General features: G+C 38.1%; 813 protein-coding genes, 5 tRNA genes, 1 other RNA gene, 2 pseudogenes and 3 riboswitches (2 of these 824 running past the window's edge). Of the genes and pseudogenes, 356 read left to right on the top strand and 465 right to left on the bottom strand.

The features are described from left to right. From P0Y49_09015 to tviB, 4 genes are all read right to left on the bottom strand, one after another. Nucleotides 1–475: the 5' portion of a sugar transferase gene (locus P0Y49_09015; protein ID WEK21281.1), read on the bottom strand. The gene continues 128 nt to the left of window position 1, outside the view; 475 of the gene's 603 nt are visible here — the first part of the coding sequence; its start codon is at nt 473–475; the stop codon falls past the left edge of the window. A 69-nt stretch (nt 476–544) separates the two neighbouring features. Next, nucleotides 545–1,402 carry a glycosyltransferase gene (locus P0Y49_09010; GenBank protein WEK21280.1) on the bottom strand — a complete coding sequence of 286 codons (858 nt, stop codon included), beginning with the start codon at nt 1,400–1,402 and terminating at the stop codon, nt 545–547. Nucleotides 1,403–1,508: 106 nt separating this feature from the next. Further along, nucleotides 1,509–2,951, bottom strand: a complete 1,443-nt coding sequence (locus P0Y49_09005; protein WEK21279.1) for a lipopolysaccharide biosynthesis protein — start codon at nt 2,949–2,951, stop codon at nt 1,509–1,511. A 30-nt stretch (nt 2,952–2,981) separates the two neighbouring features. After that, nucleotides 2,982–4,274 (bottom strand): Vi polysaccharide biosynthesis UDP-N-acetylglucosamine C-6 dehydrogenase TviB, encoded by a 1,293-nt coding sequence (gene tviB, locus P0Y49_09000; protein ID WEK21781.1) that lies wholly within the window; start codon nt 4,272–4,274, stop codon nt 2,982–2,984. Between the two features lie 479 nt (nt 4,275–4,753). Here tviB and P0Y49_08995 point away from each other — a divergent pair, with 479 nt between their 5' ends. Further along, on the top strand, nt 4,754–5,203 hold the full coding sequence (locus P0Y49_08995) for a hypothetical protein (GenBank protein ID WEK21278.1): 450 nt from the start codon (nt 4,754–4,756) through the stop codon (nt 5,201–5,203). A 2-nt stretch (nt 5,204–5,205) separates the two neighbouring features. On the opposite strand, the gene P0Y49_08990 is transcribed toward P0Y49_08995, so the two are convergent. The 3 genes from P0Y49_08990 to P0Y49_08980 form a co-directional block, all read right to left on the bottom strand. Continuing rightward, entirely contained in the window at nt 5,206–5,856 is a 651-nt protein-coding gene (locus P0Y49_08990) for a YceH family protein (GenBank protein WEK21277.1), read from the bottom strand. A gap of 40 nt (nt 5,857–5,896) precedes the next feature. Further along, on the bottom strand, nt 5,897–6,892 hold the full coding sequence (gene mgrA / locus P0Y49_08985) for an L-glyceraldehyde 3-phosphate reductase (GenBank protein ID WEK21276.1): 996 nt from the start codon (nt 6,890–6,892) through the stop codon (nt 5,897–5,899). 63 nt (nt 6,893–6,955) lie between these two features. Further along, a complete protein-coding gene (locus P0Y49_08980) occupies nt 6,956–7,135 on the bottom strand; it encodes a histone H1 (protein WEK21275.1) in 180 nt (59 codons plus the stop codon). 217 nt (nt 7,136–7,352) lie between these two features. Here P0Y49_08980 and P0Y49_08975 point away from each other — a divergent pair, with 217 nt between their 5' ends. The 8 genes from P0Y49_08975 (at nt 7,353) to P0Y49_08940 (ending at nt 14,264) form a co-directional block, all read left to right on the top strand. Beyond that, nucleotides 7,353–7,715, top strand: coding sequence for a response regulator (locus P0Y49_08975; GenBank protein WEK21274.1), 363 nt, complete (start codon nt 7,353–7,355; stop codon nt 7,713–7,715). 63 nt (nt 7,716–7,778) lie between these two features. Beyond that, the gene (locus P0Y49_08970) at nt 7,779–8,237 is read left to right on the top strand and encodes a DUF2384 domain-containing protein (GenBank protein ID WEK21273.1); all 459 of its coding nucleotides are present in this window, start codon (nt 7,779–7,781) and stop codon (nt 8,235–8,237) included. 2 nt (nt 8,238–8,239) lie between these two features. After that, nucleotides 8,240–8,692, top strand: coding sequence for an RES family NAD+ phosphorylase (locus P0Y49_08965; GenBank protein ID WEK21272.1), 453 nt, complete (start codon nt 8,240–8,242; stop codon nt 8,690–8,692). A gap of 364 nt (nt 8,693–9,056) precedes the next feature. Beyond that, entirely contained in the window at nt 9,057–9,434 is a 378-nt protein-coding gene (locus P0Y49_08960; protein ID WEK21271.1) for a GreA/GreB family elongation factor, read from the top strand. Between the two features lie 102 nt (nt 9,435–9,536). Then, nucleotides 9,537–10,682: a methionine aminotransferase gene (locus tag P0Y49_08955; protein WEK21270.1), complete on the top strand. Its 1,146-nt coding sequence runs from the start codon at nt 9,537–9,539 to the stop codon at nt 10,680–10,682. Between the two features lie 24 nt (nt 10,683–10,706). After that, on the top strand, nt 10,707–11,510 hold the full coding sequence (locus P0Y49_08950) for a nitrilase family protein (GenBank protein WEK21269.1): 804 nt from the start codon (nt 10,707–10,709) through the stop codon (nt 11,508–11,510). Nucleotides 11,511–11,540: 30 nt separating this feature from the next. After that, entirely contained in the window at nt 11,541–13,328 is a 1,788-nt protein-coding gene (gene lepA / locus P0Y49_08945; GenBank protein ID WEK21268.1) for a translation elongation factor 4, read from the top strand. A gap of 54 nt (nt 13,329–13,382) precedes the next feature. Then, entirely contained in the window at nt 13,383–14,264 is an 882-nt protein-coding gene (locus P0Y49_08940) for a tetrahydrofolate dehydrogenase/cyclohydrolase catalytic domain-containing protein (GenBank protein ID WEK21267.1), read from the top strand. A gap of 10 nt (nt 14,265–14,274) precedes the next feature. Here the strand turns inward: P0Y49_08940 and P0Y49_08935 are convergent, their stop codons facing one another. Next, complete coding sequence (locus P0Y49_08935; protein ID WEK21266.1) at nt 14,275–14,616, bottom strand: Rieske (2Fe-2S) protein; 342 nt, start codon at nt 14,614–14,616, stop codon at nt 14,275–14,277. A gap of 78 nt (nt 14,617–14,694) precedes the next feature. On the opposite strand from P0Y49_08935, the gene P0Y49_08930 reads away from it, so the two are divergent. After that, a complete protein-coding gene (locus tag P0Y49_08930; protein WEK21265.1) occupies nt 14,695–15,318 on the top strand; it encodes a 7-carboxy-7-deazaguanine synthase QueE in 624 nt (207 codons plus the stop codon). A 59-nt stretch (nt 15,319–15,377) separates the two neighbouring features. Beyond that, nucleotides 15,378–17,273, top strand: a complete 1,896-nt coding sequence (locus P0Y49_08925) for an OmpA family protein (GenBank protein WEK21264.1) — start codon at nt 15,378–15,380, stop codon at nt 17,271–17,273. Between the two features lie 8 nt (nt 17,274–17,281). Here P0Y49_08925 and kdsA read toward each other — a convergent pair whose 3' ends face one another. Both kdsA and recQ read right to left on the bottom strand, forming a co-directional pair. Further along, entirely contained in the window at nt 17,282–18,097 is an 816-nt protein-coding gene (gene kdsA, locus P0Y49_08920) for a 3-deoxy-8-phosphooctulonate synthase (protein ID WEK21263.1), read from the bottom strand. Between the two features lie 14 nt (nt 18,098–18,111). After that, nucleotides 18,112–20,301 (bottom strand): DNA helicase RecQ, encoded by a 2,190-nt coding sequence (recQ, locus tag P0Y49_08915; protein ID WEK21262.1) that lies wholly within the window; start codon nt 20,299–20,301, stop codon nt 18,112–18,114. An 89-nt stretch (nt 20,302–20,390) separates the two neighbouring features. Between recQ and P0Y49_08910 the strand changes: the two genes are divergently transcribed. From P0Y49_08910 to P0Y49_08900, 3 genes are all read left to right on the top strand, one after another. Further along, the gene (locus P0Y49_08910) at nt 20,391–21,356 is read left to right on the top strand and encodes a KpsF/GutQ family sugar-phosphate isomerase (GenBank protein WEK21261.1); all 966 of its coding nucleotides are present in this window, start codon (nt 20,391–20,393) and stop codon (nt 21,354–21,356) included. Nucleotides 21,357–21,372: 16 nt separating this feature from the next. Further along, nucleotides 21,373–22,464, top strand: a complete 1,092-nt coding sequence (locus P0Y49_08905) for a mannose-1-phosphate guanylyltransferase (GenBank protein WEK21260.1) — start codon at nt 21,373–21,375, stop codon at nt 22,462–22,464. Nucleotides 22,465–22,555: 91 nt separating this feature from the next. Next, nucleotides 22,556–23,827, top strand: a complete 1,272-nt coding sequence (locus P0Y49_08900) for an Hsp70 family protein (GenBank protein WEK21259.1) — start codon at nt 22,556–22,558, stop codon at nt 23,825–23,827. Between the two features lie 25 nt (nt 23,828–23,852). On the opposite strand, the gene rlmB is transcribed toward P0Y49_08900, so the two are convergent. After that, nucleotides 23,853–24,617: a 23S rRNA (guanosine(2251)-2'-O)-methyltransferase RlmB gene (gene rlmB / locus P0Y49_08895; protein WEK21258.1), complete on the bottom strand. Its 765-nt coding sequence runs from the start codon at nt 24,615–24,617 to the stop codon at nt 23,853–23,855. A 164-nt stretch (nt 24,618–24,781) separates the two neighbouring features. Between rlmB and dnaB the strand changes: the two genes are divergently transcribed. Then, entirely contained in the window at nt 24,782–26,353 is a 1,572-nt protein-coding gene (dnaB, locus tag P0Y49_08890; protein ID WEK21257.1) for a replicative DNA helicase, read from the top strand. Nucleotides 26,354–26,358: 5 nt separating this feature from the next. Here the strand turns inward: dnaB and chrA are convergent, their stop codons facing one another. After that, nucleotides 26,359–27,558, bottom strand: coding sequence for a chromate efflux transporter (chrA, locus tag P0Y49_08885; GenBank protein WEK21256.1), 1,200 nt, complete (start codon nt 27,556–27,558; stop codon nt 26,359–26,361). A gap of 9 nt (nt 27,559–27,567) precedes the next feature. Beyond that, complete coding sequence (locus tag P0Y49_08880; protein ID WEK21255.1) at nt 27,568–27,903, bottom strand: tetratricopeptide repeat protein; 336 nt, start codon at nt 27,901–27,903, stop codon at nt 27,568–27,570. Nucleotides 27,904–27,993: 90 nt separating this feature from the next. Between P0Y49_08880 and P0Y49_08875 the strand changes: the two genes are divergently transcribed. The 4 genes from P0Y49_08875 (at nt 27,994) to P0Y49_08860 (ending at nt 31,810) form a co-directional block, all read left to right on the top strand. Beyond that, nucleotides 27,994–28,731 carry an electron transfer flavoprotein subunit beta/FixA family protein gene (locus P0Y49_08875; GenBank protein ID WEK21254.1) on the top strand — a complete coding sequence of 246 codons (738 nt, stop codon included), beginning with the start codon at nt 27,994–27,996 and terminating at the stop codon, nt 28,729–28,731. Nucleotides 28,732–28,775: 44 nt separating this feature from the next. Beyond that, complete coding sequence (locus P0Y49_08870) at nt 28,776–29,747, top strand: electron transfer flavoprotein subunit alpha/FixB family protein (GenBank protein ID WEK21253.1); 972 nt, start codon at nt 28,776–28,778, stop codon at nt 29,745–29,747. A gap of 73 nt (nt 29,748–29,820) precedes the next feature. After that, the gene (locus tag P0Y49_08865; protein ID WEK21252.1) at nt 29,821–30,435 is read left to right on the top strand and encodes a bifunctional nuclease family protein; all 615 of its coding nucleotides are present in this window, start codon (nt 29,821–29,823) and stop codon (nt 30,433–30,435) included. Beyond that, a complete protein-coding gene (locus tag P0Y49_08860) occupies nt 30,425–31,810 on the top strand; it encodes a nucleoside permease (GenBank protein WEK21251.1) in 1,386 nt (461 codons plus the stop codon). Before P0Y49_08865 ends, P0Y49_08860 begins: the two co-directional genes overlap by 11 nt. A gap of 65 nt (nt 31,811–31,875) precedes the next feature. On the opposite strand, the gene P0Y49_08855 is transcribed toward P0Y49_08860, so the two are convergent. From P0Y49_08855 to P0Y49_08800, 12 genes are all read right to left on the bottom strand, one after another. Continuing rightward, nucleotides 31,876–33,162: a citrate synthase gene (locus P0Y49_08855; GenBank protein ID WEK21250.1), complete on the bottom strand. Its 1,287-nt coding sequence runs from the start codon at nt 33,160–33,162 to the stop codon at nt 31,876–31,878. A gap of 123 nt (nt 33,163–33,285) precedes the next feature. Continuing rightward, nucleotides 33,286–33,816 (bottom strand): DUF3347 domain-containing protein, encoded by a 531-nt coding sequence (locus tag P0Y49_08850; GenBank protein ID WEK21249.1) that lies wholly within the window; start codon nt 33,814–33,816, stop codon nt 33,286–33,288. 310 nt (nt 33,817–34,126) lie between these two features. Next, nucleotides 34,127–35,062: a tRNA (adenosine(37)-N6)-dimethylallyltransferase MiaA gene (gene miaA, locus P0Y49_08845; protein ID WEK21248.1), complete on the bottom strand. Its 936-nt coding sequence runs from the start codon at nt 35,060–35,062 to the stop codon at nt 34,127–34,129. A gap of 66 nt (nt 35,063–35,128) precedes the next feature. Further along, nucleotides 35,129–35,968, bottom strand: coding sequence for a hypothetical protein (locus tag P0Y49_08840; protein WEK21247.1), 840 nt, complete (start codon nt 35,966–35,968; stop codon nt 35,129–35,131). Further along, nucleotides 35,959–36,336: a hypothetical protein gene (locus tag P0Y49_08835; protein WEK21246.1), complete on the bottom strand. Its 378-nt coding sequence runs from the start codon at nt 36,334–36,336 to the stop codon at nt 35,959–35,961. The genes P0Y49_08840 and P0Y49_08835 overlap by 10 nt, the downstream gene beginning before the upstream one ends. Before the next feature lie 61 nt (nt 36,337–36,397). Next, nucleotides 36,398–37,483 carry an MBL fold metallo-hydrolase gene (locus P0Y49_08830; protein ID WEK21245.1) on the bottom strand — a complete coding sequence of 362 codons (1,086 nt, stop codon included), beginning with the start codon at nt 37,481–37,483 and terminating at the stop codon, nt 36,398–36,400. An 18-nt stretch (nt 37,484–37,501) separates the two neighbouring features. After that, nucleotides 37,502–39,361 (bottom strand): DNA topoisomerase 3, encoded by a 1,860-nt coding sequence (locus P0Y49_08825; GenBank protein WEK21244.1) that lies wholly within the window; start codon nt 39,359–39,361, stop codon nt 37,502–37,504. Nucleotides 39,362–39,363: 2 nt separating this feature from the next. Beyond that, the gene (locus tag P0Y49_08820; protein ID WEK21243.1) at nt 39,364–40,263 is read right to left on the bottom strand and encodes a histone deacetylase; all 900 of its coding nucleotides are present in this window, start codon (nt 40,261–40,263) and stop codon (nt 39,364–39,366) included. 1 nt (nt 40,264) lies between these two features. Then, nucleotides 40,265–41,125 carry a bestrophin family ion channel gene (locus tag P0Y49_08815; GenBank protein ID WEK21242.1) on the bottom strand — a complete coding sequence of 287 codons (861 nt, stop codon included), beginning with the start codon at nt 41,123–41,125 and terminating at the stop codon, nt 40,265–40,267. Nucleotides 41,126–41,169: 44 nt separating this feature from the next. Next, nucleotides 41,170–42,459 carry a kynureninase gene (kynU, locus tag P0Y49_08810; GenBank protein WEK21241.1) on the bottom strand — a complete coding sequence of 430 codons (1,290 nt, stop codon included), beginning with the start codon at nt 42,457–42,459 and terminating at the stop codon, nt 41,170–41,172. Nucleotides 42,460–42,532: 73 nt separating this feature from the next. Then, entirely contained in the window at nt 42,533–43,138 is a 606-nt protein-coding gene (locus tag P0Y49_08805; GenBank protein WEK21240.1) for a DNA-3-methyladenine glycosylase, read from the bottom strand. After that, nucleotides 43,131–43,607, bottom strand: a complete 477-nt coding sequence (locus tag P0Y49_08800) for a GAF domain-containing protein (protein WEK21239.1) — start codon at nt 43,605–43,607, stop codon at nt 43,131–43,133. Before P0Y49_08800 ends, P0Y49_08805 begins: the two co-directional genes overlap by 8 nt. Nucleotides 43,608–43,822: 215 nt before the next feature. On the opposite strand from P0Y49_08800, the gene P0Y49_08795 reads away from it, so the two are divergent. The 9 genes from P0Y49_08795 (at nt 43,823) to P0Y49_08755 (ending at nt 60,969) form a co-directional block, all read left to right on the top strand. Further along, nucleotides 43,823–46,003 (top strand): S46 family peptidase, encoded by a 2,181-nt coding sequence (locus tag P0Y49_08795; protein ID WEK21238.1) that lies wholly within the window; start codon nt 43,823–43,825, stop codon nt 46,001–46,003. Nucleotides 46,004–46,070: 67 nt separating this feature from the next. Then, nucleotides 46,071–46,322, top strand: coding sequence for a hypothetical protein (locus P0Y49_08790; GenBank protein ID WEK21237.1), 252 nt, complete (start codon nt 46,071–46,073; stop codon nt 46,320–46,322). Nucleotides 46,323–46,647: 325 nt separating this feature from the next. Next, nucleotides 46,648–47,211: a hypothetical protein gene (locus tag P0Y49_08785; protein ID WEK21236.1), complete on the top strand. Its 564-nt coding sequence runs from the start codon at nt 46,648–46,650 to the stop codon at nt 47,209–47,211. A 261-nt stretch (nt 47,212–47,472) separates the two neighbouring features. Further along, the gene (locus P0Y49_08780; protein WEK21235.1) at nt 47,473–47,634 is read left to right on the top strand and encodes a hypothetical protein; all 162 of its coding nucleotides are present in this window, start codon (nt 47,473–47,475) and stop codon (nt 47,632–47,634) included. A gap of 272 nt (nt 47,635–47,906) precedes the next feature. Further along, nucleotides 47,907–54,530 (top strand): amino acid adenylation domain-containing protein, encoded by a 6,624-nt coding sequence (locus P0Y49_08775; protein WEK21234.1) that lies wholly within the window; start codon nt 47,907–47,909, stop codon nt 54,528–54,530. Between the two features lie 5 nt (nt 54,531–54,535). Next, on the top strand, nt 54,536–58,570 hold the full coding sequence (locus tag P0Y49_08770) for an amino acid adenylation domain-containing protein (protein WEK21233.1): 4,035 nt from the start codon (nt 54,536–54,538) through the stop codon (nt 58,568–58,570). Between the two features lie 24 nt (nt 58,571–58,594). Next, entirely contained in the window at nt 58,595–59,275 is a 681-nt protein-coding gene (locus P0Y49_08765) for a 4'-phosphopantetheinyl transferase superfamily protein (protein WEK21232.1), read from the top strand. A gap of 71 nt (nt 59,276–59,346) precedes the next feature. Further along, nucleotides 59,347–60,180, top strand: a complete 834-nt coding sequence (locus tag P0Y49_08760; GenBank protein ID WEK21231.1) for a cupin-like domain-containing protein — start codon at nt 59,347–59,349, stop codon at nt 60,178–60,180. A gap of 3 nt (nt 60,181–60,183) precedes the next feature. Next, nucleotides 60,184–60,969 (top strand): FkbM family methyltransferase, encoded by a 786-nt coding sequence (locus tag P0Y49_08755; protein ID WEK21230.1) that lies wholly within the window; start codon nt 60,184–60,186, stop codon nt 60,967–60,969. Here the strand turns inward: P0Y49_08755 and P0Y49_08750 are convergent, their stop codons facing one another. Together P0Y49_08750 and P0Y49_08745 are read right to left on the bottom strand one after the other, a co-directional pair. After that, the gene (locus P0Y49_08750) at nt 60,970–62,145 is read right to left on the bottom strand and encodes a glycosyltransferase family 2 protein (protein ID WEK21229.1); all 1,176 of its coding nucleotides are present in this window, start codon (nt 62,143–62,145) and stop codon (nt 60,970–60,972) included. Between the two features lie 7 nt (nt 62,146–62,152). Beyond that, a complete protein-coding gene (locus P0Y49_08745) occupies nt 62,153–63,064 on the bottom strand; it encodes a glycosyltransferase family 2 protein (protein WEK21228.1) in 912 nt (303 codons plus the stop codon). A gap of 115 nt (nt 63,065–63,179) precedes the next feature. Here P0Y49_08745 and P0Y49_08740 point away from each other — a divergent pair, with 115 nt between their 5' ends. Then, nucleotides 63,180–63,554, top strand: a complete 375-nt coding sequence (locus P0Y49_08740; GenBank protein ID WEK21227.1) for an FdtA/QdtA family cupin domain-containing protein — start codon at nt 63,180–63,182, stop codon at nt 63,552–63,554. Beyond that, entirely contained in the window at nt 63,529–64,626 is a 1,098-nt protein-coding gene (locus P0Y49_08735) for a DegT/DnrJ/EryC1/StrS family aminotransferase (protein WEK21226.1), read from the top strand. Before P0Y49_08740 ends, P0Y49_08735 begins: the two co-directional genes overlap by 26 nt. Here the strand turns inward: P0Y49_08735 and P0Y49_08730 are convergent. The 3 genes from P0Y49_08730 to P0Y49_08720 all read right to left on the bottom strand — a co-directional run bounded on the left by P0Y49_08730 (nt 64,609) and on the right by P0Y49_08720 (nt 68,647). Continuing rightward, the gene (locus P0Y49_08730; protein ID WEK21225.1) at nt 64,609–65,571 is read right to left on the bottom strand and encodes a UbiA family prenyltransferase; all 963 of its coding nucleotides are present in this window, start codon (nt 65,569–65,571) and stop codon (nt 64,609–64,611) included. The genes P0Y49_08735 and P0Y49_08730 overlap by 18 nt on opposite strands. 61 nt (nt 65,572–65,632) lie before the next feature. After that, the gene (locus P0Y49_08725) at nt 65,633–66,826 is read right to left on the bottom strand and encodes a glycosyltransferase (GenBank protein WEK21224.1); all 1,194 of its coding nucleotides are present in this window, start codon (nt 66,824–66,826) and stop codon (nt 65,633–65,635) included. Next, nucleotides 66,827–68,647, bottom strand: a complete 1,821-nt coding sequence (locus P0Y49_08720) for an ABC transporter ATP-binding protein (protein ID WEK21223.1) — start codon at nt 68,645–68,647, stop codon at nt 66,827–66,829. A 180-nt stretch (nt 68,648–68,827) separates the two neighbouring features. Between P0Y49_08720 and P0Y49_08715 the strand changes: the two genes are divergently transcribed. Next, nucleotides 68,828–69,793: a glycosyltransferase family 2 protein gene (locus tag P0Y49_08715; GenBank protein WEK21222.1), complete on the top strand. Its 966-nt coding sequence runs from the start codon at nt 68,828–68,830 to the stop codon at nt 69,791–69,793. A gap of 33 nt (nt 69,794–69,826) precedes the next feature. On the opposite strand, the gene P0Y49_08710 is transcribed toward P0Y49_08715, so the two are convergent. From P0Y49_08710 to P0Y49_08695, 4 genes are read right to left on the bottom strand one after another with little or no spacing between them, the layout of a single operon-like run. Beyond that, a complete protein-coding gene (locus P0Y49_08710; GenBank protein ID WEK21221.1) occupies nt 69,827–70,261 on the bottom strand; it encodes a hypothetical protein in 435 nt (144 codons plus the stop codon). Nucleotides 70,262–70,264: 3 nt separating this feature from the next. Continuing rightward, nucleotides 70,265–71,707, bottom strand: coding sequence for a GMC oxidoreductase (locus tag P0Y49_08705; GenBank protein WEK21220.1), 1,443 nt, complete (start codon nt 71,705–71,707; stop codon nt 70,265–70,267). A gap of 38 nt (nt 71,708–71,745) precedes the next feature. Continuing rightward, nucleotides 71,746–72,783, bottom strand: a complete 1,038-nt coding sequence (locus P0Y49_08700; GenBank protein WEK21219.1) for a UbiA prenyltransferase family protein — start codon at nt 72,781–72,783, stop codon at nt 71,746–71,748. Between the two features lie 15 nt (nt 72,784–72,798). Then, on the bottom strand, nt 72,799–73,482 hold the full coding sequence (locus P0Y49_08695) for an HAD family hydrolase (GenBank protein WEK21218.1): 684 nt from the start codon (nt 73,480–73,482) through the stop codon (nt 72,799–72,801). Nucleotides 73,483–73,551: 69 nt separating this feature from the next. Here P0Y49_08695 and P0Y49_08690 point away from each other — a divergent pair, with 69 nt between their 5' ends. Beyond that, on the top strand, nt 73,552–75,168 hold the full coding sequence (locus P0Y49_08690; GenBank protein ID WEK21217.1) for a glycosyltransferase family 39 protein: 1,617 nt from the start codon (nt 73,552–73,554) through the stop codon (nt 75,166–75,168). An 8-nt stretch (nt 75,169–75,176) separates the two neighbouring features. On the opposite strand, the gene P0Y49_08685 is transcribed toward P0Y49_08690, so the two are convergent. Continuing rightward, the gene (locus P0Y49_08685; GenBank protein WEK21216.1) at nt 75,177–76,034 is read right to left on the bottom strand and encodes a beta-1,6-N-acetylglucosaminyltransferase; all 858 of its coding nucleotides are present in this window, start codon (nt 76,032–76,034) and stop codon (nt 75,177–75,179) included. Between the two features lie 43 nt (nt 76,035–76,077). Continuing rightward, on the bottom strand, nt 76,078–76,983 hold the full coding sequence (locus tag P0Y49_08680) for a hypothetical protein (GenBank protein WEK21215.1): 906 nt from the start codon (nt 76,981–76,983) through the stop codon (nt 76,078–76,080). Between the two features lie 661 nt (nt 76,984–77,644). Here P0Y49_08680 and P0Y49_08675 point away from each other — a divergent pair. The 3 genes from P0Y49_08675 to P0Y49_08665 all read left to right on the top strand — a co-directional run bounded on the left by P0Y49_08675 (nt 77,645) and on the right by P0Y49_08665 (nt 81,680). Then, the gene (locus P0Y49_08675) at nt 77,645–79,048 is read left to right on the top strand and encodes a hypothetical protein (GenBank protein ID WEK21214.1); all 1,404 of its coding nucleotides are present in this window, start codon (nt 77,645–77,647) and stop codon (nt 79,046–79,048) included. 231 nt (nt 79,049–79,279) lie between these two features. After that, nucleotides 79,280–80,713, top strand: coding sequence for an MOP flippase family protein (locus P0Y49_08670; protein WEK21213.1), 1,434 nt, complete (start codon nt 79,280–79,282; stop codon nt 80,711–80,713). 79 nt (nt 80,714–80,792) lie between these two features. Next, entirely contained in the window at nt 80,793–81,680 is an 888-nt protein-coding gene (locus P0Y49_08665; GenBank protein ID WEK21212.1) for a glycosyltransferase family 8 protein, read from the top strand. A 12-nt stretch (nt 81,681–81,692) separates the two neighbouring features. On the opposite strand, the gene P0Y49_08660 is transcribed toward P0Y49_08665, so the two are convergent. The 4 genes from P0Y49_08660 to P0Y49_08645 form a co-directional block, all read right to left on the bottom strand. Beyond that, on the bottom strand, nt 81,693–83,384 hold the full coding sequence (locus P0Y49_08660; protein ID WEK21211.1) for a GMC family oxidoreductase: 1,692 nt from the start codon (nt 83,382–83,384) through the stop codon (nt 81,693–81,695). Between the two features lie 10 nt (nt 83,385–83,394). Next, nucleotides 83,395–83,970 carry a gluconate 2-dehydrogenase subunit 3 family protein gene (locus P0Y49_08655; protein WEK21210.1) on the bottom strand — a complete coding sequence of 192 codons (576 nt, stop codon included), beginning with the start codon at nt 83,968–83,970 and terminating at the stop codon, nt 83,395–83,397. Between the two features lie 113 nt (nt 83,971–84,083). After that, the gene (locus P0Y49_08650; GenBank protein ID WEK21209.1) at nt 84,084–84,935 is read right to left on the bottom strand and encodes an IS3 family transposase; all 852 of its coding nucleotides are present in this window, start codon (nt 84,933–84,935) and stop codon (nt 84,084–84,086) included. Continuing rightward, a complete protein-coding gene (locus P0Y49_08645) occupies nt 84,932–85,210 on the bottom strand; it encodes a transposase (GenBank protein WEK21208.1) in 279 nt (92 codons plus the stop codon). Before P0Y49_08645 ends, P0Y49_08650 begins: the two co-directional genes overlap by 4 nt. A gap of 216 nt (nt 85,211–85,426) precedes the next feature. Here P0Y49_08645 and P0Y49_08640 point away from each other — a divergent pair, with 216 nt between their 5' ends. Next, nucleotides 85,427–86,299 (top strand): glycosyltransferase family 2 protein, encoded by an 873-nt coding sequence (locus P0Y49_08640; protein ID WEK21207.1) that lies wholly within the window; start codon nt 85,427–85,429, stop codon nt 86,297–86,299. Nucleotides 86,300–86,321: 22 nt separating this feature from the next. Here P0Y49_08640 and P0Y49_08635 read toward each other — a convergent pair whose 3' ends face one another. The 14 genes from P0Y49_08635 to P0Y49_08570 form a co-directional block, all read right to left on the bottom strand. Then, a complete protein-coding gene (locus tag P0Y49_08635; protein WEK21206.1) occupies nt 86,322–87,332 on the bottom strand; it encodes a hypothetical protein in 1,011 nt (336 codons plus the stop codon). Nucleotides 87,333–87,335: 3 nt separating this feature from the next. Continuing rightward, nucleotides 87,336–88,772 carry an MBOAT family protein gene (locus P0Y49_08630; GenBank protein ID WEK21205.1) on the bottom strand — a complete coding sequence of 479 codons (1,437 nt, stop codon included), beginning with the start codon at nt 88,770–88,772 and terminating at the stop codon, nt 87,336–87,338. Further along, a complete protein-coding gene (locus tag P0Y49_08625; GenBank protein ID WEK21204.1) occupies nt 88,762–89,895 on the bottom strand; it encodes a glycosyltransferase family 4 protein in 1,134 nt (377 codons plus the stop codon). Before P0Y49_08625 ends, P0Y49_08630 begins: the two co-directional genes overlap by 11 nt. 18 nt (nt 89,896–89,913) lie before the next feature. Next, nucleotides 89,914–91,116 (bottom strand): glycosyltransferase, encoded by a 1,203-nt coding sequence (locus P0Y49_08620; GenBank protein ID WEK21203.1) that lies wholly within the window; start codon nt 91,114–91,116, stop codon nt 89,914–89,916. Nucleotides 91,117–91,124: 8 nt separating this feature from the next. Next, on the bottom strand, nt 91,125–92,321 hold the full coding sequence (locus P0Y49_08615; GenBank protein WEK21202.1) for a glycosyltransferase: 1,197 nt from the start codon (nt 92,319–92,321) through the stop codon (nt 91,125–91,127). A 29-nt stretch (nt 92,322–92,350) separates the two neighbouring features. Then, on the bottom strand, nt 92,351–93,136 hold the full coding sequence (locus tag P0Y49_08610; protein ID WEK21201.1) for a glycosyltransferase: 786 nt from the start codon (nt 93,134–93,136) through the stop codon (nt 92,351–92,353). Nucleotides 93,137–93,146: 10 nt separating this feature from the next. Next, nucleotides 93,147–93,761 carry an acyltransferase gene (locus P0Y49_08605; protein ID WEK21200.1) on the bottom strand — a complete coding sequence of 205 codons (615 nt, stop codon included), beginning with the start codon at nt 93,759–93,761 and terminating at the stop codon, nt 93,147–93,149. A gap of 154 nt (nt 93,762–93,915) precedes the next feature. Then, nucleotides 93,916–95,196 carry an O-antigen ligase family protein gene (locus P0Y49_08600; protein ID WEK21199.1) on the bottom strand — a complete coding sequence of 427 codons (1,281 nt, stop codon included), beginning with the start codon at nt 95,194–95,196 and terminating at the stop codon, nt 93,916–93,918. 9 nt (nt 95,197–95,205) lie between these two features. Then, nucleotides 95,206–97,365 (bottom strand): lipopolysaccharide biosynthesis protein, encoded by a 2,160-nt coding sequence (locus tag P0Y49_08595; GenBank protein WEK21198.1) that lies wholly within the window; start codon nt 97,363–97,365, stop codon nt 95,206–95,208. 2 nt (nt 97,366–97,367) lie between these two features. Continuing rightward, nucleotides 97,368–98,045, bottom strand: coding sequence for a TolC family protein (locus tag P0Y49_08590; GenBank protein WEK21197.1), 678 nt, complete (start codon nt 98,043–98,045; stop codon nt 97,368–97,370). Between the two features lie 172 nt (nt 98,046–98,217). Next, complete coding sequence (locus tag P0Y49_08585) at nt 98,218–99,951, bottom strand: sulfatase-like hydrolase/transferase (GenBank protein WEK21196.1); 1,734 nt, start codon at nt 99,949–99,951, stop codon at nt 98,218–98,220. Between the two features lie 20 nt (nt 99,952–99,971). Further along, on the bottom strand, nt 99,972–101,057 hold the full coding sequence (locus P0Y49_08580; GenBank protein ID WEK21195.1) for a sugar transferase: 1,086 nt from the start codon (nt 101,055–101,057) through the stop codon (nt 99,972–99,974). Further along, nucleotides 101,054–101,437 carry a response regulator gene (locus P0Y49_08575; GenBank protein ID WEK21194.1) on the bottom strand — a complete coding sequence of 128 codons (384 nt, stop codon included), beginning with the start codon at nt 101,435–101,437 and terminating at the stop codon, nt 101,054–101,056. The genes P0Y49_08580 and P0Y49_08575 overlap by 4 nt, the downstream gene beginning before the upstream one ends. Before the next feature lie 327 nt (nt 101,438–101,764). Continuing rightward, nucleotides 101,765–101,983 carry a hypothetical protein gene (locus P0Y49_08570; GenBank protein WEK21193.1) on the bottom strand — a complete coding sequence of 73 codons (219 nt, stop codon included), beginning with the start codon at nt 101,981–101,983 and terminating at the stop codon, nt 101,765–101,767. A gap of 592 nt (nt 101,984–102,575) precedes the next feature. Here P0Y49_08570 and P0Y49_08565 point away from each other — a divergent pair. After that, a complete protein-coding gene (locus tag P0Y49_08565) occupies nt 102,576–106,115 on the top strand; it encodes a response regulator (GenBank protein WEK21192.1) in 3,540 nt (1,179 codons plus the stop codon). 59 nt (nt 106,116–106,174) lie between these two features. On the opposite strand, the gene P0Y49_08560 is transcribed toward P0Y49_08565, so the two are convergent. Continuing rightward, nucleotides 106,175–106,642 carry a YMGG-like glycine zipper-containing protein gene (locus P0Y49_08560; protein ID WEK21191.1) on the bottom strand — a complete coding sequence of 156 codons (468 nt, stop codon included), beginning with the start codon at nt 106,640–106,642 and terminating at the stop codon, nt 106,175–106,177. A gap of 166 nt (nt 106,643–106,808) precedes the next feature. On the opposite strand from P0Y49_08560, the gene P0Y49_08555 reads away from it, so the two are divergent. From P0Y49_08555 to P0Y49_08540, 4 genes are all read left to right on the top strand, one after another. Next, nucleotides 106,809–107,015: a cold-shock protein gene (locus P0Y49_08555; protein WEK21190.1), complete on the top strand. Its 207-nt coding sequence runs from the start codon at nt 106,809–106,811 to the stop codon at nt 107,013–107,015. 79 nt (nt 107,016–107,094) lie between these two features. After that, nucleotides 107,095–107,937, top strand: a complete 843-nt coding sequence (locus P0Y49_08550) for an SDR family oxidoreductase (GenBank protein WEK21189.1) — start codon at nt 107,095–107,097, stop codon at nt 107,935–107,937. Between the two features lie 63 nt (nt 107,938–108,000). Further along, nucleotides 108,001–109,386 carry an MBL fold metallo-hydrolase gene (locus P0Y49_08545; protein WEK21188.1) on the top strand — a complete coding sequence of 462 codons (1,386 nt, stop codon included), beginning with the start codon at nt 108,001–108,003 and terminating at the stop codon, nt 109,384–109,386. Nucleotides 109,387–109,608: 222 nt separating this feature from the next. Next, nucleotides 109,609–110,937 (top strand): OmpA family protein, encoded by a 1,329-nt coding sequence (locus P0Y49_08540; protein ID WEK21187.1) that lies wholly within the window; start codon nt 109,609–109,611, stop codon nt 110,935–110,937. A gap of 81 nt (nt 110,938–111,018) precedes the next feature. On the opposite strand, the gene P0Y49_08535 is transcribed toward P0Y49_08540, so the two are convergent. After that, complete coding sequence (locus P0Y49_08535; protein ID WEK21186.1) at nt 111,019–112,011, bottom strand: TerC/Alx family metal homeostasis membrane protein; 993 nt, start codon at nt 112,009–112,011, stop codon at nt 111,019–111,021. A 16-nt stretch (nt 112,012–112,027) separates the two neighbouring features. Beyond that, nucleotides 112,028–112,594: an AraC family transcriptional regulator gene (locus tag P0Y49_08530; GenBank protein ID WEK21185.1), complete on the bottom strand. Its 567-nt coding sequence runs from the start codon at nt 112,592–112,594 to the stop codon at nt 112,028–112,030. 254 nt (nt 112,595–112,848) lie between these two features. Between P0Y49_08530 and P0Y49_08525 the strand changes: the two genes are divergently transcribed. From P0Y49_08525 to P0Y49_08495, 7 genes are all read left to right on the top strand, one after another. Then, nucleotides 112,849–114,042, top strand: a complete 1,194-nt coding sequence (locus P0Y49_08525; protein WEK21184.1) for a multidrug effflux MFS transporter — start codon at nt 112,849–112,851, stop codon at nt 114,040–114,042. A gap of 71 nt (nt 114,043–114,113) precedes the next feature. Beyond that, nucleotides 114,114–115,181: a hypothetical protein gene (locus P0Y49_08520; protein WEK21183.1), complete on the top strand. Its 1,068-nt coding sequence runs from the start codon at nt 114,114–114,116 to the stop codon at nt 115,179–115,181. 40 nt (nt 115,182–115,221) lie between these two features. Further along, entirely contained in the window at nt 115,222–115,872 is a 651-nt protein-coding gene (locus P0Y49_08515) for a DUF2807 domain-containing protein (protein ID WEK21182.1), read from the top strand. Between the two features lie 55 nt (nt 115,873–115,927). Next, on the top strand, nt 115,928–116,515 hold the full coding sequence (locus tag P0Y49_08510) for an RNA polymerase sigma-70 factor (GenBank protein ID WEK21181.1): 588 nt from the start codon (nt 115,928–115,930) through the stop codon (nt 116,513–116,515). Between the two features lie 8 nt (nt 116,516–116,523). Next, nucleotides 116,524–117,480, top strand: a complete 957-nt coding sequence (locus tag P0Y49_08505; protein WEK21180.1) for a FecR domain-containing protein — start codon at nt 116,524–116,526, stop codon at nt 117,478–117,480. After that, a complete protein-coding gene (locus P0Y49_08500) occupies nt 117,480–119,222 on the top strand; it encodes a hypothetical protein (protein WEK21179.1) in 1,743 nt (580 codons plus the stop codon). The genes P0Y49_08505 and P0Y49_08500 overlap by 1 nt, the downstream gene beginning before the upstream one ends. 51 nt (nt 119,223–119,273) lie before the next feature. Further along, complete coding sequence (locus P0Y49_08495) at nt 119,274–119,558, top strand: hypothetical protein (GenBank protein ID WEK21178.1); 285 nt, start codon at nt 119,274–119,276, stop codon at nt 119,556–119,558. Here the strand turns inward: P0Y49_08495 and P0Y49_08490 are convergent. Genes P0Y49_08490 through P0Y49_08475 form a run of 4 tightly spaced genes read right to left on the bottom strand, consistent with a single transcriptional unit; the run spans nt 119,544 to nt 124,278 of the window. Beyond that, a complete protein-coding gene (locus tag P0Y49_08490; protein WEK21177.1) occupies nt 119,544–120,698 on the bottom strand; it encodes an ABC transporter permease in 1,155 nt (384 codons plus the stop codon). The genes P0Y49_08495 and P0Y49_08490 overlap by 15 nt on opposite strands. Next, nucleotides 120,667–121,851 (bottom strand): ABC transporter permease, encoded by a 1,185-nt coding sequence (locus P0Y49_08485; protein ID WEK21176.1) that lies wholly within the window; start codon nt 121,849–121,851, stop codon nt 120,667–120,669. The genes P0Y49_08490 and P0Y49_08485 overlap by 32 nt, the downstream gene beginning before the upstream one ends. Continuing rightward, nucleotides 121,851–122,837 carry an efflux RND transporter periplasmic adaptor subunit gene (locus P0Y49_08480; GenBank protein ID WEK21175.1) on the bottom strand — a complete coding sequence of 329 codons (987 nt, stop codon included), beginning with the start codon at nt 122,835–122,837 and terminating at the stop codon, nt 121,851–121,853. Before P0Y49_08480 ends, P0Y49_08485 begins: the two co-directional genes overlap by 1 nt. A gap of 46 nt (nt 122,838–122,883) precedes the next feature. Then, nucleotides 122,884–124,278: a TolC family protein gene (locus tag P0Y49_08475; GenBank protein WEK21174.1), complete on the bottom strand. Its 1,395-nt coding sequence runs from the start codon at nt 124,276–124,278 to the stop codon at nt 122,884–122,886. 775 nt (nt 124,279–125,053) lie between these two features. Here P0Y49_08475 and P0Y49_08470 point away from each other — a divergent pair. Next, nucleotides 125,054–125,329, top strand: a complete 276-nt coding sequence (locus tag P0Y49_08470) for a hypothetical protein (protein WEK21173.1) — start codon at nt 125,054–125,056, stop codon at nt 125,327–125,329. A 207-nt stretch (nt 125,330–125,536) separates the two neighbouring features. Beyond that, nucleotides 125,537–126,436 carry an Rpn family recombination-promoting nuclease/putative transposase gene (locus P0Y49_08465; protein WEK21172.1) on the top strand — a complete coding sequence of 300 codons (900 nt, stop codon included), beginning with the start codon at nt 125,537–125,539 and terminating at the stop codon, nt 126,434–126,436. A 77-nt stretch (nt 126,437–126,513) separates the two neighbouring features. Here the strand turns inward: P0Y49_08465 and P0Y49_08460 are convergent, their stop codons facing one another. From P0Y49_08460 to P0Y49_08435, 6 genes are all read right to left on the bottom strand, one after another. Further along, nucleotides 126,514–127,083, bottom strand: coding sequence for a hypothetical protein (locus P0Y49_08460; protein ID WEK21171.1), 570 nt, complete (start codon nt 127,081–127,083; stop codon nt 126,514–126,516). Nucleotides 127,084–127,129: 46 nt separating this feature from the next. After that, nucleotides 127,130–128,227, bottom strand: coding sequence for a DUF5074 domain-containing protein (locus P0Y49_08455; protein WEK21170.1), 1,098 nt, complete (start codon nt 128,225–128,227; stop codon nt 127,130–127,132). Between the two features lie 22 nt (nt 128,228–128,249). Beyond that, nucleotides 128,250–129,227, bottom strand: a complete 978-nt coding sequence (locus P0Y49_08450) for a PKD domain-containing protein (GenBank protein WEK21169.1) — start codon at nt 129,225–129,227, stop codon at nt 128,250–128,252. Between the two features lie 19 nt (nt 129,228–129,246). After that, nucleotides 129,247–130,386 carry a YncE family protein gene (locus P0Y49_08445; protein ID WEK21168.1) on the bottom strand — a complete coding sequence of 380 codons (1,140 nt, stop codon included), beginning with the start codon at nt 130,384–130,386 and terminating at the stop codon, nt 129,247–129,249. After that, complete coding sequence (locus tag P0Y49_08440; protein WEK21167.1) at nt 130,386–132,446, bottom strand: TonB-dependent receptor plug domain-containing protein; 2,061 nt, start codon at nt 132,444–132,446, stop codon at nt 130,386–130,388. Before P0Y49_08440 ends, P0Y49_08445 begins: the two co-directional genes overlap by 1 nt. Before the next feature lie 94 nt (nt 132,447–132,540). Continuing rightward, nucleotides 132,541–132,746: riboswitch (cobalamin riboswitch) on the bottom strand. 100 nt (nt 132,747–132,846) lie between these two features. Continuing rightward, complete coding sequence (locus P0Y49_08435) at nt 132,847–134,718, bottom strand: TonB-dependent receptor (GenBank protein WEK21166.1); 1,872 nt, start codon at nt 134,716–134,718, stop codon at nt 132,847–132,849. A gap of 108 nt (nt 134,719–134,826) precedes the next feature. Then, nucleotides 134,827–135,034: riboswitch (cobalamin riboswitch) on the bottom strand. A 45-nt stretch (nt 135,035–135,079) separates the two neighbouring features. On the opposite strand from P0Y49_08435, the gene P0Y49_08430 reads away from it, so the two are divergent. Continuing rightward, nucleotides 135,080–136,291, top strand: a complete 1,212-nt coding sequence (locus P0Y49_08430) for a serine hydrolase (GenBank protein WEK21165.1) — start codon at nt 135,080–135,082, stop codon at nt 136,289–136,291. 20 nt (nt 136,292–136,311) lie between these two features. On the opposite strand, the gene P0Y49_08425 is transcribed toward P0Y49_08430, so the two are convergent. Then, nucleotides 136,312–137,193 carry a polyphosphate kinase 2 family protein gene (locus P0Y49_08425; protein WEK21164.1) on the bottom strand — a complete coding sequence of 294 codons (882 nt, stop codon included), beginning with the start codon at nt 137,191–137,193 and terminating at the stop codon, nt 136,312–136,314. Between the two features lie 126 nt (nt 137,194–137,319). On the opposite strand from P0Y49_08425, the gene P0Y49_08420 reads away from it, so the two are divergent. From P0Y49_08420 to P0Y49_08345, 16 genes are all read left to right on the top strand, one after another. Next, nucleotides 137,320–137,760 (top strand): CBS domain-containing protein, encoded by a 441-nt coding sequence (locus tag P0Y49_08420; GenBank protein WEK21163.1) that lies wholly within the window; start codon nt 137,320–137,322, stop codon nt 137,758–137,760. Nucleotides 137,761–137,762: 2 nt separating this feature from the next. Continuing rightward, nucleotides 137,763–138,191 carry an NADH-quinone oxidoreductase subunit A gene (locus P0Y49_08415; GenBank protein WEK21162.1) on the top strand — a complete coding sequence of 143 codons (429 nt, stop codon included), beginning with the start codon at nt 137,763–137,765 and terminating at the stop codon, nt 138,189–138,191. 1 nt (nt 138,192) lies between these two features. Continuing rightward, nucleotides 138,193–138,831 (top strand): NADH-quinone oxidoreductase subunit NuoB, encoded by a 639-nt coding sequence (gene nuoB, locus P0Y49_08410; GenBank protein ID WEK21161.1) that lies wholly within the window; start codon nt 138,193–138,195, stop codon nt 138,829–138,831. 54 nt (nt 138,832–138,885) lie between these two features. After that, nucleotides 138,886–140,631, top strand: coding sequence for an NADH-quinone oxidoreductase subunit C/D (gene nuoC / locus P0Y49_08405; GenBank protein WEK21160.1), 1,746 nt, complete (start codon nt 138,886–138,888; stop codon nt 140,629–140,631). A gap of 9 nt (nt 140,632–140,640) precedes the next feature. Next, complete coding sequence (gene nuoE / locus P0Y49_08400; protein ID WEK21159.1) at nt 140,641–141,105, top strand: NADH-quinone oxidoreductase subunit NuoE; 465 nt, start codon at nt 140,641–140,643, stop codon at nt 141,103–141,105. Between the two features lie 8 nt (nt 141,106–141,113). Then, the gene (gene nuoF / locus P0Y49_08395; GenBank protein ID WEK21158.1) at nt 141,114–142,385 is read left to right on the top strand and encodes an NADH-quinone oxidoreductase subunit NuoF; all 1,272 of its coding nucleotides are present in this window, start codon (nt 141,114–141,116) and stop codon (nt 142,383–142,385) included. Between the two features lie 6 nt (nt 142,386–142,391). After that, nucleotides 142,392–145,022: an NADH-quinone oxidoreductase subunit NuoG gene (gene nuoG / locus P0Y49_08390; protein WEK21157.1), complete on the top strand. Its 2,631-nt coding sequence runs from the start codon at nt 142,392–142,394 to the stop codon at nt 145,020–145,022. Next, nucleotides 145,019–145,978, top strand: coding sequence for an NADH-quinone oxidoreductase subunit NuoH (gene nuoH / locus P0Y49_08385; protein ID WEK21156.1), 960 nt, complete (start codon nt 145,019–145,021; stop codon nt 145,976–145,978). Before nuoG ends, nuoH begins: the two co-directional genes overlap by 4 nt. Before the next feature lie 23 nt (nt 145,979–146,001). Beyond that, nucleotides 146,002–146,517, top strand: a complete 516-nt coding sequence (gene nuoI, locus P0Y49_08380) for an NADH-quinone oxidoreductase subunit NuoI (protein ID WEK21155.1) — start codon at nt 146,002–146,004, stop codon at nt 146,515–146,517. Nucleotides 146,518–146,519: 2 nt separating this feature from the next. Then, nucleotides 146,520–147,050, top strand: coding sequence for an NADH-quinone oxidoreductase subunit J (gene nuoJ / locus P0Y49_08375; protein WEK21154.1), 531 nt, complete (start codon nt 146,520–146,522; stop codon nt 147,048–147,050). After that, entirely contained in the window at nt 147,047–147,358 is a 312-nt protein-coding gene (nuoK, locus tag P0Y49_08370) for an NADH-quinone oxidoreductase subunit NuoK (GenBank protein WEK21153.1), read from the top strand. The genes nuoJ and nuoK overlap by 4 nt, the downstream gene beginning before the upstream one ends. A gap of 5 nt (nt 147,359–147,363) precedes the next feature. Further along, complete coding sequence (gene nuoL, locus P0Y49_08365; protein ID WEK21152.1) at nt 147,364–149,253, top strand: NADH-quinone oxidoreductase subunit L; 1,890 nt, start codon at nt 147,364–147,366, stop codon at nt 149,251–149,253. Then, nucleotides 149,250–150,794, top strand: coding sequence for an NADH-quinone oxidoreductase subunit M (gene nuoM, locus P0Y49_08360; protein ID WEK21151.1), 1,545 nt, complete (start codon nt 149,250–149,252; stop codon nt 150,792–150,794). Before nuoL ends, nuoM begins: the two co-directional genes overlap by 4 nt. After that, nucleotides 150,784–152,223 carry an NADH-quinone oxidoreductase subunit N gene (locus tag P0Y49_08355; GenBank protein WEK21150.1) on the top strand — a complete coding sequence of 480 codons (1,440 nt, stop codon included), beginning with the start codon at nt 150,784–150,786 and terminating at the stop codon, nt 152,221–152,223. The genes nuoM and P0Y49_08355 overlap by 11 nt, the downstream gene beginning before the upstream one ends. A 79-nt stretch (nt 152,224–152,302) precedes the next feature. Continuing rightward, nucleotides 152,303–154,750, top strand: a complete 2,448-nt coding sequence (locus P0Y49_08350) for a transglycosylase domain-containing protein (GenBank protein ID WEK21149.1) — start codon at nt 152,303–152,305, stop codon at nt 154,748–154,750. Next, nucleotides 154,747–157,929 (top strand): basic secretory protein-like protein, encoded by a 3,183-nt coding sequence (locus P0Y49_08345; GenBank protein ID WEK21148.1) that lies wholly within the window; start codon nt 154,747–154,749, stop codon nt 157,927–157,929. Before P0Y49_08350 ends, P0Y49_08345 begins: the two co-directional genes overlap by 4 nt. 70 nt (nt 157,930–157,999) lie before the next feature. Here the strand turns inward: P0Y49_08345 and P0Y49_08340 are convergent, their stop codons facing one another. Continuing rightward, complete coding sequence (locus tag P0Y49_08340) at nt 158,000–158,350, bottom strand: GIY-YIG nuclease family protein (protein WEK21147.1); 351 nt, start codon at nt 158,348–158,350, stop codon at nt 158,000–158,002. A 134-nt stretch (nt 158,351–158,484) separates the two neighbouring features. On the opposite strand from P0Y49_08340, the gene P0Y49_08335 reads away from it, so the two are divergent. The 3 genes from P0Y49_08335 (at nt 158,485) to bioD (ending at nt 161,095) form a co-directional block, all read left to right on the top strand. Further along, nucleotides 158,485–159,261, top strand: coding sequence for a LexA family transcriptional regulator (locus P0Y49_08335; GenBank protein WEK21146.1), 777 nt, complete (start codon nt 158,485–158,487; stop codon nt 159,259–159,261). A 102-nt stretch (nt 159,262–159,363) separates the two neighbouring features. After that, nucleotides 159,364–160,494 carry a pyridoxal phosphate-dependent aminotransferase family protein gene (locus P0Y49_08330; GenBank protein ID WEK21145.1) on the top strand — a complete coding sequence of 377 codons (1,131 nt, stop codon included), beginning with the start codon at nt 159,364–159,366 and terminating at the stop codon, nt 160,492–160,494. Further along, a complete protein-coding gene (gene bioD / locus P0Y49_08325) occupies nt 160,487–161,095 on the top strand; it encodes a dethiobiotin synthase (GenBank protein WEK21144.1) in 609 nt (202 codons plus the stop codon). The genes P0Y49_08330 and bioD overlap by 8 nt, the downstream gene beginning before the upstream one ends. A gap of 73 nt (nt 161,096–161,168) precedes the next feature. Here the strand turns inward: bioD and rplT are convergent, their stop codons facing one another. The 8 genes from rplT to P0Y49_08285 form a co-directional block, all read right to left on the bottom strand. After that, on the bottom strand, nt 161,169–161,513 hold the full coding sequence (gene rplT / locus P0Y49_08320) for a 50S ribosomal protein L20 (protein ID WEK21143.1): 345 nt from the start codon (nt 161,511–161,513) through the stop codon (nt 161,169–161,171). Between the two features lie 73 nt (nt 161,514–161,586). Next, nucleotides 161,587–161,787 carry a 50S ribosomal protein L35 gene (gene rpmI / locus P0Y49_08315; GenBank protein ID WEK21142.1) on the bottom strand — a complete coding sequence of 67 codons (201 nt, stop codon included), beginning with the start codon at nt 161,785–161,787 and terminating at the stop codon, nt 161,587–161,589. A gap of 26 nt (nt 161,788–161,813) precedes the next feature. Then, nucleotides 161,814–162,383, bottom strand: coding sequence for a translation initiation factor IF-3 (infC, locus tag P0Y49_08310; protein WEK21141.1), 570 nt, complete (start codon nt 162,381–162,383; stop codon nt 161,814–161,816). A 13-nt stretch (nt 162,384–162,396) separates the two neighbouring features. Then, nucleotides 162,397–164,322 (bottom strand): threonine--tRNA ligase, encoded by a 1,926-nt coding sequence (thrS, locus tag P0Y49_08305; protein WEK21140.1) that lies wholly within the window; start codon nt 164,320–164,322, stop codon nt 162,397–162,399. Between the two features lie 81 nt (nt 164,323–164,403). Then, the gene (locus P0Y49_08300; protein WEK21139.1) at nt 164,404–165,141 is read right to left on the bottom strand and encodes a (Fe-S)-binding protein; all 738 of its coding nucleotides are present in this window, start codon (nt 165,139–165,141) and stop codon (nt 164,404–164,406) included. A gap of 10 nt (nt 165,142–165,151) precedes the next feature. Then, a complete protein-coding gene (locus P0Y49_08295) occupies nt 165,152–166,465 on the bottom strand; it encodes an MFS transporter (GenBank protein WEK21138.1) in 1,314 nt (437 codons plus the stop codon). Between the two features lie 45 nt (nt 166,466–166,510). Then, entirely contained in the window at nt 166,511–167,221 is a 711-nt protein-coding gene (locus P0Y49_08290; GenBank protein WEK21137.1) for a DUF2807 domain-containing protein, read from the bottom strand. A gap of 4 nt (nt 167,222–167,225) precedes the next feature. After that, entirely contained in the window at nt 167,226–169,118 is a 1,893-nt protein-coding gene (locus P0Y49_08285) for a RecQ family ATP-dependent DNA helicase (protein ID WEK21136.1), read from the bottom strand. A 76-nt stretch (nt 169,119–169,194) separates the two neighbouring features. Here P0Y49_08285 and P0Y49_08280 point away from each other — a divergent pair, with 76 nt between their 5' ends. Together P0Y49_08280 and P0Y49_08275 are read left to right on the top strand one after the other, a co-directional pair. Further along, nucleotides 169,195–172,428: an amidohydrolase family protein gene (locus P0Y49_08280; protein ID WEK21135.1), complete on the top strand. Its 3,234-nt coding sequence runs from the start codon at nt 169,195–169,197 to the stop codon at nt 172,426–172,428. A gap of 345 nt (nt 172,429–172,773) precedes the next feature. Continuing rightward, a complete protein-coding gene (locus P0Y49_08275) occupies nt 172,774–173,631 on the top strand; it encodes a cupin-like domain-containing protein (protein ID WEK21134.1) in 858 nt (285 codons plus the stop codon). Nucleotides 173,632–173,639: 8 nt separating this feature from the next. On the opposite strand, the gene P0Y49_08270 is transcribed toward P0Y49_08275, so the two are convergent. Next, nucleotides 173,640–174,830 carry an aminoacetone oxidase family FAD-binding enzyme gene (locus P0Y49_08270; protein ID WEK21780.1) on the bottom strand — a complete coding sequence of 397 codons (1,191 nt, stop codon included), beginning with the start codon at nt 174,828–174,830 and terminating at the stop codon, nt 173,640–173,642. A gap of 57 nt (nt 174,831–174,887) precedes the next feature. Here P0Y49_08270 and P0Y49_08265 point away from each other — a divergent pair, with 57 nt between their 5' ends. Both P0Y49_08265 and purE read left to right on the top strand, forming a co-directional pair. Beyond that, nucleotides 174,888–176,027: a 5-(carboxyamino)imidazole ribonucleotide synthase gene (locus P0Y49_08265; GenBank protein WEK21133.1), complete on the top strand. Its 1,140-nt coding sequence runs from the start codon at nt 174,888–174,890 to the stop codon at nt 176,025–176,027. Continuing rightward, complete coding sequence (gene purE, locus P0Y49_08260; GenBank protein ID WEK21132.1) at nt 176,028–176,510, top strand: 5-(carboxyamino)imidazole ribonucleotide mutase; 483 nt, start codon at nt 176,028–176,030, stop codon at nt 176,508–176,510. A gap of 32 nt (nt 176,511–176,542) precedes the next feature. On the opposite strand, the gene P0Y49_08255 is transcribed toward purE, so the two are convergent. Further along, entirely contained in the window at nt 176,543–177,106 is a 564-nt protein-coding gene (locus P0Y49_08255) for a YqgE/AlgH family protein (GenBank protein ID WEK21131.1), read from the bottom strand. Nucleotides 177,107–177,155: 49 nt separating this feature from the next. On the opposite strand from P0Y49_08255, the gene pdxH reads away from it, so the two are divergent. From pdxH to P0Y49_08235, 4 genes are read left to right on the top strand one after another with little or no spacing between them, the layout of a single operon-like run. After that, nucleotides 177,156–177,806: a pyridoxamine 5'-phosphate oxidase gene (pdxH, locus tag P0Y49_08250; protein WEK21130.1), complete on the top strand. Its 651-nt coding sequence runs from the start codon at nt 177,156–177,158 to the stop codon at nt 177,804–177,806. Between the two features lie 33 nt (nt 177,807–177,839). After that, entirely contained in the window at nt 177,840–178,727 is an 888-nt protein-coding gene (locus tag P0Y49_08245; GenBank protein ID WEK21129.1) for a 3-hydroxybutyryl-CoA dehydrogenase, read from the top strand. 40 nt (nt 178,728–178,767) lie between these two features. Further along, nucleotides 178,768–179,790 (top strand): Holliday junction branch migration DNA helicase RuvB, encoded by a 1,023-nt coding sequence (gene ruvB, locus P0Y49_08240; GenBank protein ID WEK21128.1) that lies wholly within the window; start codon nt 178,768–178,770, stop codon nt 179,788–179,790. Nucleotides 179,791–179,844: 54 nt separating this feature from the next. After that, on the top strand, nt 179,845–181,350 hold the full coding sequence (locus P0Y49_08235) for a bifunctional GNAT family N-acetyltransferase/carbon-nitrogen hydrolase family protein (GenBank protein WEK21127.1): 1,506 nt from the start codon (nt 179,845–179,847) through the stop codon (nt 181,348–181,350). Nucleotides 181,351–181,354: 4 nt separating this feature from the next. Here the strand turns inward: P0Y49_08235 and P0Y49_08230 are convergent, their stop codons facing one another. Next, entirely contained in the window at nt 181,355–181,567 is a 213-nt protein-coding gene (locus P0Y49_08230; GenBank protein ID WEK21126.1) for a hypothetical protein, read from the bottom strand. A gap of 81 nt (nt 181,568–181,648) precedes the next feature. Here P0Y49_08230 and queG point away from each other — a divergent pair, with 81 nt between their 5' ends. Then, nucleotides 181,649–182,587: a tRNA epoxyqueuosine(34) reductase QueG gene (gene queG / locus P0Y49_08225; protein WEK21125.1), complete on the top strand. Its 939-nt coding sequence runs from the start codon at nt 181,649–181,651 to the stop codon at nt 182,585–182,587. Nucleotides 182,588–182,617: 30 nt separating this feature from the next. Here queG and P0Y49_08220 read toward each other — a convergent pair whose 3' ends face one another. Further along, complete coding sequence (locus P0Y49_08220) at nt 182,618–183,601, bottom strand: exonuclease domain-containing protein (protein WEK21124.1); 984 nt, start codon at nt 183,599–183,601, stop codon at nt 182,618–182,620. A 163-nt stretch (nt 183,602–183,764) separates the two neighbouring features. Here P0Y49_08220 and P0Y49_08215 point away from each other — a divergent pair, with 163 nt between their 5' ends. Beyond that, on the top strand, nt 183,765–185,738 hold the full coding sequence (locus P0Y49_08215) for a DUF3857 domain-containing protein (GenBank protein ID WEK21123.1): 1,974 nt from the start codon (nt 183,765–183,767) through the stop codon (nt 185,736–185,738). After that, a complete protein-coding gene (locus tag P0Y49_08210; protein ID WEK21122.1) occupies nt 185,735–187,651 on the top strand; it encodes a DUF3857 domain-containing protein in 1,917 nt (638 codons plus the stop codon). Before P0Y49_08215 ends, P0Y49_08210 begins: the two co-directional genes overlap by 4 nt. Here P0Y49_08210 and P0Y49_08205 read toward each other — a convergent pair. From P0Y49_08205 to mqnE, 6 genes are all read right to left on the bottom strand, one after another. Further along, nucleotides 187,637–187,759 (bottom strand): hypothetical protein, encoded by a 123-nt coding sequence (locus tag P0Y49_08205; protein ID WEK21121.1) that lies wholly within the window; start codon nt 187,757–187,759, stop codon nt 187,637–187,639. The genes P0Y49_08210 and P0Y49_08205 overlap by 15 nt on opposite strands. Before the next feature lie 2 nt (nt 187,760–187,761). After that, nucleotides 187,762–188,283: an NlpC/P60 family protein gene (locus tag P0Y49_08200; GenBank protein ID WEK21120.1), complete on the bottom strand. Its 522-nt coding sequence runs from the start codon at nt 188,281–188,283 to the stop codon at nt 187,762–187,764. 1 nt (nt 188,284) lies between these two features. Beyond that, complete coding sequence (gene mutS, locus P0Y49_08195; GenBank protein ID WEK21119.1) at nt 188,285–190,894, bottom strand: DNA mismatch repair protein MutS; 2,610 nt, start codon at nt 190,892–190,894, stop codon at nt 188,285–188,287. An 86-nt stretch (nt 190,895–190,980) separates the two neighbouring features. Then, nucleotides 190,981–191,706 carry a menaquinone biosynthesis protein gene (locus P0Y49_08190; protein WEK21118.1) on the bottom strand — a complete coding sequence of 242 codons (726 nt, stop codon included), beginning with the start codon at nt 191,704–191,706 and terminating at the stop codon, nt 190,981–190,983. Nucleotides 191,707–191,715: 9 nt separating this feature from the next. Beyond that, nucleotides 191,716–192,327, bottom strand: a complete 612-nt coding sequence (locus P0Y49_08185; protein WEK21117.1) for a histidine phosphatase family protein — start codon at nt 192,325–192,327, stop codon at nt 191,716–191,718. A gap of 1 nt (nt 192,328) precedes the next feature. After that, the gene (mqnE, locus tag P0Y49_08180; GenBank protein WEK21116.1) at nt 192,329–193,522 is read right to left on the bottom strand and encodes an aminofutalosine synthase MqnE; all 1,194 of its coding nucleotides are present in this window, start codon (nt 193,520–193,522) and stop codon (nt 192,329–192,331) included. Between the two features lie 145 nt (nt 193,523–193,667). Here mqnE and P0Y49_08175 point away from each other — a divergent pair, with 145 nt between their 5' ends. From P0Y49_08175 to P0Y49_08165, 3 genes are read left to right on the top strand one after another with little or no spacing between them, the layout of a single operon-like run. Then, on the top strand, nt 193,668–194,276 hold the full coding sequence (locus P0Y49_08175) for a YdeI/OmpD-associated family protein (GenBank protein WEK21115.1): 609 nt from the start codon (nt 193,668–193,670) through the stop codon (nt 194,274–194,276). Between the two features lie 30 nt (nt 194,277–194,306). Continuing rightward, nucleotides 194,307–194,516 carry a hypothetical protein gene (locus P0Y49_08170; GenBank protein ID WEK21114.1) on the top strand — a complete coding sequence of 70 codons (210 nt, stop codon included), beginning with the start codon at nt 194,307–194,309 and terminating at the stop codon, nt 194,514–194,516. Then, nucleotides 194,509–195,303 carry an NIPSNAP family protein gene (locus tag P0Y49_08165; protein ID WEK21113.1) on the top strand — a complete coding sequence of 265 codons (795 nt, stop codon included), beginning with the start codon at nt 194,509–194,511 and terminating at the stop codon, nt 195,301–195,303. The genes P0Y49_08170 and P0Y49_08165 overlap by 8 nt, the downstream gene beginning before the upstream one ends. Before the next feature lie 176 nt (nt 195,304–195,479). On the opposite strand, the gene P0Y49_08160 is transcribed toward P0Y49_08165, so the two are convergent. Next, complete coding sequence (locus P0Y49_08160) at nt 195,480–195,965, bottom strand: lipocalin family protein (protein ID WEK21112.1); 486 nt, start codon at nt 195,963–195,965, stop codon at nt 195,480–195,482. 115 nt (nt 195,966–196,080) lie between these two features. On the opposite strand from P0Y49_08160, the gene P0Y49_08155 reads away from it, so the two are divergent. From P0Y49_08155 to P0Y49_08140, 4 genes are all read left to right on the top strand, one after another. Continuing rightward, nucleotides 196,081–197,202, top strand: a complete 1,122-nt coding sequence (locus P0Y49_08155) for an aminotransferase class I/II-fold pyridoxal phosphate-dependent enzyme (GenBank protein ID WEK21111.1) — start codon at nt 196,081–196,083, stop codon at nt 197,200–197,202. 155 nt (nt 197,203–197,357) lie between these two features. Further along, nucleotides 197,358–197,471: riboswitch (SAM riboswitch) on the top strand. 231 nt (nt 197,472–197,702) lie between these two features. Then, complete coding sequence (locus P0Y49_08150) at nt 197,703–199,010, top strand: O-acetylhomoserine aminocarboxypropyltransferase/cysteine synthase (protein WEK21110.1); 1,308 nt, start codon at nt 197,703–197,705, stop codon at nt 199,008–199,010. A 29-nt stretch (nt 199,011–199,039) separates the two neighbouring features. Beyond that, nucleotides 199,040–200,098, top strand: coding sequence for a homoserine O-acetyltransferase (gene metX / locus P0Y49_08145; GenBank protein ID WEK21109.1), 1,059 nt, complete (start codon nt 199,040–199,042; stop codon nt 200,096–200,098). 7 nt (nt 200,099–200,105) lie between these two features. Next, complete coding sequence (locus P0Y49_08140; GenBank protein ID WEK21108.1) at nt 200,106–201,347, top strand: homoserine dehydrogenase; 1,242 nt, start codon at nt 200,106–200,108, stop codon at nt 201,345–201,347. A gap of 63 nt (nt 201,348–201,410) precedes the next feature. Here the strand turns inward: P0Y49_08140 and P0Y49_08135 are convergent, their stop codons facing one another. From P0Y49_08135 to P0Y49_08125, 3 genes are read right to left on the bottom strand one after another with little or no spacing between them, the layout of a single operon-like run. Then, nucleotides 201,411–202,736, bottom strand: a complete 1,326-nt coding sequence (locus P0Y49_08135) for a dihydrolipoamide acetyltransferase family protein (protein WEK21107.1) — start codon at nt 202,734–202,736, stop codon at nt 201,411–201,413. A gap of 50 nt (nt 202,737–202,786) precedes the next feature. Continuing rightward, complete coding sequence (locus P0Y49_08130; GenBank protein ID WEK21106.1) at nt 202,787–204,034, bottom strand: competence/damage-inducible protein A; 1,248 nt, start codon at nt 204,032–204,034, stop codon at nt 202,787–202,789. A gap of 12 nt (nt 204,035–204,046) precedes the next feature. Continuing rightward, nucleotides 204,047–206,743, bottom strand: coding sequence for a putative LPS assembly protein LptD (locus tag P0Y49_08125; GenBank protein ID WEK21105.1), 2,697 nt, complete (start codon nt 206,741–206,743; stop codon nt 204,047–204,049). 29 nt (nt 206,744–206,772) lie between these two features. Between P0Y49_08125 and P0Y49_08120 the strand changes: the two genes are divergently transcribed. Genes P0Y49_08120 through P0Y49_08110 form a run of 3 tightly spaced genes read left to right on the top strand, consistent with a single transcriptional unit; the run spans nt 206,773 to nt 209,534 of the window. Then, complete coding sequence (locus P0Y49_08120) at nt 206,773–207,678, top strand: N-acetylmuramoyl-L-alanine amidase (protein ID WEK21104.1); 906 nt, start codon at nt 206,773–206,775, stop codon at nt 207,676–207,678. 45 nt (nt 207,679–207,723) lie between these two features. Further along, nucleotides 207,724–208,569 (top strand): N-acetylmuramoyl-L-alanine amidase, encoded by an 846-nt coding sequence (locus P0Y49_08115; GenBank protein WEK21103.1) that lies wholly within the window; start codon nt 207,724–207,726, stop codon nt 208,567–208,569. Nucleotides 208,570–208,589: 20 nt separating this feature from the next. Then, nucleotides 208,590–209,534, top strand: coding sequence for an MlaD family protein (locus tag P0Y49_08110; protein ID WEK21102.1), 945 nt, complete (start codon nt 208,590–208,592; stop codon nt 209,532–209,534). A gap of 55 nt (nt 209,535–209,589) precedes the next feature. Here the strand turns inward: P0Y49_08110 and P0Y49_08105 are convergent, their stop codons facing one another. The 4 genes from P0Y49_08105 to P0Y49_08090 form a co-directional block, all read right to left on the bottom strand. After that, nucleotides 209,590–210,501: a ribonuclease Z gene (locus tag P0Y49_08105; protein ID WEK21101.1), complete on the bottom strand. Its 912-nt coding sequence runs from the start codon at nt 210,499–210,501 to the stop codon at nt 209,590–209,592. Beyond that, nucleotides 210,501–210,887, bottom strand: coding sequence for an STAS domain-containing protein (locus P0Y49_08100; GenBank protein ID WEK21100.1), 387 nt, complete (start codon nt 210,885–210,887; stop codon nt 210,501–210,503). Before P0Y49_08100 ends, P0Y49_08105 begins: the two co-directional genes overlap by 1 nt. Before the next feature lie 140 nt (nt 210,888–211,027). Then, nucleotides 211,028–211,972, bottom strand: a complete 945-nt coding sequence (locus tag P0Y49_08095) for a phosphoribosylaminoimidazolesuccinocarboxamide synthase (GenBank protein WEK21099.1) — start codon at nt 211,970–211,972, stop codon at nt 211,028–211,030. 50 nt (nt 211,973–212,022) lie between these two features. Next, the gene (locus P0Y49_08090) at nt 212,023–212,991 is read right to left on the bottom strand and encodes a PhoH family protein (protein ID WEK21098.1); all 969 of its coding nucleotides are present in this window, start codon (nt 212,989–212,991) and stop codon (nt 212,023–212,025) included. 102 nt (nt 212,992–213,093) lie between these two features. On the opposite strand from P0Y49_08090, the gene P0Y49_08085 reads away from it, so the two are divergent. Next, nucleotides 213,094–213,873: an SAM-dependent chlorinase/fluorinase gene (locus tag P0Y49_08085; protein ID WEK21097.1), complete on the top strand. Its 780-nt coding sequence runs from the start codon at nt 213,094–213,096 to the stop codon at nt 213,871–213,873. A gap of 1 nt (nt 213,874) precedes the next feature. Here P0Y49_08085 and P0Y49_08080 read toward each other — a convergent pair whose 3' ends face one another. From P0Y49_08080 to rpsO, 7 genes are all read right to left on the bottom strand, one after another. Then, the gene (locus P0Y49_08080; GenBank protein WEK21096.1) at nt 213,875–215,119 is read right to left on the bottom strand and encodes a DUF1015 domain-containing protein; all 1,245 of its coding nucleotides are present in this window, start codon (nt 215,117–215,119) and stop codon (nt 213,875–213,877) included. A gap of 64 nt (nt 215,120–215,183) precedes the next feature. After that, complete coding sequence (locus tag P0Y49_08075) at nt 215,184–216,134, bottom strand: D-2-hydroxyacid dehydrogenase (protein WEK21095.1); 951 nt, start codon at nt 216,132–216,134, stop codon at nt 215,184–215,186. A gap of 9 nt (nt 216,135–216,143) precedes the next feature. Next, on the bottom strand, nt 216,144–217,208 hold the full coding sequence (gene serC, locus P0Y49_08070; GenBank protein ID WEK21094.1) for a 3-phosphoserine/phosphohydroxythreonine transaminase: 1,065 nt from the start codon (nt 217,206–217,208) through the stop codon (nt 216,144–216,146). A 50-nt stretch (nt 217,209–217,258) separates the two neighbouring features. Next, entirely contained in the window at nt 217,259–219,640 is a 2,382-nt protein-coding gene (locus tag P0Y49_08065) for a carboxypeptidase-like regulatory domain-containing protein (protein WEK21093.1), read from the bottom strand. Beyond that, entirely contained in the window at nt 219,640–220,311 is a 672-nt protein-coding gene (gene rpe / locus P0Y49_08060) for a ribulose-phosphate 3-epimerase (GenBank protein ID WEK21092.1), read from the bottom strand. Before rpe ends, P0Y49_08065 begins: the two co-directional genes overlap by 1 nt. Nucleotides 220,312–220,420: 109 nt before the next feature. Further along, a complete protein-coding gene (gene pnp, locus P0Y49_08055; GenBank protein ID WEK21091.1) occupies nt 220,421–222,571 on the bottom strand; it encodes a polyribonucleotide nucleotidyltransferase in 2,151 nt (716 codons plus the stop codon). 115 nt (nt 222,572–222,686) lie between these two features. Continuing rightward, nucleotides 222,687–222,965, bottom strand: coding sequence for a 30S ribosomal protein S15 (rpsO, locus tag P0Y49_08050; GenBank protein WEK21090.1), 279 nt, complete (start codon nt 222,963–222,965; stop codon nt 222,687–222,689). A 178-nt stretch (nt 222,966–223,143) separates the two neighbouring features. Between rpsO and P0Y49_08045 the strand changes: the two genes are divergently transcribed. Both P0Y49_08045 and P0Y49_08040 read left to right on the top strand, forming a co-directional pair. After that, nucleotides 223,144–223,563, top strand: a complete 420-nt coding sequence (locus P0Y49_08045) for an acyl-CoA thioesterase (protein ID WEK21089.1) — start codon at nt 223,144–223,146, stop codon at nt 223,561–223,563. Nucleotides 223,564–223,610: 47 nt separating this feature from the next. Further along, a complete protein-coding gene (locus tag P0Y49_08040) occupies nt 223,611–225,014 on the top strand; it encodes an MATE family efflux transporter (GenBank protein WEK21088.1) in 1,404 nt (467 codons plus the stop codon). Here the strand turns inward: P0Y49_08040 and P0Y49_08035 are convergent. Together P0Y49_08035 and P0Y49_08030 are read right to left on the bottom strand one after the other, a co-directional pair. Continuing rightward, on the bottom strand, nt 225,011–225,412 hold the full coding sequence (locus tag P0Y49_08035; GenBank protein ID WEK21087.1) for a DUF983 domain-containing protein: 402 nt from the start codon (nt 225,410–225,412) through the stop codon (nt 225,011–225,013). The genes P0Y49_08040 and P0Y49_08035 overlap by 4 nt on opposite strands. A 61-nt stretch (nt 225,413–225,473) precedes the next feature. Next, nucleotides 225,474–226,061 carry a Crp/Fnr family transcriptional regulator gene (locus P0Y49_08030; GenBank protein WEK21086.1) on the bottom strand — a complete coding sequence of 196 codons (588 nt, stop codon included), beginning with the start codon at nt 226,059–226,061 and terminating at the stop codon, nt 225,474–225,476. 128 nt (nt 226,062–226,189) lie between these two features. Between P0Y49_08030 and P0Y49_08025 the strand changes: the two genes are divergently transcribed. Next, nucleotides 226,190–226,981, top strand: a complete 792-nt coding sequence (locus P0Y49_08025) for a DUF3575 domain-containing protein (GenBank protein ID WEK21085.1) — start codon at nt 226,190–226,192, stop codon at nt 226,979–226,981. Nucleotides 226,982–227,060: 79 nt separating this feature from the next. Here the strand turns inward: P0Y49_08025 and P0Y49_08020 are convergent, their stop codons facing one another. Next, nucleotides 227,061–228,047 carry a D-alanine--D-alanine ligase gene (locus P0Y49_08020; protein ID WEK21084.1) on the bottom strand — a complete coding sequence of 329 codons (987 nt, stop codon included), beginning with the start codon at nt 228,045–228,047 and terminating at the stop codon, nt 227,061–227,063. A gap of 145 nt (nt 228,048–228,192) precedes the next feature. Here P0Y49_08020 and P0Y49_08015 point away from each other — a divergent pair, with 145 nt between their 5' ends. The 8 genes from P0Y49_08015 (at nt 228,193) to P0Y49_07980 (ending at nt 234,612) form a co-directional block, all read left to right on the top strand. Further along, the gene (locus P0Y49_08015) at nt 228,193–228,957 is read left to right on the top strand and encodes a PASTA domain-containing protein (GenBank protein WEK21083.1); all 765 of its coding nucleotides are present in this window, start codon (nt 228,193–228,195) and stop codon (nt 228,955–228,957) included. A gap of 17 nt (nt 228,958–228,974) precedes the next feature. Continuing rightward, nucleotides 228,975–230,027: an endolytic transglycosylase MltG gene (gene mltG, locus P0Y49_08010; GenBank protein ID WEK21082.1), complete on the top strand. Its 1,053-nt coding sequence runs from the start codon at nt 228,975–228,977 to the stop codon at nt 230,025–230,027. Continuing rightward, entirely contained in the window at nt 230,028–230,435 is a 408-nt protein-coding gene (locus tag P0Y49_08005; protein ID WEK21081.1) for a thioesterase family protein, read from the top strand. It abuts the gene before it with no gap. A gap of 9 nt (nt 230,436–230,444) precedes the next feature. Continuing rightward, entirely contained in the window at nt 230,445–231,434 is a 990-nt protein-coding gene (locus P0Y49_08000) for a YihY/virulence factor BrkB family protein (GenBank protein WEK21080.1), read from the top strand. A gap of 97 nt (nt 231,435–231,531) precedes the next feature. Continuing rightward, nucleotides 231,532–231,616, top strand: a tRNA-Ser gene (locus P0Y49_07995). Nucleotides 231,617–231,863: 247 nt separating this feature from the next. Then, on the top strand, nt 231,864–233,081 hold the full coding sequence (locus P0Y49_07990) for a site-specific integrase (protein WEK21079.1): 1,218 nt from the start codon (nt 231,864–231,866) through the stop codon (nt 233,079–233,081). Between the two features lie 63 nt (nt 233,082–233,144). After that, complete coding sequence (locus P0Y49_07985; protein WEK21078.1) at nt 233,145–233,690, top strand: ORF6N domain-containing protein; 546 nt, start codon at nt 233,145–233,147, stop codon at nt 233,688–233,690. Nucleotides 233,691–233,925: 235 nt separating this feature from the next. Continuing rightward, nucleotides 233,926–234,612, top strand: coding sequence for a hypothetical protein (locus tag P0Y49_07980; protein WEK21077.1), 687 nt, complete (start codon nt 233,926–233,928; stop codon nt 234,610–234,612). Nucleotides 234,613–234,665: 53 nt separating this feature from the next. On the opposite strand, the gene P0Y49_07975 is transcribed toward P0Y49_07980, so the two are convergent. Further along, nucleotides 234,666–234,917, bottom strand: a complete 252-nt coding sequence (locus P0Y49_07975) for a helix-turn-helix transcriptional regulator (GenBank protein ID WEK21076.1) — start codon at nt 234,915–234,917, stop codon at nt 234,666–234,668. A 377-nt stretch (nt 234,918–235,294) separates the two neighbouring features. On the opposite strand from P0Y49_07975, the gene P0Y49_07970 reads away from it, so the two are divergent. Both P0Y49_07970 and P0Y49_07965 read left to right on the top strand, forming a co-directional pair. Beyond that, nucleotides 235,295–236,188, top strand: a complete 894-nt coding sequence (locus P0Y49_07970; protein WEK21075.1) for a HEPN domain-containing protein — start codon at nt 235,295–235,297, stop codon at nt 236,186–236,188. Nucleotides 236,189–236,229: 41 nt separating this feature from the next. Next, complete coding sequence (locus tag P0Y49_07965; GenBank protein WEK21074.1) at nt 236,230–236,520, top strand: hypothetical protein; 291 nt, start codon at nt 236,230–236,232, stop codon at nt 236,518–236,520. 138 nt (nt 236,521–236,658) lie between these two features. On the opposite strand, the gene P0Y49_07960 is transcribed toward P0Y49_07965, so the two are convergent. The 9 genes from P0Y49_07960 to P0Y49_07920 all read right to left on the bottom strand — a co-directional run bounded on the left by P0Y49_07960 (nt 236,659) and on the right by P0Y49_07920 (nt 244,338). Then, nucleotides 236,659–237,648, bottom strand: coding sequence for a DUF5712 family protein (locus P0Y49_07960; GenBank protein ID WEK21073.1), 990 nt, complete (start codon nt 237,646–237,648; stop codon nt 236,659–236,661). 2 nt (nt 237,649–237,650) lie between these two features. Further along, nucleotides 237,651–238,223, bottom strand: a complete 573-nt coding sequence (locus P0Y49_07955) for a BfmA/BtgA family mobilization protein (protein WEK21072.1) — start codon at nt 238,221–238,223, stop codon at nt 237,651–237,653. A gap of 230 nt (nt 238,224–238,453) precedes the next feature. Continuing rightward, the gene (locus P0Y49_07950; GenBank protein WEK21071.1) at nt 238,454–238,762 is read right to left on the bottom strand and encodes a hypothetical protein; all 309 of its coding nucleotides are present in this window, start codon (nt 238,760–238,762) and stop codon (nt 238,454–238,456) included. Beyond that, nucleotides 238,759–239,025, bottom strand: a complete 267-nt coding sequence (locus P0Y49_07945; protein ID WEK21070.1) for a helix-turn-helix domain-containing protein — start codon at nt 239,023–239,025, stop codon at nt 238,759–238,761. Before P0Y49_07945 ends, P0Y49_07950 begins: the two co-directional genes overlap by 4 nt. Before the next feature lie 101 nt (nt 239,026–239,126). Continuing rightward, the gene (locus P0Y49_07940; GenBank protein ID WEK21069.1) at nt 239,127–239,885 is read right to left on the bottom strand and encodes a hypothetical protein; all 759 of its coding nucleotides are present in this window, start codon (nt 239,883–239,885) and stop codon (nt 239,127–239,129) included. A gap of 38 nt (nt 239,886–239,923) precedes the next feature. Next, nucleotides 239,924–240,607 (bottom strand): hypothetical protein, encoded by a 684-nt coding sequence (locus tag P0Y49_07935; protein WEK21068.1) that lies wholly within the window; start codon nt 240,605–240,607, stop codon nt 239,924–239,926. Nucleotides 240,608–240,762: 155 nt separating this feature from the next. After that, entirely contained in the window at nt 240,763–241,524 is a 762-nt protein-coding gene (locus P0Y49_07930) for a phage Gp37/Gp68 family protein (GenBank protein WEK21067.1), read from the bottom strand. Between the two features lie 63 nt (nt 241,525–241,587). Further along, a complete protein-coding gene (gene tcmP / locus P0Y49_07925; protein ID WEK21066.1) occupies nt 241,588–242,718 on the bottom strand; it encodes a three-Cys-motif partner protein TcmP in 1,131 nt (376 codons plus the stop codon). A 114-nt stretch (nt 242,719–242,832) separates the two neighbouring features. Next, the gene (locus P0Y49_07920; protein ID WEK21065.1) at nt 242,833–244,338 is read right to left on the bottom strand and encodes an ATP-binding protein; all 1,506 of its coding nucleotides are present in this window, start codon (nt 244,336–244,338) and stop codon (nt 242,833–242,835) included. Nucleotides 244,339–245,006: 668 nt separating this feature from the next. Between P0Y49_07920 and P0Y49_07915 the strand changes: the two genes are divergently transcribed. Further along, nucleotides 245,007–245,648: a DUF6266 family protein gene (locus tag P0Y49_07915; protein ID WEK21064.1), complete on the top strand. Its 642-nt coding sequence runs from the start codon at nt 245,007–245,009 to the stop codon at nt 245,646–245,648. A 100-nt stretch (nt 245,649–245,748) separates the two neighbouring features. Here P0Y49_07915 and P0Y49_07910 read toward each other — a convergent pair whose 3' ends face one another. Then, nucleotides 245,749–247,017 carry a M20 family metallopeptidase gene (locus P0Y49_07910; GenBank protein ID WEK21063.1) on the bottom strand — a complete coding sequence of 423 codons (1,269 nt, stop codon included), beginning with the start codon at nt 247,015–247,017 and terminating at the stop codon, nt 245,749–245,751. Between the two features lie 83 nt (nt 247,018–247,100). Further along, entirely contained in the window at nt 247,101–247,817 is a 717-nt protein-coding gene (locus tag P0Y49_07905; protein ID WEK21062.1) for an alpha/beta hydrolase, read from the bottom strand. A gap of 406 nt (nt 247,818–248,223) precedes the next feature. On the opposite strand from P0Y49_07905, the gene P0Y49_07900 reads away from it, so the two are divergent. Both P0Y49_07900 and P0Y49_07895 read left to right on the top strand, forming a co-directional pair. Continuing rightward, nucleotides 248,224–248,529, top strand: a complete 306-nt coding sequence (locus P0Y49_07900; protein ID WEK21061.1) for a YcxB family protein — start codon at nt 248,224–248,226, stop codon at nt 248,527–248,529. 333 nt (nt 248,530–248,862) lie between these two features. Next, the gene (locus P0Y49_07895) at nt 248,863–251,442 is read left to right on the top strand and encodes a TonB-dependent receptor (GenBank protein ID WEK21060.1); all 2,580 of its coding nucleotides are present in this window, start codon (nt 248,863–248,865) and stop codon (nt 251,440–251,442) included. Between the two features lie 84 nt (nt 251,443–251,526). Here the strand turns inward: P0Y49_07895 and P0Y49_07890 are convergent, their stop codons facing one another. After that, a complete protein-coding gene (locus P0Y49_07890) occupies nt 251,527–252,783 on the bottom strand; it encodes a hypothetical protein (GenBank protein ID WEK21059.1) in 1,257 nt (418 codons plus the stop codon). Between the two features lie 259 nt (nt 252,784–253,042). Between P0Y49_07890 and P0Y49_07885 the strand changes: the two genes are divergently transcribed. Further along, nucleotides 253,043–254,032 carry an FAD:protein FMN transferase gene (locus tag P0Y49_07885; protein ID WEK21058.1) on the top strand — a complete coding sequence of 330 codons (990 nt, stop codon included), beginning with the start codon at nt 253,043–253,045 and terminating at the stop codon, nt 254,030–254,032. Nucleotides 254,033–254,038: 6 nt separating this feature from the next. Here P0Y49_07885 and P0Y49_07880 read toward each other — a convergent pair whose 3' ends face one another. The 7 genes from P0Y49_07880 to P0Y49_07850 form a co-directional block, all read right to left on the bottom strand. Beyond that, nucleotides 254,039–256,234, bottom strand: a complete 2,196-nt coding sequence (locus tag P0Y49_07880) for a PepSY domain-containing protein (protein ID WEK21057.1) — start codon at nt 256,232–256,234, stop codon at nt 254,039–254,041. Between the two features lie 15 nt (nt 256,235–256,249). After that, nucleotides 256,250–256,741, bottom strand: coding sequence for a DUF2271 domain-containing protein (locus P0Y49_07875; protein ID WEK21056.1), 492 nt, complete (start codon nt 256,739–256,741; stop codon nt 256,250–256,252). A 2-nt stretch (nt 256,742–256,743) separates the two neighbouring features. Next, nucleotides 256,744–258,252: an ankyrin repeat domain-containing protein gene (locus P0Y49_07870; GenBank protein ID WEK21055.1), complete on the bottom strand. Its 1,509-nt coding sequence runs from the start codon at nt 258,250–258,252 to the stop codon at nt 256,744–256,746. A 91-nt stretch (nt 258,253–258,343) separates the two neighbouring features. After that, nucleotides 258,344–259,627 (bottom strand): TolC family protein, encoded by a 1,284-nt coding sequence (locus tag P0Y49_07865; protein WEK21054.1) that lies wholly within the window; start codon nt 259,625–259,627, stop codon nt 258,344–258,346. 14 nt (nt 259,628–259,641) lie between these two features. Continuing rightward, a complete protein-coding gene (locus tag P0Y49_07860; protein ID WEK21053.1) occupies nt 259,642–262,758 on the bottom strand; it encodes a CusA/CzcA family heavy metal efflux RND transporter in 3,117 nt (1,038 codons plus the stop codon). A 22-nt stretch (nt 262,759–262,780) separates the two neighbouring features. After that, on the bottom strand, nt 262,781–263,914 hold the full coding sequence (locus P0Y49_07855; protein WEK21052.1) for an efflux RND transporter periplasmic adaptor subunit: 1,134 nt from the start codon (nt 263,912–263,914) through the stop codon (nt 262,781–262,783). 554 nt (nt 263,915–264,468) lie between these two features. Next, nucleotides 264,469–266,907, bottom strand: coding sequence for a bifunctional YncE family protein/alkaline phosphatase family protein (locus P0Y49_07850; protein WEK21051.1), 2,439 nt, complete (start codon nt 266,905–266,907; stop codon nt 264,469–264,471). A 177-nt stretch (nt 266,908–267,084) separates the two neighbouring features. Here P0Y49_07850 and P0Y49_07845 point away from each other — a divergent pair, with 177 nt between their 5' ends. Beyond that, nucleotides 267,085–268,473, top strand: coding sequence for a serine hydrolase (locus tag P0Y49_07845; protein WEK21050.1), 1,389 nt, complete (start codon nt 267,085–267,087; stop codon nt 268,471–268,473). Between the two features lie 3 nt (nt 268,474–268,476). Here the strand turns inward: P0Y49_07845 and P0Y49_07840 are convergent, their stop codons facing one another. The 7 genes from P0Y49_07840 to P0Y49_07810 all read right to left on the bottom strand — a co-directional run bounded on the left by P0Y49_07840 (nt 268,477) and on the right by P0Y49_07810 (nt 279,013). Continuing rightward, entirely contained in the window at nt 268,477–269,505 is a 1,029-nt protein-coding gene (locus P0Y49_07840; GenBank protein ID WEK21049.1) for a zinc-dependent alcohol dehydrogenase family protein, read from the bottom strand. Next, the gene (locus P0Y49_07835) at nt 269,490–270,134 is read right to left on the bottom strand and encodes a phosphoribosyltransferase family protein (GenBank protein WEK21048.1); all 645 of its coding nucleotides are present in this window, start codon (nt 270,132–270,134) and stop codon (nt 269,490–269,492) included. The genes P0Y49_07840 and P0Y49_07835 overlap by 16 nt, the downstream gene beginning before the upstream one ends. A gap of 15 nt (nt 270,135–270,149) precedes the next feature. Beyond that, nucleotides 270,150–270,944, bottom strand: a complete 795-nt coding sequence (locus tag P0Y49_07830) for a CHAD domain-containing protein (protein ID WEK21047.1) — start codon at nt 270,942–270,944, stop codon at nt 270,150–270,152. Between the two features lie 66 nt (nt 270,945–271,010). After that, nucleotides 271,011–273,398, bottom strand: a complete 2,388-nt coding sequence (locus tag P0Y49_07825) for a plasma-membrane proton-efflux P-type ATPase (protein WEK21046.1) — start codon at nt 273,396–273,398, stop codon at nt 271,011–271,013. Between the two features lie 227 nt (nt 273,399–273,625). Further along, on the bottom strand, nt 273,626–274,810 hold the full coding sequence (locus tag P0Y49_07820; protein ID WEK21045.1) for a metallophosphoesterase: 1,185 nt from the start codon (nt 274,808–274,810) through the stop codon (nt 273,626–273,628). Nucleotides 274,811–274,815: 5 nt separating this feature from the next. Further along, the gene (locus tag P0Y49_07815; protein ID WEK21044.1) at nt 274,816–276,228 is read right to left on the bottom strand and encodes a hypothetical protein; all 1,413 of its coding nucleotides are present in this window, start codon (nt 276,226–276,228) and stop codon (nt 274,816–274,818) included. Nucleotides 276,229–276,232: 4 nt separating this feature from the next. Beyond that, on the bottom strand, nt 276,233–279,013 hold the full coding sequence (locus P0Y49_07810; GenBank protein ID WEK21043.1) for a TonB-dependent receptor: 2,781 nt from the start codon (nt 279,011–279,013) through the stop codon (nt 276,233–276,235). A 208-nt stretch (nt 279,014–279,221) separates the two neighbouring features. Between P0Y49_07810 and P0Y49_07805 the strand changes: the two genes are divergently transcribed. From P0Y49_07805 to P0Y49_07795, 3 genes are read left to right on the top strand one after another with little or no spacing between them, the layout of a single operon-like run. Next, nucleotides 279,222–280,352 (top strand): DEAD/DEAH box helicase, encoded by a 1,131-nt coding sequence (locus P0Y49_07805; protein WEK21042.1) that lies wholly within the window; start codon nt 279,222–279,224, stop codon nt 280,350–280,352. A gap of 12 nt (nt 280,353–280,364) precedes the next feature. Next, nucleotides 280,365–281,117, top strand: a complete 753-nt coding sequence (locus P0Y49_07800; GenBank protein WEK21041.1) for an AraC family transcriptional regulator — start codon at nt 280,365–280,367, stop codon at nt 281,115–281,117. Between the two features lie 28 nt (nt 281,118–281,145). Then, the gene (locus P0Y49_07795; protein WEK21040.1) at nt 281,146–282,312 is read left to right on the top strand and encodes an NAD(P)/FAD-dependent oxidoreductase; all 1,167 of its coding nucleotides are present in this window, start codon (nt 281,146–281,148) and stop codon (nt 282,310–282,312) included. On the opposite strand, the gene galA is transcribed toward P0Y49_07795, so the two are convergent. From galA to P0Y49_07765, 6 genes are read right to left on the bottom strand one after another with little or no spacing between them, the layout of a single operon-like run. Continuing rightward, the gene (gene galA / locus P0Y49_07790; GenBank protein ID WEK21039.1) at nt 282,307–284,736 is read right to left on the bottom strand and encodes a beta-galactosidase GalA; all 2,430 of its coding nucleotides are present in this window, start codon (nt 284,734–284,736) and stop codon (nt 282,307–282,309) included. The genes P0Y49_07795 and galA overlap by 6 nt on opposite strands. A gap of 17 nt (nt 284,737–284,753) precedes the next feature. After that, complete coding sequence (locus tag P0Y49_07785) at nt 284,754–286,979, bottom strand: cellulase family glycosylhydrolase (GenBank protein ID WEK21038.1); 2,226 nt, start codon at nt 286,977–286,979, stop codon at nt 284,754–284,756. Between the two features lie 8 nt (nt 286,980–286,987). Next, nucleotides 286,988–288,043 carry a glycosyl hydrolase 53 family protein gene (locus P0Y49_07780; protein ID WEK21037.1) on the bottom strand — a complete coding sequence of 352 codons (1,056 nt, stop codon included), beginning with the start codon at nt 288,041–288,043 and terminating at the stop codon, nt 286,988–286,990. A gap of 7 nt (nt 288,044–288,050) precedes the next feature. After that, nucleotides 288,051–289,163, bottom strand: coding sequence for a SusE domain-containing protein (locus tag P0Y49_07775; GenBank protein ID WEK21036.1), 1,113 nt, complete (start codon nt 289,161–289,163; stop codon nt 288,051–288,053). Nucleotides 289,164–289,174: 11 nt separating this feature from the next. Beyond that, a complete protein-coding gene (locus P0Y49_07770) occupies nt 289,175–290,806 on the bottom strand; it encodes a RagB/SusD family nutrient uptake outer membrane protein (GenBank protein ID WEK21035.1) in 1,632 nt (543 codons plus the stop codon). Nucleotides 290,807–290,826: 20 nt separating this feature from the next. Continuing rightward, a complete protein-coding gene (locus tag P0Y49_07765) occupies nt 290,827–293,805 on the bottom strand; it encodes a TonB-dependent receptor (protein ID WEK21034.1) in 2,979 nt (992 codons plus the stop codon). A 195-nt stretch (nt 293,806–294,000) separates the two neighbouring features. Here P0Y49_07765 and P0Y49_07760 point away from each other — a divergent pair, with 195 nt between their 5' ends. Then, nucleotides 294,001–298,110: a two-component regulator propeller domain-containing protein gene (locus P0Y49_07760; protein WEK21033.1), complete on the top strand. Its 4,110-nt coding sequence runs from the start codon at nt 294,001–294,003 to the stop codon at nt 298,108–298,110. A 7-nt stretch (nt 298,111–298,117) separates the two neighbouring features. Here the strand turns inward: P0Y49_07760 and P0Y49_07755 are convergent, their stop codons facing one another. Beyond that, a complete protein-coding gene (locus P0Y49_07755; GenBank protein WEK21032.1) occupies nt 298,118–298,657 on the bottom strand; it encodes a GNAT family N-acetyltransferase in 540 nt (179 codons plus the stop codon). Between the two features lie 142 nt (nt 298,658–298,799). Here P0Y49_07755 and P0Y49_07750 point away from each other — a divergent pair, with 142 nt between their 5' ends. From P0Y49_07750 to P0Y49_07730, 5 genes are all read left to right on the top strand, one after another. After that, nucleotides 298,800–300,416 carry a hypothetical protein gene (locus P0Y49_07750; protein ID WEK21031.1) on the top strand — a complete coding sequence of 539 codons (1,617 nt, stop codon included), beginning with the start codon at nt 298,800–298,802 and terminating at the stop codon, nt 300,414–300,416. An 8-nt stretch (nt 300,417–300,424) separates the two neighbouring features. Then, nucleotides 300,425–302,038 carry a putative Ig domain-containing protein gene (locus P0Y49_07745; GenBank protein WEK21030.1) on the top strand — a complete coding sequence of 538 codons (1,614 nt, stop codon included), beginning with the start codon at nt 300,425–300,427 and terminating at the stop codon, nt 302,036–302,038. A gap of 59 nt (nt 302,039–302,097) precedes the next feature. Further along, on the top strand, nt 302,098–302,811 hold the full coding sequence (locus tag P0Y49_07740) for a 2OG-Fe(II) oxygenase (protein ID WEK21029.1): 714 nt from the start codon (nt 302,098–302,100) through the stop codon (nt 302,809–302,811). 272 nt (nt 302,812–303,083) lie between these two features. Then, nucleotides 303,084–303,168, top strand: a tRNA-Ser gene (locus P0Y49_07735). Nucleotides 303,169–303,369: 201 nt separating this feature from the next. Beyond that, the gene (locus P0Y49_07730; protein WEK21028.1) at nt 303,370–305,463 is read left to right on the top strand and encodes a M48 family metalloprotease; all 2,094 of its coding nucleotides are present in this window, start codon (nt 303,370–303,372) and stop codon (nt 305,461–305,463) included. On the opposite strand, the gene P0Y49_07725 is transcribed toward P0Y49_07730, so the two are convergent. After that, nucleotides 305,460–305,939 carry a hypothetical protein gene (locus P0Y49_07725; GenBank protein WEK21027.1) on the bottom strand — a complete coding sequence of 160 codons (480 nt, stop codon included), beginning with the start codon at nt 305,937–305,939 and terminating at the stop codon, nt 305,460–305,462. The two genes, P0Y49_07730 and P0Y49_07725, sit on opposite strands and share 4 nt — an antisense overlap. A 502-nt stretch (nt 305,940–306,441) precedes the next feature. Here P0Y49_07725 and P0Y49_07720 point away from each other — a divergent pair. The 3 genes from P0Y49_07720 to P0Y49_07710 all read left to right on the top strand — a co-directional run bounded on the left by P0Y49_07720 (nt 306,442) and on the right by P0Y49_07710 (nt 309,683). After that, a complete protein-coding gene (locus P0Y49_07720) occupies nt 306,442–306,633 on the top strand; it encodes a hypothetical protein (protein WEK21026.1) in 192 nt (63 codons plus the stop codon). A 320-nt stretch (nt 306,634–306,953) separates the two neighbouring features. Then, nucleotides 306,954–308,162 (top strand): ATP-binding protein, encoded by a 1,209-nt coding sequence (locus P0Y49_07715; GenBank protein ID WEK21025.1) that lies wholly within the window; start codon nt 306,954–306,956, stop codon nt 308,160–308,162. Nucleotides 308,163–308,366: 204 nt separating this feature from the next. After that, the gene (locus tag P0Y49_07710) at nt 308,367–309,683 is read left to right on the top strand and encodes a HAMP domain-containing sensor histidine kinase (protein WEK21024.1); all 1,317 of its coding nucleotides are present in this window, start codon (nt 308,367–308,369) and stop codon (nt 309,681–309,683) included. A gap of 71 nt (nt 309,684–309,754) precedes the next feature. Here the strand turns inward: P0Y49_07710 and eptA are convergent, their stop codons facing one another. The 10 genes from eptA to P0Y49_07660 all read right to left on the bottom strand — a co-directional run bounded on the left by eptA (nt 309,755) and on the right by P0Y49_07660 (nt 319,994). Beyond that, entirely contained in the window at nt 309,755–311,275 is a 1,521-nt protein-coding gene (gene eptA, locus P0Y49_07705; protein ID WEK21023.1) for a phosphoethanolamine--lipid A transferase EptA, read from the bottom strand. Further along, the gene (locus tag P0Y49_07700; protein ID WEK21022.1) at nt 311,262–312,089 is read right to left on the bottom strand and encodes a phosphatase PAP2 family protein; all 828 of its coding nucleotides are present in this window, start codon (nt 312,087–312,089) and stop codon (nt 311,262–311,264) included. Before P0Y49_07700 ends, eptA begins: the two co-directional genes overlap by 14 nt. Before the next feature lie 154 nt (nt 312,090–312,243). Then, nucleotides 312,244–313,944 (bottom strand): hypothetical protein, encoded by a 1,701-nt coding sequence (locus P0Y49_07695; GenBank protein WEK21021.1) that lies wholly within the window; start codon nt 313,942–313,944, stop codon nt 312,244–312,246. A gap of 5 nt (nt 313,945–313,949) precedes the next feature. Further along, a complete protein-coding gene (locus P0Y49_07690; protein WEK21020.1) occupies nt 313,950–314,723 on the bottom strand; it encodes an ABC transporter ATP-binding protein in 774 nt (257 codons plus the stop codon). Nucleotides 314,724–314,854: 131 nt separating this feature from the next. Beyond that, nucleotides 314,855–315,277: a DUF1801 domain-containing protein gene (locus tag P0Y49_07685; protein WEK21019.1), complete on the bottom strand. Its 423-nt coding sequence runs from the start codon at nt 315,275–315,277 to the stop codon at nt 314,855–314,857. A gap of 65 nt (nt 315,278–315,342) precedes the next feature. Then, complete coding sequence (locus P0Y49_07680) at nt 315,343–316,176, bottom strand: AraC family transcriptional regulator (protein WEK21018.1); 834 nt, start codon at nt 316,174–316,176, stop codon at nt 315,343–315,345. Between the two features lie 299 nt (nt 316,177–316,475). After that, nucleotides 316,476–317,153: a hypothetical protein gene (locus P0Y49_07675; protein WEK21017.1), complete on the bottom strand. Its 678-nt coding sequence runs from the start codon at nt 317,151–317,153 to the stop codon at nt 316,476–316,478. Between the two features lie 59 nt (nt 317,154–317,212). Continuing rightward, on the bottom strand, nt 317,213–318,085 hold the full coding sequence (locus P0Y49_07670) for a LytTR family transcriptional regulator DNA-binding domain-containing protein (protein WEK21016.1): 873 nt from the start codon (nt 318,083–318,085) through the stop codon (nt 317,213–317,215). 33 nt (nt 318,086–318,118) lie between these two features. Then, nucleotides 318,119–319,549 carry a PLP-dependent aminotransferase family protein gene (locus tag P0Y49_07665; GenBank protein ID WEK21015.1) on the bottom strand — a complete coding sequence of 477 codons (1,431 nt, stop codon included), beginning with the start codon at nt 319,547–319,549 and terminating at the stop codon, nt 318,119–318,121. Between the two features lie 67 nt (nt 319,550–319,616). Beyond that, the gene (locus P0Y49_07660; protein ID WEK21014.1) at nt 319,617–319,994 is read right to left on the bottom strand and encodes a hypothetical protein; all 378 of its coding nucleotides are present in this window, start codon (nt 319,992–319,994) and stop codon (nt 319,617–319,619) included. A gap of 134 nt (nt 319,995–320,128) precedes the next feature. On the opposite strand from P0Y49_07660, the gene P0Y49_07655 reads away from it, so the two are divergent. The 3 genes from P0Y49_07655 (at nt 320,129) to P0Y49_07645 (ending at nt 321,933) form a co-directional block, all read left to right on the top strand. After that, complete coding sequence (locus P0Y49_07655; protein WEK21013.1) at nt 320,129–320,668, top strand: DUF4142 domain-containing protein; 540 nt, start codon at nt 320,129–320,131, stop codon at nt 320,666–320,668. A 62-nt stretch (nt 320,669–320,730) separates the two neighbouring features. Further along, complete coding sequence (locus tag P0Y49_07650) at nt 320,731–320,943, top strand: dodecin family protein (GenBank protein ID WEK21012.1); 213 nt, start codon at nt 320,731–320,733, stop codon at nt 320,941–320,943. A gap of 366 nt (nt 320,944–321,309) precedes the next feature. After that, nucleotides 321,310–321,933, top strand: coding sequence for a chloramphenicol acetyltransferase (locus tag P0Y49_07645; GenBank protein WEK21011.1), 624 nt, complete (start codon nt 321,310–321,312; stop codon nt 321,931–321,933). A gap of 98 nt (nt 321,934–322,031) precedes the next feature. On the opposite strand, the gene P0Y49_07640 is transcribed toward P0Y49_07645, so the two are convergent. The 12 genes from P0Y49_07640 to P0Y49_07585 form a co-directional block, all read right to left on the bottom strand. Continuing rightward, the gene (locus P0Y49_07640; GenBank protein ID WEK21010.1) at nt 322,032–322,409 is read right to left on the bottom strand and encodes a GreA/GreB family elongation factor; all 378 of its coding nucleotides are present in this window, start codon (nt 322,407–322,409) and stop codon (nt 322,032–322,034) included. Nucleotides 322,410–322,534: 125 nt separating this feature from the next. Then, entirely contained in the window at nt 322,535–322,660 is a 126-nt protein-coding gene (locus tag P0Y49_07635; GenBank protein WEK21009.1) for a hypothetical protein, read from the bottom strand. A 95-nt stretch (nt 322,661–322,755) separates the two neighbouring features. Next, nucleotides 322,756–323,610 (bottom strand): fumarylacetoacetate hydrolase family protein, encoded by an 855-nt coding sequence (locus P0Y49_07630; protein ID WEK21008.1) that lies wholly within the window; start codon nt 323,608–323,610, stop codon nt 322,756–322,758. Between the two features lie 37 nt (nt 323,611–323,647). After that, nucleotides 323,648–324,391 carry an SDR family NAD(P)-dependent oxidoreductase gene (locus P0Y49_07625; GenBank protein ID WEK21007.1) on the bottom strand — a complete coding sequence of 248 codons (744 nt, stop codon included), beginning with the start codon at nt 324,389–324,391 and terminating at the stop codon, nt 323,648–323,650. A 46-nt stretch (nt 324,392–324,437) separates the two neighbouring features. Next, nucleotides 324,438–325,181: an SDR family NAD(P)-dependent oxidoreductase gene (locus tag P0Y49_07620; protein ID WEK21006.1), complete on the bottom strand. Its 744-nt coding sequence runs from the start codon at nt 325,179–325,181 to the stop codon at nt 324,438–324,440. 1 nt (nt 325,182) lies between these two features. Further along, on the bottom strand, nt 325,183–325,860 hold the full coding sequence (locus P0Y49_07615) for an RraA family protein (protein WEK21005.1): 678 nt from the start codon (nt 325,858–325,860) through the stop codon (nt 325,183–325,185). Nucleotides 325,861–325,877: 17 nt separating this feature from the next. Continuing rightward, on the bottom strand, nt 325,878–326,795 hold the full coding sequence (locus P0Y49_07610; protein ID WEK21004.1) for a dihydrodipicolinate synthase family protein: 918 nt from the start codon (nt 326,793–326,795) through the stop codon (nt 325,878–325,880). After that, nucleotides 326,792–327,724 (bottom strand): DMT family transporter, encoded by a 933-nt coding sequence (locus tag P0Y49_07605; protein ID WEK21003.1) that lies wholly within the window; start codon nt 327,722–327,724, stop codon nt 326,792–326,794. The genes P0Y49_07610 and P0Y49_07605 overlap by 4 nt, the downstream gene beginning before the upstream one ends. Continuing rightward, nucleotides 327,721–328,860 (bottom strand): mandelate racemase/muconate lactonizing enzyme family protein, encoded by a 1,140-nt coding sequence (locus P0Y49_07600; GenBank protein WEK21002.1) that lies wholly within the window; start codon nt 328,858–328,860, stop codon nt 327,721–327,723. Before P0Y49_07600 ends, P0Y49_07605 begins: the two co-directional genes overlap by 4 nt. Before the next feature lie 4 nt (nt 328,861–328,864). Then, nucleotides 328,865–329,821, bottom strand: a complete 957-nt coding sequence (locus P0Y49_07595; protein WEK21001.1) for a 3-hydroxyacyl-CoA dehydrogenase family protein — start codon at nt 329,819–329,821, stop codon at nt 328,865–328,867. Between the two features lie 22 nt (nt 329,822–329,843). Next, the gene (locus P0Y49_07590) at nt 329,844–330,227 is read right to left on the bottom strand and encodes a RidA family protein (protein WEK21000.1); all 384 of its coding nucleotides are present in this window, start codon (nt 330,225–330,227) and stop codon (nt 329,844–329,846) included. 3 nt (nt 330,228–330,230) lie between these two features. After that, nucleotides 330,231–331,019, bottom strand: coding sequence for a creatininase family protein (locus P0Y49_07585; GenBank protein ID WEK20999.1), 789 nt, complete (start codon nt 331,017–331,019; stop codon nt 330,231–330,233). 241 nt (nt 331,020–331,260) lie between these two features. Here P0Y49_07585 and P0Y49_07580 point away from each other — a divergent pair, with 241 nt between their 5' ends. After that, a complete protein-coding gene (locus P0Y49_07580; GenBank protein ID WEK20998.1) occupies nt 331,261–332,133 on the top strand; it encodes an AraC family transcriptional regulator in 873 nt (290 codons plus the stop codon). Between the two features lie 93 nt (nt 332,134–332,226). Here P0Y49_07580 and P0Y49_07575 read toward each other — a convergent pair whose 3' ends face one another. The 14 genes from P0Y49_07575 to P0Y49_07510 form a co-directional block, all read right to left on the bottom strand. Beyond that, complete coding sequence (locus P0Y49_07575) at nt 332,227–333,654, bottom strand: acetylxylan esterase (protein WEK20997.1); 1,428 nt, start codon at nt 333,652–333,654, stop codon at nt 332,227–332,229. Between the two features lie 39 nt (nt 333,655–333,693). After that, a complete protein-coding gene (locus tag P0Y49_07570; protein ID WEK20996.1) occupies nt 333,694–335,079 on the bottom strand; it encodes a DUF839 domain-containing protein in 1,386 nt (461 codons plus the stop codon). A gap of 43 nt (nt 335,080–335,122) precedes the next feature. Beyond that, nucleotides 335,123–336,403: a glycoside hydrolase family 27 protein gene (locus P0Y49_07565; GenBank protein WEK20995.1), complete on the bottom strand. Its 1,281-nt coding sequence runs from the start codon at nt 336,401–336,403 to the stop codon at nt 335,123–335,125. Nucleotides 336,404–336,447: 44 nt separating this feature from the next. Then, nucleotides 336,448–338,271, bottom strand: coding sequence for a hypothetical protein (locus tag P0Y49_07560; GenBank protein ID WEK20994.1), 1,824 nt, complete (start codon nt 338,269–338,271; stop codon nt 336,448–336,450). Between the two features lie 162 nt (nt 338,272–338,433). Further along, entirely contained in the window at nt 338,434–339,387 is a 954-nt protein-coding gene (locus P0Y49_07555) for a hypothetical protein (GenBank protein WEK20993.1), read from the bottom strand. Between the two features lie 7 nt (nt 339,388–339,394). Then, nucleotides 339,395–340,294, bottom strand: a complete 900-nt coding sequence (locus tag P0Y49_07550) for a PIG-L family deacetylase (protein WEK20992.1) — start codon at nt 340,292–340,294, stop codon at nt 339,395–339,397. A 5-nt stretch (nt 340,295–340,299) separates the two neighbouring features. Then, the gene (locus P0Y49_07545; protein ID WEK20991.1) at nt 340,300–341,397 is read right to left on the bottom strand and encodes a DUF5009 domain-containing protein; all 1,098 of its coding nucleotides are present in this window, start codon (nt 341,395–341,397) and stop codon (nt 340,300–340,302) included. A 59-nt stretch (nt 341,398–341,456) separates the two neighbouring features. Continuing rightward, complete coding sequence (locus P0Y49_07540) at nt 341,457–343,352, bottom strand: glycoside hydrolase family 28 protein (protein ID WEK20990.1); 1,896 nt, start codon at nt 343,350–343,352, stop codon at nt 341,457–341,459. A gap of 34 nt (nt 343,353–343,386) precedes the next feature. Beyond that, nucleotides 343,387–345,162: a DUF6067 family protein gene (locus P0Y49_07535; protein WEK20989.1), complete on the bottom strand. Its 1,776-nt coding sequence runs from the start codon at nt 345,160–345,162 to the stop codon at nt 343,387–343,389. Between the two features lie 118 nt (nt 345,163–345,280). Continuing rightward, the gene (locus P0Y49_07530; GenBank protein WEK20988.1) at nt 345,281–347,101 is read right to left on the bottom strand and encodes a cytochrome c peroxidase; all 1,821 of its coding nucleotides are present in this window, start codon (nt 347,099–347,101) and stop codon (nt 345,281–345,283) included. A gap of 3 nt (nt 347,102–347,104) precedes the next feature. Further along, nucleotides 347,105–348,496, bottom strand: a complete 1,392-nt coding sequence (locus P0Y49_07525) for a metallophosphoesterase family protein (GenBank protein WEK20987.1) — start codon at nt 348,494–348,496, stop codon at nt 347,105–347,107. Nucleotides 348,497–348,501: 5 nt separating this feature from the next. Next, nucleotides 348,502–350,082: a metallophosphoesterase family protein gene (locus P0Y49_07520; protein WEK20986.1), complete on the bottom strand. Its 1,581-nt coding sequence runs from the start codon at nt 350,080–350,082 to the stop codon at nt 348,502–348,504. 91 nt (nt 350,083–350,173) lie between these two features. Next, on the bottom strand, nt 350,174–351,730 hold the full coding sequence (locus P0Y49_07515) for a SusD/RagB family nutrient-binding outer membrane lipoprotein (GenBank protein WEK20985.1): 1,557 nt from the start codon (nt 351,728–351,730) through the stop codon (nt 350,174–350,176). Nucleotides 351,731–351,779: 49 nt separating this feature from the next. Beyond that, entirely contained in the window at nt 351,780–354,917 is a 3,138-nt protein-coding gene (locus tag P0Y49_07510; protein ID WEK20984.1) for a SusC/RagA family TonB-linked outer membrane protein, read from the bottom strand. 363 nt (nt 354,918–355,280) lie between these two features. Between P0Y49_07510 and P0Y49_07505 the strand changes: the two genes are divergently transcribed. Beyond that, nucleotides 355,281–355,865: a DUF4142 domain-containing protein gene (locus tag P0Y49_07505; GenBank protein WEK20983.1), complete on the top strand. Its 585-nt coding sequence runs from the start codon at nt 355,281–355,283 to the stop codon at nt 355,863–355,865. Here P0Y49_07505 and ligD read toward each other — a convergent pair. Together ligD and P0Y49_07495 are read right to left on the bottom strand one after the other, a co-directional pair. After that, on the bottom strand, nt 355,857–358,355 hold the full coding sequence (gene ligD, locus P0Y49_07500) for a DNA ligase D (protein WEK20982.1): 2,499 nt from the start codon (nt 358,353–358,355) through the stop codon (nt 355,857–355,859). The two genes, P0Y49_07505 and ligD, sit on opposite strands and share 9 nt — an antisense overlap. A gap of 22 nt (nt 358,356–358,377) precedes the next feature. Then, nucleotides 358,378–359,142: a Ku protein gene (locus P0Y49_07495; protein WEK20981.1), complete on the bottom strand. Its 765-nt coding sequence runs from the start codon at nt 359,140–359,142 to the stop codon at nt 358,378–358,380. 143 nt (nt 359,143–359,285) lie between these two features. On the opposite strand from P0Y49_07495, the gene P0Y49_07490 reads away from it, so the two are divergent. Next, a complete protein-coding gene (locus P0Y49_07490; GenBank protein ID WEK20980.1) occupies nt 359,286–359,981 on the top strand; it encodes an ElyC/SanA/YdcF family protein in 696 nt (231 codons plus the stop codon). A 36-nt stretch (nt 359,982–360,017) separates the two neighbouring features. Here P0Y49_07490 and P0Y49_07485 read toward each other — a convergent pair whose 3' ends face one another. From P0Y49_07485 to P0Y49_07440, 10 genes are all read right to left on the bottom strand, one after another. After that, entirely contained in the window at nt 360,018–361,556 is a 1,539-nt protein-coding gene (locus P0Y49_07485; protein WEK20979.1) for a glycosyl hydrolase family 28 protein, read from the bottom strand. Nucleotides 361,557–361,591: 35 nt separating this feature from the next. Continuing rightward, entirely contained in the window at nt 361,592–363,835 is a 2,244-nt protein-coding gene (locus tag P0Y49_07480) for a hypothetical protein (protein ID WEK20978.1), read from the bottom strand. 3 nt (nt 363,836–363,838) lie between these two features. Continuing rightward, nucleotides 363,839–366,004 carry an alpha-galactosidase gene (locus tag P0Y49_07475; GenBank protein ID WEK20977.1) on the bottom strand — a complete coding sequence of 722 codons (2,166 nt, stop codon included), beginning with the start codon at nt 366,002–366,004 and terminating at the stop codon, nt 363,839–363,841. A 16-nt stretch (nt 366,005–366,020) separates the two neighbouring features. After that, nucleotides 366,021–368,084, bottom strand: a complete 2,064-nt coding sequence (locus tag P0Y49_07470) for a hypothetical protein (GenBank protein WEK20976.1) — start codon at nt 368,082–368,084, stop codon at nt 366,021–366,023. Between the two features lie 111 nt (nt 368,085–368,195). Next, nucleotides 368,196–368,705 carry an Lrp/AsnC family transcriptional regulator gene (locus tag P0Y49_07465; protein WEK20975.1) on the bottom strand — a complete coding sequence of 170 codons (510 nt, stop codon included), beginning with the start codon at nt 368,703–368,705 and terminating at the stop codon, nt 368,196–368,198. A 69-nt stretch (nt 368,706–368,774) separates the two neighbouring features. Next, entirely contained in the window at nt 368,775–369,488 is a 714-nt protein-coding gene (locus P0Y49_07460; protein WEK20974.1) for a hypothetical protein, read from the bottom strand. Between the two features lie 157 nt (nt 369,489–369,645). Next, nucleotides 369,646–370,254, bottom strand: a complete 609-nt coding sequence (locus tag P0Y49_07455; protein ID WEK20973.1) for a hypothetical protein — start codon at nt 370,252–370,254, stop codon at nt 369,646–369,648. Between the two features lie 2 nt (nt 370,255–370,256). After that, the gene (bioA, locus tag P0Y49_07450) at nt 370,257–371,525 is read right to left on the bottom strand and encodes an adenosylmethionine--8-amino-7-oxononanoate transaminase (protein WEK20972.1); all 1,269 of its coding nucleotides are present in this window, start codon (nt 371,523–371,525) and stop codon (nt 370,257–370,259) included. Then, on the bottom strand, nt 371,522–371,962 hold the full coding sequence (locus P0Y49_07445; GenBank protein WEK20971.1) for an NUDIX domain-containing protein: 441 nt from the start codon (nt 371,960–371,962) through the stop codon (nt 371,522–371,524). The genes bioA and P0Y49_07445 overlap by 4 nt, the downstream gene beginning before the upstream one ends. Then, nucleotides 371,962–372,960 (bottom strand): cation diffusion facilitator family transporter, encoded by a 999-nt coding sequence (locus P0Y49_07440; GenBank protein WEK20970.1) that lies wholly within the window; start codon nt 372,958–372,960, stop codon nt 371,962–371,964. The genes P0Y49_07445 and P0Y49_07440 overlap by 1 nt, the downstream gene beginning before the upstream one ends. A 114-nt stretch (nt 372,961–373,074) precedes the next feature. On the opposite strand from P0Y49_07440, the gene P0Y49_07435 reads away from it, so the two are divergent. Next, complete coding sequence (locus P0Y49_07435; GenBank protein ID WEK20969.1) at nt 373,075–374,268, top strand: pyridoxal phosphate-dependent aminotransferase; 1,194 nt, start codon at nt 373,075–373,077, stop codon at nt 374,266–374,268. A 254-nt stretch (nt 374,269–374,522) separates the two neighbouring features. On the opposite strand, the gene P0Y49_07430 is transcribed toward P0Y49_07435, so the two are convergent. Continuing rightward, the gene (locus P0Y49_07430; protein WEK20968.1) at nt 374,523–375,764 is read right to left on the bottom strand and encodes an ABC transporter permease; all 1,242 of its coding nucleotides are present in this window, start codon (nt 375,762–375,764) and stop codon (nt 374,523–374,525) included. Between the two features lie 94 nt (nt 375,765–375,858). Continuing rightward, nucleotides 375,859–376,563: a hypothetical protein gene (locus P0Y49_07425; protein ID WEK20967.1), complete on the bottom strand. Its 705-nt coding sequence runs from the start codon at nt 376,561–376,563 to the stop codon at nt 375,859–375,861. Nucleotides 376,564–376,790: 227 nt separating this feature from the next. Here P0Y49_07425 and queA point away from each other — a divergent pair, with 227 nt between their 5' ends. Together queA and P0Y49_07415 are read left to right on the top strand one after the other, a co-directional pair. Next, entirely contained in the window at nt 376,791–377,840 is a 1,050-nt protein-coding gene (queA, locus tag P0Y49_07420; protein ID WEK20966.1) for a tRNA preQ1(34) S-adenosylmethionine ribosyltransferase-isomerase QueA, read from the top strand. Nucleotides 377,841–377,932: 92 nt separating this feature from the next. Beyond that, entirely contained in the window at nt 377,933–378,616 is a 684-nt protein-coding gene (locus tag P0Y49_07415; protein ID WEK20965.1) for a 2-C-methyl-D-erythritol 4-phosphate cytidylyltransferase, read from the top strand. A gap of 7 nt (nt 378,617–378,623) precedes the next feature. On the opposite strand, the gene P0Y49_07410 is transcribed toward P0Y49_07415, so the two are convergent. From P0Y49_07410 to P0Y49_07385, 6 genes are all read right to left on the bottom strand, one after another. After that, a complete protein-coding gene (locus P0Y49_07410) occupies nt 378,624–378,785 on the bottom strand; it encodes a lmo0937 family membrane protein (GenBank protein WEK20964.1) in 162 nt (53 codons plus the stop codon). A gap of 93 nt (nt 378,786–378,878) precedes the next feature. Further along, complete coding sequence (locus tag P0Y49_07405) at nt 378,879–379,100, bottom strand: DUF2795 domain-containing protein (GenBank protein WEK20963.1); 222 nt, start codon at nt 379,098–379,100, stop codon at nt 378,879–378,881. Nucleotides 379,101–379,231: 131 nt separating this feature from the next. Further along, a complete protein-coding gene (locus P0Y49_07400; protein WEK20962.1) occupies nt 379,232–379,780 on the bottom strand; it encodes a cob(I)yrinic acid a,c-diamide adenosyltransferase in 549 nt (182 codons plus the stop codon). 3 nt (nt 379,781–379,783) lie between these two features. Next, the gene (locus tag P0Y49_07395) at nt 379,784–380,572 is read right to left on the bottom strand and encodes an ABC transporter ATP-binding protein (protein ID WEK20961.1); all 789 of its coding nucleotides are present in this window, start codon (nt 380,570–380,572) and stop codon (nt 379,784–379,786) included. A 53-nt stretch (nt 380,573–380,625) separates the two neighbouring features. Beyond that, on the bottom strand, nt 380,626–380,916 hold the full coding sequence (gatC, locus tag P0Y49_07390; protein WEK20960.1) for an Asp-tRNA(Asn)/Glu-tRNA(Gln) amidotransferase subunit GatC: 291 nt from the start codon (nt 380,914–380,916) through the stop codon (nt 380,626–380,628). After that, nucleotides 380,913–381,647, bottom strand: coding sequence for a lysophospholipid acyltransferase family protein (locus P0Y49_07385; protein ID WEK20959.1), 735 nt, complete (start codon nt 381,645–381,647; stop codon nt 380,913–380,915). Before P0Y49_07385 ends, gatC begins: the two co-directional genes overlap by 4 nt. A gap of 204 nt (nt 381,648–381,851) precedes the next feature. On the opposite strand from P0Y49_07385, the gene trpS reads away from it, so the two are divergent. From trpS to P0Y49_07335, 10 genes are all read left to right on the top strand, one after another. Beyond that, a complete protein-coding gene (trpS, locus tag P0Y49_07380; GenBank protein ID WEK20958.1) occupies nt 381,852–382,850 on the top strand; it encodes a tryptophan--tRNA ligase in 999 nt (332 codons plus the stop codon). A gap of 45 nt (nt 382,851–382,895) precedes the next feature. Continuing rightward, nucleotides 382,896–383,510: a deoxynucleoside kinase gene (locus P0Y49_07375; GenBank protein ID WEK20957.1), complete on the top strand. Its 615-nt coding sequence runs from the start codon at nt 382,896–382,898 to the stop codon at nt 383,508–383,510. Nucleotide 383,511: 1 nt separating this feature from the next. Further along, nucleotides 383,512–384,240: a 3-deoxy-manno-octulosonate cytidylyltransferase gene (gene kdsB, locus P0Y49_07370; protein WEK20956.1), complete on the top strand. Its 729-nt coding sequence runs from the start codon at nt 383,512–383,514 to the stop codon at nt 384,238–384,240. A 33-nt stretch (nt 384,241–384,273) separates the two neighbouring features. Next, nucleotides 384,274–384,804, top strand: coding sequence for a hypothetical protein (locus P0Y49_07365; GenBank protein WEK20955.1), 531 nt, complete (start codon nt 384,274–384,276; stop codon nt 384,802–384,804). Nucleotides 384,805–385,166: 362 nt separating this feature from the next. Continuing rightward, on the top strand, nt 385,167–387,941 hold the full coding sequence (locus P0Y49_07360; protein WEK20954.1) for an outer membrane beta-barrel protein: 2,775 nt from the start codon (nt 385,167–385,169) through the stop codon (nt 387,939–387,941). Nucleotides 387,942–387,949: 8 nt separating this feature from the next. Continuing rightward, nucleotides 387,950–388,714: a GLPGLI family protein gene (locus P0Y49_07355; GenBank protein ID WEK20953.1), complete on the top strand. Its 765-nt coding sequence runs from the start codon at nt 387,950–387,952 to the stop codon at nt 388,712–388,714. A 153-nt stretch (nt 388,715–388,867) separates the two neighbouring features. Further along, on the top strand, nt 388,868–390,484 hold the full coding sequence (locus P0Y49_07350) for a CTP synthase (GenBank protein WEK20952.1): 1,617 nt from the start codon (nt 388,868–388,870) through the stop codon (nt 390,482–390,484). A gap of 20 nt (nt 390,485–390,504) precedes the next feature. Next, entirely contained in the window at nt 390,505–392,304 is a 1,800-nt protein-coding gene (gene yidC, locus P0Y49_07345) for a membrane protein insertase YidC (GenBank protein ID WEK20951.1), read from the top strand. A gap of 152 nt (nt 392,305–392,456) precedes the next feature. Then, nucleotides 392,457–395,309: a prolyl oligopeptidase family serine peptidase gene (locus P0Y49_07340; protein ID WEK20950.1), complete on the top strand. Its 2,853-nt coding sequence runs from the start codon at nt 392,457–392,459 to the stop codon at nt 395,307–395,309. A 62-nt stretch (nt 395,310–395,371) separates the two neighbouring features. After that, nucleotides 395,372–396,643 carry a nucleoside recognition domain-containing protein gene (locus P0Y49_07335; protein WEK20949.1) on the top strand — a complete coding sequence of 424 codons (1,272 nt, stop codon included), beginning with the start codon at nt 395,372–395,374 and terminating at the stop codon, nt 396,641–396,643. A 52-nt stretch (nt 396,644–396,695) separates the two neighbouring features. Here P0Y49_07335 and P0Y49_07330 read toward each other — a convergent pair whose 3' ends face one another. From P0Y49_07330 to P0Y49_07315, 4 genes are all read right to left on the bottom strand, one after another. Then, a complete protein-coding gene (locus tag P0Y49_07330) occupies nt 396,696–397,526 on the bottom strand; it encodes a TonB family protein (protein WEK20948.1) in 831 nt (276 codons plus the stop codon). Between the two features lie 95 nt (nt 397,527–397,621). Continuing rightward, nucleotides 397,622–398,620 carry a type IX secretion system membrane protein PorP/SprF gene (locus P0Y49_07325; GenBank protein ID WEK20947.1) on the bottom strand — a complete coding sequence of 333 codons (999 nt, stop codon included), beginning with the start codon at nt 398,618–398,620 and terminating at the stop codon, nt 397,622–397,624. Nucleotides 398,621–398,623: 3 nt separating this feature from the next. Continuing rightward, the gene (locus P0Y49_07320) at nt 398,624–412,387 is read right to left on the bottom strand and encodes a gliding motility-associated C-terminal domain-containing protein (GenBank protein WEK20946.1); all 13,764 of its coding nucleotides are present in this window, start codon (nt 412,385–412,387) and stop codon (nt 398,624–398,626) included. A gap of 415 nt (nt 412,388–412,802) precedes the next feature. After that, nucleotides 412,803–414,257 carry a L,D-transpeptidase family protein gene (locus P0Y49_07315; protein ID WEK20945.1) on the bottom strand — a complete coding sequence of 485 codons (1,455 nt, stop codon included), beginning with the start codon at nt 414,255–414,257 and terminating at the stop codon, nt 412,803–412,805. Nucleotides 414,258–414,499: 242 nt separating this feature from the next. Here P0Y49_07315 and P0Y49_07310 point away from each other — a divergent pair, with 242 nt between their 5' ends. After that, complete coding sequence (locus P0Y49_07310) at nt 414,500–415,372, top strand: pirin family protein (protein WEK20944.1); 873 nt, start codon at nt 414,500–414,502, stop codon at nt 415,370–415,372. A 56-nt stretch (nt 415,373–415,428) separates the two neighbouring features. Next, the gene (locus tag P0Y49_07305; GenBank protein ID WEK20943.1) at nt 415,429–416,001 is read left to right on the top strand and encodes a YceI family protein; all 573 of its coding nucleotides are present in this window, start codon (nt 415,429–415,431) and stop codon (nt 415,999–416,001) included. Here P0Y49_07305 and P0Y49_07300 read toward each other — a convergent pair whose 3' ends face one another. From P0Y49_07300 to P0Y49_07290, 3 genes are all read right to left on the bottom strand, one after another. Further along, the gene (locus tag P0Y49_07300) at nt 416,002–417,156 is read right to left on the bottom strand and encodes a heparin lyase I family protein (GenBank protein ID WEK20942.1); all 1,155 of its coding nucleotides are present in this window, start codon (nt 417,154–417,156) and stop codon (nt 416,002–416,004) included. Between the two features lie 152 nt (nt 417,157–417,308). Further along, nucleotides 417,309–418,202 (bottom strand): FG-GAP repeat protein, encoded by an 894-nt coding sequence (locus tag P0Y49_07295; protein WEK20941.1) that lies wholly within the window; start codon nt 418,200–418,202, stop codon nt 417,309–417,311. Between the two features lie 33 nt (nt 418,203–418,235). Then, nucleotides 418,236–418,490, bottom strand: a complete 255-nt coding sequence (locus P0Y49_07290) for a hypothetical protein (GenBank protein ID WEK20940.1) — start codon at nt 418,488–418,490, stop codon at nt 418,236–418,238. Nucleotides 418,491–418,562: 72 nt separating this feature from the next. On the opposite strand from P0Y49_07290, the gene P0Y49_07285 reads away from it, so the two are divergent. Then, on the top strand, nt 418,563–419,120 hold the full coding sequence (locus tag P0Y49_07285) for a TetR/AcrR family transcriptional regulator (GenBank protein WEK20939.1): 558 nt from the start codon (nt 418,563–418,565) through the stop codon (nt 419,118–419,120). After that, the gene (locus P0Y49_07280) at nt 419,113–419,703 is read left to right on the top strand and encodes a pentapeptide repeat-containing protein (GenBank protein WEK20938.1); all 591 of its coding nucleotides are present in this window, start codon (nt 419,113–419,115) and stop codon (nt 419,701–419,703) included. The genes P0Y49_07285 and P0Y49_07280 overlap by 8 nt, the downstream gene beginning before the upstream one ends. 79 nt (nt 419,704–419,782) lie before the next feature. Here the strand turns inward: P0Y49_07280 and P0Y49_07275 are convergent, their stop codons facing one another. After that, nucleotides 419,783–420,121 (bottom strand): hypothetical protein, encoded by a 339-nt coding sequence (locus tag P0Y49_07275; GenBank protein ID WEK20937.1) that lies wholly within the window; start codon nt 420,119–420,121, stop codon nt 419,783–419,785. A gap of 235 nt (nt 420,122–420,356) precedes the next feature. Here P0Y49_07275 and P0Y49_07270 point away from each other — a divergent pair, with 235 nt between their 5' ends. Continuing rightward, a complete protein-coding gene (locus tag P0Y49_07270) occupies nt 420,357–421,568 on the top strand; it encodes a glycoside hydrolase family 88 protein (protein WEK20936.1) in 1,212 nt (403 codons plus the stop codon). A gap of 13 nt (nt 421,569–421,581) precedes the next feature. Next, nucleotides 421,582–423,570, top strand: coding sequence for a heparinase II/III family protein (locus tag P0Y49_07265; protein ID WEK20935.1), 1,989 nt, complete (start codon nt 421,582–421,584; stop codon nt 423,568–423,570). 25 nt (nt 423,571–423,595) lie between these two features. On the opposite strand, the gene P0Y49_07260 is transcribed toward P0Y49_07265, so the two are convergent. From P0Y49_07260 to P0Y49_07225, 8 genes are all read right to left on the bottom strand, one after another. Next, nucleotides 423,596–424,564: an L-histidine N(alpha)-methyltransferase gene (locus P0Y49_07260; GenBank protein ID WEK20934.1), complete on the bottom strand. Its 969-nt coding sequence runs from the start codon at nt 424,562–424,564 to the stop codon at nt 423,596–423,598. Between the two features lie 8 nt (nt 424,565–424,572). Next, nucleotides 424,573–425,724 (bottom strand): ergothioneine biosynthesis protein EgtB, encoded by a 1,152-nt coding sequence (egtB, locus tag P0Y49_07255; protein WEK20933.1) that lies wholly within the window; start codon nt 425,722–425,724, stop codon nt 424,573–424,575. A 128-nt stretch (nt 425,725–425,852) separates the two neighbouring features. Next, nucleotides 425,853–428,075: a glycoside hydrolase family 3 C-terminal domain-containing protein gene (locus P0Y49_07250; protein WEK20932.1), complete on the bottom strand. Its 2,223-nt coding sequence runs from the start codon at nt 428,073–428,075 to the stop codon at nt 425,853–425,855. A gap of 7 nt (nt 428,076–428,082) precedes the next feature. Further along, nucleotides 428,083–432,489 carry a two-component regulator propeller domain-containing protein gene (locus tag P0Y49_07245; GenBank protein ID WEK20931.1) on the bottom strand — a complete coding sequence of 1,469 codons (4,407 nt, stop codon included), beginning with the start codon at nt 432,487–432,489 and terminating at the stop codon, nt 428,083–428,085. A gap of 67 nt (nt 432,490–432,556) precedes the next feature. Beyond that, entirely contained in the window at nt 432,557–434,218 is a 1,662-nt protein-coding gene (locus tag P0Y49_07240; protein WEK20930.1) for a glycoside hydrolase family 28 protein, read from the bottom strand. 25 nt (nt 434,219–434,243) lie between these two features. Beyond that, complete coding sequence (locus tag P0Y49_07235) at nt 434,244–435,884, bottom strand: DUF4957 domain-containing protein (GenBank protein WEK20929.1); 1,641 nt, start codon at nt 435,882–435,884, stop codon at nt 434,244–434,246. Nucleotides 435,885–435,894: 10 nt separating this feature from the next. Beyond that, entirely contained in the window at nt 435,895–437,721 is a 1,827-nt protein-coding gene (locus P0Y49_07230) for a RagB/SusD family nutrient uptake outer membrane protein (protein WEK20928.1), read from the bottom strand. A gap of 18 nt (nt 437,722–437,739) precedes the next feature. Next, nucleotides 437,740–440,988 carry a TonB-dependent receptor gene (locus tag P0Y49_07225; protein WEK20927.1) on the bottom strand — a complete coding sequence of 1,083 codons (3,249 nt, stop codon included), beginning with the start codon at nt 440,986–440,988 and terminating at the stop codon, nt 437,740–437,742. Nucleotides 440,989–441,311: 323 nt separating this feature from the next. Between P0Y49_07225 and P0Y49_07220 the strand changes: the two genes are divergently transcribed. Continuing rightward, nucleotides 441,312–443,597 (top strand): TonB-dependent receptor, encoded by a 2,286-nt coding sequence (locus P0Y49_07220; protein WEK20926.1) that lies wholly within the window; start codon nt 441,312–441,314, stop codon nt 443,595–443,597. Nucleotides 443,598–443,646: 49 nt separating this feature from the next. On the opposite strand, the gene P0Y49_07215 is transcribed toward P0Y49_07220, so the two are convergent. The 5 genes from P0Y49_07215 to P0Y49_07195 form a co-directional block, all read right to left on the bottom strand. Further along, on the bottom strand, nt 443,647–444,165 hold the full coding sequence (locus P0Y49_07215; protein WEK20925.1) for a CHAP domain-containing protein: 519 nt from the start codon (nt 444,163–444,165) through the stop codon (nt 443,647–443,649). Continuing rightward, a complete protein-coding gene (locus P0Y49_07210; GenBank protein ID WEK20924.1) occupies nt 444,084–444,452 on the bottom strand; it encodes a hypothetical protein in 369 nt (122 codons plus the stop codon). The genes P0Y49_07215 and P0Y49_07210 overlap by 82 nt, the downstream gene beginning before the upstream one ends. 68 nt (nt 444,453–444,520) lie before the next feature. Further along, the gene (locus P0Y49_07205) at nt 444,521–445,168 is read right to left on the bottom strand and encodes a DUF6266 family protein (protein WEK20923.1); all 648 of its coding nucleotides are present in this window, start codon (nt 445,166–445,168) and stop codon (nt 444,521–444,523) included. A 213-nt stretch (nt 445,169–445,381) separates the two neighbouring features. After that, complete coding sequence (locus P0Y49_07200; GenBank protein ID WEK20922.1) at nt 445,382–446,038, bottom strand: hypothetical protein; 657 nt, start codon at nt 446,036–446,038, stop codon at nt 445,382–445,384. After that, complete coding sequence (locus P0Y49_07195) at nt 446,035–446,682, bottom strand: DUF6266 family protein (protein ID WEK20921.1); 648 nt, start codon at nt 446,680–446,682, stop codon at nt 446,035–446,037. Before P0Y49_07195 ends, P0Y49_07200 begins: the two co-directional genes overlap by 4 nt. A 510-nt stretch (nt 446,683–447,192) precedes the next feature. Between P0Y49_07195 and P0Y49_07190 the strand changes: the two genes are divergently transcribed. Continuing rightward, the gene (locus P0Y49_07190) at nt 447,193–447,375 is read left to right on the top strand and encodes a hypothetical protein (protein ID WEK20920.1); all 183 of its coding nucleotides are present in this window, start codon (nt 447,193–447,195) and stop codon (nt 447,373–447,375) included. A 116-nt stretch (nt 447,376–447,491) separates the two neighbouring features. Further along, entirely contained in the window at nt 447,492–448,475 is a 984-nt protein-coding gene (locus P0Y49_07185; protein ID WEK20919.1) for an AraC family transcriptional regulator, read from the top strand. Nucleotides 448,476–448,738: 263 nt separating this feature from the next. On the opposite strand, the gene P0Y49_07180 is transcribed toward P0Y49_07185, so the two are convergent. Further along, complete coding sequence (locus tag P0Y49_07180; protein ID WEK20918.1) at nt 448,739–450,133, bottom strand: hypothetical protein; 1,395 nt, start codon at nt 450,131–450,133, stop codon at nt 448,739–448,741. Nucleotides 450,134–450,305: 172 nt separating this feature from the next. After that, nucleotides 450,306–451,340 (bottom strand): WYL domain-containing protein, encoded by a 1,035-nt coding sequence (locus tag P0Y49_07175; protein WEK20917.1) that lies wholly within the window; start codon nt 451,338–451,340, stop codon nt 450,306–450,308. A 189-nt stretch (nt 451,341–451,529) separates the two neighbouring features. Here P0Y49_07175 and P0Y49_07170 point away from each other — a divergent pair, with 189 nt between their 5' ends. The 4 genes from P0Y49_07170 (at nt 451,530) to P0Y49_07155 (ending at nt 456,960) form a co-directional block, all read left to right on the top strand. Beyond that, on the top strand, nt 451,530–452,984 hold the full coding sequence (locus P0Y49_07170; GenBank protein WEK20916.1) for an RtcB family protein: 1,455 nt from the start codon (nt 451,530–451,532) through the stop codon (nt 452,982–452,984). A gap of 79 nt (nt 452,985–453,063) precedes the next feature. Continuing rightward, entirely contained in the window at nt 453,064–454,647 is a 1,584-nt protein-coding gene (locus P0Y49_07165) for a TROVE domain-containing protein (protein WEK20915.1), read from the top strand. A gap of 487 nt (nt 454,648–455,134) precedes the next feature. Further along, nucleotides 455,135–455,890: a nucleotidyltransferase domain-containing protein gene (locus tag P0Y49_07160; protein WEK20914.1), complete on the top strand. Its 756-nt coding sequence runs from the start codon at nt 455,135–455,137 to the stop codon at nt 455,888–455,890. Further along, nucleotides 455,887–456,960, top strand: a complete 1,074-nt coding sequence (locus tag P0Y49_07155; protein WEK20913.1) for a nucleotidyltransferase domain-containing protein — start codon at nt 455,887–455,889, stop codon at nt 456,958–456,960. Before P0Y49_07160 ends, P0Y49_07155 begins: the two co-directional genes overlap by 4 nt. A 67-nt stretch (nt 456,961–457,027) precedes the next feature. Here P0Y49_07155 and P0Y49_07150 read toward each other — a convergent pair whose 3' ends face one another. After that, a complete protein-coding gene (locus P0Y49_07150; protein WEK20912.1) occupies nt 457,028–457,882 on the bottom strand; it encodes an NAD(P)-dependent oxidoreductase in 855 nt (284 codons plus the stop codon). Between the two features lie 92 nt (nt 457,883–457,974). Here P0Y49_07150 and P0Y49_07145 point away from each other — a divergent pair, with 92 nt between their 5' ends. After that, nucleotides 457,975–458,805 (top strand): sulfurtransferase, encoded by an 831-nt coding sequence (locus tag P0Y49_07145; GenBank protein WEK20911.1) that lies wholly within the window; start codon nt 457,975–457,977, stop codon nt 458,803–458,805. 77 nt (nt 458,806–458,882) lie between these two features. Here P0Y49_07145 and P0Y49_07140 read toward each other — a convergent pair whose 3' ends face one another. The 4 genes from P0Y49_07140 to P0Y49_07125 form a co-directional block, all read right to left on the bottom strand. Continuing rightward, nucleotides 458,883–459,833, bottom strand: a complete 951-nt coding sequence (locus tag P0Y49_07140) for an aldo/keto reductase (GenBank protein ID WEK20910.1) — start codon at nt 459,831–459,833, stop codon at nt 458,883–458,885. Between the two features lie 20 nt (nt 459,834–459,853). Further along, nucleotides 459,854–461,644 (bottom strand): DUF885 domain-containing protein, encoded by a 1,791-nt coding sequence (locus P0Y49_07135; GenBank protein ID WEK20909.1) that lies wholly within the window; start codon nt 461,642–461,644, stop codon nt 459,854–459,856. Nucleotides 461,645–461,851: 207 nt separating this feature from the next. Beyond that, the gene (locus tag P0Y49_07130) at nt 461,852–463,201 is read right to left on the bottom strand and encodes a hypothetical protein (GenBank protein WEK20908.1); all 1,350 of its coding nucleotides are present in this window, start codon (nt 463,199–463,201) and stop codon (nt 461,852–461,854) included. Nucleotides 463,202–463,316: 115 nt separating this feature from the next. Further along, nucleotides 463,317–463,715: a hypothetical protein gene (locus P0Y49_07125; protein WEK20907.1), complete on the bottom strand. Its 399-nt coding sequence runs from the start codon at nt 463,713–463,715 to the stop codon at nt 463,317–463,319. A gap of 185 nt (nt 463,716–463,900) precedes the next feature. On the opposite strand from P0Y49_07125, the gene P0Y49_07120 reads away from it, so the two are divergent. Continuing rightward, the gene (locus P0Y49_07120; GenBank protein WEK20906.1) at nt 463,901–464,566 is read left to right on the top strand and encodes a GNAT family N-acetyltransferase; all 666 of its coding nucleotides are present in this window, start codon (nt 463,901–463,903) and stop codon (nt 464,564–464,566) included. Nucleotides 464,567–464,746: 180 nt separating this feature from the next. On the opposite strand, the gene P0Y49_07115 is transcribed toward P0Y49_07120, so the two are convergent. Continuing rightward, complete coding sequence (locus P0Y49_07115; protein WEK20905.1) at nt 464,747–465,508, bottom strand: hypothetical protein; 762 nt, start codon at nt 465,506–465,508, stop codon at nt 464,747–464,749. A gap of 317 nt (nt 465,509–465,825) precedes the next feature. Here P0Y49_07115 and P0Y49_07110 point away from each other — a divergent pair, with 317 nt between their 5' ends. Then, nucleotides 465,826–467,316: a putative DNA binding domain-containing protein gene (locus P0Y49_07110; GenBank protein WEK20904.1), complete on the top strand. Its 1,491-nt coding sequence runs from the start codon at nt 465,826–465,828 to the stop codon at nt 467,314–467,316. A gap of 120 nt (nt 467,317–467,436) precedes the next feature. Here P0Y49_07110 and P0Y49_07105 read toward each other — a convergent pair whose 3' ends face one another. Together P0Y49_07105 and P0Y49_07100 are read right to left on the bottom strand one after the other, a co-directional pair. Then, a complete protein-coding gene (locus P0Y49_07105) occupies nt 467,437–468,438 on the bottom strand; it encodes a carboxypeptidase-like regulatory domain-containing protein (protein WEK20903.1) in 1,002 nt (333 codons plus the stop codon). A 112-nt stretch (nt 468,439–468,550) separates the two neighbouring features. After that, nucleotides 468,551–469,858 (bottom strand): alpha/beta fold hydrolase, encoded by a 1,308-nt coding sequence (locus P0Y49_07100; protein WEK20902.1) that lies wholly within the window; start codon nt 469,856–469,858, stop codon nt 468,551–468,553. Nucleotides 469,859–470,467: 609 nt separating this feature from the next. On the opposite strand from P0Y49_07100, the gene P0Y49_07095 reads away from it, so the two are divergent. The 4 genes from P0Y49_07095 to P0Y49_07080 all read left to right on the top strand — a co-directional run bounded on the left by P0Y49_07095 (nt 470,468) and on the right by P0Y49_07080 (nt 473,388). Further along, nucleotides 470,468–471,016, top strand: coding sequence for a M50 family metallopeptidase (locus tag P0Y49_07095; GenBank protein WEK20901.1), 549 nt, complete (start codon nt 470,468–470,470; stop codon nt 471,014–471,016). Between the two features lie 92 nt (nt 471,017–471,108). Further along, nucleotides 471,109–471,597 carry a tetratricopeptide repeat protein gene (locus P0Y49_07090; GenBank protein ID WEK20900.1) on the top strand — a complete coding sequence of 163 codons (489 nt, stop codon included), beginning with the start codon at nt 471,109–471,111 and terminating at the stop codon, nt 471,595–471,597. A gap of 200 nt (nt 471,598–471,797) precedes the next feature. Beyond that, nucleotides 471,798–472,988, top strand: a complete 1,191-nt coding sequence (locus P0Y49_07085) for an alginate lyase family protein (GenBank protein ID WEK20899.1) — start codon at nt 471,798–471,800, stop codon at nt 472,986–472,988. A 142-nt stretch (nt 472,989–473,130) separates the two neighbouring features. Beyond that, nucleotides 473,131–473,388, top strand: a complete 258-nt coding sequence (locus tag P0Y49_07080) for a hypothetical protein (GenBank protein WEK20898.1) — start codon at nt 473,131–473,133, stop codon at nt 473,386–473,388. A gap of 10 nt (nt 473,389–473,398) precedes the next feature. On the opposite strand, the gene P0Y49_07075 is transcribed toward P0Y49_07080, so the two are convergent. Beyond that, a complete protein-coding gene (locus P0Y49_07075) occupies nt 473,399–473,815 on the bottom strand; it encodes a cupin domain-containing protein (protein ID WEK20897.1) in 417 nt (138 codons plus the stop codon). 245 nt (nt 473,816–474,060) lie between these two features. Between P0Y49_07075 and P0Y49_07070 the strand changes: the two genes are divergently transcribed. Further along, nucleotides 474,061–474,711 carry a CBS domain-containing protein gene (locus P0Y49_07070; protein WEK20896.1) on the top strand — a complete coding sequence of 217 codons (651 nt, stop codon included), beginning with the start codon at nt 474,061–474,063 and terminating at the stop codon, nt 474,709–474,711. A gap of 21 nt (nt 474,712–474,732) precedes the next feature. After that, nucleotides 474,733–475,137, top strand: a complete 405-nt coding sequence (locus P0Y49_07065) for a VOC family protein (GenBank protein WEK20895.1) — start codon at nt 474,733–474,735, stop codon at nt 475,135–475,137. 8 nt (nt 475,138–475,145) lie between these two features. Here the strand turns inward: P0Y49_07065 and P0Y49_07060 are convergent, their stop codons facing one another. Beyond that, entirely contained in the window at nt 475,146–476,348 is a 1,203-nt protein-coding gene (locus tag P0Y49_07060) for a DUF763 domain-containing protein (protein ID WEK20894.1), read from the bottom strand. Nucleotides 476,349–476,399: 51 nt separating this feature from the next. Beyond that, nucleotides 476,400–477,545 carry a pectate lyase gene (pelA, locus tag P0Y49_07055; protein WEK20893.1) on the bottom strand — a complete coding sequence of 382 codons (1,146 nt, stop codon included), beginning with the start codon at nt 477,543–477,545 and terminating at the stop codon, nt 476,400–476,402. Between the two features lie 158 nt (nt 477,546–477,703). Between pelA and P0Y49_07050 the strand changes: the two genes are divergently transcribed. The 4 genes from P0Y49_07050 to P0Y49_07035 all read left to right on the top strand — a co-directional run bounded on the left by P0Y49_07050 (nt 477,704) and on the right by P0Y49_07035 (nt 479,668). Beyond that, nucleotides 477,704–477,997, top strand: a complete 294-nt coding sequence (locus tag P0Y49_07050) for a hypothetical protein (protein WEK20892.1) — start codon at nt 477,704–477,706, stop codon at nt 477,995–477,997. 18 nt (nt 477,998–478,015) lie between these two features. Continuing rightward, entirely contained in the window at nt 478,016–478,480 is a 465-nt protein-coding gene (locus P0Y49_07045) for an SRPBCC family protein (GenBank protein WEK20891.1), read from the top strand. Beyond that, complete coding sequence (locus P0Y49_07040; GenBank protein ID WEK20890.1) at nt 478,477–479,037, top strand: NAD(P)H-dependent oxidoreductase; 561 nt, start codon at nt 478,477–478,479, stop codon at nt 479,035–479,037. Before P0Y49_07045 ends, P0Y49_07040 begins: the two co-directional genes overlap by 4 nt. 166 nt (nt 479,038–479,203) lie before the next feature. Continuing rightward, the gene (locus P0Y49_07035) at nt 479,204–479,668 is read left to right on the top strand and encodes a hypothetical protein (GenBank protein ID WEK20889.1); all 465 of its coding nucleotides are present in this window, start codon (nt 479,204–479,206) and stop codon (nt 479,666–479,668) included. Nucleotides 479,669–479,695: 27 nt separating this feature from the next. Here the strand turns inward: P0Y49_07035 and P0Y49_07030 are convergent, their stop codons facing one another. Then, complete coding sequence (locus tag P0Y49_07030) at nt 479,696–482,146, bottom strand: TonB-dependent receptor (GenBank protein ID WEK20888.1); 2,451 nt, start codon at nt 482,144–482,146, stop codon at nt 479,696–479,698. Between the two features lie 220 nt (nt 482,147–482,366). On the opposite strand from P0Y49_07030, the gene P0Y49_07025 reads away from it, so the two are divergent. The 3 genes from P0Y49_07025 to P0Y49_07015 all read left to right on the top strand — a co-directional run bounded on the left by P0Y49_07025 (nt 482,367) and on the right by P0Y49_07015 (nt 485,152). Continuing rightward, on the top strand, nt 482,367–483,449 hold the full coding sequence (locus tag P0Y49_07025; GenBank protein WEK20887.1) for a histidine kinase: 1,083 nt from the start codon (nt 482,367–482,369) through the stop codon (nt 483,447–483,449). After that, nucleotides 483,442–484,167 (top strand): LytTR family DNA-binding domain-containing protein, encoded by a 726-nt coding sequence (locus P0Y49_07020; GenBank protein WEK20886.1) that lies wholly within the window; start codon nt 483,442–483,444, stop codon nt 484,165–484,167. The genes P0Y49_07025 and P0Y49_07020 overlap by 8 nt, the downstream gene beginning before the upstream one ends. A gap of 433 nt (nt 484,168–484,600) precedes the next feature. After that, nucleotides 484,601–485,152, top strand: coding sequence for a dihydrofolate reductase family protein (locus P0Y49_07015; protein WEK20885.1), 552 nt, complete (start codon nt 484,601–484,603; stop codon nt 485,150–485,152). Nucleotides 485,153–485,237: 85 nt separating this feature from the next. Here P0Y49_07015 and P0Y49_07010 read toward each other — a convergent pair whose 3' ends face one another. The 6 genes from P0Y49_07010 to P0Y49_06985 all read right to left on the bottom strand — a co-directional run bounded on the left by P0Y49_07010 (nt 485,238) and on the right by P0Y49_06985 (nt 490,193). Continuing rightward, nucleotides 485,238–485,489 carry an SRPBCC domain-containing protein gene (locus tag P0Y49_07010; GenBank protein WEK20884.1) on the bottom strand — a complete coding sequence of 84 codons (252 nt, stop codon included), beginning with the start codon at nt 485,487–485,489 and terminating at the stop codon, nt 485,238–485,240. A 294-nt stretch (nt 485,490–485,783) separates the two neighbouring features. Beyond that, complete coding sequence (locus P0Y49_07005; GenBank protein ID WEK20883.1) at nt 485,784–486,068, bottom strand: hypothetical protein; 285 nt, start codon at nt 486,066–486,068, stop codon at nt 485,784–485,786. Nucleotides 486,069–486,329: 261 nt separating this feature from the next. After that, nucleotides 486,330–486,794, bottom strand: a complete 465-nt coding sequence (locus tag P0Y49_07000) for a hypothetical protein (GenBank protein ID WEK20882.1) — start codon at nt 486,792–486,794, stop codon at nt 486,330–486,332. A 206-nt stretch (nt 486,795–487,000) separates the two neighbouring features. Next, a complete protein-coding gene (locus tag P0Y49_06995; protein WEK20881.1) occupies nt 487,001–488,320 on the bottom strand; it encodes a transposase in 1,320 nt (439 codons plus the stop codon). A gap of 342 nt (nt 488,321–488,662) precedes the next feature. After that, nucleotides 488,663–488,736 (bottom strand) — tRNA-Arg (locus P0Y49_06990). 86 nt (nt 488,737–488,822) lie between these two features. Then, nucleotides 488,823–490,193: an exonuclease domain-containing protein gene (locus tag P0Y49_06985; protein ID WEK20880.1), complete on the bottom strand. Its 1,371-nt coding sequence runs from the start codon at nt 490,191–490,193 to the stop codon at nt 488,823–488,825. 149 nt (nt 490,194–490,342) lie between these two features. Between P0Y49_06985 and P0Y49_06980 the strand changes: the two genes are divergently transcribed. Continuing rightward, nucleotides 490,343–490,714, top strand: a complete 372-nt coding sequence (locus tag P0Y49_06980; protein ID WEK20879.1) for a response regulator — start codon at nt 490,343–490,345, stop codon at nt 490,712–490,714. Between the two features lie 57 nt (nt 490,715–490,771). On the opposite strand, the gene P0Y49_06975 is transcribed toward P0Y49_06980, so the two are convergent. The 10 genes from P0Y49_06975 to P0Y49_06930 all read right to left on the bottom strand — a co-directional run bounded on the left by P0Y49_06975 (nt 490,772) and on the right by P0Y49_06930 (nt 501,555). After that, nucleotides 490,772–491,173, bottom strand: coding sequence for an OsmC family protein (locus P0Y49_06975; protein WEK20878.1), 402 nt, complete (start codon nt 491,171–491,173; stop codon nt 490,772–490,774). Between the two features lie 81 nt (nt 491,174–491,254). Next, complete coding sequence (locus P0Y49_06970; protein ID WEK20877.1) at nt 491,255–491,848, bottom strand: hypothetical protein; 594 nt, start codon at nt 491,846–491,848, stop codon at nt 491,255–491,257. A 129-nt stretch (nt 491,849–491,977) separates the two neighbouring features. Then, on the bottom strand, nt 491,978–492,286 hold the full coding sequence (locus P0Y49_06965) for a hypothetical protein (GenBank protein ID WEK20876.1): 309 nt from the start codon (nt 492,284–492,286) through the stop codon (nt 491,978–491,980). After that, nucleotides 492,252–493,352, bottom strand: coding sequence for a DNA polymerase IV (dinB, locus tag P0Y49_06960; GenBank protein ID WEK20875.1), 1,101 nt, complete (start codon nt 493,350–493,352; stop codon nt 492,252–492,254). Before dinB (P0Y49_06960) ends, P0Y49_06965 begins: the two co-directional genes overlap by 35 nt. 58 nt (nt 493,353–493,410) lie before the next feature. After that, complete coding sequence (locus P0Y49_06955) at nt 493,411–493,587, bottom strand: histone H1 (GenBank protein ID WEK20874.1); 177 nt, start codon at nt 493,585–493,587, stop codon at nt 493,411–493,413. Between the two features lie 150 nt (nt 493,588–493,737). Next, nucleotides 493,738–494,598 (bottom strand): RNA polymerase sigma factor RpoD/SigA, encoded by an 861-nt coding sequence (locus P0Y49_06950; protein ID WEK20873.1) that lies wholly within the window; start codon nt 494,596–494,598, stop codon nt 493,738–493,740. 174 nt (nt 494,599–494,772) lie between these two features. Then, a complete protein-coding gene (locus tag P0Y49_06945; GenBank protein WEK20872.1) occupies nt 494,773–495,855 on the bottom strand; it encodes a Gfo/Idh/MocA family oxidoreductase in 1,083 nt (360 codons plus the stop codon). Between the two features lie 15 nt (nt 495,856–495,870). Then, nucleotides 495,871–497,316 (bottom strand): Gfo/Idh/MocA family oxidoreductase, encoded by a 1,446-nt coding sequence (locus P0Y49_06940; protein ID WEK20871.1) that lies wholly within the window; start codon nt 497,314–497,316, stop codon nt 495,871–495,873. Nucleotides 497,317–497,420: 104 nt separating this feature from the next. Beyond that, nucleotides 497,421–500,234, bottom strand: a complete 2,814-nt coding sequence (locus P0Y49_06935) for a DUF1080 domain-containing protein (GenBank protein WEK20870.1) — start codon at nt 500,232–500,234, stop codon at nt 497,421–497,423. 49 nt (nt 500,235–500,283) lie between these two features. Further along, nucleotides 500,284–501,555, bottom strand: a complete 1,272-nt coding sequence (locus tag P0Y49_06930) for a Gfo/Idh/MocA family oxidoreductase (GenBank protein WEK20869.1) — start codon at nt 501,553–501,555, stop codon at nt 500,284–500,286. Nucleotides 501,556–501,847: 292 nt separating this feature from the next. Between P0Y49_06930 and P0Y49_06925 the strand changes: the two genes are divergently transcribed. The 4 genes from P0Y49_06925 to P0Y49_06910 all read left to right on the top strand — a co-directional run bounded on the left by P0Y49_06925 (nt 501,848) and on the right by P0Y49_06910 (nt 504,171). Beyond that, the gene (locus P0Y49_06925; GenBank protein ID WEK20868.1) at nt 501,848–502,774 is read left to right on the top strand and encodes a J domain-containing protein; all 927 of its coding nucleotides are present in this window, start codon (nt 501,848–501,850) and stop codon (nt 502,772–502,774) included. 11 nt (nt 502,775–502,785) lie between these two features. Then, the gene (locus P0Y49_06920) at nt 502,786–503,076 is read left to right on the top strand and encodes a chaperone modulator CbpM (protein ID WEK20867.1); all 291 of its coding nucleotides are present in this window, start codon (nt 502,786–502,788) and stop codon (nt 503,074–503,076) included. Nucleotides 503,077–503,219: 143 nt separating this feature from the next. Further along, nucleotides 503,220–503,684 carry a sigma-70 family RNA polymerase sigma factor gene (locus P0Y49_06915; GenBank protein ID WEK20866.1) on the top strand — a complete coding sequence of 155 codons (465 nt, stop codon included), beginning with the start codon at nt 503,220–503,222 and terminating at the stop codon, nt 503,682–503,684. Next, entirely contained in the window at nt 503,674–504,171 is a 498-nt protein-coding gene (locus tag P0Y49_06910) for a hypothetical protein (protein ID WEK20865.1), read from the top strand. Before P0Y49_06915 ends, P0Y49_06910 begins: the two co-directional genes overlap by 11 nt. Before the next feature lie 38 nt (nt 504,172–504,209). Here the strand turns inward: P0Y49_06910 and P0Y49_06905 are convergent, their stop codons facing one another. Then, on the bottom strand, nt 504,210–504,569 hold the full coding sequence (locus P0Y49_06905; GenBank protein ID WEK20864.1) for a c-type cytochrome: 360 nt from the start codon (nt 504,567–504,569) through the stop codon (nt 504,210–504,212). 161 nt (nt 504,570–504,730) lie between these two features. Continuing rightward, nucleotides 504,731–505,345 (bottom strand): sterol desaturase family protein, encoded by a 615-nt coding sequence (locus P0Y49_06900; protein WEK20863.1) that lies wholly within the window; start codon nt 505,343–505,345, stop codon nt 504,731–504,733. Between the two features lie 252 nt (nt 505,346–505,597). On the opposite strand from P0Y49_06900, the gene P0Y49_06895 reads away from it, so the two are divergent. The 8 genes from P0Y49_06895 to pgl all read left to right on the top strand — a co-directional run bounded on the left by P0Y49_06895 (nt 505,598) and on the right by pgl (nt 512,526). Next, nucleotides 505,598–506,533: a ring-cleaving dioxygenase gene (locus P0Y49_06895; GenBank protein ID WEK20862.1), complete on the top strand. Its 936-nt coding sequence runs from the start codon at nt 505,598–505,600 to the stop codon at nt 506,531–506,533. A gap of 1 nt (nt 506,534) precedes the next feature. Continuing rightward, nucleotides 506,535–507,176, top strand: a complete 642-nt coding sequence (locus P0Y49_06890) for a dienelactone hydrolase family protein (protein ID WEK20861.1) — start codon at nt 506,535–506,537, stop codon at nt 507,174–507,176. A 4-nt stretch (nt 507,177–507,180) separates the two neighbouring features. Beyond that, a complete protein-coding gene (locus P0Y49_06885; GenBank protein ID WEK20860.1) occupies nt 507,181–507,609 on the top strand; it encodes a hypothetical protein in 429 nt (142 codons plus the stop codon). Between the two features lie 31 nt (nt 507,610–507,640). Beyond that, a complete protein-coding gene (locus tag P0Y49_06880; GenBank protein WEK20859.1) occupies nt 507,641–507,838 on the top strand; it encodes a hypothetical protein in 198 nt (65 codons plus the stop codon). Between the two features lie 208 nt (nt 507,839–508,046). After that, nucleotides 508,047–508,859, top strand: a complete 813-nt coding sequence (locus tag P0Y49_06875; GenBank protein WEK20858.1) for an ROK family protein — start codon at nt 508,047–508,049, stop codon at nt 508,857–508,859. A gap of 3 nt (nt 508,860–508,862) precedes the next feature. Beyond that, complete coding sequence (gene gndA, locus P0Y49_06870; protein ID WEK20857.1) at nt 508,863–510,278, top strand: NADP-dependent phosphogluconate dehydrogenase; 1,416 nt, start codon at nt 508,863–508,865, stop codon at nt 510,276–510,278. An 11-nt stretch (nt 510,279–510,289) separates the two neighbouring features. After that, complete coding sequence (gene zwf, locus P0Y49_06865; protein WEK20856.1) at nt 510,290–511,801, top strand: glucose-6-phosphate dehydrogenase; 1,512 nt, start codon at nt 510,290–510,292, stop codon at nt 511,799–511,801. After that, nucleotides 511,801–512,526 (top strand): 6-phosphogluconolactonase, encoded by a 726-nt coding sequence (pgl, locus tag P0Y49_06860; protein WEK20855.1) that lies wholly within the window; start codon nt 511,801–511,803, stop codon nt 512,524–512,526. The genes zwf and pgl overlap by 1 nt, the downstream gene beginning before the upstream one ends. 88 nt (nt 512,527–512,614) lie before the next feature. Here pgl and P0Y49_06855 read toward each other — a convergent pair whose 3' ends face one another. Beyond that, complete coding sequence (locus P0Y49_06855; protein ID WEK20854.1) at nt 512,615–512,791, bottom strand: hypothetical protein; 177 nt, start codon at nt 512,789–512,791, stop codon at nt 512,615–512,617. 216 nt (nt 512,792–513,007) lie between these two features. Between P0Y49_06855 and P0Y49_06850 the strand changes: the two genes are divergently transcribed. Further along, entirely contained in the window at nt 513,008–513,556 is a 549-nt protein-coding gene (locus P0Y49_06850; protein WEK20853.1) for a sigma-70 family RNA polymerase sigma factor, read from the top strand. Between the two features lie 42 nt (nt 513,557–513,598). Continuing rightward, nucleotides 513,599–514,837, top strand: coding sequence for a DUF4974 domain-containing protein (locus P0Y49_06845; GenBank protein WEK20852.1), 1,239 nt, complete (start codon nt 513,599–513,601; stop codon nt 514,835–514,837). Nucleotides 514,838–514,884: 47 nt separating this feature from the next. On the opposite strand, the gene P0Y49_06840 is transcribed toward P0Y49_06845, so the two are convergent. Next, the gene (locus P0Y49_06840; protein WEK20851.1) at nt 514,885–515,247 is read right to left on the bottom strand and encodes a hypothetical protein; all 363 of its coding nucleotides are present in this window, start codon (nt 515,245–515,247) and stop codon (nt 514,885–514,887) included. A gap of 669 nt (nt 515,248–515,916) precedes the next feature. Then, entirely contained in the window at nt 515,917–516,531 is a 615-nt protein-coding gene (locus tag P0Y49_06835) for a hypothetical protein (GenBank protein ID WEK20850.1), read from the bottom strand. A 312-nt stretch (nt 516,532–516,843) separates the two neighbouring features. Here P0Y49_06835 and P0Y49_06830 point away from each other — a divergent pair, with 312 nt between their 5' ends. The 5 genes from P0Y49_06830 (at nt 516,844) to P0Y49_06810 (ending at nt 523,039) form a co-directional block, all read left to right on the top strand. Further along, nucleotides 516,844–518,313, top strand: a complete 1,470-nt coding sequence (locus P0Y49_06830) for a PLP-dependent aminotransferase family protein (protein ID WEK20849.1) — start codon at nt 516,844–516,846, stop codon at nt 518,311–518,313. Nucleotides 518,314–518,764: 451 nt separating this feature from the next. After that, nucleotides 518,765–520,285: a hypothetical protein gene (locus tag P0Y49_06825; GenBank protein WEK20848.1), complete on the top strand. Its 1,521-nt coding sequence runs from the start codon at nt 518,765–518,767 to the stop codon at nt 520,283–520,285. A gap of 26 nt (nt 520,286–520,311) precedes the next feature. Next, the gene (locus P0Y49_06820; protein ID WEK20847.1) at nt 520,312–521,085 is read left to right on the top strand and encodes a hypothetical protein; all 774 of its coding nucleotides are present in this window, start codon (nt 520,312–520,314) and stop codon (nt 521,083–521,085) included. 18 nt (nt 521,086–521,103) lie between these two features. Then, nucleotides 521,104–522,054, top strand: a complete 951-nt coding sequence (locus P0Y49_06815) for a gliding motility-associated C-terminal domain-containing protein (protein WEK20846.1) — start codon at nt 521,104–521,106, stop codon at nt 522,052–522,054. 1 nt (nt 522,055) lies between these two features. Next, nucleotides 522,056–523,039, top strand: a complete 984-nt coding sequence (locus tag P0Y49_06810; GenBank protein WEK20845.1) for a type IX secretion system membrane protein PorP/SprF — start codon at nt 522,056–522,058, stop codon at nt 523,037–523,039. Here the strand turns inward: P0Y49_06810 and P0Y49_06805 are convergent. Further along, a complete protein-coding gene (locus P0Y49_06805; protein ID WEK20844.1) occupies nt 523,019–523,360 on the bottom strand; it encodes a hypothetical protein in 342 nt (113 codons plus the stop codon). The genes P0Y49_06810 and P0Y49_06805 overlap by 21 nt on opposite strands. A 122-nt stretch (nt 523,361–523,482) precedes the next feature. Between P0Y49_06805 and P0Y49_06800 the strand changes: the two genes are divergently transcribed. From P0Y49_06800 to P0Y49_06770, 7 genes are all read left to right on the top strand, one after another. Then, nucleotides 523,483–524,622, top strand: a complete 1,140-nt coding sequence (locus P0Y49_06800; GenBank protein ID WEK20843.1) for an NAD(P)/FAD-dependent oxidoreductase — start codon at nt 523,483–523,485, stop codon at nt 524,620–524,622. Then, on the top strand, nt 524,616–525,332 hold the full coding sequence (locus P0Y49_06795) for a methyltransferase domain-containing protein (protein WEK20842.1): 717 nt from the start codon (nt 524,616–524,618) through the stop codon (nt 525,330–525,332). The genes P0Y49_06800 and P0Y49_06795 overlap by 7 nt, the downstream gene beginning before the upstream one ends. Beyond that, on the top strand, nt 525,329–526,381 hold the full coding sequence (locus P0Y49_06790; GenBank protein ID WEK20841.1) for a type III polyketide synthase: 1,053 nt from the start codon (nt 525,329–525,331) through the stop codon (nt 526,379–526,381). Before P0Y49_06795 ends, P0Y49_06790 begins: the two co-directional genes overlap by 4 nt. A 76-nt stretch (nt 526,382–526,457) precedes the next feature. Then, nucleotides 526,458–526,904 (top strand): beta-hydroxyacyl-ACP dehydratase, encoded by a 447-nt coding sequence (locus P0Y49_06785; GenBank protein ID WEK20840.1) that lies wholly within the window; start codon nt 526,458–526,460, stop codon nt 526,902–526,904. Continuing rightward, nucleotides 526,897–528,165 carry a beta-ketoacyl-[acyl-carrier-protein] synthase family protein gene (locus P0Y49_06780; protein ID WEK20839.1) on the top strand — a complete coding sequence of 423 codons (1,269 nt, stop codon included), beginning with the start codon at nt 526,897–526,899 and terminating at the stop codon, nt 528,163–528,165. The genes P0Y49_06785 and P0Y49_06780 overlap by 8 nt, the downstream gene beginning before the upstream one ends. Nucleotide 528,166: 1 nt before the next feature. Further along, on the top strand, nt 528,167–528,430 hold the full coding sequence (locus P0Y49_06775) for a phosphopantetheine-binding protein (protein ID WEK20838.1): 264 nt from the start codon (nt 528,167–528,169) through the stop codon (nt 528,428–528,430). Continuing rightward, nucleotides 528,417–528,887 carry a 4'-phosphopantetheinyl transferase superfamily protein gene (locus tag P0Y49_06770; protein ID WEK20837.1) on the top strand — a complete coding sequence of 157 codons (471 nt, stop codon included), beginning with the start codon at nt 528,417–528,419 and terminating at the stop codon, nt 528,885–528,887. The genes P0Y49_06775 and P0Y49_06770 overlap by 14 nt, the downstream gene beginning before the upstream one ends. Here the strand turns inward: P0Y49_06770 and P0Y49_06765 are convergent. From P0Y49_06765 to P0Y49_06755, 3 genes are all read right to left on the bottom strand, one after another. Beyond that, nucleotides 528,874–529,761: an exopolyphosphatase gene (locus tag P0Y49_06765; protein WEK20836.1), complete on the bottom strand. Its 888-nt coding sequence runs from the start codon at nt 529,759–529,761 to the stop codon at nt 528,874–528,876. The genes P0Y49_06770 and P0Y49_06765 overlap by 14 nt on opposite strands. Before the next feature lie 5 nt (nt 529,762–529,766). After that, nucleotides 529,767–531,824 carry a polyphosphate kinase 1 gene (ppk1, locus tag P0Y49_06760; protein WEK20835.1) on the bottom strand — a complete coding sequence of 686 codons (2,058 nt, stop codon included), beginning with the start codon at nt 531,822–531,824 and terminating at the stop codon, nt 529,767–529,769. 111 nt (nt 531,825–531,935) lie between these two features. Further along, nucleotides 531,936–532,712 (bottom strand): hypothetical protein, encoded by a 777-nt coding sequence (locus P0Y49_06755; protein WEK20834.1) that lies wholly within the window; start codon nt 532,710–532,712, stop codon nt 531,936–531,938. Between the two features lie 100 nt (nt 532,713–532,812). Between P0Y49_06755 and P0Y49_06750 the strand changes: the two genes are divergently transcribed. Together P0Y49_06750 and P0Y49_06745 are read left to right on the top strand one after the other, a co-directional pair. Then, nucleotides 532,813–533,304 (top strand): YajQ family cyclic di-GMP-binding protein, encoded by a 492-nt coding sequence (locus tag P0Y49_06750; protein WEK20833.1) that lies wholly within the window; start codon nt 532,813–532,815, stop codon nt 533,302–533,304. Further along, a complete protein-coding gene (locus P0Y49_06745; GenBank protein ID WEK20832.1) occupies nt 533,304–533,747 on the top strand; it encodes a GNAT family N-acetyltransferase in 444 nt (147 codons plus the stop codon). Before P0Y49_06750 ends, P0Y49_06745 begins: the two co-directional genes overlap by 1 nt. Here the strand turns inward: P0Y49_06745 and P0Y49_06740 are convergent. After that, nucleotides 533,744–535,057 (bottom strand): nicotinamide mononucleotide adenylyltransferase, encoded by a 1,314-nt coding sequence (locus tag P0Y49_06740; protein ID WEK20831.1) that lies wholly within the window; start codon nt 535,055–535,057, stop codon nt 533,744–533,746. The two genes, P0Y49_06745 and P0Y49_06740, sit on opposite strands and share 4 nt — an antisense overlap. Nucleotides 535,058–535,213: 156 nt before the next feature. Here P0Y49_06740 and P0Y49_06735 point away from each other — a divergent pair, with 156 nt between their 5' ends. Then, entirely contained in the window at nt 535,214–536,914 is a 1,701-nt protein-coding gene (locus P0Y49_06735) for an ABC transporter ATP-binding protein (GenBank protein WEK20830.1), read from the top strand. 3 nt (nt 536,915–536,917) lie between these two features. Here the strand turns inward: P0Y49_06735 and P0Y49_06730 are convergent, their stop codons facing one another. Beyond that, nucleotides 536,918–537,058 (bottom strand): hypothetical protein, encoded by a 141-nt coding sequence (locus P0Y49_06730; GenBank protein ID WEK20829.1) that lies wholly within the window; start codon nt 537,056–537,058, stop codon nt 536,918–536,920. A 103-nt stretch (nt 537,059–537,161) separates the two neighbouring features. Here P0Y49_06730 and rnr point away from each other — a divergent pair, with 103 nt between their 5' ends. Then, nucleotides 537,162–539,294 carry a ribonuclease R gene (rnr, locus tag P0Y49_06725; protein ID WEK20828.1) on the top strand — a complete coding sequence of 711 codons (2,133 nt, stop codon included), beginning with the start codon at nt 537,162–537,164 and terminating at the stop codon, nt 539,292–539,294. 30 nt (nt 539,295–539,324) lie between these two features. After that, the gene (locus P0Y49_06720; GenBank protein WEK20827.1) at nt 539,325–540,293 is read left to right on the top strand and encodes a polyprenyl synthetase family protein; all 969 of its coding nucleotides are present in this window, start codon (nt 539,325–539,327) and stop codon (nt 540,291–540,293) included. A 9-nt stretch (nt 540,294–540,302) separates the two neighbouring features. On the opposite strand, the gene P0Y49_06715 is transcribed toward P0Y49_06720, so the two are convergent. Further along, on the bottom strand, nt 540,303–541,265 hold the full coding sequence (locus tag P0Y49_06715) for a response regulator (protein ID WEK20826.1): 963 nt from the start codon (nt 541,263–541,265) through the stop codon (nt 540,303–540,305). 206 nt (nt 541,266–541,471) lie between these two features. Here P0Y49_06715 and P0Y49_06710 point away from each other — a divergent pair, with 206 nt between their 5' ends. Next, nucleotides 541,472–541,837, top strand: coding sequence for a helix-turn-helix transcriptional regulator (locus P0Y49_06710; protein WEK20825.1), 366 nt, complete (start codon nt 541,472–541,474; stop codon nt 541,835–541,837). Between the two features lie 74 nt (nt 541,838–541,911). On the opposite strand, the gene rpmA is transcribed toward P0Y49_06710, so the two are convergent. The 4 genes from rpmA to P0Y49_06690 form a co-directional block, all read right to left on the bottom strand. Next, complete coding sequence (gene rpmA, locus P0Y49_06705) at nt 541,912–542,295, bottom strand: 50S ribosomal protein L27 (protein WEK20824.1); 384 nt, start codon at nt 542,293–542,295, stop codon at nt 541,912–541,914. Nucleotides 542,296–542,350: 55 nt separating this feature from the next. Continuing rightward, a complete protein-coding gene (gene rplU / locus P0Y49_06700) occupies nt 542,351–542,662 on the bottom strand; it encodes a 50S ribosomal protein L21 (GenBank protein WEK20823.1) in 312 nt (103 codons plus the stop codon). Nucleotides 542,663–542,744: 82 nt separating this feature from the next. Beyond that, nucleotides 542,745–543,269, bottom strand: a complete 525-nt coding sequence (locus P0Y49_06695; protein ID WEK20822.1) for a hypothetical protein — start codon at nt 543,267–543,269, stop codon at nt 542,745–542,747. Nucleotides 543,270–543,313: 44 nt separating this feature from the next. Next, entirely contained in the window at nt 543,314–544,699 is a 1,386-nt protein-coding gene (locus tag P0Y49_06690) for a dicarboxylate/amino acid:cation symporter (protein ID WEK20821.1), read from the bottom strand. A 146-nt stretch (nt 544,700–544,845) separates the two neighbouring features. Here P0Y49_06690 and P0Y49_06685 point away from each other — a divergent pair, with 146 nt between their 5' ends. Together P0Y49_06685 and P0Y49_06680 are read left to right on the top strand one after the other, a co-directional pair. Beyond that, nucleotides 544,846–545,343 (top strand): sigma-70 family RNA polymerase sigma factor, encoded by a 498-nt coding sequence (locus P0Y49_06685; GenBank protein WEK20820.1) that lies wholly within the window; start codon nt 544,846–544,848, stop codon nt 545,341–545,343. Further along, nucleotides 545,330–545,926, top strand: coding sequence for a hypothetical protein (locus P0Y49_06680; GenBank protein WEK20819.1), 597 nt, complete (start codon nt 545,330–545,332; stop codon nt 545,924–545,926). Before P0Y49_06685 ends, P0Y49_06680 begins: the two co-directional genes overlap by 14 nt. Before the next feature lie 149 nt (nt 545,927–546,075). Here the strand turns inward: P0Y49_06680 and P0Y49_06675 are convergent, their stop codons facing one another. After that, nucleotides 546,076–546,933, bottom strand: a complete 858-nt coding sequence (locus P0Y49_06675; GenBank protein ID WEK20818.1) for an AraC family transcriptional regulator — start codon at nt 546,931–546,933, stop codon at nt 546,076–546,078. Between the two features lie 19 nt (nt 546,934–546,952). Beyond that, nucleotides 546,953–547,315, bottom strand: a complete 363-nt coding sequence (locus tag P0Y49_06670) for a hypothetical protein (GenBank protein ID WEK20817.1) — start codon at nt 547,313–547,315, stop codon at nt 546,953–546,955. A 171-nt stretch (nt 547,316–547,486) separates the two neighbouring features. Here P0Y49_06670 and P0Y49_06665 point away from each other — a divergent pair, with 171 nt between their 5' ends. Beyond that, nucleotides 547,487–550,387, top strand: a complete 2,901-nt coding sequence (locus P0Y49_06665; GenBank protein ID WEK20816.1) for a two-component regulator propeller domain-containing protein — start codon at nt 547,487–547,489, stop codon at nt 550,385–550,387. A gap of 11 nt (nt 550,388–550,398) precedes the next feature. After that, complete coding sequence (locus P0Y49_06660; protein ID WEK20815.1) at nt 550,399–551,031, top strand: response regulator transcription factor; 633 nt, start codon at nt 550,399–550,401, stop codon at nt 551,029–551,031. A 12-nt stretch (nt 551,032–551,043) separates the two neighbouring features. Here P0Y49_06660 and P0Y49_06655 read toward each other — a convergent pair whose 3' ends face one another. The 6 genes from P0Y49_06655 to P0Y49_06630 all read right to left on the bottom strand — a co-directional run bounded on the left by P0Y49_06655 (nt 551,044) and on the right by P0Y49_06630 (nt 559,026). Continuing rightward, on the bottom strand, nt 551,044–551,694 hold the full coding sequence (locus P0Y49_06655) for a hypothetical protein (GenBank protein WEK20814.1): 651 nt from the start codon (nt 551,692–551,694) through the stop codon (nt 551,044–551,046). A gap of 115 nt (nt 551,695–551,809) precedes the next feature. Further along, nucleotides 551,810–552,775 carry a thioredoxin-disulfide reductase gene (gene trxB, locus P0Y49_06650; protein ID WEK20813.1) on the bottom strand — a complete coding sequence of 322 codons (966 nt, stop codon included), beginning with the start codon at nt 552,773–552,775 and terminating at the stop codon, nt 551,810–551,812. A gap of 102 nt (nt 552,776–552,877) precedes the next feature. Next, complete coding sequence (locus P0Y49_06645) at nt 552,878–554,506, bottom strand: carboxyl transferase domain-containing protein (GenBank protein ID WEK20812.1); 1,629 nt, start codon at nt 554,504–554,506, stop codon at nt 552,878–552,880. 135 nt (nt 554,507–554,641) lie between these two features. Further along, complete coding sequence (gene fabF, locus P0Y49_06640; GenBank protein WEK20811.1) at nt 554,642–555,895, bottom strand: beta-ketoacyl-ACP synthase II; 1,254 nt, start codon at nt 555,893–555,895, stop codon at nt 554,642–554,644. Nucleotides 555,896–556,243: 348 nt separating this feature from the next. Then, a complete protein-coding gene (locus tag P0Y49_06635; GenBank protein ID WEK20810.1) occupies nt 556,244–557,923 on the bottom strand; it encodes a cytochrome c biogenesis protein CcdA in 1,680 nt (559 codons plus the stop codon). Nucleotides 557,924–557,976: 53 nt separating this feature from the next. Continuing rightward, nucleotides 557,977–559,026: a PLP-dependent cysteine synthase family protein gene (locus tag P0Y49_06630; protein ID WEK20809.1), complete on the bottom strand. Its 1,050-nt coding sequence runs from the start codon at nt 559,024–559,026 to the stop codon at nt 557,977–557,979. Between the two features lie 171 nt (nt 559,027–559,197). Between P0Y49_06630 and P0Y49_06625 the strand changes: the two genes are divergently transcribed. After that, nucleotides 559,198–559,662, top strand: a complete 465-nt coding sequence (locus P0Y49_06625; GenBank protein ID WEK20808.1) for an Lrp/AsnC family transcriptional regulator — start codon at nt 559,198–559,200, stop codon at nt 559,660–559,662. Nucleotides 559,663–559,681: 19 nt separating this feature from the next. Here the strand turns inward: P0Y49_06625 and P0Y49_06620 are convergent, their stop codons facing one another. Continuing rightward, the gene (locus P0Y49_06620) at nt 559,682–560,905 is read right to left on the bottom strand and encodes an MFS transporter (GenBank protein WEK20807.1); all 1,224 of its coding nucleotides are present in this window, start codon (nt 560,903–560,905) and stop codon (nt 559,682–559,684) included. Nucleotides 560,906–560,908: 3 nt separating this feature from the next. After that, nucleotides 560,909–561,565, bottom strand: a complete 657-nt coding sequence (locus tag P0Y49_06615) for a FadR/GntR family transcriptional regulator (protein ID WEK20806.1) — start codon at nt 561,563–561,565, stop codon at nt 560,909–560,911. 160 nt (nt 561,566–561,725) lie between these two features. Here P0Y49_06615 and P0Y49_06610 point away from each other — a divergent pair, with 160 nt between their 5' ends. Further along, nucleotides 561,726–562,613, top strand: coding sequence for an aldo/keto reductase (locus P0Y49_06610; protein ID WEK20805.1), 888 nt, complete (start codon nt 561,726–561,728; stop codon nt 562,611–562,613). A gap of 143 nt (nt 562,614–562,756) precedes the next feature. Continuing rightward, nucleotides 562,757–563,530, top strand: a complete 774-nt coding sequence (locus P0Y49_06605; GenBank protein WEK20804.1) for an HAD-IIA family hydrolase — start codon at nt 562,757–562,759, stop codon at nt 563,528–563,530. Between the two features lie 23 nt (nt 563,531–563,553). Here the strand turns inward: P0Y49_06605 and P0Y49_06600 are convergent, their stop codons facing one another. Beyond that, the gene (locus P0Y49_06600) at nt 563,554–564,654 is read right to left on the bottom strand and encodes a metallophosphoesterase (GenBank protein WEK20803.1); all 1,101 of its coding nucleotides are present in this window, start codon (nt 564,652–564,654) and stop codon (nt 563,554–563,556) included. Between the two features lie 97 nt (nt 564,655–564,751). Here P0Y49_06600 and P0Y49_06595 point away from each other — a divergent pair, with 97 nt between their 5' ends. Both P0Y49_06595 and P0Y49_06590 read left to right on the top strand, forming a co-directional pair. Continuing rightward, on the top strand, nt 564,752–566,716 hold the full coding sequence (locus tag P0Y49_06595; GenBank protein WEK20802.1) for a sensor histidine kinase: 1,965 nt from the start codon (nt 564,752–564,754) through the stop codon (nt 566,714–566,716). A gap of 65 nt (nt 566,717–566,781) precedes the next feature. Beyond that, a complete protein-coding gene (locus P0Y49_06590; GenBank protein ID WEK20801.1) occupies nt 566,782–567,495 on the top strand; it encodes a hypothetical protein in 714 nt (237 codons plus the stop codon). A gap of 57 nt (nt 567,496–567,552) precedes the next feature. Here P0Y49_06590 and guaB read toward each other — a convergent pair whose 3' ends face one another. Further along, complete coding sequence (gene guaB / locus P0Y49_06585; GenBank protein ID WEK20800.1) at nt 567,553–569,022, bottom strand: IMP dehydrogenase; 1,470 nt, start codon at nt 569,020–569,022, stop codon at nt 567,553–567,555. Nucleotides 569,023–569,220: 198 nt separating this feature from the next. Here guaB and P0Y49_06580 point away from each other — a divergent pair, with 198 nt between their 5' ends. The 4 genes from P0Y49_06580 to P0Y49_06565 all read left to right on the top strand — a co-directional run bounded on the left by P0Y49_06580 (nt 569,221) and on the right by P0Y49_06565 (nt 575,304). Next, entirely contained in the window at nt 569,221–569,406 is a 186-nt protein-coding gene (locus P0Y49_06580; protein ID WEK20799.1) for a hypothetical protein, read from the top strand. Between the two features lie 105 nt (nt 569,407–569,511). Continuing rightward, the gene (locus P0Y49_06575; GenBank protein WEK20798.1) at nt 569,512–571,347 is read left to right on the top strand and encodes a PQQ-binding-like beta-propeller repeat protein; all 1,836 of its coding nucleotides are present in this window, start codon (nt 569,512–569,514) and stop codon (nt 571,345–571,347) included. 58 nt (nt 571,348–571,405) lie between these two features. Continuing rightward, nucleotides 571,406–573,409, top strand: coding sequence for a DUF3857 domain-containing protein (locus tag P0Y49_06570; GenBank protein ID WEK20797.1), 2,004 nt, complete (start codon nt 571,406–571,408; stop codon nt 573,407–573,409). Continuing rightward, entirely contained in the window at nt 573,409–575,304 is a 1,896-nt protein-coding gene (locus tag P0Y49_06565) for a DUF3857 domain-containing protein (GenBank protein WEK20796.1), read from the top strand. Before P0Y49_06570 ends, P0Y49_06565 begins: the two co-directional genes overlap by 1 nt. A gap of 12 nt (nt 575,305–575,316) precedes the next feature. Here the strand turns inward: P0Y49_06565 and P0Y49_06560 are convergent, their stop codons facing one another. Both P0Y49_06560 and P0Y49_06555 read right to left on the bottom strand, forming a co-directional pair. After that, a complete protein-coding gene (locus P0Y49_06560; GenBank protein ID WEK20795.1) occupies nt 575,317–576,591 on the bottom strand; it encodes a pitrilysin family protein in 1,275 nt (424 codons plus the stop codon). After that, the gene (locus P0Y49_06555) at nt 576,584–577,828 is read right to left on the bottom strand and encodes a pitrilysin family protein (protein WEK20794.1); all 1,245 of its coding nucleotides are present in this window, start codon (nt 577,826–577,828) and stop codon (nt 576,584–576,586) included. Before P0Y49_06555 ends, P0Y49_06560 begins: the two co-directional genes overlap by 8 nt. Nucleotides 577,829–577,943: 115 nt before the next feature. On the opposite strand from P0Y49_06555, the gene P0Y49_06550 reads away from it, so the two are divergent. From P0Y49_06550 to P0Y49_06530, 5 genes are all read left to right on the top strand, one after another. Then, nucleotides 577,944–579,068 (top strand): CofH family radical SAM protein, encoded by a 1,125-nt coding sequence (locus P0Y49_06550; GenBank protein ID WEK21779.1) that lies wholly within the window; start codon nt 577,944–577,946, stop codon nt 579,066–579,068. 126 nt (nt 579,069–579,194) lie between these two features. After that, nucleotides 579,195–579,974, top strand: coding sequence for a LytTR family DNA-binding domain-containing protein (locus tag P0Y49_06545; GenBank protein WEK20793.1), 780 nt, complete (start codon nt 579,195–579,197; stop codon nt 579,972–579,974). Beyond that, nucleotides 579,958–582,915, top strand: a complete 2,958-nt coding sequence (locus P0Y49_06540) for a two-component regulator propeller domain-containing protein (protein WEK20792.1) — start codon at nt 579,958–579,960, stop codon at nt 582,913–582,915. Before P0Y49_06545 ends, P0Y49_06540 begins: the two co-directional genes overlap by 17 nt. A gap of 399 nt (nt 582,916–583,314) precedes the next feature. Next, nucleotides 583,315–583,509 carry a hypothetical protein gene (locus P0Y49_06535; GenBank protein ID WEK20791.1) on the top strand — a complete coding sequence of 65 codons (195 nt, stop codon included), beginning with the start codon at nt 583,315–583,317 and terminating at the stop codon, nt 583,507–583,509. Between the two features lie 70 nt (nt 583,510–583,579). Then, on the top strand, nt 583,580–584,698 hold the full coding sequence (locus tag P0Y49_06530; protein ID WEK21778.1) for a GNAT family N-acetyltransferase: 1,119 nt from the start codon (nt 583,580–583,582) through the stop codon (nt 584,696–584,698). Nucleotides 584,699–584,700: 2 nt separating this feature from the next. On the opposite strand, the gene P0Y49_06525 is transcribed toward P0Y49_06530, so the two are convergent. From P0Y49_06525 to mce, 8 genes are all read right to left on the bottom strand, one after another. After that, entirely contained in the window at nt 584,701–585,030 is a 330-nt protein-coding gene (locus P0Y49_06525) for a helix-turn-helix transcriptional regulator (protein WEK20790.1), read from the bottom strand. A 32-nt stretch (nt 585,031–585,062) separates the two neighbouring features. Beyond that, nucleotides 585,063–586,430 (bottom strand): Mur ligase family protein, encoded by a 1,368-nt coding sequence (locus P0Y49_06520; protein ID WEK20789.1) that lies wholly within the window; start codon nt 586,428–586,430, stop codon nt 585,063–585,065. Between the two features lie 18 nt (nt 586,431–586,448). Next, nucleotides 586,449–587,288, bottom strand: coding sequence for a 50S ribosomal protein L11 methyltransferase (gene prmA, locus P0Y49_06515; GenBank protein ID WEK20788.1), 840 nt, complete (start codon nt 587,286–587,288; stop codon nt 586,449–586,451). Then, the gene (tpiA, locus tag P0Y49_06510; protein ID WEK20787.1) at nt 587,288–588,049 is read right to left on the bottom strand and encodes a triose-phosphate isomerase; all 762 of its coding nucleotides are present in this window, start codon (nt 588,047–588,049) and stop codon (nt 587,288–587,290) included. The genes prmA and tpiA overlap by 1 nt, the downstream gene beginning before the upstream one ends. A gap of 59 nt (nt 588,050–588,108) precedes the next feature. Continuing rightward, complete coding sequence (locus P0Y49_06505) at nt 588,109–589,284, bottom strand: putative sugar nucleotidyl transferase (protein ID WEK20786.1); 1,176 nt, start codon at nt 589,282–589,284, stop codon at nt 588,109–588,111. A gap of 71 nt (nt 589,285–589,355) precedes the next feature. After that, nucleotides 589,356–589,604 (bottom strand): type B 50S ribosomal protein L31, encoded by a 249-nt coding sequence (locus P0Y49_06500; protein WEK20785.1) that lies wholly within the window; start codon nt 589,602–589,604, stop codon nt 589,356–589,358. A gap of 95 nt (nt 589,605–589,699) precedes the next feature. Beyond that, nucleotides 589,700–589,987 carry a hypothetical protein gene (locus tag P0Y49_06495; GenBank protein ID WEK20784.1) on the bottom strand — a complete coding sequence of 96 codons (288 nt, stop codon included), beginning with the start codon at nt 589,985–589,987 and terminating at the stop codon, nt 589,700–589,702. 3 nt (nt 589,988–589,990) lie between these two features. Continuing rightward, nucleotides 589,991–590,395 carry a methylmalonyl-CoA epimerase gene (gene mce / locus P0Y49_06490; protein ID WEK20783.1) on the bottom strand — a complete coding sequence of 135 codons (405 nt, stop codon included), beginning with the start codon at nt 590,393–590,395 and terminating at the stop codon, nt 589,991–589,993. A 126-nt stretch (nt 590,396–590,521) separates the two neighbouring features. Here mce and P0Y49_06485 point away from each other — a divergent pair, with 126 nt between their 5' ends. From P0Y49_06485 to P0Y49_06460, 6 genes are all read left to right on the top strand, one after another. Next, on the top strand, nt 590,522–591,733 hold the full coding sequence (locus P0Y49_06485) for an IscS subfamily cysteine desulfurase (protein WEK20782.1): 1,212 nt from the start codon (nt 590,522–590,524) through the stop codon (nt 591,731–591,733). Between the two features lie 59 nt (nt 591,734–591,792). After that, nucleotides 591,793–592,206, top strand: a complete 414-nt coding sequence (iscU, locus tag P0Y49_06480; GenBank protein WEK20781.1) for a Fe-S cluster assembly scaffold IscU — start codon at nt 591,793–591,795, stop codon at nt 592,204–592,206. Between the two features lie 69 nt (nt 592,207–592,275). Further along, complete coding sequence (locus P0Y49_06475; protein WEK20780.1) at nt 592,276–592,602, top strand: iron-sulfur cluster assembly accessory protein; 327 nt, start codon at nt 592,276–592,278, stop codon at nt 592,600–592,602. Nucleotides 592,603–592,685: 83 nt separating this feature from the next. Continuing rightward, nucleotides 592,686–594,599 carry a long-chain fatty acid--CoA ligase gene (locus P0Y49_06470; GenBank protein ID WEK20779.1) on the top strand — a complete coding sequence of 638 codons (1,914 nt, stop codon included), beginning with the start codon at nt 592,686–592,688 and terminating at the stop codon, nt 594,597–594,599. 127 nt (nt 594,600–594,726) lie between these two features. Beyond that, entirely contained in the window at nt 594,727–596,448 is a 1,722-nt protein-coding gene (gene lysS / locus P0Y49_06465; protein WEK20778.1) for a lysine--tRNA ligase, read from the top strand. A gap of 85 nt (nt 596,449–596,533) precedes the next feature. Next, entirely contained in the window at nt 596,534–596,743 is a 210-nt protein-coding gene (locus P0Y49_06460) for a hypothetical protein (GenBank protein ID WEK20777.1), read from the top strand. A gap of 45 nt (nt 596,744–596,788) precedes the next feature. Here P0Y49_06460 and P0Y49_06455 read toward each other — a convergent pair whose 3' ends face one another. After that, nucleotides 596,789–597,328: a DUF2892 domain-containing protein gene (locus P0Y49_06455; protein ID WEK20776.1), complete on the bottom strand. Its 540-nt coding sequence runs from the start codon at nt 597,326–597,328 to the stop codon at nt 596,789–596,791. Between the two features lie 88 nt (nt 597,329–597,416). On the opposite strand from P0Y49_06455, the gene ung reads away from it, so the two are divergent. Then, a complete protein-coding gene (ung, locus tag P0Y49_06450; GenBank protein ID WEK20775.1) occupies nt 597,417–598,094 on the top strand; it encodes a uracil-DNA glycosylase in 678 nt (225 codons plus the stop codon). Between the two features lie 63 nt (nt 598,095–598,157). Here ung and P0Y49_06445 read toward each other — a convergent pair whose 3' ends face one another. Continuing rightward, nucleotides 598,158–598,628 carry an Lrp/AsnC family transcriptional regulator gene (locus tag P0Y49_06445; protein WEK20774.1) on the bottom strand — a complete coding sequence of 157 codons (471 nt, stop codon included), beginning with the start codon at nt 598,626–598,628 and terminating at the stop codon, nt 598,158–598,160. Between the two features lie 137 nt (nt 598,629–598,765). Here P0Y49_06445 and P0Y49_06440 point away from each other — a divergent pair, with 137 nt between their 5' ends. Genes P0Y49_06440 through smpB form a run of 3 tightly spaced genes read left to right on the top strand, consistent with a single transcriptional unit; the run spans nt 598,766 to nt 601,765 of the window. Beyond that, nucleotides 598,766–599,419: a metal-dependent transcriptional regulator gene (locus P0Y49_06440; GenBank protein ID WEK20773.1), complete on the top strand. Its 654-nt coding sequence runs from the start codon at nt 598,766–598,768 to the stop codon at nt 599,417–599,419. A 1-nt stretch (nt 599,420) separates the two neighbouring features. Then, on the top strand, nt 599,421–601,292 hold the full coding sequence (locus tag P0Y49_06435) for an Nramp family divalent metal transporter (GenBank protein ID WEK20772.1): 1,872 nt from the start codon (nt 599,421–599,423) through the stop codon (nt 601,290–601,292). A gap of 23 nt (nt 601,293–601,315) precedes the next feature. Then, complete coding sequence (gene smpB, locus P0Y49_06430; protein WEK20771.1) at nt 601,316–601,765, top strand: SsrA-binding protein SmpB; 450 nt, start codon at nt 601,316–601,318, stop codon at nt 601,763–601,765. Nucleotides 601,766–601,788: 23 nt separating this feature from the next. Here the strand turns inward: smpB and P0Y49_06425 are convergent, their stop codons facing one another. From P0Y49_06425 to P0Y49_06415, 3 genes are all read right to left on the bottom strand, one after another. Beyond that, a complete protein-coding gene (locus tag P0Y49_06425) occupies nt 601,789–602,445 on the bottom strand; it encodes a protein-L-isoaspartate(D-aspartate) O-methyltransferase (protein ID WEK20770.1) in 657 nt (218 codons plus the stop codon). Nucleotides 602,446–602,545: 100 nt separating this feature from the next. Continuing rightward, nucleotides 602,546–605,020: a primosomal protein N' gene (gene priA / locus P0Y49_06420; protein WEK20769.1), complete on the bottom strand. Its 2,475-nt coding sequence runs from the start codon at nt 605,018–605,020 to the stop codon at nt 602,546–602,548. 2 nt (nt 605,021–605,022) lie between these two features. Next, nucleotides 605,023–605,409 carry a DUF423 domain-containing protein gene (locus P0Y49_06415; protein WEK20768.1) on the bottom strand — a complete coding sequence of 129 codons (387 nt, stop codon included), beginning with the start codon at nt 605,407–605,409 and terminating at the stop codon, nt 605,023–605,025. Nucleotides 605,410–605,519: 110 nt separating this feature from the next. Between P0Y49_06415 and P0Y49_06410 the strand changes: the two genes are divergently transcribed. After that, nucleotides 605,520–607,094, top strand: coding sequence for a hypothetical protein (locus tag P0Y49_06410; GenBank protein WEK20767.1), 1,575 nt, complete (start codon nt 605,520–605,522; stop codon nt 607,092–607,094). A gap of 15 nt (nt 607,095–607,109) precedes the next feature. Continuing rightward, a complete protein-coding gene (locus P0Y49_06405; GenBank protein ID WEK20766.1) occupies nt 607,110–608,537 on the top strand; it encodes a DUF5723 family protein in 1,428 nt (475 codons plus the stop codon). Here P0Y49_06405 and tsaB read toward each other — a convergent pair whose 3' ends face one another. The 9 genes from tsaB to mscL form a co-directional block, all read right to left on the bottom strand. After that, nucleotides 608,538–609,224 (bottom strand): tRNA (adenosine(37)-N6)-threonylcarbamoyltransferase complex dimerization subunit type 1 TsaB, encoded by a 687-nt coding sequence (gene tsaB / locus P0Y49_06400; protein ID WEK20765.1) that lies wholly within the window; start codon nt 609,222–609,224, stop codon nt 608,538–608,540. It lies immediately after the preceding gene. Between the two features lie 35 nt (nt 609,225–609,259). Next, nucleotides 609,260–609,490 carry a membrane protein insertion efficiency factor YidD gene (gene yidD / locus P0Y49_06395; GenBank protein ID WEK20764.1) on the bottom strand — a complete coding sequence of 77 codons (231 nt, stop codon included), beginning with the start codon at nt 609,488–609,490 and terminating at the stop codon, nt 609,260–609,262. Further along, the gene (locus P0Y49_06390; protein WEK20763.1) at nt 609,477–609,890 is read right to left on the bottom strand and encodes a ribonuclease P protein component; all 414 of its coding nucleotides are present in this window, start codon (nt 609,888–609,890) and stop codon (nt 609,477–609,479) included. Before P0Y49_06390 ends, yidD begins: the two co-directional genes overlap by 14 nt. A gap of 63 nt (nt 609,891–609,953) precedes the next feature. After that, nucleotides 609,954–610,112, bottom strand: a complete 159-nt coding sequence (gene rpmH, locus P0Y49_06385; GenBank protein ID WEK20762.1) for a 50S ribosomal protein L34 — start codon at nt 610,110–610,112, stop codon at nt 609,954–609,956. Between the two features lie 113 nt (nt 610,113–610,225). Next, entirely contained in the window at nt 610,226–610,963 is a 738-nt protein-coding gene (locus tag P0Y49_06380) for a LytTR family transcriptional regulator DNA-binding domain-containing protein (GenBank protein WEK20761.1), read from the bottom strand. Next, the gene (locus P0Y49_06375) at nt 610,941–612,002 is read right to left on the bottom strand and encodes a histidine kinase (GenBank protein WEK20760.1); all 1,062 of its coding nucleotides are present in this window, start codon (nt 612,000–612,002) and stop codon (nt 610,941–610,943) included. Before P0Y49_06375 ends, P0Y49_06380 begins: the two co-directional genes overlap by 23 nt. Further along, a complete protein-coding gene (locus P0Y49_06370; GenBank protein WEK20759.1) occupies nt 611,999–612,367 on the bottom strand; it encodes a DUF4288 domain-containing protein in 369 nt (122 codons plus the stop codon). The genes P0Y49_06375 and P0Y49_06370 overlap by 4 nt, the downstream gene beginning before the upstream one ends. 8 nt (nt 612,368–612,375) lie before the next feature. Next, nucleotides 612,376–613,146, bottom strand: a complete 771-nt coding sequence (locus P0Y49_06365) for a DUF5668 domain-containing protein (protein ID WEK20758.1) — start codon at nt 613,144–613,146, stop codon at nt 612,376–612,378. 222 nt (nt 613,147–613,368) lie between these two features. Next, entirely contained in the window at nt 613,369–613,794 is a 426-nt protein-coding gene (gene mscL / locus P0Y49_06360) for a large conductance mechanosensitive channel protein MscL (GenBank protein ID WEK20757.1), read from the bottom strand. Between the two features lie 290 nt (nt 613,795–614,084). Between mscL and rpoN the strand changes: the two genes are divergently transcribed. Next, nucleotides 614,085–615,557: an RNA polymerase factor sigma-54 gene (gene rpoN / locus P0Y49_06355; protein ID WEK20756.1), complete on the top strand. Its 1,473-nt coding sequence runs from the start codon at nt 614,085–614,087 to the stop codon at nt 615,555–615,557. Between the two features lie 10 nt (nt 615,558–615,567). Here rpoN and P0Y49_06350 read toward each other — a convergent pair whose 3' ends face one another. From P0Y49_06350 to P0Y49_06340, 3 genes are read right to left on the bottom strand one after another with little or no spacing between them, the layout of a single operon-like run. After that, on the bottom strand, nt 615,568–616,581 hold the full coding sequence (locus P0Y49_06350; protein WEK20755.1) for a type IX secretion system membrane protein PorP/SprF: 1,014 nt from the start codon (nt 616,579–616,581) through the stop codon (nt 615,568–615,570). A gap of 1 nt (nt 616,582) precedes the next feature. Beyond that, nucleotides 616,583–620,200, bottom strand: coding sequence for a PKD domain-containing protein (locus P0Y49_06345; protein WEK20754.1), 3,618 nt, complete (start codon nt 620,198–620,200; stop codon nt 616,583–616,585). 26 nt (nt 620,201–620,226) lie between these two features. Then, entirely contained in the window at nt 620,227–620,682 is a 456-nt protein-coding gene (locus tag P0Y49_06340) for a response regulator (protein ID WEK20753.1), read from the bottom strand. Between the two features lie 118 nt (nt 620,683–620,800). On the opposite strand from P0Y49_06340, the gene P0Y49_06335 reads away from it, so the two are divergent. Genes P0Y49_06335 through P0Y49_06315 form a run of 5 tightly spaced genes read left to right on the top strand, consistent with a single transcriptional unit; the run spans nt 620,801 to nt 627,465 of the window. After that, nucleotides 620,801–623,116 (top strand): Rv1355c family protein, encoded by a 2,316-nt coding sequence (locus tag P0Y49_06335; GenBank protein WEK20752.1) that lies wholly within the window; start codon nt 620,801–620,803, stop codon nt 623,114–623,116. Next, the gene (locus P0Y49_06330; GenBank protein WEK20751.1) at nt 623,103–623,819 is read left to right on the top strand and encodes a hypothetical protein; all 717 of its coding nucleotides are present in this window, start codon (nt 623,103–623,105) and stop codon (nt 623,817–623,819) included. The genes P0Y49_06335 and P0Y49_06330 overlap by 14 nt, the downstream gene beginning before the upstream one ends. Continuing rightward, nucleotides 623,816–625,972: a 7TM diverse intracellular signaling domain-containing protein gene (locus P0Y49_06325; GenBank protein ID WEK20750.1), complete on the top strand. Its 2,157-nt coding sequence runs from the start codon at nt 623,816–623,818 to the stop codon at nt 625,970–625,972. The genes P0Y49_06330 and P0Y49_06325 overlap by 4 nt, the downstream gene beginning before the upstream one ends. A 13-nt stretch (nt 625,973–625,985) precedes the next feature. Beyond that, nucleotides 625,986–627,065 carry a hybrid sensor histidine kinase/response regulator gene (locus P0Y49_06320; GenBank protein WEK20749.1) on the top strand — a complete coding sequence of 360 codons (1,080 nt, stop codon included), beginning with the start codon at nt 625,986–625,988 and terminating at the stop codon, nt 627,063–627,065. Next, a complete protein-coding gene (locus P0Y49_06315; protein ID WEK20748.1) occupies nt 627,055–627,465 on the top strand; it encodes a response regulator in 411 nt (136 codons plus the stop codon). The genes P0Y49_06320 and P0Y49_06315 overlap by 11 nt, the downstream gene beginning before the upstream one ends. Here the strand turns inward: P0Y49_06315 and msrB are convergent, their stop codons facing one another. Next, on the bottom strand, nt 627,466–627,969 hold the full coding sequence (msrB, locus tag P0Y49_06310; protein WEK20747.1) for a peptide-methionine (R)-S-oxide reductase MsrB: 504 nt from the start codon (nt 627,967–627,969) through the stop codon (nt 627,466–627,468). A gap of 376 nt (nt 627,970–628,345) precedes the next feature. Between msrB and P0Y49_06305 the strand changes: the two genes are divergently transcribed. Both P0Y49_06305 and P0Y49_06300 read left to right on the top strand, forming a co-directional pair. Further along, nucleotides 628,346–629,020: an acetyltransferase gene (locus P0Y49_06305; GenBank protein ID WEK20746.1), complete on the top strand. Its 675-nt coding sequence runs from the start codon at nt 628,346–628,348 to the stop codon at nt 629,018–629,020. Between the two features lie 51 nt (nt 629,021–629,071). Then, nucleotides 629,072–629,344: a UBP-type zinc finger domain-containing protein gene (locus P0Y49_06300; GenBank protein WEK20745.1), complete on the top strand. Its 273-nt coding sequence runs from the start codon at nt 629,072–629,074 to the stop codon at nt 629,342–629,344. Nucleotide 629,345: 1 nt separating this feature from the next. On the opposite strand, the gene P0Y49_06295 is transcribed toward P0Y49_06300, so the two are convergent. The 5 genes from P0Y49_06295 to P0Y49_06275 all read right to left on the bottom strand — a co-directional run bounded on the left by P0Y49_06295 (nt 629,346) and on the right by P0Y49_06275 (nt 633,390). Next, entirely contained in the window at nt 629,346–630,248 is a 903-nt protein-coding gene (locus P0Y49_06295) for a DUF5996 family protein (protein ID WEK20744.1), read from the bottom strand. Nucleotides 630,249–630,318: 70 nt separating this feature from the next. Then, complete coding sequence (locus P0Y49_06290; protein ID WEK20743.1) at nt 630,319–631,329, bottom strand: lysylphosphatidylglycerol synthase transmembrane domain-containing protein; 1,011 nt, start codon at nt 631,327–631,329, stop codon at nt 630,319–630,321. Between the two features lie 103 nt (nt 631,330–631,432). Next, nucleotides 631,433–631,945 carry a hypothetical protein gene (locus P0Y49_06285; protein WEK20742.1) on the bottom strand — a complete coding sequence of 171 codons (513 nt, stop codon included), beginning with the start codon at nt 631,943–631,945 and terminating at the stop codon, nt 631,433–631,435. Nucleotides 631,946–631,973: 28 nt separating this feature from the next. Then, entirely contained in the window at nt 631,974–633,080 is a 1,107-nt protein-coding gene (locus tag P0Y49_06280) for an NADH:flavin oxidoreductase (GenBank protein ID WEK20741.1), read from the bottom strand. Between the two features lie 10 nt (nt 633,081–633,090). After that, nucleotides 633,091–633,390, bottom strand: a complete 300-nt coding sequence (locus P0Y49_06275; GenBank protein WEK21777.1) for a metalloregulator ArsR/SmtB family transcription factor — start codon at nt 633,388–633,390, stop codon at nt 633,091–633,093. Nucleotides 633,391–633,623: 233 nt separating this feature from the next. Between P0Y49_06275 and P0Y49_06270 the strand changes: the two genes are divergently transcribed. Genes P0Y49_06270 through P0Y49_06235 form a run of 8 tightly spaced genes read left to right on the top strand, consistent with a single transcriptional unit; the run spans nt 633,624 to nt 639,210 of the window. Next, complete coding sequence (locus tag P0Y49_06270) at nt 633,624–634,346, top strand: SDR family NAD(P)-dependent oxidoreductase (protein WEK20740.1); 723 nt, start codon at nt 633,624–633,626, stop codon at nt 634,344–634,346. A 15-nt stretch (nt 634,347–634,361) separates the two neighbouring features. Continuing rightward, nucleotides 634,362–634,907, top strand: a complete 546-nt coding sequence (locus P0Y49_06265; GenBank protein WEK20739.1) for a hypothetical protein — start codon at nt 634,362–634,364, stop codon at nt 634,905–634,907. A gap of 2 nt (nt 634,908–634,909) precedes the next feature. Further along, nucleotides 634,910–635,170: an acyl carrier protein gene (locus P0Y49_06260; GenBank protein WEK20738.1), complete on the top strand. Its 261-nt coding sequence runs from the start codon at nt 634,910–634,912 to the stop codon at nt 635,168–635,170. Between the two features lie 2 nt (nt 635,171–635,172). After that, on the top strand, nt 635,173–636,522 hold the full coding sequence (locus P0Y49_06255; GenBank protein ID WEK20737.1) for a beta-ketoacyl synthase N-terminal-like domain-containing protein: 1,350 nt from the start codon (nt 635,173–635,175) through the stop codon (nt 636,520–636,522). A gap of 1 nt (nt 636,523) precedes the next feature. Next, a complete protein-coding gene (locus tag P0Y49_06250) occupies nt 636,524–637,333 on the top strand; it encodes an SDR family oxidoreductase (protein ID WEK20736.1) in 810 nt (269 codons plus the stop codon). Beyond that, on the top strand, nt 637,326–637,727 hold the full coding sequence (locus P0Y49_06245) for a holo-ACP synthase (protein ID WEK20735.1): 402 nt from the start codon (nt 637,326–637,328) through the stop codon (nt 637,725–637,727). The genes P0Y49_06250 and P0Y49_06245 overlap by 8 nt, the downstream gene beginning before the upstream one ends. Then, nucleotides 637,724–638,545 carry an alpha/beta hydrolase gene (locus P0Y49_06240; GenBank protein WEK20734.1) on the top strand — a complete coding sequence of 274 codons (822 nt, stop codon included), beginning with the start codon at nt 637,724–637,726 and terminating at the stop codon, nt 638,543–638,545. Before P0Y49_06245 ends, P0Y49_06240 begins: the two co-directional genes overlap by 4 nt. Then, nucleotides 638,542–639,210, top strand: coding sequence for a 1-acyl-sn-glycerol-3-phosphate acyltransferase (locus tag P0Y49_06235; protein ID WEK20733.1), 669 nt, complete (start codon nt 638,542–638,544; stop codon nt 639,208–639,210). The genes P0Y49_06240 and P0Y49_06235 overlap by 4 nt, the downstream gene beginning before the upstream one ends. Here the strand turns inward: P0Y49_06235 and P0Y49_06230 are convergent. Then, nucleotides 639,203–640,678 (bottom strand): tetratricopeptide repeat protein, encoded by a 1,476-nt coding sequence (locus P0Y49_06230; protein ID WEK20732.1) that lies wholly within the window; start codon nt 640,676–640,678, stop codon nt 639,203–639,205. The genes P0Y49_06235 and P0Y49_06230 overlap by 8 nt on opposite strands. A 109-nt stretch (nt 640,679–640,787) precedes the next feature. On the opposite strand from P0Y49_06230, the gene P0Y49_06225 reads away from it, so the two are divergent. Together P0Y49_06225 and P0Y49_06220 are read left to right on the top strand one after the other, a co-directional pair. Then, nucleotides 640,788–642,293: a phage tail sheath C-terminal domain-containing protein gene (locus P0Y49_06225; GenBank protein WEK20731.1), complete on the top strand. Its 1,506-nt coding sequence runs from the start codon at nt 640,788–640,790 to the stop codon at nt 642,291–642,293. Between the two features lie 231 nt (nt 642,294–642,524). After that, nucleotides 642,525–642,845 carry a Dabb family protein gene (locus tag P0Y49_06220; GenBank protein ID WEK20730.1) on the top strand — a complete coding sequence of 107 codons (321 nt, stop codon included), beginning with the start codon at nt 642,525–642,527 and terminating at the stop codon, nt 642,843–642,845. 84 nt (nt 642,846–642,929) lie between these two features. Here the strand turns inward: P0Y49_06220 and P0Y49_06215 are convergent, their stop codons facing one another. Together P0Y49_06215 and P0Y49_06210 are read right to left on the bottom strand one after the other, a co-directional pair. After that, nucleotides 642,930–643,433, bottom strand: coding sequence for an SRPBCC domain-containing protein (locus tag P0Y49_06215; GenBank protein WEK20729.1), 504 nt, complete (start codon nt 643,431–643,433; stop codon nt 642,930–642,932). Next, nucleotides 643,430–643,750 carry a metalloregulator ArsR/SmtB family transcription factor gene (locus tag P0Y49_06210; protein ID WEK20728.1) on the bottom strand — a complete coding sequence of 107 codons (321 nt, stop codon included), beginning with the start codon at nt 643,748–643,750 and terminating at the stop codon, nt 643,430–643,432. The genes P0Y49_06215 and P0Y49_06210 overlap by 4 nt, the downstream gene beginning before the upstream one ends. Nucleotides 643,751–644,065: 315 nt before the next feature. On the opposite strand from P0Y49_06210, the gene P0Y49_06205 reads away from it, so the two are divergent. Then, nucleotides 644,066–644,515, top strand: coding sequence for a DUF1569 domain-containing protein (locus P0Y49_06205; protein ID WEK20727.1), 450 nt, complete (start codon nt 644,066–644,068; stop codon nt 644,513–644,515). A 28-nt stretch (nt 644,516–644,543) separates the two neighbouring features. Continuing rightward, nucleotides 644,544–645,185 carry a trimeric intracellular cation channel family protein gene (locus P0Y49_06200; protein ID WEK20726.1) on the top strand — a complete coding sequence of 214 codons (642 nt, stop codon included), beginning with the start codon at nt 644,544–644,546 and terminating at the stop codon, nt 645,183–645,185. Between the two features lie 11 nt (nt 645,186–645,196). Here the strand turns inward: P0Y49_06200 and P0Y49_06195 are convergent, their stop codons facing one another. The 3 genes from P0Y49_06195 to P0Y49_06185 all read right to left on the bottom strand — a co-directional run bounded on the left by P0Y49_06195 (nt 645,197) and on the right by P0Y49_06185 (nt 646,616). Further along, nucleotides 645,197–645,778 carry a YdeI/OmpD-associated family protein gene (locus P0Y49_06195; GenBank protein ID WEK20725.1) on the bottom strand — a complete coding sequence of 194 codons (582 nt, stop codon included), beginning with the start codon at nt 645,776–645,778 and terminating at the stop codon, nt 645,197–645,199. 69 nt (nt 645,779–645,847) lie between these two features. Beyond that, nucleotides 645,848–646,312, bottom strand: a complete 465-nt coding sequence (locus tag P0Y49_06190) for an SRPBCC domain-containing protein (protein WEK20724.1) — start codon at nt 646,310–646,312, stop codon at nt 645,848–645,850. A 4-nt stretch (nt 646,313–646,316) separates the two neighbouring features. Next, the gene (locus tag P0Y49_06185) at nt 646,317–646,616 is read right to left on the bottom strand and encodes a metalloregulator ArsR/SmtB family transcription factor (protein WEK21776.1); all 300 of its coding nucleotides are present in this window, start codon (nt 646,614–646,616) and stop codon (nt 646,317–646,319) included. Between P0Y49_06185 and P0Y49_06180 the strand changes: the two genes are divergently transcribed. The 4 genes from P0Y49_06180 (at nt 646,501) to P0Y49_06165 (ending at nt 649,700) form a co-directional block, all read left to right on the top strand. Further along, the gene (locus P0Y49_06180; protein WEK21825.1) at nt 646,501–646,854 is read left to right on the top strand and encodes a hypothetical protein; all 354 of its coding nucleotides are present in this window, start codon (nt 646,501–646,503) and stop codon (nt 646,852–646,854) included. The genes P0Y49_06185 and P0Y49_06180 overlap by 116 nt on opposite strands. A 147-nt stretch (nt 646,855–647,001) precedes the next feature. Next, a complete protein-coding gene (locus tag P0Y49_06175) occupies nt 647,002–647,970 on the top strand; it encodes a Fic family protein (GenBank protein ID WEK20723.1) in 969 nt (322 codons plus the stop codon). Nucleotides 647,971–648,249: 279 nt separating this feature from the next. Further along, nucleotides 648,250–649,062 (top strand): hypothetical protein, encoded by an 813-nt coding sequence (locus P0Y49_06170; protein ID WEK20722.1) that lies wholly within the window; start codon nt 648,250–648,252, stop codon nt 649,060–649,062. Nucleotides 649,063–649,202: 140 nt separating this feature from the next. Further along, nucleotides 649,203–649,700, top strand: a complete 498-nt coding sequence (locus P0Y49_06165) for a hypothetical protein (GenBank protein ID WEK20721.1) — start codon at nt 649,203–649,205, stop codon at nt 649,698–649,700. On the opposite strand, the gene P0Y49_06160 is transcribed toward P0Y49_06165, so the two are convergent. The 9 genes from P0Y49_06160 to P0Y49_06120 all read right to left on the bottom strand — a co-directional run bounded on the left by P0Y49_06160 (nt 649,681) and on the right by P0Y49_06120 (nt 655,968). After that, nucleotides 649,681–649,842 carry a hypothetical protein gene (locus P0Y49_06160; GenBank protein WEK20720.1) on the bottom strand — a complete coding sequence of 54 codons (162 nt, stop codon included), beginning with the start codon at nt 649,840–649,842 and terminating at the stop codon, nt 649,681–649,683. The genes P0Y49_06165 and P0Y49_06160 overlap by 20 nt on opposite strands. Before the next feature lie 96 nt (nt 649,843–649,938). Further along, nucleotides 649,939–650,406 (bottom strand): hypothetical protein, encoded by a 468-nt coding sequence (locus tag P0Y49_06155; protein ID WEK20719.1) that lies wholly within the window; start codon nt 650,404–650,406, stop codon nt 649,939–649,941. 86 nt (nt 650,407–650,492) lie between these two features. Then, nucleotides 650,493–651,152 (bottom strand): DUF3885 domain-containing protein, encoded by a 660-nt coding sequence (locus P0Y49_06150; GenBank protein ID WEK20718.1) that lies wholly within the window; start codon nt 651,150–651,152, stop codon nt 650,493–650,495. A gap of 87 nt (nt 651,153–651,239) precedes the next feature. Continuing rightward, nucleotides 651,240–651,773, bottom strand: coding sequence for a hypothetical protein (locus P0Y49_06145; GenBank protein ID WEK20717.1), 534 nt, complete (start codon nt 651,771–651,773; stop codon nt 651,240–651,242). Between the two features lie 510 nt (nt 651,774–652,283). Beyond that, entirely contained in the window at nt 652,284–652,649 is a 366-nt protein-coding gene (locus P0Y49_06140) for an NADAR family protein (GenBank protein WEK20716.1), read from the bottom strand. Nucleotides 652,650–652,665: 16 nt separating this feature from the next. Further along, nucleotides 652,666–652,824, bottom strand: coding sequence for a hypothetical protein (locus tag P0Y49_06135; protein WEK20715.1), 159 nt, complete (start codon nt 652,822–652,824; stop codon nt 652,666–652,668). 30 nt (nt 652,825–652,854) lie between these two features. Continuing rightward, nucleotides 652,855–654,306 carry a nicotinate phosphoribosyltransferase gene (locus P0Y49_06130; GenBank protein ID WEK20714.1) on the bottom strand — a complete coding sequence of 484 codons (1,452 nt, stop codon included), beginning with the start codon at nt 654,304–654,306 and terminating at the stop codon, nt 652,855–652,857. Nucleotides 654,307–654,335: 29 nt separating this feature from the next. Continuing rightward, nucleotides 654,336–655,175, bottom strand: a complete 840-nt coding sequence (prs, locus tag P0Y49_06125) for a ribose-phosphate diphosphokinase (GenBank protein ID WEK20713.1) — start codon at nt 655,173–655,175, stop codon at nt 654,336–654,338. Between the two features lie 85 nt (nt 655,176–655,260). Then, nucleotides 655,261–655,968 carry an NUDIX domain-containing protein gene (locus P0Y49_06120; GenBank protein WEK20712.1) on the bottom strand — a complete coding sequence of 236 codons (708 nt, stop codon included), beginning with the start codon at nt 655,966–655,968 and terminating at the stop codon, nt 655,261–655,263. Nucleotides 655,969–656,436: 468 nt separating this feature from the next. Between P0Y49_06120 and P0Y49_06115 the strand changes: the two genes are divergently transcribed. The 3 genes from P0Y49_06115 to P0Y49_06105 all read left to right on the top strand — a co-directional run bounded on the left by P0Y49_06115 (nt 656,437) and on the right by P0Y49_06105 (nt 659,305). Further along, on the top strand, nt 656,437–657,621 hold the full coding sequence (locus tag P0Y49_06115; protein WEK20711.1) for an ATP-binding protein: 1,185 nt from the start codon (nt 656,437–656,439) through the stop codon (nt 657,619–657,621). Between the two features lie 363 nt (nt 657,622–657,984). Beyond that, entirely contained in the window at nt 657,985–658,347 is a 363-nt protein-coding gene (locus P0Y49_06110; protein WEK20710.1) for a hypothetical protein, read from the top strand. Further along, nucleotides 658,310–659,305, top strand: a complete 996-nt coding sequence (locus P0Y49_06105) for a transposase (protein ID WEK20709.1) — start codon at nt 658,310–658,312, stop codon at nt 659,303–659,305. The genes P0Y49_06110 and P0Y49_06105 overlap by 38 nt, the downstream gene beginning before the upstream one ends. A gap of 357 nt (nt 659,306–659,662) precedes the next feature. Here the strand turns inward: P0Y49_06105 and P0Y49_06100 are convergent, their stop codons facing one another. Next, nucleotides 659,663–660,151 (bottom strand): hypothetical protein, encoded by a 489-nt coding sequence (locus tag P0Y49_06100; protein WEK20708.1) that lies wholly within the window; start codon nt 660,149–660,151, stop codon nt 659,663–659,665. Nucleotides 660,152–660,338: 187 nt separating this feature from the next. Between P0Y49_06100 and P0Y49_06095 the strand changes: the two genes are divergently transcribed. The 3 genes from P0Y49_06095 (at nt 660,339) to P0Y49_06085 (ending at nt 662,822) form a co-directional block, all read left to right on the top strand. Further along, nucleotides 660,339–661,160 (top strand): PDDEXK nuclease domain-containing protein, encoded by an 822-nt coding sequence (locus P0Y49_06095; GenBank protein WEK20707.1) that lies wholly within the window; start codon nt 660,339–660,341, stop codon nt 661,158–661,160. A 427-nt stretch (nt 661,161–661,587) separates the two neighbouring features. Beyond that, nucleotides 661,588–662,037 carry a DUF3805 domain-containing protein gene (locus tag P0Y49_06090; protein ID WEK20706.1) on the top strand — a complete coding sequence of 150 codons (450 nt, stop codon included), beginning with the start codon at nt 661,588–661,590 and terminating at the stop codon, nt 662,035–662,037. 143 nt (nt 662,038–662,180) lie between these two features. Further along, on the top strand, nt 662,181–662,822 hold the full coding sequence (locus tag P0Y49_06085) for a DUF4272 domain-containing protein (GenBank protein WEK20705.1): 642 nt from the start codon (nt 662,181–662,183) through the stop codon (nt 662,820–662,822). Between the two features lie 74 nt (nt 662,823–662,896). Here P0Y49_06085 and P0Y49_06080 read toward each other — a convergent pair. Continuing rightward, nucleotides 662,897–662,970: transfer RNA gene (locus P0Y49_06080), tRNA-Ile, on the bottom strand. 65 nt (nt 662,971–663,035) lie between these two features. Between P0Y49_06080 and P0Y49_06075 the strand changes: the two genes are divergently transcribed. Continuing rightward, a complete protein-coding gene (locus tag P0Y49_06075) occupies nt 663,036–663,671 on the top strand; it encodes an HAD family phosphatase (protein WEK20704.1) in 636 nt (211 codons plus the stop codon). A gap of 65 nt (nt 663,672–663,736) precedes the next feature. Here the strand turns inward: P0Y49_06075 and P0Y49_06070 are convergent, their stop codons facing one another. Further along, nucleotides 663,737–664,924: a proline dehydrogenase family protein gene (locus P0Y49_06070; GenBank protein ID WEK20703.1), complete on the bottom strand. Its 1,188-nt coding sequence runs from the start codon at nt 664,922–664,924 to the stop codon at nt 663,737–663,739. A 96-nt stretch (nt 664,925–665,020) separates the two neighbouring features. Between P0Y49_06070 and P0Y49_06065 the strand changes: the two genes are divergently transcribed. The 6 genes from P0Y49_06065 (at nt 665,021) to aroC (ending at nt 671,002) form a co-directional block, all read left to right on the top strand. Next, a complete protein-coding gene (locus P0Y49_06065; GenBank protein ID WEK20702.1) occupies nt 665,021–665,227 on the top strand; it encodes an RNA-binding S4 domain-containing protein in 207 nt (68 codons plus the stop codon). Beyond that, complete coding sequence (aroB, locus tag P0Y49_06060) at nt 665,227–666,291, top strand: 3-dehydroquinate synthase (GenBank protein ID WEK20701.1); 1,065 nt, start codon at nt 665,227–665,229, stop codon at nt 666,289–666,291. Before P0Y49_06065 ends, aroB begins: the two co-directional genes overlap by 1 nt. 299 nt (nt 666,292–666,590) lie before the next feature. Next, complete coding sequence (locus P0Y49_06055) at nt 666,591–667,424, top strand: prephenate dehydratase (GenBank protein WEK20700.1); 834 nt, start codon at nt 666,591–666,593, stop codon at nt 667,422–667,424. 56 nt (nt 667,425–667,480) lie between these two features. Beyond that, a complete protein-coding gene (locus P0Y49_06050) occupies nt 667,481–668,620 on the top strand; it encodes a chorismate mutase (protein WEK20699.1) in 1,140 nt (379 codons plus the stop codon). A gap of 2 nt (nt 668,621–668,622) precedes the next feature. Then, nucleotides 668,623–669,882 carry a 3-phosphoshikimate 1-carboxyvinyltransferase gene (gene aroA, locus P0Y49_06045; GenBank protein WEK20698.1) on the top strand — a complete coding sequence of 420 codons (1,260 nt, stop codon included), beginning with the start codon at nt 668,623–668,625 and terminating at the stop codon, nt 669,880–669,882. 28 nt (nt 669,883–669,910) lie between these two features. Next, nucleotides 669,911–671,002 carry a chorismate synthase gene (gene aroC, locus P0Y49_06040; GenBank protein ID WEK20697.1) on the top strand — a complete coding sequence of 364 codons (1,092 nt, stop codon included), beginning with the start codon at nt 669,911–669,913 and terminating at the stop codon, nt 671,000–671,002. 79 nt (nt 671,003–671,081) lie between these two features. On the opposite strand, the gene P0Y49_06035 is transcribed toward aroC, so the two are convergent. After that, nucleotides 671,082–673,505, bottom strand: a complete 2,424-nt coding sequence (locus P0Y49_06035) for a thiamine pyrophosphate-dependent enzyme (protein WEK20696.1) — start codon at nt 673,503–673,505, stop codon at nt 671,082–671,084. Nucleotides 673,506–673,636: 131 nt separating this feature from the next. Here P0Y49_06035 and P0Y49_06030 point away from each other — a divergent pair, with 131 nt between their 5' ends. The 6 genes from P0Y49_06030 to P0Y49_06005 all read left to right on the top strand — a co-directional run bounded on the left by P0Y49_06030 (nt 673,637) and on the right by P0Y49_06005 (nt 678,875). Then, nucleotides 673,637–674,029 carry a DUF1573 domain-containing protein gene (locus P0Y49_06030; GenBank protein WEK20695.1) on the top strand — a complete coding sequence of 131 codons (393 nt, stop codon included), beginning with the start codon at nt 673,637–673,639 and terminating at the stop codon, nt 674,027–674,029. 108 nt (nt 674,030–674,137) lie between these two features. After that, nucleotides 674,138–675,340, top strand: coding sequence for a pyridoxal phosphate-dependent aminotransferase (locus tag P0Y49_06025; GenBank protein WEK20694.1), 1,203 nt, complete (start codon nt 674,138–674,140; stop codon nt 675,338–675,340). A gap of 65 nt (nt 675,341–675,405) precedes the next feature. Next, nucleotides 675,406–675,771, top strand: a transfer-messenger RNA (tmRNA) gene (gene ssrA / locus P0Y49_06020). A 136-nt stretch (nt 675,772–675,907) separates the two neighbouring features. After that, nucleotides 675,908–676,564 (top strand): PIG-L family deacetylase, encoded by a 657-nt coding sequence (locus P0Y49_06015; GenBank protein ID WEK20693.1) that lies wholly within the window; start codon nt 675,908–675,910, stop codon nt 676,562–676,564. Further along, entirely contained in the window at nt 676,561–677,703 is a 1,143-nt protein-coding gene (locus P0Y49_06010) for a glycosyltransferase family 4 protein (protein ID WEK20692.1), read from the top strand. Before P0Y49_06015 ends, P0Y49_06010 begins: the two co-directional genes overlap by 4 nt. An 11-nt stretch (nt 677,704–677,714) precedes the next feature. Beyond that, the gene (locus tag P0Y49_06005) at nt 677,715–678,875 is read left to right on the top strand and encodes a glycoside hydrolase 100 family protein (protein WEK20691.1); all 1,161 of its coding nucleotides are present in this window, start codon (nt 677,715–677,717) and stop codon (nt 678,873–678,875) included. Here P0Y49_06005 and P0Y49_06000 read toward each other — a convergent pair whose 3' ends face one another. From P0Y49_06000 to P0Y49_05985, 4 genes are all read right to left on the bottom strand, one after another. Continuing rightward, nucleotides 678,876–679,655, bottom strand: a complete 780-nt coding sequence (locus P0Y49_06000) for a hypothetical protein (GenBank protein WEK20690.1) — start codon at nt 679,653–679,655, stop codon at nt 678,876–678,878. Nucleotides 679,656–679,661: 6 nt separating this feature from the next. Then, nucleotides 679,662–680,897 (bottom strand): OmpA family protein, encoded by a 1,236-nt coding sequence (locus P0Y49_05995; protein ID WEK20689.1) that lies wholly within the window; start codon nt 680,895–680,897, stop codon nt 679,662–679,664. Nucleotide 680,898: 1 nt separating this feature from the next. Continuing rightward, nucleotides 680,899–681,996 (bottom strand): hypothetical protein, encoded by a 1,098-nt coding sequence (locus P0Y49_05990; protein WEK20688.1) that lies wholly within the window; start codon nt 681,994–681,996, stop codon nt 680,899–680,901. A 102-nt stretch (nt 681,997–682,098) separates the two neighbouring features. Then, the gene (locus tag P0Y49_05985; protein ID WEK20687.1) at nt 682,099–682,566 is read right to left on the bottom strand and encodes an Lrp/AsnC family transcriptional regulator; all 468 of its coding nucleotides are present in this window, start codon (nt 682,564–682,566) and stop codon (nt 682,099–682,101) included. Between the two features lie 150 nt (nt 682,567–682,716). On the opposite strand from P0Y49_05985, the gene P0Y49_05980 reads away from it, so the two are divergent. Beyond that, nucleotides 682,717–683,847, top strand: coding sequence for a histidine decarboxylase (locus tag P0Y49_05980; GenBank protein ID WEK20686.1), 1,131 nt, complete (start codon nt 682,717–682,719; stop codon nt 683,845–683,847). Between the two features lie 41 nt (nt 683,848–683,888). Here the strand turns inward: P0Y49_05980 and P0Y49_05975 are convergent, their stop codons facing one another. Beyond that, complete coding sequence (locus P0Y49_05975; protein ID WEK20685.1) at nt 683,889–685,199, bottom strand: alpha-1,2-mannosidase; 1,311 nt, start codon at nt 685,197–685,199, stop codon at nt 683,889–683,891. A 167-nt stretch (nt 685,200–685,366) separates the two neighbouring features. Here P0Y49_05975 and P0Y49_05970 point away from each other — a divergent pair, with 167 nt between their 5' ends. After that, on the top strand, nt 685,367–686,293 hold the full coding sequence (locus tag P0Y49_05970) for an energy transducer TonB (GenBank protein ID WEK20684.1): 927 nt from the start codon (nt 685,367–685,369) through the stop codon (nt 686,291–686,293). A 17-nt stretch (nt 686,294–686,310) separates the two neighbouring features. Here P0Y49_05970 and P0Y49_05965 read toward each other — a convergent pair whose 3' ends face one another. Further along, the gene (locus tag P0Y49_05965) at nt 686,311–687,162 is read right to left on the bottom strand and encodes an IS3 family transposase (protein WEK20683.1); all 852 of its coding nucleotides are present in this window, start codon (nt 687,160–687,162) and stop codon (nt 686,311–686,313) included. Beyond that, nucleotides 687,159–687,437, bottom strand: coding sequence for a transposase (locus tag P0Y49_05960; GenBank protein ID WEK20682.1), 279 nt, complete (start codon nt 687,435–687,437; stop codon nt 687,159–687,161). The genes P0Y49_05965 and P0Y49_05960 overlap by 4 nt, the downstream gene beginning before the upstream one ends. A 173-nt stretch (nt 687,438–687,610) precedes the next feature. Between P0Y49_05960 and P0Y49_05955 the strand changes: the two genes are divergently transcribed. After that, nucleotides 687,611–688,582 carry a TonB family protein gene (locus P0Y49_05955; GenBank protein WEK20681.1) on the top strand — a complete coding sequence of 324 codons (972 nt, stop codon included), beginning with the start codon at nt 687,611–687,613 and terminating at the stop codon, nt 688,580–688,582. Between the two features lie 37 nt (nt 688,583–688,619). Here P0Y49_05955 and P0Y49_05950 read toward each other — a convergent pair whose 3' ends face one another. Next, complete coding sequence (locus tag P0Y49_05950) at nt 688,620–688,781, bottom strand: hypothetical protein (GenBank protein WEK20680.1); 162 nt, start codon at nt 688,779–688,781, stop codon at nt 688,620–688,622. Between the two features lie 98 nt (nt 688,782–688,879). Here P0Y49_05950 and P0Y49_05945 point away from each other — a divergent pair, with 98 nt between their 5' ends. The 7 genes from P0Y49_05945 to P0Y49_05915 all read left to right on the top strand — a co-directional run bounded on the left by P0Y49_05945 (nt 688,880) and on the right by P0Y49_05915 (nt 694,157). Beyond that, complete coding sequence (locus tag P0Y49_05945) at nt 688,880–689,428, top strand: hypothetical protein (GenBank protein WEK20679.1); 549 nt, start codon at nt 688,880–688,882, stop codon at nt 689,426–689,428. A gap of 117 nt (nt 689,429–689,545) precedes the next feature. Beyond that, a complete protein-coding gene (locus tag P0Y49_05940) occupies nt 689,546–690,004 on the top strand; it encodes an SRPBCC domain-containing protein (protein ID WEK20678.1) in 459 nt (152 codons plus the stop codon). A gap of 25 nt (nt 690,005–690,029) precedes the next feature. Next, entirely contained in the window at nt 690,030–690,581 is a 552-nt protein-coding gene (locus tag P0Y49_05935; GenBank protein ID WEK20677.1) for a GNAT family N-acetyltransferase, read from the top strand. 141 nt (nt 690,582–690,722) lie between these two features. Further along, the gene (locus P0Y49_05930; GenBank protein ID WEK20676.1) at nt 690,723–691,868 is read left to right on the top strand and encodes an aminotransferase class I/II-fold pyridoxal phosphate-dependent enzyme; all 1,146 of its coding nucleotides are present in this window, start codon (nt 690,723–690,725) and stop codon (nt 691,866–691,868) included. A gap of 33 nt (nt 691,869–691,901) precedes the next feature. Then, on the top strand, nt 691,902–692,750 hold the full coding sequence (locus P0Y49_05925) for a prephenate dehydrogenase (protein WEK20675.1): 849 nt from the start codon (nt 691,902–691,904) through the stop codon (nt 692,748–692,750). Between the two features lie 30 nt (nt 692,751–692,780). Continuing rightward, a complete protein-coding gene (locus P0Y49_05920) occupies nt 692,781–693,599 on the top strand; it encodes an NYN domain-containing protein (GenBank protein WEK20674.1) in 819 nt (272 codons plus the stop codon). A gap of 45 nt (nt 693,600–693,644) precedes the next feature. Then, complete coding sequence (locus P0Y49_05915; GenBank protein ID WEK20673.1) at nt 693,645–694,157, top strand: hypothetical protein; 513 nt, start codon at nt 693,645–693,647, stop codon at nt 694,155–694,157. On the opposite strand, the gene P0Y49_05910 is transcribed toward P0Y49_05915, so the two are convergent. The 11 genes from P0Y49_05910 to P0Y49_05860 form a co-directional block, all read right to left on the bottom strand. Beyond that, nucleotides 694,125–694,826: a DUF2461 domain-containing protein gene (locus tag P0Y49_05910; protein WEK20672.1), complete on the bottom strand. Its 702-nt coding sequence runs from the start codon at nt 694,824–694,826 to the stop codon at nt 694,125–694,127. The two genes, P0Y49_05915 and P0Y49_05910, sit on opposite strands and share 33 nt — an antisense overlap. A 22-nt stretch (nt 694,827–694,848) precedes the next feature. Next, a complete protein-coding gene (locus tag P0Y49_05905) occupies nt 694,849–695,481 on the bottom strand; it encodes a DUF4468 domain-containing protein (GenBank protein ID WEK20671.1) in 633 nt (210 codons plus the stop codon). A gap of 127 nt (nt 695,482–695,608) precedes the next feature. Then, a complete protein-coding gene (locus tag P0Y49_05900; protein WEK20670.1) occupies nt 695,609–696,400 on the bottom strand; it encodes a tetratricopeptide repeat protein in 792 nt (263 codons plus the stop codon). After that, nucleotides 696,378–698,186 (bottom strand): BatD family protein, encoded by a 1,809-nt coding sequence (locus P0Y49_05895; GenBank protein ID WEK20669.1) that lies wholly within the window; start codon nt 698,184–698,186, stop codon nt 696,378–696,380. Before P0Y49_05895 ends, P0Y49_05900 begins: the two co-directional genes overlap by 23 nt. A 22-nt stretch (nt 698,187–698,208) precedes the next feature. Then, nucleotides 698,209–698,973, bottom strand: coding sequence for a tetratricopeptide repeat protein (locus tag P0Y49_05890; protein ID WEK20668.1), 765 nt, complete (start codon nt 698,971–698,973; stop codon nt 698,209–698,211). Between the two features lie 2 nt (nt 698,974–698,975). Continuing rightward, the gene (locus P0Y49_05885; GenBank protein WEK20667.1) at nt 698,976–700,010 is read right to left on the bottom strand and encodes a VWA domain-containing protein; all 1,035 of its coding nucleotides are present in this window, start codon (nt 700,008–700,010) and stop codon (nt 698,976–698,978) included. Nucleotides 700,011–700,014: 4 nt separating this feature from the next. Then, a complete protein-coding gene (locus P0Y49_05880) occupies nt 700,015–701,019 on the bottom strand; it encodes a VWA domain-containing protein (GenBank protein WEK20666.1) in 1,005 nt (334 codons plus the stop codon). Beyond that, a complete protein-coding gene (locus tag P0Y49_05875; protein ID WEK20665.1) occupies nt 701,006–701,992 on the bottom strand; it encodes a hypothetical protein in 987 nt (328 codons plus the stop codon). Before P0Y49_05875 ends, P0Y49_05880 begins: the two co-directional genes overlap by 14 nt. A gap of 4 nt (nt 701,993–701,996) precedes the next feature. Then, a complete protein-coding gene (locus P0Y49_05870; protein WEK20664.1) occupies nt 701,997–702,872 on the bottom strand; it encodes a DUF58 domain-containing protein in 876 nt (291 codons plus the stop codon). 4 nt (nt 702,873–702,876) lie between these two features. Next, complete coding sequence (locus tag P0Y49_05865) at nt 702,877–703,905, bottom strand: MoxR family ATPase (GenBank protein WEK20663.1); 1,029 nt, start codon at nt 703,903–703,905, stop codon at nt 702,877–702,879. A 144-nt stretch (nt 703,906–704,049) separates the two neighbouring features. Further along, nucleotides 704,050–704,829 carry a DUF3050 domain-containing protein gene (locus P0Y49_05860; protein ID WEK20662.1) on the bottom strand — a complete coding sequence of 260 codons (780 nt, stop codon included), beginning with the start codon at nt 704,827–704,829 and terminating at the stop codon, nt 704,050–704,052. Between the two features lie 240 nt (nt 704,830–705,069). Here P0Y49_05860 and P0Y49_05855 point away from each other — a divergent pair, with 240 nt between their 5' ends. Then, a complete protein-coding gene (locus P0Y49_05855; GenBank protein ID WEK20661.1) occupies nt 705,070–706,200 on the top strand; it encodes a histidine decarboxylase in 1,131 nt (376 codons plus the stop codon). 153 nt (nt 706,201–706,353) lie between these two features. On the opposite strand, the gene P0Y49_05850 is transcribed toward P0Y49_05855, so the two are convergent. From P0Y49_05850 to P0Y49_05840, 3 genes are read right to left on the bottom strand one after another with little or no spacing between them, the layout of a single operon-like run. Continuing rightward, on the bottom strand, nt 706,354–709,737 hold the full coding sequence (locus tag P0Y49_05850) for an efflux RND transporter permease subunit (protein ID WEK20660.1): 3,384 nt from the start codon (nt 709,735–709,737) through the stop codon (nt 706,354–706,356). A gap of 21 nt (nt 709,738–709,758) precedes the next feature. Then, a complete protein-coding gene (locus tag P0Y49_05845) occupies nt 709,759–710,859 on the bottom strand; it encodes an efflux RND transporter periplasmic adaptor subunit (GenBank protein WEK20659.1) in 1,101 nt (366 codons plus the stop codon). Between the two features lie 20 nt (nt 710,860–710,879). Next, nucleotides 710,880–712,235: a TolC family protein gene (locus P0Y49_05840; protein WEK20658.1), complete on the bottom strand. Its 1,356-nt coding sequence runs from the start codon at nt 712,233–712,235 to the stop codon at nt 710,880–710,882. 85 nt (nt 712,236–712,320) lie between these two features. Here P0Y49_05840 and P0Y49_05835 point away from each other — a divergent pair, with 85 nt between their 5' ends. Then, the gene (locus P0Y49_05835; protein WEK20657.1) at nt 712,321–713,643 is read left to right on the top strand and encodes a HAMP domain-containing sensor histidine kinase; all 1,323 of its coding nucleotides are present in this window, start codon (nt 712,321–712,323) and stop codon (nt 713,641–713,643) included. Here P0Y49_05835 and P0Y49_05830 read toward each other — a convergent pair. Then, nucleotides 713,640–714,326: an MCP four helix bundle domain-containing protein gene (locus P0Y49_05830; GenBank protein ID WEK20656.1), complete on the bottom strand. Its 687-nt coding sequence runs from the start codon at nt 714,324–714,326 to the stop codon at nt 713,640–713,642. The genes P0Y49_05835 and P0Y49_05830 overlap by 4 nt on opposite strands. Before the next feature lie 18 nt (nt 714,327–714,344). Beyond that, a complete protein-coding gene (locus P0Y49_05825) occupies nt 714,345–715,787 on the bottom strand; it encodes an AAA family ATPase (protein WEK20655.1) in 1,443 nt (480 codons plus the stop codon). A gap of 52 nt (nt 715,788–715,839) precedes the next feature. Between P0Y49_05825 and P0Y49_05820 the strand changes: the two genes are divergently transcribed. The 3 genes from P0Y49_05820 to coaD are packed head-to-tail and all read left to right on the top strand — an operon-like array spanning nt 715,840 to nt 717,663. Then, on the top strand, nt 715,840–716,670 hold the full coding sequence (locus tag P0Y49_05820; GenBank protein ID WEK20654.1) for a DUF3822 family protein: 831 nt from the start codon (nt 715,840–715,842) through the stop codon (nt 716,668–716,670). Then, the gene (locus tag P0Y49_05815) at nt 716,661–717,197 is read left to right on the top strand and encodes an RsmD family RNA methyltransferase (protein ID WEK20653.1); all 537 of its coding nucleotides are present in this window, start codon (nt 716,661–716,663) and stop codon (nt 717,195–717,197) included. Before P0Y49_05820 ends, P0Y49_05815 begins: the two co-directional genes overlap by 10 nt. Before the next feature lie 4 nt (nt 717,198–717,201). Further along, the gene (coaD, locus tag P0Y49_05810; GenBank protein WEK20652.1) at nt 717,202–717,663 is read left to right on the top strand and encodes a pantetheine-phosphate adenylyltransferase; all 462 of its coding nucleotides are present in this window, start codon (nt 717,202–717,204) and stop codon (nt 717,661–717,663) included. Between the two features lie 32 nt (nt 717,664–717,695). Here coaD and P0Y49_05805 read toward each other — a convergent pair whose 3' ends face one another. Next, a complete protein-coding gene (locus P0Y49_05805; protein WEK20651.1) occupies nt 717,696–718,310 on the bottom strand; it encodes an NUDIX domain-containing protein in 615 nt (204 codons plus the stop codon). A 149-nt stretch (nt 718,311–718,459) separates the two neighbouring features. Beyond that, nucleotides 718,460–719,320: an RNA polymerase sigma factor RpoD/SigA gene (locus tag P0Y49_05800; protein WEK20650.1), complete on the bottom strand. Its 861-nt coding sequence runs from the start codon at nt 719,318–719,320 to the stop codon at nt 718,460–718,462. A 394-nt stretch (nt 719,321–719,714) separates the two neighbouring features. On the opposite strand from P0Y49_05800, the gene pyrE reads away from it, so the two are divergent. After that, nucleotides 719,715–720,374 carry an orotate phosphoribosyltransferase gene (gene pyrE / locus P0Y49_05795; protein WEK20649.1) on the top strand — a complete coding sequence of 220 codons (660 nt, stop codon included), beginning with the start codon at nt 719,715–719,717 and terminating at the stop codon, nt 720,372–720,374. Nucleotides 720,375–720,379: 5 nt separating this feature from the next. Beyond that, nucleotides 720,380–720,778, top strand: coding sequence for an SRPBCC family protein (locus tag P0Y49_05790; protein ID WEK20648.1), 399 nt, complete (start codon nt 720,380–720,382; stop codon nt 720,776–720,778). Nucleotides 720,779–720,828: 50 nt separating this feature from the next. Here the strand turns inward: P0Y49_05790 and P0Y49_05785 are convergent, their stop codons facing one another. Continuing rightward, nucleotides 720,829–722,049, bottom strand: a complete 1,221-nt coding sequence (locus P0Y49_05785) for an MFS transporter (GenBank protein WEK20647.1) — start codon at nt 722,047–722,049, stop codon at nt 720,829–720,831. Then, nucleotides 722,050–722,394: a DUF1801 domain-containing protein gene (locus P0Y49_05780; GenBank protein WEK20646.1), complete on the bottom strand. Its 345-nt coding sequence runs from the start codon at nt 722,392–722,394 to the stop codon at nt 722,050–722,052. It abuts the gene before it with no gap. Nucleotides 722,395–722,825: 431 nt separating this feature from the next. On the opposite strand from P0Y49_05780, the gene clpB reads away from it, so the two are divergent. Further along, the gene (clpB, locus tag P0Y49_05775) at nt 722,826–725,420 is read left to right on the top strand and encodes an ATP-dependent chaperone ClpB (GenBank protein ID WEK20645.1); all 2,595 of its coding nucleotides are present in this window, start codon (nt 722,826–722,828) and stop codon (nt 725,418–725,420) included. A gap of 152 nt (nt 725,421–725,572) precedes the next feature. Continuing rightward, nucleotides 725,573–727,852 carry a glycosyltransferase gene (locus P0Y49_05770; protein ID WEK20644.1) on the top strand — a complete coding sequence of 760 codons (2,280 nt, stop codon included), beginning with the start codon at nt 725,573–725,575 and terminating at the stop codon, nt 727,850–727,852. Here P0Y49_05770 and P0Y49_05765 read toward each other — a convergent pair. Continuing rightward, nucleotides 727,849–729,366, bottom strand: a complete 1,518-nt coding sequence (locus P0Y49_05765) for a glycoside hydrolase family 130 protein (GenBank protein WEK20643.1) — start codon at nt 729,364–729,366, stop codon at nt 727,849–727,851. The two genes, P0Y49_05770 and P0Y49_05765, sit on opposite strands and share 4 nt — an antisense overlap. A 374-nt stretch (nt 729,367–729,740) precedes the next feature. On the opposite strand from P0Y49_05765, the gene P0Y49_05760 reads away from it, so the two are divergent. Next, nucleotides 729,741–730,349 (top strand): outer membrane beta-barrel protein, encoded by a 609-nt coding sequence (locus tag P0Y49_05760; GenBank protein ID WEK20642.1) that lies wholly within the window; start codon nt 729,741–729,743, stop codon nt 730,347–730,349. A gap of 116 nt (nt 730,350–730,465) precedes the next feature. Then, nucleotides 730,466–731,572, top strand: a complete 1,107-nt coding sequence (locus tag P0Y49_05755) for a C1 family peptidase (protein ID WEK20641.1) — start codon at nt 730,466–730,468, stop codon at nt 731,570–731,572. Nucleotides 731,573–731,619: 47 nt separating this feature from the next. On the opposite strand, the gene P0Y49_05750 is transcribed toward P0Y49_05755, so the two are convergent. Beyond that, the gene (locus P0Y49_05750) at nt 731,620–734,133 is read right to left on the bottom strand and encodes a DPP IV N-terminal domain-containing protein (GenBank protein WEK20640.1); all 2,514 of its coding nucleotides are present in this window, start codon (nt 734,131–734,133) and stop codon (nt 731,620–731,622) included. 127 nt (nt 734,134–734,260) lie between these two features. Between P0Y49_05750 and P0Y49_05745 the strand changes: the two genes are divergently transcribed. Then, nucleotides 734,261–735,148 carry a polysaccharide deacetylase family protein gene (locus P0Y49_05745; GenBank protein ID WEK20639.1) on the top strand — a complete coding sequence of 296 codons (888 nt, stop codon included), beginning with the start codon at nt 734,261–734,263 and terminating at the stop codon, nt 735,146–735,148. Between the two features lie 26 nt (nt 735,149–735,174). Further along, entirely contained in the window at nt 735,175–736,032 is an 858-nt protein-coding gene (locus P0Y49_05740) for a polysaccharide deacetylase family protein (protein WEK20638.1), read from the top strand. A 2-nt stretch (nt 736,033–736,034) separates the two neighbouring features. On the opposite strand, the gene P0Y49_05735 is transcribed toward P0Y49_05740, so the two are convergent. The 4 genes from P0Y49_05735 to P0Y49_05720 form a co-directional block, all read right to left on the bottom strand. Continuing rightward, the gene (locus P0Y49_05735; GenBank protein ID WEK20637.1) at nt 736,035–736,481 is read right to left on the bottom strand and encodes a 3-oxoacyl-ACP synthase; all 447 of its coding nucleotides are present in this window, start codon (nt 736,479–736,481) and stop codon (nt 736,035–736,037) included. A gap of 3 nt (nt 736,482–736,484) precedes the next feature. Beyond that, complete coding sequence (locus tag P0Y49_05730; GenBank protein ID WEK20636.1) at nt 736,485–737,063, bottom strand: nitroreductase; 579 nt, start codon at nt 737,061–737,063, stop codon at nt 736,485–736,487. A 101-nt stretch (nt 737,064–737,164) separates the two neighbouring features. Continuing rightward, complete coding sequence (locus tag P0Y49_05725) at nt 737,165–737,731, bottom strand: hypothetical protein (GenBank protein ID WEK20635.1); 567 nt, start codon at nt 737,729–737,731, stop codon at nt 737,165–737,167. Beyond that, nucleotides 737,724–738,014, bottom strand: a complete 291-nt coding sequence (locus tag P0Y49_05720; GenBank protein WEK20634.1) for a hypothetical protein — start codon at nt 738,012–738,014, stop codon at nt 737,724–737,726. The genes P0Y49_05725 and P0Y49_05720 overlap by 8 nt, the downstream gene beginning before the upstream one ends. Nucleotides 738,015–738,123: 109 nt before the next feature. Between P0Y49_05720 and P0Y49_05715 the strand changes: the two genes are divergently transcribed. Beyond that, nucleotides 738,124–739,749 (top strand): ATP-binding cassette domain-containing protein, encoded by a 1,626-nt coding sequence (locus P0Y49_05715; protein WEK20633.1) that lies wholly within the window; start codon nt 738,124–738,126, stop codon nt 739,747–739,749. Nucleotides 739,750–739,790: 41 nt separating this feature from the next. Here P0Y49_05715 and P0Y49_05710 read toward each other — a convergent pair whose 3' ends face one another. After that, nucleotides 739,791–743,915 carry a hypothetical protein gene (locus P0Y49_05710; protein WEK20632.1) on the bottom strand — a complete coding sequence of 1,375 codons (4,125 nt, stop codon included), beginning with the start codon at nt 743,913–743,915 and terminating at the stop codon, nt 739,791–739,793. 41 nt (nt 743,916–743,956) lie between these two features. After that, nucleotides 743,957–749,230: a hypothetical protein gene (locus P0Y49_05705; protein ID WEK20631.1), complete on the bottom strand. Its 5,274-nt coding sequence runs from the start codon at nt 749,228–749,230 to the stop codon at nt 743,957–743,959. Between the two features lie 206 nt (nt 749,231–749,436). On the opposite strand from P0Y49_05705, the gene P0Y49_05700 reads away from it, so the two are divergent. From P0Y49_05700 to P0Y49_05685, 4 genes are read left to right on the top strand one after another with little or no spacing between them, the layout of a single operon-like run. Continuing rightward, nucleotides 749,437–750,066, top strand: coding sequence for an ATP-binding cassette domain-containing protein (locus P0Y49_05700; protein WEK20630.1), 630 nt, complete (start codon nt 749,437–749,439; stop codon nt 750,064–750,066). Further along, on the top strand, nt 750,063–751,286 hold the full coding sequence (locus P0Y49_05695; protein WEK20629.1) for an ABC transporter permease: 1,224 nt from the start codon (nt 750,063–750,065) through the stop codon (nt 751,284–751,286). The genes P0Y49_05700 and P0Y49_05695 overlap by 4 nt, the downstream gene beginning before the upstream one ends. A gap of 22 nt (nt 751,287–751,308) precedes the next feature. After that, nucleotides 751,309–751,752 (top strand): hypothetical protein, encoded by a 444-nt coding sequence (locus P0Y49_05690; protein ID WEK20628.1) that lies wholly within the window; start codon nt 751,309–751,311, stop codon nt 751,750–751,752. 2 nt (nt 751,753–751,754) lie between these two features. Continuing rightward, nucleotides 751,755–752,174, top strand: a complete 420-nt coding sequence (locus P0Y49_05685; GenBank protein ID WEK20627.1) for a transcriptional repressor — start codon at nt 751,755–751,757, stop codon at nt 752,172–752,174. Here the strand turns inward: P0Y49_05685 and P0Y49_05680 are convergent. Together P0Y49_05680 and P0Y49_05675 are read right to left on the bottom strand one after the other, a co-directional pair. Continuing rightward, complete coding sequence (locus P0Y49_05680; protein ID WEK20626.1) at nt 752,171–752,671, bottom strand: peptidylprolyl isomerase; 501 nt, start codon at nt 752,669–752,671, stop codon at nt 752,171–752,173. The genes P0Y49_05685 and P0Y49_05680 overlap by 4 nt on opposite strands. Nucleotides 752,672–752,678: 7 nt before the next feature. Continuing rightward, nucleotides 752,679–754,703: a thioredoxin domain-containing protein gene (locus P0Y49_05675; GenBank protein ID WEK20625.1), complete on the bottom strand. Its 2,025-nt coding sequence runs from the start codon at nt 754,701–754,703 to the stop codon at nt 752,679–752,681. An 81-nt stretch (nt 754,704–754,784) separates the two neighbouring features. Between P0Y49_05675 and P0Y49_05670 the strand changes: the two genes are divergently transcribed. Further along, nucleotides 754,785–755,882: a dipeptide epimerase gene (locus P0Y49_05670; protein ID WEK20624.1), complete on the top strand. Its 1,098-nt coding sequence runs from the start codon at nt 754,785–754,787 to the stop codon at nt 755,880–755,882. A gap of 149 nt (nt 755,883–756,031) precedes the next feature. Here P0Y49_05670 and P0Y49_05665 read toward each other — a convergent pair whose 3' ends face one another. Further along, nucleotides 756,032–756,214, bottom strand: coding sequence for a hypothetical protein (locus tag P0Y49_05665; protein WEK20623.1), 183 nt, complete (start codon nt 756,212–756,214; stop codon nt 756,032–756,034). Between the two features lie 174 nt (nt 756,215–756,388). Then, a tRNA-Leu gene (locus P0Y49_05660) sits at nt 756,389–756,472 on the bottom strand. Nucleotides 756,473–756,647: 175 nt separating this feature from the next. On the opposite strand from P0Y49_05660, the gene cls reads away from it, so the two are divergent. Then, the gene (cls, locus tag P0Y49_05655; GenBank protein ID WEK20622.1) at nt 756,648–758,099 is read left to right on the top strand and encodes a cardiolipin synthase; all 1,452 of its coding nucleotides are present in this window, start codon (nt 756,648–756,650) and stop codon (nt 758,097–758,099) included. Here the strand turns inward: cls and mgtA are convergent. From mgtA to P0Y49_05635, 4 genes are all read right to left on the bottom strand, one after another. Further along, complete coding sequence (mgtA, locus tag P0Y49_05650; GenBank protein ID WEK20621.1) at nt 758,096–760,630, bottom strand: magnesium-translocating P-type ATPase; 2,535 nt, start codon at nt 760,628–760,630, stop codon at nt 758,096–758,098. The genes cls and mgtA overlap by 4 nt on opposite strands. 87 nt (nt 760,631–760,717) lie before the next feature. Beyond that, nucleotides 760,718–761,422 (bottom strand): hypothetical protein, encoded by a 705-nt coding sequence (locus P0Y49_05645; GenBank protein WEK20620.1) that lies wholly within the window; start codon nt 761,420–761,422, stop codon nt 760,718–760,720. Nucleotides 761,423–761,515: 93 nt separating this feature from the next. Then, on the bottom strand, nt 761,516–762,436 hold the full coding sequence (locus tag P0Y49_05640; GenBank protein ID WEK20619.1) for a glycoside hydrolase family 25 protein: 921 nt from the start codon (nt 762,434–762,436) through the stop codon (nt 761,516–761,518). Between the two features lie 107 nt (nt 762,437–762,543). Next, complete coding sequence (locus P0Y49_05635; protein ID WEK20618.1) at nt 762,544–763,914, bottom strand: dipeptidase; 1,371 nt, start codon at nt 763,912–763,914, stop codon at nt 762,544–762,546. 166 nt (nt 763,915–764,080) lie between these two features. On the opposite strand from P0Y49_05635, the gene P0Y49_05630 reads away from it, so the two are divergent. From P0Y49_05630 to murA, 3 genes are all read left to right on the top strand, one after another. Next, a complete protein-coding gene (locus tag P0Y49_05630; GenBank protein WEK20617.1) occupies nt 764,081–766,393 on the top strand; it encodes an exodeoxyribonuclease V subunit gamma in 2,313 nt (770 codons plus the stop codon). A gap of 209 nt (nt 766,394–766,602) precedes the next feature. Continuing rightward, complete coding sequence (locus tag P0Y49_05625) at nt 766,603–767,268, top strand: DUF4290 domain-containing protein (GenBank protein WEK20616.1); 666 nt, start codon at nt 766,603–766,605, stop codon at nt 767,266–767,268. Nucleotides 767,269–767,304: 36 nt separating this feature from the next. Continuing rightward, on the top strand, nt 767,305–768,630 hold the full coding sequence (murA, locus tag P0Y49_05620) for a UDP-N-acetylglucosamine 1-carboxyvinyltransferase (protein ID WEK20615.1): 1,326 nt from the start codon (nt 767,305–767,307) through the stop codon (nt 768,628–768,630). 81 nt (nt 768,631–768,711) lie between these two features. Here murA and P0Y49_05615 read toward each other — a convergent pair whose 3' ends face one another. Beyond that, entirely contained in the window at nt 768,712–770,073 is a 1,362-nt protein-coding gene (locus P0Y49_05615; protein WEK20614.1) for a pyridoxal-phosphate dependent enzyme, read from the bottom strand. Between the two features lie 152 nt (nt 770,074–770,225). Beyond that, on the bottom strand, nt 770,226–771,317 hold the full coding sequence (dprA, locus tag P0Y49_05610) for a DNA-processing protein DprA (protein ID WEK20613.1): 1,092 nt from the start codon (nt 771,315–771,317) through the stop codon (nt 770,226–770,228). A gap of 147 nt (nt 771,318–771,464) precedes the next feature. Here dprA and P0Y49_05605 point away from each other — a divergent pair, with 147 nt between their 5' ends. Both P0Y49_05605 and P0Y49_05600 read left to right on the top strand, forming a co-directional pair. Continuing rightward, a complete protein-coding gene (locus P0Y49_05605) occupies nt 771,465–771,836 on the top strand; it encodes a BlaI/MecI/CopY family transcriptional regulator (protein ID WEK20612.1) in 372 nt (123 codons plus the stop codon). After that, on the top strand, nt 771,833–773,002 hold the full coding sequence (locus tag P0Y49_05600; protein ID WEK20611.1) for a M56 family metallopeptidase: 1,170 nt from the start codon (nt 771,833–771,835) through the stop codon (nt 773,000–773,002). Before P0Y49_05605 ends, P0Y49_05600 begins: the two co-directional genes overlap by 4 nt. Nucleotides 773,003–773,036: 34 nt before the next feature. Here the strand turns inward: P0Y49_05600 and rsmG are convergent, their stop codons facing one another. Further along, nucleotides 773,037–773,663: a 16S rRNA (guanine(527)-N(7))-methyltransferase RsmG gene (gene rsmG, locus P0Y49_05595; GenBank protein WEK20610.1), complete on the bottom strand. Its 627-nt coding sequence runs from the start codon at nt 773,661–773,663 to the stop codon at nt 773,037–773,039. Then, nucleotides 773,660–774,754: a glycosyltransferase gene (locus P0Y49_05590; GenBank protein WEK21775.1), complete on the bottom strand. Its 1,095-nt coding sequence runs from the start codon at nt 774,752–774,754 to the stop codon at nt 773,660–773,662. Before P0Y49_05590 ends, rsmG begins: the two co-directional genes overlap by 4 nt. A 183-nt stretch (nt 774,755–774,937) precedes the next feature. Here P0Y49_05590 and tgt point away from each other — a divergent pair, with 183 nt between their 5' ends. From tgt to P0Y49_05565, 5 genes are all read left to right on the top strand, one after another. Continuing rightward, nucleotides 774,938–776,068: a tRNA guanosine(34) transglycosylase Tgt gene (gene tgt / locus P0Y49_05585; GenBank protein ID WEK20609.1), complete on the top strand. Its 1,131-nt coding sequence runs from the start codon at nt 774,938–774,940 to the stop codon at nt 776,066–776,068. After that, complete coding sequence (locus P0Y49_05580) at nt 776,069–777,172, top strand: LptF/LptG family permease (GenBank protein WEK20608.1); 1,104 nt, start codon at nt 776,069–776,071, stop codon at nt 777,170–777,172. It begins immediately after the preceding gene. Then, nucleotides 777,172–778,062, top strand: coding sequence for a DMT family transporter (locus P0Y49_05575; protein ID WEK20607.1), 891 nt, complete (start codon nt 777,172–777,174; stop codon nt 778,060–778,062). Before P0Y49_05580 ends, P0Y49_05575 begins: the two co-directional genes overlap by 1 nt. A gap of 479 nt (nt 778,063–778,541) precedes the next feature. Continuing rightward, nucleotides 778,542–781,352, top strand: a complete 2,811-nt coding sequence (locus P0Y49_05570) for a hypothetical protein (GenBank protein ID WEK20606.1) — start codon at nt 778,542–778,544, stop codon at nt 781,350–781,352. Between the two features lie 60 nt (nt 781,353–781,412). Continuing rightward, nucleotides 781,413–781,634, top strand: coding sequence for a hypothetical protein (locus P0Y49_05565; protein ID WEK20605.1), 222 nt, complete (start codon nt 781,413–781,415; stop codon nt 781,632–781,634). An 85-nt stretch (nt 781,635–781,719) separates the two neighbouring features. Here the strand turns inward: P0Y49_05565 and P0Y49_05560 are convergent, their stop codons facing one another. From P0Y49_05560 to P0Y49_05540, 5 genes are read right to left on the bottom strand one after another with little or no spacing between them, the layout of a single operon-like run. Beyond that, nucleotides 781,720–782,886: an O-succinylhomoserine sulfhydrylase gene (locus P0Y49_05560; protein ID WEK20604.1), complete on the bottom strand. Its 1,167-nt coding sequence runs from the start codon at nt 782,884–782,886 to the stop codon at nt 781,720–781,722. Nucleotides 782,887–782,891: 5 nt separating this feature from the next. Next, the gene (locus tag P0Y49_05555) at nt 782,892–783,308 is read right to left on the bottom strand and encodes an OsmC family protein (protein WEK20603.1); all 417 of its coding nucleotides are present in this window, start codon (nt 783,306–783,308) and stop codon (nt 782,892–782,894) included. Nucleotides 783,309–783,316: 8 nt separating this feature from the next. Beyond that, complete coding sequence (gene ispE / locus P0Y49_05550) at nt 783,317–784,120, bottom strand: 4-(cytidine 5'-diphospho)-2-C-methyl-D-erythritol kinase (GenBank protein ID WEK20602.1); 804 nt, start codon at nt 784,118–784,120, stop codon at nt 783,317–783,319. Nucleotides 784,121–784,167: 47 nt separating this feature from the next. Beyond that, nucleotides 784,168–784,827: a Uma2 family endonuclease gene (locus tag P0Y49_05545; protein WEK20601.1), complete on the bottom strand. Its 660-nt coding sequence runs from the start codon at nt 784,825–784,827 to the stop codon at nt 784,168–784,170. Nucleotides 784,828–784,861: 34 nt separating this feature from the next. Then, on the bottom strand, nt 784,862–785,515 hold the full coding sequence (locus tag P0Y49_05540) for a Uma2 family endonuclease (GenBank protein ID WEK20600.1): 654 nt from the start codon (nt 785,513–785,515) through the stop codon (nt 784,862–784,864). Between the two features lie 423 nt (nt 785,516–785,938). Between P0Y49_05540 and P0Y49_05535 the strand changes: the two genes are divergently transcribed. The 6 genes from P0Y49_05535 to P0Y49_05510 all read left to right on the top strand — a co-directional run bounded on the left by P0Y49_05535 (nt 785,939) and on the right by P0Y49_05510 (nt 793,486). Continuing rightward, nucleotides 785,939–786,748: a hypothetical protein gene (locus P0Y49_05535; GenBank protein WEK20599.1), complete on the top strand. Its 810-nt coding sequence runs from the start codon at nt 785,939–785,941 to the stop codon at nt 786,746–786,748. A 90-nt stretch (nt 786,749–786,838) separates the two neighbouring features. Continuing rightward, complete coding sequence (locus P0Y49_05530; GenBank protein ID WEK20598.1) at nt 786,839–787,633, top strand: thymidylate synthase; 795 nt, start codon at nt 786,839–786,841, stop codon at nt 787,631–787,633. After that, the gene (locus tag P0Y49_05525) at nt 787,630–788,115 is read left to right on the top strand and encodes a dihydrofolate reductase (protein WEK20597.1); all 486 of its coding nucleotides are present in this window, start codon (nt 787,630–787,632) and stop codon (nt 788,113–788,115) included. The genes P0Y49_05530 and P0Y49_05525 overlap by 4 nt, the downstream gene beginning before the upstream one ends. 113 nt (nt 788,116–788,228) lie before the next feature. Further along, entirely contained in the window at nt 788,229–791,204 is a 2,976-nt protein-coding gene (secDF, locus tag P0Y49_05520; GenBank protein ID WEK20596.1) for a protein translocase subunit SecDF, read from the top strand. 97 nt (nt 791,205–791,301) lie between these two features. After that, a complete protein-coding gene (locus P0Y49_05515) occupies nt 791,302–792,627 on the top strand; it encodes an NAD(P)/FAD-dependent oxidoreductase (protein WEK20595.1) in 1,326 nt (441 codons plus the stop codon). Next, nucleotides 792,605–793,486 (top strand): hydroxymethylglutaryl-CoA lyase, encoded by an 882-nt coding sequence (locus P0Y49_05510; GenBank protein ID WEK20594.1) that lies wholly within the window; start codon nt 792,605–792,607, stop codon nt 793,484–793,486. Before P0Y49_05515 ends, P0Y49_05510 begins: the two co-directional genes overlap by 23 nt. 22 nt (nt 793,487–793,508) lie before the next feature. Here P0Y49_05510 and P0Y49_05505 read toward each other — a convergent pair whose 3' ends face one another. Then, a complete protein-coding gene (locus P0Y49_05505) occupies nt 793,509–793,937 on the bottom strand; it encodes a GNAT family N-acetyltransferase (GenBank protein WEK20593.1) in 429 nt (142 codons plus the stop codon). Nucleotides 793,938–794,006: 69 nt separating this feature from the next. Further along, nucleotides 794,007–795,086 carry a class II fructose-bisphosphate aldolase gene (fbaA, locus tag P0Y49_05500; GenBank protein WEK20592.1) on the bottom strand — a complete coding sequence of 360 codons (1,080 nt, stop codon included), beginning with the start codon at nt 795,084–795,086 and terminating at the stop codon, nt 794,007–794,009. Between the two features lie 166 nt (nt 795,087–795,252). Between fbaA and accD the strand changes: the two genes are divergently transcribed. Continuing rightward, complete coding sequence (accD, locus tag P0Y49_05495) at nt 795,253–796,098, top strand: acetyl-CoA carboxylase, carboxyltransferase subunit beta (GenBank protein ID WEK20591.1); 846 nt, start codon at nt 795,253–795,255, stop codon at nt 796,096–796,098. A gap of 63 nt (nt 796,099–796,161) precedes the next feature. Here accD and P0Y49_05490 read toward each other — a convergent pair whose 3' ends face one another. The 3 genes from P0Y49_05490 to glmM form a co-directional block, all read right to left on the bottom strand. After that, complete coding sequence (locus tag P0Y49_05490) at nt 796,162–796,425, bottom strand: hypothetical protein (protein ID WEK20590.1); 264 nt, start codon at nt 796,423–796,425, stop codon at nt 796,162–796,164. Between the two features lie 72 nt (nt 796,426–796,497). After that, nucleotides 796,498–797,646 carry a cysteine desulfurase family protein gene (locus P0Y49_05485; protein ID WEK20589.1) on the bottom strand — a complete coding sequence of 383 codons (1,149 nt, stop codon included), beginning with the start codon at nt 797,644–797,646 and terminating at the stop codon, nt 796,498–796,500. A 5-nt stretch (nt 797,647–797,651) separates the two neighbouring features. Beyond that, nucleotides 797,652–799,040, bottom strand: a complete 1,389-nt coding sequence (gene glmM, locus P0Y49_05480) for a phosphoglucosamine mutase (protein WEK20588.1) — start codon at nt 799,038–799,040, stop codon at nt 797,652–797,654. A 169-nt stretch (nt 799,041–799,209) separates the two neighbouring features. Here glmM and P0Y49_05475 point away from each other — a divergent pair, with 169 nt between their 5' ends. From P0Y49_05475 to P0Y49_05465, 3 genes are read left to right on the top strand one after another with little or no spacing between them, the layout of a single operon-like run. Beyond that, nucleotides 799,210–799,941, top strand: coding sequence for a class I SAM-dependent methyltransferase (locus P0Y49_05475; protein WEK20587.1), 732 nt, complete (start codon nt 799,210–799,212; stop codon nt 799,939–799,941). Further along, entirely contained in the window at nt 799,938–800,501 is a 564-nt protein-coding gene (locus P0Y49_05470; GenBank protein WEK20586.1) for a phosphatase PAP2 family protein, read from the top strand. The genes P0Y49_05475 and P0Y49_05470 overlap by 4 nt, the downstream gene beginning before the upstream one ends. Continuing rightward, nucleotides 800,501–801,235 (top strand): ZIP family metal transporter, encoded by a 735-nt coding sequence (locus tag P0Y49_05465; protein WEK20585.1) that lies wholly within the window; start codon nt 800,501–800,503, stop codon nt 801,233–801,235. The genes P0Y49_05470 and P0Y49_05465 overlap by 1 nt, the downstream gene beginning before the upstream one ends. Here P0Y49_05465 and P0Y49_05460 read toward each other — a convergent pair. The 9 genes from P0Y49_05460 to P0Y49_05420 form a co-directional block, all read right to left on the bottom strand. After that, on the bottom strand, nt 801,232–801,681 hold the full coding sequence (locus P0Y49_05460) for a MarR family transcriptional regulator (protein ID WEK20584.1): 450 nt from the start codon (nt 801,679–801,681) through the stop codon (nt 801,232–801,234). The genes P0Y49_05465 and P0Y49_05460 overlap by 4 nt on opposite strands. An 11-nt stretch (nt 801,682–801,692) precedes the next feature. Continuing rightward, nucleotides 801,693–801,851: a DUF5522 domain-containing protein gene (locus P0Y49_05455; GenBank protein WEK20583.1), complete on the bottom strand. Its 159-nt coding sequence runs from the start codon at nt 801,849–801,851 to the stop codon at nt 801,693–801,695. Further along, nucleotides 801,851–802,792, bottom strand: coding sequence for an exonuclease (locus tag P0Y49_05450; protein WEK20582.1), 942 nt, complete (start codon nt 802,790–802,792; stop codon nt 801,851–801,853). The genes P0Y49_05455 and P0Y49_05450 overlap by 1 nt, the downstream gene beginning before the upstream one ends. Further along, nucleotides 802,789–803,385: a dephospho-CoA kinase gene (gene coaE / locus P0Y49_05445; GenBank protein WEK20581.1), complete on the bottom strand. Its 597-nt coding sequence runs from the start codon at nt 803,383–803,385 to the stop codon at nt 802,789–802,791. Before coaE ends, P0Y49_05450 begins: the two co-directional genes overlap by 4 nt. Continuing rightward, the gene (locus P0Y49_05440) at nt 803,385–804,332 is read right to left on the bottom strand and encodes a YbbR-like domain-containing protein (protein ID WEK20580.1); all 948 of its coding nucleotides are present in this window, start codon (nt 804,330–804,332) and stop codon (nt 803,385–803,387) included. Before P0Y49_05440 ends, coaE begins: the two co-directional genes overlap by 1 nt. 138 nt (nt 804,333–804,470) lie before the next feature. Then, complete coding sequence (gene yajC / locus P0Y49_05435; GenBank protein WEK20579.1) at nt 804,471–804,800, bottom strand: preprotein translocase subunit YajC; 330 nt, start codon at nt 804,798–804,800, stop codon at nt 804,471–804,473. A gap of 21 nt (nt 804,801–804,821) precedes the next feature. Next, on the bottom strand, nt 804,822–805,253 hold the full coding sequence (locus P0Y49_05430; GenBank protein WEK20578.1) for a DUF1573 domain-containing protein: 432 nt from the start codon (nt 805,251–805,253) through the stop codon (nt 804,822–804,824). 6 nt (nt 805,254–805,259) lie between these two features. Continuing rightward, nucleotides 805,260–806,153: a transcription antitermination factor NusB gene (gene nusB / locus P0Y49_05425; GenBank protein WEK20577.1), complete on the bottom strand. Its 894-nt coding sequence runs from the start codon at nt 806,151–806,153 to the stop codon at nt 805,260–805,262. 90 nt (nt 806,154–806,243) lie between these two features. Further along, nucleotides 806,244–807,332, bottom strand: coding sequence for a Glu/Leu/Phe/Val dehydrogenase dimerization domain-containing protein (locus P0Y49_05420; protein ID WEK20576.1), 1,089 nt, complete (start codon nt 807,330–807,332; stop codon nt 806,244–806,246). A gap of 112 nt (nt 807,333–807,444) precedes the next feature. Between P0Y49_05420 and P0Y49_05415 the strand changes: the two genes are divergently transcribed. Both P0Y49_05415 and P0Y49_05410 read left to right on the top strand, forming a co-directional pair. Beyond that, nucleotides 807,445–809,235, top strand: a complete 1,791-nt coding sequence (locus tag P0Y49_05415; GenBank protein ID WEK20575.1) for an ABC transporter ATP-binding protein — start codon at nt 807,445–807,447, stop codon at nt 809,233–809,235. Between the two features lie 68 nt (nt 809,236–809,303). Then, on the top strand, nt 809,304–809,633 hold the full coding sequence (locus P0Y49_05410) for a DUF3276 family protein (protein ID WEK20574.1): 330 nt from the start codon (nt 809,304–809,306) through the stop codon (nt 809,631–809,633). Nucleotides 809,634–809,706: 73 nt separating this feature from the next. Here the strand turns inward: P0Y49_05410 and P0Y49_05405 are convergent, their stop codons facing one another. The 15 genes from P0Y49_05405 to P0Y49_05335 form a co-directional block, all read right to left on the bottom strand. Next, entirely contained in the window at nt 809,707–810,897 is a 1,191-nt protein-coding gene (locus tag P0Y49_05405; protein ID WEK20573.1) for a thioredoxin family protein, read from the bottom strand. 18 nt (nt 810,898–810,915) lie between these two features. Beyond that, nucleotides 810,916–812,367, bottom strand: coding sequence for a RagB/SusD family nutrient uptake outer membrane protein (locus P0Y49_05400; GenBank protein WEK20572.1), 1,452 nt, complete (start codon nt 812,365–812,367; stop codon nt 810,916–810,918). Between the two features lie 12 nt (nt 812,368–812,379). Continuing rightward, nucleotides 812,380–816,048: a SusC/RagA family TonB-linked outer membrane protein gene (locus P0Y49_05395; GenBank protein WEK20571.1), complete on the bottom strand. Its 3,669-nt coding sequence runs from the start codon at nt 816,046–816,048 to the stop codon at nt 812,380–812,382. A 249-nt stretch (nt 816,049–816,297) separates the two neighbouring features. Further along, nucleotides 816,298–817,470: a FecR domain-containing protein gene (locus tag P0Y49_05390; GenBank protein ID WEK20570.1), complete on the bottom strand. Its 1,173-nt coding sequence runs from the start codon at nt 817,468–817,470 to the stop codon at nt 816,298–816,300. Nucleotides 817,471–817,570: 100 nt separating this feature from the next. Next, entirely contained in the window at nt 817,571–818,143 is a 573-nt protein-coding gene (locus P0Y49_05385) for an RNA polymerase sigma-70 factor (GenBank protein WEK20569.1), read from the bottom strand. A 236-nt stretch (nt 818,144–818,379) separates the two neighbouring features. After that, entirely contained in the window at nt 818,380–819,378 is a 999-nt protein-coding gene (locus P0Y49_05380; GenBank protein ID WEK20568.1) for a TlpA disulfide reductase family protein, read from the bottom strand. 69 nt (nt 819,379–819,447) lie between these two features. After that, the gene (locus tag P0Y49_05375; protein WEK20567.1) at nt 819,448–820,368 is read right to left on the bottom strand and encodes a hypothetical protein; all 921 of its coding nucleotides are present in this window, start codon (nt 820,366–820,368) and stop codon (nt 819,448–819,450) included. A gap of 23 nt (nt 820,369–820,391) precedes the next feature. Then, nucleotides 820,392–821,849 (bottom strand): RagB/SusD family nutrient uptake outer membrane protein, encoded by a 1,458-nt coding sequence (locus P0Y49_05370; protein ID WEK20566.1) that lies wholly within the window; start codon nt 821,847–821,849, stop codon nt 820,392–820,394. A 12-nt stretch (nt 821,850–821,861) separates the two neighbouring features. Further along, nucleotides 821,862–825,371 (bottom strand): SusC/RagA family TonB-linked outer membrane protein, encoded by a 3,510-nt coding sequence (locus P0Y49_05365; GenBank protein WEK20565.1) that lies wholly within the window; start codon nt 825,369–825,371, stop codon nt 821,862–821,864. Between the two features lie 191 nt (nt 825,372–825,562). Then, complete coding sequence (locus tag P0Y49_05360) at nt 825,563–826,759, bottom strand: DUF4974 domain-containing protein (GenBank protein WEK20564.1); 1,197 nt, start codon at nt 826,757–826,759, stop codon at nt 825,563–825,565. A 64-nt stretch (nt 826,760–826,823) separates the two neighbouring features. Next, nucleotides 826,824–827,417 (bottom strand): RNA polymerase sigma-70 factor, encoded by a 594-nt coding sequence (locus P0Y49_05355; protein WEK20563.1) that lies wholly within the window; start codon nt 827,415–827,417, stop codon nt 826,824–826,826. Nucleotides 827,418–827,610: 193 nt separating this feature from the next. Further along, nucleotides 827,611–830,445: an outer membrane beta-barrel protein gene (locus tag P0Y49_05350; protein WEK20562.1), complete on the bottom strand. Its 2,835-nt coding sequence runs from the start codon at nt 830,443–830,445 to the stop codon at nt 827,611–827,613. Nucleotides 830,446–830,501: 56 nt separating this feature from the next. Further along, the gene (locus tag P0Y49_05345; GenBank protein WEK20561.1) at nt 830,502–831,377 is read right to left on the bottom strand and encodes a hypothetical protein; all 876 of its coding nucleotides are present in this window, start codon (nt 831,375–831,377) and stop codon (nt 830,502–830,504) included. A 199-nt stretch (nt 831,378–831,576) separates the two neighbouring features. Beyond that, nucleotides 831,577–832,596, bottom strand: coding sequence for a cytochrome d ubiquinol oxidase subunit II (locus P0Y49_05340; GenBank protein WEK20560.1), 1,020 nt, complete (start codon nt 832,594–832,596; stop codon nt 831,577–831,579). Continuing rightward, nucleotides 832,593–833,927, bottom strand: a complete 1,335-nt coding sequence (locus P0Y49_05335; protein ID WEK20559.1) for a cytochrome ubiquinol oxidase subunit I — start codon at nt 833,925–833,927, stop codon at nt 832,593–832,595. Before P0Y49_05335 ends, P0Y49_05340 begins: the two co-directional genes overlap by 4 nt. Nucleotides 833,928–834,162: 235 nt before the next feature. Between P0Y49_05335 and P0Y49_05330 the strand changes: the two genes are divergently transcribed. Then, the gene (locus tag P0Y49_05330) at nt 834,163–834,972 is read left to right on the top strand and encodes a hypothetical protein (protein WEK20558.1); all 810 of its coding nucleotides are present in this window, start codon (nt 834,163–834,165) and stop codon (nt 834,970–834,972) included. Here P0Y49_05330 and P0Y49_05325 read toward each other — a convergent pair whose 3' ends face one another. Next, on the bottom strand, nt 834,973–837,540 hold the full coding sequence (locus tag P0Y49_05325) for a M1 family aminopeptidase (GenBank protein WEK20557.1): 2,568 nt from the start codon (nt 837,538–837,540) through the stop codon (nt 834,973–834,975). Between the two features lie 152 nt (nt 837,541–837,692). On the opposite strand from P0Y49_05325, the gene P0Y49_05320 reads away from it, so the two are divergent. Then, a complete protein-coding gene (locus P0Y49_05320; protein WEK20556.1) occupies nt 837,693–838,541 on the top strand; it encodes a DUF2911 domain-containing protein in 849 nt (282 codons plus the stop codon). Nucleotides 838,542–838,682: 141 nt separating this feature from the next. On the opposite strand, the gene P0Y49_05315 is transcribed toward P0Y49_05320, so the two are convergent. From P0Y49_05315 to P0Y49_05285, 7 genes are all read right to left on the bottom strand, one after another. After that, nucleotides 838,683–840,413 carry a sodium:solute symporter gene (locus P0Y49_05315; GenBank protein WEK21774.1) on the bottom strand — a complete coding sequence of 577 codons (1,731 nt, stop codon included), beginning with the start codon at nt 840,411–840,413 and terminating at the stop codon, nt 838,683–838,685. A gap of 164 nt (nt 840,414–840,577) precedes the next feature. Next, nucleotides 840,578–843,016 carry a PIG-L family deacetylase gene (locus P0Y49_05310; protein ID WEK20555.1) on the bottom strand — a complete coding sequence of 813 codons (2,439 nt, stop codon included), beginning with the start codon at nt 843,014–843,016 and terminating at the stop codon, nt 840,578–840,580. Between the two features lie 142 nt (nt 843,017–843,158). Then, a complete protein-coding gene (locus P0Y49_05305; protein ID WEK20554.1) occupies nt 843,159–843,761 on the bottom strand; it encodes a hypothetical protein in 603 nt (200 codons plus the stop codon). A 48-nt stretch (nt 843,762–843,809) separates the two neighbouring features. Beyond that, on the bottom strand, nt 843,810–844,241 hold the full coding sequence (locus tag P0Y49_05300; protein WEK20553.1) for a DoxX family protein: 432 nt from the start codon (nt 844,239–844,241) through the stop codon (nt 843,810–843,812). A 65-nt stretch (nt 844,242–844,306) separates the two neighbouring features. Continuing rightward, nucleotides 844,307–844,909 (bottom strand): TetR/AcrR family transcriptional regulator, encoded by a 603-nt coding sequence (locus P0Y49_05295; GenBank protein ID WEK20552.1) that lies wholly within the window; start codon nt 844,907–844,909, stop codon nt 844,307–844,309. Between the two features lie 96 nt (nt 844,910–845,005). Next, nucleotides 845,006–845,608: an alpha-ketoglutarate-dependent dioxygenase AlkB gene (locus P0Y49_05290; protein WEK20551.1), complete on the bottom strand. Its 603-nt coding sequence runs from the start codon at nt 845,606–845,608 to the stop codon at nt 845,006–845,008. Between the two features lie 13 nt (nt 845,609–845,621). Continuing rightward, nucleotides 845,622–846,482: an RNA polymerase sigma factor RpoD/SigA gene (locus P0Y49_05285; GenBank protein WEK20550.1), complete on the bottom strand. Its 861-nt coding sequence runs from the start codon at nt 846,480–846,482 to the stop codon at nt 845,622–845,624. Between the two features lie 179 nt (nt 846,483–846,661). On the opposite strand from P0Y49_05285, the gene P0Y49_05280 reads away from it, so the two are divergent. Beyond that, the gene (locus P0Y49_05280; GenBank protein WEK20549.1) at nt 846,662–847,129 is read left to right on the top strand and encodes an Lrp/AsnC family transcriptional regulator; all 468 of its coding nucleotides are present in this window, start codon (nt 846,662–846,664) and stop codon (nt 847,127–847,129) included. Here P0Y49_05280 and dnaE read toward each other — a convergent pair. Continuing rightward, complete coding sequence (gene dnaE / locus P0Y49_05275; protein ID WEK20548.1) at nt 847,126–850,077, bottom strand: DNA polymerase III subunit alpha; 2,952 nt, start codon at nt 850,075–850,077, stop codon at nt 847,126–847,128. The genes P0Y49_05280 and dnaE overlap by 4 nt on opposite strands. Before the next feature lie 3 nt (nt 850,078–850,080). Beyond that, on the bottom strand, nt 850,081–851,238 hold the full coding sequence (gene dinB / locus P0Y49_05270; protein ID WEK20547.1) for a DNA polymerase IV: 1,158 nt from the start codon (nt 851,236–851,238) through the stop codon (nt 850,081–850,083). 235 nt (nt 851,239–851,473) lie between these two features. Here dinB (P0Y49_05270) and P0Y49_05265 point away from each other — a divergent pair, with 235 nt between their 5' ends. Then, a complete protein-coding gene (locus tag P0Y49_05265) occupies nt 851,474–851,704 on the top strand; it encodes a hypothetical protein (GenBank protein ID WEK20546.1) in 231 nt (76 codons plus the stop codon). Between the two features lie 73 nt (nt 851,705–851,777). Continuing rightward, entirely contained in the window at nt 851,778–852,080 is a 303-nt protein-coding gene (locus tag P0Y49_05260; protein ID WEK20545.1) for a HigA family addiction module antitoxin, read from the top strand. A gap of 7 nt (nt 852,081–852,087) precedes the next feature. Here the strand turns inward: P0Y49_05260 and P0Y49_05255 are convergent, their stop codons facing one another. The 3 genes from P0Y49_05255 to P0Y49_05245 form a co-directional block, all read right to left on the bottom strand. After that, entirely contained in the window at nt 852,088–853,359 is a 1,272-nt protein-coding gene (locus P0Y49_05255; GenBank protein WEK20544.1) for a hypothetical protein, read from the bottom strand. A gap of 122 nt (nt 853,360–853,481) precedes the next feature. Then, a complete protein-coding gene (locus P0Y49_05250; protein ID WEK20543.1) occupies nt 853,482–855,023 on the bottom strand; it encodes a family 10 glycosylhydrolase in 1,542 nt (513 codons plus the stop codon). Nucleotides 855,024–855,108: 85 nt separating this feature from the next. Further along, nucleotides 855,109–855,555: a KTSC domain-containing protein gene (locus tag P0Y49_05245; protein ID WEK20542.1), complete on the bottom strand. Its 447-nt coding sequence runs from the start codon at nt 855,553–855,555 to the stop codon at nt 855,109–855,111. A gap of 118 nt (nt 855,556–855,673) precedes the next feature. Between P0Y49_05245 and P0Y49_05240 the strand changes: the two genes are divergently transcribed. The 7 genes from P0Y49_05240 (at nt 855,674) to P0Y49_05210 (ending at nt 864,762) form a co-directional block, all read left to right on the top strand. Further along, a complete protein-coding gene (locus P0Y49_05240) occupies nt 855,674–856,012 on the top strand; it encodes a hypothetical protein (GenBank protein ID WEK20541.1) in 339 nt (112 codons plus the stop codon). A 111-nt stretch (nt 856,013–856,123) separates the two neighbouring features. Beyond that, nucleotides 856,124–857,029, top strand: a complete 906-nt coding sequence (locus P0Y49_05235; protein WEK20540.1) for a sugar phosphate isomerase/epimerase — start codon at nt 856,124–856,126, stop codon at nt 857,027–857,029. Nucleotides 857,030–857,089: 60 nt separating this feature from the next. After that, the gene (locus tag P0Y49_05230) at nt 857,090–857,770 is read left to right on the top strand and encodes a response regulator transcription factor (protein ID WEK20539.1); all 681 of its coding nucleotides are present in this window, start codon (nt 857,090–857,092) and stop codon (nt 857,768–857,770) included. Between the two features lie 5 nt (nt 857,771–857,775). Further along, nucleotides 857,776–859,134: an ATP-binding protein gene (locus P0Y49_05225; protein ID WEK20538.1), complete on the top strand. Its 1,359-nt coding sequence runs from the start codon at nt 857,776–857,778 to the stop codon at nt 859,132–859,134. A gap of 68 nt (nt 859,135–859,202) precedes the next feature. Next, entirely contained in the window at nt 859,203–860,492 is a 1,290-nt protein-coding gene (locus tag P0Y49_05220; protein ID WEK20537.1) for a TolC family protein, read from the top strand. An 8-nt stretch (nt 860,493–860,500) separates the two neighbouring features. Then, complete coding sequence (locus tag P0Y49_05215) at nt 860,501–861,598, top strand: efflux RND transporter periplasmic adaptor subunit (GenBank protein ID WEK20536.1); 1,098 nt, start codon at nt 860,501–860,503, stop codon at nt 861,596–861,598. A 29-nt stretch (nt 861,599–861,627) separates the two neighbouring features. Beyond that, nucleotides 861,628–864,762 (top strand): CusA/CzcA family heavy metal efflux RND transporter, encoded by a 3,135-nt coding sequence (locus tag P0Y49_05210; protein WEK20535.1) that lies wholly within the window; start codon nt 861,628–861,630, stop codon nt 864,760–864,762. Nucleotides 864,763–864,775: 13 nt separating this feature from the next. Here P0Y49_05210 and P0Y49_05205 read toward each other — a convergent pair whose 3' ends face one another. Beyond that, the gene (locus P0Y49_05205) at nt 864,776–865,297 is read right to left on the bottom strand and encodes a hypothetical protein (protein WEK20534.1); all 522 of its coding nucleotides are present in this window, start codon (nt 865,295–865,297) and stop codon (nt 864,776–864,778) included. Between the two features lie 421 nt (nt 865,298–865,718). Between P0Y49_05205 and P0Y49_05200 the strand changes: the two genes are divergently transcribed. Further along, complete coding sequence (locus P0Y49_05200; GenBank protein WEK20533.1) at nt 865,719–866,408, top strand: zinc metallopeptidase; 690 nt, start codon at nt 865,719–865,721, stop codon at nt 866,406–866,408. A 5-nt stretch (nt 866,409–866,413) separates the two neighbouring features. On the opposite strand, the gene P0Y49_05195 is transcribed toward P0Y49_05200, so the two are convergent. Together P0Y49_05195 and hutH are read right to left on the bottom strand one after the other, a co-directional pair. Further along, on the bottom strand, nt 866,414–868,414 hold the full coding sequence (locus tag P0Y49_05195) for a urocanate hydratase (protein ID WEK20532.1): 2,001 nt from the start codon (nt 868,412–868,414) through the stop codon (nt 866,414–866,416). A 39-nt stretch (nt 868,415–868,453) separates the two neighbouring features. After that, a complete protein-coding gene (gene hutH, locus P0Y49_05190) occupies nt 868,454–870,031 on the bottom strand; it encodes a histidine ammonia-lyase (protein WEK20531.1) in 1,578 nt (525 codons plus the stop codon). Nucleotides 870,032–870,107: 76 nt separating this feature from the next. Between hutH and P0Y49_05185 the strand changes: the two genes are divergently transcribed. Beyond that, nucleotides 870,108–870,992: a LysR substrate-binding domain-containing protein gene (locus P0Y49_05185; GenBank protein WEK20530.1), complete on the top strand. Its 885-nt coding sequence runs from the start codon at nt 870,108–870,110 to the stop codon at nt 870,990–870,992. Nucleotides 870,993–871,046: 54 nt separating this feature from the next. Next, the gene (locus tag P0Y49_05180) at nt 871,047–872,075 is read left to right on the top strand and encodes an LLM class flavin-dependent oxidoreductase (GenBank protein ID WEK20529.1); all 1,029 of its coding nucleotides are present in this window, start codon (nt 871,047–871,049) and stop codon (nt 872,073–872,075) included. Here P0Y49_05180 and P0Y49_05175 read toward each other — a convergent pair. Both P0Y49_05175 and P0Y49_05170 read right to left on the bottom strand, forming a co-directional pair. After that, nucleotides 872,072–872,578, bottom strand: coding sequence for a TlpA disulfide reductase family protein (locus tag P0Y49_05175; protein ID WEK20528.1), 507 nt, complete (start codon nt 872,576–872,578; stop codon nt 872,072–872,074). The two genes, P0Y49_05180 and P0Y49_05175, sit on opposite strands and share 4 nt — an antisense overlap. Before the next feature lie 21 nt (nt 872,579–872,599). Beyond that, nucleotides 872,600–873,055: a hypothetical protein gene (locus P0Y49_05170; GenBank protein WEK20527.1), complete on the bottom strand. Its 456-nt coding sequence runs from the start codon at nt 873,053–873,055 to the stop codon at nt 872,600–872,602. Between the two features lie 106 nt (nt 873,056–873,161). On the opposite strand from P0Y49_05170, the gene P0Y49_05165 reads away from it, so the two are divergent. Both P0Y49_05165 and P0Y49_05160 read left to right on the top strand, forming a co-directional pair. Next, nucleotides 873,162–873,404, top strand: a complete 243-nt coding sequence (locus P0Y49_05165; protein WEK20526.1) for a hypothetical protein — start codon at nt 873,162–873,164, stop codon at nt 873,402–873,404. 9 nt (nt 873,405–873,413) lie between these two features. Next, nucleotides 873,414–874,112, top strand: coding sequence for an SRPBCC family protein (locus P0Y49_05160; GenBank protein ID WEK20525.1), 699 nt, complete (start codon nt 873,414–873,416; stop codon nt 874,110–874,112). Here the strand turns inward: P0Y49_05160 and P0Y49_05155 are convergent. Continuing rightward, on the bottom strand, nt 874,093–874,572 hold the full coding sequence (locus tag P0Y49_05155; GenBank protein WEK20524.1) for a hypothetical protein: 480 nt from the start codon (nt 874,570–874,572) through the stop codon (nt 874,093–874,095). The two genes, P0Y49_05160 and P0Y49_05155, sit on opposite strands and share 20 nt — an antisense overlap. A 100-nt stretch (nt 874,573–874,672) precedes the next feature. Between P0Y49_05155 and ychF the strand changes: the two genes are divergently transcribed. After that, nucleotides 874,673–875,767: a redox-regulated ATPase YchF gene (gene ychF / locus P0Y49_05150; GenBank protein ID WEK20523.1), complete on the top strand. Its 1,095-nt coding sequence runs from the start codon at nt 874,673–874,675 to the stop codon at nt 875,765–875,767. A 46-nt stretch (nt 875,768–875,813) separates the two neighbouring features. Here ychF and P0Y49_05145 read toward each other — a convergent pair whose 3' ends face one another. From P0Y49_05145 to P0Y49_05105, 9 genes are all read right to left on the bottom strand, one after another. After that, nucleotides 875,814–878,039 carry a copper-translocating P-type ATPase gene (locus P0Y49_05145; GenBank protein WEK20522.1) on the bottom strand — a complete coding sequence of 742 codons (2,226 nt, stop codon included), beginning with the start codon at nt 878,037–878,039 and terminating at the stop codon, nt 875,814–875,816. Nucleotides 878,040–878,188: 149 nt separating this feature from the next. Beyond that, nucleotides 878,189–879,562 carry a magnesium transporter gene (gene mgtE / locus P0Y49_05140; protein ID WEK20521.1) on the bottom strand — a complete coding sequence of 458 codons (1,374 nt, stop codon included), beginning with the start codon at nt 879,560–879,562 and terminating at the stop codon, nt 878,189–878,191. Between the two features lie 127 nt (nt 879,563–879,689). Then, the gene (locus tag P0Y49_05135) at nt 879,690–880,085 is read right to left on the bottom strand and encodes a hypothetical protein (GenBank protein WEK20520.1); all 396 of its coding nucleotides are present in this window, start codon (nt 880,083–880,085) and stop codon (nt 879,690–879,692) included. 11 nt (nt 880,086–880,096) lie between these two features. Further along, complete coding sequence (locus P0Y49_05130) at nt 880,097–880,621, bottom strand: peptidoglycan-binding protein (GenBank protein ID WEK20519.1); 525 nt, start codon at nt 880,619–880,621, stop codon at nt 880,097–880,099. Beyond that, the gene (locus P0Y49_05125; GenBank protein ID WEK20518.1) at nt 880,540–880,914 is read right to left on the bottom strand and encodes a hypothetical protein; all 375 of its coding nucleotides are present in this window, start codon (nt 880,912–880,914) and stop codon (nt 880,540–880,542) included. Before P0Y49_05125 ends, P0Y49_05130 begins: the two co-directional genes overlap by 82 nt. Before the next feature lie 75 nt (nt 880,915–880,989). Further along, nucleotides 880,990–881,649, bottom strand: a complete 660-nt coding sequence (locus P0Y49_05120) for a DUF6266 family protein (GenBank protein WEK20517.1) — start codon at nt 881,647–881,649, stop codon at nt 880,990–880,992. Between the two features lie 454 nt (nt 881,650–882,103). After that, nucleotides 882,104–884,539, bottom strand: coding sequence for a WG repeat-containing protein (locus tag P0Y49_05115; protein ID WEK20516.1), 2,436 nt, complete (start codon nt 884,537–884,539; stop codon nt 882,104–882,106). Between the two features lie 739 nt (nt 884,540–885,278). Beyond that, nucleotides 885,279–885,617 (bottom strand): DUF86 domain-containing protein, encoded by a 339-nt coding sequence (locus tag P0Y49_05110; protein ID WEK20515.1) that lies wholly within the window; start codon nt 885,615–885,617, stop codon nt 885,279–885,281. Next, on the bottom strand, nt 885,604–885,876 hold the full coding sequence (locus P0Y49_05105; protein ID WEK20514.1) for a nucleotidyltransferase family protein: 273 nt from the start codon (nt 885,874–885,876) through the stop codon (nt 885,604–885,606). Before P0Y49_05105 ends, P0Y49_05110 begins: the two co-directional genes overlap by 14 nt. Nucleotides 885,877–886,077: 201 nt before the next feature. On the opposite strand from P0Y49_05105, the gene P0Y49_05100 reads away from it, so the two are divergent. Then, the gene (locus tag P0Y49_05100) at nt 886,078–886,722 is read left to right on the top strand and encodes a hypothetical protein (protein WEK20513.1); all 645 of its coding nucleotides are present in this window, start codon (nt 886,078–886,080) and stop codon (nt 886,720–886,722) included. A 374-nt stretch (nt 886,723–887,096) separates the two neighbouring features. Here P0Y49_05100 and P0Y49_05095 read toward each other — a convergent pair whose 3' ends face one another. The 11 genes from P0Y49_05095 to P0Y49_05045 all read right to left on the bottom strand — a co-directional run bounded on the left by P0Y49_05095 (nt 887,097) and on the right by P0Y49_05045 (nt 900,187). Further along, nucleotides 887,097–889,271, bottom strand: a complete 2,175-nt coding sequence (locus P0Y49_05095; GenBank protein WEK20512.1) for a hypothetical protein — start codon at nt 889,269–889,271, stop codon at nt 887,097–887,099. A 9-nt stretch (nt 889,272–889,280) separates the two neighbouring features. Continuing rightward, a complete protein-coding gene (locus P0Y49_05090) occupies nt 889,281–893,195 on the bottom strand; it encodes an SMEK domain-containing protein (protein WEK20511.1) in 3,915 nt (1,304 codons plus the stop codon). Between the two features lie 66 nt (nt 893,196–893,261). Next, nucleotides 893,262–894,884 carry a hypothetical protein gene (locus P0Y49_05085; protein ID WEK20510.1) on the bottom strand — a complete coding sequence of 541 codons (1,623 nt, stop codon included), beginning with the start codon at nt 894,882–894,884 and terminating at the stop codon, nt 893,262–893,264. 1 nt (nt 894,885) lies between these two features. Continuing rightward, on the bottom strand, nt 894,886–895,560 hold the full coding sequence (locus P0Y49_05080) for a hypothetical protein (GenBank protein WEK20509.1): 675 nt from the start codon (nt 895,558–895,560) through the stop codon (nt 894,886–894,888). Beyond that, nucleotides 895,550–896,239 carry a hypothetical protein gene (locus P0Y49_05075; GenBank protein ID WEK20508.1) on the bottom strand — a complete coding sequence of 230 codons (690 nt, stop codon included), beginning with the start codon at nt 896,237–896,239 and terminating at the stop codon, nt 895,550–895,552. The genes P0Y49_05080 and P0Y49_05075 overlap by 11 nt, the downstream gene beginning before the upstream one ends. A gap of 636 nt (nt 896,240–896,875) precedes the next feature. Next, nucleotides 896,876–897,370, bottom strand: a complete 495-nt coding sequence (locus tag P0Y49_05070) for a hypothetical protein (protein WEK20507.1) — start codon at nt 897,368–897,370, stop codon at nt 896,876–896,878. A 238-nt stretch (nt 897,371–897,608) separates the two neighbouring features. Beyond that, nucleotides 897,609–897,845 (bottom strand): hypothetical protein, encoded by a 237-nt coding sequence (locus P0Y49_05065; protein ID WEK20506.1) that lies wholly within the window; start codon nt 897,843–897,845, stop codon nt 897,609–897,611. Between the two features lie 238 nt (nt 897,846–898,083). Then, nucleotides 898,084–898,935 carry an IS3 family transposase gene (locus tag P0Y49_05060; protein ID WEK20505.1) on the bottom strand — a complete coding sequence of 284 codons (852 nt, stop codon included), beginning with the start codon at nt 898,933–898,935 and terminating at the stop codon, nt 898,084–898,086. After that, nucleotides 898,932–899,210: a transposase gene (locus tag P0Y49_05055; GenBank protein WEK20504.1), complete on the bottom strand. Its 279-nt coding sequence runs from the start codon at nt 899,208–899,210 to the stop codon at nt 898,932–898,934. Before P0Y49_05055 ends, P0Y49_05060 begins: the two co-directional genes overlap by 4 nt. Before the next feature lie 27 nt (nt 899,211–899,237). Next, on the bottom strand, nt 899,238–899,849 hold the full coding sequence (locus P0Y49_05050; protein ID WEK20503.1) for a hypothetical protein: 612 nt from the start codon (nt 899,847–899,849) through the stop codon (nt 899,238–899,240). A gap of 62 nt (nt 899,850–899,911) precedes the next feature. Further along, entirely contained in the window at nt 899,912–900,187 is a 276-nt protein-coding gene (locus P0Y49_05045; GenBank protein WEK20502.1) for a hypothetical protein, read from the bottom strand. 770 nt (nt 900,188–900,957) lie between these two features. Here P0Y49_05045 and P0Y49_05040 point away from each other — a divergent pair. Both P0Y49_05040 and P0Y49_05035 read left to right on the top strand, forming a co-directional pair. Beyond that, a complete protein-coding gene (locus P0Y49_05040; GenBank protein WEK20501.1) occupies nt 900,958–901,581 on the top strand; it encodes a DUF6266 family protein in 624 nt (207 codons plus the stop codon). Between the two features lie 204 nt (nt 901,582–901,785). Then, a complete protein-coding gene (locus P0Y49_05035; protein WEK20500.1) occupies nt 901,786–902,313 on the top strand; it encodes a hypothetical protein in 528 nt (175 codons plus the stop codon). Between the two features lie 73 nt (nt 902,314–902,386). Here the strand turns inward: P0Y49_05035 and selD are convergent, their stop codons facing one another. The 7 genes from selD to P0Y49_05000 form a co-directional block, all read right to left on the bottom strand. Beyond that, entirely contained in the window at nt 902,387–903,436 is a 1,050-nt protein-coding gene (gene selD, locus P0Y49_05030; GenBank protein ID WEK20499.1) for a selenide, water dikinase SelD, read from the bottom strand. 13 nt (nt 903,437–903,449) lie between these two features. Then, entirely contained in the window at nt 903,450–904,478 is a 1,029-nt protein-coding gene (gene mnmH / locus P0Y49_05025; GenBank protein WEK20498.1) for a tRNA 2-selenouridine(34) synthase MnmH, read from the bottom strand. 186 nt (nt 904,479–904,664) lie between these two features. Then, on the bottom strand, nt 904,665–904,895 hold the full coding sequence (locus P0Y49_05020) for a hypothetical protein (GenBank protein WEK20497.1): 231 nt from the start codon (nt 904,893–904,895) through the stop codon (nt 904,665–904,667). Between the two features lie 251 nt (nt 904,896–905,146). Then, the gene (locus P0Y49_05015) at nt 905,147–905,599 is read right to left on the bottom strand and encodes a hypothetical protein (GenBank protein WEK20496.1); all 453 of its coding nucleotides are present in this window, start codon (nt 905,597–905,599) and stop codon (nt 905,147–905,149) included. Between the two features lie 4 nt (nt 905,600–905,603). Beyond that, a complete protein-coding gene (locus P0Y49_05010; protein ID WEK20495.1) occupies nt 905,604–907,457 on the bottom strand; it encodes a hypothetical protein in 1,854 nt (617 codons plus the stop codon). A 120-nt stretch (nt 907,458–907,577) separates the two neighbouring features. Then, complete coding sequence (locus P0Y49_05005; GenBank protein WEK20494.1) at nt 907,578–908,429, bottom strand: IS3 family transposase; 852 nt, start codon at nt 908,427–908,429, stop codon at nt 907,578–907,580. Next, nucleotides 908,426–908,704 carry a transposase gene (locus P0Y49_05000; protein WEK20493.1) on the bottom strand — a complete coding sequence of 93 codons (279 nt, stop codon included), beginning with the start codon at nt 908,702–908,704 and terminating at the stop codon, nt 908,426–908,428. The genes P0Y49_05005 and P0Y49_05000 overlap by 4 nt, the downstream gene beginning before the upstream one ends. Nucleotides 908,705–908,894: 190 nt before the next feature. On the opposite strand from P0Y49_05000, the gene P0Y49_04995 reads away from it, so the two are divergent. The 7 genes from P0Y49_04995 to P0Y49_04965 all read left to right on the top strand — a co-directional run bounded on the left by P0Y49_04995 (nt 908,895) and on the right by P0Y49_04965 (nt 915,027). Further along, complete coding sequence (locus tag P0Y49_04995; protein ID WEK20492.1) at nt 908,895–909,518, top strand: Crp/Fnr family transcriptional regulator; 624 nt, start codon at nt 908,895–908,897, stop codon at nt 909,516–909,518. 61 nt (nt 909,519–909,579) lie between these two features. Continuing rightward, nucleotides 909,580–910,374, top strand: coding sequence for a sulfite exporter TauE/SafE family protein (locus P0Y49_04990; GenBank protein ID WEK20491.1), 795 nt, complete (start codon nt 909,580–909,582; stop codon nt 910,372–910,374). A gap of 120 nt (nt 910,375–910,494) precedes the next feature. Next, nucleotides 910,495–912,489 carry a rhodanese-like domain-containing protein gene (locus P0Y49_04985; protein WEK20490.1) on the top strand — a complete coding sequence of 665 codons (1,995 nt, stop codon included), beginning with the start codon at nt 910,495–910,497 and terminating at the stop codon, nt 912,487–912,489. A gap of 5 nt (nt 912,490–912,494) precedes the next feature. Continuing rightward, nucleotides 912,495–912,692: a hypothetical protein gene (locus P0Y49_04980; GenBank protein ID WEK20489.1), complete on the top strand. Its 198-nt coding sequence runs from the start codon at nt 912,495–912,497 to the stop codon at nt 912,690–912,692. A 14-nt stretch (nt 912,693–912,706) separates the two neighbouring features. Beyond that, nucleotides 912,707–913,960, top strand: coding sequence for an MFS transporter (locus tag P0Y49_04975; GenBank protein ID WEK20488.1), 1,254 nt, complete (start codon nt 912,707–912,709; stop codon nt 913,958–913,960). 62 nt (nt 913,961–914,022) lie between these two features. Continuing rightward, the gene (locus P0Y49_04970) at nt 914,023–914,586 is read left to right on the top strand and encodes a YeeE/YedE thiosulfate transporter family protein (GenBank protein WEK20487.1); all 564 of its coding nucleotides are present in this window, start codon (nt 914,023–914,025) and stop codon (nt 914,584–914,586) included. A 12-nt stretch (nt 914,587–914,598) separates the two neighbouring features. After that, nucleotides 914,599–915,027, top strand: coding sequence for a YeeE/YedE thiosulfate transporter family protein (locus tag P0Y49_04965; GenBank protein ID WEK20486.1), 429 nt, complete (start codon nt 914,599–914,601; stop codon nt 915,025–915,027). 556 nt (nt 915,028–915,583) lie between these two features. Here the strand turns inward: P0Y49_04965 and P0Y49_04960 are convergent. From P0Y49_04960 to P0Y49_04915, 10 genes and pseudogenes are all read right to left on the bottom strand, one after another. Beyond that, nucleotides 915,584–916,063: a hypothetical protein gene (locus P0Y49_04960; protein ID WEK20485.1), complete on the bottom strand. Its 480-nt coding sequence runs from the start codon at nt 916,061–916,063 to the stop codon at nt 915,584–915,586. Nucleotides 916,064–916,362: 299 nt separating this feature from the next. Next, a pseudogene (locus P0Y49_04955) lies at nt 916,363–916,551 on the bottom strand (hypothetical protein). A 56-nt stretch (nt 916,552–916,607) separates the two neighbouring features. Then, nucleotides 916,608–917,174, bottom strand: coding sequence for a hypothetical protein (locus tag P0Y49_04950; GenBank protein ID WEK20484.1), 567 nt, complete (start codon nt 917,172–917,174; stop codon nt 916,608–916,610). Nucleotides 917,175–917,176: 2 nt separating this feature from the next. Further along, nucleotides 917,177–917,554, bottom strand: a complete 378-nt coding sequence (locus P0Y49_04945) for a hypothetical protein (protein WEK20483.1) — start codon at nt 917,552–917,554, stop codon at nt 917,177–917,179. Continuing rightward, nucleotides 917,544–917,771 (bottom strand): annotated as a pseudogene (locus P0Y49_04940) (RHS repeat-associated core domain-containing protein). Before P0Y49_04940 ends, P0Y49_04945 begins: the two are co-directional and overlap by 11 nt. Before the next feature lie 31 nt (nt 917,772–917,802). Further along, nucleotides 917,803–918,618 carry a hypothetical protein gene (locus P0Y49_04935; GenBank protein ID WEK20482.1) on the bottom strand — a complete coding sequence of 272 codons (816 nt, stop codon included), beginning with the start codon at nt 918,616–918,618 and terminating at the stop codon, nt 917,803–917,805. 100 nt (nt 918,619–918,718) lie between these two features. Continuing rightward, a complete protein-coding gene (locus P0Y49_04930; GenBank protein ID WEK20481.1) occupies nt 918,719–919,288 on the bottom strand; it encodes a hypothetical protein in 570 nt (189 codons plus the stop codon). 394 nt (nt 919,289–919,682) lie between these two features. Further along, nucleotides 919,683–920,702: an NAD-dependent epimerase/dehydratase family protein gene (locus P0Y49_04925; GenBank protein WEK20480.1), complete on the bottom strand. Its 1,020-nt coding sequence runs from the start codon at nt 920,700–920,702 to the stop codon at nt 919,683–919,685. A gap of 81 nt (nt 920,703–920,783) precedes the next feature. Further along, nucleotides 920,784–921,359, bottom strand: coding sequence for a Crp/Fnr family transcriptional regulator (locus P0Y49_04920; GenBank protein WEK20479.1), 576 nt, complete (start codon nt 921,357–921,359; stop codon nt 920,784–920,786). A 66-nt stretch (nt 921,360–921,425) separates the two neighbouring features. Next, nucleotides 921,426–922,746, bottom strand: the 3' portion of a protein-coding gene (locus P0Y49_04915; GenBank protein WEK20478.1) for a DUF5686 family protein. It continues 1,427 nt past the right edge of the window; 1,321 of the gene's 2,748 nt are visible here — the last part of the coding sequence; its start codon lies beyond the right edge, outside the window; the stop codon is at nt 921,426–921,428.

The following is a 922,746-nucleotide window of genomic DNA, read 5'->3' as shown; positions in this document are numbered from 1 at the left end:
AAACTTCCGGGTTTTTTGAGCTTGCTAAAAGCTGTGGCTCGTTTACAAATTGTATAGAAGCCCAATCGGTAATCCCAGGTTTAACACTAAGCACCCTTTGCTGTATCGAATCGTAAAGCTCTACATATTTATTTACTTCTGGTCTGGGCCCCACAAAACTCATATCCCCTTTTAAAATATTAAATAATTGGGGCAGCTCATCAATTTTATACTTGCGGAGCCAAAAACCTATTCGCGTTATACGCTTATCATGGTCACCAATAGTTAAAAGACCAGAGCTTTCAGCACCGCAGAACATGGTTCTGAATTTTAACAATTTAAAGTCAACTTTATTTAGTCCAACACGTGTTTGTTTATAAAATATATCCCCCTTTGAATCCATCCAAATCAATAAAGAGATAATAAGAAGAATTGGCATTAATAGCATTATTCCAATTAGTGACACCATAAAATCAAATATTCTTTTAGCCCTCATAATGATTATAATTAGAGTTGGAAAGGTATTCTCTGGATTCTAAAATATTATTGATCAATTTGACAAACCTTACAATAAGGTTGCAATGGTTTTAAAAGCATTTTCAATTTTAAAACTTCTGAGATCAAAAAGAAAGTATTGCTTCATGTATATTTTCAATAACTCTCTTTTCTGGAATGACGAATAACTGAACTTTTTAATAACTAAATTGAAATCATTAATCATCCTTCGTTTCCTTATTCTTGGAAGTGCCATACTCCAAATACCCCCAGCGTGTATGCGGTAACAACCCATTACTTCAGGTAAAACATAAATTTTTTTTCTTGTGCTTAATGTTGCATGTAGTTTAAATATAACATCAGCACCATAGGTGTCAAAATACCAGTGTTCTTTACCTATACTTCTAACTTCTGCTGTGTTATTTACCATTAATGAACAGATCCTGGTTTCTTCTCGTTTACCAAAAAGTAAATCTTCATAAGTAAATTCTAAAGGCACTGGCGAAGGATGTACATATTTTGTATTATAATTGTCATCAATAACTTTTGTATAATGACAACAAATAACATAATCGGGATTGGCTTCTAAAAAGTCTACTTGCTTTTGCAATTTAAAGGGGTCTGTCCAAAAATCATCCCCATCACACATCGCAATATATTTCCCATTCGCTCTATTTACCAGGGCGATTTGATTCCTTATACCCCCTAAATTTCTTGACGGAGAAATTAATCTTATCCTTCCGGGATATCTTTCACAATACATCTCAATAATTTTTCTTGTATTATCTGTTGAACAATCATCTCCAATGAGAATTTCATATCGAAATTCTGTTTCTTGCATTAAGAAACTTTCGATTGCAGCAGCAATGTATTTTTCATGGTTATATGTTATACAACAAACACTTACAATAATTTCATCATTATACATTTCGAAGTAGTTATAAATTAATAAAAAAAAATCAGTTAGTGTACTTTTGAAATCTTTAAATAGCCATCATATTCCTTCATATTTTAAAGAAAAGGCTATACTGACATCATCTTCTTAGAATTAATTGTTTGAAATCATTTATTGCAGTAAGCTGTATCAAATTACTACAGCCCAAGTAAGTAGACGAGTATACAATACCGGCAATCATAATCCTGCCCAGATCTGGCAGTTTAAATGAATGAGCTAAAAAAGTATCAAAAAAATAACATATCAGACCGATGCAGGTAGACAGTCCTATAGTTGGGGATATATCTTCCAGTTGCTCTTTAATTGGATAATTAATCAGCTTCCCACTATAAATTGAATTGATGTAATACGCTATAAAATTAAAAAACACCTGAAAATATAACAGCCCGTAAATCCCGAACGGTATAACACACAATATGCCTATTATACTTATTGTTTTCTTTATTAATTCGAGTCTTAAAATCAGGTCACTTCTCCCTTTAACTTTCAAAATGTTTAAATTATATGAATGTAAAGGATACATAATACCTGCAATACATAAAATCTGAAAGTAAGGCACAGCGGGCAACCATTTTTCGGTTATTAAAAACCGAAATAAAGATTCAGCAATTACACATAGGAAAATTAATGCAGGTGCATTCCAAAAAATCACCTGCTGCATTAATTTTTTGTACACATCTTTCAATTTTCCATTATCATCTGAAATAGATGAAAACATGGGATAAGTAACCTTATTTAAAGCTGCTGAAATGTTTCCAATTGGTAACTGACTAATAGAATCAGCTCTGGAATAATAACCGAGCTGGTCCGCAGAATAGCTTTTGCCAATTATCAACACATAAATATTTTTATAGATAGTTTCCAACACTCCAGACAACGTCATTTTATAGCCAAAATGAAAGTGTTTTTTAAAACTTGCTTTATCAAATACAAAATCTGGTCGCCAACCGGAAAATATCCAATGCAGTGCGGTTATTAAAAAGGATTGGAATAAATTCATCCACACCAAGCTCCAAACCCCGAATCCCAGCCAAGCTAGCGTTACTCCCAAAATTCCACCAAATAGAACAGCAGGCATTTGAATGAGCATCTGTAGTTTGAAATTCATATCCTTTGTTAACCTTGCATTCTGAACTTCAAAAAAGGCATTCAAAATAAAGGACAGTGAATAAACCCGCAGTATATTAGTTAATATTTCCTGATGATAAAACAATGAAATAAATGGTGCAAGAAAATATACAATTGCATATATAACGACGCTTCCAATCAGATTAAAAAAAAATATAGTAGAATAATCTTTTTGGTCCGCATCTGTTGCTCTAATAAGCGAAGAAGTAAGTCCACTTTCCATTAAAGAACTGCCTATCGAAATAAAAACTGATAACATGGCAATCAAACCGAACTCCAAAGGAGCTAATATCCGTGCGAGTACAATAGTTATAAAAAAACTTATGAACTGAACGCCAAACTGTTGACTAAAGGTCCATATCAAACCTGCTATTGTTTTTCTTTTTAAACTCATAACTCCCCCTTAAAAGGTATGGACCATTGGTTATAAACGAGCGTTTACCATTTCATCAGGCAGAACAGATTTCACATCATATATTACTCCATTTTTTTTACACAAACCTCTCAAATCAATATTCTTAAACTCTAGATGAGCAACTGCTAATAATATTCCATCGTACTTTCTCGTTTTCGATTCCCCATTCTCACAAATAATACCGTATTCATGTTTCGCATTCTCCACATTTGCCCATGGGTCGTGAACTGTTACATCTACATTATATTCTTTTAAGCGGTTAATAATATCTATTACTTTGGTGTTACGTACGTCTGGGCAGTTCTCTTTAAATGTAAAGCCCAAAACCAGCACTTTAGCACCAATGATATGTGTATTATTTTGAATCATCTGTTTAATCAACTGATCAGCAACATAGGCCCCCATCCCGTCGTTTACCCTACGTCCAGCCAGAATAATTTCAGGATGATAACCAACCTCTTGCGCCTTTTGTGCTAAATAATAGGGATCTACTCCAATGCAATGCCCACCAACTAAACCAGGTCTAAAATTTAAAAAATTCCATTTTGTCCCTGCAGCGTTTAATACTTCGTCAGTATTAATTCCTAAACGATTAAAAATCATAGCCAACTCATTTACAAAGGCAATATTGATATCGCGTTGTGCATTTTCAATGATCTTAGCAGCCTCTGCAACTTTGATAGATGAAGCTTTGTGAGTACCAGCAATAATAATAGAATTGTAAAGCTGATCAACAATTTCAGCTATTTCTGGTGTAGAGCCAGAAGTTATTTTAAGAATATTGGCTACAGTATGGCTTTTATCACCAGGATTGATACGCTCTGGAGAATAGCCCGCAAAAAAATCAACATTAAACGCTAAGCCCGATGTTTTAGCTAAAACAGGCACACATTCGTCTTCTGTAACACCTGGATAAACAGTGGATTCATAAATTACAATATCTCCCTTTTTAAGCACCTGACCAACGGTTATACTTGCTTTAATTAAAGGTGTTAAATCGGGTCGGTTATTTTTATCTACTGGCGTAGGCACTGTAACAATAAATACGGTACAGCTTTTTATTTTTTCAAGATCATTGGTACAATATAAACCCAATGGCGATGTACAATCATATGTAAGCACATGATTTAAGTCGGCCGAACTGATTTCAAGTGTAAGATCAAATCCAGAATTGAGCTCAGCTATACGCTCTTCATTAATATCAAACCCTATTGTTTTATACTTTTTAGCAAATTCTACAGCTAATGGCAAGCCTACATACCCAAGGCCAATGATAGCGATTTTAGTGTGCGCGTCTAACATCATATTAGATTTATTAAATTTTGAACTTGATTAGATTTCAACTTCTATAGCAAAGAATCAATCCGTTTTAAGCTTGTATTTTATATAGCTTCGCTACATCAGTTACATACACTGATTTTTGAATGAAATAATAATTGATCCTGATAAGCAATTAATTTCATGAAATAAAGCTATGCAAAATATCATTAGGTGATAAAGGATTTTTAGAGTTGTTCGCACAATTGTATAATTTACACACATGGGTGTACACACCTTTACAATCCCCCGCCCCTTAAAAGTTTACAAAAAAACCATTTATGGCGAAAAAATCATTTTGGGTAATTGATACGCTTTGATATAAGTGGACATAATTTTTATAAAAAAAAATAACTCTTGTTTCATTGATAATATTTTTTATAACTTTAAGTAAGATTAGCTCATCCCTCTAATCTTGACATTTTTTATTGTATAGTAAGTTTCATCTAACCTATGAACTAATTATGACATCAAATCAAGGGGATGTGATAGAACGCATTGTCCGAACAAAAATCGGAATCAGTGAACTATCACGAATACTACATGTTAGTAGAACATCCATTTATAACTGGTTTCAACATGGACATTTAAATCATGAAACAATTTGCAAGATTGGGCAAGCAATAAATCATGACTTTGCAAATGAATTTCCGGAGGAGTTTGCAAATGCAAAACAGCAGGCTACAATGGATGTGGGGCATGAAAAAACAGATCAAAATGCCAATTGCTCTATCCAATACTGGATGAATAAGTACATTACACTTTTAGAAAAGTATACTGAGTTACTTAGTGAATATGCAAAGCCAGAAGCAAAAAGCAATTTTAGAAGTATTACAGCAAGAGGCTCTATCAGATATAACCATGATAAAGAATATCGGATAGATAAAAGAGATCATAGTTTATCTTGCATCTAAGCTCAATATAATTCTTTCATCAGCTTATCGAAAGCCACTTTCAGTTCGGCAAGCTCTTGCTCTACTTTAGTAAGTCTTGTTTCTAACTCAGAAGCTGGTCTGCTATAAGGTTCATCTTGTTGATCAATCTGGGTAAGATCTGGAGCACCTCCTAATAAATGGACGTATCTTACCTCTTTCTGGCCTGCACGTTTAGGCAGCTGCAGTACGTAAGGCATTTCAGGATCTGAAAGTCTTTCGAGTACGGATTGCACCTCATCAAGTGATTCAAACTCATACATCCTTCCGGAGTTTATGTTTAATTCACCAGGGGTTTGCGCCCCTCTTAATATCAACAAACAAATTACAGATACTTCGGGTGGGGTAACCGGAAATACTATAGCGAAATTATGTTTGTATTTTACACTACGGCTTGAGCCACCGGTAGCTGTAGAGACAAGGCTTTTTCTTTTTAAAGTATCCAATGCCAATATTACAGTTTGCTCATCATATTGAACCACAGGTTTTCGGGATGTTTTTTGGTTACAAGCAAGCGCAATTGCATTGATTGTCATAGGATAATACTCTGGGGTTGTTTTCGATTTCTCCATTAGTACGCCTAAAACGCGAAGTTCGACACCGTCAAGAATTGGTAAAGTTTGCGAAGATTCCATCTCTAAATATAGAAATAAATCATGTTATGCTACATTAATTTTAAACACCAGAAAGGATATGCTCTATTTGATCGAGTTCAGTTTTACTGAAAGTAATATTGTTTAAACAAGCTAAAGAATCTGATAATTGCTCAGGTTTGCTTGCGCCAACTAAAACAGAAGTAATGCGTTCATCTCGTAGTATCCAGGACAAAGCCATTTGAGCTAGTTTTTGTCCACGCCTTTCCGCAATTGCGTTCAATTGATTTAACTGTATTAACCGTTCTTCCGTAATTTGGTTTTGTTGGAGGGCTCCTTGTGCTTTTGCTGCCCTTGAATCAGCAGGAATTCCTTTTAGATACTTATCAGTTAGCATCCCCTGAGCCAGAGGTGAAAAGGGAATGCAACCTACACCTTCATTTCCTAGCATATCCAACAAGCCCTCTTCTATCCAGCGTTCGTACATGGAGTACTTTGGTTGGTGGATGATACACGGAGTTCCCAGTTCTTTCAGTATTTGAATAGCTCTGGCTGCTTCAATCGGTTTATAATTCGAAATCCCCACATATAAAGCCTTGCCCTGGCGAACGACCAGATCAAGCGCCGCCATGGTTTCTTCTAAAGGGGTTTCAGGATCAGGACGATGATGATAGAAAATGTCAACATAATCGAGTTTTAATCGTTTTAAGCTCTGATCAAGACTAGATACCAGGTATTTTTTAGAGCCCCAATCGCCGTAAGGACCATCCCACATGGTATAACCTGCCTTGGTAGAAATAATCATTTCGTCTCTATATCCTGAAAAATCTCGTTCTAGTAAACGTCCAAAATTTTCTTCGGCTGAACCCGGAGGAGGTCCATAATTATTAGCCAGATCAAAGTGAGTAATCCCTTGATCAAAAGCTAACTTTAAGATGTTACTGCAATTTTCTAACTGATCGACATGGCCGAAATTATGCCACAATCCTAAAGAAATTGCAGATAATTTTAATCCACTTTTGCCACATCGGCGATATTGCATCTGTGTGTACCTGGAACTGTTGGGAGTGTATGACATAATTTAAATAGAAAATATCAGTAGCCAACAAGCGCAGGCTACTGATATTTATAGTATCAGATATTATTTAGCACTATTTTTTTTCTCTGTAACTTCAGTGCGGATCTCCTGAGCTAATACTTTTAAATCTTGCATAGCTTTACGCACTCTTGTACCTGCAGCATTGTTTCCTGCACTATAAAATTTCTCTGCATCAGCCTCAACAGATGCTAATAATTCTTTAACTTTTGAAAATTTTTCCATGTTTTTTGTGTTTTTTCTTTAATAATATGGAAGCTGCTTATACCGATCCCATTTTAATTTAAGCCAAATATATATTTTTTTGTAAATAAACCTACAGAACCTGGCTTCTATTGCTGCCTGTGTTCGATCTTTATTATTTTTAAAAACCTTTTGAGTCATAAAATGGTTATTTCCTAAGTTATTCAATTAATAATTATCCGGAAGCGAAGTATTAATCATGGCTAATTTTATACATCTTGTTGAAGATGATGAAGATATTAGGTTTATTATTGAATATGTGCTTGTAGAAGAAGGCTATGAAGTAGAAGCTTTTGCTACTGCAGCGGCATTCTATAGTGGTTTGCTTGTACATAGACCAAATTTGATCATTTTAGATGTGATGCTACCTGATGGTAATGGTATTAGTATATGTCATAAGTTAAAATCAGAAGCGGCAACGTTAAATATTCCAATCATTATTATGTCGGCTCATGCGGCTGAAAAATCAGCATTAGATGAAGCTGGTGCAGATGATTTTATTAGTAAACCATTTGATCTTAATCACTTTATTCATCAGGTAAAAGAACAACTACCTATTTAAAGAAAAAATTCCAGTAATGCCAGAAATTTTTCTTACATTTGAATAACCTTAAATACGAAAATTATGGCAGCAACTTCAAAACCCTATAAAACAAAAACTAAAATATCTGTTGTTGCTGAGCTAATAGCCCCATATCAATCCTTGTATGAGAATTCAATAAGTCTACTTACAAATTCTAAAAAAGGCTTATCTGCAAAAGCAGCTCTTGATTTTTTAACTTTATCCGGATTCAGCAGAGAAGAATTCCAGGATACTTTCAAAACCAATGTTAAAACCATACAAAATTATATTTCCAGTTCTTCAAAACTGGATGCTCCTTTAAGCGAAAAGCTTTTAAAATCGTTCTCTTTATTCGACAAGGGTATAGCTGTGTTTGGTTCAGCAGATGCATTTCATCAATGGCTCAATATGCCTTCTTACGGCCTTGGCGATCAAATCCCCTTTGATTTGATGGATACCATTACTGGTATTTCTCTTATTGAAGAAGAATTAATCAGGATAGAATACGGTGATTTGGCCTAATTATGCAAGTATTTCGTATTGCATTAGCTAAATATGCAACTGCATTAAACGCCTCAGGAAGAGCTGCCCGCTGGAATCCCAATGATATTGAAATGATATATACTGCTGGCTCACGTTCATTAGCTTGTCTTGAAAATGTAGTTCACCGGAACCAGGTGGGACTGAACCATCTTTTTAAAGTGATGACCATTGTAATACCCGACGACCTTTGTATGCAAACGATCGAACAGAAAAAACTTCCGACAAACTGGACCGAATTTAATCAAATACCAATCACTCAAAAATTGGGAGAAGATTGGATAAAAGAAAGAAAATCGGCTATCCTAAAGGTACCTTCGTCCATCATCCAAGCTGAATATAATTACGTCATCAACCCATTGCATCCTGATTTTAAATCCATAAAACTATTAAAATTTGAAGATTTCATCTTTGACAAAAGGATAAAAATGTCATAATATTCATTTTACTTTGAATTTTAAAAAAAGCTCACGACATTAGCAAAAATGGAGCAAATAGGAATTCATAAAGCCTTAATGGTGACTTACAATAAAAGTCAGTTGCAGGCTTATGCCCTATTCAAAAAGTTTTTTAGAGAGAACTATCCATTAGGGTTCACCTTTCAAACCACAAGTAAGGACTTTATTATTTAAGCCCCGAATCATTCCTTTAACCTTCTTCGATTCAGGGGCTCAGAATTTTTCTGAAAAGCTATTCTATTACATTTTTTAACAGAACACTAAAGTAACCTGTAAATCAAGCTATCGTTCTGTTTATATTCAATATCTAGGATAATAACATTATTTAAATACATATAAAATCATGGAAACAAAATCATTATCACTGTCAAAAAGCGATTTCAAGCTTTTAAAAGAGCATCTTGAAAAATCAAATATGAGTGCTTACAATAAAGAGAAACTACAAGCCGAGTTAAAAGATGCGACAATTTATACTGAAGACGAGCTTCCATTGGATGTTGTTTGTCTAAAATCAGAAGCCAGAATAGCAAATGTAAAAACAGGAAAGGAATTCACATTTAAGTTAGTGATGCCGGAAGAAGCAAACATTAAAGTTCAAAAAGTATCAGTATTTGCACCAATAGGTATTGCATTATTTGGTTACAGAACAGGTGATAGCATCAACTGGGAAATGCCTGATGGTATTCAGGAGTTTAAAATACTTGAAGTCAATAGGTTGTAAACCATTTAAATATAAGCTCAGGAGATACCGGGATTCCGCCCTATCTCCTTCCAGTTATTTTAATGGAACGCGATAAAATATTATTTCTATTTTCGCTGTAACATGATAGCTATAAATTCAAAACTACCACATACCGGCACTACAATCTTTACTGTAATGTCAAAATTAGCAGAAGAACATAAAGCGATTAACTTATCTCAGGGTTTTCCTGATTACGATTGTGATCCTAAACTATTAGATTTGGTAACCGATGCAATGCAAAAAGGTTTTAATCAATATGCACCAATGCCAGGCTTACCGCTATTAAGAGAGCTGATAGCTGAGAAAGTGAGTAATTTATATGGAGCAAACTATCATCCGGATACCGAGGTAACCATTACTGCAGGAGGCACTCAGGCGATTTTTACCGCTTTAAGTTGTTGCATTAATTCCGGTGATGAAGTAATCATTTTTGAACCTGCCTATGATTGTTATGCTCCAGCAGTTAAATTACTAGGCGGCCTGGTTAAACCTTATGAGTTGGCCCCTCCTGTTTATGAAATAGATTGGGAAATGGTTAAGAAGCTATTTACAGCCAAAACCAAAATGATTATCCTTAATAGTCCGCAAAACCCCACTGGCTGCACTTTATCAGAGAAGGATATCAAAGCGTTGATTAAACTAACCAGGAACACAGATATTCTGATTTTAAGTGATGAAGTTTATGAGCACATTATATTTGATGGGCACAAACATCGAAGTATCGCCTTATATCCGGAGCTGAGAGAAAGAAGTTTTATAGTGGCTTCATTTGGAAAATTGCTACATGCTACGGGTTGGAAAATGGGGTATTGTCTAGCTCCCGAACGACTAATGAAAGAATTTAGAAAAGTACACCAATTTAATGTTTTTAGTGTCAACACACCTATGCAACTGGGAATTGCCAACTACCTTAAAGATCCGGAAACATACGAAAGTCTTTCGGGCTTCTTTCAGCAGAAACGAGATTTCTTCCGGTCTTTGCTCATGGAAACTAACTTTAAATTACTACCTTGTAACGGATCTTATTTTCAATGCGTTAGCTTTGCGCACTTAAATGAAGAAAAGGATACAGATATGGCCATAAGGCTGGTTAAAGAATATGGCGTAGCTAGTATCCCCGTTTCGGCCTTCTATATTAGAAATACTGATCACCAGGTGTTAAGATTTTGTTTTGCAAAAAAACAAGAAACACTGGAAAAAGCCGTTGAAAGACTAATGAAATTATAATTTAAATCCCTATAAATTAGAATAATGAACAGCCCAAACTACTTAAACATACCTAACCTTAAAGTCACTATTTTTCAGGCATATTTGTTCTGGGAAAACATTGATAAAAACCTGCAAAACCTTTCTTTAAGACTTTCATTAGGGGTGAAAGAAAAAACGGACTTAATTGTCTTACCTGAAATGTTCAACACGGGTTTTAGCATGAATGCTCCTGAGCTTGCAGAGGAAATGAATGGAAAAACAATGCAATGGATGCATTCAATTGCCGATAAATATGATTGTGTAGTTACCGGAAGTTTAATCATTAAGGAAAATGGGAACTATTATAACCGCCTGATCTGGATGTTACCAAATGGAAATTCCAGTTACTATGATAAAAGGCATTTATTTGGATTGGGCGACGAGGATAAGACCTACACTCCCGGAAAAGATAAAGTTATTGTGGAATTAAAAGGCTGGAAAATACGCCTGGCGATTTGTTACGACCTTCGTTTTCCAGTATGGCTTCGTAATCAAAATGAAGAATACGATATTTTATTATTAATAGCCAGCTGGCCTGATAAGCGATCAGCACACTGGAAAGCCTTAATTCCTGCCAGGGCAATTGAAAACCAAAGCTATGTAATAGCAGCCAATAGAATTGGTCACGATGGTAAAGAGGTCTATCATAGCGGACATTCAATGTGTATTGATCCAATGGGCAAAACAGTTTATTATAAGCCCGAAGATGAAGACCTTTATACTTTTAGTATTAGCTACGAAGAACTGGTAAAAACTCGTAGAAGTTTCCCTTTCTTAAAAGATGCCGATCAGTTTAATATCGTATAATCAAGGCAAAATACTATATTTGCGCCACTGATGAAGCACATACGTAATTTTTGCATAATTGCACATATTGATCACGGTAAAAGCACTTTAGCTGACCGTCTGTTAGAATACACTAAAACCATTTCACAACGCGAGTCGCAGGCTCAGTTGCTGGATAATATGGATTTGGAGCGTGAACGTGGGATCACCATAAAAAGTCACGCCATACAAATGAATTATAAGGTTGGTGAAATTGAATACAATTTCAACCTGATTGATACGCCTGGACACGTAGATTTTTCTTACGAAGTTTCTCGTTCTATTGCGGCTTGCGAAGGTGCATTGCTTATTGTTGATGCATCTCAAGGAATTCAGGCACAAACCATCTCAAACTTATATTTAGCTCTAGAGCACGACCTTGAAATTATCCCGATTTTAAATAAAATGGATTTACCTGGGGCAATGCCTGAGGAAGTGAAAGACCAGATTATTGATTTAATCGGATGTAAACGCGAAGACATTATTCCTGCATCAGGCAAAACTGGTATGGGTATTCCTGATATCATTCAAGCTATTGTAGATCGTGTCCCTGCTCCTGTTGGTGATCCTGATGCTCCTTTGCAGGCACTGATTTTTGACTCTGTTTTTAACCCATTCAGAGGGATCATCGCATACTATAAAGTAGTAAACGGCGAAATTAAAAAAGGTGATAAAGTAAAATTCATCAACACAGGTAAACAATATTTAGCTGACGAAGTTGGTATCCTGAAACTGGATATGTCTCCACGTAACGTAGTTAAAACCGGAGATGTAGGCTATATTATTTCAGGAATTAAAGAAGCTCGTGAAGTAAAAGTTGGTGATACAATTACTACCGTTGATAGACCATCTTTAAACTCCATTCAAGGTTTCGAAGAGGTTAAACCAATGGTTTTTGCCGGAATTTATCCTGTTGACACTGATGAGTTTGAAGAATTACGTGAGGCAATGCACAAATTGCAACTGAATGATGCTTCTATCGTATTCGAGCCGGAAAGTTCAGCAGCACTAGGTTTTGGTTTCCGTTGTGGATTCCTTGGAATGTTGCATATGGAAATTATTCAGGAGCGCCTGGAGCGTGAATTCAACATGACGGTTATTACAACTGTTCCCAACGTATCCTATATTGCACGAACCACCAAAGGTGATGAAGTTATTGTAAACAATCCATCAGATTTACCAGACCCTAGTAAACTGGACTCTGTGGAAGAGCCTTATATCAAAGCAAATATCATTACCAAAGCAGAATTTGTTGGTCCGGTAATGTCACTATGTATTCAGAAAAGAGGGATTATCGTAAATCAATCTTACCTGACTTCAGATCGTGTAGAGCTTGTTTTTGAGATGCCTATGGGAGAAATCGTTTTCGACTTCTATGATAAGCTAAAAACAATTTCTAAAGGTTATGCTTCTTTTGATTATCATCAGGTTGGTTACCGCAAATCGGATTTGGTAAGATTGGATATGCTGTTAAATGAAGAGCCTGTTGATGCATTATCTTCATTGATTCACCGGAGCAATGCTTACGACTTTGGAAAGAAAATTTGTGAGAAACTGAGAGAACTAATCCCGCGCCAGCAATTCGAGATCAAGATACAAGCATCTATTGGTGCAAAAGTAATTGCCCGCGAAACACTGAGTGCTTTACGTAAAGATGTTACTGCTAAATGTTATGGTGGTGATATTTCCCGTAAACGTAAGCTACTTGAAAAACAGAAACAAGGAAAGAAACGTATGCGCCAGGTTGGAAACGTAGAGATTCCTCAAACAGCATTTATGGCTGTATTAAAACTGGACTAAGTTTCCGCATTTAACTTCACCTAAACTTTTAACCAAAAACAACACGATTACTACATGCAATTACTCGACGGAAAATTCGCATCAGAAAAGATAAAACATGAAATAGCAGCTGAAGCCGCAGATTTTTTAGCTAAGAGTGGTAGGAAACCACATCTGGTGGCGATTTTAGTTGGTAACGATGGTGGTAGTGAAACTTATGTTGCCAGTAAAATGAAAAACTGTGAGAAGGTTGGATTTCAATCCTCTCTAATCAGATATGATGTTACAGTAACTGAAGAAGAATTACTTCAAAAAATCGAAGAAATTAACCAGGACGCTGGTGTTGATGGTTTAATTGTACAACTTCCACTTCCTAAACATATTGATCCGGAAAAAGTAACGGAAAAAATTGACTACCGTAAAGATGTGGATGGTTTTCATCCTGTAAATTTAGGTAGAATGATGCGTAACCTACCCTGCTTTATTCCTGCTACTCCTTATGGCATTTTATTAATGTTGCAAGCTTACGAAATAGATACTACCGGTAAACACTGTGTAGTGGTTGGCAGAAGCAACATTGTTGGAAGCCCAATGAGTATTTTAATGGCACGTAATGCCAATCCAGGTAACTGTACAGTAACACTTACCCATAGTAAAACCAGTAACTTAAAAGAACTGGCACTTCAGGCGGATATTATCGTTGCAGCAATTGGTAAAAAGAATTTTGTTACGGCTGATATGGTGAAGCCGGGAGCTATCATCATTGATGTTGGCATCAACCGGGAAACTTCAGATCAAACCAAATCCGGCTACAAACTATATGGTGATGTTGATTTCGAAAATGTGGCTCCTAAATCTTCCTGGATTACACCTGTTCCCGGAGGTGTGGGCTTAATGACCATCGTAGGTTTACTTAAAAATACACTGGCTTCAGCCAAAGGAGAAATTTATAGTTAAGGCGATTGATTTAACCTCCAAAAAGCCTTTTAATCCAACTTTTTTTAAACCCGACGTACAACCCGTCGGGTTTTATTTGTACAGGATACCGTTCAATATAATCTCCTTGTCCCTCCGCTCCCATACCGGTATGTAAATTATACTCCCAACGATGGATTGGACAGATCAGGTTTCCGTTTTTACACCAACCACCACTCAATACCCCTCCTGCATGAGGACAATAATTCTGTACAACGAAAAATTCATCATTGTGCCTCACCAGGCATAATTTTTTCCCGTCAACATTAATTTGCTTAACAAACTCTCCTTTCTCAATTTCTGTTTCGATTTTATGCCAGATCAATTTATTCATAGGTAGGTCATATCTTGAGCTCAAGATACATATATTCTCATTTTGATTGATATTTATTTACCTTTGCGCTTCTTAAATATGACACATCAAATACCAGAAGACGGCACACTACTTCCATTGATGGAAGAATTTTACACGATACAGGGAGAAGGATTTAATACCGGAAAAGCTGCTTATTTTATCCGTTTAGGCGGTTGCGATGTAGGCTGTCACTGGTGCGATGTTAAAGAAAGCTGGGATGCAGAATTGCACCCGCTTACCTTATCCGATGATATTGTAGCTAAAGCAGATAGCTTCCCTGGAAAGGCTGTAGTAATTACTGGTGGCGAACCTTTAATCTATAATCTGGATTACCTAACAAAAGAACTTCGTAAGAAGAAGATATTAACCTTTATTGAAACATCTGGCGCCTACCCCTTATCAGGTGAATGGGATTGGATTTGTTTATCGCCTAAAAAATTTAAAGCCCCCCGTCCTGATATCACTCTATTTGCAAATGAGTTGAAGGTAATCATATTTAATAAAAGTGATTTTGAATGGGCAGAAAAATATGCCGAGACAGTTTCAGCAAATTGCAAGCTGTATTTACAGCCAGAATGGTCTAAATCAAAAGAAATAACTCCTTTGATTATTGATTATGTCATGGCTAATCCTAAATGGGAAATTTCATTACAAACCCATAAGTTTTTAAACATCCCATAGCCTGCTTATTTATTTTTTCGCTACATTTAACTTCATAGTTAATCTATTTAGTAGCATTGATGAAGAAAATTACGCTTTTACTTTTCTTATGTTTTATCATTCAGACTGCGAGTGCTCAAAACTCTACAGTAAAAAAAGCGCAGGCTAATTTTGATAAAGCGCAAGATTTTCTAATGGCTGACAATTATGATCAGGCCATCATCTTACTTCAAGAAGCTGTTAAAGCTGATCCCGGTTTTCAGTTTGCCTTTGTACAACTTGCCGATATCAACCGAAGGCTTAAATCTTATGAATTAGCAAAACAAAACTATGCCAGCGCACTGGCACTGGGTGGCAATCCTGAACCTCGCGTTTATTACGGTTTTGCTGAGGCAGAAATTTTTACCGGTGATTATGAAAACGCCTTAAAAAATATCAACCAATTTATAAAAACTTATAAAGGTACAGATCCCGACTTTATGAAGAGGGCTAAAAAATATTTAAAGGATTGTGAATTTGCTATTGAAGCATTAAAGCACCCTGTAAAATATGAACCTATAAATATGGGTCCGGAAATTAACTCAAGTTACCGAGATTATTTCCCCGCTATCACTGCTGATGGAACTCAGCTTATTTTTAGTAGAAATATTGACGGCAATGAAGATTTCTTTACTTCAACGCTAAAGGATAAATCATGGAGCACACCTGTTCCATTAAGTGACAAAATCAATACATCAAAATATAATGAGGGAGCTCAGTCTATTACTCCGGATGGCTTATACTTATTTTTTACGGGTTGCAACAGACCTGATGGACTAGGCCGCTGCGATATTTATGTTAGTCATAAAAATGGAAAAGAATGGGGAGAGCCATTTAACCTGGGTGCTCCAATCAATACCCCCTATTGGGAATCACAACCTGCTATCAGCCCCGACGGAAATACTTTATATTTCGTAAGTAACAGACCAGGTGGCTATGGAGGTTACGATATATGGAAAAGCTCTTTAAAAGCAGATGGCTACTGGAGTGTTCCTGAAAACCTTGGCCCGGAAATCAATACTCCTTACGATGAGCAAACCCCCTTTCTTCATCCAGATGGAAAAACCTTATACTTTTCTTCAGATGGATGGCCAGGAATGGGAAATAAAGATATTTTTATAAGCCGTGCTGATGAAAACGGCAAATGGTCAAAACCGGAAAATCTGGGTTACCCGATTAATACTTTTAATGAAGAAACCGGTTTAATTGTTACGCCTGATGGTTCATCAGGATTATTCTCTTCTAATTTAAAGGGCGGTTATGGGGATATGGATATCTATCAGTTTAAAATGCCGGAAAGTAAAAAGCCACTCCCGATTACTTATGTAAAAGGAATTGTAACAGACAAAGAGAGCAAAGAATTTTTAGAAGCTAAGGTCCAGGTAGTCAATTTAAAAACCAGTAAGATAATGTATAATGATTTTACTTCTAAAGAGACTGGTGACTTTTTGGCTGTAATGCCTATTGGAGGTAACTATGCTTTTAATGTAACGGCAAATGGGTATCTTTTTTATTCCGAAAACTACCAGTTAGACAGTGCTTATGTGAACAATCCATTCCTGGTAAATATAAACTTAGAAAAGCTCACTGCCGGAAAAAACATGGTATTAAAGAATATATTCTTTAATACCAATGAGTATTCACTTTTGCCAACTTCTATAACAGAACTGAGCACACTCAAAGAGCTACTTAAAAATAATGCAAGTCTGCAGATAGAGATCCAGGGACATACTGATAATATGGGTAACGATCTCCAAAATGAAAAACTCTCATTGCAACGTGCTAAAGCTGTTTACAATTACCTTATCGAAGCAGAAATTGATCCGGAAAGATTAACATTTAAAGGGTATGGGAAAACGAGGCCTATTGCACCAAATGATACGGAAGCACAGCGAAAACAAAACAGAAGAACCTCTTTTGTAATTACTAAAATCTAAAAAAGCGGTTAAATAACCGCTTTTCTTATTCTAACTAGCTTAACTAGTAGTTGTTCCAATAAATCCAGATGAAGCATATTTGCACCGTCCGATTTCGCATTTGCAGGATCAGGATGTGTTTCAATAAACAACCCATCTGCTCCAACAGCTATGGCTGCTTTTGCAATAGTTTCAATCAATTCAGGCTTACCACCTGTAACACCCGAGCTTTGATTAGGCTGCTGTAAAGAGTGTGTACAATCCATTACTACAGGAACCCCAAAACTTTGCATTTCAGGAAGACCACGATAATCAACAATTAAATCCTGATAACCAAATGTATTGCCCCTGTCCGTCAGAATTACCTTATTATTACCGGATTCTACAATCTTTTCTACAGCAAACTTCATTGAGCCAGCAGAAAGAAATTGTCCCTTTTTTACATTGACTACTTTATTGGTCTTTGCAGCAGCAATCAGCAAATCTGTTTGGCGACATAAGAAAGCAGGTATCTGTAAAACATCAACATATGCAGCAGCCATTGCTGCTTCATCGCTTTCGTGAATATCAGTAACAGTAGGCACATTAAAGGTATAACCGATTTTCTCTAATATCTTAAGCGCTTTTTCATCCCCGATACCCGTAAATGACCCCCCTTTAGAGCGATTTGCTTTACGATAAGAACCTTTAAAAATAAAGGGAATTTCCAGCTTATCAGTTATGGTGATGATCTTCTCTGCAATTCGCATGGCAATGTCTTCTCCTTCTATTGCACATGGCCCAGCCATTAAAAAGAAGTTGCCAGAGTTTGTATGTTTTAATTTATCTAATGAAAGGTTGATCATTTATCTCTATACTATTAATTACCTAATTCGGACATGAACTTAATACGCATTAGCTGGATCTCTTCACGAGAATAATCTGTTTCGCCTAGTTCTTTTAATGCTTCATCAATAGAGTCATTTTCGGCTGATTGAAAATAATCAAATACCTCATCCTGTCGGTCCTCGTCAATTACTTCATCAACAAAGTAATTAAGATTTAATTTAGTACCAGAGTTTACAATTGCCTCAATCTCTTTTAAGATATCATCGTAAGTAATCCCTTTAGCCCTTGCAATATCCTCCAGTCCAATTTTTCTATCAATATTTTGAATGATGGAAACCTTTAATTGCGACTTATTGGCCTGAGTTTTAATGATCAAATCTATCGGACGCTCAATATCATTATCTTCTACGTACTTTTTAATGAGTTCAAGAAATGGTGCTCCGAACTTTAGTGCTTTACCATTACCTACACCAGAAATTTGCTTTAACTCATCCATGGCAATCGGATAATGCGTACACATTTCTTCTAAAGATGGATCTTGAAAAACAACAAACGGAGGTACATTTTTCTGCTTGGCTATTTTCTTACGCAGATCTTTCAATAATTGCAGTAACTGGGTATCTAAAGTCCCCGTACCATGCTTCACATCATCTTCATCGTCATCAGCCGCATTTTCAATAGGCTCGTTCAATATGAATTTAAGACTGTATGGATTTTCTATAAATCCACGGCCATTATTCGTTAAGCCTAGCAAACCATAATTGTCTATATCCTTTGAAAGGAAATTATTCAGCACAGCTTGTCTAACCAATGATTTCCAGTAATTTTCTCCTTCAACAACACCTAAGCCAAATTCAGGCAGCTTACTGTGTTCGTATGCGATGGTCTGTGCAGTTTCAGATCCCATTAAGACATTGATGATATGTGAATCATCGAATTTCTCACCTATTTTCTGGATTAGCTTTAAAAGCACTTGCAATGATTCCTCTGCCTCGAATAACTTTTTAGGCTTTTTACAGTTGTCACACATGCAATTACAACCGGTTTCGTTAAAGTTTTCCCCAAAATAATGAAGGATTTGCTTCCTTCGGCAAACGCCAGATTCAGCATAATCAATTACCTCTTTAAGTATTTGAGTACCTATCTCCCGCTCAGAAACAGGTTTATCTTTCATAAACTTGGCCAACTTATCTACGTCCTTCTGCGCGTAAAAGGCAATACAAACGCCTTCACCACCATCTCTTCCCGCTCTTCCAGTCTCCTGATAATAGCCTTCCATACTTTTCGGAATATCATGGTGAATAACAAAGCGAACATCGGGTTTATCAATTCCCATTCCAAAGGCAATAGTAGCTACAATAACTTCTACATCTTCCATGAGAAACTTATCCTGAGTTTCTGCCCTGACTTTTGGTTCAAGACCAGCATGATAAGGCAAAGCCTTTATCCCGTTAAGATTTAATGACTCAGCAACTTCCTCAACCTTTTTACGACTTAAACAATAGATAATACCGGATTTCCCAGTATTGTATTTAATGTACCTGATGATCTCCTTAAGTACATCACGCTTCGGGCGAATCTCATAAAACAAATTCGGCCTGTTAAATGAAGACTTGAACAAGGTTGCATCACTCATTTGAAGGTTTTTAATGATATCCTGCTGAACTTTAGGGGTTGCAGTTGCAGTTAATGCAACAATGGGAATACCTTCACCCAAACCACTAATTACCTGTCTGATCTTACGGTATTCAGGTCTGAAATCATGTCCCCACTCGGAAATACAATGGGCTTCATCTACCGCGACAAAAGATATTTTAATCAGTCTCAGAAAATCAATATTATCCTGCTTGGAAAGCGACTCCGGAGCTACATATAATAACTTAGTCTGTCCACTCAACAAATCACTTTTTACCTGAGCAATTTCTGTCTTGTTTAAAGACGAATTTAAAAAATGTGCTATACTATCACTCCCACCAAAGGCCCTCAATTGATCCACCTGATTTTTCATCAAAGCAATTAACGGGGATATAACAATTGCAGTCCCTTCATTCATCAATGCTGGTAACTGGTAACATATGGATTTCCCCCCACCTGTAGGCATGATCACAAAAGTGTTCTTCTTCTCAAGAACATTGGTGATTATTGACTCCTGATCACCCTTAAAATTGTCAAAACCAAAAAAGGTTTGTAAGTTGTCAAACAACGACTTTTTCACATCCATTTCGTGTATAAAATATTCAGTGCTATTTTTACTTCAAAATAACATAATTTTGCACAAATTCAAAGCATCAATATACTAATTAATTCTGTTTGAAAAGTAAAAAATCTATTATCGACGCTGGTGTCAGCACGTTACAGTTGGAAGCTGAAGCCATTTTAGGCTTAATTAAGAATATAAATGATGATTTTGTTAAGGCAGTTAACCTAATTATCGAAAGTCAGGGCCGTGTAATCATTACAGGAATTGGTAAAAGTGCTATTATTGCGCAAAAAATCGTTGCGACTTTTAACTCTACAGGCACTCCGGCCATCTTTATGCATGCGGCAGATGCTGTTCATGGTGACCTTGGTATGATCCAAAAAAATGACATCGTTATCTGCATTTCTAAAAGTGGCAACACACCAGAAATAAAAGTATTGGCTCCCTTACTTAAACAATCCGGCAACACGATGATTGGAATGATTGGCCAACTAAATTCTGAACTGGCCAGGCAAGCAGACCTTGTATTAAACACCTACGTTGAAAAAGAGGCTTGTCCACATAACCTTGCTCCTACGACCAGCACAACAGCTCAGCTTGCCATGGGTGATGCACTTGCAATATGCCTGCTACATTCAAGAGATTTCAATGAGCAAGATTTTGCAAAATATCATCCCGGAGGTTCCTTAGGAAAGAAACTATATTTAAAAACCGGTGATCTGGCTTTAAAAAACCAAAAACCATCTATTAGCCCCGATGCATCTGTAAATGATGTCATCATAGAAATTAGTCAAAACCGTTTAGGCGCAGTAGTTGTTGTTGATGAAAATGTTATCTTAGGCATAATTACAGATGGAGACATCCGAAGGATGCTTCAAAAACATTCTGATTTAACCAATATTAAAGCGAGCGACTTAATGAACCCTAATCCTAAAAGAATTGAGAAAGATCTCTTAGCGCTAAATGCGCTTGAAATTATAAAAGAGAACAATATCACTCAATTATTAGTTACCGATGCTGGAAATTACTTTGGTATCGTACATTTGCACGACCTTCTTCAGGAAGGCATAATTTGACACTTTCTAATTTAGCATGAATAAAAATAATTACGCATTAATAATGGCTGGTGGAGTTGGCAGTCGTTTTTGGCCAGTAAGCAGAACTGAATTTCCAAAACAATTTATTGATTTTTTTGGTGTTGGAAAAACATTAATTCAGAGCACTTACGAACGTTTTTTAAAGATATGTCCGCCAGAGAATATTTTTGTTGTTACCAATGACATATATACCAGCATCGTTAAGGAACAATTGCCTGATCTGAATGAAAATCAAATACTGGCAGAGCCGATCATGCGCAACACAGCGCCATGTATCTCTTACGGTTCCATGAAAATTGCCAGTCTTAATCCTGATGCAACCATTGTAGTTGCTCCATCAGATCATACCATAACTAACCAAAGTGCTTTTATAGCTGCAATTGAGCAATCTTTAAAAGCGGCATCCGAAAATGACTGTCTGATCACATTGGGTATCAAACCAAGCAGACCAGACACAGGATACGGTTATATTCAATATGTCGAAAACACTTTAAAAACTGATAACCAAATCCATAAAGTAAAGATTTTTACGGAGAAGCCTAATATTGACCTGGCAAAATCTTTTATACAAAGTGGAGATTTTTTATGGAACGCCGGGATCTTTATCTGGTCAGCGAAATCTATAAACGAAGCTTTCTCTAAACATCTGCCAGAAATGCATGAGATATTTTTGCAGGGAAATCCAATCTATAATACCGAAAGTGAAAAGAATTTCATCAGTGATGCTTATCAGCAATGCACCAATATCTCTATAGACTTTGGAATTATGGAAAAGGCAGATAATGTCTATGTATTACCTGCTGATTTCGGTTGGTCTGATTTAGGTACCTGGGCTTCGATATACGACATTGCAGAGCATGATTACGTTGGAAATGCAGTAATACCTGCAGAACAGGTGATGATGTTCAACTCATCTAATTGTATGGTCAATGTACCTAAAGATAAACTAGTCATTTTACAAGGCCTACATGATTATATTGTTGTAGAGTCGAACAACACCTTGCTGATTTGTCCAAGATCAGAAGAACAAAACATTAAACAAGTAGTAGCGGATGTAAAAGCTAAATTCGGAACAAAATTCATTTAGTTTTTCATCTTAATTTAATAAACATCCGGATCTGGAATAAAGCCAGTTCCGGATGTTTTTTTTAACCCCAACAACATTTTGCCTTTTTACAATGAGTAAGTTTTTATATGGAATTGATTTTGGAACAACCAATTCGGCCCTGTCTATCTATGATGAAGAGAAAAAAGAGATTGTAGACACTATTATTGTCCCCTCAATTCTATATTTCCAAAGTGATCAACCCACTGCTGAAGCTTTAAAATACGTTGTTGGAGAAGAAGCGATCGCCTCCTACATTAGCGATGGAATGAAAGGACGCTTTATGAAATCTATCAAGCGTATCCTACCAAGAAGCAGTTTTATTGAAACCCGGATCCACAATAAAAGATTCAACGCGTCCGACCTGGTGACACTTATCTTAAAGGAATTAAAAAATAGGGCTGATCTCATTACAGGATACGATTGTCGCAAAGCCATTATAGGCAGACCGGTGTTCTTTGATGACGAGAACTCATCTAAAGATGCACTGGCTCAAAAAAGGTTGAATAAAGCAGCAGAAAATGCAGGTTTCGACCAGGTAAGGTTTCAGTTTGAGCCAATAGGCGCAGCCTTTGCCTATGAAAAAACCATCAGCAAGCAAGAGAAAGTATTGGTTGCCGATTTAGGAGGAGGAACAACAGATTTTACCTATCTGGAACTAGACCCGGCTAAAATTGGCAGTAAAGATCGCAGAAAGGACATTATAGCTACCGGCGGTATATACATTGGTGGAGATAGCTTCGATTCTGCATTTATGTGGGATAAAGGCACCCCCTATTTTGGGAAACATACTATGTATGAAGCAGCCCCAGGAAAAATGCTAAAAGTACCGGTATCTCTATTTGCCAACATCTGTTCCTGGGAGCAAATGAATTTTTTTAATGGTCAAAAAGTAAAAAATGACCTGCAAACTTATTATCATTATGCAAAGCAGGACAAAAGCTTCAAAAATCTAATTACCCTAACCGATAATAACCTTGGTTATTCTGTATTCCAGTCCATAGAAAAAACAAAGATAGAATTGTCTAAACAGACCTCATCAACTTTTAAGTACGCTAAAATGGAAATAGAGATCAATGAAGAAGTCACGATTGATCAATATGAAACAATCATCGAAAAAGATATGGCAAAAATCAGTCGTTATCTGGAAGAGTTTTTGTCTGTTAATCAAATTAAACCAGAAGCCATAAACAGTCTGTTTTTAACTGGTGGAACCTCAATGGTTTGCGCAGTTAAAAACCTGTTTAAATCCAAATTCCCGAATATTCCAATTCATACGGGCGACAACTTTATGAGTGTTGCTAAAGGATTGGCATACAGTGGATATTTATTTGACGAAGAATAAAAAACCTTATAAGGTCATCAGTTAGCTATTGCCGCTGTCTGATGGCCTCATAAAGAATAACTCCAGCTGAAACAGACACATTAAGAGAGCTAATCTCTCCTACCATTGGAATCTTAGCGAGGTGATTAGCCATGCGCATGATCTCATTGGATATCCCCTCATCTTCAGCGCCCATTACAATTGCTGTTGGAGCTGTATAATCAGGTGCATAAATCAAATCGGTTGTTTTTTCCGTACAAGCTACAATCTGTAAGCCGCACTCCTGCAAATACAGTGCTACTTTATGTAAGTTTTGATGTCTGCATACCGGAATGCTAAACAAAGCTCCGGCCGAGGTCTTAATGGCATCAGCATTGATCTGTGCAGAATTTTTTGAAGGTACAACAAGTGCATGTACCCCTGCACAGGCTGCAGTTCTGGCAATAGCCCCCATATTCCTTACATCAGTAACCCCATCCAATATTAATATCAAAGGAGTCTCCCCTTTCTCATAAATCAAAGGAATAATATCTTCAATTTTTTGAAAGGTGATTGCTGAAATCACTGCTATTACCCCCTGATGATTCTTCTGTGTCATCCGGTTTAACTTTTCAATAGGCACATTATGTACCGGAATATCAGTATCTTTTAATAAAGCTTTTAGCTCTAAAATAATCCCGCCCGTAAGCCCACGCTGTACATATATACTTTCTACATCTTTTCCAGCTTTAATAGCCTCTATTACAGAACGTATACCAAATACAAATTCATTATTTTCTTTAGGTCTTGAAGGTCTTCTGGAATTTTCCATTAAATATTAAATTGAAGTGCAAAAATAGGTATTCTTTTCCACATAGTTTTGTTAGCAAAAATCAAAAATTTATCAAAGCAGTATTACAAAGAGCATATTCAGGAATGTCGAAATGTGTATAAAGAATTACAGAAACGACTTATTTTTTGTATAATTTTGTACCCATGAGTAACGATCACCCATCCCAAGGACAAGATAAGGCAAGCTTTAGTGCGCGGAAAAACAGATTAAGTAATACAATAGGCACTATGGGAAGAATACCTCCCCAGGCTATTGATCTTGAAGAAGCTGTTTTGGGAGCCTTAATGCTTGAAAAAGATGCGCTATCTACCGTTATTGATATTCTTAAGCCAGAAATGTTTTATCACGAAGGTCACAAAAAAATCTTCGAAGCCATCCAGGGACTTTTCCAAAAATCAAAACCTGTTGATATTTTAACGGTTACTTCAGAAATGCGTACACTGGGCTTATTGGAAATGATTGGTGGTGCATATTATATTACCAACCTGACAAACAGGGTTGCTTCGGCAGCGAATATTGAATTTCACGCGAGGATTGTCTCTCAAAAATATATCCAAAGGGAACTGATCAGAATCTCTTCAGAGATCATATCGAACGCCTATGAAGATACAACTGATATTTTCGACCTGTTGGATCAGGCTGAAAAGGGATTATTTGATATTGCTCAAAACAACTTAAGGAGAGATACACAGAAGATGGATGAGATTGTTAAACAATCTTTAGCTACTCTGGAAGAACTTCGAACCAAAAGTGATGGTTTAACAGGGGTGCCTTCAGGTTTTACTGATTTGGACCGTATTACCGGTGGATGGCAACCTTCAGATTTGGTGATCATTGCTGCCCGTCCCGCGATGGGTAAAACAGCTTTTGTGTTAACCTGTGCCAGAAATGCCTCTGTTCAATTTCACCGCCCAGCTGTAGTATTCTCTTTAGAGATGTCCTCCGTACAGTTGGTAAATCGTCTAATTTCCGGTGAAGCAGAAATTGAACAGGAAAAAATCAGAAAGGGAAATCTCGCTGAATGGGAATGGCAACAATTGCACAGTAAAATAGGCGGACTTACAGAGGCTCCGCTCCTTATAGATGATACCCCTGCTCTTAATATCTTTGAATTCAGAGCGAAATGCAGAAGGTTAAAAGCTCAGTATGACATCCAACTCATCATCATCGATTATTTACAGCTAATGCATGGTAAAGGTGAAGGACAAGGTGGCGGTGGAAACAGGGAACAAGAAATTGGTAGTATTTCAAGGGCCTTAAAATCAGTAGCTAAGGAGTTGAACGTACCAGTGCTTGCACTATCTCAGTTAAGTCGTGCCGTAGAGAGTAGACCAGGTGTAAATGGAAAAAGGCCAATGCTATCAGATTTGCGTGAATCTGGATCTATTGAGCAGGATGCGGATATGGTATTGTTCTTGTACAGACCGGAATATTATGGCATCACTGAAGATGAACAAGGACGCTCTCAGGCAGGTGTTGGTGAGGTTATTATTGCGAAGCACCGTAACGGTGAAACAGGTATCGTACCACTTCGCTTTATTGGTAAATATGTGAAATTTGCAGACTTAGAAGAAAGCTTTGCTGCACCGACTTCATTCTCAATGGATAGTCCAAGTGCCGGAATGCAACCTTCACAGGATTTTGATAGACCCGCAGGAAACGTAATCATTAAACCTTCACGCATGGATGACATGCATGATGATGCTCCTTTTTAGTATACTTATAAAAAGTAACCTAAAAGTATTCCGGCTAATACAATAAAAGGTGGGCTTATTTTGGTGTAATTAAGAATCAAAAAAGTAACCACCATTATTGTTATAGCCATTGCATTTAAAGCTACCGGTATCAGCAATAGCACAAAAGCTGCAATAATAAATCCAACACTCACCGCATTAATACCTGTTAAAGAGTATTTAATGCGAGTGATTTTTTTTAGATCTTCCCAAAATGGAACGATAAACAAAACAAGAATTAGCCCTGGCAAGTTAATTCCCAGCACCCCAACCAAACCACCTAAGATTTGACCGGTAACACCAAACCCGAAATTCCGCATAGTCAATGCACCAAGATAACTGGTAAATGAAAATGTTGGCCCCGGCAAAGCTTGTTGTAAGGCAAATCCTGACAAAAAACCAGAAGCACTTAGATACTGCTTCATTTGTACAAACTCAGTAAACATCAGTGGAACCAACACCTGTCCACCCCCAAAAATCACAATACCATTACGGTAAAAATTCTCAAATAGCCTGATTGGTAAACTAAATGGCGAAGTCCTATTGATAATAGCACCCATTAAAGCTAAAAACAGCAATACCCCAAAAAAATAGCTCAGTTTCTTCGGATTAATATTCGAAAATAGCTTCAACCTGATATTACTCTCTTCCGGAGGTGTACCAATGGCAGAAGAGACCATCCCTCCGATTAATATAGCAAGTGGAAATACATAAGCATTTCTTAAAACCAATGTTACAATGGCAGCAGAAATGGCTAAAAATATTGTAAGCTGTGATACCAACACCCTTTTCGCCAGATTAAATGCACCATAAGCTACAATCCCTAAGGCAATAGGTTGTATATATTTTAAAATTTCTACAAACTTTTCTTTATGATCAAACCGCGCAAAACTGATGGCTGCGAAAGTCATAATTGCTGCCGAGGGTATAATCCAGATTAAAAAAGTAATGATCGAAAGCTTTAACCCTCCTACCTTATAAGCTACACCAACAAGCGTTTGTGTAGACGCCGGACCAGGTAATACCTGAGCCAAAGCATTTAGTTCAAGTAGTTCTTCTTCAGATACGAACCGAACATTTTTCACAAAGTACTTTAGCAAAAGGGCTAAATGCGCCTGGGCACCTCCAAAAGCCGTGAAAGTAAAAAAGATTACATTTCTGATAAACAACAATTGTCTTTTGCCCACCTGCTTTAATTAGTCATCTTCGTAATCTAAACCTGCCGCTGAGTTATATGCTCCCTGAAGTTCAGAAAAGGCATGCATATCTCTTTTATTTCTTGCTGCAACCATACCTTTTTGATAGATGTTGAGCGCTTGTTCTGTTTGTCCTAATTTTTGGTAAAGTTTACCAAGATGATAGTAAGTACCTACATAATCCGGATGGTCTGTAATCAACTTCAAATAATATTCAAGTGCTTTTTCTGTATCATTTGAAGTATTATATTCTGTGGCTAATGCGTACAATACGAACGGATCATTAGGATCACTTTGTAAAAACTCCAATAACTTTGCTAATCGGGTACTTTGCATTTTAAATCCCTGCTTTTTTAATTAGATTTGCAAAAAGACAATTTGAAGTCTTACGACTTCCTGACCTTTAAGAATCAAATATATAAATCTATGAAAATATTAGTTTGTATCAGTAACGTGCCCGACACGACCACAAAAATAACTTTTACTAACGATAATACACAATTCAATACTTCAGGAGTACAGTTTATTGTAAACCCTTATGATGAGATTGCTTTATCAAGAGCAATTGAGCTTTGCGAAGGCGGAAAAGGCACCGTAACCGTAATCAATGTTGGTGAGGTTGCAACAGAACCAACGATAAGAAAAGCATTGGCTATTGGCGCTGATGATGCCGTAAGAATCAATGCTGCACCAAGAGACGCCTATTTCACTGCTTATCAGATCGCTGAATATGCCAAAAGCAATGACTTTGACATCATTCTATGCGGACGTGAATCAATTGATTACAATGGTTCTCAGGTAGCAGCAATGATTGGTGAATTTCTAGACATACCCTCTATTTCTATCATTAAAAAATTAGACTATGATGGAAGCACCGCAACTATAGAACGTGAAATTGAAGGTGGTAAAGAAATTATTTCTGTAAGTGGCAAGTTTATTGCTAGTTGTGCTGAAGGTACAGCAGAACCTAAAATACCTAATATGAGAGGTATTATGTCCGCACGTACCAAACCTTTGCAAGTGGTTGAAGCTAAAGAAATAGCGCAGCTTAGTAAAGTACAACAATTTGAAACCCCGCCTCCGCGTGGAGCAGTTAAATTAGTACCAGCAGAAGATCCTGCTAAATTAATTGACCTGTTGCACCAGGAAGCTAAAGTAATCTAACCCATTTCTGTTTCAAATTTTAAAATCATTTAATAAAAGATCTTATGTCAGTTTTAGTATATGTAGAGCAAGTAGATGGTAAATTTAAGAAATCTGTATTCGAAGCAGTTTCTTATGCAAAAGCCATTGCAGATAAACAAAGTGCCAATTTAACCGCTATTTCTATTGGTAATGTTGGTGAAAGCGAACTTAAAGAGTTGGGTAAATATGGGGCATCCAAAGTTTTAAATGTATCGAACGATCAGTTAAAAAACTTTGTAAACCAGGCATATGCCGCAGTAATTGCAGAAGCTGCAAAAAAAGAAAAATCGGATGTTATAGTTCTATCTAATTCCTTCTCAGGAAAAGGATTAGCGCCCCGGGTTGCAGTAAAACTTGAGGCTGGGTTGGTTGATGGTGCTGTTGAATTGCCACAGCTTGATGGTGGAAAATTCCAGGTCAAGAAAACTGCTTTCTCCGGAAAAGCATTTGCCATCATTGAATTAACTTCAGCCATAAAGGTAATCGCACTTAATCCCAATGCTTTTGGCACTAAAGAAAATGCTACCGATACCACAATTGAAGCTTTCAACCCGGAAGTAAAATCAACTGACCTTGCAGCTATTGTAAAAGAAGTGATCAGAGCTACCAATAAAATTTCGTTACCAGATGCTGAATTAGTTGTATCAGCAGGCAGAGGCTTAAAAGGACCTGAAAACTGGGGTATGATCGAAGAATTGGCATCTTTACTAGGTGCAGCAACAGCTTGCTCGAAACCGGTATCAGATGCAGATTGGAGACCACATGAAGAACACGTTGGTCAAACCGGTATCGCAATCAGTCCTAATTTGTATATTGCAATAGGTATTTCAGGAGCCATTCAGCATTTAGCTGGTGTTAGCTCGTCAAAAGTAATTGTAGTGATCAATAAAGATCCAGAGGCGCCTTTCTTTAAGGTCGCTGATTATGGGATCGTTGGAGATGCTTTTGAAGTAGTACCAAAATTAATAGAGGCATTAAAAGCACATAAAGGGTAAATATATTGTCATCCTTAAGCTTGTCGGACAATCCCACGATATTTCGACAAGCTGAACATGACATAGCTATAAAATGAAAAAAGTAAAACTAGACATCGTTGGTTTATCTTATAGCCAAACCCAGTCGGGCGCCTATGCCCTTGTACTGGGAGAAGTAAATGGCCGAAGACGCCTGCCAATTATAATTGGTGCGTTTGAAGCACAGGCTATCGCCATAGAAATAGAAAAGATGACCCCGAGCAGGCCTTTAACTCACGATTTGTTTAAAACCTTTGCTCAAATCTATAACATAGAAATCCAGGAGATTTTAATCTATAATTTAGTTGAAGGTGTTTTTTATGCCAAGCTAATTTGCACCGATGGCAAAACCATCCATGAAATTGATGCCCGAACCTCTGATGCCATCGCACTGGCAGTTCGTTTCAATGCAGAAATCTACACCTACGAGTTTATTCTGTCCTCAGCAGGTATAGTTATAGAAGGAAACGACTTTCTTTTCCTTGAAAACATGGACAACCTATCAAAAGAACAAGGAACCGAAGATATTTCATCCATCTCATCATCAAGTTACAAATCATTGAGCTTAGAAGAGCTAAATCAAAAACTTCAGGAAGCAATAGCCGAAGAAGCCTATGAAAAAGCAGCCCGTATTCGCGATGAAATAAATAAAAGAAATAATGAACGTTAAGTTTCGCTTAACCCTAATGAGCTTTTTACAATTCTTCGTTTGGGGTGCTTGGCTCATCACCATAGCAAATTATTGGTTTGGTACTAAACAATGGGACGGAACGCAGTTCGGTGCAATCTTTGCCACAATGGGATTTGCTTCCCTTGTAATGCCCACACTTACAGGAATTATTGCCGACAAGTGGGTAAATGCTGAAGTGCTTTATGGCATTCTTCATATTTTATATGCCGGAGTGTTATTTTACATTCCCCAGGTGAACCATCCGAATGATTTTTTCTGGGTAATGCTGCTGGCAATGTGTTTTTACATGCCAACCATTTCATTGAGCAATTCCATATCCTATACCACCTTAAAGTCGGGCTCTTTTGATGTGATCAAGGACTTCCCCCCTATACGGGTATGGGGTACAATAGGTTTTATTGTAGCTATGTGGACAACCAACCTAACCGGAAATAAGGCTACCGCTTATCAGTTTTACATTGCTGGTCTTGCCGCCCTGGGATTAGGATTATATGCGTTTACATTACCAAAATGCCGTCCACAAAAATTGATAGACGAGAAAAAATCTTATGCGCAAACCTTAGGTTTAGGTGCCTTTAAACTGTTTACTAATTATAAGATGGCACTATTCTTCATTTTTTCTATGTTTTTAGGTGGTGCCCTACAGCTGACAAATGCTTATGGTGACGTATTTCTGGATGAATTCAAATTGTTTCCATCCTATGCAGATTCATTTGTAATCCGCTATTCTACCATTATCATGTCTATTTCTCAAGTCTCTGAAACCTTGTTTATTTTGGCAATACCTTTCTTTTTGAAGCGTTTTGGTATTAAAAAAGTAATTGTTATTGCCATGTTAGCATGGGTGCTCCGTTTCGGTTTCTTTGCCTTTGGCGACCCCGCGGGCAACCTATGGATGATTATCCTCTCTTGTGTTGTATATGGAATGGCATTTGATTTCTTTAATATTTCCGGTTCTCTTTTCGTTGAGACATCTACAACTCCAAAGACCCGTTCTTCGGCGCAAGGAATGTTTATGATGATGACAAATGGATTTGGCGCTGTATTTGGCAGTCTTGTTTCAGGTTGGATGATAGATACATACTTCACTAAACACTACACCAATATCCAATCCCTGGCTGCTGTTGTAAATTCAGATCCTAAAAATGAACACTTACTTACATTTATAAAAAACAAGGGCATAAGCGTAATGGCTAACGGTGATTTAAGCCGCGCCTTAGATGTAAAAAACTGGCATCATATCTGGCTTTCTTTCACTATATATGCATTGGTCATTACTATTGCATTTGGAATTATGTTTAAGCATAAACATAATCCTGTAGAAGAAAAGGCTATTGAGGAAATGGTGCACTAAAACACAAACAAAAGGCCCCGTTCAGTAAAACTGAACGGGGCCTTTTAGTATAATTTAAGATAATGTTACCTATCCTTTATCGCTACAAATTTTCTATTGGTATGCCCAACATAGATCTGACGGGGACGACCAATTGGCTCCTTGTTTTCATGCATTTCTTTCCATTGTGCAATCCATCCCGGTAAACGGCCTAAAGCAAACAATACAGTAAACATATCAGTTGGGAAACCTAGTGCTCTGTAAATGATTCCTGAGTAAAAATCAACGTTTGGATAAAGTTTACGTTGAACAAAATACGGATCATTTAATGCAGCTTCTTCAAGTTTCTTGGCGATATCTAAAACCGGATCATCAATTCCTAATTTCTCTAAAATATCATCACAAGCTTTTTTAATGATCTTAGCTCTTGGATCAAAGTTTTTATAAACCCTATGACCAAAGCCCATCATGCGGAAAGGATCATTTTTATCTTTAGCTTTATTGATCCATTTTTCAGTATCACCGCCATCTTCTTTGATCAATTCAAGCATTTCAATTACAGCCTGGTTTGCACCGCCATGTAACGGGCCCCATAAGGCATCTATTCCTGCAGACACAGAAGCGTATAAATTACAATCTGACGAACCAACCATTCTTACTGTAGAAGCAGAACAATTCTGCTCATGATCAGCATGTAGAATCAATAAGGTATTCATTGCGTTAACCACTACCGGATCAATTTCAATTTCCTCAGTACGCTGACCAAAGATCATGTTCAAGAAATTACTAACGTAATCATATTTATTTTTAGGATAAATAAGTGGATGACCTAAAGATTTTTTATAAATGAAAGAAACAATAGTTGGGAACTTTGCCAATAATTTGATCATGGTCAGATCCATTGTTTCAGGAGATGAATTGGCATTTAATGACTCCGGATAGAATGTTGACAATGAACAAACCAATGAAGACAATTGAGCCATTGGATGTGATTTTGATGGATAACCATCTAAAAACTTTTTCATATCCTCATGGATCAGTGTATGCCTGCTAATCTGAGTTTGAAAGTTTTCCAACTGATCCTGAGTAGGCAAATCACCATATATCAGCAAATAAGCTACTTCCAGAAATGTAGATTTCTCCGCCAGTTCTTCAATTGGGTATCCACGGTACTTTAAAATACCCAGTTCACCATCCAAAAAAGTTATTGCACTCTTAGTAGAACCCGTATTCTTGTATCCAAAGTCTAAAGTGATATGACCGGTTAAATCTCTAAGTTTAGAAATATCAATAGCCTTCTCCCCTTCGGTACCTGTGATAACGGGGAATTCGTACACTTTTCCATCAATCTTAATTTCTGCAATATCTGACATATATATTCTTAAATTTATAAAAACAAACTTAACTAATCCATTCCGATTAGCTTTTAGCTTACTATAACAAAGCTGTTAAATTATTATTAAATGTGGGTCAAAACCAAGTAAGAATCTTAAAAATTACTTAGCTGATTTTATTTCTTCCAAAACACGACCACACTCCATCATTTCATCTCCATAATATGGGTTTTGTATTTTCCTTTCTCCAGAAAGCCAATCGCCACCATCACCATTATTAGCCATAGGGCAATGCTGAACAAAAATAGAACCTTTAACTACATCTGCATGCTTAAACAATGCAATTACATCTGCACTTAATGCTGTAAACTCTTTACGTTGCACTTTAATATCTTTTGCAGTAGCAATTTTATCAGCAATTAGTGACGTATTTTCACATCCCTTGTAATCAGCGAGGGATATTTTAAGTGCTGATGCCGCCTTTTGTGCATCTTCAAATTTTGAGCTTACCAACGCGTTTTTCAAAGTGATATAACCATTATATATGGCCTGAACTTTATTATCTTTTAATTCAACATCTGTGGCAACAACCTTCACATTTGAAGTGGTATCCGAATTCCCTGCTACTTTCTTCTCTGTATTTGTGCAAGAAACTACCCCTGTTATTAGCATTACTGCGAAGTATTTTCTCATATTTTGTATTTTTGGTTAAATTAGCATTTTAATTTTAAATAAATAAAAAAGCTCCAGAAAAAATCAGAAGCTTTACATTTTTCACAAAAACGATAGCCCTTTTTGGAGGCTTCCCGGATAGAAAGAGAACGTGTCTCAGGCGCCCTGATTGAGGGGGCCTTGCCGGGGCATTTCTGGGGTGTTGCCGGGGCGTTGATGGGGCCTTGGCCCTGTCAAAGCCGAATCAAATACTGCTTTACTACCCAGAAACGTCACAGTAACTATTCTGGCGTGATAAATTCTTAGAATTATTCTGCTTCAGCATTACAAATTAACTCTTTGTGCTCAAATATTTATCATACAATGATAAAGCCTGAGGCAAAAGATCACTTGAATGATCCGAGTCTATCCAGTTTATTTCAATTCCATCCTTCTCCATTTTTCTGAAAAAAGTCATTTGCCGCTTAGCAAACTGACATATAGCAATGCCTAATTTATCTTTCAGCATATCGAAATCTATCTCACCCGAGAGATAGGAAACAACAAACTTATATTCAAGACCATAGAATATAAGTTTTTCTTTAGAAACTCCTTCGTTAATCAACTGCTCTACTTCATTTATTAAGCCTTGCTTAAGTCTTAAATCCAATCTGTCGATGATTCTTTTTCTGCGCAAACCAACATCCAAAGTCAACCCTATAACAAAAGGATTAAAAGTCGGTCTTTCTATTTTTTTGAGTGTATTTTCTGTTAAATAAGAAGAAACTTCAATTGCTCTGATTAATCTTTTTCTTGAAGACAAATCCGCATGAGCAGTAAATTCGGGAGAATATGCTGACAAAATATTCCGCAATTCAACCACATCAAGCTCCTCTAACATGGATCTTAACGGGGCGTTTTGTGGAATTGCCGTGTACTCATGGTTCTGTAGAATGCTATGAATATACATACCAGTCCCCCCACATAATATGGGAAGTGCATTTTTTTCAGTTATTGTTTTAAAAGCACTATAGAAATCCTCCTTAAACTCATTTACATTATAACTTTCCCCTGCTTTTCTAATATCAATCAAATGGTAAGGAATTTTTCTGCCATTGATGATATATTCCTCAAGATCTTTTCCAGTTCCAATATCCATTCCTTCAAACACTTGCCTACTATCCGCACTAATAATTTCGCCGTTTAATGTATTTGCCAGGTTGACAGCTAACTTTGTCTTACCAGATGCAGTTGGCCCCAATATCACAAAGAGCGTTTTTTTATCCATTATCATCGTTTATCTATTTTAATAGTAGCTGAACTAATCGTAATACCACAATGTAATCCAAAGAAATCATTTCAAGTACAGTATATATTTAAGATTCCCGGTATTAAAAACGGATATATAATCATTCAAAATATCATTAGTGGCTTCTACTGAATGCTGATTTAAGACATTTTGTATGGTAATGGGTAATCGGTGTGTAAAGTATCGCTTAAGTTCCCCCTTATGCAACCATATTTGTGCCGGCGGTGTCACATTCACCAACTTAAAGCCTGACTGCACATAAGCATTACCTAACGACCAGTCACGATCAGCATAACTCATTACATCGTTAGGTTCTATCATTTTAACGAAATGCTTCAATAGTTTCGTAAATCCTCCGGTAACAGTAAATCCCATAAGCGTTGCAAAACGAATCAACTCTACTGACTTATAATCGGGAGCAATCCTTTTCATCAACCTTATATTACTGAAACAAGCAACAGCAACCATTTGCCCATCTATTTGTAAAGCGAACTTATATTTAGCCCTGGCAGTGCCCTGGATGTGATTGCTATTCAAAAAATCATCGGCTTGCTTTTGGTTGATCGCTATTATTTCACCCTTACGACCATGTAATCGCTTATTTAAACCCAAAACAGACTTAATTCTACCCAATACCTGCTCCTGTCTGGTCATCCAGACATCCTCCCACAATTGCAATAAAGTTATGTTTTTGAGCTCATAGGTAGATTGAAGCTCGATCATTTCTTCCGGCGTAAGCTCATTATCAAGAGCTATTAGGTGAATAATAACCTGATCATTGCATAGTAACAGCTCATATTTCTGATGTTCAACCAGCACTATACCAATACCAATATTCTTAAGTGCGATAAACACACTATTTTTCCAGCCCGAATTTATACCCAACCCTTTTCTTTATATAGTCTATATCCCTCTGCTAATGCATCCTCAATATGAGCCAAAAGTGATTCATCCAATTTTTCGATGTGAAAATATGATTTATCTTTTAACAGCTTCAAAAGTGCAGGATCAAAAACCTGCTTCATTTCAGACTCTGCAGACACCGGCATATAATAAAAGTCAACATAACCTTTGTGGATCTTAACAGCAGCAAAATACACTTCATTTTGTTTTTTGCCATCAATATTCACCTCGTTGTCACTCCATAAATCGTAAACGGTTTCACTATTGATCCTGTTATTAAAACCTAAAGCAGCATAAGGTTGCAATACCGCTCTGATGGTTTGAAATATTTCTATAAAATCTGTTTTCATAATTTTAAGATCAATCTGTTAAAACAACATCTTAACAGCCATTTTGTTTAATAACGAAGTCCTATATATCCAACCACCATTCTTTTGAAGGATAATTTTCATCTAAAATAACCGGTTCTCCCAATAAAGGTGTGGTTATTTTAAAATTCTCCGATTTAGCCTTATTTACTACCCTTATTGCAGGTTCATTCCAGCTATGCATGGCCAAAGTAAACTTACCCCAGTGTACAGGAAGTAAAACTTTTGCATTTAAATCGTTAGCCGCCTGAACCGTTTGTTCCGGAAACATGTGAATAAATGGCCAATAAGCATTGTACTGTCCACATTCCAATATAGCCAGATCAAAAGGTCCATATTGTTCACCGGCTTGTTTAAAATGCTTATCATAGCCCGAATCACCTCCCAAATACAATTTATGCTTTGCCCCCTGCAATACAAAAGCAGACCATAAAGTCTGGTTTCTTTTAAATTTTCTCCCTGTAAAATGACGTGCCGGTGTAGCTGTAAATTTTAAGCCATCAGCAACGGTTTCTTCACCCCAGGCTAGTTCTACGATTTTATCTACAGGTATTCCCCAATACTCCAGATGCGCCCCTACTCCTAAAGAAGTAATAAAAAGCCTGGCTTTATTTTTCAACTTTAATATACTTTGATAATCCAGGTGATCATAATGATCATGGGTAATCAGGATGATGTCCAAGTCAGGAAAATCTTCAGCCTTAATAAAATCTGTCCCTTTAAAATTCTTAGAACCAATAAATGAAATCGGAGAAGGCCGCTCGCTAAAAACAGGATCTACCAAAATTTTGACCCCATCAATCTGTAAATAATAAGAAGAATGGCCAAACCAAATTAACTTGGTTTGGATACTTTCTGTAAAATCAGGGTTAAGGTGAGGTAGCGCTTTTTTAGGTACACTATTTTCATTTCCTTTTATCATTCCCACAACCATATCCCAATAGCTTACATTATCCGGCTTCATAGGAGTAGGCGACAGATTATCCAATGTTCCGTCTGCCCTAAAATTAGGCAGCATTTTCAATCGTTCGAAACGAGCACCTTCAGGCGCTTTTCCGAATACAGGTAAATTTAATACCCATACAGTAACCAAGACTAAAACAATTATAACAACTAAGATGGAATACATAAATTTCATTTATAGTAATTAATCAACCTTTTGCTCTTGTGGTGCTGGTGGTGCAAGCTTCGCTGCCAGTGTATTTCCAGCGAGCAAAAGCTCATTAGTAATCGTTTTTGTATAATCTGCAATTTCTGCCTTAAAATCTACTACCGAAGCACCCGAACGTATTTCTTCCAAACGCTTCTCCCATTGACCTGTCAACTCGGCCTGCGCAATTTTCTGGTCTTTTACCACATCATATACAGCCAGCCCCTTCGACGTTGGCACCAGGTTACGTTTTTCCCTGGACACATACTCCCTGTTGATCAAAGTCTCTATGATTGCAGCCCTTGTAGCAGGTGTACCCAATCCACTATCCTTCATAGCATACCTCAACTCTTCATCCTCAATATCCTTACCTGAAGTTTCCAGTGCTTTTAATAGCGAAGCCTCATTATACATTGCTTTAGGCTTAGTTTGCTTTTCTAACAAAGCCTTATTGGTAATCGGTAGTTCATCGCCCTTCTTCACCTTAGGCAAAGCAGGGTTTTCCTCATCTTTTTTCTCCTCATCCGTTTCATTGAAAACTGAGCGCCATCCTGCAGAGCGAATTACTGTACCATTGGCAACAAACAAAGAGCCCGATTCAACAGATATTTTGGTGATTTCTTTCACACATTCCTGATGAAAAGCCTCAAGCATCCGTCCAACTACCATATCATAAACAGCCTGTTTATCACCACTTAATTGATGTGGAGATTCACCTGTTGGTAAAATAGCATGGTGATCTGTTACTTTTTTAGCATTTACACTTCGCTTATTCAATGTTACGGTCAACAAAAACTCTGCTTGCTTACCAAAATCCTTATGTACTTTTAATTTATCAATCAAATCAGGAACTCCGGCAAATATATCGTCTCCAATGTACCTGCTACCGGTACGCGGATATGTAACCAGTTTACTTTCATACAAGCCTTGTAACAAATTCAAAGTCTGATCAGCTGTAAAGCCTTTACGTTTATTAGCTTCTTGCTGTAAACTACTTAAATCATGCAGCAGTGGAGGTGGTTCCTTTCGAGGTTTAGCTTCAACACTTAAAATCTTACCACCATTACTAAATCCGGATGCAACATCCTCAATTTTAGCAAGTAACTCTTCGGCATCTTCCTTTTTGTCAAAATTATTTACCGACATAGCCCTAAACAACTGCCCATCTTTATCCAACTGTATTGCCAACTGGTAGTATAACTGAGGTACAAAGTTTTTAATTTCAAGGTAACGTGAGCAAATCATGGCTAATGTTGGTGTTTGAACCCTGCCCAGTGATAAGACAGATCTATTTCCTGCAGAGATACTCAATGCCTGTGTAGCATTCATTCCAACCAGCCAGTCAGACTCTGAACGACAATGTGCTGAATTAAACAGGGTATCATAATCAGTACCAGGTTTTAAATTCCTGAATCCCTCTTTAATTGCTTCGTCAGTTTGAGAAGAGATCCATAGCCTTTTAAAAGGTTTTTTACATTTCAGAAAATAATAAATATAACGGAAAATCAGCTCACCTTCCCGCCCGGCATCCGTTGCTACAATTATCTCTGTAGCTTCATCAAACAGCTTTTTAATGATATCGAGTTGCTTCCTTACCCCGGGATCTTCAACTAATCCATCTTTAGTCTTTATTTTACGAATAGCCAACTTAAACTTTTTAGGCAACATAGGCAAATGCTGTCTCCTCCAACCTATAAAGCCATATTCTTGTGGAGGCGCCAATTGCAACAAATGCCCGAATGCCCAGGTAAAAGAATAACCTTTCCCTTCAATATACCCATCTTTTTTAGTTGTAGCACCGAAAACCTTAGCCAATTCACGTCCCACCGAAGGTTTCTCTGCAATAACAATCTTCATAATTATTCAAAAATATCTAAACCAATTTTAAATGTGTTGCAATGTGCTTCAACAATATCCTTTATGTTTGGTGAATAACCTCCACCCATACTTACCTGAACAGGCAATTGATTGTCTTTGCAAAACTGCAATACCATCCTATCTCTTTCTTTACAGCCCGCTTTACTCAAAGCCAATTTTCCCAACTTATCAGTTTCCAATACATCAACTCCAGACAGATAGAATACAAAATCAGGATGATGTGCCAATAGCCCAGGAAGCGCTGCATCCAATTTCTCTAAAAACGAATGATCACCTATACCATCTTCCAATGCAATATCCAGGCTGGAAACTTCCTTTCTGAATGGAAAATTCTTATCCCCATGCATTGAAAAGGTAAACACCCTATCTTCATTATTAAAGATTTCAGCAGTTCCATTTCCCTGATGAACATCTAAATCTATAATTAATATACGTCTAGCCAACCCCTTACTAAGCAAATAGTTTGCGGCAATAGCCTGATCATTTAACAGACAAAATCCTTCGCCCCAATTACTGCCGGCATGATGTGTACCACCTGCTACATTAAATGCTATACCATATTGTTTTGCATATAATGCTGCTTCAACTGTCCCTTTAGCTATCCTGACTTCCCGTTCAACCAATTGGTTATTCAAAGGAAATCCTATTCTTCTTTGCTCCTTTGCAGGCAATGTCAAATCTTTTAACTGCTCCCAGTATTCCTTTTGATGTGATAATAGAACCACATCTTCTTCCAGAGGCTCAGGTGCAAATAGATTACTTTCTGTAATTACTCCCTCATGCAACAACTGCCCTGGAATCAATTCGTACTTAATCATAGGAAAACGATGCCCTTCAGGCAAAGGATGTGCATACAGTGGATGCCATGCTATCTTAACCATCTTACTTCAAGATCTCCCCTACATGCTTCTCTATATTGTTGCAAATTTCGTCAACCGGCAAATCGTTTGCGTCTTCTCCAAAGGGATTTTCTATTTCTTCAGCGATCAGCTCTAAACTAGCCAGCACGTACAATATAAAAGGAACGATAGGAACCACAAAATACCCCAGACTAAACACCCAGCCAAAAGGCAATGTAATCACATAAATAAAGATGAATTTCTTTATAAAGGCACTATAAGAATAAGGAATTGGTGTATTTTTAATGCGCTCACAACCACCACATAGTTCGGTAAACTGCTGCACATCTGCATTCAATATCATGAGCTGTTCGTTGGTGATTTTGCCATTAGCCTGCAATTCAAAAATTCTGGATGATATACTCGTTGCCACCTGATTAGGAATATGCTTACCTGCATCCACTTCAATTAAAAGACTGTTTTTACCAAAATATTGCTTCTCCCTTAAATGCTCTTTCAATGCAAAAGCATATTTAGGAATGGCATAATCAAAAAACTCTATATCACTTGAACTTAGCTTTAATGATTTTATTTTGATGGCAAAATTACGACTCACATTGGTTAATCCTCCTAAAAGTCTACGACCTTCCCACCATCTGTCATACGATGTGTTGGTTCTAAATACCAACAGCATAGAAATCACAAAGCCCAGTAGGTTATGCATCATACCAATATTTTTAACATAAACCGTCTCGGCCAACTTTAAATAGTTCAGCTCTAAAAAAGCAATAACACCTGAAAAAATTGCTACGCTAATCATCAATGGCCATAAAGTACGAATCGTATCCGCTTTATGTACATGGAATATAAAAGTTACCCAATCTTTTGGATTATAGTTTATCATATCAATTCTCCTTTTCTAATGCCAAAATACGCATGAGGCTTTAACTATTTTAGCAACTTTTTACTAATATCAAGCAACAAAGTACCTGTTGTAAAAACATCTTCATAAGAGTTGTACAAAGGAACCGGGCTTAATCTGATTACATTAGGTTCCCTCCAATCACCAAGCACGTTATTGGCGACTAACTGTTCAAAAACCTCTTTACCTTTTTGTTTTGCAATGATAGAAACCTGAGCACCACGGTCTGCCTGAGTTAATGGCGTAATGATTTTATATTGCTCTTCTCCTAAAACTTTATTTACTTCATTTATAACAACAAATAAATAACTAGTTAAAGTTTTACTTTTATTTCTTAAAGGAGTAATGAATCCTGCTTTTTTAAAAACCTGAAGGGACGCATAATACAATGCCATAGGCATTACCTGCGTGCAACTTACCTGCCAACCATCCGCCCCAGCCTCGGGTACAAACCCCTTTTCCATTTTAAAACGTTGCTGCTCCTGATAGCCCCACCAGCCAGCAAAACGGTTCAACGTAGTATCAAAAAAATGCTTTTTATGTACAAAAATACCACTTATACCGCCCGGTCCAGAATTCTGATATTTATAGGAACACCAACATGCAAAATCAACACCCCAATCATGCAATTGCAAAGGGACATTTCCAGCTGCATGCGCCAGGTCAAAACCCACAACAGCTCCTGCCGCATGTCCAGCTTTCGTTATCGCTTCCATATCGAACCATTGACCAGTAAAATAATTTACTCCTCCAAACAACACCAATGCAATTTCATCGCCGTTTTCGGCAATTGCATCCGTTATATCTTCTGTCCTTAATGTATACTCACCTACTCTTGGAGCCACTTCAATAATTGCAGTTGCCGGATCATAACCATGAAAACGAACTTGACTTTCTATAGCATATTGATCTGAGGGAAAAGCTCCGGCCTCCATAATGATCTTAAACCGACCTGCAATAGGCCTGTAAAAGCTAACCATCAACAAATGAAGATTTACTGTTAATGTATTCATCGGGCACACCTCAGCAGCACTTGCGCCAACTATAGGAGCCATCAACTTTTTTAATTCCTTATGATAAAACATCCAGGGTGTTTCACCTTCAAACCATCCCTCTACAGCAAAATTCTGCCAGTTGTTTAACTGTTCATCTAAAACCTTACGTGCCACTTTAGGTTGCAAACCTAAAGAGTTACCAGATAGATAAATAAATGGTTTACCATTTTGCTGAGGAAATAAAAAATCTTGTCTTAAATCGCGAAGTGGATCAGCCAGATCCAACGCCTGAGCGAATGCTAAATTGTTTTCAAAATTCATTTGTTTCAAATATCCGTAAAAAACAGGGATAAATAAATTGAGCAAATCATTTTGTTATCCACAAAATCACGCTTCAACTATTCGGCTTGCTCACAAACTTGTTCCCTTTTATGTAATATCGCCAGGGCAGCAAGGCATGGTCACCGGCATAATCTACTCCAACCCTGGATGAAGCTACAACCTGTTTATCATCAAACAAAACCCCATCACCCTCGATCCATATTTCATCACCACACAGATCTTTACCATTTAATTTTTTATCGATCCCCATGGCTTTAGCTAATGCGCCTGGACCAGCGGTAAGATTAGGTTTCAAAACCGACATATTCCTTCTCTTAAGCATCACCTCCAAACCAGTTACCGGCTCTACCCCTCTAATTAACACCGCATGAGGAGTACCTTGGGGTGCCGTAACTACATTAAACAAATGATGAATGCCATAACATAGATATACATAAGCTATTCCGCCATGCTCATACATAATTTTAGTCCGATCGGTAAAGCGACCACCATAAGCATGAGAAGCTTTATCTTCTATACCATTATAAGCCTCTGTTTCCACAATGATTCCGCTGGTAAGCACTCCATCAACAAAAGTACACAGTCGCTTCCCTAACAACTGCACAGCGAGTTGATTAACCCCTTTATCCTGGTAAAAAGAAAAAGGCAATTTAGGCATTCAACAAACTAATTATTTCCTTTAAATATTTAGCATCAACTTCATCAAAATGAGAAAGATGTTCACTATCCACATCTAAAACCCCAATCACTTCAGCTCCTTTATACAAAGGCAAAACAATTTCAGACCTCGAAGCTGATGCACAGGCGATATGTCCTGGAAACTGATCAACATCAGGAACAATTAATGTTTCATTTTGTTGCCATGAGGCACCACAAACACCCTTCCCTCTTTTTATCCTGGTACAGGCTACAGGCCCCTGAAATGGCCCAAGCACCAACTCATCTCCTTTAACCAAATAAAATCCTACCCAAAACCAACCGAACTGCTCTTTTAAAGCAGCTGCTATATTGGCTAAATTAGCAATCTGATCTTCTTCACCTGCCACCAATGCAGCTATCTGAGGGATAAGCGATAGGTACTGAACCTCTTTATCAATGTTTTTACTTATAATTAAATCTTCTGCCATTGTAAATTATACTTGAGCTACAAAAATACGAAAGTTAAATTGATGCAAAGTTATAGCAATAGAAAACAGCATAGACAGCTACCTTATTTAAGCTTATCAGGAGGAATTTTACCCACTAAACAAGTAAAATAATTAAATTTGATTTTTTTTACCATACCGTCAATTGTAAAAATGACATCCTATTCAAAATTAATTATTAACAAACACAACCATAAATGAACAAAAAAACCTTAATTACATCCTTGTTAACATGCTCTCTGCTTACTGTTGGCATCTTACAATCAGGTTACAAGCCCTGGGAAGAAGGCATGTTCCCCTTAAGTGAAATCCATAAACTTGATTTAAAAAAGGCAGGATTAAAAATTAGCCAGAATGAAATTTACAATCCTAACGGAACCAGTCTTGTTGATGCACTGGTTAATGTAGGTGGATGTACAGGTTCCTTTATTTCCAACCAGGGACTAATCATCACCAATCACCATTGTGCATTTAGCGCCGTACAGCTTGCCAGCACCCCTGAACATGATTATTTAACCAATGGTTTTGTAGCGGCAACACATGAACAAGAAATTCAGGCAAAAGGATTAACATGCCGTATAACTGACAGTTATGAAGACGTATCTGATCGTGTTTTAGGTGCGGTTGCTCAAATCACAGATCCATCATCAAGGCTAAAGCTTATTAACGATGCGATGAAAAACATCGTAATTGAAGCTGAGAAAAAAGATCCTAGCATAAAAGCCGAAGTATCGGAAATGTTTATCGGAAAAACCTATGTATTATTTAGATACAAAACTATACAGGATGTTAGACTGGTGTATGTTCCGAATCGTCAGATTGGCGAATATGGAGGCGAAACAGATAACTGGGTATGGCCACGTCATACTGGAGACTTCTCTTTCATGCGTGCTTATGTAGCACCAGATGGCAAACCAGCAAAATATGCTAAAAACAATATCCCCTATACACCTAAAAAATTCTTGAAGGTAAATCCCAATGGCACAAACGAAGAAGATTTTGTATTTATTTTAGGGTATCCGGGAAAAACCTTCCGACATCGTCCTGCTCAGTTTATTGAATATCAGCAACAATTTCTATTGCCTTACGTATCAAACTTGTATGATTTCCAAAATACAACTATGGAAAATGCTGGCAAGAAGGATAAGGCTACAGAAATTAAACTGGCTACCAGGATAAAAAGAAACGCCAATGTACTAAAAAACTATCGTGGCAAACTACAAGGACTTAAAGGAATAGATTTGATCTCGCAAAAGAAGACTGAAGATGCAGCGCTTGCTAAATTCATCAACAGCAATGTTGATGTTAAAGCGCGCTATGGCACTTTAATGAGCGATATAGACAACCTTTATAAACTCATCAACGGTGATGCCAAGCGTGATCTCTGGTTAACTCAAATTTATAGTTCAACGAGCTTACTAGGCGTATCCAAAAACATCAATACGTTTAAAGCCGCACTTGATGCACAACCAGAAAATCAGAAGGAAGCCTTCTTTAATAAAAATAAGTCCAACCTAAAGCAACTTTTAGCCGGCAATTATGAAGCTTATGATATAGATGCAGACAGAACTATTTTTAAAAAGATGCTTATGGATGCTTCAGAATTCTCGGCGACACAGCCTATAAACGGAGTTGTTAAAATCGCAGGCAGCTCTGCGGACAACGAAAAAGCTATTGATAATTTTGTCAACAATGTTTTTAATGCCACCAAGCTTAAGGATACAGCCTATGTGTTTAACACATTATTGGCATCCTCAAAATCAATAGCAGCTTACAAAGACCCTCTTTTATCTTTTGAAAAAGATATTGCCGTTCAAATCACTGAGCTAAAACCTGAAAAAGACCGTCGTGAAGGGGTGTTGAATAAATTAATGGGCGATTATGTAAATGTAAAGGAGAAATTCCTGAAAAAAGACTTTATCCCTGATGCAAACAGCACCTTGCGACTTACCTACGGTTACGTAAGGGGATATTGGCCAGCAGACGCATCATATATGCGTCCTTATACGACAATCAAGGGAATACTGGAAAAAGGAACATCAGGAAACCCTGAATTTGACTATCCGGCGCAAATAAGGGCACTTTGGGAAGCTAAAGACTTTGGTCCATTTGCTAAAAAAGATTTAAAAGATGTACCTGTAGCTTTCCTTTACAATATGGATACAACCGGTGGAAACTCTGGTTCTCCGGTTATGAACGCGCAAGGCGAGCTGATCGGTGTCAATTTTGATCGCTCTTACAGTGCTACAATTAATGACTATGCCTGGAATGAAAGTTATAGCAGATCTATTGGAGTAGACATTCGTTATGTACTTTGGGTAGCAGCTAAAATTGATAAAGCGAACTTCCTTTTAAAGGAAATAGGGGTTAAGATTTAGCACCATTAAAATTAATCGACACACGAAAGCCACCCTTTGAGGGTGGCTTTTTTAAAACAAAAAAAACATGAGAGTAATAGCAGAACTACCACATCCGGATTGCAAAATCACCTTGTTTAACATGAACCGAAAATACATCATCAAGTTTGAACAAGGCACACTTGAACAGAGCTACAAATTGTCAGAACTAGATTTAACCGGAGGCGGCGTAAACGAGATTTTTCAGATCCTGGACGAAGCATTTATAGCTACCGTTGTGGAGCGTTTTAAAAGCATGAGGTCCGATTTCTCAGAAGCATACAACAGACAACAGTATTAATTGACAAAAAACAACATAACTAACTGTAAAACAGAAAACTTAAAACACAAACAAAACTATATTCTGAATTTTAGGACATTATTTATTTCGAACAGAACAGTATAGTAAATTAAAAATTCAACTTAAATTACTCATAAATACTGAAATACAAATAGTTAAACAACACAACAAAATATAATTCCGAGGGCTTAAAGCACAAAATATTATATAAGTCTGATGTTTTTGTCTTTGGCTTCCTCTTCAAGCATTCAACTTTTAAATAGTTAGGAACCTGAATTTTATTTGGATTTTTTGTTTAAAAAAACATGACTACCTTGCAACAATCATGAAAAATAAAACCTTATATATCGCACTACTTTCCTTTGTCATTCTATATACTTCGTGTAGTAAAATATCTGAAAATATACGAGAAGACATCTTCGTTAATGATACCGTTTATTTTAACATACCGGTCCTGAGCGATAGCACAGCCTCTGCCACTATATCTGGAATAACATCAAACCTGAACCTGGCAGAAGAGATCAAAAAAAGTGCAAATAGTTTTACTATTGCTAATATAAAAACGACTAAAATCACCAGTTTAAATTTGGACCTGGGTACGATAAGTAAAGACTCTATTGATACCAAAAACAACTTTGCCAATCTGGGAACCTTAAAATTTGGCTTTTCAACTAATGGAACTATAACCAATATAGCGAATATCACTATTCCTTCAACTGCAACAATTAGTCATCTGACTTTATCACCAAGCATTCCTCCTGAAAGCTTAACTCCTATTCTAACTGCTCCTTCACCAACATACAATGTAATTGTTAAAGCGAAAGCACCAACCACTACACTAATGAGAGTGCGGGCCGCGGCAGCATACACCATTACATTATCTAAATAAGAGTCGTTTTTTAACATAAATTTCCTTATTTTTGCATAAAACGGGATATTCATTACACTATTCTCTTAACATTACTTGCCAATTAATCCTTTGATTGGGTTTCAATTTCTCCTGGTTGCTGATCCGTTGTCACCGAGAATTAAATTACATCCAGGCCCACGATGATCAGTGAATCATATTGCAGTCTACACAGGTAAAAGCAGAGAAAAGTTATTTTTTAACTAATACATTGAATTTATGGCTAAATCTCAGGCTACCTTCATGAAGAAGCAACTAGAAAAGAACAGACAAAAGAAAAAAGAAGATAAAGAGCAGCGCAAACTAGAGCGTCAACAAAACTCTACCGGTGGAGATCTGGAAAGCATGATGGCCTGGGTGAATGAATTTGGAGAAATTGTTAATACTCCTCCGGAGAAGAAATAGCCTCATTATATTACCTCATAAAACAAGCCAATCCGTATAGGATTGGCTTGTTGCTTTAAAAGCCTTTCCTAAAAGGAATTAAGAACAGTCTTTCAAAACAAAAAAGCAACCAAACAATAGATAAAACGCAATAATTGTTAATATAATTTTCATATCTTTAACAAGATATTTTCCTTTTAAAAATGTGCTGACGCCTATTTTTTTACCTAAACTTAATAAAGGGATTTGTTATTTAAACGTATAATTAGAATTAAACGCTCAACTTATTCTATATGCTTAACAAAAACACAATCGTTGATTTGTTCTCTGAGCAGGTAAAAAAAGTACCCGATCATATTGCTATTGTTTTTGAGGACGCTCAACTCACTTATGGAGAACTTAACCAAAAATCTAACCAGCTTGCACATTTTTTAATCCAGAAAAATGTATTACCTAACGATAGGGTTGCAATTTCAACAGATCGCTCTATTGATACTATAATTGCATTATTGGCCATTCTTAAAACCGGTAGTTCATATGTGCCAATAGAAATTAGCTACCCAAAAGACCGTATTCACTTTATAGTGGAGAATTCGGAGACAAAATACCTTATAGTTTCAAAAAAAAGTGCTGATATATATAGCGATTTTCAAGACAAAATGTTGGTGGTTGAGGATGCTTTGGATCAAGCAAAAAAAATATCAGATGAAGATTTAATTCTAAAAACTGAAAAAGATCGTTTAACCTATATTTTACATACCTCAGGTACCACAGGAACCCCTAAAGGAGTTTGCATGGGGCAAAATGCACTGGTTAATTTGATACAGTGGCAGAAAGAAAAGTCTGTTGCAGACGAAGAAACAAAAACTTTGCAGTTTTCCCCCCTTAGCTTTGATGTTTCTTTTCAGGAGATTTTTGCGACCTTAACTACGGGAGGTAGTTTGATACTTATTTCTGAAGATTTAAGACTCGATCCACTTAGACTATTGAATTTAATAGCTGAACAAAACATAAATCGCATTTTCCTACCATTTGTTGCCTTACAGTCTATCACAGAAAGCGCTGTTGCCAGTGAGGTATACCCGATTGCTTTAAAGGAGGTGATGACTGCCGGTGAGCAATTAAAAATCACTCCTCAAATTGTAAAGTTCTTCTCAAAATTGCCGAATGCCGTACTTTACAATCAATATGGTCCTACTGAAGCACATGTCGTAACTGAATTTAAATTATCAGGTAATCCTGAAAAATGGCCTGCCTTGCCTTGTATTGGTAAAGCCATTTACAATACTAAAATTTTCATCCTTGATGAAAACCTTAATGAAGTAGTTGATGGTGAAGTAGGCGAATTATGCATCAGTGGGTTATGTTTGGCTGATGGCTACTTGAATTTGCCCGAAATGACCACTGAAAAGTTCACTTTTTCACCAAAGTCAGGTATTCGAATTTACAGAACCGGTGATCATGCGCGTTTTCTACCTGATGGAAACATAGAATGCCTTGGAAGAGCTGATCATCAGGTTAAAATTAGAGGTCACAGGGTTGAATTAGGAGAAATTGAGGTTGTAATTACTCAACAACCTGATATCGCTCAGGTTGCTGTTATACTAAGAGAGGATTTTCCTGGCAGGAAAGTTTTAGTGGCCTATTTGATTGGCAAAGAACAAAATTATACAGGAAACAAACTAAGAACGGTTATTTCTAAGTCTTTACCCGATTATATGGTACCGACATCATTTGTTTGGCTACCAGAATTTCCTAAGACAACCAGTGGAAAGGTGGATAGAAAGGCGCTTCCAAAACCCGATACCAAAAGGCCGGAGACCAATATCATTTATAAAAAACCATCAACTGAAAAAGAAAAAAAGATTACCGAGATTTTGATAGCGATTTTTGGTTACGATAAGATCGGGGTAAATGATAGCTTTTTTGAAATTGGTGGAAATTCTTTACTGGCGCAAAAGACTGTTGCTGAATTAAAACAGCAATTTGGCTATAATTTACCTGTCACCAAGCTTTATCAATACCCCACCATTGCAGAAATGGCCACATATTTGGACAAGAACCCTGCTAGAGAAAAGATAAGCGCAGAGAAACCTAGCTATGACCATTCAAGGGATGTGGCTATTATCGGAATGGCAGGAAAGTTCCCTGGAGCAAATACCATTGAAGACTTTTGGAATCTATTGCTTGAAGGAAAAGAAACTACTACATTTTTTACACAGTCAGATATAGATCCAGGTATCCCCGATCACATTAAAAATGACCCTTCGTATGTTAAGGCCCGGGGAATTATCAAAGATGTAGATAAATTTGATCCTGCTTTTTTTGGGATAAATTCAAAACTAGCGGAATTAATGGACCCGCAGCAGAGAATTTTTCTTGAGATTTCCTGGGAAATTCTAGAAAAAACGGGGTATCTACCTTCAAAATATAATGGGAAAATTGGTGTATTTGCAGGCAGTGGTAACAATACCTATTATGAGAACAATGTGCTTTCTCATCCCGATTTAATTGAAAACCAAGGCAAAATACAGGTTTCCAGCGTAAATGAAAAGGATTATATCGCATCACGCACTGCTTATCATCTAAATCTTAAAGGGCCTGCCGTAAGTGTTAATTCTGCCTGCTCCACTTCCTTGCTGGCTATAGCGCAAGCTGTAAATAGTTTGAGAGCTAATCAATGTGAAATAGCCATTGCTGGCGGATCAAGCATTACATCTCCTGTAAATAGTGGCCATATTTACCAGGAAGGAAGTATGCTTAGTGCTAATGGGCACTGTACTCCTTTTGATGATGGCGCTACGGGCACTGTATTTAGTGATGGTGCAGGTGTTGTGCTTTTAAAAAATCTGGATTCGGCAATAAATGATCATGATAAAATTTATGCTGTTATAAAAGGGGTTGGAATAAATAATGATGGTTTTGGAAAAGGAAGTTTTACTGCTCCAAGTGCTGAGGGACAGGCTGACGCTATTGCTTCAGCTATTTCGGATGCAGGAGTTGAAGCTGCTGAAATCAGTTATATTGAGGCACACGGAACGGGGACCCCGATTGGAGATCCGATAGAGCTTGAAGGTCTTGTTGATGCATTCGGATATCAAAATAGAAAGCAATTTTGTGCAATAGGCTCTGTGAAAAGCAATTTTGGCCATTTAACACATGCCGCGGGGGTTGCAGGTTTAATAAAAACCAGCTTAGCTTTACATCATAAAAAAATACCGGCGTCTTTAGGATACAAAATACCCAACCACAATATAGATTTTAACAATAGTCCATTTTATGTAAACGACAAGCTTACTGATTGGAATACGAGCCATAAAAGAATAGCAGGGATCAGTTCTTTTGGTGTTGGAGGAACAAATGTCCACCTTGTAGTAGAGAGTTATGAAAATGTACCGGAAGAAGTATCTGAAAATAATGCTGTAGAATTAATTACCTGGTCGGCAAATTCGGAAACCAGTAGAGATACTTACGCTGCTGCTCTTCTTGATTATTTAACTACCAACCCTGATACTAACCTGAGTGATCTAGGTTATACGCTTCGAAAAACAAGAGACAATTTTAAATACCGTAGATTTTTAGTAGCAAATTCAATTGATGAGCTAAAGAAATTACTAGCTATAGAAAAAGTTAATGTATTAAATATAAATACACTACAGGAATTACCTGAAGAAATCGTGTTTACATTTCCTGGTCAGGGTGCTCAGTATTTAAATATGGGCTTAGACCTTTATTTAGGAGAGCCGGTTTATAGGGCTGCAATAGATACTTGTGCAGGAATACTTAGAACGTACATTCATGAAGATATAAGGTCAATTATTTATCCGGAAGTAATATCTGATGCAGCGAACGCAAAATTAAAAGATACAAGATATACGCAACCGGCATTATTTGTTACTGAATATGCATTAGCAAAGCTTTGGATCAGTTGGGGAATTCACCCAGCATTACTTTGTGGACATAGTATTGGCGAATATGTAGCAGGGCATCTATCAGGAATTTTCTCTCTGGAAGATGGTTTAAAAATGGTAACTACCAGAGGTAAATTGATTAGCGAACTACCTGCCGGAAGTATGCTTTCTATTGGGAAAGAAAGTGATAGTGTCACCAAATTTTTATCTGGCGATTTATCCATAGCAGCAATAAATAGTCCTAAAGCCTGTGTAGTAGCGGGACCAACGGATCAAATCTCAGCATTGAGCACACTATTAAATGAAAATGAAATTGCCAGTAAGCTTTTATTTACCAGCCATGCATTTCATTCATCAATGATGGATCCTATACTAGACGAATATAGATCTATTGTTGATCAAGTGACACTGTCTATTCCTAAAATCCCTATTGTTTCTACAGTTACAGGGAATTTGCTGACCGATGAAGAAGCTACTAATCCAGATTACTGGACATCACAGTTAAGGAAAACAGTTCAGTTTTCCAAAGCGGTCGAAACCATGCTAAATAAAGATTTACCTTTATTTTTGGAAGTCGGTCCAGGAACGGTTACATCAACCTTAATTAGGCAAATTGCCGCTTTTAATGCTTTATCTACTAAAACAATACCTAGTTTTAATCATAAAGATGCTGATCATTATTCTCTTTTGAGTGCTTTAGGGCAGTTATGGATCAATGGAATTGAACCTAATTGGAATGATTTTTATGCAAATCAAAAACGAAGTATTATTAATCTACCTTCCTATCAATTTGAAAGAAATCGTTATTGGGTAAACCCGATAGTTTTAAAATCAGATTTTTCGGAAAATCAAATACCAATAGAACAAATAAAGCATATCATACCAATTAATACAGCTCTAATGAGAAAAACTAACCTGACACATAAAGTTAAACAAGTACTTGAAGATGCCTCAGGTATTGAAATGAATGGTATTGAATCAAATAGAAATTTCCTTGAAATAGGATTAGATTCTTTATTGCTTACCCAAGTTGCAATTTCGTTGAAAAGAGAATTTAACCTGCCAATAACTTTTAGAAAACTAAATGAGGAATATCCATCAATTGAAACTCTGGTAGATTATTTAGATAAAAACACGCCCCAAGATTCTGTTAATAATAGCGAAAGCCTTGCTCCTCCTATAAACCATATACAACAACCTGCTTATGTTTCTCAAGCTGTAAATGATGTACAACAAAATGGAAATTCCGTTAGTGCCGGTGATAGTGCTTTAAGTTTGATTGCACAGCAGTTAGAAATATTATCAAAACAGGTGATGTTGATGCAGGGAAGTACCGTTTCAGTGCATCAAAATGCCACCCCTCAGCCCATTGCTGTAAATGGAAAAAAAATAGAATCAGCTGATACAACTACTAATTCTGAATTATCACAAGAAGAAAAGGCCGAAATACAGAAGCCATTTGGCGCAACTCCGAAAATAGAACGTCTATCTACGGACTTAGATGAAAAACAGTTAAACTTTATTAAAGAGCTAACCGATAGATACAATAAAAAAACACTTAAGAGTAAAACCTACGCTAGTAACAGCCGTTCTTTTATGGCTGATCCCAGGGTTGTATCTGGCTTTAGGCCGACCACAAAAGAGCTTGTTTACCCTATTGTAATCAACAAATCGAGTGGTAGCAAGCTGTGGGACATTGATGGCAATGAGTATATTGATGCATTAAATGGTTTTGGTTCTAATATGCTTGGTTATCAACCTGAAGTAATTAAGCATGCAATGCATGAGCAGATTGAAAAAGGCTATGAAGTTGGCCCGCAACACGAACTGGCTGCAGATGTAAGTAAATTGATTTGCGAATTTACGGGGTTTGACAGAGCTGCGCTTTGCAGTACTGGTTCTGAAGCTGTCTTGGGATGTATTCGTATTGCACGTACTGTTACTGGACGTCCTTTAATTGTGGCATTTTCAGGATCTTATCATGGCATTATAGATGAAGTTTTAGTAAGGGGGACAAAAAAACTAAAATCATTCCCGGCAGCAGCAGGTATTATGCCTGAAGCTGTTCATAATATTCTCGTTTTGGATTATGGTACAGATGAAACGCTTGCCATCATTAAAGAAAGAGCCGGAGAAATTGCAGCTGTTCTGGTTGAGCCTATCCAAAGTAGGAGGCCTGAATTTGTTCCCATAGATTTTTTAAAGAAAGTAAGAGAAATAACGACCGACGCCGGTACTGCTTTAATTTTTGATGAGGTGATTACCGGTTTTAGGATGCATCCGGGTGGAGCACAAGCATTATTCGGTATTAAAGCAGATTTGGCATCATATGGTAAGGTAATTGGTGGCGGAGTACCCATTGGTGTGATTGGAGGTAAAAGCTATCTCATGGATGCCTTAGATGGTGGAAATTGGAACTATGGAGATCATTCATATCCTGAAATAGGCGTAACTTATTTCGCAGGGACATTTGTTCGTCATCCTCTGGCCCTGGCATCTGCAAAAGCTTCCCTGACTTATATGAAGGAGAAAGGGCCTGCTTTACAACAAGGTTTAAGTGAAAAAGGTGTCTATTTAACTAAAGCGTTAAATTCGGAATTTGAGAAAAGACAACTTCCAATTTATGTAGCCAATTATGGTTCTCTTTGGAAAATCAAATACCATGAAGAATTGCCTTATAGTGAATTAATGTTTGTACTAATGAGAGAAAAAGGGATTCATATTTTAGATGGTTTCCCATGTTTTTTAACGGAAGCGATTACTTACCAGGAAATAGATAAAATCATTAGTTGCTTTATTGATAGTATGGAGGAAATGATTAATGCTGGTTTTTTCCCATCCCTGGATCAAACAATTGTTTCTCCTAAATCCGGTTCTGTAGTGATAGATGGGGATAATCCACCGGTTAAAGGTGCTAAACTTGGAAAAGACAAATCTGGAAACCCTGCATGGTTTGTAGAAGATCCAAATCACCAGGGAAAATACCTTCAAATTGAACTTAATTAGTGATCATGATAGATGCTTTAAAAAGTAATAATTTTATTGAAGTTGACTTTAATCCATTCGAGGAAGGGAAAGAGATTGAAAAAGTTATTGCCCTTAACGAATCCCAAAAAGAAATATGGTTATCTTGTATTATTGGTGGAACACCTGCCAGCTTAGCTTATAACGAGTCTATTTCACTTGAATTAAAAGGTGAATTTGATATAAATGCATTCCAAAAAGCAGTAAAATATACTGTTCTGCGTCATGAAGCTTTACGGGCTAATGTATCTCATAATGGTGAAAGCCTAATCATATATAAAGAAGTTAACTCTGATATCATCTTTAAAGATATCTCATCTATAGATTCTTCTAAAATTAATGATCATTTAAGTGATTTTGTTAATCACGAAATTAGTATCCCCTTTAACCTTTACAATGAGGTTCTTTTTAAAATTTTCCTTCACAAAGTAAGCAATGACAAGTACTATTTAACCATTATAATACATCATATCATTGGTGATGGCTGGTCGATCGGGATCATAATGGAAGATTTAAGTACTTTCTATAATGTTTATTTAAAGAATGAGATCCCGACACCTAATTTTCCCGCACAGATCAGTAAATACGCACTGGAACAGGCTGCTTTTAGCACTACAGAAGACTATGAGGCCACACAAAAATTTTGGTTGGATCTGTATAAGGACGATGTGCCTGTACTTAATATGCCATTGGATTATAACCGGCCACCAACAAGAACTTATGAAGGGAAAAGAAACGACTATAGGCTTGACAACGAACTTTTTGAGGCTATAAAAAAACTATCGGCTAAAGCCAACTGTAGTGTTGTGTCTACTTTAATTACTGCATTTGAAGTTTTTTTATATCATCAAACCAATCAGGAAGATATTGTTTTGGGATTACCGTCTGCCGGACAGTTAGCAACTGAAAATTTAGATCTGGTAGGTCATTGCGTAAATCTATTACCTTTAAGAAGTAAGGTAACACCAAACGTTGCATTTATTGACTATTTAAAAAAACGAAAAAACGAAATATACGATGCTTATGATCATCAAAAACTAACTTTCAGTGAGTTACTTAAAAAGTTGAACATTAAAAGAAATAAGGCTAATATTCCATTGGTACCTGTAGTTTTTAATGTTGACAGAGGAATGGATGATAATGTTGACTTTAAGGGTTTAACACATAAGATCATTTCTAACCCTAGAGTTTGTCAAACTTTTGAAATTTCGTTAAATGTTAACGGCTCAAAAGGTGCTATGATTTTTGAATGGGCATATAATACTCAGCTTTTTGCCTCTGAAACTATTAATAGAATGATGGAAGATTTTAGTGCATTACTAAAAACGCTAACATCAAACCCTGAAGTCCTGATTTCTGCTTCTCTTGTTAAAGACAATCCTTTCCCTGAGGTCAGTCCGGTACATTGTGATTTTCCAAGAGATCAAACAATCGTCGATTTATTTTTAGCACAAGTAAACAAGTATCCACAGCATAAGGCTGTTACATTTGAAGGAAAATCTTTATCCTACGATAAATTAAATGCGAAGTCGAACCAATTGGCTAATTATTTAATAAGTCTAGGCATTAAGAAAGGTTCTCTTATCCCCATATGCCTAAACCCCTCTTTAGAGATGATAGTTGCCATTTTTGGGGTTTTAAAAGCTGGCGCGGCATATGTACCTATAGATCCGGAATACCCCTTATTTCGCATTAATCATCTATATGAAGAATCAAAAAGTAACATCATCATCAGTGATAAACTCAATTATAAAAAATTACAGGAAGTAAACGCCATTGATATTTTGGTTATTGATGAGGATAAAGGTAAAATCTGGCGAGCTGAAACCACTACTCCCCCTGTCCTGATAACTCCGAATGATCTTATTTATATCATTTATACTTCAGGTTCCACAGGATTTCCAAAGGGTGTAATGATTGAACATTCTTCTATTATGGATTACCTTTTTGGTTTAAAGGCGAAATTACCTATTTTAAATGAGTGTAAAACTTTTGCTCTGGGATCTGCAATATCTACTGATTTAGGAAATACAACCCTATTTAGTGCATTAACTCTTGGGGCTGAGCTTCATATTTTTGCTAAAGACAGGTTTAATCACGTCTCTTATATCCATGATTATTTTAAGAAGACCAAAATTGATTTTCTTAAAATAGTTCCTTCGCACTGGAAATTTTTAACGCAGGATGATCGGGAACTATTTCCGGAAAAGCTTTTAATGTTTGGAGGAGAGTCTTTACCCGGAGAGTTTATTAAGAAGATTAACGAATCTGGTGTTGACTGCACTGTGGTAAACCACTATGGTCCTACTGAGACTACAATAGGAAAATTACTTCATGTTGTTAATAAAGACAAATTATACCTAACTAGTGTTCCAATCGGTAGACCTTTTTCCAATACCTCTATATATGTACTAAATAAAGACCTGAAATATTGTCCAATTGGTGTTCCCGGAGAACTCCATATTGGTGGTGCTGGGGTTGCAAGGGGGTACTTAGATAATCAAGAGCTAACTCAAAAATTCTTCATTTCGAATCCAACCCCACAAAATGGCGATCATCGCATGTACAAAACGGGCGATTTAGTAAAGTGGTTGCCTGATGGAAATATTCAATACCTCGGTCGCATTGACGATCAGATAAAGATAAGAGGAAATAGAATTGAAATCGGAGAGATACAGAATGTTTTACAAAAGCATCAAAATGTCAAGCAATCAGCTGTTTTAACCGAAGATGTTGTAAATAATGAAAAGCAACTTATTGCTTACCTTGTCACGGACACAGACATTGATAAGGAAAGTATCATTGCTTTTATGAGGGATCGGCTTCCTGACTATATGATTCCTCGTATTTTAATCAGGTTACCGGAAATTCCATTAACTTCAAATGGAAAAGTTGATAGAAATGCGCTGCCAAAACGTGATATACTTAACGTTATTGAAGAGAATACATTTATACCTGCTCAAAATAAAGATCAAGAATTAATTGCTAAAATATGGGCAGAAAGCCTGGGTTTAAAACAAGTGAGCATTACTGATGATTTCTTTGAACTTGGTGGACATTCGATGATCGCCATTAAGGTAATGGTTGAAATAGAAAAACAAACCGGTATACGCCTCCCTCTTGCTATCCTTTTTGATAATTCGACGGTAGAAAAGCTGGCTTTAAATTTAAGTAAACCGAAGCAAGGATTAAGTTGGGATTCACTGATTCCTATAAAGGGTACGGGGAATAAACCTCCCCTTTATATTATTCATGGACAGGGAATGAACATTATCATATTCAAAAGCCTTTTAAATGAAATTGATAAAGAGCAACCAATTTTGGGTATACAGCCCAAAGGATTGAATCCTGAAGATCTACCACATAATGCTGTAGAAAATATTGCTGGCAATTATGTTAGCGAAATTATTAAAAATGACCCTGAAGGGCCATATTTATTAATGGGCTATTCTTCTGGCGGAACAATTGCCCTTGAGATGGCTGAACAATTTAACAAAATGGGAAAAAAAGTATCTTTTTTAGCTCTACTTGATACCTATTATGATGGTGACAGTTATATAAGCCTTATAAAAGATGGTAAAATTCTTGAAGTTTTAGATCATGCTATCAAATCTGTGGGCTGCGCATTTTTATATTTTTCCAGGTATCCAAAGGCTTTTATTGAACACAAAATAAATTTCACCCTTGGAACATTATATAATTACTACAAAAAAATCAGACCTATCAAGGAAGACTTATCAAATCCCTTATATATTTTAGATAGACTTCAAAAAGCTCATCAAAAAGCTTTTAAAAAGTATAGGTTAAAGAAATATAATATTGATGTGACTCTTTTTAAAGCAAATGATAAAAAGATGAATTACATCTCTAATATGCAAAGTAACGGCCTGGCTCCTTACATTGGGGGAAAATTGACATACGTTGATATTCCATTAGAACATTTACAATTTTTCGATCCCAAGTATGTTCATATTTTTGCGGCAAAACTGCAAGAAGAATTAAACAAGATTACACCGCAGTAGTTTTATAATAAGCTCAATATTAGATTGAAAAGTTTTACAGATCACCCGATTATTTGGCAAAGCTATGATAATGAAAGCCTTATAGACAACACACACACACATCTTTTTAAAATATCAATTGATGATTATGACAAAATAGTAGATCTTTATCCGGCTATTCTACGGATGGATGAAATTGAAAAAGCTAGTCGTTTTAGACAAGTAGAGGATGCTAAAAGGTATATTATTGGAAAATTTTTTCTGAGAATGATTCTTTCAAAAACGCTGGTTGTGAAACCTTCCGATATTATTTTTTCATACACGCAAAATAAGAAACCCTACATTGCTTCACAACATTTTAACATTAGTCATAGTGGCAATTATACAATTATAGCAATAAGTCCACTACCTATAGGTATTGATATAGAATTTGTAAAAAGTGATTTTAATTATAGCCCGCTATTAAAGGAATGCTTTACTCCCCTGGAGTTAAGACACATTCATAATAAAATTGATTTCTACACCTTCTGGACTAGAAAAGAGGCTGTACTTAAGGCAAGTGGCGAAGGAATTATTGATAATCTTCATGCCATTGATTGTTCTGAGAGCACTGTATTCAGAGCCGGTTCCAACTATAAACTGATAAGTAATCAGCTAAATAGAGAGCATATAATTAGTCTCGCAATTAATATTTTATGCTTCGAAAATAAATATTGGGCTTTCTAATCTCCATTATTTCATGTATATTCATTTATATTTTAATAGGTACTTAAATTCTAAATTTAACAGTTTGATTCATGGATATTCAAAGGGTTGATGACATCTCTCATCACGAATTTATGAGTAATTTTTATGAACCTGGAATTCCAGTTGTTTTTAAAAACGCATCAAAGGTTTGGAAGGCGAATGGACTATTTAGTCCTGATTGGTTCAGAGAGAACTATGGCGAACGAACTACTAAAAAAAATGGTGAAACATATACGATGAATCAAATCATGGATTTGGTGGAAACCAGCAGTGAAAGCAATCCGGCTCCTTATCCATTAATATTTAATATACCTGAACAATTACCAGAACTACTGCCACTCATCAACCCGCTTAATCTCAATTATGCAAGTCCAAATTGGTTGGAGTCCAAATGGTTCAAAAAGGGATACTGGGGTAGTGCGACCGAACTTTTCATAGGTGGTCCCGGTGGGAAATTCCCTTATTTACACTTAGATTATTATCATCTTAATGCCTGGATAACCCAATTGCATGGTGAGAAGCGTTTTACTGTATTTCCGCGGGGACAGGAAGAATTGCTTTACCCTAATCCAAATGATCCGTGGCGCTCGGACGTAAATATCTTTGAACCGGATTACAGCAAATTTCCAAAATATAAAGATGCAACACCTATTCACTTTACCGTTGGGCCTGGAGAAACACTTTTTATTCCTTTTGGGACCTGGCACTCTGCCTACTCGCTAACCTCTACTATATCAGTAGCTTTTGATCAAATGAATAGCAAAAACCATAAGGATTTTTTAAAAGACGTTTGGTCATTTAAACGTAGAGAAGGAATTATGAAAGCAATAACCATGTACAGTTATGCCTGGCTTGGATGTAAAGTGGGCAATAACTTAAAATAATATATGAAGGCTATAAAAGAGCTTGCCAAGAAGGTAATAAAATTACATCCGCAAACGGATGTTAAACCACTTAAAAATCTGGTTCATGTCGGCTCAGACCATCATGGATACAAGGTCCCGCATGGCTTTTTAAATAAGGATTCTATATGTTATTGTATAGGAGCCGGTGAGGATATCACTTTTGATACTGAACTAAAAGTTTTGTATGATTCAAAAATTTTCATTTTTGATCCTATGCCAGAAGGCATAAATTATTTCATAAAATTGAAAGAAACAGTTGCCAGAGGAGAAACATTTGGTGTTTTTGATGACCCGGTTTTCCGTTACCGCATCAATTCCCAACAATTGGATGAAATTACCTATGTAAATAAGGGGGTTTGGAACGAAGATACGGTACTAAAATTTTATGCACCCAATCTTGACAACTACATATCCCATTCTGTATATCTTTTTAAAGACTCTGGAGAATATATTGAAGCACCAGTAGATCGTCTGTCTAACTTTATGAGGCAGTTTAATCATACTAGTGTTGATTTAGTAAAAATTGAAATCGAAGGCGCTGAATATACAGTTATAGATACCATCGTTAAAGACAAGCTTGATATTAAGGTAATAATGATAGAGTTTGATGAGGTTTACCATGCGAAAGGCTTAGGCCACAAGTTAAGGATAAAGAAGGCATGTGATCAGCTTAAAAAAGCAGGTTATGTTTTAGTGCATTCTACTTATATGCTAAAACGCACATTTGTCCGAAAGGATGTTTACCAGCAACTTAAGTTTATGGAATAATTATAGAGCTTTCCGCTTTGATTTTTCCCAGGCAGCGCTTTGATTATTTCTAAAATATTTGATTATCCCTGCTACAACCGCATAATTCATTATGCAAAAGTAGTACGGAATAAAAAATGCTTTAATGCGTATGTTTCTGCTTTCAAAAAATAAGCCGGCAAGGCTAAGCAAGTAAAACAGCACCTGGCCCGTAAACAATACCCCGTAAACCCCAGATGCCCCTTCTAACACAATCAAAGCATTCAATACAAACGCAACAATAAGTAAAATAGGGATGATTGTCCATCTCAATACTCTATGGCTAATGTATTGAAAAGTAAGAATCGGATAGTAAAACGGGTTAGCAGCTCTCTTTAATCTTAAAATAGATTGTATCCCCCCTGCTGCTATCCTTATTTTTCGTTTTAATTCCTCTTTGGTATTTGCCGAAGCAGTTTCCATGGCATATGCATTAGCCTCGTAAGCAATCACATAGCCGTTTTCAGCAATTCGCATAGCAATCATGTGATCATCGATTATGGTATCAGACTCTACAGGTTGGTAAAGCGCTGTCCGTATACTAAATAGTTCCCCCGCTGCTCCAACATTTGAGTAAAGTTCATAATCCAATTTTTTAAGTAGAGATTCATATTTCCAATAAAACCCTTCACCTGCCGAACTGGCATCGGCTTTATCCCCTACAAGGATTCTTTTTTCACCGGCAACAGCCCCCACCTTTGGATTTTGATAATGCTTTACCAACTCCAGAATTGCATCCTCATTAAGGAATGTGTTGGCATCTGTAAAAACAATTATTTCACTAGCTACAAATGGAATAGCTCTTTTAATTGCAGCCATTTTTCCTGCCCGCAAATCCTGATGTAATAAGATTATTCCAGGACACGCCCTCACCTTTTCAGGAGTTTTGTCATTAGAACCATCTGTAACAAACAAAATCTTAATCCTATCCTTAGGATAATTAAGCTGTAATGAATTTGTTATTTTTTCGCTGATAAGGTCTTCCTCATTGTAGGCTGCAATAACCAGGGTTACAGTTGGCAGCAGATCGATGTTGGTTATAAAATCAACTGCCTTTGTAAATAAACGCTTAATTTTTACAAGGATAAATAATATTAAGCCGTAACCAACAAAAGTATATACAATAAGCGAAAGACAGATCCAAAAAGCTACTACCATTTATTCCTTATATTTTAAAACCAAGTTTATCACTATTTTTTGAGTTTGTAAAATTCCACCATACTCCTTTGAAAACCCATTTAATCAAATCGGATCTTCTCTTTAAAAAGTAAACTAAGATCTGTTTGCTGCAGGCAAATGTGATATAATAGATGCTGAAAAGAATGATGTTTAGCATCCCTGTATTCCTTCTAATAAAAAGCATTCTGTTCCTCGTCATAAAGTAAGTTTTAATGTTGCTTTCCTTTCCTACACTTACAGATTCTTTATGAAAGATTCTTGCTTTACCTGTAAACCAGATTTTCTTCCCTGTTTTTTTAAATTTTTCGCACCAGTCCAATTCCTCGTAATACAAAAAGAACTGCTCGGCCATAAGCCCTACATTTTCTAAATCAGAACGACGACACATCATTGCAGCTCCATGACAGTAGCCAGTTTCTCTACTATCCAAATCGTACTGACCTTCGTTAATTTCCATGTTACCAATCCCCTCGTTTCTGCAGGTTAGATAATTCATTTGGGTAAAGCCTGCATACTGGATAAGTTCTGGCTGATCAAAATACAAGATTAAAGGAGATAAAATTCCTATTTCCGGATTGCTTTCAAACTCAGTGATTAAGGTATCCAAAAGGTTATTTGTTATTTCCGTATCATTATTTAGCAACAGTAAATAATCTCCTTTAGCGACCTTAATTCCTAAGTTATTTCCCCCTGCAAATCCTAGGTTTGTGGCCGATCTGATATAAATAAGGCTTGGATAAATTGCTCGATATGCTTCCTCATGATCTTCCCGACTTCCGTTATCTACTAAAATAACTTCTAATGTTACACCTGTAGTATTATCTTTCACAGATCTGAGAAAATCAAATGTTACTTGAGGTTGATTAAAATTTACTGTGATTATTGAGGTTAGGCTCATTAATGGCGTCGTAATTACAAATAAAAGAAACGGTAGTATGCAAATATATTACTTAGTTCTCTATTATAGATTTTATTTATACTATTTTGCACCCCAATATTATTAATGTTATAGCATGGCCAATATAATTAACCTTACCACATTTAAAGATACCAGAGGCATACTTACCGTGTTAGATCAGGTAGTTGATTTTGAAATCAAACGTTTGTTTTATATATATGCTGTTGACGATTCTGATCGTGGTGGTCATAGGCATCATAACACACATCAAGCAGCAATATGTATTAAAGGTTGCTGTAAAATAACCAGTAATGACAGCAAAAAAGTAGAGATATTTGAGCTGGATTCACCAGAAAAATGTTTGATTCTAAAACCTGAAGATTGGCATGTAATGCACGACTTCTCTGAAGATGCTATTTTACTAGTACTCGCTTCGACAGCATTTGACCCAAAAGATTATATATATGAGCCATACGACAATTCCCTATGAGAATTTGAAAATTCTAAATCAATCTTTTGAAGAGGAAATGAAATCTAAGTTTTGTGACTTTTTAAACAAAGGTTGGTATATTTTAGGTGAAGAGGTGTCTTTGTTTGAAAAGGAATTTGGTGAATTTCATAATGAAAAATATGTGGCTGGTGTTGCGAACGGACTGGATGCCTTAATATTATCACTAAGATGCCTTAATTTCAACAAAGGGGATGAAGTTATAGTACCATCAAACACTTATATAGCGAGTATTTTGGCGATACTGCAATGTGATCTCGTTCCGGTATTTGTTGAGCCTAATCTAGAAACATATAATATAGACCCAAACAAGATTGCTGATGCTATTACCAAAAGAACAGTAGCAATAATGGTTGTTCACTTATATGGGCAGTGTTGCGAAATGGATCCTATAATCACTATCGCTAAACAGCATGATTTAAAAATAATTGAAGATTGCGCACAGGCACATGGTGCAAAATACAAAGGTAAACTTGCTGGCACTTTTGGAGATTTTGGTGCTTTTAGCTTTTATCCTACGAAAAATTTGGGGGCTTTAGGTGATGCTGGAGCTGTGATTTGCAAATCTGAAGAAGATTATCTGAAAATCAGACAACTCAGAAATTATGGCTCAGAGAAAAAGTACTATAACAATATGGTCGGTTATAACTCAAGACTGGATGAAATTCAGGCCTCTTTTTTAAGAGTTAAATTACCTTATTTAAACGAAATCAATTCGCACAAGCAAAAGCTTGCTACTATTTATCATAATGGCTTGAGTGACGCGTTCATTAAACCTATTCTAACTGATAATTTCGAACATGTGTATCATATTTATAATATAAGACATCCTGAACGAGATCAGATAAAAATATACTTGCAAGAGCATAACATAAGTACAGAAATTCATTATCCAGTGCCTCCACATCAACAAAATGCATTAAAGGGAATGAATCATTTAAATTATCCGATTTCAACAAAAATACATCAAACAACTTTAAGCCTTCCATGTTCTTTTGTACATAGTGCAGAAGATATCATGTATATTGTGGATACTTTAAATAGTTTTAGATAAAAAAACACTTAAGTGTCTAACTATATTTTTCATAAGGCAGTAAACATCTTTACCTGTTGTAATTAAAGTTTTATGAAATAGTAAAATATGTATTACCAAAACTACCCAACCATAAGGTTGAGTCCAGGATGTATATACTAATAAGGATAATGGGAAAAAGATCGTATAAAAGTCCAACATTAGTATTTGAAAGTGCTGGCTCGTTGGGGATACAATAAAAATGATTTTTGATTTAAACTCAAACTGTCTTAATAGAATAAAGCAGGTGTATAAAATTAAAGAAATGTAGACAATCCATAAATTAATAAGGTAAAGTACAATGGCTAATGTGACTAGCTCTACCACCATGATTCCCCTTGCGTTCCATATAAATTGTTCTGGGCTGACTTTATTTGCGAAAGTATTGATTCCTGTTTTTTGATCATTATCCCTATCTAAAAATTGATGCCATAATATACTTCTTACCCCATACAAAAAGGATACTGCCCCTGCTACAATTAACCACCACCAATCGGTAGAGATCGAGGAAGCATAAAAAACAATAGTTATAGCGAATAATGTTGGAAACAAATGTTCTGCCGAAGCACAGGCTATTACTCCCCATATCCCTCTTTTTTTTAATCTGATCGGAGGAAAAGAATACAAACTGATAGATAATGTAATCAGCAAATAGAAAATTATGGCATATCGATTAGGATAAATGAAAATAGTTGTGGTAAAAACGAGTCCTAGCGAGCTTATTGCTAAAAGCCAGCGAACAGGCCCAGACAAGAGTTCCATCATATTTGCTTTATTACAGGCAATATCTATTTCTAAATCTGTGAGATCATTTATAATGCTTGCATATATAGCAATAAATATTAAACTCCCAAATATGGTTAAAAATGGTGGACTTAACAGATTGAAGAGCGGCACATCACCCATTAAGGCTGTTGCATAGGCCAATGAAAGCACCTGAGGTGTTTTATGATCCCACCATTCGTGGGCACGTGTAAGTTGCAAAAACTTACCCTTTTCCATGTAAAGAGGTCAACAAATGATCTACGAAATCTTTCTCTGGTGATTTAGGTATAAGTTGAGCTATATGACTTGCTGCTGTTTTCCCCATTTCCTCCCAGTCTTCACGTTGAGTCCAGGCAAGCTCCATTGCTTCTTCAAATGACTCTTCATTCGGATGTCCACTAAATGCTGTCATTCCCTCTTCGATAAGTTCTATATTACCTCCAGCCTTAGAAATAATAGCTATTCTACCCGCAGCCATTGCTTCTACCAATGATAATGGCAAACCTTCGCTTCGCGATGGCAATATCAATGCATGGTATTGCTTCCACATTTCATCTATATCTTTAACCTGACCAGCAAATTTTACATTCTCTACACCAAGTAATGCTGCCATTTCCTTTAACCCTTCATCATCTACGCCTGAACCTATAAAAGTTATGCTAATGTCTCTATTCTTCCATTTTTCAGTACTTAATATTCGGAGCAGTATATCCTGCCCTTTATCCAGCACAAAAAGGCGTCCAACACAAGCCAGTTTAAGGCCATTTTTGGTACTTGGGTAAGGCTGAATACCACCAATTTTAAGGGGATTAAATATGATGCGGCTATTTTTCAATCTTGCCCCAAACTGTTCTTCCGTTAACCTGAGGTTATGTTTAGATACAAAATAACATGCAACAGCACTCTTAATCACCTGATTCATCATAGGCCGATCACTTTTTCCAGGCCAATAAAAATCAACTGCTTTTTGAGCGACCAAAGCATACGGCAACTTCAACACATAACATGCATACCCATAGCCCAATCCATCAAAATTAATACCTTGAGAGATTAAAGCAAATACATGATTATTCTTATTCAAAAGGCTAATCAAATTATTTACCCATGGGTTATTTATAAAAGTAAAAGTATTATTCTTACCTCTAAGCTGTTCTAATTTATCCATTACCCTTTTGAAATTACGTTGAACAAACGAGCGATGAATATCTATTTCAACAAAAGAAACCTTCATATTAGCCAATTTAATAAACTCAGGATGCACTTTGTTTATTTTACTCTTGTATACAGTAACGGTATAACCTTCGGCTATTAACAAGGGAACACTTTTTCCCCATAATTCTTCACTTCCACCCCAATCTTCGGAGCAAGAAGAAATTATTGCAACATTACCTAATGATTTAGTATGTTCTAAGTTCATCTAATTAACTTTTTGTTCACTTTTATTTTTAAAAAGACGCGCATAATCACCTTCCATTTCCAAAAGTTCTTTGTCGGTACCCTCCTGCAATATTTGTGTGCCAGATAGCACATAAATATAATCAGCATGCTTAACTGCTGAATGTCTGTGGCTAATTACTAGTGCTGCACGATTCCCTATATGTTGCCTGAAAGAATCAAAAAGTTCCTTTTCAGCTACTGCGTCAAGTGCACTGGTAGCTTCATCAAGGATAAGAAATCGGGATGAGCTATACAAAGCCCTTGCAGTTGCAAGTTTTTGCCATTGTCCTATACTTATTTCACGTCCATCATCAAAAACCTTTCCCATCATTGTGTCATATTTATGTTCAAAGTCTTTGATGTAATTATGAGCTCCTGAATGCTTTGCTACATTGATTATATCTTCCATCTGATGCACAAGACGCTTGATATCCCCAAACTTAATATTATCTGCTGCTGAAAAATTATATTTACAAAAATCCTGAAACACGACACTAATCTGTTTACTATAATCAACTTTGGAAAAATCACGGATGTTTTGCCCTCCTAATGTAATTACCCCAGAAATAGGTTCATATAAGCGACAAAGCAATTTAATTAATGTTGTTTTGCCTGCCCCATTCAAACCTACAACGGCTATAATTTTCCCAGAAGGTATTTTCATATTTATCCCCCTCAATGTAAGTTTATTTGTGCCTGGATAAGCAAAATCTACATTTCTTAATTCAAGGTCTAACATCTCATTATTTGGGATAGGCCTTGTATCATCTTCTATTACAACATTCTCTTTCAAATCAAAGAGTTCAAAAATACTAGAAACAAAGATATTATTCTGGTACACTGTAGATATTCCCGAAGCAATATTTTGCAATACATTAAATGTTTGAGGGAATATAACGAGGAACAAGGTCGCATCTCCAAGAGTTGAGTAGCCTTTCGCAGTTCTAAGCATAATATAACCTATGCATACGAAAAAACCTACAGTTGATAATACAGAAGTTGCAACCTCGCCTAAAGTTCTATTAAAGCTAATTTTTAAACGTTCTTCAAGCAAGGACATCCTAATCTGAAAATACTGAGCTTTAAAATAACTACCAAGATTGTAACTTCTAACTTCTTTAGCAGTTGTATCAGAAGTAATCAATGTGCTTAAATAGGATGTCTTTCGTTCGGTTGGTGTATGCCTAATTCTCAGCACATTCTGTTTATCAGAGAAATAGATTCTAACCAATAATGTAGGTAAAACAAACAAAACCAACATAGGTAGTAGCAGCCAATTTATAGAAATCAAAATTAGCGCAACACCAAATAAATTTAGTAGATTTTTTGCAATGTCCAAAAGCGATAAAATGACCTGATTTGGCCTATATGAGCCTGCGTCCTTTGCTCTTTTTAAAACATCAAAATACTCAGGGCTCTCGTAAAAAGATAATTCAAGATTTGCAGCTATGTCATGTATTTTATCGTCAATATTTTCAGACACTCTTGCTGCTTGAATTTCTCCTGTATAGGCCGATAGCGCTCGTATAACATTATATAAAATACCTATCACTCCTGCAAATAACACATACTTTAATACGATGCCTCCATTGGCTAAATTATTCAAATCGGATTTTGAAACAATATCAACTAAAAGCTTTAACGAATAAAGCGATCCCAACATAAAAATGGTCTCCAGAAAAATCATTATTACCACCACTAAGGTCCAACCACGTGCAATAGACCACACAAGTTGAAGTGTTCGTTTGATGTTAAGGTTAGTTTTGAGCTTTTTGATTTTATCTGATATAGATTGATTCATCTGCAATGGGTTGCGTTTGTAAAACAAATATAGATGAATAGAATTTTAAATCTTCCATAATTAATCTGATATTTAAGGAAATTTAAAGGCCATATTATAATATAATATAGCAAGATAATCATTTGATTGATTCAACTTTTATTTTTTAATGTTATTTACACTCTACCAAACATTTACTAAATGACATTCAACAACTTAGTTACGATAATAATTCCAACATTTAATAGAGAGAATAAGCTTCGTGAAGCCATTGAAAGTGCGGTAAATCAATCGTACAAAAACATTCAGGTCATTGTTATAGATGATGGCTCTGTTGATCAAACTGCAAAACTTGTAAAAGAATACCCTCAAATCGAATACTATTACAAAAAAAATGGGGGACAAGCTTCCGCAAGAAATTTAGGACTTTCGTATGCAAAGGGTTCTATTATTGCCTCATTAGACTCTGATGACATCTGGTATATAGACTTTCTTAAAAATTGTGTTGAAAAATTAGAGAAAGATCAACTTGATTTTGTATTTACCAACTGGGATCAGGATACAAGAAACGGAGAAACCTGGGATTTTCTTAATAATGATCCATTTCTAGAACCATATTTATATAAAGAAAAGAACAATTGGGTTAATTTGAGCTATAACGAGGTTAGAGATTTATACATTAAATCATGCCCTTCGCCATCGTCTTCTCTTGTCATGCGCAGGTCTTCCATAGTATCCGGATGGAATGAAGATATGAATATTGGTGATGATTGGTGCCTTTATCTGGAAATGATACTAAACAAAGAATGCCGGGCAGCTTTTACATTAAATAAATTATGGCATAAAAGGATCGATGAGATCAATGTATATGATGGTAGAAAATGGAGTGAGGTCCTGGAATTTTTATATATCGCAGATGCAAAGGCAAAAATCATTAAATTTGACAAGCTACTCAGCCCAAGAGAGAGAAAAACGTTGGAACAAAGATATATGATTGGTCTGGTTGAGTTTGCCAAACACAATTTAATTCGTGAACTTAACTTCAAATACTCATTTATTTTACTTTTCAGAGCATTTGCCGTGAACATTCCTTTCACACTAAAAGAGATCCCTAAAGTTTTTATTAATGGCTTACAGAATAGAAAATTGAAAAAAACAATGTCTTAAGTGCGCATGCGAAAAAAATCCATTTGCTATCAGCTATACTGGGTCAGCGATATCGTTGGGTGGATAAAGAACAAAAGAATAAGGATTGGGTACTGGGCTTTTATAGGAATTAAATAAACCTAAATAATTCACAAGCTTACTTTCATCTGTTTTGTTGATAAAAAAATCGCTCGACAAAAGATAGTACTTAATCAGATTACCAATGCGGTCTGATTTCTTCCAGTTTGAATTTGAATAATACAAAATTTTCCACTTTAAAGTAGAAACCATATCATTTCTAGTGGCTTTAAAATAATCGTCTACATACCTTGATACACCTTCCGATTCCAGTTTTAAGTAGAACAATTCTCTCCTTAGAATGAGCGTGACATATTTTTTCAAACCCGATTCCATGAAATAAAGCGAAGCCGGTATGATACTCATGCCTACCCCAACGCCCGTTAATATTATAAATTTTCTTCTTTCCAATTTTTAAAATATTTTATCTGCCGCAAATAAAGATAAAGCTGATAAGGTGAGCGTAGGATTAGAAGGACCATAAGTTGTAAAAGCACCTGACCCTAAAACAAATAAGTTTCTGTATTGATGATGAATCATATGCTTATCTACAACCCCATCTGTTTTATTGTTACTCATTCTAGTTCCACCAATGATATGTCCTTCATTCGGTTCCGTCCCCTGATATATGATCTTTTCAACTGGTAAACAAGATAAAACATCTGGCAATTTCAACTTTATATTGTCTATAGCTTTTATAGTGTAGTCTGACCGATCATTAAAGTGAATTTCCGGAATCAATTTGTTTGACGAAACAGCAACATGGTTAGTATTTATTGGTAAGTCTTCAAAAACCAGTCTAAAATTTACTACATTTAAATGCTTTCCTCTTTCCAGTCTAATATAATAAGGCGCGTTATTTACCTCAATTAAGCATGCGGCAAAATCTTTTCTGTGGTCTCCATCATAAAACATATAACCATTTGCATTTACCCAGCTACTGCCACCAACATTTTGTATATCATCAAGATAAATCTGAACCTGCATACCTAATTGCTCTCCTATACCTCTACCTGTTAAAGGGTTTTTGTCCCCCGCGTTTAGTAAAATGTTAGAATTGAAAAACGGATTCGCACCAAGCACAACTACATCACTTCTGACTGACAACTCCTTTCCTTCATTCTGGAATAGTACCTTTTGTACTACATCATTCGTAATTTCCAGACTATAAACTGCGCAACCATATTTTATCTCAACACGTTCATCGTCATAAACACCTACATTTCCATTCTCTATAGTGAACTTCGCATTCACCGGACAGGTATGACATGTACTAAGAGCCATGCAGCCATTTCTATTCATCGTTTGCTTGCTAGCTCTTGCGGTAGGCTGGCTTATATATTGACTACCATATTTTTTATGCAGTATTTTATCGACCAAGGTAAAAGCATGCTGAGGTAGTGGATATTTTCCTTTTCTCGGAAAGGGTGTGTTTTCTGGTCCAGATACTAACATCATCTCTTCAGCCTCATAATAATAGAGATCCAACTCATCGTAACTCACAGGCCAGTCCTGCGCAATACCATACAAACTTTTTAACTTAAAATCATTAGGCATAAATCTTGGGGTACAGCCCCACCAGCAATTGGACGATCCTCCATAAGCAGTTGTAAACTGCCACACTTTTTTCTCGTTTAAGTTTACAATGTTATCTTGCCATGGCGATGCATATTTCTGGTACTTTGATGGCAGCCCCTTTTCGACTTTAAGACGCTCTGCATAGGGATAAAAATAACCCTTTTCTAAAACGAGTATTTTTTTATTTTTTGAACCAGGCTTAGACAAATATTTTTTCAAAAAAAAGCTAGACGCAAAACCTGTACCCACCACAACCAGATCATAATGATCATATTTCATGTATTCAACAATTTTGTAAAAAGTTCTGTCAATTAAAATCAATAATTATTTGCATTCTTAAGGAACCAATGCAGCCAAGGTATTTTTACAAACATCAAAACACATAGTAAAGTTGTAAATAATATCAAATATAACATAAACCATTTTCTTGTATAAAGCTTTTCTGAGCCCTGTACAGGAGAATCCTTTAATAAACCTATTCTCAAATACCAAGAAAACAATAAAGCAAAAAAGGGAAAGCTCACTAAAAGCTCAATCCTATCTTTTATTAAAAAAATACCTAAAAAAAAAGCAGAAGTAATTGCATAGAAAAACATCGAAACAAGTAAACTGTTTTCAGTATAATATTTAAACGATCGGCGGTACTGTCCCGCGATTTCCACATTTCCGATCAATCTAAATTCTGCAAATCTCTTTGTAGCCATTAAAAATGCTCCCCCCATCCAATAGGCAATAATTATACTTACTGGTGGAAATGTATTTATCCAATTTAAATCCCATTTACTACTTGGTATACCTAACGACGGAGTAAAAATAAACCATCCCGCAGCAAATCTGATTGGATTATTGACTGACTCACTCAAAACATCAAGGAATACCCTATCCTTACTTCTGAAAGGTTTTACATTGTAAATTACTCCCATAAAAAGAAGAAGCCCTGCCATTAAAAGAAATTTAATTGAAACAGTATAAGATACCCCCAACCCCAAACATCCTAGTATGGCATACTCAATATAAAGAATTCTAGGATTAATGATCGTAACAACCGAAGACCTTTTCTTTTTCAGGGGATGATATTTATCAAATCCCTTGTCTAGATACTCATTTATAACATAATTAGCAGATGCCACAAGGCATATGCTAGCTATGCCAATAACAATCTTAACAATTAGACCAAAGGTAATCGCGGTGTCAAAAATTGACAAAGCAAACAACATTCCAGGTAGCATGAAAATATTCTTAATCCAGTTATCCGGCCTGGCTATAGCTATATATTCAAATATTTTTGCCGGTTCCAAGATATTTTCTCCGTCATTTTTAGAAAGAGAGGAATCATTTACAATAATTTCATCCATTATTAATAATGTATTTTAATTTCTTACATTAATTAGTTCTTTAGAAAGTTTCTGATAAAAGTTCTTCGCAGCAATTCCTTTATCAACCAATAGAAATGAAATATTAGCATACTCGGCACATGAACCATCAAGCCCCTCTCTATCACCAATATATAAACAATTATTTTTATTTGTTATGTTCATTTCCGATAAAATAAATAACAATCCGTCAGGACAAGGCTTAAAACTATTAACTCTTTCGTCTGTCGAACTAATTTCTAAATCAACTTTAATTTGCATATTTTCCAATTTATTTACTGAATCATAATCTGAATAAATTGCAGTTCTTATCCCCTTGACTTTTAAGTCCACTATAAACTGTCTTACCCCTGGATACATACACCTTTTAAGATATCTATTTGGTTCATTAAAAATCCATTGATCAATTACTTTTCTTACTACTTCAACTTTTTCATTCACTTTTTGCGCACACCACTGGTATTGTTTATCTTTTAGATTCTTTCCTCTAAATCCAGCTCTTTTCTCACGCTCCTTCCTAAAATGGTATAAGATAAAAAGTTCATTATACCTATAAGGTCTTAAAATATAATATAAAATTAATCTAACAAACATGATCTTTCTTAACTTAGATTGGTCGTACAGAGTTCCATCTACATCAAAAACAATCAATTCTAATCTATTCCATAAAATATTTTCCACCCTATTTGTTAATTAAAAAATAAAAATATCAAAAATTAGACATTGCATATATAAAAAAATAGTTTAATAATGGATAATTTCATAAATAAAGACATAAACCAGAATGATAAAAAAATTAGTGTTATCATTTTAATTATTTTATTAATTGGAGTAGGATTAAGACTATTCCATTACCTATATAATCGATCATTATGGATGGATGAAGTGTATTTATGCTCAAGTTTTATTCACATGAATTATGTTGACCTTGCAACCAAAACACTTGACTATGGACAAAAGGCCCCCATAGGTTTCTTATGGCTAACTAAATTCGTTGTAAATTTAATTGGTTTTAATGAAATGGCTTTAAGGGCTATTCCCCTTATTGCTGGAATTACTTCACTCTTTATATTTAAAAGGGTATGCAAGGCATTCCTTAACATACAAGGTCAAGTTATAGCTATATGTATATTCTCAATTGCTCCGGCACTTATTTATCACAGTGTTGAAATTAAACAATACTCAACTGAGTGTTTAACTACGGTCATAGCACTTTATTTATATTGCATTTATGCAAATAACAATAAATGGGGCAACAATGTTTTGTGGGGTATTTGTGGTGGAATCCTAATCTGGTTCTCTTTTTCGGTTATTTTTATTTTGCTAGGTATTGCAGCAGGAATATGCTTAAACCACATATTAAAGAAAGACTTTAAATCATTATTCTTCAACGCTATACCGTTTACCATATGGATAATCAGTTTTATTTTAAACTATACATTATTTACCCACAAACAAGAATCAGCATGGGTAGTCTATTTTTTCAAGGTATATGATAATTTTATGCCAATGCCCCCACACACACTTCGGGAACTGAAATGGTTTCCTAGAAATTTTCTCAGCATGATGGATTACCCATTAGGGCTGATTTGGGTTTTTAATAAGGCTAAGATTTCTATGATCAGTCTGGCCTTATCTATCATTCCCATAATATTATTATCCATTGGTATGTTCTCAATTTTCAATACCAATAGAAGGAATTTTTATGTACTAATTTTCCCATTATTAATGGTGTTATTGGCTTCAGGTCTATTTTTATATCCACTTATTGAAAGATTTTGGATTTTTACGACCCCTATATTTATTTTGTTTGTAGCATTTGGATTTGAATATTATCAAAGGAAGATAAAATCACATAAGCTTATTTTACTCATATCTTTAGCAATTACTTCTTGTCCCTTTACTCAGTCTCTTTACTTTGTAATTCATCCTGATAGATTTTATAAACATAAAAATTCTGCTGAAAAAGAGAGTCTATTTTATATAAATAATCATTTTAGACAAGGTGATATTGTTTATAATTATTGGAATAATGCACCTGGTTACAAGGTTTACAAGCACATTTACAATTTTAAATACCTAGCCATACAAGGACATGATTTCAGAAAGACATCTGAAGATCTAACTGACTATAACCATCAGTTAAAACAAGATTTTAATGAGTTTTCAGGAAAGAAAAGAGTTTGGTTACTTTACAACAATCAATTTTTAACTGACATTGGCGATAAAATTGATGATCCGGTATGGTATTATAAGAATCATATTTCACCGACAGATAACCTAGTGGCACAACTAAGCAAAATAAAGAAGCCAATAAAAAAAGAGATATTCAAAGACATAACTATTTATTTGTTTGAAAAAGACTAAATAACAGCTCATTGGCTATCAATATCGATCTTATCTAAAATATTTGGATCGACTTCTATATCAAATTTTCTAGCGAAGAGCATATCTGATCTTAGTAGATCATTTATATCATCAGATACCAAAATCTTTGGATTTGCTTTTCCTTTTGGGAATTCTATGTAACGCAAATTGTCATTTACAATCTTATCTGTTAAATGCGAATTCATTAGCATTGTAGGAATTACAAATTCATCTGTCCCCCAGCAAAATTTAAGAAAACTATTAAACTTATTATTCTTTTTTAAAACCATTATAAGGTATGCTGCACATTCATTATTAATAGTCCACCAACATGCCTTTGCTCCCCCATAAAGTTTTAAAGGCAACGGAAATTTACGCTTAGGAAGTAACATATTTATGATTTTTTCAACCAAAAACTTCCCTGTAAAGTTAAAGTCAGTTAAATGATATTTTTGAAACCTTTGAACTGCGCTCTTCCACCAATCTGATTGACTTCCGTCAACTTCGTAATAAATAAATGACTTATCTTCATTTTTTAGTAGAAAATCATAGATCTTACTATTAGCCTTAAGGGGATAATCTTGAGCACTTAATAAATTATAACAACCATACTGCACATTGTTCTTATGAACTTCTTCTAGTGAATTCATAATAGCTTGTAATGTACTGTAACCACCCCAATTACAGACTATCCGATTTTCTATAAAAAAAACCCTGGTAATATCTTTTAAATGCAAAAAATTTTGAATATCAACTTTTTTATCTATATGAATGTAAAAATCAAATTTTGGATATTGCATCTTTCTTATCAACCGCTCCAGTTGGATAGGATTCTTATGTGCAATTATAATGTGAGCTATACGCATATCAAATCACAAGGATAAATTAAATAATAAAATCTTACCATCGCTAAACTTTTATTTTATTTTTATGAATTGTTAAAAACAATTCCTTATAGACACTATAATCGGAAGGAAAATATAATAGGACTTGCAAGCTCTTCTTTATACCATTAACCATATACCCTTTGGAAAATGAAATAACAGCTTGTTCAAGTACCAAATCTATTTCAATTTTTTTCTTCCATTTTTTTGTCATTGACCTTAAAAAAGATAAATCATTTAATTCGACAACTGATTTCGAATCAAATAAATTGTTAATCAGCTTATCCATGAGTTTCTTTTGTCGGCTACCCCAGTAATGTAAAATAAATTTTTCGGCAGGTCTTATTTCTGTTCTTTTTTGCAAGATTAATGAAAAGGCAAGTTGCTCACTAACAAACCATTGAGAATTAGCATAAAAAGCATCAGTCAATTCATAGACTTCAGGCATATAACTAGCAAAATCCCTAGTTAGGCCCAAAACCCCAGAATTCCAGCTATAATCATATTTATTAAATTTCTCAAGAACCCCTCCTATCATAAAACTGCGATCAGAGATATAATTAATAAACGCCTGCGGATAATGCCCCTGATTAAATGAATTAAAAAAGCTGAGTCCCTCTTCAAAATTATACTCTCTCTTATGCATAAAGCTCTTGCCAGTACAAAATCCGGTTAACAAACCATCAATCTCATGTATAAAAAAGGTATCCGAATCTACAAATAATAAGTCTTCGTCAGGAAAGCGTTGAAAAGTTAAATCTATTACATTAACCTTTCTCCTGTGAATATAACGAGCTTCTCCTGACATTTCTTCTAACATTTCCGTTGTTAAAACAATATACTCAATCTCGAATTTTTTCAAATAGAGATGAAAGAATCTAGTGCTATCAGTATAAATTAAAACTCTAATTCCCTTCTTTCTAGTTTCCATAGACCAGGAAAAATAACTTAGAACACAAAATATTGCCCTATAATATTCTGATTGCCGACCATACGAGAGTAATACTAAGTTCTTGTCTATCACATTAAAAACCTTTTAATGATCTTATCAGCAACTATTATTAACTCTGAAATTAATCGCTCGTTGGACTGTTGATCATATTTGAAAATATAATAGGGATTTATACCTTCTACAAAAAATAGTTTTTAAAAATAAGAAGAAATAGTCAGAATAATAAATTATAATTTTACTGCTCCCCCATTCTCCTTTTCCAAATGTACTCTAAAAAGATTCGTTCAGGATATCAAAGTCACGAACACGTGTGGAATATTTTACCCAATATTTTACCCAATACATTCCTCACCTCAAATAAACAGGCAATAACTTTAGTGATACACTAGGCTTTATTCGTGATAAAAACCCAAAATAAAGCTACTTATGTAATCGTAATGTCATAATAAAAATTAAGATACAAAATAAATACACGCACAAAATACGGGAAAAACATTCCCCATTTATTCAAAATCGCACTTTTCTTAAAATTTAAGATTAAAAATGGAGTATTGGCCATAAAATGCAACAGACTGATTTTATGCTACTTTTACATCATATTCGTTTTACAAGGGATAATAAGTAAAAAGAAAGTATATTTATGAAAAAAATAACAAAGATGCATTACATCTTGTGTATAGCTATTTTAGCTTTAGCTGCATGTAAAAAACAACCGCTCGTTGAACCTGAGCAAACAAAGCCGGGAATAGAGACCCCTGTAATACCTCCTACCCAACCAGATCCAAATCCCAATCCGGGTACCCCTTCGTTTAGTAAAACCTATGAGGTGGGCACAGGTTCTGGAAACTTGACAATTGATGGCAGTACATTTACAATTAGCGGAGCTACTCTTTTTAAAATTAAAGCAGGAAATTACTCAACAATAACCGTTAAAAATTTCGTACAAGATGACGCTAATCCTGTTTATGTTAAAAATAATGGACTAGTTGAAATCACTAGTGGTCAGTCTTTATTTTCAAATCTTAGAAATGTTGTGTTTTCTGGTGATGGAACTCCTGGAATAGATAAGGGATTTTTATTTAGAGACATTAGTTATCGAGCAATTAAGCTTGATGAAAATGCCCCGATAAATAAATTCACCATTCAATACGTTTCTTTTAGGAACATAGGGAATAACGTAATAAACCTAAGTAAAAATGATGTATATGATGGAACATCAAAATCATATGCAGAAAGTTTAAAATTTTTACACTTAGATTGCGACAATACAGGTGGACTACTTTCTGTAGATGGTTCAATCTCCTCTGGTCGACCAACAGGATTGGTTAAAAATATTGAAATAGCTTATGTTAATTTTAAAAACGCACCTAGTGTAGGAACTATTGTTTACATGGGTAATGCTGAAAATTATGATATCCATCATAATATAGTTACTAATATTAATACTCAAACTGACATCCATAATGGCATATTTATGATGAAGGGCAATGGAAGATTCCATGATAATCATGTGAGTAACCACCAAGGTAATAGCATTCGGGCATGGGGTTTTTCAATAGGTACAGTACCTAAAGATATTTTAATTTACAATAATATAATAGTAAACTCCCGCAAATATTCAGGCTTTGAAGTTCAATCATTTGATGATTATATCATTCCTGGAGTTAGCACCTATACTAATGCAAAAGTCTTCAACAATACATGCGGCAATTTAAACCTAAGTAGAGATTGGCAGGGTAATGTTGTAGATGTTTATAGCTTAAAAGGAGGAACTTGTGACGTATATAATAATTTAGCTTTCAATTTACTTAACTCACCTTCCGGGCCAGGAAACATTGCAGGACAAGAATCTGGTTTAACCCCTACAGTATCTAACAATCTCTACTTTAACACCTCAAAAGAGGCAGGGATTCTAGATGAGAATACTATGAAGCTTTCAAGTACTTCGCCTGCGAAAGGCAAAGGTAAACATGAAGCTTTGTCAACAGTTGATTTTTATGGAAATGTTAGAGCAAACTCACCTTCAATTGGTGCGGTTGAATAAAGTTTATATTTATATATAAAAAAACAGGGAGAAGTTAAATAAACTTTCTCCCTGTTTTTTTATATATACCATTTTATTTTTACGGATCTGGATAACAATAATAATTTCAAATTGATCTAATTCAAACTTTGTTAAGCTGTATAGTAATAAATGATCTATATTAGCCACAGCTTTGGAGTTCCTAACATAACCAGATTAACTCGAATAAAACATTAACGATAGATTTAAAGAATGAGTAACCAAAAAAATGCTATCAATGGCGCCAAATGGACCACAACGGCTACAATAATAACAGTTTTGTTTGCTTTTTTTCAGTTGGCAATTATTGCCCGAGTTTTAAAATCCTCAGCTTTTGGCTTAGTAGCCATGAGTACTATAACAATAAACTTCTTCCATATTTTTGCAAATCTTGGTTTTACAAATTCTATTATTTCCAAACAGGAAACAAATAAAAAAATACTTTCAACTATTTTTTATTCCAGTCTTAGTTTAGGTTTTATACTACTGATATTGGTTAATTTATTTTCACATCTGATAGCTGACTATTTTAATGAACCTAGGCTAATTCATATCATAAGAATATCCTCGATCAATTTCCCTCTGATATATGCAGGACAGATATATAACATTCTTTTACAAAAAGAACTTAGATTTAAGAGCCTGGCTATAATCGATGTTTCTTCTAGCTTGGTTGGCACTATTGTAACTACTTCCCTGGCCTACAATAATTATGAGGAGCTCTCATTAATATATGGTGAAGTATTTTATACTGCATTTAAGCTCATACTTTTTGTTACCATTGGTACCAAGCTTTTTAATCCAATTTTATATTTTAATTTAAAAGATATAAAAGATCACTTAAGATTCGGCGTGTATAATTTAGGAGAAGGAATATTATCTTATGCAGGAGGTAATTCAGAGAGCATAATTATTGGAAAAATAATCGGTGCAAAAGCTCTCGGATTATATACTATAGCTTATCAATTAGCTGTATATCCTATTGTAAGACTTAACCCAATAATTATGCAGGTAACCTATCCTATAATGGCAAAAATCAAAGATGTAGCAAGTTTAAAAAGGGCCTATATTAAAATTATTGACTTTATTACTTATTGCAATTTCCCATTATTAGCGGGGCTTTTTATCACTTCTACAAGCGTGGTACCATTGGTTTATGGGAAAGGCTGGATCGATACTATTCCACTAGTAAAAGTTATCGTATTCGTTAGCCTTCTTAAGTGTATAACAGCACCAATTTCATCATTAGCATTTACGAGAGGGAAACCAAATTTAATTTTTTATTTGAACCTTGTTATTTTAATTATTAAACTACCAATACTTTATTTCTTTTCAACTTCATTTGGTTTAATTGGTGTTGCTTATGCTAATTTGCTAACTACTACTATAGAAACTATTCTGACCTCCTTTTTAGCGAAATATTTGATTGGAAACTACTTCAAAGAATTTTTTACTAATATTTATAAACCTATTTTACTCTGCTTAATTATGGTTGTAGTAATTGCAGTTTATCAACATTTTATAATCAGCACCAATTTATTTCATACCATTATTCAAATAGCAATAGGCGGATCAATTTATTTAGGACTTACATTAAAGTATAAACTTTCATTAAGTGAAATTTTAGAACTTAAAAAATCACTTTAGTTTCGATATTACGTAAAAACTAATTTTCCTGTTCTATATTTGTTTATATTAGTTGAATAAAATCAAAAACTCCAAATTAATGCAAAAAATTGATCCCATTGTTATTGTTTGTGTTTGTGACGATCATTATGCCATTTTACTTACCGCTTTAATTAAATCTATTGAACTAAATCATCTTAGCAATGAGAAACTTGAGTTCTTCATTGTCGAGGACAAGATAACAGAAGCGAATAAAGTAAAAATCATCAACTCTATTAATACTCAAAACATTAGCATCCACTGGCTTCCTATGAAAGATTGTCTGCCAGAAAATACAAGGATCCCACTGGATAAAAGCAGTTTACCTCTCAATATATACACCAGACTGTTTATACCTTATTTTATTCCTAGTACCTTTAAAAAAGTAATCTTCCTAGACGTTGATATGATTGTATTGGAAGATATAAGTAAATTATGGCTAATTGACCTTGATTCAAATATTGTAGCAGCAGTTCAAGATCAATTTATTCAAATAGTTAGCAAATGGGGAGGAATTAGTAATTATGAGCAGTTAGGAATTGAGCCCGACAATAAATATTTTAATGCCGGATTGATGGTTATTGATATTAAGAAATGGCAAAAGTCAGATATTACAAATAAAGTAATTGATTGTATATTTGACAATAGCTCTTTAGCTCAATTTCAAGATCAGTATGGATTAAATGCAATTCTAGCTAAAGAATGGAAGGAACTAGATCCTTTATGGAATCGCTTTGCTTATTCTGAAGATAAAACCCCCTTTCTAATTCATTTTACGGGAAGAAAACCTATTTACAAATCTTATAAATACAGTGAGGCTTATAAAGCCATATTTTTTGAGTATTTAAATCAAACTGAATGGAAAGGTTTTAAACCAATTAGCGAGACAAAAAGATATCTTAAAAAGACAAGTAATATTCTAGAGAAATTTAGGAAAAAAATAAGCTAAGTAATCTATCAATCACAATTCACCTGATTTTAATTTTTCAAAAGCAAAATTACAAGCCCTAGCTGTTAAGGCCATATAAGTTAATGATGGGTTCTGACATCCAGAAGATGCCATAGAACTACCATCCGTAACAAAAACATTTTTCACGCTATGTATTTGATTGAATCGATTCAATATTGATGTTTTAACATCAAGTCCCATTCTAGCAGTGCCCATTTCATGGACTGTTGATCCACCAGGCTTATTATAGTTAAACGAACTCGCCTTAAACCCTGCATTTTCAAGCATTTCCAGAGATGTCTCTTGTATATCCTTCATCATTTTGTTTTCGTTATCTCTAAATGAGAAATCAATTTTAACAAGAGGTAGCCCCCACTGATCCTTTTGTTCACTATCAAGAGAGATTTGGTTGTCAAAATAAGGCAAACATTCTCCCCATCCGGCCATCCACACAGTCCAATTTCCTGGAGTGATTAGTTGTGTCTTAAAATCCTTACCAAAACCACCAATATTTATTCTATCCGAATATCCTTGACGTTCACCACCTCCTTGTATATTGTATCCTCTTTTAAAATCATTTTTTTCTTTTTCACTTAGATTTCTATATCTTGGAATTAAAAAACCACAAGGTCTTCTACCCTTATAATAACTATCCAAAAAACCTTCATGAACACCAGATGCTCCTGCAGAGGAATGATGATCCATTAAATTATGGCCTAGCTGTCCACTGTCATTACCTAACCCATTAGGAAAACGATCTGATTTTGAGTTCAAAAGGATTGATGTTGTAGGGATAGTTGAAGCATTTACAAAAATTATTTTGGAAAAAAACTCCACTGTTTCATGGGTGTTTGTATCAATGACACGCACTCCATCAGCTTTTTGTAGCTGATCATTATAAATAATCTCTGTTACAATAGAAAAAGGTCTTAATGTAAGACTTCCAGTTGCAAAAGCAGTTGGAATAGTTGAACTATTACTACTAAAATAACCACCAAAAGGGCAACCTCTGGTACATAAGTTCCGATTCATGCACGGTCCCCGATTATCCCAGCCCTTTGTTAAATTGGCCACTCTAGCTATAGTCAACAACCTGTTTTGTTCATTTTTTTTTATAGATGCAGCTAAATGGTTCTCAATACAGTTTAATTGCATTGGTGGTAAAAAAATGCCGTCTGGCAAATGTGGTAAATTTTCTTTTTGTCCGCTAACCCCTATATAAGATTCAACATAATCATACCAAGGTGCTAAATCTTTATAACGTATTGGCCAGTCTACACCTACATTCTCCTTGAAATTAGCTTCAAAATCTAAATCGCTTAAGCGATAACATTGCCTACCCCACAATAAGGATTTCCCCCCCACTTGATACCCCCTGAACCAATTAAACGGTTTCTCCTGTATATAAGGATGCTCTTTATCTCTTACATAAAAATGTTTATCTCCTGCATAATAAGCTTTACTTTGTACTGGATCTTCCTCCCCATCTTTTCTAGTATTTTGCATTCTAAATTCAAAATCCCAAGGATTAAGATTAGCTGTTGGATAATCTTTTATATGTTGAACATCTCTGCCACGCTCTAGTAATAGTGTTTTCAGTCCCTTTTTACATAATTCCATTGCAGCCCAACCTCCACTAATACCTGAACCAATTACAATTGCATCATACGTATTCTGCTTTTTTGATTTATTATTAATGTTCATAAAGTTCTGTTTATTTTGTAGCCCAGGATTTTTGATGAGGCTGGATTGAAATACAAGCTTCGTAATTCCCCGGTATGTAATCATACGCCAGTCCTTTTGTAGCACCTATTTCTGAGGTACAGTACCCCACGATTACGAATTCTTTTAATTGAGCAAAAAAAGATCTTCCAAACAGTCTATTTCTAACCTTATTTAAGATATGATAAGAATATACATCTCTATTTTCAAAATGCTTTAAAATTTTATTTTTATTCATAATACTACAATCTAAAAAGGAGGATTTATAATTTTCTATACTATAATCTTCTAAATCCTGAAGTCCAGAAATAAAATTATTTTGTTCATGAATATCCAAACAATACAAAACAGTTTGTAATATAAAATCTGCAACATTAGCATCTTTAGCCCCTGGCGCTTCTGTTCTGGGAATAATCATTTCGGATAACTCTTCGATTAATCTCCTTTGGGTTGTTAAAAAAAACAAATCCGTTCTTTTCCTAAAACTACTCCATTTAAAAATAGAAAATGTAGAAGTACCTAATATACCTACTGCCAAAATACTCTTTATAGTAGTTCTCCTATTCATTGTCTTTAATCAGAATTAAAGATAGGCAAGAATTTGGAATAATAATCAATTACAATGCATTTAGTGAAGTACTCCCGGTTTGCTGGACAGCTATAGGTCAAACTTAAGATTATTTAGGACACTTTTTTATTATTTTGATAGAATACCTCATTTGGCGTAAGATCGTCCATTGACCGATGCCTTCGTTCATTGTTATAAAATTCCACATACCGTTTTATACCCTGGAATAATTCCATACCACCGTTAGGTGGGTTAAGATAAATATACTCCTGTTTCAAAGATCTCCAGAATCGCTCAATGAACACATTATCCAAGGCTCTTCCCTTGCCATCCATAGATATACTTACATTACTGTCTTTAAGTGCTTTAGTGAAGATCGGACTGGTGAACTGTGAGCCTTGATCCGTATTAAATATACCAGGTGTACCATGTTCTTCAATGGTTTCAAGCAGTACATCTCTGCACCATTCTACGGTCATGGTATTTGAAATGCTCCATCCGACAATCTTTCGGCTGTACACATCAATAATGGCAAACATATACATGAAGCCTCTGAACATGGGAATATAAGTGATATCAGCCTGCCAAACCTGGCCCGGCCGATCTATTTTCAAGCCTTTCAGCAAATATGGATATTTATGGTGTGCCGCATTAGCCTTGCTCAGGTTCTTTTTAGGATAAATTGTCCGCAGGTTCATCACACGATAAAGACGACGTATACGCTTGTTATTCACATGACATCCCAAATCTTTGTTAAGATACGCAGTCATCCGGTCCACGCCGTAAAACGGGCAGTCAAGAAACTTACGGTCAATCAAATTCATTATCGACTGGTTGAACAGCGACTCGCCTTTAGGCTTGAAATAATAGCAGCTGCGCTGCAAGTTCAGTAGCTTGCACTGACTGGCAATACTCAGCGCCTGGTGCTCCGGGGAAATAAGGCTACGCCTTTCAATCATACTCATTTCCCCAAGACTTTTTTTAGGAAATCAACCTGGATCTGAAGTTCGCCAATCTTGGAGTACAGTTCCTTCTCTTTAGATTCTTCCTTTTCATCTGGTTTCTCTGAACCAAACACCGTATCGGCTTTCTCAAGAAATTCACGCTTCCACGCGGTGATCTGTGTGGGATGGAGACTGTATTTGGACGCAAGTTCTTGCATGGTACTACTTTCCTTAATTGCTTCAAGCACCACTTTGGTCTTGAAAACAGAACTGAATTTTCTACGCTCTTTTTTCATTTTCAACTGTTAAATTTATGAATTTAATCAGCTGTCCAATATTTGGGGAGTATTATATAGAATACTAATTAAGACATATTAAATTTACAAAAAAGTTTTCTCCAAAAACGAATTGACTTATATATTGATAATTTAATTCATGCATTATGAATATTAGCTAACTAGGATTTTTCAGTTTTTATTATGTAATTTGTACTTCTTTGATATATAAAATACATGAATTTATTTAGCAATCCAAAATGGATTAATAATTTTGATTTTAGTTATAATAAACTGGAAGAAGTACCTCAACAAGTATTCGATACAATAAACAGTGATTTAGATCGAATTATTGGGGAATCCCCTCTTGTAACGGTCTTAATATCTGCTTGGAATGAAGAAATTAATATTTTAAAGTGTATTGCGAGTCTTTCTAAAACAGAATTTGAGTTTCCGATAGAGATTATAGTTGTAAACAATAATTCAAAAGATAAAACTCAAGAAACAATCGATAAGCTACATATAAAAGGTCTTTTTGAAAAAAAACAAGGATGCGGTCCTGCTAGGCAATTTGGTCAAGAAAATGCAAGGGGAAAATATATTCTATTAGCGGATGCAGACTGCTTCTATCCATCTTGTTGGGTAAGTGAAATGACAAAAATTTTGCAAAAAAATGGTGTAGCATGTATTTATGGCCGCTATTCCTTTATTAGTGAGCCTCTTTTTCCAAGATGGAAACTTTTTATTCTAGAAAGAATGAAGGATATAATTTCTGAATTTAGACAATTAAATAGGCCCTATTTTAATGCTTATGGATTAAGTATGGGATACGTTAAAGAATTAGGTCTAAAAATTGGCTTTATTGAAACCAATTTTTGGGGTGACGATGGACAATTGTGCCTCGGCCTCATGAAATATGGAAAAATCAAGCAGGTACGTAGCAATAAGGCGAGAGTTTGGACAGGACCGAGAACATTACAAAGAGATGGAAGCCTATCAAATGCATTTTCCGTACGCATCAAAAAAGAATTAAAACGCTTTTTCAAAAATTTCAATTCTAAATTACCAGAAGATGCAATTCACGAGTCGAAAAAAACAACTATTCAATAACGTGCTGCTAAGTATTAGTCATTTAATGTTTCTTTTGATAAATTAATTTCAGAATGCTATCTCCAACTATAGGCCTATAGTGACTGTTTTCATAATAGTTAGTTTTTGATTCAGTAAATTGATTTTTCCCGGAAAAATCATATAAGTTTGTGCCAAATATTTTTGTTAGAATTCTTTTATCTACAGGGGAAAATTTTATTTGTTCATAAAGTGGGCTTAAAATTATTTTATAATTTGTTTTATGCTTTTTCAATATCATGGCAATTTCATTCAACATTAAAGTATGAACATTTTTAATTCTATTGACGGAATCTGTCTTTTCACCCGATCTAGTATAAAAAACATCTTTTTTATCTAAATAATAGTGCTTAGGATTATTATTGATTTCAATCTCACGATCTAAAAATATCAACTGATTGCTAATTGTATCATATTTTATCCTTTTATTCTCAATCACTCCGGCCATAAAAGGTCTATAAGTACCTGTAAGTTTATAAAAATAGAAATCAAAAATAAATTTGGGATTCACATAGGCTTTGAAAAACTCATTTTGAAAATCAAACCTACTTTCACGGGTTACAACTGGGTGTTTGATATAAAGATGGCCTGATGAGTTACCAGTTTCAATAAAAGTAGCATCCCTGCAAATGATTATTAAAGCATTGTCTATATTTACATGTACCGAATCTAAATATCTTAATTTAGTATAAATACCATAAATAGATTCTTTAGAGGCATCGAATAAAAATGGTACATCATCTTTAGAAAGATATTCTTTCCACGATGAAGGTTTATATCCTATTGTCCTTGAACTTCCAAAAATGAAAGAATTATAGTGATACTTCTTATAATTCTTTATAAACATTTCTGTGGAAACATAATCCCTATTAGGAATCACAAATGGATAGGAGTAATCATTATAAGTATTAATAACTTTAAATGGATCGAAATATAAATATCCACAAAACACTATTAAAAACGGGATGGAAGTAAATAGGATAAAGGCAAATAACTGCTTAATAAACTTTTCCATAAATTAAAATTGGAAGTAAATAAATTGTTGTTCTCCTCCTGAAAAAGAAAATATAATAATTATAAGCACCAAATAAAATGCCCACCTATATAATCTATTTCTCTTTATACCAAAAGAAGCAATTGCATATTGCTGTTCTCTCCCAAGCCACTCTATAATCATAAAAAGTAATATTAAAAGAAATAAAGAATAGGGCTCAACTTTTGGCGCTGAGAAAATAGTTGGAGAAAATATGCCATAAATATAACTTACTGCATGATTTAAATCCTGTGCTCTGAAAAATATCCATGCAATAAGCGTTAAACTAAAAGTAAAAAGCATAGTGATAGCTTCTTTCATGGATGGTAAATATTTTCCTTGTGCAACAATATCAAGATTCTTTCTATTTGTTTCAAATAGGATTGAAGGCATAATAAATAGTGCATTTAAAAAGCCCCATATAATAAATGTCCAATTAGCACCATGCCAGAACCCACTCACAAGAAATATAATAAATGTATTACGTACTTTCATCCACGTTCCCCCTTTGCTACCTCCCAATGGGATATACAAATAATCCCTAAACCATGTAGAAAGAGAAATATGCCATCGTCTCCAGAATTCTGCTATATCTCTTGAAAAATATGGAAAAGCAAAATTCCTTAATAATTCTATTCCGAATAATCGAGCAGTTCCCAAAGCAATGTCAGAATATCCAGAAAAATCACAATAAATTTGAAAAGCAAAAAATATGGCTCCTAATACTAAGGTACTCCCAGAAAACTCTGAAGAATTATTAAAAATCATATTCGCATAATTTGCACATCCATCTGCTATAACGATCTTTTTAAACAAGCCCCATAGGATTTGTCTTAAGCCATCCACAGCTTTTGAGTAATCAAATTTTCTTTCTTTCTGAATTTGAGGCAAAAGATGTGTTGCTCTTTCAATCGGACCAGCAACGAGTAAAGGAAAAAAACTGACAAATAAAGAATAGTCGATAAAATCCCTTTCTGGCTTGATCCTTTTTTTATAAATATCTATCACATAAGACAAACCATGAAATGTATAAAAAGAAATACCTATTGGCAAAATTACCTTTAATGTCCACGGATCAACATTAAAACCCAAATTCGAGACTCCTTCTGCAAAAGATCTAGCAAAAAAATTATAATATTTAAATAGCCCCAAAAAGCCCAAATTTATACCAATACTAATCCACAGCCATATTTTTTTCTGGATTTTATTTGAAGATCCAGAAATTTTCAGTCCGGTAAAATAGTCCAGAAAAGTTGAAAATAGAAGCAAAAACAAAAAGCGATAATCCCAACATGCATAAAAGAAATAGCTAGAAACCAGAAGTAATATATTTTGAGTCCTTAACTTCCCTCTGGCAACAAACCAATAAAGAGAAAATACAATGGGCAAAAAAATAGCAAAACTAATGGAATTAAAAAGCATTATTACTAATTATAGAATTATAAACTTGTTCTATTTGTTTTGTCATTTTTGATACATTGAAGTCATCCAATATGGTTTTACCAGCATTTTCACCGATCTTCATCCTAAAGCCTGCATCCTTTACCAATAAGATCAATGCCTCTGCTAACTCTTCAGGATTCTGAACAGGAACAAGTATTCCATTCTCCATACTTCTTATGACTTCTTTTGCACCATCAATCGCAGTAACAACTACCGCTTTATTCATTGCCATTGCTTCTAACATACCAATTGGCAGCCCTTCCCAAAGGGAAGGTAAACAATAGATATCTACTGCATTTAAAATATTAGGTACATCTTGACGAAAGTCCATAAATATTATCCTGGAATAAACATTCAATTGCTTTGCCAATTTTATTGCATCTATTTTCAACTCCCCATCACCAACAAATAAAAACTTGACATCTAAATTATCTGGTATTAATGCAATTGCCTTTATTAAAGTTAACGGATCCTTCTGCTTGGTCATTCTTACTACGTAACCTACCAAAACGGTCCCCTCATCTACACCTAATTCCTTCCTTATATCCTCGAAGGCATTTTCCGGATTAAATTTTTCAAGATTTATACCATATTTAATAACTTTTGTCCTATTCATTGTGAACTCCTTACGAGCATCATTCAGGTTATTATCCGATACGCATATAGTTAAGTTTGCTCTATTTACAAGATATTTTTCTCCTAGTATCCTTAGATTTCTTAAAAAAAATCCCTGATCCGGATGAAATGACCACCCATGAACTGTATAAACTACAGGGATACCTAATTGCTTAGCACTGTTATAGGTATTAGAATTTGCCCTGGTACCATGTGCATGAACAATATCGATATTTTCTGCTTCTAAAATTTCTTTTACCTTACACCATTTTGTAAAATCAAAAGGTCGTTCAGTTTCTATAACATATGTTTTTATCCCTATTGATTTCATCTTATCTACCATAGGACCATGTGTAAATGATAATACTATGCTTTCGTAACCATCTTTATTTAGTTCCTGAACAAGATCTATAACATGGGATTCACCTCCGCCGATTTTACCTTGCCGGATAGTTTGCAATATTTTGATTTTTTTATTTTTATCCATTTCTAGTGAGGTGTTCTACTAAGGTTTTATATCTTCAATTTTAGATTGGTATTCATGTTTTGTAGCTACTGATAGCATATTGGCTTTATTAGCTTTTAGTAAAGCTAATAACTGATAATATATAAATTTGGGTGCATTTTTTAATGATTTATAAATCCTTTCATCAGCCTGAAAATAATTCAAAGCATTAAAAAAAATAAAAACAAAAAGTCCGCTACCTGCGATCCATCCAATAAGCAGTTCTGGAAAAATAAAAATATCTAAAAGACAAAATATACCACATAACATTAGAAGCAAAAACAAGGGGGGACGCAAAAGCATCAAACTAAAAAGAAACTGATTTAAGTTTCTCTTGCCTAAAGATGTTAAATTCATTTTAAGACCAAGAACAAAAAATTTAAACCATGTATTGATCCATCTGGCCCTTTGTTTAACTAGCTGGTCTGATTTTGCCGTTTTTTCATCATAAACTATTGCCTTTTCAGCAAGAGCAATAGTCAATCTTCTCTTGAGGAGCTCATACTGTAAAATTTTATCAAAACCGGCGCCACTAATTTGCAAATCTGCTAAACATGCTTTATAAATAGCAGTAGTAAAAGCCATTCCAGAACCAGCTAAAGATGCAGAGGATCCAGCCTCAAATAATAGTTTTCTATCAATAAACCTATAATAAATATCGCCGGCTTCGTCAAGACAAGCATACTGAGTATTTAAATTTTTAGCTTTTCGTACCCCTTGAACAGCATAAAATCCTTGATCGAATAATTTATTTAGTTCGTTTAGATATTCTACACACACTAAATTATCGCTATCAATAATTGTAAGTCTTTCATGCGCTCTTTTAAAATTGTCTATTGCATAAAAATGAGACTTAACATTACTCGCTAGTGTAGTTTCGGGTCTTAACAGGATTACCCGTGGATCAGAGAACAATAGTGCAGATACATCACAATTATCAGCTACAACATAAATTAAGTAATTGGTATAATTAACACCAAGTAAAGAATTGACTACAGATTGAATCAGATCGGTTTGTTCATATGCTGTAACAATTACTGCATAATCAGCCTGATATCCAGAAGAAATACCAGTATCTTTCTTAAGACCTTTAAATAAGCAAATGAAATATAAAATAAAAGGATATACCAGATAAAAGCAGATTGCACATTGCAAAATGATAAATAAAAAAAGGAACCAATTTATAGAGACATAAATAATCATCGTATAATTTACAAAACTTTAAGCATTTTCTTGATTTCCATAGACATTACTTTCACACTTTCAGGCCAGGTATGAGTTAGGGCAAACGCTTTCCTTTTGTCTTTCAAAATTTCATCATCTTCTTCTAAGGCAACTTTAATTAACGAAATATAATCAAGTGACGTTTCGGCTAGGTATACAAAGTCAGCAAAAAAATCCATTGTTGTCGTCTTGGTTGCAACAACAGCCTTTCCCATAGCTAAATACTCGTCTATTTTCCTTGGGTAATTACCAATTGTAATTTGGTTTATTAATTGAGGGTTAATACACACGTCAAATGAATTAATATAAGCTGGCAGGTCATTAACCGGTTTTAGACCAATAAAAATAACATTTTCTGATTGATGTAATTTACTGGATTTAAATTGATCATCTTCCGGACCAACCAGCACTATATAACATTCAGGAAAACTATCTGAAATACGCTCGATAACCTGAATGTCCAATCGTTCACTATTGAGCGAACCTACATACCCTATTGTCTTTCTTTCAAGATTTTTTAAATCCTCAGGAACCTTAGTTCTAATATTAACAAAATCTTCAACATCACAGCCCTGCCCGACATTAAATGAATTTTGATTAAATTTCCTGCAATACTCAGCAAGATATTCTGAATTGCTAAAACATAAATCACTTTTCGCAATTAAACGTGCCTCTAGTTTTACGCCATGTTTTTTCCAGTAGTCAACACCTATCATATAATCTCTGGAATAATAAATACTTAGCTCAGGCTTCAAAAATTCCTTCAGATAAAATCCTTTAAACATCTCATTATCATTAAATAAAATGAAATTTTTAAAATTGAGTTGCTTAAGTGCCTTTTTTATCGATGAAGAAAATTTTAAATTATTAAATCGGTTTATCAGATTAAACAAAAAATGACTATTTAACCAATTAATAGATTCGACTATACAATCAGGGTAATAATTCCATAAATTATCTTTAATCTGAATCAAACCATTCTCCCTTCCATTAATTACATCGATTCTCCTTTTAATTTTTTGATCATTTCGATCTCTGACAAGTGTAATTCTATCTAATGGAGAATTTATATACAATACTCTATTGGTTTTACTTAACTCGAGGGCAATATCCTTACAATTACTACCAATTTCAGTATCCCATGGCTGTTGGCTAATAATTATTATATCATTTTCAAAATCCATTTATAAAATTCTAGACATCATATTCAAGATTAGTATCTTTTAAAATAGAGACTGTAATTAAAAAGTATATATCTGTATATATATCTAATAAAATTGATATATAAATTATCTCTTTTTCTCCATGAGGTTCTTTCATGGATCATTGTACTAGGCTCTGAAGAAGTATTAATCTGCTCAAAAACAGATTTAAACTCATCAAATAATAACCCTTTACCTTTCTTCTGTAAAAAAGATACCATCATATCAAACTCCGTTTTCTCTGGATTTTTCATCTCTGAGTACCGACCGAATTTTTGAAAAAAATTACTGCGCCTTAAATGTGGATGATCACTATATAATGGAAATTTATCTAAATTACCTGACAACTGATTAAAAATCATTTCTGAAAAACCATTCTTATATGCTTTTTTATTGGGATATTCCAAATAAGAATAGAATCTCACTGTATCATAATATTTATCTTCTTCCAGTATGTTAACTGCATCTCTTAAAGGAATTTCACAACCAGGTAATGGTATGAAATCTTCCTGAACGTACAAAGTATATGGAGACTTCACTATGCTCTGACCCTTATTAATGTTATTTCCTAACCCACAATTTTTCTGTGTAGTAATTAATGTAAATTTAAAACGCGTCTTTAAACTTTCAATAAATGCTAAATGTTCAGCTTTACTTCCATCATCGGACACCACAATTTCATAAAAGGAACAATTAACCTTATCAAAATTTTTCAGCAACCGTTCCAGCGATTTACTTCTGTTATAATGTGTTACCAATAAAGTGACATTCTCAAAATGATTAGCTTTAATTGTCATATATTTAAAATTATATCTTGTCCCATTTTTGAGAAATAGCGTTGTATTGCTTTATCACCTTAGCAGGATTTCCTACTGCAATCGAAAATTCCGGGATATTTTTAGTTACCACACTTCCTGCACCAATTATACAATGTTTACCAAGTGTAACACCAGCTGTAATGACACTATTTGCTCCTATCCATACGTCATCAGCAATTGTTATTTGTTTACAATTGATCTTTTGTTTAGATGGAGAAATAGTAACATCTTCATAACCATGATTTAAGCCTGAAATCACAATATTTTGGGCCAACATTACATCATTGCCGATCTGAACGGGTCCAATAATTACGTTTGATATCCCAATTATAGTTCTGCTGCCAATTAGAACGTTCCCTACCCCATTATTAACTATTGAAAAATCTTCAATTACCGAACGCTCCCCTAAAACAAATTCATTAAACGGAAAAACATCCAATCTAGCTCTTCTTCTAATTATGCACCCCTTTCCCCGCTTATGTTTAAATGGATTCAAAAAGACTCTAACCCATAACCTTGGCTTATGCTCATTTGAAGGGATTAAAAACGCTAGAGCTATTTTTTTTAATCTAGGATTGGACTTTATTTTTGAAATGATCGACATTCTATTGAATTACACTAATTAATTTTTAATATTTAGATCGAATTTATATTAGTTAATTCTAGTTTCGTCGCTCTTTTTCATAGCCTTTAATCCATTCATAAAACCTAAAATAAAACACAGTAAAGCAGGGATTCCAAATATTTCGTAAGGCATCTTAAGCAGTGATTAATTTATTATCTTTAATTTGACGATCTAGCTTTGGCATCTTGTATATCAGAACCCAAGACATATAGATAACAATTGAAGATGGTATAGTATTTATAACTTCATTTCCATAGCTACAGAATAAAATCCCTGCAATTCCCGAAGTTATGGCAATTGCTTTAACTCTTAGTGCCTCATCTTCAATTTCCCAAACTATACCACAACATTTACCAAGTATATACATCATCATCCCAAACCAAATTACAAAACCAACAATTCCCATCATAGCCCAAATCTTCACCCAATAACTATCTGGTTGTACAGTTGAAAGAAATTTATCAGAATTATATTTCATGCCATAATAACCAAGTACCCCTAAGCCTCCACCAAGAGGTCGTGAGCTCATATACTCACTTAAAATTCTTTGGGAATTAATTCTGACATTAAGAGACGGATCATTAGGGTTTAAGGCCGATCTAAATCTATAAATATTATAATTACCATTTCCTATATAAGTAAATTTAAGAAAACAGATAAAGCATATTGCTAAAATACCTCCAATAATCAGAACTTTAAATTTTTTACTCAATAATATTGCAAAAAAAGCTCCCATAATAAGCGCAAAGAATGCTCCCCTAGTTCCAGATATGAGCATACCATAAAACATTAATCCTGATGCTATCCATAAGAATATTTTCACTTTTTTACTGAATGGACCTAAAGCTAGAATTAATGCTAATAATCCAAAATGAGCCTGAGAAGCACCAAATTGGGCAGCTTCAGAATAAAATGAAAACACTCGTAAACGACCCCAAAGCATATGGGTAACAGCTCCACCATTATCCAAAAACCTTTGATCACCAGCTGAAAGTCCAAAATACAATTGTTTTATTCCATATAGTCCCGCGAGAGTAGATAAACCCACTGTAATGAAAAGAAACTTGTCAAGATCTTTATTATTTTTTAAAACCAGGAGAGAAAGTGTAACTACTAAAAATGGGATCAAAGCCACCGGCACTATTTCTCTCAACCAACCATCTATACTTGCTCCTGCAGGGTTAACTACTTCTAAAATACAAATAATCAGCCAAGCTAGAACTATATAAAACAAGTCACTTCTAAGCCCTTCCCAATCTTGCATTGTAGGTTTAAAAGCAGCAAGAATTAGCCCTAAAACCGGCAGCACCAAAATTATGATATCTACAGGTAAATCTAAGCCAAATTGTCTGGTAATTATCCTTACAATAAAGCCAAAAAAAAGTATCAAAAATAATATCGATCTAGAGTTCATAAATACTCACTAAACAATATCTCCATTCTTATATTCACTAAGCTTAATTTTATTTAATACCCATCCTATAAATCCAGGTTGTTTTCTAAGAATATTTATAAAATCCATTTTACTATCTGTTAATGATTTACCTGATTCAAAGACCGCTATATTTTTTTCAGTAAAGGACAACCACTCTTTGGCTATATTAATATCCCGTAAGCTATTAACATCTATAATAACCAAATCAAACTCATCCTTCAAAACTTTAAATCCAGTGTACAGACTTTTTTCATTCTGAATCTCCAATAAAGAGGCACTTTCATTATTTTTATTCAAAATTGTGATTAGATCTTCTGCTACTACTTCCCTCTTAACAAGAAATGATTCAAAATTTTGACTCATTGTTAATGCTTTTGAGTTAGATTTATCGCCTGTTATTGGTTCTTCTCCAATCAATAAAACCTTCTTTCCTATCATGGCAAAGGAATATGCCAAATTATATGCTACCATTGTTTTTCCTTCTCCATCAGACAAACTGGTTATGCCTAAAATTTTACTGGCATCCTCATTCATTTTATTACTGATTTCAAAACGGAGAGATCTTAATAGATTTTTATATGCGGCATAATCAGGATTCCCTTTATCTTTCCATATATTCCTAATACTTCTATCAGAACTAGCAATAAAACTTAAATTACCAACCACATTTAATTTAGTCATTGCTGCAAGCTGTGAGGCTGAATTTATAGATTGATCTAGTAAAGACATGCCCGCAATAACCATCAAACAAAGTAACAAGCTTCCAAAAGCCGAAATAATTAAATATAATATCTTTTTTGAAGGTAATGGGAAACCCGGCAAACCATACTCTTCGATGTTTAGCTTTAAGCCAATATTTTGATCAGTTTTGTTTTGATTATATCGCGTTAAAGCTTCAGTATATTCTTTCGTGGCCAAATCAGCATCACGCATATAATTCTGTATACCTGCATCAAAAGGAACCATAGCATAATACTTACTTTTAGCTTCTGCCAACTCTTTATCTATTGAGTTTACACTACCAGTCAATTGCGCTAAAGTTGTTTCCAATGTATACTTTTGTTGCAGCAAATTTTGTCTTGACACTTGAGGATCAACAATATACCTATCTGAATTTGATGTCGTTAAAGCGTCTTTGACGGCTACCAACGAATCCACTTTTTTCTTATCAGAAAGTTTAAATCCACCATCTACATACCTTCTATTAGCCAATTCAATCTGGCTATTGATTTTAACAATCTCACCATTGTCACGAACAACATTCCCGCCCATATCAGGATCTCTACTACTCAATTTATTATTTATCGCACCAATTGTATTCCGTGTTGATTGGATATCTCTAATAACCTGAGCCTTTCTATCTTCCGCCTGGGTAATCTGTTGATATACCAATTCTGATTGTTTATCAATATTCAGCACACCATTACGCATTTTAAAATCCTTTAAAGCAGCATTTTTTGCATTCATTGTGTCTTCCTTCTTCTTCAGATCGGCATTCAACATTTCAATAGAGTTATGTTGGTTGAAGCCAACTTCTGAACTAAAGTTCTTGATAAACTCAGTGGCTAATGTATTTACTAAAAAAGCAGACAAATATGGATTTTCCGAAGTATAACTGATATCAATAAAATCACTATTATCTACGTGTTTTACCTCAATATTTTCACCCAAAACATATTCACCATACCCCATTGAATTAACTATATCAAACAATCTATATTTACCACTTTTGTCGGCTAGTGTCAAAAGCGACTTACTCGCAAGTTTCTCTTGAAATAACTTGATAACCTCTAATCTGTCTGCATGATTCAATGAATCAACTTTTTTACTGTACTTTCTAAAACTTTTTGCTGGGTCGGAAAGATCATGAATAATCAAATTATAAGAAAGAATATTAAGCATCTTCTTCATCTTTAATTTTTCCATGATATTACTGAACTGCTGACTTATCTTAAAAAAGTCGGTATTTTGTTCCGTAATCACCTGCTTGGATTGATCTAATAATCCCGTTGATAGCTTTACTTGAGCATTATATTCATTAGGTAAATTTCTTACCAAAAAATATGTAATAGTAACAGCTATAACTGGAACAAGAATGACTAACCATTTATATTTGAATAAAAGTTTTAAGAACTTTTTAATATCCATGACTATTTAATTTCTTCTAATTTCTTTCCTATGATCTGCTCCAAAGCATCCTTCGCTTTTAAAAAATTCACTTCAGATTGAATTTGACCTGCACTAACCGCTGATTGGGCAACTCTTGATTGATTATACACATCTAAAGTAATCTCACCCTTCTCAAATTTATTTCTCAAACTCTCTCCCATGCTCTTATTATCCAACACTACCTGAGAGTTTAACTTCAACTCACTTAAAGCTCTGACATAATCGTAATATTTACTCTTAACTTCATTCACTAAAGCTTCATCATACTCTTTTGCTTCCAGCTGAGCAATTTTATAGTCAATTTTAGCTTTTTTAATTAAATAAGGCTTCTGCAATAACGTTCCAAGATTTACGCTTACTCCAAATTGAAAGCCATTTACAGTATATGGATTATTAATATCTATAGCAGCCTGATTATTAGGGCGGTAATAATATGATGCATTAAATATATCCAAATAGCCCAATGTTGTTATAGGTACATCAGCTTTTGCTTTAACAATTTGTAATCCCATAATCTCTCTTCGAGGATTAGCTTTAGCTGCCTGAATATATTTTCCTAAGAGATTAGTGTCAATTTGATTCAAGATTGATCCCTGGGCAAAGGATTTAGAACTACCTAAGCAAAGCAATGCTACGAGTGTTAACAATAAGTTTTTCATTTATTTAATATTTAGATGAGCAATTTTATTTACAATTAAGTTGATTTAAGGTTAGTATTGAACGTAATCTATTTTTATCACATTCATTTCATTTGAAGTATCTTCAAGTTAGTCATTAGATTTAAATTAGTCCATTGTCATTTAATTTAAAATTGCAAAAAATAGTTTTTATTTATTTATCAAAAGAGATTGTATTATCTATAACTTTTCTTTTCAAGATAATATAATTATCCGAAATAAATGACTCTTTTGGATCAAAAAAAGAGCTTTTAGTTCCTGTCACCTCTTGGATCACATTAAAAAAATTATCAGTCATACCCGGTGTATTTTTATTTTTAATTAAATCTTTAACAAGATCCGGATTCTTAAGGATATAATTTTGGGACAAATAAACCATAAAAGGAATTGTAGACATTCCTCTTTTATAATTACCTGAAGAATGCCCATAACCCAGCTCATCCCCGTGATCCGAAAAATAAAAAACAACATCTACGTTATTTTCCTTTGAAATTTTCATAAGATTGCTGACAACCCAATCATTATATAATATTGAATTCAAATACAAATTCCTGCTTAAAGGTTCTTTGGTTTTAAAAAAGTTAAAACGCTCCGGATATCTATCTTCATAATTAACATGATTCCCCATTAGATGCACAAAATAAATTTGTTTTTTACTATCGGAATTGCTGGAAATAAGACTCTTAAATGGTTCCAGTAATTCACCATCAAAAAAGGTACCTTGCGGCGCACCATCATCTCCTACATTCTTTTTAAAAGCGGTAAAATACACGCTATCGGCTGCTGAAGAAATCACTGAAATTGGGGTAGAAAACTTACCCAAAGGTGCTTGATTAGAAATCCAATAGGATTTATACCCTGCCTTATTGAAAAAATCGACAACACTGATACTCTTTTCAAATGGGATCGGATGTTGATTAGTAGAATTGGTCAGAACCTTTTTTAAAGATGGAACAGTAGTTACATCTGGAGAAATTACATCATTAAACACAAACAATCTATCTCTAGTAGAGTCGGAAGCTAGTTTAGACAGAGAAGGGGTGGTATTCCGCTCATACCCATACAACCCCATATAAGATCGATTTAACGATTCGCCAATGATAACTACAACTTTAGTAGCTTGGTTTGGTTCCGTTTGAATATTAAAATTGGTAGCTACCAATCCTTCTGCTCTAGCCTTTACTAACTTTTCCAATTTTCTCTTTTGATATAAGTACGACATAAATTCCGCAGAAAGAGCACCTGTAGGACCAGATAGGCTGGAGGTCAAAAAAGATATAATAAAAAGAAAAATTAAACTTCTACTTATTTTTATTGAATTATCAGGCTTTCTAAAGAAAAACAAAAAGAAAGTTCCTATTAGAAAAATGATTAAGATTAAAACATGTAAAAAAGAAAAATTGGCTACGATATATTCCTTTACTTCCTGAATATTTGAAATAAAAATGGTACTAATTAATTCCTGAGTTAATTTAGACTTTTGTGTGAGAAAAATAAGAATAGGTATAATATTAAAAGAACTAATTATAAAAGCAATAATAAAAACAATCCTGGCTCTAAGATATTTAGAGTTTAAAAAAATAATACCGGTATAAAGAAAGCATAGGGTGGAAAATAAAAAGGCACCAAATCTTAATACCTGAGGCACTAAAAACCAACTCACAAAATACATTAATAGAATAAAAACAAGGGAAACACTCTGTTTTCTGACAACAAACTCGTTATAAATTGCAGTTTTCAGGCTAAAAAAGACTAAAACCCCACAAAACATCCAATATATATATAGAAATTCTGAAGGATAATAATATTGATAAGTAGCTATTACTCCAAATAAGAAACAGAATAGAAAAATGATTATTGAAAGTAAATTTCGTTTTATGGCTATCATAAATAAGTATTTCGTTTCTTTTAAACTCTCTCCTTCTGTATTAAGGCTGGTATTGTTTTAATAATGATCTTCAAATCCAGCAAAATCGAATAATTTGCGGCGTAATAGTTATCTAACTCTTTCCGTTCCGTCTCCGACATATCTTTCTTTCCTCTTTTACTAATCTGCCATAAACCTGTTAACCCTGCTGGCCCCAGGAATCTGGTAGACCACTCATTAGTTGTCAATTGCTCTGCTTCATATAAGGGAAGAGGTCTATTGCCAACCAATGACATATCACCTATTAGAACATTGATCAATTGTGGTAATTCATCGATACTAGTTCTTCTTAAAAAGGTACCTAACTTTGTAATCCTCGGATCATCCTTAAATTTAACAAATGCGGCCTTACCATTTTTCTTATTTGACTCATTCGAGTATTGATTTAACTCTGCAATCGACGCAATCATTTGATCTGCATCACACCTCATAGATCTGAACTTATAAAAGTTAAAAATCTTATAACCAGCTCCAACCCTTTTACTTTTATAAATCACCTCACCTTTAGATTCCAATCTGATCAAAATAGCAACGACAATAAACAAAGGACTCAAACAAAATAAAGCACAACCTGAAGCGATCACATCAAAAACCCTTTTAGTTAAAGGCGTCTGATACTCCACATCCATTTGCTTGGAAAGTTCTAGAAGCTTTGGCTTAATCAACTTAAACTTTATCAGAAAATTGAGGCGTTCATAAAAATCCTCAATTGGAAATGGATAAGTGTAATAATCATTTACTTTTAATTTCAAGGCTTTACTACGCCATTCCTTATCCTCTTTAATTCCTAATAGAACTATAACCAGCCCATGAAGAAGTGGATTGTTCTTAATATAACTTACCTGACCAAAACAATCCTTATTGTCGTCTACCTCTATTAAAATTATATCAGGTAAACTTAATAACGATCTATTATCCAAATAGCTTCTAAAATCATCTGGGTCATCTAAATGCTCAATGTTAAAATTCGAATCAAAATCTTCGAAAATTACACTCTTGAGTAGTTTACCGAAATATACAATTTTCGCATTTATCTCAGGCCGATTAATAGTAGTTGTAATCATCATGTGAGAAGTTCTGTTATATGAGATTTCAAAATTGTAGGATTAAATGGTTTCTCCAGGAAACGATCGATTTTAAAATGCATATCTCTCACTTTATCCTCTAAATCATCTGCGCCAGATAATAATATAACCGGTGTGTTTCTATAAAAGCCACTTATTTTAAGGTTCTTAATCAATGACTCCCCATCAAAATAAGGCATCATTAAGTCAGATATGATCAAATCCGGATCATTCCCCTCTTCTAGCCAGGCAATCGCCTCTATACCACTTGTTCTTATAATCAATGTATATTCAGAAGATAAAATAAAATTCAACAATTTAAGTATGCTTGGTTCATCATCAACAACTAATATTATCTTTTTACTGCCGTCTTTACTCTCCATGGTATATTAAGCGATTTAATTTGTCTGCTTAGTAAAATTAATTCAAACTTAAACAAATAATTCCAACTACTTCTTTATTAAAATAACTTATTATCTGAATAAAAATCATTCAATTTCAGTAAATATAAATATAACAATTTGCTGTAAAAAAAACTAAGTTCATCAGCTTCTTTACAACAAACAACAAACTTGTCATCAAATCGTTGACGTTTTTTTTACTTTATACATCCTTTTCCAGAAAAAGCCATAAATATTATGCAAACAAATATTGATATAATAAGATGCTATGACACATAAATGTGTAGCAAAATAGCATAAATCAAAAAATTATCTTGCATTAATTCGGAAAGATCCTTCCCTTACCTCACCTTGCTGGCAAGAACTAAGTTCATTAGAAACCACACGACCAAAGGAATCAATAACCATTAATCGGATACCTTGATTTTCTAGTGATTTAACTTGAGTTTTCAAGTTGAAGTCCGTTGCATAAAAAAATGGAATATCTTCACTGCCATTTTTTATGTTAACATTATAATCTTTGCTCAATACCGAATAACTTATCTGACAATCGTTGCATTCAACTCTTAGGATACCCTTATTATTAAGTACAACATTTGACAGATCGTTTGTTAGAGCCTCCTTCTTGCAACTGCAAAAGGACAAAATGAGAAGAATCAATAGGGTTGAGATTTTCATTTTAATTACTTTTTCATCCAGTCAATAGAAAAAATCAAGCCATTTAACTATTTTCTTCAATTACAGCGCAAAATTAAGCAAATTAACAGGCTATTTTAGGTCTACTTAATTAAAAAACAATAATTTAATTTAATTAATGATACCACTTCCCGAACATCGACAAAACCAATATTCCCCAAAAATCCCCACAATGTAGATGCAACTCTTCATTCCTCACACCAAACAATCGACCTTTTCTAAAATGACGGCCTTTTCACCCCTTAATGATTTAAAAAAATCAATAAGAATAACCTTTAGAACAAACACCAAACACTTATAAATCAAATAGTTACAAATTACAAAAAGTAAAGAAGTGCTTTTTTATAGCTTTTACTCATGTAGTTTATGTATAAATAACTATTTTTACTCTGTTGTTAAAAGCGGTTTATCGGTAACCTTTCATATGAAATACACTCCTCTTCCCGAAAATGAAAAAGAACGATTAAAAGTGTTACATAATTCTCAAATATTTGATGCTGGATACGAAGCACATTTCGAACGCATCACAGAATTAACATCCTCATTGTGTGACACTAACATTGCATTCATTACTTTGATAGATAAAAACAAACAATGGTACAGATCTAACAAAATTTTCACACCAGAGGAAATTGCTATCGAGAATGATTTTTATAAGCAAACAGTAAAAGGTTCAGGCATCTTCGAAGTTTTAAATGCAGCAACAGATATAAGATTCAAAACAAATTCCAACCACCAGTACATTAAAATTGCCTATTATGCCGGCACACCTTTAATTGATTCCAATGGAGAAAATATAGGTACCTTATCTGTATTCGATACTAAACCTAGAAAAGAACTTACAACTAACCAAAAAAGGTTAATAGAACTGCTATCTCTCGAGATCATCTCATTGGTAAACGAAGTAAAAAACAAAAAGGAATTAAATCACTTCTTAAAATTATACAAGCTATCTCACGATTTAATCTGTGAAGTGGATATCTCTGGCACCTTAAAAAGGATAAATCCGGCATTTACAACTACTTTAGGATGGTCTGAACAGGATCTTTTGAATAATCCGTTTTACAATTTCATTCACCCGTACGACTTACAATCTACTAGCGATGAGTTTAAAAGATTAGGCTCCGGTAAAAACGCTGTAAATTTCACAAACCGTTTTAAAACAAAAAAAGGTGAATACAAAACGTTACAATGGAGTGCCACCTCAGAAACAGACTCTCATAAAATACTTGCAATTGCAAGAGATGTTACCAAAGAAAAAAACCTTCAGCAAAAAATTTTATTAAACGAAAATAAATTAAAATCTTTCGTTGAGAATGCTCAAGGCTTTATGTTCACCCATGATTTATCTGGTAATTTATTATTTATCAATAATAATGGGGCCCAGCATTTAGGTTTTACAAAGGCCGAACTGCAAAGCATGAATTTATATGATTTGACCCCCAAAGAACACCACACCTTAGTTACCGATTATCTGCAAGATATAAGAGTTAAAGGAAAGGCTGAGGGATTAATGACTACCAAACACAAAAAAGGCAAACATATTATCTGGATTTTTAATTGCACCCTTGAAAATACAATATCCAATAAGCCCTATGTCATATGTAACTCGATCGACATTACTGAAAGACATAATTTAACTAAGGAATTAAAAAGCAAAAATAAAAAGCTAGAAGAATCCAATAGTATAGCAAAATTGGGCAGCTGGGAGTTAGATTTAAATGAACAAAAACTTGCCTGGTCTGATATTACGAGGAAAATATTTGAAGTTGATGGTGATTTTGAACCTACCCCAGATAATGAACTACTATTTTACAAAGAAGGAAATAGCAGAGATAACCGCTTCAATGCCCTCAACGCTGCCGTACTTCGGGGAACTAAATGGGATCTTGAGTTAGAATTATCAACAGCTAAAGGCAACGACATTTGGATAAGATCAATTGGGATTCCGGATTTTCACGAAGGCAGGTGTTTCAAAATAAGAGGCACAGTACAGGATATTACCAAAATCAAAAATATGGAAGCTAGCTTGGTTTCCGCTAAAGAAGACGCCGAGCTTGCCAATAAAGCAAAATCTGAATTTTTAGCAAATATGAGTCACGAAATCCGTACTCCACTAAATGGTATTATAGGATTTACTGATCTATTGATTAAAACTCAGCTAAACGAAACTCAACAACAATACTTATCCATAGTTACACAATCTGGAAACGCCTTACTCAATACCATTAATGATATTTTAGATTTTTCTAAAATTGAAGCCGGCAAGCTTGAAATGAACCGGTCAAAATTCAATCTTTACGAAATGGCAGAAGAATCTGCTGATGTAATAAAATATCAGGTACAAAGTAAAGGTTTGGAAATGTTACTAAACATTTCCTCAGATTTACCTAAATATATCTGGGCCGATGAACTCAGACTCAAACAAATCCTAATCAATTTACTAGGTAATGCAGTCAAATTTACTGAAAAGGGAGAGATTGAACTTAAGGTCGAGGCACTCACTAATCCGGAATTAAGCGAAATCAACTATCGTTTTGCTGTACGAGATACAGGTATAGGAATTAATCCTGATAAAAAGCTCAAAATATTTGATGCCTTTTCGCAGGAAGATGCATCAACCACGAAAAGATATGGAGGTACCGGATTAGGACTAACTATTTCAAACAAATTACTGGGACTCATGAACAGTAAATTGCAAGTAGAAAGTACCCTTGGAAAAGGAAGTACATTTTACTTTGAAATACGCCTACAATCTGAACCAGGTGAATCAATCGAAATTCAAAATCTGAATACCATTAAAAAGGTCCTTATTGTTGACGACAACACAAACAATAGACTAATCATCAACAAAATGCTCTCTTTAAAGCAAATTAAACCAGTTGAAGCAAATAGCGGTATAGAAGCAATAAAGTTGATCACAAATGGAGAAAGATTCGATGTCATCTTAATGGATTACCACATGCCTGATTTAGATGGGCTAGAAACCATAAAAAAAATAAGAGAAATTTTAAAAGACACCGTTAAAGACCAACCGATTATTCTATTACATAGTTCTTCTGATGAAAAAATCATTAAAGCTTGCGAAAACCTAAATGTTAATCATCGCTTATTAAAGCCAATCAAGCTCAAGGATATGTACAGCTCTCTTTTTCAAGTTATTTCTAAAAAGCCTGAAAAACATAGTACATCATTTCAGGAGCCAGAACGAATGGAAGATCCTATTCAGGTTTTAATCGCAGAAGATAATGCTGTAAATATGCTTTTAGCAAAAACCATAGTTAGAAGAATTGCACCAAATGCAACCATATTCGAAGCTAAGAATGGTCTTGAAGCATTAGAACACTATAAAAATACAAAGATTGACATCATTTTAATGGATATTCAAATGCCTGAAATGAATGGATATGAGGCTACAAAAAAAATAAGATCAGTTAAACATAAAGCACATACCCCTATCATTGCACTCACTGCTGGGAATGTCAAGGGAGAAAAGGAAAAGTGCTTTGCTGCAGGAATGGATGATTTCATTTCAAAACCTGTCGTTGCGCATACCATTGCTCTCTCCTTAAAAAAATGGCTTAAAAACCCTAAAGAAGATCCGCACAGTGATCTATCATTATCACCTTCAGAAGACACCGATTATCACTTTAACATAGAGCTCCTAAAAGAGTATGTTGGGGATGATGCAGGTGTACTAACAAAAGTTCTTTCATTACTAAGAACTGAACTGATGAACTTCTCTAAAGAGTTTAAAGAACATGCGGCCAATAAAGACTTAAGTAAAATCCAAGAGTTGGGACATAAAATCTATGATACAGCTATCGTTTCAGGCTTAACAGCACTGGCAGTTATCGCTAAAAAAATTGGCTCAATCAGCACCTATAATGAACTAGAAGTTAACAACCTATTGTCCTCAACACGACAAGAGATAAAAACAGCAATAAGCCTAATAGTTAAGTAATCTTTCTAATTAATAGCTAAGGATCCTGCATTAAAAAATGCGGGATCCTTAGCTATTAATTAATTTTTGGGTTGTACCCTTCCCGACTTCCGGTCCTGACCTCTTCCAATCAAATAACCTGTACCGGCTCCTACTACACCACCAATTATAGCACCTCTACCTTTCTTCTTATCGATAAGTGCCCCTCCTACTGCTCCAGCTGCTCCGCCAATAACAGCACCTTTAGCACTTTGACTCCAGCCTTTCTTTTTTGCTGGTGCAATCTTCCCGTTGCTGCTTGTACTTACCGATCTTCCAGATGTAGCCTGTTTTACCGATAAAGGCGCCACTTTCTCTTCTTTAGCCTTGGCTAATTTTTGTTGCTCATCTTCTTTAGCTTTGGTTTCAGCTCGTTTAAAGCTATCCAGCCTTATGCTATCTTTAACTGCTACTATTGCTTTTTGCTTAATAAGCGCCTCTTCTTTAGCATTATTTGTACATGCTGATAACAGCATTCCCGTTATCATAACTAAAAGTATACTTCTCATAACTAAATTCTATATAAGGGATTAACGTAGCATAATGCAAAGTATGATGCCAAAGGGTATTTACCCTACAAAAAACTATGAATAGATGCTTTTTTGCCCTGAGTCTGTGATTTTGATATTAAAATTCAATTGATTATTTTCACATCTAAATATATATCAAAATAATATGCGCACAACAGGAAAAGTTAAATGGTTTAATTCTGCAAAAGGGTTTGGATTTATAACTCCGGAAAATGGAGGTAAAGATATTTTCGTACACTTTTCTGCAATCGCAGGTGATTCATTCAGAGAGTTGAATGAAGGAGACAGTGTTGAATTTGAATTAAATGATGGCAAAAAAGGTCCTGAAGCATCAAACGTAACAGTGCTATAGCTGCTAACTAACTTGATTTAAAAAGGGGGAATGTCCAAACATTTCCCCTTTCTTATTTAAAAACAAGGAAAACTATTAAATGAATAATACAACAGCAATTTTTGCTTCAAAAACAATAAGCATTTTAGGTTGCGGCTGGTATGGATTAGAGCTAGCAAAAGCATTAGTTGCAGAAGGTTATCCAGTTAAAGGTTCAAGCACAACAATTGAAAAACTTGAAACATTAGCCGACTTCCAAATTCAAGCATTCTTAATAAACTTTCAAAGAGGAGAAGAATACTACGATCCCATTTTTTTTCAAAGTGATATCCTATTTGTCTGCATCCCCCCAAAAAGAAGCACAGGAGAACAGGCAGATTACCAATACAAAGTAGAGCGGATCATTAATGCAGCAAAGCTCAACAATATTGCCCACCTGATTTTTATCAGCTCAACAGCTGTTTATGCAGATACAAATGTAGAAGTTACAGAATTAGATCCACCAAATCCTAAAACTGACTCCGGAAAAGCCATTTTTAATGTTGAAAATCTGCTTAAAAGTCAAACGGCCTTCACTACTACCATTCTTCGCTTTGCTGGTTTAGTTGGGCCAGGAAGGGATCCGGCAAGATTTTTCGCTGGAAAAACAGAGATACCAAATGGACAGGCACCTATTAATCTCATCCATTTAGATGATTGCATTGGGATAAGCTTAGGTCTGCTTAAAAATAACACATTTGGAGATACGCTAAATGCTTGTGCACCTGATCATCCAAGCAAACAGGAGTTTTATACCAACGCGGCTATAAAAGCCGGCTTACCCCTCCCTGTTTTTAAAAATGAATTGCTAAACTGGAAGCTAGTATCAAGCATTCAGCCCGCATTACTCAATTACAACTATCTTATATCCAACTGGATAGAATGGCTCAACAAAGAAAGTTAATACCTGGAGCATATATACATATTTAAAATTATAAATTGCCCCAATTAAGGATATAGCGTAATTATGAAATTAACAATCTTAGGTGCAGCTGAGCAGGTAACCGGAAGTATGCATCTTCTACAATTAAAGGACTACAACGTGCTAATTGACTGTGGCCTTGATTATGAGAAAGATACCTATCAAAAGGAAAACTTATACTTTCCATTCGATCCGGCAAGCATAGATGTTGTTATATTAACTCATGCCCATATTGATCACTCGGGAAATTTACCCACTTTGGTTAGAATGGGGTTCAATGGACAAATCCTATGCACGCCACCAACGGCCGATCTCACTCATATACTCTTATTAGATTCTGTAAACATCTTCTTAAGCAAACAAAATCGACAATCGAGATCCAAAAGACATAGATCGGGGCCGGAACCATTATACCTTCAAAAACATGTTCAGGAAACAGTAGAACGATTTATCACCATAGATTTTAATAAAGAATTTCATATCAATGATCATCTTTCATTAACCTTTATACCAATCGGGCACTTGCTCGGAGCCGCAGCAATAGTTTTAACCGTGAATGAGGACGGAACAACCAAAAAAATTGCATTTACCGGAGATATTGGCAGAAAAAACTATCCCCTCCTCGTAGATCCACAACCCATTCCGCAAGTAGATTACCTGGTATCCGAATCCACTTATGGAGGTAGGTTTCACAATACAGATACTACACTTGAGCAAAAATTAATAGAAACCATTACTGAATCCTGCATCAAATACCCAGGAAGGTTGATCATCCCAGCCTTTAGTATAGGGCGAACACAGGCACTAGCGTACGTATTAAATAAAATATTCAGCAAAAAACTGCTGCCCCCTGTAAAAGTATTCATCGATAGTCCACTAGCCAGTTCAGCAACTGAGATTTATCATCAACACATCCGTTACCTTAATAAAGAGGCTCAAGACTTTTATAAAAATCAGAATGATCAATCTGATTTTAAGGAACTTTCCTATGTACACGATAAGCGGGAAAGTACTTCTATAAGTAACTATCATGAGCCTTGTATCATTATATCTTCCGCTGGGATGCTAGAAGGCGGTAGAATACAAGATCATTTATATTATAACATTCAGAATTACTATTGTACCATATTATTTATTGGCTACTGTGCCAAAGGTACACTTGGAAATAGACTGTTAAGAGGCGATCCCATCATACGGTTACGAAACCGTGACCTTATGGTATATGCTAACATAAAGCAAACAGATCTCTTAAGTGGTCATGGAGATCATACTGATCTTGTAAGTACAGTCAAACAGCAAGACCCAAAAATTTTAAGGAAAGTCTTTTTAGTTCACGGTGAAATAAACAGCCTTCGAAGCCTATCAGCCGCACTTGAACAAGAAAATTACCATGTCAATATCCCCAAAAAGGGTGAAGTTTTCGAATTATAAATTTTCTAATAAAAGCTAAAAATGTAGCAAATACTATACATTTTTAGCTTTATTTAAACAAATAACGTTTTTTTTCAAAGTTATACTTCATTTCAAATAAAACACTGACTATTAACTCATTCAGAATTAATAATTAAGAAAAATAGCTTTGGCAAGGTTATTACAAGAAGATAATTTCCCGGTAATATTAAAACCGGTCAATTAACATCTAATTATAAGAAAATGAATTCGAAAATTACAAAAACAGCCTTAGTGCTGTCCCTAATAGGGCTATCGTCACAACTATTTGCGCAGGATCAACCGGCAAGTAGATTTTCAGAGAAAACTTTTCGCACCTGGTCAATCGGTGCGCACGCAGGAGTATTAAGCTCAAATACCATCTTCAATGGCAAAGCCCGCGATTTTGAGGCTTCCAAAGAGATGCTGGGATATGGTGCTTATATCAAAAAGCAAATCTTGCCTGCTTTAGGTTTACAAGCTGATTTTTTGGCTGGTAAAGTAGAAGGCTTAAGGGCTTTTAATGGTTTCGATGCAAATTTGAACCCTACCTATGCCAACAACACAGGTTTTAAAACAAAATTAGAGTGGTCTGCTGCTTTAACTGCAGTTTATAACTTAGCCAACATTAGCATCAACCGAGAGAATGCAATACTTATTCCTTATTTAAAAGCTGGAGCTGGTTATATGTCATCAAGTGCGGATGTCGGGAACGGAAGTACAATTAATAAACAACCTTACAAAGATGGATATTTCATTCCGGTAGGAGCTGGATTTAAATTAGGAGTAGCTAAAGGCATCAACTTAGACTTTGGTTATGACGTTAATTTTGTTAAAAGAGGTGATTTTGATGGCTACAACACCGGCAAATTCGATAAGTTCTCTTATGGACATGCAGGTTTAGAATTTGCGCTGGGTAGCAAGTCAAAACCACAACTACAAAACTACAGTTCGTTAGCCAACCTACGTAACCAATCTGCAGCTGAAAGCGCTGAATTAAGAAGAGCATTATCTACAGCTGAAGAAAATGCAGCAAGAGACAGAGCACAATATGCAAAAGATATGGGAGACGATGACAATGATGGTGTTGCAAATAAATTCGATAAATGTCCTGGTACACCTGCCGGCACAGTTGTAGACGGTTCAGGTTGCCCACTTAAAATTCAACGTGAAATTATTAAAGAAACTAAAGTTGTTGTAACCGAAGCTGATCGTAAAGTTGTAGACGAAGCTATCAGAAACTTAGAGTTTGATTTAGGTAAAGCCACCATTCGCCCTAAATCTCATGCAACGTTAAATAAAGTAGCTGAATTATTAGTTGAGAAAAACTTTAGCTTAAAATTAGCTGGACATACAGATAATACTGGCTCAATGGCATTAAACTTACGTTTATCTAAAGAAAGAGCAGAAGCTGTGAAAGCTTATCTAGTGTCACAAGGAGCAAATCCTTCACGTATAGAAGCAACTGGCTACGGTCCAAACCAACCAATTGCATCAAACAAAACTGCCGAAGGTCGTCAGAAAAACCGTCGCGTTGAGTTTACATTATATTAATTTGTAAAATCATTCAATAAAAAGAGGGAGGCTTTATCAATTGGATATGGTCTCCCTCTTTTTGTAATAATAAAATACTAGTTATTTAATAACAGCCTCCTCTTTAGGTGGAAAAATAAGTGAAGCAATAACAGAAAGAACCAATACAGCACCTACAATCGATAATGACAATGGCGACGAAATATGATAAAATGGTGAGATAACCATTTTAATACCAATAAATGCCAGAATAATTGCCAGACCATATTTCAGTAAGCTAAACATGTGAATAAAGTTAGCCAAAAGGAAATACAGCGCTCTTAAACCCAATATGGCAAATATATTAGAAGTATATAAAATTAAAGGATCATCAGGGGCAATAGCAAAAATTGCAGGTATCGAATCCACCGCAAATAATAAATCTGTAAACTCAATTACTGCTACAACAACCAATAAAGGCGTAGCCATTCTAATTCCATTTTCAACAGTAAAGAACTTAGCACCATCAAATTCTTTACTTACTTTAAAAAACTTATAAATCACACGTGCACCCGGGCTTTTACTAAAATCCTTATTTTCCTCATCCTCACTGTGACCACTCCATGATTTTATTCCCGCATAAATCAGAAATAAGCCAAACAAAAATAATACAACATTGATTTGGACAGTATATCCAAACAACACGGTTTCCGGCAAGTATGTTAAGTTGATCAGACCTACACCAGCAAAAATAAAGATTGCTCTAAACACTAAAGCGCCTATTATACCCCAAAACAATACCTTATGGTGCAGCTCTTTTGGTACTTTAAAAAAGCCGAACACCAAAATAAACACAAATAAATTATCTACAGATAAAGCTTTTTCTATCCAATAAGCCGATTGAAATTGTGTAAACTTCTCAAATCCTGAAGTCAAATAAATAACACCACTAAATACCATTGAAAGCGTTATCCAAACTACAGACCAAATTGCAGCCTCTTTGCTGGTTACTGCATGTACCTTTTTATTAAATACCCCCAAATCTAAAAGGAGCATTACTATCACCACTACTGCAAACCCAATAATAACACCGGGATGATTAATCATATTATTCATGCTAATATTTATAATTCTATTTGACTTTATCCAACGGCTTTCTATTGTTCAATTCAGATGATTTATATTTACTTGGAGTAAAACCTGTAATCGATTTAAATTGAGTAGACAAATGAGCACTACTGCTATACCCCATTTTATAAGCTATTTCGTTTAAATTTAGCTCACCATACTCCATTAGCTCCTTTACTTTCTCAATTTTTTGCTGAATGATATATTTTTCAATCGTTAAACCTTCAACCTCCGAGAACTGCCTACTCAAATAAGCATAATCCTTATTCAATCTATCAGCGATTATCTGTGTTAAACTTTGCCCCATCCTATTCAAATCAGAATAATGAACCAAATCAATAACCTGATTTTTTATCTGTTCTACCAATTGATCCTTTTCTTTATCAATCAGCTCAAACCCTAAAGCTTGCATTGCAGAAGCTATGTTTTTTAATTGATTCGCATTTGGTTCAGGCGCTACTTCAATCTTCCCTAAAGATATTTCATTCACCTTTAAACCAAAATTCTCCAACTGTTGTCTCACAATCATGATACAACGGTCACAAACCATATTCTTAACATATAACAACATACACAACCAAATTAATACTTTTCCAGAGCCATAACGCTCTATTTACAAAGATAAAGCAATAATTAATCTATTCAGGCTTTTCATGCTATCGTTACAAAAATCTAACCCAAGAACCCTTATCCAATGCTTATCCAAAACCCGTAAAATAATCAATGTAAATTTTATTTAGGAATAGACATTATATTTGCAAACCCTTCACAAAATCTTGCTCCCTTCTCTCATAGCATAAAATTGTGTTAACCCAATAAAAAACAATGACTCAAAAAAAATATTATAGCCTGATTTTAATACTAGGTTCACTAACTGCCCTTGGCCCTTTTTCAATTGACATGTACCTTCCCGGATTTCCGGCAATTGCAGCAGATCTTCAAACCAATACAGCTAGAGTAGCTTTATCCCTATCTAGCTTTTTTATCGGCATTTCTGCCGGACAATTACTCTACGGTCCACTATTAGATAGATTTGGAAGAAAAAAACCACTATACCTGGGTTTGTTAGTTTACATTCTTGCCTCTGCCGGATGTGCTTTTGTAACTACCATTGATACCTTAATCGCCTTAAGATTCATTCAAGCGCTGGGAAGCTGTGCAGCAACTGTAGCCTCTGTTGCTATGGTACGGGATCTATTTCCAGTTAAAGATAATGCTAAAGTTTTTGCCTTACTAATGCTGGTTTTAGGTGTTTCGCCAATGGTTGCCCCAACTTTAGGTGGATACGTGACAGTAGCTTTCGGTTGGCATACTATATTCTTAATCTTACTAGGTTTAGGCGCTTTTAATCTAATTGCAAGCTGGCTTTGGCTGCCCGAAAGCTATAAACCAGATACCAATCTTTCTTTAAAACCTAAGCCAATCATTAGCAATTTCTGGATCGTATTAAAAAATCCTCAATTTTATACCTATGCCTTTACAGGCGCATTGGCCTTTTCCGGGTTGTTCGCTTACATATCAGGGTCACCATTATTATTTATGGAGATATTTCATGTTAGCGAAGAAACCTATGGATGGATTTTCGCTTTGCTTTCTATAGGGTTTATTGGATCAAGCCAGGTAAATACATTAATGCTTAGACGGTATACCAGCGAACAATTGATTTATGCCGCATTAATCATTCAGGTAATCACAGCCCTTACCTTTCTAACAGGAAGTATCAATGGCTGGTACGGGCTAACTGAAACTACCGCATTGCTTTTTGTATTTTTATGTTGCTTGGGCTTTGTAAGCCCCAATGCCTCTGCACTTTCCCTACTCCCATTTACAAAAAATGCAGGCAGCGCATCCGCTCTAATGGGAGCTATTCAAATGGGAATAGGTTCTTTAGCATCCGTTGGTGTTAGCCTTTTTAGTGTCAAATCAGCAGTGCCAACAGTTAGCGTTATGGCCCTAAGTTCAATAGGTGCCCTTAGCATTTTGTATTTAGGAAAGAAAAAACTTAGCAAACACCCATAAGCAAAAAAATATTTGATCCCCACGTAGGGGTAAAGATTCATTTCGTTGTCCTATTTTAAAATAAGACAAAAATGAACTTTACACTTTTCAAAACAAACATTCAGTTACCGGCACTCAAGACTATATTGTGCAGCCTTTTATGCTTTATAGGAATAAAATCATTCGGTCAGCAAAATTCTACCGGAAAAATGCATTTTGGTATTATTTATCCCCTTAGTACCAATGGCACACATGCACCATTAGACACCAATACTTTATCTATCCACTTGTTGGCCGGTGTTTCTGCGGCCGAGAGAGGCGCTTCCTTTGCAGGCATTTCCAATATAGTGCGTAACGATACCAAAGGATTTCAGTTTGCAGGCATTTCAAACCATGTTGCCAAACAAACTAACGGTGGATTATTTTCTGGTTTTCTAAACACCTATGGTGGCGGAAATGTATGTGCTGTTGCCGGTTTTGCCAATATTACAAATGACGTAAAAGGTATACAAATTGCAGGATTTATAAATAAAGCAGCTAACATAACCGGCCCACAAATTGGTGGTTTCATCAACAAAGCCAAAGATATTAAGGGATCTCAAATAGCGGGCTTTATCAATATCGCCGGAAAGGTTAAAGGCGCACAAATTGCGGGCTTTATTAATGTAGCCGACAGCAGTGATTACCCTATAGGGATTATAAACATCATCAAGAACGGAGAAAAAAGCATCAGCTTAACCACAGACGAAACCTTTACTACCATGCTCTCTTTTCGATCTGGCGGAAAAGTACTATACGGAATTATTGGCTTGGGCTACAATTTCAAAAATTCTGATGAAGTATATGCATTTGAAGCTGGCTTAGGTGCACATCTCTTTCAATCCAACTCATTTAGATTAAACACAGAAATTTCAGGAATAGGATTAGAAAGCTTCAAGGCGGGCGAGTATTTTAAAACATCACTCCGACTAATGCCTGCAATCAAAATCACACGCAACCTTGAAATCTTTGGAGGTCCTTCCCTTAATTACCTAAATACAAATACAATCGAAGGACTAAAGTTACACAAAGATTATATCAGCACCTGGGAAAACAAGTGGGGAAGTAACTTCCAGGCATTGTACATAGGTTATCAGGGCGGAATCCAATATATCTTTTAAATCTTAAATATTAATGACACAATTACCTAACAAAATGAATATGAAAACTTTAACACTATCTACATTGATCATCATCCTATTTGCAAGCTGCAGCAAAGAGCGGATAACAGCAAATGGTGATAAAATAACCGAAGTTCGTACCCTGGGCCAGTTTATAGGAGTAAATACCAATGGCACAAACACAATACATATTAATTACGGAACAGAATTTAAAGTAGAGTTGAGCGGTTCCAACAATCTTCTCCCTTATTTCAAAACCAATGTTATGAGTAGTACATTGTATCTTGGCTACGAAAAAGCAAACGTCCAACATGATGATGTGGAGGTCTACATCACCCTACCTGTAATAAAAAAAGTAGCTATAGGCGGCGCAAGTCATGTAAACATAGAAGGGCCATTTCTAACTACAGATTATTTCAGATCATCCATTAGCGGCACAGGTGAGGTTATAATAAAAGATCTGTTCGAATCAGATGAAGTCTCAATAGATATATCTGGTGACGGAAAGGCTGATCTTCAGAAAATAAACTGTAAAAAAGCTGAGATTGAAATATCCGGAAAAGGTGAAGCGAGCGTAAAAGTCAAGGATAAATTAAAGGCCAGCATCAGTGGCAGTGGAAAAATCTATTACATTGGAGATCCTGAGGTTGATGCAAGCATAAGTGGATCTGGCAAAGTTATCAAGTTTTAATCCATTAGTTTTGAGCTTTTATGATTATAGAAATATCTTTGAATAAGATTAAGCATTGAAACTAAATTATAGCACTTCCGGAAACAAGCATCAGCAATATGATGACCAGGCTTTTGAACAATTGTTTAAAGCTCATTTTAAGGCATTACATACTTATGCTAATGTTATTTTAAAAGATGAAGATGATGCTGAAGAAATCGTACAAAATATGTTTTTAAAATTTTGGGAGAAGAGGGATTTACTAAGTGTTCAAACTTCACTAAAAGCTTACCTCTATAAATGTGTGTACCACGATAGTCTGAACTTTTTAAAACATCAAAAGATTAAAATCAAGTACCATGACTTTGCAAGTTATACCATGAACACAGAAAATGAACCTGCATCCTCAAAAGTAGAAATGACAGAATTAGCATATAACCTAAACCTGGCATTAAATAGGCTACCAGAGCAATGTCGTACCATATTTCAGATGAGCAGGTTTGAAGAATTAAAATATAAAGAAATTGCAGATCGACTCGGCTTATCCATAAAAACGATTGAAAATCAAATGGGTAAAGCACTTAGGATTTTACGTTTGGAACTTGCCGATTACCTTACGCTCATTTTGCTTGGCTTTATGTATTACAAGGATTTTTTTAATTAGGGAATAGCATGACCGATGAATTATTGATAAAGTTTCTTTTAAAAGAAACAAACGAAGAGGAAAGCGTCAGAGTGCAAAACTGGCTGGATACCACTCCATCCAATAAAGCCTATTTTTTACAATTCGAAAAAATATGGAACACTAGTAAAACACTTTCCAGTCAAAGCAAAATAAACGAAGATGATGCCTGGTTAAGGTTTCAACAAAAAGCTACCAGCAGTAATAGTATAACACGTCGATTAATGCCCGCATACAATTGGCTTAAAGTTGCAGCTGTATTTGTTATTATCGCTGCAGGGTGGTCATTATACAATTTACTTAAGCCCGTTTCCTATATAACCATCGCAGCGGGTAATACGGTAACTACGAAAGTGCTTCCAGATGGATCTGATCTTACGCTAAACAAAAACACCAGTATTAGTTATGCAAACAACTTTAAAAACAACAGAAGTATCCATCTGCAACATGGTGATGTGTTTTTTAATGTTGCGCATGATAAAACAAAGCCGTTTGTAATAGAGATAGATAAAGTATCAGTACTTGTTGTCGGAACCTCATTCAATATAAAACACTTAGACAATCAAACCGAAGTAATTGTTGAAACAGGAATCGTAAAAGTAACTTTGGGTAAAGATCAAATAAGTCTCCAAAAGGGAGAAAAAGTAATGATCAAAAACAATACAAGCAAATTAATCAAAGAACAAATTACAGATCATCTATATGATTACTACCGCAGCAAAGAATTTATAGTCAACAATACTCCACTATGGCGAATGGTAGAAGTGTTAAATGAAGCATACAATACTAACATTACCATTAACGACCCGGCGATAAAAAATCTAACCCTAAACACTACTTTAAGAGCTTCGGCAAGCCTGGATTACAACTTAAATCTTATTTGCAGGACTTTAGATATAACTATGGTGCGTAACCAAAACCAAATTCTATTGTCTAACCATCAATAATGAAAATCAAAATCACCCTGGTACTATTACTTTTTATAGGATATACAAAAGCCCAAATGCCGATACCTCCATCTAAATACAATTTAGAGAAAAGAGTAAGTATCGAAGCAAAAGACCAACGACTATCTGAAGTGCTAAATAAGATCAGTAAGGCCGGGGATTTCTATTTTTCTTACGGTGGCTCATTATTTAAGCAAGACAGCCTTATTAGTTTAAGCGGTAAAAACGCCCCTGTAAGAGTGCTATTGGACAAGCTATTTAACAACAAGGTTGATTATACAGAAAATGGGGAGTATATTATTTTACGTTATGCTGCAAACCACTTTACTATAGAGCCGGAAAATATTACTACCGCAGAGAAACTGTATTTAATTAGCGGCTATGTGATAGATACAGAAACAGGTCGCAGAGTTAAACAAGCCAGTATTTACGAAAAACGACTGTTACAGTCAACCCTCACAGACAATGAGGGATATTTTAAGTTAAAGTTTAAAGGCGAACACCAGGAGGTTATATTAACGGCCAGTAAGGAGACTTACCGTGATACGACCCTCATCTTTCTATCTGATATCAAAGTAAAGCCCGAAGGATACAATGATCCAGATGCGCACAAGGGAAATGCACGATTTAGTGATATTGAAAACACCGGACTTGCGAGATTTTTCATTTCTTCCCGACAAAGGATTCAGAGTTTAAACATTCCCAATTTCTTTGCTAACAGCCCTTTTCAAGCCTCCCTAACGCCCGGACTAAGCTCCCATGGCATCATGAGTGCTCAGGTTATTAATAAACTATCTATAAATGTATTGGGAGGCTACACCGCAGGCACTAACGGTTTTGAAATTGCAGGGCTATTCAATATCACAAAAGGCGATGTAAAGAAACTGCAATTTGCTGGACTTTTCAATCAAGTTGGCGGTTCTGTAAGTGGAATTCAGGTAGCCGGTTTAGTTAATGACGTAAGAGGAAATAAAAAAGGATTCCAGGCAGCCGGATTAGTCAACAATGTAAAAGCCGAAGTGGCAGGATTTCAGTTAGCAGGCGTGCTTAATCAAGCTTCCAAAAACATGAAAGGCTTACAATCGGCAGGCATCACTAACTTAGTCCGCAAAGATTTTGATGGTGTACAGATAGCGGGTATTGGCAACATCGCTTGCCAGCATTTAAGTGGGGTACAAATTGCAGGTATTTTTAATCATGCAAAAAAAATAGACGGTTTTCAATTCGGCTTAATCAATGTTGCAGATACTTCATCTGGCTATAGCCTGGGTTTAATCAATTTTATAAAAAACGGATACCACAAAGTAAGCTTATATACGAACGAAATTACCAACACCAACATTTCATTAAAAACAGGTAATGCAAAACTGTATACTGTATTGTTTGCAGGGTTAAACGTATCAAATGAGGAAAAAATAAAAACTGCAGGAATAGGTTTTGGTCACGATTTCATATTTAACAAACGCCTCGCCTTCGGTTTAGAATTGACCAGCCAATACCTATACCTTGGCAATTGGGATGGCGACAACCTACTTAACCGTGTTCAAAGCAATATTCAGTTTCAGCTGTTTAAGGACATAACTATATTTGGAGGTCCAACTTATGCAATTTATAGTGGCGATCAACAGGCAGGGACCAGTGCACCAAGGTATAAGCAAAATATAGTTCCTATCCACCATACGAGTTTTGGAAACTCAACAAAAGGATGGCTTGGTTTTAACGCTGGTATCACAATAATGTAGGGTTGGAATAAAAACAAAACCCTTTTATTGAATGTTGTATAATTCATGAAAATGTTCAATATAAGAGTCGGTTTTGGCGAACATGAAGTAACGTTAACCATATTACCTACCTCTAAAAAAGACTATTTAGTAATTTATTTTGGTGGGATTCTTGGAGCTGTTAGAATGGACCCGGATGGTGAACTATGGGAACAGGTTCCGGATGAAGAAATCTTACCCAGCGACCTCCCTCTATATAAACCTGATTTAGAAGCAGAATGGCTAGATATCGTTTTATGTGAAGATACAGTAGCTGATATCGGCGACGAGATCTCAGCGGTATTAAGAGGCATTTAGTTTTCCAAACCTGAGGTAGCAAACGCTGCTATAAAACAACCACAACAGCAATAAATGCAACATAGGTCCTATCTGAGTTGATAAGCTCGCCCCCGATTGCACAATAGCAGTATATATTTTAATAAATGGCGTTGTTGGCAACAGCATCGATACCCATTGTACAATTACGGGAAGTGATTCAAATGGCCAGGTATATCCAGTAATTAAGAATATTGGATAAGTTGAAAATGCCATCACCTGTAAACACAGTAGTTGGCTTTTAAACAATGAGCCAATAAATTGCGCCATTGGAATAAGTGTAAGCAAGAGCACAAATAACAATATTCCTAACTGAAAACCACTGCCGCGCATAGGCAAACCTAATAGTCTAAAATTTACATTTAGGAAAAAGAAACCATAGGATCCAAAAACAATAAGGTAAAACAAGCCCTTGCCCCATATCGCAGTAGATACGCCCCCACCAAGCCATTCCTTAATCGTTGTATGCTGCCGCTCCCCTGCCACACTTTCTGACAAACCAATCAGCAATGTTTGCTGGAGTATTAATGCCAGCAACGCCGGCAGTAAAAAAGCACCATAACTCGATCTTTCATTAAACAAAGGTCTGTAATCTAAATTAATAGGCATTACGTTTTGCATAGCCATGGCAGTGCTTAAACCTTCGCTCTTTTCAAAATATTGTAGCCTTACTCCAGCTCCAATAGTAAGGCATATTTGCTGAACGCTCATCAATAAATCACTGGAAGGCAAAAACCTTGCAGCATTTACTGCAAGTACTACATTACTTTGTTTAAGTGTCAACAAATTGCTTTCCGTTCCTTCAGGGATATAAAAATAACCTTGGCAATCACCTTGGTACATGTGTTCCTTTGCTTCTTCCAGATTCGAGAAATGGATCAACTCGACCATAGGTGAATTATTAATATTTTGTTGTAATAACCGGGATAACCGCGACTGGTCATCATCTACAACCGCCAGCTTTACATTCTCTTCTTCTTTATTGATGTAAATACTACCATAAAAAAAAGCATATAACAACGGGGCAATGAGCAGGGTAAGCAGCAGACTATGGTCCTTTGCTACCAGTGATGCTTCTCTTAGGAAAAGCTTAAATAGCGACGGTTTGGACTTCCTGCTCATTTTTACTCGTATTAAATTGACGCTGAAATAATATCACCGCTGTTGGAAACATAACGGCACAAAACAAAAGCAGTTTATAAATATCTGTCTGCGCATAACGTATAGGTAAATTCATGTAATAAACCTTAAAAAAGGCATCCAAAAAAGGTGTATAAGGCATAATGGTAGCATAATACTGATCGTACCATGGCATTGCCCATCTTGGGAAGGTAAACCCGCTAAAAACAAATGCCGGAGAAGTGTAAAATAAGGCTGTATCCCCCGACAACATCACATCCTTAAATAAGGCTGAAATAAACATGCCAATGCCCAGACAAGCAACAGACAACAAAGTATACATCACAAAGAATTTGCCGGTGGCCTCCGAAACCCCAATTCCAAATACCGGAAAAATGATAAAAGCAATTAAAAAGAAATTAACCCAGCTAGCCGCAAGATGAGCTATAGTTTTTCCAGTGATCACCAATAACGCCGACCCTTTGGATAGCTCAAATAATTCCTGCATGGTATTCGTTTTCCACTCATAATTTAGCGCCAACATGCTACTGATGATGATAATCATCTGAATACCCACAGTGATCAATCCAGGAACAAGATACTCCTGGTAATTGTAGTTAGAATTGTACAATTGATAAGAATTAAGCTTAATTGGATTTGCCAATGCCATTGCCCGGTCGGGTTTCATCCCGGTCTTCACTAACTTTTGCAGTACCACACCTGAGCTTCCCATAATAATTACTTCAGCAACGGCTTTATACACCAATTTTGCAGGCACTAATGATGCCGCATTCGTATAAAGCGTTACATTAGCCGGATGCCTGCTATAGATATCTTTCTGCATATTTATGGGAAAGTGCAGCGCCCCCAGTATCTCTCCCTTTTGAATCAAGTCCTTTACTTCTGCCTCGCTGTTTACGCTTCTGGTAATCCGAAGTGTTTCTCGCTGCTCCAACAAGAAAGTAAGCTGCCGGCTTATGGCCGACTTATCATCATCCCAAATCGCAAAAGCCAAATGTTTCGCATCCTTTTTCTGATAAATCAATGCATAAAATGAAAACAACAAACTGGGAATAACCAGCATAACCAGGTAAAAAACGGGCAATTTCAATATCCGTTTCCACTCCCTTAAAATGATATGACCTACAACCTGCATTAGGGCAGAATTAATGAAGCTGTCATACCCGAGCGCAAGCCCTTAATGCCCGAAAGATCTTCGGGTTTAAACGCTATTGTAAACGTTCTTAATTCAAATTGACCCTTATCTTTTGCAGGTACCCAATTTGCAAACTCGAGTGTAGGCGAAATGGACGATACCTTTACAGCAAAAGTTTCGGGCTCACATCCCGGTACAGTAACTTTTGCCACCGACCCGACTTTCAAATCCCTGGCCTTATCCTGACGGATATTGAATTTTAAAACCGAAGAATTTTTCTTTTCGATAGTCATCATAGGATATCCTATCGATACGATCTCGCCCTGATGGGTAACCAAACTAGATATTAGTCCATCTGCAGGTGCGTAAACCTTTGTATTATCGCCCAATGCTTTAGTCAGCTCATAGGCCTTCTCCGCTTGCTTTACTATTGCATTTGCCGTTTTAAGGATCTCAGGTCGCGTGCCATTTTTAAGCATTTGCAAGTTCAATTGAGCAGTTTCCATTTCTTTCTTTGCTGCCTGATACCTGAAATAAAATACATCCTTTTCCTGTCCCGAAATTACATCGGCATTATACAAACGTTCCATACGTTGATAAGTAGTATTAAACAATTTATATTGCTCCTCACTGATCTGATAAAGCTTTGAAGTTGCTTCAATAAGCTCAGGTCTTGCACCCTGTGTTAACAATTCTTGTTGACCTTTTGCTGCATCTATTGCCGCTAAAGCTTGCGATTTAATCGCGTCAATCTCATTCGATCGCAAAACAGCAAGTAATTGCCCTGCTTTAACTGTATCACCCTGATCAACTAATAAAGAATCCAGTCGACCTGGAAACTCTGCTGCAACATCTACACTCGAAGCGTCGACCATGCCTATTAAGTTATCTTCTTCTTTATTACCCGATAGGAAGAAGAATAAAGCAACTACCACCACCAAAATTGGTATTAGCAGTGCCCAATAGTTTTTTATAATTTTATTCATTTGCGTATCTTTTATATTCGTTTTTCTCGCCCTTACCATCGCCTATTTATTTTATAAACTGAGAGATTTGTTTAGGATTTCCTAAGCTGTTAAAATATTCAGCAAGTGCCAGATAATAACCCAAAACTGCTGCCTGATAGGCTTTATCAATTTCCTCCTCTATTAAAATCGCATCGTTTACATCCTTTGGCGAAGAAAGCTGATTCTCCATCCGTTTAGTGATTAAACCTGTTGTAGTTTGCGCCTCTTTTCTGGCGTTATCCATTACCATTACTTCATTCTGAAGAGAAGTCATTTTATTTCTTGAAACCTTCGACAATACCTGTAGTGCCAATGCAGCATTCTCTTCCCCTAATTTAGCTTCTTCAACCAACTGCTTTGTTGCCAACGTACGCTTATGAGTTTGTCCATTAAACAAACTCCACTGTAACTCAACCCCCACAAACCAATCAGGTATGGTTACAGGCAGGTCACGCTGATATAAATTATAATTACCAATAGCAAAAATATTAGGGAGCGCAAATGACTTGCTGATCTTTTCTGCTGTCTTAGCATACGAAATTTTACTTCCTGCAAGTTGATAAATGGGATTGTCAGTCCAAAAATTTCCTTGAGGCATAGCCGGGTTGACCGTTACATACTTTAAAGTATCAGTAATCACCACATTAGAATCCAAAGCAACTCCAAGCAGTTTATTTAGCTCAACATGAGCATTTTGCTTATCTAATTTAATACTGTTAAAGCGTGCATTTGCCTGCATCAGCACTACATGAGTCCAGCTCTTTTGATAAGGGGCCAATATTTGATTTTTAACCAGCTCATCTGCATAATTTTTATTCTTTTCTAATGCATTAAGGATAAGCTGTTGGTTATTTAAAACTGTATTCAGGTATAAAATGCGCAGGTATTGGAGAGAAATTAAAAAATCGACTTCCTTATTTACCACATTTACATTAATACTCGCAGTATTTACCAGAGACTGAGCCAGGTTAGTTGCAGCATCTAGCTTATTACCTAAAAAAATGGGCTGCCTTATCCCTAAACCCGCAACGAAATAAGATTGCTTACTCAATTCAGGATTGTAATTCGGATAAATGGAGCCGATGATATTCTTAGAAGCGTTAAAAATTTTATCTTGTGTAGCCTGAGAAAGGTCATTACCAGTAATCTCCTTAAACACCTCATTTGCCGCATTTACACTTTGTAATGAAGAGCCATTAACAACACCATCCTTAACAGCCTGCAGATTTATGGTAAGCGGACTACTCAGATAGCTATAACTTGACAATAAATCTACCTTAGGCAAGTAGCTCTTTTTCTCAGCCTGCAAATTATACTGACCAGATAATAAAGCCGAACGCGCTTGTCGTAAGGTAATATTGTGCTGAACGGCCAGGTTAAAACAATCCTGCAAGCTTGTTGATTGCGCGTTCAAATTCAAACAAAAAAGGGATAAACAGCAAAATAAGAAATAACCCAAAAGGTTATCTAGTTTCTTTGCGTTAAGACCAGTGGGTAAAGTTTTAATCATACAGAGCTATAAAAGATGCTAAGCAACGCTAACATTAAAAACAACAATAAAAACAATGAAAGGTTTTAAAATCAGTAGAGGACTTCTCCTCACATAATTCACACATTAGACACACTTCCTTCACAAAAAGGTACCCTTTTGTGGGTTTTGTGTGAAGGAGGTGTGAACAAGGTGTGAGGAAGTGTATTTTTTGGGAACAAAAACTATGGCTATAGATCTTTAGAACAGAACAATCAAAATCTTTTATTATAGAACAATATTTTCATTAAATAACACACAGATAATTTAATAGGAAAATGTTGTGTTTTTAAATTACATTGATTATATTACAATAGACTTTAGTTCCAGGTAGTAACCACATAAAAAAGATAGCCAATGAAATAAAAAAACAACAATGACGTAACTTACTTCTTAAATGAGGTATTAATTCAGAGTCTCGGTTTACAAATTCTGACAATGTTGCCAAAGAGACAATAGATTAATGCCCATAATAAATATTATTGTACATTTGAAGGTGCACTATAGTATTATGGGCTCTATTGTAAATCCGTTTGGCAAGGCCGTCAGAAGCCCGTAAACGCGGTATTTAGAGCTCGCTATAGGCATCTTCGTTTTACACAATAATGCTATAGTTTCTGTAAATCTCAATCGGGACTCATTTTTTGAAACTTAAAAAAATGAGCATATGTATCCTTACGAACATTACCTTCACAAAAGACCTTCGGGCACTAAAGCGGAGCTTTATGCTTTTGCTAACAATGTAATTAAGTCTTTTTTTGAAAATTTCACACTCGACGAAAGTCTTGATCAACTTAGACAAATGTCTTTGCACGGCTTTTTTAGGGAAAATGATGAGTTCACCAATCCCGAACGCTGTAATCATATCGCGTTCTATGAAAGCCTCCATATCTTGATCTTAGCAAGCAGTATTTTTAATGATGAACTAAAAAAACCAGTTTAAGATTGATCTAAAGCACAAGTTTGAAACAGCTCCCCTACAGGTTCACTCCCTCTTTAGCTCTAGTGAACCTATAGGGGGAATGTGGAGTGTCTACATAGCAAATTTACTTTGGCTAAATTCAATAAAACAGCATTTTCAACCAAATTTCATCTAACCAAGGTTTATCAGTAATTATCTAATTACGTTTGCTGAAATGGCCGCGGAAAAATGAGCGAAGAAACAGATAGCACAAGATTGATCGATTCACTAAACAAGGATAAATTTCCACGCTTTATTGATCCTTATTCTGACTTCGGATTTAAACACATTTTTGGCAAAGCTCCCAACAAGAGTTTTTTAATCAGTTTTCTAAATCAAGTGTTAAAAGGCAGGAAAGTAATCATTGATATTCAGTATAATGATACGCAATATAAAGGTTCAGGTAGCGCTTATAGAAAAACGGTGTTTGATCTATATTGTACCGGTGACAAGGGAGAACAGTTTATTGTAGAAATGCAGAAAGCAAAAGTTAAAAACTTTAAAGACCGAAGTATTTTCTATACGTCAAATTTGATTCAGGAACAAGGAGTTGGTGTAATTGCAAATTGGGATTACATGATTCCTGAAATATATTTTGTTGCGATCATGAATTTTAAATTCGATGACAGCCACCCGGATCATTTTATCCATGATGTTAGGCTAATGGAAATCAATACGAACCGAGAGTTTTATCCAAAATTGGCATATATTTTTATAGAGACGCCTAAATTTAAAAAACTAGAAGAGGAATTGGAAAATGAACTTGAAGAGTGGCTTTATATCTTAAATAACCTAAAAGAACTATCCGAAATTCCGCTATCTTTGATAGGCAAGGGAGAATATGACAAGGTATTTGAAATTGCAGAAGTTGGCAACTTAACCCCAGAAGAGATGAACGAATATCAGCAAAGATTGAAAATACATCGCGATAATTATAATGCGATGGAGTATGTGAAAGACGAAGGGCGCCAAGAGGGTCGCGAAGAGGGTTGCCGAGAAGTGGCACTCAAATTAAAAGCCGTAAATATTTCTTTAAGTATTATCTCTGAGACGACCGGGCTCACTATTGAGCAAATAGAGTCCTTGTAGTTGAAAATTATCCGCTCCTAAACAAAAAAGGCTACCTTAAAAGGTAGCCTATAAATACATTAAATGTTATATCTATTTTAAGCATTTACACTCTTTTTAAAACTAAAGCTGGGATACATAGCCATTACACCAAACATTACCGCTCCATAAACCAACGTTCCATATAAAAACTTCAATTCGAAAGGAATTGCCGCTATTAAACAAGCACCAAAACCTGCCAATGTAGGTGGGTACAATCCAGGTATGTACATTGCACTAATATCAGAAATAACCCAATGGATTAGCACTACCACAATTGTTGACAATACTAAATTTTGAACATTTACCTTGTTAAGCAATTGCTTACTGGCAAAAACCATCAAAATAAAAGCAATATATGTCCAATACCATCCCGGGTAAAAGAAACCATATCCCGATGTTTGAGCAATAAAAATATCGCTTAACAACAATACCAATAAAGGAAAACCAAATGCCTTGACAGAACTATTGAAGTACGCACCGCCAAACAAGGCAATAGCACCAACTGCCGAAAAATTGGCTATATCTTTAAAATTATCAGAGTAAGGCGCCGCTACGCGGAAGACACTTACAAGTACAACAATCAATAACAGAATTACCGTACTCGGATTAAATCTAGATCCAGACATATTCATTTAATTTTATAACACAAAGTTATATTATTTATATGGAATTTTAATGGAATACAAACATTGCAGGAAAATAATAACCACTATAAGGGATTTGCTTGATCAACTGCCCTGTTCCTGCATCATAAAAATAGATATTATTAACTGCATAATTTACACCATAACCATCCTGAACAGTAGTAGTAACAAGCTGATTGGTTTGCGGATTATAACCTAGGTTCTTTTTATAAAACGATTGTTTATCAGGAGTAGTAATAAAAGGCTTTTCTAAAGTCGTTTTGTTGCCTTCCGTATATTTATACAATTCTTTGCCACCACCAAAGCTTGGTGATTTCAATAAAAACACAGTATTATCTTTGGTTGATGCTATAATTGGTGAAGAGAACCAGGTAGACCACGTTGTTGCAGGTGTAAATGGAAGTTCAACACTATCTGTTTCTAACGTTAGTGGATTAGAGCTGTACAAGTATTTTGTCTTGGTATACCATACTTTTTGGTTAGGTGTTTGCGCAAATCCTAAAGTAACCCCAGCTATTTTCTTTACCACAGTAAGATCATCAGCATTATAAATAATCGCTCCGGCCGACTGATTAAGTACATAGATGTATTTACCGGCTTTTAGCATATCTCCCGTTTGCCCTGTAGCACCTAATAATTTAAATGAAGGTTTATAAGTTTTAAGATTAATCATATAAATACCGTCGCTAGCACTTAATAAGCCTCTATCTTCATCTAAACCAACAAAAGCACGCCAATCGTAATCAGTTGACCCGGGAATACGCCCCACTTCTTTAAGTGTCTTGGCATCAGCAATTACAACAGGCCCTTTAACCTTACTTATTACGTATAAGTTATTTTTAAACTCCGTGGCAAACTGAACGGTGGAACTGGCTGGCATAAACCCTTGACTATTTGGATTCTCTTTTTGAAATACACTGTCCTTTAGTGTTCCTGATGCATTATCAAAGAAACTTACTGACCCTGTGCCATGACCAAACCATCCTTCATTAATTACAAAAAAACCATTTTCATATTTCCCGGCAACTGGCAACTCTTCCTTAATACTACGGTCTTTTTTACACGAGGCTAAGGCACTTGCGATCACTAATGCAAGTCCTGCAATTTTTAAATTTCTAATATTCATTTATTTGTTTAGTTAAAGTAAATTATTTCTTTAGATATAAGCTAATGTCAATCGCTCCCCCAACCTCAGTCGAAACCTCTCCCAGATACCTTGCTCTTGGATTACTTCTATCCGGTTCGTATGGATTTCCATTCGAATTCTGTCCAGTGTATACTTTCACAAAGTCGATATGATCCAACACAACTGGCTTTCCTTTATCATCAACAGCCCAGGAAATGTCAAAGGAGTTATAAGCTTTCCCCGTACTTTCCATTAATGCCTTATAATCTTGAGACCCACTATCAGAATATCCCCATTCAAATGGTTTACTTGTAATAATAGGACCATCAAACAAGGTACTTTTTAACAGGGTTCCGGTAAAAGAGATCTGCTCCTGATCTTTAATCCAAAGCGGATAATATTGTTTACTATGGAACCTATTCCGTAACACATGGCCTTCCTTACCTTGATTATCAGTCCATCTGATATCATCAGTTGCATTTTTAGGATTATAATAAGTGATCTTGTAATTTTTAATGGTTTCAGCCTTATGGTATTCACTACCTGCCAGTTCAAACCAGGGACCGTCGTCAGGCAATCCATTGTTATTCAAATCTTGCATAACCATTACTATACCCGGCTCAGACCATTCTGCATTTACACCGGTTAAGGGATTACCAAAAATGCCTATATCTGCACCTTCCCCATTTTTAATTGAGTGATCAAAACCAAAAATCAAGTACCCACCAAATCCCCCTAATGAGACTAGACCTTCATTGGCTTTGCCCACAAGTGATTCAGCCGCTTCTGGATTACCCAGCCCTTCATTAATAAATTGACCAGGAGCTGGCACATACTCAAATATTTTACTAATAAACTTGCTGCTTGATGCAGTTACCGGTCTTGGTTGGTATCCGGTTTCTTCAAACCGATCCTTTTTACAGGAACTGGCGCACATTTGAAAGGCAATAAGCATTGCAAATGCCCATTTCAAATTTAGATTGTTGTTGTTAAAATTCATTTTTAAACTTTATATGTGATTAATAAATAAATGCGAAGTGTGCAGGAATATCTCCTGTTTTAACGGACCATTTCATTCGTCCATTGGCACCAAAACAATAAAGCCTACCCGGAGAAACATAGTCTTTAGCATCCGTAACAAATACATCTTTTGTAAAAGGGTTTACCGCAATACCATATGGAATAATGATGTTTTTATCGGTGCCATCAGTAATAAATTGCTTAGCAGTAATAACCTCGTCTTTTACATTCAAAATGCCATAGCTAATGGTATTACTTCCTGTTATATAGCTAAATTCTGTACTATAGAAATAAGCCTGATCATCATCAATAGTCAGGTTACTTACCGCAATATCAAAGGTTTTCTTGATCGTTTCTGTCTTGGTATCAATCACAAAAAGTTTAGAAGGGATATCATAATAATCCCCTCTTGAGGTCACATACAGATCTCCATACCGATCAGCCTTTAGACGATGTAGATTAATCCCTACATCAATATTTTTAACAACTTGAAAAGTATTCAGATCTATTACAGAAACCGTCCGCTCATAATTTGGCGGACTATATCCACCAGAATTAGCTACGTATAATTTGTCGCCTACAATAGCCATTTCTTCAGGTTGCCGCCCTACATCAACCCTTTTCTCTTCTTTTAAGGTAACAGTATCTATCTGCGCCACAATGCCACGAGGCGCATTAGGATCACCCACAGTCCCCAGATAAGCGCTTACATACGCTTTCCCATTACGAAATGTAATGTAACGGCAGTTGATCACCTCAATCTGCTTAATCTTCTTTCCGGTTTTAACATCCAACACCTCTACCTTATTAGATATGTTTACCACTACATATAGCTTAGAACCATATACAGCAATATCATTCCCTACATCGCCCAGACCCTTTACCACTTCCGGGTTCGCTTTCCCATAAATATTGCTGCGGTATATCCCCGTTCTAAAATCAAGGTAGTCCAACGAAGCTTTGTTCATATTCATATTCCCCTCATTAACCAGGTAAAAACCTTTTATAATACTAGATGGATCAGCTGGGATCTGTTGTACCTCCTCCTTTACAGGGTTCAAATCCTTTCTGCAGGCTGCAAATAAGACGACACTTAACAGAACTGAACATAAGCTATATAGCGTTCTTTTTTTCATCATTAATAGGAATAAGATAAGGTGAAACGATATGACCTGCCGGGCATTGGGAAATTGGTAATCACAGCATAATTCTGGTCAAACAGGTTATTTATTTCCGCAGCAAGCCTGATATTTTTATCGCCAATAGATTTATGGTAGTGACATGCAATATCATGTGTATACCAGGGTTGCACATAGTTGGCAGCAATATTTGCACTCTGATCGTACCTTTCTCCGGTATAAATATAACTGTAATTCATACCCAGGTTTCGCCAGTCAAGCCCTCCAATAACAGAACCACTGTGAACCGGTGTATAAGGAATTTGATTTCTATAGTTTAACGTTACATTAGTTACATTAAGTGCCTGTTGATAAGTGTAGGTGAGCCCTACATTTGCCCTTACGTCATCAGCAATTTTCCAGACAGATTGTGCATTCACATCCAATCCCTTTATTTCTACCCGGCCTAAATTCTGCATACTCCATCTAAACAGGTTTGCCCCTGGAACGGCTACAATCTTATCCTTTACCTTATTGTAGTAAACATCAGATTGGATACTGATCTGATTCAACCACCTATTTTCAAATAGCTTTATGTAGGTAAACCCAACATCATGCTGCTGAGTATATTCGGGCTTCAGAAAAGTGCTGCCAACAAATGTATAATACAGATCATTAAAAGTAGGCATCCTGAAAATGTGCTTGTAAAATGAACGTAAACGAAATTCCTTTGAACTAAAAGGTTGCCAGGAAGCCATTACAGTTGGGGTAAGCTCACTTTTATCACCCGCCGAGTAATATTGTTTTACTTCATCATTTACCAGGGTACCCAATAAATTGGCCTGAATATTTAATCGGTTTAAATGAATTTCGGTAGCCAATGCAATAAGAACAGTTTGTCTTGTAGGATATGGGAAACGATACAAATTGGCATCTAAAGTATTGCGCTGATAATCTGCGGACAAAACAACATCCCATAAAGAATTGATTTTATATCGGTTAGATAAGGTCACATAAAATTCCTGCTGTTTGTAAATATTGTTGGTTAACCCTTCATCCTTAACAATATTGGGGTCCAGATACCTGGAATAATCATTCGCATATTTTACGGATGCCATTAAATTATACCTGCCCGCTTCTTTTTTATAGTTACCCTGAACAAAAAAGTTCCGGTTCCATAACCGCTGGGTAAAGTCATATACATTATTAACTATTGCCCCCGGCAAGCCCTGCTCATCATGATAAAAATAAACCTTAGCACTCCATACACTGCTATCTGCCAATTTACCGTACACGCCCCCCTCCAAGCGCATGGTTTCTATATCTCCATTTTTCCTGACCAATGTAGTATCGTATGCACCATTTGTATCGTGGAATTTATATCTCCCATTTGCATTTTTATATTCAGCACTTATTGAACTGTAAACCTTATCGTTTACTTTCTTTTGCCAGCGTACAGAAGGATTAATTAAGCCAAACGAACCACTTTTAAGCGTTGCTGTTAAATGATCAGACTGCCCCTTTTCAAAAACAGGCTGCTTTGCATTAAGATATAATGAACTCCCCGATGCAAAACCTTTGGCCGATTGAAAGATTGAGCTCTTCTGGCCATTATAAAGTTCTATTTCTTCAATGTTATCCAAAGAAAACTTTCCAAGATCAACCTGCCCATTCTGGGCATTACCCAACTGTACGCCATCATAAAATACAGCAGTATGATTGGTTCCCATACTTCTTACGTTGATGGTCTTTAAGCCCCCAATGCCGCCATAATCCTTTAGCTGTACACCAGAGAAAAAACGAACTGCATCAGCAACAGACAAACTGTTTAACCGTTCCAGCTCTGTTCCTGATAAGATCTGCAAAGGCGTGGAGGAAGTCTGCCGTCGTGTAATCTTTATCCTGCTGATCTGTACTTCTTTAAGCTGGTTTACTTTATTTAACGAGTCTGACTTTAAAGCCCTGGTATCAACCGTTTGTGCCAGCAAATTTCCAGGCATAAAAAGGTAAGACCAAAAAACGGCCAAAAAAGTTAATAAAGCACAATTTACGCCCCTACAGGCACATCTGTTTCTTATCATTTTGATGTGAGTATTACCCACAGCAAACAGTTAGATTAAGGAAATGAATTACAATAAATAAGCACTCACTCCTAGCTTCAATCCCCGAAAGCTATGAAATCATAAAGCGAATGGCAGGTCTTCTGACTTACTCCCGGTATCCTGCCTTCCCATCCTTCCCCTGTTAAGGTTTAGAAAAGTGGCTTCGATTTGAATACCGTTATAGAGCTTACAGCTGCGGGACAGTTACGGAATTACACCGTATTCCCTTTTAATCCAGATAAGTTAATCCTATCTGGAACCAAAAGCGTTGCTAAGGTAATTAATATAAAGCTACCTGCCAACAATTATAACAAAAAGCCTCCTTCTGCTCTGAGGTAGAAGGAGGCTTTACAATAAATAAGCTATTAACGTAAATGTTCTATTTAATGGTAAAACTTACACCGGCGTTCATATTAAAGCCCATGCTGTTGTAGCCATAAAACTCAGTATATTTCTCATTCAAAACATTCTTCAAATCTGCAAATAACTTCACATGTCTTTTAATCAAAGTATATTCACCATAGAAGTTTAACAATTTGTAAGCTGGAAGATTTACAATTACATAATCGTTAAAATTAGCATCTGACCGACTACCATTATACTTAAAGAAAGAACTCAGGTAAAGGTTTTTAGTAGCCTGAATACCTGCATTAATACCAAAAATATGTTTTGGTCTACGCAATAGATAATCAGAAACCTCATTGGTAACAAAATTAAACTCTGTCCCTTCAACATAGGCATAATAACCATTGATATTAAAAGCGCCAAATTTAACCATTGGTTCGATCTCTATACCCTTCGCTGTCTGATGCGCCTGATTTACATAACCAACATTTCCGTATACAATTGCATCATTTAAATCTCTTTTAAAACCGGAAATACGCAAAGCATATTTATTATCAGCCAGGCTAAAATTAATACCTGCTTCATAGTTTTTAGAAGTCTCAGGTTTAAGATTTAAGTTAGCACCATATAGTCCAAATAAATTCTCCAAGGTAGGTGTCTTAAACGCAGTAGAAATGGTACCAAAAAGCTTAATTTGTTTAATTATATTGATAGATGGAGTAATGTTGTAAGTATAATTTTCACCATATTGTTTATGTTTATTGTAACGTCCACCAATTTCAATATTAAAAATGCTTAAATCATGTGCAAATACCGATGCATAAGTACTAAATAAGTTTGTGGATACACTTGCTCCTGAATTTGTTCTTGAACTTGTAGCTCTATTGTCGAGGCCCAATAAAACATCAACCTTATTGCCTAGCTTTTGATTATAAAACAAATCAATAAGATTTAACTTACCTTCACCAAGGCTTGATCCGTATTGATTGAGAGCCCATATTGAAGATGTTTCATAACTATAATTCAAATTCAGTTTACCGGTTCCAAAATTATATTTTGAACTTACCCCGCCATTAAAATGCTTGATCTTGGAATTATTGGTTGCATTATCTTCAAATGGTCCTGCATCAAAATCATAGTGTCCATAAAAATAACGCAAAAAGGGGCTAATACTAAAATTATCAGCTGCTTGTAAAGAGAAGTTTGCATTAACTGCAGCTGTTTTATTACCATCCTTTTCAAATGGAATTGTATTGCCAACAGGTTCAGCTGCTTCAGAGAAACCATCAGTTTTACCTTGCGTATATGCGATATTGTAAGAAAATTTATCCACATTAGCACTCATGCCAATTGTACCTTTATAGGTATTATAAGTACCATAACTAGCTACACCATACACACTATTTCCGGCATCCTTACCTTTTTTTGTTACTATATTAATCACACCAGCAACGGCATCGGAACCATAAATAGTAGATTGTCCACCTTTTAAAATCTCAATATGATCAATCTGATCTATAGCGACCATTCGTAGATCAAATGCACTTCCGGAACCTGCCGGATTACTTGCCAGAATACCATCGATCAAAACAACTGCATAAGAACTACCTGCTCCCCTAAAAAACAAGCTCTTATTTAAACCTGCATTAGCCGTTGCGCCTCCCACTATAAGGCCTGCTTGTTCGTTCAAAAGTTCAACCAGACTTTTACCCTGACTCCGATCCAATACATCCCTACCTATAATCGTAACGACCTTACCAGTCTGCGATTGCTTCTGATCATTTTTAGTTGCCGAAATAACTACATTGTTGAGGTCGATCGCTTCCTGAGCACGCAAGTTACCAGTAACACCAAGCAGGCTAAAACTGGCACTCATTGCAATTAATAGTTTATTATTAATTTTCATTTTATATTGTTTTTGTTTGTGCGCTTTTTACCCACAGCAAACAGATAGATTAAGGAAATGAAATACAATAAATAAGCACTCACCCCTAGCTTCAATCCCCGAAAGCTATGAAATATTATTACTTATGGCAGGTCTTCTGACTTACTCCCGGATATCCTGCCTTCCCATCCTTCCCCCGTTAAGGTTTAGAAAAGTGGCTTCGATTTGAACACCGTTATAGAGCTTACAGCTGCGGGACAGTTACGGAGTTACACCGTATTCCCTTTTAATCCAGATAAGTTAATTCCTATCGGGAACCAAAAGCGAGGCGAATGTAATCAATTTTTTATTACTTATATTTATCGGTATTAACACCACAACAATGAACAAAACAATTTTCGCTTTATTACTTATGATCAGCCTGAATACTATGGCTCAAAAAACCGATACCGTATTGATAAAACAGCTCATGAATCAACACCCTGAGCTGTTTTCAAGTGTTTTAAACCATCTACAAAAAAATCAGATACAAGTTTTGTACACTCAGGTAAACAGAGACTTAAAAAATAAGATTAGTTTTAAATCGTATAGCTATAATTTAGATGATCACCGTTATTTTTATCCTGCCAGCACAGTAAAGCTGGCAGCCGTAATCTTTGCGCTGGAGAAAATAAACGAACTTAAAATAAAAGGACTTACCGCTGCCAGTATCATGATTACCGATAGTGCAGAAACCGGTCAAACTAAAGTACTCGTTGATAAAACGGCTAAAAACGGACTACCATCCGTAGAACAATACGTAAAAAAAATATTGTTAACCAGTGATAACGATGCCTTTAACCGCTTATATGAATTCATCGGTCGCGCAGAGATCAATAGCAAACTTAAAAAATATGGCTATAATAACAGTAGGATACTCAATAGATTAGCCATTGGCGATTCAGGTGAACCCGCAAAACACACCAATCCAATAAAATTTTACAATGGCGAGCAACTCGTATACACACAAACTGTACAATATGATCCTAAAGAATATCCATTAAAATTATCCAATACACTGATGGGCATTGGATACATTGATAGCGCCGAAAAACTGGTAAACAAGCCCTTTAATCTGTCCAATAAGAATGCTTTCAGCATCACAGACCAGCAGGCCATGATGAAAAAGCTAATCTATCCTGAAGCATTTCCTGTTAAAGAACGCTTTAACTTAACTCCTGCCAATTACCAGCTTATTTATACTTATATGAGCAAACTGCCAACGGAAAGCGATTATCCGGCATATGACCCCAGGGAATTTTGGCCAACCTATGCCAAAATGCTGTATTACGGTCGGGAAAAAGATGCGGTATTGAACCCGGACCTGAAAATATTCAATAAATATGGAGACTCTTACGGTTTTATTATAGACAATGCCTATTTCAAAGACAGTAAACACAAAATAGAGTTCTTTTTAACAGCGGTAGTTCAATCCAATGAAGATGGAATTTATAACGACGGAAAATATGAGTATGATACGGTATGCTATCCTTTTATGAAGAATATAGGAAAACTGATATATGACCGCGAGCTCGAAACAAAGCATACAAAATAAGTGTAGGCCATAATAACGGCCTACTTTTCGTTTAGCAACTGCTGCTTAATTTCGCCCAACTTCTGCATCTCGGATTTAGGCAGTACCGGAAATTTAAGGTCTAAATCTTTAAATGTGTCCACCAAAATCTTACTTATAGCTAGACGTGCATACCATTTCTTATCAGCAGGTATAATATACCATGGAGCTCCCTTAGTAGAAGTTTCTGTTATGGCCTCTTCATAGGCTTTCATATAATCTTTCCATAAAGCCCGCTCAGCGATATCAGCCGAAGAAAACTTCCAGTTCTTAACCGGATCATCAATTCTATCCAGAAAACGTTGGCGCTGCTCTTCTTTGGAAAGATGTAGAAATATTTTCACAATAACAGTTCCATTGTCATGAATGTGCTGTTCAAAATTCCTAATGCTTTCGTACCGTTTCTTCCAAAAATCATTATCAATTTTTTTAACACTACTATAACCTGGAAGCTTTTCATTCAACACATATTCTGGATGTACTTTGCAAACTAATACATTTTCATAATGAGACCGATTATGAATACCTATCCGCCCCCTTTCCGGCAAAGCTTTATAATGACGCCATAAAAAATCGTGTTTATATTCTTCTGAGGTAGGCGTTTTAAAAGTGAATACCTGGCAACCCTGAGGATTTAAGCCCGACATCACATGCTGTATTGTACTGTCCTTCCCCGCTGCATCCATCGCCTGAAACAGAATCAAGACAGAATATGAATCTGCTGCATACAACTTTTCCTGAAGCGCATCGAGTTCTTCTTTAAGATCGACCAGCTCCAGCACAGCATTTTCTTTGTCTTTAGGCCCTTTATATTGTGTTGGATAATCACTTAGTGAAACCTTCTTTCCCGGACTAATTAAATATTCTTCTATCTCTTTCTTCATGGTATAATTTTCTGCTGAATAATAACACTTACCAACTAACAATTATAAGATTCGATTGTTTAAACGCTAATATGACAACAATTTATGGATTTGAGCATAAATCCATGATTAGAAAGGAGTTTAGTTATGGGTAAAGTTAGAAATGTCTTACAAGGGAAAACCAATCCCGTTATTTTTGTAAGCCCTGATACTACTGTTTTTGAGGCCCTGGAGTTAATGTTTGAGAAGAACATTGGAGCCCTCTTAGTAATGGAACAAGAGAAATTCATCGGAATTTTTACAGAAAGGGATTATGCCCGAAAGGTTATCTTAAAGGGAAAATCTTCCAAAGAAATTCCGGTTAAAGAAATTATGACCGAAAACCCGGTCGTTGTATCTTCTGATACAACCATAGAGGAATGTATGTGGCTAATGACTAACAAATTCACCCGGCATTTGCCCGTAATTGACAATAATAAATTAACTGGTATTGTTTCTATTGGTGACGTAGTGAAATTCATCATCGATGAGCAGAAATTCATCATCGGAAATCTCGAGCACTATATTACAGGTAGCGGCAGCGTATAATCATGAATAGTTCAAATATACCCGGTGTACCTTCATGGCCATTTGTGCTCTACGCGGCTCTTGTCTTGATCTTAATGACCCTTATTATTTCCATTTCTTATTTCCTGGGGCAGCGTCACAAGGACAAGTCCACCGGACAACCTTACGAATCCGGCATATTAGAAACTGGCTCGGCACGATTACACTTTTCTGCACAGTTCTATTTGGTGGCCATGATGTTTGTCATTTTTGATGTTGAAGCTGTATTTATCGTGTTATGGGCCTTAACTTTTAAAGAATTAGGATGGGCAGGCTACCTCAGCATTTGTGTTTTCATTGGTTTACTCTTTGCTGTATTAATATATGAATGGAGCTTAGGAGCTTTAGACTTTGGACCAAATGGCAAGAAAATTCTGAAAGCTTATAAAAAACAAATTCTAAAAAATCTGTAATATGAAATGGTGGCTGAGTAATCCGGATAAACCCGTAAACACCCTTAAAGGCACCGGTTCTTTTGAAGAATCCGTACAGCAAAGCGTGATGTTGACTACCGTTCAGGATTTGTTGGCATGGGGCAGAAAAAACTCTATATGGCCTTTCAACTTTGGCCTCTCCTGCTGTTTTGTAGAAATGGCGACTAGCCTTACCAGTAAATATGACATAGCCCGCTTTGGAGCTGAGGTAATCCGCGGAACTCCACGTGAAGCTGATGTAATGGTGATTGCCGGAACTGTTTTTATAAAAATGGCCCCCATTATTAAACGCCTACATGAACAAATGATGGAACCAAAATGGATAATCTCTATGGGGTCTTGCGCCAACTCGGGAGGCATGTATGATATTTACAGCGTTGTACAGGGGGTAGATAAGTTTTTGCCTGTGGATGTTTATGTACCGGGATGCCCACCACGACCAGATGCTTTTATGCAGGGACTAATGTTGCTTGCAGACTCGGTGGGAAAAGAACAAAGACCTTTAAGCTGGGCAATTGGTCCACAGGGTGTGATAAAACCCGAACAACGATCAATAAAGGAAGAAAAAAGGGAGGAGCGGAAAAAGATGACTGATTTTCGTACACCTGATCAAATTTAAAAATGATTTAAAGCAATGCAATAATAGTTAGTATAACCCATAAAGTTAAAAAGTATGGAAAATCATTCGGGCCTGGTAGAAGAACTTGCCGCCAGATTTGGAAACTCTACTTTTACCTCACAACACACAGTTGATGAGGTGGTAACTTTATGGATTGAAAAAAAAGACATTACCGACGTCCTAAATTACCTGAAAAACATCATCTCATATCCTTTTGAGCTACTGTACGACCTCAGTGCCAATGATGAAAGGAGCTTATCTAAAAACGGATCGCCAGCTGCTGATTTTGTCATTATATATCACCTGCTATCTTTTAAGCGAAACTGTTTTATCCGTATCAAAGTAGCCTTACATGGTGAACATCCTACCGTCCAATCCATTACATCTCTATGGAAAAATGCCAATTGGTATGAACGTGAAGTTTATGACATGTTTGGGATAACCTTTGAAGGACACCCCAATTTACGTAGGATCTTAATGCCACTAACATGGGAAGGACACCCTTTAAGAAAAGAACACCCAGCAAGAGCTACCGAAATGGGGCCATTTAAACTTGATGAGGAGCAACAAGACCATGAGCAAGAGGCTTTACAGTTCCACCCGGAAGAATGGGGTTTAAAAAGACATAGTAAGGACACTGATTTCATGTTCCTCAATCTAGGACCGCAGCACCCTGGGACACATGGCATTTTACGCATTATCCTTCAGCTAGATGGAGAAAACATTGTGGATGCTGTTCCTGATATTGGTTTTCATCACCGTGGGGCAGAAAAAATGGGTGAACGACAGTCATGGCATACCTACATACCTTATACCGACCGTATAGATTATCTGGGCGGTGTAATGAATAATCTGGCTTATTTAATAGCTGTAGAGAAATTAGCAGGTATTACTGTTCCCGAACGGGTAAAGGTAATTCGGGTAATGCTATGTGAATTTTTCCGAATTGCCAGTCACCTGGTATGGTATGGGACATTTGCGCAAGACTTGGGACAGCTTTCTCCGGTATTCTACATGTTTACCGACAGAGAAAAGATCTTTGATATTGTAGAAGCAATATGCGGTGCAAGAATGCACCCTAACTGGTTTCGAATTGGGGGAATTGCTCAAGATTTGCCAAAAGGTTGGGATAAATTGGTTAGTGACTTTATCGCTTACTTTCCAAAAAGACTAAAAGAATATCAACAGATGGTGATGCGAAACAACATTTTCAAAGCCAGAACAATAGGAATTGGGATTTATACCACACAAGAAGCCTTAGAATGGGGAGTAACCGGACCAGGATTGCGAGCTTGCGGACTGGAATGGGATTTCAGGAAAAAACAGCCTTATTCAGGTTATGAAAATTTTGAATTTGATATTCCATACGCACAAAATGGCGATTGCTATGACCGGGCAGTGGTAAGAATTGAAGAGATGTGGCAAAGCCTGCGTATTATAGATCAATGCTTGAAAAATATGCCTGAGGGGAACTATATGTCCGATCACGCCTTAGCCACTCCGCCACTCAAAAAAAACACCATAAAGGACATTGAAACCCTCATTACCCATTTCTTAAATGTAAGCTGGGGTCCTGTAATTCCTCCTGGAGAAGCTATGAGTTGTATCGAAGCGACTAAAGGAGCCAACAGCTATTACCTCACCAGTGATGGCAATACTTCACCTTACAGAATCAGGATACGAACGCCCTCGTTTCCTCACATGCAAATGTTACCCTATATCAGTAAGGGTTATACAATTGCCGACTTACTGTCCATTTTAGGAAGTATGGACTATGTACTGGCAGATATCGATAGGTAAAACAAAAAAATGCTAACAGCGGAAGAAATAAGGAAAATAGATCATGAAATTGCACTGGTTCCAGTACGAAAAGCTGCCTGTATAGAAGCTTTAAAAATCGTACAAGAGCATAGAGGCTGGATTTCCGATGAAAGTCTTCTGGCTATTGCAGCGCATATAGAAATGTCTGCCGAAGAATTGGATAGCGTAGCCACATTTTACAACCTCATTTTCCGTAAACCTGTGGGCCGAAACATCATTTTACTTTGCGACAGCATCAGCTGCTATGTAATGGGGTATGAACAAATTTATGATCACCTAAAGGCCCGGTTAAACATCAAATTTGGAGAAACCACCCCTGATGCCAGATTTACGTTACTACCTAATGCTTGCCTTGGGGCTTGTGACCATGCCCCCACACTAATGATCAATCATGATTTATATAAAGATTTAACAATCAATGAGCTTGATGAGATACTAAAAACCTATAAATAAACAACGTTATGGAAATGCCCCTGACACAACACATTAGCTTCAACCGTCCCCCGCTTAATCTTAATGATTACGCACATGTTGGTGGCTATCAAGGTGTCCATAGGGCAATTAAAGCCATGACTCCACAAGAAGTGATGACTGTAGTTCAGGAGTCAGATCTTAAAGGCCGCGGGGGTGCTGGCTTTAATACAGGAACCAAGTGGAGCTTCGTTCCAATGAATGATGCGAAACAAACCAAGTATCTAATTGCCAATGCTGATGAAATGGAACCTGGGGCATTCAAAGATCGCTTGCTATTAGAAGGCAATCCACACCAGTTAATTGAAGGCATGATCGTTTCCGCTTACGCGATACAAGCTAATACAGCCTATATTTTTCTGCGCTGGGCATATAAAAAAGCAGCAAGACTTTTAAGGCAGGCTATCGATGAAGCATACGCAGCAGGTTACCTCGGAAACAATATCTTAAGCTCCGGATTTAATCTCGAAATGCACTTGCATACAGGTGTTGGCAGATATATTTGCGGAGAAGAAACTGCCCTACTCAATGCATTAGAGGGCAAACGTGCCACCCCAAGAACCAAACCTCCCTTCCCTCAGGTTAGCGGTTTATTTGGTAAACCTACCATTGTTAACAATGTAGAAACACTTTCAAATATTCCCCATATTATTAACAAGGGAGCTGATTGGTTCAAAGACCTAAGTCCTGGAGCTGATGCTGGGACCAAATTATATGGCATCAGTGGCAAAGTCAATAAGCCGGGAATATGGGAATTGCCAATGCATACAACCATCCGTCAGCTTATTGAAGAACATGCAGGTGGAATGAAAGACGGTTTCAAATTCAGAGGAGTTCTTCCTGGAGGTGCTTCCACTGATTTCCTGATAGAAGAACACCTGGATGTTAAAATGGATTATAAATCAGTAGCCGCAGCAGGCAGCCGTCTGGGTACTGGTACAATGATCATCCTCGACGACCATACCTGTCCGGTTGGTTTTGTACATAACCTCGAACACTTTTTTGCCCAAGAATCCTGCGGTTGGTGTACCCCTTGCCGGGAGGGCTTACCCTGGACCGAGAAAATATTGCTATCCATTGAAAATGGACAAGGACGTATGGAGGATTTAGAACTATTAGAAATGCATACCAAATATATGGGCCCGGGGAGTACATTCTGCGCCCTGGCACCTGGAGCAATGGAACCCCTCCAAAGTAGCCTAAAATATTTCAAAGCAGATTTTGAGAAACACATCAACGAGAAAAAATGTCCCTGGAGGTGAAACACAATGGCAATCATTTATATTGATCATATAGCTTACGATGTAAAACCTGGCAAAAACTTGTTAGAAACTTGTCTATCCCTAGGTTTTAACCTACCCTATTTTTGCTGGCATCCTGCGATGGGCTCAGTGGGTGCTTGTCGCCAATGTGCCATCAAACTTTTTAAAGATGAAGAAGATACCAAAGGTCGCATAGTCATGTCATGCATGGAGACCGTGAAAGATAATATATATTTATCAATTAACGATCCTACCGCTACTGCTTTTAGAGCACAGATCATAGAATGGCTCATGACCAATCATCCGCATGATTGTGCAGTTTGCGATGAAGGTGGTTCCTGTCATTTACAGGATATGACTGTAATGACAGGCCATGCTTACCGTCGCTTCAACTATCAAAAGCGAACCTATAAAAATCAGGATCTTGGCCCCTTTATCAATCATGAGATGAACCGCTGCATACATTGCTACCGTTGCGTCCGGTTTTATAAAGACTATGCCGGAGGAAAAGATCTGGATGCATTTGCCACTCATAATCATGTTTATTTTGGAAGAACAACAGATGGGATACTAGAAAACGAATTTAGCGGAAACCTCGCTGAAGTATGCCCAACAGGTGTTTTTACTGACAAAACTTTAAAAGAACATTATACCCGAAAATGGGATCTGACCATGGCACCTTCTATTTGCCAGCATTGCAGTCTTGGCTGCAATATAATTGGTGGAGAACGATATGGAGAGCTCCGTCAAATCACAAATCGATATAACGCCGAAGTAAATGGCTATTTCATTTGTGATCGCGGCCGGTTTGGATATGAATTTGTAAATAACATTAACCGCATTCAACAACCTTTAATACGTTCCAATATTCCAGAAGCAATAGACAAACAAAGTTTACATCATCACTTAAAAGCGCTTTTATCCAACAATAAAGTAATCGGCATCGCTTCTCCCCGCGCATCCCTGGAATCAAACTTTGCCTTGATGCAGCTGGTCGGAAAAGAAAACTTTTACCAAGGAATTTCTGAAACCGAAGCGCAGCTTATGCGTACGACCCTCCATATTGTAAACTCAGGTCATATTCATACGCCAACTTTAAAAGAAACTGAAACCGCTGATGTTATTTTGATACTGGGAGAAGATTTAACCAATGCTGCCCCGATGCTAGCCTTAGCAATCCGCCAGGCAGCGCATAAAAAAGGATTGATTTTTACAGCTTACCCAACACAAACCAAATTGGACGAGCTCGCATCTAAAAACCATTACCTGGTCCCAGATGAGATTGCCCGTTTAGGGTTCGCTATTGCAAATGTCCTAAACGAAACTGCTCCGGCCCCAATAAAAATGAAGCGTGAAGGCTTAAAAGATGCGCAACACATTGCCAACATGCTAAAAAAAGCGGAAAGACCATTGATAATTTGTGGAACAAGTTTGTATAATGAAGCCATTCTTAAAGCCGCTGCTAATATTGCTTATGCCCTGGCTACCGAAGATAAAAAAGCCAGCCTGTGCTTTGTTGTACAAGAATGTAATTCGATGGGACTGGCAATGATGGAAGCCCCATCTTTAAATCAGGCCGCAGAAGTCCTGAAAAATGGTAAAGCGGATACGGTAATCATTCTGGAAAATGATTTGTATCGAAGAACCAATAAAAAGGACATTGATGATTTCTTCGATTCTTGCAAACAAGTTGTTGTGCTGGATCATTTACATAATGAAACCACCAACAAAGCCAACACCTTGATTCCAGTTGGCACCTTTGCCGAAGCAAACGGAACGATTATTAATAACGAAGGACGAGCGCAACATTTCTTTCAGGTATTTGTACCGAAAAATGAAAACCTAAGAGAAAGCTGGAGATGGCTGGACGAGTTCAGGCAATTTAAAATGGGGACCAATCTTGAAGCATTAACCGACCCTGGTAATCTTCTGGCTAAAATGGCGAAATTAATGCCACAGTTTAAAGGAGTAGAAACCGCTATGCCGGCAACCAATTTCCGTATTGATGGACAAAAGATTCCACGTGAACCGCATCGTTACAGTGGTCGTACAGCAATGCTGGCCAACATCAATGTAAGTGAACCGAAACCACCAGAAGATCCTGATTCGGCTTTATCTTTTACGATGGAAGGCTACAAAGGAATACCACCTGCTCCCCTAACCCCGTTCTTTTGGGCGCCGGGTTGGAATTCCGGACAATCTGTAAACAAATACCAGATTGAGATTGGCGGACCTTTAAAAGGAGAAGATCAGGGCAAAAGGTTGTTCCCGGAAATTTCTTCCAATAAAAACACCTTTCTAAATAATGTACCGCAGCCTTTTAAATCATTACCAGATGAATGGTTGATTGTTCCCTTGCAACATATTTTCGGTTCAGAAGAACTCAGCATTTACACTCAGGGGGTCTCAGAACGAACACCCCAGCCCTATATCGCCATCAACAAGCATGATGCAGAAAACTTAAACACCCGAGAAAATGAAATCCTACAAATACTCATCAACGATCAAAATTATAAGCTACGAGTAAATATAAAAGAGGAACTCCCCAATGGCCTGGCAGGTATCCCTTATCATATTCCGGGGCTGACCGGGATATCATGGCCAGCAAAAGGGATCATAAAAAAAACAACGAAATGAATACTACACTTCAATATATCCTGATGATTGTGGCCATACTATTTGTCTTAACTACAATTGCCGCATGGCTAATATGGGTAGAAAGGCGAATGTTAGCCCTTTGGCAAGATCGGTACGGGCCAAATCGTGCAGGTCCATTTGGCTTATTTATTGTGCTTGCCGACACCATAAAATTGTTTTTCAAGGAAGATTGGATTCCTCCATTTGCAGATAAAACCATCTTTGTGATTGCACCAGCCATTGTAGCAACTACAGTACTCATGAGCTTTTCGGTTATTCCATTTGCTCCTGGCATTCTTATTTCAGATCTCGATGTAGGCTTGCTTTTTTTCCTGGCCATGTCGTCTTTGGGTGTCTACAGCATAGTGCTGGGTGGCTGGGCCTCCAACAGTAAATATTCCTTGTTAGGTGCATTACGTGCTGCAGCTCAGATGATCAGCTACGAAGTATTTATGGGGCTTTCACTTATGGGAGTAGTCATGCTATCGGGCTCATTCAGACTCACGGATATTATACTCGCTCAAAAAGAACACTGGTTCATTATTACACAGCCAGTTGGTTTTGTCATTTTTATGATTGCCGGTATTGCCGAAACCCACCGTTTACCTTTTGATATCCCAGAAGCAGAAAACGAACTCGTAGCCGGTTTCCATTCAGAATATTCAGGGATGAAATTCGGAATGTTCTTTATTGGCGAATACCTTGGCATCACACTCATCTCTGCTATGGTGATAACGTTATTCTTTGGTGGATGGTTAGGCCCTGCTTTCCTCCCTCCTTTGGTTTGGTTTATGCTAAAAACATTTGCTTTCATTCTGTTTTTCATCCTGCTAAGGGCTTCACTTCCCAGACCACGATATGATCAGCTAATGGAATACGGTTGGAAAATATTATTACCTATAGCGCTATTAAACTTGTTAATCACAGGAGGAATTGTACTAATGCTGCATAAATAATGACATCATAAAAAAGAAAAATCATGATCAGTATATTAAGAACTATAGGACTCACTTTTCTGCACATGTTCAGAAAAAGAGAAACCATACAGTATCCGGAAGAAAAGGCTGAGCTGCATCCACGCTGGCGCGGACGAATTGTCCTGACACGTGATCCGGATATGGGCGAACGTTGCGTAGGTTGCTATTTATGCGCCGCAGCTTGTCCGGTAGACTGTATTTCACTACAAGCTACAGAAGATGAGCATGGCAGAAGATATCCTGAGTTTTTCCGCATCAATTTTTCACGCTGCATTTTCTGTGGATTCTGCGAAGAAGCCTGCCCAACCTATGCGATTCAGCTCATTCCAGACTTTGAAATGGCCGAATATAACCGGCAGAATCTGGTTTATGAGAAAGAGGATTTACTAATAGACAGTCAAGGAAAATATCCAGGATATAATTATTACAAAGTTGCCGGCCTGGCAGCGGGTGTTAAAGAAAAAGGTGAGGGAGACAATGAAGATCCTCCTATTGATATACACAGTTTATTACCTTAAATATGAATATTGCGTTCTATATAGCCGCTGCTGTGACCCTGATTTCTACCATCATGGTCATCACCAGACACAACCCGGTGCATGCATTACTGTATCTGGTCATTTCCTTGTTATCATTATCTGTCATCTTTTTCTTACTGGGAGCCCATTTTGCCACATTACTGGAGGTCATCATCTACGCAGGTGCAATTATGGTACTTTTTATCTTTGTGATTATGCTTTTAAACCTCGGTAAAGAGACAGCAAAGCAAGAGCAGCAATGGCTTAAACCGAAGATATGGATTGGTCCCACCATTTTATCTGCCATACTTTTTGCCGAGCTGTTTTACCTAATCATTATAGCTCAGCCCAGTCCCTACAATATGCAGGCAGTTGATGCCAAAGCTGTAGCCATTTCACTATTCAAGCCCTACTTTATCGGTGTAGAACTGGCTGCAATGCTATTAATGGCAGGTGTAGTAAGTGCTGCACATATTGGACAACATAAAAAAACAGAATTGCACCGTTTTCTAAAAGAGGAGGAACCATCATGACATCATCCATATCTATAGAAATGGTTATCCTGCTAGCCGCATTACTTTTCGCACTGGGAATTGTTGGAGTTATAATCCGAAAGAACATCATTTTCATGCTGATATCTGTTGAAATAATGCTAAATGCTTCAGGTTTAGCTTTTGTGGCAGCAGGTTCACGCTGGGTGCAGCCCGACGGGCAAGTAATGTTCATCTTTATTCTGGCTATGGCAGCAGCAGAGGTTTCGGTTGGACTAGCATTAATCCTCCAAATCTATCATCAGCATAAATCATTGGATATTGACAAATTAAAAGAAATGAAAGGATAATTAACATGAATAACCTACTGTGGCTCATTCCTGCTTTACCACTTGCCGGCTTTTTGACGCTGGCATTTGCCGGTAACCGCATGTCCCGTACCTGGATTGCCGCAATAGGTTCAGGAAGTGTAAGCCTCTCGGCCATCATCACACTCATTATCGGCATCAATTTCCTTATTCACCCTCCGGTAAGTGGTAACTATTCACAAACCTTGTGGACCTGGATGCAGGTTGGAAGCTTCAACCCTAAGGTTACTCTTTTCCTGGATGCACTATCTCTCGTTTTTACTTTTGTGATCACCTTTATTGGGGCACTCATACATATTTATTCGGTAGGCTTTATGGCCGATGACAAAGACTATTCCCGCTATTTTGCAGCTATGAATTTATTTGTCTTTTCTATGTTACTACTGGTTTTAGCTAATGATTTATTATTACTCTATTTGGGTTGGGAAGGTGTAGGATTGTGCAGTTACCTACTCATTGGATTTTGGTATGAGCATCCGGATAACGGATACGCTGCACGTAAGGCCTTTATCATGACCAGAATTGGCGATACTGCTATGGCTATCGGACTTTTTGTAATATTTTACCAGTTTGGCACATTGGTCATTCCTGATGTACTGGCTAAAGCACCAGCCTTATGGCATCAAGGAGCTGCTCTGGCAACAGTTACTGCACTTTTATTGCTTGCAGGTGGACTTGGAAAATCAGCTCAACTGCCTTTACAAACCTGGCTACCTGATGCAATGGCAGGACCATCGCCTGTAAGTGCACTAATCCATGCCGCTACCATGGTAACGGCCGGCGTCTACCTCATTGCCAGGGTGCACGTTATTTTTCAGCTTTCGCCAATAACGCAAATGACAATAGCTGTAATTGGAGCTGCGACATTGTTCATTGCCGGTTTTAGCGCACTTACACAATATGACATCAAAAAAGTTCTGGCCTATTCTACCATTAGCCAGATCGGATACATGTTTCTTGCCCTGGGTGTTGGCGCATGGACAACCGCCATTTTCCATTTCATGATTCATGCATTTTTTAAAGCACTATTATTCCTGGCAGCCGGCGCTGTGATAGCGGCACTGAATGAGGAGCATAACATGTTCAAAATGGGGGGGCTGAAAACTAAGCTTCCAGTTATTTTCTGGACCTTCCTCATAGGCTCAGCCTCTCTGGCAGCCTTGCCTTTAATAAGTGCCGGCTTCTATAGTAAAGATCAGATTCTTTGGTATGCCTGGGCCGGTCAGCGCGGAACTCCCCTATTGTGGCTCACTGCCTTGCTGGGAGCCTTCATTACAGCTGCCTATACCACAAGAATGATGATCCTTACTTTTTGGGGCAAAGCTAAAACCGAAATCAGTCACCAGCCAGGCAAACTAATGACTATACCAATGATCATACTGGCTTTCTTCTCTCTTTTTGCAGGCTTTATTGAACTACCAGACAACTTTGGTCATTTCACACTTTTTTCAGATCTACTACAGCATTCATTACCAAAAACTATTCTAAAATCTACCGTAAATAGTGAATTACTATTTCAGCTCCTCGCCTCCCTGGCAACTTTTACCGGTATTTATCTAGCCTATATTCTCTATTATAAACAACCCATATATATTCAAAAACTAAAACAAACAGCAGCTATCAGGGCGCTTTATCAATTCTGGCTGTCAGGTTGGGGTTTTGATAAATTATATGACGTATTAATAGTGAAACCTATAACAGTCATCGCTAACGTCAATAAAAATGATGTGATAGATAAACTTTATCAAGGCATTGAAAATATGACAACTAGTCTTTACCGATCCTTATCGTTTACACAATCAGGATCACTCAGGTGGTACATCATGGGTCTGGTTATAGGTGCAATCATCATATTGGGTATACAAATCATATTATGATACTAATCTATCTCATCGGCATATTAATTGGTGGAGGCATACTAAGTTTCCTTCTGGGACTATGGAATAAGCATTTCCCCCGATGGATTGCACTTTGTACTGTGACTGGCTGTTTTATTACTTTAGTATCATTTTGGGTCCACCATTACACCGAAATAAACGTTTCTGCTTCCAGCGACTGGTTGGTTGACTACCAGCGAGACTGGATACCTGCCTTTGGCATAAGCTTTCATTTGGCTATTGATGGATTAAGTCTCTTATTACTGGTGCTTACTCTTTTCATTGGAATTTTGGCTGTACTATGTTCCTGGAATGAGGTGAAAGAACGTGTGAGTTTTTATTATTTCAATTTGCTCTGGATACTAGCCGGAATTTCGGGCGTATTCCTGGCCGTGGATCTATTTTTATTTTACTTCTTTTGGGAACTTATGCTCATTCCCATGTATTTCCTGATTGGAATATGGGGGAGCGAAAAACGGGAATATGCAGCTTACAAGTTTTTCATTTTTACTCAAGCCAGCGGCTTGTTGATGCTCCTGGCCATACTAGGCTTATATTTTATTCATGGACGCAATACCGGTATTTATACCTTCAACTACTTTCAATTACTAGGCACCAGCATCCCTCCAAATACGGGCTTTTGGCTGATGCTGGGTTTTATGATTGCATTTGTGGTAAAATTACCCATTGTCCCTTTTCACTCCTGGTTACCGGATGCCCATAGCGAAGCTCCTACAGCGGGGAGTCTGATATTAGCAGCATTATTATTGAAAACAGGAGCCTATGGTATGCTAAGATTTGTGCTCCCCTTATTCCCGGAAGCAGCAAGAGAATTAGCTCCATGGGCAATGCTGCTGGGCGTGATAGGAATTATTTATGGAGCAATCCTGTCCTATGCACAAACCGATCTCAAACGCCTTGTGGCCTATACAAGTATCAGCCACATGGGATTTGTCATGTTGGGTATCTTTGCCTTCAACGAGTTGGCACTACAGGGTGTCGTAATGCAGTTAGTTACACATGCTATAAGCACTGGAGCCCTATTCATTATGGCTGGAATGCTTAAAGAACGCCTTCATACCCGAGATCTCAATCAGATGGGGGGACTTTGGAGTCAAATGCCACAAATGGGTGCTGTCTCGATATTACTTGCTATGGCCTCCCTGGGATTACCCGGATTGGGCAATTTCGTTGCTGAATTTCTCATTTTATTAGGTGCCTTTAAAGCTAATTTATTACTTACCATTATTGCTACTATTGGCCTTATTTTTTCAGCCATTTATGCCTTAAGAATTGTACAAAAAATATTCTTTGGCCCCGCAAAAACAACAGATCCAATTCATGATTTTTCATGGAGAGAAACCCTGATTATGGCATCCCTTGCATTTAGCCTTATATGGTTGGGTCTTTATCCGCAACCTATTATTAATACTGCCAAACCTATCGTTAATAAATTAGAGAAATTATTCCCGGCTCCTCCGATAACATCAACCACATACAGATCAGTCATCATAAAAAAAGAAGAACACAATGTCAAGTAACGATTTTTTCGCACTTACACCATTACTAGTACTTGCCGGTTCTTCCGTGCTAATTATGCTCCTTATTGCCCTAAAACTTAATCACCGAAGTATCCAGTTCAGTAGTCTGATATTATTTAGTATAGCTTTCGCTGCTCTTTTTAATATTCAAAAAGTACTTCCTTGTCCTATTCAACCCTTGTTTATCATTGATGGATTCTCTGTATTCGTTATGGGACTCATCATTTTTTCAAGCCTGGTGGTCAATATTCTTTCTTATGTATATTTCGAAGAAAAAGAAGAAAATCCTAAAGAATACTATATATTGTTGTTTCTATGTACCCTTGGGGCCTGTATTCTGGCGATCAGTAAGCATTTTATTTCTTTATTCCTGGGTCTCGAAATCCTGACTGTTGGTCTGTATGCACTCATTGCCTATTTGCGAACCAGGCATCACAATATAGAAGCAGGGATTAAATACCTTGTGCTAGCTGCCTTCTCTTCTGCCTTCCTTCTTTTTGGGATGGCACTAATTTACCTTGAAACCGGGAGCATGGATTTTTCTGCAATTGCCAGCAATATATCCATGCTTAAGTCTTTATCACCCCTATTTTTAACCGGTTTAGGAATGATGCTGGTAGGGATAGGATTTAAATTAGCGGTCGTCCCCTTTCATATGTGGGCTGCAGATATATATCAGGGATCACCCACACCTGTAACGGCCTTTATTAGCACAGCTTCTAAAGGTGGTGTGCTTGCTGTTCTTTTGCGTTTTTTTGTAATGATTGATGGTTACCGCTTCAAGGTGTTCCTGCTTACTTTAATCAGTATTGCCATTGCTACAATGATTATTGGTAATCTGCTTGCTTTACAGCAAAAGAATGTAAAACGTATTCTGGCTTATTCTTCAATTGCGCACCTTGGTTATATATTAGTTGCCCTCGTTCCTGGTAGTTCACTCGGCATTCAAGCACTCTGTTTTTATTTGATAACCTATTTTATAACAACCCTAATCGCTTTTGGAGTAATTACTATTTTGTCGAACAAAGAAACAGATGCAGAAGATATCGAAAGTTACCGGGCATTATTTTGGCGACACCCTGTTCTAGCCTGTATTTTTAGCATGGCTTTGCTCTCTCTGGCTGGAATACCATTAACTGCAGGTTTTGTAGGAAAATTTTACATACTAGCCGCTGGACTTCAGAACGGCTTTTTAATAGCGACATTAGTCCTTGTTATCAGTAGTGTAATTGGCTTGTACTATTACCTCCGTATTATAACAGCCATGTTCACAAAACAACAAAGTATTTTATCTGAAGAAAAAAATACCCACCCGGCTTTTTACATAACTGGCATTCTTATTTTATCTATGCTTACTTTTTTAATCGTTTGGCTTGGAGTTTATCCATCCGGTTTAATGAATTCTATTATAGATTTTAAAATCAAATGATAAATTACGTTAATTTGCATCATTACTTTTTAACACTATTTAACACAAACTGTTTTACGTTTTTTTGATCTTTACGACTATGTTTAAAGAAATTCGCAATAAATATCTCCGTTATTCAAGTATATTCCTTTTTTGTATCATCATCTTTTTTTGTGCGCTGCAACTCAACTTCTTATGGCTATTCGGCTACTCTCCTTCTTATGAAGATATCAAAACACCAACCCTTCGCGTAGGTTCAGAATTGTACACTTCAGATGGGAAGCTGATCGGCCGTTATTATAAAGAAAACCGTACGCCGGTAAATTTTAACGAAATATCACCCAGTGTAATCAATGCATTGGTAGCAACAGAAGACGTTCGCTTCTATAGCCATATGGGTATCGATTTCCGCTCCCTCCTTTCCAGCGGAATTTCTACGGCAACGGGCGACAAACGTGGAGCAAGTACCATTACACAACAGCTCGCGAAAAACCTGTACCAGACCAGATACAATAAATCACAAGGCTTTTTAAGTCATGTTCCAGTACTTCGTACCATTATTGCAAAACTAAAAGAATGGCTAACCGCAGTAAAATTAGAATCCAATTATTCTAAAAACGACATCATTACCATGTATTTAAATACCGTTTCATTTGGTAATAATGCTTATGGTATCAAAACAGCATCCCGCATCTATTTCGATAAAGAAGCCAACCAACTTGATGTGCCTGAATCAGCCTTGCTAGTAGGGATGCTAAAAGGCACGACAACTTACAATCCTATCAGAAATCCTCAAAAAGCATTGGAGCGTCGAAATGTTGCTTTGGCACAGATGAATAAATACAACTTTATATCTGCCGCTGAATTAAACACTTACAAAAACACACCTATAAAACTTAAAGAAGGAAGAGTAGATGAGGGAAGTGACGGCGATTCTTATTTAAGAGCCGCAGTAGATAAATACCTGGAGAAATGGTGTAATGACAATGGTTACGACCTATATGAAGATGGCTTAAAGATATATACAACTATAGATTCCAAGTTACAGCAATATGCTGAGGAAGCTGTAGCCGACCAAATGAAAACCTTGCAAAAAAGATTTTATAGTGTTTGGGGCAATCAAGATCCATGGCAAGATTCGGAAGGAAAAAAAGTAGATTATCCTGATCGTGCAATGCGTAACCTCCCTATCTACAAACTGCTGGAAAAGAAATACGCCAATACCCCTGATTCTGTAACAGCCTATTTTAACAAAAAGAAAAAGATGAAAATCTTTACCTGGAAAGGTGACCGCGATACGCTATTCTCCACTATGGATTCTATCCGTTACTATGGAAAAATGATGAATACAGGAATGATGACCCTTGATCCTTTTAATGGTAAAATAAAAGTTTGGGTGGGTGGTATCGATCATAAGTATTTCAAGTACGACCACGTAAATCAATCTAAAAGACAGGCAGGATCTACATTTAAGCCTTTCGCCTACTTAGCGGCTTTAGAAAGCGGTATGAGTCCTTGCGATAAATTCACCGATAAACCAGTTAAGATTGCGTTTCAGGAAAATGGAAAAACGGAGTATTGGGAACCTAAAAATGCCAGCTGGAGTAATACTTATAGCGAAATGTCACTCCGTTTAGCCATGGCAAGATCTGTAAACACCATTACCGCCCAGGTTACAGAAAAAGTGGGTTGGGACAATGTCGTAAAATGGGCAAAGGAATGTGGTATCGATAGCCACTTAGAATCGGTTCCATCTGTTAGCTTAGGTCCAAATGATGTCACCGTATTTGAAATGGTTAAAGCCTATGGTACCTTTTTAAATGGAGGACTAAAAACTGATCCTATTCTGGTTGAGAAGATTACTGACCTGGATGGCAACATCATTCAAGAATTTAAAGCCAAAACCAAAAGAGTTTTAACTGAAGAGCTATCCTGGTTAATGCTATATATGTTGAGAGGTGGTATGGAAGAACCGGGTGGAACATCACAGGCGCTATGGGAATGGGACCTTTGGAAAAAAGGAAATCAGATTGGTGGAAAAACGGGTACTTCAAGTGACTACGTAGATGCCTGGTACATGGGCGTTACCAAAGACCTGGTTACCGGCATTTGGGTAGGTTGCGATGAACGCACCGCACACTTTAAAAACGGAGAAACAGGTGAAGGCTCCAGAACAGCACTTCCAATTTTTGGTAAGTTCATGGAAAAAGTATACAAAGATCCAAGTACAGGATATACCATGGGCCCTTTCCCTAAAGCAAAAGTAAAAATCACAAGAGAAATCAACTGCCCTACACCTCGATATGAAAGAGATACTACTGCAACCGATAGTTTGGCTGTAGATTCTACAAATTTTGAAGTACCTCCAATACAAGATCCACAACCTGTTTCAACTGAACCTGTGGTACAGAAAACAGAAGAAAAGAAAACGACTGAACCCATCAAGCAACCTGCCGTAGAAGTTCCCTTAACAAAAAAGGAAGAAAGGATTCTAAGAAGACAACAACGCCAGGAAGAAAGAGAAAAAAAGAAAAATAACGATCTATGAACCAAACCTATACTTTCCTTCGAAGATTAATTGCTGTCCTATTTATCCTTACAATATCTTCTGCCGCGCTTCAAGCTCAGTATTTCGGACAAAACAAGGTGCGTTACAACAACGAGAAATTTAAAGTTTTACAAACCCCACATTTCGAAATCTATTATTACCTGCAGAATGAAAAATTGATTGAGAAGTTTGCTCAGGATGCAGAAACCTGGTACAAAATGCACCAGGAAATATTCAAAGATACTTTTGTAAAAAAGAATCCGATCATTCTGTATAATAACCATCCCGATTTTCAACAAACTACAGCTCTTCAGGGCGAAATAGGTATCGGAACTGGTGGTGTTACTGAAGCTTTCAAAAACAGGGTAATCATGCCTGTAATGGAGTTGAACAACCAAACAAGACACGTATTAGGTCACGAACTTGTTCACGCCTTCCAATATCATCTCCTGCTGGAAAAAGACTCTATAAATCTTGAAAATGTTAGCCAGATTCCTCTATGGATGATCGAAGGTATGGCTGAGTATTTATCAGTAGGTAAAACAGATGCTTTTACCTCTATGTGGATGCGCGACGCCCTGTTAAACAGAGATATCCCTTCATTAAAAGACCTCACCAACTCTAATAAATACTTCCCTTACCGCTATGGTCAGGCATTTTGGACTTTTGTTGGTTCAGTTTATGGAGACACCACCATTGTGCCTCTATTTAAAGCAACGGCAAAATATGGTTACGAAAATGGACTAAGATACACTTTTGGTTATGACGACAGAGCACTATCAGGCTTATGGAAAAATGCAATTGAGGCACATTACCGTCCAATGCTTAAAACCGATAGCTCTCAGATCAGAATTACAGGAACAAAAATCATAGACAACAAAAATGCAGGTAACATGAATGTTGCCCCATCCATTAGTCCTGATGGTAAATACCTTGCATTTTTATCAGAAAAGGATCTTTTCGGCATCGATCTCTTTCTCGCAGATGCTAAAACCGGAAAAATCCTCAGAAAGTTAAGCAGTCAGGTATCCAACTCTCATATTGATGACTTTAACTTCCTGGAATCAGCCGGCACATGGTCACCAGATGGTAAACAGTTTGCTTTTAGTATTTTCAGTAAAGGTAAAAACCAATTGATGATCATCAATGTAGACAATGGAAGTGTTGCATTGCGTGCACAAATGGGTGATGTGGCTCAATTTGGAAACCTATCCTGGTCTCCGAATGGCGAAGACATTGCTTTCTCAGGAATGATACAGGGCCAAAGTGACATTTTCTCTTATAATCTTAAAACGAAGATCGTTACTCAGATCACCAATGATGTATATTCCGACTATGCTCCTGCTTATTCACAAGATGGTAAGAAAATAGCATTCTCCTCTGATAGAGCTTCTTTAAAAAGTAATAGCATTGCCGCTGTTCACCCTATTAATTTGAGCATTTATGATGTAGAAAGTAAATCATTAACTGATGTTCCTGTTTTTCCAGGTGCCAATAACCTCAATGCACAATTCTCTGGTGATAGTAAAAGATTGTTTTTCCTATCCAACAGAGACGGATTTAGAAATCTTTACGAATATACCCTGGCAGATAACAGTGTAAAACAGCTTACAGACTATTTTACAGGCATCAGCGGGATTACCGAATTCTCGCCAGCCATTTCTGTATCCAGAAATGACGAGATCGTATACAGTTACTACCGCTCACAACGCTATACACTTTACAACGCCCGGGCAAGTGCATTCCATGCAAAACCAGTGGACGCCAATGCAGTAAACTTCGATGCTGCCATCCTACCTCCAATGGAAAGCACCGGCGTTGACATTGTCAATTCCAATCTGAATAACTTCGAACGCTTTGAACGAACAATTACGGACTCTATGCGGCTTGTTCCTTACAAACCTAAATTCAAATTGGATTACCTGGCCAATAGTGGTGTAGGTGTTTCTACCAGCCGATTTGGTACTGGCGTACAGGGTGGTATTGTGGGTTTGTTTAGCGATATCGTGGGCCGAAATCAAATCATCGCCAATCTATCTGTTAATGGAGAAATTTACGATATAGGCGGATTAGTTGGTTACATCAATCAAGAAAGCAGAATCAATTGGGGCGCAGCCTTATCTCATATCCCTTATTTAAGTGGTTTCCGGGAAATTGTTCCTGACAAACTAAAAGACCGCAACGGAAATGACATCAATGTATTTAATGATAGAACAAACCTAATCAGAACCTTTGAAGATCAAGCCCAACTGTTTGCCGCTTATCCTTTCAATAAAGTACATCGTTTTGAGGCTGGTGGGGCATTTTCTCGTTACAGCTACAGAATTGACCGCATCAGTAATTATTATGAAAATGTAGGCGGTCAAATCGGTTATTACATCACTTCTGATAAAACAAAAGTTCCTTTAAACCAGGCTACCAATGAATATGGAATGCCGTTCAAAAGCTTCAATATTTTCCAGGTAAATGCTTCTTTTGTGGGCGACAACTCTATAAATGGAATCACCTCTCCTTTAGATGGTTTTAGATATAGAGTAGGAATGGAGCAATATTTTGGCGATTACAAGTTCTCTGCAGTTAACGTTGACTTAAGAAAATACTGGCGTTTAAAGCCAGTTACGCTTGCTGCAAGAAGTTATAACTACCTAAGAATAGGTAAAGAAGGCGAAAACCTTTATCCATTGTTTATCGGATATCCGTATTTAATAAGAGGATATGAGGCAACCTCTCTTTACAACAACAGCTCGGGTATTTCCAATGGTTTTGATATCAATCAGCTATCCGGAAATAAAATTGCTGTATTCAACTTTGAGCTAAGACTTCCCTTTACCGGGCCTAAAAAACTAGCTGCAATTCCATCGAAATTCATGTTTACAGATCTAAACGTCTTCTTTGACGCTGGTTTAGCCTGGAATGAAGGATCTAAGGTTGTTTTCAAAAATCAACCGGAAAACAATATAGATCCTAAGCTTGATGTAAATGGAAATATCTTGCACGACAAAAATGGGAATCCGATTTATCAGAAAACGAATGAGCGTGTTCCGGCAATGAGTGTAGGTATATCACTTAGGGTTAATGTATTTGGTGCTTTTGTACTAGAACCTTACTATGCCTTCCCTTTCCAGCGTAAAGATATCTCTGGCGGTGTATTTGGATTAACCTTTGCACCCGGGTGGTAGTTACGCCAACCTGATTTTTAAGGCCGATCCTGATTGATCGGCCTTTTTTGTATAATTATATGGGCGTTAATTAGGAAAGCATATTAAAAGCCAGGTTCACCTGGTTGATCATTTTTCTCCCGGAAGTGATGTGTTCGAAATCTAAGCCAATAGTTAAATCAACCCAGTCCGGATTACAAGCCCTTACCAGGCGCTCCTTCTGCGTTCTGGTAAATCTGCTGATCAGTTTAAAGCGACTTAATGCCTGAGCCTCCGTTTTAAATTCCTCAAAATAAACAAGTCTTGTCAACTGCTGTCCACTGTCAAAGAATAAACAAGGCATTTGTTTATAGAAATCTAATGTTTTAATTAGATCAGAACTCATTCCTACATGTAAACTCGTTCTGTTTCTGTCTGTTACCACGTACACAAATTTTTTCATAACATTAAGCTTAAATAAAATAAACTAAATTAGTTAGCACACCTATTGGATATCCGAATTAATAATACTAACTTTATTGGCACAATAATACTAACAATATTAGTAAAAACAAATTTATTTTAACTTTTTATTTTATGTCAAACATTTCATCCAACCTTAAGTACTTAAGAAAGAAAAAAGGCCATACCCAGCAGCAATTCGCTGATGCTATGGAAATTAAAAGGTCACTTATTGGCGCTTATGAAGAAGATCGGGCTGAACCAAAATACGATTTACTAAAAAAAATAGCAGAATACTTTGACCTAACAATAGATGAGTTTATTAACGAAAACATCAATGAAGATTGGAAACCAAAGCCAAAAAGCCAGGGATCAAATCTTCGTATATTAAGTATATCTGTTGATAAAGATGACAACGAGAATATAGAGATGGTTCCCGTAAAGGCCAGTGCAGGATATTTAAACGGATTTGCCGATCCACAATACATTAAAGAACTACCCAAATTTCAACTACCGCTTCCCTTTTTAAAACATGGCACCTTTAGGGCTTTTGAAATTATGGGTGATTCTATGCTACCCATACAACCTGGAAGCATAATCGTTGCAGAATATATGGACAACTGGAATGATGTTAAAACCGGAGAAACCTATATCATAGTCAGCAAAAATGAAGGTGTTGTTTACAAAAGAGCCGGAAACCGTTTCAAGGAAAATAAAGATCTAAAACTTATTTCCGACAATAAGATCTACGATCCTTATACTGTTTCTGCTGATGACATCCTGGAGATCTGGAAGGCCAAAGCTTACATTTCAACTGCTTTACCTGATCCAACACCAGAACCGACTATAGAAACACTAAGCACCATGATGGCACAGATGCAGAAGTCCATCTCACAACTGAACAAAAACTAAAGGCCTATACTACCTGTTGAATTGACCACGGAGTAGCTGCGAAGCAAAATAAATTCAGCTCAACAGGTATACTTTAATCTGCTTTGTATATTTTTGAAGACCATGAACAAAGCAGAGCAATTCATTCAAAGTAGGTTACAGCAAAGAGCCGACAAAGGCATACTAAGAGCACTCTCATCTACAACCCTTCCTATAGACTTTTCTTCCAATGATTATCTTGGTTTCGCCAGATCGGCCGAATTAAAAATACGAACTGCAACTACGCTAGGTCAAATACAACATTATAAGAATGGTTCTACTGGCTCCCGATTGCTCAGTGGAAATCACCCATTTACGGAAAAGACTGAACAAACCATTGCAGATTTTCATCAGGCAGAGGCAGGACTTATCTTCAATTCCGGTTATGATGCTAATATAGGACTCATATCAAGCTTAGCGCAGCGAGGTGACACCATCATATCCGACGAACTCATACACGCCAGTCTGATAGATGGAGCCCGGCTCAGTCATGCCAACCGATACACCTTTAAACATAACAATCTGGATGAGCTGGAAGCCAAATTAAAAATAGCCAAAGGCAATGTTTATGTACTTACAGAAAGTGTATATTCTATGGATGGTGACATAGCCCCATTAGCAGAAATCAATAACCTTTGTCAGCAATACCAGGCACAGCTCATCGTAGATGAAGCTCATGCCCTTGGCATATTCGGAGATCATGGTAAAGGCCTGGTTCAAATGCTTGGACTAGAGAAGGAAGTCTTTGCGCGCATTGTAACTTTTGGCAAAGCATTGGGATGTCATGGTGCCATTGTACTTGGAAACACAAATCTGCGCACGTACCTCATCAACTTTGCCCGCTCATTTGTCTATACTACTGCTGCCCCTATCCACTCCATCGCCGCAATTCAATCGGCATACCAAATGCTGATCACAACAGATTACACCATACAGATCAAATCAAAAATAGCCTTATACCTTGATTTATTAAAAAACTCGAATATCCGTACTATCGAAAGTGTAAGTGCCATACAAACTGTTTTATTTAACGATAATATTGAAGCGAAAGCAGCTGCCCAAACATTACAAAATCAAGGGCTCGATGTAAGAGCCATACTAAGTCCTACCGTTGCCGAAGGAAAAGAAAGACTAAGAATTTGTCTTCATCTATTTAACAGCGAACAGGAAATTGAAAAATTAATTAATGAACTAAAGACCTTAAAACATGAATAATACTTATTTTATTACAGGTATCGGTACAGGTATTGGCAAAACGATTGTCAGTGCAGTACTCACAGAAAAGTTGAAAGCAGACTATTGGAAGCCTGTGCAATCTGGCGACCTCGACGTTAGCGATAGTCTGTTTGTTAAACATCTGGTTAGTCCCGATACCATCATACACCCAGAAAGCTACCGTCTTAGTCAGCCCTTATCTCCACACTTATCGGCAAGATTAGATGGGATCAACATTACACTAGAATCTATAAAAAAACCACAAACGAATAATCACCTGATCATTGAAGGTGCCGGAGGTCTCATGGTCCCCTTAAATGACCATGAGTTAATACTCGACCTGATCAAAGGTTTACAGACTAAAGTGATTGTTGTATCTCAAAACTATCTGGGTAGCATTAATCATACCTTACTTACATTGGAAACACTTAAAGCGAATCAGATCGATGTAGCTGGTTTGATCTTTAACGGTACTGAAAATCAAGAAAGCGAACAATACATTGCAAACTATAGCAAGATAAAAGTGCTCGGCAGAATTCCAAAAATGAGCGTAGTAGATAGCGAAAGTATTAAAAGAGCAGGTGAACACATTACATTATAGTCCTGCCAAAAAATTTAGTCCATAAAAAAGGGAAGTCAATCGACTTCCCTTTTTTATAACTTATTAGTTATATCTATTTTACTGCATCAATTACAGCTTTAAAAGCCTCTGGATGGTTCATAGCTAAATCTGCTAAAACTTTACGGTTTAAACCGATGTTTTTGCTAGCTAATTTACCAATTAACTGAGAGTAAGATATACCATGCTGACGTGCTCCAGCATTGATACGCTGAATCCACAATCCGCGGAATTCTCTTTTCTTAACTTTACGGTCACGGTAAGCATATTGCAAACCTTTTTCTACCGTATTTTTAGCAATGGTGAATACCTTGCTTCTTGATCCCCAATAACCTTTGGCTAAATTTAAGACCTTTTTCCTTCTTCTTCTCGAAGCTACTGCGTTTACCGAACGTGGCATGTTTTTGTTGTTTTTGATAAACGGCGTTGCGTATTACAGCAAACTTACTACCGGTTACCTGGTTAAAAATTAATTATTTACCGATTGCAAGCATACGTTTAACGTTGCCCATGTCAGCGTCTGACACCATTGAAGTGTGTCCTAAGTTACGCTTACGTTTAGTCGACATCTTTGTTAAGATGTGGCTTTTGTAGGCATTCTTCCTTGCGATTTTACCTGTTCCAGTAAGCGAAAAACGCTTTTTAGCACTGGAATTGGTTTTCATTTTTGGCATAACCTGTGTTTATTTATGTAATTTATTTATTTCTTAGCAACTTTTGGAGCAAGCGTTAAAAACATACGCTTACCTTCTAATTTAGGTAATAACTCAACCTTGCCTATATCTTCAAGTGCCTGAGCAAACTTCAGCAACAAGATCTCTCCCTGTTCTTTGTAAACAATTGCTCTACCCTTAAAGTGAACATAAGCCCTAACTTTCTCGCCATTTTCAAGAAAACTAATCGCATGCTTTAGTTTAAATTGAAAATCGTGATCGTTAGTGTTAGGTCCAAAACGGATCTCCTTAATTACAGTCTGTTTTGCATTTGCTTTAATCTCTTTCTGCTTTTTCTTCTGCTCGTAAACAAATTTACTGTAATCAATAATCCTACAAACCGGCGGCACTGCGTTTGGAGATATTTCTACCAAATCCAATTCCAATTCGTCGGCAAGGGCCAAAGCTTTTGCCAAAGGATAGATCCCCGGTTCAACATTATCTCCAGCCAATCGCACCTCTTGTGCTCTGATAAACTGATTAATATTATGTTCTGCTTCTTTTTTCTTAAAAGGAGGACGTGGTCCCCTGTTAAATCCTGGTCTGCCTAATGCCAAATTTGTATCTTATTTAAACTGTTATTTCTTTAATTAATAATTCACTAAACTCTTGCAGCGTCATTTCACCTAAATCTCCCTCTCCATGCTTTCTTACTGATGCCTTACCTTCCGCCATTTCCTTCTCACCAATAATCAACATATAAGGGATTTTTTTAACCTCTGCATCCCTGATTTTCCTTCCGATCTTCTCATCACGAAAGTCAATCAGCCCGCGAATATCGGAATTATTTAGTTCATCTGAAACTTTTTTTGCATATTCTTCATACTTTTCAGAGATAGGAAGAATAATAAATTGCTCCGGAGAAAGCCATAAAGGGAAATTCCCCGCACAATGTTCAATCAAAACAGCAATAAAACGTTCTAATGAACCAAACGGTGCCCTATGGATCATAACCGGTCTGTGCTTCTGGTTATCGCTTCCAGTGTATTCCAATTCAAAACGCTCCGGCAAATTATAATCTACCTGAATTGTTCCCAATTGCCACTTTCTACCCAAAGCATCCTTTACCATGAAATCTAATTTCGGACCGTAAAAAGCAGCCTCGCCATACTCCACTACTGTAGGTAAACCTTTTTCAGCAGCAGCCTCTATAATAGCAGTCTCTGCCAAATGCCAGTTCTCATCGCTTCCAATGTATTTAGCTTTATTTTCAGGATCTCTTAAGGAAACCTGTGCGATGTAGTTATCAAATCCTAAAGATTTAAATACATACAGCACCAAATCAATCACCTTCTTAAATTCATCCTTAACCTGGTCTGGTCTGCAAAATAAATGCGCATCATCCTGAGTAAAACCACGAACACGAGTTAAACCATGTAGCTCACCACTTTGCTCATAACGGTACACCGTTCCAAATTCAGCAAAACGTAAGGGAAGATCTTTATAAGAGCGAGGTTTAACCTTATAAATTTCGCAGTGATGCGGACAATTCATCGGCTTTAAGAAGAACTCCTCTCCCTCCTGCGGTGTTTTTATAGGCTGAAAAGCATCCTTACCATATTTCTCATAGTGGCCGGATGTAATGTATAAATTTTTATGTCCGATATGAGGTGTCGCCACCTGCTCATAACCGGCCTTACTTTGCGCCTTAGTTAAAAACTGAACCAGACGTTCACGCAAAGCAGCACCTTTTGGTAACCACAATGGCAATCCCATACCTACTTTTTCAGAAAAAGCAAATAATTCCAGTTCTTTACCCAATTTACGGTGATCCCTTTTCTTAGCCTCTTCAATCATGTGAAGATACTCAGTCAGTTCACTTGCTTTAGGGAAAGTAACCCCATATATACGTGTCAACTGTTTTCTGGTCTCATCACCGCGCCAATAAGCGCCGGCAACGTTCATCAGTTTTACAGCCTTCACAAAACCAGTATTAGGAATATGTGGACCACGACAAAGATCTGTAAACTCACCTTGTGTATAGAAAGTGATCTTACCATCTTCTAAGCCCTCTAAAAGGTCCAACTTATACTCATCACCTTTCTCCTTAAAGTAAGCGATGGCATCAGCCTTAGCAACAGCTTTACGTTCAAAAACTTCTTTCTGCTTTGCCAGTTCGATCATTTTAGCTTCAATAGCTTTAAAATCATCCGATGAGAATTCTCTGTCACCAAAATCAACATCATAATAAAAGCCGGTTTCAATAGCAGGACCAATACCAAATTTTGTTCCTGGATACAAAGTCTCTAAAGCCTCGGCCATAATGTGCGCCGATGAATGCCAAAAAGTGGCTTTACCAGCCTGATCATTCCAGGTCAACAGCTTTACAGAAGCATCAGCCTCAATAGGCCTTGATGAATCCCAAACTTCGCCATTTACTTCGGCGGCTAAAACATTACGGGCAAGTCCCTCTGAAATAGATAAAGCGATTTGATGGGCAGTTGTGCCCTTTTCATACTGTCGGTTAGAACCGTCAGGGAGTGTAATATTAATCATCTACAACTATGATTTAAAAATTAATAAAAAAAATAAATATGAATCACCTACAATGTGATCTTTTCTTAAAAACAAAGTTAATTAATATTCTGTACTTTCAAGCCAACCGCTTGTCAAAACATCTGCTAAATGCATGGTTTTTAAAGGAATATTATTTTTATCGATATACCCTTGCAAATGCATCAAACACGACAGATCAGTTGAAATGATATATTCAGCATTTTGTTCCAATGCATTATTAACCTTTTGTTGGGCCATCGCCGAAGAAATGGCATCAAATTTAACAGAAAAAGTACCGCCAAAGCCACAACACATATCCGTATCTTTCATTTCAACCAGCTCCAGTCCATGTACTTTAGACAGTAGTGCCCGAGGCTCCTTTTTAATCTTACATTCACGCAATCCGCTACAGGAATCATGGTAAACAGCCTTACCATCTAATTCCGCACCAAAGTAATCCCGCTTCAATACATTCACCAAAAAATCGGAAAGCTCAAATATATTACCCTGAATGTTCCTGCATTTATTGTGCACCATTGTATTGGTAAACAAATCATTAAAACCATTCTTCACCATACCTACACAAGAGGCTGATGGTGCAACAATATAATCCGTTTCCGAAAAATCATTTAAAAACTTAATGCCCGTTTCCTTGGCCTGTTCCCAGTACCCAGCATTATAAGCTGGTTGTCCGCAACAGGTTTGAGCAGAATTATAGAACACCTCACAACCACACTTTTCCAATAATTTAATGGTATTAAAAGCGGTTTCAGGATACAACTGATCAACAAAACAGGGCACAAATAACTCTATCTTCATGTAGTTCTTTTTAAGAATGACGATCGGCACTTGCCAATTTCACTTCTACTCTTCTAAGCAGCAGTAAAAATACCAAACCTATTATAAAAAATGATGCCAAAACAATAATAGAATTACGCATACTCCCCGTTGCTTCCTCAATGAAAGCAAAACTGAAAAGACCAATTACAATAGCCAACTTCTCTGTAACGTCGTAAAAGCTAAAATAAGATGCAGTATCAGGTGTATTAACAGGCAAAAATTTAGAATAAGTAGATCTGGATAAAGATTGAATCCCACCCATAATCAGACCAACAATTGCTGCCAAACCATAAAACTGATATTCATTACTTATAAAATAAGCACATAAACAAGTAGCTATCCAAATGATCACTACAAAAATGAGCACCCTAGTATTCCCTACTTTCTTAGCAAAATGCGACATTACCATCGCTCCTGCTATAGCCACCAGCTGAATAATTAAAATCACAGCAATCAGCTTTGCCGTTCCTAAATGCAGTGTTTTTTCTCCAAAACCTGCTGCTGCAAGCATAATGGTCTGCACTCCCATCGAATAAAAAAAGAAAGCCAGCAAAAATTTCTTCAGGAACTCCATATGCTTTAACTGCTTCCAAACTTTATTCAGCTCCTGAAAACCACTGTGAATTACCCTTTTATTAATCGCCTGATAATTTGGATTACCTGCAGGCAATCTCCTGAAAGTGATCTGAGCAAAGCCAATCCACCATAAACCAACCAGTAGAAATGACAATCGAGGTGGAAAAGAAAGGTCAATGATCCCAAAAAGCTCAGGTTTCAATACAAAAACAAAACAAATAAGTTGTAGCAGTACACTACCTATATACCCATAGGCAAAGCCTTTAGCACTTACCATATCCTGCTGATCAGGGGTGGCTATTTCTGGCAGATAAGAATTATTAAACATCACCCCACCCACATAGCCCATTGCTGCAATAGCAAAACAAATCACCCCAAATTCAAGTGTATCCAGCTTAAAAAAATACAAACCAAGACAGGCAAAACCGCCCATATAGGTAAACAATTTCATAAAAAATTTCTTATTGCCCCTATAATCAGCCATTGATGATAGAACGGGCAATAAAATGACCATAATCAAATAAGCAACGGAAAGCGCATAATTAGATAAAGCAGTATTGGTAAATGTCCTGCCAAAAAAAGTAACCTGATCACCATGCTCCCGGGTGGTAGTAATAATGGTATAATAAGCAGGAAATATAGTTGAAGTGATAACGAGATTGTATGCAGAATTGGCCCAGTCGAAAAATGCCCACGAACGGATAACCTTTTTATTATTTTTTTCCATGTATTAAATAAGGCCACTAAAGTAGCTAAAAAACCACAATAGGCACTAATTTACTTTCTCCAGCCTGGTCGCTCCTGATTTTTTTTCTTCCACTTTTTTAGGATTGCCCTTATAATAGATCTCACTCGATCCTGAAGTTTTAACCCTCAACTCATTCAATACATTAATATTAGCTTTTCCGGTACCTTCCGTTTCGATATTGTACACTCCTACTACAAAATCAAAAGCATTCACCTTTGCTGTTCCTTTAATTTTCAAATCATGCACCCCTGCCTGACCGGTCAAAGCAATTTTGCTAACTCCATCAACCCTCGTTGTTACCTTAGCTGCGCTTAAATCCAAACTCACATCCGATGCCCCTGAAAAAGTCAGATTCACATCACCAGCATAAATGCGCCCATTGCCCACAACTTTAACTGCACCGGCAAGCTTTAAATTTTTCAATTCACCTATTCCTGCATGAACCACAATAGAGTCAGTGCCACAGTATTTATCATAATCCAGTTTTATCTTTAGTTCAGAACCTGAAACATCTGCTTTAACATAGGAAATGATATTAGAGTCCGCACCAACCTGAACCTTATAACTACTATCCTGCGTCAAAATCAGCTTGATTGCCCCATCGACTTTTATTTCGTCAAAATTCTTTACCACTACCGATCTGCTAACGTGGTTACCGGAATCTTCGATGCATTTGTTTTCGCATCCCGCAAATAAAACAGGGATAAATAAGGCAATTAGGGATATGTTTTTCATAAGACTAAAGGTAATAATTTTTACCATCTGTTTTAATTTTTCCAGCATCCAACAAAACACGTATTCGTTCCAGCCGTGCATTTTCTGTCCCGGTAGCAATCGCATTCACTAAAGTGTCTACCGTATGCATTTCTACCTGCAAAAGCGTAGCAATCTCAAAGTCTATTTTATCTTCCAGCTGATCTTCTTCATCCGCCTTCTTCTCAGCCAAACAAACATCACATATCCCGCATTTATCCGATTCAGGCTCATCAAAATAAGTAAGCAGCTGTATACTTCTGCATTCCTTTTTAGTTGCATAAGCCACAACAGCATTGATCTGAGCCGTCTGTAATTGCTTTCGCTGTTCAATATATTTCACATCAATATCCATGTGGTTAAAATCCAATCGTGGAAGCAAGTACTGCAATTGAGGTTGATCCGATTGCGGCAAATAAGACAACAATCCCTGCTCCTGCAAAATAGTCAAATGCCGAACGACGTCCTTAAAAGAGGCTCTGATTTTTCCGGCAATATCGGCTTCATTGATTTTTACATACTGTTCAAAGGCACCTCCATAAGATCTTAATATAGCTTTTATAAGTGGATCATAACCAGCATTCTCTATCTGAAACCGATAAACATCTTCATTACCAACAGTAAACAATAGCCTTGAAGGCAAGAATATATTCTCTGATAAAGTCAAATACCCATCATGTTCCAAAAACTTTAGTGCTGCCATGGTTTTAATGACCCCAATATTAAATCTTTTGCAAAAATCAGCCAAATCAAAACCAAAGGTTAATCCTTCCCCGGCACCATAAGCCAGCTGGAAATAGTTTCCTAAATAGTGATAAACCTTTTTAATCTCTTCAACCGAAGGAAAGCTATCAGCATACCTGGCTTTTAAAGAATGTTCGTCCGACTTATTGGCCAACAAAACAGTATAAGCCTTTAGCTCATCCCGTCCTGCTCTTCCCGCCTCCTGGTAGTAAGCTTCTAAACTATCAGGTAAATCCAAATGCACTACAAATCGTACATCAGGCTTATCTATCCCCATTCCAAAAGCATTGGTAGCCACCATTACCCTTATTCGGTTACGCTTCCAATCCTCCTGTTTTCTAAAACGTTCTTCTTTTTCTATACCTGCATGATAAAAATCTGCTGCAATACCATTTCTATTCAAAAAAGCAGCTACTTCTGCCGTCTCCCTCCTGTTGCGCACATATACCAAGCCACTCCCCTTCACATTGGTTACAATACCAATCAGTTTTCTGTATTTATCTTCATCATCCAACACTACATAGCTCAGGTTTTTACGCGCAAAGCTTTGAACAAAAACCTTAGGATTTTTAAAATGTAGTTTTTCTACGATATCATTCCTAACAAAACGAGTAGCCGTAGCTGTAAGTGCAAGTACAGGCACATCAGAATGAATCTCTCTAATCTCGTTCAGTTTTAAATAAGGTGGCCTGAAATCATAACCCCATTGCGAAATACAATGTGCTTCATCAACGGCAATTAAATTAACGTTCATGTACGAAATGCGTATGCGCACCAATTCAGATAATAAACGTTCCGGTGATAAATACAGAAACTTAATCTTTCCGTAAATGCAGTTGTCGAGTAATATATCAATCTCCCGTTTACCCATCCCCGCATAAATAGCCACTGCTTCAATACCTTTTGCTTTCAATCCCTCCACCTGATCTTTCATTAAAGCCACCAAAGGGGAGATCACAATACATATACCCTCTTTAACCAGGGCCGGTACCTGAAAGCAAATAGACTTACCTCCGCCTGTAGGCAAAAGCGCCAAAGTATCATTCCCCTGTAAAACTGATCTGATGATTTCATCCTGTAATGGTCTGAAACTATCAAATCCCCAATATCGCTTTAGTATCTCTGCTTCGTTCATAAAAAGGTTGCATGCCAAAACTATAAAAATGAACTGATATTACTAAATTGCAGGCTTAATTTACACTTCCGGCTATATGAGAACATCGTTTTTACTACTATTTTTGGTATTGATATTTCAATCGTCATTCTCTCAGGAGAAAAAATGGGAGGTAGATAAATATAAGGGTCCGACAAAAACCTTCACTTTAAATACGGATGAAGGCACCTGGATGAACCTGGATGTCAGCCCGGACGGCAAAGATATTGTATTCGATATACTTGGTGATCTCTACATTATGCCCATTTCAGGTGGTTCTGCAGTATTGCTAAGTGGTGGCCCGGCTTGGGAAATTCAACCTCGTTTTAGTCCCAACGGTAAATACATTTCCTATACCAGTGATAAAAGTGGGGCTGACAACATCTGGATCATGAACCGCGATGGCTCCGGCAAAAGGCAGGTAACTAAAGAAACTTTCAGATTGTTGAATAATGCGACCTGGATGCCAAACAGCGAATATCTTATCGCACGCAAACATTTTACAGGCACTCGCTCCTTAGGTGCAGGAGAAATGTGGATGTACAGCATATATGGTGGCGAAGGGGTACAACTCACTAAAAGAAAAAACGATCAGCAGGATGCTGGAGAGCCCAATGTCTCACCCAATGGCAGATACCTGTATTACAGCGAAGATATGTCGCCCGGCCCTAACTTCGAGTATAGCAAGGATCCCAATGGAATGATCTACGCTATAAGACAGCTGGACCTCACCACGGGCAAAATAACCAGCCTTATTGCTCAACCAGGTGGTGCAGCGAGACCACAAATATCGCCAGATGGTAAAATGATGGCTTATGTAAAGCGAATCAGACTAAAATCGGTGCTGATGTTACAAAACCTTCAAACAGCTGAAGAATGGCCTATATACGAAGATCTCTCCCACGATCAGCAAGAAACCTGGGCCATTTTTGGCGTTTACCCCAACTATTCCTGGACTCCGGATGGTAAAAGCATTGTATTTTATGCCAGAGGAAAGATTAAAAGAATCGATCTGAATTCACTATTCGCCAACAATATCCCCTTTCATGTAACCACTTCCCAAACCGTACAAGAAGCTTTACACTTTCCGCAGCAGGTCTTTTCTAACGATTTTACAGTAAAAATGATCCGGCAGCTCACTACTTCTGCGGACGGGAAATTTGTAGTATTTAACGCTGCTGGTTTTCTTTATAAAAAAGACCTTCCTAATGGCACACCTGAAAGGTTAACTAAAGGCCTTGATTTTGAATTCGAACCTGAAATCAGTGCTGATGGGAAAGCTGTTATTTATACAACCTGGAGTGACGAATTTAAAGGGGCCATAAAAAAAACAGATCTAAAATCGGGCAAAACTATTACATTAACAGAAGAAAAAGGCTTCTATTACTCTCCTTCATTCTCTAAGAAGGGGGATAAAATTGTATTTAGAAAAGGCATAGGTAATGATGTTTTAGGCTATGCCTATGGTCGGGGAACAGGGATTTTCACCATGTCGGCCAACGGCGGTCCAAAAACGCTGGTCTCTGAAAACGGCATCAGACCAATGTTCAATAAAGATGACACCAGGATTTACTTTCAATCCACCGAGGCTGGTAAAAAGGCTTTTAAAAGTGTTGATCTAAACGGAGGTAACGAACGTACCCATTACACTTCAACCTATGCTACACAATTTGCCCCAAGCCCTGATGGCAAATGGATGGCTTTTACCGAACTGTTTAACATTTATGTAACCCCAATGGTTACTGCCGGCACCGCATTGGAGTTATCCTCAACCAATAAAGCAATTCCGCTTACGCGCATTACCAAAGATGCCGGAACATATCTACATTGGAGCCACGACAGTAATAAAATCTTCTGGACCTTAGGTGAACAATACTATAGCCGTGAAATAAAAACAGCCTTCAATTTCACAGAAGGATCTGCACAAAACACCAGTCAACCCGACAGTATTGGCCTTACTATAGGCTTAAAACTAAAAAGCGATGTACCAAGCGGATTAACAGCCTTAACCGGTGCAAGAATCATCACCATGAATGGTGATGAAGTGATTGAAAACGGTAGTATACTTATAGAAAATAATAAAATTGTATCTATTGGCAAAAACCTCCCTATTCCGGAACATACCAGAATCATTGATGTAGCCGGAAAAACCATAATGCCTGGCATGGTAGATGTACATGCACATTTACGCACCAGTCCGGATGGCATAAGTCCGCAACAAGACTGGTCGTACCTCGCCAACCTGGCCTTTGGTGTAACTACCTCCCACGACCCCTCTAGTAATACGGAAATGGTATTCAGTCAATCAGAAATGATTAAAGCAGGTCGTCTTGTAGGTCCGCGCTTATATTCTACAGGTTCCATTTTATATGGTGCCGATGGTGATTTCAAGGTAGTCATCAACAATCTTGAAGATGCCTTATCAAACCTCAGAAGGCTAAAGGCAGTAGGTGCGTTTTCCGTCAAATCTTATAACCAACCTCGCCGTGATCAACGCCAACAAATCATCGAAGCAGCCAGGCAATTAAAAATGATGGTTGTCCCTGAAGGAGGATCTACATTTTTCACCAATATGAACATGATTGCTGATGGTCATACAGGCATTGAGCACAGCATCCCGGTAGCGCCGGTTTATAAAGATATTACAGGATTCTGGAACAAAACCGAAGTAGCCTATACCCCAACATTAATCGTAAGTTATGGTAGTCAGTGGGGCGAAAACTATTGGTATGACAGAACCAATGTCTGGGAGAATGAACGTTTAATGAACTTTACTCCTCGTTCTATTATAGACCCTCGCGCCCGAAGAAGAACGACATCGGAGTATGGTGATTATGGTCATATTGAAGTAGCCAGAGCAGCAAAACAAATTGCCGATGGAAGTACAAAAGTAAATCTGGGGGCACATGGACAAATACAAGGCTTAGGCGCACATTGGGAACTATGGATGTTGGTACAGGGCGGAATGACCCCACTACAAGCCATTCGTTGCGCTACTTTAAACGGGGCAACCTACCTTGGTATGAATAAAGAAATAGGGTCTTTGGAGATTGGCAAACTTGCAGACCTTATTGTAATGGATGCTAACCCATTAGACGACATCAGGAACTCCGAAAAAATTAAGTATGTCATGATTAATGGCAGAATTTACGACAGTTTATCGATGAATGAAATAGGCAGCCGAGAAAAACTGCGTGGAAAATTATGGTTTGAAAACGGAAAAGGCATGGTTTATACCTTTCCAACAGGCGTTTCAGAAACATGGACCTTTACCACACCTAATTGTGAGTAAAAAACTTCCAGGGAATGACATCATGATGCTTCCATAGTGTGTGGATAGTGCATCAATACCCACGCCGGAGTTGCGACGTAGCACAGACGGGGTTGGTTCGGGTATTGGAATCGAGCCAACCCCGTGTCAACACCGGCTCAACATCGAGCCAGCACCCCGGAAGTGCTCCTAGCATATAGGAAGCACTATGGACTCATTCAGGAACCACTGGGATGTACCAGCGTTCCTTGTAAGTTCTGTGCAATAACAAACCACCTGGCAATGCTTTAATATTTTTTATTACTGAGATTTTTATAATTGAGAAAATAACTATAAATTAGTTAAGCTAATAATCTTCAATGATTTATGGAAACTATTGACAGAAGGGCCAATCTATCTTACGAAGAATTCATAAATGAGTATCAAAAACCAGGAATTCCAGTGGTCCTTGTAAATGCAACAAATGTTTGGAAATCCAATCTGATGTTTACCCCGGAGTATTTTAAAAAAAACTTTGGTGACCGGATCACATACCATTCGAATACAAAGTATACAATGTCTGAAATCTTAGATATTGCAGCCAATAGTACAAAGACAAATCCAGCGCCCTATCCTATAAAATTCGACTTATTAACACAACTCCCTGAGGTGCTTACTGAAATGGATCCAATAAACCTCAATCTTGCAAAACCCAATTGGTTACTTAATAAAGTATTTCCCGAAAAAAAGATGGATCATAGAATTGATTTATTCATTGGTGGGCCTGGAAACCATTACACTATCCACAAGGATGTTTATAATGTGCATGCCTGGCTGATTCAGCTTTATGGAGAAAAAGAAGTTATTCTCTTTCCAAGAGATCAAGAGGACTTAATGTATGCCGGAAAATTAGGGGTACAACGTTGTGTCTCGCCAATTGATATTTCCAATCCTGATTTCGAAAAGTATCCTAAATTTAAAGATGCCAGTCCAATAAAAACAACCTTAAAAGCAGGCGAGGTGATCTATATTCCAAGTGGAATTTGGCATACAACCATGGCAAATGTTCACAATATTTCTATAATAGTAGATCAGTTAAACAGCACAAACTATAAGGGTTGGAAAAAAGAAGTTTACTATTATAAGGCACACTACAATAAGTCTAAGGCCATTTTTGATTATTGCGCTGCAACTGTTATTGGAAAAGTCTGTTTAATAGGTGAATTTTTTGGGATAAATCTCTAATATGAGATTTATATATTTTGCGCGATAACAAAACCACTTGCCCAGGCCCATTGAAAATTATAACCACCTAACCATCCGGTTACATCCACACATTCGCCGCCAAAATAAAGACCCGGAATACGCTTACATTCCAAAGTTTTGGATGACAGCTCATTCGTATCAATTCCTCCCCGCATTACCTCTGCCTTATCGTAGCCCTTATCACCTGCAGGCTTCACCTTAAACCTGTGTATAGTCTCTTCAATCAGTTCCAATTCGGCCCTGGTTAAGCTAGCCACTTGTTTTTCAACCGGTAAGTACTTCCCCAAAGCATCTGTAAATTTCTTGGCATAAAACCGGTTAAACAGGGTCGACAATAGTAGTTTACCATTTTGTCTGCGTTCTGCTTCAATTAATTCCGTAATGTTTTGATGTGGCAGCAGGTCAATATTAAACACTTCACCTCTTCTCCAATACGATGATATTTGCAAAATTGCAGGTCCGCTCAAGCCCCAATGTGTAAAGAGGATATTCTCTTCAAATGCTATGCGATCGTTACTTACGCGACAGAAAACGCTATTTCCTGAAAGCTGTGCATACCATTCTTCATCTTTTCCTGTAATCGTTAGCGGCACTAATGCCGATACTGTTTCTACAATTTTTAATCCATGTTTGCGCGCAAAACGCAAAGCAAAATCAGTAGCTCCCATTTTTGGGATGGGTAGACCGCCGGTAGCAATAACCAATTTAGGGGAAGTTAGCGTACGAGATTTACCACCTTTTTCATATTTTACAGTAAACCCATCAGGTAGTATTTCTATATTACCAACCTCGGCATTGCAAATCAACTGTTGCCCAAAATCTTCACAAATTGAAGTAAACACCTCCACAACATCCCTCGCATTCTTTCCATCAGGAAACAGTTGGCCCAGAGTTTTTTCTTTCCCCTCAATGCCATAAGTTTCAAAAAAGCTGATGGTATCAGCCACCGTCCATTGTGTAAATGCCGATTTTACAAAATGCTTATTCTCTGATATAAACTGTTCATTGGTTGCGTGTATATTGGTATAATTACATCTTCCACCACCAGAAATCAGGATCTTAGCTCCAGGCTGATCATTTTTTTCCAGTAAAATAACCCGCTTACCCAGGTATCCTGCTTGTACCGCACACATCAAACCACAAGCTCCGGCTCCAATAATTATAGCATCTGCCTCCATCAATCCGTTTATAATTGTTATTTTTGTGCAAAATAAGCATAACTTTTTCATATAGATATGGCAAAACAAATAAGTGATTTAAAATTGGGAATATTAGGAGGTGGACAATTAGGCAGAATGCTGATACAAGAAGCCATCAATTATAACCTGACCACCTTAGTTTTAGATCCGGATACTGACGCTCCCTGTAAACATCTTGCAAATTACTTCGAATGTGGCTCAATTACAGATTTTGATACCGTTTATAACTTCGGGAAAAAGGCCGACATCATTACCATCGAAATAGAAAAGGTTAACATAGAAGCGCTTGAACAACTAGAGAAAGAAGGGAAACAGGTTTTTCCACAGTCCAGGGTAATACGTTTAATTCAAGATAAGGGTGTGCAGAAGCAATTTTTCAAGGAGAACAATATTCCTACTGCACCTTTTAAATTGGTGAATACCAGAGAAGACATTTTTAACTGCAACTTTGCTTTTCCTTATATTCTTAAACAACGCAAGGATGGCTACGATGGCAAGGGGGTTATGAAAATCAGTGATGTGGCTGATATTGATCATGCTTTTGATGCTCCGTGCTTAGTAGAGGAACTGATAGATTTTGAAAAGGAAGTAGCCATTATTGTAGCTCGTAACCCTAATGGTGACATGAAAACCTTCCCTATGGTGGAAATGGAGTTCAATGCCGAAGCCAATCTGGTAGAATTCCTGATCTCACCATCTACTTATCCTGAGTCTTTACAACAAAGGGCGGAAAAAATCGCTAAGAATATTGCCTCCTCACTAAATATTACGGGCATACTGGCCGTAGAAATGTTTGTGACTAAAAATGGCAACTTACTGGTAAATGAATTGGCTCCGAGACCACACAATAGTGGTCACCAGACCATTGAGGGGAACTACGTTTCGCAGTTTGCACAACACCTTCGTGCTATTTTTAATTTACCCTTGGGTGACACCCGTTGCATCAGTAATGCTGTAATGATTAACCTCCTGGGCGAAAAAAACCACAATGGGGTGGCCAAATATCAAGGTTTGGAAAAAATCATGGCTATAGATGGTGTTTACATACACCTTTATGGTAAAAGATATACCAAACCATTCAGAAAAATGGGCCACGTTACCGTGGTTGATCAAAATAGAGATGGCGCAATACAAAAAGCCAATTACATTAAAAACACACTAAAAGTTATTTCATAAATGAGCGTACAAGTAGGCATTATCATGGGCAGCAAATCAGATCTTCACATTATGCAAGATGCTGCTGATATTTTTAAAGAGTTTGGAGTTGAATTTGAAATGACTGTAGTATCGGCACATCGTACACCTGAAAGGATGTTTGATTATGCTAAAAATGCGGCTTCAAGAGGTCTAAAAGTTATTATTGCAGGTGCGGGTGGTGCAGCACACTTGCCCGGGATGGTAGCTTCTATTACGGTATTACCTGTAATTGGGGTTCCTGTTAAGTCTTCAAATTCCATTGACGGCTGGGATTCTATCCTTTCTATTTTACAAATGCCTAATGGTATTCCTGTAGCAACTGTAGCCTTAAACGCAGCAAAAAATGCAGGCTTACTCGCTGTTCAAATTCTTTCTACCGCTGATGTCTCTCTAGCAGATAAAATGCAATCGTATAAAGACGATTTAAGAAAGAAAGTTGAAGAAAGCGCCGCTGATATGTAGTAAATTGATCGTCATCCGGGATGACGAAATATTTAATTCAAATTCGGATCCTGAGGAAAGTTGCTTACATGAGCATATTTCGGTCCCAAATTAATAATCACTTCCCGCCAAAGGTTTTCTTCATTATTGGAGAAAACCACATCGGGATGAAATTCATCAGATACAATCCAGGTATTGGATTTCATTTCCATGTTAAGCTGCGATTCGCCCCAGCCTGAATAACCTATAAAAAACTTAATATCGTCTTCTTTAATACTTTGATTGTGTATCAGCGCTTTTAAGGTTTCGAAATTACCTCCCCAATATATTCCCTTTACAACCTCTTGTCCATCTGTAATCAAATCTGGGCATCTATGTATAAAATGTACAGTATCTGTTTCTACAGGGCCACCAAGGTATACCGGAAAGTTCGCCTCCGGCATATCCGGAACCACGTCTTTAAGCAACAACGTGCTTGAATGATTAAGAATAAAACCAACCGTTCCCTCCTCTTGATGCTCTGTAATAAGAATTACAGACCGCTTAAAATTAGGGTCCATTAAAAATGGTTCGGAGATTAGTAATCTGCCCAATGTTGGTTGTAACCTGCTTATCATTTTGGAAATTTAGGGATAAATTTGAATAAACTAAAACCTATTTTTGTACATGGAGCATAACAAAAAGAAATTACATGATTTAAGGCAGGAATATCGCAGTGCACAGCTTACAGAAAAGGATGTAGAAAGCGACCCTATCCTGCAATTCGGAAAATGGTTTTCTGCAGCTATAGAGGCTCAGTTATATGAGCCTAACGTAATGACACTGGCTACGGCCGACCGCTTCGGTAAACCCACTGCACGCATTGTATTGTTAAAGGAGTTTGATGCAAATGGATTTGTCTTTTATACAAATTACGAAAGTAAAAAAGGCCAGGATTTAATAGAAAACCCACAAGCTGCCCTGGTATTTTTTTGGCCGGAACTGGAACGACAGATACGTATTGAAGGTATAGTGAGTAAAGTCGATATCCAAACATCTGCCAATTATTTTCATTCACGCCCTGCTGGTAGTCAGATTGGTGCCTTGGCCTCTCCGCAAAGCAAAGTATTGAATAGCCGTGAATCTCTTGAAGAAAAAGTCGCTGAGCTGACAAAAGCATATGAAAATAAAGAAATTCCACTTCCACTACATTGGGGTGGATATCTTGTAGAGCCCATGCATATTGAATTTTGGCAGGGAAGACCAAGCAGACTACATGATAGAATTGTTTACGATTTAGTGGATGGCTCGTGGATTATAAATAGATTAGCACCCTAAAACATTTTAACTAACATCATAATAAAAAACTAAATGAAGAACATCGCAGTAATCGGCTCTGGCACGATGGGCAATGGAATAGCGCATACTTTTGCTCAGTTTGGCTACCAGGTAAATCTCATCGATATTAATGCTGAAGCATTAGAAAGGGCTATAAACACCATTGGTAAAAATCTTGACCGACAGGTTGCTAAAGGAACCATAACTGAGGCGAATAAATCAGCAACATTAAATAACATTTTAAGCTTTACAGACATGCAGGCTGGCGTAGCCAATGCAGATCTTGTTGTAGAGGCCGCAACGGAGAACCTTGATCTTAAACTAAAGATCTTTAAAGAACTGGATGCCTTTACTAAGCCTGATGCAATTCTTGCCAGTAATACTTCTTCCATTTCTATTACTAAAATAGCTTCAGTAACAAGTCGTGGTGATAAAGTAATCGGTATGCATTTTATGAACCCGGTACCGGTAATGAAATTGGTTGAGGTAATTCGCGGCTATGCAACCAGCAACGAGACAACGAAAATCGTGATGAACCTTTCCAAAAAACTGGACAAAGTACCGGTTGAGGTAAATGACTATCCGGGATTTGTGGCCAACAGAATACTAATGCCAATGATTAACGAAGCCATTTATACTTTATATGAAAATGTAGCTGGTGTAGAAGAGATTGATACCGTGATGAAGTTAGGAATGGCACATCCAATGGGGCCATTGCAACTGGCTGATTTTATTGGCTTAGATGTTTGTCTGGCTATACTTCGCGTATTACAGGATGGCTTTGGAAATCCTAAATATGCGCCATGTCCTTTATTGGTGAATATGGTTACTGCAGGTAACAAGGGGATTAAATCCGGTGAAGGATTTTACAACTATGCCAATGGTGTTAAAGAAGCTACTGTATCGGCCAAATTTAGCTAGTTTATACTACAATTCTAATTTTTAAGCGTATTTTTGAGCAATGAACGAAAATCTTGATCCATCATCTGAAAGCTTGTCACCGGTAGAACGTGATATTGAAAAAGTATTGCGGCCGCAGGCTTTTGATGATTTTACCGGACAGGAAAAGGTAATGGAAAACCTTAAAATCTTTGTACAAGCTGCAAAGTTACGTGGTGAACCATTGGATCATGTTTTACTACATGGGCCTCCGGGACTGGGTAAAACTACTCTCTCTTACATCATTGCCAATGAAATGAGTGTAGGCATAAAAGTTACTTCTGGGCCAGTATTAGATAAGCCAGGTGATCTGGCGGGCCTATTAACCGGACTTGAGGAAGGAGACATCCTCTTTATTGATGAGATACACCGCTTAAGCCCATTGGTTGAGGAATATCTATATTCTGCCATGGAAGACTTTAAAATAGATATTATGCTGGAGAGTGGGCCCAATGCCCGCTCTGTGCAGATTAGCTTAAACCCATTCACTCTTGTTGGTGCGACTACCCGTTCGGGTTTGTTAACAGCACCTTTAAGAGCGAGGTTCGGGATCAATTCCAGATTAGCATATTATGACGCAAAGTTACTCACCACCATTATCTTACGATCTTCAGAAATTTTAAAAACACCGATTACAGATGAAGGTGCTTATGAAATTGCACGTCGAAGTCGAGGTACTCCACGTATAGCGAATGCCTTATTAAGACGTACACGTGATTTTGCTCAGATCAAAGGTAGCGGCGAGATAGATACAAACATCGCCCGCTATGCCCTAAAAGCCTTAAATGTGGATGAGCATGGTTTAGACGAAATGGACAACAAAATACTAACGACCATCATTGATAAGTTTAAAGGTGGTCCCGTAGGTTTAAAAACCATTGCAACTGCAGTCGGCGAAGATGAAGGTACGATTGAAGAGGTATATGAGCCATTCCTGATCCAGGAAGGTTTCCTAATGCGTACATCCAGAGGCCGTGAAGTTACAGAAGCCGCTTACAAACACCTGCAAAGAAATTATCCAGGACAAACGGGAAGATTGTTTTAGAAAGCAAACATTTGGGCTGTTTTTTCTGTTCCCATATAAGACAAAACCGCTTATATGAACATAGAAACAAGAAAACTTACCCTCTCTGATTACAATGATTTAAGGGAATCTATGCAGCAGGCATACGAAACCCTTGGACAAATCTGGAGTAAAAGCAGCATTGAACGATTGCTCAAATTATTTCCTGAAGGCCAGCTATGTATCGCAGTGGATGATAAGGTCGTTGCTTGTTCTTTGTCTTTGATTGTAGATTACGACGAATATGGGGACAGGCACACTTATAAAAATATAACCGGCGATTATTCTTTCTCAACTCATGATCCGGAAGGTGATGTACTCTATGGAATTGAAATCTTTGTCCACCCCGACTATCGCGGGCTTAGATTGGGCAGAAGGTTATATGAAGCACGTAAGGAACTATGTGAAAGTCTGAACTTGAAGAGCATTATTGCCGGTGGCCGTATTCCAGGCTATCATGAATACGCGGATAAACTTACCCCAAGACAATATATTGACAAGGTAAAGTCAAAAGAAATTTATGACCCTACCCTTACCTTTCAACTTTCCAACGACTTCCATGTGCGGAAGGTTTTGAAAAACTACCTTCCTGGTGATCATGAATCCAAGGAGTTTGCAACTCTCCTGGAATGGAATAACATTTACTATCAGGGTATAGATGCCTCCGCGCGTTCGGCTAAAACCATTAGAATTGGTTTAGTACAATGGCAAATGCGCTTATTTCCTGATATAGAAGCTTTTTACGAGCAAGTGGAGTTTTTTGTGGATGCGGTTAGTGGCTATGGATCAGACTTTATTATGTTTCCTGAATTTTTTAATACTCCCCTGCTGCATCCCTACAATCACTTACCAGAAATGGAAGCCATGCGGAAACTGGCTGAGCATACCGCCGAGATTGTCGATCGGATACAACAATATGCTTTATCTTATAATGTAAATATTGTATCCGGCAGTATGCCGGTTGTTGAGAATAACAAACTATACAATGTCACTTACTTATGTCATAGAAGTGGTAAAACGGACGAATATAGAAAGATTCACATCACTCCAAATGAATTAAAATACTACGGAATGGTAGGTGGTGATAAAATCAAGGTATTTGATACAGATTGTGGTAAAGTAGGCATATTAATCTGCTATGATGTGGAATTCCCTGAGCTGAGCAGGATCTATGCCGATCAAGGAATGCAGATTCTGTTTGTACCGTTTTTAACTGACACTCAAAATGGATACACCAGAGTACGAAGATGCGCACAGGCCAGAGCCATAGAGAACGAATGTTATGTAGCCGTTGCCGGTTGTGTAGGTAACTTACCTAAGGTTAACAATATGGACATACAATTTGCTCAGTCGGCAGTGTTTACACCCTCAGATTTTGCTTTCCCTACCGATGCGGTAAAAGCTGAAACCACGCCTAATACAGAAATGATGCTCGTGGTTGACGTGGACTTACATTTGCTGGATGAAATACACCATTTTGGCACTGTAAGGATTCTAAAGGACCGACGGACAGATTTGTATGAGGTAAAGCTATTAAAGTAAGCATTTACTTAAAAAACAACCAATAAATCAGCAAGGCAATAACCAACAAGGGTATAATCCACCTTAAAACTATTGCTGCACCATTAATGTCCTTCTCCTTCACTGCCTGTGGAGAGGGTCCTGGATCAGCCTTATGTTTTGGATAATTATCCTCTATAGGTTTGTGTGCATGGGGATGGAGATGTTCTTCATGAGGTTTCTCCTCTTTGTTTTCCATAACTTTAAGCTTTGGTTTATTAAATCAACAACAAGTAAGCCCTTAAAAAGTTTACAATACAAAGCCTTATCTTTGCAGGCGATGATAAACAATGCCTCCAAATACAGTCAAATGATTAAAGCAGAAGCCTTAAGGCTTGGTTTTATGCAATGCGGTATTGCAAAAGCTGATTTTTTGGAGGAAGAAGCACCCAAATTAGAACGTTGGCTGCAAAATAACCACCATGGTCAAATGGCCTATATGGAGAATCATTTTGACAAGCGCCTGGATCCAAGATTGCTTGTTGATGACTCCAAATCGGTGATCTCACTTACGTTAAACTATTTTCCTGGGACCGAGCAAGCCGATCCTGATGCACCCAAGATCTCTAAATATGCTTATGGAATGGATTACCATCAGGTGATCAAAGATAAGCTATTTCAGTTGTTGAACTTTATTGGGGAAGAGATTGGAGAGGTTGCGGGTCGTGCATTTGTGGATTCAGCTCCGGTATTAGACCGTGCATGGGCAAAACGTGCGGGCATTGGATGGATTGGCAAAAACAGCAATCTCATCAATAAAAAGAGCGGATCGTTCTTTTTCTTAGCTGAGCTTATTGTAGATCTGGAACTGACATATGACCAACCATTTGAAACTGACCATTGCGGTACCTGCACAAAATGTATAGATGCTTGCCCTACTGATGCTATTTTATCACCTTATGTGATAGACGCTAAGAAATGTATCTCTTATTTAACTATCGAGCTGAGAGAAGAAATAGATCAGGGTTTTAAAGACAAAATGGACAACTGGATGTTTGGTTGCGACGTTTGTCAGGATGTATGCCCCTGGAACAGGTTTTCTGCTCCCCATACCGAACCCTTGTTTAAGCCTAACGAGCAATTGCTAACAATGAAGCGTGAGGATTGGCTAGACATTACGGAAGATGTTTTTAAGACTATCTTTAAAAACTCAGCAGTTAAACGCACCAAATTTAAAGGACTAACGAGAAATATTGATTTCATAAAAAAGACCCTCTAAAGGGTCTTTAATAATTCTATGGTGATATATCTATTTGCCAAATTTCATTTTTAGCTGTTCTAACATATCGTTAGTTACATCTACAGCAGGCTTTTCTTTCCTTACTGGAGCAGTTTGCGATTTCGATTGAGTTTGTTGCGGCTTAGCTTGAGGCTGTTTTGGCCTATTGGCTTCTGTTAGTTGTTGTCTCTCCTGCTTAAGCAAATCTTTCTTTTTGTTCCACCTTGCCCAGATTTCTTCCAGCTTTTTCTTGGTGTACAAAGGGAAATCACCCTGTTTCATCCAGGCATAATAGCTCGGTTCAATATCAAAAACCTGCTCTACAGTTTTGCCTTTGTGTTTACCAAAGTTGAATATTTCTTCTTCGTTTTCATTAAAAACCATCCTTCCGGCAAAATCAACCGGTTTGTTCATATTGGTAAATGTATGAAGTGCTTCTACATCATTTTGTACAGGTTTGGAGATCTTACCTTGTTTATCCTCAAAAGCAACGTCTTTATAGCGTTCAATTTGGGCTAATAATACGTGGTAAGTGGCAGTAATATCAGCTTCAGCAGAATGTGCGTTGATAATATCTTTACCACAGTAGAATTTATAAGCGGCGCGTAAGGTGCGTTGTTCCATCTGGTGAAATATATTCTGAACATCAACAAATTTCCGGTCAGACATGTCAAAATCTATTCCTGCCCTTAAAAACTCTTCCAGTAATACCGGAATATCAAATCTGTTAGAATTATAACCTGCAAGGTCGGCGTCGCCAATAAAATCAGCCAATTCAGTAGCAACAGCTTTAAAAGTTGGTGCTGTAGCAATATCCTCATCATAAATTCCATGTATCAATGATGAATGCAATGGAATTGGCATTTCTGGATTAATGCGCATGGATTTGATCAACTCAGATCCATCAGGCATAGCTTTTAATATAGCAATTTCAACAATACGATCTGCACCGACATTTACACCGGTAGTTTCCAGATCAAAAAATGCGAGTGGGCGTTTTAAATTTAATTTCATTTCAATCTTTTTGGTAGCGTTTCAAAAGTCGTAAAAATCATCCATTAATCCTTAAGTTATTTGATAACACATTAATTTCTATGTGAATAATTTACATTGCATTTTTTTATTCAGATTTCTCCATATATCTTGCAACATATTATTATACTTTAAACGCTCGCTAATGAGGAATCTTTTCTTTCTAATTGCCTTTTTCTCTTCTACTACTTTATTTGCTCAGGATTTCGAATATCTGAAAGTGAGTCAGGGCGACCTTAACTTTACCAAAACAAAACTGGACAGCAACGCTAATGCTGTAGTTTTACGTGAATTTGGTACAGCTGCAGTTAGACTTGATGATAATTATGGCAACTTATATATAGACTTTGAATACCATGTAAGGATAAAAATTCTTAATAAAAATGGTTTTGAAAATGCCAATATTATCATTCCACTACGAAAATATGGGGACAAGGAAGATACCATAGAGGAACTAAAGGCCAGCACTATCAATTATACAAACGGTGCAATCTCCCTTACGGCGCTGGATAAAAAGAAAATATTTACAGAAAAAAAAAATAAGTATGTTACGCTAACCAAGTTTACCATGCCTAACCTATCTGAAGGTAGCATCATTGAGTACAGTTATCATTTATATTCGCCAAGCATCTTTAATTTCAGGTCATGGGAATTCCAATCCAATATCCCAAAGTTGCATAGTGAATATATTGCTATGATCCCGGCATTGTATAATTATAATGTCTCCTTGCGCGGAGCGCAAAAGCTAACCTCACAAAATGCGGAGTTGAATAAAGAATGTCTCAGAATTGCAGGGAGGACTATTGACTGTTCAAAAATGACGTATATCATGAAAGACATCCCAGCATTGATTGAAGAGGATTATATGACTGCACCAAGTAACTTCAAATCGGCTATTAATTTTGAACTGTCTGAATATATTACCCCAACAGGTGCTAAAAAGAGTATCACTAAAGAATGGAAAGATGTAGACTATGAGCTAATTGATGACAAATCTTTTGGTAGCCAGATTAAAAGAAAGGATCTTTTTAAAGAACTGTTACCCGATATACTTAAAAACACCACCGATCCCCTAAGCAAAGCTAAAGCAATCTTTTATTATATAAAACGTAACATTAAACAAAATGGCTTTATTGGACTTTACAGTGAAAACACTATTAAAAAGGCTTTAGAAACACATTCTGGAAATACAGGAGATATCAATTTAGCATTGGTTGCTGCATTAAGTGCGGCAGATCTTGATGCAGAAGCTATGATTCTATCTACCCGCTCAAATGGTCTGGTTAACACACTTTTCCCGGTCATCAGCGATTTTAACTATGTCATTGCGAAAGTAAATATTGATGGTAAATCTTATTTACTTGATGCTTCAGAGCCCTTAATGCCATTTGGCTTGCTTCCTTTACATTGTATTAATGGCCAGGGACGCGTAATTCCTTTAAAAAAACCGTCCTATTGGTATGATCTTACGGCCAGCCAAAGAGAAACGACCCGATATAACTTAACCGGTGAACTTGGAAAAGATGGCAAAATAAAAGGAGTACTAACCAACTATTCAATCGGTTATGCTGCTTTAAATAAACGAAGAAGAATTATGGCTGCTAGTTCTATTGATGAATTCGTAGAAAAGCTTGATGAGAGTATGCCAAAGATCAGCATTCTTAAACATGAAATAAAGAATCTGGATAGTCTGGAAAACCCGCTTATCGAAGCTTATGATGTTGAAATATCCGCCTTTGAAAATGCCAATAGTGATCCTCTCTTTTTTAATCCATTTTTCCTTAATAGGATTAACAGAAATCCATTTAACTTAAATGAACGAACCTATCCTGTGGATTTGGGTAGTCAATCTGAAGATCGTATCTCAATATCAATTAAATTGCCGGATAACTATACCTTAGCTGATAAGCCTAAAGAATTAAATATAGGTCTTCCAAATGGAGGTGGCAGATTCTTATGCTCAAGTACCTTAGAAGACGGCGTGCTGGGCTTTAACCAATTACTGCAATTCAACAAACCTATATATGACCCTATAGAGTATTTAGCGCTTAAAGAGTTTTACAGTAGAATCATTCAAGTTCAAAAAACGGATATTATTCTTAAAAAACAAGGCAAATGATGCTTAAACAAATTGGCTTAATTGCCCTTCTTTTCTGTTCTTTCAACTGTTTTTCGCAAGATCAATATCCTGCAGATCAAATTTCTGCCGAATTAAAGAACCGAGCCAATGCTGTAATCAGGAAGACTGAAACCACTGTAGATATGCGTTCGGCCGACAATGTCATCATGAGCGTTAAAAAAGTAATTACCATACTTAATAAAAATGGGGACTCACAAGCAGAGATCGCCCTATTTTATAATAAAAATACAGTTATCAAATCTGCTAAAGGCTTAATTTTGGATGCGTTTGGCAAGGTTATCAGCAAATTTACGCTTAGTAATTTTTCTGACCATAGTGCTGTGAGTGCTATTTCTTTATTTGAAGATGACCGCGTGAAGCATTTTGAACCTACTGTGTTATCTTATCCTTATACAATATCATATGAGTACGAGATCCGATCAAAACAAAATCTGGCTATACCTGACTGGTATGCCAATCGTACGCCTGATGTAGCAGTTGAGAATAGTAGTTATACATTTATCTGCAAACCCAATGATAAAGTAAGGATAAAGGCTTTTAACTATAAGGGAGAACCGGAAATAGTGGTTAATGAGAAATTGAAAAGTCAGACCTGGGCTGTCAAAAATCTGCCTGCCTTTAAACCAGAGCCTTATGCCCCTGATCCTGAGAATTACCGCTGTCATGTTAAAATAGCACCCGAAGATTTTAATTACTATGGTTATAAAGGAAAATACCAAAACTGGGAGGAACTCGGCAAATGGATTTATACAGAACTGATAAAAGATAGGCAAACGCTAAGTCCTGAGACCATAGAAGAGGTTAAAACCTTAGTAGCAGGTATACAAAACGACAAAGACAAAGCCCGAAAGGTTTATGAATATGTACAGAAAAAGACCCGCTATATTAGTGTACAGATAGGTATAGGGGGCAATCAGCCCATGCTGGCTAGTGAGGTTCATCAATTGTCGTATGGAGATTGTAAAGCACTTGTTAATTATACCCAAAGTTTATTGAAAGCCATAAATATTCAATCCTGGTATTGTGTAGTAAATGCCGGCAGCTTTAAAAAGAACATGGAACCTGAATTTGCCAGTATGAACCAGGGAAACCACATCATACTTTGTCTTCCATTAAAAAATGACACCACCTGGCTTGAATGCACCAGTCAGGAAAGTCCTTTTGGTTTTTTGGGCGGCTTTACTGATGACCGTACCGTTCTGGCCTGTACCGAAGATGGCGGAAGAATACTCAAAACTCCAGCCCTATCTACACAAATGAATTTACAAAGTCGTAAAGCTGAACTTGTGCTTGATGCGGAAGGAAACATTAATGGAACAATGCAAACAACTTTCGGCGGTGCGCAATATGACAACTGCGACCAATTGATTAATCAGCCATTAAAGGAGCAACTAAAATTACTGAAGACAACCTATGATATAGACAATATTGATTTCGATACCTTTAAGCTGACTCAGGATAAAGGCGATACGCCGATCACTACAGAATCACTTCACCTCAGCATTCAGAAATATGCTCCCCAAACCAATAACCATATTTACCTTGTACTAAATGCATTCAATAAAAAGCGTACTATTCCTGAAGTAAGAAACAGAACCCTTCCTGTTTTTATCAATAGAGGCTATACAGATATTGATGAACTTACTTATACCCTTCCTGATCATGTTATTTTTGATTTTATTCCTACAGATACTGAAATTAAGAATGCCTTTGGCACTTATAGCATCAGCGTAAAAAAAGTAGATAAAAAACTGATATACCGTAGAAAATTTGTTTTGAATGATGGAACCTATCCAGCTGATAAATATGCTGACTTTGCAAATTTTATCAGTACAGTAAGTACAAACGACCAGCTAAAAGCAATTTTTAAAACCGATCTAGCTAAGAATTAAAATCCCTGCAGCTATTCCTATTACCATAATCAGATACATCAGGATCTCGGTAGTGGCAAACTTTTTATATTTGGTCCAGAATGAAATGTCGTGTTTTGGCTTATTCATGATTATTTTTTTAATGTACCGGCCTTTACAATAGCCTTTTGATAAGCCGGAATACTTAAATCATCTACAACAACACCTCGCGCAGTAGAGGCATGTACAAAAAAATTATTGTTCAGGTATACCCCAACGTGGTCTACAGTGCCACCACCAAAGGAAAAGAAAATCAAGTCACCCTCATTTAAACTGCTTAAATCCTTTTCTTTTACTGCATCAGCCTGATCTCTTGATCTTCTTGGCAGTTCATTTCCGTATATATATTTTTGCAGTAACAAGGCAAAACCGGAACAGTCAACCCCTTTCTTATCCAGTCCACCCAAAACATATTGCACACCTGTCCAATCACTTATAAAGCGATACAATTCCTTACTTTTTAAGTGCGACATGGCATCTGCCGCTTTAGCAGCGGCAGTTGGAAGGGCAACTGGTCTTGCAGTATATTTTCTTGAGCTACAGGCAGAAAAAACAAACATTACGGCTATTATCAACAATAGCCTGCTTTTGTTTATCGCCTTTAGTTCGTTCATATTACTGCTTAATTAAACGTTGTATTTCATCTAATTTCAACAATGCTTCTACCGGAGTCAATACGTTCACATCAAGGTTATTGAGCATATCCCTGATTTTAACTAAAATAGGATCATCAACAGCAAACATGTGCAACTGATAGGCCTGATTCTGAACTTTCTTGATGCTGTCTTTTATACTTTGGCCTTCCGTCCTGTCTATTTCCAGTTTCTTTAAAATCTCGTTAGCCCTATTGATCAGCTTTGGTGGCATACCAGCCATTTTTGCGACATGAATACCAAAACTATGTTCACTACCTCCTGGAATCAACTTCCTCAGGAAGATTACTTTATTGCCTACTTCCTTTATAGAAACATTAAAGTTTTTAACGCGGTTCATGGTTGTTGCCAACTCATTTAACTCATGATAATGCGTTGCAAAAAGCGTCTTTGGCTTTGCCGTTGGATGGGTATGCAGAAACTCTGCAATAGCCCAGGCAATAGATATTCCATCGTAAGTACTTGTACCACGACCTATCTCATCCAGTAAAATTAAGCTGTTATCAGAGATGTTGTTGAGGATACTGGCAGTTTCATTCATTTCTACCATGAATGTACTTTCTCCGGATGATAAGTTATCAGAAGCGCCTACACGGGTAAATATCTTATCCACCAAACCTATTGTAGCCGCTTTAGCAGGTACAAAGCATCCCATTTGCCCCATCAGTACAATTAAGCCTGTTTGGCGTAGTATGGCTGACTTACCAGACATATTGGGACCTGTAATGATGATGATCTGCTGGCTATCATTGTCGAGAAGTACATCATTAGTAATGTATTCTTCTCCTACAGGAAGGCGCTTTTCAATAACCGGATGTCTTCCACCCTTAATGTCCAACACCCTCTTCTTATTCAGTTCAGGTTTTACGTAGTGATTTTTAACCGCAAGCTGCGCAAAGCATAGTAATACATCTAATTGAGCAATTAAAAACGCATTAAGTTGTATTGGCCTGATATAAGCAGCCACCTGATGCATCAACTCTGTATAAAGCCTTACTTCTATTTGCTGAATCTTTTCTTCAGCGCCCAATATCTGCTCTTCATATTCTTTTAGCTCCGGAGTAATGTACCGTTCTGCACTAACCAAAGTTTGTTTCCTGATCCAGTCGGCAGGCACTTTATCTTTATGGGTATGGGTAACTTCCAGATAATAACCAAAAACATTGTTAAAAGCTACTTTTAAGGAAGGAATACCTGTTATTGCGGCTTCTCTTTTCTGAATTTCTACCAGATAATCTTTTCCACCAAATGAAATCTTACGCAAACGGTCAAGATCCTCATCCACGCCTTCCGCAATTACATTTCCTTTAATCAACAATGCCGGTGGGTCTTGCTGCAGCTCCCTTTCCAGCTTTTCTCTGACGCTTAAGCAAGGGTCTAACTGTCCGGCCAATGCCAACAGAAAAGGATTCTTTGTTTCCTCTGCAAGTGTTTTAACCGTTTCTATATGGTATAAAGCCTTTTTTAACTGACACAATTCCCGTGGACCAACTTTGTGAAGGCCAACTTTAGAAATTAACCGCTCCAGATCTCCAATCTGTTTGATATGAGTTAAAAACTCTTGTAAGAGTGGGTCGTTTTTCACCAGGAAATCGACCATTCCTAAGCGTTCTTCAATAGGTTTTAACTCCTTTAAAGGCATAATGATCCACTTGTGAAGCAAACGGGCACCCATTGGGGTACTGGTTTGATCTAGTACCTGGAAAAGGGTTACCGCATTATCATTGGCCGAATTGACCAGTTCCAGATTGCGAATGGTAAACCTGTCCAGCCACATATATTTATCTTCCTCCAAACGGGATATGGAAGTAATGTGTTTTAAGTTGCGATGCTCTGTTTCGTTTAAATAATGTAAAGCTACACCAGCTGCAACAATACCAATTTGCAACCTATCTACCCCAAAACCCTTTAAAGAATTAACTTCGAAGTGCTTAGTTAAGATTTCATTGGCATAATCGCTTGTAAAAGCCCAGTCATCTAAATGATAGGTATAAAACCGATCACCGAACAACTCTAAAAATTCCTTTCTTTTACTCTTTTGAAAAACAACCTCATTGGGTTTGAAACCTTGTAGAAGTTTATCAATATACTCTGCACTTCCTTGTGCTACATGAAATTCCCCTGTAGAAATATCTACAAAAGAAACGCCCAACTGTGTTTTATCAAAGTAAACGGCGGCTAAATAATTGTTAGACTTCTGACTAAGGATATTATCATTGTACGCTACCCCTGGCGTAATCAGTTCAGTAACTCCCCTTTTTACAATGGTTTTAGTTGTTTTAGGGTCTTCCAGCTGATCACATATTGCTACCCTTTGTCCTGCCCTAACCAGTTTTGAAAGGTAATTATCTAGTGAATGATGGGGGAAACCTGCCAATTCTAATGCTCCATTTGGTCCTGTACCTCTCCGGGTCAATACAATCCCAAGAATCTGGGCTGTCTTCACCGCATCCTCACCAAACGTTTCATAAAAATCGCCTACCCTAAACAGCAATAATGCTCCCGGATACTTTGCTTTAATAGCATTGTACTGTTGCATTAACGGGGTTTCCTTAGTATTATCTTTAGCCAAAATGATTTCAGTTTACAAAATCGTAAAGATACTATTTGAGACGTAGGCTTTACGTTTTGTTGAAAATTAAAAAAATGTGAATAGGTTTATAATTTTGCAATGTACGATAAAAACAAGGCCAGGGCTTCCCGTTTTTTATCGGTTAACTCAAAGTCAAGTTTATGCAACAGGTAATCTTCAAGATCAAAGTTTTCCAGTTTAGGTAAATCAAGCAGTAACGCTTTGCGTTTAGATAAACCAAAAGCCAGGGCTTGATTAAAATCATTGATAAATGCCTGCGGAATAACCTTATTGGCAACCCATGCAGCATAAACAAATGGTAAACCGGTAAAACTCATCCACTCCTCACCCATATCGTAAGCATAAGGAAAATCATCCTTTTTACCGAAGGTGCGATCGCCAATTAAAACAATAGCATCTGCATCTATAGGTTCATCTGTAACATAGCTTACCTCCTGCCCAAAATGAAACTTCAATAAAACCTTTGCCAAGTTGTTAGAAGTTCGTGAGTGGCTATCCAGTCTTACTGTCTTGATTTCGGCAACAGGCACTTTACTAAAGATAAATACAGAATTTACCGCTCCTACAGATCCAATACAATAATCGGCAACGATGTTAGCATTAGGCACATTAGGAATTGCAGCTACAGGAATCAGACCAATATCAACCTGACCATCAATCAATTTTGCTGCGCAATCTGTAGGGATATCTAAGCTCAAATCGATTTGATTCAACAAGGCTGAATGTTCAATTCCGTAAATAAAAGGTTTGGTATTGGTATAGGAAACGGCAGAAATTTTAATCTTATTCAACAGTAAAAGCTATTTTAAATGATCAGTATTGTTAAACTCCGTAATTACAAATTGATTACCGGTCAGTTTAACTTTATATAGGGTAGTGTTTTGATGTGGGAATTCGGTCATTTCGGAGATTGGCCGGTTTGTAAGCAAGCATAAAAACAAACGCATTGCGCGACCATGCATGCAAATCAAGATAGTTTTCTCGTCAGTAGCACTTTTTATAATCTCAAGTGCTTCTTTTTCTCGCTTCAACACATCATTCGGACTTTCGCCGCCTTCAAAATGTGCATCATAATCTCCACTCTCCCATTTCTCCATCAAGCCTTTAAAAGCGGCGATGGCGTTTTCATCATTGGGTTTACCTTCCCATATTCCCCAGGCAAGTTCATCCAACCCGGCAAGCTGGGCCCATGGCGTTCCAGCATCAATAAAACCTTTAACAGTTTGATGTGTACGCTTTAATTTAGAGGTATATACCTTATCGAAAGGAATATCTTTATATGCAGCATAAAACGCAGCAGCCTGTGCCCTTCCGGTATCGTTCAGATCGCTATCTATGCCTCTTCCCTGTACTATCCCTTGTTTGTTTAAATCGGTTTCACCATGCCTGATGATATATATTTCTTTATCCATCTTAATTGATTACGGGCAATTTATAATACTGGGGTTTCGCTTCATCTTCAAATACAACATTGGTATAATCGGTTACCACATTGTATAAAGTATCCCGTTCAATTGGCTTACGACCTACTTGTTTAATCAGGTTTACCAATTCCTGAGTATTCATAGCCGGATGTTGTTCTTCCGCACCCGCCATAGAGTAGATTTTAGTGGTATCATCTAAAGTACCATCTATATCATCCACACCAAAGTTTAAGGACAACTGTGCTGTTTGTCTGCTGATCATTGCCCAATAAGCCTTAATGTGATCAAAATTATCCATATAGATACGGGCAATGGCATAATTTCTTAAATCCTCAATCACAGAAACTTCCGGTACATTGTCCATCTGGTTGTTCTGATTTCTGAATTTAAGCGGTATAAATGCCTGAAAGCCTCCACTTTTATCTTGTTGCTGACGCAAGCGCTCCATATGATCTACCCTGTGCCAAAACTGTTCTATATGTCCATACAACATCGTTGCATTGGTTTTCATACCCAGTTTATGCGCTTGCTCATGTATATCCAGCCATTGTTCTGCATTACATTTATCATGTGCAATCTTCTCCCTTACTTCAGGATGGAAGATCTCAGCACCACCACCCGGCATGGAATCCAAGCCAGCTTCCTGCAAGTATTTCATACCATCATAATGGCTTAGCTTTGCCTTTTTGAAAATATAGTAATACTCTACCGGAGTCAGGGCTTTTATATGAAGATCAGGACGATGTGCTTTGGCTTTTCTAAAAAAATCACTGTAAAAATCCAGGTTCTGCTTAGGTACAACGCCACCTGTAATATGCACTTCGGTTACCGGCTCATTGTCATATTTCTTCAATACATCCATCATGCCATCCACACTCATTTCCCATCCCGATTCACGTTCTTTAATCATACGCGAATAAGAGCAAAACTTGCAGTCGTATACGCAAACATTTGTAGGTTCAATATGAAAATTACGATTGAAATAAGTATTGTCGCCGTGCTTCTGTTCCCGGATGTAATTTGCCAAAACACCAAGATAGCCAAGTTCACCATGTTCGTAAAGATAAACACCCTCATCAAATGAAATTCTTTCCTTATTTTGAACTTTGAGGGCTATTGATTTTAGTTCTGCTGAAAGATCAGCATCAGCTAAGATCAAAGCAAGTTTTGAAGTCGTATCCATTTATCATGTATAATGAGCAAAAATAGCATAAAATCATTAGATCCCTCTTTTTTTAACCGATTTTACCTGTCAACATTTTGTAAAAGCACATTACAGCACAAATACAATTCTTTCTTATCTTAGCTCATCACAAATTCTTGCTGTTATGGAAAAATATGATCCCCGGGTTGATGCTTATATTGCTAAGTCTGCTGACTTTGCTCAACCTATACTTAAACACCTACGAATGCTGGTACATCAGGCTTCGCATGAAATCACCGAAACCATTAAGTGGGGGTTTCCAGTTTTTGATTACAAGGGTATTGTTTGTAATATGGCTGCATTTAAAGCACATTGTGCTTTTGGATTTTGGAAAGGGGCCCTACTCCCGGATCCTGATCATATTCTGGGAAAAGAAAGAGAGCAAGCCATGGGACAACTTGGCAAAATTACTTGCTTAGCAGATATCCCTCAAGATCATATATTGATTTCTTATATCCAAAATGCGGTATTGCTTAATAAAGAAGGAAAAAAGGTGCCTAAAAAAACTACTGCTATAAAAACGGAAATACAGATCCCTGATTATTTTAAGGATTGCTTATCGGCATCCCCCCTGGCCCAGCAACACTTCGAAAAATTCAGTTACTCCCAAAAAAAAGAATACCTGGAATGGATCACCGAAGCGAAAACGGAACAGACAAGAGAGAAAAGACTAACAACAGCAATAGAATGGATCAGTGAAGGAAAATACAGGAACTGGAAATACATGCGCTAAAGGATATCAATATTTGGCTACATTTGCGCCATGACAATTGACGAATTAGAAGCACATTTTTCAGGAATAGATTTACCCCAGTCATTAGAACTTTATCCGGGCACTAAGCTAAACAATGTAGCCAAATGCATTGACACCCATATTACCTTATTAAAAATCCACGGAAACGTAAGACCTTTCGAATGCTTTTACGACCGCCTCATAAAAATCAAGGAAATCATAGAAAATCAGCATGAATAAATTATCCATCTTATTTCTCTCACTATTGATGATGCCTATTGGCTATCTTTATGCCAATAATGCCAACAGGGATTTCTACCAAATAAAAATCTATCATTTAAAGAATGGTGAACAGGAAAAAACAGTGGATGACTTTTTAAAAATGGCATACCTTCCTGCTTTACATCGTGCTGGGATCAACAATATTGGTGTTTTTAAACCTGTGCAAAATACTGACACAAAGGGAGCTGAGAATAGCGAAAAACTGGTATATGTTTTTATCCCTTTTACTTCCTACGCACATTTCACTAAAATTGAAAACACCCTTGAAAAGGACCTCAAATTCCAGAACGACGGAAAGAACTATCTCAACGCTTTACATACAGATGCACCCTACGAGAGAATTGAAAGCATCCTTCTCAATGCTTTTGAAGGAAATCCGAAGTTCAGCCTACCAAAATTAACAGCTCCAAAAAAAGACCGTGTATATGAACTGCGTAGCTATGAAGGTCCGACTGAAAAACGTTACAAAAACAAAGTGGAAATGTTCAATAAAGGCGGCGAAATCGAACTATTCAAAAGACTCGGCTTCAACGCTGTTTTTTATGCCGAAGTAATCTCCGGAAGTCGAATGCCAAACTTGATGTACCTGACAACCTTTGAGAATAAAGCTGACCGTGATGAACACTGGAAAGCATTTGGAAAAGACGAATACTGGTTAAAACTAAAATCTATGCCTGAATACCAGAACAACGTATCTAAAAATGACACACGTTTCTTAACCCCAACTGATTACTCTGATATTTAAAAAAAGAATAACACGTTAAAATACACATAACAAAAAAAAGGAACTTACTGATTATAAGTTCCTTTTTTTTGTTATGTACTATTTGACCAGAAAAATTACCTTCTCAGAGGAGGCCTCGGGCGCTGTTGCTTTTCGCAACAGATGCCAGACTCCGAAGAGAATGGTTATTTTTCCCATTACTTTTGTGCCTTATTAAAGTTCAGCACGATATAAGCTGTGCGATTGCCATAATCTACAGGTGTTTTAATCACCATAGTATCTCCATTAGCTGACGCGATTAACATCCTGTAGCCTTCAGTTACATTTTTAGCTTTATCACCTTCATATAATTTTTTAAATTGGAAAGTATCATCCTTAGGACTAGCCGACCAATAAATGGTTTGCATTTTAGAACCACATTCACTTCCTAGCGTATAGCTACCATTGCCACTATTGGTTAACCTCCAGGCACTACCCACAAAACATTTATATGATGATTCACCAAATAATGATTTAACAGAAGCTTGAGGAACTCCGTCAAATGTAATGTCATTTAAAATCCAATTACCGGTTATATCACCTCTTCTTACAGGTTGGGTAGTGGCTGCACCTTTTGGCGAACAACTCTGCAATACCACTATTGCACTGCAAAAAATGGCTGCTATCAGGAATATTTTTTTCATATCATGTATTTTTTCTTTTCAAATACATAAATCTTGCCAAAACTTCAGCATAATAATTTTTACCTTTAACCCTATTATCGCTTAGTATTATTTCTAAGCATTTAACCCCATCATAATGAGAGCAGAAACCTTAGCAATACATGCCGGAAATTTATATGAAATCAGTACACAAGATGTTACCCCACCAATAAATTTGTCTACAACTTTTTTAAGAAATGCAGATGGTGGATATTCTGGTGGACACATGTACAGCAGAGTTAGCAATCCAAATAGATCTGCCCTTGAAAACACTATTGCAGCGTTAGAAAAGGGAGCTGATGCCTGTGCATTCTCGTCAGGCAATGCAGCCGGGATGTCTATCTTTCAAGCGTTTAAACCCGGGAGTCATATTATTGCACCCGACGATATGTACTGGGGCTTTAAAAAGCAATTACAAACCATTTTTGCTAATACGCTGTCTATTGACTTTATCGACCTCACCGATATAGAACTCATTAAACAACACATCAAACCAAACACGGTGATGATCTGGACAGAAACACCATCTAACCCGTTGTTAAAAATCACAGATGTGGCCGCCATAGCTGAGATTAGCAAATCAAATGGCTTGATACTGGCCTGCGATAGCACCTTTGCCTCCCCTTGTCTACAAAACCCTATTTCTTTGGGGGCCGACATTGTGATGCATTCTTCAACCAAATACATCGGAGGCCATAGCGATGTACTTGGTGGTCTTTTGGTAACCGCTGAGCAAAATGAGTTCTGGGAAAAAATTAGAAATATACAACAGATTGGCGGCGCTGTTCCCTCACCTTTCGATTGCTTTTTACTGATACGAAGTATTAAGACCCTGTCATACAGAATGCGTGGGCATTGTGAAAATGGAATGGCCCTCGCCCTTTACCTCGAAAATCATCCTGCAGTTGAAACAGTATATTATCCCGGATTACCTGCTCACCCCGGACATGAGGTTGCAAAAAAACAAATGAGTGGCTTTGGAGGGATGTTATCTATCCTGGTTAAGGGTGGTGCTGTAGAAGCACGGAGAGTTGTCAATCAGGTAAAGTTATTTGCACAGGCAACCAGCCTTGGCGGCGTTGAGAGTTTAATAGAACATCGCGCATCTGTAGAAGGTCCTGACACGAAAACTCCACAAAATTTAATTCGGATCTCTGCAGGACTTGAGCACATAAACGACTTAATAGCCGATTTCGAGCAAGCTTTAGCCATAAAATAGTCCTAAACACAAGCAACAAAAACATTTTATACGACTAATCATCAACAACTTACAAAATATTCAGAATTTAATTTTGGTTATTTTGTAAGTTACCCCTACATTTGAATTATTATTTAGCGAAAGCTAATCAAGTCAACCTTCTTTATTCAAGGTTTGATTTATAAAGAAGTGGCGAGAGACAGGCTCTTTGACCCACTGGCAACCCTCCCAAAATGGAGAAGGTGCCAATTCCTGACCAGCCGGCATGGTGTCGTTTGGAAAGATAAATTTAAACGTATGAAAACTATTATTTCTAATCTTAGTCGTTATTGTTGCCCGAAACATACCATGTGTATGTGCTGCTGCATGCAATAATCTGTAAATCTTCCTTTTGTATTTCTTGTAATCCATTCGGAAGGCCCTATCAGGGTACGCAAAATAACTATATACTTTCATGCCTATTTGTGCCTGTCGGTATCCCCCAGGAAATTAATTACATCATATAAAATTAAACACATATTATGTCAGCTTCTCATAAATTTGAAACACTACAAGTACACGCAGGTCAGGTAATAGATCCGACAACCGGCTCCAGAGCTGTGCCTATATATCAAACCACTTCTTATGGATTTCAAAGCTCTGAACATGGTGCAAATTTGTTTGCATTGAAGGAATTTGGAAACATTTACACCCGTATCATGAATCCGACTACAGATGTATTTGAAAAACGTGTGGCAGCCCTTGAAGGCGGTGTAGCTGCATTGGCTGTTGCATCTGGACAAGCAGCGCAATTTATTGCATTAAACAACATATTAGAAGCTGGCGATAACTTCGTTTCCTCATCTCACCTGTATGGCGGTTCATACAACCAGTTTAAAGTTGGCTTTAAACGCTTAGGCATCGAAGTTAAATTTGCCAATGGCGATGACCCTTCAGATTTTGAAGCCCAAATTGATGCCAATACAAAAGCAATCTACCTGGAAAGTATTGGTAACCCTGCCTATAGTATCATCGATTTCGAAAAAATATCGGCTATTGCCAAAAAACACGATTTACCTTTAATTGTAGACAATACTTTTGGTTGCGCAGGATACCTGTTTAAGCCATTAGAACATGGCGCACACATTGTAGTTCAATCTGCAACTAAATGGATTGGTGGACATGGGACCAGCATTGGTGGTGTAATCGTAGACGGTGGAAACTACAACTGGGGAAATGGCAAATTCAGTCAATTCACCGAACCTTCCGAAGGTTACCATGGATTGGTATTTAATGATGTATTTGGAAATGATGGTCCTTTCGGAAATATCCAGTTTATCATTCGTGCCCGCGTAGAAGGCTTAAGAGATTTTGGCCCTGCCATCTCTCCTTTCAACTCTTTCCAGTTATTACAAGGCTTAGAAACACTATCCTTACGTGTACAACGTCATGTCGACAATGCGCTTGCTTTGGCCACCTGGCTTGAAGGCCATGAGGCTGTAAAAAGTGTAAACTACCCCGGTTTAGAAAGCAGTCCATATCATGCCAATGCAAAAAAATACTTGCAAAATGGTTTTGGAGCCGTATTGTCTTTCGAATTGCACGGTCCTAAAGAAAAAGCTACGCTTTTGGTCGACAACCTTAACCTGGTGAGTCACCTTGCTAATGTTGGAGACGCAAAAACGCTGATCATACAACCCTCAGCAACTACACATCAGCAATTAAGTGATGAAGAGCAGATCAGCGCTGGTGTTACCCCTAATCAATTGAGGGTATCTGTTGGTATTGAGCATATCGATGACATCAAGGCTGATTTTGAACAAGCTTTTGCTTCAATAAATAAAAAATAATCTTCTGCAATTTTTACCAAGATCTAGTAATGAGTACAATATCCAAATATAATCACACCAAAACCTTTAAGCTTGAAAATGGCAAGAAGCTGCGTAAGCTGGAAATAGCCTATCAGACTTATGGTAAACTAAATGCAAAAAAGGATAATGTAATTTGGGCTTGCCATGCACTTACAGCTAATTCTGATGTGTTGGATTGGTGGAAAGGATTATTTGGCAACAATGCCTTATTTAACCCTGATGAGCATTTTATCATCTGCGCCAATGTACTGGGTTCGCATTATGGCAGTACCAACCCTTTAAGTGTAAACCCGGCGACAGGTTTACCTTATTACCTTTCCTTCCCCGAACTTACGGTCAGGGATCAGGTTTCGGCACACCGCCTGCTTGCTTCACATTTAGGCATTCAGCAAATTAAAGTACTGATAGGTGGCTCTTTAGGCGGGCAGCAGGCTTCGGAGTGGGCAATTATTGATCCGGGAACTATTGAAAACCTTATCCTGATCGCAACAAACGCTGTTCATTCCCCATGGGGTATTGCCTTTAATGAAAGTCAACGTCTGGCCATTAGTGCCGATCGCAGTTTTTACGCTCAAAAGCCTGATGGCGGACTAAAAGGGTTAAAAGTAGCCAGAAGCATTGCTTTATTGTCATACAGAACCTATGATGCTTATACCGCAACACAATTGGAAAGTGTAAATGATAAAACGGCTAACTTCAGAGCGTCTTCTTACCAGAATTACCAGGGAGAAAAGCTTTGCAAACGTTTTAATGCCTATAGCTACTGGTACCTAAGCAAAGTAATGGACAGCCATAATGTTGGAAGAGGAAGAAACAGCATAACCGATGCATTGGCATTGATAAAAGCAAATACATTGGTTATAGGCATTGATAACGATGTACTTTTCCCGATATCAGAACAGGAATTTTTGGCAAAGAACATTCCGGGTGCCGAATTTCACAGCCTTAAATCCGCTTATGGACATGACGGGTTCCTTATTGAAACTGATGCACTTACAAACATCATTGGTAACTTCCTGAAAGAAAGCATCAACAAAAAAATAATTAAATTACATAAAACAGCATAATAATTAGATGAGCAAGAAACTTAAAATTGGTTTATTTGGTTTTGGGGTAGTTGGACAGGGACTACACGACATTATCCGTGGTCAGGATTTAAATCTTGAAATCATTAAGATCGCCATCAAAAACCCTGAGAAGAAACGTACTTTAGATGCGCACCTTTTTACAACGGATCACGACGAACTGTTAAACAACAGTGAGATCAATACAATTGTAGAATTGATAGATGATGCTGATGTTGCTTACAACATTGTTAAAAAAGCATTAATCAGTGGTAAAAATGTAGTTTCTGCCAATAAAAAAATGATTGCCTCGCACCTTGCAGAACTGGTTGAACTCCAGGAAAAACACGATGCATCTTTACTTTACGAAGGTGGAGTATGTGGCAGTATTCCGATTATCCGTAACCTGGAGGAATATTACGACAATGAGCTGCTTCATGGCATCAGTGGCATTTTTAATGGTTCATCTAACTATATTTTATCTAAAATATTTAATGAGAACCTGGAATATGGCGTAGCTCTAAAACAAGCGCAGGATCTTGGCTTTGCCGAAACCAACCCTATTCTTGATGTAGGTGGATATGACCCTAAATTCAAACTGGCTATTGCTACTGCACATGCATACGGCTTATTCATCAATCCTGATAAAATTCTTAATATTGGTATCCAACACCTTTCTGAGAACGACATCAGGTATGCCAGAGAAAAGAACTTTAAAATTAAATTAGTACCTACAGCACGTAAAATAAGTACCAAACAAGTGGTAACTTATGTATTGCCAAAGTTTGTGAAGTCGGATGATTTTCTTTTCAATGTAGAAAATGAGTACAATGGCGTAACCGTTCAAGCTGCCTTTGCCGATAAACAATTCTTTTTTGGAAAAGGGGCCGGTGGCCACCCTACAGGTGCAGCCGTATTATCAGATATTGCAGCTTTAAGATACGGCTACCGTTATGAATATAAAAAATACCATCAGCAAAATGGACTTATCCATACTGATAACGTAAATATTGAAGTTTACCTACGGTATGTTCATGAATATACCGTAGAGAAATTGAAGATTGAGAACATTGTTGAAAGATTTTCACGTGATGACTACAAATACGTTATTGGGAGTGTCAGCTTAAAAAGCCTGATCGCCAACCGTGATTTGTTGGAACAAAAAGATGTGTTCATTGCACACACAGGAAAATATACTTATACAGAGCAACAGATTAAAGCTGTGGCTGATGAAGAGGCATTAGTTAGTTAACTAGTATTTGTTTTGACCATTAAAAAAGGCCCCGTTTGGGGCCTTTTTGATTTATATAGGAACTTATATTTCTCTGTTTACATCCCAGTTCTCCAGGTAATCTGCTACCCGACGTACAAATGATCCACCTAGCGCACCATCTACTACCCTATGGTCGTACGATAAGGAAAGGAACATCATGTGCCTGATGGCAATTACATCACCAAATTCCGTTTCCAAAACTGCAGGTTTCTTTTTAATGGCACCAACAGCAAGAATAGCTACCTGTGGCTGGTTAATGATTGGTGTACCCATCACATTTCCAAAAGATCCCACATTGGTTAAAGTAAAAGTACCATTTTGTGTTTCATCCGGTTTTAACTTAGAATTACGGGCACGATTAGCCAGATCATTCACAGATTTAGTTAAACCTACAAGGTTCAATTGATCTGCATTTTTAATTACCGGTACAATCAGGTTTCCACTAGGCAAAGCAGCTGCCATACCTATATTAATATCTCTTTTCTTAACAATCTGAGTACCGTTTACGGATACATTGATCATTGGAAAATCTTTTATCGCCTTACTCACCGCCTCTACAAAGATTGGTGTGAAGGTAATCTTCTCATTCTCCCGTTTTTCGAAATTCTTTTTTACTTTTTCGCGCCACATCACCATATTGGTCACATCCGCTTCCACAAAAGAAGTTACATGTGGCGAGGTCTGCTTGCTCATGATCATGTGATCGGCAATCAGCTTACGCATCCTGTCCATCTCTATGATCTCATCGAAGCCGCTTACGCTTGCAGCCGCTTGTGGAGCTGACGCTTTTACGGGTTGAGCTACAGGTTTTGGTTCTGTAGCTATAGGAGCAGCATTTGCTACAACAGCAGGAGCCTTTCCGCCTTGTTTATTATTCTGAATATAATTTAACAGATCATCTTTGGTTAAACGACCATCAGATCCTGTCCCTGCAATGTTATCCAGCTCACTTAAACGAATACCTTCCTGAGCTGCGATGTTCTTTACTAAAGGAGAATAAAAGCGATCTGAGACACTTTCGGTAGAAAGCTGCTCTACCCCTGGTATATTTGCTATGACTGGCTCAGAAACCGTGTCTATTGCTGCAACAGGTGCCGAAACGGCTTCAGTGCTTACTGAGGCCTCCATATCTGTTTCTATGATTGCAATTACTGCACCCACTTGTACAATATCGTCTTCTTTAAATAATTGCTTTACTAATTTACCTGCTATTGGCGAAGGGACTTCAGAATCCACCTTATCGGTTGCAATCTCTAAAATGGTGTCATCCATTTCAATCTTATCCCCAGGCTGTTTAACCCACTTTATAATGGTTGCTTCTGCAACGCTCTCCCCCATTTTAGGTAACAATAATTCGTATTGAGCCATTTTTTATTTTATGATTTGTATCAGGTGCAAAAGTAAAGTATTTTACAGACTTAACCCACATCTTGTTTAACCTCATTCAAAACCATAGTCAATGCAGCTATGGCAGAACGCTCAATATTTTGTATCCTGCGGTTACTAAAATTAAATAACCTTGCAATTACATGGCGACTATTTGCCACTGCAACCCACACAGTACCAACAGGTTTATCGGCAGTACCACCGTCAGGTCCGGCAATTCCACTCACAGCAACAGCATAATCGGTTTTAAAATTAATTCTCGCACCGTAGGCCATTTCTTTTACAGTTTGTTCACTTACGGCACCGTAAGCCTCCAATGTTTCTGCTTTAACCCCTAAAACAGACATTTTAAGTGCATTAGAATAAGTTACAGCCCCTCCTGCAAATACCGCCGAACATCCTGGATGCTGTGTAATCAGATGCGATATATAACCACCTGTACAGCTCTCGGCAGTAGATAAAGTCAGTTTATGCTGCTCCATGATATCCAATATGGCTTTTTCCAGCGTAATATCTTTGTCAACAACTACATATTTTTTCACCTTACTGATGATCTGCTGCGCATAAGTTTCGACCTCTGTTTTTAGCAATTTCTCATCATCACCGGTACCACTTAACCTTAATCTGATTTGCCCTAGTTTCGGTAAATAGGCCAATTTAATATATGGTGGCAAGCTATTTTCTATTTCTTCCAGCTCTACCGCCAAAAAAGACTCTCCAATATTAGCAGTTAGTATAGTTCTATGAATGATTGCAGGTAGCTTAAATGCTTTCTTTAACCTTGGAAGAATCTCTTCCTCCATCAGGTACATCATTTCGAAAGGAACACCCGGCATAGAAACAAATATTTTGCCACGCTCCTCAAACCACATACAGGGTGCAGTACCATTTTTGTTTTTGATTACTGTACACCCATCAGGCACATCAGCCTGTTTACGATTAGACTCGATCATTGGCTTTTTAAAACGGGTAAAAATATCTGTCACATGCTCCAATGTTTCCTGATCCCGTCTAAAGCCCATGTTAAAATACCTGGCTAGTGTTATTTTAGTAATATCATCCTTAGTGGGACCTAAACCGCCGGTAATCAGAATAATATCTGCTCTTTTTTCTGCAAGCTGCAATGCTTCAATAATATGATTTGCATCGTCAGAAACGGAGCTGACCTGTTTAACTTTTATACCAATCAGATTTAGTTGCTCAGCCATCCAGGCTGAATTCGTATCTACAATCTGACCAATCAGTATTTCATCACCAATGGTTATAATTTCTGCTAGCATAAAAAAATAAGTTTAGAATCTGGTGTAGTATCCTTTTCTCTTGCTCAGTTTCAAATCCTGAAGGATCGAAGCCTTAACCTTAATATCAACTGAATAACTCTGGTAAAAACCAAATGGCACCCAGTTAAAGCTCATGTCCCAGCAATGCAAGTCCCTATAAATTGCGAAATTCGTTTGGGAAATTGTTTTATTCTTGAAATCCCAGCCCGAGCTAAAAGTGACTTTCCATTTAGGAGTGATATTCGCATCACCATTAAAGTTTAATGTATTGGTTACCGTGGGGAGTAGCCCAACATCAGTAGTACTATAGTTAAAGTTGTAAGAAAATGCAAAGTTCCATGGAATATTAAAATCAACAAAGGCATTTGGATCACGGCTAACTTTAGCCAATGCTTCAGCTTGTTCAGGTGTTAGTCCACCGGCATTCTTTTGTTCCTTTATCTTATCTTGAGTAGCATTTTTACGCTTAAGGGCTTCCGGATTCAGACTATAGCTAAAAGAGAAACCGAAATTGGTTAAACGAGGAAATTGACCACGTGTCCAGGTATATTTATCAATAAGCCTTCTGATTGGCAAATTAGTATTAGAATCAATCACATTTTCATATAAATATGGGTTCAACGTACCGTAATAGTTAATTCCAAGTTTATCGGTAAACTGTGAACGGCCACTAAAACCTAAAGTCGATAGCTTAAAATTTTCAGCCAGCAAGTTGTAGCTTCCACTTATTCCTAACCCTTGTATAATTGGAATTTTCTTTTCTCCTGTTCCTGTTGTATCTTTTGGAGTTAAAACCTTTGCTTCTACCGTATTGTCGATTGAAAAACCTATAGTGGCGCTACTCCCCAAACCAGGACCTCCAAAATAAGAACCTTCGTGAATTGAATACTTAACCTGTTCTGGTTGTCCTTTAAAATTAGTGAAGTATACAGGAGATCCATCCTGGTAATAGGCATACTTATAGTTTCCCTGGCTTATGGCAGAAAAATCAGGTGTATAACCAAAGTTAATACTTGGCGTCATCACATGACGTAAGGCTTTAAAATTACCTAAGTTCTTAAACTGAGCTGTTGAATATACTTTCGTAGATAATCCACCATTAATGGAATATTGACCCGACCTGTTAAAACCAGGTATAGTATCAATAAAAATGGCATCAGCTGCATTTGGCACCTTAGCATAAGTCTTTCTGATTGATTGAAAATGCCATCTTTCCAGGTAACTTATCCCAGCATTAAAGTTAAAATACTGTAACACATTAAAAGACATACTAATAGGGATATTGTGTTGAAACCCATTTCTGAACTGACTTAAGCTTCCTTTTTTAAATAACAAGGAATCTATAGTATTGATCTGATTGGTTGCCTGCATATTATATCCTACCGATATCTTTTGATACCACTTTTGTTCACCCACGCGGTCCTTTGAATCAAATGGATTAAATGTAGGGACCGACAACGTAATATCAGGTAATGTTAAGCTTATCGTCTTAGCTTGCGTTTCCTGGGAGTGACGAAATGCACCCGAAAAATTTATTCCTTTTCCAAAAATCTTGCTATAGGAAATACTGGATGACAAAGTATTATTTGCAGTTTGATAAGGATTATAAGTATTTCCCCCTGCAGTTTGCCTATCATAGCTGGATGTACCTGCATTTACACTTGCCGAAAAAGTTGTTCCTGGCTTTGCATTCGGGTTTTGCGAATGGCTCCAATTGATCCTAAAATCCTTACTTGTGTTATAGTCCGCCGTCCCCTTAGTACCATACTGATTAAAAGCATAATTCAGATCCACATTTCCATTAAACTTATATCTTTTGGTGTAAGTTGAAGCACCTCTCACACTAAATGATCCGTAGGAATATATTGTACCCGTTAGCTTTGCATCCCAATAATCACTTAAACCAATATAATAGCCCCCATCCTGTAAGAAAAAGCCCCTCGAAAAATCCTCACCTGGAGTTGGTAAAATAACTCCTGAGCTCTTCTTATTGGGCTTGGGAAAAAATGCAAAGGGCAAACCAAGCGGCAAGGGAACATCTTCAATTTCCAGATAAAGTGGCCCTGCTATAATCTGATTCTCCGTGACAATAGCTTTGGTAAAGTGTATCCCAAAATGGGGATGCGGCAAATTACAGGTACTGAAAGTCTGACCCTTACTATGTATCTCATCATCAGGCTGCTTTTTAGCCTTTCCACCCGTAAAAAAGCCTCCTTCCTGCTCGGTGTACACCCCGAATATATTACCTGCCTTAGTGATTGTATTGAATCTTAACGAATCGGCCATAGAAGTCCCCTGTCCTTCCATTTTAAAAATTGGCCGCCCAACATACTTACCTTTCTCATTTACAGTCCCCCTGGCATAAATAATATTGGTTTTATTATTATAACTGATATAATCGGCATCCAACTCCAGTCCCTGATAAATAACCCTGGCTTTACCATATAAATAAACAATACTACTGTCTTTATTAAAAGTAACAGAATCTTTGGCTGCGTATTGGATTTTTTCGGAAGCCGTTGTATCCTTTGGATTGCTCTTCACATTTCCCTTGATAAGGGGATTATTCTTTGTCGTATCCTTCTTGGTTGTATCTGTTTGCTTTACAACCTGGAAGGGCGAAAAAGAAGTAAATGCTAGCGCATAGTTACTAACAGAAGTTAATAAAACAATCGTTTTTAATAAAATGATGTAGCGTAAAAGTTTCAAATTCGTGTGTGAATGTTATTTTTGCATTAATGTTTAATCCAAAACGTTCAAAATTAATGAAAAATATACCATTGCTTAGACCAAATGTAATTTTGATTATATTTATTTCTATTATTCTCATCATCACATCTGGTAACCAGGCATTTACGCAAGAATATAAAATAAAAACTATAGTTATAGACGCCGGACACGGAGGCCGTGATGGTTCAACCCATGGTTTATATTCAACAGAAAAAGATGTAGCCTTAAAAACAGCATTGCACCTAGGTGCAGCTATAGAGGCCAATATGAAGGATGTAAAAGTGATTTATACCCGAACTACAGATGTATTTATCCCGCTTTATGAACGGATTGCTATAGCCAATAATGCCAAAGCAGATCTGTTTATTTCTATTCATTGTAATGATATGCCTGTATATCGAACAACTGTAGTTACCGGTTACAAAAAGGGCAAGCACGGCAAAAAAATCCCTATTACCGAAACTGTATCCCGCAAAAGTACCTCTACCAAAGGCGTAGAAACCTTTGTGTCGGGTATGGGAAGGTTAAATGAGCAGGACGAAGTGATCAAGAGAGAGAATGCCGCCATCTTTTTAGAGGACAATTACAAAGAAAACTACGAGGGTTTTGACCCCAACAACCCGGAAAATTATATTATTCTATCTTTGATGAAGAATACTTTCAGGACGCAAAGTTTAAAACTTGCCAAATTGGTTCAGGATCAATATGTTCGTGTAGGTCGCGTAGACCGCGGTGTTCAGGAAAAAAGCCTTGCGGTACTGGCCAGAGCCGGAATGCCTGCGATTTTAACTGAAATTGGCTTTATCAGTAATCCTGATGAAGAAAATTATATGAATTCTGAAGCCGGACAAAAAGAAATTACCGAGTGCTTATTAAAAGCAATTGAAAATTATAGAAAAGGTATCGAAGGGTAATTACTGATTAAATAGCAAAGAATAAAGATTAAAAGATAAAGAGAGATGAGATTAAAAAAAATTGTATTCCTATTAGCCATTCCATTATTCATAAGTGTACAAACTGCTTTTTCTCAGGGATATAAAGTTAAAACAATTGTTATTGATGCAGGGCATGGCGGCCCTAAATCCGGTGCTGCCGGAAGTTACTCACTAGAAAAGAATGTTGCTTTAAAGGTAGCCTTAAAACTAGGCAGGAAGTTTGAAGAAGAAATGCCTGATGTAAAAGTCCTTTATACCAGAAAAACAGATATTGATGTCGAATTTCATAAAAGAGCAGCATTAGCAAACGACAATAAAGCAGATATCTTTATTTCTATTCATTGTAATTCTATGCCCGACAGAAGAGTTATAACCAGTTATACAGAAACTAAAAATGGAAAAAAAATAGCCCAATACGGTTCAGTGAAAAATACTTCTACAAGTGGAACTGAAACATTTGTTGCCGGGTCACACCGCTTAGATGAGCAAGATGCGGCAATCAGAGAGAACGCGGATATCAAGCTCGAAAAAAACTACAAGCAAAATTATGATGGATACGACCCTAATGATCCCGAAACATTTATTATACTATCTTTGTTCAAAAATACATTTAGAGATAAAAGCCTGAAGTTAGCCCGATTAATTCAAAATGCCTATACAAACGATAGCAAAAGGGTAAACAGAGGTGTAAAAGAACAAGGCTTGCTAATCCTGCAAAGATGTGGGATGCCCGCAGTTTTAACGGAAATTGGATTTATCTCTAACCCCACTGAAGAAGATTACATGAATTCGTCTGATGGACAAGACGAAATTGTGAATTCCATTTATAAGGCTGTAAAAACATATAAAAAAGAAACTGAGATAAATTAAGAAACAAATACCCATACTGAATGAAGATCGCAAACGAAACTAAAGTAGGCATATTGGCAGCCTTTTCTATCGCCTTATTAATCATAGGTTATAATTTCTTAAAAGGTAATGCCATATTTTCGGATGAGACAGTCCTTTATGCCAAGTATCCCCGCGTTGATGGACTGGGTGTATCTAAGCCGGTTTTAATCAATGGTTTTCAGATTGGCCGTGTAGATAAGCTGCAATTGCAATCAGATGGATCCATTTTGGCTACATTAAAAATCAAGGGAAAGTACGAAATTCCAAAAAATAGTATTGCGAGATTGGAAGGAACAGATCTTTTAGGTAGTAAAGCTATCGTTCTGACTTTAGGCACAGGCACAGATTATGCGCAGGATGGTGATTTTCTAAATGCCAATGTTGCAAAAGGATTACTTGAAACCGTTCAGCCGGTTCAGAAAAAAACCGAGCTGATCATTGCAAAAATGGACTCGATATTGACCAGTGTAAACACTATTTTAAATCCTAATTTCCAGAAAAATGTAGACAAGAGCTTTAACAGCATTGCTGCTACCCTGTCCTCTTTAGAAAGTACTTCTAAAAAAGTAGACAATCTGGTAGGTTCTGAGAGTTCAAGAATCTCGGCAATCTTAGCCAATGCAGAGTCCATTTCAACGAACTTTAAAAAGAACAATGAAAAGATCAATAGTATTTTAGATAACATTCATACCATTTCAGATCAGGTAGCTGCCGCCAACTTTAAACAAACAATAGAGAATGCAAATAAAGCCGTAGCTGATTTACAAGGAATAGTAGGTAAAATTAATAGTGGACAAGGTACTTTAGGACTACTGGTTAATGATAAAAAAATGTATGAAAACTTAACCAATGCCTCAAAAAATCTGGATAGTTTAATGATAGATCTAAAACAACATCCTAAACGTTATGTTCACTTCTCGATATTTGGCAAAAAAGATAAATAAGCTTAATACCTCGATATAAACAAAAAAGCTTCAGCAAATGCTGAAGCTTTTTTGTTTATATCGAGTATGTATTTCCTTCTATAGCTAGTTCTGTATTTTCAAACACCGACCGCGCTTCTTCCAGTAAAGGTTGCAGCGTCTTATAGCGAGATGAAAAATGACCAATGAGCAATTTAACCGCCCCCGTATCTTTAGCAACCTGAGCAGCCTGTAATGCAGTGGTATGATGGGTTTGATTAGCCCTATCAATCATTTCATGTAAGAAGGTAGCTTCATGATACAATGTATCACAACCTTTTATAGTTTCAAAATAGCTTTCATCAAACAAGGTATCTGAACAGTAGCAATACTTTTTCGGACGCTCAGAGTCTGTAGTATATTCAACGTTCAATAAAACCCGGCCATCAGGTAAATCCAGATCTACCCCTCTTTTTAGCATTGGGTAATATTCGATTGGAATTTGTTCAGCTTCCAGTTTTTCCACGATCAGCTTGCGTAATCTTTTCTTTTGTACAAAAGAAAAGCCTGTACATGGAATTCTATGATTTAAAATAATAGTTTCGACTGTCAGATCTGCATTTTCGAAAATCTGCCTCGGTTCATCAGCCTGTACGGCTACAAATTCAATTGGGTATCTGATTACCGTTTCTGAGTGTTCAAATTGCAAAGCCAGGATATCTGCCAATGCAGCAGGAGCAAATATCACCATTGGCTTAATACGCCCGTTTAAATGCAGACTGGAAAGCAGCCCGATTAATCCGAAGTAATGATCACCATGTAAATGGCTGATAAAAATAAAATCAATTTTATTTGCTTTAAACCCATACCTGATAAGTTGTTGTTGGGTTCCTTCACCGCAATCTATCAAATAGAACTTTTCATTGCAGTTTAAAAGCTGAGCCGTAGGATTCCTATTGTATACAGGGGTAGCAGAACTACTGCCTAAAATAGTAACCTCAAACTTCATTAACCTTTATCTACGCTCCCCAACAGTTCTTTCTCTATTTCTTCCATAAAGATCAGGTCGGTAGCCTCATCAACTTTGGCAACTATAGTTAAGGATTGGTTAAGATTTGACATCTCTAAAATCTTTGCTACAACGTTATTCACACCTGTAACAACAAACAAGCCATTTGCCTTTTTACAAAGTCTGTCTCCAAAAAGTAAGCTGCTCAGATCCTGAGAATCATCACACTGTTTTACGGCTGATAGATCTAATACGATATTACAATATCCCTCTGTGTTCAATAAAATGAACTCAGATTTCAACTTCGGTGTATTGTCGTTTGTTAACTTCGATTCGTTGAGTTTTAAAACAACATACTTTTCATGCTTATCTACTGAAAATTTCATGCTATTGATTATTTAGTCTGATACGAAAGTAATTAATTTTATCTGTATATAAATGCCTATTTAAAACTTATCATTAAATTAAACAGGCATTTACAACAATTGTGTAATACTGTACAATGCAATAATAGCATTTTTAATGATTAAAGGCTATTTAAAAAGTCATTCACATTCTTTTCAATACGCGCTACGACATCAGATTGTTCATTTTTAATGAACTGATCGCCCGTAATTTGCTCGTAAAGTTCAATATAACGATCCGATATAGAGTTTACAATCTCAGGTGTCATTACTGGCACTGTTTGGCCATCTTTCCCTTGAAAACCATTCTCTATTAACCATTTGCGAACAAACTCTTTAGACAGTTGCTTCTGAGGCTCTACCTTATCCTGACGCTCGGCATAACCTTCTGCGTAAAAATAACGTGAAGAGTCCGGTGTATGGATCTCATCAATCAGAAATATCTCTTCACCAGCTTTACCAAACTCATATTTGGTGTCTACCAGGATCAATCCCCTATCTGCAGCCATTTGCGTACCACGCTCATACAAAGCGTAAGTATATTTTTCAAGCTGTACATAATCAGTTTCAGAAACAATGCCCTTCGCTAAAATATCTGCTCTCGATATATCTTCGTCGTGACCAACAGCCGCTTTGGTAGTTGGTGTAATGATCGGTTTTGGAAGCTTGTCATTTTCTTTCAATCCTTCAGGTAAAGCAACCCCGCAAACGCTGCGTCGACCAGCACTGTACTCTCTCCATGCATGTCCTGCCAGGTATCCCCGAACCACCATTTCAACTTTAAAAGGCTCGCAAATACGACCTACAGTTACCATTTCATCCGGCACACCAATTACCCAGTTAGGCACGATATCTTTTGTAGCATTTAAAAACTTAGCCGCAATCTGATTTAATACTTGTCCTTTAAAAGGTATTGCTTCAGGTAAAACCACATCAAATGCTGATATCCTATCTGTAACCACCATCGCCATAAACCGGTTATCGATGGTATACACGTCGCGCACTTTACCCTTATAAAAATTGGTCTGCTTCGGAAAGCTAAAATTTGTTTCTTTTATTGCTGTCATTGTAATCCTTACTCTTTAATCTTTGCTCTTTGATCCTTAATCCTTGCTCTTTACTGTATATCGCCGTAGGCTTTTAATATTCTTTTCACCAGCTTGTGTCTTACCACGTCATCACCATTCAGGTAAATGATATCAATGCCTGGTATATCATCAAGGATACGCAAGGCATTGTGTAGCCCTGACATCGTTTTCTTCGGTAAATCTATCTGCGTAACATCACCCGTTACAATAAATTTTGCAGATGGCCCCATACGTGTCAAAAACATTTTCAATTGCAAGTCCGTCGAATTCTGAGCCTCATCTAAAATCACAAAACAATTGTCCAATGTCCTTCCACGCATAAATGCCAATGGAGCAATCTCAATTGTTCTATTTTCTATATAAGTTTTCAATTTCTCTGCAGGGATCATATCATCCAATGCATCATATAATGGGCGAAGATATGGATCAACCTTTTCCTTTAAATCTCCGGGAAGGAAACCTAAATTTTCTCCCGCTTCAACAGCAGGACGAGTTAATATAATCCGTTTAATTTCTTTATTCTTCAGTGCTCTAACCGCTAAAGCAACAGCGGTATACGTCTTTCCCGTTCCGGCCGGACCAATCGCAAAAAGCACATCATTCTTTCCAATGCTTTCCACCATCTTGCGTTGATTGGCAGTCCTGGCTTTTACCATTAGACCATTCGTACCAAAAACGATCACCTCACCACCACCTCCACCACCGGCAGGTTTTTCAGCTCCAGGTTCAGCAGTTGCTGACGTTTTTTTTGATACCAAAATTGACTCCACATCGCTTGTACTTAAAGCGCTGTATTTCTCCAGATGTTCAAGCAACTGGTTATATTTTTTCTCAAACCCCTTAAGTTCCTGATCATCACCCAGTACCTTTACTTCATTTCCTCTTGCTACAAGTTTTAATTTGGGAAAAGCATTTTTTATAAGTTCATAATGCTCGTTATTCGTGCCCCAAAACTGTGCCGGATCTACCGATTCTAATGTTAATTTCAGTTCGTTCAAAATATTGTTTTTTAGATAGGAGTGTATATTTTGATATAAAAGTTGAATATTTGTACGCGATTTGCCGCTTACGCAAGATTAAGAATAAATATTCAATTTTTAATGGCCATTATTACTTTAACAACAGATTTAGGTTCAAAAGATTTCTATCAGGCTGCCCTTAAGGGAAGTATATTGAGTATCTTGCCTACTGCTACAATTGTTGATGTAACACATGAAGTGCCATCCTTTAATATTTCGCATGCAGCTTTTGTTTTAAAGAACGTTTATCCCTACTTCCCAAAAGGTACAGTTCACCTGATTGGGATCGATTCTGTGTTTAGTCAGCATACCAAATACATTGCTTTAAAACATAAAGATCATTTTTTTGTAGGTGCCGATAATGGTATTTTTTCTTTGCTATTTGAGGAAAAGCCCGATGAAATTGTGGAACTAAACATTATGCAGGACTTAAAATACCTGCACTTCCCACTTGTCGATATTTTTGTTAAAGCAGCTACCCAATTGGCAAAAGGAGCCAAACTACAAGATATCGGTGTTGCTACCGACAGCATAGAAGAAAGAATGTTACTCAATCCCGTTATCGAACGTGATATCATCAGGGGTAGTGTAATTTACATCGATACATTTAGCAATGTGATCACCAACATTACTAAAGAGTTGTTTACTAAAATTCAAAAGAACAGAGATTTCACCCTTTACTTCCGAAAAAGTGAAACCATTAACCAGCTAAGCTGGCATTACAATGAAGTTCCTGAAGGAGAAAAACTATGCTTGTTTGGTATTAGTAACCATCTCGAAATTGCCATTAATAAAGGCAAAGCTAGTGGCTTACTCGGCCTGCATCTCAATGACATCATCAGGGTCGAATTTCACGCTTAAACTAGTTGAAATAGCTGGTCAGCAAGCCCACCAAAAACTTAGGCTCCACCCAGGTTGATTTTGGCGGCATTACTCCTCCTGCATCGGCTACGGCGATCACTTGTGCAACAGAAGTAGGATACAATACAAAAGCTACCGCAAACAAGCTGTTATCTACCTTGGTTTGCAATTCTGCTATAGGGGTCCTTCCCCCCTCAAAAGTAATCCGCGCATCCGTTCTCGGGTCATTGATTTTTAAAATGGGTCCAAGTATAAGATTTTGCAAAATGCTGACATCAAGTACCTCAACAGGATCTTTTTCATCAAACATTCCGGGCTTTGGACTAAGTACATACCACTGATGATCAAAGTACATACTAATTTTATGTAAAGTATCAGGTTTCACCGGTACAGCTGATTTTTCAACAATAAATGAACTGTTCAAGGCCGAGATAAACTCAGCTGCACTTAAAGTTCCGATATCCCGTACCAACCGATTAAACTCCAGCACCTTTACCTCATTGGTATTCATGTAAACCGTACTGAAATAATTATAAGCTTCAGTGCCATTGTGCTTAGCTGCATTAAGCATTTTCTTTTGCAGGCCCATCTTTGCCATAGATGCAGCACGATGATGCCCATCTGCAATATAAACAGCAGGCATCCGGGCAAATGCGGCTACAAGAGCGGTCAGATCTTCCTCATCAGAAATGGCCCAGATTTTATGTTCAGTGCCATCCGCGAAAGTAAAATTAAGATTAGGGTTTAACTGTAAATATTGCTTCGTTATCCTATCAATAACTGCATCCGGATGATAAGTAACCAATACAGGATTGGCATCCAAACCTGTTTGCTGGAGATAATCGGCCAGTAGTTTTTCCCTGCGCTCAACCGTAGATTCGTGTTTTTTTATCCTGCCCTCCAGGTAATCATCAATATGGGTGAGCGTCCAGATTCCTGTCTGAACCAAACCATTGTGTTTTACCTGGTAAACATAAATGGAAGGGGTATCTTGTTGAACCAAATATTTTTGCTCTATAAAGCCTTCTAAGTTCTCACTAATCTTTTTAAAGATGAGTTCCTGCCTTGTGCCGCGCAAGTATGGATTATCCAGTTCCGGATCAATCAAATGAAGAAAACTACAAGCATTTTCGGAAGCAATTAATCTGGCTTCACCCGTACTGTAATTTTCAAGCGGACGCGTCACAACCAACGATTGTAAAGACACTGCGGGCATAAATGCGCAGAAAGGTTTAATACAGGGCATATTTGGTTTTAAACAACAAAAGGGCACCCAATTTATTCATCGGGTACCCTTCTTTAAACTTTACTTATTTATTAAAGTGCTCAATAATTAACGAAGCCAGTTCAGTACCTATACGTTCCTGAGCTTCATTGGTTGCAGCACCAATATGAGGCGTTAATGATATTTTTGCATGCTGTAAAATTGCGGCATCCGGAGTAGGTTCGTTATCAAACACGTCCAACCCAGCAAAAGCAAGTTTACCACTGTCCAAAGCAGCAATTAAAGCAGCCTCGTCAATAGTACCACCTCTGGAACAGTTTACCACACCAACACCTTGTTTCATCTTAGCAAACTCTTCAGCACCTAAAATAGGTTTATCTGCAAAAGGAGTATGTAAGCTAATGAAATCACTGTTTGCAATCACTTCATCCAACGATACTGTTTTGAAAGGAATCTCAACAGAAACACCGCCTTGGAAAGTTAAAGGTAAAGTACCTTCAGCAGGGTAAAGATCATAGGCCAATACATTCATCCCTAATCTAAGAGCTACTTTAGCAGTTTCACGACCAATACGACCGAAACCAATAATACCCATAGTTTTACCTTGTAGTTCAACACCACCAGCATATGCTTTTTTCAAAGCATTGAATTTAGTAGCACCTTCAACAGGCATTTTTCTGTTGGAATCCTGTAAAAAACGGATACCGGTAAACAAGTGTGCAAAAACAAGTTCAGCTACTGATAATGAAGAAGCAGCAGGTGTATTTACTACAGCAATACCTTTACTACGGGCATATTCTACGTCAATGTTATCCATTCCTACTCCACCTCTACCAATCAGTTTTAAGTTGGGTACCTGGTCTATCAAATCCTTACGTAATTTGGTCGCACTTCTAACGGTAATACCATCATAGTTCTTTAAAGCTTCAACCAATTGATCCTGAGGAACAGTTTCGGTATCCACCACAAAACCGGCTTCTTCTAATATTTTTTTACCGATAGGATCAATCCCATCGTTTGCAAGTATTTTAATCATTAATTTATTTTATTTGTGGTTCTCTGCAAAAATCTGCATTAATTCTATTAGGGCATGAACGCTAGTAATTGGCAATGCGTTGTACATTGATGCTCTAAAACCGCCAACGCTTCTGTGTCCTTTTATACCTTCAATACCATTCTCTTCAGCAAATTTCAAGAAAGGTTTTTCCAGTTCAGGGTTTTCCATTACAAAGCAAACATTCATTCTTGAACGGTCTTCAACTGCACAGGTACCTTTAAATAAAGGATTTCTGTCAATCTCTGCATATAAAGCATTTGCTTTTGCGATATTCTCCTTTTCAATTTCCGCAACACCCCCTTTAGATTTTAACCACCTAAGGTTCAACATCGCCACATAGATAGAAAATACCGGTGGTGTGTTGTACATAGATCCTCCATCAATATGAACTTTATAATCCAGCATTGAAGGAATTCCTCTACCTGTTTTACCTAAAATCTCATCTTTAACAATAACAATAGTTAAACCAGCCGGGCCAATGTTTTTTTGTGCACCTGCATAGATCAGATCATATTTCGAAACATCAATCACGCGGCTCATGATGTCAGATGACATATCACAAACTACAGGAACTTTAGTTTCAGGCAAATTGAACATTTCTGTTCCATAAATGGTATTGTTTGAAGTGCAATGAAAATAGGCACTGTCTTCAGGAATACTATAATCTTTTGGAATAAAGGTATAGTTCGCATCTTTTGAAGAAGCAACGATATTCGCTTTTCCGAAGAATTTTACTTCCTTAATGGCTTTATTAGCCCAAACACCTGTTTCCAGATAGCTTGCCGATTTACCTTCTGGTAGTAGGTTCATTGGTACCATGGCAAATTGTAAGCTAGCGCCTCCTTGTAGAAATAAAACGGAATAACCGGCTGGAACATTTAACAATTCTTTAACCAATTTTCCAGTTTCTTCAACAACACCTTCAAATTCTGATGTGCGATGAGAAATTTCTAGGATAGACAGGCCGTCTTTGAAATCTAAAACAGCCCTTGATGCTTGCTTGAATACTTCCTGAGGTAAAATACAGGGTCCTGCGCCGAAATTGTGTCTCATTTTTTATAGTAGTTTTATTGCTTGTAAATGTAACATTTTTAAGCCGTTTATCATTTCGATTTTTTAAACTTAACCACCAATTTCAGGTTAAGTCTCCTGCTTGTTAAGTAGTTAGGAACAGCATATTGTACGTTATCCATATCTCTCAACCATAAATAAGAAACCGTATTATTGATATTCAACAAATTAAATACTTCAACATATGCGGTAAACGAACTAAAATATTTATCTAAAAAGCTTGATTTTTTTACTGCGAAATCATCTAAAAAATCTTTTGAGAAACCAATATCTACCCGCTTGTAGGCTGGGATGTGAAAATCATCCGAATATCGCTGTATGAGCGGCGATCCAATAGGCAATTTAGATCCGTAAAGCAGACTTAAATGCACCTTATAAGTCGGACTATTCAATAAGCGGTCCTGAAAGTAAGCGGAGAAGTTTACCCGTTGGTCTGTAGGACGTTTCATAGAGCCGTAAGTATCATTCTTAATATCCTGACTAGCCTGCATTACCGAAAGTCTGAAATAGGATAGTAAGTCCTTCACAAATTCCCCTCCTATACCAAAATCAGCGCCATAAGTGTAACCATTTGCTTCTTCAGTAGCCAGGTATTTGATCCGTACATTATCGATCATATAAGGAATTAGCCTATCCAGATATTTAAAGTAAATTTCCGAGCTAAACTTTAAACGTGTACCAAGTCCATCAAATGCATAATCCAGTCCTGCAGAGGTATTGTAAGCACGCTGTGCTTTTTGATTTAAATTCAGTACCCCACTAAAATCTCTGATGCTTCTATAATCAGGAGCCTGCTGGTATACCCCGGCAGTAAAACGAAATATCTTATTGTTACTGGCAGGTCGGTAAGCCAGCAATAACCGCGGACTTAACAAAATCTCACTACTTAAATCGTTATAACTCCCTCTTAACCCCAACTGCAGATCTGTATTGGCCGATAAACGGTAGCTATCCTGTGCATATGCAGTATAATACCTGATGGTTAGCTTATTTTGTACATTAATGTTGTTATCCTGATAAAAATTCCGTGGCTGATTTGGTCCGGAACCGATCGACTCTGCCCAACTATACTCATTTAAATTATCATTGTAATTCTTCTGTTCAAACCTTATTCCCCACGAAAAAGTATGGCTTTTAAAGGTCTGATCTGCCTTTAACTCGGAGCTAAAATTCTGGGAAGTAAGCGCATTCATGGCCAAGTTGGTATAACCTCCTGTTCCCCAATGTCCGGCTTGGTTTCCGGCAACTAAACCTCCCTTATAAAAATCATAGGCCGCTTCCAGATCAATATGTTCTTTTTCATCAGTCTTGAAATAGCTGTTTATCCATTTCATTACATAATTTGGTTTGGGGATAAACCTTAAAGTTACTGCCCCTCCAGCAGTCTGATAATTATCTTTTTCATCACCGGAATAATCTACATTTAAACGCATAGTAGCATTTAAGGTACCAAACTCTGTGGTCCGACTTTCCGGGATCAGTTTAAATGTTCCACTGTTAAAATTACCCAATAAATTTAAGCTCAATTTATCAGATAAATCATAATTGTAGATCACCTGTGCATCTGTAAAATTTGGTGTATATACACCTTTACTATCCTGTTTACTTAATATCCCAGTGTTGTTCTTATACCTTATTCCAGCCAGCAGGTAACTATTTTTATTTACAATTTTTGAGCTAAAGGATACCCCAAGTAAACCGGCATTCAGAATGGCCGTGCTGCTATCAGGCCGATCATACCTTACATCCAATACAGAGGATAGCTTATCACCATACCTGGCCTCAAAACCACCAGCAGAAAACTTTGCTGAGCTCAACAGATCATTGTTTATGAAACTCAATCCTTCCTGCTGGGCATTTCTAACCAGAACCGGCCTGTTGATCTCTATATCATTCACATAGATTAGGTTCTCATCAAAATTACCTCCACGAACACTATATTGGGCACTCAGCTCATTATTGGGTGACACCCCTGGTAGCGTTTTCAGAATGCTCTCAAAATTCCCTGACACAGAAGGCAATGAGGTCACATCATTAATGTTTATGGTAATGCTATTGCTCAGCTGATTTTGTTTATTGGTAATGGTAACCTGCTCCAGCTCGTTTGGATTAATACCTAAGGTAACATTCTGCACAATCCGACCAGCCTTATCCTGTCTAACATTTACCAACACAGGATTGTAACCCAAAAGTGTGTATTTTAAGGTAAAGGTTTTACTTCTCGAATAGATATGATAAGCGCCATGAACATCAGTTACTGTGGATTGGCTTTGCCCTAATATAGTAACTGTCACCTGCTGCAAAGGATGTTTGGCTTCATCGACCACTAAACCCGATATTTTTATCAGCGGTTGCGCACTTAACTGCGTAACCCCTAGTAAAACAGCAAATAGCAACAGGCGGGCTCTGAGCATTAACTTTCTAGTATGCCGCCCTCAATTTGTTTCAATTCTGCAATCATTCGGGTTGGAGAATCCGCAGCAAAGATTGCATTTCCTGCTACCAGAACATTGGCCCCGGCTTGCAGCAACTGACTCGTATTATGAATACTGATGCCTCCGTCTACTTCTATCTTTAAATCCGGATTTACCTGGGCAGCCATCGACCTTAATTCAGCAATTTTACGAAGAGAATTGGGAATAAATTGCTGTCCACCAAAACCTGGGTTTACCGACATGATCAACACCATATCCAAATCTATTAATATGTCTTTAAGTAAAGCTACAGGGGTATGAGGATTTAATGCTACACTGGCTTTACAGCCCGCAGCATGAATCGCTTGCACTGTCCGGTGTAAATGTGTACATGCCTCATAGTGCACTGTAATTACAGCTGCACCTGCAGCAGCAAATCGTTCTATATACTGATCAGGATTAATGATCATCAAATGTACATCCAAAGGCTTCTTTGCATATTTTTTGATGGCTTCCATTACCGGAAATCCAAAAGAAATATTAGGCACAAATACCCCATCCATTACATCCACATGAAACCAATCAGCCTCACTTGAATTGATCATTTCAATATCACGCTGCAAGTTTGCAAAATCTGCTGAAAGTACGGAAGGAGCAATTAGATGTTTCATAATTTTCTAGGCCTTGTTTACGTTGTAAATATAAATAAATAACCCATGTAAATAAAAAACCCCGCAAATTGCGGGGTTTTAAGCATTTTATATTTTAAACCATGCTTAATTAAGCTGGTTTATTTTCTGCAGGTGCAGCTTCCGGTTTTGGAGGACGAGGCAATAATGCTTTTCTTGAAAGCTTCATCTTACCTTGTTTATCAATATCCAAAAGTTTAACCTGAACTTTATCGCCTTCTTTAAATACACCATCCATAGTCTCTAGACGCTCCCATGCAATCTCAGAGATGTGCAATAAACCATCTTTACCTGGCATGATTTCAACAAATGCACCGAAAGGCATGATTGATTTTACTTTACCATCATAAGTAGCACCTATTTCCGGTTTAGCAGCGATGGCGTTGATACGGCCAACAGCAGCATCAATTGCAGCTTTATTATCAGCAAAGATCTCAACAATACCTTTGTTACCAACCTCTTCGATAGAGATTGAAGCGCCGGTTTCACGTTGCATTTCCTGAATAATTTTACCACCTGGTCCAATTACGGCACCAATAAATTCTTTATCAATACTTAATGAAACGATACGTGGAGCATGATCTTTGTAATCCTCACGAGGTACAGAGATTGTTTTCTTCATCTCATTCAAGATGTGCAAACGAGCTTCTTTGGCTTGATTTAAAGCGTTAGTTAACACTTCCCATTTCAAACCATTGATTTTTAAGTCCATCTGACAAGCTACAATACCTTTTTCAGTACCAGTAACTTTAAAGTCCATATCTCCCAAGTGATCTTCATCACCTAAAATATCTGAAAGGATTGCATATTTACCAGATTTTTCATCAGTAATTAACCCCATTGCAATACCCGATACCGGAGCTTTGATTTTAATACCAGCGTCCATTAATGCTAAAGTACCAGCACAAACAGTTGCCATTGATGAAGAACCATTAGATTCTAAGATATCAGAAACGACACGAATGGTATATGGGTTTTCTTCCAATCCTGGCAATACTTTTTTCAATGAACGCATTGCTAAGTTACCGTGACCAATTTCACGACGACCAGCTCCTCTGTTCGGACGAACCTCGCCAGTAGAGAAACCAGGGAAATTATAGTGCAATAAGAATTTGTTGTATCCATTGATGAAAGCTCCATCAATCATTTGCTCATCATCTTTAGAACCTAGAGTAACCGTAGTTAATGATTGTGTTTCACCACGTGTAAATACAGCCGATCCGTGTGCAGCAGGTAAATAACCAACTTCACTCCAGATTGGACGTACTGTACGCACATCACGACCATCTAAACGAATTCCTTCGTCCAATACCAGATTACGGATAGCATCATACTGTACATCATGGAAATACTTTTTAGCCAGGAAGCTAGTTACCTCATCAACTTCTTCACCTAAAGTAAGTACGAATTCTGCTAAAATATTAGCAAATGCCTCACCACGCTCACCTTTGCTAGTATTGCTTTTTGCAACAGCATATACTTTATCGTAAGTAGCAGCAAATACCTGCTCTCTTAATTCAGGGTTACTGTTTTCATGAGAATAAGTACGTTTTACTGTTTTACCAACTAATTCAGCAAGTTCTTTCTGAGCCTGAACCTGAATAACGATAGCTTTGTGTGCAAATTCAATCGCTTCAACCATTTCAGTTTCAGAGATTTCATCGCATTCACCTTCCACCATTACGATATCTTTTTCAGTACCTGCAACAAGGAAATCCATTGTTGCACGCTCTAAATCGCTTACATAAGGGTTGATTACCAATTTACCATCAATTTTAGCTACACGTACTTCAGAGATAGGTCCGTTAAAAGGAATATCTGAAACCGCAAGAGCAGCAGAAGCCGCTAAACCAGCTAAACAATCAGGCATTATATTTTTATCAGAAGAGATCAAAGAGATCATTACTTGTGTATCTGAGTGATAATCTTCAGGGAACATCGGACGTAAAGCACGGTCAACCAAACGAGAAATTAAAACTTCATAATCTGATAATCTAGCCTCACGACGTAAGAAACCACCCGGGATACGCCCTGCAGCAGCATATTTCTCTTGATAATCTACCGATAAAGGTAAAAAATCTACCCCTGCTTTTGCACCAACTGTAGATACTACAGTGGCCAATAACATGGTATCACCCATTTTAACAACTACAGAACCATCAGCCTGTTTAGCTAATTTACCTGTTTCAATTTCAATTGTTCTTCCATCGCCCAGATCGAACGATTTTTTTATTACATTCATTTAATAATAGTTGTGGTGCATTTTCCTCTTTCGACGCACCTTGTTTATATATGTTTTTTACTTTTCAAAGTAAAAAAGCCATCCTGAAAGAATGGCTTTTTGTGATAAAAGCTAACTATTTAATGATATCCCTTAGACCTAAAGTCTTAATGATAGCACGATAGCGTGTAATATCTTTTTTAAATAGATAAGCCAAAATACCGCGGCGTTTACCTACTAATTTTTGTAGTGATAACTGAGTAGAGAAATCTTTACGATTTTTCTTTAAATGCTCTGTTAAGTGCGCAATACGATATGTAAATAACGCTACCTGACCTTCTGCAGAACCCGTGTTTGTTTCTACTTCGCCGTGTTTTTTGAAAATATCGGCTTTTACTTCTTTACTTAAATACATTCTTGAATGATACTAAAGTTGTGTATAAAATTAATTAATTGCTGCAAAGATACTGTATGTTTTAAAGATTAACAAGTATATATCATTACTGATCCAATGTCATCTTTTAATTATACTGGTAAGTACCAAACATAAGTAAATTCTAAATCATATTTTTGCTCCATCATAAAATTGTTCCATGGAAAAAAATCAATATAGCATATTCGAGAGTGAATTAAAAGTACGTCCGGATGATATAGACATGTTTAACCATGTGCACAATAGCAGATACTTTGATTATGTGCTAGCCGCCCGCTACGACCAAATGGCCGAATTTTATAAAATGCCAATGGAATCCTTTTTAAAAAGTGGTTTTGGTTGGGTAGTTCGTACTGCGCTGGTTGAATTTAAACGTCCCCTTGTTTTGGGTGATGTTATCCTTATCCGCACCGGAATTCTTACAATTAATGAAAAAGGCTGTCGTGTACAGTTTGAGATTCTGAACAAACGTACGGGTAAAGTGGCTTCTGATGGCTGGTTTGATTATGTAATGATCGATACTACAACAGGAAGAGGTTGCAAGGTGAATGAGGAAATGATTAAAGCCTATAGTATATAATCCTGTAAGGACTCCATTTTTTTATGCCACAAGAACAAACAGCTGCCATGGGCAAGCTATCTCAGATTTTCACTCTTTTAAAACAGGCACTTAAAGGCGAGGATCTCGACTTTACACAAGGGAACATACGCAAAGCAGTACTCCTACTGGCCATTCCAATGATGCTGGAAATGGCAATGGAGTCGGTTTTTGCATTGGTCGACCTCTACTTTGTTGGTCACTTACACAATAGCAGTCACGCCATACAAACCGTAGGTTTAACAGAATCTGTATTGACCATTATTTACTCACTGGCTATTGGCATGAGTATGGCTGCAACAGCAGTAGTAGCCCGCAGGGTTGGCGAAAAGAATCCTGAAGCTGCCGGAAAGGCAGGTATGCAAGCCATCTTTATCGCAGTAGCTTTCAATATCATTATTAGTGCAATAGGCTTAGTTTTCGCTACAGACATATTACTGCTGATGGGTGCTTCGGCAGAGACTGCCGTTCAGGGTACTCCTTTCATGCGTATCATGATGGGTGGAAGCGTAATTATCGTACTACTCTTCCTCATCAACGGGATATTCAGAGGAGCTGGAAATGCAGCCATAGCTATGAAAAGCTTATGGATAGCCAATATCGCCAATATCATCCTATGCCCTATTCTGATTAATGGAGTAGGACCAATACCTGCATTTGGCTTAACAGGTGCTGCAATGGCCACCTCTATGGGTCGTGGCATTGGTGTATGTTACCAATTGTACCATTTATTTAGTGGCAGGGGTGTTTTAAAAGTTAAGTTATCTTATTTAAAACCACATTTTGCGCAGATTAAGGCCTTACTAAAAATTGCTACCCCTGGTATTTTCCAATTTGTAATTGCTTCTTGCAGCTGGATATTTTTAGCACAACTTGTAGCCACCACCGGGGGCGACCATGGGTCGGCGGGTTATCAAACTGCCTTGAGGTTAATGATGTTCTTTATGCTTCCTGCCTGGGGCATGAGTAATGCCGCCGCTACACTGGTAGGACAAAATCTAGGCGCCAAACAGCTGCAAAGAGCAGAGCAATCTGTGATGAAAACAGCGAAATACATCGTTATTTACATGTTATCCGTGATGATATTCACTTTTATTGGCGGCCGGTTCTTTATTGCTTTCTTTACCAATGATGTATTGATTCAGGAAACGGCTATACAAGCGCTGCAAATCATGAGTGTGGGTTATATCTGCTACGGTATGGGAATGGTATTGATGAGTACCTTTAATGGCGCGGGCGACACCTGGACACCTACCTGGATTAACCTGTTTGGCTTCTGGATGTTCCAGATTCCCCTGGCTTATCTACTCGCAAAACATTTCGATTTAGGTCCTGTTGGCGTATTTATCGCCATCCCTGTAGCCGAAACAGCCATTGCTGTCGCGGCTTTCATCCTGTTTAGAAAAGGGAAATGGAAAACAGTTAAAGTTTAAGATTTTAATGCTTCAGGTTTAGGTTCATAGCCTAAACCTGGAGTTAACCAATGTAATAAGAAAATTCTTGAATATCTGTAATTAAATGGTGCAAATAGAAGCACTCCTAACGCAATAACACCTGCATAAACCCATAGATTTTCGTAAATCAGCGCAATTCCAAGGATATAAGTGGCTACACTTATGGTGATCATTTCGGCAACATTCATTGCATAGCTAATAAACATTGCTACATAAAAAAATCCGGGTTCACGCTCAAAGCGTAGGTTACAAACAGGACAATACTCATTTGTACCTTGTCCCTTAAAAGAATAGATCTTGCCTGAAAAAATAGCGCCCTCGCGACATCTTGGACATTTACATTCTACAACTGCCTGTAATTTTGAGATCGGTTTCATATCTATTATATTATGTTAGTACAAAGATAAGCAACCTCCTATTTTCAATTTATGATGTAGATCATATTTCCATTTTGATGATCTTTCCTCTCTGTAGTTTCAACACCTTTTCATCGGCTAATTTCTTTACAATACGGATCACCGTTTCCACCCTTAAACCACTCATATCGGCCAATTGCTGCCTTGTAATGTCTAATGAAGCCCCTTTTTCCAGATTTTTAAGCAGGTAAGCAACCAATGTTTTCACACGATGTTCGGCCTGTTCATTGGCCAATTCTTCGAGCATCATAGATTTGTAAAATAACCTATTGCTTAAAGTTTTGATGAGCTCCATGCTAAAAGAGCGGTCTTCTTCTATCAGATTAAAAAAATCTTTTTTGTTTACCATAATAATTTCAGCATCTCTGGTCACAATGGTAAAAGCCAGATATGGTTTACCTAAAAGTAAAGCCGGTTCACCAAAATATTGGTTTGCTTTAAAAATACCCTGAATAAATTCTTTTCCATCATCATTTACGGTAACCATCCGCACTTCACCACTTTTAATGAAGTAAACAGCTTTAGGTTCTGCTCCAGGTTGGTAAATGACAGCTCCTTTTTTATAATGAACTGCCTGATAATTATTGCTTAGCAGGTATTTTATAATCATAAGATCAGGTAACATTCAACTTCACCGAAGGTAGCTATAGCGTTTAAAAATACCTAATCATGGGTATTTTTAATACTATGAATATAATGTAACTTCGCCGAAAAATTTTTAAACTCTAAATCCCTATTATGCAAAAAAACTTTACTAAAAATCTATTACTATCGTCGTTGGTGTTAATTTTCTGTTCTGCAGGAACAATAAATGCGCAAGAAAAAACTAAAACCACTCAGGAAACTTCAAGCGAAGCTGAAGGTAAGAACCTAGTAAAATGGAACGTTGCAGCTCTTGCCATGAAAAACTACTCCTTCCAATATGAACGTGCCGTTAGCAAAAAAATAGCTGTGGCACTAGGTGTAAGATTTGCCCCAAAATCCGGTGTTCCGTTTAAATCCCAGTTCGAAAAATTAATTGACAATGAGGATACCTGGAACAGCATTAAAGACTTTAAGACAGGGAACTTTGCTGTTACTCCTGAAGTTAGATTCTATTTGGGACAAAGTGTTTTCAGAGGCTTCTATATAGCCCCATTTGCAAGATATGCAAAGTACAGCGCGGAAGTTCCTTATAATTACGAAGTAACGGTTGGAACGATTACTCAAAAAGATGTAATGCCACTTAGTGGTGATGTAACTACATTTACAGGAGGTGTACTTTTTGGTGCACAATGGAAACTAAGCAAACTGGTTTATTTAGATTGGTGGATCTTAGGTCCTAATTATGGTACTTCATCTGGAAGCATTTCGGGTAAAAAAACATTAAGTCCTGAAGAACAGAATGCGTTAAGAGATCAACTTAAAGATCTTGAAGACCTTCCATTAGTTAAAACCAAATCTACAGTTAACGGCGAAGGTGCTAAAGTTGACTTTGATGGTCCCTGGGCTGGATTAAGATCCGGCCTAAGTATTGGTTTCAGATTTTAATCTGAAACGGTAAAAACCAACGTATATAAAAAATCGTGGTACAATTAATTGTACCACGATTTTTTATGCTCCACAGCTATTACCCTATTGTCTCTCTGATTAATTTGGTATAAAAATCATTCAATTTCATTCCTGCCGCAGCAACCTGTTGTGGTATAAAGCTGGTCGCAGTTTGTCCGGGAATCGTATTGATTTCGATGAAGTAAAAATCACCTTCATCCTCTGTCAGTATAAAATCAATACGCACTACTCCCCTGCAGTTTAACTTTCTGTATACATTTTTAACAATTTCCTCTACACGCAAACGGGTTTCTTCCCTGATTGGCGCGGGCGTAGTTTCTGTTGCTACCCCCGGAGTGTATTTAGCTTCAAAATCAAAAAACTCTTTAGCTGTTTCTACTTCCGTAGCCGGTAATGCGGTAATCTTCCCATCCAGTTTCACTACACCTATGGTAAATTCACGCCCAGAAATAAACTCTTCAATCAACACCTGAGTATCTTCTTTAAAAGCTTTTGCTATTGCAGCCTCCAGATCACTCGGGTGGTTAACCTTTGTCATGCCAATACTACTCCCTCCATTATTAGGCTTTACAAAATAAGGCGCTTTAAGATCCTTTTTCAGTTGTTCCAGACTGTAGTCTCCACCTTTAAAAATCTGTGCTGATTTTGCGACATGCAACTGATTGATCCCATTCACTATTGCTTTTGTATAGCCCTTATTCATGGTTACAGCCGAAGTAAGCGCATCACAGGTGGTATAAGGTAAGCCCAACATATCAAAATATCCCTGTAATTTACCATCTTCACCAGGAGCACCATGTATGGCAATAAAAACGCCATCAAATGTTATCTTTTTCCCTTTTATGGTTAAAGAAAAATCGTTCCGGTCCACTTCAATTTTCATTGAATCGGCAGGCTCATAAAACCATCCTTGCTGAGTAAGCATAATTTTATACACCTCAAACTTATCAGTATCCAGATTTTGCGCGATGGTAGCTGCACTTTTAACCGAAATTACCCACTCTCCGGTAGTTCCACCAGTTAGCAATGCTATTATTTTCTTCATTGATTTAATATCTTGTTTTTACAATGTATCGTGATGCTGTACACTCCACAAATATAAATTAGTTGGTGCAGATGTTATTTTAATTCCAATAAAATATTTTTTTAGTCTAAATTTGGCCCTTATACCTTAAATGAAACAAATCAATATGGGCAAATTCATATCTTATCTAAAGACCACTTCTTTTAGAAACAACCTTATTGCTGCTGCACTTACTGTAGTAGTCCTTTTGATGGCTGCTTTCTTTAGCTTAAGATATTATACCAAACATGGCGAAGGACTAAATGTACCGTCCTTAAAAGGACTTGCTTTTCAACAAGCGGTGAGTAAACTAGAAGAAATGGGACTACGCTATGAAGTAGATTCGGTTTACATTATGGACTCCCCTCCGGGCATTGTTGTGGATCAGGACCCAAATGCAGGAACTTTCGTAAAGGATAACCGTACCATTTACCTGACCATCAATACTGCACTTGCTCCGGATGCTAAATTTCCGGATGTAGAATTTAAATCATTAAAAGAGGCACAAGCCCTGATGGAGAGTTTTGGTTTTAAACTGGGAGATACGACTTATAAACCTGATATGAGTACAGATGTTCTTCAGGCTTCTTTCCGTGGCCGGGTGATTAAAGCTGGTGAAAGTCTACCAAAAGGTTCCAGAATCGATTTGGTACTTGGCGATGGTAATGGAAATGAGCAAGTGGAAATTCCATCATTAATTGGTTTAACCAAGGATGAGGCTTTATTTGCACTCAGAACCGGGGCTAAGCTAAATCTAGGCGTCATTACCTATGAAGGTCCCATTACAGATTCCGCTACCGCTGTAGTCATCAAACAAGATCCTTTTGCTACTGACACCTTAATTAAGGTTAAAATCGGTACCCCGGTAAACATTACCCTTTCCAACAAATAATATTTATTTTAGTATATATGACTAACGAAAAGAAAAGCATGAAAGCCAGCATCAAAATAATCCTGCTTAGTTTATTGGTTATTTTGGCTGTAGGTGGTTATTTTGGAATAAACCTTTATAAGGTTTACTTCGCCCCAAACGCAACAGGTAAAGAGAAGTACTTATATGTTAGAACGGGTTATAACATTAATGATTTGTTTGAAGAACTTCGCCATAAGGACATTTTAACTGAGATTGGTACTTTTAGCCAGGCAGCCGCCAAAATGGATCTGGCCCGTTCTTTAAAGCCCGGACGTTATAAATTGCTTAAAGGAATGAACAACCGAAGTATCATCAATATGTTGAAATCGGGTAATCAGGATCCTGTGAAGCTTAAATTTCAAAACCTTAGAAAGAAGGAAAACTTTGCAGGTTACTTAGCTAATAACTTAGAGCCGGATTCTTTGATGTTTATCAATGTACTTGATTCTGCTGCGCTTTTAGAAAAATACGGCTTCAATCAGGAGAACAGCTATGCAATGTTTATTCCTAACACTTACGAGATGTATTGGAATGTGAGTGCACTAGAGTTTTTCGACAGGATGCATAAGGAGTATGAAAAGTTCTGGACTGCCGAGCGTAAGCAAAAAGCTGCTGCATTAAACCTTACTCCTATACAGGTTTCGATATTGGCATCTATTGTAGATGCTGAGGCTTTGTATGACAAGGAAATGCCTACTATTGCGGGTTTATATTTAAACCGATTGAATAAAGGGATGTTACTTCAGGCAGACCCTACAGTTATTTTTGCGAATAACGACTTCACAGTAAAACGAGTTACCAATTCATTGTTGCAGACACAATCAAAGTACAATACTTATAAATATGCCGGTTTGCCTCCGGGTCCTATTATGATGCCTAGTATCAATGCTATTGATGCGGTATTAAACAGGGAGAAGAACAATTACCTTTATATGTGTGCCAAAGAGGATTTCTCCGGTTACCACAACTTTGCTGTAACTGTACAGGAGCATGAGCTAAACGCGAAGAAATACAGAGAGGCTTTAAACAAAAGAAATATTTTCAAATAGATGTATACACATAGTACAAAGGTTAGGGTGAGGTATGGTGAGACAGACCAGATGGGATATGTTTACTATGGTAATTACGCTGAATATTATGAGGTTGCGCGAGTAGAAATGCTGAGAAGCCTTGGTATGGATTATGCGTCGATGGAAAGCAGCGGGGTGATGATGCCGGTGCTGGAACTGAATTGTAAATACATTAAGCCTGCGTTATATGACCAGGAAATAACGATTAAAACTACAATTCAAGATTTGCCAGGTGTCCGGATTCACTTTAAGTATGAATTGTTTAATGAAGCTGAAGAGCTGATTAACATTGGTAAAACTACGCTTGTGTTTGTCGATATGGTGAAAAATAGGCCTTGCTCCCCTCCCGAAAATTTTATGGAGAAGTTGAAGGGATTTTTTAACTAAATTTGATAGATGGAGTGGGTTCATAAGCAACTATTAAAAATTAAATTTTATGCTTTATTTATAGACTGGACTAAAGTCTGCGTACTCCCGGGATTTAGTCCGCTCCCCCTTTATACTGTAGCTACCTTCTTTTTTAAGGAGATTGGTAAGGATTCTTTAATCAATAAAGCTTCTTCACTGGCTTATAATTTTATGCTGGCACTTTTTCCCGCCATCATCTTTTTATTTACGCTAATCCCATTTATACCGAAGCGTATAGGCTTCCAGGAGCAACTCATGGAGTTCATCCAGCTCATTTTACCCGGCGATGCTTATAAAGCCTTTGAGACGACCTTAAATGAGATTGTGAACAAGCAAAACGGGGGATTGCTTTCGTTTGGGTTTCTATTGTCTCTATTTTTTGCTACCAATGGTGTGCATAGCCTGATGATGGCTTTTAATAAATCGTCTCTAATTATCGAGACCCGCACCTGGATAAAGCAAAGACTTATTGCTATTGTATTGACGGTGATTATTGCCTTGTCTGTGATTATCTGTATTACGGCCATGTTTATTGGCGAGTATGCCTTAAATTATATCGATACTCAATTGGATATAAAGGGCAACTTCATTGCTTACGTAATTCAATTGACAAGGTGGTCGTTATTAGGTGTACTGTATTTTGTAACCATATCGATTTTATACCGATACGGCCCTGCTCATGCAAAGAAATGGCGCTTTTTTAGTGCCGGTTCCTGGTTGTCTACTATCCTGGCTTTTTTAACCATTTTGGGTTTTTCTTTTTACATCAACAACTTTAGCTCTTACAATAAAGTTTATGGTTCTATCAGTGTATTGATTGTGCTGATGATCTGGCTTTATTTAAATTCTTTGATTTTATTGATTGGTTTTGAGTTGAACGCAAGCGTAGATTTGTCGAAACGAAGCGTAAAAATCATCAAGCCGAACTTCAATATGTTCAAAAACCCGGCTCCGAGCACTAAAAATTCGGAAGAATAGAAAAAATTTCTAACTCATTTTTAAGCCATTAACAAATTATCGTTAAATTATCATAGCCTTAATTTGCAAAACCAAGGGGTATTCGTACTTTTGTCGCGGAGAGCTGGCAGAGTGGTCGAATGCGGCAGTCTTGAAAACTGTTGACTGTCATAGGTCCGGGGGTTCGAATCCCTCGCTCTCCGCTCGAAAGGTATCAAAAAGTACAAAAGCCTGCAAATCGTAAGATAGCAGGCTTTTTGCATTTTAAGGGGTTACAATTTTCGCACGAATTCCGATCCTATAGGTGAGTGATTCGGTGAGTAAATTAAAAAACACAAAAGACTCACCGAATAGCACATAAAGACCTGACATTAAACAGGTTGAAAATACACACATCTTGATTTCCAATTACTGCAAAGCTAAATTTGTTCACCATTAATGTTTAACATTATGAAAACCAATTTCAGCTTGCTCTTCTACATGAAGAAACCAAAAAACTATCAAAAAGGGGTTGCTCCTATCTATCTTCGCATTACCGTGAATGGCAACCGTGCGGAAGTTACCACTGGTCGTAGTTGCGAACCTTCGCAATGGAATACGGTATCAGGTCGTAGTAATGGTAAAAAAGAAGAAGTAAAATCCTTTAACGCTTATCTGGACGACCTGCAAAACAAAGTATTCGAAGCACATCGGCAATTAACGGAAAAAGATGACCCCATAACAGCCGAGCGATTACGAGATCAGTTTCAAGGAAAGATAGAAAAACAATGCACCTTAATTGACGTATTTAAAGACCATAACTACAAAATGGAAACATTGGTTGGCTTTGAGTTCTCTAAAGGCACTGCGGAGCGTTACAGAACCTCTTTAAAGCATACCGTGGAGTTCTTGCAATGGAAATACAACATCAGTGATATAGACATTAGAAAAGTAGACCACGCTTTTATAACTGAATACGATTTTTATTTACGGTCTGTCCGAAAATGTGCCAATAATTCTGCGGTGAAATACTTGAAGAACTTCGGCAAGATTATTCGTATTTGCCTTACCAATGGGTTGCTGACTACCGACCCATTTCAAAACTACAAAAACAAGATTAAAAAGGTTGATCGGGTTTACCTTAATGAAGAAGAAATAAAGCTGATAGCCAATAAGCCGCTGGCTTCTGAAAGATTAGCACAAGTAAGGGATATCTTTCTATTTTGTTGTTATACTGGCCTTGCCTATGTGGATGTTAAGAATTTAAAAAAAGGTGATATTGTAACTGGCATAGATGGCGAAAAATGGATTTCTATAAATAGACAAAAAACAAATGTGCCATCCCGTATTCCTTTGCTGCCTGCTGCCTCTATCCTATTAAATCAATATCAGAATAATAGATTCTGCTTAAATACAGGAGTGTTACTACCAGTATCAAGTAACCAGAAGATGAACAGTTATTTAAAGGAAATTGCGGACTTCTGTGGCATACATAAGCAGATAACTTTCCATATCGCAAGACATACATTTGCTACAACGGTTACCCTATTGAACGGGATTCCTATTGAAAGCGTTTCGAAAATGCTAGGCCATACCAATATCCAGACTACGCAACACTATGCTAAAATCTTAGATATTAAAGTTGGCGCTGATATGGCACTGTTGAGGGAAAAACTTATATATAATTAATAATGGATAGCTGCTAAGTCCTATAAAATAATGACGTTTGGCTTAGCGTTTAATTGAGCAAATATGACTGAGAACAAAGATAACATGTTGATTCCTGACGAAATTATCATGAACCAAATCTATTATATACGAGGACATAAGGTAATGCTAGATACCGATTTAGCATCACTTTATGAAGTAGAGACCAAACAGCTTAAAAGACAGGTTAAACGGAATATAGACCGTTTTCCTGAAGATTTCATGTTTGAACTTGGGAACGAAGAACAAAAAATCTTAAGGAGCCAATTTGGCACCTTAAGACACGGTGAACATTCAAAATATAATATAATGGTTTTCACCGAGCAAGGCGTTTCCATGCTATCAAGTGTGCTAAACAGTAAAAGGGCGATAAGAGTGAATATCCAAATCATACGCATATTTACACGCATACGTCAATTGTTGGTGGACAATACGGATATAAGGTTGGAAATTGAAAAAATAAAGAACAAGCTAAATAATCAGGATAAAAATATGGAAATCGTATTCCGCTACTTAGATGAACTACTCGAAAAACAAGAACAACCTAATCCCCCAAGAAAAAGGATTGGTTTTAAACCTGATGATTTTTAATTATTTATTGGGTAACACAATATCTAACCCAAATTAACGTCTTTATATATGAGAGCGTTAATTTAGATGAAGCGGGAATGGTCGGAGATCATTCCCGCTTTCTTTTTGTGGTCTTATTCCTTGGCTTCCTCTTTTAAATCCGAAAAGTCATGCAATTTACTTTAGAGATTTTAGTTAAGTTAGTAATTCAAAAACACAATTACTTAGGAGAACCAAGGCACAGAAAAAGCACAATATGATCGAGCACATAACCAGACAATTCGTTTTTGATAATTACAAGGCAATAACCTCAGTAATAATTGATATTCAAAAAGCTATGTTTGATTCTGATCCTTTATTTGAAGATGGTGATGATGGAAAATGGTACACCGAAATGCATGACGCCTTAAATATTCCGGTTAATGATATAAAAAAATATTACAGTGTTGTTTCTTTCGATCATAGTGACATCAGCACATTTACGATTGCACTATCTGAAAAGCTCACTAAGCTATTGACAAAATTCAATGTGAGCGAATTAATAATTATTGCTCATGTGAAACTAAATTTCATCGGGAATCCTAGCAACAGGTATCAACCTTTTCAGAAAGCTATCAAGAAATTTAAGGATATAACAAAGGATCTACAATATGAAGAGGCATTTAAGATAAGTTTGACTGACCTACCTAGCCTTATTGAAATTGCATTTTGGATAGAACGCTGTGACGCAAGAGCTCCAGAGTTTATTTACTTTTCTGATGTCGATGAAACGATTGCTTTTTATTTATGTAAGTCAGGTGGCATTCATATCATTGAATATGGTAAAGAAATTGTTTTTGATGAACTAATTGAAAATCTGGATATGCACTTTGTCAATGGCCATTGCGAAGAGAAATTTTCTGCTGGAAGCAAAATTGAAGGTAGACAATCTAGCAGAAATTAATTTTACACTCTGATCAGTATACCTTGATCATCCCAGCTTTCCTGTTAAACCTCTTATTTCTTAACTTTCTCTTTTAAGTCCGAAAAATCAAACAATTCCATTGGATTGACTTTCAAAAATTTGGCATAAGTTGATGCATGACTGATACTGGTATTAATTTGCCCTAGCTCCGTTCTAGCTATTTGGCTTTGCGATAATTCTGTTAGCAAAGAAAGCTGTTCCTGAGAAATACCCTTCCCCTCCCGAATTTGCTTTAACTTTTGCCCAAACTTCTTAATAAAATCTTCGTCCTTTAAATACTTCACAAAACAAATAGACACCTATAAAACAAATTAATTAATAGCAAATTTGCTATTAACATAAATACTACTTAAATTGCATATATGAATTAAAAAAACGAACGAATAATAAAATTGCAGTTCTATCATCAGTGATAAGGAATTGCTTACAAGCCTCGCAACTAAATCTGACAGTTTAATCCCGCGAGAGTAAGTTGAGCAACCAAAACCCTATATTTGCTATAGGGTTGGTGCTCGCTTATGTCTTTTGTGGGAGCCCTTTCGAAAGGAAGGGTGGCTTTGTCAGAGCCAAGTTACATTAGACTAAGTGAGTTACCAACCCTTTTAGTGGGTAACCATTTATCTGAGGCTTATTTAATGTTAAAATTAAATAAGATCAATATATGGAACTACAAAACTTATCACCAACAGAAGATCATGCGATTTACTTTAGAGAGTTTATCCATCTGCTTGTCCAAAAGTTCAAGCCTCTTCAAATCTTTAGCTTTTTTAAACACGCTTACACTCAAGATGACGAGGGCTGTTTTATAGAAAAATCCGCAAGCTTTCAGTGCAATTATTGCTTGCTGCTTGTTACTGATAGCAACAAACGAATTGAGCATGAGATACAGGATTTTGCAAATGGAAATTACAAAAACGGCATAATTTCAATCCTCTCTCATGGGAAAGAAACCATTGAGGAAGCTATTATGGCTAATAATCGTTTTTTTATTACGGTATGCGGTTCAGCTCAATTGATTTATAGCCATGATGGAATGACAACTTTCGATTTCTCCAATCGTTTTATTCCAATTGGGGCAGCTATAAAAGCAAGAGAACATTTCGACCACAGAATAACATTAGCAGATGGTTTCTTAACCGGAGCGCATGAGTGCATCATCACTGAACAGCATAATGTATGTGTATTTATGCTGCATCAGGTTGTAGAACAAACCTGTATTGCACTAATTAGGGTGCATCTTGCCTATCGATCAGATATTCATAATTTATACCGCCTTTTAAGGCTGTGTTGCTGCTTTTCTGATGCCCCCATTAAAATGTTCCTATCTGGCAGCCCTGATGACGAAAGACTTTTTGAGATATTAATAAAAAGCTATTCGGCAGCGAGATACAAGGATACTTTTAACGTTTCCGAAGATGACGCTTGGCTTTTATACAATAAGATTATAGAGTTTGTAACACTTGCCAAAGTAATGTGTGAAGAGAAAATAGCGCAATTAACGCAACAGGCGATGCTATACACTGAATTTGTTAACCTCGCTAGAGCCTCCAATTAGCACCCAATTTTACTATTCAATACGGATTTAAAAATAAGATTATGGAAAACATTATGAAAAAGCTGGATTACCAGCCCGCAAATTTATCAGGTTACGAATTAGAAAAACCATTAAATGCAATGACCGACTTTTTTGACAACAATGATCTCCACCATATCAGGGATAAAGCTTGGCAACTGTACAAAGGGTGGGTAAACAACTCTGTCGAATTTGCCGAGGGAGAAGAAAATGCCGAAATGCTATTTTTCTACACCCAACTCGTTGAATTTATAAACGCTACGTTTGTATACACCGAAAAGAGAAAGCTGGAAATTCAGCCCTCTAACGGATGAACAGAAAAGACGATCCTATTCATCATACGCCAAAAAGGTTTTTCGTAAACACCAAAGCAAAAACGAAGCAGGGCTATGTGCGTAAGGGTTTTTGCAGGCCGCAAATGCGGGTGGGGCAAAATCATTTTTACCCCACCCTTACCTACTTAACCCTTGTTCAAGCTCCTGCTCGTTTTGTTTTCCTTTTCGTTTTTTCCTTCTTTTTCCAGCACCTGCCATAGGATTCATTCCTACCCCTATATCATAAACAGGCTCCATCATGACTTTAAGAAAACTGGAAAGGGTTTGCCCAACACTTTCCAGCATAACTGTGGCGGTTTTAAATACACCACTAGCAACACCTTTAACCAATTCATTGGCCATAGATTTTGACTGATAATTTATTTCTAATCCCTTTTCCAATATTCTGAGCTGTTCCCGCTGCGCTAAGTTTCCATTTTTCTTAATACTAGCATAGGCCATGGTTTCATTCAGGTTTCGTTTAAAATCGAATAACTGATCAAATAGCTTTTCACCACTTTGTTTAAAAGCGACCCTATCAAATTGCCCCATCTTTTTTGAATGCGCTACATTCCTGCCCCTAGAGCTGTTCATGGGACTAAGCCTGATCTTATTGGTCGCATCTTTTCGGCTTACAATTACCTGAATGTGCATCTGTTGGCCTGCCTTTAATTCACCTCTCTTTTTATCGCCACTTTTCACTTCTGCATCTTTGTAGGTATAGTATCTGTTGTTTTCCAACTTGGCAAACCATACCAGATCTTTGTTACTGGTCACTCCTAACTTTTTAAAATTCTTGGCGTATTCCGTCATTACCTTTTCAGCATACTGCTTTAATTTTTCCTTTGCACCCAGCTCGCCATATTGCTCAATCAGGTGTTTGATCTCCTTCTGGCTTGGACTAATATTGATCAGGAAAAACTTAGCTTCATCATTGCGCAATTGTGCCTTATTGCTGTCGATCTTTCTACGGACTTCATAAGGCTCAAAATCTCTACGCTCTTGATTAAACCAGCATTCAGGCGTCTGCTGATTACAAGTCCTGTTTTCTTTCTCCAAATAATGAACCAGCCCCCCACTGCTGCCTTTATTGTCTGCCGTTACTTTATCGGTAATGTTGATGTACATGATTACAGACGGTTAATCAGTTCTTTGGTCTTTTGAATTAATTCGTCCTTTTCCTTACCTGCGGTTGTAATACCAAAGGCGTTTCTGGCTTTAATGTAAGCGTCCAGAATAAGAATGAACTTTCCTTTCAATTGCTCTTTGTTTTCCAGCTTGTTAAAAACCAATTTCATGAATTCATCTGTTTGGGACAATTTCCTAATCTGGACATCCTGATTATTTAATAAAACCTGCTGTTTAGCTATCAAATTATCATTTTGCTTTAGCACCTGGGCATTGAAACAATCCACGATTTCCCCCAATTTAATTACCATTCTGGTTACATCCGTTTTTATCGGAATGAGCAGTTCATTTTCCTGTGTGCGAATGAAACCGATATAATCCTTATGACTTTTAAGCAGGGTTGTTTTTAAAAATTCATCGTTTAAATCGGATGGGTCTTTTTTACTTCTAAAAAAGTAGTCTACCATCTGGGTAAAGAGCTGGCGCTTACTTCTGCCCAGCTTTAGTGCAATCTGGTCAAATTTCAGCGCCACCGCTTCTGGAAATTTAACGGTTCTTAAAGTTTCATGCTCCATATATTGTCTCTTGTTATATTGTTACCTATTCCTTTATTTGTATATCCAGCTATAAAGACACCCCCACGGGGTTCTTTTTACCTCGCTCTTACCGCCTCTGGCGGCCTAACGAACCTCTGGAGGGTTCGTGAAACAGCCTTAAGCATAGCTTACGGGCTGATGGTCATGCTCTGCATAACCTCCGCTTGCTCCTTTTCCAGAAGAGGAAAAGGACTTGACTTACATGGAGCTTACCCCTCATGATTTTCATTATCACTTAACAAAGTAATCTGACTAGCCAAATGCGGATGGTATGATGGCTGGTATTCTACATATCCTTGTATCACCAAATCCTTCATGCATTTGTGGTAAGTAGCGAAAGAATGGATTGCCGAGTGTTTCATCAGTTCCCGCCTTGATACGCGAAAAGGATTTTGACACAAGCCTTTAGTGTAGCACATAAGTATGGCGGAATAAAGGCTAAGGTGTGATTGATGGAAGCGTTTGTTTTTACTGGCAGCTTTCAAAAAGCTCGTGAGTTGTTTTCCTGTATCCATCATGAGTTCCCGATTTCGCCCAACAACTGAACAATATCCGCATAGGCATAATAGAAAATACCCCCTACTTTTTCATAAGGTATAATGCCTTTAATGCGTAAATTTTGAAGTGTACCCGATGAAATCTTTAACAGCTTCCTGACTTCTGAACTCCTAAGCCATTCTTTGGGTTGCACATCCTCTAATTTGATGGCTTGTTTAATTTCCTGAATAAGTTCGGACTTGAACTTTAACAGTTCCTCTTTAGTGAAAATTTCAATCTGCATATTGCCTCCGTTTTAAGTTTACGAAGCAAATGTCAAATGAGGGCGCAGATAAATAATGACCATCGATTTGTATCGGTCATGTACAGATGTTAAACTCGTTGTTATTTTTGCACCTCTTTCACAGGGATAATTTCAAAAATCCGATGTTCTTTGCGTACTGTTGTACCTTTTATGGGGATATCGCCTTTCTTCTCAACAAAATAATTACGTGAAGTTTCCAGAGGAATATCTTTGCCATCATGAGAAAAATATTTACTGATCATTTTGGAATATGGACTTTTCTTGTCACAGGCAAGAAAGCTTCTCCCTGATGGTAATCTTAATTGGCTCATTTGTTTAAGCAAATCTACTAAAGTTGGAAGGGCATTATCTCCTATACTGATCTTCTGTAAGACTTCGAATTCATTGAGTTCTGATAATCTTGCAGTGAGTCTTTCAATTTCTTCCTTTTGTTTCTGAATGAGTTCTTCCTTTTCAGCAATTACGATATGTGATGGCCTTGCATTCCATTGATCAATGCTGCTTAAATACTTTTGGAATTGCTGTAATTTCTCAATCCTGAATTTATAGCTGCCGTGATAGCTGGAGAAAGGGTCTTTCGCTCTTAGATTCTTGATTCTATCCTCAACGACCTCCCATACCTTAACAAAGAAAGTTTCTTCGTTGCAAACATTGATTTTTAAAGCGTATGTTAAATGGTATTCATAGTATTCTTCAAACTGAACTAAATCAATACGATACACTTTATTTAAAAAATGGCTATCCTCGTATTTGTGCCAAGAACCAAAAGAATTACCTATATCATACGGGTGAGGTGAAAAATCTAATGGTTTGCGGGGTTTAAAGTAACTTACTCTCATAAGCAACAATGTAAATTATGTTAAAAATGTAAATCCTTTTATTCTTGTTCCTTTAAATCCTTGAGATTTGTTAACGTAACTTTAATGTAATAAAATATAAGTACCAAATTGATGTATATAGTCATGTAAAAGGAGATTTTCCCTATAATATTGTCAAAGCCATTAAAATACAGATCTCTTAGCATAAAAAATTCCAATACAAAAGGTAAAAGATACAAAGACAGCAAGGGGAGTGACAGCAATAGTCCAAAGCAACCTAACCCTACCTGCGTCTTTCCCACAAACAACCTTGAAAGATCAGTAGTAAAAGAGAATGGGAGAAGTACCCTAGTGAAAAAATTGTGTTTATTCTTAATCTCTTCAAAATCAGACGGCTCGACTTCCTGTAAATAAATACTTAAAAAAAGCATCTTTACAGTGATTAGCACTTCGGTTTTATGAATAGAAGAAGTCAAAAGATCAAATAATAAATAAGCAAAAAGAATAGGTAGTAGTTGAGCAACTAGATTAATATCCTTTATATTAAATGGCCCAATGCTGAAACTTTCAACAGACGACGTTGCCAAAAGGAAATAAACCAAAACAATCACCAACAAAGAAACAGTTGTTCGGTCAATTCTTTTATTTAACTCCTGAAGTTTATTGTAGGATTTATCATAAAAATCCATAAGGTTAGCATTCTGATTTTCAACAATGAAATTTAAGAGCCTTTGATAATTCATAGATCAGATTTATTTTTCAAGAAAGATAAATCAAAAATCTTAAATCTATTCAGAACTATATTGATTGATTCCTTTTAAAAGTAAAAAGGGTATGTAAAAACAAACCGTCAACTAGCTGATTATTAACTTGGAGACACAATTTATTTTACATCCTCTCATGCCGCCTTTTTGGGCATTTGACGGTAAACCTTACCGTCTAGTTGACAGCCTCCTTTAGCGTGATTTGGATGTTTAGCATCAATAGTAGGATCCTCTGGATTAACGTTAAATTTCGGTTTACCCCATTGTTTAAAAAAGAAAGGTACGTTAACAGTTTCACATTTTAGTTTAATATCATCAACCCATTCTTTTTTCAATGGTCTTGCCTTGACTCCAGATTCTCCGCCAACAATTACCCAATGGATATTTGTTAAATCAATTGACCTTACAGCACCAATCAGTGGTTCTATAGACAAAAACTTTATCTTAGCTGGAGTTTTTGCAAGCTCACCTATCCTGTAAGTGTATTCTTCATTTTCAACCGATACACCCATCCAAATATTATCAGTCCAATTTAATTCCTTCGCGACCTCCAATAATCTTTCTGAGCGTTTAGTAAGCACCTGATAAACATGCTGAGGTGTTTGATTCATTACAGCAAAAACCGCCTTTATATAATCCAATGGGACTTCGGGATGAAATAAATCGCTCATTGAATTTACAAATACCAATTTTGATTTTTTCCAAGTAAAGGGCGTTGACAAAGTATCTGCATGTGTCTTGATCTTAAATCCTTCATTATATTTTTCTACCCCCATTGACTTAAGCCTACGGGTCATTACTTCGGCATAACAATTCTTACAACCTGGACTTATTTTATTACAGCCTGTAACTGGGTTCCAAGTAAGCTCAGTCCATTCTATGTTTGATTGTGCCATATTTTTACGTTAAGGACGTACAATACTACTAATAAATTTAGCAAAAAAAACTATGAAATAAATTTATTGTTTTTTTCCCAACACGGAATACGCTAGAATTTTTCTTTTTTTATATACAGTATCATAATTAACAAGGGGTGAACTTGAATCATAATTAACTTCTTTTTTTATTTTCATACTTTTCAGCGCACTTGTAGCGTGTGCACCAATATGACCTTGTTCTAATGTAAAATCGTATAATTGCTTGTTATTGATTAATTCCCCCATTATTATTTTCTCACGTACTTCATCCTGAAAACGCTCAATTTTTGTAGGCTTTTTGCCCGAGAATAAATCCATTTGCTGTTTTGAAGCATCATCATCAATATCAAAATTGGCTTGTCCATTTGTCGTATTCTTTTCCCATGCAACTGTTAAGAATTTATCTACAGCTCTTGGGTGTTTAGCTCCAAATATAATCCCATGTATATTAGGGTCTTTTTTAATAGAAAAAGGGTACAATTTGAGTTTGCTTTTAAGAGGTATTTTTGTTTTTAATTGAGCTAAAATATTTCTATGGATGTGTTTATATGGATCTTTTTTTGCATCCTCCATATCAATATTTAAGTGTTTTTTAAATTCTTCTTTATCTCCAAATCTCCAAAAATAAGATGAAGATATAAAGTATAAAAAATCTGTTGTTGTAGTTTCTTCCAATGCCAAAAAGTACTTCTCACCTGCAAATTTAACTCCATTCTGATCTAAATAAACAAGGCTAGGGTATTTGTTAATTTCAGAAATCAATTTAGGGAACAAAGTTTCACAATCTTCATTAGAATAACTTATTTCAACCAAGTGCTTTAATCCAGGATTATCGTCTAAAAACTCTTCACATGATTTCTTCAATAATTCAAATTTCTGCTGATGCCTTTTGGTGGGTTCATATTCATTCAAATACAAATGGACTTTGACATTCTTTTGAAACATATTACCTCTTTGTTCCAATATTTTCCTTAAAAACCTAATTGGACTTCCAGGTACCCCGTTTTTATCATAGCCAGTCCCTGCAAAAAAATCGAAAATACAAATTTTGGAACCAGGGTTTGGTCGCATTATAAATGTTGGTAACCATGCTTGCGCATAATTCTCAAAAATCTCAAGTTTTGTTATAGTTTCTTCGTCAAAGGGTTTACTGTGTAAATCGATAGCGCTCATTTTTAGTTTATTGGTTACAACAAACTTAACATATCCCAAACTTAAAAGCTACTGTATGTCATAAAATTATTCAACATAACATAATATTCATTTTTGATAACAAATATAGATTCCTTAGCCCTCCTCCACTTCAACAGCATAAGCGATCTTCTGCACTGGCGCACTCGCTTGCCTAGCGTAAAGAACTTTGTCGATAAAACAAATTGCCTTTTTTAAAACAGTATTATTTTTCTGCGGATAAAGCTTTTGAATTATTGAAAGTACATATTCAGGGTTTGCCTTAACATAATCCTGTTCAAGATTTGAGAGCGCGTCCACTACCAATGAGGGATACTCATCAAAGACATCTTGACCAAGATCGCTATGTATTTTCATAGTGTTATATATCATCGTACGAACAACTTTTTGATGCATTGTTTTACCTAACCCGTATTTTCCGGCTACAGTAGTTAAATGGATTATAGGACACGTACCATCTTTTAGAGTCTCTAGAATCTCTAGGCTAATCACGCCATTTTTTCCATAAGAATATTCAGTTGTAATCCGCTCCCTAACTTTATCCGCAGTATTGGAATTCACATTTTTTATAACAGGAGAATCAATAAACTCCAAGGCTTCTTTTACACCCCAGTTACACTGACTCATAAAGAAATGTACCGGAAAATAGGGTGAACTCAGGCTGAGCAATTTTTCCAAGACCAATTCTGGACAATCACAAGAGCCTGAAGTAAAGTAGTTCATTATATCACTTTCGTATAGATTGGAAAGAACGGTCTTTTCAACGACTTCGACATTTCCAGTCTCAATTTCTCCTTTTATTAGATATGCAGGCGCCCCCTCTTCTTCCACAAATTGACCACGTTTGATCAAGTTCAGATTTTTAAGCATCTTTTCGTCGAGTACAAATTTAGGCTGATGATCTCCTGTGTCAATAATTCCGGAACTTGTATCCAATATTGCCGCATCCTCTCCTATGCTAATCAACTTGTTCATGTTGCCCATTACCCGATTAATACCAGTCGCGACTTCCTCATTTAAAATCCTTCGAAGATCCTGCGCTTGAATTTTGCTCGTTTGTGCCGGATAGCGGTAATAAATTTCTCCGAGTTTGAATTCAGCGGCATCCACTTTCATAATTACTGGTTTAGTCATTGCCTTTTCTACTACTAAAAAACCAACAACTTTTGACAAGAAGCGTTTTGTAACAAACTGAAACTTAAATGAACCATCCAGTCCGTTAGCAATCGTACTGCTCACATACCTTCCATCAAGATTTTCATATTCTTCTTTTATTCCGACGATCTCATGCTTATCAGGAGACACGCCGAAAATTATTGTACCACCAGAATTGTTAGCGAAACCAGAAATTGTCTTTAAATATCCCTTATCGATAGTATCAGACTTGGTTTGCAGCGAATTTTTAAATTCAATCTCTGCATTTTCTTCCAAATTCGTTTTTAAATATGGTTGTTTTAAGTCAATACTTTTTTCGAATTGATCTAAGATATTTACAATATTATTCGTCATGAGCAGTAATTTATCAGATAAAGATAAGAAATAGATAATAATGTCAATTTTTTGGATTAAAATCCTCCAACATATCAATATTTTTCCAGCCATTTCGCAGCCTTACTTATCTATAACATTAACAAAAGGTTAGAAAAGAAAAAATCGGATTTAGAACTAAATCCGACTCGGTACCCCGAACCGGAGTCTAACTGGATCTAAATTATCTAATAACTTTGTTTTTAACAGATTTATAACTAAATTTAGTTTATAGCATTTGCAGTTATAAAAGAAATTTAAAAGGTGAGTGATTCGGTGAGTTTACAATTACAAACCTTCAAGAAACCATATTAAAGCGGGATTTTAAGCTTGGGTACAGTTCCCTCGCTCTCCGCGGAGAAAAACCAAAGCCTGAAATCAAAAATTTCAGGCTTTTTGCATTTTAAGCGACGCTAATTTCCACACGAATTCTCATCTAAGGGATCAATGCGGATCAACGGATTAGTACCAAATGTTGGGGAGCAGGATATAAAAATTTAGCTTAGCATTTTTACAACTATTGATATTTATGCCATCAGCTACCGCCTCCTTGAGAGACTATACTTATTTCCAGTGGTTTTACGGTAGTTAAGCGGTGGCTGTCCAGTGTTGGTTCAGTAAACACCGCTTAACCTCTGTTCAATATTTGTTCAATTACCACTGTAGTTCTGTTCAAATTAATGTCGATATAATAATTTTTACTTACATTTAAGTAACTGATTACGAACATTTAAAATATTACTATGGCAATTTCTAAAAATGGACCATTGGGATTGTACAGCGGAAAATTAGGTCCGTTATACGGATACATCCTGAATGGCAAACAGGTACTCCGTGCAGCGAGACACAAATCGAATATCCCGAGGTCGTCTAAACAACTGGCCTATCAGGAAAAAATGACAGTACTAACCTCCTTCTTCAGAACTATCACTCCTTATATCCGGATCGGTTTTGCCTTATCAGCAAAAAAAAGACTCATTAACAGTAACAACGCAGCAAAATCGTACAATTTAATACATGGTATTACAGGCGAATATCCGGGACAAACAGTGAATTATCCAATGATCCGCTTAACTGAGGGTGGCTTGTCTGTAGCCAAAAATGCTTTGGTAGAAAACAATGCTGATGGCTTTAAATTTAGCTGGGCCTATGATCCACTGGACCAAGAAGGCAACCGAAATGATAAAACGATGCTAATGGCCCACTTTACTGAAAAAGAAGAAAGCCATTATTTGATTAGTGGTGCAGAAAGGGACAAACTAGAAGAGGTTTTACATATACCTCACGAGCTGAAAGGACACGAAGCTGAAACTTATATTTCTTTTGTAACAGACGACAGAAAGGCTATTTCTAACAGCGTATACATTGGCAAGTTCATGTTTTAGAGAAGTCTTCATGCATAGTGACATTTTACTTTCTTCTCAATATTTGCATCCCTGTGGTTTCTGTTTGATGAGGTCTATAAGTGGTTTGGCATTGATCCGCTTAAACTTTTAACCAGGCCACTGCGGCGGTCATCATGGTCTGCAAGCCTGTCTTCAAGGTTGGATGTATTACAGGTGCAAATTTAGGAGAGTGATTACTAGGTATAGAATTTAGCAGGTTATTCTTTTTAGCTTCCAGATACACCTTAGGTTCAGTTCCTCCCACAAACCAAAAAACATAAGGGACTTTCCAGTTTCTCCCGAAAACACTAAAATCTTCACTGGCAGAAGCGGGCTGTGTTTCATAAGATCTATCACCAAACTGAGTACGAAAGGCCTCTGCTACTTTTGCTGTAGCAACAGCATCATTATCTGTAATTGGATAGCTATCCAGCATAGTAAATTCAGGATCCCTTGGCGCATTAGAAGCCGTACATTCTGCACAACAAATACGCTTAACCGCCGAAAGGATATGATCTCGTACACCATCATTAAAAGTTCGGATGTTCAATTTCAGGGTAGCATCATCAGGAATGATATTTTCTTTTACACCAGCTTGCAATGAACCAACCGTTAGAACAGCATTTTCTATTGGTGCTACCTCCCTCGAAATAATGGTTTGCAGACGCATCGTCGTTGCGGCTGCCATAATCACAGGATCGATAGAGGTTTGCGGTTGTGAGCCATGCGCACCACGCCCAAAAATCTTAACTTTAACACTATTACCTGCCGATAAGATAGGGCCACTACGATAGCCAACTGTACCAGATTCTCCTACCATTACATGCTGACCAAGAATAATATCCGGCTTTGGAAACCGATCCATCATCCCGGCATCAATCATCGCTTGTGCTCCACGACTAATCTCTTCACCAGGCTGAAAAACCGCCATTAAAGTCCCCTTCCATTGATCTCTATGTTCCGAAAATAGTCTTGCAGCACCCATCAGCCACGTTACATGCAAATCATGACCACACACATGTGATACACCAACTTCTATCCCCTCTTCATCTCTGCTTATTTTAGTACTTGAATAAGGTAGTCCGGTATCCTCTTTAACTGGAAGTGCATCCATATCCGCACGAAGCATCACTATAGGTCCATCTCCATTCTTCATCAAACCGACTACACCGGTTACCCCAATCTCCGTCGAAACCTCAAATTGATATTTAGTTAAATAATCCGCAGCAATTTTAGCTGTCCGAAATTCCTGCATTGATAATTCCGGATTTTGATGAATATCTTTATAAATCTCTTCCAACTCGGGAAGCAATTGATCAACAAAACCTTCCATCTTATCATTAAAGGTCTTAATTTGATTGTTTTCCATAATTTCTAAAATTAAGATTGTTTTTTTCTAAGCCTCATTTACCATAATTCGTAAATGAGGCTTAATTATAATCAATAACATGATCAATTGATAGACGATACAGCTTGAGCTGCTTCTGCTATTACATTAGCTACTTTTTGTGGCTGTGAGATATAAACGGCATGACTACCATTGATTTCCGTAACTTTTGTATTGGAACGTCTGTACATAGCACGCTGGATTTCTGGATTGATACTTTTATCCGCGGTGGCTACAATGCCAAATGCCGGCTTATTTCTCCATGCGGCATCAGTGATCGGGCTTACAAAGCATTTGCCATAAAACGCACCATGTGACGCATACATAAATTCTGCATCCTCTTTGCTCAGGTCACCACAAAAACCGGCGTGGAACTTTGTCTTATCATAGTAAACAATGCCTTTATCATCAGGAGGTAATATACCATTCTCCGGCGCAGGCTGAGCAGTCTGAAACCACTGCAATGCAGTCTCGTCATTATCAGGTTGGAAAGCAGCAATATACACCAGTCCGGCTACTTTTGGGTGATTACCAGCCTGGGTAATAACTGCCCCTCCCCAGGAGTGACCGGCAAGGATAGCTTGACCATCCTGAGCATCCAATACTAGCTTTGTGGCCGTAACATCATCCTCTAGGGAGGTTAATGGGTTTTGAACAACAGTTACATGGTAACCTTGATTGGTAAGATTTTCATAAACACCTTTGTAACCAGAGCCATCCGCAAACGCTCCATGTACCAATACTACGTTTTTTATTGCCTGGGATTTTTCTTGATTTTCCATCTTTTTATCCTTTTAAGTTGTTATTTGTTTTAACTATACATTGGTGTAATCCATCGCGTCCCTTATAACATTGTAAAATATTTTTTGTGTTCACAATATTATGAGTACAACAATTCAAACAAAAGACCTCCTAAAGCAACGCACTCATTTAAAGAAACTTCCTTACCTTGTATATTGTTAAATCAATGCTATGTATAACTATACACTTTCGAAGGATGACATATTGATCTTTTTACAATACTCCGCTTCAACCACGGGTAGATTGAAAAGGAACAGAAAGTTAATATGGATTTTGCCGACTTATTTTGTTATTTTAAGTGCAATCGGTTTTTATAGAGGCAAGAGTATTTTTACTATCATTTTATTAGCCTTTGCAATATGCTACATACTAACAATAAACCAATTTATGAAGTATGTCATAGGCAGAAGGTTAAAAAGAGCAGCTACTGAATTAAGTGGAATGGCTGACTCACCTATTCAATTGGAAATAGCTGATGATCATTTGCATGTTATTGATCGGGCCGGGGATTATAAATATATGTTTTCAGCAATAACACTCATCAGTGAAATTCCCAATCATTTTCTAATTAAACTTAGTAATAGTCAGGTCCTGATCATTCCAAAAATCAACACCTCCCTTTGCAACGATATCAAAAACATAAAGACCACACATAACTTACCCTTTCGCCATCATTTGGACTGGAAATGGTGATGAACTCCTATAATCTACTATTTCCATAGATTTTATTGCAAATAATAAAATATATACTATATTTGCCTAACTAAGCAACTGTTTACCAACAACAAGTAAATGAAAATGGATTTACATTTTTTTAAAATGAAAAGAAGAACAGCTAAAGAAGAAACCCACTTTCTCTTAGAACGCTGTTGTTGTTGCTAATTCGACCTGCTGTAATTGCCACTAAAAACTAAGGCATACAAGCTCATTAACAAATCTTAAAATACGAAATAAAGGATGTCAAAAAACGTCCACAGGGCATTGCTATGCCAAAACCAAAGAAACCAATCATTTAATATTAAAATCATGAAAAAAAGCTTACTTATCCTCTTTTCAATTCTGCTTACGGCGAACTTTGCTTTTGCCCAAAGTACAATAACAGGCACAATAAAGAATACCAATGGCACTCCGGTACCAAAAGCTACTGTGAAGATAAGAGGCACCAAAATCTCTGCCATTGCAGATGAAAATGGTGTCTTCAGTATCAATTCAACCCAGGAACTTCCATTTTACCTTCAAGTCAGTTCAGTTGGTTACAAACCACAGGATTTTCAGATATTAAAGCTTCAGGATACACCTTTCGAGTTAGTTCTGGTTGAAAGTGCTTTACTGGATGAGATTGTTGTAACCTCAAGAAGACGTTCGGAGGTGCTGCAAGATGTGCCTATTGCAATTACTGTTATCGGGGGCCGATCTGCAGAAAATGCAGGAGCTTTTAATGTTAACCGCTTAAAAGAGCTGGTTCCCTCTGTACAATTATACGCTTCAAACGCCAGAAACACCACACTCAATATCAGAGGTTTAGGCTCAACTTTTGGCTTAACTAACGACGGTATTGATCCGGGAGTAGGTTTTTATGTAGATGGGGTTTACCAGGCGCGTCCAGCCGCTACTTCTACAGATTTTCTTGACATTGAACAAATAGAAATCCTGCGTGGCCCTCAAGGTACCTTGTTTGGCAAAAATACTACTGCTGGTGCATTTAACATCACCACTACAAAACCAACCCAAACACCAAGCGCAAAAGTAGAAATGAGTTTTGGAAACTATAATTTTATACAAGCCAAAACATCGGTTTCCGGGGGCGTAGCAAAAAACCTTGCCGCAAAATTATCCATCTCAGGTACTCAAAGAGATGGTACGATTTGGAATACCAGAGAAGAACGCAAATATAGTGGACAAAATAACCTTGGCTTTAAAGGTCAGCTGTATTACACCCCATCTGATAAATTACAAGTATTGTTAAGTAGCGATGTAAGCATCCAGCACCCAGCAGGTTATCCATTGGTAATTGCAGGAGTGACTACGACAGAAAGAAGTGCATACCGTCAGTATGCCAAGATTGTTTCTGATTTAGGATATGAACAGCCTAAAATAGATCCATTTTCCAGAGAGATCAATACCAATACGCCATGGAGACACAACCAATCAATTGGTGGTATATCTGTAAATGTGGACTATAAAATAGGTAACGGAACGCTGACTTCAACCACTGCATGGAGATTCTGGAATTGGGATCCAACAAACGACAGAGACTTCTCTGAATTGTCGGCACTTACAAAATCTCAGGGGAACTCCCGTCATGACCAATATTCACAAGAGCTTAGATACGCAGGTAATATAGCTGAAAAAGTAAGCGGTGTGATTGGTTTATTTGCACTTAGCCAGAACTTAAAAGGCTTAAACCAAACAGAAGAGGTGGGTAAAGATCAGTGGAGATTTGTGCAAACAAGCAATACCGGTGCTCAGGCATTATACTCAACACCCGGCTTATTAGATGGCTACGGGATCAAAACCAATTCAACCATCAAATCATTAAGTGCTGCTATATTTGCCCAGGTTGACTGGGAGTTCTTAAATCACCTGCATGTTTTACCTGGTTTAAGGTTTACTTATGATAAAAAGGATGTAGATTATGATAGAGTAACCTATGGAGGCCTGCAAACTTCAGATGCTGCATTACTTGCACTTAAAACCGCAGTTTATAGTAATCAGCGATTCAATACCAGTGTAAATAACAATAATTTGTCTGGTAACATCACCTTGTCATACCGTCCTACCCCTAAGTTAAACGCTTATGGAACTTTCTCTACTGCTTACAAACCAGTTGGTGTTAACGTAGGTGGCTTACCGACTACTTCTACTGGAGAAGCGGATTTGTCTCTGGCTGTAGTGAAACCGGAATATGTTCAACACTATGAACTGGGCCTTAAAACCAGGCCCTTTAAAGGTGGTCTGGTCAATGTTAGCGCTTTTACCACAGATATTAAAGATTACCAGACTAATGTACAATCGCCTCAGTTGGGTGTAAACAGAGGTTATCTTGCCAATGCAGAAAAAGTTAACGTAAAAGGCTTCGAAATTGATGGGACTTACCAATTAGAAAGGTTCTTAAGTTTAAATGCCGCCCTTGCTTATCTTGATGGCAAATATGTAAAGTTCACAAATGCACCATTGCCATTAGAAGAAACCGGACACACAGAAGTTATTAATGGTGTCGCTACGCAGGTGGCATTTAAAGATGCCTCAGGAGGCAGATTGCCAGGCATATCTAAATGGAATATTTCTGGTGGTGCAGAACTTAGCACTCCCGGCAACCTGGCCACTAAAGAAGGTAGATACTTTATTGGTGGCGATGCCAGCTACCGTTCACAATATTCTTCAAACCCAACACCTTCACGTGTATTAAATGTTGATGGTTATTCCTTATTCAATGCCAGATTAGGATTTAAATCTGATAAATTCTCAATATTTGTTTGGGGCAGAAACATTACAAATACAAATTACTACGAACAATTGCAAGCTGCAGCGGGTAACGCAGGCTTATATGCCGGTGTGCTTGGTGATCCAAGAACTTATGGAGCTACATTACGCTTTGCTTTCTAAGCTCATTTTGGCTAGATGCTGAGACTATAGGGCTGCTGTATCAATTTGTGATAGAGCAGCCTTTTTTTGAGTCTCTCCAAGTTATTATTCAATAAATAGTTGCTTTTCGATGAATGATTTGAAGGTTACCAATGATTGTTCATGAATATCCTCACAGCTATCCAACAAAAAAGTATAGAAAATCTTCCCCGCAAATCTGTTTTTGCTTTGATTGGCCTTAAAATACGTCAATTGCCCATTACCTTTAGTCTGCAAAATTGTCGGTTGTTCCAGTAACAAGCCAGGATCTTCCGGATTATTTCTTTCAATCCCGAGTGTGTAGGTATGACCACCACCAAGATGTGGATACATACTTTTATCTTTTATTTCGTAGGCAATCATCTTATCATATTTATTGGAAAAGCTAATTTTTTGCCTCATAGGGTATTTGACAACCAGATTATCTAGATAGCCGCTTAACTCCTCACCATCTCTGGCAACTTTCATCATCATCAACAAGGTATAGCCAATATCTTTCCCCTCTTTATTTTTTATTTTTGGTGGTGTCATTATAAATACATTTTGCCTGTTTTTAAAATCTACCACATTTATTATCCAGGTGCTATCTAACAATATTTTCACACCTAATGGTCTCGAAATAAAAGTAACCATCTCTCCTTTCGATGCTTCCCAAATTTCTGTATTCTTATACTCCTGATCAGCATCAACATCAGTAAACCGCTGAAGTGCGGCCTGCCCAAATTCATTTTCAAATGCACCTGGCTTACCTAGCGCTAGTTTAGCCTTTTTCATGGCAAACAAAACTGTGGACGGCATACCAGCTATCATCGAAACATACGCGTAGTCATTCCAAAATGGCCCTGCATAATTACCCAAAGAACATTTCTGAGCCAAAATAAACTGATCAATCGCTTTGACAGCCCCATTAGAAAGCCCATAGTGGTATCCCAGAAACCAGTGTCCCCTGACATCATTAGGACTACTCTTAATAGCCAAATCATAATTTTTTACCGCTAAGTCAAATGATTCAGACACATCCATATTATACAAATAGTGTGAAATATCACCTAGCAATAACTGCAGTTCCGTATTTTGTTTTGGTATAGAAGCAAATGAGGTATAAGCTTCTTTAAGCGCAGCGATGAGTATTGCTTTTGGTTGATCATACTTCCATTCCACTGCCCAACGGTCGTAGAATCTTTTATTATCTTTAATAAAACTGTAATACTTAATATGTGTCGCATCCGTACTTATTTTACTGATATTGATATAGTCAATATTAGCAAAAGAGGGAAAGCAAATTGAGATACAAAATAAAAAAGCGATATAAAACTTGGTCATGAGCGTATTAAATGGTTTTCCTAAGTTATTACAATCCTACTGAATTTCATACGAAATACTATTTAAAAAGAAATTATCCCAAATACAGTCAAGTAATTTAATTTGTCGAGCAACACAATATCTTGCCCCAATTAACGTCTTTCTATGTGAGATGAGCGGGCATAGTCAGATTGATTATTCCCGCTTTCTTGTTTAATTAGGTAACCACATCTGTGTTACAGAATCGGCTTATAGTTTTATATTTGCGATCTCAACTTTTATGAAAAAGATCATCACCCTATTTTTGGCTCTATTAGCATTAAACGCCAATTCGCAAGTACTTAGAAATAGAACAACCAAGCTAATGGGCAGCCGCTGGCAAATAACCATTGTGGCAAAAGATTCCATTACTGCTGAACAAAATATAGATACTTGTATTGCCGAGGTTACGCGGATAGAGAACCTGATATCAGATTGGAAATCCGAATCGCAAGTATCGCAGGTAAGCGCTAATTCAGGCATACGCCCGGTTAAGGTCGACAGGGAAGTTTTCAAACTAACCCAAAGAGCAATACACTTATCTAAAATCACCAATGGTGCTTTTGATATCAGCTTTGCAGCGATGGATAAAATATGGAAGTTTGATGGATCGATGACTACCATGCCTACACCCGAAACGGTCAAAAAATCGGTAGCCAAAGTTGGTTATAAAAATATTGTACTAGACAGTGCCAACTGCACCATATTTTTAAAGTTAAAAGGTATGAAAATTGGTTTTGGCGCCTTAGGTGAAGGCTATGCCGCCGATAAGTGCCGGGATATGATGCTTGCCAGAGGTATAAAAGCGGGAATAGTGAACGGATCGGGCGACATGAGTACCTGGGGCAAACAACCCGATGGTAGCGATTGGAATATAGGGATTACTAACCCAATGAAGGAAGACACTGTTATAGCCGTTATACCATTAGGACAAGGAGCTGTAGTTACCTCGGGTAGTTATGAAAAATTTGTAATGTTTAACGGTAAACGTTATGCGCACATTATTAACCCTGCCACAGGCTACCCTGCCACGGGCCTATGCAGTGTAACTATTTTAGGTCCAAACGCCGAAACAGCAAATGGCTTTAGTACCTCCATGATGGTTTTAGGAAAAAATAAAGCGATACAGTTTATCAAAAAGTTCCCGGCATACCGTTATATCATCATTACAGATGAGGGGAAAATAATTTCTTCACCCCAGCTTCACTTTAAAAAGCAACAACTAAAATAAGGCCAATCAATAACAATCAGTACGTATTTGATCGCGGGATTGGTAGAAACTTAGGCTTGTACCTGCTTTTGTTTGACAAATGTTTTCCAACACATCCATCACATCTTTTTGCATAGCAAGCGAACCACATATCATCAACACGCCGCCATTGCGTAATGCATCAGCTATAATATCGGCATCCCTATTAATCAAATGGCTCACGTATTGCTTTTCGCCTTCACGAGAGAATGCGGTATGAGCTTGCTTAAGCTTGCCGGTGGCGGTACTTTCTTGCAACAAATCCCGATACATCCCGTAGGACAACTGCTCTCTGAAACCACAATACAAACTGCAAGGTATTTTTGCTTTGTTCTGACTGATCATCCCTAAAAAAGGTGCTATTCCTGTCCCATTAGAGATCATTACAACTTGAGGCACCTTTGCAGGGAAATGAAAGTGTTTATTGCTAACAACACGCGCCTGCATTTTTTCACCAGCCTTTAAGCGATGTAAAAAACCTGAGCCTAAGCCACCCGACAGCAGTCTTACGCTTAACCTGATCTCCTTATCAATCAAACCAATAGAATAAAGTCTTTCTCGGTGGTCATTTTCAGGGTAAATGGCCAGTAAGTCGCCCGAGGTTACCTTTAACCTTCGACCCATTTGCAGACTCAAACTAAAAGTGCCATCACTGTTTGCGGTAGCGGTAGTGCTACTAACCGTAAAAGTATCTAAACGGCTAGCTTCGACAGTTTTCAAATAAGGTAAAACTGTCATAGGGATGCCAGCCTGCTGCGACCAGGCCTCGGCCCACAAGCCAAATTCTTGTGGCGATCTGTCGTTTACCGTATGGATGTCTGTCAATGCAGAGGCCCACGCTTGTCTCGATAAAATCTGGTTAACTTCAAATGCAAACTTGCAAAAATCCGGATACGCGTGCGACCCAAAACCAACAACTGAGTATTGAACCTGCTGTGGCTGTTGATATTTATCAAGTAGCGAAGCAAATTTAATTGCATTTGTAGGTGAGTCGCCTAAGCCATAAGTAGCGGTTAATACAATAATGTGCTCCGCTTTGGGGAAAATGTTATAGTTATTAAGTTCGGTTACGAATGATCGTTCGCCGGCTTTAAGCAATTGCTGGTGAATGGCTTGCGCGAAACCAAAAGTACTTCCATTTTCTGATCCAACAAGAATCACAAACCTGCTCTCACTAGCCTTATACTTATTTTTAATACGATTGGCCCTACGCTTTAAGGTAATGGCAAAACCTGAATAAATGAAAAATAAGATATTTGCCGAAGCTATAGCCAACACAATAGCCCAGATACTACTGCCACGTCCGGTATGCAATGTAAGACTCAAATTGGTAAGCATCACCGCCATTGGATATTTAACTTCGCTCAGGATATCGCCCGTTATCTGGTTAACCGCTACTTCTCCGGTTTTAAGTTTAAGTGTATAATAATCTTCCGCGTCATCAGAAAACGGAAACTCGATCGACTCTACTTCCGAAAGCTTGGTTTGCTTAAAAATAGCAAAATCGGTAGCCTTTTTTAGGGGCTTAGACCGAATAGTTTTAAAATCGACCTCAGGTGAAGCTTTCTTATTTTCAATAAATCCAAACCTTGCAAGCGACAGGTAAGTACCACTGAGGGCAATAACAACGATAACAATAAGCGACCAGCGCCCCAATACCACATGGTAATACTGCGCAAAATTATCGCGTGCTATATGCGTAAAAAAACGTTTAATCCCCCGCTGCCGCTGGATAATTAACGCCGTGCCCGAAACAGTGATGAGTAGTAATAGAAAAGCAGTGACACCAATAAAAACCCGGCCAATCTCATGCAAAAACAACGACCGATGCAGCGCCGTAACCCACTGAAAAAAAACATTTTCTTTGCCTGGAACACCTAATATCTTACCCGTTTTCGGATCGATATAAGCATGTAGCTTTTTACCATTGGCATCGCTGCCTTTTACCTGCACAAATTGGTTGGCATCAATAGTAAGTTCAGTAATACCCGGATACTTTTTACGTAGTTCAGGCAATGTTTGCGCAAGCGAAGTTTGGGTAAAGTTATCAGCACGATAAGGCTGGATTTTTTCTACAACGGGCTGAAAAGCAAGTATAACCCCGGTAACCGATGCCAGCGTTAATAAAATGAAAGAAGATACAGCCAACGCTAAGTGACTGTATCTCCATATAGAAATTGTCATAAAATATTAGTGACGTTAGTTAGCGCTAAACCGCACGTAACGTATATACCCTGTTCCATCGTTTTTTGCGGAAAGCGTTTCGGTTGTTAAAGGGATCTCCAGATCCTTTACATTATATTTTTTATCTTCCACAGCACTTTCAAATCTAATTTTGTAACCAGAGTTGATCTTTGAGTTTTCTATCTCAATCACATTAACACTACGGTCGCCACCCGTAACCGAAGCTCCGGTTATAGCGCTGATATTCGTCGTTTTTTTAGCATAGAATGCATTCCATTCTTTTAGCGTTTTATACCATTTTTTATCGGAACCCAATACATATAATGTTTTTTCATAAGCACCTTTACTGTCGATCAGCGAAATGACAATATAAGCGCCTTCGCCCATGTAGTTGGTCATTTGTATCAGGCATTTGTATTTACTGGTTGCCTGGGCAACTGATGTTGTTGGCCTGGCAAAAGTTAGGGCCATCAATAAAAGGGCTGCAGTATAAAATTTAGACATCATTATTATTTCAAAAAGTTAACTGATATATTGTTTTTAGATAGTGTTTCGTTCTCGTTGGCCAGGTCAAAAGCCGTTTCTTTAAAATTGGTAACCGCATCTTTTTTGGCTCCTATTGATAAAAGATATTTCAACATAGTATCATCTTTAGCAATTAATGCTGCTTTATGCAACGCAGTTAAACCTTCTTTGTTTTTAGCATTCACATCAATATTTAAAGGTTGTAAACGTTTTACCAATGAAGGATCGTTTTTAGCAACGGCCAAGTGATACAAGGTGTTGCCGTTTTTTTGAGCTGCACTTACATCTAACCCCTTTTCTTTTAAAATAGCTAATTTGACATCAAAATCTTCTGGTTTAGGTCCATTAAACGAGCGCTCACCGCCTTGCGAGCGATAAGATTCTACCGCATAATAAGCCAGGTTATTACCATCCTTGTCTAAAGATTTAACATCGGCACCTTTGGCAATCAGGTAACGTATTACATCTATCGAATTACCTTTTACTGCCAAAGCCAATGCAGTTAGACCTTTTTGGTTGGACTGATTTATGTTTTTGACATGAGGGAGTAACATACCCAATATCGCAGTATCACGATTGGAAGAAGCCGCAAGCATTAATGCAGTGTTACCTTCATCATCGGCTTGATTTACATTCACACCTTTACTCAAAAAGTATGCGACAATATCCCTCTGATCTGCTTTACGTACAATAAAATGCAATGCGTTCTCACCACTTTTTGATGTAGTAGCAGGTTTAATACCCAGGCTTTCAAGGTACTGAAAAACCGGCAGACCAATAGCATTACCGCCCCTGCGACCACCACCTTGGGCAGCCATCAACATGGCATTTTGATTAGGTTTTACGCCTTTTTGTATCAGTGTTTTTAACAACTCGATATTTCCCGACTTAGCGGCATAGCTAAACGCATTGTTACCTACAGCATCGGTACTATTTAAATCTAAACCTTTTGAAATAAAATAGTTTGTAAGCGCCATATCCTTATCATTGGCAATAGCCAATAATAACACATTTGCCCCTTCGTGAGTAACGTTCTTTTTTAAGTTGGCACCATGCGCCAAAAACAGGTCATAAATTTTAGTGTTTTGCTGACCGCTACTAGCCGCAAAAAGCAACGGGGTTGTACCATGGCTATCTTCGACATCTATTTTCGCTCCCTTGTTAAACAGGTACTCCACAAGCTCAGCATTACCACGGTTGGCAGCCCAATGTAAATAGGTACGACCATCATGGGTGAGTTTGTTTACGCTATTACCCGGTTGAGTCAATAGGTATTCTATAGAAGCGTTTGGCGCCTGCGCGCTGATAGCAATCACCACTGGATCCATACTCATCGCATTTAATTGAGAAGGATTGTTCCCCTTGGCAATCTCAGCTTTTACGGCGTTCACATCAGGTGCCCCTTGCCAGAATGATTGGTCCATTAGGGTATTTTGCTGCGCATGGGCGGCTGCAATAGATAAGGTAAAAATGGCGATAAGTATTTTTTTCATCAGTTATATTATTGTTGCTTAAAGACGCACGGCCGAAGTTAACAAAAATCAGTCTAAATAAGAATAATAAAAAAATGAAATTGATAAAATACTATTTAATATCCCAAATACCCGATGCTCGTTCCAATTCGACTAAGGCACTGGCATAGTTAGACTGAGACTCATAATAACTTTCCTGCAATTCATTATAGGTCCTTTGTGCATTTAAAACCTCCAGCAAGGATGTCTCCCCTCTTTTATAGCTGTATATTTTAGCATCCAGGATCTTTTTAGCTTCTGTTAAAAGTCCTTTCCGATACTGCTTAACCTGCTTACCGGTGGCGGTATAATTAAAATAAGCTTGGGTAACCTCTATTTGAATCTGTTGCAGTACCTGTTCGTATTGTACATCCGCTTGTTTAATCGTAAATCCGGCAGCTTTCAAATCACCTTTATAATGATTAGACAATTTCAACGGGACGCTAAGTCCTACCGTAGCCGTACGATGATAAGGTGTTGGTGCCTCTTCATTGGTAGAAACCCCATTAAATGTCATTCCTGCAGTAACTCCTAAGTCTATTGTTCTGTTCGCCTTTACCAGAGCAAGGTTTCTAACTGCCACAGCCTTATTATTTAAGGCTGCTACTGCATCAGCTCGAGAATTCTGGGCATTGTCAACTAAACTCTGCCAGTTGAATTCCCTATCAAGATCATCGAAGTTCCCATTTGGCACCATTAAACTGTCCGGATGCTTCCTACCCGTATATCCACTCAGTTTAACCAGGGCGCTTTTCCAGTTGGCCTCGCTTTGATACACTCCATTTAACAGCTGATCCGCTTCCAGTTTAGATTGTCTTGCATCTGTTTCTGTAATTTCACCCAACTTAAACCGAACAGCATCGGCATCTGCAAGTTGTTTCATAGTACTATAGGAATAACGCTGCACCTGTAATAAAAAATACTGATGAATCGCTTCATAATAAGATGTTGCAGCTTCTGCCCTAAGGTTCCAGAAATAGTTTAACAATAAAGCTTTACTTAGATCTGTCTGACTTTTGGCCAGATTGATCCTTGCACGCCTTTTACCCCCAAGTTCCAGTGTGGCACCCAATCCAAGGTCCAGTCCCTGACCTAAATGCAACTTAGATTCCTGGTTATCAAAACCACTGATAGAGAATTGGGGATCAGGAAAAACTTTTGCACTTTCAATTCCCGCCTCAGCAATATTCACATTGTACTGCTCTGCTGCATACCCCAGGTTCTCTTTCCCCACAAGTTGAAGGTAGTGCAGTACAGATATTTTTTTATTTAAAGCCAGGGTATCTACCTGTGCCAGTCCATTATAAGCTACCCCCATCATTAAGAGGAATAGTAAGATTGTTTTATTGAATTTCATTTATTTATTATTTTTCAATTGTCAGATGGAACATTTGGAAGTGATGCAGATTGAAAATCCTCTTTTCCCCACTTGTTTTCCAAAAGGTAATAAAGTGCCGGTAATACAAATAAGGTAATTGCAGTAGCCACAAATAAACCATATACAATAACGGTAGCTAATGGGCGCTGTACATCAGACCCTATGCCTGTTGCCAGTGAAGCCGGCAACAACCCTAATGCAGCAACCGTTGCAGTCATTAAAACTGGTCTGAAGCGATTCCTTGCACCTTGTAAAACCGCTTTAAGCAAATCATATCCTTTTTTTCGCAGCTCATTGATATGTGAGATCAGGATTACGCCATTTTGTATTGCGACACCAAATAAGGCAATAAAGCCAACTGCTGAGGAAACATTTAAAGTCATTCCCCTGATGTTTAAGGCCAGCATACCACCAAATAAGGCAAGAGGAACGATACTTAAGATTAATCCGGCTTGTCTGAACTTCCCGAATGCACCATAAAGTAGCAAAAACATGATGGCTAATGCAAGCGGAACAATAACCGCCAACTTTGCATAGGCCCTGTTTTGATTTTCAAACTGCCCACCCCATTCAATACTGTATTTCTCGTGATCATATTTTATCTGCTCGTTGATTTTTGCCTGAGCCACTTTTAAGAAAGAACTTAAATCTGTTCCCCTTAAATTTAGCCTTACAGTAAGTTGTCTCCTGTTCATTTCTCTGGAAATTGAGCTTTCACCAAGATCTGTTTTTATCTCTGCCACCTGTGATAAAGGTATTTTGGCACCTGCAGAAGCTGTCAATAGCAAATTGCCAATTTTCTCCGGAGTATCTCGACTTGTTTCTTTATAACGGCAGCTCACATCGTATACCTTATCTTCTGAAAATATTTGGGAAACAGCTTTGCCACCAATTGCTACTTCAATAAGTTCAGCAACATCACTCATATTTATACCATATTTGGCTACAGCATCCCTGTTTACTTTAATCTGCAGCTGAGGTAAAGGAGGTTCCTGATCTATCGCGATATCTACAGCACCCTTAACCTGTTGAAGCGTGTTCACTACATGCTCTGTAATTCGCCTCGTCTCCTTAAAATCTTTTCCAAATATTTTAACAACGAGTTCACTATGCGCTCCTGCAATTTTATCCATAACACCATCTATCATTGGCTGGGTAAAAGCTACCGAATAACCTGGCATTGCAGCATATTCTTTTGAAAGGTCTTCAATCAGGTTAGCTTTGGTCCGTCCGTTTTCCCATTCCTTATATGGTTTCAGTCCTACAGAAACTTCAAAGTGTGATGGGGTAAAGTAATCTGTACCATCATCATTACGGCCGGCCTGAACAGTTACATAGGTAACTTCAGGATGCTTAATGGTTTGTACCCGCAGGGCATCACTCATTTCCTTCGCCTTTTCCAGCGTTACACCAGGAGGCAAAGAAACCTGTAACCAGATAGAGCCTTCATCCAGCGGAGGAAGAAAGTCTTTTCCTACTGTAATAGATAATACAACAGCACCGACAAGCACAAATGCCAATGGAAGGAAAACTTTTTTAGGTTTAGCCATCACCCTTTTAAGACGGCTTTCATACCATGCTGTAAGATTTTCCAGCCATTTATTATGATAGAGCTTTCTTGGTTTCCTGTAAACGGCGTAAGCCAGTCCCGGAATAAGTAATAAAGCCACTGCCAAAGCACCGATTAACGCATAACCTACTGTAAACGCCATTGGAGTAAACATTTTTTTCTCTACCCTTTCAAAAGAGAACAGCGGAAGATATGCAGTAATGATAATAATTGTTGAAAACAAGATTGGTTTAGCTACTCCTAAAGCCCTTTCACCAATAGATTTCTCCACCAGTTCCTCCTCCGGATGATCTTCTCTTTTCTTAAGAATAGTCTCCAGCATCACAATTGCACCGTCTACTATGATCCCAAAATCTATAGCGCCCAAAGAAAGAAGGTTGGCCGGAATTTTTGTAAAATGCATCAAAATAAAGGCTATTAAAAGCGCGATAGGAATAGTGATGGCTACAATCAGCGCGCCACGCCAGTTACCCAGAAAAACAATCAGTACAACCACTACTAATCCCATTCCTTCCAATAGCGTATGCGAAACAGTATCCAATGTTGTATTTACCAGATTGGTTCTATCTAAAAATGCACGTATAGTTACACCTTCAGGAAGGATGCCATTATTAAGCTCATCCACCGCTTTATGAATCCCCGTTAACACTGTGGATGGATTTTGTCCTTTCAACATCACCACAATCCCCTCAATTCCATCAGCATAGTTTACATTGTGATCTGTATAGCCTAGTACACCTTTACGTTCCAGGTTCCCATACTTTAATTCTCCAAGATCTTTGATATAAACCGGGACACCATTAACTGTCTTAACAACTACTTCACCCAAGGCAGTAAGATCTTTGACTAAACCAATACCACGTACTACATAGCCCTGATCTCCTCTATTTAAAATACTTCCACCAGCATTGGTATTGTTGTTATTGATTGCAGTTTGAACCTCTGAAAGTGAAATGTGATACTGAGCAAGCCTATCGGGATCAAGTTCTACCTGATACTGCGTTGTAATGCCTCCAAAATTACTAACATCTGCTACACCCTGAACCTGTTTAATTCTAGGAATGATGGTCCAATTCTGCAAATCTGTAAGTTTCCTTAAGTCGTGGTTTTTGCTTTCTATAATATATCTATAGATCTCCCCTGTTGGAGAAGTCAGCGGATCAAGTCCAGGGATGGCACCAAAAGGAAGATTGACCTCAGTAAGTCGCTCCTGAATCCTTTGCCTTGCCCAGTAGTCTTCTACACCGTCATCAAAAACCAATGTGATCAGCGAAAGTCCAAACAGACTCCTGCTACGCATCACATGCATTCCCGGCAATCCGTTCAGTGCCCTTTCAATGGGTATAGTGATCTGCTGTTCTACTTCCTCGGCAGCCAGTCCGGGAACTTGTGTTACAACCTGCGAAGTTACATCAGCAATATCCGGATATGCTTCTATGGAGAGTTGCTTCCATGAATAATAACCAAATACGCTCAGAAGTATAAATAGCGCGGCAAATAGCCACCGTTTTTTTATGGCAGTAAAAATTATTTGTTTCATAAATGATTGTCTATTGGCGTGATTACTTGGCTCCTAACAGGTAGAAACCACCTTCTGATACGATTCGATCTCCTTGCGACAGACCTGAAATGATTACCACCCGATCACCCTCTGTATTACCGGTTTCAACTTTCTTTTTTTGATATTTACCATCAGCAGTAACCGTGAAAACAAAATTTGCATCATCCATCTGAAAAATTGCTTTCAGTGGGATAAGGATGGCAGAAGCAGGCGCGTCTATAAAATTTACGGAAGCATACATTCCCGGTTTAAGGCTACGATCGGCATTTGGACATTCGATAAGGACCTGTACACTTCTGGTATCCTCGTCAACCACCTCATTTACATGGTAAACCTTTCCGTTTATCTTTTTGCCGGGTATAGCCGGTAATTCAACAACACATTTGTCATTTTTATGGATATAGCGAATATCTTTTTCTTTGACCTGACCAGCGATCCATACGCTTGATAAATTAGCAATGGTTGCTACACTGGAAACATCATCCTTTATGAACTGACCAAGGACTACTTTATTTTCTATTACTTCGCCATTAATAGGTGCATGTACAACCAAAGCCTGACCAAAAGTAAGTTTAGCCGGATCGGCTTTAAATATTCTGATTCCGGTCGCAGCATTTTCATATTCTTTTTTTTCTACGTCATAAGCAGTTTGAGCTTCTTCCAGGTCTTTTTGTGCTGCAACCCCATTCGCAATTAAATCCTTCTGACGTTTTAAAGTACGTTCAGCCTGAATCAGCTGTGCTTTTTCCTGAAAGAATATCTTTTGTGCGGTAATAAAATCCGGTGATATGATCTCAAACAAAGGTGTTTCCGGAGTAGTCTTCATACCCAGTCTTAAATAGGTTTTAGTCACCCTGCCCGGAAAGGGTGGCGCTACATCAGCATATTGGGTAGGTATGGCTTTAACGACCCCTGTTGTTAACATCTGGAGGCTATAGGGCTCGGTTTCGACTGTTATTTCTTTGAGTTTTGCTTTCAATACCGAATGGTTGGGTACAGTAATAAGATCTCCATTTACTGTTAAAATAGCTGGTTCCTCTTTTGCAGGAGACTGTTGACAAGAAACAATAAATCCTGTCATAAAAAGTAAAATTGTAACCATCAGAAAGAACTGAGTACTTTTTTTTGATTTCATAAATCTGTGTGTTTGTTTATTGAGTTTATATTTATCGGGTACCAAAATGATATTCCAGCCATTCTGCCAGTATAATAAGCAGCACAACAAGCAGATACCCAAGCACCCATTGTTTTTGGGACCGTTTTAAAGACATTGATTAAATCGTTTAATGTAACTGGTTGGGAGGTCAGGTCTAGTATCCCTTATTATAGGATAGTTTGAAAATTTGAACATAATTTTGACTTATGCCTTCTATCGGCATAATTGAATATTATGCGAGATATAAGGCGATTAAATAATTAAACAACTTAATTTTTGAATGGGGATCTGAATCCATATCTCTTTTTTAATGTGCTGCAAACATAAACCGAACTTCTAAGAATGGTCGTTAGAAAACACACAGAAATTCATTAGAAATTCATTAGAAAAGGAAGCCAGCCATCTTACGCCAAATGAAGTATTCTATCAAAACAATAAAAAAGTGTCCTAAATAATCTTAAGTTTGACCTAAGCTGTCCGGCAAACGAGGAGTACTTCAGATTGATTATTCCCACTTTTTATTTGCTTACATTCTAGTCGTCATCCTTCTTTTTCTTTTCCAGGATCACGAATGCACTTCGCTTAGGGGCGGGCATTATACTGTCTTCCCCCTTAACAGATTTCCAGATTACTTCATTGAGATCCAAATCCGGTGCGCTGTCTTCTTTCGCAAAGCTAAACAGTTCAGAACGCCTACTGCTCTCATTAACGGCAACATTTCGCGTATCAAGATTGATTAACGGTTGTTTCAATACATACGGAGTAAAATCAGGCTTACTCGTGAAGCATTCAAAAAGAGGAACCGCAGCAGCATCGTACTGGCTCATTGGAGGCAACCCTAAGATTAGTTCCATGGTTCTAAGGAATCCTGAAGTGGAATACATGGTATGCACTGCCACATTTCGCTTTACATATGGGCCAATCACATATGCCGGAGATCGATGCGCATCTACATGATCAGGCCCGTTTTGTGCATCATCTTCTAAAATAAAAACGACAGATTCCTTCCAGATTGGACTGTTTGACAAATGCTCAATGATACGGCCTACAGCCAGGTCGTTATCAGCTACAGCAGCCTGTGGAGAGATCTTCCCCTTCTTTTGACCACTGGTATGGTCGTTTGATATCCGCAAAGTACTAAACTGAGGAACCGCCCCAACAGTCATCAGTGAATCAAAATCCTGTTGCCATGCATCTGCCCTAACCTGATCTGTAATATCCATATCAAATCCAGGTGAATTAGGGCACATATGCCCTTGTAACGACTTGATGTTTGCTTTATCATAATCACCAAACTCCCCATAGCTCCGGTAAGAGACACCGGCACGCTTACAGTAATCCCATATAAAGCCACCTTTAGGATAAGTAACCGGACGGCCTCCTTCAAAAGTAGTTGAACCACCACGGGCACCATAACTCGTTGGCCAGGTTTTTTCTACAACATCTGTAGCATAGGCCGCCATACTCCAGTTATGACCATCCGCACTCACTTCGGCATCCACATAAAAATTATCCAGCAATACATAATCTTCAGCAAGCGCATGTTGGTTTGGAGTAATCCTTCTACCAAATAAACATAAAGAAGAGTCGCCATTACCTTTAGGAATATCACTCAACACCTGATCGTATGTACGGTTTTCCTTAATTATATAGAACACATGTTTTATCGGCGACTTTTCACCCATTCTGCGGGGAATGGGATTACCAGCTTCCCCATCGGCCAGTTCAGTTCTTTTATTGCTAAAGGGGGTATTGGCGTAAACCTGTTTGGTATACAATTTCAGCTGTTCCGGTTTAGGTGATGCGATGAATGACAAGGTGCCTTTGAACAATCCGGCAATGTATTGTAGCCTGCTATTGGCTGTACTCCCCATTTGGTAACCACTGTTATCCGCTTTAGCTATAGGCTGTGGGCCCTTAGGGTTCGGTAAAGAGGTGTTTCCTTTTCCATTACTTACCAATATTTTTGCGCCTAAAGTCTTAACACTTGTGGGATACCACCCTACAGGAATAAATCCCTGGCTTAAACTGCTGCCGGGTTGACTAACATCAAACACCGCCAGACAATTATTGTCAGCATTGGCAATGTACAGTGTTTTTTCATTTTTGCTCAGCGCCAATCCATTGGTCGTAGATCCGGTCAGTTGAGTCGCGTATAGTGTAGTAGCAATGGTTTCGATCACTTTGCCTGTTCCGGTATTGATGACAGAGACAGTGTTGTCGTTGGCATTGGCTACAAAAAGAATAGTTCCTTTTTTATTGAGCAACAGCTCATTTGGATGATCACCAACGGGAATAAGCTTCATTATCTTTTCTTCTGCAAGATTAACTACTGCAACCCGCTTACCGCCCCATAGGCTAACATAAAGCTTACGCTCATCAGCCGAAAGTGCACAGCTATAAGCTATTGCAGGCAACTGAACTTTACTAAGGATCTTCTTATTCGAAGGATTGATGATATAAAGCGTACTGTCTTCTTTCGTTACGGTATACAACCTGCTATTCGCTTCGTTTATTGCAATACCAGCCGGACAGATTTTCCCTTTAGGCCAAACTGGTCCTAATGTGATCGTATCGCATGCCCCCAGCATACCATTTTTCAACTGAAAATCAAGAATCCAATTGTCATTCCCACCAGAAACGTATAAATGTCGCTCATCTTTGCTAAACGCAAGCCCGTACCAGGATTTCCCAAGTATTTTTTCATCAATCACCCGTTCTGTTTTTGGGTCTACCAGCTGTAGCGTCTGAGTACTCTGCCCGTTATTGGTGACTGCCAAAAGGTTCCCTGATGCACTTAACTGCATGTTCAGAGGCAAATCTCCCAATGGAATAGAACGTCCCGCCGGACTTAGTTTCCATCCGTTAGGTAACAGTACCTGATTACTTTGATCCAGCTTCCCAGGCCACTGTGCAAAGACTTGTCCGAAGCCAATAAAATATATAAAAAATAGAACTACTAATCTTTTCATCTTCCTGTTAATAAAGTAATTTGATATGTGTTTAAAAAGGACCAATATTAAACATCAAGATTAAAAAAAACGAAGGCTCGATATTATGATTAAGTTAAATTCTAAAACATTGAAAGAAGCTGTGTTTTTGTAACAAAACAGTAAAAAATCCGTCTGTTCTATAAAATACCTGGGAATATGCAGATCGTCTATAAAAAACTTCTTCTCGTTGCAGCGCTCTTATGTGGCACAGGCCTTGCCAAAGCTCAGACCAAACAAATCCTTATCGATTCTTTGATTACCCGTTCAAACCAGCTTGGGCTGTTTAATGGCAATGTGCTCATCATAGAACAAGGTGGACCAATATATCGCAAAGCCATTGGTTATACCGATGCTTCCAAACAAACTTTGCTTACAGATCAATACCGGTTTCATATCGGTTCTATTGCCAAAGAATTTAATGCGATCGCTATCATGACGCTGAAAGAGCAGGGTAAGCTGAACATAGATGATAAAATATCTAAATACTTAACAAAGCTACCCAAATGGGCACAAACGATCAGTATTAAAAATTTACTGCAATATGCCAGTGGCCTCCCTAATTTGAAATGGAAAGACATTCAGAATGATGCAGCAGCAATGGATTCGCTTAAAAGTGTAGCGAAACTGGATTTTGAGCCTGGTACCCAATATGCTTATAACAATAGCAACATCTTATTACAAAGACAGATTGTGGAACAGATAACTGGGATGAAATTCGCCGATTTTGTCACTAAAAAAATTCTTAAACCTCTCAAAATGACGTCCTCTTTAGTCGACCCGAATGATACCACCCCTCTCATGGCCAAATCCTATAATAATAACGGAGTACCTTCGCCCCTGGCATCACCTATATCTGGCTGGACGGCTGTTACCCTCGATGATTTTTACAAATGGGAACAAAACCTGGAACATTTCAAGCTCATTAGCATTGCTTCCACAAAAGTACTATTGACACCATTTGGACCAAATAAGCAATGCGGTTTGGGCGGTGGCAAGATAGCCGGAGATCAAATGATTACACATACACATGACGGTACTGCGCTTAATTACCAGGCTTTGCTTACAGCCAATTTTAAACAAGGACGCACCGTGATTTTGCTGACCAATAATAAACAAAACAACCTTTATGACATCAACAATGCCATACAATCTATTCTGGATGGAAAGCCATACCTGCAGCCTAAAAAACAGGTCATTAATGCATTAGAAGATAAACCGGATAAGACAACAGGAACCGAGCTATTAGCGGCATATCAGGAATTGAAAACGAAGCATTCGAATGAGTACAGTTTTGATGAATCAGCGCTCAATACACTTGGGTATTCCTTACTAAATAAAAAGCGCTATGATGATGCAATATTGATTTTCGAACACAATATCACCTTGTTCCCGAAATCCGGAAATGTTTACGACAGCCTTGCAGAAGCATATTATAATAAAGGTGATAAGGTTAATGCCTTACTCAATTACAAGCGCGTGCTGGAATTAGATCCCTCAAATAATGGAGCCAGAAAAATGATAACATTACTTCAGCAACCGTATTAGTGATCAGATCACCAAAACTGCCGCTCCTTGTATTTTTCCTCCCCTCAAATCAATCAATGCCTGATTGGCCTCCGAAAGTGGATATAATTTTGTTTCTGTGGTAATGTCTATTTCAGCTGCCAACTTCAGAAAGACTTCTGCATCTTGTCTTGTAAGGTTTGCTACAGATTGTATACTCCGTTCTTCCCATAAAATTTCATATGGAAAAGAAGGGATATCGCTCATATGAATACCACCGCATATTAAAGTTCCCCCTTTATCCAAATTCCTTAAAGCCTGTGGAATCAGTTCGCCAACAGGAGCAAAAATAATTGCCGCATCCAATTTTACCGGCGAAAATTCCTTTGACCCACCTGCCCATGTTGCCCCTGTTTTTTTTGCAAATTCCTGTGTAACCTGGTCTCCATCACGAGTAAAAGCATAGACATCTTTTAACTGATGCCTGGCTACCTGAATAAGAATATGAGCCGCAGCGCCAAAGCCATAAAAACCTATAGCTTTAGCATTTTCCGGAATCATACTGTAGCACCGATAGCCAATTATACCCGCACAAAGCAAAGGCGCCTTAGAGAAATCACTTAATCCCCCCGAAAGCATGTAGCAAAATTGCTCCCCCGCAACCATATATTCTGCATAGCCTCCATCCAACGTATATCCTGTGAATTTTGCATATTCACAAAGATTCTCCTTTCCCATATTGCAATATTTGCATTTTCCGCAAGTATACCCAAGCCAGCCTGTGCCCACAATATCTCCTAACTTATATTTTATGCTGTGCTTGCCCAGCTGCACTATTTCCCCGATAACTTCATGACCAGGAACCAACTGAAGTTTTGGCTGATCGAGATCTCCATCTACAATATGCAAATCAGTCCGGCAAACACCACAGGCCAACACTTTAATCAATACCTCTCCTTCTAAAGGTTCGGGAACAGGTATCTGTTTGTACAAAAGCGGCTCGCCTTGATGTTCCAGCACCATTGCCCACATTTGATGTGGTAATTCGATATAACTTTCTAATAAAGATGACATACCCTCAGCTTATTAAGATAAACCTGAACATCATTTTCACTAACCTGATCAAAGTTTTCATAAAAAGCACCCACTGCACCAAATTCTTCTGGTACGATTAAAGCGACCACTTTATCTACTTTCTTTGATAGTTTCTCAACTGCATCTATTGAAGCAACGGGAATTGCCACAATTATCTTTCCGGGGTTACTCTTTTTTATAATATTAACTGTACCCAAAATGGTATGCCCGGTGGCCATACCATCATCAATCAGAATCACAGTTTTACCTTTAAGATCAGTTGGTTGCTTGCTTCCAAGAAATAAATCCTGCATATGTTCGAGTGTGGTACGTATTGATTTAAGTTCGTTCTTAATGTATGCTGAAGATACATCCAATACCGGTATAATGTAATAATCATTAAGGCTAGCTGTTCCAATAGCATACTCTTTATTTAAAGGATGACCAATTTTCTTTATCAAAAGAATTTCAACAGGAAAATTCAGTTTTTTTGCGACTTCATAAGCTATCGGTATTCCTCCTCTGGGTATTGCCAATATAATACCAGGCTCATCTTTATAGCTCAGGAGCTCATCAGCAAGGAATCTTCCGGCCTGCCCCCTGTCTTCAAAAAAATGTTGAGTTCCCATATGTATGTTTTTCCTTTAGTTTTGCAAAATTCCCGGTAGCATCACCATGGCAAGACGACGTGTCCGGGCTTTCTTAATGATCCACTCTTTCTTTATCTTCTTTAGAATATCCGCGTCATCTGCTGATAAATCGCCAGATAAAGCTTCATTTAATAGCGTTAACCCAACAACACAATCCAGATATTCATTTAAAATATTACTTAATTCATCCAATTCGTGCCTATTCACTTTACCGGCAATCGGAAAATACTTGCGAGCCCTGGTATGAAATACTTTAAGGGTATATGATACATCTTTCAGGTATTTTTTTAACACATGTAAGCGGCCATTCTGAATGTTTCCTCCTGTCAATTTACCAATAGCCACAGTTTTTTTTTGAATAAACTTATCCAGTATCCTTTTCGACACCCCATCCGGCGCTTTCTTTTTCATCCGTTTTGTGGCTTTGTAAAAACGAAAATCTTTTAAGACTGTAAGGAGCGTGCCTTTCGCTACGGCTATTTGATGTAATACCTGATGAGGATAGCTGTCTGCTTTATGATAAAACGGAAAGATATTGTGATAATAGAGTTGCAAATCCCGAACCTTTCCGGTGTACCTATAAATCTGCTTTAATTCGGAAGGAATCATTGGCCTTTTTTCTGCTGAGGATTTCAATCCGGCCAAACGCAAAAAAGCTCTTAGTTTCTTGAATCCTATCCGTAACTGATGTATAGCTTCTTTGTCTCCACCAGCCAGAATGAGCTTAGCATATTTTTCAATATATGCCATTCTTTTTTCCAGATACCATTTCACTCTCTTCCTTTTCATGTTTTAAAATTAATTGCCATTTGTACGACGACCAGGAAAGCAATTTTAAAGCAGCAAAAATTATGCTTAAGATTTACTTTTAACCCAGTCATTTATAACCAATCCGCAAATCAGAAAATAAAGGAGAGTACTGGCAGTTACAACATCCGACAACACTGCAAACCCAGGTATGTTCATTGTTAACATAAGGAGCACCAAAATAATATCAGCTATTATTGCGAAAAGTAATATGCTGCCTATCCCCTGCTGATAAAACCTCTTTTTTGTTCGTACAATCACAATATTAAAAATGCCGGTAAAAAAAAGAATCGCGAAGCCAAAGGAATGGAGCTGGTCAATCTGGGTAATTCCTAAATATTTTTCCCCAATAAACAACCATAAAAGTGCTTCTGCTGTGCATAGTAAACCCAACACGAAACCTTTTTTAGCAAGTGGCTTTAATGCCCAACTTTCCGGCTTTTGGGACCAATTGACCCGATCTGTAGATAATGTTAAAGCCACAAAATCCAAAAGAAATAACAGCATAATCATGTCCATGGCATCTACAATAAATTGTCCAGTTATGAGGTATGCAGAGCATACAAATATGACTGTAAACAATGTTTTGGAGATTTTACTTACCACCCAATTTGTTATGCGATGATGAATGGTACGGCCAACAGTAATCAAACTGATGATACTTTCCAATCCTTCTTTTAATAAGATTACACTTGCCGCCTGCTTAGCAACATCTGTTGCTGATTTGACCGCAATCCCCACTTCGGCTTGCTTTAATGCAGGGGCATCATTAACCCCGTCGCCCGTCATACCGGTTATTTCATGGCGTTGTTGTAAAACGCTTACGATGTTAAATTTGTCTTCCGGTAAAACCTCTGCAAAGCCATCATGCCCAATCCTCATTTGGGGATTGGAATCTGCGTTAGACTTGTTTCTGAGCAGACGTGCTGAAACGATGTCGCGACCTACACCAACTTCTATGGCAATCTCTTTTGCTATAGGTAATGCATCACCTGTCAGCATTTTTACCTTTACTCCTAACTCTTTTATTTTGGCAATCATTTCTGCCGCATCAGGTAAAGGCGGATCTATAAGCGCAGCAATACCCACCATTTTAATGGTATTCTTATGTTTTACAGCTACTGCCATTGTTTTGAAACCTTTGCCCGCCCATATTTCTACCGTTTTATCTAATTCTGATGTCTTATGTCTACACAATTCCATAAGTGTATCATATGCTCCCTTTAACACAGTGAATTGTTCGCTGTCCTTTTGAACAACGGCCTCGGTTCTTTTAGCTGCAGCCGTAAAGGGTACAAATGAAACCTGCTTATAGTCCTGCATATCTATATGCTCTGTAAAGGCCTTTTGAATAAAAGCCATGTCAATTGGATCATTATTAGCGGTTACCGAAGCCAATACAGCATATTGAAGAACTTCGGTAACTGTAAAACCCCTGGCAGCTATGACCTCCTGGACTGATAATCTATTCTCAGTAAGCGTACCTGTTTTATCAATGCATAAAGTAGTCATGGTGGCCGCATCCTCTGTAGCACTTAAGCGACTCACCAATACCCCCACAGCCGCCAGTTCTTGTGAACCCTTTGCCATACTAACTGTAAACATAGCTGGTAGCGCCACGGGGACTGCCGAAATTAATAAAATGAGTAAAAGAGGCAGAATTGACAAGAAAGTTTCTCCTCGCATCAATGAAACCACAACCGTCATGGTCAGGAATACCAGCACTATAATAATGAGTATTTTTACCACATTGGCTACTACATCATCCATATGTAGCCGTGGTTTAGCTTTTTGAACTAACTCAGCAGTTTTACCAAAGAATGTCTTAATTCCTGTAGCGACGATCACTGCCGTACACTCCCCGTTCTTAATGATGGAGCCTGCATATAATACATCGCCATTTTTTTTATTGTTCAGCTTTGATTCTCCTGTTAAGGCCGATTGATCTACACCTGTTTCGCCATCAATCAGTTTAGCATCAGCAACGATCAGATCACCGGTACGAAAACGTACAATATCTCCGGGCACAATTTGGTTTCCTTTAATTTGTTGCCATTTTTTATTTCTTAGAACACGTATAGCTACTTGCAGGCTTCCTTTTAAGGCAGCTACCGTTTTTGTAGCCTTGCGTTCCTGAATAAAACTAACAATGGCATTAAACAGCATTAAGCCACTAATCAGGTATACATCTATATATTTACGAAGCAAAAAAGACACAACAATGGTGAATTCCAACATAAACGGGGTAAGCCCCAAAAAATGTTTAAGAAACACCAGCAACATGGATGGCTTTTCCTCCGGTACTTCATTTAACCCGTAAGTCTTTTGACGCTCATGTACCTCAGAATTGGTTAATCCACTATCCGTCTGCACTTTAAATTCGGTTAAAACATCAGCAATGGATTTGTCTTCATTTGGATCTTTTTGACTATTCATATTTTACGCAGACTTCACCTCAACTACAAATCCATCGAAACAATTGTTTCATTTTATGATATTTTGCCTCCAAATTTCCTAATAGTTAACGTTTACATACCTTATAGGTTCCATTAATTGGGCGGCATATGAACGGACATTGAACGGACACTCTACGGATTAAGTCGTTCAGCGTCTGATTAAAATCCAATAACTAATAGTAAAATAAATTACCTTTAGTTGAAAACTCACCTTAAACTGATCGTTATCATATTACCAAAAGTCGTCGATTTCGATGGGTTTAAAGGCTCCGTATTCCATAAACATTCTCTTACGGTTAATAGCATATTTACAGCATCCAGACTAATGAGCTGAAAGGATAACAATTTTTCATCTTTTGACGAATACTTCCCTTTCATAGGAGAGTCAACTCTAAAAACATTGAGATTAACATCTTGATCTGGCCCATGATAAATATAGAATTCATTCGAATTGCTATGACCATGGAAATAGGCTTTAATGTTAGGATATGCCTTTAGAAATTTCACAAAGCCTCGTTGTTCAATGTCTGTCATTCCCTTATCTTCAGTTTCATTTTTAGCCTCTTTGTAACGCTCAACAACAAGATTTTCGAACTTATCTCGTTCTGTTATACCGTACGGAGACACAGGGTTTGTAAAATGCTTAGCATCGCAAATGGGTGGATCATGAGTAAAGATGATGACTGGCGTTGTACTCGATACGGTATCTAAATCATTTTTTAGCCAGATTCTTTCTGCAGAATCTGGCCATAAATTAATGAAAGCAATGTGTACACCATTTACATTTCTGCAATAGTTTACTTTATGCAGGTTATAATCATAATTTTTGCTGGTAATTAACTTTTCCGGCTTGATCATCTTATTATAGATATTGACCATTGATGCAGGATCGGCTATTGGCTGCATGGCTTTATAGTGCCCTATTGCATTCGATATGTCATGATTTCCAGGAATTAGTAACAGCTCCGTTTGGGATCCGTTATGTTGCTTCAAATTTAGATGATCTACATAATCTGATTCAAACTCTTTCCAGGAAGCTGTTGCACTTTGTATAGGTATTTCCATTCGGTTAGCAATGTCTCCACCTTCAATCAAATACTCAATACCTCCAACCACATTGCCACTGTTAGCCCCATTATCTGCTGGCAGCTTTAATTTAGGCAGCTCATTAATTGCCGCAATCATAGCCGAATTTACAGTATGACCTGATACATTTTTAGCCCCACGAAAATCGCTTCTGGTGATGCCATAATGTGCATCAGAAGTATATATAAAATTCAGGACCGCAGTTTTTTTAGCACTTTGAGCAAATACTGCCGGACTGATCACAAGCACATTGAATGCAACAGCGACCAGCAACCCCAATCCCATTTTAATAAATTCTTTTAACATAATGATTAATGCTGATTACCTGTTCCATTAATTTGATAGGCGCCAAGATCTCTTCCCGGAGGAGTTATTTCAGTAGCTCCAAACTTCGGATCAATTGGTACATCAGCTCTGGGCGTAAAATTGGTAAACCCTTTCCCTATACATGGAGAGGTTAATTTCAATGCAAAATTATATTTCCCAACTGTAGTGATGTCTTCAAGCTTTACTCCCGCAGGTAAAGGTACAGGAGCGTCAATAAACTGAGGATTGTTAGCACCTATAATTATAGGGTTTGCAGTATATTCATCTCCAGGTTTCCAATTTGCCGGCAAGAAAGTAGCCGGATTAGGAATATCAGTAGACCTCGCCTCTGTTATGGCAGCGCTGTTTAACAGCGAAGGATAAATTTGATTGGCAACCGAAGCAAAATCTGCATAAGTGAAATTATAGCCATATCGTAAATTTTCCAGATCGGCAATTGGATTTTGAACCACACGTAAACCAAACTTACAGTTCACCATCAGGTTATTATAAGCCATACCGCCTGCATCCTGTTCAAAATTGATTGATCCGCCCCTTCCAATAGCCTGTCTTCTGTAACCACAATTTACAATCGTATTATTATAAATTCTAACATTAGAGTTGGGTACGCCAACAGCTGCTCCTGCATTTGAAATCTTAGGCCCATTAGTCGCAATTCCTATGCATAAATTATAGGCAAAATCTCCAATTGTGCCTGCTTTTGCATTTAAAGCCTCTCCACCTGTTGCACCACATTTTTCAAATGTGTTTCTCATAATGGCAATTTTTCCACCCAACGTACGAATTGGGTCATCAACACTACCATAAACCCAGGAATCTTCCAGTACCAATATACCATATGGATTCTGGAAAAATAAAGGATACGGACTTTTTGAAAGTGTAGCAATTGCACCGCTTGGAGTGGCGCCCCCAAATTCGATATGTGTCCATTTGATGATTATTGCTTTACAAGTAGGACCACCAATTATACCGGTCCACTTGGCCTTAAGCGCTGGATCTTTTGCCGGATCAGCACCAATTTGATCGGTTTTAACCGTACCTGGAGCGGTAAAAAGATTGGGATTTTCTTTAGTACCTAAACAAATTAATGTTCCTTTTACACCAAGCCCATAATTTCCGTTAAAATTTACAGTTACTCCCTCCTGGATGGTTAAAGTATCATTTTCATTGACTATTAGATTTCCACATACGTTATAGGTTTTACCGGATAACATGGTTCCTTTTACGGCCAATTCAGTATTAGTACCCGTTGGTGTTAAACAACCTACATCACTTATTGGGGCAGCAACTAAAACTACTGCTGATGACAAATCCTTATGGTCCGCAATTTTCTTGCACGAATAGAATAGTAAACCCGGAATCAGTAAAGTGACTAAAAATAATATTTTCGTTTTCATATGATTAAAGTTTGTAGCGAACACCTAATAAAAAGCTTGGTTTAAAATAATCCTTCTGTACAGTAATTTTATGGTCAGGATCTGTTTGGAGGTTTAATGGCCTTGCCCCCGGAGCATTTAGATAGTCATTATAAGATTGATGTAATTCCAAAACATAAGGTGTATTGGTTAAGTTATTCGCTTTACCATAGATTGAGAATGACTTATTTAGCCTTTTTTCTACCGAAAAATCAAGTCGTACTGTAGGCGCCTGCCAATAGTCCAATCCATAATTCGGACTTACCAAAGCGATACGTTCGCCTGTATAAACAAAAGCTACCTGAACATCTAAACCGGCATTAGGATCCTTATACAGCAAGGCCAGGTTCCCGATATGATTGGATTGTCCTTGCAATGGTCTCGTTTCTGATAGGATTTTACTCATTACCTGTCCGGCGTCATTTCTATAGGACATTAGCTTATCAGATGTAATTTTTGACTTGGTATAGGTATAATTGGCAACCACTCCAAACGGGCCAAAATATTTAGTATATACAAACTCAAAACCATAGTTTGTGGCATCACCAAAATTTTGAGGGATCAGCATCAATTCGGTAATTCCGACCTTCAAAGACGTTAAAGGGTTCTTTACGTTTGTTGCAATTTCAATCGGATCATGAATTTTCTTATAAAAAACACCAACTAAAATCTCATCCGCATTTTTTGGAAATAACTCATATCTTAAATCCAGATTATCAGCAGTGGTATGATTTAAACCAGATGGATTACCCGATTCTTTGAATATATCTCCCTGTTGCCCATCTGGTATTAATTCTGCAAAACCTGGTCTTGCCAAAGCTTTGTAATAAGACAACCTTAAATTCTGATTCTCTTTCAAGACATATTTAAATATTGCGCTTGGCAAAAAGTCAGTATAAGTAATTTTACCTGTTTTAAAAGGAACTGAAGTTGGCAATTGGGTATTGTAATTTTGGCTGGTATTTTCAACCCTTAATCCGCCCAAAGCCTCCAATTTATCCGTCAACTGCCACTTGCCTTGAACATAACCTGCAGCAATGTTCTCCTTAAAAGTATAATTATTACCATCAGGTGAAAATAAGGCTGCATCAGGAGTTTTGAAACCCAAAACAGCATCATTTACATTCGTATAAAGTTCGCCCGGCGTTGGATCCAAACTATAAGCGCTGTAATAATTATCCCTGGTTTTATTTCGCTCCACACCGCCAAATTTTAACTCAAACTTGCGGCTTAACAGGTCAAAACTATTAGTAAAATTTAAATACGCTGAGTAATCTTTGTCGCCATTATGTGTCCATATCCGTTTCATTCCCTGTACCCTATCGCCACTAACTGCTGTGGATGCAATCGGAAATTCATGTATAAACTCTGCCTGATCAGGAATGTGATTATTAGCATCCGAATAAGCTAAAGACCAATCTACCTTTGTGCTTTTTAATAATTGGTGATTTCCCTGAAGTGTGGCGTTGTAGATGGATTGATACTGCCATTTGCTTCTGCTCATGCCATCAACCAAAGAGCTTAAAGCAATGGTATCGCTAATCATCCTGGATTGGTAATCATCCAAACGAACGAAAACATTGATCAGGGATATTTTATTCTTATCATTTATTTTATAGTCCAATTTACTGTTTAAACCCAGGCGGCGACTTTGCTGGGAATACGAACGCGCCTGAAGTTCAGGAAACTGGGGCACATTATTAACCCCCGGGTGGGCATTCGGCAGGAAGAAGAGCGAGTTATTCCCGGTATAGTTATTTTGATAGCTTCCGGAAACAATAAACCCAAATCTATTGTCCTTTCCAAAACGGCTACCAAAGGTAACGCCCAGATTAGTATTTATCGGGTTCGATTTATTGGAGAAGTTAAGGTTATCCGTCGGAAAATCTGAAGGTAAAGCGCGGTAATTATTCCCATTTAATTCGCTGGGCGAAAGCTTGTCTATTGATGATCTGCTAAACGCAGAAAAAGGACGATCTGCAAATACCGTATTATATCCGGCCGTAAAGTTCACATTAAACAAGGTTTTAGCAGGAGCATCTTTCATCACTAAATTGATAGTCCCACCTATTGCATCACCTTCCATTGATGGGATCAGTGTTTTACTTACTTCAATACGCTCCAATAATTCTGCAGGAAATAAGTCCAATGGTATAAAACGATTTTTATTATCAGGGCTTGGAATTTTTATCCCATTAACCAGTGTATTGATGTAACGTTTCTCCATGCCTCTGATGATTGGGTACCTGCCTTCACCCGATGAGCTTCGCTCAATAGTTACGCCTGATATACGTTGCATTACGTTCGCAACTGTGATATCGGGTGAAAGTTCGATATTTCGGGATGAAACGATATTAACCAACTGGTTTGCATCCTTTTCCAGGGTTCTGGAACGCTTATCAGTAGATCCTCCGTCGCCGGCAATGGTTACCGCCTTTAACTCTTCGGTATTTGATTCTAATTCTACACTTAAGTATGTTGTTTTCTTAGGATTTACAGATACTTTTACCTTTTTTGTTCTATATGACAAATAGTGAAACTCCAACTGATAATCTCCTTGCTTCACATGTTTAAAATTGAAATTTCCATCTAACTGTACAAATTCAACTTTGCCATTTTCTTTCATTAATACAGATGTACCTACAATAGGCTCCTTTGTAACGGCGTCGGTTACTTTACCTTTAATGGCCTGGGCAGATCCATTGAGAGAATATAATATGCATAGGAATAACAGTAAAAATCTACTTAGATGATAAAAATGTTTCATTTGCTGGCTTTAAGTTTTCTACAAAGAAAGCCGCCGAAATCTGGAGGAATTCTGTACTTTTCGAGCTACAGCATAGACATAACAAACTGATAACAAGAACTTAACATTGTTCGAAATTTAAATGCAAAATGAAGTGTAGTGCTGATGAAGAGCTATTGATTAAACTAACCACAATTTTTGTTTAATTTTACCTCAAATAACGAATAACATGTCCTTCACCTCCTTAGGTTTGTCACCTGCTTTATTGAAAGCACTGATAGATCAAAAATTCACCTTACCTACCCCCATTCAAGAAGCAGCTATACCAGCCATATTAGATAAAAAAGATGTTTTAGGCATTGCTAAAACAGGTTCCGGAAAAACCGCCGGCTATGTTTTACCGATTTTAATGAATTTACAGCAAACATTAGGCGTAAAAAATCGCCATGCGAATGTATTGGTTTTGGTTCCTACACGTGAACTGGCCGAACAGGTAAAAGAGGTTTTCAAGACTTTTAGCAAGGCACTTCCACAACCTGTTAAAACATTGGCAGTGTATGGTGGTGTTTCCATTAACCCTCAAATGATGGCTATGCAAGGCGTAAATGTGCTTGTTGCTACACCGGGCAGGTTATTGGAATTGGTAGCTTCAAATGCAGTACACTTATCCGGCTTAGAAACATTGGTACTAGACGAAGCCGATAAGATGCTTAACCTGGGTTTTAAAGAGGAGGTAAACAAAATTATCGAGCTGTTACCTAAAAAGCGTCAAAACCTATTGTTCTCTGCCACATTGAGTGATGACATTCAACATATTCACCAGATCCTGCTACATGATCCACTGGTAATTAAAATCGAAGCTGAAGAGGATTCGCTGGACTTGATCAACCAGGTGGCTTATATCGTTTCAGATGAGAAGAAAGGCCCTTTTTTACGTTATCTGATCAATCACCATGAAATGAAACAAGTATTGGTATTTGCTTCTTCAGTGCATCAAGCTGATGCGATTGTGAACAAGCTTCGTAAAAATAACATTGATGCCAGAGCAATTCACAGCAAAAAAAGTCAAGGTGCCAGAACCGATACTTTATATCATTTTAAAACAGGTAAGCTTAGGGTATTGGTAGCCACAGATTTGATGGCCAGAGGAATTGACATTAATTTCCTTCCTTTTGTCATCAACTATGAATTACCCCGATCACCTAAAGATTATGTACACCGCATAGGTAGAACCGGCCGTGCAGACCAGGCGGGTGATGCCATTTCATTAATTAGCCAGAGTGAACTCCATCATTTTGAAGTGATACAAAAAAAGATGGGTAAACAAGTGAACCTGATTGATGGTGCAACGATTTTATAACAAGAAAAGGGGATGGATGAGATTGAATATAAAATAATCAAACCAGATTCATCCCTATCCGACTTTGTAGAAGGTTTCTGGATGATAGCCAATCTTTCAGAAGAACCCAAAGAAATTGTAGTCTTACCCAATGCCACAATAGATCTTTCCCTCTCCTGCTCTTTATCAGACCCGTTTCACATTATGCTCATGGGACTGGAAAGTGAAGCAGAGCAAACATCACTTAGCCCTAAAATGGTCATTTTTGCCATAAGCTTTAAATTACCGGCCATTGAATACCTGTTAAAAACCAGCATCGCTGATTTAGTGAATGAAGCCCGGCAACTACCTGCTGATTTTTGGGGATTTAGCGAGGACGACCTGAGTGATTTTGACCGCTTTTATATAAAGGCTGCAAACAAATTAAAGGAACTGATCAAAGGAAAAATAGACGACAGAAAGCAGAAGCTCTTTGAACTCATCTATACCTCAAACGGTTCAATAACCGTTAAAGAATTATCCGAAAAGGTATATTGGAGCAGCAGGCAGATCAACAGGTACTTTAATCAGCAGTTTGGCATTCCTCTGAAACTCTATTGTAACCTGTTAAGATTTAGCGCCTCGTTTCATCAACTCATAGACGGAAGACTTTTTCCGGAACAAAACTATACCGATCAGGCACATTTTATCCGGGAGATCAAAAAATTCTCGGGAGTAGCTCCCGGAGAATTGTCGAAAAACAAAAACGACCGATTTATACAATTATCAGCATTGAAGAAGCAATAGTTTTACATCTGTTAAACTTATATTCAAAATGTTAATTCAAAACATAAAAATAGCTATTGTAGGTGGCGGCCCGGGTGGTCTTACACTTGCCAGACTTCTACAGATGAATGGTGCAGCAGTAAAAGTATACGAAAGAGACCTGGATAAAAATACAAGAGTACAGGGAGCTACACTTGACCTTCATGACGATTCTGGCTTAAAAGCTTTGGAAAAGGCTGGACTGATGGATGCCTTTAAATCAAATTACCGCCCTGGTGCAGATAAGATGTGTATTGTAGATCATCATGCCCATGTATTTTTCGACGAACGCACAACTAATCAAGAGGAAGCAACATTTGGCAGTCCTTATTTTCGCCCGGAAATAGACCGCGGTCCGTTGCGTAAAATTTTATTGGATACTTTAGATCCCGATACAGTTGTATGGAACAGTCAATTTAAAACGATGAGGCATACGGGTAATACCTGGACGCTCGACTTTCAAAATGGTACTTCGGCTGTAGCGGATCTGGTGATTGCAGCTGATGGCGCAAACTCTAAAATCAGGCCTTTGATTACCCCAATCAAGCCTTTTTATTCGGGTGTAACTGCCATCGAAGGCAATATATATGATGCTGAGCGCAAAATTCCCCGTATTTGTGATTTATTAAAAGATGGTAAGATATTTGGTTTTGGTACTGGAAAAACAATAATTGTCAGTTCAAAAGGCGACGGAAGTGTGGCTTTTTATGCAGGTTTCAGAGCAGCAGAGCACTGGGCAAGCCAAAGTGAACTGGATTTTTCGGATAAAGCTAGCATCCTGAATTGGTTTAAGTGTGAATTTGCAGAATGGAATAACATTTGGCAGGAATTATTTGAAAATGCAGAGACTCCTTTTATGCCAAGGCCTCTTTATTGTATCCCGTTGGATCAAAACTGGGATGCCTTATCAAATTTAACCATGTTGGGTGATGCAGCGCATCTAATGCCTCCTTATGCCGGTGAAGGCGTAAATATGGCCATGTTAGATGCGCTGGAATTGGCTGAACACTTGATTGATCCTCAATATAAAACACTGCAAGCTGCCATAGCCAATTACGAAAACCAAATGCGTATCAGGTCTGCACAAGCTGCAGAAGGATCACTTGACAATACCTTATGGATGCATGATGACAATGCCATAGCCAGGATGATGGCTATGTTTGAAGCTCCTCTATAAAGTTCCAATCACAACATTTGCCCCAAGTAGTCCGGCAGATTTAGCCTCAAGCTTAGTCTGCCCGGCTTCTTTTCCGGCCTGCAGAATAATTTGGCATCGACCATTAAACAGCTTTCTTTTCCATGCTCCTTCCAGATATTTGTCCGGTTCGTGACTGCTTGGATCTCCATTACCTACTCCGATTATCTTTAAATCTCCTGTTACAGAAAAATCGACCATAGCGTTCGCATCCGGCACCGCTCTGCCTTGCCGATCTACTGCACTTACATTAACCACTACAGCATCTTTTCCATCTGCCTGTATTTTGCTACGACTAGCATTCAAAACCAGCTGGTAAGCAGTCCCCGTGGTCTCTACTTTAGTTGTTATCTTTTTACCTTTTTTATAGGCTATGGCCGATAATGTTCCGGGCTGATAAGCTACCATCCAGTTTAAATGTCCGTTTTTAGGCATTACCTTTTTTCCAAGACTTTTACCATTTAAGAAAAGTTCAACATCGTCTGCATTGCTATTTACCCAAACTTCCACAGGTTGTCCCTCTTTTCCTTTCCAGTTCCAATGCGGAGAGATGTGCAGCACGTCTTTGTTGGTCCACCACGACTGGTAGTAATAATAAATATTCTTAGGAAAACCGCACATATCCATCACCCCGAAATGAGAGTTAATGTTAGGCCAGTGATAAGGTGTAGGCTCTCCACGATAATCAAAGCCTGTCCATATAAATCCACCCATCCAGAAAGGGTTATCTGCGGCAAGTGTCCACCAGGTTTCGGCCTTACTTGCCCACCAGGGCGCAGTAATGTCCTGATCCGGAACATAACCTGCGATTGAATCTTTTACATAAATCCCTCTTGTAGTTACTGTACTCCCCATTTCTGTACCAATTACCGGTTGCAGGGGGTGACTTTTATGGTAATCTGCTACCGCAAATTGTCTGTAGTTAAATGCCCTGACCGGAACCACTTCATTTACTCCTTGAAACACATTTGCCAGATCCGCAGCATAGGTACTCAAACGGTAAGGATCTAGTTTCCGCTGTATAGCCAATAGTGTTTGTGCCACGCGTTTCCCTGTAGAATTGGTTTGCATCATCCCTTCTTCATTACCAATAGACCACATAAAAATGCTCGGATGATTTCTGTCCCTTTTAATCAGCTGCTCAAATTGAGTAACATATTCCGGGCTACTGTTTAATAGTCTTTGCTCATCCATTACCAGCATACCTAAACTATCACATGCATCCAATAGCTCCGGCGTTGGTGCATTGTGACTTGTTCTATAAGCATTTACACCCATTTCCTTTAACAATCCAATGCGGTAATATTGCAGATAATCCGGTAAAGCACTCCCTAAACCTGCATGATCCTGATGGTTGTTTGTCCCCATAACTTTAACATGCCTCCCATTCAGGAACAGCCCTTTTTCAGGGTCGATAGTGATGGTTCGAACACCATAACGGGTAACAAGACTATCTATTTTTTTACCACCCAACTGAACCACAGAAACGACCTTATATAGGTAAGGATCTTCCAGCGACCAAAGTTTAGGTTGTTTCAGATCCAAAACCTGATGGGCTGTTGCTTGATCCCTGGTATCCATAGTAAGATTTGAAGGTTCACTTTGTGCTAACTTACGCCCATTCCTGTCCGTGATGTAGGTATAAACAGTTGCGCCCTCAGGCTTCAGGTTTAGGTTCTCTACTGTAGTTTCGACGGTAACACGAGCTTTATCATTCGTTACATCTGCATGGACAAAAACACCCGAAGCCGGAATGTGTAAGTTGTTGTGCTGTTTTAACCATACGTGACGATAAATTCCGGCACCTTCATAAAACCAACCTTCATATTGAGTGGCATCTACGCGTACCACCAGCACGTTGTCTTTCCCAAAACGTAGATAATCCGTAAGATCGTAATTTACGCCAAGATACCCACTCTGGTGATTTCCAAGATAGTACCCATTAACCCAAACTTGTGCATCTCTGAAAATCCCATCAAACTGCACTTCATAACGCTGACCTGAATCTGCTTTAGCAACCTTAAAATGCTTACGATACCAGCCTACACTCGTTTCGGGGAACAAACCGCCAACAGGCTTATAACCATGCGCCATCACATCCAGATTTGGCGAGTTCACAAAGGGCAATTCAACAGCCCAATCATGCGGCAATGACAATGTCCGCCAGCCCTTATCATCAAAACCTGGTGTTATCGCTGTTCCTTCGGCCTTTCCTGATTTAGCAAATAAATTGGCAATTTTGTAATTAAAATCCTTTGCCGGATCGGCAGCATGTCCAAGACTAAACTTCCAGTCATCATCAAAATTGATCTTTTGTTGAACAAAGCCTTGTTGGGCAATTAAAGGGCATGTACTGCATAGCTGAATACTCAGCATCAGGAGAAAGGTTCCTATGTAATGGCGCATATTTTCTGTAGTAATTCTTATTTTAGGTAAATGGATTCAATCTCCAATGTGTTAGGCTGATCTGAACTTTTATTTTTAAGGCCGTAGCCGAAAGTGATTTCTAGTTTCTCGGCATCCTTAAGGTTAAAAGCGTTGCTGTTTTCAGCTTTAAAATAAAGTGGCAAAAATCCGGGATATGGTCTTGGCAGCAGCAATTGTGCATCCTTTGTTAAAGTATTCAGCGGAATTTCAATCTCCGTAAATTCGGGACCAACCATAGCCTCGGCAGCAAAGAAATCGGAGCTCTTAGCAATCATGCCCAGCTTAATCTTTATAGGCGCTACATTTCCGGTTCTGGCCTTAATCACCAATGATTTATAGCCTGGAAGTTCGGCCGAATTTAGGGCAAGCTGATCTCCAAAATAATACTGCAAGCCTATCAATGGACTAACCTGACTGGTATCCAACTTCAATCTTAAAATGGAAGCTACAGGAATTTCACCGGGGATATATTCAACGGCTTTATTCTTCCAATCCGGGTTATAAAGCACAGCTTTTTCCCGGTCTGTTTCCGGATTAAAAATCTTTAATGCCGTTTGTTTAGGCGCCACAAACTCACCCACCTCTATAACACCCATACGCGTACGTTCCGTAACCTCATTTTTTTGTCCTTTACTGGTCAGGATATAAACACCAGGTGATACAGAGAATTGAGATCCGGCAGCAGTGGTCGCAAAATGGTTCCCCTTATTAATGCCTTTGATGGTAAAGTCAGTCCCCAGGTTTGGCAGGCTCAGATCCATTTCATGATGCTTCCAGGTTACCCGGGCAACATCCTTTTGTGGTGAGGTTCTTTCAAAAGGATCCCTGATGAAAACCGCATCAGGCATAACTTCCAATCGCCATACCCCGTTTTCCAATCGGTCTATAAAGTAAGCTCCTGAACCATCATACTTCACCATCTCAGAACTACCTACTCCTGCAATATTTTTCAATTTGGCAGGATCTACGGGTTTAGTATCCGTAGTATTAGAATAATAGAACTCCTCTGGGGTATTCATTTCACTTAAACCATTTGTATAATCCAATCTAAAGGCGTCAAAAAGTGTATCCTGAGGATAAGATTTCAACCTTGGCAGCTTATGGAAAGCCTTGCTTGCAATCAATAAACTAATGGCTTTAGCAGGTGTATAAGCCATATTTAAATAATGCGTTTGGTACTCTACGTTACTCGAAGCCGTAGCCATCGGATCATAAGCAAACTGTGTAGCCCACTGAAAACCTGCGGTTCTGAAACTCCTAGCCATTGCCGGATACATATAGGCGCCTAAAATATCGGCAGCATCAAATTCGTAAACCATTTTAGCGCGGTTTTTAAAGCCAGGAATACTATCGAAAGGGATAGGGTACTTCGATACATTCGGCAGGAAATTGCCTTTTTGCGTATGTCCGGCAACCAGTCCGCTCGGATACCATTGAAAAGTATGGCCCTGAACATCTGCCTTTACAATGGCATCTGCATACTTTGGAGATTCACTAATGTTATAAAATACAGGTTTAGTCCAGCCAGTACTTCTGATGGCCTTTACCATCCTGTTGATGTATTCGGTTGTTCTTTCTTTGGGGCCACTGTGCTGTGGCTCATTGTTCACCTCTGTAGCAATCACATCCGGGTCTTGCTGATAAGTAAGTCCGGTATATTGATTTTTATGTTTAAAGAATTGCTTAAGGTAATTTTCCTGTGCTAGAAAAGCCTGTTCTTCTACCAAAGCCTCACGTTTTCCGTACTTACTGGAGAAGCCACCCAGATCCTGATCCTTCTCTGGATAACCATTACCCCAGAATGCAATTGGGGTAACGATCGTTTTGATATTTCTCTTTTTAAGCTCGGCAATTAGAAAGTCGAACAGCCTTAAATGCTCATTATTGAGTAGGTTCCCCTTCACATCTGATATTTCAGTATCCCAAACGTGCACACGAAAAGCATCCAGTCCAAGTCTGGAAAAATGATAAACATCGTCCTTTATAGCCTGCTCCACCGTCATTCCCAAACGATTGATGGAACGGTAGCCATAAGCAAATGGTGCAGTATAGTTTACGCCAAAAAAGGCCGCTTCCTCACGGTTCTTCTCCCAGCGAATAATTCCCTGCGCATCAACATAAATCCCCTGTTTAACTGAGGCAGATTTGCTGGACTGCGCCATAGCAGGTAAAACAGTTGTAGCAGCAAACGCGAGTGCGATAAATTTCTTATAAAACATCATAAACGAAACTAAGGTAAAAAAGCATTCAATGCCACTGTGGGCTTTCCTGTATCATCAAAAGCACCTAATTTATAACCACTCCAACTATTATAAGATTCAGGTTCCCAATAAAAAACACCCAATCCTTTATTATTTGGAAGCGATTTGTTTTTAGTTAACAGATCTGCAATGAACAACTTTGAAGCTTCTGCCTCGGCAACCGGCATACCAATCTCACAAATCATAATTTCTGAACCATAGCGAGCAACCATATCCGTCATATTAGCCAGACATTGTGTATTTTTTGTTGCCCAGTCTGTTGCAGAAGGGTACAAAGACATCCCAATTACATCCCATTTCGCACCATTGTTTTTTAAGCCATCAAACATCCATCTGAACAAAGCATTATCATAGCCGTTAGAAATATGAACAATCACTTTAGAAGTAGGACTGGCAAATTTCACTGCTGAATAACCGGACAATACCAGGTCTGCAAAGTTCTTCATGTTTAGTGAAGCCTTTCCTTCATCCCAGAGCATTCCATTATTGGTTTCATTACCTACCTGCACCCATTCCGGCACAATTTTATTGTCTTTTAAGGCGGTTAACACTGCTACAGTATGGTCATAAACCGAGGTTTTTAAAGCAGCAATACTTTGTGTAGCCCAGGCAGCAGGCTTAGTTTGCTTTCCGGGATCTGCCCAGTTATCACTATAATGAAAATCGAGCATCACCCGCATGTTCATGGCCTTTGCCCGCTTGGCTTTTGCCACCACATCAGCTGTATTACACCATCCTCCCGTAGGGTTAACCCAAACGCGTAGACGTATGGAATTGATCCCTTTATCACTTAAAATCTTAAACAAATCCTGCTCAACACCGGCATTGTTATAAAATTTCTTGCCTCCGGCTTCCATTTCTGTTACCCAGCTCACGTCTGCTCCTTTCGCATAAGTACCCGGAGGATCTGGTACAGGATAAATTTGAGTATCACCTTTTGGGCTCTTTTTACAGCCTGTCATCAACAGGAAGATCAGGAATAACAATCCCAGGCTTTGTGTAATATGAATAGATTTAAGTCTCATTTTCAGTTTATTTAATAGAATAGGTGTAATTTCCATCGCCCGCACTTAAGTCTAAAGTTACCGTAAACACCCCTGTTTTAGCCACCGGAATATTGATTCCGCCCCAGGTAGGCGCACCGGCAAAAACGAGCGAACCTTTATTGTCAACTTTATAACTGATGTCATAACTACCATTAGCGGTAAAAACAATTGTTTTACCTGCTGTAAGTGCTACATTAGCGGCAATCCATGTTTTAGATGCCGAATTATAAACCATGGGCGTAGCGGATGTACTCCAGTTGTTATCATCTCCTGAGATAAAGAATTTTACCGCCGTATAAGTGATCGTTAACAAATCCAGATCCGCATTTACTTTCATATATGCAGGTGATGGGGTTAACCACAAGTTCCCCCCTCCTACACTTAAGGTATTCGCATTTGTACCCCAGCCATAAACTTTGGCATCTTTTGTAGAAATGAGTTGAAATGCATCACCACCCCATCCATCGGCATTTGGCAAATTTAAATACCCTTCATACTTGGCGTTAAATTTAGCAGAGGCCAGCAAAAACCCATTGGTGCGCTCTGTTGGTGTTTTCCAGGAATTACCACCTTTAACCAAAAGCGCGGGATATTCTACGGTAGACTTGTATGGATTTACCGTCATCTTTAAGGTCGAATAGATTGGCTTTACCGTAGAGGCTATCCCACTATTCTGGTTCACATCCGTCTTTAAGCGCACAACAAGAGTGCTGTTTACGCCAGTAGGTAGCATCAGTTGCACACTTAACAGCGCATTGAAATCTGCTCCCAGATAGGTTTTCTTCAAGCTATCTACAGGTAGCTTCACATTAATGGCATTTGCCCAGGCATTTGGACCGACTGTATCTGCCGGGACATCAAATTGTAAAGTATAAGTAGGCACCACTTTAACGCCATAATCTGCAGCTTTAAAACTGAAGGTAACCACTTTTGCAGCATCTGTAGCTGCTGATAAAACCACTGTACTCACCGAACTGCTAAAGGCTTGTGTACCATTTGCAGGGGGTACAATTATACTTTTAACCGAATCTTTTTTACATGCAGCAAAAGAAACGATCAGGAATAAGATCAGTAAAAACCGACTAAATAGATTCTTCATATGTTGAGATATTAATAACCAGTGTTTTGAATTAAATTAGGGTTAGCAGCAAGATCTGTAGGCGGCAATGGAAAGAGGTTAAATTTATCCGCTACTGAAGTTCCATTTTTTACGCCACCCTTCCAGGCCCATAAATAGGCATTGGTCGTAAATTTGCCAAAACGGATCAGATCGGTTCTTCTAAAGGCTTCATAATACAATTCACGGCCTCTTTCATCCAGGATAAAATCTTTGGTTAAAGCAGTGCTGCTAATGTTTCCTGCTGTGCTTCCCTTGTAAGCACGTGTACGTAGTTTATTCATGTAATCCAGTGCAGTGTTCAAGGTGCCTCCTGATCCACCACGTAATACTGCTTCTGCATAAGTTAAATAGATTTCGCCCAATCGGAACAATGGAAAGTCTATATCCGAAAAGTCTTTAGCAGCATCCTGGTGTGGAGCAGGTCCACCCGATCTGGTTTTATTTCTGAATTTGGTACTGGAGTAACCATCTGTAGAAACATACAAATCTGTCATTTCCAAACTCTGGCCAGTCATATAAAACTGTGCTCTGGAATCTGTATTACCGGTTTTGTCGGCAAATAGGTTCACAAAATTCTGTGTAAAGCGCAATCCGCCCCAATCACCATTAGAGCCGGATACATCTGCCGGCACATGTGCCGGACCATGCATCAGATAGGTTGTACCCCCATAATTTTGTGTATTTGTTCCATCATAAGCAATGGTTAGAATAAACTCATCTGTATTGAGGTGATTGTCGGCAATAGTCAATTCCCTGTAATTGTTATGTAGGGTATAGCCTGCATCGGTGATTTTATTGCAATAAGTAATTGCCTCTGTATATTTGGCGGTACCAGTATAAATTTCTGCATTCAAATACATGCGCGACAATAATGCCCAAACTGCTGCACGGTCTACCCTGGCGTATTCATTTGTCTTTGGTGCAGCCAGGTCTCCCTCTATGGCTTTCAGTTCAGATTCTATGTAAACAAACAGGTCTTTGCGCTGGATCTGCTTTGGAAAGTCTTTACCTCCAATCACTATATCCTCGGTTACCAGTGGTGGGTTACCATACAGGTCCATCAATACCCAATATTGGTAAGCCCTAAGAAACCGGGATTCTGCCCTGTACTTACGGATGTTATCGGCATCAGCACCGGAAATTCCTCTTTTTGATACTTCAGCATCAGCAGACTGACGGATAAAGTCATTGCACAATGTAATCTGGAAATAAGAACGGTAATACAATCCATTAATAATAGAATTAATGGAAGACCAGCTGAGCTCATGTAATCCCTGAATTCCGGCATCACTTTGCCATGACCATGCGGCTTCATCTGTGGTAAGTTCCTGCAAGTTCCAATACAGACGTAAAAAATCAGAGTTTCCCTCATCTTTAATAATTTCTACCGGAATATCCTGCGCACCGGTTGTTGCATTCCCCGTCAGTGCAAAAGCGCCGTAAACTTTAGCCAGCGCTTGTTTATAGCCAAGTGGTGTAGCGTATACTTTATCTGCCGTTAAACCATTGGTTGGTGTTAAATCCAGTTTATTACAGGCACTCATCCATAGGATGCAGGTGCAAGCCAGTGCCAGCTTTTTTAGCGGGCCAAATGTGATATATTTTGTATTGAAACGATTCATCTTCTTGTGGGTTTGATAGGTTAATAATTGAGGTTTAAGCCTAAAGAAAAGACCCTTGGTCTGGGATAAAGATTATTATCTATACCTGAGCTAACTTCGGGATCCAGTCCACTGTAATTGGTAATGGTAAATACATTCTGTATACCAGCATTGACTTGCAAGCCTACCTTACTATGAAAAACCTTTCCAAAGCGATAACCTAAACTGACATTATCCATTTTTAAAAAGGAAGCATTTTCAATATAATAATCACTGAATAGCTGCTGGGCTTTAAAATTAGTGGCCAGATAACTCGGTGAAGCATTGTACAAAACAGCTGAGCCCCCAATCTGTGCCCAATTTCCAGTCTGACTACTGATGTTGTTGTAAACATAATTTCCAATATTGGCTCTCATTACAAAGTTTAAACTCCACTTTTTATAGTTCAGGTTATTGCTAAAGCCCAGAAAAAATTTAGGATCGGCAGACTTCCCTTTATGGAAATCATTTTGATTGATCAGACCATCGCCATTTTGATCTATGTAAACCCCTTCGACAGGACGACCCGACTGATCATATACCTGTTGAAACAGATAAAAGGTGTTCTTACCACTACCAACTGCATTAATCATGGCATACTGGCCACTAACGCCACCGGCAATGGGTCCGACCGGTGCACCCACATAATTTTTATCTTTTGGAATTACCGTTAAATTGGTAATGGTGTTTTTGTTATAAGTGGCATTAAAATTAAAATCCCAATTGAAATCTGCACCTTTAACAGGTACAACATTTAGGGCTAGTTCTACCCCCCTATTCTCCATATCCCCGACATTTACAACCGCTGTGGCAGAAAAGTTGGTACCGGCCGGCTGAGGAACCAAATTTAATAAATCACTGGTTTTCTTATAGTACCAATCTACGCTTGCCGTAATTCTATTGTCCAGAAAGCCCATATCTACCCCAACATTTGTAGTCGCTGTTTGCTCCCATTTAATGTTGTAAATGTAGGCGCTTGGTCTGTACATCTGATAAAACTCATTACCAAACTGATAAGCTGCAGTAGGTGTACTTAAACTATAGGTAGACAAATAACCGTAGTTACCAATTCCATCCTGCTGCCCTGTAGTACCATAACTAAGTCGAAGTTTAAGTGCTGAGAAAGTCTTATTCTCTCGCATAAAATCTTCGTTCTTTAATGTCCAGGCTGCTGCAACAGATGGGAAGACGGCATTTTTATAATTTGGTCCAAAGCGGGAAGAGCCATCTCTCCTAATGGTAGCGGTTAGTAAAAAACGTTCGTCGTAATTGTAATTTAAACGCCCAAAGTAAGAGATCAACCTGTTTTGAGGTTTATCAAAAGGAAAAACAGGTTCAGAATTTAATATTTTATTGCCATTAGCGTCAAAATCTGCAAAGTTGAAAATTTTAGTTAAATAATCGTTGTAAGAATATCCGGCGGTCGCGTCTACTCTACTTTTAATTGATTTGAATTCCTTCACATAATTCAGATAAAACTCAAGTACGGTATTTCTTCTATCCTGTCTGTATTGTGTATTGATCCCCTGGCGATTAAAAGTTTCTGCCGCATATTGATTAACAAAAGTTGTCCCCTTACCTTCGGCTATATCATAACCGGCATTTAAATTTGCATGTAAATCAGGAAGGAAATGGAACTTATAATCCAGCTGAAGATTGCCAATGCTTCTTAAAGGAGTAGAACGGTTCTGGCGTTGCTCCAATAATCCAACAGGATTTCTCACCACCAGATTAACCAATCCACTTGGTGTAGTTGGATCTAACCACTCCCAATAACCATTGTAATCGCTTCTATTGGTATACACAGCCTGCGTTGGGTCGAAACCTACTGCAGCGCCTATAGCAGCCTGATTGGCAAACCTGGTTTTCAGTGCGCTACCTTTTAAATTGAGGTCTATCTTTAGGTGATTGTCAAAAAAAGTAGGGTTCAATACAAAAGCTACAGTTGTTTTTTGGAGTTCGTCTGTCTTCAAAATCCCGGTCTGGTTTTGGTAGCCCACAGAAAGTCTATATGGCAATTTTTTAATTCCACCACTCATACTCACGTTATTATCAGTAGCTAAACCATCCTGATAAATCAAGTCCTGCCAATTGGTATTAAAAGCGCCAAGCATATCCTTTTGCTTTTGAGTCCCGTTGGCATTCACTACAGTCCGGAATTGGTCGCCATCTAATACTTTTACTTCTTTAATAATTTTTGACATTGAGTTTATGGTATTGAAACCTACCTTAAAATCACCGCCAACTCCTTTTTTAGTTGTAATGATGATTACCCCATTGGCAGCTCTGGCGCCATAAATTGCAGCAGCAGAAGCATCTTTTAAAATCGTAAAAGATTCCACATCATCTGGATTGATGAAAGTTAATGGGTTGGTTGCCCCCGAAACACCACCACTTTGCAACGGAACACCATCAATTACAATCAGTGGATCATTACTGGCATTTAAAGAAGATCCACCACGAATACGGATGGTACTGCCACTTCCTGGCTGACCACCATTTGAGGTGATAGACACTCCTGGTACCTTACCTGCCAACATTTGTTCTGGTGTAGTGATATTTCCTTGTTGAAAGTCTTTTGAAGTAACCACGGCAATAGATCCTGTAAGGTCCTTTTTTCTGGTCGTACCATAACCCACTACCACTACTTCACTTAGTCCGGCAGCATCTTCCTGCATAGTAACCTGATAGGTGCCGGAATTTCGAATTGCAACTTCCTGACCCTTATAGCCGATAGAACTGAATTCCAGCATTCCTGAAAGCCCGGGTATGGATAAAGAGAAATTTCCTTTGGGATTGGTCATCGTGGCTATAGTTGTGCCCTTTAAACGAACACTTACCCCGGGAAGCGCGAGTCCATCTGCCGATGTCACCGTTCCGGTAATAGTTACCCTTTGTTGTGAATACAGGTTTAAAGTTAAGAGAAAGAGCATCAGAAGAAGCCAGATACTCTTAAAACTAAAAGTAGAGTTATTATGCATACAATATTTGGTTAGGTTGTAGGTACAAATGAAAACCTTTTGTTTCTTTTTTAATGGTTCTATTGTTCATTTTTTTTGTCCTAATCGACATAATATCGGCTATTTTAAACGATCTAGACCGATTTTCTATCTTTTAAAGTCATAAATTCTTTTAACTTTATAAAAATATAAACCCGATATATCCTTTAATACCAGATGATTTCTTTTCGAAAAAGTGCGATCCTGATCTTGTTTTGCTTTGCCTTTAAAGCTGCCTGCGCACAAAATTTGAAATTCAGACATATTGGAATTGAAAATGGCTTATCCAACAGTACTATTGAATGTATCTTGCAGGATTATCGGGGCTTTATCTGGTTTGGTACACGTGATGGCTTGAATAAATACGATGGCAATCAGATTACCGTTTATCAGAATAGTAAGGAAAGCAGTAGCATCAGCGATAATTACATCAGATGCATTTATGAAGATCAAGCACATACTTTATGGATTGGCACTTCTTCCGGACTTAATCGGTTCAATCCGGAGAAGAACAATTTTACAAGGTATCAATCCGATCCCAAAGACAGCCATTCGCTGAGCAACAACACAGTATTATCAATTAAGGAAAGTCCCAAGGGCTTATGGATTGGTACTTCAGGTGGTGGCCTAAACTTATTAAACCCTACAACAAATCAATTTAGCCGTTATCATCCGGCAACAACATCCTTAGGCGGCAACAATGTCAATGATGTACAACCTGATGAAAAAGGAAACCTATGGCTGGCTACAGATCATGGTTTGAGCTATTTTAACACCAAAAAAGGTACTTTTAAATCCATTTCCGGATTAGAAAAGTTTATGATTCGCGTAATCACGGCATCGCCTACCGGAGATTTGTGGCTGGCTACAGAGGAAAAGGGCTTGCTTTGTTATAGCCCCGCATCGGGAAAATTAAAACAGTATACCCACGAGGAGAAAAACAGGAACAGTTTGGGTAGCGATCTGGTGAGGGCTATTGTTTTCCGTAAGAACAAGGAAATATGGATTGGTAGCATAAATGGTGGCCTCGACCTGTTTAATCCGGAAACCTCCACCTTTCAACATTATATGAATGAACCGGGAGATCCTTCAAGTCTATCGCAAAGAACAGTTTCGGCCTTGTATGAAGACAAGCAGGGAAATTTATGGATTGGAACTCACCGGGGTGGAATTAACTTGTACAGTCCGGGTTCTGAAAAGTTTAAACTATTCCAACAGGAACTCAACAAAAACAGTCTGAGTTACAATGATGTAAAGGCATTCCATGAAGATGCAAACGGGAACATTTGGATTGGAACGGATGGCGGTGGTTTAAATCTATTTAACCAGAAAACCAACTCTTTTGTTCATTATAAAACGAATCCTTATGCCGCAGGAAGTCTTGGCTCGGATGCGGTTTTAGACATTATGGAAGACCACAACAAGGATCTGTTTATAGGAACCTGGGGCGGTGGACTAAATTTGATGAACAGGAAGAATGGGACCTTCACCAAATTCCTATTTGATGCTAATAACCCATCGTCCATCAGCTCCGATTATGTACAGAAAACATTTGAGGACAGCTACAAAAACTTATGGGTTGGCACCTATTATGGGGGGCTTAACCTATTCGATAGAAGCAATAACCGCTTTTGCCGACTGATCCATGGCAGCAATGGCTCTAAACTCATCGGAAATAATATTATTTCCATCAATGAAGATCAAAAAGGAAACCTTTGGATTGGCACGGATGATGGTGGACTGAACTGCTATAATCTGGAAACCAAATACTTTACGCATTACTTTTTGAATAATGAGAAAAAACCTGACCTGAGAGTCATCTTTATAGACCATAAAGGCCGGTTATGGGTTGGACAAAAAGGGCTTTATCTATTTAACCCTATAAAAAATACTTTTTCAATCTATACCCAAAAGGCAGGTCTGGCCAGCGATTTCATTAAGGGCATTACGGAAGATGAACGGGGAAACTTTTGGATATCTACAGCAAAAGGACTTGTTAAATTTAATCCGGAGCATTTAACTTTTAACAAATACAATACTGCTGATGGGCTTCAGAGTCTGGAATTTGAAGCCAATGCCTGTATGCGAAAAAGAAATGGGGAAATGTTTTTTGGGGGGATTAATGGTTTTAACTCTTTCTTTCCGGAAGATATTAAGACCAATAAGTATATACCGCCAGTTTACCTTACCGAGTTTCAAATTTTCAACAATAAAATTATACCTGATGTCAAAGGCTCTCCACTGCAAAATGATATCAGTTTTACGAAAGAAATTAAGTTGTCATACAACCAATCTACTTTCTCTTTTAGCTTTGCCGGCCTCAATTATACTGTCTCCGAAAACAATAAATATGCCTATAAGCTGGATGGTTTTGATAAGGATTGGAATTATGATGGCAGCGCTAGAAAAGCTTTATATACAAACTTAGACCCAGGCACTTATACCTTCCGGGTTAAAGCTTCTAATAATGACAATGTATGGAATACGGAAGGGACTGCTGTCCGCATTGTAATATCGCCTCCTTATTGGGCAACCTGGTGGTTCAAAATCCTCGCGATTGGCCTGGTGATCTATATTGCTTATGTACTGCTTAGTTTTAAAAGGAAACTGGAACTGAAAACCCTGGAAGAAAAAAAACGGGAAGAAATGCATCAGGTACAGTTGCAGTTTTTCACCAATATTTCTCATGAATTCCGTACCCCACTTTCACTAATCCTTGGCCCGATAGACCGACTGTTAAAAGAAGATGCTCATACCTCTTTTCAAAATTACTATAAGACTATACATAGAAATGCCAATCGTCTGCTGAGTCTCATCAATGAACTGATGGACTTTAGAAAAATAGAATCAGGGGCATTGAAATTAAAAGTGATAGAGGGCAATTTAAGCCTGTTTATAGATGAAGTGGCCGAAGAGTTTAGGGAAATGGCTGCTGAAAAAAATATCAGCTTTAAGGTGAACAAAACGGGTAAATTTACATCGGTGTGGTTTGATCGTCATGTGATTGAAAAGATTATGCTAAACCTGGTAAACAATTCCTTAAAATACACCAAAGCTGGCGGTGAGGTGAGCTTAGACATTTTAGATTCGTTGGATGGATCGCCACTACGTTTTGAAAATCAGCTATTCATTAAAAGCAATTATACTGCTCAGCAGTATGTTTTCATTCGTGTCGCTGACAATGGTATTGGCATTTCTAAAGATTCTATCCATCACTTGTTTGAACGTTATTACAGGATCACTGAGGCTCACCTGGGCTCTGGAGTAGGCCTGGCTTTTGTAAAAAGTCTAACTATGTTACATAAAGGTTTCATCCAGGTATCAAGCGAGAAGCACCTTGGAACAGAAATCATTATCGCCTTACCGTGCAACAAAGAGGGTTATACTCCTGATGAGTTATGGGGTCAAAGTAATGAGCATGGTGGAACCCGTTTGGAAAGTATTAGCTATGCCTCCGATCAACATACACTGCCAACCTCAAGAGAGCTGATTTCGACCCCAACACTGGGTATCTCAGGTATGCGGCATATTTTAATCGTAGACGACAATGAAGAACTCCGGACATTTTTGAAAGAAGCTTTAAGTTCAAACTACCATATTTCGGAGGCTGAAGATGGATACAACGGACTGATCAAAGCCAGGGATGTTTACCCGGATTTGATCATCAGTGATGTGATGATGCCGGGTATGGATGGCACAGAATTTTGCAAGCGGCTGAAGGAAGATATTGAGACCAGCCACATTCCATTTTTAATGTTAACAGCCAGAGATAGTATTGAGGCCGAAATAGAAGGTGTCGAATCCGGTGCAGATCTGTACTTCACCAAACCTATCAACATTAACCTGCTACAAATCACGATAAAAAACATTTTCGAACAACGGCAAAAGCTTAAAGATCATTATTCAAAAGATCACAGTACTGAACTCAGAGAATTGGTTCACTCTACAAAAGATCGTGAGTTTATGGACAAACTTTTAATGATCATCAATGAACAGCTAATCAATCCCGATCTGGATATTGACTATCTATGTGGCAAAATTGGCATGAGCAGAACTAAGCTTTATCAGAAGATCAAAACCATCACTGGGCAGTCTATTGGCGAATTTGTAAGATCTATCCGTCTTAGAAAGGCGGCTGAAATCTTAACCAGTGAGGATGTTTTAATCACGGAGGTGATGTATAGGGTGGGCATACAAACCCAATCTTATTTTACAAAAGCTTTCAAGAAAGAATTCGGAAAAACACCTACTCAATTTCTTCAGGACTTGAAACAGCAAGCAGTTTAGATTTATATTACCGGGAGATCCAATCAGCTTTAGTGAGTTGATAGATGTAATTGAGCTTAGCTGGTTCCCCGTAATAGGCAACTTCCTGTTCATCGATCTTTTTAGCACCAAGTCTTTCTACAGCTTTTTGGGACCGTAAGTTTTGACTTCCTACATGCAGGACAACGGAATCCAGATACTGAAAAGCATAATTGATCATGAGTCTTTTAAGGGCCGGGTTATAATTTTGTCCCCAATATTGTCTGGCAATAAAAGTATAGCCAATAGCAACAACACCTTGCGCTTCATCCAAATCATAATACCTCGAACTTCCAATAACGGCTCCTGTCTTCTTGTCTAATACCAGGTAAGCCCCCTCTGAGGCTAATGCGCCCTCAAAGAAAGTTTCAAAGACATCACGACGATAACGGTCCTTATTGGGATGTTGCTCCCAAATCAATGGATCTGAAGCCACTTGATATAAAGCTTCAAAATGATCCGCTTTTAAGGGTATGATCCGGATAAGGTCGTCTTCTAATTCCTGCTGTCTGTCAAATTTGCTATTCATATTTTCTTTATGTTAAAATCGCTTATTACAAAGCCATTTTTCTATATAAAACACCAATCGTTCTTATGTAAGTTCGTTGTGAGCTATATCATTAGATATGGCGCAATTTCATGATTTTATCCCTGATAAAAAACAATAATTTATGATCTGTATTGATTCGAGATTTTCGCAGGTAAAAACAGGCTTAATGCTATTTTTACTACTCACAAATGCTCTTGTATGGGCCGGAGACATCAAAAAAGAAAAGGAGCCCGGAAAAAGTGAATGGGTTTACCTTGGGGCAGATGGCAAGCTGGTTTACAAGAAAAGTCCTAAGGGAGACCGGATCATGGATTTCTCTCATGCCGGTTATATGGGTGGCGGCGTTGCATTGCCTGAGCTTCCTGTAAAAGTTACGGTTAAACCGCTAAGTGATGCTAATGCCGATTGTACAGCGTTAATTCAAGCAGCTATTGACCAGGTTTCGGCAATGCCCTTAGATAAAAATGGCTTTCGTGGAGCTGTTTTATTAGCGCCCGGAACCTACCCTTGCTCCAAAACGATAAAAATTATGGCTGATGGCGTAGTACTTCGTGGCAGTGGCAAATCAGCAACGGGAAGCATCATTTCGATGAGTGGTGACAAGCATGTGGCTATCATTTTATCAAATGCCGTTAATCAACGTATAGGTAACCGTTTAGGCAATGCCAATGAGGATGAAAAAGGCATTAAGATAACAGATAAATATATCCCTGGGGGAAGTAATAGCTTTACCGTTGCAAATGCTTCAGGATTTAAAGTTGGCGATAATATAGAGGTTAGAAAACCGGTTACTGACAAGTGGGTTAATTTCATGCAGATGAATGATCTGGTACGTGACGGCCAACCTCAAACCTGGATTAAAGTGGGTTCTTTATTGATTACTGAACGTCGTATTGCTGCTATAAATGGTAATAAGATTACCCTGGATGTCCCTTTGGTGGATTCATATGATGCAAATTATACGAATGATGAAACTACTATGGTATTGGTAAATGATGTAAAACGACTTAAACAAGCAGGTTTAGAAAACTTACGCATTGTATCTCCCCCACAAGCAGTTAACCATACAAAATCACTATACTATGCTGTGAGATTGAATGGAGAGGATTGCTGGTTGAAGGACCTGGACCTGATGGAAACGATGGAGAGTGTTGGCACGGGTGGACGCAGGATTACCATTCAACGCGTAGCAGTTATTCGCAAAGCTTTACATGAGGGGGCTTCAAAACCGGCAGAGTTTGCACCCAATGCGGGACAAATACTATTGGACCATTGTTCGGTAGAAGGTGACAACGTATGGTATGTAGCTTTAGGAGCCGGACAAACAGGCCCTATCGTTTTCCTGAACTGCAATTTTGTTGGTAATGGCCGTATTGAAGGTCACCAACGCTGGAGCACAGGTATGCTTTTAGATAATTGTAAGGCGCCTAATGGTGGCATGGACTTCAAAAACAGGGGTAGCATGGGCTCTGGTCATGGTTGGGGAACTGCCTGGTCTGTGGCCTGGAATTGTGAAGCTAATAGCTATGTCAATCAAATCCCTCCGGGCACTTACAATTGGGTAATCGGCAGTAAAGGAAAGAGTACACCATTGCCAAGACCATTTAACAACTCAGGCCCAACCTTACCGGAAGGTATCTTTGATTCTCAAAATGTTCAGGTTGGTCCTTCAAGTTTATATTTAACTCAATTAGAAGAACGATTAGGCAAACAGGCACTAAAAGCAATCGGATACTAAACAAGAATATGATGAAGAAACAAATGATCACCACATGTTTACTTTCTTTCGGAATCTTATGTCTAAGCCACAACATGGTAAAAGCACAGGGTGTTCCGGATACTTTAAAGAAGTACATCCTCACCCCTGCCCCCGCTCAAACTCCTCGAATCAATGGGACTAAAATATTTGGGGTACGTCCCGGTTCTGCATTCCTTTATACTATCCCCGCCACAGGAATTCGTCCGATGCGTTTTGGAGCACAGAATTTACCAAAAGGATTAAGTATAGACCCAGCTTCGGGCCGTATAAGAGGAAAAATCATGGAGCCTGGGGAATATGAGCTTATCCTATCAGCTAAAAATGCCTTGGGAGAAGCAAAGCGGACGTTTCGTATTGTCGTCGGTGATAAAATAGCGCTAACGCCTCCTATGGGTTGGAATAGCTGGAATTGTTGGGGTAATGCGGTAAGCCAGGAAAAGGTAATGAGCTCGGCCAAAGCAATGGTGGAAAAAGGATTGGTTAATCATGGTTGGCAATACATCAATATTGATGATGGATGGCAGGGATTACGGGGAGGAAAGTACAACGCTGTACAACCAAACACCAAATTTCCTGATATGAAGACCCTGGCTGATGATGTACACCGTATGGGATTGAAGATAGGTATTTATTCAGGGCCCTGGGTTGGAACTTATGCAGGTCATATTGGTGCTTATTCGGACAATGCTGATGGTACATACGACTGGGTGAAACAAGGTAAGCATAATGAATTTTATCGTTTTGTTGATCCTCAGGGGAAAGAAAAACATGCCATCAATTATCATCATGGTAAATACTCATTTGTAAAAAATGATGTTCAACAATGGGCTGACTGGGGCATAGATTATTTGAAATACGACTGGAACCCTAATGATGTGTACCATGTTAAAGAGATGATGGATGCTTTGCGCTCTTACAAGCGCGATGTGGTTTATAGCTTATCAAACAGTGCTCCATATGGTGATGCACCACAATGGGAAAAGATGGCCAATAGCTGGAGAACAACAGGTGACATTAAGGATACCTGGGAAAGAATGTGTCAGTTGGGCTTTAATCAAACTAAATGGGCTCCGTTTTCTGGTCCCGGCCATTGGGTAGATCCGGATATGCTGGTTGTAGGCATGGTGGGTTGGGGCCCTAAACTACACTACACACAGCTGACTGCCGATGAACAATATACCCACATCAGTTTATGGTGTTTACTTTCGTCGCCATTGTTAATTGGCTGTGATATGGCTCAACTGGATGATTTTACAATTAGCCTGCTTTCTAATGACGAGGTTATTGATGTGAATCAAGATCCTTTGGGGAAGTTTGGGATGGTGGTAGCTCAGAATGGAGAAACGGTGATTTATGCCAAACCTCTGGAGGATGGCGCCATGGCTGTAGGTCTGTTTAATCTTGGGAAAAAAGTGGAGAAGATAACTGTGAACTGGAAAACCTTAGGATTACGTGGTGAGCAAAAGGTACGTGATTTATGGAGACAGCAGGATGTTGCTACGTCTGATCAGGAATTTTCATCGGAGGTCAACCCGCATGGCATTCGCTTTGTAAAAATATATCCGGGCAATAGCAGAGCCCAAGCAACTTCGGATAAGTAAAACAGCGCAAGTTTCGGATTTTATGCTTGCTAAATGCGCAATACTTTTGCATCTATATTATGGAAGATATTGTAAAAAAAATAGCAGCAATAGACTGGACAGCTACTACAGAAGCTATGCACACGCGAGGTTATGTGGTTGTCCAGAACCTTTTATCAGATCTGGAATGTGAACATTTAAAAGGAAATTTCGGAAATACTGAGGGTTACAGGAAAACTGTTGTAATGGAACGTTACCGTTTTGGATTAGGCGTATATAAATATTTCAATTATCCTCTACCTGATATCATTCAACGCATTCGTGAGCACATTTATCCTCGTTTAGTACCTATTGCTAATGCCTGGATGAAAGCTCTCCATATTGAAACGAGATTTCCTGATCATTTGTCGGAGCTACTCGCCTTATGTGCTAAGCATGACCAGCTGAAGCCAACTGCTCTTATCCTTAAATATGGAAAAGGTGGACACAATACACTACATCAAGACCTTTATGGGGATGTGTACTTCCCCATACAAATGGTATTGTTTTTAAATGAACCTGATGAAGATTATCTTGGGGGAGAATTTGTACTGACACAGCAAAGCCCAAGAATGCAGTCAAAAGCTATTGTACTTAAACCAAAAAAGGGTGATATGTTGATTTTCACCACAAATTTTCGTCCCGAAAAAGGCGCAAAGGGCTATTACCGTGTAAATATAAAGCATGGCGTAAGCGAGGTGCACAGCGGTGAGCGTTATGCGCTTGGAATTATTTTTCATGACGCATTAACTTAATGATATACCAAACATAAATTCAAATACATCTAAACTTTGGTAAAACCGATCATATTCCGAGCCTTGAAAAGCAATTTTAAGCAGAATATGCCCGATAAACAGAAGTTCAGTTTTCAAAATCGCCACATTTCTTTACGAAAAATCATTTTAATAGTAACCTCAACAAGGCATTTTTACTCATTTAAATAGCCTTAAACGGTCTTTTTAAATAAAAATGAAATTTATTTGAATCTTAATTTGTAAAATACGTTTGAGTTTGTACTTTTGCCCCCGGAGAGCTGGCAGAGTGGTCGAATGCGGCAGTCTTGAAAACTGTTGACTGTCATAGGTCCGGGGGTTCGAATCCCTCGCTCTCCGCGGAAAAAAATCAAAGCCTAAAATCATAAGATTTTAGGCTTTTTGCATTTTAAGAGGTGCCAATTTTCGCACGAAAACCAATTTCAGCTTGCTCTTCTACATGAAGATTCCAAAGAATTATTAAAAATATATCTAAAAAAATAAAGAAAAAGCTAGATAATCAGAACAATGTTTTTCTATCTTGTTAAAAATTTCGACCAGATGCAAAAAAATGTTCTCAATGTTTCTGAAAATTTCAGAAAAATGGCAGTCAAGTCTGTGCTTTCCATTATACTTTTCTTATTCACTTACTTGATTTTGGTTATTATGGGCATAGGTGTGATATTCCTATGCGGCTTTGTCGCTTATTATATCGTCACATTTAGCGCCTCCTTCATTACAGGAATGATAGCACTTGGCTGCATAGGAATGGGTTTTCTAATCTTCTTTTTCCTTATCAAATTCATCTTTAGCAGCTCAAAGAAAGTAGACAGAAGCCACCTTGTGGAAATTAATGAACAACAGCAACCAGAGTTGTTTAAAATGCTTGGAGTGATTGTAAGTGAAGTAAAAACGACCTTTCCGAAAAAGGTTTACCTATCCTCGGATGTTAATGCATCCGTATTTTATGATTCTAACTTTTGGAGTATGTTTTTCCCTGTCAGGAAGAACCTTCAAATAGGCTTAGGCCTTATGAATACAGTATCAGTTATAGAGCTGAAAGCCATCCTGGCTCACGAATTCGGGCATTTTTCTCAACGCAGCATGAAAGTTGGCAGCTATGTTTATAACGTAAACAAGGTAATTTACAACATGCTTTATGATAATGAAGATTATGGATCACTACTAAATGGTTGGTCTAACATAAGTAATTATTTTGCCTTATTCGCAAAAGGAGCTATAATGGTCATACAAGGTATTCAGTATGTTTTGACAAAAGTTTATACAGTTTTGAATTTAAATTACATGGCACTTTCAAGAGAAATGGAGTTTCATGCTGATGCTGTCGCCGCAAGCGTAGCGGGCTCACACCCCTTAGCCAACTCTCTATTAAGGTTGGGACTTGCTGATCAGTCGTTAAATATTGTTTTCAATTATTACGATAGTAAAATCACAGAGTCACAAAAGCCTGTTGACGTTTATCCTCAACAGTATTTTGTACTTAACCAAATGGCATCATTAGAAGAATTACCAATACAAGACGGTCTGCCAGTCTTGTCGATTGATAATTACAAAAAATTTAACAAAACAAAATTGGTACTGGAGGATCAATGGTCTTCACATCCGAGTACAGAGCAGAGGGTTGCTAAATTAATGGAGTTAAATCAGCCGATAAGAAATGCTAATAATGGAATTGCAATCGATCTACTTACCGGTAAGGAAGCCATTCAGGAGCTAATCACAAACCAACTGCTGGTGAATGTTAAATATGGAGCCGAGCCGCCTGCTATGGTTGGTATTGCAGAATTCATAAATGAATATGTAAAAATCGAGCAGGAAAACTCCTATCCTGCTATCTTTAAAAGATATTTTGATGAACGCGATCCTTATAATAACTTTACAGAGGAAGATTTTGAAGCTCGTATTTCAGATCAGGATTTGACCTTTGAGGAATTAATTAATCAGGCAAGCACTGCTGATATCAATAGCCTGAATACTGCAACGAATGACAAGAACATCCTTGAAAAGATTTATAACGGAGCTTTAGAAATTGACACTTTTGATTACGATGGTGTAAAATATAGTACTACAGATGCCTATCCACTCATTACTTTTTTAGAAGCTGAGATAGTAAGATATAACGACATTTTAGATAAAAGAGATGTTAACCTGTTCAGGTTTTTCCTAAATAAGGCAATCGAGCAGAATAACCTGGAAGATTTTAAAACTCATTCTTTATCTTATCAGTTGAGTGCAAAACATTTACAGACAAAACGGGATGTTTATTCAAATCTAGCCGATGCAATCTATTTTTTTCAAACTACTACCCCCTTCGATCAGATTATCGAAAACATGGTTCAGGTAAAAAAAATGGAAAAACCATTTTGTGAGCAGATTAAATTATTATTGGATGATCCCTTCTATCAGGAGCATATTGATGAAGAAATGCGCACAATATTTGAAGAGTATATATCAAAAGACTTGAGATATTATGGTCATGAGGAATATCTTAATGAGGAAATTGAAATATTATACACAGTAATGAATAGTAGCTACAGCAGGGCTAGTATGGGTAAAGAGGCATTTTATGGGGTTCATTGGTTGTTAAATATTGTCCTTACTTATTTCATCTTGTATTATGACATTGCTTTCTAGTCCCGGGTTTGGCTGCCGGTTTTGTCTATGACTATTCCGTTGAAGGAAAGGGTTTCTCCGGGATATGGATCCGGAAAGTCGTAAGAGGAGACGTTCGGGTTTACGATGGTTAGTTTTCCGTCTTCATTGACAAAAAGTCCTGAATAGTAGGTCGATTCGCCAAGACGTACTAGGTTTCTACGTTCTGATTCATGCATGGCTACCATCCAGAATATGGGTGCCGGATCATTGAGCCTGGCTTTTGCTTCAGCATATATTTGGTCCCAGTCGCTGCCTACTTTGGAAAGCAGGAATTTGAACAGGGGCGTGTAATCGTATCCGTATTTGCCGCTGGTCATGGATTTATGGTTGCGGTCATCGTTCAGGAATGCTTTACTATGTCGGTGGTAGCGGTATTCACTGCCGGTGGAGACATTGTATTTATTGGATAGTGATACTTTGTTTTCTTTGCGGTACAGCGGCTTTTTATGGTTCATTGCTGATGTTTGGATTAACAGGTTACACCCGGGCTTTCAGATCCCATTAGGTGATTGTAACCAAAAACTAATTACTTAGATTACATTTTATAATTAACCTCACATTAGGGTTTACTTGGTCAGGACAAGATAGGATATTTTAAAGATTTTTATGCTTATGATTTAATCCTTTGATTGATTTGTGAAACATATCCCTCTGACTCCTTACAACCTCCTCTCGCCGCACTTCCTCAAAAGAGAAGACCAGTGTAGAAACTGCTAAACACACGGCTACCATTCATGAAAGCGATTTGGAAAGATTCAGAAGAACGGTGGATATGATCTTTAGGCGTTCTCAGAGTTTGACTGCGAATTTAAAATGGGATGCGTTGAGCGCTGAGTTTTTCCTGATGATTTCATGTTTCGTTTAAATGATGATGAATTTAAAATCTTGCTCTTCCAAAATGGAATAGCAAGATGGGGTGGCAGACGACAGGCTCCTAATGCCTTTACATAACAAGGCATGGGAATGTTATCGGGAGTGTTATCCAGTGATAGAGCCATAGCAGTAAATATTCAGATTATGCGGATTTTCACACGTATGCGCCAGATTTTAGCAGACAATACCGACTTGCGCTTAGAAGTAGAGAAGATTAAAACAAAGGTAGACAATCAGGATAAAAATATGGAAATCGTATTCCGTTACTTAGATTAGAGAAGCAAGAACGTCCCAATCCCCCAAGAAAAAGAATTGGTTTTAAACTAGATAATTTTTAGTTTAATATTAATTCATGAAATGTCACATGGGTATATTTACTAAACAAGTCGGAATGCGCTTGCAACATACCTTATTATGCAGAAATTGATCTTCCATTCAACTATACCAATCATGCCTCAGAAACATAGCAGAATGTTTTGTTTATCAATAATTTTAAATTGTGCATATAAAAGCAATTAAACAGGCTTTTCAATACAAAAATACAATAGCTTTGTTTACCAAACAAAACTATTGTATTTTTGTATCAAACACTTTATATGATACCCCAAAACATTCTCAGCCAAATCATCCAGGCGCAAAGCCTGAACATAGCTAACAAGGACATAGGGCTAAAACGAGATGCGCTTCCCTTGCTACCAAATTTAGCTGCACATGCCCTAATTGTATCAGGCATAAGGAGATGTGGAAAAAGCACTTTGTTATTTCAATTATTAAACAGTAAATATCCTGGAGCACTGTACCTCAATTTCGAAGACCCCAGGTTATATGAATTTGAAAACAAGGATTTCTTAAGGTTAGATGATTTGATTCGAGAGCAGAAACTTTCAATTTTAATGTTTGATGAAATCCAGATTGTACCAGAATGGGAAAGATATGTGCGGCAAAAATTAGACGAAGGTTATAAGATCGTAGTTACTGGCTCAAATGCATCACTGTTGAGCAGGGAATTAGGAACCAAACTTACGGGGCGACATATTACCAAAGAGTTATTTCCATTTTCTTATCATGAGTTTATCTCTTACCAGAAATTAAAACCTTCATCCGAGTCACTAATTAACTATCTGGCAATTGGTGGCTTTCCTGAATATATAAAAGAAAGAACAGATGATATTTTAAACCATCTTTTTGAAGACATTCTGATCCGTGACATTGCAGTTCGATACAGCATCAAAGACGTCAGAACATTACAACGTTTAGCCCAGTATTTAATCTCAAATGTTGGAAAGCCAGTATCAGGTAATAAACTTAAAAACATTTTTGAAGTAGGTGCTACCAGTACTGTATTGGAATATTTATCACATATGGAATATTCTTATTTACTGCATTTTGTACCCAAGTTTAGTTACTCTTTAAAAAAACAAATTGCAAATCCAAGAAAAGTATATGCAATTGATACTGGCCTTATCAACGTCAATTCGGGATCTTTTACCGAAGACAATGGGCGTAAATTCGAAAATCTAATCTTTTTGCATCTTCGCCGAACTTATAAAGAGATCTATTACTTTTCGGAAAAAGGAGAATGTGATTTTATTGCATTTAAAAATGGGGCTTTTCATCAAGCCATTCAGGTTTGTTATGAATTAAACCCGGATAACCTGGATAGAGAAATCAGTGGCATGATTGAAGCCCTGGAATTATTTAATATTGAGGAAGGAACCTTAGTCACTATTTCACAAAAAGATCAATTTGAAAAAAATGGAAAAATTATTCATGTCATTCCCGCCTATGAATACTTACTGAAGTAGCAACTACAAGACTTAGAATATTACTGTTTTTGGTAAATATGCTTCAAAATAAAAAAAAATACCACTAAGGTATTGTAATGGACTCCCCCGCCGAGAAGGCCTCCAAAAGTACAAAAGCCTGCAAATCGTAACGATAGCAGGCTTTTTGCATTTTGACGGGTAACCGTTCATAAGTTACCACCAAAGTCAAATTATTTTCTATATTTGAATTTAGCTCAATCTAAATTGATGTTCCCAAACCTGATTAAAAAAAATTGGTCTGCATTAATTGGAGATGAATTGCGTTATTCCCTGGAATCCCGCATTTTTAATTCCGTCAGTATTTTTGCAACCATAGTCGCCTCCTTAAATGCCATAATAAATTTTGCTCTTGGCTTAGATTTATATGGTTACCTAATGATTCCTTTAATTGCCGTTCTGTTTTTTGGTTATTATTTGTCGCGATATAAGGACAAATTAAACATAGCTATTGGAATATTTGCCATCGCATTTAACCTACTTTGTGGAGGGACCTATTTTGCATCGGATGCATCCAACGGGGTCAATCTGTTTACATTTGTTGTCATAATTTTCATCCTCAGTACGGTAACCCCAAAAAAGCAATTCTGGATATGGATACCATTAAACTTCATTTTCCTGGCTATCCTTTTAACCATAGAATATTTGCACCCTGAAATGGTAAAAACAATTTATGTTGACAAGCAGCATAAACTTATAGATACAGCACAAACATTTTTTGAAGTTGTAATTTTGATATCCATCATTACGATGTATATGAAAAAAAATTACAATCGGGAGAAAGAGCTGGCAAAAAAAAGCCTTATTGCTTTAGAAAACAGCAACCAAACCAAAAACAAATTATTCTCAATCGTTGCCCATGATCTCAACTCACCACTATCATCTATAGAAACCCACCTTTCTCTACTTAATGAAATCGATATCAGCAGTGAAGAAAAAATGGAAATCGAAAGACAACTACTATCCTCTACCAGACAAACCTCCGAAATGCTTCAGAATATATTGTCATGGGCCAAGGATCAAATGGATGAAATTAAGGTAAACCTAAGTCCAATTTTTATTTATGAAACCTTAAAACATACTGTGAGTTTGCAAAAAAGCATAGCGCAGGAAAAAGAAATCAATCTTATTTTTTTGGCAGACGAAGACCTTAAGGTAATTGCAGATCCTGATATGCTGCAGCTTGTTGTCAGGAACTTATTAAACAATGCCATAAAATTTTCTTTACCGGGCGGAACAGTGGTCCTAAGCATATCTGGTCTGAATGGCAAATGTATCTTATCCATAAAGGATGATGGCATTGGTATTGTAAAGGATCAGCAGTCGTCTATATTTTCTTTAAAGAGTAATGTGACTTATGGAACCAATAAAGAAAAAGGTGTAGGCTTAGGGTTAAAACTAACTAAAACCTATGTAGAACTACAAAATGGAAAAATCTGGCTTGAAAGCGAATTGAACAAAGGAACCAATTTCTTCGTCAGTTTAGATTTAAGTAAGGACTGATCATTAGCTGTTTTGAAAAAACTATATCTCTCGCGTCATGCATGTTAAAATATTATTCTTAAAAATATTAATTATTTAAAAATGTTCATTTCCTCATTATAAATAGGGCTTTGTATGCCTAAAAAATTTAAAACACTATGAAACACATAGTTCTGAGACAATATTTTATTAGACTTGACTTGTTTTGAACCATCAGATACCCAAACAATAAAAGGAATCTCATATTGTTCTTTAGGAGCAATACTTATAGGTACCCCATGCATATATAGATTTTTTTCTCCTAAAGATTCGCCATGGTCTGACACAAAAATCATAGTACTCTTATATTCCTTTAATTGTTTTAAATCTTCAATTACTTTAGATAAAATATAATCTGTGTAAACAATCGTATTGTCGTAAGCATTGATTAGTTCTGTTTGAGAACAATTCCCCAATTCAACACTATTACATACAGGCTTAAAAACCTCAAATTTAGGCGGATACTTTTTGCTATATGTAGGTCCATGACTTGTACTTGTATGCAATATGATCAGTATTTTATTCTTTTTACTACCTAGTATCTGGTCTTTTAGTCCAGTCAAAAGAACCTCATCGTAATTACATCCTTCACCTTTACAATTTTGCATTAAAGCATCTTTATTTTGATATTCCTTGATATGAACTGGTGGCTCTCCCCAGTTAGTGGTTCTCCAAATAACATCTACATTATTTCTATATAAATAATTGGGTAAAATTTCATACAACTTATCCGTATTTGTATGTTCTAAAATACATTTTACACCTGCGGTAGTATAAGTAGCACAAGAAGTAGCATCAAAATGAAATAAATTAGGCGTTTTGGAAAGTAGTGGATTCGTGTTTTTCTTGTAGCCATATAAAGAAAAATTTTGGCTTCTGGCAGACTCTCCTATGACTAAGACTACGACCGATTTCTGGCTATCTTTTATTGTAGCATCTGGCAGCAAAATTTCTTTTTCATTACTTTTATGTTTGTCAATATAAAAAAGACCCGTATTTACGGAATAAGACCAGGGCATTGCCAGCGCACCCAATACTTTTGAATTTTTATCAATCCATAGCCAATTACTCGCATTAGCAAGTACTAAAACCAGAACAAACAATAAGGTAAGCGAGGAGGTGATTGCAAATTTCTTCCATGTTACATTTATTATTTTGACTTTAATGATGTAAATGGCAGGAAGGACACCAAATAGAATGATGTAGATTATTAATTTTATTGAAAAAAAACTGCTAGACTCGGAAAAATTGGTATTGAGTATATTACCAATCATAGTTTTATCTATGATAACACCATAAGTATTAATAAAGTAGACTGCAATTGCGTTAATAATAAAGAATATGACCAATAAAGATTTCCCAACAAACCGCGACAGAAAACAAATCAGGTAAAAAACAAATGCATTTAGAACCAGCATTAGAACAATTAAACTAATGATGAGAACAATACCATTCAAACTTTTATAATCAACATTTTTGAAGACAAAGCTGTAAAAAGGGAAATGAAAGAATAAAAAATTAAGAAAACTCATTAACAAAGCAAAATGAGTTATTTTCAAATTATTTTTTAACATAAACATTAATAGTTTTATATAGAGAAATGACTAAAGTGATTAATGATAAATAGAATATGATCAAATTTTCACTCAATATTCTACTTACCAAGGAAATACCACAAATCAGAAAGAGTCCAATAATAATTGGATAGTATTTTTTATTGTTGACCCATGTCCAAATTTTATATTTTTCATTGATTAAAATACCTAAAAGCCCCGAGATATATCCGATGGTTCCGCCTATAATGACATCAAGCGGATAGTGTGCTCCTACACCTACCCTTGTAAACACAAGGATCAATCCTGCAACGATTATAAAAATAAACCATAAAATTTTGTTTTTTAACCTCTGAGGCATAAATGCAAACAACAGGACAGTAAGTACTGTAAAAACTGTAATTGAGTGTCCAGAAGGTAAACTGCTGTATCCGGTTAGTTTTTTTCCAATGATAACAAAACTATTATTATCAAATACCATAGAAGGCCTTGGTACTGAAAATATTCTTTTAAGTGAAATAGAAATTATACACGAAACAAGTGAAGCTGATATCAAACATTCCCAAATTTTAGGAGCATATATAATAAAAATGCTTAGGATGGACAATACAACTATCTCATTTCCAAGCTGCGTAAGGTTTAATAGTGTATCTGGAAATTGTGATAATTTTGAATTCAGAAAAAAGAAACAATCCTTTTGAATCTGCACGTATCGATCAGCATATAAAGCGTCTTCTTTATAAAGGAATACAACAATTGCAATTAAAAAAAATGTGGGTACAATAAATAAAGATAATTTGACTTTTGAATAATTATTAATAATATTTATGTTCATAATATTATTTGACAGGTTTACTTTGATAAATTTTGTTTAACATACGCTGATATTTTTATGCTATAATTGGGTCTTGAAAGACCACCAAACATAATTTTTGCCAAGTTAAGCTTAAGAAATAGTTAATTATAATTAATATTGTATTAAAACGTATTCACTCCCCTTCATATACTGCAATTTCTTGCCAGCTTTGTGCTCTGTACTTATTAAGCATCAGCCACAATACCAGTGAATTGATCAACAGAAGTGTCCAAATCAGCCATTCCCATCGAGCAATAAAATAATGTATTCCGCCCATTCCAAACATGAGCAACATCAAAAACATTTTGGTAATAAACTTTCCTGATTTAGCATGATTAGCCTCTGGTTCAGAAAAAGGAAGTTTATTCGCTGTGAACAGGGCGATCAGGATTCCGACAATGATTAAGTTGCAAAAACCAAATAATACATCATTGATTACGCCAGGACCCCATATACTGATACAAAATATGGCAATCAATAAAATAAAAGGGAATAGAAATTTGACCACTATGGCCTTATACATTCCCGACAGAATCTCTCCAGGAGTATGAACAGAAGTTACATGATATATCCAGGCCGCCTTGTAACGGTCACTGAAAATCACGTTTTGAAATATGGTTAACAGAATAAACCCCGTCATGTAAATCAGGATTGTATATTTATTTCCATTTTTTAGTTGTTCCCATTTTTCGGCCAAGCCCAAGCGTTTATTACCAGATAACGCAAAGTAAACAAAGTAAGCAGGGATAAATGCAAATGAAGGGTATACTTTAACCTTGAATTCCCTAAACCTGGAAGTTAACATCCAAACGATTTTAAATCCCGCCTTTTCAATGGAAGAACTGGTAAAAAAACCGGCTAGTTTTTCTAGCCTTAAATTTGTTTTTTTGATTTCTGCTACTACCTTTACTTCTTGTCTATCTCCCTCACTCCCACTAATTTCCGCCAGTTTATTATTAAAACCAGAAGCTAAATAACGAACAACTACCCATATACCAATAAGAGGACTTAGCACAGCTAACACAGAAAACGGCAGGATCACCTCAGGGTGGTATCGCCAATTGATGGCAAGCTGATGCAAGCCGGCAATCCAGGCAGAAGGCATAATATAGATTGCTTTAATCTGTATCATGTTGATTTTTTCAATCGCGCTCATGTCTAAAACCCTGGGTAAGGTATTATAAGCCACAAAGATCAGTACAGCAAAGGCAATTTGGAAATAAGCAATGATATCCTTGAACTTTCCGGGAGTAGTTACCTTAAGGACAATCAGGTATATGATGTTTACAAACAAAATACTCAACAGAGTTGCAGAAGAAACCTCAACCACGAACATTAACCCAGCTAATATACCATCACTGATTAGTATATAAACAAAGGCAGGAAAGGTAAGACCAAATACCAGCTTTGATACATGGATCGTAATATGCAAGATACGCGAAACAGTAAAAGTACGATCACTTACCGCTCGGGGCAAAATAATATAATTATCCCTTGTATCTATGAGTACACTAGTAAAATCTGAGATAAGTGTCAGTGTAAGCGAAACCATTATCAGGGTGAAATATATTGTATGTCCCACTAAGGGCATATCAAACAAAGCCAGAAACATGATATAAAACGCTCCCATAAAGAATGATATGATCAGGCTCATCATATTTACACCATTTACCGGTTTACCCTTATTTTTCTTTGCATGGGTAAATGTATTGGGGCGCCTGTCATCCATGGTCAGCTTTGTAGCCAGAATAACCTTTAGTTGATTGGTGTCTATTCCCCATTTTTTCATCAATGAGGCAAATAGCATGATGATCTTAATAATAAAATTGTTCATAAAACTTACTCAAAAACGTTTAAAAAGCTAGAAGTGGAATGCTCAGCATGTTCTTTATTTGTAAGTTTTGAGAAGATTTTTTCAAGACTTTCTCCCTGATTTTGTTGCAACTCATCAAAAGTACCGTTAGCAATGATAGTTCCATCATTGATTAAAACAATCCTGTCAGAAACCTTCTCTACAACGTCCATCATATGGGAGCAATAGAATATTGTTTTTCCTTCTTTTGCCAATAATGAAATGATCTCTTTAACCAAAATAACAGCATTGGCATCAAGTCCAGACAATGGCTCATCAAGGACAATGATCTGAGGGTTGTGAATCAAAGCGGATATCAGAAGAACCTTTTGTCGCATACCTTTTGAAAAAGTATCCATACGCTGGTCTTTATTTGCTTCCAGGTTAAAATAACGTAGCATCTTTATAGCTCTTTCTGTAATAACAGCATTGTCCATTCCTTGTAATTGTCCAACAAAGTCAAGATATTCCATTGGAGTTAACACTTCATATAGCTCAGCATTTTCAGGAACATAGCCAATAATCTTTTTGATTTCAAGTGGAGCTGATTGCAAATCTATATTGTTAATGGTTACAGTCCCCTCAAAGTCGGGAATAAGTCCGATAAGAATCTTAACTGTGGTTGATTTTCCCGCTCCATTCGGTCCAATATACCCAATGATTTGACCCGGATAAATATCGAGATCAATCCCTTTTAATACCTGTTTTGTACCATAATTCTTTACTAAATTCTTTATACTTATAATCGGAGTTTTATTCATATATCTAAATTATTGGCTATTATAGATGGACCATTACTATTTACAATAGTAAGTAAAATTAAGATTAAAGGGGTAGCAATTGCAGAACCACTAAAAAAAGCTCGAGAAATGAAAGCTGAGGGCTATAAGAGTTATTTATCCTGAAAAGCCTTTTTAATGTTGGCCACCGAGTAGTCAATCATCTTTGTCAAGACAGGAATATTGATCCCTTCTAATTTTTTCACATAGATGCAGCCTTTTCCTGTTTTATGTTTTCCTAATTGCTTCAGCAGTTCTTCCTTATCTTCAAAATCTGAGGCCATATACAACACAATTGCCGTACTTCTCGGAGAAAATCCAATCAAAGGGGCATCCCCTTCATGGCCGCTGGCATATTTGTAATGATAACTACCAAAACCTACAATTGAAGGTCCCCACATTTTAGGTTCGAAACCGGTCTGTTTCTCCATAAGCGCAGAAATGAGGTAACAGTCTTTACGTTTTAACGGTTCACCAACCTTTTCAAGGAAATCACGAACATTCAGATTGGTTTCAGTGGTTTTGTTTTTTGCCATAATACCGGGGTTAATTTAAGGTCTAAATCCAAGGTAAAATTAAAAATAATTCGTCGATCAATATCTTAGAAATTTTCCTGCAGGAATTCAGGCAGGGGTTGAAATTTTTCTAAAAAATTAAATGGGCTACTACCTGCTAAAACTTTAAAATCTTTAATAAGGTGATTCTGATCAAAATACCCATATTGATTCGCTATATCCGTCCATTTTTTTTCAGGATGAAGTGTTTTTAAAAGAAGAGATTTATTAAAACGAACAATTTTACTATACTGTTTAGGTGTGGTCCCCACCTGCTCATAGAAATGTCGTTCAAGACCTCTTAGACTCATGTTCACCTGACGAGCTAGTGTTTTTATATCAATTTGATAGTTGTATTGGGCGATCATATTGGTTGTCGTAGTAATCCGATCATTGTTGTAACCCTGCTTTTTTTTGAATAATGCCTTTAAAAAATAACTATCAGCTGCGCTTTTCATTTCTTCCATATTGGTAGACTCTTCCAGTTGTTCTTGCAGGAATTGAAGATCTTTACCAATTACATCATCGCCAATTAATAACTGATCACTTATATAAGGCATTGGAATTTTAAAAATACTATAAAAGCCATTATTTTTGAACTGCACGTTAAAAAACCGATACCTACCGTTGTAGACCTGATATCCCTGAAAAGAACTGGTAAGGCCCAATAACCAACGTTTTTTAATGTCTATTGTACGAATACCGGCCTCAGTGATGTGCTGTAAAGGAGTTGAACTTAACCAAAAAGGCATCAACGATTGCTCAATAGCATGAATAGCTAAATGTAGTTGTTGACCTTCAGTATCTACTTCACGCAGCCCATAACATTTGATATAGTCCCGTAGAGCTGGTGCAGGTAAAGATTCTATAGTATTTATCATAACCTCTATAGGTAACTGATTATTTTATACCTGAATTTACAAATAATCAATGTAATTTTAGTACTATCTACCAAAACATTTTCCCCTCTTTAAGCAATTCCCTTTCTATGGTTAATCGTTCTATATGACCTGTATAGCTATATACGGATAAGACAACTGTCGATATGCTCTCGGTATCAATCCGCAATGAGTCCGCCATGAGTCCGCGGTGAGTCCGCCTTTTTACTGGAAAAAGGCGGACTCACCGCGCTCTAATTGCATAAGGAAGGCGGAGTTACCTTAAGCTTAAGTTGAGCCGATTACAATTCAGCTCTGATTCTACTGACAACAGGTCGTTTTATAACTTTATACTTTTTCACCCACATCACAATTAAAGGGAACATAATCACAGTTGGAAGCAACCAGGCGATATAAGCAGGGATTACCTTATTGTTTACCACAAGGAAAGCGGTTAATGTAGCAATGTAGGCACCAACCATTCTTTGAATATGAGCAACAAGCCAGGCATTTGCAATCTCAGTATTTCCACTGAAATTTCTGAAGTCTGTACGCACCATTCTTAATCCAATTATCCCAAAAACAATACACACGATTCCGAAGGAATTTTTATTAACCAAATGATAAAGTCCAAAAAGCAGGAACAAAACACCAAAAGACAGCATAAAGTAAGTAAGCACCCAATCAATTGTTGCAGGTTTTTGTCCTTTGGAAAGGTTTTTCAAATGCAGGTATCGGGTCCCTGATGAAGTCATGTATAAAGTAAAGACCCCTACAATAAATAGAAAATAGTCGGAATGAAGAATCGAAAGCACAAATGCTGACACACTCACTATCAACATACTGTATAGAAAAATCAGCCCTATAACCCGATGTCTTTTACCACCCTTTTTACCAATAATATTAATTGTTCCGCTCATTAAGCCGATGGTTCCTGCTACAATATGTAGCATTAGAAACATTTTGAATAGTATATCCATTTTGCTTAGTTTTTGAATTCTTAAGCAATGTTAGCAGGAAGAAATCAATGGATAAACTTTTAGGGATGAACTGCACGTTTTTGTGATAAAAAACAAGATTTAATAAGTTTGGTGTACTGTCTTGACACATAAACTTCTTTATTGCTGCCCTTGATTCCTAAGCGATACCCCTGGGCATTGCCCTTAATATGTTCAATAAAATCGCTGTTTACAATAAAAGCTCTATGGCACTTTATCATTTGAGGATGACCGGCCAATTCGGTTTCCGCCTTTACGATACTACTCCGAATTGTTGTTGCAGCTATTGAACCGTTTTCTCGGGCATAAACCTGAATATAATTTCCTTCGGATTCAATAAAAGCAAGATCGCCCACCTTAATGTCCAATTGTGTTTTGTTATTCTCCGCAGTTAAGACAACAGTCTCAGCAAAATCTTTTGAGACAGCAGTAGGTGTTAAATTATTGTTTAAAACTTCCGCAGCATTTTTGTTCATGCGAAGCAGCCTGTTTTGCCGGATCAACACTAAAATTGTGATTGGAATAATTGCGATGAAAAAGGTATAAACCTGAAAGGTAAGTAAAGCGGAGATGCTAAATGGAAAATCATCCATCACTTCAAAAGTATAAGCATAGTTTGCTATTCCTAAACAAAATACCGACCAACAACTCCAGGAAATTTGCCGGATGATATTCCAGTTAAATTCTGAAAAAAGCTTAATGACTAACAGGCCGTTAAAAAGAAGAACTAAGAAACTGACTAATCCATAACCTGCCAAAAATAAGTGATAATGTTGTACAAAAACATTGGAAAGGCCAAAGGGCTGCAATAAAAGCATCAACAAACCTATCCCTACCCCAATTACCAAAGCAGCTATGGCAGTCCTGTCAGGAAATGGATATGGTTGTCTTAAAAAGTTTTTTAAATCTATCATTCTAAACCTGTTTCTTCATGAGTTAAAAATATATTATGCGATCATAGCTTTAATGATCCGACCTAACCGTTTTAAGTCGGCATCTACCTTATCGTTCCACTCCAATGCATAGTTTAGTCGCAAACAATTGTTGTACTGGTTGTACTGTGTAAACATCCTACCAGGTGCAAAACTTATCTTTTGCTTAATGGCCATATCAAACAATTCGGCGGTATCAATTTTTTGGTCCAGCTCTAACCACAACATAAAACCACCCTGGGGCTGAGATATTTTAGTATTGTACGGAAAGTACTCTTCGATTGCTCTTTGGAATTTCAGACAATTTGTATAAAGCTTACTTCTCAGCATGCGTAAATGATGGTCATATCTGCCATGCTCCATAAAATCAGCAATCACTTCCTGATACAAAGTGGGAGTTGAAATAGTTTGCAATAACTTTTGCCTTATAATTTTCACTTTATACTTTCCTGGAGCTACCCAACCTACCCGGTATCCGGGTGCTAAAGTTTTAGATACCGACCCGCACCACAATACGATACCCGCCTCGTCAAAAGCCTTACAAGGCTTTGGTCTTGTAGCACCAAAGAAAAGATTTCCGTAAAGGTCGTCCTCGATCAAGGGAATATTGTGCTCTGTAAGCATCCTGACAAGTTCTATCTTGTGCTCGTCCGGCATCAGGCACCCTAGTGGATTACTAAAATTACTAATGAAGCAACATGCATTTAATTGTGGTAGTACTTTTTTAATGGCTTCTAAATCCACACCGGTTATGGGATGAGTGGGAATTTCTATTGCTTTTAATCCTAAAGATTTTATGATTTGCACAATACCAAAGTAAACAGGGCTCTCAATAGCAACAGTGTCCCCAGGTTTGGTTACAGCCATCAGACAGTTAAAAATAGCATTCATTGTACCGGATGTGGTAACGATATCATCTTCAGTAAGCTTACCTTCTAATACCAACGACCATTTGGCTACAGTTCTTCTAAAGTTAATACTACCCTGTACTGGTTCGTAGCTCGTCCAGTCGTCATTAATTCTACGTACAGCATCGATCACCCCTTTGTTCAATTTTGCAATAGGAAGCATACTTTTGTCTGGAACTCCCAATGAAAAATGGGTAATCGTTTTATCATTAAATGTATTAAAAACCTTACTAATTAGGTCCTCCGGGTCCTTTTCCTGATCTGAAGATTTAAGTTTTCCTATCGATGGGAGTGGAAACTTTCGCATAGATGCTTTGCTCACAAAATATCCTGACTTGGCCCTCGGTTCAATAAGCGATTTACTTTCAAGTTCCATGTAGGCTTGCTTAGCAGTATTTATACTTACATTGTAGAGTTTTTGTACTGTACGAATGGATGGAAGCTTATCGCCAAGCTTTAAAGTTTCGGTCGCAATCTGCTCCTCCATTACTTTTGCAATTTTAAGATATAAGGATTCCTTTTTCATTTGAACTGACATACTGTGCCTTGTAAATTTATATAAAAAAAAACTGTATCACCTGAGCCTCCCCTCTTCAGAAATCTGATTAATAGCAATTGTTTAGCCAGTCAACCAATTTCTGAATGGAATGCTTTAATTTGGTATGATCCCCCCTGATGTCTTCAAATGTTGAATGAAGTGTTTTTTTCGCTTGCTCTTCCAGTGTATTTCCGATACCTAAGTCATCAGCTAATTTTATACAACGGGAATTTAACGTTACCTCACCCAATTTATTGATTGAAGCAAAGCCAAAGCCTATAATTTCATTACCCTGACTGGCAATACTTAGTGGAAGACCAAAATCTGTTGTTAGTTTTGTAGCTGTTATTTGAGATGATTGATATAGGGTGACTACAGCGTTCAGATCGGACAAATACACCTTACGAAATTCTATATCCTTAGTTTTATGATCTTGTCTATTCATAACTTACCATTTGATTACAAAATTAATCATCAGATACAGTTGGATACAGACACAGAAAAATGATTATTTTAGGTCACAGATTTCTTTTTTTTTTACAAAAACCACTGGTCTTTGTATTTGTTATCAATACTGATATGAAATACACAAGATCCTCTTTATTATTCCTGGCTTTAATTGTCGGCTTATCCTTTCCAGGTTGCAGGCATACAAATAAATCCGAATCTACTGGTAGTGCATTGGAGAATAAGATTCAAGGCATCATGTTTATAGAGCAGGCCGCTCGCGGCTGTATGCTGGAAATTGAATTGGGGAAGCTTGCGGCAGTGAAAGCTGATCACCCAGAGGTAAGAGATTTTGGTAAATCTATGGCGGCTGACCAGGAGCTAATTTTAAATTCACTTAAAGAACTTTCAGTAACTAAAGGTTTAAAACTTCCAGATTCCCTATCCCGGCAGGAGCAAATTCAGGTTGAGGAAATGAGACAAATGGAAAATAAGTACTTCGAAAAATTGTACCTCAAAATGATGCTGGAGAACAGTAGAAAGTATATTGAGCTTTACAGGGGAACTAGCCGGAGTCCGGATGTACTGATCAGTGATTTTGGTAAAAAATATTTACCAATACTCGAAAAACATCTCCAAAAAGCTTTTGAAGTCCAACAATCAATATCTTAAAACTAAAGCGCTCCTCTATTGTTCCTTAGAAAGCAAAATTAGATAACTAAAATTTTAAGGTTATGAGCATTGTAAAAGTAATAGAAGTAATTGCTTCTTCAGAAAGTAGTTTTGAAGATGCTGTCAAAAATGCAGTTAAAGAGGTATCACATACTGTAAAAAACATTGACTCCGTTTATGTAAAGGATTTTAAGGTGCACGTAAAAAATGACCAGATCATTTCATATGGGGCCATTTGCAAAGTTGCTTTCAGGGTTGATTCGGGGATGAAATGAGCTTAACCTAGCCTGAAGGTTCAATTCTAAATAAAAAGAAGGTGCTTTTTGCACCTTCTTTTTATTTAGAATGTTTTGTAATGATAACCATCATTACCGCGATGATCACGATGGTCTCGACGATCTCTTCGCTCTCTTTCACGTCTATCACGATATTCAACAGAACAACTCGACAATACTAACGATGCAAATACAAGCAAAATTAGTATCTTATTAGAATAGGTTTTCATAGTATTGACTTTAAGTTATACCATAAGTGACAAACATATAAATATTGAAAATGTTCTACTTTAATGGCAACATAAATGCGCTAAGATCGATCCAACTTCTCTACTTTTGTGATCAACATCAAATATTACACGATTAATGAAAAAAGAACTAGCTATAGACCGGTGGAAGAGAAAAGAGCATTTTGAGTTTTTTAGAAAATTTGAAGAACCATTTTTTGGAATTACTACAAAAATTGATTGTACAAAGGCCTATCGCAAAGCAAAGGAATCCGGACAGTCCTTCTTTTTATATTATTTATACCAATCTCTAAAAGCTGTTAACGCGATTGAAGAGTTTAAGTACAGAATAGAGGATGAAAAAGTGATGATTTATGATCAGATCAATGCTTCTGCAACTATTAATCGCTCCGACGATACTTTTGGTTTCTCCTATATTTATTTTAATGAAGATCCAGAGCTATTTTATAATCTTGCCAGACAGGAAATGAATAGGGTTTCGAAAAGCACCCAGCTTTTCCCCCTGGTATCTGGCGACGATGTAATTCATTATTCAGCCATTCCCTGGATAGACTTTACCTCTTTATCCCACGCAAGGTCTTTCTCTTTTAAGGATAGCGTACCTAAAATTTCTTTTGGTAAGCTAATGGAGACCAATGGAAAGAGAGAAATGAGTGTTTCAGTTCATGTACACCATGCATTGATGGATGGTTATCATGTAGGCAAATTTATAGCTGCATTTCAGGAATTCATGAATAGTTAGTCTCAGTGAATAATTCTGTTCTATCAGGAGATTTTTAGTCCCCCACTACTTCTAATTCGCATAAAAAAACCGGCAATATTGCCGGTTTTTTTATGCACTTAATTTAATCTGGTTACTTCTTCAATGCGGAATTTCTTCACACCTTCGGGCATTTCCCAACTCAATTCTGCTCCCTGATTATAGCCTACCATGGCCACCCCAATTGCGGATAAAATGGATATGTTATTGTGCTTTCTTCTTGCTTTTGCCGGAGGAACAATAACATAGGTAGATTCTTCACCACTTTCCAACTCCTTAACCCTTACTTTGGTATTTACGGTAACTACGTCTGCCGGAATATCCTTGTTTAAGATCTGCCTTGCGTTTCGAAGTTCGAGTTCCAATTTCTCCTGATTGTATTTGCTTAGTTTCCTTCTCCTGATGTGGTCTTTTAATAGATCGAATATTCCTGTTGATAATATGATTGATGTAGCCATAACTATGTTTAAATTGAAAATGATTGAAAAAATAAAACAATAGATTAACAGTACCCTTCAGACTGCGGGCATGGTAATCCAAAAAAATAAATAATAATCCCCAGACCTGTTAAAAAGGTTGGGGCTTAATGAATGAAGTCTTTGCTACTTTTAAGAAAAGAATCGCCTAAGGCGGATTGAAGCGCTAAAAAACGGTTAAACATGGCTTTTGCAGTTCGCAATTGACTTGCAAACTGTTTATCAGACATCATATTTAACTGTTTAAATGGGTTCATTAATGCGAATGTACCCCTATTCGAAATAATATAAAAATTATTACCAGTGTAAATCAAGAATTATTACAGTATTATGCCATTCTGTTTACAGTATATCCAAGTTTTTCAATTTCAACTTTAACGATATCTCCAGGCTTTAACCAGTTTTTCTCTGGCAACCCCATAATTACACCTTCAGGGGTCCCTGTTATAATTAAATCACCCGGTTCGAGTGTCATATGTCGCGATAAGAATTCAATAATTTCAGTAACTGAGAATATCATATCAGCAGTATTTGAATTTTGCCTCAATTCTCCATTTAATGTACAGGTAAGCTTTAAATTTTGTGGATCGCCAACTTCATCAGCCGTAACCAAATATTTTCCCAATGGAAGAAATCTGTCCAGACTTTTTCCTAATAACCATTGTGATGATCTTAATTGGAGATCTCTACAAGAAAGGTCATTAGCCACACAATACCCTAAGACATGACTTAAAGCATCATCTTTCGATATGTTTTTACCTTTTTTTCCAATTATAACTCCCAACTCTACTTCATAATCAAATTCTTCACCTTCTGTTCCTAAAGGGATATCAGAACCATATTTAGTAAGCGTATTGTTATATTTTGAAAATACAACAGGTATAGGCGGTATAGCCATTCCACTTTCGATGGCATGTTTTCGATAATTTAATCCAATGCAAATAATTTTAGAAGGCATCGGAACACATGGGCAAATCTCTATCTCATCCTCTTGAAGTATATCATTAGGATCCAAAACTGCAAGATCAGAATTTTTTAATGCTATGATATCGTCATTGGTTAATGGCCGATGTTGATACTTCCCATAATAATCGGTTAAATGTTCACTTAAAGGAACTATACCATCAGGAGTTACTAATCCCGGCAAAGGTTTACCTGATTCTTCGTAATAAAGGATTTTCATAAGATTGCAATTGTTTTTATGTGTTTTTTTGATTTGCTTAATAGGTAGCCCGTCCACCTGTTAAATCAAAGGTAAAACCTGTAGTGAAACTATTCTGCTTTGAAATGATATAAGTCGCTAAATCTACCGCCTCTTCCAGCGTCCCGCACCTTTTCATTGGTATTTTATCGGTCATATATTTAACCTGCTCTTCAGGCAAAGCATCAACAAGCGCTGTTTTTATAACGGCTGGAGCCATCGCATTAACTGTAATACCAGTTTCTGCATATTCTTTTCCCTGCACCTTGGTCATACCAATTACTGCAGCTTTTGATGCAGAATAAGCCAACATGCCTGCATTTCCCTCTTTACCGGCAACCGAAGCAAGATGCAATATCCGGCCGTAGTTTGACTTCAGCATATATGGAAGAACGGCCTTTGTGGTATAGAAACTCCCCATAAAATTCAGGTCAAATACTTTCTTAAGATTCTCGGTGCTCACCTCGTGGCTTAAAATACTTGTGTTGCCTGTAATACCAGCACAGTTAACCAATATATCTATTTTTCCAAATAGACTGACGATCTCTTCAATAGCATGACTAATTATAGATTGTTTAGTAATATCAATAGGATATAGACTTACTGAAGTCTTATATTCTTCAAAAGCTTTTTTCAATGCTTTCCCATTTATGTCAAACAAAGCAACCTGAGCACCTTCTTTCAGCAACTTATTGGCAATAGCCAATCCAATTCCTGAAGCTGCTCCGGTAACAATTGCTACTTGTCCTTCAAATTTATTCATCTGGTTTACGCGTTAGTTTTGTAGAAAAATTTAGTTAGTTCAGCACCTAATAGGTTGCTCTACCCCCTGTTAAGTCAAACGTAAACCCAGTTGTGAAGCTGTTACGTTTCGATACTATATAAGTAGCTAGATTTACTGCTTCCTCTAATGTTCCGCATCTTTTCATCGGTATCTTATCCGTCATGTATTTTAGCTGCTTTTCGGGCAATGTATCCACCATTGTAGTTCTTATTACAGCCGGTGCCATGGCATTAATTGTAATGCCTGTTTCAGCATACTCTTTACCTTGTACCTTGGTCATCCCTATAACTGCCGCTTTTGATGCAGAATAGGCCAGCATACCGGCATTCCCCTCTTTACCTGCTACCGAAGCAAGATGGAGTATCCTTCCGTATTTAACTTTAAGCATGTGAGGCAGCACCATTTGGCTTGTGTAAAAACTACTCATAAAATTCACATCAAATACCCGTTGTAGGTCCTCTCCACCTGTTTCGTGGCTTAAAATATTTGTAACACCTGTTACACCGGCACAATTGATCAGTATATCAATCCTACCGTAGGTGCTCATAACTTGTTCAACGACATGATGTATCAATTGCTGTTGTGTAATGTCAAAAGCGTATAAAGTAACTGTTGATTTATACTGTGAAAACTCTCTTTCTAAAATTGCTCCATTGATATCAAGCAATGCCACCCGGGCTCCTTCCTGTATTAACCTATGGGCAATACTACATCCTATTCCAGAAGCAGCACCTGTAATAATTGCTGTCTGGCCCTTAAACTCGTTCATCCTAAAGTGCTTTATATGTGTCATAAACTTCCCTTAAGGATTTTCCCTCCAGTAGTTCTTTACGTGATAAATTCTCACTATTAACCTTCTCCTTTGCCTTTTGAAAGACTTCTGCCTCTGCAGCTTTCGGGATGACAACAACGCCATCAAAATCAGCATAGATCAACTCACCTGGATGTACAACAACATCTCCACATCTTATTGGTACATCATATGCCGTTACAATTGCCCGCCCTTTAGAATCTAATGGTCTGATTCCGCTGTAATAAACCGGAAAGTTTATTTCTACTATTTTAGTACAATCACGTATCTGACTATCACATACACACCCAACAGCACCATTTCGTTTGGCTACGGTCGACATGAGCTCTCCCCACGGTGCGTTGGTACCGCCATGATCGGTAGAATGAACCGCAACATCGCCCGATTTTAGCGCATCCATTGCCTCAATTTCCAATCCATAGGGATTTTCTGCAATATGATCTGTTTCCATCCACCTGAATGTTCTCGCCCTACCGATAAAACCACAGTTTTTCATATCCGGTAAGAGTGGTCGCAGACGCTGATGCATTGCCTGATTCCGATAGCCCAGTTCATCAAGAATATCGCAGACTGCAGCCACATATAAGTGTTCTTTTATGAAGCTGAATAATTCAGAATCGTTGTGAAATGTTTTCATAGGTATATGCTTAATTCTTATTCACTTACAATGTTTAGCACTCTTGCATTGAGTTCTTTAACATAAGCAGCTGTTGCAGCGTCAGGTTTATAGGCGGCTTTACGAACGACACTGTTACTTAACACGCCCCTTGCCATCAACAACTCTTTTTCTACGTAATGGAACAATTCCATATTCTGTAAGGAGAAGAATATTTGCGGCATTACTTTTTCAAAAAGGTCGAATGCTTTTGCATGATCACCATCCTTACGTAGGTTAAAAACTCGTTGTAAAATATCAGAAACACCTAGCCCAGGCATAACACCGGAAATGCCTACAGGAATTAGCTCAAGCATATACAATCCACCCCAGCCTTCAAACAGACCAACTTTACCATCCGTGGTTTTAATGATATCTTCGAATTTTGGTGCACATAAAGGCTCTTCCAGCTTAAGGTATTTAAAATTAGGATGCTCATCCATCAATTTTTTAATAAATGGTACACTAATGGATGAACCTCCGGGATTAAAATCTTGTATCAAAACCGGAGTATCAGGAATGGCCTGAAGAAAGCCAGACAAGTATTCGTTCAAAGAATCCTCAGGCAAATTAAAAATGCGAGGCACAGCAAGAGAAATCACATCAGCTCCTGCTTCAACATTTGCCTGAGCTAGTTTAATAGCAACTTTCAGTGAAGGATGATTAGATTGTGCTACAACCTGCATTCTACCTGCAGCATGTTTAACAGCTACTTTTACAACTTGTAATTTTTCCTCATCTGTTAGTTTATAAAACTCGCTTGCATAAGCAGGCAGGCAGGCAGCCTTTATTCCACCTTCAATGGCAAAATCTACCAGCCGCTTTAAGGCACTTTCATCAACTTCTTCCTTTTCGGTAAACGGTGTAGGTATAATTGGCACTACGCCAGATAATTCTATTGCGTTATTTAATTTCATTGTAATTGTGGATTTGGGATAGTTTGTTTATGTTGAATTCGGTAATCAATAATGGTAATGATTAATGTAGAAGCGAGTACCAGTACACCACCTACTATAGCCTGACTGTTTAATGTTTCTCCCAGCCATATTGCAGCAATGGGTAAGCCCATAAAAGTTATCAGGTAATTTGACAATGCCACTTGTGTAGCATCCAATACTTTCAATGCTGTGAAAAATAAGATCATGGAAAGGAAATTATGGAAGAAGGTTAACAAGGCCAGTCCTGTCCAGGTTTGTGCAGTAAACGCCGGTATTTTTGCAAAAATATCCGGTTCATAATACCATACCAAAGGGGTTAGCAAAACAACCATCACCACGTAAGTATAAAATACCATTTCCATTTCTGTATAACGTTCTGCTACCTTTTTGCAGCCTACATTGTAATAGGAATTACCTACAATGGCCATAAAAATAAGCAGGTTACCTAAAGCGTATTTTGAACCAAAATCGAGTTGTTTAATATCCCCTGTAGAGCAAAGGATTACACCGGCAATAGCAATGATAAAACTTATCCATCGTATGCGGTTCATCTTTTCTTTTAGAAGAATGAATGCAAATAATGCTGTGATGACCGGCAAACTCAACGTAAGTATTGCTGCATTACTGGCCAGCGAGTATTGTGTTCCCCAGGTCATAAACACCTGCGCAGGAAATGCACCCAGCATGGCAAGCTGGACAAATACCATAACATCCTTTAGCCGTTTGCCACTTTTCTTAAAATCCTTCAATACAAATGGGGTCAAAAAAATGGTAGCCAGCAACATTGGTCCCCATACCGTAAAATAAGGTCCAAGCTGATCCTGTGTAAGCTTGATACAAGTAAACTGTAATGCCCACATTAAGTTGCAGGCAATCAATAGTGCCCACGAAGTTATCGTCTTCTTCATAAGCTATTTGACAGAATTTGACCAGTTTTATATTTCTCAAGTGCAGCGTAATCAAGCGATATACCTAAACCATCAGTCTGAGGAACCAAGGCATGTCCCTTTTCGAAATGAATCGGCTCGACAATTAAATCATCTTCTCGCACCAATTCTCCAAAAAGATCTGAAGGAATGGTACAATTGATACTTGCAGCAGCAATATGTAATGCCATCGTCTCTAAAATGCCCAAATCCACTTCTGATCCGCGCCAACATTGTTTACCTTCCAAATGGGCTATTTCGGCCAGCAATACAGAGTTATATGCAGAGCCGTTAAAATTATAACCATCTACAGCATCTGCTTTTACAAACGCTATAATGTCTCTTATATCCTGTGTATAAGGCAATGATATATGCCTGAACATAGGTATACCTAAATGCGCTTTAAGGTATTTAAATCCTTCAACATCGGCATGTAGAATAGGATCTTCAAGTCCCAGCATGATCTCTTTCTCCACTCCCTCCATCAAACGAAGCGTGGTTTCTACATCCGTCCATCGTTGATTTGGATCAAGGAGTATTTTAATTCCATCACCACATTTCTTTCTGATGGCTTCTGTCCACAAACGTACAGGATCTTCATCAGAGCATTTAAACTTGAAAACCTTATGTCCTTTTTGCATGGCTTCAAATGCCTTTTGTGCCGCATCTTCAGGTGTCCTTCTACCAGTCCAGCCCATACATTCAATTTTATCTCTGTAAGCGCCACCCAGCAATTGATAAACAGGAACCTGAAGCAGTTTCCCTACCAAATCCAATATGGCAGCTTCGAAAGCTTCATAAATCCGCTGGTCTGAAACCGGCAACCTTCTCCAATTAAGATGGAGTACATCTTTATCTATAAAGACCGCCATGGCTTCTTCTACAACAGTTTTATTGGTACTCCTATAAGTTTCCCCTATTCCAATCAGCCCATTGTTTAGTTCTATTTCAAGAATCCATTTAGATTGATTGGCAAATTCAGTCCAACTCGCACCGGTTAAAAACTTTTCCGCGAATTTTTTATCCTTATCAAAAATAGAATCTGAATTAAGGCTACCCGGCTTTGCGGGAACAATTACTTCTGTAGCTTTGATTGATTTAATGATTGTACGCTTCATAATTTTATAGGTCTCCAATATTTTGAGGATACTTTTCTGATAGTTTTCTGATCTCGTATGCAAATTCAACAAACAGTTTCTCCCAGCGTTCAGCGCTTTCTTTAGTGTAGGGATAAAAACCATGCGCATTACTTACACCTTTAGCACCGGCAGCCACCAATTCTTCGAAAAAGACAGGTGGCTTATCTGCATTGTCCAATTCAGGGAGTAAATCTTTCATAACCGTCAGATAAGCCGGTATACCAGTTAAATCCATAAATCTGAAAGGTCCGGCAAAAGTTATCCAGTATCCAAAATCATTTCTGCAGGCCCGATCTATATCTTCAATTGTTGCATATCCTTTATCTACCAGATGCATACCTTCGCGCATCATTGCATACATCAGTCTGTTGGTGATAAATCCTCTGATATCTTTTTTAACCAGTGAAGGTTCTTTATGCCATCCAACAGCCAGTCTCATGATCTTTTCGGCATATTTCAGGTCGGATTGGTTACCGCAAATCACCTCAAGGAATCTGAGAATGTGTGCAGGCTCCCCCCAATGTATACCGAGCAAACGCTCAGGATGGTTTAAACCTTCCTGCAAAATAGTTACCGGTATTGCTGATGTATTGCTACCAATTATAGCATCTGTAGATAAGACAGCCTCTAGTTGTCTGAATACCCGTTTTTTCTCATCAAGATCTTCAATAATGGATTCAATAACTACTTCGTGATTTGAGAGCCTGGTTATATCATTTGTGATAACCAGCTTTTTTATAACCTCCTCAGGATCTTCATTTAACAATCCTTCATCTTTTAACTGTTTCAGAAAGCCTAGAATCCGCTCCTTTGCCACATCAGATTTATCTATATTCTTTATTAATGAAGTAACTGTATGCCCGGCTGCCAAAAGGCAAGTCGCGATACTGCTGCCCATTAGCCCAAGGCCAACTGTACCGATCCGTATTTTATCATTCATAAATTTATCTTGCTTTATTTTATTATTGTCCTATTCTCGCGATGGCGTCTATTTCTATTTTAATTCCATCAGAGAGAACAGACTGCACCGTGGTTCTCGCAGGTTTTATTCCATTGAAAAAGGATTTATAAGCCGCATCATATCTATTGAAATCATTAATATCGGCTAAATGAACCGTACATTTTACAATATCATCTATGGTACCTCCTGCCGCTTCAACAATCTTTTTTACATGCGATAGTGTATGCAATGTTTCTTCCTCTATAGTTCCAACAACCACCTTACCTGTAGTTAGATCAACAGGGCCCTGCCCGCTTACATATAACCAACCATCCACCAAAACTCCTGCAGAATAGGCTCCTGTTGATACTGATTTATCGGGATGCTTAATTTCTATTTTTCTCATACCTTATTTCTTTAAACTATCCATGAAAGGCCAGGTTTTAAAGGAATTGATAAAACTCACCAATGAATTTACGGCATGGTCAAATAAATGCTTTCCTTTTTCAGATGTTCCCAATTGAGGCTCTCCGCTACTTCCATTACTAGAAATAAACTCAGTTTGCTTAACCATACTTACCCCACTATAAGGTTCATCATCTTCCCAGGGAATATAACCGTTACTATCCGGTCTTTTGGCCCGCTGTATTTGATCAGGCCATACTCTATCAGGAAAAAGATATAACATTAAACTGGTTTCATATTCGCAGGCATGACTCAAAGCTGGTGTTTCCATTGGGGCTGCTCCGGCAAATATTTTTCCTGCCAGCTCCCAATAGGTGATCATCACAATATTAGGTTTAAGTGTTGCATCATATTTATGACTCAATATTGCCAATGCCTGTCGGGCAGGCGTAATATTACCTCCGTGGCCATTTAACAAAACTATCCTGCGAAACCCATCTTTAAGCAGAGACTCTACCAACTCAACTAAAACTTGTGTATAGGTAGCTGCAGAAATGCTCATCACACCTCCAAAATCTAAATGATGATGACTGGATCCAAATGGAAGAGGCGGACATAAAAGGATATCCTCAGGCAATTGTTGTTCAGCACGCTTAGCAACTTCAGACACCAGATCTATGTCTGTGGACACTGCAAGATGAGGCCCATGTTGTTCGATTGCGCCAATTGGCAGTAAGGCTATCTTATTACCCGTGGCTTTATTTAATAAGTTATAATTAGTAGAAAACAACATAAGTGTATAATTTATTTAATGATAAAAATAGCAACTGTACACGAGTGATACCTCTATTTATTTATTGATTATGTGTACTTTATTAACACATTATATAAGATTAACAAATATTATACAGATGTACAAAAAATCAACATTATGCTAAGAAAACAGCAGAATTATTAGTAAAAAAATCATCTATAATTTATACTTTTTTAACATGGAATCTTTATATTAGTATACACTTGAAAATAAGCACAATATGAAGCCACAACTACACAAATTACCGCTCGAATCCGACTCTTCTTTCCTTTACAATAAGTGGGATTGCGATTATTTTGATAAGCCCTGGCATTTTCATAAAGAATATGAATTAGTGATGATAGACAAGGGAAAAGGCACAAAATTTATCGGAGATAATGTATGTCATTTCGAAGAGGGTAACCTATCACTCATTGGTTCTAACATCCCCCACATGTATAAGAATAATGAAGAGTTTTATGCAAAAACAGGTGAAATGGAGGCCAGTTCTATCTTTATTCATTTTACAAAAGATTTTCTGGGTACCCATTTTTTCGAGATCCCAGAGATGAAGCTTGTACACCGGCTACTTGATAAATCTTCGCTGGCACTTGATATAGAAGGAAAAACAAAAAAGTATACAATTAATAAGCTACACGACATGTATAGCGAAAAGCCAACGCAACGGCTTTTAAGTTTACTAGAGATCCTTATAAAACTTGCTCATAGTAAAGATTTAAAACCGCTATTATCTACCGGTTTCTCTGCAAATAACAACGGTGACACAGAACGTATCAATAAGGTATTTGAATTTATCATAAAGAACTACACAAAAGAAATTTATGTACAAGAAATTGCCTCAAAACTTAATATGAGTGTAGCCTCTTTTTCAAGATATTTTAAACATCATACACATAAAACATTCTCAGATTATGTGACTGAGATAAGGATTGGACATGCCTGCAGATTGCTGATGGAGAATAATTTTAGCATTTCAGAGATCAGTTATAAAAGCGGATTTGATAACCTTTCTAATTTTTACCGGCACTTTAAAAAACTCCGAGGTATTATCCCAAAGGAATATAGAAGTAGATTTCTAAAAATTACAAGATAAACTTAACACTAAAGCCTCCGGGAAAAATCTAAAGTTGAACCTTAGATTTTTCCCGGAGGCTTTAGTTTTCTATTAAAAGCTCAAAGTCTGCTATTATTTCCCCTGAACTTTATCAAAAGCATTAACAATTTCCTGATGAGACCTTAAAGCTGCCAACGGTAAAGGGTGCTTTTTGCCAAAGACCAACAAGTCTGATTTTTTTTGGATCGTACAACCCCGTTCATCAATCTTACCATCTTTACCAGTAACAGCATTTATATTGAGTCCGAATGCTTTGGCAAAAAAAGTATACATTGGAACACGTTTGCTGTAACCATAATCATGTTTATCATTAGGCAAATACACTTGTGATATCTGATCCTCCTTGCCATAAAAACCATATACTTTTTTAAGATAAGGATAATCTGTACCAGGTACAGATTTTGTCCAATCATCACCATCAGAAATAATAAGCTGTGGATGCGGTGCGATCATACCTGCAATTTCAGCGTTATTGGTTTTATGCCCATTACAACTTTCATGAATTGGCAAACCGCTCTCACAAGGGCAACCTCCGTAAAAACTTGAGGATACCATCACTACCGGTACGCTGGCTGTAACCCTATCATCCAGAGCTGCTAACAAAATGGTTTGTGTTCCTCCCCCTGATGCTCCGGTAATACCGACACGTTTTTTATCGGTGTTTGGTAATGATAAAAGATAGTCTAAGCCTCTGATGCTATTCCATGTTTGCATGGCTAAAGCAAAGCCTGTTTCATGAAAAGAATGAGCACCTGCCTGTAAAACCGATTCGCCCCAAGCATACATATCATAACTCAAGACCATCGCTCCCATTTTTGCTAATGTTGCACAACGATACTGCATATCCGGACGGTAACGACCACTGTCTGCCGCTAATGATGGATTACTTTCGTTGTAAAAATGCCCGTGTGGCGACAATATAACCGGAAAAGGACCTTTTGCTTTTGTAGGTGTGTATAATGTTCCGGCAACAAAATAGCCCGGAACACTTTCAAATGCTACATTCTCCACCGTGTAACCATCCATAGTTATTTTTGAAGTTACAATTGGATTCAATGGTGTTCTTTTTGCATTTGGACTAATGTTCAATTCTTTCAGGATGCACTCACGTAATTCTTTTTTCCTTTTGTTAAATTCATTTGCATTTTTATATAGTCCTAAGAGCTCATCAAGATGCTTTTTTCCTTCAGCTTCTGTACGTCTATAATACTCATAACCAGATATATTGTATTTACCTTTTCCGGTTTCATGAAATATAAGGTCCAGTGGTTTCAATATGTTATCAAGTGTATTGGCTACATTTGAAGTGAAACGCCACGTGGCATAATTTACATTCAATCCATTTATATCCTTCTCATTATAATTGAGTTCAACATGATATGTTTTTTCTACATCTGAAAGCACATCTTTAAGTGGCTTTTTATACACTTCCTGAGGTTGTTGCGCTGCACAAATGGAAGAAAGGGCCAATAGTGGGGTGACAAATAGGTATTTATTCATTTTCATATTTTTTATAAATCAGTTGACACTATTATAAATTTAAACTTTCCAGGGACCAGTAATGGCCAGGGTAAGTCCGGGTGTTTGAATATTTACAAAAAGGGTATTCCCTGATGGTGAAAAAACCGGTCCTGCAAATTCGGACTCCCTATAACCAATATTCTTAGCTATTTCATAGGCCTTGCCTTCAGGAGTTATTCCTATAATACGTGCATCTTCACAGTCTTCACAAATGATCACATCTCCCCATGGTGCAACTGTAAGATTATCACAATACCTAAAAACATCGGCACTAGTGGATTCCAAAAACAACTCCAATTTACCGGGATGTTCTTTTTCTTGTGACTGCCCTTCGTATTTACTTGGGATATATCTAAAAACCTGCCCATTACCACTTTTACCACCAGAGCTAGCTGTAAAAAAGACCTCCCCTTTACCGTAGGACATTCCTTCTCCTGATGAAAATATTGCGGCTCCCTTTTTATGACCACGTAAGCGCAAGTCCCCCTCGGGAGCTTCTACATCATCCAGGTCAATCCATGTTACGTCATACGTTTTCTTTTCCGGGAAACGATCTGTTTTTGAGTTTTTATAATTCCTTGTATCTGCCCCCTTCCACTCTGTTAATGACAGACATTGTAAGCGACCGCCTTCATGAAGATGCCCTGGTTTATTAGGTAAGTACCTGTAGACTAATCCATCTCCCTCATCTTCTGTTTGGTAAATCGCACCAGACTCAGGATGAACAGCTACCGACTCGTGAACAAAACGCCCCATTGCTTTAATTGGCCTGGGATCTGCTAATTTAATCTGATCTGTTGCCGGCACTTCGAAATTATAACCATGATCTTTTTCCAAACGCCCCTCTTCGTCGCCTTTTTTACTGCCGGTCTCTTCACAAGTGATCCATGAGTTCCAGGGGGTAACTCCTCCTGAACAATTTCTGATTGTACCAATAAGACTTAGGTATTCGAGCTCTACTTTTTGGGCTTTTTCATTGTAAATAAATGTAGTTGTTCCCCCTACACAAGTTCTGTCCCCTCCTGCGGCATAATCATAGATCATATTCTTATCTATTTTTCCGATTAACTTATTACCATCTCCAAAAGGACCTGTTTCATACGAACCGGGGGTAATTTCATGATTCCTGATTAATAGCACTTTATCATTTTTCCATTTAAAAATCCCCATACCATCATGATTCCCTGGTGATAATAAACCATCACTCATGAGGTCGCCCTTGCGCGATATTACCTTAGCAGAAAACCCTTTAGGCAAGCTTAAAATATCTCCTTCACGATAAGAAAGTTGACCATACCCTGGGACAAATCCCAAATTACAGCCTGTTAAAAACTGGTTCAAGCCCATAAAACCGAGGCTAACTATTCCTGCGTGCTTTACAAAATTTCTTCTTGAATTATCCATATCCTATTCAGTTTTTTATTTTTAAGGCTCCTTTGAACACCTATTAATTAGAAAGTATAAATACCTGGCATTCGTGAGGTTTTAAGTTGGCAGCCAGTGTTTCCTTAGCCTGATTTACAATCTTATGTGTCCATACATCGTAAACGCTACCATAAGTCTCATTTTTTTTCATTTCCAGATCTTCCATTGATACGGTAAGTGTTTTATTTGTCGAGTTACGGTTAAACAGTGCAATGGCCACCCTGTTACCACTTAGCTCCTTTCTCCACGCTTCCAGACCATCTTTGCTGAAAACACGATAGCCGGGTTTCCCTAACGAATCCTGATTTATCCCGATCAGATCCTTATTCAGCAAGATTTCTTTTGTTAATGGCGACATATTGCGGATATCCCCACCAAGCATAATTGGAGATGCTAACATGCACCACATGCTCATTTGTGTACGGTATTCAATATCTGTGCAACCACCACCTTTGATAAACCCTGTATTATTTAATCCTACAACCAACATATCAAGATCGTTCCATCCACCAGGACCTGCAAAACGTCCCAGATTAGCCGCTGCATCAATTGAAGTCAGAATTCCAATTGGACTGGATTCATTGCGTGGTTTATCCCATATATCCGCTACATCATACGAAGTACGCCACATGTGCCCGCCAACTTCTTTCCCCCATAACCATGGAGAACGCGGCCCCCATTCGCAAATGCTAAAAACAATCGGCCTGCCGGTTGCCTTAAGTGCATCTCCCATAGTTTTATACCGATCAATGGCCATTTTATAATCATTGTTTGTAGAGGCTAAATCGGGACAATAACAGTAATCGTATTTCAAGAAATCCACTCCCCATTCTGCAAAAAGTTTTGCATCTTTTTCTTCATATCCAAAACTGCCGGGAACCCCACCGCATGTTTTCGTTCCGGCATCAGAATAAATGCCAAATTTAAGTCCTTTGCTGTGGACATAATCCGCTAACGCTTTAATTCCTGATGGGAACCTTGTAACATCGGCTTGCAGCATACCTGTCACAGAATCTCTGCTGAGTTGCCAAAAGTCATCAATTACAATGTAAGAAAAGCCGGCATCCTTTAAGCCTGAACTCACCATTGCATCAGCAGTTTCACGAATGACTTTTTCGTTTACATTTTTTCCAAATGCGTTCCAGCTATTCCAGCCCATAGGTGGGGTAAGCGCAAGATTTTGGGCTTTTGTATCTTGTATAGCCTGTTTTTTTTCAGCGGTTTTCGTACCACAGCTTAATATAGAGATTAAGAAGAGCAGGGCAAAAAGCCCTGAAAACATTTTTTCAGTGGATTGCATCATATTTCGGTGTATTAATTTGGTTTAATTTCTCAGGGTTAGCTTAATTAGTCCTTAACTGTATCAATTAATATAAAATCATATTCCTTTAACATGTGTGTATAGGGCGCTTTATACGTTAGGGTCTCTTCAGACTTCTTGTTCTTCATATTATCCCATACCACCACGTGAATTTTAGATCCGTCCTTAAGATTGGGTATGGTGATATTCAGTTCTGTTGTTTCAATAGCTAGCAAAGCCGTAACATTTTTGCCGGCAATACCCCACACATTTGATGACGGAAGGATGCCCCCTCCGGATAAAAGATTAGCAATGGGATAAGCGGTTTCCCAATTCAAAGCTGTTGTGGTAATTAGATACTTATTATTTTTACCGGCAATGTAAGGCCCTCTACCATAAGTTTTATTTGGTGCACTGTAAATTGTTCCATTAATTGCATTTGCGGGGATGATAGTACCAGCACGTAAGTCCTTTCCACGCTGTACATCCGAACCGGTAAATCTCAAATATGTATTTTTATAATAGCCTGTGTAGGGGATTTCAATTTCCTGATCTCCCGGCAAAGAAACTTCAGATGGGCTATCACTCCCTTCGGCATATTTAAAAACTTTAGTTCCGTCGATGCCACATTTTTCAAGTACTGTTTTCCAGCTGCTATTAATAGTATTTCCACTTGGGATGCTGGCAGCAGATTGAAGAAAAACAGGCTTATTGGTATTAAATAAGGCAACGACGTCTGCTGGAAGCGCGTCATTTTTACCACCTGGTGTATATATCCAATAAGCATCCGCAGGAATTACTTTATCGCTCACCACTACATTGTAACCTGCATTAAACGCGCCTGAAGTTATTGCATCGCCAGAATTGAACAGTCGGTTCCATCCAGCCTCTCCTTCGGATGTATTGCTCTCTTTTTTAAGGAGTACGACAATATTCATAACCGGACGATCTTTTTCTTGTTTATCTACATAGCTTTTAATCCAGTTTTGTGTTTGTATAGGATCAAATACATTTACCCCACCGAAAATGATAAAGTTATCCATTCTGAATTGCAATGCTCTGATCATGCATAAATAGGGTATTACTGCGGGTGTATACTCATTGGCTATCCCCCAGTTACGATTTACAGGAGAAATTAATGCTGTTGGTTTATTCCAGTATTTTGCCCAGCCAAGTCCCAATGATCCATGTTGTGCCAGGGTAGCTATATTATATAGTTTATCACGCTTAAGGTAATAATTATAAATATTAATGGTTCCGGTTTCCGGCCAAAGATTGACAAAACTGGATTCTCGAAGCAGCATTGGATCTGTACCGGAGATGTAATCCACCTTTTTGCTTTTAAGCTCCCGTGCAAGAGAAACGAACACTTTAGGACTTGCTTCAAAACACTCTTCAAATACAGCATCTACACCTGTAGCAGCCAGATCTGATGCCGCAGCCTTGATTGTTTCCGGCGTCCATTTATTTTGCTCCCAATGGTAAGGATTAACCCCTTCCATATTAATCATCACTTTTATACCCTTTTTATGTGCTGCGCTAATAAGCGGACTGAGGTTATCCTTTTCAGGAACGGCCCAGCTTTGTTTTTCCAGGTAAGGGGATTTATAATAATAATTCATCTTTGCCCCATTGCGGCTCGCTCCCCAATAAACTACTCCACGCCAGCCTTTAGCATAAATATCATTGATCATCTCGGTTTCAGCACCGGGCACATTTTTTCTGTTATTATAGTCGGTAACTCCTTCAGCCCAATACATTGGGTTGTAGTTTTCTGAAGTATTTGTTGAGTTTATTCCTTTTTGTCCATAGGCTGTTAGCACAGGGAAAAGCAAAAAAAGAAGACTGGTAAAAGAATATATATATTTCATAAATATGTTAAGAAAATGAATTTATAAACCAAATCTATTACTCTTAAATGGCACTATTATTTGATAATCAATTTAAAATGTGTACTTTTTTAACAGGATATTTAACATTGTTTTATCCATATTTTATGGTAAAGACTAAAAACTGGCCTTATATTTCAGGCATCAGTTTAAAAGCTTATAGGCATATATACTATGCGCATAATGATCGGTAAGAAATATACAGCCATCTGTTCCCGTAGCCAGGCCCAGAGGGAAATACTTACTGTCCTCAAAAGTACCTGAAGTAAGCCATTGGGTTTGATATGTTCCATTGCTATCAAATTTTTGAACACGGAAATTGTAACGATCCGCAATAAAGATATCCCCATCCGAACTCACCGCAAGACCATGTGGTTCACTAAACTGACCACCTTTTATCAGTTTCCCCTCTCCATATTCGCCAAGTCGCTTTAATAGTTTTCCGTCTTTAGAAAAGAAAGATATCCGATGATTCTGCCTATCGCTAAGCAAAACAGCATCATTGGGGGTTATTGCTACCTCATGTGGCATATACAGCTTAATTCCTAAACTTTCCTGTGATCCCCAATTCCCAATAAATTTGAGTTCAGAACTAATTTTTTGTATTCGGTAATTAGATGCATCAATCACATATAAAACATCATTTTTATCCATAGCAATTCCATAAGGATATTTAAATTGTCCTTCTGCAATGCCGTAAGATCCTACCGACCCAATATAAACACCTTCGGATGAAAACTTTTGTATCCTGTTGTTATTGGTATCAGATACATATACATTACCCTTAGTATCAAGTGCTATACCGTACGGATAATTAAACTCTCCTGCTTGACTACCCAATTTACCCCACATTAGCATAAAGTTTCCGCTCTTGTCAAATTTTTGAATCCTATGATTGTGCTGATCGACAACATATACAGCTGCAGTAGCTTTATCCACCGCAACCATAGTAGGGTATTTAAACTGGCCCGGTTTATCTCCAAACTCCCCCCATTTGTTCAACATCACCACCTGAGATTGCCCTTTAGCATAAATTGGTAAAACTAACCCTGCCATTACATATAACAGCATAGGAATGAATGATTTACATAACCTCATTTGATTCTTATTTTTTGGTATGATCAAGTACCGTGATAAACTCCTCAATTACTTCTTTTGGCTGCGTTTCATTTCCCATTACGTAATCTCTTCCAAAGCCACCATTTTGACTTAAGTGCTTGTTCAATGCTTCATATTTAACTTTCAAATATGCTTTTACATCAATATGAACGTCAGGTTTCCCACGACCGCTTTTTTGCGCTATTGGATCCAAAAGCCAGCCATTAACCGTCATCCATAATTTGCCTACAGGTACCTGCTCTCTAATCGCTTTCTTAAACGCCAGGTAAACCAGGTATGCGGCATTACCATGATCTAGTTTTTCACCACCTAATGTGTGCGTTATTACTATTTCAGGTTGGTACTTTTTGAGTAAATTAAATACGAAATCAACATCCTCATCCAGATATGTTGCTATTGCAATCTGTTGCCTGCCCGGTGGGTTGTATTCATGGAATAGATCAGTTCCATAACTAACATACTTCCTTCCCATGAAGAAAGTAGGCTCCTTAAAATTCAGAAAAACCGGTGTTGCAGGATAAACCGCAGCAGCCTGCCTGGCTTCTTCCTCCCTAATCTGGCTGGTTTCCAGCGCCCCTAAAGGATACTTATGCGGCGAATTAGAAACAGTGAAATTAGGTCCCTTATCGTACCAGGGGGTCCGTTCCAGGTTGCAACCATCCAGGTTATTTATGGCACAAACATAGATACCCTCATACCCAAGAGCAACATATTTAGCAAGTGTACCGCCTGCATTTTCATCTACATCATCAGCATGTGCGCCAAACACAAGAATGCATTTTCTAGGTTTCGCAATTTGTTGAGCAAACGAGAATGTCACCGGAAGCTGCATCAGAAAAAGGGCAACTAAAACGCCTTTCAAGAACTTTAATAAGGGTGTTTCCATGCTAACTATATTTTAATAAAGATTTTGCGTTTGTATAACCAATAGCAGATATACCATAATAAAAACCAGGTAAATACGGCTGTTCCATAATTAACGCCGGTTTCTCCCAACCAAAAAAAGCAGGTATATGCAAAGGGCTTAACGATACGCGCTAAAAAAGATGCACCTCCGGTTTGTTCAAATAGGTAAATAAACAAAGAGTTCATACCGACAACAGCGAAAAAAGCAGGCACTTTTCGAATCTTCATAACATCGACCAACCAATAAGAAAAAGCAAGCATAATTATGCTCCATCCGCCTGTTTCCAGGATGATAGATGATGTACCTATTCGTTTTATCATAGGGGTAAAAAATCCCAATGCAAAACCTGCAGATACGCAAATTGCGCCTGCAGTTAATAAAATTCTTATTTTATGCCGATGAGTTCTGTTGCTACGCAATATTAGTCCTGCTACTACTCCCCATATTGTAAGTGCTGCAGTTGGCACTACATTAAAAGCTACCCAATGATCGCTTTCCAGTTCGCCCATTAATTTCAAATCAAGCCATGAACCGAAATTATGATCAGCTACAAAGGGCTGATTGAAACCTTCTACCGGCCAAGACCTATATAATGATTCAGATAGCAGTAAGAGAAACAAGCTAATTAGAAGCTGCAAGGTAATCGACTTCCTCATCAATAGAAATGCAAACACATAAGTTACTGACAACTGTGTAAGTACATTCCAAAGTCTCCATACCGGCTTTCCTGAACTAACGCTATAAATCAGAATGCCTAAAAAGAATAAGATAATAGACCGCTGTAAAACATGCCTGAATACTTTATTCCAGGAATCCCCCTTTTCTAAACGGTTCATTACAGAAAAAGGAATAGCAACCCCAACAATGAACATAAAAAAGGGTTCCACAAAATCCCATAAAGTTAGACCATGCCAATAACGATGTTCAAACTGCCACCCAATCTCAGAAACAATTGAATGGTCTGCATTGCGCATAAGTTCATATAAGCCTGATCCAACTAACATAAACATGGTGAATCCCCTGAAAAAATCAAGAGAAAAAAGACGCTGCGCAGTTGCTTTCGGCATTTCTTTTTCAGACATATCTATTGTTTATTAATGGTGTGATACAGTAGTAATTTGTGTGCTTTTTGAAAAAACAATTAATCTGTAAAGCCTATATCCTGGTATCTCAAATAAATCTTTGCAATTTTTAAATTCGCATTAGGGTCAACGGAAACAATCTCAAATTCAACCTTTTCATTGCCTTGATATTCCTTTAGCAAGGATATTGGCGCCCAGCCCCATTCGTTCCAGCTGATTAAAAACTCCTGGATAATCCCATCATATTTAACCAATACTTTTTGAGGCTTTTTTGTACTATTAAGGGATAAAAGGCATAGCTGTAAGGCTCCTTTTCGGCTATTTAATTTGATCTTTAATGGATTTTTAAGATCATGTGCTGTAAGTCCCTGAATTTTTGCTCCACTGTTAACTGTATACTTAATTTCTGTATCGAAATCCTCAAATACAGCATGATCCGCTAAGGCCGGAGCAACTCTAGTTTCTTTTTGTCCGTTTTGAAGTATATTGCTGGATAAATGAACATTGAAATTACTGGCTCCTTCCATCTCAAATAATGCATTATTTATCCCGATAGTTTTACAAAAAGCGGCAGTAATCCCTTTCGAATTTCTAATGTATAGCATTGGAGCATCTTGTTGCTTAACTTCTGCTTTTACACTGAATAATTCCAGGTTATTTATCCTATCAAATGTGATTGCAGGTCTTTTTTCATTTTCAACTGTGTATATCCTGACATTTTGCAAATGCAATTCATCAACGCTTCTACAATAGATCCCATAGGCTGGCAATTTACTAAACATTGCTGCTGCCGGGTACTCAAACTCTTGAAATGACACTTTATTATAAGGATCAGCATGTTGAACATATGCATATCGTGCCGTATAATTACTGATAGTCACATTCTTTATCTTATTGTTATGTAAACCAATAATACTGGATGGTAACTTAGCATTGATGGCCGAAATATTAGTTAAGGAAATGTCCTTTACATCTTCGATTTCCTTTACGTATTGTCCAGATTTAAACGGCCTGGCTCTAATCCCAAGCCTAATAAAAAATGGAGTGGCTACATCTTCCATACTAATGTTCTCTATCAGAATATTCTGCATGATTCCACCATCAACAGTCATCAATTCAATTCCCGCATGAACCGGTATATCTTTAATTACACAATTGCTGATAGTTATATTCTTAAATCCACCATTAGATTCTGTTCCGGTCTTTAAAGCAGAGCCACCAATTCTTCTGAATGTGCAATTCGTTATCGCAATATCCTGACACAACGTATCACTCGTTGCTTTCATCACAATGGCATCATCCGTCGTTGAAAAACGAGAATTAGCTACAGTTACCCGCTGGCAACCATCTATATCCAGGCCATCTCTATTTCCTTCGCCTTCATTCTCAATAACAATACCACTAACATTTACGTCTTTGCACCCCAAAAGATGTAATGTCCAATTAGCAGCTTCTAAAAGACTTATACCATTCAAACTCACATTATGACAGCTAACCAGCCGTATCATGTAAGGTCTAAGGTTCTGAGGTTTTACTTCCTGAAAATTCTTTAGTCCGTTTCCATGTATCGTACCAGATCCCGTTATAGAGATGTTTTTGGCGCCTTCTGCAAAAATCATAAAGTATCTAGCATAAAGATCTCTGGTCCGCGACTCATATTTCTGGACAACCTCCGTATAATCTCTATAGTCCGGACTGCCCAATAATAGAGCTCCGGCATCCAAATGCAGGTTAACATTATCCTTAAGTATTAGGGTTCCAATTTTAAATGTACCGGCAGGTACAATCACTACGCCACCCTTACTTTCAAAAGCCTTGTCTATTGCTTGCTGAATAGAGCGGGTATCCATTGTCTGCCCATCTCCCTTTGCACCAAATTCTTTAACATTAAACTGGGCCAGCAAAATAGCAGGACTAAACAAAAATAATAAAACGGCTAATATGGTATTTCTCATAACATTAGGTTAGTACTTTCTGCAAACACATCAATTAATACTTACTCAAAAATGCTTTTCCCTTTTCTACCATTTTAGCCGCTGGAATGGTTTTGAGTTTCTCCAATTCGAAAGCCGATAACACCATATCCATTTCTTTGAGTTGATCCTTTTTTCCCTCTTTAACGAATTTATCACGTAGTATTCTGATTTTTTCAAAATCCTGAATACCTTCAATTAATTTCTCAAAACGAATTGAGGTACGTGGTCCCGGATAAAATTGAAATAAGGTACCTGATGGATAACGGCGCCAACGGGCATCTTGAAGTGGGTTACTCACCCAGGTATTAAATGCCCAGAACAAATAACCGGTATATCCTTTCGCCGAAGCATGCCAGGCCAGCCAGGCATTTTCTGCAGGTGGCGAAAAAGTGTATCCGTTTGGATATTCTTCTACACAAGCCGTATAAAATGTAGTTGGTTTACCTTCTGCTTTTCGTTTAGCAAGCACGGTATCTCCAAAACTTAAATATGAAGCCAAACAGTAATCATAAATATCCTCTTCAATTTCCGGGTGATAGGTATCACCAGCCAATGCTATTTTCCATTTCGGATCAACTTCCTTTAGCAAGGAGATCACCGCCTGCATACTTTCAATTGGCCTTTCATCCATCGCTATTGCGGTTTGATCAAACCAGCTCTTTGCTTTCAGGTGTTTGGTAAACTCAACCAGCATCGGCATCCAGAAAGCTTTATATTCTTCTGAACCCGGCTTAAGTGTTACTGTGTTATTTTTACCTAAAGCTTCATCATAGTAAATAAAAGATAGATCCCAGGTAATCATAGAATAACAATTTATGCGCTGATGAATTCCACAACTTTTTACAAATGAGATGTAACGATCGAACAACGAAAAATCATAACTCCAGGTACCATCTTTTTTCCTGGTCCATTTAACTAAGCTGGGATCATCAAAATGTACGTGGTCCAAGCCCCATGGCTGTTCAATAATGTTGGCAGTAATTACTTTCTGACCTGCCTTTGCTAAGGCTGTAAAATACGGACGCATTAAATCAAAATGTTCATCACTCCATAACTTCACATTATGCATCCTTGCTATAGGAGCCGGATACTGCCAAATATCAAAATCGTACTTCCATTGGTCTGCCGGAGGTAAAATATGATTCTGCACGTTTAATGTAATGGATAAATTATATTTTTTAGTCGCATTCACCGTAATTGAACCGCTATATTTCCCAGCTGGTATATTATCGGGTATTTCAATGCTTAACCAAATTGGCCGAACAGTATTTTTTTCAACAGGTATCTTATTGATAATGTCTATTGGATCTGCAACCAATGTTGAATCATAAACAGTAGGTGCTTGATGCGAACATCCTCCTTCAAAAGTGTCTGACATCACATAACGAACAAAAGCCGCCTTTATATTTTTCTCATTAATACGATCTCCCTTTTCATTAGTCAATCCATTTATACTAACACTGAGTGCAGGAATATTCTTTTTTGTCCATACTAATAGCTGGGTATGAACCTTCTCACCTTTCCAGCCGGTTACAGTCCAGTTTTTTTGTATCGTTTTTAGTGGTATCTTTTCCTTTGGATACCTTACATTATCGCTGGCAAAGCTTACATTAATATCATTTGGCAGCTTTGCCCATGCCTTAACATTCGTAGCCACCGGATTTGGAAGTTCTTTGTAGAACTGATCTGCACCTTTACTATGACTTCTATCCTGAGCAAACAAAACTTCGGTTGCCAGACATACCATCATAAAGGTAACTCGTTGTATTTTTTTAAAACTTAGCATCATTAGAAAAGGGCTTAATGTAAAATTTAATAATATTAAAAATAGAGTTTAAGCCTACCTTATCCTTCTGCTTATTAATTAAGTATGTATACTTTTTTAACATTCATTTTGACCTGGCTTCTCATTTTTTCGCGAATGATGCATAGGGATCTGTTAATGATTTTAAGAACTCAATGACATCTTTCATCTCTTTATCCGTTAAATTTAATGGTTTCGCTGAAAGTGTTTGAGTAGGTACATCCAGTCCAAGGCCAGCACCACCGCCTTTATTATAAAATTCCAATACCTGTTCTAAGGTTTCAAATGCACCATTATGCATATAAGGGCCAGTTTTGGCAATATTACGTACCGTAGGCGTTTTAAATGCGCTTTTAAAGTATATTATTGGATAAGTACTGTACTTACCACTATCTGCATCGAGCTTAGCTTGTTTAAAGTTGCTATCTTTTGTTGTACCCAATACTTCAACATCAGTTCTATCAAATAAGGGTGGCGTTAAGCCATTAAATACAGGAGCAAAATGACAGGTACCACATTGTGCTTTTCCCATAAACAGATTAAATCCCCGAATCTGTTGTTGATTCATTGCTTTATGATTTCCCCGTAAATATTGATCAAAGGCTGAATTGAAGGGTGCAAGTGCTTGCAAAAAAGCAGATATCGCGAAGGAAAGATTATGAATATTTACACTTTCTATTTCGGTAGAGAATGCTTTTTTGAAGGCATGTTCATAAAATGCTGAGGCTTTCATACGCTGAATAATTACATCATAATCCCCATCCATTTCTACAGGGTTTTTGAGCACCTCCATGATCTGTTCATTAAGATTTTTTGCTCTTCCATCCCAGAACTGCGAATGTTGATAAGCAACGTATAATAAGGTGGGTGCATTTCGCTGAACACTTGTTTTACCATCCAGGGCAAGACTTTTAGGCAAGGCATCTGTAAAATATTTATCTTCCTGATGACAACTTGCGCAGCTTCTACTTCCATTACCGGATAAAGCTTTTTCAAAAAATAACCTTTTCCCGAGTTCAGTAATTTCCTTACTGGCTGCAAGGGGGGTAATATGTAGGGCATCGGCACTAAAGAGATTTCTGGCCTTATAATTTAAAATACCGGTGGCATTATATTCTTTCCCTGATTTACTGATAAATAGACCCAATTTATCCTGTAGAGGCAATGCAGCCTGCGTTAAAAAATCAAGTCTGTTAAAGGCATCAAACTCATTGCTTTTCTCCAGGAAATTCAATGTTTTATCCAAATAATAATTAACGCTATCAGCATATTCATTTTTCTCCTGCAAAAACGGAGTTAAGACTGTCTTGAGTGTAGTAAGAACTTGTGCTGATTCGATAATACCTGTTTTTAATTCAGGAGCATCAAATCCTGTAATACTTAATGTCATTACACCTATAAGGCCCAACCTTGTACTTTCCAATACTTTGCTGTCATTGATATCCAAATTATATAATAACGAATTAAGATCTTTTGCAGAAGAATGGATGAGATAGATCTGCTCCATCAGTTCTTTTTGATGAGCTGCAGGATCATCATCAAACAAAATACTTTCTATCATCTGCAAGCCACTAGGCTCGCGGTATTCCATAAATGGTTCCTCCAATTCATAATTTGGGGGAGCATTATAGATAATTGAAGTACTTTTAAAGAAATAATCCAGAAAAAATTCGATGCTTTTGTATTGAAGTCTGCAGGCTTTTAAAGCTTCTTTGGCCTTAACAATACTTTGCGGATCATCTTTAGCTATGTTATTGATTGCGTCTTGTAGATTGGCTGTGCTACTGGCAAATCGTATCGCGTGCTCCCTAAAATAATCCAGTGTTGTATCTACACCAATATTACGTTCATCATGGGAAGGATTGATTAGCCCAAGTATAATCACACAAAAACTAAGACTTAACAAGACCAAAAACTTCTTCATTATCTACTTTCCAGCATTTTTTATCATTGTAAATTGATCTCGTATTTGCCCATCCGCGCAAATCCATTTGAATTCCAAACGCTTACCACGTACTTCAAGAATAGCTGCACCTGCATCGGTCGCGTTTGAATAATACATAGCCTTATGTGGGAAATCAGGCTCTGGTTTTCCCACGTAGCTGGCAGAACCGCTCACAACATATACCGTACCCTGATCAATTCCAGGTTGTTTTATATATGGTTTAGAGTTTGTACTGCCATTATTCAATCCTGAAGAATTACTCAAATTGTGTATTGCTGCATTAAATGTTGATGACTTGCCATAATGCCCTTTCATAAGTTTGGAGCGTTCATATACATGACTATGTCCACAGATGATCAGATCAACCCCATTTTGTTCAAGTATTTTAATGAAATTTTCGCGTAAGCCGGTCATGATTCCATCAGTATCAGAATCGTGAGTTCCTTTACTATATGGTGGATAGTGCCAAAAAGCGACTACCCAACCTTTGTTTTTGTTTGCTATAAGATCCTTTTTAACCCATTTTACCTGTGGACTCAAAGTATCATACAAAAAATAATTATTTTCCTCCTTTCCATAAGAATCGAGAGATATAAAATGAATATTCCCAATATCAAATGAGTAAAATGCGGGATTATGAGAAGGCTCGCCTCCCGATTCGCCATTTACAGGCATTGTAAAGTTTTGATAATAGGCCGTATTGTGATTGTTTTGCGCGTATTCTGCACCGAAGTCAACATCATGATAATCATGGTTACCCGGGGAAGGGAATACCGGGTAATTTTTTAAAAGTCTGTCTTTATAAATATTAAAGAATTTTGCCTGGTATTCTATATCGCTGCCATCATTATAAGCATTATCACCAAGCAATATCCATGCATTGAGATCATTATTCCCTAAATATTTAGTGAACTCATCTCTAACCTTAGCCTGGTTAACCGATAAAGCTCCACAATCACCGAACACCCCAACCCGGTAAACTCCTTCCTTTCCTTTAACCGGCAATGTAGAGAAATAACTGTCTGCCCCTGATTGCAATGTATCTTTTAAAGAGCCCACGGTATAATAATAGCGGGTTTCCGGACGCAATCCTTTTAGCTTTATTTCATGTTCGGTTACCATGGGCAAAGCTTCAATTGATTGATCAAGCTTATCAGGACTCAATCCATAATTCACTTTGCTTCTTGTGGCTGCATCTGTACGCCAGCGCACCACCATACTGTTGTCTGTTGCTGCCTGAAGGTAAGGTCCACGTATGAGTTTGGGCTTATTAACAAATTTTTCGCCCCCCTTAGGTACTGGCGGGCTATAATTCTGCGAATATATTTCGGATGTTACCAACAATAAACCGGCCAGTAAAACAATTCTTCTCATACCATTTAATTCTTTGTTACATGAACTTCAAACGTATCCTGAATACAACTGTAAGGATCATTTACTACATAATTGGTAATACCCACCGGAGGTTTCACCTCAATTGATCTCGAACTTTTATTGATCCCTTTCCAGGCATACTTTCCAATATAGGATGCTTTTAAGGTAACTGGCTGGCCCTGCTTCACTTTAATGACTGTCTTTTTATTTACGTCTTTCATCATTGTAAATTCATCGCGAATTTTACCGTCAGCACAAATCCATTTCAGGTCAAGCCTGTTATCCTCTATTTCCAACATACAGGAACCACCGATACTTACATCAGAAAATGGCATTGCATCATGAGGAAAAGAAGCTTGTTTACCATCTACCCTACCTGCTGAACCACTGAGTACATAAACAGTTCCTTTACCGGATGCATCTTTTACATATGGACATGAATTCTCGGTACCGTTATAAAAACCAGCGGAAGTGCTGAGCAAATGTTTTTCGGGAGAAAAGGTATTCTCTAAACCATAATGACCTTGCATTAACTTCGACCGTTCGTAAGAATGACTATGGCCACACAAAACAAGATCAACACCATAACGTTCTAAAATGCCAATAAAATTCTGTCTGATCTTTGCCATCTGTTTTTCTGTATCTGAATTATGAGAACCCATAGAATATGGAGCATGATGCCAATAAGCAATAACCCATTCTTTATTCTTATTCGCTTCAAGATCCTCTTTTACCCAACGGACCTGACGACCGGTAGTATCGAACAACCTTGAACCATTATCTTCCGACCCTTGTGAATCTAAAGAAAGAAAATGGATATTGCCAATATCAAACGAATAAAAAGAAGGTGTATGAGAAGGTACTCCTCCACATTCACCTTTTGTTGGCATAGTAAAATTCTGGTAATAGGCAATTTCGCCGGAACGTTGTGCAATTTCAGCAGGATAATATTCATCTCTATAATCGTGATTACCCGGAGCCGGAAATAAAGGAGACTTTTTAAGTAGATTGTCCTTATAAGAATTAAAAAAGTTAGCCTGATATTCGGCATCCGTGCCAAAGGAATATGCATTATCACCTAGTAATATCCAGGCTGTTAATTGGTCATTTCCCAGATACTTCTCAAATTGATCTCTTGTACTTAATTGGTTAGTAGAACTGGTTCCACAATCACCAAACACACCAATTCTATATTTATGAACCTCGCCAACATTTGGTAAGGTTGTAAAATGGTTGTTTTGATCATATTGTAAGGTATCTTTAAATCCTTCAATTAAATAATAGTATTTAGTATAAGGTTTAAGATCTGTAAGGGTTACTATGTGTTCCCTAGTACGACTACTGTTTCCAGCTAAACGATCCAACTTCCCCTCTTCCGTTCCGTAACGTACAAAACCTGCATCAAGCTCATTAGTGCGCCAGCGTACAATCATACTTGTTGGGGTAGCTACCTGTAGATATGGCCCTCTTACCATGCCAGGTCTGTAACCATATCTTTTTGCATCTCTTCTGGCTGTTGTGGTCTGAGAAAAACAAGCCATAGGCAACAAAACCACGATCAATAAATAAACTACTTTTCTAATCATATCTCTTTCAGTTGTTAAAATGGAACACAGATCACGGCAAACCGTAGTTTGCCATGATCTGTGTTGAAATAAAATGAACTAAACTTTTCTATTATGGTTTATCCCACCACATACGCGTAGTAGTAAGATCTGGTCCTTGCCTTTGAAGCGCCTCCTGTAACTTAGGATTAGTTGCTACTTCATCAGGTTGATAAGTAAGTCTTCGAGGTAAGATAGCACCTAAATTACTTGGCTGCAATGATACCGGAGCTAAAGCTTCATATAACTTAGGGTAACCACTTCTACGCATATTGGCAAATGTCTCATACCAATTGTAATGTGTTTCGATCCAATATTGGGTATTAATTAAGTTTAAAGCCTCTTCTGTACTTGTCGGATTATAAGGATTCAATGTCAAATAGGCAGTTGCCTGTGTCCCACTAATTACTCCTTCCGCACCATAAATTTTCAATTGATCCATTGCCATACGTACACCTGTTTCATAATAGGTTTTAGCACTGGTGCTGCTTGTTATGATTCCTCTAACCACACATTCTGCAAGTTGAAACTGCACCTGCGCATAGCTTAAGTGAATATATGGAGCATCATATCTACCAAAAGTAGTATTATTAGATACCGAATAATTTAACCTGTTAGCTGATGGAATACTAGCATACGGAGCTTCCTCTGCTCTGTCGCCAAAAGCCGGCCAGCCTTTTTGCACAGCTGGATTTTTACTTCCTGGAGTATAAACCGTTCTTGAGGCCGGTAACATCGCATAAACAGAAAGACGGGGATCACTACGATCTTTCAAAACATTGATAAACTGTGAGGTCAGCCTATAATTATCCGGATATCTTATAAAAATATGTGCTTGTCCATTTGAAGTTGGATTTGTTGTTCCACCCGTTGAAGAGTTAGGTAGGTATTTCACTATAAAATTATCATCATTACTGGTCATAAGTCCACCTGCAATAGCTTTATCAATCCACTTTTTTCCGTTCACCGCATCCGCCTTCATGATTCTCAGGCCTAACCTCAACATCAAGCTATTTGCAAATTTTTTCCATTTCAGGTTAACTCCATTATACACGATATCGGATTGAACCGGCCTTGGTTTGGTATCATCCAATCCCGCTATTGCTTCCTCCAATTCCTTAAACATATCCTGATATATCTTTTCCTGAGGGTCGTAAGTAGGCGTGAAAGTTCTATCTAAATAACCCCTTCCTCCTTCAAAATATGGAATATCACCATAAAGATCTGTTAGCTGATGTGCCAGGTATACCTTTATAATCCTTCCAATATTGTAGTAATTTACTTTAGTGGGGTCATTCTTACTACGTTCAATTAAATCAACAACACCTACCAACGGGTTGCCATAGGTCCACTCAAAATGATAGCCGTGATAACCTCCAGGAACAATCAATGCAGAATAAGCCTTACGATTGGTCACGTGCATCACGAAAGGTGCCACAAAATCCCCCAGGGTATAATAGGTATTGTCCAGCATTGTAAGTTCAATGTCTGGCAGCATATAATCAAGATTGGGTGTTGAAACAAAATCAACACTTTTATTGATATCATCAAACCCTTTGTCGCAAGAAGAGAAGGTTGCGGAAAGCAAAGTGATGAGATAAATGCTATATTTTTTAATATTTGTTTTCATGATTCAATATGCTAATGATGTATGAATTTCTTCTATTTTCAAAAATGAACTATAGCCCTAGTTTTATGGTTAAACCAAAGTTTCTGGTTACCGGGTAAACCAGGCGTTCTATACCTTGTGCATTGCCACTCGCAACACTACTTTCCGGATCAACATTTTCCAGATCTTTATGCTTATAAAGCGTTGCAAGATTTCTTCCAACTAATGAAACCGTTGCATTGGCTATACCTAATTTGTTTATAAAAGGCTTTGGTAGTTTATAAGATAAAGATAATTCCCTAAGCTTAACAAAGCTTGCATCATAAATGAACTCTTCTGCAATGTGGGACATTTGCTGATAATAGCCAGATATACTTCCATAACCAGCTGGTAAAGTACTTACATCTGTATTTTTACCTGGAACTACAACTGCATTAACAGCACCGGTTGAAGTTACCCCATCGCCAACAAGCCCATCTTCCCTTCCAATAAGTGTATTTTTATGTTTACCATTGCTATAAGATAAGGCATTGGTTTCTGAATAAATAGATGCACCCCATTTAGCATCAACCAAGGTGTACAGCGAAAATTTTTTGTAGGTGAAGGTATTACTTAAGCCCATCATCTTGTCATACACTCCATTGGCTAGAAACTCATTTTTAGTTGAATAGGTTGCATATCCCTGAGTGTTGTATACTATTTTACCATTGGCATCCCGAACATATTTATATCCGTATATACCGCCGTACCGTTTATTCTCCTCTAATTGTATAATCACCTCTCCACTTTTTGCTGTTGCCAATAAAATGGAAGCATTTTCTACACCATCGCCCAATTTAACAACCATATTCTTATTGGTAGAGAATGTAGTTGTCAGATTCCAGCTAAAGTTGTCGCTTTTTACAGGTGTTGCTTTAAACAATACTTCTACCCCTTTATTTCTCAACTCACCAACATTTAAAATTGCAGTGCGGAAACCGGTACTTCTGGAAACAGCTGTTTTCACAATATCATTCTTAGTTTGTTTATGATAGTAAGTCACATCCAAACCTAAACGGCTTTTCAAAAAGTCCATTTCTAACCCAAACTCGTAATCAGTAGATAAAAGAGGCTGTAGTTTTCTGTTTGGAATATTAGTTACGCCAATATACTGAAGATTGTTGTTGCCATAAGCTATTTGTGTTAATGAATAACTTAAATCCAGCTGGTAAGGTCCGGTATCGCCACTTACTTGTGCTGATGATGCTCTAAACTTACCAAATGAGATGGCAGAAGGTAATTTAAAGGCATCAGAGAATACAAAGGAAAGAGATGCTGCAGGATAAAATAAGTTATTATTTTCTTTTGGTAAAGTAGAGAACCAGTCATTACGCCCTGTAACTGTTAGGTACAAGTATTTATTGTATGATAGCTCTATACTTCCAAATAATGAGTTTGTTTTTTGTCTGCTCTTGCTTGTTGTTGGCAGCTTAGTGGACAGGTTGTTGAATGTATAAACACCTGGTACTACAAAGCTATTTCCTGAAGTATTGACAATGTTCCGAACGCGATCTAAATTGTTTCCTCCAACGAAAGCATTTACGCCGAATTTATTCACTTTTATTGGGCTTAACCCTAAAATACCCTCATAGTTAGTCACGATACTTTCGGTAGTTGCCTCTTCAAGCTGACCAAGAGGATAGCTGGTAAACTGATTACCATCAGGAATATACCTGTTTCTGTATGCCGAGTAATAATCGCGTGTTGCTCTGGCTCTAACATACAACCATTTAGTAAAATCGTATTTCAAACTTAGGGATCCGATTAGCCTGTTTTTTGTATCGACTTGTTTAACCTTATTCACTACATAGTAAGGATTAGATATACTATTTGCATAGCTAAACTCCTTGCCATCTGGGCCATAACCAGGTTTTAAGGTTTCTACATCTATACTTCCCGGCATATAAGCAAGCGAATAAAATAAGTTCGAAACATTACCACCAATAAAGGGCCTATTGTTGGCTTTCTCCATGGTGTAATTCAAGTTAACATCTACATTCAAGTTCCCAAACTTAGAAGATGATTTTGTGTTTACACCTGTTCTGGTAAAATCTGCATTTGGAATAATATCCTTATTTCTTAAATCAGATACTGATACTCTGTAATTATGATTTGTAGTACTTCCTGATAAGCCAACAGTATTTGTGATGGTACTACCTGTATTAAAAAATCTATCATAATTATCTTTTACCGCAGTAAATGGCCTTACTACCCCATCAAACTGCATAGATGGCCTTCCGTCAAATTTAGCGCCCCAGCTTGATGAGCTAAAAGCTTCTTCTGGGGTAGCAGGTGGTTCATCACCCGTACCACTCTGGCCATATACAAACTGAAAATCTGTAGTGTTGATCAATTTATCTAATAATAAGGAAGAACTGATATCAATATTTGTTTTACCATCTATTGACTTTCCTTTTTTAGTGGTGATTAAGATCACTCCATTTGAAGCCAATGAGCCATACAGTGCTGCCGCTGCATTTCCTTTCAACACGCTGATGCTCTCTACATCATCCGGATTAATTCCAGTCAGGCCATCACCATAATCTACACCGCCTGAGGCATCAGGACCACCTAAGCTCTCTGAATTAATCGGAACACCATCAATTACCCATAGCGGTTGATTGTTTCCTGTTAGTGAAGATCCACCGCGGATAACAATTCTTTTAGTTCCAGCCACGCCATTGGCAATGTTTCCTACATCTACCCCAGCTATCTTTCCAGACAGCGCATTGATGATATTTGGAGTTTGCACACTATTTACCTGGCTACCATCCAATGTTGCAACCGAATAGCCCAGACTCTTGGCACTCCGCTGCATGTTCAATGCCGTAGTAACAACAACCTCCTGGAGACTATTTGAGTTTGGCACCAAGCGTAAGTTAATACTTGTTCTGTCGCCTACTTGTATTTCTTGTGTAGTATACCCTATGTAGGAAAAAACAATAATTGCTTGTTTATTTGCGACCCTTGCCGTGTAGTTACCAGCTCCGTTGGTACTCTCCCGCAAATTGGTGCCTTTAACAGTAACTGTTACTCCAGGCAGTGGCGTTCCGCTCTCATCGGTAACCCGCCCCTTTACAACAATGTATTCACCTTGTGCATAAGCACTTAACCCCATCAAGGACAGTGAAATTTGAACTAATGTTAAAATAGTAAATAATGATCTCATTCTAAATAGTTAAAGTGGTGAAATAGAATTATACGATAAAAGTAAAGCTTGATTAGACGCCATAATTCTATTTATTGATTGATTCTGTATACTTTTTTAACAATGTTTCATAAAAAAAAGCCATTTAACACTGGCTTAATATTGAATCAATGAAAAATTAACAAAAAATCAATCAGCTGCTGAAATGCACAGCAAAAAATGGGCTCGGCAAATCAGATTTTTGAAGACTCAATTAATACAAATGTGAACACAAATAGATTTACCAATATTGGTTAATACTAACCGCGAGAAATGAAGTATACGCTAAAAACATTTTCATCTTTGAATTGTAGTTTAAAAAACCTAACCCTTAAAGCTTACATTATGGAAACAAAAAAATTACTAGCTGTAGCGATGCTCTCTTTTTTAATATTTCAAGCTTGCCATAGCCCTGAAAAAAGAGCAAAAAATAAGCAATCTCAAATGAAAGAATCTGCACTTAATGAAGCCACCATTCCTGATACTAGTGACTTTAACAGAGGAGCAAGCTTAACTGTTTTTATGAACGAAGCTGCCCTGGCAGGTATGATGGAAATAGAACTGGGAAAATTAGCGGAGCAAAAAGCGACTAACCGACAAATCATAAAATATGCAAAGCGAATGGTAAAAGACCATACTAAAATTGCTGAACGACTGAAAGTACTGGCCGATAGTAGAAAAATGCCTTTGCCTAGGGTACTCCCACAAGCTGATCTGGATCATATAGCAGAGCTGAAAAAGATGCCGGTAAATGAGTTTGAAAAACACTATATGGGTATGATGGTAAAAGATCATATCAAAGCATTAGATCTGTTTAAATCTGCAACAACTTCAGGTGATACGCCTCTTCAAAATTTCGCTATCAGCACGCTCCGTACAGTTGAAGAACACTATAACCTGGCTACCGATATAAACAATCATTTAAAATAGCTTTAAGGCCTTCTTAAGATCATTTTTAATCAACTTCATATCCTTCCATAAATCGCCTTTATCTTTTAACCGATCTGGCATATTGAAAATATGAAAATCCTGAACCTTTAAACCTATTTTAACTTCTTCCCATTTAAGAGGGGCAGATACCGTAGCACCCGGTTTTGGTCTGACCGAATAAGGTGCAGCGATCGTTTGCCCCCTGCTATTTTGTAGAAAATCAAGGTAAATACGACCCTCACGCTTAGATGGACTACGTTCCAGACTTGTTGTATCCGGATGCAGTTTATAAATAAGCTGTCCCAGGTAGTGAATAAACTCCCTTGTTATGTCATAGTTGTAATTTCCAGCAAGAGGAATAAATATATGCAAGCCTTTAGAACCTGAAGTTTTGATGAATGAAGAGATTTTTCTCTGATCCAGCAACTTTTTAGCAGTTAAGGCGACGGCGATCACTTCGTTAAAATCGATATCATGCGGATCAAGATCAAGAACCGCAAATAGTGGACTTTCAGGCACCTTATAAGTACTTAACCAAGGATTGATCTCGATGCAACCCAGATTAACCATCCACAATAAGGTAGCTTCATCATTACATATCAGATAATCAATATCCTTATCATTGCTATCCGAATGCATCGGGGCATATTTAATCCATGATGGAATTTTATCTATATCCAGATCTTTCTGAAAAAAACCAGGCTTTGTTATTCCATTCGGCTGCCTGTTAAGCGATAAGGGTTTATCTTTTAAGTGCGGTAAAATGTACGCTGCTACCTGTTGGTAATAATTAACAAGTTCGCCCTTGCTGATTTTTTCTTTTGGCCAGTATAACTTATCTAAGTTAGTTAGTTTTACTTTTTTACTGCCAAACTGCTCTTCTTTTTCAACAGCCATGTCATCTTTATTTTTATCATATTCGGGTGCTTCCTCCACCAACTCCCGTACAATATCCTTAGGGTCTTTATCTGTCCTTAGCCCTCTAAAAACCGGATGACGTAGATGACGGTCGGCTGTCCATTCGGCATAAGTAACTTCACAAACCAACTCTGGTCTAATCCAGGTAAAACTTTGCTCTTTATGCACGGCCTGTTTAACCAATTTCTGAGTAATTATCAGAGGCTGCATTTGCTCATATATAGTGTTTAAAGCTTTGTCATTGTACCCAGAACCACAATTACCAATATAGGTAAGTTCATCTCCATCATAGATCGCCAATGCCAATGCTCCAAAATATGTCCTTCCTCCCTCTGGTTTTGAATAACCAATAATGATCGCTTCCTGTGTAAGGCCCAGCTTAAACTTCTGCCAGGAATCAGTTCTTTTATTACTTAAATAATGGCTCAGACTATTTTTTGCTATGATCCCTTCCCAGCCTAACTTTTGAGCTTCTTTAAAAAGCATTTCTCCGGCACCAATACGATGGTCGTTATAAATGATTGATGGGTTTGCCAATCCTTGAATAAGTTTACTTAACAACTCCTTACGCTTAATCAATTCCATACCCCTGATGTCATGCCCATTTAATGATAAGAGATCAAAAACGTAGAATCTAAGCTGAAATCCTTCTTTTTTATCATCATAATCCTGCAATAGCTGGAAACTTGTTTTACCAGCCTTATCTAAGACTATAATTTCACCATCTATTACGGCATCAAGCTCCAAACCTTTTAATGCATTTACAATGGAGGGATATGTGGCACTAAAATCAATTCCATTTCTTGAAATTAACTTTGCCGCACCTTTTGCACTAACATAGGCCAGTGCACGGTATCCATCCAGCTTACGTTCGTAAATCCAATCTGGATCATCAAATATATGCTCAGATAATCTGGCTTGCATCGGTTGAAAATCCTCATCATTTTGTTTTTTGGAAATCTCTGAAGGGCTCTTGTGATTTATCGACTTCCCCTTTCCTGCACCTTTACTCTTTTTCTTAAAATCCAGTCCGATTTTTTTTACAGCTGCAGGCACCAGATCTTCAATATTGAACTTTCTTTTAACCGCATATTTATCATTGTGCTTGATGAGCAACCAGGCATTTTGATCCGAATTTTTAAGGCGTACCAGTACAAATTCTCCTTTCAGAATTTTACCATTGAGCCTAAACTTAAGATCCCCCTCATTTAACCCTTTCTTCAAATCCTTTTCGGTTCCCTTTTCAAGAGCCGAATAAGTGCCTTTATCAAAAATTGTAACTACACCACCGCCGTAATTTCCAGCAGGTATTTCGCCCTCAAAATTTCTATAATCGAAAGGATGATCTTCAACCATCATGGCCAGTCGCTTATCCCCGGGATTTAATGAAGGTCCTTTAGGCACTGCCCAACTTTTCAATACACCGTCCATTTCAAGTCTGAAATCATAGTGTAAATGGGAAGCATGATGACGTTGCACAACAAAACTCAGTTTTTTCCCTGTTGCTTTGCCAGCTGCAGGCTCTTTAGTTTGACTGAAATCCCTTTTCTGCTTGTATTTTTCTAAAGACATAATGAATAAGTTTAAAGCAAAGTCAAGCTCCTTTATTTAAGCTTTCCATTAATTGATCGTATAAATCTTCACTAACCGCTTTTTTGGGTTGAATCCTTTTAACTGTTGCACGCTTACCCTTGGCTTTAGCTTTAATAATCTTTAGGAGTTCATTGGCATAATCATTTTTAAAGGAATCAATATTAAAGGCACTCGTATATTGTTTAATTAAAGCAAGGCCTACCTCTAATTCTTTCGAGTTAATCGCAACCTCTTCTTTTAGTGCAACCTCTTTTGTATCCTTTATCTCTTCCTGAAACCGAATCTTTGTAATCACGATAATTCCATTCATTGGGTGTATCACGCATAAATTTTCAGTATTTCTTAAGACAAAACGGGCAACACCGGCCATTTTTGACTTCATCAACGCCTTCAGCAACAAAACATAGGCTCTTTTGCCCTGGGGTTCTGGTTGCGTATAGTATGAAGTTTCATAATAAATAGGATTAATTTCTGCTATATCTACAAAATTTTCGATCTCTATGATTTTCGTCTTTTCAGGCTTTACTTCTTCAAAATCATGGTCATCCAGCACAATATAACGGTCATTTAAAAAATAGCCCTTTACAATATGCTCGTATGGTACCTCCTTATGGGTTTTCTCATTCACCCTTTTGAACCTTATATTGGCATGATCCCGTTCGTCAAGCATATCCAGATCGAGATTGCTACTGTGCACTCCTGAGAATAATTTCACAGGAATATTTACCAGACCAAAGCCTATTGAACCATTCCATATTGATCTCATTTCTATTCAATTAAGGTAAAACAATTCAAAACCAGTGTACACTTTAAGAACAAACCGTCGGTAAAAAGGTTCCAAAAAAATATTTGCTTCTTGTTGTAGCAAATTGATGGCAGCTAGCGTTTATATAGAAATTACCCTTTTATATGTCAGAAGAATTACAGCGGGAAATTCTAAAAGTTCCTGCAAGCCCAGATATGGATATGGAGTTAATCTCAGCATTAACAAGCCTATGTTTTCAGGAAGAAAGTTTAGTTGCATCAGACATTCTCTTTGTATTCGGATCGAATGTTCAGCATCGGGAAATTGCGGATATTATTTCATACATGCTAAATAGAGAACTTGTGAACCAGGTCTTAATTACAGGAGGAATTGCCAACTACAATGGTTCCTTCTATAAAAAAGAAGCAGAATCAGAACAAATCAAGTCGCATATTCCATTAGAAAAATATACCGATAAAAAGATTTACATAGAAAACCGGTCCAGAAACATTATTGAGAATATCGTTGAAGCCAGAAAAATATTTTCCTTTGAAAACATCAACAGTATTACCTTTTTATCGCATTCATATGCCTCTACAAGGGCCTCTTTATCCCTAAAAAGGTTTTTTCCAGGAGTAAAGCTTCATTGCATTCCTTTGCCATTAACTACTGACATTGCAAAATACCCAATCAGCAGACAAATGTGGTCTAAAACAGTATATGGCCGTGATTTGGTATGGGGAGAGTATTTAAGATTGCAAACTTACGGTGGAAGAGGTGATTTTCCTATTGATGAGATCCGGGAGGAGTTGGATCATATTAAAAATCTGTCAGAGCAGAAGTCGTTATTTGTAGCATAACAGCTTCAAGAGCTGTCATGCTACCCGATAAGGCCATTAATTAACCATACCGGAAATTTTATTAGCCTTTAAGCTGATTGCCTTACTGTTTCCTTCAACAAGCACAAACTTCTTTGCGCTAACTTTACCGGTCACATCTTTAACCACAGCATTCTGCACATTTTCAAATCTGATGATAGATTCTGCGCCGGTAGTTTCGGGCAGCTTCCAGTCAGCGATTTCAACATCTATGCCATCTTCACACACCAATGCAGGTCTCAAATCATTGCTTCCTAAAGTAAATTTTACATTTTTAAGTTTCAAGCCTTTTACATGCCTTGCCCAAATTCCATAAGCCGGTACACAAGGTCCAAAAGTCTTTACCTCCGGATATTGATTTATAGCCTCTGGTACGGCCTGACGAGCATGCTCTGCCAATCCACCACCAGCTATACCAATTTCGATATTCTCCAATGTTAAGCCTGTAATGTAATGTCCTGGTATGCCTGTTATCAATATACCTGTCGGTGGCGTCAGTTGTGAATCTGTGGAAGCATTTGCCTTAACATTTCTAACCACGACATTTTCAAATGTACCAGTTGGCTGCTGTGTCTCCGTGTTTTTTCGGAATACACTCAATCTGGAACCTAGACGAAAAAGCATAGGTGTCCTTACATCGTCCATTGTAATGTCCGAAATTTCCACATTCCGTAAATTTGCCCCGTCAACAGTAAGTAGTTTTATCCCCCCATTTTTAGTGTCATAAATGTGGCAATTTGAAATTTTGACATTTTCGAAAGCAGCCATAGATTCGGTACCCATTTTAATGCCCGCTTGATTACTTTTAAGACGTAATCCGCTAACCACTATGTTTCTGCAGGCCATCTTACTGGATGTGGTTTTAAACACCAAAGCATCATCCCCACTTACAACATCACATCCTTTGATAATTACATCCTGGCAACCATCAATACCAATTCCATCATTATGAGCTACACCTACACTCTGTATCTTTACATTTTCAATATGAAGGTTTTTACTCTGAAAATAATGCGAAGTCCATGCTCCGGCATATTTTAATGTTACATCCTTTACGGTTACTCCATCACAACGAACAATACGGACCAAAAAAGGTCTCATACCCCAACGCTTCCCTTCTGGACGAGTATCGGTCAGTATATGCTTAGCTTTTATAGCTGCACCTTGTCCATCAATCGTTCCCGCACCTTCCAATCCAATATTTTTTGCATCAACGGCCACTAGGAGCGCCCAGCCTACATCAATGCCTAAACCTTCGGTAAAAGGATCCAGATTTTTGTAATCTTTCAAATCTATACTACCCAATAAAACTGAATTCTTTTCAAAATGCACAGTGATATTGTCTTTCAGTACAATTGTACCTGAAAGGAATTTTCCTTCCGGAAAGACCACTTTACCCCCACCTGATTTAGAACATTCATCGATAGCTTTTTGTATAGCCTCTGTATTTAAGGTAGTCCCATCTCCAACAGCTCCATATTTAAGAATGTTGAAATCAGCAGCTTTTACAAAATTTGTAAAAGCTGCAAGCATTAATAAACTAACCAGTAATTTCATTTTAATTGTTTGGATCATTATTTATTTCCTAATTGTCATTTCAATCCCCAGTAATTTTTGCCATCTGAATTTACTGCATCAAGTGTAAAATCAATCGGCTTCTTTCCTGCATACAAAACTGCTTCTTCTCCTGCCTTCAAATCAACTTTAACCACTCCATTTGCCTGTGGCGTAAGCTTAAACTGACGTTTACCTATGGCTTTTACAAAACCCTTTAAATCTGTTTTAACTAAGCAAGGAGCCCCTGCCAGACTTTTAACCCTTATAAACTCAGTTACCCCATTCCTCCTGCTTCCACTTACCAAAAAAGCCCCTTTTGCGCTCAAGTCGTAAAATGTAGCATCTTTCCAACTGTCCGGAACGGCAGGGAATGGTCTGATTATCCCATTCCAACTTTGTAAAAGCATCTCATTCATGGTCGTTACGGCCGAAAGTGGTGTTTCTATTACCGGTCCGGCTTCCATATACATCGTATTTGGTTTAATGCTGAATTTCCCCTTCATCATCTCATTCAGCAGCTGATGTGTTTTATTTCCATTGCCCATCATTGCATAAATAGAACCAGACCCCGTATAAGAATACCCTCTCCATGCGGCAGCATTATTTTCCCACTGGCTTAATGATCTTTTAATCAGATCCCGGTTTTCTAACTGATCCCAGTTTACATCATAGATTGGATAAACTTGCAGCAGGTGTGAATAATGGCGGTGAGAAATAGAGAAGTCAGCATCACGACCGATGCGATAGCCCAATTTATCCTGCGGATATGGAGTTAAATTGGTTAGGACCTCTTGCCATTTTGCTGCAAGTGGATCTTTTAAACCAAGTTCTTCATTAATGTATAGCAAAGTCTTTAAGCCCCAATGAAACAATGATAAGTCGTAATTTGCATCTCTTGTAATACCTTTTGGGTATTCAGGAGAATAAGTATAAGGAAGGTGGTATTTACCATCGCTTTCCTTATCCATAATATTCAAGTAATAATTAATGGATCTCGTTAATACAGGATAAAGATTTTTAATGATCCTTTTATCCATGGTATGTTCATAAGCCTGATAATAAACATGCAAGAGCCAGGTCAGGTTACCCAATTCCAGTGATGCAGCACTGTTTCCTGTGCTGTCATTACCCTTTAAAACCTTAATCCCCGAAGTCATTGTATAAGGCCCTGACCTCCCCAATGCGGCAGAATTATGCTGATAAGGCTGGGGCGCATTTTTAGACAAATTGTCAATATGATCATTAATCATCTTCATCAATGGGGCAACCAGCTCCACATGATTAGAACTAAAAAATGGATAATATGTGAGTTGAATATTTAAGTTCCACCAGTATTTAGGCCATGGGGTAGTTTTATACCACGGTCCCATTAAATCTATTGGATAAGCACCAATCCGGGTTGCAGAGGCCATTTTATATTGTTGAATCCACCAGAAGCTTTCCAAACGGGCATCCGGAACAGAAATAAAACTCTTTTGATAAAAATTAAGCCAGTGCGCTCTATGTGCAGCAGTAATTCCTGCCACAGTAGCAGGAGTAACTGAATTTAAAACTTGCTTTGCTAATTCCTTCGAACCATCCTTAGGATAGGTACTTGCAATAGTAATCAACAACGAATTGGTGTTCCCATTTTCAGTGTTCTTCCATGCAGTGGTATAGCTACCACCTGCAGCTAAAACCTGATGGTTATAATTGATCCCATTTTCCTTAAACATTCGATAAGGTGGATTAACCGGATATTTTGAAGCACTATCACGCCCCAAAGCCAAAAATGGACTTAAAGCCAATTCCGGCTTCCAACGCCAGGTAACTAATTTTTCGTTTTGTTCTGTACGTGTATTTAAAATTATTACATCCTTCGTTGCTGCCACGAGTCCGCTAAAATGAATCAATCCCTTATCGGTAGTAATCGTTCCGGATAATTCGGCATGAAGTAAATCCAGGCGCAGTTTGACATTTTTAATAGTCCCCTTTACTTCCATCAAAAATCTCCCAATAGGTAGCCTGCATCTTCCAATAGATGCATTAATTCCCTCCACATGCTCCACCACATCCGTTCTGCCAAGATCAAACCTTAAGGTATTTGCATCCTCACGGTATACCATCACACCTAGTAAACCATTGCCCAAAAAAGCCCCCTCCTCCCATTTGGTAGATAAGGAGTCAAAAATTAAGTCATTACGGGACATAAAACTGTCCCAGTTTATTTTATTTTGGATTTGTGCATAGGTCTGCTGAAAAAGACCTGACAGCAACAACAAGATTACAATTCGTTTCATAGTTTATTTTTCTGCAACAAGTTCAAATACCGCACTGGTTAAAGGTGCTATTTTACCAGCCGAAAGGTTCAATCCTACTTTCATCAGGTAATCACCACTGTAAACTTTTCCATCCTCCGCCTGAGTAGATTTAGTATCAGGCAAAAGATTAATTTCTTGTATTTTATACCTTTTCATCGGATCAAGTCCTTGTAAAAGCACCTTACCCATATATTCTTTACGCCTAAAATTAAGCAGGTAGTTAAAAAGCACGGCCTTGTTTTTGTCGCGATCTGCGTACATCAAAACAGCTCTATTCTCTTCATATGGAGAAACCAGGCGGTACAAATCACCAAACCAGATGACATCACTGATTCCTTTATAGGTTTTGACAGCCTGATTGCTGAATTTAATCTCTTGATCCGTAAGATTTTTAACACGTATATCATAACCCATTTTCCCCATCATTGCTACATCGGTACGGAACTTCAAAGATTGCTTTCCCATTGAGGTTACATGACTGGAAACAGTTAAAGCCGGGAAAAAGTTAAGGTATCCCCATTGTATAAATACACGTTCCATACCATCAGTATTGTCACTAGGCCAGAACTCTGTAAAGTACTTTAAACCTCCATAATCAACCCTTCCGCCACCACCGGCACAGAGCATAATAGGTAAGTGTGGGTGTTTCTCCCTTAAACGCTTTAAAACATCAAATAAGGCTCTGTTATAATCGATAAACAAATTGCCTTGGTTTTCTTTTAAAAATGGAGAGTAGGTATTGGTCAGCATTCGGTTACAATCCCATTTGATAAAAGCAATACCCGGATTCTTGGTTACCAGATCATTTACCATATCATATATAAAATCCTGAACTTTAGGATTTACCAGATCAAGAACCAATTGATTGCGCGAATAGGCCTCTTCCCTATTTGGCAATTTCAATATCCATTCCGGGTGTTTTTCATATAATTCGCTTTTAGGACTTATCATTTCCGGTTCCAGCCAAATTCCAAACTTCAAATGCTTTTTGTTAGCTTCACTAACCAGGTAGCCGATTCCACTAGGCAGTTTTTTCTTGTCAACCTGCCAATCGCCTAACGCTGTTTTATCCGCATCCCTTGGATATTTATTACCAAACCAGCCATCATCCAATAAAAACAGGTCTACTCCCAATTTATTCGCTCCATCAAACAACTCAACCAATACGTCCTGGTTAAAGTCCATATGTGTGGCTTCCCAATTGTTTAAAAGTGTTAATCTTGGCTTATTACCATCTAATACGCCATAATTTCTGGCCCAGCGATGTAAGTTTCTGCTGGCCTCACCCTTACCATTTTTGGTGTAAGTAAATATAAATGCAGGGGTCTCAAAGGTCTTTCCGGGTTGTAATTTATACTCAGAAGCATAAGGATTCATACCAGTAATCATCCGCAACGAGTTTTGCTGATCAATTTCAAAGGAACATTGGAAATTACCAGACCAGGCCAATGTACCAGCAATTAATTCGCCACTATTTTCATCAGATGGCTTATTCAAAGAAAGAAAAAAACAAGGTGAGCGGTACATTTGTGCCCTGGTACCTAACTTACTATCCAGTATTTTTATCCCCGGGGTCAGTTGACTTTCCTTCATCCTCATCTCTGTCATATAATCACCGTCAAACTGGCTCAACCAGTATTTCGAAGCATCAAAATGCAGCATTGAAGAAGCATAATTGGTTAATGTAACCGGTTTTTTCTCATTATGCTTTATTTCTGTCCACTCTTTAATAATGTCTTCATTATAATAAGCTGAAAAGTGTAATACCACCTCTACCGGATACTGTGGATCCTTTAATGTGATAGAAGTGGTGGTTACATTGTTGTCCTCCTTGTTAGTCTTCTGACCTGCATACTTTAAATCCAGTGAAGGGTTACCGTCACTGTGTACCATACGGATAGCTGGCTCAAAAAGATCAGCCATACCTGCTCCGATATACGCTTCCTTACGTGTAGATTGCAAAAAATGCTGGTCTGCAGGATTGATAAGCCTTTGTCCCAGATAACTTTGATACAACTTTTGGGCGGAGGAGATGGTAAAAATAAGTGTGGTGTTTTTAGTTTCAACAACGATCTGTTTTTCTTGTTGCGCATTGACATCCCTGCCAATGGCAAAAAATAAAAGAAAGCAGGCTATATATTTAGTCATGTTTAATTGGTTTCTATTATAGTTTAATCAGTTGAGTTGCATTCTCTTTAATTTGATATTTGTAATCTTTACCGCCCTTTTTAATGGTTACCAATAAATTACCCTTGCCGGCACGAGCAACCTCCAGATCAAATACATTCCCAAAAGAATGAATATTCCTTAAAGCCATATTATTCCAGTCTTTAGGTAACCTTGGAGCACATTCAAAACTGTTGAAACCAACAGGGCGCATACCAAACAATCCTTCTGTAAAGATGCGGCAATACAAACCGCTTTCAGCCGATAGATGACGTTGATTACCTTCAGGATAAGCCTCTACCGCATAAGGGACATGATCTCCCAGCAACCTCCGCCTCGAATAGTATTTGATAAAATCTATTGCTTTTTCAGTTTCTCCGGCTTGCAACACCCCTCTTAATGCATAAAGCGTCGATCTGTCCCAGAAAGTTTCCTTTCCCGCCTGTGTAGCCAGCCCATCCATAGTCCATAATCTTCGCGAGAACAAGGCATCAATGGTGCCTTGTTTTCGATCAAAAATCCCCATAGTTAAAGGCAAACAGATCCATGCACGCAATACATCATTACCTTCGTAATACTTATAGGTTTCAAAGCCTTCTACATTGCCACCGAAATACTTTTCTATGTTTGCTTTTAATGCATCAGCCTCTTTGCGGTAAGTATCAGTCTGACTTCCAGGTTTATTTAATGCCCGCCCAAGTAATGTTGCTGAACGTAATGCATCATAGTATAAAGTATTAGTAGACAAGTTAGCCTTACCTGCTGGGAAACGTCCTTCCAATTCATCTTTATCAGAAGTCACAACCCCCTCTGAATTTAATTTACGTTTACTATACTCTAAACACCATTCAATTAAAGGCCATAGTTTACGCGCCGAATCTATATTGCCATTGGCCAATGCATAGCGAGAAGCACCATAAGCAATCATAGCCTGATCTCCCCGATCTCCGGCACCTTTCCAGACCGCATCGCCTTCAGCTACAATAGAACTTGGGATCGCTTTGTAATCAGGATTCATATACTTTGCAAACCATGCATATGCATTCATTGCTGAAAGATTACCTTTCTTATCACCCGAAAAAGCAAAATAAGGATTGATGTATTCCGCCTGATCATTGGCCCATATAGCTGCATAATAAGCCAGACCACCGGGGCCATGCATATAACCGCCTTTTGTTTTATAAATACTTTCAGTAGCTCGAAGCTTAGCAAAATCGAAGGTTGTATTTAATACCCGATCCGGAGTTTCCAATTTTAAAGGGGCCTCAATCTCGTCAATTCTAGCTATTCTTTTTTGCTCTTCTACATCAGGGTTAATTACCGGTAACTGATCAGGATGGTCTGTAGCCAGGTAATAAACAGCAAAGGTTGCCGACTTTCCAGGTTTTAAGATCTTGCTTCCATCACCTATGGTTCCCATTATTACACTATGCGACTGCACCTTGCTCCTTGAAGGATCTGTCCTTACCTCGCGCCTCAAATATTCCATTGTAATAGGAAGATCCGCATCAGATACATTGGTAAAGACAAATTTTTCAATAGCCATAGGCTGATCAACTGAGGGATAAAAGCTCCGCTCCATGGTACACAAAACAGGTTCTCCTATTTCTGCGTTTACACGCATGATACCTTTATGGTTTATATTTTTAATATCATAGCCTATACTCCCCTTTTTATTGCTTTTAGCACTGGAAAAATCAAACAATTTGTTGCTGATATAAAATCGGGGAAGTTCAACGTCCTGAAATGAATAGCTAATATGTGTTCTGGTTCCATCTGGTAACATGCGAAAAGTAGGAAATACCAGTGTTCTGCTAATTTTAGATCTTTTAAGGTTATCCAATCCATATTCAACCCATATTGCCACCTTTTCTCCCGACATTTCAATATCATCTGTATGCGGTACAGTGTTGTTAATCTCCCAGGTAATACTTCCATTGGGCTGGATAGCCCATCTATCAGTCTGCTTTAGCAATGTCCCTCCCTGTTGTCCATAGCATAAGGCCTGACTAAGACAAACAGCAGAAGCAATAATAATTGTTCTGGTAAAAAAAATCCTCATATTATTAACCGGGTTTCAAATTGGCTAGTGCAATTTGAAGATTTTCAATAGCTTTTTCAGGTATTCTATTGGCTAGTTAATCAGCGATTTTAGCATAAAACCTTATCCGTGCTAATTCATGCCGGTTTGATTTCGATTAAATCTGATGAGCAGATGAGTTAAATCAATTACCTGACCAACCCCTACTTCATCCAGCACAAAAAAAGTGATCAGCTCACTAACGCTTTCAAATTTAGCTAATGTATTAACCAAACAATTGCGATAGTCTTGCATATCAGTTGCCAAAATATGTAGTAAAAAGTCAAACATACCATTAACATGATAGCAATTGATTACCTCAGGAATGCGCTTTACAAACTCTTTAAAAGACTCCAGATTCGTATTGCTATTGTGATTTAAACGCACTCCTGTAAAAGACATTAGCTTTCTGTCAACCATTGATTTGTTCAAAATCGTTACGTATTGTTTAATGTATCCCTTGTCTTCTAACCGCCTTATTCTCGCGCTTACAGCACTGGGAGATAGATGAATCTTCCTGGAAATTTCCTGAACACTGATTCGTGCATTTTGTTGTAAATGAAACAATAATTTGAGATCTAATTCGTCTAAGTTGAAAGGCATACAGTTTTTTTAATTGAAGGCAAATTAGATTAAGCCAACAATTAAAAAAACTGCCTGTAGATACTTTTTTTAATCAGATTTCTTTTTAAAATTTTCACCACGCAACCTGCTCAGGTAAGATGGTTGCATTCCTAAATAACTGGCAATATGTTTTACCGCAAAATATTGTTCAATCTCAACCCCAAAAATCCTCAGAAACTCTTGATACCTTTCTCTTGGTTTCATCTTTCTCATTTTCATTTCCACAAAAGTATCCTGTTTATCCAGTGCAATAATTTTATTAGCTAATTCTTCCACTTCAAGAGCATTCAACTTCAAACTTTCAAAACACTTTTTTGGTAAAGGTATAACCACTGCCCCAGAAGCCAACTGCAAATTAAAATTACGAATCTCTCCATTAAAAAGGCACTCAGATATAACCAGTATTTTACCCGGCTTACAAAAATCTATCGTTTCTTCAACAGGTAATCCTTCCTCATCAGTTGTGTTAATAAAATAACGCCCATACCCAGATTGCAACCAAAAAACATCAGTACATCCATCACCCTCCACACCAAACATTGTCATTTTTTCCAGGATTCTAATCTCAAGCATAGGCAATAACGTAGTACAAAACTCGGATGTATAATCCAAATACCCACGTAAATAAGTTAACAAATTATCAATCATCAACAGATCAGCTTCAGACCTGGATGAAATTGTTACATCTTTGTTAAAGATCTCACCATTAGATAATTTCTCGAGTAAAATTTTACAATTTAAATAATTATTATTTTCTTTCATGCGTTATTTTCTTAATAAAATACACATGTTTTAACTAAGACTCCACACCGAAATGGATATTTATTTCGTAGCCCTGGCAGTTAAAGTTTTTCTCCAAAAACAAAAACCCGCCTTGCAAATGATTACAAAGCGGGTTTTAAGAAGATGATTTTTATAATTAAGCGACCAGTTTACCTAAGTTCTGTATCCAGTCAGCAAACATTTCCTGCTCTATTCCTATGATCAACTCAGCATGTTTTTCCCAATCCGATGAGAATGTTTTAAGTTGGTTCAACATCTCTTCCAAATGTCCCTCTTCCTCTAAAATGATAGATTTTACATTCACCTTACTTCCTGCCCTGGTTAACACATCCTGATAAATAGGATATAACTCATCGGCCCGCACTTCAATTGCATAAGTAACAAATAAATACGCAGCAAACTTCAATTCATAGCCACTCAAATTAAAATGCTGTTTTAAATATCTGCACACAGCTACATCGAGCGCATTTAAGTAGAACTTGGTATGGTTGGGGCTTAAAAGCTCCTCATTAGTATATGTTTTGCACAGGTTCCCATCCAACTTATCCAATTGCTTCTTCAGGTAATACGCATGGCGGTGTTCCTCAGCTGCATGTTTAAGAATGATCAGATTCACCTGTTCTTTATGCTCTGATGCTGAAATCTTTTTTGCACCAGCATTTTCCATGTAGGACAGTGTATTCAGCCATTTAGCGTGCAGTACATTATCATTAACTATATTCTCCAAAATTGCCTGGATCTGCATATTTATATATCTTTTAGTGCCTGTAAAATATTTTGGTAAATATACGCCAGATCTTCATTACTGATTACATAAGGCGGCAAAATATATAACACATTGCCCAGTGGCCGTAATACAATTCCGCGTTCTAAAAAGTACAAGTACAACTTATCTCTTAATCCACTCAAATATGAGGTATCGTTGCCGGTCTCCCACTCCATAACCAGTATAGTTCCAGTCTGCCTGATGTCTTTCAACTTAGGATGTCCTTTAATACTTTCTGCAAACTCCCTGTGTTGCGCTTCCACTCTTTGAATGTTCTGTAAGGTTTCCGGTTTCAATAAAATATCAAGACTAGCTAATGAAGCAGCACAAGCGACCGGGTTTGCCGTAAATGAATGTCCATGATATAAAGTTTTCAGTTTATCATCACTTAAAAAAGCATTAAACACAGTTGCATTACATGTGGTAATCCCCAATGGCATTGTTCCTCCTGTTAACCCCTTGGAAAGACAAAAAATATCTGGTTTCCGCTGCAATGCTTCACAAGAAAAATATTTCCCGGTGCGACCAAAACCGGTCATTACCTCATCCGCAATGGTTAAAATACCATGTTTCTGGCAGGTCTCCAGCAACTGATCAAGATATTCAGCCTCATACATCAGCATTCCACTGGCTCCAAGAACCATTGGCTCGAAGATAAAACAAGCTACCTCATTAGCAAGGTCATTGATCCTCGACTTTAGTTGCGCTATGTTTTCGGCATTAGGCAGATCAATAAACTCTACATCAAACAATAACTGGTTAAATGGATCAGTAAATATGCTACGCCCGCTAACAGACATGGCACCAAAGGTATCACCATGATAAGCTTCTTTAAATGCAATAACCTTTTTCCGAACCTGTTTACCGGTATTTACCCAATATTGTAAACACATTTTAAGGGCAACCTCTACCGCAGTAGAGCCATTATCGCTGTAAAAAACTTTTGATTGATTTCCAGGGAGCAATGGCAATATGCGTTCAGCAAGCTGCACTGCAGACTCATGTGTAAAACCCGCAAATATCACATGTTCAAGTGTATTTAACTGTTCGGCAACCTTAGCTGCAATGTATGGATGTGCATGACCATGAATATTTACCCACCAGCTGGAAACGGCATCAATGTACTTTTTCCCTGTTTCATCAAATAGATACACGCCTTCTCCCTTTACAATCGGAATGTGGGGCAATGGATTCTTCATTTGTGTATATGGATGCCAGATCACCTGTGCATCACGTGATGCTAAACTCATAGATCGTATTGTTTCAATAATAAGTCAACTACCGTTTTATCCGTTTTAAAAGTCACATCATCTGTCTTTAGCTTATCCAATGCAATCCACCTAAAGGATTGCAAAGAGCCCTCATCAAAATCAAATGACTCAGTTTTAAAATTCAGAACTAAAGGATGTACTGCTTTAACAAAATAATAAATACTCAAAATCTGGCTGTCGTTAAAAGAAGACTGCTCATAAAAATCAGTCGTATAAAGATGACCTAACACCTCTATCTCAGCATTACATTCTTCCATAAACTCCCTTTTAAGCGCATCAGTAAGACCTTCGCCGAGCTCAAGACCACCACCTGGGAATTTACTAAAAATACGTCCGCCCGACTGCTCATCACTAATCAACACCTCATTGTTGATATTGATCAATACCCCATATACCCTAACATTAAAATAGCTCATTATTGGTTAAAATGTTTTTGATTCTTAGTCGCATTTTCTAAAGTCCACTTGATCTCTCCTCTGAAAGCCTCCTGCCTTACGGGACATTCTTTCATGTGACAGTAATTACAGCAAGCCGGCAAACATGGATCAGTATGGATAAAAAGCTCAGTTTTACGATCCGCATTACCATTTATCGTTTTATCTATTTCAGATACCTCCTTATGAACCCTGTTTAAATCAAAATAATAAGGCAAGGTAATGTGGCAATCGATATGCAAATCAGCTCCATATTGTTGTGCTCTTAAATTATGTACATCTATCCAGGGATCTTTTCTGTTTTTTTGAAGTATATCTATGATATTCTCTACCAAATCAACATTACTTTCGTCCATTAAGCCACCTACTGAACGCCTGGTTAATTTATAGCCATTATATAAGATATATAAGCCCAAAACAATTGAAATCACACTATCCAGCCAGAAAATTTCCGTCAGCTGAATCAAAATAATCCCTACAACCAATCCCGCGCTGGTAATCGCATCAGTTAACAAGTGTTTTCCATCTGCTTCAAGGGTAATAGATTTGTGAGTCTTTCCGGTATTAATTAAGTAATACCCTGCAATAAGATTAACAACACCTGTTACCCCAATAATGCTGGCCCCTTCAAAAAGCTGCACAATTGGTCTAGGATAGATCAAATCATACCCCGATTTAAAGACAATAATAAGTCCTGCAATGGCAATAAGAACGCCCTCAATAAATGCTGAAAAGAACTCCACCTTTCCATGACCATATGGATGATTCTCGTCCTTCGGCAAAGTGGCAAGGTAAATACTGTAAAATGCAAAGCTACTTGCCAGTACATTTACAATGCTTTCTGCAGCATCAGTAAGTATAGCATTCGAATGTGTAATAAAATAGGCGACAAATTTAGCCAGCATTAGCACTATGCTTACGCATAACGCAATTAATATGGCTTTCTTTTTAGGTTGCAAATTGCTGAGTTTAGCAGCCAAAAATACGGTTTACCTATGAAATTATGATAAAAAGTATTTTTTTTAGTTTATAATACCGTTAGGTTTATATATTTGCTATTTCACAAAATAATATTTGCTTGCGCATTCATCATTATGACATTTTTATCAAAAAGAATCAACAACCTATCTGAGTCACAAACCATTAAAATGGCGAAGTTAGGGAGAGAGCTATCTGCAAAAGGGATAGACGTTATCAACTTAAGCTTTGGTGAGCCTGACTTTTTTACACCTGACGATGTAAAGGTGGCAGCCAAGAAAGCAATTGACGAAAACTACTCTTACTACACCCCCGTTTCAGGTTACCCTGAATTGCGTAAGGCTGTTGTTGACAAGCTTTTAAAGGAAAATGGATTAACTTATACTTTCGACCAGATTGTACTTTCTACAGGCGCTAAACAATCATTAGCCAATGCAGTAATGTGTCTGATTGATCCCGGAGATGAAGTTATTGTTCCTACCCCTTACTGGGTATCCTATTCAGAAATGATTAAACTTGCTGAAGGTGAAACTGTTTTTATCAATGCAACTGTTGAAAACAACTTTAAAATAACAGGAGCACAACTAGAAGCTGCCATTACCCCTAAAACTAAATTATTCATGTTCTCTTCACCATGTAACCCTACAGGATCGGTTTACAGTAAAGAAGAGCTTGCTGATCTGGTTGCAGTATTTGAAAAGCATCCAAACATCTATATCATCTCTGATGAGATTTATGAGCACATCAACTTCGTTGGAAAACATGCTTCTATAGCCGAATTTGATTCTATAAAAGATAGGGTAATCCTTATCAATGGTTTCTCTAAGTCTTATGCTATGACAGGCTGGAGAGTTGGGTATATGGCTGCAAACAAAGAAATTGCGAACGCCTGCGATAAATTACAAGGACAAATCACTTCAGGAACTTCTTCAATTGCACAGCGTGCAGCTTTAGGAGCGTACCTGGGCGGTTTAGAATCTGTAAACACAATGGTTGGTGAATTCAGAAAACGTAGAGATATCGTTTATGCTTTACTTAAGGAAATCCCTGGTATCAAAGTAAACCTTCCGGACGGAGCCTTTTATTTCTTCCCTGAAGTAAAAGCTTATTTCGGTAAAAAGAATGGCGAAACGGTTATCAAAACCGCAGAAGACCTTTCTTTATATCTTTTAAATGAAGCACACGTATCTACTGTTACCGGTGAAGCTTTCGGAAATGAAGATTGTATCCGTATCTCGTACGCTGCCTCAGAAGAGCAATTAAGAAAGGCCGTTAGCAGAATTAAAGATGCCTTAGCTAAATTAAGCTAATAAAATACCTGATCAAAAATCAGTAAAAAGCCAGATCACAAAATTATGATCTGGCTTTTTTTATACGCCCCTTTATGCACCAATCAATAGCTTCTCTATGCGCCAAACAATGAGAATAGCGAGTTTATGCTGGCACGCCATGTTTAAAAAATGAGCGTTCGAAGAAAAGGCCTTGGAAATTTTGCACTTCTTCAGTGCAAAAGATTTCAGCCTTTGAATCGTAATGCTCATTTTTTAAGAGAAGAACAGTCATATTACGAGCGAATCGCTTCTACAGGATCCAACCTCGACGCCGAATAAGCCGGCCAGAATCCCGATATCGTTCCAATAGCAAATGAAACCCCTACTCCCAACAAAATATTATTCAAGAACAAGATCATCGTAAATCCCATAGCACCCGTGATTAAAGTAACGATGTACACCAATAAAATACCCAATCCGCCTCCGAGCAAACAAAGCGCTACAGCCTCAAACAAAAACTGCAACAATATAAAATAGTTCTTGGCGCCAAGCGATTTTTGAATACCAATAATATTGGTACGTTCTTTTACAGATACAAACATAATATTGGCAATTCCAAAGCCACCAACGAGAATAGAGAAGCCCCCAATAACCCAGCCGGCAAGGTTTACTATCCCAAACATCTGATCTAGCTGATTAGATGCAATTGTACTCTTATTCAAGGCAAAATCATCCTCTGCTCCTGGTTTGATTTTATGTATCGCACGCATAGCTCCTTTTATTTCGCTTTCTATTTCTTCAACAGCAATGTGCTCTTTTCCTCTTACTGTAATTGTTGGATCATATCTTCCACTTTCCACATCAAACAATCCCTTAGCAAAATTTAAAGGAATCAGGATGTTCTTATCCTGAGACATGCCCAGCATATCTTCCCCTTCCTTTTTAAAGACCCCCACAACAGTCATGCGGCGTCCCATTACCAATATCTTTTTTCCTATAGCAGGTTCACCATTAAATAAGCCATCGGCAATATCAGCTCCCAAAATGATCACCGGCGAGCCCGATTTCCCCTCATTCTCGGTAAAATACCGGCCTTCCTGAAAATCAATTGTCCATGTTTTATTAAAATCCTGTGAAGCTGCTTTAAGCCCTGCACCTTCAACCGAATTACTCCGGTACTTCACCGTCCTGCTGTCTGCATAAATTTCATAAGAAACCCCTTCTGCATGTTCCAAACGTTCTTTCAATGCAGTATAATCTCTTAAAGACGGCTCTGGTCTGTTTACATATTTCCACCATGGATAATCTCCAAAACCTCCCCAAGGCCACTTCTGTACAAAAATGGTTTTAGAACCCAATTTATCGATGCTCTCCTGAAGTTTACTTCTAAAAGTATCAGTTGCGGTAAAAACGAAAATGATAGCGAAAATACCAATGGTAATCCCCAGTAAGGAAAGCATGGTCCTCAGTTTGTTTTGGCGCAACGCATCTGCTGCGAACCTAAAACTTTCTCCTATTAGTCTGAAAATAATCATAATTATAGTTTAGACAAAAACTACCCAAAAAGGTTACAGTAATTTCTACTAAACTATAAAAAATATAATGCGAACAAAATAAGTCCTGATTTTATTATTGTTTAGTCAAGCTTAGACTCAAGATTGAAGGCAGCTTCAAAGCAAGCTTTTCAAAAAGCGCCCTATTGATTGTATTTGTAACGAGAATGGTGTTGTTAGGTGCAGTGCGGGTGGTCTGGCCAAAATCACTTGCAGTCAACCCTTTTACCAACCCATTTAGTTCAACAGTAACTTTCGCAACATATTTACCTTTAGTAATTTCAATCTTTGGCGCTTCGAGGTTAATAACCTGAGCAGCATTCAGCTGAACAATAACTGGTATTTTTGTACCGGAAGCCTCTATATAAGTGCCCGTAAGTACCAATGGAGGGTTAGTCGCCGACTCATTCATACTTATTTTAAACTCATTATGTTCATAAATACCCGAAGTTAAAGACACCGTACCGGATAAAGAATCAGGTTTAAGCGCATTAACAGCAAATAGATTTTTTGATTCCAGTGATATGGCTTTACCTGCCTGAGTAGCACTAAACTCTACCTTTGAAATGTTAAGGCTTGCACTGGTCCAGTTGATACTCCCATTGGTACCTGCGGCAACTACAGCACCACTAGCTGTAGCATTAGTACTTAGAGATGCATTTAGATTAATTGCATTAAAGCTATAGCTCAATTCCGTATCCGTTGTCGTTGCATCTTTGGTGCACCCCATAAAAAACGTAAGTAAGCAAATAATCGAAGTTGTAAAGTAGAGTTTTTTCATCAGTTTATTTTTTTAGGGATTGATTATAAATGTCTTTATATGTAATTAAATTTAAGCTTCAATTCTGTAGCAAATCTGAAGTCAACCTGACCAAAATGACTTTCCGACGACAATTTAGTAAGAAATATTTAAAATATTAGAGTTAATACACACCATCAAAAAGAATTATACATTAATCAGGATAATATTTTGTAAATTTGCGCCCTTAAATATCACATTAAAACACTATGAAGTTATCTCAATTTAAGTTTAATTTACCCGAATCATTGGTTGCCAACAACCCTTCTGAACAAAGAGATGAAGCCCGTTTAATGGTTTTACATAAGGATAGCGGTAAAATTGAACATAAAATATTTAAAGATGTTTTAGATTATTTCGATGATCAGGATGTTATGATCCTGAACAATACTAAAGTTTTTCCTGCCCGTTTATACGGAAACAAAGAGAAAACCGGTGCAACAATTGAAGTTTTTCTGTTAAGAGAACTGAATAAAGAGCTTCGTTTATGGGATGTTTTAGTTGACCCTGCACGTAAAATCCGTGTTGGAAATAAATTATATTTCGGTGATGATGATCTTTTGGTTGCTGAGGTGGTTGACAACACAACTTCCCGTGGCCGTACCATCCGTTTCTTATTTGATGGTACAGACGAAGAATTCAGAAAAAATATCGAAATTTTAGGTGAAACACCATTACCTAAATACATCAAACGTAAAGCTACTGCTCAGGATAAAGAACGTTACCAAACTATTTTTGCAAAACATGAAGGTGCTGTTGCAGCTCCTACTGCTGGTTTGCACTTTAGCAGAGAACTGATGAAACGTCTGGAACTTAAAGGTGTAAACTTTGCTGAAGTTACGTTACACGTTGGACTAGGAACATTCAGATCAGTTGAAGTAGAAGATCTGACCAAACATAAAATGGACTCTGAGCAATTTATTATTGAGCAGAAAGATGCAGATATTGTAAACCTGGGTATAGAACGTAAAAAAAGGATCTGTGCAGTTGGTACAACCTCAATGCGTGCCATAGAATCAGCTGTTTCTTCAGGAAGAACACTTAAGGCGGCGAACGACTGGACCAGCAAGTTCATCTTCCCTCCTTATGACTTCAGCATTGCAAACTCAATGATCACCAACTTCCACACGCCGGAATCTACCCTGTTGATGATGGTAAGTGCTTTCGGTGGTTATGATTATGTTAGACATGCTTACGAAGTAGCTGTAAAAGAAAAGTATCATTTCTATAGCTATGGCGATGCAATGTTGATCATCTAACTGATTCATCTAAGTCAATTTAAAAATTATAGACATAGGAGGTTTGAAACCATAGTTTTAAATCTCCTATTTTTATTTAAAAAGCATATAATATGAAGTATTATGCCATTATAGTAGCTGGCGGATCAGGCAACAGAATGCAAAGCACTGTCCCCAAACAGTTTTTGTTATTAGATGAAAAGCCTGTACTTATGCACACTATAGCAGCATTCCATTCATGCACACTAAATCCTCATATCTTACTTGTACTCAATATTGACCAGCATAAATACTGGGAAAAACTTTGTTTGCAGTATAATTTCACTATCCCCCATCAGATAGTTAATGGTGGTTCACAAAGGTATCATTCTGTAAAAAATGGTTTAAAAGCCATTAAAGGAAAAGGGATTGTTGCCATACATGATGCTGTAAGGCCTTTAATCTCAGCAACGTTAATCACAAAATCCTATCAGGTTGCCGAAGAAAAAAGCAATTGTATTATAGGAATCCTCCCAACAGATTCGGTAAGAAAGGTTCTGGAAAATGGTAAAAGCGAGGCACTCAACAGAGAGGAATTAGCACTGATACAAACACCACAGACATTTGATATGGACTTACTCAGAAAAGCATATCAAGCACCTTTTAGAAATGAATTCACAGACGACGCTTCTGTAGCGGAATATGCAGGTTTTAAAATTAACCTCATACCTGGTGAAAGAGAAAATATCAAAATCACCTATCCTGAGGATTTAGAGATTGCCGCCATCTTAAAAAGAAAAAATAAGACAAAGTCTTAGTTACGGATTACGCAGCCTTATTTATTACTTTCAGAAGAACAGCAACAACAGCAATCACCAACAAAATATGGATCAAACCACCCACATTAGGTCCAAAGCCATGAAAAACAAAGCCAATGATCCATAATATGACCAATACTGCTGCAATAAGATAAAGTAAATTTCCCATGATGTTTATTTTTAATTAAGAACACTTAAATAAACAGATTGTTTAAAAATAAAAAAGGCTCCCTTTTGGGGAGCCTTTACTATTCGCTAATGCTTAATACTCGTCTTCGTTAAAGAAGAAATCATCTTTAGTAGGATAATCAGGCCAAATTTCCTCTATGGTTTCGTAAGGCTCACCATCATCTTCCAAAGCTTGTAAATTTTCAATAACCTCTACTGGGGCACCTGATCTGATACCATAATCAATCAATTCATCTTTTGTTGCAGGCCATGGAGCGTCTTCCAAATGCGATGCGAGTTCTAATGTCCAATACATATTTCTTATACTATTAAGTTATTCAAATTTATTTCGCAAAAGTATATTAAAAAACCTGAGCAAAACAAATTTTTTTTTCACTATTTTCAATCCCATCAATTTTAACTTTAGTGGTCATGAAACTTCATTAATTACAATCGCGGAATCCAGATGTTTTCTTCCGTTTTAGCATCTGAATTCAGCTTTCGTGCCAAAACAAACAAATAATCACTTAAACGGTTCAAATAAATAGTCATTTTTTCGTCAACAAAGCTTTCCGAAGCCAAATGCACCGTTAAACGCTCTGCCCTGCGACATATGCACCTTGCTATATGGCAATAAGATACCACCGTATTTCCACCAGGCAATATAAAGTGCTTCAATTCCGGCAATACCTCATTCATATCATCCATTTCCTTTTCCAATAAACTAATATCACTATCATGGAGATCAGGAATTTTCATCTTTGATTTTTCAGGATCTGCAGCTAAAGAAGCTCCAACGGTAAAAAGACGATCCTGAATTTCTTTTAATATTTTTTGATGGTGAGGATCAATATCCTGACACATGATCAGTCCGAGGTAAGAATTCAGCTCATCTACCGTACCATAACATTCGATTCTCAAATGAAACTTTGGTACACGTGTACCTCCGATTAAGGAAGTCAGGCCCTTATCACCGGTTTTGGTGTATATTTTCATAAGTTAATTTATGGTTTCAAAATCGCCACCCTTCTCCTTTAGGTGTGTCAATCGTGGCGACACCGTTTTGATATCTGTATTTTGATAGTCATTTTCAATCAAACCATCACGCATACGAACAATACGGTGCGCATGTTGAGCGATATCCTCCTCATGCGTAACCAGAATAATCGTATTTCCTTTACTATGAATCTCTTCCAATAGCCCCATAATTTCTATAGAGGTCTTGGTATCCAGGTTTCCCGTAGGCTCATCCGCAAGGATAATAGATGGATCATTAATCAATGCTCTTGCAACAGCTACACGCTGCCGCTGCCCCCCCGAAAGTTCATTGGGCTTATGGGTAACCCTATTTCCTAAACCAACATTCTCCAACGCCTTATGCGCACGCTCTTCACGTTCTTTCTTATTCGCTCCCGCATAAATTAAAGGCAATGCCACATTATCCAATGAAGTAGAACGAGGCAACAGGTTAAAAGTCTGAAAAACAAAACCAATCTCATTATTCCGAACCTCTGCAAGCTCATTGTCAGACATATGGCTCACATTAGTGCCATTTAAAATATAATCACCCTTACTTGGTGTATCCAAACAGCCCAAAATATTCATCAAGGTAGATTTACCGGAACCAGAAGGCCCCATAAGTGCTACAAATTCGCCTTTATGAATATCCAGCGTAACTGATTTCAAGGCATGAATTACCTCAGAACCAATAACATATTTACGGGCAATATTTTTAATGTGTATTAATGCTTTATCTGACGTTGTCGACGTGCTAGAGGCTTTCTCCATTGCTTTTCTTTTGGGGTTAGACGGCATTAAACAGGTTAATGTTACAGCCCTGCTTATTTTTCTATAATCTTTGGAACAAGAAAAAACGATTCATTATGAAGAGCTGAGTTTTTTAAACCATCAGCTACACTGATTTCTTGTTTCACTTCATCCTCACGCCATACATTCTCTTCCGTATTCATATACACCAAAGGTTCCACACCCTTGGTATCCAGCTCATTTAACTTCTCCATAAAAGTAAGAATCTTGTTCATATCCGGTATCAAGGCTTCAATCTCATCCTCTTTAACGGCTATCCTTGCTAAATCTGCTACTTTATGAATGGTTTGCTTATCTATAATCATTTATCAACAAGTTTACTATTTATCAAGTCAAAAATACGGTCTTTTAGCTCATCTGAATCATTTATTGTCAAATTGGTGGTAAAAACCGGCTTATGAATATAAATATGGCCAACTCCAGGCTCAGAACCATACTTAGTCCCATCGTCCCACATCTTTTTCCAGACATTCGTTAAGCTAACGGCAACAATGGGAACTCCCTTCTCTATTGCCAATCTAAATGGTCCATTCTTAAAAGGCATCAACCTGGGCGGGTAATAATCATCAGCAATCTTTCCTTCCGGAAAAATAATAAGACTCATTCCATTTTCAAGGTTGGTTCCTGCTCGTTTAAAAGCTCTGAAAGCTGATATTTTACTATCTCTATTCACCGGAATATCAATGGTCTTAAAAAAAATTCTCAACAAAGGGTTCTTTAATAGTTCCTCTTTCCCCATAAAATGAAACCTACCCTGTGCTAGTATGCAAAGGATCATAATATCGTGATTAGAAGTATGATTACAGCAATAGATATAATTTTGATCCGGCAATAAAGGCTCCTCAAAAGTAAAGCGGGGCACAAAACCAATAAAAAATGCACACAGTCTACTTTTTAATTTACGCAAAACGTTTAACAGTCCATAAGTCTTCGGACTTTGGGCAGCCAGGTAATAAAAAGGATAAAAGAGCATCGAAAATATAAGGATAATAAATACAGAATAGATGCGATGTACTTGTTTAAGCGTGTTTATCATTGAATCCAAAAATATTAAAAATAGCCAATATGGTCACCAAATTGCAATTAAGATATAAACATTTAATATGTAGATAAAAAATGAAATTATAAGCAGGCTTGGTTGCGGTTTTTTATTAATTTCGGCCTCTTGAATCTTTTCATCACCACAGGATCAAAATCTAAGGTCTAGGAAAGATTCATCAATTTAACAATTTATAATCAGATGAGAGAAACGGTAGTTAGCGGTATTCGCCCGACAGGAAAATTACACTTGGGAAATTATTTTGGTGCAGTAACCAACTTTGTAAAAATGCAGTACGATTACAACTGCTTTTTTTTCATAGCTGACCTTCACTCACTAACTACGCACCCAACGCCGCAAGACTTGCATGGTTATGTAAGACACGTTTTAGTAGAATATCTTGCCTGCGGGATAAATCCTGAAGAAACAACTATATATGTGCAGTCTGATGTTCCTGAAGTAGCCGAACTCTATTTATACCTGAATATGAATGCCTACATGGGCGAATTAGAAAGAAGTACCTCATTTAAAGATAAAGTAAGATCGCAGCCTGATAATGTAAACGCAGGTTTGTTAACCTATCCAACTTTAATGGCAGCTGATATTCTGATCCATAAGGCTACGAAAGTTCCGGTTGGTAAAGATCAGGAACAACACCTTGAGTTTACACGTACTTTCGGTAATCGCTTTAACAGACTTTATCAAACAGAATGTTTCCCTGAATCTTATGCATTTAACTATGCTCAAAACCTGGTAAAGGTACCCGGATTGGATGGCAATGGAAAAATGAGTAAATCAAGTGGCGAAGGAAACTGTATTTATCTGTCAGACAGTCCGGAAGTTATTCGTAAAAAAGTATCACGTGCGGTAACAGATAGCGGCCCTACAGCGGAAAATCAACCTAAGCCAGAAGCTATTCAGAACTTATTCGACCTGATGAAAATTGTTTCTACACCTGATACTATTGCTCATTTCGATGAATTGTATAACAAAATGAACATTCGTTACGGTGATTTCAAGAAACAACTTGCTGAAGATATGATTGTATTCAACACGCCTATCCGCGAACGTATAGAAGAGCTTTCTAAAGACAGTTCTTACTTACGTCAGGTAGCCAAACATGGTGCTTTAAAAGCTAGAGAAAGTGCGCAAAGAACCATCAGGGAGGTTAGAGAAATCATTGGCTTTAAATCATTTTAACAATTAGTGTAAATTAAGTACCTTACTCCTCTTCAAAAATAAGATATGCACATAGCAATAGTTGGAAATATTGGCGCAGGTAAAACGACTTTAACGAGTTTGCTTGCTAAGAATTATGGTTGGGAAGCCATGTATGAAGCTGTAGATAATAACCCTTACCTGGAAGATTTCTACAGTGATATGAAGCGCTGGAGCTTTAACCTTCAAATCTATTTCTTAAATAGCCGTTTTCAGCAAATTGTAGACATCCAGCATTCCAATAGAAATGTAATTCAGGACAGAACCATTTATGAGGATGCTTATATCTTTGCCGATAACCTGCATGAAATGGGATTGATGACTACCAGAGACCATCAAAACTACAAAGCTATCTTTGAAAACATTACTTCTTTTATTAAGCCACCAGACTTACTGATATACCTACGTGCTTCTGTACCTACTTTAGTAAACAATATTCAACGTCGCGGCCGCGAATACGAAACCAGCATCCGCATTGATTATTTATCTAAGCTAAATGAGAAATACGAAGCATGGATTAAAGGCTATAATCTTGGCAAATTATTGATTCTGGACAAGGATAAATTGGATTTCACTAATAATCCGGAAGATCTGGGTACCATCATTCAGACTATAGACGCAGAGATTAACGGATTATTTTAAAATGAAAGTATTAGGCATTATTCCTGCCCGTTATGCCTCTACCCGTTTTCCGGGCAAGCCTTTAATTGACATTCAGGGCAAAAGCATGATCCAGCGGGTTTATGAACAAGCCTTAAAAGCTACAAGCTTAAGCAAAGTGGTGGTTGCTACAGACGATGAGCGTATTGCCAAAGCCGTAAGCAGTTTTGGCGGCGAGTTTGTCATGACCGGAAATGCACACCAAAGTGGTACAGATCGCTGTGCCGAGGTATCACAACATTTCCCCGACTTCGATACCGTAATTAATATACAGGGTGATGAACCATTCATCAATCCAAAGCAAATCGACCTGCTCGTTTCTTGTTTTGAGCAGGAAGATGTACAATTGGCTACGCTAATAAAAGAAATCCATTCCGAAGAAGAACTGTTTAACAACAACATTCCCAAGGTGGTGATCAATTGCAAACAGGAAGCCATTTACTTCAGCAGACATACTATACCCTATATCCGAAATGCAGAAAAGGATCAATGGCTAAATGTGCATCAGTTTTATAAGCACATCGGAATTTATGGTTATACCACCTCTGCATTACATGAAATCACCAAACTTCAGCCTTCATCATTGGAAATCGCCGAAAGTCTGGAACAGTTGCGCTGGATAGAAAGTGGTTATACCATTCAAACGCAAATCACAGCAATTGAAACCATTGCCATAGATACACCTGAAGATTTGAATAAGATCATTAGGTAATCAGCCCAATTATTTCTTATATTGGTTTTAGTTATGAAAAATTATCTTATTCCAATTTTACTGATATTAGGCTTTTTAAATGCCTGCACTTCCGGACACGAAACCAAGGGCAGCGCAGAAAATCACCTCGTATTAAAACCATTTAGTGATTCAGTTAAGGTAGATACTTTCAAAGTTGCCCTAACCGGGGAAACACTTAAAGACATGGCAATCCAGTTTACCATAACCGCACATGACGGAAAACTCATTTACAATAAAGATTTTAAGGCCGCAGATCTTATAGACAACTACAAATCTACTGTTGATTTGAAAAAAGAGCGTAGTCAGATGGACTTTATTATGAATGAATACAAGCTGTTTTTAGATGACGAAAACTTTCTGGAGCCCGCGGTTACCGAAAATGAGAACCCCGATCAGTATACACCAGATAAAACTTTTTACAACGAGCTAAAACAATCCGCACTAAATGGTTTCAAATACCGAACTGGAAAAGAGACAAGTGTCTATATTGCCTGGTCAGAAAAGGAAAAAAAAGTTAAGCCTTATTACAATTGCTGTAAATAATTCCATTTTAATTTTATTGTTAAAAAGTGCTTCAGTTGAAGGCTGGAAGCATGTGTTAACGTAAAATGGCCATACTTTGTATACCTCATCAAAAAAAAATAAAAATAATATTATGATACTTATAAATTTTATATTATGTTTATATAATCAAACAGCAAATAAGCAGTTTGATTTTTAACCATCAGCATATTCTAACCAAATATACATTTACAAAAGAGCCCGAAAACTTTCGGGCCTTTTTTATTTAAGGTTTTACCATCTATTTTTAATCCATAAAAAAGAATATTATTTCGAATAATTAATGCGATAAAAAAAATAGTTCTTAGCTTTAAGAACTGCACTTCTTCGCTACAAAGTAATTTATGCTCAAAAAGATTTTCATTAGTATTCTGTTCCTATTTCCAGTTATTACAGCTTTAGCACAAAAGGCAAAAATAAAAGGTATAGTAATAGATACCATCGAAAACAAAAAACTCGAGCATAGTGCAATTCTACTTATTGCCCCGGATTCTATTTTGGTAAAGACAACCAGGGCAGATCAACAAGGATATTTTGAATTCCAAAACCTGAAAAAAGGTGATTATAAAATTCTAATCACCTACCCAAAAATGGCCGATTATATTCGCGACCTAAGGGTTTCCGACACTTCAAATCTAAACTTAGGTACCATCAATATGGAGCTGAAATCCAAGTTATTACATGAAGTAGTCATACAAGCTCAAAAAAGTGCCGTAAGGATGAAAGGTGATACCCTTGTTTTTCAGGCAGATAGTTTTGCGGTACGCACAAATGCCAATGTTCAGGAGCTACTAAAACGATTACCGGGAATAGAAGTAGATAAAAATGGAGCAATAAAGGCACAAGGAAAAGAAGTAAAAACGGTATTGGTTGATGGCGATGAGTTTTTTGGAGACGATCCCCTTCTGGCTACAAAATACTTAAAGGCAAACGCAGTAGAAGAAATCCAGGTATACGACAGAAAAAGCAAAAATGCTGATCTGACTGGTATAGATGACGGTATAAAGAACAAGACCATCAATATTAAATTAAAAGAAAATGCTAAGAACGGTTACCTGTCAACAATAGATCTGAACACCAGTACCTCTAAATTAGGGGATTATGGAGGTATGATTGGTATGTTCCAAAATAAGCTTAAAGCAGCCGTTTACGGTACATATTCCCGCTTAAACAATGAATCCAAAATAAACAATTCGATGCGAAAGCTAAAAGGTGAAGAATACGATCTGATAGAAGTTGGTGATGATGGCAGCTCCATTATGTACGTATCAGATAGTGACGATGATGACTACACAGCATCTTCAGGAGGCTTACCTAATAATTTAAGCTTAGGGGCTTATTATGCCGATAAATTTAAGGATAATAAAATGGGCATAAAGCTCAACTTTAAAAGCTTTGACAACAAAAATGTCAACCATACCACTTCAAATTCAGAAGAACTACTTCCGGATCAGACAAAATTCTATAGTGCAGGAAAAACAGATAACAATACCGAAGTCACAGGAGAAACTTTAAGGGGAACTTATACTTATAATATAGACCCGCTTTCTACTTTAAAAGTATCCTTTGGAGTGAGTAAACGTAGCAATGAAAACAATTCTCAGAGTGCCAGCTCAACTCGTGGAGATAATGGATTTTTCATCAGTGAGAATAGTCAGAAGAATACCGGAAGCGGCTCAAGTGAAACCTATAACGGAAACATCAACTGGTCTAAAAGGTTCAAGAAAAAAGGACGAACACTGTCCATAGATCTACAGCCGGAGAGCCAAACCAGCAACAGCAATGAAAACAGCTTAAACACAACCAATTACTTTAATATCAATGGTTTTCTGGATAAAATTGAAGATACTGACCTCAGAAAAAAGAACTTGGGGTCTCAAAACTCATTAGGTACCAGGATCAATTACACCAATCCAATTGCTAAAAGATGGATACTAGAAGCTGGCTATAGCTTCAAAACCATATCTTCAAGTAGCAATAGAATGGTTTTCGATAACATTATGCCCAATACAAAAAAGATAGATTCCCTAAGTAACAACTTTAAGTTCATCAATTTTTCTAACGTAGGTAAAATAATTTTGCAGTACAATAACGAAAAATTTTCGGTATCAAGTGGACTCGAAGCTACCCAAACTAACTTTGAATTAAAGGATCTGGATAAAAGCACAGATTTTGGAAGAAACTACCTAAACCTGTCGCCCAGAACCAACATATTTTACAAAGTAAACAACAGCACCAGCTTATCCGTAAATTATAACGGCTATATGCAACAACCCAGCATTGATCAGCTTCAACCTGTCCGCCAAATCAACAACCCATTGTTTCAGGTAATCGGAAATTCGGCGCTAAGACCTTCTTTCAATAATAATTTCGGTATTTCCTACAATAGTTTTCAGTTCAAATCAGATCAATACATCTCTGCCTATTTCAACTATGGTTTCACCAATAATGCCATCGTAAACACCGAATTGGTAAACGAATTCAACAAAAGAATATCAAGCTTTATCAATGCTAATGGCAACAACTCCGTAAATGGCAATATCAGCTATTCTAAAGGCTTTTCTAAGGTGCACATGCGCTTCGGTGTCGACCTGGGTTTCAATAGATCGAACACTATAGCCATCATTAACGCTACCCAAAATAAAGCGGCAAATATGCAATATAATTTAAAGGCTTCCTTTAATTATTACACACCTAAAATAGAATTTAATTATGTACCATCAGCCTCTTTAATGACCGGTAAATCATCCATTGGTGAAATTAATGATGGCAAAAGCGTTACCCACAATCACGAAATTTCAGGCACCATTCAACTGCCTTTTAAGTGTGAGTTTAACACTTCTTTTTCCTTATCCTTCCGCCCGGCCAATTCTTCATTCGCACAAGACCTGAATACCGCGATATGGAACAGCTATTTTTCAACGAAAGTACTGAAAAACGAGGCCCTGGAAATTAAGTTGTCTGTCACCGACATTCTGAACCAAAAAATAGGGTACAATAGGTTTGTGGGGGGGAACATTAAAAGTGAAGAAACTTTCAGTTATATCCCCCGTTACGTATTACTTGGTGTAAACTGGAATTTAAGTGGTAATTTTATGAAGAAAACAACAGGCAATTAACGGATCTAATGAAGCAACGGATTATCATTTTATTTCTTGCGTGTAGCTGTTTCCTGGACTTAAAAGCTCAGGAGACATTTATCCCCTATGGTAAAATTACATTCGAGAAAAAAGTAAACATGATCAGGAGCCTCGAAAACTCAGGTCTACCGGAAGAAGCCAAAGAGAAAATGCAAAAATACTCCAGTAGCAATTGGGAATTCTTTTTTGACCAGAAAAAATCAATCTATAAACCTACCAAAAAGGAAGCTGAAGATAGTCACGCAGGAATCTTTTCCTTTTGGATGAGCAAACCAAGCAACGAAATCTATACCGATTACAGCAAAAACCGCAGGATACTTAAACGTACGGTAATGGACGACGATTATCTGCTCACTGACACCATTCCACTTGTAAACTGGAAGATTATGCACGACGTAAGAAATATTGCCGGGTATGACTGCAGAAAGGCCATAGGAGTAATTTACGACACCGTATATGTAGTTGCCTTTTATACCGATGAAATTTTATTACCCGGAGGGCCCGAAGGATTTGGCGGTTTACCCGGCACCATATTAGGGCTCGCCATACCTCGCTACAATACCACCTGGTTTGCCACAAAGATTGAAGGTTTTGCCAATCATCAAGCTGAAATTATTCCCCCAACAAAGGGAAAAAAAATTGAAACCGATAAAGATTTAAAGAAACTCATCGAATTATTTACCCGTTACGATCAGCAGAAAAAAGAAAAAGAGGAAGAAGCAAAGAAAAGGCTCTATGGTTTCACACTATAACTTTTTAGGAACTAAGATTTTACCTGTTCTTTTTAACAGAAGTGTTTTTTTATAAAAAGAGCCGCCCTGCTTCGTTTTTATTTGCTAACTTTGTATCCCGTACAAAAACAATAAAGGAGTATTATCACTGCTTTATTTCAGAAAATCAAAAACATGACTAAGTATATTTTTGTTACGGGCGGTGTTACTTCCTCTTTAGGTAAGGGCATCATCTCCGCTTCATTAGCCAAATTATTACAAGCACGCGGCTATAGTGTTACCATCCAAAAGTTCGACCCTTATATCAATATTGATCCGGGAACATTAAATCCTTACGAACATGGCGAATGCTATGTTACCGAAGATGGTGCAGAAACAGATCTTGATCTTGGTCACTACGAGCGTTTCCTAAACGTTCCAACCTCTCAGGCAAACAATGTAACCACTGGTCGCATTTATCAAAATGTAATCAACAAAGAAAGACAAGGCGAGTATCTTGGAAAAACAGTACAGGTAGTGCCTCACATTACCGACGAGATTAAAAGAAACATGCGTTTGTTGGGTGAAACCGGACAATACGACATCGTAATTACAGAACTTGGTGGAACTGTTGGTGACATTGAATCTTTACCCTTTATAGAGGCTGTACGTCAGTTTAAATGGGAAGAAGGTGCTCACAATGCCATCGTGATCCACTTAACGCTTATCCCTTACCTGGCTGCCGCTGGTGAGCTAAAAACAAAACCTACACAACACTCTGTAAAAGCATTACTGGAATATGGTATCCAACCAGATATCCTGGTTTGTCGTTCAGAGCGCCCTATTTCAATAGAGATCCGTAAAAAAATAGCATTATTCTGTAACGTAAACGTAAATGCAGTAGTTGAATCTCTTGATGCTTCTACCATTTATGATGTTCCATTGTTAATGATGAAGGAACAATTGGATAAAACAGTATTGAGCAAACTTAAACTGGCACAGAAAAATGAGCCCGACATGGAGAAATGGAAAGATTTTCTGGGTCGTTTAAAAAATCCAACAGCTGAAGTAAAAATTGGTTTAGTAGGTAAATATGTAGAATTGCCAGATGCTTACAAGTCAATTATTGAATCATTTGTTCATGCAGGCTCAAAAAATGAATGCAAAGTAAAAGTAGAGTATATCCACTCTGAAGGAATATACCCTGACAATGCAAAAGAAAAACTAGCCCATTTAGATGGTGTATTAGTCGCTCCCGGCTTTGGAAGTCGTGGTATTGAAGGGAAAATTGATACCATTCGATATGTAAGAGAAAACAATGTGCCATTCTTTGGTATATGCCTGGGTATGCAATGCGCTGTGATCGAATTCGGTCGCAATGTTTTAGGCCTGCAAGGTGCAAACACTACAGAAATTGATGAAGAAAATGCACATCCAGTAATCAATATGATGGAAGAGCAGAAAAGCATTACTGCCAAAGGTGGTACCATGCGTTTAGGTTCTTATCCATGTGATTTGAAAAAAGGTACAAAGGCCTTTGCTGCTTACGGAAAAGTTCACATTACTGAGCGTCACAGACACCGTTATGAATTTAACAACGCTTATCTGAACCAGTACGAAGAAGCAGGAATGATCGCTTCAGGCATTAATCCAGAGACCAGTCTGGTTGAAATTGTGGAGCTTAAAAACCATCCTTTCTTCGTTGGTGGACAATTTCACCCTGAATTAAAATCAACAGTTGCTAATCCTCACCCACTTTTTGTTAAATTTGTCGCCGCTGCGATGGAGTTTGCGAAGAAAAAAACAAAATAATACGCGTTTAATTAACAATAATGGATAGAAATACGTTTACAGGATTGTTCCTGATCATGATCGTTTTAGCAGGTTCCTTCTATTTCTTTAAGCCTAGTGAGGCCGAAATGAAATCAATTCAGGAAAGAAATACTGCCGATTCACTAAAAAAAGCTGGAGTTGTAACTGCTCCCCCTACAGCTGCTATAGCGGCACTACCTGCGGTAGATTCGGCAGCATTAAAAGGACCTTTCGGGGGCAACATCACAGGAACAGTACAAACAAGTGTTCTTGAAAACGAAAACTTAAAATTAACCTTCAGCAATAAAGGTGGTAAAATTTTATCAGTACAAATTAAAGGTCAGAAGACCTATAATGGAAAACCGGTTATTTTATTTGATGGTGATCAGAACAAGTTTGGGCTGAATCTGAACATCGGTGGTAAAATTGTTAGCACTAACGACCTATACTTTACAGCTACTCAAAATGCAGGAAGCATTAGCATGCGTGCTAATTATGCCGCTGATAAATACATTGAATATGTTTACGACCTGAAACCTAACAGCAGTCAGGTTGGTTTTAACATCAATTTAAATGGTTTAAACCAGGTTATTCAAAACAATACCATCACTTTAAACTGGGAAGCGACCTTACTTGAGCAAGAAAAATCCACTAAAAAAGAGCAGGAACACTCGGCACCTTATTATAAGTATGCAGATAAAAACCCTGATCACCTTAGCGTTGCCAAAGATTCTAAAGAAGATCTTAAAGAAGGTAAAATCCAATGGTTCTCCTTTAAACAACAGTTTTTCAGTGCAGCACTAATCCCTAAAGATGCCTTTGAAAAAGGTGATCTTGAAGTCAAAGTGAGCACGGAGCCTGGTAAAATTAAATGGTATAGCGCAAACATGATCATGCCTTTTAACCAACTAGCTGCACAAAGCTATGGCATGACCTTCTATTTCGGCACCAACAAATTCTCTACTTTAAAAGCTCAGGGACATGAACTTGAAAAACAAGTAGACATGGGTTATTGGCCACTTAAATACATCAATAGATTTATTGTTTTGCCGGTATTTAAGTTTTTGGAGAGCTTTGGCTGGAACTACGGATTGATCATTCTGCTTTTAACTATTATGCTAAAAGTGGCGATGTCACCTTTAACCTATAAATCTTACCTTTCAATGGCTAAAATGAGAATTTTAAAGCCGGAAATGGATGTGATTAAAGCTAAAGTTGGTGAAGATAATCCTACCTTATTACAACAGGAATACCTCAAACTTTATAAACAAGTAGGTGTAAATCCATTGGGAGGTTGTTTACCAATGTTGCTACAGTTGCCTTTTGTAATGGCTTTCTTCTTCTTCTTCCCTAACCTTTTTGAATTAAGGGGCGAATCATTCTTATGGATGAAGGATTTATCTACTTATGATGACTTCATTAAATTTGGTTTCACCCTTCCATTTATAGGTGATCACTTAAGTTTAATGTGCGTATTGATGACCGTTTCTACACTAATCTATACTTATTTCAATAATCAGATTTCTGGTGCTTCAGGCCAGATGAAATACATTGGTTACATCATGCCAATCATTTTCTTAGGCGTTCTGAACAGCTATCCATCAGGATTAAACTATTACTACTTCCTTGCGAATATGTTGACATTTGCTCAGCAGTTCTTAATCAAGTCGATGGTTGATGATGAAAAGATTCACAGAACACTACAGGAAAATAAAGCTAAACCTGCAGAGCAGAAAAAGAAATCAGGATTTAGTGCTAAATTAGAAGATTATATGCGTCAACAGCAACAAGCTGCTGCACAACAAAAAAAGAATAAATAATCGAATTACTTTTATAAAAATGTCCGTATCACACATTAATGATACGGACATTTTTTTTGTTTGAACATCCGCTATTCTTCCCCATTTGTCTCTCTTATTGTAAAATTTGACGTACAAATAGGATATCTGTATAAAAATTACAACTTTTAAGCATGTTAAAAAAACTATTTCCACTTTCACTGTTATTACTTTCAAGCGCAGGTTTTGCGCAAAAGAAACCATTGGATCATACTGTTTACAACAATTGGGAAGCAGTAGGTACAAAACAACTGTCCAATAATGGCTTATGGGCCGCTTACAGCATAAATAAGCAGGAAGGAGACGCTGTCCTATACCTGAACAATCTAATGGCCAACACAAAGCTAAATGTAGCCAGAGGAGCCAATTTGCAATTCAGTAAAGACTCAAAATATGCGGCTTTCGCCATTAAGCCTTTATACATGGATATACGCGAAGGAAAAATTAAAAAGAAGAAACCCGATGAAATGACTAAAGATTCATTAGGGATTGCTAACCTTGGCAATTTGGCAATAGTTAAAATACCAAGAGTAAAATCATACAAAATGCCAGAGGAAGGCGCAGACATAATGGCGTATTTACTGGAAAAACCGTTGGATACAGCTAAAAAAACAAAAGCTGCTGGTACAACGCCATCACCAGACAAAAAAGAAGATAGCGCCATTGCTTTTGCAGAAGAGCCCGAAGCTAAAGGCAAGCAGGAAGGTACAGATCTGATTTTTAAAAATTTAATTACCGGAACAGAACGTACTTTCAAATACGTAACCGACTACAGCTTTAATAAAAATGGCAAACAATTAGTATTTGCCGCTTCAGGTTCAAAAAAGGATAAATCCGCTCCTATGGGCGTATTTCTTTTCAATACAGAAAAAGGAACACTAAAGACATTGGTGAAAGGAAAAGGTAATTTCAAGAGTTTCACTTTTAACGAGGAAGGAGAATATCTTGTGTTTTTAGGAGAAAATAGCCCGGAGAAAAAGGAAATCAAAGATTTTGAAATTTATTATAATTCCCCTACCCTTGATACGGCCCAGGTTTTGATCGACAATGCCATCACCGGCATGCCGGTAAAATGGGCTTTAAGTGGTGATGGTAGTCTAAAGTTCAGTAAGGATAGCCGTAAGTTATTCTTTGGTATTGCACCGATAAAAACACCAAAAGATACCACATTAGTAGATTTCGAAAATGCAAAATTAGATATATGGAGCTATAAAGATGATTATCTGCAACCGATGCAATTAAAAAATCTGGAAAAAGACTTAAAAAAATCATACCTATCATCTTTTGAAGTATTTAGCAGCAACCCGAAAATTGTTCCATTAACGGATATAAAACTACCCGATGCAATGCCGGTAAATGAAGGAAATGTAAATTTTGTACTGGCATCAACTGATTATGGCAACAGAATACAATCGCAATGGAGCGGCGGTACACTAAAAGACTATTACCTTGTCGATACAAAAACCGGAACAAGAAAGAAAATCATTGAAGGATTAAGCGGATCAGCAATAGCCTCTCCTGCCGGCAAATACGTATTGTATTTCGATAAAAAAACATCCAACTGGTATACTTATAATGTGCTTACAGCAAAGGTTACCCATTTAAATAATGGCTTAAGTGTAAAATTTGTCGATGAAGAAAATGATGTACCCGACGATCCTGCTTCATATGGAATGGCAGCATGGACTGAAGATGACAAGTCCGTACTAATTTACGACCGTTACGACATTTGGGAATTTGCTCCTGATGGCAAAAATGCCCCACAAAACATCACTAATGGATTTGGCCGACAAAATAAACTTACTTTCCGCTACGAAAAACTCGATCCTGAAAGCAAGTTTTTAGACAAAAAGGCAACCATCTGGCTAAATACCTTTAACAATAACACTAAAGAGCATGGCTGGTATAAAAAGAACATTGGCAACCGCAGTAACCCTGAGCTTGTAGTGATGGAGAAAATGAATTACTCAGATCTTGTAAAGGCCAAAAATGCCGAACGCTTCATTTTTGATAAGGGGAATTATGTAAACTCGCCAAATGTTTACGTATCCACCGATATGAAGACACAAATAAAACTGAGTAACACCAACCTGCAGCAGCAAAATTACAACTGGGGAACAGCAGAACTGGTAAAATGGACTACACCTAAAGGCTTTAATTCAGAAGGAATATTATACAAACCGGAGAACTTTGATCCGACCAGGAAGTATCCAATGATTGTATACTTCTACGAAAAGTTATCTGATGGTCTTTACAACTATCAACCTCCTGCACCAACTCCATCCAGGTTAAATATTCCTTATTTTGTAAGTAATGGATACCTGGTATTTGCACCCGATATTAGTTACGAAACAGGTTATCCGGGCAGATCCGCCGAAGAATTTATCAACTCAGGTGTTGAATCTTTAAAGAAAAACCCATGGGTAGATGGCAGTAAAATAGGTATCCAGGGACAAAGCTGGGGCGGTTATCAGGTGGCACATCTAATTACCACAACAAATATGTATGCAGCAGCATGGGCAGGTGCCCCAGTGGTAAATATGACTTCAGCATATGGTGGAATGCGCTGGGAAAGTGGCATGAACCGCCAGTTTCAATATGAAAAAACACAGAGTCGCATTGGCGCAACATTGTGGGAAAAACCTGAGTTATATATCGAAAACTCTCCTTTATTTAAATTACCAAATGTAAAAACACCCGTGGTTATTATGGCCAACGATGCCGATGGAGCTGTGCCTTGGTACCAGGGTATTGAAATGTTCACCGGTTTAAGGAGGTTGGGTAAGCCTGTCTGGTTGTTAAACTACAACAATGAAGCACATAATTTAATGCAACGCCAGAATAGAAAAGACATACAAATCAGAGAACAACAGTTTTTTGACTATTACCTGAAAGGTGCAAAAGCGCCGTCATGGATGGTAAATGGTATACCGGCAACAGAAAAAGGCAAAACCTGGGGATTTGAGCTGACTGATGAAAAACCTTAAATTTAAAGCAGGGATATTAGAATCAAAACTTTAAATTTAGCAACTAAACTAAATCATCTTTAATGGCATTAAGTAGAATCTGGTCTGCTTTTATAATTGTTGCAATTGTTGTAGCAAGTATAAAATGTTTCTTTTTTGGACAAACTGATATTTTTAACTGGATGGTGATCGGCAAAGCCGATGATGCTGCCAATCCGTTAAAACTTGACGGTATCATTCAAACTTGTTGGGTTGCTGTAGAGCTTTGTCTTAAGCTCATCGGTATTCTGGCCCTATTTATGGGACTGATGAGCATTGCTGAAAGAGCAGGTGGCATACGTTTATTGTCGAGGATAGTAGGTCCCTTCTTTTCAAAATTATTCCCAGATATCCCCAAAGGACATCCGTCGATGGGGCACATGATCATGAATTTCTCCGCCAACTTATTGGGATTGGATAATGCAGCCACACCATTCGGACTAAAAGCAATGGAAAGCTTGCAGGAACTAAATCCCAATAAAGATGTTGCATCTAATTCACAGATTATGTTTCTGTGCCTTCATGCAGCAGGCTTAAACCTGATCCCGGTTAGTGTTATCGCAATTCGTGCTTCACAAAATGCCTCAAACCCAACCGATATATTTATCCCTTGTTTGATTGTAACCTTCGTAGGTACCATAACAGCAATGATCGTTGTTTCCTTCAAGCAAAAGATTAACCTTTTACAACCGGTAGTCATCGGATGGGTTTTAAGCATTTCCTTTGTCATTGCCTTATTGGTTTTGTACATCACTACCCTTAATGCAGATGGCATCAAATCATTTTCGGGAGTACTCAGTAATGGGCTAATCCTATTCGTCTTTTTAGTGATTGTATTGGGTGGACTTTACAAAAAAATTGATGTATTTGATGCTTTCATCGAGGGTGCAAAAAATGGATTCGATACCGCGATTAGAATTGTGCCTTATCTGGTTGGAATGCTGGTAGCCATAAGCTTATTGCGTACAAGCGGCACCTTTGATGTAGTGATTGGTGGTATAAAAACTCTCTTCGCCTCCTTAGGAGCTGATACACGATTTGTGGAAGGCTTACCAACAGCCTTAATAAGGCCCCTAAGTGGTGGTGCTGCCAGAGGAATGATGGTAAGTACTATGGAAACCTATGGAGCCGATTCTTTTGCAAGCCGACTTTCCGGAATATTTCAAGGTGCATCCGATACCACATTTTATGTAGTTGCTGTTTATTTTGGTGCAGTAAATATAAAAAATACACGCTACGCAATTGGTGCCATGTTGCTGGCCGACTTAGTTGGCGTTTGCACAGCAATAGGCCTTTGCTACCTGTTTTTTGGTTAATTATAATTTAATAACGAGGTATAGCAATAAACGATACCTCGTTATTGATTATTTATTGAGGCATAGCAAAACTAATAGGGATGTTATACTTTACACGAACAAACTTTCCATTCTGAACTCCAGCTATCCATTTTGGGCTGGCACTTAATACCCGCACAGCTTCTTCATCTGTGCCATAGCCCAGTTTTCTTTCTACCTTAATATCTGTAAGCGTACCATTCTTTTCAATGATAAAAGACAAGAACACCTTCCCCTGAATATTATTCTCCTGTGCCATAGCAGGATATCTGATACTTTTTGAAAGGTATTTATAAAACTTATCCATCCCTCCCGGAAATGTTGGCTGCACTTCTAAGGATACAAATACATCATATATTGTATTGTCCTCGGTTGCAACCGCACCAACCGGACCTTTACCTTGCGGGCCATCAATTACAATATTGCCATCAGGTACTCCAAGAACGTCTTTCTGGCCAGGATTTGCATTCGCAAGATCTTTAACCTGTACAGGATCGGTATCGATTACCTTATTATCTTCCACAACAATTGGAGGCGGAAACTTGATTTGATTCTGTTTTGCCGGAGGTGGCTCAACTGCTGCCGGCGGAGGTGTTATTTCCGGGTTTATTGGCGGCGGTGGTTGTAATGCAACAGGTGTTATCTTCTCAGGGGTATCCTCGATGGAATGGTTTCCCTTGATCAGGCTAATGATCTTTGGAGATAAAAACAGCAGGATAAACAATGTTCCTGCGATAAAAAGTGCCCTTGAGGTGTTTGATGAACTTTCCCTCCGCAGTGCGTAAGCACCATAGCTTTTGTTTTTCTGATCAAACACTACATCAAGCCATTCATTGCCAAATAAGTCGATTTTTGAGCCCAACATTGCTTTAAGTTTTAGAGTTAATATTATACCATTAATTTATAGTATTGATGCTAACACTATCGGATTTCCATAAACCAGACAAAGAAATATTTAAATTAAAAAACCCGTGGACAAATAAATGATCTTGGCACCCGTCCAAAAGTTAAGCCCATCGTTAATTCGTGCGAGCCATTAAGATTACTATTGAGTTGACTGGTTACATGGTCATAAGAATAACCGATGCGGAATCGCTCACTTACAAACACCTGTACTATGCCCGAGATAGAGTTTTGTTTGCCTAAGTCCAGTTCGCTGATCTGCTTTTTCCATAAACCAAACCCCGTTCTATACGAAGCACCAATCCAGAGCTTATCGTTAAATATGGTCATAACATTTAAATCCAGACTTGTTGGCCCTCTAAAATCCTCTTTAACCATCAGACTAGGTCTAACCCTCATATCAGGAGAAACATTAACGAGACTACCTGCAATAAAGTATGCATGGCGACTACGAGCAATATTAAAAGATGGCGATCTTGTGATATTAGTTACACCCGATCCAGAAAAAGCATCAAGCAGAGAAAGGCCCAAATAACAGAAATCAGAATTGTAATATACACCAAATCGCACATCGGGTTTTATCCGACTTTCATCACCAATGGCAATGGCCTGATCGCCACCTTCCGAAGTACGTATCATATCCCCACTCAGATTATACTGTACAGCACCTAACCCTATTCCAAAACTTAATCTTTTGGTATCATCACCATCAAGCTGTAAGCGATAGGCATAATTTGCGGTTACAGATGTGGTAAATTGTGGGCCGATCTTATCTGAAGTGATTTGAAAGCCCAGGCCCATTTTTCTATCTCTTGGATCTAAAATACCATCAATAGATATTGATCCCGTTTTTGGCGCTCCTTCTACGCCCACCCACTGCGAACGTAACGCCAATTGGGCAAACCACTCTTCTTTATATCCTGCATAAGCAGGGTTCACACTTAGACTATTGAATACATATTGAGTAAACTGAATATTCTGCTGCGCACTTAACCGTCCCCAAAATGAGCAGAGCAGGAATACGAGAGCAAACATACATTTTACACTTTTCATCATTACTTATCTTTTTATCAATATCCAGCTTCGGCGTGTATCTTCTGATCGGCCTTTCCTCAACTTTAACACGTAAAAATACGTTCCATCATTCAAACCCTTACCATCCCATTCATTTTTGTAATTGAGATTTCTGTAAACCTCATCACCCCATCTGTTGTAAACAAAAAAGCTAACACCCTCATAGTTTTCTAAACCTTTGATAAAGAAGGTATCATTCTTACCATCCCCATTAGGGGTAAACGTATTTGGTATTTCCAAAGGTGGAGGTGCAACATCAATTCTAACCTCGGCAATGTTCGAAGAAAGTCCATTGGCATCATTAATCTTATAGGTGAATCTTTCTACTCCATAAAATCCTTTATTTGGTTTATAAGCTACCCTGCCATCTTTTGTAAGAGAAAGTATTCCATTAGCTGGCAATTGTTTTACATCTATCGTAGTCACATCTAAAGGGAAAAATGCAGGGCGATCATTCAATACAATTGGGACAACCACTTCTTCTTCCGCTTTTGTTGATGCATAATCATCAATCGCCTCGGGATACCTTGTAATGTCTATCACAGTAGGATCATCATTATCGGCTGCTGTCCCCGACACATCTGTAACTTTAAGCCCCTGATTGTTAAATCCATTAACGGTAGCCGTATTGGTAACTGTACCTGCAACTTTTTCGGCCTCAGTAATGGTATACTCGGCAGTTGCCACAAGGGTAACACCCGGAGCAAGTACAGTTTGTTTAAGCGTAATTGGTCCAGGGATTTTAGCATCTGTTAAATCCAGATTTGAAAGGGTAACATTACCTGTATTGGTTATTTTGAAGGTGTAGGTAAGTGTTTTAAACCCGCGATTCATTACACCTGTTTTTACCAATGTGATGGAAGTATTAGTCTGCACAGCGACTTCAGCTGTAGCTGATTTAGGCGATGTATATTCAAGAGAACTTACCTCAGCTGTATTTATAATTTTACCTGAACCATTTAATGGGATACCATTCCTATCAAGATCATTCTGACTAATGGTATATATCCCTTCATAGACCCACGACTCATTTTTTTCCAGGATTCCATTCCCATTATCACCTTTTGGTTGTTTTAAAATTCCACCAAGTAAAGGGTCATTTACCACCACCTGATTGTGATTGGCATTTCCATTATTGCGTACCGTAATGGTATATTTTATTTTATCACCTACAGCCGAAACGGAGCTTTTATCGGCAGTTTTGCTAATCTCAATATCTATGCAAACCGGCACGCTTACAGTGATCGTAAAAGGCTGCCCTGCGCAACCGCCTGTTTCTGCTATTGGAGTTACGGTGTATACAACATTTTGCACTGTTGTAGAGGTATTGATTAGTGTGGCATTGATTATTTTTCCTGTCCCACTGCTTGCACCTGTTACCGCTGTTTGGTTAACCGTCCAGCTAAAGGATGCAGGAACTGCATTTCCACCCTTTACAGTATTGTCAACATTGTTCTGCAGGTTATAGCTGAATGAAGATTGTGTGCAGCTAAGTGGGTTAATGATATCGTTGTAGCCTTTAGGTACACTATTTACAGTAACATTGGTTATAGCAGAAATGCCACTCGCACAACCTGTAGTATTGGTTACTTTAACAGTATAATCTCCGATCTGGTTTACATTATAGGTTTGGTTGGTTGCACCAGGTATCAAGACACCATTTTTGTACCATTGATTCCCTGTTAATGATGACGAGGTAAGTACAACATGCCTACCTTCACAGAATGTTGTTCTGCCACCCGGAGTAATTTCAGGCACTTCAGGATAAGGAACCGCATTTACTTCAACAGGCTGAGATGGTGAGCTGCTACAACCATTTGTATTGGTTACGATAACCATATAATCTCCACTAGTTGTTGCAATATAGGTTTTATTAGTTGCCCCAGGAATGATCTGGCCATCTTTATACCATTGATTACCGGTTGCAGATGATGAAGTTAATACTACTGAACTACCCACGCAGAAGTTAAGTTTGTTGGCATCTACAATGACAGTTGGGGTAACAGGTAAACTATGAACAGTTACCCGTACACTTGCAGATACAACAGCGCATCCATTTTCATTGCTAACGCTAACCGTATAAGTTCCAGCCTCATTTGTTGTATAAGTTTTATTGATTTCTCCTGGAATGATCTGACCATTTTTGTACCATTGGTTACCTGTTTCAGATGATGAGGTCAACATTACTGAACCACCATTACAGAAGATCAACTGATCTGTATCAACAATGATTGTTGGGACAACAGGTAATGCATGTACTACAACTTCTTTGCTTGCAGATACAAGGAAGCAACCACTCGCATTGGTCACTTTAACCGTATAGTTTCCAGTTTCACTGGTTGTATAAATGGTGTTAATTGCACTTGGAATAATCTGGCCATTTTTATACCATTGGTTACCAGTAGCAGATGATGAGGCCAATGTTACTGAGCCGCCTTCGCAGAAGATCAGTTTATCCGCATCTACGATGATTGTCGGAACAGGAGGCAATGCATTTACCGTTAATGTAAACTCATCAGATACAGAACTAAAACATCCATTAGCATTGGTTATCACTACCGTATATTTACCAGCTACTTTTGCATCGTAAGTTTGACCGGTTGCACCCGGTATAGCCGTTCCCGCCAAGTACCACTGATAACCAGTCCCTGCACTAGCAGTTAAAACAGCAACATCACCTTCACAAATAACAGCAGTCCCAGTAATTCCTGGTTTAGCTGGCAACGCATTCACCGTTACATCTATTTCGTTAGATACCGGACTGGCGCAACCATTGCCATTGGTCGTGATCACAGTGTACTTTCCACTTGCTGTTGCCGTATATGTTTGTCCTGTTGCACCAGAAATCGCAGCACCATTTAAGTACCACTGGTTACCTGTTGACACATCTGAACTTAAAACAACTTCGCCACCAGCACAAAATACTGTAGTAGTTCCCGCAGTAATCACAGGAGCAACAGGTAAAGGATTCACCGTTACATCTATTTCGTTAGATACCGGACTGGCGCAACCATTACCATTGGTCGTGATGACAGTGTACTTTCCACTAGCTGTTGCCGTATATGTTTGTCCTGTTGCACCAGAAATCGCAGCGCCATTTAAGTACCACTGGTTACCTGTTGCTACATCTGAACTTAAAACAACTTCGCCTCCAGCACAGAAAACCGTAGTTGTTCCCGCAGTAATCACAGGAGCGACAGGTAAAGGATTCACCGTTACATCTATTTCGTTAGATACCGGACTGGCGCAACCATTGCCATTGGTCGTGATCACAGTGTACTTTCCACCGGCTGTTGCTGTATATGTTTGCCCCGTTGCACCAGAGATCACAGCACCATTTAAGTACCACTGGTTACCTGTTGCTACATCTGAACTTAAAATAACTTCGCCACCAGCACAGAAAACTGTGGCAGTGGTCACACTTACAACTGGCGTTGATGGCAACGGATTTACCGTTACATCTATTTCGTTAGATACCACGCTAGCGCAACCATTGCCATTGGTCGTGATAACGGTATACTTTCCACTGGCTATTGCCGTATAAGTTTGCCCCGTTGCTCCAGAGATCGCCGCACCATTTAAGTACCACTGGTTACCTGTTGCGACATCTGAACTTAAAACAACCTCGCCTCCAGCACAGAAAACTGTGGTAGTTCCTGCAGTAATCACAGGAGCGACAGGTAACGCATTCACCGTTACTTCTATTTCGTTAGATACCGGACTGGCGCAACCATTACCATTGGTCGTGATAACGGTATACTTTCCACTAACTGTTGCCGTATATGTTTGTCCTGTTGCACCAGAAATTGTCGCACCATTTAAGTACCACTGGTTACCTGTTGCTACATCTGAACTTAAAACAACTTCGCCACCAGCACAGAAAACCGTAGTTGTTCCCGCAGTAATCACAGGAGCAACAGGTAAAGGATTCACCGTTACATCTATTTCGTTAGATACCGGACTGGCGCAACCATTACCATTGGTCGTGATCACAGTGTACTTTCCACTAGCTGTTGCCGTATATGTTTGTCCTGTTGCACCAGAAATTGCAGCGCCATTTAAGTACCACTGGTTACCTGTAGCTGCGTCAGAAGTTAAAATAACTTCGCCACCAGCACAGAAAACCGTAGTTGTTCCCGCAGTAATCACAGGAGCGACAGGTAAAGGATTCACCGTTACATCTATTTCGTTAGATGCCGGACTGGCGCAACCATTACCATTGGTTGTTATAACAGTGTACTTTCCACTGGCTGTTGCCGTATATGTTTGTCCTGTTGCACCAGAAATCGCAGCACCATTTAAGTACCACTGGTTACCTGTTGACACATCTGAACTTAAAACAACTTCGCCACCAGCACAGAAAACTGTGGCCGTAGTCACACTTACAACTGGCGTTGATGGCAACGGATTTACCGTTACATCTATTTCGTTAGATACCGGACTAGCGCAACCATTGCCATTGGTCGTGATAACGGTATACTTTCCACTGGCTGTTGCCGTATATGTCTGCCCTGTTGCACCAGAAATCGCAGCACCATTTAAGTACCACTGGTTACCTGTTGACACATCTGAACTTAAAACAACTTCGCCACCAGCACAAAATACTGTAGTAGTTCCTGCAGTAATCACAGGAGCAACAGGTAAAGGATTTACCGTTACATCTATTTCATTAGATACCGGACTGGCGCAACCATTGCCATTGGTCGTGATCACAGTGTATTTTCCACTGGCTGTTGCCGTATATGTTTGCCCTGTTGCACCAGAAATCGCAGCACCATTTAAGTACCACTGGTTACCTGTTGACACATCTGAACTTAAAACAACCTCGCCTCCAACACAGAAAACCGTAGTAGTTCCTGCAGTAATCACAGGAGCAACAGGTAAAGGATTTACCGTTACATCTATTTCATTAGATACCGGACTGGCGCAACCATTGCCATTGGTCGTGATCACAGTGTACTTTCCACCGGCTGTTGCTGTATATGTTTGCCCCGTTGCACCAGAGATCACAGCACCATTTAAGTACCACTGGTTACCTGTTGCTACATCTGAACTTAAAACAACCTCGCCTCCAGCACAGAAAACCGTAGTTGTTCCCGCAGTAATCACAGGAGCAACAGGTAAAGGATTTACCGTTACATCTATTTCATTAGATACCGGACTGGCGCAACCATTGCCATTGGTCGTGATCACAGTGTATTTTCCACTGGCTGTTGCCGTATATGTTTGCCCTGTTGCATTAGGGATAGCTGTTCCGTTTAAATACCACTGGTTACCTGTTGCTACATCTGAACTTAAAACAACCTCGCCTCCAGCACAGAAAACCGTAGTTGTTCCCGCAGTAATCACAGGAGCAACAGGTAAAGGATTCACCGTTACATCTATTTCGTTAGATACCGGACTGGCGCAACCATTACCATTGGTCGTGATCACAGTGTACTTTCCACTAGCTGTTGCCGTATATGTTTGTCCTGTTGCACCAGAAATTGCAGCGCCATTTAAGTACCACTGGTTACCCGTAGCTGCGTCAGAAGTTAAAATAACTTCGCCACCAGCACAGAAAACCGTAGTTGTTCCCGCAGTAATCACAGGAGCGACAGGTAAAGGATTCACCGTTACATCTATTTCGTTAGATGCCGGACTGGCGCAACCATTACCATTGGTTGTTATAACAGTGTACTTTCCACTGGCTGTTGCCGTATATGTTTGTCCTGTTGCACCAGAAATCGCAGCACCATTTAAGTACCACTGGTTACCTGTTGACACATCTGAACTTAAAACAACTTCGCCACCAGCACAGAAAACTGTGGCCGTAGTCACACTTACAACTGGCGTTGATGGCAACGGATTTACCGTTACATCTATTTCGTTAGATACCGGACTAGCGCAACCATTGCCATTGGTCGTGATAACGGTATACTTTCCACTGGCTGTTGCCGTATATGTCTGCCCTGTTGCACCAGAAATCGCAGCACCATTTAAGTACCACTGGTTACCTGTTGACACATCTGAACTTAAAACAACTTCGCCACCAGCACAAAATACTGTAGTAGTTCCTGCAGTAATCACAGGAGCAACAGGTAAAGGATTTACCGTTACATCTATTTCATTAGATACCGGACTGGCGCAACCATTGCCATTGGTCGTGATCACAGTGTATTTTCCACTGGCTGTTGCCGTATATGTTTGCCCTGTTGCACCAGAAATCGCAGCACCATTTAAGTACCACTGGTTACCTGTTGACACATCTGAACTTAAAACAACCTCGCCTCCAACACAGAAAACCGTAGTAGTTCCTGCAGTAATCACAGGAGCAACAGGTAAAGGATTTACCGTTACATCTATTTCATTAGATACCGGACTGGCGCAACCATTGCCATTGGTCGTGATCACAGTGTACTTTCCACCGGCTGTTGCTGTATATGTTTGCCCCGTTGCACCAGAGATCACAGCACCATTTAAGTACCACTGGTTACCTGTTGCTACATCTGAACTTAAAACAACCTCGCCTCCAGCACAGAAAACCGTAGTTGTTCCCGCAGTAATCACAGGAGCAACAGGTAAAGGATTTACCGTTACATCTATTTCATTAGATACCGGACTGGCGCAACCATTGCCATTGGTCGTGATCACAGTGTATTTTCCACTGGCTGTTGCCGTATATGTTTGCCCTGTTGCATTAGGGATAGCTGTTCCGTTTAAATACCACTGGTTACCTGTTGCTACATCTGAACTTAAAACAACCTCGCCTCCAGCACAGAAAACCGTAGTTGTTCCCGCAGTAATCACAGGAGCAACAGGTAAAGGATTTACCGTTACATCTATTTCGTTAGATACCGGACTGGCGCAACCATTACCATTGGTCGTGATCACAGTGTACTTTCCACTAGCTGTTGCCGTATATGTTTGTCCTGTTGCACCAGAAATTGCAGCGCCATTTAAGTACCACTGGTTACCCGTAGCTGCGTCAGAAGTTAAAATAACTTCGCCACCAGCACAGAAAACTGTCGTGGTACCAGCAGTAATCACAGGGGCGACAGGTAAAGGATTTACCGTTACTTCTATTTCGTTAGATACCGGACTGGCACAACCATTACCATTGGTAGTAACCACAGTGTATTTTCCACCAACTGTGGCTGTATAAGTTTGCCCCGTTGCATTAGGAATGATCGCTCCATTTAAATACCACTGATTTCCGGTAGCCGCATCAGAACTTAGAATAACCTGACCACCGGCACAGAAAACTGTAATAGTTCCCGCTGTAATCACAGGAGCAACAGGCAATGGATTCACAATCACATCAATTTCATTGGATGCAAGACTAGCACAACCATTACCATTGGTAGTAATCACAGTGTATTTTCCACCAACTGCGGCTGTATAAGTTTGCCCCGTTGCATTAGGAATGATTGCTCCATTTAAATACCACTGATTTCCGGTAACCGCATCAGAAGTTAGAATAACCTGACCACCGGCACAGAAAACGATAGCGCCACCGGCACTAATTCCAGGTGCAACAGGTAAAGGATTTACAGTTACTTCTATTTCATTGGATGCAGGACTAGCACAACCATTACCATTGGTAGTAACCACAGTGTATTTTCCACCAACTGTTGCGGTATAAGTTTGCCCCGTTGCATTAGGGATAGCCACTCCATTTAAATACCACTGATTACCTGTTGCAACATCTGAACTTAAAACAACCTCGCCTCCAGCACAGAAAACTGTGGCAGTGGTCATACTTACAACTGGCGTTGATGGCAACGGATTTACCGTTACATCTATTTCATTAGATACCGGACTGGCGCAACCATTGCCATTGGTCGTGATCACAGTGTATTTTCCACTGGCTGTTGCCGTATATGTTTGCCCTGTTGCACCAGAGATCACAGCACCATTTAAGTACCACTGGTTACCTGTTCCTACATCTGAACTTAAAACAACTTCGCCTCCAGCACAGAAAACTGTGGCAGTGGTCACACTTACAACTGGCGTTGATGGCAACGGATTTACCGTTACTTCTATTTCGTTAGATACCGGACTAGCGCAACCATTGCCATTGGTCGTGATAACGGTATACTTTCCACTGGCTGTTGCCGTATATGTTTGTCCTGTTGCACCAGAAATCGCAGCACTATTTAAGTACCATTGATTTCCGGTAGCCGCGTCAGAAGTTAGAATAACTTCGCCACCGGCACAGAAAACGATAGCACCACCGGCACTAATTCCAGGTGCAGCCGGCAATGGATTTACAGTCACCTCAATCTCGTTAGAGGCAGGACTAGCACAACCATTACCATTGGTAGTAACCACAGTGTATTTTCCACCAGCTGTTGCGGTATATGTTTGTCCTGTTGCTCCAGAAATTGCCGCACCATTTAAGTACCACTGGTTACCTGTTGCTACATCTGAACTTAAAACAATTTCGCCACCAGCACAGAAAACTGTGGTTGTTCCCGCAGTAATCACAGGAGCGACAGGTAAAGGATTTACCGTTACATCTATTTCGTTAGATACCACGCTAGCGCAACCATTGCCATTGGTTGTGATAACGGTATACTTTCCACTAGCTATTGCCGTATATGTTTGTCCTGTTGCACCAGAAATTGTCGCACCATTTAAGTACCACTGGTTACCTGTTGCTACATCTGAACTTAAAACAACTTCGCCACCAGCACAGAAAACCGTAGTTGTTCCCGCAGTAATCACAGGAGCAACAGGTAAAGGATTTACCGTTACATCTATTTCGTTAGATACCGGACTGGCGCAACCATTGCCATTGGTCGTGATAACGGTATACTTTCCACTAACTGTTGCCGTATATGTTTGTCCTGTTGCACCAGAAATTGTCGCACCATTTAAGTACCACTGGTTACCTGTTGCTACATCTGAACTTAAAACAACTTCGCCACCAGCACAGAAAACCGTAGTTGTTCCCGCAGTAATCACAGGAGCAACAGGTAAAGGATTTACCGTTACATCTATTTCGTTAGATACCGGACTGGCGCAACCATTACCATTGGTCGTGATCACAGTGTACTTTCCACTAGCTGTTGCCGTATATGTTTGTCCTGTTGCACCAGAAATTGCAGCGCCATTTAAGTACCACTGGTTACCCGTAGCTGCGTCAGAAGTTAAAATAACTTCGCCACCAGCACAGAAAACCGTAGTTGTTCCCGCAGTAATCACAGGAGCGACAGGTAAAGGATTCACCGTTACATCTATTTCGTTAGATGCCGGACTGGCGCAACCATTACCATTGGTTGTTATAACAGTGTACTTTCCACTGGCTGTTGCCGTATATGTTTGTCCTGTTGCACCAGAAATCGCAGCACCATTTAAGTACCACTGGTTACCTGTTGACACATCTGAACTTAAAACAACTTCGCCACCAGCACAAAATACTGTAGTAGTTCCTGCAGTAATCACAGGAGCAACAGGTAAAGGATTTACCATTATATCTATTTCGTTAGATACCGGACTGGCGCAACCATTACCATTGGTAGTGATAACGGTATACTTTCCACTAGCTATTGCCGTATATGTTTGCCCTGTTGCACCAGAAATTGCCGCACCATTTAAGTACCACTGGTTACCTGTTGCTACATCTGAACTTAAAACAACCTCGCCACCAGCACAGAAAACTGTCGTGGTACCAGCAGTAATCACAGGGGCGACAGGTAAAGGATTTACCGTTACTTCTATTTCGTTAGATACCGGACTGGCGCAACCATTACCATTGGTAGTAACCACAGTGTATTTTCCACCAACTGTGGCTGTATAAGTTTGCCCCGTTGCATTAGGAATGATCGCTCCATTTAAATACCACTGATTTCCGGTAGCCGCATCAGAACTTAGAATAACCTGACCACCGGCACAGAAAACTGTAATAGTTCCCGCTGTAATCACAGGAGCAACAGGCAATGGATTCACAATCACATCAATTTCATTGGATGCAAGACTAGCACAACCATTACCATTGGTAGTAATCACAGTGTATTTTCCACCAACTGCGGCTGTATAAGTTTGCCCCGTTGCATTAGGAATGATTGCTCCATTTAAATACCACTGATTTCCGGTAACCGCATCAGAAGTTAGAATAACCTGACCACCGGCACAGAAAACGATAGCGCCACCGGCACTAATTCTAGGTGCAACAGGTAAAGGATTTACAGTTACTTCTATTTCATTGGATGCAGGACTAGCACAACCATTACCATTGGTAGTAACCACAGTGTATTTTCCACCAACTGTTGCGGTATAAGTTTGCCCCGTTGCATTAGGGATAGCCACTCCATTTAAATACCACTGATTACCTGTTGCAACATCAGAAGTTAGAATAACCTGACCACCGGAACAGAAAACGATAGCACCACCGGCACTAATTCCAGGAGCAACAGGTAATGGATTTACAGTCACATCAATTTCATTGGATGCAGGACTAGCGCAACCGTTGCCATTGGTAGTGATAACGGTATACTTTCCACCAGCTGTTGCGGTATAAGTTTGTCCTGTTGCACTCGGGATGATCGTTCCATTTAAATACCACTGATTTCCGGTAGCCGCATCAGAACTTAGAATAACCTGACCACCGGCACAGAAAACGATAGCACCACCGGCGCTAATCCCTGGTTTAACTGGTAATGGACTAATCACCACTGAAACCCGTGCAGAACTCTCAGAGCATCCACCAATGTTAGTAACAACAACGGAATAATCACCAGATGTCGCAGCTATATATTCCTGACTAGTTGCTCCACTTATGGCATCATCCCCTAAGTACCATTGGTAGGTAGTAGCCGGATCAGATTTTAAAGTTACGGTATTACCTATACAAACTATTAGTGGCCCATGAATGATATTAGGTACAGCAGGGAATGCGATAACTACAACCTCTGACTCTTCTGATTTAGTACCTAAACAACCAAATGCATTTGCAACAGCTACGCTGTATTTGCCCGCTGCACTGGCATTATAAGACCTTTGGGTCGCTCCTGGGATAATTGCCCCATTAAAAAACCATTGATAACCAACAGCTCCTATAGCAGAAGACCTAAGCTGTACACTTCCACCCTCGCAAATATATTTGCCACCTAATATGATGTTCGTATCTGGGGGACGCACATTCACCACCAACGTGATCTCGTTCGAGGTTGTTGAACAACCAGACGCTGAAGCAATAGCAACCCTGATCTTTTTTCCATGATAAGCCAGCGTAATGGCCGGAATTTTAAGCGCTGAGGTCGTGGCACCAGTAATGTCAGCACCATCAACAAAGTTCTTCCAAACTCCTGCCTCTTCATACTGCCATTGATAAGTAGTCCCAGACGAAGTCACAGAAAACACGGCATCAGTCCCTTCACATGCGGGTGTCGCTACTGGCTGACTGGTAATTGAAGGAAGCGGATTCACACGTATAATTGCTGTGGTCGTTTCCTTTTCACTATTTAGCGTTCCCAGAGTGAAATCATAAGTTCCCGCAGCATTGATCCCACCAGAAACTTTAGTTGTTCTATTAGCCGTGGTATAAGTATTATCTAGAAGAGCAGGTACTATTCCTATAGTTCTGGGCGAAGTTCCACCAAGAGATAATATATATTCAATTGGTCTTATTTGTGCGCCAAAACACAGTTCCTGTGGATCAACAGTATTGTACTTTATATTGTTGCAATCCGACATCCCGGTTCCGTTATAACATTCCGCATGGGGATCGGTAGGAGAAACGGAATTAGGATCCGTTGCATCAGGATCCGTAACATCTGCCGGTCTTAAAATACTAGCCTCTACTGCAAGCAGCTTATTAAAAAGTGTGGCGTCTACTTTTCCGACAATAACAAACTCTACTACGGCCTGGTTGGACAAGTTAAGTAAACTTTTATAGCTGCCCCCGACCGCTGTAGTATTTTTAACCACAGCTGTACCACCGGATGTCGTATAATTAATAGTGCTAATTTGAAACCCTAGAGGAGCTTTAAAGTTGAAAAGTGCATCATCGACAGCACTAGGGCCATCATTCTTCACACGAATTGTATAAGTAAGCTGTTGGTTGGAATAGTAGGAAGTGACAGTTGGCTTAATACTTTCAATCATTAAGTCGGCAGTCTTTATCGTGATGTTCATCGGTTGAGATTCCTCACTACCTTGTATATATGCCCAGGTATCCATTGACCTGTTATCTCCAAAACTAACAGATCCGGTGCCGCCATTAGAAGTATACAACCCCCATTTATGTCCATTTACCCTGCTTGATATTCCGGTAACCGTATTGGTAACAGGATTAGAAGATTCCTTATTTGCAGGTCCGGCCCCTGTAATGTCCACATCATTCCAATACACCTTATCACTATAAATCCCCTCGTCAGTCGAAGTAGTCACCACATTATAATTTAAGGTATTATCTGTTAATTCTATGATTAAACCCTGGGGATTGATTTCCATATCAATGTACGGAAAATGTACTTCTGCCGATAAAAGCTTTGTTTTAAGCTGACTTAATGGAGTACCGGCCGGAACAAATACTCCATTTGCATCTTTTCCATCCCAAAAAACAGAATTGTTGCCAACAGCTGCCACTCCTACAATTACCCTATCGGCACCGGATGCGACAGGGATAGTGATCTTGTAAGTCCCACCTGTGGTAGATTGGAAATTAATGTATGCACCTTTTCTACTTACCTGACCGAGTGTCCCTTCAATCCCACGCACTTCTAAAGCGCTAATTTTTGGCAGAACTGCCGTATTTTTCAACCAGGTAGTAGCATTAGCAGTACCGGATACAAACATCGGAGCACTGGCAGGTAAATCAGAATTTGGTCTACTATAAAAAATTTTGTGCGTCACATTATTTCCGTCGTCAGGACTGCGTGGGTCATGAGTAAAAGCCATAACGTCGGCCTGCGTGGAAGCATTTAAACTTTTATAAGTTGGAATAGAATTAACAGCAAAACCGTTGCTGTTGGAAAAGAAAGTAAAGCCTACACCATTATTACCATTAGTTTGAACTCTATATGCCCTACCATCCTTTGTCAGGATATAGTGGGTTGCATAATAAGAGCTCTTTTTCTCAAAATTTGCATTAATGAGGAGGTTTAGAACATTTGTATATGTTCTTCCTGGCATCCATGTGGTTCCACTCCTTACAGAAACATCCCATGCCGCAATTAGATTCCCATTGCCAGTTCCTGTAATGGCCTGTGTCCAGTTGGCGTCAGCCAATATATCCGGAACCGAAACTGTGTTATCACCTGGTATTCCCTTTGGTGCAACAAATTCGACCTTCCAAACCCCTTCCGTAGCTGCCGTAACTGTAATAAAATAAGGAGTATATCTATTACCAGCGGCTCCTACCCCATTGTTTGGCCCCGCAAGTTCTTGAGTCCTGTTTTTTATAAATCCAGCTGTTGTAACTGAACCACTGGTATATGATTTTCCACTAGGATCCGTAATATTAATAGTACCACTCCCCTGTCCCTGAGCACTTGACGCAACAGCTATTTCTTCTCCGGCTTTTGCATAGACATAATGGGTACCTTGAGTTTTAAATGGCCAGGAATCTGTATTGGCACCATTAGTTGCGCAATACAAAAAAGCCCGGTTGCCAGTAGCTCCAGAAGGATATAACTCCCGACTACCATCAGCAAAAACGCTCGATAAATTGATTAAAGAAAACAAAAGAAAAAATAGACCAAAAACATTCCTGTTAATGGAAGCAATATCAGATCTGAGCAGCTTTAAGATAGAAGTTAACACACTAATTTTCTTAAAAGTTTAATTAGATTTACTACTCTCAAATTAATCAGAATTTGTGTGATTTTTTAGGAAAAACTGTTCAAAAGAAAAATTTTTAATAACAATTAGGCCAAAAATTATCAACACATCAAAAAAACATCAAAATACCGCTTTAAATCAATAAAATAATTTTTCAAGCAAATTATCAAGAACGAATCAAAATAAAAATACGGGTAATTTTGAGAATTACATTACCCAATATGTAGATTCAATTAATCAATTTACACATAAAATTATTATGCCAACTATTTTACAATGACAGAAAAAAGTGCAAAATGAACAAAAAGAGTAGTAGTATGCTACAAAAACAAGCCAAATATGAATATGAACAAATAATGAATAAACTAAAAAGAAATAAAGAAAACCCTTAAGCAGATCATTTGCTCGCCATCATCTTCGCCGATAGAATCTCATCAAGTCCGTAAATATCCTTGCAGTAACCTACACCACCTGCATCATCCAGAAATGCAGTATAATAAGTAATCACTATTGGAACTGACTGAGATAAACCAATGAATTTAGCCTTAGGATAGCCATTCAACATAGCCTTTTTTAACTGGTCATATTTTGCCCCCTCACCAAAAAGTATCAAAGCAAGGTCCATCGGTTTTTCCAAACGAATGCAACCATGACTTATCGCTCTATTATTCTTTTTAAAAGCTGATTTTAAGGGAGTATCATGTAAATAGACACCGCTTTCATTGTTAAAAAGAAACTTAATTTTACCAAGCGCATTCAATTCTCCGGGCATTTGCTTAAATGAATAACCCTCAGCATCACCAGAGCTCCAATCAATTGATGGTGTATGAGTAACAAGCTTTTCATCCTTATAAACGTCAATATTGTTATTGACCAAATAATAACGATCTCTCCTTACCTTCTTTAAGATTTCCGATTTAACAATACTCACGGGGATGTTCCAAACCGGGTTTACCTGTACGCCGTAAATTTTACTACTCAATTGCGGACTCTGCCACCTACCTGGCTGCCCCACACAAACCTTCATATTTAAAGCAGATTTTCCCTGGTCCATGACATCCAGACTAAAATTGGCAATATTTACCATTACATACCTCTGTTCAGTCGGTTTGTTTTTCCACCTTAACCGTTCCATATTTACCGATAAAACAGACTTGGTTTCCTTTAATGTTTTACCGGGGGCCAATTCATCAAATTTCAGCGCCAGCTGCAAAGCCTTATAATCGTCCCCGCGTGGTTGTATACTATCCAGATATTTTTTCACTTCCCTAACCTCAAGAACCCGCATCATAAATGTGCTATCTGCAGTAAGTCTGTTACTAAAATAATTAGGGTCTATCGTTTGTGGTTCAACCAATCCAAACTCCATCGATTTACAATATTTCAGCATTTCATAAGCTGTTAGCAATTCTAACTTAACTTTCTTACGATATGCTTCAATAGTCCTTAACGACTGCTCCCGATTCACTTCCTCCATTAATGTTCGAAATGCTCCAGCCCGAAAAAATTCAGGATCGAGACCATGGTCGTCAGCACCCTCCAGATTACCCAGCAAGTATTCCACCTGACCATTCCTCAAAAACCTGTTCAACAATACCGTTTGATAGTTATTTTTCTCATAAAATGATTGTATCTGATTTCGATAGCCTAAAACAGACAATGTATCTCTTAGCGCTTCTTTAAATACTTCTATGCTATCTATTGGAGCTTTTCGACCACGTTCCTGAATAATGGATAGATTTTTCCCAACAACAGTCCCGCTAAAACCATAAACAGACCCAAACGACCAGGCAATGATCATTACAATCCCACAAAGGGATAAAAACAGCCCGCGGCTACCAGCTCTAAACATATGGGTAGATGTTTAAATAAGCGTGCCACAATAGCATCACCAAAATCATAACAATCTGCTAAACAGTAATGTTTGAATTAATAAAAGCACATTTTTTATATTCTTAACCTACATCAATGTTGATTGAAGAAAGCAGAGGTACCTTTGCAGAGAATAATTAAAACAGACCGATTGTTTTGTGGTTTAATATGATTAAAAAACAAAACTGGTCATTTTGATATTACTAAAAAAAGAGAAATAAAATGAAAAGGTTAATTGAAAAAATAGTGACAAATTCCGGTAAACCACATATGGTTGGTGATGGATTCAGAGTGTTTAACTACATTCCGGGGGCAGGTATTCTTCAGGAGAGAATAAGTCCGTTTTTACTATTGGATTTTAACCCTGAATATGATTTTGGTCCTTCAAATCATGTTCGCGGTGTGGGAGTTCACCCACATAAAGGTTTTGAAACTGTAACTATTGCTTATAAAGGATCTGTAGCACACCATGATAGTACTGGCAGCCATGGAATTATAAATGCCGGCGATGTACAATGGATGACAGCCGGTAGTGGTATCTTGCATAAAGAATACCATGAAGAGGCTTTTTCAAAAAAAGGAGGCCCCTTTGAAATGGTACAGTTATGGGTAAATCTTCCTAAAAAAGATAAATCTGTTAAACCACATTACCAGGAGCTGACAGCAGCCGGAATGGGAAAAGTGGAGTTACCGGAAAATGCCGGAGTAGTAAATGTCATCGCGGGAAACTTTAATGGAGTTGCTGGTCCAGCAAAAACATACAGTCCCGTAAACCTATTTGATATCAAATTGAATGCGGGCGCAGAAATAAATACCTCAATCCCGACCAGGCACAATACCGCCCTATTAGTTGTTAATGGAAGTGTAGAAGTTAATGGTGAAATGGCATCTGAACATAGTTTTGTATTGTTTACAAACGAAGGCCAGGAAATTCAAATTAAAGCAAATCAGAACAGTGTAATCTTATTATTGAGTGGCGAACCAATTCGTGAGCCTATCGTAAGCTATGGACCATTTGTGATGAATACCGAAGCAGAAATCCATCAAGCTATAGATGACTTCAATATGGGTAAATTTGGCGCGCTGGCAGATTAAATACAACTTTTTTAAGGATTACTTGTTATTCATCTGTTCTATTAACCATATAAATCATGAAAAAGATATATGCTATTTTGGTAATTGCGCTCTTAGCAACAAACCTTTCATTTGGACAAACGATCTTGAAGGCAGACCCAATGCATTCAAAACTAACATTTACCGTTGAGCACTTTGGCATCTCTGATGTTTTCGGTTTATTTCAAAAGTTTGACGTTACGGTTACCTCATCCAAACCTGACTTTAGCGACGCTGTCTTTGAACTATCTACAGATCTGGCATCCATCAATACAGAGGTAAAGATGAGAGATGATGACCTCCGGAGTCCACATTTCTTTGATGTTGAAAAATACCCATTAATGACCTTTAAAAGCACTTCAATTAAAAAAGACGGAAAGGACAGATACAAGCTTACCGGAAATTTGACCATGCATGGCGTTACAAAACCGGTAACAATGGACTTATGGTATAGAGGAACAATGCTTGACCAAATGTCTAAAAAACAAAGATATGGTTTCCAACTAGCAGGAACTTTAAACAGATATGACTTTAATATCGGTCCTTCATACCCTGAAATTGCGATTTCCAATCTCGTAAGGATAAAAGCAGATGGTGAATTTATTAAGTAATTATCTCGCCGTTTCGCTATAGCCACTAAGGTTATAAGAAACCGGGACCGTGCTGTTTCCTACTCTGTAAATTCCGAATTTGAAATAATATCCATCTTCATCATTCCGCCCAACAAGAATTTCCTCTTGATTAACGATATGCCGCTTTTGTTGTTTGCCAGCCTTTACATAACTCATCGTTACGTCCAGTTTACCTGGTTTTAGAATAGTATTTGTCTCTTTCCCATATTTTGTCCATTCCACATCTGTAACAAATGTAATCCAACAGTCCTTCGGGAATTCAGCAAAAGGCATTTTATAAGCAATGGTAGAAGTTTTGTATTTCGAAGAAATTGGCTTCATCACCTCACTATTTCCCATTCCGGCATTATTACGATCAGTTTTATCAGTAAGCCATTGGCGGTCAGAATTTGCTTTGATGTAAAAGTACCCCTTAGAAAAACCAAAAGCCAAAGGTGGATAGCCCCCTTGTTCTATAAGCCAGCCATTAGGCTTTCCTGCTACATAAGTGATCTTACCATCTTTCCCTATTTTCTCCACCTTATCATGCGCAATGTTTTTTTTGAATATCATACGGTCATAAAGCGATAAAAACTCATCTATCGTCAATAACTTAATTTCCCCTTCCGGTGTAGAGACCAATGTCCTACTCGGTGTACCATGCCATTGCGCAAAAATAGTAGAAGCACTATCAGGCATTGTAGAAGGAATATATACCGAAAAAGTATAACTCCGGGAACTTCCCTGTTCACAAATTCCTTTGCCATAATGATAAACAGTTTTCAGCTTCTGCGCATTTTGATAAACACTTGCCGGGAACTTTTTAAAGTCGTTAGCGGTTGCATAACTATACGACATCTCTACACGGCCCTTCGTCTCGCCCTCAGCGTAACCTGACAATGAATTGTCCTCCGCTTTAAGTTCAAATCGATAAGAAGGTTTCCCATTAAAAGGAAGTGTATAATCATATTGTAGCGTATAAGGTTTACTCATTCCTACCGCTACCCATTCCTTATCAATAATTTCATTCTTTTTTGCACTATCTGCCTGCACATTCACCCTTTCAGGAATAGAGCTAAACTTTATATTTTGTGCATGTACTGAACAAAAAAATAATTGCTGAAGCGCAAAGAGATAGAGGGCCGTTTTTTTCATTTTGTACGTTTTTATGGTTGTAATTTTGTGGGCTTAGTCAAAACAAACATACAGCTACAAAACGATATTACATTTTACTATTGTCCAGAATACTTTCAATTTCGTTCAATACCAAATCATCATCTCCCCCATAACAGGCAAACCCGGGTAAACTACTTTTTGGATTTTGCTTCAACATAATCTTGTATCTTTTCATCCCAGATGTAATCGTGATCTTCAACAACAACCATTTTATTTTTTACAACCTTATAAATAGTAACCCTACGCTCCCTCCCTGCCGAAGACTGATTGGTTTCGATGATCCGTTTTAATTCAGGGTCAAATTCCAACGAAATCCCCCTGATTTCGCTGGCTTCGAAACTTTCTGATTTAGGATTGTATAAATAATATAAACTAGAGGTATTAGGGCCTGCATAACTCGTTTCAAAAACAGCGAAGTCAGTAAACCCATCAAAATTAAAATCACCCAGTGAAATGCTACTCATCCCCATTTCCTGACAATCAACCTTAAACTCTTGCTTTACGACATTGGTCTTTTTATCTATAATTTTAACCTGATTGACGCTCGCATAATGTTCCCCCTTTGGTTTAGAAAGTACCGTTTTGAAATATTGATCTTTCAAAGAGACTGCCTGCAGCACCTCCTTGTCCTTCCAATTTTGGTCTTGACCATCTTCTTTAAAATCATAATCTAATTTTAAATGTATTGGCAAGGGCTTACCACTGCTCAAGTTCTTCCAGATTCCAACAATCGAGCTAGCATGAGCATCAAAATGCTCAAATACGAAACTAGCTACCTCTTTTTTCCCTGTACCATCCCTTTCAATAAGTTTTAAAGCACCCTCTTTTAAGGTAATACTTAATGAAATTGGTGTATTAATCTTCTTATATACGTACACACCGTTACCTGCCTGCAAATCTGCAAACAACTGAATCGGATAACTTCCAATGCTTCCGGTATATTGTAATTGGGCTTTAGCTTTACTTATAAAGAGCATTAAAGCGAGTATCAAGATGTTAAAGCAGACAATGTAATCTTTTATCATTTGAATATATTTAGCATTATATCGTAAAGCTAGCTAATTCAAGCCTAAAGAAACTCCGTTCCCATTAAAAACTTCCAACACTTTGGAACTAACATCCTTTTCTTCCAGACCTTTCAACAATTCAATGCCAATGTAATCATTGCACACCACTCTCAATATCCGATCACAATCCTCAAGATCGACAGACCATTCTAAAATACCTGAAAAAGTAGCAATTACCAGGGAAACATGATGTAAATCAATCGACGTATTGATTACAGTTGACATGATGATAATATATCTTGACATAAATTAGCTGAATGAGGGCGACAAATGTATAAAAAATTTGAAAACAAACCAATCGTTCGGTATCTTTGAGGAATGGAAAATCCATATAAAAGAAAAAAAGACCCGGAAGCCAGTAAGCAGCTGATCCTTAACACAGCAGCCGAAATCGGTGCCACAGCAGACTGGCATCAGGTTACTTTTCAGGCTATCGCTGATAAAACGGGCTTGAGTAAAGGTGGTATCATCCATCATTTCCGTAGCAAAGAAGAGTTGCTGGAAGAGCTGGTGCTTCAAAGCCTTGTTGAACTGACCGAATGGATCGATGAAGAAAAAAGAACCTCAGGCAACAACATTGCCCCTATCGCCTTTCTACACTTTGTCATCAAAAAGAGCGACGATCTTCATTACAGAAGAGCCATGAAAGTTATTTTACAGGCGGCGCTGATCAACGAACATTACAAGAAAATGTGGGACGATTGGTTTACCCAACATATCGCTGGTGGATCTGTAGCAGATCTTGATATCAACAGCCTGATCATTATGCTGGTTGCAGACGGATTATGGTACGCGGATAACCTGGGTGTTTACAACATCACAGCTAAAAAGAAGCAGCAGATCCTCAACAAATTATTAAGCATGCAACATGAATAACAACGAAACAACCGTCCACGAAGGCAAAACATTTACCGGCATCAATTATGCAGAAAAACAACTGAAAAACCGCGAATTTATCAACTGTGAATTTATCAGCTGTGATTTCTCCAAAAGCGACTTAAGCCACAATGACTTCATGAATTGTCATTTTAAACAGTGCAATTTCTCACTCACCATAGTTATAGGTACTGGATTTAAAGATGCTACTTTTACCGGCTGCAAAGTACTTGGTATTGATTTTTCGAAATGCAATAAATTCTTATTTTCTTTTAGTTTTGAACAATGCCAGCTGGATTATTCAACCTTTTATGGTACAAAACTCAGAAAAACTAAATTCATAGAGTGTTCCCTTAAAGAAACTGATTTTGAAGCAACAGATTTAACCTCCGCCATATTCCATAACTGTGAAATGTCAGGAGCAACCTTTGTCCGATCTATTCTGGAAAAAGCAGATTTCCGTACAGCAAGAAATTTTAGCCTGGATCCTGCAGTCAATAAAGTAAAACAGGCAAAATTTTCTGCGATGAACCTTACCGGCTTACTATATCAATATAACCTGGATATTGATTATAACCACTAAAAGGCGCATAAAAAATCATCGTCCCCCATTTCTTGTCTGTTGACTGCTTTCAGGGGGAGATGATACTTATTTAAGTCAATTATTGCTTAGGTTTATTCTTTTGGGCCGCCGCAAATTCCTTCCACATCTGAGATTGCTCCGGAGTTAAAATCATCTTTTCTTTTGCCGCCATTTCAGTTCTGAGTACTTTAATCTTTTCCTTTTTTTGCTCATCATTTAACGTTGCATCATCCTTAATGGCCTTTTGTGCCTTACCACTTTCAGCAATCACATCGTGCATTTTCTGCCTGTTTTCATCGCTAAGTTTCATCACCGTAAAAACAGAATCCCTTAATTCTTTTATATTTTTAGGTTTATTTTGAGCGAAAATTACGGTCGTGATTAACATCATTCCGAATAACAATACTACTTTTTTCATACTTACATTCATTTGGTTTAATACTATTTGATTTTGATAGAAACGAATTTAAAAATTATTATCGAATTTGATGAATAACAGCTTCAACAACTTAAATAAGTATCAATAATCACGCTCTACCAAAAATACTTAACCAAATTCAAAATATTTATGGTAGATTTTAAAAGGCTGTTTTCCCCTCCGCTCCTACCTTCACTCTTCTAACCATTAATCAAAAATCTCAGGAGATTGAACTATGAAACTAACGATCAGCATACTTTTAGCGGCCTCCACATTTACTTTAACCTGCTTTGCCCAGTCCAAACAACCAGCCCCATCTTTAAACTGGTTAAAAAAGACTACCGAGGTAATTGATTACCAGCTAAACAAAGCGGCAGACACCTATAAACCGGGACAGAATCCCCGTTCAGTGAACCCGGATGGTAGTGTAAGGCTCGCCCCATATACAGATTGGACCACAGGATTTTTCCCGGGTTCTCTTTGGTATGGATATGAACTTACCAGAGATAAAAAACTGGCCGATCAGGCAAAACGCTTTACTTTAGCGTTGGATTCAATTCGCTACATCACAAATACCCATGATGTGGGCTTTATGCTCTATTGCTCCTATGGCAATGCCTATCGCATTTCCGGTGATAAAGTCTATTTACCGGCATTAACAGCTGGTGCACAGCATCTATTTGCGAGATTTAATCCTAAAATTGGCGTTATTCGCTCCTGGGATTTTTCCTGGTGGCACTACCCTGTAATTATCGACAACATGATGAACCTCGAATATTTGTACTGGGCAGCAACGGCACTTAAAACTCCTGCTTATGCACAGGCAGCCAGTACACATGCCACAACCACCATGTTCAACCATTTTAGAAAAGACCATAGTTCATACCATGTTGTGGATTATGACCCTGAAACAGGAAAAGTACTGCGCAAGGCTACACACCAGGGCCTTACCGACGAATCTGCCTGGTCGCGTGGACAAGCCTGGGGACTTTATGGCTTTACCATGTGCTATGAAAACACTAAGGATCAAAAATTTCTGGATCAGGCCGAGCATATCGCTTCCTTTATCATGAACCATCCCCGTATGCCAAAGGATAAAATTCCGGTTTGGGATTTTGATGTACACAATGCCCTTGATGTTGATGAACATGCACCAAGAGATGCCTCAGCCGCAGCCGTTATCGCATCAGCGTTACTGGATTTAAGCACACAGGTAAAAGATGGCAAAAAATATGTCGATTATGCAGAAGCCATACTCAAATCATTATCTTCAGATGCTTACTTAGCTAAACCCGGAGAAAATGGGTTCTTCATTCTGAAACACAGCGTTGGTGCCCTCCTCTACAATTCAGAAATTGATACTCCAATAGATTATGCAGATTACTATTACTTAGAGGCTTTAAAAAGGTATGCCAGTATCAAAAAAATTGATCTTTTAAATTTATAAAATATTTAACCCGATGAACATAAAAAAAATTGTCCAGCTTGCTGTTTTAATGCTGTGTGGCGGAGTAATTTACGCTCAAGAAGCTAGTATTACAAAAAAAAGTTTTGATCCCATCAACCTCAGCTATCCGGGCCTTGAAAAAACAAATCAGCTTTTTATAGCTGGCAAATATGATGATGCCGCTAAAGCCTTACTGGCATACTACAGAAAAAAAAGCAAGGCTAAAGCACCTGATTTCAGCAATTCAGAGAAGCCAGCCGATTTAAGCCAGCCTATTGACAAGGCTACACAGGAAATGGCAGACAAAGCTTTAGTTCACCAATTTCAACCCCATAAGGGATATGGCTATTTTGATTATGGCAAGGACATCAATTGGCAAATGTGGCCGGTAAAAGACAATGAAGTACGCTGGCAGCTGCACCGTGTAAAATGGTGGCAGGCAATGGCCCTGGTTTATCATGCTACAGCCGATGAAAAATATGCTAAAGAATGGATATACCAATATAGCGATTGGGTGAGAAAAAATCCTTTAGGCCTGTCACAGGATAACGACAGATTTGTATGGCGCCCACTAGAAGTTTCGGACAGGGTACAAAGCCTGCCCCCAACTTTTAGTCTGTTTGTAAACTCCCCAAATTTCAGTCCGGCCTTTTTAATGGAATTTTTAAATAGCTACCACCAGCAAGCAGATTATTTACCTTCAAATTATGCTGAATTGGGAAACCATCGTTTATTTGAAGCACAACGTACCTTATTTGCTGGTGTATCATTTCCTGAATTTAAAGATTCACAAAAATGGAGACAAAGTGGCATCACAGTGCTAAACACCGAAATCAAAAAACAAGTGTTTGCAGATGGAATGCAGTTCGAGCTTTCGCCAATTTATCACATAGCCGCCATTGATATCTTCTTAAAAGCTTATAGCTCGGCACAGCGCGTTAACCTCGAAAAAGAATTTCCTCAATCCTACGTACAAACCATAGAGAATATGATTATGGCGGTTATCAGCATTACCCTGCCGGATTATAACACCCCTATGTTTGGCGATTCCTGGATTACTGATAAAAATTTCAGGATGAAACAGTTTGCAAGTTGGAGTAAGGTTTTTCCGGCAAATACAGCCATAAAGTATTTTGCTACGGATGGCAGAGAAGGTCAGGCTCCCAACTTTTTATCCAAAGCATTGAGCAACGCGGGCTTTTATACATTTAGAACTGGATGGGATAAAAATGCAACTGTTATGGTATTAAAAGCCAGCCCTCCGGGAGAATTTCATGCCCAGCCGGACAATGGAACTTTCGAACTTTTTGTAAAAGGCAGAAACTTTACACCTGATGCCGGCGTATTTGTATACAGTGGAGACGATGCCATTATGAAACAACGTAACTGGTACCGCCAAACGCGTATACATAGCACGCTTACGCTTGATAACCAAAACATGGTGATCACTAAAGCCCATCAGGACAAATGGGAAACTGGTAAAAACCTCGATATCCTTACTTATACCAACCCTAGTTATGCAGAACTGAACCATCAGCGCAGCGTGCTGTTCATCAACCAAAAATACTTTTTGATTATCGATAAAGCCATTGGTACAGCGACTGGAAACCTGGGTGTACACTTCCAGCTGAAAGAAGATAGTAAGCCCGTTTTTGACAAAATAAAGAATACAGTATCTACAACTTACACAGACGGAAACAACCTCCTGATTCAGTCATTAAATACAGATAAAGTAACACTGAATGAAGAAGAAGGCAAAGTATCTTACGTTTACAACAAGGAAATCCCAAGACCTGCCTTTGTATTTGAAAAGCCTAAAAATGACAGCAAAACACAACGGTTTGTATCTCTGGTTTATCCTTACGAAGGCAGCAAAGCTCCGGAAATCAGTATTAAGGAAAATCAAGGCAATGATTTTGAAAAAGGCAAGATCAACTTAACCCTTACCATTAACGGAAAACAGCAAAATGTAAAAGCAACACTTTATCAAGGCAACCTTTAGGGGTTGCCTTTGTTCATTAGCAGGTTTAAACGATCCATACCGCGTCGACAAAATACCTGTTGGTATCAAAAAAATTATGTAAGGGTTTAAATCCGCATCTGGATGCAAGCCTTTCAATATCTTCCAGTGCGTATTTTTGGGAGATTTCCATATAAACATACTCATCCTTAGCAAAAGGAATTGTAGCTGTTCCAATATGAACTACCTGATCTTTCAAGCTGATCAGGTAGCTTTTACAAGCTCCAGATTCCGGGTCATAACTCACATAATGTTCAAAATTTTCAACCACAAAATCTCCCCCCAACTCCCTGTTAATCCGTTCAAGTAAGTTCAGATTGAAGGCACTTGTAATTCCCTTATGATCATTATAGGCCGCCAATATTTGTTTCGGATTTTTTTTCAGATCAAAACCAATAATCAGCAGATCTCCTTCAGACAATAAATTTCTTAATGATCCCAAAAATGCCTCTGCTTCATCCTTATCCATGTTTCCGATATTTGCACCCATAAACAAGACAACTTTTCTTCGGTTGGAAAGTGCAATCCCCTGCTGCAGCATCTGCAAATAATCTCCATTCAGTCCCTTTATATCCAATTCAGGCAACTCCTTGGGTAAATGATCCTCCAGGTCGTTAATCACATGCGCAGAAATGTCGACAGGCAAATAACTAAATTCAAGGTTCTCCTTAGCCAGAGCCCTTAACAAATGAATGGATTTCGTGGCATCCCCAGCCCCCAGCTCAATCAGGTCAAAAGGAGTATTTCCCTTGATCAGTTCTGCAATCTGTACGGCCTGATTCGAAAATATATCCATCTCTGCATTTGTCAGATAGTACTCATCCATTTCCATGATCTGTTGAAATATATAATCTCCACGTTCATCATAAAAATATTTGGCATGCATAAACTTCGGACATGCCTGAAGTCCGGCCAGTGTTTCAGTAAGAAACAGTGACTCCACAGTGGTTATATTTTCGGTCGTAGTTGGGCGCATATCTCATGTTATTGAGCTAATCGTATTCCGGTAAATTGCCATCTTAAATCCGGATGAAAAAAATTTCTGTAGGTAATCCGGCTATGCCCAGGTGGTGTCGCTTCAGATGCTCCCCGAAGTACTTTTTGGTTCACCATAAACTTGCCGTTATATTCTCCTATCGCCCCCGGTGCTTTACTGAAGCCGGGATAAGACAGGTACGCACTCTCTGTCCATTCCCATCTATGCCCCCATTTAAACGCTCCCGCAGCAACCTCCCATTCAAATTCAGTTGGCAGGCGCATTTTACACCAGCTGGCAAATGCATAAGCTTCGTAATAGCTGATGTGGGTTACAGCAGCTTTCAAATCAAGCGGCTTAAATCCTCCAAGTGTATAAGTATGCCATTCGCCATCCACCAAATGCCAATACATAGGCGCTGTGATTTTATGCTCCTTCAGCCAGTCCCAGCCCTCAGCGTGCCAATGCGCAAAATTTGTATAGCCACCATCCTCCATAAACACCAAATATGCTGCATTGCTGACCAGATTTGAGCTGATGGAAAAATTTTGTAAATAGACCTTATGCCTACCCAATTCATTGTCAAAACAAAAATCCGTTCCGGAATAACCGATCTCATAAATGCCTTCTTTAAAAGAAATCATCTTCTGGGTACCTATTTCAAATGTAGTCCTGATCCTTCCATCTGTATGGTAAGCAGGAAACAGTGGATTATGCCCAAAAATATATTTGATATCAGTGAGCAGCAGCTCCTGATGTTGCTGTTCATGGTTAAGTCCTAAAAAGAACAAAGCTTTTACCTCATCCGTAAGCGGACATTTTAAAAACTCACTCATGGCCAAATCTACATACGCCCGATAAGCATACACATCACTCACGCTTGGGCGACTTAGATTTCCTCTATCCGTACGGATCACATGGCTGCCAATAGTCTCGTAATAACTATTGAAAACATAATTGTATTCCCGATTGTAAATCCTGTATTGTTCATGAAAGGGCTTTAAAATAAAAGTTTCGAAAAACCATGTCGTGTGACCAAGGTGCCATTTTGGTGGACTCACATCTACAATAGGTTGCACCACATAATCTTCAGTTTGCAAAGATTCGCAAATCTGTTCAGAATGCTTCCTGATCTGCATATACTGTTCCAAAAACATCATCAATGGTTAGCTAAGTAGTTACGCTCTAATAGCATTAACATCTGGTACTTTCGATTGTTTGATTCTTACTTAGCCCTGCCGGATTTTTAACTACATATTTTTGGAGTTAGGTCTTAAATTAGCCTGACTTACTCAATAGTAAGCAGGCTCTTTAATACATTCCCACTGGTTGGATTTGCCTCATCGGGTTGACTTCCGCCGATACTGAGCTGTAAAACGCCTTTAAATTGCTGCTTAATACCCTCCGTATCTACATAAGAAAGATCATCCGGACTCAGCTCAAATTTAACAATTTTGCTTTCTCCAGCCTTCAAGCTAAGCCTTTGAAAACCTTTTAAGGATTTTATTGGTGCTTTTATCGATCGATTTTGATTCATCACGTACAATTGTGCAACCTCTTCTCCTGCTAATGTCCCCTTATTGGTGATGCGTACAGCAACCGTTAAATCCTTGCCCCGGGCAACTTTCACCGGAACATCTTCCTTGGCATAGTCAAAGCTGGTATAGCTTAATCCATACCCAAAGCCATAAAGCGGTTTATTTTTAAAATAACGGTAAGTACGATTTTCCATGCTGTAATTATTAAAATCCGGCAGGTCGCTATCGCTCTTGTAAAAGGTAACAGGCAAACGCCCAGAAGGATTATAATCGCCAAATAGAATATCTGCAACGGCCTGACCAGCTGCTTGTCCCCCATACCAGGCATTCAGGATAGCAGGTATGTTTTCAGACTCCCACGGCATAGCAATTGCACTGCCGGTCATCATTACAAATACTATAGGTTTACCCGAGGCTTTTAAAGCCTTCATCAAATCAGTTTGAACAGCAGGGAGCAAAATAGACGTGCGGTCACCACCTGTAAAACCAGGTTCATTCACCTTCATTTGCTCACCTTCCAACTGTGGCGCAATTCCCCCGGCAAATACAAACAGGTCCGCATCTTTATACTTGTCCACCAAAGCTTTAAAATCTGTCTGCACATCATTACCCAAAACATTTTTATTGGTATAATTAACAGCCTTCTCGTAAACCACCTCAGTTTGGCGACCAACTTTTTCCTTAATCCCACCCAGTATAGTAGAAAGTTCCGATGGATTACCATTATAATTACCCAGAATAGCGATTGGATTATCCGCATTCGGCCCCAGGACAACGATCTTTTTCAAGTCTTTTCGAATCGGCAAAAGCCCCTTCTCATTTTTTAACAACACCATAGATTCTTGTGCCATCTTCAAAGCATGTGCTTTATGCGCTTTACTTTCCAACACAGAAGCCGGCGTTTGTGCATATTTCACCATCGAAACCGGATCAAACAATCCTAATTTGAAACGAACCATAAATAAACGATGCAACGATACATCCAACTGCGCCTCGGTGATTTTTCCATCTTTTACCGCTTGCACCAGCGCAAGATAAGCTTCCTTTCCACAGTCCACATCCGTACCATGAAACACAGCATCTACCGCAGCAGATTCGGCATCTTTATGCGTTTTGTGCTTTTTATAAAAATCATCTATAGCCCCACAATCAGAAGTTACATAACCTTTAAAATTCCACTGATTTCTTAAAATATCAGTCATAAACAAATCACTGGCACAACAAGGTTGATTTTGAAATGCATTGTAAGCGCACATTACCCCCGCAACTTTAGCATCTACCACCAGTTTTTTAAAAGCCGGTAAATAGGTATCCCATAAATCATACATGCTCGCATCTGCATTAAACACGTGCCTAAGTGGTTCCGGCCCGCTGTGTACCGCAAAATGCTTTGCACAAGCAGCAGCTTTTAAATATTTCGGATCATCCCCCTGAAGCCCCTTTACAAAAGCTGCTCCCATCATGGAAGTCAAGAATGGATCTTCCCCATAAGTCTCCTGACCTCTTCCCCAACGTGGGTCACGAAAAATATTAATATTAGGCGTCCAGTAAGTTAAACCTTGATATTTTGAGCCTTCCTTTCCGGCTGCTACTGCAAGGTTATACACAGCCCTTCCCTCTAATGCAGAAAAATCGGCCATCTCAAACAACGATTTGGTATCAAAAGTAGCTGCCATTGCAATTGCCTGTGGAAATACGGTTACTTTATAAGGCGTTCTGGCAACGCCATGGAGGACTTCATTCCACCAATCGTGAGCAGGAATTTCCAGTCTCGGAATTGCCGGTGCGGCATTGAGCATCTGACTAACTTTTTCTTCAAGCGTTAAACGACTCACCAGATCATTTACCCGCTCTTCAAAACCCAGTTGCGGATTCTGAAAAGTATATTTATAATTTTGACTATAGGCCATTTGTGAAAAAGAAAGCACAATAGCCATCACAAATAACAGAGGAGCATTTTTTTTAAAGTTCATTAGCTATTTATATAAGGTTTACGATTTGGTTTTTAGTTTTAGCGTTTTTCCCTTCCAGCGCATCAGTTGTTTTCAAATAATCAGAAGGCGATATTCCATAATAAACCCTAAAACAGGTACTGAAATACTTCGCGCTGCTGAACCCAACCGAATACGCAATTTCGGTTATATTCCCCATGCCCGCATCCAGGTATTGCTTCGCTCTTTTCAACCGCATATCCCTGATAAATTCTACCGGAGCCTGTTGGGTAAGACTTTTAAACTTCTTAAAGAAAGTAGCCCTTGCCATATTCACCATTTCGGCAACAGCATCGATATTAAACTGGGGATCTGTCATGTGTTCCTCTACAATGGCAATCACCTTTTGTAAAAACACTTCATCTTTGGAAGTAACCACAATCTGACCTGGCCCCAATTCAATTACTTTTTCTTTGGATACCAGTCGCTCAACGATCCTTTTGCGCTGTGCTAATATGTTTGCCAATGCAGCAAACAACAGCTCATTGTCAAATGGCTTACTAATGTAATAATCAGCCCCATACCTCAGTCCCACAACCTGACTTTCCACTGCGCTTTTTGCCGAAAGTAAGATCACAGGGATATGACTGGTCGCCTGGTCATTTTTCAAATGATCAAGCATGGTTATACCATCCATTTTTGGCATCATGATGTCACTAAGAATAAGATCCGGTTGTATTTTCTTAGCCAAAGCAAACCCCTCCAAACCATCTACAGCAGTCTTTATCCGATAAGTCCCACCCAAATTGGCAGATAAAAACGACCGCATATCCTCATTATCCTCAACCAATAAGACCAATTGCTTGTCACTTTGCTGAGCCTGTTCCTCAGCAATAGCAGGAGGTTGCCTTACCTCAGTTTCTAAAGCTATAAGTGGCCCTACCTTTTTTACAGCGGTATGCATATCGGTTTTGGCAATGGGCAAAGTTATGGTTACCGACAGTCCCCGTTGTTGACGGTTTGATGCGAAAATCTTCCCGCCATGCAATTCAACCAATTCCCGTGCTAAAGCCAGTCCAATTCCAGTCCCCTTAAGCTGCTGGGTATTGGGATGCTCACTTTCGTGGTAGAGCAGAAAAATATTCTCCAAATCAGCTTCATTTACGCCACTTCCTTCATCATTTACAACAATATGCATCGCATCATAGCTTTTTGATATGATGATTTCTATACGCTTTCCGGTATCAGAGAACTTAAATGAATTGCTCAGCAAGTTGTAAATCACCGTTTCCATTTTATCGGCATCCACCTCGACAAATACCGGGCGATCACCAGTAACTTTCAGTTCAATCTGATTCGTTTTAGCGGCCTCCTTAAAATCCGCAGCAATCTCCTCAACGAATCCTATCAGCTCAATCCGACTCGTCTTCAGCTTAGATTGTCCACTTTGTGCTTTCCGCAGGTCTAAAAGCTGGTTCACAAAACGAACCATCCTAACGGCATTTCGGCGCACAATAGAAGCATACTCCTTTCCCTGATTTGAAAGTTCTTCCTTTTGAAGCAGCGCATCAACCGGATTTAGAATTAAGGTAAGCGGAGTTCGGAGTTCATGAGAAACATTGGTAAAAAAGGCCATCTTGAGCGCTGTCATTTTTTGTTCTACTGCTATGCCCTGTCTTAACCGCAAAAAAGTAACGGCAATCCGCCTGGTTATTTCCACCGCAATGCAGAACAACAAGAAGTAAATCAGATAGGCCCACCAGGTTTTCCATAATGGTGGAAGGATAGTTATTTTTAATTCTTTCGATGGGATACTGCTATAGTTATCCGAATCCGGACTCTTCACCGCTAACACATATTCTCCCGGAGGTAAATTGGTATAGGTTGCCCTACGTTGGTTTTTGTTATCGTGCCAGGTGCTGTCAAAACCTTTTAGGCGATACAAATAGCGCTGACGATTACCGGAGCGAAAATCCAGGACCGTATAATCTATGCTGATCGTATTTTGATTGTACTTAAGCACAAGATCCTTCGTATTGTTGATGTTTTGTTTCAATAAACTTCCTGCACCCACCGAAACATCAGTATTGTTAATCTGCAATCCCGTAAAAGCCATATTTGAGTGGATTGGATGATATTTGACCTGCTCGGGATCAAAGCTGAGCATTCCTCTTGTTGTGCCAAAAACCATTTTACCATCCTGGGTAAGTTGACAGGAAGCCTCAGAAAAACCATCATTGGGAACCCCATCGTAGGAGTTGAAATTGTTAAATTTTTCATTTTGAGGATCAAACCTGGTCAAGCTACTTTTTGTAGCCATCCAGAGCCGATGCTGTTTGTCTTCACCAATGCTCAGCATATAGTTATTGCTCAACCCGTTTTTTGTGGAGTATACTTTGAAGGTCAATGAATCCGAGCCCGGTTTTTCCAGCGCCAGGTTTAGTCCACCACCCGAAGTAGCCAGCCACATTCTATTGGCATGGTCTTTCAGCATATACTGAATATCATTGTTACCTAAACTTTGAATATTACCAGGTTGCTTGCTATAAGTTGTAAATTTCATTCGGCCAGTTTTGAGGGCCTCCCCAATAACCAACCCATCAGTCGATCCTATCCACAACCTCCCATGACCATCAATAGTCAGGTACCTGATTTTATGGAACCGCCCCGGATAACCATTGGCTTTATCGTAAAACCTTTGGAATACTGGCTTAATCTGTCCAACATCAAGCATATTCAGTCCCTTATCAAAAGTACCAACCCAAATTCTGCCCCAATTATCTTCTGTAATTGAATACACCTGGTTGCTGCTGATTGAAGTGTTGTCGGCCTGATTGTGCATATAATGTGATAAGCGATAATGTGTTTGTTGATCGTCTAAGGGCTCAGCGCTGTATAATCCATTGTCTTTTGTCCCCATCCATATCGTGCCATCTTTAGCCTGAAATATCGCATATACCATACCCAAGCCGCCCTTTGGCAGATGCTCGAAAGTGACATTTGCCAATTTCTCATTTTCATAGATATAGAGCAAGCCACTCTTTGCCCCCACCCAAAGTCTATTCTTGCTATCGCTAAATAAGCCCCGCACTTCATTCTGAGATTTAAAAACCCCGGGATCAACCAGCAGTTGTTGCTTAAAGTTATTGGGATGAAAGATGATTTTTTCCAGTCTACGTTGATCTGTATGCAGCCACATTACACCAGCAGGGTCATAAAACACCACGGTAGCCAAATTAGACATGAGTCGTTGTGGTGAGGCCGGTTCATTGTAAAAATAACTGAACCGGCCTGCTTTTTCATCATAAAAGCCAAAGCCACCGTCTCTTAAAATAGACCAAACCGTTCCATTTTTATCTTCAAATACCTTAAAATGACTATGAGGGATCACATTAATGGCATCATTCTTTTGCACGAAAGTCTGAAAAACACGTTTGTTAACATCATAACGGACAATGCCACGTTTTTCAGGCTCTATCCATAGCTGACCACTGCTATCCTCAAAAATGGAAAATAGCGCATCAGGAATATTGTATTTCGAAGTGCTTACCATTGAAGTACCAGGATCAAAATTAATCAGTTCACCTAGCCCGCTGGTCATGTAAATATGACCGTTTTTTCTGCTCGGCAACATGGCATTGAGGCGTCCATGACTTATGTTCATGCACTGGTACTTACCTGATTTTGCATCGAAGACAATCAAATCTCCTTTCGAAGTTCCGAAATACAACTTCCCGTCACTTGCAGTAACAGCAGTGAATTCTTCCACCGCATTTTTTCCCAGGTTTAATTGTTTGGATGTAAATACCCCCGCAGCATTTTTAGAGAGTCGGACAAGCCCTTTAGCTGTACCTACCCAATATGTATTTTTGTTGCTCCTGAAAAAAAAGTTGGTTTGATCTGAAGGAAGATAAGCATCATTGAGACTAGAACTGGAAAAAATGCGATAACCGGAATGATCTAAGCTGACATCTGTGATCAACAAAAGGCCATGGTTTATGGTGCTTACCCAAAGCATACCATCTTCACAAGAAAGGATGCGGTCAAACAAGATCTTTTCTTTCAAACCCAGTATGGCCGACACTGATGTAAATTGTTCTTTCCCTTTGTCAAATCGATACACTTCTCCATCGTAAGATTTGATCCAAAGATGGTTTGCAGCATCTTCAAAAATCTGGTCGACCCGATCATTGCCAATCTGCGACATATCACCCGGCATAGAAGTAAATGAGGTAAAAGTATGCCCATCAAAACGGTTAATTCCATTCCAGGTTCCAAACCACATGTATCCCTGTTTATCCTTAAACATACAAGTGATGATGTCATGCGACAAACCATCTTCTGTAGAATAACGTTCGATCTTTACAGGGGCTTGGGCCATGGACTTTCCAACCATTACTATTAGCAATAGCATCCATATTAACTTTCCACCCACTGTAAATCTTCTTTTTATCATTTTATGATTCCAGGTTACTATCTAATAAAGCTAATATAATAACAAGACTATACATATGCTCCATTAATTAATGACGGATCTCGAGCATTGATTTTTCTGCACCAAACTTAAATACTGCCTGGGTACTGGCACTGGAAATAGCTGTTTTTTCAACACTGATGTCTTTGGATTGGTTACCGTTCACACTAAAAAATACCTCAGGTGCTTTGATCGCATTCAGTCCCCTAAACGATAGATTTTGACTATTTTCTATGTAAATTAAAGGTGAAGAACTGTCGCATTGTAATACCACATTCTGTAAAGTAATATTTTCGGCTTTGATGATGTCGGCACCTTTACGCGATTTGATGGTAATGTCTTCTAAAAAGATATTTTTAACGCTCATTTCCGGCAATCCTCTTATCAATATCGCACGCTCAGCTCCGTCACACACTATGTTTTTGATGAAAAAGTTACGAAACTGCGGCGTTCCTTCATCTACCGGCGGAGCAACAGCCTTACCTGCTGTTTCATTTAGTGATGGGATTTTCGCGAAATAGTACATATCAAACAAAATCGCATCATTTACCACGTTCTGCATACCAATATTACGGATGTGGATATTCTCCACAATGCCACCACGCCCTCGCGCTGTCTTAAACCTTAGACCAATATCGGTACCGATAAAATTGCAATCGGTGACAAAGATATCGTGAACACCACCAGACATCTCACTACCAATCACAAATCCGCCATGTGCACGGTAAACTGTATTGTTTCTAATTACAATGTACTGAGCAGGCTTTGCCCGACGCCGTCCTTCTTCATCCTTGCCTGATTTGATACAAATTCCATCATCACCACAATCCAATATATTGTTCTGAATGGTAACGAAGGAAGAGGATTCGATATCAATGCCATCACCATTTTGAGCACTTGGTAAGCTTCTTACTTTAACACCATCTATGGTCAGGTTTTCACAAAAAACCGGGTGTATCCCCCAGGCAGGAGAGTTTTGAAATGTCGCATCTTTGATCAGTACCTTTTTACAATTGGTAAGCACCAACATATTCGGTCTAAAAAAGTCTTTATATGGCATCATGTCCTTTGCCAGGCCACTATGGGGTAATGTACCATCTGCAACAGCCTTTTCTCCATTCAGGTACCCTATTGATGGATACCAGGTTTTGGCATCTGCACCGATAAGTCCACCGGAAGCGACTAAGGATTTCCATTCACCTTCGGTTAATTTATCTTTTTTCACATGTCGCCAGACTTCTCCACGTCCATCAAAAATCCCATTACCGGTAATCGCAATATTGGTAAGATCAATGCCGGATATTGGAGATTGATTTCTAATGGCCTTTTGCCCTTCGAAATTTCCTTCTACCAATTCATACTGACTTTTATCACCTGTAAATTGAACCAGGGCAGCATTCGAGACATGCAGATTGACATTATTTTGCAGTACAATTGGCCCTGTAAGCCATACGCCCTGAGGAATGAGGACTACGCCCCCTCCTTTTTTGCTACAGGCCTGAATTGCCTGATTAATGCTTTTTGTATTTAAAGTAATCCCATCAGGTTTGGCACCGTAGTTTACAATGTTAAAAGTATCCCGGGGGAAATCCGGAAGCTTAGACTGAGGCAGATTTTGCCATGAATAGGACTTTGACTGTGCAACCGCTGTGTTGCCCGACACCATCATTCCCAATAATAAAACCGCCAGCAGTTTTTTGTCAATTTTCATGAGTATATAATTTGTTTATTACATTTTAATAGGTCCATCTAGGATCACCTATAGGTGATCCGGTACTACTTGCAGTTCTTAATGGTGAAACTAAAGGAAGTGTAAACTCAGTCTGGGTTGCTGTCCATCCCAAAGCGATGAACAGGTTATTGGCCTGAGAGGTATTTGCCGTCGGCTGAACCAATGTAGTTCCGGTTCCATTGGTAAAATTAAAAGTGTTATTGTAGCTAAACACGATCGTAGAAGTTGCAGCACTTGCCCTGATGGTCACATTGTTCACCGTAGCTGTCAGCCTTGGTACATTGGCAATAATGCTATTGGTCATAGAGAATCTTACCGGATTTGCATTCGCATCCATAAAGACATAGCGCCCGTTGGCTCCGAAATAATTAAAAGTACAATAGTCTACTGTAATGACAGGTGGAGTGCCAGGAATTACGGTAGAGCAGCTTAAAAATGCTTGTCCGATGTTATAAAAGGTCGATTTTGTCACTGTCAACGCATTAAACTGCAATTTATCCAGGTGGAAACAGATATAGCCCAGTGTAGAACCAATATCATAGACCGTAGAATTTTTCACTGTAATCTGGTCCATGGTATAATCTCCTGCGGCCGTACCCCTATTTGCCCGTAGGAAACTTGTGGTAGCTCCATGAATGATACAGTTGTTAATTTTTACATTGGCGAAGTTCGCTTTTTCGTTATCTGCTGCCACGCCTGTAGGATTGATAAAATACAAGGAGCCTGATGCTGTGCCGTCTAATTCAATGCCATCCAATGAAATTCCTGCCCCTGTACCTTTCAATGTAAATTCTTTAAAATTCACCTTAGTATCATTTGGATTACCAGAGGTGGATTTTAAGGTAACCGACTTTTGTAATAGGGTGAATACTGACGAGCCCGCACTATAAGTGCCGGGATTAAGCCCAATAACAGCATTATTGCTTGCTGCATTAATTGCCGCTACCAGATCTGCTCCCGGATCTAAAACTACCGAATAAACAGTTGCACTCAGGGTCGAAAACTTAAGCAGTCCTTTACTTTTTGTACCCATAAATATTTCTGCACTGTACTCAGTTCCCGTTTTCAGACCTGTAATCACCTTCTTACCGGCCATCGATTCTGTCGGCGTAAGGGTAATGGACGTTGCTGTACCGCTACCTGGAGTCAGGGTAATCTTATCCAATCCAACGGTATCTTTCCAGCGAAGGGTAACCTGATTTTCCATAATTTCCAACTCTCGTAGTGGTAAAAAAAGCTGCTCTCCCGTAATTGAGAAAGAACCACTCACCTGCCATTGAGAATCAGGTTGATTTGCTGTCGCCAGGGCCTTTACCCGAACATAATACTTTTTCCGCACGGCCAGTTTTTCATCCGTTACCGTAACGCCTATCGTATCTGTTTTTATCGCAAATTCTGAGGAAGCAAATAAGGAATCCTGAGAAAACTCGGTCAGATAAGCCAACTTAAGATTTACACTCAGTACCGGTGCCGACCAGGTCACTTTAGCCGTAGTTTGGCTTGTTTTAACAGATATGCCCAATGGTCTAAACAAACGAGGTGGCTCCAGTCCCTTATTGGGATCTTCCTTTTTACAAGCCACAATCGCAAACAGCAGCACCGCGAACAGCACCATTGTTTTTTTATAAAATGTATTTGTTGTCATTTTGAAAAGATTAATAACCATAATTTTGGATGATTTTAGTGTTGTATAGCAACACCGTCTCATGGAAAGGAAACACTTCCCTTTTATTAGACTCGAAATAAGTGGCAAATCCGGTTGAGTTACCTGTGATATACTCTTCATTCAATGAAGCCCTCCAGTTCTTAGTCACATACCCCGTCGGCTCTTTTGAAACACCCAATCCCGGTTGGAATAAGGTAACCGCAGGAGAACCACCATAAGTATCAAGGGTATTAAATTCCTCCTGAGAACCCACCACATTATAGGCTGCTGCTTTGGAATACACATATTTGGGCACATTTACATAAGCTCCTTCCCCATTCATCAACTGACGAAGCTTGACACGGGTTTCGGCAAACTTGGCCCCCATCAGGTTCCAGCGCATCAAATCATATTTACGTATGGCCTCTCCACCGAATTCCAGCAAACGCTCTTTTACAATCGCCTCAAAAAATGTGTTGTAGTCAGTCGGCATCGCTGGCAGACGCCCCAAAAATCCAACATAGGCACGCTTTCTCACTTCTGATAATGCCTCTTGTGCCAGCACTGATGGACCGCCATTAATTTCATTGTCGGCCTCTGCAAACATCAATAACACATCTGCAAAACGAATTACGGGCCAGTTCACCCCCAACGTCTGCGTAGTACCGGTCATATTGGTCCATGACCTCCTGAACTTAGCATCTGTCATGTTGTTGAGCGTATTCATCACCTTCTGACTGGTGCCATCAATTTCGTAAGAACCAATCGTCACATCCCTTCTGCAATCTCCCAATTGATCGAATTCATAAAAATAAGTAGCAATTGCCAGCAATCCGCCACCACCGCCACCAAAACGTGCAGCCGTGTTTATCCGCAGTCCGTTATAATAACCAAGCTTGGTATCTGTTCTTGAACCTGCACCATAAGCGCCTACCTCAAACATAAGCTCATTTGTTGGGTCGTTGCGTGTGCTGGTGTGCAACGACTTAAAGATATTCTCATAAACCGGGTTAAGGTTGTGCTGATCACGGCGAGCCATAATATCCTTACATTCGTCGAGTGCAATCTGGTAGTATTTTTTATAATCACTACTGCGTACCATCGTATGACTTTCTTTGTTCATCATATATCCACCACGAAAAAGTGCGATCCTGGCTCTTAATGCCTTGATGGCGCCTTTTGTCCATCTTGTGCTGCTATAACCGGAGTCACTACGCCAGGGGACCAAATCCTCTGCCTGCTTCAAATCCGCTAATAGTCTGTCGAGAATTTCCGTACTGGCAGTAACAGGTACATCCCATTCTTTAAAGTCGCCAGAGGGTTCCCACTGCGCTACTACACTACCCCAGTTTCGTACCAGGACAAAATAGAACAATGCACGTAAGGTCAATGCCTCACCCATATACCTGTTCATCGTGACTTTGCTTGCCGATCCCTCTGTATAAAGTGCTGAATTGTTTATCCCTTTGATACAAGTATTAGCCCTTTCCACCCCGGTATAGAGCTGTTTAAAAGCATCCAATAACTCTCCGTTCGACTGGCTGGCAAGATACATACTGACACCCCTACGATCATTGACACTGTAGCTACCGGAAGTTTTGAATTCATCTGTCGATGCCGACCAGATTGTTCCTTCCTTAGTAATGCCGTTATCTCCGGGCAATTGGTTGTATACCCCAATAATTGCGGTATTGGTATAAGATGTACTTGCAAAAGCCACATCCTGTGATATGGTAGAAGGATTCTCGATATCGAGATATTTTTTGCAGGAACTGCCAGCCAGGACTAAAACCCCTATGCAAAGCAGTATTACTGATTTTTTATATGCTAATTTCATTTTAAATGATCTTATGGGTTAAAAACTAATATCTAAACCTGCAAGAATATAGCGGCTTCTAGGATAAGCGGCATAATCCACACCCGGAGTAAGGGGTCCGCGACGTGTATTGGCCTCCGGATCGTAACCGGAATAATTGGTAAAAGTATACAGGTTATTAACGGTACCATATACCCTAACTCTTGAGAAGACACGCGACTTAGCCAGCAATTTTTGCGGAAGCGAATAGCCAACGGTAATATTGCTCACACGAAGAAAAGATCCATCTTCAATGGCATACGAGGTTAAAATATATTGACCACCTGGAGGTGTCCAAAAGCTGGTATTTTCATTCATTGCCGCCAATTGAACCGGGTCTGTAACTTTTTTTCCATTCGCGTCAAAAGACTGCCAACGATCCTTTACCACGGCAAGCATGTTGTTGTCTTTATACAAATATTGTCCGGTAAATTCGGTTTTGTTTGCGTTATAGGTCTTGTTACCGATAGAAAAATTCATAAAGATACTGGCATCAAAGTTCTTATAGCTGAATTGCTGGTTTATTCCACCTGCAAATTTTGGAAATGCATTGCCAAGTACGGTCCTGTCGTCAACCGTAATGTCATCACCTGGATTACCGGAAATCTTTTTCAATTTCATATCTCCAGGCTGTGGATCCTTTCCACCAAGTGCAATAGCCCTTGCACTTGGAATACCTGCCTTAAGTTTATAGGAATAAGAATTGGCTGTTGCATTATAAGTGACATCGAAATCATCCAACCCATAACGTCCATCGCTAACATAACCATAAAACTGACCGATCGGACCACCCACTTGTACTAAAAAATCAAAGCCGTTGATGCCACCGGAAGATACCGAATAAGATTGATTCGGATTGCCATATTGGTCGTTTCCAAGGCTTACGATTTTGTTTCTGTTGAGGGATATGTTAAAATTGATGTTGTAAGCAAAATTCTTTGTATTGGCTACAATGCCACCGAGTTGTAATTCAATACCCTTATTAGCCGTCTTACCTATGTTCTGCTGCTGCTCCGTCCAGCCGGTGGTAACCGGTACCTTTGCCAATAGCAGCAGGTCTTTAGTACTGTTGCTGTAAAAATCAACTGTAGCGGTTAACCGATTGTTAAAGAGGTTCAAGTCCAGCCCAAGGTTTCTGGATACTGTAGTTTCCCATTTGATGTATGGATTGGCCAATGCATTTGGTGCAAAACCAGGCGTTACCGCATCATCCACAGCATATCCATAATTGCTTCCTCCAAGGTAAAGTACCCGCCAAAGGTCGGTAGCAATCCGGTTGTTACCACCGGCACCATAACTGGCCCTGATTTTTGCACTTCCCAACCAATCTAGTTTAAGGTCTTTCATAAATTGTTCCTCACTCAAGCGCCAGGCAAGCTGTCCTGAAGGGAACAAGGCATTGCGGTTCTCCGGAGCAAAAAGAGAGGAAGCATCGTTACGGATAATAAATGAAGCCAGGTACTTGCCCTTATAATTGTAGGCAGCACGACCGAAAAGAGAAAAAAGTCTGTTTTCACCTTCCGAGGTGGTTGGCGCATCCTGTATCGCATTGGCCGGAGGGGTAGCTTTCTGTATACCGGCGAAAGCCTGCTCAGGAGTTAAATCTACCGGCAACCACTTGGTCGTTGTGGAGATGCTTCGGGTTCTGCTCTGATTAATTTCCTGACCGGCCAGTAAATTGATCTTGTGCGCTTTACCCAGCGTAAAATCATACGAAATGGTATTCGTATTGATGATGGTCAAAGTAGAGCCTGTACCAATGGTTACTACAGGCATGTCTTTATTCTGCCTGGCCACACTGGTTACCACACTATTAAACTGGTCATTTCTCTTCTCCCCATTGCTAATACCAAAAAGTGTCTTGATGGTCAAGCCCTTAATTGGGGTATACTGTGCATTTGCACTGGTGATCAATTGATTGGTATAATCATTTTTGGTTACAGAATAAGCCCCCAATACCGGACTTGTCAGGTTCGTTAGTGAAGCATAATCCGGATCAAACACGTCAATGTCTGTCACTTGCCCCGGCTGGTCGTAAGGACGGTAGCGCACGCCGTTCCTTAAGCTATTGTTACTTTGGCTACCGGAATTCGAAGTACCTGCACCATATACCTTCTGACGACTGTAGCGGGTATTAAATCCAAACCTGAACTTATCAGATGCAATGTTATCAAAACGGAAAGAAACAAAAGTCCTTGCAGCCCCCGAATTGAGCATGATCCCATCTTCCTTGTAGTTGTTCACATTAAAATTATAATTGGAGGTCTTAGTCCCCCCATTGATGGTCAGATTTTCGGTGTGAGAAAAAGCATCACGCCCAAAAACCCGATCCTGCCAGTCCACGAAGGGAACATTTTTATAGATTTCCAGATCAGAAAAAGTACCATATCTCTTCGTGAATGCGTTTACCGTTTCTAAATCATTGGCATTGCCATTATAAAGCTGGTATTGATACATCACAAAATCATAGGGTTTCATTACATCCAATACATTGGTAATTCTGCGCACGCCGGCATAGCTACCAAACGATACTACAGTCCGTGCATTTCTACCCGATTTAGTGGTAATTAAAACTACACCATTCGCTCCTCTTGCACCATAAATAGCGGTGGATGCCACATCTTTAAGCACATCAATAGATTCAATTTCCTGTGGAGATACGATCGATAGCGCATTGTCCAGCTGCACGCCATCTACAATATACAATGGTGAATTGTCCTGAGTAATAGAGCTACCGCCCCTAACCCTAACGGTGATATCTGCTCCGGGCTTTCCTTCTGAAGTAACGACAGATACCCCTGCAAGTTTACCTGCAAGTGCCTCGGCAGCCGTAGCTACAGGAAAATCTTTAAGGTCTTTTGCGGTTACTGATGATACTGAACCGGTAAGTGCATCTTTTGATACTTTGGTGTAGCCGATGTTGACTACCTCTACCTCGTCAAGTATAGATGCATCGTCCTCTTTAAGCTTAAAAAACAATTCCTTTTTATCGCCCACACTCAGGGCTACAGATTTTGAACCAATGTAACTGGCGATTAAGATGGTGTTACCAGCAGCCGGAAGGTTAATTTTGAACTTACCGTTGCTATCCGTAATGGCCCTGGTGTTGGTCCCCTGGATGGTAATGGTAGCACCGACCAGGATTTCATCATCCTTGCCAACTACCTTACCCGTTACTGTTCGGTTTTGAGCCCATGCGGGAGCACAGCACAATACCAGCAAAAGCATTTGTAGTATAACTTTTTTCATATTTGGTTAGTTTGTTTTTTGGGTTCGTACCGCCCTTGTCTTTTGACTCTCCTTGCGCCGGGGATTGGTAAAACAGGTCATGTACCATTACAAACATAGTTCGAGAGGCTGCTAAAAGGGGTTCACAAATAGATACAATAGGTTTAAAGATTGATCAAAAGTTTATTATACAGCTCCATTTAAAACTGCATCTCTAAAATGAAAAGAAAGATCGTTTAGGTGGATAACATCGGGACAGGGAAGGATAAAATATTAATCTAATTATATTTTTAGATTAATCTAACTTTCGTATGTTTGTAGTATAAACATATTTGTTAGACTATATGAAAATACAATTTACTCTACTCACAATCATCTTCACTTTAACTGCTTTGGGTAGTATGGCACAGGAAACCCTTATAAAAGGTAAGATCACCGACAAAAATGGACAAGCTATCGAATGGGCTACTGTAGCGATTTCCAAATTAAATCTTCGAACCAAAGCTGATAGCACAGGTTATTATGAACTCAAAAATGTGCCTTATGGCAGCCATCAACTCACTGTAAGCTATATGGGATTTGACACCAAGCACCTACAGGTGAAGGTAACAGATACTCAGCCATTGCTGATCAATACGGAATTGAGCGCTTCCATAAACACTTTAAACAGTGTAGTGGTAACCGGTACCCGAACCAGCCGCAGAAGATTGGAAAGCCCGGTAGCGGTCAATATACTTGACAGCAGAACCTTTAACATCACTCAGTCCAACACCCTTGCAGATGGTTTGTGCTTTCAGCCCGGCTTACGAATGGAAACAGATTGCCAGACCTGTAACTATTCTCAACTGCGTATGAACGGACTGGGCGGATCTTATTCCCAGGTACTGATCAACAGTCGCCCGATATTCAGCTCATTGATGAGCTTGTATGGCCTTGAACAGATCCCCGCAAATATGATTGAAAGGGTGGAAATTGTAAGAGGTGGTGGCTCAGTTTTATATGGTTCTTCGGCCATTGCCGGAACGGTAAACATACTGACAAAAGAGCCTAAAAAAAGCTCTTTTACCTTATCTAATAACAGTGCATTAATTGGTGGTAAAACCTGGGATCACTTCTTCAATGCCAATTTAACAGCTGTAAATGACGAACAAAATGCAGGTGTATCATTTTTCGCCTCTCACCGCGACCGCAATTCGTATGATGCTAATGGCGATGGTTTTTCTGAAATGCCCATGCTAAAAAACAACTCCTTTGGTTTTAATTCTTTTTTCAAACTCACACCTCAGGATAAACTGGAAATCAACGGCTGGAGTATTTATGAGGAAAGAAAGGGCGGGAATAAATTGGATCTTCAGGCCGACAAGGCCGACCAATCGGAATACCGCTTACATAACATCTTAGTTGGGGGTTTTAACTATGAGCATCAATCAAAAGATAAAAAAAGTTCTTTTAGTGTATACGGCTCCGCACAAAATACCAAGCGGACACATTATACAGGTATCGACCAGGTTGATGCCTGGGGGCACACTAAAAACTATTCCATGCAGGGTGGAGTTCAGTATAACTATACTGCAAGCAATTTCCTCGGAGGAAAAAACACTTTTACTACAGGTTTTGAGAATCAATATGAATATACCTTTGATGAAATTAAAATCTATGATTACCTGATCGACCAGCATGTAAATTTATTTGGTGTCTTTTTGCAAAGCGACTGGGAAGTAACCAATAAGTTTACTGTACTGTCGGGGCTTAGGTTAAATAAATCTAACCGGATCAACAAACTTATACTTACCCCAAGGTTAAGTACCTTATATAAACTGGATGATGAAACCCAGCTGCGAGCCTCTTATGCCAGAGGATTTAAAGCACCGCAGGCATTGGAAACAGATATGCACATGGCCTTTGCCGGTGGTGGGGTTTCGGTGATTAAAACGGATCCCAATCTGATAGAAGAAACTTCCAATAGCTTTAACGCTTCTTTAGATTATAATAAGGCAAGCGAGCATTTTATCTATGGGTTTACCCTGGATGGTTTCTTTACCCGCTTGTACAATACCTTTGTTTTGGAAGAAGTTGGTGTGGATCAGAACGGCAACCAGCAATTGTTGCGAAAAAACGGCGGTAATTCGACGGTACAAGGAGTTACTCTGGAAGGCAGGTTGAATTATGATCAAAAAGTACAGCTGGAAACTGGTGTAACACTTCAAAAATCAGTTTATAAAGAGGCTATTTTCTGGTCTTCGGACCTGCCGGGAACCAAAAGATATTTACGTTCTCCCAATGTTTATGGTTATTATACCTTGAGTTTCTGGCCTCAAAACCGCTTCAACGCTGTATTGTCGGGTGTGTTAACCGGACCAATGAAAGTTCCACATTTTGCAGGGGCTCCGGGTGTAGATGAAGATGTTCTCCATACCTCTCCTACCTTTCTTGAAAACAACTTGAAACTGTCTTATCGTTTTACCTTAAAAAACATCAAACAGGACCTTCAATTCAATATTGGTGTTCAAAACATGTTTAATCAATATCAAAATGATTTTGACACAGGCAAAAACAGGGATAGCAACTATATCTATGGTCCCGGCAGACCGAGAACATTTTTTATGGGGTTAAAATTTGGCTTGATGTAAGTTTTGAAGCGCTGTATTATGAGGATACAGCGCTTTTATGTAATCCTCCTCATTTTTTCAACCAATCTGCAAAACGATGTATGCTACGGATATGTCTCATCCGGCGATAAACCCCATCACCTTCCCTGCTCCCATTTAAATTTGTGTTGCCTTCAATAGAGAAAATCCAGTCACCCCTAACCTCTTCGACAATGCCGCAATGCCCAATCCGTTTTAAATGATCAAAGTAAATCCCCAATACCATTCCAGCCATCGGATTCGTGGTAAGCCGGTTAGCGGGAAAAAGTGCAGGGCTCCAAGGCGTCCGCGGTTGCGGATACCCAGCTTGCCCAAAGCACCAGGACACAAACGATGCACACCAAGGTGCTTTCTTGACGCCAACATACGCATTGTATTGATCCACTCGCGGACCACTGTTTTCCATATATTCCTGAACGCCAATTTCATTTTTAGCTGTCGCAACGACATTTTTCGTTCTTCCATGTGCTATGCTATTGCGGTTAACACTCCAATCGCTGCCAATAACAATAAAGCAAACGATGCCCAATAAAATCCTAATTGTTGCCATAATTCCATTCTTTTAAACTGTAAAACCATATCACTTAATAAGGGCAGGCCCATGCTCATCCAAAATCTTTGCAACAGCCACCAACATAAGCTTGTAACCATCAGAAAGCTGATCAGGCTCAACAAGATCAAGAGCCAGATATTTGGATCAATAAAACCAATCGTAGGATCCGAACTCATGACTAGCCATTGTAAAAGGGGCCATAGTAATAAGCATAATCCAAATAGCAGGTAAGGTGTATAGTTTCTCCCGGAAACATCATACTTTGTAATTTTTAATACATTCATTGTGTTTTCTTTTATGTGTGATTAAAAAATTGGAAGGCCGTTTCCGGCCCTCCTTTAATTCAGCCTCATCAAACAACCTTCATCATGCCAACATAGAAACTGTCGGACGCGACTCCCTTTTTCAATGCCGAACTGAAATTCATGTAGCAATGGATATTATCACCACTAAACTCTATCGGTAGTTGTAAGCTGTACACCTCAGCTGAGCGCGGTGCTGCCTCCATTAGGGTAACAAACTGCTTCTTTGTAGGGTTATACACCAGCAAATTGACCAGATCTGTTGCATCTCTAAACCTGTTATCACCAACGGTATGGTTCCATTCAAAATCAACCGTTGCTGTAGCTGTGGCTCCAACCTGCATCGCAGCAGGTAATACCAATTTACCACGACTAAACTTTACCTTTGGATAATCTATAGTAAAGTTTGGTCCGACACCGATAACGGCTTCTTTTAAGTGGTACGAAACCGCTTCATTCATTGGTGATTTTGTGGCCGATCTGTGGTTATAGTACATTTCGATCAAATCGCTAAATGAACTTAAAAACCCCATAATCAAACCAAACCTAAGCCGCTGATTTATTTGTAGCTGAGTAGCCGCCTTTTTGCTGGCGCGGGGTAAAGCCCTGATTACATTTAAATCTCTCCAAAAAGCGCCTACCACTGTTCCTGTTTTTTTTCTGAATCCCCCAAGGATTCCTTGTCTGATAATTCCCATGTTTTAAAAAATTAAAGATTAATTATTCTGTTCATGTTACCTGTTTCGCTAAGCCCTGCAGTACTGTCGTTCAACTAACAACAGGACAAAGAGACACAATACTCCGAACCTGTGGTAGTCCCACTATGTACGGTACATTTGAGGTAAATGGGCCTAAAAACTGTATTTAATCATACTCCAGGGCACTATTTTTTTATTTTATTTTTACTGATTTTAGCCCAAATCGAACTCTTCATCCAGACATTTCAGCATTTTGAGCAGTAATTTTCTGGTAGTTTGGGCCGTGGTCTGCACCACTTGTTTGTACCGTGTGGTTAGTCCATTTACTGAAATATATCCCTCTCCAATACCGCGTGTTGTAAAGTTTTTAGATAGGGATACCATTAAATGTGCTGCCGGCCCGGCATCTAGTCCACCTGCCTTATTTAACAACTTAAATAAGTAAGCCAGCACGTCTACAGAAAACCGCACCCGGATTCTGCTACCGGATTCACAATTACTTTTTCTTGTCAAGTCCTCATTTTGCAGGTTAAAAAATCCGGAATAACGGGTTTCAATATGCACCAATATTTGCTCGAAACATTGCTCAGCCAGCTTATAAAGCGCCACGGCCATTACGGGTAATTCGGTATATTTACAAAGCACTTCCATCAAGTATATACAATCGTATTGAACCTGTTTCAGGTGTCGTTCCAATAACCGATTATCCAGATTTCCCAGCATTTCATCCTGCATAGACTTAAATACTTGCTCTTTAAGTAATGGGATTTCGATCAACCAATAGGTAATCCGCTGTTCGTCCATATTAAAATATGCAGGATCGAGCTCCTTCAATACCAATGTTCTTAGTAAGGTTAATTGCGTATTCATAAGACCTCTACCCTTCCCAGGTATTCACTATTGGCTACCTTTTTTCCATTTAATGAGATTACACTTACATAAACATCAAGGGATTTGCCAAGCAGTTTAGGGATCAACTTTAAACTACATTTCAAATCTGTTCTTCTCACCCCACCAATAAAACCATCTATAATTTTAAGCTCGCGATTGTAAATCGTCAATATCAGTAAGTCATCAAAAGAAGAGTCGTCGTTATAATTCGACTCCCAGCTTAACTCTAATTCTCTGGCATTGGCAGAAAGCCTGGCCTTTGCATTAAACAATCCGGGCAGGGATCCTTTACTGAGCACAACTTTACTATAATCGATGCTTAAATCGGGATATGCGCCCACAGTAGCCAATTTGTAATTTGCGGAGAAAGCCGCGTTAATCTCTGTTTTATCCTTCGCAAAGTTTTTAAAGCCGACAGTTACATACGGGTAAAAAGGAACCAGCCACTCTTGTACGAACCTGAACTTTTCTCTGCAGGCTATTTGCCCCGGAGTAGCCGGCTTAGTGATTTCTGTTTTGTCGGGCAGCAAACGCAGGTATGGGATTTTTTTCCATGTTGATCCTACTACATTACCTATTTTCCCATGTATTGGGCCAAATATTCCATTTCTAATTTTTGCCATGATTTCTATTTTTTTAATGTGAATTGATATTTTTCCCGATTTCTTTGCAGCGTTTTCGCGACCCGATTAGCACCGCTTCATAAGGCATTATTCAAGTTCGTCTCTGTGTTTTGTTTCAATTGGATTTTTCCGAACCAGAGACGAACCTGAGTCGAACCGAAGTCGAACCGAAGTCGACTCAGGAACGACTTAGTTAAGGACCTGAACACTGCCATTCTATAAGCGTAATACAGACCCGAAAACGAGCCTGAAAATGTGTTTATGGTTGCTGTTTTTGCTTTCATAAACTAAATGTAATACGAATAAAAATGCCGGATTGCGTTCTGTGCGTTTACCATTACACCATGCGCAAATCATCTAACACACTCATTAAATGCAGTTTAAATGACAAGAAAATTATATATTAGTGAATAGAATATTTTTTCACCTACTGCCTTGTAGGTTCCGCGTATGCAGTCGTTGTACGCGCTATGTGCCACCATATAAGTTGCGGTTTTAAAAACCAACGACATGGAAAGACTATATGTAATTCCCACGGATGTATGCAAAATAACCGGAAAGAAAATCAGATATGCGCAACAACTTTTGAAGGATTTGAGAGAAATATTAAATAAAAAAAAGCATCAGCTGATTACCAAAAAAGAACTAGCCGATCATTTGGGTATTGATGAAACCCTGATTAATCTGGATTAAGTTTATGATGAATGCACACAGGTCATTTAAAAAAAATTGGCCTGTGTCATTTTTACCAACAAAAATTTTTATACATTGAATTAACAACACAAAAGAAACCAATCATTAACGTCTCTATGCAATCACACCTTATTCTGAATTTGGTGACTGCTGCTACTGAGTTCATCACAAGCAGCCACCTGCCTCATTTTTGTAGCTGGCCTATTCAATATGCACTGGCCAAATTAATTACGCTACCGGAAGGGAAAATTTTAAGACAATCGTTTAGTCATTACCTGGTACATATTGATCTTTTTGAATATGTGCTCACTAAGGAAACCTCGATCGACTTTGTGCAGGCTGAAATGAGCATATTTATGTTTGCGATATTTGAAGGGTATTCCTCCTTCTATGACCAGCAGGAAAACTTTATTTCCGACGTAAAGAGTGGCAGCTGTCATTTTGGGTATAATGACAAAGGCAATTACCGGGCAGCATTAAATCCCGGCGTACATAAATTTTTAGTTTTAAACTTCCGCCCTGAATGGTTTTTGCATGAAGCTAAAAACCTTTGTCAATTTAAAACACTTATCGCAAATTATAAGGCAAAGCATCAAGCTGTTTTTACACTTCCGGATTGCCCACTTGCTAAGCATATCCGACAGTCTATAAAGAAAATGCTTTTTCAAAATAAGACAAAAAAAGATGATCCTCGTATCGTTATAAATGGTGTTTTAAGCCAACTTATCAGGCAATATCACCAAATGCTTGTCGACAATCATTATACTACTGCTGCTTTGCATCAAACTAAAGCCACTGATATCGCCAATTTTATACGTAATAATTTTAGGGATCAGGTTGTGGATTGCATATCCGAAATGGCCAAACATTTCGGGGTAAAAACCTTTCATCGATTGGTAAAAATAGCTTTTGGTATTCCCCTGCGTGAACAAGTTATTGCCCTTAGAATGGAGTATGGATTACATCAATTGAAAACTACTCAAAAAACAATCAATGAAATTGCTTTCGAAGCAGGTTATAACGATCCCCATTATTTTAGTCGTGCTTTTAAAAAGCATTACAAAGTAAATCCTGGTAGTCTGCGTGGACTAAATATATAATACCATTTAATAAAACACTGGACTTTTTGGCCAAAAAAGACCGTAATTCTGTCAATTTTTGACCAAATAATCCAGCTTACCCTAAAACTTAGGGGCGTTCTTTGAGTAAAAAAACTTAAAGTTATAGCAAATCAGATATATAAAAATATTAAGCGCTTCCGGAAGGCATTAGCTAGAAGTGGCTTTATCGTGCATGACCGCAAGCATGCTGTATTCCCGGGTAGCGCCGGTAGACCCTTGCCTATATTTTTTAATTAACGTTATTATTTCTCAAACAAAGGAAAAGGATTAGTATAGTTCGTTTTTTGGTGGCAACTCACATTAGTTTTATCGTATGCAAAAAATTTTTCAATCAAATTATATAATCTCGGGTCGTAACTTTTCAATTTTTCGTGGGTATCAATCTGATTATGAATCCCATTTGCTTGTTCCGAAAATTTGTTGACACCATACCAGCTTTGAACACCTTCGGCGAAATATTCAGTAGGACTAGAAATTGCGTACGTGTTTTTCCAAAGCCCTTCTATCAAAGCTTTAGAATATATTATAGTTAACTGAGTATTGAACTCCAGATCCAATTCACTAATCCCTAAAAGGTGTATGGTATGGGCAAATTCATGTATCAGGATATCTTCACCAAAATAGCGATCCATAGCTGAGCACAGTACGTTTTCTTCGGCACAACTAGTTAGCGGCAATCCAATGCTCCCACCAAAACCTCTGACTCTGCTATTCATGGCGACACTTAAATTATGGTACTCAGGTAAATCTGTAGTTAATTCATCCTTACCAATAATTGCAATTCTGGCATTATTTTCAAGCAATTTTTCTTTGATGGCAGGTATTTTTGCCAACATCATTAACATCACTTCCCTGGTTTTGTAAAAAGCTTTATCACTTACTTTATTGGATCCAATAATTGGAAGTCCGGCAGCGTTTAAATATTTTTTATAAAATGGATTAAACTTGAAAGCGCTTGGCATTGAGGAAACCGGAGAATTTCTATCATTAAGTAATAACGGATTAACGATGATGTTTCCAAATTCAGCAGCGTAAGAGACGGCCTGATAGCGAAGGTCTTTAGCGGTCGTGTCTGTTAAAGAATTTGTTTTTAGAGATGACGTTGAAAAAGGTCGGCCATCAATTGATAGTTTAAAATCGTCAGCCCAAACTTTGCCACTCCCAATATGGTATACGGCTAAATATATTGATTTAGTTGAATCAGTTAATGGAAGTTTAATAGCATATTTTCTCCACGCCTTTGTTCCGTTGAGGTTGTTTTCTTTCATCTCATTAGCGGTTAATATTCCATTTTTTCCCATCACTATAAGGCATAATCCAGCTCTACCTTTAACGTTTTCCGTTTTTAAATAACCCGAAAGTTCAATAGAATCACCTTTAAAATCAGAAAATATGTGATTGAATAGTGATACGTTTGAATCGCTGGTTACATGTTTTTCGTCCCCAAAAATTAATAAAGACGCTTTACCTTTCACCTTGTCGGTAACATCAATGGTTACTTTATGGCTGGTACCAATTTTTTTCCAGAAAGCGGGAGTATACTGATTGTCTGAAACGATTTCAAAATCAAGATTAAATTGCGTTTCAAAAGAGCTACTTTGAGCATGAGCACCAAATGCAATAAAAAGACATAGCATCGGTAAAACTTTCCTAACAGCAGTAATAAAATTAAACAGATGTTTGTGGTATGTGCTAGTTATCACAGTATAAATTATTAGATTTTTAAAAGATTGATAATCCATACTCAACAAGTTAAATTAAGACCTTTTTAACATTATTATTTAAATCAGGTTCAATTCTGGTCATTGGCTATAGTAATTCTTTTTGTTCTGGCACTTTATAACTCTCTAACGTCGCGTACAGCTGTTTTTTGATTTGTTTGACCAATATCCTTGGGCTAAGCACTCGAAGCTTTGAGCCGAAACCCAATAGCTCGCGCTCCAATTCAAAATTCATAATTACACGGATGCTAAATATTTTACCACTATCATCTTCGTTCAATAGCTTTTGAGTGTGATGCAAAGGCTTGGTAATCACGTAAGGTGCGTTCTTAGCGTCTATCCAAAATACTACTTCCACATCACGCTGACCAGGTGTTTTAGTCACCCCTATTACATCGTTATAATAGGTTGAAAAATCAATAATGGTATTCTCAATATAATCATCATCATGCGTAGTGATTGTTTGTATTCTGTCCAGCGCCAGGTTAAGTAATGGTTTATAGCGTTGGTGTGATACGCCCAAAACAAACCAACGGTTACGGTACTCTTTAAGTAGATATCCGCTAAAATAAAACGTGCTGGCCTCACGCGCTTTAAATGATTGATAGGTTACACACATGGTCTTTTTAGCCACAATGTATTTCCGGATCACTTCTATCCATTCTAAACCTTTTAAGTTATCATTCTTCTCAAAGTCAATTACTGGCGCGCTTTGCGTTTTTTGAGTATAAATTTTATCCTCCAGTTTACTTACCATTTCATTCAGATCCGTAAAATGATTAAAGCCTTTAAACTGTTTCAGCAATCCCGACACCTCGCTCAGCACCTGCATATCCTGTTGATTTAGCGGACTGTTGGTAATACTGTAATTCTTGTCGCTATAAGTATAATACTTTTTATCAACCACCACAATTGGTGCTTCGTAACCGAGCTTATTGCTTCGCATCATTTCCATATCAGCCTGCACGGTTCGCCTACTGACACCGGTATCAATACCCTGATATTCATAAATAGCATTACTGCAGGCATCTATCAAATCGTCCAATGTCCATTTTTTAAAGCGGTTTTGCAGGCATTGGTCAATGGTGCGGTAACGGATAAGGGCGTTGCGGTTAACAGGCATCGGTTAGAAAAATATTTTTGATGAATTTATAAATTATTTTTTACTGCGCAAATACACCGCGTACTTGATGTTTCTCTTTGTACTGTCGAAAGGCTGAACGTGTTCACAAACGCCCCTCTCCCAATTTGGGGAAAGAGTTTTAGCCCAGAGACTTTTAATTATTAAATGATACCTTTAGTATTTAATATTATGGAAAAGGAAAAAATAGGCAACAATGAGTTAAAGGCATTAGGCATTAACGATGTGGAAGTATTGGTAAACTTTAGTCGCGTGGCTAATGGTTTACTAAAACATGGTGTAATGGCCAAGCCCGAAATATTGGCCAATTTAGAAGCCTTGATTGATGACCCAATGCCTTACGCCTTAAAAAAAGGCGGAAAGTTTAAAAACTTGGCCGAGGATGTAATTGCCATGCGTAAAGAAGGCAAATTTGTAAAACAAGAACGCAGCAATTTTAAACTTAAAGAAGAAATAGCCGATTTCCCGGTTTGGGGATTAGAAAATATTGAAGTAGGTGCTTTGGCGCAGATGAGGACTGCAATGCAATTACCCATTGCCGTTGCTGGTGCTTTAATGCCCGATGCGCATCAGGGCTATGGCCTGCCTATTGGTGGTGTACTCGCCACTACAGCCAATACCATTATCCCGTTTGCTGTAGGTGTGGATATTGCTTGTCGTATGTGTTTAAGCATTTTCGATTTACCGGCCGAATCTATTGATACCGAAACCGACAAGCTGAAAAATATATTGGTGGATAATACCTATTTTGGGATAGGCTGCACTACCAAATCGTACTTTGATAGTTCGTTATTTGATAGTAAGACTTGGGGTGAAACCAAAGTAATCCGATCATTAAAGGATAAAGCTTATGCACAATTAGGAACCAGTGGCACCGGTAACCACTTTGTGGAATGGGGAGAGTTGACCATTGCTGACGGTGCATTGGATGATATCCCAGCAGGTAAATATTTGGCTTTGCTTTCGCACTCAGGCTCACGTGGATTTGGTGGCACCGTGGCCGACCATTACAGTCGCATAGCCATGACCAAAACCAAGCTCCCTTCCGAAGCCAAACATTTGGCATGGTTAGACCTAGATAAGGACGAAGGACAGGAATACTGGATTGCCATGAACCTGGCCGGCGAATATGCCAGCGCCAACCATCATGAGATCCATAATAAAATTGCCAGGGCTTTGGGGGTTAAACCTATCAGCATGATTGAGAACCACCACAACTTTGCCTGGAAAGAACAATTGGCTGACGGTACCGAAGTAATGGTGCACCGCAAGGGCGCTACCCCGGCCGGCGAAGGTATACTGGGTATTATCCCCGGCAGCATGAGTACTCCCGGCTTTTTAGTACGTGGTAAGGGCAATGCGGCCAGTATCAACTCTGCTAGTCACGGTGCGGGCCGAGCCATGAGCCGTAGCGCGGCTTTTAAAACTTTGGACAAAGCCGCTATTGCTGCAAACCTGGTTGATAAGCGTATAACCCTTATGGGTAGCGACATGGACGAAGCCCCAATGGCCTACAAAGACATCCATACCGTAATGGCCGCACAAAACGATTTGGTAGAAGTGTTGGCGAAGTTCGAGCCAAGGATTGTAAGGATGGCGGATGCGAGGGAGAAACCGGAGGATTAAAGAAAATAATTTGATCTGCGCAAATACACTGCGCAGTGCCCCTATTTCTTTGTATCAACAATAAAAAAGGAGGTTCACAATGAAATTTAATCTGTTAAGCAAATTAAAAAACCAGACAGTTAACCACGCAGGTGAAAAATCCTATGTGATGTCGCCAGAAATGGAACTGTACACCGCGGTGGTTACCTGGAGCTTAAACGACTCTTTTTATGAAAAGGACGAGGCGCGTTTAGTACGCCTACAAAAACTAATCACCGCGTGCGCCCCTGTATTTGTGGGTAAGCTAGCTGTATACACCCGTAAAATGATGTATATGCGTTCGGTACCGCTGGTGTTGGTTACCGAATTGGCTAAGCTACACTCGGGCGACAATCTGGTCGCCCGGGTTACCGATGGCGTAGTAGGCCGTGCTGATGAGATCACCGAGTTACTGGCTTGTTACGAATTGCTGAACGAGCGTAAAGGCACTAAAAAGCTGAACCGGCTAAGCAAACAATTACAAAAAGGTTTGTCGACCGCGTTCAACCGTTTCGACGAGTACCAATTTGGTAAATACAATCGAGATGGCGCTATCAAACTCCGCGATGCCCTGTTTTTGGTTCACCCTAAAGCGAAGGACGAATTGCAGCAAGTGCTGTTCAACAAAATAGTAAACGGCGATCTGCAAACGCCTTACACCTGGGAAACCGAGCTGTCGGCATTAGGTCAGCTGAATTTTAACAATGATGAGGCTAAAGCTAAAGCGTTCCGCGTCAAATGGGAGGAACTGATAGATAGTGGTAAACTGGGTTATATGGCCCTGCTGCGTAACCTGCGGAACATACAGGAAGCTGGCGTAAGTTACGTGCATTTTGAAAAAGTGTGCACCCGTTTAGCCAATACCGATGAGGTTGCCAAAGCAAAACAGTTTCCGTTCCGTTATTTGGCGGCATACCGCGAATTAATTAACCCGGTGGCAACTAAAGTGCCTGCACAAAGTCTGGTTAAAAGGCTAACCGCTTTAATGCAGGACCAAAACAAAGGTTACACCGGCGAATTGTTTGATGCTTTGGAAAAAGCTGTACAGGCAAGCGCAGCCAACATCAAAGGTTTTGGTTATGAAACCCGTGTGCTGTTAGCGTGCGACGTTTCAGGATCGATGCAGACACCAGTATCGGCTAAAAGCAAGATATTGCTTTACGATATAGGCTTAATGCTGGCTATGCTGTTGCAAAGCCGTTGTAAAAACGTGGAGGTGGGTATGTTTGGTGATAAATGGAAAACTATAGTTGTGCCACGTAATAACATTCTAGGTAATGTGCAGGAGTTTTACCGCCGCGAGGGCGAGGTGGGTTACAGCACCAATGGCTACCTGGTTATCAAGGATATATTACAGCGCAAGGTACAAATGGACAAGGTATTTCTATTTACCGATGCCCAATTGTGGAACAGCAATAACACCACCGATCATATCCAAACACTGTGGTTACGCTACAAGGCAGAGGTATCGCCAAACGCGAAGCTCTACCTGTTCGATCTGAAGGGTTACGGACAAATGCCATTGCAAATACTGCGCAATGATGTATACCTGGTAGCCGGCTGGAGCGATAAAGTTTTTGAGGTGTTAACTGCCTTAGAAAACGGAGGCTCGGCTTTAGATGCCATCAATAATATAGAACTGTAAACTAGGTATGGGGAAGCTAACGCCCCATACTTTTTAAAGAAATTTAAAATATTAAGGTGCCGTAAATATGCGCTACTTCGTGTCGCCGGTTCGATCCCGGCCTTTGAGACTAAGTTTCATTGTAGCTCAGTTTGGGTAGAGCAGTTAAGCCGTCAGGCTATACGCATGTTGCCCATCGCCCTTAAGAAATAAAGAGGATGCCGTAGACCAGCGTTACTTCGCCTGTCACGCAAAAACCAAACGCTGGTTAATTGTAGCTCTTCTTTTAAAAGGTGCCGTAAACAGGTGTTACATCGGTTAGAACATCCGCCGCCGCGGAAGGACGTCGGTTCAAATCCGGCCAGTGATTAATTTCATTAGTAGTTCAGACAAAAAAACACACTTGTTGCTTTTTGCCCTTTTTTAACATAATGAAAGATACCGTAGACGGGTGATACCTCATCTGGTTGTTCTTTCATTTATATTTTGTAACCTTATACATTGAATTATGAACGAGACTATCCTCCAAAAACTGGTCGAACTTGAGCAGAATGAAAATATAAAAATACTGTACGCCTGCGAATCAGGCAGTCGGGCCTGGGGCTTTGCTTCTCCCGATAGCGATTTTGATGTGCGCTTTATATATATCCGACCGTTAAACGATTACCTGGACATAATAGACCTGCCAGACAATGTGGGATTACCTGTAAACGAGGTACTGGATATTAGTGGTTGGGACATCAAAAAAGCATTAAAGCTATTCCTGAAATCAAACAGCACATTGTACGAATGGTTGCAATCTCCAATTGTATATCAAGGAGATTCTTCTTTCGCCGATGATCTGCTTAAGTTGATGCCAGAATACTTTTCATTACGTGCTGGCGCTAACCATTACCTATCAATGGCACACAATACGCTTCGGGATGATTTGCAAACCAAGCAAGTTAAATTGAAACGTTACTTCTATGCACTACGCCCAACATTGGCTTGCTTGTGGATCGTTGAGAGGCAAACTGTTCCGCCTATGGAATTTGAGCATTTAAGGAGTATGATAAACGATATTACTGTTCAAAATGCTATAGATGAATTGCTGGAAAGGAAAAAGTCAGCCGATGAAAAAGCTTTGATAACCTCTTTTCCTCTACTTAACCAATGGCTAAGTGATACACTCGACTTGTGCAAAGAGCGTATACCTATGCTGCCCTCCGAAAAGAAGTACCCGAATGAATTGAATAACATCTTTAGAAAGTATATCCAGCCATGACCTACGAACAGCTAAAACAGCAAAAAGAATTAATTCTACTGGATTGCATTAGCGGAAGCACGGCTTACAACCTGAATGTGGCTGGTTCTGACGTGGACAAGAAAGGCATTTTCATCATGCCTCAAAAACAGCTATATGGCTTTGAGCGGCAAGATCAGATAGCTAATATAACCAACGATGAGGTTTATTTTGAGATAGGCCGTTTCCTTGAATTATTAGCTAAGAACAATCCCAACATATTGGAACTGTTAAACACGCCAAAAGAGCATGTATTATTTCGTCACCCATTAATGAATCTAATCAAACCGGCAGATTTTCTTTCTAAACTTTGCCTGGATACTTTTGCCGGTTATGCACAAACACAGATCAGGAAAGCACGCGGTCTAAATAAAAAAATCAATAAGCCATTAGATGCTGAACGTAAATCAATATTGGATTTCTGCTTTGTGATCTATAACAATGGCAGTATCCCATTAAAGGAATGGCTGAAAGAATATGGTTTTGGTCAGGATGAATGTGGGCTGGTAAACATAGATCACTTCAGGAATGTGTATTTGCTATATCATCAAAAACAATTAGTGGAGGGAAGATTCAAAGGAATTATATCAGGCTCCGATGCCGATGATGTGCAGTTAAGCTCTGTTCCTAAAGGTGTAGAAAATATAGCCATTATTAACTTTAATAAGGATAGTTATTCCATCTATTGCCGGGAATACAAGGAGTATATGGAATGGGAGGAAAAGCGGAACGAGCAGCGATATCAAAGCACGCTATCACATGGCAAAAGTTATGATGCTAAGAATATGATGCACACTTTCCGGCTTTTAAGCATGGCCGAAGAAATTGCGTTGTATCAACAGGTGATCGTTAAACGCGAAGACCGTGATTTTCTGTTAAAAATCCGTAATGGTGAGTTTGAATTTGACTACCTATTGCGATTGGTTGAAGAAAAGATGGAACATATAAAAGTAGCCTATGCTAAATCTACTTTGCCTGATAAGCCCGATATTTATAGAGCTGAAAGTTTGTCGATTCAGATTCGAGAAAAATTCTATGATTCTTGGAGTTAGCCTATTCTATTGATGATGCTGTCCTTATCAAGACCTTTGCTAGTGCATTCTTGAACCTATTATTAAATCAACGCTTTATATGTTCATTTAGAAGATATTCAAAAGTATATTTAGGCTGGTAGTTCAATACGTGCCTACCTTTATCACAACGGTATACCCTATCAATACTTTCCGGTAACTTCCAGTTATTTTTCTTATATAGCTCCAATGCCTCTGGGTAATATTTAGCTATTACACTTGGAGCGTTATGTTTTAATTCAATCAAATCTTCTTTATGAAAAGGTGATCCGCTGGAAACATTAAAAACCTCAAACTGCTCAAAGTTGTGATCTAAAGCCAATCTTAATGCCTCGGCTCCATCCCGTTCATCAAGACCTCGGTAAAGCCGATGATTCAACTTTAAGTTATCCGGTTCAGGAAGAAAACGACCGACACGGTACACCATCGCCTGTATCCCCTCCTTTTCGAAAAACTCGCGACATAGTTCTTCGCATGTTTGTTTAGTGATATCGTAAATATCTCTTGGCTGTAATGCTAAATTTTCGTCCACCCATACGGCCTGCTTATCATCAACCAAAGACTTACCATATATGGATGTGCTACTTGTGAACAAAAATTTGCTTACGCCATTAGCTACACAAGCGTTTAGTAGATTCAACGTTCCATTGATATTTGTGTTAACAAAATCTTCCCTGGAGTAATTCAAGTCCATGTGTCTACCATGCAAAGCTGCTGTATGTATAACTGCATCCACACCCTGTGTAATTTCGAATACCTGGCTTCTATTTTTTACATCCGTAATGACGTGTCTCGTTTCACTATCCGCAATGTCTGCACCAATAACCTTATGACCAAAATCTCTTAAAAGTTTAACGGTTACACTTCCTAATTTACCGGAAGAACCTGTGACTAGTATTTTCATCTAAGCAAATATCGAAATAAATAGCGGTTTTATGCCACCAGATCCACTATTTAGGTGATCGGTTTTTTGTATATTCACAGTTTAAAAAGACTATGAAACTATCATCCATTATACAACCTGAGGAATTGGTTTTACTAGATAAAAACGATTTCATTCTTTTTGATGTCAGTGCTGGATCAAAACCCAGATATGATGAACAACACTTAAATGGGGCCTTTTATTTGGATTTAAATACTGATCTGGCTGATATTAAAGATTTCGCTATTGGTGGCAGACATCCGCTACCAACTTTTGAGCATTTTGCTCAGCTTTTAGGGAAATACGGAGTTACAAAAAATACGCATGTAATTGTTTATGACGATAAAAACGGATCTAATGCTGCAGCAAGATTCTGGTGGATGTTAAAGTCAATAGGTCACGAAAAAGTTCAGGTTTTGAATGGTGGTTATGCTGCTGCAATTAAAACCGGCTTTGCTGTAAATGCTGAGGTTCCGTCAGCGAAACCAACACCGCCCTATCAAATTACAGAATGGCAATTGCCATTGGCAGAAATAGATGAAGTGGAGGTTGCTACCAACAGTGATAATTATGCAATTATTGATGTTCGTGATGCAAATCGATTTGCTGGTTTAACCGAACCTATAGATTTAATTGCCGGTCACATACCTGGCGCTATAAATATTCCTTTTACTGAGAATCTGGATGCTAATGGGGCTTTTTTAGCTCCTGAAATTCTAAAAGAAAAATATTCAAAAGCGCTAGCTGATTATAAATTTGAAAATGTGATAGTACATTGTGGTTCTGGTGTAACCGCTTGTCATACGCTCTTAGCAATAGACTATGCAGGTTTAAAGATACCAAAATTGTATGTAGGTAGTTGGAGCGAGTGGAGCAGGAATAACAAGAAAATGATTTTGGCTTAGGTTTAGAGTTCTGTTCGTTTCCTTGTTGTTATTCTCATTTCTTCTGATAATTTAATAGCAGCATGGAAAGGCATATACTATTCACTTGTACCTGCTTTATTCAGTAATTCAATATCTTCTTTACTCAAATTTATTTTTGTTGATTTCATTAATTCATTAAGCTGGGATTCGCTGGTAGCACTTACTATCGGCGCTGTCACCAAAGGGTTTTGGATCAGCCATGCCAAAGCAACACTTGCGTGTGAACAATTATATTTTGCAGTTAAATCCTTTAAGCTTTTTAAAATAGCAAATCCTTTTTCATTCAGATATTTTGCCATTCCACCTCCACGGGGGCTTTTAGAAAAATCTTTTTCTGATTGGTATTTTCCTGAAAGGAAGCCGCTGCCAAGAGAAGCGTAAGTAATCACAGACAAATTGTATTTCTTTACAACTTCTGAATATTCAGCTTCAAATTCCCTGTCGTATAAATTATATTTTGGCTGAAAAGTTTTGTACTCAGGTAAATTTCTTTGTTTGCTTATCAACAATGATTCTTCTAACCGATTTGCTGAAAAATTGGATGCACCAATGGACCTCACTTTCCCTTCTTTTATCAATTGCTCATAAGCTTCCAATGTTTCGTCAATTGGCGCATTCAAATCATCTATATGCGATTGATAAAGATCGATATAATCTGTTTGCAACCTTTTTAAAGATGTTTCCACTTCGGTTAAAATATATTTTTTGGATAATCCCCTTTTCTCCGGCCCCATCTCCCAACCTACTTTTGTCGCAATGATCATGTCTTTTCGTTTGCCGGTTTTCCGCAGCCAGTTGCCAATGATTGTTTCTGATTCACCGCCTTTGTTTCCAGGTACCCAATAAGAATATCCATCGGCTGTATCCACACAGTTAAACCCGTTTTCAAAAAATAAATCGAGAAGTCTGAAAGATTTATTTTCATCTGCTGTCCATCCAAAAACATTGCCGCCAAAAATCAATGGAGCAATTTCAATGTCAGTATTTCCAAGTTTCCGCTTTTTCATGAGTGTTAAATTTTTTTATTTTATTTTTCTTCCTTCACATGTTGCGCCCAGGCATCCATTTTCTGTTCCAGTACACTAAGTGGCATTAGTCCATCCTTTAAAATTTCATCATGAAAATCTACAATTTTAAATTTAGCTCCAAGTTCCTTTTGGTATTTTGAACGCAGTGCTCTGATTTTTAAGGCCCCAATTTTATAAGATAAAGCTTGTGCAGGAAGGGCCATATAACGTTCAATCTCTGCGGTAGCAGCATCTTCACTAATTGCTTCATTGCTCATCATATACTTAATGGCCTCCTCACGACTCATATTTCTTGTATGAATCGCCACGTCAACGACTAAACGTACTGCCCGGTGCATTTCGTCGCCTAGAGCCCCCATGTATTGGTAAGGATCTGTATAAAGACCCAGTTCTTTACCTAACGATTCGGAATATAAGGCATAGCCCTCTCCCATTGCTCCATACCAGGCAAAGCGCCTAAACTTAGGTAAATCTTTATTTTCCTGCTGTAAAGAAATCTGATAATGATGTCCTGGAATAGCCTCATGTAGGAATAGCGACTCCATCCCTGAGGTAATATTAAATTTTGAAGCATCTAATATAGGAATATAAAATATACCGGGCCTTGATCCATCTGGCGACCCAGGCATATACTCCGCACTTGCTGAGGCAGCTCTAAAAGCTTCAGTCTGCCTGATCTCAAACGGTGTTTTAGGAACCTTGCCATATAACTTTGTCAACTGAGGTTTTATTTTATCATAAATGGCATTAAAAGCAGCCAGCACTTCTTTTGGCGACTTATAAGGTGTAAACTTTGGATCTGTCTTCAAATACGTAAAAAACTCAGTAAGACTACCCTTAAAACCAACCTTATTCTTTACACTATCCATTTCATTCCGGATGCGTTTAACTTCAGTTAATCCTGTCTGATAAATTTCTTCAGGAGTTTTATCAGTCGTTGTCCAATATTTCACATCATATTTATAAATATCCTTACCATCAGGAATTGCGGAAATACCATCTGTGGTCCTGGCTTTTGACAAGTATTCGTCTTTAAAAAAAGTGCCAAGTTTAGCATATGCCGGGACAATTTCATCCAAAATCGCTTGTTTATACTGTATTGTTATTCTTGCTTTATCGGCTGCTGAAAAATCATTAGGCATCTTTCTCAGCGGGTCATAAAACAAACTCTTTTCAGGATTAGTAACGATCATTGCCGTCATCTGAGGAATCATTTTCTCTACCAATGGTTTAGGTAACACCACCCCTGCAGCCATTCCATATCTGAAATTGGCAATTGCAGTGTCTACCCAGATACTAAACCCTTTAATACGACCCAACCAATTCTCATAATCTTTAACTGTTTTGAAAGGCTGAAATGCTTCACCAGAACCCAGCTGACCAATAGTTAAAGGCAGTGAACTGAACTGGTTTATTGGCATCATCCAGGTATTCCATTTCAAGCCCTCCAGTTTAACCTGAAGGTCATACTTAAAAATATCATAACTAATCTTATCATTATTGTTGAGATCTGCTGGATTAAATCGTTCAATTTTAGTTAAATAATCCTGATAAAAATTCTTCAGACTATCACGAAAGGCCTGAGTACCATCATTAGGTAATTGATCATTATAGCGATTGTCTCCCTGCGAGGTTGCATCTAAAGGAAAAAACTTAGAATTTTTTTCCCAATAAGCATCAAAGAGTATAGCAATATCTTTTGAATTTTTCAGTATTTCTGCTTTTTTATCTTTGCAGCCTCCTGATATGAACAGAACCGAGGCGAATAGAAGAATTAATTTATTCATCATAAATGGTTATTTCTTGATTGTTCTTTGTCAATCTTATATAGACATGTACTTATCATTAAAGGTATGGAGTTACAGGCTATCCATATTTGGAGCGGAAATTTGTAATGTTGGAACATAGTACTTAAGGGTTAAAGTATTCACGAAAATATAATAAATTCGCTGGCCTGTGATCGTGCCCTTTCAATTACATTGATTTCTAACTTAAAATTAATCACTTAGAGCCATAATTATCCAATTGATACAATCTGCTGGTTCAATTAGTGACCAGGAATGAGGATGCCTGGTTCCATCTAACCGATACCCTTTTCCAAGGGCGGATATAAACTCTGCCTGTTTATTTCCACTAAGATTTAAATAATTAATCATTGCTGATAAATTAGCTGCGTTCATGTCATAGTAATCCCGATTTCTTTCTTTTAGGGCCCATGAGATATCCGGATCGCAATAAACCCGTACAGGTAAATTATTTAAATACTTTGCATTACCTCCGTCCTTTTCTGACCGGGAGTACATAGAGCATTGGATATATCGTTTCGGGTATTGATCGGGTGCTCCGCCATAAATTTTATCATATGCCTCAACAATCCACTTTGCCTCTCTCAATCCATTCATTTTGCCTTCACTTAAACCCACACGGTCGGCATTCATCATTAGATCACGTTTCGACGAATTGTATAATCCTGCTAAATCAACAGGAGGATCAACGCCAAAAACAGCGGCCGGGCTGAGGTAAGCCCTACCACTTTTATCTCTTGACATTTCTGTATACCTTAAAGCAATCATACCACCACCAGAAAACCCACCGACTACAAACTTATCCTTTGGAACCCGGTACTTTTCAACTACTTCTTTCAAAATAGCATTAAAAAAATCAAGTGCTAACTTGTCGTCATCTAGTCCCTGATCATTATTAATTGAGGGTATAATTGTTAAAATTCCTCGTTCTGACGCAGACTGTATTAATGCCTTATTACAACTAATTACGCTCTCAGCATTTTCACCTGAAGATGGGAGTAATACCAAAGCTCCTTTTAAATTGCCTGTCGGTATATACGTATAATAAAAAAGTGATGTCGAATTGCCATCATTTATGTAAATATCTGTACTATCTAAAAAAACGGTATTATGCTTTTTAAGCTGCTTTAAAGAAGTTTCATCCAAATTGAGAAACTCATCATCGATATAACTCCCTTCTAAATTAACGCCTGTTGCAAAAGTTCTTTTTCCTTTTCCCTGTAATACACCCTCGACAAAAGTCCCTTCTCTTTCACCATTTCTCAAATAAGTATATTTTCCTTGACCATTGGGTTTTCCTTTTAGCATTGTTCCAGTATAACTTGCAACTTCTTTGCTACTTTTATAACAGACCAAAATTCCAAAACCATCAGCATAGCCTCCCTTACATTTACCTTCCCAAGTAATACTGTCCTTTTGTGAATAATTTTCATCCCATATCTTGCATCCCGTTACGGCGTCCTTAATATATACCCCATTTGTTTTTTGCCCGAAACTGATTAACGAACTAAAGCAGATAATTATAGTAAAAACATTTTTCATAAGAATTAAAATGACATTTATATATACCTCGATGTCCCATTAATCTCTTAATTAAGGACATTTGCTAATATAGTGCTTTCCAGGTATAATTAACTTCTATCTTTATTTCAGTCATTTAATTTACCGTAAATTCTGCTATCCCTGTTGAAGTCATAAATGCGGGTACACTTATAGGTTGCACTTTCTTAACCTCACCATTAACAGATATTGACAAAACAGAGCTAAATGCTGTTGGTGCCTGATTATTGATATCGACCGACATTTTTGCTGTAAAAGGCTTATTGAGTACTTTTATTTTTTTAACACCACCTGGAAATTGGGTTATATCATTAATCACAATTGTAGTTCCGGTCTGATCTGTATAAGTGATTTTTGTAAAGGCATTAGTAAGTGGTGTAATATTATATTCAACTTCGTAACTGGTATCGACAGGTTTTTCTGCCGAGTTTTTTTTACAGCAGATAAGAAAGAAGCAGGCTAGGAAAAATAGTCCCGGTTGTATTAATTTTTTCATTTTTTTTGTTGTATAACTAATACACCAAGTTAAGCTAGTCTTAGCGCATAGAAATAGTAAAAAAACGCCAATTGTTTAAATAAGCCAAAATTAAAATCAATGTTGCTTGGCCACGACCTGCAATTTACTACCTTTATTTTAATAGAGATTCATTTTTAATGGCAAATCTAAGTAACACTAATCCTGTGAACCCCCATATTGTAGAAACATGGCTTAAAGGATGGTCATTGGCACGGGGACTACCCGCCCCGGTCAGGCAAAATGGAATACTATTCGTAAACGTTGGTTGGCCTCAACAAGCAATGCGGTATGTTTTTCCCAGACTAACAGATAAATTAAAATACTTGGCAGAGCGCATTGTTGATCCTTGGGTTTTCCTCAAGATCTGTGCTAAACCGGAAACGGTGAAGGAATTATTGCCTTCACATTGGGTTATTCGGGCTCCTGCTTTTATGATGACATGTTATGATAAGATGACCTTATCCAAAACAGAATTACCAAAAGGATACGTCATTGATATAAATAAAAATACACCTATTGCAATTGTTAGAGTACTCACGTCCGATCATATGGAAGCAGCAATTGGCCGAGTGGTGATTGTTGATCACTTCGCCATCTATGACAGAATTGAAACACATCCCGATCATCGTCGAAATGGGCTTGGAAGTATCGTTATGAAAACGCTTGAAGCATTGGCGATAAATCGCGGAGCAAGGAAAGGAATACTTGTAGCAACAGCAGAAGGTAGGGCATTATATGAAAAACTTGGATGGAGTATGTATACTCCATATACTACGGCTGTAATTCCTGGAATAATGGCTGAGAGAACTTGTCACATGCCTCAAAAATAACTCACACATCCAGTCTTTATTCATTAAAATTGCTAGAACTAATAAGAAGTATAAGTTAGCACCCAACTTTGTGAATAGTAAAGTAAGTGGTAAAATACAAGACAATCCCTTTTATTAGATATTCTTCGAAATCGCGGATAGATCCCAAAAATGTTTCCATGTATTATGGTCAGTTATTCTCTAATTATTTGAGTTTCCACCTGCTGAAATCAATTGTTTAGAAGTAATAATCTTCAATGCAGCATCAGAAGAAAACCCTACCTTAATCAATGCATCATAATAGCTTTTCATATTCTTAGCAAGCTGGTCTATGACCGCAGGATTGCTATACACGTTCAGCTGTGCGGTAAACATACCCATATACATATCTTTTAGCACAGGGCCGAGGTTTGCGGTTTCGCCATTAGCAACTGAAGTTACAAAGTCGCTTCTGAGCGGAGGAGGTGGAGCTACAACTACCTCAACTTTAGATACAGCCCTATCTCCCAATTCTAGCTGAGACTGATTTAAGTTTACCCTAAAATAATTCAAAAAGTTAACTCCATTATTTAATTCGGCCTGTGATCGTGCCCTTTCAATTACATTGATTTCTTGAGTACCTGGTTTTAATTTTTCAAAGTATACTTTGAAATTTACTTCCTGATTGTCTTTTGTAGCAACGAACCGGTCTGGTCTTAATGGAATCCCTTCCGATCGTCTGTAATTATATCTTTCCTCGCCATTGGCATCCTGTAAATACATACTTTTATTCAATTGAACCCAGCTGCCTTTTACGGTGCATATATGCTTAAAAGAGACTATCGTATATTGACTATTGGTTTCTACTTCGGTTATCATAGTTGTCGGATCTTCAGAACTAGATACCAATGGAAACTTAATAGATTGCCCAAATAGGGTCACAGGTAGCAAAAGAAATGCGAGTAATATTTGTTTAGATCTCATAATTTATTTTTTAAGACTGAGCGGTTGGCTTGAAATAGCGTGAGCGGTTGATGCGGTTCCATATTTGGGTTTAAGAGTGCGCTATAGATGACATGAGTTGCCTATTACAAGTATATAAATAAATTTCATCTGTTGCAATATATGATACGATCAATATGAGGTATAGCTCCATGTTACTATACAACTATTTAGACTTGTAACAAAACCAACCCAAATTAGAATACCGTTACGTTTTCGTTGCAGTTTTAGTAAAGAATATACTGATGCATTATATCGCCAATTTGGTCAATCACAAACCTTATCGTTAAATTCGTATTATGGATCAGAAACGCTTAAAAAAGTTATTGAACGGTAAAGAAGGCATACAACTCGAATTCAAAACTGCCTCAACAGATCAATTACCCAAGAACCTTTTTGAAAGTATCTGCGGTATGCTCAACAGAGAAGGTGGAGACATTTTTCTAGGAGTAGATGACAACGGTACCATACTGGGGATCAACGAGGCACATATCGACCAGCTGACTAAAGACCTGGTCAACCTATCCAACAACCCAAGTAAACTAGACCCGCCATTTATCCTTCATCCACAAATCCAGGAAATAGATGGCAAAATAGTCCTACACATCACCGTTCCGGAAAGCTCCGAAGTCCATAAATCAGTTGGAATCGTCTATGACAGAAGTCATGAAGGGGATTTCAAAGTAACCCAACTTCCAAAGATCGCTGCACTTTATAATCGCAAACGCAACTATTACTCAGAATCCATCGTTTATCCCGGGATTACCATGGAAGACTTCAAACCCGAACTGTTTGACATCGCCCGCAATCTGATCAGAGCCAACAATGCCAACCACCCCTGGGTAAACCTAGACAACGAACAATTGCTAAAAATAGCAGGACTATACGGAAAAGACAACACCACCAATCAACAAGGGTATAACCTAGCCGCCATCCTACTCTTTGGAACCGATCAAGCTATACTCAACACCTTATCCTATTACAAAATCGATGCCCTTGTTCGCCGTCAAGATCTATACCGCTATGACGACCGGCTCTATATCCAAACCAACCTCATCGAAGCCTACGACCAGCTAAGCTCATTCACAGAAAAGCATCTACCTGATAAATTCTTTTTACAAGGTGACCAGCGTATCAGCCTAAGATCCCACATTTTCAGAGAAATCATCGCCAACCTCATCATACACCGTGAATACCTGGATGCAAGCCCATCCACCTTTATCATTTATAAAGACCGAGTAGAGGTAAGTAACGCCAATAACCCGCATGGCAACGGCCTGTTACTCCCCGATAATTTCGCTCCATTCCCTAAAAATCCACTCATCGCCAAGTTCTTCATCCAACTTGGCAGAGTAGATGAACTCGGCTCAGGAGTCATCAACGTTTACCGCTATCTCAAAGATTATAGCCCAGGAAGAGAGCCACAATTCATAGAAGATAAACTATTCCGAACTGTCATCCCAGTAGGAGGAATTACAACAGCTCCAACTGAAGTTATGCCAGAACCTAATGATGAAGCTATAAATGAAGCTATAAATGAAGCTATAAATGAAGCTATAAATACACAAGTAAAAGAAAGACTTACTAGAGAAGTTAAATACATATATCAACAAGGAAGAGTAACTCTAAGCATGTTAATAACGATGTTCGAACTAACAAGAACCACAGCACAACGAGATATAAGACTATTAAAGAAAGCAGACATCGTTAAATTCACTGGATCAAATAAAAGTGGGAAATACATACTCACTGATAAAGGATCTGAACTATTTAGCAAATTTAAAGCTTAAACCCAACTGGGCGTTTCCCGAACCATTTCCTATCTGATTTATGTTTAATCAATGATTTGGCTACCAAAACTACAAATTCCTCATATACCTAAAAAGGACAAATGATCTATTGGAGACTTTCTAATGTCCATTAAAGTTCTTAAGCATCATCACTATAGAATCAGAGGAGACATTTTTATTGTTAAATACAATTCGATCACTTTCTATTTTAAAAGCAAAAGTGTAGATTTCTTTAATTTTAATGGAAGATTGGTAAAATTTGATATCTATTTTTTTTCTTTCTGAAAATGGCAAATAGTAGGTGTAGTTTTTATTAGGTCCTACTGTATCTCCATAATTAATGTGCAGAAAACAATGAAAAGGATATGCCGCCCTATCATTATAAGCTTTTTTTATATTAAATGTATCGGGTACCCCCATAGGTAACCCCTCAATAAAAGCCTTGTCTTTATTGAAATGAAGTCTTTCTCTTTTTAATACTTTCTTATTTTTTACACTTAATAAAGTCACTGCCTTATTTTGCTTAAAAGTATCTATGACCACAGTCACCGGCCTTTGAAAATATTGAACTGTTTGAAGGAATAGACTGTCACCTTTTATTTTATAATTCCCTTCATTTATACATGAGCCAATTCCAACTGTTCCAACTCCGATAACCTTTAAGTTATAGGTATCATCAGATAACAATCTAAGGGTCATTCCTCCATTGCTATATACAAAATTTGTATCAGTACCTAGTTTCAGAATTGGATAATCTTCGCCAGCAGTAGTTATAATATTAAAAGATGTTTCAGGCACCATTCTAATTTTTAAATTAAGTTGCTGGCCTGGAACTAAAGTTACATCTTTCAGCACGTATTTTTCGTATCCGATATATGACATAGTTATAGTATAAGGAGTACCATGTTTAACATTTGGCAAATAGAAAACCCCATTATGATCAGTCAATGAAGGGTATTTAGTTCTGTTTACATGGTTTAATGCAGAAATTGATACACCAGGAAGAGTTTTGCCGTTTTCATCCATAATAATCCCTTTAATAACTGTAGTAGTTACTTGCGCACTTAAATTATATAGAGTTAACAAGCTAACTAAACCCGATAATAGAATTTTTTTGATCATAATTTACGCCTATTAACATATTTAACTCATAAATGATTTGGTATTCCTCGGTTTTATGAACTCTCTTATAAAAGAACTATAAACCACTTCTTACCTGATAAGCATAGTCCCTCTACTTGATTTTCAGGATCCAATTGGTCATTATATCTAATACCTCTGGAGAAATAGTTTCTTCAATAATAGCATACTCGCTTCCTTTTCCAGTTTCTGCATTCTGAAAAAAATGATTTAGATTTGGTAGCAATACAACTTTAACGTCTTTGTTGCCTCCTTGCTTTAAGAGCTGATCAAAAGCTGCCAAGTTTTCTTTTGCACTTACCTGAACATCCTTCCCTCCATTTAATGCCAAAAATGGAATTTGTATTTTAGACAAGACGGGCGCAGGATCATATTTCACAAAGTAACGCATCCAGGGAGAAAAGAACATCCCAGCACTTTTCCTGATATTATCATCTCCATTCGGCCCTTTAAAACCCAGCTTGACTAAGAATGAATCAGGTTGCTGTTTAAGCCATTCTGCCATCGACTTTTTAAACATATTTTTCCGTTCTCCTTCACTTATATTTAAGCTGGCAAGCTGAATCATCATTTTCGTAAAAGAATCCGCAAGTTCCTGTTCAATTTTATTAAGGCCTATCTGGGCATATGCGTCCCTAGATTGTCTTTTCACCAGATCAGCTCCCTTAACTCCCACACCCGCTAAGCTGACAATGAATTTAATATCCTTAGATCGATTGGCAGCTAAAGGCGCAATAACGCCACCTTCACTATGCCCAATTAAACCAATTTTTCCAAGATCAAGATCCTTACGGGATTTCAGGTAATCTACACCTACGAGGACATCCTTAGCGAAATCAGCGGAGGTTGCATCAGAAACATTCCCGGTAGTTTGCCCAATTCCACGATCATCAACCCGTAAAACTGCAATCCCATTTCTACTAAGATGATCAGCCATTACCCAAAATGGCTTATGACCAAAAAGTGTTTCGTCACGATCTTCCTGGCCAGAACCTGTTATTAAAATCACTACAGGGGCTCCTTTTACCGAAGGAGGAACGGTAAGCGTAGCACCATATTGGATAGTTTTATCCATATTAAGGTAAATCACTTTTTCTTCTGAATAAGGAAATGACGCTTTAGGTGTTTGTGGTCTTTTAAGAGGACCTTGGTTTGGAACTCTCTTGAATGAGAGGTCAAATTCTTTTCCTATTTGGCCCCATTTGCCGGACAGTTCGGATTTGTCTGCATTAAATTTTCCCTTAAAATCACCCTTCAAAACTGCTGAATAAGCCAAAAGACTATCGTTAGTGATGGTCAATTTTGAAATCCCTAGGCCAAAGGCACCTTGATCTGGACTATCGAACACAGCGGTTGTTCGCTTAGATAAACTATCCTGTGATACCTTTAGAATAAAACGCATACCAATTAATTTTCCTTCCCAAGTAGTATTTGGAGGTAGGTTTTGGGCCGAAGAATTACAGGAAGAAATGAAAAGTCCAAGAAATGCTGATAAACAAATAACATACAAAAAAGGGGATTTACACATATAATAGAAGAGAGATTAAAATAAGGGAGAAATTATCCTTAAAAATAATATTTAACACAATATATGACAAAATATTTCAAAACAAAACAGTAAAAGCAAAGATGCAAAAACTGGCTCACCGAGCATTTAAACTGAGGTATGTCAAGGCCGCGTCTCAAAGAATTATTTAGTGATCCTCTAAAAATTAATCAATTTATTAATAACCAGAGTTCAAAACAATAAAAAAACAGCTTCTAAGACACAAAAAAAAGCCTAATCAGTTAAAGATTAAGCATTTTTACCAGTGGACCTGACTGGGCGCTTCTCGAACCATTTCTTGTCTGATTTGCATTTAATCAGTGTTTTGTCTATCAATATCTTTCAATAGTAAAATTACAACTGGCAATAAAATATAATTTCTTGAATCACAAGATAAGATTTAATCATTACATTAGAATCTGATTAGTTGATGTCATAATTCTGATTAACCCTAAACGCTCAACAATGAATTCCATACTCATTTTAATTATAATTACCATTGGGATATACATCGCAATTTATATTACTGCTCCATTGTTAATTTTCTTTCATGAATTGGGACATGCAATTGCCTTTCTTATTTTAACTCGTTCAAATAAAATTGATATCCATATTGGTTCTTATGGTGATGAAATGAGCAAATTCAACTTTAAAATTGGAAGACTCCACTTTCATATAAGTCCTACTTTTTCAATCAAAGGTGGAGGTATGTGTTCTTCTGACAAAATGACCAATAATTACATCAAAGGGATAATTATTCTATTAGCCGGCCCATTGTTTACAGTTATTCTCTCTTCCCTTTTAGGTTTTTTTATATTCAACTCGGAACTACATGGAGCAATTAAATTCTATTTCTTTTGTTTAATTATTTGCGCTTTCATAGGATTATGGACAGATCTTGTACCGCGTATAATTAAAGAACACAATTTGTATAATGATGGCAAACAAATTTTATTTATATACAGAATAAGGCAAAATTTTTCGAACTATGTCGTTGCCCGACAGCATCTTTAAAGGGAGAAAACGATGAAAGTATAATTAAACTAAAGCCTATAATTACCAGATTCCCTCATGAGGAGATACCTCTTCGTCAACTTATTACAGCTTTGATATTAACCAAACAATTTGAAGAAGCAAAAACACATCTAATAAAGCTTAAAAGCTTTACTGAATTCATGATCGATGATTACACAAATATGGGCTATTTTCAAATACTATCGGCACAACATAAAGAAGCTGAAGCTAATTTTTATAGGGCATTAAAGATGAATCCTAATCACCCTATCGTATTAAACAACTTGGGTTATGCCTTAATTTTATTAGAGAATTACGGAGAGGCAAAACAATATTTGGAAAAAGCAATTAAACTTTCTCCACTCTTTGCAGAACCTTATAATAATCTTGGGCAACTTAAACTTCTTACAAATCAACTTGAAGAGGGTAAAGTACTCATAGAAAAAAGTATAGCTCTCAATCCGGAAAATGCACATGCTTATAAAAATCTTGGAGACTATTATTTAAAAGCTGAAAATATGGAGTTAGCTAAATTCAATTTTGACAAGGCATCAGAGCTAGATAGCGACATTATAATATAGATTGAAATAGCTATTCAACACTAGATAAGCCAATCTTCTTATCGAAAAACGGCTTTTTACCAGTGGCCCCAACTGGGCTCGAACCAGCGACCAAGACTCATAGTGTAAAAGATCAGGTTAACTTAACTTCATAAAATGCTAAATAACGATACTTTTCAATAAGCAACATTTGGTAATTTGCTTATCAATTAAATAAATAGATGAAATATAAATTGATAAGTGGCTTACTTTTCGCATTATGTATGCAAAGTATATCCAGTCCGGCCCAGAAGTTAGTATTATTAGATCCGGCACACATGGTTGCTCAAAAAGCCAGGTTTAAACAAGGGAACACGGATGTTGTAAAAGCCGTAAATATTATCATAAAAAATGCTGACAAACTGTTAGAAGATAAACCAAAGTCTGTAATGGACAAAGCTTTTGTACCTCCGAGTGGCTCAAAGCATGACTACATGAGTATGGCACCTTACTTCTGGCCGGACCCATCAAAACCAGATAGCTTGCCCTACATCCGTAAAGATGGACAGCGTAACCCTGAAATTAAGAAGATGACCGATCATACTTACTTAACTGAAATGGCTGATAAGTGCAAATTTTTATCATTGGCTTACTATTTTACAAAAGATGAAAAGTATGCAGCCAAAGCTTCCAAATTAATCAATGTATGGTTTATTGATCCTGCTACCAGGATGAACCCAAATCTTAATTATGCACAAGCCATAAGAGGTATTAATGATGGACGAGGAATAGGCATCATTGAATCCAGATGTCTGATAAATCTGGCTGATTGGATGGGCCTTTTAGAAGGCTCGCCTTCCTTTACGGACAAAAACCTAATCAATGTTAAAGAATGGTATACAGCTTATCTTAACTGGATGCTCACCAGTAAAAATGGCATTGATGAGCTAAATGCGAAAAACAACCATGGGACCCATTATGATGGTCAGGTTATCGCTTATGCCTTATTTGTTGGAAAAAATCAACTTGCTAAAAAAATCTCAACAGAAAGTAAGGCCAGGATTGCCGCTCAAATAGCACCCAATGGAGAGCAAAAACTGGAATTAGCCCGAACCAATGCACTTGGATATAGCACTTTTAATTTAGAGGCCTGGGCTACTGTAGCCATGTTGGCAGCTAAAACCGATGTGGATATCTGGAATTATACCACGGCAGATGGAAGAGGTTTACACCAGGCATTTAACTGGCTTGCACCTTATGCATTAAAGGAAAAACCATGGAACTATGAACAAATAAGTCCTTATAACAAAAACAACTTTTACCAATTACTCATGCTTGCATCAAACAAGTATAAAGATAGTGCATACATCACCAAGGCAAAGAGCATTCAAAAAACTGATGATATATTGATTACAGATTTATTGTTTAATTAACACTTGCATTCTTCCTTTATTTTTTGTTAATTTTAGGAGTCTGTCAATTCATTACAGGAAATGAGATTATGACATTTCCCAACACAATTTATTGAAGGCAGATGACGTTTAAAGTTTTAATGACGAACTAAATCCGAATTCAATGAAAAAACTAAGGTCAAAAGTAGTAAAAGCACTCAAAAAGGAATTCACTTTCGAATGCATCATCTCTTCCAGAATGAACCAGGTTATCTTAAATGTTAAGCACATTGATTTTGAACAGCACCTCGGACAGTTATTACAGCAGACGTTGCAAATAATTGATAAATATTTTCCTCAAAGGGAAGATCACTTATGCCTTGTTATCCAGGAAATCGGCGGAACAAACCAGAACAAATTTAAAATCTGGAAATCCGCCTGAATCATCTATTCTATTGTTTATTGACTTCTACATACTCTTCATCGGTAACGGGACTCATCCATGTTACACTCCTGCCATCTAACATATTGGAAATAGCAATATGCACCAATTTGCTTTTAGCAGCAGCTCCATGCCAATGTTCTACACCTTTGGGAATAGCAATCGTTATTCCCTTTGTAAGTACTTGCGCTGGTTTGCCACGTTCCTGATACCAGCCCTCGCCTTCAGTTATCAGCAATACCTGGCCCTTGGGATGTGTATGCCAATGTGTTCTACCTCCTGGGCTAAATGTTACCTGCCCCACACTGTATAGCTCTTCCATTTGTTCTGGAGCTACCAAGCCTTGAATGTGTACTTCACCACTAAACCAATCTGCAGGTCCGGGATTTCCCAAAGGGAAAATAGATGTGTTATTTTCAGTTGTCATCTTATTTCGATTTTAAGTTTTAGCTATCGGGCTTAATCAAAGCTGGATAATTGCTAACTCTTAAACACTTTTAAAGCAAAAAAGTTATGGAATAGGTATTCAGGATAATATTTACCTATGCTCTGAGCAAACTGTTATTAGCTGCGACAAAATATTACTTTTGTACATAAACAACTATCGTTAGGATTTAATTCTATATACTCCAGGTCATCGGTAGTTTAAGGGATATATTTTGCCGATACGTTATGATTTCAGAAGAGCTAAAGCAGAAAATGCTTATAAAAACAGGTTTAAAGACCATTACTCCTCAAGATTGTGCCACAATTGCCAATCAGATCACCACCAGTTTGAACAGATACATTAGTACCAGTACCATTAAGCGAATTTTCGGTTTTGCAAAAACCAGATTCCATTTTTCCAAATATACCATAACTACCCTTGAGCTCTTTGTTAATGACAAATCCGACATTTTTTTATCCACAAGTCCCCTATCCAGTATTTTTATTTCCAATGATCTGCCGTATCTTCCCACTCAGAATTTAGAGGAAGACATGAAAATAGGATCAGTAATTGCCCAGGATTGGTTTCATCCTTCGCCTCTGGAAAATGATCATTGCTTAAATCCTGAGCAACCGGTTTTTATGGCAATAAAGATAATGACCGAGCTTCAGGAGGAATCTTTGCCGGTTTATGAACACGGTAAATGTATTGGGATTGTGTATTTAAAAGACTTGCTATACTTTATCCATACCAATGATCCTGATCAGCGTTTACTTTACCACAAATTAAATTTTGACTTGCGAAGTGCCTTGACTGTACTACATAACACAATGGGGCATGACAATACTCAATGGAAAGGTTTACTTGAAAACAGATTTGGTAATGTCCAAAAATAGATGGAAATTGTTAAAAAAAACATGAAAAAAGTAACGGGCCTTGGCGGTGTATTTTTTAAATGCGATAATCCGCAAAGTATGAACGAATGGTATGCCAAAAACCTTGGATTGGCGACCAGTGAATATGGAACAACGTTTGAGTGGCGGCAAGCCGACGATCCATCGAAAATAGGATCCACAGTATGGAGCACGTTTCCGAAAGATACCAAATATTTCAATCCATCAACCAAGCCATTTATGATTAACTACCGGGTGGAAAATATCGCTCTGCTGGTAGATGAACTAAAAAAGGACAGCGTAACCATTATTGATGAGATTACTGAATATGAATATGGCAAATTCGTCCATATACTTGATCCGGAAGGAAACGTTATTGAGCTTTGGGAACCAACGGATAATTTGGATCAGGATAACGTGACAGGGTAAAACGGGATTTAAAATAACTGTAGCTGCCCTTCATTAGGCGGTTTTGCATCACCAAAAACGGTTTTACCACCATGCTTCCAGGAATCGCGACGCTCTTTCTCAATCAAAGCATCAAAATTATCATTGGGGATGAAGCCTTTTTCTGCTCTGCGGGCTAATACGCCGAGTTGTTGTATGGCGTGTAATTTATCACTCTGCCCTATTTTTGCCTTTTGAACTGCCTTACTAAGTACGCTAATGGTTTCATCGTATACTTTGATGGGTACTGGAAAAGGGTGACCATCTTTACCGCCATGAGCAAAGGAAAAGCGTGCAGGATCATCAAAACGAGATGGTGTACCGTAAATCACCTCGCTGACCAAAGCCATTGACTGCAGTGTCCTGGGCCCCATACCTTCCAGCAGTAACAACTCTTCAAAATCAGCAGGCTGTTTTTCCTGTGTTAACCAAAGCATAGCTCCCAGTCTTTTCAGATCCACATCTTTTGCTTTAACCTCATGATGATTGGGCATGATCAGTCTTCGTGCTTCAGCAATCATCCGATCGGGATTTTCGCTGGTCATGGCCAACATGGCGGTCTTTGAAGGTTGAGCAGACCTGGCCGTCAGGTTTAGAATCTGCCCCATATTGTTGCCACAAATCCCAGTATGCGGTTCTTCTACAAAAGAAGTGATGCCTGCAGAATGCCAATGGTACCTTCGTGCAGTTGAACTGCCATTACGCATACCTTGTTGAACAACAGTCCAAAGTCCTTCAGTATTCACTACAAAACTATGGGTATATAACTGAAATCCATCCTGTATAGCTGTATTGTCTACCTTAGCACTTAACTTACTGCAACGTACTAGCTCTATACCATCCAGCCCGGTTCTTTCTCCAAAACGCAGCAATTCATCGGGAGTATTGCGGGATTTCTGTCCCTTACCCCCACAGATATAAATGCCTAATTCTTTATACAAAGGATTGATAGCTGCTTTTAAAGAGCCCATCACCGAAGTGGTAATCCCTGAAGAATGCCAGTCCATGCCCATTACCGCACCCAGACTTTGAAACCAAAAAGGATCGCTTAAGCGCCGCAAAACTTCCGCTGTCCCATATTCTGCAATAATAGCTTCTGTAATGGCCAGACCCAAAGATGACATCCGTTCGGCAAGCCATTTGGGTACAAAACCATAGTGTAGGGGTAAATCAGCTGTTCCAGATCTTTTCATTACTAACAAAATTAGCAATTAAATATCAGAAGAGCGAATCTTAGCATTAAGCTAATGAAGGTTCTGATACCACTCCGGATATTTGTCGAGCACCTGCTGAGGAGCATAAGTATACCAGGCGTAACCGTCACGTCGTTCCCTGCTAATATCAGCTAAAGCATACACTATTTTACTGTCGCGATCGCAAAATATAGGCTTATGGGTTTTCAACTCGTAATAGCGTGTCCAAATTGGTGGAGCAGTAGTATCGGTTACAACTACGCGGTCTGTTTTAGAAACCCGGAAAGGAGTAATCAGTTTTTCGGCAGGGATCACTTTAACCCGGGTATTGTAGATTTTGGATTCTTCAAACCAGGCTACGGCATTTTTTACGGCTTCAATAATTTCTTTAGAGGGATGTTCGATGCTCATCAGGAATAACACCAAATCTGCACTTTCTTTATTACAAATACTTGGTGGTTCAAATTTACGTGCCCACGCAGGCTGCAACGTAACCTCATCATATTGCTGACACCAGGCTGTCGGTTTACCGGCATCGTTGATCTGTGTTTTCAGGATGCAAGGAATGGCCCTTTGATAAGCTTCTTTTAACTTTTTACGGTGAGTATTGTCCAAAAAAGCATATTCTGGCTTGTTATCATTAATGTCTTTTAAAAGACTCATAATGCCTTCAAAATTTCCATCATTATAGGTAACATACCTGCTGTAGTTTGACTCCAACGGATAAAACTGGGGCCAGCCGCCATTTTTATATTGAGATTCCAGTACGTAATCCAATCCTTTTAAAGCTGCTGATTTATATTTTTCAATTTTAGTTACAGTATATACATTGGCCAAAACAGCAATTTGTGTATAGGTACTGCCATTGTCGAAGGTCGTGTTTAAGACCGATTTCGCACGGATCAGACTATCCTTCTGTTCGGCGGTCAATATTGCCATTATATCATAGTTTTTAGGCCAGCCACCGTTGTCTTTTTGAAACAACAGGATGTTGTCGGCAATATTGGTCAATTCTGTAGGTTGATACTTGGGCTGATTTGGTTTTGAATTGATGACGTTATGTTTGTCAAAACCAAAATACCAATGGTTGGCATTGTCGGCGAAAGGACGAGGATCAACTGCTGTATATTTAAAATCAGTAGTCTGGGCTTTTGCAGCAATGGAAAAGCCTATGAAAAGTATTGCTAAATATTTCATAGGCTTAAGTTATCATTTTATCTCATAATCTACACATATCCTGGCAAATTATTAATGTTATCTATTCTGTAAACTTCATAAATTATACTTATAAGATTCTTAAAAGCAAAAACATATGCAGGACAAGAATGTTGTATGGGTATATTTATTAAAAAGCTATGGCGATCATTAAGAATAACAAGACATTAAGTGCAGAAGCACTTTACCATATTTTAAAAAAAGAATTTGCGGATTTTGTCAACTCCAAACTCAGGTCAAACTTAGATATCGAATATGAACACGTATATGATGTGATCAACATCTTATTTCCTGAAATCATAGCGGGTATTCCCTTTACGATTACGGTAAACGAAGATGAACTCGCTATTTCTAACAACGCTGGGGAGTCAGAATACAACACTATAGTGTTGGAAGAGAATTTACTTGAATTCTTAAATCAGCAAGTTGGTTAAGATTAAAACAATAATTTTATGTCTGACAATAATGTTTCATTACACAGAATCCTTAAAGCATCTCCGGAAAAGGTATATCGTGCATTCACCGAAGCCTTAGCAATTGCGTCGTGGCTTCCTCCATATGGCTATCTTTGTACGGTCCACGAAATGACTGTAGAGACAGGTGGTTCTTTTCGAATGTCTTTTTTAAATTTTACTACTGGCCACAGCCATTCATTCGGAGGAAAATACCTTGAGATCAAACCCAATGAGTTTCTGAAGTACACCGATATATTTGATGATCCTAATCTTCCGGGTGAGATGATCACTTCTGTTTGGCTTCAAAAAACGATCGTGGGAACGGAAATAAAAGTTACGCAGGAGGGAATTCCTTCAGTTATACCTGTAGAAATGTGCTATTTAGGCTGGCAGGAATCGCTGGAGAAGTTAGCTAAGCTTGTAGAACCTGAAATACCAGATTCTTTAAACGATTTATTATGACAAAATTTAAAATAGCAGTTCTGGTGGGCAGCCTGCGCAAGGAATCCTGGAACAGAAAAATGGCTAATGCCTTAATTAAACTTGCTCCAGAATCACTTGAGCTGAAGATCATTAATATAGGCGATCTGGCGCTTTACAATGAAGACCTTGAAGCTGACCCTCCCAACGAATGGCTAACATTCCGCAGTCAGCTGGTCTCCTTTGATGCTGTGCTTTTTGTGACACCGGAATATAACCGTTCTGTACCGGCAGTGTTAAAAAACGCCATTGATGTCGGCTCCCGCCCTTACGGAAAAAGTTGTTGGCAAGGCAAGCCTGGCGCCGTGATGAGCGTTTCGCCCGGCAATATTGGTGCTTTCGGGGCAAATCATCACTTGCGCCAGTCTCTGGTGTTTCTCAACGTACCTGCTATGCCTCAACCCGAGGCTTATATCGGGAATGCTGCCAAATTATTTGACGATCAGGGGGTACTCATTAATGAGTCTACCAAGACATTCCTGATCACCTTTATGGACAGTTTCCAGGTATGGGTGAGTAACAATATAAAAAAGGGCTAACTACAATTTATCTAATATTTCTTCGAGTGCCTTAACGTTATTATTTCCTTGAGGCATCAACACATTTTTTTCAAACTTGATATCTGATTTAGTAACTTAGAATTTAATGAACACTAGCCTTATTCTGCCTACCATAAAGCAATCTGCTGTCATAAAAGTCTTTTTAATGGCAATGCTTTTTACTTCTTGTAATTTAAAAAGCAATGTTGACAATATTCAAATACAGAAGATAGTGGTTAAAGTGGGGGTATCCTATAAAATTGACCTGGAAAAAGAAACTTACACAGTTTACTTTAGAGACGGCTCGTTTTATGAGGCTAAATTCACTTTAAGTAACAAGGATAAGTCGGATATTTCCAAAATATCAAAAGAATGCGGTCTTAACAAATTAAAAGGAAATATCAATGTCGAGGATAATTGTCAAATTTCTCCTAAAGTATACACTGAACTTTCATTTTATGCCGGCAGCAATAATGTTCTGGTTTCAATAGATGCAGCATGCGATAATCATCCGTTTTTCAAACAGGGAGAGCCTCAGAGAATTTTAAGGTTTTTAAAGTTTTTAAATGAAAAAATATTCTCAAAACCGGAAGTATCAAAAGCCCCCAAAACAGATATTAGATACATGTAGCTTCCATGAGGAGTATGATGGTCGATACTATAAAATTCGTAGTGGAATATTTTCATTGTTTGCTGATTTACCACCATTGCTGTTAACTTTGGCTCCCTTACTAAAACGGTAACTGAATATAAGGGCATAATTCCTGGTATCCCAATTCGTCCGCGAATATCCGGTAATGCCATTTAAATTATTAAACTTTTGTCCATCCACCCTGGAATAGAAAACATCACGAACGTTAAAGCGGATACTGGCCATATCCTTCCAAAACTTTTTACCTATTCCGGCATGCACAAACCAGCTTGGGGATTCATGAAACTGAGAATAAGTAACAGCAGAACTATAATTCCCGGAGACCTCAGCAGTCCAGCCAGGAGAAAAATTAAACTGATGTATCGTCCAGATATGCCAGTTATCACTGTTGACCTGTAAATGTAGCCCATTTAATACCGTCCGGCTATAGTTCCGGTTGTAGATAAATGAAGGATTGATTACCCACCATTTATTGACCGTAAAAGAACCATCCATAGTAAAGCCTACAATCTGTTTACTACCAATATTGTCTTTACTTTGATAAAAAGAATTCCCTATCACCTTCAAAGTCTGCTCTATGCCGTCTTTCAAATGATTGTAAAAAACAGCCAGGGTCAGCATGTTCCTGAAGATATAAGAAAGCTCCAGGTTATCAGCAAACTGCGGACGCAGATTGGGATTGCCTTGCTGATAATTAAACCGGTCCCTGGGTGCAGCAAAGGGATTCAAATCTGCATATTCTGGTCTATCGATCCGCCTGCCATAGGAAAATGTCATTTTATGATCCGTACCGGTGCCCGGGTTATAGGTTAAGAACAACGTTGGAAATAAATTAAAATAGTTCCTCTTAAAGGTCGAGTCTAAGGCTTGCTGTTGATCCTGCTGTTGTCCCCTGGTGGTTGAATTTTCAACCCTCAGCCCAAGCTGGTAGGAAAAACGCTTGTAACTATTGTTGTAATTTACATAAACTGCGCTGATACGCTCCCGGTATACAAAATGCTGTGCAAGATCAAAATCAGGTTGAAAGACTCCATTTAAGATGCTGGCATAATCCGCAAGATTATTACTTTTTGCCCAACTGGATTTCAGACCGAAACATAGCTTGCTTTGCCTTCTTATTGGCTGGACATAATCCGATTTAACTGAATAAATGTCAATTGCAGAAGGAAGACTGGTAATAAACTCCTCTGAGTTAAGACCCGAAGTCCCAACTGTAGCCTGCGTGATACTTTTATTTAAGGAGGAATAACCTTGTTTTTGCCGGATATAATCCGCATCTACCGTCCATTCCCTGCCGGCAGTATCATAAACCTGCTTAAAATTCAAATTCACATTGGCATAATTAACGACTGTTTTTGCACGGTTATCTCCCAACAGCAGCGTATCCGGAGTTCCGAGGTATTGCTGTGAATTATTGATCTGGCTATTGGAACGCTGGTTTCTGTTCATTCCGGCAACAACCAGCCCCAGCGTTGTCTTAGGGGAAAGTTCGTAATCCATGCCTAACTTACCAAATTGCCTGGAGATAGGGACTTTAGTGAAAGTATGCTGATCAAAGGACTTTAAGCCTCCATCTTTGACCTCCCCATAGCTTCGGGTGCTTTGTGTCTGGGTAAACCCTGCCCCAGTAAAATTATTGATGTTACTAAAGAGGTTAAGTCTGCCCTTACGCAGGTTAAGATTCGCGCTTTGGGTGACTCTGCCGTAACGCCCCTGTATGTTTTCAGAAATCACATTTACACTAAAGCCCGTTACCCTTGTTTTTTTAAGCTTAATATTAATAATGCCTCCATTACCTGCTGCATCATAACGGGCAGGCGGATTACTCATGATCTCCACTTTATCAAGTACACTGGCGGGCAGTGCCTTTAAATAATTGGCCAGATCTGTTCCCTGCAGATAAGCAGGCTTGTCATCAATAAAGATCGTCACGCTCTGTCTGCCTTTTAAACTGATCTGATCATTGGATACTTGAACCCCAGGAGCTTGTTCCAATACTTCCAGGGCATTGCTTCCTGCATTGGAGATAAAAGCATCCACATTGACTACTGTCCGATCGACTTGCCGTTTCACCGCCTCCCTTCTGCCGGAGATGGTAACGCCTTGCAGACTTGTGGCCAGCTGGGCCAATGGGATCAATATGTCAGCAGCCTGAAAGTGGTTAGTGTTAATCAATAAAGGTGCACTGATATAACGCGAAAATCCAATGACAGTTACCCTGAGCTGGAACCTTCCCAATGGTAAATCAGTAAAAAGAAACCTCCCGAGCGAATCGCTGATCACTGCTTTCAGGCGCAGCGAATCCCCAAAATGAAAAAGCGAAACCGTCGTTCCGGGCAAGGGCAATCCGAATTCATCTTGAACCCGACCTGAAATACGGCCCTGGCCGGACTGACCAAATGCCCAGGCAGCCTGCAAGAACATGAGTAATAAAATAAAACGGCTGGATATTTTCATCTATCTTTTGAATTGATCAGGGCAAAACAAAACATTAAAAACCAGCACATTTTTGAATTTAGCCTAACGACAGCAATTCCCTGGCATAAATCCAAAACCAACGCATTTCTGAGAATCCATCTCAAAATCTGCCGAAAGCAGATATAAAGCTGCCGCTCGTCGAAAATTAACCTGAGCTATCATTTTATCCTTAAATTAGTATCCAGACTATCGGTAATTCATGAATAGAAACTTTTACCTGGCCAACAACCGCATTTTGACGCATATCTTATTCTGGATCGCGTATATCCTGATCTATACGGGTGTACATGCCGAGGGTGAAAAGGGCTTATTCTATTACCTGTTGATCGAGCTCCAGGGGTTACCTGCCGCCATGCTGGTCGCCTATATAAATTTATATATCTTGTTTCCGCGGTATTTCAAGACCAAAAAATATGGAACATATGCATTGACCGCGACCCTGCTATTGTTTACCGCCTCGCTACTACACCGTATACTTATAGAGAAATACATTGAACCCACGTTTTACCCAACAACTACTTTTCGAGAACCCATTTTTGTCTGGTACATGCTCCTGAAAGGAATGCTCTGGATTCTAAGCCCAGTACTGATGTTTACCCTGGTGGTCAAGATCTACCAGCAGTGGTTTCAGCAGGAACAGCAACACCAGGAAATCCTGAAAGAAAAACTCAGCGCCGAACTTAGTTTCCTCAAAGCACAGGTTCATCCCCATTTTTTATTCAATACCCTAAATAACCTGTATGCGCTGACCCTTGAATCCTCGCCAGCAGCACCCAAAGTGGTATTGAAACTATCTGAACTGATGAGCTATATGCTCTATGATTCTCAATCCAGCTACACTTCTCTTGAGAAGGAATTTAAGCACATTCAAAACTACATTGAACTGGAACAGCTCCGCTATGGCAACCGCCTGGAGGTTTCTTTGAACATATCGGGTGACGTTTCTGCGATCAGACTTCCGCCCTTTTTACTGATCCCCTTTATCGAAAATGCCTTTAAACATGGTGTGAGTGATCAAACCGATCAGGTTTGGGTGACCGTAGACCTCAAGTATAAATCCGGTCTTCTCACCTTAAAAGTAGAAAACAGCTGCACAAACCAACCTGAACAACGGGAGACTATAAATGAAGCTGATTACAAAAAAGGAATAGGTCTGCAGAACGTCAAACGCAGGCTGGAACTGATCTATCCAGGCCAGCATGAATTGCTGATCCATAAAGAAACTGAACGATTTACCGTAGACCTTAGAATAAACAACCCTGAGCATAAAGCAAATGAATAAAATAAAATGTCTGATTGTTGATGACGAACCGCTAGCCCAAGATGTACTAAAAAAATACATAGGCCAGCTGGATTCTCTATGTCTTGAAGGTACCTGTAACAATGCCATAGAAGCCCTGACGGTCTTACAGCAGCAAAAAATAGACCTCCTGTTCCTGGATATACAAATGCCAAAACTATCCGGAATTGATTTTCTAAAAACCTTATCCCAGTGCCCTAAGGTAATCCTAACCACTGCGTACCGGGACTATGCACCCGAGGCATTTGAGCTTAGCGTAATGGACTACCTGTTAAAACCCATCCCATTTGAGCGTTTTTTAACTTCGATCAATAAATACCATGCACTACACAAACGATCAGAGGCCTTACCAGCCTTCGTTCTACCCTTGCTCCCTGCCACTACAGATCCCTTTATCTACTTAAAAGCAGATAAAAAAATGGTCAAAGTTCTGCTCAAAGACATCATTTACATTGAAAGCCTCAAAGATTATGTACGCGTAAAAACACCGGAAAAAGAGGTTATTACCTACCAGAAAATTAGTTACCTGGAAGAAAAACTGCCTGATGAAAGCTTCATCCGCATCCACCGTTCGTTCATTATCTCCATCGATAAGATCAAATCATTCAATAGCACGAGTATTGAAGTAGCAGGCAAAGAACTCCCGATTGGCCGACTGTATAAAGACCAGGTTATGAAAACCCTTGGACTACATCCCTAACCAAAAGATCTGCATAAAAGACCAACCTTCTTCTGATAGGAGATTTCGGGTCTACTTTCAAGATATTCTAATTTCGATCAGCCTTTTGAATGGCTTGAGGCATGATATTCCTCACTTCTTTAAAATAAGTAAATCGGTATCCCGAATAACCTGATTGCCGTTAAAGTAGGCCTGCTCAACGGTTGAACGCAGACAAGGATTAGACGGCTTTTTGACCGTAAATATCAAAGTATCCATTCGCGTCTCAGCGATCTTTAACAATACCGTATCTTTAGTTTTGGCTGGTTTAATTTCAAAAACAAAAACCTGTCCAGTACTAGTAAAATTTTCGATCTCAGCATAAATCTATGGAACATTTAAAAGCATTTTTGAAGTAAAAATATTTTGGGTAAATTTAATAGTTTGAAATGAATACCTATTATTTGGAAATAGAATGAGAAAAGTAATTGCAGGAATCAATATGACACTTGATGGAGTTTGCGACCATACAGCAATCATTCCAGATGAAGAAGTACATCATCATTACGCTGAGCTGCTAAGTAGCGCGGACACTATTCTATATGGGAGGATAACCTATCAGCTCATGCAATATTGGCAAACTCTTGTGAAAAATCCTTCAGGTGAAAAATCAATGGACGAATTTGCCCTGGCAATGGACAGCATACCAAAAATTGTCTTTTCCCGTACACTTAAAAATCCGGAATGGGAAAGTGCAAAGCTGGCAAATCGACCAATTGAAGAAGAGGTTCTAGCACTCAGACAAAAATCAGGAAAGGATATCTTAGTTGGCAGTCGGAGTTTAATTATACAGCTGCTGAAACTTAGCTTAATTGATGAGTTTCAGCTATGTGTTCATCCAGTAATAGCAGGAAAGGGTTCGCTATTATTTGAAAACATGCACGACAGTACTAATCTTAAGCTTTTAAAAACAAAAACTTTAAGTTCTGGTGCAATAATACTTTACTATGAGCCGATAAAAAAATAGCATTGGTAACATTTTGGAAATCGCTAGATGCATCATTGTCCCCATTTACTGTCATTTGTTTAATGATCTCTTCGTGCAGGGGTAATCAGGCATCCGGTATTTCAGGTTCAACCAGCTTAATGAGTTTTTCCAACAATTCCTGCCACCCCAGATAGCACATTTTAGCGGGTATGGCAGCGGGTATGTTTTCCTGCAAAATTCTCAGTGCTGTACCTACAGATGTTTTTTCAAACCAAATCGTATTGGTAATGATACCCGGCATATTAGGGTCGTCAAAAGTACTGCCTACCTTTACATCCATATCATGTACAATGCCAAGAAAAACATAGGGTGGCATCCATGAAGCGATTGCTGCAGGTTCGATGAAGGCACGATATACCAGGAAATAATTCCCTGCACGATATACATATCCCTAAACTCAAAGCTGGTTACCTTGATCAGTGCCAATCTTGTAGTGCTATAGCACAATGCGGAGGATTGTTTGCCTCTTAGCGCCCACATAAAAGCGATTCAATTATAATTAAACAGATTTTTTAACTTATCGAGTCTAATATTAATCATATTCTGGTTTTAAATATTGATCGTAGATTCTTACAGCCGTCTATGAGCTTTTAACGGCTGAAAAGAAACACTAAGACTCAATCATAAGCGCCAATATTAATTTTTTATCAGCATCTTCATAAACATGTATCTCCGACAACACCAAGTCGGCAATATCATGCCCCCAAATCCCATACTTTCCATTGGTTTCGTTTCGGTTGTACATTTTATTCCTTTTTTCCGGGGGAACAGTTTTTATGATTGCCGTGGCTTCTTCCTCCTCATACATTCTATAATAAGCTTTACTAATCTCTTTTAGCAAGCGTTCCCTGTTAAAACCTTTATCAGAGATAACTGTAAATCGGTATGCGTTCAATACTGGATAGTCAATGATGATTGTTACCTCATTTCTTTGGATTAAAATTTCCTTTGCATCCTTTAAGTCTAATATAGACTCCTCAGGCTTTTCGATACTTGCCCAGGGGATAAGTCCATTTTCAAAGTCGGTATCTTTCGTTTTAACTTCAAAGCTTTCTCAGGATCTACGTATTGTTTTTGTGTTTTAATTCCACAACCCAATGATATCAAGAGCACGAGTGTTAAAAATAGTTGTCCCTTCATATCATTAAATTGCAAATTATCTTAATGTTTTCTTAGGTTTTGGTACATTATATTTTCGCCCTATCAGTTCTACACACTCATGACGGGCTTTGTCAATGAATTTTTGTAGTTCTTTCTTACCTTGATTCGCCTTAAGACCATTAGGAAAAGCTTCAGTCACTTTAAAAGCAATACAATCTACATACTCCGTTTTCATTTTAGGGGGGAGCATTTTTATTTCATCCAGCGCATAAAGTTGAAGTTTTAGCTGGTTCGTAACATCTGGTTCCCATATATTTACCGTATGCTGCAGCACACCTGCACATTCAGCACCCATTTTCATCACAGAAACTTTCATGCTGTCGGTCATTTCGTTACCAATATTGGAAATCCCCTTAGGAAACATTTCTTTCATTTTTGATAAGCAACACTCTGCATAAGCACGTTTGGCCCTTGCATTATCGGTAAGGTTTGCCGCCTGTGTATAAAATACGTCGGTCATCTGTTTTTCCAGCTCAGTAGTCCAGGGTTGGGGCTCATTTCTGGCTGTTAATTTTTGACATCTGTTACACGAGATTACAAGTAACACTAAGCTAATTAGGATACTAAATAGTTGTCTGGTAGGATTCATAAGGGCATTAATTGGTTGTTTGGTTAGCGATAAATATAATAAAATAATCCGGATCAAGCAAAAAAGTTGGGGAGGGATTAGGCATATATTTTTGATAACCTGAATAGGAAAAATTTGACATTTCTTACCCCTCTAAATTGCGTTCTAAAAGCTTTAATCTTCGCATTAAAAGATTCTGCGGAGGCATTAGTGGATCTGTTATCAAAGTAGTTTAATATTGTTTCATAATTGTTCTGAACGGTTCTTGATATGGTATTGAAGGATTTATAACCCATTTTTTCTATCTTGTTATACCATAAGGCTAACTTTTTAAAGGCAATCATTTTAGTTTTTGAATGGCTGAGTATTGAAGACAGTTCCTGGGAGACTTTATACGCTTGCTGCAAATCTGGGTATAGCTTAAATAACAGTTCTGCCCTGTGATTTTGTGAAGGAGTCCAGTTTACTTCTTTTTTAAATAACAAATACCTACTTCTAGCCAGTAACTGTTTTATCGTATCTCCATTTTCCAGAAGTTCGGGAATCCAAGGCTTCTTTACTTCTCTGGCTAGATCCATTTCTTTGTTTTCCTGTTCTATAGCATCCCATCTATGTTTAATCCTGATTTCCTGGACACCTTCATTAGCCAATTGCTGTACATGGAACCTATCTGAAACAAGCTTTGCTTTTGGAAAACTCCTTTTTACTATTCTGGTCATTGTCGGAGCCAGATCAAGGGTTACTTCTTTTACTTGTTTCCTTACCTGCTCCTTCATTCTGTGAAGAACCTTTATGATCGACTCGCTTTCGGTACCCTTTACAATTGCTACCAAAGCACCTTTCTTCCCTTTTGCCCCTTTATTAGTCAGTATTGTATAGAGCTCTCCTTGTGAAAGGCTAGTTTCATCAATTGATAAATATTCCCCCATATTATTAGCAAAAAGCAGCCAATTCTCAGAGTGTTCCGCCTGATCCCAGCTGGTAAAATCACTTAAATGGCGGGCATATTGCTCTTCCAGACGCTTTCCGTCAACACCAAAGAAATGGCCAAGACTTTTACAGCTTATTGGGGTGGAATCCAAATAGTCTTTCAAAAAAAAAGCAAACTCTTGAGTCATCTTTGTGCCTTCGGCAACTAATTGCCAATCCCGGGAAACGATCTTACTTGTTCGGGTGTTGAGCCATTTCCGACGCTTAAGGTTTAAAAAATAAGGTTTGCCACGCAAAGGAAAGTCTCGAACGGAAGCCTCATCGTAGAATCCTTTAGATAAAAGATGATCTCCAGAAAACTCTTGTGGATGAATGTTCTTTTCTATCAAATAAATATAGGTTGAACCGTCAATTGTAGCAGCTCGGTCGAATTCAAAATAGTCGCTAAGACCTTCTGGTAGTATTAATGAAAGCAGGGTAGAATCCAATATAATTGCTGTTTAATGCAAATCTAAACAAAATTAATCCCTCCCCAACTTTTTTGCTTGATCCAATAATCCCTCTTATACGTTATTCTTTTAACTATTTCCTTTACATGACAACTTAATCATGTAAAGAATGTTTACATGAATTTATTTAGTTAAAAACTGGATATTCAAGCTTTAGCTGCTTTATTGCCGGGAAACTTAAAAAGCTGTCTGATTTTTATGTAATTGGACAAACAAAACGAAGTTGATCCTATTGATCCTCGTTGTGTGCGAAATTGACACAAAATACGCTGAGGCTAGAAAGAAAAAAAGCTCCTAGTTTTCACTAGAAGCTTTTTGAAGTACCCTGGAAGGGATTCGAACCCCTGACCCACGGTTTAGAAAACCGTTGCTCTATCCAACTGAGCTACCAAGGCATCTCCCCGTTAGGGAACGCAAAGATAGAATTTAGGAAGTAAACACGCAAATCTATTTGCGATTTTTATTACTGTAAACGCATATTTTAGATCAAGACCTTTCTATTCGGGAATTGTTGAACATGGCTAATAATCAAATTTAAAATATAATCATCAGAGGGATAAGGCTCTAACACCGACTTCAGCATTTCCATCCCCTCAACATCAGTATGATGAGAAATATATCCCATACCATAAAACTTACCCTGCTCGACCAAAAGACAGCTCTTTTCATCTTCAGTTCGCCCTTCGCCCATCACCGCAAAAGTCGGAAGCAAGGTTTTTAAATACTCAATCGCATATTTTACCCTCACATTATAAGCGGCAGCAGATTCCTTACCTACACAAGCGCCACTACATCTCCCCTCTTCATGACCGGTACAGGCGATACGGTTCTTCTGTATAAAACACAACTTCTCGCAAAGCAAATGTTCCTTGATCAAAAGTCTTAGTAAATCATATCCCTCCAATTGGGTATTGAAACTATACAAGGCAGATGCCTGCTTTTTATATTTATCCACACCAAGCCGCATATAGCCTTTTTGATCTTCAAAAAGATATAAGCCATATTTCTGCTCATGACGCTTTAATGCACGATTATTTTCGGGCCATAAACGTTTAATCTCTGTGGCTTCCAATATAAAGGCCATCAATTCGGTTCCACAAACCTCAAAGTCTACGGTATAGATATGCTGGAGAAAATCCTGACGCTGTTTACCAGCATTATTCCCTGTAAAATGAGAACACACCCGCTTTTTAATGCTCTTGGCTTTACCAATGTAAATCACCTTTCCTTTCTGATCTTTAAAATAATAAACTCCAGGTACAGAAGGTAAACGATCTATCTGGCTTTTCGGTAAATTAGGGGGTAATGCTTGTTCCTTCGAAAACTTCTTTAGCGTTTGGGCGATGATATTTTCAGCATCATCGGCAATCAACCGCGTTAACAATATGGCTGTAGCTGCAGCATCGCCCCCGGCACGGTGCCTATTGTTTAAAGAGATACCCCGAGCAGCACAAAGCTTACCCAGACTATAAGAACCATGTCCAGGCCATATTTTTCTGCTTAATCGAACTGTACATAACTTCCTGCTATTTAATTCATACCCACACTGCATCAGCTGGTGCCTCACGAAGGAAAAATCGAAATTCACATTATGCGCTACAAATATCTTATCATGCAGCAATTCGTAAATCTGAGCAGCGACGGCTTTAAATACAGGAGCGGCGACAACCATATCATTGCTAATTCCGGTAAGCGACTCAATGTAAGCAGGGATATCCTGTTCAGGATTAATCAAGGTTTCAAAGGTATCTACAACGCCTTGCCCATCATGCACCAAAATAGAAATCTCTGTAATTCCATTTCCCGAGGCAAAGCCACCGGTAGTCTCAATATCTACAACAGCGTACAACATTAAACTTTTTTTAAACAATTAACAATACAAATATGCTAATAAATTTAGCATTCAAATTTTAAATATTTCGATTGTTAATAGTTTTATTTTCCTTCTTTCATATGTGGCACACAAATAGTATAGGACTAACTAATAAATGAGCTACGGTGATGTCTAAAAAAATATTGGCAGTTGATGACGACAAGGAGATCGTTGAAGTTATCAAAATCATACTAGAAGATGAAGGTTATGAAGTTTCTACCTTAACAAACGGACGAAATGTATTAAATATAATCTCTTCTATCCGGCCCGACCTTATCTTATTAGACGTTATGCTTGGTGGAATGGATGGCAGAGAAATTTGCAAAGCCATAAAATCTCATGCCATATTTAAATATATACCTATCGTGATGATATCTGCAACTCACAATTTGCAAAGCTTTTTAAAGCTACCCGGCTCCCCAAACGACTTTCTTTCCAAACCTTTCGACATAGATCATCTGATAACCAAAGTTAGGGCACAATTGGCTCCCGGAAACTAAAGTGTACTAATTAGTATATTTATAGTACTAAATTGTATATGGTCGTTAAAAACAAGCTTAGCTGGTTTCTATTTTTATAGGGTTACTTAACATTTTATGTATCGGACATTTATCTGCAATGACAAATAAACGTTGACGCTCCTCCGCGGTTAAATCGCCTGAAAATTCAATACTCCTGATTATTGTGGTTTCCTTGCTCATTTCTTCTTCATTACAAATAGCAAGCGAGATTTTAATGTAGTCCAGCTTATAATTCTTCCGATCTGCATACATTCTTATTGTGATGGCAGTACAACTACCCAAACTAGCCAGCAATAATGCCGCAGGGGCCATCCCCTCGTCCGTACCCCCAAGATCTTCCGGTTCATCTGAATAAATAAAATGTCCGCCAGAATATACTTTGGTTTTATAATGAGATCGATCTAACTCTGTAATTGCTGTAATTTGGTGCTCTGCCATAAATAATAAATAGAAACCCCAAAATACAACAAAAGGCCGGAAGTTATCCGGCCTTTTGTTGTATTTAATTACAAAAAGGGATTATTGAGCCTCTTTTTTGATATATGTTTTATTGCCATTTTTATTAATGTAGTATTTTCCGCCACGAGGACCAGTTAAAACTTCCTCGCCGTTCGGACCTTTTAAGCTCCTATCAACCGTAGGGACATAATTTTTGGCACTTGATGCCGCAGCAGCAGGTGCTGTTTTTGCTGTAGTAGCTGCTTTTGTAGCAGTTGCCCCCGCCGCTGCTGCTGGAGCTGCTGTTGCCCCTTTAGCTGCTTTAAAACGCTTGTCAGGTGTGCCATCTTTTTTCATCCCAGGAACTGCTGCAGTTCCCGCAGCTGCAGCTTTTTCAGTTGCAGCTTTTTTGGTTGTGGCAGTTGCTTCTTTTGCCGTTTCCTTTGGAGCAGTATACCGCTTGTCAGGTGTACCATCTTTTTTAAGCTTTACTGCAGCAGCAGCCGGTTTTTCTGCAGCAGTTTTTGTTGCGGCTTTAGCCTTAGTGGCTTCTTTTTTAGCGGCAGCTTTGGTTTTCGCTGGCTGCTGTGGAGCTGTAGATGTTGCAGCCGATTGTGCCATACTTAAGTTTACACATAAACCCAAGATCGCAATTAAGGAGAATAATTTTTTCATAGTGTTTAAATAAAAAGATTTCTTAAAAAACAACTCATTACCATCACCTGATAATGTTATACAATTTAGTGTATTTTGTCGAATTTATAAAAAAAATATTTTATTAATCACCGGCTTAATTTCATTAAACTACATTCTAAACCTCAGAGACACAGACCTCCCCAACGCTTGGGCCAATTGTGGTTCAACTTTATGCGTTCCCTCAATCCAAATATTTTTTTCATCTTTAATTAAAATAACTTCCTGCCCATCAAAACTGATGTGAAGCTCAGTTGTCTCTTTATTAATAGCAGTACTATTTAATATCTCGTAAACGTAATCTGTATCCTTATATGTAATACGCATTGGCAGCCCCATAATCTTATCTCTAGACCACAAAGGTAAGTTAAAATATTTTATAAGGTCAGGGGAACAACCGAGGTTGGTAAATAATTCCATCCGTTCCCGACGGGTTTTCGAAATTCGAGACCGAAACACCAAGAAGTCTTACCCGTTTATCGGTAAAATCAATACCGGCTAATAGGGTTTTGGCAATATCAAAAATTTGCTCAAAGGTTGTGACCCCTTCGGCAAAGGATTTACTCCTTGTGATTTGCTTGAAATCGCTATACTTAACTTTCACAGTCACCGTCCGACCACACAAGTCATACTGTTTCATTCGTTTGAATACCAACCGGCTAATTTTTTCCAATTCGGTGTTCATTTCTTCCAATTCAATTAAATCAGCAGAAAAGGTATCTTCAGCACCTATTGATTTAGTTTCCTGATTGGGCTCAACAGGCCGGTTATCTATCCCTCTTACAATCTTATAAAAGAAGAGACCGCTCTTTCCAAACAAATTTGCCAGTTCCGTTTCCGATAACTTTTTTAAATCTGATCCATAGTGCAAGCCCCTAAGTTTCATTTTTGCTGCTGTCACCTTCCCTACTCCATAAAATTTTTCGACAGGCAACTGCTCAATAAACTTTTCAACCTTTGAAGGGCCAATAAAGGTTAAGCCATCTGGCTTATTCATATCGGACGCGATTTTTGCAACAAACTTATTGATCGAAACTCCTGCAGAAGCGGTTAATTGCAGTTCTTCCTTAATCGCCTTTTTAATCTCTTTAGCAATGTCAATGGCAGAGCCAATGCCAAGCTTATCATCTGTAACATCCAGATAAGCTTCATCTAAAGACAAAGGCTGTATCAAATCTGTATAACGATGAAAAATTTCGCGGATATGCCTGGACACTTCCTTATAGGCCGCAAATCTGGGATAAACAAAGATCAGATGCGGACATAATTTTAGCGCTTGTTTGGACGACATGGCCGAATGCACGCCGAACTTCCGGGCTTCATAGCTCGCAGTCGCTACAACTCCACCTCTTCCTTCAGGAGAACCACCAACAGCAATAGCCTTCCCTTGCAGCTCAGGGTTATCCCTTTGCTCTACGGAAGCATAAAATGAATCCATATCAATATGAATTATTTTACGGTATTGCTTTTTCTCTATGTGCTCCATAAGCTAAAAAAAGAAAGGCCCACAATATGCGGGCCTTTCCTATAATGATCAAAGAATACTATTTTGCATTCTTTTTTTCAGTTACTTCAGTACGAATTTCTTGTGCTAAACCTTTAAGATCTTGCATTGCTTTACGTACTCTTGTACCTGCAGCACCATTACCTGAATTATAAAATTTGTCTGCATCTGCCTCGATGCCAGCAATTAATTCTTTAAGTTTTGAAAATTTTTCCATGTTTTTCTTTCGTTTAAGATTTTTAAATATACGATATAACGCTCTAAAGTTAATAATTATTGGATTTTCACCAAATGAATTTTTATGAAACAGGGATATTTTTATTCGTCTATGATTATTTCTGATAGGATTTAAGCCCTATCTGCCTGCTCAATTAAGGTAATCAGACAGCGTATCGCCACAATTTAGACTAAGCGTTTTATGTGCCTTATCTCTCAGCTTTCTGATCCGTTCTCTACCTAAATTAAAAATAGGCTCCATATCATCCAGGCTCGTTTGCGGGTAACCATTGATACCATAAAACAGCATCAGTATCTTCTGCTCCCTTTTAGGTAAAATACTTAATGACCTATTCAGGTCCACCAATAATGATGTGGTAAAAGTAAGGTGATCACTCTTTGGGATACTTTTGTCGTCAATTGTATCTAATAAAGTAAAACCGTTTTTTTCATCTACAATGTGATGTAATGAATAAGGGTTAACCGTGCTATTTATGTAACGAAAAATCTTATCTGCTGATAACGAAGTATAAGAGATCAGCTCTTCAGCGGTTGGCATTCTTTCCAACTTTTGCTCTAAGGCGATTATTGCCCTATTGATGGTATCAATTGCGACTACCTGATTAACAGGCAAACGCACCAGACGCTTCTGTTCGGCAATGGCAAGCAAAATAGACTGCCGGATCCACCACACCGCAAAAGAAATAAATTTAAACCCTTTGGTATCATCAAAATACTTTGCGGCTTTTATCAAACCAATATTACCTTCACTGATTAAATCACTTAACTTCAATCCACGCTCCTGATATTTCTTCGCCACTGAAACCACAAAACGCAAATTGCCTTTAACCAGCTGTTGCAATGCCCCGGCATCTCCTTTGCGTATCCTGCCGGCTAAACGAACTTCGTCTTCCATACTGAGCAGGTTTATTTTACCGATATCATTTAAATACCGCTCTACTGAGTCAGAATCCCTCCGGATAATGGATTGTAATACTCTAAACTGTTTCATATCTAATTTCCATAAAGTTTAACACTCATTTCAGCAAAGCTCAAAAGCTAAAATGGAATTACCTTTATTCAAATTAAACTCAACGGTTCTGACTATTTTATCATCCAATCACCATATAATATTGTTTAAAGAGGAATTTTATTGACCTAATTAACAATAAAATTTTTAGAATCATTACAACTTTATGATTGCCCCTGTTCTAACAGACTCATCACATGCAAAGGCAATTTTTAAGCTGTTTATCGCATCAGCTGTAGGTTCTGTTAAATCAATATGCTCTAAAATAGCCTTTAAAAAATAACGTTGTTCGCGATTACAAAGCTCCTGATGGTCGGGTTCGTCTGCAAGGTCAATCCAGGTATCGGGTTTTGAAAATTTATCTGCTTCATCCAGATCAGCGTAATGAACCCTGATCGACTCGGTCCTGGTATGCGCACCCACCTCATCAGATTTACCTGCCGCACCTGCTACCTTCGCAACTATGGATACCGAGCCTTTTGGCCCGATCACATCTTTCACAAAGAAAGCCGTTTCGCTCATCATTGGACCCCAACCCGCTTCATACCAGCCCACAGAACCATCTTCAAAGCGAATTTGAAGTTGCCCGTAGTTGTAGTTTCCCTCAGGCACATCATCACTGAGCCTTGCCCCTATCGCACTTACCTGTAAAGGCTTCGACCGCGTCATCTGACACATCACATCAATATAATGAACCCCACAATCTACGATTGGACTTAGACTTTTCATCAGGTTTCGATGTACGGTCCATTTGGCTCCCTGACTCTGCTGGTTCAGGTTCATTCGCATCACCAGTGGTCTGCCCATATCTGATGAAAGGGCAATAAAGCGCTCCCAGGAAGGATGATAACGCAAAATATAACCTATCAACAGTTTCTTACCGTAGCGCTTCGCTGCATCTGCGACACGTTCGGCTCCTTCAACAGAATCAGCCAATGGCTTTTCTATAAATACATGCGCACCATTTTCCATCGCTTTGATGGCAAAAGCCTCATGTGTATCTGGATAAGTTGAAATGCAGACCGCATCAGGTTTGGTCTGCGCCAGTGCCTCATAATAATCATTAAACAAGGCATAGCCACCTCCCAGCTTCTCATTCAAAATGACCTTGCTGTTACCTGTAGATACAAGACCACATATTTCAAATCCATTCAGCGTATGGTAAGCTGTGGCATGGGACGCGCCCATATTACCACAGCCTACCACCAGTATCCGAAGATTCTTTATTGCTAACGACATCTTTTCTGCTTAAAATTATACTCCTAAACTCCAACCCTTGCGGTATTCACGCTTCACAAATTGATTCACATCATCAAAGTTCGTAACCCTAAGGTTTTGCTTATCCCAAAGTAATTTAATATCTCTTCCGGGATAAGTAAAGCCTTTGCCATTTTCCTTTGGCTTCTGCACATCAGTACCTCTGATGGCTAAATTCGCGATTAAAAGGGTTTCTGTAAGTGGCCCTGCAATTTCGAATGGCGAACTTAGTTTTATTTTTCCGTAACCGGCAATAGCGGCTTCTGCCCATTGCCAATAATGGCCATCTACCCCACCCGGTACGCGTTCAACACGTTTTTTAGTACGATCCTCGGCATTTTTAGTCAGGGGTAATAAACGTGGATTTGCCCCATATGTATCACACATCATTTTACCTTTTGTTCCTTCGAAAAGTACGCCATTAGCACCAAAAGGCTCATTAGGGAGCAATTCTTCCGGACGGGCGGGTTTTATACCTCCATCCATCCAGTGGATCTGTAAATTCCCTTTGGTCTTTTTAGTTTTCTCAAAGGTCATGATGACATGACTTGAGGGTGGGCAGCTATCCGGGAAATATCCTCTTTTAAATTCATCCACATAAAGACTACCTACGCTACATTGTACATCAATTGGCGTGTCGAGCCCTAATATTCTAAAAGGAGGTTCAACCAAATGACAGCCCATGTCGCCTATTGCACCAGTACCATAATCCCACCAGCCTCTCCAGTTAAAGGGAACCAACTTCTCGATATAAGGTTTATAAGGTGCACTGCCCAACCATAGGTCCCAATCCAGCTCTTTAGGGATTTCGCCATTTGTGGATGGCCATAAAATACCTTGAGGCCATGATGGACGATCTGTCCAGCAATACACATTTTCTACCTTTCCAATTACCCCGGCATCCATCCAATCCTGCAACTGTCTAACTCCATCACCCGACGAACCCTGATTACCCATTTGGGTAACTACCTGGTAACGATTGGCGGCTTCTGTAAGCTTACGGGCCTCGTAAATATCGTGGGTTAAAGGCTTTTCTACATACACATGTTTACCCAGCTGCATTGCAGCCATTGTAATCATAGCATGGTTATGATCCGGAGTAGAGACAACTACTGCATCTATATTTTTGCTGTCCTTATCCAGCATTTCACGATAATCTTTGTAATATTTTGCTTTTGGAAAGCTTTTTACAGAATTGGCAGCTCTTCTATCATCAACATCACATAAAAATGCGATTTCAGATTTACCCCCTTTATAAATATTGGCGATGTTACTTTGTCCTTTTCCTCCTGCGCCTACGGCTGCAACCATCAACCAATCACTTGGAGCCAGAAAGCCCTTGCCGCCTAGTACATGGCGGGGTACGATCATAAATCCTGCGGCTGCCAATGCAGTCGTTTTTATAAAATTTCTTCTTGAATTACCCGTTCCTGAATCCTTCATATGCTGTTAATTTTTCACTAATTCTTTACTTAAATCTTTAATTCTGATGTTTCTAAACTGTACCGGCGAACCATCCCAAAGGAAACCGATATGGCTACGTTGACCTAAAAAGGCTTTATACGAGGGATTTCCCGGATATAAAGATCACGATATGCTATCGGCGATCCATGTGCCTGTAACTCAATCTGCTCTTCCGCGAAAATCGGTAAATTCTTGTCCCAGAAGTTTTCAAGGATGATATTGTCCGTCACCAATATACCATTTAAGTAAACCGTAACACGGTCGCCCTTCATCAGAATTCGGAAGGTATTCCACTCATCTAATTTATTATCCGCAACTTTAAGCGGCTTACTCTGATTTATCTTATTGTTGTACAAACCACCGGAACCTACTTGTGCACCTACTTTTACACGTGCAGTATCCCAAATCTGTACTTGTGGTGTACCACGAAGATAGATCCCTGCATCTCCCTGACCTTTTTTATCGTCAATGATTTTCCAGTCTACCAGCATTTCAAAATCACCATATTTTTTTACGGTAGCCAGATTGTCTCCATGACTCATAAACAGCAGCTCACCACTTACTGCCTTCCAGCTTTCGCGGGCTTCGACATCTGCCTTTTCCTGAGCTGCAGCCAGAGTTTTAGCATCCATATTGGCTCTTTTGATAGGATTGCCAACTAACCCCTTCCAACCGGTTAGGTCAGTACCGTTAAACATAGATACAAAACCTTCACCTTGCGGCATTTCTGCCAGATATTTACGCATCGCTTCTTGTTGGTATTCGCTATCAGGGCCTTTAATTACGCTGATGGTTTTATTTAACAAGTCTTTTACTAAGATACCGTTATACGATTTATCCGCCAATGCAATGTTCATAACTGTATTGGCAGCGATTTGTTGCAGAGAATCATTGTCGAGATATTTGCCAGCAAATAATAAAGCATTCAGGCATTTTGCCTGTTCTATATCCTTAAGGATCTGTTGCTGCTGAGCCGTTTTTTTTGTCACAGTCATCGCTTCGCGCAGTAATAATAACCTTTGTTCGGCTGGATAATTATTAGCCTTTACCAAACGAAGGTACCCACTCACGGCCTGATTAACATAGACTGCATTAGCTGGCTGACGCGCAATCTCGATCAATTCCTGTATCCCATCTGCATCTGTACATGAGGATAAAGCAGCAACTGCAGCTTTTTTAGCTAGCTCATTACCTGTATTGAATGCATCTGAAACAACTTTTAGTGATTTCTTACCTCCTAAACTTGTCAGCATTTTATAGAAAAGTACTTTTTTATCTTCCGGAGCACTTGCCATTTGCTGCAATACCAAATCTACCTGTTGCGTTTTATCATTGCTGCCTTTCATTGCCACAATAATAGCGTCCTGTACTTTTGTTAAATCAGAAGGATCTGAAGTTTCTTTTAATAAGGTAAATAACTGCGGAAGATTTTCGCCAGTTACCGTTTGTTTAAGTGCCGCAAATGCTGCTTTTCTAACCTCTGTATTTTTGTTTTTAAGCTGGCTGTATATAGTATTTAGTTGCGAATTTGCTGCTTTTGAAGCCAGCACATTTATTAAAGCAATCTGAGCTTCCGGTTTAGCCTTAGGAATAAAAGCGGCAACCTTTGCGGTAATTCCATCCCCCTTCATTCTTAAAATCGCATTAGCAACTGCTACAATATCAGTAGGATCTCCTTTGGTGGCGACTTTAAGCAAGCCATCTAATGCGCCTTCCTGTCCAATATTACCTACAGCAGTGATACTTGCAGTCCTTAGCGACTGATCTTTACTTTTAAATAAGGTTGAAATGGCTGGAAGAATTGATTTTACTTTGCTATCGCCAAGCATGTTTACAATAGCGACCTGGGTTGCAGGATCAGCATTTGCGATTTTTTTAAACCAAAGTTCGGCAGTTACGGGAGTAATTTTTGGTAAGGCCAGCTTCAATGCCGCAGCACGATATTGAAATTGCGAATTGCTCATTGCAGCTAACAAATATTCATCACTTTGTGCGCTACTAAAATCAGTAACGAGTTTAAGGGCAGCTGTACGAGTGTGTACCTGATCATTTGCTTTTACTTTTCCGAGGATATTCTTCGCTATCTTATTTGCTTGAACCCGATCTCCATTTTTCATTAACCTTTCTGCATATAGCAAATAGGCAGCAACAGCATTGGTTTTTTCGTATTTAAACCCTGCTTTTTCAGCGGCAGCTGCCAAAACGGCTTCAGAAGAGGGATCAGCGATGTTTGCCAATGCATATAATGACATTTTGCTCAATTCGTGATCTCCCGTAGTTAATGCAGCAATGGCTTTGGCTGCCTCTTTGGTATGACTATCGCCTAAGGCTGCTACAATAGCAAGCTGTGCAGCACCATTGGCCTTAGCCAATCCATTTAATAAAGCCGCTTTAGAAGCCTTAGAATTAATTTTTACTAAAGCTCTGGCTGCCGGATCAGCAAGCTGTACATCTGTTAAATAGGGCTGTAAACAAGCTACCGCATCATCTTTACCAACCAATTCCAGCTGACGGATGATAAATGACTTATTTTGTTGATCAGATAGTTGTGCTAAAGCTTTACAATATGTATTTGCACTCATTTGTCTCCAGCTGTCCTGTCCAGGTTGAGTTACATAAGCAGAAAAGCTGCCGATGGCATATTCCCTTAAAGCATTGTTACCTTTACCGGGCGCAGTTAATCCAACAATCAGGGTCAGATAACCGTCCGATCCAAGTTGTACAATTTCCTGCATGTTTGCTTTTAATTGTTTGGCATCCTTAGCCGGCAATTGCGCAAGCAGATCTGCGATGCGGGTAGTTATGGTACGTTTGTCTTTATTTCCCTGCACCTGTGCAAAAACAGCGTTGTGTAACATGACTACAGCAAGCAGAATAAAGCATATCTTTTTTATCATTATAGTATGCATAAAATTTTATAAATTATTTTAGAATAGAAGGAAATAATTAGATGGTAAAAGGAGCTCGCATAACCGGATTGATCAATCTGTTTGCGCCTTCATCATCTACAAATTCCTGTTTAACCGGATCAAATTTTAAGTTCCGCCCTAAACGCAAGGCTGCCAGTCCAATGTTAATGATGTTACATGAACGGTGTCCGTTCTGCTCATTTAAAGCAAATTGTTGCCTTGTCCTTACTGCTTCAGAAAAATTAGTCATTTGTGGAGCAGGCTCAGGGAAAGCAGCTAGTTTACGTTCCAAATCAGGAATATCTGATTTAAAGCCAGGGTAAAGCTTTCCTTTAGGACCTTCAATATAAGGTACATTGGCATCTTTGGCTTCGCCATCTAAAATAATCTGACAACCGTCAGCATAGGTATAAGTTATTCTTCTCCAGGTACCAACAGCATCTGTATGTTGCTGGGGGGCATCTATTTCAACGGATACCGGATTGGTATCGTCTTTACCTAAAAAGTATTGTATCGGGTCCAGGTAATGCTGGCCCATATCGCTCAAACCACCACCATCATAATCCCAGTAACCCCGGAAGGTTTGATGTACCCGATGCGTACTATATGGCTTATAAGGCGCCGGACCAAGCCATGCGTTATAATCCAATTCAGCCGGAACAGGTTCTGGTGGCAAATTATCTTTACCTACCCAGAAAAACTTCCAGTCGTAACCGGTATGTCTGCTTACGATGACCTTTAAAGGCCAACCCAACAAGCCGCTATCCACTAATTTTTTAACCGGTTTAACAGTCGTACCTAAACCATAAAAAGTGTCTTTAAAGCGGAACCAGGTATTCAATCTAAAAATTCTACCATTCTGCTGTACGGCCTCCATTACCCTTTTTCCCTCCCCAATAGTATGGGTCATAGGTTTTTCACACCAAATATCTTTACCGGCATTAGCTGCATCGACAGCCATAACACCATGCCAGTGCGGAGGTGTAGCAATGTGCACAATGTCCACTTCGGGCAGCTGGATCATTTCCCTGTAATCACTAAAGGTTTTTACGCCTTTATCCAACATTGGTAACGATTTGGCGATATGCCTTTTATCGACATCGCAAATGGCAACTACCTGAGTTCCTTCGTAAGCAAAATGGTTCCTACCCATTCCGCCAACCCCAATAACGGCCTTCGTTAGCTTATCACTAGGGGCAATAAATCCTTGTCCACCCAAAACATATCGGGGAACAATCGTAAAAGCGGCCACTCCTACCGCAGTTTTCTTAATAAAATCTCTTCTTGAGCTTGGTTGATTAGGTTTCATATATATGATTTGTGTGTGTTATATATTTCGATTTTGATCTGGTACTCAACCACAGCAATACATCCTATTCTTTTATAGTCAACAGGCAAATATTAAATTAAACAAGGCTTAGAACGCTGGCAACTTAGCTACAGTTAAAAAGTAGCGCCATTTAACTGATTATTATTCCCAAATTTATTATAATTATCGAAAAAACATAAATATCACACCTACTTAATTAAATTTATTTTAATGTTTAGATAAATAAACATTTAAAATTAATACGTTAAATTTGAGTACATATCTATCTCCTATGGCATTCATCGATTATTATAAAATTCTGGGTATTGATAAATCAGCATCACAGGATGATATTAAAAAAGCGTATAGAAAACTTGCCCGGAAATACCATCCCGATCTGAATCCTAATGATAAAGAAGCGAACAAGCAATTTCAGCAGATCAATGAGGCAAATGAGGCCCTGAGTGATCCCGAGAAGCGCAAAAAATATGACGAATATGGCGAACATTGGAAAAATGCGGATCAATTTGAACAGACTAAGCAATCGCAAGGCAGGCAACAATCTTACCAGAGTTCTCAAAATCCTTTTGGTGGGGGTTATTCCGGTGGTTTCAATACTGAAGATTTTGGTGGCAGTAACGATTTTTCCGATTTTTTTGAATCCTTGTTTGGTAGTATGGGGGGCAGGCGCGGACACAGCCAGATAAAATACAAAGGCCAGGATTACCAGGCCGAACTTAAGCTCAATTTGCTGGATGCTTACAAAACCCACAAGCAAACACTGACCGTAAATGGTAAGAACTTACGCATCACTATCCCTGCGGGCATTGCAGATGGACAGGTGATCAAGTTAAGTGGACAAGGTGGACCGGGTCAAAATGGTGGGCCGAATGGCGATTTGTATATCACATTTAACATTGCAGAACACCCGGTTTTTAAAAGATTAAATGATGATGTTTATATCAACAAGGAAATTGATCTGTATACTGCTGTTTTAGGGGGCGAAGTAACCATCGAGACCCTTGATGGTAAGGTAAAACTAAAGGTTACGGCCGGCACTCAGAATGGCACTAAGGTAAGATTAAAAAACAAAGGCTTTCCTGTATACAAAAAGGAGAATGATTTTGGCAACCTGTTTATCACCTACTCCGTAAAAATACCTGTAGCACATACCGAAAAACAAAAAGCGTTATTTAAGGAATTACAAAATCTTGCTTAAAATCCAGAACCATGGAACAAGAACTCATTGCAATAACTGAATACTGTATTAAATATGATATCGAGCCTTCTTTTATCAGTTCTCTTGAAGAATCAGGTATTATTATCCTGACCAATGTTGGCGAAGAAAAATTTATCAATGCCGGTCAGCTCACAGAAATAAACAGGTATGTCCATTTCCATTACGATCTGCACATTAATGTAGAAGGCATCGATGCCATCCGACATTTACTTGAAAAAGTAAACCAAATGCAGCAGGAAATCCATCAATTAAGAAATCAATTGCATATTCATCAGTTGTAAGTTAAATTCTTAAAATAAAAAAAACATAAAATGTACAAATGTTATAAACTTTGCATATTTTAGTTTTAAATTAACCCAGTCTTACTCAGTTACTTCATTAGTAATAAAACGCTTAACCAAAGAATATTTATGATATGCTTAAAATGGAAGAATCGCTTATAGCGAACAATTCTGCGCAATTACAAAAACTGTATAACAGTTACGCAGATATGTTATTTGGCTATATCTTTGAAGTTGTTAACGATCGGATAGTGGCAGAAACCTGCCTCTTGAATATCTTTTGTCAACTTTCCAAGGAATTGGAATCTAAAAGAACCGAAGAGATCAGTACCTGGGCACAGGTATTTAGATTTGCCAAAGATAAACTACCTACTTTTAATGATGGCCTTAAAGATCCGCCTCCCCATAAATCTGAGCCTATCAAATACAAAGAATTGCATCCATGCCTTAGTGGGCTTAATGATGAGCAGAGAAAAATATTTTGTGATTCTTATTACTACGGTAAAACAATTGCTGCAATTTCAATTGAATTAAATCAACCTGAGGTGTCAATCAGAAAATCCTTACGAGAGGCTTTCGCTATAATCAAAACAGGCAGTGGAAATTAAAGAGTATATAGAAAGTGGAGTCCTCGAATCCTATGTATTGGGTTCGGCCTCTGAAAAGGAGATCAATGAACTCCTGATGTTAAAATCCAAGTATCCACAAATACATGATGCTTTAGCTGAGCTGGAAGAAGATCTGGAAAGGATTGCCCAGCATATGGCAGTTAGCCCACCACCAGGATCATGGAATAAAATCGAAAATGAGCTCAATGAAATTACCAGAAGGCAAAATTTTAGTGGTTTAAAAATCACAAAAGCACCTAAAACTAACAGCAACTCGACAAAAGAAAAGAGTGGGCATTTTATTGAAGTACAGGGGCCTTCCAGTCATATGCGCGTGCATAAATTATGGCGCTGGATTCTTGGAGCTATCTTTGTATTGGGTAAAATATTTTTAGGTTTTGCTATTTATTATTACCTGGAAAGCAGGCAAGCCCAACAGGAAATTCAGGATCTGAAACAAGAAATGAAAAAAATCCAACAAAAATAATAAGAAAGCCCATGTAACGAACGACATGGGCTTATTTTTTATTTCTTAACTGGCTGTAAAGAAAGTACATATTTTACCATCTTTTTTGCCTCTACCTGGGTAATTTTTGGATGCGCAGCCATCGGAATTGTCCCCCAGTTGCCACTACCGCCTTTAATAATTTTCCCCGACAATAGTGTTACATTAGCCTCTGTGGCTGTATATTTTGCAGCAATATCTGCATAAGATGGTCCAACCAGCTTACCTTCCGGCTTATGGCAGGCAAAACAATCTGATTTTGAAATCAATAATTTACCATCTTCTACGTCTTTTTTAGGATCTGTGGCCTGACTTTTAGCAATTCCGCTACTCAACAAACCGACAACTAAGCAGCTTGAAAAAATTAAGGTTCTGTTCATTTTAGGTGTAATAATTAGGGTTGTGTGTTGCTGCTAAAATTAAAATATTTCCATCTACGAAGATCATAATTTTCAAAATATTTTCGCCCGAAGTATTTTTTGAAAAATTATGCCCGACTTAATGTGTCAGCATACAGTAAACCAGCGAATTAAAAAACCTTTTATTTTTTCAGAAAGTCTGAACCGAAGATTTTATCCCATAAGGCAGAGGTTACTCCATAGCCTCTCGTAGAGTCATCATAATGATGTAGCATATGGTGGTGTTTAATTTTCTTCCATATTCCATTTTTAAACTGTGCGTGGTGCAACATATAATGGGTAATGTCATAAAAAAGGTATCCTAATATAAAACCGGCGAAGAAACCATCCAGAAGGTTGATAGGTAATAACCACTTGAAAAGAAAATAAAATGCTGTTGCAAGTGGAATACTTGCCGAAGGTGGCATCACCAATCTTTGTGCATCATTTGGATAATCGTGATGTACCCCATGAAATATAAAGTGAATGCGTTTACCCCATTCAGACGAAGGATAAAAATGAAAAACAAAACGATGCAACACATACTCTGTAAGTGTCCAGATGATCAAGCCTAGAAAAAGATGCAGCAAAAATGTGAGCACTCCATTAGCAACAATAGAGGACCAGAAGAAATAACCAATAACAGGTATATATACTATCAAGGGTACATAATAAGGTACTTTAGACAATGCTTCGAACAAAGGATTCTTAAACATTCTTATCGATTCCCGAGAATTGGATACAAAATTTCTTTTCATAATTAACTAATTCTGTTGTCTGGTAAAAGGAGGTGCTAAATTACGCCTTTTCTTTTATTCATGAAATTGCATTTATTAAAATTTAGTCATATTTAATACCTAAATCTCATGGCTATATAAGGGTACGATCCTTCATTAGAATGCCCCATTATAAAACGGAATACGAGGTTCAATTTAGTCATTTCTTAATCTATGATAAGATTTATAAAACATTCAAAACGTAATTTTGTGTTGTAATTAAAGAGAAGCATCATGAAGAATGAAATTTTAGGAATACATCACATTACTGCTATAGCAGGTAATGCAAAAAGAAACTATGATTTTTATACCGGAATTTTGGGGTTGAGACTCATCAAAAAGACCGTGAATTTTGATGATCCACATACTTACCATTTTTATTATGGGGATGAAAAAGGAACTCCGGGGAGCATTTTAACATTTTTCCCATGGGAAGGCATCCAGTCCGGCAGAAGGGGTACCAAACAGGTTACCGAAATCGGTTACAGCGTTCCGGCAGGCAGTTTGGACTTTTGGCAAAATCGCTTTGAGCAACACAATATCATTTACAACAAACCTGCAATGAAGTTTGGCGAGCGGTATCTTACCTTTTTGGATCCGGACGGATTAAAATTTGAATTGACTGAAGCTAAAGTAAAAGATACCCGCCCTCAATGGGAAACGAAAGAGGTAAGCAAAGAAAATGCTGTCCATGGTTTTCATCACATTACCATTACCACCAATAAAATGGAGGCTACTGCTATGGTTTTAACAAAAATATTCGGTTATAAACTGGCTGAAACGGAAGTGAACCGTTCCAGATTTGTTACGGATGCGGTTGAATATGCTGCTATTGTAGACCTGGTTGAAGCTCCGGGTGAAGCTATTGGTCATGTAGCGGGGGGATCTGTACACCATGTGGCATTCAGGGTAAAAGACGAAGCAACATTAATGTATTTCAGGGATAAAATTGTAGAATTTGGGTTGAACATCACTGAAAAGATAGACCGCAATTACTTTTATTCCTTGTATTTCCGTGAACCGGGAGGCGTGCTTTTTGAACTGGCTACCGATAATCCGGGCTTTACCATTGATGAACCATTGGAAGAATTGGGTCGCAACTTAAAATTACCTGCGCAGTACGAAAATATCAGAGAAGAGATAGAAGGTATTTTACCAAAATTAAATTAACATGTACACACACCAAAAAAATATCATTACTGCCGGCCGGCCTATAATGGAAGCAAAAAGGGCCATTATTTTTATTCATGGAAGAGGAGCGTCTGCTGAAGACATCCTCTCCCTTAATAACCATTTAAAAATAGAGGATGCGGCTCTTTTCGCGCCCCAGGCAACCAATAGCAGTTGGTATCCTTATAGCTTTATGGCACCTGTTAAAGACAACCAGCCTTCATTAGATTCGGCACTGGCTGTGATCAAAGACCTGGTATCGGATATTGAAAATGCAGGTATCCCAAAAGAACAGATCTATTTTATTGGTTTCTCTCAGGGGGCATGTTTAACATTGGAATACATGACCAGAAACGCAAGTAAGTATGGTGGTGCTGTGGCCTTAACTGGAGGCTTAATTGGGAAAGAGATCAATATGCAAAATTACAAAGGCGACTTTAAACAGACACCAGTGCTCATTACCACAGGTGATCCTGATCCACATGTACCGGTTTCAAGAGTTGAGCTTAGCGAAGGCATTATGAAAAAGATGAATGCAAGTGTCACAGTAAAAATATATCCAGGCCGACCACATACGATTACTAAAATAGAAATAGAATTGGCAAAAAAACTGGTATTTAATATTACAAAAAAGATAACATGAACCGATGAGTGAGTATCTTTGTATAGAAATGGAAACTAAGACAACTCTTTATCGTTATCAAAACCCCTTTTCAAAATGGCTGTTTGCAGTTGTTCTGCTGCTCAGTTTTTTAAACTTTTCCGGATTTTCTATTGCTGCCGTTCAAATTAAAACAGAGACTCAGCAAACCGGATTGCTGGGAAACAGCCAAAGCAAACTAACAAAAAGCATCAGCTATAAAAGTGCTTTAAACCAACTTAACTACATTAAGTACGGAGGTTCCCTTTCCGTAACCGGCCCACATTACTTAGTGGCACGCCATACCCTACTTTTTAACCTCCTTATTGCTGCACATAGCAAGCCAAACTTTTGCACGTATAAGACCATTCTTTTCTATAAAACAATCACCGTTTCCAAAAATGACGATGATCACCTTACTACCCCGATAGTATAAATAACAATCATTTCATTTTAAAAACAGCTACATGAAACAGCTCAAAAAGCTGATGCGTTTCTGTACATTATTTCTTTTTATGGTATTGGCTTTGGTCGGAATAGGTATTACTGGTGTTCCGCCAACGTTAAGCCGCGACAGGAAATTATTTGCAGATACCGAATCAGTTGTCGAAATAACATCGGATAAAACCGAAAAAATGCAAGAAACTCCTCCGGAAAAAAAATAAAAAATGCTGCAAATATGAGGTAACAGCTAGCTAAAATAACCATCCTGCTAAGCCACTCTGTTAACACACCTGTTTAGCGGAAAATTTGCCTTCTCAGAAGCGGCCTAGGCGCTCTTTGCTCCCCTTCAGGAGCCTAAGAGATGCCAGTCGCACAAGAGAATGGCTAATTTTCTTTTGATAGACGAATATTGCACATAATTTTGTTATTTTGAAAGATATTAAAGAACAGGTCATTTTTTATCCAAAAAAGCAAAACATGCCGGTTACAAAGAAAAACGAGAACAACCATAACATTTTATCAATTGATATTGGTGGCACCAGCATTAAGGCCTGTATTTTAAATTCCAAAGGTGACCTGGTTTCGGATTTCAAAAAGTTGCCTACACCAAACAAAGCTACTCCACAAGATGTTCTTAAATGTATTATGGAACTTGTGCCTACACTTCATACTGAGTTTGAAAAGATTTCTATCGGCTTTCCCGGATATGTAAAATGTGGCAGGGTGCAAACCGCTGTGAACCTTGCTGAGCATAAATGGATTGATATTGATCTGGCCCAGCAGGTAAGTGACCTGTTTGGCAAGCCTGTGCGACTTATTAACGATGCCGATCAACAAGCATTAGGTATTGTATCAGGTAAAGGCTTTGAAATTGTGTTTACCGTAGGTACCGGTTTTGGCACTGCTCTGGTATTTGATGGTGATTTGCTTCCACACCTGGAACTGGCACATCTACCCATCACCAAAAACAAAGATTACGATGATTATATAGGCACCGAATCTTTCGACAAAATCGGTAAAAAGAAATGGAATGATCGGTTAGCACGTATTATCGAAATCTACAAGACAGTATTCAACTACGATACGCTTTATATAGGTGGTGGTAATTCCAAACACATTACGTTAGCGCTCGATCATAATATCAAACTGGTCTCAAACCAAGATGGAATTAGAGGCGGTGCAAAGCTTTGGGATCTGGAAGAGAAATATCATGTATTCACCAACCGTCCCCATAAAAAATAGACAATGGACAACAAATATACTTTAGGAATGATCGGCCTTGGAACCATGGGCCGCAACTTATTGCTTAACATGGCCGATAATGGATTTGCCGTAACCGGTTACGACAAAGATGCCAAAATGCTTCAAAAATTAGAAGAAGATGGTAAAGCCCATAATTTAAAAGGTTTTGCTGTTTTAGAAGATTTTATCCAATCACTGGAATTGCCAAGAAGGGTAATGCTATTGGTACCTGCCGGGCAAATTGTAGATAGTGTAATTCAGGAACTTGTTCCTTTACTGGATAAAGGTGATCTGATCATCGACAGTGGAAATTCGCATTTTACAGATACCAGCCGAAGAGCTACTGAGCTTTCTAAGCAAGGTATCCACTTTTTTGGAATGGGCATTTCGGGTGGTGAAGAAGGTGCGCGTTTCGGTCCTAGTATGATGCCGGGTGGTGATAAAACTGCTTACAATGCCGTAAAACCAATCCTTGAAGCTGTATCTGCTAAAGTAAATGGCGATCCTTGTGTAGCCTATATTGGCCCTGGTGCTTCTGGTCACTTTGTAAAAATGGTACACAATGGTATTGAATATGGCATTATGCAAATTCTTGCCGAAACCTATTACCTGCTTAAAAACGGTATGGGTTATGATAACGAGCAAATCTATAATACTTTCAAAAAATGGAATGAAGGTCGGTTACAATGTTTCCTGATGGAAGTAACCAGGGATATTTTTAAAGTTAAAGACGAAAAGTCGGGCGGTTATTTAATTGATGTGATTAAAGACGAAGCCAAATCTAAAGGTACCGGAAAGTGGACTTCACAGGTTTCTATGGATCTGCAGTTGCCTATCCCAACCATCAATGAAGCAGTAAGCTGCAGAGATCTTTCTAAATTTAAGGAATTGCGTGTAGCACTTGCAGCTGCCCTACCTCACGCTGCCGAAAAAATCGATAACATTACCGAGTTTGAAGTGCAGCTGGAGGAGTCTCTTTATTTCTCTATGATCACTTGTTATGCGCAAGGTTTACATCTGCTTACACAAGCATCTACAGAATTTAAGTATGAGCTGAACCTACAAGAGATTGCCCAGATCTGGCGTGGTGGATGTATCATCAGAGCAACATTGCTGGAAAACATTTACCAGGCTTACAAAAAACAACCTGATTTAGCTCACCTTTATGCTGATGAAAGCATACAGGCCATGTTAAAAGACATCGTTCCGGGAACCAGAAAAGTGATCGGTAAGGCCATCGAAAATGGTTTTGCGATGCCTGCTTTTGCATCGGCATTAACCTATTATGATTCTTTAAGAACAGCAAATTCACCACTTAATTTAACCCAGGCGCAAAGAGATTTCTTTGGTGCTCATACTTTTGAACGTACAGATGAAGCTGGTATTTTCCACGCCAACTGGAATTCAAGTAATTTGTAAAAAACAGTATAATGAAGACAAGTATCAACCTTAACCCAACCATTATTGTAATTTTTGGTGGTACCGGTGATTTAAATTTGCGCAAATTGGCGCCCGCTCTTTACAACCTTTACTCGGATGGTTATATGCCGGATAAGTTTGCCATTATTGGTACGGCCAGAAAAAAGCTGACTGATGAAAAATTCAGACAAACCATCATGGATGGTGTAAACAGCTTTTCAAGATCAGGTAAGGTGAAACAAGACAATTGGGATAAATTTGCCAATCATGTTTTTTACAGTCCGGTTGATGTGGAAGCTCCTGAGACCTTTAGCGAACTAAAAGCAAATATCGAAGCGCATCAGAAAGAATTTGGTCCTACTACCCAAATTCTTTATTATCTGGCTGTAGCTCCAAACTTATTCCCACTTATTGCTAAATGCTTATCTGAATACAAGCTTGCAGGTACCGAAGACAATTGCAGAATCGTCATCGAAAAACCTTTCGGCCGCGATCTGAAAACTGCAAAAGACCTAAACTGCATCTTGACCAGTATCTTCACAGAAAAACAAATCTATCGTATAGATCATTATCTGGGTAAAGAAACCGTGCAAAACATCATGGCTTTCCGTTTTGCCAACTCCTTCCTCGAGCCACTTTGGAACCGTACCTATATTGATCACGTTCAGATCTCGGTAACGGAACAACTTGGTGTGGGCGACAGAGGTGGCTATTACGAAGGTGCTGGTGCATTGAGAGATATGATCCAGAACCACTTGCTGCAATTGCTTTGCTTAATTGGTATGGAAACACCTGTTAATTTTGATGCTGATGAGATCAGGAATAAAAAGGTAGATGTATTGAAAGCGATGCGTCCTTTTGGTCCGGATGACATCCGTTTCAGTACGGTACGCGGCCAATATACCAAGGGCTGGGTTGAAGGTAAAGAGGTACCGGGATACCGTCATGAAAATGGTGTTGACCCTGATTCTAATACCGAAACTTTTGCAGCCATTAAGTTCTTTGTCGACAACTGGCGCTGGCAGGGCGTTCCCTTCTATGTACGTACAGGGAAGCGTCTATTCCAAACTTCTTCGTTAATTACCATTCAGTTTAAGGATGTTCCACACCATATTTTCCCTTCGGCAGTTACTGAGCACTGGCAGCAAAACAGATTGATCATTAGTATTCAGCCTGAAATGAGTATCCGCTTGCAAGTACAAGGTAAAAGGCCGGGATTAGACATGGTACTTAATCCTGTTGATATGGTATTTGATTATAAAGGAACTTATACCACCCAATCTCCTGAGGCCTATGAAACCTTATTGTTGGATGTCATGACCGGTGATCAGACACAGTTTATGCGCGCCGATCAGGTAGAAAGTGCATGGGAATTGTTAATGCCTGTAGTAAACGCATGGGAAACTAAAAAATCATTGAGCTTCCCTAACTATACTGCCGACTCCTGGGGACCGGAAGATGCTGAGGCCCTGATTGCCAGAGACGGTTTCCATTGGTTTACCCTACCCTTAAATAAAGGATAATGAATTTATTAATCTATAAAACACAAAACGAATTATTGGAAGACCTTGCGGCTTATATTATCAAATTAGCTAATAAGTCGATTGCTGAGCAAGGTCGCTTTAATTTTGTACTTACCGGAGGCAATTCGCCAAAGGCTTTATATGAAATGCTGGCTACCACCTATAAGGACAAGATAGATTGGACCAAGGTATTTTTCTTTTTTGGTGATGAACGTAATGTGATGCCAAATCATGAAAGCTATAATGGACTGATGGCAAAAAAAGCTATACTGGATCCACTCCATATTCCTGCAGCACAAATCTTTTATGTAGATACTACCCTTGCGCCAGAAAAAGCTGCTATTGAATATAACAAAGCTATTGTAAAGCATTTTAATGGCGCTGATCTGATCTTCGATCTGATTTTATTAGGTATGGGTGATGATGCACATACGGCATCACTATTCCCTGGGACAAGCATCCTAAACAATGACAATGTAGAGATTGATTCAGTATTTGTAGAAAAATTATCTACTTACCGTATCAGTTTTACGGCCCCACTAATCAATAAAGCAAAAAACATAGCCTTCCTGGTTTTTGGCGAAAATAAAGCCGAAGCCGTGAAGCATGTTATCGAAAGCAAAGAAAAAAATACGGAGCTATATCCTGCACAATTAATTAATCCGATTGATGGTGGGGTTACCTGGTTTTTAGATGAAGCTGCAGCAAGTCAGCTGGAGAATTAAATCCCGGCAGAAGTGAAAATTATTAAAAGCGGTACTGTTTTAAAAACAGACCGCTTTTTTTTAGAGCTGTGCTTACCGCTCTATCAAACTATTTCTTTGGGCGGAACAATTTATCAGCTTCAGTTTTCAGCCTGTCAAGCTTTTCATTTACCTGATTAAACTTCTCTTCAATTAGTGTTCTTTTATCGATAATGCCCTGGAATATATCGATTTCGGCCTGATCCTTAATGAGAAGATTCTTTTTATTCTGACCTTTTTTTTCCATACACTTTGACTTTATTTTTATAAAAATAACGAAAGCGTTATTTACATCAAGTATTCATGTTGTTCATTATTTAAAGGCTTTTATCTCTTCGTTCTAAATTTATTATTTAATAGCCAATATTCATTTATAAAGCTCCGCAATGAACAAAATGAACATGCAGCAAAACTACTGATTCCTATAGTTTTACCGCTTTTAAGATTGAATCCTGAGAAAAATATGAGCGACTACAAAAAATACTCGGACGTAGAGCTGGTCAGGCTTTTAAAAACTTCCGATCATGCTGCTTTCACTGAAATTTACAACAGGTATTTTTATCTATTATATGTACATGCCGTTAAAAAGCTTCAAGACGGCGACCTGGCGAAGGATATCCTCCATGAGCTTTTCACCAAACTCTGGATTAGACGTGAGTGGCCTTTAACAGCCGAAAACCTTATTGGCTATTTATATACGCTAACCAAAAATCGGATACTGGATCATTTTACACATCTAAAAGTAGAAGCAAAATACATCGCTTCCTTAAAAAACTTTATGGCTACCGGTAATGATGGTCGTACTGATGCATTGGTTAGAGAAAATGAGCTTAATACCCAGATTAATAAAGAAATAGATGCCCTGCCCAGAAAAATGCGGGAAATATTTGTGTTGAGCCGAAAAGAGCAACTGACCTATAAGGAGATTGCACAGAAGCTAAATACCAATGAAAATAATGTTTCCAAGCAGGTAAACAATGGTATTAGAATACTTAGAAAAAAATTAAGTTAATTCTTTTCATTTGTTCTTCCTATTTGGGTATAGATCTTCGTTATGCGTGAAACCGATAAGAAAAAAAGTAAAATGGACAATAAAGACCCCAAAGACTTACTCCTTAAATACCGGTCCGGAACCTGTGATGAGGAAGAAAGAATCCTTGTCGATAATTGGTATGCCACCTATAATATGGATGTGGCTGATGTTTCATTTGAAGAAGCTGAAGCAGCAAGGCTGGAGGTTTTTAAATTGTTGCCTAAACCAAACAGACCCAATAAAAACTTGCTTTGGTCTTGGCTTTCCGGCGTAGCAGCAGTCAGTTTATTGATATATGGTGCTTCCACTTTATTCATTAAAGAAAAGGTTCCAAAACCAGAAACCTATACCAATGATATAAAACCAGGCTCTAATAAAGCTATCCTTACTTTAGCGAATGGCAAAACTATTGATTTAAGTAATGCGAAGAATGGTGAACTTGCCAGCGACAAGGGTGTGGAAATTATAAAAAAGGCCGATGGCCAGCTACTGTATAAGTTTAATCCAGATGCAGTTCATGCTGTCGAACCCGGCTTGATGGATTCTCTTCAGTTGAAGGTTAATGGAAAGCTTAGTCCTGTAAAAGATGCTCCTGGATTAAATGTAATGGTCACTCCAAAAGGAGGTCAATACAGCATTGTCCTACCGGATGGCACCAATGTATGGATCAATGCCGGGTCTACGCTTAGATTCCCATCTTCTTTCTGGGAAATGCCGGAACGTCGAGTATATCTGTCTGGCGAAGCTTACTTTGAAGTCAGACAAATCAAATCTGTATTAAACATGCAGCGCAGAGCCAGAAAAATACCATTCATTGTACAAACCGATAAGCAGGAAATAACTGTATTGGGCACCCATTTCAATATCAACTGCTATAACGATGAACCAAATATTAAGACGACTCTTCTTGAAGGATTGGTTAAAGTCTCCTCAAAAGGAGGAGACGCCATCCTCAAACCCGGAATGCAGGCCATTAACAATGGATCCACTCTACAGATAGCCGAAGTAGACACTGATCTTGCTATAGCCTGGAAAAATGGAGAGTTTGCCTTTATCAACGAATCACTTGAAAACATTATGAAGCAAGTTTCAAGATGGTATAATGTACATGTTGTTTACAATGATGAACAAATAAAGAAAAAGAAATTTGGAGCTTTTGTCTCAAAGTTTAAAAATGTATCGGAGCTATTGCATATGATAGAATTGAACGGTGAAGTCAAATTCAAAGTTCAAGGAAATAAGATTACTGTTATGAAGTAAGTTAAAAATGGGAAAGTTGGTAAGGCCTTGGGCGAAAATCCAGGGCTTTATTTGTTTAAATAGGCCTCCTTCTCCTTCAGCAATCGTATGATCTCCTGTTGCTGCTGAAGCAGCTCTTTGGTAAACTTCAACTCTACAGTAAGGTTATCTATTTTAGACTGCCATTCCTTAGTTTCTTCCATGCGAAATCCAGCAATAGGCTCTTTATCATCATAATAAGAAAACAGATTATATTTCAGCTCTCTGCTCAAGGTCAGGAGTAGCTCAGAATCTATCGTGGAGCGCTTATATATATCCGATACGTTCTGTTTGGTAGAATTGATCATTTTACCAATCCCAGAAGGTTTAAGATTCTTACTTTCAGCAATTTCCTTTACAAACTCCCCAATTGATTTAACTTTATTCTGCATTGACAAATCTTTTCAAAAAGAGGGGGATATGCTATTCACAAGAGTACAATTTTATTTTTCGATTAGTAAAATTATAATTGCCATTTAGAGATAAAATTGTAAAAAACAGGAAGTAAAAGTAAGGTCATATCAGAAGTGGGCGCTAGCAATTGAATTATTTATAAGTGCTCATTATGTAATTTAGCCTATAAAAAAATACCAGAGCCTTAACAACTCTGGTATACCTTAAAAATGAAGCAGCAACAAAAAATTAAAGCGATAAGTGCGTATACCTTCCCATCTTCCTGGTTTGCAATAAAAGCCCTGCTAAAGTGAACAATATACCTATCAAATTGATGAGCAATTGGAACGGCCAACTCATCGTAAGCCAGGTATTGTCACAAGTGCATGGTAAGTTAGAACCAAAGTTTAATACAGAGCAGAGATAAAAAGTAAATATAAAGAATATACAAAATGAAGCATAAAACCCTTCTAGTCGTCTTTTTGGCATGAACAACAAACTGGAAACCATAATTTCCAAAACCGGGATTAACCAAACCAAGAGGGTTGAATAATGATCTAAAATGGGTAATCGATTCAGTTGATAATTAAAATCATAATAATTGATTAACTTACTGAATCCTGAATAAGCAAAAAGCAATGCCAGTGTGTATGAAATAACAATTCTGGTCATGAGGTTACAAATGTGAGGTGATGTCTTTTTAGTTGATTATGGTACCCCTGTCTGGTAAGTCCAACATGCATGGCAATAGCATCTTTACCGGCTACATTGATAAACAAAGGATTTTCTTTTTCAAACTGTAATACTCGCTCTAATGGAGGCTGATTTAAAAGCTGATTACGACGATGATAATACATTTCGTTACACGCAGAAATATTCTGCACCTGCTTTTCTAACTCTGGAAATTCAACCATCAGCTTAAGCAGATCTATGTAAGTAATAGAAAGCAAATCGCCAGGTTCCAGCACTTCAAGATAGTCTGTTCTAAATTCCTGGTTCAACAAACTGGAACTGTTAAGGATAAATTCCTTACGTCTCCAGATGCGAGTCCCCCATTTACATTGTTTATAGGGACAAAAATAATAAGCCTGTACCATGGCCTCGACAGAGAACCACAGCCGGCCCTCGAAATAAGGGCCGGGCAATTCCAATAGCTGAAATTTTATGGCCTTGTGTAAGGAACATAAATCGTACAGACTGTTGATTAGTTTTTGAGAGACTGTTAGCTGATTAAAAGCTGGCAAAATTAATTCATCGATAAGTTGTTTTTTGTAGAGATTCATAGGTTTGAGGAGGTTAAGTTTCTTTATTAATGCGCTTCTTTTGAAGCGCAGAGAGCGGGATCAGATATGATCGGGATCCCGATAGAAATAGATCCAATAGAAAGTATATTTTTTTGATGATTCATCATTTTAAATAAAGTATCCAAAAAATAAATAGTGTTAAAAGCTAAATAAAGATCACCAGTTAAAATGAAAATATTTGAACCCAATTGTGGGATTTTCAGTGAATTCAATTTTGCTCATCGTTTTTCTAATCTTTTAGTTTACATTTGTTTAACTAACCATTACCCTCTTAAATAATGCTTTCAAATCATGAAAAACAAGTACACCTTTGATTGGCTGATTCCTAATTTGAATAATGCTAAATGCACCAGCCAAATTGTAGATTTTATTATCCAGGCGATTTCCTCAAAGGAGCTAATGGCTGGGGATCTTATTCCCCCTTACAGAGCACTTGCTAAGATTAATAAGGTTAGTGAAAGCTCAGTTAGAAGAGCATATACCAAGCTCATAGATACCAACTGGCTCACCAGTGCCAAGGGCTCAGGAACTTCTGTTTCATTAACCAATCCTTCCGAAGATCTTACCCCTCGCACCTCTGGTTTCACAGAGCGTTTTTCGGCAGGTATGGCTATTAAGAATAAGGATGCACAGTCAGAGAAAAAAGTAGATCAACCTTTTAGTGGCGTTGGTACTGATTTCCCAAGTCCGGCCTCCTTTCCGGAAGAAAAATTTTCTGAATATTATACCCGGTTTCGTACAGCCAGTAAAGCTTTGAGCCAGGCCGAATTACTTATGGAGTATGAAGCCTTATATTTGAAAGATGCTATAGTCCAAAACTTAAATCGTAAACGAGGTTTTGGTTTGAAGCACAACATGCTGGAAATAGTCCATAGCAGAAAAAGTAGCCTGAACCGAGTATTTAAAGTACTGCTTAACCCAGGTGATGTGGTGATCAATACTTCTCCCCATGACATAAAACTCGCAGCAGCATTGGAAAAACATGGCGCAAGAGTATATACACTAAACCGTAAGGACCCTGATTTTATAGATAGATTTGACCAAATACTACAGTATACCGCTGTGCGGGCAATACATATCCGTCCACAATGTAGTTTTCCGGAAAGCTATGCATTAAGCGAAGCGGACTGTAATAGATTGATTGAATTAGCAAAATATCACCGGGTCTGTATTATTGAAGAGGAAGACGATCATGAATTTTGGTATGGCAATGAACCTTATAGGTCTCTGGCCCGCTACAACCACGGTGGTTTCGTAATTTATATGGGTGCTCTAAGTAAAGCCACACCAGATACAACCGCACTTCGGCTTGTAGTAGCCTCAAGCCAGTTTATGACCGAATTCCTGGCCCTACCCAGACAGTCTATAGAAAGCCGGGATATAATTAAAGAAAAAGCGATAGCTGAAATGATCAAAAATGGCGACATGGCAGAATACGCCCGTGAAATCAGATTGAAATCAAGGGCTTACCGCGATCAGCTGCACTTGATCCTTTCCAACCATTTACATAAATACATCAGCTACGAAATACCCCAAAACGGCTTAACCTTTTGGCTAAAATTTGATGACAACATTGACCTGAATGTCGTGCTCAACAAACTGGATATGATGGGCATCACTGTCCCCTATCATCCCAACAACCACAAAACTAAAGACAAAGTGAACCATATGATGCTGGGGTTTGGCGCCTTCGACATCCATGAAGCCGAAGGTGGTGCCAGTATGCTGGGGCAGATCATCTCGGGTTTACACCCTAAATAAGTTATATCACTACCTTATTGCTTCTATAGTGCTTCCATTATGCGTGGATACCTGCGTCAGAGTTGCTGCGCAGCACAGACAGGGTTGACTCGGTATAATAACACAATCAACCCCGTTTCAATACCGACTCAACACCGAGTTAGAACCCTCGTAGGGCTCCTACCACACTGGAAGGAATAAGGACTCACTCCGAAACCAACCACTAGCAGGCATCTCCCTTCCATTTACGACAATGGTATTGTCTTTACACTGAATTCGAAAGGAATAAACTGAACAAAATGAACAAAAAATGGGTTGCTATTGTAACCTAGTTTTGAACGGGATAATGAAAAAATAGCCTTAACACATTAAAAAAGACTGTTTTCGGAACTTTAATTACGTGTTCATGCTCTCGTTCAGACTTAAAAACACATCCGTCAAACGTTCTATTTTACTATTAATTTTAATAGTAATGACTACTGGTATAGAACAGGTTAAAGGACAAAAAACTTACGCTACAATTGTCTCCAAAACAGGAACCGGAGTTAGCCGTGAAGATAAAGCAAAAGCTACAGATCCAACAATACAACCAACATTATCTACCCCTTATGCAAATATTAATATTTCAGGAACCCCAGGAGTATTGGGGGGTAGTGCTAACAGTGCGAGTATTACGCTTTCTTTCCCCTCCATACCTGCTGGAAAGTTTGTATATGTAAGAATTGCAAATAATACACTTTCAGGAGGAGGTGGCTCTTTTAAAGCAGAGGCCGTAAATGGCTCAACAGTTGTACCAGGAGCCTCAAAACTAACTATTGGACCGGATGGTTTTACCTATTATGCTGTCAATGCCTCAGGAACATTTACCGGTGTACAGATTACAGCTACCGGTAACGGCGGACTTTTAGGATCTACTGGAACGGCAAACATAGATATACTTTATGCATTTTATAGTACCGCAGATTGCGGCATAACACTCGGCACTGACTGGTCAGCAGGAACATTAGGTGGCACAGTAAACAATCCTCAATTGGCAATTGATGGGAATCCAGATACATACTCTACAATGGCTCCCAACCTTTTACTAAGTTATGTAGATCAGAATTTTTATTTCCCTGAATCATCAACCAATCCGGTAACGCTAACAGTATCCGCACCGCCAAAAACAGGACTATCTCTCGGATTATTAAATAATATAATCATAACGGCCTATAATGGTGCTTCTGAAACAAAAGTATGGGAAACTGGAGCCGGTAACCTTTTATCCTTGGATTTATTAGGGCTCCTTGGGAATGGAACACCAACCACTTTTACCATATCACCGAATGTACCTTTTGATAGGATTAAAATAAATTACGGGTCTGTAGCAAATCTATTTTCTGAGTTCTATATCCGTGAAGTAATTAGAACTCCTGACAAACCTAAATTTACTATCCCCACGCAGCAGAATATAACCATTTGCTCAGGCACCCAGGCAACTTTTACACCTGACGCACCAACATCAGGAAATGAACTTAGATGGTATAAAAAAGCTACAGGTGGAACACCGACAATCGGAAACTCTTATACAACCAGCAACTTAACAGCTACAGATAGCATTTATGTAGCTATGGCAAAAACAAACTGCTCTGGGGAATCAGAAAGAATTAAGATGAAGATTACAATCAACACTGTGAATCCAGGAAGTATTGGTACAGTGCAAACAATTTGTGCTGGTACAAAACCAGCAATGCTTACCAATGTTGCTACAGGAACCGGTAATGGAACGGTAACTTATCAGTGGCAAAAATCAACTAATGACAATACACATTATGCAAATATCAACGGAGCAACAGCTCAAACTTTTACAGAAAGTTTAATCCTCACCCAAAATACTTATTACAAACGCCTAGCAACAGCTACCCTTAATGGAGTTAGCTGCTCATCAGATAGCAATGAAATTCTGATCACAGTCCATCCCAAACCTCCAACTCCTTATGTATTAATAAACTAATTAAATAAACCCTTAAACTTTAAATTATGAAAACGAAAATTACCACTTTCCGACTGCTAACCATCGCATTTGTATTGTTTACACTACCTATCAGTGCTTTAGCTGATTCTTACCCACTTTATTTATGTGGTGATGGAACAGCAATTTTAAAACCCGACGCTACAACTACGGCAACATTAAAGGCCGGAGATAAGGTTGTTTGGCAGGAATGGACATCTGCGGATCAACCAATGGGTTCCGCAACAGAAGTTCCTGTCGTTACAAATGGTGTTGCTCCTGATTTCCAGGTAGGTGGAGCAGCCTTAAGTAAAGGTGAACATCGTTATAAAGTTTTTATAAAAACAGCAGATGCAACAAGCTGCTCCGGAGATGTATCACCAGCACTTACGCTCTATAATCTGCCCGATGCATCAGTATCATTGGGATCTCCTTCACAAGGTTCCTTCTGTCAGGGTGGTTCAAATCCAACAGTCCAATCTTCAATAGTTACAGCAACTGCAACCACTATTGCTACTGCGTTGACTGATGTTAGCTATGAATATACCTGGACAGCAACAAAAAACACTGTTGCCGTAGGAGATTTATCAACTATTGGAGTTCAATCTGGAAATACATTTACATTAAATAACCTTGCTGATGCAGGGACATATGTATTAACTGCATCCATTAAATACGTTGTTGCAACAGGGACTGGAAAATTAAATTCCGGGGATAATAAAGGTTGTGTAAAAACATCAGGAGCTTCATCATCAATTGTTGTTACGCCTAAACCGGCTACCCCAACTATCACATTTAACTAAAAGGATTAAAACGTATTCATGTTTAACAGAAATATAGGTTTCGTAACCAGTCTGCTGTTGCTTAGTGCAACGGCAGGCTTTGCGCAATCTAATGGTTCCATCCAAACAGTGAACCTCCCTCCCGGAGCTACACTGAAGGCAAAGGCCAATTCTGTTAATGCCGTTTCCTTTCAATGGATAAAAGATGATGTAGCCATTACCGGTGCTACATCGGCTGATTATACGATCATACTTCCCGGAACTTACAAGGTGGTATCGTTCAATTCTGCCGGTTGTGCTTCGGATATCTCTGCTCCCATCATCGTAAATATCGGTTCCGCTACATCGCTTACTGCTGATCTGATGATCAACAAAAATTCGGAATCGAGATCAGTAACTATCAACGAAACTTTTGAATACCTGATACAGGTAAAAAACAATGGTGCCGACAATGCAACACTTGTAAAAGTACAAGATGTATTACCCGAAGAGCTAACTTTTGAACAACTCATCACCCCGGCATTGGGACTTGCAAGATATAACCAGGGCAACAGAACCATTTTATGGGAAATCAGCCGGCTAGATAATGGTCAAATGGCCAATCTGAAGATTAAGGTTAAAGCCATAAAAGCCGGGATCATCAGAAATACAGCTACTGTAACTGCTCAGGAAGCCGACCCTAACCTACAAAACAACACATCTACAGATAGTAAATCAATCATAGGAATAATCATTCCGAATGTTTTTACACCAAACGGTGATGGCTTAAATGATACCTTCCAAATACCGGGACTGGAACTTTATGAAGCCAACGAGCTGACCATAGTAAACCGCTGGGGCGGCACAGTTTACAACAAAAAAAGTTATCAAAACGATTGGGCAGCCACAGGACTTAGCGAAGGCACTTATTTCTACTTGTTAAAAGTAAAAACTGCCGGAAACAAATGGGAAGTTTATAAAGGCTATGTAACTGTACTTAGAAGCAAATGATATGAAGAAAATTATACTTATACTTTTTATCTTCTGCTCATTATCAGAGACCAAAGCGCAGCTAGACAGCCAGTACTCGCAATATCTATTTAATGGCATACACATTAATCCTGCTTATGCAGGATATAAGGATGATATTTATGTACAATCCTTTTATCGCGCTCAATGGGAAGGCATTAAAGGTGCGCCTAAAAGTTTCTCTGTTTCCGCTGACGGTGCCTTTAATGATGGTAATGTAGGTTTAGGATTAATCCTTTCCAATGATCAGCTGGGTGCCCAAAGTTACCTTACAGCTTATCTAAACTACGCCTACCGCATCAGGATGGGCGACAATGAAGCCTCCCAACTTGCTTTCGGGATTGCGGGTGGAATAATACAGCTTGGATTGGATGGAAATAAACTGGAAGGTTATATGCCTGGCGATGGCTTGATACCTGTAGGCTCACAAACCAATACCGTGCCCGACGCGCGTTTTGGAATTTATTATGCCAACGAAACCTATTTCGCCGGTTTATCAGCAACCAATGTTCTGGCAAAATATATGGTAAAAAAGAATACAGAAAATATGATGGTACCTGTTCCGCAGCCACACTTTTACTTTACAGCTGGAGCAATATTCTCCTTAAATGAAGACATGAGGATTAAACCATTGCTCTTGCTAAGGGATGATAGTAAAGGGCCTTCTTCCTTAGATTTAAATGCTTTTATATTATTAAAAGAAAGTCTTTGGATTGGTGGCTTTTATAGAACTTCGTTCGACCTTTACAAAAAGAATTACCTGCAAAGTGGATTGACTAAGCAAAATGCCATTGGTGCCATTCTGGAGGTTTTTGCCACTAAAAATTTACGAATCGGATATTCCTACGATTACTCAATTAATAAATTACGCGATTACAATTCTGGAAGCCATGAAATATCTGCCGGGTTTTACATTAATCGTAAAGACGCAAAAAGAAACAGGCAGTTAAGGTGTTATGATTTTTAAATTCTTAAATTCAGCTTCGTAATGAGTTGTAATATTTATTTTTTCCAGTGTAGAGAATATATTTGTAACATTACCGGATACTTCTGTAGCTTTTAGAGAAAGATCATCCAATCTTGCCTCTACCACATCAAGTCTTTCCTCTATCCGATCTAGTCTTGCTTCTACCAAATCAAGCCTTTCCTCTATCCGATCTAGTCTTGCTTCGATCCGATCAAGCCTTTCCTCTATCCTATCCAGTCTGCCTTCGATTCGATCGAATCTTTCATCCATCCGATCTAGTCTCCCTTCTATTCGCTGAAGTATTTCTATTAATTCTTTCATAATTATCTTTACACTAAACAAATGTAATTAATTAATTTTTAAAAATAACCACATGTAGTAATTTTTGCGATAAAATATTTACAAAGGATAAAACAGAACATAGAAATAAATGTTTCTTTGATATGATAGAAACCCCCGGATATAAAAATGTTATCATAATTGTGGGAGGAGGCTTGGCCGGACTAGCCTGTGCACTCCATTTACGAAAAGCAGGTTTTGAAGTTACTTTAATCGAAAAAAGCACTTATCCACACCATAAAGTATGTGGCGAATACATCTCTAATGAAGTACTACCCTATTTACAATGGCTGGATGCAGATCCATTGACACTAGATCCACCCCTCATCAAAAAACTCATTATCTCATCAAATTCGGGTAAAATCATTGCCTGCGATTTACCCTTGGGTGGTTTTGGTTTAAGCCGGTTTGAACTGGACAATTTACTATACAAAAAGGCCCTGCAAAATGGATGTACTCTAATTACAGATCGTGTTACTGACATTACTTTTAACAACAATAAATTTGAAGTAAACACTGATACTCATGGTGTGCTAAACAGCGATATTGTAATCGGAGCCTATGGAAAAAGGTCGGCTATAGATCAGAAACTCGCCCGTCCTTTTATATTAAAAAAATCCCCATGGCTGGCTGTAAAAGCCCATTATAATGGCGATTTTCCTGACGATCTGGTAGCGCTTCATAATTTTAAGGGCGGCTATTGTGGCGTATCAAAAGTAGAACACAATCGCATCAATATATGCTACCTGGCAGATTACAATAGTTTTAAAGCCTATAAAAACCTCCATGATTTCCAGGAAAATGTGCTTTGTAAAAACCCACATCTACATAAAATATTTGACAATAGCACTTCGCTATTCGAGCATCCACTTACCATAAGCCAAATTTCATTTGAGAAAAAAGAAGCGATATATGAACACGCTTTAATGATTGGCGATTCTGCAGGCTTGATCCATCCACTTTGCGGTAATGGCATGGCAATGGCTATTCACAGTGCAAAATTTTGTGCAGAGCTTACCATAAATTACTTAAATGGTAATATCCCTAACAGGACTTTACTGGAACAAGAATATGTGAAGGCATGGAACCGCCACTTTAAAAAACGTCTGCTGATGGGTAATTTTTTATCAGAAATGATCAGAAAAGAAAAACTTTTTGGGCCAATGCAGCGTCTATTGATTAGCTTCCCCTCGGCGCTACCTCTAATCGTTAAAATGACACATGGAAAACCTATCGTATGTTAGTAGATACCAGCCGCAGAAGCGATGATCCTGAATTGATGGACGACTTTTTATTGGAAGGAGAAGTATTAAGAAAAGCGCTAGACAAAATTGCCAGCATAAATAGGTTATTGGGCGGTAACAAAGTTACCTTGCAAGGAGTAGAATGGTTGCTTAAATCTAAATCATCGGATACAGTTGAAATCACCATTTTGGATGTAGGTTGTGGAAACGGTGATATGTTAAGGGCCTTATCAAACTATGCCAGAAAAAAAAAGCTGAACTTGAAACTGGTTGGGATGGACGCCAACTATTTTACCATTAAGCATGCAGAACAATTATCGGCCAATTATCCAGATATCAGTTATGTGTGCGCAAATATTTTCGAAGAAATTAAACAAGAAAGGCTTTATGATGTTATCCTTTGTACTTTGACATTACATCATTTTAAAGATGACGAGATCAAAACACTTATGAGTGGCTTAAAAGAACAATCGGCATTGGGAATTGTGGTAAATGATCTGCACAGAAATGTACTGGCTTATTACCTTTTTACAGCCCTTTGTTTTGTTTTCAGACTCAATCATATGTCGCGGAATGACGGATTGGTATCTATATTAAGAGGTTTTAAAAGACAGGAACTCCACGACTTTTCTAAACAGTTAAGCTTTAACAATTACGTCCTTAAATGGAAATGGGCGTTCCGTTACCAATGGATAATCCGGACGATATGAGCGTAAAAATCAAGACTGTTTCCAAACTGACCCCGCAATATTCGAGAAGTACAGCAGATATACTTCCCTATCTGGATATCTGGTTAAAAGATCAGGAGCCTCGTTTTATAAAAAAAGTAAAAAAAATATTTGAGCAGGCGGCCGTCGATAAAAGGTATTCCATCATGCCACCGGAGGAGGTATTTCGCCAGTCCTCATTTGAAGAAAAAAACAACATTTACATCAGAGAAGGAATTAAATTGGGGACCTCCTGCCTGCAACAAGCTATGGAAAAAGCAGGATGGCAGCCACACGAACTAGATTATATCATTACGGTAAGCTGTACAGGCATCATGATTCCTTCCATGGATGCTTACCTGATCAATGCTTTAAACCTACGACAAGACATTGTACGGCTTCCGGTAACAGAGATGGGCTGCGCAGCAGGAGTTTCAGGGATCATCTATGCCAAAAACTTTTTAAAAGCAAATCCAGGCAAACGCGCCGCTGTTATTGCCGTAGAATCACCTACGGCTACTTTTCAGCTTGATGATTTTTCGATGGTTAACATAGTAAGTGCAGCGATTTTTGGAGATGGAGCTGCATGTGTTTTGCTCTCCTCCGAAGAAAAAGATGAGGGTCCGGAAATCATTGCTGAAGAAATGTATCATTTTTATAATGCCATACCGATGATGGGCTTTAACTTAACCAACGGGGGCCTGCAAATGGTACTAGATGTATCAGTACCCGAAAATATTCAAGAGCACTTCCCGGATATCATCCACCCTTTTTTGGAAAAAAAAGGATTGAAGATTGAAAATATTAATCATTTAATATTTCATCCAGGTGGAAAGAAAATTATTGACACAGTTGAAGTGTTATTTGGTAAATTAGGCAAAAATATAAACGAGACTAAAAACATTTTAAGGGAATACGGAAATATGTCGAGCGCAACGGTATTGTACGTACTGGAGCGCTATATGGAGGAGCCACTGGGAACTGGAGAGCTAGGTCTGATGCTGAGCTTTGGACCAGGGTTTTCGGCGCAAAGAGTATTATTGAAATGGTAAACTTTTTATTATCAAACGACAATACAACAAGAATAAATTTTAAAAGTAATAATTTAAGAACAACAATAATTTTAACATGAACAAAACAGAGATCTTAGCGCACTTACCTTACACGAAACCATTTTTATTTGTAGATGACCTGGAAGAGATTGACGAAAACGGTGTTAAAGGCTCTTACACTTTCGATGCAGATCTTGATTTTTATAAAGGTCATTTTAAAGACCATCCCGTAACACCAGGTGTAATTTTAACCGAAACCATGGCCCAAATTGGTTTGGTTTGTCTGGGTATATATTTATCAGGAAGTGCTGAGGGTGGTATGCCCGGCCATGTGATGCTAACATCAACGGCTATAGATTTTATGAAACCTGTTTTTCCGGGAGAAAAAGTAACGGTAACCGCACAAAAAGTATATTTCCGTTTTAAAAAGCTGAATTGTACAGTACAAATGACCAATGCGGCCGGAGAAGTAGTTTGCAAAGGGACAATTGCCGGAATGGTAACCAATAAAATGAATGGCTAAACGTGTAGTCATAACCGGTATGGGTGTTGTAGCACCAAATGGAGTTGGCTTAACTGCATTTACGAAAGCTATTAAACAAGGCGTATCGGGTATTAAACACGATCCGGAATTAGAAAGACTACAGTTTTCCTGCCAGATTGCAGGAAAACCGAAACTATCCGATGAGCTGATTGCCAAATATCTAACCGATTTAGAACGCAGAAATTTTAACAGTAGTGGAATCCTGTATGGAATTATCGCCGGCATGGATGCCTGGCAGGATGCCAACCTGCCAATCTCCAATGCAGATGATGCCGACTGGGAAAGCGGAACCATATTTGGCACCGGCACGTCGGGCATTGACAAATTTAGGGAGGCCATTTACAAAGTTGACGACCTGCAGGTACGCAAATTGGGCAGTACAGTGGTGGTACAAACCATGGTCAGCGGCATTAGTGCTTACCTGGGTGGTAAGCTTGGCCTGGGTAACCAGGTAAGCAGCAACTCATCGGCCTGTACAACGGGTGCTGAAAGCATTTTAATGGCTTATGACCGCATTAAAAGCGGTCAGGCAACCAGAATGCTTGCAGGCAGCACAAGTGACAGTGGCCCTTATATATGGGGTGGCTTTGATGCCATGAAAGTTTGTACATTTAAACACAACCACGAACCTGAAAAGGGATCAAGACCAATGAGTGCCAGCGCCAGTGGCTTTGTACCGGGCAGTGGCGCAGGAGCTTTAGTCTTAGAGTCGCTGGATAGTGCCCTGGCCCGAGGAGCCAATATCTATGCAGAAATATTAGGAGGCAATATCAATTCGGGCGGACAGCGGGGCAGCGGTAGCATGACAGCGCCGAATGCGGTTGCTGTGCAACGTTGTATACAAGCTGCATTACACAGCTCTGGCATCACTGCTGATGCTGTAGATGTCATTAACGGGCACCTTACGGCCACAAGTAAAGATGCACTCGAAATACAAAATTGGGCCGCTGCCTTAAATCGCAATGCTAAAAATTTTCCCTACGTCAACAGCTTAAAAGCAATGATTGGGCACTGTTTAAGTGCTGCCGGAAGCATTGAATGTATAGCATCGGTATTGCAGTTACAACATGGCTTTATTTTCCCTTCGGTAAATTGCGAAGACCTAAACCCTGAAATAGCTCAACTGATAAATAAAAATAAGTGTTCACAGCAAATAATTCATCAAAACATTGATATATTAGCTAAAGCAAGCTTTGGTTTTGGTGATGTTAACGCCTGCATTATCTTTAAAAAGTACTAAAATGGAGAGAGAAGAACTCGTAGCAAAATTGAAAGAAATTGTTGCTCCTTATACCCATGACAAAGAAGCTTTAACAACCATTAGTCCGTCAACAGATTTCATTAAAGACCTTAAAATTAATTCAGCCAACCTGGTAGATGTAATTTTGGATGTGGAAGAAGAGTTTGACATTGAAATTGATAATTTGGAGATGGCGCGAATGCTAAATGTAAATGCAACCATATCAATTATCGAAGATAAACTGAAAGCACTTGGTAGGGAATGACATTGTTGATTTGAGCCAGGCCTCAAAAGAAAGCAACTGGAAAAGGACAGGGTACCTGGAGAAAATATTCACCGTAGCCGAGCGTTTTCTGATCCACATCGCAAAAGACCCGGATCTAATGGTATGGTTAATGTGGACAATGAAAGAGTCTGCCTATAAAGCACATACAAAGGAAGTAAAAACAATAACCTTTGCCCCTACCTTAATCAGCTGTAACAACATGATTATACATCAAAAAACAGCTACCGGAGATGTGCTTTACCAAGGTAAAAGATATTACACGCAAAGCTCCATATCCAGGGCATACATTCATACCATAGCAGCAACAAAAACAGCTATACTAAACAGTTTACAGCTTAAAATAAGTGATTATGACAATTCAGACTACTCGTACAGAAGCACCAATCCTGCTTCTGTAAGTCACCATGGCAATTACCTCGCCCTTATTTACCTATAAGATTTTCCTCGATCAGCAGGCTGATGATCCCATCGGCAAGGCCTACTTTAGGAACATAGATCTGCTTGATACCAGTCCACTTTAATAACGTAATATAAATTTCGCAAGCCGGTATAATTACATCCGCCCGATCTGGATTTAAACCAAAAACACTGATCCGCTCTTTAAGAGAATGCGAATTGAGCTGGTTGTAAAGCGATTTTAATTTTAAGAAAGATAAAGGCATCCCCTCCTTCTCGTCCGACATCCGGAAAAGTTTGTTGATGTTGCCCCCGGTACCAATACCGGCAAGATTTTTTAAGGCTTTGGTGTTTTCTTTTACCCAGTTTCTCATCTCCTCCCAGGTCTCATCTTTATCCTTGTTATCAAGGATCCGTATAGTTCCAATGTCAAATGATTTAGAAGCAACCGGCACCCTGTTTACAAAAACAGAAAGTTCCGTACTACCCCCACCAACATCGATGTACAAATAGCTTTTTTTGATATCCAGATTTTCTTCGATGTGATTGGCATAAATGATATTGGCTTCCCTTTGACCCTCGATAATCTCCAGATCTACATCAGTTAATTGCTTAACTTGTTTAATAATATCGGCACCATTTTCCGCTTCACGCATCGCCGAAGTGGCACAAGCCAAGTATTCAGAAACATGGTATACGTCCATCAGATTTTTAAAGGCTGACATGGTTTTCAGTAGCTCTTCAACTTTACGATCGGAAATGCGACGATCTAAAAAAGCATCATCCCCTAATCGTAACGGAACCCTAACGAGGGTATTCTTTTTAAAAGAAAAACCGTTTTCATTCTTAGAGATGTCAGCAATTAATAATCTAACCGCATTTGAACCGATATCTATGGCAGCGTATCTTAACATTGGCTTTAGTGGTGTTTATTTTTTAAGTAATTGTAGGTTTGTACCTGTGCCCTGATTTTTGTTTTCAGGTTATTTTTGTGGTATTTATTGTTGTTTAAGCGGGTAATATCCCTTGCTTTTACATTATCCTGTAATTGAAACTCTATAATGTCTCTGATTTCCTGCTTTGCATCTTTATCAAGTACCGGAAAACCAACCTCCACCCGATGCTCAAAATTACGGCTCATTAAATCGGCCGAAGAAAGAAACATTTCTTCCTTGCCATTATTGCCATAAATAAATACGCGGGCATGTTCCAGAAACTTATCAACAATGCTGATGACCGTAATATTGGCACTAAAATCTTTAATACCGGGAACAAGGGTACAAATACCACGGACAATAAGTTTAATGATTACACCTGCATTGCTTGCCTCATACAGCTTTTCAACAATGCCTTCATCCGCCAGACTGTTTACTTTTAAGATCATATAGGCCGGTTTTCCTTGTTTGGCAAACTTGATCTCACGGTCTATCAGTTGATAAAACTTATCTCTGGATTCGAGGGGTGAAACAATCAAATGCTTAAATCCCATGATGACAGTCTTTTTATTCAAAGCTTTAAAGAGCTTAACCAGATCAGCGGTGATTTCCTTCTTAGCAGTAAAAATACTATGATCGCAATAAAGCCTTGCCGTTTTTTCGTTAAAGTTACCTGTCGCCAGATTAGCATAATATACTGCCCTGCCCTTTTCCATTCTTTTTACAAGGCAAATTTTAGAGTGAACTTTATAATTTGTTAACCCATAATTTACAGTTACACCCTCTTCCTCTAGTCGGCCAGTCCAGGCAATATTGGCCCTCTCATCAAAACGCGCTTTTAGCTCGACCAAACAATTGACCTTTTTGCCATTTTTAGCGGCATTGATCAAAGCATTGATAACTCTCGAATTCTCGGCCAACCTGTACAAGGTGATGTTGATTTCTGTAACCTTTGGATCAATCGCTGCCTCGCGAAGGAAAAGAATGATGTAATCGTATGATTGATAAGGTAGATTAATTAAATAATCCTTTTCCTGAAGCTTATTAAAAATACTTTCGGTACGGTGCAAACCATGCACTTTTAGAGGTACATTCGGCTTATATTCCAGATTGGGACTACCCACATTTGGGAAAGCTATAAAATCCCCAAAGCGATGATACTGATTACCCGGAATAAGACTTTCGGCCTCAATTTTCATTTTATTGATCAACACTGTCAGCATTTCAAAAGGCATTTCCGTATCGTACAATAAACGCATAGGCTTTCCCTTTTTACGTTTATCGAGACTCGCTTTTAGTTCTTCTATAAATTTATCGCTTACATTTTTATCAATATCCAGTTCGGCGTCACGCGTAAGCTGTATGGAATAGGCTTCCATGTTGTCGTAATTGAAAACATAAAAGATATCGTCCAGGCAGTATTTGATGATGTCTTCGGCAAGGATAATGAATTTTAAGCCATTCGTTTCGGGCAGTACCAAAAATCTGGGCAAATCAGGCGGCAACTCGATAAGTGCATACTTTTCGTTCTTATTGGCTGTATTTCTTGAAAGACGTACAAAAAAATACAGATACCTGTTTTTAAGCTCCGGAAAGGGCCTGTCCAGATCTATCATGATGGGAACCAGGTTAGAAAGAATTTTATCTCTGAAATGGTCTCTTACAAATTGTCCGCGAGCAACGTTTAACTGGGTATCGTTTAATATAAAGATCCGGTTTTGGGCCAGTTCATTGATCAGTGTTGCTTTAAATAATTGCTCAAACTTACGTTCTTGCTTTACAACGATATTTTTGATTTCATTTAATACTTTTTTAGGGTTAAAACCCAGCAAGGCTTTGGCTTTATCGTTAAGATTAGCCAGTCGACTTAACGTAGCTACTCTTACTCTATAAAACTCCTCCAGGTTAGAAGAGAAGATAGATAAAAACTTTATTCGTTCTATTAAAGGAACAGTATCATCGGCAGCCTCCTGTAAAACCCGTTCATTAAAGTACAACCAACTGATCTCTCTGTTTAGAAATGGAGCCTTTTTCTTCGTCATTTATTAAATCAAAAAATCCCTGTTCAAAACAGGGATGTTCAAAACTGCGAATTCTATTGTTAAGTAATTGTTAATTATCAAGTAATTACTCAATTCTCACTTAACACAATCTTATTTACTTTCTGAATCGGCTTTAGTAGGTACTACAGGGGTACCATTTACAGAAGCTGCTGCTGGCACGGTTGCTTTTTCAGGGCTTGGCTTAGCCGCTACTGCCACAGGTTTTACCGCTGCTGGCTTTGCAGGTGCTTTACTTGCCGGAGTAACCTTTTTAACAGGCCCTTTAGCTGCAGTGGTTTTACTGGCCATAGTTTTTGCAGGTGCTTTACTTATCGGAGTGCTTTTTGGAGCAATTTTAACCGCCGGTTTTGCCGTTGCCGGACTTGCCGTCTTTACCGGGGTGGCTGCCGGTTTTGAAACAGACTTAACAGCCGAAGTAACAGCTGCTGCTACCGGCTTAGCAATCGCATTTGCAGCCTTTTCTTCGGTAGCTAAAGCCGCAACTTTAACACTTTGAACTACCGGTTTAACCGATGCTCTTGCTACCTTAACTGCCTTTTTAGCTTTTCTAACGTCTTTGGAAACCTCTTTTTTAACTTCTTTCTGAATGGCTTCAGCTTTCTTTTTAGCCTTTTTAATCGCTTTTTTATTTACCGATCGGGCCTCATCAATGTTACGTTCAACAGCTAATTTAACATGCTGAAACCTTTTTGATAACTTCTTGGCTACAAACTTACTGACCAAAGCAATATCATCACCAATCTTCTCTGCATCTTGCCCTAGCTGCTTCACAGATTCAAGAATTTTCTCTGCTAAGCTCTTTTCGAATTGTTTTTTAACAACCTTTTTTGCGACTTTTTTTTGCACTTTTGACTTATTGGTTTTCATACGCATTAACTTTAATTGTTTTATATTTGTTATGTAGAATTGCCCCGACCAAATAATTAATTAAATCTAATCTATTTTTTACACTAAAGCCATAATAATCATGCCCACTTTCGATATAGTAAGCAAAGTAGACGCGCAAACACTTGATAATGCGATGAATAATGCTAAAAAAGAAATCCTGAACCGCTATGATTTCAGTACCTCTAAAAGCACTATTGATCACGATAAAAAAACAAATGTGATTACCATTGTTACGGAAGATGACATGCGTTTAAAGGCCATTCAAGATGCCATTATTTCGCGTATGGTGAAACAGAATCTGGATTCAAACAGCCTTGATTTTGGCAAGGAAGTATATGCTTCCGGCAATATGATCAGGAAAGAAATATCCATTAAAGAGGGCATTGACAAAGAAACCGCTAAAAAAATCGTTGCTAAAATAAAAGCAAGTGGTTTAAAAGTACAGGCTTCAATGATGGAAGATCAGGTACGGGTACAAAGCAAAAGCATTGATGACCTTCAAGGCGTAATTGCACTGTGTAAAAAAGAAGATTTTGGACAGCCTTTACAATTTATTAATATGCGCAACTAATGGAAATTCAAGAACAGGGATTTATCTTTTCCGATGATAAACTGAAACTTGATCCAATAGCCATCCATCATTATTTAAGTACACAATCGTACTGGGCAAAGGACATTCCAATGCAAATTGTTAAAACTTCCATTGAGAATTCCCTTTGCTTTGGGATTTATAAGGAAACCAAACAGATAGGTTTTGCCCGTTGGATCACAGATAAAGCTACTTTCGCCTACCTCGCAGACGTATATGTAGAAGAAGCATATCGTGGCCAGGGTCTATCTAAAAAACTAATGTCCTTTATGCTATTTCACAAAGACCTACAGGGATTGAGAAGATATATGCTGGGTACATTAGACGCACACGGGCTATATGCTCAATTTGGGTTTAAAGCGATAGAACATCCTGAAAGACTAATGGGCATTACAATTCCTGATCCTTATAAAAAATCGGATTAAACTGTCTTTACATCGCTCTCACTATACTCCTTAATATCGGTAATATAACCGTTGATAATTAAGAAGTCGAACAACGGCCTGGCATCAGCAGTTACCGGCATGTTTGCACTGGTAATAACCTGACTGGTTTTTTTATCCAGGTATGGGTAGGCAAAAAGTTTTACGTTTTTACTAAACATATCACTCACATAACTCAACAGCTGACTGGTATAATTCTCGCCGAAATTGGTGGAATTGAATACGAATTTTAAGTTGTTAATGTTAGTAGATATCCCCACACTTTTAGGTCGGCAACGATCCAGGTATTTAGCCAGCTTATTGTGCCTTGCAAAATTGGATACAATAACCAGGTTCCCTGTATTGCACATTTCTTCGGCCCTCTTAGCGACAGCTCTGAGGTCAATACTGTCGGGTGCCTCATCATTGGAGCTCAGCACATTCGACATCAGTACCTCGATCAATACACTCAGGTTATCCTCTTTAACATTCTCGGTAATGACAAACTGATCCACCGCTTTGTTTAACATGCTAAAATTGGGATTTGATTTCTGCGCATATTTGGTTCGCAAAATCATAATATCTTTCTTGTACAACAGGTCTTTGGGTAAGCAAGGTTTACCCTTAGAATCAAATATAGCCGCATCAGAGAAGTCTTTAACAATCAGGTATAAGTTTAACAGGATATTGTTTATCCCCTTAAATACCGGCCCGTTAACAGAGATCAAATCAATCTCCACAGAACCTACAGTAAGGTTATCTGCCAGAGACTCAATCATCGTTTTAGGATCCTGATTAAAATAAAAAGCAGCATAAACCAGGTTTACACCTATAATACCCAATACATTTTGCTGCAATGCAGCATCGGTATCGAGTAAACGTACGTGGAAAAATATTTCGTTAGGCTCCCCTCCCGGCTCGGCCTGGAAACGAATACCGATCCAGCCATGTGGATCATTAGATTTATTATAGTTTAAAGTAGTAACGGTATCAGCAAAAGCGAAAAAGGTACGGTCTTCATATTTCTCGCCACTTAAGCGCTCGGTTAATAAACTGAACTCATGACCCAGCATTTTCAATAACCTCGACTCACTTACATACCTTCCTGAAGTTTCGGCACCATAAATTACATCGCTAAAAGTCATGTCATAGGCCGACATGGTTTTTGCTACAGTACCCGATGCAGCACCCGCAGTAAAAAAGTTACGAGCCACCTCCTGTCCTGCCCCTATTTCTGCAAAGGTCCCGTAAATTCTAGGGTTTAAGTTAATCTTTAAAGCTTTACGCTTGGTATCAAGAATTTCTCTTTCCATACCGCAAAATTAAGCAAACAAGCCGACTTCTATGATAAAAATGCAAGTTTAATGTTTTTAAAGCATTTGGTATCCTGAATTTATTTCAGGATTCTTCAAGAGAAAGATTATGATTATATTCGTCTATTAGATATCGACAATGGACGGAGGAGGTAAATGCTAAACGTTAAAAATCTTGACATACAATTCCTTAATAAGGAAGATAACTCGTGGCTGAAAGCAGTTAACGATGTCAGTTTCAGTATTGAAAAAGGAAAAGTATTAGGCATAGTTGGCGAATCGGGCTCCGGGAAATCAGTGACCTCTTTTTCTATTATGCGCTTGCATGATCCACAAAGCACCAAAATTGGTGGTGAAATTGATTTTCAGCAAGTCAACCTCCTTGATTTATCTCCTGAAGCCATCAGAAAATATAGAGGCAACAAAATTGCCATGATCTTTCAAGAACCTATGACTTCCCTTAATCCGGTGTTTACTTGCGGATACCAGGTAAAGGAAGCCATTATGTTGCACCAAAAAGTAGATAAACATACAGCCAAAGCACAAACTATCGCTTTATTTAAAGAAGTGCAATTACCTCGTCCCGAAAATATTTTTGATAGCTACCCACACCAATTGTCAGGCGGACAAAAACAGCGCGTAATGATTGCTATGGCATTAAGTTGCAATCCGGAACTGTTGATTGCCGATGAACCTACCACAGCATTAGATGTGACAGTACAAAAAACCATACTGGAGCTATTACTAAAACTGAAAACCGAACGTGGTATGGCTATGATCTTTATATCCCATGATCTTGCCGTGGTTAGAGAAATTGCTGATGAAGTGGCTGTAATGTACAAAGGGAAAATTGTGGAACAGGGATCGGCAAAAGTAATATTTGAAACTCCGAAACATCCATATACCAAAGGTCTATTGGCCTGCAGACCAAGTCCACAAAGGTTATTGAAAAAATTGCCGGTAGTAGCTGATTTTTTAAATGAGAACAAGGATATGGCCCTTGCGCATTTGCTGGAAGTAAACAGTTATACACGAGAGGAAATTACAGTGCGTAGGGAAAAATTGTACAGCGCAAAACCGTTACTACAAGTAAAACAACTTTGCACCTGGTACCCGATAAGTAAAGGTTTGTTTGGTAAAGTTAACACCTATGTAAAAGCAGTAAATGATATTACTTTCGATGTATTTCCGGGGGAAACACTAGGATTAGTTGGCGAATCCGGATGTGGGAAGACGACCTTAGGACGAAGTATCATACGACTTGTAGAACCTACATCGGGCAGTATTCTATTTGATGGAATCGACATTACTTCGTTAAAAACAGCAGAGTTGAGAAAAATGAGACGCGATGTGCAGATCATCTTTCAAGACCCTTACTCCTCGCTTAACCCACGCTTAACTGTGGGCAATGCATTGATGGAGCCTTTGCAAGTGCATAAAATGTTCGACAATGATGAGCAGCGAAAAGCCCATGTCATGAATTTATTGAACCGGGTAGATTTAAAACCAGAGCATTTTAATAGATATCCGCACGAATTTTCGGGTGGACAAAGACAGCGCATTGTGATTGCAAGGGCCCTGGCATTACAACCCAAATTTATCATTTGTGATGAATCGGTATCTGCATTGGATGTGTCAGTTCAAGCTCAGGTATTGAACTTGCTACGTGAGTTACAGCAAGAATATGGACTTACTTATATATTTATTTCTCATGATTTGGCAGTAGTAAAACACTTGTCAGACCGGATGATTGTTATGAATAAAGGTAAAATTGAAGAACAAGGTTTTCCAGAGGATATTTATAACAACCCGCAAGCGGAATATACAAAGAAACTCATTGCAGCAATACCAGGCTAATCCCTACTCTTTCTTTAATGTAGCGGAAAGCCTGATCAAGCCAGTATTTATAGCTCTTCGGATCTCTCTTTCTTTTACTTTATCATACCTTTTTAATAAAATCATGACCTTAAATATCGCTACATCTTTATTAATGGCAATCATTTTAAATAGTAGTTAAGTTCAACAATCAGCGGTATAATCAAAGATACAAAATCCAACAATACTCGGTTCAAATTGTTACCTTCGGGTGATTCATACATAGACTATGGCAAAAAAGAAATCGTCTCATCTGGAACTCGTTTTAATCCAATTGATTAGCGATGTACTGGAAAAAAGCAACAACGAAGCGCTGAATTATAAGCAGATTTCGGCTAAATTAAATATTACTGATGCTGCATCAAGAGATACCATATTGGATGTATTAAAAGAGCAGTCGAGGAAAGGTGTGTTTTTAGAACCTGAGAAAGGGAAATTCAAGTTGAAAGACCTGAAGACTTTTCTAATAGGAAAGGTGGATATGACTGCGGATGGCTCAGCATTTGTAATTCCAGATGACGAATTTGAAAAAGATATTTTTGTCTCGGCCAGAAAGTTGCACAATGCACTACATGGCGATAGAGTAAAAGTATATATATATGCCAAAAAGAGCGGCCGTAAAAATGAAGGTGAAGTTGTAGAAATCATTGCTCGAGCAAAAACAGACTTTATCGGTGTGATCAGAATTTCTGACCGTTACGCTTTTGTAAATATCGACGATCGTAAAATGTTGCATGACATTTTTGTGCCTTTGAGTGACATCAATGGGGCCAAAAATGGTCAAAAGGTGCAGGTAAGCATTACCGAATGGCCGGAAGGGGCTAAAAATCCTATTGGTCGCATCATGAATATTCTGGGCGAACAGGGTGAGAACAATACGGAAATGAATGCCATCCTTGCCCAATATGGCTTCCCGTTAAGTTTCCCGGCTGAAGTAGAAAATGAAGCGAATTCTATCCCTGAACAAATAAACACCACTGAACTAAAAGACCGCAGGGATTTTAGGAATACAGTTACTTTTACCATTGACCCTGCTGATGCAAAAGATTTTGATGATGCCATATCTTTTAAAACACTAGAAAACGGCAATTATGAGATTGGTGTGCATATCGCTGATGTTTCGCATTATGTACAGCCCAATAGTTATCTAGATAAAGAAGCCTATTCGAGGGCGACCTCAGTATACCTGGTTGACCGGGTGATACCTATGTTGCCTGAACGTTTAAGCAACGGTGTTTGCTCACTTCGCCCAAATGAAGATAAACTTTGTTTTGCAGCTGTATTTGAGCTGGATGAAAAAGCCAATATCATTACAGAATGGTTTGGACGTACGGTAATCCACTCCGACAGACGTTTTAGCTATGAGGAAGCACAAGAGGTGATTGAAAATAAAGCAGGAGATTATGCTGCAGAAATCCTCAAACTAAATGAGTTAGCCTATATCCTGCGCGAAAAGAAGTTTAAAAACGGTGCCATCAGCTTTGAAAGCACTGAAGTAAAGTTTAAACTGGACGAACATGGTAAGCCAATTGGTGTTTACGTAAAAGAACGTAAAGACGCGCATAAGCTGATCGAAGACTTTATGCTGCTGGCCAATAAAAAGGTTGCTGAGTTTATTGCTAAAAAAGGAAAAGGGAAACAGAAATACACTTTTGTATACCGTTCTCACGATTCGCCAAACCTGGAAAACCTAAGCAGCTTTGCTTTATTTGCCGCGCGATTTGGTTATAAGATCAATATGAAATCAGATAAAGAGATTGCGAAGTCTTTAAATTACCTGATGGAAGATGTGGAAGGCAAAAAAGAACAGAATGTATTGACTCAACTGGCCATACGATCGATGGCTAAAGCCATTTATACAACCAAGAAAACCAGTCATTACGGATTGGCTTTTGACCATTATACCCACTTCACCTCCCCCATCCGCCGGTACCCGGACGTGATGGTACACCGGCTGCTTGCGGCTTATTTAAACAACGAGAAATCGGCCAATGAGGAAGAATATGAAATTGCTGCATCGCACTCATCTGCCATGGAAAAGCGTGCTGCTGATGCGGAACGCGCATCCATCAAGTACAAACAAGCCGAATATCTTGAAGAGAATGTAGGCAATATTTTTGCAGGCATTATATCAGGTGTTACAGAATGGGGAATGTATGTTGAACTCACTGAAAACAAATGTGAAGGCATGATCCGCCTTCGTGATATTACCGACGATTTCTATGTGCTCGACGAAAAAAACTACTGCATCGTTGGTCAGCGTAAACATAAAAAATATCAGTTGGGCGATGAAGTGATGGTAAAAGTAAAAAAAGTAGACTTGTCTAAACGTCAAATAGATTTCTCATTAATTCAACAATAAAATAAGATTCCGGTAAATTCCTTTGTAAAAATGTATACTCCTAATCAATTACAAGAAGTTATAGAAAACGCTGTTCAAAACATTAATTATCCTGCACATCCTGAAAGACTTTATGAGCCTATACGTTACATTATGAGCTTAGGAGGCAAAAGAATAAGACCTGTATTGACATTGATGGCTGCAGATTTGTTTAAAGGGGATATACAGACTGCGATGCCGGCTGCATTGGCCATCGAGACTTTTCATAATTTCACCTTGATCCATGATGACATTATGGACAAGGCGCCACTAAGAAGGGGAAAACAAACCGTACATGAAAAATGGGGTGTAAATAATGCCATTTTGAGCGGTGATGTGATGATGGTGGAAGCCAACAAGCAGCTTTCTATGCTAAACAGTACTGTACTGAAAGATGCACTGAATACCTTCAACACCACTGCGCAAGGTGTGTGCGAAGGTCAGCAACTGGATATGGAGTTTGAAGAACAACAAGTAGTAAGTATTACTGACTATATTAACATGATTCGTCTAAAGACAGCTGTTCTTTTAGGCGGTGCGATGAAACTGGGTGCACAAGTAGCCGGTGCAAGCGCTATGGAAGCTGAACAGCTATATGAATTTGGAGAAAACTTAGGGATAGCCTTCCAGTTACAGGATGACATTTTAGATGTATACGGCGACCCTGAAAAATTTGGGAAACAGGTAGGTGGTGATATCATCGCCAATAAGAAAACCCTGCTGCTGTTGAAATTAAAAGAGCTCGCAAATGAAAATGACCTCCTGGAGTTGGAGTATCAAAGTATCAACAAAGACCATACAGATAAAATTAAAAACACAACTGCGCTTTATGATGATTATAACATCAGGGAACTGGCTAACATAGAGATGAGAAATTACTCTGACAAAGCTTTTAGTGCTTTAACTTCGTTAAAAGTTGATGAAACCCGTAAGGTTGAGCTCTTTAAATTGGCCGCGTTGTTAATGAACAGAGAATATTAAGGGTTCCCTTCAATGATCTAATAGTTGGTTTACTTTTTCTGTCGTTAATGGTTTGGTATAAAAATCCTTAACACAAAGAAATGATTTCGCTTTAGAATGTTCGCTTGGATCAATCGATGAGGATACAATAATTACATCAATAAAGATATTGAGTTCTTCCATCATTTCCAGAAACCTCCAACCATCAATATTCGGCATATGCAGGTCTAATAAAATAAGGTCGGGTTTGTTCTGCTGAATATAGAACAATGCCTTTTGCGGATTATCAAATACAACTATCCGTTTTTCACTGGGATGTTTTCGAATCAGCATTTTGTGCATTTTATTGGTGATCACATCATCATCAATCAGCACAATGTGCTGGTGTGCCGCTTTTGCTCCAAACTTATCAAACAGCGCAATGTTCTCCCGCTTATTGAGCACCTCATTTAACATTTTAATGATTTCATCCAACTTTACAGCTTGTGTATTGATATCGCCTAGCAATTGCGTGATTTTTAACACATCGTAAGTCTCCAGCTGGCTATAATTGGTAATCGTAGAAAGACTTAGAATATTAGTGATGGGCGCTCTTAACTGGTGCGAAGCCAAATGTGAGTACTCCCTGATCATGCTAATGAGTCCTTTAGAACTACTCATATCCACTACACTGCAAACCACCGCATCCGTTACCCCATTTATCGTTAAGGGGGTAAAAACAATATGAAAAACAAGGTCGGTAGACTTGAAAACTGAGAAGCGCTGCTCTATGCTAAAACAATGCCCTTCGAAACTTCTTGCCAGTAAACTAATAAAGTTACTTTTATATTTCTGTGCAATGATTTCCACAATCGACTCCCCAACTACGGGATTTTTTTCAAGGAAACTACCCAGGTCATTTGATGAATTTATTTTGAAAAATGAGAGCTCATGATTTTTATTGATCAAAAAAAATGAACCTGAGGCACCTTCGCAATTGTTTCTATGTGGCATTTTTAACTTGTTTTAAGTGCTATAAGGCATATTTGGTTAACACAGGCAACTCCCATGCGACCATTATACACTGGTTTTAGCATCAACCTTGTTAATCCCCTTACTGTAAATTGATACCCTAATAAATTTTATGGAGCTAAAATTGTCTTGTTTTTTAAGCAATTAATTATCCCAACATTGGCAAATCAACGAAATAAATATTAATTATGCAAGAAATTCTATCCAAGAAAGACATCGGGGAACGTATAAAAGAATTACGGGTGAACAGTGGCCTCTCTCAGGCATTTATAGCGAATATATTAAGCTTGTCGAGAAGTAATTATTCGCAGATAGAACTTGGTAATCAGTACCCTTCTTTCAATACCTTGCATGAAATAGCAAGGTACTATGGTAAAAGTTATGATTGGCTATTACACGGTGCAGCACCGGAGCAGGCAGCGGAAACACCTGCAAAGATTGGCATAATTTTAAATGATTTGGAAACTGCCTTTAAACACTTTACAAGTTCGCTAAAAAAGCTGGAACATGAGTTAAATCACATCAGATCTAAGAAATATAAGTCGAGGGCATAAATCGCTTAAAATAGCGCATAAAAAAAGCTGATCATTAAAAATAACGATCAGCTTTTTTTGTAATGTATTTTTAATTATTCTGCTGTATCAGCCTTAGCTGCCTTTTTAGCAGGAGCTTTTTTTGCAGGAGCTTTTTCAGCTTCTCCGGCAGCAACTTTTTCAGCTTTAGCAGGTGCTTTTTTCTCTACTACTTCAGCAACAACTGCAGCAGGTAAAACAGAAACATAAGATTTGTTGTCTTGTTTCTTTTTGAAAATTACAGTACCATCAACTAAAGCAAACAAAGTATGGTCTTTACCAATACCTACTCCTTTATCAGGATGATGTTTTGTACCACGTTGACGTACCAAAATGTTTCCAGCGATAGCTTCCTGACCACCAAAAATTTTGATACCTAAACGTTTACTATGCGATTCACGTCCGTTTCTGGAACTACCGGCTCCTTTTTTATGTGCCATCTTGTTTTATATTTTATTAACTACCGAATGAACGGCAATTTATGTTTAACAATAATTATAAACTGATACCAGAGATCTGGATCTTGGTGAAATACTGACGGTGACCATTTTTCTTTTTGTAACCTTTTCTACGTTTCTTTTTGAAAACGATTACTTTATCACCTTTTAAATGAGACACGATTTTAGCTGAAACCGATGCACCTTTCAATGTAGGAGCTCCTACAGAGATTTTACCACCATCTTCAACCAACAATACATTGTCAAATTCAATACTAGCGCCCTCATCTCCTTGCAAACGGTGTACAAAAAGGTGCTGGTCTTTTGCAACTTTGAATTGCTGTCCTGCTATATTTACTATTGCGTACATTGTTAATTAATTATTATTTTTAAATTGTTTATTTTTATCGAGGTGCAAATATAGAATTTTATTTCCTAAATACACAAATGATTTAGTTTTTTGATGCAGCTTGTTTTCCATACCGTTCTTCTGCATCGTTAATACTCTGCAGTAAAAGCGTTTTCATTTGTTCTGCAAGTCCTTTAAGTTTTGGTATTTCGTTATAATCTGTAAGATAGATTACCTTTTTAGACTTTTTTTGATAATTAAATTGGATCACATAACGAAGTACCTTGGAAGAATCAAGATTGGTTCCCTGATTGGCCAATACATCCGGAAAATTCCAGAAACCCAACTCGTTTGCTTTTGAATGGAGATACAGAATATCATCCTTTCTTAATTTCACATTCGTTTTGATCAGAGAATCCTGTCCGTTTACATACTGATAATCACCTGTAGCCGAGTTATAGGAATTCTCCAGATTATTACCCAAACCCCACTTAAAGTCGATAGACACAAACTCCTTTAGCTTATATGGTGCATTGCGGAACATCGGTGTGTAATAAACCACACAATAGATCAGAAAAGGAACTACGATAGTTAAGGCTAGGAATATTTTTTTTGCTCTGGTACTCATTCTATTTTATTATATATATTGAAATTTTTAATCTTAAAAGCCTTTTAGTCCAGCGGCTCTGTAAGATCGCCCTCCCACTTACTCACTACTGCGGTAGCTAAACTGTTTCCAATCACGTTGGTTGCCGACCGGCCCATATCCAGTAATGGATCAATCCCTATCAATAAGGCCAATCCTGCCTCAGGAATATTAAAAGTAGCAATTGTACCTGCTATAACTACCAGGGAGGCTCTTGGAACACCCGCAATCCCTTTACTAGTTAACATCAGGATCAACAGCATGGTAATCTGCTGTTCAAAAGACAAGTGTATTCCGTACGACTGTGCAATAAACAACGAAGCAAAAGTCATGTACAACATGGAGCCATCCAGGTTAAAGGAGTAGCCTAAAGGCAGCACAAAACTAACGATCTTATCTTTACAACCAAAACGCTCCAGCTGCAACATCGTTTTAGGATATGCAGCCTCGCTACTGGCAGTACTAAAAGCCAAAATTACCGGCTCCTTCATTCTGTTTATCAGGTTAAAGACCCTCGATTTTAAAACCATAAAACCTATGGCAATCAAGATCACCCACAGCAATAACATGGTAGAGTAAAACTCACCAATGAATAAAGCATAGGTAGACAATACGCCCAGTCCCTGCTTGGCAACAATGGCCCCCATCGCTCCAAATACAGCAAATGGTGCAAAGTTCATCACATATCCGGTTACTTTCAAGATCACATGCGCTACTGCATCAAAGAAATTGATAATGACCTGCCCCTTTTCGCCAATAGCAGCAGTCGCTACACCAAAAAACAAGGAGAAAACAACAATTTGAAGGATCTCGTTGGTAGCCATAGCCTCCGCCATACTTTTAGGCACAATATGAGAAATGAATTCCTTAAGCGAAAGTGCTACTTTATGAATGCCTGTATCAATGTTACTTGGAGGCAAAGGCAAATTCATCGCTTCCCCCGGTTTGAAGATATTAACCATAATAAGCCCCAGTACCAGTGACAAGAGAGAGGCACTTAAAAACCAAAGCATCGTTTTACCACCAATTCTGCCTACGGCTTTCACATCGCCCACTTTTGCTACACCCACCACCAAAGTACTAAACACCAATGGCGCTACAATCATCTTAATCAAACGAAGAAAAATGTCACTCAATAAAGTCAAAGGCTCCAACTTCTTCTCACGGATCACTTCATTTTCATGACGTAATTTCTCTGTAGCTTTTTTCTCCGTTTTTAAAGCTGCATAAGAAACAGCAGTAGTGTCTTGAATTTTAAGAATCTGCGCATCCAACTCTTTTACCCTGTTATCGGCTTTGGCGATTTGATCATTATAAGTACTGAATGTTTTTACATTTAAATAATATCCTAATGCTACACCCAGAACAAGGGCCAGAAAGATAAAAAAGGTTAACCTGTTTTTTTTCGACATCTATCTTATGTTAATGGTTTTTGAGGCTGTAAAACTACAATAATTAAATTATTCTATAAAATTGTTCATCAAGAGCTTATTTTATACCTTCACAGCGTAACAAAATACGTGTACCATTATCTAATTAAGGAATAAAACCAGTTCAATTGGAAAAAAAGGATCAATTATTTAAGCAAATTTTCGATACGAATTCTAAGAAGATATTTCACTTATGCTACGGCTATACAGGTGATGAGGATGCAGCGAATGATTTGCTTCAGGAAACCTTTTTAAAGGTTTGGCAAAACCTGGATAAGTTTAGAAACAAGTCCCTGATCTCGACCTGGATTTACAGAATTGCTGTAAACACCTGTTTAACCTATTTAAGATCAGAGAAAAGACAATCGAAAGATGAGCTTACGGATAACATTATAGAAAACCGCCCTGAAGAGCTTTCTGAAAAGAATGAACAGGTTGCCCTCCTCTATAAATCGATCTCTAAGTTAGAAGAAAATGACCGCCTCATTATTACAATGGTACTTGATGAACTGCCTTATAATGAAATAGCAGAGATATCAGGGATCAGCGAAGGAAACCTAAGGGTTAAAATTCACCGTATTAAATTAAAACTTACAGAATTATACAATCAGCATGCAGGAATTTGATCATATACAATCGCTTTGGCAATCGCATTCGGTTGAGGTTAAAATCTCATCCGATGAAATGCTGCAGCAAGCAAAAAAAGAAGTAAACGCTATTCGTAACAAGTCCCTTTTAAATATCGTTGGAATGCTGCTCTCCTTTGTTGCAATAGTGATGTTATGGTTGTTCTATAGCTTTAACTCCTGGACAACACATCTCGGGTTAACTATTTTTCTGGCCGCAATTGCAGTGTCTACATTTATGCTATATAAAAGTCACCAGCTACTTGCTAAACACGACTTCACCACAGACCCCAACGAGTTTCTGGACAACCTGAAACGCTACCAGTTAAGCAGGTTTAGCCTGTATAGCAAATTGTATTGGTTTTATGCCATCGCTTTAAGTCTGGGTATTGTACTATATTTCTTTGAAATACTAAGCTATTTCGACTTATGGGCACAATGCCTGATTGTCTTGTTTACTTTCGGATGGATTATATTCTGCTCAACACTAGTGCGCAAGGCAGTGATGAAAAAAGAAAAAGAAAGGATAGCCTTACTCATTGAGAAGTTTGAACGTCTCGGAAACCAATTTAAGGAGTTATAAAAAATGCTCATCCGAACATTGTCGGATGAGCATATTATTAACTAACCCAAATTAAATTCATCCAAATCTATATACTGGGTTTCCTGCTTCAAATTTAGTTTAACATACCATTTAGCAATGTGCGAATATCACCATATTGTAAACTAATATCACCTGTATTGCCCTGGTGTAACCTGAAAAGAATTCCTGAATAAACGAATAAAAGAGCTGGAACATTCGAAACCAACGATATCAACAATTTCATTAATTGGATACTCAGTATTCCTGAGTAAGTATTTAGCTTGTTGAAGCCTGATCCTGGTCAGAAACTGATGCGGTGATTGTTGATACGCTTGTTTAAAAGTACGTAATAAATGATTTACTGACAAACAAGCTACCTGCGCAATCTCTTCCAGACGAATGTTTTTATTGTAATTACTAATCATATAATCTCTTGCAACGCTTAGTCGCTTTAAAATCTCTGTTTTAGTAGCCCCATTTAAAAACTTCAGTGAAGCTTCTCTTTTGATAATTTCTGAATGATAGAGCTTATAATAATTAACCAGACAATGGTTTAAATATTCACTTAAAAGTAATTCGTCATTCGCCCCACTTTCGATGTGCCTGGTAAGATGCTGCAAATTAAACTTAATATTTCCCTGCAAGGGATAAATAGACTCTACAAACCGTGTATCTCTATGCTTAAATTCTACAGGCTGATCCAATAGCACATGATCCCTAAGTAAATTAGAATATTCAAAATCATGTACAAATTCAGGATCAAATAGCACTGAAAAAGTATTCACTTCAACTGTCGAATCAATAGTATTGGTATAAGAGGTATCGTGATTCAGGAAAATAAAGCTTCCAGGCACAAGGGTAATCTCCCGCTTTTCGATCGTATAATCCACCTGGCCACTAAACACAACATTCAAAGCGTACTTACCTATATTTTTTGGATAATGAGCACTATAAGTGCTTTCACTTATAATTTCATTCTTATCTACCAATATCCTATTATACTTCATCTGTTTATCGTTTTATTACTCAAGCCTCTGAGTAATCCCGTTCTTCGGTCAGGATAAAACGATTACCAGACGGATCTAAGAAGCAAAGTTCCAATCCATGATCTACATATCTTGGTTCTGTTAATCCTGGTATACTTTTCTGATTAAACAAATAGTAATCTCTGACACAATCATCAGTTTTTAAAACAATGGTATCTGTCTCTACGGTTTCTTTTTCTACAAGCATCATAAAATCACCGTTACTCAATTGTAATATCGGACACTCTTTGCCCCCTATCTCAATTTTTTCTGCTACCGTAAAACCGGGCATATTCATAAAAAAATTAAAGGATGCTTCCTCACATTTTACAAAAACAACCTTATACACCTGACTAAAGTCCATATTTTAATGTGGTAACACGTTATATTAATAACTGTAGATTAAACAAATTTAATCTAATGCAATAAAAAAACACTAACCCTTTAAGGGGTATTTTTATTTTAACATTATATTTACGTTTCCTTTAGTTATTGATTTTAGCCATATTTAATCAAACTCCAAAAACAAAAATTTGTGTCTTACCTAAAACCACTATACATTACCCTATTGCTTTTAATCTGTGGCATTGAAAGTTTTGGACAACGATATAACTTTGAACAATACGACATAAAGGATGGGCTTGTGCAATCACAAGTTACAGGAATAACTCAGGATAAACAGCGGAAATTATGGATTGCAACACTTGGGGGGCTAAGCTGCTTTAATGGAAATCAATTCATCAATCTGGGTAAAACCGATGGACTGAGTAGCAATTTCATACTTTCCCTCGCACTGGATCAGCAAATTAACCTTTTGATAGGTACAGAAAGGGGCTTATCTTCTTATAAAGGGGGTAGCTTTCACAATTATAAGGGAACAAATGATTGGGTAGACAGGATCAATACCAGTATATCCGGAATAGTTTACGGCATATCTGGTAAAAACATTTTTAAACTAAATGGGCAAAAAGCCGAACGGCTCAGTATTACCGGTGATACCTCTGAAATTGTGACCACTCTAAAAACCGATCATAAACGGCAGATCTGGGCCACTGTTTTCCAGCACGGATTGTATTACCTGGAGGGCGATAAATGGCACCAAAAGCTACGTTACGAAGAATTGGGTAATTTAATTATAACCGACCTGATGGTAGACCGGCGCTCGAAAGATAAAATATGGTTTCTAACCACAACGGGTGTATTCGTATTCAAAAATGGTCAAGTAAAACAAGCTTATGCCGACATCATAAAAAAAGCTACAGCCATCAATCAGGATGAACGAGGAAATATATGGCTGGGTACAAATCGAGGAGCATGGTATATTTCTGAACATCAGACGATTCATTTCAATGCGAAAAATGGCTTTACCGACAATGTCGTTAACCAAATATTCAGAGATGCCGAAAATAACATCTGGCTTGGCACTGACGGCTCTGGGATTTTTAAATTCAACAGCAAAAACTATGTGACTTTCGATGAATCTCAAGGCTTGCAAAATAGCATTGTGATGAGCATCATAAATGGTCCTGACCCGGATGAGATGTGGTTGGGAACTTATGATGGTATTTATGCACACAAAAACAACCAGATTAAGCGGATAAACATTCCTTCCGAAAGTGAAGATACCAAACGCATTAACTTTTTATTTAAAGACAGTAGTCGCAAAATTTGGGTAGGAACCGTTGGTGGTGGCTTATGGATTTATAGTAAAGGTACTTTTAAACGTGTAGATGAGGGCAATCGATCTATTGCTTCTAATGCCATTCTGGAGGATAGACATCAAAACATCTGGATATCCACAAACTTAGGGTGTTTTATGGTATCAACGAAGGCAGGAACAATAGAAAGGATTAGCAGGAACTTTGAAACTAGTTTATTGGAAATAGGAAATAATTTAATGATAACCGGTACACAAAACGGAGCCTATCTGATCCGCAATAAAAAAGATATCAAACCTCTAAACTTTAAACCACTTGCCGGATCAAATATCTTATCAATGCTTAAACATGGTAGTCATGTGCTGTTTGGAACAGCAGATAATGGTTTAATTATATGGAATTTTATCACGGGAAAAATTAAGCAGCTCAGTACAAAGGATGGGTTGTTTTCCGATCACATTTACAGCTTGCTCCTGGATGAAAAGGGAATCATATGGACAGGAACCGGACGGGGCATCAACAAATTAAGGGCTAAAGACTTCAGTATCATGACCAATACCAATGAAAATGTTCCATTGGTGGAATGCAATCAAAATTCGATATTTGAAAATAAGGGAAAAATATGGATTGGTACTACCAAAGGCGTTGTTGTATACGACAACAATGCCGAATCTGCTCAACAAAACAAACCTTATGTTTCGATCAATTCGGCCAGCATATTAGCCCAAAACAAAAAGGGAAACCAAAACAACTTGCAGGTAACCTATAAGGCTCATGAGTTAAATAAAAGAATAAAACTGGCTTATAACCACAATCACCTGAACATCAATTTTACAGGGATTTATCTAACCAATCCCAAAGGAATACAATATAAATATAGACTGATCGGATTGGACGATAAATACAGCCACCCCAACAGTAATTCCTCTGTCAATTATACTGCCCTACCACCTGGCGAATATACCTTTCAGGTAAAAGCTGTTACTGCTTCAGGTATATCATCAGCCAACACAGCATCTTTTCATTTCGAGATTACTCCCCCCTATTATCAAACTACTGTTTTTAAACTTCTTATAGTTGCCATCATTATATTATTGATCCTGTTGTCGGTATACATCATCATTAATCTAAACGAACGTAAACGCAAATTAAGGCTCAAAATAAAACTGGAAGAACAATTTAAAATAAGAAAACAAACAGCAGAAGATTTTCATGATGATCTTGGTAACAAATTGACTAGAATATCTGTCTTATCAGAAGTACTGAGTAGCATGACAGACGAAAAGGATCTGGAAAAAAGGAGCATTATTCAGAAAATAAAAACAAATGTGAATGAATTGTATACCGGGACAAAAGATATCCTTTGGTCCTTAGATCCCAAACATGACACTTTAAGGGAATTGTTAATCCATATTACAGAATTTGGATATGAGATGTTTAATGATACGCCAATCCATTTTGAAGAGGAAACCGATATGAATAATAGCGATAGGAGGCTCTCGCTTGAATTGGGTAGGAATATTCTAATGATTTTTAAAGAAGGCATAAATAATGCACTGAAATACTCGAATGCTGACCATGTTAATTTTACAGCAAAAATGAATGAAGATATTTTAGAAATTGTGCTTACAGATAATGGAACCGGATTTAATTTAGAATCACCAAAAAGCGGCCACGGCATTAATAATATGCAGATAAGGGCCAACCGTATAAAAGGAAACTTAAATATAACTTCAAACCCTAATGGTACAACCATAACGCTCTCTGTTAAATTTTAAAGTATAAGAAAATGAATGATACAGCAGCAGCAAGAATCGTGATTATTGAAGATGATGAGACCATCAGAGAGGGCTATACCTACCTGGTTAATAACACTTCTCCTTACCAAGTGGTAAATACTTATCCATCTTTTGATACCGCCAGACATAAAATCGTAAAAGACAATCCTGATGTAATTATTCTTGATATACAGATGCCGGGAACCAGTGGAATAGATGCACTTCCCTTATTAAAAAAGCTATTGCCACAAGTGTATATTATTATACTAACTGTACATGAGACAGAAAAGGTCATCTTAGAAGCGCTGGCAAATGGTGCTGCCGGTTACTTCACTAAAAACACACCTTCTTTAAAAATCATTGAAGCCATTAAAGATGTAATGCAAGGTGGTGGGCCAATGAGCCCAAATGTGGCCAAAAAGGTCATCACATCACTACAAAAAAACCCGGATTCGCCACTTACCAAAAGGGAAACTCAAATACTTAATCTGATTACAAAGGGAAAGGATCGTTCGCAAATTGCTACAGAGTTATTTATCGAAACAGAGACTGTAAAAACTCACATTAAAAACATCTACCTTAAATTGAATGTTAATTCTAAGGCAGATGCTATAAAAGTGGCCAGAAGCAACAGACTGGTATAATTTACCGCTCCGTTATTCTTGTTTTACTTCGTTTACGGAGAAACTATTTCCATTTAACCGGTATACCAATGTCTTTACTTCACCGGCTTTAATCGTTGTATCTTTTGGATTTACGATAGGGAAAGTTCGAAATAAATCACCATTTTTAATGGTAAACTTATCGTTCCCTGCATAGATCTTCTTCATGTTACTGCTTAAAGGTGGAAAATTGATTTTCCTAAAATCACCACCTGCATATTCATAAACAATCAGATCAAGTACATTCTTCTTGCTGAGCAGCTCGATATAAATTTCAGGATTACCATCATTATCCATATCCATATTCCAGGCATCAGTAATAATTCCCTTACGCTCGCCTGACAAAGATTTATAATTGTTCTTTACAGAATCAGACATTAGTATCAAAAAGCCACCAATACTGTCTACACCTTTACCCCAGCTTACCACCTCAAAATTAAGTCCTGGTTTTACATTCAAGTCTTTATAAAACGGAAACTGGCCTGCTGCCTTTTTAACAGCTACCGCAGAAGTATCTTCCTTTACAAGTGCAACTTTTTGATTCGCTTTATTCCCACATGAAGCGAATAAAAGTCCTCCTGCTAATAACAGGGAATATTGTAATAAATTACTTATTTGTAAAACAATTGATCGTAGTTTTTTCATTATCGGGGCTAAGAATTAAGTTGTTTTTATGACTAAGATAAAAAATCTAATCATAAAAACACAAAAAAGGCAGGACCGTGAAATGATCCTGCCTTTTGATATTTTCTATTGGTAATTATAATACCACTTTTACATCATGTTCTTTAGCTGCTAAATAACGTTCTGCATCGAGCGCTGCCATACATCCGGAACCTGCAGCAGTTACTGCCTGACGATAGTAGCTATCCTGCACATCTCCGCTGGCAAAAACACCTTCAACATTCGTTAAAGTGCTTCCCCGAACTGTTTTTAAATAACCGGTATCATCCATATCTAACCAACCTTTAAATATATCGGTATTTGGCTTATGACCAATAGCAACAAAGAATCCCTCAACCGGTAAATCAGTCTCCACCCCGGTTTGGTTATTTACCACTTTAACAGCAGTAACATTTTTGCCATTACCTAATATTTCTTTAGTTTCCGTATTGTAAATCACTTCAATGTTAGGTGTGTTCATTACCCTGTGCACCATTGCTTTTGAAGCTCTGAATTCGTCTCTACGAACCAGCATATATACTTTTTTACAAAGTTTGGCCAGGTAAGTTGCTTCTTCAGCAGCTGTATCTCCTGCACCAACTATTGCAACATCTTGTCCTTTAAAAAAGAAACCATCACAAACAGCACAGGCAGAAACGCCAAAACCATTGTATTTTTGTTCACTTGGAAGGCCTAACCATTTTGCAGTAGCGCCAGTAGAAATAATTACAGTATCAGCAGTAATTGTTTTGATGTCATCTACTACAACTTTATGTGGCAATGAAGAGAAATCAACAGAACTTACATAACCGAAGCGGATATCTGTTCCAAAACGCTCAGCTTGTTTACGAAAATCTTCCATCATTTCAGGACCAGTGATTCCTGCAGGATAACCTGGAAAATTATCTACCTCTGTAGTTTGGGTTAACTGGCCACCCGGCTCCATACCTGTATACATAACCGGTTTAAGATCTGCACGAGCTGCATAAATAGCAGCTGTATAGCCTGCAGGCCCTGAACCTATAATTAAACATTGAACGTGTTCTACTTCTTCTTGTGACATATATTTTTTCTATTGTAATACAAAATTACGCTTTATCCCGCTATACACAAATAGCATTTTTGTAACAAATGCAACATTGTGATATATAGATTATAATAGATTTTAGGTTTGAATAACACCTACGTTAAACTGCTTTTTGATTGGAGATTGATTAGCAGCTTCAATCCCCATGGAAATCACTTTTCGCGTTTCTTTAGGATCAATAATCCCATCCACCCATAACCTTGCAGCTGCGTAATAAGGTGTTGTCTGACTGTTGTACCTGTCGGTAATTTCTTTTAGCAATTCGGCTTCCTTTTCGGGAGTAATCTCCTCTCCTTTTGATTTAAGAGAAGCCTCCTTAATTTGCAGCAATACCTTAGCGGCTTGCGCGCCACCCATTACAGCAATCTTAGCACTTGGCCAGGCATATATTAACCTCGGATCGTAGGCTTTACCACACATTGCATAATTACCGGCACCATAAGAATTCCCAATCACAATGGTGAATTTTGGAACAACAGAATTAGCAACCGCATTTACCATTTTTGCGCCATCCTTAATAATGCCCCCCTGTTCTGAGCGGCTACCTACCATAAAACCGGTCACATCCTGTAAAAACACCAGAGGTATCTTTTTTTGATTGCAGTTCATGATAAACCGGGTAGCCTTATCCGCGCTATCAGAATAAATCACCCCGCCAAACTGCATCTCCCCTTTTTTAGATTTAACAACCTTACGCTGATTGGCAACAATGCCAACAGCCCAGCCATCTATCCTGCCCAGTCCACAGATAATGCTCTGTCCATATAGTTCTTTGTATTCTTCAAATTCTGAATCATCCAGCAAACGCTGAATAATATCCCGCATATCATAAGGTTTTTCCCTGTTTTCAGGCAATACACCATATATTTCTTCTACATCCAGCTTTGGTAATGCCGGTTTGATCCGGTCAAACCCCGCGACCTCTGGTGCGCCCAGCTTATTCATGATGTTACGAATGCTATCTAAACAAGCCTGATCATTAGGATGCTTATAATCAGTTACACCCGATATTTCGCAATGTGTTGTTGCTCCACCAAGGGTCTCATTATCGACATCTTCGCCTATAGCCGACTTAACCAGATAGGACCCCGCTAAAAATACAGAACCCGTACCATCAACGATCATTGCTTCATCACTCATGATAGGCAAATAAGCACCACCTGCCACACAAGAACCCATAATTGCAGCAATCTGCACGATACCATCAGACGACATCAGCGCGTTGTTTCTAAACATCCTTCCAAAATGCTCTTTATCAGGAAAAATCTCATCCTGCATCGGCAGATAAACACCCGCACTATCTACCAGATAGATCACAGGAAGCCTATTTTCCATAGCAATTTCCTGCGCTCTTAAATTCTTTTTAGCGGTCATAGGAAACCAGGCGCCCGCTTTAACTGTAGCATCGTTCGCTACAATCATACATTGTCTCCCCGATACATAACCAATGCCACATACCACACCTGCTGAAGGACATCCGCCTTGCTCCGCATACATATCCTCAGCAGCAAAGGCTCCGATTTCCAAAAACTCAGACTCCTTATCAATCAGGTAAGCAATACGCTCTCTGGCCAGCAACTTTCCTTTTTCTTTTTGTTTAGCCGCACTCTTATCTCCTCCACCTTTATATATTTTCTTAAGCCTGGTTTTTAGCTCAAAAACCGATTGCTTATTAACATCCTCATTTTTATTGAATTCTATATCCATCTGGCCAAGTTAAATTATATTTTTATGGGGAACAAAAGTCCGTTTCGGGCTTTGGTACAAAGACCCTTAAACGCAATAATGGGTCCGATTATTTTTTTAAACAACCGGACCCATTATTTATTTTAGTGTTAAATATTACTCAGCAGTATATTTCTTAAATATAGAAGTAGCAGTATGTCCACCAAAGCCAAAAGTATTATTTAACACGTAATTAACCGGTTGTTTAATAGATTTACCAAGAATGATGTTCATTCCCTGTGGAATCTCAGGATCTAATTCTTTCGTATTGATTGTTCCCGGAATGATGTCATCTTTTACAGACATGATACTGATGATACTTTCAATTGCACCAGCCCCACCCAGCAAATGTCCGGTCATAGATTTTGTAGCGCTAATGGCTACAGGCAAATCACCAAAGATCTTTTTTATCCCGTTTAACTCACCAATATCACCTAATCCGGTTGATGTAGCATGCGCATTGATGTAATCAATTTTATCGGCAGTAATTCCGGCATCAGCTAAAGCTTTTGCGATACCTAATGAAGCACCAAGGCCATCCGGAGGCGTACCGGTCAAATGATAAGCATCAGCAGCCATACCACCTCCTACCATTTCGGCATAAATATGTGCACCCCTTGCGATAGCGTGTTCGTATTCTTCCAATATTAATGCACCGGCACCTTCACCGATCACAAAGCCATCTCTATCCTTATCAAAAGGACGTGATGCAGTAGCATGATCATCATTTCTTTTAGACAAAGCATGAGCTGAATTAAATCCTCCTACCGATGATTCTGTTATTGCAGCTTCCGATCCACCGGCAACCATAATGGTTGCTTTACCTAAACGGATGGTATCAAATGCACTAATGATCGCCGTATTTGAAGAAGCACAGGCAGACACAGTAGCATAATTTGGTCCATGAAGTTTATTTCTGATGGAAATTACGCCAGCAGCAATATCAACAATCATTTTAGGAATAAAATACGGACTAAACCTTGGGGTACCGTCTCCTAAATGATATTCTTTCAATTGTTGTTCAAATGTGCTGATTCCACCGTTACCGGAAGCCCAGATCACACCAACCTCATATCTTTCCACCTCAGGCATAGCCTCAAAATTTAATCCTGAGTCTTTAATCGCCTGATCACTCGCAGCAATAGCATACTGAGTATATAGATCGTACTTTTTTAGCTCCTTTTTGTCGACATAAGCTTCTGCATCAAAGTCTTTAACTTCGGCAGCAAAATTAGTCTTGAATTTTGAAGTGTCGAATTTTGTGATAGCTGCAACACCGCTTTTACCGGCTACAATGTTATCCCAAAATTCTTTTACTGTATTTCCCACCGGGGTTACAGCACCTAAACCTGTCACTACTACTCTTTTCATATTTACTTGTTACTTTATATCAAAACAAAAGTTGTTTTGAACAATTTATCTTATTATTAAAAATCTATACGACACACTTTCCAGCGCCAAAAATAGATGTTTTTCGGCATTAAAGCTATTCCGACTTTGCCCCTTATCTCTTTCAAGTTCATTTTAAGCACTTTAACAATGTTTAATTAAGGATAATCGGCAAAAAAAATTAATTATCAAGCCCTAATTAATATACAAATTATTAAAGAAGAAGTTTTTTTATGCAAAAGATTATAAAATAAACAAGGCCGGTATCCACCGGCCTTTGTTTAATTATTAACTACCTATTTTCGTTTTTTTATGGATAGTATTGTTTACTTATTTCTTAAAAGCTGCTAAGCCACTTTTAAGATAAGCTGCGTATTCTTTAGCATCAAAATTAGCGCCCTGAACAGGTACTAAAGGATTTAAATCATGTCCTGCCAATACATATAAAGGCTGAGCATTAGAGGCATATCTTGTAGCCTGAAAATCGAGGTTCCAGTACCCCAGGTCATCCGTCTTACGTTTCAAAATATCTGAATAATGAACTTTCTCTGCAGACATCTTAATGTTGCGATCATCAGCATACAGTTGGATCAATACATATTCTTCTTTGATCAGGCGACCAACTTCTTTGTCCACCCAAACCAGATCTTCCATTCTACGGCAGTTTACGCAGGTATGTCCGGTAAAGTCAAGCAAAACAGGTTTATTCACCTTCTTCGCATATTCCAAACCTTCGTCCAAATCAAAGAATGGGCGAAATCCTACAGGTGCCTTTAATGACTCACTATATTTTACTTTAGCAGGAAAATCAGTCGATGCAGTACTTGAAGTTGATGAGCCACCTTCATTCAAGATAAAATCCTGGGTATTCATCGGTGGAGCAAGTCCACTCAGCACACTCACTGGTGCTCCCCATAAGCCAGGAACCATATACATAGCGAATGAAAAGGAAAGGATGGCAAAGAATAATCTTGGTACGGATACATAAGGAACATCACTATCATGTGAAAACTTGATCTTACCAAGGAGATAAATTCCCATCAAGATAAAGATCACAATCCACAATACCAGGAAGATCTCTCTGTCAAACCATTCCCAATGCCATGCCAAATCAGCCGACGAAAGGAATTTTAAAGCCAAAGCCAACTCCAGGAATCCCAGACATACCTTTACACTATTTAACCAACCTCCTGATTTAGGCATACTGCTTAAGAAGCCAGGGAATACCGCTGATAAAGTAAATGGCAATGCTAAAGCCAATGCAAATCCAAACATACCAATAGCAGGTGCCAGCAATTCACCTTTAGAACTAGCTTGTACTAATAAAGTACCGATAATTGGTCCTGTACAAGAGAAAGATACTAAAGCTAAAGATGCGGCCATGAAGAAAATACCACCAAGACCTTTACTGTTATCTGCTTTATTGTCTATTTTATTGACAATAGAACTCGGCAAGGTGATTTCAAAAGCTCCAAAAAAGGAGATGGCAAACACCACCAATAAGATAAAAAACAAGAAGTTAAATAAACCACTGGCGCTTAAAGCATTCAATCCTGCAGATCCAAATATTACAGTGATCAACAAGCCAAAGGCTACATAGATCACAATTATAGAAAGACCATAGATTAAAGCCTGACCAACGCCTTTGCTTTGGCTCCCTGCCCTCTTTGTAAAATAACTAATAGTTAATGGAACCATTGGGAATATACAAGGCATAAGGAAGGCAAGAAAGCCACCTACAAGACCAGCAATAAAGGTTTCCCATAAGGTCTTTTCCTTTTCGGTTTTATTGACCTGAACATCGGTCTTGGTCGTTGTTACTGCTGTTTTAACAGTATCACTTACCGTTGTTGCCGGGACAACTACAGCAGTATCAACTTTAGCCGGAGTAACTTCGGGTGCCATTTCGGTAAACTCAAGACCAGCAGTCGAAGTATCAGCTTCCTGTGCGAAGGCACTACCAGAACCGAAAAATATTAAAAACCCTACGACAAGTACGCGCAAACTCATAAATATGTTGTTATTTAATCGCATTAAAAAACTGTTTTAATTTAAATCCTATACTATTTTAAACGACAAATTGGCTGATATCCTGTAAATATGGTATCGGTAGACACGAATGAATCTTTAATCGTTTCTTCTTTTACCAAATCGGTGCTCAGGTATTTTTTATTGCTATCGCTTAATATGGTCACCACCACCGCAGCATCGCCCATTTGTTCCTTTAACTTAATTGCACCAATCACATTTGCGCCTGATGAAATACCTACAGCCAAACCGAGCTCTTTTGCAAGTTTTTGTGCCATAATGATTGCGTCACCATCATTAGCCTGAATCACCTCATCCAATTCATCCAGCTTTACAATTTGCGGAATAAATTCATCTGAAATACCCTGTATACGGTGGCTACCCACTTTATATCCTGTGGTTAAAGTCGGACTTTCTGCTGGCTCTAAAGGATGGATTTTAACCTCTGGATTGTGGAATTTTAACCCTTTGCCAACGCCCATTACCGTACCACCCGTTCCAACTCCTGCTACAAATGCATCAGGTTTTAAACCGTTTAATTTCAATTGCTCCCAGATCTCCATTCCTGTAGTTTTCTCGTGAGCTTCTTCATTATATCTGTTTTCAAACTGCCTTGGTAAAAACACACCTCCAGCCTCAGCAAGCTCTTCGCACATTTTAATACTACCCAAAAAACCACCTTCTTCTTTGCTGATCAGAATCACCTCTGCACCCATACTTCTGATGATATCAATACGCTCCTTGCTTAACCAGTTTGGCATAATGATCTTAACCAGATGTCCTAAAGCTCTACCAATAGCTGCAAAAGCAATACCTGTGTTACCACTGGTAGCCTCAATAATAGTATCGCCAGGTTTAATCGCACATGATTTATAGGCTTCATACATAATGTTCAAAGCCATTCTGTCTTTTACACTTCCTGTAAGGTTATAGTGCTCGCACTTAACATAAACTTTTCCCGGCTTTCCTTTGTACACATATTGCAATTCCAGCATTGGAGTGTTACCCACCAGGTGCCATAAATGCTCAAATTTATTGGTAAGATCAGCAGTTAAACAAGCCTGCTCTTTAGTTTCAACTAACATGTTTTCGATTAAATAATTTTTCGGTAAAAATCAATAACACAAGTTATAATAACAATGCTTACCTTTATTTCCGGAAATTTTCCAGAAAAACAACAATAAACATCAATTTCTTTCAGCCGACCTTAAAATTTACCAAGGCAGACTGTTTTTTTTTCATTTCAGCGATTCAAAATGCAAACCGTATTAGACCCAATAGATCTAGAAATTCTACGCCTCTTACAGAAAGATGCTACATTAAACAACAAAGAACTGGCCTTTAAGCTTAATAAATCCATCGCAACAGTACACGAAAGAATCAGACGTTTAAAAGAACAGGGATATATCCAACGTATTGTTGCAATTCTGGACAGAAAAAAAATCAACAGGAATCTGATTGCGTTTTCGCACGTGTTTTTAAAAGCGCATACTGCTGAGACCCTGGTAGAATTTGAGACTGAAGTGGCTAAGTTCAGCGAAGTAATGGAATGTTTCCAGATGACCGGAGCATATGACTTTATCCTGCGGATCGCAACCAGTGATATGGATGCCTATCATCTTTTTTTAAGGAATAAGCTAGCCACCCTACCCAATGTAAGTACAGTGCAAAGCTTTTTTGTGCTTTCTGAAACGAAAAGTGACACAGCTTATCCCTTATAAGAATAACTAATCCTTTAAATTATGATTTCTTTTTACCTTCAATATTAGGTAGGAATCCGGTAAAGATTCCTATCAATGGAAGGAATGCACAGATGTGGAATACATAAGTAATGCTGGTCTGATCGGCCAATTTACCTAGGAGAGCTGAGCCTAACCCACCCATACCAAAAGCAAAGCCAAAAAATAGTCCGGCAATCATACCCACTTTACCCGGAACAAGCTCTGTGGCATACACCAGAATAGCAGAGAATGCAGATGCAATGATTACACCAATGATAACAGACAATACACCTGTCCAAAATAAAGACACAAATGGTAGCAACAATGTAAATGGCGCTGCACCAAGTATGGAAATCCAGATGATGTATTTTCTTCCAAAACGGTCACCCAAAGGCCCTCCGATTAATGTTCCGGCCGCTACTGCACCTAAAAAAGCGAACAGATAAACCTGTGATTCCTGTACGGAAACATGAAACTTATCAATCAGATAAAAAGTATAATAACTGGTCATGCTGGCCATATAAAAGTACTTTGAGAAAATTAATACCATTAAAATTCCCATTGAAAATGCAACACGTTTCTTTGTAAAAGTATGTTTGATTTCGGTAACGACATGCTTATTTCTTTCCTTAATAGCCAACTGTTGCTGGTACCATTTGGCAACTTTAGAGAGTATGACAATGCCTACAACAGCGACCAATGAAAACCAAATAATATGGAACTGTCCATTAGGCACCACTATAAGTGCTGCAAGTAAAGGCCCTATTGCACTTCCTGCATTTCCACCCAATTGAAAAATAGATTGGGCCAATCCCTTTTTACCACCAGATGCCAGGTGAGCAACCCTCGAAGATTCAGGATGGAATATGGATGAGCCAATACCAATTAAGCTTACCGCAAGCAAAATATTAATAAAGCTGGAAGCAAATGATACAGCAACAAGACCAACAAGGGTGAATGCCATAGCTATAGCCAACGAATAAGGTCTAGGTCTTTTATCAGTATAAAGGCCAATAAATGGCTGTAAAATAGAAGCCGTAAGCTGATAGGTTAAGGTAATGAGTCCGATTTGAGTAAAGCTTAGACTAAACTTTTCCTTCAAAATCGGATATACTGCCGGAATTACAGCCTGTAACATATCATTAATCAGATGTGTAAAGCTGATGGTAAATAAAATAGAAAAGACCGTTTGCTGGGCCAATTGTTTAGGATCAAGGGTAGTAGTTGTAGTTGTTTCTTTCATGCTTTATTGGGATACGTGTCCGATTATTTTTGCGGCAATGCTCCATGCTTTCTTAGCGTCGCCCGCGATAATACTTTTTAACAATTGTTCATGGATGATATAAGTCTCTTCAAATACCCTGGTATCCGGATAGATCTGCAAAAACCAATTTTTAAGATGTATAGAAGCAGATCTGTAAAGATCCGCCAGAATTTCATTTTTGGAAGCCTCTGCTATTGCAATATGAAATTGCACATCTGCCTCAATGCAATCTTCCAATAAACCTGCAATAGCGGCCCTTTTTCTTGCCTCCAAATGTGTCTTGATTGCAATGATATCTGAATCTGTTCTGTTAATAGCTGCTTTTTCTGCGATTTTCATTTCAAGCAGCTGCCTAACTTCATCCAGATCCTGCACATTGGCGCGTTTTAGTCTTTGCTCCATTGGTTCCCTGCTGCCAGTAGATTGTTCAACAAAGGTCCCTATCCCTTGTTGTACCCTAAGTAAACCAGAATTGGCTAATATCTTTATGGCTTCTCTAATGGTAGATCGGCCCACACCAAAGCTCTTCATCAATTCGGGCTCAATTGGTAATTTTTCATTTACCCTATATTTCCCAAAAGAAATTTGCTCCTGTATCTTGGAGGCTACTTCGTCTGCAAGTGATTTTCTCTTAATCAAGTTACCTAAGTTAAATTCATCATATCATCAGATGAATTTCAAAGGTATAAATTTATTAGATGGTTTAAAGAACTTTTTATGATTATCCAACATAACAGCATTTTCTATTTGATATATTCCTTAAAAAAGCGACATTGACCTCAGTTAAATAGCTCAGCACATGCAAAAAATATACATGGGTGACGCAGGCCCTAAAGTTTCTCCTGCAGTTTATGGTTTTTACAGATGGAATGAAGTAAAAGATGCCGCTAATGTTTTAAAAAAAATCGTACGGCTCTGCTTAGAACTGGGGATTAACACTTTTGAACATGGCGACAGCTATGGCTCTTATCAATGTGAGATGTTATTTGGTGATTTGCTTAAAGAAGGAACTTTCAAAAGGGAAGATATCGTATTGTTTAGTAAATGTGGACTAAGAGTACCTGACGCACAAAATCCGGATATCAGGGTAAAGCATTATGATACTTCAGCAGCCCATATCACAAAAAGTGTTGAATCATCATTAAAAAAACTAAGAACAGACTATTTAGATATCTTTTTACTGGATAAGCTTGACCCCATTTCTAATCTGGAAGAAACGGCTTTAACTTTGGAAAAACTTAAAGACTCCGGAAAAATTAAAAGTATTGGTGTAGCCAATTTCTCTGTTTTTCAGCATCAATTGCTGGCCTCCTATTTAACCAAGCCAATTGTAACCAATCATATTGAATTGAACTTGCTTAGGACGCAGGCTTTAGACAATGGTCAGCTTGACTATATCAAACAACGCTATATGCGCCCATTAGCTTACGCCCCACTTGCCGAAGGCAGAATAGCTGCCGGTACAGACCAACAGGCTATAAAAGTTCGCGAAAAACTGGAAGAGCTGAGCGTAAAATACAATGCCAATATTGAGTCCCTTGCTGTAGCCTGGTTGATAAAATTAGGCGCCTTACCACTTATTGGCACAACCAATGAACAAAGGATTAAAAATGCTGCCAATGCCTTTACAATAGATCTGGATCATCAGGATTGGTACGACCTGTATAATGTATCGGTAGCCAATTAATTTTTAATCAGGTTCTAGCCAAAATGGCGTACTTTAATACCTAACCTATTTCGCATAATTTGTTTTCAGAACACTATATTTGCAGTGCATAAAAGGGACCATTTTATCCTTTTTTTTACTTTAAAACGCATAGAAGAAAATATATGAAACACGGACTTTTGATAGACATGGATGGGGTTATTTATAGCGGCGAAACTTTAATTGAAGGCGCGGATAAATTCATCAATGGCTTGATTAAAAACGATATCCCTTTCACCTTTATGACTAACAATAGTCAGCGTACAAGGCTCGATTCGGTAAGAAAGCTTAAACTCCTTGGCATTGAGGTTACTGAAAACCATATTTATACCAGTGCGATGGCTACTGGTAAATTTTTGGGCGATCAGGGCAAACACGGTACAGCCTATGTTTTAGGCGAAGGTGGTTTATTAACCAGCTTACACGAAAATGGCATTAGCCTTGTGAATAGTGACCCCGAATTTGTGGTTTTAGGAGAAGGAAGAAACTTTACACTAGAAATGGTTCAGCGTGCTGTGGACATGATTCTGTCGGGAGCAAAATTCATCACCACCAACAGAGACCCTTCGCCAAAAAAACCGGGATGGAGTAACCTGGGCATTGCAGCAACTACGGCAATGATTGAAGAGGCTACAGGCCGGAAAGCTTTTGTAATCGGTAAGCCTAGTCCGGTGATGATGCGATCAGCAAGGAAGTATTTAGGTCTGGAAGCAGCCGAAACGACCGTAGTTGGTGATACGATGGAAACTGATATTCAAGGTGGTGTACAAATGGGCTACAAAACTATATTGGTACTCTCGGGTATAGCAAAGAAGGAAAAACTAACTCATTATGCCTTTAAACCCGATTTAATTGTAAGTTCTGTTGATCAGATTACACTTCCATTAAAATGGTGGTAAAATAATTAAGGCCGTATAAGTTGTTAATCACCTATACGGCTTTTCACTCCCCTTTCATTTACTTTATACCATTTTCCGGCCTCATATAAAGCACCTTCAAGTTTGCCTTTATGCTGGTTTGTGTCAATTCCCAACACGCTCCCATTATAGTAAAACCCGACATTTGTTTCCGTAATTGTGTGTCCAACTATGATTCTGTTTACCTGATATAAGGACAGTGTTTCTTCTACCTCTTCCAGAGAAGCTTTTGGTTCCTGAAAATAGCCTCTATACCAAAACAATGATGACTGTGCCTCTTCAAACAATTTCCATATTGCCTTATCGACAAAAAGATCTGGCTGTTTAACTTTATCATAATAAGGGCGACAGCGTTCGTTTATTTCCTTAACACTTATTTTTAGCTTATTAATTTCTGGTGCCATCCCAGCATGTAAGCAGAGATTGTCGCCAATCTTTTCAATCAGATTCTTACTTCTCAACCAACGTCCAAGCTCTGAGTCTACGCCATAAAGCGTCATATAGTCTACTCCCATCAGCTTGGCATTGATAAAATACTTTGGCATTACATAACGTAGATCACCACTCAGGTTGATAATGTCATGGTTCCCCAAAATGGTATGTAAGTATCCTCCTTTGGCTTTGGCATCCTGTTCCAATTTATACAATAACCAAATAACTGCGACTACATCGCTGCCGCGATCAAACAGATCGCCACAAATAACTACATGACCAGTGCTAAAGATCCAGTTATACTTGCTATCTATCACCTTATTGGCGACCAGCAACTTTCTCAGCTCTTCAAACTCTCCTTCTATATCAGACAAAGCCAATAGCTTTTCCGGCTGCTTAAATTCCGAAGGTTCATTTTTAAGCACCGGCTGAAGTTTTACAGAGAAATCCCAATCAGGATGATCAGAAAAACTAACCTTAACCGGAACTTCAACTTTTTCCTTTTCTGCAAATGTCTGAATCGTGGATTTTGGAATACCCTTTTCAGGATGAATACTCCTTACAAGAACATTCCCTCCTTGATAGAGCACATAAGGTCCATCGTTCCGGTTTCCAGAATCTTCATCCGGGAAACCGGCCAAAGAAAATAAATCAGCCATTAATATTGATGCCATCTTAGCTAAAACATTCGTACTTTTCCTTAGTTTGTTAATCCTAATATTTAATTTGTAGGGTAATTTGTTTACATTAGAGTAGTCCTTATTAAGTTTTATGCGGTTTCCTATCTTATTATTTATTTTTTTCGGGCAACTTAATCTTTATAGTTCGGAGCCAGTTATACAATTAAACAGCGCTCTAACGTACTGTAATTTAGGTAAACACATTTCTTATTTTGAGGATAAAACCTCCCAGCTTACACTTAGTCAGATACAAGAGCGCTCTGAAAAAGGGCAATTTAAAAGAGGACAAACTGATATCCTGAATTTGGGAAATACCAAATCAGCCTTCTGGATCAGAATTGATTATATAAGTAGTAGTTCCAACAGAGATTATTTAATATTGGACGTTCCTAACATTGACTATATTGATCTTTATATCAACACCGATAGCGGTATGATGCACAGAGTCTCTGGTGCTATCCACCCATGGAGAGAGGGAGTAATCATTACAAATAATTATATTTTCGTATTACCTGCCCAAAACCATATGCCTACCACACTGTGGCTTAGACTAAAGACCAATAACATACTTATTGCGCCCATCAAAATAGCCAATTCAGAGAATTTCGTCCCTGGAAAATCAATAAAAAATAACCTTGAAGTTATATACATCGGGGTATTGCTAACGCTATTTTTATTTAACATTTTTCTGTATTTCAGTTTAAAAGACAGCACTTACTTGTATTACAGTTTGTATGTGCTATCTCTTACCATTTATGCGGTCCTCTATTTGAGAGGATATAGCTATTTATTAGGCAACGATGTACGAATCCTGCTTAACCGTTACCCTCATGGTTTCCTCGGGATATCCATCATAGCATCAATACTATTCTCTAAAAAATTCCTCAACCTCAAAAGCCTCTTTAAACCATCGGTTCGGGTTTGTGATTTTCTTATTGTATGCTGCATTGTTATGATATGCGTAAGTGTTACCGGATTTAAAAGCATTGCATCTATGATGGCTCAGGCTACTGCATTGGCTGGATCAATCGTTTTGTGGAGCTGTGGACTTATCGCTTACAGAAAAGGGCATAAGCCTGCAAAATATTACATTTTAGCCTGGTCATTTATTCAAGTCACCGTCGTAGCAGTAGTATTAAGTTTGGAGGGAATACTTACCTATCATGATTACAGCTTTGAGTTCGTACCTATAGGCTCTACTATTGAACTTCTATTGCTTGCTTTTGCCCTGGGTGATCGCTATCGGACTATTATACGCAATGAACAATTGATAAAAGACGAGAATTTTTCTTTAATACAAACACAAAATCATCGTTTGGAAAAACTAGTAGAAGAACGCACCTTGAAGCTTAGTGAAACTATTGAACAGTTGGAGACTTCGAACTCAGTAAAAAACAAGCTATTTTCTATTATTGCCCACGACTTGAGAAGCCCTTTTAACAGCTTAATCAGCATTTTTTCCTTAAAAGATATGGACTTGCTCACCTTGGATGAGCTTAAAATACTGCTGAATGAAAACAAAAAAAATATAGATACCATACACAATACCCTTAATAACCTTTTATATTGGGCAAAAAGTCAAATGGAGGGTGTTAAAACGCTTCCCGTAGCCTTTAACATCAAACAACTTATTGAAGAGCTTGCACTGGTTTATTCACCACTTATACAAGCAAAAGGAATTACCATCAACCTCCATGCAACAGATCAATTTATAGTGTTTGCTGACGAAAATCAGATTCAGTTGGTGCTTCGTAACCTAATCGACAATGCCATAAAGTTTACCCCTTCCTCGCATGGAATTGGTATTACTTTAACACACAATATGTATTCCATAGAAATCTGTGTAAGCAATACCATTTCTAAAACAAATGCGTTAAATATTGAAAGCATTACCAATCCTGATGCTTTTGAGGCCACTTATGGTACTGGCCATGAAAAAGGTGTAGGTCTTGGATTGCATTTGTGCAGAGAGTACATTAAAGAAAATGGGAGCGAATTGCGGGTTAAAATAAGTGGCAGGTTGGTTTCATTTTGCTTTGAGTTACCCCGCGCTTAATTCCAAAAACACTATTATGGCATAATAATCGTTTACATTTTGCAACGAAACACAAATACCTGCAGATGAAAACCAAGTTGTTCCTATTTTTTTTGCTCTGCCATACGGCTATATATGCACAACCATTTATATTCCCCGCCCTTCCAACATACGGAAAATCTCTAGAGTCTCTTATCCCTTCCAATTGGAAGGTGATCGACAGTGTATCCGGTGACCTGAACAATGACAATGTAAAGGACATTGCATTTGTGCTTGAATTTTACAGACCAGTAAAAGAAAACAGAGCTTATGGGGATAATGATACTGAAATTATTACGGAAGTACAAAAGCCAAGAATGCTAGCTATATACTTTAAAAAATCCATAGGTGGCAATTACCGATTAGCCACTCAAAACAACAATTTCATACTAAGATCGGAAGAAGGAGGAGTCATGGGTGATCCATTACGTCCTATGCGCATTGAAAATAACCAGCTTGTATTATCTTTTGAAGGCGGTGGAAACTGGCGCTGGAAATTGAATTATGCCTTTAAATACCTGGATAAAGACTGGCAGTTGGTTCAGGCTAATAACTACGCCTATCATGATAGTTCAGGCGAAATGAATGATAAGCAATACGATTTTGTAAATAAAACGCGTAAAGTGGTAAGTGGAAAGATGAACGAGAATGCATCAGCAAATGACACTTTTGAACAGCCCTTAACCATAAAAACACTGCGTACATTTAATAACTTCAAAAAGCCCTGGACCTGGGAAATTAACAAAGATGAATTTTTATAGCAAAAAGGGCTGTTAAAACAATATTTTAACAGCCCTGTATAATTTATAACCTTGTTACTAACGGGAGTAATTTGGTGCTTCTTTGGTGATTGAAATATCATGTGGATGACTTTCTCTCATTCCTGCAGCAGTAATACGAACAAATTTAGCTTTCTGCAAATCTTCAATTGTAGCTGCACCACAATAGTGCATTCCTGCCCTTAAACCACCAACGTACTGATAGATAACTTCTGCCAATGTACCTTTGTACGGTACGCGACCTACAATACCTTCCGGTACCAGTTTAGTAACGACATCAGTCTCATCCTGAAAATAACGATCTTTAGATCCTTGTTGCATCGCCTCTACAGACCCCATACCTCGGTAAGATTTAAACTTACGTCCTTCATAAATGATGGTCTCACCTGGCGATTCCTCTACACCTGCAAATAATGAACCTGCCATGATTGCATTTGCACCGGCTGCTAATGCCTTAACAATATCGCCAGTTTGCTTAATACCACCATCGGCAATAACCGGAATTCCTGTACCCTCAAGTGCTTTTGCACATTCAAATACAGCATATAACTGAGGTACACCTACCCCGGCAATGATCCTTGTAGTGCAAATAGAACCCGGGCCAATACCAACTTTAACGGCATCAGCACCTGCTGCTGCCAAAGCTCGTGCGGCATCGGCTGTAGCAATATTACCTGCAATCACCTGCAACTCAGGCCATCTTTCTTTAATGGCTTTCACCATATCAATTACACCCTTCGAATGACCATGTGCCGTATCTACTGTCACTACGTCGACCCCAGCCTGTACTAGTGCTGCTACGCGATCAATATTATCTGCAGCAACACCTACAGCAGCACCAACACGTAAACGTCCGTGTTCGTCCTTACATGCTTTAGGGTAGTTTTTATATTTCTGAATGTCTTTAAAAGTGATTAATCCGGCTAAACGGCCATCTCTATCAATAACTGGTAGTTTTTCAATTTTATAATCCTGTAAAATCTCTTCAGCTTGTAAAAGCGTTGTGCCTTCAGCAGCTGTAATCAGGTTTTCTCTGGTCATCACTTCCGAAACTTTGCGCTGCATATCTTTCTGAAAACGCAAATCTCTATTAGTAATGATACCTACCAGCTTGTTATCTGCATCGATAACAGGAATTCCTCCGATCTTAAAATCTTTCATGATCTGGAATGCATCAGCAACTTTAGCATTTGCATTTAAAGTAACCGGATCCTGGATCATTCCACTTTCTGAACGTTTTACTTTTCTTACCTCCTCTGCCTGACGCTCAATGCTCATGTTCTTGTGCAGCATACCGATGCCACCTGCCTGGGCAATGGCAATAGCCAAACCAGCTTCGGTTACAGTATCCATAGCAGCAGAAACGATAGGAACATTAACCCGTATTTTTTTCGTTAAGAAACTTCCGGTATCCACATCACGTGGCAAAACTTCAGAATAAGCTGGCACTAATAATACATCATCGTACGTTAGTCCTTCGGCAATAAATTTATTGGGATCGAGTTGCATAGCAAATAATTTAAGAGTTACTATTTGCCGGGCAAAAGTACGATTATTGTTACGATTACGCAATAGTTTTGCAAATAAAGCTTGATGGCCGCAAAAAATTACAATTAAATTAACTATGTAGGTATGAATGTTAAAGTTTTTTGACTTTTTTCGAAGTCCGCTTTTATTTTTTAGTTTTATAACCTAAGCGCTAAACAAATGGATAAATACAGCGTTGTTAAGAATGACACCAAATTACCATTAAAAGCCTGTAATGAAACTATATACAAGGAACAGAAAATACATAGAAAAAGGATTGAAATTATTGAAGTACAACGATCAATGGTTGTGGGGGCCTTGACGGGGCATTCCTGGGGGGTTGCCGGGGCCTTGACGGGGCCCTAGCCTATTTAAGATCGGGGCAACACCTTATTACATCCTCAAAACATAGAATAGTCCATGTTATAATCAAAAAGATGTAAATTGGACCAACACAAATCTAACTGATACATGAAAAAGCTTTTCTCTCTCGCTATTCTGATCACTTTCTTTATAGGCGTAAATGCCCAGAGCTTTAAATACGCCTTTGTTACCGATACACATGTAGGGTCTATTACCGGTGAGGAAGACTTAAGAAGGACTGTGCGTGACATCAACAAACAAACTGATCTTGATTTTATAGTGGTTACAGGTGATGTAACCGAAATGGGCACTAAACAAGAAATTAAGATAGCCAAAGAAATTTTAAGTGAATTGAAAAAACCCTGGCACGTGATTCCGGGTAATCATGATACGGGATGGTCTGAATCTGGTGGCGTTGATTTTATTAAAGCATTTGGCGATGACAAGTTTATATTTGATCATAATGGCTATCGATTTATTGCCTGTGCCTCTGGACCATATGTAAGAATGTCTGACGGTCACATCCCAAGAGATGCCGTTGTTTGGTTGGATAAAGTGCTAAAAAGCACTCCGGATACCATGCCAGTAGTTTTTCTAAACCACTACCCTCTTGACAATGGTTTAGACAACTGGTACGAAGCTATTGACAGGATAAAGAAATATAACATTCAATATGTGATTTGTGGACATGGTCACACTAACCAGTCGCTTAATTTTGAAGGTGTGCCGGGTGCAATGGGCCGCTCTAACTTAAGGGCTAAGGATACGCTGGGCGGTTATAACATTGTAACCATGGATGGTGATTCTGTATTATTCGCAGTTAAAAAACCAGGTTTGTCAATAGAAAAACCATGGAGAAAAATTGCACTAGGAAAATTTATCGGGGCAAACACAGATAAAGTTGAAAGACCTTCTTACGAGCTAAACACCATTTTTCCAGAGGTTACAAAAGCCTGGACCTACCATGCCCCCGCTAATGTAGTACTTACTCCGGCAACGGATGGTAAGCTTGCCATATTTGGGAACAGCATTGGCGAGGTAGAAGCCTTAAGTATAGAAGACGGCAGCAAAAAGTGGACTTTCAAAACAAATGGTGCTATTTACTCTTCACCGGCAATAGCTGATGATATCGTTGTAATTGGATCAGGAGATGGCAGCATCTATGCCCTTAAGATTAATACTGGTAAGCGAATTTGGAAATTAAAAACCGGAGCCTCCGTTTTAGGGTCCCCCATAATTGAAAAAGACATTGTTTACATTGGAGGGAGTGACAACCATTTCAGGGCTATTAATATCAAGACAGGTAAACAGCTATGGGCCTTTGGTGGTGTTGAGGGAGCCATTGTTGGCAAACCTTTATTATACGAAGGTAAAGTAATCTTTGGATCATGGGGCAGGCATTTATACGCCTTAAACCAAACCAATGGAGCATTATTATGGAAATGGAGCAATGGTAATGCAAACCGCATGCTTTCACCAGCAATGTGTACACCAGTTGCGCACAATGGCATTGTTTACGTTGCAGCTCCGGATAGGGTACTGAATGCTATAGATGCCAATAGCGGTACCTCACTATGGCGAAATAAGGAAGCTACTGTACGCGAGTCTATTGGTATTTCTGAAGATGGCTCGATGATTTTTGGTAAAACCATGAACAACGATGTTGTAGCATATAAGACACAAGCAACAGATCCAGGTGTAGCCTGGAGATTGAACATGAATTTTGGTTATGAGCACGCGCCCTCTATGCTGATTGCAAAAGATAAACAGGTCTTTTTCGGCACAAGAAACGGTGTAGTTTATGCTTTTGATCCGGAATTGCGCAGAACTATATGGGCACATAAAATTGATAACTCCATGATAAACACCGTAAATATTTTGAGTACAAATGCTGTTTTAGTAGCAACAATGGATGGCGTAGTAACTTTGTTAAAAATTAAATAAATAAATTCTTTTCTTTTTGTGATATATGGTATAATTGCGTAAATAAATTATCGCCATCATGAATAAAAGAATAACACTTCTGGTGTACTTATTTACAATCTGCACATTTTCATACGCACAAGAAAACCAAACGAACAAGTCAAAAACATTTAAATATGGTAAAATAGGCCTTGAAGAATTTGACATCAAAGTAAATGGTTCAGATTCAGCTGCATCTGCCGTAGCATTATTTGATGTAGGTAGAGGTTTTTTTGAACTCAGTCCAAAAACAGGTGATTTTATGTATGTTTTTGAACGACATACGCGCTACAAAATCATTAATAAATCCGGGTATGATTATGCCAACCTGGAACTTCAATTTTATAAGCAAAATAGCGGTGAAACAAAATTAGACTATATGGATGCCGCTACTTATAACCTCGAAGGTGGTAAAATAGTAACCAGTAAGCTAAATGGTGACGCTAAATTTTCTGAAAAACAGGATAAGAATTACACCCTTAAAAAATTTGCATTACCCAATGTCAAAGAAGGATCAATCGTTGAATATAAATACAGAATATCATCTGATTTTATTTTTACCCTAAGACCATGGTATTTTCAAAGAGCCATCCCTACCCTTTATTCTCAATACGACATTACCATTCCTGAGTATTACAAATATAAAGTAAATGCTGGAGGTTATTTGTTTTTAAATCCCAAGCAGGAAATGGTTAACCAAACTTTTTTTATTAAAGGACAATCACTTACCGCACAATCACTACATCTCCATTATCAGGCAGAAAATGTACCTGGTCTAAAGCGAGAAAACTATATTACCACGATGGAAGATTATGTAAGCAAAATAGGCTTTGAGCTGTCTTCTATTACCATCCCCGGTCAGGTTTACAGGGAAGTCACCTCATCATGGCCTAAAATTGTTAAAGGATTAAAAGATGATGAGAATTTTGGATCCTTCATTGGTAAAAAAAGCTACAGCAAAACCATATTAAAAGATATAATAAAAGGCGAAACCAGACCTGACACGGTAATGTTGATGATTTTCGATTATGTAAAAAACAATATCAAATGGAATGATAAGTATAGCATCTATACTTCCGAAACCAATCCCAAAACTATCTTTGAAAAGAAAACAGGCAATACAGCTGACATTAACCTTTGCTTGCTTAATCTTTTGTCCGAAGCAAACATTATGGCTTCCCCGGTATTATTAAGCACACGAGGAAATGGAACCCATCCTGGTATACCTATGCTTACCGAATTCAACAACGTTATTATTCAGGCCGAAATTGGAGATAAAATGATCCTTTTAGATGCAACTGATAAAGACCATACAGCAAGCATGATTGCTTACGATAACCTGAATCATCAGGGACTGAAAGTAAATTTACAAACTGAAAATGCAGCATGGATATCTCTTGAAGAAAACAGGCTAAGCAAGAAAAATATAAGTTTAATGCTTACCCTAAATAATGAGAACAAACTTAGCGGTAAGCTTTATTTATTATCAACCCACTATGAAGCGCTGAATCGTCGGGATAAATATCGCTCAGCAACTAATGAAACTGACTTTCTGAAAAGCTACAAAACGGAAAAACCAGGATTAGGCATACAAAACTATAAGATTCAAGATCTTAATAACCTTGATGCACCACTGGTTGAGACCATGGATGTAGTGATAGAAGATAATGTGGAAGAGGCAGGAAATCTCGCCTATTTCACTCCTTTACTTTTCGAAAGAACAAAAGAAAATCCATTTAAATTGGAGGAGAGAAAATTCCCTGTTGATTTTGCTTTTCCTACAGAAGAGAACTATCGTATTAATGTAGATTTTCCGAAAGGATATCAACTCGATAAAACTCCCAAGAATGAAAGAATAGTCTTACCGGATGATGTCGCATCCTTCACTTTTATTTTTGCTGCTGAAGAAAACAAATTAATGATCACTAGCAAGATAACTATCAAAAAAGCTATCTATTCTCCTGAAGAATATTATGATTTAAAAGAACTCTTTAAAAACATAGTTAGAAAGCAGGCTGAACAAATTGTATTTAAGAAAAGTTAATGAAAAAATCTATACTTTTTATAGCCGTCCTGTTTACTTTTGCAAGGGTTACAGCACAAGGAATTTATGATGTTAGCAAAATCCCTCCGGGTTTAACCAACAATGCGTCAGTAGTCATAAGAAATGAAGAATTGATTTACGAGGTAAAAGCCCCTGGAACTGCAATCCAAACCTACAAAACAGCGATGACCATTTTGAATAAAAATGGCGAGAATTTTTCGAAGATGAGCGAATATTACGATAAGTTTTCGAGCATCTCCAATTTAAAAGCTTCACTTTATGATGAAAAGGGCATTAAAATAAAAGATTATAAAAGCGCTGATTTTAAAGATGTGAGTGCCGTTTCTGATGGAACCTTATATCAGGATGACAGAGCCAAATATCTTGAATTTTTACATACTAAATTTCCATATACTATAGAGTTTAGTTACACTGTTGATTATAGTGGGATCCGTAATTATCCTACGTGGTACCCGGCAAGTACTTGGGACATTGCTATTGAAAAATCAAATTACACCTTTAAAATACCGGAGACCATGACTTTCAAGTACCTGAAAAGTAAAGGGCTAAATACGGATTCGTTAAAGGTAAAAGACAAAATAAACTACAAATGGAGCTGCGAAAATATCCCCGCCGCAGAGTTTGAAGCCTTGAGTGTAGGCTTAAGAAATATAATGCCTTGGGTAAATGTCGCCCCTAATGAGTTTGAATATGACCATTCAAAAGCCAATATTGAAAACTGGAAAAATCTGGGCTCATGGATTTTTAACCTTAATAATGGTGGCCAAGTGTTGCCAGAGGCGGCAAAAGCTAAAATCCAGGCGATGATAAAGGATGCAAAAACACCCCAGGAAAAAATAAAAATATTATACAATTATCTGCAATCGAATACCAGATACGTAGGTGTACAATTAGGCATTGGAGGTTATAAACCAATTACAGCAGAAAAAGTATCGGCTGTTAATTATAGTGATTGCAAAGGCTTATCTAACTACATGAAAGCCATATTACAGGAAGCAGGTATAAAATCCAACCTAGTTGTTATTGGAAATGGGCTCCCTTCTTTAAATAAGAACTATGCCAGCATGAATCAGGCTAACCACATGATACTTTGCGTGCCGCTGGAAAAAGATACCACCTGGTTGGAGTGCACTAGCCAATACACCCCTGCGGGTTTTATTGGAAACAGCAATTCGAATAGGACTGTTTTATTAGTTACAGAAGATGGAGGTAAACTGGCTCAAACGCCTATATATAGTCCATCCAGTAACCTTCAACACCGCAATGCAAAAGTAGTGCTAGATGAAGAAGGTTCTGCCAATATCAATATTGAAACGCAATATAAAAATGCACAATATGAAGATCATATTGGCTTACTATTGATGGAACCTACAGACCGGAGAAAAAGAGTAATCAACACGTTGAGCATACCGAATGTGGAGATTACTACACTAAACATTAACCAACCGAATAAAAACCTGCCTATACTAAATGAGCAGATTGAGTTAAAATCCTCACAATTACTAACCAAGGGTGGAGACAAACTATTTTTGACACTAAATCTATTAAATAGGCAGGAAAGTACAGTAACCCCATTGGAGGCACGCAAAACCTTTTTCAGTATTAAATATGGTTACAGTGACGAGGATGAGATTATTTATACCATTCCAAAAGGGTACAAAGTAGAATTTATACCTAAAGATATTGTAATTGAATCAGAATTTGGAAAGTATTCGGCCAAGGTGGTTGTAAAGGATAACACACTGGTGTATACCCGTACACAGATGATGGTAAATGCGACTTATCCACCAGAAAAATACAATGATTTTGTTGCCTTTAATAAAAAGGTCTATCAGGCTGATAAACAAAAAGGTATCCTGGCTAAAGTAAATTAGCCAGGATATACTTTATTTTTTGCCTACGATAACTTTGGTAAAGCTGTCGGTATTGAGGTATTTATTTGCCAGATCTTTTAAATCAGCAGCAGTAATTGATTTTACTGTTTGAATATAGTTTTCATAATAACCATAATCCAATCCAGAGAAATAAACATTCTTAAACTTGTCGGCATGAGAGAATGCATTTTCAAGACTACCTAACATGGAGCCCAACATATAATTCCTAACTAAACCCAGCTCAGCATCCTGCACCAAATCAGTTTTAAGTATACTGATCTCCTTTTCAATTTCTGCAAGGGTATTGCTGCACACATCTACTCCTACTTCTGTAGCAATAAAGAAATAACCTGCATCTTTTAAAGAGGCTACCGCCGATCCAATACCATAAGTATAACCTTTATCTTCACGAATATTGGCCATTAATCTGGAACCAAAATACCCACCAAGTAAACAGTTTAATACTTGAAAACCTGGAAAATCTGGATGATTTCTGGTAATGGCAAGGGTTCCCATCCTGATTGCCGATTGGATGGCTTCAGACTTTTCTACAAAAATCTCTCCCTGATGAATATTCGTAAAACTAAATTTATTGGTTACTGATGGCGCATTATTGTCCCAGCCCTTACCAATAATACTGTTCAGAATATTGAATTCTGCTTCTTCAAACTTACCGGCTACGAAAATGGTACAGTTCTGAGGTTTATACGCTGCTTTAAAATAATTTAAAAGATCATCTCTTTTTATGTCTTCGTAATGCGAGGGCTGAATATTAGAGCCATAAGGTGTTTCACCAAAAAGTGCATTTGCAAAATTCTTCCTTGCCAGAAAATCATTTTTTTGCAGGCTTACCTGTAAGGACTGCTTTTGGTTCTGGATAAAAATAGACAGTTCCTGCTCAGGAAAGATACTTTCATTTAAGATTGAGCGCAGAATCGGCAACACCGATTGTAGATGTTTATTTAATGTATAAAGCTTAACACAAGTTTGATCTGCTCCATATTCTGTTTGCAGGAAAGCACCATAATAATCAACTTTATCTGCAATTTCTTTAGCACTTAATTTATTGGTTCCATTATTTATTAAATGACTCACAGCAATTGCTTCCAATGGTTTTGAGGCATCCCAGTTTACATTTTCGAATATAAACTCTATTCGAACAAGTTCCTGTTTACCTGCATTGATTGTAAAAACTGGTATACCATTGTCCAGTACTTGTTTTAAAGGTTCAATAAAACTAATTTCATCAACCAGTTTCGATTCCGGGGCTAGTGTACGATTAAGCATTTTGGGCAGTTAAATAGTGTAAAGTTGAACATTGTTCTTTCTTAAAGGTGATTTTTGCAGCCTGCTGAATATCAGCAGGTGTTACAGCCAGATACTTGTTGATCTCAGTATTCAGGCCTTGAGCATTACCTAATAACTCGTAATAAGCAAGATTCATAGCCTTATCTAACAAACTCATCTCCGCAAATACCATAATAGATTCTGATTTGTTTTTCACTTTGGTAATCTCCACATCGGTCACTTGTTCCTCGATAAGCTTATGGAGCTCAGCCCAGATGGCAGCTTCTGCGGCTTCTATGCTGACCCCTTCAACCAGCTTACCTTCAATCACAAATAATCCCTCGTCGATACTACTGGTAATATAAGCATGAATATCACTAAATAACTGCTGCTCTTTTAGCAGACTGTTATACAACCTTGAGGATTGTCCTTGTGAAAGGATATCAGACATCAGGTCATAAGTTTGGTATGCATTATCACTTCTTGCAGGCATTTTAAAGGCCATGTAAATCGCATTTAAAGGAACATCTGCACGGACTATTTCTCTTCTTTCAGCTGTCTGCATCGGCTCCTTAGGCAAATTTCTAAGGTATCTTTCTCCGGCAGGAATTGGTGCAAACCATTTCTCTGCAAGCGCCCTTACCTCTTCAGTTTTAACATTTCCACCCACGACCATAATGGCATTTTGCGGATTGTAGTGCTTTTGGAAAAATGCTTTAACGTCTTCCATTTTCGCATCTTCAATTTGTTTTAAATCCTGCCCTATGGTTGCCCAGCGGTAAGGATGTGTAGTATAGGCAAGCGGCCTTAATTTCAACCATACATCACCATAAGGCTGATTCAGGTAACGCTGTTTAAACTCTTCACATACTACATTACGCTGCGTTTCCAAACTCTTCTCTGAAAAAGCAAGGCTCAACATCCGGTCACTCTCCAGCCAGAAAGCAGTTTCAAGATTTACGGCCGGTAAAGTGATGTAATAATTGGTAATGTCGTTACTGGTAAAAGCATTGTTCTCGCCTCCTACCCTTTGCAAAGGCTCGTCGTAGCTTGGAATATGCACTGATCCGCCAAACATTAGGTGCTCAAATAAATGTGCAAAACCTGTTTTGTCCTGCTCTTCGTCTCTTGCACCAACATCATATAAAATATTTAACACCGCCATAGGCGTAGTATCATCTTCGTGTACCAGTACACGCAACCCATTGGCTAATGTAAAACGGTTAAAATCTACCATATATTAAAAAATAATTGAGCCAAAGATAGGAATAATGGACAGCCGAAAGCTTATCCTTTTTAATAAAGGACAAACAAATTATATTGATAAAAACAACTTATGGTATATTTGTGCTATGAATACTGCCGAATTATTACACAGGGCCTTGCATTTCGACTTTTTAACAAAAGAAGAGGGTGTATTTTTATATCATCATGCAGCAACTGCTGAACTGGCTTATGTAGCCAATGAACTGAGAAAAAAACAAGTACCTAGTGGTAAGGTAACCTGGCAAATAGATAGGAATGTAAATACAACAAATGTATGCATCGCCAACTGTAAATTCTGTAATTTTTTTAGAAGACCTGGCCATGATGAAAGCTACATCACAGATATAGAGACTTATAAACAAAAAATAGAAGAGACATTTAGGCTAGGTGGTGATCAGTTGTTGCTACAGGGTGGTCATCATCCCGATCTGGGCTTAACATTCTATGCTGATTTGTTTAAAAGTCTTAAGGAACTGTACCCTGATTTAAAACTTCATGCTTTGGGTCCACCCGAAATTGCCCATGTGGCCAAATTGGAAGGACTTTCTCATACAGCTGTTTTATCAGCTTTAAAAGAAGCAGGAATGGATTCATTGCCCGGTGCCGGTGCCGAAATATTGAACGACAGAGTTAGAAGATTGATATCAAAGGGTAAATGTGGCGGTCAGGAGTGGCTTGATGTAATGAGGGCAGCTCATCAATTGCACATTACTACATCTGCAACAATGATGTTTGGTCATGTTGAAACTATAGAGGAACGTTTTGAACACCTGGTATGGATAAGAGAAGTTCAAAGTGAAAAGCCTGCTGATGCTAAGGGCTTTCTGGCTTTCATTCCCTGGCCTTTCCAGGATGATGGGACCTTATTAAAGAGATTAAGAGGCATCAGCAATAATGTTTCGGGGGATGAGTATATCAGAATGCTTGCATTAAGTCGAATTATGCTGCCTAACATTAAAAACATTCAGGCTTCATGGCTTACGGTTGGTAAAAACGTAGCAGAGCTCTGTTTACATGCCGGCGCTAACGATTTTGGCTCGATCATGATCGAAGAGAATGTAGTTTCAGCTGCTGGTGCTCCGCATCGTTTTACGGCAAAGGGAATTCAGGATGCCATTAGAGAAGCTGGCTTTGAACCTCAGTTACGCGGACAACAATACAATTACCGCGATTTACCGGATCATCTGGAAGAACAAATTATTAATTATTAGTAGTTCTTCATTTCATAAAAAAGGAAAGTGGATAGGATGATAGTGGTTTTTACTTCCACTTATATTTATTAAAAACATCGTGTTGTGGCATTTTTTTAATAAATTCACCCTATTAAATTAATAGCTGTGCTGAATACTATTATTGTAGACGATGAGGAATTTGCCCGTTCTTCATTATACTTTCTTTTACAAGAAAATTGCGAAGACATCCACATTTCCGGAATTGCTAAGTCCGTATCGGAAGCACGTAACCTACTTTCACAGCATGCTATTGATTTGATTTTCCTGGATATTGCAATGCCAGGAGAAAATGGCTTCGAACTTATCCCCTATGCGCAATCCAATAAAGCCCAGGTTATTTTCACTACCGCTTATGATCAATATGCCTTAAAAGCAATTAAGGCAAATGCCCTTGACTACTTGTTAAAACCTATTGATATCGATGAATTGAAAGCCGCTGTTGATAAAGCAGTAAAATTTATCGCCTTAAATAAAAATGATAGCGGTCGTGCAGAGCGTATGCAAGATCTTGCTGCAAATCTTTCGGAAAGAAGCGAAATTCGAAAAATTAGCTTACCCAACGGACAAGGTTATAGCCTTGTAAATATTGACGATATTATTCATATTGCTGCAGATAGTAATTATTCTATATTTTATCTCCAGAATAAAGACAAGATCACTGTTTCCAAAGTTCTAAAAGAATATGAGGAGATATTACCTGACAACCAGTTTATAAGGATACATAAATCGAGTATTGTTAACCTGAATTACGTAAAAGAGTACAACTCGAAAAATGGGCTTGAAGTAATCCTTAAGAATGGAGAAAAAATTGCTGTATCGAGAAGGCGCGCAAGTGATTTTGTTGAAAAAATTAAATCATATACTAGTTTTGATAGCGATAAATAAACAGTTAAACTTAAGAGGAAGGTACTTAATCCTTATAATTCTGTTGTTAACCATCAGCTTCCCTGGCTATTCTCAATCTACCCATTTACAACATTTTAGCACAAAAAACGGACTACCAAGCAATAATTGCTATTATACATTACAGGATTCTAAAGGCTATATCTGGGTAGCTACAGACGCAGGTGTAAGCAGGTTTGATGGTAAAATATTTGAAAATTTCTCCATCGATGATGGATTACCAGATAATCAGATCCTACAGTTAAAAGAGGATAAAAGTGGCAAAATCTGGTTTCTGGCATTAAATGGCGAGCTTAGCTATTTTTTTAACGGTAAAATATATAATGAAACCAATGACAAACTGCTTAAACTACTAAAATTTAACGCTGTAATTGTTTCTTTCTTCCAGGACAGTAAAGGGAGAATCTGGTTTGGCACCAATAAAAATATATTGGTGATGTGGGATGGAAAAACAATTATGAAATACATTTCCGCAGATCTTGAGCACCAGTATACAAATACATTTATACATGAAGATAAGTCGGGAACAATATGGGCATTCAGCAACGAATGTGTCCGTGTTTTTAACAACAAGACTTTCACGATTACGGCACATGGCACCTTACCCCTTTCTTACAAAACCATCCTAAACCTGCCTGACAAAACCCTCGGTTATATTGATAAAAATGGGCTTAACATTAGAACCGGCAACAAACAGTATCTGCTATTAAAGATTGATACATCATTATTGAATAATGATCCAGGATATTTCTTCCTGGATAAGAATGACGATTTATGGCTAAGCAACAGCAATGGCATTTATCATATAGAGCCTTCAGGAAAAACAACACAGTATTTAAAAAATATATCATGCAGTCAAACCATTAAAGACTCAAAAAATAACATGTGGTTTACCACCACAAGTGGCATCTATATGCTCCCTCAGAAAGATGAGCGCCTCTATGTCATCAATAAAACAAATGGTTTAAATAGTGATATGGTAAAAAGTCTGGTTAAAGATGACCGCAACAGATTATGGCTTGGATTGGATGAAGGAAATATCAGTCTACTTGACTTAAACACCTACCACACTACCAGGATCCAACTGCCGGATAAAAAAAAATATAATGTTATAAAACATTTGGTTTATGACTCCCTTGACCAAACGATGTATTTTGCTGCTGATTATGGTCTTGGTAGAATTAACAACATTTATGGTACTCCCAACATTAATTATCTGAAAGAAACAAACAAAAGGATGTTTGTTGTTAAAAGCTTAAGTTTACGTAAGGACCATACTCTGGCAATCGCTTTGTCCTCAGGTGTATATATTTTACCATATCGAAAAGACAAACTAGAATTTACCTTATTGTATTTTAAACAGGGCATCGATTTTTTCATCAACAGAGCATATTGTGTATTTTACGATAAGGACCAGAACCTATGGTTTTCTAATGTTAGCGGTCTGTCAGAATATTCGAATGGTATTTTATATAATTATTCCAATCAGAATTTACTTCTTACAAAAAGGATCAATGATATCCAGAAATTAGATGATGGCACTATTGTACTGGCTACAGATGGTTACGGGGTTGTATTCCTCAAAAATAAAAATGTTGTAAAGGTTATTACCCGAAAAGATGGACTTGCCAACAATATATGTAAACGGCTATTTGTAAAAGACAATTATATATGGGTCGTTACCAATAATGGCATCAACAGGATTCCTTTAAAAAACAAACAGCGATCAGTAGAATCATTTGAATATACCAATGCTATGTTGGCCGACGATGTAAATGATCTGTTTATTGATGACCAATATGCATACTTTGCAACCAATTGTGGTCTTGTTTATTTTTCGTATCATAAGGAAAACACCAATCATGAGGCTCCTAAAGTATTAATATCCTCCATCATAAACAATAAGACAAAGCTTGGACTGAACAGTGCCATGCATATACTTGCCCCCTCCAACAACAGCATCACTTTTACATACAGTGCCATTGACTTTCAAAATAAAACCATCACTTATCGTTATCGACTAAAAACAGAGTCTAACTGGACAGAAACTAAAAGTCGAAGGCTTGAGTTCCCCTCACTGGAACCAGGAGATTATACGTTTGAAATCAGCTCAAAATCAAATAAGAGCAACTGGAGTACACCTACCAGAGTCAACTTTTCATTAAAAAGGCATTTCTGGCAAACAAACCTATTTTTGGTTGCCGTTTTTCTTTTCGCCGGCTTTGCCTTTTATAAAGTAGCAGTTGTAATTACTAAAATGCAAAAGAATAAGGAACAACAACAACTGCTTTTAAAGAATAAGATCTTAATGCTCGAACAACGTGCATTACAGGCCATGATGAATCCCCATTTTGTTTTTAATGTAATGAACTCCATTCAGCATTACATCAATACAAAAGATACCAATTCAGCAAATAAGATATTAACGGGCTTTGCAAAACTGATTAGAAAGAATCTGGAAATATGTACAAAAAGCTTCATCAGTCTGGATGAAGAACTCGAATACCTGGAACTATACTTAAGTCTGGAGAAAAAAAGATTTGGCGAAAAGTTTAAATATCACATAAAGGTAAATAGTGCAATTGATAAAGAAGAGACTTTAATCCCGTCCATGATCCTCCAACCCTATATTGAAAATGCAATATGGCATGGATTAATGCCCAAAGAAGAAGGTGGTAAACTTGATATCCTCATCGACCTTAAAGGTGAGGATCACCTGGTGATCGAAATTATTGACGATGGCATCGGGATTGATAACTCTTTGAAGGGTAAAAAAGGTCATCACGTCAGTAAAGGCATGAACCTTACCCGTGAACGTATTAACCTTTTAAACCAGGTTGAGGCAAATCCGATACAGATAGACATTAAACAAAATGGTATTTCAGGTACTTATGTCTCCATTTTGATCCCTTTATACAGCTAATTTACCGTTTACTCAATTATTTGTACCACTTACTAAGTTTACATTAATCATTATAAAATTAGCATTAAACTTGTTATAGATATTAAAACAAACAGAAGTTTGTAAAATCGTTCTTATAGGATTGATCAAAGATATTTTTACCTAACCTAAAACTATATCTCAATTCAGGTTTCATTTGTGTGTTAAAAAATGGTAAAGTTCATAGCTTTACCATTTTTTTTTTGCTTTCCCGCAAATCTTTTTACAAGATTATTTTATAAAAAATTCTTTGCAGAATTTCTTTTTGTCTTACTTTTGATCAGCTAAAAATTTAAAAAAAACATCGTTCTTTTGATTTAAAAAGATTTTTAGTAAATTTAACTTATCAAATAAAAACCTTACGGAATTATATTTTTTGTAATGAAAACTCCAAAAAAACCAATTAACAAAAGCAAAGCAGAAGATCCAGAAAATGACCTGGAAGATTCGTATGAAGAAACCAATAAAAAGAAATCATACGACGATGATGAAGATGACGACCTCGACATGCCATTAGATGATCTGGACAACTTTGATAGTTTTGGTTCGGATGATGACGATGACGATACCTATTAACAGGTAAAAAAATAATTATTGATAAAGCATCCCCTAAGGGATGCTTTTTATTTTAATTCCATTAGGAGAAATGCAAATAACTACCGTATCCGGAAAGCGTTCCAGAAAAGATTTTTTAGCCACTGCCCGTTTTATATATAAAGATGATAAAAATTGGATCTGCCCACTGGATCAGGATATTGAAAACATATTCGACAGTAATAAAAATCCATTTTTTCAACACGGAAAATGTACCAGATGGGTACTGCAAGACGATAATGGAGATTACATAGGCAGAATTGCAGCCTTTATAAATGATAAAAAAGCATACCAGTATGAGCAACCTACAGGCGGCATGGGCTTTTTTGAATGTATAAATAATAAAGAAGCTGCTTTTTTACTTTTCGATACGGCAAAGTCGTGGTTACAAGAGAACGGAATGAAGGCCATGGATGGCCCTATCAATTTCGGGGAGAATGATTCTTTCTGGGGATTGCTCGTAGAAGGCTTTACTCCCCCCTCCTATGGCATGAATTACCATCATCCATACTACCACAGCTTTTTTACAGATTACGGCTTTAAAACAGAATATGAGCAGATCACCAATCATCTCGCTGTAAGAAATCCTTTTCCGGAGCGCTTTACCAAAATTGCCAATTGGGTAGCCAACAAACCGGGTTATACCTTTGAACATTTCTCTAAAAAGAATGCAGCAAAATATGTAGCAGATTTGATGGAGATCTACAATGATGCCTGGAAGGACTTTGAGAATTTCGTACCTATTAAAAAAGAGACGCTGGAAGAGAGCTTTGAAAAGATGCAGACTATAATGGATGAAAAACTGATTTGGTTTGCTTACATCAATGGAGAACCCGCCTCATTTGTCGTAATTATCCCCGATGCCAACCAAATGATTAAAGGATTTAATGGTAAACTAGGGCTGATAGAAAAAATTAAGTTTGTATACAGACGCTGGAAGGGTGTAAACCGAATGCGTGCCATTGTAATGGGCACAAAGTCTGCTTATCAAAAGCACGGTTTGGAATCTGCCTTATTCATTAAACTTAAAGAGTATGTTTTACCGATGAATCAGTACGATGAGCTCGAACTTTCCTGGGTTGGTGATTTCAATGATAAGATGCTTTCTATTCATCAAGCAACAGGTGCCACTTTTGGAAAGCGACACCTGACTATGCGTAAGATCTTTTAGATCTATTTCTCTCTTATTTCTTCATAAAGATCAATAACCTTCTTCTGAAGTTTAATGATCTCTTCTTCTCTTAGTGCTAACTTTTCCTTCAAATTATTAATTTCTTCAAAATTAAGTGATTGAGGGTTTTCTCCTTCTTTCGAGATTATATCCATTGTCGACACCTCAAAAAGGTTTGCAATCTGTGCAAGTCTTGAAATGTTGATATCCGTGATGCCTGTCTCGATTTTCGAGAATGCAGGGATTGAAATATTTAGACGTTTAGCCACTTCTCCTTGGCTCCAACCATTTTTTTGGCGCAGTTGTCTAATGTTTTTTCCAATGATATTCATATTATAAATTTAGGTGTGTAATAATCTTGTAATTAAATTCCTTGCTCAACTATATTCAACTCACGTGCCAATTTAACGAGATCTACTCCCCCAAAATTTCCAGAACTCATCAAAAGTAAGTTCGTACGATAAAAATTTACGCCTAGCAGGTACTGTGTTAACAGCTCTGAATTATCAAAAAAGTGCAATTCTTCATTGTTAAAAGCGGTCTGAACATCTATTTTACTAAAAGGTTCTAGTTTTTTATGCTGAAAAGTTTTTTCATCAATATATACAATTGCTGTATCCGCAGCTTTCATTGTATCCGCATATTGAACTAAAAAATCTTTATTTAAACTACTAAATGTATGTAACTCTATACACGCTACTAATTTCCTATTTGGAAATTGAGTCTTTACAGCTTCAATAGTAGCCTTTAATTTAGATGGTGAATGCGCAAAATCCTTGTAAACGTTAGTCTCACCATCACTTAGCAAAAGTTCCAAACGCTTAGCTGCTCCTGTAAATGATGCGATAGCCTTATCAAATGCTTCACCGCGGATATCAAGTTGCTCACAGATTAATTTAGCTGCGTTAAGGTTCATTAAATTATGATCGCCAAAAACCTTAAGTGGCGTTTCATCCGGCAATAGATAAGTTATGCCATCTCTTACTGCATGTTCAGGGATTCCGTAACCAATCTTCTCAATATCGGCAGCAGACTTTTCTACAATCTTATTCAGATCTTTATCCGTATTGCAGTAAATTAATGTTCCACCAGGCTGAATGGTATTGATAAACAATTCAAACTGCCGGGTATAATCCTCGTAAGTTTTAAATACATTGATATGATCCCACGCGATACCACTTATAACAGCCAGATTAGCTTTATAAAGATGAAATTTCGGCCTTCTATCTATAGGAGAAGCCAGATATTCATCTCCTTCAATAATGATTACAGGTGCCTCATGAGTAATCTTCACCATGGTATCAAAACCCGCTAGCTGAGCTCCAACCAAATAATCAAAATCTTTCTCATAGAAATTAAGCACATGTAATATCATAGAAGTGATGGTTGTTTTACCATGACTTCCGCCTATTACCACTCTTAACTTGTCCTTAGTCTGCTCATAAATATATTCTGGATAAGAATAAATTTTAAGCCCCAATTGCTGGGCTTTCAATAGTTCAGGATTATCTGTTAAAGCATGCATCCCCAAAATCACAGCATCTAAATCTGCTGTAATATTAGCTTCATTCCAACCCATTTCCTTTGGCAAAATACCATACCTCGCTAATCTACTACTGGATGGCTCGAAAATAACATCATCTGAGCCGGTTACCTGATATCCTTTTTTGTGTAAGGCTATCGCCAAATTGTGCATAGCACTTCCGCCTATAGCTATAAAATGTATACGCATACGTTGTTTATTTACCAATTAATCTTTCTTAAAATAAGCTGCTACCCATTCGCCAATCTTCTTATGATCAACATATCTAATTCCAAAAGGTTCACAGGCTTGCTTAATCATCTCCAGATCCGGAGATTCATAAAATCCACTGAAGTAAATACTACCCTCCGACTTCAATACCTTGGCATAGGTTGGAATCTGATCAAGCAAAATATTTCTATTGATATTGGCAAGAATGGTATCAAACTGTGCTTCAGGGATAACCTCTTTTCCTCCACAAATGGCTTCCAGATTATCTATTCCGTTTAAAGCTGCGTTCTCTATGCTACTTTCGTAACAAACTTCATCATTATCTATTGCGACTAATTTTGAAGCTCCCTTTTTAGCTGCAAGTATCGCAAGTATCGCGGTACCACAGCCCATATCAAGAATTTCCTTATCCTTAACATCAGCTGCAAGGATGTACTGCATCATCATAGTAGTTGTTTGATGATGCCCTGTACCAAAGGCCATTTTTGGGTCTATGACAATTTCGTAGGCATATTCCGGCTTAGCTTCATGAAAGGTTGCCCGAACATAACACTGATCATCAATAATCAGCGGCTCGAAATTCTTCTCCCATTCCTCATTCCAGTTCTTTCCTTCAATTTCTGAAACTACATAACTGCATTGAAATTCTCCCTCATATTGATTCAGCACATTTTTAAGATTACCCTCATCATAGGTATTGAACTCTATAAACGCAACAAAACCATTCTCTATCTCTTCGAAAGTATTAAAACCTATATCGGCCAACTCAGCAATCAAAAGATCCTGCTGATACTCCTCAATGGCATTAAAACTGAAACTTACCTGTATATACTTCATTAAGAATTAAAAGTTTTAACAATGTCTACAAAATCTCTTGATTTTAGTGATGCTCCACCTATCAAACCACCATCTATATCGTTCTGAGCAAAAAGCTCCGCAGCATTTTTCGGATTGCAACTTCCACCATATAAAATGGTTGTATTTTCAGCTATTTCACTATTATACTTAACAGCAATCTCTTTTCTGATATAAGCATGGACTTCCTGAGCCTGCTCTGACGTTGCAGTGAGTCCGGTTCCAATTGCCCATACAGGTTCGTAAGCAATTACAACTTTTGCAAAATCAGTAGCACTTAAACCAAAAACACCTTGTTCAAGCTGAATTTTAAGCACGTCGAAATAAACCCCATTGTTTCTTTCATCAAGTGTTTCACCAATACAGAAAATCGGAATAAGTTCATTTTCTAATGCCTTAGCCGTTTTCTGAGCGAGCAATTCATTGCTCTCGGCAAAATACTGGCGTCTTTCTGAGTGACCTATGATCACATATTCGCAACCAACAGACTTGATCATTCCAGCAGAGATCTCTCCTGTAAACGCGCCACTATCATTTTGGTGACAATTCTGAGCACCTATCTTAACAACTTCACCACCTAATTTAGCCAGGCTGTTTAAATGAATATATGGTGAGCAAATAATTGCGATCTGATCGCCCTTTTTTTCATCTCTTACCATATTAACGATTTCTGAAAATAAAGATATACCATTGGTATAATCCAGATTCATTTTCCAATTTCCTGCAACTATTTTTTTTCTCATTATATATTGTTATTTAGTAGGTTTTATTTTAATTGGGCGTTTGTGATTGGTTTACAGGTTTAAAAGGACCTATAATTTTTTGTCATCTCGAAAATCGCAGATAAGATATCCTTTTCTACCTGATCAAACCTCATATTTCTGCGTTCATAAACCTTTTCTGCTGTTTCAAACATCTTTTGAAGGTTATACACATCAAATCCACCTGCTCCACCCCATGCAAAATCAGGAATAAAATGTTTTGGAAAGCCATCACCAAAAACATTGGCGCTCACTCCGGCAACTGTCCCTGTATTAAACATGGTGTTGATCCCACATTTCCCATGATCAGCCATAATTAAACCACAAAATTGCAGACCGGTTTCGCGAAAGCGCTCCGACTCATAATCCCATAGTTTAACATCAGCATAATTATTTTTCAGATTGGAATTATTGCTATCGGCACCAATGTTACACCACTGTCCCATTACCGAATTACCCAGATAACCTTCATGCCCCTTAGAGGAATAGCCCCAGATTACAGCATTATTAATCTCTCCGCCAACACGACTATAAGGACCAATGGTAGTTTGCCCGTATATTTTTGCGCCCATTTTAACCTGCGAATTGTTACACAGTGCAAAAGAGCCTCTGATGTGACTACCTTCCCACACCTGTGAATTTTCGCCTATATATATAGGACCGCTTAAACTATTAAACGTAGAACATTCAGCCTCAGCACCTGCTTCGGCAAAAATATTATCCCCTAAGAAAGTATTAGTTCCGCTTAATTGTGCAGTCGTTTTCCCCTTAGTGAGCAGGGCAAAATCTTTCCTCAGCTCTACATCGTTAGATCTAAATACATCTTCGGGAACAAAGACTCTTACAAAAGTTTCCTGATAGGTTTTAGTATGCAATTGCTTATGAATTTCTGGATGATGTATCTCAGTGGCATTTATCTTATAAGCGATAAGCACATCATTCTTTTTTAGCGCTTCGCCAATTTGAAGTTCCAGGATTGCTTCTAGCAAAGCTTCATCCGGACATATTGAGCCATTGATATACAACTCAGCCCCATTAAGTGGTCGGTATTTTACAGACAGGTATGGAGCAGTAACATAGCCGTATTCGGCGGCCAGGTACTTTTGCCATTTTTCGGCTATAGTTAAAATTCCTACGCGAAGATCTGCAACCGGCCTGGTAAAAGATAGTGGCCGCAGGGATTGCCAGGCATTGTCATCAAATAAATTGATCATCATAAGCTACAAAAATAAAAAAAGTCCCGAAGCAATCGCATCGGGACTTTAAATAATTTCTTATTTGTGTATAATTACTTTTTAGCGTAACGTGTTTTGAATTTATCGATACGACCAGCAGTATCAACCAATTTCATTTTTCCAGTATAGAAAGGGTGAGAAGTGTGAGAAATCTCTAATTTATATAAAGGATACTCGTTGCCATCTTCCCATTTGATAGTTTCTTTAGTATCTACACAAGATTTAGTTAAAAAAGAATACTCGTTAGACATATCTTTAAATACTACAAATCTATAGTTTGATGGATGCAGATCTTTTTTCATGTTAATATTATATTATGATATACTTATTTGTCGCTTATTTTTAAGGATGCAAATATCAGCAATTTATTTTTGAATAGCAAGTATGTGTGGAAAAATTATCTGCTATACTTTTTTCTGGTCTCCACCTTTTCCTTTTGTCTACTGATATAGGCATCAGCAATAACTTCTGCAGAGGGCAAATTGGAATTACTGATTAAAAGCCCCTTTAACTTCTCTTCATTAACATCCGTACGATAAAGGATATTCATCATTTTTGAAATATCATTATCCAGTAAATAAGCAAAAGCTTCAACCAATCGCTCCCGCAGTAAAGTCTCTGAAATAATGTCCTCCACCTCAAAATCAGTATTTACGATCTTACTTAGTGATTTAAAATCATCCATAACTTAACTTTTAACCTCCTGACACAACTCTATCAAAACACCATTTGTTCCTTTAGGATGTACAAAACAAACCAATTTATTATCTGCTCCCAACTTAGGCGCTTCATTTAACAACACAAAGCCCTCTGCCTTTAAACGAGTCATTTCCGCTTCAATATCATCCACATCAAAAGCAATATGATGTATTCCCTCTCCTTTTTTTTCCAGGAACTTTGCAATAGGGCTATCAGTGGTCGTTGCCGTCAGCAACTCGATCTTATTAACCCCTGTTTTAAAAAAGGCCGTATTAACCCCCTCCGACGCAACTTCCTCCTTTTTGTAGCAAGAAACTCCCAGTAAACGTTCATAAAGCGAGCAGGAAACATCCATGTCTTTAACCGCAATCCCTATATGTTCTATTCTATTCATATTCGTCTTAAACGTTTAAAAAATGTAAAAATGCATGTTTTAACTATACCGTCATAGCTATTATTTATAATTGTTGGCAATCTTTTTTTGTATCTTTGTATATTAATAAGAACATATATATATATAATGGAACTTCCTATTTATTTAGATAATAACGCAACTACGCCTCTTGATCCAAGAGTGCTGGAAGCGATGTTGCCCTATTTCACTAACAAATTTGGTAACGCTGCAAGTCGTAACCATGCATTTGGATGGGTTGCTGAAGAAGGTGTTGACTATGCCCGCGAACAAGTGGCAAAATTGATTGGCTGTACTGAAAAAGAGATCATCTTCACTTCAGGAGCTACAGAGGCTGACAACTTGGGTATTAAAGGTGTATTCGAAATGTACCAAGAAAAAGGTAATCATATCATTACCGCTACAACTGAACATAAAGCAGTTTTAGATACCTGTAAACATTTAGAGAAACTAGGCGCAAAAGTTACTTATCTAAAAGTAAAAGAGGATGGATTAATTGATCTTCAGGAGCTGGAAGCTGCCATGACAGAACAAACTATCCTGGTTACGATTATGTATGGAAACAACGAAATCGGCGTTATCCAACCTATTAAAGAAATCTCCGCTATTGCCCATAAATATGGTGCATTGTTTATGACAGATGCGACACAGGCTGTGGGTAAAATACCTGTAGATGTAAATGCTGATGGAATTGACTTAATGGCATTCTCTGCACATAAAATGTATGGTCCTAAAGGTGTTGGTGTATTGTATGTACGTCGTAAAAACCCAAGGGTTAAAGTAACTGCACAAATCGATGGTGGTGGTCACGAGCGTGGTATGCGTTCTGGTACCTTAAACGTACCTGGTATTGTAGGTTTAGGAAAAGCTTGTGAACTGTGCCGTTTAGAAATGGATGAAGAAGCTAAACGTTTATCTGCATTAAGAGATAAACTGGAAAATGCACTTTCTGAGCTTGAAGAAAGCTATGTAAATGGTAACACCCAACATCGTTTACCTCATGTAGCTAACATCTCTTTCAAATACGTTGAAGGTGAAGGCTTAATGATGGCGATGAAAGATTTAGCAGTATCATCAGGTTCAGCTTGTACTTCTGCTTCACTAGAACCTTCATATGTATTGAAAAGTCTGGGTTTGTCAGATGATCTGGCACACTCTTCTATCCGTTTCGGATTAGGTCGTTTTACTACCGAAGAAGAAATAGATTACGCAATAGAAAATACTAAGAAAGCAGTAAATCACCTGAGAGACCTTTCTCCACTTTGGGAAATGTTTAAAGAAGGTATTGATTTAAGTAAAATTGAGTGGGCAGAACACTAATCTGTGCATCAATAAATATTATACTAACCCTGATATAAAGGTTTAAGAGAAAAAACAAAATGGCATACTCAGAAAAAGTAATAGAACACTATACCAATCCAAGAAACGTTGGTACTTTAAATAAAGACAGCAAATCAGTAGGTACAGGCCTTGTTGGCGCACCTGAGTGCGGCGACGTAATGCGTCTGCAAATTGAAGTTGATGAAAACAATGTAATTACCGATGCTAAATTTAAAACATTTGGTTGTGGTTCTGCAATTGCATCTTCTTCATTAGCTACGGAATGGTTAAAAGGTAAAAGTATAGATGAAGCTTTGGCAATAGACAATATGGATATTGTTGAAGAGTTGGCTTTACCACCTGTAAAAATCCATTGCTCAGTTTTAGCAGAAGACGCAATTAAATCTGCAATCAATGATTACCGCGTTAAAAATGGTTTAGAGCCATTTGAACTGGCCAAATCACACCATTAATTAGATGTGAGGTATGAGATTTGAGACATCCAGTCTCCTATCTGACATCTCAAATAAATCTCTAAGAAAATGATTACGATCACTGATAAAGCAAAAAGCAAAATCGACCAGTTAATGCAAGAGTCGCAAATGGATGCTAGCTATTTTTTGCGTGTATCTGTTAAAGGAGGAGGATGTTCAGGATTGTCCTACAACCTCGACTTTGATGACGAAGAAAAGCCTGGAGATCAGTTTTTTGAAGACAAAGGCATTAGAATTGCATTAGACATGAAGTCCTTCCTTTATCTGGCAGGAACTGAGCTTGATTTTTCTGATGGTTTAAACGGAAAAGGATTTAACTTTAATAACCCAAACGCAAGCCGCTCCTGTGGTTGCGGCGAAAGTTTTTCCGTTTAAAATACAATTATTATATTTACATAGGCCGGTACAGATTAAACTGTACCGGCCTATTTTTATGAGCACCCAAAGCAACTTTACCAATGGAATTATTTAATGAGCACTCTACGATCCCAACTTTATTGAGAAATGTAGTGGCAAACATTCACAAACCGGAAGAAACATTCCTAATCCACAAAAAAAACACAAAATGGGAGGAGATTTCTTATAAACATACCCTGGATTGTGCCGATGCTGTCTCAGCATTCTTCCTGGCTAAGGGCATCCATAAAGGTGACCGAATGGGCCTCATGATAGAAAACTCCCCTGAATACGTTTACTACGATCAGGGAATACAGCAAATAGGCGCCATCAATGTATCTATTTACCCTACCCTATCCGAGCAAGAAGTTGCGTACATCGTAAATGATTCGGGTATGCGGGCCATACTGATAGGGAATACATTTCTTTATAAAAAGATACTCAAAGTAGCAGACAATTGCAGGCATCTGGAATATATTATACCCGCTTTCCCAGAGTATACAAAAGTCGCTATACCAGAAGATCTAAAAGCGCAGATAATCAGCTTTGATGAAGTACTTGCTGCAACAGGAAAGATAAGTCAGGACCAGCTTGAAGAAATCAGTAAAATCCGCAATACCGTGCATCCTGCTGACATTTCTTCATTAATTTATACATCCGGAACTACCGGAACTCCAAAGGGCGTAATGTTAACGCACAGCAATTTTGTTGAAAATGTAAAAGTTTGTTTACAGCAAATACCGGTGATTGACGAAACAGAAACTTTTCTGTCTTTCCTCCCTTTATCCCATGTATTTGAACGTACCGCAACCTATCATGTTTGCTGTGCACAAGGATGTAAAATAGCCTTTGCGCAAAGCCTGGACCTATTGGCTAAAAACATGGCAGAGGTTAGACCAACCGTAATGAGTTGTGTTCCGAGATTGCTGGAAAAAATTCACGACAAAGCCATTAAAAGCGGTACAGCTAGTGGTGGCCTAAAAGCCAAAATATTCCTTTGGGCGCTAGAAATAGGTCAGGAGTACCGAAGAATTAAAGAAGCGGGTAAAAACCCGGGAATGGTACTCAGTGCGAAAAAAGTGCTGGCAGAAAAACTCGTATTTAGCAAAATTAAAGAAAAAACCGGGGGCAGGTTAAAGTTTATGATCTCGGGTGGAGCCGCATTACCTAAAAATGTAGGTGAGTTCTTCGGCAACCTGGGAATAAAAATTCTGGAGGGCTTCGGATTAACTGAAACTTCGCCGGTAATGTCTGTGACTGAATTTCACAGACAAGTATATGGTACAGTTGGGAGGATAATTCCAGGTATTGAAGTTGGCATCCAACATGTAGAAACCAAGCAAATGATCAGCATTCAAACTTATCAATCCTTCCAGGAAGATTTTGAGTGTGAAGAAGGAGAAATCATTGTCAGAGGCCATTGTGTAATGAAAGGTTACTTTAATAAACCAGCAGAAACAGCTGAAGCCATTGATAAAAACAACTGGTTCCATACTGGTGATATCGGACGTTTTTACAAAGGAAACCTACAAATTACCGATCGCTTGAAAAACATGATTGTAAATGCTTATGGCAAGAATGTTTACCCTACCCCGGTAGAGAGCATTTATATGAAAAGTCTTAAAATAGACCAGGTTTTTCTAATTGGTGATAAGCGTGAATACCTTACCGCCATCATCATCCCCAATAAAGAGAACATGCAGGAAGCATTCAACTTACCTGAATCTTTCTTTCTGAAACCCGAAATTTTTATTGATGAAAAAGAAATCATCAACTGGATTGGTCAGGATATAAGAAAGCTTTCCAATGAATTGGCGAAGTTCGAACGCATTAAAAACTTTAAGGTCAAACGCAATCCTTTTAGCCTCGAAGAGGGCGAGATTACACCAACCTTAAAGCCGAAGCGGAAGGTTATTGAGACAAAATATGCCATTGCTATTAATGAAATGTATACTGAAGCTGTTGATGCAGATTAAGCTGTTTAAAATATTTTACGTTTCTTATTCCGATCGACATAAAGAACTAAGGTAAATCCCTATTTTTGCCTAATTTTAATTTTTAAAAAAATCAGGTATCAGGCTTGATGCCAGATACAAAAAATATATGAGTACAGGACTATCAGAACTAGAAGTATTGCGCCGTAATTCGTTAAGCCAATTACGTGAGCTTGGGATCAATCCCTACCCTGCCGAAGCATTTGAAATCAATGCCAATGCTGCAGACATATTAGCGAACTACGAACGAGATAAAACTGCCTATAAGAACATCAGTATTGCAGGCCGTATCATGAGCCGTCGTATTATGGGTAGTGCTTCCTTTGTAGAACTACAAGATTCAACGGGCAGAATACAGGTTTATTTAAAGAGAGATGACCTTTGTCCAGATGAAGATAAAACGCTATATAATACTGTATTTAAAAAACTAATGGATCTGGGTGATTTTATTGGTGTTAAAGGTTATGTATTTACTACACAAACCGGCGAGATCTCTATTCACGTTACAGAACTCACCTTATTGTCTAAATCATTAAAACCTTTACCAATTGTGAAGCGTGATGAGGATGGCAATATTTATGATGGCTTTACCGATCCGGAAATGCGCTATAGACAACGCTATGTGGATCTTACCGTAAATCCTGACTTTAGGCAGATCTTCATAAGCCGTTCTAAGGTGATCAATACCATGCGTAATTATTTCGACAACCAGGGATGGATGGAGGTGGAAACGCCAATTCTTCAGCCTATCCACGGTGGTGCTGCCGCACGTCCTTTCGCTACGCATCACAATACGCTGGATATGCCGCTTTATCTGCGTATAGCTAACGAATTATACTTAAAAAGATTAATCGTTGCCGGATTTGACGGTGTTTATGAGTTTGGAAAGATGTTCAGAAATGAAGGTATGGACAGAACCCATAATCCTGAGTTTACTTCTATGGAAATCTATGTAGCCTATAAAGACTACATCTGGATGATGGAAATGGTAGAGGAATGTCTGGAAAAAGTTGCAGTAGCTATCCATGGAACATCTGTTGTAAAAGTTGGCGAGCACGAAATCAACTTCGAAGGTCCTTACGAAAAACTGACCATGTACGAGTCGATCCAGAAATATACCGGCATCGATGTATCCAATATGACAGAAGAGGAACTTAAAGCGACCTGCAAAAGTCTGAATATTGAAATTGATGCTACCATGGGTAGAGGAAAATTAATTGATGAACTTTTCAGTGAAAAAGTTGAAGCCAACCTGATTCAGCCAACATACATTACAGATTACCCACTTGAAATGACCCCGCTTGCTAAAAAACACAGAAGCAAAGAAGGTCTGGTAGAACGTTTTGAGCTATTTGTAATGGGTAAAGAAATAGCCAATGCTTATTCGGAGTTGAATGACCCTATTGATCAACGTGAGCGTTTTGAAGATCAGTTAAAACTGGCTGCAAGAGGTGATGATGAGGCTATGGCCATGGATGATGATTTTATCCGTGCACTAGAATATGGGATGCCTCCTACCTCAGGATTAGGTATTGGTATTGATCGTTTGGTAATGTTAATGACCAATCAATCCACCATACAAGAAGTATTATTCTTCCCTCAGATGAGACCGGAGAAGAAAGCTAAAGTAACTACAGATGAAGATTTTGTAAATGCCGGTATTCCTGCTGAATGGGTTCAGGTAATCAGAAAAATGAACATCAACACGATAGAAGAACTGAAAGCAGCAAACCCTAACAAAGTATTTAATGACCTGGGTGGAATGCGTAAAAAACTTAAACTGGACTTAAGCATGCCTTCGAAAGAAGAGGTTACAGCCTGGTTTTCTTAACATATAAATAACATAAACTTAAAAGCTTGCTACAAAAACTGTAGCAAGCTTTTTTTATTTTTATACATATTTAAATTGAAAGTATATGAACAGTTCAAGTCTAGAAATCACAGAGAAAGAATACTGTATAAAACTTAACAAAGAGTCCTTTGATCTGACCTTAATACGTCAGTTGATCACCAGAATACAATCGGAGCAATTGTTCTTCAGCAAAAATGATATGGAAGATGATATCATCAGCAGAGGAGTTTACTCGGAAGAGAACGAAAATTTTGACAGATTAAGCGAAAAATAAAAGGCCACATTTGCATGTGGCCTTTCGCTATTTTTATAGGTTTGATTACCTGTATCTTACTTGTTGTTGTCTGTCCATCATTCCAAGCTGATCTTTCAATTGTTTAATCTGGTCAGCAAGCAATTTATTCTTATCCGCTTTCTTTGCCTCAGTTAAGTACATCTGAGCTTCTCTCTTATTTCTCTTAGCCATTGCAATTCCTGCCAGACTTAACTTTGCCAAAGCAATATTGTGATCCATATGCATTCCTAAAGAAAGAGATTTCTTAAAATATTTCTCTGACTGCATTGGTGCTTTTCTTGATTCAATCAAGCCTATCAATAAATTGTAATAACCATGCTGCACTCTAATCAATTGTTTTTCGTAATTGGTTATTCTGTTTAAGTAAGCTTCCGCTTTACCCATATTATCTTTTCTCAGAAACCACTGAGCCAATAACATATTCTCATTAAAGAAATAAGTAACTATAATTAAGATGCTTATAAAAACGGCCAAAACACCCCATCCCCAAAAACCGAAGATCATAAGCGCTATTGCACCACCCAACACTGCAAAACCTAAAATAAGACGAACTACATTTGGCATATTCTATTGTATTTTTTTTGCAAATATCGTGTTTAAATACCAAAAAGTAGATTTAAAGTGATAATTTCAGCAAAAAAAGAAATAACAGATGTCCGTTTCCATAGAAGAAAGCTGGTTAAAAGTTTTAAGCGATGAGTTTGAAAAACCTTATATGAAATCCCTAAAAACCTTTTTGCTTGAAGAAAAACAAAAAGGTCATATCATTTATCCTAAAGGTGAAGATATATTCAGTGCATTAAACCATACTCCTTTTGATAAAGTAAAAGTGGTTATTCTTGGACAAGACCCATATCATGGTACCGGACAGGCCCATGGTTTATCCTTTTCTGTTCAAAAAGGCATTGCCGTACCCCCATCTTTAAAAAACATATATAAAGAATTAGCTACAGATATACCCGGCTTTTCTGTTCCCAATCATGGCAACCTAACCCAATGGGCAGATGAAGGTGTTTTATTGCTAAATGCAACACTAACAGTAAGAGCCCATGAAGCCGGTTCGCACCAAAGAATGGGTTGGGAAACCTTTACAGATAAAATTATTAGTGAACTGTCTGAAAAAAGAACGGGGCTGATCTTTTTATTATGGGGAAGATATGCACAAAATAAATCGGTGTTAATTGACAAAAGTAAACATACCATCATTGCTGCAGCACACCCCTCACCCTTTTCAGCCTATAATGGCTTTCTGGGGAGTGGGCCTTTTTCAAAAACCAATGCTAAACTAATTGAGCAAGGACAAAGCCCAATTAACTGGCAAATCTCCTAAAAAATGAAAGAGCCCAGATCATCAATGATGTGACATGGGCCCTTTCATTTTTAATTCTTAAATCTAGTACTCCAAAGGAACGATAGGTTCTTTCTTGGTAGTAGACATTATCATCATCGTCTGAAACGTCTTCACTACAGATATTTTACTGATCTTATCCATAATCAAACGCTCATAAGCTTTAATATCATTCACGTACACCTTAAGTAAAAAATCAGCCTGGCCTGTCACATGGTGGCATTCCGTAATTTCTTTAATCTGATTTACCTCATCCAGAAAAATCTGAATCGTATTGTTCTTATGAAAATCCAGTTGAACCTGGATAAAGGTTTTTATTCCTAAGCCTAGCTTTTCTTCATCAACCAAGGCATGATAACTTTTAATAAACCCCGAAACCTCTAGTTTCCTTACTCTCTCCAATGTTGGGGCTGGTGAAAGTCCAATCTCCTGAGATAAAAGCAAGTTGGTCATCCTACCATTTTCCTGTAACAATTTAAGAATCTTAAAATCCGTTTTATCTAGTTCTGTCGCCATTATTTTAAAGTATGTCCAAAGATAGAATAAGAATACATTACGCACCAAATTTTATTCTAAAAAAAAACCGATAATTTATCGTTTATTTCTCTTCTATTTTTTTAGATTTGTCTAAACATATAGTTAGTCAAACAAAAATGCAATCATTCACTGAAGAGAACTACCTGAAAATCATATACCATTTGTCGCAAAACAATGATGAAGCTGTACAAACAAATGCAATAGCAGAAAAAATGCAGACCAAAGCCGCCTCTGTTACAGATATGATAAAAAAACTGGCTGATAAGCAATTGATCGACTATAAAAAATACCAGGGAGTTAAACTAACACCAAGTGGCAAATCAGCTGCTATTAATATTGTACGTAAACATCGCCTGTGGGAAGTTTTTCTGGTAGAAAAGTTAAACTTTAAATGGGACGAAGTTCACGATATCGCCGAAGATCTGGAGCACATTAAATCTGTTGAGCTAATCGAACGGCTGGACGAGTTTCTGGCTTTCCCTAAAAGCGACCCTCATGGCGACCCTATTCCCGATAAAAACGGACAATTTGATACCATTCCATTTACCAAGCTCAACAAACTTAAACCAGGCGAACAAGGCTTAATTATGGGTGTTAGCGAACACTCATCCATATTCTTAAAGCACCTTGAAAAACTAGGATTAACCCTCGGAAAAAAACTTAAAATAAAAGAAATCACTGATTTTGATGGCTCGGTTGAATTGATGTTAGAAGAGAAAAAAATCAGTGTAAGCCGGGAAGTTGCCAAACATATCCTTATTAAATTGTAATATGAAAACCTCACATATAGATACCCAATCCTTAAGCGAAGTACATCAAAGTATAGATACCGACAAGCGCACTGGCTGGCGGCGCATCCTTTCCTTTATAGGCCCAGCATATTTAATAAGTGTGGGTTATATGGACCCTGGCAACTGGGCAACTGATCTTGCAGGCGGTAGTAAATTCGGTTATCAGTTAATATGGATACTACTCATGTCAAACCTTATCGCCTTACTATTGCAGTCACTCAGTGCCCGTTTAGGTATTGTAAGAGGGCTCGATCTTGCACAGGCATCCAGAAATGCTTATCCAAAATGGGCAAATATTCCTTTATTTGGATTGGCGCAAATCGCAATCGTAGCCTGCGACCTGGCAGAAATTATAGGAATGGCTATAGGATTAAACCTATTGTTTGGACTACCATTAATATGGGGTATCAGCATAACCATTTTCGATACCGTTCTCCTTCTTTTTTTACTCAACAAAGGCATGCGTAAAATGGAAGCATTTATTGTTTCCATGGTATTTATAGTAGGGCTATCATTTCTGGCCGAAATGTTTATTGTAGAACCCTCACTTAAAGAAATAGCAAAAGGATTTCAGCCCTCCATGTTATCAGGAGAAGCTTTATACATCGCCATTGGTATAATTGGAGCTACTGTAATGCCACACAACCTATACCTCCACTCGTCATTGGTGCAAACCCGCAAATTTGAACGCGATGACAAAGGCATTAAAGAAGCTATAAAATTCAATTTCATTGATACTGCAGTAGCCTTAAACCTTGCTTTTTTTGTCAATGCCGCGATACTTATCCTTGCTGCTGCTGCATTTTACAAAAATGGCCTACACGAAGTTGCCGAGATACAGGACGCGCACAAACTCCTTAGAAACATATTCGGCAATGTAGCTCCTGCCCTTTTCGCCATTGCGCTGATTGCTGCCGGGCAAAGCTCTACCATTACCGGAACTTTAGCCGGACAAATTGTAATGGAAGGCCACCTTAAACTACGTATACGACCTTGGTTACGCCGATTAATAACTCGCTTACTAGCCATTATACCCGCATTTTGCACCATCCTGTGGTACGGCGACGATGCATTAAGCGGGCTGCTTATTTTAAGTCAGGTTGTTTTAAGTTTACAACTGGGCTTTGCTGTAATTCCCTTAATTCACTTTACATCCGATAAAAAATTAATGAAAGGCTTCGCCATAAAAACCTGGCTAAAAATTCTAGCCTGGGTAAGCGCTATTGTCATAGTATCCCTAAATGTTAAACTGGTTATTGAAGAAGTCAAAACCTGGGGAGCAGAAGGAGGCTGGTATATTTATGTCTTAGTGGTTCCTGCAGCTATATTGATAGGACTATTCTTATTGTATATCTTTATATATCCATTGGTCGCTCATTTAAGAAGAGAGAACAACATCGTACCACATGGAGAAGCACTTGACATTGAACATGTCGAAAAGATCGATTACACCCGCATAGGCATTACGGTAGATTTCTCTAAAAACGATCGCAATACCATACGTCACGCGCTTATTCAAGGTGGCAAACACGCTCATTATTACCTGATACATGTAGTGGAAACTGCAGCTGCACGATATTACGGAGATTCAGTATTAGATTACGAAACAAAGAGTGATACAGAAAACCTTCAAAAATACTGCGATAATCTGGCCGAATTAGGTTATGAATCCACCCCACATATAGGTTATGGTGGTACGGTAAAAGCAATTGTGACCATCAGCAACGAGAATAATCTTCAGTTATTGGTAATGGGTGCTCACGGACATAAGGGGCTAAAAGACCTCATACTAGGAACTACAGTCAATTCTGTTCGCCATAAAGTATCCATTCCTGTGCTTATTGTGAGATAAAATTGAGATATTAGCGGATTGTTATGAAAAACGACGTCCAAATAAAAAATAAAAGAGCCTTTTTCGACTACCACATTATTGATAAATATAATGCCGGATTAGCCCTTTTAGGTACCGAAATAAAGGCGATAAGACAAGGTAAGGCCAATATGACAGATGCTTTCTGTATGTTTATTGGCAATGTACTTTATGTAAGGAATCTGCATATCTCCGAATACAGCCACAGCTCTTTTCATCACCATGAGATTAAACGTGACCGTGTTTTGCTGCTTCATAAAAAAGAACTTAAAAAGCTTAAAGCAAAAAGCGAAGAAAAGGGCTATACCATAGTACCCTTACGCATTTTTACCAACGAAAGAGGTTTTGCTAAAATAGAGATAGCTCTTGCACAAGGTAAAAAAGAATTCGATAAAAGAGATAGTATCAAAGACAGGGAATCTAAAAGAGAAATGGACCGGGCAATGAAAATCTAACGGTCCTTAATCCTGACTCCCCGCTACCAGGCCTGGTCGCCCACAAGAGGTACAAATCTAAAGGTATCCAGTTCAATCCTATCATAATCTGTTTCATTAATTCGGATTACCGTTACCATTTTTTGTGAATTCTCATCCCCTACCGGGATTACCAATATTCCACCTATTTTAAGCTGTTTCAGCAATGCTTCAGGCACAAAGGGAGCTCCCGCAGTTACAATAATTTTATCATAAGGGGCATGTTCAGCAATCCCTTTTGATCCATCACCAAAAAAGAAATGTGCATTATAGCCCATTCCTGGCAAAACCCGAATGGTATGTCTATATATACTTTCCTGACGTTCTATTGTATAAACATTTGCGCCCAGCTCCATCAGTATGCAAGTCTGATAACCGGAACCTGTTCCGATTTCTAAAACCTTATCACCTTTTTTAACATGAAGTAGTTCGCTTTGATAAGCCACAGTATATGGCTGTGAAATAGTTTGTCCATCACCTATAGGGAACGCAATATCCTTATAAGCCTGATTCCAGAAGGTTTCATCAAAAAAGAAATGTCTTGGTACTTTTCCTATTGCCTTAAGTACTTTCTTATCCGCTATCCCTCTCGCTTCAAGGTGAACTACCAAACGTTTTCTTGCCCCCTGCTCTCTGTAATTATCAACAAACTTGTATGCCATTTCACCTCAAATTTAACGATTTGAAAACTAATAACTCAATCTTTTCGGGTCTAAATAAGCCGATGAAGTCTAATTCACACAGGATCAATCCTAATAAAATCTAGTAAGGATCTACATCAACCTGTATGTTTACACTACGATAGTCTTTTTCAGTTTGAAACTGAAGGATCGTATCTTTTAAGATGGATTTAACTTTCTGGATGGAGGTATCTTTATCACTTTTGATGATCACCTGTTTAATGTAATAATTCCTTACTCGCGCTACAATAGGCTGCTCCGGCCCCAATACACGCTTACCCAACTGAACCCTAAGCGTCGAAGCAAAGCGCTGAGCAGCTACATTTAAAAGATCCTGATCTTTATGTTTAATATTGATAAATATCAATCTGGTAAAGGGAGGATAATGGAACAACTTGCGTTCAGTAAGCTCATCATTATACATTTCAAGATACTTATTTTCTATGACCTGATTAATAATGCGATGAGCATCATCATAAGCCTGAATAATTACCTTACCTTGCTTATCTCTTCTTCCTGCACGACCTGCAACCTGAGCAAGCAACTGATAACTCCGCTCAAATGCCCTAAAATCAGGATAATTGAATAGTGTATCTGCATTAATTACGCCAATCAGCGTAACATTATCAAAATCTAAACCTTTGGCTACCATTTGCGTACCGATCAAAATATCAGTCTTCTTTTCCTGAAAATCAGAAATGATCTGCTGTAGCCCATTCTTGGTGCGTGTACTGTCCACATCCAATCGTGCAATTTTAGCTTCCGGAAAAATCAGGCTAAGCTCCTCTTCCACTCTTTCCGTTCCAAAACCCTTTTGCTCGATGTGCACTGAGCCGCATGCCGGACATATATTTATACTATTTTGGTGATACCCGCAATAATGGCAATGTAACTTACCACTTGTTTTATGGTATGTTAAACTTACATCACAATTCACACATTTAGGCGCATACCCACAGGTAGCACAAATTAGAATGGTGGCGTAACCGCGGCGATTCTGGAACAGAATTACCTGCTCCTTTTGCTCCATAGTATACGCGATTTCATCAATCAGCTTCGTCGAAAAATAAGAAACCATCTTTTTCTTCTTCGTTTCTTCCGAGATGCTCACCACATCATGTAATGGTAACTCTACCCCACCAAAACGCTCATTTACAGATACCAGTCCATACTTATGATTAACTGCATTGTAATAACTTTCCAACGAGGGCGTTGCTGAGCCTAGAATAGCCTTTGCCTGATGCAAATGTGCCAGGTAAACAGCAACATCCCTGGCCTGATACCTGGGCGAAGGTTCCTGCTGTTTATAAGACGACTCATGTTCTTCGTCTACCACAATCAGTTTTAGCTCTTTAAAAGGCAGAAACACAGCAGATCTGGCTCCCAAAACGACTCTGTATTTACCATTCAATACCTTATTCCAAATCTCAACCCTTTCATTGTTGTTAAATTTAGAGTGGTATACGCCAATTGCATCACCAAAATAACGTTGAATTCGTTGTACAATCTGAGTAGTTAAAGCAATTTCCGGCAACAAAAATAAAACCTGTCCCCCATCCTCAATTGCCTTTTCGATTAACTTGATATAAATCTGAGTTTTACCGGAAGCCGTTATCCCGTGCAGCAGCACCACGTCCTTTTCCTCAAATTCTGTTTCGACTTGTCTTAAAGCTTTCCCCTGAGCTTCGCTCAGTTCAAAATTCAGCACAAAATCATCATCATTTTCTTTTAGTCTGCTTACAGGTAGCTTCTCAACTTTAAATATTCCTTTATCTAGCAACGTTTTAAAGGCCGCCTGCCCGCAACCACTCTCTTCCAGCAGTTCATGCTTAGGAATTAAATTTTGCCGCCTGTAAAGCTTAATATAAGTAAGCAATGCATTTAACTGCTTAGGCGCCCTTTCTAATATCTCAAACAACTGCTTCAGATTTTCCTCCTCCTGATAAAAAGGATTAAGAGAAACAAATGATTTTAATAATGGCTTATATTTTTCTACAACCTCCTCGGCAATATAAATCAGATCTTTTTCAAGCAGCGAATTGATAATCGGATAAACCGTTTTTTGTCCCAGTAAAGCAGAGACATCATCAATTGTTAAACGCTTATGGTTATTTAATGCATTGATCAGAATGCTTTCCTTATCCGTCAAAACCTCTTCAACAGGCTCATCATCCTTTCTCACGATAATGGTCTCACTGGCCAGCTTTAAGCCTGTAGGCAATGCGGCCGACATCACATCGCCCTCATTACATAAGTAATAGCTGGTCATCCAATCCCATAACTGCAATTGATTTGCAGTAATTATCGGATGCTCATCTACGACATCAATAATGTACTTTGCCTGATAATGCTCAGGGGCAGTTTGACTAATGCTTTTAACAAGCGCCGTATAAATTTTATTCTTACCAAACTGAACCACTACCCGCTTTCCAACGGCTATGTGCTCGTTCAAATCGAACGGAACACGGTATATGTAATTTTTAGATAAGGATAAGGGTAAAACAACCTCTACGAAGAGTGTCTCCCGTTCTTTAAATTCCAGCAGTCCATCATCCATTGTTACTTACCTTTTAATGCACTAACAAATAATGATGCCCATCCAAGAATAAAACATAAACCACCTATTGGGGTAATTGGACCTATATAATTTACAAAACCTATGTTTAAAATATCTCTTGTAGCCAGCAAATACAGCGAGCCTGAAAAAAGTACGATGCCGAGTGTAAAGAAAATGTACGACCATTTTACCAGCTTCTCGTTCCCAACAGCAAGCTGCGAGAGAAAAAGCAAAGCCAACGTATGATAAAACTGATACTCAACACCTTTGGCCCATATCTCTAAACTACCCGAACTTAAAACATTCTTTAAACTATGTGCACCAAAGGCACCAAACATTACGGCTATGGCACCAAATAAAGATGCGGTTAAAATAATTCGTCTGCTCATGATAGATCGGCTTTTATACCACAAAATTAACAAACTTGCCAGCATTTCCCCAGTAATCACGCTGATTAAATTAAATAGTCAAACTATTCAGTTAAATTTGTAAGTAACAAATGAAAAAGATTATAATTAGTATCATCCTATTGCTTATTGCCATTGTTACGATGGCCTATTTATATTTTTCTAAGCTCAATGCTAATCATAGCACTTCTGATATAGGCTTGTTTGCTGCCACTTCCAGCTCAGGATTTATATTTTCTTTTGAAAATGAAAAAGGCATAACCGATATCTTAAAAGAGCAGCAACTATTTAATGAAATTCTGGGTGACGAAAGATACAAGGAACTAACTTCCTTAAAAAAATATGTACTCGCCTTACCAAAGGTGAGTCAGTCTATAGAAAACCAAAATGTATACTTCAGTTTTGTTCCCGGAAACAATCTGGAAATGGACATTTTATGTATTACCCAACTCAACAACCCAAGTCATACCCCACAATTACTCCATGCCATAAAAGCGAGCGGAACTCAACTTGAACCTCTGAACAACCTAAATAAAGTAACGCTGGCAGATAGCACCATATTTTATTTGGGTATAAAAGGGAACCTGGTTGTCCTATCTAATTCTCCACAGCAGGTAACCACTGTTTTAGCTAAAAACTTAAAAGACAAGGACGACAAATTTGCCGAATACATTCAGGCCAGCAACCGATTTAATAAAAACAGCCTGGCCCAGTTATACATTAATTTCAATACATTACCGACGCTGCTAAAAAACATCATTCCTGGCAAACTAAATGGAGAGCTGTCCAGCTTACAAAATCAAAACTCGTTTGCAGTCCTAACTTACAACTACAGTAAGGACAAAATCCTACTTACAGGTACTACAATAGCCAACAATCCAAATAACTATTACAACCTCTTTTCCGACCTTAATGCCCAAAAGATCAATATCCAGAATATCCTTCCTATCAATACTTCATCTTATACGATCTTTGCTGTCGATCATTACCTTCCATGGAGAAAAAAGCTAAACCATTGGTTTTTAAGCAGACATGAGGACAAAAGAGTAACTAAACTTATCACAGACATCAATACCAGGTATCACCTTAATCTGGACGATATATTTCCTAAATACTTTCAAGACCAGCTGATCACTTTTCAACTCAGTACGGCAGAAAAAATTGGTGCTATAAATTTAACCAACGGAGATAAACTGATGCAGCTATTAATAGACCTCAGCGAGGATTACAATGACGAAATTAAACTATTAAAGGAAGATGATATGCTCTATGCTTATTTCGGACTGCCATTTGAAGGTTTTAAAAAACCTTTCTATATTATCCTTGATAACTATATGATATTTGCAAACAATGCAAGTACCTTGACTTCATTCTTAAACAACTACAACAATAACCACCTTTTAATCAACACCACAAATTACATCGGTGCCAACAATCAGCTTCCGGGCAATTCAAGCATTAGTGTTTATATAGACCATGCCAACTCTACCAGCATCTTCAGCAAAAACATCTACCCATCTTATGATAAAGATTTACAGTCCGACAAGGGATTAAAAAAATACGATTCTTTCACTTATCAGTTGAGTGGTGATAATGGTAAATTCCAAACCAACATCTTAATCAACAAAACACCTGATGTTTTACGAAAAGATTCTTTAGCTTTATAGTATCCAATTATCCCCATGTTAAAAAAGTACTTTGTTCTAGGCGTTATCCTCAGCTGTAATGCCCCTCTTTTAAAGGCTCAGCAATACGGACTATTTAATACAAAAACACTGTTTGACGGTTTCGAAAACCCTGCTCAAAAAACATTTGTTCTGGATTCGTCCAGGAAATTTTCGTCTAATTTCTTTCTTCCTTATTTTGGACTCAATGCTGCCATTAAAGGAAATTCAGATTTTATCCGTAAAATCCTCAATGAAGGAAAGTACAATGCAGCAGATCTTAAGCTCAGAACTGGTGATGTCAATACCATTCATCAAAACACGAATATCTACTTACTAACTTTAAAAATTTTTAAATCCTATAAGTATCAGAAAGAGCTAGGCTTCTCCTGGCAAATACGGAGCGATGCCCATATAGATTATACTAATGAAACCCTCGCTATCCTCGACACCTACAAAAGGTTTGATACCAATCCCTATGATGGTGTTTTTAACAACGATGGATACGAACAATCCTACCACCAGTTTAGTGTTACTTACAGAGAAAACTACAACAAAAGACTTGCCTTTGGTGCTAAATTCAGTCTTCTAAGTGGGATTGCTTATAACCGTCTAGACGTAACCGACTCCTATTTCCTTATGGACCCGGCAAATAATTTAATTAATATCAGGGCAAAAGGCAGTTACAAAGCCAGCTTCTTAAAAACAGATGACCTATCAAATTCGACCCTGGCACCTACTTTCAAAAACCCGGGGATGTCTGTTAGCTTTGGTACCAGCTATAACGCCAAAAGTGGAGTCTTTATCATGGCGAACCTAAAGGATCTGGGCTTTATAGCCTGGAGAAAAACAGGTTATGTAAACAAGATCAATGCACAGGTTAACATAGAGAATCTGGCAGAAAAAACTCCTTCGCAAGTTGAAAATGAAATCACTGATATCACTACAGACGAATCTGTAAACAAAAGCTTTTTAACGGCTACCAATGCAAAAGTAGATTTCATGGTTTCGAAAGCCTATGAAATAAGCTACCCGCTTACTTACACACCTGGCCTTATTGTATCTAAAAACCTCTTCTACAAAGGCGGTGACGCAGCATTTGTAAATAAAATCAAATATGAAGAATTATCCTTAAGTGTTATCCCTACTTACAATTTCAATAACCTGTTTTTAGTAGGAGTACAAGGTATGTACCAAACACCCAACTTTGAAGTCTTTCTAGGCTCAGATAATCTCTTCAAAACTGTTACACAAATTAATGGAACAATAAAACGCGACCCTACTATTGGAAGTGGCTACAATGCAGCCTCATTCTATATGGGATTAGGAATAAAGTTTGGGAACGTTGTAAATCACCCTCAAAATAGCAGTACTATGCCGGGCATAGATGATGAGGAAAGCAGCTTTTTCAAACGCCTCTTCAGCGTTTTTTCTAAAAAGAGATGATTAAACTTTCTTTTTTGGTGTAGTAAGCACAAAGTCTTTCAGGTAGAAAGGTTCAAAATACGCTACATCCTCAAACTGAGCAGCTGTAAAGGCTTTATAAGCCAACTGGCTCATATAAGCTGCCGAATTAAAATTTAATTCAGAAAAAGCAGCATTCTCATGTTGTAATACCGCAGCACATTTCATTGCACCATCACCAATAAAGGTAACTTTGCCAAGGGCCAGCTCAGCAGCAAAACTATTTTCATCAATAATTTTTGCTTCAGTAGGTAATACATAATTTAAATCAGCATCAAACACCGCTGTAAAAACTTCCATCCTACGGGCATCTATCATTGCGCAAATCAATCCTTCAGCACCCGCCTGCTCCACTAAAAATCCAGCCGCCATCATCTGCAAGGTATCTACAGCAATAAGCGGTTTATCCAACGCAAAGCATAAACCTTTAGCTGTCGACACCCCAATACGCAAACCTGTATAAGAACCAGGACCTTTACTTACCGACACGGCATCCAGATCAGTAAACTGTAATCCAGCTGTATCCATCACCTCCTTAATAAACAAAGTCAAACTGCCTGCATGGATGTTACTCGCCATTTCCTCTTTTAAGGCAATGGTTTTCCCATTTACAGAAACTGCAGCAGAACAAACTTGGGTAGCGGTTTCAATTTGAAGTATTGTGGCCATAATATTGGGATTAAAGATAAAGAGCGTAAAGTTAATTAAGGAACAGGATCATGACCGTGACTGCCCCAGGGGTGACATCGGCCTATACGTTTCAAAGTTAGCCAGCCTCCTTTAAAAGGACCATGCTTTTTTATGGCTTCTATTCCGTATTGCGAACAAGTAGGTGTAAACCTGCAATTTGCACCCAGCAAGGGAGAGATAAACCACTGATAAAGCTTAATGAGTACTAAAAAGAACCAACCAATAACCTGTTTAATTACGCTCATCTGTTCCTGTGGCTTTTTTAGCTTCCAAATTGGCGATAAGTCGCTTTAAAGCAGCTGCCAGTTTCTTCTCAAAAAAAGAAAAATCGTAAATCTTTTTACCAACAAACTGTAGGGAAAGCAGTAATAACTCTTCAGATTCGGGCAAAAAAGCATAAAGCTCCTGCTCCTTTTGTAAACGATAGGCTTCGCGGCTGCGACGCTTAATCAGATTTCTGTCTACCGCCCTTTTGTACCTTTTTTTAGCTACATTAATCACTATCTGCGCCGGGAAATCATGTTCAACCGGAACAAACAAGTAAGATACGCGGTACGGATATAACAAAAAAGAAGAACCGTTCTTAAATAACAGGTCTAATAATTTCCTGCTACATAACCGTTCTTCCTTATTAAATGTGTTCATCTTTTTGATCGCAAATTTGCAGACATTCTGATCTGCTAACACTAATTGTGCTGCAATCAAAAATTATGCTTTGTGGCGGCCTTCGCTTGAAACCGTTAATCTTTTTCTTCCTTTTGCGCGGCGTGAAGCTAATACTCTTCTACCGTTTGCTGTAGCCATTCTTTCGCGGAAGCCGTGTTTGTTTCTTCTCTTTCTTTGCGAAGGTTGGAATGTTCTTTTCATAACTGTATTATATCTTGACTATTTATTTTTAAATAAGAGGTGCAAATATAGCGCGATTTTTATTTAATTGCAAATACATTTCACCTATAGTTTTTATTTTCCTTGTAATTCTGCTACAATCCCAATGCTGCTTTTAGTTTTGTGTAGCCTGTTTTGCTGACTGGCAGCCATATATCTGATTTTAAAAGCACCACATAACTATCCTTTTCTTTGAGTTCTATCCGTGTAACCTGTGCCAAATTTATGATATATGAGCGATGGATCCGAATAAACTGACTCCCCTCAAGTACTTTTTCAAAAAAGCTCATCGTTTTATTCTTTTGAAAAATCCCCTCTGCCGTACTCAGTTTTACATAATCATCATCGGCTTCCAGATAATGAATATCTGTTACAGCAATAATTTTAATTACCCCATTCTTTTTAACTACAACCCTATTGCTTTGAGCCGGACTTAATCCTGCTACATCCAGCAGCTCCTTAGCAACAGCATCTACGTTACTTAATCTGGCCGGTAGTTTTTGCATCGCCAAATCAAACCGGGCCTGTTCTATCGGCTTCAGCAAATAATCAACAGCATTTACTTCAAATGCTTTAATGGCATACTCATCAAACGCTGTAGTGAATATAACTGCCGGATGTTTATCTACCAGTTCCAACATTTCAAAGCCACTGATTTTAGGCATCTGTATATCCAGAAAAATAAGATCAGGCTGATGCTCTGCAATGGCTTTTATCCCCTCAAAACCATCACTACATTCGGCCACCACCTCAACATCAGGAAAGTCACTCAGGTAGTGTTTTACCACATCCCTGGCCAGAGGCTCATCATCAATTAATATCGTTCTTATCATTTTGTTGAGGTATTTTAAGCGTAGTTTCAAACCTATTTCCGGTACTTATATCTGTTTGCAATAATCGTTCATCAGCAAACAGCAGATACAGCCTTCTCCGGATAGCTGTCAAACCAAATCCCGTCCCTTCTGTCGCCCTCATCTCCGGATCATAAGGGTTTTGCACCACAATCACCAAATGGTTATTTTCCATCTTTACCTGCAGTGATATCGTAATAGCGGCAGCAGTATTGTACAGTCCAAATTTAATGGCGTTCTCTACAATAGGTTGCAAAAGCGTTCCTGGCAAACGCAAATTTAAGGTTTCATCAGCAATTTCAAGGTTAATATTTAACCTATGACTAAAGCGTACCTTTTCTATATCCAGGTACAGTTCAATGTATTCCATTTCCTCGGCCACACTTACCCAAACTTCATCATCCCTTTTTAAAGTACCCCTTAAAAAAGCGGCCAACTTAGTGATCATGGTTCCGGCCTCTTTAGGATTTACAATCGTTAATGCATAAACAGAATTCAAACTGTTAAACAAAAAGTGTGGTTGCAATTGGTGACGTAGTTTATTTAATTCAGCTTCTTTCGAAAGGTTCTGTGCAGCAAGCAAGCGCTCCTGTGTGGCCGATTGTTCTTCCAGTCTGTACCATAAAACATTTGCCAGAGCGCACCAGGCAATAAACACAAATACAATGAGGAAACGTACGGTAAGCGTTAACTTAAGAAAGTTGATATAGGTGTTGTGATCAGAAAATAACAAAACCAACAAAAACTTGCTCATGAAAGTAATAAATAGCGCCATAATAAGCGTAAGTGCCAGCACAAAAATGATGGTTTCATTTTTAGGCTGATAGTACCCCAACAAATTGCTCATCAGCATACAAGCAAGTGCCAGCAGGCCATTTGTAATTAAACTATCGGCAACAGATATGGGCCAGCTAAAATTAAGTGTGAAATAAAAAAGAACAACAAACACCGAAACCCAGCCCAAAAATATGACTGATGCAAACTTCTTAATTCTGGTGATTGATAATGGTCTGTTTGTCAAAACAACTTAATTGAGGGGGTTGAAAATGGTAGCAATTGCTGCAAAAATGTTTTATGCTGATTTATATTATCTAAAAAGGCATTTACATCCTCAGGTTCGTGCAGTACCGAGGCCACTTCAGCCCCATCAGCAGGAGACTGAATTTCATATAAATCGGCCACACAGATAAACTTCCAGCTTACCATATCGCCATTGCAATTCCTAAAAGGACGATGGAAATCATCAGCCTGTCGCTCGGCCTTAGTAAGGGCCTCATCGCAATTTGCGGCAATAGTTAACCTTAGCTGTTCATCAAATTGAGGTGAGTGATCGCCTTCTCCGGTAATTATCTGATAAATATATCTTACTACAAACCATTTCATCATCTTGCATTTTAAAAGTTTCTAATCTCCACCCCTCCAAAAATCGTCACCCCTTGAATTTTAACTATTTTACGTGGCTCTGCACTCACCGGACCAACCGATCTTTTATCATCCAATCCACCAAAAATTGCTACAACCTCCGATTTAACTTCCCAACTGGGAGGAACAATAATCTTCACCCCGCCAAATAAAGCCACCACATCCAATTCTATTGTACCTTCAAAATCAGCCTGTGTAAGGTTCACATCACAACCTCCGAAAATCGCGATAGCATCCCCTCCTTTAAAGTTTTTTGAATGAATATGTTGATGGCTACCTCCAAATACACTCACCGAATCGAGAATATCATTTTTATCTATGTTGGAGTACGTAGCGTTTGGCTCCTGTTCAAGCGGCTCCGGGTTAAATCTTTGACCAAACTTACGTTCCCAACGCTTATCGAACCTTCTATCTCTGTAATAGGTGCTTTTTGGTTTAAAAATCAGGTATAAACCCGCAATAATCAGTGCTCCGGCAAAATAATATTTAGAAACTTCATGGCCCCAAATATCACCTGCAATAAATGATCCGCCAACCAATACCATAATCAGCCAGCCTATTCCGTTAAAATTGCGCTTAAAACCTATAAGCAAACCAATTACAATAAGTAACATTGGCCAGGTAAATATCCAATCAGGGATATACAACCCAAAATTCCTTAGCAGGAATACCAATCCTATCACCAAAATAATCAGACCACTGCATATCCTGCTCGAACTACTACTTTTGTTCCACTTATCCATCTTGTTCTTTTATTAAAATTTAGACCTACAATATCTTTATTTGTTTCAAATTTAGGCACATTTAAAAGACTACAAACGGCTATACCATATACCCCATCAAATCATCGGTAAACTGCAGTTTTTTGTCGGTAAACAAAATACCGTTAACGCAAAAGGTGCTTAGCCGAAAAATAATTTTTCCGAATAAGCACCTTATATATGTGCCAATAACTTAGCTAAAAGCTATTTCTTTTTCAATAAATCTCTGATCTCTGTAAGCAGCACTTCACCAGGTGTAGGTGCAACAGTCGGAGCAGCATCTTCTTTACGTTTTAATTTATTGATACCTTTTACCAATAAGAAAACAGCCATTGCCAATAAAAGGAAATTAATGGCTACACTGATAAAGTTACCATAAGCAAAGACTACCGTCTCCGGTACTTTTCTAGCTTCCTCTAAAGGTAGATTAGCTGCAACCGTACCTTTCAGTACCACATATAGGTTACTAAAGTCGACCGAACCGATAACCGCAGATATCACTGGCATGATTAAATCTTTCACAGCGCTGTCAATAATTTTGCCGAATGCCCCACCAATGATCACACCGACAGCAAGGTCCATTACACTACCTTTAACAGCAAATTCTTTAAATTCTTTTACAAATCCCATAGGTATACGTTTATTTATATAATAAAATTAACAACTTTCCTGGAAAATCAAAGGATTTATAAGGCAGGAATTTACTTTTATTTTAAATTATTTTGTATCGCCCTTTAATGCCAACTGGTTATATTAGACAATTAATGAGCGTACGAAATCAAAAGTAAGGGGATCGGCAAATAATTAAAAAAACCACACTGTTTATCAGCATCGTCTCTGATTTATATATTCGTAATTACTTTTATCCGTACGAAATGTGTATTTTTGAAACGGGTACATAAATACCTGTTCGTCATTCTATGCTAAAACAACATCTACAACAAAAATTACTTCAAAAGCTTTCGCCGCAGCAAATTCAGTTTATAAAACTGCTGCAAGTACCTACAGTTGCCTTAGATACCCGCATAAAAGAAGAACTGGAAGAAAACCCGGCACTTGAAGATCCAAGCTTAATGATAGCTGAAGAACCTAAAGGTGAGTACGACGACCTGAATGACAGTCCGGAAGAATATGATGGAGCCGCAAAGGAAGAAGGTGCAGATGAATTTAATGTTGATGATTATTTACAGGATGATGATGTAAACGATTACAGCACCTCTTACAATAACAACGACGATGATGAGGAAAAAAAGGAAACACCAATAGCTATTGAAAGTACCTTTTTTGAAAGCTTACAGGAACAGTTGGATCTTGTTCCCCTCTCCGATCAGGATTTTATTATTGGAAAGCAAATCATAGGCAGTCTGGATGATGATGGCTACCTGAGAAGGCCAATTACTTCCATGATTGACGACCTTGCATTTTCTCAAAATGTTATGGTTGAAGAGGAAGATGTTCTTGACATGCTCAGGGTTATACAAAATTTTGATCCCCCAGGCATTGCTGCAAGGGACTTACAGGAATGTCTTACTCTACAGTTAAAACGTAAGGACCTTAATAATCCAATCATTACAAAAGCCATCCTGATCGTTGAAAACTACCTGGATGAATTTACCAGAAAACACTACGATAAACTAGAAAAAGCGCTTAACCTGAGCAGCGAGGATCTAAAAGAGATTATTGCAGAAATATTAAGGCTAAACCCTAAACCGGGCGACTCTAATCAGGTAACAACAAAACAGTTACAGATTATCCCGGATTTCCATGTATCTAACAATGATGGGGTACTGATCCTTACTTTAAACTCAAAAAATGCACCGGAATTAAGGGTAAGCAGGTCGTATATCGATATGTTTGACCATTATGATAAAGCAGCCCAAAAAGATAAAAAGCTAAAAGAAGCCGTACAGTTTGTAAAGCAAAAGTTAGACTCCGCAAAATGGTTTATTGATGCCATTAAGCAAAGGCAACAAACCCTGTTAAAGACCATGAATGCCATTATGCAGTATCAATATGAGTATTTACTGACAGGTGATGAGCGCAAGATGCGTCCAATGATCCTAAAGGATATTGCAGATAAAATTGACATGGATATTTCCACCGTTTCGCGTGTGGCTAATTCTAAATATGTCCAAACAGAATTTGGAACTTTCCTGTTAAAATCTTTCTTCTCAGAAGCTATACAGACTGAGAGTGGCGAAGAGGTTTCCAATAAAGAGGTAAAGAAAATTTTGGAAGATTGTATAGGTAACGAAGATAAACGCAAACCTTTGGCCGATGAGAAGCTTACTGAGATATTGAAAGAGAGGGGTTATAACATTGCAAGAAGAACTGTTGCTAAATACAGGGAGCAAATGAATATCCCAGTAGCAAGGTTAAGAAAAGAGCTTTAATCAGTTGATTTTACCACATTCTTCCGGAGCTAAAAACTTCGTAGACATTATTAAGCTGAACGCCCAATACAATTTCGTGACTACCATTGCTAACCTGATTCAATCCTGATGTGGTAAAATCGTAAGCATAGGTTAGGTTAAGCAACTTACTAATATTAATGCCGGCCATAGCCGAAAATGAATCATCTTTACGGTAGCTCCCCCCTAACCAAAACCTATCTCTAAATGAAATCTTTAAGTTTACATCAACAGATGCCGGTACTGGACTTACCTGTTTAACCATAACTGAAGGTGTTGCCGAAACTTCATCATCAATATATAGCCTATAACCTGCTGTAACAAAAAAATGCGGTCTCTCTCTCCCCATATTATAATTGGGATCACTGGTAAACGAAAGCTTTTGTTGCAAAATCTGTTGTACGGATGCCCCTGCAAAGAGTCTGCCACTGTATAGCCACACACCCAAACTCAAATCGGGCTTGAGCTGACTTGCGCTACCATTTGATATTGCGGGATCAATACGGCTTTGATCCTCAAAAGTTAAAGCATTGATATCCATAGCTATCCTGCTTACCCCCGCTGCAACACCTACAGAAAAGTTATATGTATTACTTAGTTTGAGGTGATAAGCATAAGTTAGATTTGCATCAAGTCTTGAAAGGGGCCCTAATTTATCGTAAACAGCGGTAACACCCATCCCATGGTGTGCAGGTGAGGAAGTGTAGTTTTGCATGTAATTCCTGCTCATTGGATCATCGCCTTTATCAGGTAGAGATAAGGCATTTTTCCACAGATAATCAGCCCCAAGGTTCCAGTTAGCAGTTATAAAAGATGTTTGAGGTGCATTTTCAATACCTGCCCATTGCTTTCTATAGCCTACTTTTATATCTGTATAATTTTCTATACCGCTGATTGCCGGATTTAAGAGATAATTATTAAAAACATATTGGGTATACTGTGGCCGTTGTTGTGCAAAACAACTAAGCCCTAATAGCAATTGCACTAAAAATATTGAGCGTTTCATCCTACCTGATTAATGTTAATGAGCCGGTAATTGTTTTCTTTCCATTTCTTGGATTGATTATATAATAATATGTACCAACAGGTAATGGTTTCCCTTCATAATTGCCATCAAAAGGTATTGAATATCCTTGACTAAAAAAAATTTTTACTCCGTATCTATTAAAAATTTCTACCGTTGAGTTTGGATAAGATTCAAGGTGATTTAATTTCCAAACGTCATTTACACCATCCCCATTGGGACTAAAAGCATTTGGAGGAATGATTTCCCTTAATGCATGAAGCCGAACCTTTACAGTTTCATCGCAGTTTAATTTAGAAGTTACAGTCAGCGTGTATTCCCTATCATCATCAGCGGTAATAATAGGGTTCAATATATCATCTCTGCTTAACCCTGTAGCTGGCGACCATTTAAATTTTAATCCTGCTTCTGACACGGAGGCATTAACTTGTACTATACCATCAATAAATGCATACAGGTCGCTTTCAATATTAACTTTTGGTAATGGATTCACAATAATTGATCGGGTGATTTGATCTACACAACCATTATCAGCAGTAAATGTATAAGTGATATTCCAGATTCCAACTCCAGCACGAAGTGGATTAAAGCGACCATCAGCATTAATGCCCGGCCCTGAAAACACACCTTTACCGGGTACATTGCCTATTTCTTCTGCTACAATCAGCATACTTCCTGCATTGATACATACCGGGGTTAATTGATCAAATTTTACCGATGGTGCTGCATGCAAAGTGATGGTTTCCAAATTTATATGCTTACATGGACCACTCACATCACCCGAATAGGCAATTAGTTTTAATTCTGCAGTTTTAGTCAAGGGCGAAGTAAAGACCGGATAATTTAGAGCATAAGTGTCGTTTCTTACCGGATGTTGTACTGCCTTAATCATTACATTGTCTATATACCATTCCAGTCTGGTAATCTTATCAAAGCCGGCAATCGTTGAATTGTCTTTAACCTGAAAGTCCTTATTGCTACATAAATTATCCTTATCCAATACCTCAAAAGCTGCTGAAGGCGTCGCTCCATTTACTCTGAATGTATGCGGGACTACGTTGCTGCAACCATCAGCTGTAGTCACTGTAAGTTTCACCGTATAGTCACCGGCTGCATGGTATTTATGTAAACCATCAGTTAAAGTTGAGGTATTTAGTCCACCGGAACCTGCAGGATCACCGAAGTCCCAAACATAGCGCAAGCCGATAGTAGTTCCATCTGCATTTGTAGCTTTATTTTTAAACAGCACAGCATTATCGCTCACACAGGCATCCGGGGTATCAAAATCGACTAAAGGAAGTTTATTGATGACTAACTGTTGTGTTGACGCAACATTTGTACATCCTTTATCGGTTTCAACCGTTAAAGTCACCTGATAAGTGCCTGGTGTGGAAAAATTATGCACCGGATTTCTAACTGTTGAAACGTTAGGATTACTGGCTGAAGCATTTGCATCTCCGAAATTCCAGAGCCATTTTGTAATGACACCTTCGTTGGCTATGGATAGGTCTGTAAAAGTTACTTCTTTGGTCTCGCAGGAAGGTGTTCCAATTTTAAAAGCAGCATCTGGCAGTTTATTTACATGTACAATTACCGGCGTGGCCGGTGGCGATTCACAGCCTGATTCGCTCTCCACCCAAAGCGTTACCTTCTTATCACCAGCACTTGTATAAGTGTATTCGAATGGAGCTGCCGACCTTTTCGTCACAGTACCTGTACCATCACCAAAATCCCAATGCCATTTGGCAATATTTTTCCCATTGGGAATACTTGCATCAGTAAAAGTTATTGGAACCCCTATACAAGTTTGTATTGGCCCTGGAGCGATCTTAGCAGTTGGTAATCCAAAAACATCAAAATCCATTACCATTTCTTCATTTGGATCGCAGCCTGAAGGGTTAGGATTAATCACCGCAACCTTAACCTCATGTGACGAAGGCTGATCAAATAACAAATCCTGATGATAATTAAATTTATATACCATAATTCCATTTAACGTCTCCGTTCTATCCGGGTTTGGATTGTCTATTGGCGCATCCGTAATGCCATCAATTGTCCAGGTTATTTTTGGAGGTAGATAAGGTAAAGCCAGAGTAAAAGATGCTCTTTCCCCTACACAAATATCAGTCTTTTCCACACGGGTATTGGTAGCGGTATTTATATCAAAAAGTTCCAGATTCTGATACAGGTTCTTGGCATCTGCTCCGGCGAGATATCCATAGGATTCTACATTTCCATACCCATAGGCAATGGCAGAAAACCCACCATCAGCCATAAGCGTATGCGTAGGATTCGTCAAGGATCTAGCTGACACATCTTCCTGAAGGTAAGAATATCCCGTACTGCCAATAGAAACAAATGTGCTCTGAGGTGCTAACCCATTAATCGTAAAGGAGGCCTTAAATTCATCTTTAATAATTACGTTGATATAATGCTGGGTGATATTGGTAGGCGGAGTGGTTTGATTCTGCAATGCCGAATAAACAGTAATTTTAGATAGTGTTTGCTCAACAGGATTCAACACCGTCATTTCCGGATCTCCGGGATGCGGTGGTGGTGTATTATTAGGCAAACCTACATTCACGATATCGCAACCCTGACTAATCTGGTACTGAACTACGCTGATGGGGTCGGAAGCTTTAATGTGATTACCCACATCAGCAGATGTAAATTCGTAAAATGTACCCTTATTAAAAGTAACCGGGCTAATTGCTACGCCATTTATCGTCAACGTAGTATTGTCTTTGCTGAAATAAACCCGAAATACATCGTACGGTTTACGGATAAAGGGGGCTGTAATAAATTCCTTTCCCCAGGCGGTTATTGGATACAATTGTTGATAAAGGTTATCACCCCCACTACCGGAGGGCACGCCATTACCACAAAAACCGACCCAGCTGCTTCCGGAAAAAACGGCTATCGGTTTACAGATGCCACCCGTACTGGCAATAGAAAGAATATGCGAGCCCGACAGATCAGTACTTGACTGGTACTGATAAATATCCCCTTTTTGTAATGTTATTTGAAAGGTCTGTCCGGCTGCATGATGGTTATTTAACTCCTTAGCTGTTGGAGTAATCTCGATAAGGGTATTGTCTTCAACCGCAACAATGGTAAATTCAGAATATGCAGGCCCGGGATTATTGCCTCCTGGCGAGTTTTGTGTATAAGCCGTAGCGTAATATTCCCTGCCCAATACTTTGGTTGGCAATACCAGTGTGGCGGCTGATCTGGCAGCTTTAAAAATATGAGAATAAACAACAACGGGTTTCTCCGCAATTACCTGAATGGATTTACCTACTTCTTTTACATCTGAACTACCAATGTAAACATCAAGTATTGCCGGATCTATAGGAACTGCCCGGACCTGATTTGCAATAATGGAAAATGGTGAACCTGGAATATTTAGTCCACCAATCCGAACTTCAGCTGCAGTATTGACATCAGAAGTAATATACAAATACATTTTAGAGGTTTTACCATCAATATGGCCGGTATAAGCTATCCAAAATTCTTTTCCTTTATTTGAGGTATTTTGGGCTTCCACACGAACACATGGGAAGAACAAGAGCGCCCATATTATTAAAACCCATTTGTACATATTACTTAGTTATCCCTTTAGGATAACTAAGATAGTAGATTTTGTCTTAATAAAAATTCAAGCTGCTGATTTGCCAATAATAATTTTGCAGTCAGATCTCTGTTCTCTTTTCTAAGCATATATATTTCATATGCCTTTTCAATATTGATCTTTAAATCAGCTTCCATCCATGGTTTCTGAATGTATCGATATACCTGCCCTTTATTAATGGCATCAATTACTGCATCAATATCCGTGTACCCGGTAAGGATCATCCTGATTGGATCCGGATGTTTCTCCAGGATAGAAGCCAGAAACTCTACTCCCGTTGTTTTGGGCATTCTCTGGTCGGTAATGATCACATGAATTTCTTCCTTATCTAAAATAATCCTGCCTTCATCAGCAGATTCCGCGGTAAAAATATTATACAACCTTCTATAAGTGGCCTTAAACGCACTTAAATTGTGAGGTTCGTCATCAACATAAAGGATATTCACATTCATTTGTCTGGAAATAAAAGTTAAAAATACTTTTTTATTATTACTCTTAAAAGCCTATTTTTAGTTCTTTCAATAATTTACCTATTTTTTTTTATTTTTATAGCATACATATATTAAAAAAATGCAGTCTCAAGCTTATCCTAATTTAGATATTGAAGCACTAATAAACAACACGAAGCAATTAAATAAACTCTACAAGCCTGTATTATTTAATACCAAAAACAGTACCGAAAAGCAAAATTTTACTGATCTTTTAGCGAATAAACCTCATATTCAGATTTTTGATTGTATTGAATCTCAAATTGAAGAACTTATTAAATGTTTAAAGCCTGGAATCCCCCCTACTGAATTAAGAAAAGTAGCTGAAAATCATCGTGGCTCAACACCATTATTTGATTATGGTATATGGGTATATTATCCATGGTCTGAAAAATTAGTTCACCTCCTTGATGAGGAAGAATTTGTGATTGTACGTACGAATAGGAATAAGCATAAAATCACTGCTGAAGAGCAAGCATTACTTTCACAAAAGAAAATAGGTGTAATGGGACTGTCGGTAGGTCAATCGGTTTCTTTAACTCTGGCTATTGAAAGAGGATTTGGAGAATTGCGTATTGCGGACTTTGACGAACTTGATCTTTCTAATTTAAACCGCATCAGAACTGGCATACACAATATACAACTTCAAAAGACGGTTATCGTGGCCAGAGAAATTGCTGAACTTGATCCTTTTTTAAAGGTTGTTTGTTTCCATGAGGGCATTACCGAGAATAATATTGATGCTTTTTTAACTGAAAATGGAACGCTTGATCTTTTAATTGATGAGTGTGATAGTTTTGATGTAAAGATTAGCGCACGGCAAAAAGCAAAGGCGTTGGGCATCCCTGTCTTAATGGAAGGTAGCGACAGGTGTACTATTGATATTGAGAGATTTGATCTTGAGCCTGAAAGACCTGTTTTACATGGCTATGTAGAGCATATTGATATGAGTGTTTTTAAAACGCTTAAAACATTGGATGAGAAAGTACCATATATTGCTCCGGTAACGGGAATTGAGACTTTATCGCCAAGAATGAAGGCTTCAGCCGTTGAAATTATGAGTACCATTTCTACCTGGCCTCAGCTGGCTAGTGCCGTTACTTATGGTGGTGGAATTACAGCCGATCTTTCCAGAAAAATATTATTGGGGGGCTTAAAAATATCAGGAAGATTTTTTGTTGATATAGACGAGCTGATTACGGATGAGGTACCTGTGCCTGATCCGGTTGAGGAAGTAAGCGATAAACACTTAGATCCTTCGGATCTGAACGCCTATTTATCTGCTCATCAGATCGGTGACGGTAATCACGGGGAAGACATCTCAGAAATGTTGATTCATCAGTTGATTGCTTCGGCAGGTAAAGCACCTTCAGGAGGAAACAACCAACCATGGCACTGGCATTATAAAAATGGGACTTTGCACCTGTTTTTAAACAAAAGTGTATCTGGTGCTTATTTAGACCCTGATTACATTTCTTCCTATGCTTCTTTAGGTGCTTCCATTGAGAATTTATTATTAGAGGCTGCTGTAAATGAACTGGGTGTGGAGTGGAATTTCACACCAGAACTTTTCCCTAACCACATTGCCTTTTTTAAATTTAAAGGGAAGCATGAGGTGACCGAAGGGGAGAAAAACCTGGCTGCACAAATACCTGAAAGACATACTAACCGAAAGCTTGGTATGGCACAGGAAATTAGTGATGCCGATCTGGATCAGCTTAAAGCAGTTATTGAGACTGACGAAATTGGATTAAATTGGCTTACTGCCCCTGAGGATAAAACAGTTTTGGGCGATATATCAGGTCAAGCTGATCTATTGCGTATGTTTACTCCTGCCGCTCACCAGGATTTTATAAAGAAAGAAATGCGGTGGAACCAGGAACAGATTCTCGAAACAGCCGATGGTATTGGCATAAATACCCTCGACTTAAGCAATCAGGATCAGATCGGACTAAGGCTTATGAAAGATGAAAGAGCTGTTGAATTTCTAAAAAAGATAAAAGGCGGTAATGCCTTCAAATACCTTGCCCTAAAGCAATTCCAATCATCCCCCGCTATTGGCTTAATTACTTTACCGCAACATAGTCCTCTTGATTATTTAAAAGGAGGCATGGCGGTTGAAAAACTGTGGCTTACCGCCACTGCATTAGGCTATCAAATTCATCCCGTAAATGTTCCTTTAATTTTCTTTTACAAGAATGGTATTCAGGAATCGAATGATCTTCCTGAAGAAATTAGAAACCAAATTTTCAATTTACATCAAAAATTAAAGCATTTGTTTAAAATAACTGATAATATTGCAGAAATATTCATGTTTAGAATATTTAAAGCAGAATCATCACCGCAACGTACAATTAGAAAACCTTTAAATAAAACTTTATCCATTGGAACAGCATAAACCGCAGATCAACAAGCTTTATTTTAAAGCTTTTAGGGCCGTAGACAATCGCGCGGCTTGTATGAAATTTATTGAAGGACACACACACGTATTAGAAATATTCGGAATTACGAAAATTACTTCTGCAAAAATAGACTGGGTACTTAATCCTGGAGTTTATGTTGTGATTGTAAGTGCTGAGGAGGATGGTAAAGCACTAGCCGGTAGCCGGGTTCATATTGCTGATGGAATTACTCCCCTACCTGTTGAAGGAGCTGTAGGTGACATGGATAATCGGATTTATGGTATGGTGGCCGACCGGGTAGCTAATGGAACCGGGGAGCTTTGTGGAGTATGGAACTCATGGGAAATTGCCGGACTAGGTGTAGGTAGTTGGGTATTAAGCCAAATTACAGTTGCCTTATCCAGCTTAATTGGCTTACAATCATTGTTTGGACTTACGGCTCCTGCAACTTATAGAAATGCTGTGAGAGGTGGTTTTAGAGTGGTTAAAGAGATCGGTATTAATGGTAAGTTTTATTATCCAAAAGAAGATCTTACTGCTACAGTTGTTTTAAATGACGAGCTGGATACACTACCTACGGCAACACAGGAGTCGCATGATTTTGTTATGGCCCTAAGAAAGAATCCAAAACAAATCATTCCAATTCCAAACAAAACAAATGATGGCTTTATAGACATGCATATTGATATAGTTTTATGAGGAAAAGTGCTTACAAGAAATTAGTCATCCTTTTTTTCTTTTTATGTTGTACTTTTATTACTAAAGCTTCTTTTAGGGAGACCAGGGATTCTTTATTTAATTTAACGGAACACTCCAGTATCTTAATTGACTTCCCGGATACAGCCTCCATAGATTGGGTACTCAAAGCACAAAAAGTGTTTAAACCTTTTGATGCTCCATTTATTAATTTTGGCAAAATTGATAAGTCTGTTTGGTTAAAAGCAGATTTTCCGGACATCAAAAAGTCCGTTGTGGAACCTAGTATATTGATTGATCAGGCCAGGTTGGAGATTGCAGATATCTACTTTGTAAAAGACAACCATGTGATTTACCAAATGGCCGGGCAAAAAAACAGTACAGTAGCCAACTTTGATTTCCCTGGTAATACCAGAAGCTACGTTATACCACGAGAGGTGGTTGATCAACTGCCGGAAATATATATTAAATTGTATTCCGATGAGGTCATTATTGCTCCGGTTTTCATCGCCGCAAAAATTGACTTTGATAATATTTTTGCAAAAAGAGATATTTTCTTTGGTATATATACGGGCATCATGATCATCATGTTTGCCTATAACTTATTTCTTTATTTCAGCATTAAGGACAATAGTTACCTCAACTATATTTTTTGCATCATCTTTACCTGGGCAACTCAGGTAACCCTTCAAGGCTATTTTACCAAGTATTTTCTAATTGATCATCCTTGGTTTGATAATATTGCGGTTATCCTTTTTGCCAATCTGGGCCTTATTGCGTCTATACTTTTTACACAATCCTTTCTTAATACTAAGGTAAATGCACCAAAAAGCCACCGTATTATAAACATCCTACTTGTTCTATCCATTATTAATACGATTACTCTGTTATTTGGATTTAAACATGCCTCATTTACAGGTATGCAGGTACTTATTCTGGCAGGTTCAATTATTGGAACGGCTACTGCATACCGGTCCTTTTTCCACAAGAAATTTAAGCCTGCCGGTTACTATCTGGCCTCCTGGTCGTTCTTATTTTTTGGAATGATGATTTTCATTCTTAAGGACTATGAGGTACTGCCTTATAATACTTATACGAATTATTCCGTTCAGTTTACCTCAGTAATCGAAGTGATGCTTCTTTCTTTTGCTCTGGCAGATAAGATTAACTTCTTTAAGAAAGAGAATGAGATTGCTCAGAAACGTGCGCTCCTGATTTCTAAAGAAAATGAGCAGTTGATACTTCAACAGAATATTGAATTGGAGAAAAAGGTTAATGAAAGAACTGAGGCCTTACAGGAAACAAATGCAAATCTTAATCAGGCTTTGAGTAATCTGAAAGCTGCACAGTCGCAGTTGGTAGATGCTGAAAAGATGGCTGCACTGGGACAGTTAACGGCTGGTATTGCGCACGAAATTAACAATCCGATAAACTTTGTGACTTCGAACATTAAGCCATTACAGCTCGATATTGACGACTTAAAAGAAATCATCAATCGCTATGAAAAGATAGATTATTCGTTGGATGTAGTGGATCAGATTAAGGAAATTGACGCTTTTAAAAAGCAGATAGACCTTGAATTTATCAATAATGAGATCGAATCTCTGTTGATAGGGATTACTGATGGAGCAAAAAGAACAGCAGAGATCATCAGAAGTTTAAGAAATTTCAGCCGTTTGGATGAAGATGATTTAAAACCTATTGATATCAATGAAGGTTTACAGTCAACCCTGGTTTTGGTAAAAAATACAATGCCTGATAACCTTAAGGTGACTAAAGAATACGGGAATCTGCCTAAAATAGAATGTTTGCCGGGTAAAATAAACCAAGTATTCATGAACCTGATATCCAATGCCATACAAGCCATTAAGTCTAACGGAAAGGACAGAGAAGAAGAGCAGTTAATCATAAGAACCTGGTACGAGGACAACAATGTTAAAATTAGCATTAAAGATTCGGGTACAGGAATGAGCGATGAGGTTAAGCACAAAATATTTGAACCTTTCTTTACCACTAAAGAAGTTGGAGAAGGAACTGGTTTAGGTTTATCAATTGTTTTTAGTATAATTGAGAAACATAAAGGTCATATCGATGTTCTATCCGAAGTAGATCAAGGTACAGAATTCATCATTACATTACCTGTTAATACACAATAAGCAAAAGCGTACTATGAGTGCACCCAATGTAAGAGTTCTATATATTGATGATGAAGAAAATAATCTTCAGGCTTTTAAAGCGAGTTTTAGGCGACAGTATGAAATCTACACGGCCATATCAGCTGCTGAGGGTTTAAAAGTATTGCAAAACATTTCGATACAGGTTATTCTGGCCGACCAAAAAATGCCTGGTACTACGGGTGTCGAGTTTTTTAAGAGCATTATAGACACCTACCCTGATCCGATAAGGATATTGCTTACCGGTTATACTGATATTGAAGCACTTGCGGATGCGATTAACCATGGTGATATATACAGATATATTACTAAGCCCTGGAACGATCTGGAATTACACAATTCTATAAAAAATGCTTACGATGCCTATAAAGCCAAAATTGACCTGAGAAACAAAGTAGCTGAACTGGAGAAGACAAATGATGAACTCAACAGATTTATATATAGTATTTCTCACGAATTGAGGGCTCCTCTTGTATCAGCAATGGGCATTGTTAATCTGGTTAAGATGGAAGGGCTTTATAACAATAGCGGCGAATACTGGAGTTTGATAGAAACCTGTTCTAATAAATTGGATTACTATATTCAGAAAACTCTTCAGTATTATAAAAACAATAAAACCATCTCAGAAAACACGTCTATTGACTTTCATAAACTGATACCCGAGTTAATCGAGCTGCATACTTATGCGGATCATCAAACTACTTTTAGTATAGATATTAATCAGAAGGAAGAGTTTTACGGTGATGCTTTTAGAGTTGAGGTGATATTGGGTAATTTGATTTCAAATGCGATTAAATATCAAAAAGAGACCGAAATAAACAAAAGGGTTAATATACATGTTGATGTTAGAAGAGAGCAGGTAGAAATTTCTATTAATGATAATGGGATGGGTATTCTTAATGAGCATTTGGAAAAGATTTTCACCCAATTCTTCAAGAGTAAAGTTAATCAAGGTAGCGGGTTAGGATTATTTATTGTTAAAGAAGCATTAAATAAGATTAATGGGAAAATTACCGTAAGTTCTAATCAGACTGAAGGTACTACATTTAAAATAACCATTCCTAATGTTAAATAATTGCAAAACAGTTTTATTAATCGATGATAATGATGTTGATTTAAGGATCAATTCGAAAATCATAAAGATATCGAGCCTGTTTGAGGAGGTCATTACCTGCCAATCGGCAGAGGATGCATTGGATTACCTTCACAAAGCCTTGAATAATGGAGACAAACTACCTGACTTCATTTTACTCGATATACAAATGCCAGATATGGATGGCTTTGAATTTTTGGAAGTATATAAGGATATGCCAAAACGATTAACGGAGAATTGTCTGATTGCCATGCTTTCTTCTACGCTTGATTTTGGAGATATCAAAAAGGCCGAAGCCAGCCTTCATGTTGTTAAACTGTTAAAAAAGCCCCTATTCCCTAAGGAATTGGAAGCTGTGTTGAAAAAGCATTTTCCTTCATAACTATCTACCCAGACCAGCAGGTTCAAAATCCAAAGCTATCGAATTCATACAGTAACGTTTGTATGTTGGCGGCGGTCCATCATCAAAAATATGTCCTAGATGAGAACCGCAACGGCCACAGAGTACTTCTATTCTATGCATCCCTAAAGAGTTGTCGTTTTTGTAAATGGTACTATTTTTACGGATAGGCTCGAAAAAACTTGGCCAGCCGCATGTACTGGCAAACTTAGCATCGGATTTAAACAGGGGATTTCCGCATACCCTGCAATAGTATGTTCCTTTGGTTTCCGAATCCCAGTACTTTCCTGTAAAAGGCTTTTCTGTCGCAGCTTCCCTGGCTACAGCATAAAGATCAGGAGGCAATATCTTTTTCCATTCTGCATTACTTACGTTCAGCTTTTTAGTGTCCGTTCTGGAATAATAAGGATTTTTCATAGGTTTATTTTGTCCGTAGCTACTGCTTAATAGCAGCACAGGGATTAGTAAATTGAATATCGCTTTCATTTTTTTAAAGTTCTACTTTGAACATATACGATAATGATGTGGTTTCAGGTTTTTAATGACCTGGTATAATTCGAATATTCCGGCTATCACGACTATATAACAAAGTTGGCTGGTTAAAGTTGTTACTTTTTTTTAGGCTAAAAAATGTGTAAACCATGAAGTTCAAAAGCGTGAAATAAGTTTACAATCTATACTATCTATTCATCGCTCCTATGCACTATAAAAAGTCTAAAAATAATGTTCCTGACAAAATACCCCAACATCCTCCTCCCCTGTAAAGCTGTAAAGAAGAGGTTATCAAAAAAGGAGGTGCTCTATATCTGAGCAATATTTTAGCATATCTTTAATTAAGTTAATTACCTCAAAATAAGTTGTTATGAAAGTTGTGGTTTATGGAACAGGAAAAATGGCAGAGCTGATATGTTACTCCTTTAACAATGACAGTCCCTATGAAGTTGTTGCATTTTGTGTTGATGATGCCTATGCGCCTTTGGAAACTGAACTATTGGGATTGCCCATATTAAGTTTTGAACAGGTCTTGACAAAATTTCCTAAAGAAAGTCACAAGATACATGTTGCTATCGGTAGAAATAATGTTAGGGAAGTTGTTTATCATAAAGTCAGGAAGGCCGGTTATTCATTTGCAAATTACATTTCCTCAAGGGCAAATGTATGGCCGGATTTAGTTACAGGCCAGAATACCTTTATCGATCAAGCTTCGGTTATCCATCCTTTTGTCACTATTGGCAATAACTGCATGTTAATTGGCACACGTATTGGCCATCATTCAACGATTAGAAATAATGTGCTGCTATCGGGTAATATACTTGCAGGGAATGTAACTATTGGAAATAATTCTTTCCTTGGGATCAACTCTTCAGTGAAGGAAGATGTTTGTATAGGAAACAACAATATCATTGGTGCCGGTGTATTCATTCGCAAAGACACTGAAGATTACTCGATCATCTCAGATTCTACAGTTCCGCAGCGGGTAGGTGACTCGAAAAGGTTTATTATGTTTAATAAATCACGTGAAGTTAAACATGAGTAAGTTTAAGTACCTGGCATTTTATTTGGCATATATCAATTCAAATCTGTTATCATGGAAAACAAACAAATTTGTGAGCATATCAAAAGCATTGAAATGATAAAGCTTCCCAAAGAGCTTGTGTGTGAAGAATGCATTAAAATAAATAGTGATTGGGTTCATTTAAGAACTTGTCAAACTTGTGGAATGACATTGTGTTGTGATCAATCCCCCAATATGCATATGACAAAGCACTACCATGCTACACAGCATCCGGTTGTCAGCTCCGCGATGCCTGGGGAAAGGTGGTTGTGGTGTTATAAAGATGAAATTTTTACAGATTATTAAATTAATATTCCAGCGATTCTCTATCCCATTTGGCTAAGTCGGCACCAGTGTTATAAGTACTGCGTAAAAACTCCATTAATTTATCACCTGGCTTTTCTGCACGTTGTACTACAGAATAAGGCAAAATAAATTCGCCTAACGTTTGGTGATAATATGCTTCTTCGGGTTGAACTTTTGCACTTTTGTATCCTTTGGGTTCGGGATATAAATAACAATAAAACACGACCTCCTTCAAGCCTTCTCCTCCTGTCCAAAAGCCGCAGCTGTTCACTTCTTTACAATACGCATCTTCTGCGACCCAATTAGGCATACCTGGTACTCCCCCAGGATGTTTAGGTGCTGTACGACCGGAGAAGAAAGATAATGCTAAATCAAAACTCCCCCAAAAAAAATGAATCGGGCTACACTTGCCCCTAAATTCAGCTCTGAATTTCATAAAAACATCCTGAATATTTAGCAAAGCCTGATGAAAAGCGGTAACCTGTTGATCCTCATAGGTAGCATGGGTAGTATCCTCTTCAAAGGGAATTGGATCAGCAAGCTCTACGGGAATAGGTTTAATCGTTAAATTGATTTTCAAGTCATTTAAGAGCTTGAAAATTTTTCTATAAAAATCAGCTACAGAAATCTCATGTAGATCGAATTGCCGAGTTTCCCCATTGCTGGTTGTAATTTTTAATTGATGCACTATAAAATCAAAATCTATCTGAAAACTTTGATCATTATACCGCATCGATTCTGTGGTTAAGCCAGTGGGTGTAACATGAAGTGTAACATGCCAGGAATGGTTTACCCATGGCAGAACTGCAAGTTTTATTTTTCCTACGATCTGCGACCATAGTTGTAAAGTCTCATAGGTGGACTTCCCCTTTTCATAGGAAAGTATTGGCCAATTGTGTTCCATGGTCTAATTACAAACCGTCACTACAATTGTTTGATTCTATTAAATTATTTTCCAATGTAATTAACAAGCATCAGGTCTGTTTTTGTTCGAGATTTTTGTATAATGCCAGCCCCACTGGTATCGGTAGCCAAAACGTTAAAAATCTAAAGAGCAGTGTAATAATAAGTGATGCGTGAATTGGCACCCCCATTGTTGTAAAAAAATAGGTCATTGCGCTTTCATAAACAATTAATGATCCTGGAGATATTGGCAATGCACCAATTACAATGGAGAGCAGTAAGCCGAGAACCATAGCATAAAACGGTATAGCAACATGAAGGCCTTTAATGACTGCAAATACCGTAAGCACATCACAACTAATGAGGCCAACTTGTAAACCAATAGCCTTCACTAAACTAGCTTTATCTTTTAGGAGCAATTTAAATACCCCCTCATTATTGCCGGTAAAAGAAGCAAATTTCACGCTTTCCAGATACTTTTGGATACGAGGAAATTTAGCCAGTTTACGCAAAATATAACTTAATATTTTCTGGTTGCTAAGTGAAAACATCAGAAAGCCCAGACAGGAATAAAAAACAAAGCCCAGTATAGCTACATACATAATTGTAGAATTATATTTGGTTGCTACGATTTGATACCAGCTAAAAAAAGTAATTAACAGCAACAAAAAAGCTGTGTAGTAGCAAATTGATTCCGATACAATAACTGAGAATACGCGGTTTGCCCCTACTTTCCTCTTAACAAGTTGATTAAAAACATATCCATTACCGCTGATACCTCCCGTTGGTAGTGCCTGATTGATGAAAATAATGACAATTGAGGTTTTAAATAAAATCCTAAAAGGGATAAGTTTTGAATCTTTGCTTAATAGTACTTTTAATACATATGCGTAGAGTAAATAGGTTGTGATTTGTGCTCCAATGGCAAGCCATAACCATGCTGGGCTCATTTCAAGTAACAGGGTTTTAATATCATCGAGCTTTCCAATATAATGCAAAGCAAAATAAAATACCCCTATTGATAATACATAAAATATGATCCTTGATCGGGTAAAAAATCCATGTTCCTTTTCTTTTGTCATCAAAGTACAGCGTAAGCTTCACTACTAATTAACAAACAAATAGCAAATTTAATGCACAAAAACTGGCCCAATCTTGCGGATCACTCGCTTAACCAATAACCGGTTAATACACGATCGAATCATCCCAGCAAATTATCTGGCCTTTAAATGACTTTTGATTCCTTCGACAGGGCATCACTATCCAATCTTTAAAATCGATTAAAGATAATCCATCATTTTTAGCTATCTCCTCTTCCTGGCAGGCATCTATAACTGAACCGTCAACCGCTATAACTCCCTTTTCGCTACACTCAAAAGTCCAAATCTTTTTAATCTTCATATCCGGAGCAATGGTGATGATTTTAGAGACATACGGTTTATCTAACCATATACCTGGAGAAAACTGATCTCCAACTTTCCAATCATTCCCAGATCGTACCGTATGCCCTTTAGATCCGCATTCAATTCTAAATTTATCAAATAACCTAAAGCCAAACTGGGCCTCTACCTCCGCAACATTACATTTTATGTTTTGGCTAATTAGATTATTCAGTATTTGCTCTACGAAATACGTAGGCTCCCCCTTTCTGATATGGTATTCCGGGAATATCCTGGTAAAAGTTAAAACATTGCTCATACGCCAAATTTCATCATAACATTATAGGTTAATCTAAAATCAGCTCATTAAGTGCAGCTTTCGTAAAACCTTTTAATGCTCCTGTATTCCCTTCTTTGATTTTCTTTACCCAATTCGGATCAGCCAACAATGGCCTACCTACAGCTACGAGGTCAAAATCTCCCCTATCCATACGACGCATCAATTCCTCTAATGAACTTGGTTCAGAACTTTCACCTGCAAAAGCTGCTAAAAATTCACCGTTTAAACCTACAGAGCCTACGGTAATGGTGGCTTTTCCAGTTATCTTTTTTGCCCATCCGGCAAAGTTCAGGTCAGAACCTTCAAACTCCGGCTCCCAGAATCGGCGCTGTGAACAATGGAAAATATCTACTCCTGCATCGGCCATAGGTTTTAACCAGGCTTCCATTTCTTCCGGTGTTTTTGCCATTTGGTTGGTATAATCGGCAGGTTTCCACTGTGATAAACGAAGAATGATTGCAAAATCTTCCCCTACCTGTCTCCGCACTTCTTTGATCACTTCAATCGCAAAACGACTACGCTCTGGCAAGGTTTTACCACCATAACCATCTGTACGCAAATTTGTACCCTCCCAGAAGAACTGATCAATCAGATAACCATGGGCACCATGAATCTCAACAGTATCAAATCCCAAACGCTTTGCATTGGCTGCTGCGCGGCCATAGGCCAAAATCGCTTCGGTAATGTCATTTTCAGTCATGGTATTTCCATTGTTGAAGCCAGGTCTGTTCAAACCCGAAGGCCCTTCAAAAGGTTCAGCTGGCACCCAACCAGAACGGTGGTTGTCCATAATCCCCATATGCCAGATCTGAGGTCCCATTTTCCCTCCTGCTCCATGCACGCTTTTAATCACATTCTCCCAACCCGACAGAGCCGCTGCTCCATAAAAATGAGGAATATTAGGGTCGTTCGAAGAAGCAATCCGGTCAATCACTGTACCTTCAGAAAGGATCAGGCCAACTTCACCTTCCGCTCTTTTCTGATAATAAGCTACTACATTTGAAGTAGGTATTCCATTCGGCGAGAATGACCTGGTCATAGGGGCCATTACAATTCTGTTTTTTGTATTTAATGATTTCAGACTGAAGGGTCTAAATAAACTGTCAGTATTCATATTATTCTATTTAAATATCAGATTGGATAATTTTACTCAACTCTTCAAATGCTGCTTCATTACGTTTGTAATAGGTCCATTGTCCTACCCTCGTAGATTCTACCAGGCCAGCACGTTGAAGAATAGATAAGTACTCGGAAACAGTAGACTGGGTAAGTCCTGCTTTTTTTTGGATCTCCCCTACACAAACTCCAACTTCAAAGCCTGCATGAACTTGCGCTGGAAAACTTGCTTCAGGAGTTTTTAACCATTGCAAAATCTCCAGCCTCGTCTTATTGGAAAGTGCTTTAAATATATCTAGCTGTTTCATATTCATAGCACAAAGATATATCGACTTTTTCCGATATCCCTATTAAGCAAGAAGAGATGACTCCTTGATGATAATATCGGATTTTCCCGATATCCTACAAGCGTTAAACCATATTATTTTAGGTAGAAATATAAATGTTCAAAAAAAAATAAGCATATTTAGCCTATAATCTACCCTATGTATTCTGTCATTAAGGATTCATAGTATAATCGTTATACTAACTAAAACGCTGCATGACAAAAAAAAAGATATTAATAACTGGTGCTAGCAGGGGCCTTGGTTTAGCAATATCTAGAAAATTATCTTCTCAATATGAACTGATATTGCACGCCTCCAGCGCAGATAGCTTTACAGCTATCCCCCAAAACAGCCAACTTTTGTGTGCTGATCTTTCTGATGCTGAGCAAGTAGCCAATTTTTGTAAACAACTGAAAAAGGAACATGGCGATACACTTTATGGTATTATAAATAATGCCGGGATTACTTTTGATAATTCACTGATCTTTCAACCTGAAAAGGCAATCGATACGATGCTTAATGTTAACCTCAGGTCGCCTATCATGATTTGCAAAACGGCTATGAAAATCTTTAGCCTCAACAAACAAGGTGTAATCATCAATATCAGTTCGGTAGTCGCAGAAACCGGAAATGCTTTTCAATCCGTATATGCGGCAACAAAAGCCGGTTTAATTGCCCTATCAAAATCATTGGCGCAGGAAGCCGCAGCACTCAACGATACCCATCAGATCAGGGTACTCAGCATTGCTCCCGGTTTTATTGAAACTGACATGACAGATGGCATTCCTGAGACTGAAAAGGAAAAGTATTTAAAAATGATTCCTTCAAAGAGATTTGGAAAAGCAGAAGAAATAGCAGAATTGATTTCCTTCCTGGTGTCTGATCAATCTGCTTATATCAATGGAACTAACATACACATCAATGGTGGTTTAGCCTAATTAATACATTATAAAATGAATAATCTTTTAGGAACATCCCCGGCAGACCTATTGATCCACGGACCAAAAAAATCGCTTTTGGACGCTTATCACTGGCATGTGCCTGATATTGGTATTGTTGCCAGCTACTCGCCCACAGCAAGAGATGTGGAGGATCATTTTGGCGTATTCAGAGGTGTAGACCAGATCGAGTCATTTGCTCAGGCTACAATTGTATCTTGCAGCGCTTTTTCAGAATGCATTAAGCAGCAGTGCGACTTCAACCACCTTAAGGCTACCTTCATTCCACTTTTTGTAAGTATTGGGCAAGTCAATTTTAGAAGTTACCTTGAAGAAGGTGATGTATTTATCAGCATGGGTCGGATCACCTTCTATAAATTCAGACAAATGATCAGTGAAGGCAGAATCTACAAAGTACCTAAAGGTCTTGATTTGGATGCCTATTTTAGTAATTTTAGCACAGAACAATTTCTTCAATATGACCTTAGTGATGATTTCACATTGATATCAGAACTATTTGACGTAACAGGAAAAGGAATAAAAAGAGATAAGAAAAAATAACAATGGAAAGACAAGAAATTATTGATGGCTTGGTGGATATTCTAAAAACAGTTAGAACTATTGACCAGGAAAAACTGGAAAACGTAACAGAAGAAACTGATTTTATAGCTGACCTCAATACCCCTTCAACAGAAATGATCAATATTGCAGCTAAAGCGGAGCAGAAATTTGATGTAGAATTTGAAGATGATGATATAGACGATCTTGGGTCGAAGGTAAAAGATATCGTAGACCTCATCATAAAAACAAAAGAAAGAGTCTAACCATGTCTATCGAGGGAAGAAAAGTTGCAATAGTAGGTATGGGTGGAGCTTTCCCAAACTGTAAGGACATAGATCAGTTTAAACAAAAAATGTTTGCCGGTGAAAGTCTGATCAGGGATTGGGATCTGGCCATGGCCTTTGGAAAAAATATCCGTTCTACCGTCTCAGGCTTCATTACTGAAGCTGAGATGGGTATCGAAGCTGTTTTATCGAGCCTTGTGGAAGGTTATCCTGAAACCTATATTGATCAATTAGGAAGAATACCGGATGGCAATTTAGCCACAGCGGATGTTGGGAGTATCTGGGCTATGCTTGGATCACAAGATGCGATTAAAATGGCCGGGTGGACAACTTCGGAAACCGAGTCTGAACAAACCGGGGTCGTTATAGGCTCTGGTGGTGCCGGACACGTTATTTTACGAAATGCATGGCATAATTTCTATACTTCAAATCGCAAAACCAGAATTATCGGGTCGCACACAGTTGATAGAACAATGGTTTATCGTGATGCAGCCAATGTTTCCTGTTTGATTAAAAACAGAGGTGTCTGCGAATCCATAGGTTCTGCTTGTGCAACCGGCCTGGGTAACATTGGTCACGCTTACCGCTTAATTAAATTTGGCCTTCAGGATCGTGCTGTGGCTGGTGGCGTTGAGGGAACTTCTTTAGAAACATTTATTGGCTTTGATGCGATGCAGGTTTTAGCCAAAGGCTTCAGTGCTGATAAAAGTTCGCGTCCATTTGATATCGACAGAAATGGTTTTGTTTGTTCATTTGGCTGTGGCATCGTTGCACTCGAAGAATACGAAATGGCAAAGGCCAGAGGGGCTAAAATCCTTGCCGTAATCGACAACTATCATAACAATTCTGACGGTGACGGAAATATGTTCTTTCCTTCATTCTCCGGTCAGAAAAGATTATGGAAAGGCCTAATTGGCGATCTGCCCATCAAACCAGATGTGGTAAAAGTTCATGGTACATCAACTCCGGTTGGCGATGCCATCGAATTATTAAGTGTAGTGGATGTGATGGGTGAAGAAGGTTATCAGATCTCTGCTCCAAAGTCCCAGTTTGGTCACATGCTTGGTGCAGCCGGCGCAGTAGAACTCATCACCTCGCTATTTATGCTCGAAAACCAGCAGGTTTTACCTTGCTTAAATGCTGATGTACTGAATTCGGAGCAGGAATCATTTCAAAAATCTCCGACATGGGATGGCCCTGAAAAACCTCTTGAGGCATACAGGCATTTAATTTCACCGCATACACTTAAAAAGGAAATCAATCAGATCGTTTGTTTAAACTACGGTTTTGGCGGCACCAATAGTGCCATGTCTATCTCAAAACACAATTAAAATGATCAATAATAAAGATAAAGTTGCAGTTATTTTTGGTGTACGAAATGACAGTTCTATTGCCTATGATGTTGCTGTAAAACTTCATCAATCCGGATGCAAAATTGCACTAAGTTATGTGGATGACACCAAACTCAATGTTTTGCATTTGCTTGATGAACTGGGCATCTCTCAGGAATTGGCTATGCATGTTGATGTAAGAAATGAAGCGGATATCACCGCGTTTATACAACACGTCCATACTAAACTAGGACCTATCGATTATATTCTTCATGGAGTTGCATTTGGTAACCAGCAGGTAATGTGTTATAGCTTGCCTGGTAGCAATACTCCCGCCCCTACTTATTTGAATATCCCTTTCGAGGATTTTATGGAATCCTTCAATATCAGCGCCTATTCATTGCTTAGAATTGCACGAGTTGCAGAACCCTTTCTGGCAGATAAAGCTTCTATACTCACGTTGACTTACAATGCTTCGCAAAGAGTATTTCCGGGATATGCGGGGATGTCTATCAGTAAGGCAGCACTCGAAAATATCGTTTACTATCTTTCCGATTATTTTAGAGACAAGAAGATAAGGGTTAACGCACTATCTCCCGGGCTAGTCATGACGACTTCTGCAGGAGGTATAAACGGTGTACGTAAACTCCGGAAATTAAGTAAGGTTACTGCACCTCTGGGTAATATTGATGCCGGTGATGTGGGCAACGCGGCATTATATTATTTTTCAGATCTGTCACAAAAAGTCACAGGTAACATCCATTTTGTCGACGGAGGATTTAACATAATGGGAATAGGTATTGATGAATAATGAACTGATAAAATCAATTGAGACATTAACAGCAGCTAAAACATTTGCTGTAGGCAACGACCTTGTCTTCATCCCTGATTTTAAACAGTCGCTCACTCCTTTATTCAAAAGTAAAGCATATACCCCAAATGAAATCGCTTATTGTGATTTGTTTGACAATTCCCTTCTACGGTATGCATCTACCTGGGCGGCCAAAGAGGCTGTGTATAAGGCAGTGAAGCAACTTGATCAATCTCCCTTATCCTGGAAAAAAATTGAGATCCTTCGTGAAAAGATTGGCGGCCGTCCTGATGTCATATTCCACCATAAGCCTGCAAATCCTTTTCAAGTTAGTTTAACGCTCTCACATGATGGGGATTATGCCTGGGCCATTGCAATTGCTGAGTTGATATGATCGAAAATTACTTTGAAAATCCATTCGTAAAACTGCACTTTTATAAGTTCGGCACAGGAGCGCAACATATGTTGTGTTTTCATGGGTTTGGGATGCATGGACAACAGTTTAAACTGGCCACCGATCAGCTTGGACATCAATATACCTTCTGGGGTTTTGATCTCTTTTTTCATAAAGAAACTCAGCTGAAAGACCAGAGTTTGAGTACCATAAAAAAAGGCTTGCAAAAAAAAGAGCTTGCTGCAATGATCAGTGACTTCTGTAAACATCAAGGTATTGAATCCTTTTCAGTAATTGGCTATTCTATGGGCTCCCACTATGCTACAGCAATTGTTGAAGAACTACCTTCAATGGTTAACGAATATATCGTAGCAGCCCCCTCTTCCGTAAATCCTGGCGCGATGGTACGTTTTTTTGGAAAAAACAAGGCGGGCAATAAAATACTGGAAAAACTGATGCTCAGTGAAAAGGCGATGATTAACGTCATTGGTTTTTGTAAATTCCTCAGACTTATTGATGCTAAAGGACATGAAATTTTACAAAAGGAAATTGCTACCCCTGAACTGAGATTTGCATTATATGCCTGTTTTACCTATCTGCGTCACCTGGAAACAGATGAAGAGAAACTGATTAAATTTCTTACTGCTTACAAGATCAAAAGTATATTTATATTTGGACGGTATGATAAAATGTATTTACCTGCAATTGGAAAGGCATTCTTCGCCAAATACAAGCCTGGTAAAGTGTTGGTGTTAGATGAAAACCATGAAATGATCAATCAGAATTTTATAAATCAATTAGTGGCTTCTCTATCATGATTATTAAAGCTAAACCTTTAAATCCGTTTTTCTTTAAGTGCGGCGCCATACTAATTGGATGGTTTCTTAAAAGACGTTTCAACAAAATCCTTATTAAGGATATTGAGATTAACCCTGACTCCTCTTACCTGTTGATGTGTAATCATTTTAGTTTTTTGGATGGGCTTTTAGCCTATTACCTATGTAACAAAGTACTCTGGAAAAAAAACGGGATGAAACGCCTTTATATCATGTCTTTGAAAAAGCAGATGGAGAAAAACAAATGGCTCAGGTACTGTGGTAGTTTCTCTATTGACCCTGGAAAACGTTCTATTGCTGAAAGTTTCGACTATGCCACAGAGATCCTATCCAAACCGGGAAATGTGTTACTTTTCTATCCTCAAGGAAATCTGGAAAGTAGCCATATCAGGTACATTCAGTTTCAGGATGGGCTTAGAGAGATTGTTCCAAATGTAAAAGGAAGGTGCCAGCTCATCTGGAGTAGCAATCTGATTGAATATTTTGAAAGTACAAAGCCGTCGTTGTATTACAATTTGCTGGATTGTGGCAGCAATGAAGAATTTGATTTTGATTCCTTAAAACAACAAGTAAATCTACATCACCGCAAGTCGATCGAAAAGAACATAAGGTTTACTGAAGAACCCATATCTTATTCAGCTACTTAATTCTAGCCAATCCTTCTTTTGCCTGAGTGTCAATACTATTCTGATATTCATGTCCTTTCATACTCAAAGTCATGTTGTAATAATATTTAGCTTTAGCGTTGTTATTTTGCTGTTCATAAAGCAAACCTAGCAACAAAGCTGAATTGGCCGCAAAATAAGATGTTTCATTCTTACCAATATTGATTGCTTTCTGGTAATTCACCGCAGCCTGATTAAAAGTATCCAGGCGATCATAGATCCTTCCCAATCTATAATAAAGTTCTACCTGGTCACGCAGAGACTTCAGCTCATCTTGCTGCTTACTTTTAATTTGTTCCAAAGCCCTGGTGTAATACCCACCATCAAAGTATAGTCTGGCTTTTAGAAGATCAACGTCTGGCTTAACTTCATTTGCTTCTTTCAAGGCCTGCTTATCCTTTTCATCAGCAGCATACCCTTTAGTACGAACCAGTTTAATGTAATTCGAATACCCTAACATATCCCCTTTTAAGAGGTAGTGATAGGCTAACTTCAAATAGGTATCTTTAATGTAATTCGTACCATTATATTCCTTTAAATAATTGGTCAGAAAAGTAGGAGCATCCTTATCCATTCTGCACAATTTGGCATTTCCCAATAAATACTGAACAGTTGGCATTGGTGTATACTGATTAGATTTTGGAATATTCTCCAAATAAGAAATTGCTTTATCATTTTTCCCGGTTTTGAATGCAACATAGCCTTGCAGATATGCCTTTAGCAAGCTTTTATCACTCATATCTTCCAAAAAAGAGCTCAGCTTCGCATAGTTATCTCTGTTGTGCAAGATATCTATATCCATAAAACACAATAAAAAAATCACTTCGTCATTATAGAAGCTATATTTTGTACCCTTAATATTTGATTTAAACGCTTCCAATTGTTTTACTCCCTTCGAAATATTGCCTCTAACACCTAAAAGATCTGCAATCCCCTTCAAGTTAGATGGAATAGCTCCAAATACTACTTCTATTAATCCCAAACTTTTCTGATTGGGTAGAAAAGTGCTGAATTTTTCATTATTCTTTTTAAGCAGACTCTGGGCTTTCCTTAAATCCATAGTTGAAGAAGTATAATCTCCAAACTTTGCTTTAATCAGTCCCCACTGCAGATATACTTCTGCCTGGGCAAACAGGTAATATGGCGAATTTACATCGTTGTTATCCAAAGCATCTATCCTTTCCGACCGCCGTCCTTTAAACTTGACATAATCAGCTTTATTCTCTGAGGTCAGCAAATCAAAATAATCTACATAATTATCTAAAAGAACAGCTATGCCATTTTGTGGGTTGTTCCTTTTTTCCTCTGCGATGTACCTTCTCGCATCGTTTAATCTCAGATCAAATATTGCTTTATATGCTTCGGAAGCGTTTTCATTGAATATAAAACTGGCTTTTAACGGAAGCTGGCAACACGCAAAAAACAGGACTAATAGAAATTTATTGGGCATGAAATCCAGGTAAAGATGATAGACAATAAAGGATACGAATATACAAAATAAAAAAAATCCCAAATCATGCTTATATTTATTTGTTGCTTCGTAAACTACAAACTCTTTTATGGCAGATCACATATCACCCGGTGTTTACATCGAAGAAAAAAATACTTTCCCTAATTCTGTAGAGGTTGTTGAAACTGCCATCCCTGCATTTATTGGATATACTTTCAAAGCAGAAAGAGACGGCAAATCCCTTTTAAGAATCCCCACAAGGATCAATTCGTTCGAAGAATACGTAGATTTTTTTGGCGAAGCATTCCGCCCAAAGTTTAAAATTGAAGCTGCACCGTCGCCATTACCGATCCGATCGTTTAAGCTAGGACTTAAAGACATGATCGTAAACTATGAGAAAAACAATGAACTTTACTTTTACAATAGCATTCGATTATTTTATGCCAATGGTGGAGGTCTATGTGTGGTATTGTCTATTGGAGTTTATGGTGAGGGTACTGAACAGCAAGTTAAGGCCTCTGATTTTATGGCTACCGATGATCATCCAATTGGCCCATTAGAGATTCTTAAAAACGATCCTACACCTACGCTAATTGTGATACCTGATATTGCCGCACTTCGTGCCGGAGCTTACCCGCTTTATCCAAATATACTGTCTCATTGTGCTGAAATGGAAAACCGTTTTGCCATATTTGACCTTAAATACCATGATGAAACTGAAAAATCTGATGCAGTGGCCGAAGAGTTTAGAACAGCAATTGGCACTGATTTTTTGAGTTATGGGGCTGTCTATTATCCTTGGCTGAACACAGTAATTGTTGAGCCTGATGAGCTTACTTTTGAGAACCTGCCTGCAAACTTGCCTACTCTGCTTGAGCCAGAAGTTCAGGAGCCCTTTACAAACTACAATAGCAAACTTACAGCAGTAGAAACTGAAGCTGATAAATTAAATGACCTTAAGGCAAAACATCACCTGGCGCTGAAATCATCAAGCCCGTATTATTGCACCATCTTAGATCAGGCAAGAAATCTATTCAATACATTACCTCCAAGTGCTGCAATAGCTGGCATTTATACCATGGTGGATCATATAAGGGGTGTTTGGAAATCACCGGCCAATTACGCATTGAACAAGGTCAATAGCCCAATTATCAATATCTCGGATGCAGAACAGGATCAATTCAATATTGATGTATCCGGTAAATCAATCAATGTGATTCGCTCCTTTCATAACCGGGGGACATTGGTGTGGGGAGCCAGAACAATGGACGGGAACAATCAGGATTGGAAATATATCTGCGTAAGGAGAACTCTGATCATGATTGAGCAGTCGATTAAAACTGCCACAAAAGCATATGTTTTTGAACCAAATGATGCCAATACCTGGACTGCCATTAGGGGAATGATTTCCAACTTTCTTATTAATCTCTGGAGACAGGGTGCTCTGGTTGGGGCTGTTCCTCAACAGGCTTTTGATGTTCAGATCGGGCTTGGATCCACCATGACCTCAACGGATATCCTGGAAGACAGGATGATTATCATGATTGAAGTGGCTATGATTAGACCTGCAGAGTTTATCATAATTAGATTCCAACAACAGCAGCAACAACCTTAATCTATATGATTATCATGAGTGAGACGGTGCACTATTACGTCTGCTCCGCTACTGCTATTCGACTGCTATTGGACTGGTATTGTACTGCTTTTACCAATTTGAATGCAATTTTATAATTGTCTTATTTTAGTTTTTATAACTAATCAGGAACAACGTGCTTTCTTAAGCAAGAAATGATTTTGTAATTCAATTCTCCAAAAAAGACTAATTTATTTCATAGATTTATGAAATATGAATAAGAATTATCCTGTTGTACATCATGTATTTTTCTGGTTGAAAAATCCAAGTTCAAAAAACGATCGTGATCAGTTGATTGCTGGTGTAAAAACACTTTCTACAATACCAACGGTACGTGAAATACACGTAGGCGTTGTTGCCAGTACAGAAAAACGCGATGTTGTTGATAACAGCTGGGGCGTGTCAGAATTGATCTTCTTTAGTGATCTTGAGGGACAGGAGACCTATCAAACGCACCCGGTTCACCTGGAGTTTGTTAAGAACCATAATCATTTGTGGGAAAAAGTAATCGTTTATGATGCAGTTCAAGCCTAAACTATTGGATCAAGCTGATCAACGTTAGAGGAATTAACATAATACTATGCTAAGTAGAGAGCACTAACTTAGCATAGTAATATTTTATTTTTTTAGAGTTAATAGTAATTCATCAAGTTTTTCCAGAGTTGCCATCATCCCCTGCTCCATACCCATCTGAATTACTTGTTCAAGATCCGAAAGAGATTTGTAGGTTACTATAGTTTCTACAATAGCATTTTCGCCCTTGTCAATAAAAGTTACAAGCCACTCTGCACAAGGCAGGTCTTTATTTATTTCACCTTCTGCATTACTGAAAGCATCTGACGCTGTATAGTAATCAATTGGTTTGATTTTCAGATATCCTGTCCAGCCCCAATACTCAGTACCGTTTGGTTCGACCATTGCATAATGCCAGTGTCCACCTTCGCGAAAGTCCATTGATTTTGTCTTTGTAGTTAATGGCTTAGGTGCGAACCATTGATTAAGGAGTTCCGCCTTGGTATAGCAATCCCAAACCAATTGCCTGTCAGCTAAAAACTCACGTCGGATAGTTAGTGTATTTTTTGTCTTATCCGCAACGAAGTCGAATTTTAAGTTGTGTTTCATTGTCTTTGTTTTTTAATAGTTGATAAAAGTTCGTCAAGTTGTTCAAATCGGCTCTCCCAAATCTGTCTGAATTGTGCTAACCATTTGTCTATTTCTTTCATTTTGTCAATCTCAAGCTGATAATAAATTTCCCGCCCCTGATGTTCTTGTTTCACCAACTCACATTCTGTCAATATTCTTAAATGCTTTGAAATGGCTTGTCGCGTAGTATCAAAATGCTCGGCAAGAGTGCCTGGAGTCATTGCTTGTAGCGCAATTAAAGCTATGATCGCTCTTCGGGTCGGGTCAGCTATCGCTTGAAAAATATCTCTTCTCATTGATTATTATTTTGAAAGGTTAAACTACCCATTGATTATTGGCAAGGTAATCTTCTTCGTCATTACAGTTCATTTAAATAGTAAACCAATTGGTTGCAAATATAAAAGCAACCGATCAGTTGCGCAAATTTATTTTCATTTTCTTTTGAATGCTGGAATTAGAAGCAAAATGGGTGTATCCCGAATATTCATTAGCTTGGTGTAGTCAAACCATCTCGCGGTATTTTTATTAAATTTGGGTTAAACTAGCGTTATAGCCTTACTGTTGACAAGGTTGGGAATTGGTTTTCATTGGCACAAATTAGTATCCTGATTATGAAATCAATATTTGATAAAGAGACAAGGGAAGAAGTAGTGAATAGAATTAATTCGCTAAATGAGCAAAGCAACGCCCAATGGGGAAAAATGACAGTTTCGCAAATGGTTAGACATTGTTCTCTTTGCGAAGAATATTATTATGGAAACATAAAAGTTAAACGTTCTTTTTTAGGACGAATATTTGGAAAGCTTGCGCTTTCCGGGATATTGAAAGATGAAACTAGTGGACTAGGAAAAAATGCGCCTACTTCTGCACACTTTAAAGTAAGTGAAGCTGTTTTAAATTTAGAAGCTGAAAAAGAAAACTGGAAACGATTAATTATCAGATATGGTAGTTTTAGAGAAGGTAATTTCACCCATTGGTTTTTTGGAGAGATGACTAAAAAGCAATTGGGAGAATTTATTTATAAACATTGTGACCATCACTTGCGACAGTTTGGAGTATAATGGGTAACTTTATTATGGAGCAATTAGGATGGATAAGCTGCATACTTTTTACTATTTTCTTGATCTGGCAGGTACTTTTGTTTTTGCTATAAGTGGAGCGGCAGCAGCAAAGCAGCGGGGTCTGGATTTATTCGGTATCTGCGCTATTGCATTTACAGTAGCATGTGGTGGTGGAATTATTCGCGACCTCTGTATTGGGGCTATTCCTCCGGCAGGATTAACAAACTGGCAATATTTAGTAGTAGCAATTGTCGCTACAGGAATGACTATTGGCTTATATCCTTTTGTGCAGCGACTTAATCACCCTGTGCTGTTTTTCGATGCATTGGGCTTATCCTTATTTGCAGTTACAGGTGCGCAAAAAAGTATTGCTTATGGTCATAATGCTGAAGTTGCAATTCTTTTGGGAATCACTACGGCAGTTGGTGGTGGGGTTTTACGCGATATTTTGCTCAATCGGATTCCAGTTATATTAGAAAAAGAAATATATGCATCAGCAGCACTCATAGGAGCCTCAATTGTAGTTATAGGAAATTATTTAAATTGGTTATCGAGCGATTGGATCTCCATTATTGCTTTATTGATCTGCTTCGGATTACGGCTATTGGCGCTTCATTACCGTTGGAACCTACCTATTTATTCAAATGACAAAACAGAGTCGGATTTATAAAAATATTTTATCTAATCATCAATCCCTTTTCGCTCTAAAATATGTTGATAGTATTTTTCAATTCTCGCTTGTCGTGTTTTGGATTGTTTAGCCTGATTGAAATAGAATAAATATCCTTTCTGTCGCCCCGGTGTTAAAGAGTAGAATGCGTTGTTCAATACTTTATCTTCGTCTAATACTTTTTGAAATTCTTGAGGGACTGGATAATCAACCGCTTTCTTCATTTCTATTTTCTTTCCCGATTTTTCAATTTCAATCGCTTCTTTGATGTAATCCTTAATAACAGATTTCAGTTTTATAATTTGCTCAACATTGGTAAATCTGATTTGTCTTGCAGATTGTACATTTTCTGTTTGCTGGATTAAAATGCCTTCGGGGTCTTTCATCAAAGCACCTTTATGAAATAATAATGCACAGTATTCTTTAAATCCGTGGATGAGAACGATGTTCTTTCCTTCAAAAGTATAACAAGGATGCATCCATTTATAATCTTCTTCAAGTGATTTATTTTCACAGACTATTTCTCGTAATAAACCAAATTCTTCTCTCCATTTTTGAGCTTTTTCAAAAAAGTGTTCTGCTTGTGTGATCATAGGTGTAGGTTTAATTTTTGTCCAGTAGCTACCCAATAAATGATTTTGTTTCTCTTTGTCATAACTCAATTATTTTAACTTGTTTACGATTTCCTCTAGTCGGTTGTGAGCCATATTGAGACCTTGCGCAAATGGCATTTGTAGCAATTGGTTTCTGAACTCAACGGACTTAAACACGATTTGCACTGTGAGTTTGCTGGTTTCTTCTGTAAGTTTTTCAAATTGCAAATATTCAAGTTGAACAGGAAAAGGTGTATTTTCCATTTCAAATGTCCGTGTGATTTTCTGGTTTGGAACAAATTCGTGTATAGTTCCGTTTGCACGAAAAACTACATTTCCATTGTGAGATGTTTCAAATGCATAGGATCCGTGTTTTTTATTTTCCAATTTCAATACTTTCGTTCCCATCCATTGCTCAAAAAGTTCAGGTTCTGTATGTGCTTTAAAAAGCAATTCCAATGGCAAATCAAACTCCCTCGTGATTACAATTTCCTGTTTGCTGTCTTCAGCACTGATTTTTGTTTTTTGCTCCATTCCTTTATTTATTTTTATATTTTTTCATTACATCTTCCAACTTGTTAAACCTGTCGTCCCACATCTTGCGAAATGGTTCTATAAAGTCGGCCACTGCTCTCATTTTTTCTGCATTTAGATGATAGTAGATTTCTCTTCCGTTTTGCTCCTGTTTAAGAAGTTCACATTCTGTAAGAATTTGCAGGTGTTTGGAAACAGTTGGTCTTGCCGTATTAAAGTTTGAAGCTATTGTACCTGCAGTCATAGCTTGCGAAGCAACCAATAAAAGTATCGCTCTTCTTGTTGGGTCGGCAAAGAAAGAAATAAAAACTTTTTTTAAGGCGATTAGAGACAGTGATATGCCTACGATATCAGGACTTGTCAATAGCAACAAAGCCTATAATGACGCTTGTAATTTTGCGCCTCCTAAAAAAGACGATGGCCAATCGGGACTTCAAGTTGCATTTAAAACAGGTAATTTTGACATTGCCTTATTTCTTATTAAAAACGGCTTTTTAAGCAGTGGACCTGACTGGGTGCTTCTCGAACCATTTCTTGTCTGATTTGTGTTTAATCGCTGATTTATTAAAATAGTTGATAGTGTTTAATAAATACTTATACTAAAGTTAATAAAGACAAGTAAATAATATCCTTTACAGGAAATCCATAAAATCTAGTTAACTTTGATAGTATCATATGATACTATCACTATGAGTTATATAAAACCTCCGTACCACATTACAAGTGAAATACTCAACTTATTAGCTAAGATTTCTGAAAAAATAGGTGAATTAAATGCAATACAATTAAATAGACCTCCTGCAGAACTTAGAAAATCTAATCGTATAAAGACTATACAATCTTCCTTGTCTATTGAAGGCAACACATTAACAGAAGAACAAATTACAGCCTTACTTAATAACAAAAGAATACTTGCCCCTAAGAAAGATATCATAGAGGTTAAAAATGCAATCGAAGTATATGATATGCTTAATCATTTTAAGCCCCTTAAACTTAAATCACTATTAGATGCGCATAAAATATTAATGAAAGGATTAATTCCAAATGCTGGTAAGTTTAGAAGTGGAAATGTAGGCATCGTGAAAGGCTCAAAAATTACTCATGTAGCTCCTCAGGGAAATATGGTAACTGGTTTACTTAACAACCTTCTAGACTATGCTAAATACGATGATGATCCTATATTAATAAAAAGCTGTGTATTTCATTATGAATTTGAGTTTATCCATCCATTTAATGATGGAAATGGACGTATGGGAAGACTGTGGCAAACTTTATTATTAATGAATGAATATCTTGTTTTTGAATATCTACCAGTAGAAAGTATAATCAAAGCGGAGCAAAGTAAATATTATGAAGCCTTAAACAAATCAGATAGCCTGGGACATTGTACTCCTTTTATCGCCTTCATGCTCGAGAGTATCCTTAAATCGTTAAATTCTTTATATCATTTACCAAATGTTTCCTTACTGGAAGAAGACAGGATTTCTATTTTTAAAGAAATCATAGGTCAAAAATCTTTTACTCGAAAAGATTATCTTCAACATTTTAAAAGTATCTCTTCGGCAACAGCAAGTCGAGACCTTAAATCCGCAACAGAAAAAGGAATTCTAAATAAAACCGGAGCGCAACGACTTAGTAGTTACAATTACAAAAAATAGCTAATCACTAAACAAAAAAGCCGTCCTTCTTATCGAAAAACGGCTTTTTACTTGGTGGTCGCTAGTGCACAAATCTCGAACTTTTTCCTGTCTGATTTAGCTTTAATGGCCGATTTTTTTGAAAAAAATAGATCCGGATACTAAAAAATTCTAAATCCTAAAATGAACTCCAAACAATCCAATTATGACGAAAGAAGAAATAACAAAACATTAAACTTTTTATAAAACTGGTAATCCTCCCAAAAAACACTAAATTTAGTAAAAAAGATCTCATTTGACATGAAAATTAAAGCGCTCATGCTCCTCACGATTTGTGGAATTTCCCTTGCAAAAGGTCAGAACTTAGACAAGAAAACAGCAGCTATCATAGCAGAAGGAAAACTGCTATACCAATCGGAAATGGCTTCCTGGAATGGATCAGATGTTTTACAAGCAAGATTTAAACAGAAAGCAGCCGAAGCAGGCGGCTATTTCTCTTATTCCGACGGAAATAAAAGCAAATGCATATTCTTTGGAAAAACGAACACCCCAACACCAGTCATCACTTTTACCTTCGACCAGAACTATGATGTCAATACCGTAATTGTGGATACAACAAACCGGGCCTTCACTAATAATGAACTAGAACTTTTTACCATCCGACAAAATGCATTAAAAGCCATTAATAGTGATACGCTGTTCAAAGTGTACAACAACACTAGCCTGAACATCATTCCATTGATTGATAAAGACAGTAAGAAAGTATTTGTTTTAACTGGGCCTCAGCAAACCGGAGTCGTTATTTTCGGGAATGATTACTTGCTTACTTTTGACAAATACAATCGGCTAACCAATATGAAACGATTACATAAAAACATTATTCCCATTAATTATTCTAAGGAATCTATGGAAACGACACATAGTCATTTACCAGAAACGGGGGATTTCATTACTTCAACCGACATTTGCACTTTAATGCTCTATGGTAAAACTGCCAACTGGAAAAACCATATCGTTATCTCTAAAAATTATGGTTCCATCTGGGATTGTCAACAGCAATCGCTGTCAATACTCACCACTGAAGCACTTAAAAGCATTGTAAAGGAAAACTAAAACTAGGTTAAGAACCATTCCCTTAACCCGCTTAACAAGTTGTATATTTCATCAGTTTGCAGCGGAACGAGGTGACAACTATCCTTAAACAACCTAAAAAGCCTTGAATAATGTATCTTCAACAATTCAAATTTTAAGCAATGAGTTTAGACCAAAAGCGCCTCAGGCTCGGCATTATATTAATTCCTGCTATCATTTTCGGCATCTCACTAACACAAAATGCTTTAACATACGAGTATCAAGGAAAACAGATTCACTCCGCCATCTCCTTATTTCTTGTGGGTGGCATTTCTATCGTTGGTGGCGGTGGCATGGAATGCCTTACATGGTCGGCTAACCCAATTGCTATTCTTGCCGTTATAAGGTTCCTCATGGAATCAAGCGCAGTGATCAAAATAGAGCCTGTATTGCTTACTCCAAAACCAAAGCCCGAATCAAGCAGTCGTTGGCTCTCGCTCATCGCCGCAGCTATCGCTTGGTCTTTTAGTTTCTGGAAAGAAATACTAGCGGCCGAAAGTGGCACCACTGGTAAAATCTATAGCTTCGAACCTGGTTACTGGCTTTGGGTATCCAGCTTAACTATCCTTGCCATCGGTATCAACTTCTATTATTTTCGCTTTAAAAAGTTCCAGAAGTAGAAACACGTTCGATCGTCCTGACTACCCTGCTCTTGAGCAATTTATCAAAAGAGTATAAGTAAGGAATTGTTGGGGCAAACACACACTCTAAACCTCTAAACATTTCTTTTAATCTTATGGTCTTATTGTTCTCTTCATTCATAGGAATTCTGTTTCCTCAAAAATGAGTATCATTAAAATCTCCAGCTAAGTACTTTCGGGTAGTACCTAAAATATTCTATGTGATCTTAACTTTTTTTTAATCAGGGCTACCCAAGGATTCCCAGGTTCCTTTTTTGAAAAATAGATTACCAAACTTAGGAGAATTGAATACAAGATAAAAACTCCAGGTATCTCTGTAAATTGTTGGATTACATTCCATAATATGGTGTGAGGGCAATTGCATATTAATGGCGAGCCGCTCCGATCGGTAGTTCTTTACTGTTCTGACAGATCCACTGAATGTTTTTACAGGTGTATTTTTATGCGTAACATACAAATAAATCGAATCATCCTCCTTTATTTCAAAATGGAAGTTATCATATTGCCAATCCGCTTGTTTACCCTGAAAGAAACTTCTATTAATAACATATTCGCCATAAAAATCTTTCTTCTTCAGCACTTTCTTAGCTGTTAAGGCCTGAATACTCACAAAAATCAGGATCAGTCCTATTATACCCAGCCAGATCAATCCAAGTATTTCCCTATAGCCATTCTTTCTGGTCAAAAGCCAGCATATCAAAAGGATAACACTTAAAGGAATTAGTATAAAGACGAAAAATAAATTAAAGCCAAATCCCATTTGTTAATATATTATGAAAGATTCTTATTAAATAAGCTGTCTATTTTCTTTTTATTGCATTCCAATAACCAGTTATTGTATTGATTGTAGATTGGCCCCAATTGTTCAACGTCCGCTGCTATAATATCTACACCACGATCATCATACATATGAAAAATTAATTTTCTATCAATATTTAAGAAAAAAACTTCCTTAGAACTGAGAACACCATTTCTATCAAGTCTTGGATGTCTGGATGCAAAGTCAGTATTTCCTATTGCCTTAAAGATATTCCTATAATTTATTTTTCCAATGTTAGATTTGATCACAGCAACATTTCTAATGTCTGAACTGTCTTTTGGTTCATACAGTCTATACATTTTCAGAAAGGCTATTTCCTCCCAGTTAAGATTATGGACTTGTTTGAAACAGAAATTCCCCAATCTTATTTTACTCCGTTTATGTTTAAAATCCATTAGCACAAAGAAAATAATATCATTGGGATCAAATGATGCATGAAACAATGCTAACGAACGTTTAAATACTTCATCAAAATAATTGTCACTACCAACTTCACCTTCTTGTAAATCAAACCTTAATCCCCTATCCCAATTAAAAAATAAAGAAGCTTGAATACTAAGCCCTTTAAAATTATCATTAAGGAATTGTCTGTAGCTTTCTTTTATAGTCACAGTTTACATTTCTTTAAAACATCGGTTTAAGTTTTCTTAAAGCTAACGAAAGCTTTTTTCAAATTCTTCCAAAAGTCAATTCTCATTTTATTTATTCCACTCTTGTGGTGCATTTATCAATAGATTACTTTTATCTACTGGTGTTGCTTTGATCATCAAAAGAATAAATTCTGTTAGTTTAATCACATCGATTTCGATCTGACCAAGGGAAATATTAAGCTCCTGTGCCCCAATTGCCTCACTAAACTTGACAGTCTGCTTATACAATCCCCCTTTTTTCTTAGATGGGACAAATTCTTCGTCAACAACCAAACAGATAAATTTCTGCTGGTGAATATTAATTGGATAAGCATCTTTAATAACTCCCCAATTTATAATATTGTTATTGATTGTTCGATCAAAGATTCCAATTTCATTTATTATTATTTGAGGCCTTTTGTCTAACAAATGGAAAATTCCAACAGGATAACCTAATCCAAAAAAACCGATATTTAGCCATGCTATCCAACCAGACATCCAATGTGCTTTGATACCCAAAATTCCTAATCCTACAAAGATTGAACAGAGGAATAATAATTTTACTGCACGCCAAGGCGATTTATATAATTTAATCTCGGTCATTAGCTAGTGAATATACAGATAGATTTGAATATTTAACTTGTAGTTTTACTTTAGTAACAAAGTCTGAAACATGAATAAAAACTCAAGCTACCCACCAATATTGAAAATCATGAACAGTATTCTTATCGACTGTTCTATCTTGGTCCCTTTCTTTATCCTGGGCTTGTTAATTTTTGGATCGCTGAATGAAAACGGAGACTCGAACGCAGGGAGCATGTATGGTCTCTTTATCCTCCCGATCATTCCTGTTATTTTATTAGCACTTACAATTATTCAGATTACCAGAGTTTACTTTAAAACAGTTCCAATATCGGCAACCTGCTTGACTCCGGTAGTTTTACTCTTAATAGGCATTGGTCTAAGCAGCATCGAGTTTTACATATTGTTATCAGTTATAGGCACTATTATAGTCTTTAGCTTTGTTAAACTTTCAATCCTTAAACGATGAAGCCTGTAAATCAACAGCAGCAATATTAACCTCGATCCTATTCTTCATTGCTATTATGCTTATTAAACTAATAAATCCCTTACCTCCATCAAAGCGAAACCCAACAAATTCAATCCCAACCACTTGTCAGGTTTTGAGGCATCTAAATGATCCTGAGCCATTCCAATACCCCAAATATAATCTACAGGGCTGGCCTCCAACAAAATCCTTTTACCTGTGCTAACTAAATATTTAGCCAGTTCAGGATGCTGATTAAACTTATGAAGATTCCCCATTTTAACAATTGCGTGCCTTTCAGCTTTCCAAATTTCATCATTGAACCCCGAAATTCTCCGGCCAAGATCTTTTACTTCACCGGGCTTCTCGGAAAGTACAATTTTCTCGAAGATGCCCAAATCTCCAAACAACAAAGCTTTTTTTGCCATCATCCAATGCTCAGCTGTTTTATAAGTTATCCCCTACAAATGGCGACTCATACCATTGACTAAAACAGGATTTACCAACCGCTTCGTTTGATTTATTAGTGTGTCCCCAGAAATAAAGAAACTTTAAATTCTCATTGTCTGTCACCTCATTTTTAAGCCATTCTATATCGTAATGCATTTTTGTAAGTTTAAATAATGTTCAATTCTTTTAGATATCAGCCACTAAAACTAATTCCTGGGCTTTAACCAATTTTCTGATCTCAGACAAGCTTGTTTCTTTTACCAAATGACCATCCTTATACACCACTTGCAATAAAGAATCTGCTTCTTCAGCCACATTACACTGATCTTTGGTAATATATTTATCATCTACTTTTTGTAGACTAAGTAAGCCCTTATGAGATTTCTTCTTGTGATCTGTTACCGGGTCTTTTTCAATTTCCCTAGGCTCTCCATTCACCTCAACATAAGTAGCTTTGATGGCAAATCCAAGCGTATCCCTACTGTGGTTTCTTAAAATTCCACCGACACCAATTACTAGATTACTGGCCGCATAGCCCATTTCTTTAAGGCGTTCCAGTGTACGGACATACCTTTCCAGATACATACCATCACCGTAAATCAGGCCCACTTTAGGATTCAGTACTTTATAACCTTTGTTGTTCAAGCTACTTCCAAATTTCTCATCCAGTAAACGGATAGCGCCTTTCCACTCATTACTGCCAGGTTCAGCCTCAGGATTACCACAGATAATATATTCCGGATTACCACTATCAGGTCTAAATACAACTTTACCATCTCTTTTAAGAATATCATCCTTAAATACTTCTGCAAAATCTGTCAGTACTTTGTATACGTCAAAAGTATCAGATACGATAGAAACGATGCCAGTTGGATAAAGTTCAAGCATGTGCCTGAATGCACTGATCTCATCTTCTCTTCCAAAAGAACACATCACACTGTGCTCACTGGCGGGTACAGAAAGTAAAATAGGCTCACCATTCAGATCTGCATTGTAGTACTCCACTGCACAAGGCAATGCAGGTACATTATCACTTCCCAAAAAAGAAAGCAAATGTGCTACACCACTAATGGCAGCACCTTCTTCAGAAGCATCGCCACGATATCCGAAATCATGCACATGGAAATCTTTAGCAGGAGTCATGGCCTCTTCATCGGTTTCATTAAAGAATCTGCTTACAATTTCACGGTATTGACGACTACATGTAGCCACCGTAATGGTGTACCACAGCTTAAGTAGTAAACTCTCCATAAAACCTACCACCCAATAAAAATCAGGATGTGTATTTGTAATAGTCATCAGTACATTTCGTACCGGCATAATGGTACCTTCTTCAACCGCTTTAATTTCAATTGGCAGATACCCCAACTGGCATAGAGCTCTGATTTTAACTTCAATCTCCTCAGAATTACTTCCGAGGATCATTTTTCGGTAGGTCAAAAACTCTTCACCCATTTCTGGAGTAATAGGTTCTGATAAATATCTTTTTATATAATATTGCAATCCGAAGAAAACAGTTTCATCAAAGTTTTTATCACTGCGAGCAGTCAGGTAAGAATATACTTTATTACATCCCGGGGCATATTGTTCCATATGGCCCATTTTATATACATCTGTTTGCAAAAGGATATTGTTCATAAAATTAAATTTTGAAGGTTCAAAAACGTTTATAATTCTATCAGATTGGCCAATTGAATCCTGCTCACGAGCTCTGTTGCGGTATCTTTTATGGAGTCGGTGGTATAGATGTGGTCAATCCATTCTTCCAGTTCTGAATCACCACGAGACATAATACCATGCGATACAATCAGACTCACTTTGCCGGCATTGCGTTGTTTAAGTTCTTTAGCTACCCCAACAAAGGTTGCCCCACCATCGCAAATGTCATCGATAATGAAACAATCTTTACCGCCAAGGTCATTCTGATCTACAGTAATCTCTTTAATCCGCCCGTTACTTACATCGCGCACTTTATTGCACAAAACGATATCCCCAGTATAATTTAAAGCCTCAGCTAGCTTATAGATCTTTTTTAATGCACCAGCATCAGGAGAAACCAAACAATAATCCTCACGATCTTTTAATACTTCCTTTACCAGTGTATAATTGCTGATCAGCTCGCAATTATCAAGCAGGGCCAATGAAACTTCTGAATGCACATCAAACACATATACCTTTTCAAAGCCACAACCATTAATCAAATTACTCATCACTTTGATAGACAATGGTTCACCACTAACCATTACCCTATCCTGACGAGCGTACGGCAGATAAGGTATAAATACGCTAATGGTTTTACAGCCGCTTCTGCGTAGCGCATCTACTGCTAGCAATAACTTCATGACATCATTGGAATCATTAAGTCTTGTCGAAATCAAGGCTTCATCTGTACTGCCCAGTAATTTAATGTGTACTTCGCCCCCACTAAATAAAAAGCTCTTGCTCTCTATCTCTTCAATTGAGGATTGGAATGGATTAAATCCGGTTGATAAGTTTAATGTTTTCACACCTATTTGCGTTACAATGACACAAATTAAATACATTAATATTTCTTATCCAAATTAATTTGTGTTTTTTTTACACAAATTAATTTTAAATGAGCTTATTTAAATCAAATCCATTGATTTTTAATTGGTTATACTTACCATTATCAAATGAATAAAGTTTACCAGGGCGACCGGCTGCCAAAGATGGAGCTTTTTCGTTAAGTTCAATTACCAGCCCTAGAGACATCATTTTGCGTTTAAAATTACGGCGGTCAATTTCACGTCCTAATAACAAAGTATAAAGGTGTTCCAAGTCGGAGAAAAGGAATTTACGATCCAGCAGTTCAAAACCAATGGGCTCATAAGTAATTTTTGCCCTTAGTCGTGCAATTGCCTTCTCTACAATTTCTTGATGATCAAATGCCAGTGCTGGCAGTTCATAAATGTTAAACCAGTTAGCTTCAGCTGCGTCAGTAGACGCAAAGAGGCTAAAGTCTGCGGATTTTACCAAGCCAAAATAAGAAACGGAAACCACACGCATACGTGGGTCACGGCCTGGTTTGCCAAAAGTAAACAGTTGCTCAAGGTAATTTATCGATATTCCAGCCTCTTCTCTCAGTTCGCGCTCCACCGCTTCTTCGAGCGTTTCCAGATCCAGTACAAATCCTCCCGGCAAGGCCCACTCGTTTTTAAACGGATCTATTCTTCGTTTAATTAATAAAACAGAAATGCCATTTTCCTGATTGTATCCAAAAACGATAGCATCAACAGTAACTTTAATATCTTGTTTTATCTTAAAATTTGTATTAGTCATTTGAACAGATTGGCTTGCTACAAATGTATAGATTTAATAAAGAACTGGTATTTTCTATATTATTTTGAATTAGGTAAGATCATTTTAGATTTCAAGTATACACTGGATTACTTTAGTCCCCTTTTTTAAAACACCCTAGATGGGAAAACAAAAAACCTCAGTAGTGTTCTGTACTACCGAGGTTTTTTTGTGGTCGCTAGTGCACATATCTCGAACTTTTTCCTATCTGATTTAGCTTTAATGGCCGATTTTTTCGAAAAAACAAATCCAGATACTAATTAGCTTTACCAGATTAAAACTTACTATATACGCTATTTTTTATGTCGAAAAACGGCTTTTTATTTTGTGGGCCCAGCTGGATTCTTCTAGAACCATTTTCTGGCTGATTTATGTTTAATTGTTGATTTAATAAAAATAAAACCACAACACATCCATGTAAATTCAATATTAAATATTAAATTTACATGGATGATTAAAAGAAGAGTAGAAAAACAAGTTAAGGAAGCGCTACAACGAAGTTCCTCTGTTGCACTAATGGGACCTCGTCAGGTGGGTAAAACAACCATTGCTTTAAATATCAGCGATACAAGCACTGCTATTTATCTTGATTTGGAAGATAGACTCGACCTTCAAAAAATCGTGGATGTAAATGCTTTCCATTCAGAAAACAGTGAACATCTAATCATTTTGGACGAAGTTCAGCGTGTGCCTGAAATATTTGCACCACTTCGTGGGATCATTGACAAAGAACGTAGGAAAGGTAATAAATATGGGCAATTTTTATTCCTAGGGTCTGCCTCTATGGACTTACTACAGCAGTCTAGTGAATCTCTAGCAGGTAGAATTGCTTACCTAGAACTTCAGGGTATTGATGCACTGGAATACCAAGCAAATACAACTGAAAAACTAAACCAACTTTGGCTTAGAGGTGGCTTCCCTGAAAGTCTGCTTGCCAGCAACGATAAAAACAGTTTAGCTTGGAGGCGGGATTTTATTAGAACCTACCTTGAGAGAGATATTCCTTTTTTTGGCCCACGCATACCTGCGGTTACCCTTGAAAGATTTTGGACCATGTTGGCACATATCCAAGGCGGAATGACTAATGCTTCACAAATAGCTAAAAGTCTTGATGTAAGTTCAACAACTGTTAGCCGATATCTTGATCTAATGGTTGACTTATTATTGGTGCGTCGACTACAACCATGGACACAAAATGCAGGAAAACGGTTGGTAAAAACCCCAAAGGTATATGTTAGAGATAGTGGAATTACCCATGCCCTCCTTAATATACAAAACTACAATGATTTACTTGGTCATCCAGTTGCCGGAGGGAGCTGGGAAGGATTTGTTATTGAAAATATCATATCAGCTGCTCCAGATAATGTTATCCCTTATTATTACAGAACTTCAAATGGTGCCGAAATAGACTTAGTTCTCGAATTTTCTAGTAATGAAAAGTGGGCAATAGAAATCAAGCGCAACTCTGCTCCAGCGCTTTCCAAAGGTTTTTATATCGCTTGTCAAGATATCAAACCAAGTAAAAAGTTTGTTGTTTATTCTGGACAAGATAGATTCTCAATGGCAGAAAACATTACTGCTATATCTCTTTGTGGTTTAATGGAAGAATTGCTACAACTGGATTTTATTTATTAACAAGATAAAAAACTATGAAACTATCGTCCATTATACAAAAACACAGTTGTCAAAAAAGTAACCTGATCCTAAATTCCAAACAGTAATGCTATTTGACAAATCTTTAATGCTAACTACATAACATGCTCATAAAATGTCAAATTTCTAATGTTAATTCATGGATTTCTGCAAATTATCAAAGTTAGTCAGCCTCTACTTTCATAACAGATGCAATTTCAATATCTTTATTATGCTGGTAAGAACAACAGGGCATTAAATTTTCCGCGATTCCCAGAACTCTTTGTTTCACAAATATTCCGGGATCAAGCAAAAAAGTTGGGGAGGGATTAATTTTGTTTAGATTTGCATTAAACAGCAATTATATTGGATTCTACCCTGCTTTCATTAATAGTACCAGAAGGTCTTAGCGACTATTTTGAATTCGACCGAGCTGCTACAATTGACGGTTCAACCTATATTTATTTGATAGAAAAGAACATTCATCCACAAGAGTTTTCTGGAGATCATCTTTTATCTAAAGGATTCTACGATGAGGCTTCTGTTCGAGACTTTCCTTTGCGTGGCAAACCTTGTTTTTTAAACCTTAAGCGTCGGAAATGGCTCAACACCCGAACAAGTAAGATCGTTTCCCGGGATTGGCAATTAGTTGCCGAAGGCACAAAGATGACTCAAGAGTTTGCCTTTTTTTTTGAAAGACTATTTGGATTCCACCCCAATAAGCTGTAAAAGTCTTGGCCATTTCTTTGGTGTTGACGGAAAGCGTCTGGAAGAGCAATATGCCCGCCATTTAAGTGATTTTACCAGCTGGGATCAGGCGGAACACTCTGAGAATTGGCTGCTTTTTGCTAATAATATGGGGGAATATTTATCAATTGATGAAACTAGCCTTTCACAAGGAGAGCTCTATACAATACTGACTAATAAAGGGGCAAAAGGGAAGAAAGGTGCTTTGGTAGCAATTGTAAAGGGTACTGAAAGCGAGTCGATCATAAAGGTTCTTCACAGAATGAAGGAGCAGGTAAGGAAACAAGTAAAAGAAGTAACCCTTGATCTGGCTCCGACAATGACCAGAATAGTAAAAAGGAGTTTTCCAAAAGCAAAGCTTGTTTCAGATAGGTTCCATGTACAGCAATTGGCTAATGAAGGTGTCCAGGAAATCAGGATTAAACATAGATGGGATGCTATAGAACAGGAAAACAAAGAAATGGATCTAGCCAGAGAAGTAAAGAAGCCTTGGATTCCCGAACTTCTGGAAAATGGAGATACGATAAAACAGTTACTGGCTAGAAGTAGGTATTTGTTATTTAAAAAAGAAGTAAACTGGACTCCTTCACAAAATCACAGGGCAGAACTGTTATTTAAGCTATACCCAGATTTGCAGCAAGCGTATAAAGCCTCCCAGGAACTGTCTTCAATACTCAGCCATTCAAAAACTAAAATGATTGCCTTTAAAAAGTTAGCCTTATGGTATAACAAGATAGAAAAAATGGGTTATAAATCCTTCAATACCATATCAAGAACCATTCAGAACAATTATGAAACAATATTAAACTACTTTGATAACAGATCCACTAATGCCTCCGCAGAATCTTTTAATGCGAAGATTAAAGCTTTTAGAACGCAATTTAGAGGGGTAAGAAATGTCAAATTTTTCCTATTCAGGTTATCAAAAATATATGCCTAATCCCTCCCCAACTTTTTTGCTTGATCCATATTCCGCAATCATAACTGAACTGTACCGCATGTTTATAAAGGAATCTACTTAACAGATTTTGTTGCCTGGCTATCTGATCAATTTTTCTGGATCCTCCTAGTTTTTAGAAAAACCGATAAGAAAACAAAGCAAAAAACCTCAGTAGTTTTCTGTACTACCGAGGTTTTTTAGTGGGCCTGACTGGGCGCTTCTCGAACCATTTCCTATCTGATTTAGGTTTAATCCGCGATTTGGCTAAAAAAGTGAATTAAAATATAACTAACCAATAAGCTTAATTAAATTGGTGACTTTTAGTGTACTCAAATTAAAATATTAAATGTCACTTAACTATCTCGTTGTAAAGATAACACTCATTACTTTTTGCTTGGGGCTATAAATCAACTGAACCATTTTATTAAAGCCAATTCTTTGCTTCTCGCCCACAAATTCCTGTGTTAAATCCTTACTTACCAACTCCATTTCCTTTTTGATCCAGTCTGGCATCTTTTTAGGCTCAAAAATGTATGCGAAATATGTAATATTCATGACAAGCTTCTTGTTTAGTTCAGGGTCAGTGGTAAAAGTGTATGTCCACTTTGCCTGTTTAATCACATTTTCCTCACCTACTAGCTGCACAATCGTTTTATGTTTATCCGTTCCTTCATAATTGGGCAAACCATTAATACGTCCTGCTTCAGAAAATTCGAGTTCTGCATTTACCTTTTTAGCCCACTGGACAAGGCCTGTTCTGCTTATGCCAAGTTCCTCAGCTATTTCTATTGGAACACTACCATCATGTTTTTCTTGAGAGCTACAAGAAAAATTAAAAAATGACATATAGAACATTAGGGATATAGCGAGCGTTATTTTGGAGTGTAGTATCATGATCACAAGTTACATAACTAGCTGCTTTTTTCGTAATTATTTCTATGAATGTAAGCTCCAAAGAGAGACATATTCAGGTTTACCCTATCTATATATTCAATAATTATATAGCATTCTATAAAAACACAAGATTTAATGTATGTATAGAATTACCACATTAGACCAATTTGACCAACTGGGACTACCATCAATTAGTCAGACTGCGTCTGACCAATTCATTCGTAAAAATCCGGAGTCTTCTCTCAGCCCTCAAGAATTGCTGACTCAACTTAATTTCTCACATTTCATAGAACTGATTAGGATTGAGGACACTTTAAAAAGACATTTCTACGAAGTGGAAACCGTTAAAAATGCCTGGAAAGTCCGAGATCTTGCTCGTGCGATTGATACTTCATTGTTTGAAAGAACGGGTTTGTCGGCAAATAAGACTGCTGTGATTGCAAAAATCCGAAACAATCAAAAGGTTGGAATGGCAGATGTGATCAAAAACCCTTACTTATTAGAATTCTTAGGTTTGGAAGAAAAGTCAGAATACACAGAGCATGATCTGGAATCAGCCATCATTGATCATCTTCAGCATTTTTTAACAGAAATGGGCAGGGGATTTTGCTTTGAGGCAAGACAAAAACGCATTACGTTTGACAATGCCCATTACCGGATCGATCTAGTATTTTACCACCGTATATTAAAATCGCATATCCTTCTAGATTTAAAATTGGGTCGATATGACCATGCCGATGCTGGACAAATGAACCTTTATCTGAATTATTACCGTAAACATGAAATGAGTGAAGGAGATAATCCCCCTGTAGGGATTATTTTATGTGCAGATAAGAATGATGCCTTAGTAGAATATACCACCACCGGCTTATCAAATGAAGTCTTTGTCTCCAAGTATTTGGTTCAGTTGCCAAGTAAAGAGGCTTTAGAAACATTCATTCGAAATGAAATGAACCTGTAGAGTAGCTTCCGCAGATAACTGAAATAAACAAAAGATAAAGCAAAATAACCTACATACTTAGGAGTATGAAATATTGAATTGAGTATTTTTCAAGTATTGTCTTTAGATAAAAACCATAATAGGCTCGAACCATAAAACAGCCTTAGAACACTAACTAAGGCACATAAAAATCTTCCTAAAAATACGAAACCCTCTTTACAGCCTGTAAAGAGGGTTTGTGGACCTGACTGGGTGCTTCTCGAACCATTTCCTATCCGATTTGCATTTAATTGAGGATTTAGGTAAACAAATTACAAAAAACATTCAAACATAGTTTCTCATCACAATCTATTATCGAATAAGCCGACTAGTAGACCATTTGATCGGAACTAATATAATATGCCTCTTTTTATTTATTTTGGTATTTAACATTAAGTAACAAAGCGCAATGGATAATAATATTTACATTTCAAGGGGTGGACGGTTTAGTTTCAGACTAATTGATGGGTGGGAAGAGTATGATGATGATGACGATTCTACGCATGCTTTCTGGCACGAAACAGAGACCTCATGGACAGGTAATTTTAGAATTACAGCCTTCCAATGGCCGAATACAAATGCCCCTCATGTGGATAAGGCTTGCGAATATATTACTACTGAGACTGCGGAAAATGCAGGCGCAAAAAGAATAATATTAGGCAAAAATGACTGTGCATATTACAAAAAAGAATCTCAACAAGATGGAGTGACAAATGTTGTTTATTACTGGATCACTGGAAAGCAAAACGGTATATTTATATGCACTTTCACAATTGACAAAATTCAAGAATCTATGCTTATTAATGAAAGAGAACTAACATCAATTCAAAGTATGATCGCCAGTATTAAGATTATTTAAAGTGATTAATTGAGCTTAACTTGAACATCAGAATCTATTTTAATTTATTTGCAGGAAGAGCTATCAATTTTATATTAGTAATTTATACAGTCGTATTTCTATCGCCAGTAGAGGCTTTATTAAAAATAATGATTTGATAAACTATGAGTCAATTAAAATCCAAGAGTCAAACCGAGATATTATTAACGTCGCTAAATATTCCATTTTATAATCGTTTCTCTTTGATTGAAGATGAGCAGAAATCTGAAATCAGATCGCCACAAGACATTGCTAAACGAGTATTGATACTTACATACTTATGTTATATAGCTAAAGTTGAGGAGGACAGATTTGAAATAATAGAGTTTTTGAAAAAAGAAAATCTGTGGAATAGCGTAACAAATGATGAGCAAAAACTATTTCTGAAAGAAAAATTAACAGAAAAAGAAAAAATAAACATATCGTGGCGCTCCGAAGGCATTTGGCTTTTATTGTTTACAATGAATAAAATTGAAAAACTAGAGCTTCCTCAACAAGAAATTGAAATGGACTCTATCTTTGACAAGATTCCTGATTTCATGACAGAAACCAAAGAGTTTATTAAATCCGCTGTAATCAGACCACCTGCGGAAATATTAGATTTATCTGATTTGATTTACAGAATACACTGGGCTTTAAGAAATGTAGAATTAAATAATCTTGCTCCCTTAGATGTAAATCCAAGCATAGTATTCGAACGCCATTATGCAGTTAACTGGGTAGCTGATTCGTCCTTAAATTGGGATGATATTACAACTGATACTTAAAATAAGTATTGCAATTAAATCCGCATTCAACAAAAAAAGCCGTTCTTCTTATCGAAAAACGGCTTTTTAAGCAGTGGGCCATGATGGGCTCGAACCATCGACCAAAAGATTATGAGTCTTCTACTCTAACCAACTGAGCTAATGGCCCTCGAAAATCTGTTTGATTTTGCGAGTGCAATGTTACATATTTACATCCAAATTTGAAACACTTTTATGCAAAAAATTAAAAATATTATATTCGATTACGGCAATGTTATTTTCGAAATAGACTTTAAAAGAACACAAGACGCTCTATTACAACTGGGTATTACAAACAGCACAGAGTTTTTCGCACATAAAAGTCACCATAATCTTTTTAATGATTTTGAGACTGCAGCCATCACTCCTGCCCAATTTAGAGCTGGAATTCGAGACGCGGCAGGTAATAATAACCTAACAGATGAAGAAATTGATGCCGCCTGGAACAGTTTATTGATTGGGGTTCCTCCGGGAATTCACGAAGTATTGCTTAAAGTAAAACAAAAATACCGCACTTTTTTACTAAGCAATAATAATGAGACCCATTATAACTACATCGTGGATTACCTCAAAAGAGAATTTAATATGCCTGACAATAGCAGTCTGTTCGAGAAGACTTATTATTCCCAGCATATGTTTTTACGTAAACCCAATGTTGAAATATTTGAACAAGTAATCCGTGAAAACAAACTAGATCCATCCGAGACTTTATTTATAGATGATAGTCCTCAACATATTGAGGGTGCCAAACTTGCTGGATTAAATACACTATTGATGACCAAACATCCTAAAGATCTGGAACAGGTTTTAATTGATCATCATATTTTATAAAAACTTGATAGATACAAAGAAGGCAGCTAATTAGCTGCCTTCTTCTATTATGAAAGATTAAACGTTTAGTTTAATCTTCTGCGTTGCTTCTCTTTTATGATCAATCCAAGCTCTCTGCTGGTTTGTCCGGCAATTGAGGTATTCTCTTGCGCTCTTCTAAATAAGTACGGCATAACAGCTTTAATTGGCCCATAAGGAACATATTTAGTTACATTATAACCTGCATCAGACAGGTTGAAACTTAAATTATCACTCATCCCCAACAATTGCGCAAAATAAACATGCGGATGATTATGAGCTATCTGATATTTATCCAATAGTTGCGCCAAGACACGGCAGCTATTTTCATTATGTGTTCCACAAACAAAAGCTATTTCATTAATATGCTCCATACAATAAATTAAGGAAGCATCGTAATCACGGTCAGAAGCAGCTTTATCTGGCTGTATTGGTGATGGGTATCCCATTTCTTCTGCTCTTTTACGCTCTTTTTCCATGTATGCACCACGTACCATTTTTACGCCCAAAATAAAACCTGAAGCCTTGGCAATCAAGTGATCGGCCTTCATATCTGCCAGCTTATCGTGACGGTACATTTGATAAGTATTATAAACGATAATGCTTTTTTGATTAAACAAACGCATCATATCTATAGCAAGTTCATCAATCGTATCCTGTATCCAGGTTTCTTCAGCATCAACCATGATGGGTACATTTTTATCAAAGGCCGTTCTGCAGATTTTCTCGCAACGTTGTTTAACCTTTTCAAATTCTGCTTGCTCTGCACTGGTCAATTCTTTTTTAGCATCTAGTTTTTCAAGTAAACCAAAGCGACCTATACCTGTTACTTTAAATACAGTTATAGGAATGCGCTTGTCACCTGCAGCACGTTCAATTGTTCTTATAATTTCTGCACAGGTAAAATCAAAAACAGCTTCTTCTTCCTCTCCTTCAACAGAATAATCTAAAATGGTACCAACCTGTCCGGTAGCAAGCTGCTCGATGGTATGCTCGCATTCTGCTATAGTTTCTCCACCGCAGAAATGTTTAAATATGGTTGCTTTAATTACGCCTTTAATGGGCAAACCTATATTAAGGAAAAAGTTAGTTATTGGAGGGCCGATTTTTGTTAGAAAATTGCTGCTAATAAGCTTAAATAACCAATAAGCAGCATTTAATTCATTATTTGATTTATTGCGAAATGCAATTTCAGTATCATCAAAATTCAATGATTTTTTGGGGGATAGTTCCATCTACGAATGTCAGTTAGTCATTTTGCTTGCAAAAGTATAAATTCCCATGCTATTGGTGGTAAAACACTTTATAATTAATTGTAAGTTTGCCTTGCGATGATAAAATTTAAATTAGAAGGTGAATTTATTCCCCTTATTCAATTATTGAAAGCAACAGGACTCGTTCAGAGTGGCGGGGAAGCGCAAACCGTTGTTGAGGATGGTTTAATAAAATACAACGGAAAAGTTGATTACCGTAAAAGACTAAAAGTCCGCGTTGGCGATGTGATTGATTTTATGGGACAAAAAGTAACAGTAATTTAATGAACAAACTAGATAGCGCAGGCCATACCATACATTTCGAAACCCAATTGACTCCTTTAATGGAGGTGCTGGAATCAGGACGTTACAGCAAGATATTTGTATTTGCTGACAGTAATACTTCAGAAGCATGTTTGCCCCTATTCCGTGAAATGCTGGATGATTTTAATGGTTTTGATCTGATAGAGACTGATCCGGGGGAAGAAAATAAGAATATAGACTTCTGTATTGGCATCTGGAAAACATTACTTGATTTTGGTGCGGACCGTAAATGCCTGATGATCAACCTTGGCGGTGGCGTAATTACTGATATGGGTGGTTTTGTGGCCTCTACCTATAAAAGAGGTATCGACTTTATCAATATTCCAACTACCCTGCTATCGCAAGTTGATGCTTCTGTAGGTGGTAAAACAGGTATTGATGTGGATAATGTTAAGAATATGGTGGGAACCTTTACCCTACCACAATCAGTTTTTATTGAAACAGCCTTTTTAAAAACATTACCACAAAGGGAATTACTATCGGGCTTTGCCGAAATGATCAAACATGGTTTGATTGTAGACCACAACTATTACAATGAACTAAAAAATAGTGACTACCTGAATATTGAAGCACAAGCGATTTATCGTTCTGTAGAAATAAAAAATGAAGTAGTTACAGAAGATCCGCATGAAAAGGGATTGAGAAAGATCCTGAACTTTGGACATACTATTGGGCATGCTGTTGAGACTTACTCCCTGATTAATGATAAAAAGCCATTAACACATGGTGAAGCTATTGCTATAGGTATGATTTGTGAGGCTTTCTTGTCGAGCAAAAACAATACACTAAGCGCAGATGACCTAAATGATGTTACTAACTATATCAGCAAGCTTTACCCTGCTTACCACATCAAGGAAGAAAGTTTTACGCAGCTGATGGAATTTATGCAGAGCGATAAGAAAAATGAGAATGGTCAGATCATGTTTTCTTTGCTAAGTAGCATCGGCAAATGCGATTACAATTGCAGAGTATCGGAAAATGACATATTAGCAAGTTTTGCTTACTTTAATGCCATACACGATTAACAAAAACAGCTAAAGTTTTGAGTGCCACGACAGAGCACATTCACAACAAAAAAATATTTTTTTTAATTAACTATTGACAAATAAAATTTTGTTAGTACATTTGGCAAAACGATAAAAGAAAAGCAGATGAGAAATATCACTACATATTGGTTTGGTTACTTCTACTATTTTAGTAAGAGCCGGGACTAATATGCACTGATATCAACACGATAAATGTATACGAAAGTCCCGGCCAAACGCCGGGACTTTTTTTGTTTTAACGCAATCAGGAACAATAAAAAAAGGGAAAAATTAATCTAATGAAGAAAGGTACAAGAGTAGCAATTCAAGGCATTAAAGCATCTTTTCACGAAGAGGCAGCTTTCAAATTTTTCGGAAAGGACATTCAAACTATTGAATGTAACTCGTTTAAACAGACTTGTGAAAGTTTGGAAAAAAGGGAATCAGACTTTGTTGTCATGGCCATAGAAAACTCTATAGCAGGCAGTCTATTACCCAACTACACCTTAATCCGCGAGTATAATTTTGCAGTGGTGGGCGAAGTGTACCTACCTATCCAATTACATTTAATGGCTTTACCTGGTGTAAAATTTGAAGATGTTAAATTTGCGACCTCCCACCCTATTGCTATTCGCCAGTGTGTAGATTTCTTTTATGATTACCCGCACATTCAGGTAATCGAAAGCAACGATACTGCTGCTTGCGCTAAACGAATTAAAGAAGAACAATTAACTGATACGGTTGCTATTGCCAACACCCTTGCTGCTGAGTTGTATGGCTTAAATATCATAGAAAGAAGAATTGAGTCGAACAAAAAGAACTTTACCCGTTTTCTGATTCTTAAATTAGACAAAACAGCAGAAATGGAAGATAGCAATAAAGCTTCTATCTGTTTTCAGGTTGGCAATCATGTAGGTGCCTTATCTAAAATCCTTAACATATTTGCTGAACAACAGGTTAACCTCACCAAGATACAAAGTATGCCGGTTTTAGGAAAACGCAATGATTATTACTTCTATGTAGATATGGAATGGTCGAGCACTGAAAATTATGACAAGGCCATCCGTCAGGCATTAAAATACACTGTAAACTTTAACATAATGGGCGAATACAAGAAGAACGATCAGGTATAGTCTTCAACAAATAGTCCTTCGTAAAATACAAAAACAACAATTTAAACCCCAAAAAAATGAAACTACAATTGAACATCCAGCCATTAAATACCTGGCTTGACATTAAAAACGAACCGCTAATTATTTCCGGACCATGCAGTGCGGAAACTGAAGAGCAATTATTAACAACAGCTCATTTGTTAGCTGCAACAGGAAAAGTATCTGTTTTAAGAGCTGGCATATGGAAACCTCGTACCCGTCCGGGAGAATTTGAAGGAATTGGCAGCATAGGATTAGAGTGGTTAAAAAGAGCAAAGGCAGAAACCGGATTACCTACAGCAGTAGAGGTAGCAAATGCAAAACACGTTGAAGAAGCATTGGCTGCAGGTGTTGATATTCTATGGATTGGTGCACGTTCGACAGTTAACCCTTTTACTGTTCAGGAAATTGCTGATGCCTTACAAGGTGTAGATATTCCTGTATTGGTTAAAAACCCTGTAAACCCTGATTTACAACTATGGGCTGGCGCGTTAGAGCGTATCAACCGTGCAGGTATTACTAAACTAGGTGCTATTCATCGTGGTTTCTCTTCATTCGAGAAAAGCTCGTTCCGCAACGAACCAATGTGGGAACTGGCTATCCAACTAAAAACATTATTACCTGACCTACCAATCATCAATGATCCTAGTCATATTTGTGGTAACCGTGAGTTGATCCCTTACATTTCTCAAAAAGCGCTTGATTTAGATATGCAAGGCTTAATGATCGAATCGCACGTAGATCCTTCAGTAGCCTGGACAGATGCTAAACAACAGGTTACTCCTGCTGCGCTTGGAGAACTTGCTGAACGTTTAACCGTTCGCGAACCTGAGTCTAAAAACGAAGTTTTTATAGATCAATTGGCTGACTTGCGTAAGCAAATCGACAAAATAGATGACCTTTTATTGCAAAAATTAGGTGAACGTATGGCTATCGTGGGTAAAATCGGGGAATTTAAACGCGATAACCAGGTAACCATTTTACAGGTAAACCGCTGGGATGCCATCATTAAAAAAGGTGCTGCATTTGCAAAAGCTTTAAAACTGGATTTGAACTTTACTGAAAAATTCCTGGAATTGGTTCACGGCGAATCAATTCGTAAACAAACTGAGATCATGAATGCCGGCAAAGTAGAGAAAGGCATTGCCGCAGAAGCACATTCAGAAGTTAAATCTTAGCGATGAGTAAAAATGCAATTGTTTCTTTTAAAGGGATTAAAGATATAAATGCTGAAATTGCCTTAACCGGTTCTAAAAGCGAAAGCAACAGGGCGCTGATCATCAGCGGTCTGTCAAATGGAATTGTTGAAGTCAATAATTTATCTGATGCAGTGGATACGGTGACCTTGAATAATATTCTTAATCAGGTAAAAGCTCATCATGATGGAGATTCTTACATCACTGTAGATGTAGGACATGCAGGTACAGCGATGCGTTTTTTAACAGCATACCTCTCTATCACAAACGGCATGTTTCACCTGACAGGTTCTGGCAGGATGAAAGAACGACCAATAAAGCTATTGGTTGAAGCTTTGCAAAAACTAGGCGCCGGTATTAATTATGCCGGGCAAGATGGTTATCCTCCCCTCGATATCAGCCATAACTTTAAACAAGTTAGTAGGATTGTTAAAATTCAGGGTAGCATTAGCAGTCAATACTTATCTGCACTTTTAATGATTGCTCCCTCATTGCCTTTGGGCTTGTCTTTAGAAATTGAGGGGGAATTGACCTCGAGACCATATCTGGAAATGACCTTAAGTATGCTTGAAGAAGCGGGAATTAAGCACTCTTGGGATAACAACACTATACATATTGACAACCAACCTTTTAAAGCTTGCCAGTTAACTATAGAGCCTGATTGGAGTGCTGCTTCTTATTGGTATAGCATTGTGGCGCTGGCAGACCTGGGTAGCATAACTTTACCTCATTTAAAGGAGAAAAGTTTGCAAGGCGATAGCAAGATCAGAGATATTATGATCCCTTTTGGTGTGCGCACTTCGCAAACAGCCAATGGTATTGCACTAAAATCAGGTACCTCTGTAGCCATAAACGAAGTATTGAATTTAAAGGATTGTCCAGATCTGGCGCAGACTATTATTGTTTGTGCTGCTGCAAAGGGCTTAAATCTTTCCTTTACAGGATTAGAAACGTTAAAAATAAAGGAAACCAACCGTGTGCTTGCTTTGCAACAGGAGCTGGCTAAAATTGGCGTTTCCCTGATTGAGGATAATGAAATATATACTTTAAATTGCGACAACCTGAGTTTCCCCAAAAAGGTACAATTCCACACCTACGATGATCATCGGATGGCTATGGCATTTGCTCCATTAAGTCTATTTATCAATGAAGTGGAAATGGAAGATTATCAGGTAGTGGAGAAATCATACCCTGATTTTTGGAAAGACCTGGAGAAAGCAGGTTTTACGGTAAAAGAAGTTTAGTTTTAATAAAATATTAAATAATTCTAAAATGGCAGGCAATACATTCGGTCAATTATTTCGCATTACTACTTTTGGCGAATCTCATGGAATAGCCATAGGTGTTATCCTTGATGGTTGTCCGGCACAGCTACCTATAGATCTGGGATTTATCCAGTCGGAATTGGATAAACGTCGACCTGGACAATCGAAAATCACAACACAGCGTAAAGAAAGCGACACTGTTCAGATCTTATCAGGTACATTTGAAGGTAAAAGTACGGGAACGCCAATAGCCATGCTGATCCCTAATGAAGATCAGCGTAGTAAGGATTACAGCCACAATACTGATGTTTATCGTCCTTCACACGCAGATTATACTTATGATGCCAAATACGGAATCAGAGATCATCGTGGTGGTGGTCGTTCATCAGCCAGAGAAACCGCAGCCCGTGTAGCTGCTGGGGCAATTGCCAAGCTCCTGTTAAAGCATCATGGGATTGAGATTTTCGCACATGTATCTGCTGTCGGAAAAATTGAAGCACCTGATTTAGCAGGTGACAACATTGCTGAATTATTGGCTACCCGGGAAGATAACATTGTACGCTGTGCTGATCCGGCTACCGCAGATCAAATGATTGAGTTTATTGACAGCGTAAGAAAAGATGGGGATACAGTCGGCGGAAAAGTGAGCTGTATCGTAAAAAACTGTCCTGTTGGACTAGGAGATCCTGTTTTTGACAAACTACATGCTGATCTGGGTAAAGCAATGTTGAGCATTAATGCTGTGCATGGTTTTGAATATGGATCTGGCTTTGGTGGTAGTGAAATGAGAGGATCAGAGCACAATGATATTTTTCTTGCAAATGAAGATCAGCCAAAAACGCTGACTAATTTTTCTGGTGGCATACAAGGAGGCATTTCTAATGGAATGGAAATCAATTTCACAGTAGCATTTAAACCTGTTGCTACGATTATGCATAACCAGCAAACCATTAATGCTGCAGGTGAAGCCGCGGAAATTAAGGGGAAAGGCAGACATGACCCATGCGTAGTACCAAGAGCTGTAGTTATTGTGGAAGCAATGGCTGCATTGGTATTGGCTGATCACTTGTTGAGAAATAGAACAGTTAAACTGGATTAAACCATCCTAATCATTAAAAAGCCGTGTAGGTACAAAACTTACACGGCTTTGATATTTAAAACCTGATCAATAAAGGCTATTAATAAATAGCCGGGTACTTACCGGGATTACTTTCATTCATCATACTGTAAACAGCTTCAATTACATCATCAACAGATGGTTTACTAAAATAATCACCATCTGATCCATAAGGCGGACGATGTGCTTTTGCACTTAGCGTTTTAGGCTGGCCATCTAAGTGGTAATAACCTTTTTGCTCTTCCAGAATTTGTTGCAACAAGAAAGCTGTTCCACCACCCGGTACATCTTCATCAACTACCAGTAACTTGTTTGTTTTGGCTAATGACTTTGCACAAATCTGATCTGTATCGAATGGCAATAAAGTTTGAGGATCAACAATCTCAATAGATACTCCCAAATGTGCCAGCTCTTCAGCTGCTTCTTCTACTATTCTTAAAGTAGAACCGTAAGAAACCACAGTTATATCTGTTCCTTCCTTAACCACCTCGGCTTTTCCAAGAGGAACGGTATATTCACCTACGTTTTCAGGTAATTTCTCTTTTAAACGGTAGCCGTTCAGACATTCGATTACCAATGCAGGCTCATCTGATCTGAACAAAGTATTATACATACCTGCTGCTTGCGTCATGTTACGCGGCACGCAAATATGCAAGCCTCTAAGTGAGCCAAGAATCATTCCGATTGGTGAACCTGAATGCCATACACCTTCTAACCTGTGACCGCGTGTCCTGATAATAACAGGAGCTTTTTGTCCTGCTTTTGTACGATATGACAAACTTGCCAGGTCATCACTTAACACATTCAGTGCGAACAACAAATAATCAAGGTATTGAATTTCAGCAATCGGGCGTAAACCACGCATTGCCAAACCTATTCCCTGCCCTACTATGGTCATTTCTCTTATACCTGTATCGGTAATCCTCAAGTCGCCATACTTAGCCTGTAAACCGGCAAATCCCTGATTTACATCACCAATAGCCCCTAAATCTTCACCAAAGGCAACCAATCGCTGATCACGTGCAAAATTTGAGTCAAAGCAGGCATTCAACAATTCGCGCCCATCAACCATTTTACTTTCCTCGTTAAATACAGGTTTCAGTTCATTTACCAAAAACGGACTATCAATCCCATCGGTAAACAATTTAGAATTGTATCTATCCTCGTTCAATCCAATTTGAGCATTGTACCAGGTTAATAGATTCTGTCTAGCTGTTGAAGAATCCCTTACCGTTAAACGCAGAGCCTTTCTTGCCGAAGAAATTACTTCTCTTCTTTGAGCATCAGGGGTATTGGCAAGTTGACTAGAAATTTTTATGATGGCAGGATCGCCATTAGCCATCCCATTAATCAACTCAATCACCTGGTCTTTTTCGACCTTTATAGAACCTAAAAATTCATTCCATGCTTCTTTTTGTGTTTCACGAACAAGTTTCTTAGCAGTATTTTCTAGCTCTACTATTTCTTCTTCAGTAATGATTGCTGATTCCAGCATCCATTTACGCATCTGAACGATACAGTCATACTCTCTCTCCCACTCTAACCTTGCTTTATCTTTATAACGCTCGTGAGAACCGGAGGTAGAGTGGCCTTGTGGTTGCGTTACTTCTGTTACATGAATCAATACAGGAACATGTTCATCCCTGCAAACATCTATTGCGCGTTGATAAGTTTCACACAAAGCGGGATAATCCCAGCCTTTTACCTTAAATATTTCGTAACCATCGGCATTTTCGTCACGCTGAAAACCTTTCAATATTTCAGAAATATCTTCTTTTGTAGTTTGATATTTTGCCGGAACTGAAATTCCGTATCCATCATCCCAAACAGACATGGCCATTGGCACCTGTAAAACACCAGCAGCATTAATAGCTTCAAAAAATACACCTTCAGATGTAGATGCATTTCCTATCGTACCAAAGGCTACTTCATTTCCATTTACTGAGAAATTCTTTAAATATTCAAGTTCCGGATTTTGTCTGTATAATTTAGAAGCATAGGCTAGTCCAACTAACCTCGCCATTTGTCCACCTGTAGGTGCGATGTCTGAAGAACAATTCTTCATATCCGTTAAATCTTTCCAACTGCCGTCCTCATTAATAGAACGCGTCGCAAAGTGACAGTTCATTTGCCTTCCGGCCGATGCAGGATCTGCCTCAACACTTGGATTAGCATATAACTGTGCAAAAAATTCTTTTATTGTACAAATACCGGCAGCAAAGGCAAATGTCTGATCTCTGTAATAACCGGAGCGCCAATCGCCATTTTTAAAGGCTTTTGCCATAGCAATCTGAGGTAGCTCCTTCCCATCGCCAAAAATTCCAAACTTAGCCTTACCGGTCAACACTTCCTTTCGGCCCAATAAACTAGCTTGTCTACTTTCAAAAGCTATTTTATAGTCGTTCACAACAATGGTTTTGAAGTCATCAAAACTTAGCTCCGAAGCGTCTATTGGATTTGTGGTAAGTTTACTATTTGGCATCATAAGCAAATCAATTATGCGGCAAAGATACACAAAATCTAAAGTATGACTTAACAGTGTATCGTAATTTATATAGTGGAATACTTTTTGTTTTCTAAATGAAAACATTAAATTTGTTTTAAAACTACATTAAAATGAAAAAAATAATTCTGCTATTTACGTTAATCCTAGGTATAAGTGTTGCCACTCATGCTCAATCAAAACCTGCTGAATTCAAGTTTGACAAAGAGAGTCATGATTTCGGAAAAATCCCAGTGAACAAGCCTGCTACAGTTGAGTTTAAGTACACAAACATTGGAGATGAGCCTTTGATTATTACTAAAGTTGAAACTACATGTGGATGTACAGTTCCTGAGTATACACAAACACCAGTAAAAAAAGGTGAATCAGGTGTAATTAAAGTAACTTATAACCCAACAGGTGCTGCACTTCCATTTAGCAAAAGCATTACTATCACTTCTAATGCTAAAACTACCACCAAGGTACTATACATTAAAGGAGAGACGGTAGCAGCGGCCAGCAAATAAAATTCAAAAACATACTTTTGATTAAAACCTCGTTAATCAACGAGGTTTTTTTTATTTTTGTACCCTATAAAAAAACTAACTTATTATTACGGGACTTTATTTTCCATCATGCCAAATATTTCTGAAAAAGGGCTACAGATGCCTGCTTCGCCTATAAGAAAACTGACTCCATTTGCTGATCAGGCAAAAAAGGACGGTAAAAAAGTATACCATTTAAATATTGGTCAGCCAGACATTGCTACTCCTGAGGGAATGCTAAATGCCATTAAGAATATAGATTTTAATGTTTGGGCCTATACCCCATCAGAAGGAACATTAAGCTATAGAACAAAACTTACTGAATACTATAATAAATTAGGGTATAACATCACACCCGAAGATATACTGGTTACAGTTGGTGGTTCTGAGGCTATTACTATTGCCATGCAAACCTGCGTTAATGAGGGTGACGAGATTATCATTCCTGAACCTTTCTATGCAAACTATAACGGTTTTGCCTGCATGAGTAATGTGGTTGTAAAACCTATATTATCTCATATTGAAAATGGTTTTGCCCTACCGGCAATTGCAGAATTTGAGAAATTGATTACCGATCGTACTAAAGCAATTATCATTTGTAATCCGAATAACCCTACCGGTTATTTATATTCAAAAGAAGAAATGGAGGCTTTAAAAGCTTTATGTTTAAAATATGATCTGTTCTTATTATCCGATGAGGCTTACCGTGAGTTTTGTTATGATGGCAGGGAATTTATCTCGCCAATGCACATGGATGGTCTGGATGAAAATGTGATTGTGCTGGATACTGTATCTAAACGTTACAGTGCCTGCGGTGCAAGATTGGGTTGCTTAATTACCAAAAATAAAGAAGTAATCAAATCTGGGTTAAAATTTGCGCAGGCAAGGTTAAGTCCTGGGATGGTTGAACAAATAGCAGGAACAGCTGCTGTTGATACACCAGACAGCTATTTCGAAGCAGTAAACAAAGAATATACTTTACGCAGGGATACGCTTGTAAAAAGATTAAATGCTATGGAAGGTGTATTTTGTCCTAACCCAGGTGGTGCATTTTATGTAGTAGCAAAATTGCCTATTGATGATGCAGATCAGTTTTGTCAATGGATGCTGGAAAGTTTCAGCAACAATGGTGAAACTGTTATGATGGCTCCTGCCACCGGCTTTTATTCGACTGAAGGTTCCGGGAAAAATGAGGTAAGGATGGCTTATGTGCTAAATACTGATGATCTTAATAAAGCTATGGATTGCCTTGATATTGCTTTAAAACAGTACCCTGGTAGAACTATGGCATAATTTTCGTATATTTGTGTTCTGATGGTTGGAAAGGAGTAGTTAACCACACACCATCAGGGTATACTGGGCTCGTTTTGGATTTGACAGGGTGAAGCTAAGTATGTTAGCATGCAGTGCGTTGTACGGAGAGCACTTAAAAGAGAACGTTCACACTATAATTGGCGAAAATAACTACGCCTTAGCTGCTTAATTTAGAATTAAATAGCTTTTGTCCCTCTAACTGCTGCGATGTTAGGTTAGAATCTGGGGCATCGAAATAACAACGCTGGCAATTGTAAGGTACGGTACAATTGCGAGATAAAGTACCTAAGGTGAACGGTTAGGTCGGTTTCCAGCCCGCCAGATCCCTACAATTAATTGGAAAATAAGCATGTAGAAGGCATAATTTATCACACAACTGGACAAGGGTTCGAACCCCTTCGAGTCCACAAAAAGGGAAATCGTCACTGATTTCCCTTTTTTATTTTCCATTTTTTTAAGTCTGAAAACATATTGCTCAAACTTAACTGGCTTTATCATGTTATATCCTTCAAGAAGCGTTACGCTGTAAACTAACTGATTGATATAATGAAGCTTGATGTAACGAGTGAGAACAAAACAAAAAAGGTAGCTGTTATTGTAGCACATCCTGATGATGAAGTTTTATGGGCAGGGGGAACCCTACTAGCCCACCCCGATTGGCAGTGTTTTATCGCTTGTTTATCCAGAAAATCCGATCCAGACAGGGCACCAAAGTTCCAAAAATCATTGGCTGCTTTCCACTCAAAGGGGGCTATGGGTGATTTGGACGATGGCCCGGCACAAATTCCACAAGATAAACAGGAAATCACCAGAGTTCTATTGGAGCTACTCCCAAATATAAACTACGATCTGATCATAACTCATAATCCTTCTGGCGAATACACCAGACATTTGCGACATGAAGAAGTTGGAATAACTGTCTTAAAACTGTGGCACGAAGGCAAATTATCAAGCAAGGAAACCTGGACCTTTGCTTATGAAGATGGCAATAGAATGTATTTTCCACAGGCACTAAAAACAACAGGGCTTTATTTTGATCTGCCTGAGGATCTGTGGAACATTAAATATCAATTAATTACAGAGGTGTATGGTTTTGAGCAGGATAGTTGGGAAGCAAAAGCGACTCCAAAAGCAGAGGCATTCTGGAAGTTGACCAGTAAGAAAGAAGTTTTAAAATGGATTGAAAAGCACCAAATATCATGAAGGTACTTGTATTATATGATTATCCGCCTAGCCCTGGCGGACTGGCAACACAGGGTGACTTGCTTTACAAAGGTTTACTCGCGAATGGTGTAGATGCCTATGCTGCTCATGTTGAATCCATGTTAGAGAAGGAATGGTACTACAACTGGTTCAAACCTGATATAGTTGTAGGAACAGGTTATTGGGGGCATACCCCACAACTTGTTCTACATCCACATAAACATGGTGTTAAAGGCATCCCATGGCTCGTAGCTGATGGCTACATTGCCAATTATCAGGATGTTTTAAATGAACTACCACTGATTTTGGTTACCTCTAACTGGGTAAAAGAAATGTATGTGCGCGATGGTATCAAAGGAGACAATATTGAAGTGCTCCCTGTGGGTTGTGATACAGAAAACTTTAAGCCCTATCCTAAAAATCATCCCAAAATATTAGCCGTACGAGAAGCTTTAGGCATAAGTCCAGACCAACAAATGATCCTTACCATTGGTGGTGATGCAGCTTCTAAAGGTGGAAGGGAGGTCATGGAAGCTCTTGCTGCAACCGATATCCCATTAAAGGACTGGAAATATGTTTGTAAGGTATGGCCGCAACCGAGAACTATTTTGCAAAACCGCTTAGATTTAGAGCTTGCCGAACAACTTGGTATCAGCAACAATGTTTCTTTCCCTACCAGCATTATATCCAGAAATTTTGTGCCTTTTCTTTTAGGAGCTTGTGATATATACGCTGCTCCCTCCCGTCTCGAAGGCTTTGGAATGCTTCAGGTAGAAGCAGGTGCATGTGCTAAACCGGTAATTGGAATCAATGCAATGGGAATGTTGGATACTTTAGTCCATGGAGAAACAGCTTTTATGGCAGGCGTAAATCAAAAAATTGTTGTTAACGAAGTGACTCTAGGACCAGAATCAGGTTTTGAAGAAAATAGGCGAATAGTTTTTGATGTACCTAGAACAGTAGATTACCGTGCTGATGTCAATGACATTAAGGAAGGTCTGATAAAATTAATGGGTAATCCAGACTTGCGTAGGCAAATGGGTGAAGCAGGCCGGGAAAGGGCTTTGAATCATTTTGATTATCGATTAGTTGCTAAGCGGTTTATACAAATCATAAATAAAAGACTAGGCATATATTAACTCCATTTATCATGAGTACTAAAAACTGGCAGGAAGTAGAAAATGCGAGAAGTGCAGCTTTAGAAGTGCTTCTTCACAATTCAAAAGGACCATACCATGGTCTTCCGCGGACAGCAGGTTGGGGATACCCCGAGCCCTATACAAGAGATTTAATGCTCTCGATATTTGGAATAGCTGTTTCAGACAATGCTAAATTAACCGCTTCCATTAGAAAAACACTAGAAACGTTATCAAAAAATCAGTCTTTAAGAGGTCACATTCCTTCACTTGTACACGATCCGGAAAATCGTGGTGCAAGTGATACAACTCCATTATTTTTACTAGCGGTAGGTATTTTCAGAAAATTTACCGGAGAAAAAGATTTTCTAGAAATTGCTGTTCAGAAAGCATTAACCTGGATGGAATACCAGAGCCCGACTGATGATTATTTAATTGCACAACAGCCAACCAGCGACTGGCGCGATGAACAATGGGTTCTAGGCTTCGGCCTGTTTGTAAATGCAACAGCATTCAGTTACTTGAGTATGTTGGGCTATCATGAACGCGCACATAAACTAAAGATCGCTATGGAACACTTTACCATTACTGAAAGTTCAAACCCCCATCATCGCCACGAAGGAATGGTTGTAAAACGTAAACCCTACTACGCATTATGGTCGTACAAAGTATACAGCAGTGAAAGATTTGATCTTTTGGGAAATAGCATCGCGATGTTATCTGGTCTAACTTCACGCACCAGAGCTGAACACATGGCATCCTGGATAGAAGAACAGTGCAAACTAATGAGCGACATTGGCGATTTAGCAGTTCCCTTGTCCCCCAATTTCTTCCCTTTTATTTTGCCAGGAGATGCCGACTGGATTCCGCGTTATGAAATGTACAATAAGCCCGGTGACTATCATAATGGTGGTATATGGCCTTTCATTTCCGCTCTCCATATTGCTGCTTTGGTCGCGGCTGGCAAACACCATCTCGCAAAAGAGAAACTTTTTGCGCTTACCGATTTGATAAAAAAATCCAGCAACAAAGAGCTGGAATATGGTTTTAACGAATGGTATAAAGCACAAACCGGGGAGCCAATGGGGCAAGATTGGCAAACCTGGTCTGCATCACTTTACTTATACGCAGCTAAATGTGTAGAAGAAAATACTACTCCATTTTTTATCTACTGATCAATGCGCCCCGATCATACCTGCCAGTCCCTTTTTACTCAAATCAATCACCTTATATCCAGTGGTTGAAACAGCAAATGTCGTTTTATTGATGGCTTTTGTCTCCATACCCTTTGGACCACCAGGTGTAGACATTTCTGCCAGCAAATAATTTTTATTCAGCACCGGTATGCCCATTGGATTATTTTTAAGTTGTTGGATTTTTTTAGCATCCATTGTTGCCTGAGTTCCGCTGTCGCCAGCCCCCATCGTATAAATTTTTATAGGATTAAAATCCACTTTAGCATAATACCAATAAGCTTTGCCGCCTTCATTCTTGATCTCATACTCAACGGCAGGATAGCCACAAATTGTTTTTGTTTTCCCTGTAGCGGTTACCGTTAAATCATCCTGCTTATCCTTTGTCACTTTTTTATGAGTCATTTGCTCTGCCAGCTCCTTACTCATCTTAGCGCCATCACCAACTACCCTGGCCATTTTAATCACGGTTACTGTTTTTTGCTTATTGTTAAACATCATGGTTAAACCCTCATTGGTATAAACCATCAGGCTCATTTCCGAGTCGCTTTTCGGATCCGGTTTCACGGCCGCGTAGTCTCCGTTTAAACTAAAATAATAAGTCGTAGTTTGTGTACCATCCTCACCATGAACTTGCTGGATAACTTCTCTATCAAACTTGATGGAAGCAGGAATCGCTGCTGCAGGTTTAGTAATCACCGACGAACTCAACGGCTGTCCCAAACAAGCTCCAACTGCAACTAAGCATAATATAATTTTCATGATCTGTTATAGTTTAATAAATTCTACCCTTCTGTTACTTGCTTTACCTTCACTGGTAGTGTTTGGTGACACAGGTTGTGAAGATCCTTTTCCCTCAGTCTGCATCCGACTTGCATCTATCCCAAATTCTTTGCTAAAAGTTGTTTTAACTGCTTCGGCTCTTTTTTGCGATAAACTGAGGTTGGATGCATTGTCACCGTCACTATCGGTATGTCCCACAATTTTCACCTTTAGATCAGGATTTTCCTGTAGCACCTGAGAAATTTGTTTTAACGTACCATAAGATGCAGCATTGATAGTTGCTGCATTTACATCGAACAGGATGCCAGTGGTAGAGAGTTTCCCCTCAGAAATCAACTTATTACGCATATCAGGCGCACCAGAAGCCAGCTTCACATTAGTGATCAACCAGTTACTTCCATCATTATTTTGCTCAGTTTTAAAACGAATTGCATTATAACTCTCAGTTGAAGGCAGTACTGTTGGCAAATCACATACTTTATTCTCGTTGAGGTAAACGCGCACCCTTCCTTTTTGTCTCCATACCGCAACATGATAACTTTGGACATGCTGACGATCCAGTCCTGCAATCTTAGTTTCATTATTTAGCACCTTTTCACCATCGGGCTTATAGCTTTCGTACTGAAAGTAACCACGGTATGGGCTCACTAAAAACTCGGCGTAGGCAGTATGATAGATAAAATTATCCTTTTTGAAATCGACATGCGCCAATTGAAAACCGAAACCAGCGGTATTAGGCCCATTATAATTGGCAGCTGGAAGAAATACCACATCGTATTCAAGCGTAAAGTTATCAGGTAGCGTTTTAACAGTCAGTGGGATATACAATCCTTCTTTAGATACATTTAACCATTTACCTTCTTTCCGCTCTACGGTCATTACCTCACCTGAAGCATTGGTATTCCATTTCCCCGGAAAATCTCCAATTTCATTCTGGGAGAAATCATCATAGGTGATTATTTTATCCCCGGCAACAAAATCGTATTTACTATACGTTTTTAAAGATGCATTGGTGCCTCCTGATTTTGAAACTGCAGCATTACCATTAGTGCTGCTGGTCCCGGCATTACCTGTCCCCGAGGTAACTTTATCTATTTTCTTGTCAACAGCTTCGTTAACTTTTTGATTTATTTTATCTTTAAGATGCCCCAGGAATTGAGCATCTGCATATTGGGCAGACAATAGTCCCACACCAATTGCCATTATTATTTTCGTTTTCATGTTATTTTGATAAGGTTAAAATATCTACTGTTTTTGAAAGCCCTGTAGCATTATACCCACCGGCTACAAATACCTTATTATCCAGACTTGCTATTGCTGCTCCGGCATGTGCATCCGTCATTTTTATTGCCGACCAAACTCCAGTATTTACATCATAAATATCGACAGTCGCGGAGGGGCCGTTTTTCTTATACCCCCCTGCAAATATGAGCTTATTGCCTACTGCTATAGCACTGAGACTGTACCTGGCCTCACTTAATGATGCTGTAGACCAGGTTCCGGTACTTGTATCATAAATATCTACTGTACCCAATATCTGATCACGAATCAGATCAAGTCCCCCGGCAAATATCACTTTAGTTCCTGCTGATGCTGCTGCCAGATTAGATCTTGCGACACTTAATAGTCCGGTAGCCCAAGTCCCCGTATTTCCGTCGTAAATATCCACAGTTTTTGAAGGTAGCGTTGTCCATCCTCCTCCAAAAAATGCTTTATTAGAGCTAACTGTACTTGCCAATAAAGTTCGTGCTTCACTTAATTGCGCAGTTGACCAAAAACCTGTATTACCATCATAAATATCTACAGTTTTTGAATATACCGAGCCTGATGTTGTTCCTCCGGCAAATAGTATTTTACTACCAACAATAGCCGCTACTAAACTGTATCGTGCCACACTTAACTGGGCTTTTGACTTGGCCAATGATCCTGCATCAAATATATCTACCACATTCGAAGCAAATTGCGCATTCCCTCCACCAGAAAATAGCACCTTATTATTTACAGCCGCACCTGCCAAATTGGGACGAGGGCTACTTAATTGCGAGACTGTCCACAACCCAGTACCTACATCATAGATATCTACTGTACTCGATATCCCAGAAGCTGTTGTTCCTCCGGCAAACATAATTTTATTACCGGATGACGCTCCAGAAAGATCAGCCCTGGCTTCTGATAGCTGACTAGATCCAGTACTTGTTACTGTTGCGAAAGTATTTTCATCAACATTTTCGGGACTCTTTGGATGACTTTTTTTACAGGCAATCTGCAACCCAAAAATGGTTATTGCAAAAAGCAGGCAGCCTTTTCCATTTATTTTCATAGTGGTGGTTTTAATATACAATTATGCCACACGAAGTTACACCTGGATAAGAATGCAGAAATAGTAAAAAAACGCCAGATTTAATAAATTTGAAATAGGTATCTATCCAATCTCAATAGCGGTATCTTTTTTGAGTTCCTTAAGTACAAAATTACTACTGAGATTAGAAATATTTGCAATGGATGATATTTGCTCAATCACAAATCTATGATATGTATTTACATCTTCGACAGCTATTTTAAGGATGTAATCACTACTTCCAGCAATACACATTACTTCCAGTACTTCTTTAAATTTAATAATAGATTGCTCAAATTCCTTTAATGCAGCAATTGATTGCTCTTTAAGCGTAACTGTACAAATAACCATCAAATGTTTCCCTAACTTCTCTCGGTTTACTAAGGCAACGTACTTATCAATAAACCCTTCATTTTCAAGTTTTTTAATACGTTCATAAGTTGGTGATTGGCTCAACCCGATCCTTGCTGCAATTTCTTTTACATGCAAAGATGAATCTCTTTGCAGTAAGTTTAAGATTTTAGTGTCCATCGCGTCTAATGCAGTTGCCATAGTATTTCCTTTAAATGAAGTTTTAAAGAGCAAAATAAGTTATTTGATCTGACAAATCAGACATAAAAAGATATATTTCCTGATTTTTCTATATCAATAGATAATTAATCTACAATTCATCAATTTTGCAATACCAAATCATAAAGAACAATGTTAAAAAAACCTGATAATGAAAGATTAATGGCCTACATGGAGAAGGCAAAAGAACGTTCTGAATATTTTATTGGCTATCCTATAGCGCAGGATTTTGACTATTCAGAGCTTTACCCCTTATTAAAGCTTCCTTTAAACAATGTGGGTGATCCACTGGTAGAATCAACTTACGACCTAAATTCGAGATCACTTGAACAGGAAGTACTTCGTTTTTTTGCAGATTTGTTCCATGCACCATCTGATAATTGGTGGGGATATGTAACCAATGGCGGTTCGGAAGGAAACCTTTATGGTTTGTATGTAGCCAGAGAAATCTATCCAAATGGAGTAGTTTACTATTCGGAGGCGACCCATTATAGCGTACAGAAAAATATTCAGCTACTGAATTGCCAAAGCATAGTAATCCGTAAGCAAGAAAACGGAGAAATGGATTATGAGGATCTGCGCCAAATGGTGCAAATGAACCGGGATAAACCGGTCATTATTTTAGCCAACATTGGTACCACAATGACTGAGGCAAAAGACGATTTAAGTCGTATCAAACAAACGCTGGCTTCATTGGCTATAAAAAATCATTATATTCATTGTGATGCTGCGCTGGCGGGAACCTACAGTGCATTGCTAAATCTTGAACCGGGTTTCGATTTTGAATATGGTTGCGACAGTTTAGCTATAAGCGGACACAAATTTATTGGCTCACCAATACCTTGCGGTGTAGTTTTGGTAAAGAAAAATTACAAGGAACGTATTGGTAAAACCATTCCATACATTGGAACTGTAGATACTACAATTACCGGAAGCAGGAATGGACATAGCCCGATATTTATGTGGTATGCAATTAAAAAACTTGGTATCGAGGGTTTAAAGCAGCGTGCAATAGAAAGTCTGGAAACCGCACAATATGTACTCAACCGATTTAAAGAATTGGGTGTCAATGCCTGGTGTAATCCTTCTGCCTTAACCGTAGTTTTCCCGGCGCCAGCATTAGCCTTAAAGGTAAAATGGCAGCTTGCTACCGAAGATGGCATGAGTCACATCATCTGTATGCCCGGAATAAGCAAAGCGAAGTTTGATGAATTCTTCGCAGATTACGAATTGTCACTATCAGCAGAAAAAGTACGAGTATAAATCTTAAAAGCCATTTCTGACAACATCAGAAATGGCTTTTTTTATTTTCTCCTATTTTTTGCCCACAGCAGCCGCCCCGTAATCTGAGGCGATGAAGCGATCTTATTTTTATTGATTTCTATATTTCCTACTTCTTCAAATTTCTCAGGTCTAAACTCTGTAAGATAAATGTATTCATCCCTTACATAATCGTCGCCCCCTGAGTTGCCGCTACCCGTAGTGCCATCAATCTTTCCTGCATAAATACCATTGGTTACCGTAGCTAGTACAATATCAAAATATGTATTTGCCAAAGGCATAATTTGCGCTTTAGTCAAGCCATAACGTCCACTATTATAAGCTATCCATACGCCCTCTACATCATAGGCAAAATGATTAGCATCTTCAGTTCCACTGGGATAAGCGTAAGCAAAAAGATAGCAGGCAGAACCGGATTTGGAAGTATTGGGCTTCATATTAGCAAAAAACCAATCGATATTTGGTTTTACAATTGCATCATATCGTGTGATCCGATTAGCATCATCACCTAAAATTGTATGACATTGTACCAATCTCACAAAACCATTGGTAAGCATCCAGGCTTGGTTCCATGGCGCCGGCTCATTAGGTTTATAATCATTTGGTGCACCGGGAAAGTAGTATCGATTATTATCTGTAGTGCGAATAAACCTTGGAAGTATCCATTTATCCATCACATAATCAGCTTCAGTGATATATTTTAATGCACGGGCTTTATAGGTTGCTCCAAATCCCTTCGAATCGCCAATACCAACTGTGTTATTCCAAATTGATGGATTTTGCAGAATCAATAAAGAGCAAAAAGCCATATGAGAAAGAATCTGGCCTTGCTCCACCCCTGCCTGTTGCACAAGAACTTCAGGCTTAGAAGAAGGCCATACCGGTTCTATACTTCCTGTCCAGATGGTTCGTTGACCACCATTGACTGCAGAAGCCAAATCATTACGTCCGGCAAGCGCTGCATCACACAAATAGATCATTCGATCCAGTATAGCTATATCGTGCGTTGTTTCATACATTAAGCCGCATGCCTCGATTTGCTTACCTGAATTACCATAAACCCAAATGTTCCCATCATTAGTTGCCGGGGCAGAGATCTTATTATATATATAATTTTTAAATGCAATGGTCTCGTTGGATGTTACCGGACCGGAAAGGCTTTCAACAATCATGCTCGTTCCAGTATATACCGGTGGAGAGACAACAGGTGGGATAACAATCGGTGGAGTTGTATCTGGCTTATCCGGATCAGCGTCTTTTTTCTTGCCACAAGCAATTGTTGAAACCAATATACAGGCAAAGAGAAATAATTTTGGAGAGAGATTCGTTTTCATAAAATTGGTTTATACTTGGCTATAAAAATAACTGATATAGCTTGTATGATATTGTACAATTTTAGCTTAATGATAAGCGATGATTACATGAAAATTCTAATAATTAAATAGGTAGAATAAGGATTTATTAATATAATTTTTAATTTTACTTGTCTTTATTTACAACAATGAAAAAATCATTAACGCTGAGTATTTTAGTTTGCACTTTTAATTGGGTTAACGCTCAAAAAAAGCAGAATGTATATTTTTATAAAAACGATTACCAAGAAGTTTTAAGTAAAGATAGCGCCGACTTTATCAGAGTTATTCAAGAACCAGACAGCGGATCTGTTCTTTTCAAATTAATAGAACTATATCCAGACGGTAAAAAAAAAACATTGGGGAGTGTTTCGTCATTTCCACCATTAATATATGAAGGAGAATTGGTCTCTTATTACAGAAATGGCAAAAGAAAGAGCTCAGAATTCTTTAAAAAAAATGCGCCCATTGATAAGGCATATTTTTTTCATGAAAATGGTTCGGTGGATAGAATAACTGAATTCAGGAATAATGACCAACAAATTGATTTAGTAGAAAAATTACTAAATTATCAGGCTGATTCCCTTGGGCACGTCATGGTAAACGATGGGAATGGGCATGTTCTAGAAGAAACTTCAGCTTATGGTGGCGCTACTATAGAAGGGGATTACAAAGAAGGGTTTAAACATGGAACCTGGACCATGAAAAGTCATTCAGGTTTACTCCGATATAAAGAAAAATATAACAGTGGTGAATTTATTTCAGGTGAAAGTGAAATCAATGGAATGATACATGAATATACTTCAATTGAAGAATACCCAACAATGGAAGGAGGGGGTAACGTTTATGATTTCATATTAAAGAATTTGCAATGGCCCATTGATGCTGTGGGAAAAAAAATTCAAGGAAAAGTATTTTTAAGTTGCGTTGTTGACACGGATGGTACAATCTCGGATATTAAAATCGAACGCAAATTATTCCCATCTTTAGATGCAGAAGCCCTGCGCGTGTTCTCAACTTTACCTAAGTTGATTCCTGGTAGGCTGAAGTACTCCCGGTTTGCTGGACAGCTATAGGTCAAACTTAAGATTATTTAGGACACTTTTTTATTATTTTGATAGAATACCTCATTTGGCGTAAGATCGTCCATTGACCGATGCCTTCGTTCATTGTTATAAAATTCCACATACCGTTTTATACCCTGGAATAATTCCATACCACCGTTAGGTGGGTTAAGATAAATATACTCCTGTTTCAAAGATCTCCAGAATCGCTCAATGAACACATTATCCAAGGCTCTTCCCTTGCCATCCATAGATATACTTACATTACTGTCTTTAAGTGCTTTAGTGAAGATCGGACTGGTGAACTGTGAGCCTTGATCCGTATTAAATATACCAGGTGTACCATGTTCTTCAATGGTTTCAAGCAGTACATCTCTGCACCATTCTACGGTCATGGTATTTGAAATGCTCCATCCGACAATCTTTCGGCTGTACACATCAATAATGGCAAACATATACATGAAGCCTCTGAACATGGGAATATAAGTGATATCAGCCTGCCAAACCTGGCCCGGCCGATCTATTTTCAAGCCTTTCAGCAAATATGGATATTTATGGTGTGCCGCATTAGCCTTGCTCAGGTTCTTTTTAGGATAAATTGTCCGCAGGTTCATCACACGATAAAGACGACGTATACGCTTGTTATTCACATGACATCCCAAATCTTTGTTAAGATACGCAGTCATCCGGTCCACGCCGTAAAACGGGCAGTCAAGAAACTTACGGTCAATCAAATTCATTATCGACTGGTTGAACAGCGACTCGCCTTTAGGCTTGAAATAATAGCAGCTGCGCTGCAAGTTCAGTAGCTTGCACTGACTGGCAATACTCAGCGCCTGGTGCTCCGGGGAAATAAGGCTACGCCTTTCAATCATACTCATTTCCCCAAGACTTTTTTTAGGAAATCAACCTGGATCTGAAGTTCGCCAATCTTGGAGTACAGTTCCTTCTCTTTAGATTCTTCCTTTTCATCTGGTTTCTCTGAACCAAACACCGTATCGGCTTTCTCAAGAAATTCACGCTTCCACGCGGTGATCTGTGTGGGATGGAGACTGTATTTGGACGCAAGTTCTTGCATGGTACTACTTTCCTTAATTGCTTCAAGCACCACTTTGGTCTTGAAAACAGAACTGAATTTTCTACGCTCTTTTTTCATTTTCAACTGTTAAATTTATGAATTTAATCAGCTGTCCAATATTTGGGGAGTATTATAGGCTACATGGTTTCTCAGGTAAGCTAAAATTCCAATTTCCTATCTCTTTTACGATTTTATTTGAACCTTTGGAAAAGAAAAAAAGAATTAAAACACAAAAATAGTTATTTATAACAATGAAAAAATTATTAACGCTAATCATTTTAGTTTGCACTTTTAATTGGGTTAACGCTCAAAAAAAGCAGAATGTATATTTTTTTAAAAACGATTACCAAGAGGTTTTCAGTAAAGATAGCGCCGACTATATCAGAGTTATTCAAGAACCAGACAGCGGATCTGTTCTTTTCAAATTAATAGAGCTATATCCCGATGGCAAGAAAAAGAGACTTGGTAGCCTTTCAGAATTTCGTCCATTAATATATGAAGGAGAATTGGTTTCTTATTACAGAAATGGCAAAAGAAAGAGTTCAGAATTCTATAAAAACAATAATCCCATTGATAAGGCATATTTTTTTTATGAAAATGGTTCGGTAGATAGAATAACTGAATTCAGAAAAAATATTTCAAAAAATGGCCAACAAATTGATACGATAGAAACATTACTAAATTATCAGGCTGATTCCCTTGGGCATGTCATGGTGAACGATGGGAATGGGCATGTTGTAGAAGAAACTTCAGATTATGATGGCGCTACTATAGAAGGGGATTACAAAGAAGGGTTTAAACATGGAACCTGGACCATGAAAAGTCATTCAGGTTTACTTCGGTATAAAGAAGAATATAACGATGGTCAATTTATTTCAGGTGAAAGTGAAATAAATGGAATGATACACAGGTATACTTCAATTGAAGAACCCCCAGTAACGGAAGGAGGAATGGATAAATTTTATAATTACTTACGTAAGAATGTGCGGTGGCCCGATCAAGCCCTTGGTAAGGGAATTCAGGGAATAGTGTATGCGAGTTTCTATATTGAACCAGATGGTACGATGACAAATCTTAAAATCGAACGCAAATTATACCCACCCTTAGATGCAGAAGCCCTACGTGTATTGTCAGCTTCCCCTAAATGGATTTCAGGTAGGCAACATGGTTTCCCTGTTCGTTTAAAACTCAACATTCCTATTTCTTTTACCTATACAAACTAATCGAACCGAAAAAGAAGGAATTAAAACACAAAAATAATTATTTATCTTCTTTTGCGATCCCATTATCTTCTAATGCCTGATTATACCCTTGGGTAAATTTAATACTCCCCCAGGCCGTTAACATCAGCACAATATCTTCATCTTTTAACGGACCTGATACCTGGCCCTGGCAGTACACTAAAAATTCATTTTCCGTCATAATGTGCGCAATTTAGTCAAAAACGCATTAATTTAATCTTCCGAACACATTCAAAAAAATGTATTTTTAACACATCTGGAATTTATATTAACATTCTCATGATGAAAAGGAAATTTGATTTTGCTTTTATTGGTGTCCTAGGGCTCTTTATGACCAATACTATTATTCAATTAGTATTGTATGATAATTTATTGAGTATTAATAATTATGTAGGCTTTACATGTTTTATGATTGCCACAGCATTAAGATTTACTAATAATCGATATAGAAGATATGGATTACCAATACTACTTTTACTCTGCACATTCAACATTGCCAATTTAGAAATAGGAAATGTTGCATTTTTTGTTAGCTATGGTAGCATGGAATCTATAAGTATTAACCCAATAATTCTCTTTATTCTGATCATTTATTATTTCGTAAATAAGATAAATGTAAAACAAGTTGTCAAAACAATATTCTTTCCCAGCGCCGAAGAGCAAGAAATAGATCATCAAAAACTAACAGACTTTTACTTTAGAAAATTCGAAAATTGTAGTGACAAAGAACTAGAATACATAACTCGTAATTTCAAAGATTATCCTTTAGCTGCACAAAATGCATTGGAAAAGATACATACTCTAAAAGATCAACCAACAAAATTATAGACTCTTAAAAAAGTACGCAATTACCTTTTAGCAATCTCCTTTTGTTCAGGAAAATTAAAAAACTATTGATTATTTTGCATTATGAAGATCAATGAAGGCAAATAAATAGTAAACATTATGACCAATCAACCTCTTGAAATAAAAGTAGCGATACAAATTTCAAAACCTGTATCAGAAGTTTTTGAAGCTATTGTAGATCCTGATAAAATGAGTAATTATTTTATCTCAAAAAGCAATGGCAGGATGGAAACCGGCAAAGCACTGATCTGGCACTGGCCTGAATTTGATCAAGGTTCAGAAGTATTAGTCGACAAGATTGAAAATGACAAGTATATATCCTTTACCTGGGGTGGTGAACAAGGAACGACCAATCCGGTAGAAATCACCCTCCTCACAACCCAAACAGGAGCAACAAAAGTCACCATTATCGAAAGAGGTGGAAATAATGACGAGGCTGGAATAACGTGGCTAAAAGGAAATACTGAAGGTTGGGCTAATTTTCTTGCCTGTCTGAAAGCTTATCTGGAATACGGAATTAATTTGCGTAAAGGAGCTTTTGACTTTATGAAAGCATAGCTCTAATTATCACCTAACCTTTACCATGCTCAATATCAACCTTCCCAAACTACCTGAACTAGAAACAACACGTCTTATTTTACGTGAGCAACGCATTTCTGATGCCCCTGCACTATACGACCTACGTACCAATGAACAAGTTATGCGCTACATTGATCGTATAAGTCCTAAAAATATTGAGGAATCAGAACAAGTCATTCGGACCATTAATGAAAATTTCAGCAAAGGAGCAAATCTGATCTGGGCCATTACTTTAAAATCAAATCCTGAACTTATGATTGGGAACCTGGGCTTTTGGCGCACAGACTTACCCAATCATAGAGCAGAGCTAGGTTATATTCTTCAGCCTGATTACTGGCGAAAAGGTCTCCTCACAGAAGCATTGGTCAAAGTAATTGATTTCGGATTCAACCAGCTAAAGCTACATTCCATATGTGCAAACATCAATCCTGGAAATGAAGCATCTCGGGCTTTATTATTGAAACACGGCTTTGTTAAAGAGGCATATTTCAGAGAAAATTATTACTTCGAGGGTAAATTCCTGGACAGTGAAATCTATAGTCTACTGAAAGCATAACTTTGCCACAAACAATTATAATGGAACTAAAAAAGGTTTTTTATATTTGATTTCATCAAACTAATAAACAAACTAAAATTAACGTATCATGAGTGTTATTATGGTAATATTACGACCACACACCTTGATAAAATTCCTATCATGATTGCAAAAAGACTGGAGGGTATTAGTGAATACTACTTCTCCCAAAAACTGAGGGAAATTGAGTCCCTAAATAAAGAAGGCAAGAACATCATTAACTTAGGTATCGGCAGCCCCGATCTTCCTCCACATCCCGATGTGATCAAAACATTGCAGGAAGAAGCAGTGAAGCCGGGAGTACATGGTTACCAGGGCTACAAAGGTATACCTATATTACGACAAGCTTTTACAGATTGGTATCAAAGATGGTACAAGGTATCTCTAGATCCTGATACCGAAGTATTGCCACTAATTGGTTCAAAAGAAGGCATCATGCACATCTGTATGACCTATCTGAATGAGGGTGATGAAGCATTGATCCCCGATCCTGGTTATCCTACTTACAGCAGTGCGGTTAAACTGGCAGGCGGTAAACCAGTGAGTTATCTCCTAAAGGAAGAAAGAAACTGGTACCCAGACCTGGAAGCTTTGGCAATGAAGGATTTGAGCAAGGTGAAGCTGATGTTTGTAAACTACCCGCATATGCCCACCGGTCAACCGATAAGTGCTGGTTTGTTTGAAAACCTGGTTCGCTTTGCAAAGAAGAATCATATCTTGTTGGTACATGATAATCCTTATAGCTTCATCCTGAATGATAATCCGATAAGTCTTTTGGAGGTCCCTGGTGCTAAAGAAGTAGTATTGGAGCTGAACTCTTTAAGCAAATCGCATAATATGGCTGGTTGGCGGATTGGTATGCTTTGCGGATCTAAAGAACGGATTGATGAAGTATTAAGGTTTAAGAGCAATATGGATAGTGGTATGTTTCTTCCTCTGCAAATGGCAGCTGCAAAAGCATTAAGCCTTGGCTCTGACTGGTACAATCATATCAATAGTATTTATGCAGAAAGAAGAGCTAAAGTATATCGTATACTCGATATTCTGGGGTGTGGATACTCACTTAAACAAGTTGGCTTATTTGTCTGGGCAAAAATCCCTGATCATTATGAGGATGCCTATGCCCTTAGCGATGAAATCCTTTATGGAGCAAATGTTTTTCTTACTCCAGGTGGCATATTCGGGAGCCAGGGTAATCGATACATTAGGATCAGTCTTTGCGGTGACCTCTCCAGGTTTGAGGAAGCGATAACCAGGATCAGTAAATAACATAAACACAGCGTGTATAATTAAATTTAAATAATGAAAATAGCAGTAGTCGGTCTCGGACTTATTGGTGGTTCCATGGCTTTAGTATTAAAGGGAAAAGGCTTTGCCACCAAAGTATTCGGTGTAGATAATCAGGAGGCGCATACAAAGAAAGCACTGGAGCTTGGAATTGTAGATGAGATAACCGATCTGAATACCGCGGTAGCCAATAGTGATTTGGTTATATTAAGTGCCCCTGTGAGTGTTTGTACCACATTATTACCCCAGGTACTAGACCAGGTACAACACCAGATTGTGCTCGATACCGGTTCCACTAAGATGTCCTTACTAGACGCAGTAAAGGGACATATAAACAGGGGCAGATATATAGCCACCCACCCGATGTGGGGTACAGAATTTAGCGGACCGGAAGCTGCAACAGATCAGGCTTTCAATGGTCGGGCCAATGTCATCTGTAATGCATCAGAAAGCGATAAAGATGCACTGGCAACAGTAGAACAGTTATATACATTGCTTGGTATGTATAATGTATATATGGAAGGAAAAGATCACGATGTACACGTTGCCTATGTCAGCCATATTTCTCACATTACTTCTTTTGCGTTGGCCAACACTGTACTGGAAAAAGAGAAAGAAGAAAATGCCATATTTGAACTCGCCAGTGCGGGTTTTGAAAGTACAGTAAGACTTGCAAAAAGTAGCCCTGCGATGTGGATGCCCATATTTAAACAGAACAAAGAAAATGTACTCGATGTGTTAAATGAACATATTACTCAGCTCAGGAAATTCAAATCCTGTATTGAAAAAGAGAACTGGGCTTATCTTACTGAGTTGATGGAAAATGCGAACAAAATCAAACATGTGCTGGACCGGGAAGAATAATTCTGCTTATCTTTAAATAAATCCATACCGATGAAAAACGAGAAAGACCTCAAACTCGCCGTACTGATAGATGCAGACAATGTACCTTATGCTAATGTCAAGGAGATGTTCGAAGAAATCGCCAAATACGGTACTCCAACCTTTAAAAGAATCTATGCCGACTGGACCAAACCGACGGTTTCAGGGTGGAAAAAAGTACTGCTGGAAAATGCCATCACCCCCATTCAGCAGTACAGCTATTCCAGTGGCAAAAATGCAAGCGACAGTGCGCTTATTATTGATGCCATGGATATCCTTTATACGGGAAAAGTCGATGGCTTCTGTATCGTCTCCAGTGACAGTGATTTTACCAGGTTGGCCACCAGACTTCGGGAAGCAGGCATGAAAGTAATTGGTATCGGTGAAAAGAAAACATTGCCCCCTTTCATCACGGCCTGTGATAAATTTATCTATATTGAAATCCTGAAGCCAAAATTGCTTCCTGTGGAAGACAGTACCATACAAACCGTTACAAGTATAAAAACTCAGGAAACACAGCCTTTAAACAAGGTTGGTCCAGCAATTATTAGGCTCTTCGCAGATAGTATTACTGATTTAGCAGATGAAGATGGATGGGCATATCTTGGAGATTTGGGCAATCTGATGATGAAGAAAAAACCGGATTTTGACTCCAGAAATTATGGTTTTTCCAAATTACTGCCTTTAATAAAAAGTACCAACCGCTTTGAAGTGGACGAACGAGAAAGCGGGAAAGCAAATGTCAAGCACATCTATATCAGGAAACTCACTCAGCCAGCACCTGCACCAGCTATTAAAAAGACCAATCGTAAGAAAAACATGGGCAAATAGCCTTGAATTTAACCGACAAGTATTTATAGAACAAATTTTAAGACAATGGCACAAATTAAAAACTCAATTTTCGCTGCACTTTTATTCGGGCTTTTGTTCGGACTCTATTCTGCTTTTACCTCTAATGCTCATAATGCGCTAATTGCAGGACCAATTTCTGGACTTGCTTTCGGGATAGCCACGTATCTCTTCACAACTTCAAAAACAGTAAAACGACAGACGCAAATAAAAATCTCTTCCGGAGAAACAATAATTTATTCGGGTGGGGCAAATCATTTTATAAACGGTGAAGCTGTTGGTGGCAAACTTTATCTACTGGCAAACAAAATCCAATTTCAATCTCACGGTTTTAATTTTCAAAACCACGGACTAATTATTGATCTTCAAAAAGTTAAAAATGTAACATTTTACAATACCCTTGGACTTGTTCCTAATGGGCTTGCAATTTCTACAACAGACGGACAGACAGAAAAATTTGTTGTAAGCGGTAGACAACTGTGGAAAGATGAAATTGAAAAACTAATTCTATATACTCAATCCATTGATATCAGTAGTTAGTATTTCGCTCATGTAATCCAAAAATGGGCGCATATTCTTAAATGTCTGACTTGCCTCTTTTAAAAAATCCGGGCTTAAAACAGCCTCGTCAGAAAACTTTCGGATCAGCAGAAACTGTTTATAGCGTAAAAGATCTATAGCCTCAGCATTCGCATCAAAACCTTTAGGGGTTGTCTTTAATTGTTCCCCTTTTAAGTTTTCAAATGTGGAAATAAATGACTCGCTGCTTAAGATTTTCCTCATAGGTGCGGAATCAAATGAAATATCTTCTCTAATTAGCTTCAAATCATTCGCATTTGGCCCCCAAAATCCTCCTCCAATAAAACTATTACCCGGCTCAATATGAAAATAATAACCTCCCCTGCGGTATTTGGTTGCACGTTTAAAACTTCCACTCCAATGCGTTTTATAAGGTGTTTTGTCCTTAGAGAAACGGGTATCCCTATAAATGCGGTAGACACTTTTCACACCTGAAGGAGTTTCTATTACATCGTGAGTATTGAGGTCTTGCAATAATGCTTCTGCAAAGGCTATTACTATGCTCTGTTCATGCTGAAACTCTTCTTTATTGGCATTGAACCAGTCCCTGTCATTGTGATTTTTTAGCTTATTTAAAAAAGCAAGATTTGATGGAAATAGCTGAGCTTGTTTTGTAAGTGACTGTGCCATATTAGCTCAAATATATAAACTGTTAAAAATCGTTATCAAGTTTCTTTTCCATTCCAGTTTTTACCAAATTCAAAGTCACGAACATCTTATCATTTAAAGTTTTAAGAACCCGCATACGCTGACGTTTACCATTTTGACGTTTATTGGCAAGATTTGATATTGGCATACTTTCCGACTGGAAGTCAGTATGTCTTTTATAATCACTTTCAAATCCATAAGCATATTCCGGTATCTCCATTTTAATTTTATACTTACCGTCTTTTACAATTACAGTGAGCAAAGCATTAAAATAATACTTATCTATAACCCTACTAATAGCAGTCTTATCAGAAATATCATAGAAATTATTAACACTGCAAATTCCGGATTCTGCATCGTAATTTGAGTTATCCATTTTATTGCTGGTGAAGATTTTCTGTATAGCCAGTTTCGCCCTGGAGAATAATTCCTGCTTTGTGGTACCTGGTAAGTCTACAACTGCTTCTACATAAACTATATTATCTTTTACAGGTAGATAATCTTCCAAAGCAACAGTATCGGCAACCTTAGCCCCATTACGTTGAGTAGTCCAGGTAATGGCATCCTGAGCAAGTAAATTTAAGCTTGAAAGTAAACCTACTAAAATTAATAGAAGCGTTAATTTTGATGTTTTCATATTTAATGTAGTTATGATGCAATATTAAAATATTTTTTGAAAAAACATACCGTAACAGATCAGATTGAAATCCATTTTCATATTTTGAATTCCAAAAATGGTAACGTTAATATACCTTACCCCTCTCTTAAATTTCTTTAATATCCAGCAATTTTATCCAGCCCCCATTGCCATTGGCCAACACAACCTTTGCCCAATCATTAACCTCTTCAAGAATAATCACTTTTGTGCCTTCATGTATAACAAATAAGGTTTTCTGCTGTCCATCAGGGCCGCTTTTGACATCAACAGCACCACTAAAAACGATACCTTGCTGATGGGCATTCAGATAATGCGATTGTACCCCAGACATGATCAAGAAGATCAACCCCAATGAAAGTACTATGATCCCTGCATAAAAAGCCATCTTTTTAGGCCAAACGGCAATCAAAAACAAGTAAGCAATCAGCAAAATAAAACCTGCAATAAAACATACTATCGTAAATACTGAAAGTGTACTTAGTGAAAAGAACAAAACAAAGCCCTTCCACCATTTGCTTAGAAAAAACTCGGGGATCTCTTCTATCTTATCCGTTATTTTAAGATTAGCCAACTGCAAATTCAACTTAATATCAGCATCACCAGGCGCCAATTTCAAGGCCTTTTCATAATTCAAAATTGCGGCAGGCATTTCGGCTAACTTATACTGAGCATTGCCCAGATTAAAATACACGTTTGCAGATTGATAACCCGCATCCAATGCCTCCTGGTAAACTGTGGCTGCCTCCGAAAACTGGTTTTTAGCATAAGCAGCATTTCCCCGTTTTAGCAAAGCTTCCGCATCAATCTCCTTTGCTGAGGTACATAAAGGCATAGCGAACAACAACAGCCATGCACATAAATTATATTTTAAAAAGTTACGCATTCCCTTCAATGTCATTAATGATACCTTTAGCTTTATCAAATACTTCCTGATCTGAAATTCCCGAAACAGGAGCATACCGCGCCATTTCACACAAATCCAATGTTTCTGTAAGTTGATTGATTAAGGGACTGGCAATCCCCGCAGCGGTCAGTTGCTCACTGATATTTTCCTTGTTCAATTCTGCGGCAGGAATATTAAACTTGTCGCTCAGATACTGATACAAGCCCTTATAAACATCCTGATAAAACAACTTTTTATCACCAGCCAGCAATTGTTTCTTTGCATTCGACAGATGTTTAGCAGCAACTTTATTGGCGTTTCTGCCCTTTACCTTCACCTGATCCCTGTTAAGCTCCCTGTATTCTTTACGATAAACAAAAGCAGCAATAAACAATAAAGGACCTAAACAAAGTAAAGCGTAATATACTGCCGATCCATAAAAAGAACTACCTTTTTTATGTAAACCTGATGTACCCGTCTTAATATAAGCGATGTCTTTTGCCAACATTTTGATGTCCTGCTGATTTCCAGAAGCGTAAGCCGTAACATTCGATCCCGGGGCACCTTTAGCTACCTTTAAATTAAAAGGTCCCGCAGTTAAAGTCACATATTTTTGAGTAGCAGGGTTAAAATAAGAGAACTTTAAAGGCTCAATGGTATAATTACCCTCGTGCCTTGGAATAAGCAAATAGCTAAACTCTCTACTCCCTGAAACACCACTCATACTTTCTGTAAGCTGATCTGTTATTTTCGGATCATACTTTTCCAGGTCAGCCGGAAAATTAACTGTTGGCGCTTTTAGCAGTTTCAAATTACCCGAACCTGTTATTTTAAGCGTATAATTAACAGCTTCATTTGCTTTAAGTGATGATTTATCGACTGCAGCACCAATTGCAAAAGTCCCAACAGCACCTTCAAAACCTTCAGGCTTACCGGCATCTGGCAACGCTTTTACATTAATGGTTACAGGAGCACTTTTCACTTTATATTTTACATCCTCATAAGAACCACCTCCAAAAAATTGCTCAATAGGATCATTGGATGGTACCGTTTTACGCACCACAAAGTTCATAATCAAAGGATCGAGTGTCAATTTTCCAAAACGCTCCGGGAATAAAATGATCTCTTTAAGTACAGCTACATGGTACCTAACACCATTATACACTTCTTCTTTCCACTCTACATTCTGGTTTCCATTTTTAATTTCCTGACTCCAGAATCCGTTAAAATCAGGCAATTTCTCCGGCTCATTACCTACGATCCCAATATTTGCATATAGCTTATAAGTAACTGCAATCTGTTCCCCCTGGTAAACATTCGTTTTATTGGCAATGGCTCGCAGAAACAATTGCTTCGAAATATCAGCTGAATTGCCACTAGCTACCCTATCGCCCTGACCACTTTGAGCCGACTGTCCCGACTGCTGAGGAACGGCCCTTCCTTTTGTAACCTTTATTTTTACACCATTAGATTTATAGGCCTTACCATTGATCAACATCGTTGCCGGTCCAATAGTATATTCACCTTCCTTTACACCAATCAGTATATAACCTACGGAGATACTTGCAGTGGTAGCTCCATTAACTGAACTGAAACTGGATGACTGATTGGGTCCGCCAACAACCTGAAACCCATTAAATGCAGGTGGATCAAATGATTCCGGATTTCCATTCGTTGAAAAGGTAATCTCAAACTGCTCACCGGTAGCCACCTGATTCGAACTTACTGATGCCGTAACCTTTGTCTGCCCTAAACCAATGGCAGACCATAAAAGTAATACTGACAATAAATAATATCTCATTTTCATTATATAAATAACCCCTTTACCAGTCTTTAACAATACGTCCCTTTACCCCTTTTGCTTTTTTGTTTTTCAACTTATCCTGGGTGTTTTTTTCTTCATTTTTTAAAGCCTCCAGCATCCTTTCAGCATCCTCTTTAGATAACTTATCAGGCTGTGGTTTCTGCCCCTGCTGATCTTTTTTATCCTGATCCTGCTTGTCTTTATCCTTTTGATCTTTATTCTGGTCCTTTTTATCCTGGTCTTTCTTATCCTTATCCTGTTTGTCTTTATCTTGTTTGTCCTTTTGATCCTTATTCTGATCCTTCTTATCCTGATCTTTCTTATCTTTATTTTTATCCTTATTGTTCTTATTCTGCTGTTGCTTCAGTTTTTCCTGAGCATATGCAAGGTTGTACCTGGTCTGGTCATCCTTAGGATTATTGATCAACGATTTTTTATACGCCTCAATACTCTCTTCCAGCTTTTTATTCTCCAACAAAGAATTACCCAAATTATGGTAAGCTTGTGCCTTTACTGCTTTGTTCTCTGATGAGGAAGCTATTTCCGTAAATTTTTGCGCTGCATTATCAAATTTTTTCTGCTTGTACAAAGCATCACCCAAATTAAAATTACCCGCTACAGATTGCTTTGTTTTTTCTACCGATTGGCGGTAACTAGCCTCAGCTTCTGCATATTTCTGTTGCTGATAAAGCTTATTGCCGTTATGAATGTACTTTTTTTCCTTCTGGGCAAAAACTACAGCTCCTTGTAATACGATATATATAATAATGATCAATTGCTTCATAACTACCTCACTTCAAACAAATTCAACTCAATAATTTTCAAATTCCTCCGATTAGAGATAAAAAACTCTAGCAACAACAGTAAAACAGCTAGTCCGAGGAAAAACTGAAACCTGTCTTCATAGTTTTTAAATGACTTACTATCGTAGGTTTTCTTTTCCATTTTATTTACCTGGTCCATTACGATGTTTAAGCCACTATTCGCATTACTAGCCCTTACATATACACCATTTCCAGCTGCTGAAATCTCTTTACACATTTCCTCATTCAGCTTACTAACTACGGTTTTTCCAGCTTCATCAGTATGAAAACCTACTGGCTTCCCATTTTTGTAAATAGGCACCGGTGCCCCCTCTGGCGATCCCAAACCAATCACATGGATGGCCACATCCTTAGCTCTTGCATGCTTGGCTGCTGTAACAGCATCATCCTCGTGATTTTCACCATCAGTCATCAAAATCATTGCCTTACTAGTTCCATTTACAAAATCAAACGACTTCATCCCCATATCAATGGCTGCCCCAATAGCAGTTCCCTGAGTGGGCACTATATCAGTAGTAATTTGGTTCAGGAACAACTTAGCTGCCGAATGATCGGTCGTAATCGGCAATTGCACATAAGCTTCTCCGGCAAAAATGATGATCCCTATTCGATCATTATGCAAATTATCAATGAGCTGTGAAATGGCTCTTTTAGCATTCTCCAATCGGTTTGGCGCTAAATCTCCTGCCAGCATACTGTTTGACACATCCAACAGAATCATCAAATCAGCACCATCTTTTTTCGCTTCTTCCATTTTAGTCCCTATCTGTGGATTGGCAATACCTACCACTAATGAAGCATAAGCCAACACATACAATACAAACTTTAGCCCCGGTCTGCTCAAAGAGACCTCAGGCATCATTCTCCTTACCGTATGCGGATCACCAAAAGCCAATAACGCTTTTCTTTTCCACCTTTGCACCCATAAAAAGATTAGGATCAGCAATGGAACTGCAGCTAAGCCCCATAAAAATTCTATATGTTCAAAACGTAACATCTGTTTAAGTTAAGGCTCCTTTAAAAATGGTATTTCTCAATAAAAACTCAGCTAGCAATAATACCAGCGCAATTAAGGTAAAAGGCAAAAAGCGTTCTGTCTTTTTATGATACTGGGTAACCGCAATCTTGGCCTTTTCCAGTTTATCAATTTGCTGATAAATCTGCTTGAGCTTTTCATTATTGGTAGCACGGAAATACTTCCCACCTGTAATGTTTGCAATTTTACTCAATACATCCTCATCAATCGTTACAGGCATCTTTTGATACTGGATTCCAAATGGAGTTTTTACCGGATACGGCGCATAACCTTTCGTACCTACGCCCACAGTGTAAACCCTAACCTTCATTTGTTTGGCAATTTCGGCTGCAGTTAATGGTGGAATAGAGCCTGTTGTATTCGATCCATCGGTCAGTAAAATTACCACCTTACTTTTGGCTTCACTATCTTTTAAGCGGTTCACCGCCGTTGACAGCCCCATTCCAATCGCCGTTCCATCCTCAATCATTCCATTGTTAACGTCTTTAAACAAGTTAATCAGTACATCATGATCAATGGTAAGCGGGCATTGCGTAAAACTCTCCCCACTAAAAATAACCAGACCAATACGATCTTCCGGACGATCTTTGATAAAATCAATTGCAATATTTTTACCAGCTTCCAAACGATTAGGTTTCAAATCTTCTGCTAGCATACTGCCTGAAATATCCGTGGCAATCATAATATCAATACCCTCGGTGGTCGAGTTTTGCCAGCTAAAAGCCGATTGAGGCCTTGCCAATGCAATAATCAAGGCAATTAATGCCCACACTCTTAAAACAACACTGTAATGCCTTAAAATGGTATAACTACTCTTTTTTCCTGATAAAAATCCTTTTAAAGCTGACATCCGCAAGCTCCCCTGAAGTTTGTTATTTCTCCAGATGTACCAGGCAATCATCAAAGGAATGATCATCAGGAGCCAGAAAAAGCCCTTATTGGCAAATTCAATTCCGCTAAACAGATTCATTATCGTTATTTTGTGCTTTGTTATCAGTCAGTGGAACAGCTGCAGCTTTAGTATTCGTTACAAAACTGATTGCATTTTCCATACTTTGTTCATTATCTGTGTTCAATGGTGTTGCTTTTGCAAACTTTACCAAATCGGCAAGCAACAGCATCTGCCTTAGCTTATTTGTATTTTGTTCTGAAATATTCAAGTGACGTAATCCGGAAAAGATCTCCTCAGAGGTTTGTTCCAATGCATTAATCTCATATCTTTTCTCCAGGTACTCCCTAATAATATCAGTCAATTCGATATGATATTGCTTTACCTGCCCCTGTTCCCATAATTTCTGGCTTTTCAAAGCATTCAGTTTATCCAATACAATAGTATGCAAAGGCACAGTTGGTTTAGGAAGTTCAACTTTAGCAGGCTTATTTTTACGCTTTTTAATAAAATACCAGATCAGCGCTACAACGACTAAAATACCCAATGCCGACAACATCACCAACTTCCAATTATCTCTAAGCCAGTCCATAAAAGAATAAGACACCGCTAGCGGCTCCTTAATATCATATATAGCCTTCGTTGTATCTACCTTTACCTCAGTAACCTCCAATGGTAATGCAGCCGTATTAAAACTACCCGACTTACTACCAAATGTATAAGCAGGGATCATATGCAACCCTGCATCAAAAGACGTAATCGTGTATTGCCTGCTTATGGTTTTTACAGCCGGGTTATTTTTATCAGAAATGGTATCTGTCTTACCCATTTCTACAATTTGTATTTTTGATGAAATGGTATCTGTCAGTACAGGAAAATCTACATGCCCATTAACAGGTAAATGAGCAATCAAATGCAGCTTGGTCTGATCGCCAAGCGCAATAGTGGTCTTGTCCAGCTTCGCCTCTACCTTAATATCCTGGGCTTTCCCCTGGAAAGTAAAACCGGTCAAAGCCAGCATTAAACACCAGCTAAAATTAAAATATTGTCTCATACCCTTATCTTCTGGCTTCTCTTTTCTTAAACAATGTCATTAACGGCTTGATATAGGATTGATGGGTACCGATCTTGGTAAAGTCTACTCCAGATTTTCTGAACATATCCTCCAGCTTTGCGTTTCTTTCCAACGCTGCCGCTTTAAAAGAATTGCGTACCTGTTTACTGCTTGTATTGATCCATTCTATTTCTCCACTTTCTTCATCTTTCACAGGAATCAATCCCAAATCCGGGAACTCTTCTTCGTGAATATCATATAACCTCAAAGCAATCAAATCGTGCTTACGGTTGGCAATTTTAAGCTCATTTTCAAAAGTACTGCTCATAAAATCTGAGATCAGAAAAGCTGTGCACCTTTTCTTAATGGCACTTGTAAAATATCTTAAGCCTTCGGCTACATTGGTACCCTTATTTTGTGGTTTAAAATCTATCAGTTCCCTAATGATCATCAGAATATGGCTTCTTCCTTTTTTTGGAGGAATGAACTTTTCCACCTTATCACTAAAAAAAAGCACGCCAACTTTATCGTTATTTTGTATTGCCGAAAAAGAAAGCACTGCACACAGTTCCGTAGCCAATTCTTGCTTCAACTGAACCTGTGTTCCGAAATTTTTAGAGCCACTCACATCCACCAGCAACATAACTGTCATCTCCCGCTCCTCATCAAACACTTTCACATAAGGATGATTAAAACGGGCAGTTACATTCCAGTCGATGGTACGAATCTCATCCCCTACCTGGTATTCTCTTACCTCACTGAAGGCCATACCACGACCTTTAAATGCCGATTGGTATTCGCCTGAGAAGATCTGATTGCTTAAACCACGGGTTTTAATCTCAATCTTCCTTACTTTTTTTAAGAGGTCTTTGGTATCCATAGTGCTAAGGAACTTCTACTGCATTTAGTATCCCTGTGATGATCGTCTCTGTATTGATATCTTCCGCTTCAGCCTCATAGGTAAGTCCAATACGGTGCCTCAATACATCATGGCATACAGCTCTAACATCTTCCGGAATCACATAACCTCTTCTTTTAATAAAAGCATATGCTTTAGCTGCAAGTGCAAGGTTAATACTCGCGCGTGGCGAAGCACCAAAGCTGATCAGATTCTTATAATCAGCTAACTTATAATCAGCCGGGAAACGGGTAGCAAAAACGATATCGATGATATATTGTTCAATTTTCTCATCCATATATACCTCTCTAACGATCTTCCTGGCCCTCAAAATATCATCTGTGTGAATAATAGTATTAGGCTTAGGCATCCCTTGGGGTGCAATGTTTGCCCTCATGATCCTTTTCTCGTCCTCCTTTTTAGGATAACCGATCACAATCTTCAACATAAACCTGTCAACCTGTGCTTCAGGCAATGGATAAGTCCCCTCCTGCTCAATTGGATTTTGTGTAGCCAGAACAAGGAAAGGCTTAGGCAATGGGAAAGTGTTATCACCAATGGTAACCTGGCGCTCTTGCATGGATTCCAATAAAGCACTCTGCACCTTAGCCGGTGCACGATTAATCTCATCAGCCAAAATGAAGTTAGAAAACAATGGACCTTTTCTAACAATAAATTCCTCTTTCTTCTGATTGTAGATCATTGTTCCCAGCAAATCCGCAGGTAAAAGATCTGGTGTAAATTGAATTCTGCTGAAACCAGCATCAATGGCTTTAGACAGCGTATTAATAGCAAGCGTTTTTGCAAGTCCCGGTACACCTTCCAGCAGAATGTGTCCATCGGCTAGCAAACCGATCATCAGGCGCTCTACCATATACCTTTGCCCAACAATTACCTTATCCATCTCCATAAAAAGGAGATCGATAAATGCACTTTCTTTTTGTATCATTTCATTCAGCGCACGGATATCAGTTCCATACGATGAATGCTCAGTAATATTAGTTACTTCTTCCATTTATACCCATTTTTTATTCGTTGCGAAAATTACGACAAACGTTAATTTTTTCACAATGTTTAAAGAGGGTATAATGTTAAAATATGTTAAAAAGGGAATTTAGCTTGATTTCTAGGGGTCTGGAATATTTTTTTTATTGTTCTCCTACCCTTTTACAGCCATAATTTCTTCATAAGCACCGTCCCAAAGTTCGATACGTTTTTTTAAGGATTCGATGGTTGCCGCTTCAGCTGCTTTCCAATATGACTCATTATCACCACAAAGTTCTGAAGTCATATCTAAAGCAAGGTGACTATGATGATCTCCGTCAACTTCAATATGTCTGTCCAGATAATATTTAAAAAGAGAAATTTGATCAGGGAATTTAGTGTTCAGGTCATTTACAATGGTTAGGAACATATTAGGAATCAGATCTTCTCTTCCAAATGTAAAAGTACTGGCCTGTAAATGCGCTTCACCACTATTGATGATTTTGAAGGTATAATCCACAAAACTTCTGGCTTCAGAAGGTGTATCTGAAAAGTTATAAGCTTGCTCAAAATCTCCTGTAGCTTTTAATTTATCTGTAAATCTTCCAATTTGAGTAGTATCGGCTCCGCATTGCTCCATTGCATCAAGGTACATTTCAAAATGACTTTTCTTATCACCATTTGCATCGACGTCCGACTCTTCACCTGCAACAATTTCATTGATTAGAGCCCGGGTAGTACCCGAACCAACAGGAAACCAGGGAACCTGTGTGCAAGTAAGGTTAATCTGCAAAGACTTTAACAGAGACATAAAATCCCAAACCGCATAAACATGATATTCCATAAAGATCCTCAGATCTTCCAGATCATTAATTACTGCGTAAACCTTATGGTTGATAATTTGAGCTCTAAGTGGAGCTATTGATGTTTGAATGCTTTCCAGAGGTCCGTTCATTGCCTTCCCGTTTTTATAATCGGATGCAAATGTAAAAGGAAATTTTGGTTGACTCTTCAAGGACTGGTAAAAATTACTTTTTCAGTGCAAAATTTCCTTGATGTCGCTATAACTTTAAATCCATCAATTCAAATCATTATTTCAAACAAACCAAACAAACGATATAATATTCTTAATTCACAATCATTAATAATACTAAATTTCATAAATCGTATTTTTGCAGTACAAAACAACCAAGCAATGAATACAAATTCCTTATCAACAAGCGAAAACCAAATATTAGAAAAATTACTGGAAGAAGTAAAAACGAATACCGATTACTTCATGGGCTATCCTGTGTCTAAAGATTTTAACTATAGCGAGCTAATGCCCTTTATGGAATACCCTATGAATAACCTGGGTGATCCTTTTGTCCCATCAACCTATGCTGTAGGTTCACGTGAAATTGAAAAAGAAGTCGTACAATTTTTTGCCGAACTATTTAGAGCAGAAGCAAATGATTGGTGGGGTTATGTAACTAACGGCGGTTCGGAAGGTAATCTTTATGGATTATATCTGGCTAGAGAACTTCACCCTAAAGGGATGGTATACTACTCTGAAGCCACACATTATAGCGTACAAAAGAATTTGCACCTTTTAAACATGTCTAACATTGTAATTAGCACTCAGGACAATGGAGAAATTGATTACGAAGACCTGGAAAACACCATTCGTATGAACAGGCATATGCCTGTGATCATTATGGCCAATATAGGCACAACCATGACTGAAGCTCGTGATGACATCAGCAAAATCAAACTGATCTTAAAAAAACTGGCCATCAAACATTATTACATCCATGCCGACGGTGCCCTAAGCGGCAGTTACAGTGCTTTAATAGAACCCCGGCCCGCCTTTGATTTTGCCGATGGTGCTGATAGCATTGCCATAAGTGGCCACAAGTTTATCGGATCTCCAATGCCCTGCGGAGTAGTAGTAGCAAAAAAATCAAATCGGGATAGAATTGCACGCTCTGTAGCTTACATAGGAAGTATGGACACCACCATTTCTGGCTCCCGAAATGGACATAGCCCACTCTTCCTATGGTACACCATAAAAAAACTAGGCATATCTGGTCTAAAAGAACGTGCCTGTCATTGCCTTGAAACAGCCAGTTACGCAGAACAAAAACTTAAAGAAATAGGCATCCCGGCTTGGAGAAATACAAATGCCATTACTGTAAACTTCCCTGAGCCTGACTTAAAAATCAGACAAAAATGGCAGCTCGCTGCCGAAAGTGGCTGGTCGCACATCATCTGCATGCCCAACGTCACCAAATCACAAATTGATCAGTTGATAGAAGAAATTATCACTTTAAAAGTACCTGCGTAAATACTGGAGTAAACCAAATCCTAATTCATCCGACAACCATAACAAATCAGGCGCCCTAAAGTAAAGCGCCCAATTAAAAAAAATCACCTTCTCCGTAAAGGCCTAGGAAATTTGCCTTCTTCAGGCAAAGATTCCAGCCTTCGAGGAGAACGGTTATTTTTTACCCTTACTAAATAGTGACTTAATCTTTTTCGAATTCTTATCAGCAACCAAATACATACAAGGAACCAAAATAAGTGTTAAGAAAGTGGCAAAACTTAACCCGAATATGATTGTCCACGATAAAGGGCCCCAGAATGCAACGTTATCTCCGCCAAAATAAATATGCGGATGGAACTCAGTGAACATGGTCACAAAGTCTATATTTAAGCCAACGGCCAAAGGTATCAATCCGAGCATAGTCGCTGTTGCGGTCAGCAATACCGGTGTCATCCTGGTACGACCAGCTTCAATAACAGCCTCCCTTACCTCCATACCCTGACTCACCATCAGATCCGCAAATTCGACCAGTAATATCCCATTACGTACCACAATCCCAGCGAGCGCAACAATTCCCAACCCAGTCATTACGATAGACAATTCCATACGGAAGATGGTTATCCCAAGTAAAACCCCAATTACGCTAAACAAGATTTCACTCAAAATAACAATAGGTTTACTGATAGAATTAAACTGCAATACCAGGATAATTAAAATGATAAACAATGCACTCACCAATGCAGTACCTAAAAACGCAGCCGTTTCCATTTGCTCCTCTTGCTCACCAGCCATCTTTATCACTACCCCGTCAGGAGCCTTAAACTCGTTGATCTCGCTTTGAATATTAGCAACCACCTCATTGGCATTATACTCTGACAATACATTGGAAGAAAGAATAATGATCCTTTTCTGCTGCTTACGCTTAATGCCACCATAAGTATTCACATAGTTAATATCGGCAAAAGCAGATATTGGCACTTGTCTGATGACCCCATTCATTCCCATATCCCGAAAGGTAATCTTCATATTTCTTAAGGCTTCCAGATTGTTCCTTTGATCTTCCTTTGCCCGCACATTAATTTCATAATCATCATTGACGTCCCGGAACTTTGAGATCTCATAACCATACAATGCAGCTCTTAAAGAATTACCAATGTCTTGTGTCGAAACGCCCTCACGATTGGCTCTCTCTCTATTTATATTAAAAATAATCTCAGGTTTATTATTCTGAAAGTCAGTTTTCAGTTCCTCTACCCCAGCAACCTGCTTACTATCCAAAAATTTCTTCAATCTTTCAGACGTTACAGCAATAGAATCCAAATTATCACCGGTAATTTCAATACTAATCGGTTTTGCCGTTGGCGGTCCCCCCTGCTCCTGAGCAACGGTAATTTCTGCTCCGGGTATCCCCTTCACAGCCTGACGAATCTTATCAAGATAATTAATAGTACGTTCACCTTTACGTTTACCATAAGCCACAAAAGCAACGGTAACCTTACCCTTATTGGTGTATTCACCTTGATCTTCACCCTGAGGGTCAGTAACACCAACCGTAACATTGGAAATAATGGAGGAGACATCTGGATTATTACGACCTACAACCTTCGTTACTTTCTCTTCAACCTTTTCTACCACCTTACTGGTATAAGCCTGATCGGTACCCACAGGCAACTCAATGTAAACGTATGCAAAGTTAGGGTCAGCAGCAGGGAAAAATACAATTCTTGGTGGCACTACCCCAACAAGTAACAAGGCAAAGAAAAACAACCCTACGGTACTCCAAATCATAGTACGTGGGCGTTTTAAGGCCCACACCAACAAACTGTGGTAATTATTTACCGCCTTAGGCCAGGTCACTTCCTGAAATTTCTTGATCACTCCGCTAAGAAAAAAATGATTCAATAAATAGAGCAAGGCAAGGAATACCACAAAATTACCTAAGCCAAAGTTAACCAGGTAACATAGTATAGCAATTATTGTAAAAACCAATAGCGTTCGCTTAACTGCCTTGTTAAAAGCAGGACGACTACCTTCATCATCATGATGAGGTTTCATAAAATCAACGGCAAAGACCGGATTAATGATATATGCCACAATAAGCGAAGCCGATAAAGTAACAATTAGTGTTACAGGCAGGAAATACATAAACTCACCAATAATTCCAGGCCAGAACAATAAAGGGAAGAAAGGAGCTAATGTGGTTAAAGTACCCGACAACACCGGTAAAAACACTTCTCCGGTAGCTGTTTTAGCAGCCTTAACAATAGGAACCTTACCATTATCAAAAATACGGTGCGTATTCTCGATCACCACAATCGCATCATCCACCACAATCCCCAACCCCAGCAAGAAAGAGAACAATACCATCATGTTCATGGTAAAGTTAAAATGGAATAACCCTCCCAACACAGGCATGGAAAGAAAAGCGATAAACATAGACAGCGGTACAGACATTGCTACAAATAACGCATTGGTTACCCCCATAAAAAACATCAGGATCAATGTTACCAGGATAAAACCAATAATGATGGTATTGATCAGATCATGAAGCGTAATACGAGTCTGATCACTTTGATCACCCGTGATGGTAATGTTCAATTTTTCAGGAATCACCTTACCCTTCATTTCCTTCAATAGTGCGTTGATCTTATCGGAAGCCTCAATCAGATTTTCTCCACTCCGTTTCCTCACATTTAACGTAATCACATTTTTCCCATATAGCCGGGCATAGCTATTTTGCTCCTTAAACGAGTCCTTTACCTCTGCAATATCCTTTAAATAAACAGCGCCCCCTGTAGGTGTTTTAACAATAAGATTACCAATCTCTTCGGCATCTTTAAACTCCTTTTTAACATTTAAAGTTCGCAGCATCCCATCCATCTTTACCGAACCGCCAGATATGGTTTTATTTTCTTTACTTACAGCCTGAGCAATATCATTAAATGAGAGACGTGCTGCCTCCATCTTACGTAAATCAACATTGATCTGTATTTCAGGCTCCAGAGCGCCCACAATATCCACTCCGGCAATCTCTTTCAGGCCCTCAACCCGATCTTGAATATCATCAGCATACTCCTTTAATTTCTTCAGGTCATAATCTCCCGAAATATTGATATACATAATTGGCAGATCTGAGAGATTGATATCCATAATCACCGGATCAGCAGGTAAATCAGTTGGAAGATCTGTTCTGGCCTTATCTACCGCGTCCTTTACCCGCTGTTTTGCATCTTTTATATCTACCCCTGTATTAAACTCGGCAGTAATGAAAGAGAAATCCTGATACGAATTGGAAGTGATCTTTTTCAATCCTAATGTACCCCTTATCTGCTTTTCCAGTTGCTTGGTAACCAGGTTCTCTATATTTGCAGGAGAAGTACCCGGATAAACTGTTTGCACAAATATCTTTGGGATGATAACCTCCGGAAAATTCTCTTTTGGCAGACTATTGTAGGAAAAATAACCGGCGATCATCAGCAAACACGTAAATACGTATATAGCCGTTCTGTTATCTATCGCCCAACTGGACGGTCGAAATTCTTTATTAATATCCTTCATATTATTTTATGAATAATCAATTTATAACTTAACCGAATCCCCATCGTTCAGCCCCTGAAAACCTGTGACAATCACCTTATCACCCACTTTTAAACCTGATAAAACTTCTGCTTTACCATCCGACACCTTTCCTGTCTTAATATTTACCTTTTTGGCTTTCCCATCCACAGCCGTATAAACATATTCACTGCTTTCCGATTTTTGTATCGCATTTATTGGAACCACGAGCGCCTTATCATTGCTATAATCTATAATTTTTAATATGGCCACCATATTGGGACGATAATTCTTATTTGAAGGTAATTTCACCTCCACATTAAACCCTCTCGAAACAGGATCAATCACCTTAGCCGCAAAAGAAACCCTCGCATTCAACGTCTCCGGTACATCCGGTAAAGAAATAGTAACCTCATCTCCCTGATTTACCTTTCCACCATAATTTTCAGAAACAAGGGCCTTTACCTTAAGTTTATCAGCATTTACCACCCTTATTCCAATTGGTGTTCCGGGAGCTACAGATTGTCCCAGCTTCATATCCATCGCATCTACCGTCCCGGAAACCGGGCTTTTGATCTTACTCATCGATGCCTGCGATTTTAGCCCTGCGAGTTGTTTTTCTAACCCTTCTTTCTGGCTCTTTGCCGTTAAATATTGAACCTCAGTCCCAATCTTTTGGTCCCATAGATTTTTCTGGCGGTTAAAAACAGTGGTAGCCAGATCCAGTTGAGTTTGCAGCTGAGCAACACTTTGTTTCAGTACTTTATCATCCAATTGTGCCAATACTTGTCCTTTACTTACATGTTGCCCGGCTTTCACATAAATCCCAATTACTGTCCCTGGTACTTCAGGCATAATATCTACATTATCTTCAGCATCAACTTTCCCTTGTACTTCCACATAATTTCGGAAATGCGTTTCTGCCAGTTCCGTTACAGCCACATCTTTAAAATCATCTTTCTTTTTATTCTGGCCTAATTCCGACTCCAGCTTTTCTATTTTCCCATTCAGCACTGTCTGCTCCTTTTTAAGCTTTTCTAATGCTGCTTTTTTATCCTTTGGATTATCTGATGAACAGGAAGCAAAAAAAAGGGCCAGTGCGACTGTATATAATGGTGTTTTCATCGTTATGGGGTATTTTGAGGTTAATAATTGATTCTTCCTGTAGCCTTATCCAGATCCACCTTATTAATCAGCAGATCATATAATGCTTTGATGTAATTGTTTTGAGCTTCTTTTAAAGACGTTTCAGCGGTGGTTACTTCCAGACTAGAACCGACCCCTTGTTCATACTTAATGCGGGAAACCCTAAGTATTTCGGCTGACAGGCTAAGATTTCTTTGTTGATTTTCGACCGAACGCAAGCTACTGAGATAAGCTTTCTGTCCATTTGAAATCTCAAGCGTAATGCCATTCTTTAAGTTAACCATATCATTTTCAGACTTCTGAACCGCTAGTTTAGCATTGCGAACCTGATAAATACGCTGTCCGCCATTAATAATATTCCAGGAAAGCGTAAGCCCAATTACAGAAGTTGGAAAGCTCTGATCGAAATGTGTAGGTAAATTATCTGATTGAAAATTTTTAGAGGCACTGGCAAATCCTGACAATGTGGGCAGGAACATACTTTTTTGCCGTTTTAAATCCAATTCATTTAATTTTTTTTGGGTTTCCAGCAAAGAGTACTCTATCCTCCCTCTGTATGATGTTGTATCAGTAGTTTGTAAAACTACGGGCTCTGCCCTTACATCACTGATCTTATCAGTAAGTGCAAGGTTAGCTTGTATTGGCATTCCCATTTGGAATTTAAGTAAATCTACATTAATAGCAAATAACTGAACCACATTCTCCCTGTCGGTTTCTAAATTATTTTTTAAAACCTGAAGTCTATCCACATCAATCTTTTCAGAAAAGCCATTCTTAAACATCGCCTCTGTATCATTTAAAGATTTTGTGAGCTGTGCAAGGTTCGCATCAATTAAACTCAGTTGCTCCTTACTCACCAATGCGGAATAATAGGCTTTAGTTACGGCGACAACTGTTTCTATCTTTGTTCGCTTACTATTTCTAACCGACAGCTCCTTATAGGTTTTTGTAGCTTGTAACCCAACAATATACCCTCCATCAAATATCAACTGACTTAACTGAATATTTGCTGTAGAATTATACTTTGTACCAAACTTAACAGGAATAGGCGTATTGGAAGGTGGAGAAGCGAATTCACCAGGCAGTAGTGTTGTTGGCAATTTCAGGAAGTCCTGAAAGCTAAAAGAGCTGGACACCTGTGGCAAACCAATACCAACGGTTTGTTTTATCGTATTACGAGCAATCTCCTCATCAACGGTGGCATTCAGAACTGCTGTTTGGTGTCTTAAAGCAAAATCAATCGCTGATTTCAGGCTAAATTTGTAATTTAAGGAGTCAACTCCCTGAGCTTTAACTATAACGTTTATAGAAAGCAGCATCATAATCAAATAAATTTTAGGTATCGTAGCCATCATAAATATTAATTACTTTCAGTAAAAATAATATAATAATCATACAACTTCATTTCCTTTCATTATTTTTACTACCAAAAAAAACAAAGTGCTCCATTTATTTAGATATAGAATTCCAAAAAAGTATTCCGATGAATTTAAGGATACTTATAGTTACATCAATACCCGGCAGGTAACCATCCTGGGAACGTTTTTACTTATCATTGCCCTTGGGGTAAGAACAACCTCAATATTTTATCATGACGAGCTGGAATCCATGCCTAATCTGGGCCTATATAACGCCCTAAACTGGGTTCAAACCTTAGGTGCCTCCCTATTCATACTTCTTAGTAGCCTCGCTTTAAAGTCCTCACGTTGGAAAACAACCGGCAGAGAAACACTGGTTATCATATTTTGTATATTTCTCTTAACTACATCTTTTACGGTAAGTTATCTTTTCTCTCTATTTAATCCAAAAAACACATTGACCATATTCCTTACAGGAATAGTTGCAGTTAGTGTTTTCTTCGCGCTTGAACTTAAACAAATCATTACCATTTCTATTTACATTGTAATTTTGTTTATAGCCGCTATGGTCATACCAAACATCAGTAACCTGCAAAAACTACTTAATGTAATCATGTCCGGCGTACTGGCTTTTTTTCTTTACGCCTGTTCCAGATATAGCTATTACTTTAAAGCCGAACAGTTTGTAAAGGTCAAGCAACTAGAAGAAAAAAATATGGAAGTTCAACTCCTTAATCATCAAAAAGGAGAAATTCTTGGATTTGTAGCTCATGACCTAAGAAACCCGCTCAATAATATCGAAGCACTAACCCAAATTGCTTTAGAAGAGGAATCTAATAAAAACAGCATGGAAATGCAGCTTATTCTTACATCAACACGCCAGGCAAAAAACATCATCAACGATCTGATTGAAGTAGCTCAAAATGAAAAAGCGCCATTCCAGCTTCAAACTACAAATATGATCGCTTTTATGAATAGTATTTGTGACAATTGGCAAAAAAATCTGAACAAGGAAAGAGTTATAAATTTTAAACCCGACGAACCGGCAGTTACTGCCGCAGTTAACCCATCTAAACTGACCAGGGTTATAGATAACCTTATTGGAAACGGACTAAAATTTTCCAAACCGGAAACCCCTATCAATATCGAACTTTCTAAATCAGATGACACATGTATCATCCGGATTACAGATTTTGGGATCGGTATCCCTGATAACCTACAGAAAATACTTTTTGATCAGTTCTCTAAAGCAGGACGACCAGGGCTTAAAGGCGAAAAGTCAATAGGTTTAGGATTACATATATCCAGGCAGATTATAGAGCGACATGGAGGATCGATAACCGTAAACAGCAAAGAAAATGAGGGCACTACTTTTCAAATTACTATACCATTAATAGCCGCTTAATTCAAATTAAACTTCTCATTAGTAATCTTTACTACATTAGAAGTAAATACAATCCCCACGATCAAAATACCAATAACAATGGCCAAAACTACCTGAAAGGTAGAATACAGCTTATTACCAGATACCATAAAAGCTGAATCTTTAATCAATTCTTCCCCTATTTGCTTCTGAATACTCATCAGCTCTGATAATTTCTTTATAGTTTTGTTTGATGAGTCCCTTCCCTCATTACTGTAGAGCTTTCTGGCTTCTCCAATACCCTGTGTAGTCGCTATAGATAACATTTTGTTTTCCACACCTACTGTACTTTCAAGGTCTTTTTTAAGTTCCTCCAACTGTTCCTTTTCCTGCTTTACCAGAAAGGTTTTACTATACTTATCAATCAAAGAATCAATTGAAACGTTCAGCTTCCCGAGTTGCGCCTTCAAACTTGCAGCATCAAAAAGCTGATCAGGCCCATATAAAGCATCTTCAAACAGAGATTTTTTTAAATAAGCATTCTCTGCCACATAAAACAAATCAGTGGCAGGAATAAGCCTGTCATTGTACATGGATACAAATGACTCATTCATGCTCTTTACACTTTTATCCTCCAAAAAACGAATCAATAAGGTACAGGCCATAATGCAGAATAACAACACTGCGATCTTCATTTTTTGTTTAATAGAATATGCAAATCTCATAATTACGCTTTTTAATATTTAAAATTCATCCTCGGCCGTAGCTAAAAACAGATTAGGTGCAAAATTTACTAAAAATAATTCTCTTTTCGCTCTCGTCACCCCAGTATATAGCCATCTTAAAAAGTCCATGTCTACCATTTCATCCGTTAAATAACCCTGATCTACAAAAACAGCATCCCATTGCCCACCTTGCGCTTTATGACAGGTTACCGCATAAGCGAACTTAATTTGCAGCGCATTATAATAAGGATCTTCTTTAATTGCATTAAATCTTTCCCGCTTATTTTTTATATGCTCATAATCAATATTCAACTGTTCAAATAGTTTAGTTCCTTGTTCATGCGATAAATTTGGCGCATCTATTGTAAGCGTATCCAGCATCACCTTACAGGTAACCAGTCCTACATCCGGAAAATCCATAAATTCCAACTGTACTTCCGAAAAACGAAAGCCGTACCGTTCTTCCGTATTCCTTACTCTTACAATTTTAGCCATATCGCCATTAGCAATAAAAGCGGCCGACTCATTTTCGGGCAGCCAAAAATAATTGTTCTTCACCACCATAATCTGGTCGCCACCCGTAAGCTCTTCCTCACGATAAAGCAACCTGGCTCTGATCTGCTGATTATATACATTGGCCGATTTATTAGATCTGCAAACAACCAATGAGTTTTCAATGCCAAACTTACCATAAGCATATTCTAGCCCTTCAACCAGCTTTAGGCCTGTCATCCTAAAGATATCTTTATAGTTTTTGGTTATAAATTTCGGTAAAATCATTTTTGCATCGCTTTTCGCTTCCAAATCATTAATCAGCTTGCGCAGCATGGTTGCATTGGCCAATATTCCTGATTTCTTTTCCTGTCGCACTACCTCTTTCAGTTCAACTGTTTTAACCTGTATACCAAAATTTGATGCGACGTATGCTGCATTTAAAGCCGGACTATCAATACTCCCAACCGGCGGCAATTGTGCCGTATCACCCACAAATAATGCAGCACAATTTTTCCCATTATACACAAATTCCATTAAATCCTTTAAAAAGGATGACCCAGTATGCGTAATCCATTCATCGGCAATCATCGATGCCTCATCAATGATAAAAAGTGTATGTTCCGCCAGGTTAGGTGCCAACTGAAACGACAAATCAGTTGAAACCGCCGATCGTTTTCTATATATTTTTTTATGAATGGTTAGGGCCTTTTTACCGGTATAATTGCTCATCACCTTCGCCGCCCTTCCTGTTGGCGCCATTAATACCGAACGGATTTTAAATTTTGTTAAAGCCTTTACCAGGGCTCCTACAGAAGTAGTTTTCCCCGTCCCTGCGTACCCTCTCAATATAAAACACTGATTATCCAACTCATGTGATAAAAAAGAAGCCATTTCTTTACAAAAAAAAAGCTGTTCGGCAGTCGGAGTAAATTCGTAAGATTGGGCAATAATTGCTGCTTTATCCATTTAACAAATATGCGATGGTGATCTTATAGAAAAAAGGATTAATTTTGCTAATATGGATAATAAAAACAGCATACTATTGGTTGATCCTGAGTTTGACCTGAATACGGCTGCAGATTGCGACCTGTTGTTAAAAATAACACCGGATAGTTTCTCTTATGCAATCATTGATAAGGGCCGCAGACAACTTAAAGCAGTTTATGATGAGCAGGAGTGTAACGATGTACCGGCAATGCTGGCCATCAAACTTAAGAATGATGTTTATTTAACCTTAGCTTTTAAAGAAATTAAAGCTGCTGTATATACAGAGAATTCGATCAATGTTCCTAATGAACTGTTTGATCCACAACAGCTCAATCAATACGCTAAATTCTTTACCGAAACACAATCAAATAACTTATATACCAGACCATTTAAAACATTTGGTTTTACCTCAATCTTTACCCTTCAGCAATTTACTGAAGAAACACTGACAACATCTTTAAGTAATTGCAAGTTATATGCGCAAAACGCACCTGTACTTACACTTGCGGCTCAAAGTGACAAAACGATTTTATTGCTCGATTTTACTGCATCTTCATTCAATGCTTTATATAGTACTGGCGAAAAGCTGATCTTTCAAAATTATTACCAGACTGATAACGCTGAAGAGTTTAACTATTATCTATTATTGATCGTTAGCCAGCTTAACATCAATACAGCCAATACAGAAGTACAGTTAAGTGGCATTATACATTCTGGAGACGATTATTATCAATGTATAGCAAAATACTTTAACAACATCAGTTTCAATTGCCCCCCTGTTAAAGAATTAGACCACAAAATTTTAGATGATATGCCTGCTCATTATTACAGCAGCTTGCTAGCCCTTGATTTATGCGAATAATAGGAGGAAAATTAAAAGGCATTCGCCTTAGTGCCCCCGAAAGTTTACCTGTTAGGCCCACTACAGATATGGCCAAAGAAGCACTTTTTAACATTCTGTATAATACTTACGATTTTGAAGAGTGTAGGGTGCTTGATCTGTTTTCGGGAACAGGAAACATTAGCATAGAGTTTGCATCAAGAGGAATAAAACAGGTAACAGCGGTAGATAAACACTCAGGCTGTGTGTATTGGCTAAAATCAGTCATAAAAAAATACGATTTACCCGAAATAGACGCGCACAAGGATGATGTTTTTAAATTTTTAGAAAGTGATCAGGAGACCTACCAAATCATTTTTGCTGACCCTCCCTACGATTTACCAACAATTCCATTAATACCGCAGCTGGTTATGAAGAATAATTTACTTACTGATAACGGCTTGTTAATAGTAGAACATCCATCTTTACTAAAAATGAAAGACCAACCAGGTTATAAAGAAACCAGAAGGTATGGAAATTCATCTTTCAGTTTTTTTGAAAAAAATTAACCCTATGAAGATTGCACTTTTTCCAGGTTCATTCGATCCCATAACTATCGCTCACGTTGATATTTTAAAACGCGCGTTACCCTTATTTGATAAAATCGTGGTAGGCATTGGATTGAACAGTTCAAAACAAAGTTTTTTATCTGCAGAGAAGCGAGAAGAAATTGTAAAAACGGTATTTGCAGATACAGCCCAGGTTGAGGTACAACTTTATGAAGGTTTAACAGTTGATTTTTGCAAAAAAATAAATGCAAAATACATGGTCAGAGGAATTCGTTCTGTAGGAGATTTCGAATACGAAAGAGCCATTGCACAAATCAACCAAACCATGATGCCCGAGATGGAAACCATCTTTATACTAAGCAAACCCGAATATTCTGCAATCAGCTCAACCATTGTACGCGATATTTTGCGCAACAATGGGAATGTAAGTCAATTTTTACCACAAGAGGCGCTTCCCTTTTTATAAAGTGAAGCGCCTCTTGTGGTCATTTTATAACCTTACGAGTACAACAATGCCCCAACTTCCAATACTTGTACTATAGAAGGATAAGTGTTTTTAAGGATAGGCTCCAACTCGGTTCTACCCAACCAGATGGCCTTAGTGATTCCTTCTTCTTTTTGAGGAATCAGCTTAGGTACTCCTTTAACAGTCATGCTGTACCAATTGGTTTTCTTTAAAACGATTTTGCCTCCTAATGTATACACATGATAAGTTTTACATAGCTTTTCACCATTGGTAAAGATCTTTACTCCACACTCTTCCTCTACTTCACGCAACGCAGCTTGTTTCATTTTCTCGCCGTTTTCGACCTTTCCTTTTGGCAAATCCCATCTTTTATTCCTAAAAATAAACAGGTAATTCCCCTTGGCATTAGCTACCAACCCTCCTGCTGCTTTAATAATTAAGCAGCTACTTTTAATTCTTTTAAACAAGCCCTTCGGATCCGGATCCAGTAATAAGTAGGATTTTCCTGTTACTCCAATTACATGCTTATAAAATGTCGAAAAATCAAAACCCACAACACTTAAACGTTCAAATTCCGCCAATAAATCTGGAACAGCATCTGTTATATATAATGTATTATCGTTGATATAAATCCTGTAAGTCTTCATAGTTTGTAGCCAATATTTTAAAAATGGTTGTTCATACTTGTTTTAAAGCACATTTTATCAATGAAAACCAATTTTTAAAAGTACAGAATTACCACGAAAAAATAATTCAATTTCAACCGCTATATTTAAATGTTATATCACTTGACCTACTATAAATATTGAAGCATCATTTTTACCTCTTTCATTTCGCGTAATCTAAACAGCGCTTTCTGCTTTGCTCTGCGAATGGTTTCCGAACTCAGTCCCAATAAATTACTGATATCCTCATTTGGTAATGGCCTGCCTCCACCCATTCCATAGGCCAAACGAAGAATATTCTGGTCACGCGGACTAAGTACATTCATCATCCGTTGAATATTAATATGAAATGCTTCCCGCTCCAAACCCGCATCAGGTGATACCGCTGCAGGATCGCTCATTGTACTTACCCTAGGGCCTTCTTCAGCGTCTTCTAATGGCATATCAAGCGAAAAAACATCAGCTGAATTTGATAAGTAATCAAGCACTCGTTCATCCGGAATACCCATAAATTCTGTCAACTCATCTAAAGTAGGTAAACGATGCAACTGCTGTTCCAGCAAATCTTCCGATCTCCATAAGTCCATTATTCCACCCAACTGGTTCATAGGTAACCGTATTGTACGTTTATGGAGACCTATACTATACAAAATCGCTTGCCTGATCCACCAAACAGCATAAGAAATAAATTTAAAACCCCTGCTTTCATCAAAACGTTTCGCAGCTTTTACCAAGCCAATATTACCTTCTGAAATCAAATCTGCTAAAGGCATCCCTTCTATTTCATATTTTTTAGCAACTGAAACCACAAAACGCAAATTACAATTCACCAACCTTTCTAATGCTGCTTTATCTCCCGAACTGATCTTTTTTGCCAGTATTACTTCCTCCTCTCCTTTGAGCAATGGAAACCTTGATATCTCCTGCAGATAACGCTCTAGCGAATCCTCAGCACGCCTGGTAATAGATCTTTCTATCTTAATATCTTTCATATAAAATGCTATCTTTTGTGTGACCAGAAGCCAAAGTTCCATAGACATATTGAAAAAGACTAGCACTCTATTAACAACCGCAGTTTCCGCAGAAAAGAATAGAAAAACAGAATGAAATTTTATAAGAGAAGAAAATAATACCCTCCAACCAAATTTTATGAAAAAACTTTCAGTTGCTCCATACCATCTGAGTAACGATCCAATAAATTCTTTATCACACTGATTATCAATAAAAGCCAAAAAATAATTTTTACCAGCAGTTTTAATTAACGATATTCGCCCCCATAGGAATTAATTATTTAACCGAGCATTTTCTTCAATTTCCTGCACTCCTTAACTACATAGTTTAAGGCAGTGTTAGCACAAATTGTAAAGAAATCCGTATTTTTGCGCCATGTATAATAAAAGTGATATTGAATTAAAGGTAGCTGAATTTTTATTACAAATAAAAGCAATAAAGTTACAACCGAATAACCCGTTTACATGGGCTTCCGGTTGGAAATCTCCCATTTATTGTGACAATAGGATCACCCTTTCCCATCCATCTGTTAGAACTTATATCAGGCAAAAACTTACGCAATTAATTCAGGAAGAATTTGGTTCTGTAGATCTGATTGCAGGAGTGGCAACTGCAGGTATCCCACAAGGTGCTTTAGTAGCTCAAGAACTTGGATTACCATTTGCTTACGTAAGATCAAAAGCAAAAGAACATGGAACAGGAAGTCTGATTGAAGGTGAAATCATTGAAGGACAAAGAGTCGTAGTCATAGAGGATCTGATTTCAACAGGTAAAAGCAGTTTACAAGCTGTGGATGCACTGAGAAAAGCCGGACTATCTGTTGCAGGATTGGTTGCCATTTTCACCTATGGTTTTGATCAGGCTGATGAAAACTTTGCTGCTGCAAAATGCCGCTATGCAACACTATCTAATTACAATACATTAATTGATTATGCTGCAGAGCATAGTTTTATAGCGCAAAAAGATGTAGATCTTTTAACTAAATGGCGCAGAAACCCATCTGAATGGGCTAACAAATTAGAAAAACTAACCTAATTATAATGACTGTTATTGAAAGTACTACTGAAGTAAATTTACCTGTAGAAAAAGTATATGCTTTTTTGGCAGATATGAATAATCATCAGCAGTTGATGCCCGAGAATATTTATAACTGGTCTTCTACTCAAGATGAGGCTAGTTTTACCATACAAAACATGGCAAAACTGTCTATCAAAATATCCAATCGTATAGAGAACAAAGAGCTTACAGCTATTCCAACAGAAAAAGCTCCATTTGATCTTGAATTAAAATGGACAGTAGCGGATAACGGTAAAGGTGGCACAACAGCTTCGCACATTATATCAGCTGATTTGAATATGATGATGAAAATGCTTGCAGCGGGTCCACTGCAGAAGCTTGCAGATCATCAAACTTCAAGATTAGCCGAGTTATTAAAATAACAATTCTAAAATTATACTAAAGGGTGCGCAAGGCACCCTTTTTTATTACCTTAAAAATCTGCCAACCTCATTTTTTTCATTACAATAAGAAACCCTATTGCCGTAATTAACAATACCGCGGCTGTTCCATACCATAAAGTTTCAAAACCATAAATGGCAGCAATCCTTGTTCCAATAAAAGGAGAGAATACATGCGCTGCAGAAAAAGACAAAGCATTAACTCCCATATATGCGCCTCTGTTTTTTTGCGATGAGCGTTGTAAAGTTACTGTAGCCATAAATGGCATTGCTAGAATTTCAGCAATACAGAGTACAAAGATGGACACATACAATACCCAAATGCCATTTGCGAGATTTAAAATTAAAAAGGACAATCCACAAAGTAAAACTCCCCAAACAATTACAGCCCTGGCGGTCATTCTTTTCTCCGCAATATGTACCAGCAACATCTCCAACAAAAAGACCACCATACCACTAAATGCCAGAATTACGCCAATATTCGCCTCTGTAAGTTTATAAATAGTCCTATAGTACAAGGGCAGTGTATTTAACAATTGAAAAAAACAAATCGCAAATACACAGCTTAGAATACTGAAAAGCACAAAAAGAGTGTCTTTATACGGCGATCTATCCAACTTTTGATCATCAGCAACAGCTTTATGCTCAACAACCTTCTTTTCATTTCCCTTACGGTTACGGAAATAAATAAAGAACAACAGGGCCGACAAAAAAGCTGCAACTGCGTTGCCATAAAACAAAAATGTATAAGAAACAGCCGCTAAAAAACCACCCAAAGCAGGGCCAATTGAAAATCCCAGGTTCATCGCCATCCTATTTAATGAAAACGACCTGATAATGTTATCCGGCTTTGAATAGTAAGCGATAGAAACAGAATTCGCAGGTCTGAAGGTTTCTGATATAATACTTAATATGAAAACACCAATCCCAAGTTTTACCACCGTATTTAACTCAGGTAGCAGAAAAAACACAGGTACGGTTAAAATCAAACTGATTAGCTGAACTCTAAAGTGTCCAACTTTATCCGTTAACCATCCTCCTAAAAAAGATCCTGAAACAGCACCAACACCAAAGCAGCTTAAAACAGTCCCTGTGTCTTCCAGGTTAAAGTTTAAATGATTAACCATATAAACACCCAAAAAAGGAATAACCATCGCCCCACTTCTATTGATCAGCATAACAAGCGCTAACATCCATGCCGGAGTAGATAGCCCTTTATAAGCGTCCAGATATAATCGTATAAATTCTCTCATTTAATATTTGGCAATTGCTTGCTTTAATATGTTTTTAATGGTTTCAACCGGAAGATCCTGCTCAGGATCAATCAGCATAATTTTCATTCTTGCCCGTTTTTCAATCAAAAGATCAGGGTGATCGATATGCTTGCTTTCAACAATGCCGATATAGGGCTTTTTATACTTTTTATGAAACCAGAGATAACAGAACATTTTTCCTTTATAGTAGAAAAATGGTAATTTGTATTTCCATTCGGCAGTGATCTGCGTATCCAGTCCTAAAATAATATGTTTTAATGCTAGCAAACACCCCCTCAGAGGCTCTTCTTTTTGCTGATAGAAATCATCGAGTGGAGTTAGCATCTCAAATTAGGCAAGCTACAAAGGACGGGAAATTTATCCAAAATTTATAAAGTAATGTAAAAACGAAATTAAATTAATCAGCTAAAAGCCTATTAATTCAGGTGCCTAATTCAATCAATATGCTCTTGGTATCAATCCGCAGTGAGTCCGCCATGAGTCCGCGGTGAGTCCGCCTTTTTCCAGTAAAAAGGCGGACTCACCGCGCTCTAATTGCATAAGGAAGGCGGAGTTATTACGACAGCATACAAGGCCTAAACCGAACAGCATATCAACCTTAAAAGAAACAGTAGATTATTTACTAAAAAGAGACATTATTTCATATCAGTTTGATATTTATCGGTAAATTAGTCATTATAATCCACAAAATCCCGACAAAATTTCCGATTTTACACAAAAAAACAAGGCGGCATTTACTTTGTTTAATAATTGACATGAACTTCAATAACTTCACTATAAAAGCGCAGGAAGCGATTCAACAGGCTTCCGAAATAGCCCAAGGCAATCAGCAACAGGCTATTGAAACAGCACATATCTTAAAAGGTTTGCTTACTGTTGATGAAAATGTAGTTTCCTATATTTTGAAGAAGCTCAATGTGAATCTAAATGTTTTAAATCAACAACTAGATACAGAGATTGAGAAATTCCCTAAAGTTACCGGCAGCAGTCCATATTTAACTTCAGGAAGCAATTCGGCCCTACAAAAAGCTCAATCCTATTTAAAAGAATTTAAAGACGAATTTGTATCTGTTGAGCACATCTTGCTTGGCTTACTTTCTGTAAATGACAATACAGCTAAATATCTCAAAGATCAAGGTGTAACGGAGAAAGACCTTAAAAAAGCCATTATTGCTTTACGGGGTGATAACCATGTTACCGGTCAAAATGCTGAAGCTACTTACAATGCATTAAATAAATATGCACGTAACTTAAACGAATATGCCGAATCAGGCAAACTAGACCCTATAATTGGTCGCGATGAAGAAATCAGGCGGGTAATTCAGATTCTTTCAAGAAGAACTAAAAACAACCCGATATTGATTGGTGAACCTGGTGTTGGTAAAACTGCAATTGCAGAGGGGATTGCTTTCAGAATTATTAAAGGTGACGTTCCTGCCAACCTGAAATCAAAAACCGTTTACTCTCTGGATATGGGGGCATTGATTGCAGGAGCAAAATATAAAGGAGAGTTTGAGGAACGCCTAAAAGCAGTGATTAAAGAGGTAACTCAAAGCGATGGAGACATTATTTTGTTTATTGATGAGATCCATACGCTGGTAGGTGCCGGTGGTGGTGAAGGCGCAATGGATGCTGCAAACATCTTAAAACCTGCATTGGCCCGTGGCGAATTACGCGCAATTGGTGCCACTACCCTGGATGAATACCAGAAATATATAGAAAAAGATAAAGCATTAGAGCGCCGTTTCCAAAAAGTAATGGTTGATGAGCCCGACACCCAGGATGCAATCTCTATCCTCCGTGGGTTGAAAGAACGTTACGAAACTCACCACAAGGTGCGAATTAAAGATGAGGCTATTATTGCAGCTGTTGAAATGTCACAACGTTATATTGCCGATAGGTTTTTACCCGATAAAGCCATCGACTTAATGGATGAGGCTGCGGCTAAACTTCGCATGGAAATGGATAGTGTACCTGAGGAAGTAGATGAAATGAATCGTAAGATTATGCAATTAGAGATCGAACGGGAAGCCATTAAACGCGAAAACGACAGTAAAAAAGTAAAATCTCTGGGTGAGGAGATAGCCAATCTATCAGCTGAAAGAGACGAAATAAAAGCAAAATGGCAGGGTGAAAAAGACCTGGTAGACAATATTAACAATGAGCTGGAACTGGTTGAAAACTACAAACAAGAAGCCAGTCAGGCCGAGCGTGCCGGCGATTATGGAAAAGTTGCCGAACTACGTTATGGTAAAATAAAAGAAGCACAGGATAAAGTTGAAAAATTAAAAACCCAATTAGAAAGCCAGCAGATTGAAGGCCGCATGTTAAAAGAAGAGGTTACCGCTGATGACATTGCCGGCGTAGTAGCTCGTTCGACCGGCATACCGGTAACCAAGTTGATTTCCAGCGAGCGCGAAAAATTATTGCATCTTGAGACTGAACTACATAAACGTGTTGCCGGACAGCATGAGGCTATTGAAGCTATATCTGATGCCATACGTCGTTCGCGTGCCGGATTACAAGATAAACGTAAACCAATTGGTTCGTTTATATTCCTTGGTACCACCGGAGTAGGTAAAACAGAACTAGCGAAAGCTCTGGCAGAATTCCTGTTCAACGATGAAAATGCAATGACCCGCATTGATATGAGTGAATACCAGGAACGACATGCTGTTTCTCGTTTAATCGGTGCGCCTCCTGGATATGTAGGTTATGAAGAAGGTGGACAGCTGACTGAAGCCGTACGTCGTAAACCTTATTCAGTTGTATTATTGGATGAAATTGAGAAAGCACACCCGGATGTATTTAACATCTTATTGCAAGTGTTAGATGATGGCCGTTTGACGGATAATAAAGGTCGAGTGGTGAATTTTAAAAACACAATTATCATCATGACTTCAAATATTGGCTCCCACCTGATACAGGATAATTTTAAAGAGCTGAATGATGAAAACCGTGATGAGGTCATTGCAAAAACTAAAAGTGAGCTATTTGAGCTGTTAAAACAGACGATCAGGCCGGAATTTTTAAACAGGATTGATGAGTTGATTATGTTTACTCCGCTTGACCGCAATGAGATTAGAGACATTGTAAGTCTGCAATTTAAACATGTACAGGAGACACTTGCCGAAATGGGTATCGAAATGGAGGCTTCCCCTGAAGCATTGGACTGGTTAGCCGAACTAGGGTATGATCCGCAATTTGGAGCTCGGCCATTGAAACGCGTGATACAAAAACGCATTTTAAATGAGTTGTCCAAGGAAATCCTGGCAGGAAAAGTAGACAAGGATAGTAAAATAAAATTAGATATGTTCGATCACAAATTTGTGTTTTTGAACAGTAAATAAGACTATTTAAAAGAGGCAGCCTCATAAAAAACTAGTTATGAGGTTGCCTCTTTTTTTTGCTAGTCTTTTTACAAGATTACATAATTAAGGCAACTATTCAGAACAATTCAATTGAAGAACTGTTAATACCGTACAAAGACTCTTCTATCTATATGAAAATTGCTTATATATCCACCTATCCACCACGTGAATGTGGTATTGCTACGTTTAATCATAACCTACTTCGGGCAATTGGCTTCGATAAAACTACTGTTTCGGACGATAGTTATGTAGTCGCAATGAATGATTCAGAGCATTTAGACACCTACGAATACCCCGCAGAAGTTAAGTATAAAATCCGTCAGGAAAACCAGAAGGACTATATCCGTGCAGCTGATTACATCAATACCAGTTTAGTAGATGCCTGCATTATGGAGCATGAATTTGGCATTTATGGAGGTAGAGATGGGGTTTATATCCTTCCATTAATTGCAAGGTTACAAAAACCTTTGGTCACTATTTTACATACGGTATTAAAAGACCCAAGCTATATGCAGCTAACCATTATCAGGGAAATAGCAAAACATTCGTCGAGGGTGGTGGTAATGAGCCATAGGGCAGTTGGTTTTTTAACCAGCATATATGGAATTTCATTTAGCAAGATTCAATTGATTGAACATGGTGTTCCTGATCTGGAAGCTGAAACAGATAACCCGGTTAAAAATGCCTTTCCTTTTAAAAATAAAAAAGTACTGTTTACTTTTGGACTGATCAGCAGAAATAAGGGATTAGAGACCGTTATAGAAGCATTACCACAAATAGTTGCCCAAAACCCCGATGTAATGTATGTGATTCTGGGTACTACACACCCAGGGGTGATTCGTAGTTCTGGAGAAGAATATCGTGATAGCTTAAAAAAATTAGCCAAAAAGCTCAACGTGGAAGACAACCTTACTTTTATCAATAAATTTGTATCGGAAAAGCAGTTGTTTGACTATTTAACGGCCTGTGATATGTATATCACTCCTTATTTAAACGAAGCCCAGATTACCAGCGGGACATTATCTTATGCTATTGGTGCTGGCGCAGCTGTAATTTCAACCCCATACTGGCATGCACAGGAGCTATTGGCCGAAAACAGAGGTCGGTTATTTGATTTTAAAGATGTAGATACCCTTGCCACTATTGTAAATGAATTGTTTGAAGATAAGGCTATGCTAAACAAGCTTAAAGCAAACGCCTACGAGTATGGACTTAATTTACGCTGGCCAGTTATCGGAAAAATATTTGTGGATGCGTTGAACGAAGCCATCATTAAATCTCTTTCCGAAAAAGAAGATACCGATAGACAGATCATAGATCCGGATACCATGCCTTCATTTAATCTGGCACACGTGCGAAGGTTAACAGATGACACCGGTATTGTACAACATGCAAAATATGGCATTCCGAACCTAAAAGAGGGCTATTGCCTTGACGATAACGCCCGGGCCTTGATCATGGCTATCCTGGCTTATCAACAAAATAAAAGTAAAGTTGCTCTGGAACTGCTCCCGGTTTATTTAAGTTATATTCAATATATGCAGTGTGATGATGGCAGTTTCAGAAACTTCTTAAGCTTTACCAGAGAATACCTGGACGAAGTCGGTTCTGAAGATTCCTTTGGACGCACCATTTGGTCGCTCGGCTACCTGATTAATAATGCACCAAATAACTCATATCGTGAATTTGCAAGAGAGTTATTTAATAAATCTGTACCTCATTTTAAAAGCCTGGAGCATCTAAGAGGCATAGGCAATACCATGATTGGCTTATCTGATTACCTGAAAGCGCATCCGGGCGATGAACGGATCAGACATGAATTTGAACGGCTCGCAGAACCACTAAAAGAAGCCTACCGCATAAATAATTACGGGGACTGGCATTGGTTTGAGGAAAAAATGACATATGACAATGCCATTTTACCACTGGCTTTACTTTGTTATTATCAAACCAGCAAGGATGCTGAATCACTTAGCATTGCACTGGAAAGCATGAAATTCTTAAGTCAAAAAACCTTATCTCATGGTTATTTGAATCCGGTTGGCAACGATGGTTGGCTTTACAGAGATGGTCCTGAGATGGCAGTATATGACCAACAGGCTATTGAAACCATGGCAATGGTCTTGATGTACTTTAAAGCTTATGAAATTACCCATGAAATCACTTACATTAAACAGATGTACTTGTGCTATCAATGGTTTTTAGGAGAAAACAGTTTGCATCTTCCTTTATTTGATCATGAAACCAAAGGGTGTGGTGACGGCTTACAGCCACATGGTGTTAACCGTAACCAAGGTGCAGAGAGCACTCTAGCTTACTGGATCTCCCATTTGATGGTATTGAAAGCGCTTGAATTCGAATATATTCAAATCAGCGACCTGGTTTCTGTACAAAAGCAAGTGCTAAATTAATTTGCAGAAACTTGTTCTTCAACTTCAACAGCAACCTCGCGATCAACTGCACTACTTGAATTCCTTAATTTATCTAATAAGAGGTCAAGCTTAACAGTTGCAAAAGAAGAACAATAATCTGAAAGACCATAAGGAATAATCAGTTCGCCATCGTGAATAATTGACCCGCAGGAATAAAGTACGTTAGGCACGTACCCCTCACGTTCATCAGTATTTGGAATCACCAGCGGTTCATTTAAACGACCTATTTCAACAGAAGGATCATTTAAATCGAATAAACTGGCACCAAGAACATAGCGTCGCATTGGCCCTACCCCATGCGTAATCAATAGCCAGCCTGCTTCCGTTTCTATAGGTGAACCACAATTACCGATCTGTATGAACTCCCAGGGAAACGCGGGTGATTGGAGCTTCATTGGATTATCCCACACGGTCAATTTATCGGAATACATCAAATAATTATTCCATCCATCTATCCGCGACATCATCGCATATTGACCATTAATTTTACGTGGAAACAGGGCAAGGTTTTTATTTTGAGCGCCTACACCATGCAACGGACTGATTTTAAAATCATAAAAATCAGTAGTCTGTAGCAATTTGGGCATAATCATAGCGCCATCAAAGGCAGTATAAGTGGCATAAAAGATCACAGTACCATCATCCTTTACGAAACGTACAAATCTTGCATCTTCAATACCCTTGCGTTCAAACTCTGAAATTGGAAAGATAACCCTGTCAGAAAGATCAGTATCTCTGGAAAAACTGATCTCATGATAAGTATCAGATAACCAAAGGATCTTATCATACTCCAGTTTTTTCAGATTATCTTCCTGCATGCTCTTGCCATCTATAATCACTTTCCTTAATGTTGCATAGTCAAACTTATCATTCAGCTTATTACCCATCTCATCTAGAATCTCTATATCGATCATAGAATCTGCAGCCTTTTTAAGAAATAATTTCTTGTTGTAAATGGCATTTTTAATGATTTCTGCTTCATCAATATAATTGCCTGCCGGCATAACAGTAATATTGTGATCGCGGTCTATCAGTGCCCGTCTAAACACCACTGATGAGATATGGCCTTCACCTACTGCTCTGAAACTGATGATCAAACGCTTTTCACCCTCTACAAGATCAGATTGATCCGGGTCCTCAACCACTGAAGGGTTAAAAAAAGCGGCCGACTCTATAGAATATTCATGCGTGAAATAAGAACCTAACAATAGTTTTTCGTATTTATCAAGCGAGTCAAACTCATAACCAGCCTTTTCTATAGATCCTTTTATCTTTTTGCAATGGCGCGTAAGTATTTTGGTGATGTTACGATGCCGTTTAGAATATTCCTGTAATAAAGGAGAAATCAGGCTAAACACTTCTTTCGATGAAAGTCCCATCACCTGCTTAACAACCTCCATTGCCCGCTCCTCTCCATTAAAAAAGAATCGTGCTATAACCCGTTTAGGATCTGGATATACTTTTATCGGTTTTCTTTCTATTAACAATCTCATAAACCTATAACACATTAAGGAGCACAATGATTTATGAATTTAATGTTTTTTTAAAAGAAAAGTAATATAGTACCGAAAATCATTCCTATATGTAGCTTAAAACGGACAACAAATAACTGACAATATTACAATAAAAGTCAGAATGACTTATTTTAGACAAGCAGTTTTGTCATAACTTAAGTTGGATTGTCATTCCAAAATAATAAACACCAGATCTACAAAACTTATCCTTCTACAAATTAACCAGTTACAAAAAATGCCATTTATTGTCACATGAGACTACATTTACTTTGGCACACGACTTGACTATATACCGTAAATGGTCAGGATATAAAAAAATTAAATGACCAGATTATAAATTAAAAAATAACAAAATGAAAAAATTATTATTATCATTAATTGCAGTTTCTGCATTCGCATTTAGCACTCAGGCTCAAACTCAAAAAGGAAAATTTATTGTTGGTGGTAACGTTGCATTCGACACAAATAAATCTGATGCAGATGGTGCAAAATCAAATACAAGCTTCAGAATCGTACCTAGCGTAGGTTATTTTGTAAGTGACAACATTGCAGTAGGTACTGGTGTTGGTTATAGCTATGACAAAACAATTAACAGATTTGAAAACCAGGCATTTGTAGTTAGTCCTTTTGGTCGTTACTATGCTAACTTATCTGAGTCATTCAAATTCTTCGGTCAGTTATCTGTACCAATGGAATTTGGAACGGCTAAATCTGTTAACGCTGACGGTAACGTAGGTAGCAAAGTAGGTTCTTCTACAAAGATCGGTGTTGCTTTATCTCCGGGCTTTGCGTTCTTCCCAACTAAAAGAATCGGTATCGAGTTTGGAGTTAACGGTTTAAGCTACAATAACTCTCGTTTTGAGGATGCTAATGGCGATAAAATAAAAGGTGCTGGTTCTGATTCATTCAGCCTTGGAGCTAACTTCTTCAAACCTAATTTAGGTATCCAGTTCCACTTTTAATACATTTTACATTTGGTTAGGTAAAAAGCCCTTGCAATCGCAAGGGCTTTTTTTTTGGCTGTTTTCATAAAAAATCATGATGGTTTCCTATTTTTGAAAAACCAGCTTATTAAAAAATGAAGAAAAACATATTATTTGCAATTGCATTTGGCTTTGCTTTATCCGTACAAGCACAGAATAATGTGCTAAAACCTGTAAAAGAAAACCCTGCTACTTCAGTTAAAAACCAGGGTCAGTCAGGTACCTGTTGGAACTACTCAACAACTTCCCTTATCGAATCAGAAGGATTGCGTAAAGGTTTAGGAGAACTTAACTTATCAGAAATGTTTACCGCACGCAATGTGTATATAGAAAAAGCCAAAAACTATATCTTACGTCAGGGTAAAGCACAATTTGGAGAAGGTGGTCTTGGCCATGATCTGATCAGGTCAATCTCACTTTATGGCGCAATGCCGCAGGAAGTTTTTCAGGGTGTTAGTGGCGAAATCCCTAATCATACCGGACTGGAAACTGCTTTAAAAACATATCTTGATGACGTACTCAAAAAACGTCCGCTTGATAATGACTGGCTAAAAGGCTATGTACAGATTCTTGATCAAAAAATTGGAGTTCCTCCGGCTAACTTTGAATATAAAGGCAAAAGCTACACAGCTAAAACCTTTGCTCATGATGTATTAAAGTTTGATGCAAATGATTATGTAAACATCACTTCTTTTACCCACCATCCTTATTACAGTCAGTTTGTTTTAGAGGCACCTGACAATTTTTCCAACGGCTCGTTTTATAACCTGCCCCTATCAGAAATGCTGTCTTTAACCATCACAGCTGTAAAAAATGGATATACCATTATGTGGGATGCCGATGTAAGCAACCGAAATTTCCAGCAGCAAAAAGGTTATGCCATGTTATTTGCAGACACAACTGATGCAAAACAAAAAGAGATAAACCCTGAAGCAAAAGAGCTTGCCTATACACCAGAGCTACGTCAGCAATTATATGAGAATTTAACCACTGAGGATGATCACCTGATGCACCTTATCGGTCTTGAGCAATCAGCAAATGGAAAGCTATTCTTTAAGGTAAAAAATTCATGGGGAGCAGTTGGACCTTTTAAAGGTTACATAGAAGTATCAGAGCCCTACTTCGCAATTAATACAGTGAGTTTAGTTGTACCAAAAGCGGCACTCTCAAAAGAACTAAAAAACAAATTAGGCCTGCAATAACAAGTTTTATAAAAGAAAGGGGGATGATAAAATCATCCCCCTTTCTTTTATTTCTTCTGTTCCACTTCCCTATCCATTTCCAGTATATTAACCTGATTGGATTGTGAAAAATCGCCGATAAGGTATTTGTTAAAGTGATCGGCCAGCTTCCAGAAAGTATATTCTGTGAGGTCACCAAAACCGTGACGCTGCCCCGGAACGATCACCAGCTCAAATCTTTTACCAGCCTTCATCAGCGCATTAGCAACCCTGATGGTATTTGCCGGATGTACATTATTATCTACATCACCAGTCATCAGCAACAGATTCCCTTTTAAGTTTTTAGCCAGATCAGGGTTCTTATCAATGCTATAAGTAAATGTAGTATCCCCTTTAGCCGATACCACTTCTTTTACACCATGATGTTTTTCGCTCCACCAGCGGTTATAGATGCTATTGTCGTGATTTCCGGCATTAGATACCGCAGCTTTAAAGAAATCAGGGTAAACAAGCATGGCAGCTGTAGACATAAAACCACCACCAGAGTGCCCTGTAATCCCAACCTTACTGGCATCAATAAATGAATACCTATCGGCAAGCTGCTCTACCGCAGCTTTTTTATCTGCTAAGCCATAATCTCTTAGATTGCCATAGCCATAAGTATGATACCATTTTGATCGCGCAGGGTTTCCACCACGGTTTCCTACTGTAACCACAATATAACCGAATTGGGCCAACCTTTCGGTCCTGTCCATACTTCTACTGAACGATTTATATACAGCTTCCGTTTGTGGTCCTGGATATACATACTCAATCACCGGATATTTCTTATTGGGATCAAAATCAAAAGGCTTATACATCACCCCGTAAATATCCGTAATCCCATCATCAGCTTTTACTTTAAAGGGTTCAGGAAATTTATAACCAGACGCCATCAGTAAGGACAAATCAGCAATTTCAAGATTCATCACAACCCTGCCATTGTTGTCCATAAGTACCGATTTAGGGACAGTGTTGACTCTTGAGAAATTGTCTACAAAGAATTTGGCTTCATCATTCATGCTGATAGCATGATCAAAATCACCGGGGTTTAATAACTTCAGGCCAGATCCATCAAAATTAATGCGATACAGGTGTACATAATAAGGATCTTCTTTAGCTTCCCTACCATTTGCAGTGAAGTAAAGTACCCTGTTTTTCTCATCTATATTTATAATCTCTTCACAATGGAAAGCGCCCTTAGTAATTTGATTTTTCAATTTACCATTCCCATTAAAGAGGTAAAAATGCGCCCAACCATCCCGTTCAGACCAATGGATCAACTCCTTACCATCGTTAACCAAACCCGGCCTGCTCACTTCTACATAAGTATTAAAACGTTCGTCTATTAGCGGAGTAACTACGCCGGTATGAATATCAATCATACATACATCTATGCGTTTTAAATCTCTGCTGCTACGCTGAAAATAAACTTTGCTGTTATTACCAAGCCAAATTGACGGTCTAAATTCATTATCGCGATCCTTATTCAATAAAGGTGCTCCCCACACTGATACTGTTTGGTCTTTAAAAGCCGCTGTGTTCAGTTTTTTATAGGTTTTTGCAGCAAAATCGAAAAGCAGGATTTCGCTGATAGGCGCTTCTTTTTCACCCGGCATCTGGTATTTATAAGTTTCAAGAGTTGGTCTGCCAGTAGCAACATTATTAATTACCCAAAGATCTTTCACTTTGCGCGAATCAGTTCTATTCAGGACAAAATGCTTTGAATCCGGCGACCACATCACATATGCGGCTCTCCTTTTTTTATTGTTCTTTTCATTTTCCTCATTATTTTCTCCATCGCCATTCGCACCATAAGGATAGAATTTAACACCATCTTTCGTCAGCTCATGCTCCACGATAGTGCTGTCTTCTTCATTCTTTACTGCTTTTTTGTAATTCTCTTTATCCATCCAGTACAGGTTAAAGTTTCTGGAAAAAACAATTGCAGAAGAATCAGGGGCTACAGATCCCCAGCTTGGCTTAGCCTTTGGTTTTGTATAATTAGGGATTTCGGTCACCTTGGATTTACTGGTCTCATAGTTAAAATAAAAGATCTTTTTTTGCATAGAATCCGCCGCTTTCTTATCCTTACGGTCCTTCTTTAATTCATCTATAGAGCTTCTCACTTCAAATGTGATGTGTTTTTCATCTGCAGAAAATTTTAGATTTTCCAACGGCAGGTGTTGCGCATCAAAAGGATCTCTGATAATCGTTGTTATCGCAGCAGCAAGGGCGGCATTGTCGAATATTTTGTGCTTGTTTTTACTTATGGGATCAACCAGATACCATTCTTTACCTGCAGGTGTTTCGTACTCATACCAGAAACGGTTGCTTAGCTTAAGCCAATGCGGATCTACTGCTGTTGAATAAATCAGTTTTTTAAGCTTGTTAGGTGAGAATCTGGAAGCCAATTGATAATTGGCTTTTGGGGCAGGCTGCACGGTTTCGGTAATGGTAAATGTTTTGGTCTGTGCCTTTGCGCTCAAATCAATAGAGAGCATAGCCAGCACGGCGGCCAACGTCAGGTAAAGTTTGTTCATTATGAATAAGATTAAGCTGATAAAAATATTGATTAATCCATTGCAAGGGCGAAATTTCTTTGTAATAAATGCGATAGCTATCTTTTATTAAGTTTGATTTTTTAGTTTTGTATCAAATTAAGAACCTATGAATAAGCATTTTTTACCCTTTATCGCCGCCGCAGTAATTATTGCCGCCGGTTGCCAGTCTAAATCACAAACCAGTATTGGTGCGGCTGATAAAGTAGCAGCAGCTAAAGAGGCGACAACGACTACAGAAACTGAGCAAAGGCCTGCAGTAGATGTTTCGAAAATAAAAGTTGCCGATGCAAAGACTATTCTGGCCCGTAAACAAGTACCTATATTGTGCTACCATCAGATACGCAATTGGAAACCCACAGACGGGAAAGTAGGTAAAGATTATATCGTAGAGATTCAAAACTTTAAAGATCAGGTTAAAATGCTGGCCGATAGCGGTTATCATTCTATTTTACCTGATCAGCTATATGCCTATTTAAATACAGGTGCACCCCTACCTGCTAAACCGATCATGTTTACATTTGATGATACAGATATGGATCAGTTTACAGTTGCTGCGCCAACGCTTAAAAAGTACGGCTTTAAGGCCGTGTATTTTATCATGACGGTTTCTATTGGCAAAAAAGGCAAGTTTGTTGATTATATGACCAAAGAGCAGATCAAACAGCTTTCTGATGAAGGTAATGTAATTGGCAGTCATACTTACGACCATAAAAACTTTAAAAAATATCAGGGTAAAGACTGGGAAGAGCAACTGGATAAACCAACAAAGAAACTTGAAGAAATTACAGGTAAGAAAATGACAGAATTTGCTTATCCTTTCGGATTGTGGAATGCAGAAGGTATTCCTGAACTTAAAAAACGTGGTTTCAGAATGGCTTTCGCTCTGGCAGACAAACGTGATCAAAATGATCCGCTGTTTACCATTAGAAGAATCATAGCTAGTGGATACTGGAGCCCTAAAACATTACATAATAGCATTATCAAAAGCTTCTAACGCTAATTAATTTTAGCAACCCAATAATGAAATACACCTTTTTTATAAGCATTATAGCTGCTGTGTTTTGCACAGCAGCTTGTACCAATGTGATCAAACACAAAACAGCTAAGGCCGAACTGATTACAACAAATCAAAAAATAGCAGAGCCAAAGCCAGACAGTACAAATAGAAAAGAAGCAACTGCGGCCGAAATTTTAAGTAAAAAGGAAGTACCGGTACTTTGTTACCATCAGATCAGAGATTGGAAGGCCAGCGACTCTAAGCGCGCACATGATGACATCATGCCACCTGTTAAATTTGCCGAGCACATGAAAATGCTTGCCGATAGTGGCTATCATACCATTTTACCTGATCAACTGTACGATTATCTAAAATACGGTACCACCCTGCCGGAAAAGCCAATCATGATCACTTTTGACGATACGGACCTTGATCAGTATACAGTTGGCGCTAAGGAATTAAAAAAGCATGGATTTAAGGGTGTATTTTTCATCATGACTGTTTCTATTGGTCGACCAAGATACATGAGCAAAGCGCAAATTAAAGAGCTTTCCGATGATGGACATGTAATTGCCAGCCATACCTGGGACCATAAAAACTTTGCTCAGTTTACTGATGAGGACTGGGATATACAGATAGATAAGCCAACAAAAACATTAGAAGCCATTACCGGAAAAAAAGTTGAATACTTTGCCTACCCATATGGTGTATTTAAAGCATCAACATTGTCTAAATTAAAAGACCACGGATTTAAGGCCGCTTTTATATTGTCGACCAAGCGTGATGAGAACAATCCGACCTATACCATAAGACGCATTATAGATCCTGGAACCTATACAGCCAGGAACCTATATCATAGCATCAACAAGAGCTTTAAATAGCATTAAGCGATATCTTCGATTACATAGTTTTTACCGTTAAAAGTAAAGCTGTCTTTCTTTTGCTTACCCAACATCAATTTACCAATTGGTGAAGCTGCCGAAATAGCAAATACAGTTTTACCTTCAGCTTGAAGCTGTCCCGCACTAATGCTAATGTAAAAAATACCTTGATTGGTATACACCAAACTTCCACCTCGAATACTATCTGTTATGGATGTGTGTCCAATGGTTTCCAGCACTTTTCTATTGTCTTCTGCATCTATCAACAGCCGTTTATTACGATCAATATCCTGCTGCATCATTTCTCTACTGGTTTCATATTTATCGCCAGCGCTACTCTTTGTATCGTCATTGCTGGCCTCACGAGCTTGTTGCAGTGCTGTCTCAGCGGTTTGGATTCTCTGTTCAATAAAACTTAAACAAAGCTGGTACAAATTTTCCTTATTCATAAACTACGACTCTACCCATTTAACTTTCTCTTCTATTGATGTACGCTTGGCTTCTCTAGGCTCTTCGTTATGATAGCCCATATAAAAGAGGCCAAAACATTTTTCCGTTTTACCTAAGTTAAGATATTCTTTCAAATCTGCAATCATCCCCGGCGAACTCCAATAAGCTCCTACCTTCAGGGCTTCGGCAGTAAGTGCCATATTTTGTACTGCACAGGCCAAAGCGGCAAGTTCTTCCCATTCAGGAACTTTATCTGAATTTAATTGTGCATTTAGCGTGATGATACAACTCGATTGTTGTGCCTTTTCAATAATACTATCGTATTTTTTCTGGAGAAACTGATGCGCAGGAGTCATTTCTTTATACAAGCGTGCCAATTCTTGTCCCAGTTTAATCTTGCCCTCATTTCTGAATACGATGAAGCGCCACGGTTCGGTAAGTTTATGTGTTGGTGCGTAGTTTGCACTTTCCAGAATCTGTTTAATTACGGCTACAGGTATCTCCTCTCCTGTATAGCTAACAGGAAAAATACTTCTCCTGCGTTTTATAATATTAGTTAAAATCGTTATTTCGTCTTCCATAATTCATCCTATCGAGCGCCTGTGTTTGCTGCAAAAATAGAATTTCTAGTCAGTCAAAGTGTACAAGACATGTAATACTTTTGTTCCACAGACCAATAGCACTATTTTTCCGCTTCTTTTTTCAATTGCTTTTTGACCATTTTAGCCCTTGCGAAAAAAGCAATACTTTCTATCCCCATCAGGTGATCAACAGTTTCCAGTAACTCATCTTTAATCCAGTTATAACGGGGTACCAGATTGGCAAGGGCTTGCATACAATGTACTTTAGTTGCAACAAGAGTCTCTCGCTCAACCAACCAGATAAACAACAATTCAATTAAGGGCTCTATAGTTAGCCTACCCAACGCTTCCTTATATAACAAGCTAGACTTCCGTTCTGTCATCAGAGCCACAATTTTAGCATAATGCCGCATTGCCGAAGGATTTTTCTGTTTAGGCAACAACAATAAAAATGCCTCTATATGAGGGTAAAATTGCAAAGGCTCATGTGTAACAATATACTCCAACATCCATGCTGCCCTAAACGCAATTTCCTTCTTCTTATGAAAACTGATATCAAACAAATCACCAATATCCAGGTCATGGTTTTCAATAATAGCAGTGGAGTTAGCGACCATCTGAGATTTCATTGGTGTATCCAACCTTGCAGTTAACTCTTTTTTATCCACGCAAAAAAAGGATTGTTATTAAAATTGCAATGCCAACAGCAATTATAGATCCTATTGTCAATTCAACAGATGGTTTAAGCTTCTTGATCAAAACCACGTTTAGCATATACACAATAATGCCCAACTGAAGAATAATCATTGGAATCGTCAGAAATTCCCCTATTACTCTCACAAATACTGTATCGACATACTGTAATACATTACTAAAAAATATTAGAAAATAGGCTGCAGATATGACCTCTGCAAAAAGGATTGTTCTATCTGATATACTTTTATTTAACATATAGCTTAAATTTAAATGATGTCATATCAAATATAATTGATTTAAATCAAATGGGAAACAAATCGATTTTATAAATTATACTTACCTTTGCGGCTTATTTTTCAGCAATATGATTTCAGTTTCTAATTTATCACTCCGTTACGGAAAGAGAACTTTATTTGAAGATGTAAACTTAAAATTTACTCAGGGCAACTGCTATGGGGTAATTGGAGCTAACGGCGCAGGTAAATCTACTTTCCTTAAAATTTTATCAGGTGAAGTGAGCCAAACTACCGGTAGCGTAGCTTTTACACCTGGAGAACGTATGGCGGTTTTAAAACAAAACCACTATGAATTTGATGAATTTAGCGTAATCGAAACCGTAATGATGGGACACAAGGAATTGTACGACATCATGAAAGAAAAAGACGCCATTTATTTGAAAGAAGATTTTTCTGATAAGGATGGTGAACGCGCAGGTGAACTGGAAAACAGGTTTGCTGAAATGGACGGCTGGAATATGGAAAGCAATGCAGCTACCATGTTAAGCAACCTTGGTATAAAAGAAGAGCATCATTATAAACAACTAAAAGAATTAGATGGTAACCAAAAGGTACGTGTGTTATTAGCACAGGCCCTATTTGGTAATCCTGACATCTTATTACTGGATGAGCCTACCAATGATTTGGACATCGACACCATCGCATGGTTAGAGAATTTCCTTGCTGACTACCAAAGCATCGTACTGGTAGTATCTCACGATAGGCACTTTTTAGATGCGGTTTGTACGCATATTGTAGACATCGACTTCAGCAAAATGAGTATTTACTCTGGTAACTATACCTTCTGGTATGAGTCGAGCCAGCTTGCTTTAAAACAACGCAGTGACCAAAACAAAAAACTGGAAGAGAAAGTTAAAGAATTACAAGAGTTTATTCAGCGCTTTAGCGCCAATGCGTCTAAATCTAAACAGGCGACTTCCCGTAAAAAGGCTTTGGATAAGATCGATATTTCTGAGATTAAGGCTTCAAGCCGTAAATACCCTGCTATTCTATTCAACAATTTAGGTAGAGAAGCTGGCGATCAGATTTTACAGGTGGAGAATTTATCTTGCACCTTAAATGGCGACGTGATGTTCAAAAACGTGAGCTTCATGGTTAATAAAGGAGATAAAATCGCAATTCTATCGCAAAATAGCTTAGCTACTACAGCGTTTTACAATGTACTTACTGAACGCGAAAAGAATTATACAGGTGAATTTAAGTTTGGTGTGACTATTAATACGGCCGACATCCCGAATGACAATTCTCTTTATTTTGAAGGTAAAGATGAAAACCTTGTTGATTGGTTGCGCGAGTATTCTGGTACTGATCAGGATGAGCAGTTTGTAAGAAGCTTTTTAGGTAGAATGCTTTTTTCTGGTGAAGAGGTATTGAAAAATGTAAAAGTATTATCAGGTGGTGAAAAGATGCGTTGTATGTTCTCACAAATGATGTTGAGACATGCTAACTTGTTAATGTTTGACGAGCCAACGAATCACCTGGATCTGGAGTCGATCACAGCTTTAAACAACGGATTAAAAGATTTTAAAGGAACAGCATTGTTTACCTCACGAGATCATGCTTTAACAGAATCTGTTGCTACACGTATTATTGAATTGACACCTAAAGGTGCTATTGATAAAATGATGACGTATGATGAGTACATCACCAGTCCTGATGTTGCAGAATTGAGAGCACAGATGTATTCAAAATAAGTCGTTCTCACATAAGACATATGTTGTACAGAATAACAAGACTATTCTGTACAGCATATAAATGGAACTTCAGTTAAAGGAGAAGTTCGCAAAATTCGATATAAACCAAGCTCATCACTCATTGGAAGTGAATCGTCAATATTTGGTTCAATAGGCTTCTTAAGTGTTTTACTTAAATAAGCGCCCACAGCTTGATCAAGATTTACAGTAACGCTTTCAATCATTTTGGCTTTAACTGTTTCCAAATCAGTAACGTGATCGGCCAGGTTACGTATATAGCCAAATACTTCTACACAAAGTACACTAAGCGGAGAATCAATAGGTAAACCATACAAATCAAGAATTTCTTCAACCTCAGCATTTAACCACATCCCCTCACTATATTTTACAGCTTCTTTTTGTTGCGCTACCTGTAAATATTGTTGTTGAATAGCAAGACGTTTAGCTTCCTTAAGCCCCGCTGCATCTTGACCATGACGTATGGGATTATTCAGAATACCCACTACTTTATAAACTAAATTCTTTTCTCCAATTAGAATATTACGATATCCCATTCCATCGGCCTGTTTCACTTGTGCATATAATAAACACCAGATAGAAGTTCGCGGAGGATTAGCAGTAACATTTTGCCCATTATGCACAGCCATAGCGAATGGTGCCTTTACCCTGATTTGTTTTTCGTCACGATTTACTGTACATAATAAATTTGGTGCCGGATGCTGCAGCCCCGTTAAATGGAAAGGACGACCAAAGCGCCCCTGTCCGGTACTCCACAATTGATCTGTGTGTCCAAATCTAAACTCGTAAGTATAAAAACCAAATAGTTCAGCACTTTCACTATGTAAACCTTCAGGGAGTGGAAGTAAATAAAATTGATGGCCATCAGTAGATTTTTCCATTTTCTGCATGGCTTTCAAACCCACATGGTCATGAGCTGAGTCAGGGATAATCACACGTGTGTATTCAGGATCAACCGGAAGCCTTGGCTCTTCATCAATTGCATATAAAGAAGGATGATTATTACTAATCAGCTGATCGGGAGCATAAGCCAATGGCCTGGCAAACAAGGCGTCTCTGGGATCATCAGGCCCATTTTCAAATTCCAACCATAAAAACCTTCTTCTGGCTTCGGTAGCAGAATATTTCTCATTACGCACATAAGGTGAGAGTGCAATGCCGGCACCTGTTACTTTAGGAACCTGGCTCGGATTTACGGTAACAGGCAACAACAGGTCTTTGGTTTCAAAAGATTCGACATCAGGGATAATACCCGTTTTAAACAGCGGCGTTATCCTGTATTGTGTAAGGATAGTGTCTGGATTTTTACCAGCAACAGGCAATGGATCAACGATATCGATTAAGATAATACGGGTGTATTCACGATGGATATAGCCATCATCACCGTTTTGAATAGCCTGAAACGGAGCAATACGCCGAGTTTCCAAACTCCCAATCGGTTGATAGGATAAACTTTTAATCTTTGCTTCGCGAGCAGCCGGATCAATAGGATTATCTTCCAGACTTTTTCTACGCTCAATCGTAAAGCTCAAGGTTTCCAGACCATCCCAACTCCAATCACGGTTAATATTCAATGTGGTTACCACTAACCAGTGATGGGCCAGCTCGTTCTTTCCTGCGAAAGTAATGCTGCTGTTATCCGGACTCAGGGTATGCCTAATCAAGTTACTACACCAAAATAATGTGCGTTCGCCTTTGTTCCCAATAAGCGTCATTTCATTGCTATTTACATCCAGCTGCTTGGCTAGCCTTTGTACAATATTTGGCAAGCCTTCACTAAGGGGTAAAATTTGTTCAACAGTTACCCGGCCATTATAAACTGGCACAGGATCTGGCTGCAAATAAATCCCTTGCAACCGTTGTGGATCATCTATTCCGCTGAACAATTGCGTTTCCCTTACAGAATCACGTCGCATCTTAAGGATCGTAACTTTACCGTAACGACTATCCAAAGCGTCATCCGCTGAGACATTTCCCCAATAACCATCATCGCTATCACCTACTCCCCGAATGGTAAGCCTGATATTCCTGCAGGTGGGCAAAATAAGATCGCCATGATCAGCAGCAATTGTGGCATTATCCCCTGCATTATCAAAAGGGTGAAAAGGAAGATCATTGAAATTCAATATCGCATAATCCTTGTACTGAAATTTCAACTGAAGCTCGCCATCAAAATTACGGTCATCGAATTTCCTGAAAGTGTTATAAATGGTAATGTAATGTTCCTTACCATTATCACTGGCCAGATTATCCATTTGGAGGGTTTCAACTTCTACTTTAATGGCAACCCGGGTCACATCCGGATCAGAAAGACCAATATTAACATTAGCGGTCTGACCAGGGAGCGCAGCTGCCAACTGAGATTGAATTGAAGCTTTGAGCAATGAAACCGGGTCACTGTATCTCCCCGTGTAAACGACAGATGGATAACCAATCAGCGGACGCTTAACAATCAAGGTATCACCTTCAAAATTCAGGTCATCTGTAGAATCCAGCACTTCATCTTTATTAACGATCTCTAAAGCATAAGGAGCAACATAACGTTTAAAACGAGTTGTGGCCTCACTGCTCCTACTCAAATTATTTGGTTGTTTAGTTTCATCAGGGCCACCACCGGTCAAATCCGTTAGTCTCACACGAAAGTTATAGGCTTTTCCATAACGCAGTTTTACATTTGCGGTTACCGGCGAATAAGTATCACTCAATTTTACATTTCGGTTTTCTAAAGTCCCGTTCACATTCTGCATACCTTCGGCAATCAGGTGAATCTCTGAAGCCGTTTTATCTGGAATCACAAGAGAATGATCATTCCAATTGGCAAAATACATGGGCAACCAGTAATTACTTGTAGCCACTCCATAGAGTTTTACCGGGTAAACCTGAAAAGGCAATTCTCCTTTATACCTCCCGATATTTATATCTTCAAGGAGCATATCACCATTACTTTGCACAGCGGTAAGGCTTTCCCAGGGAGAACCTGGAACATCTGTATCTTTAACATCAATATGGTAACCAGCAACACCTAATGGTGCATCCAGACGATCAACGCCCCCATTAACATTGGCGTCTTTTGCCAACTGACGGAGGTACCAAATCAGAATCTGTTCATCATCCCAACCCATGCGAATACCCATTTCTTTTTGTGGGTGAAAGCCATCCTGCTCTTCAGCAAGGAGATTCCCACTTACTGGTTGGTTAACGTGAACAACCTTAGCAAAGCCATCTGTATAGTTCGCATTTTCGATATATAGCTCATCATATATTCCGACTGGACTTTCACCCTGCTTAACCACTGGAAACAGAATCGCAGAAAATAGGCTTCTTGGAGTAAAGTCACCATTCACCTCCTTTTTCAAAGCCGGAATCCGGGCAGCATAACGCTTAACAAATACATCTCCTGCGCCGGCAAGCGACTTACTCTGCTCGACGCCATAAGTTGTTCCATTTGTGACATTTACATATAACCAACCACCCTTTTTGTAATCATCGGCCTGCAGAGTAACTACTGTTTTATATAACAAGCCTGCTTTTTCAGCCATCAAGGGCTGCCTTAACAGATGGGCATATACCTTACCCCAACTGATCTTATCGTACTTTGGAGCAGGAACAGGAGGATTGTTATCACGCATCGCGCAATGATAACTATCGTCTGTTACAGCATTCTTAACCCGGGGACTTGTAAAATTGAATGCCTTGCGATAGGTTTCCGGGAGATATTTCTTAACCGATTTTGAGACATCTTCTGCAGCAGGTGCTCGCTGCTCAGCAGACTGCGCCGGGTTATCTGAGCTTAACTGTTCATCGATATCAAAATATTTAGGCTTGCCATCTTCATTTTTTGCCAGCTTAATGGTTTCATAAATCCTCTTTACCTGATCAGAATAATTTAATCCAAGGGTTTCAGTACGCTCATTTGCTGCAATCTTTCCTGGAAATTCATCTGCATTATTGACAACCACAACATCAAAAGAAGGTTGTGTATCTGCAAATGGCCTAGCCACATTTCCAGCTCCGAATATCGTATTTACCAGTTCCAGGGGACTAAAATTCCTGGGTATAAAAAGAATATGAATGGTAAGATTTCCAGCTGCATCAATCCCTTGAGGAAATGCCATCAGTGTAAAGCGGGTATCTTTAGAATTTGCCATATTGTTTAATTTTCTAGATAAATGATAAGCTAAGTTTTGAGTTAAGCGATCTGCCTGGTTTCTTCCCAGCTTTCATGGAAACTAATATCAATCACAAGGAATACACTGATATCCAATCCAAATGAGACACTGGCCTTACAATTTGTTGGCCCAGGATCTTGCTTTTTTTCAATAGCGCCTTTAGCTTCAATCGTAATGGTTACGCCTACTAAACCTCCCAAAATCTCGGCATGTCCGCGGAAGAGTAAAAATGCAGTAACAATCACCGTTTGGCTCGAGTCCACATAGATTTCTACCCCAGCCATAAATAAAACGCTTACATTACCAATAACCGGCAAACCTACACCAAGCTGTATACCGAAACCAAACTTCATATCCAAGGCAATCAGCGGACTTGTATCAGCCGAAAGCTTTAGATCAACATTTCCAACTGCATAAACAGATCCGGCCCCAACACTGAAGCACATGACCTGCAATCCGCCATGAAACTTAAAAAAAGCACCGACTGTAGGTAGTAATTGCTTTGGATCGGTAGTTACTTTCAAAGCTGCATTGAAATACACCCCTAAACTCAGACTTGCTTCTAACTTTAAAGGCACTTGCGGCGCATCATACAAAGCACCTAGAGGGAATTTAACCAGCGGTATATCTTTACCTGCTTCAAACTTATACTCCCAAATATTCGCACTATTACTCATGGCTACTTTTAACCCTTTCTTAAATGCACTTGCATAATCTCCCGCACTTAGTTTAGCCAAAATATCCAGAACCTGAATCACTGGTTCTAGATCCTTACTAAATTCAATTTCCGGAGTAGGTAACGAATCTGCATCGCTGGTTTCATTAGATCCATAATTGGATTCTGCACCTTTTTGGCTGTTAAAATTGCCCTTAATGGTCATCAGCCCCTTAAGCGGACCAAGGTCGATCACCATCGCCATATTGTTCATACGGCCTTTCCACTGATCAGCCATTGCTGTAGCAAAAGAATCAACATTGTAATCCATTTTACCAGGAAAACTACCTGTACTTCCTTTTACAGCGTATTGAATATAAATCTTTAATCCCTCGGTATCAATCAAAGGATACTCAAGTGCGGGGAGATCAAATTTAAATACATCATTTAATGCCTGATCAGCCTTTTGCTTTAGTAATTTAAACCCTTGATCTACCAACTTTCCAGCCTCACTTTTTGCGGTAATGGATAAAATCTCAAATACCTCTTTACTGCCGTCCAGCACATTTGCGGCACCATCTTTTACTTTGGAGAATGCTTCCAATACCTGACCTCCATCAGCCTTGCCTTTTAAGAGTTGAATTGCTGTTCCTAAATCATCATCAGCATTGCCGATGTTCGGAAAAATCCCCTTAGTATTTAAAAGTCGATAAGAATCGGCCAACAAAGGAGGTGTTTTGCTCAGTAGCGAATTTATACCACTTTTAAAAGCAGGAGTTAGATAAAGCACCTTCTGGGCACTTAGATTTTGTAAAAAACCATAATTGATAGTATCCACTGTTGGTGCACGAAGTAATTCTGTAGGATGTGCAATACGTTGTAAATTATTTGCATCAGCTGAATGAACTAGCTTTCCCCTATCCCATTTCCCAACACGAATTAAGGGAACAGACATCCCCTGTGGTAAAGATGTTACAGTTCCATCACTCCGGTTATGATTAACCATACTCCAGCTTCCATCTTTTGGTAAAACAACAGCGCCTCGCACAGCACCTACAAAAATAGGCTGATTGGCTATGCCTACCGAATTGTTAACGTCCACCCGACTGACCTTCATATACTGATCTGTACCAGCTACCTTAATCGTACAATTTACAGCTGCCCCAATAGTGCCATTCTGGTATTTCAATAATGAGGCAAATATCTCTTTGCTCACAGGCGTTCCTCTCGGAGAGATTTGTACAAACCCCAGCACCCCTTTGGATGGTACAAGATGATTTGAACCAGCACCTTCAACCACATTTTCAATTGCTATATCTGCATCAAAAGTAAGGCCCCTCAATCGTACTTTTTCTGTATACGTTGGACCTTTGTATTTTACAGATTTATTTGTTTCCGCATCGAATATAAAATCGTCTTTCTTAATATCCATCGTATCCTCATACCCCAGCTCATTTTCCCTGATATTGCGAATGTTGTATAAACCGTTCACAACACCTGCGTGGATTTCGTATGGATTATCACTTTTATTCACGCCGAAATAGAACTTCCCATCACTTTCCGCTTGCCAGCCACTATCAATACGACCAACATAACCATTGCTCATTCTAAAAATGGTAACAGTGCGAACTACAAAAATCCCCCAGGGATAAATTACACTTTTTACCTGTACCACCTCATGAGCCGTGCGCCCTGTTGCCACATTAAATGTAGCCTGGCTAGTTTCTGCAAAAGCTGCGTTTTTATTGTGCCAATCACTAAATGCACTTGCTCCATAACCACTTAAGGCAATCTTTTTAAGCGGCACACCGGGACGGGTAATGTCAGGATGATCAGGTGCGTTAGTAAACTCATCCTTAAAAATCTTCTCTACACTAGCACCAAGGGTACTCGCATTGATGCTTTTCCCATACATATCCAACACGTTGACCACCTGAACGGTATAGCCCTGAAACAAATTATCTTCATCTTTAAATGATGAGCCTGCAGTTAATTCCAGCTGAATACCGCCATGTATATAATTGTCAAACAATGGACTTACATTCTGGATATTAGGTTTCTGCTTCTGGTTAGCATTTTTATCCAGAACGGCAGCAGCGAACATTCCGAATGGAAGATTAAATACTGCATAGGTTTTTCCATCCTCGTTATCTCTGTACATCTGTTCCAGATATTTTGCCATAGGGATCGGCGAAAGTGCTACCGGCTTTGGACTCACATTGCCAATTCGAGTAGCTAATCCATCATTCGGATAATAGTTCCATCCTAAGGGTGGATCATTTGATGCATCAGCCCATTTGGGGTTTGCCCCTGGCTTTGTTAAATTAAGCAATGGCTCCCAGGATATTTGTGGTACAGTAAAGGCGCGGACATTATATCCTTGTGTAACTACATCCAAACCACTCATTTGCAATGGAAATACCTGACCACTTTCCTGATCTGCACCAAAGACAACACCCATTTTTCTTAAAAAACTAAGGTTTTCCCGCTTGTTTCCAGCATAGGCAACCCCCATTTGATTCGCATTACTACTCACATCAAGTAAAGTAAATGACTCAAAATTTAGCGGATCTCTCATTTCAGCATTTTGAGGCACTACCGCGCCTCTGATGCTAGAATAAGTGAGTGAATCCGTATTTGTTATTGTAGTATTGGCATCCCGCACAAATAGTTTTGAAAGTTCAGCTACTGAACCTGCTATTGGGTGTACGTTTCCCTTAACCTTTCCTGTGCTTTTTTGCTCCTTAATCACATTAACACTTTGAGTTAAGGGAGCAAACTGAAAGGAGACGTTTACAATGTCGGTTTCCTCTGTTTTTTTATACCACTGAATCCGACATACCAACCACATCCAAACCATACTAGTTTTTGAAACAATACGGCGAGTCACAACTTTTTCAGGGAACTGAACTTTTAATGCACCCAAATTGGCTGCATAAGGATCAGGCAACGTAGGCAGGTAAGAGAACATTCCAAAACTCAAAAAAAGATCTGCAGTAAAAATCTTCGTAATGGCTTCATTATACTCGCCATAAAGCACAGCACCATTTGGTGGTGTAACGGTAAAAAGTGCATTGTTCATGGCTAGTGCAAACGGTTTAACTACCGGAATTTTATCAGTTGGCAAAGCATTATCCCATAAAATATTATCATCGTAAATCAGAATACTCTTTTTAGACTTGGTAGCACCGAACATTAAAACGCTCTTCTTAGACTGTATAGCTATGGCTTCGCCGTTAGCTTTTATAGGTCTGTCTGCCTTAAAATTCACATCAGCAAGTAAATTCAAGGTTTCAGTACCTTCAGAAACGGTATTATAAATAAATAAGCTGTCTTTTAAATAATTAATCTCAACGGTTGTCCCAAATGTATTGAACTCATCTTTCCAGGTTTCCATCACACGCTGCAATCCCACACCACTGCTTATCAAATCAGTAATAGCAACCCTTCCAGGCTCAAGTATAATAAACGGATTATTTAAACTGATGACCTCTTCTGTATTTACCAAATTACTTTGGAGACCGGTTGCACATTCCAAAACAATTCCCCCATTGCTATCAGCTTCCAGAGGTTTTGTAATATCAATAATAGCCGTTGGAATTGTCCACCATGAATTTTTAATGTTTGTTGTCCCCTCCAGATTGATAAAAGGAGATGCCTTGCTTAGTACATGAAAAGCTGTTTCCATGCAATTAACCGGTATTGCAATGCGATTCAATAAAGGATTGAAAACCACATTCTGATTACCGGCATAGCTGAAATTGTAATTCCGACCATACACCTTACAGCCAAAAGGAGCAACAGATTGAATGGTTTTAGCAACTCCTTTAAAACTGAAGTTAAAAGCTTTGGGCATATTAAACTCCGCATTTCGGGCATCAACCCCATAAGGTGTATCGACTGCTGGTGTAACGACATTCTTTTGTTCTAATAATAAAGCTACTGTTACTTCCGTAATGCTGCTTATAGTCAGTTGTCCCGCAGCATTTAAGGTAGGCAAAACACTTAAGTTGATTGTACCCTCAGTAACACGCAAACCAAAATAACTATCTGCTGGGGCTGTTGACGTAAAAAGACGAACATTAATCCAAACTGTATTCGGATCAACCTTATAAATTTTGCTGATTGTAGGTGTAGGATTAATTATGGTCATCCTACTCAACGATGTCTTAAATAAAATCGCTGGCTCAGCACTTCCTTGAATATAAAGCGGAATAAGCTTTTGAATTTTAATATAATCCACAAAAATATCCCTACCACTCAAATCCTTTAGCGGCCCAATGGTTTCACTTACCCTGGCACCTGCAATTGCAGTCGAAATGCTCCCTGCAATCTGCGTGGTCCTTATTGGACTATCCCGCACAATAACCTGCATATCTGCCATCGGCTGCATTCTTTCAGCTTTAGAAATGATCGCATCCAAATCCTGCAAAGCTCCCTGATCAGTTATTGGAGATTGAAACAGATCTGATTGAGTGAAGGTGAATTGCTTAGTTAAATCTGGACTAGTTTCCTGAGTAATCAATACATTAGCCAACGATTGTTTAAGTCCCAGGATTTTTACGTTTTCTGCTGGAGATGAAGCAAGCAGATTGCCAGTAATGCGATTAAGCATACTAGAGATTTGATCTCTTTTCATATGGATAGACTGGTAGGTTCATATTAAAATTAAAAATAAACCTTTATATATCAAATAGTTAATTAAAATCTTTATCAACACTTCTTAGTTAATACCTTAAAAATAGTTCTACCTCGTAGTAGCAAATACTTTACATGAATAGTACATGCAATTAAATTGCATATACTATTTTTGTATGGCACACACAATATGAACAAGAAACCTTTATGATTTCATTAAAATCCGTTTCGCACCATTACCCTGGCGGGCATCGTATTGCTTTCAAAGACTGGCAAATAAACAATGGAGATCAGTGGCTGCTTCTGGGCGAGTCTGGCAGCGGAAAAACTACCTTATTGCACATATTGACCGGTATACTTAAACCAAAAGAGGGAGAAGTACTGATCAATGAAACTTCCATTTATAGTTTAACATCTAAAGCCCTGGATCAGTTTAGAGGTCAAAATATAGGCATCATCTTTCAGCGCCCACATCTGATCAAAAGTTTAAGTATAACAGACAATCTTGTACTTGCTCAGAGTTTCGCCGGATTGCCAACTGATTTAAATCGCATAAATGAAGTCTTGACTTCCTTAGACATAGCTGGCAAGAAAAAAGCTTATCCAAATGAACTTAGTCAGGGTCAACTTCAACGCGTTTCTATTGCAAGAGCTGTGATTAATAAACCGGCATTACTTATCGCAGATGAGCCTACATCAAGCCTGGACGATAAAAATGCAGCAGCTGTACTAGAACTTCTACTTCAGCAGTCCGGTATTAACCAGGCAACATTGGTGGTTGCTACCCACGACAAAAGAGTTAAAGATGCGTTTACCCATACTTACCAATTATCATGAGTCCATTAAAAATCAGCTGGAAAAGCTTATGGTCTAAGCCCCTCTCTTCAGCATTAAACATTATGCTGATTGCTTTTGGAACAGGGATTTTAACCATTCTGCTGTTGGCATCTACGCAAATAAGCGAAAAGCTGGACAACAACTCGAAAGATATAGATTTAGTAGTAGGTGCCAAAGGTAGTCCACTGCAATTGATTTTAAGTAGTATCTATTACATAGATTTTCCAACCGGAAACATTCCTTTAAAAGAAGCGATGGATTTGGCTCATAGTCCTTTTGTAAAACGAGCTGTCCCACTAGCTTTAGGCGATAATTACAATGGCACACGTATCGTTGGTACTGATAGCAATTTTGTAAGTCTTTATAAATTAAGAACTGCCCAAGGAAAATTCTGGCAAAAAGATTTTGAAGCAACCATTGGTGCTACTGTAGCCAAAAGTCAAAATCTTAAAATTGGAGATACTTTTTATGGCGCTCATGGTTTAACAGGTAGCAGTGATGTACATAAGAGTCACCAATATGTGGTTTCCGGCATTCTAAATCCCCAAGGAAATGTAACCGATAACCTGATCCTTACCAATGTGGCCAGCGTTTGGAAAATGCATGATGAGCATGAAGACCATGATCACAAAGCGCACGAGGGACATGATCATGAGGCTCAAGATCATGCTGAAGAATCTAGGGAGTTAACCTCCCTGTTGATTCAATATCGGTCCCCCATGTCTGTCGCTATGTTCCCAAGACTTGTGAACGAAACCACAAATATGCAGGCGGCTTCCCCTGCTCAGGAAAGTACGCGCCTATTTTCATTAATTGGTGTGGGTGTAGATACCCTTCAATGGTTCGCAATACTCATTATGTTCATTGCAGCCATAAGCGTATTCGTAAACCTATACAATTCCTTAAAAGAGCGGAATTATGATCTGGCCATCATGCGTACGTTAGGCGCCTCGAAAACTAAGTTATTCCTTATCATTATTGCCGAGGGTATTATGCTTACTTTAGCAGGCACCATAATTGGGATAATCCTGGGCCATTTGGTATTGGAGTTTATTGGCAGCAATCAAGAGAGCAGTCAGGCCCAGCTAAGTGGCTTTGTTTTACTTTACAATGAAATATATCTATTTGTTGCCGGGCTTGCTATTGGTATATTTGCTGCTATAATTCCTGCAATACAGGCTTACAGATCTAACATTTCCAAGATATTAGCTAAAAACTAGAATTTTATTATAAATAGATACAATGATGATAAAGAGAATGATATTGGTGGTTTTGCTTTTTACAGGTTTTGCAGTTAAAGCACAACACAATCCAAACGACCAGATTAACTCTGATAACTGGGATATTGTCGGTGGCGTAGACTTTAAGATTGTTAAAGACACCGAAATGCAGGCTATTTTTTCGCCTGAAATAAAAAAATACGCCAATAAGCCATTCGAATTGGAAGGCTACATAGTACCAATTAAAGATGGGATGAAGCAAACTAAATTTATGTTATCTACTCTCCCTATAAATCAATGTTTTTATTGCGGAAAAAATGGGGTTCCAATTATGGTGCTGGTAGAAATGACTGAACCGATCAAGTTTACTTACAAAACAGTAACTATAAAAGGGATGTTAAAATTAAATCCAGGTAATGCGATGGATAATCCGCCTATTGCATTGATTGGCGCTAAAATAATATAACCATGAATATCAATCCGGTAAATCTATTAAAAGAACACGATTTAAAACATACCAAACAAAGGGTACGTGTTTTAGAAGAAATTGCTTTAGATACAGTGGCTATTTCGCAACCTGATCTGGAGAAAAAACTAGGCAAGGAGATTGATCGGGTAACATTGTACCGGATACTAAATACATATCAGGAAAAGGGAATCCTCCATAGAGTTATGGATATGAATGGGACAGCCAATTATGCCATTTGTACTTCTTCATGCTCAGAGGATCATCACCATGACGAGCATGTACATTTCAATTGTACAAATTGCAATAAGATTTACTGTTTAGAAGTAGAGGTACCTAGAATTAAGATGCCTAAAGGATTTACCGCAAAAACCGTAAGCTCTACTGCTTACGGCATTTGCGAAAAATGTAATGCTATTTAGTGACCAGAATGGCCATCAGCGCCATGTGCATGACCGTGAGCTAGTTCTTCTTGAGTAGCTTCGCGTACAGCTAATATCTCACCTGCAAAAATCAAGTCTTTACCAGCCATAGGGTGATTTAAATCAACATTAATCACATCCTCATGGATAGCAGTAACACCAGCTCTGAAATGATTTCCCTGGTTATCTTGCAAAGGAATTACATCACCAACAGCTGGCAATTCAACATCCTTAAACATTTCTTTTGGAAGATCAGCAAATGCTCCTGGATCAATCTCTCCGTAACCATCTGCAGCAGAAAGTTCGAAACTATATGAATCACCAACATTTAAGCCAGCCAAATGCTCTTCAAATTTTGGTAGCATCATTCCTGTACCATACAAGAAAACTAGTGGATTTTCCTTATCCGTTTTCTCTACAAAAACTTGTTGTCCTTCTTCATTAGTCGTATGCAATTCATACGTTAATGAAACCACTGTATTGGGTTTAATACTCATTAGAATGTTATTTAGTTATCAATTTTAATGCTTCCTCAACCGTAGTAACGGGCAACTGGCACACTTTATTTCGGCAAATATAGATTTTTGTTTCGTGGCTTTCCTTATCTTTTAATAAAGGAAGCTCAGAATTTGTTCCCCCTAATGTAATTTTATTAGGAATATAATGTTTATTGATCTCTGTTTTTACTTTTTCGATATGCTTACCCGTCAACGCAATTTCGTTGATACCAAATACTTCTTCCAAAACCTGTATAGCCCAGTTGGAATAAGCAGAGCCGTATGTTTTAATTTGAGGGAGTACCGCAGCAAGCATACCTTCTGCCTTTAATATATATAGATCATGATCAAAAAATAGCCCAAGCTTGTGCAGATTTTGAGCCATTACCGAATTGGATGCCGGGATTACATTATCCATAATCTCGTGCTTACGGGCTATTAAAGCCTCCCCTGTTCCAGGCGTATAAAATAACATTGAACTATCAGCATCTTCAAAATTCGCCAATACATATTCGGTCAGGCGTTTAGCCTCCTGTAACCAGCTCGCATCAAAATCATATTGGTACAAGGTGATTAAGGCCTCTATAAAGAAAGCATAATCATCCAGGAAACCCGGAATAGTTGCCTTACCATTTTTATAATTGCGGTACAAACCTCCATCAGCTGTATTTAAATTCGAAAGAATAAACGATGCAGCCCTTTTGGCTAGCCCATAATAGTGTGGATTACCAAATATCCCGGCACTCTCTGCCAAACCTTTAATGGCCATCGCATTCCAGGCTGTTAAACACTTATCATCCAATCCAGGTCTTACTCTTTTACCACGCTCCTGAAGCAACTTTAGCTTAGCCGCTTTTATTTTCTCCAGTAAACTAATGATAGGAATGCCTTTCACCTCGGCGTAATCCTCTTCATTAAATTTCCTCAGCAAAATATTTGTCTGCTCTTCTTCCCAGTTCCCTTCCGCTGTTACATTAAAATAATCAGCAAGTAAATCGCCATCATCACCTAGTAAAGCATCAAATTCAGCTTTATCCCATACATAAAACTTACCCTCTATCCCCTCGCTATCGGCATCTAGTGCAGAATAGAACAGACCTTCTTTAAAAGTCATTTCTCGTTCCAGCCATGCAATAGTTTCTTCAGCCACCTCTTTAAACAACATTGATTTCGAATATTGATAAGCTTCTGCATATAAACTGATCAGTTGACCGTTATCATACAACATCTTCTCGAAATGAGGCACATGCCATTCTCCATCAACTGAATAGCGTGCAAAGCCACCTCCCACATGATCATAAATACCACCCATTGCCATTTTCTCAAGCGTAAGCAAAGCCGAAACATGGGTCCCATCATCTTCCATAAGGTGACTATAGCGTAACATAAACTGCCAATTATTAGGTAATGGGAACTTCGGAGCACGATTATATCCACCCTCTGACATGTCAAAGTATCTTTTCCAGGGCTCTATAATTTCCGTTAGATGCGTTGTGGTATAGTCATCAACCTTAATATTTGGAATAATCTTCTCTGCATTTTTAATACCATCGGTTAACCTATCAGCATACTGTTTGGCCTTATCAGCTTCATTTGCCCACATGTCTGCAACACTCGACAACACACTAATCCAATCCCCCTTTTTAAAATAAGTCCCGCCATATATAGGTCGCTGATCAGGCAGACAAATACAGTTTAATGGCCAACCACCACTACCGGTCATCAGTTGAATAGCCAGCATATAAATCTGATCAATATCCGGGCGTTCTTCTCTATCCACCTTTATGCAGACAAAACTTCGGTTCATCACCTCAGCAACTTCATGATTTTCAAAACTTTCGCGCTCCATAACATGACACCAATGACATGCCGAATAACCAATACTCACCAATATCAGTTTGTTCTCATCTTTGGCTTTTTGCAAAGCTTCCTCCCCCCATTCGTACCAGTTTACAGGATTATAAGCATGTTGCAATAAATATGGCGACGATGCATTAATTAAATTATTGGATTCTTTATTTATATTAGACATGAGATTAGGATATGTGATGTGAGATAAGTGTAGAATTTGAAACCATAAAGCTATTAATTAATATATTCAAAGCCATAAAAAATGAGGATTACCCACACCGAAATTTACCGTTTTAGCATCCCTATAGAGCCATTTGTAATTGCAACAGGCACCATGCACTTTGCGCAAAATGTGCTGATCAGAATATACACTGATGCTGGTATTTATGGTGTCGGTGAATGTTCTGCTTTTCCAATGATTGTTGGTGAAACTCAGGAAACCTGCCTGGCCATGGCCAAAGACTTTGCGAAGATCCTTATTAATAAAGATCCACTTGATATCCCCGAGAGGATGAACGACTTGTTGGGCTATGTTGATCATAACAGTACAATTAAAAGTGCTTTTGATATGGCTTTGTTTGATATTTCGGCAAAAAATGCGAACCTGCCCTTATACAGGTTTTTAGGTGGACAAAAACACAGCATCGAAACCGATATGACCATTGGCATTGACACCCCTGAAAATATGGCGCTTCTGGCATTGAAATACCAGAAACAAGGTTGTAGAATCATAAAAATAAAACTTGGTAAAAAAGTACATGATGACATTGAAAGGGTAAAACAAATCAGAAAGGCAGTTGGTAACGACATGACCTTGAGACTTGATGCCAATCAGGGATGGGATTTTGATGATGCACTTTTTGCATTAGGAGAAATGGCTCCTCTAAATATTGAGTTTTGCGAACAACCCATGCGAACCTGGTTTGACGATCAGTTGCCTGAACTCCATCTAAATTCGCCAATTAAAATCATGGCTGATGAAAGCTGTTATGACCACCACGATGCCAGAAAGCTGATCAACAGTAAATCATGTGATTACCTGAACATTAAATTCTCAAAGTCTGGCGGTATTTTAGAAGCACAGAAAATTCATGAGGTAGCCTTACAAACAGGCATTAAATGTATGATAGGTGGCATGTTGGAAAGTAGACTTGCCGTAACCGCCAACCTACATTTTGCATTGGCCAGTCCCAATGTAATCTTCTATGATCTTGACAGCTGTTTATTAGGACATCTTGTCGACCCCATTATTGGTGGACTAACCTATGATGGTTATTTTCTGGATGTACCAGAAACTCCTGGTATAGGGGCAGATGCAGACCCTATGTTCCTGAAGGACTGTGACAAATGGGTGGTATAAACAAAACGGGACACCAAAGCAGGCTTCTTTTCTACCTGGCTGATCCAAAGAAACACCACCCCATCTTTCATGCGCTAAATATATCTACATATCTTTATAATTATATAGCTATCGAAAATTATCAGGAATGGTGTAACTTAACCTTGCAACTAACGCTTAATGACAATAGTTCGGCCAGTAACCAGGTGAAAGGTATAAATCCGGTACAACCCATCATCAGAAATTTCAATACTATCGACTAAGCCTGTCTTACTAAAAGTATCCGTTACCAGATCCCCCTTTTTGACATCTTGAAGTACTTCTGATGGCGTTTCACTATTCAATCTAATCATGACTTGTTTTTTAAGGCATCTAGTTACAAAGCTAGAAATATTAACACCAAAACGGTCATCAACAGCATAAAAAGCCTTTTAATTTAGTCGATGCCAAATTCAGATACCATATGGACACCAAAAACAAAAAACCGACTAATCTTCAATAAATTAGTCGGTTTAACATACTACTCGTGCCCGAAGAGAGACTCGAACTCTCAAGGATTGTACTCCAACGGCTTCTGAGACCGCAACGTTTACCAATTTCGCCATCCGGGCATTAAAATCTTTCAGAAGTATCCTTACTTGGCGCAAATATAGTATTATTGACCATTTTTAAGAATAATCCAAATAGAATTAAGGATATTATGCAAAAATAATCTCTCCTTTACCTATGGTAACATTAAACTGAATTTCTTAACTTACAGCACATCTACATATGTAACTTACAAATATGGACTGGTTGCTGGTTTCCGAAATCGCTTATCTCCTCATCCTGATTCTAGTCTGCCTGCGCATCATTTATGATACCCGCAGTACCACAAAAACTCTTGCATACCTACTTTTTGCCATATTCGTCCCTTTTTTTGGAATCATCTTTTATTTCTTTTTTGGAATCAACTACCGGCACAGAAAAATGTACAGCAAGAAGCTATTTGAAAACGACGATCTGGCCGCAAAATTCAAACAAGATTTGCTTCATTACTCTGCCAAAACCTTTCGGGAAAACAATGCCGAAGTCCTCAGCAATAAAGAACTTGCCTTTATGCTATTAAAGGATTCAATGAGTCCGTTAACTGCTAAAAATGCAGTGAAGCTATTGATAAATGGAGAGCAGAAATTCCCGGAGGTATTGAAAGCAATTCAGGAAGCCAAATACCACATTCACATAGAGTATTACATATTCGAGGATGATGAAATCGGTCAGGCACTCGCTGCGGCTTTAGCAGCAAAAGCGAAGGAGGGTGTTAAAGTCCGCTTTATTTATGATGATTTTGGTAGCAGAGATATCCGAAAAAAAATAGTCCCCTGGCTTATAGAAAACGGAGTTGAAGCTTACCCTTTTCTCAAAGTACACTTTATATTACTAGCCAATCGCCTCAATTACAGAAATCACCGCAAAATAATTGTCATAGATGGCCTCACCTCATTTGTAGGTGGAATTAATGTGAGCAACAGGTACATTAATAACCATACGGAACAATTGTATTGGCGGGATACCCATTTACGCATCGACGGTCCTGGTACACTGTACCTCCAATATCTTTTTCTGTGCGATTGGAACTTCTGTTCTGAGAAGATCCTGGAACCTGACTCATATTTTTTCCCAACTAAGGCTCCACAGATAGTGGAAGAAAACAAATTAGTACAGATCGCAGCCAGCGGGCCAGATTCAGAATCCCCAACCATTTTATTTTCCATCCTGCAAGCCATCAACCTTGCAACCAATGAAATTCTGATTACCAGTCCCTATTTTATTCCAGGCGAAAGTTTGCTTGACGCCCTTATTATATCATCATTAAGCGGAATTTCAGTAAAATTGCTGGTACCCGGCAAATCAGACTCTATTTTAGTGAATTCTGCTGCCAGGTCTTACTATAACGACCTCCTAAAAGCAGGTGTCCAGATCTACCAATACCAAAAAGGCTTTATACATGCCAAAACGATGGTTACGGATAAAAAGATTGCTATGGTGGGTACAGCAAATATGGATTTCAGAAGCTTCGACCTAAACTTTGAAGTAAATGCCATTGTTTATGATACTCAAATTGCCACCGAATTGAGTACTATTTTTTATTGCGACCTTAAGCATGCCTTAAAAATTGATCCCGAACAATGGGCTGATCGTCCATTATACAAGCAATTACTCGAAAAAGCGGCAAGGTTACTATCGCCTTTACTTTAATAAAAACGCTTGTAAAACCAACTTTTAACCAGCTCAGCAGAAAAAATATACAACATAACAATTGCCAGCATTGCCAAATAGAATTTAAAAGGCACTGCAATAAAACCCATAATATTTGCAAAAGGTATTATCGGAAGCAGTAAAGCCAATATAGCTATAAGTAATGTAGCAATAAGCAGGTATTTACCAGGTTTACTGGTAAGGATAGTCTTCCTGGTACGTACCACCATAACAATAAGCGTTGCAGAAACCACAGACTCTATAAACCAGCCTGTTTGAAATTCCTTTTCAGCAGCATGAAAGAAAAACAACAAGACGCCAAAAGTAAAATAATCAAAAACAGAGCTTAATATGCCGAATATCAGCATAAAGCGTTTAATAAAGTTAATGTCCCAACGTCTGGGTTTATCTGTCCATTCCGCATCCACATTATCAGTAGCAATAGCCATTGAAGGCAAATCTGTCATTAAATTGGTCAATAGAATTTGCTTAGGCAATAAGGGTAGGAAAGACAAAAATAAAGATGCCCCAGCCATACTAAACATATTTCCAAAATTAGCACTGGTAGCCATAAAAATGTACTTCTGTGTATTGGCAAATGTACGCCGTCCCTCCTTTACCCCCTCTATCAATACATTCAGATCCTGATCCAGTAAAACAATATCAGCCGCCTCCTTGGCTACATCCACTGCCGTATTAACCGAAATGCCAACATCTGCCGCATGAAGTGCCGATGCATCATTAATCCCGTCACCCATATAACCGACCACTCTTCCAGCCTTCTTTAAGGCAAGGATAATCCTTTCCTTATGGTTAGGCTCCACTTCCGCAAAAATATCCGTTTTCAATACCTGGTGACGTAAAGCCTCATCACTCATATCCCGCAAGGCAGATCCTGTAAGTATTAAAGCATCCTTCATGCCAACCTGCTCACTCATACTTCTCGCAATAAGGGCATTGTCGCCAGTAATTACCTTTAAATGAATGCCTAAATTCTGCAAGGATTTGATAGTTTCTACAATCCCCTCTTTTGGAGGATCAAACAAGGTTACAAACCCAGCAAATACCATATCCTTTTCATCCTCTCTATGAATAGGGCCTTTATTGTCCAGATTTTTATACGCCACTCCCAAAGTACGATACCCCTTTGCACTCAATACCTCGTAAGTTTGTTGGATTCCAGCTTTTGCTTCTGTTATAGAAACTAACTTCCCGTCAGCATCCTCTGCATAACTACACACTTCAGTAACCTGGCTTACTGCTCCCTTAGTAATCATTTGAGGCCCTGTATCCGATGAAACAAGCAGCGTTAAACGTTTGCGGATAAAATCATAAGGAATCTCATCCAACCGCTCTCTTTCTTTGTAATCCTTGAGGTTTAATGCCGAGATTGCTTCATCAATGGGGTTTTTAAAACCTTGTTGTAGCATGGCATTTATTTTTGCCAGGTTCAGCACTTTAGCACTTTCCTTACCAGCGCAATCCAACCCATCATTCACCTTTACATTCCCTGCAGTCAATGTACCTGTTTTATCCGAACACAAAATATCTATACACCCAAAATTTTCTATGGAACTGAGACGTTTAACAATCACCTGCTTTTGAGCCATCCTCCGCGCCCCCTGAGCCAGATTTACCGTAATAATAGCAGGCAACAGTTGCGGCGTTAGCCCAACTGCAATGGCAAGTGTAAACAACAATGAATCCAGAACCGGTTTATTCAACATCACGTTAACTCCAAAAATAAAAATAACCATGATCAAGGTTATTTGCATCAGAAAATAGCCAAACCGCCTGATGCCACGTTCAAACTCTGTTTCTGGTGTCCGGTTTTTAAGACTCTGACTTACACGTCCAAATTCGGTATTAATGCCCGTTCCAACAACTATAGCTTTAGCTGTACCGCTAATGACATGACTTCCCATGAAGAGCGAATTGCTGCGCTTAGCCAATGGGGTATCCGCGGCCAAAGTACCACCTTGCTTTTCAACCGGAAATGTTTCACCAGTAAATGCAGCCTCATCCACAAACAACTCATTTGATTCCAGGATAAGTGAATCCGCAGGTATCACATCTCCCGCGCTCAGCAATACAATATCCCCCGGTACAATATCTTCTACCGGGATTTCCCCTGCTTTTTCATCACGCAGCACATTTGCTTTTATCCTAACCATTGCCAGTAACTGAGCAATTGCATTCCCTGCTGCCCGCTCCTGCCAAAAACCAAGCATACTGCTAAAACATACAATAATAATGATGATAAGTGCATCAACATGATCGTCTAAATAAAAAGACAAACTGGCCGCTATCAATAAAATAATAGTAATTGGACTTTTAAACTGTCCTAAAAACAACAGGACATCACTTTTCTTGCCCTCCAGCTTGATCGTATTGGCTCCGTATTTTTCTCTGCGTTCCTCAATATCAACTGTCTTTAATCCTTCAGTCCTTGTATCGAGTTGTTGCAATAACACAGGAGTATCCAGCGACCAAAAACTATTTATATGATTTGAAAGAGGATCCTGTTTCATAATTGAGCGGTTTAGAAGGTAGGCAATTAAAACTTGTCGTTTAAATTTAAGCAAAAAAAATGCAGGGTGCTAACCCTGCATTAACCATTAATGTCTTCCGTGATTTTCTGGCCTGCCCTTACCATCATTTCCAGGTCTTTCGGGCTTACCTCCGTTACCAGATCTTTCAGGTTTACCACCGTTACCGGGCCTTTCTGGACGAGAAGGGCCTCCGTTACCAGGTCTTTCAGGTTTACCACCATTGCCGGGTCTTTCAGGACGAGAAGGACCTCCGTTACCAGGTCTTTCAGGTTTACCACCGTTACCGGGTCTTTCAGGACGAGAAGGACCACCATTACCAGGTCTTGTTGGGTGAGAAGGGGTAGGTCTATTATTAGGGCGGTTCCTCACAACATCATATTTACGGTCTTTACTATCTCTTATTATAACTTGCTTATTGTATGATGTTCTGTAATTTCTATACTTATTTCTATAGTCATTGTGTCTCAAATAGGGTTTATCACCATTCACAACAACCTTATAAGTTCTATACAAATCAATGTTGCGGTATCTGGCGGGTAAATAGCTTCTCCAAACCCAAGCTCCATTCACCAAATAAATATATTGACCTGTTGGTACATAATAGTAAGCATCTATTTCAGGCAAATAATAATAATCTACGTGATCATAGCCCACTGGTCCCCAAAGCGGCTGCGAACCAATATTAATGCTCAATCTTATCTGAGCATGTGCCCAATTAATATTTGCAATTGAAGCTACCCCAATTAATGCTGCAATTATTAGTTTTTTCATAATAGATATAATTTAATTAATATACACAACTCAATTGCAATGCCATAAAATTATCCAACCGTAAAAAACTTATTCCACTCATTTACAAGCACATTACTTAATCAACAAACGATCAAAAGCAAGGCTATCTCCATTAAAAGCATTAAAATCGACTACGTGATTAATACCGGATATTTTAGCTTTATCAGAGTGTTGCCAGAAATGCCATTTCGTAGCCTTATTTACCTTTAGCTTAGGCTGATGATAATGAGCTATCCATAAAGGATATTCATCAAAATGCCCTTGCAAATAGTCCTTATAAAAAGACAGTCCGGTATATATAATAGGCTTTACTCCTGTCCTTTTTTCAATATATTTTATAAACTCCAAAAGCTCAACGCGCATTTTTGATGCAGGAACATCATTCAATTCCTCTATATCAACAACAGGTGGTAAATCCCCTGCTTCAAAATTAACCGTTTGCAAAAAGAACTTTGCTTGCCATTCGCCCGGTTTCTGTGGTCTAAAATAATGATAGGCGCCGCAGATTACGCCTACTTTTGGCGCTTCACGCCAGTTGCGTTGAAAATATGGGTCAACCTTAAATAGTCCCTCGGTTGCCTTTATAAAGGCGAAATCGATCTTTACATCATCTTCCTTCATAGACCTCACCTGCTTCCAGTCTATCTTACCTTGGTAATAGGAAACATCAATACCATGAATATTATACCCTTTCGGTATGCGAATATTAAAACTATTATATGTACGGTAATTTGGATCTTCACCAATATCTCTGATCCAGCTCCAGGTCGAGCTAAAACCTTTAATGATGTATCCATAATAGAATGGAGAAAGCAAGACTAACAAAACTGCAGCTATAAAAAACTTAACTCCTATTGGCCAGGGCTTTTTCTTTATCGTTTTCTTTCTTGGAACCGTCTTTTTACGTGGACGGCCAGACGCATCTGATTCGTAGGTTTGGCGGAAAGTAGCAGCTTTTCTGGTAACTGGTGTTTTTTTAGGTGCTGGCGGCATGATTACGCAAAAATACACCTTTCAGGTAGGCATCCAAAATAAAAACACCAATGTTCCTGAGCGCAGGAATATTGGTGTTTTTATAAATAAGTAACTTGCGAATTAAGCTATTTACTCAATTCAGCAAAATACTTGTGGAACAAAGGCAAAGTCTCTATTCCTTTATAGTAGTTAAAAATATCGTATTTTTCATTTGGTGAATGTAAGGCATCACTATCCAAACCAAAGCCAAAAAGCACAGATTTAATACCCAAAGCGCTTTCAAATAAAGCAACAATAGGAATACTACCACCACCACGTGTAGGAATTGGTGCTTTACCAAATGAATCTACAATAGCTTTTTCAGCAGCACGATAAGCCACACTATCCGTAGGTGTTACTACCGGCTCACCACCATGATGAGCAGTAACTTTAACCTTTACATAATCAGGCGCTATACTCTCGAAATGCTTAGCAAAGATCTCTGAAATCTCATCAGAGCTCTGATTAGGTACCAAACGCATAGAAATCTTAGCATTAGCCTTAGATGGAAGAACAGTCTTAGCACCTTCGCCAATATAACCACTCCAGATACCATTAACCTCTAATGTAGGTCTTGTTCCAGTACGTTCTAATGTCGAATAACCTTTCTCACCCCACTCAGCTTTGATATCCAAATCTTCTTTATATTCATTTAAATCAAATGGAGCAGAATTCAATGCTTTTTTCTCTGCATCACTCAATTCCACAACCTTATCATAAAATGCAGGAATAGTAATGTGATTGTTCTCATCATGCAGAGAAGCAATCATTTTACATAATATAGTTGCCGGATTAGCTACAGCACCACCATATACACCTGAGTGCAAATCGCGGTTTGGACCAACAACTTCAACCTCCATATAAGCCAGACCACGTAAACCAGTCTCTATAGATGGGTTTTCCATGCTGATCATTGAAGTATCAGAAATTAAAACCACATCAGCTTTTAAGCGATCAACATTTGCATTTACAAAAATACCAAGGTTTGCAGAGCCAACTTCCTCCTCACCCTCAATCATGAATTTCACGTTACAGGCAAGTGTATTGGTCTTCATCATCAACTCAAAAGCCTTTACGTGCATGTAAAACTGCCCCTTATCATCACAGGCACCGCGTGCATAGATCTTTCCATCACGCACAGTTGGCTCAAATGGTGGAGTTTTCCATAGCTCAAGCGGATCTGCAGGCTGCACATCATAGTGTCCGTAAACTAAAACGGTAGGTAAACTCGCATCAATGATTTTCTCGCCATAAACAATAGGATAACCTGCTGTTTCACAGATTTCAACATTATCAGCACCAGCATCTTTCAGTTTCTGAGCTACAAAATCAGCAGTATTAAGTACATCTGCTTTATATTTTGGGTCGGCACTAACCGATGGAAAGCGCAACAATTCAAACAGCTCATCTAAAAAGCGCTGCTTGTTTTCTTCTACATATTTTTTGATCTCTTGCATAACAAATTAGTTTGGACAAACTTAGATAAAATTGCCCGAAGGAGCAATAACTCAATCTTCACCTATTTTACCAACACATTCTATTAAACGCACATAATTTCCTAAATTTGCAGTTATATTAAGAACGTATCTATAAACAGCATACTTTAAATATCAGGAACGGATTTTGGATTATTTAGCAGGTTTAAACCCCCAACAACGCGCAGCAGTAGAGAACACAGAAGGCCCGGCAATGATCGTTGCAGGTGCAGGCTCCGGAAAAACAAGAGTAATCACCTTTAGAGTGGCACATTTGATTGAAAAAGGAGTAGATCCCTTTAATATTCTTGTACTTACCTTTACCAATAAAGCTTCAAAAGATATGCGTGAGCGTATCATGAAAGTGGTAGGAGCCGAAGCTAAAAATATCTGGATGGGTACATTTCACTCTGTTTTTTCCAAGATATTAAGAGTAGAGGCCGAAAAGATAGGTTACCCTTCCAATTTCACGATTTATGATACAGACGATAGTAAAAGCTTAATCAGAACCATCCTGCGCGAAATGCAACTGGATGATAAACTGTACAATGCAAACTTCGTTTACAACCGCATTTCATCAGCAAAGAACAACCTTGTTTCCTATACAGAATACATGGAAAATGCTGAAATTCAGGCTGAGGATATCAGTAATAAAAGACCTTTAATTGGTGTTATCTACGAAACATATACCAAACGCTGCTTTAAAGCCGGCGCTATGGACTTTGATGATTTGTTGTTTAAAACCAATATTCTGCTAAAAACACATCCTGATGTACTAAACAAATACCAGCAGAAATTTAAATACCTGATGGTAGATGAGTACCAGGATACTAACTTTTCGCAGTATACTATTGTTAAAAAGCTTGCTGCCGCCTATCAGAACATCTGTGTGGTGGGTGATGATGCACAAAGTATCTATGCCTTCAGGGGAGCAAACATCCAAAACATATTAAACTTTGAGCGCGATTATCCGGATTTAAAAGTATATAAACTGGAGCAGAACTACCGCTCAACGCAAAACATAGTTAAAGTGGCCAATAGTATTATTGCCAACAACAAAAACCAACTGGAAAAGAACGTATTCTCCGACAATGAATCTGGCGACAGAATTAAAGTTCAGCGTGCTTTTACTGATAATGAAGAAGGTAAGATCGTAGCTGACTCCATTGTTCAGGACCGTACTACCAAAGGTTACAACTACAATGATTTTGCCATCCTTTATAGAACAAATGCGCAATCTAGAGCTATGGAGGAGGCTTTAAGGAAACTCAATATTCCTTATAAGATATATGGTGGATTATCATTCTATCAACGTAAAGAGATCAAGGATTTAATTGCATATTTCAGATTAACCTTTAATCCGGCGGATGAAGAAGCCATCAAAAGGGTCATCAATTACCCAAAAAGGGGGCTTGGAGATACCACAGTAGAGAAAATAAGTGTAGCAGCAGATCAGCATAACATTACGATGTGGCAGGTAATCTGTAACCCACAGCAATATATACCAGGTAGGGTTGCTAACCAATTGAATGACTTTGCTGTAATGATCCAGAGTTTCAGTGCTGAAGCTAAAAAACTGGATGCTTACGAGACTGCTTTATATATTGCACAGCACTCAGGTATTTTAAAAGAATTACATGCCGATCAATCTGAGGAAGGTCGTGGCAGACACGAGAACATACAGGAGTTATTAAACGGTATTAAGGAATTTGGTGAACGTGAAGACATTGAAGACCGCAGTCTGGCTGTATTCATGCAAGACATCGCCTTATTAACCAATGACGATAAAAAAGACGATAAAGAAAAGGATACGGTTTCTTTAATGACCATTCACTCCTCTAAAGGTCTGGAATTCAAGAATGTTTATGTAGTAGGATTGGAAGAAAATCTTTTCCCATCACAAATGTCACTCAATTCAAGAACTGATCTGGAAGAAGAGCGCAGGCTATTTTATGTAGCCGTAACCCGTGCAGAAAAGAAACTTACCCTCACCTACTCCACTTCACGTTACAGATGGGGAACCCTTACAAACTGCGAACCTAGTCGTTTTATTGACGAAATAGATGCCCGTTTTCTGGAAATTGAAGTCGTAAAACCAGCTAAAAGTAGCTTGGGCGAAAGTGGGTTCAATGAGGAAAGACGTACCTGGACGCAACAGCGTGATACTTTCACTAAGCCAAAACCAGGTATGTCCTCGGGTCCTGGAACAGCAACAACGCCTGCCCAAAGGCCAAAAACGACCTCCATGCTTCCAAAGGCGCATATACCTACACCAGGTTTTACACCAGATGCAGCAAATGCATTCCAAAATGGTATGGATGTAGAACATGAGAAGTTCGGTTTCGGAAAAATCATCAGTCTGGAAGGCACCTTACCAGATGTAAAAGCTACCGTATTTTTTCAGGGACTGGGTAACAAGCAATTGTTATTAAAATTTGCTAAGTTGCGAATTGTTAAATAACCCTTATATTTACAGGACTTACAGAGTCTTATGGGCTCCGTAATAAATAAAAAACTGATTGTAATATATAAAAACCGGCCCTTTGGCGTTATTTCTTTAATAACCCTGCCCGTTATAAATGAGTCTGAAGCATAAGTTTTCAAGAAAATACTAAGCACTCCCAATGAATCAGACCAAAAAGGAATTAAAATATTAACGAAAACATATAAATGAATTTCGAGTATAACACCACAAGAAACGAGTTGATTTTAGCCGAATATGGCCGTAATGTACAAAACATGGTAAAGTACATTATCGAGCTTCCCGATCTTGAAGAACGTAATAAATACGCCCAGGCAGTAATCGACCTAATGGGCTTCTTAAACCCACATTTACGCGATGTAGCAGATTTCAAACATAAACTTTGGGATCATTTACACATCATTTCGGGTTATAAAATTGATGTAGACAGTCCTTACCCTAAACCTACGCCTGAAGATGCGATGGTAAAACCTCAGCATATTGGCTATCCTCAGCAAAAAATTACCTATAAACACTATGGTAAAACGGTTGAAATGATGATAGAAAGAGCCAAAGCTGTAGAAGAACCTGAACGTAGAGCAGCAATGGTACAGGGAATAGCCAATTTCATGAAAATGGCTTATGTGACCTGGAACAAAGACAGTGTAGCCGATGAAACCATTTTAAAAAACCTTCGCGAACTATCTGGAGGACAACTACAACTAGATGAAAACATCAACTTAAATAAGGTTGAGTTTAAACCTCAGGCTGCAAGACCTTCAAATAACAACAATCGCGGAAGAAACAACAATAATAAGGGCAGACAAAATAACAGTAATCGTTCTTCCCGAAACAACCCTAAACAGCGACACTAATCTTACCAGTTTTTATCCATACACCTTACGAATAACATGAACGCATTTGAAATAATTGGCGGTAAGAAATTAAAGGGCGAAATTCAACCTCAAGGGGCAAAGAATGAAGCGCTGCAAATCATAGCCGCTGTTTTATTAACCGATCAGAAAATTACCATCAGCAACATCCCCGACATTAAGGATGTAAACAAACTTATTGAACTGCTGGGAGATATGGGCGTAACCATTGAGCGCCTAAACAAAGACACTTATACTTTTGAAGCCAAAAACATTAACCTTGAGTTTTTCCAATCGGATATATTTAAGGCTAAAGGTGGTGGCTTAAGAGGATCAATTATGATCGTTGGTCCACTATTGGGACGTTTTGGAAAAGCAGCAATCCCTAAACCGGGAGGTGATAAAATTGGTCGCAGAAGATTAGATACCCATTTTATCGGCTTTGAAAAATTGGGCGCCAAATTTGTGTACGACACTAAAAAAGAGTTCTTTAATGTAGATGCAACCAACTTAAAAGGTGCATATATTCTACTTGATGAAGCCTCAGTAACCGGTACAGCAAACATTGTAATGGCCGCTGTACTAGCCAAAGGAACGACAACTATATATAATGCCGCCTGCGAACCATACCTGCAACAGTTATGTAAAATGTTGAACCGTATGGGCGCTAAAATCACTGGTGTTGGCTCTAACTTGCTGACCATTGAAGGGGTTAAAAAACTAGGTGGAACAGAACACAGGATGCTTCCGGATATGATCGAAATTGGCTCATTTATCGGCTTAGCAGCTATGACAGAGTCAGAAATCACCATCAAAAATGTTTGTTATGCAGAACTTGGTGTAATTCCTGATGTATTTAAAAAACTAGGGATCAAGTTTGAATTAAGAGGTGATGATATTTACATTCCTTCTCAAAAGCATTATGTAATTGAGTCATTTATAGATGGTTCAATGCTAACCATTGCTGATTCCCCTTGGCCTGGATTTACCCCCGACTTGCTTAGTATTGTCCTTGTGGTAGCTACCCAAGCCAGAGGAAATGTATTGATACACCAGAAAATGTTTGAAAGCAGGTTATTCTTTGTGGATAAACTGATCGATATGGGTGCACAAATTATCCTTTGCGATCCACACCGTGCTTCTGTAAATGGTATTGATAAAAAATACAAGCTAAGAGGTATCAGTATGACCTCTCCAGATATCCGTGCAGGAGTTTCATTACTCATTGCCGCATTATCTGCTGAAGGAAAATCAACTATTTTCAATATCGAACAGATTGAGCGTGGTTATCAGGATATTGACACCCGTTTACGTGCAATTGGTGCAGATATTAAACGTGTAGAAGCATCAGCACCAACACATTAAATCATTTAACAAAATGATATATAAAATAGAAAAGCCCCAATTGGGGCTTTTATTATGCACTATAATTACAATATACTTTAATTAACCTGAAATTGCATTAATAATATCATACTGTGTGATGATTTCAATTTTTCCATGCTCATCTTCAACCAAAACCGCGCTATTTTCCTTATTAATCAAAGAAGAAATCCGATCAATTGAAGTATTCAGATCTACAAATGGAAATCCGGTCGACATAATTTGCTGAACTTGAGCAGACTTCAGGGAAGGATTCTCCAATAAAGCTTTCAATATGTCACTTTCAGCCAATTTGCCTATGATCATACCCTTTTGGGTAACGGGTATCTGTGAGATCTTCAAAGTACTCATATTGTTAAATGCGTCGTGAATCGTTTTCTCACAATCAATTGTAACAATATCTGTATTTTCCTTCTTAGCAATGATAGAGCGGGCCGTAAGCTTATCATCCTTAAGGAAACCACGTTCTCTTAACCAGTCCTCGTTGTACATTTTACCCATATAGCGGCTTCCATGATCATGAAAAATCACAACAACTACATCTTCAGGTTTTAACTTATCTTTTAACTGCAACAACCCAGCAATAGCAGAACCAGCAGAGTTACCTACAAATATCCCCTCCTTACGGGCAATCTCACGAGTCATCAAAGCTGCATCCTTATCCGTAACCTTCTCAAAAAGATCAATCACGTCAAAATCTACATTCTTTGGCAAAAAATCTTCGCCAATACCCTCAGTTATATAAGGATAGATCTCGTTTTTATCTAAAATACCAGTCTCTTTATACTTCTTAAAAACTGATCCATAAGTATCGATACCCCAAACTTTGATGTTCGGATTCTGTTCCTTTAAATATTTTCCGGTTCCCGAAATCGTACCTCCAGTACCCACACCAACCACAAGATGTGTAATCTTTCCTTCAGTTTGCTTCCAAATTTCCGGTCCGGTCTGCTCATAATGTGCCAGTGAATTGTCTAAATTATCATACTGATTAGGCTTCCATGAATTTGGAACTTCCCGCTCCAAACGCGATGATACGGAGTAATAAGAACGTGGATCGTCCGGATCTACGTTAGTAGGACATACGATTACCTCGGCACCAAAAGCACGCAATGCATCCGCTTTTTCCTTTGATTGCTTATCCGTAGTTGTAAATATACATTTGTACCCCTTAATAATGGCAACCATAGCTAATCCCATCCCTGTATTTCCAGATGTTCCTTCTATAATTGTGCCGCCTGGTTTAAGCTTTCCACTCTTTTCAGCCTCCTCTATCATCTTCAGCGCCATCCGGTCCTTAATGGAATTACCGGGATTGGTTGTTTCGATTTTAGCCAGTACCGTAGCAGAGATCTCCTTAGTAACGTTATTCAATCTTACCAGTGGCGTATTGCCAATGGTTTCTAAAATATTATTGTACCACATGATGCAAAAATACGGATTGAAGATTAGAATTTTACACTTAAACAAACATTCATCATATAATATTGAATTATTAAAATAAACAAAATAATATTTTAATCTAGTATTCCAATAGACTTACAAACAAACGTTAATAATGTGAAACAAAAAATATGCTAATTCAATTTATAGACTTTACCCGGTAAAGAAACCAGAATTCCCTGCATTTCAAGACTCAGTAAGAGCATTGCCAACTTACTTTGACCAACATTTAAACAAATAGCCAGTTCATCAATACGCAGGGACGTATCTTGCAAAAGCTCAACTACCCTTTGCTCGTCTTTAGAGAGGTTTACTGGCAATTCCGTCTGTACCCCAGCCTTTTCAGGAATAACATCATCCCAACCCAGGTAATAAATCAAATCCTTTGCGTCATTGATTAAGGCCGCACGATTGGTTTTAATCAGAAAATTGCAGCCTTCAGAAAATAGATCAGTTGTTCGGCCCGGAAATGCATATACATCTCGATTGTAAGAATTTGCAATATCTGCTGTAATCAATGCACCACCTTTTGCTGTAGCCTCCACCACCACTGTAGCATCAGAAAGACCTGCAATAATGCGGTTTCGTTTAGGAAAATTTTCCTTATCCGGATTGGTATTTGGCAGAAACTCAGTCAGCAAACCACCATTTAAAACCATTTTTCGAGCAACGGGCTTATGCACAGCAGGATAAATACGATCCAGACCATGTGCCATCACCCCTATCGTAGGGATGTTTTGCTCCAGACTTTCTTTATGAGACGCCACATCTATCCCATAAGCCAATCCACTCACAATAATTACATTATAGGGAGCCAGTACTTCGGCCAACTGCCTACACAACTGCTTTCCATAAGCAGTAGCTCTTCTTGTGCCAACAATACTAATGATACGGGGGTGATTTAAATCTGCATTACCTTTATAATATAGTAAAATCGGCGCATCATGGCAATTTTTCAATCGCTGAGGATAGTCTTCATCGGTATAAAAAAGTGCTTTTATGCGATGTTTTTTAATAAACGTAACCTCTCTCTCAGCGATTTCGAGCGCGTTATTATTTAAAACCTGTGCAGCAATAACCTCTCCCACACCTAAAACCTCCATTAATTCGTGCTTACTTGCCTTGAATACAGTTTCAGCACTACCAAAATGATCAAGCAAATTTCTTGCGATCACATCCCCTACACCCTTAATCAGTGTAAGGCCTATTTTGTGAATTAAACTCATAGGCTAAGTTATTCAGTTCAAGTAAACAGAACCACACACTAAAACCTAAATAACTAATTATCAATATCTTAAAATAAAACTATAAAAATAGTTTGCAAACTACAAATATAGTAGTAACTTTAATTAACATTAAAAATGAGGTATCATATGAGAGAACTTACAAAAGCAGAAGAACAGGTAATGCTAATTTTATGGGAAATAAAAGAAGGATTGGTAAAGGATGTAATTGATAGGATGTCTCCACCAAAACCTGCCTACAATACCGTATCCACGGTGATCAGGGTATTAGAAGGCAAAGGCTTTATAGACCATAAGGCTATTGGCAATACGCATATTTATTTCCCCTTGATCAGCGAAGCACAGTACAAACACTTTGCATTTGACAAGGTGATGAACAACTACTTCGAAAATTCATATCAAAGTCTCGTCTCCTTTCTCGTAAAAGAGAAGAATATGAATATGGATGAACTAGATGAATTAATTCAATTGGCAGAAAAACTTAAAAACAAGAAATCATGAACTGGTTGTATTACTTACTGGAAGCTAATTTATATTTAGCTGTATTTTACGGATTTTACCGTTTGTTTTTACGCGAGGAGACCTTTTATACCTTAAATAGGTATTATTTGATTGTCGCAGCAATAATTGCATTCGTATTGCCGCTACTTCAATTAGGCTATTTATATCATCTAATGGGTATTCACAATAACATCGAATCAAATCAAAATCTGGTTACTACAATCAACGAACAGGGCTTTACTATCAATGTGCTAATTGTGTATACATATTTAGCTATCGCAGCTGTATTTCTAAGCAAGTTCATCATGAATTTATATAGGATTATGGCCCGTTCCAACCAAACAGAAAAATTCAGAAACGGCAATATCACTTATATTGGATTACAAGGATCAGAAACTGCATTTTCCTTTTTTAACCTCCTGTTTATCAATCCAAATTGCACGGATAAAGACACAGTTATAACCCATGAAATGATACACATTCATCAAAAACACAGTGCAGATATCCTCTTTTTCGAGATTATTCAAATACTGGGCTGGTTTAATCCAATTACTTACCTCATTAAAAAAGATGTAAAACTTTTACATGAATATATCGCTGATGATGCAACTACCCATACAGTTGAGAAACACGAATACGCCATGTTTTTGATCCAAAATTCATTTGGGATTGCACCTAGCCAATTAACCAATCAAATATTCAACCAATCCATATTAAAAATGAGAATCAACATGTTAAACAAAGAAAGATCAGGAGGGCGAGCCAGGCTCAAATTCCTATTCGCATTACCGGTTATCGGCGGGATGCTATGTGCATCTTCCATGGCCTTTAGCAAAGACTACGCAATTGTAGATCTGTATCCTAAAAAATATAGATTTGTGAAAACCCTAAATCAGGACACTTCTAAAAAAGCAAAATCAGCCGCTAAAAAGAAAGCAGCTCAAACAAGTAACAAGGTACACAAATTAGCCCCACCCCCACCACCACCTCCTCCTCCTGTAGAACCAACAACTAAAAAATCCGGCTCTAATGCATCAAAAACAACACATGTAAAGTTCCCTCCTCCAATAGTAAAGCCAGATAAAAAGGTAAAATTTCCGCCGCCAATCATAAAAGATAAAAAACAAGAAGTTCCACCCCCACCTCCGGTAGAACCAAAATCTTAAAAAACTTATAAAATAACGGTAAACTAGGAAACCCTTATTGTGGGATATAAACCACGTATTTAGTTTCGAAAAACTCTTCCTCGAAATAAGCTGAAAGCGGATATAGTTCCGCTTTTAGGCGTGATTCAGCAATTTCCTCAGCCAAATCACCTCCCTTTAAGTAAAGAATTCCATTTTGAATGGCGTTTTTAGACTCCTTTTTAAATTTCCCCTGTATCCACGGATAGAAATCAATAAGCCTCGTTACTGCCCTGGAAACTACAAAATCATATTTATCAATCACTTGCTCAGCCCTCAAATGACTCGCTGTAACATTCTTTAAGCCCAGCGACCAGGCCACTTCAGCCACGACTTTAATCTTCTTACCTATAGAATCGACCAGGTGAAACTCCGTTTCCGGAAACAAAATAGCCAATGGTATTCCCGGAAAACCACCACCCGTACCCACATCTAAAACCGTTGTTCCAGGCTTAAAAGTGCAGAACTTGGCAATTCCCAATGAATGTAAAATATGACGTTCATAAAGCTCATCAATATCTTTCCTTGAAATCACATTGATTTGTGCATTCCAAAAGCTGTATAAATCATACAACTGATCAAACTGAGCAATTTGCTGGTCAGTTAAGTCCTTAAAGTATTTCTGTATTAGCGTTGATTTCATTTCCACTGAACTTTTTTAACAAATATAGATAGAATGCCATTAAAGACTAAAAAAATGAATAATAGCATGTCTAAAATCGGGAACCACCACCTTAAATCACCATAATTTAATCGCTTCAAGATTCGTGGATAAACAAAACATCTGATGATAATACTCAGTACCAGCACCCCTAAAGCCGGATAAAGCGTTGTTTTAAAGCACATCGATACCACTAAGGTAACATAAAATAAGAATTGTATGATGATCTGTGCAGACAAAATGAATTTATGCTTTGGCTTATACAGCTTACCCGCACCAAAATGACGTTTCTTTTGTCTCAGGTATGCACCAAAGCTGGTATTTGGCTCACTCCAAACCTGCGCATCCTTATTTATACATATAGCTGTATTACCATCATAAGCATGAGCATTCACAAAAAGATCATCATCGCCCGAAGGGATATGCATATGTGCAGCAAATCCTTTATTGTTAAAAAACAACGATTTCTTATAGGCCATATTCCGTCCAACGCCCATATAAGGCATTCCCTTTATCGCAAAAGAAAGGTAATTTACAGCCGTAAAAAAAGTTTCAAAGCGAATCAAAGCGTTCAAAAGACCTCTTTTCTTCATATATGGAGAATAACCAAGAACGATCTCCACCTCCTCCTGATCCGGCTGTTGCATACCATATAACCATCTGGAAGAGGCAGGCATACAATCTGCATCCGTAAATACCAACCACTCATTGCAAGTGGCTTTGATACCCATTGTTACGGCAAACTTTTTACCAGCAATAAACTTGCTGCCATCATTAACCGTTACAATTTTTAGATGGTTATATTGCTTTGCGAAAGCTTCTAAAACTTCATGAGTCCCATCCCAGGACCTATCATTCACCACAATCACCTCAAAATCAGGATACTCTTGCTCTAAAACCGAAGGCAAGTACTTCTTCAGGTTTTCGACTTCGTTGCGGGCACAAATTACTACACTTAAAGGTTTTTTAGCACTTTCAGCTAGTGGATTTATTTTTATTCGTGCCAATTTAAGGTGCACAAACAAACTAAAATATAGCTGAACCAGAAAACAAAAAACTAATATGCCGAGCAGGCAACTCTCAAAGCTCTCTAACAAAACGCTCTTTAAAAAGGTTAATTCCACGATGTATTTTTGAAGGTGTCAAATTTCTGATTTTTAATCTGTAATGTTCCTTTATGTTGATAAAAAATTTAACCCATAAATAGCTTGTTTTTTGCTATTTTTGCGCAGATTTTTTTGAGAGACAAGATAAAGATGAAATTTAATTTACAAGCAAAGGATATACATTCGAAGGCAAGAGCAGGAACAATTACTACAGATCATGGCGACATACAAACCCCCATTTTCATGCCTGTGGGCACTGCAGGAACGGTTAAATCAATTAACCAGCAGCAACTAAAGAATGACATCGATGCTAAAATCATCTTAGGAAACACCTACCATTTATATTTAAGACCGGGACTGGATATCCTGGAACAAGCCGGTGGTTTGCATAAATTTATTGGCTGGGACAGGCCAATTCTAACCGACAGTGGCGGTTATCAAGTGTACTCTTTGAGTAAAGTTCGTAAAATTAAAGAGGAAGGCGTAACCTTTCGCTCACATATAGACGGATCAAAACACCTATTTACACCAGAATATGCAATGGATATTCAGCGTACCATCGGGGCCGATATCATCATGGCCTTTGATGAATGTACACCTTATCCATGTGATTATAAATATGCGGCCAATTCTATCAACATGACACATCGCTGGTTAAAGCGCTGCTGTAACCGCTTTGATACCACCGAACCAAAATACGGTTTCAATCAAACCTTGTTCCCTATTGTACAAGGCTCTGTGTATAAAGATTTAAGAATGAAGTCTGCAGAGTTTATAGCTTCAATGGAGCGCGAGGGCAATGCCATAGGCGGACTCTCGGTAGGTGAGCCTGCAGAAGAAATGTACGGAATGACCGAGGTGGTTTGTAACATACTGTCTGAAGAAAAACCACGTTATCTAATGGGTGTAGGAACACCAATAAACATATTAGAGAACATTGCACTAGGTGTAGACATGTTTGACTGTGTAATGCCAACCAGAAATGCCAGAAACGGTATGCTATTCACTAAAAATGGCATCATCAATATCGGTAACAAAAAATGGGCAGATGACTTCTCACCAATTGAAGCAGATAGTGATCTGATTGCAGATCAAGTGTACTCTAAAGCCTATTTAAGACACTTAATGCACTCAAAAGAGATGCTTGGTGCTCAAATTGCGACCCTACATAACCTGCATTTTTACCTATGGCTGGTTAAAGAAGCCCGCGAGAAGATTATAAGCGGCGAATTTTACGCATGGAAAAACAAAATGGTTACTATCTTAGGTAATAAATTATAAATGAACTTTATCAAAGACAGGGTTAAAATTCTCGACTGGTACATCATCAGCAAATACCTGGGTACATTTCTATACACCCTAACCCTATTTGTTGTGATCATCATTATCTTTGATTTATCCGAGAAACTGGACGACTTTTTAAGTGCCAATCTTACCTTCTGGCAGGTAATATCACTCTATTATGCAGGCTCTATTCCTTATTATGTAAATATGCTCTCGCCCCTGATCAACTTCATCGCTGTCATATTTTTTACAGCAAAGATGGCCGACCAGACCGAGATCGTACCCATTTTAAGTGGCGGAGTAAGCTTTAATCGCTTCCTGATGCCTTATTTTGCATCAGCATTTATCATATTCGCAGTCAACCTCGTTTCCAATTTATACATCTTACCCTATACCAATCAGCTTAAAAACAGCTTCGAAAACACATACGTAAAGAAAAATGATCCATCAAGTAAGAGCAATATCCACATGAAACTGGACAACAACACTTACATCTACATGGATAATTTCGACAACAAAAGTAAGACAGGAACTCGTTTCTCCCTGGACAACTTTAAAGGCGATGTATTGACCAAAAAGCTGGTTGCAGATGAAATCAAATGGGACTCACTAAAACGCTCATGGAAGCTAACAAACTATTCAATAAGGTACGTTAATGGCTTAAAAGAAACCTTTGTTAGTGGAGCATCCATGACTAAAGACACAGTGCTGGATATGCGTCCTGACGACTTCTCAGCTTATGATAACATCTTCGAAAACCTTACCAACAAAGAGCTCTCAGAGAAGATCAGAAAAGAGAAAATCAGAGGATCCGGGATATGGAACGACTTGTTATTTGAGCAATATAAACGTTATCTACACCCCTTATCAGCCTTCGTTTTAACGCTTATTGGCGTCGCGCTCTCTTCCAGAAAGGTACGTGGAGGTGTTGGACTACCACTTGGAATAGGCATAATATTAAGCTTTGCCTACATCGTATTTAACCAATTCGCAAAAATGTTTTCACTAAAAGGAGGCGTTCCGCCACTTTTAGCTGTACTAACACCTACCCTATGCTTCGGTTTACTGGGCTATTATCTTCTTCGAAAAGCACCTAAATAATGACTCAACAACCTGCGACCCCCAACAAAAACCTGCTGATCTTACACTTCACAGTATTCATCTGGGGCTTTACAGGCATCCTTGGCGCGTTAATTTCCGTTAGTGCCGTACAAATGGTGTGGTATAGAGTTTTAATTGCCAGCATTACCCTTTTTATTTACTTCAAACTGAGCAAAACAAGCCTTACAGTAACAAAAAAGCAGTTTTTACAGTTCTTTTTCACAGGAAGCATTGTCGCCCTTCACTGGATACTTTTCTTCCAGTCGATTAAAGTTTCAACCATCTCTGTTACCCTCGTATGCCTCTCTTCCTTTACCCTTTTCACCGCTATATTAGAGCCGCTGATTAAGAAACAAAGGATGCAGGTAGCCGATATCATCATCGGTTTAATCATCATTCTGGGTATTTACCTTATCTTTAAATTCGAATCCAAGTATACTTTAGGTATCATTTTCGGCCTTTCTGCAGCCCTTGCATCTAGCCTTTTTGGAACCATAAACTCTACACTCGTACAAAAAAGCAACCCACTTGTCATCAGTTTTTATGAGATTATCGGGGCATTTTTCTGGATCAGCCTATACCGTATATTCGATCAAACCCTCTTTCTTGAACGGTTCAATTTAAGCGCAAGCGACTGGCTTTACCTGACCTTATTAGGTACCATTTGCACTGCACTTGCATACGTTGCAGGCGTCTCTGTGATGCGAACAATATCCGCTTTCAATGTAGCCCTCATCACCAATCTTGAGCCCGTATACGGCATCATTTTGGCCTTCCTTTTCTTTGGCACAAAAGAGTCCATGTCGATCGGATTTTACGCTGGCGCCATCATTATTTTAGGCGCAGTATTCCTATATCCGGTTTATAGAAAATACAAAAACCAACACTAAATTCCACCGCCTGTTCCCATGCTCACACCCATAGGGTAGGGGAGAAATATTGCGTTTAAAAGAGCAATTCCCTCGCTACAAAACCACCTAAACACCCCTACAAAAAAGTATCAATTACAAGCCTGAATCCGGTCGGTTTTTAAGCAGAAAAGCATCCATTTTCTCTGCTAAATACAAGCCGTAAAAATACCCTTCCTGCATACAGAATTAAAACACGCAGCAGAAATTTAATTTTATTTACGAGGTAAATAGTGTATCTTAACCTTATATTTAAGCACCATACAAACACAATAACACAAACACACAAAACCCTTAAAAAAACCCAAACAAAACCACAAAAAATGGTCAACTTAACAAAACCACATAACAAATTAAAATACTGAATATCAATAAATAAAACAAACCCATTTAAAATAAAACATAATATAAAATCAAGCTTAAAAATTTTAAAATACTAATTATTTTAGCAAACACAATAAATGAAGCGAAATAAAATATACAAATCACTGGTAATCAAAATTAAAACTACAGCAATATTAAGTTTAATTTCACATTCAGTTTTTTCTCAGATTTTCAACAGCGAGCAAAACCCACTTAGTGTAAAATGGCGTCAAATAAATGCTTCAGGCTTCCAGATCATCTATCCGACAGAGATGGAAAAAGAAGCGCAAAGAATGGCCAATACCCTACCCCACATTTACCCTTATGTAGGTAGCAGTTTAGGAATGAAAAAAACGAGCATTCCACTGCTCCTTCAAAACCAGGGAGTAATTGCAAATGGCTTCGTTCAGCTCGGCCCAAAAAAGTCAGAATTTTACACCACCCCACCTCAGCAATTCGACAGTCAGGACTGGCTAAATAACCTGGCCGTTCACGAACTCAGACACGTTGCCCAGTTCGACAAACTGACCGGTGGCAAGGCCCACCCTTTTCCCGAATTGATCTACTTCGGTTGGTTCGGCGTGAGCATCCCCATTTGGTTTTTTGAAGGTGATGCAGTGACCACCGAAACTGCCCTGACCAACGCAGGTCGCGGAAGACAACCTTCATGGATCATGCCTTTTCGAACAAGCCTGCTCGAAGGGAAAAATATATCTTACAGCAAGGCTTATTTTGGATCAGACAAAGACATCACTCCCGGCTACTATCAGCTAGGCTACCTCATGTCATCCATCATCAGAACTGAAGAAGGAAAAGACATCTTCAACGAAGTACTAACCGACATACGCAAACGTCCGGTCCGCCTCTACCCTTTTTCAAACTCACTAAAAAAATTCACGAGCAAAGGAAGTCATGAATGGTTTAAGGAAACCAAAGCAACACTCAAAAAAAACTGGGCAGCTCAAGCAGTAGCAACACCCGAAAAAAACTACAGCTCACTAACCAAACCTGCAAGCTACGCCACCAACTACTTTTCACCGGTAAGATTAAGCGACAACAGCATATTAACTTTAAAGCAAAGTAAAGCAGAGGTTACGCACTTAACTTTGATCGACAGCAACCGCAAGGAAACCCACCTCCTGAACATCGGCTATCAGGAACAGCCCTGGTTCAGCTACGCCAATGAACTTGTGGTTTGGGACGAGGTAAGATACGACCCTCGTTATCGTCAACGCAGCTACAATGTGATTTGCAGCTACAACCTAAAAACTAAAAAAGTAAAAAAACTCAGCTCAAGAAGCAGGCTCTTCGCACCTTCGCTTTCTGCCGACGGAAAAAAAATCATAGCAGTAAGATTTGATCTGAGCAATCAATGCAACCTGGTCGAGCTCGATGCACAAAATGGAAATATCCTTTTCACTTACCCAAACCCACAAAACCTGATTCTGCAAACTCCATCTTTCGATGCCAGCGGAAATACGGTAGCCTACATCGGTGTCAGCGAAAAAGGCAAAACATTAAACACGACCGACAGACTCGGACAAACTGAAGAACTCATCCCTCCAACTCAGCAACAATTATCAAGGCCGGTATTCATTAACCAGCAAATCGCATTTAACACGCATTACAGCGGACTTGACAACATTTACAGCATAGATATCAAAACAAAAAAGATAAGCGCTCTGAGCGCAGCAAAATACGGCGCTTTTAACCCATCTTTTCCAAAAGGAACCTCCACCCTCCTTTTCAACAATTTCACACAAACAGGCTACGACATTTCAGAAATTCCGATAAATCCTGAGCAACCTGGTAAAAACAATTTTGTTTACTTTGGTGCTGCAGCCGAAAAACAGGAGCACACCGGAAATGTATTTACTCAAATTCCCGACAGTGCCTACACTTCCAAACCTTACCATGCACTTGGCAACCTGATCAACGTACACAGCATCACCCCCGTGATTGAAGATGAATACCGCGGCGGATTACAATTCGATTCAGACAACCTGCTCAATACCTTCAGTGCTTTTGCCGGTGCCGAATATTACAGAGACCTGGGCCGATTTGAGTACAATGCAGGTATCGTGCTTAAAAGTTTTTACCCCATCATTAGCGCCACCTATCGGAACAGGCCAAGAAGAACTTTCTACAGCAGCAATACAAGCGTTATGCAAGGCGACTGGAGAGAAAACAACATCCAGGTCCAGGCAATGCTTCCAATTAGCTTAAACACACTTGGAGACACCTACAGCTTCTCGTTAAAAGCAGCGACCAGCTACACCAAAAGATACATGGGAGAAAATATGCCGGCCAATTACATCACCAGTCTTAAATTCCCAATGGAATACGGCTTCTCCTTTGTACACTCCATGCGACAAGCCGACCGTGACATTGTACCTAAATGGGCTCAAACATTAAGCCTAATTTACCTCCACCAGCCATTTGACAAGCAATTGGACGGACAGCTATTCGCCTTCCAAAGTGCTTTCTATTTCCCTGGACTGTTAAAAAACCATTCTTTCATGGCCAGCTTCAACTACCAAAATTCCAACGGAGTAAGAAGATATGACAACGAAATACCTACAGTTTATGGCTACAACAACATTAGGGCCCAAAACTTTTTAAAGAACACCTTACTCTTCAATTACAGGTTCCCTTTTGCTTTTCCTGACGCTGAAATTGGTCCACTCGCTTACATCAGAAATTTACGCGGCGGCTTATTCTGTCACTACGAAAACCTCGGCATCGACACCAACCTCGGCGAACCTAAAACTTATGGCTTTGAACTCCGAAGCAGCATGAATTTACTCCGCTACCAACCGGTTATTGATTTAGGTGCGAGATTTGTTTTCGTCAACAAGATTTACAACCAAAATCCTATATTAGAATTAATTTTAAATTACAACTTTTAAATCATGCGCACAAAAACCGTTTTAATTATCATTCTCACAGCTCTTTTTACTATTTTTTTAATGATGAATACAGATGTCGTAGAATTCGACTTCATCTTTATGAAAAGAAACATTTCTAAGCTTGCCGTAGTAGGAATTTGTACTTTTGTTGGATTTGTGCTTGGCTTTTGGACAGGACGTCCCAAAACAACAGTAAGCTCTTACGATAAGGAAGTTGAGGAACACAGCAACACCATCAACAAAAGTACACTGAGCGACGAAGACCGCGATTACATAAAATAGAGATTACCTAAAAAACATTGCATAAAAAAAGCGTGGTGCCATTTCAACTGAGAAATGATACCACGCTTTTTTTATGTATAAAATCTTAAGCCAATGCTTGCTTGATATCTCCAAGAATATCATTGATATGCTCCAGACCAATAGACAAACGAATCGACCCTTGTTCAATCCCAACCTGCAAACGCTCCTCTTCTGTTAATTTCGAATGCGTACTGGTTGCCGGATGTGTAGCGATAGATCGTGTATCACCTAGATTAGCAGAAATTGAGAACATTTTCAATTTGTTCATAAAACGGCTCGCAGCTTCAACACCGCCTTCAATTACCAGTGTCACGATACCTCCACCTTGCTTCATTTGCTTTTTAGCAATCTCATACTGCGGATGAGAAGGCAAAAATGGATACATCACTCGTTTAATGCCAGGATGAGTTTCTAAAAACTCAGCAACTTTTAAAGCATTTTCACAATGCCTATCCATGCGCACCGCAAGTGTCTCTAAACTTTTAGACAACAACCATGCATTAAATGGCGACATAGCAGGGCCACTGTGTCTTGCAAAACCTTCAATTTCTTTGATCAGAGCAGCGGAGCCCAAAATGATCCCTCCCAAAGTACGACCTTGTCCATCAATAAATTTAGTTGCCGAATGGATAGAAATATCAGCACCGAGTTTTATCGGCTGCTGTAAATACGGGGTAGCAAAGCAATTATCAACCACCAGCAAAATATTGTGCTTTTTCGCCAGTTTACCCAACCATTCCAAATCGATGATATCAATTCCGGGATTAGAAGGCGTCTCTACAAAAATCATCTTTGTATTCGGCTGTATACCACTCTCCCATTGTTCTGTTTTATCCAGATCTGCGTAAGTGTAGGTAATACCCCATTTCGAAAAAACGTTATTTAGCAATTGATGTGTCGAACCAAACACCGAACGACTAGACAACACATGATCACCCGACTTTAGAAAAGCAGCAAAAGTGGTAAATATGGCAGCCATTCCCGAAGCAGTAGCCCAACCAGCTTCCGAACCTTCAAGGGCAACCATTTTATCGATTAGCTCCGTCGTATTTGGATTGGCATAACGGCTGTAAACATTTCCTTCCTTTTCATTCGCAAAAAGCGCACGCATATCCTCCGCATCATCGAATTTATAACTTGACGTTAAATACAATGGCACTGAATGCTCTTTAAATTGTGTTCTTTCTGCCTGTAAGCGTATGGCAATGGTTTCGAAATTCTCTTCTTGCATTTTATTTATTGATGAATGGTATAGGTAAAATTAATGGTAGCAGAGCGCTCTAAAATATTGGATACAGAACAGTACTTTTCAAAGGTCATCGCCAATGCGCGTTCTACTTTTTGCACACTTAATGCACCGTAAAGATCAAAATGAATGTTAATCACATCAAATATCGGCGGCATTTCTTCGTCTTTTCTGGTTGCCTTAATGGCAATTTTCACATCATTTAAAGGCTCCTTCTGCTTAGTCAGCACATTCACCATATCAATTCCACTACAACCGCCTAAACCGACTAAAAGCATCTCCATTGGCCTGAAGCCTTTACCTTCACCTCCAATTGCAGGCTTAGCATCTAATTCCACTTTAAATCCTGCAGAATTTTCTGCTTCAAAATTAAACCTACCGCTTTTACGTACTAAATTAATCTCCATTTTAAGTATCAAACATTATAAAACACCTTGTTCTTTCCTTCAAGCTCCGGCAAACTAACCTGGCGATCAAAAATTGCATAAACACAAGAACCACTGCCACTCATCAGTGAGAATAGTGCACCAGACTGGTATAAACTTGTTTTGATCTGTTCAATCTCCGGATATATTGAAAACACAGAAGGCTCAAAATCATTTTTCAAATCAGACTTCCATTCTGCTATAGGCAAATGTATTAAATCTTTTACCGATCTACTAGGAATTATAGGCTTTATTCCGGCATAAGCTTCTGCTGTCGCTACATGAACTGGCGGTTTTACCAAGACAATGTAATATTTTGACAAATCTATTGCGATTGAACTGAACTCATCACCTTTACCAAAAGCATAAGCGGGTTGATTCTCTATAAAAAAAGCACAATCCGCACCTAAAGGCCGTGCATAATCCTGCATCACTGCAACAGACAGATTCAGCTTAAATTTCTCATTCACCAATTTAATCAAATGAGCGGCATCTGAAGAGCCTCCCCCCAAACCGGCACCTACAGGAATATTTTTGAGCAGTGTGATTTGCTGCACCGGCAGGTCGAAATCCTTTTTCAATGCCTCGAATGCTTTCAGACAAATATTATCCTCCACATTACCTGGCACATCAATCCCTTTAATAACGCAAGTAGTTTCATCTGCATCAGTAAGTTCAATAACATCATATAATTTTACAGGGTAAAAAACCGTTTCGATGTTATGGTAACCATCAGTTCTTTTTTGGATGACATCTAAACCAAGATTGATTTTAGCATTTGCAAAAGCAAGCATGTATGTTGCATTTAATGTTAGAGTGGCAAACTTACAAAAAACTCAACTTACTTCATCACGCCAAACACTTCATCAATGTTTAACCGAAAACCCGGCAAAATATCAGAAACAAACTCGCTTCCACCTTCATATAATTCACCAACAACAAACACACCATCATCATTCAGCACATACTTTAAGAAAGTTCGTTTTTTAGGATGAACAACCCAATACTCCCGCACTCCGTATTCCTCATAAATAGCAAACTTATTTTTTAACTCCTTTGTGTTGTTAGTTGGCGACAATACTTCCACCACAATATCCGGTGCACCAATACATCCCTGTTTATCCACCTTCGTCCCATCACAAACCACGCAAATATCGGGTTGCAAAACCGTGTACACATCTTTATTCGCTTTCGACTGATCCGGAAAACGGACATCAAAGGGTGCAGCAAATACCTCACAAGACTGACCTTTTAAAAATAAATACATTTCAAATTGGATCCTACCCAGCACTCGTTGGTGGTTTGGAGATGGAACAGACATTTCAAATATCTTCCCTTTAATCAACTCCAACCGCTCCGTAATCTCCCATTTCAGATAATTGGCGTAAGAATAAGTTCTGGAAAGATCAATATCACTAACCTTGTGCACTACCGTTTCCTTCTGAAGGTAAGACTTTGGTTTTTTATGAGGCTTAGTTTTTTTTACACTATCGTCATTCATAATTAAATCACTATACATCCGTTAAAACAAATTATTAATCTTCAAACACCTCATTAATATCTAATCGAAAGCCAGGTAAGAGATCTGAAACAAAATCAGCTGTCCCATCATAGGGTTTATCAGCAATAAAAATCCCATCAGCATTCCGTACATACTTCAATAAATACCGCTCCTCTGGAAACACAATCCAGTATTCACGTACGCCATACTCCTCATAAATAGCAAATTTGTTTTCCAAATCTTTTTTATTGTTGCTTGGGGATAAAATCTCCACAACAATATCTGGCGCCCATACGCATCCCCTTCTATCTATTTTAGTCACATCACAAACAATCGAAATATCAGGCTGTAAAACCGTATAAACATCCTTATTTCGCTTAGAAGCATCCGGAAAGCGCACATCAAAAGGTGCAGGATATATCCTGCAAGGATTCCTTTTTAAAAAGGAATGAAGCTCACCCGAAATCCGCCCTGAAACCAACTGATGAAACGGAGCAGGCGCTGCCATTTCAAATACCTTCCCCTTGATCAGCTCCAACCGTTCTTCAAACTGCCAGCGCAAATAGTTCGCGTAAGAATAAGTGCTCGAAAAATCAATATCACTAACCCGACTTACAATCGGCTCCCGATTTGAATACCTTTTCTTTTTCCCTTTTTTTTCAAAATCACCAGAATTGTCATTTTTCATAATATTATATCTTTAAACAAAAATACAATTCCTAATTAAATATAAAAAATATTAAAATGATATTTATTAAAATAACTATTAATTAACAAAACGTAGATCAAAGTGATAAAAAAATTAAGCAACAAATCACACTAAAAACAGCTAAATCCAACATCCTTTTTTTTATTTTAAAAACTTTACATTTAATAGAACAATTTAACTGAAAACTTTATTTAAGTTTAATATTCGTTCTACATGACGTCAATATGCGCTCGGTATCAATCCGCAGTGAGTCCGCCATGAGTCCGCGGTGAGTCCGCCTTTTTCTAGAAAAAAGGCGGACTCACCGCGCTCAAATTGCAGAAATAACGCGCCTCTCATACCAAACGCAATTCACACTCATATAGAGCGGAAACTAACCAGATATTAACACAAAGTAAAAAGATGGCAAAATTTGACGGAAAACACCTCACCGGAATGATTGGAAAACTGGTGACCAGAAAGGTTAAAAACAAACAGATTGTACAAAGAGCACCTGTCAGTGTCAAGCAGACTAAAGCTACAAAAAAAGCTGCAAGTATTTTTGGTCAGGGAAGTATTCTTGCCGGCACTATCCGCAGAAACTTCGAAGCTTTCATTAATTCCAATTACCATGGCGACATGGTTAACCGTCTTAATACTCCAATCAGGGCAGTAATAAGACAATGCTACAACCCAGAAACCGATAAATTCAATTTCGCTGAAGATAGTTTCAGCAGGCTTGCAGGTTTCGAATTTAACATCAAGTCTCTATTAAGCAACAACCTTTGGGTAACGCCGGAAATGAGCCTTAACGGAAACATACTTAAAATAAGTATCCCTGAGGCTAAAATCCCTAAGCAACTTAAATTTCCTTCCAGAGCCAATCTATGTGAACTTACGGTTGTTGTTACGCTTATTTCATTACAACAAGCAAAATTTAAGCACCCTTTGTTTCAAAGCATTGAGATCAGTAAAACCCAGGATACCTTAGCGGCTCAAGAGTTCACTTTTGAAGTCCCAGATGGATGTTTATGCGTTGCGGGTTTAAACCTGGGCTACTTTTCGCTACACAACAGTATTAAAACAATCCTCAACAACAAAGATTTTAATCCAGCAGGACTTTTAGGAGCTATCATTGTCCCCGGCGAATTTGTGCTTCCGGCTCCTATCATTACGCCTAATAGCGTCAGTACAATACCTTGGTTTGACATTTATGATTTAAACTTATATTAATCCCCCTATGTTGATTTTTAGGTATCTAAGGGCTTCAAACATCCCTAATATTATGTACTTTTGTCTTGGGTTTACCCCTGTTAAACAATTATGAAGCAATATTTAGATTTAATGCAGCATGTGCTGGATCATGGCACACAGAAACATGACCGTACCGGAACCGGAACAATTAGCGTATTTGGCTATCAGATGCGGTTTAACCTGCAAGAGGGTTTCCCTATGGTAACTACAAAAAAGCTGCATTTAAAATCCATCATACATGAGTTGATCTGGTTTTTGAGCGGCGATACCAATATCAAATATTTAAAAGACAATGGTGTGAAGATATGGGATGAATGGGCAGATGAAAATGGCGACCTGGGTCCTGTTTATGGTTCGCAATGGCGTTCATGGCCTAAACCCGATGGCGGCCATATCGATCAGATTGCACAAATCATAAATACCATTAAAAACAACCCTGATTCAAGAAGAATTATTGTTTCGGCATGGAATGTGGCCGAAATTGAAAACATGGCGCTTCCACCTTGTCATGCTTTCTTTCAGTTTTATGTAGCTGATGGAAAATTAAGCTGTCAACTTTATCAACGCAGTGCCGATATATTTTTAGGTGTTCCTTTTAACATTGCATCTTACGCTTTGCTAACCATGATGGTGGCTCAGGTATGCGGCTTAGCGTATGGTGATTTCATCCATACCCTTGGTGATGCCCATTTATACAACAACCACATTGAGCAGGCCAAACTGCAATTGAGTCGTGACACTAAAAAACTACCCACAATGCACATCAATCCTGAAGTAAAGGATATCTTCAATTTTAAATATGAAGATTTTACATTAACGGATTATGATGCCCACCCACATATTAAAGGAGCAGTTGCCGTATGATCATTTCAATAGTTGTAGCCATTGCCGAAAACAATGCCATAGGAAAAGATAACCAACTGCTTTGGTACTTGCCAAACGATTTAAAACATTTTAAACAAATCACCTCGGGCCATACCGTTATTATGGGTCGAAAAACTTTCGATTCTATTGGCAAGCCATTGCCAAACAGACGCAATATTGTAGTGACCAGAACAGCCGGATTAGAAATACCGGGAGCTGAGGTAACCAACAACATTGAGGCTGCAATTGCCCTTTGCGCAAGCGAAGAGGAGGTATTTATCGTTGGTGGTGCCGAAATCTATAAATCTGCCATGACGATCACCGATCGCATCTATCTGACCAGAGTTCACGAAAGCTATGAGGCTGACGCCTTTTTTCCTGAAATTGATTTCAACATCTGGGAAGAAACAAGTGTAGAAAAACATCTGCCGGATGAAAAAAATCGTGTAGCTTACACTTTTTCGACACTTCTACGCAAATAGTTGAGCCTCTTTAATAAAAAATCAATAAGGTGGCCTATTAATTAAAAAAATAATTAGATTTGCCGACTTGTTAAAAAAATATATAGCATATATAGACTAATAATTACAAACAAATGCAGGGTAAAGGTTTTATTAAATTTATGGCAATACTACTAGGTATTGTCTGTGTGTATTCTCTCTCATTCAACTTTGTTACCTCTAAGGTTGAAAAAGACGCAAAAGCTTATGCTAAAGGAGACGTTGAAAAAGAAAAAGCTTATTTAGACTCAATGGCCACTGTGCCGGTTTATCCGCTTTTAGGTTTTAATTATCAGTTCTGTAAAGCAAAAGAAATTAACCTTGGGTTAGACCTTAAAGGTGGTATGAACGTAACGATGGAAATTTCGTTAGGTGAGCTGGTTAAATCTTTAGCCGGAAATACTGATGATGCTAATTTTAACAAAGCATTAGCTATTGCACAACAGCAGCTAAATGCAGGTGGTAAAGATTTCATCAATTTGTTTGTAAACGAATTTGAAAAATTAGAGCCAAACAAAAAACTGGTAGATTTCTTCTCTAACCAGGACAATGCAAAATTGCTTAAGCCTAATGCAAGCAATTCTGAAGTAAAAAGCTTTTTATCTAAAGAAGCTACAAGTGCAATCGACCGCTCATTCATAATTATCAGAAGCCGTATCGATGGTTTCGGTGTAGTGAGTCCGAACATGCAAAAACAAGAAGGTACCAACCGTATCCTGATTGAGATGCCAGGTGTTCAGGACAAAGAGCGTGTACATAAATTATTACAAGGTTCTGCTGAATTGCAATTCTGGCAAGTATACCAAAATAATGAAGTATACCCTGTTTTAGAAAACATCAACAAAACGCTTGCTTTAACTTTAAAAGATACAACCTCTGTTGCAAGTGCTGCAAAAGATACTACTGCTAAAAGCGGAAGTAAATTAGCTGGCCTGGCTAAAAAAACTGAGGCTAAAGATTCAACCGGCTTAAAAAACAACGAAGCTGCAAAGTCTAATCCATTATTCGCTGTATTAAACATTCCTACTTATCAAGGTGAAAATGGTCAACCTCAATTACGTCCGGGACCGGTTGTTGGTTGGGTTGCTCAAAAAGATACTGCTAAAGTAAATGCATTCTTTAAAAGACCAGAGATCGCTGCGATCATTCCTCAGACCTACAAGTTCATGTGGAGTGCTAAGCCTGCTGATTTAGGTCCTCAATCTCCAAGCAAGATTTTTGAACTATATGCAATCAAAGTTACTTCTTTAGATGGTAAACCAGATTTAGGTGGTGATGCAATTAGTGATGCCCGTCATGACTTCGATCAGAAAGGACGTCCAGAGGTAACCATGTACATGACTGGTGATGGTGCTGCTAAATGGAAAAAAATTACTGCTGAAGCTTCTGCAAATCAAGATGATAAAAAAGCAATTGCGATTGTTTTAGATAACACGGTTTACTCTGCTCCTACTGTTCAGAACGAAATTCCTAATGGTATTTCTTCTATCACTGGTAACTTTACACAAAACGATACTCAGGATTTAGCTAACATTTTAAAGGCTGGTAAATTACCTGCACCTGCAAAAATCGTTGGTGAATTCGTAGTTGGTCCATCTTTAGGTGAAGCGGCTATTCACAATGGTTTATTGTCATTCGTACTTGCGTTTGTGGTGATCCTGATCTTCATGGCTTTGTATTACAATAAAGCAGGATGGGTTGCTAACCTTGCATTGGTGATCAACTTGTTCTTCATCATGGGTATTTTGGTATCACTAGGTGCTGTACTAACTTTACCTGGTATTGCAGGTATCGTATTGGTAATCGGTTTATCAGTAGATGCAAACATCCTGATCTTTGAACGTGTAAGGGAAGAACTTACTTTAGGTAAATCTACTCCGGTAGCGATCAAAGAAGGTTTCAAACATGCAATGTCTTCTATCATTGACTCGAACGTTACCGTATTGGTATTGGGTGTTATCCTTTATGTATTTGGTAGCGGTCCTGTTCAAGGTTTCGCAACTACATTATGTATCGGTATCTTATCTTCATTATTCTGTGCAGTATTGATCTCTCGTTTAGTATTCGATAGTTTATTAAACAAAAAAGTAGACATTACTTTTGGTAACAAACACACGATCCACGCATTTAAAAACATTGCTTTTAACTTCGTTGGACACAGAAAGCTTTATTATACTATCTCTGGAGCTATCATCCTTTTAGGTTTCATCTTCTATTTCAAAAATGGTGGTTTAAACCTTGGTATCGACTTTAAAGGTGGTAGAACTTACATCGTACATTTCGATAAAGGAATGCACACTGAAGATGTAAAAGCTAAATTGGCAGATGTTTTCCCTGAATCGGAAACCATTGTAAAAACTGCCGGTGCTGATAATGAATTAAAAATCACGACTACTTTCCATATCACTGATGCTGATATCAACGCTGATAAAACCGTTGAAGCTGCTTTAAAAACAGGTTTGACTAAAACAGGTGTGAATTACACTATTCAAAGTAATGAGAAAGTGGGTCCTGTTATCGCGAGTGACATTCTTTACAGTGCTTACGGTGCTATCTTATTCTCTTGTTTAGTGATGTTTATTTACATCGTGGTAAGGTTTAAGAAATTAAACTACGGTTTAGGTGCGGTTATCGCTTTGTTCCACGACGTATTATTGGTACTATCTTTCTATACCGTATTAGATGGTATGCTTCCATTCTCTTTAGAGATTGGTCAGGATTTCATCGCTGCTATTTTAACGGTAATGGGTTATACCATGACTGAAACGGTTGTTGTATTCGACAGGATCCGTGAGAAACTAGCAGAATCTGGTAAAGAGGATCTACATGGAAAAGAAAGAGAAACATTGATCAACTTTGCATTGAACAGCACATTAAGTCGTACTATCCTGACTTCATTAACTGTATTCTTTGTATTGTTAGTGATCTTTATCTTCGGTGGAGCAAGTATCCGCGGATTTATATTCGCCTTATTAATTGGTCGTATTATTGGTACCTACTCATCATTGTGTATCTCTACTCCGATCGTATTAGATCTTGGCGAAGCCAAAGTAGCAAAAGCTAAAAAATAAGTATAACCTACTATCATAGACAAAGGCATCCCGAAAAGGATGCCTTTGCTGTTTTAGGTCTAATTGTTGCTGTGTATATTTACTGAAACCTAAGATTATGGAGCAACATTTCCCAAAAGGCAGTAAACCAAGAATTGTTATTGTAGGAGGTGGATTTGGCGGTATTGAACTCGCTAAAAAACTATGCAGTAAAGCGGTAGAGGTAATTATGCTTGACAAACATAATTACCATACTTTCCAGCCGCTACTTTACCAGGTAGCCACTGGAGGTTTAGAAGCCGATTCCATTGCTTTTCCTTTAAGAAAAATCTTTAAAGGTCATAAAAACCTAACTTTTAGGGTAACTGAGGTAAAGAAAGTGAATGCCGCTGAAAACATCATTGAGACTACTATTGGTCCGATTGAATATGATTATTTGGTGTTGGCCACCGGTTCTACAAGTAATTTTTTTGGGCAAAACGAAATTGAGCTCAATGCCATGCCCATGAAATCCATTCCGGAAGCTTTAAACCTAAGGAGCTTAATTTTGCAAAATCTGGAGGCTGCACAGATTCCAGGTGATCCGGAATTAAAGAAACAGCTGATGAACTTTGTGATAGTTGGAGGCGGACCAACGGGTGTCGAAACCTCCGGTGCCCTGGCCGAGTTGAAGAAGCATGTACTAAAAAGTGATTACCCAGATCTGGACATTAACGATATTAATATCTATCTGATTGAGGGCTCGCCAGCATTATTAGCTGCTATGTCTGTCGAAGCTCAGCAAAAAGCTGCAAAATTTTTAACGGAACTGGGTGTTACCATTATGAACAATTCAAGGGTTCAGGCTTATGATGGGAATGTTTTAAGCCTGGTGGATGGGCAAAAAATCCCTTCATCAACAGTAATCTGGTCGGCCGGAGTAAAAGGTGTAGTGCTTGATGGGCTAAACACCGAAATAATAGTCAGAGGAAACCGGCTAAAGGTGAATGAAGTAAACCTTGTTGATGGTTATACGAACATTTATGCCATTGGCGATGTTGCAGCCATGATTAGCCCGGAATTCCCTAACGGGCACCCGGGGGTTGCCCCTGCTGCCATACAGCAGGGAAAAATGCTGGCTAAAAACCTATTAAACATCATTGAGAAGAAACCGGTAGAACCTTTTAAATATTTCGATAAAGGCACCATGGCCACGGTTGGAAGGAACAGAGCGGTGGTAGACATACATAAGATCAGATTTCAGGGTATATTTGCCTGGTTTACCTGGATGTTTGTACATTTGATGACGCTGGTAGGATTTAGAAATAAACTGGTGGTGTTTGTAAACTGGGTATGGAGCTATTTTAGTTACGACCGGGGCACCAGACTTATTATCCGTCCGTTTATCCACCCTAAAGACTTAGAAGAAATATCTACTCCTCATGATTCAACAACAAACCATTAAACTGATTGAATGTCCAAGGGATGCAATGCAAGGCATCCATGATTTTATTGACACGGATTTAAAGGCTGCTTATATTAATTTACTGCTGCAAGTGGGTTTTGATACCATAGATTTTGGCAGTTTTGTTTCACCAAAGGCAATTCCACAACTTCGGGATACTGCCGAAGTGTTATCAAAACTTGATTTAGGAAGCACAACGTCAAAGTTACTGGCCATTGTAGCCAATTTAAGAGGTGCTGAAGAGGCTTCGATACATCCGGAGATTAATTACCTTGGTTTCCCTTTTTCTATTTCTGAGACTTTCCAGCAACGCAATACAAATTCCAGCATTGCTCAATCATTGGATACCGTGAAGCGGCTTTTAGAGTTGTGTAGCAAACGTGATAAAACGGCAGTCATCTATTTATCTATGGGTTTTGGAAATCCTTATGGAGATGAGTGGAATGTAGAAATTATAGAAAGATGGGCGGATGAGTTGGTACAAAATGGCGCTCAGATACTGGCCTTATCTGATACCACCGGGGTATCTACTCCGGAAAAAATAAAAGAAATCCTCCCCTCGCTGGTTCAACGTTTTGAGCACAGCGATCAGGCTAAAAACGTTGAAATTGGCCTTCATTTACACAGTACCCCCAATACCCGCTTTGAAAAAATACAGGCTGCCTACGAAAGTGGCTGCAAACGTTTTGACAGTGCTTTGAAAGGTTTTGGTGGTTGCCCAATGGCCGCAGATGATTTAACCGGTAACATGGCGACGGAAGATCTGATCAGTTATCTAAACAGTAAGGGAGAAATCCTAAACCTGAATATGGATAAGTGGCAGGAGGCCTTACGCTTCTCCGGCAAAGTATTTTTATAGCATTTACCGCCAACAAAACGGACTACCCTTTTTTTACCATTTTAAAGTGCTGGATTCCGGCTTCTTCAAACTGTTCTCCTTCGGCTACAAAGCCAAATCTGGAATATAGGCCCATGGCATCCAATTGAGCATTGAGGTAAATGTAATGGGCACTGTCCGGCAAATCGGCAAGTGCTGCTGCAACCAGTGCCTGTCCTATCTTTTTTCCTCTAAATTCTTTTAACACTGCAAAACGCTCTAGTTTATAGCCGGCATCGGTTTTACGCCAACGGCAGGCACCACAAGGTACACCATTTAGTTCGGCCAGAAAATGAGTCGATACGTCTTCGTTTTCCCATTCCAATTCTGGTGGACAGTTTTGTTCTTCAACAAATACCTTTTTCCTTACAGCAAATGCTTTTTCAAGATCTGCTTCATTCTTTATTTTAATTACCTGAAGTTCGGTTTCCATAGCTTTCATTTAACAAATAAAGCGCCACAAGAGTAGTCTTGCAGCGCTTTATTTTTTTAATATCGAAAATTATAACTTATCGCTTGCGTTTTTGCAGTTTAAATCTTCAAATGCCTGCGTTAAGCGTTTAACAAATTGCTCTTCACCTTTACGTAACCAAACACGTGGATCGTAATATTTTTTATTTGGTTTATCTTCGCCATCAGGGTTTCCGATCTGGCCTTGAAGATAAGCTTCATTAGCTTTATAATAATCTAAAATACCTTCCCACATTGCCCATTGCATATCGGTGTCGATATTCATTTTAATGGCTCCATAAGAAATTGCTTCTCTGATTTCTTCTTGTGAAGAACCTGAACCACCATGGAATACAAAGTTGATTGGTTTTTCGGCTGTAAGGTTAAATTTCTCTTTGATGAAATCCTGAGAGTTTTTAAGGATCACCGGTTGTAACTTAACATTACCTGGCTTATATACACCATGAACGTTACCAAATGCTGCTGCAACAGTAAACTTATCGCTTACTTTACTCAATTCTTCGTAAGCATAGGCTACTTCTGAAGGTTGTGTATATAATTTAGAGCTATCTACATCACTGTTGTCTACACCATCTTCCTCACCACCGGTAACACCAAGCTCGATTTCGATGGTCATGCCCATTTTAGCCATACGCGCTAAATATTTAGCAGAGATCTCCATGTTTTCTTCGATTGGTTCTTCCGAAAGATCAAGCATGTGAGAAGAGAACAATGGCTTACCATGCTCTGCGAAGAATTTTTCGCCGTGGTCCAGCAATCCATCAATCCATGGCAATAATTTTTTAGCAGCATGGTCTGTATGTAATACTACTGCTACTCCATAATGTTCTGCCAATAAATGAACGTGTTTCGCTGCCGATACTGCACCTAGCACACATGCGTTCAAATTGTCATTGTTTAATGTTTTTCCTGCATAAAACTGTGCACCACCATTAGACAACTGGATCATAACAGGTGAATTAACTGCTTTCGCTGTTTCCATTACCGCGTTAATGGTGTTGGTTCCTGTAACATTTACTGCCGGTAAAGCAAACTGATGTTTTTTAGCCTGTTCAAACAACTCCTGAACAGCATCTCCGTAAATTACGCCTTTATAGCCTTTTAAACTCATTATTTTTAATTTTAGATATGCCGAAGTTATGAAAAATATCAAACAGGCCAAGTTAATCGTCATTATTTTTAGTGAAACCATTATGAGGTTCCATACTAATGAAAACAACCTTAAACTGTTCTAATTTTTTTTTGTTTCTTTGTAATCGCATTTTTCAACAAATAACATGGCTTGGTTTAAGAGAGAAAAAAAAGGTATCAGTACATTAACGGAAGAAAAGAAAGAGGCACCAGATGGTTTATGGAACAAGTGCCCTAATTGCAAGAAAGCGTTACATAGTGCAGACCTTGTAGAAAATAAATATGTTTGCCAATACTGCAGCTATCATTTGCGGGTTGGTTCTAAAGAATATTTTGAGGTATTGTTTGATAATAATCAATTTACAGAGCTATTTGCAAACCTGACCTCAGGAGATCCATTGGAGTTCACGGACAGTAAGCCTTATAAAGAGCGTTTGGTAGAAAGCATGGCTAAAACCGGCTTAAAAGACGCGATAAGGGCTGCTCATGGTAAAATCGAAGGTGAAGACCTTGTGGTTGCCTGCATGGACTTCAATTTTATCGGCGGATCAATGGGATCTGTAGTGGGTGAAAAGATTGCCCGCTCTATTGATTATAGTATTAAACACAAAATCCCTTTCCTGATGATTTCAAAATCAGGTGGAGCAAGGATGATGGAGGCTGCATTTTCATTAATGCAAATGGCTAAAACTTCGGCTAAACTGGCTTTATTAAGTCAGGCTAAAATCCCATACATCTCTTTATTAACAGATCCTACTACGGGTGGTGTAACTGCATCGTATGCTATGCTGGGTGATATTAATATTGCTGAACCGGGTTCATTGATCGGTTTTGCCGGACCAAGGGTAATTAAAGAAACGATTAAAAAAGATTTACCTAAGGGGTTCCAAACTGCTGAGTTTGTTTTAGAGCACGGCTTTTTAGATTTTATAGTTGACCGCAGAGCGATGAAAGCAAAACTGGCGTCATTCCTTAAAATGATGAAACACTAAGTTTAAGGTAATATAAAAAAGAAGGGTTTGTGTGCTGCACAAACCCTTCTTTTTTAACTCTGGTTATATATCTCTTCCTGGCATGGTTCCAGGTTCATGGCTAGACCCCAGGGGCCTATTCTTTCTTTTTGGTCTGATAATAAAATCTGTCCTTCCCATATCCACAACAGAGGAAGTTTCGCCGCTATCATCTTCTTTTTCACTGATCAGTTCTTCTGTTTCCTTATAAACAGTTTTTCTGTGAGCATGTCTTTCGTGCGCTTCGTCTTTGGGATCTTTTTTTTTGGATACTACTTTTTTGCCCTCACCTTTTTTTATTGTTTTCATAATCAAAAGTATTTATGTTAACAAATCCTGTTTGCTATACCATAAACAATCCTGATACTTTTTGTGTTTCGATTAAACGGAGATGTTTTTATCCACAATTTCTTTTAACTTTTCTACGACAAAATCAAGCTCTGCTTTGGTATTGTATTTACTAAAGGAAAAGCGGACAGAGGGTCTATTTGGATCTGCATGAATGCCTGTAAGCACATGAGAACCAATGTTTGATCCTGATGAGCAAGCACTGCCCCCCGAAGCGGAAACGCCATTAATATCCAGATTAAACAACAACATATCTGCCATATCCATTTCAGGGAAAGAAACATTCAATACAGTGTACAAACTCTTGTCCGGATCGGTCTCTCCATTAAAGGCAATACCTGGTATTTCTGCAACCAACTTATCTTTCATATAGCTTTTCAGCTCCTGAATATGTTTTTGGTGTAGCTCCATTTCTGCATAAGCAATTTCCAGCGCTTTGGCTAAGCCTACAATTCCGTATACATTTTCGGTACCGCCACGCATATTACGTTCTTGTGCTCCACCAAAAATCATCGGACTAATTTTAACATTATGGTTTACAAATAAGAAACCAACACCTTTAGGTCCATGCAATTTATGAGCTGCACAAACAATAAAATGTGCCTTCATCTTTCTTACATCATGGACATAATGCCCCATGGTTTGTACCGTGTCGCAATGATATATGGCATTGTAGGTTTCACAGAGATCTCCTACCCTTTCTATATCCGTTAAAGTGCCCAATTCATTATTGGCATGCATTAAGGATACGAAAGAACGCTCATTGTTTTTTAATAGCTCTTCGAGGTGATTATAATCTATATTGCCTTTTTCATCAATGTCTACAAAACTCAGCTTATCAATTACACCTTGCTTTAACAGGCTATCTAAAGTATGTTCAACCGCATGGTGTTCTATTTTAGTAGTGATGGCATGTTTGATGTTATATGCTGCGATACCACAACGAATGGCTGTATTATCAGCTTCTGTACCTCCTGAAGTAAAAAATATCTCGGCTGGTGTTGCATTTAACAATCCGGCTACCGTTTTTCTTGCTTTTTCAATCAAGGTGCGTACTTCGCGACCCTGCGCATGAATAGATGAAGGGTTTCCGTAATAATTGCTCATTACATTCATCATTTCGGCCATTACTTCCTTATCTAAAGGTGTGGTTGCAGCATTGTCTAAATAGATTCTTTCCATTCCCCCTAGTTCAACTTTAATATTTCCTTAATATCAGATATGATCTTTTCAGCAAGGTTCCCGGCTACCGTTTCGGTTCCTGCCTCGCTATAAATGCGAATAATTGGCTCGGTGTTAGAGCGGCGCAGGTGTACCCATTCCTTATCAAATTCGATCTTCAATCCATCAATGGTCGTATTTGGTTGATCTTTATATTTTTCCTGTACTTTAATCAATAAGGCATCGATATCCATCTCTGGCGTTAAAGTGATCTTATTTTTAGAAATGAAATATTCGGGATAGCTTTTACGCAATAAAGAAATAGGCTTTCCAAATTTTGCCAGATGTGTTAAGAACAATGCAATACCCACTAAAGCATCACGACCATAATGCAATTCTGGATAGATGATACCCCCATTACCTTCACCGCCAATCACTGCATTTGTTGCTTTCATCTGGTTTACAACATTTACCTCACCTACTGCTGATGCATGGTATTCACCACCTGCTCTTTCGGTAACATCACGCAATGCCCTTGTCGAAGACAGGTTAGATACCGCATTACCTGGTGTATTTTGAAGGATATAATCGGCAACTGCCACAAGTGTATACTCTTCGCCAAACATCTCACCATCTTCACAAACAAAGCACAAACGGTCTACATCCGGATCAACTACAATACCTAAATCAGCTTGTTTGCTCTGTACTACTTTAGCAATTTCAGTTAAATTTTCCGGCAGTGGTTCAGGATTATGCGGAAAATGACCATTAGGTTCACAATATAACTCATATACGGTCTCTACTCCTAAAGCTTTTAATAAAGCCGGGACAAATATTCCTCCTGTAGAGTTTACACAGTCAATGGCTATCTTAAAATTAGCTTTTTTTATAGCCTCTACATCAACCAATGGCAACGCCAGGATAATGTCTATATGTTTTTGCAGATAAGTATCATTTGGAATTACTTTCCCAAGGCTATCTACATCGGCGAATTCAAATTCAGATTTTTCAGCGATCTCCAACACTTCTTTTCCATCTGCATCACTAATAAATTCACCTTTATCGTTTAATAATTTAAGGGCATTCCATTGTTTTGGATTGTGACTTGCGGTTAAAATGATCCCACCACCTGCCTTTTCCATAGGAACAGCAATTTCTACCGTTGGTGTTGTAGATAAACCAAGGTCTATTACTTCGATACCTAATCCTTGCAGGGTTCCTATAACAAGGTTATTCACCATTTCACCAGAAATCCTGGCATCACGACCAAGAACAATCTTTTTAATGCTGGTTTTGTCAATTACCCATGAGCCGTAAGCTGCTGTGAATTTTACAATGTCTATGGGGGTTAAACCGTTGCCGGCAACGCCGCCAATCGTGCCCCTGATACCGGAGATAGATTTTATTAGTGTCAAGTTATTCAGTTTTCTTCAAAAATAAGAAAAAATCAGGGAACCGATTATTTAACTTTAGTCATTATTATAGTAAATGCAGTTAAATTGCATTTACTATAATAATAATCTCATCGGTTGCTAACCAAAACACTATATTTGTCTTTTTCTAAACATCAAAAATACTGGCTCTATGCAGCGCAAATGGTTTCAATATTGGTTCAACTCGCCTTATTATCATATTCTTTACAGTCAACGTAATGATGCTGAGGCTGAATTTCTAATTGACAATTTATCGGCTTATTTAAAGCCTGCTGCTGAATCCAGAATCCTGGATATCGCCTGTGGCCGAGGCCGACATGCCATCTATCTCAACAAAAAGGGTTATGATGTAACAGGTATAGACCTTTCGGAGCAGAGTATTAAATATGCGCAACAATTTGAACAAAAGCACCTTCACTTTTTTGTTCATGACATGCGGAAGTTATGTTTCATCAATTACTTCGACATCGCGCTGAACTTGTTTACCAGTTTTGGTTATTTTGATACGGAGAAGGACCATGTAAATGCTTTAAAATCTTTTAGAAAAGGATTAAAGGCGGATGGGACTTTGGTGATCGATTATTTTAACACACAAAAGATCATTAAAAACCTTACACATAAGGAAACCAAGACTATTGAGGGCATTGAATTTCATCTGAGTAAGTTTGTGGCTAATGGTAAGATCATTAAGCACATCAATTTTGAGCACCGCGATAAACCTTATGCTTTTGAAGAGCGTGTACAGGCTTTTGAACTGGCAGACTTTGAAAGGATGTTTGCAAAGAGTGGCTTACAGATTACCGCCAAATTTGGCAGCTATGCTTTAGAAGAATTTGATAAAAACAAATCCGATCGTTTGATATTAATCTGCAAAAAGGTATGATAGAAAGCTTACAACAATTTGATGTTGAGCTGTTTTTAAAGATCCACAGGGGAATGGCCAATCCATTTTTTGATTGGCTGCTACCTTTGATGCGTAACAGGTATTTCTGGGCTCCTCTGTATTTATTTATCCTGGTATTTTGCTTTGTAGAGTATAAAAAAAAGGGGGCTTACATTATAGGAATGCTTCTGGCAACTTTTGCGCTTGGCGATTTAATTGCCTCTAGACTGATTAAACCTTTTGTTGCACGTATCAGGCCTTGTAACGACATTAGTCTTGCGGATGAGATCATCAGACGGGTGCCTTGCGGCAGCGGATATAGTTTTCCTTCGGCTCATGCCACCAATCATTTTGCCATTGCTGTATTTCTCATTTTTGTGTTTTACGACAAGTGGAAACCTATTTTGCCAATAGGTTTATTTTGGGCATTTATCATTTCTTTTTCCCAAATCTACGTAGGCGTACATTATCCCATCGACACTATTGTGGGCGCTGTTTTAGGCACTACCATAGGCATATTTACCGCGTTCATTTATAGAAAAATACAACCGAAATCATAATGGAAATCTGGAAACTAGTCGTTTTATTTTTCAGTGCTTTTTTAGGGGGCACAGCCATCTTTTTAGTTAAAAGTGACAAATCTAAACTGCTCAAATTAATTCTCTCCTTTAGTGGTGCATATTTATTTGCAATTACTGTTTTACATTTAATACCGGATGCTTATAGTGGACCGGATCATGAAGATATAGGCTTATTTATTTTAATAGGCTTTTTATTACAAATTGTGCTTGAACAGTTTTCGGAAGGTGTTGAACATGGACACATCCACAAGCACAACGAAAATAAGATATTCCCTTATGGCATTATGGTCAGTTTATGCTTACATGCTTTCCTTGAAGGAATGCCTGTGGCTAAGGACCAGCACAATGCATTGATTTATGGCATTGCGTTGCATCATATTCCTGCTGCATTTGCATTGGCTAGTATCCTTTTACAGAGTCATTTTAGCAGAAACAGTATTGTATTTTTCATCAGTATTTTTGCGATTATGGCACCGCTTGGTTTTTATGTGAGTTACGGCCTGAGTACGGGTACCATCGGGGGTATAGAGGAATATTTCAATAAAATTATGGGTATAGTGATTGGTATATTTTTACATATCTCTACTACTATCCTATTCGAATCGAGTGTTGATCACAAGGTAAGTAAGCGTAAAATGATTGCAGTATTATTGGGTGTCGGGATAGCTTTGATCGGTTTTTACACCTCCGGACACAGTCACCATGCACACTAACCTCTCATTTTATCGAGCAAAACATTTAACATTTCGGCTTCTCCAGGTGTTAAATTTGAGGCAGTCATAGCGGAAAGGTCTATTTCTCCGTCCATCTGTTTGAGGAGGGCTAGTCCTTTTTGGGAGATTAGAATGTCGACAGCTCTTTTATCGTCAGGATTCATCTCCTTTAATGCAAGCTCCTTCTGAACCAGGCGATCTACAATTCTTGAGGCATCAGACATTTTATCCAGCAACCTTGATCTTAACAGATTAATGGTGGAAGGATTTGGATACTGGCCTCTTAGAATCCGTAAAATATTGAACTGCTGAATAGTGATGTCGTAAGGCGATACGACTTGTTTTAACTGATCATTACACCATCCATATGTAAACAAAACATTCACTACTACTTTCTGGTGTATACTTTCAAATCGGGAAGTTTTCGTTTCTTTCTGCAGCTCCATCTTTTATTTCTTTATGTTTCTTCTCCGGATTTCTTTGATTTTTTCTTTCCGAAGCCCCAGGGACAGTGTTTACATTTATTTTTACAACAATATCCTCGCTTGAGATGATATGCTGCAGTAAACACCATTAAACCATCATCATTAAAATAATAGTCTTCCCCTTCTTTCATCAATTAAGCAATTTAACGACCAAACTTCCTTCAAAATGATTTTTCAATTGTACACCACTCCCATGATTGGTCCAGATTTGTGATGGTTTTACTTTTTCTATTGTAAAAAGGATATCATTCCAATCGGCATGGTCAGAAATATACAATTGAATCTCATTGTTATTTTGCAGGTGTTTCCAACCTGTAGCAAATACCCTGATCACATTAATGGCTTTAAAGTAGCTTTTGAATACCATTGGAGGCACCAGATATACCATATTGGTAAGGTTGTTCTTCATTACCTTACGGTCATATGGTTCGTAAGGGCCAAGGTTTATGCCCATTTGTTCGTAGATCTTTACAAAGGGCAGCATACTGTGATGCACCAGTATCCTTTTTTCTATACAATGGTCATTCATTAAACTAATTAATCGCTGACATTTCCCTAAAGCATAAGCGCCTAGCATAATGTTGGTCTTGGTGCTATTTAGCTTCAGAATTTCCTCTTCTGCGACCGGATGTTGGGTACCAGGGTCGGCAAAAGTAGTTTCGGTAATCAGTACATCTGCCGTTACAAATTCGATAGGTTCGCAGGTCTTATCCGGCTGCAGCTTATAATCCCCGGTATAAAGGTATTTTACGCCCCTGTATTCCATTAAAACTTGTGCGGAGCCCAATATATGCCCGGCAGGCACAAAACTAATCCTGACTCCATTGAGCTCAAATTCCTCGTAATAGCTTTTTAAATGAAATTCGCCACCTGCAAACTTTCTATAGCGGTGTTTCATAAACAGCGCAGTAGCCTCTGTGCAATATACATTCAGGTTTCCACCAATGGCATGATCGCCATGCGCATGGGAAATTACCGCATTTTTCACTATTTCTTTGGGATCCAAATAGAAATCCCCATAGCTACAAAACAAGCCTGTTTTGGTCACTACAATAAAATCATCAAGTATCATTTAGGTGTATTTAAAAACAGTTGATGTAAGCGGGTCACTTGAATGATCAATGATTCTGTTTCGTTGTTATTAATAATATGGTCGGCCAGTTTGGCTTTTTCTCCGTCGGACATTTGTTTATCCATACGTGCTTTTACCTGCGCAGCTGTTACCCCATCCCGTTGCATTACGCGCTGTAACCTGGTTTCTTCGGGGGCAATTACCAGGATATTCTGATCGCACATCTTGTACGATCCACTTTCGAATAGCAAAGCTGCTTCTTTAAGTATATAGGGTATTGATGCAGGAATGTCCTTAACCCAATTGTCAAATGCTCTAAATACTGCCGGATGTACCAACTCATTTAATTTGGCAAGTTCTATGGCATTGTTAAACACAATGCCAGCAATGTATTTATTATTTAATGTCCCGTCTATGGTATAGCTTTCTTCTCCAAAAGCAGCTTTTACACCTTTTATCAGGATATCATCGCTCACCATAATCTGTTTGGCTACAGTATCGGCATAAAACACAGGTATTCCCAAAGTCTCAAATACTTTACAGATTGTTGTCTTACCACTGCCTATTCCTCCTGTAATTCCTATCTTCAACATCACTTTTCAATAATAAAATCAACTTTTCCCGGTGCGACCTGAACCAATTTACAAAAATCCGGGAAACGCACCACCCTAACCCTTAATCTATTATGCTTAAGGTTTTTCCATTCATTCATATCTACAACCGCCTCTATAAAATCTTCACTCACCTGATTGTATTTTGAAAGGGCTACTAAAAAGGTAACTTTCACCTTCTTTGGGTAGAGTTTAACATTATAATACTCGTTATTATTGATAATCTTTAAAGGAACTTCAAGTACCTTTTCTGTAAACTCATCAACAGGCACCTTAACCTCTACACTTGCAGGAAAAATACTAACATTCTTCATTTTGCTTTGCGTCATTGCTACCATACCTTTAATGGTAGACTGAACATCATCAAAATTTAAGGAATCTGTTTTCCATTGGTTTATCTTTTCCAACTCCTGCTCGGGCCCGGAAATCGTTACATAGCTGGGGGTAATCTCGATATGGCTAAAAATCCCGTATTGTTTTACAAAATTAATATCAGATACCAGCTTAACAGGGACTCTTTTTACGGTCTTTGGTGAAAAATCAAAGTATAGGGTATCGGGTTTCACGGATTTGATTTTCTGTGAAGTTTCCAGCTGTCTGTTTACATTGATCAATTGTTCGGAGAAAAGGATGAAATTTCTGTTGTTTAGCTTTTCCAGACTAATGGCAATAGATTGAGGCTTGATGCGTAACCGCGAAAATAGCAATTGCCATCCGGTTCCTTCTACTTGCAGATCTACCGTATCAGACTGTAAAGGATGAAATGCCTTCTTTTGAGGAATGTTATTGTATTTTAAAACCGTTTTAACCGTATAAGGGTATTTATCATTTAAAGCCATAAATAGCCACGCTGCAATTGCAAGAAGCAGGCAGGTGATGAAAACGAGGAATCGTTTTCGTTCTATTTTTGTCAGTCTTATAAACGGCATCGCTGTAAAAATACAAATAATCTACTACTCTGATGATATACATCATCATGATATCATTAATGCAGACAAAGTGTACATAAAAGCAAAAGCCTGTACCATGAACATGATACAGGCTCTATTAAATAAATTTACGGAAAACTATGCCTTTGGAGCCTCGTCTGCTTTAGGAGCAACAGCTTTAGTTGCATCTAATGATACAGCTGATTTATCAAAACGGATTTTTGTACCACCTTCTACTTCGATTAAGAAAGTTGTATCGTTCATATCCACTATACGGCCATGTATACCTGCTGTAGTAACTATTTTATCTCCTTTTTTTAAAGCTTCAACCATTTTTTTAAGGTCTTTTGCTTTTTTAACCTGAGGTCTGATCATGAAAAAGTAAAAAACAACCATGATTAAAACCATAGGTATTAATGTGCCTAACATGCCACCACCCTGGGCTTGCAAAATTACTGTTGCTATCATATTCTATTGTATAAATGTATATTAATTTGATTGTTCTTTAACCTCACCTACTAAATGTAGAGTGGCAATGTGAGGCTCAGCATTAGAAGTAACCGTAATTACTTTGTCCTGCATTCCTGATTTACTTGTACTATTGAATAGTACCTTGATCTCTCCTTCATCACCTGGTTTAATTGGTTCTTTAGGGACTTCCGGTACGGTACAGCCACAAGTAGCAGTGGCATTCAGAATGATTAAAGGACTTTTACCTACGTTTTTAAACTTGTAGCTATAAGAAACCTTTTCGCCTTGAGTTATTTTACCAAAATCGTACTCTCCTTTTTCGAAGCTCATTACTGCTGCGTCTCCTGCCGCTGGAAGCGTAGTATCGGTAGCTGTAGCATTGGTTTTTGCTGTATTTTGGCATGATGCAAATGATATAGCCAACAATGCCAGTACAAAGATTTTTTTCATATCTCTTTATTCTTCTATTAGTCCGCGACCGATTTTATGTATGCTGTTTGTTCTTTTCAGGTCGCCTAAAATTTTGTCCAATATACCGTTAATAAATGAATTACTTTTCGGTGTACTGTAATCTTTTGATAGATCAAGATACTCGTTTATCGTTACCTTAACAGGTATAGAAGGGAAGTTTAACAATTCACAAATTGCCATTTTCATCAGGATGGTATCCATTAGCGCAATACGTTCTGATTCCCAGTTTTTAGTTCTTTCTGCAATCAGATCCTGATATTCCTTGTTATTTTTAAGGGTATAAACAAATAGGTCTTGTACAAATTTGCTATCCTCTTCCCAATCCTGACTTATTGGCGTCAGCTTGTTTTTAAACGGATCTTCTGAGGTAAAATTTTTAATGGTTTTGGCCACCATTCCTTGCATCACTTCTTTATCAACAGACCAGTTTATAAACTTATCTTCAAATGCCTGGATGATGTTATGGCTTTTAAGAATGATTTTTCTGAAGATGAACTTGATGATTGTTTTTGATTCTTCTAAGCTGTTGTCTTCATCTGCCAGATATGCGGCATACTCAGGAGTAACCTTTAAGGTATTAAAAATAGCTTTCACAAATTCGGGATCAGACATCCAGTTGATCTTGTATTTGTGGACTGCGGCTAAATAATCCGGATTCTGTTTTAGGGTAACGGCAAATTTATTGTTTAACAACTTTAAATTCGGGTTAAGGTCATCTGCAGTAGGCAGGTGTTTATTAGAGCGCTCAATAGCGTCTATTCCTGTATACTCTGTTGTTTCTACTAACAATGAAAGCATGCCGACGTACATTTCGTATACGTGATCAATACTTTGCATTAATGCCTTCTTTGAGGATGCCAGATCTCTTTTATCTGTCATTTGCCATGCAAAAATATTTTGCAGAGCTTTAATTCTTAAGTGCCTTCTGTTTAACATGAATGTAAGAACGAGTGGTAAATTACCTGGTGATTAAAATGATGATTTTATTTTTTTGATATCGATTATCCTTTGTTCTGCAATACGGTTAGCTGCCCGTATTGTTGGTATATTGTCCGCCTTCGACATTTTTATAACATCTCTGGTAGCATTGTAAATGTTCTCTGTAAGTTGCATGGTCCGTTTTTTACCAAAGCCGGTTAGTTCAGAATAACAGCTGATCAAACCTCCTGCATTGATTAAATAATCCGGAGCAAATAAAATGCCTTTATCTAACAACAGTTGTCCATGAATGTTTTCATCGGCAAGCTGATTATTTGCAGATCCAGCAATAATGGCAAACTTCATTTTGTTAATGGTTTTATCATTAACTGTAGCGCCTAATGCACATGGTGCGTAAATATCTGCATCTAGTCCAAAGATTTTATCTGCACTTATTGGTTTGGCCTTATAAGTTCTCGCTACATGCTGTAAACGCTCTTCATTAATGTCGCTAATGTAAACTTCTACATTTTCTGCTCTTAATAGGGCCACTAAATGTTCGCCTACATTGCCTATTCCCTGCACTACAACAGAACGGCCGGCTAACATATCGGTTCCAAACACCTCTTTAACACAAGCTTTGATCCCCAGATATACGCCTTTTGCTGTTGTTGGTGCCGGATTACCGGTACCGCCCAATGATTCTGGCACTCCTGTTACATGGCTGGTTTCCATGCGGATATACTCCATATCTTTGGTGGTTGTTCCCAGGTCTTCTGCCGTAATAAATTCGCCATTCAGGTTCTTAATAAACCTGCCATAGCTACGCATCATGGCTTCAGATTTCCCTTTGTGAGAATCGCCAATAATTACGGCTTTACCGCCGCCTAAATTTAAACCGGTAATAGAAGCTTTATAGGTCATTGCACTCGACAACCTCAAAACATCTTCCAATGCTTCGGATTCGGTAGCATAACTCCACATTCGGGTTCCGCCTAGTGCAGGTCCTAAAGTTGTATCATGAATGGCTATAATTGCTTTTAATCCTGTATCGGGATCGTTACAAAATACGACCTTCTTGTGCCCCGATGCACTTAACTGATCTAAAACTGAATTCACAATAGAACTATTACCAGACATATAATTTCGTTTATCAGATATGTCGCAAAACTAGCATAAAAAAACATTAATTACATTGTTTTAACCAAAGAGTTTAAAAAAAACAGGTTCAATTGGATAACTTTACAGCATAATGAAACACCTACGTTTTTTAAACAAATACTTCTATAAATATAAATGGTGGATTATCCCGGGGGTTTTCTTTGTGATCATCTCCAATATTTTTGGTGTGATCCCTGCACAGGTTATCGGCCATGCCTTTGACCTCATTACAGAAAATATACAGATATATCGCTTGTTTGATGGATTTGATCGTGCAGCTATTATATATGATATCTTTAGTACCAGCCTTTTCTATTTTGGGGTGTTGGTATTGGTATTGTATTTATTAAGAGGACTGTTCTTATTTTTTATGCGGCAAACTATCATTTTGATGTCGAGACATATTGAATTTGACATGAAAAATGAGATTTACGCGCACTACCAAAAGCTCAGCCTCGGTTTTTACAGACGCAACAATACGGGCGACTTGATGAACCGCGCTACCGAGGATGTGAACCGGGTGCGGATGTACGTTGGTCCGGCCATTATGTATACTATAAATACAGCAGTTTTATTCTTGCTGATTATTTATGCCATGTTTTCGGTAAATGTTACACTGGCCATTTGGTGTTTGCTTCCCCTACCGGTTCTGGTGGTGATCATTTATTTTGTGAATACGCTCATCAATCAAAAAAGTGAACAAATACAGGAGCAATTGTCTAAGCTATCCAGCTTTGTGCAGGAAAGGTTCTCCGGCATTAGAGTGATCAAATCTTATGTGAGAGAAGATTATACCCAAAAAGTATTTGCTGCCGAAAGTCAGGGGTACAAAGACAATGCAATGGGTCTGGTTAAAGTACAAGCGCTCTTTTACCCTACTATGCTTTTACTGGTTGGCTTAAGTACCATTCTTACTGTTTATATTGGCGGCATCCAGGTGATAGATGGATCTATTACACCGGGTAACATTGCAGAGTTTATTGTATATGTGAACCAGTTAACTTTTCCCGTTTCGATGTTGGGCTGGGTAACCACTTTAATTCAGCGTGCCTCTGCCTCTCAAAAGCGTATTAATGAGTTTTTAGAGTTGAGTCCTGACATTACATCATCTAATCCTGACAGGCCATTACTTAATGGGAATATTAAGTTTGAGCATGTGAACTTTACTTATCCAGACACGGGAATACATGCTTTAAAGGATGTGAGCTTTGAAATTGAACAAGGGGAATTTGTAGCTATCATTGGTCGTACAGGTTCTGGAAAATCTACATTGGCCAATTTAATTATGCGGATGTATGATGTAAATGATGGACAGATCAGTGTTGATGGCACTAAATTGGATAAACTTAATCTAAACAACTACCGCAATCAGATTGGCTTTGTACCTCAGGAGGTTTTCCTATTTTCGGACACCATTAAAAACAATATCGCTTTTGGCTTAGATCAGGTTACAGATGAGGAAGTTGATACCGCAGCCAAAAATGCAGCTGTATATCATAATATTATTGATTTTGAGCAGAAATTTGAAACAATGCTTGGTGAACGGGGCATTACGCTATCGGGTGGGCAGAAACAGCGGGTTTCTATTGCCCGCGCTTTAATTAAAGAGCCCCGTGTACTTATTTTTGATGATTGTTTATCTGCTGTTGATACCCGAACTGAGGAAGAAATTTTGGGTAATTTGAGCAGAATTATGAAGGGTAAAACCAGTATTTTGATTGCTCACCGGATCTCAACAATAAAAAATGCTGATAAAATTATCGTATTGGACAATGGAAGAATCATTGAACAGGGCAGCCATATGCAATTATTACAACATGAAGGGGCTTATGCAGAAATGTACCGAAACCAATTACTAGAGGAAGAGCGTCAAACTATTTAATTTCATTTTGAAGTTTAATAATTATTAGTTTATATTTACCCGAACCAAAACCAAGATCAATACCAACCATGGGAGAATTTGACAACAAAGAGAGAGAAGAGGTTTTTTCGAAGAAAGTAAGGGCAGGTAAAAGAACTTATTTTTTCGACGTTAAAGCTACTAGATCAGGAGATTACTACCTAACCCTAACAGAAAGCAAGAAAAGACTGGAGGACGGCGTTTTTGTAAAGCATAAGATCTTTTTATATAAAGAAGACTTTGAGAAGTTTACGGAAGGATTAAACGAGACTGTTGACTACATCAAAAACCATCAGGATGTTGTAGAGAAGCGTTATGAATATTCTGAAAATCATGAGGGAGTGGGAAGCAAAAGTCAAAACGACGATTTTTCATTCTAAGAAGATATAAAGCTCTACAAAAAAGCCCTGTTGATTTACTCAGCAGGGCTTTTTTAATAGTATCTGTTGTTGTTTACAACGCTTCTACTTTATCTAACAATTCCTGAGCGAGCTTTTGAATTTTAGAAGTTTCTGCATTTGCCAGTTCTCTGGATTTTTTCGCTGCTACCAATGCTTCTTGTTTCTTTTTCATTGCCAAGCATACATATGCAAAGGTCGACTGGATGCTATATTCTTCCGGTTCAAGCTCTACTGCTCGCTTAGCCATCAGGTAAGCTTGTTGCAAAATAGCAGGCGAAGTCTGATCATTACCCATTTTACCTCCTGAAGCCCTTCTTGCCAGAAAACTCAATTTCTCGGCATCATCCTTCAACTCATTTTTCAAGGCTGCAGCCGTTAGCTTCACATAATCAGCTGTTCTTCCCTTTTCCAGATAAAAATCAGCTTCGAGCATTATACCTTGTTTTTTACGATTAATTCTATCAGAGTTTTTAAAGTAAGTCAGTTTTTTCATGAAAGCCTGCTCGTTATCGGATCTCATTAAACCATACATGGTACTTGTAATTAAACGATCTTTAAGTTGCTCCCTTTCCTCCTGCTTACCCCAATTGTTGTAAGCTCCTTGATTGGCCATAAAGTGTGCACCCAATTTGTCATTTTCAGCTCGGGCCAAAGTTTTAATTATCTTCCAGCCCAACTCAGTGTTCAGTTCTGCTTCAGTAACTTTAGCTACAATCTCTGTACTGATCTGATTGGCAATGTTGCGATCAGCACGCTCCACCGCCAGATAATAATCCAATAAAAAAGGTAGATCCCTGTCACCCCTGTCGTACTTCTCTTTTAATGCCGCAGCGTTTCTTTTCGGATCAACTGCTCTTTTTGCTTCAGCAAGAAAAGCTTCAGCCTCCATTTTCGAAGCTGTGCGATGTACTACATCACCTGCTGTGTTTACAAACAAATAGGTAGGAAAAGATTGTACATTATATTTTTTACGCATTTCAATCCCCTCTCCCTTTTCCATGTCAACTTTTAAATTCACAAAGTTGTCATTGTAATATTGGTAAACAGCTGGTTGGATAAATACATTTTTCTCCATCCATTTGCATGGGGCGCACCATAAGGTGTAGCAATCAATAAAAATCAGTTTCTTTGATTGAATTGCTTTTTCTTTTGCTTCACTCCAGGAGCTATTGAAGTGGATTTCTTCCTGCGCATGTAAGCTTATAGCCGCAAACAGGAAAAGAAAGGTGAATATACTTTTCATAATGATCAGTTCTAAAACTTAACGTTGATATTGAGGTATAGTAGGGTTAAACTCAAGTACTTTTGGCGGTAAAGGCAAAATGTATCTGTTATCATTAGCCGGTATCTGAAAACTTTGCGTTCCAGTTACATGTGTTACGGTTTTTGCAAAACGGCTATCCATATTTAAGCGTTTTAAATCTGTAAGACGGGTAATACCTAAAAAAGGCATTTCTCTTCTACGTTCATCAAGCGCCAGTTTTAAGGCAATATCATTTGTTGCTGCTGATAATCCGATATTATTGATGATCCTCGAATTGCGCAAGACATCCAGATAGCCCACAGCTTTATCTTTAGATCCAACTCTGGCCTCACACTCTGCTGCAATCAAGAGCAATTCGGGAGTACTAAAGCCAAAATTAGCTTGGAAATAGGGAGCCCACAAATACCTTCCCGGGAAAAATACAGGTGCAGAACCAAAATTGGATACTCCATTACAAAAGAAGAGTGCCAACCGTTGATCTGTTGCTCCTACTGGAAGATTGGCCCTATAGGTAGCCAATAAATCATCACTTGCATATACAGCTGCATTTAAATCACCTATACTTGAAGCACCATTACGAACCCAAACACTCTCGATGCTCTTATTCGCATCTGGAAAAGGCACCAACGGATCAAGCTTGGTACATACCCTGCCAAAAGTAGTACCATTCTTTGTAGTGTAAAGCTTGTAATCGATCAAGGCACTGTTTAATTTAAGTGCTTCGTTTACATTTTTTAAAGCTTCAGCATAATTCCCCATATACAAATACATCTTGCTCAAAAAGGCAAAACCTACACTTTTAATGGGGTGAAAGTTATTAGGTGCTGTAGCAGCTAAATTAGGTAAAGCCTCATCCAGATCTTTCTGAATTTGTGCATATACTTCAGCTACGGTGTTTCTTTTATAAGGTGCATTGATATCCTCGCTTAAAAGAATTGGTACGCCAAGATCAGTTGCTGCAGTGACAGGATTATAATGATTTGCGTAACCATTAACCAATGTCAGGTACTCAAAAGCACGGCCTATTTGTGCTTCAGCCTTCAGTTGTTTTCTAGTCGCATCAGTACCATCTGGTACCTTTTCAATATTATTGATGACTGTATTGTAGATAAAAATATGTGCATAAGCTGGCTCCCAAAAGGTATCAGGTGCCCCCTGATCATAGATAGGACCAGGTTTAAACTCATACAAATTTCGAAGATACAGTGCAAGCAAGGGATACTCAGTTGCCCTGTTCGGATCACTCCTTTCACCTGCACGAGCGTCATCTGTAAGGAAATTAGGATAAGCAGAAGAAACCCTGTATAAGGATTGATTGTTCAGTAGTCTCTGATAATCATCAAAAGTTGAAGGAATGGTATAGCCCTTCGGTTTAACATCCAGGAATTTTTTGCACCCGGTAGTCATAATGCCTGTAATGGCGACTAATAATAAAAATATTTTCTTCATGATGAGGTTCAATTAAAAGTTAACAGCAAGTCCAACAGTATAAGAAGCAGGATACAAGAGACCTCTGGTCGAGTTAGATATTGTTGATGGTACCATAGTTGCGCTATAGGTAGTTGATGTACCATTCCATACCTCTGTATCCAATTTATTCTTATTAGCTGCCCATCTCCAGGCATTTTGCACCTGTAAGCTCAGCTTCATCCTTTGGATATAATTTTTCTTCAACCAGTTTCCGGTAAAATTATAACTTAGTGTAATATCTCTAAGTTTAATATAATCTGCTTTCTGAATGTTCTGGTCACTGAATTCCCATATATTGGTGATCGCACCACCTACAGCACTATTAAATGCTGGGGCCATACCCGGAATCAATTCATCACCCGGTTTTTTCCAATAAACTAAAGCTGATCTTTCCATGTTATTGGTATAGTTTAACTCAGCAAGCTTGGTTAAGTAGGGAGCCGTCACATCACGCATTACGTTTCCACCATAGTAGATAAACATAAAGAACAAATCAAAACCCTTGTAACTCAAAGTATTTTGTAGGGAGGCCGAATACGGTGGAATTGTTGTACCATTATAAACAAGGTCTTTTGCGCTCAATTTATCAGTCGAATAAACTTCTGTTCCATCCGCAGTAAGGGCTTTAGGAACTCCCTTATTGTCTAGACCGCCATATCTTACACTATATAATGAGCCCATTGGCACTCCTTGTCTGTTCTGGAAACCGTTGATATAGCTGAAAACAGTATTAGAAGAATAGTCAAGTCTGGTTAGCTTATTTTTATTGTAATTAAAATTCAGCGTTGTAATCCAGTTAAAATCAGTAGTATTTAGATTATTGCTATTTAAAGTAAGATCTATACCACGATTATTCATAGTACCGTAATTCACAGTTATTGAATTCCAGCCCAATGTTGGATCAGATTTTAAATCTCCTAAAAGGTCACTTGTTGCCTTATTGTAAATATCTATTGAACCATAAAAACGTCTGCTAAGCACACTAAAATCCAAACCGAAATTGGTCACTCTGGTTCTCTCCCATTTTAAGCCACTATTTGGTGGGCTAACAACCCCATCTTGTGTCTCTCCGGTAAGACCATTATTTCCACTAGACTGAGTAATCAAATAAGGTCCAGCCGATTTAGGCACAGCTCCGTTAATGCCATAGGTTGCTCTTACCGCTAAACGATCCAACCAATTCCTTTTATTCTCTGCAACTACATAAAGTAAACCTGTAGACCAAAAAGGTTTATATTGATACTTAGGATCTGTTCCAAAAAGATTAGCCTGATCCATTCTGATACTACCAGAAAGTGTAATTCTATTGTTGTAAGTATATGAACCATTTCCGTAAAGAGATACATAACGATCATCTGTACTTACGAACCCCCTTTCAGCCCTGCTATCTCCCTTAGGAAAGTTAAACTGATCAAATAAAGCCTGTGTGTTAGGGATGCTCAAACTTAAAGCCTGCTCATCAATTGGTTTATAATTTAAGCTGTAATCGTCGTATCCATATTTATAAATATTGGTTGAAGAACCAAGAAGTTTTCTTTTTTCAGCCCCAAAAATTGCGTCAACACGATGTTTAGAATTAAATTCCTTATTATAATTCAGCTGTGTCCTAAGTGTATAAGTATTCATATCACCTCTTTGCTCATTCATCTGTCCACCTACAGGAATCATCTTGGTTTGCTTTGCGTCTTTTATAGTCGCATCATTGATCATTGTTTTTACCTTGTAAGCGTCTTTATTGTAGTATTGTTTGTTGTAGAGCTCAGTTCTCTCATTTTGGTAAAGTAAATCTAAATTTAAGCCATCCATAATCTTTAAATTGGCAGAAAAATTAAGATTTAAGTACTTGCTGGTATTCGTGAGGTGACTTGTATTGAGGTCGGTAATTGGATTATAATTTTCATCCTGAAGTCCCAACGATTTTAAGCGGTCTATTTCAAACTGAGATTTCGAGTTCAACCAGTTTGTCGCCAGGCTGCCATCGCTATTCCTAAGCATATAAAATGAGGCTTTACCTGCGTCCAAAATACTCATACCAGGTGAAACATTATTTGTAGCGCTACCATTATCGTAATCATTTCTGGTATTGCTACCCAATACTCCAATGTTTAGCGTTGCCCATTTCGTAAAGTTAAAGCTGTTTTTTAAATTAAAACCGACCCTATTGTTGGTTTGTGCACGCTCATAAGGTGCGTTACCTAAATAATTTCCAGATAGACTGTATTTATAGAATTCGTTACCACCCGAAAACGAAAGGTTATGCTGCTGTGTAAGTGAAGTTTTACGTAAAAATTCATTAACTACCTGATCATACCTGTCGCTATTGCGAAGTACGTCTAGTTTTTTTTGTAGCTCAGCTTCAGTAATAACACCTTGTCTTGCGTCATAAAATAAACGATAAGTTTCTACCATTGCTTTACGGGGATCTATAGAAGCATAAGCACCTGAACGATAGTTGAACATTTCTCTTTGAAAATCGACCATTTCAGCACTACTCATTTTATTCGAATAAGCCCTATCCGGTAAGCCAACAAATTTGGCCGTAGCATTGTAATTAATGTTCAATTTCCCAGCCTTTCCACTACGTGTAGTAATCACAATCACACCATTTGATGAAAGCGCGCCATAGATAGAAGCTGCTGAAGCATCTTTCAATACGGTCACCGATTCCACATCCGAAGGATTAAGAGCCTGTATATCGCCAAAAAATGGAGCTCCATCCACTACGTACAATGGTGTTGCCGAAGTAGCAGTAAGTGAAGAGACCCCTCTAATTTGAATATTAGGTTTAGTATTAAGACCACTTTTGAATGAAGTTAATCCGGCCACCATACCTTCTAGCCTTTCCACAATATTTGTCTGCAGTTTTCCTGCCATCGCTTTATCAGATACCACCACATAAGAACCTGCTGCACGTGCCGCAGGTATTTTTTGATAACCTGTTGATACCACCGCAACTTCGCCCAATTCTGCAGGATTAACATCTAAACTAATAATAAGTGGGTTTGCTTTGCTAGCCTGAACTTCCTTTGTGGTATAGCCAAGAAAAGAGATGATCAATATGGCTTTATCGTCTATCCCTTTCAATTCAAATTCACCACGCTCATTGGTTAATACAGTTCTGGTTGTATTTTTTACACGAATCGTCGCACCCGGAAGTGGTTTTCCATCTTCATCCAATATTTTACCGCTCAAATCTATTGCACTCAGGTAATTTGCTACTTTATCAAAAAGCCCATCTTCCTTCTTTTTAAGCAATATTGTATTCTCAATGATCTTGAAAGTAAGGCTTTGGTTTGCTAAAGAAGCCTTTAATGCCTCCTCCAAGGTTGCCTTGTCTAAATCAACAGATACCATTTTGGCATCCTTAAGCAATTCACTATTGTAAAGAAAAGTGTAATTAGTTTGTTTTTTAATCATTTTAAGCACCTCATTAAGGCTTGCACCTCTTTTATGCAGCGTTACAGACTGTCCAAAACTGCTGGCCGTAGCCTGCGTTAAGGACAAGGTGATTAAAATAGCTACGAGATTTATTCGCATAATAATCTGTTTCATGGTTAAGGTATTCATCAGCGAAACACGCTGAAATACACCTTTTAAAACTTTAAAATATGGCACAAAGCAAGGCCTGTCCATACCGTTTGAAGTATTAATAAAATACATACATTTGTAAGGTTTGGTTGATAATAGTAATAGTTGTTGCTACATGTTTTCATCCGGATTTTGACCGGGATAAAATTGAAGAATAATTAACCGAACGATGACAAGGACTGCAATCCGAGTCTATACCGGGTAAGGTGCGTCAACACTTTTCCCGGTTTCTTTATTCAGTAACCTCTTGATGCTCTACTTTGGATGTAAATGTCTTTTCATTTGTTTTGGTTTAAGGTTATAGTTGATTAATATTTACACTTATTTAGAAACAACAATTCTACTTCTGTTATTTCCAGTTTTTTCTATGTTGAATTTTACATCAAGATATTTTAGCATACCTAAAAAAGCTGATGCATTTACATTTCTTGACACTTCTCCACTAAACTTTACATTAGGAATTCCACTTTCATAAACCACATCTACATCATACCATCTTGAGGCCTGACGCATGATACTGGTTAAGTCGCTATTATTAAACTCAAACATCCCATTCTTCCAGCTCATCACCTCTCCAATATCAGCGTTACCAATGTTAAGCCTGCTTTCCATCAATGTAGCCTGCTGCCCAGGTTTCAATACCACATCCAATGGCATTTTTGCCTTGGATTGACTCAGGGGAACAATTTTAACCGAGCCTTCTAACAGAGTCGTTTTTATCTCCTTTTCATCACTATAAGCATTCACATTGAAGTGAGTTCCTAAAACTTCTAAATCTTGTTGCACTGTTTTAACATGAAATGGTTGGCGTTTATTCTTAGCTACTTCAAAGTAAGCTTCGCCGCTAAGTTCAACTTTACGTTCTTTTAAGTCTGTAAAAGTTGTGGGAAACTTTAGGGAAGATGCGGCGTTAAGCCATACTTTGGTGCCATCCGGCAAATTCACCTGATACTGACCTCCACGAGGCGTAGTTATGGTATTGTAGGATAATTCTCCTGCCTGTGCTTTTATGTCTGTAGCAGACTGATCAATATTGTAAATAATCGTTCCGTCTTGAGATTTTGTAATTGATACCCCCCCCTGCTTTGCAATCTCTCCTTTGGCAGTTTCATTGAGTATTATTTTTTGTCCATTAGATAGGGTCAACACTGCATTGTTTTTTCCTGGAGGTAAATCGGAAGCCAACTTAGTTGTTTGTTGAAATGGATTTATTTGTTGGAGGTAAAAAAAAACGGCGATACCAAGTATAAGAAATATCGCTGCTGCAGCCACCATTTTAGGCCACAATGCCACCTTTATAGTTACCGGCTTAGTTTGCTTTTGCAATTTATTCCATACCTGATCCAGATCTTTCGACTGTTCATCAAAACCTATATTTTCTACCGCATCAAGTGCATAACTTAAATGCCAACTTTCCAATAAAGCCTGCTCTTGCTCATTACACTTACCCGCCTCATATTTTGCCAATAGCTCTTTCGCCTCTATTTTCTTCATAGTCTAAAGCACCCTATCGTGCTTATATGATGGAAGACAAATAGCTTTGCCCTATGGGGTAAATAAAAATAAAAATAATTTTAAAAGGATATAACTTCATCTACAGTGTAAACAGGAACAGGTTTAAACCTAGTTTTGTCCTTAAAATTTTAAGGGCATGTTGAATGTGTTTCCTTACAGTTTGATCGGAAAGTCCCAATTGTTCAGCAATTTCTTTGTGACTTAGATTCGATTTACGGCTAAGTTCGAAAACTTCACGCATTTTGTGAGGCAGTGTGGCGATTTCCTTTTCAATAAGATTGGTAAGCTCTTTTTCCCGAACCAAGTGATCCGTGATACAATAACCTTTATCAATAAAACTTTGAAGAGAGGTAATATATTGCGATTCTATCTTTTTACGCGATAGTTTATTGAAAATTTTATTCCTTAAGGAAACATAAAGATAACCGGAGAGACTGGTGCTAAATTGAATGCTTTCTCGCTTATCCCATAAGAAAGTGAAGAGTTCATGGATAATGTCCATCGCTTCTTCCCTATCCCGCATCCATTTATAGGCATGGGTATGGAGAATAAACTTATATCTGTTATATATTTCGGTATATGCCGACCTATTCCCAGACTTTAATAAACAGACTAATTCTGTGTCAGACGTAGATTCATAATTGGTCTCCATACTGTAATTCCCTTACAAAGGTAACAAATATGGAAGAATTCCTCTCAAGAATGAAAAAGCACCACCTTTCGGCAGTGCTCTTTCATTCTTGAGAGGAATTTATGCTACAATAATTCTTCTAATTTTTTATGTAGCGCTTCTCCCCTTAAGTTTGAGGCTACAATTTTTCCATCAGGACCGATCAAATAGTTCTGAGGAATGCCTTTCACACCATACATTTGAGATGCAGCATTAGCTCATCCTTTTAAATCGCTTACCTGTGTCCAGGTTAAACCATCTGTTTTAATTGCATTTAACCAGTTGTCTTTTTTACCTGGCATATCCAATGACACACCTAATACCGTAAAGTTTTTATCTTTAAACTTGTTATATGCAGCTACTACATTTGGGTTTTCTCCTCGACAAGGGCCACACCATGAAGCCCAAAAATCAATCAATACATATTTTCCACGGAAATCAGAGAGCTTAACCGGTTTATCATTCACATCATTTTGAGTAAAATCCGGAGCGATGGCACCGATTGAAGTCGATTTTGCGATATTCATCAATTTTACAAACTCCACACCTGCTTTACTTTTTTTAAGTCTATCCGACAGTTTGTTGAAAGCCGGCTCAACTTTAGCGATGTCCATATCGTATTCTGACATATCTTTTAATGACATTAAGCTAAAATACGAATCAGGATTTGCGGCAATGAATAGCTGTTGCAATCTTGCTTTTTCTGCTGCTGCCGGCTTGTGTCTATCACGGAAACCTTTTACAAAATCTTCATTTTGCTTCTGATCCATGCTCGCTGCTGCCCATGCAGTATTTAAATCGGTAATGATCTTTTCTGGTGCTGCAATAGCCTTTTGGTATTTCTGATATTCAGCGTTAATTGCTGAGCCAGATACCAATGCATTTTTAACAGAGTCTTTCGCCGCAACATTTACATTTCCTTTATCCAGATAAATAGAAAGGACATCAGGATTTTTAGTAGTCTGGCTAATACCGGCACCGGTATGATCTAGACTTAATTTTGCAGCTAATGGTCCGGCGACTGTTCCCTGGAAAGAGAAAGTTCCATTTTTCACCAATGCTGAATCTTTAACTGATGATCCGTCAGCACGATAGGTTAAATAAACTTTAGCCTTTGGGCCTGCTTTGGCAATTTTGCCTGTTACTTTAAATGGTTCGCTTTGTGCATTGGCCAGAGCCGGAACCGCGCAAAGTAGGGTCAATAATAATTTATTCATGTGTTTTATTGTTTTAAAGATAAAAGGGCTGCCCGAAAAGTACTTTTTCGGACAACCTCAAGGAGCGCATTATTTATATAAATCCAGTTTTTGCCTATATTTATTACCTGTAGCCTGAATGTCCCAGCCATAGCTGTTGAAGAACTTGATCAGGACTTCATATTTTTTGGCTCTTCTCGGACTGTTGTCAAGATATTGCTGTTTGATGTTAGCAAAAGATTCTGTAGCAATTAAAGTAATCCATTGCGGGAAATCAGCTTCAAATGAACGTGAACCAGATCCGGCAATAAACCCTCCTGTAATAGCCAGCTCATCTAAAGCTGCATCTCTTTTATCTACATCATAATCCCTACGATATTCGTCATAAATCCTGTCAAACACCAGCCCCCCATCGTAAGCTTTACCCGCCAATTCAAATCCTTCAATTGGTTTTTCCATTCTTGGTGTCATCATCGTACCAAGGCTAGACCAAACAGCTCTCGTCAACACAGAATCTCTGTAGTAATGAGTAGCCGGATCCGTTACCGGAAGCGTATTAGGCATATGGTTAGGCCAGGTAATTACCAATCTACTACGACCAATTACTTCCATATCCGAAGCCCACCAGGAACCATTATAAGTTTTCACATAGAAAAACTCTAAAGGAAAAAGCGCTTTCGTATATTTTACCGGCACATTCGACAATAATGATTCGGTATAGGTGATAGCTTCCTGACGCCTGCTATCATCTATTTTTGTAGCCCCAAAACGATTGTTTACATCATTGAATAGGATACCATTGGAAACTTCTTTTGAGTCTTTGAAATCCATCCGGATCCATAAACCATAATCATTATATATGGATTTAACTTTCGGATCTGCATCTGCTGCAGGCCCAAACATCTGCGGTATTTTCAAATCATCAGAAGCAACAGGACTTTCTTCTTTTTTACAAGCTACAAAGGTGCTGCTTAAGCCCAATGCAAGAATGCATATATTTCTAAATTTCATAATCTTTATATTTAAATAAACTATTATCTAGGATTAAGTGGCATTTCCGGACTGTTGTTAATTTCAGAAGGAGGAATCTGTAATAAGTACCTTGGGTCATTCTTTTTCAAAGTATAAATCACTCCATTTTTATAGGCATGCTGGATTTCCGGTTTGCCCAAACGGCGCAAATCCAACCAGCGTAAGCCGGCATCAAAGGCTGTTTCTACTCGACGTTCTTCTAAAACTCTTTTCAAAATGGCATTGTTATCTGCAAAATCGGCCATTTTTAAAGGCACATAGTTTGCTTTTTTAATGCGTTTTTGCAAAACCAGATTTAAGTCTGCAATTGCTAATTTGCCCTGATTGGTACGGGCATAAGCTTCGGCACGAGTTACATAAGCTTCACTAGCTTTCATACCAATATAATAAGAATCTCTCTGTTGAGTTGCATACATACAATACATGGTGGGTCCTTTGGTTATCCCATCAGTTGTATTCGGAACACCCCATGATTCAAATATATACTGTCTGTAATCTGTTAAATAGCCATAACGTTTTGTTAAGGTTAATAACTCTTCAGAAGGCTTAAATGGATAGGCGGAATAATAAAAAATGTTGTTATTAGCCTTACCACCTGTAAAAAACAAAATTTCTTTGTTATAATCAGTGTCTATAAATCCAAAATCATACGTAAATGCATATTGATTACCCTCAGAATCAATATAATCTTGTATTCCATTCAAATCCGTAAGTGGACTGGCGTCCATCACCGAAGTTGCCGATGCAATAGCCGTTTGATAATCTCCCATAAAGAGCGCAACTCTTGCTTTAAACAAATCAAGGGTATTGGAATTGAATCTGAAGCGAGTTGTGGCAGGTTTACCTGCAAGTAGTTTTGAGGCTTCCTCAAGATCGCTTACAATTTGCTTCCAAACTACACTTAACGGTTGGCGTACATTATTGGTTGTATTTACATTTACATCAACTGCAGTTAATGGCATGGGTACCCCCAGTGCCTGCAAATTTTCCGGTGCATAGGTATCAGCATACCAGTTTACCAGATAAAAATAGCTATAAGCTCTTAATGCATAAGCCTCTCCTTTTACTTTTTCGTACAATTCCTTTTCTTCTGGTAAGGGAGTACGCATTGAAAAATTATCAAGAATGGTATTGGCATAGAATACAGATTTGTACAATTCTCCCCAATAAGGATCTGTCTTAACTCCATCAATCTGCATACTTGATGCCCAAATAAACCAAGGCTCATTGGCCTTCTCCGGCTGGTAACCAGAATTCAAATTGACATAGACATTATCTGTCATGAGTTCTGTTTTAAAGAAATAGTCATTTCTCGGATATCCACCAATCAAGAGAGACTCATAGTCTTTAACACTTACCGGCTTCATACTATTTACCGGTTTAATATCAAGCAGTTTTTTACAACTACTAAAGGTGATTAGCAATACTGCCAATATATTGATGTATAATAATTTTTTCATAGCTGTAATGGATTAAAACTGAACAGACAAGGTTAATGAATAGGCACGCGGTACAGGTAAATAGGTATTACCAAAAGATACATTAGCATTATTGGTTCTGTCATATTTCATTAGCGAACCTGTAGATTCAGGATCCTGTCCCTTTAACCTGCTATTTTTCCAGGTATACAGATTATTACCCTGCAACATGAAACGAATGTTCTGGATACCATTTGCTCTAAGCTTAGGGCTAAACAGGTCATAGCTTAATGAAAGGTTTTGCAAACGCACAAAATCACCCTTTACTGTCCGCAAATCACTATTATCGTACATCGTTCCATTATAAGGAGTAGCTCCACTTATCGCTAAATCAAAAGGATCTTTTTCCAATGTTGGGATATCGGTTTTCAACTCGTCTCCAGGTTGTCTCCATCTGTCCACCCACTCTTTAGACATATTTTGAGTAGCTTCAGGATAACCTACATTGCCTAACGATATGTTACGTAAACGGATCACATTGCCAAAACTTCCGATAAACAAACCTGATAAAGTAAACTTCTTATAAGTAAATGTATTGGTAAAACCACCTTGAGCAATAGGCATGGTAGTGCCTGAATAAGTAAGTCCATCTACGCTTTTCATTCCATACAATACCTTCTGCCCATCTTTTTGTGTATAAAATGCTGCTCTTCCATCTTTGTTAAGACCAGCGTAACGGTAAGACCATAAACCATTGATAGGTTTACCTACTACCGCCGCCGCAGAATAATTTGAACGTTGCGCATTGGTCAAATCAGCTACCCCTGGAACTGAATATACTTCAAGAACCTCGTTCTTATTGTAACCAAAATTAATGTTGGTTGACCAGCGGAAAGATTTTGAATCAACGTTGATAGAGCTAAGAGAGAACTCAACCCCACTATTCCGCATAGACGCCCAATTTACCTGCACTGTATTAAATCCAGTAACTTGTGAAACTTCTTTACTACCCAACAAGTCAACCGCCTTCTTATTGTAATATTCAAGACTACCGGTTAGCCTACGTTTCCAGAAACCAAATTCAAGTGCGGCATTGGTGGTATAGTTCATTTCCCATTTTAAGGTTGGATTTTTAGGTGCCGTGATAACCAAATAACCCTCTTTATTAATTAAATCCAGCTTACCTATATTTGCCACTAAATCAGAATAAGCCTGAGAGGCCACATTCCCCTGACTACCATAAGATCCTCTAAGAGTTAAATAACTCAACCAATCTTTATCTCTCAAAAAAGACTCCTCTTTAAGTTGATAATTTAAACCTACTGCCCATAATGGCTGGAACAATTGATTGGTTTTTAAACCAAAACGATTTGAACCATCTGTACGTGCATTTAAACTGATAGAGTACCTATTGTCATAAGTATAGCTGGCTACCCCAAAATAAGAGACTGCTGCAGTTTCATTCAGATTTTCAGTCCAATAAGGCAGCCCAAGGGATCTCATCAGGTCAAATTGTGGAACTTGCTGATGTCCTCTATCATGCGCATATCCGTAGACTTTAGTAATCTGATCTTCGAATTTAGATGTGCGAATCTCCTGACCAGCCATCACATTCAGGTAATGTACATGGTTAAATACAGGATTATAAGTCAATTGATTTCGGAAAGTAATACTTCCATTGTAACTATTTTTATCCTGGCGATAACCACCGTCTAGCCAAAGTGGAATTCCTACGGAATTTACAATCTGGTACACATCCTTTTTTCTAGCTCTAACAAAATAACTATCCTCTGTTGCAATGTCAATATCCGTTGTATTTTGTTTTGTATAAGAGAACAAACTGGAATAGGTTAAGTCTTTTAACAACTTCCATTCAAAATCAACATTACCACGCATACCGAAGTTTCTGGAATTACGCCAGCTTTGCTCTCGGTTTTCCAGAAAATTATATTTCAAACTATTGTAATAAAGGTGACTGTAATCACCGTTTTCATCAAAGGCATGTTGTGCCCTGGTGGTATAAATTGCCCATTCATAGGGGTTCTCTCTTGAATCTGTAGCAAAAAAGCTTGTGTTGTCGCGTGCATTTACATCCAATGATAAACCTAAGCGAATGTTATTTCCAAAACGTGTATTTACTTTTAATGATCCGGTATAAGTTTTTTGTCCGACCCCTTTTGCTGTAGCTTGATCATTGAGATAACTACCTGAAGCATAAAAAGTAGTCCTTTCATTACCTCCTGAGATATTTAAGCTATGTCTTTGTGTAAAGGCATTTCTGAAAAGATATTTAAACCAATCGGTATTTACCTCTTCCAATCCGTTTACTTTACTCTGGAAATCGCTCCAGCTGATTTTTCTATCGTTTACATCTATAAAATAGCGTTCAAAATCCGAGACCGTACCATAATCACCAGCTTTAGGCGATGATGCATTCAAAATGCCTTTACTGATCATTTCTATATTCACGTCAATACGTTCCTTAGAATTCATCATATAAGCATCTTCAATTCTGGGGCGTTCAGCAAGAGAAAAACCGCTGTTATAATTGATTCTGGTTTTTCCAGACACCCCCTTTTTAGAGGTAATTACGATTACACCATTTGCAGCTTTTGTACCATAAATGGCAGTTGCAGCAGCATCCTTCAATACACTAATTGATTCAATGTCATCTACGTTAATACCGCCAATACCGGAAGCAATCAGGTTACGATTGGTTAAAATATCGTCTACAGAAGCATTTACAGCATCATCAAGGATAATTCCATCCACTACCCACAATGGCTGCACGTTACCGGAAATGGTAGACGTACCACGAATACGGATTTGCGGAACAGCTCCCGGAGCACCTGAAGTACTCATTACAGTTAGTCCCGGTACCTGGCCTTGTAACAATTTATCAATGTTTGGCTGGTAAACAGTTTCCAGGTCTTTTAATTGAATGGTAGTAATTGAAGCCGTTAACGTCTTTTTATTTAATGATTGATAACCAGTGATTACGACATCATTCAATGCACTTTCAGCCGGCACCATTTTTACATTGATTGTGGTACGTTGCTTTACAGTTTCTTCGATTGGATTATAACCTACATAAGAGAAAACAAGGACAGCATTGTTATCTGGCACAGTAATTTTAAACTGTCCCGAATTATCTGTTGCTACCGTTACCCGTGTTCCTTTGAGTTTTACACTTACGCCGGGAAATTCCTGTCCACGCTCATCTACTACTTTTCCTTTTATTTCAATAGTGAGCTGAGGTTGATCCGGATTATTTCTTCTCTGAACAACAACGGTGTTCTCTTTAATGACATAGGTCACAGGTTGATTTTCAAACAAAGCATCAAGTGCTTGCTGCAGGGTCGCATTTTTAAGCTTAATATTTACAGGTTTAATCCCCTCAAGCATTTGAGAAGTATAAACAAAGTTATAGCCACATTGACCTTGCAGCTCTTTAAAAACATGATTTAAGGCAACATTGCTTTGAGAGAGCGTGATTTTTTGAGCTAGCGTATTAGCACTTACCTGAAATAAGAAGGCAGTAATAATAATGGTGGTTAACTTCATTATCCGCAGTATTTGACTAGGCGCATAAGCGGACTGCTTACGCCTAAAGACATAGTAAAAATTCATTACATTTGTTTTGGTTTGGTTTGTTGATAGACTGTTTTCTGCAAATTATTATGTAACCCAAACCTTCGTCAGATCCCGATGGCAGTCGGGTCTGGCTTTTTTGGATTACAGATGAGTAAGTAGCTTTATGGCATAACTGTAATCCTCCTTCCTTCGATTTTAAAGTGTACCGTATTTGTTAATTCAAGTATTGTTAATGCCTCAGAAACATTTTTGAAGCGAGGAACCATACCTACAAAATTATTATCAGTGATTTTACCCTGATATACGATATCTACATTATACCATCTGGCAATTTTACGCATGATGCTTTCTATACCTTCATAGGCGAATATGAAGTTTCCATTTTTCCAGGCAATGGCCTCTTCAGTATCTACATTAATAGTTTTAAGTTTCCCCTCATTCAACACAGCTTGTTGCCCTGGAGAGAGTATAACATCATATTTTTTATTGACATTTTCACGAGCGGATACCCTTATCGAGCCTTCCAATAAAGTGGTTTTTGTTTCAGCTTCATCATCATAAGCATTGATGTTAAAATGAGTTCCCAGTACCTCTGTTTCCTGTGCTCTTCCATAATCAGCACCGGAACTGATCACCTTAAATGGTTGCTTTTTATTCTTAGCCACTTCAAAGTAAGCTTCGCCGCTAAGTTCAACTTTACGTTCTTTTAAGTCTGTAAAAGTTGTGGGAAACTTTAGGGAAGATGCGGCGTTAAGCCATACTTTGGTGCCATCCGGCAAATTCACCTGATACTGACCTCCGCGAGGCGTAGTTATGGTATTAAAAGTAATTCGATTCTCTTTTCCTGCTGCGGATGCATCCGCAGTATAAACCAACTGCCCATCGGCAGTTTTAATGATGTGTACGCCGGTCATATTTATTAACTCTCCCTGAGCTGCATCGGTAAGTGAAATCTTCCTGCCATCAGCTAAAGTTAAAACGGCATCATTACCTCCTGGAGGCACATCATTTGCATATCTGGGATTATTTGTTGTATGATGGAAGCTCGATTCAAAATAAAGCCTGGAACCAATGCCTAATGTGATCAGGATTACTGCTGCGGCAACCCATCTGAATAAAGGATACAACTTTGCCTTTTTTAGACGGGGTTTATCAACAGATACAATGTTTTCAAGTACAGTACTCCAGTCATTTCCTTCTATAACTGCAGCAGGAACCTGTGTTGCTATCTTTTCTTCAATAGCATTGGCTACATCGGACTTGTTCCTATCCGTTAGTTCCAATAATTCGTCCGTTTCCTCCTTGCTGAGCTTTCCCTCCTCAAACTTTTGCAGCAAATAGTTTATTCTTTTGTTCATATGATTCTGATACTAAGAAACACGAAAGACCAATTAGGACTATCGATATTAAAACTTTTTTAAATTATTTTAATAAAGCAATGTAAGCCAGTACAGAAAGCGCTACTCCATTTTTATTTAAATGTTCGCGGATCGTTTTGAGTGAGATAACCAAAGCATTTTTAATCGTATTTGGAGAAAGATTCAACGCTTCTGCAATTTCGGGAATATTCATTCCCTCAGCCCGACTCATTTGATAAATCTTTTTACGCTGACCGGGCAATTTCTCTACCGCCTCAGCAACGAGGCAATTGATGTCATTTAAATTGATCTTATCAACTGTGTCATTACTCACTACTGGATGGTCTATACCAAGGCTATCAATTGCTTTTGCCTGCTTCAGTTCTTTACGAAGATAGTTTAAGCATTCATTAGAAGCATATTTGTATAACCACGCCTTTACATTTTCAATGCTCTCCAATTTCTCCCGGTTGAGCCATACCCTTAAAAAAGTATCCTGAATAATCTCTTCAGCGGCAGCAGCCGATTTAGTGAATTTTATAGCAAATGGTTGTAAAATGGGTAGATAACGATAAAAAAGTACAGCAAATGCGTCTTCATCACCTTCAGCAATTTGCTTTAACAGCAACCGCTCATCCCTGCTACTTACTGGTGTCATTGTGTTAGTTTCCCCATCTAATTCTGACTGCTCCCTTTAGGGGCTTAAAAATGTCCCTCAATGTTAAATAATTATTTTTAATTCATCAGCATATCTTAAATTTTTCTCTCCGGACAAAAGAATAGATATAAAAAAAAGAGACTGTGCACTTTCACACAGTCTCTAAAAAATCGAATATATCGCTTAGTATACCTTACATGAAACTTCCGTCTCCCCTACGCATAATTCCTCTGCCGCCACGTCCTTGTGCGCCAGACCATTTTTGCAGTCTCATACTCAGTTTTAGCATAAAATATCTACTCGTAGGATTTACGAATGTATTTACATAACCACCATCATTTGGTTGCGATGATCTCAGATAATTATTCTGGTTTAAAACGTCAAATGCCTGGAACGTAATCTGACCTCTGCGATTAAACAGCTGACGCTCTAAACTTGCGTTTATCACTAATGGGCTGGTATTTGTATTTCCAACTACCCCATCAATAAACTGCTTACTACCGTTGTAAGCGATCATCCATACATCCCATAAATAAACCCTACCATCTAAATTGAGAGAAAGCGTGTTGACCTTATTATTAATATTATGAAGTGTTGAATTAGATTTGTCAATTTTATATCCAATATTCGCATTGATCTCAAACCATTCCGTAGGATTGATTTTTGGACCAAAACGCTGATCCAGACTAGTGATATCAGTGGTATTCAAGATACCATCCCTCATACTCAGGTTATGGCTATAGCTTGCTGTTCCATTAAGCTGCAAATTATATTTCCTGTTGTTAAGCTGCTTACTGATGTTATAATTACTAGTCAGCCTATATACTCCACTAACATTTACAAAGTGTGTTTCATTAATTTTACTACCAGGGAGGTTCGGATCATGATTAAAAACAGTTTCCACATTTTGGATTACCGCATTTTCTGTATAAGAACCATTTGCATTTAACGAAAAGTTAAGCTTCGAGTTGGCAATATAATTATTGTACTCCCCTCTTAAAGTATGCACAAACGTAGCAAGCAGATTAGGATTACCTACAACTGGATTATTTGGATTCGTAACGTCCCTTACTGGTTGTATCTGATCAAAAGTTGGTTCGACCGCATTTCCTGAATAGTTCATAGATACCCTTTGTTGTCTACTCCAGCGATATTCAAATCTAGCGATAGGGATGAGGTTAAAGCTACTGCGCCTTGTTGTAGTCCCCAGACTTATTTTAGTCCCACTTAGTAAAGCCGGCACACCTGTTAAACCAACAGAAAAACGAACTTTGGAGTTATTATCCATCCCATATCTAAAATTCAATGCAATCCGGCCCTGTGTGAAGGAATAATTATAAATATTACTCAATGAATCTATGATATTAGAAAAGCCATCCTTTAAAATATTTCTTGTAGTAGCAGTATTGTCATATCCATTATAATTCACCTGGGCATTTACCTCAAATTGAGTATTGGTACCGAGCGGCTCCACATAAGTCATACTTCCGCGATAATTATCACGTAAGTTTTTACGTGCAATGATCTGATTAATTATCGAATCTTTCCTATTTACATCCTGCGTAATAGAATCTCTCAGATAATAAGTTGTGAAGTTATATCTTTCCTGTTCGTTATCCTGATTATTTTTATTCAGGTCTATCTGTGTCGAAAAATTTCTTCTATATTTTTTAAATATATGTTGATAAAAAGCAGAGACTCCAAATTCAGGAGCTGTTCTTGAATTTAAATTTTTTGTGTAACTATCCCGATCCAGCCCCATTTCAACAGCAGTACCTCTTTGACTTACATTGGAAGTATTATTGTTATTAGTAGAAGCATACTTGAAAGTTGGGATAACTTTAAGGTAATTGGCCGAATCCAGATTTACTTCAAATTCAAATTTAAAATCATGATTATCTGCTTTTTGCAAGCCAGTGCTCGTACTGTTAGAATGCAATTTTCCGTCAGCTAAAATACTTAAAGATTCAGTCTTATTTGTATTGTCTCCTCTTGAATCCGTGAATTGATAATTCAAATTAAAATCTATCTTTTTCCCGATTTTATCACGCAAACTGAATCTGGTATCTGTGCTCTTATTAGAACCACTAAGGGCATTGAGATTGATGGCATCCTTATAATTACCATTTATCCCCATCTGTTGATTTCCATTAATCCGTGTAGCAAACATTCCAGCTTCCTTCCGCTCATTGCTACCTCCTGCAGCACTCATATTCAACATATTACCAACAGACTTATCCGTTCTGGTTGTAATGTTCAATATCTTCTGTGGATCACCGTCTTTAACTCCTGTACGAGCTGCCTGATCACCATAATCATCCACAATCTGAATTTTATCAACGATCTCTGCGGGAAGGTTTTTAATTGCATTTGCGATGTCTCCTCCAAGGTATTCCTTACCATTCAGTTTGGCCTTAGTAACAGTCTCTCCCTGATGGACTAAACTTCCATCGTTACCGACCTCCATGCCTTCCATCTTCTTCAACAACTCGTCTACCGTAGCATTCTTCCTTACCACATAGTCGCTTGCTTTATACTCTACAGTATCCGTTTTATAGGTTATAGAAGGTGTACCATTAATAACAACTTCGTTTAAAGTGTTTTTTTGCTCTTTAAGTAAAATAGGATCCATTACAATCCTTGGAATCATGTCGTTTTGTTTAAAACGCATAACAGGGGATTTTTCATACCCTATACTTTGTATTACAAGCGTATAAGTTGCAGATTTCACATCTTTAAAAACAAAAACACCATCACTATTGGTTGAAGTTTTTAAGGTATCCTTATCAGAAGTTAAACTAACTGTTGCGCCTATTACGCCCAAATCTGTACTGTCTTTTACAATACCGCTAATTTGTCTCGTAGGTAATGGAGGAGGTGTTTCCCTTTTTGCTGGCTGCTGGGAAAATACCTCTGTAAAGCTAAACATCATTAATAAAATGACTGCTAGTTTTTTAAAATGCTGTAGGTATTTCGACTTAAAAAGGACATAATGATCCTTAGCCGTGACCCAATTAAAATAGTTCATTTGTGTGTTTGTATGGTTGGGGTTTATTTGTGTGTTTCTTTACAGTATTAAATTTTTTATTTCTTTGCAAGCGTGTACTTTCCCCAAAAATCGGTCGGGCTCATCATAGCCTGAAAGTCCACACCACCGCCGCCCATGCTAAAATGACCGCCGCCGCCGCCACCAGGGCCACGACCGCCGCCGCCGCCACCAAAGTTACCGCCACCGCCACCACCGCCGCCAAAATTTGGTAACTGTAAGCCATTCAACTTAATGTTATAAGCAAATTCTTTTGGTTCTGTTACTGAAATACCTAAAGCTTCTAATGGAATTCCTACTTCATAGAAATAAACATTATCCTTATCTATATTGGCAAATGCTTTAATACCATACTCATTATAAATAGAGATTAATGTGTCTGTTGTGTTTTTAAATCCATGAATTTTAATCTCCTTAGCAGCTGCCAATTGCGTTTTCTGCCTGGCAACCATAAAAGAATCCCTTTGTTTTGCGTTCTGTGGACCACTGCCCATAGCCATCGTCATTCCCATTGCACGTCTGCTACCACCCGGTCCACCGCCACCCGGTCTGCCAAAGCTGGCAGGAAGTGGATAGGTCAATGTTATACTTTCCTTTTCTTTCTTTTTACCATCTGGGTTTACTGAGAAAGTAATACCTCCCGCAAGTATTTTAGAATTGTTTGCGATATCAGTAGATTTAATAACCAGATAAAGATTTTTATCATCATTACTAATAATATAAGATAGACTGGTTCGCTTATTTACTGAAAAGTCGCTGTCTTTCCACTCAAAATTCTTTCCATCAATTTTGATGGCATGAGGAGCGAATATACTAACCTCCTGCAAGTTATTTACTTTTTGAGCCTGAGCAATACTGCCAAGGCTAGCAAACAAAGCCGTACAAAATCCTATTTTAATAAATCCTGTTTTCATATTTGGTGTTATATTAATTACGATATTAGGGTTAAGACTTTATAAAATGGTTTAGGTTTAATGCTCCATTACATATTAATTGAATAATTAATTCATCAATATATAAAAGTCCCCGAATTAAACACAAAACCCACTTTATTAGAAATTCTTATCGTAATTTGTTACACAAGTATCAAAACTTTAGGATTATTTCTTTTTACTAATGATCAGCTATAACTTCTTTGGGTTTCTGAAAAATATAAATTAAATAAACCAATGCAGGTAAAATAAATATACTACCAATAAGCAACGCATACCCCAATGTGGCTATTGTTTTTGCCTGACCCTGGTGAATAAGCAATGAAAGGTTCTCACCATTTTTAAGCAATACAATATCCGGGAAATGTGTATAAGTGGCAGCAAACAAAATCATAGCGACCTGAAAACCTGCAAGCAACCTTAGCAGGATTGGTTTATTCCTGTTTAGTGCGTAAAACATAATAATTAAAGAAATACTCGCAGCAATAATGGCAATTAACCCGGGGGTATCTCCAAAAATCCACGTGGTTAGCGGAATATGCTCTACATAGGCTGCAACAAAAACCAGCGCTCCACAAAACATAACAATAAAGATTGCCCGCTTCGCTTTTCCAACAAAATGTTGTCTGTCGCCATCATTATCGGTTTGCCCGATGATAAAAATAGTAGCGAGGAAACCACATATACTCACTGTAAAAATCCCAACCGCCACAGAAAACCAGTTTAACCAGCTAAATATATAAGCGGATATAAAATCATTTGCCATAGGATCAATTTGTCCGGAAACAGAACTGGCTGCAATAATCCCTAGAAAAAATGGGGTAATTAAACTCGAATACACAAAAATTGGCGTATACAATTTTTGCATACCGTCTTTCACAGCATCATAATTTCTGAAGACAAAGGCGGTGCCCCTTGCGATAATCCCAAGCAACATACATACCAATGGGATATGCAGGTAAACGGAGATCGTAGTGTATATTTTAGGGAATCCTACAAATAAGATCACAATCGCAATAATTAACCACATGTGATTGGCTTCCCAAATAGGGCCAATGGCCTTATACATCGTTTTACGGGTTTTTGACTTATTGGTTTTAGAGGTCATCAATTCGATAATACCGGCGCCAAAATCAGCTCCTCCTAGCAGGATATACAACAAAATGGAAGTCCAAAGGAAAACAATAACTACATATATCATAACTGCTGATCTTTTGATTGGTTTGTGGAATCATATAACTTGTCGACCATACTGATCTGCCTGAATAACAATAAACTTACGATAACTGATAAAGAGATGTACACTCCCGTAAATAAGTAAAAGGAATAAGCTATACCGGGCATAGGTGTTACAGCCTCAGCAGTACGCATTACCCCACGAATAATCCAGGGCTGTCTGCCTACTTCTGTAACCGTCCAACCAGCTTCGAGAGCAATAAAACCTAAAGGCGTTGCAATAACAAATAATTTTAACAGCCAGCGACTGCGAAGCCATTCTTTTTTCTTCCATAAAGCGATGAAATATAAAATAGCAATCAGCACCATGGCCATACCCAAGCCCACCATGATTTGGAAAGCGTAGTGAGTAACTGCTACAGGTGGCTGGTCAGCTTGAGGAACACGATCAAGCCCCTTAACTTCACCATTAAAATCACCTGTTGCCATAAAACTAAGCAAACCGGGAATTTTAATCGCGTAATCCACCTTCTTATTCGCAGTATCTGGAATTCCTCCAATGATGAGTGGTGCAAATCTTTCTGTATGAAAATGAGCTTCCATAGCCGCCAGCTTTTCAGGTTGTCGCTTTGCTACATCTTTTGCCGAAACATCGCCACTTATAGGTTGTAAACAGGCCGCTACGGTAGCAAATACCGCTGCAATTGTAAAAGCTTTACTATGAAACCGTACATTTCTCCCTTTAAGGATCATTAATGCATGAATGCCTGCAACAGCAAAACCTGTTGAAACAAATGCCGCCACACACATGTGTAAAGATTGAGAAAACCAAGCCTCATTAAACATTGCTTTTATAGGGTCTATATTTAAATATTGTCCATTAATATGATCAAACCCGGCAGGACTGTTCATCCATGCATTTGCAGCAACAACCAGAATCCCTGATACTAATCCGCTAACACCAACTACCACTCCTGTTGCCCAGTGAAACCATGGATTGATCCTATTCCAGCCATATAGATAAAATCCAAGGGCTATCGCTTCAATAAAAAATGCCGTTCCCTCCAAAGAAAACGGCATTCCAAATATCGGTCCAGCGTGCTCCATAAATTTGGGCCAAAGCAAGCCGAGTTCAAAAGACAATACCGTACCAGACACTGCCCCCGTGGCGAAAAATATAGCCACTCCCTTACTCCAAGCCTTGGTAACATCCCTGTAAACTACCTTTTTTGTTCTAAGCCAATAAAAATGGGCTACAGTCATAAAAAAGGGCATCACCATACCAATACAGGCAAAAACAATATGAAACCCTAAGGAAAAAGCCATCTGAAGGCGGGCAGCTAAAAAATCGTCCATAATATCATTTAATAAACGGATGTGCTAAAAAGAAATCGTACTGTAAAAGTACGGCTTATCTCCTTTAACAAGGCCTTTTTTTGATGAATATTATTCATAATACTCACATATTTTTTCCCTGAATATTTAGGAGTCTGATAGACAAATTACGGGTGAATATTTTTTTATTAAAATAAACATCGGGAGGTTTACCGGCAATTAACCAGGATAACTATCAACATAAATCAACTGAACCATGAGCAATTTAAAACATTATCGTTTTGTACCTCTTATTGCATTATTGTTAGTACTAGCTTGTAAAAAGAACCGAACTTCCAAAATAGAAATACCAGAACCGGAGCCCCCCCACGTAACTAAAACATTGATCCCTATAAAATTTGAAGCTACCGGATTGACTATCAACTTAAAATACAAAGAAAACACTCCGCTACTTACAGAGATCTCTGACGCAGCAGGAGCCAAAACCCTCTTCACTTACACTTCAGATCAGTATTTATCCAAAATAGAAAAGTATAATAATGGCAAGTTATTTTATGTTGGTTATTACCAAAAAAAGGATGATGAAAAAATGATCAGCAAGGTCGTCCTATTCAATTACGACGACCTTAAGAATAATTACACGCCTAAAGGATTCTACACGCTAACCTATAATCTCCTACAACAGTTAAGTACAATTCAATATTACAACAATGCAAATAATCTGATTGATACCCGAAGCCAATTTTATACAACAGCCAAGAATCTATCTGAAGTGGATATGATCGACAATTCTGGCTCTATAAATGTTAATACTTACACCTTCGATCAAAAAAAAGGTATTGCCAGTAACATGGATCATGCTCAACTGTTTGCTCTTGAATCTGAACATTGGTTTCTGATCTGCTCGGGTAACAATCTATTGAGCTACCGGAACCAGAAATCTCCTTTAGAAAACACAGATTTTAGTTATGAATATAATGGGGATGGCTATCCTTCAAAAATGACCATCACCAAAAACAAAAATACACAGCAGATTAAAATAACCTATAAATCCATCGAACCCTAGCTATTTTAAAAGCTTCTGCGCCCGGAATAGGTTATCGGCAGATTGTAATATCTTGGCTTTTAATTTAGGGTTATAATTAGGGTGAGATTTTAAAAAATTGGTCACAATAGCAGCTGCTTCAGCGGTTTGATAATAACCGAAGGTAGCTTGTAACCAACTTTGAGGGAAAAAGATATCGCCCGTAGTTTGGATCTCCTCCAGGAGTTCCAAACTTTTCGGCAAGTACTTAATGGAGGTGGACTGCCTTAAGGGATGGTGGAGATAGTAAAGTGCGGCAACCACATTTGATTCCTTTTGTCTGTTTACTTTCTGTTCAAGGCTTTTAAAAAACTGATCTCTTTCTGTCGGATTTGAAGAAAGCGCGGGCATAATAAACTCAAACCTTTTTCTTCTATCCGCATCGCCAATACGAGACAGCTGATCTTTCAATATGGAAGAATCGCTACCATCTCTTAATGCAAGCGAAAAAACCAAAGCAGTATAATCGTCCTCAGAGAGTTTCAGGCCTTCGGGACTATTTTTTGTTTTCCAAATATCATATAACCTTTTGCCGGCATCCTTACTTAAAAATACATCCTGATAGGTTTTAAACAGCAGTTTTTTATGATTAGATGCTGTTTGTTCCTGCAGGGCACTCCAAATTCTTTTTTCCAGTAAGTCCCCTAAATTTATGCGCTCCTTAGGAGACATAAATTCCCAATAAATGGTGCCAATATAATTTGTAATCAACTTGAGGTTCAGCTCTTCTTTTTCTTTACTCAGGCCTTCAAGAAAAAGAGTTAACAATTCTACCGGTTTCACAGACCTTCCGTTCAGCATATTCTCATACAGAGAAATATATGCAGCAGCACGATTTAAAGGCTTATCAATAGTATATAATTGTGTAAATATAGTCCTATCTACCGGCCATAAGCCATAGCCCTGTCCTGATGAATTAAACAGCACAAATAAAGGTATATCCATTCCCTCCACTGACTTCAGCTCAATCTGTGAAGCATTTAAATTAACCGTTATCTCCTTATTATAACCGGGATAATATAGGGTCAGCTCAAAAAGCTGTGGCCAAATTCTATCCTTGCCATACTCTGCAGATTGCTTTATTATAAACCGACCTATTTTATCGCCTTTCTTTTCTATAGTATAATCCACCACCGGTCTTCCAGGTTCATTTACCCATATTTTATTCCATTGCTGTAAATCCGCATCGGCATATTTATCTAAAATGGTTATCAAATCGGGCCAGGATGCATTACTATTGGCAAACTTTTTAAGGTATTCTCTCACTCCCTGCTTAAATTTATCTTTCCCCATTAAGCGTTCCAGCTGCCGCATCATAATTGGAGCTTTATGATAAATGATATTGCCATACAATGTTCCTGCATCTTTCAAATTATCCAACTCTTGTCTTATCGGGTTAGATCCTGTTGTACGATCTACACCATAAGCTGCAGGAAAATGATCTACTAAAAACTTCAAATCAAATTCATCCTTACCAACACTCCCCTCTGCACTTTTATCAGCCATAAAATTGGCAAATACTTCTTTCATCCAAACATCAGTAAACCAGGTCATCGTTACCAAATCACCAAACCACATATGTGCGGTCTCGTGTGCAATCAGATTATTCCTCGAGTTCAACTGATCTTTTGTGGCCGTTCCATCCAAAAATAAGGTTGAAGCTTTATACTGTATGGCCCCTACATGTTCCATTCCTCCAAACTGAAAATCTGGAATGGCAGCAAAACCAAACTTCTGAAAAGGGTAAGAAATACCGGTCCAATCTTCAAAATACTTAAGTGCATCAGTATGAATTTTAAAGATTTCATTCATACTGTATCTTATCTTCGCTGTATCTGTTTCTCTATATAAAAAATCTGTTTGCATCCTACCTACCCTGCCAGTTTGCTGTTCAAATTTTCCGGCAACAAACGAAAACAAATAGGTACTTAAAATATCAGAAGTTACGAAGTAATATGTTTTACGTCCATTTAAAAGAATTGAATCTTTTAATGGTGCATTTGCCATGGCTTTCCAATTTGCAGGAACTTTTAATGTTAAATTATAAGTAGCTTTTAAATCAGGTTGATCAAAGCAGGGAAAAACAGTTCTTGCCCTATCCGGGACAAATAAAGTATATAAATAATCCGCATTGCGGTTCAAAGCAGATTCACCGGCCTGAAATTCTATTTTAATTTGGTTAACTCCTTTTTTTAAGTACGCTGCAGCAATTAACAAGTGTTCTTTGCTATGCAGTATGGGGACATTCTTCCCATTCACAATCAACGTCCTGAGTTTTGCCGGATCATCTTTGAAGTCAAGCTGTAAAACCTGCTTATTTTCTGTCAAATTAAAGCTCAGCGTTTCCACAGCCTGTATTTTCTGTGTTTTTTCAGCAGGAACATCAAATTCAAGTGCATAATGAATCTCACTTAATGTTGCTTTTCTATGTATAGCCAATTGTTTGGAAACACCTGTTTCCACTTCTTGTCCTACTACATGCCCTCCGGCAGCTAATAAAAATAAAAAAACAATAAATCCTGATAAAGTATGGCGTGTATTGAAGTTCATAGCAGCTAATTTAAATATGATTTTCTAATTTCTTCGTCAAGTTTCGACTTAGCGCTTATATTTACTATAGAATACGCAATGATAACTGTAAATTGGTAGCATCAAACTTATAATTATAATTAGCTAACAACCATTTAAATATATATATTCATATGAAACAGACTCTTAAAGCAATGTTATTGTTGGCATTAACCGTATCATTAACGGCTGACCTTCAAGCCCAGGGCTTAAAAATGCCTCAACCCAGCACAAGTCAAACCATTACCCAAAACTTTGGTCTTGGTAAAATCACTCTTAATTATTCTCGTCCCAATGTAAAAGGCCGTAAAATTTTTGGCGGTCTTGAGCCTTATGGATCTGTATGGCGTACCGGTGCAAACTCGGCTACTACAATCAGTTTTACTGAACCTGTTAAAGTTGATGGTAAAGAACTACCGGCAGGAGTATATGGTTTATTCACCATCCCCGGCAAAGACGAGTGGACAGTAATATTCAATAAAGGAGCTAAACAGTGGGGTGCCTATGAATATAAAGAAGCAGAAGATGTTTTAAGAATTAAAGTTAAAGCGAACAAACTGAAAGATAAAGTTGAAACTTTTACTATACAGTTTGCCGATGTATATCCTACAACTGCTCAATTACAGCTAATGTGGGAAAATACTGGTGTTAATGTAAATTTAACTACTGAAGTTGATGCTACTGTAATGGCAAGCATTGATGAAGCGATGAAAGGTGATAAAAAACCTTATTTTCAGGCAGCCCAATATTATTATTCAAACGACAAAGATTTAAAGAAAGCTTTAGAGTGGGCCAATGCAGCAGAAGCTGCAGATGGTAAAGCACCATATATAAAATTACTGAAAGGTCGTATCCAATTAAAAATGGGAGACAAAGCCGGTGCTTCAACAACAGCAGCAGCAGGTATACAGCTTGCTACAGAGACTAAAAACCCTGAATACGTTCGCTTAAATACCGAACTATTAAACGAGACTAAGAAATAGTTTCCTTGTTTTATAAGAAAGCCGGATATTGTGTCAATATCCGGCTTTCTTGTATCTATCTCTTTTTATCTCGTCCTATAATTCCTGGGGCCTTGCCGGGGCACTGGTCAGGGGTTGCGGGGGCCTTGCCGGGGCCCAAGCCTAGTTAACGCTTCCCGAAGAACTACTGAAGCGCTTCCCATTAGATTTACCAGCATTGATCATCTGCTGAATGATTAAAGCAATCAATATTACCGACAAACAGCCAATTACATTGAGCCACAAATAGGCTACAAGTTCCGACCTTCCCAGAATTATAATTATGGTTTCGGTAAGCAATGCCGCAAAAAACACAGCCCTTCCATTTACCCGTTTCACATAAAATGCGACAAGGAAAACACCCAGAATGGTTCCATAAATGTAAGAGCCCAATATGTTTACTGCTTCCAATAAATTACCAATCTTGCTAGCATATAAAGCCATTGAAATGCATACTACACCCCAAAAGACTGTTGCCAGACGCGATGCTTGCAAATATTGGTGATCTGTACCATCTTTTTTAATTAACCGTTTATAAATATCAATAACTGTAGTAGAAGCCAGCGAGTTTAATGCACTCGCAGTAGAGCCCATCGAAGCCAGAAAAATAATAGCAATCAATAACCCTATTAATCCCTTTGGCAAATATTGAGTTACAAAACTTAAAAAGATATAATTGTTATCCTTGATGTTGGCCTGTTCATCATTCTTCAACATTAAATCCGTGACCTGCTTTCTGATTACCTTCTCCTTCTCATCGGCAAGTTGTAGCGCCGTTCTTTGTTGATCAATAAGCACTTTATTGTCGGCATTAAGTGCCATATTCATCTTATTTACCTCTACCTGTTTTTCATCAAAAGCACGATTATAATCAACCTTAATCTTATCTAGCTCCGGGGCATATTTACTTGTTTCCAGTTTATTTAACTCAAAACTGTTAAAAAAAATAGGTGGTCTGTTATATTGATAAAAAGCAAAAACAAGCACCCCAATTAATAATATCAGAAACTGCATCGGTATTTTCACCAAACCATTCATCAGTAATCCCAATCTGCTCTGACTAACCGAGGCGCCCGACAAGTATCGTCCTACCTGGCTCTGGTCTGTTCCAAAATAAGACAGTTGCAAAAAGAAACCACCTATTAAACCGGTCCATACTGTGTACTGATTATTCAGGTCCAATTTAAAATCTATGGCATTGGTTCTACCCATTTTTCCGGCTATACTGATGGCTCTGCTAAAACCAATATCCCCTGGAAGCAGGTGTACCACCATTATCCCTGCCGCAAACAAGCCACAAAAGATAATACTCATTTGCAGCATTTGCGTATATGAAACAGCCTTAGTACCACCATATACGGTATAAAATATAACCAAACTACCAATAAACAGCGTTGTGTACGTAGTATTGATATTTAATATGGTTGATAAAATGATGGATGGCGCATAAATGGTTATTCCGGTAGAAAGTCCACGCTGAATTAAAAAAAGAAAGGCAGTTAACGCCCGTGTTTTTAAGTCAAAACGTTGCTCCAGATACTCATATGCTGTATAGACTTTTAAGCGATGAAATATAGGCACAAAAGTAATGCACAACACAATCATTGCCAATGGCAAGCCAAGATAAAACTGTACAAAGCTCATTCCGGATGAATAAGCCAGACCCGGTGCCGATAGAAAAGTAATGGCACTGGCTTGAGTAGCCATTACAGATAGGCAAACATGATACCAGGGCAAGGATTGGTTACCCAGTAAATACCCTTGAATATTTTGTGCACCGCGACTTTTATAAACGCCATAAACTACAATTACAACCAGTGTAATGATTAAGACAGACCAATCGATAACACTCATTCGAAATACTTGGTAAAAGCGTAAAAAATTAAAATCAAAAACACCAGCCATCCGATCAGTAAGCGATAAAACTGCTGCCATGTTTTAACAAATGGAGGCAGATCTTGCTCCTTTTCGCCTGTGGGTTCCTTCTCTATCATTTATGAAGTGCTACTTATCGTTAATTATTTTTTCGCAGATAATAAATTTACAAACAAGCGGTATGCGCCCGGAACGCCGGCAGGTAATTGTCTGAAGAAAGAAATACCGGTATATACATATCTGCCTTTTCCATAATTAGCAACAATTAACGATCCTGTTTTGGCACTTTCGCCATTGTCATTCATGCTCAGTATTGGTGTATATTTCTGATCTGCATCGGTAACAAAGTACAATCCACGCTCTTGTATCCAGCCATCAAAATCTTTAGCTGTAATCTTGTTGGGATAATTTAAAACCGGGTTTTCGGGCGCAAGCATGGTAACTTTTGCATCTTCCTCTGTAACCCTGTCGCGCGATAATTTAAATGGATATGGACCAATATTTTCAATCTTCAATGGGGTATTTACATTGTACTGAACTAACAATGTTCCGCCATTCTCTACATACTTCATCAGCTTAGGCTGCATGTTTTTAATCTGATCGTTTACATTGTATAATCTTACCCCCGTAATGATCGCATCAAAACCTGAAAGGTTGGTATGAATAACCTGATTCTCGGTCAGATTAACCACATCATATCCTATCTGTTTTAAGGATTCTGGCACAAGGTCTCCCGCACCGGCGATATAACCAATTCGTTTTCCTCCAAATTTCAAATCCACTTTATCTAACCTTGCTTCTGCAAAAGGGAAAAGTGTTTGCAGCGGAATATGGTCATAATTAATTATATGAAGCCCCTTGTTATAGGTCTGACCGTCAACTACCACATTCAATGACAAATCGCCTCCTGTAGTATTTCCTGCAGGTGTAATGGTAAATACGACGGACTGTTCGTCTCCCCTTTTAGCCAATGTAAAGCTTGTTTTTTGTGGACTTACTTTCCATCCAGAAGGTACTTGTGGCACTAATACGTCTGATGCATTGTCTTTAAAGCCCTTTAGCAATACTGTGATATTTTTAGGTTCGTTCCCATTAAAAATAAATGCTTTCTCGGAAAGTGTAGCGGTTACAGGCGGCGCTATAACCAATGGCTGGTAAACCTCTCCACGAACCTGGTCGGTATATTTGTATACTACTGGACGTTTTTTTTCAATAATCTGATCACCTATTTTGATTTTAAATACTGCTGTAAGGGCTGGTAAATTTTCTGGCATCCCAATCATAGATTGGGAATCGACTACATAAGAACCTACTGGATGGTGCTTTTCAAGCCAGTAGGGCTGAGTAATTCCTACATTTGCCGTTGAAAGCTCTTTGTCCTGAGTTACAAACTTATTTGGTGACAAATCAAATGATGCCCCACTATTTATTTCCTCCAAACTAATCGCCATTGGAAATCCTGGTTTTACCCTTGCAATTCCCTGCACTTTTACATTTACAGGCTGATTTAAGGCATATGAAGAATTGGTAGCAGCACTTTCGACCCAGATGCCTGCACAAGCCAAAATCAGATCATCCAGCAATTCCTGTTTAAAAGGCTTTCCTTTCACCAATTGTTTCAACTTTAAAAGCTTAGCTATTGATTTTGAAGGATCAGCCACATTGTATTCGTTATTGATCTCAGTCAGCAATTGCTGTATAGCTCCACTTCCAGGTATTCTATTTAATGTAAAATCCACACCATCAAATATATCCCCATTCGCTTTCTCGCCTGCCACTGGTGTAAAAAACTCTATAGCTGTTCCACGCTGTCTTGCAGAGCCAAAACCCTGACTTTTATGATTAGACCTGCTCTCTGCAGCTATTTCCCCATAGCTTTTACCTAACAAGGAATTGTACAAACCAACGTCAATCTTCATTTGATCCTCGGATGTGGTATTATTCCCACCAAAGTTAAACGTGTTCCACACGATTCTCCTGGCTTGCCACGGCTTTACAAAAGCCAACTGTTCAGGAAACTGCTTAGGATCGGCAGCAGCCACAAATGCCTCACGGGCCAATATAGCGGAGCCTGAATGATGACCATGACCTGCACGTGCATCTTCAGGAAAACGTGTAATAATTACATCAGGTTGAAACTTACGGATCACCCAAACTACATCTGCAAGAATTTTTGCCTTATCCCAGATTTTAAAACTTTCTTCCGGATTTTTAGAAAAACCAAAATCATTGGCTCTTGTAAAGAATTGTTCTGCGCCATCCATATGACGGGCAGCCAACAGTTCCTGTGTGCGTATCAGGCCCAATAGTTCAGCCTGTTCGTTACCAATTAGGTTTTGTCCACCATCACCTCTGGTTAGTGATAGATAACCGGTTCTTACCTTCTTCTCCTTGGCCAGATAAGCCAATAAGCGTGTATTTTCATCATCAGGATGGGCCGCAATATACAAGACACTTCCAGTAACATTTAGCGCTTCGAGCCCTTGTTTTATCTCTGCAGCATTTAATTGCTGCATGTTTTGTGCCCAGCTAAAAAAAGGAATAATTGCAATAAAAAAGAGCAGGAATAAGCGAAACTTCATATTCAGATTTTAAATGATCATCGTGGTTGTACACAGTTTTCCATATACAACCGTGATAATTCGAAATTAATCAAAAATCATTAATCTGAAGTTTTAATTACACACTAAACTCCGTAACAATACTGCAAAAGTACTACAGATTTTATAGGAGAATTTTACTGCTCACCTCTTTATCTATTGTAATGAACCCAGGATATTTTACCAGGGTATTTCCTACTTTAATGCTAGGTCTGATCTTAAGTGTAAGTATGCCCTTCTTTTCGGGTCCACCATTCTTACCACTTTTAAGGAAATCGGTAATTTCTCCCATCACCTTGCTGTTCGAAATAAATGGATAAACATTTACTTCCATATCAACAGGCACAGTAGTGGATTGCCTCGCAGCAACATTTAATGCCTGGTTTACAAAACCTGTAGCCAGTTCCTGTTTATTGATGAGAATTTTGTATTCAAATTCATTGATTGCGGCATCATCCCCTGTCGGATTGTTAACTTCCAGGTTTAAGCGCGCTCTTAAAGGAACATCCTTTCTAAGTAAGCCAAGGGCTAACCCAGGTAAAGTAGCCAGATTAATATCTTGATTGACGATCATCTTTTTTATATCAGCCCCACCAAGTGTAATCTGATCTGCAGAAGTGATCCTGTACCTGCACTTTTCAAGTGCTTTAATTTGTTGCGCCTGTTTGTTAATACTACAACTTGATATAACAACTGTCGCAAGACATAATAGCAATATTTTCTTCATAACAGCTATAACGGTATTTGATTTAAAATGATATGTACAATACAATGTTTAACGTCTGCGGCTGTATAAGTTTTTGCTAATGATATGATCAATACTGTATTTTCCTGGGCCGGAAACCAACAAGAACACATAAACAAGCAGATAATGCAAGCCCATTTCTTTCTTATCAAAACCATCCGGAGCATGTACTATAAATACAGCAATTAACATGGTAATGATTAGTGGTATGGTAGCCAGTCTCGTACCTAAACCTATTAATAAAAAGATAGAACAGAAAAACTCAGCAAAAACTGCTAAATACAGTGAAGCTGCAGCACCTACTCCTATTGGATCACCAAATTGAATTTCGCCGCCTGCAGTAAGCCATCCTAGTTTCTGATAACCATGAACAATCATAAAAGACGCAATGCTTATGCGTAAAACAAGTAGCATAAAATGCAGAGATCCATGGTTGAAATTGGTGTTAAATAGTCTTTTCATAAATAAGTTTGTTAGTCAATAATTAATAATATGGATGATTTAAAATAATAGAAACGGAGTATTCATTAAACCAGCAAAGACTTGATAAATCCAGACACTGCATCTTGCAATATCCGGCGATTTTCTTCTGCGGGTTTACCATCTTTTTTAATCATTTGGATCGATACGAGGCCATGAAGAATGGATAAATAAGTGTGATACTTAAGAAAAACATCAGCCTCTTTATTTGCACTGACCGCTATCGTTTCCTGGATGGTAGAGATCATAATGGTGGTCATATTTTTCATTTCCACAATCTGATTTACTTTCTCACAGGCTGGAATGCCCAAACCAAACATCAACTGATAATACTCCTGATGGTCAAAGGCAAAATCCCAATAAGCATGTGCCATGGCTTCAAGCTGTACAGCCTGTTCCGCATGTTGACCTTTAACCTGTTGAAGTGCTTCAGCTAGTTTTTGAAAACCTTCTTTAGTAAATTCCAGCAATATAGCTTCTTTATTTTCAAAATGATTATAAATAACGGGGATACTGTATTCAATAGCATCTGCAATTTTGCGGATCGACAGGGATTGCCAGCCATCTGTTAATACCTGAAGCCATGCCGCTTCCAGTATACTTGCCCTGAACTCCTCCTTCTGTCTAATTCTTCTTTCAGCTATTCCCATAAGCTATACAATTTAGTTAACAGTGTTAACAAAAGTAATTGCTTAAGATACATCTACAAAAACTACATCAATTTTCTGACTTAAATACAACAAATATTACTTGATGAGGCGGAAAGTTAAATTGATACGGGGGCCCGTGGGAATGATTGTTTTAGGGAGTCTATGCTCCCATAAATGTTGTGTTTTGGCTTTCATGATCAGCAAACTACCATGTGTAAGGTCGACTGAAATGATAGGGATTTTGTCTTCGTAGTTCCTGAATTGAAATATCCTTTGTGCACCAAAACTAACAGAAGCAATAAAGGGATACCTTCCTAAACTTTTTTTATTATCACGATGCCAACCCATACTATCTTCGCCATTGCGGTAATAGCTAAGTTGGCAACTGTTAAATTTCACATCAAATTTAAGGGCAATATCCTGTTTAATGCTTTGTAGCACATCTGTCCAGGGTAATGCATTCATCGTAATCCCTGAATAGCCATAACTAACACCTTCGTCGCCATAAAATGCAGTAAAACGTGGTTGCAGTACCATTTCACCAAATACCTGAATGGATTCCTGTTTCCAGTCAATCGCGGTATTCAAATAGCTATAATATTTATCGCTCTCTTTTTCATCAAAGAAATCAGGATAAAAAAACACCTCCCCGGGAATAGGTAACAAATTAAGATGATCCAGATACAGCGATTTGTCCATACTAGTAAATATACTAGATATATTCCATCATGTATGCTTTTGGTTTCTCTGAACGTAGTGTTTTTAGCGCTTTATCTTTAATCTGTCTTACGCGTTCTTTACCCAATTTCATTTTAGAACCAATCTCGTCCAAACCAATAGCACTATTCCCCCCCAATCCATAAAACATAGACAGTATTTCCTTTTCCCGCTCAGGCAATCTCTTCATCAAACGCTTTATATCAACCAAAATAGAGCTTTGCAATACTGAAGTATCTGTCTTCTCCACATTGGTATCTTCAATGGTTTCAGCTAGTGTAAAACCAGACTCCTCGGTAATCACAGCATCTAAAGAAGTGGTCATCGGCGCATGATGCAGAAAATCAACTACCTTTTCTTCCGGCAATTCAATAAATTCACAAACCTCTTCCAAAGTTGGTATTCTTTCCAAACGCTGCTCCAATTCACTCATGGCCTTATTGATCTTCATAATACCACCTATTTGGTTTGCAGGCAAGCGAACCATTCTTCTTTGTTCTGCTATGGCCAACATGATACTCTGACGGATCCACCATACTGCAAAAGAAATGAATTTAAAACCTTTGGTTTCATCAAAACGTTGAGCTGCTTTAATCAGTCCTAAATTTCCTTCTGCAATTAGGTCTGACAGGCGGATGCCCTGGTTCTGGTATTTTTTTGCCACCGAGACTACAAAACGAAGATTAGCCTTTACCAGCCGGTCTAATGCCAGTTGATCTCCATTTCTGATCTTCTGAGCTAGCACGATCTCTTCTTCAACGCTCAGCAGGTCAATTCTTGCAATATCGTACAAGTATTTTTCTATCGAGTCCGAATCCCGGTTGGTAATGGACTGCTCTATCTTTAATTGTCTCATTGTAGGCAAGGTCTGAAGAAATGACTTTTAGATCAATGGATATATCATATTTCCGATTATTTTACGGAAATGTTTATAAAAAATTAAACTTTTTACGGAAATATCATTTTAAATAGCCTTTTTTTTATTAGTTTCGAAATCTCAGTGTACGATACACACTTTCATCTAATCAACTGGTAATGAATACCGCAAACCTGGACAAAACAGACATCGGAATTTTAAGGCTTTTACAGCAGGATGCCCTGTTAAGTAACAAGCAATTGGCATTGGAATTGAACAAATCCACTGCTACTATTCACGAGCGGGTAAGAAGGCTAAAATCCGAAGGGTACATTAAACGCTCAGTCGCTATCGTAGATGGGAAAAAAATTGGCAAAAGCTTGATTGCTTACTCACAGGTACAACTTAAGGAGCATACTGACAGTGCACTAAGCAGCTTTGAAAAGGAAGTCGTAAAGTTCCCTGAGGTAATGGAATGTTATCACATGACAGGCGCTTTTGATTTCATCCTCAGAATTGTGATCTCTGATATGGATGCCTATCATAATTTTTTAAGAAGCAAGCTGGCACAACTGAGTAACATTGGTACTGTTCAGAGCTTTTTTGTGATGTCTGAAATTAAAACAGAAACAGCATACCCTCTTTAATTACTTACAAGCACCGGATTATCCTTGATTGGCAACTTGGCAAACTTCATCACTTCCACACTTGGAAAACCAAAATCTTCTACTACCCGACCAAGTATCAGATAACAACCTTTACCTCTAAAAGGATATACAGGCGTATGATTTGGAAAATGTGTGGTATCAAAGAAATTTCCATTGGCATCTAAAAACGTTCCAAACCACATTTTCTTATTGTTTTTAGCATGTACCGTTTTTTCGCACACATAGAGTCCTACCATTTTAACCATCTGACCTACAAAACTGATCAGGTTATCTGTGCATACATCTCCTCTGTAATCAGTTTTTAAAAGGTCAAACATAGAAATACTAAGTGGGAACCCCAACAACTCCAATTCATGATAAGCATCTTCCAGTTTGGTATTCACCAGTTCAGGTAAAATATAACGTTTACTTTCTATATGAAAAAGCTCGGCACCATTAACAGGCTTAGCCTTAGCCCCAAGCAATAAATGTACCTCCCAAAGCAGTGCTTTCTTACTCTTACCTGTAAACCTCAAGGCCCCTACCCTTATTAATATCACCACCTGCTCTAAGCCCATACCTGTACGTTTCACAAAATCTTCCAGGTCAATAAAGTCGCCATTCAACTTACGTTCTTCTGGAATCAGCTCAATGAATTTACTTTCCAGTCCCTGTATCCCTATGAAGCCCAAATATGCATTACTACCTTTAATAGATACCACAGCGACACTCACATTTACACAAGGTAAATGAACCTTTGCTCCTGCTTTTTGCAACTCATGTACATATAGCCAACGGGTATAAAAACCACCATAATTATTCAATACAGCAACCATAAATTCCTGTGGATAATACGTTTTTAAGAACAAGCTCTGATAGCTCTCTACCGCAAAACTTGCAGAATGAGCCTTGCTAAAACTATAACCTGCAAAAGAAAAAACCTGTCGCCATACCTCGGCTGTAATGGCTTCCGGCCTACCCAATGCTTTAGCGCCATCGTGAAACTTATCAACCAGCTTGTTAAACTCTATTTTCGATCGATACTTTCCACTCATTCCTCTTCTCAAAATATCTGCATCCGTTCCATCCATACCGGCATAATGAATACAGATTTTGATCACATCCTCCTGATATACCATTACACCAAAGGTATCTTCAAGCTGCTCTTTCATCACAGGATGCAGGTAATTTACATTTTCACGATCGTGATAGTTCTGAATATAGGCCTTCATCATGCCCGACTGGGCAACTCCGGGTCTGATGATGCTACTTGCCGCCACCAGTGTCAGGTAATCTTTGCAACCTAATTTGGTTAACAATTGTCGCATGGCAGGCGATTCTATATAGAAACATCCAATACTATTTCCAGACTTTAATTTATTGTTCAGGTTATCATCTTTCATAAACTCCCTTACCTGATGGATGTCTATTTTACGTTGCTGATTTTCTTCTACCAACCTTACCGCCTCCTTGATGTGGCCAATACCCCGCTGACTCAGAATATCATATTTATCATATCCTATAGCTTCTGCTTCGTACATATCCCATTGCACGGTAGGCATCCCCTTTGGGGGTAAATCCAACGCTGTATAATAAGTAATCGGTTCTTCCGAAATCAATATTCCTCCGGCATGAATACTCCGCTGATTAGGCATATCGTCCATTAGCTGATATATAGCCATGATCCTTTTAAAGGTAGCATTGTCTCTGTTTACCGCAGCCCTTGCCGGATCGGTAAACCCATCAATCTCGTCCTTTGGCAGCCCCATGACCTTACCAATTTCACGGATTACCGAACGATCTTTAAAAGTAGAAATTGTACCCAGCAGAGCTGTATGTTCCTTGCCATAGCGTTTAAAAATATAATCCTGCACATCCTCTCGTTCATCCCATGAGTAGTCAATATCAAAATCCGGCGGCGAAGTACGCTGGGCATTCAGAAAGCGTTCAAAATACAGATTCAACTCCAGGGGATCAACATCAGTAATCCGCAAGCAAAAGGCAACAGTACTATTGGCACCCGACCCGCGCCCCACATGATAATAACCCCTATCTGTAGAATACCGAATGATGTCCCATGTGATAAGGAAATAGGCGCAAAACTCCAGATCCTCAATTACCTTAAGTTCATCTTTCACCTTTTTTAGCGCTATTTTATTGTTTTTCCCGTAACGCTTAACCATCCCATCCATCGCCAGCTTTTCCAACAATGCTTTATCATCTTCTTTACTTCCTGTAAAAGTTTTACGGTTCAGGCGCACTCTACCCCGCTCATAATCCATCTTACAACCATCCATCAACTTTCTTGTATTATCGAGGATAAAGGCATATTTGCTAAATTTTGCTTCCAACTCACCTGCAGGTAAAAACCTGTCCGTACTGCTACATTTATCTTCCTCCTTTACCATGGTCAACAAAGTATTTAAGTCTATTCCTCGCAGGTACTCATGTAAACGGTACTCAATTCTATCGGCCACAAAAACAGGCTGCAATACTACGAGCTTATCTTTTATGTCGCGGATGTCTTTTCCATGAAGACTATGAAGTTCATCAAAGCGAATGCCCAGATACTCATTTTCATTTAATGTGCAGATATCATTACCATAAGGATAAATAACAACGGCATCTTTAAAAGCTCTCGCTTTATCAGGCAAAGCCTTTTGTTCCAGATTATGCCAGGTCAGGAAATCATTAATTTCCTTCATTCCCTCTTTGTTTCGGGCAATACCAATATATAACAATTGCTTATCCCTTCTAAACTCCATCCCGGCAATGGGTTTGATGCCTTTTTTATCACATTCCCTCATAAACTCCATTACCCCTGTAGAATTATTGATATCTGTGATGACCATTTGTGTGATACCGCAAAAAGCTGCTTCTTCTACCAGTTTTTTTATGGTCATAGTGCCATAACGCATACTGTATTGAGAATGAACGTTCAGATACATAATTTAAAGATCTAAGTTCATAACCGAAGCTCTTGTAATCGCCTTCTCGCCATAGCGCTTACGGATCCTATCCATAGCTTGTACCAGGCTGTATTGCGCAGTAGATTCGCTATACAGATCAATCTGCTCAAAGCCGTTTACCAGATTAGAAAGCCGTACGCCAACTAATCTTAATAACATTCGTTTTGTGTACACTTGTCTGAATAAGTCCTTTGCTTTTTCAATCAGTGTACTATCCAGCGAGGTATAGGGAATAACCGCCTGTTTAGTTACATCTTCAAAATTGGAGTACCTGATGGTTACGGTTATACAGGCAGCAAGTTTATTTTTTTCTCTGAGTTGAAAAGCAATATCCATCACCATCGAGATCAGTAAATTATTGATGGTGCCCACATCAATCGTATCCGCTTTAAAGGTACATTGTGTACCTATAGATTTTTGCTCAGTATAAGGAATTACCGGACTGTTATCAATCCCTTTTGCTTTTTGCAACAGCTGCAAACCGCTTTTTCCCAGCAAGGCATACATATGATTGGGGTGAATCTGCGCCAGCGTAAAAATCCTTTTGACTCCCATATCACTAAGCTTAAGAAAGGTTTTTTCTCCAAGTCCCGGGATTTTTTTAATAGAAAGCGGATTTAAGAAAGGTTGTACATATGGGGCTGCCACATCCCGCTCACCATTTGGTTTACACTCATTAGTAGCCATTTTGGAGACCGTTTTATTTACCGATAAGCCAAAAGAAATGGGCAGCTTTAATTCCTTTATGATTGTTTCACGCAGTTCATGTGCATATTTCATACAACCATAAAACCGATCCATTCCTGTCATGTCTATATAATGCTCGTCAATACTTGCTTTTTCGAAAAGCGGTACCCTTTCTTTGATAATGGCAGTAATCTCATGAGAGGCCTCTGAATAAGCATCCATATTGCCCTTAATAAATACCGCGTGTGGACATAACAATTTCGCCATGCGCGATGGCATAGCCGCATGTACCCCAAACTTCCTGGCTTCATAGCTACACGAAGTCACTACTCCACGATCTGATACACCACCAATAATTATAGGTTTCCCCTCTAGCTTACTATTTTTTCGCACCTCAACAGATACAAAAAAAGCATCCTGATCCATGTGGATGATTTGCTTCCCTTCCCTCATAACAAACAAATTTAGGTAAGCGCAAAGTTAAACTAATATTTTTAGCAAAATAAAGTAAAACTAAAAATATTAGCCAAAACAAACTTTATATAGTTTTCAGCCAATAAATATTGGTTTTTACAACCAATGACACTATAAAACGATATAGACTTGCAGAATAACAATTCATAGAAATTAAACATAAAAAATTATACAAAATAAATTACATATTTCGTATAATAAAAAGTACATTTGTATGGTTATAAGATTTAAAAACATTTATCTAAAAGCACTTGCTACAGATAATATAAAAGGTAAACCTCGTTACCATACTGATGTTGTAAACAAATTTAAAAAGACACTAAAAACACTAGAATTTATGCCAACGACCAAGAGCCTATGGAAGTTAAACAGTCTAGGTTTCGAAGGTTTAAGAGGTAACAGAAAAGGTTATTTCTCAGTAAGAGTAGATTTCATTACCGGCTGATATTTCAAATTGAAGAAGCTACTGCAGGCATAGCTGAAATTATAGTCATTAACTAATCATTATCAATAAAATCATGGGACAAGGTAAAATTTTAGACAAAAACGGGAATCAGATCAATGTAAATATTGAACTTCACCCAGGAGAAGTACTCGCCAACGAACTCGAGACCAGAAAACTCACAAAAGGAGGTTTCGCAATAAAAGCGGGAATGTATCCTTCTCAACTGAGTGATATATTAAAAGGTAAACGTAATATCACGGCATATATCGCATTGAAACTAGAGGCAGAACTCGAAATACCTGCTGAATTCTGGCTAGGATTACAAATGGATTATGATCTGCAAATAGAGCGGAATAAACTAAAGCAAACTGCTTAGAATTAAATCACCTATTATAAGGCAATTCACTGATCCAGTTAAATCCTCTTTTAGTTAGCTCGAATTCTTTTTTGGTCAATTCAACTGTTACTGAATCATTGTACAATTTTCCCTTTAAAATTAAATGATCAGGATCAGGAATGCTATAATTAAAACTATGAGTCGATTGATCTGAATTTATAAATTTGATCGCTATTTTTTTACTTATAGTATCTACATTGATTTGGCCATATTCTAATTCATCATTTATGTATCTAATCCCTGATTCATATTTACCCCCTATAAGGAGCAACCTCCAACCTACTCCATCTAACATCACCACTTTGTTCTTCTCAAATCTATCCACCAGATAAGCACCATATAAAGGTGGTTTAGGAAGTGTAAAGCCATAAATGTGTTGCACCCCTATTTCTTGAATATAACTAATAGAAAGCATCAGAAGAATAAGTGCATATTTGACACCATACATCCATTTCCTTTTAGGTATTCCAGATACCTCCTTTAAACTTGTAGTTTCACCTTTAAAGAAAAATAGGAATAAGGACTTAAAATTGGGTGTAAGTAAAAAAAGACATAAAAGAAATAGCGAAGTAGAGAGGATCTTTACTGGGACATCATAAAAATAATTAATGGCCATGATATTTGCAGTTGTCATTAAAGACAGTAAAGCCCCTATGGTTATTGTTTTCCTAAAAAATAACAAACCAGCCAATAATTCCGCAAAGCCTATAAAAAGATTATAACCTTTAGAAAAACCTATAAATGCCCATGCTAGCCCCATCGGAGAAGAGTCTCCGTAATTTTGTGTTAAACGCAATAACCCTGGCGAGGGAAACTGTGTTTTGAATACTTTCGCCAACCCATAATTTATAAGCATAATCCCAACATAAAAACGCACAGCAACAGTTAACCAATAATATAATTGCCTGTAATGGTTCCTTTTCCTATCTACCACTGTCCAGATCAATGTTCCAAACAGGGAGAATAAGAGTATAAAAAGTAAAAAAGTATAATCAAACAGCCTATCCCCACTCCCGTTTGACCTATAAGAAATCTCCTGATTTATACCTAAAAATTGTTTCGAACCCCAATAAATAAATGCTTGTAATGATTCAATAGGGTATTTTAAAAGCATTGTCAATAACGGAAAAGTGCCGATATAAAACAGAATTGTATAATAGATTATAAAAAAGCTCATCAACAGAAAAATAAACCTAAAGCTTATTTTTTGCAATGATCCCCATTGTTGTTCATTTACTCCCAAATCATTATTACTCATATCTTGAAAGGTTAATCACCTACTGTGGTATCGTTTTAAAGCTATCATGAGCAATATTCATCGCATTTGCGAACACTTGCTCATGACAGTTTCATTGAGAAATCAATTTGTATATAGAGCACCTATTTTGCCAGCACAATTTCTCTAAACAAGCTTTCATTCCCCGTACGATCAACCGCAGTGACTGCAACCTTATTTAACCTGGCGCTACCTTCTAAAGCCGGTTTAATCAAATAGCGGTCATTACGGTTCAGAATCACATAACTCCAGTTATTGCCATACTGAGTATACACAACCCACCTAAATACATCTTTAATCTCAATATGATTCCAGCTAAGCTTCCACTGATCCTGCTTTAATTCAGTTCTAACATCAGGTGATACCGGTGCCTTATCATCCAACCAGGGACTCGACGGAACAAGCGCCTGTTTTTTATAAGGACCTTCAACAATGCCTTTAATCAATTTCTCGTGTTTGGTTAACCCCGCAATGCTCCAGTGCGCAGCACCTGGACTATTGGGAAGCATACCACGCGTTATCATAATCTGATTCACAATCTCATCTACATTCTTATCATCACCACCTAATCCTACATTCATTCCAGGCCACAGGTGCCTGTTCATAGTATTCTCAGATGACCACCAGCTCAGCAATACAGGAAAACTTTGCGGCGCATTATTAATAGGCCAGTACAACTGTGGCATAAAATAATCTATCCAGCCCTTGTTCAGCCAAAGTTTCGCATCAGCATATAATTTATTGTATTGATCTAAACCTTCAATTGAAGCTGGGTAACCTGGTCTCCAAATACCAAACGGACTCAGGCCAAACTTCACATATTTCTTTTCAGCTTTAATTTCTTTATAAACCCTTTCTATAAACTGATTCACACCTTGTCTGCGCCAGTCGCCCCTGCTCAGCTTACCACCACCTTTCAAATAAGCAGCCCAACTTACCTCATCCGGAAAATCAGCACCTCCATTATAAGAGTCATAAGGGTAGAAATAATCATCAAAATGAACCCCATCAATATCATATCGTTTTACAATATCCTTTACTACTGCCGATACATGGTCCTGAGTACCCTTATTTGATGGATCCATCCAATACTGTCCATCCTTCAGCTTCACTACCAAATCAGGTTTTTTCTTAACGATCGATTGATCTCCAATCATTTTACCAGAAGTATGATGCGCACGATAAGGATTAAGCCATACATGGAGTTCCAATCCACGATCATGTGCCGCCTCAATCCAAAACTGTAAGGGGTCATAATAAGGACCAGGTGCCTGTCCCTGTTTTCCGCTTAGAAAAACAGACCAAGGCTCCAGATCACTTTTATATAAGGCATCGGCTTGTGGCCTAACCTGAAATATCACCGCATTAAAATTGTTCTTTTTTAAAAAATCAAGCAGAAAGATAGCCTCTTTTTGCTGCTCAGCAGTACTCAAACCAGGTTTAGAGGGCCAATTGATATTAGCTACAGAGGCTACCCATGCCGCCCTGAATTCCTTTGCAACCTGTGGCCTATCAGCAGCAACGGTCTTAATTTCGGAAACCGGAGCTGTAGTTCTCTTGCTTGTACCGCAAGAATAAAACAAAAACAGGCTGCAGCAAGATAATGCCAACAGCCCTTTTTCAAGATTTTTAAATGATACTTTCAATAGTTCTTCGCTTTTATTGTATGTTATAACAAAGCTAAAACTATTATTTACCTTAACCTATAAGTAAGGTCTTTTTTACGAGCTATTAAGCTGTTTGTAATTTGGCTATATTTCTGTAAGGGAAAGAACCGAAAATATGACGACGTGCAAACCTGCCTGGTGAGTCAGCATTTACCAACTTCACATAAACAGCTTTAGGCACACCAAAATATTCATAAGCACTGCCATCCAAAAAGTGCACAGTAAGTACTAAACCTGCCCAATTGTAATCGGCAATACCACAAGTAGCAGTAGTTTGCGTATATTCATCAATAGAAAGTGCAAGCGTTTCTGGTGCTATACTTACCAGGAAATGATAAGCTTCAATGATTTCCTTACTTTTAGTTTCGGCTTCCAGTTTAGCTTCTTCGCTGTCCTGAAACTTATCAGGGTGCCAGTCTTTCATTAAATTCCTGTAAATGGATTTCAATTCTTTTAATTCGGCATCCTTTTGTACACCCAATAGTTTTCTGTAATCAGTGATCTTCTTCATAAAATTTGCGCAAAGGTAAGCATATTTACTTTAACATAAGCACCTTACTCATCTTCATGTAATCTTCATTTAATTATTTAAACTTTACAATACAATTAACGAATAAAAAAAAGAAATCATGAAAAAATTATTAGGATTAATCGCGATTATGGCATTAGGTTTAACTACCACATTTGCCCAAACACCAGCTACTGCCACACACACTGCACCAGCTAAAAAAGTGGTAACAAAAGAAGTTAAAACAGTTACACCGGTAAAAAAAGAAGCTAAAGTTACAACAACAGCTGTCGCTACTAAAACTAAAGTAGAAACTACAAAAAAAGATGGCACACCAGACATGCGTCTTAAAGAAAATAAAGCAAAAGCTGTAGTAAAACCAGTTGCCGGTCCAACTAAAAAAGATGGCACACCTGATATGCGCTATAAAGCAAATAAAGCAGCAGCAAAAAACAAATAATTTTTTAGTTATAGATTCAATTTCAGGAGAGGTGCTTTCGGGCACCTCTTTTTTTTGCATAAAGTTAAATTCAACGTATATTAACACCTCAACCAACTAAAAAAGAACAACATGAAACAATCACGTCGTAGTTTCCTAACTCAAATCGGACTGCTATCTGCTACCCCTTTATTGGCATCATCCAACCTGTTTGCAAAAACACTCTCCCCTTTTGCAATTCAATATGGCTACGCTGCAATCACCTGGGGCAATAATATTAAACAATCCATCCAGGACATATCTTCACTTGGCTTTAAAGGAATCCAGCTAAGGGCTAATGCCTTTACTGAATTTGGACAGAAACCCGACGAATTGATCAGGTTATTGAAAGATGCAAAATTAAAATTAGCCATGTATTCGAGTGGTAATGCAAACATAAACACCGGTAATGATGAAGCCGAAATTGCCAAACATATAGAAAGTGCGCGTTTTGTTAAGATTCTGGGAGGTGACTGTATACAGGTTACCAATTCATCACGCCCTAAATCAGGCGAAGTAACCAATGAAGATCTGATAAAATATGCAAATCTGTTAAATGAGATTGGAAAACAAACTGCCGCTATTGGAATAAAAACAACTTACCACAACCACATGGGACAGCTTGGACAAACACCGGAAGAAGTAGCTATAATTCTTCAGCATTCGGATCCAAAATATGTTAAACTTTTACTAGATGTAGCCCATTATCAACAAGGAGGTGGAGACCCTGCAGCAGCCATCCTGAAATACAAAGATCGACTGGATTGTCTGCATATTAAGGATGTAAAGAATACCACAGATGCTAAAGGCTATGTTTTTGTAGAACTTGGTCAGGGCCGTGTCGACCTACCTGCTGTATTCACTGCATTAAAAGCAATCAACTACAATGGATATGCAATTGTTGAGTTAGATGCCGTTCCTGTAAAAGACCGTACACCTCTGCAAAGCGGTCAGATTACCCGTGATTATTTAAGAAACACACTAAAAGTCAATATTTAAATATGCCATATTCCAGACAGCCATGGTTATTAAGTAAATTTCCCTTTTATATTTGCAAGTATGTTTAAAATTGGATTAGCTGAAGATGACCTGAAAATAGCCGAATTAATTAAAACCGGGCTGCAAGAATATGGTTATGAAATAACCAGTATTAGCAATGGTCTTCAAGCGCTCGAAAGTTTTCAGACTACCTATTTCGATTTGGTAATTATTGACCTTATGATGCCTGGTCTTAATGGCATAGAACTTTGTCGACAACTGAGAAAAGCCAATAAAGCACTGCCCATACTCATGCTTACCGCACTGGGATCTATTGACGATAAAGTAACTGGCCTAAAGTCGGGCGCCGATGACTACCTAGTGAAGCCTTTTCATTTTAAGGAACTCCTGGCACGAATTGAAGCCTTATTAAGGAGGCATCGCTACCAATCAGAGAAAGACGACGATCAAACACTCAGCTTTGACGACATTACCTTAAATACATACAGCAAAGAGGTACAACGGGCCGGTATTCCAATAGAACTTACCGCCAAAGAGTTCACTTTACTCGAACTATTCTTGCGCAATCCAAACCGCCTGCTTTCCAGACAATACATTGCCGAAAATGCGTGGGACATTAACTTTGATACCGGCACTAATGTAATAGATGTGTATGTGAATTTTTTGCGCAATAAAATAGAAAAAGGCTTTGAGAGGAAGCTCATCCATACTAAAATAAACATGGGCTACATCCTTAAGTAACCAGCATGAAGATCAGAGACAGGCTTGCTTTATATTTTACCTTGAGCAGTACATTAATCATGCTGATATTATTGTCTGCCATTTATTTTACCTTCCGTAAATTTCTGGAGGCCGACTTCTTTGCGCGACTTACTGATCGAACAATGGTAACAGCCAAATTGTATCTCGAAGCCGATGAAATCTCTACGGACTCGCTGAATAAGGTGAGAGGTCAATACCTGCAAAAGCTAAATGGAGAAGTGATCAGAATCTATAACTCCAAAAACAGTGCAGCATTTATTGGGGACGATCAGCAATACTGGAGTAATAGTACCATTAACAAGGTAAGAAATGCAGGCAAGCTCAAGTTTAAAGAGGGAGAAAGACAAGTAGTTGGTATCTATTACAAAGACAATCAGGGCGATTTTGTGATCATTGCTTCAGCTGTTGATCAAAGTACCGATTACCGACTTGATAAATTACGAAAAATCATGCTGGTCATTTTTGTGATCATCTTTATCGGACTGCTCCTTTCAGGCAGGTGGATAGCCAAGAAAATTCTAAAACCTTTAAATCATTTCATTCAGGAAGTCAAGCAAATTAAGTCCAGCAACCTCCACTTCAGGGTAGAAGAAGGTAAAAATAAAGATGAGATTAACCTGCTGGCCCAAAACTTCAACAATCTGATGGAACACCTGGAACAAGCTTTTGTACTCCAAAGAACTTTTGTAGCCAACGCCTCTCACGAACTGAGAACACCCATCACCCGGATGACCATTGCTGCAGAACTGGCACTCTCTCAGGAACGGGAAAAGCAAGATTACCAAAAAGCATTAAATTCGGTACTGGAAGATGCAGAAAAAATGGAAAGCATCATTACCGGATTGGTAAATCTGGCTCAAACTGATCTTGACTTTGCATCATCAAAACTTAGTCCAGTCCGCATTGACGAAATCCTATGGATACTGCAAAAAGAATGGAAAGACCGTTCAGCACTTAACCTTCATATTGAAATGAAGAACCTACCTGAAAATGAAACGGAGTTGTTGGTTGAAGCCAACCCCATTCTATTGCATATTGCACTAAACAACATTGTGTCTAATGCTTTTAAATTTTCTGATAACCAGCCTGTTCAATGCCTGCTTGACATACAATCCACTGAGATTTCTGTATCCTTTACAGATCAGGGAATAGGAATAGCTGAATCAGAACTTAAGGAAATTTTTAAACCCTTCTACAGTTCGGCTGTTGAAAGTGGGCATACCGGTAATGGTATGGGATTGTATATGGCTCATAAGATTATCACCCTTTACAAAGGCAGCATCACAGCCACGTCACAAAAGGGACATGGCACTACTATTAAGGTTATATTCCCTAAGTTTTAATCTCATTTTAATTTCAGTTTAATATTCCTTTAATTCCATAGCGATAGGTTTGACCAAACGATACACAAATGGTCCGCTTATCACTAAAATTCAATTCGCTTTTGAGCACGTTGGCATTGCTGTTTATAACAGTGGCAACATCCGCTCAAACTAAAAATGTCATTCAGCTCAGTTTACCAGATGCAGAGAAACGTTTTGTACAAAACAATTACCAGCTAATTGCCCAACAATACCAAACCGATCAGGCAAAGGCTGATGTAATCACTGCCCGCTTGTTCGACAATCCTGAAATCAGCTACGAAAACTTGCTTTACAATCCTGACACTAAAAGGTTCCTTGAAACCAATAGAGCCACAGGGCAATATCAGGCTGCCCTTTCTCAAATGATCAAGCTAGCCGGAAAGCGTAATAAAAACATTCAACTAGCCACCACAGGTGTTAAATTAGCAGAATACCAGTACTTTGACCTGATGCGCACCCTGCGTTTTAACCTCAGATCTGCTTTTTACAAAACCTATTACAATCAGCAATCTGCCAAAGTTTACGAGCAGCAAATCAATTCCTTGAAATTGCTATTAACCGCCAACGAGCAACAGTTAAAACTAGGTAATGTGGCTGTTAAAGATATCATCAGAATCAAATCTTTATTATACTCTTTACAGGGCGAATACAGTACATTGATGAACGATATTGAAGACTCACAAACAGAGATTAAACTGATGACCAATCTGCAACCGGATGCTGATCTTGAATTGGTTGTATCTCCGGAAGAAGAACAGAACTATCAATTGGACAAACAGGTATATACCAAACTGCTAGATTCGGCACGTAACAATCGCGCAGACCTGCAACTGGCAAAAACGGGAATTGTATATGCAGAACGTAACCTCAAATTACAAAAAGCTAATGCCATACCTGATGTAGAGCTATCTCTCACCTATGACATGAAAGGAAGTTATCCCGATAACTATACGGGCCTCGGAATAAAACTGCCTTTACCATTGTTTAATCGGAACCAGGGGGAAATTAAAAAAGCCAGAATCGCATTAGATGCAGGAAAAGTACAACTGCAACAGCAGGATGCACAATTGGAAAACGAGGTATATAACAGCTATACTTCTGCCATGCGAACGGAGCATTTATACCAGGGCTTCGATAAAAACTTCAATGCCGATTTTGATAAGCTGATTGCTGAAGTTATCAAAAACTTCAAAAACAGAAACATTGGACTTATTGAGTTTCTGGATTTTTATGACTCCTATAAAGCGAGTACCCTCCAGATGAACAGCTTAAAATATGAGCGTATGAACGCGAAAGAAGAAATCAATTTTGTAACAGGATCCACCATTTTTAAATAAACGCACACATGCAAAATATGCTAAAAAACATCGGTATGTTAACCACCTTATCTGCCGCCTTATTTTTATCTAGCTGCGGTGAACAAGCTAAAGAAACACCAAAAGATGAAAAGTTTGAACTGACAGATTCTCTGATCAAACGACTACAAATAGACACTGTAAAAGATGCAAACAATCAAGCAGACATCAATTTCTCTGCAAAAATTACCGCAAATGAGGAAAAGATGGCTAAGATTTATCCAATGGTAAGTGGTCATGTAAAAAATGTGACAGTAAAACTGGGCGACCGTGTTAATAAAGGCCAGGTGCTAGCTACCATGACCAGTGCGGAGATGGCAGGTTTTGACAAGGAAGCAATTAGCTCTTCGGCAGAATTAAGAAACGCAAAGCGCAGTGTAAAACTTGCCCAGGATTTATATGACAGCGGACTTGCCTCTGCCCTTGAATTAGAGCAAGCTAAAAACGATCTGTTGGTAAAACAGGCTGAAGATAAAAGAAGCCGTTCAATTTTAAATCTGAATGGAGGTAATAAGAATGGTGTTTACGCTTTAACGTCGCCATTATCCGGTTTTGTAACCGAAAAAAATGTAACCAATAATATGCAGGTAAGACCAGACAATAATCAAAACCTGTTTACTGTAGCCGATCTTTCGGATGTATGGGCGCTCATCAACATTTACGAAAGTGATATTTCGAAAGTAAAGGAAGGTGATGAAGTAAACATTTCTATTCTATCTTATCCTGATAAGCCCTTTAAAGGCAAGATTAGCAAAATCTATAACATGCTGGACAATGACAGCAAGGTAATGAATGCCCGCGTAGTAATTAATAATCCTGGATATTTACTTAAACCGGGAATGATGGCAACTGTACAGATTGCCACAAAAAATGGCATCAGCTTACCTTCGGTAAATGCAGACTGTCTCATTTTCGACAACAATAAATACTATGTATTGGTGCTGGATCCGGTAAAGAAGATCAGAATTCAGGAAATAGAACTCAGCAGAAAATTTGAAGATAAGGCTTATATCAGCAAAGGACTTAATGCCGGCGACCAGGTGGTAGCTTCCAAGCAGCTTTTCCTTTACGACAGCCTGAAACCATAATCGTCTTCACCCTTTAAATTCAAACTGTAATGAATAAATTCATTAAGTCTATCATAAATTTTGCCCTGAAGAATAAATATTTCATTTTCTTCAGCACTTTCATTTTAATTCTGGCAGGCTATTTAAGCTTCAAGCATACCACTATTGAAGCTTTTCCGGATGTAACCAATACTAATATTACCATCATTACACAATGGCCAGGCCGCAGCGCAGAGGAAGTAGAAAAGTTCGTCTCTCGTCCGCTGGAAATTGCCATGAACCCAACAGAAAAAAGAACCAGTATTCGTTCTTCTTCACTCTTTGGTTTATCTGTCGTAAAAATCACTTTTGAAGACGATGTTGATTACCAATTTGCACGTGTTCAGGTTAACAATCACCTGGATGAAGCCGACCTACCTGCAGGGGCAAAACCGGAAGTACAACCTCCATACGGTCCTACTGGTGAGATTTTTCGTTATACTTTAAAAAGTGATAAGAAATCTATCAGAGAACTAAAAACCCTGCAAGACTGGGTAGTTCAGCGCGAGCTACTTTCTGTACCTGGAGTTGCTGACGTAGTTAGCTTTGGTGGCGAAGTAAAAACCTATCAGATTACAGTAGACCCTCAAAAATCACTTCAATATGGTGTAACGGCAACGGAACTTTTTGATGCTGTTTCTAAAAGCAATATCAACGTTGGTGGTGATGTAATTGAGCAAAGCGGACAAGCTTATGTGGTTAGAGGAATTGGTGTACTAAACAATATTGATGAGATTAAAAACGTCATTGTAGACAATTTTAAAGGAACACCAGTATATGTAAAAACCATTGCCGAAGTTACAGAATCCGCCCTGCCGAGATTGGGGCAAGTTGGTCGCGACCGTGATCCTGACGTAGTGGAAGGTATCGTGGTGATGCGCAAAGGAGAGAATCCAAGCGAAGTAATCAGCGCGCTGAAAGAAAAAATAAAAGATGTAAATGAGAATATTTTACCAGGCGATGTAAAAATCAGCCCGTTTTATGACCGGGAAGACCTTGTAAATTTCGCAACGCATACCGTAATGCACAATATGCTGGAGGGGATCATTTTTGTAACACTGATTGTGTTCCTCTTTATGGCCGATTGGCGAACCACGCTAATTGTGTCGGTAATTATCCCTCTGGCCTTACTTTTCGCTTTCATCTGTTTAAAACTGAAAGGGATGTCGGCCAACCTCCTATCTATGGGTGCTATCGATTTCGGGATCATCATTGATGGTGCAGTGGTCATGGTTGAAGGAATTTTTGTGGCCCTCGATTACAACTCCCATAAAGTTGGAGCAGAGAAATTCAACAGAATGACCAAGCTTGGCATCATCAAAAGAGCCTGTCTGGAAAATGGCAAGGGTATCTTTTTTGCTAAATTGATCATCATTACCGGTCTCATGCCCATATTTACCTTCGAAAAGGTTGAAGGCAAGATGTTCTCTCCATTGGCATGGACACTTAGTTTCGCCTTACTGGGTGCCCTATTGCTAACCTTCACACTCGTGCCTGCTATGGCTAGCGTCTTATTAAAGAAGAATGTAAAGGAGAAACACAATATCTTTTTAGAGTACCTAACCAAAGGGGTAATGCGTACTTTTAATGGTTCATTTAAAGCCAGAAAAGCAGTATTTACCACTTCACTAATCATTTTGGCGCTTGGCTTTTTCAGCTTCAAATTTTTGGGTACCGAGTTCTTACCTACCCTCGATGAAGGTTCTATTTATGTAAGGGCCAGCGCTCCGCTTAGTGTTTCCTTAAATGAGACCAAGAAACTGAGTAACGAAATGAGAAAAATCTTCTTAAGCTTCGAAGAAGTAAAACAGGTGATGTCTCAAACCGGTAGACCAAATGATGGTACCGATGCTACAGGGTTTTACAACATGGAATTTTTGGTAGATATATACCCAAAATCTGAATGGAAGCGAAAAGAGACCAAAGAACAGCTAGTACAACGTATGCAGGATAAACTAAAAGGTTACCCAGGCATCAGCTTAAACTTTTCACAACCAATTTCCGATAACGTAGAGGAAGCTGTATCTGGTGTAAAAGGGTCTATTGTAGTAAAAATGTTTGGCAGTGATTTCAGTTTTATAGAAGCTCAGGAAGAAAAGATAGAGAAAATCCTAAAAACTGTTCCCGGCATTGAAGATCTTGGTATTTTAAGAAACCTGGGACAGCCAGAACTACAGATCAATCTGGATCAGAGCAAAATGGCATTATATGGCGTAACTACCGAAGATGCCAACTCCATTATTGAAATGGCCATTGGTGGTAAAGCAGCTACCCAGATTTACGAAGGTGAACGGAAATTTGACTTAAGAATCCGTTACCCGGAAGATTTCAGGAATGACGAAGCTTCTATAGGTGCGCTGCGCATCCCTACGCTATCAGGTGCTAAAGTTCCTTTAAGTGAAATCTCCAGCATCCGTAAGATTACAGGTCCCAGCATTATCTATAGAGATAAACACAAAAGATATGGAGCCATAAAGTTCTCCATCCGTGGCCGTGATATGGGTAGCACAATTGCCGAAGCACAGAAAAAAGTAAGTGAACAAATCAAACTCCCAAAAGAATATAAACTGGAATGGGCAGGTGATTTTGAAAACCAGCAAAGAGCTACTGCAAGGTTATCTACCGCAGTACCCATCAGCTTACTGTTAATTTTCTTTATTCTGTTTGTACTTTTTGGCAATTTCAAAGATTCTCTGTTGGTTTTAAATAACGTTCCATTTGCTATGGTTGGGGGCATATTGGCTTTACTCATCACAAAGGTAAACTTCAACATTTCGGCAGGAATAGGGTTTATCGCTTTATTCGGTATTTGCGTGCAAAATGGTGTAATTCTGCTTACGAGGTTCAAAAGCAATATGGTGGAATTAAAGCATCACCCTACCTGGACCTTTGCTGATGCTATACGCGATGGTGTAGCTACCAGACTTAGACCAGTAATCATGACAGCTATGATGGCAGCCATAGGCTTACTACCAGCCGCCTTATCTACAGGAATAGGCTCAGAAGCATCTAAACCTTTGGCTATCGTTGTAATTGGCGGTTTAATCACCAATACCATTTTCTGCTTATTTGTATATCCTATTGTATTTTACTGGGCATATCAAAAAAAAGCAAAACATTTAATATCTGCCATAAATCAAGGTTAATTGACTTAGTCAATTAACCTTGATAGGCATAGATCATACTTTTATTTGTGCGTAACTTATCGTTCACACGTTTTAAATGATCTTTAAATAAATTGTGTTCAGTATCACTGGCGGCTACTAGTACCGCCAGTTTATACTGTTCTTTTGCAGTAGCAAAATCTTGTTGCATTTCTGCATTCAGCCCCAGATGCTCATAAATTTCAGCGGTACAGACCCCTGGAACAGCAAACGCTTTTTCAGCAATAAGCTCAACTGATTTATACATTTTCAGCGTAATGAGCAACTTTAAATAATGCACATATACATCTGGAAACTCCGCTTCCAGCATGATGCATTTTTTAAAGTAATAACCAGCTGTTTGATAATTTTTAAACTGATAATAATAAAAACAGCCCAACTGATAATATGCTCTGGCATAATCAGGGTCTATATTGATGATTTCATTAAAATAGTGAAGTGCCTTAGGCAGCTCACCATAATTAAGTTCTTCTATTGCCTGCAGATATTTTTCATCTACAGTATATAAAATGTCCATATGGATATATTAGTTTGTAAGAACATTCGTCTTAACAAAGTGATTTTAAATAATTGAATTGAAAGATTAGGTCTTTAACGGCTTATTTTAATAAGCAAACGACACTAATGACCGGGAAGAAAAACAAAGCCCATACCCCGGCCTCTTAGCCAACAAGACTGGCTATACTGGTTTTTCTGGATATGTTGGATACGTAACATGGCTTTATATTTTTCACAAAGATAGAAAATTATTCGTATCATCAAGAATTAAAGCATGTTAAGATTTTCAAACCAAGCTTTCCATTCATCAAACCGTTTCTGAAGCAGAAGCTAATCAAACCGGACCAGGTAACATCTTTTATTCCACATTCCGAACCAATTCTTGATTTGTTTGTTATGGATACATTAACCATAAAAAACGACAAGAAAATATGGGATTAATGGGCTACTACCTGATTGCAGGAATTATGTTTATAGTTGGGCTTGTTGTGAGTAACAGGCTCAAAAGTAAATTTAACGAATACAATCAGATTGGTCTCAGGAACGGCATGAGCGGCAGAGAGATTGCCGAAAAAATGCTGGCAGACAATGGCATTTACGATGTTCGTGTCATTTCTGTACCAGGCCAATTAAGTGATCATTATAACCCACAAGATAAAACAGTAAACCTGAGCCCCGATGTGTATGAAGGAAGGAGTATATCAGCTGCAGCTGTTGCTGCGCATGAGTGTGGCCATGCCGTGCAACATGCTACGGCTTATAACATGCTAACCTTCCGCAGTGCGATTGTTCCTATAGTTAACATTAGCGCTCAACTGTCTCAGTGGATCATACTCGCGGGGCTCGGACTTTTGATAGGAAGCGCAAATCCTACCATTTTACTTATAGGGATAGCCCTATTTGCCATCACTACACTTTTTACAATCATTACGCTTCCTGTCGAATATGATGCCAGTAACCGGGCATTAAGGTGGCTTGAAAAAAGCAATATCACCACCCCTGCCGAACATGATAAAGCTGCAGATGCACTAAAATGGGCTGCACGTACCTACGTTGTTGCAGCAATTAGCTCCATTGCAACCTTACTTTATTACATCCTGCTTTTTGTAAATAGCCGAAACCGTCATTAGTCATTTTACAACAGCCCGTCTAACAAGCTGTCATTAACCAAATGCGGCATGGTAATATTCAATGTTGGTGTTCTTTCCATTTCTCTCGCTATGGCAAAGCGAGCTTCTTTATTCCTGGCCCAACTTCTTCTTGCAATTCCGTTATTTACGTCAAAAAACAACATGCTTTTCAACTTCCCGGCAGCAACCTCAGTTCCGTCGAGCACCATTCCAAAACCACCATTAATCACCTCTCCCCAGCCTACACCACCTCCATTATGGATAGATACCCAGGTTGCCCCTCTAAAACTATCACCAATCACATTATGAATAGCCATATCAGCAGTAAAACGACTGCCGTCATAGATATTACTGGTTTCCCTGAAAGGAGAATCTGTCCCACTCACATCGTGATGATCCCTACCCAATACCACAGGAGCCGTTAAACGGCCAGAATTTACGGCTTCATTAAAGCGCAGGGCGATTTTTGATCTCCCCTCAGCATCTGCATATAAAATCCTCGCCTGCGAGCCTACAACGAGCTTATTAGCTGCAGCTTCTTTTATCCAAATGATATTGTCTTGCAGTTGTTGTTGTATTTCTTCCGGAGCTCCGGCTTTAATCTCCTGCATCACTTCACAAGCCAGCTGATCCGTGATTTTTAAATCCTCCGGATTGCCGGAGGTACAAACCCATCTAAAAGGGCCAAAACCATAGTCAAAGCACATCGGACCTAAAATATCCTCCACATAAGAGGGGTATTTAAAATCTATGCCATTGGCAGCCATTACATCAGCTCCTGCCCTGCTGCATTCCAGTAAGAAAGCATTTCCATAATCAAAAAAATAAGTTCCTTTCGAAGTATGTTTGTTTACGGAAGCTGCATGTCTGATCAATGAAGCCTTAACCTCTTCTTTAAAACGTTCGGGTTCGGCAGCCATCATCACATTCGATTCCTCATAGCTCAAGCCTACCGGATAATACCCCCCAGACCATGGATTATGTAATGAAGTCTGATCTGATCCAATCTCAACAAAAATACCGGCCTCATCAAAACGCTCCCAAACATCAACGATATTCCCAATGTAGGCAAGAGATACTGTTTCTTTTGCAATTTGCGCAGTTTTTATCCTCGCAACCAATCCATCCAAATCCTCAATCAGCTCATCCACCCATCCCTGTTCGTGCCTTTTACGGGCAGCCTTAGGGTTTATTTCTGCACACACCGTGATACAACCGGTAATGTTGCCTGCCTTAGGCTGCGCACCACTCATACCTCCCAAACCTGCGGTCAGAAAAATCCGGCCTGCCGGACTTTCAGCTGCGCTCAATTTCTTCCTGAAGGCATTCATTAGCGTAATTGTAGTTCCATGCACAATACCTTGTGGTCCTATGTACATATAAGAACCAGCCGTCATTTGTCCATATTGCGTTACACCAAGCGCACTATATTTCTCCAAATCATCCGGAGATGAATAATTGGGAATCATCATTCCATTGGTAACTACCACACGTGGAGCAGCTGTAGAAGAAGGAAACAAGCCCTGAGGATGCCCACTGTACATGTTCAAAGTTTGCTCGTCAGTCATCTTAGCCAGGTATTGCATGGTGAGCAGATACTGCGCCCAATTCTGAAACACACCTCCATTTCCACCATAAGTAATCAGCTCGTGCGGATGTTGAGCAATTGCCGGATCAAGGTTATTTTGAATCATCAGCATGATGCAAGCTGCATGTAAACTTCGGAATGGGTAATCCTGCACCGGACGGGCATACATTTCGTAATCCGGCCTAAAGCGGTACATATAAATACGCCCATAAGTCTGTAGCTCCTCCAAAAACTCGGCAGCCAACTCCTCATGCCATTCTTCCGGAAAATACCTTAAAGCATTCCGTAGACTCAATTTCTTTTCATCCTTACTTAACACATCCCTTCTTACAGGGGCATGACTAATCTGCGTATAATACGGTTTTTTTTCAGGCAATTGATTTGGTATTCCCTGTAGGATTTGCGCTTTAAAGTTCATTGGATTTGTATTTGCTATTCAGTTATTCGGGCTATAACACTAAAAATTTTCAAACTGGGCATTAAATGCAGTTGTAAAAGAGATATTTTCCGCAGCAGCGGTAGCTGCAGCTATTTGCAATATCGTTCCATTCTGCACCATTTCTATCGCTTTTTCCATCATCTCATACATGATCTGATCCTCTTCCAGGTGGTTGATTTTAGAACGTACAAACTCATGTACAGCCGTTACGATCTTTCCTGATTTTAGCGGAGCATGATAATCCATCGCCTGAGCAGCACAGAAAAGCTCTACACCTAAAATTTTCTCTACATTTTCAATCACCTGCAAAGCCTTTCTTCCACTAATAGAACCCATACTTACGTGATCTTCCTGTCCTAATGAAGTAGGGATACTATCCGCACTCGCCGGAAAGCATAAACCCTTATTTTCGCTGGCCAAAGCCGCAGAAGTATATTGTAAAATCATGAAGCCCGAGTTCAAGCCTGTCTCCCGCATCAACAATTTCGGCACACCATCCGTATTTCCTTCCAGAGAGAGGTAAATCCTGCGATCAGATATATTACCAATTTCCGAAGCCGCCAGGCAAGCATAATCTAAAGGCATGGCAATAGGCTGTCCATGAAAATTCCCGCCACTAATCGTCAGGTCTTCACTAAATATAATCGGGTTATCCGTAACAGAGTTGATCTCTATTTCCAACGTTTCTTTAAGGTGTAACCAGGCATTTCTTGAAGCCCCATGTACCTGCGGAATGCAGCGTAAAGAATATGGATCCTGTACTTTTGCACAATCCAAATGCGAACTCACAATCTCCGAATCTGCCAAAAGATTTCTGATATTGGCAGCAACATACTGATTTCCTGAGTACGGTCGCAATTGATGCAGACCTTCATCAAAAGGCTTTACAGATCCCATTAACCCCTCCAGCATCATGGCGGCGGTTATATCTGCCGTAGCCAGCACATTGTGAAAACGTGCCACCACTTTTACCGCATGTGCGGCAATAAACTGAGTGCCGTTAATTAATGCCAAACCTTCTTTAGCCCCTAAAGCTATTGGCTTAAGATTGTGTTCCCTTAAAAGGTCGGCAGTAGTCATAACAGCTCCTTTATAATGTACCCTTCCTAATCCAATTAAAGGAAGAAAAAGGTGCGATAAAGGTGCTAAATCACCGGAAGCCCCCACCGAACCTTGTTTCGGAACCAAGGGAATAGCCCCGATTTCCAAATGCCAGATCATGCGATCAAGTGTAGCTTCCTGAATACCTGAGTATCCTTTAGCAAGCGCTTGCAATTTAAGCACCAACATCAACCTGGAAATTTCTTCATCAATAGGTTCACCAACACCTACAGCATGACTCTTAAGGATATTCTCCTGTAGCTTTTTGGTATCTTCAGCAGAAATCATAGAAGTACACAATGGACCAAAGCCGGTATTAATGCCATAAACAGGCTTATCTGCAAGTGCTATCTTTTCAACTATAGCACTACTTTCTTTTATCTTCTGACGGGTTTCGGGGCTTAAATCCCCTTTCAGTGTTCCTTTACTGATTGCCAATGCTTTACTGACAGTAAGAAAGTCTGAACCGTAATTAAAAATCTGATTAACACTCATATCAAAAATCGTTTACACAAATATAACCCCTATCTTTGATACTTATAAATACCAATTACATCATCAATCAATAACCATGAGTTATCAAATAGAGCTACGACACTTGAAATATTTCCAGGTTCTTGCCCAGGAATTGAAATTCAGAAAAGCAGCAGAGCTGTTATTTATTTCACAGCCTGGCCTTAGCCGGCAAATCATGCAGATGGAAGAAATATTTAATGTAACCTTGTTCGACCGCAGCAAAAAAAAGGTGGAACTTACCGCTGCCGGATTATATCTAAAAGAAGAGGTAGACTTTATCTTTAATCATCTGGAAACCATCAGACGTCAGCTCGATAACATTAGTCAGGGAAAAGAAACAGAATTACGCATAGGGTTTTTAGGCTCTGCAGCACAAAAAATAGTACCCGAACTGGTACTCAGGCTAAACAAAGAATACCCCGGAATACAAACTATTCTGGATGAAATGCCTAACAGATTACAAGTAGAAATGCTGGAAAAGGATAAGCTAGACCTTGCTTTTGTCCGCTTGCACCGTTTACCGGAAGGAATTTCCAGACACCTCATTCATCAGGATACCTTTGCTATGGTATTACCGATGAACCACCCCATAAACCAGGCAAACTTTAATAGCGTAAGGGATTTTAGCAATGAACAATTTATCTTTTTTTCTAGTGAAGACAGTCCCTTTTACCATGACCTGATTACCAGTATTTGCGAAGATGCCGGCTTTCGCCCTAAAGTTTTCCATAAATCAGTAAATGCACTTACTATATTTAAACTGGTCGAGGAAGGGCTTGGTGTCGCAATTGTACCCACATCCTTACAATATGGGTACAATTTAAATGTTAAGTTTATTGAATTGAAAAACATCCCCCAAAGAACGGAGTTGTATGTAGCCTGGAAGGAATCGAATAGGAACCCTGCGCTAAAAAACGTAATTGAATTACTGATTCATTAACGCGCAAACAAATTGGTTCTAATTTTCTTTATACTTTTACAACAAAACAATAATATGGAATTAGGGATTAGCACATTTGGCGAGTTACTGCCAGATGGTACTGCAGGCAAGGCAATAAATGCACAAAAAAGAGTTCAGGAATTATTGGAAGAAGTAAAACTTGCCGATGAAGTTGGACTCGATGTATTTGCTTTTGGTGAACACCATCGCCCTGATTTTGTCATATCAGCTCCCGAAATTATGATGGCAGCAGCGGCAGCAATCACTAAAAACATTAGATTATCTAGCTCTGTAACCGTATTAAGCTCTGCCGATCCCGTCCGCACCTTTCAGAATTTTGCTACTGTAGACCTGATCTCTAACGGACGTGCCGAGATCATTGCCGGCCGTGGTTCTTTCATAGAGTCGTATCCCTTGTTTGGCTATAACCTAAACGACTATGATGAACTTTTTACTGAGAAACTGGGCTTGCTCATGCAAATCAATGAAGAAGAAATGGTGACCTGGAAGGGCAAACACCGCCCATCAATTGTAAACCGTGGGGTATATCCACGTCCGGCACAGCAAGCCATCCCTATTTGGATTGGCGTTGGAGGTACACCGGCATCTGCACAACGTGCAGGAAAGCTCAACCTGCCAATGGCTATTGCTATTCTGGGTAGTCCACCAGAACAATTTGTTCCTTTTGTAGAACTTTACCGTAAATCTGCTACTGATGCCGGACATGATGCCAGCAAGCTTCAACTGGCCATCAGCTCTCAATTTTATGTTGCCGAGGATTCACAAAAAGCAGCGGATGAGTTTTATCCTTCTTATGAAAGATTAATGAACCGTGTGGGAAAAGACAGAGGTTGGTCGCCCATGACCAGACAGCAATATGAATACCTACGCAGTGACGGACCTCTGGTTGTAGGTGATCCTCAACAGGCCATTGATAAAATCATGCATCAATATGAGCTGTTCCACAATACCAGATTTCTTGCACAATTGGTAACCGGAGCTATATCGCACAAGCAAATTCTAAAAACAATTGAACTATTTGGGACTAAAGTTGCTCCCGTTGTAAGAAAAGAAGTTGGCTAGAGCCTCGCTTCAATCAAGGCCACCATTTCAGCAAATTCTTTCTCCGAATAACCTATCGATTGATAAATGATCTTACCATTCTGATCAACGATAATGTTTCGTGGGATAGACTGTGTAGCAAATTTGCTAAAAATACCACGATCCACATCCGGAAGTATAGGAAAAGTAAATCCTTTAGCCTTTTTAAAGGGCTCTAATTTATCCCAGCCTTCTTCACGTCCAAAAACAAAAAATGCAAATCCCGGATTATCCCTATACTTATCCCAAATCTGTTTTTGAGCCAATGGCAGTTCTGTATTACACGGAGGGCACCAGGTAGCAAAAAGATTAATCAGAATCAGCTTGCCTTTATAATCGTTGATGTTGACCGTTTTGCCTCTTTCTATTTCAAAAGAAAACTGCGGCACATTGTCACCAACTTTTGTTAGGGTACTTTGATCTTCCTGTGCCATAGTAGCAAAAGGTAACAAAAGCAATAAGATAGCTAAACGGGTCAATTTCATATTGTTTTATTTAAAGCAAATTTAAGCAAATTGTCTCAAACACAAACGTGCCTGAAAGTCTAGCAATTGTCTTTTTCTTTTAACCAGATCCGTTTCTTTGGCTTTACTTACATCGTACCCTATAGCTTCAAACTGTTTTAAAGTGTGCTCCAGTTCATAAAAGTCGCGATACTTTTCTTTTAATTCATACAATACATGCTTTTGGGCTGCAATGAAATGAAAGTATTTAAAAATATGCAAATCCAACTCTTTTAACCTCGCATTCAACACTTCAAACTCTTCTTTAGCATCAGGATTATCACAAATTTCGTTAAACCTGCGAACATCATTCATTTTCTGATCGTTAAACAACTCATCAATATGATAGATGGGAATTACTACAGGTCTTTCGTAAATGTCTTCCAGATTTTCAGTATAGGGCTCTCTATAATTAAAATAACCCTGGTAGATTTCCGGATAAGTTTCATCGTACATCATTGGAATGATTATTTGGTGGTGCAAAATAAAAAAATAAAACATATTTTCAGCTAAAGTGTTAATATCTAACGCCTCTGTTAATATTTAATCTTTAAATAGGACTATAATGGAAGCAACAGAATTACACTCGCAAGACTTTGAAATAGAGGTAAATTTAAACGGAAAACCTACAACCATCCAGGTAAAAACAGAGGAAACCACCGATGGAGCAGAATATTTCACATGTATGCACTCGGGCAAAAGTTTAACCGAAATCAGAAAAGAAAAAGATGGAAGCTGGGAACAGATTTGGGGAGATCTGGACCAACAAACAGTAAACATGATTGGATCAGCAATAAGCAGTAAATAACGTTACTATATGAACACAAATCAAACTAATCTGAAGCTTCGTTCGGGCAAATTTTCTATTGAGAAACATCAGTTTGAAAACGTAGGCATGAACGAACGCATGATATCCATGTTTTTAAGTGGAATACTGATTAGCAAGGGTATTAAAAGGCCATTAGGGGCCTCCTTTATATATGGTGCTTACCTCGCCTACCGGGCATTTACGGGTCATTGTCTGGTATATGAACAATTAGGCATAGATGCAAGCAAGCCTCATACCATCAACATAAGAGGGGAATTTGAAATTGACAGACCCGCCAAAGAAGTCTATAACTATTGGCGTAATTTAAATAACCTACCTGGAAGCATCAAGCATCTGCTAAATGTAGAAATGGTTGAAGAAAATCTTTCCAAATGGAAATCAAATGTGCTGGGCAATTTATTTGCCATAGATTGGCAAGCAGAAATTGTTAAAGATGAACCCGGACGCCTAATTGGATGGCGCTCTGTTCCGGGGACATTAATACAACATGTTGGAAGGGTCCAATTTGCAGAAACACCCGACCAACAAGGCACATTATTAAAAATAGTGCTTTCTTACCGCCCTCCTGCTGGCGGGATTGGATTAGGGATGGCAAAAATGTTAAATCCGTATTTCGAGAACATGCTTAAAAAAGAAATAAAAACCTTTAAGCATACTATTGAAACCACTATGCCGCACCAGTTTTAGCTAGAACAGTTAGCAAGCCGCCAAGTATATATATAGCCAGTATAATAATGGCGATAATACCCCAAAACTTAAATACTGATTTCAACTTTCTCATTGCAATGGTAAAATTTTCCTGATCTGCATACAATACGGCGGTATTAGCTGCATTAGAAAATTTAAACAATAAAAAGCTTGGATAAAACAACATCAATGAAATAGATAAAAAATATACGGTCAAAAATGTGGTACCCAACTGGGCCATTGCATTGTTGCCGGCAGAGGCCATAATTCCCTGCATAACCGCAGTTGCACTGAATGCTAAAAGCGCAAGCAAAGCAGCAAATACAAAACCTACAATAGCAAGGAATTTAGTCCATTTTGCTGTCTCGTAAATGTAGCTTCTAATCTCTTCACTTATTTCCAGCTTCTCGTGTTCTTCGCCTGTTTCTTCAATTGGTTCTGTTTCTTCAAAATTCTCCATATAATGTTAATTATTACTTAATAAGCTTTAAGCACCCTAAACATAAAAAATATTTTTAAAAAATTGATACCTTTGCGCCAAATCAAGAAAAAAATCATTCATGGCATTACAATGTGGTATCGTTGGTTTACCAAATGTTGGAAAATCTACATTATTTAACTGTTTATCTAACGCAAAAGCCCAGGCGGCAAACTTCCCTTTTTGTACTATCGAACCTAATATAGGCGTAATTACCGTACCGGACGAGAGATTAACCAAATTAGCTGAGTTGGTTAAGCCAAATCGTATCGTTCCAAATACTATCGAGATCGTAGATATTGCAGGTCTGGTAAAAGGTGCATCAAAAGGCGAAGGTTTAGGTAACCAATTTTTAGGTAATATCAGGGCTACAAATGCAATCATTCACGTATTGCGTTGCTTTGACGATGGAAATGTGATTCATGTTGATGGTTCGGTTGACCCTATTCGTGATAAAGAAATCATTGATACGGAGTTGCAGCTTAAAGATCTGGACACTGTTACCAAACGCATTCAGAAAGTTGAGAAAATGGCTAAAACCGATAAGGATGCCAAAAGAACTTTCGATATCCTGAGTGTGATTAAAACACATCTGGAAAGCGGACAATCTGCTCGTTCTGCTGCAGTATCTGCAGAGGATTTCGAATATATTCAAGACCTTGGCTTGTTAACTCAAAAACCAGTATTGTACGTTTGCAACGTAGAGGAAGCTTCGGTAATCAATGGCAATGCTTATGTTGACCGCGTTAAAGAAGCTGTAAAAAACGAGAATGCCGAAGTATTGGTGATCTCTGCTAAAATAGAATCTGAAATTGCCGAACTGGAAAGTTATGAAGAACGTCAGGAGTTTTTGGCCGACCTTGGCCTAACAGAATCTGGTGTAAACAAACTTATTGTTGCAGCATATCGCTTATTAGACTTGTATACTTATTTTACTGCAGGTGTACAGGAAGTAAGGGCCTGGACCATTACTAAGGGCTTTACAGCTCCACAAGCAGCCGGTGTAATCCATACCGATTTCGAAAAAGGATTTATCCGTGCTGAGGTGATTAAATATAACGACTTTGTAACCTTAGGATCTGAAAATGCTTGTAAAGATGCAGGTAAATTGGGTGTAGAAGGAAAGACTTATGTTGTAGAGGATGGTGACATTATGCACTTCCGTTTCAACGTATAACAATAAACTATTAGTTAAGCATAGTCATTGCTATGCTTAACTAATTTCATACTATTTTCGCTCCTCTTAGCCGCAGCGAGTTCAGAATTACAGATACCGAACTTAAACTCATGGCCAACGCTGCAATCATTGGCGAAAGTAAAATGCCAAAAAAGGGATATAATACCCCTGCAGCTATAGGAATCCCAAGCACATTGTAGCCCAGTGCAAAGAATAAATTCCCTTTAATATTTGCCATTACCTTTTGACTCAATAACCGGGCTTTGGCAATACCATTCAAATCTCCTTTTACCAGCGTAATTGCCGCACTTTCTATAGCTACATCTGTTCCAGTTCCCATAGCAATACCAATATCTGCCTGCGATAATGCCGGAGCATCATTAATACCATCACCTGCCATTGCTACCTTTTTCCCTTGCACCTGCAAGTGTTTTATCTCGTTTAGCTTATTTTCCGGCAACATCTGACCTTTGTATCCATCAAGGCTCAATGCCTGGCTCACTGCTTTTGCAGTGGCTTCATTATCGCCCGTAAACATCAATACCTTCAACCCTTCTTCCTGTAACTTATGTATGGCAGCTGCGCTGGAGGCTTTAATTTTATCTGAAATCACCACATAACCTACCGCAACATTACCCACTGCCAAGTATGATACCGTTTTACCTTGTTGCTGAGCGTGGACTACCTGCTCGTCCAATTCGGAAGTAACCTTTACATTCAGTTGTTCCATTAGCTTTTTATTCCCCAGGGCCAACTTTTCACTACCCAACATCCCCATAATACCTTTGCCAGCAATGGCCTCAAAATTTGATATTGCAGAAGCGCTGATGTTTTTTTCTTCGCCATAACGCAGTGTTGCCTGTGCCAATGGATGCTCACTGCTACTGTTTAACGCGACTATTTTTTCCAATACATCATCTGCGGTAAAATCAGGGTTAACACTCACTATCTGCTCTACAGATGGCTTTCCTTCTGTAACCGTTCCAGTTTTATCAATTACCACAATATCTATGGCATTCATTTTTTCGAGAGACGCTGCATTTTTAATGAGCACTCCCGACTGAGCCCCTTTCCCTACCCCCACCATTACCGACATTGGTGTGGCCAATCCCAATGCACAAGGACAGGCAATAATCAATACAGCAATGGCATTTACAAAACCGTAAACGTAAGCAGGATCAGGTCCATAAACCGCCCAAATCATAAATGTAGCTATAGCGATCAATACCACCACTGGTACAAAATATCCTGAAATCCGATCAGCTAGTTTTTGAATAGGTGCTTTGGATCGGCTGGCCGAATTAACCATTTCAATAATTTGCGAAAGCAGGGTTTCTGCACCTACCTTCTCGGCAACCATTATAAAAGTCTTATTCCCGTTGATGGTACCTGAGCTTACCTGATCTCCGGTCGTCTTTTCAACAGGGATCGGCTCACCGGTGATCATAGACTCATCAATGGTAATCTCCCCTTCTTTAATGCGTCCATCTACGGGTATCTTTTCTCCCGGTTTTACCCGCAACAAATCTCCTTTCTGGATGTCATCAATAGCTACCGTCACCTCCTTTCCACCCACAATTTTTGTAGCCTCATTGGGTGCCAATTTCAACAATTCTTTAATTGCACTATTGGTTCTACTATGTGCTCTGGCTTCTAACAGCTGCCCTAGCAAAACCAACGTAAGGATAACTGTAGCTGCTTCAAAATATACATATACCGTACCATGATGTGTTTTAAACTGCTCAGGAAATATCCCCGGAAAAAGCAGGGCTATTACACTAAAAAGCCAGGCTACGCCTGCACCAATACCTATTAAAGTAAACATATTTAAATTCCAGGTTACCACAGATTGCCATGCCCGTTCAAAAAACATCCATGTAGCATAAAATACCACTGGAAGCGATAACACAAACTGTACCCAATTCCAGGATTTCAGGTTTATAATATCAAGCATTGGGTTGTGCGGAATCATTTCCAACATGGCGATCAGGAAAATAGGAATGGTAAAAACTACTGCCAGTTTAAATTTAAAGAGCAAGTTGTCGTAAGCCTTGTCCTCTTCTTCCGTATTTACGCCTATTGGTATCAGGTCCATGCCACATATTGGGCATGAGCCGGGTTGGTCTCTAATGATTTCGGGGTGCATCGGGCAAATAAACTTACCCGAACTTTTTAATGAAAGTGGCCTTACAACATGGTCATTTTTATGGTACCCGTTATGTTTGTGCCCATTATGCCCCATTTTTATATGGTTAAGATGTTGGTGCTCCATAGTTTTTCCTTTAGTACAATCATCACTAACAAAAACATGGCTTTATAATCGTTATACAAAGCTATTTAAAGGTATAACAATAGTTTTATATAATTGATTTACAACTACATCCTACAATTAAAGAAAAACAGAGCAACTGGTCTTAACTTTTACAGCAAGACCCCTGTTAAAAACAACACTGCTACAGAGAAGTAAATGATTAAACCGGTTACATCTACCAGCGTTGCTACAAAAGGGGCAGAAGACGTTGCAGGGTCGGCACCTAGTTTTTTAAGCAATAAGGGCAACATAGATCCTGCAAGAGATCCCCATAAAACTACCCCCACAAGCGCTACACCTACCGTTACTCCAACCAGCATCCAATGCGGTCCATACATATCGGTAAAAAAGGTCCACACAAATATCCTTAAAAAGCCTATAGAACCCAGTACAATACCCAACATCAGTCCGGAAATGATTTCCCTTCGCATTACGCGCCACCAATCACCAATCGTAATCTCTCCCAGCGCCATCGCCTGTATAATCAGCGTTGAGGCTTGTGATCCGCTATTACCACCACTTGATATAATTAACGGCACAAACATAGCCAGGATAACAGCTTTGGCAATATCGGCTTCAAAATGGGCCATTGCCGTAGCCGTAAGCATTTCGCCCAGAAACAGGACCACTAACCAGCCAATCCTTCTTCTAAACAGACCAAAAATTGGCATATCCAGGTAAGGTTCGTCCAGCGCCTGGGTACCCCCAATTTTGTGCATATCCTCGGTATACTCTTCATTAGCAATCCAAAGGATATCATCAACTGTTACAATACCGAGCAAAACGTTATTATCATCAACCACCGGTAAAGCTACCCTGTTGTTCATCCTAAACACATTGATTGCTTCCTCTTGTGGGTCGCTTACATTCAACGAAATCAGACGATGGTCTGTTAAGTCACCGATTTTAGCATCAGGATCTGCGAGTAAAACTTCCCTTATCCGTATATCATCCAGTAGTATGCCGTCTTTATCAATCACATAAACCACATCAATGGTTTCGGAGTTTTTGCCATAGCGCCTGATGTGCGATAATACCCGGCTAACTGTCCAGTCCTTTTTAACGGCTACATAATCCGGGGTCATCAACCTACCCACACTATCCTCTTCGTATCCTAACAGCGAAAGCGCCTCGACCCTATCCTTTGCAGGCAACAGGATAATCAGTTTTTTTACAGCATCACCTTTCAGCTCACTAAACAAAGCAGTACGATCATCCGGTGGCATCAAATTAATCAGCTCGGCCAGTTTATTTCCCGGAAGTTTTTTAATGATCTTTTCCTGCGTAGGAAAATCAAGAATTCTGAAAACATTTACTGCCCTTTTTATAGACAGGATATCGATAAATTTCACTGCATACTGGGGGAGTTCATCTATCAAATGCTCAACATCCGAAATGTTAAGACCATCCAGATAAACTTTTAATTGTGCATCGTCACTCTGTTCTAACAGTTTAACAACCTCTTCAACAACTTCCTCTTCCATATATATGCAGTTCTTTTTACATCTTAATTCATTTGCTTTACAGTTTTGCAAAAGTGGCTTTATTTTTTTAAAAAAGCTGCTTTTTTATGCGATTAATTGACAGTTTATTTTAAGCTAGCAAAATGGCCTATTTCGCTGCAAATTTTCGATACAAAACAAAGCTTACTATCAATGCAATTACTATCCCAAACAGCATCCACATTTTTGTCGGTTCCGACTCTTTTATGGTTTGCTGCTGCTTTAACGATTGCTTTTCTTCAGTTGTACGTCGGGCTGCTGCAGTTTCATTAACCAGCTCTTTAATATTTTGATATTGATACACTGCACTGTCATTCCAATAAGTAAATATTTGTGTTTCCTTATTCCCGGTTTTTAAAATCAGTTGACTTGATTCTTTTTGTTTTGATGTTGTCTGCGCACTTGTTGAGTTGATCTTAGTCGTTTTCTTAAACAGGTTACAACTCATACAAACCATAAATAGGTAAAGGCCTAAAATGATGAGTAATATATGTTTCTTATTCATTTTTTTGAGTGTTAATTATTTTGTTTTATCCAATCTGCGAAGCGAGATATGGTTCTTTTATGCCTTATCCGGCGAAAAACACCTTCTCCTTCCCTACTACCTGCAATATTTGTATTTGCCTCCAGACAAGTGATCCAATCGCTTCTAACAGACTCTACCAATCCTACGTGAGCAATCCGCTTTAATGAACTAAAGTATATCCCAAAAACTGCTGCCGGCTTTGCATCTTTTACGATCCTTGACCCTGGAAAAAGCGCAGGCGACCATCCCGTACGTGGAGCTCTATAACCAGCCTGCTCAAAAACCCAACTCACAAAAGCACTACAATATGGTTGCCCTTTTTTTAAACCTACAGCTCTGAGGTACTCCTCTACTCTTTCTCCATCGTTATTACCGGTCAGCTCCTTTACACCTACCTCCTTTTGCGCTATAGCGATAATACGTTCATAGTCCTTTACAGCACTGCTATCAACATTCCAACTCCTGCAAATAAAAACAAAGCAAACAAGCATAGTGCAAATTTTAGCTGTTCCCATAACTGTAATTTTTGAAATTGTAAAACCATATTATCCAGGCTGGGTAAACCTATACTTACCCAAAACCGCTGCAATAACCACCAGCATAAACCCAGCATTAGCAAAAGACACATCAGTGCAAGCAACACCATCAACCCAATGCTTGTAGCAATTTCTTCCGAATTACCTTGTGGTAATACAAATATGTGTGGTGCGGCACTCCATAATAACAACACGATGCTTACCATCACATACCGCTCTATGTTTCTTATCACCGGAATCCGAGCCGGCATTTTTAAATTGAATGTTTTCATCTATATTTTATTTTTTGTTTAAGAAACAGGACTGCACGTATGCACAGCCCTGTTGAGATTATAGTCGCATTAGCTTTAAAGAACCAAAAGTTTCGTAATATAAATGCTGTTACTAACCAGCTTACCATTAGCCGAAACGAAACTCATCCAGCAATCAACGCTATCCCCGGCAAAGTCTAAAGGCAATTGCAACTCAAATTTTAGTGCAGATCTGGGGGCTGCCGCCTTCAACGTAACAAACTTACCTTTGGTTGAGTTATACACCAACAGCGTAGCTTTATCAGTTGCAAGGGCATTACTTTCGCCTGGATTGCCAGGATTTACGATCTGATTTGCCCAGAGAAACTCTATTTTACAATCTATCACTGTACCAACTTCCATATAAATGGGTAAATCGAGTGGCCCCCTACTGTAAAGGATCTTTCGGTAATTAATTTGATAATCTGGCCCTGTTCCTGTAATGGCATGTTCCAAATTATACTTAACGGCTGCATTTTGGGCCGTCATTTTTGTATCGTAAGCAGCAAAGCCTATATCAATTAATCCGCTAAGATTACTCAGCCATGAGGTCATCATTCCAAACTTAATCCGCTGATTTATTTGTAACGGTGTACCTGGCTTTTTGGATTTTGAAGGACGCATAGAAATGATATTCTTTCCTTTTCTTTTGCGACCAACGTGATTCCCTAAACGACCGATCATATCATAATCGATGCCTCCGGTTAATTTTCCCATTTTTCTAAAATTTAAATGATTAAAATAAAATTGTGAATTCGTAATTCTCTTGCCTGCAGGGCTTATTTGTTCATTACAAAAGCAAACATAACTACATGAATTACAACTTACTAATCACTTAAACGCTTTGTCATGGATTGGCACAACTATGTCGCGGATTGACACAAAGAAGGTTAACACCTGCAATAATCTACTGCAGTTTTATATTCTTGACTACGACACTTAAAAGGCCGCAAATTATAGATTGCGGGCCTTTTGAGTGTTCTTAAATTATTTAATTTTCATTCCAAGTGGTCTCGACGGAAGAAAGAACGCCATTCTTAGCATCGCTAATTGAGTCACCTCTGCTCAACCTGATCCTTTTTGATCAAATAAGTTTCCCTTTTAATTTACCCTCCTAATCATTCGTCCCCCTACTACTGATCAGGGATCGCCCCCCCATTATTCACCCATTCTATTTACGATTTCCTGTTTTTATTTCCTCAAACTTCTTAATTACAATTGTTCCATTTACACATTCGATTTCTTTATAAATACATGGATAGATCAACGCTCCTTTATCATCCAAAAGTCCGGCTTTTTCACTTTTGTGAACGATAATATTTGTTTTACCACAAGGTTTGCAAGAATCATAAATAGGTTTAACGATTTCTTCGCCTTTTATATTGAAGACTCCTTGTTTATCATCTTTTGTAACCACTAAAAAACCGCCATAAAGGTAATCCATCTGATCATAAACAGGCTTGATTATGTGTTTACCGTTCTTATCGATACTTCCGTATTTTCCATTGATACATACTTTGTAAAATCTACCAAGATCCTCGATAGTTAAATATATAAAAGGGACGATTATATTCCCTTCCCAATCTATCACGCCTACATACCCGCCTTTTGAAGCAATGATGGAATTATCTGCTATTCGTATTATGGTGTCATACAAGAACGGAACAACGATTTTGCCAGTAGAATCTAACAAACCTTCCTTCCCATTATAATTTACACAATACTTTGCTCTTTTAGTCGTCAATGCTGCATCTCTCAATGAATTTTGATCGTAAATCCGTAAAACCTGACCATAAACTATTGGTAAGATAACGTCATGTGATCTATTGATCACACCCCAAAAACCATCTTTTAGCACGGTGTGAAAACCATCCTCGTTTACAGTAATGCTATCATAAATTACAGGAAAAACCATTTTTCCATTGAGATCAAAAAGCCCCATTTTTTTTCCAATACCAACTACACTAAACCCATTTAAAAAAAAACTATTAACATAGTCGTATTTGACTGGAATAATTTCATTCCCTTTGCTATTGATTAGTCCAGTCTTTTTATTAATTCGTACCAGAATGAACTTTTCAATTCGAAAATCTCCATCTTGTAGCGTAATTTCATCATACTTGATGGGCGTAATCAGTTTAATATCTTTACTGAGCAATCCATATTTGCCGTTTTTTTTAGCAAGGCTAAGTCCTGAATATCGATTAGATAGCTCATCATATTCAAAATCTAGCATTTTGTTGCCGTTTCTATCAATAAGTCCCCATTTTTTGTTCACCATCGCCTTAATCAAATTGTTTGCATCTGAGTTAGCATTTTTCTTGAAAAATTGAAACTCAAGCTTATCATATAGTGGTTTTGTAATTTCTACCCCAGTAGTATCTAGTAATCCCCATTTCCCCGCTCTCTGATAACCAAATATCCTCGCTTGTGGTGTAAAGTTGTTATACACTAATAACTCTTTATAGCTTTTGTTTTTTTTCTCTTTTTCGTTGTAAATCATGAAGCCATGCGCATAATCTTTATACCAAACCGGACTGTCGAACCATCCTCTCAGATAAGCCGTTTTTTGTTTTCCCTTTTCATCAAAAAATGCCCAGCCCCCCTCGAAATTGGGAGATATCATATATCCAATCCCAAATCTTTTAATCTGTTGATCCTTTATGGGAATTATTGTTTTGTTCTTTGAATCGACAACTCCGAGTCCCTTATCGTCTTCTACAAGAAAATGATTTTCATCATAAGGTGAGATACTGCTATATTTTGGTGGCACTAAGGTTTTATTCTGCAGCGAAACTATCCCTAATTTATTCTTAGCCAACACCTTCACAAAATTGTAGGGGGTAAGCATAACAAATTCATACTTGGCAGTAACCAACAGGTTTCCTTTTGCATCTATTACGCCATATTTCTTTCCAATCTCCGCTGTAGCAACCCCGTTTTCAAAAGTGCCTATTCCCTCATATTTTGTTGAAATTATTTCTATACCATTTTTATCGATAACAGCCCATTTACCTCCATATCGTACGCCTAAATACTCATCGAAATGGATTTCATTTCTATCAAAGTCTAATAGCTCCCAGAAATAAGGATTAGGTAGAACCATGCATTTAACATATCTTCTCTCGTCATTCGAAAAACTATCGTATTTATTGGGTTCTAAAACAACTGTTCCATTGATCTTTATAAGACCGAATTTTCCGTCTTTGAGAATCATGAGCAAACCATTCTTACACCTACTAATGTTTGCATAAATCATTTTAATGACAGTTTTTCCGTTGGTATCAATTACGCCAATATTGTAGGAAGTGTCTTGTACCAATGCATAACCATCGTCAAAATTACTGCAGTTGATATATTTTGGTTCAACAATCACCCTCCCGGCAGAATCGATAAACCCAACCCTACTTGTTTTGCTATGCTTTAAATCTTTGCTCTTGATCATAAAAGCAAACTTTCCATTTACAGAAGGTTTAACCAAAATGTTCGTATCTGTTGCAATGAAAAGTTTAGCGAATGGTTTAAATCTTCCACTAATTTTTTGCTGTGAATACCCTTGAAAGGTTATTAAGAATAATAATGACCAATAAAATAGCTTATTTCTCATTAGGAGGATTTTAAAAGTAAATCCAATATATCGATTTATGCATACAATTAATTATTACATCAATTTCCATAACTATAGTCTAAAAGGAAGCATTGCATTTGAGAGTTTCGAACGTTCATAAAAGGTTCTATTCATAGATCGACATTATAAATGTCGTTTAATATATTGAGATGTCTAGATGATCATTTTTGTCTTGAGAGGACATTGCCATTCCCATGACCGACGACATAATCATTATCCTCAAGAAAGTGGGATATGCTTTATTAAAGTCTTTCGGAGACTTCTTTTTAATTGTCGTATCGACAACCTATTTAACTGAATATATTTTCCTGGCATGAGTACAAACAGCGATAAACTTAAAAGCATAGCATAAATAAATTTCATTATTTAGATATTTAATGTATACCACAAGATAATGAAATCTATTACTCTAAAGAGAGAATTAATAGACGAATTAGAGTTTAATTCGCCATACCACAAAAAAGCCAGCGCTTGTATAAACGCTGGCAAAGGAGTGGTCTCGACGGAAGAAAGAACGCTGTTTTTGATGGCATTAATTGAATCATGTTCGATCAAATCTGTGCATATTTAATCAAATAAGTTTCCCTTTTATTTACCCCTTTCAGGAAAACATATTATGTTTTATCGTAATTTCCTCAATTAAGAATATGATATATCTAAATATTTAATAAAATGTCAACTAAGCATTCTGCTTGATTTAAGCTCCCACTCAGGAAATTTAGTTCTCAGAAATAATAGCTTGAATCGCTTGTTCCAGATCAGGTAGCTTTGAAGTTATGATATCCCAAACAATATCATAATCAACACCAAAATAATCATGAATTAACCTGTTACGGGTATTCGACATTTTTCTCCATTCCACTTGTGGATGCTCTAATTTAAAATCAGGCTCCACTTTTGCACTTGCTTCGCCAATAATCTCAAGGCTTCGGATAATAGCTCTTGACAATACCGGATCGTTTATCACGAAATCCTTTTCTTTTCCTTTAACTGCATTCAGTACAAAAGAAATCTCGTCAAGTATGTGGTTAAGCAATTCGATATTAGATGGCAACATGTTCAGCCTCTTTTAAAATATATGGCCCAATATATTTGCTTAATGACTGCGGTGTAACAATCTCCACTTTCCTACCAAGCAAATCTTCTAAAAAGAAAGATAAGTCCATGAAATTATCATAACTTTTTTGCTCTGGATCAAAGTCCACTAAAAAATCGACATCGCTATCTGCATTGTATTTACCAGTAATAAACGAGCCAAAAACACTAAGATTAGAAACACCATACGACCTCAACTTCTGGCCGTTAGCCTTAAGCAATGAAAATAATTTTCTTTTATTTTGTACTGCAGGGTGCATATCACAAAGATACCCAATGATAGCGTATATAGCAAATGATAATATATTAAGAGCTCCTCGGAAACTAATGTTTATAAGTAAAAAGCCAGAGCACGGTAGTTTTGTTTATTCCATTGCTTTTAAATAGCTTTAATTGTAAAATCAAATCCTAAACAGATAGTAATGTATGATATTGAAGAAACCGGTGGCGCAAACATTGGATTTGGCCGAGCCACATGGCCATTTGCTAAATTGTTAGTTAATAAAAATGAATTGCGATTAAACGCATCAATCATAGGCAATGTTTATTTCAGGCCTTCTGATATTATCTCCATCGAACCATCTTCCTTATTTTCTGGAGCTGGCATAAAAATCAATCACCGAGTCAACAAATATAGCACGAAGATTATTTTTTTAACTTCCGGTAGCAGCGATTTGATAAAACGAATAGAAGATACCGGATTTCTAAATAACGCTGATCCCATACCTGCTGAAATTGAGGCCGAAATAGTAAAATACCAATCAAGCGGAAGCTTTCCAATGAAATGGATAGCTGTGATTGTTTTTGTTGTTATATGGAATGTATTATTCTTGGGCGATCAACTGGGTTATTTTGGCAATACCAATAATCGTATTCCTATTGGGATAGGCGCACAACTGGCTTTAGCATTTGCTTTTTTGTTTGCCCTCACGATACTAATATCAGAATCTTTTAGCCGGGTTGTATTAAAAGACGGCCGTACAGCAAGAGAAATTAGATCATTCTTGCTTTTTTTAATGGCGATAACCGGATTTATGTTTACAATGATTTCGCTCATACCGCGCTAATCCCACAAAAAAGCCTTCAAATTTCCATCTGAAGGCTTTTTAATATTCTTCACATACTGTCCCCAAGATGGGTCTATTTTGTGGACTACCCAATACAAAATTCGAACTCTTTACGAGAAGATTTAGGCAAAATCGCAGCCATGAATGAACATACCACACCGTCGAATCATCAGCTAGCAAATAAAAGATTTTTGGAGGGAAAGCCTAAAAAAAGATGAAAAACGGAATGAAAGAGTAGCGAAGTTTTCCCCACAATAGGGAACAGAAGCAATTACTTTACCTCACCGGAATCAATCTACAACACCTTCTATTTCAGAAAGGTGCTCCTCTAAAAATGTAATTTGTCGTTTAGCTAATGATAATAACTCCCCACTTTAGGGCTTTGAATTGTTATCAAAAAAGTGAGAAGTACGGTCTAATATTTTTTGCCAGTTTTCCTTCAATGTCATTTCAAGCCAGGTATTGCGGGCATTGAATTGAATAAATATTTCCTCTTGAGAATTTAAAGACATGATTGTATCAATTTTGCCAAGTCCGGTTTCACCATTAGGTGAAATAATGATTGCGGTTTTTCTTTCACCGGCTTTAAACAAAAGAATAGCGGATTTGTACAAGGCGTTCCAATCTACGCTGCCCGGTAATATCGGCTGCCCAATATCTTGTAGCAGCCCCTTTTTTATCGAATCTAAAAGTCCCAAAAAATTATAGGAAAACGTTTCTGATAAAACTGCATCAGGTATTGCATCAAGGTGCTTTGAAATTTCACCGTCCTTTAGAGTATACAGCAGTCCATCGAAATAAGCAGAATTCAGATCTTCTAGAATTTCCTTGTTGTTATCCCGGTTCTTCAATCGATCCAGTACAATTTCAAGAATTTTGGTTCTAACCAAAAAAGCCAATCTAACCTCGATTTCCTTAACTTCTTTAGTTGAAACCAACCCTCTTAAAGAGTTATCAAAGTATGGAAAGTCATCGATTGCAAGTCTAAAAATTATTGACACGGTTGGATTTGTTTTAGCATCAATAAAGTCCTTTTGGAACCAGTCAATGTACTTTTGAATTCGCATTTCATAATCCTCGTAAATATCGATCTGATGTATTGCCAACGGAAACGCAACACACTGAGCAATACTCGGGCTTTGGACTACCCTATCACCAACCTCTTTCAGACTATACACTAAAGGTAGAGCTGTCCAGAACAAAAGCGCCTCAGCACTTTTCAACCTTTCCCCTATCGCATTTTTTGCATTTTGACATGCATACCTATATCTCCCAATTTGTAAACCAAACTGAAATAATTGTTGACTATTAAAGTAGCCGCCTTTAAATACATTGGTTCCAGCCAGGTAATTAATTATTTGAAGTCCTAAATAGGGGTTTTGATAACCGCCTTTAATTTTCCTCTCTACATCCTTAAACCAATTATTTGAACGCAAATAAAAATTCCGAACATAATCCCCGACTGCTCCCCAGGAATTCCACTTCAAAACGCATCTATTTAGCGCATAGAGATAATCTTCGGAATCGACAATCCACGTCGACGATCTTTCCCATTCTATATCGAAATACTCTTTTAAATACATCTCTGCCCTTTTTGGAATTCCATAGAGAGACCCAGGTTCCTGCCAAGTTCCCCTGTCCCCAACAAATTCAACTAAGTATTTTCGTAAAGCAGAATTCTCATTGAGTGGGAAACCCAATTTTTCTGCGTGTGGAAGAAATACAAATGGGTTCATCGTATAAATGGATATTCCAGCCACATTAGTACTATTGGCATTTACAAGACCATTTTTCCACAATACTAAAAATCCACTAGCATTAAATTGGCTAGAATCTTGAGCTACAAGATCACATGCAATATTTAGAACGGTCTGATAATCAAAATCAGTAAGTTCGAAATCAGTTTTCTCATAAAGTAGCATAGATATCCCGACCAAGGCATCCTCGGGAAGCTCTGTCTGTCCAATATCGCTCCATGAACTAGGAAAGTGCAACTCAAGATTTAAGATCTGCTCATTCTCGATTACTGGTTTCAGACACAAAATGTTCATGTTCTCTGTTAAAATCTGTCCAGAAACTGAATGATCAAGTAATGTATTGAAATCAGTAGAAACCAATACATAGTTAATATCAAAGTTGGATAGAAAAGGTAAATGATTCCGAATTTCATGGCCGTAACCAAATAGTTCTGTGATCGCCTCACGTTCAGTCTTATTGTTGACCTTATTTTCAACCAGAATAACCTGGCGTTTTTCAACATTAAATAGAATTAAATCCGGTAACAACCGCTCTTTATTGGAAAGAGATATATTTTGAATAATTTCTCCGCTGACTAGGTCAAATTCACCTTCCAGACTCTTAATAACTCGACTTGCTGCATAGGAGTACTTTTGCTTCAGCAAACGATCGATTGCGAAATGAGGAATTATTGTTGAATCATCATCGATCATGGTTGCTTCCTTAAGCCTGTCCAAACCAGTGATATGATTAATAAGGTAGTCAGTTTTAACAACCTTGACTAACCATTCCTGAAGCTGTCGTTCTTTCATTTCACCACCCTAATTGATAAAATCTTCAATTTCTCGGTTCATGTCAAACGCCAAATGATGCGACATAACCAAAAATAATTTCCGTATCCTGAGATTGACATTAGTTTTTTGAATTAATGGAATTCCTTTCTCCAGTAGATGATCGGCTCCTGTAAATTCCCTCTTTTGGTCATTAAATACTTTAATCCAGAAATCCTCAAAATATGGCACCATCGAAAATCTGTAAAAGGCAGTCATGTTAACAATAAAGGTATTGTCCAACGTTATTAGTGTTGCAAGCTGCAAGTTAGCGGCCTGCTTTGCATCTACGAAGCTAGAAAGTAAATAACAACCAATGGCATAGATCATCTGAATACTAGAACTCGCATTGTTGTCAATCATAGCCTTCAGTTCCGAATACTCAATCCTCTCAATAAGAACTCGTTCGAAAATAAGTTTAGCAAATTTGAATTCGGCCTCGTCACTGACTTGGTACTTTCCTGAATCAAAGACAGCATCGATGCTGCTTTGAAAATCTTCTTTCGGCAGATCTCCATTTTTGATGGCCTTTGAGAATTCCAAAGCAACCGGAAACAAAATATGTAGATAGACACCAAAGTCGTCTGAAATAGACCTGGTTGCACCTGCTCTTTGAAGAATTCCCATCTCCTCCTCTGATGCTTTGCCCAAGGAAACCTTGTCCTTAATGTCATTATAAAACCCTTCGACGTAAGCAAGGATATTATAGGCCTTTTTATATTCCTTATCCTCTATCAGGTAAAAAATAATTTTTTGTAGAATCGGCGTAAATTTGCCGCCAGAAATACTTGAGGACAGGTCAAATGTTTTATATGCCCATTTCTTCGCGTTATCCTTATCCATAATGACCTCATAGCAGTCATTAATTATAGTAGCGACCATTAATTTTCGCTCTTCAAAATAAAATCCCCCATGAAGCAGTTTATCAGAATCTCTATAAAAAAAGCCAGGGGTCGGAACTACAAATTTTTCGCCATCCCCAAAATCCCTTGGATTTCCCTTCTCCAATATTTGAATGACATACAATGCAACATGTCCAAATCGAATTACTAATGCCTTGTAATCCTCATTCTCCTGAAAATTATCCAAGACCAGCTCAAAACCTGCAGCAATATCATTCAATGCATCTATGTACCTTCCAACAAGCGTTTTTGCAATAGCCGCTTCTCCGAATTGTTTAATTCTATCTTCCAGTAAATAAATCTCATTTCTCATTGCAAGTGTAAGCCCCGCTTCTGCAAAAGATAAGGCTAACTTAGGATCTTCCTTGGCATACAGTTGAGTCATCGACATATCGAAATCTAGCATTTCGGCATATTGGTCAGGAAGTTTTTCATTTAAAATCGGAGAAGCAAACTGAAAGGCCAGATCTAACTCTTGCTTAAGAAAGCAAAGTCTGCTTAGTTCAGCGTAAACCAAAAATTTAAAGATATTTGACTTGGTTAAAAACCAGTCATGCTTCTTCACGATCTCAACTGCACTTCCTAGATCATCAATTTCCCCATATACCTTAACTAAATACTTCAAGCTATACGCTGCAAATAACCATATTTCACTTTTGATAGAAAGCTCTAAGGTCTCAAGAAGTACACCAACTCTAATAGCAGGGTCCGAACTTGTAGAACCTGCATTTCTGTAAATAGAAACAGCAGCCAACATATATGATTCGTTGGTTTCTGGGTTCCAAATCTCTTCAGGATACTTTGCAATAGTTATCTTATTGAACCACTCCCGGTATTCCTCTATCGATTTCAGACCTAAGAAAACAAACCAGATGCCATTAAGTAAATCCTTGTCAATTATGGAATCTTCGTTTTCAATAGTTGAATCAATCCTCTCACTCGATTGCTTCATGTCCAATAAACTCTCAAGTGCATGCAGAGGCTTTGTCCGAAGCTCCCTTTGGAAAAACAACGATCCAGTAATTAGCTTTTCAAATTCACCACTGCCCTCTTCGTCTCTAATTTTTTCTAAATCATCAATAAGGTAATTTATTTGCGGAATGTCATCAACCGTTAAAGCAATTTGAGATGCTCGAATCATAACTCTAAAGATGGGAGCTATTTCCTTCGGCAATTCAATCGTATACCAAAACATGTTTAAACCCCAATCGGTGAACATTTGAGGGGAAGATATCTCGGCCAAAGCTTTTATCAAAACAACCGCGGCCCTGTTAAATTCGCCAGCAGCTTGGAAATAATGAATTACAACGCAGGCTTCAAGTATAGAAATGTTCTTTTTGGCCAAAATGTTATCTGCCAAGGCTACGTGAATTTTAGCTCTTGTATCCGCAGTTACGTTATCATTAAGCTTTTTAATCAATGGTGAAAGCTGATACTTACCCTTACCACTATCTTGCACCCAGCTTCCCAATAGTTCATTTAGCCTTTCCGCGGGATGATCTATCGCCGGTTCAACGGCAGAAATAACACTGAGAACTTCATTGTCAAAATTACCTATAACGTACTTTAACCGATATAGTAATTCACACGCCTCAACGCTTGTAGATTGATGAATCAGTTTTTGATAGACCTCTCTATCTGTTCCCAAATCAAATCGACCGGTAAACAAGGATACAATTGCGTCTTCATCTACTTTCCAGTCTCGTTCCTTAAGATATTTTATTGCAGATTTTATTAACAATGGATGTCCCTGAGTTGAACTTGTAATTAACTTACTCATTGGTGCCAACAACTCTTCTGGTCCACCCATTAATTTAAACAAGCTTTCAGTATCCTCCGGTAAAAACGGGGGGATTTCTCCTGGCACTGATTCAAATCCATCGCTTTCTCCAAAATTATTTGAAGGGGTAAAATTAGAAGTAACGACTATGTTAGCTCCTGCAAGTATTGCTTGGCCAATAAAATAACTCAATTGGTTTTGAGTCCTTAAAGCTGGATTTAATTGAGGTACATCATTAAATACTAACAAAGTCCCGCGTTCAATTTGATCAATAAGATTTGAAACTGTAGTCTTAAATGTCCGGTCAAAAGCGATATTAAAATATACACCTAAGGATGCAAGTATATGCTCTATAAATTGATCTTCGTTTATGCCACGACAGTCAATCCACAAAATTTTGCCTTCCCAAAAGTGAGCTATTGATACAGCTGCGCTTGTTTTCCCCGTTGAGGTAGGTCCTTGAATCCACAGCATTCCCCTATCCCTAATAATTTTAAGGAAACCCTCTAATAAATTGGTACGATGGTGTAGCTGCTTTAGGGAAGGAACCTCTAGATCTCCTTCGAAAAAATGACTTAAAACCTGAAATTGCCCACTACCTTGTCTATCTACTTTTTCAATCAACGTTTTAATTTGTTCGTTTAGCCCTTTAATTTCTTCCGCTTCAGGAGATGTACCGATCGTCTTAAAGCGAGGGGCAAGCTCTTTAATCAATAAAGCCTTTACTTGGGAGAATTTAACAAGATCATCTTCCTCTTCAAAAATATCTTCTATTCTTTTTATTAAATGGTCGGGATAAACAATATCCCGATTAATGTCAAAAGTTGGAAGAATTGTTGTTGGCAGTTTGGTTTTAGCAGTATATACCACCTTACCTGAATTGCTTAAAATAAGGAACTTAATTCCTGAAGAAAATACTGTGTGATAATTCTTATCAACAATCGAGGTTAGATTTTCAGTGATTTTTTGTCGATCAGTACGAGAGGTCACCTGGAATGCAATTTTCGAAACGCTCTCATCACCAATATCTAATCCCGGAAAATTTGCTTTTATTTTGTTTAAATCTTCAAGTTTATAATCGTAAAGAAGATTTAGTAATAGGCGACATAGATGTTCTGAAACCTTATTAATGTCATAATACGTTTCTGCATTCTCTACCTCAATTTCAGTTAGCCAAAGAATGAATAACCGTCTGATCTCAGACATTTCGTCTTTTCGATTCATAATATGGTATTTATTTAAACCGCTAAATATGCCAATACAGCTAAATTTAAAAGAATAGTTAAAAGATTATTTTTCCTCTTTTTCGGCAGCAGGCTGGGCCTTTTTTCCTGAAAGGGAGTAGGTGAAACTAACGAAGGCGCCGCGCTTGAATTTATTATCGTACTTCACGTCCGTAGCGTCATTGGCAAGTTGCACCCGGCTTCCTGTACTGTCAAGGTTAGCCTGGGACAGCACCTTTATATTGGATAGGTTCCAACCGCCACTCAGCGCAAACCTATTGTCTCTGCCAAAAAGCAGACTGCCGCCAAATAGGATTGAATAATTCAGATCCAATGCCTTACCAACCCCAAATGTTAGCGAGGCATTGAAATGCTTACTGAGCCTTGGATAAATGTGCATCAGGGCATTGATCCCTGCTGTGCCGCCACTAAAATTACCTTCGTTTACGATTTCCTTTTTGTTCGTTGAATCGTTTATGGCAATACTCCTGAGCGCATATTTCTCATTCTTGATCGTGGAATAATAAAAACCGGTGCTGAAGTCAATTTTAACTCCCCCAAATATCGGCACACGGATGGGCTGATTGGTCACATTGATATTTGCATTCTTTACTCCCGTTTTCCCCTTGATGTTTAATGTATACACCACTTCATCTGCATTCTCCAACTGAATGATATTGCTGTGGTACTGGAATTTGGTACTCATTAAAAGTTCATACATGGCAATGGTTTCTGTAACCAGAGAATCCGGAGTTATAGTAAGGTGGAGTTGAGCCTTCATGTTCTCATTGAATTTTTCCCTCGTGCCAGCACTGGTAATTTCAGCGCCAACTTTTTCATTGTAAAAACAGTCTATTCCGCAGAACTTGCCATTCTCCACAAAAGTCGCCTCTACATTGGTTTTGAACTGCTTTTTTGCTTCCTCAAAATCTAAACAATCTTCGGTCATTATTTTTTTCAATTGCCTGTTTAAAACCATGATAGCTTGGATATCCTCAACAATGGTTACCCCACTCTCCGCTTTAACTCCGTCCGAAATTAGCCCTCCAACTGTATTGAAAAGTGCGGGCACTTCAGTAAACCGGTTTTCAAAAGTATTGCCGACAGAAATGTCGTACTTCAGCACATTGAAATTATTGATGACAAATACTGCTCCGTCACCTTTGTCATTTCCAAACAGGTTATACCAGAATCCTCTACGGGCGTTCCCATGATTTTTAGTTTCGTATCCAGGCCTACATGGAAAATACTCCACCATCCTATACTTTTTGTCCTTATCGTCAAAATGTTCTGGCTTAAGGGTCGATTCGTCATAGAAGCTGACCGGTTTAGCGGCAGCTCCATTTCCACCTTGATCCTTTACTAAGGTGGCAGCCCCTTTTGTATCGAATGAAATGGCAAGGAATTTTGCGCCTGCTTTAAGTGACATCGTTGTGCTGAGGACCTCGCTTAATGACAGCTTAATTCCTTCGGAACAATTAATAACCTTTTGCTTGGGGCCAGCGCCGGTCTTTTTTATTGTTGCATTTATTTGCCCCCCTGCATCGCAGTTGGAAAATTTTAGCACAATGTCCGTATTACCGGCCCTTGTGGTTTGCGTAAGGTCTGATTTATCCAAATCGATAGTGATCGTTCTTTGAGCAGATGCCAATACCGGCACAAAGAAAATGACAAGTAATAGTTGTTTCATATCAGAGTGGTTTTTTAAACGTGATTTTTAAAGCCTTTTCAATTCTATAAGCTGGTATGCCATAAGTAGTGTCACTACCTCCCATCACTACCATCCCTGCAACTTCATTATTTGCATCCAGGATGAACGAACCGGAATCCCCTACCATACTAAAAACTCCCTGTATTGGGGTTACCTTGATCAGTTTATTCAGGTAGTGTTTACCCAAACTGCTTTCTCCCTCGTAATAACTACCGGTGCGAGGCGCGATACCTGTAAATAAACCCATCCCATGATCAACAACGCTACCATGCATCTTTAAAGCAATCTTGTTCCCTTCTTCCTCTTCGGTTAAGCTTCTCGCACCTGTTATCTTTCCAAACGTGAAAATGTCGGTATCGAGGGTTGCGCCCGCTACAGGTTTGATCAGGGCGATATCCACCGTTTCATCCCGGATTGCTTGTACAATTGTCCCTACTTCCTGATCGTTCTCATTTACTACGATGCAATTCGGTTTGTCAATTACAAAATGATTCCATTTCAAATGCGGGTTATGCACGCAGTGATAACAGGTTAAAAGCATAGGAACTTTATTGTGATCATATACGATCCCTCCCATGCTCCCATAAACAGGAAATCCCTGGTCCATTGGCGGATCAACCGCATTTCTTATCCTGAGTCCGGCACTAATTTCCACCGCTGTGCAATTTTATATCACTTAACACAATGGAATAGCTGTCCTTGCCTACGATGCTATTGATCTTTTCCAGCTCTGGAGTACCGGGCACTTTGTCCATTTCAAATTTCAGCACCACCTTGGATTTATCCGGATTGAAATCGTAGCCCGAGAATCCATTGATCTTTTCCAGAACCGGTGCAACAATATTCATTTTAGTAGCTAACGCCTGGTTTTCCTTAACCTGCGTTTCTGCCTGGGCCTGGCCAGCCTGGGCCTTTTTCAAATTGGAGAATTCCAGAATGATATCCAGCATATCATGCCAGAATTTAGAACCCAGACTTATAAATACTCCGGAAAGGAAAATTCCAAAATGAAACTGCAGGCCATTCAACTCGGGGTATCCATCCCAGGAAAGACCATCATCACCATAGGTCATTGGCGATAACCCTTGCCCCTTTAGCAAACCAAACAGATTGGCGCCCGCAATATAGGCTACGATCCACCCGGATACCAGGGCTGTGATCATCACGTTCCTTTCCCTGACCTTTTCCAATTCCTTATCGCTGGTCTTGGTTCTCATTCTATCCCTGAAAAGTTTGTAAAGGTTAGCGATCCTCTCGGCTATTAAACTTAACGCGAAGAGATTGACAGCAATGGTATAGAACACATCGTTTGTCAATTGAGATGATTGAGCCATTAATTGCAGATTTATAGTCTAATTTAAATATTTTATACTGGATTTATATTTTAAAATTAAAATCTTTACGCAAAGTTCATTTTCATATAAACCGTTATTTAGAAAATAACGTACTCTCAAATGATTGTTTTTTTACTTATCGCTACTTCCATACTAACATTTTTAGGAACTTATTTTACAGATAGGAATTTTAGTTTATCATAAAATTTCTCCATCACCTGGGTCAGGAGTTTCCCCAACAGTTGGCGGCACCCAAAAGACTTTGTCTAGTCGAGACTCCACAACTATTACTAAATGTTAATATTACTCCAAAATTATTACTAACATTGTTAAAATTATTCCTATCCGGCTTAACAACAACATTCGAGGTTTCTTGTCCTGACACAATTATTCCACCAATGACTGCCCATGTATAAGTTGCATTTTGATCAAAAATCTCAGCAGATAAGACTGAATTTATACCAACGACAATCTGTTTATAAACAGAAGTAGAATTTAATGTTATCTTACCCTTAGCATTTCCAATCCTTGTTACTTTCCATTGAGTATATACATGAAATCAAATCTGGAATCCATGCAGAACGGTTTCATTTAGAGGTTCAACAGAACTTTCGGAGAAAACATATTCGAGGCTTATCAATTAAAGTGGCTAAGAACCTCAAGTCGATCTTTAGGCCCCAACTTTCTTAGCTCTGGGTGTTTACCAAATACGGAGAAAAATAAGATTGTGGCTTTTTTGGTGTTGTCGACGAATGCAACTGGATCTAACAAACCTTTCTTTCTGTAATACTCAATTTGCGCTTCTCGTTCTTTTGGGGGACGTCCCAATGTTTCTCGAGATGTTTTTTTTCTGGACAGGTATTGTGCACTGTTTTCATTCCTTAATTTTAAATACTCTTGGTATGCAACATCATTTTTAAGTAAATTGATAAGCGCGTTCTTAAAATATAATTTCTCAGCTTCACTTAAAGTGGCATAATCCCTTTTCTTAAGCTGTTCATATTTTTCATCTTGCTTCTGCAAGAATTCAATACCATTATTAGAATCATAATTTAATAAAGTCCCCGAATGCATGTTGCTTGAAGCAGACAAAACAGATAAGGATAAAGATAGTGAAAGGATTAGGTTCATTTTTTATTAAAGTTTTAAATTCGGTTTCTATATTAACATCCGACGGCCTTTCTGCATAAGCTTCAACCAGGTTTCCTTGAGTGTATATCTTCTATCGTTCTGGTCCAATCCTGAAAGCTTCTTGATAAATCTTAAAAGCGTCATAGTTTTATATTTGATTAAACAAATCTGTCAAGAAAAAACAACAACACACTTACAAGAATTGGTGAAAATGTTTCAATTTTTAATGGATAGGAGTTCACAAAAACAGGCTTGATTTTAAATAATACCATTTACCTCCGATCTTCTTCTTAACCCATAAGTTTTCAGATCTTCTCCTATAAAATGTACGTCTTTCTATAAAAAGCAATTTCATTACTTCTTCATTGTCCAGCCATACCTCTTCTTCGGGTATTAATGCCTGAGAGGCATGACTTCTATTTAACAATTCATCGATTTTTTCTTCAATTCTGCGTAGCACATCCAGTAAAGTCATACTCGTCCCTCCCTTTGTGTAAATGTGAGGTAGATACGGTTGTTAGGCTGTAAATAGATCGTTAGTTTTAAGGTTATATTCATGTGTTTAAGTTTTTTATGAACCCAAACTTAACAGCCTTTTAAAAAGATTGCAATTGAGAAAACTCAATTCTTCTCAATGCAATTTCCTTTTCTTTAATCTACATAATGAAGTACTCCCGGTTTGCTGGACAGCTATAGGTCAAACTTAAGATTATTTAGGACACTTTTTTATTATTTTGATAGAATACCTCATTTGGCGTAAGATCGTCCATTGACCGATGCCTTCGTTCATTGTTATAAAATTCCACATACCGTTTTATACCCTGGAATAATTCCATACCACCGTTAGGTGGGTTAAGATAAATATACTCCTGTTTCAAAGATCTCCAGAATCGCTCAATGAACACATTATCCAAGGCTCTTCCCTTGCCATCCATAGATATACTTACATTACTGTCTTTAAGTGCTTTAGTGAAGATCGGACTGGTGAACTGTGAGCCTTGATCCGTATTAAATATACCAGGTGTACCATGTTCTTCAATGGTTTCAAGCAGTACATCTCTGCACCATTCTACGGTCATGGTATTTGAAATGCTCCATCCGACAATCTTTCGGCTGTACACATCAATAACGGCAAACATATACATGAAGCCTCTGAACATGGGAATATAAGTGATATCAGCCTGCCAAACCTGGCCCGGCCGATCTATTTTCAAGCCTTTCAGCAAATATGGATATTTATGGTGTGCCGCATTAGCCTTGCTCAGGTTCTTTTTAGGATAAATTGTCCGCAGGTTCATCACACGATAAAGACGACGTATACGCTTGTTATTCACATGACATCCCAAATCTTTGTTAAGATACGCAGTCATCCGGTCCACGCCGTAAAACGGGCAGTCAAGAAACTTACGGTCAATCAAATTCATTATCGACTGGTTGAACAGCGACTCGCCTTTAGGCTTGAAATAATAGCAGCTGCGCTGCAAGTTCAGTAGCTTGCACTGACTGGCAATACTCAGCGCCTGGTGCTCCGGGGAAATAAGGCTACGCCTTTCAATCATACTCATTTCCCCAAGACTTTTTTTAGGAAATCAACCTGGATCTGAAGTTCGCCAATCTTGGAGTACAGTTCCTTCTCTTTAGATTCTTCCTTTTCATCTGGTTTCTCTGAACCAAACACCGTATCGGCTTTCTCAAGAAATTCACGCTTCCACGCGGTGATCTGTGTGGGATGGAGACTGTATTTGGACGCAAGTTCTTGCATGGTACTACTTTCCTTAATTGCTTCAAGCACCACTTTGGTCTTGAAAACAGAACTGAATTTTCTACGCTCTTTTTTCATTTTCAACTGTTAAATTTATGAATTTAATCAGCTGTCCAATATTTGGGGAGTATTATATAACTCTTCTGCAGACATACCAATATAGCTCGCAATATCCTGTTGTTTAATAAAGTTGGTTACCTCCATACCAAAATGATCCAGAAACAATAAATAGCCATCCCAGTTAAAAACCTTACACATCTCCATTTTTAAAAGCCAATTATTTTGGTCAAGCCCCACCATCTTAAGAATAAGAAGTGCTACCTCCGGCATTTGTTTACTTAAGGCAATAAAAGAAGTATAGCTAAACCCAATAACAGTGCTCCCCTTTGTAATTTCTAAAAAGTAATCTGCTTCTACCTGGTTTATAAAACTATTTATCGGAAAAGCCATCCTACCTGGCGAAGAAATATCAATTGTTTTTTGTTTGGTAAACATTCTATCTTCTTCGGGCATAATTTCCTTGTAGGCTCTTATATATCCTTTTACAGGCCAATAAATCATATTTGCTATTTCCCCAAATTTTAAAACTGTAGTATCTTCGGTGTAAGTTTTTGGAGGGACTAAACAAGGGAGTAATAAACTTACAAAGCCTTTAGGCATTTGCATAAAACTTAATAAATGCCTGATTAGATCAACATAAAGATGATGGTTATTCATGAGCGTTAATTTAAGTTCGTTGATTTTATACCAACGAACCTAAATATAACAAAATTTAACAATTAACTTACTCTTTTTAATTCATCATTAATGATGCGGGTTGCCAAAATCAGCTCGTGAAGATCTTGATAGAAAGCAATCAGATTAGCACGTTCGGCATTATTTAATACGAAACGCTTAGTGTAAAAACTTTGTTGTATCATTATCCAAAGATTTTCAAGGCCTTCGTCGTTCGGATAAGTATCAAAAAAATTTTTCAATCTAGCATTTGCAAAAGCATTAAGCTCGGCCTTGGTACCTGATGGTTGTTTGTGAAGAAATTGGTCTTTTAGGTTCATATGCTCATTTTTTAAATTTCAAAAAATGAGTCCCGCTAGGGATTTACAGAAAACTATAGAGATCATTTTATCATATAAAGCGAAGATGCACTATAGCAGGCTCTAAATACCGCACCATCGGGCTTTCTCACGGCCTTGTCCACGGATTAACAATAGAACCCACAACGCTATAGTGCACCTTCAAAAGTACAACAATATTTGTTATGGGCATTAATCTATTGTCTCTGGACTTATTTGTGAGAAATTTAATGGTCGAGACTCTGAATTAATACCTCATTTAAGAAGTAATGATATGTTATTGCTGTTTCTTTATTTCATTGGCTATCCAGTTTTAGATTATTAGTTTTTATTTCAATTATTTCCAGGTGTTTACGAACTACAAAACTTCAACCTCTTTAAGAAAAAATTTTGTCGGCTTATTATTTCACCTATAAATGACTTACAATCATCTTACAATTAAAGATAATTAAATAAATCTAAAATCACAAACAAACTTCAATAAAAACAATAAAATAACTAATAAGAAAAACAACATTTTTATTATCATTCCAATTTCATTGCTATTTGGTTAACCTTTGGGTATGCATTGAGTAAGGGTTGGTTAAGCCTTGGTATACCCCCAAGCTTAACCAAACCTTACTCAACACTTTATCATCGTATAGTCAAATACGGATAGATATATTGTGAAAGCAAATCATATTTCACAAATTGAACTAACCATTTATCAATCAATTAAATATTGTTTACAATTAATACAAAAACCAAGTATCATGGGTATATCAAACAGAGCATTCACCGGAAAACTAGGCAATTTGGTTAGTTATAACCTTAAGGGCATAAAAGTAATTCGTCATATTGGCAAAACCAGCAAAGCACCTACCCTTGCTCAATTGGTGATACGACAAAAAATGGCCACAGTAATCAACTTTCTGCGTCCCTGTCTGGCCTTCATCAATATCGGCTTTGAGATCGAAGTGCTTGGTAGCAATAAAAATCAACACAATGCAGCGGTATCTTATAATACCAAACATGCTACTCAAGGCGAATATCCAAACATTAGCCTCGATTATAGTAAAGTACTAGTAAGTAAAGGCGTACTTGAACCGGTTTTAAAGCCACAAGCTGCATTAACAGGTACAAAACTCTCTATAACCTGGGAGGTTGATCCAGATATGAACTGGGGTATAATAAACGACCGCTCAATTCTAATCATATACTGCCAAGAGCTTGATTGTGCCATATACGAATTAATTGGCACAAGAAGAAGCACAGGCAGAAATGAAATAGAATTGCCCACAAATTATCTTGGCAAGAATTTACATATATACATCGCATTTACTGCAAGCGATAGGAAAAGTATAAGTAATAGTGTTTATATCCATATACCTGGCTAATATTAACCGTTAAAAATGAATTTCATAAAGCTGGTAACGAATATAATTAAGCTTAAAAATTTAACTATTAATTTCTTTACCTTTATTTATCGGTTTTTCCATACTCTATTTCGTAAAAGTAAGACAGCGATATCTATCTTATAGATAAGCCTAAAGTTTTCTTATGCACGCTATTTAATACAAAATAAACAATTGTAAATAAACATGAAAAAGAACCTCATAATTTTAGGAATTTTATTTTTAATTTTTAGCTCTGTGAGGGCACAGGTATCTAACATATCGGACCCGCTCAATGATTTAGATGTTGCTCAAATGGATAAGTTTATAGGCAAGTGGGAATGGAAATCAAAAAATACCTCATTCACACTTATTATAAAAAAGACAAAGCAAGGGATCATTCCTCTTCTTCAAGGGGGATATCAATATGTTGAAAATGGATCGGTTATTATTAACCTTTTAGATCATTTGGATGAAGCCAAAAAATCTGTTTTTTGGGGATATGCTAAAAAGGGAAATGACACTTTAAAGTTTTCATTTTCCGATCCCACAAGGGAAGAATTAAGACATGGAACTTTAAATTTTATAAAAGGAGATTCAAATAAGATAATTTTTAAATTAAAAAATGAAAAAAATCGTCATAGTCTGAAGCTACTATTTGCTTCGAAACAAAGACAGGTTTTTAAGGGGAAATTTCCGGATGATCTTAATTTGGTCATGACTAGAGTCGAATAAATCTGGAGGGCATGCAAAAACAGAAATCAAGCAAAAAAACACCAAATCGACTATGATAAAATTCAGATGCCCCCTAAATCACTTTAATAACATGTTCACCCTTGGCTTCTTCCATCCAACCAAACGAAGTTAAGTGATCTTCATTCAACCCATGTTGTTTTAGTAGATCTTCAAAGGCTTCAATACCTTCAGGTGCTACTGCAACCAATAAGCCTCCGCTAGTCTGTGGATCGGCAAGAATGAACCGCTGCTGATCTGTCAAGCTACTCACTTTATGGCCATAACTTTTCCAGTTTCTTTGTGTACCTCCCGGGTAACAATTCTGATCCAGATAATACGGTAAAGAGGCAATTACAGGTACCTTATCAAATTCAACTACAGCAGAAAGGCCACTTCCATCACACATTTCAGCAAGATGCCCCAGCAGTCCAAAACCAGTTACATCTGTCATGGCTTTTACACTATCCAATTGTCCAAATATTGCTCCTAACTTATTTAAGGTTGTCATACTTTTTAATGCAATAGCGGCATCTTCCGCCAGCAAAACACCCTTCTTTTGTGCGGTAGACAAGATACCTACACCAAGTGCTTTGGTCAGGTACAGTCGACAACCAGCCATAGCAGTTGAGTTTTGTTTAAGTTGCTTAATGTCCACAAGACCATTCACAGATAATCCAAATACGGGTTCCGGACAATCAATACTATGACCGCCTGCCAAAGAAATTCCTGCTTCTGCACAAATTGACCTTGCTCCTTCTAAAACCCTTTGTGCAGTTTCTGGTGGAAGTTTGTCTATAGGCCATCCCAATATAGCAATGGCCATAACCGGCTTTCCACCCATCGCATATACATCGCTAATAGCATTTGCTGAGGCAATTCTACCGAAATCATAAGCATCATCCACAATAGGCATAAAAAAATCAGTTGTTGAAATTAACGCCGAACCATTACCCAAATCAAAGACCGCAGCGTCGTCTCTTTTATCATTTCCAACCAATAAACGGGGATCAGATATAGTGGGTATATCACTATGTAGTATTGTATCGAGTATAGCCGGGCTAATTTTGCAACCGCATCCCGCACCATGTGAATATTGTGTAAGCTTGATATCTTTAAAATCCATTTCTGTTTAATTTTTATATGGTATCCATTACTGAATCCAGAATTTTTACTGCATTATTTTTTACATCGACACTGTCGATATTAACTACACTGATGTGCGCTTTATTCCGTTTGCCCAAACCAACGGCATAAGTTTTATCATAGTAGGCCAATACCAGACGAACAAAATCCTCCATCTTATCCGCTCTTATCGCCTGGATGGCATGTTTTGTTTGTTCTGGTCCCAACCTCTTCCTGATTCGTTCTGTACACTCTACTAAAAAGTCTTTATCTAAAACTCCATATTCTTTGGCTAGCGTTTCCACCCGTTGTTCAAGAGTAACATTAAGCTGTAATAAGCGGGTATTCCGCATCTGATCCCAAAATGATTTGGGCACACATCTTTTACCAATCGTCAGGCTTTCATCTTCTACCCAAATGCGTTTGGATATATCCAATGCATGTAATTGAAAAGCCAAATCATTCTCAAATTGCTCCTGTGTAGGCTGAACCATGCTATTCATTGTACCATAAGAGGAACCTTGATGCTGGGCAAGCTTTTCAAGATCTATGGTCTGCTCGCCCATAGCTTGCAGCTGATGAAGGATTCTTGTTTTACCGGAACCAGTCATTCCACCTAAAACAGTCAATGGATAAGGCTTTCCAAATTGTTCCAATGTCCACCTGCGGTAATTTTTATAACCACCTTCGATCAAATAAACTTCAAAACCGTACAAATTAAATGCCCAAGCCATTGCCCCGCTTCGCATACCTCCACGCCAGCAATGAACAGCTATTTTCTTTGACGGGGAGATTTCTAAAGCCTGCTTGATAAAACCTGACCATTTGCTACCGGTTAAATCAAAACCAAGTAGAATCGCTTCCTCCCGGCCTACTTGTTTATAAGTAGTCCCGACCTGAATACGCTCCTCATTCGTAAATATGGGAATATTAAAAGCACCCGGTACTCTACCCTGGGCAAACTCTGCAGGGGTTCTGACATCTACCAAGGGAATGGGATCAGTTAAAGAAACAAAGTCACTAATGGTAATAGATTTGATCATTTTACAAATTTGATGCAAAGATGAACAAATATAAAAGCCAATAAGATTTTACGGTAAATTTCCGGCTTTGATAATTGTATTTATTACGGAAATATTGTAACAAAATACAATATTTTGACAGACATAAAAAATAAAAGTCCCCGGATGAAAATCCAAGGGCTTCTTAAAAGCTTAATATATATTTAGCTACAAAGCTTCAACTTCTTCAAGAGGAAGCTTGATAAGCATAACAATCTTATCAATAGGAAATCCTTCTTTTTTCATCTCAAGAGCAACTTCTAAAGCCTTCTTGTGTCTGCCTAATAATACGCCCTCACTCAGCCCCTCTATTCTACCTTTATTTATTGCTCTATCTATTAAAATCTCTTTTACACCCATAGCTCTTGTTCTTCCATTACCATCTTCATTGTCTATCATGTATACCTGGTTTAAGGCAAACGTCTATATATTATTACACATAAACAATATTTAAGAAACAATAAATAATACACAAAAATTAGTAACCACTCAGGTTGTCTTATGAAGTAGCAATTGTGAAGTGAAATTGCAACTTAAAAGTAGGGACTTTTCTTCGTTCCATCTAAATAGATTATAAAATCAAAATCATAGATAACCAAGTTGTACGGCATTGTTTGTTTGCAATACAAGATGGATAATTAAAAATTATATCAATAAGTCCTTTTGTCCATCTTGACAATTGTCCAGCCCTCGTTTTCATGCTTAAATTTACAATCATACACAGAGAATTCTTGAAATTGATAAAGACTAAATGAAATGTCTACAATATTCTTGTTAAGAATAAATTTACCAAAATCTATTCTGGTTCTTTGATCATAAAATGATGGTGGACTAAGATCTATCAGATCTTCATTTTTTTTTGTTCGTTCAATATAAACAAGTTTAAATTTCTCTGTTTTAAAAGGCCAACTTTTATTTATATTTTTTGATTTAACTATAAATATCGTGTCAGATTTTTTAAGCATATCATGATACAACCGCTTATCGTCTATTACTGCCGTAACTATTGCACTCGTATCTTGACCTGTTAACTTTGGTTTAATCTCACTTTTGCAAGCTGCAAAACAAAGAACCAATAGAAAAAAATATATAACTCTTACCATTTTATTATTCTCTAGATTTCACTCTATAATACCTCAACCATTCATACGCATTAGTCGGCTCTAATTTGCTGGCGCCTGGTGGAACAATAATATCTTCAAAATACCACCCTGCTTCGAAAGATCCTTTCCCAGTAATTACGCCAGCCATTCTTTTTGACAAATTATTTGCATCTCTGCCAAAATGCACAAATTCATGCAATGTTGTAATAGTCAATATCAAACCAATGGCTTGATATTTAGTAGGGGTATTCGCTAAGTCTAAGTCATTTATATATCCATTATCGATTTTTAAAATTTTATTTTTGTCATCGAATTGCCCTACAACATCATTGCCAGCAGCATCTTTTAAATTATTAACAACTATAACTTTAGGTCCTTTTCCTGGTTGCATTAGTTCTTTAATTTTCTTTTCGGTAAGGCCTGTTGTTAAGCTCAGAGCTTTGAGGATATTAGGATATCGTGTCAAGAAATTTGGCAAATCACTTACAAGAGCCTTGAATTTTGGGTAATTAGTTAATTCCGATACATCTAAATATGGCAAAATAATGCTGGAATTAGGAGTGTTATTATTATTAATTAATTCAGTTATTTGAACTTCTGGATTTTCTATCAAATACCCAATTGCCCATTTCCCAAACTCTTTAACCTCTATTGCTTCTGAATTTAAGTGACCAATCAATTCATTTGCAATAATGGGGTTGCCATTTAAAAATATCATTTCAGCATTCGATAAATGCATTTGAATATCCAAGTCTGAATTGTACCAATCAATTAATGATTCCGCTGATGTTCTGGGCTCTGGAATATCAATTGTAGGGTCGGTAGGGTCTGTAGGCGTCGGTTCAGTGGGGGTTTCCATTGCTGAACAAGGAAGCATATATTCCGTTCCTGGTGGTGGTGGAGTTGTTGGAATAGTATAATTTGGATCAGGATTGCAGTTTGATGGGGTATAATCAGTTGGGTTAGGGGAACCTCCGCCCGAATTGCCTGTTCCTCCAGTGTTTCCAGTTCCTCCAGTATTTCCTGTACCACCAGTTGGGTTTTCAGGCTCGTCAGGAAGATCGCAATCATACTCAACATTAACCTCAATCGTTCGGTCATATCCCTTTTCTGGTTTTATGCTACACCGACAATCCGCTCTTTGCTCATAAGTATGTCCCAGACAAGGACAGGTTTTTGGAGCGACTTTAATCGTGGTTGTAGTTGTAATAAAACAATTCGCAACTCCTTCTGTACCTGTATCCATTCTTGAACCATTAATACTGGCGAGCTTGCTTATTTTAAGTTTGTTTCTTGATACTAATGCTCCATCATCAAAAGAATATATTTTTTTTATTTTTCCCTTCCAATCTTTAACCAAGATTTTTCCATCGTATTTTCTTGAAATTTTTGCATCAATCCATTTCTCGGATGGCTTTAGCTCAACCCATTCTGTAATTACATGGTTTTCTGCGTCTTTATACATCATCAAATAATTCAAGAAGCCATACTTAACCATACGTTTTTCAGAAATATGAACATATACGCCCGGCTTGTGCAAAGGAGTTAGTACGGCATTAGTCCCGATGCTTAAATCACTTAATTTAGAAGCGTCCCACATTGGTAATTTTTCATCAGTATTCTCAACATGTATGTTACTGCCAAGTTTAATAGAGCTAACAGAAGCTAGCTTTGTATTAGGTTTTACATTTAAAAAATTCTGTTCGAAGTGTTGTTTTGCTTCTTCAATAGAGATTTTTGTTTTCAATGTATTAGGCTTTGGCAGTAGCAAGTCTTGTTTACACCCGTTTGTCAAAAATATACAAATAAGAATTAGGCAAGCGATCGCTTTGCCTTTGTTGAGCATTAATTTTTTCATTGTAGCGTTATTTTTTGTTCCAGTAGGTTGCTGATTTTGAGTCCTCCATAAAATTAACAATAAATACATACTGAAGTACTCCCGGTTTGCTGGACAGCTATAGGTCAAACTTAAGATTATTTAGGACACTTTTTTATTATTTTGATAGAATACCTCATTTGGCGTAAGATCGTCCATTGACCGATGCCTTCGTTCATTGTTATAAAATTCCACATACCGTTTTATACCCTGGAATAATTCCATACCACCGTTAGGTGGGTTAAGATAAATATACTCCTGTTTCAAAGATCTCCAGAATCGCTCAATGAACACATTATCCAAGGCTCTTCCCTTGCCATCCATAGATATACTTACATTACTGTCTTTAAGTGCTTTAGTGAAGATCGGACTGGTGAACTGTGAGCCTTGATCCGTATTAAATATACCAGGTGTACCATGTTCTTCAATGGTTTCAAGCAGTACATCTCTGCACCATTCTACGGTCATGGTATTTGAAATGCTCCATCCGACAATCTTTCGGCTGTACACATCAATAATGGCAAACATATACATGAAGCCTCTGAACATGGGAATATAAGTGATATCAGCCTGCCAAACCTGGCCCGGCCGATCTATTTTCAAGCCTTTCAGCAAATATGGATATTTATGGTGTGCCGCATTAGCCTTGCTCAGGTTCTTTTTAGGATAAATTGTCCGCAGGTTCATCACACGATAAAGACGACGTATACGCTTGTTATTCACATGACATCCCAAATCTTTGTTAAGATACGCAGTCATCCGGTCCACGCCGTAAAACGGGCAGTCAAGAAACTTACGGTCAATCAAATTCATTATCGACTGGTTGAACAGCGACTCGCCTTTAGGCTTGAAATAATAGCAGCTGCGCTGCAAGTTCAGTAGCTTGCACTGACTGGCAATACTCAGCGCCTGGTGCTCCGGGGAAATAAGGCTACGCCTTTCAATTATACTCATTTCCCCAAGACTTTTTTTAGGAAATCAACCTGGATCTGAAGTTCGCCAATCTTGGAGTACAGTTCCTTCTCTTTAGATTCTTCCTTTTCATCTGGTTTCTCTGAACCAAACACCGTATCGGCTTTCTCAAGAAATTCACGCTTCCACGCGGTGATCTGTGTGGGATGGAGACTGTATTTGGACGCAAGTTCTTGCATGGTACTACTTTCCTTAATTGCTTCAAGCACCACTTTGGTCTTGAAAACAGAACTGAATTTTCTACGCTCTTTTTTCATTTTCAACTGTTAAATTTATGAATTTAATCAGCTGTCCAATATTTGGGGAGTATTATATACTATACAAATTTTTGATCAATGAGCGAACACCAATTAAAATATACATAAAGACATGTCGGCAAGTCTCTAAAAATTTTCATATATTAATGAAGATGACAAAAAATTAATTGCTCTATTTTAATTTTGTACTATGCAAGAGTTACAGCAAATAGCCGAATTTAAATCTTCACCTGAATTGATAGATAAACTCAATCAATACAGCATAAAAAAACATTACAAAGCAGGCAGCATTATTTTAAATGAAAATGCGCACATTCGTTCTATTCCGATTGTGACTAAAGGAACCTTAAAAGTGATCCGGACGGAGGAAGATGGCAGGGAAATCCTATTGTATTATATCAAAGCTGGAGAAAGCTGCATCATGTCGTTCCTGGGTGGTATGCATAATGAAACAAGTAAAGTAAAAGCCGAAGTTGAGGAGGATGCAGAAATCCTTTTTTTACCAATTGAAAAAGTATCCTTGTTTATCAAAGAATATCCGCAATGGTTAGATTATATTTTCCGTTTATACCACAAGCGTTTTGAGGAACTACTGGAAATTGTTAATGCGATTGCTTTTAAAAAAGTAGACGAAAGGTTGTTGGCATTACTGCATAAAAAACAGGAATTAACCGGAAACAAAACCTTAAATATTACTCACGAGCAATTAGCTAACGAATTAGGAACGGCTCGTGTGGTAGTTTCACGACTTTTGAAACAACTGGAAGATAGTGGAATGGTGCAGCTTGGCAGAAATAAAATTAAACTTATGTAACCAAAGTAGCTGTACAGGTTTTTGAGTTGATGCAACTTTGTGCCATCAATTTCAAAAATCAATGGAAATAGCAGGTTATTTAGCATCAGTATTTATAGGGATTTCGTTAGGCTTAATCGGTGGAGGCGGAAGCATCCTTACAGTCCCCGTATTGGTATATTTATTTGTTATAGACCCAATTTCTGCAACTGCCTACTCCCTATTCATTGTAGGTACAACAAGCATTGTCGGCTCAGTTTCTTACTTTAAAAAGGGATTGATAGATATCAAAACTGCAATCGTTTTTGGTATCCCATCCATTGCAGCGGTTTTGCTCACAAGGACATATATTGTGCCTGCGATTCCACAAGAGATTTTGAGTATTGGTGGTTTTACCGTTACAAAAAGTATATCTCTGATGCTTCTTTTTGCACTACTAATGATTTTTGCCTCCTACAGCATGATAAAAAAGGATAAACAGACAATTAATCCAATGCAAAAACAACAATTCAATTATCTTTCAATCTTTCTCCAGGGAATTTTTATTGGAACCATTACAGGATTGATTGGTGCTGGTGGTGGCTTTTTAGTCATTCCGGCTTTAGTTAATTTATTGAAAACACCAATAAAAACTGCTATTGGAACATCCTTGGTTATCATTTCTATAAATTCCTTAATGGGCTTTTTATTTTCCCTTCCCCACATCTCCATTCAATGGGCCTTTTTGTTAAGTATAGCCACCATTGCTATCATCGGAATATTGATAGGTAGTTATATTTCAACAAAGGTTGACGGTAAAAAACTCAAACCCGCTTTCGGATGGTTTGTACTCGTAATGGGCATTTACATTATTTTAAAAGAGACTTTACTTAAATAAATTTCCTTATGTAACCAAAGTAGCTGTACAGAGAGAAACTACGCTGTAACTTTGCAGTATTAAACAAGCAAACAGAAAAGAATACAATTAATCAAATAAATAATATCCAATTTTATAACGATGACAGTAGAACAAATTTATACGGGATGTCTGGCACAAGGAGCTTACTACATCACTTCTAATGGCGAAGCTGCCATTATTGATCCATTGCGTGAAACACAACCGTATATCAGCAGATTAGCAAAAGACAGGGTAAAATTGAAGTATATTTTTGAAACACATTTTCATGCCGACTTTGTAAGCGGACATATTGACTTAAGTAAAAAAACAAATGCCCCTATCGTTTACGGGCCTAATGCCAATCCTGAATTTGAAGCTATTATTGCAAGTGACAATCAAATTTTTGAAATCGGTGATGTAAAAATTAAGGTGATGCATACACCCGGACATACTTTAGAAAGCTCTTGTTACCTTTTGATAGATGAGAATGGAAAAGAAACCGCTTTGTTTAGTGGAGACACCCTTTTCCTCGGCGATGTGGGCAGACCCGATTTAGCTCAGAAAGCAGGAAACATTACACAGGAAGAACTGGCTGGTTTGCTGTACGATAGCCTGTATAATAAAATTTTACCATTGGCAGACGACATTACCATTTATCCGGCCCACGGAGCTGGTTCTGCTTGTGGCAAAAACATGATGAAAGAAACGGTAGATAGCTTGGGCAACCAAAAAAAGATAAATTACGCTTTAAATCAGCCAACAAGGGATGCATTTATTGAAGCGGTTACTGATGGGTTGCTGCCACCTCCTGCCTACTTTGGAATGAATGTAGCGATGAATAAAAAAGGTTACAGCAGCTTCGATGAAGTCCTGAATCAGGGTATGAAAGCACTTAGTCCGGCCGAATTTGAAACTACTGCTGAAAATACAGCAGCATTAATCCTGGATACCAGAAGCAATCAGGAATTTGCGAATGGATTTATTCCACAGGCCGTAAATATTGGTCTGGCTGGAGATTTTGCCCCCTGGGTAGGCGCCATGATTGTGGATGTAAAACAACCAATTTTATTGGTAACAGATGCTGGTCAGGAAGAGGAAGCGGTTACCCGATTGAGCCGTGTAGGTTTTGATCATGTATTGGGACATTTAGCAGGTGGCTTTGAAGCATGGAAAAATGCAGGTAAAGAAATCGATAGTGTAAAGAGGATTTCAGCTGAACGATTTGCTTCGGAAGTAAAAACAGGAGCCAAAATCATAGATGTTCGCAAGGAAAGTGAATATGCTGCCGAACACATTGAAGAGGCTTACAGTAGACCATTAGCGAATATCAATGACTGGGTGAAGGACATCAATCCTCAGGAACATTTTTATGTGCATTGTGCAGGCGGTTACCGCAGTATGATTGCAGCGAGCATTTTACAGGCAAGAGGTTACAGAAACTTTACTGAGATTGCCGGTGGTTTTAATGCCATTGCTAAAACCGATATCCCTAAAACAGATTTCGTATGTCAAAGTAAGGTATTAAAAATAAAAAATTCGTTCGACACATCCTACTGGAATACACGTTGGGAAAACGGTACAACAGGCTGGGACATTGGTCAGGCTTCACCAGCAATTACAGAATATCTGTCTCAATACCCGAATAAGGATGCTGCTATTCTTATTCCAGGCTGTGGCAATGCATACGAAGCAGAATATTTACTGAAAAATGGTTTTACCAACATTACCCTTATTGACATTGCACCAAAGGCTGTTGATTTACTGAAAGATAAGTTTAAAAAAAATCCTCAGATAAAAGTTTTGTGTGAAGATTTTTTTCAGCACCATGGCAGCTATGACTTGATCATTGAACAGACATTCTTTTGTGCTATTCTGCCCGAAAAGCGAAATGAATATGCAGAAAAAATGGCTTCACTGCTCAATAAAAATGGTAAAATAATAGGTGTATTGTTTGATAAAACATTTGAACAAAAAGGTCCTCCCTTTGGTGGTTCCCCAACAGAATATAAAAGTATATTTGGGCCCAACTTTATCATTAAGACAATGGAAAAATGTTACAACAGCATTCAGCCAAGAGCAAATTCTGAAGTATTCGTAAACCTGATTAAGAAATAATTAAAATGAAAAACTACTTTAAAAATTGGAATTTTACGCGGGTACTGCGTTTGGTATTTGGCATTTTAATTATAGAACAGGGTATTCAATCCAACAAATGGCTGTTTATTGCAGTGGGCGGATTGTTTTCTTTACTGGCACTATTTAACTGTTGTGGTGCTACAGGATGTAATATTCCTGCTTCCAAAAACAATAAAATATAGAAGATTAATAGCACATGACAACTGGAAGTATAAAGCTCGGCCTTAAGGAAAACTGGAAACAGTTTACTTTATTGGTGATTGTAAATGCATTTGTTGGTGGAATGGTGGGAATGGAACGTACTATATTTCCGCAATTTGCTGAATTGGAACTGGGAGTCTCTTCTAAAACGGCTATTCTTTCATTTATTACTGCATTTGGACTAACCAAAGCCCTTGCGAATTATTATACCGGAAAACTTGCCAATAAATTCGGACGGAAAAATCTATTACTGTTAGGTTGGTTGATTGCCATACCCATTCCATTTATATTAATTTATGCCTCCAGCTGGAATTGGGTGGTTTTCGCCAATGTGCTTTTGGGAATTAGCCAGGGCTTAACCTGGAGCAGCACAGTGGTCATGAAAATTGACCTTGTGGGTGAAAAAGACCGGGGCCTGGCTATGGGTTTGAATGAGTTTTCGGGCTACTTTGCTGTTGGATTGATTGCTTTTCTAACCGGCTATATAGCTCATAAATATGGTGTTACTCCCTACCCTTTTTACATAGGTATTGTTATATCCATTTTAGGGTTTTTATTGACGATATTTTGGGTGAAAGACACGCGTGCATTTGTACAAAAAGAGAGTACAAGCGATCAGACTGAAACCTTAAAAAATGTGTTTTTAGAGACTACTTTTAAAAACAAAACCCTGAGCTCGGTTACACAAGCCGGATTAATCAACAACCTAAACGACGGAATGATTTGGGGTTTACTGCCCATTATGTTATTGTCATTAAGCTATAACACCAGGGATATAGGCATCATTACAGCTATTTATCCTACAGTATGGGGTATCGGACAATTGTTTACAGGTAAAATGTCTGACTATTATTCCAAAAAGGCGATGTTATTCTGGGGAATGTTGTTACAAGGGATTGCCATTTTACTTATTCCCATGAGCAGAGACTTTTATGTGCTTATATTTTTATCTGGTATATTAGGACTTGGAACAGCATTAGTTTATCCTACTTTTCTTTCTACCATTGCACAGACTACGAGCCCCCTGCAACGTGCAGAAAGCATTGGAACTTTCAGACTTTGGAGAGATTTAGGTTATGCATTTGGAGCCGTCATTTCGGGGGTTATTGCTGATCTGTTTGGTATTGAGTATGCCATTATTTTTATTGGGCTATTGACTATTGTATCATCCTTAATTATAAAATTCCGTATGCCCGAACAGATTAAAGCCACGAAAACATATATTGATATTTCTACCTTATGTAACTAAAGTAGCTTTCAAATTCATTTCATGTTTGCAATTTTGCAACATTCAAAATAAAAAAGAACAAAATGTTAGAATTTATAAAACAACCGTGGCCCTGGTATGTAGCAGGTCCGTTAGTCGGACTAACCGTTCCGGCACTTTTAATCATTGGGAACAAATCCTTTGGCATTAGTTCATCACTAAGACATATTTGTGCATCTTGTATACCTGCCAATATTCCGTTCTTTAAATATGATTGGAAAAAAGAAGTCTGGAATTTATTTTTTGTATTCGGCATACTATTGGGCGGGGCTATAGCTGTTCACTTTTTAGCGACTCCCAATCCAATTGAAGTTAATCCTAAATTAGCTTCGGAGCTTGCAGGGTATGGCATTACAAATTACAACAATCTGGTGCCTCTGGATATTATGAATTGGCAATCTTTGTTTACCTTAAGGGGGTTTATACTGATGGTTGTAGGTGGCTTTTTAGTCGGTTTTGGTACACGTTACGCTGGTGGTTGCACAAGCGGGCATTCTATAATGGGATTGTCGACTTTACAATGGCCTTCGTTAATTGCAACTATATGTTTTATGGCGGGCGGCTTTATTATGGCAAACCTGATTTCACCAATTATTCTTTCTCTTTAAATTTAAAATGAAATGCAACAAAATATAAAAACAAATAATATAAAATACCTTATAGTGGGCCTATTGTTTGGTATTTTATTCGTAAAGGCTGAAGTAGTAAGCTGGTTTCGCATACAGGAAATGTTCCGTTTACAATCCTTCCATATGTACGGCATCATTGGTAGTGCAGTAGTAGTAGGCGTAATTTCCGTTTGGTTGATCAAAAGGTTCAATATTAAAACCATTTATGGTGAACCTATTACTTTTTCACCAAAAAAGTTCAACAAGGGACAAATTTATGGTGGATTGATTTTTGGCTTTGGCTGGGCAATTACAGGAGCTTGTCCCGGACCACTTTTTGCACAGATCGGCACGGGCGCAACAGTTGTTATTATCACACTTTTGAGCGCGGTTGGCGGTACATGGGTGTATGGATTATTAAGAGATAAATTGCCTCATTAAATGTAATTCGACTAACAATAATGAAGTTATAAACCTTCAATATAAGCTTTAGCTGGATAAATGTATTTAGTTATACTTATACCAGCCTCTTTATTGAATATATACTTTAATAGTATTTGTTATATCAGAAGAGTTTTCAAAAATAGATTTAAAATCACCAATGTAATAAAATTTACCATTAATAAATTTTATTACAAAAACATTAAAGAACAACCTGTCTACTTTAATAAATTCATTAGAAACTATTACTTTTTTCTTTAAGAATTTTTCAATTACAAAGTGGTCTTTATTCCATTTCACATCGCTGAAAGAGTACCAAATCAAGTTAATAATTATCAGTATAATAATTAAAAGAATCCAAAAAAACAATGAAGACCTAAGCATATAATTAACCCACAAAATCAATAGTGAAAAAACAAATAAGCCGGCCTGATTATACTTAAACATGCCTAAGCCAAGTGAATTATATTTAGTCATTTCCATTTTTACGCGTTATCTCAATGTATAAAACGATCTATTCCCTTTGCCACTTTACCTAAATTAGTGCCAAATGAGACTAAGCTAACTTTAGATGAATATCAAACTTATTCTGTAATGAAGGCTCACCATCAATATAGTAATTAATGGTACATGAATATCTAAAATCCTGATCCAAAATAAAACATGTATTACTATATCCAAATTTAGCCACGTTCAAACAATGTTCTACAGCAGCCTTAATATGCGTCTGATACATACCACATAGGTAGAAATCATCTGAAAATACATAACAATAACTGCTATTTAAATTTGTAAGAATTGACATTAATAATTTTGAATCCTGGTAAGTGCTTTCACTTGACAGGATTTCTAATTCTTGATTAATATCTTGAAAAACTTCTTTAACACGAGCCACTACTTCATCAGCTTTTTTAAGCTCAACATACCTTAATTCATTATCGCCAAAGCCGGCTAAATGGAACATACTAATATATTTATCTAAAAGCTTCTTTCCTTTGTTTTTCCTTATTAAAGTATCTAATCGACTATTACTCATCTTCTTCTTTATAGTTATGGGTTATAATAAGATTTACCTTTGGTACCATTCTGCATCTGTGGTTTATTTATTTTTCCTCCAGATCTATTAATTCCATCAGGTTGACTCGGATCCTTTTTTAACAAGCCAGCTTCCCAATGTGGCATTCATGGGTGGCTTGAATCGTTTTTCGCATCTTGAACCGCCTGAACAGAATCGGAATAATTTCGGCCCGTTGAGTACTTATTATAACCATTAACACCTACATATACCGCAGTACCTACAACTGCCGTTCCAACAACGGCTTCTACTGTTACATATCAAGCTACAGCCTCAAAAGCTGCCCATATTAATGGTAAGACCAGAACAATTGCAGGTTGTGGTCCCATCTCATCTGGATCAACAAACCTAATAGGATTATTGAAAGCGTAATTATAAGGAGAATGCCTCCCCATCTTCTCCGCCAACGGATCAACCACAGTCCACCTTCCGATCGCCGGATCATAAAACCTTGGACCGTAATCATACTATCTCAGCGCTTCTTGTAACTCTTTGCCGCCTCAAATTACATTATTTGAATGTGTTTAAAAAACACATTGTAAAGCTCTTTTACCTGGCGAACTACGACAGGCCCATTCAAATCCTCGAATTTTATTGATGTGTCCTCCTTTTTCCAGAAATAATTATTGTATATAAAATCCTTTAAGTCTATTATAGATCGAGTTTCAAAAAACGAATCCAGAGCTCCGTCTTCAATTTGAGTAAAAAAATCTTGTACAAGATTAATACAGTTTAGAATTTCCAAATAAATTGACCTATCAATTAACATATGCAATGAAAAATTAGATAACAACCGAAAATCATTTACATTATAAACTTTACGAAATCCCTCCTCAATTACCCAATTATTAAAATTTTCACTGTCTAGAAATGGATGCCTTACTTCTTTAAGCGATTTCGTAACAACATCAATATTTTTATACGCAATTAACTTATCCTTTTTTACCAAAAGTTTATCGATTTCATCATCCTTCATATCTGTCCCCCACACAGTGTAAACATTCAAGCTTTCAAATTGCAGTTCAATAAGATATTTCCTATACTTTTCTGAAACATTAAAATTTTCCATCATTATTAATTTTTTGGTCGTTTATCTCTAAACCATTTCTTTGCGAACCCTGGCTGTTTGGGCTTCATCTCTTCTAGCTTCGTTAACCTGTAGTTTTCCAGCTCGGTTGTTAATCTGCTAATGACTTGGCTCTTTTCACTGGTGGTGATGTCCAACATTTCAGAAGCTTTTTCTATCAGCTGTTCGGTTTGGGTGCCATTGTACAGATCTAGGTTATGGCAATAGGCATTCTGCTTGTTGTCCATTTTTACGATCTTCAGCATTACCTTCAACCTGTCCAGTCCCGTCAATTTTATTCCGCCAAGTACAGTGAAATGTAATTTGCCATCGATATAGAGCAGCAGCTCTGCATTATCTGTGCTTAACTTGCCCTTATTTCCCATCAAAACTATCTAGCGTGTTTGCAGTCCTGTTAGTTCCACTTTCCTGCTTATAGGATTTGCCCGTCATACTCCTCGCCGCCTTAACCCGATCGCCCGGCCCATTTATGTCTATAAACCTCATTGGATTGTTGGCCCCATATAAATAGACCGATCCCATTCTGTAGAGCTCTGCCTTTGGATCTACTGTGTTGAAGCGCCCTATCACCGGATCATAGAACCTTGCCCCGTAATTGAACTAAGACCGTATTTTAATATTTCTTCCAAGAACCATATCTGTAAAAACCATCTTCTACATTTTTGTAAAATAATGCAAGACCTTCTCTTTTTATCTCTCCTGTTTTTGGGTCATATTCTTTACGGTATGACATAAATGGCGGTTTAACCATTACCCCATCCGATCTTCTTACTTCCTTATTTTTATTAAGTCCTTTAATATCCTCAATTAGATAAAGTCCTCCATCTTGATTAAAAAAATACCAAGTTCCAACAGGTGCGTCATCTTTATAAAAGCCCAAAACATGCAACCTCCGATTCCTTTTAAAGTAGTTCTTAAATACCCCATTCTTTTTGCCATTCTTGTAATAATATTCGGTTAACCAGTCATCTTGGTAAATCAAGCCATTTTTCATTTTCACACTATCTTTCGATTCAGAAAAATTAGTATCCAAAAGCATCTCTTGATCCATTAGAAAGTGTATATCCTTCCCTGTTCGCAAATTCATGTCCATAGTAGACATAATAACCTCAGCGGCAGATTCTCTCATTGAGATAGGAATATTACGAACAAATGTTCGCATATAAAGTTGCACACTATCTAAAGTTGACTTCGCCAAATTCTTTGATAGTTCTTCATCTCTTTTGTCAATAAAAAACACCCTGTAAAACCGGCTTCTTTTTAGCATTTCAGCATGGCAGATTGTTGCAGCATATATGCGTCGATCCGGAAAACCATTTTTTTCCATACAGTTACAATACACTTCAGCATCCCTTTTTGCATCCATCTGACTTGTACAGGAGAACTGTAAAAGCGTTAAAATAAAAGCAAGAATAATCAATAGCCTCATACTATCATTGTTTTATTATTATTGGATTCCCAAAATGTCAATTTGCAATTGGTGGTCATAAAACCTTGCACCGTCATCAAGTGTCGCTATATTTTATTGACTATTTATCTATTATATCTCCTTCTATTATTGTGTAAATTCTATTCAAACTATCTTTTTTTGTCGCAGAATTTTTGTTTATAAAGCGCAACTTACTGTTAGCTAAAAATGATCCACCTGATCTTTCTAATATTCCAATCCTATTAAAACTTACATCAAAATTTGAACTCGTACTAAATTTTCCGTTTTCTTTGATCTCGAAAAATACAACTCCATCCAATGGTCTAACCTTTGTCGATGAAGGTAAATTATTAATTTTCAGTTCTACCTTACCTTTATAACCCAAAGGAACAACCAAAACGAATAAGTCAACCTTATAAAGGTATCTAAAATAAAAAAAAGACGTTAAAATCAACCAGAGAAGTATTGATATTTTGACCCATATACGATTGATAATTTTAAAATGATTAGACATTAAAAACAAAACAAAAAACAGCGCATAAGCAATCATCCCATGAATAAATAATTTAAAACTTATAAAACGGGAGAAAAGTTCGTAAAGGAGTATTAAAACACCAATAGCAGCAGAAATATAAAAAAAAATGTTAGTTAGCTTTTTTGAGTCCTTCATCTGCTTTTTTGTCTATTATTCATATTATCAAGATCATTTATTCCTCTTGACGTTCCTGATTTTATAAAACTTCCTACAACTATCGATATCCCAACTAGCTGCAATTTTTAGTGCTACATAAAGAACTTCTTTTTCTGTAAAGTTAATGCTTTATTTGAAATGGTGAACCACTTCTTTAAACCGCATTGTGGAAAACAGAAATTCTTGCAGTCTGAGTATGACATTGGTCTGTTCCAGTAAATCAATCTCTTAGGATCTTTAAAAAAAATCATTTTTTGGAAAGGAAGCAGTTTTATATTGTTAAACGAATAACCTCCCTGAAATTAACCGGGAGATTATTGTAACAGAGATATTAGTTAATCTTTAATTTATGAAAAGCGCGAAGTGAAGTCTTTTATTTTCCCAGTAACTGCTTGTTTTCAACCAAATATTTTAGAGCTTCCTCAACTGCCTGTTCCGGCTTTTTCGGGTTAAAGCCCAATTCGGTTCGGGCCTTTGAAATATCGAAATTTTGCTGCAAACCAGAGAACATAGCAATATCCTTTCGTGTTAACACAGGGGCTTTTCCACTTAATCTTGCTGTAAGTTCCATTAATCCCGCCATAGCGAACAGTAAAGGTTTAGGAACAGCTCCTGGCATTTTCAATTTCAGTTCGGGATAAAGGTTGCTGGCAAGTAAATTAGTATCGGTGATGGTCATACATTGCTCATTAGCCAAAATATAACGTTCCCCGTCTCGCCCCTTTATTGCTGCAAGATAACAACCTTGCGCTACATCTTTTACATCTATCCAGTTCAACGTGATTTTCGTATCTACAGGAATTTCCTTATTTAATATTAGTTTTAGTATGCCGTAAGAAACATTTAAAGGCAGAAAGGCTTCACTGCCAATCATTGCTGCCGGCATAACCGATACCAATTCTATTCCAAGTTCCTTTGCCAGGCTAAATGCCAGTTTTTCTCCATCATTTTTAGAATTATAGTACATATCCCTACGATCCGGATTATAGCCATAACTTTCTTTTGTTGGCAATTTAGTGTAATCCAATGCCGCAATCGAACTCACATATACAATGCGTTTTACGCCAGCTTCAGCTGCTGCTTCAATAGTGTTTCTCGTACCCAGAATATTGACATCGTAGATTTCTTTCTTTGGGTCTTTTGCCCAAAGCTTGAATGATGCACCCACCGCATAAAAGGTTTCTACACCTTGCAATGCCCTTACAAACGAAGCCTTGTCCGTAATATCTGCCTGAACTACTTCGCAATCCAACCCTGCAAAAGGTTCTTTGTTCTTTATGTTTCTTACTGTTGCCCTTACGGCTATTCCTTTTTTGATTAGCAGGCGAACTAAATTATTGCCCAAATGTCCATTTGCTCCGGATACCAAGGCTAAACCATTTTTTGTCATCATATTTTCTTTTAATATCCGACAAAGTTCAGCAGCCTGAATCCGAGTCTACTTGACTTTTGTTAGTTAATAGGGCTTTGGAAATTAGCTGGTCATTTTCCGGCGTATGCGGCTCAGGCTTTCAGGTTTCATCCCCAGGAAAGATGCAATGTATGAAACCGGCACATTGTGCAAAATATCCGGATGTTCTTCCATCAGTTTACGATACCGTTGTTCTGCGGATAAAGTTGCTAATTCCCTTGATCTGTTTTCGTTGTAAGTAATAGATTGCTGAAAGACAGAAATACTGAAATCCTTTATTGAAGAACTTTTAGAAGTGATTTCATCCAGTCCATCCTTAGTAATACGAAGCAGTTCACATTCGGTAATACATTCCACATTTTCATCAGATTTTGTCTGGTTGATGAAGTTGGAGTAGGATGTGAAGAATCCCGGAGGACAGTTAATATGTGTAGTTACTTCATCTCCGTTTTCATTATAATGAAATAAGCGTAAGTATCCGGAGACAATGTAGTAGAGATATTTCGGAGTTTTGCCCTGCTCTTCAATAATCCTATTTTTAGGGAATAATACCGGTTCAAAATATTTTTTGCAAAGTACTATATCAGTATCTGTTAATGCAATCCTTGAAGCAATAAAAGTTAAAAATCTATCTATCATTTTAACAAATGTATTTTTTATTCATCATTTAAATGCTAACAACGAGCATAACAGAAAGCTAATATTTTAAAAACCGGGTGCAATCGTAAATCTTAGGCCAAAAGGAGTAACACCATTATGATCAAGATAAGTCAAACGGCGCACCAGATCTACCTGCAATACCTTAAAAATATTTCCAATACCTACCCCTATCTCCATATAAGGCGCACTGCCTAAAGGAAAGGTTAATGCGGTCCCGTTAGGTCCAACCGGAAATTTATACAGCTCACTGTGATAAACCGGATTGTTTTCATTTCTCAGTCCGCCATAAAGGATCTTAAAGGTCAGGAACTCCCGCAGCTTTAAATGTTTGATGAGCGGTACTTTATTCAAGAGGAAGCCCCCAAAGGCATGTGTTGCATTTAGACCAACATAATGATCACTCACAAACTCCAGAAAGTTCATGTTGTTATAAGCATCCCAATCGTATAGATAAGTCTGGTTGGCTGGTAAAATAGCTAAATACGGAAAGGGTACCTTTCCCAATACAGTACCTCCCAAAAGCGTCATATCAGTATAGCCCAATTGGGACAGGTAAAAACGTTTGCTGATATTGGCACTTAGATTTAAGTAATTGGTAGAGCCATCCAATACACCTTTCATACCATAGCTGGCCTCCATACTAAAAATAGGATATTTGTTTGGGATGGTGTGTCGCCGTTCTGTTCCCCTGAAAATTTGCTCATTTGGTGCATATCGTAAGTCCAGCTGAAGTTCGGAGGTGGTCAGGCTGTGTACTGGAGGCTGATGGTCTGCCTGAAATATCAATCCAAGTACAGGCTGCTGATTCCAATGCTTAAAACCCAGGTTATACGACAAGTGGTTGTCCAGGTCTTTAATATAATTAATCTTAAAAATCCGATTATACTGCCAAAAATCATTTCTTCCACGCGTAATAGAACCCAAAACACTTTGGAACTTATCAATTAAAAAATTTTCTCCGGGTATATCTGTATCATATTGATAACTGACCTTAAAATAATTGTTAGGATATCCCTGTGGGGAGATCCCGTTAAATGAATACATCACCCCAATATCAAATTTTTGCTTTTCATCTTTAAATCCGTAGGCGGTATAGCCTTCCAAATAGATATGTTGGTTAAACGAGGAGGTTGTTCTGCCACCAATTGCAACCCTACTACCTTCAAGGGGATTAAATGAATAAAAACTTCCATTAGGGCCAAGTTCTACAGGTCCCAAATCTGCATAAGAAGCCAAAACAAATTTAGCCATCCATATGGTTCTTTTGAATGATGGCATATTTTGGAGGCTATCCAAATGATGGTAAACTTGTGTCTGTGCTAAGCGCAAGGTATCTGTACGATGGGTTGCCCAAAAATCGGGATTG

It is taken from the genome of Candidatus Pedobacter colombiensis (genome assembly GCA_029202485.1).
In the GTDB taxonomy this organism is placed as follows: Bacteria; Bacteroidota; Bacteroidia; order Sphingobacteriales; family Sphingobacteriaceae; genus Pedobacter; species Pedobacter colombiensis.
The sequence above is the reverse complement of the archived record's forward strand: the minus strand, read 5'-3'. Positions and strand labels throughout refer to the sequence as shown.

Coding starts and splice junctions, on each gene's coding strand:
- P0Y49_08235 (WEK21127.1), top strand. CDS start 179,845: ATGAACATAGAAACAAGAAAACTTACCCTCTCTGATTACAATGATTTA.
- nuoI (WEK21155.1), top strand. CDS start 146,002: ATGATCAGTATATTAAGAACTATAGGACTCACTTTTCTGCACATGTTC.
- P0Y49_06440 (WEK20773.1), top strand. CDS start 598,766: ATGCAATCATTCACTGAAGAGAACTACCTGAAAATCATATACCATTTG.
- P0Y49_07645 (WEK21011.1), top strand. CDS start 321,310: ATGAAAAAAGAACTAGCTATAGACCGGTGGAAGAGAAAAGAGCATTTT.
- P0Y49_08795 (WEK21238.1), top strand. CDS start 43,823: ATGAACAAAAAAACCTTAATTACATCCTTGTTAACATGCTCTCTGCTT.
- mscL (WEK20757.1), bottom strand. CDS start 613,794: ATGGGATTTGTAAAAGAATTTAAAGAATTTGCTGTTAAAGGTAGTGTA.
- P0Y49_05475 (WEK20587.1), top strand. CDS start 799,210: ATGCAGCGCAAATGGTTTCAATATTGGTTCAACTCGCCTTATTATCAT.
- P0Y49_07215 (WEK20925.1), bottom strand. CDS start 444,165: ATGGCAACAATTAGGATTTTATTGGGCATCGTTTGCTTTATTGTTATT.
- P0Y49_08875 (WEK21254.1), top strand. CDS start 27,994: ATGAAAATATTAGTTTGTATCAGTAACGTGCCCGACACGACCACAAAA.
- P0Y49_07930 (WEK21067.1), bottom strand. CDS start 241,524: ATGGCACAATCAAACATAGAATGGACTGAGCTTACTTGGAACCCAGTT.
- ispE (WEK20602.1), bottom strand. CDS start 784,120: ATGCTTGCTTTTGCAAATGCTAAAATCAATCTTGGTTTAGATGTCATC.
- P0Y49_06795 (WEK20842.1), top strand. CDS start 524,616: ATGTTAGTAGATACCAGCCGCAGAAGCGATGATCCTGAATTGATGGAC.
- P0Y49_07785 (WEK21038.1), bottom strand. CDS start 286,979: ATGATGTTTTATAAGAAATTTATCGCACTCGCGTTTGCTGCTACAACT.
- P0Y49_06895 (WEK20862.1), top strand. CDS start 505,598: ATGAAGAATGAAATTTTAGGAATACATCACATTACTGCTATAGCAGGT.
- P0Y49_05545 (WEK20601.1), bottom strand. CDS start 784,827: ATGAATGACGATAGTGTAAAAAAAACTAAGCCTCATAAAAAACCAAAG.
- P0Y49_08830 (WEK21245.1), bottom strand. CDS start 37,483: ATGTATTCCATCTTAGTTGTTATAATTGTTTTAGTCTTGGTTACTGTA.
- P0Y49_07305 (WEK20943.1), top strand. CDS start 415,429: ATGAAAAAGATATATGCTATTTTGGTAATTGCGCTCTTAGCAACAAAC.
- P0Y49_06145 (WEK20717.1), bottom strand. CDS start 651,773: ATGACCGAGATTAAATTATATAAATCGCCTTGGCGTGCAGTAAAATTA.
- P0Y49_06030 (WEK20695.1), top strand. CDS start 673,637: ATGAAAAAAATAATTCTGCTATTTACGTTAATCCTAGGTATAAGTGTT.
- P0Y49_05675 (WEK20625.1), bottom strand. CDS start 754,703: ATGTCTAATATAAATAAAGAATCCAATAATTTAATTAATGCATCGTCG.
- P0Y49_05390 (WEK20570.1), bottom strand. CDS start 817,470: ATGAAGAAAATAGAGGCGAAAGAGCTATTGGCAAAATATGAGGCGGGT.
- trpS (WEK20958.1), top strand. CDS start 381,852: ATGAGAGAAACGGTAGTTAGCGGTATTCGCCCGACAGGAAAATTACAC.
- P0Y49_07800 (WEK21041.1), top strand. CDS start 280,365: ATGGATGAGATTGAATATAAAATAATCAAACCAGATTCATCCCTATCC.
- P0Y49_07600 (WEK21002.1), bottom strand. CDS start 328,860: ATGAAGCGTACAATCATTAAATCAATCAAAGCTACAGAAGTAATTGTT.
- gndA (WEK20857.1), top strand. CDS start 508,863: ATGGACAACAAATATACTTTAGGAATGATCGGCCTTGGAACCATGGGC.
- P0Y49_06005 (WEK20691.1), top strand. CDS start 677,715: ATGAGTACTAAAAACTGGCAGGAAGTAGAAAATGCGAGAAGTGCAGCT.
- P0Y49_07780 (WEK21037.1), bottom strand. CDS start 288,043: ATGAGACTTAAATCTATTCATATTACACAAAGCCTGGGATTGTTATTC.
- P0Y49_08200 (WEK21120.1), bottom strand. CDS start 188,283: ATGAACGAACTAAAGGCGATAAACAAAAGCAGGCTATTGTTGATAATA.
- P0Y49_07865 (WEK21054.1), bottom strand. CDS start 259,627: ATGAAATTCAATAAAACAATCTTACTATTCCTCTTAATGATGGGGGTA.
- P0Y49_07075 (WEK20897.1), bottom strand. CDS start 473,815: ATGACAACTGAAAATAACACATCTATTTTCCCTTTGGGAAATCCCGGA.
- P0Y49_06570 (WEK20797.1), top strand. CDS start 571,406: ATGAATAAAAGAATAACACTTCTGGTGTACTTATTTACAATCTGCACA.
- P0Y49_05880 (WEK20666.1), bottom strand. CDS start 701,019: ATGAATCTGTTTAGCGGAATTGAATTTGCCAATAAGGGCTTTTTCTGG.
- P0Y49_08825 (WEK21244.1), bottom strand. CDS start 39,361: ATGAAGATTGTTATTGCAGAGAAACCTTCGGTGGGACGTGAATTGGCT.
- P0Y49_07220 (WEK20926.1), top strand. CDS start 441,312: ATGAAAATACAATTTACTCTACTCACAATCATCTTCACTTTAACTGCT.
- P0Y49_07515 (WEK20985.1), bottom strand. CDS start 351,730: ATGAAAACAAATATTAAAAAATATAGCATTTATCTCATCACTTTGCTT.
- P0Y49_08690 (WEK21217.1), top strand. CDS start 73,552: ATGGATAATTTCATAAATAAAGACATAAACCAGAATGATAAAAAAATT.
- coaE (WEK20581.1), bottom strand. CDS start 803,385: ATGTTGAAGATAGGAATTACAGGAGGAATAGGCAGTGGTAAGACAACA.
- P0Y49_05145 (WEK20522.1), bottom strand. CDS start 878,039: ATGGAGCACCAACATCTTAACCATATAAAAATGGGGCATAATGGGCAC.
- P0Y49_06305 (WEK20746.1), top strand. CDS start 628,346: ATGAAAGTTGTGGTTTATGGAACAGGAAAAATGGCAGAGCTGATATGT.
- P0Y49_07775 (WEK21036.1), bottom strand. CDS start 289,163: ATGAAGAATCTATTTAGTCGGTTTTTACTGATCTTATTCCTGATCGTT.
- cls (WEK20622.1), top strand. CDS start 756,648: ATGGACTGGTTGCTGGTTTCCGAAATCGCTTATCTCCTCATCCTGATT.
- prmA (WEK20788.1), bottom strand. CDS start 587,288: ATGAAGTATATACAGGTAAGTTTCAGTTTTAATGCCATTGAGGAGTAT.
- P0Y49_06365 (WEK20758.1), bottom strand. CDS start 613,146: ATGGATAAGTGGAACAAAAGTAGTAGTTCGAGCAGGATATGCAGTGGT.
- P0Y49_08130 (WEK21106.1), bottom strand. CDS start 204,034: ATGCTAGCAGAAATTATAACCATTGGTGATGAAATACTGATTGGTCAG.
- P0Y49_06485 (WEK20782.1), top strand. CDS start 590,522: ATGGAACTTCCTATTTATTTAGATAATAACGCAACTACGCCTCTTGAT.
- P0Y49_06550 (WEK21779.1), top strand. CDS start 577,944: ATGAATACTGCCGAATTATTACACAGGGCCTTGCATTTCGACTTTTTA.
- P0Y49_06350 (WEK20755.1), bottom strand. CDS start 616,581: ATGAAACGCTCAATATTTTTAGTGCAATTGCTATTAGGGCTTAGTTGT.
- P0Y49_08620 (WEK21203.1), bottom strand. CDS start 91,116: ATGATTATTTATGTCTCTATAAATTGGTTCCTTTTTTTATTTATCATT.
- P0Y49_07430 (WEK20968.1), bottom strand. CDS start 375,764: ATGATTATTTTCAGACTAATAGGAGAAAGTTTTAGGTTCGCAGCAGAT.
- P0Y49_05605 (WEK20612.1), top strand. CDS start 771,465: ATGAGAGAACTTACAAAAGCAGAAGAACAGGTAATGCTAATTTTATGG.
- P0Y49_07480 (WEK20978.1), bottom strand. CDS start 363,835: ATGAAACGAATTGTAATCTTGTTGTTGCTGTCAGGTCTTTTTCAGCAG.
- P0Y49_06560 (WEK20795.1), bottom strand. CDS start 576,591: ATGCTTAATCGTACACTAGCCCCGGAATCGAAACTGGTTGATGAAATT.
- P0Y49_05185 (WEK20530.1), top strand. CDS start 870,108: ATGAGTTATCAAATAGAGCTACGACACTTGAAATATTTCCAGGTTCTT.
- P0Y49_06280 (WEK20741.1), bottom strand. CDS start 633,080: ATGAATACTGACAGTTTATTTAGACCCTTCAGTCTGAAATCATTAAAT.
- P0Y49_08735 (WEK21226.1), top strand. CDS start 63,529: ATGAGCCATACGACAATTCCCTATGAGAATTTGAAAATTCTAAATCAA.
- P0Y49_08355 (WEK21150.1), top strand. CDS start 150,784: ATGTCAAGTAACGATTTTTTCGCACTTACACCATTACTAGTACTTGCC.
- hutH (WEK20531.1), bottom strand. CDS start 870,031: ATGAGTGTTAATCAGATTTTTAATTACGGTTCAGACTTTCTTACTGTC.
- P0Y49_07940 (WEK21069.1), bottom strand. CDS start 239,885: ATGAGAGTAAGTTACTTTAAACCCCGCAAACCATTAGATTTTTCACCT.
- P0Y49_08085 (WEK21097.1), top strand. CDS start 213,094: ATGGCCATTATTACTTTAACAACAGATTTAGGTTCAAAAGATTTCTAT.
- P0Y49_07300 (WEK20942.1), bottom strand. CDS start 417,156: ATGAAAAAAACGGCCCTCTATCTCTTTGCGCTTCAGCAATTATTTTTT.
- P0Y49_06800 (WEK20843.1), top strand. CDS start 523,483: ATGATAGAAACCCCCGGATATAAAAATGTTATCATAATTGTGGGAGGA.
- P0Y49_06925 (WEK20868.1), top strand. CDS start 501,848: ATGGCATTCATCGATTATTATAAAATTCTGGGTATTGATAAATCAGCA.
- P0Y49_07170 (WEK20916.1), top strand. CDS start 451,530: ATGGAAAAGGAAAAAATAGGCAACAATGAGTTAAAGGCATTAGGCATT.
- P0Y49_08255 (WEK21131.1), bottom strand. CDS start 177,106: ATGATAAGCAGGTTACAACCAACATTGGGCAGATTACTAATCTCCGAA.
- P0Y49_07595 (WEK21001.1), bottom strand. CDS start 329,821: ATGAATGATAAAATACGGATCGGTACAGTTGGCCTTGGGCTAATGGGC.
- P0Y49_07050 (WEK20892.1), top strand. CDS start 477,704: ATGGCGATCATTAAGAATAACAAGACATTAAGTGCAGAAGCACTTTAC.
- P0Y49_07885 (WEK21058.1), top strand. CDS start 253,043: ATGAAAAAGATCATCACCCTATTTTTGGCTCTATTAGCATTAAACGCC.
- P0Y49_05875 (WEK20665.1), bottom strand. CDS start 701,992: ATGAGACAATATTTTAATTTTAGCTGGTGTTTAATGCTGGCTTTGACC.
- P0Y49_08990 (WEK21277.1), bottom strand. CDS start 5,856: ATGGAATCTTCGCAAACTTTACCAATTCTTGACGGTGTCGAACTTCGC.
- P0Y49_05175 (WEK20528.1), bottom strand. CDS start 872,578: ATGAAATTGACCCGTTTAGCTATCTTATTGCTTTTGTTACCTTTTGCT.
- P0Y49_05885 (WEK20667.1), bottom strand. CDS start 700,010: ATGTTACGTTTTGAACATATAGAATTTTTATGGGGCTTAGCTGCAGTT.
- P0Y49_08950 (WEK21269.1), top strand. CDS start 10,707: ATGAACAGCCCAAACTACTTAAACATACCTAACCTTAAAGTCACTATT.
- iscU (WEK20781.1), top strand. CDS start 591,793: ATGGCATACTCAGAAAAAGTAATAGAACACTATACCAATCCAAGAAAC.
- P0Y49_06790 (WEK20841.1), top strand. CDS start 525,329: ATGAGCGTAAAAATCAAGACTGTTTCCAAACTGACCCCGCAATATTCG.
- P0Y49_06010 (WEK20692.1), top strand. CDS start 676,561: ATGAAGGTACTTGTATTATATGATTATCCGCCTAGCCCTGGCGGACTG.
- P0Y49_06600 (WEK20803.1), bottom strand. CDS start 564,654: ATGGCATCAATATTAATGGCTGATTTATTTTCTTTGGCCGGTTTCCCG.
- P0Y49_08935 (WEK21266.1), bottom strand. CDS start 14,616: ATGAATAAATTGATCTGGCATAAAATCGAAACAGAAATTGAGAAAGGA.
- P0Y49_07740 (WEK21029.1), top strand. CDS start 302,098: ATGGAAGATATTGTAAAAAAAATAGCAGCAATAGACTGGACAGCTACT.
- P0Y49_08675 (WEK21214.1), top strand. CDS start 77,645: ATGAAAAAAATAACAAAGATGCATTACATCTTGTGTATAGCTATTTTA.
- P0Y49_08300 (WEK21139.1), bottom strand. CDS start 165,141: ATGAAGATAGAGTTATTTGTGCCCTGTTTTGTTGATCAGTTGTATCCT.
- P0Y49_04965 (WEK20486.1), top strand. CDS start 914,599: ATGCAACAAAATATAAAAACAAATAATATAAAATACCTTATAGTGGGC.
- P0Y49_07485 (WEK20979.1), bottom strand. CDS start 361,556: ATGAAATTACTGGTTAGTTTATTAATGCTTGCAGCTTTTACAAATTTT.
- P0Y49_07870 (WEK21055.1), bottom strand. CDS start 258,252: ATGAAAAAAATACTTATCGCCATTTTTACCTTATCTATTGCAGCCGCC.
- P0Y49_07980 (WEK21077.1), top strand. CDS start 233,926: ATGATCGAGCACATAACCAGACAATTCGTTTTTGATAATTACAAGGCA.
- dnaE (WEK20548.1), bottom strand. CDS start 850,077: ATGTATCTGAACGTTCATTCTCAATACAGTATGCGTTATGGCACTATG.
- P0Y49_05785 (WEK20647.1), bottom strand. CDS start 722,049: ATGAGAGAATTTATACGATTATATCTGGACGCTTATAAAGGGCTATCT.
- P0Y49_04970 (WEK20487.1), top strand. CDS start 914,023: ATGTTAGAATTTATAAAACAACCGTGGCCCTGGTATGTAGCAGGTCCG.
- P0Y49_05210 (WEK20535.1), top strand. CDS start 861,628: ATGAATAAATTCATTAAGTCTATCATAAATTTTGCCCTGAAGAATAAA.
- P0Y49_06985 (WEK20880.1), bottom strand. CDS start 490,193: ATGTTGTACGCTGTTGTAGATATTGAGACTACCGGTGGCTTTGCCTCG.
- P0Y49_08850 (WEK21249.1), bottom strand. CDS start 33,816: ATGAGAAAATACTTCGCAGTAATGCTAATAACAGGGGTAGTTTCTTGC.
- P0Y49_07765 (WEK21034.1), bottom strand. CDS start 293,805: ATGCATAATAACTCTACTTTTAGTTTTAAGAGTATCTGGCTTCTTCTG.
- P0Y49_07040 (WEK20890.1), top strand. CDS start 478,477: ATGACAAAATTTAAAATAGCAGTTCTGGTGGGCAGCCTGCGCAAGGAA.
- P0Y49_05750 (WEK20640.1), bottom strand. CDS start 734,133: ATGAACAAACTTTACCTGACGTTGGCCGCCGTGCTGGCTATGCTCTCT.
- P0Y49_05635 (WEK20618.1), bottom strand. CDS start 763,914: ATGCAAGAGATCAAAAAATATGTAGAAGAAAACAAGCAGCGCTTTTTA.
- tgt (WEK20609.1), top strand. CDS start 774,938: ATGAAATTTAATTTACAAGCAAAGGATATACATTCGAAGGCAAGAGCA.
- P0Y49_07140 (WEK20910.1), bottom strand. CDS start 459,833: ATGAAAAAGCGGAAACTTGGAAATACTGACATTGAAATTGCTCCATTG.
- P0Y49_06070 (WEK20703.1), bottom strand. CDS start 664,924: ATGGAACTATCCCCCAAAAAATCATTGAATTTTGATGATACTGAAATT.
- P0Y49_07315 (WEK20945.1), bottom strand. CDS start 414,257: ATGTTTAGAGCTGGTAGCCGCGGGCTGTTTTTATCCCTTTGTGGGATT.
- P0Y49_06590 (WEK20801.1), top strand. CDS start 566,782: ATGAAAACCAAGTTGTTCCTATTTTTTTTGCTCTGCCATACGGCTATA.
- P0Y49_07335 (WEK20949.1), top strand. CDS start 395,372: ATGGCATTAAGTAGAATCTGGTCTGCTTTTATAATTGTTGCAATTGTT.
- P0Y49_05455 (WEK20583.1), bottom strand. CDS start 801,851: ATGAAAGAAGGGGAAGACTATTATTTTAATGATGATGGTTTAATGGTG.
- P0Y49_05465 (WEK20585.1), top strand. CDS start 800,501: ATGGAAATCTGGAAACTAGTCGTTTTATTTTTCAGTGCTTTTTTAGGG.
- P0Y49_07715 (WEK21025.1), top strand. CDS start 306,954: ATGATACCCCAAAACATTCTCAGCCAAATCATCCAGGCGCAAAGCCTG.
- P0Y49_06285 (WEK20742.1), bottom strand. CDS start 631,945: ATGAGCAATGTTTTAACTTTTACCAGGATATTCCCGGAATACCATATC.
- P0Y49_07025 (WEK20887.1), top strand. CDS start 482,367: ATGAATAGAAACTTTTACCTGGCCAACAACCGCATTTTGACGCATATC.
- P0Y49_05760 (WEK20642.1), top strand. CDS start 729,741: ATGAAAAAATTATTATTATCATTAATTGCAGTTTCTGCATTCGCATTT.
- P0Y49_07795 (WEK21040.1), top strand. CDS start 281,146: ATGTTAATTCAAAACATAAAAATAGCTATTGTAGGTGGCGGCCCGGGT.
- P0Y49_06710 (WEK20825.1), top strand. CDS start 541,472: ATGCAAGAAATTCTATCCAAGAAAGACATCGGGGAACGTATAAAAGAA.
- P0Y49_07175 (WEK20917.1), bottom strand. CDS start 451,340: ATGCCTGTTAACCGCAACGCCCTTATCCGTTACCGCACCATTGACCAA.
- purE (WEK21132.1), top strand. CDS start 176,028: ATGAGCGTACAAGTAGGCATTATCATGGGCAGCAAATCAGATCTTCAC.
- P0Y49_07395 (WEK20961.1), bottom strand. CDS start 380,572: ATGGAGAAAGCCTCTAGCACGTCGACAACGTCAGATAAAGCATTAATA.
- pelA (WEK20893.1), bottom strand. CDS start 477,545: ATGAAATATTTAGCAATACTTTTCATAGGCTTTTCCATTGCTGCAAAA.
- P0Y49_05790 (WEK20648.1), top strand. CDS start 720,380: ATGACTGTTATTGAAAGTACTACTGAAGTAAATTTACCTGTAGAAAAA.
- P0Y49_04995 (WEK20492.1), top strand. CDS start 908,895: ATGCAAGAGTTACAGCAAATAGCCGAATTTAAATCTTCACCTGAATTG.
- P0Y49_06140 (WEK20716.1), bottom strand. CDS start 652,649: ATGATGGCAAAAAAAGCTTTGTTGTTTGGAGATTTGGGCATCTTCGAG.
- P0Y49_05850 (WEK20660.1), bottom strand. CDS start 709,737: ATGAAGGATATTAATAAAGAATTTCGACCGTCCAGTTGGGCGATAGAT.
- P0Y49_07535 (WEK20989.1), bottom strand. CDS start 345,162: ATGATGCTAAGTTTTAAAAAAATACAACGAGTTACCTTTATGATGGTA.
- P0Y49_07475 (WEK20977.1), bottom strand. CDS start 366,004: ATGACTAAATATATAGCCTGCTTTCTTTTATTTTTTGCCATTGGCAGG.
- P0Y49_06675 (WEK20818.1), bottom strand. CDS start 546,933: ATGAAGTATAATAGGATATTGGTAGATAAGAATGAAATTATAAGTGAA.
- P0Y49_05695 (WEK20629.1), top strand. CDS start 750,063: ATGAGTCCATTAAAAATCAGCTGGAAAAGCTTATGGTCTAAGCCCCTC.
- P0Y49_08605 (WEK21200.1), bottom strand. CDS start 93,761: ATGTCGATCATTTCAAAAATAAAGTCCAATCCTAGATTAAAAAAAATA.
- P0Y49_08035 (WEK21087.1), bottom strand. CDS start 225,412: ATGAAACCGATCTCAAAATTACAGGCAGTTGTAGAATGTAAATGTCCA.
- P0Y49_06410 (WEK20767.1), top strand. CDS start 605,520: ATGAAAAAGATTATAATTAGTATCATCCTATTGCTTATTGCCATTGTT.
- P0Y49_05245 (WEK20542.1), bottom strand. CDS start 855,555: ATGAAGAAGATCACTGATTACAGAAAACTATTGGGTGTACAAAAGGAT.
- recQ (WEK21262.1), bottom strand. CDS start 20,301: ATGGATGTGAAAAAGTCGTTGTTTGACAACTTACAAACCTTTTTTGGT.
- P0Y49_08855 (WEK21250.1), bottom strand. CDS start 33,162: ATGTCAGATATTGCAGAAATTAAGATTGATGGAAAAGTGTACGAATTC.
- ruvB (WEK21128.1), top strand. CDS start 178,768: ATGAACGAAAATCTTGATCCATCATCTGAAAGCTTGTCACCGGTAGAA.
- P0Y49_05720 (WEK20634.1), bottom strand. CDS start 738,014: ATGTTAAATAAAAGTATATCAGATAGAACAATCCTTTTTGCAGAGGTC.
- P0Y49_07105 (WEK20903.1), bottom strand. CDS start 468,438: ATGATCAAAAAAATTCTATTATCGGGTTTAGTTAGCTTGTTAACTCTA.
- P0Y49_06505 (WEK20786.1), bottom strand. CDS start 589,284: ATGATGATCAATTTATTTGATGACAATGCCTGGCAATCCCTGCGGCCA.
- P0Y49_05280 (WEK20549.1), top strand. CDS start 846,662: ATGAATACCGCAAACCTGGACAAAACAGACATCGGAATTTTAAGGCTT.
- P0Y49_08925 (WEK21264.1), top strand. CDS start 15,378: ATGAAGAAAATTACGCTTTTACTTTTCTTATGTTTTATCATTCAGACT.
- P0Y49_08445 (WEK21168.1), bottom strand. CDS start 130,386: ATGATGAAAAAAAGAACGCTATATAGCTTATGTTCAGTTCTGTTAAGT.
- fabF (WEK20811.1), bottom strand. CDS start 555,895: ATGAAAAGAGTAGTAGTGACAGGTTTAGGTGCTGTAACCCCGGTGGGA.
- yajC (WEK20579.1), bottom strand. CDS start 804,800: ATGATAGCAACAGTAATTTTGCAAGCCCAGGGTGGTGGCATGTTAGGC.
- P0Y49_05375 (WEK20567.1), bottom strand. CDS start 820,368: ATGAAATTTAGAAATATATGCATTCTTGCATTGGGCTTAAGCAGCACC.
- tpiA (WEK20787.1), bottom strand. CDS start 588,049: ATGAGAAAAAAAATAGTTGCAGGAAATTGGAAAATGAATCTGGATTAT.
- rlmB (WEK21258.1), bottom strand. CDS start 24,617: ATGGAAAATTCCAGAAGACCTTCAAGACCTAAAGAAAATAATGAATTT.
- P0Y49_08275 (WEK21134.1), top strand. CDS start 172,774: ATGGAAACTATTGACAGAAGGGCCAATCTATCTTACGAAGAATTCATA.
- nuoC (WEK21160.1), top strand. CDS start 138,886: ATGGAAAATCATTCGGGCCTGGTAGAAGAACTTGCCGCCAGATTTGGA.
- P0Y49_05200 (WEK20533.1), top strand. CDS start 865,719: ATGGGCTACTACCTGATTGCAGGAATTATGTTTATAGTTGGGCTTGTT.
- P0Y49_06620 (WEK20807.1), bottom strand. CDS start 560,905: ATGAAAGAAACAACTACAACTACTACCCTTGATCCTAAACAATTGGCC.
- P0Y49_07280 (WEK20938.1), top strand. CDS start 419,113: ATGAATAACAACGAAACAACCGTCCACGAAGGCAAAACATTTACCGGC.
- P0Y49_05035 (WEK20500.1), top strand. CDS start 901,786: ATGAAAAAGAACCTCATAATTTTAGGAATTTTATTTTTAATTTTTAGC.
- P0Y49_08520 (WEK21183.1), top strand. CDS start 114,114: ATGAACTTTACACTTTTCAAAACAAACATTCAGTTACCGGCACTCAAG.
- metX (WEK21109.1), top strand. CDS start 199,040: ATGAGTACAATATCCAAATATAATCACACCAAAACCTTTAAGCTTGAA.
- P0Y49_06950 (WEK20873.1), bottom strand. CDS start 494,598: ATGAAACAGTTTAGAGTATTACAATCCATTATCCGGAGGGATTCTGAC.
- P0Y49_06955 (WEK20874.1), bottom strand. CDS start 493,587: ATGGAAAAATTTTCAAAACTTAAAGAATTAATTGCTGGCATCGAGGCA.
- P0Y49_08065 (WEK21093.1), bottom strand. CDS start 219,640: ATGCTCAGAGCCCGCCTGTTGCTATTTGCTGTTTTACTAGGGGTTACG.
- P0Y49_08660 (WEK21211.1), bottom strand. CDS start 83,384: ATGAACATTAATAATAAATCAAAAAAGCAGAATACGTATGATGCAATT.
- P0Y49_07425 (WEK20967.1), bottom strand. CDS start 376,563: ATGAAAAAACTCTACTTTACAACTTCGATTATTTGCTTACTTACGTTT.
- P0Y49_07195 (WEK20921.1), bottom strand. CDS start 446,682: ATGGCAAAAATTAGAAATGGAATATTTGGCCCAATACATGGGAAAATA.
- P0Y49_07410 (WEK20964.1), bottom strand. CDS start 378,785: ATGGGAAATTTACTTTATCTTATTGCAGCAGTATTGGTCATATTATGG.
- P0Y49_05845 (WEK20659.1), bottom strand. CDS start 710,859: ATGAAAACACCATTATATACAGTCGCACTGGCCCTTTTTTTTGCTTCC.
- P0Y49_08500 (WEK21179.1), top strand. CDS start 117,480: ATGAAAATCAAAATCACCCTGGTACTATTACTTTTTATAGGATATACA.
- rpoN (WEK20756.1), top strand. CDS start 614,085: ATGCTAAAACAACATCTACAACAAAAATTACTTCAAAAGCTTTCGCCG.
- P0Y49_06625 (WEK20808.1), top strand. CDS start 559,198: ATGCAAACCGTATTAGACCCAATAGATCTAGAAATTCTACGCCTCTTA.
- P0Y49_07605 (WEK21003.1), bottom strand. CDS start 327,724: ATGAAGAAGACGATAACTTCGTGGGCACTATTGATTGCCTGCAACTTA.
- P0Y49_07020 (WEK20886.1), top strand. CDS start 483,442: ATGAATAAAATAAAATGTCTGATTGTTGATGACGAACCGCTAGCCCAA.
- P0Y49_07295 (WEK20941.1), bottom strand. CDS start 418,202: ATGATAAAAGATTACATTGTCTGCTTTAACATCTTGATACTCGCTTTA.
- rpmI (WEK21142.1), bottom strand. CDS start 161,787: ATGCCAAAAATGAAAACCAATTCCAGTGCTAAAAAGCGTTTTTCGCTT.
- P0Y49_08075 (WEK21095.1), bottom strand. CDS start 216,134: ATGATTAAAATACTTGCAAACGATGGGATTGATCCTATCGGTAAAAAA.
- P0Y49_06755 (WEK20834.1), bottom strand. CDS start 532,712: ATGAAAACCAATAAGTCAAAAGTGCAAAAAAAAGTCGCAAAAAAGGTT.
- P0Y49_07405 (WEK20963.1), bottom strand. CDS start 379,100: ATGTATTGGACATTAGAACTCGCATCGCATTTGGAAGACGCTCCATGG.
- P0Y49_06500 (WEK20785.1), bottom strand. CDS start 589,604: ATGAAAAAAGATCTGCATCCATCAAACTATAGATTTGTAGTATTTAAA.
- P0Y49_07730 (WEK21028.1), top strand. CDS start 303,370: ATGCAAAAAAATGTTCTCAATGTTTCTGAAAATTTCAGAAAAATGGCA.
- P0Y49_08550 (WEK21189.1), top strand. CDS start 107,095: ATGAATAATACAACAGCAATTTTTGCTTCAAAAACAATAAGCATTTTA.
- P0Y49_07635 (WEK21009.1), bottom strand. CDS start 322,660: ATGATGTCTGATAAACAGTTTGCAAGTCAATTGCGAACTGCAAAAGCC.
- P0Y49_07755 (WEK21032.1), bottom strand. CDS start 298,657: ATGAATAGCAAATTTGACAGACAGCAGGAATTAGAAGACGACCTTATC.
- P0Y49_04990 (WEK20491.1), top strand. CDS start 909,580: ATGGAAATAGCAGGTTATTTAGCATCAGTATTTATAGGGATTTCGTTA.
- P0Y49_05705 (WEK20631.1), bottom strand. CDS start 749,230: ATGAAAAGAGATCAAATCTCTAGTATGCTTAATCGCATTACTGGCAAT.
- P0Y49_06220 (WEK20730.1), top strand. CDS start 642,525: ATGAATAAGAATTATCCTGTTGTACATCATGTATTTTTCTGGTTGAAA.
- P0Y49_06225 (WEK20731.1), top strand. CDS start 640,788: ATGGCAGATCACATATCACCCGGTGTTTACATCGAAGAAAAAAATACT.
- P0Y49_08340 (WEK21147.1), bottom strand. CDS start 158,350: ATGAAAAAATTTGTGTACGTGGTAACAGACAGAAACAGAACGAGTTTA.
- thrS (WEK21140.1), bottom strand. CDS start 164,322: ATGATTAATATTACACTCCCTGACGGTTCTAACCGACAGTATGAAAAG.
- P0Y49_07110 (WEK20904.1), top strand. CDS start 465,826: ATGGATCAGAAACGCTTAAAAAAGTTATTGAACGGTAAAGAAGGCATA.
- P0Y49_06905 (WEK20864.1), bottom strand. CDS start 504,569: ATGAACAGAACCTTAATTTTTTCAAGCTGCTTAGTTGTCGGTTTGTTG.
- P0Y49_04960 (WEK20485.1), bottom strand. CDS start 916,063: ATGAGTAATAGTCGATTAGATACTTTAATAAGGAAAAACAAAGGAAAG.
- P0Y49_05980 (WEK20686.1), top strand. CDS start 682,717: ATGTTAAAAAAACCTGATAATGAAAGATTAATGGCCTACATGGAGAAG.
- P0Y49_07805 (WEK21042.1), top strand. CDS start 279,222: ATGTCCTTCACCTCCTTAGGTTTGTCACCTGCTTTATTGAAAGCACTG.
- P0Y49_05380 (WEK20568.1), bottom strand. CDS start 819,378: ATGAATAAATTATTATTGACCCTACTTTGCGCGGTTCCGGCTCTGGCC.
- P0Y49_07695 (WEK21021.1), bottom strand. CDS start 313,944: ATGAACAATTTTATTATTAAGATCATCATGCTATTTGCCTCATTGATG.
- P0Y49_08785 (WEK21236.1), top strand. CDS start 46,648: ATGAAAAATAAAACCTTATATATCGCACTACTTTCCTTTGTCATTCTA.
- rpmH (WEK20762.1), bottom strand. CDS start 610,112: ATGAAAAGAACATTCCAACCTTCGCAAAGAAAGAGAAGAAACAAACAC.
- P0Y49_07510 (WEK20984.1), bottom strand. CDS start 354,917: ATGAGATCATTATTTACTATTTTAACATTAGTTCAAATTTCACTGTCC.
- P0Y49_05530 (WEK20598.1), top strand. CDS start 786,839: ATGAAGCAATATTTAGATTTAATGCAGCATGTGCTGGATCATGGCACA.
- P0Y49_05565 (WEK20605.1), top strand. CDS start 781,413: ATGATGAATACAGATGTCGTAGAATTCGACTTCATCTTTATGAAAAGA.
- P0Y49_05990 (WEK20688.1), bottom strand. CDS start 681,996: ATGAAAATAAATGGAAAAGGCTGCCTGCTTTTTGCAATAACCATTTTT.
- P0Y49_07065 (WEK20895.1), top strand. CDS start 474,733: ATGAAAAAAGTAACGGGCCTTGGCGGTGTATTTTTTAAATGCGATAAT.
- P0Y49_06715 (WEK20826.1), bottom strand. CDS start 541,265: ATGCCACATAGAAACAATTGCGAAGGTGCCTCAGGTTCATTTTTTTTG.
- P0Y49_07945 (WEK21070.1), bottom strand. CDS start 239,025: ATGCAGATTGAAATTTTCACTAAAGAGGAACTGTTAAAGTTCAAGTCC.
- P0Y49_08170 (WEK21114.1), top strand. CDS start 194,307: ATGACAATTGACGAATTAGAAGCACATTTTTCAGGAATAGATTTACCC.
- P0Y49_05440 (WEK20580.1), bottom strand. CDS start 804,332: ATGCCGTTTATAAGACTGACAAAAATAGAACGAAAACGATTCCTCGTT.
- trxB (WEK20813.1), bottom strand. CDS start 552,775: ATGTCACAAGAAGAAGTAGAACACGTTCAATGTTTAATTATAGGTTCA.
- P0Y49_07525 (WEK20987.1), bottom strand. CDS start 348,496: ATGAGAAGAATTGTTTTACTGGCCGGTTTATTGTTGGTAACATCCGAA.
- galA (WEK21039.1), bottom strand. CDS start 284,736: ATGCGCCATTACATAGGAACCTTTCTCCTGATGCTGAGTATTCAGCTA.
- P0Y49_08040 (WEK21088.1), top strand. CDS start 223,611: ATGGGCAAGCTATCTCAGATTTTCACTCTTTTAAAACAGGCACTTAAA.
- P0Y49_05295 (WEK20552.1), bottom strand. CDS start 844,909: ATGGGAATAGCTGAAAGAAGAATTAGACAGAAGGAGGAGTTCAGGGCA.
- P0Y49_05670 (WEK20624.1), top strand. CDS start 754,785: ATGAGGATTACCCACACCGAAATTTACCGTTTTAGCATCCCTATAGAG.
- ung (WEK20775.1), top strand. CDS start 597,417: ATGTCCGTTTCCATAGAAGAAAGCTGGTTAAAAGTTTTAAGCGATGAG.
- P0Y49_07470 (WEK20976.1), bottom strand. CDS start 368,084: ATGAGGATTTTTTTTACCAGAACAATTATTATTGCTTCTGCTGTTTGT.
- rpsO (WEK21090.1), bottom strand. CDS start 222,965: ATGTATTTAAGTAAAGAAGTAAAAGCCGATATTTTCAAAAAACACGGC.
- P0Y49_06520 (WEK20789.1), bottom strand. CDS start 586,430: ATGCGTATACATTTTATAGCTATAGGCGGAAGTGCTATGCACAATTTG.
- P0Y49_08965 (WEK21272.1), top strand. CDS start 8,240: ATGCAAGTATTTCGTATTGCATTAGCTAAATATGCAACTGCATTAAAC.
- P0Y49_08265 (WEK21133.1), top strand. CDS start 174,888: ATGGCAAAACAAATAAGTGATTTAAAATTGGGAATATTAGGAGGTGGA.
- P0Y49_07530 (WEK20988.1), bottom strand. CDS start 347,101: ATGAAGAAGTTTTTGGTCTTGTTAAGTCTTAGTTTTTGTGTGATTATA.
- P0Y49_07130 (WEK20908.1), bottom strand. CDS start 463,201: ATGAAAAATGTTTTTACTATAATTATCTGCTTTAGTTCGTTAATCAGT.
- P0Y49_06820 (WEK20847.1), top strand. CDS start 520,312: ATGAAAACGAAAATTACCACTTTCCGACTGCTAACCATCGCATTTGTA.
- P0Y49_08210 (WEK21122.1), top strand. CDS start 185,735: ATGATGCTTAAACAAATTGGCTTAATTGCCCTTCTTTTCTGTTCTTTC.
- P0Y49_08110 (WEK21102.1), top strand. CDS start 208,590: ATGAAGATCGCAAACGAAACTAAAGTAGGCATATTGGCAGCCTTTTCT.
- P0Y49_07720 (WEK21026.1), top strand. CDS start 306,442: ATGGGAATGTTATCGGGAGTGTTATCCAGTGATAGAGCCATAGCAGTA.
- P0Y49_07985 (WEK21078.1), top strand. CDS start 233,145: ATGACTGAGAACAAAGATAACATGTTGATTCCTGACGAAATTATCATG.
- P0Y49_07840 (WEK21049.1), bottom strand. CDS start 269,505: ATGTCATCTTTATTAGAAAGTTATATCGAATTACCACATCAAATGTGG.
- P0Y49_05405 (WEK20573.1), bottom strand. CDS start 810,897: ATGAAAAGTATATTCACCTTTCTTTTCCTGTTTGCGGCTATAAGCTTA.
- P0Y49_06880 (WEK20859.1), top strand. CDS start 507,641: ATGAAACAGCTCAAAAAGCTGATGCGTTTCTGTACATTATTTCTTTTT.
- P0Y49_08595 (WEK21198.1), bottom strand. CDS start 97,365: ATGGATATTAAAAAGTTCTTAAAACTTTTATTCAAATATAAATGGTTA.
- P0Y49_05125 (WEK20518.1), bottom strand. CDS start 880,914: ATGAAAACATTCAATTTAAAAATGCCGGCTCGGATTCCGGTGATAAGA.
- P0Y49_07185 (WEK20919.1), top strand. CDS start 447,492: ATGCAATCACACCTTATTCTGAATTTGGTGACTGCTGCTACTGAGTTC.
- P0Y49_08715 (WEK21222.1), top strand. CDS start 68,828: ATGACATTCAACAACTTAGTTACGATAATAATTCCAACATTTAATAGA.
- P0Y49_08750 (WEK21229.1), bottom strand. CDS start 62,145: ATGGTAGTAGCTTTTTGGATCTGTCTTTCGCTTATTGTATATACTTTT.
- P0Y49_05985 (WEK20687.1), bottom strand. CDS start 682,566: ATGGCAACTGCATTAGACGCGATGGACACTAAAATCTTAAACTTACTG.
- kdsA (WEK21263.1), bottom strand. CDS start 18,097: ATGATCAACCTTTCATTAGATAAATTAAAACATACAAACTCTGGCAAC.
- P0Y49_08100 (WEK21100.1), bottom strand. CDS start 210,887: ATGAAATTTTCAGTAGATAAGCATGAAAAGTATGTTGTTTTAAAACTC.
- P0Y49_08610 (WEK21201.1), bottom strand. CDS start 93,136: ATGACAATTAAAGCTAATCATTTTGAGAATGTCACTTTATTGGTAACA.
- P0Y49_07505 (WEK20983.1), top strand. CDS start 355,281: ATGGAAACAAAAAAATTACTAGCTGTAGCGATGCTCTCTTTTTTAATA.
- P0Y49_07270 (WEK20936.1), top strand. CDS start 420,357: ATGAAACTAACGATCAGCATACTTTTAGCGGCCTCCACATTTACTTTA.
- P0Y49_06565 (WEK20796.1), top strand. CDS start 573,409: ATGAAAAAATCTATACTTTTTATAGCCGTCCTGTTTACTTTTGCAAGG.
- P0Y49_06320 (WEK20749.1), top strand. CDS start 625,986: ATGAGTGCACCCAATGTAAGAGTTCTATATATTGATGATGAAGAAAAT.
- P0Y49_08680 (WEK21215.1), bottom strand. CDS start 76,983: ATGGAAACTAGAAAGAAGGGAATTAGAGTTTTAATTTATACTGATAGC.
- P0Y49_08685 (WEK21216.1), bottom strand. CDS start 76,034: ATGCGTATAGCTCACATTATAATTGCACATAAGAATCCTATCCAACTG.
- P0Y49_05165 (WEK20526.1), top strand. CDS start 873,162: ATGGAAGCAACAGAATTACACTCGCAAGACTTTGAAATAGAGGTAAAT.
- P0Y49_08900 (WEK21259.1), top strand. CDS start 22,556: ATGAGTAAGTTTTTATATGGAATTGATTTTGGAACAACCAATTCGGCC.
- P0Y49_04925 (WEK20480.1), bottom strand. CDS start 920,702: ATGATGACAAAAAATGGTTTAGCCTTGGTATCCGGAGCAAATGGACAT.
- P0Y49_05690 (WEK20628.1), top strand. CDS start 751,309: ATGATGATAAAGAGAATGATATTGGTGGTTTTGCTTTTTACAGGTTTT.
- P0Y49_07035 (WEK20889.1), top strand. CDS start 479,204: ATGGCAATGCTTTTTACTTCTTGTAATTTAAAAAGCAATGTTGACAAT.
- P0Y49_07920 (WEK21065.1), bottom strand. CDS start 244,338: ATGGCTGGAAAAATATTGATATGTTGGAGGATTTTAATCCAAAAAATT.
- P0Y49_08470 (WEK21173.1), top strand. CDS start 125,054: ATGTATCCTTACGAACATTACCTTCACAAAAGACCTTCGGGCACTAAA.
- P0Y49_06945 (WEK20872.1), bottom strand. CDS start 495,855: ATGTCGTTAGCAATAAAGAATCTTCGGATACTGGTGGTAGGCTGTGGT.
- kdsB (WEK20956.1), top strand. CDS start 383,512: ATGAAAGTATTAGGCATTATTCCTGCCCGTTATGCCTCTACCCGTTTT.
- P0Y49_06740 (WEK20831.1), bottom strand. CDS start 535,057: ATGGAAAGAGAAATTCTTGATACCAAGCGTAAAGCTTTAAAGATTAAC.
- P0Y49_05100 (WEK20513.1), top strand. CDS start 886,078: ATGTATGATATTGAAGAAACCGGTGGCGCAAACATTGGATTTGGCCGA.
- P0Y49_08655 (WEK21210.1), bottom strand. CDS start 83,970: ATGAATAGGAGAACTACTATAAAGAGTATTTTGGCAGTAGGTATATTA.
- P0Y49_06470 (WEK20779.1), top strand. CDS start 592,686: ATGGAATTATTTAATGAGCACTCTACGATCCCAACTTTATTGAGAAAT.
- P0Y49_06210 (WEK20728.1), bottom strand. CDS start 643,750: ATGAGAAGAGATATTTTTCAAGCGATAGCTGACCCGACCCGAAGAGCG.
- P0Y49_07135 (WEK20909.1), bottom strand. CDS start 461,644: ATGATGAATAAATTAATTCTTCTATTCGCCTCGGTTCTGTTCATATCA.
- lysS (WEK20778.1), top strand. CDS start 594,727: ATGAGTACAGGACTATCAGAACTAGAAGTATTGCGCCGTAATTCGTTA.
- P0Y49_05825 (WEK20655.1), bottom strand. CDS start 715,787: ATGGATAAAGCAGCAATTATTGCCCAATCTTACGAATTTACTCCGACT.
- P0Y49_08670 (WEK21213.1), top strand. CDS start 79,280: ATGAGTAACCAAAAAAATGCTATCAATGGCGCCAAATGGACCACAACG.
- P0Y49_07850 (WEK21051.1), bottom strand. CDS start 266,907: ATGAAAAGATTAGTAGTTCTATTTTTTATATATTTTATTGGCTTCGGA.
- P0Y49_08435 (WEK21166.1), bottom strand. CDS start 134,718: ATGAAAATTAATAATAAACTATTAATTGCAATGAGTGCCAGTTTTAGC.
- P0Y49_07125 (WEK20907.1), bottom strand. CDS start 463,715: ATGAAAAAATTAATACAACCGGGACTATTTTTCCTAGCCTGCTTCTTT.
- P0Y49_07970 (WEK21075.1), top strand. CDS start 235,295: ATGGAACTACAAAACTTATCACCAACAGAAGATCATGCGATTTACTTT.
- P0Y49_05415 (WEK20575.1), top strand. CDS start 807,445: ATGAAACACCTACGTTTTTTAAACAAATACTTCTATAAATATAAATGG.
- P0Y49_06130 (WEK20714.1), bottom strand. CDS start 654,306: ATGAACAATATCCTTTTGCAAACAGATGTATATAAAATGGGCCATATG.
- P0Y49_07350 (WEK20952.1), top strand. CDS start 388,868: ATGACTAAGTATATTTTTGTTACGGGCGGTGTTACTTCCTCTTTAGGT.
- P0Y49_06165 (WEK20721.1), top strand. CDS start 649,203: ATGAGTTTAGACCAAAAGCGCCTCAGGCTCGGCATTATATTAATTCCT.
- P0Y49_08205 (WEK21121.1), bottom strand. CDS start 187,759: ATGAATAAGCCAAAACACGACATTTCATTCTGGACCAAATATAAAAAG.
- mnmH (WEK20498.1), bottom strand. CDS start 904,478: ATGATCAAATCTATTACCATTAGTGACTTTGTTTCTTTAACTGATCCC.
- P0Y49_08245 (WEK21129.1), top strand. CDS start 177,840: ATGAAGAACATCGCAGTAATCGGCTCTGGCACGATGGGCAATGGAATA.
- P0Y49_08820 (WEK21243.1), bottom strand. CDS start 40,263: ATGGTTAAGATAGCATGGCATCCACTGTATGCACATCCTTTGCCTGAA.
- P0Y49_05960 (WEK20682.1), bottom strand. CDS start 687,437: ATGAAAAAAGAGCGTAGAAAATTCAGTTCTGTTTTCAAGACCAAAGTG.
- P0Y49_05575 (WEK20607.1), top strand. CDS start 777,172: ATGACTCAACAACCTGCGACCCCCAACAAAAACCTGCTGATCTTACAC.
- P0Y49_08080 (WEK21096.1), bottom strand. CDS start 215,119: ATGCCCTGTATTAAACCTTTCTGCGCATTTATGCCCGCAGTGTCTTTA.
- P0Y49_07205 (WEK20923.1), bottom strand. CDS start 445,168: ATGGGAATTATCAGACAAGGAATCCTTGGGGGATTCAGAAAAAAAACA.
- P0Y49_08725 (WEK21224.1), bottom strand. CDS start 66,826: ATGAACTTAGAACATACTAAATCATTAGGTAATGTTGCAATAATTTCT.
- P0Y49_06290 (WEK20743.1), bottom strand. CDS start 631,329: ATGACAAAAGAAAAGGAACATGGATTTTTTACCCGATCAAGGATCATA.
- P0Y49_06035 (WEK20696.1), bottom strand. CDS start 673,505: ATGATGCCAAATAGTAAACTTACCACAAATCCAATAGACGCTTCGGAG.
- nuoJ (WEK21154.1), top strand. CDS start 146,520: ATGAATATTGCGTTCTATATAGCCGCTGCTGTGACCCTGATTTCTACC.
- clpB (WEK20645.1), top strand. CDS start 722,826: ATGAACTTCAATAACTTCACTATAAAAGCGCAGGAAGCGATTCAACAG.
- P0Y49_08790 (WEK21237.1), top strand. CDS start 46,071: ATGAGAGTAATAGCAGAACTACCACATCCGGATTGCAAAATCACCTTG.
- P0Y49_06230 (WEK20732.1), bottom strand. CDS start 640,678: ATGCCCAATAAATTTCTATTAGTCCTGTTTTTTGCGTGTTGCCAGCTT.
- P0Y49_07820 (WEK21045.1), bottom strand. CDS start 274,810: ATGTTAAAAGAATTTATTAAAATGGGATTGGGGTTGCTGGTCGCTGTT.
- P0Y49_05555 (WEK20603.1), bottom strand. CDS start 783,308: ATGGAGATTAATTTAGTACGTAAAAGCGGTAGGTTTAATTTTGAAGCA.
- P0Y49_04920 (WEK20479.1), bottom strand. CDS start 921,359: ATGATAGATAGATTTTTAACTTTTATTGCTTCAAGGATTGCATTAACA.
- P0Y49_08995 (WEK21278.1), top strand. CDS start 4,754: ATGACATCAAATCAAGGGGATGTGATAGAACGCATTGTCCGAACAAAA.
- P0Y49_05940 (WEK20678.1), top strand. CDS start 689,546: ATGACCAATCAACCTCTTGAAATAAAAGTAGCGATACAAATTTCAAAA.
- P0Y49_05335 (WEK20559.1), bottom strand. CDS start 833,927: ATGGACGATTTTTTAGCTGCCCGCCTTCAGATGGCTTTTTCCTTAGGG.
- rpmA (WEK20824.1), bottom strand. CDS start 542,295: ATGGCACATAAAAAAGGAGCCGGTAGTTCCAGAAACGGACGTGAATCG.
- P0Y49_06065 (WEK20702.1), top strand. CDS start 665,021: ATGATAAAATTTAAATTAGAAGGTGAATTTATTCCCCTTATTCAATTA.
- P0Y49_07815 (WEK21044.1), bottom strand. CDS start 276,228: ATGAAAACGAAAATATTATTTTTAGTCACTTTACTGATTCCGGGTTTA.
- P0Y49_08465 (WEK21172.1), top strand. CDS start 125,537: ATGAGCGAAGAAACAGATAGCACAAGATTGATCGATTCACTAAACAAG.
- P0Y49_05995 (WEK20689.1), bottom strand. CDS start 680,897: ATGAAAACGAAAATAATAATGGCAATTGGTGTGGGACTATTGTCTGCC.
- P0Y49_06195 (WEK20725.1), bottom strand. CDS start 645,778: ATGATCACACAAGCAGAACACTTTTTTGAAAAAGCTCAAAAATGGAGA.
- P0Y49_08285 (WEK21136.1), bottom strand. CDS start 169,118: ATGAACGAAGCAGAGATACTAAAGCGATATTGGGGATTTGATAGTTTC.
- P0Y49_07000 (WEK20882.1), bottom strand. CDS start 486,794: ATGACCGACGTATTTTATACACAGGCGGCAAACCTTACCGATAATGCA.
- P0Y49_07360 (WEK20954.1), top strand. CDS start 385,167: ATGCTCAAAAAGATTTTCATTAGTATTCTGTTCCTATTTCCAGTTATT.
- P0Y49_05570 (WEK20606.1), top strand. CDS start 778,542: ATGAAGCGAAATAAAATATACAAATCACTGGTAATCAAAATTAAAACT.
- P0Y49_05170 (WEK20527.1), bottom strand. CDS start 873,055: ATGATGTACGATGAAACTTATCCGGAAATCTACCAGGGTTATTTTAAT.
- P0Y49_09005 (WEK21279.1), bottom strand. CDS start 2,951: ATGAGTTTAAAAAGAAAAACAATAGCAGGTTTGATATGGACCTTTAGT.
- P0Y49_06900 (WEK20863.1), bottom strand. CDS start 505,345: ATGAAAAGAAATTTTGTATCCAATTCTCGGGAATCGATAAGAATGTTT.
- P0Y49_07905 (WEK21062.1), bottom strand. CDS start 247,817: ATGGAAAATCAAGAAAAATCCCAGGCAATAAAAAACGTAGTATTGGTA.
- P0Y49_07900 (WEK21061.1), top strand. CDS start 248,224: ATGAAGTATGTCATAGGCAGAAGGTTAAAAAGAGCAGCTACTGAATTA.
- pdxH (WEK21130.1), top strand. CDS start 177,156: ATGGAGCATAACAAAAAGAAATTACATGATTTAAGGCAGGAATATCGC.
- P0Y49_06750 (WEK20833.1), top strand. CDS start 532,813: ATGCCCACTTTCGATATAGTAAGCAAAGTAGACGCGCAAACACTTGAT.
- P0Y49_08440 (WEK21167.1), bottom strand. CDS start 132,446: ATGATAAGAAACAGATGTGCCTGTAGGGGCGTAAATTGTGCTTTATTA.
- P0Y49_07825 (WEK21046.1), bottom strand. CDS start 273,398: ATGAATAGTCAAAAAGATCCAAATGAAGACAAATCCATTGCTGATGTT.
- P0Y49_08155 (WEK21111.1), top strand. CDS start 196,081: ATGAGAGCAGAAACCTTAGCAATACATGCCGGAAATTTATATGAAATC.
- P0Y49_05945 (WEK20679.1), top strand. CDS start 688,880: ATGATGAAAAGGAAATTTGATTTTGCTTTTATTGGTGTCCTAGGGCTC.
- P0Y49_08635 (WEK21206.1), bottom strand. CDS start 87,332: ATGGAAAAGTTTATTAAGCAGTTATTTGCCTTTATCCTATTTACTTCC.
- P0Y49_06000 (WEK20690.1), bottom strand. CDS start 679,655: ATGAAAATTATATTATGCTTAGTTGCAGTTGGAGCTTGTTTGGGACAG.
- P0Y49_05965 (WEK20683.1), bottom strand. CDS start 687,162: ATGAGTATGATTGAAAGGCGTAGCCTTATTTCCCCGGAGCACCAGGCG.
- P0Y49_06205 (WEK20727.1), top strand. CDS start 644,066: ATGAAATCAATATTTGATAAAGAGACAAGGGAAGAAGTAGTGAATAGA.
- P0Y49_07235 (WEK20929.1), bottom strand. CDS start 435,884: ATGACAACAAATACATTTTATAAAAAAACAATGGTGCTGTTCGCGGTG.
- P0Y49_08640 (WEK21207.1), top strand. CDS start 85,427: ATGAATTTATTTAGCAATCCAAAATGGATTAATAATTTTGATTTTAGT.
- P0Y49_07625 (WEK21007.1), bottom strand. CDS start 324,391: ATGAATAAATTTGAAGGACAAGTAGCAATTGTTACCGGAGCAGCTTCA.
- P0Y49_05045 (WEK20502.1), bottom strand. CDS start 900,187: ATGAACCTAAAAGACCAATTTCTTCACAAACAACCATCAGGTACCAAG.
- P0Y49_07760 (WEK21033.1), top strand. CDS start 294,001: ATGATTTCTTTTCGAAAAAGTGCGATCCTGATCTTGTTTTGCTTTGCC.
- P0Y49_08770 (WEK21233.1), top strand. CDS start 54,536: ATGATAGATGCTTTAAAAAGTAATAATTTTATTGAAGTTGACTTTAAT.
- P0Y49_07555 (WEK20993.1), bottom strand. CDS start 339,387: ATGAGGTTATGTAAATCATTCATTCCTATGCTGTTATATGTAATGGCA.
- P0Y49_06690 (WEK20821.1), bottom strand. CDS start 544,699: ATGTCGAAAAAAAACAGGTTAACCTTTTTTATCTTTCTGGCCCTTGTT.
- P0Y49_05645 (WEK20620.1), bottom strand. CDS start 761,422: ATGAAAAAACTAATAATTGCAGCATTAATTGGGGTAGCTTCAATTGCA.
- P0Y49_05240 (WEK20541.1), top strand. CDS start 855,674: ATGAAAAAATTATTAGGATTAATCGCGATTATGGCATTAGGTTTAACT.
- P0Y49_04975 (WEK20488.1), top strand. CDS start 912,707: ATGACAACTGGAAGTATAAAGCTCGGCCTTAAGGAAAACTGGAAACAG.
- P0Y49_05935 (WEK20677.1), top strand. CDS start 690,030: ATGCTCAATATCAACCTTCCCAAACTACCTGAACTAGAAACAACACGT.
- P0Y49_06735 (WEK20830.1), top strand. CDS start 535,214: ATGCTAAACGTTAAAAATCTTGACATACAATTCCTTAATAAGGAAGAT.
- P0Y49_06235 (WEK20733.1), top strand. CDS start 638,542: ATGATTATTAAAGCTAAACCTTTAAATCCGTTTTTCTTTAAGTGCGGC.
- P0Y49_06530 (WEK21778.1), top strand. CDS start 583,580: ATGCAAATAACTACCGTATCCGGAAAGCGTTCCAGAAAAGATTTTTTA.
- P0Y49_05070 (WEK20507.1), bottom strand. CDS start 897,370: ATGAACCTAATCCTTTCACTATCTTTATCCTTATCTGTTTTGTCTGCT.
- P0Y49_08095 (WEK21099.1), bottom strand. CDS start 211,972: ATGACAGCAATAAAAGAAACAAATTTTAGCTTTCCGAAGCAGACCAAT.
- P0Y49_06115 (WEK20711.1), top strand. CDS start 656,437: ATGATTAAAAGAAGAGTAGAAAAACAAGTTAAGGAAGCGCTACAACGA.
- P0Y49_06660 (WEK20815.1), top strand. CDS start 550,399: ATGAATGATACAGCAGCAGCAAGAATCGTGATTATTGAAGATGATGAG.
- ligD (WEK20982.1), bottom strand. CDS start 358,355: ATGTCTTTAGAAAAATACAAGCAGAAAAGGGATTTCAGTCAAACTAAA.
- P0Y49_05430 (WEK20578.1), bottom strand. CDS start 805,253: ATGAAAAAAATCTTTGTACTGGCATTGTTGGCTATATCATTTGCATCA.
- mqnE (WEK21116.1), bottom strand. CDS start 193,522: ATGGATACGACTTCAAAACTTGCTTTGATCTTAGCTGATGCTGATCTT.
- P0Y49_06190 (WEK20724.1), bottom strand. CDS start 646,312: ATGGAGCAAAAAACAAAAATCAGTGCTGAAGACAGCAAACAGGAAATT.
- P0Y49_05360 (WEK20564.1), bottom strand. CDS start 826,759: ATGAACAAAAGAATAAACTATTTGCTGCAAAAGTTTGAGGAGGGAAAG.
- P0Y49_07830 (WEK21047.1), bottom strand. CDS start 270,944: ATGAAAAGGAAGAGAGTGAAATGGTATCTGGAAAAAAGAATGGCATAT.
- P0Y49_07415 (WEK20965.1), top strand. CDS start 377,933: ATGAAGTATTATGCCATTATAGTAGCTGGCGGATCAGGCAACAGAATG.
- P0Y49_06835 (WEK20850.1), bottom strand. CDS start 516,531: ATGAATCTCTACAAAAAACAACTTATCGATGAATTAATTTTGCCAGCT.
- P0Y49_07155 (WEK20913.1), top strand. CDS start 455,887: ATGACCTACGAACAGCTAAAACAGCAAAAAGAATTAATTCTACTGGAT.
- P0Y49_05685 (WEK20627.1), top strand. CDS start 751,755: ATGAATATCAATCCGGTAAATCTATTAAAAGAACACGATTTAAAACAT.
- P0Y49_07855 (WEK21052.1), bottom strand. CDS start 263,914: ATGAAATCAAAAAAAAGTACTCAGTTCTTTCTGATGGTTACAATTTTA.
- P0Y49_05830 (WEK20656.1), bottom strand. CDS start 714,326: ATGAGATTTGCATATTCTATTAAACAAAAAATGAAGATCGCAGTGTTG.
- P0Y49_05615 (WEK20614.1), bottom strand. CDS start 770,073: ATGTGGTACAATAATATTTTAGAAACCATTGGCAATACGCCACTGGTA.
- P0Y49_06785 (WEK20840.1), top strand. CDS start 526,458: ATGAACAAAACAGAGATCTTAGCGCACTTACCTTACACGAAACCATTT.
- P0Y49_06930 (WEK20869.1), bottom strand. CDS start 501,555: ATGAAACCTAATCAACCAAGCTCAAGAAGAGATTTTATTAAGAAAACT.
- P0Y49_06680 (WEK20819.1), top strand. CDS start 545,330: ATGCAGGAATTTGATCATATACAATCGCTTTGGCAATCGCATTCGGTT.
- P0Y49_07700 (WEK21022.1), bottom strand. CDS start 312,089: ATGAACATAAATATTATTAATAATTATTCAAAAGTCAAATTATCTTTA.
- P0Y49_08480 (WEK21175.1), bottom strand. CDS start 122,837: ATGAATAAAATTATAAAAAACTATTGGGCACTGCTAATACCAATTTTG.
- P0Y49_05320 (WEK20556.1), top strand. CDS start 837,693: ATGAAACAGACTCTTAAAGCAATGTTATTGTTGGCATTAACCGTATCA.
- P0Y49_07160 (WEK20914.1), top strand. CDS start 455,135: ATGAACGAGACTATCCTCCAAAAACTGGTCGAACTTGAGCAGAATGAA.
- P0Y49_05745 (WEK20639.1), top strand. CDS start 734,261: ATGAATAAGCATTTTTTACCCTTTATCGCCGCCGCAGTAATTATTGCC.
- P0Y49_08490 (WEK21177.1), bottom strand. CDS start 120,698: ATGAGCAGGAAGTCCAAACCGTCGCTATTTAAGCTTTTCCTAAGAGAA.
- P0Y49_06120 (WEK20712.1), bottom strand. CDS start 655,968: ATGACTAATACAAATTTTAAGATAAAACAAGATATTAAAGTTACTGTT.
- smpB (WEK20771.1), top strand. CDS start 601,316: ATGAAAAACGACGTCCAAATAAAAAATAAAAGAGCCTTTTTCGACTAC.
- P0Y49_06595 (WEK20802.1), top strand. CDS start 564,752: ATGCGGTTTCCTATCTTATTATTTATTTTTTTCGGGCAACTTAATCTT.
- P0Y49_05065 (WEK20506.1), bottom strand. CDS start 897,845: ATGACTTTACTGGATGTGCTACGCAGAATTGAAGAAAAAATCGATGAA.
- P0Y49_07810 (WEK21043.1), bottom strand. CDS start 279,013: ATGAAACATTTTTATCATCTAAGTAGATTTTTACTGTTATTCCTATGC.
- P0Y49_05370 (WEK20566.1), bottom strand. CDS start 821,849: ATGAAAAAATTATTATACATCAATATATTGGCAGTATTGCTAATCACC.
- ychF (WEK20523.1), top strand. CDS start 874,673: ATGGCATTACAATGTGGTATCGTTGGTTTACCAAATGTTGGAAAATCT.
- P0Y49_08665 (WEK21212.1), top strand. CDS start 80,793: ATGCAAAAAATTGATCCCATTGTTATTGTTTGTGTTTGTGACGATCAT.
- P0Y49_08330 (WEK21145.1), top strand. CDS start 159,364: ATGAACAAAGCAGAGCAATTCATTCAAAGTAGGTTACAGCAAAGAGCC.
- P0Y49_06885 (WEK20860.1), top strand. CDS start 507,181: ATGAGTGAGTATCTTTGTATAGAAATGGAAACTAAGACAACTCTTTAT.
- P0Y49_06645 (WEK20812.1), bottom strand. CDS start 554,506: ATGGATATAGAATTCAATAAAAATGAGGATGTTAATAAGCAATCGGTT.
- P0Y49_06435 (WEK20772.1), top strand. CDS start 599,421: ATGAAAACCTCACATATAGATACCCAATCCTTAAGCGAAGTACATCAA.
- P0Y49_05315 (WEK21774.1), bottom strand. CDS start 840,413: ATGAGTGTTATCGATTGGTCTGTCTTAATCATTACACTGGTTGTAATT.
- P0Y49_06315 (WEK20748.1), top strand. CDS start 627,055: ATGTTAAATAATTGCAAAACAGTTTTATTAATCGATGATAATGATGTT.
- P0Y49_07540 (WEK20990.1), bottom strand. CDS start 343,352: ATGAGAAATACCATATTAGCCGTTTTATTATTTTTGTTTAGTCCTGCT.
- mltG (WEK21082.1), top strand. CDS start 228,975: ATGACTAACGAAAAGAAAAGCATGAAAGCCAGCATCAAAATAATCCTG.
- P0Y49_05265 (WEK20546.1), top strand. CDS start 851,474: ATGGTTATAAGATTTAAAAACATTTATCTAAAAGCACTTGCTACAGAT.
- P0Y49_05305 (WEK20554.1), bottom strand. CDS start 843,761: ATGAAGAAAATATTGCTATTATGTCTTGCGACAGTTGTTATATCAAGT.
- priA (WEK20769.1), bottom strand. CDS start 605,020: ATGGATGATGGACTGCTGGAATTTAAAGAACGGGAGACACTCTTCGTA.
- P0Y49_07550 (WEK20992.1), bottom strand. CDS start 340,294: ATGGAAACACCCTTATTAAAGTTCTTGAAAGGCGTTTTAGTTGCCCTT.
- P0Y49_07490 (WEK20980.1), top strand. CDS start 359,286: ATGTCAGAAGAATTACAGCGGGAAATTCTAAAAGTTCCTGCAAGCCCA.
- nuoH (WEK21156.1), top strand. CDS start 145,019: ATGAATACTACACTTCAATATATCCTGATGATTGTGGCCATACTATTT.
- murA (WEK20615.1), top strand. CDS start 767,305: ATGAACGCATTTGAAATAATTGGCGGTAAGAAATTAAAGGGCGAAATT.
- P0Y49_06830 (WEK20849.1), top strand. CDS start 516,844: ATGAAAAACAAGTACACCTTTGATTGGCTGATTCCTAATTTGAATAAT.
- P0Y49_05505 (WEK20593.1), bottom strand. CDS start 793,937: ATGGAAACCGAACTTCAGGTAATTAAAATAAAGAATGAAGCAGATCTT.
- P0Y49_05220 (WEK20537.1), top strand. CDS start 859,203: ATGGTCCGCTTATCACTAAAATTCAATTCGCTTTTGAGCACGTTGGCA.
- P0Y49_06170 (WEK20722.1), top strand. CDS start 648,250: ATGAAAATTAAAGCGCTCATGCTCCTCACGATTTGTGGAATTTCCCTT.
- P0Y49_05215 (WEK20536.1), top strand. CDS start 860,501: ATGCAAAATATGCTAAAAAACATCGGTATGTTAACCACCTTATCTGCC.
- P0Y49_07240 (WEK20930.1), bottom strand. CDS start 434,218: ATGAAAATTGACAAAAAACTGCTGGCGGTTTTATTATTGGGAATGATG.
- P0Y49_06810 (WEK20845.1), top strand. CDS start 522,056: ATGAAGAAAATTATACTTATACTTTTTATCTTCTGCTCATTATCAGAG.
- P0Y49_05485 (WEK20589.1), bottom strand. CDS start 797,646: ATGGAAAGAATCTATTTAGACAATGCTGCAACCACACCTTTAGATAAG.
- miaA (WEK21248.1), bottom strand. CDS start 35,062: ATGGATAAAAAAACGCTCTTTGTGATATTGGGGCCAACTGCATCTGGT.
- P0Y49_07955 (WEK21072.1), bottom strand. CDS start 238,223: ATGGAGCATGAAACTTTAAGAACCGTTAAATTTCCAGAAGCGGTGGCG.
- pgl (WEK20855.1), top strand. CDS start 511,801: ATGAATTTATTAATCTATAAAACACAAAACGAATTATTGGAAGACCTT.
- P0Y49_05095 (WEK20512.1), bottom strand. CDS start 889,271: ATGAAAGAACGACAGCTTCAGGAATGGTTAGTCAAGGTTGTTAAAACT.
- P0Y49_09010 (WEK21280.1), bottom strand. CDS start 1,402: ATGTATAATGATGAAATTATTGTAAGTGTTTGTTGTATAACATATAAC.
- P0Y49_05780 (WEK20646.1), bottom strand. CDS start 722,394: ATGCTAACTCCACTCGATGATTTCTATCAGCAAAAAGAAGAGCCTCTG.
- P0Y49_05020 (WEK20497.1), bottom strand. CDS start 904,895: ATGATAGACAATGAAGATGGTAATGGAAGAACAAGAGCTATGGGTGTA.
- P0Y49_05010 (WEK20495.1), bottom strand. CDS start 907,457: ATGAAAAAATTAATGCTCAACAAAGGCAAAGCGATCGCTTGCCTAATT.
- P0Y49_06980 (WEK20879.1), top strand. CDS start 490,343: ATGTCTAAAAAAATATTGGCAGTTGATGACGACAAGGAGATCGTTGAA.
- P0Y49_07015 (WEK20885.1), top strand. CDS start 484,601: ATGAGAAAAGTAATTGCAGGAATCAATATGACACTTGATGGAGTTTGC.
- P0Y49_05640 (WEK20619.1), bottom strand. CDS start 762,436: ATGCCGCCAGCACCTAAAAAAACACCAGTTACCAGAAAAGCTGCTACT.
- P0Y49_06495 (WEK20784.1), bottom strand. CDS start 589,987: ATGGATGATTTTAAATCACTAAGTAAGATCGTAAATACTGATTTTGAG.
- P0Y49_06850 (WEK20853.1), top strand. CDS start 513,008: ATGAGCGACTACAAAAAATACTCGGACGTAGAGCTGGTCAGGCTTTTA.
- P0Y49_08650 (WEK21209.1), bottom strand. CDS start 84,935: ATGAGTATGATTGAAAGGCGTAGCCTTATTTCCCCGGAGCACCAGGCG.
- P0Y49_05930 (WEK20676.1), top strand. CDS start 690,723: ATGATTGCAAAAAGACTGGAGGGTATTAGTGAATACTACTTCTCCCAA.
- P0Y49_05890 (WEK20668.1), bottom strand. CDS start 698,973: ATGAAGCAATTGATCATTATTATATATATCGTATTACAAGGAGCTGTA.
- P0Y49_05870 (WEK20664.1), bottom strand. CDS start 702,872: ATGGATACCAAAGACCTCTTAAAAAAAGTAAGGAAGATTGAGATTAAA.
- P0Y49_07180 (WEK20918.1), bottom strand. CDS start 450,133: ATGCTATGTCTTTTTATTGCATTTGGTGCTCATGCTCAAAGTAGCTCT.
- P0Y49_06765 (WEK20836.1), bottom strand. CDS start 529,761: ATGTTAAGATACGCTGCCATAGATATCGGTTCAAATGCGGTTAGATTA.
- P0Y49_06245 (WEK20735.1), top strand. CDS start 637,326: ATGAATAATGAACTGATAAAATCAATTGAGACATTAACAGCAGCTAAA.
- P0Y49_07620 (WEK21006.1), bottom strand. CDS start 325,181: ATGAACGAGTTTAAGGGCCAGACAGCAATTATTACAGGTGCTGCTTCT.
- serC (WEK21094.1), bottom strand. CDS start 217,208: ATGAGACACAATTTCGGCGCAGGACCCTGTATTTTACCTCAGGAAGTA.
- P0Y49_05110 (WEK20515.1), bottom strand. CDS start 885,617: ATGTTGCCATCTAATATCGAATTGCTTAACCACATACTTGACGAGATT.
- P0Y49_07365 (WEK20955.1), top strand. CDS start 384,274: ATGAAAAATTATCTTATTCCAATTTTACTGATATTAGGCTTTTTAAAT.
- P0Y49_07990 (WEK21079.1), top strand. CDS start 231,864: ATGAAAACCAATTTCAGCTTGCTCTTCTACATGAAGAAACCAAAAAAC.
- P0Y49_08515 (WEK21182.1), top strand. CDS start 115,222: ATGAAAACTTTAACACTATCTACATTGATCATCATCCTATTTGCAAGC.
- dinB (WEK20547.1), bottom strand. CDS start 851,238: ATGAGGGAAGGGAAGCAAATCATCCACATGGATCAGGATGCTTTTTTT.
- P0Y49_05385 (WEK20569.1), bottom strand. CDS start 818,143: ATGGAGACCAATTATGAATCTACGTCTGACACAGAATTAGTCTGTTTA.
- P0Y49_07685 (WEK21019.1), bottom strand. CDS start 315,277: ATGGCAAAAAACAAAACCACTGAAACCAATCTGAATGTTCGTGATTTC.
- P0Y49_08740 (WEK21227.1), top strand. CDS start 63,180: ATGGCCAATATAATTAACCTTACCACATTTAAAGATACCAGAGGCATA.
- P0Y49_06635 (WEK20810.1), bottom strand. CDS start 557,923: ATGAGTTTGCGCGTACTTGTCGTAGGGTTTTTAATATTTTTCGGTTCT.
- P0Y49_07250 (WEK20932.1), bottom strand. CDS start 428,075: ATGAACTTTAAAAAAAATGCTCCTCTGTTATTTGTGATGGCTATTGTG.
- P0Y49_07895 (WEK21060.1), top strand. CDS start 248,863: ATGAAAAAAAGCTTACTTATCCTCTTTTCAATTCTGCTTACGGCGAAC.
- P0Y49_08580 (WEK21195.1), bottom strand. CDS start 101,057: ATGATGATTACAACTACTATTAATCGGCCTGAGATAAATGCGAAAATT.
- P0Y49_06580 (WEK20799.1), top strand. CDS start 569,221: ATGGATAAATACAGCGTTGTTAAGAATGACACCAAATTACCATTAAAA.
- mgtA (WEK20621.1), bottom strand. CDS start 760,630: ATGAAACAGGATCCTCTTTCAAATCATATAAATAGTTTTTGGTCGCTG.
- P0Y49_08135 (WEK21107.1), bottom strand. CDS start 202,736: ATGGCTCAATACGAATTATTGTTACCTAAAATGGGGGAGAGCGTTGCA.
- P0Y49_08045 (WEK21089.1), top strand. CDS start 223,144: ATGGAAAAAAATCAATATAGCATATTCGAGAGTGAATTAAAAGTACGT.
- P0Y49_07670 (WEK21016.1), bottom strand. CDS start 318,085: ATGATAGATTTAAAAAACTTTTTAAGACAACCATATCCATTTCCTGAC.
- fbaA (WEK20592.1), bottom strand. CDS start 795,086: ATGAGTTTAAAAGGCTATAAAGGCGTAATTTACGGAGATGCTGTTCAG.
- P0Y49_06055 (WEK20700.1), top strand. CDS start 666,591: ATGAAGAAAGGTACAAGAGTAGCAATTCAAGGCATTAAAGCATCTTTT.
- P0Y49_06390 (WEK20763.1), bottom strand. CDS start 609,890: ATGAACACATTTAATAAGGAAGAACGGTTATGTAGCAGGAAATTATTA.
- P0Y49_07435 (WEK20969.1), top strand. CDS start 373,075: ATGACATTTTTATCAAAAAGAATCAACAACCTATCTGAGTCACAAACC.
- P0Y49_08630 (WEK21205.1), bottom strand. CDS start 88,772: ATGCTTTTTAATTCCATTAGTTTTGCTATTTTTTTGCCCATTGTATTT.
- queG (WEK21125.1), top strand. CDS start 181,649: ATGATAAACAATGCCTCCAAATACAGTCAAATGATTAAAGCAGAAGCC.
- P0Y49_07580 (WEK20998.1), top strand. CDS start 331,261: ATGAAGCCACAACTACACAAATTACCGCTCGAATCCGACTCTTCTTTC.
- P0Y49_08335 (WEK21146.1), top strand. CDS start 158,485: ATGTCAAACATTTCATCCAACCTTAAGTACTTAAGAAAGAAAAAAGGC.
- P0Y49_08270 (WEK21780.1), bottom strand. CDS start 174,830: ATGGAGGCAGATGCTATAATTATTGGAGCCGGAGCTTGTGGTTTGATG.
- P0Y49_05120 (WEK20517.1), bottom strand. CDS start 881,649: ATGGGAAAATTAACCGGAGGCATCGATTATGATATGATCGGTCGTTTA.
- P0Y49_06100 (WEK20708.1), bottom strand. CDS start 660,151: ATGTCATTTTTTAATTTTTCTTGTAGCTCTCAAGAAAAACATGATGGT.
- P0Y49_05840 (WEK20658.1), bottom strand. CDS start 712,235: ATGATGGCTACGATACCTAAAATTTATTTGATTATGATGCTGCTTTCT.
- P0Y49_07570 (WEK20996.1), bottom strand. CDS start 335,079: ATGGATAATTCAAGAAGAAATTTTGTAAAGCACGCAGGAATAGTTAGC.
- P0Y49_08760 (WEK21231.1), top strand. CDS start 59,347: ATGGATATTCAAAGGGTTGATGACATCTCTCATCACGAATTTATGAGT.
- P0Y49_08430 (WEK21165.1), top strand. CDS start 135,080: ATGAACAAAACAATTTTCGCTTTATTACTTATGATCAGCCTGAATACT.
- P0Y49_05075 (WEK20508.1), bottom strand. CDS start 896,239: ATGGCTCAATCATCTCAATTGACAAACGATGTGTTCTATACCATTGCT.
- P0Y49_05805 (WEK20651.1), bottom strand. CDS start 718,310: ATGAAGACTTACAGGATTTATATCAACGATAATACATTATATATAACA.
- aroC (WEK20697.1), top strand. CDS start 669,911: ATGGCAGGCAATACATTCGGTCAATTATTTCGCATTACTACTTTTGGC.
- P0Y49_08290 (WEK21137.1), bottom strand. CDS start 167,221: ATGAAAAACATATCCCTAATTGCCTTATTTATCCCTGTTTTATTTGCG.
- P0Y49_08575 (WEK21194.1), bottom strand. CDS start 101,437: ATGGAGAGTAAAGACGGCAGTAAAAAGATAATATTAGTTGTTGATGAT.
- P0Y49_05195 (WEK20532.1), bottom strand. CDS start 868,414: ATGAACTTTAAAGCGCAAATCCTACAGGGAATACCAAATCAATTGCCT.
- P0Y49_05815 (WEK20653.1), top strand. CDS start 716,661: ATGCGAATAATAGGAGGAAAATTAAAAGGCATTCGCCTTAGTGCCCCC.
- P0Y49_06965 (WEK20876.1), bottom strand. CDS start 492,286: ATGGAATTATTTACCAACCTCGGTTGTTCCCCTGACCTTATAAAATAT.
- P0Y49_08970 (WEK21273.1), top strand. CDS start 7,779: ATGGCAGCAACTTCAAAACCCTATAAAACAAAAACTAAAATATCTGTT.
- P0Y49_06525 (WEK20790.1), bottom strand. CDS start 585,030: ATGAATATCATTGGAAAAAACATTAGACAACTGCGCCAAAAAAATGGT.
- P0Y49_06425 (WEK20770.1), bottom strand. CDS start 602,445: ATGGCATACAAGTTTGTTGATAATTACAGAGAGCAGGGGGCAAGAAAA.
- P0Y49_05860 (WEK20662.1), bottom strand. CDS start 704,829: ATGAACGGACCTCTGGAAAGCATTCAAACATCAATAGCTCCACTTAGA.
- P0Y49_08775 (WEK21234.1), top strand. CDS start 47,907: ATGCTTAACAAAAACACAATCGTTGATTTGTTCTCTGAGCAGGTAAAA.
- P0Y49_06075 (WEK20704.1), top strand. CDS start 663,036: ATGCAAAAAATTAAAAATATTATATTCGATTACGGCAATGTTATTTTC.
- P0Y49_07455 (WEK20973.1), bottom strand. CDS start 370,254: ATGCAGATCCAGGCAATTTTGGAGAATATAGTTAATGATAATGTACTG.
- P0Y49_06610 (WEK20805.1), top strand. CDS start 561,726: ATGCAAAAAATATACATGGGTGACGCAGGCCCTAAAGTTTCTCCTGCA.
- P0Y49_04985 (WEK20490.1), top strand. CDS start 910,495: ATGACAGTAGAACAAATTTATACGGGATGTCTGGCACAAGGAGCTTAC.
- P0Y49_08815 (WEK21242.1), bottom strand. CDS start 41,125: ATGATAAACTATAATCCAAAAGATTGGGTAACTTTTATATTCCATGTA.
- P0Y49_07285 (WEK20939.1), top strand. CDS start 418,563: ATGGAAAATCCATATAAAAGAAAAAAAGACCCGGAAGCCAGTAAGCAG.
- P0Y49_07150 (WEK20912.1), bottom strand. CDS start 457,882: ATGAAAATACTAGTCACAGGTTCTTCCGGTAAATTAGGAAGTGTAACC.
- P0Y49_08905 (WEK21260.1), top strand. CDS start 21,373: ATGAATAAAAATAATTACGCATTAATAATGGCTGGTGGAGTTGGCAGT.
- P0Y49_05155 (WEK20524.1), bottom strand. CDS start 874,572: ATGGAGAATTTTGAAGAAACAGAACCAATTGAAGAAACAGGCGAAGAA.
- P0Y49_07145 (WEK20911.1), top strand. CDS start 457,975: ATGAAACTATCATCCATTATACAACCTGAGGAATTGGTTTTACTAGAT.
- P0Y49_08150 (WEK21110.1), top strand. CDS start 197,703: ATGTCAGCTTCTCATAAATTTGAAACACTACAAGTACACGCAGGTCAG.
- P0Y49_06255 (WEK20737.1), top strand. CDS start 635,173: ATGTCTATCGAGGGAAGAAAAGTTGCAATAGTAGGTATGGGTGGAGCT.
- P0Y49_06745 (WEK20832.1), top strand. CDS start 533,304: ATGGAAATTCAAGAACAGGGATTTATCTTTTCCGATGATAAACTGAAA.
- P0Y49_05855 (WEK20661.1), top strand. CDS start 705,070: ATGAATACAAATTCCTTATCAACAAGCGAAAACCAAATATTAGAAAAA.
- ppk1 (WEK20835.1), bottom strand. CDS start 531,824: ATGACGAAGAAAAAGGCTCCATTTCTAAACAGAGAGATCAGTTGGTTG.
- P0Y49_05770 (WEK20644.1), top strand. CDS start 725,573: ATGAAAATTGCTTATATATCCACCTATCCACCACGTGAATGTGGTATT.
- P0Y49_07100 (WEK20902.1), bottom strand. CDS start 469,858: ATGCGTTTTATTCTAAAGGTATCACAGGATAGTTTATCTAAGCGAACA.
- P0Y49_06200 (WEK20726.1), top strand. CDS start 644,544: ATGGATAAGCTGCATACTTTTTACTATTTTCTTGATCTGGCAGGTACT.
- P0Y49_05340 (WEK20560.1), bottom strand. CDS start 832,596: ATGATATATGTAGTTATTGTTTTCCTTTGGACTTCCATTTTGTTGTAT.
- P0Y49_06730 (WEK20829.1), bottom strand. CDS start 537,058: ATGATTGCCATTAATAAAGATGTAGCGATATTTAAGGTCATGATTTTA.
- P0Y49_07085 (WEK20899.1), top strand. CDS start 471,798: ATGAAATATAAATTGATAAGTGGCTTACTTTTCGCATTATGTATGCAA.
- P0Y49_07310 (WEK20944.1), top strand. CDS start 414,500: ATGAAAAGGTTAATTGAAAAAATAGTGACAAATTCCGGTAAACCACAT.
- P0Y49_06295 (WEK20744.1), bottom strand. CDS start 630,248: ATGGAACACAATTGGCCAATACTTTCCTATGAAAAGGGGAAGTCCACC.
- P0Y49_06815 (WEK20846.1), top strand. CDS start 521,104: ATGTTTAACAGAAATATAGGTTTCGTAACCAGTCTGCTGTTGCTTAGT.
- guaB (WEK20800.1), bottom strand. CDS start 569,022: ATGCAACTCGATCCCAATAAATTTATTGCCGAAGGACTAACGTACGAT.
- P0Y49_07890 (WEK21059.1), bottom strand. CDS start 252,783: ATGACCAAGTTTTATATCGCTTTTTTATTTTGTATCTCAATTTGCTTT.
- P0Y49_08530 (WEK21185.1), bottom strand. CDS start 112,594: ATGTTGTTATATGTTAAGAATATGGTTTGTGACCGTTGTATCATGATT.
- bioD (WEK21144.1), top strand. CDS start 160,487: ATGAATAATACTTATTTTATTACAGGTATCGGTACAGGTATTGGCAAA.
- mce (WEK20783.1), bottom strand. CDS start 590,395: ATGAATAGAATAGAACATATAGGGATTGCGGTTAAAGACATGGATGTT.
- P0Y49_08560 (WEK21191.1), bottom strand. CDS start 106,642: ATGAGAAGTATACTTTTAGTTATGATAACGGGAATGCTGTTATCAGCA.
- P0Y49_07675 (WEK21017.1), bottom strand. CDS start 317,153: ATGGATATACTATTCAAAATGTTTCTAATGCTACATATTGTAGCAGGA.
- P0Y49_07010 (WEK20884.1), bottom strand. CDS start 485,489: ATGCCACCCTATGTTTTTCTTGGCATTGTACATGATATGGATGTAAAG.
- dnaB (WEK21257.1), top strand. CDS start 24,782: ATGAGTAACGATCACCCATCCCAAGGACAAGATAAGGCAAGCTTTAGT.
- P0Y49_06415 (WEK20768.1), bottom strand. CDS start 605,409: ATGAGCAGACGAATTATTTTAACCGCATCTTTATTTGGTGCCATAGCC.
- yidC (WEK20951.1), top strand. CDS start 390,505: ATGGATAGAAATACGTTTACAGGATTGTTCCTGATCATGATCGTTTTA.
- P0Y49_08115 (WEK21103.1), top strand. CDS start 207,724: ATGAGATTAAAAAAAATTGTATTCCTATTAGCCATTCCATTATTCATA.
- P0Y49_06240 (WEK20734.1), top strand. CDS start 637,724: ATGATCGAAAATTACTTTGAAAATCCATTCGTAAAACTGCACTTTTAT.
- lepA (WEK21268.1), top strand. CDS start 11,541: ATGAAGCACATACGTAATTTTTGCATAATTGCACATATTGATCACGGT.
- nuoM (WEK21151.1), top strand. CDS start 149,250: ATGATACTAATCTATCTCATCGGCATATTAATTGGTGGAGGCATACTA.
- P0Y49_08175 (WEK21115.1), top strand. CDS start 193,668: ATGGAAAAATATGATCCCCGGGTTGATGCTTATATTGCTAAGTCTGCT.
- P0Y49_08960 (WEK21271.1), top strand. CDS start 9,057: ATGGAAACAAAATCATTATCACTGTCAAAAAGCGATTTCAAGCTTTTA.
- P0Y49_07915 (WEK21064.1), top strand. CDS start 245,007: ATGGCAATTTCTAAAAATGGACCATTGGGATTGTACAGCGGAAAATTA.
- P0Y49_05600 (WEK20611.1), top strand. CDS start 771,833: ATGAACTGGTTGTATTACTTACTGGAAGCTAATTTATATTTAGCTGTA.
- P0Y49_05355 (WEK20563.1), bottom strand. CDS start 827,417: ATGACACCAGTAAGTAGCAGGGATGAGCGGTTGCTGTTAAAGCAAATT.
- P0Y49_07745 (WEK21030.1), top strand. CDS start 300,425: ATGATGAAGAAACAAATGATCACCACATGTTTACTTTCTTTCGGAATC.
- rpe (WEK21092.1), bottom strand. CDS start 220,311: ATGAAACATCTAATTGCTCCTTCCGTACTTTCAGCAGATTTTGCAAAC.
- P0Y49_07230 (WEK20928.1), bottom strand. CDS start 437,721: ATGAAATTAGCATATAAAAAATCAGTAATACTGCTTTGCATAGGGGTT.
- P0Y49_06135 (WEK20715.1), bottom strand. CDS start 652,824: ATGCATTACGATATAGAATGGCTTAAAAATGAGGTGACAGACAATGAG.
- P0Y49_05000 (WEK20493.1), bottom strand. CDS start 908,704: ATGAAAAAAGAGCGTAGAAAATTCAGTTCTGTTTTCAAGACCAAAGTG.
- P0Y49_07575 (WEK20997.1), bottom strand. CDS start 333,654: ATGAATAAATACCTATTTGTCACCCCACTATTGGCCCTTTCTTCCATT.
- P0Y49_05420 (WEK20576.1), bottom strand. CDS start 807,332: ATGTCTGGTAATAGTTCTATTGTGAATTCAGTTTTAGATCAGTTAAGT.
- P0Y49_05625 (WEK20616.1), top strand. CDS start 766,603: ATGAATTTCGAGTATAACACCACAAGAAACGAGTTGATTTTAGCCGAA.
- P0Y49_05345 (WEK20561.1), bottom strand. CDS start 831,377: ATGAAAACAGGATTTATTAAAATAGGATTTTGTACGGCTTTGTTTGCT.
- P0Y49_08585 (WEK21196.1), bottom strand. CDS start 99,951: ATGATAGCCATAAAACGAAATTTACTTTCAATAATCATTTTTCTATTC.
- pyrE (WEK20649.1), top strand. CDS start 719,715: ATGTATAATAAAAGTGATATTGAATTAAAGGTAGCTGAATTTTTATTA.
- P0Y49_05180 (WEK20529.1), top strand. CDS start 871,047: ATGGAATTAGGGATTAGCACATTTGGCGAGTTACTGCCAGATGGTACT.
- P0Y49_06695 (WEK20822.1), bottom strand. CDS start 543,269: ATGAGTACCAGAGCAAAAAAAATATTCCTAGCCTTAACTATCGTAGTT.
- P0Y49_05135 (WEK20520.1), bottom strand. CDS start 880,085: ATGAATAAGAAACATATATTACTCATCATTTTAGGCCTTTACCTATTT.
- P0Y49_08005 (WEK21081.1), top strand. CDS start 230,028: ATGTATACACATAGTACAAAGGTTAGGGTGAGGTATGGTGAGACAGAC.
- P0Y49_08615 (WEK21202.1), bottom strand. CDS start 92,321: ATGGATTTTGAAAATGATATAATAATTATTAGCCAACAGCCATGGGAT.
- P0Y49_08280 (WEK21135.1), top strand. CDS start 169,195: ATGAGAACATCGTTTTTACTACTATTTTTGGTATTGATATTTCAATCG.
- P0Y49_06275 (WEK21777.1), bottom strand. CDS start 633,390: ATGAAACAGCTAGATATATTTAAAGCACTTTCCAATAAGACGAGGCTG.
- P0Y49_05055 (WEK20504.1), bottom strand. CDS start 899,210: ATGAAAAAAGAGCGTAGAAAATTCAGTTCTGTTTTCAAGACCAAAGTG.
- tcmP (WEK21066.1), bottom strand. CDS start 242,718: ATGAGCGCTATCGATTTACACAGTAAACCCTTTGACGAAGAAACTATA.
- nuoB (WEK21161.1), top strand. CDS start 138,193: ATGAAATGGTGGCTGAGTAATCCGGATAAACCCGTAAACACCCTTAAA.
- P0Y49_07590 (WEK21000.1), bottom strand. CDS start 330,227: ATGAGAAAAATAGAAATTAAGCATCCCGATAAATCAGTATCAACAGGA.
- P0Y49_05950 (WEK20680.1), bottom strand. CDS start 688,781: ATGACGGAAAATGAATTTTTAGTGTACTGCCAGGGCCAGGTATCAGGT.
- msrB (WEK20747.1), bottom strand. CDS start 627,969: ATGAAAGCGATATTCAATTTACTAATCCCTGTGCTGCTATTAAGCAGT.
- P0Y49_06405 (WEK20766.1), top strand. CDS start 607,110: ATGTTAAAAAAGTACTTTGTTCTAGGCGTTATCCTCAGCTGTAATGCC.
- P0Y49_06085 (WEK20705.1), top strand. CDS start 662,181: ATGAGTCAATTAAAATCCAAGAGTCAAACCGAGATATTATTAACGTCG.
- P0Y49_05715 (WEK20633.1), top strand. CDS start 738,124: ATGATTTCAGTTTCTAATTTATCACTCCGTTACGGAAAGAGAACTTTA.
- P0Y49_07665 (WEK21015.1), bottom strand. CDS start 319,549: ATGTCAGTTCAAATGAAAAAGGAATCCTTATATCTTAAAATTGCAAAA.
- P0Y49_06805 (WEK20844.1), bottom strand. CDS start 523,360: ATGAAAGAATTAATAGAAATACTTCAGCGAATAGAAGGGAGACTAGAT.
- P0Y49_07070 (WEK20896.1), top strand. CDS start 474,061: ATGATTTCAGAAGAGCTAAAGCAGAAAATGCTTATAAAAACAGGTTTA.
- P0Y49_07660 (WEK21014.1), bottom strand. CDS start 319,994: ATGAATAGACAAGATCATAAAACTAAGGATATAGAATTTCGTAAGGTG.
- P0Y49_06095 (WEK20707.1), top strand. CDS start 660,339: ATGTATAGAATTACCACATTAGACCAATTTGACCAACTGGGACTACCA.
- P0Y49_05560 (WEK20604.1), bottom strand. CDS start 782,886: ATGCAAGAAGAGAATTTCGAAACCATTGCCATACGCTTACAGGCAGAA.
- P0Y49_08485 (WEK21176.1), bottom strand. CDS start 121,851: ATGCAGGTTGTAGGTCATATCATTTTAAGGGAGTGGAAACGGATATTG.
- P0Y49_07845 (WEK21050.1), top strand. CDS start 267,085: ATGCAGATCGTCTATAAAAAACTTCTTCTCGTTGCAGCGCTCTTATGT.
- P0Y49_07585 (WEK20999.1), bottom strand. CDS start 331,019: ATGTTGTTTTCTACTAATTATAACTTATTAAATAAAGCCACGGGTAAT.
- P0Y49_06775 (WEK20838.1), top strand. CDS start 528,167: ATGGAGAGAGAAGAACTCGTAGCAAAATTGAAAGAAATTGTTGCTCCT.
- P0Y49_07565 (WEK20995.1), bottom strand. CDS start 336,403: ATGATGCAATCCACTGAAAAAATGTTTTCAGGGCTTTTTGCCCTGCTC.
- P0Y49_07495 (WEK20981.1), bottom strand. CDS start 359,142: ATGAGATCAATATGGAATGGTTCAATAGGCTTTGGTCTGGTAAATATT.
- secDF (WEK20596.1), top strand. CDS start 788,229: ATGCAGGGTAAAGGTTTTATTAAATTTATGGCAATACTACTAGGTATT.
- P0Y49_06260 (WEK20738.1), top strand. CDS start 634,910: ATGGAAAGACAAGAAATTATTGATGGCTTGGTGGATATTCTAAAAACA.
- P0Y49_05325 (WEK20557.1), bottom strand. CDS start 837,540: ATGAACTTCAATACACGCCATACTTTATCAGGATTTATTGTTTTTTTA.
- P0Y49_05400 (WEK20572.1), bottom strand. CDS start 812,367: ATGAAGAAAATATTTTTATTATTAGTCGCCATTACAGGCATTATGACT.
- P0Y49_05665 (WEK20623.1), bottom strand. CDS start 756,214: ATGATTAGATTGAATAGTGAAACGCCATCAGAAGTACTTCAAGATGTC.
- P0Y49_07460 (WEK20974.1), bottom strand. CDS start 369,488: ATGAAAGAAAATAATAATTATTTAAATTGTAAAATTTTACTCGAGAAA.
- coaD (WEK20652.1), top strand. CDS start 717,202: ATGAAGATTGCACTTTTTCCAGGTTCATTCGATCCCATAACTATCGCT.
- P0Y49_05865 (WEK20663.1), bottom strand. CDS start 703,905: ATGGAAGAAGTAACTAATATTACTGAGCATTCATCGTATGGAACTGAT.
- bioA (WEK20972.1), bottom strand. CDS start 371,525: ATGAGTTTAGCATCACGTGATGCACAGGTGATCTGGCATCCATATACA.
- P0Y49_08860 (WEK21251.1), top strand. CDS start 30,425: ATGAACGTTAAGTTTCGCTTAACCCTAATGAGCTTTTTACAATTCTTC.
- P0Y49_08345 (WEK21148.1), top strand. CDS start 154,747: ATGAACCAAACCTATACTTTCCTTCGAAGATTAATTGCTGTCCTATTT.
- P0Y49_05740 (WEK20638.1), top strand. CDS start 735,175: ATGAAATACACCTTTTTTATAAGCATTATAGCTGCTGTGTTTTGCACA.
- P0Y49_08600 (WEK21199.1), bottom strand. CDS start 95,196: ATGAACTCTAGATCGATATTATTTTTGATACTTTTTTTTGGCTTTATT.
- P0Y49_08495 (WEK21178.1), top strand. CDS start 119,274: ATGTTCAATATAAGAGTCGGTTTTGGCGAACATGAAGTAACGTTAACC.
- P0Y49_08780 (WEK21235.1), top strand. CDS start 47,473: ATGAAGAAGCAACTAGAAAAGAACAGACAAAAGAAAAAAGAAGATAAA.
- P0Y49_08940 (WEK21267.1), top strand. CDS start 13,383: ATGCAATTACTCGACGGAAAATTCGCATCAGAAAAGATAAAACATGAA.
- P0Y49_07950 (WEK21071.1), bottom strand. CDS start 238,762: ATGATGGATACAGGAAAACAACTCACGAGCTTTTTGAAAGCTGCCAGT.
- P0Y49_08215 (WEK21123.1), top strand. CDS start 183,765: ATGAGGAATCTTTTCTTTCTAATTGCCTTTTTCTCTTCTACTACTTTA.
- P0Y49_07615 (WEK21005.1), bottom strand. CDS start 325,860: ATGAAAACATTTCACAACGATTCTGAATTATTCAGCTTCATAAAAGAA.
- P0Y49_06325 (WEK20750.1), top strand. CDS start 623,816: ATGAGGAAAAGTGCTTACAAGAAATTAGTCATCCTTTTTTTCTTTTTA.
- P0Y49_05015 (WEK20496.1), bottom strand. CDS start 905,599: ATGGTAAGAGTTATATATTTTTTTCTATTGGTTCTTTGTTTTGCAGCT.
- P0Y49_05955 (WEK20681.1), top strand. CDS start 687,611: ATGAAAAAATTATTAACGCTAATCATTTTAGTTTGCACTTTTAATTGG.
- P0Y49_05900 (WEK20670.1), bottom strand. CDS start 696,400: ATGACATTGAAGGGAATGCGTAACTTTTTAAAATATAATTTATGTGCA.
- P0Y49_07835 (WEK21048.1), bottom strand. CDS start 270,134: ATGGGAACTCAACATTTTTTTGAAGACAGGGGGCAGGCCGGAAGATTC.
- P0Y49_05515 (WEK20595.1), top strand. CDS start 791,302: ATGGAGCAACATTTCCCAAAAGGCAGTAAACCAAGAATTGTTATTGTA.
- P0Y49_08120 (WEK21104.1), top strand. CDS start 206,773: ATGTTTAATCCAAAACGTTCAAAATTAATGAAAAATATACCATTGCTT.
- P0Y49_08545 (WEK21188.1), top strand. CDS start 108,001: ATGAAATTAACAATCTTAGGTGCAGCTGAGCAGGTAACCGGAAGTATG.
- P0Y49_08625 (WEK21204.1), bottom strand. CDS start 89,895: ATGGATAAAAATAAAAAAATCAAAATATTGCAAACTATCCGGCAAGGT.
- P0Y49_07330 (WEK20948.1), bottom strand. CDS start 397,526: ATGTTGGGCTCAAAAATCGACTTATTTGGCAATGAATGGCTTGATGTA.
- P0Y49_07375 (WEK20957.1), top strand. CDS start 382,896: ATGCACATAGCAATAGTTGGAAATATTGGCGCAGGTAAAACGACTTTA.
- P0Y49_07650 (WEK21012.1), top strand. CDS start 320,731: ATGAGCATTGTAAAAGTAATAGAAGTAATTGCTTCTTCAGAAAGTAGT.
- nuoL (WEK21152.1), top strand. CDS start 147,364: ATGAATAACCTACTGTGGCTCATTCCTGCTTTACCACTTGCCGGCTTT.
- P0Y49_07200 (WEK20922.1), bottom strand. CDS start 446,038: ATGAATACGCAATTAACCTTACTAAGAACATTGGTATTGAAGGAGCTC.
- P0Y49_08955 (WEK21270.1), top strand. CDS start 9,537: ATGATAGCTATAAATTCAAAACTACCACATACCGGCACTACAATCTTT.
- mgrA (WEK21276.1), bottom strand. CDS start 6,892: ATGTCATACACTCCCAACAGTTCCAGGTACACACAGATGCAATATCGC.
- kynU (WEK21241.1), bottom strand. CDS start 42,459: ATGAATTTTGAAAACAATTTAGCATTCGCTCAGGCGTTGGATCTGGCT.
- P0Y49_06380 (WEK20761.1), bottom strand. CDS start 610,963: ATGATAAGAACGATATTAATTGATGATGAGCCTCTGGCCAGGGATGTG.
- P0Y49_07190 (WEK20920.1), top strand. CDS start 447,193: ATGGAAAGACTATATGTAATTCCCACGGATGTATGCAAAATAACCGGA.
- P0Y49_07960 (WEK21073.1), bottom strand. CDS start 237,648: ATGTACATCAACATTACCGATAAAGTAACGGCAGACAATAAAGGCAGC.
- P0Y49_07080 (WEK20898.1), top strand. CDS start 473,131: ATGAAAAAACTAAGGTCAAAAGTAGTAAAAGCACTCAAAAAGGAATTC.
- P0Y49_05970 (WEK20684.1), top strand. CDS start 685,367: ATGAAAAAATCATTAACGCTGAGTATTTTAGTTTGCACTTTTAATTGG.
- P0Y49_07290 (WEK20940.1), bottom strand. CDS start 418,490: ATGTCAAGATATATTATCATCATGTCAACTGTAATCAATACGTCGATT.
- P0Y49_05765 (WEK20643.1), bottom strand. CDS start 729,366: ATGAGATTGTTAATAGAAAGAAAACCGATAAAAGTATATCCAGATCCT.
- P0Y49_05090 (WEK20511.1), bottom strand. CDS start 893,195: ATGAATCGAAAAGACGAAATGTCTGAGATCAGACGGTTATTCATTCTT.
- nusB (WEK20577.1), bottom strand. CDS start 806,153: ATGACAGATAAAAGAGATCTGGCATCCTCAAAGAAGGCATTAATGCAA.
- P0Y49_06300 (WEK20745.1), top strand. CDS start 629,072: ATGGAAAACAAACAAATTTGTGAGCATATCAAAAGCATTGAAATGATA.
- P0Y49_05975 (WEK20685.1), bottom strand. CDS start 685,199: ATGAAAACGAATCTCTCTCCAAAATTATTTCTCTTTGCCTGTATATTG.
- P0Y49_07325 (WEK20947.1), bottom strand. CDS start 398,620: ATGATGAAAAGTGTAAAATGTATGTTTGCTCTCGTATTCCTGCTCTGC.
- P0Y49_05535 (WEK20599.1), top strand. CDS start 785,939: ATGGCAAAATTTGACGGAAAACACCTCACCGGAATGATTGGAAAACTG.
- P0Y49_06780 (WEK20839.1), top strand. CDS start 526,897: ATGGCTAAACGTGTAGTCATAACCGGTATGGGTGTTGTAGCACCAAAT.
- P0Y49_05580 (WEK20608.1), top strand. CDS start 776,069: ATGAACTTTATCAAAGACAGGGTTAAAATTCTCGACTGGTACATCATC.
- P0Y49_07210 (WEK20924.1), bottom strand. CDS start 444,452: ATGAATGTATTAAAAATTACAAAGTATGATGTTTCCGGGAGAAACTAT.
- dprA (WEK20613.1), bottom strand. CDS start 771,317: ATGAGTTTAATTCACAAAATAGGCCTTACACTGATTAAGGGTGTAGGG.
- pnp (WEK21091.1), bottom strand. CDS start 222,571: ATGAATGTAATAAAAAAATCGTTCGATCTGGGCGATGGAAGAACAATT.
- P0Y49_05905 (WEK20671.1), bottom strand. CDS start 695,481: ATGAAAACATCAAAATTAACGCTTCTATTAATTTTAGTAGGTTTACTT.
- P0Y49_07545 (WEK20991.1), bottom strand. CDS start 341,397: ATGTCTGAAAAAGAAATGCCGAAAGCAACTGCGCAGCGTCTTTTTTCT.
- P0Y49_05050 (WEK20503.1), bottom strand. CDS start 899,849: ATGAATAACCATCATCTTTATGTTGATCTAATCAGGCATTTATTAAGT.
- P0Y49_05910 (WEK20672.1), bottom strand. CDS start 694,826: ATGGCACAGTCACTTACAAAACAAGCTCAGCTATTTCCATCAAATCTT.
- tsaB (WEK20765.1), bottom strand. CDS start 609,224: ATGGCCACAATACTTCAAATTGAAACCGCTACCCAAGTTTGTTCTGCT.
- P0Y49_06215 (WEK20729.1), bottom strand. CDS start 643,433: ATGAAACACAACTTAAAATTCGACTTCGTTGCGGATAAGACAAAAAAT.
- P0Y49_07115 (WEK20905.1), bottom strand. CDS start 465,508: ATGAGATCTAAACAAATATTACTCGCATTTCTTTTGCTACCTGTGACC.
- nuoE (WEK21159.1), top strand. CDS start 140,641: ATGCTAACAGCGGAAGAAATAAGGAAAATAGATCATGAAATTGCACTG.
- zwf (WEK20856.1), top strand. CDS start 510,290: ATGAAGACAAGTATCAACCTTAACCCAACCATTATTGTAATTTTTGGT.
- P0Y49_08030 (WEK21086.1), bottom strand. CDS start 226,061: ATGATTATAAAATACCTGCTAAGCAATAATTATCAGGCAGTTCATTAT.
- P0Y49_07400 (WEK20962.1), bottom strand. CDS start 379,780: ATGAAAATATACACCAAAACCGGTGATAAGGGCCTGACTTCCTTAATC.
- P0Y49_08160 (WEK21112.1), bottom strand. CDS start 195,965: ATGAAAAAAATATTCCTGATAGCAGCCATTTTTTGCAGTGCAATAGTG.
- P0Y49_08565 (WEK21192.1), top strand. CDS start 102,576: ATGAAATACACTCCTCTTCCCGAAAATGAAAAAGAACGATTAAAAGTG.
- P0Y49_05540 (WEK20600.1), bottom strand. CDS start 785,515: ATGAAAAATGACAATTCTGGTGATTTTGAAAAAAAAGGGAAAAAGAAA.
- rplT (WEK21143.1), bottom strand. CDS start 161,513: ATGCCACGTTCGGTAAACGCAGTAGCTTCGAGAAGAAGAAGGAAAAAG.
- mgtE (WEK20521.1), bottom strand. CDS start 879,562: ATGGAAGAGGAAGTTGTTGAAGAGGTTGTTAAACTGTTAGAACAGAGT.
- aroB (WEK20701.1), top strand. CDS start 665,227: ATGAACAAACTAGATAGCGCAGGCCATACCATACATTTCGAAACCCAA.
- P0Y49_07445 (WEK20971.1), bottom strand. CDS start 371,962: ATGAGCTATTTTAATGTTAGGGTATATGGGGTATTGATCAATATCAAC.
- P0Y49_05260 (WEK20545.1), top strand. CDS start 851,778: ATGGGACAAGGTAAAATTTTAGACAAAAACGGGAATCAGATCAATGTA.
- P0Y49_08930 (WEK21265.1), top strand. CDS start 14,695: ATGACACATCAAATACCAGAAGACGGCACACTACTTCCATTGATGGAA.
- P0Y49_07265 (WEK20935.1), top strand. CDS start 421,582: ATGAACATAAAAAAAATTGTCCAGCTTGCTGTTTTAATGCTGTGTGGC.
- P0Y49_07680 (WEK21018.1), bottom strand. CDS start 316,176: ATGATAAATACTATAGAATCTTTACCTGCACCAGCTCTACGGGACTAT.
- P0Y49_08165 (WEK21113.1), top strand. CDS start 194,509: ATGAATAAATTATCCATCTTATTTCTCTCACTATTGATGATGCCTATT.
- P0Y49_06345 (WEK20754.1), bottom strand. CDS start 620,200: ATGTACAAATGGGTTTTAATAATATGGGCGCTCTTGTTCTTCCCATGT.
- P0Y49_05470 (WEK20586.1), top strand. CDS start 799,938: ATGATAGAAAGCTTACAACAATTTGATGTTGAGCTGTTTTTAAAGATC.
- P0Y49_05755 (WEK20641.1), top strand. CDS start 730,466: ATGAAGAAAAACATATTATTTGCAATTGCATTTGGCTTTGCTTTATCC.
- nuoF (WEK21158.1), top strand. CDS start 141,114: ATGGAAATGCCCCTGACACAACACATTAGCTTCAACCGTCCCCCGCTT.
- P0Y49_05060 (WEK20505.1), bottom strand. CDS start 898,935: ATGAGTATGATTGAAAGGCGTAGCCTTATTTCCCCGGAGCACCAGGCG.
- P0Y49_08720 (WEK21223.1), bottom strand. CDS start 68,647: ATGAATCAATCTATATCAGATAAAATCAAAAAGCTCAAAACTAACCTT.
- P0Y49_07875 (WEK21056.1), bottom strand. CDS start 256,741: ATGATGTCTAAATTTTATACTGCAGCCCTTTTATTGATGGCCCTAACT.
- P0Y49_06160 (WEK20720.1), bottom strand. CDS start 649,842: ATGAATGAAGAGAACAATAAGACCATAAGATTAAAAGAAATGTTTAGA.
- P0Y49_07340 (WEK20950.1), top strand. CDS start 392,457: ATGTTAAAAAAACTATTTCCACTTTCACTGTTATTACTTTCAAGCGCA.
- P0Y49_08835 (WEK21246.1), bottom strand. CDS start 36,336: ATGAAAACAGATTTTATAGAAATATTTCAAACCATCAGAGCGGTATTG.
- P0Y49_05925 (WEK20675.1), top strand. CDS start 691,902: ATGAAAATAGCAGTAGTCGGTCTCGGACTTATTGGTGGTTCCATGGCT.
- aroA (WEK20698.1), top strand. CDS start 668,623: ATGAGTAAAAATGCAATTGTTTCTTTTAAAGGGATTAAAGATATAAAT.
- P0Y49_08350 (WEK21149.1), top strand. CDS start 152,303: ATGTTTAAAGAAATTCGCAATAAATATCTCCGTTATTCAAGTATATTC.
- P0Y49_07935 (WEK21068.1), bottom strand. CDS start 240,607: ATGAATTATCAAAGGCTCTTAAATTTCATTGTTGAAAATCAGAATGCT.
- P0Y49_08555 (WEK21190.1), top strand. CDS start 106,809: ATGCGCACAACAGGAAAAGTTAAATGGTTTAATTCTGCAAAAGGGTTT.
- P0Y49_08980 (WEK21275.1), bottom strand. CDS start 7,135: ATGGAAAAATTTTCAAAAGTTAAAGAATTATTAGCATCTGTTGAGGCT.
- P0Y49_07245 (WEK20931.1), bottom strand. CDS start 432,489: ATGATAAAAAGAAGATTTACAGTGGGTGGAAAGTTAATATGGATGCTA.
- P0Y49_08705 (WEK21220.1), bottom strand. CDS start 71,707: ATGAAATATGATCATTATGATCTGGTTGTGGTGGGTACAGGTTTTGCG.
- P0Y49_05920 (WEK20674.1), top strand. CDS start 692,781: ATGAAAAACGAGAAAGACCTCAAACTCGCCGTACTGATAGATGCAGAC.
- egtB (WEK20933.1), bottom strand. CDS start 425,724: ATGATGTTTTTGGAACAGTATATGCAGATCAGGAAGCATTCTGAACAG.
- P0Y49_05450 (WEK20582.1), bottom strand. CDS start 802,792: ATGATACTTGATGATTTTATTGTAGTGACCAAAACAGGCTTGTTTTGT.
- P0Y49_05310 (WEK20555.1), bottom strand. CDS start 843,016: ATGAAGTTTCGCTTATTCCTGCTCTTTTTTATTGCAATTATTCCTTTT.
- yidD (WEK20764.1), bottom strand. CDS start 609,490: ATGAGCGTAATTAAACAGGTTATTGGTTGGTTCTTTTTAGTACTCATT.
- P0Y49_05700 (WEK20630.1), top strand. CDS start 749,437: ATGATTTCATTAAAATCCGTTTCGCACCATTACCCTGGCGGGCATCGT.
- P0Y49_05365 (WEK20565.1), bottom strand. CDS start 825,371: ATGAAGTTAACCACCATTATTATTACTGCCTTCTTATTTCAGGTAAGT.
- P0Y49_07095 (WEK20901.1), top strand. CDS start 470,468: ATGAATTCCATACTCATTTTAATTATAATTACCATTGGGATATACATC.
- P0Y49_06655 (WEK20814.1), bottom strand. CDS start 551,694: ATGAAAAAACTACGATCAATTGTTTTACAAATAAGTAATTTATTACAA.
- P0Y49_06460 (WEK20777.1), top strand. CDS start 596,534: ATGAACAGTTCAAGTCTAGAAATCACAGAGAAAGAATACTGTATAAAA.
- P0Y49_06940 (WEK20871.1), bottom strand. CDS start 497,316: ATGAAGGATTCAGGAACGGGTAATTCAAGAAGAAATTTTATAAAAACG.
- P0Y49_05205 (WEK20534.1), bottom strand. CDS start 865,297: ATGGACATTTTATATACTGTAGATGAAAAATATCTGCAGGCAATAGAA.
- P0Y49_06630 (WEK20809.1), bottom strand. CDS start 559,026: ATGTTAGTTGAAACTAAAGAGCAGGCTTGTTTAACTGCTGATCTTACC.
- P0Y49_04980 (WEK20489.1), top strand. CDS start 912,495: ATGAAAAACTACTTTAAAAATTGGAATTTTACGCGGGTACTGCGTTTG.
- P0Y49_08105 (WEK21101.1), bottom strand. CDS start 210,501: ATGAAGTTTGAGGTTACTATTTTAGGCAGTAGTTCTGCTACCCCTGTA.
- P0Y49_07770 (WEK21035.1), bottom strand. CDS start 290,806: ATGAATCGTTTCAATACAAAATATATCACATTTGGCCCGCTAAAAAAG.
- P0Y49_05410 (WEK20574.1), top strand. CDS start 809,304: ATGGGAGAATTTGACAACAAAGAGAGAGAAGAGGTTTTTTCGAAGAAA.
- P0Y49_05040 (WEK20501.1), top strand. CDS start 900,958: ATGGGTATATCAAACAGAGCATTCACCGGAAAACTAGGCAATTTGGTT.
- P0Y49_06090 (WEK20706.1), top strand. CDS start 661,588: ATGGATAATAATATTTACATTTCAAGGGGTGGACGGTTTAGTTTCAGA.
- P0Y49_06825 (WEK20848.1), top strand. CDS start 518,765: ATGACTACTGGTATAGAACAGGTTAAAGGACAAAAAACTTACGCTACA.
- nuoK (WEK21153.1), top strand. CDS start 147,047: ATGACATCATCCATATCTATAGAAATGGTTATCCTGCTAGCCGCATTA.
- P0Y49_06720 (WEK20827.1), top strand. CDS start 539,325: ATGTATACTCCTAATCAATTACAAGAAGTTATAGAAAACGCTGTTCAA.
- P0Y49_07465 (WEK20975.1), bottom strand. CDS start 368,705: ATGCCTTTCAACTTAGACGAATTAGATCTCAAATTATTGTTTCATTTA.
- P0Y49_07655 (WEK21013.1), top strand. CDS start 320,129: ATGAAATACACAAGATCCTCTTTATTATTCCTGGCTTTAATTGTCGGC.
- P0Y49_06605 (WEK20804.1), top strand. CDS start 562,757: ATGAAACACGGACTTTTGATAGACATGGATGGGGTTATTTATAGCGGC.
- P0Y49_07030 (WEK20888.1), bottom strand. CDS start 482,146: ATGAAAATATCCAGCCGTTTTATTTTATTACTCATGTTCTTGCAGGCT.
- P0Y49_08525 (WEK21184.1), top strand. CDS start 112,849: ATGACTCAAAAAAAATATTATAGCCTGATTTTAATACTAGGTTCACTA.
- P0Y49_08220 (WEK21124.1), bottom strand. CDS start 183,601: ATGAAATTAAATTTAAAACGCCCACTCGCATTTTTTGATCTGGAAACT.
- P0Y49_07165 (WEK20915.1), top strand. CDS start 453,064: ATGAAATTTAATCTGTTAAGCAAATTAAAAAACCAGACAGTTAACCAC.
- P0Y49_06370 (WEK20759.1), bottom strand. CDS start 612,367: ATGATGAAATGGTTTGTAGTAAGATATATTTATCAGATAATTACCGGA.
- P0Y49_07560 (WEK20994.1), bottom strand. CDS start 338,271: ATGAAATATATATATTCTTTTACCAGTCTTCTTTTTTTGCTTTTCCCT.
- P0Y49_05290 (WEK20551.1), bottom strand. CDS start 845,608: ATGGACAAATCGCTGTATCTGGATCATCTTAATTTGTTACCTATTCCC.
- P0Y49_08800 (WEK21239.1), bottom strand. CDS start 43,607: ATGGCAGAAGATTTAATTATAAGTAAAAACATTGATAAAGAGGTTCAG.
- P0Y49_08870 (WEK21253.1), top strand. CDS start 28,776: ATGTCAGTTTTAGTATATGTAGAGCAAGTAGATGGTAAATTTAAGAAA.
- P0Y49_06475 (WEK20780.1), top strand. CDS start 592,276: ATGATTACGATCACTGATAAAGCAAAAAGCAAAATCGACCAGTTAATG.
- rsmG (WEK20610.1), bottom strand. CDS start 773,663: ATGAAATCAACGCTAATACAGAAATACTTTAAGGACTTAACTGACCAG.
- P0Y49_07640 (WEK21010.1), bottom strand. CDS start 322,409: ATGGCTACATCAATCATATTATCAACAGGAATATTCGATCTATTAAAA.
- P0Y49_07520 (WEK20986.1), bottom strand. CDS start 350,082: ATGATTAGAAAAGTAGTTTATTTATTGATCGTGGTTTTGTTGCCTATG.
- P0Y49_05005 (WEK20494.1), bottom strand. CDS start 908,429: ATGAGTATAATTGAAAGGCGTAGCCTTATTTCCCCGGAGCACCAGGCG.
- P0Y49_06975 (WEK20878.1), bottom strand. CDS start 491,173: ATGGCAGAGCACCAAATTACAGCAATTACAGAGTTAGATCGATCTCAT.
- selD (WEK20499.1), bottom strand. CDS start 903,436: ATGGATTTTAAAGATATCAAGCTTACACAATATTCACATGGTGCGGGA.
- queA (WEK20966.1), top strand. CDS start 376,791: ATGAAGTTATCTCAATTTAAGTTTAATTTACCCGAATCATTGGTTGCC.
- P0Y49_06670 (WEK20817.1), bottom strand. CDS start 547,315: ATGGACTTTAGTCAGGTGTATAAGGTTGTTTTTGTAAAATGTGAGGAA.
- P0Y49_08015 (WEK21083.1), top strand. CDS start 228,193: ATGGGCAAATTCATATCTTATCTAAAGACCACTTCTTTTAGAAACAAC.
- P0Y49_04945 (WEK20483.1), bottom strand. CDS start 917,554: ATGGGAAATAAGGGCAAGTTAAGCACAGATAATGCAGAGCTGCTGCTC.
- P0Y49_06970 (WEK20877.1), bottom strand. CDS start 491,848: ATGAAAAAATTATTCTCCTTAATTGCGATCTTGGGTTTATGTGTAAAC.
- P0Y49_05730 (WEK20636.1), bottom strand. CDS start 737,063: ATGGAAGACGAAATAACGATTTTAACTAATATTATAAAACGCAGGAGA.
- P0Y49_07750 (WEK21031.1), top strand. CDS start 298,800: ATGATCTGTATTGATTCGAGATTTTCGCAGGTAAAAACAGGCTTAATG.
- P0Y49_08420 (WEK21163.1), top strand. CDS start 137,320: ATGGGTAAAGTTAGAAATGTCTTACAAGGGAAAACCAATCCCGTTATT.
- P0Y49_08540 (WEK21187.1), top strand. CDS start 109,609: ATGAATTCGAAAATTACAAAAACAGCCTTAGTGCTGTCCCTAATAGGG.
- P0Y49_04930 (WEK20481.1), bottom strand. CDS start 919,288: ATGAAGGACTCAAAAAAGCTAACTAACATTTTTTTTTATATTTCTGCT.
- rplU (WEK20823.1), bottom strand. CDS start 542,662: ATGTACGCAATAGTAAATATAGCAGGACAGCAATTCAAAGTTGCAAAA.
- P0Y49_06175 (WEK20723.1), top strand. CDS start 647,002: ATGAGTTATATAAAACCTCCGTACCACATTACAAGTGAAATACTCAAC.
- P0Y49_06890 (WEK20861.1), top strand. CDS start 506,535: ATGTACACACACCAAAAAAATATCATTACTGCCGGCCGGCCTATAATG.
- P0Y49_08185 (WEK21117.1), bottom strand. CDS start 192,327: ATGGATAAAGAAATATATATCATCAGGCATGGTGAAACCGATTTAAAC.
- P0Y49_05395 (WEK20571.1), bottom strand. CDS start 816,048: ATGTATTTTATTAATACTTCAAACGGTATGGACAGGCCTTGCTTTGTG.
- P0Y49_05230 (WEK20539.1), top strand. CDS start 857,090: ATGTTTAAAATTGGATTAGCTGAAGATGACCTGAAAATAGCCGAATTA.
- P0Y49_05895 (WEK20669.1), bottom strand. CDS start 698,186: ATGAGATATTATTTATTGTCAGTATTACTTTTATGGTCTGCCATTGGT.
- P0Y49_08745 (WEK21228.1), bottom strand. CDS start 63,064: ATGAGCCTAACCTCAATAATCACAGTAAATTTTAATCAACCTCAAGTA.
- P0Y49_06265 (WEK20739.1), top strand. CDS start 634,362: ATGAATAATCTTTTAGGAACATCCCCGGCAGACCTATTGATCCACGGA.
- P0Y49_06915 (WEK20866.1), top strand. CDS start 503,220: ATGGAAGAATCGCTTATAGCGAACAATTCTGCGCAATTACAAAAACTG.
- P0Y49_05085 (WEK20510.1), bottom strand. CDS start 894,884: ATGAAACAACTATTACTTGTCATTTTCTTTGTGCCGGTATTGGCATCT.
- P0Y49_05350 (WEK20562.1), bottom strand. CDS start 830,445: ATGAACTATTTTAATTGGGTCACGGCTAAGGATCATTATGTCCTTTTT.
- P0Y49_08700 (WEK21219.1), bottom strand. CDS start 72,783: ATGGATGAAATTATTGTAAATGATTCCTCTCTTTCTAAAAATGACGGA.
- P0Y49_05285 (WEK20550.1), bottom strand. CDS start 846,482: ATGAGACAATTAAAGATAGAGCAGTCCATTACCAACCGGGATTCGGAC.
- P0Y49_05915 (WEK20673.1), top strand. CDS start 693,645: ATGGCACAAATTAAAAACTCAATTTTCGCTGCACTTTTATTCGGGCTT.
- P0Y49_08025 (WEK21085.1), top strand. CDS start 226,190: ATGCAAAAAAACTTTACTAAAAATCTATTACTATCGTCGTTGGTGTTA.
- P0Y49_06025 (WEK20694.1), top strand. CDS start 674,138: ATGCCAAATATTTCTGAAAAAGGGCTACAGATGCCTGCTTCGCCTATA.
- dinB (WEK20875.1), bottom strand. CDS start 493,352: ATGGAGCACATAGAGAAAAAGCAATACCGTAAAATAATTCATATTGAT.
- P0Y49_07965 (WEK21074.1), top strand. CDS start 236,230: ATGGAAAACATTATGAAAAAGCTGGATTACCAGCCCGCAAATTTATCA.
- P0Y49_05130 (WEK20519.1), bottom strand. CDS start 880,621: ATGGGAACAGCTAAAATTTGCACTATGCTTGTTTGCTTTGTTTTTATT.
- P0Y49_06270 (WEK20740.1), top strand. CDS start 633,624: ATGACAAAAAAAAAGATATTAATAACTGGTGCTAGCAGGGGCCTTGGT.
- P0Y49_07690 (WEK21020.1), bottom strand. CDS start 314,723: ATGAATAAAACTCCGATTATAAGTATAAAGAATTTAGTAAAGAATTAT.
- P0Y49_06575 (WEK20798.1), top strand. CDS start 569,512: ATGAAAAAGCTTTTCTCTCTCGCTATTCTGATCACTTTCTTTATAGGC.
- P0Y49_06050 (WEK20699.1), top strand. CDS start 667,481: ATGAAACTACAATTGAACATCCAGCCATTAAATACCTGGCTTGACATT.
- P0Y49_08755 (WEK21230.1), top strand. CDS start 60,184: ATGAAGGCTATAAAAGAGCTTGCCAAGAAGGTAATAAAATTACATCCG.
- P0Y49_05710 (WEK20632.1), bottom strand. CDS start 743,915: ATGGCAAATTCTAAAGATACCCGCTTTACACTGATGGCATTTCCTCAA.
- P0Y49_05460 (WEK20584.1), bottom strand. CDS start 801,681: ATGGAGCTGCAGAAAGAAACGAAAACTTCCCGATTTGAAAGTATACAC.
- P0Y49_07045 (WEK20891.1), top strand. CDS start 478,016: ATGTCTGACAATAATGTTTCATTACACAGAATCCTTAAAGCATCTCCG.
- P0Y49_07060 (WEK20894.1), bottom strand. CDS start 476,348: ATGAAAAGATCTGGAACAGCTGATTTACCCCTACACTATGGTTTTGTA.
- P0Y49_08880 (WEK21255.1), bottom strand. CDS start 27,903: ATGCAAAGTACCCGATTAGCAAAGTTATTGGAGTTTTTACAAAGTGAT.
- P0Y49_07630 (WEK21008.1), bottom strand. CDS start 323,610: ATGAAAATCCTTTATTACGAAGAATCAGGTAAACCTTTGCCGGGATTA.
- accD (WEK20591.1), top strand. CDS start 795,253: ATGGCTTGGTTTAAGAGAGAAAAAAAAGGTATCAGTACATTAACGGAA.
- P0Y49_07880 (WEK21057.1), bottom strand. CDS start 256,234: ATGACAATTTCTATATGGAGATACAGTCACTTAGCGTTGGCTGTATCT.
- P0Y49_05735 (WEK20637.1), bottom strand. CDS start 736,481: ATGAATAAGGAAAATTTGTACCAGCTTTGTTTAAGTTTTATTGAACAG.
- P0Y49_08020 (WEK21084.1), bottom strand. CDS start 228,047: ATGAAGAAAATAATAGCATTGCTAACTGGTGGAACTACCGGAGAGTGG.
- P0Y49_07910 (WEK21063.1), bottom strand. CDS start 247,017: ATGGAAAACAATCAAATTAAGACCTTTAATGATAAGATGGAAGGTTTT.
- P0Y49_06855 (WEK20854.1), bottom strand. CDS start 512,791: ATGGAAAAAAAAGGTCAGAATAAAAAGAATCTTCTCATTAAGGATCAG.
- gatC (WEK20960.1), bottom strand. CDS start 380,916: ATGATTATAGATAAGCAAACCATTCATAAAGTAGCAGATTTAGCAAGG.
- P0Y49_08000 (WEK21080.1), top strand. CDS start 230,445: ATGGAGTGGGTTCATAAGCAACTATTAAAAATTAAATTTTATGCTTTA.
- P0Y49_06455 (WEK20776.1), bottom strand. CDS start 597,328: ATGCCAAATGTAGTTCGTCTTATTTTAGGTTTTGCAGTGTTGGGTGGT.
- P0Y49_06335 (WEK20752.1), top strand. CDS start 620,801: ATGCAGTCTCAAGCTTATCCTAATTTAGATATTGAAGCACTAATAAAC.
- P0Y49_05115 (WEK20516.1), bottom strand. CDS start 884,539: ATGAGAAATAAGCTATTTTATTGGTCATTATTATTCTTAATAACCTTT.
- P0Y49_08230 (WEK21126.1), bottom strand. CDS start 181,567: ATGGAAAACAAAGAGGAGAAACCTCATGAAGAACATCTCCATCCCCAT.
- P0Y49_07275 (WEK20937.1), bottom strand. CDS start 420,121: ATGAAAAAAGTAGTATTGTTATTCGGAATGATGTTAATCACGACCGTA.
- P0Y49_05525 (WEK20597.1), top strand. CDS start 787,630: ATGATCATTTCAATAGTTGTAGCCATTGCCGAAAACAATGCCATAGGA.
- P0Y49_05160 (WEK20525.1), top strand. CDS start 873,414: ATGAACACAAATCAAACTAATCTGAAGCTTCGTTCGGGCAAATTTTCT.
- P0Y49_07860 (WEK21053.1), bottom strand. CDS start 262,758: ATGAAACAAATAATTTTTACTGCCATAAAAAAACGGTGGCTATTTGCC.
- P0Y49_08645 (WEK21208.1), bottom strand. CDS start 85,210: ATGAAAAAAGAGCGTAGAAAATTCAGTTCTGTTTTCAAGACCAAAGTG.
- nuoG (WEK21157.1), top strand. CDS start 142,392: ATGGCAATCATTTATATTGATCATATAGCTTACGATGTAAAACCTGGC.
- P0Y49_08450 (WEK21169.1), bottom strand. CDS start 129,227: ATGAATTTTAACAACAACAATCTAAATTTGAAATGGGCATTTGCAATG.
- P0Y49_07225 (WEK20927.1), bottom strand. CDS start 440,988: ATGAAAAAAGTTATACTACAAATGCTTTTGCTGGTATTGTGCTGTGCT.
- P0Y49_04935 (WEK20482.1), bottom strand. CDS start 918,618: ATGAGGCTATTGATTATTCTTGCTTTTATTTTAACGCTTTTACAGTTC.
- P0Y49_08505 (WEK21180.1), top strand. CDS start 116,524: ATGACCGATGAATTATTGATAAAGTTTCTTTTAAAAGAAACAAACGAA.
- P0Y49_08425 (WEK21164.1), bottom strand. CDS start 137,193: ATGAAGAAAGAGATAGAAGAATATTTAATTAGTCCGGGAAAGAAGGTT.
- P0Y49_08460 (WEK21171.1), bottom strand. CDS start 127,083: ATGTCTGGATCTAGATTTAATCCGAGTACGGTAATTCTGTTATTGATT.
- P0Y49_07355 (WEK20953.1), top strand. CDS start 387,950: ATGAAGCAACGGATTATCATTTTATTTCTTGCGTGTAGCTGTTTCCTG.
- rnr (WEK20828.1), top strand. CDS start 537,162: ATGGCAAAAAAGAAATCGTCTCATCTGGAACTCGTTTTAATCCAATTG.
- P0Y49_06340 (WEK20753.1), bottom strand. CDS start 620,682: ATGAATGTGAATATCCTTTATGTTGATGACGAACCTCACAATTTAAGT.
- P0Y49_05510 (WEK20594.1), top strand. CDS start 792,605: ATGATTCAACAACAAACCATTAAACTGATTGAATGTCCAAGGGATGCA.
- P0Y49_06015 (WEK20693.1), top strand. CDS start 675,908: ATGAAGCTTGATGTAACGAGTGAGAACAAAACAAAAAAGGTAGCTGTT.
- P0Y49_05490 (WEK20590.1), bottom strand. CDS start 796,425: ATGAAAACAATAAAAAAAGGTGAGGGCAAAAAAGTAGTATCCAAAAAA.
- P0Y49_06840 (WEK20851.1), bottom strand. CDS start 515,247: ATGCAGAATAAAGTTAAATCAATTGGGGAGTTTGTAAAGGAAATTGCT.
- P0Y49_08975 (WEK21274.1), top strand. CDS start 7,353: ATGGCTAATTTTATACATCTTGTTGAAGATGATGAAGATATTAGGTTT.
- P0Y49_05330 (WEK20558.1), top strand. CDS start 834,163: ATGAGCAATTTAAAACATTATCGTTTTGTACCTCTTATTGCATTATTG.
- P0Y49_08805 (WEK21240.1), bottom strand. CDS start 43,138: ATGCCTAAATTGCCTTTTTCTTTTTACCAGGATAAAGGGGTTAATCAA.
- P0Y49_08535 (WEK21186.1), bottom strand. CDS start 112,011: ATGAATAATATGATTAATCATCCCGGTGTTATTATTGGGTTTGCAGTA.
- P0Y49_06445 (WEK20774.1), bottom strand. CDS start 598,628: ATGGCGACAGAACTAGATAAAACGGATTTTAAGATTCTTAAATTGTTA.
- P0Y49_08415 (WEK21162.1), top strand. CDS start 137,763: ATGAATAGTTCAAATATACCCGGTGTACCTTCATGGCCATTTGTGCTC.
- P0Y49_07385 (WEK20959.1), bottom strand. CDS start 381,647: ATGATAAACACGCTTAAACAAGTACATCGCATCTATTCTGTATTTATT.
- P0Y49_08295 (WEK21138.1), bottom strand. CDS start 166,465: ATGGAAAAAAATAATAAAAAGGTTATCCGTTCGTGGGCATTTTTCGAC.
- P0Y49_06920 (WEK20867.1), top strand. CDS start 502,786: ATGGAACAAGAACTCATTGCAATAACTGAATACTGTATTAAATATGAT.
- tviB (WEK21781.1), bottom strand. CDS start 4,274: ATGTTAGACGCGCACACTAAAATCGCTATCATTGGCCTTGGGTATGTA.
- P0Y49_05300 (WEK20553.1), bottom strand. CDS start 844,241: ATGAAAAGACTATTTAACACCAATTTCAACCATGGATCTCTGCATTTT.
- P0Y49_06555 (WEK20794.1), bottom strand. CDS start 577,828: ATGGTAGATTTTAACCGTTTTACATTAGCCAATGGGTTGCGTGTACTG.
- P0Y49_07725 (WEK21027.1), bottom strand. CDS start 305,939: ATGAACCATAAAAAGCCGCTGTACCGCAAAGAAAACAAAGTATCACTA.
- P0Y49_05820 (WEK20654.1), top strand. CDS start 715,840: ATGGATAATAAAAACAGCATACTATTGGTTGATCCTGAGTTTGACCTG.
- P0Y49_06535 (WEK20791.1), top strand. CDS start 583,315: ATGAAAACTCCAAAAAAACCAATTAACAAAAGCAAAGCAGAAGATCCA.
- P0Y49_06845 (WEK20852.1), top strand. CDS start 513,599: ATGCGTGAAACCGATAAGAAAAAAAGTAAAATGGACAATAAAGACCCC.
- P0Y49_05225 (WEK20538.1), top strand. CDS start 857,776: ATGAAGATCAGAGACAGGCTTGCTTTATATTTTACCTTGAGCAGTACA.
- P0Y49_06250 (WEK20736.1), top strand. CDS start 636,524: ATGATCAATAATAAAGATAAAGTTGCAGTTATTTTTGGTGTACGAAAT.
- eptA (WEK21023.1), bottom strand. CDS start 311,275: ATGTTAAAAAATAATTTGAAAATAACTCATTTTGCTTTGTTAATGAGT.
- P0Y49_07610 (WEK21004.1), bottom strand. CDS start 326,795: ATGAAATTAAATAACGCAATAGAATTATCTGGCGTAGTGCCAATTATA.
- P0Y49_07260 (WEK20934.1), bottom strand. CDS start 424,564: ATGCGCCCAACTACGACCGAAAATATAACCACTGTGGAGTCACTGTTT.
- P0Y49_05255 (WEK20544.1), bottom strand. CDS start 853,359: ATGAGTAATAATGATTTGGGAGTAAATGAACAACAATGGGGATCATTG.
- P0Y49_05235 (WEK20540.1), top strand. CDS start 856,124: ATGAAACAATCACGTCGTAGTTTCCTAACTCAAATCGGACTGCTATCT.
- P0Y49_08455 (WEK21170.1), bottom strand. CDS start 128,227: ATGAATATTAGAAATTTAAAAATTGCAGGACTTGCATTAGTGATCGCA.
- P0Y49_05800 (WEK20650.1), bottom strand. CDS start 719,320: ATGAAAGATATTAAGATAGAAAGATCTATTACCAGGCGTGCTGAGGAT.
- P0Y49_08865 (WEK21252.1), top strand. CDS start 29,821: ATGAAAAAAGTAAAACTAGACATCGTTGGTTTATCTTATAGCCAAACC.
- P0Y49_04950 (WEK20484.1), bottom strand. CDS start 917,174: ATGATGGAAAATTTTAATGTTTCAGAAAAGTATAGGAAATATCTTATT.
- P0Y49_08590 (WEK21197.1), bottom strand. CDS start 98,045: ATGAAAAACTTATTGTTAACACTCGTAGCATTGCTTTGCTTAGGTAGT.
- P0Y49_05680 (WEK20626.1), bottom strand. CDS start 752,671: ATGAGTATTAAACCCAATACAGTGGTTTCATTAACGTATGAATTGCAT.
- P0Y49_06935 (WEK20870.1), bottom strand. CDS start 500,234: ATGATAAAAAAGATATGCTTTATTCTGCTTGCTGTAGTCATGTTACAC.
- P0Y49_08140 (WEK21108.1), top strand. CDS start 200,106: ATGAGCAAGAAACTTAAAATTGGTTTATTTGGTTTTGGGGTAGTTGGA.